The organism is Methylomagnum ishizawai, assembly GCF_019670005.1.
GTDB lineage: Bacteria > Pseudomonadota > Gammaproteobacteria > Methylococcales > Methylococcaceae > Methylomagnum > Methylomagnum ishizawai.
This window is the reverse complement of the sequence record NZ_AP019783.1, coordinates 3,194,029-4,116,774: the sequence shown is the minus strand read 5'-3', so window position 1 is coordinate 4,116,774 and position 922,746 is coordinate 3,194,029. Positions and strand designations below refer to the sequence as shown.

At 63.4% G+C, this 922,746-nt stretch carries 777 protein-coding genes, 6 tRNA genes, 9 pseudogenes and 1 riboswitch (2 of these 793 cut by a window edge); of the genes and pseudogenes, 440 read left to right on the top strand and 352 right to left on the bottom strand.

Annotated features, from left to right (window positions below; translation table 11 throughout):
* The 10 genes from rpoB to phoU all read left to right on the top strand — a co-directional run.
* Positions 1–2,528 carry the 3' portion of a DNA-directed RNA polymerase subunit beta gene (gene rpoB, locus K5658_RS18515; RefSeq protein ID WP_221064563.1) on the top strand. Its footprint begins 1,549 nt before the window's first position, so only the last 2,528 of its 4,077 coding nucleotides appear in the window; its start codon lies beyond the left edge, outside the window; its stop codon occupies positions 2,526–2,528.
* 58 nt (positions 2,529–2,586) lie between these two features.
* Positions 2,587–6,801, top strand: a complete 4,215-nt coding sequence (gene rpoC / locus K5658_RS18510) for a DNA-directed RNA polymerase subunit beta' (RefSeq protein ID WP_343223272.1) — start codon at positions 2,587–2,589, stop codon at positions 6,799–6,801.
* Positions 6,802–7,024: 223 nt separating this feature from the next.
* Positions 7,025–7,642, top strand: coding sequence for a c-type cytochrome (locus K5658_RS18505; RefSeq protein ID WP_221064562.1), 618 nt, complete (start codon positions 7,025–7,027; stop codon positions 7,640–7,642).
* A gap of 190 nt (positions 7,643–7,832) precedes the next feature.
* Positions 7,833–8,402: an ATP-dependent zinc protease family protein gene (locus tag K5658_RS18500; protein WP_246628493.1), complete on the top strand. Its 570-nt coding sequence runs from the start codon at positions 7,833–7,835 to the stop codon at positions 8,400–8,402.
* Positions 8,403–8,431: 29 nt separating this feature from the next.
* A complete protein-coding gene (locus K5658_RS18495; RefSeq protein WP_221064560.1) occupies positions 8,432–9,976 on the top strand; it encodes an inactive transglutaminase family protein in 1,545 nt (514 codons plus the stop codon).
* Between the two features lie 3 nt (positions 9,977–9,979).
* Positions 9,980–10,936: an alpha-L-glutamate ligase-like protein gene (locus K5658_RS18490; protein ID WP_246628492.1), complete on the top strand. Its 957-nt coding sequence runs from the start codon at positions 9,980–9,982 to the stop codon at positions 10,934–10,936.
* Positions 10,937–11,162: 226 nt separating this feature from the next.
* Positions 11,163–12,542, top strand: coding sequence for a phosphate ABC transporter permease subunit PstC (gene pstC / locus K5658_RS18485; RefSeq protein ID WP_221064559.1), 1,380 nt, complete (start codon positions 11,163–11,165; stop codon positions 12,540–12,542).
* Positions 12,535–13,836 carry a phosphate ABC transporter permease PstA gene (gene pstA / locus K5658_RS18480; RefSeq protein ID WP_221064558.1) on the top strand — a complete coding sequence of 434 codons (1,302 nt, stop codon included), beginning with the start codon at positions 12,535–12,537 and terminating at the stop codon, positions 13,834–13,836. Before pstC ends, pstA begins: the two co-directional genes overlap by 8 nt.
* Positions 13,837–13,945: 109 nt before the next feature.
* Positions 13,946–14,782, top strand: a complete 837-nt coding sequence (gene pstB, locus K5658_RS18475; RefSeq protein ID WP_246628491.1) for a phosphate ABC transporter ATP-binding protein PstB — start codon at positions 13,946–13,948, stop codon at positions 14,780–14,782.
* A gap of 10 nt (positions 14,783–14,792) precedes the next feature.
* Positions 14,793–15,521 (top strand): phosphate signaling complex protein PhoU, encoded by a 729-nt coding sequence (phoU, locus tag K5658_RS18470; protein WP_221064556.1) that lies wholly within the window; start codon positions 14,793–14,795, stop codon positions 15,519–15,521.
* Between the two features lie 11 nt (positions 15,522–15,532).
* On the opposite strand, the gene K5658_RS18465 is transcribed toward phoU, so the two are convergent.
* Complete coding sequence (locus tag K5658_RS18465) at positions 15,533–17,911, bottom strand: penicillin acylase family protein (protein WP_221064555.1); 2,379 nt, start codon at positions 17,909–17,911, stop codon at positions 15,533–15,535.
* Positions 17,912–18,005: 94 nt separating this feature from the next.
* On the opposite strand from K5658_RS18465, the gene rph reads away from it, so the two are divergent.
* On the top strand, positions 18,006–18,734 hold the full coding sequence (rph, locus tag K5658_RS18460) for a ribonuclease PH (RefSeq protein ID WP_221064554.1): 729 nt from the start codon (positions 18,006–18,008) through the stop codon (positions 18,732–18,734).
* Positions 18,735–18,767: 33 nt separating this feature from the next.
* Here the strand turns inward: rph and K5658_RS18455 are convergent, their stop codons facing one another.
* Positions 18,768–19,346 (bottom strand): beta-class carbonic anhydrase, encoded by a 579-nt coding sequence (locus tag K5658_RS18455; RefSeq protein WP_221064553.1) that lies wholly within the window; start codon positions 19,344–19,346, stop codon positions 18,768–18,770.
* Between the two features lie 108 nt (positions 19,347–19,454).
* Between K5658_RS18455 and rdgB the strand changes: the two genes are divergently transcribed.
* Positions 19,455–20,078: an RdgB/HAM1 family non-canonical purine NTP pyrophosphatase gene (gene rdgB, locus K5658_RS18450; RefSeq protein ID WP_221064552.1), complete on the top strand. Its 624-nt coding sequence runs from the start codon at positions 19,455–19,457 to the stop codon at positions 20,076–20,078.
* 45 nt (positions 20,079–20,123) lie between these two features.
* Here rdgB and mltB read toward each other — a convergent pair whose 3' ends face one another.
* The 4 genes from mltB to K5658_RS18430 form a co-directional block, all read right to left on the bottom strand.
* The gene (mltB, locus tag K5658_RS18445) at positions 20,124–21,263 is read right to left on the bottom strand and encodes a lytic murein transglycosylase B (protein ID WP_221064551.1); all 1,140 of its coding nucleotides are present in this window, start codon (positions 21,261–21,263) and stop codon (positions 20,124–20,126) included.
* Between the two features lie 223 nt (positions 21,264–21,486).
* Complete coding sequence (locus K5658_RS18440) at positions 21,487–21,777, bottom strand: RNA-binding regulator (RefSeq protein ID WP_217807267.1); 291 nt, start codon at positions 21,775–21,777, stop codon at positions 21,487–21,489.
* A gap of 234 nt (positions 21,778–22,011) precedes the next feature.
* Positions 22,012–22,905 carry a carbohydrate kinase family protein gene (locus tag K5658_RS18435; RefSeq protein ID WP_221064550.1) on the bottom strand — a complete coding sequence of 298 codons (894 nt, stop codon included), beginning with the start codon at positions 22,903–22,905 and terminating at the stop codon, positions 22,012–22,014.
* 29 nt (positions 22,906–22,934) lie between these two features.
* Positions 22,935–23,789 carry an outer membrane protein assembly factor BamD gene (locus tag K5658_RS18430; RefSeq protein WP_221064549.1) on the bottom strand — a complete coding sequence of 285 codons (855 nt, stop codon included), beginning with the start codon at positions 23,787–23,789 and terminating at the stop codon, positions 22,935–22,937.
* 57 nt (positions 23,790–23,846) lie between these two features.
* On the opposite strand from K5658_RS18430, the gene rluD reads away from it, so the two are divergent.
* The 4 genes from rluD to K5658_RS18410 are packed head-to-tail and all read left to right on the top strand — an operon-like array spanning position 23,847 to position 26,803.
* Entirely contained in the window at positions 23,847–24,791 is a 945-nt protein-coding gene (rluD, locus tag K5658_RS18425) for a 23S rRNA pseudouridine(1911/1915/1917) synthase RluD (RefSeq protein WP_221064548.1), read from the top strand.
* Positions 24,791–25,516 (top strand): peptidoglycan editing factor PgeF, encoded by a 726-nt coding sequence (gene pgeF / locus K5658_RS18420; RefSeq protein ID WP_221064547.1) that lies wholly within the window; start codon positions 24,791–24,793, stop codon positions 25,514–25,516. The genes rluD and pgeF overlap by 1 nt, the downstream gene beginning before the upstream one ends.
* Before the next feature lie 6 nt (positions 25,517–25,522).
* Positions 25,523–26,353 carry a ZIP family metal transporter gene (locus K5658_RS18415; RefSeq protein WP_221064546.1) on the top strand — a complete coding sequence of 277 codons (831 nt, stop codon included), beginning with the start codon at positions 25,523–25,525 and terminating at the stop codon, positions 26,351–26,353.
* Between the two features lie 27 nt (positions 26,354–26,380).
* The gene (locus K5658_RS18410) at positions 26,381–26,803 is read left to right on the top strand and encodes a BLUF domain-containing protein (RefSeq protein ID WP_221064545.1); all 423 of its coding nucleotides are present in this window, start codon (positions 26,381–26,383) and stop codon (positions 26,801–26,803) included.
* A gap of 310 nt (positions 26,804–27,113) precedes the next feature.
* Here K5658_RS18410 and K5658_RS18405 read toward each other — a convergent pair whose 3' ends face one another.
* The gene (locus K5658_RS18405; RefSeq protein WP_221064544.1) at positions 27,114–28,295 is read right to left on the bottom strand and encodes a WD40 repeat domain-containing protein; all 1,182 of its coding nucleotides are present in this window, start codon (positions 28,293–28,295) and stop codon (positions 27,114–27,116) included.
* Between the two features lie 563 nt (positions 28,296–28,858).
* Here K5658_RS18405 and K5658_RS18400 point away from each other — a divergent pair.
* The 11 genes and pseudogenes from K5658_RS18400 to K5658_RS18350 all read left to right on the top strand — a co-directional run bounded on the left by K5658_RS18400 (position 28,859) and on the right by K5658_RS18350 (position 39,640).
* Complete coding sequence (locus K5658_RS18400) at positions 28,859–29,224, top strand: response regulator (RefSeq protein WP_221067027.1); 366 nt, start codon at positions 28,859–28,861, stop codon at positions 29,222–29,224.
* Between the two features lie 32 nt (positions 29,225–29,256).
* Entirely contained in the window at positions 29,257–31,257 is a 2,001-nt protein-coding gene (locus K5658_RS18395; RefSeq protein ID WP_221064543.1) for a chemotaxis protein CheA, read from the top strand.
* A 3-nt stretch (positions 31,258–31,260) separates the two neighbouring features.
* The gene (locus K5658_RS18390; RefSeq protein WP_221064542.1) at positions 31,261–31,791 is read left to right on the top strand and encodes a chemotaxis protein CheW; all 531 of its coding nucleotides are present in this window, start codon (positions 31,261–31,263) and stop codon (positions 31,789–31,791) included.
* A 21-nt stretch (positions 31,792–31,812) separates the two neighbouring features.
* Positions 31,813–34,527 (top strand): methyl-accepting chemotaxis protein, encoded by a 2,715-nt coding sequence (locus K5658_RS18385; protein WP_221064541.1) that lies wholly within the window; start codon positions 31,813–31,815, stop codon positions 34,525–34,527.
* A gap of 1 nt (position 34,528) precedes the next feature.
* A complete protein-coding gene (locus K5658_RS18380) occupies positions 34,529–35,032 on the top strand; it encodes a chemotaxis protein CheW (RefSeq protein ID WP_221064540.1) in 504 nt (167 codons plus the stop codon).
* A gap of 32 nt (positions 35,033–35,064) precedes the next feature.
* Positions 35,065–35,361 (top strand): STAS domain-containing protein, encoded by a 297-nt coding sequence (locus K5658_RS18375; protein ID WP_221064539.1) that lies wholly within the window; start codon positions 35,065–35,067, stop codon positions 35,359–35,361.
* Between the two features lie 14 nt (positions 35,362–35,375).
* Complete coding sequence (locus K5658_RS18370) at positions 35,376–36,242, top strand: CheR family methyltransferase (RefSeq protein WP_221064538.1); 867 nt, start codon at positions 35,376–35,378, stop codon at positions 36,240–36,242.
* On the top strand, positions 36,239–36,877 hold the full coding sequence (gene cheD / locus K5658_RS18365) for a chemoreceptor glutamine deamidase CheD (RefSeq protein ID WP_221064537.1): 639 nt from the start codon (positions 36,239–36,241) through the stop codon (positions 36,875–36,877). The genes K5658_RS18370 and cheD overlap by 4 nt, the downstream gene beginning before the upstream one ends.
* Positions 36,878–36,885: 8 nt before the next feature.
* Entirely contained in the window at positions 36,886–37,926 is a 1,041-nt protein-coding gene (locus K5658_RS18360; RefSeq protein WP_221064536.1) for a protein-glutamate methylesterase/protein-glutamine glutaminase, read from the top strand.
* Between the two features lie 584 nt (positions 37,927–38,510).
* Positions 38,511–38,786: pseudogene (locus K5658_RS24215) on the top strand (methyl-accepting chemotaxis protein); the annotation flags it as partial.
* Between the two features lie 551 nt (positions 38,787–39,337).
* Complete coding sequence (locus tag K5658_RS18350; protein ID WP_221064534.1) at positions 39,338–39,640, top strand: STAS domain-containing protein; 303 nt, start codon at positions 39,338–39,340, stop codon at positions 39,638–39,640.
* Here the strand turns inward: K5658_RS18350 and K5658_RS18345 are convergent.
* Entirely contained in the window at positions 39,627–40,433 is an 807-nt protein-coding gene (locus tag K5658_RS18345; RefSeq protein ID WP_221064533.1) for an inositol monophosphatase family protein, read from the bottom strand. The genes K5658_RS18350 and K5658_RS18345 overlap by 14 nt on opposite strands.
* Positions 40,434–40,813: 380 nt before the next feature.
* On the opposite strand from K5658_RS18345, the gene K5658_RS18340 reads away from it, so the two are divergent.
* Complete coding sequence (locus tag K5658_RS18340; protein ID WP_221064532.1) at positions 40,814–41,002, top strand: hypothetical protein; 189 nt, start codon at positions 40,814–40,816, stop codon at positions 41,000–41,002.
* Between the two features lie 171 nt (positions 41,003–41,173).
* On the opposite strand, the gene K5658_RS18335 is transcribed toward K5658_RS18340, so the two are convergent.
* A complete protein-coding gene (locus K5658_RS18335; RefSeq protein ID WP_221064531.1) occupies positions 41,174–41,350 on the bottom strand; it encodes a hypothetical protein in 177 nt (58 codons plus the stop codon).
* A gap of 185 nt (positions 41,351–41,535) precedes the next feature.
* Positions 41,536–43,056, bottom strand: a complete 1,521-nt coding sequence (locus tag K5658_RS18330) for a serine/threonine protein kinase (protein WP_221064530.1) — start codon at positions 43,054–43,056, stop codon at positions 41,536–41,538.
* Positions 43,057–43,327: 271 nt separating this feature from the next.
* On the opposite strand from K5658_RS18330, the gene rpe reads away from it, so the two are divergent.
* The 9 genes from rpe (at position 43,328) to trpC (ending at position 50,620) form a co-directional block, all read left to right on the top strand.
* Positions 43,328–44,020, top strand: a complete 693-nt coding sequence (gene rpe / locus K5658_RS18325; RefSeq protein WP_221067026.1) for a ribulose-phosphate 3-epimerase — start codon at positions 43,328–43,330, stop codon at positions 44,018–44,020.
* Entirely contained in the window at positions 44,020–44,697 is a 678-nt protein-coding gene (locus K5658_RS18320; RefSeq protein ID WP_221064529.1) for a phosphoglycolate phosphatase, read from the top strand. Before rpe ends, K5658_RS18320 begins: the two co-directional genes overlap by 1 nt.
* Positions 44,698–44,861: 164 nt before the next feature.
* Positions 44,862–46,346, top strand: coding sequence for an anthranilate synthase component I (gene trpE, locus K5658_RS18315; RefSeq protein WP_221064528.1), 1,485 nt, complete (start codon positions 44,862–44,864; stop codon positions 46,344–46,346).
* Complete coding sequence (locus tag K5658_RS18310; protein WP_221064527.1) at positions 46,343–46,924, top strand: anthranilate synthase component II; 582 nt, start codon at positions 46,343–46,345, stop codon at positions 46,922–46,924. Before trpE ends, K5658_RS18310 begins: the two co-directional genes overlap by 4 nt.
* An 88-nt stretch (positions 46,925–47,012) precedes the next feature.
* Positions 47,013–47,804 carry a TIGR04255 family protein gene (locus K5658_RS18305; protein ID WP_221064526.1) on the top strand — a complete coding sequence of 264 codons (792 nt, stop codon included), beginning with the start codon at positions 47,013–47,015 and terminating at the stop codon, positions 47,802–47,804.
* Positions 47,801–48,313, top strand: coding sequence for a hypothetical protein (locus K5658_RS18300; RefSeq protein WP_221064525.1), 513 nt, complete (start codon positions 47,801–47,803; stop codon positions 48,311–48,313). Before K5658_RS18305 ends, K5658_RS18300 begins: the two co-directional genes overlap by 4 nt.
* Positions 48,291–48,737 carry a hypothetical protein gene (locus K5658_RS18295; RefSeq protein ID WP_221064524.1) on the top strand — a complete coding sequence of 149 codons (447 nt, stop codon included), beginning with the start codon at positions 48,291–48,293 and terminating at the stop codon, positions 48,735–48,737. The genes K5658_RS18300 and K5658_RS18295 overlap by 23 nt, the downstream gene beginning before the upstream one ends.
* Before the next feature lie 60 nt (positions 48,738–48,797).
* On the top strand, positions 48,798–49,823 hold the full coding sequence (gene trpD / locus K5658_RS18290) for an anthranilate phosphoribosyltransferase (protein ID WP_221064523.1): 1,026 nt from the start codon (positions 48,798–48,800) through the stop codon (positions 49,821–49,823).
* Complete coding sequence (gene trpC, locus K5658_RS18285; RefSeq protein ID WP_221064522.1) at positions 49,820–50,620, top strand: indole-3-glycerol phosphate synthase TrpC; 801 nt, start codon at positions 49,820–49,822, stop codon at positions 50,618–50,620. The genes trpD and trpC overlap by 4 nt, the downstream gene beginning before the upstream one ends.
* A gap of 255 nt (positions 50,621–50,875) precedes the next feature.
* Here the strand turns inward: trpC and tsaC are convergent, their stop codons facing one another.
* The 5 genes from tsaC to K5658_RS18260 all read right to left on the bottom strand — a co-directional run bounded on the left by tsaC (position 50,876) and on the right by K5658_RS18260 (position 56,613).
* The gene (gene tsaC, locus K5658_RS18280; RefSeq protein ID WP_221064521.1) at positions 50,876–51,430 is read right to left on the bottom strand and encodes an L-threonylcarbamoyladenylate synthase type 1 TsaC; all 555 of its coding nucleotides are present in this window, start codon (positions 51,428–51,430) and stop codon (positions 50,876–50,878) included.
* Between the two features lie 15 nt (positions 51,431–51,445).
* Complete coding sequence (gene topA / locus K5658_RS18275; RefSeq protein ID WP_221064520.1) at positions 51,446–53,752, bottom strand: type I DNA topoisomerase; 2,307 nt, start codon at positions 53,750–53,752, stop codon at positions 51,446–51,448.
* Positions 53,753–53,861: 109 nt separating this feature from the next.
* Entirely contained in the window at positions 53,862–54,329 is a 468-nt protein-coding gene (locus tag K5658_RS18270) for a Smg family protein (protein WP_085216169.1), read from the bottom strand.
* A gap of 41 nt (positions 54,330–54,370) precedes the next feature.
* The gene (gene dprA, locus K5658_RS18265) at positions 54,371–55,474 is read right to left on the bottom strand and encodes a DNA-processing protein DprA (protein WP_221064519.1); all 1,104 of its coding nucleotides are present in this window, start codon (positions 55,472–55,474) and stop codon (positions 54,371–54,373) included.
* Between the two features lie 2 nt (positions 55,475–55,476).
* On the bottom strand, positions 55,477–56,613 hold the full coding sequence (locus tag K5658_RS18260) for a LysM peptidoglycan-binding domain-containing protein (RefSeq protein WP_221064518.1): 1,137 nt from the start codon (positions 56,611–56,613) through the stop codon (positions 55,477–55,479).
* Positions 56,614–56,730: 117 nt separating this feature from the next.
* On the opposite strand from K5658_RS18260, the gene def reads away from it, so the two are divergent.
* From def to K5658_RS18225, 7 genes are all read left to right on the top strand, one after another.
* Positions 56,731–57,273: a peptide deformylase gene (def, locus tag K5658_RS18255; RefSeq protein ID WP_221064517.1), complete on the top strand. Its 543-nt coding sequence runs from the start codon at positions 56,731–56,733 to the stop codon at positions 57,271–57,273.
* Between the two features lie 4 nt (positions 57,274–57,277).
* Positions 57,278–58,210 carry a methionyl-tRNA formyltransferase gene (gene fmt / locus K5658_RS18250; RefSeq protein ID WP_221064516.1) on the top strand — a complete coding sequence of 311 codons (933 nt, stop codon included), beginning with the start codon at positions 57,278–57,280 and terminating at the stop codon, positions 58,208–58,210.
* On the top strand, positions 58,207–59,493 hold the full coding sequence (gene rsmB / locus K5658_RS18245) for a 16S rRNA (cytosine(967)-C(5))-methyltransferase RsmB (RefSeq protein WP_221064515.1): 1,287 nt from the start codon (positions 58,207–58,209) through the stop codon (positions 59,491–59,493). Before fmt ends, rsmB begins: the two co-directional genes overlap by 4 nt.
* Positions 59,490–60,050 carry a DUF4390 domain-containing protein gene (locus K5658_RS18240; protein WP_221064514.1) on the top strand — a complete coding sequence of 187 codons (561 nt, stop codon included), beginning with the start codon at positions 59,490–59,492 and terminating at the stop codon, positions 60,048–60,050. The genes rsmB and K5658_RS18240 overlap by 4 nt, the downstream gene beginning before the upstream one ends.
* Entirely contained in the window at positions 60,032–62,218 is a 2,187-nt protein-coding gene (locus K5658_RS18235) for a sensor histidine kinase (protein ID WP_221064513.1), read from the top strand. Before K5658_RS18240 ends, K5658_RS18235 begins: the two co-directional genes overlap by 19 nt.
* A gap of 6 nt (positions 62,219–62,224) precedes the next feature.
* The gene (locus K5658_RS18230; RefSeq protein ID WP_221064512.1) at positions 62,225–63,592 is read left to right on the top strand and encodes a sigma-54-dependent transcriptional regulator; all 1,368 of its coding nucleotides are present in this window, start codon (positions 62,225–62,227) and stop codon (positions 63,590–63,592) included.
* Between the two features lie 120 nt (positions 63,593–63,712).
* Positions 63,713–64,354: a hypothetical protein gene (locus K5658_RS18225; protein WP_221064511.1), complete on the top strand. Its 642-nt coding sequence runs from the start codon at positions 63,713–63,715 to the stop codon at positions 64,352–64,354.
* Positions 64,355–64,430: 76 nt separating this feature from the next.
* On the opposite strand, the gene K5658_RS18220 is transcribed toward K5658_RS18225, so the two are convergent.
* The 3 genes from K5658_RS18220 to K5658_RS18210 are packed head-to-tail and all read right to left on the bottom strand — an operon-like array spanning position 64,431 to position 67,119.
* A complete protein-coding gene (locus tag K5658_RS18220; RefSeq protein WP_221064510.1) occupies positions 64,431–65,009 on the bottom strand; it encodes a YiiX/YebB-like N1pC/P60 family cysteine hydrolase in 579 nt (192 codons plus the stop codon).
* A 60-nt stretch (positions 65,010–65,069) separates the two neighbouring features.
* Positions 65,070–66,362: an AmpG family muropeptide MFS transporter gene (locus tag K5658_RS18215; RefSeq protein ID WP_221064509.1), complete on the bottom strand. Its 1,293-nt coding sequence runs from the start codon at positions 66,360–66,362 to the stop codon at positions 65,070–65,072.
* The gene (locus K5658_RS18210) at positions 66,340–67,119 is read right to left on the bottom strand and encodes an exodeoxyribonuclease III (RefSeq protein ID WP_221064508.1); all 780 of its coding nucleotides are present in this window, start codon (positions 67,117–67,119) and stop codon (positions 66,340–66,342) included. Before K5658_RS18210 ends, K5658_RS18215 begins: the two co-directional genes overlap by 23 nt.
* A gap of 152 nt (positions 67,120–67,271) precedes the next feature.
* On the opposite strand from K5658_RS18210, the gene rpmE reads away from it, so the two are divergent.
* On the top strand, positions 67,272–67,475 hold the full coding sequence (gene rpmE, locus K5658_RS18205) for a 50S ribosomal protein L31 (protein ID WP_085211266.1): 204 nt from the start codon (positions 67,272–67,274) through the stop codon (positions 67,473–67,475).
* A gap of 72 nt (positions 67,476–67,547) precedes the next feature.
* On the opposite strand, the gene K5658_RS18200 is transcribed toward rpmE, so the two are convergent.
* Together K5658_RS18200 and K5658_RS18195 are read right to left on the bottom strand one after the other, a co-directional pair.
* Entirely contained in the window at positions 67,548–68,156 is a 609-nt protein-coding gene (locus K5658_RS18200) for a hypothetical protein (protein WP_221064507.1), read from the bottom strand.
* A 7-nt stretch (positions 68,157–68,163) separates the two neighbouring features.
* On the bottom strand, positions 68,164–70,554 hold the full coding sequence (locus K5658_RS18195; protein WP_246628490.1) for a penicillin-binding protein 1A: 2,391 nt from the start codon (positions 70,552–70,554) through the stop codon (positions 68,164–68,166).
* Positions 70,555–70,786: 232 nt separating this feature from the next.
* Between K5658_RS18195 and K5658_RS18190 the strand changes: the two genes are divergently transcribed.
* The 10 genes from K5658_RS18190 (at position 70,787) to K5658_RS18145 (ending at position 81,120) form a co-directional block, all read left to right on the top strand.
* Positions 70,787–71,848: a pilus assembly protein PilM gene (locus K5658_RS18190; RefSeq protein WP_221064506.1), complete on the top strand. Its 1,062-nt coding sequence runs from the start codon at positions 70,787–70,789 to the stop codon at positions 71,846–71,848.
* Positions 71,848–72,465: a PilN domain-containing protein gene (locus K5658_RS18185; protein WP_221064505.1), complete on the top strand. Its 618-nt coding sequence runs from the start codon at positions 71,848–71,850 to the stop codon at positions 72,463–72,465. Before K5658_RS18190 ends, K5658_RS18185 begins: the two co-directional genes overlap by 1 nt.
* Positions 72,462–73,139 (top strand): type IV pilus inner membrane component PilO, encoded by a 678-nt coding sequence (locus K5658_RS18180; protein WP_221064504.1) that lies wholly within the window; start codon positions 72,462–72,464, stop codon positions 73,137–73,139. Before K5658_RS18185 ends, K5658_RS18180 begins: the two co-directional genes overlap by 4 nt.
* Positions 73,140–73,248: 109 nt before the next feature.
* Positions 73,249–73,719, top strand: coding sequence for a pilus assembly protein PilP (locus K5658_RS18175; RefSeq protein WP_246628489.1), 471 nt, complete (start codon positions 73,249–73,251; stop codon positions 73,717–73,719).
* Positions 73,716–75,965: a type IV pilus secretin PilQ gene (locus K5658_RS18170; RefSeq protein ID WP_246628488.1), complete on the top strand. Its 2,250-nt coding sequence runs from the start codon at positions 73,716–73,718 to the stop codon at positions 75,963–75,965. Before K5658_RS18175 ends, K5658_RS18170 begins: the two co-directional genes overlap by 4 nt.
* A 120-nt stretch (positions 75,966–76,085) precedes the next feature.
* Positions 76,086–76,625, top strand: coding sequence for a shikimate kinase AroK (gene aroK / locus K5658_RS18165; protein ID WP_221064502.1), 540 nt, complete (start codon positions 76,086–76,088; stop codon positions 76,623–76,625).
* On the top strand, positions 76,622–77,704 hold the full coding sequence (aroB, locus tag K5658_RS18160; RefSeq protein ID WP_221064501.1) for a 3-dehydroquinate synthase: 1,083 nt from the start codon (positions 76,622–76,624) through the stop codon (positions 77,702–77,704). The genes aroK and aroB overlap by 4 nt, the downstream gene beginning before the upstream one ends.
* The gene (locus K5658_RS18155) at positions 77,691–79,259 is read left to right on the top strand and encodes an ATP-binding protein (protein WP_221064500.1); all 1,569 of its coding nucleotides are present in this window, start codon (positions 77,691–77,693) and stop codon (positions 79,257–79,259) included. The genes aroB and K5658_RS18155 overlap by 14 nt, the downstream gene beginning before the upstream one ends.
* Positions 79,260–79,328: 69 nt before the next feature.
* Positions 79,329–80,393 (top strand): uroporphyrinogen decarboxylase, encoded by a 1,065-nt coding sequence (hemE, locus tag K5658_RS18150; RefSeq protein ID WP_221064499.1) that lies wholly within the window; start codon positions 79,329–79,331, stop codon positions 80,391–80,393.
* Positions 80,394–80,484: 91 nt separating this feature from the next.
* Positions 80,485–81,120, top strand: a complete 636-nt coding sequence (locus tag K5658_RS18145) for a hypothetical protein (protein ID WP_221064498.1) — start codon at positions 80,485–80,487, stop codon at positions 81,118–81,120.
* Positions 81,121–81,168: 48 nt separating this feature from the next.
* Here K5658_RS18145 and K5658_RS18140 read toward each other — a convergent pair whose 3' ends face one another.
* On the bottom strand, positions 81,169–82,716 hold the full coding sequence (locus tag K5658_RS18140) for an amino acid permease (protein WP_221064497.1): 1,548 nt from the start codon (positions 82,714–82,716) through the stop codon (positions 81,169–81,171).
* 71 nt (positions 82,717–82,787) lie between these two features.
* Positions 82,788–83,822 carry a dihydroorotase gene (pyrC, locus tag K5658_RS18135; protein WP_221064496.1) on the bottom strand — a complete coding sequence of 345 codons (1,035 nt, stop codon included), beginning with the start codon at positions 83,820–83,822 and terminating at the stop codon, positions 82,788–82,790.
* Between the two features lie 181 nt (positions 83,823–84,003).
* Between pyrC and K5658_RS18130 the strand changes: the two genes are divergently transcribed.
* The 4 genes from K5658_RS18130 to K5658_RS18115 all read left to right on the top strand — a co-directional run bounded on the left by K5658_RS18130 (position 84,004) and on the right by K5658_RS18115 (position 90,517).
* Complete coding sequence (locus K5658_RS18130; protein ID WP_221064495.1) at positions 84,004–85,869, top strand: RNA-binding domain-containing protein; 1,866 nt, start codon at positions 84,004–84,006, stop codon at positions 85,867–85,869.
* A 250-nt stretch (positions 85,870–86,119) separates the two neighbouring features.
* Positions 86,120–88,354 carry a DNA topoisomerase IV subunit A gene (gene parC, locus K5658_RS18125; RefSeq protein ID WP_221064494.1) on the top strand — a complete coding sequence of 745 codons (2,235 nt, stop codon included), beginning with the start codon at positions 86,120–86,122 and terminating at the stop codon, positions 88,352–88,354.
* A 42-nt stretch (positions 88,355–88,396) separates the two neighbouring features.
* Positions 88,397–89,005: a class I SAM-dependent methyltransferase gene (locus tag K5658_RS18120; protein ID WP_221064493.1), complete on the top strand. Its 609-nt coding sequence runs from the start codon at positions 88,397–88,399 to the stop codon at positions 89,003–89,005.
* 135 nt (positions 89,006–89,140) lie between these two features.
* On the top strand, positions 89,141–90,517 hold the full coding sequence (locus K5658_RS18115) for a DUF2252 domain-containing protein (protein ID WP_221064492.1): 1,377 nt from the start codon (positions 89,141–89,143) through the stop codon (positions 90,515–90,517).
* Between the two features lie 7 nt (positions 90,518–90,524).
* Here the strand turns inward: K5658_RS18115 and K5658_RS18110 are convergent, their stop codons facing one another.
* On the bottom strand, positions 90,525–91,739 hold the full coding sequence (locus tag K5658_RS18110) for a molybdopterin-binding protein (protein ID WP_221064491.1): 1,215 nt from the start codon (positions 91,737–91,739) through the stop codon (positions 90,525–90,527).
* Between the two features lie 328 nt (positions 91,740–92,067).
* Here K5658_RS18110 and K5658_RS18105 point away from each other — a divergent pair, with 328 nt between their 5' ends.
* The 7 genes from K5658_RS18105 to K5658_RS18075 all read left to right on the top strand — a co-directional run bounded on the left by K5658_RS18105 (position 92,068) and on the right by K5658_RS18075 (position 101,123).
* On the top strand, positions 92,068–92,772 hold the full coding sequence (locus tag K5658_RS18105) for an MBL fold metallo-hydrolase (protein WP_221064490.1): 705 nt from the start codon (positions 92,068–92,070) through the stop codon (positions 92,770–92,772).
* A gap of 40 nt (positions 92,773–92,812) precedes the next feature.
* The gene (locus K5658_RS18100; protein ID WP_221064489.1) at positions 92,813–93,715 is read left to right on the top strand and encodes a sulfite exporter TauE/SafE family protein; all 903 of its coding nucleotides are present in this window, start codon (positions 92,813–92,815) and stop codon (positions 93,713–93,715) included.
* A 71-nt stretch (positions 93,716–93,786) separates the two neighbouring features.
* On the top strand, positions 93,787–94,290 hold the full coding sequence (locus tag K5658_RS18095) for a hypothetical protein (RefSeq protein WP_221064488.1): 504 nt from the start codon (positions 93,787–93,789) through the stop codon (positions 94,288–94,290).
* A gap of 298 nt (positions 94,291–94,588) precedes the next feature.
* Positions 94,589–98,428: a PAS domain-containing hybrid sensor histidine kinase/response regulator gene (locus K5658_RS18090; RefSeq protein ID WP_221064487.1), complete on the top strand. Its 3,840-nt coding sequence runs from the start codon at positions 94,589–94,591 to the stop codon at positions 98,426–98,428.
* A gap of 175 nt (positions 98,429–98,603) precedes the next feature.
* Positions 98,604–99,635, top strand: coding sequence for an HD-GYP domain-containing protein (locus tag K5658_RS18085; RefSeq protein WP_221064486.1), 1,032 nt, complete (start codon positions 98,604–98,606; stop codon positions 99,633–99,635).
* A 121-nt stretch (positions 99,636–99,756) separates the two neighbouring features.
* A complete protein-coding gene (locus K5658_RS18080) occupies positions 99,757–100,647 on the top strand; it encodes a response regulator (protein WP_221064485.1) in 891 nt (296 codons plus the stop codon).
* 26 nt (positions 100,648–100,673) lie between these two features.
* Entirely contained in the window at positions 100,674–101,123 is a 450-nt protein-coding gene (locus K5658_RS18075; RefSeq protein WP_221064484.1) for a GNAT family N-acetyltransferase, read from the top strand.
* 75 nt (positions 101,124–101,198) lie between these two features.
* Here the strand turns inward: K5658_RS18075 and K5658_RS18070 are convergent, their stop codons facing one another.
* The 3 genes from K5658_RS18070 to K5658_RS18060 all read right to left on the bottom strand — a co-directional run bounded on the left by K5658_RS18070 (position 101,199) and on the right by K5658_RS18060 (position 105,225).
* A complete protein-coding gene (locus tag K5658_RS18070; protein WP_221064483.1) occupies positions 101,199–101,966 on the bottom strand; it encodes a hypothetical protein in 768 nt (255 codons plus the stop codon).
* A gap of 322 nt (positions 101,967–102,288) precedes the next feature.
* Positions 102,289–104,367, bottom strand: coding sequence for a hypothetical protein (locus tag K5658_RS18065; protein WP_221064482.1), 2,079 nt, complete (start codon positions 104,365–104,367; stop codon positions 102,289–102,291).
* A 423-nt stretch (positions 104,368–104,790) separates the two neighbouring features.
* Positions 104,791–105,225: a hypothetical protein gene (locus K5658_RS18060; RefSeq protein ID WP_221064481.1), complete on the bottom strand. Its 435-nt coding sequence runs from the start codon at positions 105,223–105,225 to the stop codon at positions 104,791–104,793.
* Between the two features lie 580 nt (positions 105,226–105,805).
* On the opposite strand from K5658_RS18060, the gene K5658_RS18055 reads away from it, so the two are divergent.
* From K5658_RS18055 to K5658_RS18015, 10 genes and pseudogenes are all read left to right on the top strand, one after another.
* The gene (locus tag K5658_RS18055; protein ID WP_221064480.1) at positions 105,806–106,345 is read left to right on the top strand and encodes a hypothetical protein; all 540 of its coding nucleotides are present in this window, start codon (positions 105,806–105,808) and stop codon (positions 106,343–106,345) included.
* Between the two features lie 130 nt (positions 106,346–106,475).
* Positions 106,476–107,858 (top strand): tRNA (N6-isopentenyl adenosine(37)-C2)-methylthiotransferase MiaB, encoded by a 1,383-nt coding sequence (gene miaB / locus K5658_RS18050; protein ID WP_221064479.1) that lies wholly within the window; start codon positions 106,476–106,478, stop codon positions 107,856–107,858.
* A pseudogene (locus K5658_RS23685) lies at positions 107,851–108,534 on the top strand (PhoH family protein); the annotation flags it as partial. The gene miaB and the pseudogene K5658_RS23685, both read left to right, overlap by 8 nt.
* 1,080 nt (positions 108,535–109,614) lie before the next feature.
* Positions 109,615–109,914: pseudogene (locus K5658_RS23675) on the top strand (PhoH family protein); the annotation flags it as partial.
* The gene (gene ybeY / locus K5658_RS18040) at positions 109,911–110,381 is read left to right on the top strand and encodes an rRNA maturation RNase YbeY (protein ID WP_221064477.1); all 471 of its coding nucleotides are present in this window, start codon (positions 109,911–109,913) and stop codon (positions 110,379–110,381) included. The pseudogene K5658_RS23675 and the gene ybeY, both read left to right, overlap by 4 nt.
* Entirely contained in the window at positions 110,378–111,244 is an 867-nt protein-coding gene (locus K5658_RS18035; RefSeq protein WP_221064476.1) for a CorC family transporter, read from the top strand. Before ybeY ends, K5658_RS18035 begins: the two co-directional genes overlap by 4 nt.
* Before the next feature lie 14 nt (positions 111,245–111,258).
* Positions 111,259–112,749: an apolipoprotein N-acyltransferase gene (gene lnt, locus K5658_RS18030; RefSeq protein WP_221064475.1), complete on the top strand. Its 1,491-nt coding sequence runs from the start codon at positions 111,259–111,261 to the stop codon at positions 112,747–112,749.
* 169 nt (positions 112,750–112,918) lie between these two features.
* On the top strand, positions 112,919–115,243 hold the full coding sequence (locus tag K5658_RS18025) for a glycosyltransferase family 2 protein (RefSeq protein WP_221064474.1): 2,325 nt from the start codon (positions 112,919–112,921) through the stop codon (positions 115,241–115,243).
* 27 nt (positions 115,244–115,270) lie between these two features.
* Positions 115,271–115,891 carry a sulfotransferase family 2 domain-containing protein gene (locus tag K5658_RS18020; RefSeq protein ID WP_221064473.1) on the top strand — a complete coding sequence of 207 codons (621 nt, stop codon included), beginning with the start codon at positions 115,271–115,273 and terminating at the stop codon, positions 115,889–115,891.
* A gap of 232 nt (positions 115,892–116,123) precedes the next feature.
* Positions 116,124–116,879: a capsular polysaccharide synthesis protein gene (locus K5658_RS18015; RefSeq protein ID WP_221064472.1), complete on the top strand. Its 756-nt coding sequence runs from the start codon at positions 116,124–116,126 to the stop codon at positions 116,877–116,879.
* Positions 116,880–116,881: 2 nt separating this feature from the next.
* Here K5658_RS18015 and K5658_RS18010 read toward each other — a convergent pair whose 3' ends face one another.
* The 3 genes from K5658_RS18010 to rapA all read right to left on the bottom strand — a co-directional run bounded on the left by K5658_RS18010 (position 116,882) and on the right by rapA (position 122,272).
* Positions 116,882–118,495: a hypothetical protein gene (locus tag K5658_RS18010; RefSeq protein WP_221064471.1), complete on the bottom strand. Its 1,614-nt coding sequence runs from the start codon at positions 118,493–118,495 to the stop codon at positions 116,882–116,884.
* Between the two features lie 209 nt (positions 118,496–118,704).
* Positions 118,705–119,322: a sulfotransferase family 2 domain-containing protein gene (locus K5658_RS18005; RefSeq protein WP_221064470.1), complete on the bottom strand. Its 618-nt coding sequence runs from the start codon at positions 119,320–119,322 to the stop codon at positions 118,705–118,707.
* A gap of 118 nt (positions 119,323–119,440) precedes the next feature.
* The gene (rapA, locus tag K5658_RS18000) at positions 119,441–122,272 is read right to left on the bottom strand and encodes an RNA polymerase-associated protein RapA (protein ID WP_221064469.1); all 2,832 of its coding nucleotides are present in this window, start codon (positions 122,270–122,272) and stop codon (positions 119,441–119,443) included.
* Between the two features lie 583 nt (positions 122,273–122,855).
* Between rapA and K5658_RS17995 the strand changes: the two genes are divergently transcribed.
* The 3 genes from K5658_RS17995 to K5658_RS17985 all read left to right on the top strand — a co-directional run bounded on the left by K5658_RS17995 (position 122,856) and on the right by K5658_RS17985 (position 125,176).
* A complete protein-coding gene (locus K5658_RS17995) occupies positions 122,856–124,142 on the top strand; it encodes a hypothetical protein (protein ID WP_221064468.1) in 1,287 nt (428 codons plus the stop codon).
* A gap of 63 nt (positions 124,143–124,205) precedes the next feature.
* On the top strand, positions 124,206–124,610 hold the full coding sequence (locus tag K5658_RS17990) for a hypothetical protein (RefSeq protein ID WP_221064467.1): 405 nt from the start codon (positions 124,206–124,208) through the stop codon (positions 124,608–124,610).
* 14 nt (positions 124,611–124,624) lie between these two features.
* Positions 124,625–125,176, top strand: a complete 552-nt coding sequence (locus K5658_RS17985; RefSeq protein ID WP_221064466.1) for a GNAT family N-acetyltransferase — start codon at positions 124,625–124,627, stop codon at positions 125,174–125,176.
* 7 nt (positions 125,177–125,183) lie between these two features.
* Here the strand turns inward: K5658_RS17985 and K5658_RS17980 are convergent, their stop codons facing one another.
* On the bottom strand, positions 125,184–126,656 hold the full coding sequence (locus tag K5658_RS17980) for a sigma-54-dependent transcriptional regulator (protein WP_221064465.1): 1,473 nt from the start codon (positions 126,654–126,656) through the stop codon (positions 125,184–125,186).
* Between the two features lie 174 nt (positions 126,657–126,830).
* Between K5658_RS17980 and K5658_RS17975 the strand changes: the two genes are divergently transcribed.
* Together K5658_RS17975 and K5658_RS17970 are read left to right on the top strand one after the other, a co-directional pair.
* The gene (locus K5658_RS17975) at positions 126,831–127,496 is read left to right on the top strand and encodes a PspA/IM30 family protein (RefSeq protein ID WP_221064464.1); all 666 of its coding nucleotides are present in this window, start codon (positions 126,831–126,833) and stop codon (positions 127,494–127,496) included.
* A gap of 6 nt (positions 127,497–127,502) precedes the next feature.
* Complete coding sequence (locus tag K5658_RS17970) at positions 127,503–128,753, top strand: hypothetical protein (protein WP_221064463.1); 1,251 nt, start codon at positions 127,503–127,505, stop codon at positions 128,751–128,753.
* Between the two features lie 82 nt (positions 128,754–128,835).
* Here the strand turns inward: K5658_RS17970 and K5658_RS17965 are convergent, their stop codons facing one another.
* A complete protein-coding gene (locus tag K5658_RS17965; protein WP_221064462.1) occupies positions 128,836–129,639 on the bottom strand; it encodes a hypothetical protein in 804 nt (267 codons plus the stop codon).
* Positions 129,640–129,771: 132 nt separating this feature from the next.
* Positions 129,772–131,409, bottom strand: coding sequence for a cytochrome P450 (locus K5658_RS17960; RefSeq protein ID WP_221064461.1), 1,638 nt, complete (start codon positions 131,407–131,409; stop codon positions 129,772–129,774).
* A 128-nt stretch (positions 131,410–131,537) separates the two neighbouring features.
* Between K5658_RS17960 and K5658_RS17955 the strand changes: the two genes are divergently transcribed.
* Both K5658_RS17955 and K5658_RS17950 read left to right on the top strand, forming a co-directional pair.
* Positions 131,538–132,140 carry a nuclear transport factor 2-like protein gene (locus K5658_RS17955; RefSeq protein ID WP_221064460.1) on the top strand — a complete coding sequence of 201 codons (603 nt, stop codon included), beginning with the start codon at positions 131,538–131,540 and terminating at the stop codon, positions 132,138–132,140.
* A 16-nt stretch (positions 132,141–132,156) separates the two neighbouring features.
* Positions 132,157–132,795, top strand: coding sequence for a histidine phosphatase family protein (locus tag K5658_RS17950; RefSeq protein WP_221064459.1), 639 nt, complete (start codon positions 132,157–132,159; stop codon positions 132,793–132,795).
* Positions 132,796–132,801: 6 nt separating this feature from the next.
* Here the strand turns inward: K5658_RS17950 and K5658_RS17945 are convergent, their stop codons facing one another.
* The 4 genes from K5658_RS17945 to K5658_RS17930 all read right to left on the bottom strand — a co-directional run bounded on the left by K5658_RS17945 (position 132,802) and on the right by K5658_RS17930 (position 136,423).
* Positions 132,802–133,815, bottom strand: coding sequence for a sensor domain-containing diguanylate cyclase (locus K5658_RS17945; protein ID WP_221064458.1), 1,014 nt, complete (start codon positions 133,813–133,815; stop codon positions 132,802–132,804).
* Between the two features lie 44 nt (positions 133,816–133,859).
* Positions 133,860–135,281 carry a PhoH family protein gene (locus K5658_RS17940; RefSeq protein ID WP_221064457.1) on the bottom strand — a complete coding sequence of 474 codons (1,422 nt, stop codon included), beginning with the start codon at positions 135,279–135,281 and terminating at the stop codon, positions 133,860–133,862.
* A gap of 115 nt (positions 135,282–135,396) precedes the next feature.
* Complete coding sequence (locus K5658_RS17935; RefSeq protein ID WP_221064456.1) at positions 135,397–135,861, bottom strand: peroxiredoxin; 465 nt, start codon at positions 135,859–135,861, stop codon at positions 135,397–135,399.
* Positions 135,862–135,874: 13 nt separating this feature from the next.
* Entirely contained in the window at positions 135,875–136,423 is a 549-nt protein-coding gene (locus K5658_RS17930) for a glycine cleavage system transcriptional repressor (protein WP_246628487.1), read from the bottom strand.
* Positions 136,424–136,608: 185 nt separating this feature from the next.
* Between K5658_RS17930 and dapA the strand changes: the two genes are divergently transcribed.
* The 6 genes from dapA to K5658_RS17900 all read left to right on the top strand — a co-directional run bounded on the left by dapA (position 136,609) and on the right by K5658_RS17900 (position 147,156).
* On the top strand, positions 136,609–137,484 hold the full coding sequence (gene dapA, locus K5658_RS17925; RefSeq protein WP_221067022.1) for a 4-hydroxy-tetrahydrodipicolinate synthase: 876 nt from the start codon (positions 136,609–136,611) through the stop codon (positions 137,482–137,484).
* Between the two features lie 8 nt (positions 137,485–137,492).
* Positions 137,493–138,227 (top strand): NlpB/DapX family lipoprotein, encoded by a 735-nt coding sequence (gene bamC, locus K5658_RS17920; protein ID WP_221064455.1) that lies wholly within the window; start codon positions 137,493–137,495, stop codon positions 138,225–138,227.
* Between the two features lie 189 nt (positions 138,228–138,416).
* Entirely contained in the window at positions 138,417–142,295 is a 3,879-nt protein-coding gene (purL, locus tag K5658_RS17915) for a phosphoribosylformylglycinamidine synthase (RefSeq protein ID WP_221064454.1), read from the top strand.
* A 255-nt stretch (positions 142,296–142,550) separates the two neighbouring features.
* On the top strand, positions 142,551–144,977 hold the full coding sequence (locus tag K5658_RS17910; RefSeq protein ID WP_221064453.1) for an EAL domain-containing response regulator: 2,427 nt from the start codon (positions 142,551–142,553) through the stop codon (positions 144,975–144,977).
* Positions 144,978–145,239: 262 nt separating this feature from the next.
* Complete coding sequence (locus tag K5658_RS17905; protein ID WP_425515880.1) at positions 145,240–145,674, top strand: Hsp20/alpha crystallin family protein; 435 nt, start codon at positions 145,240–145,242, stop codon at positions 145,672–145,674.
* A 138-nt stretch (positions 145,675–145,812) separates the two neighbouring features.
* The gene (locus K5658_RS17900) at positions 145,813–147,156 is read left to right on the top strand and encodes a peptidylprolyl isomerase (RefSeq protein ID WP_221064452.1); all 1,344 of its coding nucleotides are present in this window, start codon (positions 145,813–145,815) and stop codon (positions 147,154–147,156) included.
* On the opposite strand, the gene K5658_RS17895 is transcribed toward K5658_RS17900, so the two are convergent.
* Both K5658_RS17895 and K5658_RS17890 read right to left on the bottom strand, forming a co-directional pair.
* A complete protein-coding gene (locus tag K5658_RS17895; RefSeq protein ID WP_221064451.1) occupies positions 147,153–148,511 on the bottom strand; it encodes a GH1 family beta-glucosidase in 1,359 nt (452 codons plus the stop codon). The two genes, K5658_RS17900 and K5658_RS17895, sit on opposite strands and share 4 nt — an antisense overlap.
* A 175-nt stretch (positions 148,512–148,686) precedes the next feature.
* The gene (locus tag K5658_RS17890) at positions 148,687–148,956 is read right to left on the bottom strand and encodes a hypothetical protein (protein WP_221064450.1); all 270 of its coding nucleotides are present in this window, start codon (positions 148,954–148,956) and stop codon (positions 148,687–148,689) included.
* Between the two features lie 246 nt (positions 148,957–149,202).
* On the opposite strand from K5658_RS17890, the gene K5658_RS17885 reads away from it, so the two are divergent.
* Positions 149,203–150,003 carry a DJ-1/PfpI family protein gene (locus K5658_RS17885; RefSeq protein WP_221064449.1) on the top strand — a complete coding sequence of 267 codons (801 nt, stop codon included), beginning with the start codon at positions 149,203–149,205 and terminating at the stop codon, positions 150,001–150,003.
* Positions 150,004–150,039: 36 nt separating this feature from the next.
* Here K5658_RS17885 and K5658_RS17880 read toward each other — a convergent pair whose 3' ends face one another.
* The gene (locus K5658_RS17880) at positions 150,040–151,839 is read right to left on the bottom strand and encodes an ABC transporter ATP-binding protein (protein WP_221064448.1); all 1,800 of its coding nucleotides are present in this window, start codon (positions 151,837–151,839) and stop codon (positions 150,040–150,042) included.
* Positions 151,840–152,140: 301 nt separating this feature from the next.
* Here K5658_RS17880 and K5658_RS17875 point away from each other — a divergent pair, with 301 nt between their 5' ends.
* Positions 152,141–153,265, top strand: a complete 1,125-nt coding sequence (locus tag K5658_RS17875) for a DM9 repeat-containing protein (protein ID WP_221064447.1) — start codon at positions 152,141–152,143, stop codon at positions 153,263–153,265.
* 62 nt (positions 153,266–153,327) lie between these two features.
* Here K5658_RS17875 and K5658_RS17870 read toward each other — a convergent pair whose 3' ends face one another.
* On the bottom strand, positions 153,328–153,897 hold the full coding sequence (locus K5658_RS17870; RefSeq protein WP_221064446.1) for a glutathione peroxidase: 570 nt from the start codon (positions 153,895–153,897) through the stop codon (positions 153,328–153,330).
* 185 nt (positions 153,898–154,082) lie between these two features.
* On the opposite strand from K5658_RS17870, the gene K5658_RS17865 reads away from it, so the two are divergent.
* A complete protein-coding gene (locus K5658_RS17865; RefSeq protein ID WP_221064445.1) occupies positions 154,083–156,320 on the top strand; it encodes a heavy metal translocating P-type ATPase in 2,238 nt (745 codons plus the stop codon).
* An 85-nt stretch (positions 156,321–156,405) separates the two neighbouring features.
* Here K5658_RS17865 and K5658_RS17860 read toward each other — a convergent pair whose 3' ends face one another.
* Both K5658_RS17860 and K5658_RS17855 read right to left on the bottom strand, forming a co-directional pair.
* A complete protein-coding gene (locus tag K5658_RS17860) occupies positions 156,406–157,236 on the bottom strand; it encodes a CheR family methyltransferase (protein WP_221064444.1) in 831 nt (276 codons plus the stop codon).
* A gap of 15 nt (positions 157,237–157,251) precedes the next feature.
* Positions 157,252–160,494: a methyl-accepting chemotaxis protein gene (locus K5658_RS17855; protein WP_221064443.1), complete on the bottom strand. Its 3,243-nt coding sequence runs from the start codon at positions 160,492–160,494 to the stop codon at positions 157,252–157,254.
* A 779-nt stretch (positions 160,495–161,273) separates the two neighbouring features.
* On the opposite strand from K5658_RS17855, the gene K5658_RS17850 reads away from it, so the two are divergent.
* Positions 161,274–163,004 (top strand): CAP domain-containing protein, encoded by a 1,731-nt coding sequence (locus K5658_RS17850; protein WP_221064442.1) that lies wholly within the window; start codon positions 161,274–161,276, stop codon positions 163,002–163,004.
* Between the two features lie 225 nt (positions 163,005–163,229).
* The gene (locus K5658_RS17845; RefSeq protein WP_221064441.1) at positions 163,230–163,598 is read left to right on the top strand and encodes a Rieske (2Fe-2S) protein; all 369 of its coding nucleotides are present in this window, start codon (positions 163,230–163,232) and stop codon (positions 163,596–163,598) included.
* Between the two features lie 101 nt (positions 163,599–163,699).
* On the opposite strand, the gene K5658_RS17840 is transcribed toward K5658_RS17845, so the two are convergent.
* Genes K5658_RS17840 through K5658_RS17810 form a run of 7 tightly spaced genes read right to left on the bottom strand, consistent with a single transcriptional unit; the run spans position 163,700 to position 170,592 of the window.
* On the bottom strand, positions 163,700–165,511 hold the full coding sequence (locus K5658_RS17840; protein WP_221064440.1) for a vWA domain-containing protein: 1,812 nt from the start codon (positions 165,509–165,511) through the stop codon (positions 163,700–163,702).
* Complete coding sequence (locus K5658_RS17835; protein WP_221064439.1) at positions 165,508–166,578, bottom strand: AAA family ATPase; 1,071 nt, start codon at positions 166,576–166,578, stop codon at positions 165,508–165,510. Before K5658_RS17835 ends, K5658_RS17840 begins: the two co-directional genes overlap by 4 nt.
* 7 nt (positions 166,579–166,585) lie before the next feature.
* Positions 166,586–166,837 carry a YfhL family 4Fe-4S dicluster ferredoxin gene (locus K5658_RS17830; RefSeq protein WP_221064438.1) on the bottom strand — a complete coding sequence of 84 codons (252 nt, stop codon included), beginning with the start codon at positions 166,835–166,837 and terminating at the stop codon, positions 166,586–166,588.
* Between the two features lie 3 nt (positions 166,838–166,840).
* Positions 166,841–167,335, bottom strand: a complete 495-nt coding sequence (coaD, locus tag K5658_RS17825) for a pantetheine-phosphate adenylyltransferase (protein WP_221064437.1) — start codon at positions 167,333–167,335, stop codon at positions 166,841–166,843.
* Complete coding sequence (gene rsmD / locus K5658_RS17820; RefSeq protein WP_221064436.1) at positions 167,332–167,895, bottom strand: 16S rRNA (guanine(966)-N(2))-methyltransferase RsmD; 564 nt, start codon at positions 167,893–167,895, stop codon at positions 167,332–167,334. Before rsmD ends, coaD begins: the two co-directional genes overlap by 4 nt.
* Positions 167,892–169,205, bottom strand: a complete 1,314-nt coding sequence (locus K5658_RS17815) for a M16 family metallopeptidase (protein ID WP_221064435.1) — start codon at positions 169,203–169,205, stop codon at positions 167,892–167,894. The genes rsmD and K5658_RS17815 overlap by 4 nt, the downstream gene beginning before the upstream one ends.
* Entirely contained in the window at positions 169,195–170,592 is a 1,398-nt protein-coding gene (locus tag K5658_RS17810; RefSeq protein WP_221064434.1) for a M16 family metallopeptidase, read from the bottom strand. Before K5658_RS17810 ends, K5658_RS17815 begins: the two co-directional genes overlap by 11 nt.
* A 110-nt stretch (positions 170,593–170,702) precedes the next feature.
* Here K5658_RS17810 and cyoE point away from each other — a divergent pair, with 110 nt between their 5' ends.
* The 5 genes from cyoE to K5658_RS17785 all read left to right on the top strand — a co-directional run bounded on the left by cyoE (position 170,703) and on the right by K5658_RS17785 (position 173,645).
* Entirely contained in the window at positions 170,703–171,608 is a 906-nt protein-coding gene (gene cyoE, locus K5658_RS17805) for a heme o synthase (RefSeq protein WP_221064433.1), read from the top strand.
* Between the two features lie 63 nt (positions 171,609–171,671).
* Complete coding sequence (locus K5658_RS17800) at positions 171,672–172,346, top strand: uracil-DNA glycosylase family protein (protein WP_221064432.1); 675 nt, start codon at positions 171,672–171,674, stop codon at positions 172,344–172,346.
* Positions 172,347–172,406: 60 nt separating this feature from the next.
* A complete protein-coding gene (locus K5658_RS17795; RefSeq protein WP_221064431.1) occupies positions 172,407–172,667 on the top strand; it encodes a hypothetical protein in 261 nt (86 codons plus the stop codon).
* A gap of 56 nt (positions 172,668–172,723) precedes the next feature.
* On the top strand, positions 172,724–173,137 hold the full coding sequence (locus tag K5658_RS17790) for a hypothetical protein (RefSeq protein WP_221064430.1): 414 nt from the start codon (positions 172,724–172,726) through the stop codon (positions 173,135–173,137).
* A 100-nt stretch (positions 173,138–173,237) separates the two neighbouring features.
* A complete protein-coding gene (locus tag K5658_RS17785; protein WP_221064429.1) occupies positions 173,238–173,645 on the top strand; it encodes a hypothetical protein in 408 nt (135 codons plus the stop codon).
* Positions 173,646–173,665: 20 nt separating this feature from the next.
* On the opposite strand, the gene K5658_RS17780 is transcribed toward K5658_RS17785, so the two are convergent.
* Positions 173,666–175,666 (bottom strand): peptidase U32 family protein, encoded by a 2,001-nt coding sequence (locus K5658_RS17780; protein WP_221064428.1) that lies wholly within the window; start codon positions 175,664–175,666, stop codon positions 173,666–173,668.
* A 127-nt stretch (positions 175,667–175,793) separates the two neighbouring features.
* Complete coding sequence (locus K5658_RS17775) at positions 175,794–178,628, bottom strand: adenosylcobalamin-dependent ribonucleoside-diphosphate reductase (RefSeq protein WP_221064427.1); 2,835 nt, start codon at positions 178,626–178,628, stop codon at positions 175,794–175,796.
* A 264-nt stretch (positions 178,629–178,892) separates the two neighbouring features.
* Here K5658_RS17775 and K5658_RS17770 point away from each other — a divergent pair, with 264 nt between their 5' ends.
* Both K5658_RS17770 and pta read left to right on the top strand, forming a co-directional pair.
* Positions 178,893–180,044, top strand: a complete 1,152-nt coding sequence (locus tag K5658_RS17770; protein WP_221064426.1) for an acetate/propionate family kinase — start codon at positions 178,893–178,895, stop codon at positions 180,042–180,044.
* Between the two features lie 89 nt (positions 180,045–180,133).
* Positions 180,134–182,236 (top strand): phosphate acetyltransferase, encoded by a 2,103-nt coding sequence (pta, locus tag K5658_RS17765; protein ID WP_221064425.1) that lies wholly within the window; start codon positions 180,134–180,136, stop codon positions 182,234–182,236.
* 39 nt (positions 182,237–182,275) lie between these two features.
* On the opposite strand, the gene K5658_RS17760 is transcribed toward pta, so the two are convergent.
* Positions 182,276–182,878, bottom strand: a complete 603-nt coding sequence (locus tag K5658_RS17760; RefSeq protein WP_221064424.1) for a hypothetical protein — start codon at positions 182,876–182,878, stop codon at positions 182,276–182,278.
* Positions 182,879–182,935: 57 nt separating this feature from the next.
* Positions 182,936–186,106, bottom strand: a complete 3,171-nt coding sequence (locus K5658_RS17755; RefSeq protein ID WP_221064423.1) for a VanZ family protein — start codon at positions 186,104–186,106, stop codon at positions 182,936–182,938.
* A 508-nt stretch (positions 186,107–186,614) separates the two neighbouring features.
* Here K5658_RS17755 and K5658_RS17750 point away from each other — a divergent pair.
* Positions 186,615–187,148: a helix-turn-helix domain-containing protein gene (locus K5658_RS17750; protein WP_221064422.1), complete on the top strand. Its 534-nt coding sequence runs from the start codon at positions 186,615–186,617 to the stop codon at positions 187,146–187,148.
* A gap of 56 nt (positions 187,149–187,204) precedes the next feature.
* Here K5658_RS17750 and K5658_RS17745 read toward each other — a convergent pair whose 3' ends face one another.
* A complete protein-coding gene (locus K5658_RS17745) occupies positions 187,205–189,268 on the bottom strand; it encodes a putative bifunctional diguanylate cyclase/phosphodiesterase (protein ID WP_221064421.1) in 2,064 nt (687 codons plus the stop codon).
* 569 nt (positions 189,269–189,837) lie between these two features.
* Between K5658_RS17745 and glnK the strand changes: the two genes are divergently transcribed.
* The 3 genes from glnK (at position 189,838) to K5658_RS17730 (ending at position 192,281) form a co-directional block, all read left to right on the top strand.
* Positions 189,838–190,176 (top strand): P-II family nitrogen regulator, encoded by a 339-nt coding sequence (gene glnK / locus K5658_RS17740; RefSeq protein WP_221064420.1) that lies wholly within the window; start codon positions 189,838–189,840, stop codon positions 190,174–190,176.
* Positions 190,177–190,264: 88 nt separating this feature from the next.
* A complete protein-coding gene (locus K5658_RS17735) occupies positions 190,265–191,614 on the top strand; it encodes an ammonium transporter (protein WP_246628486.1) in 1,350 nt (449 codons plus the stop codon).
* A 178-nt stretch (positions 191,615–191,792) separates the two neighbouring features.
* Complete coding sequence (locus K5658_RS17730; RefSeq protein WP_221064418.1) at positions 191,793–192,281, top strand: hypothetical protein; 489 nt, start codon at positions 191,793–191,795, stop codon at positions 192,279–192,281.
* Positions 192,282–192,414: 133 nt separating this feature from the next.
* Here K5658_RS17730 and K5658_RS17725 read toward each other — a convergent pair whose 3' ends face one another.
* Positions 192,415–192,558, bottom strand: a complete 144-nt coding sequence (locus tag K5658_RS17725; RefSeq protein WP_221064417.1) for a hypothetical protein — start codon at positions 192,556–192,558, stop codon at positions 192,415–192,417.
* Positions 192,559–193,340: 782 nt separating this feature from the next.
* Here K5658_RS17725 and K5658_RS17720 point away from each other — a divergent pair.
* The 4 genes from K5658_RS17720 to K5658_RS17705 all read left to right on the top strand — a co-directional run bounded on the left by K5658_RS17720 (position 193,341) and on the right by K5658_RS17705 (position 199,477).
* Complete coding sequence (locus tag K5658_RS17720) at positions 193,341–193,784, top strand: hypothetical protein (RefSeq protein ID WP_221064416.1); 444 nt, start codon at positions 193,341–193,343, stop codon at positions 193,782–193,784.
* 418 nt (positions 193,785–194,202) lie between these two features.
* The gene (locus K5658_RS17715) at positions 194,203–194,646 is read left to right on the top strand and encodes a hypothetical protein (protein WP_221064415.1); all 444 of its coding nucleotides are present in this window, start codon (positions 194,203–194,205) and stop codon (positions 194,644–194,646) included.
* 30 nt (positions 194,647–194,676) lie between these two features.
* Positions 194,677–198,615 (top strand): calcium-binding protein, encoded by a 3,939-nt coding sequence (locus K5658_RS17710; protein WP_221064414.1) that lies wholly within the window; start codon positions 194,677–194,679, stop codon positions 198,613–198,615.
* Between the two features lie 49 nt (positions 198,616–198,664).
* Positions 198,665–199,477 (top strand): DVUA0089 family protein, encoded by an 813-nt coding sequence (locus tag K5658_RS17705; protein WP_221064413.1) that lies wholly within the window; start codon positions 198,665–198,667, stop codon positions 199,475–199,477.
* Here the strand turns inward: K5658_RS17705 and K5658_RS17700 are convergent.
* The 3 genes from K5658_RS17700 to glgB (K5658_RS17690) are packed head-to-tail and all read right to left on the bottom strand — an operon-like array spanning position 199,408 to position 203,956.
* A complete protein-coding gene (locus tag K5658_RS17700; RefSeq protein ID WP_221064412.1) occupies positions 199,408–200,214 on the bottom strand; it encodes a secretin N-terminal domain-containing protein in 807 nt (268 codons plus the stop codon). The genes K5658_RS17705 and K5658_RS17700 overlap by 70 nt on opposite strands.
* 5 nt (positions 200,215–200,219) lie before the next feature.
* Positions 200,220–201,692, bottom strand: coding sequence for a glycogen synthase GlgA (gene glgA / locus K5658_RS17695; protein ID WP_221064411.1), 1,473 nt, complete (start codon positions 201,690–201,692; stop codon positions 200,220–200,222).
* Positions 201,689–203,956, bottom strand: coding sequence for a 1,4-alpha-glucan branching protein GlgB (gene glgB, locus K5658_RS17690; RefSeq protein WP_221064410.1), 2,268 nt, complete (start codon positions 203,954–203,956; stop codon positions 201,689–201,691). Before glgB (K5658_RS17690) ends, glgA begins: the two co-directional genes overlap by 4 nt.
* Positions 203,957–204,075: 119 nt before the next feature.
* On the opposite strand from glgB (K5658_RS17690), the gene glgC reads away from it, so the two are divergent.
* Positions 204,076–205,347 (top strand): glucose-1-phosphate adenylyltransferase, encoded by a 1,272-nt coding sequence (gene glgC, locus K5658_RS17685; protein ID WP_221064409.1) that lies wholly within the window; start codon positions 204,076–204,078, stop codon positions 205,345–205,347.
* Between the two features lie 328 nt (positions 205,348–205,675).
* Positions 205,676–207,184, top strand: a complete 1,509-nt coding sequence (gene malQ, locus K5658_RS17680) for a 4-alpha-glucanotransferase (protein WP_246628485.1) — start codon at positions 205,676–205,678, stop codon at positions 207,182–207,184.
* A 441-nt stretch (positions 207,185–207,625) separates the two neighbouring features.
* Here the strand turns inward: malQ and K5658_RS17675 are convergent, their stop codons facing one another.
* Positions 207,626–208,111 (bottom strand): low molecular weight protein-tyrosine-phosphatase, encoded by a 486-nt coding sequence (locus K5658_RS17675; protein ID WP_221064408.1) that lies wholly within the window; start codon positions 208,109–208,111, stop codon positions 207,626–207,628.
* A 182-nt stretch (positions 208,112–208,293) separates the two neighbouring features.
* Between K5658_RS17675 and ppk2 the strand changes: the two genes are divergently transcribed.
* Positions 208,294–209,280, top strand: a complete 987-nt coding sequence (gene ppk2, locus K5658_RS17670; RefSeq protein ID WP_221064407.1) for a polyphosphate kinase 2 — start codon at positions 208,294–208,296, stop codon at positions 209,278–209,280.
* Positions 209,281–209,443: 163 nt separating this feature from the next.
* Here the strand turns inward: ppk2 and K5658_RS17665 are convergent, their stop codons facing one another.
* Positions 209,444–209,911, bottom strand: a complete 468-nt coding sequence (locus tag K5658_RS17665; RefSeq protein ID WP_221064406.1) for a hypothetical protein — start codon at positions 209,909–209,911, stop codon at positions 209,444–209,446.
* A gap of 140 nt (positions 209,912–210,051) precedes the next feature.
* Positions 210,052–210,264: a hypothetical protein gene (locus K5658_RS17660; RefSeq protein WP_221064405.1), complete on the bottom strand. Its 213-nt coding sequence runs from the start codon at positions 210,262–210,264 to the stop codon at positions 210,052–210,054.
* A 403-nt stretch (positions 210,265–210,667) separates the two neighbouring features.
* On the opposite strand from K5658_RS17660, the gene kdpF reads away from it, so the two are divergent.
* The 5 genes from kdpF to K5658_RS17635 all read left to right on the top strand — a co-directional run bounded on the left by kdpF (position 210,668) and on the right by K5658_RS17635 (position 215,880).
* Positions 210,668–210,757 carry a K(+)-transporting ATPase subunit F gene (gene kdpF, locus K5658_RS17655; protein ID WP_221064404.1) on the top strand — a complete coding sequence of 30 codons (90 nt, stop codon included), beginning with the start codon at positions 210,668–210,670 and terminating at the stop codon, positions 210,755–210,757.
* Complete coding sequence (kdpA, locus tag K5658_RS17650) at positions 210,757–212,541, top strand: potassium-transporting ATPase subunit KdpA (protein WP_221064403.1); 1,785 nt, start codon at positions 210,757–210,759, stop codon at positions 212,539–212,541. Before kdpF ends, kdpA begins: the two co-directional genes overlap by 1 nt.
* A 17-nt stretch (positions 212,542–212,558) precedes the next feature.
* Positions 212,559–214,736 (top strand): potassium-transporting ATPase subunit KdpB, encoded by a 2,178-nt coding sequence (kdpB, locus tag K5658_RS17645; RefSeq protein ID WP_425515878.1) that lies wholly within the window; start codon positions 212,559–212,561, stop codon positions 214,734–214,736.
* Between the two features lie 25 nt (positions 214,737–214,761).
* The gene (gene kdpC / locus K5658_RS17640) at positions 214,762–215,340 is read left to right on the top strand and encodes a potassium-transporting ATPase subunit KdpC (protein WP_221064402.1); all 579 of its coding nucleotides are present in this window, start codon (positions 214,762–214,764) and stop codon (positions 215,338–215,340) included.
* A gap of 111 nt (positions 215,341–215,451) precedes the next feature.
* Positions 215,452–215,880: a hypothetical protein gene (locus K5658_RS17635; protein ID WP_221064401.1), complete on the top strand. Its 429-nt coding sequence runs from the start codon at positions 215,452–215,454 to the stop codon at positions 215,878–215,880.
* Positions 215,881–215,928: 48 nt separating this feature from the next.
* Here K5658_RS17635 and K5658_RS17630 read toward each other — a convergent pair whose 3' ends face one another.
* The 6 genes from K5658_RS17630 to K5658_RS17605 all read right to left on the bottom strand — a co-directional run bounded on the left by K5658_RS17630 (position 215,929) and on the right by K5658_RS17605 (position 221,981).
* Positions 215,929–216,357, bottom strand: a complete 429-nt coding sequence (locus K5658_RS17630; RefSeq protein ID WP_221064400.1) for a TOBE domain-containing protein — start codon at positions 216,355–216,357, stop codon at positions 215,929–215,931.
* Between the two features lie 66 nt (positions 216,358–216,423).
* Positions 216,424–217,554, bottom strand: a complete 1,131-nt coding sequence (gene modC, locus K5658_RS17625; protein WP_221064399.1) for a molybdenum ABC transporter ATP-binding protein — start codon at positions 217,552–217,554, stop codon at positions 216,424–216,426.
* 7 nt (positions 217,555–217,561) lie between these two features.
* Positions 217,562–218,257, bottom strand: a complete 696-nt coding sequence (gene modB / locus K5658_RS17620) for a molybdate ABC transporter permease subunit (protein WP_221064398.1) — start codon at positions 218,255–218,257, stop codon at positions 217,562–217,564.
* 10 nt (positions 218,258–218,267) lie between these two features.
* Entirely contained in the window at positions 218,268–219,032 is a 765-nt protein-coding gene (gene modA / locus K5658_RS17615) for a molybdate ABC transporter substrate-binding protein (protein WP_221064397.1), read from the bottom strand.
* Between the two features lie 126 nt (positions 219,033–219,158).
* Positions 219,159–221,021: a hypothetical protein gene (locus K5658_RS17610; RefSeq protein WP_221064396.1), complete on the bottom strand. Its 1,863-nt coding sequence runs from the start codon at positions 221,019–221,021 to the stop codon at positions 219,159–219,161.
* A gap of 243 nt (positions 221,022–221,264) precedes the next feature.
* Positions 221,265–221,981 carry a DUF642 domain-containing protein gene (locus K5658_RS17605; RefSeq protein ID WP_221067018.1) on the bottom strand — a complete coding sequence of 239 codons (717 nt, stop codon included), beginning with the start codon at positions 221,979–221,981 and terminating at the stop codon, positions 221,265–221,267.
* A 359-nt stretch (positions 221,982–222,340) separates the two neighbouring features.
* Between K5658_RS17605 and K5658_RS17600 the strand changes: the two genes are divergently transcribed.
* From K5658_RS17600 to hypF, 3 genes are all read left to right on the top strand, one after another.
* The gene (locus tag K5658_RS17600) at positions 222,341–226,657 is read left to right on the top strand and encodes an EAL domain-containing protein (protein ID WP_221064395.1); all 4,317 of its coding nucleotides are present in this window, start codon (positions 222,341–222,343) and stop codon (positions 226,655–226,657) included.
* Positions 226,658–227,083: 426 nt separating this feature from the next.
* Positions 227,084–228,568, top strand: a complete 1,485-nt coding sequence (nhaD, locus tag K5658_RS17595) for a sodium:proton antiporter NhaD (RefSeq protein WP_221064394.1) — start codon at positions 227,084–227,086, stop codon at positions 228,566–228,568.
* A gap of 60 nt (positions 228,569–228,628) precedes the next feature.
* Entirely contained in the window at positions 228,629–230,908 is a 2,280-nt protein-coding gene (gene hypF / locus K5658_RS17590; protein ID WP_246628484.1) for a carbamoyltransferase HypF, read from the top strand.
* A 16-nt stretch (positions 230,909–230,924) separates the two neighbouring features.
* Here the strand turns inward: hypF and K5658_RS17585 are convergent, their stop codons facing one another.
* A complete protein-coding gene (locus K5658_RS17585; RefSeq protein WP_221064392.1) occupies positions 230,925–232,112 on the bottom strand; it encodes an iron-containing alcohol dehydrogenase in 1,188 nt (395 codons plus the stop codon).
* A gap of 4 nt (positions 232,113–232,116) precedes the next feature.
* Positions 232,117–232,413, bottom strand: a complete 297-nt coding sequence (locus tag K5658_RS17580; protein ID WP_221064391.1) for an antibiotic biosynthesis monooxygenase — start codon at positions 232,411–232,413, stop codon at positions 232,117–232,119.
* Between the two features lie 176 nt (positions 232,414–232,589).
* On the opposite strand from K5658_RS17580, the gene pyk reads away from it, so the two are divergent.
* Both pyk and K5658_RS17570 read left to right on the top strand, forming a co-directional pair.
* Positions 232,590–234,011: a pyruvate kinase gene (gene pyk, locus K5658_RS17575; protein ID WP_221064390.1), complete on the top strand. Its 1,422-nt coding sequence runs from the start codon at positions 232,590–232,592 to the stop codon at positions 234,009–234,011.
* A gap of 405 nt (positions 234,012–234,416) precedes the next feature.
* The gene (locus K5658_RS17570) at positions 234,417–235,664 is read left to right on the top strand and encodes a cyclic di-GMP phosphodiesterase (protein WP_221064389.1); all 1,248 of its coding nucleotides are present in this window, start codon (positions 234,417–234,419) and stop codon (positions 235,662–235,664) included.
* Positions 235,665–235,701: 37 nt separating this feature from the next.
* On the opposite strand, the gene K5658_RS17565 is transcribed toward K5658_RS17570, so the two are convergent.
* The 3 genes from K5658_RS17565 to K5658_RS17555 all read right to left on the bottom strand — a co-directional run bounded on the left by K5658_RS17565 (position 235,702) and on the right by K5658_RS17555 (position 238,526).
* Positions 235,702–236,382, bottom strand: coding sequence for a response regulator (locus tag K5658_RS17565; protein WP_221064388.1), 681 nt, complete (start codon positions 236,380–236,382; stop codon positions 235,702–235,704).
* A gap of 15 nt (positions 236,383–236,397) precedes the next feature.
* Positions 236,398–237,870, bottom strand: a complete 1,473-nt coding sequence (locus K5658_RS17560; RefSeq protein ID WP_221064387.1) for an ATP-binding protein — start codon at positions 237,868–237,870, stop codon at positions 236,398–236,400.
* A 95-nt stretch (positions 237,871–237,965) separates the two neighbouring features.
* The gene (locus tag K5658_RS17555) at positions 237,966–238,526 is read right to left on the bottom strand and encodes an EF-hand domain-containing protein (protein ID WP_221064386.1); all 561 of its coding nucleotides are present in this window, start codon (positions 238,524–238,526) and stop codon (positions 237,966–237,968) included.
* A 422-nt stretch (positions 238,527–238,948) separates the two neighbouring features.
* Here K5658_RS17555 and K5658_RS17550 point away from each other — a divergent pair, with 422 nt between their 5' ends.
* The 5 genes from K5658_RS17550 (at position 238,949) to K5658_RS17530 (ending at position 244,242) form a co-directional block, all read left to right on the top strand.
* Positions 238,949–239,761, top strand: coding sequence for a HEAT repeat domain-containing protein (locus K5658_RS17550; protein WP_221064385.1), 813 nt, complete (start codon positions 238,949–238,951; stop codon positions 239,759–239,761).
* Between the two features lie 59 nt (positions 239,762–239,820).
* The gene (locus K5658_RS17545; RefSeq protein ID WP_221064384.1) at positions 239,821–240,291 is read left to right on the top strand and encodes a hypothetical protein; all 471 of its coding nucleotides are present in this window, start codon (positions 239,821–239,823) and stop codon (positions 240,289–240,291) included.
* Positions 240,292–240,338: 47 nt separating this feature from the next.
* The gene (locus K5658_RS17540; RefSeq protein ID WP_221064383.1) at positions 240,339–240,566 is read left to right on the top strand and encodes a DUF4266 domain-containing protein; all 228 of its coding nucleotides are present in this window, start codon (positions 240,339–240,341) and stop codon (positions 240,564–240,566) included.
* Positions 240,553–243,240 carry a DUF3570 domain-containing protein gene (locus K5658_RS17535; protein WP_246628483.1) on the top strand — a complete coding sequence of 896 codons (2,688 nt, stop codon included), beginning with the start codon at positions 240,553–240,555 and terminating at the stop codon, positions 243,238–243,240. The genes K5658_RS17540 and K5658_RS17535 overlap by 14 nt, the downstream gene beginning before the upstream one ends.
* 129 nt (positions 243,241–243,369) lie before the next feature.
* Entirely contained in the window at positions 243,370–244,242 is an 873-nt protein-coding gene (locus tag K5658_RS17530; protein ID WP_221067016.1) for an FAD:protein FMN transferase, read from the top strand.
* 37 nt (positions 244,243–244,279) lie between these two features.
* On the opposite strand, the gene K5658_RS17525 is transcribed toward K5658_RS17530, so the two are convergent.
* On the bottom strand, positions 244,280–245,080 hold the full coding sequence (locus tag K5658_RS17525; RefSeq protein WP_221064382.1) for a hypothetical protein: 801 nt from the start codon (positions 245,078–245,080) through the stop codon (positions 244,280–244,282).
* 459 nt (positions 245,081–245,539) lie between these two features.
* Here K5658_RS17525 and K5658_RS17520 point away from each other — a divergent pair, with 459 nt between their 5' ends.
* Both K5658_RS17520 and K5658_RS17515 read left to right on the top strand, forming a co-directional pair.
* Positions 245,540–247,207: an alpha-amylase family glycosyl hydrolase gene (locus tag K5658_RS17520; RefSeq protein WP_221064381.1), complete on the top strand. Its 1,668-nt coding sequence runs from the start codon at positions 245,540–245,542 to the stop codon at positions 247,205–247,207.
* On the top strand, positions 247,204–249,606 hold the full coding sequence (locus tag K5658_RS17515) for a beta-galactosidase (RefSeq protein WP_221064380.1): 2,403 nt from the start codon (positions 247,204–247,206) through the stop codon (positions 249,604–249,606). Before K5658_RS17520 ends, K5658_RS17515 begins: the two co-directional genes overlap by 4 nt.
* A 19-nt stretch (positions 249,607–249,625) precedes the next feature.
* Here the strand turns inward: K5658_RS17515 and K5658_RS17510 are convergent, their stop codons facing one another.
* A complete protein-coding gene (locus K5658_RS17510; RefSeq protein WP_221064379.1) occupies positions 249,626–251,218 on the bottom strand; it encodes an OpgD/OpgG family glucan biosynthesis protein in 1,593 nt (530 codons plus the stop codon).
* Between the two features lie 227 nt (positions 251,219–251,445).
* Between K5658_RS17510 and K5658_RS17505 the strand changes: the two genes are divergently transcribed.
* Entirely contained in the window at positions 251,446–251,730 is a 285-nt protein-coding gene (locus K5658_RS17505) for a hypothetical protein (protein WP_221064378.1), read from the top strand.
* 60 nt (positions 251,731–251,790) lie between these two features.
* Here the strand turns inward: K5658_RS17505 and K5658_RS17500 are convergent, their stop codons facing one another.
* The 11 genes from K5658_RS17500 to cydP form a co-directional block, all read right to left on the bottom strand.
* On the bottom strand, positions 251,791–255,021 hold the full coding sequence (locus K5658_RS17500) for an efflux RND transporter permease subunit (RefSeq protein WP_221064377.1): 3,231 nt from the start codon (positions 255,019–255,021) through the stop codon (positions 251,791–251,793).
* Positions 255,018–256,103 (bottom strand): efflux RND transporter periplasmic adaptor subunit, encoded by a 1,086-nt coding sequence (locus tag K5658_RS17495; protein ID WP_221064376.1) that lies wholly within the window; start codon positions 256,101–256,103, stop codon positions 255,018–255,020. The genes K5658_RS17500 and K5658_RS17495 overlap by 4 nt, the downstream gene beginning before the upstream one ends.
* A complete protein-coding gene (locus tag K5658_RS17490; RefSeq protein ID WP_221064375.1) occupies positions 256,100–256,615 on the bottom strand; it encodes a phosphate-starvation-inducible protein PsiE in 516 nt (171 codons plus the stop codon). The genes K5658_RS17495 and K5658_RS17490 overlap by 4 nt, the downstream gene beginning before the upstream one ends.
* A gap of 153 nt (positions 256,616–256,768) precedes the next feature.
* Entirely contained in the window at positions 256,769–257,143 is a 375-nt protein-coding gene (locus K5658_RS17485) for a roadblock/LC7 domain-containing protein (protein WP_221064374.1), read from the bottom strand.
* Positions 257,144–257,208: 65 nt separating this feature from the next.
* Positions 257,209–257,544 (bottom strand): CZB domain-containing protein, encoded by a 336-nt coding sequence (locus K5658_RS17480; protein ID WP_221064373.1) that lies wholly within the window; start codon positions 257,542–257,544, stop codon positions 257,209–257,211.
* 129 nt (positions 257,545–257,673) lie between these two features.
* Positions 257,674–259,062, bottom strand: a complete 1,389-nt coding sequence (locus K5658_RS17475) for a TolC family protein (RefSeq protein ID WP_246628481.1) — start codon at positions 259,060–259,062, stop codon at positions 257,674–257,676.
* A gap of 21 nt (positions 259,063–259,083) precedes the next feature.
* On the bottom strand, positions 259,084–260,361 hold the full coding sequence (locus K5658_RS17470) for an NAD(P)/FAD-dependent oxidoreductase (RefSeq protein WP_221064372.1): 1,278 nt from the start codon (positions 260,359–260,361) through the stop codon (positions 259,084–259,086).
* A gap of 177 nt (positions 260,362–260,538) precedes the next feature.
* A complete protein-coding gene (gene cydX / locus K5658_RS17465; RefSeq protein WP_085215526.1) occupies positions 260,539–260,682 on the bottom strand; it encodes a cytochrome bd-I oxidase subunit CydX in 144 nt (47 codons plus the stop codon).
* A 12-nt stretch (positions 260,683–260,694) separates the two neighbouring features.
* Complete coding sequence (cydB, locus tag K5658_RS17460; RefSeq protein ID WP_221064371.1) at positions 260,695–261,831, bottom strand: cytochrome d ubiquinol oxidase subunit II; 1,137 nt, start codon at positions 261,829–261,831, stop codon at positions 260,695–260,697.
* Positions 261,832–261,841: 10 nt separating this feature from the next.
* Complete coding sequence (locus K5658_RS17455; protein ID WP_343223269.1) at positions 261,842–263,425, bottom strand: cytochrome ubiquinol oxidase subunit I; 1,584 nt, start codon at positions 263,423–263,425, stop codon at positions 261,842–261,844.
* Positions 263,412–263,618, bottom strand: a complete 207-nt coding sequence (gene cydP, locus K5658_RS17450) for a cytochrome oxidase putative small subunit CydP (protein ID WP_221064370.1) — start codon at positions 263,616–263,618, stop codon at positions 263,412–263,414. Before cydP ends, K5658_RS17455 begins: the two co-directional genes overlap by 14 nt.
* 593 nt (positions 263,619–264,211) lie before the next feature.
* Between cydP and K5658_RS17445 the strand changes: the two genes are divergently transcribed.
* The 7 genes from K5658_RS17445 to K5658_RS17415 all read left to right on the top strand — a co-directional run bounded on the left by K5658_RS17445 (position 264,212) and on the right by K5658_RS17415 (position 271,117).
* A complete protein-coding gene (locus tag K5658_RS17445) occupies positions 264,212–264,625 on the top strand; it encodes a tail fiber domain-containing protein (protein ID WP_221064369.1) in 414 nt (137 codons plus the stop codon).
* A 178-nt stretch (positions 264,626–264,803) separates the two neighbouring features.
* The gene (locus K5658_RS17440; protein WP_221064368.1) at positions 264,804–265,442 is read left to right on the top strand and encodes a hypothetical protein; all 639 of its coding nucleotides are present in this window, start codon (positions 264,804–264,806) and stop codon (positions 265,440–265,442) included.
* A 6-nt stretch (positions 265,443–265,448) separates the two neighbouring features.
* Positions 265,449–267,644 carry a PqqD family peptide modification chaperone gene (locus tag K5658_RS17435; protein WP_221064367.1) on the top strand — a complete coding sequence of 732 codons (2,196 nt, stop codon included), beginning with the start codon at positions 265,449–265,451 and terminating at the stop codon, positions 267,642–267,644.
* A complete protein-coding gene (locus tag K5658_RS17430; RefSeq protein ID WP_221064366.1) occupies positions 267,641–268,822 on the top strand; it encodes a nucleotidyltransferase domain-containing protein in 1,182 nt (393 codons plus the stop codon). Before K5658_RS17435 ends, K5658_RS17430 begins: the two co-directional genes overlap by 4 nt.
* Positions 268,823–268,890: 68 nt before the next feature.
* A complete protein-coding gene (locus K5658_RS17425; protein WP_221064365.1) occupies positions 268,891–269,619 on the top strand; it encodes a DUF6946 family protein in 729 nt (242 codons plus the stop codon).
* A 212-nt stretch (positions 269,620–269,831) separates the two neighbouring features.
* Positions 269,832–270,557 carry an oxygen-binding di-iron domain-containing protein gene (locus K5658_RS17420; protein ID WP_221064363.1) on the top strand — a complete coding sequence of 242 codons (726 nt, stop codon included), beginning with the start codon at positions 269,832–269,834 and terminating at the stop codon, positions 270,555–270,557.
* A 170-nt stretch (positions 270,558–270,727) separates the two neighbouring features.
* Positions 270,728–271,117, top strand: a complete 390-nt coding sequence (locus K5658_RS17415) for a cupin domain-containing protein (protein ID WP_221064362.1) — start codon at positions 270,728–270,730, stop codon at positions 271,115–271,117.
* 46 nt (positions 271,118–271,163) lie between these two features.
* Here K5658_RS17415 and K5658_RS17410 read toward each other — a convergent pair whose 3' ends face one another.
* From K5658_RS17410 to tviB, 11 genes are all read right to left on the bottom strand, one after another.
* The gene (locus K5658_RS17410; RefSeq protein ID WP_221064360.1) at positions 271,164–273,248 is read right to left on the bottom strand and encodes a glycoside hydrolase family 5 protein; all 2,085 of its coding nucleotides are present in this window, start codon (positions 273,246–273,248) and stop codon (positions 271,164–271,166) included.
* Between the two features lie 193 nt (positions 273,249–273,441).
* Positions 273,442–273,876, bottom strand: coding sequence for a thioredoxin TrxC (trxC, locus tag K5658_RS17405; RefSeq protein WP_221064359.1), 435 nt, complete (start codon positions 273,874–273,876; stop codon positions 273,442–273,444).
* Positions 273,877–273,886: 10 nt separating this feature from the next.
* The gene (locus K5658_RS17400) at positions 273,887–274,195 is read right to left on the bottom strand and encodes a chaperone modulator CbpM (RefSeq protein ID WP_221064356.1); all 309 of its coding nucleotides are present in this window, start codon (positions 274,193–274,195) and stop codon (positions 273,887–273,889) included.
* Positions 274,188–275,147 (bottom strand): DnaJ C-terminal domain-containing protein, encoded by a 960-nt coding sequence (locus K5658_RS17395; RefSeq protein ID WP_221064355.1) that lies wholly within the window; start codon positions 275,145–275,147, stop codon positions 274,188–274,190. The genes K5658_RS17400 and K5658_RS17395 overlap by 8 nt, the downstream gene beginning before the upstream one ends.
* Positions 275,148–275,320: 173 nt before the next feature.
* The gene (locus tag K5658_RS17390) at positions 275,321–276,463 is read right to left on the bottom strand and encodes a cytochrome-c peroxidase (protein ID WP_221064353.1); all 1,143 of its coding nucleotides are present in this window, start codon (positions 276,461–276,463) and stop codon (positions 275,321–275,323) included.
* A 149-nt stretch (positions 276,464–276,612) separates the two neighbouring features.
* Positions 276,613–277,614, bottom strand: coding sequence for a UDP-glucose 4-epimerase GalE (galE, locus tag K5658_RS17385; RefSeq protein WP_221064352.1), 1,002 nt, complete (start codon positions 277,612–277,614; stop codon positions 276,613–276,615).
* 47 nt (positions 277,615–277,661) lie between these two features.
* Positions 277,662–278,906: a molybdopterin molybdotransferase MoeA gene (gene moeA / locus K5658_RS17380; RefSeq protein ID WP_221064351.1), complete on the bottom strand. Its 1,245-nt coding sequence runs from the start codon at positions 278,904–278,906 to the stop codon at positions 277,662–277,664.
* The gene (mobB, locus tag K5658_RS17375) at positions 278,887–279,432 is read right to left on the bottom strand and encodes a molybdopterin-guanine dinucleotide biosynthesis protein B (protein WP_221064349.1); all 546 of its coding nucleotides are present in this window, start codon (positions 279,430–279,432) and stop codon (positions 278,887–278,889) included. The genes moeA and mobB overlap by 20 nt, the downstream gene beginning before the upstream one ends.
* Complete coding sequence (locus K5658_RS17370) at positions 279,425–279,715, bottom strand: hypothetical protein (protein ID WP_221064348.1); 291 nt, start codon at positions 279,713–279,715, stop codon at positions 279,425–279,427. Before K5658_RS17370 ends, mobB begins: the two co-directional genes overlap by 8 nt.
* 24 nt (positions 279,716–279,739) lie before the next feature.
* Positions 279,740–280,750, bottom strand: coding sequence for an NAD-dependent epimerase (locus tag K5658_RS17365; protein ID WP_221064347.1), 1,011 nt, complete (start codon positions 280,748–280,750; stop codon positions 279,740–279,742).
* A 16-nt stretch (positions 280,751–280,766) separates the two neighbouring features.
* The gene (gene tviB, locus K5658_RS17360; protein ID WP_221064345.1) at positions 280,767–282,047 is read right to left on the bottom strand and encodes a Vi polysaccharide biosynthesis UDP-N-acetylglucosamine C-6 dehydrogenase TviB; all 1,281 of its coding nucleotides are present in this window, start codon (positions 282,045–282,047) and stop codon (positions 280,767–280,769) included.
* Between the two features lie 405 nt (positions 282,048–282,452).
* Here tviB and K5658_RS17355 point away from each other — a divergent pair, with 405 nt between their 5' ends.
* From K5658_RS17355 to ilvD, 6 genes are all read left to right on the top strand, one after another.
* Positions 282,453–283,847, top strand: a complete 1,395-nt coding sequence (locus tag K5658_RS17355) for a TIGR03013 family XrtA/PEP-CTERM system glycosyltransferase (RefSeq protein ID WP_221064344.1) — start codon at positions 282,453–282,455, stop codon at positions 283,845–283,847.
* A 15-nt stretch (positions 283,848–283,862) separates the two neighbouring features.
* Complete coding sequence (gene prsK, locus K5658_RS17350) at positions 283,863–285,962, top strand: XrtA/PEP-CTERM system histidine kinase PrsK (protein WP_221064343.1); 2,100 nt, start codon at positions 283,863–283,865, stop codon at positions 285,960–285,962.
* A complete protein-coding gene (gene prsR / locus K5658_RS17345) occupies positions 285,959–287,311 on the top strand; it encodes a PEP-CTERM-box response regulator transcription factor (protein ID WP_221064342.1) in 1,353 nt (450 codons plus the stop codon). Before prsK ends, prsR begins: the two co-directional genes overlap by 4 nt.
* A 13-nt stretch (positions 287,312–287,324) precedes the next feature.
* Complete coding sequence (gene prsT, locus K5658_RS17340) at positions 287,325–290,084, top strand: XrtA/PEP-CTERM system TPR-repeat protein PrsT (RefSeq protein WP_221064341.1); 2,760 nt, start codon at positions 287,325–287,327, stop codon at positions 290,082–290,084.
* Positions 290,085–290,212: 128 nt separating this feature from the next.
* On the top strand, positions 290,213–290,896 hold the full coding sequence (locus K5658_RS17335; protein ID WP_221064339.1) for a TIGR04211 family SH3 domain-containing protein: 684 nt from the start codon (positions 290,213–290,215) through the stop codon (positions 290,894–290,896).
* Positions 290,897–290,940: 44 nt separating this feature from the next.
* The gene (ilvD, locus tag K5658_RS17330; protein ID WP_221064338.1) at positions 290,941–292,644 is read left to right on the top strand and encodes a dihydroxy-acid dehydratase; all 1,704 of its coding nucleotides are present in this window, start codon (positions 290,941–290,943) and stop codon (positions 292,642–292,644) included.
* Positions 292,645–292,786: 142 nt separating this feature from the next.
* Here ilvD and K5658_RS17325 read toward each other — a convergent pair whose 3' ends face one another.
* From K5658_RS17325 to K5658_RS17300, 6 genes are all read right to left on the bottom strand, one after another.
* Positions 292,787–293,350 carry a protein-tyrosine phosphatase family protein gene (locus K5658_RS17325; protein ID WP_221064337.1) on the bottom strand — a complete coding sequence of 188 codons (564 nt, stop codon included), beginning with the start codon at positions 293,348–293,350 and terminating at the stop codon, positions 292,787–292,789.
* A complete protein-coding gene (locus tag K5658_RS17320) occupies positions 293,347–294,312 on the bottom strand; it encodes a diacylglycerol/lipid kinase family protein (RefSeq protein WP_221064336.1) in 966 nt (321 codons plus the stop codon). Before K5658_RS17320 ends, K5658_RS17325 begins: the two co-directional genes overlap by 4 nt.
* Before the next feature lie 191 nt (positions 294,313–294,503).
* Complete coding sequence (locus K5658_RS17315) at positions 294,504–296,789, bottom strand: TonB-dependent receptor (protein ID WP_221064335.1); 2,286 nt, start codon at positions 296,787–296,789, stop codon at positions 294,504–294,506.
* A gap of 229 nt (positions 296,790–297,018) precedes the next feature.
* On the bottom strand, positions 297,019–298,077 hold the full coding sequence (locus tag K5658_RS17310; RefSeq protein WP_221064334.1) for a pentapeptide repeat-containing protein: 1,059 nt from the start codon (positions 298,075–298,077) through the stop codon (positions 297,019–297,021).
* 110 nt (positions 298,078–298,187) lie between these two features.
* Positions 298,188–299,036: a hypothetical protein gene (locus K5658_RS17305; RefSeq protein WP_221064333.1), complete on the bottom strand. Its 849-nt coding sequence runs from the start codon at positions 299,034–299,036 to the stop codon at positions 298,188–298,190.
* A gap of 73 nt (positions 299,037–299,109) precedes the next feature.
* Positions 299,110–300,039 carry a pentapeptide repeat-containing protein gene (locus K5658_RS17300; protein ID WP_221064332.1) on the bottom strand — a complete coding sequence of 310 codons (930 nt, stop codon included), beginning with the start codon at positions 300,037–300,039 and terminating at the stop codon, positions 299,110–299,112.
* 792 nt (positions 300,040–300,831) lie between these two features.
* Between K5658_RS17300 and K5658_RS17295 the strand changes: the two genes are divergently transcribed.
* A complete protein-coding gene (locus tag K5658_RS17295) occupies positions 300,832–303,864 on the top strand; it encodes a TonB-dependent receptor (protein WP_246628480.1) in 3,033 nt (1,010 codons plus the stop codon).
* A gap of 165 nt (positions 303,865–304,029) precedes the next feature.
* Entirely contained in the window at positions 304,030–305,508 is a 1,479-nt protein-coding gene (locus K5658_RS17290) for a calcium-binding protein (RefSeq protein ID WP_221064331.1), read from the top strand.
* A 66-nt stretch (positions 305,509–305,574) separates the two neighbouring features.
* Here the strand turns inward: K5658_RS17290 and K5658_RS17285 are convergent, their stop codons facing one another.
* The 14 genes from K5658_RS17285 to K5658_RS17220 all read right to left on the bottom strand — a co-directional run bounded on the left by K5658_RS17285 (position 305,575) and on the right by K5658_RS17220 (position 316,547).
* A complete protein-coding gene (locus tag K5658_RS17285) occupies positions 305,575–306,438 on the bottom strand; it encodes a hypothetical protein (protein ID WP_221064330.1) in 864 nt (287 codons plus the stop codon).
* Positions 306,439–306,516: 78 nt separating this feature from the next.
* Complete coding sequence (gene pqqA, locus K5658_RS17280; RefSeq protein ID WP_221067012.1) at positions 306,517–306,591, bottom strand: pyrroloquinoline quinone precursor peptide PqqA; 75 nt, start codon at positions 306,589–306,591, stop codon at positions 306,517–306,519.
* 154 nt (positions 306,592–306,745) lie between these two features.
* Positions 306,746–307,279 carry an SRPBCC family protein gene (locus K5658_RS17275; RefSeq protein WP_221064329.1) on the bottom strand — a complete coding sequence of 178 codons (534 nt, stop codon included), beginning with the start codon at positions 307,277–307,279 and terminating at the stop codon, positions 306,746–306,748.
* A gap of 5 nt (positions 307,280–307,284) precedes the next feature.
* Positions 307,285–308,328: a vWA domain-containing protein gene (locus K5658_RS17270; RefSeq protein WP_221064328.1), complete on the bottom strand. Its 1,044-nt coding sequence runs from the start codon at positions 308,326–308,328 to the stop codon at positions 307,285–307,287.
* Entirely contained in the window at positions 308,328–308,891 is a 564-nt protein-coding gene (locus tag K5658_RS17265) for an MxaK protein (RefSeq protein ID WP_221064327.1), read from the bottom strand. The genes K5658_RS17270 and K5658_RS17265 overlap by 1 nt, the downstream gene beginning before the upstream one ends.
* On the bottom strand, positions 308,876–309,865 hold the full coding sequence (locus tag K5658_RS17260) for a vWA domain-containing protein (protein ID WP_221064326.1): 990 nt from the start codon (positions 309,863–309,865) through the stop codon (positions 308,876–308,878). Before K5658_RS17260 ends, K5658_RS17265 begins: the two co-directional genes overlap by 16 nt.
* Positions 309,862–310,773: a nonribosomal peptide synthetase MxaA gene (locus K5658_RS17255; RefSeq protein WP_221064325.1), complete on the bottom strand. Its 912-nt coding sequence runs from the start codon at positions 310,771–310,773 to the stop codon at positions 309,862–309,864. The genes K5658_RS17260 and K5658_RS17255 overlap by 4 nt, the downstream gene beginning before the upstream one ends.
* The gene (locus K5658_RS17250) at positions 310,770–311,615 is read right to left on the bottom strand and encodes a DUF58 domain-containing protein (RefSeq protein ID WP_221064324.1); all 846 of its coding nucleotides are present in this window, start codon (positions 311,613–311,615) and stop codon (positions 310,770–310,772) included. The genes K5658_RS17255 and K5658_RS17250 overlap by 4 nt, the downstream gene beginning before the upstream one ends.
* On the bottom strand, positions 311,612–312,634 hold the full coding sequence (locus tag K5658_RS17245) for an AAA family ATPase (RefSeq protein ID WP_221064323.1): 1,023 nt from the start codon (positions 312,632–312,634) through the stop codon (positions 311,612–311,614). The genes K5658_RS17250 and K5658_RS17245 overlap by 4 nt, the downstream gene beginning before the upstream one ends.
* Positions 312,635–312,665: 31 nt before the next feature.
* Entirely contained in the window at positions 312,666–312,857 is a 192-nt protein-coding gene (locus K5658_RS17240) for a hypothetical protein (RefSeq protein WP_221064322.1), read from the bottom strand.
* 67 nt (positions 312,858–312,924) lie between these two features.
* On the bottom strand, positions 312,925–313,203 hold the full coding sequence (locus tag K5658_RS17235) for a methanol dehydrogenase [cytochrome c] subunit (protein ID WP_425515872.1): 279 nt from the start codon (positions 313,201–313,203) through the stop codon (positions 312,925–312,927).
* 34 nt (positions 313,204–313,237) lie between these two features.
* Complete coding sequence (moxG, locus tag K5658_RS17230; protein ID WP_221064321.1) at positions 313,238–313,711, bottom strand: cytochrome c(L), periplasmic; 474 nt, start codon at positions 313,709–313,711, stop codon at positions 313,238–313,240.
* Positions 313,712–313,787: 76 nt separating this feature from the next.
* Positions 313,788–314,645 (bottom strand): methanol oxidation system protein MoxJ, encoded by an 858-nt coding sequence (moxJ, locus tag K5658_RS17225; protein WP_221064320.1) that lies wholly within the window; start codon positions 314,643–314,645, stop codon positions 313,788–313,790.
* Positions 314,646–314,738: 93 nt separating this feature from the next.
* Positions 314,739–316,547 carry a methanol/ethanol family PQQ-dependent dehydrogenase gene (locus tag K5658_RS17220; RefSeq protein ID WP_221064319.1) on the bottom strand — a complete coding sequence of 603 codons (1,809 nt, stop codon included), beginning with the start codon at positions 316,545–316,547 and terminating at the stop codon, positions 314,739–314,741.
* A gap of 323 nt (positions 316,548–316,870) precedes the next feature.
* Between K5658_RS17220 and K5658_RS17215 the strand changes: the two genes are divergently transcribed.
* The 3 genes from K5658_RS17215 (at position 316,871) to K5658_RS17205 (ending at position 319,524) form a co-directional block, all read left to right on the top strand.
* On the top strand, positions 316,871–318,214 hold the full coding sequence (locus K5658_RS17215) for a sensor histidine kinase (protein WP_246628479.1): 1,344 nt from the start codon (positions 316,871–316,873) through the stop codon (positions 318,212–318,214).
* On the top strand, positions 318,211–318,858 hold the full coding sequence (locus K5658_RS17210) for a response regulator (RefSeq protein ID WP_085215486.1): 648 nt from the start codon (positions 318,211–318,213) through the stop codon (positions 318,856–318,858). The genes K5658_RS17215 and K5658_RS17210 overlap by 4 nt, the downstream gene beginning before the upstream one ends.
* 141 nt (positions 318,859–318,999) lie before the next feature.
* Positions 319,000–319,524 (top strand): PepSY domain-containing protein, encoded by a 525-nt coding sequence (locus K5658_RS17205; RefSeq protein WP_221064318.1) that lies wholly within the window; start codon positions 319,000–319,002, stop codon positions 319,522–319,524.
* A 120-nt stretch (positions 319,525–319,644) separates the two neighbouring features.
* On the opposite strand, the gene K5658_RS17200 is transcribed toward K5658_RS17205, so the two are convergent.
* The 3 genes from K5658_RS17200 to K5658_RS17190 all read right to left on the bottom strand — a co-directional run bounded on the left by K5658_RS17200 (position 319,645) and on the right by K5658_RS17190 (position 321,652).
* The gene (locus tag K5658_RS17200; protein WP_221064317.1) at positions 319,645–320,517 is read right to left on the bottom strand and encodes a carbon-nitrogen hydrolase family protein; all 873 of its coding nucleotides are present in this window, start codon (positions 320,515–320,517) and stop codon (positions 319,645–319,647) included.
* On the bottom strand, positions 320,517–321,128 hold the full coding sequence (locus K5658_RS17195) for a GNAT family N-acetyltransferase (RefSeq protein ID WP_221064316.1): 612 nt from the start codon (positions 321,126–321,128) through the stop codon (positions 320,517–320,519). The genes K5658_RS17200 and K5658_RS17195 overlap by 1 nt, the downstream gene beginning before the upstream one ends.
* A gap of 116 nt (positions 321,129–321,244) precedes the next feature.
* Complete coding sequence (locus K5658_RS17190) at positions 321,245–321,652, bottom strand: ketosteroid isomerase-related protein (RefSeq protein WP_221064315.1); 408 nt, start codon at positions 321,650–321,652, stop codon at positions 321,245–321,247.
* Between the two features lie 514 nt (positions 321,653–322,166).
* Between K5658_RS17190 and K5658_RS17185 the strand changes: the two genes are divergently transcribed.
* On the top strand, positions 322,167–323,723 hold the full coding sequence (locus tag K5658_RS17185) for a galactose oxidase early set domain-containing protein (protein WP_221064314.1): 1,557 nt from the start codon (positions 322,167–322,169) through the stop codon (positions 323,721–323,723).
* A 21-nt stretch (positions 323,724–323,744) separates the two neighbouring features.
* Here K5658_RS17185 and xseA read toward each other — a convergent pair whose 3' ends face one another.
* From xseA to K5658_RS17165, 4 genes are all read right to left on the bottom strand, one after another.
* Positions 323,745–325,106, bottom strand: a complete 1,362-nt coding sequence (gene xseA / locus K5658_RS17180; protein WP_221064313.1) for an exodeoxyribonuclease VII large subunit — start codon at positions 325,104–325,106, stop codon at positions 323,745–323,747.
* Positions 325,107–325,109: 3 nt separating this feature from the next.
* A complete protein-coding gene (locus K5658_RS17175; protein ID WP_221064312.1) occupies positions 325,110–325,532 on the bottom strand; it encodes an RNA-binding S4 domain-containing protein in 423 nt (140 codons plus the stop codon).
* Positions 325,533–325,535: 3 nt separating this feature from the next.
* Positions 325,536–325,907: a rhodanese-like domain-containing protein gene (locus tag K5658_RS17170; RefSeq protein ID WP_221064311.1), complete on the bottom strand. Its 372-nt coding sequence runs from the start codon at positions 325,905–325,907 to the stop codon at positions 325,536–325,538.
* Between the two features lie 168 nt (positions 325,908–326,075).
* Positions 326,076–328,094, bottom strand: coding sequence for a serpin family protein (locus K5658_RS17165; RefSeq protein ID WP_221064310.1), 2,019 nt, complete (start codon positions 328,092–328,094; stop codon positions 326,076–326,078).
* A gap of 460 nt (positions 328,095–328,554) precedes the next feature.
* Between K5658_RS17165 and rimP the strand changes: the two genes are divergently transcribed.
* From rimP to tadA, 14 genes and pseudogenes are all read left to right on the top strand, one after another.
* Entirely contained in the window at positions 328,555–329,001 is a 447-nt protein-coding gene (rimP, locus tag K5658_RS17160) for a ribosome maturation factor RimP (RefSeq protein ID WP_221064309.1), read from the top strand.
* Positions 329,002–329,024: 23 nt separating this feature from the next.
* Positions 329,025–330,515 (top strand): transcription termination factor NusA, encoded by a 1,491-nt coding sequence (nusA, locus tag K5658_RS17155; protein ID WP_221064308.1) that lies wholly within the window; start codon positions 329,025–329,027, stop codon positions 330,513–330,515.
* Between the two features lie 25 nt (positions 330,516–330,540).
* Positions 330,541–331,245: pseudogene (locus K5658_RS24210) on the top strand (translation initiation factor IF-2 associated domain-containing protein); the annotation flags it as partial.
* Positions 331,246–331,536: 291 nt separating this feature from the next.
* Positions 331,537–333,408: pseudogene (infB, locus tag K5658_RS17150) on the top strand (translation initiation factor IF-2); the annotation flags it as partial.
* A gap of 6 nt (positions 333,409–333,414) precedes the next feature.
* Complete coding sequence (rbfA, locus tag K5658_RS17145) at positions 333,415–333,804, top strand: 30S ribosome-binding factor RbfA (protein ID WP_221064306.1); 390 nt, start codon at positions 333,415–333,417, stop codon at positions 333,802–333,804.
* Positions 333,801–334,736 carry a tRNA pseudouridine(55) synthase TruB gene (gene truB / locus K5658_RS17140; RefSeq protein ID WP_221064305.1) on the top strand — a complete coding sequence of 312 codons (936 nt, stop codon included), beginning with the start codon at positions 333,801–333,803 and terminating at the stop codon, positions 334,734–334,736. Before rbfA ends, truB begins: the two co-directional genes overlap by 4 nt.
* Before the next feature lie 135 nt (positions 334,737–334,871).
* The gene (rpsO, locus tag K5658_RS17135) at positions 334,872–335,141 is read left to right on the top strand and encodes a 30S ribosomal protein S15 (protein ID WP_221064304.1); all 270 of its coding nucleotides are present in this window, start codon (positions 334,872–334,874) and stop codon (positions 335,139–335,141) included.
* A 25-nt stretch (positions 335,142–335,166) separates the two neighbouring features.
* Positions 335,167–337,245: a polyribonucleotide nucleotidyltransferase gene (pnp, locus tag K5658_RS17130; RefSeq protein WP_221064303.1), complete on the top strand. Its 2,079-nt coding sequence runs from the start codon at positions 335,167–335,169 to the stop codon at positions 337,243–337,245.
* A gap of 273 nt (positions 337,246–337,518) precedes the next feature.
* Complete coding sequence (locus K5658_RS17125) at positions 337,519–338,478, top strand: hypothetical protein (protein ID WP_221064302.1); 960 nt, start codon at positions 337,519–337,521, stop codon at positions 338,476–338,478.
* Positions 338,479–338,616: 138 nt separating this feature from the next.
* Complete coding sequence (locus K5658_RS17120) at positions 338,617–339,207, top strand: DUF3011 domain-containing protein (protein WP_221064301.1); 591 nt, start codon at positions 338,617–338,619, stop codon at positions 339,205–339,207.
* 115 nt (positions 339,208–339,322) lie between these two features.
* On the top strand, positions 339,323–340,786 hold the full coding sequence (gene guaB / locus K5658_RS17115; protein WP_221064300.1) for an IMP dehydrogenase: 1,464 nt from the start codon (positions 339,323–339,325) through the stop codon (positions 340,784–340,786).
* Between the two features lie 29 nt (positions 340,787–340,815).
* Positions 340,816–341,289: a Uma2 family endonuclease gene (locus tag K5658_RS17110; RefSeq protein WP_221064299.1), complete on the top strand. Its 474-nt coding sequence runs from the start codon at positions 340,816–340,818 to the stop codon at positions 341,287–341,289.
* 262 nt (positions 341,290–341,551) lie between these two features.
* The gene (gene guaA, locus K5658_RS17105) at positions 341,552–343,126 is read left to right on the top strand and encodes a glutamine-hydrolyzing GMP synthase (RefSeq protein WP_221064298.1); all 1,575 of its coding nucleotides are present in this window, start codon (positions 341,552–341,554) and stop codon (positions 343,124–343,126) included.
* Complete coding sequence (gene tadA, locus K5658_RS17100) at positions 343,126–343,608, top strand: tRNA adenosine(34) deaminase TadA (protein ID WP_221064297.1); 483 nt, start codon at positions 343,126–343,128, stop codon at positions 343,606–343,608. Before guaA ends, tadA begins: the two co-directional genes overlap by 1 nt.
* A 2-nt stretch (positions 343,609–343,610) precedes the next feature.
* Here tadA and K5658_RS17095 read toward each other — a convergent pair whose 3' ends face one another.
* Positions 343,611–344,492: a transglycosylase SLT domain-containing protein gene (locus K5658_RS17095; RefSeq protein WP_221064296.1), complete on the bottom strand. Its 882-nt coding sequence runs from the start codon at positions 344,490–344,492 to the stop codon at positions 343,611–343,613.
* A gap of 56 nt (positions 344,493–344,548) precedes the next feature.
* Here K5658_RS17095 and K5658_RS17090 point away from each other — a divergent pair.
* A tRNA-Ser gene (locus K5658_RS17090) sits at positions 344,549–344,641 on the top strand.
* 295 nt (positions 344,642–344,936) lie between these two features.
* On the opposite strand, the gene K5658_RS17085 is transcribed toward K5658_RS17090, so the two are convergent.
* Both K5658_RS17085 and K5658_RS17080 read right to left on the bottom strand, forming a co-directional pair.
* Positions 344,937–345,092, bottom strand: coding sequence for a hypothetical protein (locus tag K5658_RS17085; RefSeq protein ID WP_221064295.1), 156 nt, complete (start codon positions 345,090–345,092; stop codon positions 344,937–344,939).
* A gap of 219 nt (positions 345,093–345,311) precedes the next feature.
* A complete protein-coding gene (locus tag K5658_RS17080; protein WP_221064294.1) occupies positions 345,312–345,845 on the bottom strand; it encodes a J domain-containing protein in 534 nt (177 codons plus the stop codon).
* Between the two features lie 635 nt (positions 345,846–346,480).
* On the opposite strand from K5658_RS17080, the gene K5658_RS17075 reads away from it, so the two are divergent.
* Positions 346,481–347,404: a DMT family transporter gene (locus K5658_RS17075; RefSeq protein ID WP_221064293.1), complete on the top strand. Its 924-nt coding sequence runs from the start codon at positions 346,481–346,483 to the stop codon at positions 347,402–347,404.
* 121 nt (positions 347,405–347,525) lie between these two features.
* Positions 347,526–348,674: a D-alanine--D-alanine ligase family protein gene (locus K5658_RS17070; RefSeq protein WP_221064292.1), complete on the top strand. Its 1,149-nt coding sequence runs from the start codon at positions 347,526–347,528 to the stop codon at positions 348,672–348,674.
* Between the two features lie 195 nt (positions 348,675–348,869).
* On the opposite strand, the gene K5658_RS17065 is transcribed toward K5658_RS17070, so the two are convergent.
* The 4 genes from K5658_RS17065 to K5658_RS17050 all read right to left on the bottom strand — a co-directional run bounded on the left by K5658_RS17065 (position 348,870) and on the right by K5658_RS17050 (position 351,590).
* Complete coding sequence (locus tag K5658_RS17065; RefSeq protein ID WP_221064291.1) at positions 348,870–349,391, bottom strand: heavy-metal-associated domain-containing protein; 522 nt, start codon at positions 349,389–349,391, stop codon at positions 348,870–348,872.
* A 184-nt stretch (positions 349,392–349,575) separates the two neighbouring features.
* Positions 349,576–349,887: a hypothetical protein gene (locus K5658_RS17060; protein WP_221064290.1), complete on the bottom strand. Its 312-nt coding sequence runs from the start codon at positions 349,885–349,887 to the stop codon at positions 349,576–349,578.
* 37 nt (positions 349,888–349,924) lie between these two features.
* The gene (locus K5658_RS17055; RefSeq protein WP_221064289.1) at positions 349,925–350,395 is read right to left on the bottom strand and encodes a ferritin family protein; all 471 of its coding nucleotides are present in this window, start codon (positions 350,393–350,395) and stop codon (positions 349,925–349,927) included.
* Positions 350,396–350,474: 79 nt separating this feature from the next.
* Positions 350,475–351,590, bottom strand: a complete 1,116-nt coding sequence (locus K5658_RS17050) for a multicopper oxidase domain-containing protein (RefSeq protein WP_221064288.1) — start codon at positions 351,588–351,590, stop codon at positions 350,475–350,477.
* Between the two features lie 268 nt (positions 351,591–351,858).
* On the opposite strand from K5658_RS17050, the gene K5658_RS17045 reads away from it, so the two are divergent.
* Genes K5658_RS17045 through K5658_RS17035 form a run of 3 tightly spaced genes read left to right on the top strand, consistent with a single transcriptional unit; the run spans position 351,859 to position 357,755 of the window.
* The gene (locus tag K5658_RS17045; RefSeq protein WP_221064287.1) at positions 351,859–353,433 is read left to right on the top strand and encodes an efflux transporter outer membrane subunit; all 1,575 of its coding nucleotides are present in this window, start codon (positions 351,859–351,861) and stop codon (positions 353,431–353,433) included.
* Positions 353,434–353,445: 12 nt separating this feature from the next.
* The gene (locus tag K5658_RS17040) at positions 353,446–354,624 is read left to right on the top strand and encodes an efflux RND transporter periplasmic adaptor subunit (RefSeq protein WP_221064286.1); all 1,179 of its coding nucleotides are present in this window, start codon (positions 353,446–353,448) and stop codon (positions 354,622–354,624) included.
* On the top strand, positions 354,621–357,755 hold the full coding sequence (locus tag K5658_RS17035) for an efflux RND transporter permease subunit (protein WP_221064285.1): 3,135 nt from the start codon (positions 354,621–354,623) through the stop codon (positions 357,753–357,755). Before K5658_RS17040 ends, K5658_RS17035 begins: the two co-directional genes overlap by 4 nt.
* Positions 357,756–357,862: 107 nt before the next feature.
* Here K5658_RS17035 and K5658_RS17030 read toward each other — a convergent pair whose 3' ends face one another.
* Complete coding sequence (locus K5658_RS17030) at positions 357,863–360,820, bottom strand: transketolase (RefSeq protein ID WP_221064284.1); 2,958 nt, start codon at positions 360,818–360,820, stop codon at positions 357,863–357,865.
* A gap of 366 nt (positions 360,821–361,186) precedes the next feature.
* On the opposite strand from K5658_RS17030, the gene cysD reads away from it, so the two are divergent.
* Both cysD and cysN read left to right on the top strand, forming a co-directional pair.
* Complete coding sequence (gene cysD, locus K5658_RS17025; RefSeq protein ID WP_221064283.1) at positions 361,187–362,095, top strand: sulfate adenylyltransferase subunit CysD; 909 nt, start codon at positions 361,187–361,189, stop codon at positions 362,093–362,095.
* Positions 362,095–363,735 (top strand): sulfate adenylyltransferase subunit CysN, encoded by a 1,641-nt coding sequence (gene cysN / locus K5658_RS17020; protein ID WP_221064282.1) that lies wholly within the window; start codon positions 362,095–362,097, stop codon positions 363,733–363,735. Before cysD ends, cysN begins: the two co-directional genes overlap by 1 nt.
* A gap of 93 nt (positions 363,736–363,828) precedes the next feature.
* Here the strand turns inward: cysN and K5658_RS17015 are convergent, their stop codons facing one another.
* Both K5658_RS17015 and K5658_RS17010 read right to left on the bottom strand, forming a co-directional pair.
* Positions 363,829–364,671, bottom strand: coding sequence for a hypothetical protein (locus K5658_RS17015; RefSeq protein WP_221064281.1), 843 nt, complete (start codon positions 364,669–364,671; stop codon positions 363,829–363,831).
* A 176-nt stretch (positions 364,672–364,847) separates the two neighbouring features.
* On the bottom strand, positions 364,848–367,169 hold the full coding sequence (locus tag K5658_RS17010; protein WP_221064280.1) for a DNA internalization-related competence protein ComEC/Rec2: 2,322 nt from the start codon (positions 367,167–367,169) through the stop codon (positions 364,848–364,850).
* A gap of 65 nt (positions 367,170–367,234) precedes the next feature.
* Here K5658_RS17010 and K5658_RS17005 point away from each other — a divergent pair, with 65 nt between their 5' ends.
* The 4 genes from K5658_RS17005 (at position 367,235) to rho (ending at position 371,289) form a co-directional block, all read left to right on the top strand.
* On the top strand, positions 367,235–367,843 hold the full coding sequence (locus K5658_RS17005; protein ID WP_221064279.1) for a DUF2062 domain-containing protein: 609 nt from the start codon (positions 367,235–367,237) through the stop codon (positions 367,841–367,843).
* Positions 367,844–368,142: 299 nt separating this feature from the next.
* A complete protein-coding gene (locus tag K5658_RS17000) occupies positions 368,143–369,354 on the top strand; it encodes an HD-GYP domain-containing protein (protein ID WP_221064278.1) in 1,212 nt (403 codons plus the stop codon).
* Positions 369,355–369,510: 156 nt separating this feature from the next.
* Positions 369,511–369,837 (top strand): thioredoxin TrxA, encoded by a 327-nt coding sequence (gene trxA / locus K5658_RS16995; protein ID WP_221064277.1) that lies wholly within the window; start codon positions 369,511–369,513, stop codon positions 369,835–369,837.
* A gap of 195 nt (positions 369,838–370,032) precedes the next feature.
* Complete coding sequence (rho, locus tag K5658_RS16990) at positions 370,033–371,289, top strand: transcription termination factor Rho (RefSeq protein ID WP_085215446.1); 1,257 nt, start codon at positions 370,033–370,035, stop codon at positions 371,287–371,289.
* Positions 371,290–371,509: 220 nt separating this feature from the next.
* Here rho and K5658_RS16985 read toward each other — a convergent pair whose 3' ends face one another.
* Positions 371,510–374,074, bottom strand: coding sequence for a type I restriction endonuclease subunit R (locus K5658_RS16985; RefSeq protein WP_221064276.1), 2,565 nt, complete (start codon positions 374,072–374,074; stop codon positions 371,510–371,512).
* A gap of 336 nt (positions 374,075–374,410) precedes the next feature.
* On the opposite strand from K5658_RS16985, the gene K5658_RS16980 reads away from it, so the two are divergent.
* A complete protein-coding gene (locus tag K5658_RS16980; RefSeq protein ID WP_221064275.1) occupies positions 374,411–374,917 on the top strand; it encodes a helix-turn-helix domain-containing protein in 507 nt (168 codons plus the stop codon).
* Positions 374,914–375,354, top strand: coding sequence for a transposase family protein (locus tag K5658_RS16975; protein WP_221064274.1), 441 nt, complete (start codon positions 374,914–374,916; stop codon positions 375,352–375,354). Before K5658_RS16980 ends, K5658_RS16975 begins: the two co-directional genes overlap by 4 nt.
* Here the strand turns inward: K5658_RS16975 and K5658_RS23670 are convergent.
* On the bottom strand, positions 375,341–375,754 hold the full coding sequence (locus K5658_RS23670) for a restriction endonuclease subunit S domain-containing protein (protein WP_246628477.1): 414 nt from the start codon (positions 375,752–375,754) through the stop codon (positions 375,341–375,343). The two genes, K5658_RS16975 and K5658_RS23670, sit on opposite strands and share 14 nt — an antisense overlap.
* A gap of 22 nt (positions 375,755–375,776) precedes the next feature.
* Here K5658_RS23670 and K5658_RS23665 point away from each other — a divergent pair, with 22 nt between their 5' ends.
* From K5658_RS23665 to K5658_RS16930, 9 genes are all read left to right on the top strand, one after another.
* Positions 375,777–376,148: a recombinase family protein gene (locus K5658_RS23665; RefSeq protein ID WP_246628476.1), complete on the top strand. Its 372-nt coding sequence runs from the start codon at positions 375,777–375,779 to the stop codon at positions 376,146–376,148.
* Positions 376,149–376,344: 196 nt separating this feature from the next.
* Entirely contained in the window at positions 376,345–377,916 is a 1,572-nt protein-coding gene (locus tag K5658_RS16965; RefSeq protein ID WP_221064273.1) for a type I restriction-modification system subunit M, read from the top strand.
* Positions 377,906–378,736 carry a restriction endonuclease subunit S gene (locus K5658_RS16960; RefSeq protein WP_221064272.1) on the top strand — a complete coding sequence of 277 codons (831 nt, stop codon included), beginning with the start codon at positions 377,906–377,908 and terminating at the stop codon, positions 378,734–378,736. Before K5658_RS16965 ends, K5658_RS16960 begins: the two co-directional genes overlap by 11 nt.
* Positions 378,737–378,860: 124 nt before the next feature.
* The gene (locus tag K5658_RS16955; RefSeq protein WP_221064271.1) at positions 378,861–379,349 is read left to right on the top strand and encodes a restriction endonuclease subunit S; all 489 of its coding nucleotides are present in this window, start codon (positions 378,861–378,863) and stop codon (positions 379,347–379,349) included.
* 21 nt (positions 379,350–379,370) lie between these two features.
* Positions 379,371–379,604, top strand: coding sequence for a DUF2281 domain-containing protein (locus tag K5658_RS16950; protein ID WP_221064270.1), 234 nt, complete (start codon positions 379,371–379,373; stop codon positions 379,602–379,604).
* The gene (locus K5658_RS16945; protein WP_221064269.1) at positions 379,591–380,016 is read left to right on the top strand and encodes a type II toxin-antitoxin system VapC family toxin; all 426 of its coding nucleotides are present in this window, start codon (positions 379,591–379,593) and stop codon (positions 380,014–380,016) included. Before K5658_RS16950 ends, K5658_RS16945 begins: the two co-directional genes overlap by 14 nt.
* 16 nt (positions 380,017–380,032) lie before the next feature.
* Positions 380,033–380,221 carry a hypothetical protein gene (locus K5658_RS16940; protein ID WP_221064268.1) on the top strand — a complete coding sequence of 63 codons (189 nt, stop codon included), beginning with the start codon at positions 380,033–380,035 and terminating at the stop codon, positions 380,219–380,221.
* A gap of 50 nt (positions 380,222–380,271) precedes the next feature.
* Complete coding sequence (locus tag K5658_RS16935; RefSeq protein WP_221064267.1) at positions 380,272–381,426, top strand: hypothetical protein; 1,155 nt, start codon at positions 380,272–380,274, stop codon at positions 381,424–381,426.
* A gap of 227 nt (positions 381,427–381,653) precedes the next feature.
* Positions 381,654–384,740: a type I restriction endonuclease subunit R gene (locus K5658_RS16930; RefSeq protein WP_221064266.1), complete on the top strand. Its 3,087-nt coding sequence runs from the start codon at positions 381,654–381,656 to the stop codon at positions 384,738–384,740.
* A gap of 77 nt (positions 384,741–384,817) precedes the next feature.
* On the opposite strand, the gene K5658_RS16925 is transcribed toward K5658_RS16930, so the two are convergent.
* Together K5658_RS16925 and K5658_RS16920 are read right to left on the bottom strand one after the other, a co-directional pair.
* Positions 384,818–384,894, bottom strand: a tRNA-Pro gene (locus K5658_RS16925).
* A 60-nt stretch (positions 384,895–384,954) separates the two neighbouring features.
* Positions 384,955–385,920: a cation diffusion facilitator family transporter gene (locus K5658_RS16920; RefSeq protein WP_221064265.1), complete on the bottom strand. Its 966-nt coding sequence runs from the start codon at positions 385,918–385,920 to the stop codon at positions 384,955–384,957.
* A gap of 202 nt (positions 385,921–386,122) precedes the next feature.
* On the opposite strand from K5658_RS16920, the gene K5658_RS16915 reads away from it, so the two are divergent.
* Positions 386,123–386,944: a hypothetical protein gene (locus K5658_RS16915; RefSeq protein WP_221064264.1), complete on the top strand. Its 822-nt coding sequence runs from the start codon at positions 386,123–386,125 to the stop codon at positions 386,942–386,944.
* Positions 386,945–387,025: 81 nt separating this feature from the next.
* Here K5658_RS16915 and K5658_RS16910 read toward each other — a convergent pair whose 3' ends face one another.
* Together K5658_RS16910 and K5658_RS16905 are read right to left on the bottom strand one after the other, a co-directional pair.
* Positions 387,026–387,583 (bottom strand): hypothetical protein, encoded by a 558-nt coding sequence (locus K5658_RS16910; RefSeq protein ID WP_246628475.1) that lies wholly within the window; start codon positions 387,581–387,583, stop codon positions 387,026–387,028.
* Positions 387,583–388,122 (bottom strand): FMN-binding protein, encoded by a 540-nt coding sequence (locus K5658_RS16905; protein WP_221064263.1) that lies wholly within the window; start codon positions 388,120–388,122, stop codon positions 387,583–387,585. The genes K5658_RS16910 and K5658_RS16905 overlap by 1 nt, the downstream gene beginning before the upstream one ends.
* Before the next feature lie 349 nt (positions 388,123–388,471).
* Between K5658_RS16905 and K5658_RS16900 the strand changes: the two genes are divergently transcribed.
* Positions 388,472–388,750, top strand: a complete 279-nt coding sequence (locus tag K5658_RS16900; protein ID WP_221064262.1) for a hypothetical protein — start codon at positions 388,472–388,474, stop codon at positions 388,748–388,750.
* 38 nt (positions 388,751–388,788) lie between these two features.
* Here the strand turns inward: K5658_RS16900 and K5658_RS16895 are convergent, their stop codons facing one another.
* The 6 genes from K5658_RS16895 to K5658_RS16870 form a co-directional block, all read right to left on the bottom strand.
* Positions 388,789–390,552 carry an ABC transporter ATP-binding protein/permease gene (locus K5658_RS16895; RefSeq protein WP_221064261.1) on the bottom strand — a complete coding sequence of 588 codons (1,764 nt, stop codon included), beginning with the start codon at positions 390,550–390,552 and terminating at the stop codon, positions 388,789–388,791.
* Between the two features lie 41 nt (positions 390,553–390,593).
* Positions 390,594–392,219 carry an AAA family ATPase gene (locus K5658_RS16890; protein WP_221064260.1) on the bottom strand — a complete coding sequence of 542 codons (1,626 nt, stop codon included), beginning with the start codon at positions 392,217–392,219 and terminating at the stop codon, positions 390,594–390,596.
* Positions 392,220–392,569: 350 nt separating this feature from the next.
* Positions 392,570–393,463 (bottom strand): 1-phosphofructokinase family hexose kinase, encoded by an 894-nt coding sequence (locus K5658_RS16885; protein WP_221064259.1) that lies wholly within the window; start codon positions 393,461–393,463, stop codon positions 392,570–392,572.
* A 167-nt stretch (positions 393,464–393,630) separates the two neighbouring features.
* A complete protein-coding gene (gene nifA / locus K5658_RS16880) occupies positions 393,631–395,181 on the bottom strand; it encodes a nif-specific transcriptional activator NifA (RefSeq protein WP_085215403.1) in 1,551 nt (516 codons plus the stop codon).
* Positions 395,182–395,191: 10 nt separating this feature from the next.
* A complete protein-coding gene (gene nifL / locus K5658_RS16875; protein WP_221064258.1) occupies positions 395,192–396,796 on the bottom strand; it encodes a nitrogen fixation negative regulator NifL in 1,605 nt (534 codons plus the stop codon).
* Positions 396,797–397,102: 306 nt separating this feature from the next.
* Positions 397,103–399,076, bottom strand: a complete 1,974-nt coding sequence (locus K5658_RS16870) for a DUF3604 domain-containing protein (protein ID WP_221064257.1) — start codon at positions 399,074–399,076, stop codon at positions 397,103–397,105.
* 406 nt (positions 399,077–399,482) lie between these two features.
* On the opposite strand from K5658_RS16870, the gene K5658_RS16865 reads away from it, so the two are divergent.
* A complete protein-coding gene (locus K5658_RS16865) occupies positions 399,483–400,349 on the top strand; it encodes a diguanylate cyclase (RefSeq protein ID WP_221064256.1) in 867 nt (288 codons plus the stop codon).
* Between the two features lie 2 nt (positions 400,350–400,351).
* Here K5658_RS16865 and K5658_RS16860 read toward each other — a convergent pair whose 3' ends face one another.
* Entirely contained in the window at positions 400,352–402,301 is a 1,950-nt protein-coding gene (locus K5658_RS16860; RefSeq protein WP_221064255.1) for a C13 family peptidase, read from the bottom strand.
* 136 nt (positions 402,302–402,437) lie between these two features.
* Here K5658_RS16860 and K5658_RS16855 point away from each other — a divergent pair, with 136 nt between their 5' ends.
* Positions 402,438–402,746: a hypothetical protein gene (locus tag K5658_RS16855; protein ID WP_221064254.1), complete on the top strand. Its 309-nt coding sequence runs from the start codon at positions 402,438–402,440 to the stop codon at positions 402,744–402,746.
* A 28-nt stretch (positions 402,747–402,774) separates the two neighbouring features.
* Here K5658_RS16855 and K5658_RS16850 read toward each other — a convergent pair whose 3' ends face one another.
* From K5658_RS16850 to K5658_RS16825, 6 genes are all read right to left on the bottom strand, one after another.
* Positions 402,775–405,135, bottom strand: a complete 2,361-nt coding sequence (locus K5658_RS16850; protein ID WP_221064253.1) for a hybrid sensor histidine kinase/response regulator — start codon at positions 405,133–405,135, stop codon at positions 402,775–402,777.
* Positions 405,136–405,247: 112 nt separating this feature from the next.
* Positions 405,248–405,688, bottom strand: a complete 441-nt coding sequence (locus tag K5658_RS16845) for a hypothetical protein (protein ID WP_221064252.1) — start codon at positions 405,686–405,688, stop codon at positions 405,248–405,250.
* 24 nt (positions 405,689–405,712) lie between these two features.
* Positions 405,713–406,033: a hypothetical protein gene (locus tag K5658_RS16840; protein ID WP_221064251.1), complete on the bottom strand. Its 321-nt coding sequence runs from the start codon at positions 406,031–406,033 to the stop codon at positions 405,713–405,715.
* Positions 406,034–406,167: 134 nt separating this feature from the next.
* Entirely contained in the window at positions 406,168–406,641 is a 474-nt protein-coding gene (locus K5658_RS16835; RefSeq protein WP_221064250.1) for a nuclear transport factor 2 family protein, read from the bottom strand.
* Positions 406,642–406,686: 45 nt separating this feature from the next.
* Positions 406,687–407,499 carry a PP2C family protein-serine/threonine phosphatase gene (locus K5658_RS16830; protein WP_221064249.1) on the bottom strand — a complete coding sequence of 271 codons (813 nt, stop codon included), beginning with the start codon at positions 407,497–407,499 and terminating at the stop codon, positions 406,687–406,689.
* A 174-nt stretch (positions 407,500–407,673) separates the two neighbouring features.
* Complete coding sequence (locus K5658_RS16825) at positions 407,674–408,561, bottom strand: type VI secretion system-associated FHA domain protein (RefSeq protein WP_221064248.1); 888 nt, start codon at positions 408,559–408,561, stop codon at positions 407,674–407,676.
* 99 nt (positions 408,562–408,660) lie between these two features.
* Between K5658_RS16825 and K5658_RS16820 the strand changes: the two genes are divergently transcribed.
* Together K5658_RS16820 and K5658_RS16815 are read left to right on the top strand one after the other, a co-directional pair.
* Positions 408,661–409,524, top strand: a complete 864-nt coding sequence (locus tag K5658_RS16820) for an alpha/beta fold hydrolase (RefSeq protein WP_221064247.1) — start codon at positions 408,661–408,663, stop codon at positions 409,522–409,524.
* Positions 409,525–409,559: 35 nt separating this feature from the next.
* Complete coding sequence (locus tag K5658_RS16815) at positions 409,560–412,139, top strand: caspase family protein (RefSeq protein WP_221064246.1); 2,580 nt, start codon at positions 409,560–409,562, stop codon at positions 412,137–412,139.
* Between the two features lie 87 nt (positions 412,140–412,226).
* Here the strand turns inward: K5658_RS16815 and K5658_RS16810 are convergent, their stop codons facing one another.
* Complete coding sequence (locus K5658_RS16810) at positions 412,227–412,469, bottom strand: hypothetical protein (protein WP_221064245.1); 243 nt, start codon at positions 412,467–412,469, stop codon at positions 412,227–412,229.
* Between the two features lie 750 nt (positions 412,470–413,219).
* Between K5658_RS16810 and K5658_RS16805 the strand changes: the two genes are divergently transcribed.
* The gene (locus tag K5658_RS16805) at positions 413,220–416,690 is read left to right on the top strand and encodes a PPi-type phosphoenolpyruvate carboxykinase family protein (protein WP_221064244.1); all 3,471 of its coding nucleotides are present in this window, start codon (positions 413,220–413,222) and stop codon (positions 416,688–416,690) included.
* A gap of 252 nt (positions 416,691–416,942) precedes the next feature.
* Positions 416,943–417,611: a hypothetical protein gene (locus K5658_RS16800; protein WP_221064243.1), complete on the top strand. Its 669-nt coding sequence runs from the start codon at positions 416,943–416,945 to the stop codon at positions 417,609–417,611.
* Between the two features lie 58 nt (positions 417,612–417,669).
* Here K5658_RS16800 and K5658_RS16795 read toward each other — a convergent pair whose 3' ends face one another.
* Positions 417,670–418,764 carry a YkgJ family cysteine cluster protein gene (locus tag K5658_RS16795; RefSeq protein WP_221064242.1) on the bottom strand — a complete coding sequence of 365 codons (1,095 nt, stop codon included), beginning with the start codon at positions 418,762–418,764 and terminating at the stop codon, positions 417,670–417,672.
* A 191-nt stretch (positions 418,765–418,955) separates the two neighbouring features.
* Here K5658_RS16795 and asnB point away from each other — a divergent pair, with 191 nt between their 5' ends.
* From asnB to K5658_RS16775, 4 genes are all read left to right on the top strand, one after another.
* Positions 418,956–420,773 carry an asparagine synthase (glutamine-hydrolyzing) gene (gene asnB, locus K5658_RS16790; RefSeq protein ID WP_221064241.1) on the top strand — a complete coding sequence of 606 codons (1,818 nt, stop codon included), beginning with the start codon at positions 418,956–418,958 and terminating at the stop codon, positions 420,771–420,773.
* A gap of 19 nt (positions 420,774–420,792) precedes the next feature.
* Entirely contained in the window at positions 420,793–421,917 is a 1,125-nt protein-coding gene (locus tag K5658_RS16785; protein WP_221064240.1) for a glycosyltransferase, read from the top strand.
* A 28-nt stretch (positions 421,918–421,945) separates the two neighbouring features.
* Positions 421,946–422,830: a CPBP family intramembrane glutamic endopeptidase gene (locus tag K5658_RS16780; protein WP_221064239.1), complete on the top strand. Its 885-nt coding sequence runs from the start codon at positions 421,946–421,948 to the stop codon at positions 422,828–422,830.
* A 615-nt stretch (positions 422,831–423,445) separates the two neighbouring features.
* Complete coding sequence (locus tag K5658_RS16775; RefSeq protein WP_085215384.1) at positions 423,446–423,766, top strand: H-NS histone family protein; 321 nt, start codon at positions 423,446–423,448, stop codon at positions 423,764–423,766.
* A 403-nt stretch (positions 423,767–424,169) separates the two neighbouring features.
* Here the strand turns inward: K5658_RS16775 and K5658_RS16770 are convergent, their stop codons facing one another.
* Positions 424,170–424,712, bottom strand: a complete 543-nt coding sequence (locus tag K5658_RS16770; RefSeq protein ID WP_221064238.1) for a beclin/Apg6 coiled-coil domain-containing protein — start codon at positions 424,710–424,712, stop codon at positions 424,170–424,172.
* Positions 424,713–424,923: 211 nt separating this feature from the next.
* Between K5658_RS16770 and K5658_RS16765 the strand changes: the two genes are divergently transcribed.
* From K5658_RS16765 to K5658_RS16755, 3 genes are all read left to right on the top strand, one after another.
* Complete coding sequence (locus tag K5658_RS16765) at positions 424,924–425,664, top strand: hypothetical protein (RefSeq protein ID WP_221064237.1); 741 nt, start codon at positions 424,924–424,926, stop codon at positions 425,662–425,664.
* A 77-nt stretch (positions 425,665–425,741) separates the two neighbouring features.
* Complete coding sequence (locus K5658_RS16760; protein ID WP_221064236.1) at positions 425,742–427,508, top strand: patatin-like phospholipase family protein; 1,767 nt, start codon at positions 425,742–425,744, stop codon at positions 427,506–427,508.
* A gap of 78 nt (positions 427,509–427,586) precedes the next feature.
* Positions 427,587–428,075 (top strand): hypothetical protein, encoded by a 489-nt coding sequence (locus K5658_RS16755; protein ID WP_221064235.1) that lies wholly within the window; start codon positions 427,587–427,589, stop codon positions 428,073–428,075.
* Positions 428,076–428,131: 56 nt separating this feature from the next.
* Here the strand turns inward: K5658_RS16755 and K5658_RS16750 are convergent, their stop codons facing one another.
* Positions 428,132–428,509 carry a YajD family HNH nuclease gene (locus tag K5658_RS16750; RefSeq protein ID WP_221064234.1) on the bottom strand — a complete coding sequence of 126 codons (378 nt, stop codon included), beginning with the start codon at positions 428,507–428,509 and terminating at the stop codon, positions 428,132–428,134.
* A gap of 191 nt (positions 428,510–428,700) precedes the next feature.
* On the opposite strand from K5658_RS16750, the gene K5658_RS16745 reads away from it, so the two are divergent.
* From K5658_RS16745 to K5658_RS16720, 6 genes are all read left to right on the top strand, one after another.
* Complete coding sequence (locus tag K5658_RS16745; protein ID WP_246628474.1) at positions 428,701–429,441, top strand: TerC family protein; 741 nt, start codon at positions 428,701–428,703, stop codon at positions 429,439–429,441.
* Positions 429,442–429,453: 12 nt separating this feature from the next.
* Entirely contained in the window at positions 429,454–429,879 is a 426-nt protein-coding gene (locus K5658_RS16740) for a universal stress protein (protein WP_221064233.1), read from the top strand.
* Between the two features lie 51 nt (positions 429,880–429,930).
* On the top strand, positions 429,931–431,184 hold the full coding sequence (locus K5658_RS16735; RefSeq protein ID WP_246628473.1) for a cysteine desulfurase-like protein: 1,254 nt from the start codon (positions 429,931–429,933) through the stop codon (positions 431,182–431,184).
* 141 nt (positions 431,185–431,325) lie between these two features.
* Positions 431,326–433,527, top strand: coding sequence for a methyl-accepting chemotaxis protein (locus K5658_RS16730; RefSeq protein ID WP_221064231.1), 2,202 nt, complete (start codon positions 431,326–431,328; stop codon positions 433,525–433,527).
* Between the two features lie 176 nt (positions 433,528–433,703).
* Positions 433,704–435,263, top strand: a complete 1,560-nt coding sequence (locus K5658_RS16725) for a cation:proton antiporter domain-containing protein (RefSeq protein ID WP_221064230.1) — start codon at positions 433,704–433,706, stop codon at positions 435,261–435,263.
* Positions 435,264–435,303: 40 nt separating this feature from the next.
* On the top strand, positions 435,304–435,603 hold the full coding sequence (locus K5658_RS16720) for a DUF2288 family protein (RefSeq protein WP_221064229.1): 300 nt from the start codon (positions 435,304–435,306) through the stop codon (positions 435,601–435,603).
* 263 nt (positions 435,604–435,866) lie between these two features.
* Here the strand turns inward: K5658_RS16720 and K5658_RS16715 are convergent, their stop codons facing one another.
* The 6 genes from K5658_RS16715 to K5658_RS16690 all read right to left on the bottom strand — a co-directional run bounded on the left by K5658_RS16715 (position 435,867) and on the right by K5658_RS16690 (position 441,709).
* On the bottom strand, positions 435,867–436,598 hold the full coding sequence (locus K5658_RS16715; protein ID WP_221064228.1) for a type I-E CRISPR-associated protein Cas6/Cse3/CasE: 732 nt from the start codon (positions 436,596–436,598) through the stop codon (positions 435,867–435,869).
* Positions 436,595–437,323: a type I-E CRISPR-associated protein Cas5/CasD gene (gene cas5e / locus K5658_RS16710; protein ID WP_221064227.1), complete on the bottom strand. Its 729-nt coding sequence runs from the start codon at positions 437,321–437,323 to the stop codon at positions 436,595–436,597. Before cas5e ends, K5658_RS16715 begins: the two co-directional genes overlap by 4 nt.
* A gap of 3 nt (positions 437,324–437,326) precedes the next feature.
* Entirely contained in the window at positions 437,327–438,475 is a 1,149-nt protein-coding gene (gene cas7e, locus K5658_RS16705; protein ID WP_221064226.1) for a type I-E CRISPR-associated protein Cas7/Cse4/CasC, read from the bottom strand.
* A 5-nt stretch (positions 438,476–438,480) separates the two neighbouring features.
* Positions 438,481–438,993 carry a type I-E CRISPR-associated protein Cse2/CasB gene (casB, locus tag K5658_RS16700; protein WP_221064225.1) on the bottom strand — a complete coding sequence of 171 codons (513 nt, stop codon included), beginning with the start codon at positions 438,991–438,993 and terminating at the stop codon, positions 438,481–438,483.
* Positions 438,917–440,536: a type I-E CRISPR-associated protein Cse1/CasA gene (gene casA, locus K5658_RS16695; protein ID WP_221064224.1), complete on the bottom strand. Its 1,620-nt coding sequence runs from the start codon at positions 440,534–440,536 to the stop codon at positions 438,917–438,919. The genes casB and casA overlap by 77 nt, the downstream gene beginning before the upstream one ends.
* Positions 440,537–441,325: 789 nt before the next feature.
* Complete coding sequence (locus tag K5658_RS16690; protein ID WP_221064223.1) at positions 441,326–441,709, bottom strand: DUF423 domain-containing protein; 384 nt, start codon at positions 441,707–441,709, stop codon at positions 441,326–441,328.
* 112 nt (positions 441,710–441,821) lie between these two features.
* On the opposite strand from K5658_RS16690, the gene K5658_RS16685 reads away from it, so the two are divergent.
* Positions 441,822–443,555, top strand: coding sequence for an ATP-binding SpoIIE family protein phosphatase (locus K5658_RS16685; protein WP_221064222.1), 1,734 nt, complete (start codon positions 441,822–441,824; stop codon positions 443,553–443,555).
* Here the strand turns inward: K5658_RS16685 and K5658_RS24005 are convergent.
* The 5 genes from K5658_RS24005 to K5658_RS16660 all read right to left on the bottom strand — a co-directional run bounded on the left by K5658_RS24005 (position 443,543) and on the right by K5658_RS16660 (position 447,121).
* A complete protein-coding gene (locus tag K5658_RS24005; protein ID WP_221064221.1) occupies positions 443,543–444,238 on the bottom strand; it encodes a class I SAM-dependent methyltransferase in 696 nt (231 codons plus the stop codon). The two genes, K5658_RS16685 and K5658_RS24005, sit on opposite strands and share 13 nt — an antisense overlap.
* A gap of 5 nt (positions 444,239–444,243) precedes the next feature.
* Positions 444,244–444,708: a DUF1249 domain-containing protein gene (locus K5658_RS16675; RefSeq protein ID WP_221064220.1), complete on the bottom strand. Its 465-nt coding sequence runs from the start codon at positions 444,706–444,708 to the stop codon at positions 444,244–444,246.
* Positions 444,708–445,112, bottom strand: coding sequence for a 6-pyruvoyl trahydropterin synthase family protein (locus tag K5658_RS16670; RefSeq protein WP_221064219.1), 405 nt, complete (start codon positions 445,110–445,112; stop codon positions 444,708–444,710). The genes K5658_RS16675 and K5658_RS16670 overlap by 1 nt, the downstream gene beginning before the upstream one ends.
* A 90-nt stretch (positions 445,113–445,202) precedes the next feature.
* Positions 445,203–445,508 (bottom strand): PilZ domain-containing protein, encoded by a 306-nt coding sequence (locus tag K5658_RS16665; protein WP_221064218.1) that lies wholly within the window; start codon positions 445,506–445,508, stop codon positions 445,203–445,205.
* 80 nt (positions 445,509–445,588) lie between these two features.
* Complete coding sequence (locus K5658_RS16660; RefSeq protein ID WP_221064217.1) at positions 445,589–447,121, bottom strand: FAD-binding oxidoreductase; 1,533 nt, start codon at positions 447,119–447,121, stop codon at positions 445,589–445,591.
* Positions 447,122–447,346: 225 nt separating this feature from the next.
* On the opposite strand from K5658_RS16660, the gene K5658_RS16655 reads away from it, so the two are divergent.
* Together K5658_RS16655 and K5658_RS16650 are read left to right on the top strand one after the other, a co-directional pair.
* A complete protein-coding gene (locus K5658_RS16655) occupies positions 447,347–448,363 on the top strand; it encodes a tryptophan--tRNA ligase (RefSeq protein WP_221064216.1) in 1,017 nt (338 codons plus the stop codon).
* A gap of 56 nt (positions 448,364–448,419) precedes the next feature.
* Positions 448,420–449,436: an NAD(P)/FAD-dependent oxidoreductase gene (locus tag K5658_RS16650; protein WP_221064215.1), complete on the top strand. Its 1,017-nt coding sequence runs from the start codon at positions 448,420–448,422 to the stop codon at positions 449,434–449,436.
* A 51-nt stretch (positions 449,437–449,487) separates the two neighbouring features.
* Here K5658_RS16650 and K5658_RS16645 read toward each other — a convergent pair whose 3' ends face one another.
* The 4 genes from K5658_RS16645 to motA form a co-directional block, all read right to left on the bottom strand.
* Entirely contained in the window at positions 449,488–449,910 is a 423-nt protein-coding gene (locus K5658_RS16645) for a hypothetical protein (RefSeq protein ID WP_221064214.1), read from the bottom strand.
* A gap of 217 nt (positions 449,911–450,127) precedes the next feature.
* Complete coding sequence (locus K5658_RS16640; protein ID WP_221064213.1) at positions 450,128–450,877, bottom strand: class I SAM-dependent methyltransferase; 750 nt, start codon at positions 450,875–450,877, stop codon at positions 450,128–450,130.
* A 5-nt stretch (positions 450,878–450,882) separates the two neighbouring features.
* Positions 450,883–452,004: a flagellar motor protein MotB gene (gene motB, locus K5658_RS16635; RefSeq protein ID WP_221064212.1), complete on the bottom strand. Its 1,122-nt coding sequence runs from the start codon at positions 452,002–452,004 to the stop codon at positions 450,883–450,885.
* Positions 452,005–452,028: 24 nt separating this feature from the next.
* Entirely contained in the window at positions 452,029–452,883 is an 855-nt protein-coding gene (gene motA / locus K5658_RS16630) for a flagellar motor stator protein MotA (protein ID WP_085215360.1), read from the bottom strand.
* 331 nt (positions 452,884–453,214) lie between these two features.
* Between motA and htpG the strand changes: the two genes are divergently transcribed.
* Together htpG and K5658_RS16620 are read left to right on the top strand one after the other, a co-directional pair.
* On the top strand, positions 453,215–455,119 hold the full coding sequence (htpG, locus tag K5658_RS16625; protein WP_221064211.1) for a molecular chaperone HtpG: 1,905 nt from the start codon (positions 453,215–453,217) through the stop codon (positions 455,117–455,119).
* Between the two features lie 265 nt (positions 455,120–455,384).
* Positions 455,385–455,597, top strand: a complete 213-nt coding sequence (locus K5658_RS16620; protein ID WP_221064210.1) for a hypothetical protein — start codon at positions 455,385–455,387, stop codon at positions 455,595–455,597.
* 77 nt (positions 455,598–455,674) lie between these two features.
* Here the strand turns inward: K5658_RS16620 and K5658_RS16615 are convergent, their stop codons facing one another.
* The 6 genes from K5658_RS16615 to K5658_RS16590 all read right to left on the bottom strand — a co-directional run bounded on the left by K5658_RS16615 (position 455,675) and on the right by K5658_RS16590 (position 465,540).
* Positions 455,675–457,066, bottom strand: a complete 1,392-nt coding sequence (locus K5658_RS16615; protein ID WP_281425901.1) for an FAD-dependent oxidoreductase — start codon at positions 457,064–457,066, stop codon at positions 455,675–455,677.
* Positions 457,067–457,222: 156 nt separating this feature from the next.
* Complete coding sequence (locus K5658_RS16610; RefSeq protein WP_246628472.1) at positions 457,223–459,244, bottom strand: 2,3-oxidosqualene cyclase; 2,022 nt, start codon at positions 459,242–459,244, stop codon at positions 457,223–457,225.
* A 249-nt stretch (positions 459,245–459,493) separates the two neighbouring features.
* Complete coding sequence (locus K5658_RS16605) at positions 459,494–460,678, bottom strand: transaldolase (RefSeq protein ID WP_221064209.1); 1,185 nt, start codon at positions 460,676–460,678, stop codon at positions 459,494–459,496.
* A 27-nt stretch (positions 460,679–460,705) separates the two neighbouring features.
* A complete protein-coding gene (locus K5658_RS16600) occupies positions 460,706–460,987 on the bottom strand; it encodes a hypothetical protein (protein WP_221064208.1) in 282 nt (93 codons plus the stop codon).
* Positions 460,988–461,230: 243 nt separating this feature from the next.
* On the bottom strand, positions 461,231–463,243 hold the full coding sequence (locus tag K5658_RS16595; RefSeq protein WP_221064207.1) for a calcium-binding protein: 2,013 nt from the start codon (positions 463,241–463,243) through the stop codon (positions 461,231–461,233).
* Between the two features lie 230 nt (positions 463,244–463,473).
* A complete protein-coding gene (locus K5658_RS16590) occupies positions 463,474–465,540 on the bottom strand; it encodes a HAMP domain-containing methyl-accepting chemotaxis protein (protein WP_221064206.1) in 2,067 nt (688 codons plus the stop codon).
* A 482-nt stretch (positions 465,541–466,022) separates the two neighbouring features.
* Between K5658_RS16590 and K5658_RS16585 the strand changes: the two genes are divergently transcribed.
* Entirely contained in the window at positions 466,023–466,811 is a 789-nt protein-coding gene (locus K5658_RS16585; protein WP_221064205.1) for a metallophosphoesterase family protein, read from the top strand.
* Here the strand turns inward: K5658_RS16585 and K5658_RS16580 are convergent.
* The 3 genes from K5658_RS16580 to glnL are packed head-to-tail and all read right to left on the bottom strand — an operon-like array spanning position 466,799 to position 469,839.
* A complete protein-coding gene (locus K5658_RS16580) occupies positions 466,799–467,365 on the bottom strand; it encodes a cyclic nucleotide-binding domain-containing protein (RefSeq protein WP_221064204.1) in 567 nt (188 codons plus the stop codon). The genes K5658_RS16585 and K5658_RS16580 overlap by 13 nt on opposite strands.
* Positions 467,358–468,773 carry a nitrogen regulation protein NR(I) gene (gene ntrC / locus K5658_RS16575; RefSeq protein WP_221064203.1) on the bottom strand — a complete coding sequence of 472 codons (1,416 nt, stop codon included), beginning with the start codon at positions 468,771–468,773 and terminating at the stop codon, positions 467,358–467,360. Before ntrC ends, K5658_RS16580 begins: the two co-directional genes overlap by 8 nt.
* Positions 468,766–469,839 (bottom strand): nitrogen regulation protein NR(II), encoded by a 1,074-nt coding sequence (glnL, locus tag K5658_RS16570; protein WP_085215350.1) that lies wholly within the window; start codon positions 469,837–469,839, stop codon positions 468,766–468,768. Before glnL ends, ntrC begins: the two co-directional genes overlap by 8 nt.
* 313 nt (positions 469,840–470,152) lie before the next feature.
* On the opposite strand from glnL, the gene K5658_RS16565 reads away from it, so the two are divergent.
* From K5658_RS16565 to K5658_RS16555, 3 genes are all read left to right on the top strand, one after another.
* Complete coding sequence (locus K5658_RS16565) at positions 470,153–470,644, top strand: glutathione peroxidase (protein ID WP_221064202.1); 492 nt, start codon at positions 470,153–470,155, stop codon at positions 470,642–470,644.
* 124 nt (positions 470,645–470,768) lie between these two features.
* Entirely contained in the window at positions 470,769–471,422 is a 654-nt protein-coding gene (locus tag K5658_RS16560) for a glutathione S-transferase family protein (RefSeq protein WP_221064201.1), read from the top strand.
* Between the two features lie 69 nt (positions 471,423–471,491).
* A complete protein-coding gene (locus tag K5658_RS16555) occupies positions 471,492–473,078 on the top strand; it encodes an OpgD/OpgG family glucan biosynthesis protein (protein WP_221064200.1) in 1,587 nt (528 codons plus the stop codon).
* 88 nt (positions 473,079–473,166) lie between these two features.
* Here K5658_RS16555 and K5658_RS16550 read toward each other — a convergent pair whose 3' ends face one another.
* A complete protein-coding gene (locus K5658_RS16550; RefSeq protein WP_221064199.1) occupies positions 473,167–473,664 on the bottom strand; it encodes a hypothetical protein in 498 nt (165 codons plus the stop codon).
* A 168-nt stretch (positions 473,665–473,832) separates the two neighbouring features.
* Positions 473,833–475,074: a PP2C family protein-serine/threonine phosphatase gene (locus K5658_RS16545; RefSeq protein WP_221064198.1), complete on the bottom strand. Its 1,242-nt coding sequence runs from the start codon at positions 475,072–475,074 to the stop codon at positions 473,833–473,835.
* A gap of 329 nt (positions 475,075–475,403) precedes the next feature.
* On the opposite strand from K5658_RS16545, the gene glgB (K5658_RS16540) reads away from it, so the two are divergent.
* The 7 genes from glgB (K5658_RS16540) (at position 475,404) to K5658_RS16510 (ending at position 485,216) form a co-directional block, all read left to right on the top strand.
* Complete coding sequence (gene glgB, locus K5658_RS16540; protein ID WP_221064197.1) at positions 475,404–477,659, top strand: 1,4-alpha-glucan branching protein GlgB; 2,256 nt, start codon at positions 475,404–475,406, stop codon at positions 477,657–477,659.
* Positions 477,660–477,818: 159 nt separating this feature from the next.
* On the top strand, positions 477,819–479,936 hold the full coding sequence (locus tag K5658_RS16535) for a glycogen synthase (protein ID WP_221064196.1): 2,118 nt from the start codon (positions 477,819–477,821) through the stop codon (positions 479,934–479,936).
* A gap of 98 nt (positions 479,937–480,034) precedes the next feature.
* Complete coding sequence (locus tag K5658_RS16530; RefSeq protein ID WP_221064195.1) at positions 480,035–482,176, top strand: alpha-amylase family glycosyl hydrolase; 2,142 nt, start codon at positions 480,035–480,037, stop codon at positions 482,174–482,176.
* A gap of 280 nt (positions 482,177–482,456) precedes the next feature.
* Positions 482,457–483,101 carry a response regulator gene (locus K5658_RS16525; RefSeq protein ID WP_221064194.1) on the top strand — a complete coding sequence of 215 codons (645 nt, stop codon included), beginning with the start codon at positions 482,457–482,459 and terminating at the stop codon, positions 483,099–483,101.
* 197 nt (positions 483,102–483,298) lie between these two features.
* A complete protein-coding gene (locus K5658_RS16520) occupies positions 483,299–483,937 on the top strand; it encodes a response regulator transcription factor (protein ID WP_221064193.1) in 639 nt (212 codons plus the stop codon).
* Positions 483,937–484,341, top strand: a complete 405-nt coding sequence (locus tag K5658_RS16515; protein ID WP_221064192.1) for a hypothetical protein — start codon at positions 483,937–483,939, stop codon at positions 484,339–484,341. Before K5658_RS16520 ends, K5658_RS16515 begins: the two co-directional genes overlap by 1 nt.
* A 113-nt stretch (positions 484,342–484,454) precedes the next feature.
* A complete protein-coding gene (locus K5658_RS16510) occupies positions 484,455–485,216 on the top strand; it encodes a class I SAM-dependent methyltransferase (protein ID WP_221064191.1) in 762 nt (253 codons plus the stop codon).
* A gap of 13 nt (positions 485,217–485,229) precedes the next feature.
* Here K5658_RS16510 and K5658_RS16505 read toward each other — a convergent pair whose 3' ends face one another.
* The gene (locus K5658_RS16505; protein ID WP_221064190.1) at positions 485,230–486,333 is read right to left on the bottom strand and encodes a DMT family transporter; all 1,104 of its coding nucleotides are present in this window, start codon (positions 486,331–486,333) and stop codon (positions 485,230–485,232) included.
* A gap of 96 nt (positions 486,334–486,429) precedes the next feature.
* On the opposite strand from K5658_RS16505, the gene K5658_RS16500 reads away from it, so the two are divergent.
* Positions 486,430–488,355 (top strand): sigma 54-interacting transcriptional regulator, encoded by a 1,926-nt coding sequence (locus K5658_RS16500; protein WP_221064189.1) that lies wholly within the window; start codon positions 486,430–486,432, stop codon positions 488,353–488,355.
* Positions 488,356–488,424: 69 nt separating this feature from the next.
* Here K5658_RS16500 and K5658_RS16495 read toward each other — a convergent pair whose 3' ends face one another.
* On the bottom strand, positions 488,425–489,687 hold the full coding sequence (locus K5658_RS16495) for an MFS transporter (RefSeq protein WP_221064188.1): 1,263 nt from the start codon (positions 489,685–489,687) through the stop codon (positions 488,425–488,427).
* 239 nt (positions 489,688–489,926) lie between these two features.
* Here K5658_RS16495 and K5658_RS16490 point away from each other — a divergent pair, with 239 nt between their 5' ends.
* From K5658_RS16490 to K5658_RS16475, 4 genes are all read left to right on the top strand, one after another.
* Complete coding sequence (locus K5658_RS16490; RefSeq protein ID WP_221064187.1) at positions 489,927–490,316, top strand: putative quinol monooxygenase; 390 nt, start codon at positions 489,927–489,929, stop codon at positions 490,314–490,316.
* Positions 490,317–490,326: 10 nt separating this feature from the next.
* Positions 490,327–491,340, top strand: a complete 1,014-nt coding sequence (locus K5658_RS16485) for a SphA family protein (protein ID WP_221064186.1) — start codon at positions 490,327–490,329, stop codon at positions 491,338–491,340.
* Between the two features lie 22 nt (positions 491,341–491,362).
* On the top strand, positions 491,363–493,783 hold the full coding sequence (locus tag K5658_RS16480) for an arylsulfatase (protein WP_246628471.1): 2,421 nt from the start codon (positions 491,363–491,365) through the stop codon (positions 493,781–493,783).
* A 121-nt stretch (positions 493,784–493,904) separates the two neighbouring features.
* Positions 493,905–494,684: a hypothetical protein gene (locus K5658_RS16475; RefSeq protein ID WP_221064184.1), complete on the top strand. Its 780-nt coding sequence runs from the start codon at positions 493,905–493,907 to the stop codon at positions 494,682–494,684.
* Between the two features lie 57 nt (positions 494,685–494,741).
* Here K5658_RS16475 and K5658_RS16470 read toward each other — a convergent pair whose 3' ends face one another.
* The 6 genes from K5658_RS16470 to K5658_RS16445 form a co-directional block, all read right to left on the bottom strand.
* Positions 494,742–495,191: an SRPBCC family protein gene (locus K5658_RS16470; protein ID WP_221064183.1), complete on the bottom strand. Its 450-nt coding sequence runs from the start codon at positions 495,189–495,191 to the stop codon at positions 494,742–494,744.
* Positions 495,192–495,480: 289 nt separating this feature from the next.
* The gene (locus K5658_RS16465) at positions 495,481–496,077 is read right to left on the bottom strand and encodes a YceI family protein (protein ID WP_221064182.1); all 597 of its coding nucleotides are present in this window, start codon (positions 496,075–496,077) and stop codon (positions 495,481–495,483) included.
* A 102-nt stretch (positions 496,078–496,179) separates the two neighbouring features.
* Complete coding sequence (locus tag K5658_RS16460; RefSeq protein WP_221064181.1) at positions 496,180–497,655, bottom strand: efflux transporter outer membrane subunit; 1,476 nt, start codon at positions 497,653–497,655, stop codon at positions 496,180–496,182.
* On the bottom strand, positions 497,652–500,750 hold the full coding sequence (locus tag K5658_RS16455; RefSeq protein ID WP_221064180.1) for a multidrug efflux RND transporter permease subunit: 3,099 nt from the start codon (positions 500,748–500,750) through the stop codon (positions 497,652–497,654). The genes K5658_RS16460 and K5658_RS16455 overlap by 4 nt, the downstream gene beginning before the upstream one ends.
* Positions 500,747–503,878, bottom strand: a complete 3,132-nt coding sequence (locus K5658_RS16450; protein ID WP_221064179.1) for an MdtB/MuxB family multidrug efflux RND transporter permease subunit — start codon at positions 503,876–503,878, stop codon at positions 500,747–500,749. The genes K5658_RS16455 and K5658_RS16450 overlap by 4 nt, the downstream gene beginning before the upstream one ends.
* Positions 503,875–505,107 (bottom strand): MdtA/MuxA family multidrug efflux RND transporter periplasmic adaptor subunit, encoded by a 1,233-nt coding sequence (locus K5658_RS16445; protein WP_221064178.1) that lies wholly within the window; start codon positions 505,105–505,107, stop codon positions 503,875–503,877. The genes K5658_RS16450 and K5658_RS16445 overlap by 4 nt, the downstream gene beginning before the upstream one ends.
* 408 nt (positions 505,108–505,515) lie before the next feature.
* Here K5658_RS16445 and pgaB point away from each other — a divergent pair, with 408 nt between their 5' ends.
* From pgaB to pgaD, 3 genes are read left to right on the top strand one after another with little or no spacing between them, the layout of a single operon-like run.
* Complete coding sequence (gene pgaB, locus K5658_RS16440) at positions 505,516–507,453, top strand: poly-beta-1,6-N-acetyl-D-glucosamine N-deacetylase PgaB (protein ID WP_246628470.1); 1,938 nt, start codon at positions 505,516–505,518, stop codon at positions 507,451–507,453.
* A 14-nt stretch (positions 507,454–507,467) separates the two neighbouring features.
* Positions 507,468–508,880: a poly-beta-1,6-N-acetyl-D-glucosamine synthase gene (gene pgaC, locus K5658_RS16435; protein ID WP_246628469.1), complete on the top strand. Its 1,413-nt coding sequence runs from the start codon at positions 507,468–507,470 to the stop codon at positions 508,878–508,880.
* Entirely contained in the window at positions 508,870–509,310 is a 441-nt protein-coding gene (gene pgaD, locus K5658_RS16430) for a poly-beta-1,6-N-acetyl-D-glucosamine biosynthesis protein PgaD (protein ID WP_221064177.1), read from the top strand. Before pgaC ends, pgaD begins: the two co-directional genes overlap by 11 nt.
* A gap of 573 nt (positions 509,311–509,883) precedes the next feature.
* On the opposite strand, the gene K5658_RS16425 is transcribed toward pgaD, so the two are convergent.
* Genes K5658_RS16425 through K5658_RS16415 form a run of 3 tightly spaced genes read right to left on the bottom strand, consistent with a single transcriptional unit; the run spans position 509,884 to position 512,490 of the window.
* Positions 509,884–510,690 (bottom strand): ATP-binding cassette domain-containing protein, encoded by an 807-nt coding sequence (locus K5658_RS16425; RefSeq protein WP_221064176.1) that lies wholly within the window; start codon positions 510,688–510,690, stop codon positions 509,884–509,886.
* Between the two features lie 8 nt (positions 510,691–510,698).
* On the bottom strand, positions 510,699–511,475 hold the full coding sequence (ssuC, locus tag K5658_RS16420; protein WP_221064175.1) for an aliphatic sulfonate ABC transporter permease SsuC: 777 nt from the start codon (positions 511,473–511,475) through the stop codon (positions 510,699–510,701).
* A gap of 16 nt (positions 511,476–511,491) precedes the next feature.
* Positions 511,492–512,490: a sulfonate ABC transporter substrate-binding protein gene (locus K5658_RS16415; RefSeq protein ID WP_221064174.1), complete on the bottom strand. Its 999-nt coding sequence runs from the start codon at positions 512,488–512,490 to the stop codon at positions 511,492–511,494.
* A 539-nt stretch (positions 512,491–513,029) separates the two neighbouring features.
* Here K5658_RS16415 and K5658_RS23655 point away from each other — a divergent pair.
* From K5658_RS23655 to K5658_RS16400, 3 genes are all read left to right on the top strand, one after another.
* Positions 513,030–513,482: an RNA polymerase sigma factor gene (locus tag K5658_RS23655; RefSeq protein ID WP_246628468.1), complete on the top strand. Its 453-nt coding sequence runs from the start codon at positions 513,030–513,032 to the stop codon at positions 513,480–513,482.
* The gene (locus K5658_RS16405; protein ID WP_221064173.1) at positions 513,479–514,126 is read left to right on the top strand and encodes an anti-sigma factor family protein; all 648 of its coding nucleotides are present in this window, start codon (positions 513,479–513,481) and stop codon (positions 514,124–514,126) included. Before K5658_RS23655 ends, K5658_RS16405 begins: the two co-directional genes overlap by 4 nt.
* Positions 514,127–514,236: 110 nt before the next feature.
* Positions 514,237–515,388 (top strand): S8 family peptidase, encoded by a 1,152-nt coding sequence (locus K5658_RS16400; protein ID WP_221064172.1) that lies wholly within the window; start codon positions 514,237–514,239, stop codon positions 515,386–515,388.
* Between the two features lie 104 nt (positions 515,389–515,492).
* Here K5658_RS16400 and K5658_RS16395 read toward each other — a convergent pair whose 3' ends face one another.
* Positions 515,493–516,599, bottom strand: a complete 1,107-nt coding sequence (locus tag K5658_RS16395; RefSeq protein ID WP_246628467.1) for a TIGR03118 family protein — start codon at positions 516,597–516,599, stop codon at positions 515,493–515,495.
* Between the two features lie 370 nt (positions 516,600–516,969).
* On the opposite strand from K5658_RS16395, the gene K5658_RS16390 reads away from it, so the two are divergent.
* Positions 516,970–517,632 carry a class I SAM-dependent methyltransferase gene (locus K5658_RS16390; protein ID WP_221064170.1) on the top strand — a complete coding sequence of 221 codons (663 nt, stop codon included), beginning with the start codon at positions 516,970–516,972 and terminating at the stop codon, positions 517,630–517,632.
* Between the two features lie 65 nt (positions 517,633–517,697).
* On the opposite strand, the gene K5658_RS24000 is transcribed toward K5658_RS16390, so the two are convergent.
* Positions 517,698–519,968: a tetratricopeptide repeat protein gene (locus tag K5658_RS24000; RefSeq protein ID WP_221064169.1), complete on the bottom strand. Its 2,271-nt coding sequence runs from the start codon at positions 519,966–519,968 to the stop codon at positions 517,698–517,700.
* 343 nt (positions 519,969–520,311) lie between these two features.
* Between K5658_RS24000 and K5658_RS16380 the strand changes: the two genes are divergently transcribed.
* From K5658_RS16380 to K5658_RS16370, 3 genes are read left to right on the top strand one after another with little or no spacing between them, the layout of a single operon-like run.
* Positions 520,312–520,983, top strand: coding sequence for a PspA/IM30 family protein (locus tag K5658_RS16380; RefSeq protein ID WP_221064168.1), 672 nt, complete (start codon positions 520,312–520,314; stop codon positions 520,981–520,983).
* 2 nt (positions 520,984–520,985) lie between these two features.
* Complete coding sequence (locus K5658_RS16375; protein ID WP_221064167.1) at positions 520,986–521,621, top strand: YqiJ family protein; 636 nt, start codon at positions 520,986–520,988, stop codon at positions 521,619–521,621.
* A 53-nt stretch (positions 521,622–521,674) separates the two neighbouring features.
* Positions 521,675–523,402, top strand: a complete 1,728-nt coding sequence (locus tag K5658_RS16370; RefSeq protein WP_221064166.1) for a flotillin family protein — start codon at positions 521,675–521,677, stop codon at positions 523,400–523,402.
* 48 nt (positions 523,403–523,450) lie between these two features.
* Here the strand turns inward: K5658_RS16370 and K5658_RS16365 are convergent, their stop codons facing one another.
* The 10 genes from K5658_RS16365 to K5658_RS16320 form a co-directional block, all read right to left on the bottom strand.
* Positions 523,451–524,221 (bottom strand): OmpA family protein, encoded by a 771-nt coding sequence (locus tag K5658_RS16365; RefSeq protein WP_221064165.1) that lies wholly within the window; start codon positions 524,219–524,221, stop codon positions 523,451–523,453.
* A gap of 9 nt (positions 524,222–524,230) precedes the next feature.
* Entirely contained in the window at positions 524,231–525,775 is a 1,545-nt protein-coding gene (locus K5658_RS16360) for a hypothetical protein (protein WP_221064164.1), read from the bottom strand.
* Positions 525,772–526,857, bottom strand: a complete 1,086-nt coding sequence (locus K5658_RS16355; RefSeq protein WP_221064163.1) for a protein kinase domain-containing protein — start codon at positions 526,855–526,857, stop codon at positions 525,772–525,774. Before K5658_RS16355 ends, K5658_RS16360 begins: the two co-directional genes overlap by 4 nt.
* Positions 526,848–527,711, bottom strand: coding sequence for a PP2C family serine/threonine-protein phosphatase (locus K5658_RS16350; RefSeq protein ID WP_221064162.1), 864 nt, complete (start codon positions 527,709–527,711; stop codon positions 526,848–526,850). Before K5658_RS16350 ends, K5658_RS16355 begins: the two co-directional genes overlap by 10 nt.
* A 9-nt stretch (positions 527,712–527,720) precedes the next feature.
* Positions 527,721–528,401, bottom strand: a complete 681-nt coding sequence (locus tag K5658_RS16345) for a vWA domain-containing protein (protein ID WP_221064161.1) — start codon at positions 528,399–528,401, stop codon at positions 527,721–527,723.
* A gap of 212 nt (positions 528,402–528,613) precedes the next feature.
* Positions 528,614–528,704: transfer RNA gene (locus K5658_RS16340), tRNA-Ser, on the bottom strand.
* 93 nt (positions 528,705–528,797) lie between these two features.
* On the bottom strand, positions 528,798–529,022 hold the full coding sequence (locus K5658_RS16335; RefSeq protein WP_221064160.1) for a hypothetical protein: 225 nt from the start codon (positions 529,020–529,022) through the stop codon (positions 528,798–528,800).
* A 124-nt stretch (positions 529,023–529,146) separates the two neighbouring features.
* Positions 529,147–531,519, bottom strand: a complete 2,373-nt coding sequence (gene ppsA / locus K5658_RS16330) for a phosphoenolpyruvate synthase (protein WP_221064159.1) — start codon at positions 531,517–531,519, stop codon at positions 529,147–529,149.
* 162 nt (positions 531,520–531,681) lie between these two features.
* Positions 531,682–532,446, bottom strand: coding sequence for an ABC transporter permease (locus tag K5658_RS16325; protein WP_221064158.1), 765 nt, complete (start codon positions 532,444–532,446; stop codon positions 531,682–531,684).
* Between the two features lie 6 nt (positions 532,447–532,452).
* Positions 532,453–533,382: an ABC transporter ATP-binding protein gene (locus K5658_RS16320; protein WP_221064157.1), complete on the bottom strand. Its 930-nt coding sequence runs from the start codon at positions 533,380–533,382 to the stop codon at positions 532,453–532,455.
* A gap of 257 nt (positions 533,383–533,639) precedes the next feature.
* Between K5658_RS16320 and K5658_RS16315 the strand changes: the two genes are divergently transcribed.
* On the top strand, positions 533,640–535,145 hold the full coding sequence (locus K5658_RS16315; protein ID WP_246628466.1) for a Ppx/GppA phosphatase family protein: 1,506 nt from the start codon (positions 533,640–533,642) through the stop codon (positions 535,143–535,145).
* Between the two features lie 14 nt (positions 535,146–535,159).
* On the opposite strand, the gene K5658_RS16310 is transcribed toward K5658_RS16315, so the two are convergent.
* Complete coding sequence (locus K5658_RS16310) at positions 535,160–536,806, bottom strand: HAMP domain-containing methyl-accepting chemotaxis protein (RefSeq protein WP_246628465.1); 1,647 nt, start codon at positions 536,804–536,806, stop codon at positions 535,160–535,162.
* 207 nt (positions 536,807–537,013) lie between these two features.
* Here K5658_RS16310 and K5658_RS16305 point away from each other — a divergent pair, with 207 nt between their 5' ends.
* On the top strand, positions 537,014–537,778 hold the full coding sequence (locus K5658_RS16305) for an ABC transporter ATP-binding protein (RefSeq protein ID WP_221064156.1): 765 nt from the start codon (positions 537,014–537,016) through the stop codon (positions 537,776–537,778).
* Positions 537,775–538,755: an MlaD family protein gene (locus tag K5658_RS16300; RefSeq protein WP_221064155.1), complete on the top strand. Its 981-nt coding sequence runs from the start codon at positions 537,775–537,777 to the stop codon at positions 538,753–538,755. Before K5658_RS16305 ends, K5658_RS16300 begins: the two co-directional genes overlap by 4 nt.
* A gap of 49 nt (positions 538,756–538,804) precedes the next feature.
* Here K5658_RS16300 and K5658_RS16295 read toward each other — a convergent pair whose 3' ends face one another.
* The 7 genes from K5658_RS16295 to K5658_RS16265 form a co-directional block, all read right to left on the bottom strand.
* A complete protein-coding gene (locus K5658_RS16295; RefSeq protein WP_246628464.1) occupies positions 538,805–540,619 on the bottom strand; it encodes a c-type cytochrome in 1,815 nt (604 codons plus the stop codon).
* 435 nt (positions 540,620–541,054) lie between these two features.
* Entirely contained in the window at positions 541,055–541,906 is an 852-nt protein-coding gene (gene sseA, locus K5658_RS16290) for a 3-mercaptopyruvate sulfurtransferase (RefSeq protein ID WP_221064154.1), read from the bottom strand.
* Between the two features lie 48 nt (positions 541,907–541,954).
* Positions 541,955–543,082 (bottom strand): succinyl-diaminopimelate desuccinylase, encoded by a 1,128-nt coding sequence (gene dapE / locus K5658_RS16285; RefSeq protein ID WP_221064153.1) that lies wholly within the window; start codon positions 543,080–543,082, stop codon positions 541,955–541,957.
* Positions 543,079–543,420, bottom strand: a complete 342-nt coding sequence (locus tag K5658_RS16280) for an ArsC family reductase (protein ID WP_221064152.1) — start codon at positions 543,418–543,420, stop codon at positions 543,079–543,081. The genes dapE and K5658_RS16280 overlap by 4 nt, the downstream gene beginning before the upstream one ends.
* A 7-nt stretch (positions 543,421–543,427) precedes the next feature.
* On the bottom strand, positions 543,428–543,985 hold the full coding sequence (locus K5658_RS16275; RefSeq protein WP_221064151.1) for a DUF2726 domain-containing protein: 558 nt from the start codon (positions 543,983–543,985) through the stop codon (positions 543,428–543,430).
* 88 nt (positions 543,986–544,073) lie between these two features.
* Positions 544,074–545,195, bottom strand: coding sequence for a PilT/PilU family type 4a pilus ATPase (locus K5658_RS16270; protein WP_221067000.1), 1,122 nt, complete (start codon positions 545,193–545,195; stop codon positions 544,074–544,076).
* 27 nt (positions 545,196–545,222) lie between these two features.
* A complete protein-coding gene (locus K5658_RS16265; protein WP_221064150.1) occupies positions 545,223–546,257 on the bottom strand; it encodes a type IV pilus twitching motility protein PilT in 1,035 nt (344 codons plus the stop codon).
* Between the two features lie 91 nt (positions 546,258–546,348).
* Here K5658_RS16265 and K5658_RS16260 point away from each other — a divergent pair, with 91 nt between their 5' ends.
* The 5 genes from K5658_RS16260 (at position 546,349) to K5658_RS16240 (ending at position 550,871) form a co-directional block, all read left to right on the top strand.
* Positions 546,349–547,038 carry a YggS family pyridoxal phosphate-dependent enzyme gene (locus K5658_RS16260; protein ID WP_221064149.1) on the top strand — a complete coding sequence of 230 codons (690 nt, stop codon included), beginning with the start codon at positions 546,349–546,351 and terminating at the stop codon, positions 547,036–547,038.
* A 63-nt stretch (positions 547,039–547,101) separates the two neighbouring features.
* Positions 547,102–547,926 (top strand): pyrroline-5-carboxylate reductase, encoded by an 825-nt coding sequence (gene proC / locus K5658_RS16255; RefSeq protein ID WP_221064148.1) that lies wholly within the window; start codon positions 547,102–547,104, stop codon positions 547,924–547,926.
* Between the two features lie 3 nt (positions 547,927–547,929).
* On the top strand, positions 547,930–548,505 hold the full coding sequence (locus K5658_RS16250; protein WP_221064147.1) for a YggT family protein: 576 nt from the start codon (positions 547,930–547,932) through the stop codon (positions 548,503–548,505).
* Position 548,506: 1 nt separating this feature from the next.
* On the top strand, positions 548,507–548,806 hold the full coding sequence (locus K5658_RS16245) for a DUF167 family protein (RefSeq protein ID WP_221064146.1): 300 nt from the start codon (positions 548,507–548,509) through the stop codon (positions 548,804–548,806).
* Between the two features lie 79 nt (positions 548,807–548,885).
* Positions 548,886–550,871, top strand: coding sequence for a dynamin family protein (locus tag K5658_RS16240; protein ID WP_221064145.1), 1,986 nt, complete (start codon positions 548,886–548,888; stop codon positions 550,869–550,871).
* 11 nt (positions 550,872–550,882) lie between these two features.
* Here K5658_RS16240 and trmB read toward each other — a convergent pair whose 3' ends face one another.
* Positions 550,883–551,599 (bottom strand): tRNA (guanosine(46)-N7)-methyltransferase TrmB, encoded by a 717-nt coding sequence (gene trmB / locus K5658_RS16235; protein ID WP_221064144.1) that lies wholly within the window; start codon positions 551,597–551,599, stop codon positions 550,883–550,885.
* A 594-nt stretch (positions 551,600–552,193) separates the two neighbouring features.
* On the opposite strand from trmB, the gene K5658_RS16230 reads away from it, so the two are divergent.
* From K5658_RS16230 to K5658_RS16205, 6 genes are all read left to right on the top strand, one after another.
* Positions 552,194–553,687 (top strand): hypothetical protein, encoded by a 1,494-nt coding sequence (locus K5658_RS16230; RefSeq protein ID WP_221064143.1) that lies wholly within the window; start codon positions 552,194–552,196, stop codon positions 553,685–553,687.
* Between the two features lie 242 nt (positions 553,688–553,929).
* Entirely contained in the window at positions 553,930–554,406 is a 477-nt protein-coding gene (locus K5658_RS16225; RefSeq protein WP_221064142.1) for a formate dehydrogenase subunit gamma, read from the top strand.
* Entirely contained in the window at positions 554,403–555,956 is a 1,554-nt protein-coding gene (locus K5658_RS16220; protein WP_221064141.1) for a formate dehydrogenase beta subunit, read from the top strand. The genes K5658_RS16225 and K5658_RS16220 overlap by 4 nt, the downstream gene beginning before the upstream one ends.
* Positions 555,957–556,096: 140 nt before the next feature.
* On the top strand, positions 556,097–558,943 hold the full coding sequence (gene fdhF, locus K5658_RS16215; protein ID WP_221064140.1) for a formate dehydrogenase subunit alpha: 2,847 nt from the start codon (positions 556,097–556,099) through the stop codon (positions 558,941–558,943).
* Positions 558,944–558,953: 10 nt separating this feature from the next.
* Positions 558,954–559,787, top strand: coding sequence for a formate dehydrogenase accessory sulfurtransferase FdhD (gene fdhD / locus K5658_RS16210; RefSeq protein WP_221064139.1), 834 nt, complete (start codon positions 558,954–558,956; stop codon positions 559,785–559,787).
* 3 nt (positions 559,788–559,790) lie between these two features.
* The gene (locus K5658_RS16205; protein WP_221064138.1) at positions 559,791–560,009 is read left to right on the top strand and encodes a formate dehydrogenase subunit delta; all 219 of its coding nucleotides are present in this window, start codon (positions 559,791–559,793) and stop codon (positions 560,007–560,009) included.
* Positions 560,010–560,129: 120 nt separating this feature from the next.
* Here the strand turns inward: K5658_RS16205 and K5658_RS16200 are convergent, their stop codons facing one another.
* Positions 560,130–560,384: a hypothetical protein gene (locus K5658_RS16200; protein WP_221064137.1), complete on the bottom strand. Its 255-nt coding sequence runs from the start codon at positions 560,382–560,384 to the stop codon at positions 560,130–560,132.
* Between the two features lie 558 nt (positions 560,385–560,942).
* Positions 560,943–561,031, bottom strand: a riboswitch (cyclic di-GMP riboswitch).
* Positions 561,032–561,447: 416 nt separating this feature from the next.
* Between K5658_RS16200 and K5658_RS16195 the strand changes: the two genes are divergently transcribed.
* From K5658_RS16195 to K5658_RS16185, 3 genes are all read left to right on the top strand, one after another.
* Positions 561,448–562,266 carry a PEP-CTERM sorting domain-containing protein gene (locus K5658_RS16195; protein WP_221064136.1) on the top strand — a complete coding sequence of 273 codons (819 nt, stop codon included), beginning with the start codon at positions 561,448–561,450 and terminating at the stop codon, positions 562,264–562,266.
* A gap of 278 nt (positions 562,267–562,544) precedes the next feature.
* Positions 562,545–565,355, top strand: a complete 2,811-nt coding sequence (locus K5658_RS16190) for an alkaline phosphatase family protein (RefSeq protein WP_221064135.1) — start codon at positions 562,545–562,547, stop codon at positions 565,353–565,355.
* Positions 565,356–565,431: 76 nt separating this feature from the next.
* Complete coding sequence (locus K5658_RS16185) at positions 565,432–566,133, top strand: FHA domain-containing protein (RefSeq protein WP_221064134.1); 702 nt, start codon at positions 565,432–565,434, stop codon at positions 566,131–566,133.
* Between the two features lie 10 nt (positions 566,134–566,143).
* Here the strand turns inward: K5658_RS16185 and ggt are convergent, their stop codons facing one another.
* Positions 566,144–567,862 carry a gamma-glutamyltransferase gene (ggt, locus tag K5658_RS16180; RefSeq protein WP_221064133.1) on the bottom strand — a complete coding sequence of 573 codons (1,719 nt, stop codon included), beginning with the start codon at positions 567,860–567,862 and terminating at the stop codon, positions 566,144–566,146.
* Positions 567,863–568,062: 200 nt separating this feature from the next.
* On the opposite strand from ggt, the gene K5658_RS16175 reads away from it, so the two are divergent.
* From K5658_RS16175 to K5658_RS16160, 4 genes are all read left to right on the top strand, one after another.
* A complete protein-coding gene (locus K5658_RS16175; RefSeq protein WP_221064132.1) occupies positions 568,063–569,658 on the top strand; it encodes a sulfotransferase in 1,596 nt (531 codons plus the stop codon).
* 82 nt (positions 569,659–569,740) lie between these two features.
* Positions 569,741–572,782, top strand: coding sequence for a glycosyltransferase (locus K5658_RS16170; protein WP_221064131.1), 3,042 nt, complete (start codon positions 569,741–569,743; stop codon positions 572,780–572,782).
* A complete protein-coding gene (locus K5658_RS16165; protein WP_221064130.1) occupies positions 572,775–573,188 on the top strand; it encodes a hypothetical protein in 414 nt (137 codons plus the stop codon). The genes K5658_RS16170 and K5658_RS16165 overlap by 8 nt, the downstream gene beginning before the upstream one ends.
* A 94-nt stretch (positions 573,189–573,282) precedes the next feature.
* On the top strand, positions 573,283–575,397 hold the full coding sequence (locus K5658_RS16160; protein ID WP_221064129.1) for a Stf0 family sulfotransferase: 2,115 nt from the start codon (positions 573,283–573,285) through the stop codon (positions 575,395–575,397).
* An 8-nt stretch (positions 575,398–575,405) separates the two neighbouring features.
* Here the strand turns inward: K5658_RS16160 and K5658_RS16155 are convergent, their stop codons facing one another.
* The 6 genes from K5658_RS16155 to hrcA form a co-directional block, all read right to left on the bottom strand.
* A complete protein-coding gene (locus K5658_RS16155) occupies positions 575,406–576,614 on the bottom strand; it encodes a glycosyltransferase (protein ID WP_221064128.1) in 1,209 nt (402 codons plus the stop codon).
* 68 nt (positions 576,615–576,682) lie between these two features.
* On the bottom strand, positions 576,683–577,492 hold the full coding sequence (gene dapB / locus K5658_RS16150; RefSeq protein ID WP_221064127.1) for a 4-hydroxy-tetrahydrodipicolinate reductase: 810 nt from the start codon (positions 577,490–577,492) through the stop codon (positions 576,683–576,685).
* A 65-nt stretch (positions 577,493–577,557) separates the two neighbouring features.
* The gene (dnaJ, locus tag K5658_RS16145; protein WP_221064126.1) at positions 577,558–578,700 is read right to left on the bottom strand and encodes a molecular chaperone DnaJ; all 1,143 of its coding nucleotides are present in this window, start codon (positions 578,698–578,700) and stop codon (positions 577,558–577,560) included.
* A 126-nt stretch (positions 578,701–578,826) separates the two neighbouring features.
* Positions 578,827–580,770, bottom strand: a complete 1,944-nt coding sequence (gene dnaK / locus K5658_RS16140) for a molecular chaperone DnaK (protein WP_221064125.1) — start codon at positions 580,768–580,770, stop codon at positions 578,827–578,829.
* Positions 580,771–580,848: 78 nt separating this feature from the next.
* Entirely contained in the window at positions 580,849–581,454 is a 606-nt protein-coding gene (gene grpE / locus K5658_RS16135) for a nucleotide exchange factor GrpE (RefSeq protein ID WP_221064124.1), read from the bottom strand.
* An 88-nt stretch (positions 581,455–581,542) separates the two neighbouring features.
* Positions 581,543–582,604 carry a heat-inducible transcriptional repressor HrcA gene (gene hrcA, locus K5658_RS16130; protein ID WP_221064123.1) on the bottom strand — a complete coding sequence of 354 codons (1,062 nt, stop codon included), beginning with the start codon at positions 582,602–582,604 and terminating at the stop codon, positions 581,543–581,545.
* A gap of 202 nt (positions 582,605–582,806) precedes the next feature.
* Here hrcA and K5658_RS16125 point away from each other — a divergent pair, with 202 nt between their 5' ends.
* From K5658_RS16125 to K5658_RS16075, 11 genes are all read left to right on the top strand, one after another.
* A complete protein-coding gene (locus K5658_RS16125; RefSeq protein ID WP_221064122.1) occupies positions 582,807–583,688 on the top strand; it encodes an NAD(+) kinase in 882 nt (293 codons plus the stop codon).
* A 2-nt stretch (positions 583,689–583,690) separates the two neighbouring features.
* On the top strand, positions 583,691–585,376 hold the full coding sequence (gene recN, locus K5658_RS16120) for a DNA repair protein RecN (protein WP_221064121.1): 1,686 nt from the start codon (positions 583,691–583,693) through the stop codon (positions 585,374–585,376).
* A gap of 414 nt (positions 585,377–585,790) precedes the next feature.
* Positions 585,791–587,701, top strand: coding sequence for an ATP-dependent zinc metalloprotease FtsH (ftsH, locus tag K5658_RS16115; protein WP_221066999.1), 1,911 nt, complete (start codon positions 585,791–585,793; stop codon positions 587,699–587,701).
* A gap of 123 nt (positions 587,702–587,824) precedes the next feature.
* The gene (gene glmM / locus K5658_RS16110; RefSeq protein ID WP_221064120.1) at positions 587,825–589,168 is read left to right on the top strand and encodes a phosphoglucosamine mutase; all 1,344 of its coding nucleotides are present in this window, start codon (positions 587,825–587,827) and stop codon (positions 589,166–589,168) included.
* A gap of 42 nt (positions 589,169–589,210) precedes the next feature.
* Complete coding sequence (gloA, locus tag K5658_RS16105) at positions 589,211–589,600, top strand: lactoylglutathione lyase (RefSeq protein WP_246628463.1); 390 nt, start codon at positions 589,211–589,213, stop codon at positions 589,598–589,600.
* 148 nt (positions 589,601–589,748) lie between these two features.
* Positions 589,749–589,994, top strand: coding sequence for an RNA chaperone Hfq (gene hfq, locus K5658_RS16100; RefSeq protein WP_085215124.1), 246 nt, complete (start codon positions 589,749–589,751; stop codon positions 589,992–589,994).
* 63 nt (positions 589,995–590,057) lie between these two features.
* On the top strand, positions 590,058–591,350 hold the full coding sequence (hflX, locus tag K5658_RS16095) for a ribosome rescue GTPase HflX (protein ID WP_221064119.1): 1,293 nt from the start codon (positions 590,058–590,060) through the stop codon (positions 591,348–591,350).
* 125 nt (positions 591,351–591,475) lie between these two features.
* Positions 591,476–592,672 carry an FtsH protease activity modulator HflK gene (hflK, locus tag K5658_RS16090; protein ID WP_221064118.1) on the top strand — a complete coding sequence of 399 codons (1,197 nt, stop codon included), beginning with the start codon at positions 591,476–591,478 and terminating at the stop codon, positions 592,670–592,672.
* 2 nt (positions 592,673–592,674) lie between these two features.
* Positions 592,675–593,535 carry a protease modulator HflC gene (hflC, locus tag K5658_RS16085; protein WP_221064117.1) on the top strand — a complete coding sequence of 287 codons (861 nt, stop codon included), beginning with the start codon at positions 592,675–592,677 and terminating at the stop codon, positions 593,533–593,535.
* Positions 593,536–593,539: 4 nt separating this feature from the next.
* Positions 593,540–594,736: an ATP phosphoribosyltransferase regulatory subunit gene (locus K5658_RS16080; RefSeq protein WP_221064116.1), complete on the top strand. Its 1,197-nt coding sequence runs from the start codon at positions 593,540–593,542 to the stop codon at positions 594,734–594,736.
* Between the two features lie 38 nt (positions 594,737–594,774).
* Positions 594,775–596,067: an adenylosuccinate synthase gene (locus tag K5658_RS16075; RefSeq protein ID WP_221064115.1), complete on the top strand. Its 1,293-nt coding sequence runs from the start codon at positions 594,775–594,777 to the stop codon at positions 596,065–596,067.
* 97 nt (positions 596,068–596,164) lie between these two features.
* Here the strand turns inward: K5658_RS16075 and K5658_RS16070 are convergent.
* Positions 596,165–596,249 (bottom strand) — tRNA-Leu (locus K5658_RS16070).
* A 198-nt stretch (positions 596,250–596,447) separates the two neighbouring features.
* Here K5658_RS16070 and rnr point away from each other — a divergent pair.
* Positions 596,448–598,670, top strand: a complete 2,223-nt coding sequence (rnr, locus tag K5658_RS16065) for a ribonuclease R (protein WP_221064114.1) — start codon at positions 596,448–596,450, stop codon at positions 598,668–598,670.
* A complete protein-coding gene (gene rlmB / locus K5658_RS16060; protein WP_221064113.1) occupies positions 598,667–599,422 on the top strand; it encodes a 23S rRNA (guanosine(2251)-2'-O)-methyltransferase RlmB in 756 nt (251 codons plus the stop codon). Before rnr ends, rlmB begins: the two co-directional genes overlap by 4 nt.
* Here the strand turns inward: rlmB and K5658_RS16055 are convergent.
* Positions 599,419–599,637 carry a hypothetical protein gene (locus K5658_RS16055; RefSeq protein ID WP_221064112.1) on the bottom strand — a complete coding sequence of 73 codons (219 nt, stop codon included), beginning with the start codon at positions 599,635–599,637 and terminating at the stop codon, positions 599,419–599,421. The genes rlmB and K5658_RS16055 overlap by 4 nt on opposite strands.
* A gap of 252 nt (positions 599,638–599,889) precedes the next feature.
* On the opposite strand from K5658_RS16055, the gene mtnA reads away from it, so the two are divergent.
* From mtnA to tyrS, 7 genes are all read left to right on the top strand, one after another.
* Entirely contained in the window at positions 599,890–600,978 is a 1,089-nt protein-coding gene (mtnA, locus tag K5658_RS16050; RefSeq protein WP_221064111.1) for an S-methyl-5-thioribose-1-phosphate isomerase, read from the top strand.
* Positions 600,975–601,661, top strand: a complete 687-nt coding sequence (crcB, locus tag K5658_RS16045; protein WP_221064110.1) for a fluoride efflux transporter CrcB — start codon at positions 600,975–600,977, stop codon at positions 601,659–601,661. The genes mtnA and crcB overlap by 4 nt, the downstream gene beginning before the upstream one ends.
* Complete coding sequence (locus K5658_RS16040; protein WP_221064109.1) at positions 601,658–601,972, top strand: DUF190 domain-containing protein; 315 nt, start codon at positions 601,658–601,660, stop codon at positions 601,970–601,972. Before crcB ends, K5658_RS16040 begins: the two co-directional genes overlap by 4 nt.
* A 109-nt stretch (positions 601,973–602,081) precedes the next feature.
* Complete coding sequence (gene serS, locus K5658_RS16035) at positions 602,082–603,356, top strand: serine--tRNA ligase (protein ID WP_221064108.1); 1,275 nt, start codon at positions 602,082–602,084, stop codon at positions 603,354–603,356.
* A 263-nt stretch (positions 603,357–603,619) separates the two neighbouring features.
* Positions 603,620–604,033 carry a septal ring lytic transglycosylase RlpA family protein gene (locus K5658_RS16030; protein WP_221064107.1) on the top strand — a complete coding sequence of 138 codons (414 nt, stop codon included), beginning with the start codon at positions 603,620–603,622 and terminating at the stop codon, positions 604,031–604,033.
* 182 nt (positions 604,034–604,215) lie between these two features.
* Entirely contained in the window at positions 604,216–604,551 is a 336-nt protein-coding gene (gene erpA, locus K5658_RS16025) for an iron-sulfur cluster insertion protein ErpA (protein ID WP_221064106.1), read from the top strand.
* Positions 604,552–604,708: 157 nt separating this feature from the next.
* Positions 604,709–605,905: a tyrosine--tRNA ligase gene (tyrS, locus tag K5658_RS16020; protein ID WP_221064105.1), complete on the top strand. Its 1,197-nt coding sequence runs from the start codon at positions 604,709–604,711 to the stop codon at positions 605,903–605,905.
* Positions 605,906–605,977: 72 nt separating this feature from the next.
* Here the strand turns inward: tyrS and K5658_RS16015 are convergent, their stop codons facing one another.
* On the bottom strand, positions 605,978–606,388 hold the full coding sequence (locus tag K5658_RS16015; protein ID WP_221064104.1) for a type II toxin-antitoxin system VapC family toxin: 411 nt from the start codon (positions 606,386–606,388) through the stop codon (positions 605,978–605,980).
* Entirely contained in the window at positions 606,385–606,630 is a 246-nt protein-coding gene (locus K5658_RS16010) for an AbrB/MazE/SpoVT family DNA-binding domain-containing protein (RefSeq protein ID WP_221064103.1), read from the bottom strand. Before K5658_RS16010 ends, K5658_RS16015 begins: the two co-directional genes overlap by 4 nt.
* 184 nt (positions 606,631–606,814) lie before the next feature.
* Here K5658_RS16010 and K5658_RS16005 point away from each other — a divergent pair, with 184 nt between their 5' ends.
* From K5658_RS16005 to K5658_RS15930, 16 genes are all read left to right on the top strand, one after another.
* A complete protein-coding gene (locus tag K5658_RS16005) occupies positions 606,815–607,078 on the top strand; it encodes a hypothetical protein (RefSeq protein WP_221064102.1) in 264 nt (87 codons plus the stop codon).
* The gene (locus tag K5658_RS16000) at positions 607,060–607,497 is read left to right on the top strand and encodes a type II toxin-antitoxin system VapC family toxin (RefSeq protein ID WP_343223263.1); all 438 of its coding nucleotides are present in this window, start codon (positions 607,060–607,062) and stop codon (positions 607,495–607,497) included. Before K5658_RS16005 ends, K5658_RS16000 begins: the two co-directional genes overlap by 19 nt.
* A 113-nt stretch (positions 607,498–607,610) precedes the next feature.
* Positions 607,611–607,844, top strand: a complete 234-nt coding sequence (locus K5658_RS15995) for a hypothetical protein (protein WP_221064100.1) — start codon at positions 607,611–607,613, stop codon at positions 607,842–607,844.
* The gene (locus K5658_RS15990) at positions 607,844–608,191 is read left to right on the top strand and encodes a type II toxin-antitoxin system PemK/MazF family toxin (RefSeq protein ID WP_221064099.1); all 348 of its coding nucleotides are present in this window, start codon (positions 607,844–607,846) and stop codon (positions 608,189–608,191) included. The genes K5658_RS15995 and K5658_RS15990 overlap by 1 nt, the downstream gene beginning before the upstream one ends.
* 133 nt (positions 608,192–608,324) lie before the next feature.
* The gene (locus tag K5658_RS15985; protein ID WP_221064098.1) at positions 608,325–609,077 is read left to right on the top strand and encodes a hypothetical protein; all 753 of its coding nucleotides are present in this window, start codon (positions 608,325–608,327) and stop codon (positions 609,075–609,077) included.
* 47 nt (positions 609,078–609,124) lie between these two features.
* Positions 609,125–613,051, top strand: coding sequence for an ATP-dependent RNA helicase HrpA (gene hrpA, locus K5658_RS15980; protein WP_221064097.1), 3,927 nt, complete (start codon positions 609,125–609,127; stop codon positions 613,049–613,051).
* Positions 613,052–613,073: 22 nt separating this feature from the next.
* Positions 613,074–614,012, top strand: a complete 939-nt coding sequence (locus K5658_RS15975) for a DUF4238 domain-containing protein (protein ID WP_221064096.1) — start codon at positions 613,074–613,076, stop codon at positions 614,010–614,012.
* A 220-nt stretch (positions 614,013–614,232) separates the two neighbouring features.
* Positions 614,233–614,469: a hypothetical protein gene (locus K5658_RS15970; protein ID WP_221064095.1), complete on the top strand. Its 237-nt coding sequence runs from the start codon at positions 614,233–614,235 to the stop codon at positions 614,467–614,469.
* A 3-nt stretch (positions 614,470–614,472) separates the two neighbouring features.
* Positions 614,473–614,850: a type II toxin-antitoxin system VapC family toxin gene (locus K5658_RS15965; RefSeq protein ID WP_221064094.1), complete on the top strand. Its 378-nt coding sequence runs from the start codon at positions 614,473–614,475 to the stop codon at positions 614,848–614,850.
* Positions 614,851–615,060: 210 nt separating this feature from the next.
* Positions 615,061–615,546, top strand: a complete 486-nt coding sequence (locus tag K5658_RS15960; protein WP_221064093.1) for a type II toxin-antitoxin system VapC family toxin — start codon at positions 615,061–615,063, stop codon at positions 615,544–615,546.
* 305 nt (positions 615,547–615,851) lie between these two features.
* Positions 615,852–616,106 (top strand): UPF0175 family protein, encoded by a 255-nt coding sequence (locus K5658_RS15955; RefSeq protein WP_221064092.1) that lies wholly within the window; start codon positions 615,852–615,854, stop codon positions 616,104–616,106.
* Positions 616,103–616,576 (top strand): PIN domain-containing protein, encoded by a 474-nt coding sequence (locus tag K5658_RS15950; RefSeq protein ID WP_221064091.1) that lies wholly within the window; start codon positions 616,103–616,105, stop codon positions 616,574–616,576. The genes K5658_RS15955 and K5658_RS15950 overlap by 4 nt, the downstream gene beginning before the upstream one ends.
* Before the next feature lie 233 nt (positions 616,577–616,809).
* Complete coding sequence (locus K5658_RS15945; protein WP_221063818.1) at positions 616,810–618,006, top strand: transposase; 1,197 nt, start codon at positions 616,810–616,812, stop codon at positions 618,004–618,006.
* A 315-nt stretch (positions 618,007–618,321) separates the two neighbouring features.
* Positions 618,322–618,597, top strand: a complete 276-nt coding sequence (locus tag K5658_RS15940) for a hypothetical protein (protein WP_221064090.1) — start codon at positions 618,322–618,324, stop codon at positions 618,595–618,597.
* Positions 618,598–618,600: 3 nt separating this feature from the next.
* Positions 618,601–619,233: a DUF4263 domain-containing protein gene (locus K5658_RS15935; protein ID WP_221064089.1), complete on the top strand. Its 633-nt coding sequence runs from the start codon at positions 618,601–618,603 to the stop codon at positions 619,231–619,233.
* Positions 619,230–620,189, top strand: a complete 960-nt coding sequence (locus K5658_RS15930; protein ID WP_221064088.1) for a PQQ-dependent catabolism-associated beta-propeller protein — start codon at positions 619,230–619,232, stop codon at positions 620,187–620,189. Before K5658_RS15935 ends, K5658_RS15930 begins: the two co-directional genes overlap by 4 nt.
* Before the next feature lie 5 nt (positions 620,190–620,194).
* Here the strand turns inward: K5658_RS15930 and nadB are convergent, their stop codons facing one another.
* Positions 620,195–621,790 carry an L-aspartate oxidase gene (nadB, locus tag K5658_RS15925; protein ID WP_221064087.1) on the bottom strand — a complete coding sequence of 532 codons (1,596 nt, stop codon included), beginning with the start codon at positions 621,788–621,790 and terminating at the stop codon, positions 620,195–620,197.
* Between the two features lie 418 nt (positions 621,791–622,208).
* Here nadB and rpoE point away from each other — a divergent pair, with 418 nt between their 5' ends.
* The 19 genes from rpoE (at position 622,209) to K5658_RS15830 (ending at position 641,254) form a co-directional block, all read left to right on the top strand.
* Complete coding sequence (gene rpoE / locus K5658_RS15920) at positions 622,209–622,781, top strand: RNA polymerase sigma factor RpoE (protein WP_085215070.1); 573 nt, start codon at positions 622,209–622,211, stop codon at positions 622,779–622,781.
* Between the two features lie 10 nt (positions 622,782–622,791).
* Positions 622,792–623,328: a sigma-E factor negative regulatory protein gene (locus K5658_RS15915; protein ID WP_221064086.1), complete on the top strand. Its 537-nt coding sequence runs from the start codon at positions 622,792–622,794 to the stop codon at positions 623,326–623,328.
* Positions 623,329–623,346: 18 nt separating this feature from the next.
* Positions 623,347–624,354, top strand: a complete 1,008-nt coding sequence (locus K5658_RS15910) for a MucB/RseB C-terminal domain-containing protein (RefSeq protein ID WP_221064085.1) — start codon at positions 623,347–623,349, stop codon at positions 624,352–624,354.
* The gene (locus K5658_RS15905; protein WP_221064084.1) at positions 624,351–624,794 is read left to right on the top strand and encodes a SoxR reducing system RseC family protein; all 444 of its coding nucleotides are present in this window, start codon (positions 624,351–624,353) and stop codon (positions 624,792–624,794) included. Before K5658_RS15910 ends, K5658_RS15905 begins: the two co-directional genes overlap by 4 nt.
* A gap of 64 nt (positions 624,795–624,858) precedes the next feature.
* Positions 624,859–626,283 carry a DegQ family serine endoprotease gene (locus tag K5658_RS15900; RefSeq protein WP_221064083.1) on the top strand — a complete coding sequence of 475 codons (1,425 nt, stop codon included), beginning with the start codon at positions 624,859–624,861 and terminating at the stop codon, positions 626,281–626,283.
* Between the two features lie 4 nt (positions 626,284–626,287).
* Entirely contained in the window at positions 626,288–628,093 is a 1,806-nt protein-coding gene (gene lepA / locus K5658_RS15895; RefSeq protein WP_221064082.1) for a translation elongation factor 4, read from the top strand.
* A gap of 11 nt (positions 628,094–628,104) precedes the next feature.
* Positions 628,105–628,878 (top strand): signal peptidase I, encoded by a 774-nt coding sequence (lepB, locus tag K5658_RS15890; RefSeq protein ID WP_221064081.1) that lies wholly within the window; start codon positions 628,105–628,107, stop codon positions 628,876–628,878.
* A gap of 63 nt (positions 628,879–628,941) precedes the next feature.
* Positions 628,942–629,319 carry a DUF4845 domain-containing protein gene (locus K5658_RS15885; protein WP_221064080.1) on the top strand — a complete coding sequence of 126 codons (378 nt, stop codon included), beginning with the start codon at positions 628,942–628,944 and terminating at the stop codon, positions 629,317–629,319.
* Positions 629,316–630,008 (top strand): ribonuclease III, encoded by a 693-nt coding sequence (gene rnc / locus K5658_RS15880; protein ID WP_221064079.1) that lies wholly within the window; start codon positions 629,316–629,318, stop codon positions 630,006–630,008. The genes K5658_RS15885 and rnc overlap by 4 nt, the downstream gene beginning before the upstream one ends.
* Complete coding sequence (gene era / locus K5658_RS15875) at positions 630,005–630,886, top strand: GTPase Era (protein WP_221064078.1); 882 nt, start codon at positions 630,005–630,007, stop codon at positions 630,884–630,886. Before rnc ends, era begins: the two co-directional genes overlap by 4 nt.
* Positions 630,876–631,598 carry a DNA repair protein RecO gene (recO, locus tag K5658_RS15870; protein ID WP_221064077.1) on the top strand — a complete coding sequence of 241 codons (723 nt, stop codon included), beginning with the start codon at positions 630,876–630,878 and terminating at the stop codon, positions 631,596–631,598. The genes era and recO overlap by 11 nt, the downstream gene beginning before the upstream one ends.
* Complete coding sequence (gene pdxJ / locus K5658_RS15865) at positions 631,595–632,347, top strand: pyridoxine 5'-phosphate synthase (RefSeq protein WP_221064076.1); 753 nt, start codon at positions 631,595–631,597, stop codon at positions 632,345–632,347. Before recO ends, pdxJ begins: the two co-directional genes overlap by 4 nt.
* A 132-nt stretch (positions 632,348–632,479) precedes the next feature.
* On the top strand, positions 632,480–633,139 hold the full coding sequence (locus K5658_RS15860; RefSeq protein WP_221064075.1) for a hypothetical protein: 660 nt from the start codon (positions 632,480–632,482) through the stop codon (positions 633,137–633,139).
* Between the two features lie 84 nt (positions 633,140–633,223).
* Positions 633,224–634,231, top strand: coding sequence for a tRNA dihydrouridine(20/20a) synthase DusA (dusA, locus tag K5658_RS15855; RefSeq protein ID WP_221064074.1), 1,008 nt, complete (start codon positions 633,224–633,226; stop codon positions 634,229–634,231).
* A gap of 268 nt (positions 634,232–634,499) precedes the next feature.
* On the top strand, positions 634,500–635,351 hold the full coding sequence (locus K5658_RS15850; RefSeq protein WP_221064073.1) for a response regulator: 852 nt from the start codon (positions 634,500–634,502) through the stop codon (positions 635,349–635,351).
* A 24-nt stretch (positions 635,352–635,375) separates the two neighbouring features.
* The gene (locus K5658_RS15845; protein ID WP_221064072.1) at positions 635,376–635,747 is read left to right on the top strand and encodes a response regulator; all 372 of its coding nucleotides are present in this window, start codon (positions 635,376–635,378) and stop codon (positions 635,745–635,747) included.
* Positions 635,744–636,256 (top strand): chemotaxis protein CheW, encoded by a 513-nt coding sequence (locus K5658_RS15840; RefSeq protein WP_221064071.1) that lies wholly within the window; start codon positions 635,744–635,746, stop codon positions 636,254–636,256. Before K5658_RS15845 ends, K5658_RS15840 begins: the two co-directional genes overlap by 4 nt.
* Positions 636,257–636,297: 41 nt before the next feature.
* On the top strand, positions 636,298–638,370 hold the full coding sequence (locus K5658_RS15835) for a methyl-accepting chemotaxis protein (RefSeq protein WP_221064070.1): 2,073 nt from the start codon (positions 636,298–636,300) through the stop codon (positions 638,368–638,370).
* A gap of 10 nt (positions 638,371–638,380) precedes the next feature.
* Complete coding sequence (locus K5658_RS15830; RefSeq protein ID WP_221064069.1) at positions 638,381–641,254, top strand: hybrid sensor histidine kinase/response regulator; 2,874 nt, start codon at positions 638,381–638,383, stop codon at positions 641,252–641,254.
* A gap of 118 nt (positions 641,255–641,372) precedes the next feature.
* On the opposite strand, the gene K5658_RS15825 is transcribed toward K5658_RS15830, so the two are convergent.
* The 10 genes from K5658_RS15825 to K5658_RS15780 all read right to left on the bottom strand — a co-directional run bounded on the left by K5658_RS15825 (position 641,373) and on the right by K5658_RS15780 (position 649,929).
* The gene (locus tag K5658_RS15825; protein WP_221064068.1) at positions 641,373–642,602 is read right to left on the bottom strand and encodes an ABC transporter substrate-binding protein; all 1,230 of its coding nucleotides are present in this window, start codon (positions 642,600–642,602) and stop codon (positions 641,373–641,375) included.
* Positions 642,603–642,635: 33 nt separating this feature from the next.
* A complete protein-coding gene (rapZ, locus tag K5658_RS15820) occupies positions 642,636–643,493 on the bottom strand; it encodes an RNase adapter RapZ (protein WP_221064067.1) in 858 nt (285 codons plus the stop codon).
* Positions 643,494–643,564: 71 nt separating this feature from the next.
* On the bottom strand, positions 643,565–643,852 hold the full coding sequence (hpf, locus tag K5658_RS15815) for a ribosome hibernation-promoting factor, HPF/YfiA family (RefSeq protein WP_221064066.1): 288 nt from the start codon (positions 643,850–643,852) through the stop codon (positions 643,565–643,567).
* 100 nt (positions 643,853–643,952) lie between these two features.
* The gene (locus K5658_RS15810) at positions 643,953–645,425 is read right to left on the bottom strand and encodes an RNA polymerase factor sigma-54 (protein ID WP_221064065.1); all 1,473 of its coding nucleotides are present in this window, start codon (positions 645,423–645,425) and stop codon (positions 643,953–643,955) included.
* Between the two features lie 102 nt (positions 645,426–645,527).
* The gene (gene lptB / locus K5658_RS15805; protein ID WP_221064064.1) at positions 645,528–646,253 is read right to left on the bottom strand and encodes an LPS export ABC transporter ATP-binding protein; all 726 of its coding nucleotides are present in this window, start codon (positions 646,251–646,253) and stop codon (positions 645,528–645,530) included.
* On the bottom strand, positions 646,250–646,873 hold the full coding sequence (gene lptA, locus K5658_RS15800) for a lipopolysaccharide transport periplasmic protein LptA (protein ID WP_246628462.1): 624 nt from the start codon (positions 646,871–646,873) through the stop codon (positions 646,250–646,252). Before lptA ends, lptB begins: the two co-directional genes overlap by 4 nt.
* 4 nt (positions 646,874–646,877) lie before the next feature.
* Complete coding sequence (gene lptC, locus K5658_RS15795) at positions 646,878–647,501, bottom strand: LPS export ABC transporter periplasmic protein LptC (RefSeq protein WP_221064063.1); 624 nt, start codon at positions 647,499–647,501, stop codon at positions 646,878–646,880.
* 4 nt (positions 647,502–647,505) lie between these two features.
* On the bottom strand, positions 647,506–648,042 hold the full coding sequence (locus tag K5658_RS15790) for a KdsC family phosphatase (RefSeq protein ID WP_221064062.1): 537 nt from the start codon (positions 648,040–648,042) through the stop codon (positions 647,506–647,508).
* Positions 648,042–649,052: a KpsF/GutQ family sugar-phosphate isomerase gene (locus K5658_RS15785; protein WP_281425899.1), complete on the bottom strand. Its 1,011-nt coding sequence runs from the start codon at positions 649,050–649,052 to the stop codon at positions 648,042–648,044. The genes K5658_RS15790 and K5658_RS15785 overlap by 1 nt, the downstream gene beginning before the upstream one ends.
* Positions 649,053–649,260: 208 nt before the next feature.
* On the bottom strand, positions 649,261–649,929 hold the full coding sequence (locus K5658_RS15780) for a hypothetical protein (RefSeq protein ID WP_221064061.1): 669 nt from the start codon (positions 649,927–649,929) through the stop codon (positions 649,261–649,263).
* 287 nt (positions 649,930–650,216) lie between these two features.
* Between K5658_RS15780 and ppk1 the strand changes: the two genes are divergently transcribed.
* The 6 genes from ppk1 to mrcB all read left to right on the top strand — a co-directional run bounded on the left by ppk1 (position 650,217) and on the right by mrcB (position 660,722).
* Entirely contained in the window at positions 650,217–652,535 is a 2,319-nt protein-coding gene (gene ppk1 / locus K5658_RS15775; protein ID WP_221064060.1) for a polyphosphate kinase 1, read from the top strand.
* Between the two features lie 253 nt (positions 652,536–652,788).
* Positions 652,789–654,354 carry a citramalate synthase gene (gene cimA, locus K5658_RS15770; protein WP_221064059.1) on the top strand — a complete coding sequence of 522 codons (1,566 nt, stop codon included), beginning with the start codon at positions 652,789–652,791 and terminating at the stop codon, positions 654,352–654,354.
* A 12-nt stretch (positions 654,355–654,366) separates the two neighbouring features.
* Positions 654,367–656,544, top strand: a complete 2,178-nt coding sequence (locus K5658_RS15765; RefSeq protein WP_221064058.1) for a DUF11 domain-containing protein — start codon at positions 654,367–654,369, stop codon at positions 656,542–656,544.
* A gap of 160 nt (positions 656,545–656,704) precedes the next feature.
* Positions 656,705–657,247: a GTP cyclohydrolase I FolE gene (folE, locus tag K5658_RS15760; protein WP_425515952.1), complete on the top strand. Its 543-nt coding sequence runs from the start codon at positions 656,705–656,707 to the stop codon at positions 657,245–657,247.
* A 16-nt stretch (positions 657,248–657,263) separates the two neighbouring features.
* Positions 657,264–658,262 carry a ferrochelatase gene (hemH, locus tag K5658_RS15755; protein ID WP_221064056.1) on the top strand — a complete coding sequence of 333 codons (999 nt, stop codon included), beginning with the start codon at positions 657,264–657,266 and terminating at the stop codon, positions 658,260–658,262.
* Between the two features lie 162 nt (positions 658,263–658,424).
* A complete protein-coding gene (gene mrcB, locus K5658_RS15750) occupies positions 658,425–660,722 on the top strand; it encodes a penicillin-binding protein 1B (RefSeq protein WP_246628461.1) in 2,298 nt (765 codons plus the stop codon).
* Between the two features lie 18 nt (positions 660,723–660,740).
* Here mrcB and K5658_RS23995 read toward each other — a convergent pair whose 3' ends face one another.
* The 9 genes from K5658_RS23995 to K5658_RS15705 form a co-directional block, all read right to left on the bottom strand.
* Positions 660,741–663,512, bottom strand: a complete 2,772-nt coding sequence (locus K5658_RS23995; RefSeq protein ID WP_221064055.1) for a motility hub landmark protein FimV — start codon at positions 663,510–663,512, stop codon at positions 660,741–660,743.
* Positions 663,513–663,590: 78 nt separating this feature from the next.
* Positions 663,591–664,613 carry an aspartate-semialdehyde dehydrogenase gene (locus K5658_RS15740; RefSeq protein WP_221064054.1) on the bottom strand — a complete coding sequence of 341 codons (1,023 nt, stop codon included), beginning with the start codon at positions 664,611–664,613 and terminating at the stop codon, positions 663,591–663,593.
* Between the two features lie 21 nt (positions 664,614–664,634).
* The gene (gene leuB / locus K5658_RS15735) at positions 664,635–665,720 is read right to left on the bottom strand and encodes a 3-isopropylmalate dehydrogenase (RefSeq protein WP_221064053.1); all 1,086 of its coding nucleotides are present in this window, start codon (positions 665,718–665,720) and stop codon (positions 664,635–664,637) included.
* A gap of 98 nt (positions 665,721–665,818) precedes the next feature.
* Positions 665,819–666,460, bottom strand: a complete 642-nt coding sequence (gene leuD / locus K5658_RS15730; protein WP_221064052.1) for a 3-isopropylmalate dehydratase small subunit — start codon at positions 666,458–666,460, stop codon at positions 665,819–665,821.
* 18 nt (positions 666,461–666,478) lie between these two features.
* Positions 666,479–667,897: a 3-isopropylmalate dehydratase large subunit gene (gene leuC, locus K5658_RS15725; RefSeq protein ID WP_221064051.1), complete on the bottom strand. Its 1,419-nt coding sequence runs from the start codon at positions 667,895–667,897 to the stop codon at positions 666,479–666,481.
* A gap of 113 nt (positions 667,898–668,010) precedes the next feature.
* Positions 668,011–668,655, bottom strand: coding sequence for an adenylate kinase (gene adk / locus K5658_RS15720; protein WP_221064050.1), 645 nt, complete (start codon positions 668,653–668,655; stop codon positions 668,011–668,013).
* A gap of 58 nt (positions 668,656–668,713) precedes the next feature.
* Positions 668,714–670,405, bottom strand: coding sequence for a sensor domain-containing diguanylate cyclase (locus K5658_RS15715; RefSeq protein WP_221064049.1), 1,692 nt, complete (start codon positions 670,403–670,405; stop codon positions 668,714–668,716).
* Positions 670,405–670,815, bottom strand: coding sequence for a hypothetical protein (locus K5658_RS15710; RefSeq protein WP_221064048.1), 411 nt, complete (start codon positions 670,813–670,815; stop codon positions 670,405–670,407). The genes K5658_RS15715 and K5658_RS15710 overlap by 1 nt, the downstream gene beginning before the upstream one ends.
* Positions 670,816–670,817: 2 nt before the next feature.
* Positions 670,818–672,062 carry a porin gene (locus K5658_RS15705; RefSeq protein WP_221064047.1) on the bottom strand — a complete coding sequence of 415 codons (1,245 nt, stop codon included), beginning with the start codon at positions 672,060–672,062 and terminating at the stop codon, positions 670,818–670,820.
* A gap of 158 nt (positions 672,063–672,220) precedes the next feature.
* Here K5658_RS15705 and K5658_RS15700 point away from each other — a divergent pair, with 158 nt between their 5' ends.
* The 8 genes from K5658_RS15700 (at position 672,221) to ubiB (ending at position 678,749) form a co-directional block, all read left to right on the top strand.
* Positions 672,221–672,592 carry a YidH family protein gene (locus K5658_RS15700; protein WP_221064046.1) on the top strand — a complete coding sequence of 124 codons (372 nt, stop codon included), beginning with the start codon at positions 672,221–672,223 and terminating at the stop codon, positions 672,590–672,592.
* Positions 672,593–672,775: 183 nt separating this feature from the next.
* Positions 672,776–673,333, top strand: coding sequence for an ATP-dependent protease subunit HslV (gene hslV, locus K5658_RS15695; RefSeq protein ID WP_221064045.1), 558 nt, complete (start codon positions 672,776–672,778; stop codon positions 673,331–673,333).
* A 2-nt stretch (positions 673,334–673,335) separates the two neighbouring features.
* Positions 673,336–674,661 (top strand): ATP-dependent protease ATPase subunit HslU, encoded by a 1,326-nt coding sequence (gene hslU, locus K5658_RS15690; RefSeq protein ID WP_221064044.1) that lies wholly within the window; start codon positions 673,336–673,338, stop codon positions 674,659–674,661.
* A gap of 57 nt (positions 674,662–674,718) precedes the next feature.
* Positions 674,719–675,084, top strand: coding sequence for a gamma-butyrobetaine hydroxylase family protein (locus K5658_RS15685; protein ID WP_221064043.1), 366 nt, complete (start codon positions 674,719–674,721; stop codon positions 675,082–675,084).
* Positions 675,085–675,107: 23 nt separating this feature from the next.
* Positions 675,108–675,659 carry a hypothetical protein gene (locus K5658_RS15680; RefSeq protein WP_221064042.1) on the top strand — a complete coding sequence of 184 codons (552 nt, stop codon included), beginning with the start codon at positions 675,108–675,110 and terminating at the stop codon, positions 675,657–675,659.
* 65 nt (positions 675,660–675,724) lie between these two features.
* Complete coding sequence (ubiE, locus tag K5658_RS15675; RefSeq protein WP_221064041.1) at positions 675,725–676,471, top strand: bifunctional demethylmenaquinone methyltransferase/2-methoxy-6-polyprenyl-1,4-benzoquinol methylase UbiE; 747 nt, start codon at positions 675,725–675,727, stop codon at positions 676,469–676,471.
* A gap of 3 nt (positions 676,472–676,474) precedes the next feature.
* On the top strand, positions 676,475–677,125 hold the full coding sequence (locus K5658_RS15670; RefSeq protein WP_221064040.1) for a ubiquinone biosynthesis accessory factor UbiJ: 651 nt from the start codon (positions 676,475–676,477) through the stop codon (positions 677,123–677,125).
* Positions 677,126–677,132: 7 nt separating this feature from the next.
* Positions 677,133–678,749, top strand: coding sequence for a ubiquinone biosynthesis regulatory protein kinase UbiB (gene ubiB / locus K5658_RS15665; RefSeq protein WP_221064039.1), 1,617 nt, complete (start codon positions 677,133–677,135; stop codon positions 678,747–678,749).
* A 30-nt stretch (positions 678,750–678,779) separates the two neighbouring features.
* Here ubiB and atpD read toward each other — a convergent pair whose 3' ends face one another.
* The 7 genes from atpD to K5658_RS15630 all read right to left on the bottom strand — a co-directional run bounded on the left by atpD (position 678,780) and on the right by K5658_RS15630 (position 686,592).
* Positions 678,780–680,153 carry a F0F1 ATP synthase subunit beta gene (gene atpD / locus K5658_RS15660; RefSeq protein WP_221064038.1) on the bottom strand — a complete coding sequence of 458 codons (1,374 nt, stop codon included), beginning with the start codon at positions 680,151–680,153 and terminating at the stop codon, positions 678,780–678,782.
* A gap of 227 nt (positions 680,154–680,380) precedes the next feature.
* On the bottom strand, positions 680,381–681,349 hold the full coding sequence (locus K5658_RS15655; protein WP_221064037.1) for a sulfotransferase family protein: 969 nt from the start codon (positions 681,347–681,349) through the stop codon (positions 680,381–680,383).
* Positions 681,343–681,561: a Nif11-like leader peptide family natural product precursor gene (locus K5658_RS15650; protein ID WP_221064036.1), complete on the bottom strand. Its 219-nt coding sequence runs from the start codon at positions 681,559–681,561 to the stop codon at positions 681,343–681,345. The genes K5658_RS15655 and K5658_RS15650 overlap by 7 nt, the downstream gene beginning before the upstream one ends.
* An 89-nt stretch (positions 681,562–681,650) precedes the next feature.
* Entirely contained in the window at positions 681,651–682,247 is a 597-nt protein-coding gene (locus tag K5658_RS15645; RefSeq protein ID WP_221064035.1) for a phage tail protein, read from the bottom strand.
* 98 nt (positions 682,248–682,345) lie between these two features.
* On the bottom strand, positions 682,346–684,403 hold the full coding sequence (locus K5658_RS15640) for a beta strand repeat-containing protein (protein ID WP_221064034.1): 2,058 nt from the start codon (positions 684,401–684,403) through the stop codon (positions 682,346–682,348).
* A gap of 55 nt (positions 684,404–684,458) precedes the next feature.
* Entirely contained in the window at positions 684,459–685,064 is a 606-nt protein-coding gene (locus tag K5658_RS15635) for a DVUA0089 family protein (RefSeq protein ID WP_221064033.1), read from the bottom strand.
* Positions 685,065–685,377: 313 nt separating this feature from the next.
* Positions 685,378–686,592: a ribonucleotide-diphosphate reductase subunit beta gene (locus K5658_RS15630; protein ID WP_221064032.1), complete on the bottom strand. Its 1,215-nt coding sequence runs from the start codon at positions 686,590–686,592 to the stop codon at positions 685,378–685,380.
* Between the two features lie 225 nt (positions 686,593–686,817).
* On the opposite strand from K5658_RS15630, the gene K5658_RS15625 reads away from it, so the two are divergent.
* Positions 686,818–686,892 (top strand) — tRNA-Val (locus tag K5658_RS15625).
* Positions 686,893–686,920: 28 nt separating this feature from the next.
* On the opposite strand, the gene K5658_RS15620 is transcribed toward K5658_RS15625, so the two are convergent.
* The 8 genes from K5658_RS15620 to K5658_RS15590 form a co-directional block, all read right to left on the bottom strand.
* Positions 686,921–687,805, bottom strand: coding sequence for a tyrosine-type recombinase/integrase (locus K5658_RS15620; protein ID WP_246628460.1), 885 nt, complete (start codon positions 687,803–687,805; stop codon positions 686,921–686,923).
* A 68-nt stretch (positions 687,806–687,873) separates the two neighbouring features.
* Positions 687,874–688,305: a hypothetical protein gene (locus tag K5658_RS23630; protein ID WP_246628459.1), complete on the bottom strand. Its 432-nt coding sequence runs from the start codon at positions 688,303–688,305 to the stop codon at positions 687,874–687,876.
* Positions 688,302–688,754: a zinc-finger-containing protein gene (locus K5658_RS15615; protein ID WP_221064030.1), complete on the bottom strand. Its 453-nt coding sequence runs from the start codon at positions 688,752–688,754 to the stop codon at positions 688,302–688,304. Before K5658_RS15615 ends, K5658_RS23630 begins: the two co-directional genes overlap by 4 nt.
* Positions 688,751–689,041 carry a hypothetical protein gene (locus K5658_RS15610; protein WP_221064029.1) on the bottom strand — a complete coding sequence of 97 codons (291 nt, stop codon included), beginning with the start codon at positions 689,039–689,041 and terminating at the stop codon, positions 688,751–688,753. The genes K5658_RS15615 and K5658_RS15610 overlap by 4 nt, the downstream gene beginning before the upstream one ends.
* Positions 689,038–689,979 carry an ATP-binding protein gene (locus tag K5658_RS15605; protein WP_221064028.1) on the bottom strand — a complete coding sequence of 314 codons (942 nt, stop codon included), beginning with the start codon at positions 689,977–689,979 and terminating at the stop codon, positions 689,038–689,040. Before K5658_RS15605 ends, K5658_RS15610 begins: the two co-directional genes overlap by 4 nt.
* 217 nt (positions 689,980–690,196) lie before the next feature.
* Positions 690,197–690,397: a hypothetical protein gene (locus K5658_RS15600; RefSeq protein ID WP_221064027.1), complete on the bottom strand. Its 201-nt coding sequence runs from the start codon at positions 690,395–690,397 to the stop codon at positions 690,197–690,199.
* A complete protein-coding gene (locus K5658_RS15595; protein ID WP_221064026.1) occupies positions 690,394–690,810 on the bottom strand; it encodes a hypothetical protein in 417 nt (138 codons plus the stop codon). Before K5658_RS15595 ends, K5658_RS15600 begins: the two co-directional genes overlap by 4 nt.
* An 86-nt stretch (positions 690,811–690,896) precedes the next feature.
* Positions 690,897–692,903, bottom strand: a complete 2,007-nt coding sequence (locus tag K5658_RS15590; protein WP_221067068.1) for a hypothetical protein — start codon at positions 692,901–692,903, stop codon at positions 690,897–690,899.
* Between the two features lie 150 nt (positions 692,904–693,053).
* On the opposite strand from K5658_RS15590, the gene K5658_RS15585 reads away from it, so the two are divergent.
* The 6 genes from K5658_RS15585 (at position 693,054) to K5658_RS15560 (ending at position 698,837) form a co-directional block, all read left to right on the top strand.
* The gene (locus tag K5658_RS15585) at positions 693,054–693,299 is read left to right on the top strand and encodes a thermonuclease family protein (protein WP_221064025.1); all 246 of its coding nucleotides are present in this window, start codon (positions 693,054–693,056) and stop codon (positions 693,297–693,299) included.
* Positions 693,214–693,507 (top strand): DUF3761 domain-containing protein, encoded by a 294-nt coding sequence (locus K5658_RS24080; RefSeq protein ID WP_221064024.1) that lies wholly within the window; start codon positions 693,214–693,216, stop codon positions 693,505–693,507. Before K5658_RS15585 ends, K5658_RS24080 begins: the two co-directional genes overlap by 86 nt.
* A 176-nt stretch (positions 693,508–693,683) precedes the next feature.
* A complete protein-coding gene (gene kaiC, locus K5658_RS15575; RefSeq protein WP_221064023.1) occupies positions 693,684–695,399 on the top strand; it encodes a circadian clock protein KaiC in 1,716 nt (571 codons plus the stop codon).
* A gap of 19 nt (positions 695,400–695,418) precedes the next feature.
* Positions 695,419–695,742, top strand: coding sequence for a circadian clock KaiB family protein (locus K5658_RS15570; protein WP_221064022.1), 324 nt, complete (start codon positions 695,419–695,421; stop codon positions 695,740–695,742).
* Between the two features lie 14 nt (positions 695,743–695,756).
* Positions 695,757–696,101, top strand: coding sequence for a circadian clock KaiB family protein (locus tag K5658_RS15565; RefSeq protein WP_246628458.1), 345 nt, complete (start codon positions 695,757–695,759; stop codon positions 696,099–696,101).
* Positions 696,102–696,107: 6 nt separating this feature from the next.
* Positions 696,108–698,837, top strand: coding sequence for a sensor domain-containing protein (locus K5658_RS15560; RefSeq protein WP_221064020.1), 2,730 nt, complete (start codon positions 696,108–696,110; stop codon positions 698,835–698,837).
* A gap of 498 nt (positions 698,838–699,335) precedes the next feature.
* Here the strand turns inward: K5658_RS15560 and K5658_RS15555 are convergent, their stop codons facing one another.
* A complete protein-coding gene (locus K5658_RS15555; RefSeq protein WP_221064019.1) occupies positions 699,336–699,758 on the bottom strand; it encodes a helix-turn-helix transcriptional regulator in 423 nt (140 codons plus the stop codon).
* A 6-nt stretch (positions 699,759–699,764) separates the two neighbouring features.
* Between K5658_RS15555 and K5658_RS24205 the strand changes: the two genes are divergently transcribed.
* From K5658_RS24205 to K5658_RS15535, 4 genes are all read left to right on the top strand, one after another.
* Positions 699,765–700,130, top strand: coding sequence for a transcriptional regulator (locus tag K5658_RS24205; RefSeq protein WP_425515864.1), 366 nt, complete (start codon positions 699,765–699,767; stop codon positions 700,128–700,130).
* A 54-nt stretch (positions 700,131–700,184) separates the two neighbouring features.
* Positions 700,185–700,382, top strand: coding sequence for a hypothetical protein (locus K5658_RS15545; protein WP_221064017.1), 198 nt, complete (start codon positions 700,185–700,187; stop codon positions 700,380–700,382).
* Between the two features lie 227 nt (positions 700,383–700,609).
* On the top strand, positions 700,610–701,806 hold the full coding sequence (locus K5658_RS15540) for a transposase (RefSeq protein ID WP_221064016.1): 1,197 nt from the start codon (positions 700,610–700,612) through the stop codon (positions 701,804–701,806).
* A gap of 66 nt (positions 701,807–701,872) precedes the next feature.
* A complete protein-coding gene (locus K5658_RS15535) occupies positions 701,873–702,079 on the top strand; it encodes a hypothetical protein (RefSeq protein WP_221064015.1) in 207 nt (68 codons plus the stop codon).
* A 99-nt stretch (positions 702,080–702,178) separates the two neighbouring features.
* On the opposite strand, the gene K5658_RS15530 is transcribed toward K5658_RS15535, so the two are convergent.
* The 3 genes and pseudogenes from K5658_RS15530 to K5658_RS15520 form a co-directional block, all read right to left on the bottom strand.
* Positions 702,179–702,724: a transposase gene (locus K5658_RS15530; RefSeq protein WP_246628659.1), complete on the bottom strand. Its 546-nt coding sequence runs from the start codon at positions 702,722–702,724 to the stop codon at positions 702,179–702,181.
* Positions 702,725–702,744: 20 nt separating this feature from the next.
* Positions 702,745–703,293 carry a helix-turn-helix domain-containing protein gene (locus K5658_RS15525; RefSeq protein WP_221064014.1) on the bottom strand — a complete coding sequence of 183 codons (549 nt, stop codon included), beginning with the start codon at positions 703,291–703,293 and terminating at the stop codon, positions 702,745–702,747.
* 204 nt (positions 703,294–703,497) lie between these two features.
* A pseudogene (locus K5658_RS15520) lies at positions 703,498–705,074 on the bottom strand (IS3 family transposase).
* 235 nt (positions 705,075–705,309) lie between these two features.
* On the opposite strand from K5658_RS15520, the gene K5658_RS15515 reads away from it, so the two are divergent.
* A complete protein-coding gene (locus K5658_RS15515; RefSeq protein ID WP_221064013.1) occupies positions 705,310–705,858 on the top strand; it encodes a helix-turn-helix domain-containing protein in 549 nt (182 codons plus the stop codon).
* A gap of 17 nt (positions 705,859–705,875) precedes the next feature.
* Positions 705,876–706,424 carry a transposase gene (locus K5658_RS15510; RefSeq protein ID WP_246628658.1) on the top strand — a complete coding sequence of 183 codons (549 nt, stop codon included), beginning with the start codon at positions 705,876–705,878 and terminating at the stop codon, positions 706,422–706,424.
* Between the two features lie 203 nt (positions 706,425–706,627).
* On the opposite strand, the gene K5658_RS15505 is transcribed toward K5658_RS15510, so the two are convergent.
* Positions 706,628–707,956 carry a transposase gene (locus K5658_RS15505; RefSeq protein ID WP_221063785.1) on the bottom strand — a complete coding sequence of 443 codons (1,329 nt, stop codon included), beginning with the start codon at positions 707,954–707,956 and terminating at the stop codon, positions 706,628–706,630.
* A 49-nt stretch (positions 707,957–708,005) separates the two neighbouring features.
* Entirely contained in the window at positions 708,006–708,428 is a 423-nt protein-coding gene (locus tag K5658_RS15500) for an RHS repeat-associated core domain-containing protein (RefSeq protein ID WP_246628657.1), read from the bottom strand.
* A gap of 260 nt (positions 708,429–708,688) precedes the next feature.
* On the opposite strand from K5658_RS15500, the gene K5658_RS15495 reads away from it, so the two are divergent.
* The gene (locus tag K5658_RS15495; RefSeq protein ID WP_221064011.1) at positions 708,689–712,192 is read left to right on the top strand and encodes a bifunctional diguanylate cyclase/phosphodiesterase; all 3,504 of its coding nucleotides are present in this window, start codon (positions 708,689–708,691) and stop codon (positions 712,190–712,192) included.
* 7 nt (positions 712,193–712,199) lie between these two features.
* Here K5658_RS15495 and K5658_RS15490 read toward each other — a convergent pair whose 3' ends face one another.
* Positions 712,200–712,358, bottom strand: a complete 159-nt coding sequence (locus K5658_RS15490) for a hypothetical protein (protein WP_221064010.1) — start codon at positions 712,356–712,358, stop codon at positions 712,200–712,202.
* A 505-nt stretch (positions 712,359–712,863) separates the two neighbouring features.
* Between K5658_RS15490 and K5658_RS15485 the strand changes: the two genes are divergently transcribed.
* Positions 712,864–715,218, top strand: coding sequence for a PAS domain-containing hybrid sensor histidine kinase/response regulator (locus tag K5658_RS15485; protein ID WP_221064009.1), 2,355 nt, complete (start codon positions 712,864–712,866; stop codon positions 715,216–715,218).
* 433 nt (positions 715,219–715,651) lie between these two features.
* Here the strand turns inward: K5658_RS15485 and K5658_RS15480 are convergent, their stop codons facing one another.
* Together K5658_RS15480 and K5658_RS15475 are read right to left on the bottom strand one after the other, a co-directional pair.
* On the bottom strand, positions 715,652–715,846 hold the full coding sequence (locus tag K5658_RS15480; protein WP_221064008.1) for a hypothetical protein: 195 nt from the start codon (positions 715,844–715,846) through the stop codon (positions 715,652–715,654).
* A complete protein-coding gene (locus K5658_RS15475) occupies positions 715,833–716,300 on the bottom strand; it encodes a PepSY domain-containing protein (RefSeq protein WP_221064007.1) in 468 nt (155 codons plus the stop codon). The genes K5658_RS15480 and K5658_RS15475 overlap by 14 nt, the downstream gene beginning before the upstream one ends.
* Positions 716,301–716,511: 211 nt before the next feature.
* Between K5658_RS15475 and egtB the strand changes: the two genes are divergently transcribed.
* Entirely contained in the window at positions 716,512–717,804 is a 1,293-nt protein-coding gene (gene egtB / locus K5658_RS15470; RefSeq protein WP_221064006.1) for an ergothioneine biosynthesis protein EgtB, read from the top strand.
* A complete protein-coding gene (gene egtD / locus K5658_RS15465; RefSeq protein ID WP_221064005.1) occupies positions 717,801–718,781 on the top strand; it encodes an L-histidine N(alpha)-methyltransferase in 981 nt (326 codons plus the stop codon). Before egtB ends, egtD begins: the two co-directional genes overlap by 4 nt.
* 57 nt (positions 718,782–718,838) lie before the next feature.
* On the opposite strand, the gene recC is transcribed toward egtD, so the two are convergent.
* Genes recC through K5658_RS15440 form a run of 5 tightly spaced genes read right to left on the bottom strand, consistent with a single transcriptional unit; the run spans position 718,839 to position 724,703 of the window.
* Positions 718,839–722,132 (bottom strand): exodeoxyribonuclease V subunit gamma, encoded by a 3,294-nt coding sequence (gene recC, locus K5658_RS15460; protein ID WP_221064004.1) that lies wholly within the window; start codon positions 722,130–722,132, stop codon positions 718,839–718,841.
* 43 nt (positions 722,133–722,175) lie between these two features.
* Complete coding sequence (locus K5658_RS15455; RefSeq protein ID WP_221064003.1) at positions 722,176–722,457, bottom strand: hypothetical protein; 282 nt, start codon at positions 722,455–722,457, stop codon at positions 722,176–722,178.
* Complete coding sequence (locus K5658_RS15450; protein WP_221064002.1) at positions 722,439–722,894, bottom strand: putative toxin-antitoxin system toxin component, PIN family; 456 nt, start codon at positions 722,892–722,894, stop codon at positions 722,439–722,441. Before K5658_RS15450 ends, K5658_RS15455 begins: the two co-directional genes overlap by 19 nt.
* 8 nt (positions 722,895–722,902) lie before the next feature.
* Entirely contained in the window at positions 722,903–724,429 is a 1,527-nt protein-coding gene (locus tag K5658_RS15445; protein WP_221064001.1) for a YifB family Mg chelatase-like AAA ATPase, read from the bottom strand.
* 16 nt (positions 724,430–724,445) lie between these two features.
* On the bottom strand, positions 724,446–724,703 hold the full coding sequence (locus K5658_RS15440) for an accessory factor UbiK family protein (protein WP_221064000.1): 258 nt from the start codon (positions 724,701–724,703) through the stop codon (positions 724,446–724,448).
* Positions 724,704–724,957: 254 nt separating this feature from the next.
* Here K5658_RS15440 and K5658_RS15435 point away from each other — a divergent pair, with 254 nt between their 5' ends.
* The gene (locus K5658_RS15435) at positions 724,958–725,881 is read left to right on the top strand and encodes an adenylate/guanylate cyclase domain-containing protein (RefSeq protein ID WP_221063999.1); all 924 of its coding nucleotides are present in this window, start codon (positions 724,958–724,960) and stop codon (positions 725,879–725,881) included.
* 39 nt (positions 725,882–725,920) lie between these two features.
* Positions 725,921–726,862 carry an adenylate/guanylate cyclase domain-containing protein gene (locus tag K5658_RS15430; RefSeq protein ID WP_221063998.1) on the top strand — a complete coding sequence of 314 codons (942 nt, stop codon included), beginning with the start codon at positions 725,921–725,923 and terminating at the stop codon, positions 726,860–726,862.
* Here the strand turns inward: K5658_RS15430 and K5658_RS15425 are convergent.
* The 3 genes from K5658_RS15425 to nagZ are packed head-to-tail and all read right to left on the bottom strand — an operon-like array spanning position 726,849 to position 729,178.
* The gene (locus K5658_RS15425) at positions 726,849–727,586 is read right to left on the bottom strand and encodes an S-methyl-5'-thioinosine phosphorylase (RefSeq protein WP_221063997.1); all 738 of its coding nucleotides are present in this window, start codon (positions 727,584–727,586) and stop codon (positions 726,849–726,851) included. The genes K5658_RS15430 and K5658_RS15425 overlap by 14 nt on opposite strands.
* Before the next feature lie 12 nt (positions 727,587–727,598).
* Entirely contained in the window at positions 727,599–728,153 is a 555-nt protein-coding gene (locus K5658_RS15420; protein WP_221063996.1) for a hypoxanthine-guanine phosphoribosyltransferase, read from the bottom strand.
* Between the two features lie 8 nt (positions 728,154–728,161).
* Positions 728,162–729,178: a beta-N-acetylhexosaminidase gene (nagZ, locus tag K5658_RS15415; protein ID WP_246628457.1), complete on the bottom strand. Its 1,017-nt coding sequence runs from the start codon at positions 729,176–729,178 to the stop codon at positions 728,162–728,164.
* 88 nt (positions 729,179–729,266) lie between these two features.
* Between nagZ and K5658_RS15410 the strand changes: the two genes are divergently transcribed.
* Entirely contained in the window at positions 729,267–729,671 is a 405-nt protein-coding gene (locus K5658_RS15410) for a flagellar basal body-associated FliL family protein (protein WP_221063995.1), read from the top strand.
* 6 nt (positions 729,672–729,677) lie between these two features.
* Here the strand turns inward: K5658_RS15410 and K5658_RS15405 are convergent, their stop codons facing one another.
* Positions 729,678–729,989 carry a DUF1244 domain-containing protein gene (locus K5658_RS15405; RefSeq protein ID WP_221063994.1) on the bottom strand — a complete coding sequence of 104 codons (312 nt, stop codon included), beginning with the start codon at positions 729,987–729,989 and terminating at the stop codon, positions 729,678–729,680.
* 156 nt (positions 729,990–730,145) lie between these two features.
* Here K5658_RS15405 and K5658_RS15400 point away from each other — a divergent pair, with 156 nt between their 5' ends.
* From K5658_RS15400 to K5658_RS15290, 23 genes are all read left to right on the top strand, one after another.
* Entirely contained in the window at positions 730,146–730,493 is a 348-nt protein-coding gene (locus K5658_RS15400) for a hypothetical protein (RefSeq protein ID WP_221063993.1), read from the top strand.
* Positions 730,494–730,518: 25 nt separating this feature from the next.
* The gene (locus tag K5658_RS15395) at positions 730,519–731,103 is read left to right on the top strand and encodes a septation protein A (RefSeq protein ID WP_221063992.1); all 585 of its coding nucleotides are present in this window, start codon (positions 730,519–730,521) and stop codon (positions 731,101–731,103) included.
* Between the two features lie 3 nt (positions 731,104–731,106).
* On the top strand, positions 731,107–731,406 hold the full coding sequence (locus K5658_RS15390; RefSeq protein WP_221063991.1) for a YciI family protein: 300 nt from the start codon (positions 731,107–731,109) through the stop codon (positions 731,404–731,406).
* Between the two features lie 44 nt (positions 731,407–731,450).
* Complete coding sequence (locus tag K5658_RS15385) at positions 731,451–731,729, top strand: BolA family protein (RefSeq protein ID WP_221063990.1); 279 nt, start codon at positions 731,451–731,453, stop codon at positions 731,727–731,729.
* Between the two features lie 12 nt (positions 731,730–731,741).
* Entirely contained in the window at positions 731,742–732,695 is a 954-nt protein-coding gene (locus K5658_RS15380) for a peptidylprolyl isomerase (protein WP_221063989.1), read from the top strand.
* A 287-nt stretch (positions 732,696–732,982) separates the two neighbouring features.
* A complete protein-coding gene (locus K5658_RS15375; RefSeq protein WP_221063988.1) occupies positions 732,983–734,425 on the top strand; it encodes a TolC family outer membrane protein in 1,443 nt (480 codons plus the stop codon).
* Between the two features lie 133 nt (positions 734,426–734,558).
* On the top strand, positions 734,559–735,815 hold the full coding sequence (locus K5658_RS15370) for a glycosyltransferase family 4 protein (protein ID WP_221063987.1): 1,257 nt from the start codon (positions 734,559–734,561) through the stop codon (positions 735,813–735,815).
* Positions 735,812–737,527: a type I secretion system permease/ATPase gene (locus K5658_RS15365; protein ID WP_221063986.1), complete on the top strand. Its 1,716-nt coding sequence runs from the start codon at positions 735,812–735,814 to the stop codon at positions 737,525–737,527. The genes K5658_RS15370 and K5658_RS15365 overlap by 4 nt, the downstream gene beginning before the upstream one ends.
* A 196-nt stretch (positions 737,528–737,723) precedes the next feature.
* Positions 737,724–739,037 (top strand): HlyD family type I secretion periplasmic adaptor subunit, encoded by a 1,314-nt coding sequence (locus tag K5658_RS15360; protein WP_221063985.1) that lies wholly within the window; start codon positions 737,724–737,726, stop codon positions 739,035–739,037.
* Between the two features lie 112 nt (positions 739,038–739,149).
* Positions 739,150–739,977, top strand: a complete 828-nt coding sequence (locus tag K5658_RS15355; protein ID WP_221063984.1) for a calcium-binding protein — start codon at positions 739,150–739,152, stop codon at positions 739,975–739,977.
* 241 nt (positions 739,978–740,218) lie between these two features.
* Entirely contained in the window at positions 740,219–744,079 is a 3,861-nt protein-coding gene (locus K5658_RS15350) for a glycosyltransferase (protein ID WP_221063983.1), read from the top strand.
* Positions 744,080–744,158: 79 nt separating this feature from the next.
* Positions 744,159–745,121, top strand: a complete 963-nt coding sequence (locus tag K5658_RS15345; RefSeq protein WP_221063982.1) for a hypothetical protein — start codon at positions 744,159–744,161, stop codon at positions 745,119–745,121.
* 62 nt (positions 745,122–745,183) lie between these two features.
* The gene (locus tag K5658_RS15340; RefSeq protein ID WP_221063981.1) at positions 745,184–746,302 is read left to right on the top strand and encodes a glycosyltransferase family 2 protein; all 1,119 of its coding nucleotides are present in this window, start codon (positions 745,184–745,186) and stop codon (positions 746,300–746,302) included.
* Between the two features lie 242 nt (positions 746,303–746,544).
* The gene (locus tag K5658_RS15335) at positions 746,545–749,088 is read left to right on the top strand and encodes a glycoside hydrolase family 99-like domain-containing protein (RefSeq protein ID WP_221063980.1); all 2,544 of its coding nucleotides are present in this window, start codon (positions 746,545–746,547) and stop codon (positions 749,086–749,088) included.
* Positions 749,081–750,013: a glycosyltransferase family 2 protein gene (locus tag K5658_RS15330; RefSeq protein WP_221063979.1), complete on the top strand. Its 933-nt coding sequence runs from the start codon at positions 749,081–749,083 to the stop codon at positions 750,011–750,013. The genes K5658_RS15335 and K5658_RS15330 overlap by 8 nt, the downstream gene beginning before the upstream one ends.
* Positions 750,014–750,223: 210 nt before the next feature.
* Positions 750,224–753,751: a glycosyltransferase gene (locus K5658_RS15325; RefSeq protein WP_221063978.1), complete on the top strand. Its 3,528-nt coding sequence runs from the start codon at positions 750,224–750,226 to the stop codon at positions 753,749–753,751.
* A 210-nt stretch (positions 753,752–753,961) separates the two neighbouring features.
* Positions 753,962–754,750, top strand: a complete 789-nt coding sequence (locus K5658_RS15320; protein ID WP_221063977.1) for a sulfotransferase family 2 domain-containing protein — start codon at positions 753,962–753,964, stop codon at positions 754,748–754,750.
* Positions 754,751–756,349 carry a sulfotransferase family protein gene (locus K5658_RS15315; protein WP_221063976.1) on the top strand — a complete coding sequence of 533 codons (1,599 nt, stop codon included), beginning with the start codon at positions 754,751–754,753 and terminating at the stop codon, positions 756,347–756,349.
* Between the two features lie 49 nt (positions 756,350–756,398).
* Positions 756,399–757,373 (top strand): hypothetical protein, encoded by a 975-nt coding sequence (locus K5658_RS15310; protein ID WP_221063975.1) that lies wholly within the window; start codon positions 756,399–756,401, stop codon positions 757,371–757,373.
* A 179-nt stretch (positions 757,374–757,552) separates the two neighbouring features.
* Complete coding sequence (locus tag K5658_RS15305; RefSeq protein ID WP_221063974.1) at positions 757,553–758,425, top strand: hypothetical protein; 873 nt, start codon at positions 757,553–757,555, stop codon at positions 758,423–758,425.
* Positions 758,426–758,552: 127 nt separating this feature from the next.
* The gene (locus K5658_RS15300; RefSeq protein WP_221063973.1) at positions 758,553–758,843 is read left to right on the top strand and encodes a hypothetical protein; all 291 of its coding nucleotides are present in this window, start codon (positions 758,553–758,555) and stop codon (positions 758,841–758,843) included.
* Positions 758,844–759,147: 304 nt separating this feature from the next.
* Complete coding sequence (locus K5658_RS15295; RefSeq protein ID WP_221063972.1) at positions 759,148–760,533, top strand: DUF1800 domain-containing protein; 1,386 nt, start codon at positions 759,148–759,150, stop codon at positions 760,531–760,533.
* A 9-nt stretch (positions 760,534–760,542) separates the two neighbouring features.
* Positions 760,543–761,769 (top strand): DUF1501 domain-containing protein, encoded by a 1,227-nt coding sequence (locus tag K5658_RS15290; RefSeq protein ID WP_221063971.1) that lies wholly within the window; start codon positions 760,543–760,545, stop codon positions 761,767–761,769.
* 36 nt (positions 761,770–761,805) lie between these two features.
* Here K5658_RS15290 and K5658_RS15285 read toward each other — a convergent pair whose 3' ends face one another.
* The 7 genes from K5658_RS15285 to rluC form a co-directional block, all read right to left on the bottom strand.
* A complete protein-coding gene (locus K5658_RS15285; RefSeq protein WP_246628456.1) occupies positions 761,806–763,023 on the bottom strand; it encodes a DUF3570 domain-containing protein in 1,218 nt (405 codons plus the stop codon).
* Positions 763,010–763,231, bottom strand: coding sequence for a DUF4266 domain-containing protein (locus K5658_RS15280; protein ID WP_221063970.1), 222 nt, complete (start codon positions 763,229–763,231; stop codon positions 763,010–763,012). Before K5658_RS15280 ends, K5658_RS15285 begins: the two co-directional genes overlap by 14 nt.
* 11 nt (positions 763,232–763,242) lie before the next feature.
* Positions 763,243–763,740: a TlpA disulfide reductase family protein gene (locus K5658_RS15275; protein WP_221063969.1), complete on the bottom strand. Its 498-nt coding sequence runs from the start codon at positions 763,738–763,740 to the stop codon at positions 763,243–763,245.
* Positions 763,741–763,914: 174 nt separating this feature from the next.
* A complete protein-coding gene (locus tag K5658_RS15270; protein WP_221063968.1) occupies positions 763,915–764,517 on the bottom strand; it encodes an NUDIX domain-containing protein in 603 nt (200 codons plus the stop codon).
* Positions 764,518–764,528: 11 nt separating this feature from the next.
* Entirely contained in the window at positions 764,529–765,512 is a 984-nt protein-coding gene (locus K5658_RS15265; RefSeq protein WP_221063967.1) for a S49 family peptidase, read from the bottom strand.
* 40 nt (positions 765,513–765,552) lie between these two features.
* On the bottom strand, positions 765,553–766,203 hold the full coding sequence (locus K5658_RS15260; protein WP_221063966.1) for an HAD-IIIA family hydrolase: 651 nt from the start codon (positions 766,201–766,203) through the stop codon (positions 765,553–765,555).
* Positions 766,200–767,150: a 23S rRNA pseudouridine(955/2504/2580) synthase RluC gene (gene rluC, locus K5658_RS15255; RefSeq protein WP_221063965.1), complete on the bottom strand. Its 951-nt coding sequence runs from the start codon at positions 767,148–767,150 to the stop codon at positions 766,200–766,202. Before rluC ends, K5658_RS15260 begins: the two co-directional genes overlap by 4 nt.
* A 662-nt stretch (positions 767,151–767,812) precedes the next feature.
* Here rluC and K5658_RS23625 point away from each other — a divergent pair.
* Both K5658_RS23625 and K5658_RS23620 read left to right on the top strand, forming a co-directional pair.
* Positions 767,813–769,567, top strand: a pseudogene (locus tag K5658_RS23625) (Rne/Rng family ribonuclease); the annotation flags it as partial.
* A 1,637-nt stretch (positions 769,568–771,204) separates the two neighbouring features.
* Positions 771,205–772,566 (top strand): annotated as a pseudogene (locus K5658_RS23620) (DUF1800 family protein).
* Between the two features lie 62 nt (positions 772,567–772,628).
* Here the strand turns inward: K5658_RS23620 and K5658_RS15235 are convergent.
* The 3 genes from K5658_RS15235 to K5658_RS15225 are packed head-to-tail and all read right to left on the bottom strand — an operon-like array spanning position 772,629 to position 775,001.
* Positions 772,629–773,117 carry a WbuC family cupin fold metalloprotein gene (locus tag K5658_RS15235; RefSeq protein ID WP_221063961.1) on the bottom strand — a complete coding sequence of 163 codons (489 nt, stop codon included), beginning with the start codon at positions 773,115–773,117 and terminating at the stop codon, positions 772,629–772,631.
* Between the two features lie 10 nt (positions 773,118–773,127).
* On the bottom strand, positions 773,128–774,150 hold the full coding sequence (locus K5658_RS15230) for a DUF3298 and DUF4163 domain-containing protein (protein WP_221063960.1): 1,023 nt from the start codon (positions 774,148–774,150) through the stop codon (positions 773,128–773,130).
* Positions 774,151–774,194: 44 nt separating this feature from the next.
* Complete coding sequence (locus K5658_RS15225; protein WP_221063959.1) at positions 774,195–775,001, bottom strand: M90 family metallopeptidase; 807 nt, start codon at positions 774,999–775,001, stop codon at positions 774,195–774,197.
* Between the two features lie 100 nt (positions 775,002–775,101).
* Here K5658_RS15225 and K5658_RS15220 point away from each other — a divergent pair, with 100 nt between their 5' ends.
* Positions 775,102–775,269, top strand: a complete 168-nt coding sequence (locus K5658_RS15220) for a hypothetical protein (RefSeq protein WP_176225205.1) — start codon at positions 775,102–775,104, stop codon at positions 775,267–775,269.
* Between the two features lie 100 nt (positions 775,270–775,369).
* Positions 775,370–775,924, top strand: a complete 555-nt coding sequence (locus tag K5658_RS15215) for a hypothetical protein (RefSeq protein WP_221063958.1) — start codon at positions 775,370–775,372, stop codon at positions 775,922–775,924.
* Here the strand turns inward: K5658_RS15215 and K5658_RS15210 are convergent.
* Positions 775,908–776,045, bottom strand: a complete 138-nt coding sequence (locus K5658_RS15210; protein ID WP_221063957.1) for a hypothetical protein — start codon at positions 776,043–776,045, stop codon at positions 775,908–775,910. The genes K5658_RS15215 and K5658_RS15210 overlap by 17 nt on opposite strands.
* A 348-nt stretch (positions 776,046–776,393) precedes the next feature.
* Between K5658_RS15210 and K5658_RS15205 the strand changes: the two genes are divergently transcribed.
* The 3 genes from K5658_RS15205 (at position 776,394) to ppdK (ending at position 780,381) form a co-directional block, all read left to right on the top strand.
* On the top strand, positions 776,394–777,113 hold the full coding sequence (locus K5658_RS15205) for a cytidylate kinase-like family protein (protein WP_221063956.1): 720 nt from the start codon (positions 776,394–776,396) through the stop codon (positions 777,111–777,113).
* Between the two features lie 4 nt (positions 777,114–777,117).
* Complete coding sequence (gene atpC / locus K5658_RS15200; protein ID WP_221063955.1) at positions 777,118–777,570, top strand: ATP synthase F1 subunit epsilon; 453 nt, start codon at positions 777,118–777,120, stop codon at positions 777,568–777,570.
* A 75-nt stretch (positions 777,571–777,645) separates the two neighbouring features.
* The gene (gene ppdK / locus K5658_RS15195; RefSeq protein ID WP_221063954.1) at positions 777,646–780,381 is read left to right on the top strand and encodes a pyruvate, phosphate dikinase; all 2,736 of its coding nucleotides are present in this window, start codon (positions 777,646–777,648) and stop codon (positions 780,379–780,381) included.
* Positions 780,382–780,505: 124 nt separating this feature from the next.
* On the opposite strand, the gene K5658_RS15190 is transcribed toward ppdK, so the two are convergent.
* The 5 genes from K5658_RS15190 to K5658_RS15170 all read right to left on the bottom strand — a co-directional run bounded on the left by K5658_RS15190 (position 780,506) and on the right by K5658_RS15170 (position 783,952).
* Positions 780,506–780,579 (bottom strand) — tRNA-Gly (locus K5658_RS15190).
* Between the two features lie 69 nt (positions 780,580–780,648).
* Positions 780,649–781,101, bottom strand: a complete 453-nt coding sequence (locus tag K5658_RS15185) for an META domain-containing protein (protein WP_221063953.1) — start codon at positions 781,099–781,101, stop codon at positions 780,649–780,651.
* Positions 781,102–781,127: 26 nt separating this feature from the next.
* Positions 781,128–781,310, bottom strand: a complete 183-nt coding sequence (locus K5658_RS15180; protein WP_221063952.1) for a hypothetical protein — start codon at positions 781,308–781,310, stop codon at positions 781,128–781,130.
* Between the two features lie 422 nt (positions 781,311–781,732).
* A complete protein-coding gene (locus K5658_RS15175; protein WP_221063951.1) occupies positions 781,733–782,458 on the bottom strand; it encodes a helix-turn-helix domain-containing protein in 726 nt (241 codons plus the stop codon).
* A 171-nt stretch (positions 782,459–782,629) separates the two neighbouring features.
* Positions 782,630–783,952 carry a POT family MFS transporter gene (locus tag K5658_RS15170; protein ID WP_221063950.1) on the bottom strand — a complete coding sequence of 441 codons (1,323 nt, stop codon included), beginning with the start codon at positions 783,950–783,952 and terminating at the stop codon, positions 782,630–782,632.
* Positions 783,953–784,143: 191 nt separating this feature from the next.
* On the opposite strand from K5658_RS15170, the gene K5658_RS15165 reads away from it, so the two are divergent.
* Positions 784,144–784,332: a hypothetical protein gene (locus K5658_RS15165; RefSeq protein ID WP_221063949.1), complete on the top strand. Its 189-nt coding sequence runs from the start codon at positions 784,144–784,146 to the stop codon at positions 784,330–784,332.
* 190 nt (positions 784,333–784,522) lie between these two features.
* Here K5658_RS15165 and K5658_RS15160 read toward each other — a convergent pair whose 3' ends face one another.
* Positions 784,523–785,764, bottom strand: coding sequence for a BaiN/RdsA family NAD(P)/FAD-dependent oxidoreductase (locus K5658_RS15160; RefSeq protein WP_246628455.1), 1,242 nt, complete (start codon positions 785,762–785,764; stop codon positions 784,523–784,525).
* A 140-nt stretch (positions 785,765–785,904) separates the two neighbouring features.
* On the opposite strand from K5658_RS15160, the gene K5658_RS15155 reads away from it, so the two are divergent.
* The 3 genes from K5658_RS15155 to icd all read left to right on the top strand — a co-directional run bounded on the left by K5658_RS15155 (position 785,905) and on the right by icd (position 789,209).
* Complete coding sequence (locus K5658_RS15155) at positions 785,905–786,243, top strand: DUF2782 domain-containing protein (RefSeq protein WP_221063948.1); 339 nt, start codon at positions 785,905–785,907, stop codon at positions 786,241–786,243.
* 49 nt (positions 786,244–786,292) lie between these two features.
* Positions 786,293–787,876, top strand: a complete 1,584-nt coding sequence (gshA, locus tag K5658_RS15150; RefSeq protein WP_246628454.1) for a glutamate--cysteine ligase — start codon at positions 786,293–786,295, stop codon at positions 787,874–787,876.
* Positions 787,877–787,973: 97 nt separating this feature from the next.
* The gene (icd, locus tag K5658_RS15145) at positions 787,974–789,209 is read left to right on the top strand and encodes an isocitrate dehydrogenase (NADP(+)) (protein ID WP_221063946.1); all 1,236 of its coding nucleotides are present in this window, start codon (positions 787,974–787,976) and stop codon (positions 789,207–789,209) included.
* 70 nt (positions 789,210–789,279) lie between these two features.
* On the opposite strand, the gene K5658_RS15140 is transcribed toward icd, so the two are convergent.
* From K5658_RS15140 to K5658_RS15100, 9 genes are all read right to left on the bottom strand, one after another.
* Positions 789,280–789,648, bottom strand: a complete 369-nt coding sequence (locus K5658_RS15140; protein ID WP_221063945.1) for a hypothetical protein — start codon at positions 789,646–789,648, stop codon at positions 789,280–789,282.
* Positions 789,649–790,126: 478 nt separating this feature from the next.
* Entirely contained in the window at positions 790,127–790,561 is a 435-nt protein-coding gene (locus tag K5658_RS15135; RefSeq protein WP_221063944.1) for a type II toxin-antitoxin system VapC family toxin, read from the bottom strand.
* Positions 790,558–790,845 (bottom strand): type II toxin-antitoxin system Phd/YefM family antitoxin, encoded by a 288-nt coding sequence (locus tag K5658_RS15130; protein WP_221063943.1) that lies wholly within the window; start codon positions 790,843–790,845, stop codon positions 790,558–790,560. The genes K5658_RS15135 and K5658_RS15130 overlap by 4 nt, the downstream gene beginning before the upstream one ends.
* Positions 790,846–790,972: 127 nt before the next feature.
* Positions 790,973–794,656, bottom strand: coding sequence for a pyridine nucleotide-disulfide oxidoreductase (locus K5658_RS15125; protein ID WP_221063942.1), 3,684 nt, complete (start codon positions 794,654–794,656; stop codon positions 790,973–790,975).
* 177 nt (positions 794,657–794,833) lie between these two features.
* Entirely contained in the window at positions 794,834–796,711 is a 1,878-nt protein-coding gene (locus tag K5658_RS15120) for a patatin-like phospholipase domain-containing protein (RefSeq protein ID WP_221063941.1), read from the bottom strand.
* A gap of 195 nt (positions 796,712–796,906) precedes the next feature.
* Positions 796,907–797,425, bottom strand: coding sequence for a sterol desaturase family protein (locus K5658_RS15115; RefSeq protein ID WP_246628453.1), 519 nt, complete (start codon positions 797,423–797,425; stop codon positions 796,907–796,909).
* Positions 797,426–797,731: 306 nt separating this feature from the next.
* Positions 797,732–798,118 carry a type II toxin-antitoxin system VapC family toxin gene (locus tag K5658_RS15110; RefSeq protein WP_221063940.1) on the bottom strand — a complete coding sequence of 129 codons (387 nt, stop codon included), beginning with the start codon at positions 798,116–798,118 and terminating at the stop codon, positions 797,732–797,734.
* Positions 798,115–798,381 (bottom strand): hypothetical protein, encoded by a 267-nt coding sequence (locus tag K5658_RS15105; RefSeq protein WP_221063939.1) that lies wholly within the window; start codon positions 798,379–798,381, stop codon positions 798,115–798,117. Before K5658_RS15105 ends, K5658_RS15110 begins: the two co-directional genes overlap by 4 nt.
* 139 nt (positions 798,382–798,520) lie before the next feature.
* Positions 798,521–799,072 carry a pyridoxamine 5'-phosphate oxidase family protein gene (locus K5658_RS15100; RefSeq protein WP_221063938.1) on the bottom strand — a complete coding sequence of 184 codons (552 nt, stop codon included), beginning with the start codon at positions 799,070–799,072 and terminating at the stop codon, positions 798,521–798,523.
* Positions 799,073–799,291: 219 nt separating this feature from the next.
* On the opposite strand from K5658_RS15100, the gene K5658_RS15095 reads away from it, so the two are divergent.
* The gene (locus K5658_RS15095) at positions 799,292–800,899 is read left to right on the top strand and encodes a MutS-related protein (protein WP_221063937.1); all 1,608 of its coding nucleotides are present in this window, start codon (positions 799,292–799,294) and stop codon (positions 800,897–800,899) included.
* 3 nt (positions 800,900–800,902) lie between these two features.
* Positions 800,903–801,670: a hydroxyacylglutathione hydrolase gene (gene gloB, locus K5658_RS15090; protein ID WP_221063936.1), complete on the top strand. Its 768-nt coding sequence runs from the start codon at positions 800,903–800,905 to the stop codon at positions 801,668–801,670.
* 84 nt (positions 801,671–801,754) lie between these two features.
* Here gloB and xrtE read toward each other — a convergent pair whose 3' ends face one another.
* Together xrtE and K5658_RS15080 are read right to left on the bottom strand one after the other, a co-directional pair.
* Complete coding sequence (xrtE, locus tag K5658_RS15085) at positions 801,755–803,338, bottom strand: exosortase E/protease, VPEID-CTERM system (RefSeq protein WP_221063935.1); 1,584 nt, start codon at positions 803,336–803,338, stop codon at positions 801,755–801,757.
* A gap of 231 nt (positions 803,339–803,569) precedes the next feature.
* On the bottom strand, positions 803,570–803,797 hold the full coding sequence (locus K5658_RS15080; protein ID WP_221063934.1) for a hypothetical protein: 228 nt from the start codon (positions 803,795–803,797) through the stop codon (positions 803,570–803,572).
* Positions 803,798–804,148: 351 nt separating this feature from the next.
* On the opposite strand from K5658_RS15080, the gene K5658_RS15075 reads away from it, so the two are divergent.
* From K5658_RS15075 to K5658_RS15055, 5 genes are all read left to right on the top strand, one after another.
* The gene (locus K5658_RS15075; RefSeq protein WP_221063933.1) at positions 804,149–804,634 is read left to right on the top strand and encodes a hypothetical protein; all 486 of its coding nucleotides are present in this window, start codon (positions 804,149–804,151) and stop codon (positions 804,632–804,634) included.
* Positions 804,635–804,689: 55 nt separating this feature from the next.
* Complete coding sequence (locus K5658_RS15070) at positions 804,690–805,544, top strand: bestrophin family protein (RefSeq protein ID WP_221063932.1); 855 nt, start codon at positions 804,690–804,692, stop codon at positions 805,542–805,544.
* 141 nt (positions 805,545–805,685) lie between these two features.
* Positions 805,686–806,006 carry a DUF3301 domain-containing protein gene (locus tag K5658_RS15065; protein ID WP_221063931.1) on the top strand — a complete coding sequence of 107 codons (321 nt, stop codon included), beginning with the start codon at positions 805,686–805,688 and terminating at the stop codon, positions 806,004–806,006.
* A 271-nt stretch (positions 806,007–806,277) separates the two neighbouring features.
* Positions 806,278–806,544: an RNA recognition motif domain-containing protein gene (locus tag K5658_RS15060; protein WP_085214390.1), complete on the top strand. Its 267-nt coding sequence runs from the start codon at positions 806,278–806,280 to the stop codon at positions 806,542–806,544.
* 61 nt (positions 806,545–806,605) lie between these two features.
* Positions 806,606–806,920: an RNA recognition motif domain-containing protein gene (locus K5658_RS15055; protein ID WP_085214388.1), complete on the top strand. Its 315-nt coding sequence runs from the start codon at positions 806,606–806,608 to the stop codon at positions 806,918–806,920.
* Between the two features lie 166 nt (positions 806,921–807,086).
* On the opposite strand, the gene K5658_RS15050 is transcribed toward K5658_RS15055, so the two are convergent.
* Positions 807,087–807,599: a DciA family protein gene (locus K5658_RS15050; protein ID WP_221063930.1), complete on the bottom strand. Its 513-nt coding sequence runs from the start codon at positions 807,597–807,599 to the stop codon at positions 807,087–807,089.
* 141 nt (positions 807,600–807,740) lie between these two features.
* Here K5658_RS15050 and secA point away from each other — a divergent pair, with 141 nt between their 5' ends.
* Positions 807,741–810,473 (top strand): preprotein translocase subunit SecA, encoded by a 2,733-nt coding sequence (secA, locus tag K5658_RS15045; RefSeq protein WP_221063929.1) that lies wholly within the window; start codon positions 807,741–807,743, stop codon positions 810,471–810,473.
* Between the two features lie 37 nt (positions 810,474–810,510).
* Positions 810,511–811,701: a bifunctional glutamate N-acetyltransferase/amino-acid acetyltransferase ArgJ gene (argJ, locus tag K5658_RS15040; RefSeq protein WP_221066990.1), complete on the top strand. Its 1,191-nt coding sequence runs from the start codon at positions 810,511–810,513 to the stop codon at positions 811,699–811,701.
* 74 nt (positions 811,702–811,775) lie between these two features.
* Here the strand turns inward: argJ and K5658_RS15035 are convergent, their stop codons facing one another.
* The 3 genes from K5658_RS15035 to K5658_RS15025 all read right to left on the bottom strand — a co-directional run bounded on the left by K5658_RS15035 (position 811,776) and on the right by K5658_RS15025 (position 816,226).
* Entirely contained in the window at positions 811,776–814,766 is a 2,991-nt protein-coding gene (locus tag K5658_RS15035; protein WP_221063928.1) for a UvrD-helicase domain-containing protein, read from the bottom strand.
* Between the two features lie 50 nt (positions 814,767–814,816).
* A complete protein-coding gene (locus tag K5658_RS15030; RefSeq protein ID WP_221063927.1) occupies positions 814,817–815,386 on the bottom strand; it encodes a Uma2 family endonuclease in 570 nt (189 codons plus the stop codon).
* Between the two features lie 120 nt (positions 815,387–815,506).
* Positions 815,507–816,226, bottom strand: a complete 720-nt coding sequence (locus K5658_RS15025) for a Cys-Gln thioester bond-forming surface protein (protein WP_221063926.1) — start codon at positions 816,224–816,226, stop codon at positions 815,507–815,509.
* A 259-nt stretch (positions 816,227–816,485) separates the two neighbouring features.
* Between K5658_RS15025 and murJ the strand changes: the two genes are divergently transcribed.
* Genes murJ through lspA form a run of 4 tightly spaced genes read left to right on the top strand, consistent with a single transcriptional unit; the run spans position 816,486 to position 822,344 of the window.
* Complete coding sequence (gene murJ, locus K5658_RS15020; protein WP_221066989.1) at positions 816,486–818,042, top strand: murein biosynthesis integral membrane protein MurJ; 1,557 nt, start codon at positions 816,486–816,488, stop codon at positions 818,040–818,042.
* Positions 818,043–818,062: 20 nt separating this feature from the next.
* Positions 818,063–818,995: a bifunctional riboflavin kinase/FAD synthetase gene (gene ribF / locus K5658_RS15015; RefSeq protein WP_221063925.1), complete on the top strand. Its 933-nt coding sequence runs from the start codon at positions 818,063–818,065 to the stop codon at positions 818,993–818,995.
* Between the two features lie 56 nt (positions 818,996–819,051).
* Positions 819,052–821,874 (top strand): isoleucine--tRNA ligase, encoded by a 2,823-nt coding sequence (gene ileS / locus K5658_RS15010; RefSeq protein WP_221066988.1) that lies wholly within the window; start codon positions 819,052–819,054, stop codon positions 821,872–821,874.
* Between the two features lie 5 nt (positions 821,875–821,879).
* Entirely contained in the window at positions 821,880–822,344 is a 465-nt protein-coding gene (lspA, locus tag K5658_RS15005) for a signal peptidase II (RefSeq protein WP_221063924.1), read from the top strand.
* 102 nt (positions 822,345–822,446) lie between these two features.
* Here the strand turns inward: lspA and K5658_RS15000 are convergent, their stop codons facing one another.
* Positions 822,447–824,801, bottom strand: a complete 2,355-nt coding sequence (locus K5658_RS15000) for a DUF1631 domain-containing protein (RefSeq protein ID WP_221063923.1) — start codon at positions 824,799–824,801, stop codon at positions 822,447–822,449.
* A 203-nt stretch (positions 824,802–825,004) separates the two neighbouring features.
* Between K5658_RS15000 and K5658_RS14995 the strand changes: the two genes are divergently transcribed.
* From K5658_RS14995 to K5658_RS14965, 7 genes are all read left to right on the top strand, one after another.
* Entirely contained in the window at positions 825,005–826,210 is a 1,206-nt protein-coding gene (locus tag K5658_RS14995) for a type III PLP-dependent enzyme domain-containing protein (RefSeq protein WP_221063922.1), read from the top strand.
* A 44-nt stretch (positions 826,211–826,254) separates the two neighbouring features.
* Positions 826,255–826,809 carry a C40 family peptidase gene (locus tag K5658_RS14990; RefSeq protein WP_221063921.1) on the top strand — a complete coding sequence of 185 codons (555 nt, stop codon included), beginning with the start codon at positions 826,255–826,257 and terminating at the stop codon, positions 826,807–826,809.
* A gap of 4 nt (positions 826,810–826,813) precedes the next feature.
* The gene (locus K5658_RS14985) at positions 826,814–827,809 is read left to right on the top strand and encodes a zinc-dependent alcohol dehydrogenase family protein (RefSeq protein WP_221063920.1); all 996 of its coding nucleotides are present in this window, start codon (positions 826,814–826,816) and stop codon (positions 827,807–827,809) included.
* 15 nt (positions 827,810–827,824) lie between these two features.
* A complete protein-coding gene (locus K5658_RS14980) occupies positions 827,825–828,406 on the top strand; it encodes a Uma2 family endonuclease (protein WP_221063919.1) in 582 nt (193 codons plus the stop codon).
* A 30-nt stretch (positions 828,407–828,436) separates the two neighbouring features.
* Positions 828,437–829,051 (top strand): TetR/AcrR family transcriptional regulator, encoded by a 615-nt coding sequence (locus K5658_RS14975; protein WP_221063918.1) that lies wholly within the window; start codon positions 828,437–828,439, stop codon positions 829,049–829,051.
* 102 nt (positions 829,052–829,153) lie between these two features.
* Entirely contained in the window at positions 829,154–829,777 is a 624-nt protein-coding gene (locus K5658_RS14970) for a glutathione S-transferase family protein (RefSeq protein WP_221063917.1), read from the top strand.
* 62 nt (positions 829,778–829,839) lie between these two features.
* The gene (locus K5658_RS14965) at positions 829,840–830,025 is read left to right on the top strand and encodes a hypothetical protein (RefSeq protein WP_221063916.1); all 186 of its coding nucleotides are present in this window, start codon (positions 829,840–829,842) and stop codon (positions 830,023–830,025) included.
* 6 nt (positions 830,026–830,031) lie between these two features.
* On the opposite strand, the gene K5658_RS14960 is transcribed toward K5658_RS14965, so the two are convergent.
* A complete protein-coding gene (locus K5658_RS14960; protein ID WP_221063915.1) occupies positions 830,032–830,559 on the bottom strand; it encodes a DUF4184 family protein in 528 nt (175 codons plus the stop codon).
* Between the two features lie 334 nt (positions 830,560–830,893).
* Between K5658_RS14960 and K5658_RS14955 the strand changes: the two genes are divergently transcribed.
* Positions 830,894–831,757, top strand: coding sequence for a bifunctional transcriptional activator/DNA repair enzyme AdaA (locus tag K5658_RS14955; protein WP_221063914.1), 864 nt, complete (start codon positions 830,894–830,896; stop codon positions 831,755–831,757).
* A gap of 50 nt (positions 831,758–831,807) precedes the next feature.
* Here K5658_RS14955 and rpiA read toward each other — a convergent pair whose 3' ends face one another.
* Complete coding sequence (gene rpiA / locus K5658_RS14950) at positions 831,808–832,464, bottom strand: ribose-5-phosphate isomerase RpiA (RefSeq protein ID WP_221063913.1); 657 nt, start codon at positions 832,462–832,464, stop codon at positions 831,808–831,810.
* 83 nt (positions 832,465–832,547) lie between these two features.
* Here rpiA and ilvA point away from each other — a divergent pair, with 83 nt between their 5' ends.
* A complete protein-coding gene (gene ilvA, locus K5658_RS14945) occupies positions 832,548–834,071 on the top strand; it encodes a threonine ammonia-lyase, biosynthetic (RefSeq protein WP_221063912.1) in 1,524 nt (507 codons plus the stop codon).
* Between the two features lie 19 nt (positions 834,072–834,090).
* On the opposite strand, the gene K5658_RS14940 is transcribed toward ilvA, so the two are convergent.
* From K5658_RS14940 to K5658_RS14920, 5 genes are all read right to left on the bottom strand, one after another.
* On the bottom strand, positions 834,091–834,465 hold the full coding sequence (locus K5658_RS14940) for a CCDC90 family protein (RefSeq protein ID WP_221063911.1): 375 nt from the start codon (positions 834,463–834,465) through the stop codon (positions 834,091–834,093).
* 240 nt (positions 834,466–834,705) lie between these two features.
* The gene (locus K5658_RS14935; RefSeq protein ID WP_221063910.1) at positions 834,706–835,515 is read right to left on the bottom strand and encodes an HTH domain-containing protein; all 810 of its coding nucleotides are present in this window, start codon (positions 835,513–835,515) and stop codon (positions 834,706–834,708) included.
* Positions 835,516–835,530: 15 nt separating this feature from the next.
* On the bottom strand, positions 835,531–836,016 hold the full coding sequence (locus K5658_RS14930) for a Uma2 family endonuclease (protein ID WP_221063909.1): 486 nt from the start codon (positions 836,014–836,016) through the stop codon (positions 835,531–835,533).
* Between the two features lie 69 nt (positions 836,017–836,085).
* Positions 836,086–837,879 (bottom strand): aspartate--tRNA ligase, encoded by a 1,794-nt coding sequence (gene aspS, locus K5658_RS14925; RefSeq protein WP_221063908.1) that lies wholly within the window; start codon positions 837,877–837,879, stop codon positions 836,086–836,088.
* A gap of 63 nt (positions 837,880–837,942) precedes the next feature.
* Positions 837,943–838,203 carry an FmdB family zinc ribbon protein gene (locus K5658_RS14920; protein ID WP_221063907.1) on the bottom strand — a complete coding sequence of 87 codons (261 nt, stop codon included), beginning with the start codon at positions 838,201–838,203 and terminating at the stop codon, positions 837,943–837,945.
* Positions 838,204–838,316: 113 nt separating this feature from the next.
* Between K5658_RS14920 and K5658_RS14915 the strand changes: the two genes are divergently transcribed.
* Positions 838,317–838,808 (top strand): NUDIX hydrolase, encoded by a 492-nt coding sequence (locus tag K5658_RS14915; RefSeq protein ID WP_221063906.1) that lies wholly within the window; start codon positions 838,317–838,319, stop codon positions 838,806–838,808.
* Between the two features lie 35 nt (positions 838,809–838,843).
* Here K5658_RS14915 and lptG read toward each other — a convergent pair whose 3' ends face one another.
* Together lptG and lptF are read right to left on the bottom strand one after the other, a co-directional pair.
* Positions 838,844–839,917 carry an LPS export ABC transporter permease LptG gene (gene lptG, locus K5658_RS14910; RefSeq protein WP_221063905.1) on the bottom strand — a complete coding sequence of 358 codons (1,074 nt, stop codon included), beginning with the start codon at positions 839,915–839,917 and terminating at the stop codon, positions 838,844–838,846.
* Complete coding sequence (gene lptF / locus K5658_RS14905; protein WP_221063904.1) at positions 839,918–841,057, bottom strand: LPS export ABC transporter permease LptF; 1,140 nt, start codon at positions 841,055–841,057, stop codon at positions 839,918–839,920. It abuts the gene before it with no gap.
* Between the two features lie 87 nt (positions 841,058–841,144).
* Between lptF and K5658_RS14900 the strand changes: the two genes are divergently transcribed.
* Genes K5658_RS14900 through K5658_RS14890 form a run of 3 tightly spaced genes read left to right on the top strand, consistent with a single transcriptional unit; the run spans position 841,145 to position 842,257 of the window.
* A complete protein-coding gene (locus tag K5658_RS14900) occupies positions 841,145–841,297 on the top strand; it encodes a hypothetical protein (protein WP_221063903.1) in 153 nt (50 codons plus the stop codon).
* Positions 841,297–841,401, top strand: a complete 105-nt coding sequence (locus tag K5658_RS14895; protein ID WP_221063902.1) for a Uma2 family endonuclease — start codon at positions 841,297–841,299, stop codon at positions 841,399–841,401. Before K5658_RS14900 ends, K5658_RS14895 begins: the two co-directional genes overlap by 1 nt.
* 19 nt (positions 841,402–841,420) lie before the next feature.
* Entirely contained in the window at positions 841,421–842,257 is an 837-nt protein-coding gene (locus K5658_RS14890) for a c-type cytochrome (protein ID WP_221063901.1), read from the top strand.
* Positions 842,258–842,355: 98 nt separating this feature from the next.
* On the opposite strand, the gene K5658_RS14885 is transcribed toward K5658_RS14890, so the two are convergent.
* Positions 842,356–844,473 (bottom strand): phosphocholine-specific phospholipase C, encoded by a 2,118-nt coding sequence (locus K5658_RS14885; RefSeq protein WP_221063900.1) that lies wholly within the window; start codon positions 844,471–844,473, stop codon positions 842,356–842,358.
* Positions 844,474–844,651: 178 nt separating this feature from the next.
* Here K5658_RS14885 and polA point away from each other — a divergent pair, with 178 nt between their 5' ends.
* Entirely contained in the window at positions 844,652–847,375 is a 2,724-nt protein-coding gene (gene polA, locus K5658_RS14880; RefSeq protein WP_221063899.1) for a DNA polymerase I, read from the top strand.
* 79 nt (positions 847,376–847,454) lie between these two features.
* On the opposite strand, the gene K5658_RS14875 is transcribed toward polA, so the two are convergent.
* The gene (locus tag K5658_RS14875; protein ID WP_221063898.1) at positions 847,455–849,395 is read right to left on the bottom strand and encodes a proton-conducting transporter transmembrane domain-containing protein; all 1,941 of its coding nucleotides are present in this window, start codon (positions 849,393–849,395) and stop codon (positions 847,455–847,457) included.
* Positions 849,392–851,992 (bottom strand): YbcC family protein, encoded by a 2,601-nt coding sequence (locus tag K5658_RS14870; RefSeq protein WP_221063897.1) that lies wholly within the window; start codon positions 851,990–851,992, stop codon positions 849,392–849,394. The genes K5658_RS14875 and K5658_RS14870 overlap by 4 nt, the downstream gene beginning before the upstream one ends.
* Before the next feature lie 321 nt (positions 851,993–852,313).
* On the opposite strand from K5658_RS14870, the gene K5658_RS14865 reads away from it, so the two are divergent.
* The 4 genes from K5658_RS14865 to K5658_RS14850 all read left to right on the top strand — a co-directional run bounded on the left by K5658_RS14865 (position 852,314) and on the right by K5658_RS14850 (position 855,053).
* Complete coding sequence (locus K5658_RS14865; protein ID WP_221063896.1) at positions 852,314–852,844, top strand: GbsR/MarR family transcriptional regulator; 531 nt, start codon at positions 852,314–852,316, stop codon at positions 852,842–852,844.
* Positions 852,845–852,934: 90 nt separating this feature from the next.
* A complete protein-coding gene (locus K5658_RS14860; protein WP_221063895.1) occupies positions 852,935–853,300 on the top strand; it encodes a hypothetical protein in 366 nt (121 codons plus the stop codon).
* 2 nt (positions 853,301–853,302) lie between these two features.
* Complete coding sequence (locus K5658_RS14855) at positions 853,303–854,583, top strand: SDR family oxidoreductase (protein WP_221063894.1); 1,281 nt, start codon at positions 853,303–853,305, stop codon at positions 854,581–854,583.
* A complete protein-coding gene (locus K5658_RS14850) occupies positions 854,583–855,053 on the top strand; it encodes a DUF2269 family protein (protein ID WP_221063893.1) in 471 nt (156 codons plus the stop codon). The genes K5658_RS14855 and K5658_RS14850 overlap by 1 nt, the downstream gene beginning before the upstream one ends.
* Before the next feature lie 239 nt (positions 855,054–855,292).
* Here K5658_RS14850 and K5658_RS14845 read toward each other — a convergent pair whose 3' ends face one another.
* Both K5658_RS14845 and purE read right to left on the bottom strand, forming a co-directional pair.
* Positions 855,293–856,426, bottom strand: coding sequence for a 5-(carboxyamino)imidazole ribonucleotide synthase (locus K5658_RS14845; protein ID WP_221063892.1), 1,134 nt, complete (start codon positions 856,424–856,426; stop codon positions 855,293–855,295).
* 38 nt (positions 856,427–856,464) lie between these two features.
* A complete protein-coding gene (purE, locus tag K5658_RS14840) occupies positions 856,465–856,953 on the bottom strand; it encodes a 5-(carboxyamino)imidazole ribonucleotide mutase (protein WP_221063891.1) in 489 nt (162 codons plus the stop codon).
* Positions 856,954–857,087: 134 nt separating this feature from the next.
* Here purE and ubiG point away from each other — a divergent pair, with 134 nt between their 5' ends.
* The gene (gene ubiG, locus K5658_RS14835; RefSeq protein WP_221063890.1) at positions 857,088–857,828 is read left to right on the top strand and encodes a bifunctional 2-polyprenyl-6-hydroxyphenol methylase/3-demethylubiquinol 3-O-methyltransferase UbiG; all 741 of its coding nucleotides are present in this window, start codon (positions 857,088–857,090) and stop codon (positions 857,826–857,828) included.
* Here the strand turns inward: ubiG and K5658_RS14830 are convergent.
* A complete protein-coding gene (locus K5658_RS14830) occupies positions 857,797–858,294 on the bottom strand; it encodes an SRPBCC family protein (protein WP_221063889.1) in 498 nt (165 codons plus the stop codon). The genes ubiG and K5658_RS14830 overlap by 32 nt on opposite strands.
* A 105-nt stretch (positions 858,295–858,399) precedes the next feature.
* On the opposite strand from K5658_RS14830, the gene K5658_RS14825 reads away from it, so the two are divergent.
* Together K5658_RS14825 and K5658_RS14820 are read left to right on the top strand one after the other, a co-directional pair.
* Complete coding sequence (locus tag K5658_RS14825; RefSeq protein WP_221063888.1) at positions 858,400–858,786, top strand: thiol-disulfide oxidoreductase DCC family protein; 387 nt, start codon at positions 858,400–858,402, stop codon at positions 858,784–858,786.
* Positions 858,783–860,222 carry a cryptochrome/photolyase family protein gene (locus K5658_RS14820; RefSeq protein ID WP_221063887.1) on the top strand — a complete coding sequence of 480 codons (1,440 nt, stop codon included), beginning with the start codon at positions 858,783–858,785 and terminating at the stop codon, positions 860,220–860,222. The genes K5658_RS14825 and K5658_RS14820 overlap by 4 nt, the downstream gene beginning before the upstream one ends.
* On the opposite strand, the gene murI is transcribed toward K5658_RS14820, so the two are convergent.
* The 4 genes from murI to K5658_RS14800 form a co-directional block, all read right to left on the bottom strand.
* Positions 860,206–861,024: a glutamate racemase gene (murI, locus tag K5658_RS14815; RefSeq protein WP_221063886.1), complete on the bottom strand. Its 819-nt coding sequence runs from the start codon at positions 861,022–861,024 to the stop codon at positions 860,206–860,208. The two genes, K5658_RS14820 and murI, sit on opposite strands and share 17 nt — an antisense overlap.
* A gap of 266 nt (positions 861,025–861,290) precedes the next feature.
* The gene (locus K5658_RS14810) at positions 861,291–862,421 is read right to left on the bottom strand and encodes a sodium ion-translocating decarboxylase subunit beta (protein ID WP_221063885.1); all 1,131 of its coding nucleotides are present in this window, start codon (positions 862,419–862,421) and stop codon (positions 861,291–861,293) included.
* 8 nt (positions 862,422–862,429) lie between these two features.
* Entirely contained in the window at positions 862,430–864,202 is a 1,773-nt protein-coding gene (oadA, locus tag K5658_RS14805) for a sodium-extruding oxaloacetate decarboxylase subunit alpha (protein ID WP_221063884.1), read from the bottom strand.
* 28 nt (positions 864,203–864,230) lie between these two features.
* Entirely contained in the window at positions 864,231–864,470 is a 240-nt protein-coding gene (locus tag K5658_RS14800; RefSeq protein ID WP_221063883.1) for an OadG family protein, read from the bottom strand.
* A gap of 1,005 nt (positions 864,471–865,475) precedes the next feature.
* Between K5658_RS14800 and K5658_RS14795 the strand changes: the two genes are divergently transcribed.
* The 4 genes from K5658_RS14795 to K5658_RS14780 all read left to right on the top strand — a co-directional run bounded on the left by K5658_RS14795 (position 865,476) and on the right by K5658_RS14780 (position 868,497).
* Complete coding sequence (locus K5658_RS14795; RefSeq protein ID WP_221063882.1) at positions 865,476–865,859, top strand: hypothetical protein; 384 nt, start codon at positions 865,476–865,478, stop codon at positions 865,857–865,859.
* 263 nt (positions 865,860–866,122) lie between these two features.
* On the top strand, positions 866,123–867,499 hold the full coding sequence (trkA, locus tag K5658_RS14790; RefSeq protein ID WP_221063881.1) for a Trk system potassium transporter TrkA: 1,377 nt from the start codon (positions 866,123–866,125) through the stop codon (positions 867,497–867,499).
* Complete coding sequence (locus K5658_RS14785) at positions 867,496–868,050, top strand: class I SAM-dependent methyltransferase (protein ID WP_221063880.1); 555 nt, start codon at positions 867,496–867,498, stop codon at positions 868,048–868,050. The genes trkA and K5658_RS14785 overlap by 4 nt, the downstream gene beginning before the upstream one ends.
* 48 nt (positions 868,051–868,098) lie before the next feature.
* The gene (locus tag K5658_RS14780) at positions 868,099–868,497 is read left to right on the top strand and encodes a rhodanese-like domain-containing protein (protein ID WP_221063879.1); all 399 of its coding nucleotides are present in this window, start codon (positions 868,099–868,101) and stop codon (positions 868,495–868,497) included.
* Between the two features lie 66 nt (positions 868,498–868,563).
* Here K5658_RS14780 and K5658_RS14775 read toward each other — a convergent pair whose 3' ends face one another.
* The 4 genes from K5658_RS14775 to K5658_RS14760 form a co-directional block, all read right to left on the bottom strand.
* Entirely contained in the window at positions 868,564–868,980 is a 417-nt protein-coding gene (locus K5658_RS14775) for an ExbD/TolR family protein (RefSeq protein WP_221063878.1), read from the bottom strand.
* Between the two features lies 1 nt (position 868,981).
* Positions 868,982–869,647, bottom strand: coding sequence for a MotA/TolQ/ExbB proton channel family protein (locus tag K5658_RS14770; RefSeq protein WP_221063877.1), 666 nt, complete (start codon positions 869,645–869,647; stop codon positions 868,982–868,984).
* Between the two features lie 7 nt (positions 869,648–869,654).
* A complete protein-coding gene (locus K5658_RS23990; RefSeq protein ID WP_221063876.1) occupies positions 869,655–870,473 on the bottom strand; it encodes an energy transducer TonB in 819 nt (272 codons plus the stop codon).
* Positions 870,474–870,813: 340 nt separating this feature from the next.
* Positions 870,814–873,231, bottom strand: coding sequence for a fatty acid cis/trans isomerase (locus tag K5658_RS14760; protein WP_221063875.1), 2,418 nt, complete (start codon positions 873,229–873,231; stop codon positions 870,814–870,816).
* A gap of 180 nt (positions 873,232–873,411) precedes the next feature.
* Here K5658_RS14760 and K5658_RS14755 point away from each other — a divergent pair, with 180 nt between their 5' ends.
* Entirely contained in the window at positions 873,412–875,298 is a 1,887-nt protein-coding gene (locus K5658_RS14755) for a potassium transporter Kup (protein ID WP_221063874.1), read from the top strand.
* Positions 875,299–875,463: 165 nt separating this feature from the next.
* Complete coding sequence (gene typA / locus K5658_RS14750; protein WP_221063873.1) at positions 875,464–877,287, top strand: translational GTPase TypA; 1,824 nt, start codon at positions 875,464–875,466, stop codon at positions 877,285–877,287.
* 65 nt (positions 877,288–877,352) lie between these two features.
* Here typA and pssA read toward each other — a convergent pair whose 3' ends face one another.
* From pssA to K5658_RS14725, 5 genes are all read right to left on the bottom strand, one after another.
* Complete coding sequence (gene pssA / locus K5658_RS14745; RefSeq protein WP_221063872.1) at positions 877,353–878,099, bottom strand: CDP-diacylglycerol--serine O-phosphatidyltransferase; 747 nt, start codon at positions 878,097–878,099, stop codon at positions 877,353–877,355.
* Between the two features lie 85 nt (positions 878,100–878,184).
* Complete coding sequence (gene ilvC, locus K5658_RS14740) at positions 878,185–879,201, bottom strand: ketol-acid reductoisomerase (protein WP_221063871.1); 1,017 nt, start codon at positions 879,199–879,201, stop codon at positions 878,185–878,187.
* 70 nt (positions 879,202–879,271) lie between these two features.
* Positions 879,272–879,754 carry a Uma2 family endonuclease gene (locus tag K5658_RS14735; RefSeq protein WP_221063870.1) on the bottom strand — a complete coding sequence of 161 codons (483 nt, stop codon included), beginning with the start codon at positions 879,752–879,754 and terminating at the stop codon, positions 879,272–879,274.
* 4 nt (positions 879,755–879,758) lie between these two features.
* The gene (ilvN, locus tag K5658_RS14730; RefSeq protein WP_221063869.1) at positions 879,759–880,250 is read right to left on the bottom strand and encodes an acetolactate synthase small subunit; all 492 of its coding nucleotides are present in this window, start codon (positions 880,248–880,250) and stop codon (positions 879,759–879,761) included.
* Positions 880,250–881,971, bottom strand: a complete 1,722-nt coding sequence (locus K5658_RS14725; RefSeq protein WP_221063868.1) for an acetolactate synthase 3 large subunit — start codon at positions 881,969–881,971, stop codon at positions 880,250–880,252. Before K5658_RS14725 ends, ilvN begins: the two co-directional genes overlap by 1 nt.
* 375 nt (positions 881,972–882,346) lie before the next feature.
* Here K5658_RS14725 and K5658_RS14720 point away from each other — a divergent pair, with 375 nt between their 5' ends.
* The 4 genes from K5658_RS14720 to K5658_RS14705 all read left to right on the top strand — a co-directional run bounded on the left by K5658_RS14720 (position 882,347) and on the right by K5658_RS14705 (position 886,564).
* Positions 882,347–883,135 carry a glycoside hydrolase family 19 protein gene (locus tag K5658_RS14720; RefSeq protein ID WP_221063867.1) on the top strand — a complete coding sequence of 263 codons (789 nt, stop codon included), beginning with the start codon at positions 882,347–882,349 and terminating at the stop codon, positions 883,133–883,135.
* A 333-nt stretch (positions 883,136–883,468) separates the two neighbouring features.
* Positions 883,469–883,711, top strand: a complete 243-nt coding sequence (locus K5658_RS14715) for a hypothetical protein (protein WP_221063866.1) — start codon at positions 883,469–883,471, stop codon at positions 883,709–883,711.
* 500 nt (positions 883,712–884,211) lie between these two features.
* Positions 884,212–885,819, top strand: coding sequence for a SulP family inorganic anion transporter (locus K5658_RS14710; protein ID WP_221063865.1), 1,608 nt, complete (start codon positions 884,212–884,214; stop codon positions 885,817–885,819).
* 106 nt (positions 885,820–885,925) lie between these two features.
* Entirely contained in the window at positions 885,926–886,564 is a 639-nt protein-coding gene (locus K5658_RS14705; protein WP_221063864.1) for a carbonic anhydrase, read from the top strand.
* A 229-nt stretch (positions 886,565–886,793) separates the two neighbouring features.
* On the opposite strand, the gene K5658_RS14700 is transcribed toward K5658_RS14705, so the two are convergent.
* The 3 genes from K5658_RS14700 to K5658_RS14690 all read right to left on the bottom strand — a co-directional run bounded on the left by K5658_RS14700 (position 886,794) and on the right by K5658_RS14690 (position 892,723).
* On the bottom strand, positions 886,794–887,420 hold the full coding sequence (locus tag K5658_RS14700; protein WP_221063863.1) for a hypothetical protein: 627 nt from the start codon (positions 887,418–887,420) through the stop codon (positions 886,794–886,796).
* A gap of 124 nt (positions 887,421–887,544) precedes the next feature.
* Positions 887,545–890,652, bottom strand: coding sequence for a hybrid sensor histidine kinase/response regulator (locus K5658_RS14695; protein ID WP_221063862.1), 3,108 nt, complete (start codon positions 890,650–890,652; stop codon positions 887,545–887,547).
* Positions 890,653–890,917: 265 nt separating this feature from the next.
* Complete coding sequence (locus K5658_RS14690) at positions 890,918–892,723, bottom strand: response regulator (RefSeq protein WP_221063861.1); 1,806 nt, start codon at positions 892,721–892,723, stop codon at positions 890,918–890,920.
* Between the two features lie 843 nt (positions 892,724–893,566).
* Between K5658_RS14690 and K5658_RS14685 the strand changes: the two genes are divergently transcribed.
* The 11 genes from K5658_RS14685 to K5658_RS14635 all read left to right on the top strand — a co-directional run bounded on the left by K5658_RS14685 (position 893,567) and on the right by K5658_RS14635 (position 905,797).
* Positions 893,567–894,793: an HDOD domain-containing protein gene (locus tag K5658_RS14685; protein ID WP_221063860.1), complete on the top strand. Its 1,227-nt coding sequence runs from the start codon at positions 893,567–893,569 to the stop codon at positions 894,791–894,793.
* 271 nt (positions 894,794–895,064) lie between these two features.
* Entirely contained in the window at positions 895,065–895,721 is a 657-nt protein-coding gene (locus K5658_RS14680) for a cytochrome c3 family protein (protein ID WP_221063859.1), read from the top strand.
* Complete coding sequence (locus K5658_RS14675; protein ID WP_221063858.1) at positions 895,718–898,669, top strand: 4Fe-4S dicluster domain-containing protein; 2,952 nt, start codon at positions 895,718–895,720, stop codon at positions 898,667–898,669. The genes K5658_RS14680 and K5658_RS14675 overlap by 4 nt, the downstream gene beginning before the upstream one ends.
* Complete coding sequence (nrfD, locus tag K5658_RS14670; RefSeq protein ID WP_221063857.1) at positions 898,656–900,011, top strand: NrfD/PsrC family molybdoenzyme membrane anchor subunit; 1,356 nt, start codon at positions 898,656–898,658, stop codon at positions 900,009–900,011. Before K5658_RS14675 ends, nrfD begins: the two co-directional genes overlap by 14 nt.
* Positions 900,008–900,532: a DUF3341 domain-containing protein gene (locus K5658_RS14665; protein WP_221063856.1), complete on the top strand. Its 525-nt coding sequence runs from the start codon at positions 900,008–900,010 to the stop codon at positions 900,530–900,532. The genes nrfD and K5658_RS14665 overlap by 4 nt, the downstream gene beginning before the upstream one ends.
* The gene (locus K5658_RS14660; protein ID WP_221063855.1) at positions 900,519–901,055 is read left to right on the top strand and encodes a c-type cytochrome; all 537 of its coding nucleotides are present in this window, start codon (positions 900,519–900,521) and stop codon (positions 901,053–901,055) included. The genes K5658_RS14665 and K5658_RS14660 overlap by 14 nt, the downstream gene beginning before the upstream one ends.
* Entirely contained in the window at positions 901,052–902,185 is a 1,134-nt protein-coding gene (locus K5658_RS14655) for a hypothetical protein (RefSeq protein WP_221063854.1), read from the top strand. Before K5658_RS14660 ends, K5658_RS14655 begins: the two co-directional genes overlap by 4 nt.
* Positions 902,178–902,555 carry a hypothetical protein gene (locus K5658_RS14650; RefSeq protein ID WP_221063853.1) on the top strand — a complete coding sequence of 126 codons (378 nt, stop codon included), beginning with the start codon at positions 902,178–902,180 and terminating at the stop codon, positions 902,553–902,555. The genes K5658_RS14655 and K5658_RS14650 overlap by 8 nt, the downstream gene beginning before the upstream one ends.
* Positions 902,552–903,232, top strand: a complete 681-nt coding sequence (locus K5658_RS14645; RefSeq protein WP_221063852.1) for a cytochrome c oxidase subunit II — start codon at positions 902,552–902,554, stop codon at positions 903,230–903,232. The genes K5658_RS14650 and K5658_RS14645 overlap by 4 nt, the downstream gene beginning before the upstream one ends.
* Positions 903,229–904,860 carry a cytochrome c oxidase subunit I gene (ctaD, locus tag K5658_RS14640; RefSeq protein ID WP_221063851.1) on the top strand — a complete coding sequence of 544 codons (1,632 nt, stop codon included), beginning with the start codon at positions 903,229–903,231 and terminating at the stop codon, positions 904,858–904,860. The genes K5658_RS14645 and ctaD overlap by 4 nt, the downstream gene beginning before the upstream one ends.
* Positions 904,826–905,797, top strand: coding sequence for a cytochrome c oxidase subunit 3 (locus K5658_RS14635; protein WP_221063850.1), 972 nt, complete (start codon positions 904,826–904,828; stop codon positions 905,795–905,797). The genes ctaD and K5658_RS14635 overlap by 35 nt, the downstream gene beginning before the upstream one ends.
* 228 nt (positions 905,798–906,025) lie before the next feature.
* Here the strand turns inward: K5658_RS14635 and K5658_RS24200 are convergent, their stop codons facing one another.
* Together K5658_RS24200 and K5658_RS24195 are read right to left on the bottom strand one after the other, a co-directional pair.
* Positions 906,026–906,448 (bottom strand): hypothetical protein, encoded by a 423-nt coding sequence (locus K5658_RS24200; RefSeq protein ID WP_425515951.1) that lies wholly within the window; start codon positions 906,446–906,448, stop codon positions 906,026–906,028.
* Positions 906,449–906,524: 76 nt separating this feature from the next.
* Positions 906,525–907,016 (bottom strand): annotated as a pseudogene (locus K5658_RS24195) (helix-turn-helix domain-containing protein); the annotation flags it as partial.
* Between the two features lie 406 nt (positions 907,017–907,422).
* On the opposite strand from K5658_RS24195, the gene K5658_RS14625 reads away from it, so the two are divergent.
* The gene (locus K5658_RS14625; protein ID WP_221063848.1) at positions 907,423–908,748 is read left to right on the top strand and encodes a transposase; all 1,326 of its coding nucleotides are present in this window, start codon (positions 907,423–907,425) and stop codon (positions 908,746–908,748) included.
* 83 nt (positions 908,749–908,831) lie between these two features.
* On the opposite strand, the gene K5658_RS14620 is transcribed toward K5658_RS14625, so the two are convergent.
* From K5658_RS14620 to K5658_RS14605, 4 genes are read right to left on the bottom strand one after another with little or no spacing between them, the layout of a single operon-like run.
* Positions 908,832–910,268 (bottom strand): efflux transporter outer membrane subunit, encoded by a 1,437-nt coding sequence (locus K5658_RS14620; RefSeq protein ID WP_221063847.1) that lies wholly within the window; start codon positions 910,266–910,268, stop codon positions 908,832–908,834.
* Entirely contained in the window at positions 910,265–911,242 is a 978-nt protein-coding gene (locus K5658_RS14615; RefSeq protein ID WP_221063846.1) for an efflux RND transporter periplasmic adaptor subunit, read from the bottom strand. The genes K5658_RS14620 and K5658_RS14615 overlap by 4 nt, the downstream gene beginning before the upstream one ends.
* A gap of 9 nt (positions 911,243–911,251) precedes the next feature.
* Positions 911,252–911,962, bottom strand: a complete 711-nt coding sequence (locus tag K5658_RS14610) for an ABC transporter ATP-binding protein (protein ID WP_221063845.1) — start codon at positions 911,960–911,962, stop codon at positions 911,252–911,254.
* Positions 911,963–911,965: 3 nt separating this feature from the next.
* Entirely contained in the window at positions 911,966–913,120 is a 1,155-nt protein-coding gene (locus K5658_RS14605; protein WP_221063844.1) for an ABC transporter permease, read from the bottom strand.
* A gap of 633 nt (positions 913,121–913,753) precedes the next feature.
* Here K5658_RS14605 and K5658_RS14600 point away from each other — a divergent pair.
* Positions 913,754–914,665: a hypothetical protein gene (locus tag K5658_RS14600; protein ID WP_221063843.1), complete on the top strand. Its 912-nt coding sequence runs from the start codon at positions 913,754–913,756 to the stop codon at positions 914,663–914,665.
* A 293-nt stretch (positions 914,666–914,958) separates the two neighbouring features.
* On the opposite strand, the gene K5658_RS14595 is transcribed toward K5658_RS14600, so the two are convergent.
* The 3 genes from K5658_RS14595 to K5658_RS14585 all read right to left on the bottom strand — a co-directional run bounded on the left by K5658_RS14595 (position 914,959) and on the right by K5658_RS14585 (position 918,565).
* A complete protein-coding gene (locus K5658_RS14595; protein ID WP_221063842.1) occupies positions 914,959–916,374 on the bottom strand; it encodes a DUF1254 domain-containing protein in 1,416 nt (471 codons plus the stop codon).
* 297 nt (positions 916,375–916,671) lie between these two features.
* Positions 916,672–917,142: a MarR family winged helix-turn-helix transcriptional regulator gene (locus tag K5658_RS14590; protein WP_221063841.1), complete on the bottom strand. Its 471-nt coding sequence runs from the start codon at positions 917,140–917,142 to the stop codon at positions 916,672–916,674.
* A 367-nt stretch (positions 917,143–917,509) separates the two neighbouring features.
* A complete protein-coding gene (locus K5658_RS14585) occupies positions 917,510–918,565 on the bottom strand; it encodes a transposase (protein ID WP_221063840.1) in 1,056 nt (351 codons plus the stop codon).
* A 631-nt stretch (positions 918,566–919,196) separates the two neighbouring features.
* Between K5658_RS14585 and K5658_RS14580 the strand changes: the two genes are divergently transcribed.
* Positions 919,197–922,746, top strand: partial view of a PAS domain S-box protein gene (locus K5658_RS14580; RefSeq protein WP_221063839.1) — the 5' portion only. It continues 1,112 nt past the right edge of the window; only the first 3,550 of its 4,662 coding nucleotides appear in the window; its start codon is at positions 919,197–919,199; the stop codon falls past the right edge of the window.

Here is a 922,746-nt window from a genome sequence, read left to right as displayed (position 1 = left end):
TGTCGCAGTTCATGGACCAGAACAACCCGCTGTCGGAAGTGACCCACAAGCGCCGGGTTTCGGCGCTGGGTCCGGGCGGTCTGGCCCGCGAGCGTGCCGGCTTCGAGGTACGCGACGTACACACCACCCACTATGGCCGCGTCTGCCCCATCGAAACGCCTGAAGGTCCGAACATCGGCCTCATCAACTCGCTGGCCGTGTATGCGCGGACCAACGAGTATGGCTTCCTGGAAACGCCTTACCGCAAGGTGGTCGATGGCGTCGTGACCAACGAGATCGAATACCTGTCGGCCATCGAGGAAGGCAAGTACTGGATCGCCCAAGCCAGCGCCAGGATGGGCGAGGATGGCCGCTTGGTGGATGACTTGGTGTCCTGCCGCCATCAGGACGAATTCACCTTGTCCACCGCCGACAAAATCAACTACATGGACGTGTCATCCAAGCAGATCGTGTCGGTGGCGGCGTCCTTGATTCCGTTCTTGGAACACGACGATGCCAACCGCGCCTTGATGGGTTCCAACATGCAGCGCCAAGCGGTACCGACCCTGCGTACCGAAAAGCCCTTGGTCGGGACCGGCATGGAACGCATCGTGGCCCGCGATTCCGGCGTAACCGTGGTCGCCAAGCGCGGCGGTGTGATCGAATTCCTGGATGCCAGCCGCATCGTGGTCCGCGTCAACGACGACGAGACCGAAGCGGGCGTGCCGGGCGTCGATATCTACAACCTGACCAAGTACACCCGTTCCAACCAGAACACCTGCATCAACCAGCGTCCGCTGGTAAAACCGGGCGACAAGGTGGCGCGGGGCGACATCCTGGCCGACGGTCCTTCGACCGACATGGGCGAATTGGCGCTGGGCCAGAACCTCCTGGTCGCGTTCATGCCCTGGAACGGCTACAACTTCGAGGACTCGATCTTGATTTCGGAGCGCGTGGTGCAGGATGACCGCTTCACCACCATCCACATCGAGGAAAAGTCCTGCGTGGCCCGCGACACCAAGCTGGGACCGGAAGAAATCACGGCGGATATCCCCAATGTCGGCGAGGCCGCGCTGGCCAAGCTGGATGAATCCGGCATCGTCTACATCGGTGCCGAGGTGAAGGCGGGCGATATCCTGGTCGGCAAGGTCACGCCCAAGGGCGAAACCCAGTTGACCCCGGAAGAAAAACTGCTCCGCGCCATCTTCGGCGAGAAAGCTTCTGACGTGAAGGATACGTCCCTGCGCGTGCCTTCCGGCATGGATGGCACCGTGATCGACGTCCAGGTCTTTACCCGCGACGGCGTCAAGAAGGACGAACGCGCCAAGCAGATCGAGCAGGCCGAGATCGAGAAGGTCAAGAAAGACCTGAACGACCAGCTGCGCATCATCGAGAAGGACTTCTACCAGCGCGTCGAGCAGATGCTGCTGGGCAAGATCGCCGAGAAAGGCCCGAACCGCCTGCGCTCCGGCGAAACCATCAGCGCCGAATATCTCGAAGGCATGAAACCGGCGCAATGGCTGGAAATCCGCGTCAAGGAAGAGGAGATCAACGTCCAACTCGAAACCATCGCCGAGCAGATCGCCCAGCAGCGCGAGGAGATGAACAAGCGCCTGGAAGAAAAGAAGCGCAAGATCGCCATGGGCGACGACTTGCCGCCCGGCGTGTTGAAGATGGTGAAGGTCTATCTGGCGGTCAAGCGGCGCATCCAGCCGGGCGACAAGATGGCCGGACGCCACGGCAACAAGGGTGTGATTTCGCAGATCGTGCCGGTCGAGGATATGCCGTATTCCGCCGATGGCACCCCGGTCGATATCGTGCTGAACCCGCTGGGCGTGCCTTCGCGTATGAACGTGGGGCAGGTGCTGGAAACCCATTTGGGTTGGGCGGCGCGTGGCTTGGGGCTCAAGATCGGCAGGATGCTGGACGCCAAGCGCCATGTCGATGAAATCCGCAAGTTCCTGCACGATGTCTACAACAGCAGCGGCAACACCGAGGACTTGGATTCCCTGACCGACGCCGAAATCGTGGAACTTTCCAACAACCTGCGGCGCGGCGTGCCGATGGCGACCCCGGTTTTCGACGGTGCGACCGAGGAAAACATCAAAAGCATGTTGGCCCTGGCGGACCTTCCGGAAAGCGGCCAGACCAAGCTGTTCGATGGCCGTACCGGCGAGCAATTCGAGCGCGATGTCACCGTGGGCTGTATGTACATGCTCAAGCTGAACCATCTGGTCGACGACAAGATGCACGCCCGCTCCACCGGCCCCTACAGCCTCGTGACCCAGCAACCTTTGGGCGGCAAGGCGCAGTTCGGTGGCCAGCGCTTCGGCGAGATGGAAGTCTGGGCTTTGGAAGCCTATGGTGCCGCCTATACCTTGCAGGAAATGTTGACCGTGAAATCGGACGATACTTCCGGGCGTACCAAAATCTACAAGAACATCGTGGATGGCGACCATAAGATGGAAGCGGCCATGCCCGAGTCCTTCAACGTGCTGATCAAGGAAATCCGGTCGTTGGGCATCAACATTGAATTGGAACAGGAATGAATCGTAAGCCGCGTCCCGCCTTCCTGGGCGGGACGCGATCCAGATTGGGAGAGTGTCCGTGAAAGATCTTATTAATTTCCTGAAGCGCCAGAACCAGACGGAAGAATTCGACAGCATCCGTATCAGCCTGGCCTCGCCCGATATGATCCGTTCCTGGTCCTTTGGCGAAGTCAAGAAGCCGGAAACGATCAACTACCGCACCTTCAAGCCGGAGCGTGACGGCTTGTTCTGCGCCAAGATTTTCGGGCCGGTCAGCGACTACGAATGCCTGTGCGGCAAGTACAAGCGCTTGAAGCACCGCGGTGTCATCTGCGAAAAATGCGGCGTTGAAGTCACCTTGCAAAAGGTCCGCCGCGAGCGCATGGGCCATATCGAATTGGCCAGCCCGGTCGCGCATATCTGGTTCCTGAAGTCGCTGCCCTCGCGCATCGCCTTGTTGCTCGACATGACCTTGCGCGAAATCGAGCGCGTGCTGTATTTCGAGTCCTATGTGGTGATCGACCCCGGCATGACCCCGCTGATCCGGGCGCAATTGCTGACCGAGGAGGAATTCCAGCAGGCCAGCCAGCAGCATGGCGAGGAATTCGTCGCCAAGATGGGCGCGGAAGCCATCCATGAAATGCTCAAGACCATGGATTTGCAGGCCGAGGTTTCCCGTCTGCGCGAGGAAATCGACGCGACCAATTCCGAAACCAAGATCAAGAAGCACACCAAGCGCCTCAAGGCCATCGAGTCCTTGATCTGGTCCGAGAACCGCCCCGAGTGGATGATCCTGACCGTGTTGCCGGTGTTGCCGCCGGAACTGCGTCCCTTGGTGCCGCTGGACGGTGGCCGCTTCGCGACTTCCGACCTCAACGATCTTTACCGCCGCGTCATCAACCGCAACAACCGTTTGAAGCGGCTGCTGGACCTGAACGCGCCGGACATCATCGTCCGCAACGAAAAGCGCATGTTGCAGGAAGCGGTGGACGCGCTGTTGGATAACGGTCGCCGTGGCCGCGCCATCACCGGCTCCAACAAGCGCCCGCTTAAGTCGCTGGCCGATATGATCAAGGGCAAACAGGGCCGTTTCCGCCAGAACCTCTTGGGCAAGCGCGTGGACTACTCCGGTCGTTCGGTGATCGTGGTGGGGCCGACCTTGAAGCTGCACCAGTGCGGCCTGCCCAAGAAGATGGCGCTGGAATTGTTCAAGCCGTTCATCTTCAGCAAGCTGCAATTCCGCGGCCTCGCGACGACCATCAAGGCCGCCAAGAAGATGGTGGAGAAGGAAAGCGCGGAAGTTTGGGACATCTTGGACGAGGTGATCCGCGAACATCCGGTGATGCTGAACCGCGCTCCGACCCTGCACCGTCTGGGTATCCAGGCGTTCGAGCCGACCCTGGTCGAAGGCAAGGCCATCCAGTTGCATCCCTTGGTCTGTACCGCTTTCAACGCCGACTTCGACGGCGACCAGATGGCGGTACACGTCCCCTTGTCGCTGGAAGCGCAGTTGGAAGCCCGCACCTTGATGATGGCGACCAACAACATCCTGTCCCCGGCCAACGGCGAACCCATCATCAACCCGACCCAGGACGTGGTGCTGGGTTTGTACTTCATGAGCCGCGAGCGGTTGGATGCCAGGGGCACCGGCATGATCTTCTCCGACGTGGCCGAAGCCCAACGCGCCATGCAGAACAAGGTGGTCGATATCCAGGCCAAGGTGCAGGTGCGCCTCAAGATGAGCTGGCTCGACGAGAACGGCGAAAAGGTCCGGGGCTTGAAGCGGGTCGAAACCACGGTGGGCCGCGCCATCATCTGGACCATCGTCCCGGACGGGATTCCGTTCGAGATGATCAACACCGACATGACCAAGAAGAACATCTCCAGGCTCATCAATTACTGCTACCGCACCCTGGGCATCAAGGCCACGGTGGTGTTCGCGGACCAATTGATGTACCTGGGATTCTCCAATGCGACCCGCGCCGGGGTGTCTTTCGGCATCAACGACATGGCGATTCCCAAGGCCAAGGAAGACATCATCTACCTTGCCGAGCAGGAGGTGAAGGAAATCCAGAACCAGTACGCTTCCGGCCTTGTGACCGATGGCGAGCGCTATAACAAGGTCGTGGATATCTGGTCGCACGCCAACGATCAGGTGGCGAAGGCGATGATGGAAGGTTTGGGTACCGAGCCGGTAACTTTGCTCGATGGCACCGAAACCCACCAGAAATCGTTCAACTCCATCTTCATGATGGCCGACTCCGGGGCGCGTGGTTCCGCCGCCCAGATCCGCCAGCTGGCCGGGATGCGCGGCCTGATGGCCAAGCCGGACGGCTCCATCATCGAAACCCCGATCACCGCGAATTTCCGCGAAGGTCTGGACGTGTTGCAGTACTTCATTTCCACCCACGGCGCCCGGAAGGGCTTGGCCGACACGGCGTTGAAGACCGCCAACTCGGGATATCTGACCCGCCGCCTGGTGGACGTGGCCCAGGACTTGGTCATCACCGAGGACGATTGCGGCACCGTCGATGGCTTGTTGATGTCGCCCTTGATCGAAGGCGGCGACGTGGTCGAGCCTTTGGCCGAGCGCGTACTGGGCCGGGTGCTGGCCGAGGACATCTATAGTCCGGCCCGCCCCGATGAAATGATTTTGCCCGCGGGTTCCATGCTGGACGAAAACGCCGTGGCCCTGTTGGAAACCCACAGCGTGGACAATGTCCGGGTGCGTTCGGTGATTACCTGCCGGACCCGCTACGGCGTGTGCGCCTCCTGCTACGGGCGCGACCTGGGCCGGGGCCACAAGGTCAATAGCGGCGAGGCCATCGGCGTCATCGCGGCCCAGTCCATCGGCGAGCCGGGCACCCAGCTCACCATGCGCACCTTCCACATCGGCGGCGCGGCCTCGCGTTCCGCCGCCATCAGCAATGTGGAAGTGAAATCGGCGGGCACCATCAAGCTGACCAACCTCAAGACCGTGGAGAACAAGGATGGCAACCTGGTCGCCGTCTCCCGTTCCGGCGAGGTCAGCGTGATCGACGAACATGGCCGCGAGCGCGAGCGCTACAAGATTCCCTACGGCGCTGTGTCGACCGTGCGTAACGATGACCGGGTCCGGGCCGGCCAAATCGTGGTCAACTGGGACCCGCATACCCATCCGGTGGTCACCGAGGTGAAGGGCGTCGCCAAATTGGTGGATTTCATCGAGGGCGTGACCGTGCGCGAGCAATCGGACGAGGTGACCGGCCTGAGTTCGATGGTGATCATCGACCCGAAACAGCGCGGCGGCATGGGTAAGGATTTACGCCCCATGGTCAAGCTGGTGGACGAACACGGCAACGATATCCGCATCCCGTCCACCGAAATCGCCGCCCAATATTTCCTCCCGGCCGGCGCGATCATCGGTATCACCGACGGCGGCCCGGTGGAGGTCGGCGACGTGTTGGCGAGGATTCCGCAAGAATCCAGCAAGACCCGCGACATCACCGGCGGTCTGCCCCGGGTGGCCGATTTGTTCGAGGCCCGCAAGACCAAGGACCCGGCGATCCTGGCGGAAGCTTCCGGCACCATCAGCTTCGGCAAGGAAACCAAGGGCAAGCGCCGCGTGGTCGTCACCGACAGCCACGGCGAGCAGCACGAGGTGTTGATCCCGAAATGGCGGCACATCACCGTGTTCGAGGGCGAGCATGTCGAGCAGGGCGAAACCATCGCCGAGGGCGATCTGACCCCGCACGATATCCTGCGCCTTAGGGGCGTCGCGGAGCTTTCGTCCTATCTGGTCAAGGAAATCCAGGACGTTTACCGGCTGCAAGGCGTGAAGATCAACGATAAGCATATCGAGGTCATCATCCGCCAGATGCTGCGCAAGGTGGAAATCACCGACGCGGGCGACACCGGCTTCCTCAAGGGCGAGCAGGTGGACCGCTCCCGTATGCTGGAGGAGAACGACCGGGTCGAGGCCGAGGGCAAGATTCCGGCCTGCTACGAGCCGGTGCTGCTGGGTATCACCAAGGCGTCGTTGTCCACCGAATCCTTCATCTCGGCGGCTTCGTTCCAGGAAACCACCCGCGTCCTCACCGAGGCGGCGATCCGCGGCCTCAGCGACAAGCTGTTGGGGCTCAAGGAAAACGTCATCGTGGGTCGCTTGATCCCGGCGGGCACCGGCCTCGCCTACCACCTGGACCGCAAGCGCCGGGCCAAGCTGGGCGAGGGCGAAGCCGAGGCCGCGCCGACCCTCGACGCCGGCGATGTCGAGGAGCAGTTGAAGCAAGCCTTCAGCACCAGCATGGAATGACGGGGTGCCAGGGCCGGGAGACACACTATTTTCCCGGCCTTGGGTAAGGGAATTTTGGATTGTCAAATCCGGTCCAGCCGTTAATATATGCGCTTCCCTGATTCCCCGCGCATCCCGCACCAGACACCCGGTTCCCGCCGGGTTTTTGCTGTGTCCGGGTTGGACACCAGCCTGCGCGGATGTCGCCAGATTCAAAGCTTACTAGCTTCTTGGAGCACGCAGAATGAAGAAAAAAGTCTTATGGAGCCTGCTGGTCGCGGGCTTGTTTGGATCCTCGATCCTGTCCGTGTCCCAGGCGGCGGGCGATCCCGAAGCGGGGAAGAAGAAATACTATACCTGCGAGGGTTGCCATGGCGTGGAAAGCTCCACCAATGCCTATCCGACCTACCATGTGCCGCGGTTGGGCGGGCAGCACGCCGATTATGTGGTCGCCGCGCTGGAGGCCTACCAGAAGGGCGAGCGCAAGCATTCCAGCATGTTGGGTAACGCGGCCAGCATGAGCGAGCAGGATATGCAGGACATCGCGGCCTTCGTCTCCAAGTTCAAGGGGCTGAACGTGACCCTGCCGGTCACCGGCAACGCGGCGGCGGGCAAGGAAAAGGCGGCGGCTTGCGGCGGCTGCCATGGCGAGGATGGCAACAACGACAATCCGATGTTCCCGCGCCTGGCCGGCCAATACGAAAGCTATATCGTCAAGGCCTTGCAGGATTACAAATCGGGCAAGCGCAGCAATCCCATGATGGCCGGTTTCGCCGCCATGTTGTCCGACGAGGATATGAAGGAAGTCGCCGCCTATTACGCCAGCCAGAAGAAAGGTCTCATCATTCCCCGCGACAACTGACCGGCCCCGGCCTGATAAGCCCATGCCCATCCGGGCACCTGTCGGGATAGCCCCAGGTGCCCGCTGCCATCCCAATCATACAACCCGCCCGATATTCCGCGCTGTGCGGGGGCCGCGCCCCAGGCACCGCCCGTACCCAGGACGGGCACCCCATCCACCTCACCATCCCGGCACGCCCATGGAGGCTCCCGTGCATCGTCTGGTCCTATCCCTACAGGCCGGCCTCGTCGCCGCGCTGTGCGCGATCCCCGTGTCCGCCCTGGCCGGTCCGCCGGTGCGTGAGAAGCTGGTCATGGGCTGGCTGGAATCGGTGTTCCTGAGGCCATGGAACCTCCGGGTCACGGCCAAGCTGGACACCGGGGCCAAGACTTCCTCGCTCCATGCCGACGCCATCGAGCATTTCAACAAGGACGGCGGGCAGGAATGGGTCAGGTTCACCCTGGAGGGCGTGGACGATAGCAAGCCCCTGGTGGTCGAGCGGCCCCTGGTGCGGATGGCCTATGTCAAGACCCACGGCGGGCATTCCGACAAGCGCGAGGTCATCAAGCTCGCGCTGTGCAAGAACGGCAGGGAATACGAGACCGAATTCACCCTGGACGACCGTAGCAATTTCAACTATCCGCTGTTGTTGGGCCGGAGTTTCCTGCAAGATGTGGCCTGGGTCGATGCCTCCGCGACCTTCCTCTACAAGGCCGACACCGATCCTTGCCGGGGGGCGGCGCCCGTGCCGATGTCCCCCGAGCGCAAGAAGGAAGAATAGCCATCCTCCAACCCTAGGGCGGAACCAGCTTGCGGAACCTGCACGTCAAAATCCTCGCCTTGGTCTTGGTGGGCATCGGGCTTTGCCTGTGTTGGTACAAAGTGACCCGGTTGGGCCTGCCCTTGCTGCCCACCGAAAAGGCCGAGGTATGGACCGTGGAGGCCCGCATCGAATTCAAGGCCCGCCACGATACCCCGATCAAGGTCCAGTTCTCCATCCCGCGCCAGCCCCAGGGCTATACGGTGGTGGACGAGAATTTCGTGTCCAGCAATTACGGACTCGGCACCGGGGACGACGGCCAGAACCGGCAGGCGCAATGGGCGGTACGCAAGAGCAAGGGCTATCAGGTGCTGTATTACCGCATCCACCTGGCCCGCGATCCCACCGCCCCGCCCATGGTGGACGCGGCGGCCACGCTGCCGGTCGCCACCGCCGGTGCCCGCGATCCGCAATTCCCGGAATTGATCCGCTCGGCGGCGCTGGGCTTGATGGAGGAGGTGCGCAGCAAATCGGCGGATTCGGCCTCGTTCGCGGGCGAGTTGCTGTCGCGGCTCAACACGCCGGGCACCGATCCCAATGTCGCCTTGCTCCGGCAGGATATCCAATCGCCGGAGGATTGGGCGCGGCGCTTGGCGAACCTCCTGGCCTTGGCCAACATCCCGGCGCGGACGGTCCATCTCCTGCTGCTGCGCGATGGCATCAGCCACGGTGCGCTGACGCCCTGGCTGGAGGTCTACGATGGCAGCCAATGGCGGTCCTTCAATCCGCAGACGGCGGAAAGCGGTTTCCCCAAGGACGCCTTGATCTGGCATATCGGCGCGGGGCCGGTGCTGGATATCGTCGGCGGCAAATACGGCAAGGTCGAATTCTCCGTCACCGAGCGCACCCAGGACCGCACCCTGGTCGCCGAGCAACGCGCCCGGCAAATGGGGTCGCGCCTGATGGAATATTCGATGTTCAGCCTGCCGGTGGGGACGCAGAACGTCTATCGCGTGCTGCTGATGGTGCCGGTGGGGGCGTTCCTGATCGTGTTCCTGCGCAATGTGATCGGCCTCAAGACCTTCGGCACCTTCATGCCCATCCTGATCGCCCTGGCGTTCCGCGAGACCGAATTGCTTTGGGGCTTGATCCTGTTCTGCGTGCTGGTGGGGCTGGGGTTGGTGATCCGCTTCTATCTGGAATACCTCAAGCTCTTGCTGGTACCGCGGCTGGCCTCGGTGCTGATCATCGTCATCCTGTTGATGATGGCGGTGAGCTTGGTCAGCCATAAGCTCGGCTTCGACAAGGGCTTGTCGGTGGCCTTGTTCCCCATGGTGATCCTGGCGATGACCATCGAGCGCATGTCCTTGGTCTGGGAGGAACTGGGACCGGCGGAGGCGCTCAAGCAAGGCTTCGGCAGCCTGTTCGTGGCCTCGCTGGGTTATCTCAGCATGAGCAGCCGGTTCCTGGGCCATCTGGTGTTCGTGTTCCCCGAGTTGCTGCTGGTGGTGCTGGCCCTGACCTTGCTGCTGGGGCGCTATACCGGCTACCGCCTGACCGAGTTGTGGCGGTTCCGGGCCGCGCTGCGGGGCTAGGCCGTGGCGCGGCGATTCCAATGGCCTTGGCAGCGACTGCGGGCCTTGGGCATCATGGGCTTGAACGAGCGCAACGCCGATTTCATCCTGCCCTATAACCCGCGCCGCAATTATCCCCTGGTCGACGACAAGCGCCGCACCAAAACCCTGGCGATGGCGGCGGGGATTCCGGTGCCGGAACTCTATGCCGCCATCGAGATCGTGCATGAGATCGAGCGCCTGGGCGAGTTGTTGGGGCCCTACGAGGATTTCGTGGTCAAGCCCGCCCATGGCAGCGGCGGCGAGGGCATCATGATCGTGGCCGGACGCCATGGCGGGCGCTATCGCAAGGCCGACGGCTCCCTGGCCGGCGACGAGGAACTGGGCCACCACATCGCCAATATCCTCAGCGGCATGTACAGCCTGGGCGGCTTGCCGGATTCGGCCCTGATCGAATACCGGGTGAAATTCGACCCCATCTTCGAACATGTGAGTTTCCAGGGCGTGCCGGATATCCGTACCCTGGTGTTCCGGGGCGTGCCGGTGCTGGCGATGATCCGCCTGCCGACCCGGTTGTCGGACGGCAAGGCCAATCTGCACCAGGGGGCCATCGGGGTGGGGATCGACCTCGCCACGGGCTGCACCTTCTCCGGCGTTTGGCACGAAAGCCCGGTGGAGCATCATCCCGATACCGGCGGTTGCCTGGCCGGCCTCCAGATTCCCTATTGGGACGATATTCTGTCCTTGACGGCGCGTTGCCATGATTTGGCCGGGCTGGGTTTCATCGGGGTCGATATCGTCCTGGACGAAAGCCTCGGCCCGATGATGCTGGAAATCAACGCCCGTCCCGGTTTGAGCATACAACTGGCCAACAAACTGGGCCTGTTGCCGCGCCTGCGCAAACTCGAAGCCCTGCCGCGCATCCCCGAATCCATTCCCGAGCGGGTAAAATTGGCGAAATCCCTGGCTTTGTGGTTGTAGTGGCCTTGTCATCAAGCTTTGGTAAAAAGGCCGGGGGTGGGGAGGTGTACCACCGGACGGGGTGGCCCTTGTCATATCGATGTAATAATCGCCTGCTATCAAGCAACATTTTGCGCTCGCAAGAACCACAGCGTTCCCGCCCGCCAGTTTTGGCGGAGCATATCGACCCGCAAGCTTAACGAAGCGCGGCCCCTGGGCCGCACGATCCAAGAGGAATCCGAACCGGATGGAGAAATCGACCTTTCTTGTGCTGTTGCTGCTGTTGAGCGCGGTGGCTTTCCACCTCGGGCGCAAGCGTTCCTTGGCGGTGGCCGGCGGCAGCGTGCGGAACCTGCACTCGCTGCCCAGCTATTACGGCTATTACACGGCCTTGTGGTGCGGCATCCCGACCTTGCTGCTGTTGTTCTTCTGGCTGTGCTTCGAGGGCAAATTGGTCACCGATCTCGTGGTGGCCGGCCTGCCCGAATCCATGCGCTCGGCGGACCCCGACCGGCTCGGCCTCTTGGTCAACGATATCCGCAACGTGGCGGGCCATGCGGCGGCGGCGGGCACCGATCCGGCCATCCGCACGGCGGCGGAGCGTTACCTGCGTTATTACGCCTTCAGCAACGTCCTCCTGAGCGCGCTCGGGATATGCATGGCCCTGGCCGGGGCGGCTTTCGCCCACCAACGCATCGCCTGCGGGTATCGCGCCCGCAACCAGGTCGAACGGGTTTTGCGGGTGTTCTTGATCGGTTGCTCCGTGCTGGCGATCTTCACCACCATCGGCATCGTGTTGTCGGTGTTGTTCGAGTCGATCCGCTTCTTCCAGAAAGTCCCGATCACCGAATTCCTGTTCGGGCTCAAATGGAGTCCGCAGATGGCGATCCGGGCCGATCAAGTGGGTTCTTCCGGGGCGTTCGGCGCGGTGCCCTTGATTACCGGCACCTTGCTGATTTCCTTCATCGCCATGGTGGTGGCCGTGCCCATCGGCTTGTTGTCCGCCATTTACCTTTCCGAATACGCCAGTTCCCAATTCCGCGCCATCGCCAAGCCCTTGCTGGAAATCCTGGCCGGCATCCCCACCGTGGTCTATGGCTTCTTCGCGGCCTTGGTGGTGGCCCCGTTCGTGCGCGACCTCGGCACCCATCTGGGATTGGTGGTTTCTTCCGAAAGCGCCCTGGCGGCGGGTTTCGTCATGGGCATCATGATCATCCCCTTCGTATCCTCGCTGTCGGACGATTTCATCAACGCCGTGCCTCAGTCGCTGAGGGACGGTGCCTACGCCCTGGGGGCGACCCAGGCCGAAACCATCCGCCAGGTGGTCATGCCGGCTGCCTTGCCCGGCATCGTCGGCGGGGTGTTGCTGGCGGTGTCCCGCGCCATCGGCGAAACCATGATCGTGGTGATGGCGGCCGGTTTGACCGCCAACCTCACCGCCAATCCCCTCGAAGCGGTGACCACCGTCACCACCCAAATCGTGACCCTGTTGGTGGGCGACCAGGAATTCGACAGCCCCAAGACCCTCGCGGCCTTCGCCCTGGGGTTGGTGTTGTTCCTGCTGACCCTGGTGCTTAATATCGTCGCCTTGCATGTGGTCAGGAAATATCGTGAGCAATATGAATAACCCCGTACCTTCGCAGCCGCGCAACCGCACCGTCGATATGGTCATGGCCAGCATGGCCCGGCGGCGGCGGGCGGAGCAGCGTTTCCGGGCCTATGGGCTGGTTTCCATCGTCATCGGGCTGTGCTTTTTGTTCGTGCTGTTCGGCAGCATCATCGGCAATGGCTATACCGCGTTCCGGCAAACCTTCATCGCGCTGGACGTGGCTTTCGATCCGGCCACCCTGGACCCCGACAACACCCACGACCGCGCCACCCTGGAAACCGCCGATTACGACGCCTTGCTCAAGTCCAGCCTGAGCGCCTTGTTCCCGGAGGTTAGCGACCGGAAGCAAAAGCGGAGTTTGTATGGCATGGTGAGTTCTTCCGCTTCGACGGCGGTGCGCCAGCGCCTGCTGGACAATCCCGGCCTCCTGGGCAAGACCGAGCGCATCTTGGTGCCCGCCGACGACAGCATCGACATGCTGGTGAAAGGCCAATTCGATGCCAGTGCTACCGAAGCCGACGAGAAGCTGAAAAGCCAAAAGGCTTGGGTGGATAAGCTGCAAGCCGACCACCGTATCGAAACCCGCTTCAACACCACCTTCTTCACCAAGGGCGATTCCCGCGAGCCGGAAGCGGCGGGGATTTGGGGCGCGGTGATGGGATCGGCCTTCACCTTGCTGGTGACTTTGGCGCTGTCCCTGCCCATCGGTATGGCGGCGGCGATCTATCTGGAGGAATTCGCCCCACAGAACCAGTGGACCGATTTGATCGAGGTCAATATCAACAATCTGGCGGCGGTGCCCTCGATTGTGTTCGGCTTGCTCGGCCTCGCGGTGTTCATCAATTTCTTCGGCCTGCCGCGCTCTTCGCCCTTGGTCGGCGGTTTGGTGCTGGCCTTGATGACCTTGCCGGTCATCATCATCGCCGGGCGCTCGGCCTTGAAGTCGGTGCCGCCCTCGGTGCGGGAAGCCGCCCTGGGCGTGGGCGCCTCAGCCATGCAGACGGTGTTCCACCATGTGCTGCCCTTGGCGATGCCGGGGATGCTGACCGGGGCCATCATCGGCATGGCCCGCGCCCTGGGCGAAAGCGCACCGCTATTGATGATCGGCATGGTGGCTTTTATCGTCGATATTCCCAAGGGCATCAACGAACCTTCGACGGTGCTGCCGGTGCAAATCTACCTGTGGGCGGACAGCCCGGAACGCGCCTTCGTCGAACGGACCTCGGGGGCCATCCTGGTGCTGTTGCTGTTCCTGATCCTGATGAACGGAGCCGCGGTCTATCTGCGTCGGCGCTATGAGCGGCGTTGGTGATCCCGGTGTCTGGACCCCTCAACGAACGGAAGTCGGTACGGCTATGAACGCTTTGTTCGATCTCAAAACCTCGGTATCACAATCGGTATCTCCAACAGAGCCGCCAGGAATGAAAAACAGAGAAAAAACTCCCTCCGAAGTCGCTTTCAACCGTGAACATACGGAAACCGTGGGCGAAATCACCTCGCCCAATCCGCGCATCGAATGCCGGGGCGTCCAGGTCCACTACGGCGAGAAGCTGGCGATTTCGGGCGTCAGCCTGGACATCGGCCGCAACGAGGTCATCGCCTTGATCGGCCCTTCGGGCTGCGGCAAATCCACCTTCCTGCGCTGCTTGAACCGGATGAACGACACCATCCCGGCCTGCCGCGTCTCCGGCGAAATCACCCTCGATGGCCGCAATATCTACGATCCTTCGGTCGATGTCGTGCCTTTGCGGGCGCAAGTCGGCATGGTGTTCCAAAAGCCCAATCCCTTCCCCAAGAGCATCTTCGAGAACGTGGCCTATGGGCCGCGCATCCATGGTTTGGTGGCGTCCAAGGTGGAGCTTGAAGAAGTCGTGGAGTCTTCCCTGCGCCGCGCCGGCTTGTGGGACGAGGTCAAGGATTATCTGCACCAGCCCGGCACCAGCCTCTCCGGTGGCCAGCAGCAAAGGCTGTGCATCGCCCGCACCATCGCCGTGAACCCGGAAGTCATCCTGATGGACGAACCTTGTTCGGCGCTCGATCCCATCGCTACCGCCAAGATCGAGCAATTGATCGACGAACTCCGGTCGCAGTTCACCATCGCCATCGTGACCCATTCCATGCAGCAGGCGGCGCGGGTGTCCCAGCGCACGGCCTATTTCCATATGGGGCGGTTGATCGAGGTCGGCGAGACGGCGCGCATCTTCACCAATCCCCATCATCAATTGACGGAAGATTACATCACCGGGCGTTTCGGTTGAGGAGGCGCGGATGAGCGGACAGGAACAAGCCTCGGCGGTGCCCAAGGTGGAGGGGCATACGGTGCGCCGCTTCGACGGCGAAATGAACCAAATCCACCTCAAGGTGCTGGAGATGGGCGGTTTGGCCCTGGCCCAGCTCAAGGACGCCCTGCGCGCCCTCAAGAATAAGGATGCGGCCTTGGCCCAGGCCATCGCGCCCAGGGAAGACCGGATCGACCATCTGGAGGTCGAAGCCGACGCCGAGGTGCTGGGCTTGATCGCCCGGCGCTGTCCGATGGGCGGGGATTTGCGCATGGTGATGGCGGTGTCGAAAAGCGTCACCGACCTCGAACGCATCGGCGACGAAGCCATGCGTATCGCCAGCATCGCCCAGCAAATCTATGGCAAGGACGGTTCCGAACCGGGCGGGCCGTTGCTCCGGGATGTGCATCTCATGGGCGATTTCGTGGTGGAGGTGGTGGAGGATGCGCTGAGGGCGTTCGATCTGTTGGACGAGGATTTGGCGACCGAGGTCATCGCCCAGCAGGACAGGCTCGAGGACGAATTCGAGGCCGGGTTGCGCCGTTTGATGACCTATGTCATGGAGGATGCCCGCAATATTGGTTTCGCCATCAGCGTCATCCTCATCATCAAAGCCTTGGAGCGCATCGGCGCCCATGCCGCGAACCTTGCGGAATACGTGATTTTCCAGGTCCGGGGCATGGATGTCCGCCATCAGGGCGCTCCCGCCGCGCCATAGCCCGCGCCGGATCAGCCCGCCCGGTCCGGCACCAGGGTCAGCCGGTGTTCGGTTTTCCCCGGCAGGAAGGGCAGGGGGCGTCCTTCCGCCCAGGCCCGCTCCTGGTCGCGGTAATAGGGCGACAAGGGGTGTCCCGATTGCCCGCCCGGAATGTGCAGGATGCCATCCCCAGGATGGTTGGGCGATACCGCCATGCGCTCGCTGGCCCCGTGGCCGTTGTTCAGCGCCTTGATGCAGAAGCTATTGCACGCCCCGGCGGTTTCCGGCATGTCCAGCAGGAAGCCCGCTGCCGGGAAGCTCCGGCTGAACGGATGCCGGATCGCCACCCGGTTGATTTCCCCCCAAGGCAAGGCCGCGAGTTCGGCCCCCGGATGTTCGGCCAAGAGGCTAGCCGCGCTCCGCTTCAGGTTGTCCAAGAGGAAGCCGTGCCAATCCGTCCGGCGCTCCGGCAGGGTGTCCGGCACGCGTCCGGCGAGCCAGGCCCGCAGCGGGGTTTCCTGCTCGCGCCAGCGGTAGGCGAAGCCGGGCTCGGCGGCGGCGCACCGCGCCACCAGCGGCGCGAACAAAGCCTGCGCCAAATCCAAGCGCCAGCGCACCAATAAACCAATCCCGAGGCTCTCGGGGGCCAGCCGCCCATCCCAGGCCTGGATCGCCGCCTTGGCCTCGGCCAGGACCGGATCGGATTTCAATGCCGCTTCGTCCAGGGTTTCCAGCGCCAGTTCGCGGTAGAACTCGTAGAAACCGCTGGTGGTGTCCAATTGCAGGCCGAGCAAATCGGCTTCCGACCACAGCGGCTTGGCGCGGAGCTGTTCCGCGATGCGGTAGGCGCGGTAGCCATTGGCGAACCCATGGCCGATGATGTAGGGATAGTCCTTGCCCAGGGTGCGGCTGTTGGCGGTGGCGATGAAGCCCTCCGGCGGATCGATCAGCCGCGGCAATTGCTCCGGCGGGATATAGCCGTCCCAGCCGACGCCGGGCTTGGCCCAGGATTCGGCCACGCTGCCATCCAGTCCGACCCGCTTCGGGTAATAGCCCATATAGGTCCAGGCGATATGGCCGTCCGCGTCGGCCAGCACCACGTTTTGCGGAGGCGAGCCGGCCCGGTTCATCAGGGCTATGGCGTGTTCCAGGGTCGTGGCCCGGTCCATGTCGATCAGCCCCAGGTTCACGGCTTCCGGGTCGAGCGCGTTCCAATGGATGGCGACCGGGTCGCCCAGGAGGGGAACCGGGGACACCGGACCCCACAGCGTGCTTTTCAGCGTCACCGGGACGGGCGGGCCGTCCTTGACCTGGAGGGTTTCCTGGCGGGTCTCGAAGCGCCGCCAGCCTTCCGGGGTCCGGTATTCATCCGGATTGGCCGGGTTGATTTCCAGCCGCACCAGGTCGAGGAAATCGCCCTCGATATTGGTGAAACCCCAGGCGATATGGCCGTTGCCGCCCACGACGATGGGCGGGGCGCCGGGCAGGGTGACGCCCGCGATATCCACCCCGCCATAGCGCAGCCGGGCGCGGTACCAGACATTCGGCACACCCAGCGGCAGATGCATATCGTTGGCGACCAGGGCGCGGCCATCGGCGGTTTTCCGGCCTCCGACCGCCCAGTTGTTGGAGCCGATATCGGGGGGCTCCGGTCCCACGGCGGCGAGCGGGGCTGGGCGTCCCGCGCTGGCTTCGAGCAAGCGGGAGATGGCGGCGGCCGGCACCGGCTGGGCGGGCCGGTGCGAGCCCGCGCCGCCCAGCAGGGGCCGGGTGTATTCGTCGGTGTCGGGGGTGAGGAAGGCCACCACCTCGGGCGGCAACAGCCGCGCCATCGTGGTCAACATGCGTTCCTCGGTTTCCTGGTCGCTGAGGGTCTGGAACATCCCCAACGCCACCAACAGGCTATCCGCCGCCTGCCAGGGTTCGGGCCGGTAGCGCAGCACCCGGAATTCGGGCGGGAATTCCGGGGCGTTGGCGATATAGGCGTTGACGCCCTGGGCATAGGCCGCGAGCGCCGCTTGTTGGTCCGGTGGCAAATGGGCGGCGATGGCCAGTGCGGCGCGTTGGAACTCGTAGACCCGCTGGGCCAGGTCCACCGGCAGCGCCTTTTCCCCGAAGATTTCCGCCAGCCGTCCCGTCGCTTTGCGCCGCGTCAAATCCATCTGGAACAGCCGGTCGCGGGCGTGGAGATAGCCCAAGGCCCGCTGGGCGTCCTCGCGGGTGGATGCGGCCACGGTGGGGATGGCCTTGGCGTCGGCTTCCACCGTCACCGGGCCGGAGAGGCCGGGAATGCGGATTTCGCCGTCCAGTTTGGGCAGGGACATCGCCATGCGGTCGATCTGGTAGGCCACCGGGGCGGTGAGGCCCAACAGCGCGAAGGACAGCACATAAAACTTGTGTTTGAGGAGCATAAAACGGGTTCCTGGGTGCCGACGACACCCGCCAAAGGCAGGGCGGGGATATTCCGGGTATACTGCCCCGCTTTCCGTTAAGCGAGCAACCACCATGAGACCGAGCGGCCGCCAACCCGACGAACTGAGGAAAATCGCCCTGACCTGCCATTACACCAAGCACGCCGAAGGCTCGGTCCTGGTCGAGTTCGGCGATACCCGCGTCATTTGCACCGCCAGCATCGAGGACCGGGTGCCGCCCTTCCTCAAGGGCAAGGGCGGTGGTTGGATCACCGCCGAATATGGCATGTTGCCCCGCGCCACCCACGAACGCACCGGGCGCGAAGCCGCCAAGGGCAAGCAAGCCGGGCGCACCATGGAAATCCAGCGCCTGATTGGCCGTTCGCTGCGGGCCGCTTTGGATTTGGAAGCCCTGGGCGAGCGCACCGTCACCATCGATTGCGACGTGATCCAGGCCGACGGCGGCACCCGCACCGCGTCCATCACCGGTGGCTTCGTGGCTTTGAGCCTGGCCGTTCGGCATTTGCTCAAGCAGCGGCGGCTCAAGGTCAATCCCATCCATGGGCAGATCGCCTCGGTGTCGGTGGGCATCTACAAGGGCGCGCCGGTGCTGGACCTCGATTATAAGGAGGATTGCGAGGCCGAGACCGATATGAACGTGGTGATGAACGAGGCCGGGGCGTATGTGGAGGTGCAGGGCACCGCCGAGGGCCATGCCTTCCGCCGCGAGGAACTCGACGCCATGTTGGATTTGGCCGGCAAGGGCATCGGGGAGTTATTGGCGCACCAGCGCGAGGCTTTGGAGCAGAGCAAGCTGGGCTGAGGGGGGCGGGCCTTGGCCCGCCCGGCGTCCGCCTTACAGCGGGCTGCCCGCCTTCATGGCGTCCGGTACTTCGACCAGCTTGCCGGTCTTCACATCGTAGATGAAGCCATAGATCGGGATGTACTTGGGCACCAGGCTATGGTTGCGGATGCGCAGCACGTCCTCCACCACGCTCTGCTCGTTGTTCTTGATGGTCAGCCAATTGATGTATTTGCCATCGGCGGAACCCGGACCCTGGCCCACATCATGCCAGCCGTTTTCGTCGATGGTGGCGGTATCGAGGCTCTGGCCCAGCAAATCGCCCATGATGTCGTTGGTGAACAACTCCATGCCGCAATCGGTGTGGTGGATGACGAACCATTCCTGGGTGCCCAGGAGCTTATGGGAAATCACCAGGGAGCGGATGGCGTCGTCGCTGGCCCGGCCCCCGGCGTTGCGGGTGACATGGGCGTCGCCCTCGGACAGCCCGGCGTACTTGGCGGGATCGAGCCGCGCGTCCATGCAGGTCAGGATGGCGAAGCCACGGGCCGGCGGCAGCGGCAGGTGGCCTTTGTCGAAGGTGGAGGCATAGCCTTGGTTGGCGCTCAGGACCTCGGTCAATATCTTGCTCATGCTCAACTCCTCTTGTCGTAGTGTTTTAGTTTCCGGGCCGGTGTCCGCGAGGGGCGCATACCGGCTTTGGGGGACGCTGTTTTCCAGCCATTTTGTGACTTGCCGACGATGAAAAAAATCCTGCTCGCCAGCAACAATCCCGGGAAGGTCCGCGAGATCGCGGCCATATTAGCAGATCATAATGGGGGCGGAGCCATCGGGAATCTCGAAATCCTGCCGCAATCGGCCTTCGATATTCCCGAGGCCGAGGAAACCGGCCTGAGCTTCGTCGAGAACGCCATCCTCAAGGCCCGCAACGCCGCCAAATATTCGGGACTACCCGCCATCGCCGACGATTCCGGGTTGGAGGTCGATGCCCTGGACGGCGCGCCCGGCGTGTATTCGGCCCGCTATGCCGGGGTCGCCGCCAGCGATGCCGAGAACAACGCCAAGCTGTTGGAAGCCTTGCGCGAGGTGCCGGACGGTCTGCGGACCGCCCGGTTCCGCTGCGTGATGGTGTTCCTGCGCCATGCCGCCGACCCGAGTCCCTTGATCGCGCAAGGGATTTGGGAAGGGCGCATCCTGCATGGGCCGCGTGGGGAAGGGGGATTCGGTTACGATCCTTTGTTCTTCGTGCCGGAATGCGGTTGCGCCTCGGCGGAACTGGCGGCGGAGGAAAAGAACCGGCTGAGCCACCGGGGCAAGGCGGTGCGGGAATTGGCGCGGCAGATGTTCGCGCCCGGCGGGGTTTGAGGTTCGCCCGTTCCCAGGCTCCGCTTGGGAACGGGCGGGCCGGGGTCAGCGCGAGGCCAGCTTGGAATAACGCTGCTTCACCGCCTGCGCCAACTGATGCACGGCCATCGCGTAGTTGGTGCTGTGGTTGTAGCGGGTGATGACATAGAAATTGTCGTAGCCCAGCCAGTATTCATCGCCGTCCACCGCCTTGAGCCGCAACAGCCGGGCCTTTTCCACCGGGTAATCCAAGCTTGGACGGATGCCGTAGCTTTCCAGGGTCGAGAGCGGATAGACCTTGTCGAAGCCGCATTCGAGCCCTTCCGCGCCCGGTCCCGCCACCGAGGCGGGGGCCGTGACCGGCTCCCCGGCCTTCCAGCCATGCCCCGCGAAATAGTTGGCGATGCTGCCGATGGCGTCCTCCGGGTCCCACAGGTCGCGCCGCCCATCGCCATCGAAATCCACCGCGTAGCGCAGGAAACTGCTGGGCATGAACTGCCCCAAGCCCATCGCCCCGGCATAGGAACCCACGGGCCGCGAGGGGTCCATGCCTTCCTGCCGCGTCATCAGCAGGAAGTTTTCCAGTTCCTCCGCGAAATAATCGCCGCGCCGGGGATAATCGAAAGCCAGCGTGGTCAGGGCGTCGATGATCCGGTGGTTGCCGATGTTGCCGCCGTAGATGGTCTCCACGCCCATGATGCCCATGATGTGTTCCGGGCTGACCCCGTATTGGGCGCTGGCCCTCCGTAACGCCCCCGCGTATTTGGCCCAGAACGCCGCCCCGGTGGAAATATGTTTTTCGTCGAGGAATTGGCCGCGGTAGCGGGTCCAGCTGCCGGGCTTGGGTTTGGCGCCGGGTTTGGATTCGTGGCTCAGATAATCCAGGGTCCATTGCTTGCGCCGGGCTTGGGAAAACAGGCCGTATAGATATTCCCGGCCATATCCGTGACGCGCCGCCATGCGTTCGATGAAGTTTTCGAGGGCGGGATACCCGGCGTAATCCCCGGTGAGATAACGGGCGTGATAAGCCCCCACCGGCGTGGGATATTCGCTTTCGGTTTGCGGTTCCGCGGGGGCCGGGTCCGGGGCGTGGGAGTATGGCTCCGGGGTTCGGTGGACCGGGGCGGGCGGGTTGCTGGCGCAGCCGCCGAGGCAGAGCAAGCCCGAAACCAGGGTGAGGGCGTGGACGAAGGATGGGGCGTTCATGGGAGGCTCGCGGTCGGGTGGCGGGAATGCGGACCGCCTTGGGGCGGCCCGGCCGGCTAGGGCCGGCGCGCCGTCGCGGCGGAGGTCGGCAAGCATAGTGCCGGGGTGGCGAACGCACAAGGCACCGATGGGGCCGGGCCGGCAGTAGCATGGGGACGGGAGGCGGGAAAAACCGCTGTCCCCCCCGCGCTTGGCCACGGGCGAGACAGCGGTCTGGGCGGCATCAGGCCCGCCGGGGAGCGCGGCGCGGAGGAAAGCCGCCCTGGTTTTCACGCGGACGGGCTTCGTTGACGCGCACGTTGCGGCCCTTGAGCGGGGCGCCGTCGAGTTGCTTGATGGCTTCCTCGCCGCTGGCGCGGTCGGGCATCTCCACGAAGCCGAAGCCCTTGGAGCGTCCGGTGAGCTTGTCCATCACCACGTTGGCGGAACTGACCTCGCCGAATTGCTCGAAAGCCTCGCGCAATTCTTCGCTGCTGAGTTGGTATGACAAATTGCCGACATAGATATTCATCATCTGAAAAACACCGTGCAGAACGCTGTGCCATCCTCATTAAATCCATCAGCTGCTCAACGAATGGCACGGAGATCAAGAACTGATGATCGGTCCCCCGCCTGGGGACCAGATTGTCGGCCTCATACCCTTGGGAACACGAGGCGATGAAATCCCCTTACGGGGGTTCCTAAACCACTTAGCTTTCAAGGTTAAAACGGCGATGTCAACACTTTTGTGACGGCGGCGGCGCGGGCTTCAAACTTGGGTTTCCAATAGTCCACGCAACCGGGCCAAGTCTGGCAGGCCGGGCCTCGCGCCCAGGCGTTCGCAGCACAACGCTCCCGCCGCGCTGGCGTAGCGCAGCAGGCCCGGCCAATCCAAGCCCGCCGCCAATCCCGCCGCGAAGCCGCCATGGAAAGCGTCGCCCGCGCCGGTGGTGTCCACGGCTTCGACCCGGAACGCGGGCAGCGCGCCCGATTCGCCATCCTTGCGCCAGATCAGGCCGCGTTCGCCCAGGGTGATGACCACGGCGGGCGAGCGTTCGGCCAGCGCGGCCAAGGCGCGTTGCGGATCGTCCTCCCCCAGCCATTGCCGGGCGAATTTCTCGGAGCAGGCGAGGTAATCGACCGCGAACATCAATGCCTCGGTCCCCCGGTGCAGCGAACCCGCGTCCAGCACGCTGGGAATGCCGTGGGCGAGGAGCGGGGCGGATAGCTCGGGTTCGTGGCCGTCGAACAACACGACCTTGGGCAGGAGGGTGGAAAAATCGATGGCGTCGACGGGCAACGGGCGGGTATCGCCCTTGTAGTTGACCAGGGCGCGGCGGCCATCCGGCTTCACCAAGACGGTCGAGAGCGGCGTCGGCGAAGCGCCCCGTGCGATCAGGCCGGTTGCGACGCCCTCGCGCAGCAATTCGGCGTGATGCAGTTCGCCATGGGCGTCCAGGCCCAGATAGCCCGCGAAAGCCGCCCGGTACCCGAGCCGCGCCACGGTGACGGCGGCATTGGCGGCGGGACCGCCACCGCAGGCGATCAAGCCGTCGGCGAAGATTTTTTCATCGGCTTCCGGATGGCGTGGCACCGCGAACACTAGATCGTAGGAGGCATGGCCCACGCAAAGCACATCGATAGGGGAGGCGGGGGTGGTCATGGGGGGGGCGGGAAGGCGGCGGTGGGGGCTTATTCCTCTAAGCCCACGAATTGCCAGAGGCGCTCGACCGCGGAGGGTTCGGCCAAATCCTTGGCCTGGCCGGGGACCCCCTGGGCATAGTTGAGGCTGTAGACCCTGGCGGCATCGTCGGCCAGATCGTTCTGGCCCAGTTTGCGGTAGGCTTCCTCCAGGGTGCGCAGGGCCAGGGGCACGGCCTGGGTGCGCTGGTATTTGCGGATGACTTCGGCACAGCGCCGCGCGGCGGCGAGATAGGCTTCCCGGCGCATGTAGAAATCGGCCACATGGATTTCGTACATCGCGAGGTTGTTGCGTAGGGAAATGACACGCTGTCCGGCGTCCTCGGCATAGCGGCTGTTCGGGAAGCGCCGCAGCAATTCCTCGAATTCCTTATAGGCGTCGAGGGCCGAGCCGGGATCGCGCTGGGAGGAGTCGGTGGGGAGAAAACGGTCGATAAAGCCGATGCCTCGGTTATAATTCACCAATCCCTTGAGGTAATAGGCGTAATCGACGTTGGGATGGGTCGGGTTCAGCTTGATGAAACGGTCCGTCGCGGCGATGGCGGAATCCGGCTCGTCGTTCTTGTAGTAGGCATAGGCCACGTCGAGCTGGGCTTGGGTCGCGTACTTCCCGAAGGGGTAGCGGGCCTCCAGCTTCTCGTAGAGCTTCACCGCTTTGTCGTAGCGCTTCTCGAGCAGGTTCTGCTTGGCTTCGGTATAGAACTTTTCGGCGGTCCAATCGGCGTATTCGTCGGGTTCCTCCTTATTATTCTTACCGAACCAAGAACAGCCACCCAATAGCAGGGATAGGGCCAAAACCCAGCCGACCCAGCGTTTTCCGCGCGAAATATCCGAATAATTCAACATGGCCGCAACGATAGACGTAACGGTCGCAGTATACTCCGAATCCCCGAGTCCATAAAAGTGAACCCTCTCCAAGTCCTCACCGCCGAAATTCCCGTGGCTTTGGCCGGATTGCGGCTCGATCAAGCCCTGAGCGAAGTATTCCCCGGTTTTTCCAGGGGCCGTTTGCAAACCTGGATCAAAAGCGGCGCGGCCAAGGTGGATGGCGCGGTGTTGCCGCCCAAGCACCGCATCCTGGGCGGCGAACACGTGGTCCTCCAGGCCGAGGTGGAACCGGCCACCGCCGTGGTGGGCCAGGATATCCCGCTGGAGATTGTCCACGAGGACGATGACATCTTGATTATCGACAAGCCCGCCGGCCTGGTGGTGCATCCGGCGGCGGGCCATAGCGACGGCACTTTGCAGAACGCCCTGCTGCACCACGCCCCGGAACTGGCCGGGATTCCCCGCTGCGGCATCGTCCACCGCATCGACAAGGACACCAGCGGCCTGCTGATGGTGGCGAAGACCCTGACCGCCCATAACGCCCTGGTCGAACAATTGCAGGAACACAGCGTCCAGCGCGAATATCTGGCCCTGGCGCAAGGCGCGATGACGGCGGGCGGCACCGTGGACGCGCCGATAGGCCGCCATCCCCGCGACCGCAAGCGCTACGCCGTCCGCAACGACGGCAAGCCCGCCGTGACCCATTACCGGGTGGCCGAGCGCTTCCCCCGCCATACCTTGCTGCGGGTGCGGTTGGAAACGGGCCGCACCCATCAAATCCGCGTCCATATGAGCCACATCGATTACCCCCTGGTCGGCGATCCGGTCTATGGGGGGCGTCCCCGGTTGCCGCCGGGGGCGGGTCCGCATTTGGTCGCCTGCCTGCGAGAATTCAGGCGCCAAGCCTTGCACGCCGAGACCTTGGGTATCGTCCATCCCGCGACCGGGGACTATTGCGAATGGCAGTCGCCGCTGCCCGATGATTTCGCCGGGCTGCTCGATGCCTTGAGGGCGGGCTGATGGCGGTGCGCTGGATCACGCCCGATTGGCCCGCGCCGCCCGGTGTCCGCGCCGCCAGTAGCTTACGGGCCGGCGGCGTGAGCTTGGCGGCTTATGCCAGCCTCAACCTCGGGGCGCATGTGGGCGACGAACCCGCGCATGTCGCCGAGAACCGCCGCCGCTTGGCCGCCGCCTTGGCGTTGCCCGCCGAGCCGGTCTGGCTCAGCCAGGTCCACGGCATCCGCGTGGTGCGGGCCGATGCCCCCGATAGCCTCACCGCCGATGCCGCCTACACCCAGGCGGCGGGCGTGGTTTGCGCGGTGATGACCGCCGATTGCCTGCCGGTGCTGCTGTGTTCCCGCGATGGCGGTACCGTCGCCGCCGCCCATGCCGGTTGGAAAGGCTTGCTGGGCGGGGTGGTCGAGGCCACGGTCGCGGCCGTCGGCAGCCGCGACCTCATGGCGTGGCTCGGTCCCGCCATCGGTCCCCAAGCCTTCGAGGTCGGCGACGAGGTCCGCGCCGCCTTCCTGGCCCAGGACGCCGGTTTCGCCACCGGGTTCCGTCCGCTGGGCGCGGGCCGATGGTTGGCCGATCTTTACCAACTCGCCCGCGTGGTCCTCGACCGGCTCGATATCACCGACATCCACGGCGGCGGCTGGTGTACCCACGGCCATCCCGGCGATTTTTTCTCCTACCGGCGCGACCGCGAGACGGGCCGCATGGCCACCTTGATCTGGCGTGAATAATCCCCCATGACCTTGTTTCTCTGGATCGTCCTTTTCACCTTGGTCGGCGGTGTGCTGAGCGTCGCCGCCGCCGCCTTGTTCCTGTTGATTCCCGAACACCACCACCCGCGCATCCTGCCCCATGGCGTGAGTTTCGCGCTGGGGGCCTTGTTGAGCGTGGCCTTCCTCGACCTGTTGCCCGACGCCTTGCGCGAAGTGGGCGAGGGCGGTGGCGACGCCGTGATGGCGACCGTGCTGGCCGGTATCCTGGGTTTTTTCCTGCTGGAAAAGCTGCTGCTGTGGCGGCATTGCCATTCCGATCATTGCGAAACCCACGCCGAGGAACATTTCCACCAGCCGGCCGGCACCTTGATCGTGGTGGGCGACGGCATCCATAACTTCGTGGACGGGGTGTTGATCGCGGCGGCGTTCCTCACCGATATCCAGTTGGGGGTGGTGACCAGCCTGGCGGTGGCGGCGCACGAGATTCCCCAGGAGCTCGGCGATTTCGCCATCCTGCTGCAAAGCGGCTATGGCCGCGCCAAGGCTTTGCTCTATAACCTGCTGTCCAGCCTCGCGACCTTGGTGGGCGGGGTGCTGGCCTATTTCGGGCTGGAGCATTTGCACGGGGCCTTGCCCTATATCCTGGCCCTGGCGGCTTCGAGTTTCGTCTATATCGCCGTGGCGGATTTGATTCCCAGCCTGCACCAGCGCACCACGGCGCGGGAGGCGTTCCAGCAGGTCGGTTTGATCGCCCTGGGGATCGTCGTGATCCATTGGACCCACGCCCGGACCGGCGTGGACCCTGGACCGCCGGTGGCGGCGGGGAGCGGTGCGTATTCGGGCGCGGTGCCCTGATTTTGCCGGGGAGGCGGGGAGATGCTGGTGCAGGTGATTTACGCGAGCCGGGCCACAAGGCCGTTCTCGGACCGGGATTTGGTGCTGCTGTTGCAGAAATCCCGCGACCGCAACCGGCGGCATGGCATCACCGGGATGCTGGTCTACAAGGAACCCACCTTCCTCCAGGTGTTGGAAGGCGAGGCCGGGGAACTGGAGCCGGTCTGGCGCGATATAGCCGCCGACCCCCGCCATGGGCAGATCGTCGAACTGCGTTCCGGGCCGGTGGAATCCAGGGGCTACGGGGAATGGTCGATGGGTTTTTTCAATGCTTCCTGGAACGGTTGCGCGGCCCTGGACGGTTATACCCGGTTCCTGGACCTCGATTTCTCGCCGGAAGGCTTCGCCATGGCCCCCGAGCGGGCGATAGCGTTCATGCGCTGGATCAGGGATGCCGATATGGGGTTATGACCCGGCCCCGGCCATCGTTTCGATGCCATGGGTCGTTGGCGGGAATCTGGTTGGGAGGGAAAAAAGAAGGTAGGGGCATAGATTGGGGGGGAAGCCCCTACCTTCTGGGGAACCTGCGGGCGGAGCCTGAACTCCGGGCGCTAGCGCCGATAGGTGGGTTAAGCCATTGATCGCGACATCCGGTCGACCCGGTGCGACAATCATCAATTCGGATCACAGTCAAGTTTGCGCGGGGGGAATTAAACCATTTCGTCCAATTCCCGGAAAATACGTAAAACTACGATGCGCCAAGCGTCCACGATGCCCCGGTTTATTCCTCAAGTTTGGGTTTTTCGACCGGGATTTTGCTCAGCTTGTCCAAATCCCAAATCTTGGCGCTGTCCCAACTGATCGAAACCGCCCGTCCCTTGCCCGAGCAGGCCAGTTGCTCGACCGGGCCTTCGTGGGCCGCGATCCGTCCCAGGGACGCGGGGAGCTTGGTATCCCACAGGTATAGGCTGCCCGTGCGGGTGCCGACCAGGACCCAGCCCTTCTTGGTGTCCCGGCAGAACGCCAGCGCGTCGCCGTCGTGGTCTTGCAGGGTGGCGACCAACGCCCCGGTCCGCACGTCCCACAGTTCCAGGACCGGCCCCTCGGCATAGCCGATCACCCGGCCATCCTGGCTCAGGCCCAGCAGGGTCCGGTCGCTCTTCATCACGGTTTGGCGGACCAACTCCAGGGTGGCGGGTTCCCAGAACCAGACTTCCCGGCCCGCCGCCGTCACCATCAGGGTGTGGGTCTTGTCCATGCGGGTGAAGGCCAGGGCGCTGGCCCCCTCGTGGGTGGCGCGGAGGAACTTGCCGGTGAGGGGTTCCCAGATGCCGAGCGGGCCATGGGCCAACCAGCCCAGGGTTTGGGCGCGGGGTTCGAAGGCCAGGGTTTGGGCGTCGAAGCCGTCGATCAGATGTTCCCCCACCAAGCCGCCGCTCTGGCGGTCCCAGACCAGCATATTGCCGTTCTCGGCACCGGACAGCCCCGCCGCGACCCAGCTTCCATCGGGCGCGTAGGCCAGGGCCGTGATGGCGTCCCCGCCCTTGACCGCGAAGCTTCCTTCTTCCAGGGGCAGGCGCGTCCCGGTATTGGCATCCCACAGGTGCGGTTCCTTGCCGCCCAGGGCCAGCAGGGTCTTGCCGTCGGAGGAGAACACCGGCAGGGCGACGCTGGCCCGTTCCTCCAAATGACCTTGCGCCAACCGCGCCACCAATCCCAGGCCGCGCTGCAATTCGTCCAGCGCGGCGATGGCGTCGGTTTCGTGGGCGCAGGATTGGCAATCGCGCAGGAATTCGAGGTAGCCCTCGATGGTGTTGTGCTTCTTGGCCTGGTGCCAAGTGGCGCCGCCTTCCCCGGATTCGCCCTCGCGGTAGCGCAACACCCCGATGGCGATCAAAGCCACGAAGCCCAGGACGAAGATTCCGACCAGCAGCTTTTCGATGTAGGACAGCAGCGCGTTCATTGGATGGAATTATGTTTGTTGTATGCGGTGGCGGCGGCCCGCCCCGTGGGGCTGGGGCGGCGGGCGGCGCGGGCGGGGACGACCGCCCCGGCCTGCCGGGGACCGCGCCGATGAGGATTGTTATAGATTGTTCCCGGATTCCCCCAAGCGGGCCGGATGCGACCCCGTCCGGTTCGGTTCCCAAGGCCGCGATCCTGTGCTTGGACCTGGGAACCAGCCCGCCATAGTCCTAGATGCTAGCGAAACGCCCGATTGGCTGGCAAGCCGTTTTCCCCGGTCCCGGTGTCATTCCTGGGCTTGGCGTGGCCGGGGCCGCGCTTCTTCAAAAAGGATCGGCATCGACTACACTCTAACCCGTGACCTTCCATAACGTAGCAGTTGCGATACGGCTTGGGCTTCGGGCCGACAGTCCACCGTGGGCGCGGGGCTGCGGGTATCCGGTTGCCGGAGGCCGGATAGGGGAGGTCGCGCGGGTCTGCGATCCCGCGCTTGTCCTATGAATTCCCGGCGCGGTGCCGGGCCCGTCCTATGCCGCGCCACAGACCCCAATCAAGAGTGTAAAGATTATGCGGAGCATACTGACTGTGGATGATTCGGCCTCGATGCGGCAGATGGTGGTTTTCACGCTCAAGGGCGCGGGCTACGAGGTGGTCGAGGCCAGCGACGGCGTCGAGGCGCTGGGCAAGGCCAAGTCCCGCAAGGTGGATTTGGTGATCACCGACCTCAACATGCCCAACAAGGACGGCATCGCGCTGATCCGGGAATTGCGGGCGATGCCGGATTATAAGTTCACCCCGATCCTGATGCTGACCACCGAATCCGGCGACGCCAAGAAACAGGCGGGCAAGGCGGCCGGGGCGACCGGCTGGATCGTCAAGCCCTTCAATCCCGACCAGCTCCTCAAAACCGTCGGCAAGGTGTTGGGCTAGGCCCACGCCGACGCCCTTCCGGAGTATCCCCCATGGCCATCGACTTGGCTCAGTTTCATCAGGTCTTTTTCGAGGAAAGCCTCGAAGGACTGGCGATCATGGAGAGTGGCCTGCTGGGCCTCGGAACCGGCGGCGCCGATCCCGAGGCGATCAACGCCATCTTCCGGGCGGCCCATTCCATGAAGGGCGGCAGCGCCACTTTTGGCTTCACCGCAGTGGCGGATTTCGCCCATCACTTGGAAACCTTGCTGGACGAGATGCGCGAAGGGCGGCGGCCCGTGACCGCCCAGGCGGTCGAGGCGCTCTTGGGGGCGGTGGACTGCCTGCGCGATATGCTGGGGGCCAGCCAGTCCGGCCGGCCCGTGGACCGGGCGGCGGTGGCGATCCACCAAGCGGCCTTGGAGCGGTTGCTGGCGGACGGTGCGGTGGGCGCGACGGCCCCGGCCATCGACCGGGACGAGGGTTGGCAGATCGTTTTCAGCCCGCACCGCGACCTGTTCCGCAGCGGCAACGATCCGGTCCGGATTTTCCGCGAACTGGCCGGGTTGGGGCGTCTGGAAGTCGACGCCGAACTGGGGTTCCTGCCCAGCGCCGACGAACTGGATATCGAGGACTGCTATCTCGCCTGGGAACTCAAGCTATATGGCAAGGTGGCCCGCGCCGATATCGACGAAGCCTTCGCCTGGGTCGAGGACCACTGCGATTTGGCGGTGCGGCCCTTGGCGGAATTGGCGGCGCTGGCGGCGGTGCCGGTGCCGCCGGAAGCCGCGCCGGCCGCGGCGGTCCAACCCGCATCGGTCCCGCCGCCCGCGACCGCCGAGACCGGCACCAAAAACGTCGGCGGCGGTTCGATCCGGGTGGATACCGCCAAGATCGACCAATTGATCAACCTCTGCGGCGAATTGGTCATCACCCAATCCATGCTGGGCCTCCTGGGCGAAACCTTCACCATGGACCGGCTGGAGCAGTTGCAAAGCGGCCTGGCCCAACTCGAACGCCATACCCGCGCCCTGCAAGAGAGCGTGATGAATATCCGCATGTTGCCGATCAGCTTCGTGTTCAGCCGGATGCCGCGGCTGGTCCACGATATCAGCGGCAAGCTCGGGAAGCGCGTCGAACTCCGGCTGATGGGCGAACAGACCGAACTGGACAAGACCGTGATCGAGCAGATCGCCGACCCGCTCATGCACCTGGTGCGCAACTGCCTGGACCACGGCATCGAATCCCCCCACGAGCGCGTGGTGGCGGGCAAATCCGATACCGGCCTGATCCTGCTCAACGCCTACCACCGCGGCGGCAATATCGTCATCGAAGTGTCCGACGACGGGCGCGGCCTGGACGCGCCCCGGATTTTCGCCAAGGCGGTGGAGCGCGGCCTGTTGGAACCCCACGCCCATCCGCCGCCCGCCCAGCTCTACGATTTGATCTTCCATCCGGGCTTTTCCACGGCGGAGCAAGTGACCGAGGTGTCCGGGCGCGGGGTGGGCATGGACGTGGTGCGGCGCAATATCGAAGCCCTGGGCGGGCGCATCGAACTCAAGACCCAGCCTGGCCGGGGGTCCACCTTCTCCATCCACCTGCCCTTGACCCTGGCCATCCTGGACGGGCAGACCGTGGCCGTGGGCAAGGAAATCTATATCGCGCCCCTGGTGTCCATCATCGAATCGATCAGCCTCACCGAGGACAAGCTCAACACCTTCACCGGCAAGGGCGAGACCTTCCGCCTGCGCGGCGAATACCTGCCCATCATCCGCCTGCACGAAGTGTTCGGGGTCGAGGGCGGCCACGCCGTCAAGCTGACCGACGGGCTGTTGATGGTGGTGGAGGGTCAGGGCTTGAAATGCGGCCTGTTCGTGGACAACGTGCTGAGCCAGCAACAGGTCGTCATCAAATCGCTGGAGGAGAACTACCGGCGGGTCGAGGGTATTTCCGGCGCGACCATCCTGGGCGATGGTTCGGTGGCTTTGATCCTGGACATTCCGGGGCTGGTGCGGCTGGCCCGGCAGGAGCGTCCCGTGCAAACGAGGCATTGAACGATGGACGAACAGGCACACGCACAGGCGCAGGGCCGGCCGGTCGGCGGCCCGCAACATCTCACCTTCGTGCTGGGCGCGGAGGAATACGCGGTGGATATCCTGAGGGTCCGGGAAATCCGGGGCTGGGAGCCGGTCTCGCGGATTCCCAACGCGCCGGGCTATGAAAAAGGCGTCATCAACCTGCGGGGGGCCATCGTGCCGATCCTGGACCTCAGGCAACGCTTCGAGGTCGGGCAGCCGGTCTACACGCCCACCACGGTGGTGGTGATCCTGCAAACCCAGCAGGAGCGGGGCGACAAGATCATGGGCGTGGTGGTGGACGCCGTGGCCGATGTGGTCGATCTGCCGCGGGACGCGGTACAGCCCGCGCCGGATTTCGGCGGTGGCGTCGGGGCCGAATTCGTCAAGGGCATCGCTTCCCTCGATGGCCGCATGGTGGCCTTGCTCGATGTGGACAAGCTGTTGCGCCTGGAAGAGCGGCCCGTCCTGACCCAGGCCCAGGCCCAGGCCGAACTCTCGGCCCATCACTAGCCTCCGAGGAGGGGTAAACCCATGAAAACCAACCTGCCGGTCACCGATGTCGAGCGCCCCCTGGTCGAGGGCACCCTCATCGTCAGCAAAACCGATCCCAAGGGCGTCATCACCTACGCCAACGCCGAATTCATTGAAATCAGCGGCTTCACCGAACAGGAACTCCTGGGCCAGAGCCACAACATCGTGCGCCACCCTGACATGCCATCGGCGGTATTCCGGGAATTGTGGGACGCGCTTAAAGCGGGCAAGGCCTGGGTCGGCCTCCTCAAGAACCGCTGCAAGAACGGCGATTTCTACTGGGTGCGGGCCAATATCACGCCGTTGTGGGAAAGGAGCGAACTGGTCGGCTACCTGTCGGTGCGGACCCGGCCGGAACGCGCCGAGGTCGAGGTGGCCACCGAGCGCTACCGGCGTATGAACGCGGGCGAGACCCTCGAACCCCCTTTGATCCAGCGCTTGAACCCATTGCCCCGGCTGTCGATGCGCGCGCTCGGGTGGATGGCCGGGTTGCTGCTGTTGGCGGGGGCGTTCATACCGGCGGGGCTGTTGTGGGCGGGCGATGCCGCCGGTCCCGGCCTGCGCGGCCTGGGCGTGGGGGCGGCGTTGGCGTTGGCGCTTCCGGGCGGGGCTTTGCTGGCTTATATCCTTAAGCGGATCACGGTGTCCGTGGGGCATGTGGCCGAAAATCTCATGGAAATCGCCCAGGGCAATTTCACCAGCAAGCTGGAAGCCGAGGGCAACGATGAATGCGCCATGGCCATCAATGCCCTGCGCTGCACCCAGACCCGGCTCGGCTTCGATGTGGCCGAACTCCGGCGGGTGGCGGACGAAGCCTCGCGCATCAAGACCGCGCTCGACCATGCCAGCGCCGGCGTGATGGTGGCCGACGAGGAGTTCCGCATCATCTATATGAACCGGGCGGTGCAAGCCATGTTCAAACGGGCCGAACCCGATTTGCGCAAGGTGCTTCCCAGCTTCGACGCGGACCAAATCCTGGGCGCGAACATCGACGCCTTCCATCCGCATCCCGAACACCAGCGGCGGTTGCTGGCCGGGCTGAGGGATATCCACCGCAGCGAGATCGGCGTCGCCGGGCGGAGCTTCTCCTTCATCGCCAATCCGGTGATCGATGGGCGCGGCAAGCGCATCGGCACCGTGATGGAGTGGGACGACCGCACCGACCAGGTGGCCGTGGAGGAGCAGGTCAGCACGCTGCTGACCGCGTTCCGGGTCGGCGATTTACATCACCGCATCGATGTCGAGGGCCGGACCGGCTTCACCCGGCGCATGGGCGAGGGGCTGAACCTGGTGGCCGAGGACGTGGAACTGTCCCTCAAGGATTTTGGCCGGGTGATCCGCGGCATGGCCGAGGGCGACCTGACCCGGCGCACCAGCTACGACGCCTACGAGGGCGTCTATGCCGAATTCCGCGCGAACCTGATGCAGTCCCAGGCCAAGCTGAGCGAAGTGTTCGGCCAGATCCGCCAAGCCGCCGATTTCATCTACAACTCCTCGCAGGAAATCGCCGCCGGCAACAACAACCTCTCGCAACGTGCCGAGGAACAAGCCGCCAGCTTGGAACAGACCGCCTCCAGCATGGAGCAGTTGACCAGCACCGTGAACCAGAACGCCGAGAACGCCATCGCCGCCAACCAGGTTTCGAACGTCGCCCGAGACTTGGCGCAAAAGGGCGGGGACGTGGTGGAACGGGCCGTGGCCGCGATGCGCGACATCAACGGCAGCAGCGCCAAGATCGCCAATATCATCGGCACCATCGACGAAATCGCCTTCCAGACCAACCTCCTGGCCTTGAACGCCTCGGTGGAGGCGGCGCGGGCGGGCGAGCAGGGCCGTGGCTTCGCGGTGGTGGCGACCGAGGTGCGCAATCTCGCCCAGCGCAGCGCCAAGGCCGCCAAGGAAAGCCGCGAGCTGATCCAGAACAGCTTGGACAAGGTCGGCACCGGCTCCGCCTTGGTGACCCAATCCGGCGGGATGCTCAACGACATCGTGGACAGCGTGAAGAAGACCGGCGACCTGGTGTCCGAGATCGCCGCCGCCAGCCGCGAACAGGCCCAGGGCATCCAGCAGATCAACGGGGCCGTGGCGCAGATGGATGAAATCACCCAGCAGAACGCCTCCCTGGCCGAACAGGCGTCGGCGGCCAGCGTGTCCATGTGCGAGCAGGCCAAGAACATGGTGCAGTTGGTGGGCTTCTTCAAGACCGAGGAAGCGGCCCAGGCCAAGCGCCCGGCCAAGGTCGCCGCCGCGACCTTGGATTTCTCGATGGCCCGCAGCAAGCATCTGGCCTGGAAGGTCCGTATCCGCGACTTCCTCGCCGGCCGGGAGTCCTTGACGATGGCCCAGGCGGTTTCGCACCGGGATTGCGACCTGGGGAAATGGCTGTATTCGACCGGGTTGAAGCAATACGGCCATCTGCGCGAGATGCGCGAGTTGGAGGTCGAGCATGAAAAGATGCATGGCTTGGTGCGCACCATCATCGACAAGCAACAGCGTGGCGACCATCTGGCCGCCGAGGCCGATTTCCGCGAACTCCAAGGCTTGTCGGACGAGATCGTGGCCTTGCTGACCGTGGTCGAAAAGCGCGGCAGCCTGAGCCGGTCGCCGGAATCCCCCGATGCCAAGCCGCGGGTCCATAGCCCGCCGCCCGCGCCCGCCGCGGTCCCGAAAACGGTGGCGGCGGGCGGCACGGGCGATGAATGGGAGGAGTTTTGACATGAATACCCTCGTGGCCAGCGCCGGGGCCGAAACCGGCGCGTTCAACCAATGCCTGACTTTCGAGCTGGCGGGCGAACCCTATGCGGTCGATATCCTCAAGGTCCGCGAGATCAAGGGCTGGGAGCCGGCCCGGCAATTGCCGGAAGCGCCCCCGTATATCAAGGGTGTCATCAACCTCAGGGGCACCATCCTGCCGATCATGGACCTGCGCGAGCGCTTCGGCATGGCGCGGGGCGAATATACCGCCACCACGGTGATCGTGATCTTGGGCTTGGAATCCCCGGCGGGCGAGGAGCAGGCGCTGGGCATCGTGGTGGACGCGGTGTCCGATGTGCTGGATGTGCGGCCCGACGCGGTGCGTCCGCCACCGGCCTTGGGGGCGGCGGTCCAGATGCGCTATCTCAAGGGCATCCTACCCGGCGAGCGCATGACCATGCTGTTGAACGCCGATGCCTTGCTGTCCGAGCGCGACTGGGACGGGATCGAGGCGCAGCTGGCCTAGCGCCACTTGCAACAACGACGACAGAATTTGTTATGAACAAGATCGTATTGGCCGAGCTACAAACCATAGAGAATGCAGGGACACTCAAGCAAGAGGTCTTGGCCGCCCTGGACCACCCCGAACCTGTGTCGGTGGATGCTTCCCAAGTCGGGCGGATCGATACCGCCACCCTGCAATTGCTGGCCGTGCTATGGCAGAGCGCCCGCCAGGCCGGGAAGCCGCCCCGCCTGGACCGGCCTTCGCCCGAGTTCCAAAGGGTCGCGGGTTGCTTGGGTTTGGCCGGCGTGTTCGGTCTCGCCGGGACGGCCGGCGATCCTCCGTCCCGTTGAACGGAGCGCCCACCATGTCCGCCCCGGCCAACAAGCCCGGCTATTTCCGGGAATTCGAGTACGGCCTTGAGGATTTCGAGCGGCTGCGGAGTTTGTCCTTCGCCTACTCGGGGATCAGGGTGCCGGACGACAAGTTCGATATGTTCTATTCCCGGCTGGCGAAGCGGCTTCGGACCTTGGGCCTGACCCGGTTCCGCGATTATTGCGCGGTGGTGGAGGACCGCGCCGGCCCGGAATTCACCGAATTCATCAACGCCATCACCACCAATCTGACCTCGTTCTTCCGCGAGAACCATCATTTCGACTATCTCCAGACCCAAGTGGTGCCGCAATGGCTGCGCCGCAACGCCGCTTCCCGCCGCGTGCGGGTCTGGTCGGCGGGCTGTTCCACCGGCGAGGAGCCTTATTCCATCGCCATGACCTTGTTGGAGGCCGACGCCCGCCTCGGCGGCTGGGATCTGAAAATCCTCGCCACCGACTTGGATACGCGGGTGTTGGCGACGGCGGCGGCCGGGGTCTACGACGCCGACAGCGTGGGCCGTTTGAGCCAGGAGCGGCTGCGGCGTTGGTTCCTCAAGGGCGGGGGTCAGCACGCGGGCCGGGTGAAGGTGAAGGACGCGGTGCGCGACCTGGTGCATTTCCAGCAATTGAACCTGATCGGCCCTTGGGATTTGCAAGGGCCGTTCGACCTTATTTTTTGCCGCAACGTGCTGATTTATTTCGACCAACCGACCAAGGCCCGTTTGATCGGGCGTTATTTCGACCTGTTGGCGCCGGGCGGGTATTTGTTCATCGGCCATTCCGAATCGCTGCACACCTTTGCGCACCGCTTCGAGAACCTGGGCCAGACCATGTATCGCAAGCCAGAGGCCGCGCCATGAAACACGGCGACCCCAGGCTCGCCGCCTGCCTGCCCGGTTTCGAGGAGGTGAGGCGCTATTGGGACGAGGGCGAGGGCATGGCCATCGCCAAAATCCTGCCCGGCGAATATTACGTCACCGCCCAGGACGAACAGATCGTGACGGTCCTGGGCTCCTGCGTGGCGGCTTGTATCCGCGACCGGGTTCTGGGGATCGGCGGCATGAACCATTTCATGCTGCCCTCGATCACCGGCGAGCGGCTGCGGGACGAGCGCTCCGAGATCATCGGTTCCGCCACCCGCTATGGCAATTACGCCATGGAGCATCTCATCAACACCATCCTGGGGCGCGGCGGCCAGCGCAAGAATCTGGAGGTGAAGGTGTTCGGCGGCGGCAAGCTCATGCCGGCCCTGAGCGATGTGGGCGAGCGCAATATCCGCTTCGTCACCGATTATCTCGCCATCGAGCGGATGCCCGTGCTGGCGAGCGACCTGGGCGATATCTATCCGCGCAAGGTGGTGTTCTATCCCGCCTCGGGCCGGGTGCGGGTCAAGAAACTCAAGGACGTTCCGGCCACGACGGTACTGGGCCGCGAGTTGCGGTACCGCGACGCCATCAAGGATGTCGAGGTGCGGGGCGAGGTGGACCTGTTTTGAGCAAGGCCATGACTAGAATTAGGTTGTTGATCGTGGACGATTCGGCCCTGATGCGGGCGGTGTTGGGCGGGGTGTTCGACTCGGCCCCGGATATCGAGGTGGTGGGCACGGCCCAGGACCCCTACGACGCCCGCGACAAGATCAAGGCGTTGAATCCGGACGTGTTGACCCTGGACGTGGAAATGCCGCGCATGGATGGCTTGACCTTCCTGCGCAACCTGATGCGCCTTAGGCCCATGCCGGTGGTGATGCTGTCCACCCTGACCGCGGAGGGCGCGGAAACCACCTTACAGGCCCTGGCCTATGGCGCGGTGGACTTCATGCAGAAGCCGGTCGCGGCCCAGGGCGGGGATATTTCCGACTACGCGGCGGAAATCATCGGCAAGGTCCGCGCCGCCGCCCGTTGCCCGGTGCGGGCCTTGGAAGCGGGGGCCGGGCCGTCCGTCCCGCCGGTTTTGGTTGCGGCCCCGCCGCGGCGGGGCTTGATCGCGGTGGGCGCTTCGACCGGCGGCACCGAGGCCATCAAGGCGGTGGTGCGGGGCTTGCCCGCGCGGACGCCGCCCGTGGTGGTCAGCCAGCACCTGCCCTTCGCCTTCAGCGCCTCGTTCGCCAAGCATGTGGACCAGGCCGGGGCGCTGAGGGCCAAGCTGGCCGAGGACGGCGAGCCACTCGCCGCCGGGACCGTCTATATCGCGCCCGGCAACCGCCACCTCCGGGTGTTGCGGCGCGGCGATGGCTATAGCGCCCGGCTCGACGACGGCGGGCCGGTCAACCGCCACAAGCCCTCGGTGGATGTGATGTTCCACTCGGTGGCGGAAGCGGCGGGGGCGGAGGCGGTCGGCGTGTTGCTGACCGGCATGGGCGCGGATGGGGCGCAAGGACTCAAGGCCATGCGCGACGCGGGGGCGGGGACGCTCGCCCAGGACGAGGCCACCTCGGTGGTGTGGGGAATGCCGGGGGAAGCTTGCAGGATCGGCGCGGCCGGGCGCACGCTGCCCCTCGACAGGATTCCCGCCACCCTTCTCGAAATGCTTAACCGACGGCGGTGAGTATGCAGCAGTTTTTCCGTATCTATCGACTCGCGCTCGGTGCCAGCCTGACCTTGCCCGGCGTGGCCTATGCCGCCCATTCCCCGGTACTGGCGTTGCTGGCTTCCGCCGTGGTGGCGCTGGCCTGGGCCTCGACCGCTTGGCGGGCGGGGATCGACCCGGAGACTGCCGCCACTCCCGAGGGGAGCTTGCGGGGCGATATCCAGAAGGCCGAGGCGCAATATTTGCGCGAAATGCGCGACTGTGCCCAACAGGAAATGCACAACGTGCAGATCGAACTGGGCCAGATCAAGACCGTGGTGGCCGACGCCGTCGCCACGCTCAGCCAGAGCTTCAACGGCATCCACGAAATCGCCGACCGCCAGACCCGTATGGTCGGGGAGTTGCTGGGCGATCTGGCCGCCCCGCTCAACCCGGACGCCGCCGAAAACGAACGCATCACCTTTACCCAGTTGGCGAACCAGACCGAGCGGGTGCTGAACAGCTTCATCGAATACGTGGTGTTGATCAGCAAGCACAGCATCCAGATGGTGGGCATGGTGGACGAGATCGCGGCCCATATGGACCGGATCGAGAAACTCCTGGGCGATGTCAAGAAGATCGCCGACCAGACCAACCTCCTGGCCTTGAACGCCGCCATCGAGGCCGCCCGCGCCGGCGAGGCGGGCCGGGGTTTCGCCGTGGTGGCCGACGAGGTCAGGAACCTCTCGCATTATTCGACCCGGTTCAGCGACGAGATCAGGGGCGTGGTCAACGATTCGAGGATCAAGATCGCCGCGGCCAAGGAGATGATCGAGGTGATGGCGTCCCAGGACATGAACACCGCCATCGAATCCAAGGCCGGGGTCGATACCATGATGGAGAACATCAAGGTGTTGAACCAGGATTTGGAACGGGGGCTGGACTCCATTTCCGGCTTGACCCAGGATATCGGCGAGCGGGTCGGGACGGCGGTGCGGGCCTTGCAGTTCGAGGATATCGCCCGGCAATTGGTCGAGTACGTCCAGGGCAACCTCAGCCACCTGCGCGAATTGATCAACGAGCATGAGCGCCAGATCCTGTCCTTGCATGGTTCGGAAGAGGAGACCATCGCCGCCCTGCGCAAGGGCCGCCGGGAGATCGAGGAACTCAAGCTGTCCTGGGCCAGCCGGACCGGCAAGCCGATCCGCCAGCAGGATTTGGCGGCGGGGGAGATCGAGTTGTTCTAGGCCTGTCCAGTATGGATGCGGGTGCCCATTTCCAAGTGTTGCCGGGGAGTGCCAATATAGGCGCTCCGCCGCAGGCCGGCCCTGCGCCGAGCGGGGTTTGGGAACCGGCGGATCGAGAGGCCCCGGTGCCCCGAACCGTGTTGCCGTTCCCGCCGCCACCAACCGGACGCATTCATTCATAACCACAATCAGCGAGGACCCCTATGGCGATCAGCAGCCAATTGAGCGGCGACGGTGCCGAAATGATCCTGAGGATCGACGGACGCTTCGATTTCAGCCAGCACCAGGCCTTCCGCACCGCCTTGGAGGCGGCGGGCGGCGCCCGCAGTTTCGTGGTGGACCTTGGCCATTCCGAATACATGGACAGCGCCGCCCTGGGGATGCTGCTGCTGCTGTTGGAGAAGGCCGGTGGCAGCCGGGAACGGGTGAGGATCGTCAATCCCAATCCCAATGTCAGGAAAATCCTGGAGATCGCCAATTTCGACAAGCTGTTTACGCTGGCCTAGCCGTCCGCGGGGCCAGGAAGGCCCGCCATTCCCCGAACAGGCCGGGATTGGCGGCGGCGACGACCGAGGTCGGTTTCAAGGCCGTGGCGAGGATGGGCTTGCCGTCCAGGGAGGCGGCGCAACCGCCGGCTTCCGCCAAGATCAGGCTGCCCGCCGCGTAATCCCATAGCTTCTGCCCGCCGTGCAAATAGGCATGGAAGCGGCCCGCCGCCAGCCAGCACCATTCCAACGCGCCCGAACCCAGGTAGCGGTGCGAACTATAGGGCGGATGCAGGGCGAGTTCGGCGGCGAGGGCCGGGTCCAAGCGCTTGAAATCCACCATCGCCAAGCCATGCCGCAAGGGCAGGCCGCCGCCGTGTCCACCGAGCGGCTGGCCGTTCAGCCACGCGCCCCGGCCTTTCTCGGCGGCGAAGCACTCGTCCCGCACCGGATCGTAGATCAGCCCCAGCACCGGCTCCCCGCCCCGCAGCAAGGCCAGGGAGATGCAGAAGAACGGCAGCCCCGCCGCGAAGTTGCTGGTGCCATCGAGGGGATCGAGGCACCATAGCCCCGGCCCGGCCCGGTCCAGCAAGGCCCGTTGCCGGGCTTCGTCCATCTCCTCGCCCAGCAGTTCGAATTGGGGATGACGTTGTTTGAGGGCCAGGGCCAGGCGGTTTTGCACCGCGAAATCCACTTCGGTGACGATGCTGCCGTCGGGTTTGAAGCTGCGTTCGGCGCGGGCGAAGCGGGGGAGGATTTCTTCCTGGGCGGTGGTTTTGAGGAGCGGGGCGAGGGCGTCGATATCGGGATGCATGGCGTGCGGCCTGTGCTGGGCGGTGGTGGTGGGGGTTATGGCGGATACCGGGCCGCATTTCAAGTTGGCGCGGAACCTTGGCTGTCTTTGTGGCGGTCCGGTGGCCTGGCGGGCCTCCGGGATATTCCGCACCATGCCTGTGCATGGAGTCCTATGGTGGGGCGGTCTCTGGCGTATTCCGGGGAGGCCGCGTCCTGCTATATTGTCTTGAAATTTTCATAAGCCTGCTCTGAGATTAAAGGTATAAAATCTGCAATACTAAGCAGCCTATTTTGAAACAAGGCCCAGCGCTGGTTTACGGGCATTGTTGTTCAATTAACGTTCGACCCCCATCATTAAGGCCCGAAGCGGCTGCATAATATTTCGAGGTGCACAAGACCATGTCTTCCGAAACCAATCCTTCTTTCCTGGTCGATGGCATCAAAACCATCGCCATACACAACGACGTAGCGCGAATCCAGTTCATGCAGCTCGGCAACGATGGCAAGCCCGAAGACGCCATGGTCTTGCTCGTGCCCCTCAAGCAAGTGGGCCAGATCAGCGAGGCGTTGAGGAACATCCGCAAGTAAACCCGCCGCCCCGTCGGCGATAGCCCGAATCCGGGCGACGGATGGGAGAACAGGAAGGAAGACGCCGACCCGCTTCGCAAGGGACCGGACCCCGGGAACCCCAAGGTTCCCGGGGTTTTTTATGCCCCGGCGCCCCCGGACCGGGGGCGGGGGCGGGGTGGGGCGGGCCGGTTATTGTTGTTGCGGGGCTTCGGGTTGGGCGGGCGCGGGCTGGGTGTTTTCCTTCTTCTTCATCCATTCCGGCCTGCCTTGGGGCGGGGTATTGCCCAGGGGACCCTCGCCGCCGCAGCCGACCAGCGCCAACGCGAGACCCGACAATACCCATCCGACCCAATATTTCTTGGACATGGAAACCTCCTCGTAGTGAATAGGGAACCGGCGCGGGCCGATTCCGCGCCGGGGTGGGTGGCCCCGCCGCTTGTTGTGCCGATTCGGTCATCGACCACGGCGCGGGCGGGGCAACGCCCTTGGATGTTACCCGCTCCACGGCGATCTTGCCCGATTTCTTGCCGTATCCGCCTATTCCTCAGGGTTCACGGCGGTATCGGCCCGCCGGCCCCGCCCAGAAAACTGTCGGGCACGCAGGCGAAATAGGCGTGGACCTGCCGGCAGCGTCCCGGCTCCGCCTCCCGGTCCGGCGGCTGTATCCAGCAAACCGCGTCCAGTGCCTTGCCCTGGCAGATGTCGATGGCGTTTTGTGGGGGCGGGTAGAGGGGATTGCTCCCGGATTGCAAACCCTGGGGAGGGCCGGGGGTGGCGGAGGGTTGCCGCGCCGCTTCCGCCATGCCGCCGCTACCCTCCATCCCGGCCGGCTCGAACCACGCCAGTCCGGCCACGGCCACCAGCGCGCCCACGCCTGACGCCGCGCCCAACGCCGGCCAGACCCAGGCAGGAAGCCGTTTCCTGGTCGATGGCGGCGCGAGGCTCGCGCCGCAACCCGCGCAGCCGAGCAGGCTCAGGCTGATATCGGTCGGCACCGTGTTGCGCTCCCCGCATTCGCGGCAGATGAGGCGCAAACGCCCTGGCGTGGACCGTTCCGGCGGGGGCGGCGGTGTCGGCCGGGGGGCCGGTGCCGCCGCTCCCCCGGCCAGGAGCAGGGCCTTGAATTCCTGGATCGTTTGCGGACGCTGTTCCGGCTCGATGGCCAAGGCCCGCATGATGGCCTGGCCCACCGCGGGCGTGATCGAGGGTTCCAATTGTTCCGGCGGCAGCACCTCGTCCCGGCGGCAGCGGTGGGTGGCCTCCTGGGGTCTTTCCCCGGTCAGGAGGTAGTACAGCGTGGCTCCGACGGCATAGATGTCGGTGGAGGGGCCGAATTCCGCCCGTTCCAGGTATTGCTCGAACGGGGCGAATCCTGGGGTCAGGATCACCGATAGGGTTTGGGCGCCGTGCCCGCCCAGGGCTTGGCGGGCGGCTCCGAAATCCAGCAGGATCGGGGAGCCGCCCTGGGTCAGATAGATATTGGCGGGTTTGATATCGCGGTGCAGAAAACCCTTGGCGTGGATTTCCGCCAAACCATCGAGGATCGGCAGGATAAAGGCCAGGGCCGTGGCCTCGGGGAGTTTGCCGCCGTTGCGTCCCAGGTATTCCGTCAGGGATATCCCTTCGTAATAATCCATGGCGAGATAGGCGGTATTATTCTGTTGGAAAAACTCCCGGACCCGGACCACGTTGGGGTGGCTGAACTTGCACAGGGTGCGGGCCTCTTGCAGGAATTGCCCCATCCCGTAGCTGAACCGCTCGCTGTCCTCGCCGCCATGGGGGACGACCTTGAGGTTCAGGGTGTCGCGGACCGCCAGGCCGCGGGGCAGGTATTCCTTGATCGCCAAGGGGGTGTGCAGCACCAAATCCAAGGCCAGATAGGTGATGCCGAAGCCGCCGGGATGGCCCAGGATGCGCCCGACCAGGAATTTGTTGTTGAGGATGGTTTGGTAGGGCAGGGCGAATACATTCCGTTGCGGGTCCGGTCGATAACCGCATTGGGGGCAGCAGGCCGAGTTGCCCTTGTCCTTCATGCAGCCCATGCATAAATCACCGAAATCATCGACATCCATAGGGGGTCCGGCTCTGTTGGGGTGGGTCGAGGGGGGTTGAAATCAGCGTTCGCGCTGTCCAGATCGAGGGATGGTATTACAGCCGGGCGGGTCCCGCATCCGCCTTCGACAGCCGCGCCCCCGGCCCGGTCCGGCCACCGTCCTCAACTTGCCCCCCCGGAAGCCAAATGTGAAAATACCCGGCCATCCGGGCGGGCCGCGAACCGCGGATTCCAAGGCCCGGCGGGCCATCGCCGCCCTGTTCTCCAATTCCAACCACGAGCCATCAGCCATGAACGATTTCTGGATCGCGCCTTCCATCCTCTCCGCCGACTTCGCCCGCTTGGGCGAGGAAGTGGCGAACGTTCTCGAATCCGGCGCGGATGTGGTCCATTTCGATGTGATGGACAACCATTACGTGCCCAACTTGACCATCGGCCCCCTGGTCTGCGAAGCCCTCCGCAAATACGGCGTCACCGCCCCCATCGACGTGCATCTGATGGTGAAGCCGGTGGACCGCATCATTCCCGATTTCCTCAAGGCCGGGGCCAGCTATATCACCTTCCACCCGGAAGCCTCCGAGCATATCGACCGCAGCCTGCAACTCATCAAGGACGGCGGGGCCAAGTGCGGCTTGGTGTTCAACCCGGCCACCCCGCTCGATGTGCTGGAATATACCTTGGCGAAGGTGGACATGATCCTGTTGATGTCGGTCAACCCCGGTTTCGGTGGCCAGAAATTCATCCCCTACGTGCTGGACAAGGCCCGCAAGGTGCGCGAGATGATCGACAACTCGGGCCGCGATATCCGCCTGGAAATCGATGGCGGCGTCGGCCCGGCCAATATCGCCGAAGTGGCGCGGGCGGGCGTGGATACCTTCGTGGCCGGTTCCGCCGTGTTCGGCGCGGGCCAGGCGGGCGACCCGAACCGTTATAACAGCATCATCAAGGCCATGCGCGACGAACTGGCCAAGGTCCGCGGCTGATGCTGCCTTCCCGGCCCGGCCTGATCGTCTTCGACCTCGACGGCACCTTGGTGGACAGCGCCCCCGATATCGCCCAGGCGGTGGATATCATGCTGGGCCGCCTGGGCCTGCCGCGGGCGGGCGAGGTCCGGGTGCGGGGCTGGATCGGCAATGGCGTCGAGATGCTGGTCAAACGCGCCCTGACCGGCGTGGCGCGGCCCGAGGGCGAGCCGCCCCGGTTCCGGGAGGCGTTGGATCTGTTCATGGATGCCTACGCCGGGCATATGTGCGACCGGAGCCGCGTTTATCCGGGCGTGATGGACGGCTTGGCGGCGATCAAGGCCGGGGGTTTCCCGACCGCCTGCGTCACCAACAAGCATTCGCGCTTCACCCAAACCCTGTTGGAACAGCTCGGCCTCGCGCCCTATCTCGATTTCGTCGGCAGTGGCGACCAATTCGGCCAGCATAAACCCCACCCGGAGCCTTTGCTCAAGACCGCCGCCCATTTCGGTGTCGCGCCTGCCCAAAGCCTGATGGTGGGCGATTCGGCCAACGACGCCGAGGCCGCGCACCGGGCCGGGTTCATGCTGGCGCTGGTGCCTTATGGGTATCATGGCGCGGTCGATCTCGCGGCTTTGGAGCCGGATGTGGTGGTGGAATCCATCGCGGACTTGCCGGGTTTGTTCGAGGTCCCCTGATTTTACTTTTGTCCACATGACTTGCATGATCCCCATGCCCCCACTCCTAGAACGATGGCGTCTCCAGCCCGCAACCCCTGAATAACCGGGCGGCGTTCCAGCGCTTGGCCCGGACCACGGCTTATCGCCGGATTCTCCCGGCCAAACCCACGATTGGAAACACCATGACGCCCGAACAGTTCCAGCACTACGCCGAGCAAGGCTATAACCGCATCCCCCTCGCCCGCGAAGTCCTCGCCGATCTCGATACCCCTTTAAGCGCCTATCTCAAGCTGGCCGACGCGCCGTACTCCTACTTGTTCGAGTCGGTCCACGGCGGCGAGCAATGGGGGCGATATTCCATCATCGGCCTGCCTTGCCGTACCGTAATCAGCGTGCGCGGGCCGGAAATCACGGTGGTCCGCGACGGCCAGCGCATCGAGACCGCCACCCCGGCCAATCCCTTGGACTGGGTCCGCGATTACGCCGCCCGCTTCCGCGTGCCCCCGATTTCGGGTTTGCCGCGTTTCAGCGGCGGCCTGGTCGGCTATTTCGGCTACGAAACCATCCACTACATCGAACCGCGCCTCGCCACCGCCAAGCCCGACCCCATCGGTGCCCCCGATATCCTCTTGATGGTGTCGGAAGACGTGCTGGTGTTCGACAACCTCAAGGGGCGGCTCCTGGTCATCACCCATGCCGATCCCGCCGAACCCAACGCCTACCCCGCCGCCCAGGACCGGCTCGATACCCTGATCCGTGGCCTGCGCCAGAACCGCCTACCCGCCCGGGAGTTCAAAGTGCCCAAGCAGGTGGAGGAAAGCGAATTCGTTTCCGGTTTCACCCAGGAGGGCTATGAGAACGGCGTCCGCCGTATCAAGGACTACATCGTCGAGGGCGATGTGATGCAGGTGGTGTTGTCGCAACGCATGTCGATTCCGTACTCGGCCCCGCCCTTGGATTTATACCGCGCCCTGCGTTGCCTCAATCCCTCGCCCTATATGTTCCATATGAACCTGGGCGCGTTCCACATCGTGGGTTCCTCGCCGGAAATCCTGGTGCGCTTGGAGGAGGGCACCGTCACCGTGCGGCCCATCGCGGGCACCCGCCGCCGTGGCCGGACCCCGGAGGAAGACACGGCCTTGGAAAAGGATTTGCTGGCCGATCCCAAGGAAATCGCCGAACACCTGATGCTCATCGACCTCGGGCGCAACGACGCGGGCCGCGTGGCCCAGACCGGCACGGTCAAGGTCACGGATAAGATGATTATCGAACGCTATTCGCACGTCATGCACATCGTGTCCAACGTGGTCGGCCAGTTGGCGGAAGGCAGCGACGCTTTCGAGGTGCTGAAAGCCACCTTCCCGGCCGGCACGGTCAGCGGTGCCCCGAAAATCCGCGCCATGGAAATCATCGCCGAATTGGAACCCGTGAAACGCGGGGTTTATTCGGGCGCGGTGGGTTATGTGGGTTGGTCCGGTAATCTCGACACCGCCATCGCCATCCGCACCGCCGTCATCAAGGACGGTACCCTGCATATCCAGGCCGGGGCGGGCGTGGTGCATGATTCCGTGCCGCTCAACGAATGGGAAGAAACCTTGAACAAGGGCCGCGCCGTATTCCGGGCGGTCGCGATGGCGGAAGCCGGGCTCGAAGGAGGACAGCCATGAAAGTCTTGATGATCGATAACTACGATTCGTTCACTTATAACCTGGTGCAATACCTGGCCGAACTCGGCGCGGAAGTCCGGGTGGTGCGCAACGACCAGATTGCGGTGGAGGAAATCGAAACCATCGACCCCGACAAGATCGTGATTTCCCCCGGCCCCTGCACGCCGAAGGAGGCGGGGATTTCGGTGGAGACCATCCGCCGTTATGCCGGGCGCTATCCGATCCTGGGCGTGTGTTTGGGGCACCAGAGTATCGGCCACGCCTTCGGTGGGAATATCATCCACGCCAAAAGTATCATGCACGGCAAAACCTCGATGGTTTATCACCATAATATCGGGGTATTCCATGGGCTGAATAATCCATTCCAGGCCACCCGTTACCATTCCCTGGTGATCGAGCAATCGACCCTGCCCGAGTGCCTGGAAATCACCGCCTGGACCGAGGATAAGGCTGGGAATATCGGGGAAATCATGGGCGTCCGCCATCGGGAGTTGGATATCGAGGGGGTGCAGTTCCATCCCGAATCGATCCTGACCGAGCAGGGGCATGAGCTGTTGGGGAATTTTTTGCGGCGGTAGACGCGACGACTGATTGTTAAAATTATGAAACCCCTAAGGGGAGAAGTTAAGAACTTAGGGGTTTTAAAATTAGAGAGGATTTAAAAAGATGGGCCAACCTATCAATGATAAACACGCGATTGAAGTGGCGGCATTTATAGTTGCATTTGAACGTCCTTTTTCGGAAAGGTCTATTGAAGCTCTTTTGGGGCTTCAAGAATTGCTAAAAGCAGATTATCCGGCATTCAATAAAATTGGGGTTTTTAAGATCAGCTTTGGTGATAAAACTGCTCCTTCACAACCTAGCAACAAGATATCTGGGGTTTTATTGCAAAAGTTTCGTACCGATGGTCGGCCTGCTTGGGCATTGCGCGTAGAGAATAATAATATAATTGTATCTTGCTTTGATTATGAGCGCTGGGAACCTTCATCATCAAAGGCTATCGAGCATTTGAAAAAAGTAATTAATATTATATATGTATATGATGAGCAAAATCCTCTTGGTATTGTTGCGTTGCAAGTAATTGACCGGTTTGTTTCCCATGATGATGGCTATGATATTGGTCATGTCTTCAATAGGAAAACGCGATATTTAACTAAACAAGCTATAGAAGCCGGTTCTCTATGGCATGTGCATCAAGGATGGTTTAGAGAGGAAAAAACTGTGGATGTTAAATATTCATGCCTTAATACGCTTAATGTGAGTGCTAGCTCTGGCCCGGTAGGGTTAATTAGCACAATTGACCATACTCTTGAATGTCGTTTTAAACAAGGGCTTTCTGTATGTGAGGCTTTAGATGAAGATTTTTTGAGGGATATTTTTGGTCTTTTGCATGGTTATAATAAGGATGTGGTTGGGGATTTGCTTAATAGCCGCCAAAAAAAGAGGATAGGACTATGAGTTCAACATTAAATCCTATGGTTTCTCCTTACGGAGTTTGCAATCTTGTAACGGCATCGAGCTTTGCCATGTCTGTTGCCGCCTTAAACATGTTGCCGACAACAACTTTACCTTACGTTTCTGAATTTGAATTTGAGATTGAAGTGATGACTTCAACTCTTAGTAGTCAGGTCAAAAGCTATGCTGAGCTTGGCTTAATTCTATCTGAATATAAAATTTCCAATGGCGATTGGGATTTAGCTAAAGACTTGTTGAAAAAAAATCCTGACTTAAAGATATTTATAAATAAACTTCCATCCATTTTAAATTTGGTATATGGTGAGGAAATCGAAAAAAGGCTGAATGTATTGACTGATCCTGATACAGCAGAATTATTGATTGAAATTTCATTATATACGGGACTGCCTCTAGATCAAGATTTTGATGAGAAAGAAGGGCGTTTATTCGATTTAATTGAAGAAGCGGGATTATCAGCGGGTTTGCGGCATGTCATCATCTCGCAGCGTTAATACCGGCTCACCAGTTTTTGATTTCGCCGAGTTTTACGTTCTGGCAAGCTGGCTTTATAACACCCAGACCGAACCCCATCGGGAAACCATAAAACGGACCATCATCGGACGTGCTTATTATGCCGCGTTGATTTGTGCGCGTGATTTTACCGGGGCCGCTACAACTGGGTCGCAAGGGCATAAAGCGGTGGTCGATGCATTGAAGCGGAGAAATTCACTGGCGGGGAATAACCTGGATGCGCTCCGCCAATTACGCCACAAAGCCGATTATGAAGCCGCCGCCATCATCGCGGATAGGGATGTGGGAATTGCTTTGCGGAATTCCTTGATAGTACTGAACGAGGTGGGTAAAACCTTCGCTGGCGGGAAACCCTATACCGCAGATTTTCTGGACCCGTCGAAGTTTATGGCGCGTAGCCAATAACCCCGGAATTTTTGTCCACCCTGCTGAACCATCACTGTTCGATCATCCCAAGGAACCCCCATGGACATCCCCGCCCTCCTCCAAACCCTCCTCGATAAACAAGACCTCGACCCCTCCCAGATGCGCGGGGCCATGCGCACCATCATGAGCGGCGGCGCGACCCCCGCCCAGATCGGCGCGTTCCTGGTGGCGCTTAGGGCCAAAGGCGAGAGCGTCGGCGAAGTGGTCGCCGCCGCCAAGGTCTTGCGGGAAATGTCCACCAAGGTGCCGGTCAAGGATGCCCACCTGATCGACACCTGCGGCACCGGCGGCGACGGTGCCCGCACCTTCAATATCAGCACCGCCAGCGCCTTCGTGGTCGCCGCCGCCGGGGCCAAGGTCGCCAAGCACGGCAGCCGTTCCGTCTCCAGCAAATCCGGCAGCGCCGACGTGCTGGAAGCGGCGGGCGTCAACCTGGACCTGACCCCGGACCAAGTGCGGGCCTGCATCGAGGAAGTCGGCCTCGGTTTCCTGTTCGCCCAGCGCCACCATGGCGCGATGAAATACGCCATCGGGCCGCGCCGCGAACTCGGCATCCGCACCATCTTCAACCTGTTGGGACCGCTCACCAACCCGGCGGGCGCGAGCCATCAACTGGTCGGCGTGTATTCCGAAGCCTGGATCGAACCCCTCGCCAACGCCCTGCGCGAACTCGGCAGCAGCCACGTCCTGGTGGTCCACGCCGACGATGGGCTGGACGAGATCAGCATCGGCGCTCCCACCCAGGTCGCCGAGCTGCGGAACGGCCAGATCGAAACCTACACCCTGGCCCCGGAACGCTTCGGCCTGGAACGCGCCCCGCTGGCGGTCCTCGCCGTCGATACGGCGTTGGAAAGCCTGCGCATGGTGCGCGGCGTCCTGGGCGGCGCGCCCGGCCCGGCCCGCGATATCGTGCTGCTGAACGCCGGGGCCGCGATCTACGCCGCCGATTTGACCGACAGCCTGGAAGCGGGCGTCGAACGCGCCAAATCCGCCATCGACAGCGGCGCGGCCCGTGCCAAGCTCGACCAACTCATCCATTTCACCCAAGCCTTCGCCAAGCCATGAGCCAGACCCCCGATATCCTCCAGAAAATCCTCCGCCGCAAAGCCGAGGAAATCGCCCAACGCCTCGCCCTGGTGACCTTGCAGGAGATGCTGCGACGCGCCGCCGCCGCCGATGCCCCGCGTGGGTTCGTGGATGCGCTGCGGGCCAAGGTCGCGGCGGGCCTCCCCGCCGTGATCGCCGAGATCAAGAAAGCCTCGCCCAGCAAGGGCGTGATGCGGCCCGAGTTCTATCCCGCGGCAATCGCCCGGAGCTATGCGGACCATGGCGCGGCCTGCCTCTCGGTGCTGACCGACCGGGATTTCTTCCAGGGTTCGGAGGATTATTTACAGGAAGCCCGCGCCGCCTGCGCCCTGCCGGTGTTGCGCAAGGATTTCACGGTCGATCCCTATCAGGTGGTCGAGGCCCGCGCCATCGGGGCCGATTGCATCCTGTTGATCGCCGCCGCGCTGGACGATGCCCGCATGAAGGAACTGGCCGACCTCGCCAGCGAGTTGGGGATGGATGTGCTGGTCGAGGTCCATGACGCCGCCGAACTGGAACGCGCCCTGAAGCTGGACCTGCCCATGATCGGCATCAACAACCGCAACCTCCGCAGCTTCGAGGTCCGTCTGGAAACCACGCTGGAACTCCTGGCGATGATCCCGGACGGGCGCTTGGTCGTGACCGAAAGCGGCATCCTGGCCCCGGAGGATGTGGCTGCGATGCGGGACCGGGGGGTGCATACCTTCCTGGTGGGCGAGGCGTTCATGCGGGCGGCGGAGCCGGGGGAAAAGCTGGCGGGGTTGTTCGGGTTTTAGGCGCGGGCCGGAGTTCCGGCGGGCAAAAAAAAGCGTCCGCCGGACCATCGCGAGGAGAGGGCGATGGGAGGCTGGACGCTGTCGCAAGGAACTTCCGCGCCGCCATTAGCGCTTGAAGGGGGTGCGTTTATACAAGCGGATTCCGTGCCAAACAGGCAAAGGACGGCGGGGCCGGAAATCCTGGGGAATCCATGGGAGGGCGGCGGCGTTTTTGCACCATCATCGGGCAAGAATGCCCGGAAGTTTGCCCAAGGCTCAACGTAGCCGTCTGCCGCTCACCGCTTCGTAGATCGGCGTGGGACCGCTGGCCCCGCCCAAGCGGCCCGGCACCAGCAGCGCGTCGGTGGCGGGGAAATGCTTGCGGAGGGCGAGCGGGCCGCGGGCCGGGGGTTGCCCGCTCTTGTTGGCGCTGGTCGAGACCAAGGGACCGCCGAAGGCCCGGCACAAGGCCGCCGCTCCCGGATGCGCCGTGACCCGCACCGCCAGGTTGCTGGATGCGCCCCGCAGCCAATCCGGCACCCAGGCCGCCGCCGGGACCACGAAGGTCACGGGGCCGGGCCAGGCGGCGAGCAGGCGGTCGCGGACCTCGGGTCCGGGGAGGTGGAGGAAAGGTTCGACCTGGGCGAAAGCGGCGGCGATCAGGATGAAGCCCTTGGCGGCGGAGCGGCCCTTGAGGTCCAACAGGCGCTGGACCGCGTCCGGGTTCAGGGGATCGCAGCCCAGGCCGTACACGCCCTCGGTCGGGTAGGCGATGAGGCCGCCCCGGCGCAGATGCCGGGCGGCGAATCGGGCTTGGAACGGGGCGATCAAGGCGGCTCCGGCGGGTTAGGCCTCGGAGGTTTCTTCCAGCGGCTCGCCTTCGTAGGGTACGGCGTAGTCGCAGTCCTTTTGCGGGCAGACCTTCTCGGTGCCGCGGCGCTTGGTGGTCTTCAGGGTGAGGATGGGCCAGCCGCATTTGGGGCAGGGTTCTTTGAGCGGCGGATTCCAGGCCGCGTACTTGCACTTGGGATAGGTCGGGCAGGAATAGAACAGCTTGCCGAACCGCGATTTGCGCTTGATGAGGTTGCCCTTGTGGCATTCCGGGCAGGGCACGCCGGTGTCCTCGGGTTTCTCCAAGGGTTCGATGTGCTTGCAGGTGGGGTAGGCGCTGCACCCGATGAATTTGCCATAGCGGCCCGTTTTGATCGCCAGCGGTGAATCGCACAGCGGGCAGGTTTTGCCTTCGACGATCTCGGGGGGTGGTGGCTCGGCATCCTCTTTGAGGTTGCGGGTGTATTTGCAGGTCGGGTAGTTGGTGCAGCCCACGAAGCGGCCATTGCGTCCCAGCCGGATCGACAATTGGCTACCGCACTCGGGGCATTGTTCGTCCAATTGCTCGTGGGTCACGTCGGCCCGCTTGAGGCTTTCGTCCTTGGTTTCGATCAAGGACTTGAACGGACCCCAGAATTCCCGCATCAACGGCACCCATTGCTTCTCGCCACGGGAGACGGCGTCGAGGTCGTCTTCCAGCAGGGCGGTGAAGTTGTAGTCCACGTATTGGGTGAAATGCTCGGTCAGGAACTTGTTGACCACGCTGCCCACGTCGGTCGGTCGGAAGCGCTTGTTTTCCAGCTCGACATAATGGCGCTGCTGCAAGGTGGAAATGATGGCGGCATAGGTGGAGGGACGACCGATGCCGTATTCCTCCAGGGTTTTGACCAGGCTGGCCTCGGTGTAGCGCGGGGGTGGCTCGGTGAAATGCTGGCCCGCGATCACCTCCAGGAGGTCGAGGGTTTGGCCTTCCTTCAGCGTGGGCAGGAAGCCTTCCTCGTCCTCGCTGGCCGCGCCATCGTCCCTGCCTTCGAGATAGACGCTCATGAAGCCCGGATTGACCACGGTGGAGCCGGTGGCGCGGAACACGCCTTTAGCGCCGCAGGCCAGGTCGGCGGACACGGTCTTGATGGTGGCGTGGATCATCTGGCAGGCCACGGTGCGCTGCCAAATCAGGTTGTAGAGCTTGTATTGCTCGAGGCTCAGGAACGGCTTGACCTTGTCCGGCAGGCGCAGGGCGGAAGTCGGGCGGATGGCCTCGTGGGCTTCCTGGGCGTTCTTGCTCTTGGTCTTGTACTGCGGCGGGGTCTTGGGCAGTTTGTCTTCGCCGAAGCGGGAAGCGATGAGGTCGCGCAGTTCCTGCACCGCCTCGTTGGCGAGGTTGACCGAATCGGTACGCATATAGCTGATGAGCCCCACGCTTTCGCCGCCGAGGTCGATGCCCTCGTAGAGCTGCTGGGCGATGGTCATGGTGCGCTTGGTGGTGAAACCGAGCTTGCGGGCGGCTTCCTGCTGCATGGTGGAAGTGGTGAAGGGCGCGGCGGGATTGCGCTTGCGTTCCTTCTCCTCCACCTTGGCGACCAGGAGCTTGCCCTGGGCGGCGGCGATCAAGGCGTCGCGGGCGGCATAGGCCTCCGCTTCCTGGGTGAGGCTGAATTGCTCCTGCTTCTCCCCGTCCAGATGGGTGAGGCGGGCCTTGAGGTTTTGCCCCTCGACCGCGGCGGTGGCTTCGATGGTCCAGTATTCGCGGGTGGTGAAGCGTTCGATCTCTTGTTCGCGCTCGACGATCATGCGCAGGGCGGGACTTTGCACCCGGCCCGCCGAGAGGCCGCGGCGGATTTTCTTCCACAGCAAGGGCGACAGCTTGAAGCCGACCAGATAATCCAGGGCGCGGCGGGCCTGCTGGGCATTGATGAGGTCGGTCGAGAGCGGCTTGGGATGGGCGATGGCTTCGGTTACCGCCCGCTTGGTGATTTCATGGAACACCACCCGGTGGACGGGTTTGTCGTCCAGGAGCTCGCGTTCCTTGAGCAGTTCGTAGATATGCCAGGAAATGGCCTCGCCTTCGCGGTCGGGGTCGGTGGCGAGGAACAGCACGTCGGCCTTGCGGATGGCCTTGGCGATGGCCTGGACGTGCTTTTCGTTCTTCTCGATGACTTCGTATTTCATCGCGAAACCGTTGTCGGGATCGACCGCGCCCTCCTTGGGCACCAGGTCGCGCACATGGCCGTAGGAAGCCTGCACCTGGAAGTCCTTGCCCAGGTACTTCTCTATGGTTTTGGCTTTGGCCGGCGATTCGACTATGACCAGATTCTGACTCATCGAACTCTAGCTTGGGACTCGGCGGGAACGGACGGGCGTTCCCGGCGTTGAATAGGGCCATCCCCACGGGATGGAAGATGCCGCCGGACGGCGGGGATTCGTTAGGGGATCAATGCAGATAGGTGGGCAGGGTTTCGTAGACCAGCGTTTCCATGCGGGCGAAGGCGATTTCCTCGTCCGGCTGGCTGAACAACACCATCAGCACCACCCACTTGAGGTTTTCCAGCGAGATGGATTCCTCGTTGAAGGCCATGACGCGGTCGATCACCAATTCGCGGCTTTCGGGGGTGAGGATGCCGCTTTGCTCTAGGAACAGGAGGAGGCCACGGCATTCGGCGTCGAGCTTGGCCATTTCCTGTTCGCAGAACACCCGGAACGCGGGGGAGGACACCGATTTGATGGCGTGGCGCTCGGTGAGCGATTCCAGCCAGTCGAACGCCTTGTTGATTTCCGGTTGCGGAAAGCCGGCTTCGAGCAATTCGGTGCGGATCACGTCGGGATCGGGCGCCGGATCGATTTCCCCGTCCATATAGTTCTCGAACAGGTAAATCAACACATCGAATACGTTTTCTTTCATCATCTAGTGATCTCACGCTGGGTGGATAACGGGCTGGGGCTTTATTTGATCCGGACGTAGCATCCTCCGGGCGCGGATTCCACGTAGCCTTGCAGTTCGAGCATCAGCAACGTGGCGGCGATGGACTCAGGACTCTCCCCAGTGACCGCCACTAGAGTATCCACGGAGGTTGGGTCGTACGCAATAAATTTCAAGAGCGCCCAATGGGGTTCGTCGCCGGAGGGCGCGGGCAACGGCGGGGGTTCCGGGCGTCCGGGCAGGGTTGTCGGGCCGAATTCCTCGACGATATCCCGTACCGATTGCACCAGTTTGGCACCCTCTTGGATGAGGTCGTTGCAGCCCTTGGAAACCGGGCTATAGATCGAACCCGGCACGGCGAACACTTCGCGGCCCTGTTCCAGGGCCAGCCGCGCCGTGATGAGCGAGCCGGATTGCTCGGCGGCCTCGACCACCAAGGTGCCGAGGGCCAGGCCGCTGATGATGCGGTTGCGGCGCGGGAAATTGCCGGCCTTGGGTTCGGTGCCGGGCGGGAATTCGGAAAGGATGGCACCGCCCCGTTCGACGATTTCCTGGGCCAGGGCGCGATGCTGGCGCGGGTAGATTTGATCGGGACCGGTACCGGCGACGGCGAGGGTGATGCCGTTGCCGTCCAGGGCGCCGCGATGGGCGGCGGCATCGATGCCCAGGGCCAAGCCGCTGACCACCCCGTAGCCCGCCGCCGCCAACTCCCGCGCCAGATGGTGCGCCGCTTTGCGCCCCGAGGCCGAGGGATTGCGGCTGCCGACCATGGCGACCTGGCGCGAGGCCAGCGCCGCCGGTTCGCCCACGACGAACAACAGCGGCGGCGGGTCGGCGATTTCGCGGAGCAGGGCGGGATAGCGGGGATCGTGCAGGGTCAGGCAGTGGCGTTGGGAGCCGTTCAGCCAATCGAGGTCGTGGGCGACGGTGCCCCAGTCCGGGTTCTGGAAATAAGCGATGGTTTTCTCGGGGATTTTCAGCGCGGTCCAGGCGGCGGTACCGGCCTCGAACACCGCTTTGGGCGTGCCGAAATGGGAAAGGAGCGAAGCGAAACGGCGGCTACCGATCAGCGGTGCCCGGTGCAGGGCCAGCCAATAGCGTAGATCGGAGCCGCTGTGCCCAGCCAAGGTCAGGGCGTTTGCACGGCGTCGAGGACGTGCAGGGCACGGGAGGCGTGCATGACCAGGGCATAGCTGACCCGCTCATAAGGCCGGAACACCATCAGCAACCCGGCTTTTTGCTCCGGCGTATTGACGGTTTCGCCGCTGTAAGGGCCGATGAGGTCGCGGACCATCGTCCCGCGTTGCAGGATTTGCAGGACGTGCCCGACTTCGATGCCGTCGGCGGTACCCCGGTCCAAGGCGACGATGGAATATTGGCCGATTTGATCGACGCCGTTGACGACGCCGACGATATGGCCCCGGACCTTGGACTTCGGTGCGTGGGGTTGGAAGGACAGGCGCAATGGTTCCGAACGCAGGGGCAGCAGGCGGTCGCCGATCCGGGCTTCCTGCTCGGTGCGCTCGATGAACAAGGTCGCCGGGTCGCCGACCTGCTCCACATGGGCGTCGCCGATATAAACAGCCTCGTAGCCCAGGATTTCGCCGGTGTCGGGGTCCTTGTAGGGATTGCCGCTGCGCAGCACGGTGTAGGCCGTGGGCGCGCCTTCGCCGATGGAACGCACAAACATGCGGTTGCCATAGCCACCGACGATATGCTCGTCGGCGAAGGCCACCACATAGGGGGCTTGCTTCAGTTCATCCGGTCCCACCACCTGCGGCCGCGACAGGAATGGATGCACGATGTTCATGGGGATGGTGGGGATCGCCTGGGAGATGGGCTTGGAGCGGATGCGCGGGCTCAGCTTTTGTTCGTCGGGGGCGCTGTCTTCGTAAGCGGGAGCGTTGTCGTAACCGGCGTTTTCCAGGCCGATCTGGGGGACGCCGTTGACGTAGCTCAAGACCAGCGTATCGCCTGGGTAGATCAGGTCGGGATTGCGGATCTCGGGATTGATATGCCAGATTTCCGGCCATTGCCAAGGCCGGTTGAGGAAGCGCCCGGCGATATCCCACAGGGTGTCGCCTCGGACCACGGTGTAGCGGTCGGGATGGTTGGGGTTCAGTTCGAGGGTGTCGGCGGAGGCGAAGCCGCCGGACAAGCAGAGCGCCAAGGCGAGGCGGGATAACACCGACCAAACGCGCCGCGTCGAATACGAACGCCATGGCCGGGTGAATCGGGGGGAATTCAAGCGGAAGGGGATAGCCATGGGGTTCGCGCAACTTTCATGGAGTGGTGGGGGTCTGTCGTGGAACGGCATTCAAAGTCTAGTGTGATTTCGCTAGAATTCCATCCAATTCTATACAGTGCTTTCCGGTTAAGAAACATGGCTACTTTAACCATCCTCGAATTCCCCGACGAACGGCTCCGCAAAAAAGCCGTTCCCGTGGAGGTGGTGGACGATTCCATCCGGCGTTTGATCGACGACATGCTCGAAACCATGTACGCCGCGCCGGGCGTGGGTTTGGCCGCGAATCAGGTGAACGTGCAAAAGCGCGTGATCGTGATCGATACCTCCGAGGACAAAAGCTCGCCGCTCTGCCTCGTCAACCCGGAATTGCTCGAAAAGAGCGGCATCGGCGAAATGGACGAAGGCTGCCTCTCGGTCCCCGGCATCTTCGAGAAGACCAGCCGCGCCGAAAAGGTCAAGGTGCGGGCCTTGGGCCGCGACGGCCATTCCTTCGAGCTGGAGGCCGAAGGATTGCTGTCCGTGTGCATACAGCACGAGATGGACCATCTGGAAGGCAAGCTGTTCGTCGATTACCTCTCGCCCCTCAAGCGTCAACTGGTCCGCAAGAAGCTCAAGAAGGAACAACGCCAACGCGCCGGCCAAAGCCCTAAAGCGGGCGGCAAAGCGGCGGCGATCTGAGCCCATGAGGATCGTCTTCGCCGGAACCCCGGAATTCGCGGTGCCGCCCTTGCAAATGCTGCTCGGCACCGACCACGACATCATCGCGGTCTACACCCAACCCGACCGCCCCGCCGGACGGGGCCGCAAGCTCACGCCCAGCCCCGTCAAACAAGTCGCCACCGCCCACCACATCCCGGTATTCCAGCCCGCGACCCTCAAGGACGGGGAAGACCAAGCCCAACTCCGCGCCCTGGAACCCGATGTGCTGGTGGTGGTGGCCTATGGCTTGATCCTGCCCAAGGCGGTGCTGGAGATTCCCAAGCTCGGCTGCGTCAACATCCATGCCTCGCTGTTGCCGCGCTGGCGCGGGGCCGCGCCCATCCAGCGCTCGGTGCTGGCGGGCGATGCGGAAACCGGCATCACCATCATGTATATCGAGCCGCGCCTGGACGCGGGGCCGATGCTGCATAAAAAAACCTGCCGCATCGGTCGGCTGGAAACGGCGGGCGAGTTGCACGACCGCTTGGCCCGGTTGGGTGCGGAAGCCCTGGCCGAAACCCTGCCCGATCTCGAAACCGGCGCCGTCCGCCCGGAAATCCAGGACGAAGCCCAGGTGACCTACGCCGCCAAGCTGGAAAAGGCCGAGGCCGCGCTGGATTGGACCCTATCCGCCCCGGAACTGGAACGCCGCGTCCGCGCCTTCAACCCCTGGCCGGTGGCGGAAACCCAATGGCGCGACACCACCCTCCGCGTGTGGCTGGCCGAGGCCCTGGACGAAACCACCGCCGCCGCCCCCGGCACCGTGCTGGACCGCGAACGCACCCTCGATGTCGCCACCGGCCAGGGCGTGCTGCGGCTGCTCGAAGTCCAGTTGCCCGGAGCCAAGCGGGTGGCGGCGCGGGATTTCCTCAACGCCTACACCCTCAAGGCCGAGCGCCTCGGTCGGCCCGCTTGAATACCCGCGCCATCGCGGCCAGCGTCCTGGTCCAGGTCGCGGCCGGGGGTGAGTTCCTCACTTCCGCCCTCAACGCGGCCCTGCCCCAAATCCCCAAGGACAACGACCGTGCCTTCGTGCAGGCGCTGTGCTATGGCGTGGCGCGTTGGTATTGGCGTTTGGACCGCATCCTGGCGATCCTGACCCATAAGCCCATCAAGGACGCCGAAATCCGCATGTTGGCCTTGCTCGGGCTTTACCAACTCAAGTACACGCGGGTCAAACCCCATGCGGCGGTGGCGGAAACGGTCGCCGCCGTCGGTCCCAAGGTCTGGGCCAAGCCTTTGTTGAATGGCGTGCTGCGCAGCTACCAACGCGAGCAGGACCGCCTCGAAGCCGAGGCCGACACCGACGAAAGCGCGGCCCTGGCCCATCCCGGCTGGTTGATCCGCCAACTCCGCAAGGATTGGCCCGCCCACTACGCCGATACCCTCCACCATAACAACGCCGCCCCGCCCTTGGCCTTGCGGGTGAATCTGGCACGGGATTCCCGCGAAGCTTATCTACAGCGCTTGGCCGAAGCGGGCATCGCGGCGGCGGCATCGGCGATATGCGCCAGCGCGGTCATCGTCGAAACGCCGGTACCGGTCGAAAACCTGCCCGGTTTCGCCGAGGGCGCGGTTTCGGTGCAGGACGTGGCGGCGCAACTGGCCGCGCCTTTGCTGGATTTGGCGGCGGGGCAGCGGGTGTTGGATGTCTGCGCCGCGCCCGGCGGCAAGACCGCCCACCTCCTCGAAGCCTGTCACGGTCTGGCCGAGGTCGTCGCGGTCGATATTTCTTCCGAGCGCCTCGCCAGGGTCCACGGCAACCTGCAACGCCTGGGACTCGCGGCCACGGTCCTGGTGGGCGATGCCACCCGGCCCGAATCCTGGTGGGATGGCCGTCCCTTCGACCGCATCCTGGTCGACGCGCCTTGTTCGGCCACCGGCGTGATCCGCCGCCACCCGGACATCAAACTGCTGCGGCGGGCGGACGATATTGCCGATTTGGCGGCGGCCCAGGCCCGCATCCTCGAAGCCATGTGGCCGCTATTGGCCCCCGGCGGTCGGCTGTTATACGCCACTTGCTCGGTCCTCAAGCGCGAAAACGAACAGCGCGTCGCCGCCTTCCTCGACGCCCACCCGGAAGCCCGCGAGCGTCCGGTGGCGGCGGATTGGGGCGTCCCGGCCCGCCATGGCCGTCAAATCTTGGCCGGTCAGAACGGCATGGACGGTTTCTACTACGCGCTGTTGGAGAAGGCGTGATTCCGCGCTGGACGCGCTGGTTATTGCCGCTGGCGCTATGCCACGGCCTGGAGGGCCGGGCCGCCGAATACGGCTTCCGCATCCTCGACGCCCAGTTGGTGCCCATCGCCGACCAATATGCCTTGAACGCCGATATCGACTACCGCTTCAGCGCCCCCGCCATCGACGCCCTGGAACACGGCGTGCCCTTGACCGTGGTCATCCAGTTCAAAATCCAGCGCCACCGCGATTATTGGCTGGATGAAACCCTGCTCAGCGAATCCCGCCGTTTCTTCATCCACTATCACCCGCTGGCGAAAACCTACCAGATCGCCAACGAAAGCAGCGGCGCGACCCGCGATTTCGCCAGCCTCCGCGCCTCGCTCGACGCCCTGGGCGAAATCCGCGGCTGGCGCGCCCTACCCAAGGCGGCGTTCGCGCCGGGCCGGGAATATTGGGTCGGCCTCGCCGCCAAGCTTGATATCGAAGCCCTGCCGCTGCCGCTGCGGCCCCTGGCCTATGTGTCGCCTGGCTGGTATCTCGGGAGCCCCTGGTTCCGATGGCGCGTTTCAGGCTGAAGCCGCCCTTGGGGCTGTCCATCCTCGCCCTGTTCCTGGGCGTCTTGGTCTCGCTGCACTTGATGAGTTCGGCGACCCAGGACGCTTCGCAGTTGGGCGCGATGTATTCCTGGCTGGTGGTGGTGAACCTGCTGGGTTCGGTATTGCTGCTGGGCTTGGTGATCGCCAACGCCTATTCGCTGTTCCGGCAATGGAAGCGCAAGGCGGCGGGCTCGAACCTCACCACCCGCATGGTGTTCCTGTTCAGCCTGTTGTCGCTGGCCCCGGCCGCCATCGTGTTCTATTACTCCATGCAGTTCCTCGAACAAAGCATCGATAGCTGGTTCGATGTGCGCATCGACCACGCCATGGAGGACGCCCTGCAACTGGGCCAGACCGCCCTCGACGAACGGATGCGGGCCATGCTCAAGCAGACCGAGCAGGCCGCCGAGCAACTGGCCGATTCCCCGCCTTCGCTGCTCGCCATCCGCCTGGGCGAATTGCGCGATTCCCTGGAGGAGGGCGATTTCACGGTGTTTTCCCGGCAGGGCCGCATCCTGGCCTTCAGCGGCTTCCAGTCCGAGCAGATCATCCCGGACCTGCCGGAAATCGGCATCCTGTTGCAGGTGAAGCAGGGCAAGGCCTATGTGGGCCTGGAAGCCCAGCCCGGCGGGGAAGGCTCGCAAATCCGGGCGGTGGTGGGCATGGCGGGCGAGGATACGCTGTTCCTGCAAGCGGTCTATCCGGTGCCGTCGAAGCTGGCGCGGCTGACCGGGACCGTGGAATCGGCCTATCTGCATTACAAGGAACTGACCTTCCTGCGCGGTTCCTTGAAGCTGACCTTCGGGCTGACCTTGTCGCTGGTGCTGCTGTTGAGCCTCCTGGCCGCGCTGTGGGCGGCGTTCCAGAGCATCCGCCGCATCGTCGCCCCGGTGCGTTATCTGGCGCATGGCACCCGCGCCGTGGCCGAGGGCAATTACGAAAAACGCCTGCCGGTGCGGCGGCGCGACGAACTCGGTTTCCTGGTCGAATCCTTCAACGCCATGACCGAGAAGATCGGCCAAGCCCGCGACGAGGCCCAGCGCTCGCGCCAGGAGGTCGAACGGCAGCGCGCCTATTTGGAAACCTTGCTATGCAGCCTTTCTTCCGGCGTGTTGAGCTTCGATGCCTCCTTGCGCCTCCTGACCGCCAACGGGGCGGCGGATGCCATCCTGCATGCCGAATTGGGCCGCTATATCGGCGAACCCACCGCCGCGCTCACCGCCACGCACCCGCATTTGGCCGATCTCCTGGACGGCATCGCCGGACGCCTGCGGACCGCGCCCGGCGCTTGGCAGGAAGAAATCCCCTTCGCCGGTTTGGAGGGTCGCCAGGAATTGTTCTGCCGGGGCACGCCCTTGTTCGGGGCCGGGGGCGAGCGCCTGGGTTCGGTGCTGGTCATCGACGATGTGACCGCCTTGATCCAGGCCCAACGCGCCGCCGCCTGGAGCGAAGTGGCCCGCCGCCTGGCCCATGAGATCAAGAATCCCCTGACCCCGATCCAGCTTTCGGCGGAGCGCCTCCGCCACAAGCTCGCCAAGAACCTCGCCGAGGCCGACGCCGAGGTGCTGGACCGTTCCACCCGCACCATCGTCCAACAGGTCGAGGCCATGAAAACCATGGTCAACGCCTTCGCCGAATACGCCAAGCCCTCCATCATCCAATTGCAATGGGTGGACCTCGACGCCTTGATCGAAGCGGTGGTGGCCTTGTATCCGCCCCAGAGCGGCCTGGAATTCGAACTGGCCCTGGCCCACGACCTGCCCGAGGTCCATGTCGATCCGGTCAAGCTCCGGCAGGTGTTGCACAACCTCATTAAAAATTCGCAGGAAGCCGTGCCGGGCGGCGGCTCGGGTAGAATGCGTATCCAGACCCAGGTTGTGGCGGAAGGCCATCACCCGATCGTGGAATTGCGGCTGTACGATGCCGGTCCCGGCATCCCCGCCGACCAGGCCGACCGCATCTTCGAGCCTTATGTCACGACCAAGGCCAAGGGCACGGGATTGGGGCTGGCCATCGTCAGGAAGATCATCGAAGAGCATGGCGGCAGCATAAAATTGGATACCGGTTACCGGGACGGCGCGGGTTTCGTGATCCGCCTGCCGGTGGTGGCCCGAACGGCGGCGTCGGCGACGCTCGCGGAGGCGTGAGGCAGGATGAACAAAACAAGTATCTTGGTGGTGGACGACGAACCCGATATCCGCCGCCTGTTGCAGGAAATCTTGGAGGACGAGGGCTACGCGGTCCATGTCGCCGAAAACGGGGCCGTGGCGCGGCAACTCCGGTCGGCGCACAAGCCCGATTTGATCCTCCTCGACATTTGGATGCCCGACGAGGACGGGATCAGCCTGCTCAAGGACTGGCTGCGCGACGACACCCTGGGTCCGGTCATCATGATGTCGGGCCATGCCACGGTGGAAACCGCCGTCGAGGCCACCCGGCTCGGTGCCTACGATTTCCTGGAAAAACCCCTGTCCATGGCCAAGCTCCTGGTCACGGTGGAACGGGCCTTGGAGAACGCCAAGCTCAAGCGCGAGAACGTGGGGCTGAGGCGGCGGGTGGAAGCCCCGGTCGAACCCGTGGGCCGCGGTGCCGCCATGGAGCGCCTGCGCGACCAGGTGCGGCGCTTGGCCCAGCACGACGCCCGCGTGCTGTTCGTGGGCGAACCCGGTTGCGGCAAGGAAACCCTGGCCCGCTACCTCCACGCCAACAGCGTGCGGCGCGATGGCCCGTTCATCGATGTCGGCGTCGGCACCATCGCCCCGGAATATTCGGCGGTGGAATTCTTCGGGCGGGCCGATGGCGCCGGCAATGTGCAGCGCGGCCTGTTGGAGCAAGCCCACGGCGGCACCTTGTTCCTGGACGAAGTCGCCGATATGGAGGAGGAAACCCAGGTCCGGCTGATGAGCGCCCTGGAATCCAACAGCTTCTCCCGCGTGGGCGGCAGCGAATTGGTGCATGTCGATGTCAGGATCGTCGCCTCCACCCGCAAATCCCTGGAAGAGGAAGTCCGGACCGGGCGGTTCCGCCGCGAGCTGTATTATCTCTTGAATGTGGTGACGCTGCGGGTGCCGCCGCTGGCCGAGCATCACGAGGACGTGCCGGAGTTGCTGGGTTTCTACGTGGATTATTTCGTGAGCCGGGAAAAACTACCGTTCCGCCGGTTCGGCGTGGCGGTGCAGAATTTCCTGCGCCATTATCCCTGGCATGGCAATGTCCGCGAATTGAAGAATCTGGTGCAACGGCTCTTGATCCTCGGCAGCGGCGAGGAAGTGGAATTGGACGAGGTCAAGATGGCCTTGGGCGAATCCATCGCGGTGCCCGGCGTCGCGCTGAACCAGCCGGATTTCTATGATTTGCCGCTCAAGGACGCCCGCGAACATTTCGAGAAGGCCTATCTCGAATACCACCTGGAGAAATACGCGGGCAGCGTGGCCCGGTTGTCCCAGGCGATAGGTTTGGAGCGGACCCATCTTTACCGCAAGTTGAATTCCTTGGGAATCAAGTTCAAGGATAAGCGGTAGGCGGCGTCGGGAAATAGCCCAGGAGAGTATAAGGATGCGTTAGATCAATCCAAAGCCAGCAATTACGCGGATAACCGCGCTCATCCACCCACAATAAAACCTATAGTTATCGATACCGCTATGGCTACTACTCAAGATGTCAATCGTCAAAAACGCCTCGCCAAGAAGAAGATCAAGCGCGAGGAAAAAAACCAAAGGGTGATTTATCTGGACAAGGCCCAGTCCGAGAAACTCATCAAGGAAAGCTTGGAAGCCGTCGGGAAATTCCCCATCCACCAATGCCTGATTCCCCAAGGCTTGTTCGCCAATGGCTTCGGCACCGCGATTATCGCCCGCCAGATCAACGACGAGGAAGTCATCGCCGCCGGGTTCATGCTGGATGTCTATTGCATGGGGGTGAGGAACGCTTTCCTCCGGGCTTTGGAAGTGTCCGAATATACCCGGACGATTGGCCGGATGCACGAGCATGAAAACTTCGGCTTGGCCGAGCCCGCCCTGATCCGGGCCTTGGTCGAGCAGTGCGCGGAATATGCCGACCAACTGGGTTTCAAGCCCCACGACGAATACGAGGAAGCCCGCCATATCTTCGGCGCTATCGATCCCAAGGAATGCACCGAAACCTTCAACTTCGGCAAGGATGGCAAACCCCATTTCGTGGCCGGTCCCAACGATGCGCCCAAGCGCTGCCAGCGGATTATCGAGCGGTTGACGGAGAAATGCGGGGCGGATGGGTTTACCTATAAGCTGCGGAAGGATGCTTGAAAGCGGTAGGGCGGGTTAGGCGGTACTCCGCCGTAACCCGCTGGTCCCGTCGATTTGGCAGGATGCTTGGGCTGGTTTACGCGGCGGTTGGAGATTCGATAATCGTATTCAAAACCGGGGATTCCATTTGGCTGGCCGGGGTGATGGTCAATCTGGACCAGGGGATCATTCCGAAAAACCATAGCTGCCAAAATATCAGCGAAGTATCGGGCTGGTTATGGAGGAGTTCGGAGAAGGATTCCAGGGTTCCCACTTCGATACCCGTCGCTTCCCGATAAGCATCGTAGACGAATTTGGAACAGAACTGCCGGGAGGATTCGTATTTGAATCCCAGGTGGTAGAGCTTCCCCAACCTCGCATCGCAGGCTTGCCGTAGCGCGTCCACTTGGGCGGGCGTCAGGCCGGATTTCAAACGGCGGACGCAAAACCAGCCATTTTCCGAACGCGCCAAAAACCGATCCAGCTTCGAGTATTGGACGACGGGGACGGCGCTTTCGGCGACCCTCCAGCCGCCCTCCGCATCGGGAAAGGCGATCCCGACATGGGAGGCTTTCGATCCGGTGGCGGCGGCCACTTTGCGATAAAGATAATAGGGGATCGAGGTGAATATCAGGTCGCCGGGTTCGAGCGGGATTTCGCTGGCGGTTATGGGCATTGAATAGGCTCCTTTAGTCCATGGGGGTTGGTCTGGCTGATAACGGAAGGGCAGGGCGCGTCACTTCCCCGAATCCCGGTTTTCCCCACGCCAAGGCGCGACCTTGAATAGCAACAACATCCCCGGCAGCGCCGCCGCGAAACACAGCCAGAAGAACCGTTCCCAGCCCAGCGCGTCCACATGGAACAGGCGCGTCCCCCCCAGCTTGATATCGCCGCCCTCGACCAAAAACCCGGTGAAGGCGTTCGCCAAGGTGCGCGGCGTGGCGGCGAGGCTGGTGAACAGCGCGAACTGGGTCGCGGTATAGGCCGGATGGGTGGCGGCGGCGATATAGGCCACGAACGCCGCCGTGCCCAGCCCCACGCCGAACGCCTCCGCGCCGATCACCGCCGCCAGCCCCACCGGATCGTGGCCGGCGGTCGCGAGCCAGGCGAAGCCCAGGATGACCACGGCCTGCAACGCCCCGAACACCCACAGGGCGCGGTGCGTGCCCAGCGACACCATCCACACCCCCCCCAGCAAGCCGCCCGCCACATTCGGCCATAGCCCGGCGTGCTTGGCGATCATGCCGATTTCGGTCTTGCTGAAGCCGAGGTCGAGGTAGAACGGCGTCGCCAGCGCCGTCGCCATGCTGTCGCCCAGTTTGTAGAAGAAGATGAAGGCCAGCAGGGTCAGCGCCCCGGCCCAGCCCTTGCGCCCGATGAATTCGTGGAACGGTTCCACCAGCGCCGCCCGCAGCGTGGCCGGGGCGCGGCGGGAGCTTTCCGGTTCGCGCACCATCAGCGACAGGAAGATGCCCGGCAACATGAACAGCGCGGTGATCGAATACACCCATTCCCAGGACACATGGTCGGCCAGGATCAGCGACAGGGAACCCGGCACCAAGCCGGCCACCTTGTAGGCATTGACATGGACCACGTTGCCCAGGCCCTGCTCCTCGTCCCTGAGGATTTCGCGGCGGAAGGCGTCGATGGCGATATCCTGGGTGGCCGAGAACAAGGCCACGACCACCGCCAGCCCGGTGATGGCGATCATGTCCTGCCGCGGCGAAAGCCAGCCGAACATCGGCACGGCGGCCAGCAAGGCCAGTTGCGTTGCCAGCATCCAGGTCCGCCGCCGCCCCAGGCCCAACCCGTAGCGGTCGCACAGGGGGGCCCACAGGAATTTCCAGATATAGGGGAATTGCACCAGGGCCAGGAGGCCAATCGCCTTGAGATCGACCCCGCCTTCCCGTAGCCAGGCCGATAGCAGGCTGATGAGGATGAACAAGGGCAGCCCGGAGGAAAACCCGGTCAGGACGCAGATCAAAATCCGCCGGTTGAACAACGCCTCAGGCCGGGAAGGAGTGGTCATAATCGATGGTCAGGGGGGCATGGTCGGAAAAGCGCTGGTCCTTGTAGATGTCCACGGCGCGGATCGCGGCGCGGAGGCCGGGACTGACCACTTGGTAATCGATGCGCCAGCCCACGTTCTTGGCCCAGGCCTGGCCGCGGTTGGACCACCAGGTGTATTGGTCCGGCGCGGGATTGGCATGGCGGAAGGCGTCCACCCAGCCGTCCCGCTCGAACACCGTGTCCAGCCAGGCCCTTTCCTCGGGCAGGAAGCCGGAGTTCTTCTGGTTCGAGCGCCAGTTCTTGAGGTCGATGGGTTTGTGGGCGATGTTCCAATCGCCGCAGAGGATGTAATGATGGCCCTTGGCGGCGCATTCCCGCAGATGCGGCAGGAAGCGGTCGAGGAAGGCGAATTTCACCGCCTGCCGTTCCACGCTGGACGAACCGGACGGCAAATAGACCGACACTACGCTGAGGTCGCCGAAGCGGGCTTCCAGATAGCGGCCTTCGGCGTCCATGTCGCGCCAGCCCAAGCCCCGGACCAACATGTCCGGCGGGTGGCGGGCGTAGAGGGCGACGCCGCTGTAGCCTTTCTTGTCGGCGTCCAGGTAATAGCAATGGAAATCCTCGGGCCAGTACAGGGGGTCGTCGAGTTGATGGACATGGGCCTTGGTTTCCTGGAGGCAGACCACATCGGCGTTTTGATGGGGCAGCCAGTCGAAAAAGCCTTTGCGCGCCGCCGAGCGGATGCCGTTGGCGTTGAGGGTGACGATACGCATGGGTTCGGGGGTTGGGGTCGGGAGGAATCGGGGGTTGGCGGCGCGGTGTGTCGGGAACGCGGGCCAGGGACTTGCGCCTTGCGGGGAAACGTCGTTTTGGGTAGGATGGCTGGCTTTTTCGCCCCCCCGGTATTGTTTTCCTGGAGAATCTTATGAAGTCGGATATCCATCCCAACTATAAGGCCATCACGGTCCATTGCAGTTGCGGCAACACCTTCGAGACCAAATCGACCCTGTGCAAGGACCTACATGTGGAAGTCTGCGCGGCTTGCCACCCATTCTATACGGGCAAGCAAAGGGTCGTCGATACCGCCGGCCGGGTCGATAAGTTCCGCCGCAAATACGCCCGCGGCTGATCCCCGCCCGCCGCGTCCCTCGAATCGTCCCGCCGCCCAGCCCGGCGGCAAGGATTCGAGGGTGGGCCGGGTTCACCCGGTGTCTTCCCGCTCCTCCGTGGCGTCCGCCCGCACCAGCGCTTCCACCGCCGCCAGATCGCCCTTGGGCGTGTTCTTCTCCCGAATCCTGGCCTTGAGTTCGGGCGGCAGCAGGGCCAATTCCACCTCGACCCCGTCCACCCGGAACCGCAAGGCCGGGTAATCCGCCATGCGTTTGCCGCCGCCGGGCAGGGAGGCAGTCTTTTCCTCGAACGGTATCCCCTGGTCCATCAGCTTGCGCAGCACATCCTCCGGCGCGTCGGGGAACAGGTGCAGCGTCACCGGGCTGAATTCGCCCGCCGTGCCTTCCAAGACGCCGCCGACCAGGCGCGGCGCGAAATCCCGGAGGAAGCGCATGGCTTCCAGCGCCAGCCGCCGCAAGCGGGCGATATGGGGTTTTTGCACATCGGCGCGGTAGAGCCGGTGGTATTCCTCCAGGGCCAGATCGATTTCCTCGTTGCGGGGCAGTTGGCGGGCGTCGGCGATGCCGAGCCGCGCGGCGGCTTTCTGCTTGGCGGGCAGGCGGTCGTGGATGCCTTCCTCGGCCATGATGCGGGCGGCTTCCTGGGCGATGCGGAGCCGCAGCCGGTCTTTGGGGCGCATGGCGGGCTTAGAACAAGGATTCCAGGGATTTGGCCCCGCCGCCGCCCCCACCGCCGTCGTCCTGGGCGGAGGAGCCGCCCGGATTGGCCGGGCGGGGCCGTTTGGGGACGATGTTGCGTGGTTGCCGTCCCGCCGGGTAGACCTCGAAATTGGAGCCGTTCTTGCCGCCGCCATCGACGCGGACGGTGGTCAGGCCGCTGGGCACGGGGAAGCCGTTGTCGGGCACGTCCTTGAGCGCCTCCTTCATAAAGCGCATCCACATCGGCAGGGCGGCCTCGCCGCCGGTTTCGCCATGGCCCAGGGATTTGGACGAATCGAAGCCGATCCAGGCCACGGTCACCAGGCCTGGCACATAGCCGTTGAACCAGGCGTCGCGGTATTCGTTGGTGGTGCCGGTCTTGCCCGCGATATCGGAGCGGCCCAGTTCCAGCGCCTGGGTGGCGGTGCCCATCCGCACCACGTCCAGCAGCATCGAGTTCATCATGTAATGCACTTGCGGGCTGATGACCCTGGGCGCGAGGTTGCCCTTGGGGTCGCCGGAGTTTACGCAGTCGGGGCAGGCCAGCCCCGGCGTGGCTTGGTAGATCAAGCGGCCCTCGTCGGTCTCGATGCGCTCGATGAAATACGGCTCGACCCGGAAGCCGCCATTGGCGAATACCGAATACACCTGGGCCATACGCAAGGGCGTAGCCGATCCCGCGCCCAGGGCCAGCGGCATGGATTTCGGGAGTTCCTGCGGTTCGAAGCCGAAGTCCTCGGCCATGGCGATGGCCTTCTTGAGTCCGATGCTTTTCAGCAGCCGGACCGAGACCAGGTTGCGCGATTTGGCCAGGGCCACCCGCAGCCGGGTGGGGCCGTAATAGCGCCCGCTGTAGTTCTTGGGCCGCCACACGCCGCCGGCCTGGGACGGGTCGGCGTAGACGATGGGGGCGTCGTTGACCACGCTGGATGGGGTATAGCCCTCGGTGAGCGCGGCGGCGTAGAGGACGGGCTTGAAGCCGGAACCCGGCTGGCGCTGGGCCTGGGTGGCGCGGTTGAAGGTGCTGAGGGCGAAATCGTAACCGCCGGCCAGGGCCACCACCGCGCCGCTCTTGGCGTCCACCGACACCAGCGCCCCCTCGGCCTCGGGAATCTGGCTCAAGCGCCATTCGTTGTCATTGTCCTTGCGCAGGCGGATCAAATCGCCGGGCTTGAACAGTTCCTTCGGGCCGCGGTGGGTCCAGCGGGTGCCGTTCAGGCCGAGGTTGGTGTGTTGTCCCGCCCCCAGGTAGACATCGGCCCCGCCGTCCTTGAAACCCAACACCAGGCCGGGCACGGTTTCGCCGATTTTCTGCATTTCGGCGAGGCGGGCGTCCCAATCCGCCGGGGTCTTGAGCTTTTTCAGGTCGATGCGCTGGGTTTTCTTGCTGCGGTAGCCATGGCGCTCGTCGTAGTCGTGCAGGCCCAGACGCAGCGATTTTTCCACCAGGGCGTGCATCTTGGAGTCGATGGTGGTATAGACCTTGTACCCATGGGTATAGGCGTCCTCGCCATATTGCCGGTACATCTCGTTGCGGACCATCTCGGCGATATAGGGCGCGTCCAATTCCACCGGGCGGATATGCAGCTTGGCGGTTTCCGGGGCGTTGAACGCCTTGTGGAATTGGGCCTCGGTGATGAAGCCGAGCTTGCGCATCCGGTTCAACACATAGTTGCGGCGGCTCAAGGCCCGCTCCGGGTTGACGATGGGATTGAAGCTGGACGGGGCTTTGGGCAGGCCGGCGATCATCGCTATTTCCGGCAATTCCAAGTCTTGGACCGCCTTGCCGTAGTACACTTGCGCCGCCGCCCCGACGCCGTAGGCATGGTGGCCGAAGTAAATCTTGTTCAGGTACAGTTCGAGGATGCTTTCCTTGGGCAGTTTGGACTCGATCTTGACCGCCAGCATGATTTCCTTCACCTTGCGGGTGAGGGTTTTTTCGCTGCTCAGGAAAAAATTGCGGGCCACCTGCATGGTGATGGTGCTGCCGCCCTGGCGCTTTTCGCCGGTGCGCAGATAAGTGACCGCCGCCCGCGCGATGCCCTGGTAATCGACGCCGGGGTGGTCGAAGAAACGGTTGTCCTCGGCGGCCAGGAAGGCTTGGACCATTTGCTTGGGCGTGTCGGGGACGCCGACCGGGATGCGTTTCATCTCCCCGTACTCGGCCATCAGCAGGTTGTCCTTGCTGTAGACGCTCATGGGGATTTGATAGCGGATATCGCTGAGGACCTCGACATCCGGCAACTGCGGCTCCAGATGGCGGTACAGGGCGTAGCCGCCGGCCGCCAAGGCGGCGAGGCCGCCGAAGAGCGTGAACAAGAGCCAGCGGAACAGGGTCGCGGCGGTCGAGCGGGACTGGCGTGCGGTTTTCCGGGTCACTATCGAACTGTTGGCTGCGGGCGCGGTTGGAGCGCGGATCGGCCACGATTTGAAGCGGATCGGGCGTGGCGGGGACCGTTTTGGAACGCCGTGGGCGGCGGGAGGGCCGCGGGGCGGAAGCGAAGGAACACCATTTAGCTACTATACTACATGTGCGCCGAGATGCGCCCGTAAAGCCGAGTAAAACCCTAACCTATTGCAGCGCAGACCCAGGCCAGGCAGGAACCTCCCGATGTTTTTTCTGAACCGCAAGAAGCCGGAGTTATTGGGCATAGACATCAGTACAGCCGCCATCAAACTGTTGGAACTCAGCCGCTCCGGCCCGCGCTTCCGGGTCGAAAGCTACGCGGTGGCTCCCTTGCCCCCCGACGCGGTGGTCGATAAAAACATCGCCAAGGTCGAAGCCATCGGCAACGTCATCAAGGCGGTGTTGAAACAATCCGGTACCCGCCTGAAGCACGCGGCGGTGGCGGTACCGGGCTCCGCCGTGATCGCCAAGGTCATTTCCATGCCCGCCTCCCTGAGCGAGGACGAACTGGAAGCCCAGCTCGAATTGGAAGCCGACCAATACATCCCATACTCCCTGGATGAGGTTAGCTTGGATTTCGTGGTCCAGGGCGTCACCGAGAAAAATCCCGAGATGGTCGATGTCTTGCTGGTCGCCTCGCGGAAGGAAAATGTCGGCGACCGGGTGGCGGCCTTGGAACTGGCCGGGCTCAAGGCCGAGATCGTCGATGTCGAATCCTACGCCCTGGAACACTCCTGTTCCCTGATCCTGGACCAACTCTTCGAGCGCGGCACCGACCAGGCCATCGCCATCGCCGATGTCGGCGCCACCATGACCACGCTCAACGTCATCCACAACCGCCGCATCATCTACACCCGCGAACAAGGCTTCGGCGGCAAGCAACTCACCGAGGAAATCCAGCGCCGCTACGGCCTGTCCTACGAGGAAGCGGGCCTCGCCAAGAAACACGGCGGCCTCCCCGACAACTACGGGCCCGAAGTCCTCGAACCCTTCAAGAACGCCCTGGCCCAGCAGATCGGGCGCTCCCTGCAATTCTTCCTCTCCTCCAGCGCCCATCGCAGCGTCGAGCATATCCTCCTGGCCGGCGGTTGCGCCTCGATACCGGGTATCGACCGCTATGTCGAGGAAAACCAAGGCATCCCCACCAGCGTCGCCAATCCCTTCGTCAATATGACGCTGTCGCCGCGGGTGAAACCGCAGAATTTGAGCAACGACGCGCCCGCGCTGATGACGGCGTGCGGCTTGGCGCTGAGGAGTTTCGACTGATGGCCGGTATCAACCTCCTTCCCTGGCGCGCTGAGCGGCGCAAACAAAAACAACAGGAATTCTTCACGATCACCGCCTTGGCGATGGGGCTGAGCGCCACGATACTGCTGTCGGTGCATTTGCAGATTCAATCGATGACCGATTATCAGGAACAGCGCAATAAGTTCCTGGAAAGCGAGGTCGCGGTATTCGATAAGAAAATCAAGGAAATCGAGGAACTCGAAACCAAGAAGAAGCGTTTCATCGCGAAAATGGAAGTCATCCAGCAATTGCAAACCAGCCGCCCGGAAATCGTCCACCTGTTCGATGAGTTGGCGCGTACCATTCCCGAAGGGGTTTTCCTCTCCGACCTCACCCAATCGGATAAGAGCCTGACCATGAATGGCGTCGCCCAATCCAACTCCAGGGTTTCGGCTTATATGCGCAATCTGGAATCTTCGCCTTGGTTGCAAGACCCGGTGTTGAATATCATCGAAAACAAGCTGGATGGCAAGGATAAACCCGCCAAGGACCAGAAAGACCTGCGTGGCAGCAAATTCACCCTGCAAGTCAAGCAGGCCGGTGAGAAGACCGCCGAGCCTAGCCCCAAAGATAGCCAGCGGAAAAAGCCCTCATGAATCTCTCGAACATCAATTGGGATATCGAACATGCCGGTTCCTGGCCGACGCCGATCAAGGTGGCGATCATCGGTTTTTTATGCTTGGTGCTGGGCGGGCTTTGGTACTATTTCGATACCCAGGATCAACTGCTCAACCTGAGCCAACAGGAAGCCAAGGAGCAGCAATTGAAAACCGCGTTCGAGCAGAAACAGCAAAAAGCCGCCAACCTCGAGGAATATAAAGTGCAATTGGCCGAGATCGAAAAGACCTTCGGCGATTTGCTGCGGCAACTGCCCGATAAGACCCAGGTTCCCGAATTATTGGTAGATGTGTCACAGACTGGTTTGGCCAGTGGGTTAGAATTCGAACTGTTCAAACCGGGGGGCGAAATCGCCAAGGATTTCTATGCCGAATTGCCGATAGAAATCCGGGTGGTCGGCAATTATATGGAGTTCGGCACGTTCGTCAGCGGCTTGGCTTCCTTGCCCAGGATCGTGACCGTACACAATATCAAGATCGCGCCCAATAATGCACAAAAAAAAGGCGGCGGCAAAGACCCTTTGATCATGAGTGCATTGGTCAAAACCTACCGATATATGGAAGAAGGGGCCGGTCCCACCGGGCCGGGCGCGAAAAAGCCGGGGGCACCGGGAGCGAAACCCGCCACCCCCGCCGCCAATAAGCCGAAATAATCGGGATACTATGATCCATTCTTATCGATATTTATATGGGCGGACCCGGCCCGGTCGTCTGTTGCCTTGGGTATTGGCATTGGGGCTGGTGGGTTGCGGGGGGGGCGATATGGCGGATTTGAAAAGCTATGTCGCCGGGGTGAAGGGCCGCCATAAGGGCATGGTCGATCCCTTGCCGGAGGTGAAGACGGTCGAGCCTTTCGTATTCAAGTCCGAGGATTTGCGCGATCCCTTTATTCCCGACGAAAAGAGCCAGGAACCCGAGGAGGAAAAGGTCGAAAGCGGTATCCGTCCCGATACCAGCCGCCCCAGGGAGGAACTCGAATCCTATGAGCTCGATAGCCTCAGGATGGTGGGCACGGTGATCCAGCAGGGGGGGTTGTGGGGCTTGGTGCGCGCCAACGACGGCACCATACACCGCGTGCGCGTCGGTAATTATATGGGCAAGAATTATGGGAAAATCATCAATATCAAAGAGAATATGATCGAATTGGTCGAAATATTCTCGGATAGTCCCGGGGCTTGGCACGAACGTAAAGCCAGTCTCGACCTGGCGGAAGCGAGCGGGGGAAACAAATGACGATGAGAGCGAATGGTTCGGGGGCTTGGGGATTGTCGGGACGGATAGTCGTCTGGGTGGTCGTGGCGCTGGGCTTGTTATGGCGTATCCCGGTATGCGGGGCGGGCGGTTTGGTGCTGACTTCCGTCGAGTTTTCCTCCTTGCCCGGAGATAATCTCCAATTGGTATTGAACCTGAACGGACCGGCGGTGCAGCCCAGGGTATTCAATACCGAAAATCCCGCCCGTATCGCCCTGGATTTGCCGGGGGTCAGCAATGGTCTCGATAAGAAATCGATCCCCATCAACACCGCCGGGGCGCAGAGCCTACAGGCGGTGGAATCCGCCGGGCGTACCCGTGTCGTGTTGAACCTGACCAACCTGGTGCCCTATACCGCCAAGGCCGAAGGCGACCGCATCCTGATCACCCTGCAAAACGCCCCGCCGCAGTCCACCGCGCCGGTGGTCAGGGCCCCATCTTCCAGTTCCGCGCCGACGCCTGGTGTCCAGCCTGCCTATTATGGTTATGGCGCGGGACGGCGCATCGAGAATGTCGATTTCCGCCGCGGCGAAAAGGGCGAAGGCCGCTTGTTGATTACCCTGAGCGACCCTAATTCCGTTGTCGATATCAAGCAGCAAGGCCGCAAAGTGGTGATCCGGCTCGATGAGACCGAACTACCCCAGAAATTGGCCCGTAGGCTCGATGTCATCGATTTCGCGACCCCGGTGCAGTTGATCGAATCGGCCATGGATGGCAGCGATACCCGGTTGAGCGTGACCCCGGTGTCCGAGGAATACGATTATTCCTCCTACCAGACCGGCAAGTTATTGACCGTGGAATTCCGGCCCCTGACCAAGTTGGAAAAGGAAGAAATCAAGAAGAAGGATTTCCGTTATGGCGGCGAAAAGCTGACCCTGAATTTCCAGGATATTCCGGTGCGTTCGGTGTTGCAGATCCTGGCGGATTTCACCAACCTCAATATCGTGGCCAGCGATACCGTGCAGGGCAATGTGACGCTGCGTTTGGAAGATGTGCCTTGGGACCAGGCCTTGGATTTGGTGTTGAAATCCAAAAGCCTGGGGAAGCGCCAGGAAGGCAATATCATCCGGGTCGCGCCCTTGGACGAATTGAACAAGCAGGAAAGGGACGAATTGGAAGCCCAAAAGGTGGTGGAGGAATTGGAGCCCCTCCGTACCGAAATGATCCAGTTGAACTACACCAAGGCCGAGGAAATCAAGGAAATCCTGGTGGGCACCACCAAGAAAACCGTGGAGGACACGGCCAGCCAGTCCAATATCACCGGCGCGAAAGCCCTGACCAGCACCGCCACCCTGGATGTCAGCCAGTCGATCCTGTCCAGCCGTGGCAATGTCACGGTCGATCCCAGGACCAACCAATTGATCGTGAAGGATACCTCGCGCAACATCGAGCGGGTGCGGGAACTGGTGCGCCAATTGGATAAGCAGGTCCGCCAGGTCTTGATCGAATCCCGCATCGTAATCGCCGAGAACAATTTTACCCGCGAACTGGGATCGCGCCTCTCGTTGAACCGGTCCACCTTCGTCAAGGACGAGCGCGGCAAGGAGTTCTTCCAGACCGCCCCCGATGGCACCACCGAAGAATGGCAACAGCGCTGGAGCGGCAATACCGGCGTTTCGGGCGATGCCTTGGTGAACCTGGCCTCGACCGCCGCCGCCGCCAGTGGTGGCTATTTCGGCGTGACCTTCCTCAAGGTCGGCGATTATCTGCTGGACCTCGAACTTTCGGCGGCCCAGATCGATGGCCGCAGCGAGACCGTGGCGACCCCGAAGCTCATCACCTCCGACCAGACCAAGGCCACCATCCTCCAGGGCCAGGAAATCCCCTATACCGTGACCAGCGCGGCGGGCGGTGCCGCCATCGCCACCGTGCAATTCAAGCTGGCCGTGCTGAAATTGGAAGTCACCCCGCATATCACGCCCGACGACAATATCCTGATGGACCTGTTCGTCCAGAAGGACGAGCCTTCGTCGGTCTTGTTCAATGGCGTTCCGGCCATCCTGAAGCGCCAGATCATCACCCGCGCCCAAGTGGGCAACGGTGATACCGTGGTCCTTGGCGGCGTGTACGAAGGGCAACAGAAAAACCAGACCGACAAGGTGCCCTTCCTGGGCGATCTGCCGGGCGTGGGGTTCATGTTCCGCAAGGACCGGGTGGAAGATAATAAAAAGGAACTGCTGATCTTCATCACCCCTAAAATCCTCGATCAAACCTTGAGTACCCGCTGACGCGGAAAGCCGCCGCCAGGGGCGTGAAAAGGCACCCGGCGGGTGCCTTTTTTCTTCCGGGGTCGCGCCTTGGGCCATGGTATGATGCGGCTTTTGTCGGCCCGACCGGCCCTGCCGGGTATGAAACAGTCCAAGAATATCTATTTGATCGGCCCGATGGGGGCGGGGAAGACCACCATAGGACGCTTGCTCTCGAAAAGCCTGGGCGTGGGTTTCGTCGATAGCGACAAGCAGATCGAGCAGCGCACCGGCGTCACCATCCCCATGATCTTCGAATACGAGGGCGAGGCCGGCTTCCGCAGGCGCGAGGCCGAGGTGCTGGCCGAACTGACCCAAATGGACGGGATCGTCATGGCGACCGGGGGCGGTTCCATCCTGTTGCCGGAGAACCAGGAGCGGATCCGCCGCCATGGTTTCGTGGTCTACCTGCATTGCCCGGTGGAGAAGCAACTGGAGCGCACCCACAAGGACGCCAACCGTCCCTTGCTCAACACCGAAAACCCGCGCCAAAAACTATTGGACCTCTTCCAAATCCGCGAACCGATCTACCGTTCCCTGGCCGATTTCGTCGTCGATACGGGGCAAAGCTCCAGCCGTAGCGCCGTCCGGCAAATCCTCAGGGTCTACCACCGAACCCATTCCAGGCCAAGCAAACCATGAGGACCCTCACCGTCTCGCTGGGAGAGCGCAGCTACCCCATCCATATCGGCCCCGATTTGCTGAACCGGGGCGGACTCCTGCCGTCCTATCTCGATTCCAAGCAAATCCTGGTCGTGACCAACACCACCGTCGCGCCCTTGTACCTGGAGCGGGTGCTGGACCAGCTCGAAGGCAAGCAGGTCGCCACCGTGACCCTACCCGATGGCGAGTCTTACAAAACCATGGAATCGGCCCTGGCGGTGTTCGACGCCCTGCTCGAACACAAATTCAACCGCAACGCCCATCTCATCGCCCTGGGCGGCGGCGTGGTCGGCGACCTGACCGGTTTCGCGGCGGCGTGCTACCAGCGCGGCGTGCCCTTCGTGCAGATTCCCACCACCTTGCTGGCCCAGGTGGATTCCTCGGTGGGCGGCAAGACCGCCGTCAACCATCCCCGTGGCAAGAACATGATCGGGGCGTTCCACCAGCCCAAATGCGTGATCGCCGACCTCTCGACCCTCGATACCCTGGCCGACCGCGAATTGAGCGCCGGGCTGGCCGAGGTCGTGAAATATGGCTTGATCCGCGACGAGCCGTTTTTCCGGTGGCTTGAGGAGCACATGGAAGCCCTGCTACGGCGCGATCCGGAAGCCCTGGGCTACGCTATCGAGCGCTCCTGCCACAACAAGGCGGAGGTGGTGGCGGCGGACGAGCGCGAAACCGGCGAGCGGGCCACCTTGAACCTGGGCCATACCTTCGGCCACGCCATCGAAACCGGCCTGGGCTACGGCGGCATCCTGCACGGCGAGGCGGTGGCGATAGGCATGTGCCAGGCGGCGGATTTGTCACGGCGCTTGGGCTGGCTCGCGGAACGGGACGTGGAACGCATCGTGGCCCTGCTGGCGCGGGCGCGGCTGCCGGTGCGCCCGCCCGCCGGACTCGGGGCCGACGCCTTCCTCGAACACATGGCGGTGGACAAGAAGAACCTCGAAGGCCGCTTGCGTTTGATCCTGCTCGAATGTATCGGCAAGGCGCATTTGCCGATGCCGGTCGATCTGGCCCCGTTGCGGTCCACTTTGGACGAGTATGGCCGCGCTTGAGGAGGCCCAGGCCGACGGTCCGCTGGACGGCTCCCTGCTTTCCGAGGCGCGGGAGCGCAAGTTCGACCTGCTGCTGCATCTGGCGGTCAACCTTTCCCAGCCCATCGTCTTGTCCGGCCCCGAGGGCATGGGCAAGACGGTGTTCCTGCGGCGTTTGGAGTCCAGCGCCCGCGCCTATGCCAGCGTGTGCTATCTGGCCGCCACGGCGGGCACCACCTATGAATCCATCATCGAGGAATTGCGGCGGGTGGCGTTGCGGGATTTGAACCTCGCCAGCGCCGGGGAATGGACCTGCGCGGAGGTGCTGGCGCGTTATGGCAAGGAGCGGCGCTTGCTGGTGTTGTTGCTCGATAACGCTCACCGCCTGCTGCCGGGCTTGCTGAGCGGTCTTTGGGAATTCGCCCGCGAGCATCATAGCCTGCATATCGTGCTGGCCTTGCCCAGCCACGGTTTGCGGCGCAAAGCCACCACCGACGCCCTGGCCCTGCGCGATGCCCAGCCGCTGGAAATCCCCTCGCTGAGTCCCGCCGAATTTTCCGCCTACCTGCGCCGGTTGATCGCCGCCAAGCCAGGACTGCCGCCACAACAAACCACCGCCGAAGCCCAGGCCGGCGCTTGGCACGCCCGCGCCCAGGGCGCGCCCGGCGCGGCCCTGCGCCTGCTGGAACAGCCGGTGGAAGCCGCGCCATCCCGGCCTTGGGGCCGGCCTATGCGTTGGCTGGTACCGGGATTGGCCGCTACGCTGCTGGCGGGCGTGATCCTATGGTTGTGGAAACCGAGGCCCCAGCTTCCCGAGCCGTCGGCCTTCCCTTCGCCCAAGGCCGACGCCGATTCGGTGGTGCCGGGCACGGTGTTGCACGAACCGTCCGCGCCCGTGGCGGTCGAGGGTGGCGATCCCGCGCATCCGGGCGAATCCCCGGCCCAGGCCGCCGCTCCCGAAATTCCGCCGCAGCAACAAGCCGGGACGGGTACGCCGCCCGCGGAACCCCAAGGCCCGCCGTCCAGGCCGGAACCGGCCCAAGCCCCGGCACCCGAATCCCAGGTCCAGCCGGAGCCGGCCGCCTCCCAGGCCCCTCCCGTCGCCGCCCCGTCCGAGCCGACGGGCAAGCCCCCGGAGTCCCCAGGCGCGGCCCAGCCGCCGGAACCCCTGTCGCCCGAACAGCAAGCGCGGCTCCAAGCCGCCACCGTCGGCCTGGAAGGAGCGCATGGCGTGGATTGGATCATGGCGCAGAACCCGGACGCCTATACCTTGCAAATCCTCGCCATGTCCCAGGCCAACGCCCTGGCCGGGACCGTGGGCCGGTTCCCGCCGGACAGCGGCTTATCCGTGCTGCGCTCGCGCAAGGGCCGGGGCGATTTGTACCTGCTGTTCCATGGCGTTTATCCGAACCTGGCCGCCGCCAGGGAAGGGGCTGCGGGCCTGCCGCCGCCCTTGACCCAGGCCATTCCCCGGCAATTCAAATCGATCCAGGCCGATCTGCTGCGCCCGCCGGGCTCCGGCACCAACGCCCCGGCCCAGCGCTGGCGGGTTCCCCACAAGGCCCAGCAGCCGTAATATCCGCCTTGTCATTTTCGGCGGCGGCCCCGAGGCTTCCCGCCGCCCTATCATAGGAAAGACCGCCCCATGAGCCGCTTGCACAACGATTGCTTCATCCGCGCCTTGCTCCGCCAGCCCGTCGAACGCACCCCCGTGTGGATGATGCGCCAGGCCGGGCGCTATCTTCCCGAATACCGCCGGGTCCGCGAACAGGCGGGCAGTTTCATGAACCTTTGCACCCAGCCGGAACTGGCCTGCGAAGTGACCTTGCAGCCCTTGGCGCGTTTCCGCCTGGACGCCGCGATCTTGTTCTCGGACATCCTCACCATCCCCGACGCGATGGGCCTCGGGTTGAGCTTCGCGGAAGGCGAGGGGCCGCGCTTCGCCCGGCCCGTGCGCTCGGCGGCGGAGGTGCGGGCCTTGCCGGTGCCCGATCCGGAAGACCGCTTGCGCTATGTGACCGACGCCGTGCGCCTGATCCGGCGCGAATTGGATGGGCGGGTGCCCTTGATCGGTTTTTCCGGCAGTCCCTGGACCTTGGCGACGTATATGGTCGAAGGCGGCGGCAGCCGCGAGTTCCGCAAGGTCAAAGGCTTGATGTATCAGGAACCCCAGGTCGTGCACGAACTCCTGGGCAAGCTTGCCGAGGCCGTGGGCCTGTATCTGGCCGCGCAGATCGCCGCCGGGGTCGATGCCATCATGGTGTTCGATACCTGGGGCGGGGTGTTGTCGGCGGCGCAGTACCGGGAGTTCTCGTTGGCCTATGCCCAACAGGCGCTGGAACGGATCGGCCTGGATCGGCTGGAACGGAAGGTTCCGGCCATCTTGTTCACCAAGGGTGGCGGGCAGTGGTTGGAGGCGATGGCTGGCGCGGGCTACGACGCGCTGGGGATCGATTGGACCACCGATATCGGCGAGGCCCGCCGCCGGGTGGGCGACCGGGTGGCGTTGCAGGGCAATCTCGACCCGCAAGCCTTGTATGCACCGAAACAGTCCATCCGCGCCGAGGTGAAACGCATCCTCGAAGGCTACGGTCCCGGCAGCGGCCACGTCTTCAACCTGGGGCATGGGGTGTGGCCGGATGTCGATCCCGAGCAGGTGGGCGCGATGGTCGAGGCGGTACACGAGTTCAGCCCGGCTGTGCATCGCTAGCGCGGACGGGCATGGCCGATAATTTGCTTGGAAAGATCGCGGGGCGCGGCGTCAGGCCGCGCCGTCGAGTCTTGATTTGCGGAGGTAGGCTATGCACGCGGAAGGCGTATTCGATGAACCCCTGATCACCGGCATGAACCTGACGGAGTATTTCAAGGATTCCATCCACGCGGCCCTGGCGAACCAGCGGGTCCGGGCCGGGGAGGATACCGTTTACTACGTGGTGAACCTGTTGGCGTATTTCACCCGCGCCGAGAAGCTGTTCCAGCGCACCGGGGACGGCGTGGTGTTGCAGCCCCTGGCCCAGCTCTACGCCGAGGCGGCCGAAACCCCGAACCCCGAGGAACGCCGCCACAAGCTGCGCCGCCTGGGTGATGTCGCGCTGCTGATTTCCGGTTTGTTTGCGGCCAGCCTCAACCGCAAGGTGGTGGATGTCGATTACTACATCGCCATGGGCGGCGCGGCCTACGGGGTGTTGTGCGGACTGGACCGGGGCACGGCGCGGGGGCGGGCGTTTGGTGCCGTGTTCGACGAATTGTCGCGGCGGTTCCAGGTGTTCGTGGATGTGCTGGCCGAGGTCGGCGAGCGCAGCCACCTCAAGCCCGGTAGCGATACCCTGCGCCTGTACGAACTGTGGTTGAAGACCGGCAGCCCCCGCATGGCGGCGAAGCTGCGGAACCTGGGGATAGAACCGGTCCAGTCCCTGGCCGGTGCCCGCTTCAATTAGAGCGATCATTTGGCCGGCTCCCCGTGGGAACCGGCCAGCCACGACCGCTCAATCCTCCTTGCAGCATTCCGCCAAGGGCCGGATTTCCTGGATGATATCCTCGCCGCCGGTGGGATCGACGACCCCCCGCGCCACATGGCTTTTGCGGTAGCCATACAGGAAATAGAACACCAGCCCAATCGTCCCCCAGATCGGGAACACCAGCTTGGCCTCCAGCGGCAGGAACAGGAACAACACCAAGCAGCCCAGCACCGCCAACGGCCCCACCAGCCACACCCCCGGCGTCTTGAAGGGCCGGAACCGCCCGGCGTCCTTCACCCTGAGGATCATCACCGCGATGGCCACCACCATGAAGGCGAACAAAGTGCCGGAATTCGACACATCCGCCAGCTTGCCCACCGGGAAGAACGCCGCCGCCAGGGTGACGGCCGCCCCCGTGACCATCGTCACGATATGCGGGGTCTTGAGACGCGGGTGGACCCGGCTCAGGGCTTCCGGCAACAGCCCGTCCCGCGCCATCACGAAGAAGATGCGGGTCTGGCCGAACAGCATCATCAACACCACCGAGGGCAGGGCCAGGAAGGCGGCGAGCCCTATCAGGTTGCCGACGCCGCCCCAGCCGATCTGGCGCAACACCTGGGCCAGCGCCTCGCGCGAGCAAACCAGGGGTTGGGTTCCGGCACCGGCCAGGGTTTGGCAACGCGCCGCCAGTTCCGTCGAACCCGGCGCCAGCCCCGCGCCGGTCGCGGGATCGACCACCGGCTGGGCGCCGATGGCCCCGATGGCCCCCGCCGACACCAGGAGATAGAACACCGTGCAAATCCCCAGGGAGCCGATCAGCCCGATGGGCACGTTGCGCTGGGGGTTCCGGGTTTCCTCGGCGGCGGTCGAGACCGCGTCGAAGCCGACATAGGCGAAGAAGATCGACGCCGCCGCCGCCACCACGCCCGACCCGCCCAAAGGCGCGAACGGCTGGAAATGGGCGCTGTTCAACACCGGCAGGGCCAGGGCGATGAAAACGGCGAGCGCGGCGATTTTCACCGCCACCAGGACGCCGGTGAAGGTGGCGCTTTCCTTGGTGCCGATGACCAATAGCCCCGTCACGAACAGGCTGACCACCATCGCGGGCAGGTTGACGATACCGCCGGCATAGGGACCGTTGGCCAGGGCCATCGGGAGGTCGATCCCCAGCGAGTTGTGCAGCAACCCCACGAAATAGCCCGACCAACCCACCGCCACCGCGCTGGCCGCCACGGCGTATTCCAGGATCAAGGCCCAGCCCACCACCCAGGCCACCAATTCCCCCAGCACCGCGTAGGAATAGGTATAGGCCGAGCCCGAGACCGGCACCATGGACGATAGCTCGGCATAGCACAGCGCCGCCACCGCGCAGACGAAGCCGGCGATGACGAAGGACAGCATCATGCCGGGGCCGGCTTTCTGCGCGGCCTCGGCGGTCAGGACGAAAATGCCGGTGCCGATGATCGCGCCGACGCCCAGCAAGGTCAGTTGCCAAGCGCCCAGGGATCGGTGCAGGCCCTTTTTCTCGGCGGTGGCGAGGATGGCGTCCAGGGGCTTTACGCGCCAGAAGATCATGGGGGTTCCTCCTAGGTCGTGTGGGGGTTTGGAGACAGGGGCGTGGGGCTAGTGTACAGGAAACCCGCCGCTCATCCGGCCCGCCGCCAGGCCAGCGGCTCGCCCGCCCGCAGTGGAACCAGGGTTTCCGCGCCGAAGGGGAAGCTTTCCGGTGCCCGCCATGCCCGGCGTTCCAGCGTGACCGTCCCCTGGTTGCGCGGCAGCCGGTAGAAGTCCGGCCCGTGGAAGCTGGCGAAGGCTTCCAGCTTGTCCAAGGCGCCCGCCGCCTCGAAGGCTTCGGCGTAGAGTTCCAAGGCGGCATGGGCGGTGTAGCAACCGGCGCAACCACAGGCCGATTCCTTGCCCCCGCGTGGATGCGGGGCGCTGTCGGTGCCCAGGAAGAATTTGGGATTGCCGGAAGTCGCCGCCGCCAACAGGGCCAGCCGGTGGCTTTCCCGCTTGAGGACCGGCAGGCAATAGAAATGCGGGCGCACGCCGCCCACCAACAGCGCGTTGCGGTTGTAGAGCAGATGATGGGCGGTCAGGGTCGCGGCGATGCGCGGCCCCGCGTCGCGCACGAACTCCACGCCCTCGCGGGTGGTGGCGTGTTCCAGCACGATGCGCAGGCCGGGGAACCGCGCCGCCAGCGGTATGAGGTGCCGCTCGATGAACACGGCCTCGCGGTCGAAGAGGTCGATGTCTGGATCGGTCGTTTCGCCATGCACAAGCAAGGGCAGGTCGTGCCGTTCCATGGCTTCCAGCACCGGATAGAGCGCTTCCAGGCGGTTCACCCCGGCGTCGGAGTTGGTGGTCGCGCCCGCCGGATAGAGCTTGAGCGCCACCACGGCGGGTTCTTCGGCGGCGCGGCGGATTTCGTCCGGGGTGGTGGCGTCGGTCAGGTACAAGGCCATCAGGGGTTGGAACCCGCTGCCCGCGGGCAGGGCGGCCAGGATGCGCCTGCGGTAGGCCAGGGCGTCGGCGACGGTGGCGACCGGCGGTTTCAGGTTGGGCATGACGATGGCGCGGGCGAATTGCGCCGCCGTGTGGGCCACGACGCTTGCGAGCGCCGCGCCGTCGCGCAGGTGGAGATGCCAATCGTCGGGGTGGGTGAGGGTGAGGGTTTGCATGGTAATGTCGGCGCTTTTTGAAGAGGGCTTATCTTACAGGAACGGATAGAATGCCAAGTTTGGAGCCGTGTTCAGCGGTGCCGCGTAGATCGAAAAACCACCGGAGCCGTATGGGCGCGGCGGGCCGACCGTGGCTTTCCAAGTCCATGATATGGATTGGACGTGAGATAGAGGGCGAAAGATGAGTGATGTTATCGATAGGATTTTGGCGAGGCTGGCGGGCTTGATCCGCGCAGGGAGGTTTGAAGAACAGGAAACCGATACGGTTGAAATCAAACCCATGCCTGCGGAAGGCGGGCAGTGGAAGGAATTCCATAGGTCGGTGAACGCCTTCCTCAATACCCGTGGCGGAATAATCATAATGGGTATCAAGGAACAGGGGCAAGGTCAAGAGCGGCGCTATGTATTTAGTGGTTATCGGGATGAGGCGGAAGCTAAGCTCACGCAAGAGCTATCCGGTTTGTTTACCGACCGGAACGGGGTGAAGTTGGATTTGCGGGAGGCTTTTCCGCCGATGCAAATCCGGGAGTTCTTGGAGGGTAGGGTGGCGTTGGTCTTTGTCGATGAGTTAACGGCAGATCGAAAATATGTGTTTTATCAAAACCATGCCTATCAGCGGCTTTTGACCGGGGACCGTAGGATTACCGAAACGGAGATTGATAAGCAAGAAGAGTATCGGGAAGAGGTTATATATGCCCGCGAGCTACAGCCGTGGCCGGATACGGCTGTTGATGATCTGGATTTGGATGCGCTGAATGATTATATCCAGCATTTGAATCGGCCCATCAAAGTGGAAACCATGAAGGCCGACATGGAAACCGCCCGGCCCTTTCTGGAGCGCAAGAAGTTTATCAAGGACGGGCAGGCCACGCTCTTGGGTATGTTGGTGTGCGGAAAATATCCGGCCGACCATTTGGGCTTTCGCTGTCATGTGCATGGCTATGTGGATGTACCGGAAAAAATCGCTCAAGACAAACAGGATTTAATAGGGAATATATTGCCATTGATGGAATCTAGCCTGTCTTATGTTTTGCGGAACATACAGGTTGGAATTTCCGCCGAACGAGGGGGTACGAGTACGCCGCAATATCCAGAGGAGATTTTGCGGGAAACCGTGAATAACGCGCTGGCCCATCGAGATTATTCTTTGGATAAGCAAGCGATCATTTCAATCAAGCCGGGTCGGCATATCGCCATTAAAAATCCTGGAAAATTCCGTCCCCATCTTCTTATCGAGCAGGCGGATCACGAAACCCCTCTGCGCCGCATTATCCCGGAGGCAAAAGCGCGGAATCCGAAGCTCGCGGATGTGTTGCGCATATACCGCAAGTGGGAGGGTAAGGGGATTGGGATGGCGACGTTGGTTAACCTGTGCCTGGAGAATCGCATCGATCTCCCGGTCTACCGCCTATATTCCGAGGAGGTTTGCCTTTTTTTGCGTGCGGGCCAACTCCTTGATGAGCGCATGGAGTCCCATTTTAAAGCGTTCGATGCTTACATCGAGCGCAGAACCAATGGCCGACAGCTTACTGAAGAGCAAAAACGGGTGCTGGCCTATCTTATCAAGTCCGAATGGGAAAATGAGCGTCTCCATTATACGGTTTTGTTGACACCGGGCAATAATCATTTCGAGGCTCTGATCGACTTGGAGTCAAATGGTTTGATTAGCAAGCATCCATTGAGTACGGCCATTTATCCAATTTATATGGCGGATAGAGTGTTGGTAAGACTTGATTATTGGGATGATCTGACGAAAGTGTTTGGCGATGCGGTGATGGGCTTGGATAAGGTGCCAAGGGATATATTGAATATCATTTATCGGCATATTTTCTTTTCGAAAGCGAAGGCGGTAAATGCCAAGATGGTTGCTACCGCTTTATGGCGCGAGCAGAATCCAGGCGTCCAGGATATTCGTGGATTTGATACTTTTTATAGAAGGGTTAGGTATTTTTTCAATAAGCTGGAAAAATTTGGTTTTATTGTTAAGGTTGGCCAGAAAGGGGGGTATGTTTTGAATGAAAGCTATCGGGACGGAAGCTTGTTTTAATGCCTTATCCATTTTGAATCGACAGCCTCTACCATGTGGGCTGGACGAATATTCGCCGAATCCAGGCGTCTAGTTGCCTGGATTCCCAGATTCCACCCAGGCCCTATGTGCCGCCGCTAGCGACCGATGAGGGGCGGATCCTGCGGGTCCGGTCGATGCGATACCACAAGCTTCACCCGAACCCGCTAAAATCCCCCCGCTTCCAGGTGCCGCTTTGGTGCCCGCCTTGCCATCAGCCGATTCCAAACCCGTGAACGCGATTACCCACGAACAGATTCCCCTCAAGGATTTCACCGAGAAGGCGTACCTCGATTATTCCATGTACGTCATCCTCGACCGCGCCCTCCCCAACATCGCCGACGGGCTCAAGCCGGTGCAGCGGCGCATCGTCTACGCCATGTCGGAACTGGGACTCTCGGCCCAGGCCAAGTACAAGAAATCGGCCCGCACCGTGGGCGACGTCTTGGGCAAATATCATCCGCACGGCGATTCCGCCTGCTACGAAGCCATGGTGTTGATGGCCCAGCCGTTTTCCTACCGCTATCCCTTGGTGGACGGGCAGGGCAACTGGGGTTCGCCCGACGACCCCAAGTCCTTCGCCGCCATGCGCTACACCGAGGCCAAATTGACGCCCTATGCCCAGACCCTGCTGGCCGAATTGGAGCAGGGCACGGTGGAGTGGGTGCCCAATTTCGATGGCACCCTGGACGAACCGGCCCTGTTGCCCGCCCGGCTGCCCAATGTGTTGTTGAACGGCACCACCGGCATCGCCGTCGGCATGGCGACCGATATTCCGCCGCACAACCTCCGCGAAGTGGTCGAGGGCTGCGTGCTGCTGCTCGACCAGCCCGAGACCACGCTGGAAGAACTGTGCGAAGTCATCCGCGGCCCCGATTTCACCACCGAGGCCGAACTGGTCACGCCCCGCGACGACCTCCTGCGCCTGTACCGGACCGGCAATGGCTCGGTGCGCCTGCGGGCGCGTTGGGAAGTGGAGGAGGGCAATATCGTCGTCACCGCCCTGCCGCACCAAGTGTCCGGCAACGACATCATGGCCCAGATCGCCGCCCAGATGCAGGCCAAGAAGCTCCCCATGGTCGAAGACCTGCGCGACGAATCCGACCACGAAAACCCTACCCGCATCGTCGTCATGCCCAAGGGCCGCAAGGTCGAGGCCGAGTCCTTGATGTCGCATTTGTTCGCGACCACCGACCTGGAGCGCAGCTACCGGGTCAACCTCAACATGATCGGCCTGAATGGCAAACCCCAGGTCAAGAACCTCCGCGCCATCCTGGCGGAATGGCTGGACTACCGCACCGCCACCGTCCGTAAGCGCCTGGAATTCCGGCTGGACAAGGTCGAGGCCCGTTTGCATATCCTCGCGGGCTTGCTGACCGCCTTCCTCAATATCGACGAGGTGATCGCCATCATCCGCCGCGAGGACGAACCCAAGCCGGTGTTGATGGCGCGGTTCGGCCTGAGCGAAATCCAGGCCGAGGCCATCCTCGATATCAAGCTGCGCCATCTCGCCAAGCTGGAGGAAATGAAGATTCGCGGCGAACAGGCCGATTTGGAACGGGAGCGGGCCATGCTGCAAGCGACCTTGGATTCACCCGACAAGCTCAAAGCGCTCATCAAGCAGGAATTGCGGCAGGACGCCGAACGCTACGGCGATGCCCGCCGTTCGCCCATCGTGGCCCGGCAGGCGGCCCAGGCCTTGGACGCCACCCAGGTCATCGCCAGCGAGCCGGTCACGGTGATCCTGTCGGAAAAAGGCTGGGTCCGCGCCGCCAAGGGCCACGATATCGACGCCGGTACCCTGGCCTATCGTTCCGGCGACGCCTTCCTGATGGCCGCGCCGGGACGCAGCAATCAACCGGCCTATTTCTTGGATTCGACCGGGCGCAGCTACGCCGTGCCCGCCCACGAACTGCCATCGGCCCGCACCCAGGGCGAACCCTTGACCGGCCGGCTCAACCCGCCGCCGGGCGCGGTGTTCAAAACCGTGCTGACCGGCGGCGACGAGGATTGGTATTTGTTGGCGACCGACAGCGGCTATGGCTTCCTGACCCAGCTCAAGGAGCTATACACCAAGAACCGCACCGGCAAGCTGGTCTTGACCCTCCCCGAGCATTCGGAAGCCTTGCCGCCGCTGCGGGTGCTGGCACCGGACACCGAAACCGTCGCCGTGGTGACGGCGCAGGGACGCTTGTTGGTGTTCCCGATGACCGAGATTCCGGTATTGGCCAAGGGCAAGGGCAATAAGCTGATCCAGGTGGATGGCGGGGATTTGGCGGCGCGGCAGGATTATGTGCTGCATCTGGTGGCGGTGCCGCCGGGCGCGGGGCTGAAGCTCTATTGCGGCAAGCGCCATATCGGCCTGTCGGCCAACGATCTCGCCCACTATCAGGGGACACGGGGCCGCAAGGGGAATCATCTGCCGCGTGGATTCCAGCGGGTGGATCGGGTCGAGGTGCAGGTCTGAGCCAGCGGATCGGGATCGAATTCAAGCCACAGGGAGGGTCATATGCCACTTTTCTACTCGAACAGCCGGTTTTATCACGCGCTGATGGCGCTCACCTACCGGCGTCACCGCGACGAGCGGTTCCGGGCGGTGGCGCGATGGGTGCCGGAAGGGGCCGGGGTGTTGGATGTATGCTGCGGCGACGGGGCGTTGAGCCGGTATTTGCCGGAAGGAACCCGCTATCTTGGCCTGGACCGCAGCCGGGCTTTCCTGCGTAGCGCCCGGCGGCGCGGCAGGCCGGTGGAATATTTCGATGTGGGCAAGGGGCCTTTGCCCAAATCCCAGGTCGTGGTGTGCCAGGTCAGCCTGTACCAGTTCCACCCGCGGGTGGAGGAGATGCTGGCCCGGCTGTACGCGGCGGCGGAACAACGCTTGATCATTTCGGAATCGGTGTGGAGCCTGACCCGCTCCAAACTGCCGGGGGTCGCGCCGGTCATCGCCTGGGCCATGCGGACCGAGGGCATGGCGGACGGGTATTTCCGCTTCACGCCGGAAGCGCTGGATGAGTTGTTCGCGGCTTACCGGCCCGCGCTGCGCCATAGCGGAGCGATTTGCGGCGGGATGGATCGGTTGTTTGTGTTGGATAAGGTGGGTGTGCGGAACTCGGGGTGAGCATCGTCCTGGGATAGCGCGGTGCTGGCAGGCCAAGCGTCCCCGGCCTGTTCACACAACCGTCACCGTCCAAAGGTGACGGCCCCGCCCCGGAAGAGGTTACAGTCCGCGCTTTTTTGCAAGGGGAACCCCATCATGTCCATCCGCACCACCCTCACCGCCGGGCTGCTCGCCCTGCTTGCGCTCGCCACCGGTGCCGAAGCCGCCACCAGCCGCCAATCCTGGTTGGTGCAGAAAATCTACGCCTACAACCATCCCTTCGCCGCCAACCTGCCAGGGGAGTTGGCGATCAAGATGGACAAGATGGCTCAGGGTGCCTTCTATTTTTACCGGGGCACGGCCCATCTGTTCTACGCCGATATGGCGAACACAGCGGTTTGGCCGACCTCGTATTTCAGTAATTACCTAACCGACGGGGCGTGGCTGGAAGGCGATATGCATATGCAGAACCTGGGCGGTTTCCGCGACGCCAACGGCAACGCGGTGTTCGACACCAACGATTTCGACGAGGCTTATTGGGGGCCCTATGTCTGGGATATCCGCCGCATGGCGGTCGCCATCGTCCTCGCCGCCAAGGAAAACGGCATTGCCAGCAGTGACCGCCAATCCCTGGTCAAGAATTTCGTCGATGCCTACCTCACCCAGATCGCCGCCTTCAAGGGCAACGACAACGAGAAGACCTGGCGCCTGACCACGGCCAACACCAACGGCGTGGTCAAGGACGCCATCCAGGCGGCGGATGCCAAGACCCGTTCCAACCTCCTGGCGAAATACACCGCCGTGACTTCCGGGGTGCGTCAGTTCGTGGCGTCCAGCACCTTGCAACTGGTCAATAGCGCGACTTTGTCCGCCCTCAATGCGGCCATGCCCGGCTATATCGGCTCCATCGCTTCCTCCAAGCGCTATGCCAATAGCTTCTACACCCTCAAGGGTGCGGCCCTGCGCCTGGGCGCGGGCACCGGCAGCCTGGGGCGCTATCGTTACTATCTGTTGATCGAGGGACCGTCCACCGCGACCAGCGACGACGTGATCTTGGAAATGAAACAGGAATCCGACAGCGCGGCCGCCCTTGCCGCACCGGGCGCGATGCCGGCCTCGGCCTATGGCTACCACAACGGCGTCCGCGTCGCGATGAGCCATAAGGCCTTGCTGAACAACGCCGATGTGTTAGTGGGCTCGACCAGTATGAACGGCATGGCGTTCTACCTGCACGAGCGTTCGCCGTACCAGGAGGATTTCGATTACACCTTGCTGACCACCTACACCAAGTTCAACGACGCGGTGAAATACATGGGGCAGGCGGTGGCGAAGAACCACGCCCTTGCGGACAAGGATTACGATTCCACCCTGATCGCTTCCAGCATGGATAAGGAAATCACCGATGTGATCGGCGCGAACGGTTCGGCCTTCAAGACCGAAATCCTCAACTTCGCCCTGGGCTATACCGCCCAGGTCGAGCAGGATTACGCCGATTTCGTCGCCGCCAAGAACGGCGGGGCCACCTTGTACTGAGGCGGGTTCACCCGCCGGGCAAGCGCCTGCGCAAGAAATCCAAAGCCAACGCGGCGGCACCCAGCCGCTTGCGTTGCGGATTGCCCGAAACCGTCCGGCTTTCCTGCCACAGCCGGTTCGATCCGGCCAGTGCGAAATGCACCGCAGCGGGGCCGGAATCTTCCTTGAGCGCGTCCGGCTCGGCGAATTGCGCCAGCGCGAAATCCGCCCCGCTCCGCGCCAGGGCCATCACGGCCAGGGTGGCGGCGACACGCGGGCCGTCGCCTTCCGGTTTCCCGCCCAGCCAGCGGTGCAGGGTTTCCGGTTGGGACGCGGCCAGCGTACCCAGCAGCCACTCCCGCCCCGCGCAGCGGCTCGCCAACAGCCCGCCGCTCGCCGCCTCGACGATGAACAGCTTGGCGCGGCGGGCGTCGAGATTCTTTCCGGCCACGGCTTCGAGGCCGCTGTCGGGTTCTTCGTCGCCGCCGATGGCGTAAACGGCTTCCCCAATCGCCGCCATGGCCCGCCGCACCGTGGCTTCCCGTTGCTCCTCCGGGCAATCCGCCGGGAACAGCAGCTTCACTTGGTTCTCCGGCCCACCGGCCCTAAAACCCAGCCGCACGCCGGGTGGCAGTTCCACCGGCTCCAATAATTCCTGCAAGGCCGATTCGCCCACGCCGACGGTGCGGAGGATCACCAGCTTTTCGGGGTTCAGGGCGTAGCGCCGCGCCAAATCCGGTTTCACCCACTGGCCGAATAGGGCTTTCATTTCGCCCGGCACGCCCGGCATGAACACGAAGCGGCAGCGCCCGGCTTGCACCGCGAAGCCGGGAGCCGTGCCCCAGCGGTTGTCCAGCCGTTCCGCACCTTGGGGCAGCCAAGCCTGCTTGCGGTTGACGGCGGGCATGGGCCGGCCCGAGCGGGCGAAGAAGGCTTCGATCTGATGCAAAGCTTCCGGGTCTTCCCGCAAGGGCAGGTCGAAGGCGCGGGCGACCGCCTCGGCGGTGAGGTCGTCGCAGGTCGGCCCCAGGCCGCCGCTGCACAGGCAGAGGTCGGCGCGGGCCGAGATTTCGCGCAGGAGGTTGACGAGGGCGTCGAGCCGGTCGCCCACGGCGCTGTGGCGGGCGACTTGGAAGCCCATCGGCACCAGTTCGCGCGAGAGCCAGGCGGCGTTGGTGTCGGCGATTTCGCCGGTGACGACTTCGTCGCCTTGGGAGAAGATTTCGGCTTGGGGTGGGGTCATGGCGTGCTATGGGGATGGGCTATGGAGAGCTGGATTATCCTGTATGCGCTGCATGTGGGCCAGCATGGAGGGCGGGGTACCGCTCCAGGCCCAAGCGGGATGATAGTGAAAGGCCCGGCCCGTCGCATGAAACGCGGATGGCGTTGCGCAGCGTTGCGTAGGAAACATATTGAAACGAGTCATGCCCCTTTTCTCCCGCCATCCCATCCCATCGATCATTGGCCGGATTCCCGGTTCCACGCCGCGCCGGGCTTTGGCACGGAGCTTGTCTCTTTCTCCACCATCAGCGCCGCCTGTCGCCACAGGCCCACCCCATCGGAGCAGCACCATGATCTTCCGCCAGCTATTCGAAGCCGATACCTGCACCTACACCTACCTTTTGGGCTGCGAACGCACCCGCCGCGCGGTCTTGATCGATCCCGTCGCCAGCGAGTTGGAAACCTACGCCCGCTTGCTGGCCGAACTCGGCCTGACCCTGGTCTATACCCTGGAAACCCACGTCCACGCCGACCACATCACCGCGTCCGGCCTGTTGCGCGAGCGCTTCGGCAGCAAGAGCGTGGTCCACCGCGACGCCGGGGCGATGTGCGCCGACCTCCTGGTCACCGATGGCGTGCCCTTGCAGGTGGGCGACCTGGAATTCCGGGTGCTGCACACGCCCGGCCATACCGGCGGCTGCGTCAGCTACGCCATGGCCGACCGGGTGTTCACCGGCGACGCCTTGTTCATCGGCGGTTGCGGACGCACCGATTTCCAGCAGGGCGACGCCGGGCGTTTGTACGACAGCATCCAGCGCCAGCTCTTTACCTTGCCGCCCGATACCCTGGTCTATCCCGGCCATGATTACGCGGGCAATACCGTCTCCACCATCGGCCAGGAACAGGCCAAGAATCCCCGGCTCGGCGGCGGCAAGACCCGCGAGGCATTCATCGCCCTGATGCGGGCTTTGGATTTGCCCTATCCCAAGTACATCGACCAAGCCCTGCCCGCCAACCAGGCCTGTGGCCGGGCACCCGTGCCGCGCCAGGGGTGATGGCTTGCCTTGATGGCCGACCGGGGAGCCGGAGGTGGATATGGGCTTGATGCTGGGTTTGGCGGGGGTGATCGGCTTGTTGCTGGGGCTGCTCGGCGGCGGCGGGTCGATCCTGACGGTGCCGGTGCTGGTCTACGTGGCGGGGCTCGATTCCAAGACCGCCATCGCGACCTCGCTGGTGGTGGTGGGGACGACCAGCCTGGTCGCGGTGGTGGGCCACGCGCGGGGCGGGCGGGTCTGTTGGAAGAACGGCTATGGCTTCGGGCTGGCCGGGATGGCGGGGGCGTATGGCGGCGGGCGGCTGGCGGCCTATGTGCCGGGGCATATTTTATTGCTGCTGTTCGCCCTGGTCATGCTGGCGACGGCGGCGGCGATGCTCAAGGGCCGGGGGCGCGAAACCCAGCCCCATACCGGCGGGCCGATCTGCCCCAGGCGGCTGAACGTGCCCGCCGTGCTGTTCGATGGCTTCCTGGTCGGCGCTTTGAACGGGCTGGTCGGGGTGGGCGGCGGTTTCGTGATCGTGCCGGCCTTGAACCTGCTGGGCGGCTTGCCCATGCACGCGGCGGTGGGGACTTCGCTCCTGGTCATCGCCATGAATTCGGCGGCGGCGCTGGCGGGCTACGCCAGCCATGTCAGCTTCGATCCGCATTTGGTGATGCTGTTCACCGGGGCGGCGGTGGTGGGGAGCGTGGTCGGCGGCTGGCTTTCCAAGCGGATCAGCGGCAATGCGCTCAGGCGCGGCTTCGGGGTGTTCGTCATCGCCATCGCCGCCTATCTGCTCCACCGCGAATTGAGTTGGGCGGTGGTGGACGAGGTCCGGCGGGTGGTGCTGGAGCATCGGGATTTCTTCTGGGGCTTGATGACCGCCCTCGCCATCTTGGCGTTATATTGGCTGCGGGGCTTGATCCATCAGCACCGCCCCCTGGGCGGGCAGGCGCGTTGACGCCCCGAGGCGCGGGGCGTTTCCCGCTCCGCTTCCATAAGCATAACGATCTTTCGCATAGCACCAGACCCATGAATACCAGACTCTTTTCCTGCATCGCCCTGGCTTTGTCCCTGGCCGCCTGCGGTCCCGCCTCCACGCCCGGAGCCTCGGGCGGCGGCGAGGCCAGGATCGCGGGGCTGGTCCTCACCGACGATGGACCGGCCAACCAGGGCCATATCGAAGCCAAGGACCGCGACGGCACCGTGGTGGCCCAGGCCGACATCGGCGGCGACGCCCATTACAGCCTGAAAATCCCGGCGGGCACGGCCTATCCCGTGGTGTTGAGCGCCACGGCGGCGGGGGCCGCGGCTCCGTTGAAAGCCGCCGTCACCAGCGATCTGGCCGCCGACCAGGATATCAGCCCCGTCACCACCCTGGTGGTCGATACCGCCCTGGGCCTGGGCGGGCTGACCGAGGCCAACCTCGCCAAGGCCGCCGGGGCCGCCATCGCCCAGCGCAAAAGTTCGGGCGGTTCCGGCGGCTCGGCGGGTTTCAAGGGCGATCCCACCAAGCAATACGGCGGCTGGCATTAGGCCCGGCCCGGTCGGCGGAGCGGAAGCCGGGCTTCCCAACCCCCGCGCCCAAGCCAGGCTTGGGCGCGGACGGGGCCGTCGGCGGCGGTCCCGTCCGTCGCCGCGCCACACCTTTCCCGCCGGGATTGGCTATGCTTCCAGGGGTTCCGAACCCCTTATCCCCCTCCCTATGAACAGCGGCCCCGGTTCGCCTCCCCCCGCGCCACAACCTCCTTCCCCAGGGCTGCCGAGCACCCCGCCGGAGCATCCCGGTCCGTTCGGGCGGGAACTGGGGCTTTGCCGCGCCATCGTGGATTCCATGCCGGCCCATATCGCCGTGCTGGACCGCGATGGCATCATCGTCGCGGTCAACGAGCCTTGGGTGCGCTTCGGCCAGGACAATGGCCGCGATTCCCGCCCGGACGCGGCGGCTTGGGTCGGGACCGATTATCTGGCGGCTTGCGCCGCCTGCTCGGGGGGCGATGGCTTCGGCGATGCCCAGGAGGCCGAAGCGGCCCGCGCCGGTATCCTGGCCGTGCTGCGCGGGGAAAGCCCCGGCTTTTCGATGGAATATCCCTGCCATTCGCCCGTCCAGCGCCGCTGGTTCCTGATGAACGTCTCGCCCCTGTGTTCGGAGCGGGGCGGGGCGCTGGTATCGCACACCGAGATCACGGGGCGGGTGCTGGCCGAGTTGGCCCTGGTGGAGGAGGCGGAGAGTAAGCGCATCCTGTTCGAACAATCGCAGGACGGTATCGCGGTCCTCGATACCGACTGCCGGGTGATCGAGGCCAATGCCCGCTTCACCGCCATGCTGGGGTATACGCAGGAGGAATTGGTCGGGATGCCGGTTTGGTCCTGGGACGACCGGTGGCGGACGCGGGAAGCTTTGTTCGCCCATTTCGCCAACTCCTTCGATCAGCAACAATTGTTCGAGACCCGCCACCGGCGCAAGGATGGCAAGGTCTACGATGTGGAAATCCTGGGCATCCCCTCGGCCTGGCGCGGCCAGCCGGCGATATTCACCATCTGTCGCGACATCAGCGGGCGCAAGCTCGCCGAGCGGGCCTTGCGCGAAAGCGAGGAGCGGTTCCGGCAGCTCGCCGAGCGGGTGCCGGATATTTTCTGGATCACCGAATGGCCGGAGCGGCGGGTGGCCTATGTCAGCCCGGCGTTCGAGGCCATCAGCGGCCTGTCCAGGGAAACCCTGTACCAAGATTCCGAAGCTTGGTTCCAAGCGGTCCATCCCGAGGACCAGCCCAGGGTCCGGCGCGAGTTCGTGGCGGGGTTGAAGGCCGGGCGCTTCGATATCGAATACCGCATCGTCCGCCCCGACGGCGATATCCGCTGGGTCAAGGATATGGGTTCCCCGGTGCGGGACGCGGCGGGCCGGGTCTACCGGGTGGTCGGCATCGTGCGCGATGTCACCCAGCGCCACCGCATGATCGAGGAACTGGACCGCCACCACCACCACCTGGAGCATTTGGTGGCCGAGCGCACCGAGCAGTTGCGCGAGGCCAACCGCGCCCTCCTGGTCCACGCCGAGGAAATCGCCGACCTCTACAACAACGCCCCCTGCGGCTACCACTCGCTGGGACCGGACGGCACCTTCATGGCGGTCAACGATACCGAGCTGGCCTGGTTGGGCTATGGGCGCGAAGAGGTGTTGGGCAGGAATTTCGCCGAATTCCTGGTTCCCGCCAGCGTCGAATTGTTCCGCGCCACCTTTCCTGGCTTCAAGCGCACCGGGCGGGTCAAGGACCTGGAATACGACCTGGTGTGCAAGGATGGCGGCGTTTTGCCCGTGCTGTTGAGCGCCACGGCGGTGCGCGACGCCACGGGGGCTTATCTGATGAGCCGCTCGATCCTGTTCGACAACCGCGAGCGCAAGGCCCGCGACCAGGAGATCGCCCAGCTCAACGCCGAACTGACGCGCCGCGCCGCCGAGGCCGAGGAGGCCAGCCGCGCCAAAAGCGTGTTCCTCGCCAATATGAGCCACGAAATCCGCACGCCCATGAGCGCCATCCTGGGGCTGGCCGATCTATGCCTCGCGACCGGGTCGGGCGAGCGCCAGCACGGTTACCTGGAGAAAATCAGGCGGGCGGCGGATTCTCTGCTCAGGATCATCAACGACATCCTGGATTTCTCCAAGATCGAGGCCGGCAAGCTGACCCTGGAGACCATGGAATTCAGCCTGGAGCCGGTGCTGGACAACCTCGCCACCCTGTTGGCCGGCCAGGCCATGGAGCGGGGTTTGGAACTGATCTTCGACACCGACGACAACCTGCCCCAGGTCTTGGTGGGCGATCCCTTGCGGCTGGGGCAAATCCTGGTGAACCTGGTCGGCAACGCCATCAAGTTTTCCGAACGCGGCGAAGTGGTGGTGGCCCTGGACTTGGAAGCCCACCACGGGCGGGAAGTGGAGTTGCGGGTGGCGGTGAGCGACCAGGGTATCGGCCTGACCCCGGAGCATCGGGCCGTGTTGTTCTCGGCCTTTTCCCAGGCCGATTCCTCGACCACCCGGCGTTTCGGCGGCACCGGGCTGGGGCTGGCCATCAGCAAGCGCCTGGTGGAAAGCATGGGCGGACGGATCGGGGTGGACAGCGTGTTCGGCCGGGGCAGCACTTTTTATTTCACCGTGCGCCTGGGGTTGCCGGGGCGGGAGGCCGCGCCCCGGCCCGAGGCGTGGCGGGCGCAGTGCCGGGGGCGGCGGGCCTTGCTCATCGACGGTAGCGCCACCGTCCGCCGGGTGCTGGCGAAGCGACTGGCCGCGCTGGGCATGGCGGTCGATGCCCATGCCTCCACCGCCGCCGCCTTGGCGGCGGTGGCCGGCGGCGGAACGCCGGGGTACCTGTTCGCCTTGGTGGCTCTGGACCCGCCCGGCCTGGACGGGGTGGAAAGCCTCCGCCGGTTTTGCCGCCGGCTCGGGTCGGGCGCGATCACGCACCTCGTCCCCATGGCCGCACCTGCGGCGGTCCCGCCGACCTGGGAAGGGGGCGGGGCCGCGCTCGCCAAGCCGGTCATGTCCGGCCATTTGCGCGAAACCCTGCGCGGCCGCCTGGGCCTGGCGCGGGAGCCCGTCCGCGAGGCGCCCGGCGGCGGCGACACCCTCGTCGAGCTGGCCGCGCCCCTGGCCGGGGCCGATATCCTCCTGGTCGAGGATACCGAGATCAACCGCGAAATGATGGCGGATATCCTGCAAAACCTGGGGATGCGGCCCCGCGTGGCCGGGAATGGCCGCGAGGCGCTGCGGGCGGTGGCGCGGGCCGTGCCCGAGGCCGTGCTGATGGATTGCCAGATGCCGATCATGGACGGCTACGAGGCCACCCGCGAACTGCGCAAGCAGGCCCATCTGCGGGAACTGCCGATCATCGCGCTCACCGCCCACGCCATGGCCAATGACCGCGAGCGCTGCCTGGAGGCCGGGATGAACGCCTATCTGTCGAAGCCGGTGGATATTCCCCAGCTGATCCGGGCGCTGGCGCAATGGGTGAAGCCCAGGGCGCGGGGCGGCGTGCCGGCGGACGCACCGCCCTCCGCCGCCGGTTCCGTCCAACCGCCGGCCCTGCCCGCGGTTTTGCCCGGCATCGACCTCCAGGCCGGCTTGGGGCGCACCGGCGGCAACCCGCCGCTTTACCTGCGCCTGTTGCGTAAATTCCGCGATAGCCATGGCCGCGATTTCGAGCGCGATTGCCGGGCCGCGCTGGACGCCGGGGAATTCGGCACCGCCCGGCGCCTGGCGCATTCCCTCAAGGGCGTGGCCAAGTCGTTGGGGGCCGAGCCCCTGGGCGAATTGGCGGCGCGCTTGGAGACCGCCCTGGCCGGTGATGGGCCCACCGCCGCCGTGGCGGAAGACCTGCGGGCGCTCTGCGAAGAACTGGGCGGCGTGACACGGGGCTTGGCGGTTTTGGAGGAAGACGGGCGGGATTCCGCCGGGACTGGACCGCCCGACCGGACGCGCCTGCGGGCCGAATCCGGGCGTTTGGCGGCGCTGTTGCTGGCCCACGATGTTGCGGCCATCGCCTGTTTCAAGGAGTTGTCGCCGCTGTTGTCCAGCCAACTGGATGGCGGCGCGGTCGCCGAGATCCAACACTGCCTGGACCGCTACGACTTCGAGGGGGCCCTGACGCTCCTGCGAAAAGTTACTATGCTTGAAATTTGAAAATGTCGGGGTTTTTGCCGGTATTGGCTTTCCGGTTCCGTTGGATTCACCTGGGGGTAAGCCGAGGCCCGCGTCCGGGAAAAGGTATTTCTGACCCCTCCCCAACAGCGGTTCTTGGCGGAATTCCCGGTATTCCTGCGGCGCTCGGGGTGTTCTGGGGCGGGAGTATGAATCCATGGGGCCGGTCTTCGCTGAAACCATTTTGGTGGTCGACGATATCCCAGGCAATATCGATATTCTGGCGGGGATACTCAGCCCGCATTACCGGGTCGTCTTCGCCACCGACGGGACCGGAGCCCTGCGCCTGGCGCGCGGCGACCCCGCCCCCGGCCTGATCCTGTTGGACGTGGTGATGCCGGGGATGGGCGGCCACGAGGTCTGCCGCCGCCTGAAGGCCGACCCGCTCACCCGGGGCATTCCGGTGATCTTCATCACCGCCAAGGCCGGCGAGAGCGACGAGGAACAAGGCTTGGCCCTGGGGGCGGTGGACTATCTCCGCAAATCCAGCCATCCCGCCATCGTCCGGCAAAGGGTGCGCATCCATCTCGACCTGCGCAGCCAGAACCTCGCCCTGGAAGCCCGCGTCCAGGAACGCACCCGGCAGTTGCGGGAGACCCGGCTGGAGATCGTGCGCCGCCTGGGGCGGGCCAGCGAATACCGCGACAATGAAACCGGGATGCATGTCATCCGCATGAGCCACGCGGCCCATCGCCTGGCCCTGGCGGCGGGTTTCCCCGAGGCCGAGGCGGAACTGCTGATGCAGGCCGCGCCCATGCACGATGTCGGCAAGATCGGCATCCCCGACCGCATCCTGCTCAAGCCGGGCAAGCTGGACCCCGACGAATGGACGGTGATGCAGACCCATACCTTGATCGGCGCGGAGATCATCGGCCACCATGATTCCGACCTGTTGCGCATGGCCCACGCCGTGGCCCTGACCCATCACGAGCGTTGGGACGGGACGGGGTATCCGCGGCGGTTGGCGGGCGGGGCGATCCCCATCGAGGGCCGGATTTGCGCCATCGCCGATGTCTACGATGCCTTGAGCAGCGTCCGCCCCTATAAACGGGCCTGGAGTCCCGAGGACGCCATGGCCTATATTCGAGCCCAGGCGGGGCAGGCTTTCGACCCCTCCCTGGTGCCGCTCTTCGCCGAATTGATGCCGGAATTGCTCAGGATCTGGACGTGGTATCCAGATAGCCGCTAGGGTGTTTTGCGTCGGGGTATTTTGTCGGTATATGGAATGGATATAGTCCTCCCTGCACATTCTTTGACGATCCCTTGGCCCTGCCTTCCGCGAACCCCGGACCCAATCACAGGAACATGCCATGACAGCCGCACACGTACTCTTGGTCGAGGATGAGGAAATCATCGCCACCATCATCACCGAATTCCTTGGTTCAAGGGGTATCCAGGTGAGCGCCGTGGCGGATGGGGAACAGGCCTGGGCCTTGTTGCGGGGGGGCGATCCGCCTTATGAAACCATCCTGCTGGACCGGGAATTGCCGGGGATCAGCGGCATGGAATTATTGCAGCGGATCAAAACCACGGCCCAGCTCAGCCAGATTCCGGTGGTGATGGAAACCTCCAGCAACGATGCCAAGAGTATCCAGGAGGGGTTGGACCGGGGGGCTTATTATTATCTGACCAAGCCGTTCCAACCCGATGTCCTGCTCGCCATCGTCAACGCCGCCGTCGGTCAATACCGGGATTACCGGCGGATGCGGGAAACCCTGGAAAAGGCCGAACGGACCTTGCTGTTCATGGAGTCGGGGCGGTTCCGCTTCCATAGCCTGGCGCAGGCGCAGGCGTTGGCCGGGGGGCTGGCCCAGGCCTGCCCCGAGCCCTTGCGGGCGGCGGCGGGCTTGCAGGAGTTGCTGATCAACGCGGTGGAGCATGGTAATCTCGGTATTTCCTACCAGGAGAAATCCGAGTTGATCCTGGCCGGGCGGTTGCAGGCGGAATGCGAGCGGCGGTTGGGCCTGCCGGAACACCTGGACAAGACGGTCGAGGTCGTGGTGGAACGCGAGGCCGACCGGCTGTGCTTCACCATCAGCGACCAGGGCGCGGGCTTCGATTGGCACAAATACCTGGATTTCGATCCGGGGCGCATTTTCGACCCCAATGGCCGGGGCATCGCCCTGGCCCGCAAGATCAGCTTCGACCAACTGGACTACCTCGGCGATGGCAGCAGCGTGCAGGCCGTGGTCAAGCTCTAACCCTTCCCACCCAACCCAGGATTCCCATGAACCTATCGATCCGCCGCGCCGAGCCACGCGATGTGGACGGACTCGTCCGCCTGCTCGCGACCCTGTTCGCCATCGAGGCCGATTTCGCCTGCGACGCCGATAAACAGCGGCGCGGCCTGGAACTCTTGATCGCCAGCGCCAAGGATTGCGTGCTGGTGGCGGAGTCCGGGGGCGGGGTGGTGGGCATGTGTTCGGTGCAGGGGGTGATGTCCACCGCCGAGGGTGGGCCGGTGGGCTGGGTGGAGGATGTGGTGGTGGCCCCGGATCACGCGGGGCGGGGGATAGGCCGCCGGTTGTTGGCGGCGGCGGAGGCCTGGGCGGTGGAGCAGGGCTGGACCCGGTTGCAATTGCTGGCCGACCGCAATAACGCGGCGGCTTTGGGGTTCTATGGGCATTTGGGGTGGGGACGTACTGAACTGGTGGCGCTCAGGAAATATCCCGCTTGAAGGGAGCCTGCGGGGTCCGGTCGGCGCGGCGGCCGGACCCCGGGCTGTTAGGTGCCGGGCGGTGCCTGGGCGCGATTACTTGGCGGTCACATCCACCTGGACCTGGAAGTTCGCGCTGTGCTTGGCGGTCGAGTAGTCGTTGCCGCCGATGACGAAGGTCAGCGCGTTCATGGCGTTGTCCTTCTTATCCAACTTGAAAGGCTGGAGAACGATGACTTTCTTGAGGGGGGAGATGGGTGTGGCGCTGACGGCTTCCAAGCCATAGCCATCCAGGGTCGACCACCAGTTGCGGTAGTTGCCGCTGCCGACCGGGTCTTCGTAGCTCTCGTTGGGCTGGAAGGCGTTGGGATACCAGTGGCTCTGGGCGCTGGTCTGGTCGACGCCGCGCCATACGGTGGTGGCGGGCACCAAGTCGTCGTCGGCGTCGGCCACGTCGTGGTTGCCGTCGTCCAGGCGGCTCACGGTGATCCTCACGGTGGCGCGGTTGTAGCCCGCCGCGCGCAGGGCGGTCAGGTCCACCAAGCCCCATTTGCTGTTATGGGTCCAGCCCAGCAGGGTCTTCTCGCCGTCGCCGTTGGCGTCGTAGTTGAGGTCGCCGAACCAGGACTTGGAGGCGGTCTTGCCCACGGTGGAGGTGATCGTATCGCCGAGGACGGGCAGCACGTCGTCGCTCTTGGCCGAGGCCGAGCCGCTGCCATCGAAGTAGAAGCCCAGGTGGTAGGGGATGCCCACGCCGCCGGAACTCGGCAGCAGGTAGACCGTGGGATTCCCGGCCTGGGCGGACATGGAAAACGCGGAGGCGGCGGCCAGAACGGAAGCGCAAAGGAAGGTATGTTTGCTCATGGGTTTCTCGAGGCAAAAATTGTTATGTGGAGGCCAGGAGCGGGGCCATTCGGCCCGCGGGCCTGGTCCCCATTAAGATGACAAGAAACGTACCATTAGTAATGGCTGATAAAACAAGGGCTTGATCCGGGCAGGATGGCCTATATCCATATAAATCACATGTTTTATTGTGTCTTATAACCCATAGCCCGGCCTGGCCGGAGCGATGGCACGCCGTATCCAACCCGCCGTGCATCGTGTGGGCGGACCCCGCCGAAGGGCGGGGCCGCTGGGGGCTTGGCCCAAAGGGGAAACGACACGGATGTCCCGCCACGGGCGACCTTTATTCCACCATGTCGGCCCGCGCCGCCGTCCGCAGGGCCAGGGCTTGGTTCAGGAGGTCGTTGCGGGGGGCGTCGGAGGCTTCCCGGCGGGCCTGTTTTTGCAACTGGTAGGCTTGTTCCAGCTTGGCGAGCGCGTCCGGGAACGGGATGAACATCCCGCCGCGCAGCACCTCGATGGCGTCCTGGGTTTCCGCCATCGCCAGATGGACCATCTGCCCGGCCTGGGGTTGCGGCAGGGCCAGGGCCTTGGTGTCGAGGGCGTTGGCGCTGCGGATGTTCTCCAGCGCGTTGATGGACCTCAGGAACAAGGCCACGGCCTGGACCTGCGAGGAATCGATATGGGTCTGGCGGTTGGCCCCTTTGGAAGTGAACGCGCCGGGCGAATTGTTGAAGCTGTCGGTGTTGTAATAGGCCACCGCCTCTTCCAGGGTGGCGACGCTGTTGTTGTGGAAGAACGGGGCGGTGTCGGCGGCTTCGATCAGGGAGGGCGTGTTGAAGCGGTTCAGGCGCGGGTGGGCGGCGGGCCGGACGCCGCGTGGATCGAGGCTGCCGTCGCTGTAGCAGGCCCGGTCGAAATCCGGGCCGCAATCGGTCTGCAATTGCTGGCCGAAGCCGCCGTCGTAGGCCACGGTGGGGTCGGCCAGATGATGGAGTTGATCGCGCATCCGCTCGACCCCGGTGTCGCGGGTCGGGTTGGCGAGGGTGGTCGAACTCATCGCCCCGGCGTTCATATGGCAGCCATTGCAATTGGCGCTCTGGCCGAACACCGGCTGTTGGCCGGCGTCCACCGGGTTTTGCTTCTGGTCGAACAGCGCCTTGCCGCGTTCCACCACCGGCGATTTGAATTTCAGCGCGGCCAGGATCACCTCGGTATCGCGGCCCAGGGACAGCATGTAGGCTTCCAGGGCGTCGAGTTCGGCCTCGGTGGGCAGGCGGAAATCCACGCCCTCGATCCGCGCCAGCGTGCGCGGCAGATGCTGGCGCACCGCGCCCTTGGCGAAATCGCGCAACGAACCTCCATCCGGGGCGCCGTCCTGCGACCAACCGACGGCCTGGGCCGTTCGCCCGCTCTGCTCGAAATAATCCGAATCCTCCTGGAATTCCCCGCCCATGGCCTTGGTCTCGAACCCGAGCGAGGTGGACAGGGCCAGCAAATGCGGGGCGCCGCGCATCACGCCGGGTTTGTCGAAGCCGTCCACGTTGGCGAGGAACAGGCCGAATTGCCGCAGCAAGGCCGGTTTCTCCAGGTCCTTGAGGGCGGGGTTGGTTTCCGCCACGAACAGCGGATCGGTGGGCGGCAGTTTGGCGATGTATTGGGGGTCGATGGTGTGGTTGTGGTCGGGACGGTGGCAGGTGGCGCAGGTCCGCCCATTGCCGCCGAAGGTTTCCTTGGTGAACAGCCTGTGGCCTTGGGCGATCAACTGTTCCAGGCTGGGTTTGTTGCCGCCGGCCGCCATCGCCACTTTGGGCAGCAGGAAATCGAAGGCCGGGGGGGCCGGGGGTTGGTCCGCGCCGGGCGGGCCGATCCGCGCCGCCGCCCAGTCCCGGCCGGTGTAGCGGAGCCGTTGGAACAGGCTGGGCGAACCCGACAACAAGCCCGCGGCCGCGGGGTCGTCCCCGGCCCGGACCACGGCGACGGCGTCCAGGGTGAAACCGGCCTGGCGGTCGCGGTCCAGGCGGGTGGAGAGCGCGTATCCCGCGCCGTCCGGGGCCAGGGTGCCGAGTTTGAAGGCGGCGGGCCGCGCCGGGGCGTGGCGGTCGAGCAGCCAAGCCTCGTAGGCCGTGCCCGCCGGAAGCCCGGTGGCCTCGACCCGCATCCAGCCATCGGCCAAGTCCAGCGTGGCCCGTCCGCCCGCGGCGGCGGTGGCTTTCGACAAGGCCCAGGTGGGCGCTAGCCCCACGACCATCCGCCGGTTGCCGTCTTCCCGCTGGCCCGCTGCCCAGCGGTCGAACAAGCGGCCCAGCGCGGCGGGGTCGCCGTGGCCGGTGAACAAGGGTTCCGGGCTGCGCGGGCCGAACAGGGCGAAACCCCAAAGGCCGGCCAGGGCGGCGGTGACGAGTAGTTTGTGGTGCTTCATGGGCGTATCAGTGTTTCGGGGGGCTTGGGACGAGGTGCGGACCTGGGTTCGCCCTGCCGGGGGCGGGGTTGGCGGGAGGAGGCCATCCCATACATCCAGTGTGGGCAATCCGACAGCAATAAACGCACCAAGGTGGAGGCGCGGGGCGGAGCGGTTCGGCGGCGGCAGGGGCCGGTTGTTTTGGTGGGCGACCCGTATCTATGGGATTTGGCGCGATATGGGACTGATGTGTGGCTTAAGACACAGCCCTATGGGTGGAAAGACCGTTGCGAGGGGGGCCAGGACTGGAAGAAGTCCGGCCAAGGGCCTGATTACGCCGTACTGGTCGCACCGGCACGGGCTGAAGCCCTTGGCCGGTAACGGTGGGGCGTACGCGCGATAGCGCCGCCCCACGCGGGCGATGCGTCAGCGGTGGTTATGGATTCAAGCGTTCCAGGTCGAAGCGTCTTTGACCTGGACGTCGTCCCTGCCGGTGATCACGGCTTTGCATACCCCGGTGCTGGCTCCCTGGACCGTGCCGCTTATATTGCCGACCTGCCCGCCATCAATCTGCAAAGTGGCGCTGGCCTCAACCAAAATCGTGGCCGTCTTCACGTTAAGCGCCTTGATATGCATCGTGGCCGAGCTCTGAACCGTGAATTCCACCGTTTCCGCGGTCAGTTGGTCAATCACTACCGTGGCGGAACCTGCCGAGACCACTTTCGCGCTCGTGTCGCAATTAAATCCCTCCGCCGTGAAGGTGGGCGCGGGTATGAAACTGCCTCTGGCGCTGATATCGGCATCGTAACAATTAATCAAGCTCCCTTCGTGGTAGGTCGTCGCTCCCGAAATATGTTTCGAGTAATGGTAGTCGCTCATTATTCTTGCTCCATAGGTTGAAATACGGTTTATGAAAGTACGGTATCCATTGATCAAATCCGATAGGATGTCCTCCCAGGTTAATATTGAATCCGGTGGTTGATGTTTGAAAAATCCCGGCGAAAAACAATATGAAAGCCATGTGATCGCATTGTGCTAACCATGCCCGCGGCCCCGCCATCATTTGGAAACTTCAAGCCCGCTGGAACTGTCAACCATGGTTCGCCGAACACCATAGCGCTCGCGCGCCAGGGCTCTGGAGGCGATACACGGTTTATCGACCGCGAAAGACGGCAGGGCATACGCGGATCCTCGATAAGTGGGCAAGATGGAAACACGGTGTTGGTTGGCGTGGGCAGTGGTTATCGTCCATGCAATTTGTGACATACCTCGTTGTCACTCCGCAAGGTGGATAATCGCCTTGAAACTTGACGGATTTTTGATACTCGGAATCGAGGCCATGCTTGCGTCCGCCACCCAAGAAAGCCTTGACGCCAGCCGATCCAGGTGTTAATAAAAGGTTTTGGCGGGAAACGGATTGTTTCCCTTTCAATGGCGAAAGCGCAGCGCGGAGGTGGTTATGAAACGTTTGTACTATCTCACCGACAACCTGGACAGCACCGAGGCGATCTCCAACGATATCCATCAAGCGGGAATCACCGATTGGAATTTCCATGTCATCAGCAAGGATGAGGCGGGGCTTTATCGCCGCCACATCCACGGGGCCAACCTGTTCCATAAACAGGATGTGGTGTGTCACGCCGAATTCGGTGCCCTTATAGGCGTGGTCCTGGCGTTCTTCGCCACCCTCTACGCCAGGGAAATGGAAGTGTTCGGGCCGGAAACCAGCGGTTTCATGTACTTGGTGATCTTCGGCTTCATCGCGATGTTCGGCACCTGGATCGGCGGTTTGGCCGGGCTGGCGCGGGAAAATCAAGCCATCGCCAAGTTCCACGACGCCATCGATGCCGGCCAAAACCTGATCCTGGTCGATGTGCGCCGCCAGCGGGAGCAGGACATCAAAACGCTGATGGCCGCGCGGCATCCGGAAGCCCGCTTGGTGCAGGAAGGCTCCAACCTCGTCAATCCCTTAAGAATCCTGTGGGACTCGGCGGCGTGATGGAATGCGGGAGCGGATCGCCCTGGATGGGGTGTCCGTTTCCCGGAATTCGCCGGGGTTTGACGGGGGGCGGGGGAAGGCGGCGAAATTTGGTAGAATCGCGTTATCGCCTACCCCCGCTCGCACCTTGATGACACAGAAACTGTATATCGAAACCCTGGGCTGCCAAATGAACGAGTACGATTCCGCCAAGATGCGCGACGTACTCCACGCGTCCCACGGGTTCGAACTCACCACCGATCCCGAACAAGCCGACGTGCTCCTGCTCAATACCTGCTCGGTGCGCGAAAAAGCGCAGGAAAAGGTATTTTCCGAATTGGGCCGCTGGCGTCCCCTGAAGAACAAGCGCCCCGGCGTCGTCATCGGCGTCGGCGGCTGTGTGGCCAGCCAGGAAGGCGAGGCCCTGCAAAAACGCGCGCCCTTCGTCGATCTGGTGTTCGGCCCGCAAACGCTGCACCGCCTGCCGCAATTGCTGGAACAGGTCCGTACCCAGCATAAGCCCGCCATCGATATCTCCTTCCCGGAAATCGAAAAATTCGACGCTCTCCCCGAACCCCGCGCCGAAGGCCCGAAAGCCTTCGTGTCGATCATGGAAGGATGCAGCAAATACTGCACATTCTGCGTGGTGCCCTATACCCGCGGCGAGGAAATCAGCCGCCCGCTCGACGATGTCATCGCCGAGATCGCGATCCTGGCCGAACAGGGCGTGCGCGAGGTGGTGCTGTTGGGCCAGAACGTCAATGCCTACCGGGGCGCGACCGACGAGGGCGATATCGCCGATTTCGGCCTGTTGCTGAACTACGTCGCCGCCATCGAAGGGATAGGCCGCATCCGTTTCACCACGTCCCACCCCAACGAAGTCGGCGACAGCCTGATCGACGCCTACGCGGAGCTCCCGCTGCTGGCGGGCCATCTACACTTGCCGGTGCAAAGCGGCAGCAACCGCATCCTGGGCCTGATGAAACGCGGCCATACCCGCGAGGACTATATCGCCAAGATCGAGCGCCTCCGCGCCGCCCGTCCGGGCTTGAGCCTGTCTTCGGATTTCATCGTGGGCTTCCCCGGCGAAACCGACCAGGACTTCGAGGACACGATGGATTTGATCGAACGCCTGGGCTTCGACCAGTCCTATAGTTTCCTCTACAGCCCGAGGCCGGGTACGCCCGCCGCCGCCATGGAGGACACGGTGCCGGTGGCGGTGAAGCGCGAACGCCTCGCCCGCCTGCAAGCCCGCATCGCCGCCCAGGCCGCCGATATTTCGCGCGGGATGCTGCACACGGTGCAGCGGGTCTTGGTGGAGGGCGTGTCGCGCAAGGACTACGAGCAGCTTTCCGGGCGCACCGAAAACAACCGCGTGGTGAATTTCTCGGGGAACGCCAAGCTCATCGGCCAGTTCGTCGATGTGCTGATTACCGAAGCCCTACCGAATTCGCTGCGGGGCCGCTGGGTCGATACCCACGATCCCGATTTTTCCATTCCTGCAACCCGCCATCCGACTACAACACTTGCATAACCAACTCTCCACCTTGCACCTCACCTTGGAGCCCGCCGACAACGACCGGCTGGCGAGTCTCTGCGGCCAATTCGACGAACACCTGCGCCAGATCGAGCGGCGTCTCGGGGTCGAAATCTCCAACCGCGGCAACCATTTCGAGATCATCGGGGCCAACCAACCCGCCCAGGCGGCGGGCAAGTTGATCCAAAGCCTGTTCGACGCCGCCCGCCACGAACTCATCACGCCCGAGCGGGTGCATCTCTCGCTCCAGGACGCCAACCTCGCGGCCATGCTCAAGCAGGATGGGGAACCCGCCGGGACCGTCACCATCCAGACCAAGCGCGGCACCATCAAGCCCAAGGGCGCGAACCAGCAGCGCTACCTCAAGAGCATCCAGGAACACGATATCAATTTCGGGGTCGGCCCGGCCGGTACCGGCAAGACCTATCTGGCCGTCGCCGCCGCCGTCGAGGCGCTGGAAACCGAGCAGGTCCGGCGCTTGATCCTGGCCCGGCCCGCCGTGGAGGCGGGCGAGAAGCTCGGCTTCCTGCCGGGCGACATGGCGCAGAAGGTCGATCCCTATCTGCGTCCGCTCTACGATGCCTTGTACGAGATGCTGGGCTTCGAGCGGGTCGCCAAGCTGATCGAGCGCAATGTGATCGAGGTCGCGCCGCTGGCGTTCATGCGCGGGCGGGCGCAGCCGCTCACCAGCCAAGTCCTGACCCCGCAAGGCTGGCGGGCCATGGGCGATCTGGAACCCGGCGACGAGGTGATCGGTTCGGACGGCAGGCCCACCCAGGTGTTGGGCGTCTATCCCCAGGGCGAGAAGGAAGTGTTCCGGGTGACGATGACCGATGGCGCGTCCACTTTGGCCTGTGGCGAACATCTGTGGTCGGTGCTGACCGCCTCGGACAAACGCCGCAACAAGGGCCACCGGGTCATGCGGACCGCCGAGCTACGCGGCAACCTCAAGTGTTTCCATCAATACCGCTATGAATTGCCTTTGCTCTCGGCCCCGGCGGCCTTCCCGGTCCAGGCCGTACCGCTCGATCCCTATGCCTTGGGCTTGTTGCTGGGCGATGGCTGCATCACCGGCAAAACCACGCCCGCTTTCGCCACCGCCGATCCCGAATTGGCGGTCGCGCTCGATGCCGCTTTGGAGCCTTGGGGCGTGCGCTTGGCCTATAAAGCCGGGACCGATTATGTGCTGAGGTATGGCGATGGCGGGCGTTGTGGCGCGGTTCCCAATCCGGCCACGCTGGCTTTGCGGGCACTGGGCTTGGAAGGCACCCGCTCCAATACCAAATTCATTCCCAAAGCCTATCTCCGCAATAGCGCGGAAGTCCGGTTGGCGGTGTTGCAGGGCTTGCTCGATACCGATGGCACGGCTTGCATCCAGGAAGGCCGGACTTGCCGGGCGCAGTATTCGACCGCTTCTCCGCGCCTCCGCGACGATGTGATCGATTTGGTACGGTCCTTGGGCGGGGTGGTTTATTGGCATGTGCGCCTCGCCGAAGGCCGCAAGCCCGGTTTGGCACGGGGCAGGGCGGTCCATCACCGTGCCGATGCCTATATCCTCGAAATCCGCTTGCCGGAAGGCATGCCGCCGTTCCGCTTGCAGCGCAAGGCGGCGCGTTATGCCGAACACGGCGGCGGGCGTCCGGTACGGTTTATCCGCGCTATCGAACCGGCGGGGACGGTGCCGACCCAATGTATCCGGGTCGCCGCCCCTGATAGCCTGTATGTCACCGACGATTTCATCCTCACCCACAACACCTTGAACGGCTCCTTCATCATCCTCGACGAGGCCCAGAACACCACCACCGAGCAGATCAAGATGTTCCTGACCCGCGTCGGCTTCGGTTCCAAGGCCGTCATCACCGGCGATATCACCCAGATCGACCTGCCGCGCAGCAAGGAATCGGGCCTCCGCCATGTGTTGGAAGTCCTCAAGGAGGTGGATGGCATCAGCTTCACCTTCTTCACCTCGCAGGACGTGGTGCGCCATCCCCTGGTGCAGCGCATCGTCGCCGCCTACGAAGCCTACGAACGGGCGCATCCGAAAGAGCTATGATCCAGATCGATATCGAGAACGCCAGCACGGCGGACTCCCTCCCGGACGCGGCGCAATTCCAACGCTGGGCCGAGGCCGCCGCCCCGGACGGGGACGCCGAGGTCTATCTCCGCGTGGTGGACGAGGCCGAGAGCGCCGAGTTGAACCAGACCTACCGCCACAAATCCGGCCCGACCAATGTGCTGAGTTTCCCGTTCGAGCCGCCGGAAGGCTTGCCCGAGGCGGAATACGGCGCCTTCCTGGGCGATCTGGTCGTCTGCGCCGCCGTGGTCGAACGCGAGGCGGCCGAGCAAGGCAAGGCCCCGGAGGCCCATTGGGCGCATATGGTGGTGCATGGGATGCTGCACCTCCAAGGCTACGACCATATCGAGGACGGCGAGGCCGAGGCCATGGAGGCCGAGGAAATCGCCATCCTCGACCGATTAGGCTTTCCCAATCCCTACGACGCTGAGGCGACGCAATCATGAGCGATGAGCAATCGGGCGAACACCGAAGTTGGCTCGAACGGCTAAGTCATTTCCTGTCGGGCCAGCCCGAGGACCGGGAGGATTTGTTGGAATTGCTGAGGGCGGCGCAGAAGCGCAACCTCCTGGACCCGGAAGCCCTGGGCATGATCGAAGGCGTCATGCAGGTGTCCGAGCAAAGGGTCCGCGATATCATGATCCCCCGCTCGCAAATGATCGTCGTCTCCCAAGACGCCCCCCTCGAAGATATCTTCCCCCTGGTCGCCGAATCCGCCCATTCCCGCTATCCCGTCATCGGCGAGGACCGCACCGAGGTCGTCGGCGTCCTCCTGGTCAAGGACCTCCTGATCCACAGCCTCAAGGACCGCTCGCGCAAGGTTGTGGAAATCATGCGCCAAGCCCTGTTCGTGCCGGAAAGCAAGCGGCTCAACGTGCTGTTGCGGGAATTCCGTTCCAGCCGTAGCCATATGGCCATCGTGGTGGACGAATACGGGGCGGCGGCGGGGCTGGTCACCATCGAGGATGTGCTGGAGCAGATCGTCGGCGAGATCGAGGACGAACACGATTTCGGCGAGGAGGAATATATCTTCCGCAAGAACGACCGCGAATTCACCCTCAAGGCCCTGGCCCCCATCGACGAATTCAACCGGTACTTCGGGGCCGACCTCAACGACGACCAGTTCGACACCGTGGGCGGTTTGATCGTCCACCATATCGGCCATGTGCCCAAGCGCGGCGAAAAGGTGGAGATCGGGCCTTTCCGCTTCATCGTGCTGCGCTCGGACAACCGCCGCGTCCATCTGTTGAAGCTGGTGCTGCTGCCGTCGCCGGACAACCGGCCCGAACCTTCCCAGTCCCACCACTGAGAGCGACCCCGCCCGTGCTGTTCGACCTCCTGGCCCTCGCGGGCGGCTTGCTGCTGCCCTTCGCCTTCGCGCCCTACGACCAGCCCGCGCTGGCGGTGGTGGCGCTGATGCTGTTGTTCGCCGCGTGGGGGCGGGCCGGGCCGGGGCGGGCGTTCTGGCGGGGTTTCCTGTTCGGGCTGGGGCAGTTCGGGGTGGGGGCGTCCTGGGTCTATATCAGCATGCATCGGTTCGGTGGAGCCAGCGTGCCCGAGGCGGTCGGCTTGACCGCGTTGTTCGTGTTGTTCTGGTCGCCCTATCCGGGCTTCGCGGGTGGGCTGGCCGCCTGGTTGGGGCGGGGCTACGGTCCGGTGTTCAAGCTGCTGGTCCTGTTGCCGGCGGCGTATACCCTGGCCGATTGGCTCAGGAGCTGGCTGCCGACCGGGTTCCCCTGGCTGCAAATCGGCTATAGCCAGATCGATACGCCCTTGGGAGCCTTGGCCCCGCTGTTCGGGAGCTATGGCGTGGGTTGGGCGCTGGCGCTGGTGGCGGGCGGGGCGCTGGCGTTGTTCCGGTTGTCCGGGAGCCCGCGGCGGTTGGCGAGTATCGGCTTGGTCTTGTTCCTGGGGCTGTGCGCGGCCTTGGAGCGGGTGCATTGGACCGAAGCCGCCGGGCCACCGATCCGGGCCGCCCTGCTCCAGGGCAATATTCCGCAGAACAGGAAATGGGAGCCGCAATTCCAGCGCGAAACCCTGGCGCTCTATACCGGCCTGACCCGCCGGCATTGGGACGCCCAACTGGTCGTCTGGCCGGAAACGGCGGTCCCGGCGTTCTACCAGCAAATCAAGGACAGCTTCCTCGCCGACCTGGAAACGGAGGCGCGGCAACACGGCACCGACCTTTTGCTCGGCATCCCCTATTACGATCCGGCCCAGGACCGTTATTTCAATTCCATCGTCGCGCTGGGCGGTACATCCGGCTTCTATTTCAAGCGGCATCTGGTGCCCTTGGGCGAATATGTGCCCTGGCGTCCGCTGCTGGGCTGGGTGTTGGATATCCTCCAAATCCCCTTGTCCGATTTCGGCGCGGGCGGGGACGACCAAATCCCGCTCAAGGCGGCGGGCTATCCGCTGGCGGCTTCGATTTGCTACGAGGATGTGTTCGGCCAGGAATCCTTGCTGGGTTTGCCGGCAGCGGCCTATCTGGTCAATGTCACCAACGACGCTTGGTTCGGCGATTCCGCCGCCCCGCACCAGCACGCGCAAATGGCGCGGATGCGCGCCCTGGAAACGGGCCGCTGGATGCTCCGCGCCACCAACAGCGGCGTGACCGCGCTCATCACCGACCGGGGACGCATCGCCGCCACGGCCCCCTTATTCCAGGAGGCCGAGGTCACCGGCAGCTTCGTGCCGATGCGGGGGCGGACGCCCTATGTGCTGTGGGGGGATGGGCCGGTGGTGGTGGGCGTGGGGCTGGTATTGGGGATAACGGCATTGCGTAGGCGGCGGGCGGCCCCGAAACACCCCTAATGGCGGAGTAGAATCCGGGGGGTGGGGTTTAATCCCAGTCGCCGTCCCCAGGGTTCGGGTCGATCCAGGCCAAGATTATTATACTAGGTGGGTAACCGGGCATTCCCGGCTGCCGTCCGGGGTTCCTCAATAATGGTAATCCAATCAAATCAAATCGAGCGAAGATGACATGCCAGTAGAAGAGTATGGGACGGCCTTCGCCGGAGAGTATGGCGGCGTTAGGGACGGGTATCTGACCGGGTGGGTCTGGAACGCGGCGCGGCCTTCCGAATTCGTGGGATTGCGCTTGCTGATCGATGGCGAGGTGGCCGCGGAAGGTCTGGCCAATATCCGGCGGCGGCGGCTCGCCGAGATGAAGATCGGCGACGGCAGGCATGGGTACTCGCTGGGCATTCCCAAGCGCTTCGTCGATGCGGAGTCCCACCGGGTCGAACTGGTCACGCTGGACGGCACGCGGATCGCGCAAGAGACCTTGGTCATCGACGTCGGCGAGGATTATGTCGCGCCGGTGCGGATCGTCGAGCGCCCCAAGCGGTATTATCTGGCCCTGCTGGCCATCGCCAAGAACGAGGCGCCCTATCTCCACGAATGGGTGGCCTACCACCGGGCGGCCGGGGTCGAGCATTTCCTGATCTTCGACAACGACAGCGACGACGGCACCACCGAGATGCTGGGACGCCTGGCCGACCTGGGCCTGGTCGAACACGTCCCCTGGCCCACGTCGGCCCATCCGGCAAACCCGCAGAAAGAAGCCTATGCCGAGGGCGTCGCGCGATTGAGGGAACAGGCCGAATGGATTGCGGTCGTCGACCTGGATGAGTTCATCGTGCCGCTCCACCACCCGGATATCCCCGCCATGCTCCGGGAATATCCCGATGTCACCGCCCTGGGGCTGTGCTGGCGCTTGTTCGGATCGTCGGGCCTGAAGCAATGGACGCCGGGCTTGGTCATGGAGCGCTTCCGCAAATGCCGCGCCGTCGGGGCGAAGCTGGTGAAAAGCATCGCCCGGGCCGATTATATCGGGGAGGTTCGCATTTATGCCCACGCCATGCGGGAAAGGCCGGCCGTGGATGAATTGCGCCGGCCCCTGTCCGGACCCTACGCCCAGACCGGAACCCTCGCCGTGGCGCAGGTCAATCACTACTTCACGAAGTCCAGGGGGGAGTGGGATCTGAAAAGGCTCAAGGGAAAAGCGGACCATCCCATGGACAGCACGGGCTTTATCCGGCGCGATGAGGAGTTTGCCCGTCATGACTTCAACGAAGTCGAGGACGACGCGATTCTCAGGTTCCACGAAAAGACCCGGGCGGGGTTGGCGTGGCTGAGGACCAATATTGCCAGCGGACGAGGCGCTTCCGATGCGGGATTCCGATTGGAACCCTGGGGCGGGCAAGGACTGCGGGCCTGCCCCGTCCATCCCGGACCCGGTGCCGTTCTTGGCGCGGGGCGGCTGATGGCGTTTTCCAGGGACTACCCCGCGCAGGTCATGGAAGCGGCGAAGCATCTCGCCAAGCTGGCCATCCCGCCGGTCCGGCTGGTGGAGGTCCAGGATGCCTGCTTGGCCGGGATGATGGTGGTCGCCCAGGGCGGGACGTTGTTTTTCGATCCCGCCGTCTATCCGGGCTATCTCAAGAAAATCTACGAGGATGGTATTTGGCTCAAGAAGGATATCGAGGCGGTGTTGCACGGTATCCATGAAATCACGCTATCCGAACCCTGCTTCGTCTTCTACCACGGCAACTGCAACAACTTCGGCCATTTCCTCACCGAAGCCGTGCCCAAGCTCTTCACCATCAAGGAATTATACGCCCAGGGTTGGCGGGCACCGCTCCTGCTCGAGCGCAACCGGGCCGGGTTCTTCATGGGCTATGTCAAAGCCATCCTGCCGGAGGCCGAAATCGTGTTCATCGAACCCGGCATCCGCTACCGGGGGGATTTCCTGTTGCCGAGCATAGACCCAGGCTACAAATACCATCCAGAGCGGGTGCGGCAGATGCAAAGCTACGCGGAAGCGCAGGCCGGGCGGGTGGATAAGCGGTTCCCCAGGGAAATCTTCGTTTCCAGGGGCGCGTTCTCCAAGTCCTACCGGCGGATGGCGAACGGCCCGGAAATCGAGGAAATCGCCCGTGGGCACGGCTTGGCCATCGTCAGGCCGGAGGCATTGCCCATCCCCGAGCAAGCGGCCCTGTACCGGAACGCCGAAATCATCGTCGGGGAATACGGCTCGGGCCTGCACAACGCGATCTACAGCAGGCCGGGTACGGCGGTGCTGGCCCTGAACTGGATCAACGGCGTGCAACAGGCTATCGCGGACTCGTTCGGGCACGCGGTGGGGTTCGTCTTGCCGGAGGATGGCGGACCCGTGCTGAACCATGGCGAGGGCGTCCAAAAGGCTTTCAACATCGCGCCGGGGGAGTTCTCGGCGGCGCTGGCGGAAATGTTCAGGATGCGCGATTTCGTGGCCGGGGCCAGGCGGGCCGCGGCGGACTGCTAAAACGACCCGATCAAGGTGACATAGGCCATGCCCTTATATTTGCTAGAGAACAAACTGGTTTTGTTCATCCATGTGCCCAAGGCGGGAGGCACTTCGGTGGAGGAATACCTTTCCAAACATTACCTGGGTTTGCTGGACCGGGGATTCCGGGGCCATTTGCCCTGTTCTCCCCAGCATTTCCACGCGGCCATGCTGGCCACCGCCTTGAAAGACGCGCCCTTGGATTATGTCTTCATGGTGGTGAGGAATCCCTGGGACCGGTTGAGGAGCGAATACAAGTTCAGGAAAAGGCATTTCAAGGATGCCAAGGATGTGGATTTCGATGAATGGGTCGAGCGGGCGGTCGCGGCCTACCGCAAGAACCGTTTCCACCTGGACAACCACTTGCGGCCGATGAGCGAATTCCTGTTGCCGGGCACGGAAGTCTTCAAACTGGAGGAGGGGCTAGCGGCCTTGCGCGATACCTTGGTGCAAAGGTATCCCGCCGCCATCGACGCGGCCTGGCGATTTCCAGCGGTCAATGTGATCGATAAGGATGGCGAGCCGGGCGAAGCGCCTTCCAAAAAGGTCTGCGACCTGGTGCATGGGCTGTACCGGGAGGATTTCGAGCGCTGGTATCCGCTGGCAAACGTGGAAGGCGGCGACTGATGGTGCGGACCGGCCGGGGCGGGTAAGAACGCCACTTTAAGGGGGTTGTTATATTTGCACTGGTTGGCTTGGGTTCCTTTGTCCGTGCGTTGAATCCGCTCGATAAGGATTGTCCGCTCGGAGAGCCTGGGTCTTCAGTAGAAAATATTATCTACCTATCTGGGTTGGGTGTTTCCACCATGTATAAATATACGTAGATACCACTTATCAAACCCTGTATGCAGGTGAAAAAATGAATGAAAGCGTGAGCCAGGGTCGTTTATCACGGATCATATGGTTGCTTTGGTTACAGGGATGGGACCAAGCCCCGGAAGTTGCTTGGGCTGGGCGTGCGAGTTGGGAAAAGCGTAATCCAGGTTGGCAAGTCCACGCGCTGGACCAAGCTAATGTGGTGGATTTCCTGTCCCCCGAAGGCTCCAAGCGTGTCTTTTCTACGCCGAAACAGCCGGAGGCTATGAGCGACCAAATCCGCTTGGAACTTTTACACCAGCACGGCGGGGTCTGGGCCGACGCGACCACCCTCTGCGCCCGGCCCCTCGACGAGTGGCTCCCGCAAGCCATGCCCAACGGTTTTTTTGCTTTCGCCCTGCCCGGTCACGACCGCAGCCATGGCCGTATGATAGCGACGTGGTTCCTGGGGGCCGAGAAAGGAGGGTATATCATCGAACAGTGGAGGAATGCCGCTCGACGCTACTGGAACGGCCGCGCCCGCCGCGATAACTACTTCTGGGTCCATTTGCTCTTCACCAAACTCCATGCTGCCGACCCCCGTTTCCAGGAGCTATGGGATGGCACGCCCCAGATCGCATCCAATTACCTTTTTACTCATGGCCCCCGTAGCGCTCGGTTATTGCAGGAACCACCGCCAGAAATAGAGCGGCTCCTGGCCTCCCCTCCCTCTCCGGTTTTCAAGCTGACCCACAAGTTCGATACGCCACCAGGGCCGGGTTCGCTCATGGAGCGCTTGTGCGCCTTCGCCAGGGAATAGCTTCACCGGGCGGCCGGACCGCCCCGCTCCTGGAAGAAGGCGTTTATGCGGTCGATGGCTTCGTTGGCCCGTTTGTACGGGCAGGGATATATCTGTCCTGCGCCATCCCTGCGGTGGTTATGGCGGATCAAAAGCGGTTTGCAGGCATTGGGGGCGAAGCTGTTGTGGATCACCCCATTGGTGGGGAAATTCAATTCGGTGGGCAATGCCCGGTAGCTGAGCCCGGCCATGGACAAGGCGATGGGCAGGGCGAATTGGTGCACCAGGAAGGGGTATTGCTCGATGTCGGGAACCTGTGCGCGACAGCCGGGCAGGTTGAGGATCGCGCTGTGCCACGCTTCGACCAGGGATTGCGCCAAGCCGCTGGGGACGGCCAGGACGGCGGTATTGAAATAGGGCAGGGTCTCGGCGGCGCCGAAGGAGGTCAGGAAGCGGGCCGGCGGGAAGGGTGCCCCGAACGTCTTGAACAATCGCTTCCATACGCCGAGGGGCAAAGGGTTTTGGTCGGCTATTTTCGCGAGGACCGAATTGCCACGGATGCTTTTTGAAAAATCCCCGGCGACGACCACGTCCGTGTCCAAGGCTAGCGTGTAATCCACCCCCGGATGCGGTCCGATGGCCAGCAGCTTATTCGCCTGTGGGCATCCTATATCGAGCGGTTCGACGATTTCGACCCTCACATCCAGGCTTGAAAGGACCGCGGCGTTTTTTTCCGGGATCGGCCCCAGGAAATAGGCGATGGCCGGACTGTTCGCCATCGTCCCGCCGAAATGCCGCAAGGTCGTGAATAGATCGAAGATTTCCGACAGATAAGGCTCGGATGGGGGGGCTATGGTCGTGACGGCGACCTTGGGTTGTTTGGGCGGAACCTGGCCTCCCGGACTTGTAGAACCCTGGGTACCGGCCTCCGCTGTTCGGGGAGGGCGGTGATGTGCCGTTGTTTGCCCAACATGGCCCAGCCGTTTCCGCAAAGCGGGCACGAATTTCTGGATATCCAGGTTCTCGTTGCGGTTCGCCCAGTTCCGCCTGCTATCCAAATCCTGGTCGCTATACCCTATGGCTTTATATCTGGGACGCTTCATTTCGTCGAAAGCCTTCCCGTCGAAATTCAAATAATGGTTGATGCGCAGCTTCTTGCATTTTGGGGGATCGACGAACGCCCCGTGGAAATCGGCCTTGGTTTCATCCACATAGCGGAAACCGGGCTTGAGCTTGACATAATGCTGGGTGAGCGCGCTGGCGACCGCCGACACCTTGACCAGGCTTTTAATGTGTTTATCGGGTCCGGCGCATTTGATCAAGGTTTCCAACATGCATTGGTTGGCCGGAATCTCATAGATATCCGAGGTGCCGAAGCCGAACCAGTTAACCCCGATAGCCCCTATATCTGGGTCGTTGTAGGATTTTAGCGTCTCCTTGATATCCATCGATTCCAGGGTTAATAGGTACTCGTCGCTATCCAAGAGCGCCAGCCAGTCATATCCTTGGGCCTTGGCATAATCGATGGCCTGTTGCTGCTGGTTGATCTGATAGGCCGCCCAGGCGGGGATATCGCTGCCCGAAAAAGGCGAGCCATCCAGCACATCGACAAAGCCCGACCCGATCCATGGAGTCAACGGTTCGAGATGCCGCCGGTCCTCGCCGGAAAATGAAAGTATAACCTTGTCCCAACCCGTCACTTCATAGAATGCAATCCATTCTGGAAGGAACTTATAATCCTGATTGAATATGCAGTGACTCACTAATCTCATAATATCCCCGATGACCCTGGTCGTGCCTATGGTGTAGGCGGTCCGATAGCGTGTTAAGCCCGGCCTAAGAATCCCTAAAGGGCTGGAAGTTTGTGATCGTCTGGATACCAGCGCTCGAAATCCTCCTTGTAGAAGCCATAAACAAGGTCGGCGACTTCCTTGCTCGCGATGCCACACCGCTCTTCGGTTCCGGTTTCATGGGCGTGCGGGATCGCTTTTTCCTTGGCGATGGCGGTGGGGTATCTCGAATGGAGGTCGTCGCGTAGCCGTTCCAAACCATCCTCAAGTTTGTAGACTTGGGTATTTGGCAGGATGAACTCGGTCATTGGCCGTAGATGGTTGTCGAGGTGGTAGGGGTTTTTTAGGTAGGTTTCCAGAGCGTGGGCGACCCATGCCTCGAAATCCATATTCTTGACATCGCCGAAGTGTTTTTTCCTGAACTTGTATTCACTTTCCAGCCTCCGCAGAGGATGCCTGACAACCATGAATTTATAATCGATGGGGGAGTTTTTCAGGACGATGGAAAGCAGCGCGGCATGGAAATGTTGTGGGGAGCAAGGCAATCCTCCCGGATAAGAGGTATCCATCAACCCAACATAATGCGGTGCCAGGAAATGCTCTATCGACGACCCCCCGGCTTTGGGCACATGGATAAATAAGACCAACTTTTTCTCCAGCATGAACAAAGGCATAGGTTCACCATTCTCCAAAGCAAACTAGGGTATCCGATTGATTTTGTCGCCTTCCGGCGGAACCGGCATTCCAGGGATAATCCCGGCAACGGGGGGGTATAGCCATGGCGGGCGATGGCTAGGCCGTTATAATCACCCGCACCGCGTCCAAGCGCAAATTCGCCGCCTGGATGCAGGCGTTCATTTCCAAAGCTTCTTCCTTGATCCGCTCCAGTTCTTCCTTGCGGACGTTCGGGTTCACCCGCTTCAGGGCCACCATGCGCTTGAGTTCGCGGGTTTCCGCATCGACCATGCGCTTGGCGCTCTCGGCGACGAGGTGGGGGAGCTTGGCCTTGGCCTCGCGCTCGGCCAGGGCCAGGAGTTGGGTGATGAGCTTGCGCTGGCCCCGGATCAGTTCCACCGCCTGCTCGCGGTCGAATTGGCGCGGCTGGTCGATCAGGCTGTCGAAGGGCAGGACGCCGAGATTGTCGCCGGTCTGGTCGTAGAGGAAGCGCAGCAAGGTGGGCGGGAAATAGCGCCCGATCCTGAGGCGCTTGGGCGCGGTGCAATCGACCAGGTAGAAGGCTTCGACCAAGAGCTGCCCTGGGTCGAGGTCGGGATGGCGCACCACGCTGAGGGCGGCGTTGCCCTGGCCGCCGTTGACGATCAAGTCCATCGCCCCGCGCACCATCGGGTGTTCCCAGGTCAGGAACAGCATGTCCTCGCGGGCCAGGCCGATGCTCCGGTTCAAGGTGACGGTGGCCCCGTCCTCGGTCAATTCCGGGAACTGGGTGCGGAGATGCTCGCCTTGTTGGAGGATGTGGCAATCCTCCGAGTGTTCCTCGACATTCACCCCGTAGACATCGAACACCTGTTCCAGATAGGGCCAGAGCTTGTCGTCGGCATCCTCGGCCTGGACCAGGGCCACCAGCCGTCCGGCTTCCTCGTTGCGGCAGGAGTTGAGTTCCAGCAAACGGTCGCGGCCTTGGTGCAGGGCTTGTTGGATCGCGGCGGACAGGTGGGCGGCATCGGCGATGAGCGCGTTTTCACGCGCCGGGTCGGGGCGCAGCAGCAGGTCGGTCAATTCCCCGCGCAACCGGGCGAACACGGCGGGCGCGGCCGGATTGGGCTGGGCGAAGGCGTTCAAGCCCTCGTGATACCAGCGGAACAGCAGGTTTTGGGCACCGCCCTCGAAATAGGCGGCATGGATGCGGATGGTGTCCGCTTGGCCGATGCGGTCCAGGCGGCCGATACGCTGTTCCAACAAATCCGGGTTCAAGGGCAGGTCGAACAGGGCCAGATGGTGGGCGAACTGGAAATTGCGGCCCTCGCTGCCGATTTCCGAACATACCAACACCTGCGCCCCATCCTCCGAATCGGCGAACCACGCCGCCGCCCGGTCGCGGGCGACGATGCTCAAGCCTTCGTGGAACGCCGCCGCCTTGATCCCGGCCACGCGCAGGGCTTCCTCCAGGTCGATGGCGGTCTGGGCCTTCGCGCAGATCACCAGCACCTTGGCCGGGCGCAGCTGTTTCAAGGTCCGGGTCAACCAGGACACCCTGGGGTCTTGTTTCCACCAATCGCCCGCGTCTTGCGGAAACAGGGTTTCCGGGTGCAGGAACGCGGCGGGGTCGGTGCCGGGCAGGCCGCGGTAGGCCGCGGGCAGGGGCAGGGCGTGGCCCAGGAGTTCGCGGGCCGGGAAGCCCTGCACCGTGGCGCGGGTGTTGCGGAACAGGATGCGGCCCGTGCCGTGGCGGTCGAGCAGCAATTGGATCAAATCCTGGCGGGCTTGTGCCGCCGTTTCCGGCTGGCCGAGCCGGGCGAAGGTTTCCTCGGCCAAATCCTGGGTGATGAGGGCTTGGAGCCGGGCCAGGGTGCTGAGGTCGAGCTCCGGGTCGTCCAGCAGGTGGTTGATGACATCGGCCAGCGCCTCGTATTCGCGCTCTTCTTCCAGGAAGCGCTCGTAGCTATAGAAACGGTCGGGGTCCAGCAGCCTGAGCCGGGCGAAATGGCTTTGCTTGCCGAGTTGTTCCGGGGTGGCGGTCAGCAGCAACAGGCCGGGCGAGACCTGGCCCAGCGCCTCGACGAAGGTGTATTCGGGGCTGGCTGTTTCCTCCGACCATTCGAGATGATGGGCCTCGTCCACCACGCACAAATCCCAGCCCGCCGCCAGGGCGTGCGCCCGGTGGCGCGGATCGTTGGCCAGGAAATCCAGGCTGCACAGTACCAACTGCTCGGTTTGGAACGGATTGTCCTCGCCGGTTTCGTCGTAGCGCTCCTCGTCGAACAGGCTGAAGCGCAGGTTGAAGCGCCGCCGCATTTCCACCAGCCATTGATGCAGCAAGGGTTCCGGCACCAGGATCAGCACCCGCTCGGCCCGGCCCACCAGCAATTGATGGTGCATGATGAGGCCGGCTTCGATGGTCTTGCCCAAGCCCACCTCGTCGGCCAGCAGGACGCGGGGGGCGGCGCGGCGGGCGACTTCGTGGGCGATATAGAGCTGGTGGGGGATGGCGCTGGTGCGTCCGCCGCACAGGCCCCGCACTTCCGATTGTTCCAGGCGGCCCAGCAGGTTCAGGGTTGCGTGGCGCAGGCGGAAAGTGGCGGAACTGTCCAACTGGCCGGTGAACAGGCGGTCCTGCGGCTTGTTGAATTGCAGGAAATGGTTGAGTTCCATTTCTTCGAGGCGGGCCGGCGCGCCGTCCTCGTCGGTGCCCTCGTAGGTGAGGATGCCCTGTCGTTCCCGCACCGCCTCCACCTTCATTTTCCAGCCATCGACGCTTTCCACGGTTTCGCCGGGGTTGAAGCGGACGCGGGTGAGCGGGGCGTTGTTGGCGGCGTAGGTGCGCCGTTCGCTGCTGGCGATGAAGAGCATCGTGACGCGGCTGTGTTCGACGGCAAGCACGATGCCGAGTCCCAATTCGGGTTCGGTTTCGCTGATCCAGCGTTGTCCGGGGACGAAGTCGGGCAAGGTCTGATCCTCCAAGGGCTTAGGGGTGGCGAAGGGGGGAATTGTAGCAGAGGGGGAGGGGAGGGCTTGGGTTCATCGTGGGAGTGGGACCGGGCCGGGTGGGTATCCATGTCCACCATCTACGAGAAACAGCCCGGCGCGGATGCGCCGTATGTTTCCAAACGATGCGGGATAAAGCCAAAATAGACAGGAATTATCATTTTTTCTTTCGTTGTCATGGATCGGTGCGCTATGATCCGACAATAACGGAGACAGAAATTACCTACATGTCACTGAAAACACCATATGGTCCCTATCTTGGGGAAAGCGCCATGCGGACCATTCCAGCGGGGCTGATTTCGCCAGCGGCGGCGATGCCCTGTGTGTGTCTCTGTTCAAGGTTTAGAGCCATGGAGGGCGTTATGCGGCGTATGTCGATTGGGTTTGGCAGAATTATTTGCGGAATTAGGCGGTGTATTATTCGGAAGAGGGAAATTGGGGTGAGACTTTAGTTTTATACGGCTCGTTCTTTGTAGGATAGGGCTGAAGTTAATTTCCGGTGTTCGCCGGGAGGCGCATCTTCGTGTTAATTATGGAGGTTGTTATGAATGCTCTTTTGAAGCTGATTAAATCGGTGGTCGAATATCTCTCGAAATTACATCGTGCGCAGTCATCGGAGGATGGAGTTGGCGGGTTAAGTATAGGGCCGAAAAACAGCAAAATGATTATGGCTTTGATCTTGACATTGATGGTTGCCTTGATTTTTGTGTTTATTGCTCAGTTTGTCGTTGGCTCTAAAAATAGTACTGAGTGGCAATTAGAGTTATCCGCTTTGAGGCAGAATTTAGATAAAACGCTAGGCGAACTAAATTCATTTGAAATGCATATTAAGCAATCCAAAAACCAAATTGTAGATACTAGTCGTGATGGCGGTGCTGGTGATAGAAATGGTGATGCAGGCGATGAAAAAATTACCGAAGCTAGGCTGGATGAGTTGGATAAGGCTATGCAATCGATTAATGTCCATCTTTCGGAAATTGATAAGGATTTAAGCAATCTCAAGGTAAAAATAGGTAGTTCTGATAGGGATGGTTTTAAAGTGCTCATCAAAGAAATCGAAGCGTTAAAAATAGATATTGAAGGGATAAAAATGCGGTTTGAGTCTTTGGCGGCTCAAGGTGAAAGTATAATAGCACCCCATGGCTCTGAAATCCTAGCGCAAAAAATATTGGCTCAAAGCATTAGGCAACCGTCTTGCCAAGCTGGAGGCGAAACGGTAAGTGCCAGTTTGGTCGATGTAAGAGATGGCCGAAATCAATTTTCTATAGCGTTTGATACCAAGATAAAAATAGATGCGCAAGTAAACTTCGAAAGAAGTGAATACAAGGCTGATAAAATAATACAGAGGGCTTGTTTGGATAAGATACTTGATGAATTTGTTAGTAAGGCAAAATGTATTTATGGAAGACTTATGTATACTAATATAAGTATTATTAGATCAACTTTTGAAGGTGCGGCTGACAATTACAGAAAAAATCCGGTTACGAGATATAGATACGAATACGGAGTTGTCTCTATTTCGGGTGATGATGTTGATATAAATGGACAGCCCACAAGGATTCACATGGAAAATAATCATGGTGTTATGAATCATGAATTAGCTCTTTTGCGCGCTCTTTCGATATATCATGAACTCAGAGCGAAATCAAGCCAGTTTCCTATGCTTTACGATGTTCTAAATGTATCTAATATAAAGTATTCTGCGAGAACTTATCCAGATAGCAACGAAGCACTACGCTACGGTGGAGTTAAATTCACGTTGAGCATGATGTCTGATAAGCAAATAGCTAATAGATCTGATATCGGGGGCTTGAAAGAGTGCTATCCATAAATTATGTTCCTCTCCAATTCATTCAGATTTAATCTATATACTCAACCCAGAATCGGTATAACTATGAGCGTCGCCTACTACCTATCGACGGAAACAAAAATCGACGGCCTGGATATCGATGATTTCGGCGGCAAATGCCTTGCCAAAGCCGACGATCATTTCGAGAAAAACGTCTATGGCCGCTTGGGTATCCAACCGCTGTTGGAATTCATGGGCGACGATCCCCGCGATTTGTGGGATGGGGACGCTTTCGACGACATGGAGATAGACCCGGCCATGTTGGCGGAACGCTGGTTCGCCCCCGAGGCGGGATTGCAAACCATAACCGCGCTGATGGCCTATTTGCAGGCTAACCCAGGGATTGTGGCCGGACAGGCGGATGTTTTGGAGGAATTACAGCAAATCGAGCGTATGCTATTGGCTTGCCAAGCGCACGGAATCCGCTGGCATTTGTCGATGGATATATAGTCCATGTGCCAACCATGACCCATCCCATCCACCTCGAAACCCCACGCCTCCACCTCCGCCCCTGGCTTCCCGCCGACCGCGTTCCCTTCGCCGCCTTGAACGCCGATCCCAAGGTCATGGAATACTTCCCCGCCCCGCTGTCCCGCGCCGAAAGCGACGCCCTGGCCGATCGCTGCCAAGCCTTGATCGAAGCGCGGGGCTGGGGTTTCTGGGCCGTCGAGCGCCAGGACGGCGGCGGATTCATCGGCATGGTCGGCCTGCACACGCCGGATGGGCTGCCGTTCCCGCCCTGCGTGGAGGTCGGTTGGCGGTTGGCGTTCCGGCATTGGGGCCGGGGTTACGCCACCGAAGCGGCGCGGGCGGCGGTGGCTTTCGGGTTCGGGACGCTGGATTTGCCGGACATCGTGGCTTTCACCGCCGAAACGAACCTCCGTTCCCGGCGGGTCATGCGGCGGCTGGGGATGGCGGAAGCCGGTGGTTTCGACCATCCCAAGGTGGCGGAAGGCTCGCCCCTCCGGCGGCATCGTCTTTATCGGTTGTCCCGCGCGGACTGGGAAACCGCTTGAAACCGCCTTACGCCTCCGGTTCCCCCATCCCGATATAGCGCTTCACCGTCCGCCGGTCCAGCCCCGAGCGCCGCGCCACTTCCTCATAGGTCCGGCACCGCCCGTACAAGCGCGCCAGATACCCCGCCAGCAACTCGTCGGCGGTCAGCCCGCCTTCCGCCACCCGCCGCAGGAAACCATCCGGCGCGGCCCGCCCATCGGCCTCGTAGCGCCCGGTCAGGCAGATACGCCGCACGCATTGCTCCAGTTCCCGCACATTGCCCGGCCAGGGATAGTCGGCGGGCACCGAGGCGCGGGTGCGTTCCTCCACCCCGTCCACCAAGGCCAGTCCGTCGGGACCGAAGGTCCGCACCAGGATCGCCGCCACCATCAGCCGCAATTCCGCCGGGTTTTCGGCGATGCGCTGGCGCAGCGGCGGCAGCGCGATCACATCGGAACACAGCCGGTAGAAGAAATCGTCGCGGAACCGCCCCTCCGCCCGCAATCGGCCCAGGTCGCGGTGGGTGGCGGCGATGACCCGGCCATTGAATTGCTGTGGCTCGCGTCCACCCACCGGGGTGAACCGGCGTTCTTGCAGCACCGTCAGCAGTTTCAATTGGATCAGCGGTTCCACATCGCCGATCTCGTCCATCAAGACCGCGCCGTGGGCGCTGCACCGGGCCAGCACGCCCTGGTGGTGGTCGATGGCCCCGCTGAACGCGCCCTTGCGATGGCCGAACAACTCCGATTCGATGACGCCGGGCGGGAATTGCGCCAGGTTGATGCCGACGAAGGCGCGGGTATAGCTCTCCTTGAAACGCCGGGTCTTGGGATCGTAGGGGATGAAGCCGGAATAGCCGATGGCGCGGGCGGCGGCGGTCTTGCCGGTGCCGGTCTCGCCCAGCAGCAGGGTGGAAAAATCCTCCATCCGCCCCACCAGGCAGCGCAGATACCAATCCGGGCGGAAGGTGAAGATGGCGTTCCACAGCCGCATCCTGAGTTCCACCACGGCGGGGCACAGGCCGACGATTTCGCGCTCGATGCAATGGAAGCCGCGCCGTACTTGGTAGAACACGCCCAGGTAGCGGGCGCGGGCTTCGGCGTCCAGGCCCAGGCCGGCCAGTTCCGCCCACAGCGCGTCGGCGAAGGGCGGGGCCAGGGGTTCCGCGCTCTGGGCTTGGCGTTCGATGAACTGGCCGAACTCGTCGCGGAAGGCGTGGTAGATGCGGAACAAACCCACCCATTGCAGGAGGCGGGCGTCTTCCGCCGGGTAGCGGTCCGGGCGCAAGCGGCCATCGGGGTCGAGTTCGCGCACCCGGCGCTCCACTTGCTCGATGGCGAGTTCCAAGGTCCGGGCCGGGTCCGCCGGGGCGCGGGGGTCGATCCCGGCGATGCGGCGGTCCAGCGCGGCCCGCTCCGGCCCGAAGGGATTGGCGAACACCGCCTCCGCCACCCAACCGAAAAATCCGCGCTGCGCTTCGCTCAAACGTAATCCGGCCATGAAAACCCCCGTGCTTTTTATGCTAGGGGCATTGTGCGGAAAATGTCGGTCCAGGCCAAGCCGACGAGCCTATGGGTTCATCAAGCTCTTGATTGGTAAGGGTCAATCGCCGCGCATCGGGCTGGCACGCCGACTGCCTTAATAGGCTTGTCACAATCACCCGAGGCATCCCCCATGAACCCCTTCAGACGCATCTTCGTCAGTGTCAAGGCGCAACTCAACGAAGTGGCCGGCGATTTCGAGAACCACGAAGCCGTGGCCGACGCCGCCATCCAGGAATTGGAAAAGCTGGCCGCCACCACCCGCGTGCGGCTGGGCCGCCTCGACCGCGAACTGAAAACCCTGGACGAACGCCACGCCGCCCTGCGCAAGGACGCCGCGCTTTGGGCCGAACGGGCGGTGCGGGTCGCCGCCGAGGAAACGCGGGCGCTGGAATGCGTGCGGCGGCTGGAAGCCGTGGAGCGCGAGGCCGGACAACTGGCCGTCTCCCTGCGCGAAACCCAGGCGCTGCGCCAGAAAATCCGCGCCGAACTGGACCGCCAGACCACCAAGCTGGAAGAAGCCAAGCGGCGGCGGACCTTGCTGAGTTCGCGCCAGTTCCACCTGGAATATGCCCAGTTGTCCGACCCGCTGGGCGGCACGGAGGCGGTCGATGCCGTGTTCGACCGCTGGGAAATACGGCTGGGCGCGGTGGAGCCGGACCTGGCCGCGGGCACCGGCTACGACGATCTCGCCGCCGAATTCGAGCGCACCGAACAGGCCGAGAGTTTGCGCCGCCGTTTGGCCGGCCTGGTCGCCGCCTCCAATCCCTCCCAATCCAACACCGAAACCGGGGAGTAATCCGCCATGAAATCTTACGACATCGAATCCCAGGACCGCCGGGAATCCCCAAACTACCGGCCCGGCTTTTACCTGCGCCTGCTGGGCACCACCATCCTGCTATTGGCGATGGCCGATTTCCTGGTGCAGGGCTTGAACGGCCTCACGCCCAATTACCGCTACTGGATCATGCCCGGTTTCTCGATGTTGCTGACCTTGTGCGGGCTGGTCTGCGGCTATCTCTGGCGCGACCACAAGGGGGCGCGGCTGTTCTTCGCCCTGGCCGCGGCCTTGGTGCCGGTGCAGTTCACCCAACTGGGCGCCTTGTTCTATGCGCCGCCCGCAGAACTGGCCGGGTCGGCGCTGCTGTTGGGCGATTTGGCCCTGAGCCTCGGGGTCGCCCTGCCCGTGGCCTATCTGGCGTTTTCCATCCTGGCCAAGCCGCGCCGGGCCAGCTTGTTGACGGAATTGTTCCTGGGCTGCGCTTTGTTCTTGATCCCGAGCCGCGAGCCGGAGGTCGTGGCGGCGCTGTGCCTGGGGCTGTTCGGCTTGCTGCGGCTGGGTTGGTCGCGGCAGCGGCAGGACGCCTTGATGCAGGCGGGCGAGGGCGTGGCCGCGCTGGCCTTGGCGCATTTGCCGCTGGTCATCCTGGTGGGGCGTAGCGCTTTCCTGCCCTGGTCCTGGATCACCACGGCGGCGCTGTTGACGATCCTGGCGGTGCTGTTGTTCGTGGATGCCGCCAGGGCCGGTTTGCTGGGTGGCTGGGCGGAACCCATGGGCGCTTTGGCCGCTTTCCTGGCCTTGAATGGCCTGCTGTTGGCGCTGCCGGTCGGGGTGGGCGGGTTCGGCGGCTGGACCGCCCATGCCTTGGGTGGCGCGGCGCTGTTGTTCGCGCTGGGGCAGAAATCCCTGCGCCAAGGTCCGGCCTTGCGCGGTCTCGGCACTTTGCTCGCGTTGCTCGGTTGCTTCCTGTGCTTGGCGGTCCGCCGCGACCATGCCGCCGCCATGTTGTTCCTGGCCGTGGGCACGGCCCTGGTCTATGCCGGGATCGCTTATCGGCAGCGTTGGGTGTTGTTCGCGGGGATCGTGGGGTATCTGGCGGGGGCGATTTTCTACGCCCGGTTCACGGTGCAGCTTTATGAAGCCAGTCCTTGGCTGACCATGACCGGCCTGGGTATCGGCATCCTGTTGTTCGCCTCCTTCCTGGAGAAGCAACGCAAGCCGCTGATGGAATTGGGGCAGCGCTGGTGGCGGACGGTGAATGCTTGGGGGCGGTGAGTTTGGGGTTGCGCCAGAGGGGTTTGCGGGATGTGGCGTATTGTGAAGATGGCTGTTTTCAGGCCCGACGCATCCTGCAGCCTTATGGTTTTTTCGTGCGGTTACAACTTTTTACGAAAACATGGTTTAACTCGTTTGGGGCAAGCGAAATTTTCCAGTTCTGAGCATCCACATGATATTCAAGTATGTCAATATCTACGGGCGGAGCGACGATTTTTGAATCGCTGGTTCCTGGACAGCGGTGGACATGTTGCCTTACTTTAAAAATATAGAACAATTCTCCATTCTCGATCCAAAAGCGTTCTTTAAAAACCGCGATTTCATTAAAAGTACACTCTTGGTTTGATGCCTTGGCTACTATATCACAGACTCTGGCTTTGGCTTCTTCCGGTTTTAATATTCCAGGACTAAACCCGGTTTGGCCTTGATACTCTTTGTCGCCCTCGCATATACGAAGTTCCCCGATTAATGGATATTTCATTTCTGCTATTTTGCAAAGGCGTATCCCATTATTCTCAAGTACAAGGTCGTAAAGGAGATCAGGGCCATCTCCTATTTTTAGTTGTTCGTTTAGCAAATTACTCAATCCTGACGAGGGCCGCTCAAGGATGATATCTGAGTTGAACTTTAAAATATTGCCCTTGGTGTCTACGATGAATATATGGTATAGCCATTTATTTCCTTTTTTGGTTATTATTTGGGCGGCATCAACTGTTTCATCAATTCCTTTGGCTCGATATATTAACTTCAGAGGAATGCAGTTTCTATAGGGGCTGTGCCATTGAAGTGCGACTATTGATGGTTCTTTGCATATTTTATCGTCAGGTATTGCGTGGCAGTAGCTTACGCTAAAGAAGAATAGTATAAATATGAGAAAGCATGGCATAGAGTTTTCCTCATAATGTATGGTGATGCATCGGCGGCGATGCGTGATTATATATTGAAATGGTGCGGGCGCTTCATGCGGCGGAATAGCATGCCCGCGTACTCCGCCGAATGTGGAATTTCGGCCATGCGCTCAGTGGAACGGACAAAGCCCACCCTCGGCTTCCCCGCCCTCGATCTTGATCGCCCGCGTCGGGCAATACCGCTCCGCCGCCCTGAGCTTCTCCAACAACTCCGCCGACGGGTGTTCGTCCAGCACGGTCAGCTTGCCTTTATCATCGACCTGGAATACTTCCGGCGCTTCCGTCATGCAGTTCGCATGGCCCTTGCACAAATCCCAATCGACCACGACCTTGAGCCGGTGCCGATTTGCTTGGGCCGCATCCGTGGCCGTTGCGGTCGCCGCCGTCCGCTCGGCCTGGGTCTTGCGCCTGCGGTAGCGCACCAAACACGGGGAATTCGGCTCCACCACCATCTTGGTGTAATCGTCGCGGTAGCTCTCGGGCGGGTTGACCAGCTCGAACTCATAGCGCCGCAGCAATAGGCTGAAAATCGCCTTCAACTGGAACAGCGCGAAGGCGTTGCCCGAACATTTATGCCGCCCGCCGCCGAACGCCTGCCAGCCGTAGAGGTTGCGGTCCTCGCCGCGTTCCGGGGTGTAGCGATCGGGGTCGAAGCGTTCCGGGTCGGGGAACAACTCGGGAATCCGGTGGGTCACGGCGGGCGCGGCGCAGACGAATTTCCCGGCCGGGATCAGATAATCCCCGACCTGGAAATCCTTCATCACCTTGCGGATCAACAGGATCAAGGGCGGATGCAGGCGCAGCACTTCCTTGATGACATTTTCCAACCGGGGAATCTGCCGCAAGGACTCGAACGTCACCGGCCCGTCCTCGCCGAACAAGGCGTCGAGTTCCGCCACCACCCGGCGCAACTCCTCGGGGTGGCGCAGCAGTTCGATCAACACCCAGGCGGCGGTGCCGGAACTGGTGTGGTGGCCCGCGAACACGGCGGCGGTCAGCATCCCGGTGATCTCGTGGGAACTGAGCTTGCTGCCGTCCTCGTAATGGGCGTCGATCAGCATTTGGAACACGTTGGTGCTTTTTTCGCTGCTTTGGGCGCGTTTTTCCATGATCTGCGCGACCAAGCCATGTAGCCGCACCCGCGCCTTGTCGCGGCGGCGGAAGATCGGCAAGGGCAGGTTGGGGAACACATAGGCGATGGGCTGGATGCTGTGTTCCAGGTCGCGGTAGATTTCGGCGAATTCGGCGCTGAGTTCGTAGCGGAATTCCGGGCCGAGTAAACAATGGCTGGCGGTGTAGATGGTCAGTTCCTTGGTGAATTCCAACAGGTTCAAGTCGCCGGAGCCGCCCCAGTCGCGGGTCATTTGTTCGACCTCGCCGACGATGACCTCGGAATAGGTCCGCATCGGCTTATCGCGCAGGGCCGGCATGAGCATTTGCAATTGCTCGTTCTTGCGCGGGATGGGCGCGTCGAACACCACGCCCTGGCCGAAGATCGGCGTCATCAGCTTATAGGCCGGGCCTTGGTCCAGCACCTCGTCCGGGGCGCGGTAGAACGCCTCGCTGGCCTCGGCCCCGGTCATCAGCACCATGTCCTGGTGGAACATCTGGAATTCGGCGATATCGCCCAGCTTGGCCCTGAGCCGCATCATGAAATCGTGGGGATTCTTGCCGAAATCGGGGATATGTCCGAGCAAGGGCAGGGCACCCGGCAGTCTGGGCGGGGCTTTCGGGGGGCGTTGGCTCATGGGGGGCTCCGGTTGTTTTGAGGCCAGGAAAAGGGCGCGGCATCTTAGCATCGATGCTCGATCCCGCCGCAATCGTCGGCGAAATCCGGTATCTTCCCGTTCCTTATCCATCCACCGCAGGAAACCCTATGCCCGCCTATCCCCGCGCAGAACTAGAAGCCATGGTCGAACGCTGGCTGGCCGCCAACCAGCGATCCGAAACCGAGGGCGATTGGATCAAACACCTGGGCGCGATGTACGCCGAGGACGCCGAATACCGCTGGAACATGGGACCGAACCGCGAATTCATCGCCCGTGGCCGCAAGGAAATCGAGGAATGGGCCTTGGGGGCGCATATGGAAGGCTTCGAGAAATGGCGCTATCCCTACGACAAGATCATCATCGACGAGCAACAGGGCGAGGTGATCGGGATTTGGCGGCAGGTCGCGCCGGTCCGGCGGGCCGATGGCGGCGAATACGAAGTCGCCGGGGTCGGCGGCTCCTGGTTCCGCTACGGCGGCAACGGCCTATGGGCTTGGCAGCAGGATTTCTTCGATCTCGGCAACGTCAAGGCCATGTTCATGGAACTGGCGGCGGATGGACAATTGGAGCCTTCGGTCAAACAGCGCTTGAAAAAACTGGCTTGGGGGCAGAAATTGCCGGGCGTCTATCCGCTGCACGCCGATCCCGGCCTGGGGCAGAAGCTCAAGGCCGTGGGCGCGATGCTCAGGATCGTATTGCTCGGCAAGTAATCCACGGAGAAACACCATGGCTCTCAACCTTTATCTACTCAGGCACGGCGAAACCGAATCCAGCCGCACCGGCGGCTTTTGCGGACGCTTGGATATCGAGCTTAGCCCCATCGGCCAGCAGATGGCGGAAGATTTCGCCCACGGCTACCGCGACCATGTGTGGGCCGGCATCTATGCCAGCCCCATGCGCCGGACCCGCGCCACCGTGGAACCCTTGTGCCACCTGACCGGCGCGGTCGCGGAACTGCGCGATGGCCTGCGGGAAATCGACTATGGGGCCTGGGAAGGCAAGACGGCGGAAGAGGTGCGGCGCGAATACCCGGAGGATTATCTGCGCTGGTTGGGCGATGCGGGCTGGAACGGCCCGACCGGCGGCGAGCGCGGGATCGACGTGGGCCAGCGGGCGCTTTCGGTGGTGGACGATATTAGGGCGCGGCATGCTTCGGGCGATGTGCTGGTGGTGTCGCACAAGGCCACGATCCGGGTGTTGCTCTGCCAGATGTTGGGCATCGACGTGGGCCATTACCGCGACCGCATCGATACCCCGGTGGCTTCCCTCAGCGTGGTGGAATTGCGCGACCACGGGCCGTTGTTGCGGCGCTTGGGCGACCGCGCCCACTTGCGGCCCGAACTGCGCGATTTGCCGGGGACTTGAGGCCGCTCAGGCCGGGAGGCCGGCCTTTTTCTCGCGCTTGGAACGGTACATCGATTGATCGGCCCGGTCGATCAACTCGTCCGGTTGGTCGCCATCGTCCGGGCAGATCGATACGCCGACGCTCGCGCCGAACCGGATGGACTGGTTTTCGAAGTTGAAGGGCTGGCCGCAGCGCTCCGTGAGCCGGCACACCGCTTTCAAGGCGCAGTCGCGGGTTTCGACCGGTGCCAGGATCAGAGCGAATTCGTCGCCGCCGAGTCGGGCGGCGGTGTCGGAATGGCGGGCCTCGGCGGCGATGCGCTTGGCCATCTCCTTGAGGGCGGCGTCGCCGACGCGGTGGCCGTGGTGGTCGTTGATGGGCTTGAGCCCGTCCATGTCCAGCATCAGGATGCCCAGGCGGCGGCCTTCCCGTTTGGCCTGGGCGATGCTGTGGCGCAGGCGGTCGTAGAACAGCGCCCGGTTGGCCAGTCCGGTGAGGGCGTCGGTGGTGGCCCGGCGGAACAATTCCTCGGTGCCGTATCTGGCGGCGTGGAACATCGCGGCGGACAGCGATTCGCAAACCAGGGAGAGCAAACGGAGTTGGCGTTCCCCGAAGGCCCCAGGTTGCGCCGCCAATACTTTCAGCGCCCCCACGGGTTGCCCCAGATGGATCAACGGGGCCGCGACCATGGAACGGATGCCGATCCTCAGGCAGGCGTCCCGGTCCACCCTGGGATCGGTGTCGCTATCGTCGCAGCGCAAGGCGGTGGCCGAGGCCACGCACAGGCCCGACAGGCTGGCGTTCCGCGCCAACCGCAAGCCCAGGGAGTTGGAAGCCCGCCCGGATACGGCCCGATACACCATCTCATGGCCTTCCGCGATCTCGATGACCGCGCCATCGGCCTGGGTCATGGCCTGGGCGCGTTCGGTGGCGAGGGCCATGATGGCCGGTAGGTCGAGGCCCAGTTTGATGAGTTCGGTTTGGGTGTGGATCAGGGCGAGCAACTGGTCGCGGGTGGGTTCGCTGGTGTTGGCGGTCATGTTTCGTGTTTCCGGTGGCATATCGGCACGCTGGCCGTGCCGGGCTACAAGGTGTCCGCCGCGAAATCCGCCAGCCTGGACCGCTCGCCGCGCTTCAGGGTGATATGCGCCGCGTGCGGCCAGGACTTGAAGCGGTCCACGGCGTAGGTCAGGCCGGAGGTGGTGCCGGTGAGGTAGGGCGTGTCGATCTGGGCGATATTGCCCAGGCACACGACCTTGGTGCCCGGCCCGGCGCGGGTGACCAGGGTTTTCATCTGTTTCGAGGTCAGGTTCTGGGCCTCGTCCAGGATGATATAGCGGTTGAGGAAGGTGCGGCCCCGCATGAAATTCAAGGAGCGCATCTTCACCCGGCTGGCGAGCAGGCTGCCGGTGGCGGCGCGTTCCCAGCTCGAACCGCCTTCGTTGTAGCCGCTCAGGAGTTCCAGGTTGTCCAGTAGCGCCCCCATCCACGGGGCCATTTTTTCTTCCTCGGTGCCCGGCAGGAAGCCGATGTCCTCGCCCAGCGGGATGGTTTCGCGGGTCATGATGATCTCGCGGTAGAGCTTGGCTTCCATCGACAGCGCCAAACCCGCCGCCAGGGCCAGCAAGGTCTTGCCGGTGCCCGCCGTGCCCAGGAGGCTGACGAAATCGATCTCCGGGTCCAGCAGCACGTTGAGGGCGAAATTCTGCTCGCGGTTGCGGGCGGTGATGCCCCACACGGCGTGCTGCGGCGACCTGAAATCGCGGGCCAGTTCGATCACCGCGCCGCCGGGTTCCAACCCGCGCACGATGGCCTCGAAACCGGAGTCGTCCGGCATATAGAGGAATTGGTTGACGAACCAGTCCCGCGCCAATGGGCCTTGCACCCGGTAGAAAGTCCGCCCGCGTTGATCCTGCCAGGATTCCAGCTTGCCACCGTGGGTTTCCCAGAAATCCGCCGGCAATGCCTGCGCCCCGCTGTAGAGCAGGTTGATATCGTCCAGCACCTGGTCGCTGTGGAAGTCCTCGGCCCGTATCCCCAGCAGCGAGGCCTTGATCCGCATATTGATGTCCTTGGACACCAGCACCACCTGGGTTTCCGGGTTTTCCTTGGCCAGGGCCAGGGTGGTGGCGAGGATGGAATTATCGGGCAGGTCGCCGGGCAGGCTTTCCGGCAGGGCCGAATCCATGCGCCGTACCTGGAAGAACAAGCGGCCCACGCAGCGCTCGTCGATGCGCCCGGCGTAATCCAGCCGGTTCAAGGCGATGCCGTTGCTGATGGCCTGGAAATCGGCCTGGTGGATGAGTTCGTCGAGGAAGCGGCTGGCCTGGCGGGCGTTGCGGGCGACTTCCGACAGCCCTTTCTTGGAGTGGTCGAGTTCTTCCAGCACGATCATGGGCAGGTAAAGATCGTGTTCCTGGAAGCGGAACAGCGAGGCCGGATCGTGCATCAGGACGTTGGTATCGAGGACGAAGAGCTTGCGGTGGGGGAGGGTATCGGCGGTCATCGTGGGGGAGGTTGCGTGGAAGGGGGTAGGATACGCGGTGCGTATTGCCAGGGGGGCGGATTCAGCCGCCCAGGGCCGGTGAAAAAGGCGGATGAACCCGCCCCCGCGGCGCTTATTAGGTGGAGAGTTCGCGCAGTTTGGCGAGTACGGCGGCGGCGTGGCCTTTGACGCTGACCTTGCGCCACTCGAAGGCGATGCGGCCTTCGGGGTCGATGAGGAAGGTGCTGCGTTCGATGCCCCGGACTTGCTTGCCGTACATGTTTTTCATGCGGATCACGTCGAAGGCTTGGCACAGGGCTTCGTCCGTGTCCGAGAGCAGCTCGAACGGGAATGCCTGCTTGCACTTGAAGTTCGCGTGGGACTTCAGGCCATCCCTGGACACGCCCAGGATATCGGCGTTCTCGCCCTGGAATTCCGGGTAGAGTTCGCTGAAATCCTGGCCTTCCTGGGTGCAGCCGGGGGTGCTGTCCTTGGGATAGAAATACAACACCAGGAACCGGCCCCGGAAATCCCGGAGGCCGAGGGTTTGATCGGAGGTGGCGGGGGCGGAGAAGTCCGGGGCGGGTTGGGCTGCGCTCATGGGGATTCGGGTTTCAACGTTTGACGGGTTCGAGGATGGCGTCGAGGTTCATCTGGTCGCAGAAATCGAGGAACTCGTCGCGCAGCGACACGATGCGCGTCCCGGCGGGAATCTTGACGATGATATGGGCCAGGAACAAGGGCGAGCCGGTGAAGGGCGCGGGATAGCGGCTGCTGGAAAGGTCGAGGATATCGATGCCGCGCTCGGTGAAGAAGTTGCCGAGGTCGTGGATATTGTTGATCTGGTCGGTGGCGTAGATATCCACGGCATAGGGCAGGGAGGTGTCTTCCTGGGGTTCTTCGCGCTCCTGGGCGCGGAGGGTGGCGATCTTGAGGCTGTAGCGGGTGGCGAGGCTTTCCAGGGAGTTTTCCAGCCGGACGATGTGGTTCCAATTGCCTTCCGCCAGCAGATGGGCGGCGAACTCGTTGCCCAATTCGGTCATCCGGCTTTCCAGGATCATGCATTTGCAATCCTTGAAGGCGCGGGTCAGTTCCACGACGAGGTCGGGGCGGTTCACGCCCAGCACGGTAACGACGAGCTGCATGGTGGTGGGGGTTCTCACGGGAGGGACTTCTTGGAAAAGGAAAAAAGTTTATCACCTTCATATCGCGAATGCCCCTGCCCATGGCCGTGGCGGGCGGGCCTTGGGGTGGCGGGTTTATGCCGCCCGGACGGGCGGTCGCGCGGTTGTCAGAGCCGGCCAGCGCACGGTAACATGCGGTTTTTGCCCGAACCCCAAAAGGCATGATGATTCAAGCTAGTATCGTAGCGTTGGTGACGCCCATGGAAGCGGACGGCACCGTCGATTTTGACAGTTTGGACCGCTTGGTCGAGTTCCATATCGAGCAAGGCACCGACGGCATCGTCGCCGTCGGCACCACGGGCGAGTCCGCCACCCTCGACCCCGAGGAGCATTGCGCCACCATCCGCCGCGTGGTGGAGCGGGTGGCGGGCCGGGTGCCGGTCATCGCCGGGACCGGGGCCAATTCCACCCGCGAGGCCATCGACCTCACCCGGAGCGCCAAGGCCATCGGCGCGGACGCCTGCCTCCTGGTCACGCCCTACTACAACAAGCCGACCCAGGAAGGCTTGTACCTCCACTACCGCGCCATCGCCGAGGCGGTGGACATCCCGCAAATCCTCTACAACGTCCCAGGGCGCACCGCCTGCGATTTGCTGCCCTCGACCGTGGCCCGCTTGGCCCCGATCCCCAACATCATCGGCATCAAGGAAGCCACCGGCAAGCTGGAGCGGGTGAAGGAAATCATCGAATCGTGCGGGCCGGATTTCCTCCTCTATTCCGGCGACGACGCCACCGCCCGCGAGTTCTGCCTGCTGGGCGGCCATGGGGTGATTTCGGTCACGGCCAATGTCGCGCCCAAGCTGATGCATGAAATGTGCGTCGCCGCGATGGCGGGCGCCGCCGAGACCGCCGCCGCCCTCGATGCCCAACTGGCCGGGTTGCACCGCGATTTGTTCATCGAATCCAATCCCATCCCGGTCAAATGGGCGGTCCATGAAATGGGCTGGATCAAGACCGGCATCCGCTTGCCCTTGACCTGGCTATCCGAAGGCTGCCGCGACACGGTGCGGGCCGCCATGCGCCAGGCCGGCGTGGTGTGAAAAAACCTATGAAGCCTATCCATCTCGGCAGGGTGCTGGCCCTCGCGGGCCTATGCGCGGGGCTGTCCGCTTGTGAAACCATCAGCGGTTGGTTTCCCGACAAGCAAAAGCAATACAAATACAGCACCGAAATCCCGCCGCTGGAAATCCCGCCCGACCTGACTTCCTCCACCATCGAGGACGCCGCCACCCGGAAGCTGTCCGAGCCGACGCAGGAAGAAACGGTGCGGACCCGTCCTGGCGAGGAGCCCGCGCCCGAGGCCGAACGTCCCGAGGAAGCCGAGCCGCCGCGTCCCGCCGCCAAACGCACCCAGTCGCCGGAGGTCGATTCGACCCTGGCCCAGAGTTCCGACAATGTGCCTTTGATCGAGATCGAAGCCCCGTTCGACCGCGCCTGGAGCGATGTCGCCAAGGCGCTGGGCCGCTTGGAGCTGGAAGTCACCGACCAGAACCGTTCCGAAGGCATGTACTTCGTCTATTATGGCGGCGATCAAAAACCTTACGAGGACCGCGGCTTCTTCGGCGACGTGGCGGCGCTGTTCGGCGGAGGCCAGGAAAAATCCAGGGAATACCGGGTCAAGTTGGAAGACAAGGGCCAGACCCAGACCACCCTGGTCTATGTGCTGGATTCCGATGGCAAACCCCAGGACAGCGGGCCGGGCTTCGAACTTTTGAAACGCCTACACGAAACCTTGAAAACCCTCGCCGAGTCGCCCAAGACGGGCGAAAAACCCGCCGAATAGCGGGCGGTGCCGGTTCCCCTGCCGTAGGAGCGGCCTCCGGGTCCGCGATGGCGCACCGCCATCGCGCCCGGAGGCCGCTCCTACAAGCGTTAAGGGGCTATGTTTTTGCACTGGGCAGGCCCACCTTGCCCTGTTCCACCCGCGCCCCGCGGGTTCTCCTCAGACTCAATCCTACTGGCAGGTCTAAGTATGATCCTCAGATTTCCCGGTCCCGCCGCGCTGTCGGAGTTTCGGCGCGTCAAATTGCTCGCGGATATGCAGGCCGTGGTGCCGAATGTGTCCGATTTCACCGCAGCCTATGTCCATTTCGCCGAGGTTGCCCACGCCCTGGACGAGGCCGAGCGCAAGGGCTTGGAAAGCGTCCTGCACTATGGGCCGGAAGTCAGGCCGGGCGATTTCGCCGATGCCTATTTCCTGGTGGTGCCGCGCCTGGGCACGGTGTCGCCCTGGTCCAGCAAGGCCACCGATATCGCCCGGCGCTGCGGCCTCGATGCCGTGCTGCGGTTGGAACGCGCCATCGAATACCGCATCCAGGCCAGCGGCGGCATCCCCATCAAGAAGCTGGACCTCCTGAAAGCCCTGTTGCACGACCGCATGACCGAGAGCGTGCTGGGCCATGGCCAGGAACCCTCGATCTTCCGCCACCGCAGTCCCGCCCCGGTCGAATTCATCCCGTTGTTGGAGCAGGGGCGGTGGGCCTTGATGACCGCCAACGGCAAGCTCGGCCTGGCCTTGTCGGAAGACGAACTGGACTATCTGGAACAGAGTTTCACCGCCCTGGGCCGCAATCCCAGCGATGTGGAATTGATGATGTTCGCCCAGGCCAATTCCGAGCATTGCCGCCACAAGATTTTCAATGCGTCCTGGATCGTCGACGACGACCTGCAAGATCGCTCCCTGTTCGGCATGATCCGCAACACCAGCCAGAAATCGCCCACGGGGATTCTCTCCGCCTACAAGGACAACGCGGCGGTGGTGGAAGGCTCGATGGCGCGGGTGCTGCTGCGCGACCCGGACAGCCTGGAATACGTCTACCGGGAAGAGCCGGCCCATTTGTTGATGAAGGTGGAGACCCACAACCATCCGACCGCCATCTCCCCGTTCCCTGGCGCCGCGACCGGCTCGGGCGGCGAAATCCGCGACGAGGCCGCGACCGGGCGCGGTTCCCACACCAAGGCCGGTTTGACCGGGTTCTCGGTGTCGAACCTCAGGATTCCCGGCTTCGTCCAGCCTTGGGAACAGGACCACGGCAAGCCGGGCCGCATCGCCTCGGCCCTGGACATCATGATCGACGGTCCCCTGGGCGGCGCGGCCTTCAACAACGAATTCGGCCGGCCCAACCTGTGCGGCTATTTCCGCACCTTCGAGCAGCCTGCGGCGGACGGGGCGGGGCTGCGGGGCTATCACAAGCCCATCATGATCGCCGGGGGCATGGGCAATATCCGGCCAGGCCATCTCGCCAAGGAAGCCTTGCCGCCGGGCGCGCCCATCGTGGTGCTGGGCGGCCCCGCCATGCTGATCGGCCTGGGCGGCGGCGCGGCCTCCTCGGTGGCGGCGGGCGAAAGCGCCGAAGACCTGGATTTCGCCTCGGTGCAGCGCGGCAATCCCGAGATGCAGCGCCGCTGCCAGGAAGTCATCAACCGCTGCGTGGCCCTGGGCGGCGACAATCCCATCCTGTCGATCCACGACGTGGGCGCGGGCGGGCTGTCCAACGCCGTCCCGGAAATCATCCACGACGCCGGACGCGGGGGCCGCTTCGAATTGCGCGAGGTGCCCAACGACGAGCCGGGCATGACCCCGATGCAAATCTGGTGCAACGAATCGCAGGAGCGCTATGTGCTGGCCCTGAAGCCGGAGGCGGTGGAGCGGTTCCGGGCCTTCTGCGAGCGCGAGCGCTGCCCCTATGCCGTGATCGGCCAGGCCACCGAAGAAGAACACTTGGTGCTGACCGACCGCTTGTTCGGCAACGAGCCGGTGAACATCCCCATGTCCCTGCTGTTCGGCAAACCGCCCAAGCTGCGGCGGGAAGCCAAGCACGGCGGCACCGCCCTGCCCGCGTTGAATTTCGAGGGCATCGGCTTCCCCGAGGCCGCCCGCCGGGTGTTGAGCCATCCGAGCGTGGCGGACAAGAGCTTCCTCATCCATATCGGCGACCGCTCGGTCGGCGGCTTGGTGGCCCGCGACCAGATGGTCGGCCCGTGGCAGGTGCCGGTCGCCGACGTGGCCGTGACCGCGACCGGCTTCCACGCCTATACCGGCGAGGCCATGGCCATGGGCGAGCGCGCGCCCCTGGCCTTGATCGACGCCCCGGCCTCCGGGCGGATGGCGGTGGGCGAGGCGCTGACCAATCTCGCCGCCGCCCGCATCGTGTCCTTGAAGAAGGTCAAGCTCTCCGCCAACTGGATGGCGGCGGCGGGCCACGGCCACGAAGATGCCGCCCTGTACGACACCGTGAAAACGATTGGCATGGAGCTATGCCCGGCCTTGGGCATCGCCATCCCGGTGGGCAAGGATTCCTTGTCGATGAAGACCGTGTGGAAGCAGGATGGCCGGGAAACCGTCATGTCCGCGCCCTTGTCGCTGATTATTTCCGCCTTCGCCCCGGTGGCCGATATCCGCGCCACGCTGACCCCGCAATTGCGCCTGGACGAAGGCCCGACCGTCCTGGTCCTTGTCGATCTGGGCCGGGGCCGCCACCGGCTGGGCGGTTCGGTGCTGGCCCAGGTCTACGGGCAATTGGGCAATGCCGCCCCGGATTTGGACGATACCGAGCTATTCAAGGCGTTTTTCGGCGCGATCCAGGGCTTGAACGCCGATGGGCTGGTATCGGCCTATCACGACCGTTCCGATGGCGGCTTGTTCGCCACCCTGTGCGAGATGGCGTTCGCGGCGCGTTGCGGCCTCGATATCGACCTGGCCGGTTTGGGCGGCGACACCCTGGCGGCGCTGTTCTGCGAGGAACTCGGGGCCGTGCTGCAAGTGCGCGAAGATCAACTCGATACCGTGATGGAACGCTTGGGCCGGGCCGGGCTGGGCGCTTGCGCCCATGCATTGGGCGCTCCCAGGACCGATGGGCGGATCGTCTTCCGCCGTGGCGACGCGATCTTGATCGAGGGCACCCGTGCCGGTTTCCAAGCGGTCTGGTCCGAGACCAGCTACCGGATGCAGGCGTTGCGCGACAACCCCGAATGCGCCCGGCAGGAGTTCGAGACCGTGCGCGACGAGGGCGATCCGGGGCTGTCGGCCAAGTTGGGTTTCGATATCCAACACGATATCGCCGCGCCCTTCTTCGCCCAGGGCCGGCCCAAGGTCGCGATCCTCCGGGAGCAGGGCGTCAACGGCCATGTGGAAATGGCGGCGGCGTTCGACCGGGCCGGGTTCACGGCGGTCGATGTGCATATGAGCGATATCCTCGCGGGCCGGGTCGGACTGGAGGGTTTCGTGGGACTGGCGGCTTGTGGCGGCTTTTCCTATGGCGACGTGCTGGGCGCGGGCGGGGGCTGGGCCAAGTCCATCCTGCTCAATCCCGAGGCCCGCGAGCTATTCCACGCCTTTTTCCATCGACCCGATACCTTTGGCCTGGGCGTGTGCAATGGCTGCCAGATGATGTCCCACCTCGCCGAACTGATTCCGGGGGCGGCGCATTGGCCGCGTTTCGTGCGCAACGAGTCGGAGCAATTCGAGGCGCGGGTGTCCCTGGTCGAGGTGCGCGAATCGCCCTCGATCCTGTTCGCCGGGATGGCGGGTTCCAGGATGCCGGTGGTGGTGGCCCATGGCGAAGGGCGGGCGGAGTTCTTCAAAAGCCCGATCAAGGCGATGAGCCAGAGCTTGGTGTCCTTGTGCTATGTCGATCACCGCGGCCAGCCGACCGAGGCCTTCCCGTACAACCCCAATGGCTCGCCGTTCGGCATCACCGGGCTGACCAATGCCGACGGTCGGTTCACCATCATGATGCCGCATCCCGAGCGCTGCTTCCGCACGGTGCAGAATTCCTGGCATCCCGGCGATTGGGGCGAATACGGGCCTTGGATGCGGATGTTCCGCAATGCCAGGGCCTGGGTGGGCTGATCCCCGCCCGCCTGGGTCCCCAAGTTCCGCTTGGGGACCCAGGCAGCGGGATGTTTGGAGTCCAAAGCTGGCTTTGGATGCCAGCGCCTGGGCTGTAATCCGGTCGGCTAGGTAATTTTGCAGTCTCGCACGGCGCGGATCCTCCGTGCTAAAAAAGCTTTACAAGCATAATCCACCGAACCAGCGTCCAGGTTCCCCCGGCCGGATAAACCGGCTTCCCACCCAATGCCAGCCACATTCGACAAGGATAGTCCGATGGCGATTTTCCCGAGCCGCGCCGTGCTGATGGCGGATGGCAACATACGGCGGCGTCATCTCCGCCGCAAAATCCTGAGCGAACTGGGCTGCCCGGTCATCGAGGCCGGCACTTGCCGCGAGGCCGTGCAGGCGGTGCGCGAGCGCCGCCCGTTCCTGCTGGTGCTGGGCGGGCGTTTCGGCGATGGCAGGCCCGAGGATATCTGCCGCCAGATCAGGACCGATGCCGCCGCCGCCCCCTGGATACTTTATCTCTCCGAACGCAACGACGGGGCCGCTGTCTCCGCCGCCGATGGCTATCTGGTCGAGCCGGTCAAGCAGGCCGAACTCATCAGCTACGCCAAGCTGATCCATCGCCTGGGGGAGGGCCTCGCCGTCGGCCATCCGCTGGGTTCCGAGGGCCGCTGTCTGCGGGAATGGGTCGAGGCCCTGCCGGTGGCGGCCTATGCCACCGATGCCGAAGGCCGCTTGGCCTTGTACAACGAGGCCGCCGCCGCGCTCTGGGGCCGCCGTCCCCGCGCCGGGACCGACCAGTGGTGCGGTTCCCAAGCCATGTACCTACCCAATGGCACGCCCTTGCCACACGAGCTTTGCCCCATGGCCGTGGCGCTGCGGGAACAGCGCCCGGTGCGCGGCCAGCGCATCGTGATCGAGCGGCCCGATGGCGGACGGGTGGCGGTGTTGCCCTATCCCACGCCGCTGCGCGATGGTTCGGGGGCGTTGATCGGTGCCTTGAACATCCTGCTGGAAGCCGACCCGGACCGCGTCGCGCCCAGCGCCCGGTTCTGGGCCACCGTGGCCGAGCATACCGCCGACGGTATCGTGGTGACCGACGCCGAAGGCACCATCGTCGCCGCCAATCCCGCTTTCCTGCGCATCACCGACCACGCCGAGCCGGAGGTGCTGGGCCAGAACCTGTTGCGGCCCCAGACCGGGCTGGGCGATTTGGCGTTTTTCAAGGAGGCCTGGGACGGGCTGGACGGCGGCGGCACTTGGCTGGGCGAAGTGTGGACCCGCACCGGCACGGGGCTGTTGTCACCGCGTTGGTTGGTCATCAACGCCGTGAAGGACGAGGGTGGCCAGGTGTTGAATTACATCGGCACGCTGACCGATATGGCCCCGGTCAAGCAATCCCTGGAGCGGCTGGAATATCTGGCCCACCACGATCCCCTGACCGGCCTCCCCAACCGGCTGTTGTTCCGGGCGCGGCTGGCCCATGCCTTGATCCAGGCCAAGCGCCTGCGCCAGCAGGTCGCCGTCATGTTCGTGGACCTGGATCATTTCAAGCAGATCAACGACGGCCTGGGCCATGCGGTGGGCGATGGCCTGTTGCAGGCGGTGGCGGTGCGGCTTACCGAACAGATGCGCGAGCAGGACACCGTGGCACGCTACGGCGGCGACGAATTCGTGGTGTTGCTGGAGGAACTCGCCAAGGAGGCGGGCATCGCCAACGTGGCCGAGAAGATATCCAAGGCCATGGCCCAGCCGTTCCAGGTGGAAGGCCATAGCCTGAACGCGACCGCCAGCATCGGCATCGGCCTCTATCCCCGCGATGGCTGGACCGTCGATGCCTTGCTCAAGAGCGCCGACAGCGCCATGTACCGGGCCAAGGCCGAGGGACGCAATACCTTCCGCTACCACAGCGGCGAGGTCTCGGCGCGGGTGTTCGAGCGCAAGATGGTCGAAGGCCAGTTGCGCCGGGCCATCGAGCGCGACGAACTGGTGTTGCATTACCAGCCGCAGGTGGAGTTGGCGGGCGGGCGGGTGGCGGGCCTCGAAGTCCTGGTGCGTTGGCAGCATCCCGAGCAAGGTTTGATCCTGCCGGAGCGCTTCCTGCCGCTCGCCACCGAGGCGGGCCTGCTGGAAGCCCTGAGCGATTGGGTGTTGCGGCGGGCCTGTGTCCAGGCCAGGGCTTGGCTGGACCAAGGGCTGGATTTCGGCAGGATCGCGGTGAACGTGAGCGGTGTCCAACTCCAGCGCGGCACCCTGGCGCGGGCGGTGCGCTCCGCCCTGGGCCATTCCGGCCTGTCGCCCAAGCGCCTGGCCCTGGAAATCCCCGAGTCCCAGATCATGGCCCAGGGCGAGCCGTGGCTGGCCCAACTTGCCGTCCTGGCCGATCTGGGGGTGGAACTCGCCATCGACCAATTCGGGATGCGCCATGCCGCGCTGCCCCATTTGATGCGCCTGCCGGTGTCCACGCTCAAGCTCGACCCCATGGGCGATCCCCAGGCCGATCCGCAGGATGCCGCCCAGGTCCGCGCCCTGATCGCCCTGGCCCATAGCCTCCGGCTCAAGGTCGCCGCCGCCGGCGTGGAGCGGGAAGGACAACGCCATTTCCTGGCCGAACAGCGCTGTGATTCGGCGCAGGGTTTCCTATTCGCCCGGCCTTTGCCCGCCCAGGCCGTCGCCGGTTTCCTGGCCGGATAAATCGGCGGCTTTCCCCCCTTGAAAAAATAACGGCCACCTCCATATCGGCGATACGAACGAAAGTGTATCCGCCGGTATTTCCGGTACCCTGGTCTAGCAATTGGAAAAGGATACGCTTTCGGGTATACCTGCACCGTTTTCCGCGTGGGCTTCCGCAGTATTGCCGAAGTATATACGCGGGCCGCTATTCCCCGATGGCTGGGTATTTTCCGGCGCTGGGGAAAGCGGAATCTACCCAACCTGAATCCTATGGAGCATCGCCATGACCCGTTATGAACCCTGGAGCCTGTTGAACCAACTGCAACGCGAACTCGAACGCAGCTTCGAGGGCAGCCGGGCCGGCACCGATACCGCCGCCACCGCCGAATGGACCCCGGCGGTCGATATCAAGGAGGAAGTGAACCGCTATGTGCTGTGGGCCGACCTGCCCGGCGTCAGTCCCGAGCATATCGATATCACCATGGAGAATGGCATCCTCACCCTCAAGGGCGAGCGTTCCACCGAGGCCAAGGTCCAGCGCGAGGGCATCAAGCGGGTGGAGCGGGTGTTCGGCACCTTCTACCGGCGTTTCTCGCTGCCCGACACGGCGGATTCCGACGGCATTTCCGCCCGTTGTAGCAATGGCGTCCTGGAGATTTCCATCCCCAAGAAAGCCGCCGTGCAACCCAAGAAGATCAACGTGGCCGGCGAGGGCTGATTCCACCGCTCGTCCGCTGGATAGGCACCATGGGCACCCGCGGGTGCCCATTTTTTATGGGGTGTATACAATAAGCGCGATATCGCATCACCCGCGCCCGCTGGGCCGGAACCATTACCCCCAAATACCATATTCCCTATGAACAAAGTATTCTCCTGGACGCTGGCGTCTTTGCTATTGCCCGCAGCCACGGTGGAGGCCACCCCCGCTTTCGTGGAATTGCACACCAACTATGGCGCGATTGAATTGCAACTCGATCCCGACAAAGCCCCGGTCACGGTCGCGAACTTCCTCGCCTATATCAAGGAAGGGTTTTATCAGGACACGATATTTCATCGTGTTCCCTTGGATTTCGTGGCGCAGGGGGGTGGGGTGATCCAGGATCGCACCGGATCGACCTTGACATACAAATACAAGTCCGGCTTGCACGCTTCCATCGTCAACGAGGCTAGCAATGGGTTGAAGAACATCCGGGGTTCGATTGCCATGGCCAGGGGCAGTGCTGCCAATTCGGCTACCTCCCAGTTCTTTATTAATACCGTGGACAATGCCTTCTTGGATTACGGCTCGGCCCAAAGCCCAGATGGCTACGCGGTGTTCGGCGAGGTCATCGGAGGCATGGCGGAAACCGTCGATGCGATGAACCACCAGTTGCGCCGGGCCTACGAGGTCTACGCCACGACCACCACCGATCCCAACTATTCGCTCTATGCCGTCTCCCGCAATAGTTCCCTGCTCTACGATATGCCCGTGTTCGACGAGGCGGCGCAACTGCCCGTCTACATCGAATCCGCCGAGGTGTTGCCGGAGGCTCTACCCTTCGCCAGCGCCGGGCCGGACCAAAAGGTCGCCGAAAATGCCGCTGTGATCCTGAACGGCTCGGCCAGCGATCCCGGCGGGATGGCCATCGCCAGCTATCAATGGGTCCAAACGGCGGGGCCGGCCGTCGAATTGACAGGGGCCGATAGCGCCCAGCCGCAATTCACCGCGCCCGCCGTCACCGAGGATACCGTCCTCGGCTTCCAAGTGGTGGTGACCAATGCCCAGGGCAAGACCAGCGCCGCCGACGCGGTCGCGGTGACGGTGGTCCAGTCGGGCGGCGGTGGTTCCAACCCGCTCGATTGCGGCACGGCCTACGCCGCGCCGAGCCAACTATGGCCGCCCAATAAGCTGTTCAAACCCGTCAGCGTCCAGAACGTGACCGGGGCGGGTTCCGTCAGCATCACCATTACCGGCATCACCTCCGACGAGCCGGTGAAGAACAAAAAGGGCAAGGACACGACCAAGCCCGATTTCAAGATCAAGCGCGACCATAAGACGGCTTTGCTGCGGGCCGAGCGGCAGTATGGCAAGGCCGGGAATGGGCGGGTGTATACGGTGGGCTTCCAGGCCAGCGACGGCACCCAGACCTGCACCGGCGCGGTCAAGGTGGGCGTGCCGCCGACCCGGAACGCCACGGCGGTGGACGACGCCGCTTCCTAATCCTCCTCCGCTTCCCATAAGACAGCGCCCCGGCTCTCGATCACCCGGCGGTAGAAGCGGGCGCTGTCCTTGGGAGTGCGGGTGCCGGTCGGGTAATCGACCCGCACCAGCCCGAAGCGCTTGCCATAGCCATGCGCCCACTCGAAATTGTCCAGCAGCGACCAGGCGAAATAGCCCTTCAAATCCACCCCTTCCGCCAGCGCCGCGTGGGCGGCGCGGAGATGGTCGCGTAGATACGCCACCCGGCGCGGATCGGCCACCCGTCCCGCCACGGCGGGCGGGTCGGCGAAGGCCGCGCCGTTTTCGGTGACATACAGCGGCAGCGTGGTATAGCGCTTTTTCACCCAACCCAAACAGGTCTTCAAACCTTCCGGGAACACCTCCCAATCCATCGCCGTATGCTCGGCCCGTTGCCGTACCCGCGCATCGCGCACCGGCAAATTCATGGGATCGTCGCGGACCACCGTGCGGCTGTAATAGTTGATCCCCAGGAAATCGAACGGCTCCCGGATCAGCTTGAAATCTTCCTCCGGGAAACGCGGCCAATCCGCGCCGAAGATATCGGCCATTTCTTCCGGGTAACTGCCCAGGAACACCGGGTCCAGGAACCAGCGGTTCATATAGGCGTGGCTGCGGGCCAGGGCGGCTTGGTCTTCCGGCTTGGCGCTGGCGGCGTACTTGGGTTCCAGGTTGACCACCAGGCCGATTTGCCCGTCCCCGTCGGCGCGGAACGCCTGTACCGCCAGGGCATGGCCGCGCAACAGGTTATGGGCGGCATGCGGGGCCTTGGCGAAAGCGGGCACGCCTGGCGGATGCGCCCCTTCGATATAACCGGCGTGGACGATCACCCAGGGTTCGTTCAGCGTGGCCCAGTGCTTTACCCGTCCGTCCATGGCACGGAACAGGGTGTGGGCGTAATCGGCGAACCATTGCGCGGAGTCGCGGTGGGCCCAACCGCCCTGGTCGTCCAGCGCGGCGGGCCAATCCCAATGGTGCAGGGTGGCGCAGGGCACGATGCCGGCGGCGTTGAGGGCGTCGGCCAGCCGGAGATAGAAATCCAAGCCTTTTGGGTTCAAGCGGCCCCGGCCTTCCGGGAAGATGCGGTGCCAGGCGATGCTGAAGCGGTAGGCTTGCAAGCCCAGTTCGCGCATGAGTTGGATGTCTTCCGCCCAGCGCCGGTAATGGTCGCAGGCGGTATCGCCATGGTCGCCGTTGGCGATGGTGCCGGGCCGGTGGGCGAAGCGATGCCAATTGCTGACCCCCGCGCCGTCGGCCAGGGGCGAGCCTTCGATCTGGTAGGCGGAGGTGGCGGCACCCCAGAGGAAATCGGCGGGAAAGCTGGGTTTCGTGGTCATGGGCGGGTCGGGGTCTAATGAGAAGGGCGGATATTATGCGGTTTCCCGGGCCGTACATCTTGACCCGGTTGCAACGGTATTTCGCGGACCTTCCGGCACGGCTGGAGGCTACGGGTGCCGCTGTTGCTGCGCTGGCTCAGGGAGCGCGGTTGATTCCCCCGCGCCGCCCGGCCCGCTAATCCCCCCCATCCCCCGGCATCATCCCCAACGCCATCTCCATGAAATCCTCCCGGTCCCGCAAATCGCCATAGCGCTCCAAAATCGCCAGCGCCCCCGCCACATACTCGCCCGGCACCGCCGCCCCGTCGAAAAACGCCCCCTGCCAGCGGAACAGCTTCCACAGCACATACAAGGGATTCCTGTCGTCGTGTAAACGGTATAGCTCGTCGCGCAGGATGCGCTCGCGGGTCCAGACCGATTTGGGAAATTCCACCACCTTGCCCATCGTTGTCCTCCAAATTTGATAAAACCCGATCCCGGTTTCCGGTCGCGCCAGTATCCGTGGAATAGGGTGGGTTTATGCGCCATATACCGGAACAAACCGCGCCATTGGATCGCGGCGCACCGGGAAGCGCCGCCGCTTTGCCGGTCCTGGGCGGTTTTGGCCCGTGCCTTGCACCCGTGGGCGGGCCGGAATGGTTCCGGCGCACCGATCCACCCTGAACAACCGCACCAGCCTAGGAGATAACGGATGTTATCGATAAGAATATGCCTCTTGGCCTGTTTGACGCTCTTGTCGGGCTTGGCCCAGGCCAAATACGACCCCGAGCAATACCTATATACCCTGATGGGTTCCACCCCCAATCCCAATGTCAATCAAAACGGTATCGGGATTTATATCTACGACGGGGTGAACAGCATGGACGCCCTGGGTCCATACCGGGTTTTCAAAACCGCCGGGCTCAAAACCTTTTTGATCGCCCAACAGGCGGGCACGATCACCACCAACGATGGCTTGAAAATCCAGGTGGATAAGGCCATCGATAATGTCGCCGCGCTGGATATCCTGCTGATTCCGGGCGGGGCGCTGGAAACCGCCGCCCAAACCCAGAACCAGCCGGTCCTGGATTGGATCAAGCGCATCGACCAAACCACGGTCTATACCACCAGCGTCTGCACCGGGTCTTGGGTGCTGGGGGCGGCGGGCTTGCTGCAAGGCAAGCAGGCCACCTCCAATTGGTACCGCGCCCAGGAAGTCCTCGCCAAATACGGGGCCAGTTTCCAACAGGAACGCTGGGTCCGGGACGGCAAATATTGGACTTCGGCGGGCGTCAGCGCCGGCATCGATATGGCCTTGGCCATCGTGGTCGATCTGTTCGGTGGCACCGCCTTGAACAACGCCTACGCCCAGGCCATCATGCTCGACCTGGAATACGATCCCAAGCCGCCGATCCGGGGCGGTTCGGTCCGCAAGACCAATCCCAAGGTCTTCGGTGCCATGCAGTATATGTACGACTACTATCTGCTGCCCTTCGTGCAAGGCACGCCCTGAACCACCGCACGGGGCGGCACGGACGCCGCCCCACCTTCATCCCCCGTCTTCCGGCAGGAAGCCCCCCGCCTGCATGGTCCACATCCGGTAATAGAACCCGCGCCGCGCCAATAACTCCTCGTGCCTGCCATCCTCGACGATGCGGCCCTTGTCGAACACCAGGATGCGGTCGAGATGGGCGATGGTCGAGAGCCGATGGGCGATGGCGATCACCGTCTTCTTGCCCATGGCCCGGTCCAGGTTGTCCTGGATGGCTTGTTCCGTGACCGAATCCAGGCTGGACGTGGCTTCGTCCAGGATCAGGATCGGCGCATCCTTCAGCATCACCCGGGCGATGGCGATGCGCTGGCGCTGCCCGCCCGAAAGCTTCACCCCGCGTTCGCCCACCTCCGAGGCATAGCCCTCCGGGATGGCTTCGATGAAGCCCTCGGCATGGGCCATGCGGGCGGCTTCGCGGATATCCCTATCGTCCGCGTCCGGGCGGCCATAGCCGATGTTGTCGCGGAGGCTGCGGTGGAACAAGGTCGGGTCTTGCGGGATCAGGCCGATTTGGCGGTGGAGCGAATCCTGGGTGGCGCGGGCGATGTCCTGGCCGTCGATCAGGATTTGCCCCGACTGCGGCTCGTAGTTGCGCAAAATCAGGCTGACGAAGGTCGATTTGCCCGAACCCGAAAACCCCACCAAGCCCACCCGCTGCCCCGGTTCCAGCACCACATCCAGGCCGTCGAACACCGGGCGCTCGGGTTGGTAGCCGAAGCGCACGGCGCGGAACTCGATCCGGCCTTGGCTGGCGTGGAGTGGCTGGGCGTCGGGCGCGTCCACGATCCCGTGCGGCTGGACCAGGGCGTCCACCCCATTGGCGACATTGCCGAGGTACTCGAAGAATTCCAGGAAGCGCCGGCTCAGGTTGCGGGCGTCGCCGATGATCAGCAGGGCCAGGCTGGCGCTCATGGCGAAATCGCCCGCGCCGATGTTGCCGGTTTCCCACAGGGTCAGGGCGTAATACACCGTGCCCAGTTTGAGGATGGCGGCGGCGATGAACTGGAACCAGCGCACTTTTTCCATGTACCAGAAGGTCCGGCGTCCGGCGCGGACCTCGGCTTCGAGCTGGGTTTCCAGTTGTTCGCGCTCGTGGCGCAGGCGGGCGAACTGCTTGGTGTTGAGGATATTGGTGACGGCGTCCACGATCTTGCCGTTGACCCGGCTGCGCACGGCGGCGAACTCCTGGGCGTAGGGCTGGCAGCGGGTGGCGAGCCAATACGAAATCAGCACATAGACCGCCATCCAACCGGCCACGAACAGCCCCAGTTGTTCATGGACACGGAACAGCAGGCCGCAGGTGAAGCCGAAGGTGATGACGATGGGCCAGAAATCGAACAGGATGGCCCAGAGCGTATGGTTGACGCTGACGGCGGTTTCGCTGATGCGGTGGGCCAGGGCTCCGGCGAAGTGGTTGCTGAAGTAATGCGCCGAATGGTGTTGCAGATAGGCGTAGAGGTCGCGGGCGGTCCTTTGGCGGAGGCGCGGCCCGACCGTGACCAACACCGCGCCGCTGGCCCGGCTGAACAGGATTTCCGCCACGTTCAGCGCCGCGAACAGCAGCAAGGGTTCCTTCAGGGTTTCCACCAGCGCCCCGCCCGCCGCCACGCCGTCCATCAGGCGCTTGATGGCGTAGGGGACCAGGATGCTGCCCGCCGCCTGCCCGGCTTCGAGCAACAGCATCAGGACCAGCCATTTACGGAAGCCCCGCAGGCAATACAGGATGAAGCGGCCCGTGCCGGCGGGCAGGGCGGGGGCGTCGGCGGCGCGGCGGAACGGGGCGGATCGTCGGCTCATGGGGGGTTGGATTCCGGGGGGTGGGGGAAGCCTATGATAGTGGCGCGGTGGCTGTGGATTCCGTGCGGTGCCGGGCTTGGCGCGGGAAATCCAGCATTTCCTGGGGATAGGGTGTGCCCGTCCGCGCGCGCGGGCAGGGTCGGTGGGAAGGTGTATGGATGGGATGGGGTGCTTGCTATGTAATGGGATTTTGACCCTGTTCACAAAAATGGTCATAATCGGGCTTCCGGCTGTTGCCAAGCCGGGAATATGAGCATCCAGTGCAGCATCCACGCTCCCATCCCCGCGAGGAATCCTCCCGATGAATCCCAAAACCATAACCCGCCTGTTCGCTGTGTCCTTGGCCTTGGCAACTCAGTGCGCCAGTGCCGACCAGCGTCCCATCCTCTATAGCAGCCCCGGCGCTTCGCCCGCCGTCTTGCAGGCGGCGCAAAAAATCAGCGACACCGCCACGCCCAAGGTCGATTACGCCGCGCTGACCCGCCAGGGCGATGTGTTCGTCCGCATCGCGCCGCGCGGCAGAACGCTGACCAACACCAATGCGTTGTCCGCGGGCGCCTTCCTCAGCGGCAAACCCTATGCCTTCGTCACCACGCCGGAAAGCGTGTACGGCAAGTCGCTGTTGGATATCTATCTGGATATCGGCTATGAAGCCGAGGACGTGATCCACTGGCAGCGCGACCAGGACATGGTGGCTATCGTGTTCCGCTTCCCGGACGTGGTGCGGATGTCGGACGTGGGCAACGGTGCCTTGCCCGCCGATTGGAATGCCCAGGTCTACGCGCCGACCTGGGACAATATGTTCGCGTTGTTCGATAGGCTCGCGGGCCAAGCCACCATCGACGTGGCCAAGGCATCCAGTTCCTTCGCGCCCTCGGGGCTGGTGTTCGCCTCCACGGCGGAGCGCGATTTCGTCACCGGCTTCCCCGCCGCCGCCCGCGCCGGTGTCAAGGCCGCTTCCTACGACAAACTCAGTGTGGACGGCGGCGACCCCTGGCGCTATCGCCAACTCATGGAACAGAAGCTTTCGGTGTTCGAGCATTTCTGCGGCGACGGCCATACCCGCAACGAACTGGTGGACCGCGATTGCACCACCCGCAACAGCGGCATCCTGGAATTCGTCGGTCCCAACCAGAAGTTACCGGAACTCAAGGACGTGGCGGTGGTGCGCCTGGGGATGTTGGGCATCGGCGATAGCTATGCCCCGGCCTCGCGTTGGGTGGCGGCCAGCGGTGGCACGGTGCCCGAGGGCGCGGTGAAGGCCGGGGCCGAGGCGGCACCGGGTCGGCAGCCCTTGTACGTATGCCGGGCCAGTTATCAGGGCGGGCTGCATCCTGGCAAGCTGCGTTCCGACTTCAAGGGCTGCAATCTCGGCTGGGGTGGCAAGGAGGTGGTGGTGCCGGATTACGAGGTGTTGACCGAGTAGCCTGGGCACGGCTTGGCATCCGGGGAGGTGCCGTGCGGCCCGCTCCCCGGACCGGACCCGCCTTATTTCCCCGCCTCCCCCAGCAAAGCCTCGATCTTCCCCACCAAAGCCTTGTCGTCCGGCGTGGTGGTCGAAGCGTAGGCTTCCACCACCTTGCCGTTCCTATCGATCAGGTATTTGAAGAAATTCCACTTCGGGCTGGTGCCGGACTGTCCGGCCAGTTGCTTGAAGAAGGGATTGGCGTCCGCGCCCTTCACCGGGCTTTTGGCGAACATGGGGAAGGTCACGCCATAGTTGAGATAGCAGACCTCGGCGGTCTTGTCGGCCTCGGAGAATTCCTGCCAGAAGTCGTTGGACGGGAAGCCCAGCACCACCAGGCCCTTATCCTTGTATTTCTGGTACAAGGCTTCCAGCCCCTTGAATTGCGGGGTGAAACCGCATTGGCTGGCGGTGTTGACCGCCAGGACGACCTTGCCCCGGTAGGCTTCGCAGAACTGGACGGGTTCGCCGCCGCGCAGGGGCTTGGCGGTGTAGTCCAGCAGGGGCGGGCAGTTTTCGGCGGCGCGGGCGTGGGTCGGCAGCGCCAAGGCGCAGGCCAACAACCAGGGAAGCAGCGGGAAATGGATACGCATGGAATACCTCGGTTGAAAAACGCTGGGGATGGAGCCATAACCGGTCTTCTATCCGGTCCCGGTGGATTCGCCGGTTCCGAGTACGGGTTTGTTATAGTAAGCCGTTTCGGGACCGGACGATCCGCCCTCCTTAGTCGCCGGAATCCGGCCCGGATTCCCCCATCCCATCCATCGGAGCCTATGCTATGTCCGCTTTGGCCGAATCCGAACAGAAATCCATCCGCCTTTCCATCGCCGGGATGCGCTGCGCCGGTTGCGTGCAGGCCGTCGAAACCGCCCTGCGCGATATCCCCGGCGTCGCCGCCGCCGATGTCAATTTCGCCGACCATTCCGCCCTGGTGCGCGGCCCGGTCGAACCCGATCTCCTGCGGAAAGCCATCCAGGACGCCGGTTTCGACGCGGCGGTCATGGAGGGTTTGGAAGACACCAGCGAGCAGGAATCGCTGGAACAGGAGCGTTACCGCTCGCTCATCAACAAGGCCGCGGTGGCGGGTCTCCTGGGCGCGATGCTGATGGGCGGGGCGCATTTCGGTGGCTTGCCGACCTTCGGCGCGCCCGGCACTGGCGGCATCTGGTTCCTGATTTCGCTGCTGACGCTGGGGACCATGTGGTACTCGGGCAGCCATTTCTATAAGGGGGCGCTGAAAAGCTGGGAGCATCGCCAAGCCAATATGGATACCTTGATCGCCCTGGGCACCGGCGCGGCTTGGTTCTATTCCACGGTGGCCATCGTGGCGGGCGATTGGCTGCCGATCCTGACCCGCGATGCCTATTTCGAGGCGGCGGCGGTCATCCTGGCCTTCATCAACCTGGGTGGCGCCCTGGAAATGCGGGCGCGGGGCCGGACCTCCTCCGCCATCCGCGCCCTGATCGGCCTGCAACCGCGCACGGCGCGGGTGCTGCGCGAAGGCCAGGAATTCGATATTCCCATCGTCGATGTCGGCCTGACCGATGTGCTGCGGGTACGTCCCGGCGAAAAAATCCCGGTCGATGGCGTCCTGGTCGAGGGCCATTCCAGCGTGGACGAATCCATGCTGACCGGCGAACCCATGCCGGTCGAAAAGACCGTGGGCGACGAAGTGGTCTGCGGCACGCTCAACCAATCCGGCACCTTCCTATTCCAAGCCACCCGCATTGGCCGCGACACCGTGCTGGCCCAGATCATCGCCAGCGTACGCCGCGCCCAGGCCAGCAAACCGGCCATCGCCCGCCTGGTGGATAAGGTCGCGGCGGTGTTCGTGCCGGTGGTGGTGGCCATCGCCCTCGTGACTTTCCTGGTGTGGTGGATCATGGGGCCGTCGCCCGCCTTCGGCTATGCCTTCGTCACCGCCATGACCGTGCTGGTCATCGCCTGCCCCTGCGCCTTGGGGCTGGCGACGCCGATTTCGGTCATGGTGGCGGTGGGCCGCGCCGCCCAGTCCGGCATCCTCATCCGTAATGGCGATGCCCTGCAAGGCGCGGGCAAGCTGAGTTGCGTGGTGCTGGACAAGACCGGCACCGTGACCGAGGGCCGGCCCAAGCTCGCCAGCGTCGCCGCCGCCGAAGGCTGGACCGAGGATACGGTGCTGCGATGGGCGGCCAGCCTGGAGGCCGGCTCCGAGCATCCCTTGGCGGCGGCGGTCCTGGCCGGGGCGCAGGACCGCGGGATCGAACCCTTGCCGGTGAACGGCTTCGCGGCGGTGATCGGGCATGGGGTGTCGGGCATGATCGAGGGCAGCGCGGCCCTGTTGGGCAACGCGGCCTTGATGAAGCAGCATCAGGTCGAGACCGGACCCTTCGCCGAACCACTCCAAGCGCTGGCGGGGCAGGGCCAGACCCCGGTATTGCTGGCGGTGAACCGGGTGGCGGTGGGGTTGATTTCGGTGGCCGATCCGATCAAGGCCGATTCCAAGGACGCAGTGGCGCGGCTCCGCGCCGCCGGTATCCGGGTCTTGATGGTGACGGGCGACAACGAGATCACCGCCAAGGCCATCGCCGCCCAGGCCGGGATTTCGGAAGTGCGGGCCCAGGTCTTGCCGCAGGACAAGGCCAAGGTGGTCAAGACCTTGCAGGACCAGGGCGAGGCCGTGGGCATGGTGGGCGATGGCATCAACGACGCGCCCGCCTTGGCCCAGTCCAATGTCGGTTTCGCCATCGGCACCGGCACCGATATCGCCATCGAGAGCGCCGACGTGGTCATCATGGGCGGTTCCCTGGTCAAGGTGGCGGAGGCGATGGAACTGTCCCAGGCCACGGTGCGCAATATCAAGCAGAACCTGCTGGGCGCCTTCATCTACAACAGCTTGGCGATCCCGGTGGCGGCGGGGGTGCTGTATCCGGTGTTCGGCATCCTGCTGAACCCGATGATCGCGGGCGCGGCCATGGCGATGTCCTCGGTGACGGTGGTGACCAACGCCAACCGGCTGCGCTTGGTGGGGAAGTAGGATCGCGCTGGTTCCCCAACCCGGTTGGGGAACACCAGCCCTGAAGTCCCGCTCCCGGCCTTTGGGTTCAGCCGAGCCGTGTTGTTTAGGGTTTCCGATAAATCGCGGGCCGCACCGGCCTCACCGCGTCGGTCAAACCGTGCAACACTTCCGAATGGCCCACGAACAGATAACCGCCGGGCCGCAAGCGCTCGATCACCCGTTGCAAGACCCGCCGCTTGGTGGGCGCGTCGAAATAAATCATCACATTGCGCAGGAAGATCAGGTCGAAGCTGCCCAGTTCCGGCAAAGGCTCGTTCAGGTTGATTTGCAGGAAACGGACCCGCTCGCGCAACTGGGGCGTCAGAGAGAGCGTGCCTTGGCAGGAGCCGATGCCCTTGCGGCAATGTTCCAGCAGCAAGGGGAAGGGGATGTTTTCGCCACGGCTCAAGGGATAAACCCCGCGTTTGGCGATGTTCAGCACCTTGGTGCTGATATCCGAGGCCAGCACTTCCCAAGAGGTGTCGGGATAGCGCCCGGCCAGGGTCATGGCGATGCTGTAGGGCTCCTCGCCCGAGGAGCAGGCGGCGCTCCAGATGCGCGGCGGGGTCGCGCGGTTATGCCCGGCCAGGAGGTGGTCGCGCAGGAAGGCGAAATGCTCGGGTTCGCGGAAGAACCAGGTTTCGTTGGTGCAGAGCAGGTCGATGGCCGCCTGCATTTCATCGCAGCCGTTTTCCAAGAGATCGAGATAATCCCCGTACCCGCGCAGGTTCAAGGCCCGTAAACGGCCGCCCAGCCGTCCCGTGACCAGATATTTCCGGGCCGGGGACAAATCGAGTCCGACCCGGTGGCGGATCAGGCGGCCCAGGTTGGCGAATTCCTGGTCGCCGATCTCGTCGTGGGCGGGATTGGATAATGCGGCATTGGCTAGGTTCATGGTGCGATCCTCCCATCAAAACCGGACATATTCGCGTTCGTTGACCGGGGTTTCCGCCGCCTGCCCGCGGGGCTTGGTTTTTGGGCGCGGCCCGGCGCGGGGTGCCAAGCGGTCCATGGCCATTCCGGCATCGTTCCCGACCCGGAAGAAATTCATGAGCCGGCCCAGTTGCTCGGCTTGGTTGCTCATGTCCTCGGCGGTGGCGGCCAATTCCTCGCCGGAAGAGGCGTTTTGCTGGGTCACTTTGCGTAGCTGGTTCATCGCCAGATTGATTTGCTCCACCCCGCTGGATTGTTCGCGGGAAGCCGCCGCGATTTCCTGCACCAGCTCGGAGGTCTTGCCGATGGCGGGCACCATCCGTGTCAGCAGGCGTCCGGCCAGTTCGGCCCGCTCCACGCTGTCGGCGGCGAGCTGGCTGATTTCCAGGGCGGCGACTTGGCTGCGCTCGGCCAGCTTCCTGACTTCCGCCGCCACCACCGCGAAGCCCTTGCCGTGTTCCCCGGCGCGGGCGGCTTCGATGGCGGCGTTCAGGGCCAGCAGGTTGGTTTGGTAGGCGATGTCGTCGACGATGCCGATCTTGGAGGCGATCAGCTTCATGGCCTGCACGGTCAGCAGCACCGCGTCGCCGCCTTCGCCGGCTTCCTTGGCCGATTCGTTGGCGATGTTCTCGGTGGCATGGGCGTTGTCGGCGTTCTGGCGGATCGACACCGCCATCTGCTCGACCGAAGCGCCGGTTTCCTCGACGCTGGCGGATTGCTCGGTGGTGGCTTGGCTGAAGGCCTGGGCGGTGGCGTTGACTTGTTCGGTGGCGCTGGCCAGCGCGTCGGAGGCTTGGCGCACTTCGGCGATGACCCCCGACAGCTTGTCCACGGTGTTGTTGACCGAGTCCCGCAGTTGGCGCAGCTTGCCTTGGTAGGTCGCGTCGATCTTTTCGGTCAGGTCGCCGCGCTCGATCAAGGTCAACAACCGCATGACCTCGTTCACCGGCCCGATGACCGAATCCAGGGTTTGGTTCACGCCCTCGACGATGCGGCGGTAGCCGCCCTGGTGTTTGGCGGCGTCGGCGCGGGTTTCCAAGCGGCCTTCCAGCGCCGCTTGGGACAGCATGTCGGCGTCGGCGATCAAGGCGTTGACGTTGTCGATGGCGAGGTTGAGGTTGTGCTTGAGGACGTTGAAATCGCCCTGGTAGTTGTCGGCGATCTTAGGCGGGATATCGCCCTGGGCGATGCGGTCCACATAATTTGCTGCAACGTTCAGGGGACCGATGACGGCGTCGAGGGTCTGGTTGATGCCTTCCACCATGTCCTTGAAGCTGTGCTTGAACTTGGCGGCGTCGGCGCGGGCGGCGAGTTTGCCCTGCAAGGCCGCTTCCACCAGCCGCATGATCTCGGCCTGCATGGCTTGCAGGTTGGCCTTCACCCCGTCGATGGCGGCGGTGATCTGGCCCTTCTTGCCGGGCAGGCGGTCCATGTCCTGGGAGAAGTCGCCCTCGGCGTATTGCTTGACGACCTCCACCACCCGCATCTTCACCGCGATGTGCGAGGCCACCAGTTGGTTGATGCTTCCGGCGATGCGGGCGTACACGCCGTTGAACCGCTCGGTGGGGATGGCGTAGTCGATGGCCCCGGCGGCGTGTTCGTCCCAGATTTTCCGCTGCGCCGCCTCGAAATCGTTGAGCGTGCCGATCAGGGTGTTGAGGTTGTTCTTGAGGACGTTGAAATCGCCCTGGTAGTTGTCGGCGATCTTGGGCGGGATATCGCCCTGGGCGATGCGGTCCACATAATTTGCTGCAACGTTCAGGGGACCGATGACGGCGTCCAGGGTCTGGTTGATGCCTTCCACCATGTCCTTGAAGCTGTGCTTGAACTTGGCGGCGTCGGCGCGGGCGGCGAGCTTGCCCTGCAAGGCCGCTTCCACCAGCCGCATGATCTCGGCCTGCATGGCTTGCAGGTTGGCCTTCACCCCGTCGATGGCGGCGGTGATCTGGCCCTTCTTGCCGGGCAGGCGGTCCATGTCCTGGGAGAAATCGCCCTCGGCGTATTGCTTGACGACCTCCACCACCCGCATCTTCACCGCGATGTGCGAGGCCACCAGTTGGTTGATGCTTCCGGCGATGCGGGCGTACACGCCGTTGAACCGCTCGGCGGGGATGATGTAGTCGATGGCTCCCGCCTGGTGTTCGTCCCAAATCTTACGCTGCGCCGCCTCGAAATCGTTGAGCGTGCCGATCAAGGTATTGAGGTTGTGCTTGATGGTGTCGAAATCGCCCTGGTAGGGGTCGGCGATGGCGGGCGGGATATCGCCCAGGGCGATGCGTTGGATATAGTGGGCGGCCACATGCAGCGGCCCGACCACGGCGTCCAGCACCCGGTTGATGCTCTCGCCGAATTGTTTGAAGCCGCCGCCGACCCGCTCGATATCCACCCTTTGGGCCAGGTTCCCGGCCACGGCTTGTTCCACCAGGCGTTCGATTTCGGCCTGGCCCCGGACCTGGTCGGTGATGTTGTCCCATTGCACCGCGAATCCGTTGGGACGGCCATCCTTGCGGACCAAGGGAAAGGTGGTCAACCGGAAGGTATGGTCGGCCAGCTTCATGGTGGTCGAGAGCGAGCGGTTGCGCGGATCGGACAGCAATTGGCGCTGATGCCGCGGGTGTTGGTGGAAGGTGTCGATGGAGAGTCCGACCAAGCGGCGCGGATCGACGCCGGGGAACAGCTTCTCGAAGGCTTCGAGGTTGTCCTCGAAAATCCGCAGCACCGCCGGGTTGGCGTAGGTGATGTTGAAGTTCTCGTCGCAGGTCATGATGGCGTATTCGGTGCCGGCCAGGATTTGCCGCATGATTTCGCCGATGCGCTCGGTTTCGAGATGGTCGGTCGCGTACCAGAATTCGATGGCGTAGCCCGTGATCTTGCCGGGGCGGGTGGCGAGCGGGATGGCGGCGATGTGGAAGCGGTGTTGGCCTACGCCGACGAAGCCGCTGAGACCGGATTCGCTCTCCCGCAGGCGCTTGGGCAGGGCGGGGTCGATGCCGGGCCAACGGTCGATCCGGCTGCCCGGCAGGGCGTCGGGGCGGAAGTCCGGGTTCAGTGCGCGGATATCCTCGGCGTAGCGCCCGAGCAGCGCCTTGGCGGCGGCATTGACGCCGACCACGGCGAATTCCGCGTCCAGAACCACCATCGCGGTGTGGGTGTGGTGCATGGCGAGTCGGAGGCGCTCGCCTTCGCCGTTCCAGAGACCGTTCAACAACCAAAAAGTCATAACAACCTCCTGTGGATAAAATGCCGCCCCGGCGGCTATGGATCGGTGGATGAAGCCTTGTTCCTAAAGTGGGTGGTCGGATCGGCCCTGCCCGCCGGACAGGCTTGCCGCCATGGGTTTCGGGCATAAAGGCCGGGTGTGGTGGTCGGCGATGGCGCGGCGGACCCAGGGTCTGGCGTGATCCGCTCGCCGCGAATCCGGTATCGGAACCCATCGTCGGCCTCGCCGCCGAACGGTTGGCGGAGTGGGTCGGTGCCAGGGCCATGGCGGGCGGGCCGGCCCGGTGTGAAAGAGAACCTCAAGAAATAAGTGTGAGACGGTAAATCCTTTACTGTGACGCTTGCGATACGCAAACCGTAGCGCCTCCTAAAGCTAGATTAGTTTGACATAAATTCCATGGTGAATATTACCCATTTTAGGGGCAGATTTAGGCGCGAAGCTTGCTCGGGGTGCTGGTTTTTAGGGATATGGGAGTGCGGAAAAAGCTTGGGGCGGGTTTCGCGCCTAGGTGACGCGATAGGTTCGGTTCATATCACCCATAATGGGTTTTGTGGCGCGGTGGCCTGGGGATTTCTTTAGGGGAAATCCTTAGTTTCATCCTTAACCTGGGGGCCGACGGCCACGGGCCGGGGCGCGGCGGGTGTCCGGCGGTTGGCGCGGGCTGTGGATTCCGCCGGGGAACCCGCGGAAATCGGCGATGGGTCACTGATTGGCATGGCGGGGGGTTGCTACCCTTTACATCTGGTTTCGCCATAACGTCCAATTCCAGGAACATCCCCATGCCGATCTTCTATCCCTCCCATCGCCTGCGGTCCTTGTCCATCGCCCTGATCCTCGCCGTCCAGGCCGGGGGGGCCGAGGCGGGCCGGACCGGCGGTTTCGCCGTCAACATCCCCAAAAACCGCGAGGACGCCCGCAATTTCTACAACGCCGTGTACGCCGCCTCCGAAGGCGTCGCCATGGGCTGGACCGGCCAGCTGGCGGGCTGCAAGCCGGGCAGGGTGTCCACCGACTACCTCAAAGCCGGACTGACCCGCGTCAATTATTTCCGGGCCATGGCCGGGGTGCCCGCCACCGTCACCTTCCTGGCCGATTACAACGCCAAGGCCCAGCAGGCGGCCCTGATGATGCTGGCGAACCAGTCGCTCAGCCATTCCCCGCCCCCGGGGTGGACCTGCTACACGGCGGACGGCGCCACGGCGGCGGGGAGTTCCAATCTGGCGGCGGGCAATGCCGGGGCCGCGTCGATAGACATGTACATGAACGACGCCGGCACGGTCTCGCTCGGCCACCGGCGCTGGGTGTTCTATCCGCAGACCAAGAACATGGGCCAGGGCAGCGTGGCCGATGCGTCCAAACCCACCTATAAACAAGCCTCGGCGCTCTGGGTGTTCGACGGCCACGGCGGCGACGCCCGGCCCGCCACCCGCGATGGTTTCGTGGCCTGGCCGCCCAAGGGCTATGTGCCCTACGGCTTGATCTACCCCGATTGGTCGATTTCCTATCCCAAGGCCGATTTCAGCCAGGCCGGGGTGGTGGTGAGCCGGGGCGGGACCGCCATTCCCGTCACGGTCTCCCATCCCGGCAATGGCTATGGCGAAAATACCCTGTCCTTCCGGCTCGGCACCGCCATCGTCCCGACCGCCGCCGACCAGGTGTTCCATGTGGCGGTGACGAATGTGTTGATCGGGGGCGTGGCGCAGAGCTTCGTCTACGATGTCAAGGCGTTCGATCCCCAGGTCAAGACCGCCGCCAGCGTGACGCCGGTCCTCAGCGGCAACGCCCAGCCCGCGTTCAACCAGGCGGAAACCTATGGCTTCACCCCGGTGTCCAGGGCCGATGGCTACCGGCTGCGGGTCGGCGTCCTCCAGGATTTCACCACGGTGGCGGGCGCGGAATCCAACAGCGCCGCCGGTTTCGTGGTCGATGCCGACACCGCCGCCTATCCGGTGGTGGTCGCCGCGCCCGCCACCGGCCAATACGCCTTCCATCTGGCCCATCCCACCCCGCCTCGCACCCAGAGCCTGACCTGGGACCATGATTTCTATGTCAAGGACGCCCAGGCGGTCCTGCGCTTCGATAGCCGCCTGGGCTGGGCGACCGGCGCGCAGGCGGCGCAGGTGCAGGTATCGCCGGACGGGGGTAAAAGCTGGCAGACCGAGTACGAGCAAGCCGGCACCGGCGGCGCGGGCGAATCCGGCTATGTGGCCCGCCAAGTGTCCTTGCAAGCCTATGCCGGGCGGACGGTGCGGCTACGGTTCGCCTATGCCTTCAAGGGCGGTTCCTATTACCCACAGACCGGCGTGGGCATCGGCTGGCAGTTGGACAATATCCGCCTGGGTAACACCGCCGAACTCACCGGGCAGACCACGACCGACCTGGGGAAGATTTCCAGCCTGGTCTATACCCCGACGGCCAGCGGCCAATACCTATTGCAGCTCCAGGCGACCGCTTTCGGTGCCTATCCCTTGGAATGGGGACCGGGCTTCTTGATCCAGGTCGCGCCCTGACCCGGTTGTGGGGTGGATGGCCCCGGCGCGATCCACCCCGGCCCGCCGCGCCCGGTTCCACCCGACACACGGAGAATTCACGACATCGCCTGTCGGCTTGCCGACAAGCCTGCCACGCCCGCCGCTGCGGCCAAGTCCCCGATTCGACGGCCTGCGCCGCGCCGGGGTCCACGGCACCGAACTTGCTCGACAGCCAGTCCACCATCCCATCATCGAGGACACCCCATGAACGAGCTATTCGCGATCTGCCGCACCATAGAAATCGAGGAGGAACAAGGCCACGGCTACTGGCTGTCGCGCCGCTACGAAAACGGCGAGGTGAAACCCTGGCCGATCTTGATCACCCGCAAGGGCAACAACTTTTTCGGCTTCGAGAACGCCTGCCCGCATACCGGCCAGCGCTTGGATACCACGCCGGGGCAATTCATGGACGAGGAGGGGAATTTCCTGAATTGCGGCAGGCATCACGCCCAGTTCGATCTGGATACCGGCAAATGCTTCATCGGTCCCTGCCAGGGGAAATACCTGACCCCGGTCCAGTTGGTGATCGACGATGGCGATGTCTGCGTGACCGGGGTGGAGTTGGAGGATTAGCGATTAATAAAGGCGATTTCCGAAGGGGTGCGCGCCGCGCCGGGCTTTTTTCTGGAAATCGCCCAAAACCCCGCCCGGTGCTTTGGCTGGCTCCAAGCCTTTCATTCCACCCCGAACACCTCGCCCCGCGCCGGAAACGGCAAGCGCCCGCCCTCCGGCAATAGGAAAGCATGTTCGAACGGGATCTCCAGGCTGTCCTCGCAATAACCATCGGTAATCACCAACACCGGGCCGCGCCGGGGGAAATCCCCGCGCCGGGCCAAACCGCGCAGGCAATCCACGCCCGGTTGCAGGACCGTACCACCCCGTCCTTGCACCGTATAGCGGTCCAGCAGCCGCTCGGGTTCCACCCAGCCGCCGTCGTAAGCCACTGCGTCGCAACACACCAGCCGCACGGCATAGACCTCGCGGGCGATGGCGTAGCTGGCGATGGCTCCCAATGCCTTGCCCAATAATTGCGGTTGCATGGAACCGGAGGTGTCCAGTACCACGCCGAATACCCGGCTTTTGCGCTGCTCTTCCGGGGGCTGGCAGGTGGAAGGCCGTGGGATATCCGGCGTGGAGTTCTGGCGGCGCGAGGGGCGGGCATAGCTGCGGCGGTATTCGGGCGGCGGGAATTGGCGGTCGAACCATTCGGCCAGCTTCACATCCCAAGGGATCGGCGGTTGCGACAGGGCGCGGATGGCCTCGGCCAGACCGGCGGGTATCAAGCCCCGCCCGCTGGCTTGGCAGCGCTCCCAGCCTTGCGCCAAGGCCCGGCGGCAATAGCTTTCGGCGTCGGTGAAACCGGGGCCGCGTTCCTCGCCGAAGAAATCGCATTGCCCAAGGCCGCGCAGGGTGGCGAGCTTGCGGGCGCGGCGGATATCCCGCGCCAGCCGGTCGTAGACTTCCTCCGCCGAGGACTCGGCGAACTCCGGGTCGAACAGCATCCCGATGCTGGGTGGTGTGCCCACCCCCATGGCTTTGAGCCAGCCGTTGATGACGAAATCGCAGGCGGCGTTCCACAGGAAGGGATCGCGGCCCCGGCGGCGGGAGGCGTGGTTCAGCCCGGCGTGTAGGAGTTCGTGGGCGAACACGAACAAGGTTTCCTCCGGTCCCAAACCCGCCGCCGGATTGATCCAGATGCGGCGGGCACCGACATCGATGGCCGCCACCTGGATATCGTAGCGGCGGCAGGATTCCAGGCTTTCTTCGAGGTCGAAGCCCGCCGCCAACGCGCCCAGCAAGGGATGATGGTCGATCAAGCGGCGCTTGGCCCGCTGCGCCGGGCTGTTGGCGCGTGGGCGTTCCGGGGCGTTGCCGCCAGGGTCGGCGGCGATTTCCAGGGCGCGGCCCACGCCTTGGGCGATGCCTTCGGCCAGCAAATCCTTCCACTTCGGGAGCGTGACCCAAGACGGGATTTTTTCATCCAGGGCGCAGAACACTTGCCGACCCCCGCCGCAGCAAGCTTCGCGGAATGCCGTCAAGCGGGGATCGACCTTTTCCACGCACAAAGCCCGGAACAAGACCTCCTCACCCCCCGCCGGGATGTGCGGCGGCGGATAGGCCAGCGCTTCCGGCAAGTGGCCGATCTTCAAATCGCCGCAAAAGCGGTCCGCCACCAGCAAGGCCGCCAATTCCCAAGCCGCTTGCGGCGGGCGGCCCCGCACCCAGCCGAAGCCCAGGCAGGCCAGCATCAAGGCGACGAGCCGCGCCCATTCCTCCGGCGTGGCGCGGCGCTTGGGATGCAGGAACAGATATCCCCTGGGCGTCACCGCCACCCAGCCAGATTCCGCCACATAAGCTTGCTCGATATCGGCCCGGATCGTGGCCCGCTCGGCCAAGGGGGCCAGCACCGGGTTGGCCCGGACCAGGGCGATGCCCGCTTCGCGGGCCTCCCGCGCCGGGTCGGATTTGGATTTCTGGCGGCTCATGGCTGGCCTTTGTCGCGGGCGGCGAGGCGCGGCAGGTCACGCGCCACTTCCACCAGGAACCAAGCCGGCAGGCGCTGGCCCTCGTCGTCCTCGGCCAGCACCGACTGGGCGATCTCCACGCTGATGCGGGCCAGTTCGCGCAAACGGTCCTTGGCCTTTACCGCCAATTGCTTATGCTCGCCGCGCACCGAGGCTTCGTCTTCCGGCAGTTCCTTACGCAATAAGCCCCGGAACGATTGCGCCAGGAAATACAGCACATCGCGGTCGCAGGGCGCGGCGGGCCATTGCGCCTCGCCTTTGAGGATGGCGTGCAAAGTGTGCTTTTGGCGGGTTTGCTTGACGAAGCCTTTGAACTGCCCGGCATGAGCCGGGCTGAGCAGGCCGAAAGCCAGGGCTTCCAGCAAGGTATCGGCGATCCCATCGCCGAAGGAATGCAGGGCGTCGGACAACATATGCCAGCTGCGCGGGGTCGAGAACGGTTCCTCATGCTTGGGCGGTTCGCTCCACAGGTGGTCAGGCCGCAAGCGGAGATAATCCAACACCCAGGCGTGGATGCCGCCTTCGGCCATGGCCCAATCCAGCCATTGCCGATGGTCGGCGCGGAGATGGATATGCGCCAGCCGGTTGATGAGCGCCGAGGGCATGGGCTTGACGATGGCGGCATCCTTGGCCCGGTTGCCCGCGCCGATAACGATGGTGCCGGCCGGCAAATGGTATTCGCCGACCCGCCGGTCCAGGATCAGCGAGTAGAAGGCTTTTTGGATTTCGTGGCTGGAGGCGTTGAGTTCGTCGAGGAACAGCACGAAGGCTTGGGCGCGGACGATATTGGCGGGCGGGAAGAAGCGCGAGCATTCGCCGTCGATCTTGGGGACGCCGAGCAAGTCTTCCGGGGCCAACTGGCTGCCGAGCAAGGACACGCATTCGAGTCCCACGGTATCCGCGAAGCGCTGGACCAGGGCGCTTTTGCCGATGCCGGGCGCGCCCCACATGAACACGGGCCGGACCACGGCGACATGGAGCAGGAAATCGAAGGCTTCGCTGGGGCTGAGTTGGATGGCCGGATTCATACGGCGGTTAGCCTTCTCCCGACAGCAACAAGAACTTCCGATACAGCGTATCCCGGTCCTCGGCATGATGGGGATGCGGGATGATGCATTCCACCGGGCAAACCTTGATGCACTGGGGTTTGTCATGGTGGCCGACGCATTCGGTGCAAAGCCCCGGCTCGATCTCGTAGATGCTCTCGCCCTGGGCTATCGCCCCATTCGGGCAGGCGGGTTCGCACACATCGCAATTGATGCATTCGTCGGTAATCAGCAAGGCCATCGTTCATTTCTCCTGGAAGGCGGCGAATTTGCCGGCCAGCGCCGCCAATACCGGGGGCGGTACGAAGCCCGACACATCGCCGCCGAGTTTGGCGATTTCGCGGATGAGGGAAGACGAGATATAGGCGTAATTTTCGCCGGGGGTGAGGAACATGGTTTCGAGTTCCGGCCCGAGTTGGCGGTTCATCCCGGCCAGTTGGAATTCGAACTCGAAATCCGACACCGCCCGGAGCCCCCGGAGGATCACGCCCGCGCCGTACCTGCGGGCACATTCGACCAGGAGCGTATCGAAACCCACGATCTCGATATTGCCCAAACCCGCGAGCGCCCCGCGCACCAAGGCCACCCGTTCGTCCAGCGTGAACAGCGGCTGCTTGTTCTTGTTCTCGGCCACGGCCACGACCACCCGGTCGAAGATGCGCGAGGCCCGCGTCACCAAATCCACATGGCCGTTGGTGATGGGATCGAAAGTCCCCGGATAGATCGCGGAAATCTTCATGCTTCGCTCCGGTGTCTTTCGTAGAGGAAATAATTGACCTCGCCCGCCGTGCCATTACGCAGCAAGCGCCATGCCGGAGGCAGGCCGTCCAGGTTCACCCCATGTTCGATCTCGAAATAGACTTTGGCCTGGGGCTTGAGCCAGCCGCGTTGTTCCAGCAGGACGCAGGAGGGCACCAAAAGGTTATGGCGGAATGGCGGATCGACGAAAGCGAGGTCGTAAGGTTCGGCGGAACCTTCGAGATAGCGGATCACGTCGGCGCGGACGATCTGGACTTGATCGGCCTTGAGCAGGGCGCGGTTCTGCTCCAGGGCGGCGCAGACGGCGGGGTTCATTTCGACCTGGACCACCTGGGCCGCGCCGCGGGAAGCGGCCTCGAACCCCAAGGCACCGCTGCCCGCGTACAGGTTCAGCACGCGGGCATCCTCGATATCCAGGCGCAGCCAGTTGAACAGGGTTTCCCGCACCCGGTCGGGCGTGGGCCGCAAGCCCTGGGCGTCGGGAAACTTGAGTTTGCGGCTGCGCCAGGTTCCGCCGATGATGCGGAGTTCGTTCCTCACTTCACCGCGCCCCCGACCAGCACGGTTTGCAGATGATCGGGATCGATCCGCGCCTTGAAGGCCCGCTTGATATCGTCCTTGGTCACGGCCTGCACCTTCTGGGTGAAGGTGTCGAGATAGTCCAGCGGACGGTTGTAGAAGGCGATGGAAGCCACTTCGCCGGTGAGCTTCTGGTTGCTGTCGAGGCGCAGCACGAAGCCGCCGACGATGTTTTGTTTGGAAGCTTCCAATTCCTTGTCGGTCGGGCCTTGCTCGACGAAGTCCTTGACGGTTTTGATCGCCACCTGCACCGCTTCCTCGGCCTTGTCGTTGCGGGTTTGGAGGCCGATCTCGAACGGTCCCGCCACCCGCTGCGGATAGAAATAGCTGTAGGCGCTATAGGCGAAACCGCGTTTTTCCCGCACTTCCATGCTGACCCGCGACACCAAGCCGCTACCGCCCAGGATGTGGTTGCCCACGTAGAGCGCGAAATAATCGGGATCGTTGACCTTCATCCCCAGTTGACCGGCCAGGACGTGGGTTTGCTCCGATGGGAAGGCGGTTTTGACCGGTTCCGGTGTTTTGTTCGGCACGGGATCGGGCAAGGGCGGTTGGGCTTCGCCGTCCGGGAGGCCGGACAGCAGGGTGTCGGCCATGGTTTCGGCCTCGGCCCGCTTCACATCGCCGACGATGACCACGATGGCGTTTTTCACCACATACAGGCGCTTGTGGAAATCGACCAAATCCTCGCGGGTCAGGGGTTGCACGGTTTCGGTGAAACCTTCCGCCGGGTGGGCGTAGGGATGGTCGCCGTACAGGGCTTTCATGAAGGCGATATCGACCAGTTCGTCGGGTTCCTCGCCGCGCTGTTTGATCGCCAGCAGGGTGCGGCTTTTTTCGCGGTCCAGGTCTTTGGGATCGAAACGGGGATGGGCCAGGACTTCCTTGGCGGTTTCCAGGGCCACGCCAAGTTTCTCGGGATGGGTCAGGCTGCGGAGGGACACGAAGGCGGAATCGCGGGCGGCTCCGGTGGCTAGGTTCGCGCCGACGTTTTCCAGGCGCTGGGCGATGGCGTCGGCGTCCCAGTCGCCCGCGCCGGTATCGAGCAGGCCGGAAGTCAGGGCGGCGAGGCCGAACTTGGCCCCGTCGCGGGCGCTACCGGCATCGAATACCAAGCGCACATCGACCAGCGGCAAGCCTTGGGTCGGCACGAAATAGACCCGGCCACCGCGGGCCGTGGTCCAATGCTCGATCTTGGGCACGGCGAAGCTTTGCGCCGAAACCACCAGCAGGATCAGGAAAAAGCAACGGGATAGGCGCTTAGCGAACATGGCCACCTCCCATCGCCGGGGATTCCTCGGGGGCCGGCATGCCTTCGGGCAAGGGCTGCGGGTCGAGATGGGCGACGCTCAGCCGGTTTTCGATCAGGTATTTCTGGGCCACTTTCTGTACTTGCTCCGCTGTCACCGCGTTCACCTTATCGACGTATTCCTGCACCTTTTTCCAGCCCAGGCCCACGGTTTCCGCCATGCCGAGTTGCATGGCCTGATAGAACATGGAATCGAGCTGATAAACATGGCCCGCCAACACCTGGGCCTTGACCCGCTGCAATTCGTCGGCGGACACCGGCTCCTCGCGCAGGCGGCGGACTTCCTCGCTGAGCGCCTTTTCCAACTCGGCGACGGTCTTGCCTTGGGCGGGCGTGCCTTCCAGGGTGAATAGCTTGTTCATGCGGGCGTAGAGATCGTAACCGGCCCCGGCGGAGGCGGCGATTTGCTGGCCGCGCACCAAGCGGCTGGAGAGGCGCGAGCTATTGCCGCCATCGAGGATGCCTGCCGCGACTTCGAGGGCGTAGGCTTCCCAATCCTCGGTCACGGTGTTCAACACCGGCACCTTATAGGCCATCGCCAGATAGGGCAGTTTGGCGGGCAGCTTGACCGTCATCCGGCGTTCCCCGAGTTGTTCGACCTCGCGTTGCGGTTTGAGCGGGGCCAATTTGCTGGGCTTGAGCGGGGCGAAATATTTCTTGGCCTGCTTGTAGACCTCGTCCGAATCGACATCGCCCACCACCACCACGGTGGCGTTATTGGGCGCGTACCACTGGCCGTACCACGCCTTGAGATCGTCCACCTTCAGCCCGGCCACATCGTCCGGCCAGCCGATCACGGGATTCTTATAAGGGCTGTTGGTGAAGGCCAGCGCGTCGAAATGCTCCTGCATCTTGGCGCGGGGCTGGTCGTCGGTGCGCAGGCGGCGTTCTTCCAACACTACCTGCTGTTCCTTGGCGAATTCCGGCTCCAACAGCTTGAGGTTGCGCATCCGGTCGGCCTCCAATTCGAAGCTCACCGGTAAACGGCTCTTTTCCAAAGTCTGGAAATAAGCGGTGTAATCCTCGCCGGTGAAAGCGTTTTCGCGCCCCCCGTTTGCTGCGATAATGCGGGAAAACTCCCCCGGCGGATGCTTCGCGGTGCCCTTGAACATCATGTGTTCGAGCATATGCGATATTCCGGTGATGCCGCCGTATTCGTAGCTGGCCCCGACCTTATACCAGACCTGCGAAACCACGGCGGGGGCGCGATGGTCCTCCTGCACCAAGAGTTTCAAACCATTATCCAGCAGGAATTCGCGCACCTGCGGCTCGGAGGCCGCCAGCGCGGACGGCGAGGCCCATGGGATCAAGGACAGCAGAACCCAGGCAGGTCCATGCGGAAACTTCATTACGTTCTCCTTGGGAAATTGTTCTTAAAACGCGGCCCGGAGCCGCCCGTTGAATCGCGGCGGGCGCGTGTTCGTGCCGCCGCTATTGTAATCGAATACCGAAACCCACCATGACTACCCCCACTCTTCCCGCTTCCGCAGCTTCCGTTTCCGTCACCTGGCGTGCCTATCTGGGGCTGTGCAAGCTCCGGGTGGTCGGGGCCATCGTGTTCACGGCGGTGATCGGCATGTTCCTGGCCGTGCCGGAACCGCCGCCCTTGATGCTGTCGTTCTGGGCCGCGCTCGGGATCGGCCTCGCCGCCGCGTCCGCCGCCGCGCTGAACCATGTCTACGACCGCGAGGCCGACAGCAAGATGGGCCGCACCGAGTACCGCCCGCTGCCCCAGCACCAGTTGGAGCCCCGGCAGGCCAATTTCTTCGCCGGAATCCTGTGCCTGCTGTCGATGGCGATCTTGGGATTCTTGGTGAATCCCTTGACCGCCGTGCTGACTTTCCTGTCCTTGATCGGCTATGCCGTGATTTATACCCGCTATCTCAAGCGGGTCACGACCCAGAACATCGTCATCGGCGGCGCGGCGGGCGCGGCTCCGCCGGTATTGGGTTGGTGCGCGATCACGGGGAGCTTGGACCCGCATTCGCTATTGCTGTTCCTGTTGATCTTCGTGTGGACGCCGCCGCATTTCTGGCCCTTGGCGCTGGCGAAGAAGGATGAATATAAGCTGGCCGATATGCCGATGTTGCCGGTGATCTATGGCGACGCCATCACCAAGCTGCATATCCTGCTGTATACCATCCTGCTGTTCATTTCCAGCCTGTTGCCTTATCTGACCCATATGAGTGGCTTGATTTATCTGGGCTCGGCGGTATTGTTGGGGCTGGGGTTTTTGTATTTCGCCGTGCGGCTGTGGAAGGCCCAGGATAATAAGTTGGCGATGAGGACTTTCGGGTATTCGTTGTTTTATTTGATGGGGTTGTTTTCGGCTTTGTTGGTGGATCATTATGTGCGGATTGGTTAACAGAGGTTTTTTATTAACTTTTATCCTCAATCACAGAGCATAAGTATCCTCAAGGATTAGATCATGGAAAACTCGAAGCAAAAACAGTACGTAGAACTCGTTCAACTAAGGAAGAAATGCCATATATGCGAAGGCTTAACCAACCCCTCATGTTATGCGGAAGGAGGATACGATTCATGTGAAATAGGTCCATGGACCCAATGGCAAGGAAATTTGGATGCACAATTGATGGTAATAGGCCAAGACTGGGGGACACCGAACGATTTAGGAACAGACGACTCCAAGAATCCTACGAACGTAAACCTTGCAAGGCTATTGAATTCGATTGGCATAAATATTCAACCCACATCCGCCAAGAATCAACCCCATATCCTTTTTTTCACAAACACGATCCTATGCCTTAAGGAAGGAGGACTGCAAGCACCAGTCAAAACTCAATGGATCAAGAACTGTGGAAAAAACTTCCTTAAACAAAACATCGAAATAGTAAAGCCAAAAATTGTAGTCGCATTAGGAAGGAAAACATTTGAAGCGATCCTCGATACTTACAAAATGCCATACGGTCGTGGCGAAAGTTATGCGCAAATAGTAGAGCGGGGAGAAATAATAATTTCAGAAAAAACGCGCTTATTCCCCGTATTTCACTGCGGAAGAAGGGGGATGACGAATAGAAATATGCAATTGCAACTAAATGATTGGCAAGAAATAGGCCGAACTTTAGTCCGACAAGATGGGTAGAGGCGATAAACGAAACCTATCGAAACCCTATCCGATCCTATCAACCATCGGAAACCCGCCATGACCACTTCGATTGACCTACCCGATTCCATAGGAACAAGGCTATCGGCCTATTGCCAAGCCGAAGGAATCTCCGAAAGCGAAGCTGTCAAACGGGCCTTGGATATGCTGTTCGGAACGCCGCCGCAATCGACGGCTTACGAACTCGGCCAGCAAGGATTCGGCTCGGACCAAACCCATGCTGGGGATATCGCCCGCAACAGTAAGCGGCTGCTGCGCGAAAAATTCCGCCACATGGCAAGATGGCTAGAGGCACGATAGCCAAAATTCATCGAAACCCACCCGCCCCATCCTTTCATAAAGAGGAACACCCCAAAATGTCGCAAAGCCTATCCCTGATAGAATACCCTGCCGACGAACATGGTAATCTTTATGAAGACCATTCCCGCATCATCGAGTCGGCGTTTATTACCCCCGAAGTCATCAACACCATCGAAGCACAACGATTGCTCGAAGACAAAACCCTGCTTGAGGAACCAGGAGCAAGCGCATCCTCCGTGATGAAATGCCTTGAGGATTCCTCAATCGACAAGGTTTTATCCCTTCTAGAGATCGAATTCGTAAAGTCCATCACTTCGGAAGCCGCCAGCAATGCGAAAGACATACTTATCAGCGGAGAAATCTCCTCTTTGATCAATGATTTCCGCACCATCGCCAACCTGCACCATGTTATAAAGCTCAAGAAAGAAAAATTCGAGCATCGCCCCAATGTGGTTTTGAAACTGGGATAAAGGCGGTGAGTTCCAACAAAGGCAAAGATGGGGAAATGCGGGTTGTCAAAATCGTCGCCGATATCGTCATCCAGAAGGTTTCGATTTCACCCGCCCCACCGTGACCAACGAAAGCGATATGGGAGCGGATTTAATGCTTAAATCTTCGCCGCAATCGTTGCGCCGCTTGCTTCAAATCGCCGCTGGAAATCCACGACCCACCGATGAACCCGACCCGGAACGCTCGAAGAAAACCATAGAATCCAGGGTCGACGTGAAAACGACACAGAATAAGCTACAAACCGATACCATCGAAAAATTCGCTGCGGACGTGCTTAAACATCCCAAATGTACCGGCCATATCCTGATGGGTGGAAGCAATTTAACCGGCCCCGCGCAACGGAAATTCGATCAATACAAAACGGTCTTTGAGCAAAAAGGCAAGGTATTGGGTTATATCTCCAATGAGGGGGTCGGTAGATTGGAAGCAGCGTATGCGAAACCCATCGCACCGTTTTTAGAAAAATAGCGATTGGCCCATCGCAAACCCTACTGCGCCTTCCCATCCACGCCACCCGCCACCGTCCCAGGCCGGGTCCGGTAAAACCGCAAAGGTTGCGCTTCCACCTCGTTCAGCACGGCGCGTTTGATCTTCCCCACCACATGCATCTCGCAGGCTTTGCAGTCGAACTGCAAAGTCAGCTTCTCCTTGCCATTCACCAATTGCAGCGGCTCGGCCTTCACCGTGCCCTGGACGCCGGTCACGCCCTTGGTTTGCTTGGGGCAGAGCGACAGCGAATAACGCACGCAGTGCTTGGTGATCATCAGGCTGACCTCGCCCAGCGCTTCGTGGCTTTCGTAGGCGGCTTCGACCACCCGCACGCCATGCTTGAGATAGAAGCGCTGGGCCGCATGGTTGTAGACATTGGCGAGATAGCTGAGGCTGTCGCCGGGATAGCGGGCGGGCGGTTCCAGCGGCAGGGCGCGGGGCAGGCGGGTCCAGGCCTCGGCGCGGGCTCGTTCCAATGCGGCGATGCCGTCGCGGCGCAGCGCGTTCAACAGCGAGGCGGGCCAGAAGCCGGGCCGGTCGCGTTCCAGCGCTTGGATGGAAATTCCACGCGCCTCGAATAAACTGTTGCCCAGTTTGCCCAGGGCTTCCCGCATCGCGGTTTCGGCGCGGGCCGGGTCGCGGGCGGTTTGGTGGCCGTGGGCCAGTTCGACATAGGCGGCGTGGCCGTCCTCGTCGCCGAGTTGCAGGGCCAAACCATCGGGCGTTTCGATTAGGGTCAAATCCACGGCGATGCGGCGTTCCGCCGTGCGGTCGCTGTCCATCAAGCGCTCCCAGGCCATGTCGCGGCTGCGGGAAAGCGCCACGCCCTTCCGTAAATCCTTGAGTTCGGCCATCGCTTCGTTGGGGAAAGCCCGCCACCGCGGCCCGCCCAAGGCTTCGGCGATATTGACCCGGAAGCCCCGCAATTCCTTCTGCAAATCGAAATAGGTGAGGGTGTCGCCGTTGTTGAGATTCGCGACGCCTTCGTCCAATTCCAGCTCGAAATGATCGGCGGCGGTCTTGACCACCCAGCCCAGCGGCAACCCGGCGGGTTTGGGCGTGTCGAACGCGCCGATATCGTCCTGGCGGCCATTCACGAAATAATCGGTGCCGCCCCGGTTGAAGCTGCGTTCCGGCTCCGGGGTGAACAACAGCCGGGTCGTGCCGCTGGACGCCCGGCCCAGGCCGGTCCGCTCCGCCAGCAAATCATCCAGCAGGCGGCGGTAATGGCCGGTGATGTTCTTCACATAGGCCATGTCCTTGTAGCGGCCTTCGATCTTGAAGCTCCGCACCCCGGCTTCGACCAGTGCCCGTAGGTTGGCGCTCTGGTCGTTGTCCTTGACCGATAGCACATGCTTCTGGTGCGCCACGATGCGGCCCTGGCCGTCCAGCACTTCGTAGGGCAGGCGGCAGGCTTGCGAGCAATCGCCGCGGTTGGCGCTGCGCCCGGTGTGGGCGTGGCTGATATAGCACTGGCCGCTATAGGCCACGCACAGTGCCCCGTGGACGAAGAATTCCAACACCGCCCGGTCCAGGCCAGCGGCCACGGCGCGGATTTGGTCCAGGGTCAGTTCGCGGGCCACCACGATCTGGGAAAAACCGACGTCTTGCAGGAAGCGGGCTTTTTCCGGGCTGCGGATATCGCACTGGGTGCTGGCGTGGAGTTGGATCGGGGGCAGGTCCAGCATCGTGAGGCCCATGTCCTGCACGATCAACGCATCGGCCCCGGCCTCGTAGACCTGCCAAGCGAGGTCGCGGGCGGTGTCCAGTTCGTCGTCGCGCAGGATGGTGTTGAGCGTGACGAAGATGCGGGCGTTGTAGCGGTGGGCGTGGCGGGTCAACCGCTCGATATCGGCGATGTCGTTGCCGGCGTTGTGGCGGGCACCGAAATCGGGACCGCCGATGTACACGGCATCCGCGCCGTGGTTGATGGCGGCGATGCCGATGTCGGCGGTCTTGGCGGGGGCGAGTAGTTCAAGATGTCGGGGGGAGGCGCTCATGGGGGAACTCTGGATGGGTGGTGGCCGGAAGAAAAGTAGGGTGGGCATGTGCTCATGCCCACCTTTCAATGAATGTCGCGGTGGGCCGGGAATATCGGTCCACCCTACAATCGATGATGAAACCGCGCTAGCCGCAACTCCCCACTGCCCCGCACGCCGTGCAGAACTCGCAGCCATCCTTGAGGATCACCGCGTAATTGCCGCATTCGTTGCAGCGCTTCCCAGGCTTCACCTCCATGGCCCCGACCGAACGCGCCCGCAGCGGAATCACGTTCTCGGCGTCATAGGCCACGATGCCCATGTCCTCCATCGGGAAACCTTCCTCGTCCAGAATCCCCAGCATGGCGTAGCGGTGCAACATCAGCCGCGCCAAATAGGCCACGGTCGAGGGGAAATTCGACTTGCGTTGCCCGCCCGGCACCCAGGCCAGGAAATCGCCGCGGGGTTCCGGGAAATCCTGCAACTGCCGCAGCTTGGCCCCGATCCAGGCCGGGTCGATCACGCGCATATCGTAGGACAGCGATTTGCACAGCCCGTCCAGCACCTTGGGATATTCGCCCGACAGCCACACCGAATAGGGGCGGCGCTGGCCGTTGGGCAGCACCAGTTCCTTCAGGCCCATGACGAAATCGTCGCCGGTAGCCGGGTTGAGAATATCCACGGTCCAGGACAGCGTGCCATCCGGGCCGGTCTTGGGTTCCTTGGGCGACATCAGGGCGTGGAGGACCGGGGTTTCGGTGATGTGTTCGAACGCGCCCAGTTCCGCGCAACGGTAATGCACCAGCCGGGCGAACCCGGAGACCAAACTCGGCACCCGCGTCGGCGTGCCTTCGGGCGGCATCGGCAGGTCGAAACCATCGTCGCCGGAGGCTTTCATCAGGCTTTCCAGTTTGGCCCTGAGCCAGCCGCGGTCGTTGGAGCGGAGGTCCATCGACAGCGATTTCGCCAAAGCGCCCAGGCCACGCGGCTGCTCCGCGCCATTGATCCACACCTCGAACGGGGCGCGGTGCCCATTCTCCAGATGCCCCACGAACACCGCGAACGAACCACGCGGATGATCGACCATATAGCACCAGGACGGATTGCCATTGCCGGGCCGGGGACGGCGTTTCCAGCGCAGCGAGGCCAGGGCCGGTTCCGGCACCCGTTCCAGGCGTAGGCGGCGGTTGGGATCGGATTCGTCGAAATCGGGTTCGGCGGTGGCGGTCTGCGCGGCCTGGGCCTCGGTGGCTTCCAGCACCGAGCCGGTGATGAGGTTGGGGCGGAAGGTCGCCAAACCCTTGAGGCCGTTGCGCCAGGCTTCGAGGTAGAGGTCTTTGAAGGACTCGAAGGGGTAGTCGGTGGGGACGTTCACCGTCTTCGATATCGACGTGTCGATATAGGGCTGCACCGCCGCCAGCATCCGCATATGGTCGAGGGCGGCGATATCCAAAGCCGTGACCCAATGCGCCGGGAGCTTGTCCACATCGCCGCCCGCCGCCCGGTACAGCCGGTAGGCGTGGTCCTCCACCGCGTAATCCAGGCTGCCGCCGTCGGGCATGCGCTTGCGGCGGGTGTAGGTCCAGGAGAACGGCGGTTCGATGCCGTTGGAAGCGTTGTCGGCGAAGGCGAGGCTGATGGTGCCGGTGGGCGCGATGGACAGCAGGTGGCTGTTGCGGAGGCCATGCTGACGGATCGCGCTTTGCAAATCTTCCGGCAGGCGGCCGGCGAAACCGGCGGCGAGGTATTTTCCGGCGTCGAACAAGGGGAAAGCGCCCTTTTCTTGGGCGATGGCCACCGAACCCCGGTAGGCGTGGTCGCGCAGGGCCGCGGCGATTTTACCCGCCATGGCGCGGGCGGCGTCGGTGTCGTAGCGCAGTCCCAGCATGACCAGGGTATCGCCCAGGCCGGTGAAACCCAGCCCGATCCGGCGTTTGGCCATGGCTTCGGCGTGCTGGGCCGCCAGCGGCCAGAAGGTGATGTCCAGCACGTTGTCGAGCATCCTGACCGCCAGGGCGACCACCTCCTCGAATTTGGAGAAATCGAACCGGGCTTGTGCCGTGAACGGGGCTTCGATGAAATGTGTCAAATTTATAGAGCCAAGACAGCAGCATCCGTAATCTGGAAGAGGTTGTTCCGCGCAAGGGTTGGTCGCTTCGATACGTTCCGCATAATAAAGATTATTGTCGGTGTTCATCCTGTCCATGAATAAAACGCCCGGCTCGGCGTGGTCGTAGGTCGAGGCCATGATCTGGTCCCACAAATCCCGCGCCCTAAGGCTCCGGTAGACCCAGCGCCCATCTTCGCGCCGCTTCGCGCCGATCTCGGGATTGGGTTCGGCCTGGTGGACCAATTCCCACGCGGCGTCGGCCTCGACCGCCCGCATGAAATCGTCCGTCACCGCCACCGAGATATTGAAATTGGTCAGTTCCCCGGCCCGGTCCTTGGCGTGGATGAATTCCTCGATATCGGGATGGTCGCAGCGCAGCACGCCCATCTGCGCCCCGCGGCGGCTGCCCGCCGATTCCACCGTCTCGCAGGAGCGGTCGAACACCCGCATGTAGGAAACCGGCCCCGAGGCGTTCGAGGCCGTGCCCTTGACCCTGGCCCCCTTGGGCCGGATGCGCGAGAAGTCGTAGCCCACGCCGCCGCCCCGGCGCATGGTTTCGGCGGCTTCCCGCAGCGCGACATAGATGCCGGGCTTGCCGTCGCCGTCGGGTTCCGAGATGGAATCGCCCACCGGCTGCACGAAGCAATTGATGAGGGTGGCATGGATATCGGTGCCCGCCGCCGACATCACCCGGCCCGCCGGGATGAAGCCCTGGCGCAGGGTTTCGAGGAAGCGCGGCTCCCAGGTGTCGGGTTTGGCTTCGACCGCGGCCAGGGCGCGGGCCACGCGCTGGAAAATCTGTTCGGCGCCGGTTTCGTCGCCCTTGGCGTATTTTTCGCGGAGGACGTCGCCGGAAATGGGTTGTGCTTGCATGGTGTGGCTCCTGGGGGATATCCGGTTATTGTAGTGGCCCGCCGCCCTGGGCGGGGCGGTGGCGGGGCGCGGATAGTACCGGATTCGCGCCGACGAGGGGATGCGTGAAGCGCTGCGTTTCCCGGCAATCACTCCGGCCTGGAGTCGGGATTCGCGTCCGCCGCCTATAATCCGACTTGAACGCCGGTATCTTGCGCGTGGCCTGGGGCCACGGCGGGCGGTGTGTTGATGGAATCCGCATTTTCCACCTTGCCGATAGCCGCCATGCCGAGAAAAATCCTGGTCCTCAATTCGGGCAGTTCTTCCCTCAAATACCGCTTGATCGACCTCGACGGCGAGGCGGTCCTGGCTTCGGGGCTGGTCGAGCGCATCGGCGAGGACGGTGCGCCCGCCGCCGATCACCGGCAGGCCATCGCCGAACTGGTGCGGCGCTTGGAAGCTTCCGGCCATTGGCGCGGCGCGGGCGATTTGTACGGCATCGGCCACCGGGTGGTGCATGGGGGCGAGAGCTTCGCCGCCGCCGCGCGGGTGGACGATGCGGTGGTCGCGGCCATCCGCGCCGCCATCGCCTTGGCCCCTTTGCACAATCCGCCCAATCTCCTGGGGATCGAAGTCTGCCGCGAGCTATGGCCGGGCGTGCCCCAGGTCGCGGTGTTCGACACCGCCTTCCACCAAACCATGCCGCCCCAGGCCTACCGCTACGCCTTGCCGGAAAGCTGCTATGGCGGGATGCCCATCCGCCGTTATGGTTTCCATGGCACTTCGTTCGCCTATGTCACGCGCCGGGTGGCGGAGTATCTGGGCCGCCCCCAGGCCGCGCTGAACCTGATCGCCCTGCATCTCGGCAATGGCGCGAGCGCCTGCGCCATCGGCGGCGGGCGCAGCCTGGATACCTCCATGGGCCTGACCCCGCTGGCCGGTTTGATGATGGGCACCCGCTGCGGCGACCTCGATCCGGGCGTGGTGCTGCACCTGCTGGGCCAGGGCCGGACCCTGGCCGAAGTGGCCGGGCTTTTGAACCGGGACAGCGGTTTGAAAGGCGTCGCGGGCGGCAACGACATGCGCGACGTGCTGGTCCGCGCCGACGCGGGCGATGCCGAGGCCGGTTTGGCGGTGGCGATGTATTGCCATCGGATCAAGCACTATGTCGGGGCCTATAGCGCGGTGCTGGGCCGGGTCGATGCCCTGGTGTTCACCGGCGGCATCGGCGAACACGCCGCGCCCATCCGCCAGGGTGTTTGCGCCGGGCTGGCGAACCTCGGCATCGTGTTGGACGAGGCCGCCAATGCCGCCGCCGGGCCGGGCATCGCCGAACTCCAGGGGGGCGGCGGGGTGAAAATCCTGGTGGTGCCCACCGACGAGGAATTGGAAATCGCCCGGCAGGCGGGCGGGGTCATCGCCCAGGCCGCCGTATGAGCGGTTCCATCGGCCCCCAGGCTCCGCCCGGAAACCGGCGCGGACCCGTGCGTTCCCGCGCCACCCACCCTTGATCGCCAAGCAAAGCCATGTGTATATCGCTTTATATCAGTACCATCGAGGCCGGGAGCGGCAAATCCGCCGTCGCCCTGGGGCTTATCGAATACGCCCTCCGCAAGACCACGCGGGTGGGGTTTTTCCGGCCCGTGATCCACGAACCTCCGCCCGGCAGGCAGGACGAGGATATCGATTTGATCCTGCGCCATTTCTGGCTGCCCCAGCCCTACGACGCCTCCTATGCCTGGACCGACCGCGAGGTCGATCATCTCCTGGGCCAGGACCGCCAGGACGAGGTGCTGGACCGCATCATCCGCTGCTATAAGTTCCTGGAGCAGCATTGCGATTTCATCCTGTGCGAGGGCACCGATTTCCTGGGCGATACCAACGTCCTGGAATTCGATTTCAATTGCGTGATCGCCAAGAACCTGGGCTGCCCGGTGCTGATGGTGGGCAATGCCCATGGCCGGGCGGTGGGCGATACCTTGCACGCCGCCCGCATCGCGGTCGATGCCTACGCGGAACGCGGTTGCCGGGTGGCGGGGATACTGCTCAACAAGGCCGAACCCGAGGCGATCCCGACCCTGACCGCCGCCTTGCAGGCCGATTTCGGCGCGGGCCTGGACCTCCTGGCCGTGCTGCCCTTCGACCAGAAGCTCAAGAGCCCGCGGGTGCGCGAGGTCGCCGAACAATTGGGCGCGGAGGTGTTGTTCGGCCATAGCCGCCTCGACACCTTGATTTCCGGCTATCTGATCGCGGCCATGCAGGTGCAGAATGCCATCACGTGGCTACAACCGGACCAATTGGTCATCACGGCGGGCGACCGCGCCGATATCGTCATCGGCATGATGCAGGCCGACAAATCGGCCAATTATCCCCGGCTGGCGGGCATCGTGCTGTCGGGCGGGGTGCGGCCCGATCCGGCCCTGGTCCGGCTGATCGAGGGTTCGCGCGATCCCTTGCCGGTCCTCCTGGTGAAGTCCGACACCTTCACCACGGCCTCCCGCGCCGCCGAGGTGCATACCGCCATGGTGGCGGGCGACGCCGAGAAGAGCCAACGCGCCATCGGCAACTTCGACGCCCATGTGGACCTCGCCAAGCTCGAACATCTGTTGAGTAACATCCGGGGCGTGGGGATGACGCCCAAGATGTTCACCTACAACCTGGTGGTGCAGGCCAAGGCCGACCGCCGCCATATCGTCCTGCCGGAAGGCACCGATACCCGCATCCTCCGCGCCGCCGCCGATTTGTCGGCCCGCGGCATCGTCGAGATCACCCTGCTGGGCATCGCCAAGAACATCGAGCAGATGGTCCGCGCCCAGAGCATCCCCTTGGACCTGTCCTTGGTGCGCGTGGTCAATCCCGCCGACAGCCCCCAGCTCGAACGCTACGCCGAAGCCTTCCACCGGCTCCGCAAGCACAAGGGCGCGACCCTGGAAACCGCCCGCGAATATATGCTCGATGTGTCCTATTACGGCACGATGATGGTGTACCTGGGCGATGCCGACGGCATGGTCTCGGGCGCGGCCCATACCACCCAGCACACCATCCGTCCGGCCTTGCAGATCATCAAGACCCAGCCGGAGGTGTCCATCGTGTCCTCGGTGTTCTTCATGTGCCTGGACGATGGCGTGGTGGTGTACGGCGATTGCGCGGTGAACCCCGCGCCCGATCCCGAGCAACTGGCGGAGATCGCCATCAGCTCGGCGGAGACGGCCCGCACCTTCGGCATCGAGCCGCGGATCGCGCTCCTCTCCTATTCCTCGGGCGAATCGGGCCAGGGCGAGGATGTGGAGAAGGTGCGCAAAGCCACCCGCATCGCCCGCGAGCGGCGGCCCGATTTGAAGCTGGAGGGTCCGATCCAATACGACGCGGCGGTGGACCCTGGGGTGGCGGCGCAGAAAATGCCGGGTTCGGAGGTGGCGGGCCGGGCCACGGTGTTCGTGTTCCCCGACCTCAACACCGGCAACAACACCTACAAGGCGGTGCAGCGGGAGACCGGGGCCATCGCCATCGGCCCGATCCTGCAAGGCTTGAACAAGCCGGTGAACGACCTGAGCCGGGGCTGCACGGTGGAGGATATCTTCAACACGGTGGTGATCACCGCGATCCAGGCGCAGAAGGGCAAGGGCTGAGGGCGGGGCGGCCCACCCGGAAGGGTGGGCATGGGCTGCCTATGGGGAGCAGTTGGAAATATTGCCCGTGGGCTTGCCGGTGGAGACATTGGCCGCGACCAGTTCGGTGCCATTGGCGGCCGTGCAGAACGAGAGTTTGGTGCTCGAACTGGATGTGCCTTGACTGGGGGTATTGCCATAGACGATATAGGTCATCTGGAGCGTGCCATAGGTGTATTTTACGGTCGCACCCAGGTTGCCGGGCCCGGGGATGTTGACAAACGCCCAGCTACCCACCGGGGAATTGTCGGGGTCCGCCGGATCGGCGCTCGTGTTGCTGTGCTGCTCTATGATGCTGCCGCCGCTAGCGCCGGCGGTGTGGAACTCATGCCAGGTGCCGGTGATCGCACCGGGCGTTCCGTTGGTGTTCGAACCGGTGCTGCTCGCGCCCGTGCCGGTGCCGCAGACAAGGCGACCGCTCAGCGCGTTGACCAGGCTGCTTCCGGTGGAGGTATAGCGGGTCCAGCAATTGCCTTCGCCTAAGGTGCATACTCCGCTGCCCGGTGAAGTTTCACCGCCCGCGCTGGAGCATTGCGCCCCGGCTTCCCGCCCCAAGCCGACACACAGGATTAACCCCGCCATCATGATCGTGTTCAGTTTCATAAGCCTGATTCCTCGTTTTCGAAAGCAAGTATTTCGGGGTTGGGAGAATGGACGGCGCTACGGGCCGCGTTGGCCGGAACCCCACAATCCGGCACCGAAACAGCAGAGGTAGAATAACATCGACAATCGTGGGGCATCCATCGTGCTCCCCAATAATCCCACCGCCAGGAAACCCACGATCCCCCCGGCCAATCCCGCCGCCGGGAGCCGTCCCGCCCAAAGGCCCGGCCCGAGCGCCCGGCCCGTCCCCGCCAGCAGCGCCACCAGCGCGGCCAGCCCCAATCCGCCCTGGGCCACATAGAGTTCCACCGCCATCTGGTGGATATGCCAGGCCAAATCCTGGTCCGCCGCGAACAGCCAGCCCGCCGCGCCGCGCCCGAAGCCGCCGTTCTCCAATAATTCCCGCCCGTCCGGCCCCTTGAGGCTGATATCGTCCAGGTCCAAGGGCTCGCCGCCGCCGGGATTGTGCAGGGAGAGCTTCACCGTCCGCCAGCCCCGGCCCAGGTCGCCGGAATCCCACTCGACATCGACCCCGCGCCAGCCCGGTCCCGCCGCGGCCATGGGCGGGACGCCGTCCGCGCACGCGAAGGAATAGAGCAGCGCCTTGGCGCATAGGGTCGCTTCCAGCGTGGCCCCGCCCCGTTCCCGCCGCAGCCGGGCCGAGAGCGTGTAGGGGGTATTGGGCCGGAGCGCGACGACTTGTTCCAGGAAGGTCGATTCGCCCGCGCCCAGGCGCAGGTAGGTGTTGCCGTCCTCGCGCAGGAGGCTATAGGTGCCCGGCGGATGCGGGCCGTCCCCGCGCAGGAGGTAGAGCAGGGGATATTGGCCGAAGCCCATGCCAGCCAGGGCGGCGGTCGGCCCCCCGTCCATCAGGTCCAGGGCGTTGCGCCAATGGGCGAGGCGGATGGCGAAGTCCTGGGAAGACCGCGCCAACCGCTGCTGGGCGAAGCCGCCGGACAGCACCGGCACGGCGGCGGTGGCGACCAGCACCAGCCCGGCCAGCGCCCAACGCCGATGGGGCGCAGCCCCCGCGCCGGGCCGCAGCATTCCCAACGCCACCGGCACCAACCCCAAGACCAGCCCGGCGTAGCCGCCCCTGGAAAAAGTCACCAACATGGCATAGACCGCCCCCAGCGCCAGGACGCCGCCGCCCAGCTTCCAACCCCGGTGCCGGGCGGCGAGCGTCCGCGCCGCCAATACCGGGAAGCAGAGGGCCAGGAAGGCTTCGATATAGGCGCCGCCGGTACGCATATCGGCGAAGGTGCCGGTGACGCGGAACACATTGTCGAAATCGCCCAGTCCCACGAAAACCTGGCGCTCCCACAGCACGGCCAGGACTTCCACCGCGAGTCCCGCGACCAGCCCGGCCAGCAGCCGGTCGCGCATGGTTTCCGCGTAGGCCGGGGGGATGCGCCGCATCAAGGGTACCAGCAGCAAGGCCCACAATAACCCCTTGCCCACCTGCCAGGCTTCGAGCGGCGAATGCGAACTGGGCGGCAATCCGGCCAGCGGCGCGGCGGGCGGCCACAGTCCGCGCAGGCTGGACAGCGTCCAACTGGTCCATAACAGGGCGATGGCCCACCCCAGCCAGCGGTTGGGCCAGGGCGTGGGCCGGTTGGCCGCGGCCCGCCAATAGCCTATCGCCAGGGCGACCAGCACCGCGAGGTCGAATTCGTTCAGCAGCAGGTCGCCCGTATAGGGCCGCAGGTCCAGGACCGGCAGCAGGGCGGGCAATAGCAGGAACAACAGCGAAGGCCGCCGCCACAGCAATATCCCATAGGCCGACAAGGCCAGCGCCAGCCAAGGCGTTCCGGTGGGATACCAGGCCAACCCGGTGGCGATGGCCGCGCCCGCCGCCAGGGCCACGGCCAATCCCAAGGGATGGGGTTGGGGCCAAGGGGCCGGGGCGGGTGCCGCCGTGTCCGGGGCAGGGTCGCGGTCCGGCTTTCCGGCGAGGTTGTTCGCGGTCCAATCCAGCAGGACGTAGGCCAGGGCTGCGCCGACGGCGGCGATCAAGAGGTTGGTCGGGTCCGGGTGGCGCGGCGGCACCCAGAGCTTGCCCGCTTCCATCGGCAAATCCAACGCCAGGGCGGCCAACCCGGCCAGCCCAGGACCGGCCCCGCCGCGCCAGCCCCGCCACGCCCAGACCGCCACGCCGACCGGGGCGTACATCCCCGCCACCGACAATAGGCTGCTCATGGCCACCATCTCGGTGGAGTAGTAGTGGTAATAGAAGGGCAGGAACCGCACCTGGCCAAGCCGGTCCAGGGCTGCGGCGGCGGGCAGCCAGGGCGGCGACAGCCAGCCGCTGATCTTCGCCAATAACAATAGGTAGGGCAGGGCGGCGAAGGGGATGATCCGGCGCAGCGTCCGGGCCATCCATTCCGGCCCCAGGGCGCGGAGGCTCCGGTCCAGCGCCGCGCCCGCCACCAGCCCCAAGCCCCGTTCCGGGACCGAAAGCCCCTGCGAATAGCCCGAGGCCAGCAGCAATTGGGTCAGTTCCAGTCCCAACCCCAGCCCGCAGCCGAGCAGGAACAGGCGGCGGTAGCCGATATCCGGCAAGGCCCGGGCGATGAGCAGCCCCAAGGGCAGGATGGCGAGGATTTCGCCCGCCTGCCGCGCCAGACAGATCAACCCCCCGCATCCGTCCACCAGCAGCCAGCCTTGTTGGCCCGCCGCCAGTTTCCAGGCCAGTTCCTCGCGCGACAGCACGAAGTCGTAGGGGAACAAGGCCAGGGCGATATAGGCCAGCGCGTAGGCCGTGCCCAGCGCCAGCGCGGATTTCTTCCCGCCCTGCGCGAATTGGTCCAGCAGGTGGGCGACGCGCCGCCGCCCCGCGGCGAACAGGCCGACCCCGGCCAGGCTGCCCAGGATTTCGGCCAGGAGATCGTTGAGCGAGACCGTGCGCGGGGCGAAGAAAATCTGGATGAATTCCACCGCCACCGCCACCCCGGCGCAGAAGGCCAGCACCAACGGCAGGGCCAGAGGGCGCGATTGCGCCAGCGGACGCAGGCCCACCGCCCAATGGCAGCCCAGGAAGGCCAGGGGAAGGTATAACACGAGGTTGGCGATCCAGTCGGCCCGCGACACGATGCCCAGGTCCAGCCAGGGGATGGCGGCGAATTGCTGGAAGGCTTGTTGCAGCGTGACGCCGCGGTACTCGAAGGGTACCAGGCTGCCGTAGACGACGAAGACGAGGTAGGCGGAAAAGGCGTGGCCGGGGCGCATCGGGGAATATCCTGGGCGAAGGGGACGCGGCGCGGTCGCGCCGCCGGGGCAGGATAACCAGCCTGGGGTCGCCGGATCAACCGGAGCGGGATGCGGGCTTGGGAAGGTTAGTTTGCGCGTTCAACTGGGAGGATGGAACGGCTCCCGATCTTATGCCGGGCATCCACCCCCGGCGGGGGCGCGATGGGGGCGGTCATGCCTGGGCGGCTTGTTTAACCGAAGTGATCCGGTCACTCGAAATAGCCATCCCGCAGGGGCGAGTCCGTGATAGCCTTACGGTTTCCTGCGTTCGGATCGCCGGCTTTCCCTATGGGTCGATAGGGGGACGCGCCTGGCGCGGGGGAATTGGATACCGGAGTAATCGCTTTTGATTTACAGCTGTCGCTGGCCGATTCGTTGCGCGTGTTGATGTGTACACCCCGTAAATATATCGCTTTAGCGTGGCCATGGCAACTCTATATCGAATCAAATGCCCCGGATTTTCTTGCAAACAACGTTATTAAGTCATATGGCTGAACTCGAATCCCAACAAAATAGCATCAGGGAAGCGCCTAAACACTATGGCGCGGAACAGGAGCCCACCGACGCCCCAGGGCCGGAACTGGCGGTGGATGCCGAATTCATCGAGCGGATGAGGGCTTGCGCCGACTTGGTGGGTAGTGTCAATGCGCTGGCCCGCAAGTCCGGGCTGTCGCAATCCGGGATACGCCGCTACTTTACCGGCGGCGACCCGACCCGGCGGGTGTTGATCGCCATCGCCGAGGCGGCCGGGGTCAATGTGTTGTGGTTGGTCAGTGGCGAGGGGACGATGCTGAGGGAGTCCCCGGCGGGGGCGGCCGCCCTGGGCGAGGCCTTGGCCCTGGCGCCCGAGATATTGCAGCTCAGCCTCGAGACCATCGAGGAAGCCCTGCTGAAATCGGGCCGCAAGATGTCCCCGGCCAAGAAGGCGGAGTTGGCGATGGCGGTTTACGAACTCTACCGCCGCGGCGATGGCCGGATCGACAAGTCGGCGGTGCTGCGTTTGGTGAAGTTGGCGACCTGAACCCTTGGGCCGCTTGCCCCGGCGGTTCGGGGCGGGCCGGGAACCGCCCACGCCCGCTAGGGGCGGTCGCGCTGGGCGAGCAGGCTGGGCCGTCCCGGCCGCGCCCGTTCCATGAGTTCGTCGGCGGGCATCGGCGGGCCGAAAAAATAGCCCTGGATCAGGTCGCACTGGTGGTGCTTGAGGAATTCGAACTGGCCGGTGGTTTCCACGCCCTCGGCCACCACCCGGATATCCAGGCTGTGGGCCAGGGCGATGATGGCCCGCACGATGCGGGGATCGGCCTGCTGGGCGTCGATATCCTGCACGAAGGAGCGGTCGATCTTGAGATAGTCCACCGGGAACAATTTCAGGTAGCTGAGCGAGGAATAGCCGGTGCCGAAATCGTCGATGGACAGCGCCAAGCCCCGGCTTTTCAGGCGGCGCACGGTGTCCACTGCTTGTTGCGGGTCGTGCATCATGGTCGATTCGGTGATCTCGAATTCCAGCCGGGAACGGTCGGTCCCGGTTTCTTCCAAAATGGCGTCGATGCGTTCCAGGAGGTTCTTCTGGCGGAATTGATGGGGCGAGAGGTTTACCGCCACCGCCATGTCCAGCCCGGCGTCGCGCCATTGCGCGATCTGTAGGCATACCGCCCGCAGCAGCCATTCGCCCATTTCCACGATCAGCCCGGATTCCTCCGCCAGGGGGATGAACTGTCCCGGCGAGACCAGGCCGTGGCCGGGCCTGCGCCAGCGCAGCAGGGCTTCCGCCGCGTAGCAACGGCCACTGTCCACTTCCACCTTGGGTTGGTAATAGACCTCCAGTTCGCCGCGTTCCAGGGCGTAGCGCAGGCCCGTCTCCAGCGCCAGGTTCTTTTCCCCATCCTTGCGGCGCGGCAGTTCCTTGTAGAACTGGTATTGGTTGCGCCCGAGCTCCTTGGCCCGGTACAGGGCGGCGTCGGCCATCTTCAGCAATTGCTCGGGGTCGGCGTGGTCGGCGGGATAGAGGCTGATGCCGATGCTGGCGGTCACGAACAAGGCGTGGCCGTCGACCACCAGGGCTTCCTTCATGACCGCGCCGATGGCGGTGGCGGCGGCCCCGGCCAGGGCCGGATGGGACAGCTCCGGCAGGATGAGGGCGAATTCGTCGTCGCCCAGCCGGGCCAGGATATCCTGTTCCCGCAGCGATTGGCGCAGGCGTCCGGCCACGGCGGCCAACACCCGGTCGCCGAAGGCGTGGCCCTGGTCGTCGTTGATGTTCTTGAAGCGGTCCAGGTCCAGGTGGAACACCGCGAAGCCCCGGCTTTCCCCCAGCATTTCCCGCAGCCGCTCCATGAACAGGGCGCGGTTCGGCAATTCGGTCACGGGGTCGAAATAGGCGAGGCGGCGGATGGTTTCCTCGGATTGCTTCAGCTCGCTGATATCGTGGGACATCACGACATAGTGGATGAGCCTGCCCTGCTCGTCCCGGATCGGGGCCACGTATTCCAGGCACCAATAGGGAACGCCGTTTTTGTTTTGCTCGCGGACCTCGCCCTCCCAGGTCTCGCCGCGCTTGAGTTTGTCCCACAAGGCCCGCCGCGCCGCCGGATCGACCCGGTCGGGGTACCAGATCGAAGCCCGGCGCCCCATCATTTCCTGGCGGCCGAAGCCCGAGAGCTTGCTGAAGGCCGGGTTGCAGTATTCGATCAGGCCGTCCCGGTCGGTGATCAGCACCATGCTCGGGCTATGCTCGACCGCCAGGGACAGCTTGCGCATCTCGCCGGCGGTTTCCTGGTGCGCTTGCAAGGCGGTTTCCAGGGCTTGGTTGGCGGCCAGCAGTTGCTTGGAATCGGGCAGGTCCATGAGTCCGGCCAGGACGGGCCGGAGCCGGAGGGCGGCGGCCAGGGCGGCCAGGGCGGCCGCCACCTTCACGGCCAGGGCCGGTATGCCATCGACCAGGCTGGGGGTCCATAGGTGCAGCAGGTGGTAGCTGCCGCAGAGCAGGGCGAAACCGCCGAGCAGGAGCGGCGGTCCGCGGCGGGGGAGGTCGTTGCGATGGCGGAGGAAGGCCCAGAGCGCGAAGGGGATGGCATAGAACGCCAGCGCCAGCAGGCCGTCCGCGACCAGGTTCGGCCAAAACAGTTGGGGCAGAATGGGCATATCCAACCGCGCGGGAAAGGGTGGGCTCGCAAACAACGATAACAGCGATTCAATCATATCGGGCGGTTTGGAAAATAAGGCTGGATAACGCCCCGACCAAAGTCGGCCTTCGGGGTGGGCGAAGGGACCGTATGGGGGAACGGCGACAGGCTACGCCGTGGATGTTATTGGTTGCGATATTCGCCGCCGGATTTACGAAATGGTTTGCGTGGAAACATAAGGGTGTTGGGGTGATGTCGGGTTTCGTGTATTAACCATCGCCGCTTCGCCGGTGCTTGCTGTCCCGGACGGACGTGGGCTAGGCGGGGATGGGGGCCATGTCCTGCCCGCACGGCGCGGCGTCATGGGCCGGGGCCGCGCACCAGAGTTGTGCGGGGAATCCCGTGCGCCTTAGCGTGGTGCGTTTTCCCCTGGCGCGGAATCGGCCGGAATATTCCCTTACCGCTCCCATGGGCGCTAGCCACAGCTTGGCATGGCTGATGCTTATTCGGTGTCCGGGCGTCTTCACCGAACCGGCGCATGATCGCAACCCGGCCCAGAGTATTACTAGCATCAGGAGAGTTTTTTCCATGAAATTCGTGACCGCGATATTGAAACCATTCAAGCTGGACGATGTCCGCGAAGCCTTGTCCGAAGTGGGGATTTCGGGCATCACCGTGACCGAGGTGAAGGGCTTCGGCCGCCAGAAGGGCCACACCGAACTTTACCGGGGCGCTGAATATGTCGTCGATTTCCTGCCCAAGGTCAAGCTGGAAGTGGCCGTGACCGACGAACAACTCGAGGTTGTGCTGGAAGCCATCTCCAGGACCGCCAACACCGGCAAGATCGGCGATGGCAAGATTTTCGTGTTCGATCTGGAGCAGGTGGTCCGTATCCGCACCGGCGAGACCGGTGCCGACGCGCTCTGACAACGCACGCGGAAATTCAAACAAGGGGATTCCAATGATAAAAATATTCAGTCGCTTGGCCTTGCTCGCGCTCCTAGGTTATGTGGGCATGGTTTCCGCGGAGGAAGTCGCCGCCGTCGCCGCGCCCCCGGCCCCGAACAAGGGCGATACCGCGTGGATGATCGTCGCCACCGTCCTGGTCATCCTGATGATCGTGCCGGGGCTGGCCTTGTTCTACGGCGGCATGGTGCGGGCCAAGAACATGCTATCGGTCCTGATGCAGGTGTTCGTGATTTTCTCCCTGATCGGTGTGTTGTGGGCCATCTACGGCTATAGCGTCGCCTTCACCGAGGGCAATGCCTTCTTCGGCGGCTTCGGCAAGCTGTTCCTGAAGGGCGTGACGCCCGAGTCCGCCGCGGCGACCTTCAGCAAGGGCGTGTACGTCCCCGAATTGATCTATGTCGCCTTCCAATTGACCTTCGCCGCCATCACCCCGGCCCTCATCGTCGGTGCCTTCGCCGAGCGGGTCAAATTCTCCGCCGTCTTGATGTTCATGGTGCTGTGGTTCACCTTCTCCTACCTGCCCATCGCCCACATGGTGTGGTACTGGGCCGGCCCGGACGCCTACACCGACAAGGCGGCGGGCGACGCGGCGGCGGCGACGGCGGGCTTCCTGTTCCAGAAGGGCGCTTTGGACTTCGCGGGCGGCACCGTGGTGCACATCAACGCCGGTATCGCCGGCCTGGTCGGCTGTTTGATGATCGGCAAGCGCATCGGCTATGGCAAGGAATTCATCGCCCCGCATAGCGTGACCATGACCATGATCGGCGCTTCGCTGCTGTGGGTGGGCTGGTTCGGCTTCAACGTCGGCTCCAACCTGGAGGCCAACGGCGTCGCCGCCTTGGTGTTCGTCAACACCTTGCTCGCCACCGCCGCCGCCACCCTGGCTTGGACCTTCGCCGAATGGGGCGTGCGCGGCCAGCCCAGCATGCTGGGCGGCGCTTCCGGCGCGGTCGCGGGGCTGGTGGCGATCACCCCGGCCTGCGGTTTCGTGGGTCCGATGGGGGCCATCGTGCTGGGCCTTCTGGCGGGCGCGGTGTGCTTCTGGTCGGTGACCAAGATGAAGCACATGCTGGGCTACGACGATTCGCTGGACGTATTCGGCGTCCATGGCGTGGGCGGCATCCTGGGTGCCCTGGGCACCGGCGTGTTCGCCTCGCCCGACCTGGGCGGCACCGGCGTCTACGATTATGTCGCCAACGCCGTCGGCCAGTTCGACATGGTGGCCCAGGTGACCAGCCAGGCCTGGGGCGTCGGCACCGCCATCGTGTGGTCGGGCATCGTGTCCTTCGTGTCCTACAAGATCGTGGACCTGACCATCGGCCTGCGTGTCACCGAGGAAGTGGAGCGCCAGGGCCTCGATATTGTCGAGCATGGCGAAACAGCCTATCACTTGTGATCCGGGCCGTTCCAACCCTTCCTGGAAAAAGGCACCCTCGGGTGCCTTTTTCATGGGCGCGGAAAGTTTTCCGGTCCGCGCCGCCGCTGGGGCGGGCTGCTTACAATTTTCCCGGTGGATGCGACAATACCCGTCGATAGATGTGGGCATCCGCGCCCCTTAGCCACGGGAGACACCGATGAAAATAGCACCGATACTCGCATTGGCCTTGTTCGCCTCGACCGCCAGGGCCGGGGATTTGCCCGACCTTAATATCACCCCCGGTTCCACCGACCCGGAGGTCACCGAGGCCAACCTCAAGGAATCGATCTGCAAGGTGACCCATTTCACCTGGACCGAGGGCCATATGCCGCCGGCCTCGTTCCTCGACAGCATCGCCAGGGAGGAGATCAAGCAATATGGCTACACCGACGAGAACGCCAAGCACTACCAGATGGACCACCTGATCCCCCTGTCCCTGGGCGGCAATCCCACCGACCCCAAGAACATCTGGCCTCAGGTCCTGGTGACCAAATGGTCGGCCCGGCGCAAGGATTTCCTCGAGCAAACCCTGCACGACAAGGTTTGCAAGGGCGAGGTGGGGCTGAAGGCCGCGCAGGAGGAGATCAGGACTAATTGGATCGAGGCGTATAAGAAGTACATCGGCGACCCGGACAAGCATTCCTGAGGGCTCCGGCGGCGGGGGCCGGTTCAGGATGCCGGTTTTTCCGCCGCCACCCGCGCCGTTTTGCTGGCGCGGGGTTCGTTGTCCCGCGGCGTCTGCTGCCTCGCGGATTCCATCGTCAGCCGCCCGCGTTCGATCACCATGTCGAATACCGAAACGTGAATTCCACGCCATAACCCGCCAGGAAAGCCCAGAGCATCGGCGAAAACCGTAGTTCGTCGATCCGGTCCAGGTCCGGGGTCAGCACCGCCCCGGCGATGAGGCCCAGCAATTCCCCCAACTACCCGTGTTTCCCAACGCCCCCGCGAACCCAGCGTGATGCTGAACTTGAGGCTTTCGTCCCATAAAGCCCGTTCGTCGTCGTCGCTGAGGTCCGTCGCGTCCTTGGTCAGGCCGCCCGCCCAGCGCGGCCCGGCCCTGGATAGTGGCGCCCGCGTTCAGCGTGTCCTTTGACAGGGCCATAGGCGCGATCAGCGCAGCGTAATCGCACGGATTTCATGCTTCCCATACAGGTGCCCGCCTCGCCGCTCCCATCAAGCCCATGCGATTTCACCGCGTGACGCATATGCGTTTCATTGGGCGCATATCGGTCTTTGTAAGGAAAATCCTACAAAAAAATCAGAAAATCCCTACACGTTTTTATGAAAACAGATGGTTTAAAAGTAAACAAGATGTGGTTTAATTCAGCTATATTGGGCTATGTGTAGCTAATTTGACCAAAGTAAGGGTCGAATCGATCAAAATTAGAGATATTTCAATTAAATGTGACATGCATGTGGCCGCGCCGGGACGCTTGGGGATGGAGGCGTTTAAGAGATATAGGCGCGATTAGCGGCAGCGTAATCGCACGGATTTCGTGCCCCCGATTCTGCTGCGTTAATCGAGGTTACGCAGGCTGCGGTCATAATGCTTTTACTCCCTTCAAAGCGAAAGAACATCCAATCTATTTTTTATCAAGACATTGAATTTAATGGTAATTTTTGATCTTGAGGCTAGGAGTTCTTTGGTCGGCAAGAGAGTAGTCGTGCAAGTACAACTTAAACTCATTAGGAGGACAAAACCATGGCTTTTGTTAACGAATACATTCCAAAAGAAGATTTGGAAAAATATAACTTTGCCGAGCTCAATAAACGCCCAATGAAAGGCGGGGGAACAAGGAGAGATTGGACGATAGATCGGAAAGCTAATATTTGGCTGCGAAAATTTTATACAGAATCCGAACACACGAAGCCAGGTTTGGGCTTAACTGGAGTATCTGCTTGGGATTTTTATTGGAAAGGTCACCTGATGATGGCCGAGGTTAAAGATTTAGGCATAGAAGGGGAGCGCGGTCAACCCTGCTGGCAACGTAAGAAACTTCTGAGTATTAATATTCCACCTGAGCTAGAAGTGCAGCGTCCTCAAATCATTAAGGATTTGGAGGCGGCATTTACAGAACACCGTGGTGCTGGAGTGTTTTCATCTCAAGATTACTACTCCAGATATACCTTTACACTCAAATTATAAAGAGAAAATACTAGGACTTACGCACATGGTTTAAGCTAGCTCTAAAACCTCGTGGCTTCTGGTCCTATTTCAACACCTCGCTATGATGATAGACGGGTTTTTCAATTCTCCCTTCATATACTCGGAAAGCAAGTTATTTTTCAAGGCATAGATATTGGTTTTCATCTTCCGGGCGAAGGCGGTAAGATGATTCCAAGTCAGGTAGGGTGGGCATGTATTCCATGCCCACCCTACCCGGCTGGTTCAGTCCGCGTAGGGCGGAATAGCCAGTACCCCAGTGTATTTCGCCGCATGGATGGAACCCCCGCATCCGGCGCAATAGCGTACCCGCGCATTCCGCCAAATGTGGAATCCCAGCCATGTGGCGGAATACAAGGGCTAAATTTTGAGTAAGCATTAATTTTTTGGAGAAAAAGTCATGGCATTTTTAAATGAATATGTCTCAAAAGAAGATATTAAAAAATATGCATTAGATAGAAAGTGGCTTGATCGTCATCCAGAATACAAGTCGCTTCCTTCAGAGTTTAATGCCATGTGGACTATAGATCGAGAGCGTGACATTTATTTTCAAAGAACTGGTGGAGCAAATCAAGCTTATGTTAACGAATCTTGGATAGAGTTCCACTTAAATTGGGATGGCAAACTCTTTATTTGTCGTTTAGAGCATGGAGAAGGCGGGTCAAAAAAATATAACGAATCGCCTTATATTATAGTATGGAGATTAATTAGTATTGATCCTTCTGATTTGCACGGCAAATTATATGAAGACGTGATACTGGTTCTAAAAGAAGCGTTAAATGTTTTTGGTGATAATGGCGTTAATTCATTTGTTAAAAATGCTATTGTCAGGTTTAGCTTTTAAATAAAAATAGGTTAAAATATGGCTTATAGCATGACGCAAGCCAACGTACTGTTGGATAGCATAAATACCGAGGCTGAACTAAAAGCCTTGGTTTCTCAGCTAGATGTTTCAGCTACAGGTAAAGTTACTGTACTTTACAGTGGCAATATTAATGGCACTTATTCTGGCACCATTATTAAAAGCATGCTTAGTAGTGGCGAAGACATTCGCGTGCTTGATAATACCCAAGCATCTAAATTTTTGGATATTTATGATCCAGCAAACCAAAATCTAAAATTGGTTGATACGTTGAAAAGGATTTTTGGAGACGATCCTTATGCGGTCGGAAGTAGCGCCAACCAATTTCTGTTCGGCATTTCGGATGCGAGCGGGACTCGAATTACTACAGGTGCATGGGATACCATTTCCGCCAATTTTGTTTCAGAAACGGTAGGTGAAGTAAAGACATTGGTAGCAGATGCAAGATCAGATCGTGTCTTTGCCCAAACTGAAATCCCCGCCCTGTTAGCCAACGAAAACGTCACTTCCATCGAAGGCATTCCCAAAAGCGAATTCGTAGGCAAAAGTGTTGACGAGATATTTGCTCGCGTAAAGACAGCTTCGCTTATGGATATAGCCTACAGCGGACTAAAATTCGACGGCGTTTCGCTCAGCGGATCAGATGACTTCCTATATAAGATTACTGACCTACAGAAATATCTGATTGAAAATCCGGGCGCGCATAATTTATTCGACGCCTACCTCAAGGATTTGGACCCGGCGCGGCAAGCCGAATTGAGCGGTATGGCCAAAACCATGTTCGCCGATGCTTCTGTCGATATCAGCACGGGCAGCAAGGTACTGAACAAACTAGGACTCCTCGGCGGGTTACTGGGCTTTTCCCTGGCCGCCAGCGAAGCCGCGTCCGCTGCGGAGAGCGGCGATACCGAGCAGGCCAAGGAAATCATGGCCCAATGGGCGGTCGATGAAACGGGTTCCGCCGTGGGCGAAGCTTTGGGAACTGCGGTGGGCGGTATCGCGGTGGCAGCGCTGGCGGCTCTTGGCGTGACGCTTTCGGCACCGATTGCCGCTGTCATTGTCGTGGGTGGCTCCTTTGTGGGCGGATTCTTCGGCGGCGACGGTGCCACCGGCTTGTATGAACTGCTCAAGGATAAGGATGACAACGACCGAGCGGATATTATCGACAAGCTCAAAGATTTGCTGTTCGGCAAAGACGGCTCGACCGACCTGCCGCCTGACATCGACGGCAACACGCTAACCTTCATCCCCGCCTTCAGCCACACCGAAATCGTCGAACACGCCAAGAACGACATTGCTTGGCGCTATGCCTTGCAGCAATTGAACCCATTCATAGTCCCGGATATTGACTACGACCAACACAATACCGACGGCTCCTTGGACCTGTACGATCCGGCGACGGGCCAAGGCACACTCACCGAGCAATGGATAGACGACCGCGCCCGTTTCGTGGTGCTGGTGGCCGAGGCCTCCCAAACCTTCATCCCCAATATTTTCTTGAGCTGGAGCTATTACGAAGACATCGCCAGCAACAAGAAAATCGGGGTTCCCATCGGCACCGACAAATACATCTTCGGCGATGACAAAGCCAATGCGGTCGAAGGCGGCTTGGGCAAGGATCACCTCTACGGCGGCAAGGGCGACGACACGCTGACCGGCTATGGCGACAACGATTATTTGCAAGGGGACCGTGGCAACGACACTTACCTCCTGCAATCGACTGGCGGCATCGATACCCTCCTTGATCATAGCGGCACCAACCGAATCCAAATCGACGGCGCGTCGATTTCCGGTACGTTCAACCCGGCCATCGACGGCGGGAAAATCTACTACAGCGCCGACAAGACTTACGAACTACGTCCCTTGCTGGATGGCGACTGGCGCTTGTCGGAGCGCGACCCCAACACCGGTGAATACAAAGCCGTGGCCAATATCGACAACTGGAAAGATGGCGAATTCGGCCTGAGCTTGGGAGCGGCGGATCCCGTAGACCGCGTGACCAAGAACTTCCCCAACAGCGTGGCTTACCTGAGCATGGACGGCTCCCTCGCGACCCAGGGTTTGGAACTCGGCGGGGGTACCAAAAGTGACTCTTTCTACGGCAGCAGTTACGACGACATCATCAACACCGGCGGCGGCACAAGCAATTTCGTCATCAGCGCCTACGGTGGCAACGACAAAGTCCAGGGCGGTGACAGCAAAGATTTCATACGCACTGGGGCCAACGGTTTCAGTACCACGACTTCCGACAACGATTTGGCCTACGGGGGTGCCCAATCCGACGTGCTGCTGGGCGGCTACGGCAGCGATCAACTGTGGGGCGACGCCGACGACGGTGCTTGGGAAGTTGCCGGGGCCGACAGTGGCGAGCGCGGCGACTGGCTCGGCGGGGAGAACGGCGACGACTCGCTCTACGGCAGCCGCAGCAGCGATGTCGAATTCGGTGGGGCCGGGGAAGACTTGGTCCGGGGTGGGGCTGGCGACGATCTGCTGTTGGGGGACGCTCAATACTCGCCTGCTTCGAGAGCGATAGCCCTGTCCTATGCGGGGGCGACCACTCAAGCCTTCCGTTGGAATACGGCTACGTCCAGCATGGTGAGTGTGCCTGCCGGCAGCTATGCCCTCTATCCCATCATGGTGGCTTCCGGCAATGCCTTCAAATGGACATGGAGCGTTGTTGGAGACGATTTCACTCTGACGACACCCGCCGGGTTTATCTCCGAAACCCGGCTGGCCCCGAACGGCGGTAGCGACGTGTTGGACGGCGGCCTTGGCAACGACTGGATGGCCGGACAGACCGGCGACGACTATTTGAATGGCGGCGACGGCGACGACATCCTTTATGGCGACGATGTGGACGGTCAGATATCCACGTCCGACCAGGGCGACGACACCCTGCTGGGCGGGGCGGGCAACGACCGCCTGTTCGGCGGCGGCGGGGACGACAGCCTGACCGGCGGGCCGGGCGACGACACGGTCTACGGCGGCAGCGGCAAGGACACCGTCTACTTCAACCGGGGCGACGGCCACGATACCGTGATCGATCCCGACAAGGATACCCAATTGATGTTCGGTCCAGGGATCGGCCCGAAAGATATCATTTTGAAACTGGGTTCGCTGGCGCTCTATCTTGGCAATGGCGACGAGGTCCATTTCGAGGACTTCGACCCTAACGACGTTTTCGGCAGCGCCGATCTTGGCCTGATCGGTTTCGCCGACGGCACCCAACTCACCTTGAACGAACTCCTGGCCCAAGGCTTCGACCTTACGGGTACGGCTAGCGACGACCGGCTAACAGGAACCAATACAGTCGATCACATCAAGGGGCTGGCCGGCAACGATACACTGCTGGGTAACGACGGCGACGATATCCTAGAGGGTGGCGCGGGTAACGATACCTTATCGGGCGGTTCGGGTATCGATACGGCGGACTACGGTACGGCGAAATCCGCAGTGAAGATTTTGCTGGGTCTGGCCGGTCCGCAGAAAACCTATGGCTCGGGCTATGACAAACTGGCCTCCATCGAAAACATCGGCGGCGGCGATTTCAACGACTATCTGGCTGGCAACAAGACCACCAATGTGTTGACGGGTGGTTTAGGCGGGGATTATTTGTTGGGAAAAGCGGGCGCGGATCGTTTTGTTTATACCAGAATCGAAGATAGCGGAATTACCCAATCGACCCGCGACACCATTGCCGATTTTAGAGTAGGACAAGGCGACAAAATCGACTTATCGCAGATCGATGCCAATGGTATCGCGGTGGGTCGGAAAACCTTCGATGGTACTATTTTGAAAGCGTTCGACGCCATCGACGCCACGGGCCAATTGGTCTTCAACGCGGCCAGCCATACCTTATACGGCAGCACCGACCCGGACGATGTGCCCGAATTTTCCATTCTCCTGACCGGGGTCCATAACTTCAGCGCGGCCAGCCTGATCTTGGCCTGATCGCTGCGGCATCCGTCCCGCCCATCCCATTTATTCCAGGGTATTTCCAATGAAAACCTCCCTACGTAATCTCCTGGCCAGTCTTGCCGTGTCGGCCATGATGGCTTTACCCACTGCCGGCCAAGCGCTTATCCTCAACAGCAGTATTTTAGAGAATCAGGACGCCGATGGCGCTTTTGTATCCAGATCGGTGGATTTTTTAAAATTCAATACCCATGGGGGTACTTTAACTTTCGATGTGCTGGCTTCCGATTTGCCCGATGGGCTTGATGATTCAATGGTCTGGGTTTTCAAAGATGATGGCCATCTTGATTTGGGCGATTGGGTAGCTGAAAACGATGATACTGATTTCACCATCGATGGGAATAACGATGGTTCGTTAAGCGAATTGGATTCATTCCTATCTGTTTTTTTAGCGGCGGGCAATTACTGGTTAGCTGTGGGCACCGGCGGTGATGATGGCGGGTTTGATATGATCGATGGGTTGCAATTGGAATCCTCCGTTTTCAGTTCGGGACAGCCCGTGGCTTCATCCTTGGCGCTCAATTATCAGTTGACCATCAATGGTGATTTTAATACCGGCATCGAATCCGTCCCGGAACCCGCTCCCATTTGCCTATTGGCATCGGGTTTGGTCTGGATAGGCTTGCGAGCAAGCCGGAAGGCCCGGCAAGGCGGAAGCATAGTTTGTGCCTACCGGCGATGCGAGGAGGGTGGCAATCGATGCTCCGTCCACAGCGGTGGAGTGTTTCGTTGGCCCGTCCGCCCAGTCCGTTTGGGACGAATCGCGGATCAAGGGGAGGGTGCGTCCAAATCCTCGACCTTGAGGAAGGTGCGGTTGTCCTGGCTGCGGGTGGAATAGGTGTGGCCGGTGTAGCCGTGGCTTTCGCGGGTGGTGGTTTCGGTCTGGCCGCCCAGTTCGATCCACTCGCCCAGCGCGGCCTTGACCTGGGTATGCAAGCCCTGGGTGGCGATGACGCCGCCCTGATCGCGGCTGGGCCGGTCGGACCAGGGGGAGATGTCGATCAAGACCTGCCCGCCCATGAGCTTGGGGGTGACGGAAAAGCCGGTGGTGACCGGGCGGTAGTCGATGCCGCCATAGCCATACATCGACTGGGTCGGCACCGGTATTTGCGAGCCGGCCTGGATGCTGGCGGCGGCGCCGTCCAGGGTTTGGACCTGCTGGGTGGCTCCCGCCGCGTCGCGGTTTTCGAGCCGGTAGCTGTGGCCGCCGAGGCCGATGCCCGCTCCGCCCGGCCCGGCCCGGCCTTGGAGTCCCAGGCCGGTATCGAGCGCGTCCTTCGATAGGTTGCTGCCCTGGATCACGGTGATCAGGAGGCGGTGGGGGCTGCGGTCGATCTGGTCGAGCAGGGAGCGGATTTCCCCGACCCGCTCCGGGCTGGCCTTGAGGATGAGTTGGTTGCGGGCCGGGACCACGGTCTCGAACGGGCCGAGCAAGGGCCGGATCAGTTCGGCCAATTCCTCGGCGGGGCGGTGGTAGACCTCGATGGTGGTGACGACCTCGTCGCCATAGCCCCAGGCGGCGGGCTGGCCCGCCAGGCAGAGCAGCAAACAAACGAGGGGTTCCGGGCGGCGCATGGGGTTCAGGCGGTTCCGAGCAGGCTGCCGGCCTGGGTGCGGTCTTGCAACGCCAATTCGTAAAGCTCCAGATAGCGCTGGGCGCTGGCTTCCCAGGAAAATTCCTTGTTCATCCCGGCCGCTTGCACCCGCCGCCAAGCGGCCTTGTCCTGGAACAGGGCCAAGCCGCGCTGGATGGCGAGCAGCAGCGCCGCCGGGGTCGGCTCGTCGAACACGATGCCGGTGGCCGTGCCCGCCGCGAGGTGGGCGGGATCGGCGTCCACCACGGTATCGGCCAGCCCGCCAACCCGGCGCACCACCGGCACCGCGCCATAGCGCTGGCTGTACATCTGGTTCAACCCGCAAGGTTCGAACCGCGAGGGCATCAGGAACAGGTCGGTGCCCGCTTCCAGCAGGTGGGCGCTGGATTCGTCGTAGCCCAGCTTGACCGAAATCTTGTCCGGGTAGAGCTTGGCCCAGCGCTGCAGCAGGCGTTGGTAGCGGTCTTCGCCGCTGCCGACCACCACCAGCTGCAAGGGCAGGCCGGCCAGCTTGGGCAAGAGGTCGATGACGAGGTCGATGCCCTTTTGCTGCACCAGGCGCCCGACCCAGGCCAGCACGGCGATATCGGGGTCGGGCGGCAGGCCGAAGCTTTGTTGCAGGGCGGCTTTGTTTTCGGCCCGCTTGGACAGGCCCGCCACATCGAAATGGGTCGGCAGGAAGGGATCGGTGGCCGGGTTCCAGGCTTCGGCGTCGATGCCGTTGATGATGCCGCTGAGGCGTTCGCGGCGGTGGCTCAGCAGGCCTTCCAGGCCGCAGCCGAATTCGCCGCCCTGGATTTCCTGGGCATAGGTGGGGCTGACGGTGCTGATGCGGTCGGCGAAGGCGAGACCCCCCTTGATGAACGACATCTGGCCGTAGAATTCCAGGGCGTGGGCCGACCAGAAGCGTTGCGGCAGGCGCAGCTTCTGGAAGGTCGCGTAGGGGAACACGCCTTGGTAGGCCAGGTTGTGGATGGTGAACACGGTCGCGGGCCGGCCCGGTTCGTCGCCCAGCAGGACCGGCACCAGGCCGCTTTGCCAATCGTTGCCGTGGGCGACCTGGGGCCGCCAGCCGAGGCCCAGCCGGTCCATGGCGATTTCCGCCGCCACATGGCAGAGCAGGGCGAAGCGCTCGGGGTTGTCTTCCCAGGGCTGGCCGTCGGTGGCCAGATAGGGGTTGCCGGGCCGGGCGAAATAATCGTCATGGGTCAGCAGCCATACCGGCACCTCGGAGCCGGGTAGCAGCCCTTCCAGGATGGCGATGCCTTTGTCTTTGTGCAGCACCTTGACCGTTTGGAATTCGCCGGCCGCGATGGCCGGTTCGTAGCCCGGCATCAGGATGCGGACATCGTGGCCCAAGGCCCGTAGCGCGATGGGCAGGCTGCCGGAGACATCGGCCAAGCCGCCGGTTTTGATGAGGGGATAGGCTTCGCTGGTGACGAACAGGATTTTTTTCATGGAGCGACTTCTGGCGCGTCCTTGGCACCGGGTGTTTCGGGTAGCGCCGCCTCGGGCTGCTCGCGGATCAGGACGATCCCGGCCAGGGGCGGCAGGGTGATGTTGAGGGCATAGGGACGGCCCATCCAGGCCTGGGGTTCGGCTTCCAGCGGCGGGTTGCCCATATTGCTGCCGCCGTAGTAGATCGAGTCGGAATTGAAGATTTCGCGGTAGGTGCCGGCCGCCGGGACGCCGATGCGGTAGTTATGGCGGGGGATGGGCGTGAAGTTGAAGGCCACCGCCACGAACTCGTCCTTGGCCCGGCGGATGTAGCTCAGCACCGATTGCGGGGCGTCGTGGCAATCGATCCATTCGAAGCCCTGGCCGTCGCCATCGTAGCGGTATAGGGCGGGGTAGCGGGTATAGATGCGGTTGAGGTCGCCGACCAGGGTGGCGATGCCGCGGTGGTTGGCGCGGTCGTAGAGATACCAGTCCAGGGTTTTGGCGGCGTTCCATTCCTCGGCCTGGGCGAATTCGCAGCCCATGAACAGCAGCTTCTTGCCGGGATAGGTGAACATGAAGGTGTAGAGCAGCCGGAGGTTGGCGAAGCGCCGCCATTCGTCGCCCGGCATCTTGCCCAGCAGGGATTTTTTGCCATGCACCACTTCGTCATGCGAGAACGGTAGGATGAAGTTCTCGGTGAAGGCGTACAGTAGGCCGAAGGTCAGTTGGTCGTGGTGGTATTGGCGATGCACTGGGTCTTTGCCCATGTAGACCAGGGTGTCGTGCATCCAGCCCATGTTCCATTTCAGGGAGAAGCCCAGGCCGCCGGTCCAGGTCGGACGGGTGACTTGCGGCCAGGCGGTGGATTCCTCGGCGACGACCAGGGTGCCGGGGAATTGCTGGTGGGCGACGGTGTTGAGTTCCCGCAGGAAGGCGATGGCTTCCAGGTTTTCGTTGCCGCCGTATTTGTTGGGAATCCAGTCGCCCGGCTCGCGGGAATAATCCAGGTACAGCATCGAGGCCACGGCGTCGACCCTGAGCCCGTCGAGATGGAATTCCTCCAGCCAGAACAAGGCGCTGCCGATCAGGAAGTTGCGGACTTCGTTGCGCCCGAAGTTGTAGATCAAGGTGCCCCAGTCGCGGTGTTCGCCCAATCTGGGGTCTTCGTGCTCATAGAGCGGCGTGCCGTCGAACCAGGCCAGCCCGTGGGCGTCCTTGGGGAAATGGGCCGGCACCCAGTCGAGCAACACGCCGATGCCATGGGTATGGCAATGATCGACGAAGGCGCGGAAATCGTCCGGCGTGCCGAAGCGGCTGGTCGGGGCGAAATAACCGGTGGTTTGATAGCCCCAGGAGCCATCGTAGGGATGCTCGGTGATGGGCAGGAGTTCGATATGGGTGAAGCCATGGGCCTTCGCATGGGCCACGAGGCGCTCGGCCAGGACGCGGTAGTTGAGGAAGCCGCCGTCGTGGTCCCGCTGCCAGGAGCCGAGATGGACTTCGTACACCGACAGGGGTTCGTGCAGCCAGTCGCGGCTTTTGCGGTCCTCGATCCAGGCCGCGTCGGCCCAAGCGTATTCCGGGGCGGCGGCGACGATGGCGGCGTTGTCGGGGCGGACCTCGAATTGACGCCCGTAGGGATCGGTCTTGAGCAGGACCGTGCCGTGCTGGCGGTTGCGGATTTCGAATTTATAGACCGTGCCCGGCGCGATTTCCGGGACGAACAACTCCCAGACCCCGCCGCCGCCCCGCATCCGCAGCGGATGGCAGCGTCCATCCCAGGCGTTGAAGTCGCCGACCACGCTGACCCGCTCGGCATTGGGTGCCCAGGTCGCGAAGCGGACGCCTGGAATGCCATCGACCGTCTGCGGGTGGGTGCCGAGGATGCGGTGGATATGCCAATGCTTGCCCTCGCCGAACAGGTAGAGGTCGAAGTCGGATATCTGCGGCGGGAAAGTGTAGGGATCGCAATATTCGTGGGTTTGCCCGGTCCCGTCGGTCCAGGACAGCCGGTAATGGCGGGGGAGCTTGGCGGCGCGGTCCAGCCGGCATTCGAACAGGGGCGTGCCGGGAACGCGCTGGAATGGGGGGCCGTCGGTGCCGAGGCGCACGGCTTCCGCCCGTGGCAGCAAGGCCCGCAGCACCTCGCCCCCCGGAGCCGGGTGCCGGCCCAATACCGCGAAGGGATCGGGATGGCGGGCGGTGATGATGCGCTGGAGTTCGGATATCGGATCCGCTTCGTCTGCGTGTCCGGCGGCGCGGCCCGCTTCGGTCGAGTTCACTTTATTTGGCCTCTGAGAGTAGAATGTCGCGGTCTTATGGATACCCGAACACCGGTCCTAATGTTAACAAATTTGGGCTTTCGGTGTGCGTCACCTTTCTCTTAGAGGAGCTTTAGCCCATGCCAGAATCGATGCATTCCTCCCGCTTCGTTAGCCGCCTCACCCGGCACACTTTGGCGCTGATTCTGGCCGGGGGACGCGGTAGCCGCCTCTACAAACTCACCGAATGGCGGGCCAAACCCGCCGTCCCCTTCGGGGGGAAGTTCCGTATCATCGATTTTCCGCTGTCCAACTGCCTCAATTCGGGGATACGCCAAATCGGGGTATTGACCCAGTATAAGGCCGACTCCCTGATCCGCCATATCCAGCAAGGTTGGGGTTTCCTCCGCGCCGAACTGGGCGAGTTCGTGGATATCCTCCCGGCCCAGCAGCGTTTACAAGAATCCTGGTATGCCGGTACCGCCGACGCCGTTTACCAGAACCTCGATATCCTGCGCCAGCAAAACTCCGAGTACATCCTGATCCTGGCCGGCGACCACGTCTACAAGATGGACTACGGCTTGATGATGGCCTACCACGCCGAAATGGAAGCCGACCTCACCATCGGCTGCATGGAGGTGCCCATCGCCGAAGCCAGGGAGTTCGGCGTCATGCACGTCGACGACAACAAGCGCATCATCGATTTCGTCGAGAAGCCGCAGAATCCCCCGCCCATGCCCAACCGCCCGGATACCGCCCTGGCTTCGATGGGCATCTACGTCTTCAACACCAGCTTCCTATTCGAGCAACTCATCAAGGACGCCGACACCCCCGGTTCCAGCCACGATTTCGGCAAGGACATCATTCCCTCGATCATCAAGAAATACCGGGTGTTCGCCTATCCCTTCCGCGACGCGCAAAGCGGCGTGCAAGCCTATTGGCGCGACGTGGGCACGGTGGATTCCTATTGGGCGGCCAATATGGAATTGATCGGCGTGGACCCCGAACTCAACCTCTACGACCACGATTGGCCGATCTGGACCTACCAGGCCCAGACCCCGCCGGCCAAGTTCGTGTTCGACGACGACGACCGCCGCGGCATGGCGGTGGATTCGATGGTCTCGGGCGGCTGCATCATCTCGGGTTCGGAGGTCCGGCACTCGCTGCTGTTCAGCAATGTGCGGGTGAACTCCTACGCGGTGGTGAAGGATTCGGTGATCCTGCCCGAGGTGAACATCGGCCGCCATTGCCGCATCACCAAGGCCATCATCGACCGCGGCTGCCATATCCCGCCCAATACCGTCATCGGCGAGAATCCGGAGGAAGACCGCAAGCGTTTCCATGTCAGCCCCGGCGGCGTGGTGCTGGTCACCCCGGACGCCCTGGGGCAGCGGCTGCATTTCGCCCGCTAACGGAGGGTGCGCTTTTATTTCGTCCCACGGTCTTTATTTCCCCCTCGGGCATAAAATAATATTTGTGCCTGGAACCGCGGAGCCCGGCCCCACCGGGTTCCGCCTTTTTCGGTCCGCCATCCCTGAGCGATCCACGCGACACGCCAATCCTCCCAGTCCATGGCTGCCGCCCCTAACCGATGCCATCCCCCCGGTCCCGTCCCGGCTTCCGTTCAACCCCATCGGGCTTCACCGCCCCAGGCCATCGGCCTAACCGGCCCATTCCCTCAAGCAGCGACATGCAATCGAACCAATATCCCCCCAATCCCCCATCGACGGTAGGTGTGAAGTGACGCAAGCCCATAGTATCCTCGACCGGCGCCGCGCCGGCGTCCTGTTGCACATCACTTCCCTGCCCGGCCTCCCCGATAATGGCGACCTCGGCGCTCACGCCTACCGCTTCGTGGATTTCCTCGCCGACCATGGCGTCACGGTCTGGCAGACCCTGCCCATCGGCCCCACCCATCCCGACGGCTCGCCCTACCAATGCCTGTCGGCCCACGCCGGCAACCCCTGGATGATCGACCTGGAGTGGCTGCTCCGGCGGGGCTGGCTGGACGAGGCCGATATCGCCGCCGCCTGGACCGCCCCCGATCCCACCGGACACCGCGGGCAATGCCTGGCCAAGGCTTACGGGCGTTTCGCCCAATTGCCGGCAGACAACGAACACCGCCAAGCCTACCGGCGGTTCTACGCGGCGCAGGCGGGTTGGCTGGCCGATTATGCGCTGTTCATCGCCCTGCGCCAGGAACTCAAACACCGGCCTTGGCAGGACTGGCCCATCGCCTTGCGCGACCGCGAACCCGCCGCGCTGGACGAGGCCCGGCGGCGCTTGGCGGAGGGCGTGGGGCGGGTTGGGTTCGAGCAATTCGTCTTTTTCCAGCAATGGGGGGAATTGCGGGACTACGCCAAGCGGCGCGGGGTGCTGTTGTTCGGCGATATGCCCATCTTCATCGCCAGCGACAGCGCCGATGTCTGGGCGCAGCGGGAATATTTCGACCTCAGGGAGGATGGGCAGGCGCGGGTCGTGGCCGGGGTGCCGCCGGATTATTTCTCCGCCACCGGGCAGCGTTGGGGCAATCCCCATTACCTTTGGGCGCGGATGGCGGAGGATGGCTTCCGCTGGTGGCTGGACCGCATCCGCAGCCAGTTGGCGCTGTACGACTGGGTCAGGATCGACCATTTCCGGGGATTCGAGGCCTATTGGGAAATTCCCGCCGAATCGGAAACCGCCATGCATGGCCGCTGGGTGGAGGCCCCCGGCGCGGCGTTGCTCGACACCGTGTTCGCCACCCTCGATGGCGCGGGCCTACCCCTCGTGGCCGAGAATCTCGGCATTATCACGCCGGAAGTGGAGGCGCTGCGCAACCGCTTCGATATTCCCGGTATGCTGATCCTGCAATTCGCCTTCGACGGTGGGCCGGATAATCCTTATCTCCCGCATAATCATACCCCGAACAACGTTGTTTATACCGGCACCCACGATAACGATACCACCTTGTCTTGGTTCGAGGGTTTGTCGGAGGCGCAGCGGGCCCATGTCTACGAGTATCTGGGCCAGTCCAACCTGAAAATGCCCTGGGCTTTGGCGCAATCCGCACTGGCCTCGGTGGCGAAGTTGGCGATACTGCCGATGCAGGATATCTTGGAGCAGGGCAAGGGTTATCGGATGAATACCCCAGGCACCATGGACGATACCAATTGGCGCTGGCGGTTCCGCTGGGATCAATTGCAAGAGGAGCAGGGGGCCGAGTTGGCGCGTTTGATCCACCTGTACGGCAGGCATCCCGAAGCTTGAGTTTCCGGGATGGGCGGGGCGGCCCTGATAATACAAAAAGCTTTGCCGCATAAACGATGGCGCGGACTCGCCGGCTTCGCGTTACGCAACAAAGCTTGATTTTGCGGGGCTTTCTCCGGGCCTTTGTTATTTCGCTCCTTGGATCGACCGGCAAAACGTCGTGCCCGGTGGGCGCGGCGTTCCGGGTGGGTTTCCCGCCTTGGATGGGAAGCGCGTTTTTACCTCAACAGACCTTTATATTCGCCAACGGACGTCCCCGCCGCTTATCCGGGCGTCCGCCGGGGCCGTAACCTGGGTTACGCCCGTGGGTGGCTTTTCCGAATGCTCCGTACCCAAGGCGCGGCTATTCTATGAACCTTAATAATCTTGTTCAAGCGCCCGCGCCCGACTTTTTTGGGGCCGGGGCTGGGATGGCGGCGCGGTCCCCCTGTTTTCAAGCCCTTAGCCCGCGGTCAAGTTCGGCCTGAGCGCTTCCAGCAATCCCGCCGCCGCGGCTTCCAACATCTCCCGGACCTCGATGAAAGCCTCGTCGTCGGCATGGAAGGGGTCGGGCAGGCTCCGGGTCCCGAGCCGGGGGGCGTAATCCAGCATCCGCACGATCTTGTGGACATGCTGCTTGGGGCAGATATAGCGCAGCGTGTCGAAGTTGTGGCCGTCCATGGCCAGGACCAGGTCGAAGCGCTCGAAATCCGCCCGCCGCACCGCCCGCGCCCGCTGCCCGCTGATATCGATGCCCAGTTCCGCCATGGCTTTTTGGGCGCGCGGGTCGGGCGGCGCGTCCGGGAAGTTGGCATGGGTACCCGCCGAATCGACGAAGACCGCGTCCCCGAACCCGGCGTCCTCCGCCAGGCGCCTGAATAAACCCTCCGCCATCGGGGAACGGCAGATATTCCCCATGCAACAAAACAACAGCTTCACGTCGTCCATCCTCCTCGGAATCTAGGGCGCGGCCCAGGTCGCGTTCCCGTCCGCGCCGCCCAAAACCACGAAGATACAACAGCGCCCCCTCCGCCGCGAGTCCTGTCGCGCCGGCGCCGCTTGGGACCGGGGTTTTGCCGCTACACTTCGGGGGTGGATAACACGACCCCGACCTCCCAGGAGCCTATGCCATGAGTCGATCCAAACCCAAAACCCCCGGCGCATCCGCCACCGATCCCGCCGCCGCCGCCCCGGCGCAAACCCCGGAACCGCCCAACCCGGAAGCCGCGCTGGAAATCGAGTCCATCAGCCACGGACCCACCGCGCTCCTGGTCGCCAACGCCCCCGCGGGCACCGGGGAGGACAGCGACGAAGCCCGGCTGCCCCAGGACTATCCCTATCCGGGCCGGATGCGCAGGCGCGAATACGAGCGGCTCAAGCAGGAATTGCAGATCGAACTGCTCAAGGTGCAGAGCTGGGTGAAACAATCCGGCCAGCGCGTGGTCGTGCTGTTCGAGGGGCGGGACGCGGCGGGCAAGGGCGGCACCATCAAGCGCTTCACGGAGCATCTCAATCCGCGCGGGGCCAGGGTCGTGGCCTTGGAAAAACCCACCGAGGTGGAACGCGGCCAATGGTATTTCCAGCGTTATATCGGGCACTTCCCGACCGCCGGGGAGATGGTGTTCTTCGACCGCTCCTGGTACAACCGGGCCGGGGTCGAGCGGGTCATGGGCTTTTGCAAGCCCTTGGAATACCTGGAATTCCTGCGCCAAGCCCCGCTGTTGGAGCGGATGTGGGTGAACAGCGGCATCCACCTGTTCAAGTACTGGTTCTCGGTCAGCCGCGAGGAGCAATTGCGGCGCTTCGTTTCCCGCCGCGACGATCCGCTCAAGCATTGGAAGCTCAGCCCCATCGACATCAAATCCCTGGACCGCTGGGACGAATATACCGAGGCCAAAAAGGCCATGTTCTTCCATACCGATACCGCCGACGCGCCCTGGACGGTGATCAAGTCCGACGATAAGAAACGCGCCCGGATCAATTGCATGCGCCATTTTCTCTACGCCCTGCCTTATCCCGACAAGAATCCCAAGGTCGCCTGCGAGCCGGACCCGCTCCTGGTCGGACCCGCCGCGCGGGTATTGGAAGCGGGCGAAGATAGTCCGGGATTATCCTAAGGGGGACCGTGCCGGAAACCCGCGGAAACGCTGGCCGGATGGGAATGAAGCCGGGAATGGGGACGGGCGGGATGGGGGGTATATCGGGCTTGGCGACGCGGCGGACTGGGCCGGTATGCGTGATTTCACGCGGATTTGTGCGGGTTTTCACATGGGCGGGGTTTCATTCGCCGCCCGCCGCCGCGGGTAGGATGTCGTGGTCGACCTGGCCGCTGCCTTCGTCGATCATCGTCCGCAACATCATGCCATGGCGTTCCCCGAGGACGCGCTCCAAGTGCCGTTCGATGGCGTCGGACATATTGAGCCCCTCCAGTTCGGACAGGGTTTTGACCAGCAGGTGGGCGCGGGGCGAGAGCATCACGGTGCGCTTGTACACGCGCTGATGCTGGGCGGCCATGCGCAGCGCCCGCCGCAAGACCTGTATTTGCTCATCGGATAGCCATTCCCCGCACCACGCCCCCAGGCGTTCGGGGTCGCGTTCGGCCAGGGCCAGGGCCCCCAGGGCCGCGACCGGGTCTTCGGTTTCCCAGGAGGGGGCCGAGCGGAGTTTCCGTTCCAGGAAATCATGGGCGATTCTGGCTTCGGCGGAGGATTTGAAAAGCTGGGATAAGCGTTCTGATATTTTGACCATGCGGCTCGGTGAATAGTGTTATTGGCGGCGATTCCCGCCGACAGCAATAATCGAGCCATTGGATGCCAGATGCGGCGGATCGATCCACCCTGGCGACCGGGCCGGAAGCGGGGCGGCTCGGTCCGGTCGAGCCGCCCGCCCTAATACGCTTCCATATCGGTGCCGAGCCACCGTTCTTCCCGGCCCCAGATATAGGTATGGCCGGAACCATGTACGGTATACACCGTGAACAGGTTTTCCGCCCTGGCCCGGCGTTCGATGGCGGCCAGGTCCGCGGCGGTGGTGGCTATCGCCAGGAGTTGATAACCCAGGTGCGAAAGGTCCACGGATTCGTTGGCTGGGTGGATGTCCATAACGATCTCCCTGCGAGGACGTCCCTACGATGGTTGAGTCTTGAGTCTCGTATAGTTTCCATCGTCGAAGTGCGAAAAAAGTCACGGAATCCACGGCGGTTTGCGATTAATCCCCTGGTGTTCGGGGCGGATCGGGGGCGACGACAACGCGTCGGCGATTTTTACGCCCTGTTTATACCGTCCCCGCGAAACCTTACGCACTTTTTACCCGCCTTTTCCTAAGATCATGCCATGCCGATGGTCCGGTGCCCATCGGCCTGGGTAGGCCCGGAACGGGCCGGTTCGCAACGCCAACCTTTCCCGAGGTGGTCCCTATGGACATCCTGTATCTCCTTCTCATCCTGGTTTTCTTCGGATCCAGCCTCGCCCTCGTCTACGGCTGCGACCGGCTGCGGAGGTCGCCATGAGCGGCCTCTATCTCCTGAGCGGCCTGCTGGCCCTGGGCATCTTCTTCTATCTGGTGTTCGCCTTGCTCTACCCGGAGAAATTCTGATGAGCCTGGATAGCCTGCTGCAAATCGCCTTTTACCTGTTCGCGCTGCTGGCCTTGGCCCGGCCCTTGGGCGGCTATATGGCGCGGGTCTACCAAGGCCGGCCGACTTGGTTCGATCCCAGTTTGGCCCCGCTCGAGCGCTTGATCTACCGCCTGTCCGGGGTCGATCCCAAGCGCGAAATGCGCTGGACCGACTATGCCATCGCCCTGTTGCTGTTCAACCTCTTGGGCACCTTGGCGCTGTTCGCCCTGCAACGGCTGCAAGCCTATCTGCCGCTGAACCCCCAAGGGCTTCCCGCCATCGGCCCGGATTCGGCCTTCAACACCGCCGTCAGCTTCGCCACCAATACCAACTGGCAGGGCTATTCGGGCGAAACCACGATGAGCTACCTCACCCAGATGCTCGGCCTCACGGTGCAGAACTTCGTGTCCGCCGCCACCGGCATGGCGACCTTGGTCGCGCTGGTCCGCGGCTTCGCCCGCAAGAACGCCGGGACCCTCGGCAATTTCTGGGTGGACCTGACCCGGAGCATCCTTTATATCTTGCTGCCGCTGTCCCTGGTGCTGGCCTTGGCCTTGGTGGGGCAGGGCGTGGTGCAGACTTTTGGTTCTTATCGGACCGTGGCTTTGCAGCAGCCGGTCGGCTATCCGCAAGCCGGGACCGACGCCCAGGGCCGGCCGGCCACGGCCACGGTGGAGCTTAAGGAACAAACCCTGGCGCTCGGCCCGGCGGCGTCCCAAATCGCCATCAAGCAACTCGGCACCAACGGCGGTGGTTTCTTCAATGCCAATTCGGCCCATCCCTTCGAGAATCCCACCCCGCTGTCGAATTTCCTGGAACTGCTCGCCATCCTGCTGATTCCCGCCGCGCTCTGCCATACCTTCGGCGCGATGGTGGGCGACGCCCGCCAGGGTTGGGCCATCCTCGCCGCCATGACGCTGATTTTCGTGGCCCTGGTGTTGGTCGCCGTGCCCTTGGAACAGGCGGGCAATCCGGGCCTCGCGGCCTTGGGCGTGGACCAAGCCGCCTCGGACACGCAGCCCGGCGGCAATATGGAAGGCAAGGAGGCCCGCTTCGGCATCGCGGATTCCGTGCTGTGGGCGGTGGCGACCACCGCCGCCTCGAACGGTTCGGTCAACGCCATGCACGATTCCTTCACGCCTTTGGGCGGCATGATCCCGCTGTGGCTGATGCAATTGGGCGAGGTGGTTTTCGGCGGGGTGGGTTCGGGGCTGTACGGGATGATCGTGTTCGCCCTGGTCGCGGTGTTCGTGGCCGGCTTGATGATCGGCCGCACCCCGGAATACCTGGGCAAGAAGATCGAAGCCTACGAAGTCAAGATGGCCACCCTGGTGATCCTGATTCCGCCCCTGGTGGTTTTGGTCGGGACCGCGGTGGCGGTGATGGCCGGCGCGGGCAAGGCGGGGGTCGCCAATCCCGGTGCCCATGGCTTCACCGAAATCCTCTACGCCTTCTCCTCGGCGGGCAATAACAATGGCAGCGCCTTCGCGGGCTTGTCGGCCAATACCCCGTTCTATAACACCGCGCTGGGCATCGCCATGCTGTTTGCCCGGTTCTGGCTGGCGGTGCCGACCCTGGCCATCGCCGGTTCCCTCGCCGCCAAGAAGATCGTTCCCGCCGGCGTTGGCACCTTGCCGACCCATACCCCCTTGTTCGTGGCCTTGTTGATCGGCACGGTGGCCGTGGTCGGGGCCTTGGCGTTCTTGCCGGTGCTGGCCTTGGGTCCGGTGGCGGAGCATCTGCAAATGATCGGCGTCCATTGAACAGCGAGGCATCCACGATGAGCAAAAAAACCAGTAATTTCCTGGCCCCGCCGCACGGCGAGGGTCAAGCGATCCAATCCATGCCGGGGATCGCCGCGGAGGCGGCCCTCGCGCCCGAACCCGGACACCGTTCCCAAACCCAATCCCTCGCCGATCCCGCCTTGTTGAAGGCGGCCTGGGTCGAGTCCTTCCGCAAGCTGACCCCGGCGGTGCAGGCCAAGAATCCGGTGATGTTCGTGGTCTATCTCGGGAGCCTGTTGACCACGTTGCTCTGGTTCCAAGCCCTGCTGGGCCGGGGCGAAGCGCCCGCCGGGTTCATTTTCTCCATCGCGCTGTGGCTGTGGTTCACGGTGTTGTTCGCCAATTTCGCCGAGGCGGTGGCGGAAGGCCGCAGTAAGGCGCAGGCGGCCTTCCTCCGCAGCGCCAAGCGCGATATTGTCGCCAAAAAGTTGGACGAACCCCGCCGCGGCGGGAAATTCCAGACCGTGCCCGGTGCCGGCCTCCGTTTGGGCGATGTGGTTTTGGTCGAGGCCGGGGATTTCGTGCCCGGCGACGGCGAGGTGATCGAGGGGGTGGCCTCGGTGGACGAGAGCGCCATCACTGGTGAATCGGCCCCGGTGATCCGCGAATCCGGCGGCGATTTCAGTTCGGTGACGGGCGGTACCCGCGTGCTGTCGGATTGGCTGGTGGTGCGGATCACCGCCAATCCGGGCGAAGCCTTCCTCGACCGCATGATCGGCATGGTCGAGAACGCCAAGCGCCAGAAAACCCCCAACGAAATCGCCCTCACCATCCTGCTGGTGGCCTTCACGCTCATCTTCCTGAAAACCACCGCCACCCTGCTGCCGTTTTCCTTGTACAGCGTGGAGGTGGCCGGGACCGGGACGCCCATCGCCATCACGGTGCTGGTGGCGCTCTTGGTGTGCTTGATCCCGACCACCATCGGCGGCTTGCTGTCGGCCATCGGCGTGGCGGGCATAGGCCGGATGATGCAGAAGAACGTGATCGCCACCTCGGGCCGGGCGGTGGAGGCGGCGGGCGATGTGGACGTGCTGCTGTTGGACAAGACCGGCACCATCACCCTCGGCAACCGCCAAGCCGCCAGGTTCATCGCCGTCGCGGGCGTGCGGGAACAGGATTTGGCCAACGCCGCGCAACTGGCTTCCCTGGCCGACGAAACCCCCGAAGGCCGCAGCATCGTGGTCCTCGCCAAACAGAAATACGGGCTGCGCGAACGCGATGTGCAGGGGCTGGGCGCGGCCTTCGTGCATTTCAGCGCCCAGTCGCGCATGAGCGGGGTGAATCTCAAGGACGGGCGGCAGGTCCGCAAGGGCGCGGCGGACGCCATCCGCCATTTCGTCGAGGAGCAGGACGGTGAGTTGCCCAAGCAAATCCAAACCCTGGTGGACGAGGTGGCCCGGCACGGTAGCACGCCCTTGGTGGTGGCCGACGGTGCCAAGGCCCTGGGCGTGATCGAACTCAAGGATATCGTGAAGGGCGGCATCAAGGAGCGGTTCGCCGAACTCCGGCAAATGGGCATCAGGACCATCATGATCACCGGCGACAACCGCCTGACCGCCGCCGCCATCGCCGCCGAGGCCGGGGTGGATGATTTCCTGGCCGAGGCCACGCCGGAAATGAAGCTCAAGCTGATCCGCGAGCATCAGGCCGAAGGCCGCCTGGTCGCCATGACCGGCGACGGCACCAACGACGCCCCGGCCCTGGCCCAGGCCGATGTGGCGGTGGCGATGAATTCCGGCACCCAGGCGGCCAAGGAGGCGGGCAATATGGTGGACCTGGATTCCAACCCCACCAAGCTGATCGAGATCGTCGAGACTGGCAAGCAGATGTTGATGACGCGGGGGGCCTTGACCACGTTCAGCCTCGCCAATGATATCTCCAAGTATTTCGCCATCATCCCGGCGGCGTTCGCCAGCACCTATCCGGCCTTGGGCGCCCTCAACATCATGCACCTCGCGACCCCGGCCAGCGCCATCCTGTCCGCCGTGATCTTCAACGCGCTGATTATCGTCGCCTTGATTCCGCTGGCGTTGAAGGGCATCCGCTACCGTCCGGTGGGGGCGGCGGTGTTGCTGCGGGATAACCTGTTGATCTATGGGCTGGGCGGGCTGGTCGTGCCTTTTATCGGCATCAAGGCGATAGATATGGTCTTGGCCGCGCTGGGCTGGGCTTGATTGATCCATCGAAGGAGGCGAAACCATGATTTCCCATCTCAAACCGGCCTGCGTGATGCTGGCCATCTTCACCGTGCTGACCGGGATGGTTTATCCCGCCGCCGTCACCGGCCTCGCCCAGGCCCTGTTCCCTGGGCAGGCCAACGGCAGCTTGATCCGGGACCGGGATGGCCGGCTCCAAGGCTCGCGCCTGATCGGCCAGCCCTATAGCGATCCGGGCCTGTTCTGGGGACGGCCCTCGGCCACCGCGGCCTATCCCTACAATGCCGGGGCTTCCGGCGGCTCCAACCAGGGGCCGCTGAATCCCGCCCTCAAGGACGCCGTGCAGGCCCGTATCCAGGCTTTGCGCGAGGCCGACCCCGGCAATACCGCGCCGGTCCCGGTCGATCTGGTCACGGCCTCGGCCAGCGGGCTCGATCCCCAGATCAGCCCGGCGGCGGCGGAATACCAGGTCGGGCGCGTCGCCAGGGCGCGGCACCTCGCCCCGCAAACCGTGCGCGACCTCGTCGCCCGCCACACCGAAGACCGGCAATGGGGCGTCCTGGGCGAACCCAGGGTCAATGTGCTGGAATTGAATTTGGAATTGGCCGCGTTGCCGCGTTGAGCCGGGCGGGTGGATGCCGGGCCTTCGGTGGCCACCGGCCCGCGCCGCCGGACAAGCCCAGGCCGATGCCGTAAACTCTCCGGCCTTGCGTCCATCCAGAGAGAACCATCCATGAGGAAGATTTTTACGCTCGCCTTGTTGTCCTGCGCTGGGTCCGCCCTGGCCGACGAAGCGCCGGTGCTGGTCGATGTGCCCGCCCTGGTCCATGCTTCCCAGGCCCAGGTCGAGCAGAAACTCGGGGCGGCCGAGTTCTGCCGGAAATCCAGGCGCGGGCTGGCGTGCCGCTATGCCGCCCACGGTGTGGAAGTGGTCTTCGCCAAGGACAAGGCGGAGCAAATCACCGTCAACGATCCGGGCGATGCGCCCTACGATAAGAACGCCCTCGCCCGTCTGGGATTCAAGGGCCAGGAACCCGAGGTCGCCACCGACGAAGTCATGACCTGGCAATCCATCCCCGGCATCGCCGAGTTGTCCCTGTTCCCCGACCACGACAAGATCGATTACGTCCTGGTCGTGGCGACCCCGCCGGAGTCCAAATAGCCCGTGGGGCTGCCGGAGCGGCTTCCGGGCCGCTCCGGCGCGGGGGTTTCAGGCCGTCACGCCCAGGATCACCGCCCCCGCCTTGAACACCGCCGTGGCGGTTTCGCCGACCTTGAGCCCCAGGGCGTCCACGCTGTCGTTGGTGATGGTGGCCGCGATGGTGTCGCCGCCCGCCAATTCCACCAGCACTTCCGCGTTCACCGCGCCTTTCTGCACCCGCGCCACGGTGCCGGCCAGTTGGTTGCGGGCCGACAGCCTGTAGCCGCCGAATTCCTTCACGATCATGACCTGCGGTGCCTTGATGAGGGCGAGGACGTCGCCGCCCACGGCCAGCCCCAGTTTGTCCACCGATTCGTTGGTGACCGAGGCGCAAAGGGTGGTGCCGCCCTTGAGGCTGATATCGACCTCGGCATAGGTGGCCCCGGTGCGGACGCCGGTGATTTTGCCGCTCAGTTGGTTGCGCGCGCTGGCTTTCATGTTGGGTCTCCTGTGATAAGGCGGTTGGGGGGAGGGACGGGTCCCTGGTTCAAATCATGGGTGTTTTCAGGGCGGAGGCTGGGCGGGCCGCATCGGCGAGGCCGGTTGGGAGCCGTTCCCGGCGCGGTCCAGCAGATAGGAGAACGACCGGGTCTTGATGAGGCAGTACACGGTGTCGCCGACCGCCAAGGCCAGGTCGCGGACGGAGCGCGGGGTGATCTCGGCCACCAGCGGGGCGCCCGCGTCGATCCAAACCTGGACGCCGCTGCCTTTGGGTTCGATCCGTATGATACGTCCGGCGAATTGGTTCTGGATGGAAATTTCCGCGATTGCCCGCCGCGACAGGGCGATTTCGCCCCGGTGCAGGGAAACATAGGCGGTGTCGCCGGGAGCCAGTTCGGCGCGTAGGGGCAGGGCCAACCGCGTTTGTCCGCAGCGGGCCAGGGTGCAGCCATGGTCGGGGTCGTGGCCCTCGACCATGGCCGCGAGCAGGTTGTCGGGGCCGAGCGGACGGGGTCCGTCGTGCCCTTGGCCCATGAGGATAGCGCCCAGGTCGCCGAACGCCAGGATGCGCCCGCCGCCGACCAGGGCCATGCGGTCGGTCAGGTGCAGGATTTCCGGCAGGGCGTGCGAGACGAAGATCATCGGCAGCTTGAGCTCGTCGCGGATTCTTTGCAGGAAGGGCAGGATTTGCGCCTTGAGGTTCGTGTCCAGCGCCGCCAGGGGCTCGTCCAGCAGCAACAGCCGCGGCGCGGCCAGCAGCGAGCGGCCCAGGGCCACCCGCTGTTTTTCCCCGCCGGAGATGCGGCGCGGATGGGCGTCGAGCAAGGGGCGCAAGGCCAGGAGATCGACGATATCGTCGAACTGGAAACGGCGCTCCGGTGCCGGCGTGCGTTTGAAACCGTACAGCAGGTTGCCTTTCACCGAGTAGTGCGGAAACAACTGGCTGTCCTGGAACACCAGCCCGACGCGGCGGCGGTGCGGCGGCAGGCACAGGCCGCTAGCGCTGTCGTAGATGGGTTCGCCATGGAGCGTGATGCGGCCCCGGTCGGGCCGCACCAAACCGGCCAGGATGCCGAGGAGCGTGCTTTTGCCGGAACCCGAGGGGCCGAACAGGCCGGTCACGCCGCCGTCCAGGTCGAGCCGGGCTTCGAGGTCGAAACGGCCCCGGTTCAGGGCCACGTCCAGATGCAACATGGTTGGCCTATTCCCCGCTCAAGCGGCGCTCGGCCCGGCGGGTGAGGATTTCGCTGCCGATCAGGGCGGCGAAGGCGGTGGCGACGGAGATCAGCACCAAGCGCAAGGCGGGGCCGTCGCCGTCCGGCGTCTGGGTGTAGGTGTAGAGCGCCAGCGGCAGGGTGCGGGTCTCGCCTTCGATATTGCCGACGAAGGTGATGGTCGCGCCGAATTCGCCGAGGCTGCGGGCGAAGCTGAGGATGGCCCCGGTCAGGATGCCCGGCAGGGCCAGGGGCAGGGTGACGGTGAGGAACACGCCGACCGGCCCGGAGCCCAGGGTGCTGGCGGCTTGTTCCAGCCGGGCCTCGATCAGGCTCATGGACAGCCGCACCGAGCGCACCATCAGGGGAAAGCTCATCACCGCCGCCGCGATGGCCGCGCCCTTCCAACTGAAGGCCACGCTGAGGCCGAAAGTGTCCTTCAGCCACGGTCCCAGCCAGCCGCGCCGTCCGAATAACAGCAGCAACACATAGCCCGTGACCACCGGCGGCAATACCATCGGCAATTGCAGCGCCGCTTCGATCACGGCCTTGCCGGGGAATCGCCGCCGCGCCAGCAGCCAACCCAGCCCGATGCCGGGCGGCAGGATCGCCAATACCGCGCACAGGCTGACTTTGAGCGAGAGCCACAGCGCGGAGAGTTCCTCGGGGGTCAGGGCGGACATGATGGCGGGCTTATTTCCCCAGCCATTTGAAGCCGTATCGCACGAACACGCCTTGGGCCTCCGGGCCTTGCAGGTATTTCAAGAAATCCTGGGCTTCGCCGGCCTGGGTGACCAGCACCGCCGGATAGACGATGGGCGCGTGGGTGTCGTCCGGGAAGCGGGCGACCACGTCCACCTTCGCGCTTTGCTTGGCGTCGGTCTCGTAGACGATCCCGGCCTCGCATTCGCCGCGTTCGATCAGGTTGAGCGCCGCTTTCACGTCGTCGGCCCCGACCACCCGGTATTGCAGGGACTTCCACCAATCGAGGTGGGTGAGGGCTTCCTTGGCGTAGATGCCGACCGGCACCGATTCCACCGTGCCGGTGCAAAGATTGCCCGCGAAGGCATGGGCGAAATCGAAGCCCTTCTTCATTTCCACCTTGAAGCCCTGGCCCTTGGGGGCGATCAGCACCAGGGTGTTGCCCAGTAGTTTCTGTAGCGAGTTGTGGTCGATCTTGCCCTTGTTGTCGAGGTAGTCCACCCATTTGGTGTCCGCCGAGATGAACACATCGGCGGGCGCGCCTTGTTCGATCTGCTTGGCGAGGGCCGAGGACGCGGCGAAAGATAGCTTCACCGGGGTCTTGTGGGCTTGCTCGAAGCTTTTGGCGATATCGGTCAGGGCGGCGGTCAGGCTGGCGGCGGCGTAGACGGTGATATCGGCCAGGGCGGGCGTCGCGCCCAGGCCGTAGAGCGCGGCGGCGAGCAGGCCGGTTTTCAAGATTGGACGGGGATTCATGGAAGGCGGTCTCCTAAGCGATGGATGGGGCCGGGCCGGGGCCGGGCGATTCAACAAAGGGCGGGTCGGCACAGGCCGGGCCCGCCCCGGGATATGGAGCGGCGGCAGGTCGCGGCCCGCCCCCGCTCAATAGGCCAACTGGAACCGGGTGAAGAACACCTTTTCCATGGGCCGGTCCACCACCTGCTTGGCGCTGTTGACCGCGCCGCCCTGGAAATAGGTCTGCTCGTAATCGGCCATGATCTTGGTGTTCTGGTTCAGCCACCAGCTGGTGCTGATGCCCCAGGTCGTGGCGTGTTGCACCGAGGCGCGGGGGTCCGCGAACAGGTACACGGGCTTGCTGCCGGTGCCGAAGTTCTTGAAGGTGTCCTTGTCGATGTCCAACTCGGTCCAGCGGGTGCCGACCTGGAACGCGCCCCATTGTCCCTCGAAGGGGTTGAAGTTGTGGCTGGGTTTCACGCCCATGAAGGTGTTGTCCTCGCCGGTCAGCACATAGGACATGGAGACATGCCAGGCTTGGTTGTTCTGCCGGGTCTGGTTCACCGTCACGGGCTGGCCCGCCGCCACCGTGGTCGTGGTCTTGCTGGTGGTGCGGGTGGTGTTGGGGGCCACGGTGCTTCTCACGTCGGTCTTGACGGCGGTGGTGGTGGAGTCGGTCTGCTGCACCGCCAAGTCCTGCGAGGACAGCGCGTATTCGGCCATCAGCCCGAACGGCCCCCAGTACCAATAGCCTTGCGGGGCGAGATGGTATTGCTCGCCGTTCGACATCGCGGCGGAGAAGGCGGTGCTGGAGGTCGTGGTGGTGGTGGTGATCGTGGTCTGGCCGGTGGCGGGCGTGTTGGACTGGGTCGCCGCCGTGGCGACGCTGCTGCCGGTGAGGGTGGTGCCGGTGGCATAGCTCAGGATGGTGTTCTGGCCCACCGACAGCAGGCTGGGCATATTGTTCTGCCGGGTCGGCGTGGCGTAGGTGCCCGCGAAACCGAGCCCCAGGCCGTCCAGGGCGGCGATGCCGGAATGCTGGAACGGATGCGCGAACAGGCGTCCCTCGAAGGCCTTGTTATCGAAGTTGGCCGTGTCGGAGTTCTGCGTCGCCTGGTTGTCCAGCGTGCCGTTGTAGACGCCGACTTGGTAGGTGAAGAAGTTCGCGAGGTTGTTGGGGCCGCGGTATTGCGGCTTGTAGCCGGGATAGCCGAATTCGCCGTGCAGCATCGCGCCGATTTCGCGGTTGGGCACGATCTCGCTGACATAGGCGCGCTCGGCGAACACCAGGTTGGTGGCGGCCAGGGCGCGTTCCAGGCCCACCGGCCCGCGCTGCTTGCCCACCGACAGGCTGGCGAACGGGAAGTAATGCATGTCCATGTAGGCGTCGAACAGCCGCGCCTGGCCCTGGCCGAAATCGACCCCGATCAGGAAATCGTTGTATTTGAACAAGGTGCCGCCGGTTTGCAGGCGGGCGCGGCGCACCCAGAATTTATCCGTGCCCAGCCCGGTGCCTTCCTGGATCGGATTGGGCTTGCCGCTGGCGTTGAGCCCGACGCCGACATCGTTGGAGTGTTTGTCGTCCATGAAGAAATCGCCATCCGTCTGCACATAGCCGCGCAGGAACAATTGATGGTCGCCGTTCGCCGATTTGATGCGGAACCCGGTCGAGGGGTCGGCCTCGACGGTGGCGGTGGTTTTCTTGGCGGCTTCCACGGTTTCCTTGTCCACTTCCAGTTTGCGTTCCACCAGCCTGATTTTCTGGTCCAGGGCTTTGAGGTCCGGGGTATTCGTCCCCGGTTGGGCGGCGCTGGCCGCCGCCGGTTGCGCCGCCAATTGTTTGCGTAGGCGGGCGTTCTCGCTTTCGGATTTTTCCAGCCGTTGTTCCATTTCCATCACCCGCTTTTCCATGGCTTCCATGCGTTCCTCGAAGCTCGTGGCCGAACTGGCCGAGGGGATGGCGAGCCAGAGTCCGGTTCCGGCCAGGGCCAGGGTTATATTTTTATTCATCGCGACCTCAGTAGTGGTAGTCGGTTCGCGTGCCACATTGGGGCAGCGCCAAGGCGGGCGTGGGAATGCGCCCCATTATGATGCGGGAATCCGGCCCGCTATTTATTTAAGGTGTTAACGATGCAGATAGCAAGCCAAAGGCGGGAACCGGGAGGGAGAAAGGCGGGGAAGGAGACGGAGGGATTCGGTGGAATCCGGGGCCGCTGGAGAACGGAGCCCGGATTCCCGGCGGTCCAGCCTGGATTAGGCGGCCAACTCAAGCAGTTTGCCGCGGCGGCTCCGGGTCAGAACGGACACCGCGCCAATCGCCAATAGCGCAAGCGAGCCCGGTTCGGGCGTGGCGGAGGGCGGTGGCGGGGTTATATCGGTCAGGCTGATGCCGTCGATCAAGGTGAGTGGGCTTAAGCCGGGGGAACCCATCGCGATAAAGGACAGGGTTTGGGACGTTGATGCGGCGGTAAAGGTGGCGTTGACGGACAGCCAACCGCTGAAGCCTTGGCTTGCATTAAATGTGGACACGTTCGTGGAGTCGCTGCCAAAGTCCACGCTGATACTTTGCGTGGTTGCGCCCGAGGCGGCGCTCAGTTGGGCAGCCGCCCATTCAAACGCCAAGGCGTATTGATTGCCTACCGTCAATCCGTTGATCGTTTGCGATATCCCCGCGGTGCCGACATCACTCTGCAAGCCCAGGAAGAAGCCGCCGTTCGTGCTGCCGGTGAAACCATTGTTCATGCCATTGTCGGGACCCCAAATATTGTATGGGTTGCTGGTCGAATCGTCGGCAGTGGTATCGAGGATGTAGGCGGTTGCCGAGCCGTCTAGGGTCCAGCCCGTGGCCGAACTACTGCCGAAGCCACCGTTCGATTCGAAATCGCCGTTGACCAGGCCCGCCTGGGCACCGGAGGCGGTGGCCATGGCGAGGAGCAGCCCCGCCAGGTGGAAGAGAGATGGATTTTTCATAGAGAGAATCTCTGGATTGAAATTATAAAAATGCCGTTGATGCCGGAATCCGGCAGGTCGCGTTGGGACCGGAACGGGTGGATGCGCTTTTTCCTATGGTTGTCCATTCCGATGCGTTATCGGGTCTACATCGGCACTGGCGGTGGTAGCTTAACAGAGCTAGTAGTTGGCAAGAATCCAGCCGCACCATTTGCCAAGTTCCCCCGCCATTCCGTCTTGTCCAGGCCCGGGATGCCGCCGTGCTGACCCGACAATAAACCGCTATTACCGCTATGGAAAGACGGGGTCGGATGAATTTATCCCATCGGGCGCAATCGAAGGAAAAATAATCCACTTCCGCCCCAGAACACCATGCCACCATGAAGGATGTCCGGGCTTGCCTAAGGAAGAACAGCCAGACGCTGTGGCTGGCTGTCTTGTTGGTGTTCGTCCCGGTCCTGCTCGGTGGCGTCGCCTATTATTTCCTCCGCGCATCGGCCCGCGCCGAGACCCAGGACCAGCTCCGCACCGTGGCCCGGCTCAAGGCCGAGCGCATCGGGGCCTGGCTTGGCGAAAGCCGCACCCAGGTCGAAATCCTGGCCCATGGCGCCCAGTTCCTGGAGCGCCTGCGCCGGTATTTCCGCAACGGCGAGACCGATACCGGGGATTTGCTGGAGCGCAACGAGTACATGCGGGGAATGTTCGGGTTCAAGTCGGTCTTGCTGCTGGACGGGCGGGGCCGGGTGTTCCTGGCGAGCGGCGACCCCGACCCGCCCGCCGCCGTGGACCGCGTCCTGGCCGAAGCGCGGACGCCCGGCGTCCACTGGTACGACCTCGCCTTGGAACACGACGCCCGCGGCGCGGCGCGGGTCGAGTTCGGCCTGTTCAGCCGCGTCGCCCTGGACCCCGCCCTGCCGCCCCTGGTCTTGTACGCCCGGATCGACGCCCGTCAATTCCTCTATCCCCTGGTCCGCTATTGGCCCACCGACAGCCCCAGCGCCGAAACCCTGCTGGTGCGCCGCGAGGGCGGGGCGGTGGTCTTCCTCAACGAACTGCGCCACCGCCCGGATATGGCGCTGACGTTCCGCCTGCCCTGGGCGGAGGCCGTCGGGGAGCGGGTCGTCGCCGGGCTCGCGCTGGATGGGCGGCGGGGCATCCTGGAAGGGGTGGATTACCGCCGGGTTCCTGTCCTGGCCTACGCCCAGCCCATCGCCGGCACGCCCTGGATCATGGTGTCGAAGATGGACCGCGACGAGGCCTACGCCATGGTCAACCGTTTGTCGCTGATGACGGCGGGGTTGGGTTTGGTGTTCATCTCCGGGGTGTTCCAAGCTTTCCTGTTGTTCCGGCGCTCGGAATCGCGCCGGCGCGACCTGGAACGCCAGATCATGGCGAACCATTTCGACTACCTGAGCAAGTATGCCAACGACGCCATCCTCCTGGCCGATGCCGACCGCCGTATCATCGAGGTCAACGACCGGGCCATGCAGTTCTACGGCTATGCCCGGCAAGAATTGCTGGGGATGCGGATCGACGATCTCCGGGCCGAGGGGGAACGCCCGCTGGTCGAGCCGCAATGGCGGAAATTGCACGAAGCGGGGGCGTCGGTGTTCGAGACCGTCCACCGGCGCAAGGATGGCAGCGCCTTCCCGGTGGAAAGCAGCCTGCGGGTGATCGAACGGCCAGGGCTGCGGTTCTACCAGGATATCGTGCGCGACATCACCGAGCGCCGCTTGGCCCAACAGAACATCGAGCGGCTCAACCAACTCTACCTGCTGCTATACCGGGCCAACGACGCCATCGTCCGGGCCCGGCGTTCCGGCGATATGTTGGCCGAGGTGTGCCGGGTGATCGTCGAGACCGGCGGTTTCCTATGGGTCTGGGTCGGTTTGAAGGAACCCGGCTCGCGCAAGCTCCGCTCCGCCGCCCAGGCCGGAGCGCCCGGTTTTCCCGGCGAAACCGCCGCGCTCGCCCAGGCCCGGTGCTGGGAAGGGCAGGGACCGCCCAGATTGGCTTTGCGCCTGGGGCGGCCCTATGTCTGCAACGATGTGGCGGCCGATCCCAGCGTCTACGCTTGGCGCGACCAAGCCGGGCTGGCCCGTATCCTGGCTTGCGCCGCCTTTCCCATCGCCGGGCCGGAAGGCCATTGCGGCGTGCTGTGCGTGGGCAGCGACCGGGCCAACGCCTTCGACCACGAAACCGTGAACCTCCTGACCGAACTGGCCGCCAGCGTGTCCCAGGCCCTGGGCCGGTTCCGGATCGAGCAGCAAAACGAAGCGTCCGTGGCCTTGCTGCGCGACCGCGAGGAGCGGCTGAGCTTGGCGATGCAGGCCGGCAATACCGCGCTGTTCGATTTCGACATCGCGGCCGGCGAAAGCCGGGTGTCGCCGGAATATCCGAGGATGTTGGGCTACGATCCGGCCAGTTACCAGGAAAGCTATGCCGGATGGGTCGAGCGCCTGCACCCCGACGATTTGGGGGTGGTCGAAATCTTGCACCAATACTTGGCGGGCGGGGCGGCCGGCTACCACGTCGAATACCGCCAGCGCACCGCCGGTGGGGATTGGCATTGGATCCTGGCCGTGGGCAAGGTCACGGAATATTCCCCCGCGGGTAAACCCCTGCGCCTGATGGGCACCTTGACCGATATCCATTCCCTTAAAACCACCGAGCAAGCCCTGCGCGACAGCACCGAGCGCTACGGCCAGTTGTTCCGGCTGATCCCGGAACCCTTGTGGGTCTATGACTGCGGGAGCCTCGCCATCCTGGAGGCCAACGAGGCGGCGGCGCGGCGCTATGGCTACGCCCCGGAGGAATTCGCCCGGCTGGGCCTGGCCGACCTGTGGCCTGGGGCCGGTTGCGACAACCATCGGGCGGCGCGGGCGCGGCACTGCCGCAAGGACGGCACGGCGGTCGAGGTCGAGGTGTATTCGCTGCGGATGCGCTATGGCGACCGCGACGCCGGCTTGGTGCTGGCCATCGATATCGGCGAGCGTTTGCGCTACGAGGCCAGGTTGCGGCTGGCGGCCCAGGTTATCGAGAGTAGCAACGAGGGCATCATGATCGCCGACCGCGACAACCGCATCGTCTCGGTCAATCCGGCCTTCGCCGAGGCCACCGGCTACAGCGCCGCCGAGGTCGTCGGCCAGAATCCCAAGCTGCTCAAATCGGGCCGCCACGACCACGAGTTCTACGCCCGGTTGTGGCAAACCCTCGACAGCGCCGGCGCTTGGCGCGGCGAAATCTGGAACCGCCACAAGGACGGCCATTTCTTCCCGGAGTGGCTGTCGATCAGCACCATCCGCGACGAACAGGGCGAGGTCCAGAACTACATCGGCATCTTCACCGATATCAGCGAACACAAGCGCAACGAAGAGCGCATCCGCCACCTGGCCTATTACGACGCCCTCACCAACCTGCCGAACCGGGCCTTTTTCCGCGAGCGCCTCGCCGCCGCCCTGGCCCACGCCGAACGGGAAGGCGAACCCATGGCGGTGTTCGTGCTGGACCTCGACCATTTCAAGCACATCAACGATTCCCTGGGCCATTTGATCGGCGACGCCTTGTTGCAGGAGGCCGCCCGGCGGATGCGGGCGGCGGTCAGGGAACAGGACACCGTGGCCCGGCCCGGCGGCGACGAATTCATGTTGATCCTGCCCGGCACCGATGCCGACGGGGCCGCGCATACGGCGCAGAAGATCGTCAAGGCGCTCAGCCGGCCAATGCGGATCGAGGGCCACGAATTGCACATCAGTGGCAGCCTCGGGATCAGCCTCTACCCGGACAACGGGCAGGCGGGCAGCGATTTGATCGGCAACGCCGACGTGGCGATGTACCGGGCCAAGCAGCGGGGCCGCAATGCCTACCAGTTCTTCACCGAGGAAATGCAGCGCGAGGCGGTCGACGCGCTGACCCTGGAACAGCATCTGCGCCAAGCCCTGGGCGGCGACGAATTGCGCCTGCATTACCAACCCCAGATCGATATCCGCGATGGGCGGGTGGTGGGCTGCGAGGCTTTGCTGCGCTGGGCGCACCCGGAATGGGGCGAGGTCGCGCCGTGCCGCTTCATCCGCGTGGCCGAGGAGAGCGGCTTGATCCGGGATTTGGGGCTGTGGGTCTTGCGCCGCGCCGCCCGCCAGTTGAAGGACTGGGCCGACGCCGGCCATACGCCCTTGCCGACCTCGGTGAATGTCTCGGCCTTGCAGTTCCACCACGATGGCCACCGCAGCGCCATCGGCGAGCAAGTGGCGCGGGTGTTGGCCGAAACCGGCATCGCCCCGGAATGGCTGGAACTGGAAATCACCGAAACCGGGCTGATGGAGGACCACGAACAAACCACCCGCAGCCTCAACCAACTCCGGGACATGGGGGTCCGGGTCGCCATCGACGATTTCGGCATCGGCTATTCCAGCCTCAACTACCTCAAGCGCTTCCCGGTCAGCCGTTTGAAGATCGACCAGTCCTTCGTGCGCGATATCGCCGTGGACCCAGGGGACGAGGCCATCATCGACACCATCATCCAACTGGGGCGGAATTTCGGCCTCAAGGTGATCGCCGAGGGCGTGGAGACCGGCCAGCAATTGGAGAAGCTCCGCGCCAAGGGTTGCGACCAGGCCCAGGGGTTTTATTTCAGCCGGCCCTTGCCCGCCGACCAACTCGGCGCTTGGCTGCGCGGGGACCGGGCCGGGTCGGCTTGAGGCCCGTCCCGTCCGGTTCCCATGCCCCTATCTTCCGGCGCGGTCTCGCCTGCCCGTCCTGCCGTCCCGGCGGGAGGACGATATTTTTCCCGGCTAGGCATGGCTAGCCGGGGCCGTGTTCTTTCATAATGGCCGGATAACGCGCCGCCCCGCCATTTTTCTCCACAGGCATGAAACTTTTCCGATAAAAACGCTTCCTTGGGAGGAGCGGGCGGGCTGGGCCATGACGTGCGGATGGTCGCCGTGACGGTGGAGGTTCCTCCGCCAGGGTGGGACCGTTCCCCCGGCGGGAAGCCGCCAACCCGCCGGACCGCCGACTTCCAGGCCCATCACAATAACCATCCGCGCATCCGCCATCCCGGATTTTCGACGAATAAGGAGAACCCTATGCCTCCAGCGCCTTCCCCAGCCGTGGGAGCCACATCCATGCACGTCCATTCCCGCCGACCCGCCCCGGAGTTGGGAGCGGCCTGGGCCGGTGCCGCGCTTTTGGCCGGTGTGTTCCTGCCCTGGCCGGTCTGGCCGGCGGAAGCGGCGACCCCGGTCCCGCTCGATCTGACCCGGCATTGGGTGGGTTATGCCTCGGTGGCGATTTTCTTCCTGGCCTATGCGCTGGCGATGCTGGAAGAATCCACCATGCTGCGCAAATCCAAGCCCATGCTGTTCGCCGCCAGTTTGATCTGGGGTTTGATCGCCAGCACCTATGTGTCCCAAGGTATGGGCGATGAATCGGGGCGGGTGTTCCGCTCTTCCTTGGAAGGCTATGCCGAGTTGTTCCTGTTCATCCTGGTGTCGATGACCTATCTGAACGCGATGGAGCAGCGCGGGGTATTCGACAACCTCAGGATTTGGCTGTTGAGCAAGGGCTTCGGCTATCGCAAGCTGTTCTGGATCACCGGCATCCAATCCTTCCTGCTGTCCTCGGTGTGCAACAACCTCACTACCGCCTTGCTGATGGGGGCCGTGGTCATGGCGATGGCAAAGAAGAATCCCCGCTTCGTCTCGGTCGCCTGCGTCAATATCGTGGTTGCCACCAATGCCGGCGGCTCCTTCAGCCCGTTCGGCGATATCACGACTTTGTTGGTGTGGCAGAAGGGCATGGTGCCGTTCACCCATTTCTTCGATCTGTTCATTCCTTCCGTCGTCAATTTCCTGGTGCCCGCCACCATCATGCATTTCTGGGTGCCCAAGCAATATCCGGCCTCGGCCGGCCGGCCCCGGCCTTTGCAACATGGGGCCATGGGCATCATCGTCTTGTTCATCCTGACGATCATCACGGCGGTGGGTTTCGAGAATTTCCTGAAACTGCCGCCCGCCGCCGGGATGTTGGCAGGGCTCACCTATCTGAGTTTTTATTTTTATTACCTGTTCAAAATGCGGGCGGGGTATAAAACCGAGCATCCGGGGGAAAGCGCGGTCCTCGCCGAGGAAAGGCTGGAGATTCCCTATGATATCGAAGAAAACAAACAGCGCTTCGATGTCTTCCATAATGTGGCCCGGCTGGAATGGGATACCTTGCTGTATTTCTATGGGGTGATGGTCAGCGTGGGCGGTTTGAGTTTCATCGGCTATTTGGCCTTGGCCTCGGATTTCCTGTATACCGACCTCGATCCGATCTATGCCAATATCCTGGTCGGCATCGTATCCGCCTTCATCGATAACGGCACCATCATGTATGCCGTGCTGACCATGAATCCGCCGATTTCCGAGGGCCAATGGCTCTTGGTGACGCTGACCGCCGGGGTCGGCGGGAGTTTGTTGGCGATTGGGTCGGCGGCGGGCGTGGGTTTGATGGGGCAGACCAAGGGGGCTTATTCCTTCATGACGCATTTGAAATGGACGCCGGTGATCGCCTTGGGTTATGCCGCCAGTATCGGCGTGCATTTGTTACTCAACCAGGACTTGTTTTGAGCCGGGGCGGGCTGGGGGCGGATGGCTCCATCCGGTTGGCGATGCGATGAGGAATCGGCCTTGACCGGAATCCTGGCCCAGCGCATCTTGGTCACGGGCCGCGTGCAAGGTGTCGGCTTCCGGCCTTTCGTCAGCCGCATCGCCCAGGAATACGGGCTGGCCGGTTGGGTGTTGAACCGGGGCGGGCGGGTGGATATCCGGGTCGAGGGGTCCGCCCCTGCCTTGGAAGCCTTCGGGCGGGCCTTGATCGAACGCGCCCCGCCCCTGGCCCGGCCCGATCCGCCCCGCGTGACCGTGGTGGAACCCCAAGGTCTACAGGGTTTCGCCATCCAACACAGCGCGACCGATCCCCGCGCCGATGTCCATCTCCCGCCCGATTATTTCGTCTGCGACGATTGCCTGGCCGAAATGCGCGACCCGGCCCAGCGCCGCTACCGCTATCCCTTCATCAACTGCACCCAGTGCGGTCCCCGCTACACCCTCATCGAACGCTTGCCCTACGACCGGCCCCATACCGCCCTGGCCGGTTTCCCGCTGTGCCCGGATTGCCTGGCCGAATACAGCGACCCCGCCGACCGCCGCTACCATGCCCAGCCCTTGGCCTGCGCCCGCTGCGGCCCCGGCTTGGTTTTCCGCCAACCCGGCCAGGGCGATAGCGTGGGCGACGAAGCGGCGCTCGCGGCCTGCCTCGGCGCGTTGCGGGCCGGATTGATCGTGGCGGTGAAGGGGGTGGGCGGTTATCACTTGCTGTGCGACGCATTGGACCCCGGCCCGGTCCTGCGGCTGCGGGAGCGCAAGCACCGGCCCCATAAGCCCTTGGCGGTGCTATTGCCCTGGCAGGGCGGGGATGGCCTGGATTGGGCGCGGCGGGTGGCCGAGCCGACCGCCGAAGAACGGGAGGCGCTGCGCTCGCCCCTGCGCCCCATCGTGCTGGTGCGGAAGCGCATGGATTCGCCCCTGGCCGGAGCCGTGGCTCCCGGACTCGACGAAGTCGGCCTGATGCTGCCCTACAGTCCGTTGCATCATCTGCTGGCGGAAGGCTACGGCGCTCCCTTGGTGGCGACTTCGGCCAATTTGAGCGGCGAGCCGGTCCTGACCGAGGCCGCAGAAGTGGAAGCCCGCCTGGGCCGGGTGGCCGATGCCTTCCTGCACCACAACCGGCCCATCCTGCGCCCGGCGGACGATTCGGTGTTCCGCCGCGTCGCGGGCCGGGTCCGCCCGATCCGCTGCGGGCGCGGACTGGCCCCGCAGGAAATAGCGTTGCCCTTCCGCTTGGAACGGCCCCTGCTGGCGGTGGGCGCGGACCTCAAGAATACCGTGGCGCTGGCGTTCGATGACCGGGTGGTGGTGTCGCCGCATATTGGCGACCTGGGCACGGTGCGGAGCGCGGAGGTGTTCGGGCGGGTGGTGGCCGATCTGTCCGCGCTCTATGGCGTCGAACCGGCCTTGATCGTCCACGACGCCCATCCGGGTTATCGCTCGGCGCGTTGGGCGCAGGCCAGGAACCTGCCGTGCTGGCCGGTGTTCCATCATCACGCCCATGCCTCCGCCCTGGCCGGGGAATGCGGCTGGCTGGACGGGCCATCCTTGGTGTTCGCCTGGGACGGCACCGGCTACGGCGAGGACGGCACGGTCTGGGGCGGCGAGGCTTTGCTGGGCGCGCCCGGCGCGTGGCGGCGGGTGGGTTCGTTGCGCCGGTTCCGGCTGCCCGGCGGCGACAAAGCCAGCCGCGAAGCCTGGCGCTGCGCCCTGGCCCTGTGCTGGGAAACGGGCCGGGACTGGCCGGAGCGCCCCAAGGATTCCGGCCTATTGCGCCAAGCCTGGGAACGTGGCTTGAACTGCCCGTCGGCGAGTTCGGCGGGCCGTTTGTTCGATGCCGCCGCCGCCTTGATCGGCGTGGCGCTGGAATCCAGCTACGAAGGCCACGCGGCCATGCGCTTGGAAACCCTGGCCCGCCCCGGTGCCGAACCCATGCCCTTGGCTTTGGCGCGGAACGCCGGGGGCGTGTGGATCTCCGATTGGGCGGGTTGGCTACCGATGTTGATGGATACAGGCTTGGCTCCGGCGGAACGGGCTTCGATCTTCCATGCCAGCCTGGCCCGGTTGATCGCCGGGCAGGCGGAAGCCCTCCGGGCCGAGCATGGCGTGGACCGGGTGGGGCTCTCGGGCGGCGTGTTCCAGAACCGGCTGCTGACCGAACTGGCGGTGGCGGAATTGACCGGGCGGGGTTTCGTGGTGGGGCTGCACCGCGACATCCCGGCGGGGGATGGCGGCATCAGTTATGGGCAGGTGATCGAAGTGGGGCGGCGGGCCTCAAGCCCCCGTAGCCCGGATAGTTGAATCCGGGCTACCCGGTTCAGGCCAACCGCGCTTGCACGATGCCCGCGATCTCGTCGTCGGTCAGCACGATGGGATTGGTCTTCATGCTGGAACCCCGGCTATGGGCGACGATGCGCGGCACATCGGATTCGGCCACGCCCAGCGCCGACAACCCCGGCAGCCGCATGGCGCGGGTCCAGTCCTCCAGGGTTGCCACCAACAGGGCCAAGGCGTCCGCTTCGTCCAAGCCCGCGTTCTTGGCGAACAAGCGGCCTACCTCGGCATATTTCGCCAGGGCGGGATTTTGGGGATCGCGGGCCTGCATCGTCCCGATATTGCAGCGGGTCGCCGCCGCCACCAGGGTGCCGCATACGACTCCGTGCGGGATCGGGAACAAGGAGCCCAAGGGCTGGGCCAAGCCATGCACCGAACCCAGCCCGGCCTGGGCCAGGCAAATGCCGGACAGCAGCGAGGCCAGCGCCATCTTTTCCCGCCCCGGCGCGGCGGATTCCCCGCCCGCATACCAAGCCAGCAAGCCTTCCCGCGCCGCCCGCAAACCCCGCAAGGCCAGGGCGTCGGTGATGGGATTGGCGCGGATCGAGACATAGGCTTCCAACAACTGGGTGAGGGCGTCCATGCCGTTGGCGGCGATCAGCTCCGGCGGGCAGCCCGCCAGCAGGTCGGGATCGACGAAGGCGTATTCGGCCATCAGCCGGTCGTCGCGGAAGGATTTCTTGAAACCGTCCGGCCCATGGCGCGATAGCACGGCGTTCTTGGTGGCCTCGGAGCCGGTGCCCGCCGTGGTGGGCACGGCCAGGAACGGGGTGGCGGGTCCGGCGTAGGGCAGTTCCGGGCCCACGCCTTCCAGGTGGTCCATGACCGAATTGCCGGGACGCAGCAAACCGGCGATGGCCTTGGCCGCGTCCAGCACGCTGCCGCCACCGATGCCGATCACGCCCTCGATCCCGGCATCGCGCCACGCCCGTACCGCCCCGTCCACCAATTCCGGCGAGGGTTCGCCCGCCACCATCACGCCTTCCCAGGCGCAGCCTTGCGCCTTGAGCGCCGCGAACAAGGGTCCGGCCTGGGGCGATTCCCGGAACGAGCGGTTCCCGGTCACGATCAACCAGCGCCGTCCGTAACGGGCCGCGATGGCCGGGAGCCGGGCGAGGCTGCCCGCGCCGAATTCGATGCGGGGCAAGCGGCCTAGGCTGAAGGGCGTCATGGCTTCAGTCCTCCGGGTACAGGCCGAGCATGGGCACGCCCCGGCGCGGTTCGGCCATCATCTCGGCGACGCTGTCGCGCCAGGTGGCGTAATGCGGCGTTTGCTTGTGGGCGGCGGCGTCTTCGGCGGACGCATAGGCTTCGTAGAGGATGAAATGGCCGGGCCGCTCCGGGTCGCGCAGCACGTCGAAACGGCGGTTGCCGGGTTCCAGCACCGAGGCGGCGTGGTTGGCGTGGGTGGCTGCGATGAAGGCGTCCACGCATTCGGGCTTGACATGGACATGGACCAGGGTGACGTGCATGGTGGGGTTTCCTCGCGGGATGGATGGAACCGGCATTCTAGGCGCTCGGGCGCGGGCCGTGAATCCGCCGCCGCGTGGGCGGTGCGAGGAAAGAGCGGATTCACCCGCTATACACTATGGGTGTCACGTAACGCTGGATAGAATCCTTTCCTTGCTTCCTATCGAGCGCCCACCGCATGAATCCCAAACTCACCAAAATCCTCGCGACCCTGTCGCACCATCATTGCCAACCCGGATTCCTGGCCGCGTTGCACGCGGCGGGCATGGACGCCGTCAGGCTCAACACCGCCCATATCGCGCCCGACGACGCCCTGGGCGTGGTCCGCAATATCCGCGCCGTGTCCGACCGTATCGCCATCCTGATCGACACCAAGGGGCCGGAAGTCCGCACCCGCGACATCGCCGCGCCGATCCCGGTCGAGGCGGGCGAAACCGTCCGCATCGTCCGCGCCGCTCCGGTGGGCAAGGCGTTCTGCGTGTCCTATCCCGGCTTCATCGACGAGGTGCCGGTCGGCGCGGCGATCCTGATCGAGGACGGCACGCTGGAACTGGCCGTGGTCGCCAAGGAAGCCGACGCCCTGGTCTGCCAAGCGGTGAATCCGGGCCGGATCGCCGCCCGCAAGAATGTCAATGTGCCCTCGGTGCGGCTGGACCTGCCCGCGCTCTCGGGCCGCGACGCCGAATTCATCCATTTCGCGGCGGAGAACGGGGTGGACTATATCGCCCATTCCTTCGTGCGCGGGGCCGCCGATATCAAAGCGGTGCAGGATATCCTCGACACCCACCACAGCCCGGTCCAAATCGTCGCCAAGATCGAGAACAAGGAGGGTATCGACCATCTCGACGAGATTTTGGAAGCCTGTGCCGGGGTGATGATCGCCAGGGGCGACCTGGGCGTGGAAGTGCCGTTCGAGCAATTGCCGACCTTGCAGAAGCGCATCATCCAGGCCGCCGCCCGCAAGGCCAAGCTGGTCATCACCGCGACCCAGATGCTGCATTCGATGATCGAGAACCCGCGCCCGACCCGCGCCGAAGTGTCCGATGTCGCCAACGCGGTGTTCGACGGCACCGACGCGGTGATGCTCTCGGGCGAGACAGCCAATGGCAAATATCCGCTGGAGGCGGTCGCGACCATGGCCCGCATCGCCCGCGAGGCCGAGAAGCAGCGCCCCAGGGGCTGGGATATCGAGGCCGACGCCACCTCCAGCCCGGTGCGGGCCTATTTCGCCCACGCGGCGGCCCATGCCTGCCGCGAAGTCCCGGCCCGCGCCATCATCGCCGACTCGGAAACGGGCCGCATCGCCCGGCTGGTGTCGGCCTACCGGCCCGGCATCCCCATCTATGTGAAAAGCCCGAGGCTGCGCACGGTGCGGGAACTGGCCCTGCGTTACGGCGTCTACGCCCAACTCCAAGCGCCCCAGGCCAATACCGACCAACTCGTCTATAGTTCTGTCAGTTCGCTGCTGGCCGATGGCTCCATCGGCCCGGAGGATGTGGTGGTCGTGGTCGGCGGCACGCCGGGGTTGAGCGGTTCGACCAATTTCCTCGCGGTCAACGTGGCCGGGCATTGTGTCGAGGGCGGTCCGCCCCCGGTCTGAGGACGGTGTTGACAAAACCCATCGCGCGGATGGGACAGGGTGGCGGCCTGGGGCTGTATTCCCAGTCTGTACGGGCATGCCCCAGCCTGGACTGGGGGACATCGGTGTCCCGGTTCCAAGCGGCTAGGGGGCGGTGTTGCGGGAGGGTGTGGCCGTTGGGGCCGGAGGCCTGGCTCCGGGGTGGGCAACCCATTCGGCAGTAGGTGATTTTTTGCGCGATGGACGTTAGTCTTTAGACCTTGCGCCAAGGAAAGGCACCCCTCCACAAAAATAAACAACGGGGAAGACAGTAGCGGTTCCGGTCGGTCCTGGCCGGGAAATGCCTTGGTTCCGGTGCGGCCGCGACAGGTGGCTTGTGCCGCCGTCGTTTTCCACTCTTATGGCCTTGGCTGCGGGTACCGGCCTATGAATACACTGCAACAACATAAAATCGACGAACGCGAGACCGTCAAAATTCCCGTCGGCGAGTTGCGCGTTGGCATGTTCGTTTCCGAATTGGACCGGCCCTGGTTGGAAACGCCTTTCCTCCTGCAAGGCTTCGAGTTGAAGACCGAGCAGGATGTCCTGGCGGTCCAGGGGGTTTGCGAGTATGTCTATATCGATACCGTGCGTTCCCGCGCCGTGAGCTACGGTCCGCCGGGGACCAAGGCCGGCCAGTCCGCTCCCGGCCACCGCGCCAAGCCGGAGGGGGGCTTCGAGCGCGAACTCGGGAAGGCCAGCGCCGCCCGGCGGGAGACCAGCGGCCTCATCAAGCGCTTCATCGACGATATCCGGTTCGGCCGCAGCCTGGACATCCAGGTCGCCAGGGCGGCGGTCTCGGAATGCGTGTCCAGCATCCTCAGGAACCCCGAGGCGATGATGTTCCTGACCCAGATCAAGACCAGGGACGAGTACACCAGCCAGCATTCCTTCAACGTCTGCGTCTATGCCGTCGCCCTGGGGCGGCAGGCTGGTTTGCAGCCCCGCGAGTTGGAGGACATCGGGCTGTGCGGCCTGTTGCACGACATGGGCAAGGTGCGTATCCCCTTGGAGGTTCTCAACAAGGAGGGGAAGCTCACCCCCGACGAATTCGCCGTCATGAAGACGCATACCCGCCATGGCCGGGATATCCTGATGTCGGGGCGCAATATCTATAGCGGCACCGTGGATGTCGCCTTCGGCCACCACGAGAACCTCGACGGCACCGGCTATCCCCGCAGCCTCGAAGGCTCCCAGCTCAACCTCTACACCAAGATCGTCTCCATCGTCGATAAATACGACGCCATCACCAGCAACCGCAGCTATCAACGGGGCCGCAGCCACATCGAGGCCATCAAGATATTGAACGACCTCGCCAAGGACAAGATCGACCCGCAGTTGGCGATGGGCTTCATCTGCTGCCTGGGGGTGTATCCGGCGGGCAGCGTGGTGGAACTCACCACCGGCGAGGTGGGCGTGGTGATCGAGCAGAATCCGCGGTCGCGCCTGCGGCCCCGCATCGTGATCTGCCGGGACGCCGACAAGAACCGGGTGCCGATCCGCTTCGTCGATCTGAGCGAACGGGAACACGACAACCAGGGCCGGCTGTTCGCGATCCGTACCCTGCATCCACCGGACGCCTTCGGCATCGACCTCAGGCAATTCCAGAACCTGATGGAAAAGCGGGTTTGGTAGCGCCCCGGCGGGCCCGCCATCCGGCGTGGCCAACGCGCTAGGACCCCTCGAATTTGTAGCCGGCCCCGTACACCGACACCAGCGCTTCCCGCTCCCCCCCGATGGCCTGCGCCAGTTTGCGGCGGATGTTCTTGATATGGGTGTCGATGGTGCGGTCGGTGACGACCCGGCGGTCTTCGTATAGCCGGTTCAGCAGTTGTTCGCGGGAGTAGATGCGCCCCGGCGTTTCCATCAGGATGGCGAGCAGGCGGAATTCCACCGTGGTCAGGTCCAGGGCCGCGCCGTGGAAGGCGATCAGCATTTTCTCCCGGTCCACCCGGTAGGCCGGGGGCGGGGTTGCCGCGAAGGTCTCCAGCCGCCGGAACAAGGCCCGCACCCGCGCCACCACCTCGCGCGGGCTGTAGGGCTTGCAGATGTAATCGTCGGCCCCGAGTTCCAGCCCCAGCAAGCGGTCGATCTCCTCGATCCGCGCCGTCACCATGAAGATCGGCACGTTGGAGGCTTTGCGGATATCCCGGCACACATCCATGCCGTCCCGCCCCGGCAGCATCAGGTCCAGCAGGACCAGGTCGGGCGGGGCGGCGGCGACCTGGGCCGCGACCCCGAGGCCATCGGCCAGCCAATCGGTGGCGTAGCCCGCCCGCGCCAGATAGTCCATCAAGACCCCGGCCAGTTTCGGTTCGTCCTCGACGATCAGGATGCGTTTGGTCGCGTTCATGGCGGTCCCGGCGGTTCACGGAGGAGCCAAGGGTAGGTCCAAGCGCAGCCTGAGTCCACCCAGGGGCGAGGCGGCGGCGCTCAATCCGCCGCCATGGGCCTTGGCGATGCCCCGGCAGATCGCAAGCCCCAGCCCGGTGCCGCCCAGGGCGCGGCTGCGCGAGGGGTCCAGCCGGAAAAAGCGCTCGAACAAGCGCGGCAAGGCCGCCTCCGGCACGCCCGGCGCGGAGTCCTCGAGGGCTATCCAGGCCGTGTTCCCCTCCCGTCCCAGCGCGATCCGGCACACGCCCCCGGCGTCGGTGTAGCGCAGGCTGTTTTCCAGGAGGTTCAGGAACAATTGCCGCAGGCGCCCGGCGTCGCCCAGGATGGGCAACGGGATGGGTTCCGGCAATTCCAGGGCGATGCCCTTGGATTCGAAACGGGGCCGGAAGCCCCCGGCGCAGTCCAGCGCCAGCCCGGCCAGGTCGAGCCCGGCCATGCGGTAATCCAGGCTGCCCAGGTCGTGGCCCGACAATTCGCGCAGATCGTCCACCAGCTTGCCCAGGGCCAGGATTTCGCAATGCAGCGAGCGCAGCCGGTCCGGGCTGGGCTCGCGCACCCCGTCGAGCAGGGCTTCCACCTCCGAGCGCAGCACCGCCAAGGGCGTCCGCAACTCGTGGGAGGTGTCGGCCACCCATTGGCGGCGGGCTTGCTCGTTGCGTTCCAGGGTTTGGGCCAGCCGGTTGAAATCCCCGGCCAAACGGCCCAGTTCGTCGCGGCTCCCGACCGGGATGCGGGTGGCGTAATCGCCCGCGACCAGGGCGTTGGCCCCGGCGGCGATGCGGCGGATCGGGGCGAGGAATTGCCGCGCCAGCACCAGGGACAGCAGGAACGACACCTCCAGGGCCACGACGGCGATCAGGGTGTTGGCGCGGGCGTATTGCTCGACGAAGGCGGCTTGCAACCGGTCGGTCGCATGGCGGTCGGGCAGGAAAGCCAGCCAACCCACCGTCCGCCCGGCGTGGAGCAGCGGGCGCAGCGTTTCCATGGTGCCGGGCTCCCGGTCTTCGGGAGGGCCGACGACCTGGACCTTATCGAGGTCGACGACCCTGAGATGGCCGTGTTTGAACAGCGGGGGGTACGGCGGGCCGGGGTGGCCGAAATGATGGGGATGTCCGGGCGGGGGACCGGGGAATTCCCCGGCATCCTCGAACGGCGGGGCGGGCGGGGGTTCGGGTCCGTCCCGGGCCTTGTCCGCGGCGGCGACCTGTCCGAGCAGTTCGAACCAGGCGTATTGGTTGTTCCTCAGGAAATCCCAGGTGCCATGCCGGGCGTACCCCGCTTCCAGGAGTCCTGCCAGCGCGTCCATGCGCCGTGCCTCGACCTTGCGTAGATAATCGTCGAAGCCCCGCTGGAAGCTCCATTGCACCGAACCCAGCATCGCGCCCAGGATGACCAGCATCCCCAGGAAGATGGCGAGCAGCAGCTTGGTGAAAATCGTGAGTCTCATGGCGTGGCCCAGGATGTGGCGCGGGAACGCCATTATCGCGGGCCGCGTCCGGCATGGCGACGGGCCGGGTTCCGGTCGCGGAAAGGGCCGCTTTATTAGAAGCCGGGACCGCCGGGACCGCCGGGGCCGCCCGCGCCGCCGGGACCGCCTTTGCCGCCTTTGCCCGGCTTGGGCGGGGTCAGATATTCATCCTCGGAGATTTTGGTGTCGCGGTCGGTATCCAGCATGACGAAGGTCTGTATGGACTGGGGGAAGACCGGGCGCAGGGCTTTGAATTCGTCCGCGGACAGGCCGCTATCGCCGTCGGTGTCGGCCAGGGCGAAGGTCTCGGTGGCGGCGGACAGGGCTTGCCCGGTGAGGTCGCCGACGAATTCGGCCTGGCTCAGGGTGCCGCCGTCGGTGTTCAGCGTGTCGTACTTGCTGGTCTGTTGCGCCGCCATCCAGGTTTGCAATTCGGCCAGGGTGGCGTAGCCGCCGCCGTCGGTGTCGATGGCGGCGAACTCGGCGGTGCGGGCGGCTTGGATTTCCGCCTTGCTGATTTTGCCGTTGCTATCGGTGTCGTAGCTGGCCGGCCATTGGTTGTTGGATTTGGCGAGGGCGGGGCCACCGGACGCGGCGAGCAAGAGGGCGATGGCGAAAGGTTGGCGTAGGGGCATGGCGTTTACTCCGTAGGGGTTGGGCTTCAGGCTGGAATGGAATCGGCTTCGAGGCGGAGGCCCGCCGCGGTGGCGGCCGGCCTCCTGGACACGGGATTAAGCTTCGCCCCGGAGTGTGAGGCAAATATGGAGGAAAAATGAATTCCGCCGCGAACCCCGGCGGGCGATGGAGTCCAAGCGGGCAGCCCGTGGCATATGGCGCATTAGCCTGTGTTATATAGCGCATTATATTGTGTGATATGACGCAGGCTCGGGCTGGAAGGGACCGCCCGGCCCTTGGGGTCGTGGCCGCTGGGGCCAAGGGCGGGCCGGGTCCGGGAAGGCGGGTGGCAAGGCACGATAACTGCTACGGCTTTACGTTCCGGTTTGGCCCCTGCATGTGTTGAACGACGACGATGATCCCCGCCCCGCAAGACTCTTCCGTGCCATTCCCCGCTTGGGCCTTGCGCTGGCTGCTTGGGTTCTGGCTTGTGGGCGCATTGCCCGCCGTCGCGGACCCGGCGTCCGTTGTCGGCGTGGCCGAATCCCGTACCACCATCGCGGTGGACGCGGCCCAGGGAATCCGTGTGCAAGCGCGGCAAGCCCCCATGGGCCGGATGCTCGCCGCCCTCGCCGCCGAGACCCACATCCCCATCCACATCCCTGCCGGACTCGACATCGGACTCACCGCCACCTGCGCCGCCGCCGCCATCAAGCCGTTGCTGGCGTGCCTGCTGGGGCCGGATGCCAATCTCATGTTCCGCTACGAACAAGGACGGCCCGCGGAAATCTGGGTGCTGGCGGCGGGCACGCGCCCCGTGGCAACGGTCGCCCCGCCGCTCCCGAAGTCCGGGCTTGCCGCCGAATCCCCCTCCGTCGAGCAACTGCTGGCCCAGGCCACGGGCGGCGACGCCGAACAACGGGCCACGGCCCTGGGGCGCTTGATCGTCGATGGCCGGGTGGATGCGGCGGAATTGCGCGGGGCGTTGGAAACCGCGCTGGGCGATTCCGACCCCGAAGTCCGGGCGCAGGCGGTCTTCGGCTTGACCCGGCAGGGCGGCGACACCACGTCGGAGGTGCTGTGGCGGGCGTTTGAAGACCCCGACGAGTCGGTGCGGATGACCGCGCTGGACGGGGCGGGGGAAGATGCCCAAGGTCTCGCCTTGCTCCGGCAGGCGCTGGCCGACCGCGCCGCCGATGTCCGGGAATTCGCCGCGCTCAAGCTGGATTCGCTGTCCGGGGCCGCGGGGCGATAGCGGGCCACCCGGATTATAAAGGACACTTGAAATTCACCCGATCAGAGAAAACCCAGGTTATGAAAGCCAAATTCCCAAGACAGACGATAGGCGCGATGGCGGCCCTGCTCATTTTGGCGGGACTGCCGCAGCTGGTGTCGGCGCATGATCAGGTCGGCTTCCTCCGCAAGAAGGCCACGGCCACCGATATCTACCGGGTGGGCTGCCCGGTCGATCCGGCGGCGGGCACGCCCGACCGCTTGGATATCGCCATCAGGACCGCCAAGGCGGTGCCGTTCCTGCTCACCGCCCAAGTCCAGCGGGACGCCCAAAGCACCTCCACCACCGACCCCAAAAGCGGGGATAAGCGCTTCAGCTCCACGGTCAGCCTCTATGCCGGGTCGGGCGACTACACGGTCACGGTCGCCAAGACCCCCAAGTCCGGCAAAAAGTCCAAGAAATTGAACGCTTTGGTGTCATATACGCTGCAATTCCATTGCTACGGTACCCAGCACACCGACACCCATATCGAGACCCTCCAGGACCAATGATCCCAACGCCCCGCCGGGCACCGTGGGCCACGACCTCCCGAATCCCTATGAAGCAATCGCGAACAATCCTCCGCCGGGCGGCGGCGCTGGCCTTGGCGCTCTGGCTCTCGGGCTGCGTCCAGGTCGCGCCCTGGGAGCGCGGCCATCTCGCCAAGCCCCAAATGGCCTTGGAACCCCACCCCGAACAAAACGGCTTCCTCGAACATATCCATGGCGGACGGGAAGCGGCCTCGGGCGGCACCTCGGCCAGCGGGGGCGGTTGTGGCTGCTATTGATGGGGAGGGCGGGGCGCTGACGCGGATCGTCCGCTGGGCGCGGGGCTGCGGGGTGTTGTGCCGGGCCTTTTGCCGGGGGCGGGATTACCGTCTGCGGCGGCTGTTGGCGGACGGTCCGGGCGCTCCCGGACCCATGGCCGCGCCGGAAAGCCCGGCCTTGCGGGCGCTGACGGCGGCGGCCCTGGCCCTGCCGGGTTTGGCCCAGCCGCTGCACGCGGCGGAGGGCGACGAGGCGACTTTCCAATACGGGCATTACAAGGAAACCGCCCGCGAGCTTTATCTGGGCGAGCGCAGCGCCTACAACCCGATCCAGGTCGACAACCTCTCGGGCGGGGGCAAGTTCACCCTGATGGACCGCTGGAAGCTGGCCTTCCACTACGCCCAGGACACCTGGTCCGGGGCCACGCCCATCACCTCCGCGCCCCTGGCCTTGGGCGGCAACAATTATCCCAGCAACAACGCGGCCATCTCCGGCGCGACGCCCTTGATCCTGGGCAACAACACCTTGATGTACGACCGCCAGCTCAACCCGTACCGGCTGGATTTGGATTCCGGCAACTATGTCAAGGATACCCGGCTGGTGCAGACCATCGCCGCCGCTTCCCCGGAAACCCGGCAGCAGGGCGATTTCCGGCTGGCCTACCAATGGGACGAGGCCGAGGCCAGCGTCAACGGCGGCGTGTCCGAGGAGCCGGATTACCATTCGGCCTTCGCCGGGCTGGGGGGGCGCTTGGACCTCAACCAGAAACTCACCACCTTGAACCTGGGGCTGGATTACACCAACAGCGATATCTCGGCCCACCTCGACCCCAACGCCAGCCCTTATTACGACTATGACTATTACGCCAACCAGGTCCAGGTGCAGCCGGGGCCGTTCGGCACCGAGATCAAGACCCTCCGGGCCGTGCGCCAGGATTGGAACACCCATTTCAGCGTCACCCAGGTCTTGACCAAGGATGCCCTGATCGAGAGCGGCGTCGGCTATACCCGCAGCACCGGCTATCTGGCCAATCCCTACAAGGTGGTCGATTTCGTGTTCGTGGACCCCAACCAAACCCCGGTCGATACCGGCATCCCAGGCTTGCCGGCCTTGTTGACCCCCGAGGTGCAGGCGGTGTTGGAACGGCGTCCCGACGCCCGCGACCAAGTGACCTGGGACGCCCGCTATGTGCAATATATCGAACCCTTGGACGCGGCTTTGCATTTCGATTACCGCTTCTACCACGACGATTGGGGCATCGACGCCCATACCTTCCACCTGGATTGGGCGCAGCCCTTGGGCTGGGGCTGGACCCTCACCCCGAGGTTCCGCTATTACTCGCAGAGCGCCGCCGATTTCTACCAGCCCTATTTCCTGTTCCAGCGGGCCGAGCCCAAAGCGGGCGGCCAACTCGATCTCGCCCAGGTGCCGCTCAAGGCGTATTCCAGCGATTACCGGCTGTCGGGCTTCGGGGCGCTGAGCGGCGGGGTGACGGTCGAGAAACGGGTGGGCAAGGCGCTGACCCTGGAAGGCGGCTTCGAGTATTACACCCACGCGGGCGACCTCAAACTGGGCGGTGGCGGGGAAGCTTCCTACGCCAATTTCGATTATTACCAGTTCAACGCCGGCCTGCGGCTGGACCTTTCCGCGCCCTTGTCCCTGGATATCGGCGATGGCGACGAACACGCCCATCACCATCATAAGGGGCACGCGATGGCCCACGCCCCGGCGGGGGTGATGTTCGGCCATATGCTGGAACGGGCGGGCGAGACGATGGTCGGTTACCGCTATATGTACAGCCTACAGAGCGGCGGCAGCGGCGCCATGTTGAACGGCACGGCCTCGGTGGGCGACGCGGTGGTGGTGGCCCAGGGCTGCGGCGGCAAGAACCGCTGTTCCTACGCGCCCAGCCGCATGGCCATGAACATGCACATGCTCGACCTCATGTACGCGCCCACGGATTGGCTGAACCTGATGCTGATGCCGCAGTTCATGGATATGGACATGGATTTCCGCCAACTCGACGGCGCTCCGCCGCCGTCCGGCGAGAGTCATAACCACGGCGGCGCGCCGCGCCACGCCACCGGCGGTGTCGGCGATATCGGCATGTACGCCTTGTTCAAGCTGTTCGAGATGCCGGGGCACCATGTGCATACCGCCCTGGGCCTCACCGCGCCCAGCGGGAATGCCGGGCTGAAGATGCCCAGCAGCCAGACCTTCTACGACTATGGGATGCAACTCGGCAGCGGCACCTGGGATTTCCGGCCCAGCCTGACCTATACCGGCCAGGACGGGGCGTGGTCCTGGGGCGGGCAGTTGAACGCCATCGCCCGGCTGGAATCGCGCAACGAATTCGGCTACGCGCTGGGGGATATGTTCCAATCCAGCCTATGGGGCGGCTATAACCTCCTGGATTGGCTGTCGGCCTCGTTGCGCGGGGTCTACACCGCGCAAGGGGCCATCCAGGGCCAATACAACGGGCCGCATAGCGAAACCGCGACCTTCGATATCCCGGCCAATTACGGCGGGCATTATTGGGATTTGGGGTTCGGCCTCGCGGCGATGGTGCCGGAGGGGACGTTCCAGGGCAACCAGTTCGCCGTGGAATGGCTGCAACCCTTGGAGGACGACGCACACGGCTACCAGTTGCAGCGCACCGGTTCCTTGTCGGCGACTTGGCACCTGATGTTCTAGCGCATTTTCGGTTTGCGGGCCATCCCGGCGGGCCTGGAATAGGTGCCCGCCAATGCCCAGGTCCCAAACCCCGGTTTTCCACCCGCGGAGGCGGCTGTGCGGCGATTGTTCCGCCATTCCTTCAAGGCCATGGGTTCGCCCTGCGAGGTCCAGTGCTACGCCACGGACGCCGCCGAGGCCCGCCGCGCCATCGACCTCGCCAGCGCCGAGGCGCAGCGCCTCGAAGCCCGCTATTCCCGCTACCGCCCCGATAGCCTCCTGTCCCGGATCAACCGCGCCGCCGCCGGGGGCGGGCGCATCGCCGTGGACGCGGAAACCGCCGGGCTCCTGGATTACGCCGAAGCCTGCTACCGCCAGAGCGACGGGCTGTTCGATATCACCTCCGGCCTGTTGCGGCAAGCCTGGCGCTTCGGGCCGGGCGGCCTGCCCGATCCCGCCCTCATCGAATCCTTGCTCGGACGCATCGGCTGGCACCGGCTGCGCTGGGCCGCGCCCTGGCTGGAATTCCCCGAGGCCGGGCTGGAGCTGGATTTCGGCGGCGTGGTCAAGGAATACGCGGCCGACCGGGTGGCGGCCTTGTTGGCGGCGGCGGGCTTCCGCCAGGGCTTGGTGAACCTGGGCGGCGATATCCGGGTGGTCGGTCCGCATCCCGATGGGGCGCCCTGGCTGATCGGCATCCGCCATCCCCGCGTGCCCGGCGCCTTGCTCGGCAGTTTGCCGTTATACCAGGGGGGCTTGGCGAGCAGCGGCGATTACGAGCGCTGTCTGATGGTGGACGGCGTCCGCTACGGCCATGTGCTGAATCCCAGGACCGGCTGGCCGGTGCGGCATCTGGCGGCGGTGAGCGTGGTCGGCGATTTGTGCGTGGTGGCGGGCAGCGCCTCGACCATCGCCATGCTCAAGGAGGAAGACGGCCCCGCGTGGCTGGATGGCCTGGGCTTGCCGCATTTTTGGATGGATGCGCGGGGGGGGGCCGGCGGCAGCCTGCGTTTCCCCCCGTGAGGGCGGAGGCCGGGACGCGGTGCGCCCCGGCCCTGGATCAACGCCAGCCCTTGAACGGCAGGTGGTCGTCCACGTCCTGGGCGCTGGGCGTGACCACGACATCGTAGCCGGGGGTGGTGGTGCCGTCGGCGTTGGCGTTCACCGGGCAGCCCTCGGGCAGGGGGTTCTTGGTCAAATCCCGGTTGATGGTCAGGGTGGCCGGGGAGCCGATGCCATCGATGTTGGCGTCCGTGAATTTGGCGGTGGTGGCGGGAATCCACAGGTTGGCCGTGCCGGCCTTGGGCGGGAAGGTCTTCTTGCAGATATCGGCCACCGCGACCTTGACCAGCATCCGCTTGGCGCAGGAAGTGGATTTGAAGCTGATGGGGGTGAAGCGGAACGGCACCAGGCCGCGCAGATCGGTTTGCAGGTTGCCGTTGGTGGCGTAGAAGCCGATCACATTGCCGTTACCGTCGAGGGTCAGGTTCTGCTTCTTGAAGATGTTCCTATCCTGGACCAGGCTGGCCTTGGCGGCCAATCCCAAGGAGTCGGTGATTTCGGCGTCCAGCGTGGTCGCGGTGGATTGGGTCGTGACCGGGGTGGTGGTGGCGTCGGTCACCAGCACCTGGGTCACGGTGGGGCTGGCGGTGGGGAACACCACGCTCTGGGCGATGACCGGGATTTTTTTGCCGCTCTCGAGTTCGCAGGTATGCCCGATTTGCAGGGCGTTGTACGCCGTGACGCCTTCGGTGGCGGCGTCGCGGATCGTGGTGTGGGCGGCGGCGGGGTGCGCCGCGAGGCCCAGCACGGTGGTCAGCGAGCCGATGGCCAGGGTCTTGAGCGATTTCGGATTCATCATGTAGCCTCTCTTGAGGGTCTTGCGCCTAGACACCGCCGGAATCCCCAAAATCCATGGGGTTCGGGCGATGGGTTTGTTTTTATAGGGTTTTTCCGGGTCGATGCCCGCCGGGACGGGCGATCCAATCCACTGCTAAGCATGATCGGTGCCAATTTCTATGGACACGGCGCTTGTTGGCTTTTCCAATGTGGGGATGGCACCGATATTTCTAGATTGTGTGAAATAACGCAATGTTATGCGTTATATGGCCTTATTGTTCGGGAAAGCACGCGGTGTCAGCGCCGGGGTTGAAATGTATCCTTTTGTTTTCAAAAGGATAATCAAAATACGGGATTGGGTGACGCTGTAACGCCGGATCGTGCGCATAACAGGGTGGCTGGATCGCCGGGCCTCCCGTAATCCTCCGCGCCGGGGCGGGCCGCCCCGGCGGGGTTTCGTCCATTTTGCCGGAGCATCCCCATGGCGGTTTCCCCGCAACCTTTCCAGGCCAGGCCCGCGCCGCCGCCCTGGTGGCAGACCAGCATCCTCTACCATATCTACCCCCGCTCGTTCCGCGACGGCGATGGCGACGGGGTGGGCGATTTGCGCGGCATCTTGCAAGGTTTGGATTATCTCGAAAGCCTCAAGGTCGGCTGCCTGTGGCTGTCGCCGATCTTCCCCTCGCCGATGCGCGATTTCGGCTACGACGTGGCCGATTACACCGGCGTCGATCCCTTGTTCGGCACCCTGGCCGATTTCGACGCGCTGCTGGCCGGGGTCCACGCCCGCGGCCTGAGATTGATCCTGGACCTGGTGCCCAACCACACCTCGGACCGGCATCCCTGGTTTTTGGAAAGCCGGGCCGGCCGCGGCAATCCCAAGCGCGATTGGTATCTCTGGCGCGACCCGGCCCCGGATGGCGGCCCGCCCAATAATTGGATCAGCTTCTTCGGCGGCCCGGCCTGGACCTTCGATCCCGCCACCGGCCAGTACTACCTGCACCAGTTCGATCAAAGCCAGCCCGAACTGAATTACCGCAACCCCCAGGTGTTGCGGGCCATGCTCGATTGCGCGGCGTTCTGGCTGGAACGCGGCGTCGATGGCTTCCGGGTCGATGTGATCTGGCTGCTGATCAAGGATGCGCTGCTGCGCGACGAACCCGTTAATCCCGATTGGGACGGCGTCAATCCCCATGGCCGCTTGCGCCATATCCACACCGCCGACCAGCCCGAGGTCCACGCCATCATCCGCGAATTCCGGGCCTTGTTCGACCGCTACGGCGAACGGGTGATGGTGGGCGAAATCAGCCTCGCCCCGCCCGAACTCATGCCCTATTACGGCCAGAACCTGGACGAATGCCATTTGCCGGTGAATTTCGGCCTGATCTATCTGCCGTGGCGGGCCGACGTGCTGCGGCGGGCCATCGCCGAGTACGAGGCTTCGCTGCCGCCCGGCGCGTGGCCGAACTGGGTCTTGGGCAACCACGACCAGCCCCGCTTGGTGAACCGGGTGGGCCGGGCGCAGGCGCGGGTGGCGCAGATGCTGTTGCTGACCCTGCGCGGCACGCCGACCTGTTATTACGGCGACGAGATCGGCATGGAGAATGGCCGCATCCCGCCGGAAAAAATCCGCGACCCCCAGGCCGTCAACCAGCCCGAGGTCGCCGCGCTCATGGGCCGCGACCCGCAGCGCACGCCGCTACCCTGGGACGATGGCCCGAACGCCGGTTTCGCGCCCGCCGCCGCAGAGCCTTGGCTGCCGCTGGGCGATGATTGCGCCGTCCGCAATGTGCGGACCCAGGACGGCGACCCCGCTTCCGACCTCAATTTCTTCCGGGCCTTGACCGCGCTGCGCCAGGCCACCCCGGCCTTGCTGCTGGGCGATTACCGCGAAGTGCCGGCCGGGGTGGCGGAGGTCTTGGCCTATACCCGCGCGCTGGCCGACGACCGGCTGTTGATCGCGCTCAACCTGGGGAGCGAAAGCCGCCGCCTCGATCTCGGTTTCCTGGCCGGGGAGGGGTGTATATTGCTCGCCACTGGCCTGGACCTCCAGGGCGCGGCGTTGTTGACGCCGCTGGTGCTGGCCCCGAACCAAGGTCTGGTGTTGCGTATCCCGCCCCATCCCTCCTCCCCCAGAGGTGTTCCATGATCGACCTCCGCCATCGCCGCATCTTCATCGCCGGCCGTCCGCGCCTGCTCCTGTGCGGGGAAATCCATTACTTCCGCCTGCCGCGCACGGCGTGGCAGGACCGGCTCGACCAGCTCAAGCGGGCCGGATGCGATACCGTGGCGTCCTATATCCCCTGGCTGTGCCACGAACCGACCGAGGGCCGGATCGATCTTTCGGGCTGGACCCGGCCCGAACTCGACCTTGCCGCCTATATCGACCTGTGCCGCGACAACGGCTTGAACTTCATCGCCCGGCCCGGCCCCTTCGTCATGGCCGAGATGAAGAACGAGGGGCTGCCCTATTGGCTCTATGACAAGCATCCCGAAATCGTCCCCGTGGGCTGGGACGGCCAGCCCGCCACCACCCGCACGGTCGATGTGCTGGCCCCCCATTTCCTGGCCGCGGTGCGGGATTGGTACGCGGCGGTGTTGGTGGTGCTGGTGCCGCGGCTGGGCTCCAGGGGCGGCAATGTCATCGCCCTGCAATTGGATAACGAAGTCGGGATGTTGTCCTGGTGCAGCAACGTCCCCGAGTTGACCGAGCATACCCTGGCCGATTTCGCCGCCTGGCTGGCCCGGTGCTACGAGCCGGATGCCTTGCGCGGGCGCTATCCCTTCGACCTGGGCGATCCCGCCACCCGCGCCGCCGCCCTCCGTTCCCCCGGCGAAGCCTACGCCGCCCAGTTCATGCGCGACCTGGGTCATTACCAGCGCGGGCGCTATGCCCGTTATCTCGCCACCCTGCGCGGTTATGCCGAGGCCGAGGGCGTCAAGGGGATTCCGTTCCTGGTCAATGTCCACGGCACCGGCGGCGGGCGCGGTTTCACCTATCCCATCGGCATCAGCCAGTTGTACGAAGCCTATACCCAGGCATCGGGCTATCTGCCCGGCACCGATCTTTATCTCGGCAACCTCACGCCGGACAACTTCCAGGATTTGTACCTGTGCAATGCCCTGCAGGAAGCCACCCAGACCCGCGACCAGCCCTTGTGTTCGCTGGAATTCGAGTGCGGCGACGGCGATTACGGCCAGATGCAGGGCAACCGCTACGATCCTTCCGCCGTGGATTTGAAAACCCGGATGTGCATCGCCCAGGGCAACCGGCTGCTGAACTATTACCTGTTCGCGGGCGGCACCAATTACCGGCTGGACCCGCCGCCCGGCGACGGCGACGACCGCATCGCTATCACCGGCGAACTGCATGGCGTGGCCGCGCCGGTCAAGGCCGACGGCAGCCTCAGCTACACCTATCCGCGCATGGCCCGCGTCATCCAGACGGTGGCGACCCTGGCCGACAAGCTGGCCGACATGGACGAGGAGCGCGACGGCCTGGCCTATGGCTTCATCCCGGACTACTTCATGACCGAGGCCCAATATCCCAAGAGCGCCATCATGCGCGACATCGCCACCAACTTGCAGGCCAACCGCGCCTATGGCGCTTGGGAAAGCCTGGCGCGGGCGATGCTGCTGGCGGGCTATCGGTTCGGGGCGGTCGATGTGCAGAACCGGCCCCTCGACCCCGTGACCGTGCCGGTGTTGGCCCTGCCTTCCGCCCGCTATATGGACGGGGCCGTGCAGGGCAAGCTGGTGGATTGGCTGGAGGCGGGCGGCGGCTTGCTGCTGTATGGCGAGGTGCCGCTATACGACATGGAGGGCCGGCCCTGCGCGGTCCTGGCCGGGGCGCTGGGCGTGGAACCCTTGGGTACCCGGCAGTCCGGCGAGCGCCATTATCTCTCGCTCTGCGCCGAGGGCTGGGCCGCGCCGCGCCCCGAGGTCCGCACCCATTTCGCCCAGGTGTTCGCGCCGGGGGCGGCGGAACCCTTGTTGCGCCTGCATGGCGGCGGCGAGGTGGCGGCGTTCGAGGCCCAGGTCGGGCTGGGCCGGGCGGTGGTGATCGCGACGGCCTATCCTTGCGATGTCGGGCTGTTCCAAACGGCCTTGGAACGGCTGGGCGCGACCGCCGGCTTGCGCCACGACGGCCCGCCCGGCGGCGTGTTCATGACCTCGATGGCGAACGCGGCGGGCGAAGCCTTCGTCCACGTCCTCAACCTCGATGGCCACGAAAAGGGGTTCCGCCTGTTCCGCGATGGCCGCCGCTTGCTCGGGGGCCGCGAATTGCGCCTGCCGGGCCGGGAAGGACTGATGCTGCCGGTGAACCTGGACCTGGGCGAAGTCCGCATCCGCTACGCCACCGCCGAAGTGGTGGGTTGGGAGGACAAGGCCATCGAATTCCGTTGCCTCCAGCCCGACGCGGTGATCCTGCTGGAAACCACGCGGGAATGTCCGCTGGGCGAAGGCTACACGCTGCACCGCCGGGGGCGGTCCGTGCGCGTGCAGGTCTGGGCCGGGGTGGAGCGGGTGCGGGTGGAATGGCTATGAAGGCATGGCGGGGGCGGGCTCAGCCTCCGGCGGGAGGCCGGAACTGGTACAGCCAAGTCTCGGTCAGGGCGTCGCCATTGCCCCGGATATACAGCCTGAGTTCCACGGGTTCGCTGCCCTGCGGGGTCAGGTCGAAGATGGCCCGCCAGCGCTTGGTGCCGGGAATCGGTTCCATGAAGGCACCGCCGACGGTGCCGCTGGACGTGGAGATGATGGGTTCGGCCTTCACCGTATCGCCCCACAGGGGATCGAGCGCCGCGCCCGCGAATTCCACGCTGAATTTGTACACGCCCTTGGGCCGGGGTTTGCCGGGTTGTCCGCCGCGGCCGATCCGGGTCGCCACGCACCGCGCCACCGCCGCCGGATAGGGTTCGTCGGCCAACCAGTGCAGCCGGTAGCGCAGCCGGTAGGTGTTGCCCGCCTTGGCCGGTTCGGCGGGGCGCCAATAGGCCACGATGTTGTCGTGGATTTCGTCGTCGGTGGGCAGTTCCACCAATTGCACCGCGCCCGCGCCCCAATCCTCCAACGGCTCCACCCACAGGCTGGGCCGCCGCTCGTAGTTCACCCCATCCAGATAATTCTCGAACACCCGGTCGCGCTGTAACAGGCCGAAACCCTTGGGGCTCTTGTCCACGAAGCTGGAAGTGACCGGATAGGGCTGGTTGACCAGGGGCCGCCACAGCCGTTCGCCGCCGCCGGTCCAGATGGCGAGGCCGTCGGAATCGTGGACCTCGGGCCGCCAGTCTTCCAGGCGGCGCTTCTCGGTCTCGCTGAACCAATACATCGAGGTCAAGGGGGCGAAGCCGAGCCGCCCGATGTCCTTGCGTAGGAACAACTGGGCCTCGATATCCTGTACCACGCCCTCGGTGCGCTTGATCGCGAAATGATAGGCCCCGGTCAGGCTGGGACCGTCGAGCAGGGCGTAGACATGGACCGGATCGCCTTCGTTGTCGGTTTCCTCGATGAAGAATTCGGTGAAATCGGGGAATTCCTCCGGCTTGGGTTCGGCGGCGTCGACGATGATGCCGCGGGCCGAGAGCCCGTATTGGTTCAAAGCGCCTATCGCCCGGAAATAGGACGCGCCCAGGAAGGCGATCCAATCCTGGGTGCGCCAGTCCTCGCGGTTGCGGGATTCCTGCAGACGGAAACCGGCGAAGCCGGTCTTGTCGGACAGCTTGTGGGCGATGCTGTCCTTGGGCATGGAGAAATAATCGTTGTTGTAGAGGATTTCCCGCGCCTGGCCGTTTTCCAGGACGTGGATTTTCACCGACTTCTGGAAGAACTGGCCGACATGGAAGAAGGTGGCGGGATACAAGCCCGGCCCCTCGGCGAACAGGGCGGATTCGGTGCGGTAGCGGATTTGGCCCCAGGCTTCGTAGTCGATGTGCTGGACCACCTGGGGCAGGGGCCGGGGCGGCGGGGTGTAGGGTTTTTTCGCCAGCGCCTTGGCGCGTTCGGTCAGGGTTTCATAGGAGAAAACCAAGGCCAGGCCCAGGCGCAGGGCGGCGCTCGGGGCCGCGAGGGCGGTACGGACCGGGCCGGGCACGAGTCCGGCCAGGGCCAGGAGGGTGGTGTCGCGGAGGAAGTCACGGCGGCTGATGGGGGCTTTCATGGATGTTTCGGAGCGTCATCAGTGGGGCAGGGAGGCGGTATGGTACATGGAAAAATGGCGGGGGTTCCATGCGGAGTCCGGTTTCCCGCGCCCTGGTCGGTCTCGGGATCCGTGGCGGGCGGTTCCGATATGGCTTACGATGGCGGGCCATCCCGGGGGCGTTGTCCGCCCTGTGGCGATGTGGATCGTTGCGTCCATCACTTGCGAATCATCAAGGGAGTTTTGCCATGAAAGCCCTATTCATCCTCGCCCTGGCCCTGATCGCCTCGAACGTCCACGCCGGTTGCGCCCGCACCGCGACGGGCAAGGTCGTGTGCGGCAACGGCGACGAGTCCGCCAGCTACAACCCCAACACCGGCGTCGCCCGCAAATCGGAGGTGAATGCCAACGGCGTGCGGACCTACGAGAGCAGCACCGGGGCCGAGGCCAAGACCAAGAACGGCATGGGCGTCTACCGTGCGCCCAGCGGGAAGACTTGCGTGAAGGGGCGGTATAACCAGGGGTGTAATTGAGGGTGTGGAATCCGGGGCGACCGTGTCGGTGGGCCCGGATTCCGGTTCGCTGTTCCGGCCTTAAGCCTTCCGGTTAATCAGGAAATACACCACCGGCACCACGTACAGCGAAAACGCCGTGGACGCGAAGATGCCGAAGATGAAGCTCCAGGCCAGCCCGGAGAAGATGGGGTCCAGGGTGATGACGAAGGAGCCGAACATCGCCGCCCCGGCGGTCAGGAAGATGGGCCGCATCCTCGTCGCTCCGGCTTCGATCAAGGCTTCGTTCAAAGTCGCGCCCGCCTCCCGGAGCTTGCCGATGAAGTCGATCAGGATGATCGAATTGCGCACCACGATCCCGGCCAGGGCGATCATGCCGATCATGGCGGTGGCGGTGAACAGGATCGGATTCCCGAAACCGGCCACGGGTTCGGCGAACAGCATATTCAAGAGGGTGAAGCCCGGCATGATGCCGATGACGGTCAAGGGAATCGCCACCATAATGATGAGTGGCAGCCCCAGGGAACCCGTCTGCGCCACCAGCAACACGTAGATCATCAGCAAGGCTCCGCCAAAGGCCAGCCCCAAATCGCGGAACACATCGACCGTGATCTTCCATTCGCCTTCGCCCGCCAAGTCCACCGTATAGCCTTCCGGCAGCGGTTTTTTCTCCAGCACCTTGCCCCAGTCCAGCACCGCTTCCACCGGCTCGTTCCCGGCCAATTCGGCGGTGACGTAGTTCAGGCGCTTGAGGTTCTTGTGGTAGATCGTGAGATCGGCGGGTTCCTCGACCGCCGCGCCGATTTCGCCCAGCGGAATCAGCGAACCATCCAGCCCCTTGACCCGCAGCGTGCCCAGGTCGGCGATGCGCGAGCGTTCGGCGCGGGGCATCCGCAGGGTGATTTCCAAGGGCTGGCGTTCGCTCGGCGCATGCACGGTGCCGATGGCGACGCCTTCCAGCGCGGCGCGGAGCGTCTCCGCCACCTCGGCCACGGTGACGCCGTGCAGCGCGGCTTGTTCGCGGTCCAGCCGGTAATGCACCACCGTTTGCGGCTCGTCCACGTAGTCATCGACATCGACGATCCCCGACAGCCCCGCCACGTCTTCCCGCACCCGTTCGGTGACGTGGGCCAGTTCGGCGTAGTCGCGGTCCAAGGGGCCGTAGACCTCGGCCACGAAGGTCGAAAGCACTGGCGGGCCGGGCGGGGTTTCGACGATTTTCAGGCGTGCGCCGTGGGCTTGGGCGATGCGTTCGATATCTGGGCGGATGCGCAGGGCGATCTCGTGCGATTGCTGCTCGCGGCTGTGCTGGGGCAGGAGGTTGATGCGGATTTCGCCCTGGTGCGGTTCCTTGCGCAGGTAGTAATGCCGCACCATGCCGTTGAAATCCATGGGCGAGGCTTCGCCGACATAGGTCTCGAAATCGGTGACTTCGTTGACGCGGGCGAGATAAGCCCCGAGGTCGCGGGCGGTGGCGTCGGTATCTTCCAAGGTCGAACCCCGCGGCAGGTCGATGACGATTTGCAGTTCGTTCTTGTTGTCGAAGGGCAGCAGTTTCAAGGGCACGATCCGCACCACCGCCAGCATGGCCGAGGCCACGAAGGCGATGAATACCACCCACAGGAACAGCTTGGCTTTGCCGGGCGCGTTCAGCATCGCGCCCAGGGTGCGGTCGTAGAAGCGGTAAAGCCCGGTGCTTTTGAGATCGAAAGCGTGTTCCCCGGTGCCGTATTCGCTCTTGAGCAGGTAATAGCTGGCCCAGGGCGTCACCGTGAACGCCACCAGCAACGACACCAACATCGCCACCGGCACGTTGAACGCCATCGGTCCCATGTACGGTCCCATCATGCCGGTGATGAAGAACATCGGCAGGAACGACACGATCACGGTGAAGGTGGCGAAGATGGTCGGGGGCCGCACTTCGTCCACGGCCATGAGGGTGGCTTCGAGGGCGTCGGGACCGCTCTTGAGCTTGAAATGGCGGAAGATGTTTTCCACGTCCACGATGGGGTCGTCGACCAACAGCCCCAGCGACAGGATCAAGGCGAACAAGGTCACGCGGTTGATGGTGTAGCCGAAGACCAAATCGCACAGCAAGGTCAGGCCCAAGGTCATCGGCACGGCCAGGGCGACGATGAACGCCTCTTTCGGCCCCAGCGCGAAGGCCAGCAGCACGATGATGGTGACGATGGCGATGAACAGATGCTTCACCAGCTCGTTGACCTTGTGGTTGGAGGTTTCGCCTTGGTTGCGGGTGAGGGTGACGGTCACGTCCTCGGGGATCAGGGTGCCGTAGAGGCTCCGCGCGGTTTCGACCGTCTGTTCGGCCACGGCGACGGCGTTCGCGCCCTTGCGCTTGGCGATGGCGAGGGTGACGGCTGGGCGTTCCTCGCCGGGTTTGGCGGTGGCTTCCGGGACGATGGCGCGGCTTTCCGCCGCCGCCGGGCCGAAACCGATGCGGGTGTAATTCTCGGCCTCGCCGGGGCCGTCCTCGATCCGGGCCACGTCGCGCAGATAGACCAACTTGCCCTCCTGCCCGGCGATGGGGGTCGCGGCCACTTCCTCGGCGCTCACGAACAAGGGACCGGCTTCCAGTCGCACCGAGCGGTTGCCCTGCTCGAAGCGGCCCGCCGCGATGTTCACATTGGCGGCTTTCAAGGCCCGCAGCAGGTCGAGCAGGGCGACGTCGTGCGCGGCCAGCTTGGCGGCGTCGGGATAGACCAGGACTTGGCGCGGTTCGCCGCCGACCACGGTGATCTTCCCGGTGTCGTCCACCCGCGCCAGCTTGTCCTTCATCTCGTCGGCCAAGCGCCTGAGGGCCGCGCCGTCATAGGCCGCTTCCGGCGAGGACAGCGTCAGCGTGACGATGGGCACATCGTCGATTTCCACCGGCTTCACGGTCCAGTTCGCGACCACGGGCGGGATGCGGTCCTGGTTGGACATCAGCTTGTTCCAAACCTTGACCAGGCTGTCCTCGCGGTCCTCGCCCACGTAGAAGCGCACCGTGACCAAGGCTTCGTTCTCGCGCGAGGCGGAATAGACGTATTCCACGCCATCGACTTCCCGCAACATCGATTCCAGCGGGGTCGAAACCAGCTTTTCCACCTCCTCGGCGGAAGCGCCCGGCACCGAAATCATCACATCGGCCACCGGCACCACGATTTGCGGCTCCTCCTCGCGCGGCGTCAGCATCAGGGCGGCGGCCCCGGCGATGAACGAAGCCAACAGCAGCAGCAAGGACAGCTTGGAGGTGACGAAGACTTCGACGATGCGGGTGGTCAGGCTGCGTTCGGCGTGATGTGCCCGGCTCATGGCTGTCCTCCGGTGAGTTGCACGGTGTCGCCTTCCTTGAGTCCCGAGAGGATTTCCACCTGGCCGTCGTAATGCTTGCCGGTGCGGACATGGCGCAACCGGGCTTGGCCGTCCACCACCAGGCGCACGCTCTCCAACTGGCCGATGCGGCTCACGGCGGTATCCGGTACCAGCAGCACCTCGTTCTGGCCGCAGGTTTGGTAAAGCCAACCGAACGCGCCCGGTTGCACGCCGGAATCTTCCGGCAACCGCGCTTTCACCAGCACGGTGCGGGTCTTGGGATCGGCGGAGGGTTGGATTTCATCGACCACCGCCCGGAATTCGCCCTCTGGATTGGCGATCTTGGCCTTGAGTTCCGCGCCGGGTTTCACCAACCCGGCGCAGTTGGCCGGGATGGCGCTCTCGATGCGGAGTTGCCGCGATTGCTGCAAGGTCAGCACCGAACCGCCGGGCAGGGCCATGTCGCCCGGTTCCTGGTCGCGTTTGACCACCGCGCCATCGAACGGCGCTTTCAACACGGTTTCCCCGAGGCGCGATTCGGTCTCGCGGATGGCGTCGCGGGCCGCGACCACGCGGGCTTCGCCGGCCTTGGCCGCCGCCTGGGCCGCGTCCAAATCCTGCCGGGTCGCGGCTTCCTTGGCGTATAGGCTTTGCAGGCGCTGGGCATCGGTGCGGGCGCGTCCGGCTTCGGCCTCGGCGGCGGTCAGGGCGGCGCGGGCCTGTCCCAGCCGGGCTTGGATTTCGCTATCGTCGAGCCGGGCCAGCACTTGGCCGCGCTTCACCTTGTCGCCGGTCCTGACCGTGATTTCCAGGATGCGGCCCGGCAGCTTGGGCGCGACCTGGGCCACGGTCTTGGCGCTGACCGTGCCGGGCCAGGCGAACACCTCGTCCTCGACCCGGCGCGTGACCTGGGCGGTGGGACCGATGGCGGCGCTGGTGTCGGCATGGGCGGCGCTTAGGCCGGGCGGCACCTTGTCCTCGAACCCGCCCTGCATCCACATGAGCAGGAAGATCAAACCGGCCACGGATAGCCCGGCGTACAAGGGTTTCAATCCAGAAGATTCGGAAGTGGCGTGGGTCATGGCGGTGCCTTGTGAATAGTGTCCTGTGGATAAGCATCGCGGCAGTCCGGGATTCCGTGCGGACTTTCCAGGGGGCCGGGCGCTCGGCGCGGGGCCGGTTCGTCTTCCGGGCAGCCATATCGCTTGCCGGTATACGAAAGTATGAACACGGCGGCGCTCAGCATCGCGATAGCCCCGGTGATGCTCAACAGCAGGTAGATATGGAAATTATCGGAAACCTTTTGCACATCGATCACCAAATGCCGGGATAAGGCGGTGATGGCGATATAAATCAGGAATTGCACCGGCAGGCGGCGGGTTTTGAAATAAATCCCGACCATCGCGCCCAATTCCAGATAGATGAACAGCAGGAGGATATCTTCCAAAGTGGCGTGCCCGGCGGCCATCATCTTGAGATAATCATGCACGCCGGACCAAACGATGGTCGCGCCGATGCCGAATAGCGCCGTGTAATGGAAGATATCGACCAGGATATCCCCGGTGCGCTCGATGAGTTGGAATTTGCCTTTCATCCAGCCATGCTCGGTTTTTGCGGTTTCCCATGTCGTGCCAGGGCGTGTTCACATTGCCGTAGGGTGGGCGCGTATTGCGTGCCCACCGGGATGGCCCGGAAGCGGTGGGCATGGGGAGATGCCCACCCGCCGGACTTGGGGCGCGATCCGGGTTCAGGCGGTGCCGGCCGCGTGTATCCGGTGGACCGCCCGGCCCATCTCGGCGAACACCGGCTCTAGCGCGGCCCCAGGCTTGGCCAGCGCGGTGAGTATCAAATCCTGGGAAGCGGGGACGGCCAGCAAATAACCCGACCGGCTTTTCACCATGATCCGCTCGAAATCCCCCCCGACGAAGCGCTCCATCGCCCGGTGCCCCAGGTGGAACAAAGCTGCGCTGAAGGCGCTGATTTCATCATGGTCGAAATCCAGGGGCGGGGTGCCGGCCAGGGTGATCGCCGAGCCATCCTCCGAGACTATCGCCGAGGCGGCGATATCGGAGGCGGCGGTATTGAGCTGGGACAGGATGTCCGAAAGCGGCTGGGTATGCATGGGGTTGCTCCTCGGTGGTATGAAAAGGCGCGTATTGACTTTGCGCGGTCCTGTGGCTTGGGGCTTCAGTCCTTCATTTTTTCCAGTTTGTCGAGCATATTGATGAGCCGGGACGAGTAATACCAAGCATCCTGTTTGGATTGTTCCATGTTGGGGTCTTCGGGATGGATATGCTGGGCGGAATCGTGGAATTTGATATGGATTTGCTCCATGGCTTCGATCAAATCGCGCTTGGCTTCAGAATATCCATCGATATTGGGTTTTATATCTTGGTAAAACATTTTTCCGAAGGCGCACTCGGTGGGTTTTTTGTGGGCGAAGACCGTGTTGTGCTTGATGCTTTTCTCCACGCCCTTGATATAAAGGATGTGCTGGATCATGTAGTCGGAAAAATTAGCCATGGTTGTTTTCCCGTAGGTTTTTCTGGGTTGTTGTTATAGGTTTTTGTCGTCGCCTCCCCAGAGCCGCCGGTGTTGGCGACCGGGGGGATCGGGGAAGCCGGGGCCATTTCCCCACACGCCGCGCGGCGGTTAGCGCCAGTGTCCCAGCGCCCGCCGCAGTTGCGCTTCCGCCACCCTGGTTTCATAGCGGGCGAGGATGGCCCGCAAGGCCGCGTTGGCGTGGTCGGTTTCGGCTTCCAGATAACGGGTCACGGTGGCGGTGCCGCCTTGGTATTGCTCATGCACCAGACGCAGGGCTTCTTCGGCGGAATCGGCCCCGGCTTCGGCCACTTTCAGGCGTTGCAGGGTTTCGTTCAGGGTGAGGTGGGCTTGGCGCAGTTCGTCTTCGATTTCCAGGCGGGTGCGTTCCTGTATCGCCTGGGCTTCCACGATCCGCCGTTCCGCCGCCTGTATCCGTGCCGCGACCGCCCCGCCCGAGAACACGTCCACCTCGGCGCTCAGGCCGATGCTGCCGTTGTCGTTGTTGAAGGTGAAATCGCCGGGGGAACGGCTGTTTTGGCCATAGGAAGCGTAGGCATCGACGCGGGGCCGGTGGGCACCCTGGGCGGCTTCCAATTCCTGCTCGCGGATTTGCACTTGCCGCGCCGCCGCTTGCATTTCGGGGCGTTGGTTCAAGGCTTCGTCCAGCAGTTTCCCGAAGTTGGGTTCGGGGTGGGGAAGCCCTGGGTCGATTTCGCGGAATTCCGGCATCTCGCCCGAACCCAACAGGGTTTTCAGGGCCGAACGCGAGAGTTCCATGGCGTTCTTGGCCTTGAGTTCGGATTCGTAGGCTTCGGTGGCCCGGACTTCCAGCGACAGCACATCGGCCTTGAGCGCCATGCCCTCGGCCACGCGGGCGCGGGTGTGTTCGAGCGCCTTGGCGACGGTCTCGACCGAACGATGCGCCACTTCCGCTTGTTTGGGCGCGGATAGTACGGCGTAATAGGCCGCCGTCACCGCCGCCGCCAAGCGGTTCCTGAGGGCCGAGCGTTCCAGTTCGGCGGCTTCGACGCCCAGTTCGGCGGCTTTCTTGAGCGCGGCGTCCTGGCCGCCCCGGTACAGGTTCATGGCACCCACCACTTCGGGCCGGAAGTTCGAGACCCAGCCCGGTTGGTTGATGTTCATGCCGAAATTGAAGCGGCGCTGGGCCACGATGCTGGAAAAGGCCAGGGCCGGATTGTTGGAGTACGCGTAGTCCATCCGCGCCGTGACCTTGGGGTAGAAGGCGGCTTCGGCTTCCACCACCCGCGCCTCGGCCTCGCCGATCCTGGCGGCGGCGGCGGCGAGGTCGGGGTTTTGCGCGAAGGCGAGGTCGATGGCTTCGTCCACGTCCAGGGGCCGGGCGCGGTTTTTTTCCAAAGGCCGCGCCGAAGGTAGGGCGGGCGTCCCGGCCCAGGCCGGAAACGCGACCGCCAGCCATGGAATGAGCAGGCATATCCGCCAGTGCATCGCGATACCCCCGTGTTTATGGTTCGCCATACGGTCCCGCCCTTGCCCGGCTCAGTGCGGCGATTTCAGGCGCATGATGCCGATGAACTTGAGCATCATCCGTTCGTAGAACGGTTCGCTCACGCCCTTCTTGATCTTGCGCATGAAATAGAACTCGAAGGCGATCTTCATCCAGTGGACCCACTTGCCTTTGCCGGCCCAGGTCACGTTGCGCGGCGGAATCTGTGGCTTGGCCAGGAAGGCCACGCCGCTATCGCCGAGGTCGGCGAGGCAGAGCGCGTTCCAGGTGCCCTTGTGGCTGGGGGCCTTGCCTTGCAGTTCGTCGTGGATGTTATGCGCGGTCGCCGTCACCATGGATTCGATCATATAGCCGGTCTTGGGCGCGCCGGTCGGGACCGGGGTGGCTTCCACCGGCGGAATCGCGACGCACACGCCCACCGAATAGATGTTTTTGAAGTTGGGGTTGCGCTGGTATTCGTCGATCAGCACGAAGCCGCGCGGATTCACCAAACCCTCGACCCCGAACACCGCGTCGATGCCCTTGAACGCCGGGATCATCATGGTGTGCTTGAACGGCAGTTCGTGTTTCTTTTTCTCCTGGCCGTTGTCATCGACTTCGGTGACGAACATCTTGCCTTGTTCGATCTTGTCCACCTTGGCGTTGGTGATCCATTTGATGTGGTGCTGGCGCAGCTCGCTTTCCAACATGCCCTTGGTGTCGCCCACGCCGCCTAGCCCTAAATGGCCGATATACGGCTCGGAGGTCACGAAGGTGATTTGCACCTTGTCGCGGATTTGGCGCTTCCTGAGGTCGGAATTGGCGATGAACAGGTATTCATAGGCCGGGCCGAAGCAGGACGCGCCCTGCATGGAGCCGACGATGATGGGGCCGGGGTCCTTGACGAAGCCGTCCCAGAAATGGCCGGCTTCCGCCGCGTGGTCCACATGGCAGACCGATTGGGTGAAACCTTCCGGGCCGAAGCCGGGCACCGCCTCGAAATCCAGTTTGGGGCCGGTGGCGATGACGAGATAGTCGTAATTGACGGAAGCGCCGTCGGCCAGTTCCACCCGGTTTTCGCTGGGATGGACGCGGGTGGCTTTCTGCTGGATGAATTCGATATCCCGCTTCTTGAACACCGGGGCCAGCGGAATCTTGATCTGGTCCGGGGTGCGCCACTTCACCGCCACCCAGGGGTTGGAAGGCACGAAATGGAAGGTGGGGCTGTCGGAAATCACCGTGACCTGGTGGTTCTTGCCCACCAGTTCCTTCATTTCCAAAGCCATGGGGACGCCGCCGATGCCGGCGCCTAAGACTACGATGCGAGCCATAATCTACCTCTGTCGTGGTTGTCGGTAAGGAAAGGTGTCGCCGATTCGTCCCTGGGCCGACGCGCCGCGCCGCAACCGCCGTGGGTCGCACGGTAGGCTGGGGCGCTTCATCCTGGTTGTTCGGAAAATCCCTGAAAACCCTGGGGGTTATCGTTCAGGATAGTCGTTGTCGGTGCGTCATGTCCGGCGGCGCGGCACGCATTCCGGTTCGCCCTCGCCGCCGCAATGGTCCATATCGCATTCCGCTTCCAGCCACATGGCGTTGATGATGCCGAAGGCGCAGGCCAGTCCGACGCCCAGGATCCAAGTGAAGTACCACATGTTCGCGTCCTCTCAATAAAGCGTGTGCTGGTCTTTCAGCACGGTTTCCGGGGTCACGCTGCCCCACAGCACCTTGTAGACCCAGCGGGTGTAGGCCAGCACGATGGGCAGGAACACCACCGTGATCCAGAACGCCAGGGCCAGGGTGAACTGGCTGGAACTCGCGTCCCAGATCGAAAGGCTATGGCTGGGGTTGGTGGTCGAGATCAGCAGGAACGGGAACAGCCCGAAGCCCAGCGACAGCAAAATCCCGGCGATGCCCAGCCCGCTGAACACGAAGGCGGCAGAGGAGGTATGTTCCAGCGCCAAGCGCCACGCCGCGAACAGGGCACCGAACCCCAGCATCGGGGCCAGCAACATCCAGGGATGGGTGAAGAACTGGCCCATCCAGCCCGCGTTCATGACCACGGTTTTATTCAGCGGATTGGACGGCCCGGCGGTCCCGGCGGACTGGGTGATTTCCGGCAGGCTCATCCCCAGCGCGGTCCACACGGCGATCAAACCGACCACGCCCAGGACCACCGGACCCAACACCTTCACCACCGCCAAGGCGCGGAGATAAAGCACGCCCTCGGTGCGCCACTTGAGATAGATCGCGCCATGGAACAGGCAGATCAGCAAGGAAGCCACGCCGCACAGCAAGGCGAACGGGTTCAACAAGGCGAAGAAGCTGCCGTCGTAGTAGGGCCGCAAATCCGGGTCGAAATGGAAGGGCAAGCCCTGCACCAGATTCCCGACCAGCACGCCCAGGAGGATGGGCGGCACCGCCCCGCCGATGAACAACCCCCAATCCCAGGCATTGCGCCAAATGGGGTTTTCCAGCTTGCTGCGGTAGTCGAAACCGGCGGGCCGGAAGAACAGGGCGAACAACACCAGCAGCATCGCCACATACAGCCCCGAGAACAGGGTGGCGTAGACCGTGGGCCACACCGCGAACAAGGCGCCGCCCAACAAAATCAGCCAGACCTGGTTGCCTTCCCAGGTGCCGCCCACGGTGTTGATGATGGCGCGGCGTTCCGGGTCGGTCTTGCCCAGGAAGGGCAGCAGGGCGCAGATGCCGAAATCGAAGCCCGAAGTCAGCACGAAGGCGATGATGACGACGCCGGTGAACAGCCACCAGATGAAGCGCAAGGTTTCATAGTCGAACATGGCGGAATCCTCAGTGGGCCAGGGGCGCGGCGCTGGCCGGTGCCTGCGCCTCGAAATGATATTTCCCGGTATGCAGGCTGCTCGGTCCCAGCCGGGCGTACTTGAACATCAGGTACAACTCGATCACCAGCAGGGTGGTATAGAAGAACAGGAAGCCCGCGATGCCGAACCAGAGTTGATCCGTACCGATATTCGAGGCCGAGAGATGGGTCGGCAGCACGCCGGAGATGGTCCAGGGCTGGCGGCCATATTCCGCCACGAACCAGCCGGTTTCGGCGGCGATCCAGGGCAGGGGGATGCCCCACAGCGCCATCTTCAACAACCAGCGTTTCTGGTCCGCCACGCGGGTCGCGCAGTAGTAGAAGGCCGCGCCGAAGATGAACAACAGGGTGAAGCCTGCTGCCACCATGATGCGGAAGGTCCAGAACAAGGGCGCCACCCTGGGAATGGTGTCGTTGGCGGCTTTTTGGATCATGTCCTCGGTGGCTTGGGCCGGGTCGGCGGTATAGCGCTTGAGCAACAGGCCATAGCCCAGGTCCGCCTTGTGCTGGTCGAAGCTGGCTTTCACGGCTTCGCTCTGATCGCCGCCGCGCAGCTTCTGCAATTCGCCGTAGGCGACCCTGCCGCTACGGATGCGCTTGGCGCTGTCGGCCCGCAAATCCTTCAAGCCTTTCACCTCCTCGTCGATGGAGCGGGTGGCGATCAAGCCCAGCACATAGGGAATCTTGAGGGCGAAATGGGTTTGTTCCTGTTCCTGGTCCGGGAAGCCGATCACGGTGAAACTGGCGGGTGGCTGATGGGTGTCCCACTCGGCCTCGATGGCGGCCAGTTTGATCTTCTGGGTTTCGCCTTCGGTATAGCCGCTCTCGTCGCCCAGCACGATCACCGATAATACCGACGCCAGCCCGAACCCCGCCGCGATGGAAAAAGAACGGCGGGCGAAACCCAAATCCCGCCGTTGCAGCAGGTACCAGGAACTGATCCCCAGCACGAACATGGAGCCGGTCACATAGCCCGCCGCCACGGTGTGGACGAATTTCACCTGGGCCACCGGGTTGAAGAACACCTCGGCGAACGAGGCCATTTCCATCCGCAGGGTTTCGTAGTTGAACTCGGAACCCACCGGATATTGCATCCAACCATTGGCGATCAGAATCCACAGCGCCGAGAAGCTGGTGCCGAACGCCACCAGCCAGGTCACGGCCAGATGCTGCACCTGGGTGAGCCGGTCCCAGCCGAAGAAGAACAGGCCGACCAGGGTCGATTCCAGGAAGAAGGCCATCCAGCCTTCCGAAGCCAGGATCGGCCCGAAAATATCGCCGACATAATGCGAGTAATAGGCCCAATTGGTGCCGAACTGGAATTCCAGGGTGATGCCGGTGGTGACGCCCATCGCGAAATTGATGGCGAACAGCTTGCCCCAGAACTTGGTCATGTCCTTGTAGACCGGCTTGCCGGTCATGACGTAGACCGATTCCATGATGGCGAGGATGAAGCTCAGCCCCAGGGTCAGGGGCACGAACAGGAAGTGATACATGGCGGTGAGGCCGAATTGCAGCCTCGACAGGTTGACGATTTCTTCACCGGAAATCATGGGGTTTCTCCTGGTGTGGGGAAGAAGGGGGACCGGGCTGGAATAGGTCCGCCACATCGGGCTTGGCCGCTCCCGGTTGCGGCCTGAACACCGCCCACCACAGGGCCATGAGCAGCAAGACCTTGACGCCTAGAGCGTAGGCGATTTCCCGTCCCAGGCGGGGGCGCGTCGTTTTTCTGTGTGGATTCGGCATGGCGCTACCTCTTGGGGATGACGGATCGCGGGTCTTGTGGCTGCCGTGGTCCCCTGAAAAGGCCATCCCTGGCTGAGGGGGGAATCATCACGACTCCGTGTCGCGACGCGGTGCGCCGAGAAGTTTAGCTATCAGCACTTTCTAATATTACCAAGCACTGTGCCAAACCGCTAAAACCCTTATGGGGCTTGGGGATGGGGATGGAACGCCGGAGCGGGAGGCGGGACGGGCGGTGTTTCAGGGCGTTTCTGGTGAAATGCTGTGAAACGGCTGGATGTTTCGTGAAACTGGGATGGACGGTGGGCCGAATCGGGTCGGCCCTTTCTTAAAGTATCGGCGTTGCCCACGCCATCGGGGCGCGCGATGTCTCCTATTTCACCGATTGTTCGGCTTGCCGAAGCCGGCGCTCTACAAAAAATCGCAAGACCCTGGGCCGGAACTTGACACGCTACCGAGGCCATGTCTAATTTTTACAAGAGGACGTTGAATTTAATCGATTTAATAGGCACACTTTCCGGGAGTCCGGAGAAGCGATTAAATCGGCGCTTCCTTAACGTTTTTTCCCAGTAACCGCAACATAAGGTTTGAGAACCATGAACCAGAGCGCATCAGATACTCATCGGAACGAATCGGCTTTCGCTGACAATCCGGCCCCCCTCAGTGCTGAGGATCGGCGTGACTTCCTCAAGCGTGCCGGCCGCTACGCGGTGGGCGCACCGGCGGCCGTACTGCTCCTCCAAGCCGCGAGCATCCCTGCCAGGGCGAGTTCCTACGGCCCGCCCGTGACGACGACCCTCAACATACCGAGCGACCGCCGCCTGAAGACCGACATCGTGCGCGAAGGCACATTGCCGAACGGCGTAGCGCTCTATTCGTTCCGCTATACCTGGAGCCAACAGCGCTTCGTCGGTGTGATGGCGGACGAAATCGAGGCCGTCAAGCCCGAGGCCGTGTCGATCCATCGCACCGGCTACAAGATGGTCGACTATTCGACCGCGCTCAACTGAACAACCAACCCAAGCTCCCGTCCCCGCTCGAAACCGACCGCCCGCGGCCCGACAGCCACGGCCGGTCGGTCGTCTTCCGAAGGCACCTTATAATCGCATCCGCTTGTTGGTAAGGTTACGCGCTGGTCGCGTCCTTCGCCTCCAGCAGCCGGTATCACCATTGAATCGCTTATTTTTCATGAACCAGCCAGACCGGGTCCAGATGGACGGCTTTGGATTCTTCGATGTCGTCTATTATGTCCACCCCAACGCGCAAGCACAGAGAGCGGCCAAGGTGTGGGCGCGATTGGAGCGCTTGGGTATCGCCGGGCGGGTGGAGCCAATACCGGCCCTATCGACGCCGGGCGATCCCCGCATCGGCGTCTTGCTATCGCATCGCCAAGCGGTACAGGCGGCCCACGACCGCGGGGCGCGTTGCGTGTTGGTGCTGAGCGGCGACGTGCATTTCCTCGACCGCGCGAACGACATCCTGGCCCAGGCAACCGCCGAGTTGGGACAACGCCCCTGGAACCTGTGCTATCTCGGCGGATGGTGGCCCATCGTGCCGCCGCCGGAGCCGGGCTGCCGCCACCTGGACCGGGCCAGGGACATCACCAACCCGCACGCCCTGGCCTACAACCGCGACGTATATTCCAGCATCCTCGGCGATTGGCCCGCCGATGTGGGCGATGCCGAGGAGTGGCTGGCCCGCAATGGCGATATCGACCGTTACTTGGCCCGGATCGAACAGTCGTTTGTCGTGAGGCCGGTGGTCACGACGGTGCCGGCGCTGCTGCCCTTCGAGGACGCTTCGGTCCAGACCCACTTCGAGCCCTGACCTGCGATGCCGCATCCACACATCTTCGTTAATATCACCAGCTACCGCGACCGCGAATGCCAATGGACCGTGCGCGACCTATTCCTCAAGGCCAAGCACCCGGAACGGATATTCGTCGGTATCTGCTGGCAAACAATTCCCGAACTCGACGCCGACTGCTTCAGCGTGGAGAGCAATCCGTCGCAAGTGCGCGCGGTGCATTTCCATGTCGACGAGGCCGAGGGACTGGGGTGGGCCCGCCAGCAAGCACAGAGCCTGTGGCAGGGCGAGCCGTATTGCCTGCAAATCGATAGCCATATGCGCTTCGTCCAGGATTGGGATCAAGCGATGTTGGCTATGCTCGCGGCCTGTGACTCGGATGACCCGGTATTGACCGGCTACCCGCCGGGCTACATTCCGCCGGACCGGCTGATCGAGCGCGAGCGGGCCATGGTCCAATACATCAAGTGCTTTCTGCCCAACGGCCTGCTCGAACTGTCCTGCGCCGAGCCGCCGCCCGACGTGGTGGTCGAACGGCCCATGCCGACGGCGGCCTGCGCCGGAGGTTTCATTTTCGGACCTTCGCGCATCTTGCGGGACGTGCCGGCCGACCCGGAAATCTATTTCAATGGCGAGGAGCAGAACCTGGCCGTCCGGCTTTGGACTGCGGGCTTCGACCTGTTTTCGCCTTCGCGCACGCTCATCTACCACTACTACGGACGCAAAGAGAGCGCGCGCCATTGGAACGACGCGGCCGCGTGGAGCGAGCGCCATCGGCACACGCTGCGGCGTATGCGGGCCTTGTGCAATCCCGCGGCGAGCACGCCGGGGGAAGTGGCGGCGCTCGGACGATACGGTCTCGGTTCGCGCCGCAGTTTGGCCGATTATCAAGCCTTCAGCGGTGTTGATTTCGCCGGGCGCACCATCGCCGATTATGCGCGGGTGTTTCCCTTCGTCCGCCGGACGGCGGGCAGCCCGTCGGCCACCTTGCCCACCGAAGACCTGGTGCCGATAGCACGCACCCATTTCTTCGTGCTTGGCGACGATGGCCTGCTGTTCCATGAGCGGGCTGGCGAGTTCTACCAGCTCAACGACTCCGCCGCATTCGTCTGGTGCGCCCGGCAGGAAGGGTATTCCTGGTCGCGCATCGCCGACGAGCAAGCCGCCGCGCGCCAGGCGCCGCCGGAAACCACGGTCCGGGAGATCGCGGACCTGGCCGCGCACTGGCTGGGCCAGGGCTTGCTCCGCCGGGCCGGTGAAAACCCGGCACCCGTGCCGGGGTCGCGCCGCCGCGGACCCTGCTTCGATGGCGATCATTTCGATTTCGTCCCGCATACCTACGAACTGCTCGGATCGCGGATGCTGGTCCGCTACGGCGACCGCGAACTCGAACAACGCATCCACCCGGTGCTGGCGCATCTGCGGGTGGCGGCCGGCGGATCGGCCATGGAGACCTACACCGTGGCCCGCATCCTCGATTATGTGTATCTTTTCCATGGCGAGAAAATGCTACATTGCGGCGAGAACCCCGCCGCGCTCGCGCCCCCGCTGAAATTCCAGTTGTTCGACCGCGCCATCGGACGGCAGGATTTCAGGGTGCAGATCCACGCGGGCGCGGTCGAGTGCCATGCTTGCCTGGTGCTGTTGCCGGGCCAGGCGGGCAATGGCAAGACGATGTTGACCGCGCGCCTGGTGGCGGCCGGCGGCACCTATTTCTCCGACGAAGTCGTCCTGCTCGAACGTGGCCACCGCGCAATCAGGCCGCTGCCGACCAGTTTGTGTGTCAAGTCCAAGGGGCTCGCCCTGCTCGAACCGTATTTCCCTGGTTTGGCCGGCTTGCCCACGCATATCCGCGAAGACGGCCTCGAAGTGCGTTATCTGCCACCGCCGCCCGCGAGCCTGCCGCCGCCGGGCCATAGCGCGGAGGCCAGATTGCTGGTGTTCCGGCGCTATGTGGCCGGCGCTCCGCAATCGCTGCGCAAGCTGTCGCCCGCCGAGGCGTTCGGCTTGCTCATGCAGAACTGCGTCGCGATCCCGCGGCCGCTCGAACTAGTGGATGCGATGGCCCTGGTGGGTTTCATCGGGCGCCTCGATTGTTATGAGCTGACCGGCAGCGATCTCGACCAGGATGCCGGAGCCGTGCTGGACCTGTGCCGCCGCATCGGCGGCGGTGCGGCCAACGACGAAAGCCCCGGCCCCATGGCCCCGGCCCCGTGCCTTTGAATAGCCAGCCCGACTTTTCGCTCCTGCTCGAAACCGCCCGCCCGCGGCTGTCCGGCCATGGGGAACGCTTGTTGTCCGGGGCTGGTTCGGGCCATTCGGAATGGCTGATACGCCAAGCCCTCGATCACGGCACCGCCGGTTTCTTATGCCACCATATGTCGGCACTCGGGGCGGCCTCCGGGGACATGGCCGTGGCCTGCCAAGCCTATCTCGAAGCCTGCGCGGCCTCGTTCGCCTCCGGCTTGGGGGAGTTGCGCGAATTGCTCGACAAGCTCGAAGCGGCCGGTGTCGATGTGATGCCGATCAAGGGGCCGGGTTTTGCCTGCCGGGTCTATGCGCATCCTGGGTTACGCCGTTTCCGCGATCTAGACCTGTTAATCCGCCCCGCGCACCGGGACGCCGCGTTGGCCGTGCTGGCGGCGCTCGGGTATCGCGGCGATCTGGAGGACCTGCCGCCCAGCCGCCTGCGCGATTACCACGATTACAACGGCCAGGATATTTTGTTCGCCCCTGGCCGCATCCCGATCGAACCACACTGGGCCTTGGTGCCCCGGACCTTTTGCGCCGGGATCGATGTGGATGCGTTGTTCGCCCGGGCGGTCGAATTCGAAGCGCCGGGCTTGGGCCGGGTACGGGGGCTGTCGCCCGAGGACACGCTGCTCGTGGCCGCGGTGCATGGCTCGAAGGAGGAATGGTCGCGGCTGGTGTGGCTGAGCGACATCGCGGCCATTTTCGCCGCTTGGCCGACGCTCGATGCGCGGTTGGCGTTGGAACGCGCCACCGCCTGCGGTTGCCGACGCATGTTGCTGCTGGCGGTGCTGCTGGCCCAGAGGCTGGTCGGTGCCGACGTGCCTATCCACCTCGTCGATCAAGCGCTGGCCGACCCGGCGATCCCCGGCCTGGTGGCGCACATCGAGCGCGGCCTGCCGTTTTCCCAAGGCGAAACCCGCGACGTGTTCCGGCTGACCCGTTTCCGCTGGTGCGTGCGCGAGCGCGTCGCCGACCGCATACGCTACGGCCTACGCACGCTATTGACCCCGCGTGTGCCGCATTTCCGCATACTGCCCCTGCCCGATCGGCTGGCCTTCCTCTATCCCGTCGCCCGCATCGTTATAGATGCCGTCATCCTTCCCGCGTGGCGTATTTGGAAGCGGATAAAGCGGGTGGATTATCCATAGTCGCTTGTCGCGCCAAGTAATCGAGGGGAGTTCGGCCCGCTCCCGCCACCGGACTTTAGGAATCAACCATGGACATCGTCGATAACCAAGGCAAACGGATCGATTCATTGGCCGCCTGGGCTAGGCTCTACCAATCCCCGCGGTCGGCGCAGCAATGGAAAGAACACCGCAGCGCCTACTCGATGGCGGAGTTCATACTGCATCGGGATGGGGCCGGTGCCCTGCGGGCCAGGATTGCCGATGCGCTGGGGGAAGCGGTGGAATTCGAAAAGGCCATCCCCGAACGTGAAATCCGCTTCGACCTATTCGGGCGGGGCCGGATGCACGACCTGGGGATTTATGGGCGGACGGGATCGGGGAAATCCCTGTTCGTGGGGGTGGAGGCCAAGGTCGATGAACCCTTCGGTGCGCTGGTCAGGGAAGCCTATCTTGCCGCCAAGGCCCGGCAAATCGCCGGCGAATCGACCCACGCCCCCGCCAGGATGGAACAGCTGCTCAAACTCCATTTCGCAAGCCCGGACCCATCGGTATTCGAGGTCCGTTATCAACTCCTCTATGCCACCGCCGGAACCCTGGCCGCGGGCGCGGATATCTCCGTGCTATACATCGTCGTGTTCAAAACCCCGTTGTACAACGAAATCGTCAGCGCCGAGAATTATCGGGATTATGTCGATTTCATGGCCAAGGCCGGTGCCAGCCCGCTCAAGCTATCCAGCAAGGAAGCGCAGGGCCATAAGCTCGTCTTGGGTGGCAAGGAATTGGTGTGCCTGCACGAGTATTTCGAGCTGCGCGGCTAGCCAGGACCGCGGGGTGGGGGCGGGCCGGGATTCTTGATCGAAGCCATTCCCCGGTGTCCCCGCCCCGGCCAAACCTTCCCGATGGGTTTCGGTTATCGCCCATTTACCCTATGGGCACCGCACCGGATTCCAGCTCGTTCCGTCCATCAGCTAATATTCGGCGGCACGCGCTTGATTGCCACGAACGCTCAATCTATGGAAAGGAGGGTCTGATGACTATCACCAACAGCCAATCCGGGACGAATGTGCATGAGGTCGCTGACGGCATCTACCGGATCAATACGCCGGTCCGGGGCGAAGGGGGCGGGTTCTCGTTCAACCAATACCTGATCGAGGATGACGAAGCGCTGCTTTTCCACACCGGGCCGCGCAAGATGTTTCCGTGGGTGTATGAAGCGGTCGCGGCCGTGCTTCCGGTCGCGCGGCTTCGCTACATCGCCTTGTCCCATGTGGAAGCCGACGAATGCGGCTCGCTCAACCAGTGGCTTGTCGCCGCTCCGCGGTCCGTACCGCTCTGCGGTTCCGTGGCCGCCCTGGTCTCTATCGCCGACCTCGCCGACCGGGCGCCCCGCGCGCTGGCCGATGGGGAATTGCTGCCTTTGGGCAAGCACGCCGTGCGTTGGTTCGACACGCCACATTTGCCCCATGCGTGGGAGTGCGGCTTCCTGACAGAAGAGCGGACCGCCACCCTGCTATGTGGCGACCTATTCACGCAGGGGGGCACCGATCTTCCCGCCATCACGGAATCGGACATCCTTGGACCGAGCGAGGCTTTCCGCCATCAAATGGATTACTTTTCCCACTCGAAGAATGCGCGTGCGCTGCTTGAAAAACTGGCCTCGGCAAAGCCCACAACACTCGCGTGCATGCACGGGAGCGCTTGGCGGGGCGATGGGGCGCAACTCCTCCGCGCGCTCGCCGATGCGCTGTCTGCGTGATGCAAATTTTTTGCTGAAGGTATCCGCCCGGTTTTCCCGCCACCACCCCAGCCTTCCGCCATATTCCCGCCCACCCCGCATTGCGCTACCCTGCCTCCGGGCCGCGAGGCCATGCCGCGTTGTCGGCGATTTCTTCAACAAGAAGCTATGCGAGGTGAACCAAGATGAAGATGAACAAGCTTGCTGTGGGATTATCCACCCTGGCCGGGGTGGCGGTGTGGTTGTCGGGTCCGGCGCTCGCGGACGGGGCGGAAGGCGGGGCGTCCAAGCCTTCGCGCCAAGCCCTGTTCAACAAGGATGTCGATCTGCCCTCGGCCCGGATCCAAACCCATGTGGTCCGGGTGACGTTTCCCGCCGGGGCCAAATCGCCCACCCATACCCATCCGGGACCGGGGCCGCGCTATGTCATCAAGGGCAAGCTCAAGGTGGTGGATGGCGGCGAGACCAAGATTTACTCGGCGGGCGATGTGTTCTGGGAAAGCGGCCACGAGATGACCGTCGAGAACGTCGCGGGCGATGAATCGCAGATGATTTTCTTCGAGATGGCCCCCCGCGATTGAGGGGAAGGGGCGGGCCGCGCCACCGGATGGCGCGGCCCCGGCCCGTTCAGCGGTTGGCGCAGAACCCGAATTGCACCGTCCCGCCGCCCGGCACCAGCCGGTTCCAAGCGACGCCCTGGGCTTGCAAGGTGCCGCCGGTCTGGGTGTGGACCGCGTTCCACAGGGTGTAGACCCGGCCTTCGATATTCAGGCCCACCTGCCAGGCCACCGCCAGCGGGCCGCTATTTTTCACATCCACATTGGCGCAATAACCGGCTCCCCAGTCGGTGGTAAGGTTGAGGCTGGCCATCACCGCGCCCGGTGCCGGGTTGGTTTCGTCGTTGTCCGTCGCCGAGCCGCAACCCGGATCGCCGGGATAATCGGTCAGGCCGTCGCCATCGTTGTCGAGGCCATCTTCGCAGGCGTTTTTCGGCGCGGGCCGGTCGGCGCAGAACCCGAAACTGGCGGCAGCGCCGGGATTCAAGACCTTGTTCCACTCCAGGCCGGAAGCGTCCACGTTGCCGCCGGTCTGGCTGTAATTGGCGTTCCACAGGTTGCGGATGATTCCCTGGACCTGGAAGTGGGTGGTCCATTCCACCGGGTGGTCGGTGCCGTTGGTGACGGTGGCGTTGGCGCAATAACCCGCGCCCCAATCCGAGGCGATGCTGAGGCTCACCGGCAATTCGAGCCGGGTCGGCGGGAGCGGCGCATTGTACTCGTCGCCATCGGTGGACGAGGCGCAGCCGGGGTCGGCGGGATAATCCACCCGCCCGTCGCCGTCGTTGTCGAGGCCATCGGCGCAAGCGGCGGGCGGGGGCGGCGGCGGGTCGGTTTCGTCGCTGTCGGTGGCGGAGGCGCAGCCGGGGTCGGCGGGATAATCCACCCGGCCATCGCCGTCGTTGTCGAGGCCATCGGCGCAGGCGGTGGGCGGCGGCGGATCGGTTTCGTCGCTGTCGGTGGACGAAGAACAGCCGGGGTCGGCGGGATAATCCACCCAGCCGTCGCCGTCGTTGTCGAGGCCATCGGCGCAAGCCGCCGGGCCACCGCCATTCCATAGCCGGTGCAAAAGATCGAGCTTGTCCTGCCAGACGTTGCGCCAGTCGTCCTGGAGGATGCCGCCGGTATCGCCGCTGTTGGGATTCCAGGACCAATAGAACAGATGCTGTATATCCTTGGCGATCAGATAATCGACCAGGGCGTCCTGGAACGGCTTGTCCTTGGCATCCCCGCCGTGGCCGTAGCGCCCGCCGGTTTCGCCGATGGCGAGGGTATAGCCATCGGCCCGGAACTGGCCGAAATGGGCGTCCCAGATGGCGGGCAGGTTGGCCGGGAAGTTGGAGGCCGAGAAATAGGGCTGGGCGTAGACATCCGGCCCGTAGACATGGGGCGACAGCACCAAGCGGTCCGCCGGGATCGCCAGCGGATGGCAGGCCAAGGGTTCCAGGTTGCCGCCCCACCAATGGTTGATCGGACCGCTGCATCCGGGGTTTTCCTGGATGCCCTCGACGAAGATCAACAGTTCCGGGGCCACGGCCTGGAGGGCGGCGGCGGCGGTTTCGGCGGCGGTGTTCCAGTCGGTGGCGGGATTGCCCACACCCCAGGTGGCGGCACCATGCGGCTCGTTCTTGATATCGATGCCGATCAAATGCGGCAGCATTTGGTAGCGCTGGGCCATGAACCTCAGATCGTCCAGCCAGGACTGCTGGCTATAGGCGTTGGTGTACCACAGTTCGCTGATATCGCCGTAGCAATCGGGCCGGTGGTGGTCGAGCAGGATATAGAAGCCCTGGCGGTCGAATTCGGCCAGGACCAAATCGAGGGCTTGCAGCGAGTTCTTCCCGGCCAGGTCCGGGTTCAGGTTGAAATCGACGCTGGTGATCCCGGACCCGTGCAAGGTGCCGGGACAGACCGGAATCCGCACCGCGTTGAAACCCACGGTCTTCATCTGCGCGACCATGTCCTTCCAATTGCGGGTCCATAGGCCATGGGCCACATGGTCCTGGCCCTCGAAACCGAACCAGTTGACCCCGCGCAGTTGTACCGGCTGCTGGGCCGGGTCGTAGATCGCGCCGTCGTGGGTCGAATAAGCCCGCGCCGCGCCACCGGCCAGCGCCAGCCCGGCCAGCGCCAAGCTCCGTATTGTTCTGTCCATCCCGGAATGCCTCTTGTGATGTTGGGATAATTGTCACGGTCGGTCGCGACAAGATGCGCCGACCGCCCGTCGAACAAGGGCCAGCCCTCGTTGGTCGGACAAGCATAGTCGGGCTTATCCCTCCGAAATGAGACACTTCGCGCAGTTTGGTAGGGATTCGGACAGTCCGCCGGGACTGCGGCGTCCGTGTATGTCAGAGCCGCGAGCGCGTCCAGGCCACGATATCGCGGGTGCCCATCGCCCCCGCCTGCCGCGCGACTTCGCGCCCGCCCTGGAACAAGGCCAGGGTGGGGATGCTGAGGATGCCATGCTCGGACCCCAAACCCGGTTCCGCCTGGGTGTCGAGCTTGGCGAGCCGGACCTGGGGTTCCAACAGCCCCGCCGCCTGGACGAAATAAGGGGCCATCATCTTGCAGGGTCCGCACCAGGGCGCCCAGAAATCCACCAGCACCGGAATATCGTTGCGCCCGATGTGCTGGGCGAAGGTGGCGGCGTTCAGTTCCACCGGATGGCCGGTGAACAAGGGCCGGTGGCAGTGCCCGCAGTTGGGGCCGTGCCCGAGCTTGGCGGCGGGAACCCGGTTCACCGCGTGGCAGTGCGGGCAGACCAAATGCAGTGGGTCGTTCATCTTCCTTCCCTCAGCGTGGGCGGGCACGGTCCAGCCGCGCCCGGAGTTCGTCCAATTCTTCCAGCATATCGGCGACCAGGGCCGCCAATTCCGGCACGGCGTCGAAATCGCGCTCCACCTGCCGCATCCGCCGCGCCCGGAGCAATTGGGCGCTGGAAAACCGCCAAATCCCCGCCGTGCCCCGGCTGCCGGGGAATAGACCTTCCTCGATATGGCGCACCAGCCAGTCCGGTTCGACCCGGCAGGCCGCCGCCACTTGTTCCAGGGTCAGCCAGGTTTCCTCCATCAGGCTGCCGATCAGGATGTCGTTCTCACGCATGGTCGTGGCTCCCGTGCTGGCGTGGATCGAAGGCGAGTTCGCGGGCCATCCGCTCGTAGAGTTCCCGCGCCTTGGGGCTGTCGGCGGGTGGCAGCACCACCCGGACGGCGATCAGCAAATCGCCTGGCGGCTGGCTGGGAATGCCCTTGCCGCGCACGCGCAGGACTTGGCCGCTCTGCGCCCCCGCCGGGATGCGGACTTTCAAGGGACCGTCCGGCATCTCCACCGCGATCACCGCGCCCAGCGCCGCTTCCCAGGGCGCGACCGGCAAATCGAGGTGCAAATCCCCACCCGCCACCCGGAACCGGGGATGGGGCTGGAAATGCACTTCCAGCAGCAAATCCCCCGCCGCCGCGCCGCCGCTGCCGGGCGCGCCCTGGCCCGCCAGGCGGATGGTTTGTCCGGCGCGGATGCCCTTGGGAATCTTCACGGTCAGGTCGCGGGTGTCCATGACCAGATGGCCCTGGCCATCCAAGCGCGGTGCCCGTAGCGACACCCGCCGGGTCGCGCCGTGGAAGGCATCCTCCAGGTCCAGCATCACCTTGGAATGATGGTCCGCGCCCGCCGTTCGGAAGCCGTCGCCGCGCCTGCCGAAACCGCCGCCCCGGCCCTTGCGCCCGAATAGTTCCGCGAAGAAGTCGCTGAAATCCGCCGCCTCGCCCGGCCCGGAGCCCTGGCCCGCGAACTCGAAACCCGCGTCCCAGTCCGGCGGCGGACGGAAATCCTGTCCCGGTTGGTAGCCGCGCCCGACTTGATCGTAGGCGGCGCGTTTCTCGGGATCGGATAGCACCGCATAGGCTTCGTTCACTTCCTGCATGCGCTGCTCGGCGTCCTTTTCCTTGGAAACGTCCGGGTGGTATTTGCGGGCCAGCTTGCGGAAGGCTTTTTTGATGTCGGCTTCCGTGGCCGTCCGCGCCACCCCGAGGGTCTGGTAATAATCCTTGAACTGCATGGCTGCCTGCCGTTGGGAGGTTGGAATGGATAGCCCTGAAAATGGTGGTGGTTTGCGGGAATATCAAGCCGAACCCGGTCGGGGAGGCGATCCTGGGTTGTGCGGGGCTGTGGCCGGGGTCCAAAGCTGGCTTTGGATTCCTGGAGCCTTCCATACAGCCAAACCGGAACGGGTCAGGGCTGGTAGCCGTCGGTCAGGGTCAGCAGGAAGGCGAGGATGGCGTCGATTTCGGTGTCGCGCAACCCCAGGTTGCCGACTTGGGCGGTGTTCAGGTTGGCGCTGGTTTCCGGGACCGGCCAGCAGCCCCGGCGCAGGGCGGCGCTTTCCCCGAGCATGGGCTTGGGGCAGGCGGGCTTGCGGTCCCGGCTGTTGTAGAAATCCACCACGCCGCGCAAAGTCCTGAAATAGCCGTTGTGCATATAGGGCCCGGTCAGGCGGAGATTGCGCAGGGTGGGCACCTTGAATTTACCGTACTCCGTCGGCTGGCCCAGCACCCCGCCCAGCCCCAGGTCCACGAACGCCGTACCCTCTGGATTGAATTCCGGGGGCAGGGCGTAGAACGGGTTGCTGGGGTTCTTGGGCACGCCGATGTTCTGGTAGCTGAAATCGGTGAACAAGGGCGGCGCACCGTCGGGACCGGACCGGCTCAGATGACAGGAAGCGCAGCCGCCTTTTTCCGGGGCCTCGAACAAGGCCAAGCCTTTGGCTTCCTGCCGGGTCAGTTTGATCCGACCGGCCAGATAGGCGTCGTATTTCGAGGAAAAGCGGTTGAGCTTGGGGCCGCGCTCGAATTCGGCGATGGCCGCCGCCAGATGGTCGTAGGCCGTGGCCGGGTCGTCCAGGGCGTCGGGGCCGAACACACGGGCGAACAAGGGGGCGTAGGTGGCCGTGCGGACCTTGCCGATCAGCGTGGCGATGTCGGGATTGGCCATTTCCAGGGGGTTCAGGAAGGGGCCCTTGGCTTGCTCCGCCAAACTGTCCGACCGGCCATCCCAGAACAGCCCGCCATAATACAGGCCCGCCCTGGCGTCGAAATGGAACGCCGGGCTGTAATCGGCGTACATCGCGGTCAAAGCGTTGCGCGGCCCGGCCCGGCCCGGTACGGCCCCGGCGGAAGTGGGCGAACCGCGGTCCTTGTCGCTGAAGCCACGCAACGGGTCGTGACAATCGGCGCAGGCCTGCCCGGCGGGTTCCGAGAGGTTCGTGTCGAAGAAGAGTTGCCTGCCGAGTTCGGCCTTGGGCGGCAGGGAATGGGCGGCGGGGGACAGGGCCGCGCCGAGCGCTAGGCAAAGGATGGGTACGGAGGGGGGGGTCATGGCGCTTCCTTGCGTGAGGGTTGTAATCGGGTCCGATTATGGAAAACCCTCAGGGCAAGCTCAAGCATGGCGGCAGCGGCGGGGCGCGGCGTCCGGGAAGCGTTCCACCCCCCGGGGCTTCCCGGACGCCGCCGGTTACGGGCCGGGCATTATTCCCCCCAGGGCCGCGCCAGCAGTTGCTTCTCCCAATCCAGCGAGGTCTTGACGATGAAATCCAGGTCGTCGTAGCGCGGACGCCAAGCGAAGGTGGCGTGGATTTTATCCACCGCCGCCACCAATTGCGGCGGATCGCCCGCCCGCCGCGGTTGTTCTTCCACCGCGATGGGGCTGCCGTGGACCCGGTTCACGGCGTCGATCACTTCCCGCACGCTGTAGCCGTGGCCGTAGCCGCAGTTCAGCGTGGCCGAAGCCCCGCCGCCCCTCAGATGGTCCAGGGCGCAGATATGGGCGTCGGCCAGGTCGCTGACATGGATGTAGTCGCGCACGCCGGTCCCGTCCGGGGTCGGATAATCGGTGCCGAACACCCGGAGTTTCTCGCGCTTGCCCACCGCCACTTCCGCCGCGACCTTGATGAGCAGGGTGGCGTCGCGGGTGGATTGGCCGATGCGGCCCTCGGGGTCGGAACCCGCCACGTTGAAATAGCGCAGGATCACATGCTTGAGCGGGGTGGCGGCGGACAGGTCGCGCAGCATCGTCTCGCTCATCAGCTTGGAGCCGCCATAGGGGTTGATGGGCGCGGTGGGCGCGGTTTCGGCGCAAACCGCGGTGTCGGGAATGCCGTAGGTGGCGGCGGTCGAGGAAAAGATGAAATGCGCGACCCCGGCCTCGGCGGCGCATTGCAGCAGGTTGCGGGTCTTGCAGGTGTTGTTGCCGTAATATTTCAAGGGATCGGCGACCGATTCCGGCACGATGGTGTGGGCGGCGAAATGCAGGATCGCCCCGATTTGGTAGTCCTTGAGGATGCGGCGGACCAGTTCCGTGTCGCCGGTGTCGCCCTCGATCAATTCGCCGTACAGCACGGCTTCGCGGAAGCCGGTCGAAAGATTGTCGAGGACGACGATGCGCTCGCCCCTTTCCCCCAGTTGCTTGACGACATGGCTGCCGATATAGCCGGCCCCGCCGGTCACTAATACGCCTGGATTTTGCTGCATGGATGGCTCCTTGGTGTCGAGGTTCTCTGGTTTCGGCTTCCGTGGACTTAGAGGAAGGCGTCGAAGGGTTCGATTTCGACGCCGCCGCCGGGTTCGACCCCGGCGTTGTCGGCGGGCAGGACGATATAGCAATTGGCCCGGCTCAGGGAAGACAGCCGGTCGCTGCCCTGGCCCGCGTCCGCCGTCACGATGAATGCCCCGTCCGGCCCGCGCCGGTAGAGGCCGCGCTGGAACTCCATGCGGCCCGGCTTTTTGCGCAAGCGGGTTTCGCAGCGGGCGGGGAGGCGCAGGGGCGGGCGGGGCCGCTCGCCCATCAGCCGCGCCAGCGCCGGCCGCACCAATTGCCGGAACGTCACCGCCACCGCCACCGGATTGCCGGGCAGGCCGAAGCAATGCGCCGCGCCGATGCGGCCATAGGCGAAGGGTTTGCCGGGCTTGATGGCGACTTTCCAGAATTCGAACTGGCCGATGTCGCGCAAGACCTCGACCACGAAATCGGCCTCGCCCACCGATGCCCCGCCGGTGCTGACGATGGCGTCGGCCTGGACGGAGGCCGCCAGCAAAACCCGCCGCAGCGCTTCCGGGTCGTCCGCGACGGTGCCGAAATCCAGGATTTCCGCGCCGAGTTCGGCCAGCAGGGCGTCGAGCAGGTAGCGGTTGCTGTCGTGGATTTGGCCGGGAGCCAGGGTTTCCCCGACCGGGCGCAGTTCGTCGCCGGTCGAGAGGATGGCGACCTTGATCCGCCGTAGCACCGGGACTTCGGCCAATCCGGCGGCGGCCAGCAAGCCCAGGTCGGCGGCTTCCAGGCGTTTGCCCTGGGGCAGCAAGGCTTGTCCGGCTTGGAGTTCGCCGCCCTGGGGGCGGATGTTCGCGCCCGCTTGCACGGTGGCGGCGAGTTGGATCGCATCGTCCGTGCGCCCGACTTGCTCCTGCATGACCACGGCGTCGGCCCCTTCCGGCAGGACCGCGCCGGTGAAGATGCGGACGCATTGGCCCCGCCCGACCGCGCCCGTGAACGGCTGGCCCGCCCAGGCGGTGCCGATGACGGCGAGCGTGGCCTGGGGGCCGCTATCTTCCGCCCGCAGGGCGTAGCCGTCCATGGCCGAATTGGCGAAGGGCGGCAGGTCCAGCGGCGAGGCCGGGGCCAGGGCGAGGATGCGGCCCCTGGCGGGTTTCAGCGCGACCGTTTCGGATTCCGCGATGGGTTCGATGCGGGCGACAAGGCGCTCCAGGGCGGATTCCAGGGTCAGCGTCCTGGGTTCGGCGCAAAAATCAGGGGTGTCGGTGGCCAAGGAAGTCTTCCAGGATGAAGCGGAGTATCTGTCCGGGATCGTTGATATCCAAGCAGGGGACCGTGGGCTTGGGGTGGGGTTCGGCGTCGGTCGCCACGGCGATGATGTGGCTGTCGTGCGGGAACAGCGGCGGCTGGCCTAGGGCGGGCCGGTGCAATTCGATCTTGGGGAAGGCTTCCCATTTGAAGCCTTCCACCAGGATCAGGTCCAGTCCGGTCTGGTCGAAATAGGCCAATTCGCCGTCCAGGTGGGGCTCCTGGGGTTCCGGGTGTTCGGTGATGATGGCCCGGCGGTGCGAGGCGCTGAGCATGACCGGACTGGCCCCGGCCATCCGCAGGGTGTGGCTGTCCTTGCCGGGATGGTCGATCTCGAAAGCGTGGTGGCTATGCTTGATGAGGCCGACCCGCAGCCCCTGGGCCTTGAACAGTGGGATCAGTTGTTTCAGGAGGGTGGTTTTGCCGGTGCCGCTGGGGGCGGCGAAGCCGAGCAGGGGCACCTGGGCGTTGGCTAGGGGCGTGTCAGACAAGGCGGAGTCCCTTGCACGGCCTACCGGAATCGGGACAGGTTAAATGATGTTCGACCACGAACAGGCCGGTGGCGACCAAGGCATCCATCACGCTGTTTTCGGCCTGTTTAATATCGGGGTTCCGGGCGAATTGACGTAGCCAGTAGTCGAGGGAATGGGGTTTCGGGTGTTCGGCCAAAGCCCCTTTTTGTTGGCCTTGGATGATGTAGTCGCGGCCCGATGCGCGGATATGGGCGACAAGCCCATGCTCGTCGAATCGGCCTCCGTAGGGCAAGTCGATCATGTCTCCTCCTGATACCCGACGGGTTCAACCGTGCCCGTAATAATCCTTGTACCAAGCCACGAAGCGGGCGATGCCGGTTTCGATGGGCGTGGCGGGCGCGTAGCCCACATCCCGCGCCAGATCGGCCACATCGGCATAGGTGGCCGGCACGTCGCCGTCCTGCATGGGCAGGAAGTTCTTCTCGGCCTTGATGCCTAGGCAATCTTCCAACACCTCGATGAAGCGCATCAGTTCCACCGGCTGGTTGTTGCCGATGTTGTAGAGCCGATAGGGGGCGCGGCTGGTGCCGGGGTCGGGCTGGTCGCTGTTCCAGTCCGGGTTGGGGGTGGCGATGCGGTCCAGGGTCCGCACCACGCCTTCGACGATATCGTCGATATAGGTGAAGTCGCGGCTATGCTTGCCGTGGTTGAACACATCGATGGGTTTGCCCGCCAGGAGGTTGCGGGTGAACAGGAACAAGGCCATGTCCGGGCGTCCCCAGGGCCCGTAGACCGTGAAGAACCGCAGCCCCGTGGTGGGCAGGCCGAACAGATGGCTGTAGGTGTGGGCCATCAGTTCGTTGGCCTTCTTGCTGGCGGCGTACAGGCTGACGGGGTGGTCCACGTTGTGGTGGATCGAGAACGGCATGACGGTATTGGCCCCGTAGACCGAACTGGACGAGGCATAGACCAGATGCTCCACGCCCTGGTGGCGGCAGGCTTCCAGGATATTGCAGAAGCCCACCAGGTTGGCGTCGATATAGGCGTGGGGGTGGGTCAGCGAATAGCGCACCCCGGCTTGGGCGGCGAGGTTGACCACCCGCTCGGGCCGGTGTTCGGCGAACACCCGGAACAGGTTGTCGCGGTCTTCCAGGGCGATCCGGGCCTCGGTGAAGCCGGGCTGGACCTTGAGCCGGGCCAAGCGGGCTTCCTTGAGGTTCACGTCGTAATAGTCGTTGACGTTATCGACGCCGATGACTTCGTCGCCGCGGGCCAAAAGGACGTGGGACAGGGCCGAGCCGATGAAGCCCGCCGTGCCGGTAACCAATACTTTCATGGGGTGTTTCCGGGGTTCAGAGGTATTCGTCCACGGCTTCCGGCGGGAGCGCGTATTTGACATCGAACAGGATGCCGCCCGGCTTGGCCAGGGCGCGGATGCCCTCGGCCCCGAGCGCGGTGAATTCGCGGTGGGCCACGGCGATGATGACCGCGTCGTAATGGCCGGACTTGGGTTCCGGCAGCAGTTCCAGGCCGTATTCATGGCGGACTTCGGCGGGGTCGGCCCAGGGGTCGTAGAGATCGACCTGGGCTTCGTAGCCCCGGAGTTCCTTGACGATATCGGTGACACGGGTATTGCGGATATCGGGGCAGTTTTCCTTGAAGGTCAGCCCCAGGATCAGGATATTGGCTTGGGAGACCGGGATGCGCCTGCGGGTCATCAGCTTGACCACCCGGTTGGAGACATATTCGCCCATGCCGTCGTTGATGCGGCGTCCGGCCAGGATGATTTCGGGGTGGTGGCCGATTTCCTGGGCCTTGTGGGTCAGGTAATAGGGATCGACGCCGATGCAATGCCCGCCGACCAGGCCGGGCCGGAAGGGCAGGAAGTTCCATTTGCTGCCGGCGGCTTCCAGCACTTCCAGGGTGTTGAGCCCGAGTTTGTGGAACAGGATCGCCAGTTCGTTGATGAGGGCGATATTGACATCGCGCTGTGTGTTCTCGATGACCTTGGCGGCCTCGGCCACCTTGATGCTGCTAGCCTTATGGGTGCCGGCCCGGATGACGGTGCCGTAGAGGGCGTCCACGTAGTCGGCGACTTCCGGGGTGGAACCCGAGGTGACTTTCTTGATGGTGGTGACCCGGTGTTCCTTGTCGCCGGGGTTGATCCGCTCCGGGCTGTAGCCGCAGAAGAAGTCGCGGTTGAATTTCAACCCCGAGCCGGCTTCCAGGATGGGGACGCAGACTTCCTCGGTGGCACCGGGGTAAACCGTCGATTCGTAGACCACGATATCGCCTTCGCGCAACACCGAACCCACGGTTGCGCTGGCTTTCACCAGCGGGGTGAGGTCGGGGCGTTTGTGGTCGTCGATGGGGGTGGGTACGGTAACGATGTAGAGGTTACAGTCGGCCAGGTCTTGGGGCTGGGTGGTGTAGCTCAACCGGGTGGCCGTGGCCAGTTCGCCGGTCTCCACTTCCAGGGAACGGTCGATGCCCTCTCTGAGTTCGGCGATCCTTTGTTGGTGGATATCGAAGCCCACGGTGGGGAACTGTTTGCCGAATTCCACGGCGAGCGGCAACCCCACATAGCCGAGTCCGATAACTCCGATTTTTGCCTCTGCGAGCGAACGGTTCATAGTCAAATCCCTTGGGTTTTCAAGTTCAACGAAGGCTGGATTTAGGTATCGATGTATCGCGGATTCTGCTTTAAATTAAGCGGATTTGCGGGGATGTCCCAAGCCCCCGCGGCGTGGATGCGCCCAATAGTGTAGAGGCAGGGAGGATTGGTGCCAACAGGCGCTGCCCTGCGGGGCGGGAACGGAAGCCGCCCGCGTAGCGCCGGATTGACCATGGGCGGGGCGGGCTTCCCGCCTTTGGATGGGCGGCCCGCCGCCGTATCCTTATCCGGGTTTCCCGGAAACCGCGCCGGGGGGCGCGGCACCCGCCGGAGCGCGGAACCCCGGCCTTCCCGCCTCCGGGGGCATGCCCAAGAGGGAGCCGGTCGAATTTGACCATCACGAAGACCCATATCACACAATCCCATGATTCGCATATTCAGGCATTATGTCTCCAGCGTCTATTTGCTCGTGTTTTTGCTGGATTCCGGTACTTTTTTTTCCGCGTTCTATTGGGGGGGCATCCTCCGCTATTTCCCGCAAGGCACGGAGCTGGCGCTGTTCGGGGAACGGGCCGTGGCTTCCACCATCTTCACCGTCATCATGCTGGTCAGCACCACCGGCATGGGACTGTACGAGCGGGTGCAAAGCGGGGGTGACGCCGGGCTGTTGCTGCGCATCCTGGGGGCTTTCATGGCCGGTACCATCGCCATGGGCTTGGTGTTCTACGGCTTCCCGGAAGTGTTCGTGGGGCGCGGGGTGTTCGGCTATGCCTTGCTGGCCGCGCTCACCTTGATGCTGATATCGCGCTTCGTGTTCTTGAAGTTCGTGGACCGGCGGGCCTTGCGGCGGCGGGTGTTGGTGCTGGGGGCGGGCTACAACGCCAATATGATCCACGACTTCGAGCAACGCGCCGCCAACCTCAACTTCTGGGTGGTCGGCTTCGTGCAGATGGGCAACGAGCCGTGCCGGGTCAATCCCTTGAAGCTGTGCGAACTCAAGACCCCCTTGCACGAATTCGCCCTCAAGGAGGAGATCGACGAGATCGTGGTGGCCCCGGACGACCGCCGCGGCGGCTTGGTGGTGGATGAAATCCTCGACTGCAAGATGAGCGGGATGCAGGTGGTGGACCTCTTGAGCTTCTTCGAGCGCGAGGCCAGTTTGATCCGGGTGGATTGCCTGCATCCGAGTTGGCTGGTGTTTTCCGATGGGTTCCAGTACAGCGGGGTGCAGGAACTCGGCAAGCGGGCTTTCGATATCCTGGCCAGTCTCGGCTTGCTGTTGGTGGCCTGGCCGATCATGCTGCTGGCCACCCTCGCCATCTTGTTGGAGAGCGGCTACAAAGCCCCGGTGTTCTACCGCCAGACCCGCGTCGGCAAGCAGTCGCAGCCGTTCCAGGTCGTCAAGTTCCGCAGTATGCGCACCGACGCCGAGCAGGACGGCAAGGCGCGTTGGGCTACGAAGAACGACGACCGCGTGACCCGCGTGGGCCGGTTCATGCGCAAGACCCGCATCGACGAATTGCCGCAGTTGTTCAATGTGCTGAGGGGGGAGATGAGCTTCGTGGGGCCGCGGCCCGAGCGCCCCGAATTCGTGGAGAAATTCGCCGAGACCATCCCCTATTACGCCGAGCGCCACCGGATCAAGCCGGGCATCACCGGCTGGGCGCAATTGTGCTATCCCTATGGTTCCGGCTACCAGGACGCCATCGAAAAATTGCAGTACGACCTCTACTACGTCAAGAACTACAGCCTGTTCCTCGATTTCCTCATCATGTTGCAAACCATCGAAGTGGTGGTCTGGGGCAAGGGTGCCCGCTAGGCCCGGAGTCTTGGCGTGAGCATCGGCGCCCTCAGCTATCTGTCCGGCTTGATCGCCTATGTGGTGCTCGATGTGTTGCTGTTCGCCAGTTGGCGCGGCAATGCGCGGGGGCGCTGGCTGATCCTGGCCTCCAGCGCCACGGCGGTATGGTGCTTGGCGCTGGGGCTGCAAGAGGGCTACCACTTGTCGCCCGCCCGTTTGATCTGGATCGTGGAATTGGTCCGCACCTATGTCTGGCTGGAATTCCTGGGCAAACTGCTGAGTCCCCGCTGCGACGAGGGCGGTGCCGAGGCGGGCGATGGTGCCGCGATCCGGCGCGGCCTCCGTATCGCCGTGGCTTGCCAGCTCGGTTATCTGTGGATCGCGCCCTGGTTGGAAACCCGCTACCCGGATGTTTTCCGCCCCGCCTACCAATTGCTGGGCCAGATCGGCCTGGCCTTGATCGGCTTGGTGCTGGTCGAGCAATATTTCCGCAATACCCGCACCGACCTGAGATGGCGCATCAAATTCGTCTGTTTCGGCCTGGGCGGGATGTTCGCCTACGATTTCTATCTTTATTCCGACGCGCTGCTGTTCCACCGCATCAGCCCGGATTTATGGGCGGCGCGGGGCGCGGTGTCGGCCTTGTTGACGCCGCTGTTGGCGGTGTCGGCGGCGCGCAACCCGGAATGGACGGTCGATATCTTCGTATCGCGGCAGGTGGTATTCCATTCCGCCGCCTTGCTGGGGGCGGGGGTTTATCTGCTGCTGATGGCGACCGTCGGCTACTACATCAGGACCTATGGCGGGGAATGGGGCGCGGTGGCGCAGATCGTGTTCCTGGTGGGCGCGTTCCTGCTGCTGGCCTTGCTGTTGTTCTCGGGGCAGATGCGGGCGCGGGTGCGGGTGTTCCTGGTCAAGAATTTTTTCAATTCGGCCTATGATTACCGGCGCGAATGGCTGCGCATCATCAACACCTTGTCGGATACCCGCTCCAGCCTGTCCTTGGAGCAGCGCATCATCATCGCCCTGGGCGAGGCGGTGGAAAGCCCGAGCGGCGTCCTCTGGACCCACGAACCGCAGGGTTGGTTGGCGCAGCGGGCCAGCTTCGGCGAACCGGGGATCGACATTCCCCGCATCGAGGCCGACGACCCCACCCTCCTCTATATGCAAAGGATGGAATGGATCCTCAACCTCGACGAGATGCTGGTCTTTCCCGAACTCTACGAAGGGCTGAACCGGCCCGCCTGGCTGGAAGCCTATGGCAACGCCTGGTTGCTGGTGCCCTTGTTCCACAAGGACGGGCCGGTCTACGGGCTGTTGTTGCTGACCACGCCCCGGACCGCCATCCGCTGGGACTGGGAAACCCTGGATTTCCTCAAGACCGGCAGCCGTCTCGCCGCCAGCTACCTGGCCCTGGAGGACGCCGGGCGGGCCTTGACCGAGGCCCGCCAGTTCGAGGGTTTCAACCGGCTGTCGGCCTTCGTGATCCACGATCTCAAGAACGTGATCGCCCAGCTCAGCCTCGTGGTCCGCAACGCCGAGCGCCACAGCCACAACCCCGAGTTCATGGCCGATGCCATCCGCACCGTGGACCACGCCGTCGGCAAGATGAGCCGGTTGATGTCGCAGTTGAAGAATTTCGGCTCGGGGCAGGCGGCGAGCGCCATCGAGATGGGGGCTTTGCTGCGCGAGGTGGTCGCGGCCCGCGGCGTGCAACTGCCCAAGCCGGACTACCAGGGGGTCGCCGCGCCGCTCTGGGTGCGGGCCAACCGCGACCGGCTGGCCTCCGCCCTCGAACATCTCATCCACAACGCCCAGGACGCCGCCGGCAAGCATGGCCGGGTGGAGGTGCGGCTCGGAAGTACGGGGCGGGGCGATGTCCGGGTCGATATCGAGGATAATGGGCACGGGATGGACGAGGAATTCATCCGGGTCCGTTTGTTCAAACCGTTCGATACCACCAAGGGGTTGACCGGCATGGGCATCGGTGCCTACGAGAGCCGCGAATATATCCGCTCCCTGGGGGGCGAATTGACCGTCCGCAGCCAACCCGGCCAGGGTGCCCGGTTCAGTTGCAGCCTCCCCGCCGCCGATCTGGCCGAACCATCCGCCACAGAGGTTAAATCCGCTTGACCGACCAAACCCTGCTCATCGTCGAGGACGATCCCGGCCTGCAAAGCCAGTTGCGCTGGAGTTTCGATCAATACAAGGTCTGGACGGCCGACGACCGGGAATCCGCCCTGGCCGCGGTCAAACGCCACCAGCCCGAGGTGGTGACCCTGGACCTGGGGTTGCCGCCCGACCCCGGCGGGGTCAGCGAGGGTTTCGCCACCCTCAACGACATCCTGTCGATGGCTCCGCAGACCAAGGTCATCGTCATCACCGGCAACGACGACCAGTTCAACCCGGTCAAGTGCATCGGGTTCGGGGCCTACGATTTCTTCCAGAAGCCCATCGATCCCACCTTGCTGGCGTTCGTGGTGAACCGGGCGTTCCGGCTCCACGCCCTGGAGGAGGAGAACCGCCGCTTGCAGCGGATGCATATCACCAACCCGCTGGAAGGCATCGTCGCCGCCAGCCCGGAAATGCACGAGGTCTGCCGCACGGTCGAGCGCTTGGCCCCCACCGATATCACCGTGCTGCTGCTGGGCGAGAGCGGCACCGGCAAGGAAGTCCTGGCCCGCGCCCTGCACGCCCTCGGTCCCCGCGCCAAGAAGCCCTTCATCGCCGTCAACGCCGCCGCCATCCCGGAGAACCTGTTGGAAAGCGAGTTGTTCGGCTTCGAGCGCGGCGCCTACACCGGGGCCACCCAGCAAACCAAGGGCAAGTTCGAACTGGCCGATGGTGGTACCTTCTTCCTGGACGAGATCGGCGATATCCCCTTGTCCTTGCAACCCAAGCTGCTCAGGGTGTTGCAGGAACGGGTGGTGGAGCGGGTGGGCGGACGCCAGCCGTTCAAGGTCGATGTGAGGGTGGTCTGCGCCACCCACCAGAATCTGGCCAAGCTGATCGAGACCGGGCGGTTCCGGGAAGACCTGTACTTCCGCATCAACGAAATGATCATTAATATTCCGCCGGTCCGCGAGCGCACCGGGGATGTCGCGGTGTTGGCGCGGGCCTTCCTGGAAAAATTCGCCAAGCAGATGCGCCGCGCCCAGCTCCTCGGGTTCACCGACGAAGGCTTGGCCGCCCTGGAAGCCTATCATTGGCCCGGCAATGTCCGGGAACTGGAACACAAGATCAAACGCGCCGTGGTGATGGCGCAGGGCCCCTTGATCGACGCCAAGGATTTGGAACTCTTGCCGACCAGCGCCAAGCGGCGGCTGTTGACCCTGCGCGAGGCGCGGGAAATGGCCGAGCGCCAAGCCATCGGCATGGCGCTCAGCGAGGCCGGCGAGAACGTCACCAAGGCCGCCGAACTGCTCGAAGTGGCCCGCCCCACGCTGTACGCGCTCTTAACCAAATTCAACCTCAAGGTTTAGGGGGAAACCACCTATGAAGCACAGCCTACGCCTCTTGGCCCTGGTCGCCGTCCTCGGCGGCCCAGGCCCGGCTTTTGCCGCCAGCGGCCCTTTGATCGACGCCGCCCGCAGCTACATCCAGAAGCATGAATACAAAGCCGCCGTCATCGAGCTGAAGAACTACCTCCAGGAGAACCCGAACGACGCCGAGGCCCGGATGATGGTGGGCGAGGTCTACATGAAGCTGGGCGATGGTTCCGCCGCCGCCCAGTCCTTCGAGAAGGCCCGCGAATTGAAGGTGCCCAAGGAACGTTGGATCGTGCTGCTGGGCCGGTCCTATCTGATGAACAACGACCTCAAGATGCTGATGGAGCGGGTCAAGCCCGACGAGGATTTGCCCAATGGCGTCCGCGCCCAGGTCTACGGCCTGCACGGCGTGGCCTATCTCTCCCAGGGCAATATCGACAAGGCCCAGGCCAGTTTCGACGCCGCCCTCAAGCTCGAACCCAGCTCCAGCGAGGCCCTGCTCGGCCTCGCCCTGCTGGTCGCCCAGCACGGGGATTACAAGAAGACCATCGAGTATGCCGAGCGGGTCTTGGTCGGCGATCCCAAGAACGGCAACGCCCATATCATCATCGGCGAGGCCAAGCGCTTGCAGGGCGATAACCAGGGGGCGGTCGATGCCTTCGGCCAGGGCTTGGACAGCCTGCCCAACGATCTCCGCGCCCGGCTCGGGCGGGCCACGGCCTATCTGAGCCTCAACAAGATCGCCGAGGCCAACAAGGATATCGCCGAGGTCCGCAAGCTCGCGCCCAAGCATCCCATGGGGCTGTATCTGGCGGCGGTGGTCGATTTCCAGAACGGCAAGCTGCAAGAGGCCAACGAGTTGCTGGGCAAGGCCGCCAACCTCATGCCGGAGCACCTGCCCACCAAGCTCCTGCTCGGCACCATCGCCTTCCAGCAGGGCAATTACGAAATGGCGGAGAGCCAACTCGGGCAATTCGTCGCCAAGCTGCCCGACAACCTGCCCGCCGTCAAGCTCCTGGCCGCCACCCGCATGAAGCGCGGCCGGCCGCAGGAGGCCATCCAGGTGCTCAAGCCGGTCGAGGACAAAGCCAAGGACGATGCCCAGTTCCTCTCGCTGCTGGGCAGCGCCTACCTCCAGGCCAAGGATTACGAGCAAAGCAACGAATACCTGGGCCGCGCCGCCGCGCTGGACCCCAAGGCGGGCGCGATCAAGGCCCAGATCGCCCTGGGCCAGTTGGCGGCCGGCAAGCTCGACGAGGCCGTCACCGACCTGAAGGCCGCGGTGAACCTGGACCAGAACCTGTTGCAGGCCGATGTGATGCTGGTGCTGGCCTTGATCCAGCAGAAGAAATACGACGAGGCCGTCGCTTCCGCCAACCAGCTGCACGACAAGATGAAGGACGATCCCCTGCCGTTCAACCTGGTCGGCGCGGCGTATTATTCCAAGGGAGACGAGGCCAAGGCGGTCGAGGCCTGGCGCGCCGCGCTCAAGCTCAAGCCCGACTACGCCCCGGCGGCGCTCAACCTGGCCAAGGTGGAACTCAGCCATAACAATGTCGAGGGCGCGGTCAAGGTCTACCAAACCCTGCTGGAACACGACCCCAAGAGCGTTTCGGTCCTGATCGGGCTGGCCCAGATCGAGGAGAACCGCAAGAACTACGACAAGATGGAAAAATACCTGAACGACGCCAAGGAGAAGAATCCCAAGTCGCCCCAGGTCGCGGTGCTGCTCTCGCGCTTGTATTTGCAGCAGGGTAAGCCCTTGCGGGCGCTGGATACCGCCCGCGACGCCGCTTCCAACACCCCCGACGATGTCGAGGTCATCCACAATCTCGGCATGGTCCAATTGGCCAACGACCAAGCCGCCACCGCAGTGGGCAGCTTCAGGAAGCTGGTGGCCAGGGCGCCCGATAGGCCGCAATTCCGCCACGAACTCGCCCAAGCCCTCTACCGGGCCGGCGACAAGTCTTCCGCGATCCAGGAATGGCGCGGCATGACCACCGACACTCCCGATTTCATCCCGGCCTATATCTCCCTGGCCGATTACTATATCCAGGAAGGCAAATTCGACGACGCCCTGAAACTCGCCGCCGAACTCAAGGCCAAGCAGCCCAAGGCCACGACCGGCGTGCAATTGGAGGCCGATATCGAATTCGCCCGCAAGCAATACCGCAAGGCGCTGGAAGGTTACGGGGCGGCCTATAAGACCGCGCCCAGCGCCATCGTGGTCCGGCGCATGTACCAGGCCCATACCCTGCTGGGCGAACAGCCCGCCGGATTCGAGGTGTTGAACCAGTGGTTGAAGGCCAATCCCAAGGACGTGGAAACCTGGATGCTGCTGGGGATGGGCTATCAGGAGGCGGGCAAGGTCAAAGAGGCCGTCGCCGCCTATGAAAAATCCTACGAGTTGCGTTCCGACAACCCGGTCATCCTCAACAACCTGATCTGGCTGTACCAGGAAGTGGGCGACGCCAGGGCGTTGCCGCTGTCGGAAAAGCTCCTGGCCGCGACCGAGAACAATCCCGAGATCATGGACACGGTGGGCTGGGTCTATATGCAGAACGGCAAGCTCGACAAGGCCATCGCCTTGTTGCAGGATGCCGCCGTCCACGCCCCGCAGCACCCCTTGATCCGTATCCACCTGGCCGAGGCCATGGTCAAGCAGGGCCGCAAGGAGGAGGCCCGCCAGCAGTTGCAACGCCTCTTGACCGAGAACAAGGACTTCCCCGAGCGGGCCCAGGCCCAGGCTTTGCTCCAATCCCTCTGAGCCGCCGCCCGCCCGTGCGGCCGCGAGGCCATCCCGGGCGGATTCCCCGCCCGTGCCGTTCCCGCCCGCCCATGAAGCACGGGAGGCTTTGTTGCTAAAATGGATTTCCCGGCAGCCGTCCCAATTCCATGAACAAAATAATCCCGCTCGCGCTGGCGCTGGGGTTCGCCCTGGCCGCGCAGGCCGCGCCCGCCCCCGCTCCCAAGAAAGGGTACATCACCGACAAGCTGGAAGTGCAGATGCGCGCCGGGCAGACCCTACAGCACAAGGTGCTGAAGATGATCCCTTCCGGCACGCCGGTGACCATCATGGGCGACAACTACGACACCGGCTATTCCCTGGTGAAGTTGGAGAACGGCGAGGATGGCTGGGTGCTGACCCGCTATCTCACCACCGAACCCCTGATCCGCTCCCAGTTGGACGAGGCCCGCCGCAAGCTGATGGCGGTGCAGGACGACAACCGCCGCCTCAAGGAGGAACTGGTCGCCGTCCAATCCGGCAAGGAAGGCTTGGACCATGTCGGCCGCCAGCACCGGGCCGAGATCGAGCGCCTCAACACCGAGTTGATCGCCATCCGCCAAGCCTCCGCCAACGCCGTCCAAATCCAGGACGAGCGCGACCGCCTCCAGCAATACGTGATCGAGCTGGAACGCGACGTGGAAACCCTGCGCCGCGAGAAAACCGCCTTGGAAAGCGACTACCGCCAGGGCTGGTTCATGATCGGGGCGGGCGTTTTGTTCGCCGGGATGCTGCTGGGCGTGGTCCTGCCCAAGCTCAGTTGGCGCAAGAAAGCCAGTTGGGATTCCTTTTGATATCCGGGCTTCCGCCCGGTGGTCCTTACCTTCGGAGATGAGAGATGAGTAGCACCGACAACGATCCCCGCGCCTTTTCCGCCCAGGTGGTGGATGGCATGGAACGCGCCCCCAGCCGCGCCATGCTGCACGCGGTGGGTTTCACCGACGCCGACTTCAAGAAGCCCCAGATCGGCATCGCCTCGACCTGGAGCATGGTGACGCCGTGCAATATGCACATCAACAAGCTGGCGGACGATGCCGCCCAGGGCGTGGACGGCAACGGCGGCAAGGCGGTGGTTTTCAACACCATCACCATTTCCGACGGCATTTCCATGGGCACCGAGGGCATGAAATATTCCCTGGTGTCGCGGGAGGTGATCGCCGATTCCATCGAGACCGTGGTGGGTTGCCAGGGCTTCGACGGCTTGGTCGCCATCGGCGGCTGCGACAAGAACATGCCCGGCTGCCTGATCGGCATCGCGCGGCTGAACCGCCCGGCGGTGTTCGTCTACGGCGGCACCATCCTCACCGGCTGCCATGGCGATAAGAAGCTGGATATCGTCTCGGTGTTCGAGGCGGTCGGCGCCCGCGCCAACGACCGCATCGACGACGCCGAACTCAAGGCCATCGAAGCCAAGGCCATTCCCGGTCCCGGTTCCTGCGGCGGCATGTACACCGCCAACACCATGGCCTCGGCCATCGAGGCTTTGGGGATGAGCCTCCCTGGCAGTTCGGCCCAGGCCGCCATTTCCGCCGACAAGCAGCGCGATTGCGAGCGGGCCGGGGCGCAGGTGTTGAAATTGTTGGAGGCGGGTATCCGTCCGCTGGATATCATGACCAAACCGGCGTTCGAGAACGCCATCACCGTGGTCATCGCGCTGGGCGGCTCCACCAACGCCGTGCTGCACCTCTTGGCGATGGCCGATGCCTGCGGTGTGGATTTGAGCCTGGACGATTTCACCCGCATCGGCAAGCACGTCCCGATGCTGGCCGACCTCAAGCCCAGTGGCCGCTACGCCATGGCCGAACTGGTCGAAATCGGCGGCATCCAGCCCTTGATGAAGGTGTTGCTGGCGCAGGGGCTGCTGCATGGCGATTGCCTGACCGTGACCGGCAAGACCCTGGCCGAGAACCTGGCCGAAGCCCCGGATTACCCGGCGGGCCAGGACATGATCCGCCCCTTGTCCAACCCGATCAAAAAGGACAGCCACCTCGTCATCCTGCGGGGCAACCTGGCGGCGGAAGGCGCGGTGGCGAAGATCACCGGCAAGGAAGGCTTGAGCTTCACCGGCAAGGCGCGGGTGTTCGAGTGCGAGGAACTGGCGTTGAAAGCCATCCTCGACGGCACCGTGCAAAAGGGCGATGTGATCGTGATCCGCTACGAAGGGCCGAAGGGCGGTCCCGGAATGCGCGAGATGCTGTCGCCGACTTCCGCCGTGATGGGCAAGGGCTTGGCCAAGGAGGTGGCGCTCATCACCGACGGGCGCTTTTCCGGCGGCACCCATGGCTTCGTGGTCGGGCATATCACCCCGGAAGCCTATGTCGGCGGTCCCTTGGCGATTGTTCGGGATGGCGATGGCATCACCATCGACGCCGAGCAGGCCGAGTTGACCCTGCACCTGTCCGATGCCGAAATCGCCGAGCGCTTGAGCCGCTGGCAACGGCCCGCGCCGCGCTATACCAAGGGCGTGCTGGCGAAATACGCCAAGCTGGTGTCCTCGGCCTCGGAAGGGGCGGTGACGGATAAGGACTTGGGCGACTTATAGGCGCTATATCCCCGCAAGTCCGGGGTGGCTTGGATCGAGCCGCCCCGGACCCTGGGCGCTTTCGGTTTGGGTGCGCTCAGCCCACGCTTCCGCGCTATCCCGGTGGGCATGGAGTACGTATCCACCCAAATAACGTAATGCCCTAGCGCCGCAGCCCGGCCGCGAATTCCTCGATCCTCCGCACCTGTCCCGCCGTGGGCCGGATGAAGGGCCGGACTTTCCGCACCCGCTCCCAGGCCACCGTCGGCGCATCCCCCGCGCTGACCAGCCAGGCCGCCGCCAAGGTGGGGCCGCGGCCCAATCCCTCCCAACAGTGGATATAAACCTTTCCCCCCTGCGCGACCGCCCGGCGGATGAAGGCCACGCCTTGCCGCAATTGGTCGAGGCTGGGCGCATGGTTGTCCGCCACCGGCAAGAACAGATAATCCAGCCCGGTGCCACCCACTTCCTGGACGGAGTCGTACTCGGCGCGGAGGTTCACCACGCCAGTCACGCCGCGCCGGTACATCTGGCTGACGATACGGCGGGCGGGCTGTCCGCCCAACAGGATGCCCGGAGCGACCCCGCTGAAACACCAGATCGGCGCTCCCGTCAGCCAGCGCCAGGCTTTGTCGAGTCCGGCCAGGAGCGTCAGATAAGGCCCATGGCTGTGGAGCATGGTGCCGAGCCGCCTCAACTCGGTCTGGATCGAGCCTTCGCGCCTCATGGGACCGGTTCCACCGCCGCCGCCGGCACCCGCACCCGCACGGCCTGGGGCACGGCGCTGGCCGTGAACTGCTTGGACTGCTTGAACGGCTCGCCGTCGAGGGTCATCCATTGGCGGCGGCTGCATTCCACGGTGATGGTTTGGGCTTGCCAATAGTCTTCCAGCGGTGGCGGATTGTCGCGCAGGAAGGGCAGCAGGCTATGGACCAAGCTGGCGAGGAAGCGTGCGATCTGGGCCAGTCCGAAGCCGCGCAGCACGATCACGTCCAGCAGGCCGTCGCCGACGCTGGCGCAACCGGCCATCCGCAGCGAAGCGATGCCCACCCCGGCGGAATTGCAGATCATGCAGGTGATGCCGCGGGTGGTATGGGTTTCCCCGTCGATGGTGATGGCGTAGCGGACTTCGCGCAACCGGGCCAGGGCGCGCCGCGCCGCCAGCAGATAGGCCCAGCGCCCCAAACGCGCCTTCTCCTCGCGGGAGGTTTCGAGGTTGTACAGGGCTTCGTAGCCGATACCCGCCCGCAGCAAGAACAAGCGGCCATCGACGCAACCCATATCGACCGCCCGGATCGCCGCCGCCGGGTCCAGGGCCAGGGCCAGCGCCGCTTCCACGCTATCGGGAAGGTCCAGTTCCTTGGCCAGGACGTTGGCCGTCCCGCAGGGAATGATCGCCAGGGCCACCGGGCTGTCTTTCAGGCCCGCGGCGACTTCCATCACGGTGCCGTCGCCGCCGCAGGCGATGACCAGGTCGTGGCCCAGCGCCACCGCTTCCGCCGCGAACCGGCGGGCGTCGTCCCCGGCCTGGGTTTCCAGGATTTCCCAATGGAGGTCGGGCCGCGCCGCGAACGCTTGTTCCAGGGCGTCCCGCACATCCTGGCGGGAGCCGGCGGCCGGGTTGAGGATCGCACGGACGCGGGTCGGTGCGGGATTGGATCGGCTGGATTCGGGAGCGGGTATCGGCATGGGTCCATTCCTCGCCGTGGATTTGTGTGGGGTCATCCCGTCCGTGGGATGTGGCGCCGGGCGGTCCCGAACCGACCCCGGCCCGTTGAGGGGGCCGGGGCCGGGATTGGATTCGGGGTCCGGTGCTGGCTTAGACGGTTTTTTCGATCCGCCATTCTCGGTGCGGCGGAAACTTCGCGGGCGGGGCGGGGCTAATCGAAATGCACCCGCACCCCCGCCCAAGCGCCGATGGGCGCGCCCGGTCCGAGGAAGCGTTCCGGCGTGCCGCCATCCGGTGCCCCGGTGAAGAAATTGCGGTTCACCACGCCGAAATTGGAGTAGTCGGTGTTGAACACGTTGTTGGCCATGGCGAATAGCTCCACATGCTCCTCGACCTTGTAGCGGGTATGCAGGTTGACCACCGTGTATTCGGGCACCTGTGGCAGCACGTTTTGGTCGTCGCCGCGCAGGTATTGGCTGGAGGCGTATTGCAGGTCGCCGCCGAAGAACCAGCCGTCCAGGATTTCATACTCCGCGCCCAGCTTGACCAATTGCTGCGGGATGCCGGGAATCCGGTCGCCGGGGCTGACGGTCTCCGGTCCCAAGGCGTTTTGCAAGGTGGCGTGGGTCTGGTAGGTGGCGTCGATGAAGCTGTAATTGATGTACCAGTTGAAGCCGCCATGGCCGCCCTGCAAGCCCACTTCCGCGCCCTGCCGCAGGGTGTTGCCGACGTTCTGGAAATAGCCCCGCGTCAAGCCGCTGCCGCCGACATTGATGAACATGATGTCGTTGCTCAATTCGGTGCGGTACAGCGCCGTGGTCCAGCGGATGTCCTCGCCCAGCTTGCCCCGCAAACCCACCTCGAAGGTGTTCGATACCACCGGCTTCAAGGGCGGGTCGGCGATGAAGCTGTTGGGCAGCGAACAAGGCGCTTCGGGGTCGGCGCAGGTCAGTTCCACCGGGGTCGGGACGCGGAAACCCTCGTTGTAATTGCCATAGAAGGTCATCTCCTTGACCGGCCCGCCATCGGCGGCGAAGGCGTCCAAGGGTTGCAGGGTGAAACCCGCCGAGGGGTTCAGGCGGTTGAAGGTGTGGTGGCCGGCCAGCGAGGTGCGTCCGCCTTCCTCGTCGGTGCCATAGCCCGATAGCTCGATCTCGGCTTGGTTCCAGCGTCCGGCGGCGTTGAAGTGCAGCCAGGGCGTGGGCGATAGGGTATCGGTGGCGAACACGCCGACATATTGGTTGGTGGCCTTGGCGTGGGTGGTTTGCTCCGCGGCTCCCAGGCCCACCGTGCCCCGGCTCGAAGTGAAGGCCGCCGCCTGCTCGGACTGGGTGAAATCGGTGTGGCCGTAGTCGTAGCTGGTGCCGAAGGTGAAGTTGTTCTTGAGCGCGAATAGGTCGCCCAGATAGCTCAATTGCACCTGCGCCCCGGTGCCGTCCTCGTTGCTGCGCGAGCGGCGGTTGACGGCGGAGGGCGATAGTTCGCCGTCCTCGTTCAAACACTCGGCATAGGTCGCGAACTGCTCGCAATCCTCGGCCACGTCGCCGTTGAAGGTATCGATGACATTGCTGCGGTAATAGGCGTTGCCCGCCAGCAGCCAATCCTTGGAGAACTCGTGGCTGGCCTTGAGGTTCAAGAAGCTGAGGTCGGGCTTGGTGGTGTCGGGGTAGGTGTAGACCGAGTTGCGGTTGGCCTGCAACAGGCTGTAGGGCAGGGGACCGTTGCCGGTCAGGCTGTTGTTGGCGAAGGTGTAGCTGAGGTCCACGTCGGTGGTTTCGTTCTCCCAGCCCAGCTTCACGAACAACTGGTGCACATTGCTGTGGGAATGGTCGCGCCAGCCGTCGTTCTCGGCGACATTGCCGGTGACGAACCAATCGAATTCGTCCTTGGAGCCGCCATGCTCGAACTCGAAGGTCTTCCGTCCGAACGAGCCGCCGTTGAATTCGGCCTGGGTGCCGGCATGGGTGCGGCCACTCTTGGTGCGGATCGACAGCGAGCCGCCCAGGGCGTTCAGCCCGAACAAGGGGTTGGAGCCAGGAATCAGGTCGAGGTTGGCGATGGCCGATTGCGGGATCAAGTCCCAGTTCACCGTGTCGCCGAAGGGTTCGTTGATGCGGACGCCGTCCTGGTAGACCGCGAGGCCGATGGGCGTGCCGATCAGGGGCGAGGCGCTGAAGCCGCGGTAGGTGACGTCCGGCTGCCAGGGATTGCTCTGCACGTCGTTGATGTTGACGCTGTTGAGGTTGCGGTTCATGAACCGGGGCAGGTTCAAGGATTCCTGCCGGTCCATCTGCTCGTCCTCCACCGACTGCACATTGCCGGGCACCTCGCTGGCCGGCAATCCCAGGGTCGGCAAGGGGGTGATGCCCACCACTTCGACATCGGGGAGTTCCAGGGCTTTGGCCGGGTCTTCCGCGCCCGGTTCCGGTTCCCCGGCCAGGGCGGTGGACGCCATGAGGAGGCCCAAGGCCCAGGCCGGGAACCGGACCGCCGGCATCCCCGCCGTTTCCGCATAAGGGCTTGTTTTGAAAGTGTTTTGGATCATGGGCTGTGTGGGCGCTGATATTTCTGACGCGGGAGGCGGGGCGCGGCCCGAACCGCGCCCCGCGCCCAAGGGTAAGAGATAAGCGCCCTACGCCATATAGGAGAAATTCCTTTTTATGGCCGGGAATTTTTCCCGATGGTGGGCCGCTCTCGATCCATGGTCCTAGGTCCGGCACAGCCGCTCAGGGCGTGCCGATGCCATGGCCCAGGCAGGTGGTGGCGGCGAGGCCATCGACCTTGACCCCATCCGGGCAGATGGCGCCTTCGAACTCGGTGGTTTGGCCCGTGACCGGGTCGGTGCCGAGGAGGGCGGTTTCGCCGTTGACCGCCCCGGCCAGGTTGGCATTGCCGAGATAAGCCCCGGTCAGATCGGCGGAACCCAGGTTGGCCCCGCGCAGGTTGGCCCCGGTCAGGGTCGCGGACACCAGTTTGGCCGTGTCGAAATTGGCCCGCTCCAGGTTGGCCCCCTCGAAATTGGCCCCGGACAGATCGCAGGCGAACAAAACGCCGTTGCCGATCCGGGCACCGATGACGATGGCGCCGGACAGGTCCGCGCCGCTCAGGTCGATATTGTCCATCGCGGTCAGGCTCAGGTCGGCCCCTTTGAGTTGGGCGCTGGGGAAACTGCCCGCGGCCAGGGTGGCCCCTTTGAACGACACCCCCGGCGCGATCAAGGGCGTGTTGCCGGAGCCCGAGGTCGCGCCGGTCAGGTCGGCGAAATTCAAGACCGCGCCCGTGCCCAGGGTGAGGGATAACAGCTTGCCGTCGGCATAGGACGTGCCCAGCACGGCACCGCGCAAGAGGGCGCCGGTCAGATCGACGCCGCCGATATCGCCATCCAGGAAGGCCCCGGTCAGGTTGATGCCGCCGAGTTTCTGGTCCTTGAGCTTGGCCGCCGCCCCCCGCAGGTCGCAACCGGCCAGATTGCCGCCGACGCTGGGTTTCGTGCAGTCCTGCCCGGCCGGGGTGGGCGTGGTGCCGCCGCTGGATTGGGCCAGCACCAGCTGCCATTTGCCGCCATTGGTGCCCGGTTCGACGCCAAGGTTCTTGCCGGCCAGGCTTTGGTAGATCGCGTTGTTGTGGATCACGACATCGCCCTTGCGGTATTTGATGCCCGCGTCCCAGGTGCCGTTGAACGCCATGGGCACGCGGGCGGCCTCGGCCACGGGATGGAAAGCCAGGGCGGACAGGGCCAAGGCGGAAAGCAGCGGGAAGGAAGCGGGGATTTTGCGGAGATTCATCGATGTGTCCTGGATTGATGGAAGGCCGGACATTTGGAGATACGGATCGAATCTGTAGGGGCGGATGGACGGGTGGATAAACCCGCCCCTACGGCCTATGGCCCAAAACCCTAGGGATTGGTATTGGCGTTGGCCGGGGCGAAGCCGGGGATGCTGACCTCGATCAAGGGTTGGTCTTCCTGGCCCATCTGGCGGAAGCGCAACGCGCCGGCCAGTTCGGCCGGTGCCGCCGAGGTGCAGGCGCTACGCACGAAGAACCAGGACGAATCGCGCACCGAGGAGCCATCGGGGTCCAGGAAATTCACATCCGAGGTGAAATCCACCCAGTTGGGGCTGATGGGGGCGAACTTGGTCAAGGGCTGGGCGGGGTCGCCCGGTTCGTGGACGACCGAGGTGTAGGTCAAGCCGGCCCGGTATAGCACGTCGTCGGCGGCGGGTTGGGACTTGCTGAAGTGGTAGGCGGCGGCGACCGGGCCGCGGTTCTTGAAACCGGCCCGCAGGAAGTCGTTGATCTCGAAATATTGCTTGCCGGGGCTGGCGCTGCGGCGGTCGTAATCGACGTTGTCCAGCCTGATTTTGGCGGCATAGATGCAACTGGTGCCGCTGCGCCACACCTCGTCGATCACCGTGCCGACGGTGACGCTGGTGTTATTGGTATAGCCGTTCTTCATCACGATATTGCGCGTGACCGACGCCTTGCGGACATAGCCGGCCAGGGGCGGCGTGTTGTCGTCGGCGCGGAAAATGGCGCAGGTGTTGTTGGCCTTGGTCGTGGGCGGGGTCGAGCCGTTGGGGTTGGAGCCGAAATCGCCGGTGGTATTGCAACTGGCATAGGCGGAGGTGCCGCCCGGCACGGCCAAGCCGGTGGCGGGCAGGGTCACGAAGCCGGTGGCCAGGGCGTTCGCCGCCGCGCCGAGACCGACGGCGGCGACGGCCATTCTGATGAGCATATCGTTCATTGTGGTTATTCCCTATCGGGTTGAAGAAACTCCCCAAGGCGGGCCGGGCTGCCGGGCAAGCGGGGATGTGGACTCAGAAGCCATGTCCCACGCAGGTGGTGGCCTGGACGCCGTCCACCCTCGCGCTATCGGGACAGACCGCCCCGGTGAAGTCGGTTCGAGCGTCCACCTGGGCGGTATCGGCCCCTTGCGCGTCCGCGAAGTTGGCCCCGCGCAAATCGGCCCCCGAAAAATCCGCCCCGGCGATCTGGGCACCGGCCAGGTTGGCGGCACCCAAACCGGCCCCGGAGAAATCGGCCCCGCTCAAATCGGCCTGGGTCAGATCAGCCTGGGCGAGGCTGGCCCCTGGGAGTCGGGCCGTCGCCAATTGGGCGAAACTCAGGTCGCTGCCGCGTAAATCGGCCTTGTCCAGGCGGGTTCCGGTGAGGTCCGCGCCGGTCAGCGTGGCCCCGGACAGGTTGGCGTTGTCCAGGGTGGCGGCGCGCAGGTGGGCGCCGTACAGCGTGGCCTTGGAAAAATCGGTGCCGGTGAGGTCGGCGCGTTCGGCGACCAGGGGGTTGTTGCCGCCGGATTGCAGTCCCGAGAGATTGGCATGGTCCAGCCGGGTCTCCGGGCCGATGGTCAACGTGCCCAGCACCGCCGCCCCGCTCAGATTGGCCCCGCTCAGGTTGGCCGCGCCCAAATCCCCGCTCAACCGGGCCTTGGACAGGTCCGCCCCGCTCAGGTCCAGGCCGTTCAGGCTGACCGCTTCCGTGAAATCGCATTCCCCCAATTGCGCCCCCGGTCCTGGATGTTGGCAGGCCGCCTCAGGGCTGGCCGGGGCTGGCCTGACCCGCTTCCAGAAATCCGGGGCCATATCCGGCGGCTGGTTGTGGTTGTCGTCCTGGAGGCTGAGGTAGCCGGCCCGTTGGTAATTCACCCGGTCGTTCTTTTGATAGGTCGGGGTCTCGCCCCAATCGCCCCGGAAGGTTCCCGGTTCCCGCTTCGCCGGCTTGGGTGGCACGGGCGCGGGTTCGGACCCGGCTTGTAGCCCGGATATCGCCGGTTCGGCGTTCCGGCCCGTTTTGGCGGATGGGCGTGGTGTTGCCGCTCGGGAGTGGACCGGCCCGGCGCTGGCGGGCGATGTGTCGCCTAGGGATGAATCCACGTGGCTTTCCATCGTCACCGCCAACACCGCACCCAGCAAAAATACTCCAAAGATAAGAGGTATCCATCCCGGTCCGCCAACAGGGTTTGCCCCGGTATGGCGCGGGTTGGCGGGGGCTTTATTGGCGGGCTTCGGCGGGTTCATCGGGCATTTGGAACAGGATTGGGTTTGATGGCGAAATCAGGCTGGGCCGGGTTGTTATAAGACGATGTTGGGTGCCGCGAGATAGGGTTTCCTGGTGGGCGGGCTTTGGCCTGCCCAATGGATGGCCCCGCGCAAACTAAAGTCCGCGCTCCAGGCTTCCGTCGTCGCTCCCAGGGTTGCCTAGGGAGTTCATCATATGATGCCCCTGTGGCACCGTGCCCCAACGTGTCCACGGACATCGATCCGGCGATATTTTTGCTTGGCCGCATAGGGTAATGAATCATGTCGGCAAGGCAATAGGATGGCATCCCTAATATGATTGGGATTTTTTCCTCGAATCAACCGGGAAATCTTCCTGTTGCCAATAATCGATAAAAATGCAACCCTATAATAAAAAGCAACTTGGGAGTTTAAAAATACCATCACATAATATAGGTGATGGTATTTATGGCTTTCTGGGGATTCTTATCGATAAGGTCGGCAATCGGGATAATGGGGAGAATATTGTCAGCGTGTTCGGGGGGGGGCCGGACGGTGGCCGTGGCGATGCTGTCCGGGGCGATCCAATGGCCGGGGACGGTGCTGGCCGAGCCGGTGGAAGCGGGCGAACCCGCGCCGTTGGAGGCGGGCGGGGCCGTCCAATTGGAGGAAGTCGAGGTCTCCGCGCACAAGCCCACCACCCAAGTCGGACCCCTCGGCGGGCTGGAATTGGAAAAGGAACAAATCCCCGGCAACGTGCAAACCCTCACCAGCGAGGACATCAAGCAATCCCGCGCCAACAGCCTGGGCGAACTGATGAACAGCAAGCTGCAATCGGTGAACGTCAACGATTACCAGGGCAATCCGTTCCAGATGGATATCAGCTACCGCGGCTTTTCGGCCTCGCCGCAGATCGGCACGCCGCAGGGCTTGTCGGTGTTCCTCGACGGCGTGCGCGTCAACGAACCCTTCGGCGATGTGGTGAATTGGGATTTGATCCCGCTGAACGCCTTGTCGAGCGTGGAGGTGTTTCCGGGTTCCAATCCCTTGTTCGGCTTGAACACCCTGGGTGGTGCCCTGGTGCTGCGCACCAAGAACGGTTTCGACGATCCCGGCGTCGATGTCAGCTTCCAGGGCGGGTCGTGGGGACGGAAGCAGGGGCAATTGGCGGCGGGGGCCAACAACGGCGTGTTGGGCGGCTTCCTGTCGTTCAATGGCTTCTCGGAGGACGGCTGGCGCGACAATTCGCCCACCCAGGTTTTGCAAGGCTTCGCGCGGGTGGACTGGCGCGGCGAGCAGTTCAACCTCAGGGCGGCGGCGCTCCTGATCGGCAACGACCTGCTGGGCAACGGGCTGGTACCCACGGAACTCTACGAGGAACGCCCCCAGGCCGTGTTCAGTTCGCCGGACCAGACCCATAACAATCTGCAACAGTACACCCTGGGTGGGGAATACCGCTTCACCGGGCAGTTCAATCTGACCGGGCAGATCTACCGCCGCGATAGCAGCCGGAACACCGTGGCGGGCGATGTCTACGAAGATTTCCGCGAGATGGAGAACGGCTGGTCAAACCCCCTGGTCGCCGACGGTACCACCAACGGCCAGCCGGTCTGCCAGTACCAGGATATCAACCACGACGGCGTGCCCGATTACGCTTTCGACCGCGACCAGGACGGCGTGATCGACGCGGGCAGCGTCAACGCGCTGGTCAACGCCAAGAACCGCGACTCCGTGACCTTGGTGCCGCCCTTGAATGGCGACAGCTGTGGCCGGGCCAATTACCAGCCGGTGTCCGCCGCTTCCGGCCCGCGCAACGGCGCGGCCGGCGACCGGCGCAACCAGGCGGCGGGCCTGTCGTCGCGGGGTTGGGTGGACGGCACGCCCATCGGTGTGTTGAACAAGACCGATATCGGCCAGATCACCGACGGCGCGGCCCTGCAATTGAATTGGAACCTGCCGCGGCACAAGTTCATGGTCGGCGGCTCGGTGGATTCCACCGCTTCCGATTTCGAGAGCAGCCAGCGCCTGGGCTTGATGGACGCCGCCCACCGCGTCTATGCCGATCCCGCCCGGATCGACCCGGTGTTCACGGCGTCCCAGGAGGATATCCGCAACAACGTGTTCTCCGGGCAGTCGATCATCTATGGCGGTTATTTCAGCGAAACCTTCTCGCCCTGGGAGAATGTGCATCTGAGCCTGGCCGGGCGCTTCAACCATACCCGCGTCAAGAACCGGCTCAAGGCGCGGAGCCGGGCCGGCTACGACAATCTGGCCGATATCCTCGACCTCGACACCTACCGGCCCACCGTGGTGGTCTGTCCCAGCGCCGACCCGGCCTCCTGCCCGGCCCAGCCCAACTACAACCTCAAGGCCAATTGGGACCGCGATGTCTGGCTGTCGCAAGACCCCTATTACGGCCTGGGCCAATACAGCGAGCGGCCCACCTCGGAAGAATTCGCCTATAACGCCTTCAACCCCTCTGTGGGCATCAGCGTCCTGCCGGTCGAGGATTTGAACCTGTATTTCAATTGGAGCCAGGGCACCCGCACCCCGTCCAGCGTCGAACTGGGGTGCGCCTACGATTCGACCCTGGTGGCCCAGGACCCCAGCGACCCCAAGTCGCCGCAAGTCCCGCGCAGCCTCGCCTCGATAGGCGGTGCCTGCACCCTGCCCACCACGTTGTCGGGCGATCCGTTCCTGCCGCAGATTTTCGCCCGCACCTACGAATTCGGGCTGCGCGGCAAGCTGTTCCGCGATTGGGAATGGAACGCCGGGGTCTACCGCACCGACCTGAGCAACGATATCTATCTGGTCGGCGTCACCGCCACCCGCAGTTTCTTCGACACCATCGGCGACACCCGGCGGCAGGGGATCGAATTGGGCTTGTCGGGCAAGCTGGGCATCGCCGACCTCCGTTTCGGCTATGGCTACACCGACGCGAGTTTCCAATCGACGCTGTTCATGCTGAGCCCCTATAACAGCAGCGCCCAGGTCGCGACGCCCTCGCAAGTGGCCTACGACGCCCAGGGCCGTCCCACGGCGGCGCTCCAGGACATGATCCGGGTCGATCCGGGGGACCGGATTCCGGGCGTGCCCCTGCACAACGTGAACCTGTCGCTGAACCTGCACCTGACCCCGGAATGGGATTTCGGCCTGACCATGATCGCCCATTCGTCCTCCTTCGTCCGGGGCAACGAGAACAACGACCATCGGGCCGGCGAATACGAATATGTGCGGCGCTCCACCGGCACCGGCTACGCCTATGTCCCGAACCGGCCTTTCACCAATGTCGGCAGCGTGGCGGGCTATGTCGTGTTCAACCTCAAGACCAGCTATGAAATCGTGCCGGGCCTGTCGGTTTTCGCCCTGGTCAACAACCTGTTCGACAAGGGTTATTTCACGGCGGGCCGTTTGGGGATCAATCCCTTTTCGCCCCGCGACCAGGGCACGACCGGCCCGAGCGGGTGGAACTACAACTCCAATGATTGGCTGAATACGACCATGGTGGCGCCGGGAGCGCCCAGGGGGTTCTGGGCCGGGATCGAGTATCGGTATTGAGTCCGCCCCGCACCCGTTATGCCCGGTTTTGGAGGTTTTCCCGAGATATTCGGGAAAACCTCCCATTGTTTCGGGATATAAAATCAATAAAAATCCAGCGCCCTGGTCAGGGCTGGGTTTTCCCAATATTCCCAGGCACTTCTAACGCATTTGGAAAAGGTTCTTATGACAACAAAATCCCAGGCTTCGAGCAAAGCGGCGATAGACCTCTCCCAGGATAATATATTCTTGAATATCAAGGGACCGGGCCATCTGGATGGCCGCGAGGGCAGCGACAGCTTTTATTTCAAACAGGCACCGGTGGCGGGCCGGATTATCGATGGCGGCACGGACGATCAGATTTCCGATGCCCAGGTGGTTTATTCGGGCAGTACCCTGACCGCCCAGATCGGCTATGCCAGCCAGGATACCCTCTATATCCAAAAGTCCATGGATATCTCCGAGCTGCAATTCACCCATATCGAGAAAATCCAATTGGGCAAGGGCGTCAACCTCACGATGTCCTCGGAACAGTTCGAGACCGCCCTGGATTCCCTGGAATACACCGTGGGCGGCCAAACCCTGAATCCTGGCCTGCTGGTGGAAGGGGTCGCCGGGGGCAGGGTGGAAACCTTGACCATCGAAGTGGCGGATGGCGCGGATTTCCAATTGGACGACGCCAGCACCGGCTATCTGTTCAAGAATGTGGAGGTCGCCATCCACTTCAATGGCGGCGATGTGCGCTATGACGGCACCGCCGCCAGCGAGGACATCCTGGGCGGCGACGGCACCGAATACATCACGCCGCGCCTGGGCAACGACACCGTCCATGCCGGGGACGGCAACGACCTATTGGTCGGCAACGAAGGGGCCGACCAGCTTTATGGGGAGGAGGGCGGCGATATTTTCCTGGTGACCCGCTTGGCGACCACGGCCAATGGCGGAACCTTTACCGTGGGCAAGGCCAGCGACGGCTCGGCGGAACTCGTGGCCGGGGATGTGATGGACGGCGGCAACGGCCTCGACGAACTCAGGATCACCGCCACGGGCGGCGCGGTGACGCCCATCGAAAGCACCGTGACCCTGACCCCGGACAATTTCATCGCCATCGAGAAGGTCACTATCGGGACCAACGCGCCGCGTGATTCCGCCCTGTATCCCAGCACCCAGGACCAAATGGCGGCGGGCGCGTTGACCGCCGTCACCACCGGCACCGACGCCATCAACGTCAACGGCGCGGCGTTGAAGGTCGGCGTGGAATATACCGGCAACAACGGCAACAACATGCTGGTGGGGGGCGCGGCCACCGATGCGTTCCACGGCAATGGCGGCAACGATATCCTGGTGGGCGGGGCGGGGGCCGATAAGTTCTATTTTGAAACCCCGCTCGATGCTGCGGCCAATCTCGACACCCTCGGCGATTTCAAATCCGGTATCGATCAGTTGGTGCTGGACCACGCCGTGTTCCAATCCCTGGCGGTGGGCGCGTTGAATCCCGGCTCCCTGGTCGCGGGGACGACGGCCCTGGACGGCGATGATTACCTGTTGTTCGGCGCCGGCAAGCTTTATTACGACGCGGATGCTTCGGGTCCGGGGGCCGCCGTGCAATTCGTGCAATTGACCGGCGTGGCCGCCCTCGCGGCCGGCGACTTCCTGGTGGTCTGATCCCTGCCGCTGGGTCGTGGCGCGTTCCTGGGGTCACGACCCGCTATTCCGCCTGGAATGCCCGGTTCAGGAATCCGCCGGTTTCGTCCCCGCCGCCAAGCGGCTCAGATAGCGGGCCACCCCGGTGCCTTGCTCCGCCTTCGCCGTGGCTTCCAATCGACTCAGATAACGCGCCACCCCGGTCGGGCCGGATGGGTTCGCCGGTACCGCCGGGTGGTCCTTGGGACCGGCCTCGGAGTCGCGGGCCGCGCTACGGATATTCCAGGCGACCCAGCCCGCCAGGGCGAGGGCGATCAAGCCGAAGGGGTAGTATTCCACCAGCGGATTCGCCGACGGGGCGGGAACTGCGGGGGCCGGTTCCAGCGCCGGCGCGGGCGGTTCATCCGGCTGGACGGGAGCCACCGGGCGGCGCTTGGGCGGTTCGTCCGGCCTGGCGGAAGCCACCGCGTAGCGCTTGGGCGCTTGATCCGGCTTGGCGGAAGCCTGCGGGGCCGTGGTCGTGGGCGCTTTCGGCTGGGATAGGGCCGGTGCCGGTGCCGCTGCCGCCGGGACCGGCTGGGGCGGATAGGGTTTGCGGGCCGGTATTTCGTCTTCGACGAGCGGCGTGGGCCGGGCATGGGACGGGTCGTGATGGCCCTGGCCCGGTTCGCGTAGGGTTTCGGTCGGGGGCGGCGTGGGGTGTCCGGCCAGGGCGGCGGGCTGGCGGGGATTCTCGGCGGCCTTGGCCACCGGCGGCGGGCTGGCCGGGGTCGGCGGCGCGGCGGCGGGTGTCGGCGGCTGGGCTGGGTAAGGCTTGCGGGCCGGGGCTTCGTCCTCGAACACCGGCTTGGGCTCGAAGCCCGAGGGATGGCGGTATTCCTGGGCCTGGGCCAGGGGGACGGCCAGCAGCAGTCCGGCGAGCAAGCTGGGAAGGGGTCGGTTCGGTGTCACGGCGTGGCTCCGCGGGGTGGGTGAATGGGAAGGACGCCGGAACCCGGCGTCCCTTGCCTGTTTGCGGCGGGCTTTGGATCAGCGGTTGTAGATGTACATCGTGACCTCGAAACCGAAACGCAGATCGGTGTAGGCCGGTGTTTCCCAGATCATGGGGTACCTCGTCGAAGTGGATTCACAATGCGGCCTGTGGACGGTCCCTGCCCACGGGCCGCGCCATTGCCCGCCCTGGGGCGGCGCGTCTTCCCGGTTTCCAGCGGGAAATCCTGGTCCCGTGCGGGCGCGGGCGCGGCTCCGCACGCGGCGTTCAATTCGCCTTTTCCAACCGGGCCTTGAGCTGCTTGAGGCCGGTTTGGAAGAAATTCCGCATCGCCTCGACCGCCGCCTCGTCGGTCAAATTCGGTGGCGGTTCGTTGCCGGTATCGCCCCGGTACAAGCGGCTTTTCCATTCGACCTGGGTGCCTTGGCCGGTCGGCGTGAGCCGGAACACCACCGAATAGGAACTGGCCGGCAGCGCGGCGGTGTTGGCGTGGCTCATGCGGTAGTCGTATTCGTGGGCGGCGGGGTCGTAGGTGTCCAAGTCCTCCTCCAGCTTCTCGCCATTGGCGAAGGTCAGGATGCGCTTGGCACCGGGCTGGTTGCCGTTGCCTTCGCTGGCCTTGAGCGCGGGATTCCAGACCGCGATGCCGCCGAAGTCCTCGACCGCCTGCCACACCTTGTCGATGGGCGCGGCGATCTCGACCGTTTCGACCACCTTTTGCGGGGTCGGGCCATGGGCGGCGGCGCTGAACGCGGCCAGATAGGCGGCACCGGCCAGGACCGGGCGTACAAGTTTCAACATGGGGGTTATCGCTCCTCTTCGTGAAAAACAGCCCTGCGCGGGCGGAAGGGCCGGGCCTTCCAACCGTCGATGGCCGCCTTGACGCGGCCTGTCCAATCGCCGATGGTCGTCCTGCCGCGGCCCACCCCATACGCCGCCACCAAGGCGGCCAGGGCCAAGCCCGCGGGCCAATGGGAAAGCCCGGTCCGGACCCGTGCCGTTCGGGCCAACTCCGGGCGCAACAAGGCGTGGCCCAAACCTTCCCCGCCCAGGAGGCGGCGATATTCCAGCCCGCCTTCGGCGGCGAGTTGGCGCAGGTAATCCTCGCGCAGGGCCGAAAGATGCTCGGTTTCCGCGACCGTGGCGTTGCCGAAGGGCGCGTTGCGGGCGTGGTAGCCCTCGATCTGTTCCGGGGCCATTTCCGACAGGCCGAAGGTGGAACGGTGCGGCACCTCGTCCGGGGATACGAACCCGGTTTGGCGGCCCGCCTCGTCGAATTTGGGGATGGGCATGGGCACCAAGCCCCCCGCCCCCAGCACCAGCCCGCGCATCTTCCCGCGCACCGCGTCGAGGCGGGGCCGGTAGCGCGGATTGAGCGGCGGGGCTTCCTGGCCGTCGGTGACGAACACCAGGTCGGCGTCGTAGCGGGCCAGGCTTTCCAGGGTATTCAGCAGCCCGGCGGCGATACGGCTATCGGCGGCCCAGGCCATGCGCCAATCCAGCCGGTCCAGGGCGGCGGCGATGGCCGGGAAGCCCGCGCAAGTTTCGATGGGCTCGAACAGCAGGGCGGCGCTGCGCTCGGTGAAGACGCCGAGGCCGAAGTGCGAACCGCAGGGCAGTCCGGCCACCGCCCCGCGCAAGGCCCGCTTCACGAAGTCCAAACGGCTGACCGGCGCGCCATCGATCCGGTAATCCTCGACATTCATGCTGCGGGTGATGTCCACCACGGCGATGTAATTGAACACCGGCTGTTCCCGCTCGGTGCCCCAGGGCAGGCAGGCCAGCCCGGCCAGCAACAGCGCCGCCGTCAAACGCCGTCCCGCCGCATCGCGCCACAGCCGTGCCGCCATCAGGGCAACCCACGCGGGAAGCCCGGTACCCGCGTCCAGAGCTTGCGGGCCGCTTCCTCGTCCGGGGCTTCGCTGCCGTTGTCCACCGGGTCGAAATCCGGCAATAGGCGCGAGGCGGTTTCCAGGTTGTACTTGGCGTCGCGGAAGCCGGGATCGATCCGCAAGGCGCGGCGGTAGGCATCCTTCGCCAATTCCGCCAGGGGCGCGGCGCGTCCCGGCTCGCCGCGCTCGACCGTCGCCAAGGCTTGCCGCAGATAGACATTGCCCAGGTCGTACAAGACGCCGACGTGGAAGGCCGGATCGCCTTCGCCCGCCAATTCGGCCAATTCGGCCTGGGCGTCGGCGTGGCGCTCCTGCCGCCCCAGGTACAGCGCATAGGCCAGGCGCACCGGCAAAGCCGCGTCGAAGCGCCGTTCCGGGCCGATATCGCGTCCGGCGGCGAATTCGGCCAGGGCGGCGGCGATGTCCCGCGCCGCCCGCCATCGCCCGAGTTCCCAGGCCGCGCCGGACAGGGCCAGCAGCGCCAACCCCAGCAGCAAGCGCTGTCTCAACGCGCCGGACATGGCTCGACCTCGCTGTATTTGGCGACCGCCAACCCGGCCAGGGCCACCAGGGCCAAGACATAGCCATATAGGCCCAGGGGCTGGCGTGGCCGGGTCTCGGTATAGCGCAGGGGCAGGTTTTCCAGCCGGTCGATATCGGCCATGGCCCGGCCCAGGGTTTCCGGGTTTTCCGCCTCGTAGGCGCGGTAGGGGATATTCAAGCTCTCGAAGAACAAATGCAGATGGCGTTCCGGGCGGGCTTCCGGGGTGTCGTCCACGGGGTCCGGCAACTCGAACAAGCCGGGATTGCCCGCCGTGCGCAGGAAAATCCAGTACAGCCGGACGCCGCTCTCGACGAAGGCGCGGCGCAGCAGGGCTTCGCTCTGGCGGTCGATCACCGCCGCGCCGTCGGAGACCAGCAGCACCGCCCGCGAGCCGGGGGAACCGCCGCCCTCGAAATAGGACAGGGCCAGGGCCAAGCCCTTGGCGACATGGGTCTGGGCCAGGCCGGGCAATCCCGCCGCCCGCACGGCGGCGGCCACCGCCTCGCGGTTGTCGGTCAGCGGCAGCACGAACAAGGGGCCGGTGCTGAAGGCCGCGACCCCGATGCGGTCGTGCGGGCGGCTGTCGATGAACCGCCCCAGGAAGCGCACCGCCGCCGCCGATTTGGCTTCCTCGCCGCCGCCCGGCGCACGCCCGGCGAAGCTGTCGTCCATGCTGCGGCTGCGGTCCAGCAGCAGGACGAGGTTGGCCCCCTTGCCGACCCGTTCGACGCTGGATTCCCGCAGGTACGGGTCGGCCAGGCCCAGGATCAAGCCGAGGAAGGCCAGCACGCCCAATAGGCGCAAGGCGTAGTCCAGCGCCCGCGAGCCGGTATCGTCCGGCAGCATCCGGTTCCAGGGATAGCCGACCGGCGCGAACAGCGAGCGCCATAATGGCAGCGCGGCCAGGGGAGCCAGCCATAGCCAGAGGGGTTGGGCGAAACCGAGGTTCATGCGGGGCGGTTCCGTTCGATGCGGAGGCAGGCGCGGCATAGGTTTTCCAGCCGGTCCCAACCGTAGTTGCCGACGCCGCCCTCGCCGAAGAACAAGGCGTAGGAGGCTTGGAAAAAAGCCTCGATCTCGCCGCGCATCCCGGCATAGGCCGCGTGGTCGGCGAAGAATTGCGGCAGCCGCTCGGCGAACAAGGGTTCTTCCAAGGTGCGGTCGAAGGCGCGATGCACCACGGCGAAACCCGCCCGCAACACCGCCGCCTCGCCGCCGCCCCCGGTCGCCAAACGGCGCAAGGCACGCCGCGCTTCGCGGAAATGCCGTCCGCGCCGACCCCAGCCCCAGAATCCGCGCAGATGGCCGAGATAGGCCAGGGCCAGCAATCCGGCCAGCGCCAAGCCGCCGGAGCGGATCAGCGGTGTGGCGGTGTCGGGCGCTGCCGGGGACGCGTCGGCTTGCACGGCGTCCAGGCCATCCCCGGACAAGACCGCGAGGCCATGGACCGGCGATACGCTGAACGGCCAAGCGGGGATGGCGGCGGTGGTGGTCCCGGTGGTTCCGGTGAAGCGCAGGCTGAAACCGGGGATCGCCAACGTCTTGACCGTGAGCGGGACGTAGAAGGTTTGGTATTCCAGCGCGATGTTCAGTTGGGTGCCCGGTCCCGGTTCGACCGCGACCCGCCGCAGTTCCAGCCAACGGTTCACCGGGCCGGGCTGGGGCAGGGAAGCCATGTCCAGCCGGTCGCCGGGTTCCGGGTCCACGGTCAGGACGTGGCGGACCGTATCGCCGACGGTGTAGCCGTAGGCGTGGGGTGCCGCGAGGCGGACCGTGGGGGCGGCGTCGGCCCAGCCCGTCGCCACCGCCAGGGCGCAGGCCGCGGCCAGCTTGCGGGAGGGCCGGGGCGGGAGCCTCATGCCGCCTCCAGGAAATAGCGGCTGATCCGGTCGGCATCGAAACCGCCGGTCAGGAACAAGGGTTCGCGCCCGGCTTGGTGGAACAGCGTGCCCAGCCGGGCGCGGCGCTGGCGGAACTGGTCTTCCAGGCGCGACCTCAGCGCGGGGCGCAGGGCCAGGAGCTGGTCGCCGCCGCCTTCGAGGTCGGCCAACCGGATCAAGCCCCGGCCTTGCGGCAGGGTTTCGGCTTCATCCCAGATCACCACCGGCACCAGGTCGTGCTGGGCCAACCCGGCCAGGATTTCCCGCAGCGCGGCCAGGGGCGCATGGAAATCCGACACCAGGAACACCAAGCTGCGGCGGCGCGGCAGCCTCCGCCCGGCCAATCCCAAGCCCCGGCAATGGCTGCCATGCGGCGCGTAGCGGCGCAAGCGCCCGGCCAGGCGGAAGGCCGGACCGGGTTGGCGGGTTGGCGGCAGGCAGAATTCGGGGTGGATTTTTTCCGCCGCGCCCCAAAGGCCCAAGGTATCGCCCTGGCGGTAGACCGATGCCGCCAAACCTTCGACGAAATCGGCCAGCACCGCCATTTTCGGATGCGCGCCCCGGTGGCCCATGGAACCGGACAGGTCGAGGAGGGCGAACACCTGGACGGCGGAGCGTTGTTCGTACAGCCGCACCCGGAACTGGCCGAAGGGGTCGGTGAGGCTGGCCCTGAGGTCGAGGCGGCGCGGATCGGGATGGCTCAACAAGGGCGCGAGGTGGCGGAACGCCTGGCCTTCGCCGTCCCGTCGGCTGCGATGGGCACCGGGGCGGGGATGCGTGGCCCGGCCCGGAACGCGGTAGGTGAATTCGGCGGGTTTCACGGCGCGGCCACCGAGCGCAGGATGCGGCCCACCAATTCGGGCACCAGTTCGGCGCGGCGGTATTCGTACACCGGCTTGAGGAAGATGCGGTGCCCCATCGCGGCGGGAAACACCGCCTGCACATCCTCGGGCAGCACATGGCTGCGCTGGGCCAGCCAAGCCCGCACCCGCGCCGCCCGGATCAGATGGCTCATGCCGCGCGGGCTGGGTCCGGCCTCGATCAAATCGCCGCTATCGGCATCCGGCAAGCGGATGCCCAGGGCTTCCGGCTCCGAGGCCGCCCGCCACAGCTCCCGCACATAGGTCTTGAGCGCGGGCGTGGCGGTGATGCCGGCCTGGATGGCGGCGGCCAGTTCGTTCAATGTCTCGAAGGCCAGGACGCCCGGTGCCACCGCGGCCAGCAGGGCGTCGGGGTCGTGGAAGCGTGGCTCGAAGGCGAGGAGGTCCAGGATATCCGGCTGGGTCGGCGTCGGCACGGCGATTTCCAGCATGAAGCGGTCGCGGGCGGCGGCGGGCAACTCGAAGGTTTCTTCCTTCTCGACCCGGTTGCGGTCGGCGAACACTTGCAGATGGGGGAAGCTGTATTCGCGGTTGAAGGCGGTCACGGCGCGTTCGGCCATCACCCTGAGCAGCAGGGAATGCACCTGGGGCCGGGCGCGGTTGATCTCGTTGAAGAAGAAGGTCGAAAGCCCCCCGCCACGGCGCAGCAAGGGACCGGGCGCGACGCCGGGTTTCCCCTGGTCGTCGAGGTAGGTGTAATAGATCAGGTCGGAGGGCATCAGGTCGATGGTGCCCTCGATGCGTTCGCATTCGCCGCCGATGGCCCGCGCCACCGCCCGCAGCAAGGTGGTCTTGCCGACCCCGACCCCGCCCTCCAATAGGACGTGGCCGCGGGCGAACACCGCGATGGCGACCAGGCGCACGGCCTGGTCCTGGCCGACGATGGCGTTCTTGATTTGTTCCTCGAAAGCCAAAGCCTGGGGCCAGCTATCGGCGAGGCGCTTGTCGTTCTGGTTCATGGGTTCCGGCAGGGTGTGGGACGCGGGCGCTTCAGCCGCGTTGGAACGCGCCTTTGAGGCTCCGGTAGTGTCCGGGCAGGACGCCGGTGGCGGCCAGCGCGGCGCACAGGAACAACAACAACCCGTAGAGTCCCAGGCGGGTGGTCAACGACACCACGGCGAGGATGGCGAAAACGAGTCCTAACATCGCCGATACGATTTCGGCTTCACGGTCTTGGCGCATGAGTCACGGATGGGCAGGTGTGGCGTTCTGGCGGTCCCGCCGGGGGGGCGGGACGCACGCGACGGGGTTACTTGATATCTTCCACCTTGTAGACGAACTTGCCGGTCTTGGCGTAGTTCTCCACGCGCTTGCGGTTGCGTTCCTCCATGGCCTTGATCGATTCCGCCTGCTTGTTCAGCTCGTTGGGGTCGTGCTTGGGGTCGTATTTGCTGCCGGCCACCTTGTCGGGATAGCCGGGCTTGGGTTCCCAGCAGTTGCCGGGGGCCTTGCAATGGGTGCCGTCGTAGGCCTGGGTGCTGGACGCGGCCACCAGCAGGACGGCGGGGAACAGGTGCTTGAACATCATGGGTCTTCTCTCCTGTCGGTCGGGGTGGGGGGAATCATTTCAGCCATTCGGCCTTGGCCGGATCGCCCTTGTACAGGCTGCGGAGCCAAGCCATGACCTTGAGCATCTCGTCGGCGTTCATGTTGGTGCTTTGCGGCCCCATCATGCCCTGGGCGCCGCCCCAAAGGATCTCGAACAAGCCCACGTCGGTCAGGCCCCGCGGATAGGTCCAGTAATCGTCGGCGAGACCCGGCCCGAGCTTGCCCTCGGCTTCGTGGCCGTGGCAGCCGGAACAGCCGGTGAGGTAGAGGCTATGGCCCTTCTCGACGGCGTCGGCGTTGCCGTTGTAGGGGTTCTTGCCGGTCTCCTTGAATTTTTTGAACGCCTCGGTGTCGCCGCCCGGCTTGCCGTACTCGAAGCTCAGGGTTTCGCCGGTGACGGCGTGGCGGAAGGTGATCTCGGCCTGGGCCGAAAGCGAGGCCAGCGCCAGCCCGAAGGCGAACGCGGCTTGATGGGTCTTGGGTTTCATCGGGGGATTATTCCTCTTCGTAATAGGGTGGGCGCGTTATCCGCGCCCATCCGGTGGGCATGGACTCATGCCCACCCTACTTTTTGCGTTTATGGGGCGCGTGGCTTCCGCTTCCGGTTTCGTCCAATGGCAGCAGCGGAATCCCTTCCGCCTTCAACAGGGCTTGGACGTCCTTGGCCTTTTCCCTAAGCACCCGGTTGATTCCGTCCATCAGGGCGGTGTTGTCCTTCTTGACGCCGACCGCGGTGGAATAGTGGAACGGCACCTTCTCGCCATCGGCCCGGGTTTGGTGGTCGGGGATCACCCGCATCTCCAGCTTGCCTTCCGCCGCCTTCACATAGCGGGCCGCTTGCGGACCCCACAGGATGGCGAGGTCGGCGTTGCCGGATTCGACTTCCTTCACCAGCTTTTCCGGGTCGTAGCGCACGTATTGGTTGCGCCGGGCCTTGAAGCCCACCAGCGATTGCAGGTAGTTGAACTGGTCGTAATAGCGGTTGATCTTCTTCAGCAGCAACTCCGCCGGGGTATCGGGCATGAAGGCGATCTGCTTGGCCTTCGCCAGGTAGGGGCTGTCGAAGTCCTCGACCTTCAGGCCCTTTTCCTTGCGGTAGACGAACACATAGCCGGAACGGTAATACGGCGTCGAGGTCAGCAGCCTGGGGTCTTCGGCGTCCACGCCGATCACCACCTCGCACAGACCTTGCTCCAACTGGTCGCGGATGAAATAGCGCGGGTCTTGCCACCAGACGTTCTCCACCGTCCGGCCCAGACCGTCGGCGATGAGTTCGGCCAGCTTGTTCTCGAAGCCCTTGCCTTCCTGGTTGGAATAGGGCAGCTCGTTTTCCGCCGCGCAGACCTTGAGCGGCTCGGCGGCGTTGGCGGTCCCGTGCAGCGGGAACAGCAGGGCCAGCAGCGCTAGGCGCTTGAAACGCATAGATCGAAATTCCTATGTAGGGTGGGCATGTGTCCATGCCCACCGTGCGCCGGAGAAATGGTGGGCATGGCTCCATGCCCACCCTACGTTGGCTTAGTTGAGCGCGAACACGAACACCGAACCGCCCATCTGGGTGTAATGGGCCAGTTCCTTGAACGCGCCCACCGCGCCGAGGCCGGCGGTCGGGTCTTTTAGGTCGAACACCAAGCCGACGCCCGGCCAGCCGCCCACGCCGGAATAGATGGCGACGTACTGCTTGCCGTTGTGCATGTAGGTGATCGGATGGCCGATGACGCCGGAGGGCAGCTTGAACTTCCACAACAGGTCGCCGGTGCGGGAGTCGCGGGCCTTGATGTAGCCATCCAGGGTGCCGTAGAACACCAGGTTGCCGGCGGTGGCGAGCGTGCCGCCCCAGACCGAGAACTTCTCCGGCACTTCCCATTCCATCTTGCCGGTGACGGAGTTCATGGCCTTGACCTGGCCCAGGGTGCCTTTCGGGCCGGGGTACATATTGAGGGTCGCGCCCACGAAGAACTGGCCGGCGCGGTAGGGCAGCATGAACGGTTCCCAGTCCATGCAGATATGGTTCACGCCCATGAAGAACAGCTTCTTGTCCGGGTCGTAGGACTCTAGCCCCTGGTTGTGGTAGCCCATGGCGGAAGGACAGATGCCCTTGCCTTCGTGGTCCATGTAGGTGGCGTATTCCGGGTCGCGGATGGGGAGGCCGGTTTTCAGATCGACCTTCTTCACCCAGTTGACGGTGTCGTCGATCTTGAAGGCGTTGACCAGGGTGCCGGTTTCGCGGTTGAGGGTGTAGACCAGGCCGTTGCGGTCGGGGTGGGTCAGCAAGGGCTGGATTTTGCCATCCACTTCCTGCTCGGACAGGCCCATGTAGTTGATACCGGCGTAATCCCATTCGTCGTGCGGCGTCTTCTGGTAGCCGAACTTGGCCTTGCCGGTTTCCAGGTCGCGGCCCCAGATGGTCATGGTCCATTTGTTGTCGCCGGGACGCATGGTTTCGTTCCACGGCGCCGGGTTGCCGGAACCGTAATAAACCATGTCCAGCTTGGGATCGTAGGCATACCAACCCCAGTTGGTGCCGCCGCCGATCTTCCAGGCGTCGCCTTCCCAGGTCTGGAGCCCTAGGCCGAACTGGCCGTAGTGCGGGTTGTGTTCGTTGAATTTGTCGTCGAGCAGCAAGTCGGAGTCCGGCCCGGTGGCGTAGGCCCGCCACTCCTGCTTGCCGTCCTTGATGTTGTAGGCGGTGACATAGCCCCGGACGCCCAACTCGGCCCCGGCGGAACCGATCAACACCTTGTCCTTGGCGACGAAGGGCGCGCCGGTCAGGGTCGAACCCATGGTGATATCGGAGTTTTCCACCTTCCAGATTTCTTCGCCGGTCTTGGCGTTCAGCGCGACGACATTGCCGTCCAACTGGGCCAGGAAAATCTTGGCCGGGCCATGGTCGCCCGCCGGGACGTAGGCCACGCCGCGGTTCACCACGTCGCAGCAGGCCACGGCGCGGGCGGCGGGGTTCTGCTTGGGCTTGTACTGCCAGAGGATCTTGCCGGGATCGTTGAGATCGATGGCGTAGACATTGTTCGGGAACGGGGTGTGGACGTACATGATGCCGTCCACCACCAGCGGCGCGCCTTCGTGGCCGTGCAGGGTGCCGGTGGAAAAGGTCCAGGCCGGTTTCAGATATTTGACGTTGTCCGCGTTGATCTGCGTCATTTTCGAGAAATGGGTCGCGGAATAGTCCTTGGTCTGCATGGCCCAGTTGCGGTCGTCGTGGGACAGCCGGTCGAGGTCGGCGTTGGCCGAGGCCACGCCGGATACGGCGGCGAGGCCGGTCGTGAACAGCACGGCTCCGACGGCCGCCGCCAGCTTACGCATTTGCATGGGATTCCTCCTAAGGTCCGGTCGTTCTTGTAGGGGCTACCCGGAAGCAGGACAGCCCAGGGTTTGCCGGAGCGCATTGTGCCCGCCGGGACCGGGGGGGAAATACGGAATCCAGACTCAATACAGGCGGGAAAAAATCATCAAAACGACGAAAAATCTTCCCGGTGGGCGTTGCCGCCGGGGTGGGGCGGTGCGTGGGGGTGGGTGTGGCGTTCGGATTTTTTCCCGGATGTATTCGGGAATATCTCCCGATGGTTTGGCCTCCGCGATGGGTTAGGCTAGAGCGTCCCGGCACCACCTAGCCTTTGAACGACCCCCACGCCATGATCGGATTCAGTTTGCGCTTCCGTTTGAATGTGATGATCGCGACCGCGATGCTGCTGATCATCGGGCTGGGTTTCGTGTTCGCCATCCACAGCGCCAGCCGTTCGGTCGAGGAGGAAACCCGTTCCACGGTGAACCTGGCCCTGCAATTGATCGAGGCGGGCCAAGCCGCCGTGGGCAAGGAAGCCAGCCCTAGCGGTACCCCGTATTCGGTCTGGCTGTCCCAATTGGGGCGCTTGGAGCGCACCCGCCACCTGCGCATCCATTTCGCCGGCCAAGCCGCCACGGTCCTCAACCTGCCGCCCGCCGCGCCCGAGGCGGACGCGCCGGGCTGGTTCCGTTGGGCGGTCATGCCGGAACCCGTGGTGGAGGAAAGGCTGCTGTCCGATGGCGCGGGCGGGCGGGCGGCCCTCCGCATCGAGGCCGAAAGCGGCGACGAAATCGCCGAGGCTTGGCGCGAAACCGAAGGTTTCCTTTATCTATTGCTGGCCCTGGCCCTGGCGGTGTATGGCTTGGTGCATATCACCGTGGGCCGCGCCTTCCGCGCCGTGGGGCAGATCATGGACGGCCTGGAAGGCATCGAGAAAGGTGAATACGGCAAGCGCCTGCCCGGTTTCTCCCTGCCGGAATTCCAGCGCATCTCGGGCGCGTTCAACCACATGGCCGCCGCCCTGGAGAAATCCCGCGACGAGAACCGCGCCTTGATCCGCCAATCCATGTCGATCCAGGAGGAGGAGCGCCGCCACCTGGCCCGCGAACTCCACGACGAATTCGGCCAGTCCGTGACCGCGATCAAGGCCATGGCCGCCGCCCTCCGCCACCACGCCGCCGCCAACCGCGAAGCCGCCGACCATATCATGGCGACCTGCGACCGCTTGTTCGGCGTGGTCCGCGCCATGATGCGCCGCCTCAGGCCCAGCATCCTCGACGAACTGGGCTTGACCGCCTCGCTGGAGGATTTGGTGGGGAACTGGCGGGTCGCCCAGCCCGGCCTCGCCATCGACTGCGCGTGCGAGGACGGACTGGACGAATACGCCGGGGAAGCCAGCATCCACCTATACCGCATCGTCCAGGAATGCCTGACCAATGTGGCCCGCCATGCCGAGGCCCGGCAGGTGTCCATCCGCCTGGGGTTGGCCGAGGCCGGGGCGGGGGGCTGGATCGAACTGGCGTTCCGCGACGATGGCCGCGGCTTCGACCCTGGGCAACCCCGCCGCGGCTTCGGGCTGGCCGGTATGAAGGAACGGGTGGCGGGCCTGGGCGGACATTTCCAATTGGACACCGGCCCAGGGCGCGGGGCCGCCATCGCTATTCGCATTCCCTACGGAGAAACCAACCGATGAATCCCAAAATCACCGTCATGCTGGTGGACGACCATGCCGTGGTGCGGGCGGGCTATCGCCTGCTGCTGTCCCAAAGCGGGAGCATGGAAGTCGTGTGCGAGGCCGGGCGTAGCGAGGAAGCCTGCCAGTATTACCAGGACTACCGGCCCATGGTCACGGTCATGGATTTGAACCTGCCCGGCATCGGCGGCTTGGCGGCCTTGCGCCGCATCATCGCCCGCGATCCCGCCGCCCGCATCCTGATGTTCAGCATCCACGACGAACACGCCTATGTGACCCGCGCCCTCGAAGCCGGGGCCAGGGGCTATATCACCAAGAGCTGCGCCCCCGAGACCCTGGTCGAGGCGGTGATGAAGGTGGCCCAGGGCGAATGCTATGTGGAGCCGGAACTGGCGCAGAAATTGGCGGTGCAGACCTTCATCAAGAACACCGGGCCGACGGCGCTCAACGAGTTGTCGCCGCGCGAGTTCGATATTTTCTGCCTGCTGGCGAAGGGGCTGACCACCCGCGAGGTGGCGGACGAGTTGCAACTGGGCTACAAGACCGTGGCGAACTACACCACCCTGGTCAAAAGCAAGTTGAACGCCCGCACCACGGCGGAAATGGCGCATATCGCCTATGAATATGGCTTGTTCAGGAATTAGGCCGCGGTTTGGAACCGGGTACGACACCGGGGTTGTTCAAAGCGGGCGCGGCCATTTATCCGGCGCGGCCTATAATCGGTTATCCCTGCCAACCCGATCCGGGTGGGGGGATCCAACTGTTTATGTTAAAGGAGAACAACCATGAGCAATCCGCAACGCATCCTGTGGGCTTTCCTGGCGCTCGCCGCTTCCGCCCCGGCCACGGCGGCCCTCGACCTACCCAAGACCCAGGCCGGCATGGAAGCCTGCCTGAAAGCGGTCCTCGCCCAGCGCGAAGGCGAGGTGGTCAAGCTGGAATTCAAGGACGAGCGCGGCGTTCCCACCTATGAATTCGAGATTCTCGGCAAGGATGGCAAGAGCTGGGAACTCGAATGCGATGCCAACCAAGGCAAGATCACCGAGGAGGAACAGGAGGTCGATAACGCCGAGGCCGCCCTGTTCAAGGCGAAGGCCAAAATCACCTTGGAACAAGCCAAGGCAATCGCCTTGAAAGCCCATCCGGGCGAAGTGGTCGAGGTCGAATACGAGATCGAGGCCGATGGCAGCGCCTCCTACGAGCTCGATATCCAAACCGACAAGGGCGAGATCAAGCTGGAAGTGGACGCCGCCACCGGCAAGATCGTCGAGGACAACGAGAGAGAGCTTTATCAGATCGGCAAGGAATAGCGGCGAACCGGCCCGCTCCTGGCCGGTCCGGGGGCGGGTTATTGCCCAAGCCTATCTTTATTCCCAGGCGTTCCGGTGTGGCGGTTTCATGCTTTCAGCCGACAGTGGCGGATAGCGGAATCAAACGCACCGGAACTGCCCGTCCCAATCCCGATAATTGAACACCTGCCCGGTCTGCCGAATCTTGGCGATGGCAGCCAAATCGATCTCGGCATAAACCCACTGGGCTTGGTTGATCTCGCCGATAGCCAGCACGCCGTTATCGGGGAAACCATAATCCACCGGCGTATACACCGCCGCCGCCCCGATATTCACATCCACCGCTTCCGACCAGGGCGCAAGGCCCACGGTCGGCGACTGCACCACATAGCACTGGTTCTCCAAGGCCCGCGCCTGGCAGCCGATCCGCACCCGCCAATAACCGGCGGTGGTATCGGTGCAACTCGGCACCAGGATCAAATCGGCCCCGGCTTCCACCTGCTTGCGGGCGATCATCGGGAATTCCGAGTCGTAGCAGATGTTGATGCCGATCCGCCCGAACTCGGTCTCGAAGGTCTTGATGCCTTCCCCGGCGTTGATCAGCCATTGCTCGTTCTCGAAGCGGGTCATTTGCAGCTTGTCCTGGAAATCCGCGCCGCCGTCCGGACGGAACAGGAAGGCGCGGTTGCGGTAGCCGCCATCCGCCTGTAGCACCGGGAACGAGCCCGCCACGATATACACCCCATGCTGCTCGGCCAGGTCGGTGAACAGCATCATGAAATCCGGCAACACCGATTGCATTTCGCCGAGTTGCTTCGATAGCGACTTGTAAACCTCCTCCGGGAACAGCGAGGCCAGTTCCATGCTGAAGTATTCCGGGAACACCAGCAGCTTCGCGCCGTTCGCGGCGGCGTCCCCGACCCAACGGGCGATCTTGGCCGCATAGGCGTCCCAATTCTTCAAGAAGCCGATGTCGTATTGCGCGGTGGCGAGGCGGAACGCTTGGGCGGCCATCAGCGTGCCTCCCGCAAGGATTTGAGCCAGAACACCATGGGCTTGGCGGTTTCCTCCGCTTGGTCCACGTCTTTCCAGGTGTAGGTGGTGTGGAGTTCGGGATGTTTGACATAGCCGAACTGGGTCCAGATGCGGTCCAGCGGCGCGTAGTCGGCGGGCCGGAGCGGATGGTCCTCGGGCCGCTGCACGCAGCAGAAGGTCACGAGGTCGAACCGGCCCAGGGTGCGGGCATGGCCCTCCCGCTCGGCGAAGAACTTGGGATAGATGCCCCGGCCCCGGTAATCGGAAAGCAGCACCGATTCGGCGCAGTAGAAAATCTTGGCGGGGTCGTAGCCCTGGGCGACGAAGGGCTGTTGGAATTCCGGGGTTTCGGCGTCCATGGGGAGGCCGGTGGTCGCGCCGACCACTTGCTCGCCATCCAGCACCAGCACGATCACGCTTTCGGCGCAGTCGGTGTAGGTCTTGAGGTATTTCTCCTCGTATTCGACCGTGCCGTCGTAGAGGTAGGGGAAATCCCGGAACACCTGGATGCGGAGCCGGGCGAGGTCGGGCAGATAGGCGGGCAGGTCCGGGTCGTGGCCGGTGAAACGCTTGATGGTGATTTCGCTCATGGGCGGGGTCCGGTGGGTCCCTTCTCCCTCGGGGAGAGGGGAGCATGAAGGAATCGGATCAGGCCACGCCTGATTCCGCCGCGGGCGGGACGCGCCGGGGCGCGTCCCGTGTGGGATTAGCCGCCGACCTGGGCGATCCAATCGTTGAGGTTGTAATAGTTGGTGATGCGGGCCACCTTGCCGTCGCGGATGTCGAAGAAGGCACCGGCGGGCAGGCGGTATTTCTGGCCGTTGGCTTCCGGCAAGCCTTCGTCGGTGACGAGGTATTCGCCCAGCACCACGAACTCGGCGGCGGCGCGGCTGCCGTCCTCGCTGGACATGATGACCATATCGACCAGTTGTTCCTTGTAATTGCGGTTCATCCGGTTCATGAACTCGCGGAACGCCTCGCGGCCCACTTGGCGCTCGCCCTGGTTGATGTCGTGGACCACGTCGTCGGTCAGGAGTCCCAGGAAGGTATCCATATCGCCCGCGTTGAAGGCGGCGTAGTAGTTCTCGATGAGGGCTTGGCTGGCTGGATTCATGGCGGTTCCCCTTGTAGGTGTGGCGTGGACGCACGGGGCCGGTCGGGCGGCCCGGCGGAAAACAGCCGCGCAGTGTAATGGGCCGGGGCGGGAATGTCGATTGGTTTCGTCCGTGGGGCGGGCCGGCGGCGTTTGGACGCGGTTTCCGGGCGGGGCCGGTGGTTGTGGGCGGTATCCCGGCTAACTGGCGAAAACGCTGTAGGTGTTTTTACGGGCTAGGTATTTTCCACTATGCGGAAGCGCTTAGCGGAATAGCCGGGCCTTATATAATGCCGTCCATGCCCGGTAGCCGGGGCATTCGGGAACGCGGCCGGCCTCGGAAACCCGCTGTCTCCGCCAGTTTCCTGGACGCCCAGTCCGCCGGGCCGGAAGGGGTGGGGGACTGCCTTGATAACCCTGTGTTTTATGGGTGATTAGGGTGCGTGGGGCAGGGGATTCCGGGCCAAGGATCGGCTTTGGATAGCCGGGTGCTTCGCGGAGGCGTGGGTTTTTCGATGAATGGAGTCAATGAACGATGCAGATCAAAAAACAAAGCCGTACCGTGCTGGCCGCCGCCTTGGCGGCGGTGGGCGTCCTGGGCGGTGGCGCGGAGGTCCGCGCCGCGACGGTGGCACCGCCTTTCAACGGGGGGCCGGACGCCTATCGCAAGGGCGCTTTCGGGCCGCTGATGGATTGGCCGCTCATCCCCATCCATGTGGTGTTGCAGCCGGATGGGCGGGTGCTGAGTTTCGGCACCGATCTCAACGGCACGCATCAGCCCGAATTGGCCTACGATGTCTGGGAACCCGCCTTGGGCACGGGATCGGCGGCCCATCTCACCTTGGATTCCAAGACCCCGGCGGCGACCAATATCTTCTGTGCGGCGCAGGCGCTCGTCCCCGCCACCGGCCAGACCATGGTCGCGGCGGGGACGGTGAGGATGGTCGCCGCCACCCAGGGGATGCCTTCCGCCGATACCAATCTGTTCGATTACCGCAGCAACCAGATGGTCAAGGAGCCGCCGATGGTCTTGAAGCGCTGGTATCCCAGCCTGGCGACCCTGGCCGGCGGCGGACTGGTCGTGATGGGGGGGAAGATGGACACGGCGGATACGACCATTTATGGCGAGATTCCCGAAGTGTACGAAGTCGGCAAGGGCTGGCGCTCGTTGTCCACCGCCGCCAGCGCGGAAGCCTACGGGGCGCGGAATTGGTACTATCCCAGGGCTTGGCAGGCCCCCAACGGCAAGGTGTTCATCCAAACCAACTTCGGCGCGGCGTATTACCTGGACCCCACGGGCACGGGGACTTTGACCAAGGCTCCCAAATCCGGCTTGGTGGATTTGGCATCCACCCTGCCCAACGCCATGTTCGCGCCGGGCAAGATTTTGTTCTTGCAGGAGAAGCAAGCCTCGGCCGTGCTCGATATCAACGGCCCGGCACCGGTGGTCGCCCCGAGCGGCAAGCTCAGCCAAATGCGCTACCACGGCAACGCCACCCTGCTGGCCGATGGCCAGGTGGTGGTCACGGGCGGTTCGTCGGTGCCGAACTCCCTCGGCGGGGCCGCCTACGCCGTGGAGACCTGGAACCCGGCCACGGGCCGATGGACCTTGGGCGCGGCCGCGGCCAAGGCCCGCCTCTATCATTCCACGGCCTTGCTGTTGCCGGACGCGACCGTCTTGGTGGGCGGGGGTGGCGCGCCCGGCCCCCTGCGCAACATGGATGCGGAGATTTACTACCCGCCCTATCTGTTCGCGGCCGATGGGTCGGGGCAGCTGGCCCGTCGGCCCTTGGTCCTCGGCGGCCCGTCCACCATGGCCTGGAACCGTGGCTATCCGCTGAGGATGGAAAGTTTCAAGGCCGCCAGGGGGGTGAAACGGGTCACTTTGGTGCGGGCCGGGGCCGACACCCATAATTGGAACAACGAGCAGCGCTTCTTCGATCTGGAGTTCCGCTGGAGCGGGACCGATGAAAAGCTACGGGTGTTCACGCCGGCCCATGCCAATATCGCCCCGCCGGGCTATTACCTGCTGTTCGTTTTCAACCAGCTCGGTGTGCCCTCGGTCGGCCGGGTGGTGAAGATCGCGCCGTGAAACCCGGGCGGGGCGGGTGTTTCAAGCCTCGCGGAGGGCTTCGACCCGGACCGCCAGCACGCCTTGCCCTAGGCGCAGTTCCAGCGTGTCGCCGGGCCGGGCTTCCGCCGCCGAGCGCAGGATATGCCCGGTCGCGGGCCGGTAGGCGATGGCATAGCCCCGCGCCAGGGTGGCGAGCGGGTTGAGCGCTTCGAGCCGCAGGGTGGCGGCGGCGCATTGCCGCCGCCGGCTTTCCAGGAGGCGGCCCAGGGCGGCGGCGAGGCGGGCTTCCAGTCCTGGGTATCCACGGGCGAAGCGCTCCAAGCGGGGCGTGGGGTCGTGCCGGAGCAACCGGGCGGTTTGGTGGTCCAGGCGGTGCCGGGCCTGTGCCAAGCGTTGGGAGAGGGCGCGTTGCAACCGGGCCGCGAGTGCGTCCAGCCGCTGGCTTTGGGTGCGTAGGCGCTGTTCGGGATGGACCCGCGCCAGCCGTGCGGCCAAGAAAGCCCGCGTCCGTTCCCGCCGTTCCAGAACGATCCCGTAGCCCCGCCGCAACCGCGCTTCCAGGCGCTGGAACCGCTCCAGCCAATCGGCGCGGTCGGGGCTGGCCGCCGCCGCCGCCGCCGAGGGGGTCGGCGCCCTGTGGTCGGCCACGAAATCGGCGATGGTGAAATCGGTCTCGTGGCCGATGCCGGCGATGACGGGGGTCGCGCAGGCGTGGATGGCCCGCGCCACGGTTTCTTCGTTGAAGGCCCACAAATCCTCCAGGGCACCGCCGCCCCGCGCCAGGATCAGCACATCGCACAGTTTGAGGCGGTCGGCCCGCGCCAGGGCGGCGGCGATGGCGTGCTGGGCCTCGGCACCTTGGACCTGGGCGGGGAACACGATCACGGGAATGGCGGGGAAGCGGCGTTTCAGCACCGTCAGCACATCGCGCAGCGCCGCGCCGGTCGGGGAAGTCACCACGCCGATGCAGCGGGGCAAGGCGGGGATCGGTTTTTTATGCACGGCGTCGAACAAGCCTTCCGCCGCCAGCTGGTGCTTGAGCGCCTCGAACGCCCGCAGCAAAGCGCCATCGCCCGCCGCCTCGATAGTCTCGACCACCAGTTGGAAATCCCCGCGCGGTTCGTACAATCCCACCTGCGCCTTGACCAGGACTTGCGCCCCGTTCCGGGGTTTGTAACGCAGCGAACGGGCCTGCGGGCGGAATAGGGCGCAGCGCACCTGGGCTTCGGCGTCCTTGAGGGTGAAATAAAGATGGCCGGACGCTGGGGCGGAAAGATTGGAGATTTCGCCCTCGATCCACAGGCTGCCGAAGCATTCTTGCAGCAGGAAGCGGGTTTCCCGGTTGAGGCGGGACACGGTGTAGACGGCGCGGGCGTCGCCGCCGGGCGCGGATAGGTCCACGGCCTATTCGTCGCCGCGCTTGAAGCGGTGGATCAAACGGCGATCCTTCTTGTCGGGCTTGTGCGCGGGTTGCCAGTCCGGCCCTTTTTCATCGCGCTGGCGTTGGATTTCGGCTTGGCGCTTGGCGAGGCTTTCCGGGGTTTCGCGGTAGAGCAGGGCGGCTTCGGGGGCGGGGCGGCGCTGGGAACCCAGCCCTTCGACGGTGATGTCCCAGACATAGCGGTCCTTGCTGATTTCCAACCGGGCACCGACGCCGATGTCCTTGCCGGGTTTGACCCGCTGGCCGTTGAGGTGGACCTTGCCGCCGTTGATGGCGTCGATGGCGAGTTGCCGGGTCTTGAAGAACCGCGCCGCCCATAGCCATTTGTCCAGCCGCATCTGGGCGGCGGGAGCCTTGTCTTCCGGGGCGTCGGAACGGCGCGGCATGGCTCAGCCGCCCGCTGGCGCCACGGGCTGGCCGGCTTCCTGCCAAGCCTTGTAGCCGCCCGCGAGGCTCACGGCCTTGTCATAACCCAGCTTGTGCAGGGCTTCGACCGCCAGGGCCGAGCGCCCGCCCGAGAGGCAATAGACCAGGATTTCCGCGCCCTGGCCGCCCTGGAATTTGGGATGGTTGCCGATCTGGAATTCGAGTACGCCACGCGGGATGTTCACCGCGCCCGGCAGGCAACCTTGGGCGTATTCGCCGGGTTCGCGCACGTCCAGCACCGGGACTTGGCCGAGCAGGGCCCGGGCTTCGGTTGGGTTGACTTCCTTGATGTGTTGTTTGGCCTGGGCCACCAGGTCCATCGCGGTCAGGGGCATGGGGGTTCTCCTCGGGTAAGGTCGAAGGGGGCGCATAGGGTAGCGGGAGGCGCGGGATACGGGAATAGCGGAATGGGGTTCCGCGGGAGGTCGGGGGAGGCGGGCGGGCTGGGTTCCACCGGTCCGGCGGGAAGGCCGGACCGGTGGTTTTGGGTTTCAGGCCCGGCCTTATCCGCCGCTAATGGGCGCTCCGCAAGGGTAGGTGGTCGAATCGGGCGCGGCGGGGGTGCCGCCCGGATTGCTCACTTGCCCCATGGACAGGATCGAGCCGGTGATCCGGTCGCGGATCGCGAACAGGAAGGGTCGGGCCAGGGCCAGGCTGGGGTCGTACTGCGGCACCGGGGCGCAGAAGTCCACCCGTGTCGTTATGACGCCGGAAGAGCCGGAGCCGCTCCATACGCTGTCGGGTTCGTCCAGGGCGGCCAGATGGGTGGTGATCGTGGCGCCATCGGCCTGCGCGGCGCTTTCCGACAGGCTCACGACGCTCCGGTGCAAGAGGGCGCCCAGGAACAGATAACCCTCGCCGTTGACCCGCGAGAAATCCGCCTGCCCCTCGGTGAGCAGGCCGCTCAAAGCCAGGGACGCGAGGGTTCCGCTGGGCAGGTCGCTGGTGATCGCGATCTTGGGGAGGTACAAGGTTTTCTGCGTGGGTGTCATGGCCGCGAGGAGGTTGTGCAACCGATCGGGGCCGAACGCCGACTGGAATTCGGCGAAGCGGCCATGATCCGGCATCAGCACCCACAGCGCCAAGTCGCTGTCGGCCAGCGGCAGTTCGAAGGCGCGATAGCCGTCTCCCTCGGCATAGGCGAAGGAGCCGGTGAAACTCAACATCGGCACCAGCACCTGATCGTTGCTGGACAACTCGAAGCGTCCTTCGGCCGCCGGATTGGCGTCGGGGGGCGTTTGCCACGCGCCGTCCAGGGAAAGGCTGCTGCCCGTCACGAGGCGGGTCCGTGGCGTCAGGTCGGCGACGAGGCCGGTGAGGGTGTTTTGGCTATGCGCGGCGAGCCAGGGGTCGATGGCGTTGGCGATGATCGGGGCCTTGGGGTCGGCGGTGAAGTCCACCGCGCCCAATTCGGGGCCGTAGTTTTTTTCCAGCGTGCCCAGGAACCCGGACTCGAAAAGATAATAGGCTTGGCCTTGGCCTTGGCTTTGGCCCTGTCCCCACAGCGCGGCGTTCAGTTCCAAGTGGGCGGCTGGGTTGCGGTTCGATAAATCCAAGGCGCTGCCGTTGAACGCCGGATGCAGGCGGGGTTCTTGGAGATCGACGCGCAGGGCACCGAGCAGGGCGGACAGGGTGTCGCCGTCGGCACCGGCCGCCAGCATCGCCAGCGTTTGCGCCATATCGGGGACCGAGTAGGCAAAATTCCCGCTGTTGCCTTGTTGATAGGCCGCATACAGGTCGAAGGCCAGGGCGATGTTGGCGGTGGCGATGGCGTGTATTTCGTCCGCCTGGGCATCGGGATGGTATTCCCGTGCGCTATTGGCCCGCATATCGGGCATGGCGATTTTATCGGCAGCGGGTTCCTGTTCGTGGTCATCCTGATTTTTTGAGCTGGTATCGGTCGAGGAAGTGGACGAAGAATCGTCCTTCGCGGTGCCGCTGCCGGAGCCTTGCGCGGTGGTGTCGGTCGAGGAAGCGGACGCAGAATCGTCCTTCGCGGTACCGTTGCCGGAGCCTTGCGCGGTGGTGTCGGTCGTGGAGGCGGACGCAGAATCGTCCTTCGTGGCGTGGCTGTCGGAACCGCGATCCTCCCTGGAAAGCTCCGCCCTGTTATCGGTGGGGTTGGCGTCGCGCTTGTTGGATTTCACCGTGGCCGTGGTCGGTTGGGTGCCCGATGCGCCGATTTGCGCCACGAAGGTCCAGGAGAGGCTTTGTCCCGGAGCCAAGCGTTTGGCCTTGCAGATCAAGCGATAGTCGGTTTGGACGGCGCGGCAATTGGACGGGACGGAGGCCAATTCGGTATCCGCGGGCAAAGGCGTGGCCGCGATGACTTTCTTGGCCGGTTTCGAGCCGTTGTTGGTGACGGTCAGGGTATAGGTGACGGTTTCGCCTGCCGCCGCCGTGGCGGGCGACGCGGCCAGGGTCAAGGAGAGGTCGCGGTTGGAAGCTGGCGTGGCCGGACTGGCTGCCAGGAGGGATAGGCACAGGGGGATGAAGAAAGACTTGTTAGGTAAAGGCGGCATTTGGTGCGCTCCTAATGGAATTTTTATATTACCCGCAGTTTATGTGGTTCAAAGTGGTCTGGCAATGTTTTGCCAACGGTTTGAATTCGAAAGTTAATAGTCTCTATTATGAGACTTTGTTACAAAAAAGGGAGGCGCGGGCCTGGCCGAATACCTGGGGTTCGTTGCGAAATGCCGTCAGTGGGCCGAATTTGGCCTGGGCCTTCGGACCTTGCTTATTCCAGTCCATCCTGCAGGCAGGTCGCATCCCATCGATCCAGCGGTTCCCATCGTCCCCCGACCCTGCTATCATTCGTGGCTAATTGGCGGGGTCGGCGCTGATCCTGGATGGCCGCAACGCAATCCCGCTTCCTGAAGTTGGCCCCTTGGGGCTTTTTTAGTTTTTAACGGAATTAAAACAACAATGGGCCATTCGAGCCCATTTTTTGTTTCACGCGGATTCTAGCCAACGAGGTAATCCATGAGGGCGCAGGAGCGCTTGGTGAATTTGATCGATCCGGTCGTCGCGGGACTGGGTTACGAACTGGTCGGGGTCGAATTCGACGCCCGCCAGCGGATATTGCGCGTGTTCATCGACCACGAGGCCGGCATCACCCTGGACGATTGTTCCAAGGTCAGCTACCAGCTCAGCGGCACCCTGGATGTGGAAGACCCCATCCCTGGGCGCTACCAACTGGAAATCTCTTCCCCCGGCATGGACCGGCCTTTGTTCACCCTGGCCCATTTCGCGAGGTTCCAAGGCGAAATGGTCCGGCTGCAACTGGCGCGGGCCATCGAAGGCCGCCGCCGGTTCAAGGCCCGGATCGCCGGGGTGGAAGGGGACACCGTCCTGTTGCAGGACGGCGACCTGACGCTGCGGATACCCTTCGAGGCCATCGACAAGGCGCGTTTGGCGCCCGAATTTTGAATAAAACACGTATGGAAGGTGCCATGGCGAACAAAGAAATCTTGCTGGTGGTGGATGTCGTTTCCAACGAGAAGGACATCGAAAAAGAAGTCATCTTCGCGGCTATCGAGGATGCGCTGCGCACGGCCACTATCAAGCGCCACGACAATCGGTTCGATGTGCGGGTCGCCATCGACCGCAGGACCGGGGGCTACGAGACCTTCCGGCGTTGGCAGGTGGTCGAACCCGATGCGCTGGAAAACCCCGAACTGGAAACAACCCTGGAACAAGCCCGCGAACTCGACCCCCAGGCCCAAATCGGCGACACGGTCGAAAAACCCATCGAATCCATCGAGTTCGGCCGCATCGCCGCCCAGACCGCCAAGCAGGTCATCGTGCAGAAGGTGCGCGAGGCCGAACGCCGCAAGATCGTCGACGCCTATAAAGGCAAGGTCGGCGAACTGATCACCGGCGTGGTCAAGCGCATCGAGCGCGGCAATGTCTATCTCGACCTCGGCGGCAATATCGAAGCCTTCATCCCCCGCGACGAAATGATCCCCCGCGAGGCCGTGCGTTCCGGCGACCGTTTGCGCGGCTATCTGAAGGCGGTCCGGCCCGAGGCCCGCGGCCCGCAATTATTCGTCAGCCGCACCGCCCCCGAACTCCTGATCGCCCTGTTCCGCCTGGAAGTGCCGGAAGTCAGCGAGGGCGTGATCGAGATCAAGGGCGCGGCCCGCGATCCGGGCGTCCGCGCCAAGGTCGCGGTGAAGAGCAACGATCCCCGGCTCGACCCGGTCGGCGCCTGCGTCGGGATGCGCGGTTCCAGGGTGCAGGCGGTGTCGAACGAGCTGGCGGGCGAGCGGGTCGATATCATCCTCTGGAACGAGAACGAAGCCCAATACGTGGTCAATTGCATGTCCCCCGCCGAGATCGTCTCCATCGTGGTGGACGAGGACAAGCATTCCATGGACATCGCCGTCGCCGACGAGAACCTGTCCCAGGCCATAGGCCGGGGCGGCCAGAACGTCCGGCTGGCCTCCGACCTCAGCGGCTGGACCCTCAACGTCATGAGCGCCAGCCAGGCCGAGGCCAAGAACGAACTGGAAAACGAACGGCTGGTCCGCTCGTTCATGGAACAGTTGGACGTGGAGAACGACGTGGCCGCCATCCTGGTGCGCGAAGGCTTCTCCACGGTCGAGGAACTGGCCTATGTGCCGGCCAAGGAACTGCTGGAAGTCGAGGAGTTCGACGAGGAAATCGTCGAGGAACTGCGCAACCGGGCCCGCGATTCCTTGCTGATCAAAGCCATCGCCAGCGAAGAGAAGCTCGAATCGGCGGAACCCGCCCCAGACCTTCTGGACATGGAAGGCATGGACCGGGATTTGGCCTACCGGTTGGCGGGCAACGGCGTCCGCACGGTCGAGGATTTGGCGGAACAATCGGTCGATGAACTGATGGACAGCGTGGGGCTGAGCCAGGAGCGGGCGGCCCAACTCATCATGACGGCGCGTCTGCCGTGGTTCGCGGAAAGTTAAGGGGAAATTAGCAGGGGCTTACAGAATGAGCGATATGACGGTACGGCAACTCGCCGAAATGGTCAAAACACCGCTGGAGCGGCTGCTCACGCAGCTTGGCGACGCGGGCATAAAAAAGAGCGGCGCGGACGATGTGCTGAGCGATGCCGAGAAGCGCAGCTTCCTGGGATTCCTCCGCCAGAGCCACGGCAAGGACCAGGCCGACCTGGGCGAGCCCAAGCGGTTGACCCTGCAACGCCGGGTCCAGAGCGAACTCAAGCAGGGCAAGATTCCCGGCAAGGGCACCAAGACCATCAGCGTGGAGGTCCGCAAGAAGACCACCTACGTGAAGCGTAGCGAGTTGCCCGAAACCGGCGACCGCCGCCCCGAGGCCGAGAAGGCCCGGCTGGCCCAGGAAGAGCAGCGGCGCGAACTCGAAGCCCAGGAGGCTTTGCGCCTGCAACAGGAAGAAGCCCGCCGCCTGGCCGAGGAAGAGGAACGCCGCGGCCGCGAAGAGGCCGAGCGCGCCGCCGAGGAACAGCGCCGCCTTGAGGAGGCCCAGCGTCTCGAAGTGGCCCAGCGCCAGGAAGAGGAACAGCGCAAGCAACGCGAACAAGGCGATGTCCAGCGCCGCACGGAAGATCAGCGCAGGCCGCCGCAACCGCCGCCCCGCGAAGCCCGTCCCGCCCCGCCATCCCGCCCGCAGGAAACCCGCTCATCGCAGCCCGCCTCCCGTCCGCAGGAAGCCCGTGCCCCGCAGCCCGCTTCCCGTCCGCCCCACGCCCCGCGCCCCGGCCAGGAGCCGCGCCGCCCAGACTCCCGTCCCGGCCAGGAACCGCGGGCCACCCAGCCACCCCGCTCCGGTGCCGGTCGGCCCGCCCCGGCGGCGGCGACTCCCGATGCCGCGCGCCGGGCCAAGCCCGCCACGCCGCCGCCGCCCGCCGCGGTGCGTTCCAACGCGCCCGCCGACCGTGGCGGTAACAACAAAAAGAAAGGCGGCAGCGACCGCGGTGGCCGTGGTCAAGACGACGATGTGCGGGATTTGGATGATATCCGCGGCAGCAAGCAGCCCAGGAAGAAAAAACTGAAACTGGGCAAGGCGGCTCCCCCCACCCCCGAAGTCAAACACGGCTTCGAAAAACCCACCGGACCCATCGTGCGCGAAGTCGCCATCCCCCAAAACATCAGCGTGTCCGACCTCGCCCAGCGCATGTCGGTGAAGGCCACCGAAGTCATCAAGACCTTGATGGGCATGGGCACCATGGCCACCATCAACCAGATGCTGGACCAGGACACCGCGACCCTGGTGGTCGAGGAAATGGGCCATACCGCCATCCCGCAGGTCGAGAACGTGCTGGAGGCCGAAATCCAGGCCACCATGAGCCTCGCCGCCGACGCCGAGCAATCGCACCGCGCCCCGGTCGTCACCATCATGGGCCATGTCGACCACGGCAAGACCTCGCTGCTCGACTACATCCGTAAGAGCCGGGTGGCGGCGGGTGAGGCCGGCGGCATCACCCAGCACATCGGTGCCTATCAGGTGAAGACCAACCAGGGCGGGGCCGTGACCTTCCTCGATACCCCCGGCCACGCCGCGTTCACCGCGATGCGCGCCCGCGGTGCCAAAGTCACCGACATCGTGGTCTTGGTGGTCGCCGCCGACGACGGCGTGATGCCGCAGACCCGCGAGGCGGTCGATCATTCCCGCGCCGCCGGCGTGCCCTTGGTGGTGGCGGTCAACAAGATCGACAAGCCGCAGGCCGATCCCGAGCGCGTCAAGCAGGAATTGGTGGCGCTGAGCGTGGTGCCGGAAGAGTGGGGCGGCGATACCCAGTTCGTGCCGGTGTCCGCCAAGACCGGCGAAGGCATCGACGCCCTGCTCGACGCCATCCTGGTCCAGGCCGAAGTCTTGGAACTCCGCGCCCCCTACGACATCCCCGCCACCGGCGTGGTGATCGAATCCAAGCTGGAAAAGGGCCGGGGTCCGGTGGCCGATATCCTGGTCCAGGCCGGGCGCTTGAAGAAGGGCGATTTCATCCTGTGCGGCATGGAATTTGGCCGCGTCCGCGCCATGTTCAACGAGAACGGCAAGCCGGTGAAGGAAGCCGGGCCGTCCTGCCCGGTGGAAGTGCTGGGCCTGTCGGCGGTGCCCAACGCGGGCGACGAATTCATTGTGGTGTCCGACGAGCGCAAGGCCCGCGAAATCGCCCTGAACCGCGAGGAGCGCCTGCGCTCCACCAAGCTGGCGGCGCAACAAGCCACCAAGCTGGAAGATGTGTTCTCGCGCATGGAATCCGGCGAGGAAAGCGTCGATCTCAACGTGGTCATCAAGGCCGACGTGCAGGGCAGTTTGGAAGCCTTGCGCGGCTCCCTGACCCAGTTGTCCACCGACAAGGTCAAGGTCAAGGTCATCGGCGGTGGCGTCGGCGGCATCAGCGAAACCGACGCCAACCTGGCTTTGGCGTCCAACGCCATCATCATCGGCTTCAACGTCCGCGCCGATGCCGGTGCCCGCAAGCTGATCGAGGAGCGCGGAATCGACCTGCACTACTACAGCATCATTTACGAAGCCATCGACGAGATCAAAAAATCCATCAATGGGATGCTGGAGCCGGAGTACAAGGAACAAATCGTCGGCAATGCCCAGGTGCGCGATGTGTTCCGCCACCCCAAGTTCGGGGCCATCGCCGGTTGTATGGTCACGGATGGCTATGTGAAGCGCAATCTGCCGATCCGCGTGCTGCGCGAAAACGTGGTCATCTTCGAGGGCCAGTTGGATTCTTTGCGCCGTTTCAAGGACGACGTGTCCGAGGTCAAGGCCGGGATGGAATGCGGCATGGGCATCAAGAACTACAACGAGGTCAAGGTCGGCGACCAGATCGAAGTGTTCGAAAAGGTGTTGGTGCAACGGTAAACGCGGATGCCCAGGGAATTCACCCGTAGCGACCGGGTCGCGTCGCAAATCCAAAGGGAAATGGCCGAGTTGATCCGAACCCAGGTCAATGAACCGGGGCTGGGGATGGTGACGATCAGCGAGGTCGAATTGAGCCGCGATCTGGCGGTGGCGAAGATTTTCGTGACCTTCCTCGGTAACCAGAAGCCGCCCAAGGACTGCGTGAAGGCTTTGGCGGATTATGTGCCGACCCTGCGCCGGGAATTGGGCAAGCGGCTACGGGTGCGGGTGTTGCCGGAAATCCGCTTCGCCTTCGACGATTCCATCGAACGCGGCTTGCGGATGGACGCCTTGCTACACCGCATCTCTCAGGAAACGCCGGAGCGCGATGGCAACGACGGACAGGAGGATGCATGAGCCGCAAGGCCAACGCCCTCGATCTGAACGGTATCTTTCTGCTGGATAAATCCCCAGGGATCACCTCCAACGGTGCCTTGCAAAGGGCCAAATGGCTATTCCGGGCCAAGAAGGCCGGCCATACCGGCAGCCTCGACCCCATCGCCAGCGGTTTGTTGCCGCTGTGCTTGGGCGAGGGCACCAAGCTGTCCGGTTTCCTGCTCAACACCGACAAGCGCTACCAAGTGCGGGTGCGCTTAGGCGTCGCGACCGAAACCGGCGACACCGAGGGCGCGGTGATCGAAACCAAGCCCGTGCCGCCCTTGAGCGCCGAATTCATCGAGGGCTATCTGGCTCCGTTCCGGGGCGATATCCTCCAGGTGCCGCCGATGTATTCCGCCCTCAAGCACCAAGGCCAGCGCTTGTACGATCTGGCCCGCAAGGGCATCGAGGTCGAGCGCGAGGCCCGTGCCGTCACCATCTACGAACTCCGCCTCGAAGACTTCGACGCGACCAGCGTGGATTTGGACGTGCATTGCTCCAAGGGCACCTATATCCGCACCCTGGCCGAGGATTTGGGCCGGGCCATGGGTTGTGGTGGGCATGTCGAAATCCTGCGCCGTACCGCCGTCGGCGATCTTAAAGTGGCCGATGCCCACACCCTGGATCGGTTGGAAGCCCTGGCCGAAGCCGAGCGCCCGGGCTTGCTCTTGCCCTTGGATACCATCGTGTCCGATTTGCCCGCTGTGCAGCTCAACGATCAGCTGAGCTTCTATCTCCGCAAGGGCGAAGCGGTGCTGGTGCCGAAAGCGCCCACCGAAGGCTGGGTCCGGCTCTATGGCCGCCATTCCCTGTTCATGGGCGTGGGCGAGGTGCTGGACGATGGCCGGATCGCGCCCCGGCGCTTGGTCAAACTCAAGCGCGAGCAACCGGACGGGGCCGCGGTTCCCTGAAGGATCGTATTGGAAGTGCCGGTTCTCGTGGTCCCGTGCGGGAACCGGCCCAAAGCCTTTCGCGTTGAACGCATAGGCGCATAACGCTAAAATTACGGGTTTATTTAAGCCGAGTTTTCCCCTAGGAGTAGATTCATGCCTTTCACCGCAGTCGAAAAAAGCGCCGTCGTGCAGGAATACCAGCGCGGCACCAACGATACCGGTTCCCCGGAAGTCCAGGTCGCCCTGCTCACCGCCCGGATCAACCACCTGACCCCCCACTTCGTCCAACACAAGAAAGACCACCACAGCCGTCGTGGCCTGCTGCGCCTGGTCAACCAACGCCGCAAGCTGCTGGACTACCTCAAGAGCAAAGATTCCGAACGTTACAAGACTTTGATCGAAAAGCTCGGCCTGCGTAAATAGTATTCGACACTTAGTAGGTATCGATGTGAATCCGATTCGGAAACAGTTCAAGTACGGCGAACATTTGGTGACCTTCGAGACCGGCGAAATCGCGCGTCAAGCCGACGCCGCGGTCATGGTCGATATGGAGGGAACGGTGGTCCTCGTGACCGTGGTGGGCAAGAAGGAAGCTTCTCCCGAAACCGATTTTTTCCCCCTGACGGTGAATTATCAGGAGAAGGCTTATGCCGCGGGGCGGATTCCCGGCGGATTTTTCAAGCGCGAAGGACGCCCCACCGAGAAGGAAACCCTCACCGCCCGGTTGATCGACCGTCCGATACGCCCGCTTTTCCCGGACGGATTCACCCACGAAGTGCAGGTGGTCGCCACCGTCCTCTCCCTCAATCCCGAGATCGATCCCGATGTGCCCTCCATGCTGGGCGCGTCGGCGGCGCTGACCCTGTCCGGGATGCCGTTCCAAGGTCCGATAGCCGCGGCCCGGGTCGCCTATATCGACGATCAATACGTGCTGAATCCCCTGGCCTCCGACCTGGACGATTCCATGTTGGATTTGGTGGTGGCCGGTACGTCCAAGGCCGTGCTGATGGTGGAGTCCGAAGCCGCCATGCTGCCCGAGGATGTGATGCTGGGCGCGGTCATGTTCGGCCATGAGCAAATGCAGGTCGCCATCGACGCGATCCTGGATTTGGCCGAAATGGTCGGCGTGAAATCCTGGAATTGGACCCCGCCGACCCCGGATACCGCCTTGGAGGATGCCGTCAAGGCCCAGGCCGGTGCCGCTGTCGATGCCGCCTACCGCATCGCCGACAAGCAGCTGCGCGGCCAGACCGTGAAGGAAGCCCGCAAGGCCGTGATCGAGGCGCTGACCGCCGAAGGCCAATATTCCGCCACCGCCGTGCGCGGCGTGTTCGAGAAGCTGGAATACGACACCGTGCGCGCCCGCATCCTCGACGAGGCCCAGCGCATCGATGGCCGCGACCTCGTCACCGTCCGTCCCATCACCATCCGTACCGGCGTGTTGCCGCGTACCCATGGTTCCGCCCTGTTCACCCGTGGCGAAACCCAGGCCCTGGTGGTCGCCACCTTGGGCACGGGCCGCGATGCCCAGGTGATCGACGCCATCGAGGGCGAATACAAAGACCCCTTCATGTTGCACTACAACTTCCCGCCCTATTGCGTGGGCGAGACCGGCAACATCGGCTCCCCCAAGCGCCGTGAAATCGGCCATGGCCGTCTGGCCAAGCGCGGCGTGCAGGCGGTGATGCCGGACCCGGATGAATTCCCCTACGTCATCCGCGTGGTGTCGGAAATCACCGAGTCCAACGGTTCCAGTTCCATGGCCTCGGTCTGCGGCACCAGCTTGGCGCTGATGGACGCGGGCGTGCCCATCGAAGCCCCGGTGGCGGGTATCGCCATGGGCTTGATCAAGGAGGGCGACCGCTTCGCGGTGCTGTCCGACATCATGGGCGACGAGGACCATCTGGGCGATATGGATTTCAAGGTCGCGGGCACCCGCGACGGCGTGACCGCCTTGCAGATGGATATCAAGATCGATGGCATCACCGCCGAGATCATGAGCAAGGCGCTGGACCAGGCCAAGGCCGGGCGCCTCCATATCCTGGGCAAGATGAACCAAGTCCTGTCCACGCCGCGCAAGGAGATGTCCGATTACGCGCCGCGTATCATGAGCTTCACCATCGACCCCAGCAAGATCCGCGATGTTATCGGCAAGGGTGGGGCCACCATCCGCGCCATCACCGAGGAGACCGGGGCCAGCATCGATATCACCGATGACGGTGTGGTGAAGATCGCCTCCGTGGACCGCGAGGCCGGCGACGAGGCCCGCCGCCGGATCGAGGCCATCACCGCCGAGGTCGAGGTCGGCAAGATCTACGAAGGCAAGGTGGTCCGTTTGATGGACTTCGGCGCGTTCGTGACCATCCTGCCCGGCAAGGACGGGCTGGTCCACATCTCGCAAATCTCCGACGAGCATGTCGAGAAGGTCAGCGACAAACTGGCCGAGGGCGATGTGGTCCGGGTCAAGGTGCTGGAAATCGACCGCCAGGGCCGGGTGCGTTTGAGCATGAAGGCCGTCGAGAAATAAGCCCGCTGCGGATCGGGCGGAGCGGAGCCTGCGGGTTCCGTCGCGCTATCCCCTTTTAAAAGCCCCGCCCTGGCGGGGCTTTTTATTGGCCGACGGCATGGGATGTGAACAAACATAACCGCGAAACCTATCATTGCGGGGGGTTGGCATCCATCGTGACGGGTTTTGCCGCGCCCCCCAAGCCGCGGGCTGGCCCACAGTCGCGGCCTTGCCGCCCGGCGGTTTTAAAATAACGCTTCCGACAACCTTCACACCCAACCAGAGGAATCCCCAATGTCCCATTTCAGCCTCCTGGCCGGCACGCGCAACATCGAGAAATCGATGCCCTTCGCGCTGTACCGGTTCTCGATTTGCCTGGGCACCGGCCTGGGCTATCTGTTCGCCACGCTGTCCGGTGCCGGCGTCGCCATCGCCGCCGATTCCTGGGGCAAGAATCCCAATTCCATGGCCCCCTTCGGCGCGGTGCTGGGTTTCGCCGCTTTCGCTTTCCTGATGTACAAGCTGCGCCCCCATTGGTTGCGCCACATCAAGGTGCCGCAGTTGCTCTTGCTGGCCGAGCAGGCCCTGGGCAAGCCCATCCCCGGCGGCAAGGCCCAGCTCGATTATGCCAAGCGGCAGGTCCAGCGCAGCTTCCCCAGCACCGCCGGCCTGTTCGATCTCGACCGCCATATCCGCTGCGCCCTGGCCGATTTGCCGGCCCCGCCCGCTTGGCTCGCGCCATTGCTGGACCATCCCCGGATCGGCCAATATGTCCGTACCGCCTTGGGCCGCTACGCCGGGCTGGACCATCAAACCCTCCTGGCCGGGCATTTCCATTCCGGCCACGACAATCCCTGGCGCACCGCCGCCACCGCCCTGGCCGTCCACGACCGCCATTTCGGCACCCTGCTGAAGTACCGGACCTATGCCACCCTGTTCGAGTGGCTGGGTTTCGCCGCCGCCTTCCCGTTGCTGGCGGTGGGTTTCCAGATGCTGACCGAGGGCTTCCCGGTGCCGCTCGGGATTTGGCTCTATGTGTTCGCCGGGGTATTCGCCTGGGCCTTGAAGGCGGCGTTCTTCGAACCCATCGCCGAGGCGGCCATGCTGGGCGTGTTCTTCCCGCTGGCGGAACAGGGCGTCACCCCCGAGCAGGAAACGGCCCTGGCCCGGCGCTCGGCGGTGTTCCGGGAAATCCTGGACCGCGCCGGGCAGGGCCGTTTGATCGAGGCCCAGGCCGCCGCCGGAACCCCTTGAGCGGGCTTTTTGCGCCGGGGCGCGGGCGGGTTCCCGCCGCCCGGCGTATCGCCCACCGGGGTGGCGGAATCTGGGTTTTCCTGGGCGTGCTATCCTGGCTGGATACCCGATCCGTCCAGTCCAGCCGAGGTAAATCCCATGATCTTCAAAGCCCGGGCCTTCTGCGCCGCGCTCGTCACCACCACGCTCGCCTTCTCCATCGCCGGTTGCGGCGGCAACCGTGGCTATTGGCCGAACCAGGGGGGATGGCCCAACAACGGCGGGTCCAACAATGTTTCGCAAACGCTCACCTGCGAAAGCAACGATGGCGGCAACCGTGCCTGCCGGGCGGGTTTCCCGATAGCCCAGGTCAAGATCGAGCAGCGCCTGTCCAAATCGCCCTGCGATTTCGGGCGGACCTGGGGCTATAACAACGACCGGGTTTGGGTCGACCAGGGGTGCCGGGCGCGGTTCCGGGTCTATGCCCAGGGCGGCGGCAATGGGAACGGAGGCGGCAACTGGCCGTGGAATGGCGGTGGCAATAACAATAAAAATGTCGTAACCATCCGCTGCGAGAGCGTCAACGGCGGTTGGAAGCGCTGCAACAGCCCGTTCAAGATCGGCCGGGTCGAGGTCGCCCAGCGCCTTTCCGGCAAGCCCTGCAAATACAAGGACAACTGGGGCAACGATAACTGGGGTATTTGGGTGGAGCGCGGTTGCCAGGCCGATTTCCGGGTTTATCGGAATTGAACCGGGCGGGGAAGGGCGCAATCTCGCATTCCACCATTGACAAGCCCCCCAAACCTTGCCTATACCCGCGCTTTCACCTATATTTGTCCGATTTTTTAGCTGGCGGGAGCAAACCATGCGTGTCGTTCAAGAAGCCCTCACTTTCGACGATGTCCTCCTCATTCCTGCCCATTCCACCCTGCTGCCGCGCGAAGCCGACCTGGGAACCCAGCTCACGCGCAACATCCGGCTGAACATACCGCTGTTGTCCGCCGCCATGGATACGGTCACCGAATCGCGCCTCGCCATCACCATGGCCCAGGAAGGCGGCATCGGCATTGTCCACAAGAACATGACCGCCGAGCGCCAGGCCTACGAAGTGGATTGCGTCAAGAAATACGAGAGCGGCGTCATCAAGGAACCCATCACCGTTTCCCCCCATATCACCATCCGCGAGGTGATGGAACTGACCCGCGCCAAGCGCATTTCCGGCGTGCCGGTGGTGGACCGGGGCGAATTGGTCGGCATCGTCACCAGCCGCGACCTCCGGTTCGAGACCCGCTACGACGAGCCGGTCAGCAAGGTCATGACCCCCAAGGACAAGCTGGTCACGGTGTTGGAAGGCGCGGGCAAGGACGAGATCGTCAGCCTCCTGCACAAGCACCGCATCGAGAAAATCCTGGTGGTCAACCACCACTTCCAATTGCGCGGCCTCATCACGGTCAAGGACATCCAGAAATCCAAGGACTACCCGCAAGCCTGCAAGGACGAGCAGGAACGGCTGCGGGTCGGCGCGGCGGTCGGCACCGGCGCGGGCACCGAGGAGCGGGTCGCGGCCCTGGTGGCGGCGGGCGTGGATGTGATCGTGGTGGATACCGCCCACGGCCATTCCCAGGGCGTGCTGGACCGGGTGCATTGGGTCAAGCGCAACTTCCCCGAGGTCCAGGTGATCGGCGGCAACATCGCCACCGGCGAAGCGGCCCGCGCCTTGGTCGAGGCCGGGGCCGACGCGGTGAAGGTGGGCATCGGTCCCGGTTCGATCTGCACCACCCGCATCGTGGCCGGCGTCGGCATCCCCCAGGTCACGGCGGTCGCCAATGTGGCCGATGCCTTGAAAGGCACCGATATCCCCTTGATCGCCGATGGCGGCATCCGCTATTCCGGCGATGTGGCCAAAGCCCTGGCGGCGGGGGCGCACGCGGTCATGCTGGGGGGCTTGTTCGCCGGCACCGAGGAAGCGCCGGGCGAGGTCGAGCTTTACCAGGGCCGTTCCTATAAGAGCTACCGTGGCATGGGTTCCCTGGGCGCGATGGCCCAGCAGCAAGGTTCCAGCGACCGCTATTTCCAGGACAGCAGCGAGGCCGAGAAGCTGGTCCCGGAAGGCATCGAAGGCCGCGTGCCCTACAAGGGCAGCTTGGTGTCCATCGTCCATCAATTGGTGGGCGGGGTGCGCTCGGCCATGGGCTACACCGGCTGCGGCACCATCGAGCAACTCCGTACCCAGGCCCGCTTCGTGCGCGTCACCTCGGCGGGGATGCGCGAAAGCCATGTCCACGATGTCACCATCACCAAGGAAGCGCCGAATTATTCCTTGGATTGAATCCATCCCCTTCGCGGAGGTTCGCCGTTATGGATGCCGACCTGCTCAAGGCTATCGAAAAGCTGGATTTGCCGTTTCCCTGGGAAACCAACGCGAGGGGACAGATCATCATGACGCCGGTGAATTATGGACATAGCAACCATGTGGCCCGGCTCATCCGGGCCTTGGCGAGGATCGCGCCCGAGTGGGAAAGTGGGACCGAACTCGGTATCCACACCGCCGACGGCGTGAAAGCGCCGGATATGGTGCTCGCCAGCCCGGACTATCATCACCGCCATTGCGGACTACCCGGCTATGTCACCGAAGCCCCCGAAATTTGCGTCGAAGTGATGTCGCCCTCGAATAGCTGGCAGGAAATGCTGGACAAGATGCCATTGTATTTCGGGGTCGGGGCGCTGGAGGTTTGGGTGGTCGATACCGATGGGCATATCGCCTTTTTCGGGCCGGGGAATGAAAGGCTATCCGGGAGCCGGTTGATTCCGGCGGCACCGCGAAGCATTTGAGCCAATCTGGATTCTATTCCTTTATCTTGCCTGTTCCCGTATCAAGTCCTATTCAGCATCGGCGTGGCCTATAAGCTTGATTTGATGTCGTGCCCAATTGGGTATTCTCCGTACCCACCCCAGCATTTGTATGCTTCGCTATTTTGTCGAGGCATCGGCATGGCTCCTCAGGCTAATAATCAGTAACGGCTACAGACATTCCCCGTGCCGGGCGCTGGGTGCGCCGAGTATGATCCACCGCTAAATTCTGGCTTATTTCTCCATGCAAAACATCCATTCCCACAAAATCCTCATCCTCGATTTCGGTTCCCAATACACCCAGTTGATCGCCCGCCGCGTGCGCGAAATCGGCGTCTATTGCGAAATCCATCCCTACGATTGCGACGAGCAATATATCCAGGACTACGCGCCCAAGGGCGTGATCCTCTCGGGCGGCCCCGAGACCGTCACCGCGACCGATACCCCACGGGCACCGGGCGTGGTGTTCGGGCTCGGCGTGCCGGTGCTGGGCATTTGCTATGGAATGCAGACGATGGCCGCGCAATTGGGCGGCAAGGTCGAGGCTTGCACCCATAGCGAGTTCGGCTATGCCCAGGTGCGGGCGCGGGGCCATTCCCGCTTGCTGCGCGGGATCGAGGACCACGCCAGCCCGGAAGGTTTCGGCCTCTTGGATGTCTGGATGAGCCATGGCGACCAAGTGACCGGACTGCCGCCCGGTTTCAAGCTGATCGCCTCCACCGACAGCGCCCCCATCGCCGGCATGGCCGACGAAGATAGGCGCTTCTACGCCCTGCAATTCCATCCCGAAGTCACCCACACCCGCCAGGGCGGGCGCATCCTGGAACGCTTCCTCAAGGAGATTTGCGGCTGCGACGCCCTGTGGACCGCCCGCAACATCATCGAGGACAGCATCGCCGGCCTCCGCGCCAAGCTGGGCGACGAGCAGGTGGTTTTGGGCTTGTCGGGCGGGGTGGATTCCAGCGTGGTCGCGGCCTTGTTGCACCAGGCCATCGGCGAACGGCTGACCTGCGTGTTCGTGGATACCGGGCTGCTGCGGCTGGGCGAGGGCGATCAGGTGATGGCGACTTTCGCCAAGCACATGGGCGTCCAGGTGATCCGGGTCGATGCGGAACAGCGGTTCCTGGCGGAACTGGCGGGCGTCGCCGATCCCGAACAAAAGCGCAAGATCATCGGGCGGGTGTTCGTGGAGATTTTCGACGAGGAAGCGGCCAAGCTCACCGACGCCCGTTGGCTGGCCCAGGGCACCATCTACCCGGACGTGATCGAATCGGCGGGTTCCAAGACCGGCAAGGCCCATGTCATCAAATCCCACCACAACGTCGGTGGCCTGCCCGCACACATGAAGCTCAAGCTGGTGGAACCGCTGCGCGAGCTGTTCAAGGACGAGGTGCGGCAGATCGGCCTGGAACTGGGGCTGCCCTCCGAGATGATCCACCGCCATCCCTTCCCCGGTCCCGGCCTCGGGGTCCGCATTTTGGGCGAGGTGAAGAAGGAATACGCCGATTTGCTGCGCCGGGCCGATGCCATCTTCATCGAGGAACTGTACCGGCATGGGCTGTATGAAAAAACCAGCCAGGCGTTCGCGGTGTTCCTGCCGGTGAAATCGGTGGGGGTGATGGGCGATGGCCGCCGCTACGACTATGTGGTGGCGCTCAGGGCGGTCGAGACCATCGATTTCATGACGGCGCATTGGGCGCACCTGCCCTATGAATTCCTCGATTTGGTATCGCGCCGGATCATCAACGAAGTGCCGGGGATTTCCCGCGTCACCTACGATATTTCCGGCAAGCCGCCCGCGACCATCGAATGGGAGTGATGCCGCTCCCGCCCGCCACGGACGGCGCGGCCTCTTCCGACGACGAAGGCTGGATGCGCCATGCCCTCGCCCTGGCCGAACAAGCGCGGGCGCTGGGCGAAGTGCCGGTGGGCGCGGTGCTGGTGAAGGATGGGGCCATCCTCGCCGAAGGCTGGAACCGCCCCATCTCCACCCACGATCCCACCGCCCACGCCGAAATCGTCGCCCTGCGCGAAGCTGGCGCCAGGGTCGGCAATTACCGGCTGGTCGATACCACCCTCTATGTCACCCTGGAGCCCTGCGTCATGTGTATGGGGGCTATATCCCAGGCGCGGGTGAAGCGGCTGGTCTACGCCGCCACCGACCCCAAGCGCGGCGCGGTGGAAAGCGCCCTGCGCCTGGCCGAGGCCGAATTCCTCAACCACCGCATCGAAACCACCGGCGGCGTGCTGGGCGACGAATGCGGGGCCATGCTCCGGGAATTCTTCCGCGCCAAGCGTTGAGCCTACGTCCCGTCCGCCCGCGCCAGCGTGGTTTCGCGGTTCTCCTCCGCGCCCGTCAGCCAGACCAACAGCTCGTAATAGCGGCGCACGCTGTTCACATAGCGCACCGCCACGCCGCCCCGCGCCCGGCCATGGTGGGTGTGCCGGTGCCAAGCGGGATGGGCCAGCAAGGGCAAAACCCGCTTGAGTTCGGCCCAGCGGTCCGGGTCGCCGCCCTTGGCCCGCACCAGGGCGCGGGCGTCCTCGACATGGCCCGGTCCCAGGTTATAGGCCGCCAGCGCGTACCAGACGCGGTCGGGGTCGGGGATTTGGGCGGGGAGGGCGGTCAGGGTCCGGCTGAGATAGGCGGCTCCGCCCGCGATGCTCTGGCCGGGGTCGAAGCGGTCGCGGACCTTGAGTTCCCGCGCCGTGGTGCCGGTCAGCATCATCAGGCCGCGCACGCCTTCCGCCGAAACCGCCCGGTGGTTCCATTTGGACTCCTGGTAGCCGACCGCCGCCAGCAGCCGCCAATCGAGGCCATGCCGCCGCCCCGCCTCCGCGAACAAGGGCCGGAGCCGGGGCAGGCGTTTCTGGTAATCGCGGCGCAGGGCGTCTTCGAGGGCCGGGTCCAGGCCGGGGGCGGACTCGCCCGGTGCTGGGACTTCCGGCCCGTTCCCAGGGCCGCCGCCGGTGGTCCGCGGCTTGGGAATGGACGGGGCGGGTTCGGGCGAAGCGACGGGCTCGCGGGGCTTGGGATCGCCCCCCGGAAAAGGGATCAACAAAAGGAGAAGCGCAAGATTGCGGAGCGATTCGAGTTGCGCCGGTCCTACGCTTTTCGTTTCGTTGGTCACAGGCCCGGTGGTGCCGGGTTCCGGGGCGCGGTCCATGAGTCTTGTCGAATTCATGGCACGCATCACACTTTTTATGGGAAAGTCGTTTATAATAGCAGCCCTTTCGCAAAGGAGAGGTACCGAAGCGGTCATAACGGCGCCGACTCGAAATCGGATGGGGGACTAACCTCCCCACAAGGGTTCGAATCCCTTCCTCTCCGCCAAATCAATGCCCTAGCGGCCCGCTCTTGCGCGGGCCGCTCGCTTTGTGGGACGCACCGTATGCATCGCGTTCAATGCACTATGAACTCGGGAGGGCTGTATAGGACATCAAGTTCCACTTCTTCCCCCCGCTTCTCCAAGTCCAAATTCGCTCCGCCCACTCCCCCCCCTCGCAGCGCTCGCACCGATCTTTGAACAGCAATTCTCATTTTGGCTGAATCACCCGGTTTCCGGGGCTGGCGGGAGGCGTTCGAAGCTTTGCAGCATGAAGCCCATCAGCGTTTCCCAGGACTGGAATCATAGATAGCAGGTCAAGGCGCGGATATCGTTGAATAACCGCTTGCGCGGTAGCTTCTGGTGGAGCCGGCGGTATTGGGTGTCCATCCATTCCAGTACGGCATGGGTCAGGAAGGCCAGGATGATCAGGCTGGCGATGGCTCTGGCCATGGCCATGGTTGTGCTCGAAGCGGTAGCCGCCGGTTTTGAGGGTGTTGTTGTTCTCGATGCTGGGCTGGGCCGGAAGCATGACCTGGAAAGGTACCCAGCCCGTGGTGGAACTCAGCCGCAAGGTCTACGAGAAAGGGGCTGCCCTGTCCAAGGAGGCCATGCGGGCGGTCGAAGCCCGGCTGATCCGAAACCCGCCCTACTGGCAGCGTCTTTTTCGTAAATGGCCTAAATACGGTCGAGCAGCGCGTTACGCGCTTCCGTGATGCGGAGGAATTGCTCGTGGCTGCCACCGACATCGGGATGCGCTTTCTGGGCGAGCCGTCGATAAGCCGTTTTGATCTGCGAGGGCGTCAGCTTCCCATCGACCGGCAGGTTCAATGTCTCCCGGTATTGCCTATCGTCGTGTGGCGGGCGGTGGGTCCGGTGCCGCCTCCGGCCTTCGTTGAACCGCCCATGTTCTCCGTATAGCCGTTCCTGCGCCGCCCGGCGTCTTTCGCGGGATTCCCGGCGCAGTTCCACTTGGTCGTCCTGCCATCGCTGGCGCGACATGACGATGCAAGCGGCGAAGGCGATCCGGCCACGCGTCTCGAGTTCGTCGAGGCTGAACGGACCCACCATGTCGAAGGGCGGGTCCAACCAGGCGTTTCTGCCGTCCGCACCGGCCTCGACCCGGCCAATCGTGGCCATGGCGGGGATACCGAAAAAGCCGTTCCAGACGACCCATTGCTCTTTATCTGCGGGCCGCGGGCTATCCTGCATGGGCGGTCTCTGGGCGTTGCGCGGCCCTGGAGCCGCAAATCGACGCCGGGGCTGCTTCGGTCGATGCCGACCTGGAAGCCGCGGCGCTCATGGGAAGGATCGAAACGAACCGCACTGGAATGGTCCCTCTGGAAAGATTCCAATCGGTAAGCAAATCTCGCACCAGCATTGTGGGCATTCCGATATGCGGTCCCCTCCGCCGCCCAATCCAGCGCTGGACCGGGCACGGCGCGGCAAACCGGTGGGTTCGGTTGGATGTCCGCCCCGCCCCTGCCGAACGACCCAAACCCCCAGTCCGCACACAAGCGGTACTTCGCGCTTTCATTTGGTGCGGTTGGGATGTCTGTCATCGGCGGACCTTTCAACAAAGGTCTTCTCCCTGGGGTCGATGGCGGCTTTACCGGAAAAACCCTGTATTTCCCGCTCCGCAGGTTCGTTGCCGCCCGACGGAAACCCAATCCCCTATCCGGGTTCCCCGGATAATTGTCCGGCCCGATTCCGTCCCGGTACCGGGACTCGCTATAACATTGCCGACGGTGCCTCCCGCAGCGTATCATCGATCCCACAGAGCCGGGGACCATGTTTCCCCGCCACCGTCGAACCCAAGGCCTCCGCCCATCTCCCCGGCCCCCACCATGCAGGCAATCCCCCGCCCCGGCCCCAACACGATCAATTTGCTGTGCCTCTCCGCCGCTATCGTCGCGGTTTCGTTCGCGGCGATCTTCATCCGCTGGAGCGAACAGGAGATCGACGGCTATGCCACCACCTTCAACCGCCTCTGGATCGCCACCCTGGTCCTGGGGTTGTGGCAGGCCCTGCCGTCGCGGGCCAAGCGGCCACCCGTCCCGGCCGGGGATGCCGCCGGTAAGTCCGGGCGGTATATCCTACTGGTCTTGGGTGGGGTGTTCTCGGCCGCGTCGGTGGCGTGCTGGGCCTGGTCCTTGAGCCAAACCCACGTGGCCAACGCCACGGTCCTCCGCAGCCTCACGCCCATCTTCACCAGCCTGGGGGGATGGTTGCTGTTGGGGCGGTGTTTCGACCGCCGCTTCCTGCTGGGCATGGCCATCGCGATAGGCGGCGCCATCCTCATCGGCTGGGATGACTGGGAGGTCTCGGCCACCCATTTGTCGGGCGATGGGGTGGCCTTGCTGTCCGCCGCGTTCTACGCGGGCAACCTGCTCATCGTCGAATACCTGCGCAATGGGCTGGGCGCTTCCACCATCCTGTTGTGGCGCTGTGGCGTGGGTTCGGTGGCGTTGTGCCCGGTGGTCGTTTATGCGGGCAACCCGGTCTTCCCCTCGACCGGGCAGGGTTGGCTGGCGGTGATCGCCCTCGGGACGATCTGCCAAATCCTGGGGCAGGGTTTGATGGCGCATACCCTGAAAAAACTCTCGTCCGGTTTCGTCAGCGTATTCTTATTGTTGGAGCCCGTCCTGGCCGCCCTCCTGGCCTGGGTTTTTTTCGGGGAAACCCTCGACCTGTTGAATTTCCTGGCGTTTTTTTTGATTCTGCTCGGCATCAACCTAGCCCTGCGCAGCCAGTCCGCCACCAAGGCCTAGCCCTGCCAGCCCCGCAATGGACGATGGCCGCCCGGCGCGGCCCTATCCACCCATGAATCGCCGCCATGGAAACGGTCCCGCGCATGGGTATCCACAACCCCAAACCACGGTACCGAAACCCATGGCTTTCACCTACCATTTCCACTCCCTGGACCAATATATCGACCAACTGCGTCCCCGGTTGCGTATCGCCGTCGTACACGGCGGGGACAAGGACCGGGACGGCGCGGTCATCTACAAAACCCATAATCCCCGCTCCACCAAAACCTACGAACCCGTCGCCCACGATATCGCCGCGGCGCTGCGGGGTTTGGGTTTCCAACAGGTGTGGGTCATGCCGGACGATATGGGCCTGGCGGAGAATCTAAGGAAGGAAAATATCCATCTGGTTTGGTTGAACACGGGCGGGGTGCAGGGTTACAACCCGGTTTGCCATACCGCCGCGCTGTTGGAAATGCTGGGGATGCCCTATATCGGCCACAATCCCCTGAATGGTTCGATCCTGGATAATAAGCACGCTTTCAAGCGCGAGCTACAAGGGCTGGGAATCCCCACCGCCCCGTTCATGATTTGCCATCCCTCGCAGGGCCGGTTCAAACCCCATAACAATCCGATATTCGACCAAACCTTCCCCGATTATGACGGGCCGTTCCTGGTGAAGCCGGTTTCGGGCCGGGCTTCCTTGAACATCCTGTTCGCCGATACCCTGGACCAACTCCCCGACGCGGTGGCCGAAATCCAGAAAATCACCCGCAATACGGTCTTTATCGAAAAGTATCTGCCCGGCCGGGAGTTTTGCGTGTCGGTGTGTGGCTATGTCACCCATGCGCATGGCGCGTTCACCAAGAACCACCATCCGTTCACTTTTTCCGCGCTGGAGCGGGTGCTGGAATCCGACGAGCGTATCTTCACCTCGATGGACCACAAGGCCATCACCCACGACCGCCTGCGCCTGCTCGGACCCGAGGACGCCAAGCTCAAGCAGGAATTGACCGAACTGGGGCGGAAAATCTACCGTAATTTCAACCTGAACTCCCTGGTCAGGATCGACCTGCGCTGCGATAGGCAGGGCCGACTGAAAATATTGGAGGCCAACCCCAAGCCGGATTTGAAGCGCCCGGCGGGCAATACCACCAGCATCGCCACCCAGGGCTTGTCGGAATACGGCATGACCTACGAGGATTTGATCTTCACCTTGTTCGCGGACCGGCTGGATTATTTGTTAAGCCACCATCACCGCAATATCCAGCATATCGTCGATTTGCTATGAACCTGGGCGGGGCGGGTTCATACCATACCCGTCCCCCTTTCCCCCGTCCGTATCTTCCCCCCGCGATACCTCCAACACATACACCTTGCCATCGGCCCGCGTCGGGCCTGGAGCCGGGGAAGTCCGCCCCGCGCCGCGCCGGGTTTAAACGGCCCTCCGGTGTGGTGGATTCGAACCGTGCGACACCGGATGGCGTCAGGTTTCGCCGCTCCCGGACCGGTCGGGCGGATGGGTTTTCACGAACAAATCGAAGCCCAGCCATAGCAGCATCCAGCCCGGCACCTTGTTCAACATGAGGCCATGGCGCAGGATCGACCAGGTTCCCGCCCCCACGAACAATAGCGGCAACACCACCCGGAGATCGATGGGACATCCCAGCCGCCGCGACAGCCGGGCGTTCAGATCGTCGATGGCCACGCCGACGCTGGGGGTGTGGGTGGCGAGGCCGGGAATATCGGTCAGGCTATCGATCAGCACATCGACATCCTCCAACAGGCCCAGAATCCCGGCGGTGGAATGGCGTTTGGGGTCGTAGCGGACGGTGAGGCTGCCGCTGGCCGGATTGACACCCACCCCGGCCACGCCCGGCTGGGCTTCGAGGTCGGTTTTGATCCGGTCCCAGGTGGCGCTATCGGGGCGGTTGCGGGCGAGTTTCACCCGCAGGCGTCCGGGCGTGTGGCTGGCGATGCGGGCGCGGTGGGGGGCTTTGGCGGGCATGGGATTTACTCCGGGCGGGTCCATCGACGGTGGGGGCAAGGCTAGCCTGGATGCAGGCATCATGCGGACGGACCCGAACCCGGCCCGGTCGCGAACGGCGATTTTGGCGGGAAAGGGGCCGTCGTTTCGGCAGGGATGCCGAAACCCAGCGTCCAAGGATGGCAAGCTTCCAGGCCGCCGGGGTTTATTTCCGCAGTGCGTCGTAGCCCTGTTCGCTTTCCTGGATGATTTTCCGGCCCGCGTCGATCAGGCGCTGGCCTTCCGCTTCCTGGACCTGGGCGTCGCGCACCATCTGCTGGCCTTGCCGCACCATTTCCTCGCCTTCCTTGTGGCGCTGGCCGAGTTGGGCCATGCCTTGGCTTTCGCGGAAGATTTGTTCGGCGGACAGCGGCTTGGGCGGGGCGCTGGGGGTGGGCGGGGGCGGCGTGGCGCAGGCGGCCAGGAGGGCGGCGCCCAGCAGGACGGATGGCGTTCCGGGCAAACGCGGTTGGGGCATCGTTGCAATTCTCCTCTCGGGTGGGTGGGGGCGTCGCTCAAATATCCTGGACCCATTCGGCATCGCGGACCAAGCGTCGCCGCTCCTGGGTTTCCATGTCCACCAGATGGTCGAACAGGGCCTTGGCCGGGGTGTCCTCCGCTTGCCGGGACGCTTCCTGGTAAATCTCGATCAAGGCCGCGTCGAAGCGCATGGCGATGTCCACGATATCGTCCACCGACGCATCGGGCCGGACCGCGCAATCCGCCAATAGGCGCTCGATGTCCGGACTGGGCGCGAATTGTAGCCAAACGTCCAGGCCGTTGGCATCGGGAATCTGCTCGAAACGCCGCAGCGCCTGGCCGCGTTCGCGTTCGTGGTGGCCGAGATAGTCCAGCACCAGCCTGGCCCGGTCCTGGCCGCTGCGCCGGCCCAGCGCATGGTACAAAGCGCCCAACTGGCCGTGCAGGTCGATCCCGTAATCCAACACATCCTTGGCTTGCTCGAAATTGCGTAGGTGCTTTTTCATGGTGCTACTCCTGGGGTTGGGACGCGGTGGCCCGCCCACCGCGTGGTGTGCCGCGGTTGGATGCCGTTTGCCTTGGCGCTCATTTGCGCCGGGGTTTCACCTCGTAGTTCGCCATCATCCCGGCGTCGATGTGGTCGTTCACATGGCAGTGGTACATCCAAATTCCCGGATTATCGGGCCGCATGTCCACAGTGATGTGGGTGCCGGGCAAAAGGTTCAAAACATCCACCCGCCTCCCGGTTTCCATCAGGGTGTTGCCATGCCAATGGGGGGTGTGGAGATCGACCTCGGTGCCGAGGGCGAGTTGATACCAGCGGACGTTTTCGCCCACGGTCATGCTGACGCCGGGCAGGTTGGTGTAGACATAGCCGTTCATGCTGTGCATCAGGTTGCTCTCGGCGAATGCCTCGTCCTCCTGCTTGTCGGCGGCGGCGGGGGCGAAGCTTTGGATGTTCTTGTCCAGCAGCAGGCTTTTGTTCTCGTCGAACACGGTGAACAGCACCACGAACTCGCGGTCGATGCCCTTCAAGCGCCCATTGGGCTGCAATTCGCCGCGCCGGGAAATGATGATGGGTCCGACCAGCCCCGTGTTGGTGTCGGCCACCTCGTTGACATGGGAATGGTAGAGCCAAACGATGGAGCTGGGATCGTGCGGGCCGGGACCGGAGCGTTCCGGGACTTCCCAGGTGTAGGTGTGGCTGGCGCCGGGTTTGATTTCGTCGTCCAGCTTGTCCTTGCCGGAAGTGCCGTCCTCGTAATGGGTGCCCTCGCTGTCCTTGAGGTAGAACACGCCATGGGGATGCAGGGAGATGGGCAGGTTGGCGGTGTGGTTCTTCAGCGTGACCTTGAGGGTGTCGCCGACATTGGCGCGGATCACGGGGCCGAGTATCCCCAGGTGTTGCCATTCCGGCGGGCGCGGCTTGACCTGGGTGAAACTGGCGTCGGTGTATTCCACGTAATGGGCTTTGTAGTATTGCCTACCGATGCGGTCGGCCTTGTTGCCTTCGACGAAGGTTTTCTCGGCGTCGGTGAAGGGGCCGTTGTGCATGGGGTTGACCGGGTAGGACGGGGCGTAGTCCCAGAGGATTTCCTCGGCGGCGAGGTAGTAGTGGCGGGTGGCGGCTGTGGCGGTGGCGGTGGCGGTGGCGAGGCTCAACAGCAGGAGGACGAGGCGGGCCGGAAGGTTTGATCTCATAAGGATGAATCGGATTGGGGAGAAAGGCTTAGCACGGATGTGGAATTGGTTTCAAATGATATTGGCTTTCATTTAGGCGGACAACACGGATCGGGCCGGGCCGGTATGGCGGGTGGTGGCGGGGAAAGCCTGGGTTCGGGCCGGTGGGGCGGCGGCTTTCGTCGTGGGGATCGGGGTTTATGCGGTTTCCGCCTGTGCCCGCCATGGGTGTAGACTCGGGACGGGCGGTTCCAAGTGTGAATGGAGCATTGCGCTATCGGAGGTGGGAATGGAAAGCCACGGCGGGCGGCGCGTATGCCGATGGATGCTGGCGGTCATGCTGGCGCTGGGCGGTTGCGCCAAACTCGGTCCCGATTACCAGCGTCCGGCGGTGGCGGTCGAGCCCGCTTGGTCCCTGGCCGCCGACCCGCGCCTCGCAGCCCAGGCCGACCCTCCCAAGTGGTGGTGGCGGGTGTTCAAAGACCCGGCGCTGGATCGGTTGGTCGCCGCCGCCTACCGGCAAAACCTGCCGCTCCAGGTGGCCGGGGTGCGGGTCTTGGAAGCGCGGGCGCAGCTCGGCGTCGCCATCGGCGGTTTCTATCCCCAAAGCCAGCAGGCGCTCGGCTCGCTGCAATACAACCAGCTCAGCCAGCGGGCGGTGCAAAGCGCCTTCTCCCATATCTTCAATTACACCCAGGCCCAGCTCGGCCTCGGAGCCAGTTGGGAACTGGATTTCTGGGGCCGGTTCCGCCGCGCCATCGAAGCGGCGGATAACGACCTGCTCGCCAACCTCGCCACCTATGACAACGCCCTGGTCAGCCTGACCGCCGATGTGGCCAATGACTATGTCTTGCTCCGCACGGCGCAAAGCCGTTTGGACATCGCCCGCCGCAACGTGGACACCCAGCGCGAAAGCCTGCGTATCGCCGAAATCCGGTTCGAGGGCGGCACCACCTCCCAGCGCGATGTGGAGCAGGCCCGCACCGTGCTGGCCAGCACCGAAGCCCTGATCCCGGCCCTGGAAATTATCGAGCGCCAAGCCGCCAACGCCTTGGGCGTGCTATTGGGGATGCCGCCCGGCGATATGTCGCGCTGGCTGGCGGGGTCTTCCGGGATTCCGGTGGCTCCGCCGGTGGTCGCGGTGGGCATTCCCAACGATTTGCTCAGGCGCAGGCCCGATGTGCGCCTGGCCGAATTCCAGGCCGCGTCCGCTTCCGCCCAGATCGGCGTCGCCAAGGCCGATCTTTATCCCGCGTTTTCCCTGACCGGCCAGTTCGGGGTGCTGGCCGCCGATGTGGGCAAGGTCTCGCTGTCGGATATGTTCGATTGGCGGGCCCGCTTCGGTTCGGTGGGGCCGACCTTGCGCTGGAATATCTTCAACTACGGCCAGATCACCAACCGGGTGCGGGCACAGGACGCCCGTTTCCAAGCGGCCTTGCTCCAGTATCAAAACACCGTGCTGACGGCCCAGCGCGAGGTCGAGGATCAACTCATCGCCTTCCTGAAATCCGCCGACCGCGCCCGGCTGTTGGCGGAAAGCACCGAGGCGGCGGGGCGCTCGCTGGATTTGGCGGTGCTGCAATACCGGCAGGGCATCACCGATTTCACCACCGTGCTGACGGCCCAGCAAGCCGTGCTGAGCGCCCAGGACACGCTCGCCAATACCTTGGGCGATATCGCGCGGGCCTTGGTCGGCGTCTACCGGGCCTTGGGCGGCGGCTGGCAAATCCGTGAATACAACGACCTCGTGCCGCCGACGGTCAGGCAGGCCATGGCGGAGCGCACCGATTGGGGCCGGTTGTTGGCCCCGGCGAATGTGTTGCCGGACGCCGCGCCGGGTTCGGCCAGGCTGCCGGATTGGTAAGGAAACACCTCGATGAACAGATTTGCCCTCATCTTTGCCGCCATCGCCGGGCTGGGCATTGTCCTCGCCGGTTGCGGGGAGCGTAACCAATACGTCCCGCCGCCACCGCCCGAGGTCACGGTCAGCCAAGCCCTGAGCCAGCCCGTCACCGGCTACTTGGAATTCACCGGCAACACCCAGGCCGTCAAGACCGTGCAACTCACCGCCCGCGTCCAGGGCTATCTGGAGAAGGTGCTGTTCCACGATGGCGACCGGGTCAAGCAAGGCCAACTCTTGTTCCTGATCGAGCCTGGGCAATACCAAGCCCGTGTGCGCCAAGCCGAAGCCCAGGTGGTGCAGGCCCAAGCCCAACTCGACCATGCCGAGACCGAATTCGCCCGCTTCAGCGGCTTGGTGCGGCAGAACGCGGCGGCGCAGACCGATATGGATAACTGGCGGTTCCAGCGCGACAGCGCCCAGGCCATGCGGCTGTCGGCGGAGGCCAACCGCGATCTGGCCAAGCTGGATTTGAGCTATACCCAGGTCGCCGCGCCCTTCGATGGCCGTATCGACCGGCGTTTGGTCGATCCCGGCAATCTGGTCGGCGTGGGCGGGAATACCGTGCTGGCGGCGATCAACCAGATCGATCCGATCTATGTGTACTTCACCATCGACGAGATGGAATTGTTGCGCCGGATACGGACCACGGGCGTATCGCCGGGCGAGGCCGAGCGGCTGAATATCCCGGTGTTCCTGGGGCTGGCCAACGAGGACGGCTATCCACACCGGGGCAGGCTGGATTTCACCGGCATCACGATCACGCCGACCACGGGCACCTTGCTGCTGCGCGGCATCTTCGACAACCACGACGGGACCATCCTCCCAGGCTTGTATGGCCGGGTGCGGGTCAGGAAGCTCGATTCCGAGCGGACCGCCTTGCTGCTGCCGCAAACGGCCCTGGGCTACGACCAGTTGGGGACTTATGTGCTGGTGGTGGATGGGCAGAACAAGGTGGAGCGGCGCGGCGTCAAGACCGGCGAGCCAATCGGCGGGCGCATCGTGATCGAGGAAGGTGTGGGTCCGCAGGATTGGGTGGTGGTGACGGGCTTGTTGCGGGCCATGCCCGGAGCCGAGGTCCGGCCCAAACGGATCGCCGCCGCCGCCCCGCCGCCATCCTCCACCGGGACCCTGCCAGGGAAGGGCGCACCATGATTTCCGAGTATTTCATCGACCGGCCCATCTTCGCCAATGTCATCGCGATGGTGACGATCATCATCGGCTTGGTGTGCTTTTTCAACCTGCCGGTGGCGCAATATCCACCCATCGTGCCGCCGACCATCCAGGTGGCGGCCCGCTATCCCGGTGCCAGCGCCGAGGTGGTGGCGGCGACCATCGGCATGCCCATCGAGCAGGCGGTGAACGGGGTCGAGGATGCGCTGTACCTGCAATCGACCAGCACCAGCGATGGTTCCTATGCGCTGACCATCACCTTCGAGGTGGGTACCGACCTCAATAAGTCGGTCTCGCTGGTGCAGAATTTGGTGAACAGCGCCCAGGCCCAGCTACCCGCCTCGGTGCAGGCGCAAGGCATCGTGGTGCGCAAGGTCTCGACCGATATCCTCTTGGTGATCGGGGTCTACGCCGAGGACGACCGCTACGACGACACCTATCTTTCCAATTACGCCGTCATCAACCTGCAAAACCCCTTGGCCCGTATTCCGGGCGTGGGGCAGGTATCGGTGCGCGGGGCGGGGCCGTATAGCATGCGGGTATGGCTGAACCCCGACCGGCTCTACCACTACGGGCTGACCCCCCTGGACGTGGTCGCCGCCATCCAAAGCCAGAATGTGCAGGTGGTGGCGGGGCAATTGGGGGCGCCGCCGGTGCCACCGGACCAGGCTTTCCAGTTCACCGTGAACGCCCTGGGACGGCTGGCCGATGCCGGGCAGTTCGCGGATATCATCATCAAGAGCCAGTCGGCGGAAGCCCCGCAAATCGTCCGGGTGCGCGATGTGGCGCGGGTGGAATTGAGCCGCCAGACCTACGCTAATTTTTCCCTCACCCGCGGTCATCGCGCGGCCAATATCCCGATTTTTTCCCTGCCTGGTGCCAATGCCTTGGAGGTCGCCGACCGGGTGAAGGCGTCCATCGCCGATATGGCCCAACAATTCCCGCCGGGACTCCGCTATGAAATCCGCTACGACACCACCCTTTTCGTGCGGGAGGCCATCCACGATGTCTACCTGACCCTGCTCGAGGCCGGGGCGCTGGTGCTGGTGGTGATCCTGCTGTTCTTGCAGGATTGGCGGGCGACCTTGGTGCCCGCGACCACGGTGCCGGTGACGATTATCGGCGCGTTCGCCGCCATGGCCTTGCTGGGCTTCGGCATCAACCTGATGACCTTGTTCGCCTTGATCCTCGCCATCGGCATCGTGGTGGACGACGCCATCATCATCGTGGAGAACTCGTCGTATTACATCGAACAGGGCTTGCCGCCCAGGGAAGCCACCCTCAAGGCCATGGGCGAGATGTTGGGTCCGGTGGCGGGGATCACCGCGGTATTGACCGCCGTGTTCCTGCCCGCCGCCTTCCTGCCGGGGATCACCGGGCAATTGTTCCGCCAGTTCGCCCTGGTCATCGCGGCCACGGCCATCATCAGCGCCATCAACGCCTTGACCTTGAAACCCACCCAATGCGCGCTCTGGCTACGACCCAAGGAGGCACGGCGCGAACCCAACGCCTTTTTCCGGGCTTTCAACCGGGGTTATGGCTGGGTGGAGGGGCTCTATGTGCGGCTGATTGGCTGGATGGTGGCGCGGCCCATCGCCATGGCTTTCTTGTTCTTGCTGGTGGTGGGGGGGGCCGGACTGGGCTATGCCGTCCATCCCAAGGGCTTCCTGCCCACCGAGGACCAGGGCTATGCCATCCTCATGGCCCGTTTGCCGGAGGGCGCGGCCCAACCACGGGTGATCGCGGTTGCCCGCAAGGTCGACGACATTATCCGCCAGACACCGGGCATCCAGGCTTGGGTGACCATCGGCGGGTTTTCCATCATCGACAACGCCAACCTGCCCAATACCTTCACCACCTTCCTGGTCTACCAGGATTGGAGCGAGCGGGGGGCCGGGTTGGATCAGGAGAAGATTCTGGGCGATTTGCGCGGCAAGCTGGCCGGAGGCATCGAGGAGGCGCAAACCTTCGTGGTGGTGCCGCCGCCGATCCGGGGCTTGGGCCAGTCGGGTGGGTTCCAGATGATGGTCGAGGATCGCCAAAGCCTGGGGTTGGAGGAGTTGCAAAAAGCCGCCCAGGAAGTCGCCCGCGCCGCCGCCGGCCAATCGGGGTTGCGCAACGTGGTCAGTACCTTCAGTGCCCGCAGTCCCCAGCTTTATCTGGATATCGACCGCACCAAGGCCGAGTCTTTGAATATCCCGCTCACCCATGTGTTCCAGACCCTGCAAACCTATCTGGGTTCGACCTTCGTCAACCTGTTCAACAAGTTCAACCAAGTGTTCCAGGTCTATGTGCAGGCCGACGCGCCGTATCGGTCCAGCCCGGAGGATATCCAGCGCTTGTATGTGCGGAACGAACGGGGCGAGATGGTGCCCTTGGGCACCTTGCTACAAGCGCGGCGGATTTTGGGGGCGGAACTGATTACCCGCTACAACCTCTATCCCGCCGCCCAGATCATCGGGGCTTCCGCGCCCGGTTTCAGTTCGGGCCAAGCCTTGGAATTGATGGAGGCCGCCGCCCGGAGCGCCCTGCCGCATGGCATGGATTTCGACTGGACCGCCTCGTCCTATCAGGAAAAGCAGGTGGGCAACCAAGCCTATTTCATCTATGCGCTGTCCATCACCCTGGTATTCCTGGTGCTGGCGGCGCTGTACGAAAGCTGGATGACCCCGCTGGCGGTGATTTTGGTGGTACCCATGGCCTTGGCCGGGGTGTTGGCGGCGCTATGGGTCCGGGGGTTGGATGCCAATCTGTATACCCAGGTCGGACTGGTGTTGATGATCGCCCTCGCCAGCAAGAACGCCATCCTGGTGGTGGAATTCGCCCGGCAATTGCGGGAAGAGGGCAAATCCAGCGCCGAAGCCGCCGTCGAGGCCACCCGCCGCCGGTTCCGCCCGATCCTCATGACTTCGTTCGCCTTCATCCTGGGCGTGGTGCCCTTGGTGTTCGCCACCGGGGCGGGGGCCGCCAGCCGCCAATCCATCGGCACGGTGGTGTTCGGCGGAATGCTGGCCTCGACCTTGTTGGCGATCCCGTTCGTGCCGGTGTTTTTCGTGCTGACCCAGCGCGGGATGGATTGGCTCAAGTCCCGTTCCCGTGGCCGGGTGGGTTAGCCGGTACTCCGGCGTAACCCACCGATTTCCCAAACCCTGTGCGAAGCGTAAACCATAGGATGTGCGAACGGCGGGGAGGCGCATCGTTCTCCGTGCCTCAGCCCATCCTACATGCCGACCCACTCCAACACCTTCCGCTCGATGGCCCGCGCCGAGATGCCCTCGAATTCCAGCAATTCCTGGGGCTTCCCGGAATGCGGCTCCTGGCCGACCGCGAGGCTATGCACCTGGGCCGCGCCCGCCAGCACCGCCGCCACCGCCTCGCCCAGGCCGCCTTCCGGCCAATGATCCTCCACCGTCACGATGAACCCGGTTTCCCGCGCCGCCTGCTTGAGGACGGCGCTGTCCAGCGGCTTGATCGAATAGGCGTCGATCACCCGGATATTGACGCCCTGTGGCAGCAGCGCGGCCTGGGCCTTCAACGCTTCGTGGACCGTGATACCGGCGGCGACCACGGTGCAACGGTCTTGGTCGGATTGGCGTAGCGTCTTGCTGCCGCCCACCGGGAAGGTTTCGTCGGCGGGGTAGATGACCGGCGTCGCGCCCCGCGTGGTGCGGAGATAGACCAGGCCCGGCGTGGTCACCGCCTGTTCGGTGAGGCGGGCGGCGCTGACCGCATCGCAAGGGTAAAGCACCGTGCTATCGGGCAGGGCGCGGAACAGCGCCAAGTCTTCCAAGCCCATCTGCGAAGCCCCATCCTCGCCCACCGATACGCCCGCGTGGCTGCCGCAGAACACCAGGTGCGGCGGTTGGCTGTGCGCCGCCATGCGGATGAAATCGTAAGCCCGGCTGAGGAAGGCCGCGAAGGTGGCGAACACCGGGATTTTGCCGCGGGCGGCCAGGCCCAACGCCGTGCCCGCGAGATTCTGTTCGGCGATATAGCCCTGGAAGAAGCGCTTGGGGAAGTTCTGGGCGAAGCCTTCGGTGTGGGTGGAGTTCTTCACATCGCCGTCCAGCACCACCAAGTCCGGCATGAGTCCCCCCAGGTGTTTGAGCGCGTCGCCGAACGCCTGCCGGGTGGCGATTTTCTCGCCCAGCCGATAATCCACGGCGAGGCGGGATAGGGCGGAAGCGGTGGGATGCGGCGGTTCGTGTCCGCCGACTTGTTTGGGGTCGACGCGCAACCTCATGTCGGCCTGGCCCAATTCGTCGAAGGCCCGCGCCATTTCCTTCGGGCTAAGCGCCTTGCCATGCCAGCCCTGTTCGCCTTCCAGGAAGGACACGCCCTTGCCCTTGACGGTACGGGCCAGGATCGCCGTGGGACCGCCCTTGCCGGCGGCGTACAAGGCGTCGAGGACGGCTTCCAGGTTGTGGCCGTCGATTTCCAGGGTCTTCCAGCCGAAAGCCCGGAACCGCCCGGCCAGGACGCTGGTATCGCGGCCATAGGGCGCGGCCTCGCTCTGGCCCAGGCCGTTGATATCGACGATGGCGACCAGGTCCGATAGCTGGTGCAGCGCCGCGAACTGGGCCGCTTCCCACACCGAACCCTCCGAGCATTCGCCATCGCCCAACAGGCAATAGACCTTGGCCGGGATGCCATCCAAGCGGTTGGCGAGCGCCATGCCATTGGCGGCGGGCAAGCCCTGGCCCAGCGAGCCGGTCGCCACCTGGACCCAAGGGTTGCGCGGGGTGGGGTGGCCCTCGAAACTGCTGTCCAGGGTACGGAGCGACAGCAAGTCTTCGTCGGTGGCCCCGGCTTCCCGCAACGCCGCCCACAGGATCGGCGCGGCGTGGCCCTTGGACAGGATGAAGCGGTCCACGGCGGGGGCTTGGGGGTTTTGGGGATTCCAGCGCATTTCCCGGAAGAACAGGGCGGTCACGATCTCGGCGCAGGACAGGCAGGAAGTCGGGTGCCCGGAACCCGCCGCCGTGGTCATGGCGATGACTTCGCGGCGGAGTTTGCGGGCCATCGTCCGCAGGTCTTCGAGTCCGCTGCGGTTGAGGTATTGGCGGCAACGGTCGGCCAGGGTGTCGAGCAGGGCGTCGTGGGGCTTGATGAATTTTTGCACGCCTTCGTTTTCGAGCTGGGCCGTGAGTTGGGCGAAATCGATGCCCAGCGCGGCCAAATCGTCCAGGGTCCGGCGGGCTTCGTCCAAGCCTTGTTCGAGGGTATCGCCCACCTGGCCGTGGTCGGCGAAGGCCTTGATGGTTTCCTCGGGTAAGGTGCTGACCGTGTGCGGGCCGATCAAGGGTTCGACATACATCACATCGTCGTAGCCGGGGGTTTTGGTGCTGGTGCTGGCCCAGAGCAGGCGTTGCGGCTGGGCCCCCCGGTCCGCCAGGGCTTTCCAGCGGGCGCTGGCCGTGATCCGCTTGAAATGCTGATAGGCCAGCTTGGCGTTGGCGATGGCGGTTTTGCCCAATAGCTTGGCGGGATCGGGGTGTGGATGGCTGCCGGGCAGGAGGCGCTGGTGCAGGAGTTCATCCGCCAGCACATCGATCCGGCTGAGGAAAAAGCTGGCGACCGAGGCCACCGTGCCCAGGGGCAAGCCCTCGTCCCGGCGTTGTTCCAGGGCGCGTAGATGGCTTTCCGCCACGGCGGCGTAGCGCTCGAAGGAAAACAACAGGGTGATGTTGACATTGATGCCCTCGAACAAGAGTTGCTCGATGGCGGGCAGCCCCGCCGGCGTGCCCGGTATCTTGATGAACAGATTGGGCCGGTCCACCACTTGCCAGAGATGGCGGCCCATGCGGATCGAGGCTTCGGTGTGGTGGGCGAGGTGGGGCGAGACTTCCAGGCTGACATAGCCATCGAGTCCCGCGCTACGCTCATGGACCGGGCGCAGGATATCGCAGGCCTTGCGGATATCCTCGACCATCAGGGCTTCGGCGATTTCGTCGATCCGGGCGCAGGAGCGGCGGTCCTGGATGAGGTGTTCGATCTGGGCGTCGTAGTCGGCGCTGTCGGCGATGGCTTTCTGGAAGGTGCTGGGATTGGAAGTGATGCCCCGGAGCCCATCGCGCTGGACCCGGCCCTGGAGTTCGCCGCTTTGGATCATGCGGCGGGTGAGGTTGTCCATCCAGTAGCTTTGTCCATGCTCGATCAATTTCAGCAGGGGATTCATAGCGGTGGCCTCCTGGCGCGGGGGGCGGGCGTATCGCCCGGAATGTCCTGGTGGCGGCCCGTGCTGGCAGGGCCGCGGGTGCCTTGAGTGTTGGGACTTCCGGGGCGGCGCGGAAGTTTCGTGGACCGGGGGGAAGTGGGCATAAGCCTGCCGGGCGGGGCCGGCGTTGTCCGCGATAACGGAAGGGTGGGTGCCTATAGCCATCGGCTGCGCCAGGCCGGGCCTGGATTGGGCCGGTCCAAGCCGTATTGGAATCCGGCCCGGCGGGGGCGGGCCTCAAACTGCAAGGCACGCGCTTTGTGTTACCATTGGACCCCGTTCCCGCCTCCAATATAGTCACCGCATCCGCATACCTCCCAATTCTCGATGAACGAATACACCCTCACCCATCTGAAGCAGTTGGAAGCCGAGAGCATCCACATCATCCGCGAAGTCGCGGCCGAATTCGACCGACCCGTCATGCTGTATTCCATCGGCAAGGATTCGGCGGTCATGCTGCATTTGGCCATGAAGGCTTTCTATCCAGGCAAGCCGCCGTTCCCCTTGCTGCACGTCGATACCACCTGGAAATTCAAGGACATGATCACCTTCCGCGACCGCATGGCGCATGATCTGGGCTTGGATTTGATCGTGCATATCAACCCGGATGGCATCGCCCAGGGCATCAGCCCCTTCGTGCATGGCAGCGAGAAGCACACCGATATCATGAAGACCGAAGGCTTGAAACAAGCCTTGAACCAGTACCAGTTCGACGCGGCCTTCGGCGGTGCCCGCCGCGACGAGGAAAAGTCCCGCGCCAAGGAGCGGGTTTATTCGTTCCGCGACCAGAACCACCGCTGGGACCCCAAGAACCAGCGCCCGGAGTTGTGGAATATCTATAACGGCAAGGTCAATAAGGGCGAAAGCATCCGGGTATTCCCGCTCTCCAACTGGACCGAGTTGGATATCTGGCAATACATCTATCTTGAAAATATCCCCATCGTACCCTTGTACTACGCGGCGGAACGCCCGGTGGTCGAGCGGGGCGGCGTCCTCATCATGGTGGACGACGACCGCATGCCCTTGGAGCCCGGCGAAACGCCGGAAATGAAGATGGTCCGCTTCCGCACCCTGGGCTGCTATCCCCTGACCGGCGCGGTGGAATCCACGGCGGCGACCCTCCCAGACATCATCCAGGAAATGCTGCTCACCACCACGTCCGAACGCCAGGGCCGGGTCATCGACCACGACCAGGCCGCCTCCATGGAGAAGAAGAAGAAAGAGGGCTATTTCTGATGTCGCACCAATCCGATTTGATCGCCACCGATATTTTCGAGTACCTGGCCCAGCACGAACGCAAGGAACTGTTGCGCTTCCTGACCTGCGGCAATGTGGACGACGGCAAAAGCACCCTGATCGGGCGGCTGTTGTACGATTCCAAGATGATCTACGTGGATCAGGTCGCGGCCCTCAGAAGGGACAGCGCCAAGTACGGCACCACCGGCGACGATTTCGACCCGGCCCTCCTGATGGACGGGCTCCAGGCCGAGCGCGAGCAGGGCATCACCATCGACGTGGCCTACCGCTATTTCTCCACCGCCAAGCGCAAGTTCATCATCGCCGACACCCCCGGCCACGAGCAGTACACCCGCAACATGGCGACCGGGGCTTCGACCTGCGACCTCGCCATCATCCTGGTGGACGCCCGCAACGGCGTCCAGACCCAGACCAAGCGCCATAGCTTCATCGTGTCCTTGCTGGGCATCAAGCATGTGGTGGTCGCCATCAACAAGATGGACTTGGTGGATTATTCCGAGGCGGTGTTCGAGCAAATCCGGGCCGATTATCTGGCCTTCGTCGAGAGCTTGAATATCCACGATGTGCGCTGCATCCCGCTCTCCGCGCTCAAGGGCGACAACGTGGTGCATCGCAGCGAGAAGATGCCGTGGTACCAGGGCGAGGGCTTGATGGACCTGTTGGATTCCATCGAGATCGCCAAGGACCAGAACTACCAGAACCCCCGGTTCCCGGTGCAATACGTCAACCGTCCCCATCTGGATTTCCGTGGCTATAGCGGCACGGTGGCGGCGGGCGTGTTCAAGAAGGGCGACGAGGTCATGGCCCTGCCTTCGCGCAAGACCAGCCATATCACGTCCATTGTCACCTACGACGGCGAACTGGAACAGGCGTTCCCGCCCCAGGCCGTGACGATCACCCTGGCCGACGAGATCGACGTGAGCCGGGGCGATATGCTGGTGCGGCCCGACGACCTGCCGATCCTCGACACCCGCTTCAAGGCCCATATCGTGTGGATGACCGAAACGCCGATGGTGCCGGGCAAGCAATACACCCTCAAGCAGACCACCCGCACGGTGACGGGTTCGATCCCGCAAATCCTGCACCGGATCGACGTGAACACGCTGGAACAGCACCCGGCGGACCAACTCAACCTGAATGAAATCGCCCTGTGCGAAGTGGCCCTGAACGCCCCCATCGCCTTCGACCCGTATGCGTTGACGAAGGGCACCGGCGCCTTCATCGTCATCGACCGGCTGAGCAATGTCACCATCGGCGCGGGGATGATCGTGGGCCGGGCCGACGAGGCCGATGTGGCCCGCCGGGTCACGGTGGAGGAGCGCGCCGCCCGTTTCGGCCAGAAGGCCGCGACCTTGTGGCTGACCGGCCCCCGGCGGGTCGAAACCGCCTACGCTATCGAGCGCAAGCTGTTCGATACCGGCCATGCGGCGGTGGTGTTGGACGACGAGGGCTTGGCCGGGCAGGCGGCGTTCATCGCCGGGCAGGTCAACCGGGCCGGTGTGATTTGCATCTGCGCGGTGGAGGCCGCGCCCGCCACGCCGGAACGGCTCGTGGCCGCGACCGACGATGTCGAGGCCGTGCTGGCCCTGCTCAAGGAGGACGGGGTGTTGTTGGATTAGCGCCACCGGCTGTTCCCGCCACCAAAAACGCCGGTTCGACCGGCGTTTTTTTATGGGCGGTGGGCGGGATATGTCTTTCCGGATTCCTCCGGGCTACGAGGCCTGCAGGTCGGGCCGCTTGGCGAAGATGAGTTCCAGCATCTGCTGCACCGCCCGCGCATGGCCCGAACCTTCCTTTTCCAGCTTCCGCGCCGTCCCCAGGACCACCCCGGCCAGGTCGGGCCGTTTGTCCAGGATCGTCGCCAGGGTCTGCAAGGCGGCTTTGCGGATGTACCACTCGTTCTCCTGCCCGGCGGCCTGGGCCGCGACCAGGGCGAGGCTGTCGTCGGCCAGTTCCGGGCGTTTCTTGACGATCAATTCCAAGGTCTGCTGCGCCGCCTCGCGGATTTCGTCCTGGCCTTCCTGGGCGGCGGTCTTGGTGACGGCCAATACGGTTTCGGCCAGTTCGGGATTCTTGTCGAGGATCAGCCCCAGGGTTTGCTGGGCGGCTTTGCGGGTATCCCATTGTCCGTGGGTGGCGGCGACCCTGGCGACGGCCTTGGCCATGCCGCTATCGGCCAGGTCGGGGCGCTGCTTGATGATGGTTTCCAGCGCGATCCGCGCCGCTTCGCGCACTTCCCCGTGCTTGTCCATGACGGCGGCTTTCGCCGTGTCCAGCACGCCGTCGGCCAGGGCGGGACGCTTTTGCACCACGATTTGGATGGCGCGTTGCGCGGCCTTGCGGACTTCCCAATCGTCGACCGCGGCCGCGGCCTTGGCGACCGCGAGGGTCAGGGCGGCGTCGGCGCTGTGGGGCGGGTTGGGGAGGCAATCGGCCAGGGTATCGACGAACTCGGCGGGCTTCACCCAAAGCACCTGTACGATCTTGGCGGCGAACGTCACGGAAATCAGGGAAAGCTGCATTCCGCCTTGCAGCAATAACGACAATGAGTTCATGGCTGCCTATCGAGAGAAGTTGCTGTTGCGTGGTGGTGTTGGATCGGAATCCCGGCGGGGTTTTCCATGCGGTTCCAGGCCGGGGTGCCGCGCCCGGCCATCGTTGCCGCTGGTCCCGCGTTATTCGCGTATCGGTGTAGGCGGTCAGCGTACCTTAACAGCCCGGTACATTCTAGCTAGGGTTCGTTCCAATAATGCCGGTGCGCCCGACGCTGGTTTGCGAGCCGGGGTTCGCCGCCCGTCCAGAACAGGATGGCCCCGGTTGCGGCGGTGTTCGATATTTCCGCCCCGAGCCCTGAGTAGCGGGCCAGCACCGTGGGATGGGGATGGCCGAAAGGGTTGAGATAGCCCGCCGGGATCAGCACCCGCCGGGGCCGCACCGCCGCCAGGAAACCGGGGCTGGACGAGGTTTTGCTGCCATGGTGCGGGGCGACCAGGATGTCGCTGCCGAGCGCCGCGCCGTGGCGTTCGACCAGGAGGGTTTCGGCGGCGCGTTCGATATCCCCGGTCAAAAGGACGCTGCCGTGGGCGCCGCCGACCCGCAGCACGCAGGAATTGTCGTTGTCCTTGGGGCTGGGGGCCACGGGGCCGAGCATCGCGAATTCCACGCCATCCCAGGACCAGGACTGGCCCGCCCGGCACGGGATCGCCGGGAATTCCGGCAGGCGTTCCGGCACGCTGCTATAGGCGGCGCGGACCCGGAGCAAGGCCAGCACGGAATGCGCCCCGCCGATATGGTCGTTGTCGCCGTGGCTCACGACCAGGGCGTCCACGGTATCGATGCCGCGCCAGCGCAGATAGGGTTCGACCACCGCCGCGCCCATATCGAATTCCGGGCCGAGGCGGGGTCCGGTATCGAAGACCAGGGTTTTATGGCGGGTTTCCACCACCGCCGCCAAGCCCTGGCCCACGTCCAGCAGGGTCAGCAGGAATTCCCCCGGCGCGGGGCGTTCGATGCGGGCGGTCAGGGCGGGCAGCCATAGCACGAGGCCCAGCCAGCGGGCCGGGAGGCCACGCGGCACCAGCAGCCAGACCGCGCCCAGCAGGGCCGGGAGCAAGGTCCAGGGCGGCGGTTCGGCCCGGCTCCATTGCGCCCACGGGATTCCAGACAGCCAATCCAACACCGGCCAGAACAGGGCCAGCACCGTCGCGGCCAGCTTGAGCACAGCCGTTCCCGCCAGGGGAAACACCAGCGACAGCCCCGCGCCCAGGAGGCAGAGCGGCACCAGCACCGTTCCCAGGACCGGCACCGCCAGCAGGTTGGCGAGCGGCGACACCAGCGAGATTTGCCCGAAGCACAGCAACAACAGCGGCGCCAGCCCCAGCGCGGTATAGAGGTTGATTGTGAGCATCGTCGCCCAAAGCCGGCGCGGCGCCGCGATCCGCCCGGAAACCCCATAGGCGATCAGCGCCACCGCCCCGAAGGACAACCAGAATCCCGCCGCCAACACCGCCATGGGGTCGTAGAGCAGCACCGCCAGCAAGGCCAGGGCCAGGATATGGACCGGGTTCGGGTGGCGGCGGGCCAACACCGCGCCCATGGCGATGGCGACCATGATCAAGGCGCGCTGGGTGGGGATGGGGAAACCGGCCAGGGCGGAATAGAGCAGGGCGCTCGCCATGCCGGCCACGGCGGCGACGCTAGGCGGCGGCCAGCGGACGAGGCCGGACCGGGCGCACAGCCTTTGCGTGACGAGGAAGACCAGGCCCGCGATCCCGCCGATATGGGAACCGGACACGGCGATGAGGTGCAAGGTGCCGGTGCGGCGCAGTACCCGCCATTGCGGCTGGGTGATGGCGTCGTCCACGCCCAGGGCCAGGGCTTCCACCAGACCCAGCACCGGACTCCCGGCGAGGCTGGCCGCGATCCGCTCGTGGATCGCCCCGCGCCAGGCCCGTGGCGACAGCCAGCGTCCGCCGCCATCGTCCAACCGCCGGTTGTCGGCGGATTTGCGGACATAGCCGACGGCGCGGATGCCTTGTTCGAATAGCCAGCGCTCGTAATCGAAACCGCCGGGATTGGCGAGGCCACGCGGCGGGCGCAGCTTGACCCGGAAGCGCCAGCGTTCCCCGGCCTGGGGCGCGGTGGCGGGGGCGTCGTACCAACTCAGCCGCAGGCGGCGGGGCCAGCCGTCGGGGGTGCCGGGGTCGAGGCGGCGTTCCACGGCGAAATCGAAGCGCACACCGCGTTCCTGCGGGCTGGGGATATCCAGGATCACGCCTTCGATGATGGCGGCCTGGCGTGCCGTGGCCGGAGGGAGGTGTTCCGCGAGGCGGGCCGCGCCATAGCCATAGGCCCAGATCAGGCCCAGGGCCAGCGCTCCCTTTAAAGGCCAACCCCGCCATAGGCTCGCCGCCAACAGCGCGGCGGGAGCCGCCAGCGCCCAGGCGGCGGGTAGTTCCGGTAGGCATTGCACCACCGCCACGCCCAGCGCGAACCCCGTGGCGAGCCGGACCGTGGTGGGCGCGGGCAAGGTAAAAGATCGTTCAACTTTCAATTTCTAATCCGTAAAATGGCCCACCCTTAGGACTTTTCACACAACCTACACACAGGCGGCCCCCGATGCCCAAGAAGCTTTTGAAACGCTATTTGCCGGACCCTAAAAAAATAAAAGAAATCAAGGCCTTGGAATTCCTGGGGGATAAGCTGCATTCGCCCAACCTCTGGCATTTGAACCGCCATTCCGTGGCCCGCGCCTTCGCCATCGGTTTTTGGGCGATGTATACCCCGCCCTTGCCCTGGCAGCAGGTCATCGCCGCCGTGCTGGCCATCTATTTCAATGCCAACCTGCCCATCGCCGTGGCCCTGGTCTGGATCACCAATCCCCTGACTTGGTTGCCCATGTATTATTTGGCCTATAAGGTGGGGACGCTGGCCATGGGGATGGATTCCTTCGGCTTCGATCAATTCTCCGAGTTGTTCAGCATCGAGAAGGTCTTGGAATTGGGGGCCCCGTTCTTGCTGGGTTGCTTCATCCTGATGAACCTCGGCGGGGTGCTGGGTTATTTCGGTGTCCAATGTCTATGGCGGCGCTCGGTGCGGCATCAGTTGGAACTGCGGAAATTCCGCGACGCCGAATTGAACACCCGCATCATGGTGAGCGAATCCTACGCCACCTATCTGAAGTTCTTGGAGCATCGCTATAACAGCCGTAGAAAGGGTGGGGAGTAGGATGCCACCGTGGAGGATCGGGATCGGACCGGAATCCTGGAATAAAAAAGTATCAAGTGTATTCTTTTGAGGCATTGACATCCACGTTCCTGCCGGAGCCAGGGTAGGTTACTATACGGCGAGAGGCTATCCTGCCTTGGCATTGAAAATGCCGGGCGGTGGAATTCCGGGGTATGTATATTAAATGATGCATTTCCGGGTCCCGCCCCAGGATGGCCCACCCAATCTGCAGGATTGCGAATCCTGCCAAAGCCAAACAAGTCCAGGCCCGGATACCGTCCGGCCCTTCGGATGGAACGATGAGCAATACCGAAAGAGTCAAAATCCGTGCCAAGGACTTGCGTCTCGGCATGTATGTTTGCGAACTGGACCGGCCCTGGAGCGAAACCCCGTTCTTGTTCGAGGGTTTCGAACTGGCCAGTCCCGCCGATATCCAGGTGGTCATGCAGTATTGCGAGTATGTCTATATCGACATGCACCGCACCCATGTGGTCCATATGGTGCTGGACGAAATCCGGGAGCCGTTTTCCAAGACCGGCAAATCGGCCAGCTTCGACCAGGAAATCCAGGCCGCCGAATCCACCCGCCAACAGACCTCCAGCCTGCTGAAGTCCTTCATCGACGATATCCGCTTTGGCCAGAGCGTGGATGTGCAACTGGGGCAATCGGCGGTGTCGGAATGCGTCGCCAGCATCCTCCGCAACCCCGACGCCATGCTCTATATGGCCCAGATCCGCAACAAGGGCGAGCAATCCAGCCAGCACGCCTTCAATGTCTGCGTGTTCTCCATCCTGCTGGGCCGCCATCTCGGTTTGTCGCCGAAAGCGCTGGAAGGACTCGGCACCTGCGGACTCCTGCACGATGTCGGCAAGATTTCCATCGCCGACGCTCTCCTGAACAAGCCCGACCGGCTCAACGCCGAGGAGCAGGCGATCCTGCGCCAACACCCCAAGCTGGGCCGGGATATCCTGATGTCGGCCCGCAATGTCTATGCCGGCGCGGTCGATGTGGCCTATTGCCATCACGAGCATGTCGATGGCTCCGGCTATCCCCGCGGCCTGCACGATGTGCAATTGAACCTCCATACCAAGATCGTCAGCATCGTCGAGACCTACGACGATGTCACCAGCGAGCGCCCCTACCGCCCGGCCCGCACCCACCTCGACGCCATCATGCTGCTGAACAAGAAGGCGAAGTCGAACAAGTTCGACGCCAAGCTGGTCGAGCGCTTCCTGGCTTGCCTCGGCACCTATCCGCCCGGCAGCATCGTCGAGCTGAGCAATGGGGAGGTGGCGCTGGTGCTGGAAACCAATCCGGGTCAACGCCTGCGGCCCCGCATCCTGGTGGTGCGCGACCCCGACCACAACCCGGTCGAAAGGCTGGTGGACATGGCGGAGCAACAGGTGGACGGGCGCGGCCAACCCTACAAGGTGAAGCTGGTGCGTCCGCCGGGGTATCTGGATATCGATCCGCGCCAGTACCGCGCTACCATTACCAAGGTCTTCAATTGAAAACCCCCTGGAAACACGGGGCTTGCATTTGGGGCGGGTTTAGGCTGAAATGGCCCCACTCGCAAGGAAATGCCAGCCCGTCCAGCGCCGCCCCCTGCGGCCGCCCCCGATAGCACCCCAATCCATCCCCTTCCATCCGACAATGTGGAGACCATTGTGAGCGATAACATCCTTTATGTGAGCGATGCCGAGTTCGAGGACAAGGTATTGAAGTCCGAAACCCCCGTCCTGGTCGATTTCTGGGCGGAATGGTGCGGTCCCTGCAAGATGATCGCGCCGATCCTGGAGGAGATCGCCGAGGATTTCGCCGAACGCTTGATCGTCGCCAAGCTCAATGTCGACGAGAACAACCTCGTCCCGCAGCGCTACAACGTGCGCGGCATCCCGACCCTGATCCTGTTCAAGAACGGCGAAGTGGAAGCCACCAAGGTCGGCGCCCTGGCCAAATCCCAGCTGGCCAAGTTCATCCACGACAACCTCTGAGGATTCCCATCCACCCGCGCCGGCCCCGCCGGGCGGGTTTTTCCATAACCATGCTAACCTGAACCGCATCCTCTCGCCGCCCCCAGCCCGCGCCGCCCCCCGGCACGCTTCCTCCGGCTCGACACCCCGGTCGAGAACACTCCCGCAGACGATTGGTTTGCCCTTGTTCCACACCCTTGACCCCCAACTCAATTTATGAACCTGACCGACCTCAAACGTAAGCCTGTTTCCGAGCTGATCGAAATCGCCGAGACCCTCGATATCGAAGGCGTGGCCCGGACCCGCAAACAGGATTTGATCTTCTCCATCCTGAAGAAACAGGCCAAGAGCGGAGAGGACATTTACGGCGACGGCGTACTGGAAATCCTCACCGATGGTTTCGGTTTCCTGAGGTCGGCGGACAGCTCGTTCCTGGCGGGGCCGGACGATATCTATGTCTCCCCCAGCCAGATCCGCAGGTTCAGCCTCCGCACCGGCGACACCATTTCCGGCAAGATCCGCCCGCCCAAGGACAACGAGCGCTATTTCGCCATGCTCAAGGTGGAGCAGATCAACTACGAGCCGCCGGAGAACGCCAAGCACAAAATCCTCTTCACCAACCTGACCCCGCTGTTCCCCAAGGAGCGCCTGGAACTCGAACTCGGCAACGGCACCACCGAAGACCTCACCGCCCGCGTGATCGACCTGGTGGCCCCCATCGGCAAGGGCCAGCGCGGCTTGATCGTGTCGCCGCCCAAGGCCGGCAAGACCATGATCTTGCAGAATATCGCCCATTCCGTCGCCGAGAAGAACCCCGAGTGCTATCTGATCGTGTTGCTGATCGACGAGCGCCCGGAAGAAGTGACCGAGATGCAGCGCAGCGTGAAGGGCGAGGTGGTGTCCAGCACTTTCGACGAGCCGCCGGCGCGGCATGTGCAGGTGGCGGAAATGGTGCTGGAAAAGGCCAAGCGGCTGGTCGAGCATAAGCGCGACGTGGTGATCCTGCTGGATTCCATCACCCGTCTGGCCCGCGCCTACAACACCGTGATCCCGTCCTCGGGCAAGGTGCTGACCGGCGGCGTGGACGCCAACGCGCTGGAACGGCCCAAGCGCTTTTTCGGCGCGGCCCGCAATATCGAGGAGGGCGGCAGCCTCACCATCATCGCCACGGCCCTGGTCGATACCGGCTCGCGCATGGACGAGGTGATCTACGAGGAATTCAAGGGCACCGGCAACAACGAATTGCACCTGGAACGGAAGATCGCCGAGAAGCGCGTGTATCCCGCCATCAATATCAACCGTTCCGGCACCCGCCGCGAGGAATATCTGGTGCCGCCGGACGAACTGCAAAAATGCTGGATCCTCCGCAAGATTCTCCAGCCTATGGACGAGATGGCGGCCAGTGAGTTCCTGCTGGGCAAGCTGAAGGACACCAAGACCAACCAGGAATTCTTCGACATGATGAAGAGATAATTTTAAGTTATTGAAATTTATTGGCTTTATCGGGTTGCTCGATTATATGTAAGCGCAGTGTAAGCAATCCGAACTCAACTCTTGAGTGCTGATGATTCTGGATTCGCGCTAATTTTGATCGCCCGCAGCAGCCCGCCCCGACCGATAAATCCAAGGACTTAAAAAGCAAAAGCCGGTTCATACTGGCTTTTTGCATTTTTGCCCCCCCTTAATTGAAAAGCTAGCCCACCCACGCAGCCGATAGCGTTTCTGCCTGCCTCAGCACCGTCTCCGTCGCGGCCTCCTGCTTATCGGGCGGGTATTTGTACTTCTTCAAGATGGTCTTCACCATGATTCGGAGCCGCGCCCGCACGGCGTCCCGCACCGACCAATCCACGCTCAGGTTCTTGCGGAGCTTGTCGGTCAATTCCCTGGCAATGGTCCGCAGGATGTCGTCCCCGAGTTCCCGCACCGAGGACTCGTTGGTTTCCAGGGCATCGTAGAAGGCCAGTTCGTCGGCGTTCAGCCCCAGCTTCTCCCCCCGGCTGGCGGCGGCGTTGAACTCCTTCGCCATCTGGATCAGTTCCTCGATGACCTGGGCGGTCTCGATGGCCCGGTTCCGGTATCGGGTCAGGGAGTTTTTCAGCAGTTCCGAGAACTTCTTGTTCTGCACCACGTTGGTGGCGAAGCGGCTTTTGATTTCATCCTTCAACAGCCGTTCCAGCAGTTCGACGGCTAGGTTCCTTTCCTTCATCCGCCGCACGTCCTCCAGGAAGGTTTCCGAGAGTATCCCCACGTCGGGCTTATTCAGGCCAGCGGCGGCGAAGATGTCTATCACCTCGTCAGACACCACGGCCTTGGAGATGATTTGCCGCAGGGCGTGTTCCTTGGCGTCGTCGTCCAGCTTCTTGGAAGGGTCGCCCTTGGCCAGCGCCGCCCGGATGGCCTGGAAGAAGGCGATTTCCTCCCGGTATTCGGCGGCTTCGTCCAGCGAGGCGCAGAGGGCAAAGGCTTTGCTGAGGGCCAGCACGCAGTCGGAGAAGCGCTTCTTGCCATCCTCCAGGCCCAGCACATGGTTGGCGGCGATGGGCAACAGCTTCAGCGCTTCGGTGAGGAAGGCGCTGTAGTCGATGCCGTGCAGCATTCCCCGCGCCACGTCGATTTTCTCGATGACCAGGGACAAGGCTTCCGCCACGTCCACCATGGGACGGCCCCGGCCCTGGCTGGTGGTGTAGGTCTTGAGCGCCCGCTTCAATTCCTGGGCGATGCCGATGTAGTCCACCACCAAGCCGCCGGGCTTGTCCTTGAACACCCGGTTGACCCTGGCGATGGCCTGCATGAGGTTGTGTTCCCGAATCGGCTTGTCCACGTACATCGTGTGTAGGCAGGGCGCGTCGAAGCCGGTCAGCCACATATCGCGCACGATGACGATTTTCAGCGGGTCGTTCGGGTCCTTGAAGCGCTTTTCCAGCCGCTTCTTGACCTGGGGCTTGTAGACATGGGGCTTGAGCAGCGCCTTGTCCGCCGCCGAGCCGGTCATCACGATCTTGATGGCCCCCTTCTCGGGGTCTTCGTCGTGCCATTCGGGGCGCAGGGCGACCAGGGCGTCGTACAGGTGGACGCAGATTTCCCGGCTCATGCCCACGACCATGGCCTTGCCATCCATCACCGTCAGGCGTTGCTCGAAATGGGCCACGAGGTCGGCGGCGATACGCTTGATGCGGGGTTCGGCCCCGGCCAGCTTTTCCAGCGCGGCCCAGCGGCTTTTCAGGCGGGCTTGGTCGGAGGCTTCCTCGTCCTCGGTCAGTTCCTCGACCTCCTCGTCGATGTTCGGGGTTTCCTCGGGTTTGAGTTCCAACTTGGCGAGGCGGGATTCGTAGTAGATGGGCACCGTGGCCCCGTCCTTGACCGCCTGCTCGATGTCGTAGACGTGGACGTAATCGCCGAACACGGCGCGGGTGTCCTTGTCCTCGGTCGAGATGGGCGTGCCGGTGAAGGCGACGAAGGTGGCGTTGGGCAGGGCGTCCCGCAGGTATTTGGCGAAGCCGTACTGGACCGCGCCGGTTTCCTTGTTGAAGCGGGCCTTGAGGCCGTATTGGCTGCGGTGGGCCTCGTCGCAGATGACCACCACGTTCCCGCGTTCGGTCAGGACCGGGAAGCTGTCCTCGTCCTCGCCGGGCACGAACTTCTGGATGGTGGTGAAGACGATGCCGCCGGAGGGCCGGTTGTTGAGCTTGGCGCGGAGGTCCGGGCGGGAGGTGGCCTGGACCGGCGTCTCGCCCAACAATTCCGGCGCATTGGCGAACACGCCGAACAACTGGCCGTCCAAGTCGTTGCGGTCGGTGATGACCACCAGGGTGGGATTTTTCATGGCCGGGTCCACCATGATTTTCCCGGCGAGGCAGCCCATTTCGATGCTCTTGCCCGCGCCCTGGGTGTGCCAGACCACGCCGCCCTTGCGGTTGCCGCCGGGTTGGCTGGCCTCCAACACCTGCCGCACCACGGCCCGCACGGCGTGGAACTGGTGGTAGGCGGCGATTTTCTTGGCGACCTGCCCGTCGTCCTCGAACAGGATGAAGTGGCGCAGGTATTCCAGCAGCAAGGCTTTGTCGAACACGCCCCGGACCAGGGTTTCCAGTTCGCGCATCGGGCCGAGCGGGTCGGTCGTCTTGCCGTCGATGGTGCGCCACGCGGAGAAGCGCTCGGCGTCGGCGGTGAGCGATCCCATGCGGGCGTTGATGAGGTCGGAGGCCTCAATATGCCCCTTGGTGACTGCTTCTCTAGAAGCCCCGGCATTTAACCCCATCAGATAATTTTTCGTTCTTTGTTGCAACAGGTATAAATGAATAAACCTTGCCGGAATTTCAGGCTTTGCTCTTATTATAACCACATGCTGATTAACTCGGGCTGGCAATACCTCAGGGTCAACAACGCACGTTCTCAAGATTGATGCCCCAGTAATATTAAGTAAAACGTCGTTAACCTTAACCTCTACTCCGCTCAATTGGTCTGCGGCCTGATCTGAAATACGGGCCAAGCCATCCCATATAAATTCGGAGTCATAAGATTTGTACCCGATGCAATATAATGGTATTTTTAATCGGTGGTAATTTCCTCTTCACTTCAGAATAGAAACCCAAAAGTGATTTACGAAAAATTCGCCGAAATAACCGATGATCGAATCGTTGCCGCGCTCATTGGAATGCCCAAAGCCAAATTCACGGCCTTGACCAAACGCTTCGAGTCGGCCAGCTTGGAAATCGACCGTGAGCGGGTTCTCAATGGCGAAATCAAACAGGTCAAGCAGGGCGGTCCAAAGGGATACCTCGATTCTCCCGAAAAAAAGCTATTCTTCATCCTTTTCTACCTGAAAACCTATCCTACCTTCGATGTCCTGGGGTTCCATTTCGGCCTCAGTGGCGGGCACGCCCACGCCCATGTCGATAAGTTATTGCCGGTCCTAGGCCGCGTCCTGAGCAATTTGAACCTCATGCCTTTGCGCCAGCCGACGGATTCCCCAGAATTCAGGCAAGCGCTTGAAAAATATAAGCATATCGCGATAGACGGCGTGGAGTGCCCCTGCGTCAGACCACAGGACGATAGCGCCCAGAAAGAACATTACAGCGGTAAAAAAAAAGACATACGGTGAAAGCCATCGTCATTTCCGACCTCAACCGGATGGTCTTGTTTCTATCCTGCATTTTCGCGGGCCGCACCCATGACTATGCGATTATGAAAACGGTTTTCAAGCCCGGTTCACCCTGGTTTAAGAAACTCAACGTCTGGCTCGACTTGGGATTCCTGGGTGCCGACTCTGATTATCCCGATGCCAAAATACATCTGCCGCACAAAAAGCCGAGAAAATCCAAGAAAAACCCCGATCCGCAATTGACGCCTAAACAGAAAGAAGAAAACCGGAAGCAAGCTTCCACCCGCGTGGTGGTCGAGCACGCTATCGGTGGAATGAAGCGCTTTCACTGCTTGACGCACCGGATCAGAAACCATCGAAGCGATTTCCTGGATTACTTTTTCGCGCTTTCGGCGGGTCTCTGGAACCACAAAATATCTTCTATTACAGAGATTTAGCATCAGGAACAACTCTATAGACATTTTGACTCCTAATCAGAGCCACTCCATCGTCTAAGTAAACTTCCTTCCCGCCACGCGGAGTAGCGCCGCTACCTATCTTTACTGTAAGGCTTTTCAGCGGATTTATTCCCCATCCTTTCGGAATCGGCCCCAACTCCGAATCCCCAAACTCGCTCGGAAATAGTGCCGCCGTGTCCGCGTCCATGCCTTCGGGTTCCCGGCCTTCGGCCTTGGCTTTCACCGGTTCGAAGTCGATGAACCAGGATTTGAACAGGGCTTGGGCGATAGCTTCTAGGGTGGCGTTGGTTTCGCGCAGTAGGATTATTCTGTCATCAAGCGCCCCAATAATCGAAATTATTCGAGTTTGAGCTTCTAAAGGAGGAAGAGGTAGTGGCAAAGAACGCAACGCCGCTTGGAGCGTGGACCGCCTGGGGCGGAGCCTGCAACACCTGGTCGGCTTCCTCGAAGAAATCCACCACCTAGGCGTGGACCTGTACCTGCACCAGCAAGGCATCGACACCACCACGCCAGCGGGCCGGGCCATGTTCCAAATGTTGGGGGTGTTCTCGGAATTCGAGCGGGCGATGATCCGGGACCGGGTGAACGCGGGATTGGCCCGAGCCAAGGCGACCGGGAAGGCGCTGGGGAGGCCGAAGACGGGGGAAGAGACGGAAGCGGCCATCCAGCAATCCCTGGCCGAGGGGATGGGCATCCTCAAAGCCGCGAAGAAGCACGGGGTGGGGACTTCGGTGGTACAGAGAATCAAAGCCGGTTTGCCCCTTGCGGAATAACCCGGCATCGCCAATTATTCGGCGCGGAGAAGCCAACGGCCAATGTTTGGGAAGAACTGCAATTTTCCGATGGTTATCCGTAGAATTCACGTGACGCAAACCGGGCCACCGCATAGATGAAAAAGTCCCGTTTGCGGACAAGTCCAGGCCGGTAGCCGCCCGAACTCCAATCCCATCGTTTTGAATAACACTGAGAATGACCGATCCGAACCTCCACAAAACCCTCTGGGAAACCGCCGACAAGCTGCGCTCCAACATGGACGCCGCCGAGTACAAGCACCTCGTCCTCGGCCTGATTTTCATCAAGTACGTGTCGGACGCCTTCGAGGCGCGGCGGGTGGAGTTGGCCCGGCAGTTCGCCGATGTCGAGTCGGACCTGTTTTTCAGCGACGACCCGGAGGACCAGGAAACCGCCTTGGAGGACCGGGACTACTACACCTCGGAGAACGTGTTCTGGGTGCCGCCGGAATCGCGCTGGGAAACCCTCCGCGACCAAGCCAAGCAGGCGAACATAGGCCGCATCGTGGACGACGCCCTGGTCGCCATCGAGGAGGAGAACCCGAGCCTCAAGAACATCTTGGACAAGCGCTTCGCCCGTGCCCAGTTGGAACCTTCCCGCCTGGGAGAACTCATCGACCTGATTTCCAAAATCGGCTTCGGGGCCAAGGACAAGGCCAAGGATGTGCTGGGCGAGGTCTACGAATACTTCCTGGGCCAGTTCGCCAGCGCCGAGGGCAAGAAGGGCGGGCAGTTCTACACGCCCGCGTCGGTGGTGAAGGCGCTGGTGGAGGTGCTGTCGCCGCACCGGGGCAAGGTTTACGACCCGTGCTGTGGGTCGGGCGGGATGTTCGTGCAGTCCGAGAAGTTCGTGGAGAGTCACGGCGGGCGGTTCGGCGATATTTCCATCTACGGGCAGGAATCGAACCCGACCACTTGGCGGCTGGTCGCGATGAACCTCGCCATCCGGGGCATGGATTTCAACCTGGGCAAGGAGCCGAAGGACACCTTCGCCAATGACCAGCACCCGGACCTGAAAGCCGATTTCATCCTGGCGAATCCGCCGTTCAACGTGTCGGATTGGGACGGCGCGAAGTACATCGAAGACAAGCGCTGGGTCTACGGCACGCCGCCCGCCGGGAACGCCAACTTCGCGTGGTTGCAGCACATCCTGTGGCATTTGAAGCCGGACGGTCAGGCCGGGGTGGTGCTGGCGAACGGCTCGATGTCGTCCAACCAGAACAGCGAGGGCACCATCCGCCAAGCGATGGTTGAGGGCGACGTGGTGGAGTGCATGGTGGCCCTGCCGCCCCAGTTGTTCTTCAACACCCAGATTCCCGCCTGCCTGTGGTTCCTGACCCAGGACAAGAGCGTCCATGGCCGGGACCGGCGCGGCGAGGTGTTGTTCATCGACGCCCGCAAGCTGGGGCGGATGGCGAACCGGACGCTGCGGGTGTTCGACGATGCGGACATTGCCCGGATTGTCGGGGCGGTGCATGGCTGGCGGCGGGATGGCGAGGTCGCGGGCGAGGGCGACTATCAGGACGTGCCGGGTTTCTGCCGGGCGGTGAAGCTGGACGAAATCCGCGAGCATGGTTTCGTGTTGACGCCGGGGCGGTATGTGGGCGCGGAGGAGGCCGAGGACGACGACGAAGCTTTCGCCGAGAAGATGGAGCGATTGACCGCTAAGCTGGCCGAGCAGATGGCGAAGGGGGCGGAATTGGATGGGGTGATTCGGGAGAAGTTGGGAGTATTAGGATATGCGGTCTGAATGGGTAAAAGTTAGGCTTGAAGACGTTACTTCAATTCTTGGTGATGGCCTTCATGGAACTCCTGAATACGATGACAATGGAGATTATTTTTTTGTCAATGGAAATAATTTGAGAGACGGTAAGATTGTAGTTGACGAAAAAACGAGAAGAACGTCGCTTGCTGAATTCAATAAATACAAAAAGAACTTAAACGAAAGAACAATACTTGTTTCTATAAACGGAACTATTGGAAATATTGCTTTGTATAATGGCGAGAAAGTTGTTTTAGGTAAAAGCGCCTGCTACTTCAATGTGTTGGAAAGCATTGATAAGGGCTTTATAAAATATGTTGTATCTGGAAGACCATTTCAAGATTACATACACACGCTAGCGACCGGAACGACGATAAAAAACGTCTCCCTTAAATTGATGCGTGATTTTGAATGTTATCTGCCATCCATCGGTACTCAAAAGAAAATATCAGATACCCTCGGCTGCCTTGATAACCGTATAACCCTTCTCCGCGAAACTAACTCCACCCTAGAAGCCATTGCCCAAGCCCTGTTCAAATCCTGGTTCATCGACTTCGACCCGGTGAAAGCCAAAGCCGAAGGGCGGGAACCCGAAGGTATGGACGCGGACACGGCGGCGCTGTTTCCGAGCGAATTTGAAGATTCGGAGTTGGGGCCGATCCCGAAGGGGTGGAAGATAAAGCGCCTTGCCGAAACTTTTGATTTGAACCCGACCTATAAGTTAAGCAAAGGCACGGCTGCCCCATACCTGGATATGGCAAATGTGCCCCTGTCCGGTTCCCGCGTGGATAATGTTAGACATTATTAAAAACCTTTTCCGGTACTGGTAGCCCGGCATGGTCTGGCACCATTTTCAACCGGTTGATTTTTAATGGATTTCTTGCTGGGCGCTAGGCTATCGTAGTATGCGGGTTACAAACCAGTTTTTAATAATGTCTGTTGTATATCGGGAATTTGGTTCCGGCACAAAATTTATGAACGGCGATAGTTTGCTGGCGAGAATTACGCCATGCTTGGAAAATGGAAAAACCGCTTTTGTCGATTTTCTTGAAGATACCCAAATAGGCTGGGGTTCAACGGAATTTATAGTCATGCGATCCAAAGCGCCGGTGCCGCCTCAGTTTGGGTATTTACTCGCTAGACATGAACCCTTCCGAGCCTACGCTATTCAGCATATGACCGGTACTTCAGGCCGCCAACGAGTCGCCGCCGATGCTATCGCCGGATATGCTTTGGTGATTCCAGACAAGCCCATAATGAGCAAGTTTGGCAGTCTGTGTGATGCCGTATTTGCTCAAATCAAAGCGAAGGATGAGCAAGCGAAAAGCTTGGCCGAACTCCGCGACACCCTCCTGCCCAAACTCATGTCCGGCCAACTCCGCCTGCCGGAAGCCGAAGCCCTGGTGGAACAAGCCGCCTAAACCCCGCGAGAGACCCTGACCATGACGCTTCAAGAAAACATCAACCACCATCTCGCCAACCTTCCAGAATACCTCCACGCCGAAATACTAGATTTCGTATTATTCCTAGAATACAAACACACGGCGCAACCCAAAGATATAGCGCGGGATAACGCCTCCTTGGCCCAGTTGTTGATGGATATACCCGAAGTGGGCCGGGATGAAGATTTCGAGCGCATCGACGAAACGGGAAGCCCGGCCAATGTATTTGATTGATACCAACGTCATCAGCGAGTTAAGGAAAAAACAACGCGCCCATCCTGGGGTGCGCCGTTTTTTCGAGGAAGCCATGCTTGGGGAAATTCCGCTGTATTTATCCGCTGTGACGCTCGGCGAATTGCGGCGCGGGGTGGAAGCCATCCGGCATCGTGGAGATTCCACCCAAGCCGACCTGTTGGAACGTTGGCTGCAAAAGGTCCACCAGCGATTCCAAGGCCGTATCCTCGTATTTGATGAAGCGGCGGCGGAAACTTGGGGGCGGCTTCGTGTCCCTCATCCAGAAAATCCCCTCGATAAACAAATCGCGGCGACGGCTTTAATTCATAACCTAACCGTAGTTACGCGCAACGATAAGGATTTTCTGGGAACTGGCGTTAAGGTACGCAACCCGTTTCTAGAAATCGAATAAAGCAGGAGAAACCGACATGTGGAATGACCCCATCGTCGAAGAACTACACCGGGTCCGCGAAGACCACGCCGCCCGCTTCAATGGCGACTTGCGGGGGGCGATTGCCGAGGACTTGCGCCGCGTGGAGGAAACATGGCCCGCCCCCGTCATCGACCCACCCCCAAAGCCACCGATACCGCACCGCCGGTTGCCTACCGCAGCCTAGCGATAGCAGGCCCGCTTGATGGCCGCTATCGACTCAACGGGAACGCTGCCATGAACGTGCGGATTAGGGACAAGGCGCTTTTCCAACAGCTTTCGCACTTGGATGTCCGCGCCTACCTCGCCAGCCAGCGCTGGCGGGAAGAAGGACGCCTAGGCGACAAGGCCAGCATCCACGCCAAGGAGGACGCCGCCGGGCGTACCTGGGAAATCCTGCTGCCCAGCCGCGAAAACCTGGGCGATTACCCCGAGCGCATGGCCGAAGCCTTGAAGACCCTGGCCGAAGTCGAACACCGCTCCGAACTCGCCGTTTACCGCGACTTGCAGACCTCCGGCTTCGACGCCATCCGCGCCCGCGCTCCCAGCGGCGATGCGGGGGGCACGATTTCCCTGGCCGATGGCGTCACCCTGCACGCGGAAGCGCAAAACATGCTGATGGCGGCGGCTTGTTCGGTGCGCCGCCCTCAACCCGCCTACCACGTCGGCAAAAGCCTGGAGACCGTGGACTACATCCAAACGGTGCGCCTGGGCCAGACCGAACCGGGAAGCTACATCATCACCCTGCTGTCCCCGGTGACGCCCACCCTCAAGCGCAACGGCCAGCAATCCCTGTTCGACGACGAGCCGTTCTCCCGGCAAGTGGCCCTCCGCTTGGCCCAAGCCTGGGAAGCCTTGGCCGACGCCGCCAGCGATGCCGCCGCTTCGGATGACTTCGCCGCCTTCCAGCAGCGGGTGGACCAAGGCGTCAACGCCAACCTCTGCGAATCCATCGCCAAGCTCACCCAAACCTGTGGCGGGATCGAACTCGGCCTAAGCTGGGCGCGGGTCAGGCTTTCGCCCAAGCCCAATGTCCGCCGCCAGTTCTCCAAGGAAACCGGACGCCTCATCGAAGAAGCCGCCCGCGAATTCCGCCGCAACGAACCCCAGTTGGATTGCACCCTCATTGGCTGGGTGTTCGGCCTGGATAGGAGGCCGGATGAATTCGACGGCAAGGCGACCCTGCAAGTGCTGGTCGATAACAAGCCGCGCCGCGTTCGGGCCACCTTCGATCCCTCTGTATACGGCATCGTAATCCAGGCTTTCCAGGAACAGGCCGCGCTGGTTCTCGATGGCGACCTGTACCCGGTGGGGCAGCGCTATGAATTGAGGAATCCCAGGAACTTGGCGCTCTTGGTCGATACCGACGACCCGGACAACCTGCGGCGTTGAACCAGCTTCCAGCGGATTTCATTTAGGCGCGAACCGCGAAAGCTGGGCTTTCCGGCCCCGACCTCAAGAAAAACAGCGCCCCGCCATTTAGGCGCAAACATACACGTCAACAACCCAGCCATTTGGAACGATGCACAGGCATCGGCACAGGGAGTCATGTGCCGATTTCGCGGTGCTTTTCGGGCTTGTCAGGGCGATAGGCCGAAGGCGCAATCACAACAAATCCCATGAGCATCCTGGAAAACGACGTGGAACAAGCCCTGCTGGACTGGTTCGAGGAACTGGGCTATCAAGCCGTGTTCGGCCCCGACATCGCCCACGATGGCAAGCAGCCGGAGCGGGCCTCCTACAAACAGGTCATCCTGGCGGAACGGCTGCGGGCCGCGCTGCGGCGGCTCAACCCCAAGCTGCCCGCCGCCGCCCTAGACGACGCCTTGTCGCAGGTGCTTTCCCCGAACGTGCCGGGCTTGGTGTCCACCAACCGCCAATGCCACCGCTGGCTGGTGGGTGGGGTTCCGGTGCAATACCAACAGGATGGCGAAACCTGCGGCGACCGGGTGTGCCTGATCGATTACGCCAACCCCGCCGCCAACGACTGGTGGGCGGTCAACCAGTTCACCGTGGAAGGACCGAGGCATACTCGCCGCCCGGACGTGGTGGTGTTCGTCAACGGCATCCCCATCGCCGTCATCGAATTGAAGAACCCCGCCGACGAGAACGCCGATGTGTGGGCCGCGTTCCGCCAGTTGCAGACCTACAAGGACGACATCCCCGACCTGTTCCGCGCCAACGAAATCCTGATCGCCTCCGACCTCATCAACGCCCGCATGGGATCGCTCACCGCCGACGCCGAGCGCTTCTCCGCGTGGCGCACCATCGACGGCAAGACGACCGACCCGCTCGGCCCGATGCGCGAACTGGAAACCCTGGTCCGGGGCGTGTTCGACAAAGCCTTGCTGCTGGAATACCTGCGCCACTTCATCCTGTTCGAGGACGACGGGCAGGTCGCCAAGAAAATCGCCGCCTACCACCAGTTCCACGCCGTGCGGGCCGTGGTGCGGCAGGTGTTGGAGGCCAGCCAACCCGGCGGCAACCGCAAGGGCGGCGTGGTCTGGCACACCCAGGGCGCGGGCAAGAGCATCGAAATGGGCTGCCTCGCCGGGAAAATCATGGTGGACCCGGCCATGAAAAATCCCACCCTGGTGGTCATCACCGACCGCAACGACTTGGACGGCCAGTTGTTCGGCGTGTTCGCCAATGCGCCGGAATTGTTGGGCGAGACGCCGGTCCAGGCCACCTCCCGCCCGGACCTCCGCGCCAAGCTCAACAACCGGCCCTCCGGCGGCATCGTCTTCACCACCATCCAGAAGTTCGTGCCCGGCGAGGACGAGGACAGCTTCCCGGTCCTGACCGAACGCGGGAACGTGGTGGTCATCTGCGACGAGGCCCACCGCAGCCAATACGGCCTCAAGGCCCGCTTCAACAAGGAAACCGGCGCGGTCCAGTACGGCTTCGCCAAATACCTGCGGGACGCCCTGCCCAACGCCACCTTCGTCGCCTTCACCGGCACGCCCATCTCGACCGAGGACAAGGACACCCGCGCCGTGTTCGGCGATTACGTCCACGTCTACGACATCGAGCAGGCGGTCAAGGACGGGGCCACGGTGCCCATCTACTACGAATCCCGCCTCGCCAAGTTGGAACTCAAACCCGAGGAAACCCCGAACATCGACGAGGAGGTCGAGGAACTGACCGAGGACGAGGAAGCCTCCGACCAAGCCCGCCTGAAAAGCCGCTGGGCCGCGCTGGAAAAGCTGGCCGGGGCCGAACCCCGCATCAAGCGTATCGCCGCCGACCTCGTGGCCCATTTCGAGCAACGCCTGACGGTGATGGATGGCAAGGCCATGGTCGTGGGCATGAGCCGGGAAATCTGCGTCCACCTGTACGACGCCCTGGTCGCCCTGCGCCCCGAATGGCACGACGAAGACCCCGAGAAGGGGGCCATCAAGATCGTGATGACCGGCTCGGCGGCGGACAAGGCGCTGCTCAAGCCCCATGTCTACAAGCCCCAGGTCAAGAAGCGGCTGGAAAAGCGCTTCAAGGACCCGAACGACCCGCTGAAAATCGTCATCGTGCGCGATATGTGGCTGACCGGCTTCGACGCGCCCTGCCTACACACGATGTACGTGGACAAGCCGATTCGGGAACACAACCTCATGCAGGCCATCGCCAGGGTCAACCGGGTGTTCAAGGACAAGCCCGGCGGCTTGGTGGTGGACTACATCGGCATCGCCCAGGAATTGAAGCGGGCGCTCAAGACCTACACCACCAGCCAGGGCCGGGGCCGTCCCATGGTGGACGTGGCGGAAGCCTTGTCCCTGGTCATCGAGAAAATCGACGTGGCGCGGGGAATGCTGCACGGCATCGACTACAGCGCCTTCCTCACCGAAGCGCTGAAGCTGTTGCCCATCGCCGCCAACCATGTGCTGGGCCTGGAGGATGGCAAGAAGCGCTTCTCCGACTGCGTGCTGGCCCTCAGCAAAGCCTTTGCCCTCTGCGCCTCGCTGGACGAAGCCGCCGAATACCGGGAGGAAATCGCCTTCTTCCAGGCCATCCGGGCGGCGCTGGCCAAGGGCGACCCTTCCAAGAAGCTGGACGACGACGCCAAGGAACACGCCCTGCGGCAAATCATCTCCAAGGCCGTGGTGTCTGACGAGGTGATAGACATCTTCGCCGCCGCTGGCCTGAATAAGCCCGACGTGGGGATACTCTCGGAAACCTTCCTGGAGGACGTGCGGCGGATGAAGGAAAGGAACCTAGCCGTCGAACTGCTGGAACGGCTGTTGAAGGATGAAATCAAAAGCCGCTTCGCCACCAACGTGGTGCAGAACAAGAAGTTCTCGGAACTGCTGAAAAACTCCCTGACCCGATACCGGAACCGGGCCATCGAGACCGCCCAGGTCATCGAGGAACTGATCCAGATGGCGAAGGAGTTCAACGCCGCCGCCAGCCGGGGGGAGAAGCTGGGGCTGAACGCCGACGAACTGGCCTTCTACGATGCCCTGGAAACCAACGAGTCCTCGGTGCGGGAACTCGGGGACGACATCCTGCGGACCATTGCCAGGGAATTGACCGACAAGCTCCGCAAGAACCTGAGCGTGGATTGGTCGGTGCGGGACGCCGTGCGGGCGCGGCTCCGAATCATGGTGAAGACCATCTTGAAGAAGTACAAATACCCGCCCGATAAGCAGGAGGCCGCGACGGAGACGGTGCTGAGGCAGGCAGAAACGCTATCGGCTGCGTGGGTGGGCTAGCTTTTCAATTAAGGGGGGCAAAAATGCAAAAAGCCAGTATGAACCGGCTTTTGCTTTTTGTAGGGTCTTGATTTGTTTGGTCGGGGTGAGAGGATTTGAACCTCCGACCACCTGCACCCCATACAGGTGCGCTACCAGGCTGCGCTACACCCCGAAGGCCCGCCATAATACACGATTTGCGCCCGAAGGCAAAGCCAAAAGTGCGCCAAGCCCGTTAATGATGGTGCTGGCAAGCGGTGGCGAGGCCGTGCCCCGCCCGGCGATGGTTGCCAAGGCGGATATCACAATAAAGCGCGTCCGGGTCGCAGCCCTCGCATTCCATCTGCAAGGTGCAATGGCCGATGCCATAGCCCTCGTGGAGGGCGTCGCCGATCTGGCGCTGGATCAAGGCCGCTTGGCTGACCGTCATATCGTCCACCACGATATGGGCCGACAACACCTTGAGGCTTTGCGACAGGCTCCACACATGCAGGTCGTGGACGCCGCGCACCCCCTCGATCTGCATCAGGTCGCGCACCATGGTGCTCATCTCGACATCGGCGGGCGTGCTTTCCAAGAGGATCGCCACGGTCTCGCGCAGGATCAGCCAAGCGTTCCACAGGATCAACCCGCCGATCAACACGCTGGCCAGGGGATCGAGCCAATCCAGCCCGGTCAGCCAGATGCCCACCCCGGCCAAAATCGCCCCCAAGGTCGAAAACACATCGCCCAGCAAATGCAGGAAGGCGCTGCGCAGGTTCAAATCATGTTCGGCCCCATGGCTGACCAGCCAAGCCGTGACCAGATTCACCACGAAGGCCGCGGTCCCGACCGCCATCAGCACATCGGACGCCACCGGGGCCGGATTCAAGAAGCGTTGGTAAGCCTCGAAAAAGATGAAGGCTGCGATCAACACCAGGGTGCTGGAATTGACCAGGGCGGCGAGGATGCCGACGCGGTGGTAGCCGAAGGTCTTGCCGGCATGGGCCGGTTGCTCGGCCAGCCGGTGCGCGTACCAAGCCAGGGCCAGCGCGGCCACGTCGGTGATATTGTGGGCGGCGTCGGTAAGCAAGGCCAGGCTATGGGCATACCAGCCTGCCAGCGCCTCGAACACCACGAAGCCAAGGGTGAGCAACAGCGAAACCACCAGCCTGAACCGGGTTTGCCCGCCATGCGCGTGAACGTGAGTATGCCCTGCCACGAGTCGAACCTATAATGAGTGGAACCAATCCGTCCGGAGGAACCGGACCAGGCTTGCGCATGGTCCGGATCGACGGTGCCGAGTGTAGAACAGCTTACTCCCGCCGCCCGCCCGCCGACTATGCCCCGCCGCCAAAACGCCGCGTCCCTGTCCGCCGCGCCGGAGCGCCAACCCGCGCCCATCCCTATTAATGGAGTCCGCCATGTCATCCCGTTATTTCACCACCGCGTTCTTCGCCGCTATCCTGCCGCTCTGGACCGCCCCGGCGGAGGCCGACACCGTCATCGAATACCGGGTGGAACAAGGTAAGCATAGCGTCCTACAGCCGGTCATCATCAAGGGCGGCACCGTGTTGGTGAAAGGGGCGGGCGGCGATGGCAACCTGGACGTGTTGTACGAGCGCGAGTCCGAGCGCCTGGTCCTGATCGACCACAAGAAACAGCGCTACACCCCCATCACCGACGAGCGGGTCGGGCGCATCGCCCAGCAGGCCGAGGACTTGCAGCCGGTGTTGCGCGGCATCGGCGAGCAACTGCGGAAGCTGTCCCCCAAGCAGCGCGAGAAATGGGAAAAGATGCTGGGCGGGGTATCTCTGGACCAGTTCGACGCCACCCGCAAGGCCGCCGCCTCGACCCGTTTGCTGAAGACCGGGGTGGGCAAGCAATTCGCGGGCGTGAACTGCCAGGAAATGGATGTGGTCAAGGGCGGTGCCAAGGCTTTGGAATTCTGCCTCGCCGACCCGGCCGCGTTGAAGCTGGGGCGGGAGGACGCGGAGACCTTGCGGGCCTTGATCGGCTTCACCCAGAAGCTGGCCGAGAAGGCGCAGGGCTTGACCAGCCAGTTGGGGATGGAATTGCCGATGGGGGGCTTGGCGGGTTTGGCGGGGGTGCCCATCGAACTGCGCGACCTGGACGGCAAGCATCCGCTGGCGATGCGTTTGAACCGGGTCGATGGCGAGACCGTCGCCGCCGCGCCCAAGGTGCCGGAGGGCTATCGGGAAAAGTCGCTGGAACTTTGGCGCTGAGCCGGGGAGGGGTTTCCGGTGCGCGGATGATGCTTGGAGTCCAAAGCCGGCTTTGGACTCCGCGCTCCGGCCGGAAACGCCTTAACCGCGCATCATCCGCTCGCCCGCGGGCACGCCCACCGGCGCTTGCGCCTGCGCTTCCTCGGCTTTCTGCTTGAACTGCCCGCGCTGCGCCAGCAAGGACGCCCCCACGCAGACCAAAATGGCCCCGAGGCTGGTTTCCAGCGTCAGGAACGCCCCGATCTTGAAATAGGCGAAGGCCGGATGGGCGAAGCGCACCAGCCAACCGGCCAGTTCGTCGGCCAGGGCGGACACGAAGGTCAGCCCGCTCAGCCAGATTTTCAGCCCCATCGACAGGTTGGCGAACAACAGCAGATGGGTCAGCGTCACCGCCAGCATCCCCATCGCGAACAAATGGAAATGGGTCACTTCCAGCAAGCTTTGGTAGCTCTTGGGCTGGGTGAACTTCTCCTCCGAGCCCAGGTAGTACTCGACCACCGAATCGTAGCCCAGGCCCATCTTATGGAAATACATCATGCCGTTGCTGATCCACAGCAGGGCGATATAGCCCAGGAACATCAGCACGATGGTGTTGAGCAGGGTTTGGCGGCGCTGTTCGCCGGTGACGAAAAAACGCATTATCGAACCTCTTCGCGCAAGGCGATTTTGTGGATGGCCATGACTTTGCGGAGGCTGTCGAGGGCGGCGCGGGAACTCAGGGTCGCGCCGCTGATGCCATCGACGCCTTGATTCAGCTTCAATTCTTGCAAGGGGCGTTTATAGAGCCGCTCGAACCACCGTGCCGGCGGCTGGTATTCGGGCGGTTCGTGGAAGGCCAGGATTTCGGCGCGGACCAATTCGCCCGCCGGGGATAGCACCACCAGCAGCATTTCCGGCTGGGTACGCACGGTGTGCGATTCCAGCGCGGCATAGCCCAGGATTTGCCCGCCTTTCTTGCCCACGTAGAAGGTGAATAAATGGCCTTCCAGCTTGGCCTGGGCGGTCTTCTCGACCTCCGCCGCTTGTTCGTCGCTCAGGAACACCGGCTGCGTTTCGATTTCGGCCTCCTTGCCGAAGGCCAGTTCGAAGGCTTCCTCCTTGCTGTAATACACCATGCCCAGGGCGGTCGGGGCCGCGATGGCCAGGAAGAGGAAAACTGCCGTCAAATAATTGCGCATGTCCGCTGGTTCCCGTGCCCGGTGCCGTGGTCCGGGCGATGATGATGGTGAGGCCGAGGGTTCTGGTTGGAGGGGGTCGCCGGGCGATCCACTGTCAGCCGTCCGCGCTGTCATGGCGCGGACATCTTGCCCAGCACTGTAGTTGACAATGAATCTCGTTTCAAGCGGCGCGGGCGGCGATGGACGCGCTGCCGGAATAAAGCCTGCTTCCCGATCCGAAACAACGTGGAGGGGCGGTCCCCGATCCGGCTGGACCCGCCCCAAATTCCGCGTTGCCCGCCGATAGTCCTGGTGTAAGCTTTTGCCGGATTTGGACCCGGTTCCCACTATTCAGGAGGAGAAATCATCGATGCGGAAGATTTTAGGAACGCTCGCCCTCGCGGCCTGGCTGGCCGCTTGCCAAACGGCCCCGGACAAGGCCGCCGCCCATGGCCATGGGACGGCCAATGTCGATCCCGACCTCGACGAGGCGAGCAACGATTTGGAGGAATCGAAAAGCGATTACGAAGCCTGCTTGCGCGAGCAGGAGGACGATGCCGAACTGGATTGCGAAGCCTCGAAAGAAATGTACGAGGAAGACCAGGCGGCCTACGACGCCCTCCTGAAGAAGAAAAAAGCCCAGCACTGAAACCGGCGCGGGCCGGTGTCCCGGCCCGCCCAAGCCTTTCACGGCGGTGGCGCTTGGGGCGTCAACGGCCTGTCCCCCGGGCCCAGCCATCGGCGGCCGTTGTCCTTCCAGGACCAGCGGCCCTGGGCCTTCAATTCCAGCACGGCGTCGTAGCGCTCGATAGGCTCGTCGCCGTCGCGCTGCCCGTGGCGGCCGAAGGTGAGATAGGTGATATCGCGCCCGGTCAGCATCCTCAGCAATTCCCCGGCTTTTGCGGGATCGAGGTCGCCGCTGGGATTCTCGATCAGCACGAAGCGCGGCTGGGCCAGCAGCACGCGGGCGAAGGACATGAGTTGTTGTTCATCGACCGAGAGCGCGGCGTCCCAATCCTGCTCGGCCTCCAGGCCGCCGACGCGGGCCAGCACCGGCTCCAGTCCCAGGGTGTGCAGGGTTTCCAGCAAGGCCGTATCGGTGACGGCGATTCCCGGCGCGTCCGGGTTCAAGGCTTCGCGCAGGCTGCCGGGCGGCAGGTAGGGCCGTTCCGGCAAGAACTGGATGCGCCCGGCGCGGGGCCGGATCAAGCGCCCGGTGCCGGTGTCGAGGATGCCCGCCGTGGCCTTGAACAGCGCGTCCTTGGCCGTGGCGTCGAGGCCCGCTACCAGCACCCGCGTCCCGTGTGGGATCGATAGGGTCAGGTCGTCCACCAGGACGGTGTGGTCGATGGGCGAGCGCAGGGTCAGGTGTTCGTAGCCGATGCGGTCGTCGTCCTCGCCGAAATCCATGCCACACACGGTTTCGGTCTGGGTCAATTCGATGGCGTACCATAGATTGATGAGCCGCTCGATCACGGCGGCGAACGAGGACAGCGATTGGAACTGGGTGATGATGAGCGAGAACGCCCCGATCAACATCACGAAGGCCGCCGCCGATTGGGTGATGACGCCGAACTCGGCTTCCCCGTCGATGAACAAGGGCGCGACCAGCAGGATCGGGATCACCTGCACCAGATAGTTGTAGCCGGTGGTGAAGAAACCCAGGCGGCGGTTCACCAGGATGATCTGGTGGAAATTCTCCACCACCGCGTCGAATTGCCGGTATAGCCGCCGCGACATGCGCTCCTCCCGGTTCAAGAGGGCGATGGATTCGGCGCGTTCCCCCACATGCAACAGGCCGGAGCGGAAACTGGCCTCCTTGTCCAGCTGGGTGTAGTTCAGGTCGATCAGGCGATGGCCCAGGCGGAAGGTGATATAGGAGCCGAACGCCGCGTAGACCACCGCGACCAGGAACAAACGCGGGCTGATCGACCACAGCACCCCCGAGAACGCCAGCGCGGTGAACGTCCCGTTCAGCAGCATCAGCGCGAAGGACAGCGTGGTGGTGGTGAAGACCCGGACATCCTCGGCGATGCGCTGGTCGGCGTGTTCCATGCCGGTGCTTTTGATGAGGCTGTCGTTCATCCGGTAATAGCTGGGATAGCGCAGATACAAATCCAGGAATTGCCGGGTCATCCATTCCCGCCACAGGAGTCCCAGCCGTTCCTCGGCATAGCGCAGGAACACCGCCACCACGGTCAGGCAGGCGAACACGGCGGTGTAGATCGAAGCCTGCCGCAGATAGGCCGGTACGTTGCGGTCGGCGAGGGCGGACATGAAATCGCGCCCGACATAGCTGTTGAGGATGTTGAGTCCGTTCAGCCCGAACAACAGGGCGATGAGCAGGCCGAACAGGGCGATGGCCTGGGTGCCGGACGGCGAGCGGACGAAGTTGCGGATGAGTTGGAAGAACAAGCCCGAGCCTTGCTCGTTGATGGGGATGCGGAGCATGGTGGTTTTCTCCTGTGGGGACCGGCGTGGTGGTCGCGCCGTTATTCTTGTTTTTGACCGATGGCCCCGCCGTTTTCCGTCTCCGCTTTGCCGGGGTCGTCCCCATAGGCCAAGGCCATCCGCTCGCCCATGCGTTTGCGTAGCTTGGCCCGCCGCGAAGGCGTGACCCGTTCATGCAGCGCCCGGTGGTGGAGCGCGTGGACGAAGCCATACTGCGCGGCTACGGTGCCGTCCGGCCATTCGTCCACGCCTTGGCGCTCGATGAACTGCCTGCGCTTGGCCAGCGCTTGGCAGCGGGCCTCGATGGATTCGATATCCTGGTCCAGGGCCGCCGCCAGGCTCGCCGCCGAGAAGCTCCGGCCCGCGACGCTGGCGGTTTCGAGCAAGCCCTGGTCCGCTGCGTCCAGCCGTTCCAATTGCTGCTCGACCCATTCCAGCAAGCTGTCGGGCACCGCGGGTTCCATCCCATCCAGATCGACCGCCAGCCGCCAGTCCCCGTCTTCCCGCACCAGCCAATTCCGCGCCAGCGCGTGTTCCACCAGGCGGACCATGAGCAGGGGATGGCCCCCGGCGTGGCGCTGGACGAACGCCCCGAACCCGGCGGGCAGGCCGGGGCAGCGGGTTTCCAGGTAGTCCGCCACCGCCACCGGTTCCAAGGGCGGTAGCGCCAGTTCGGTGTAATGGCCGCGCTTGCGTAGTTCGTCGCGCAACCGCCGGAGGGGATGGCCGTCGCCCTGTGTTTCCACCGGCTGCTGGGTGCCCAGCACCAACAGCCGCGCCGCCTGCCGCCGCAGCGCCAGATAGGCCAGCAGGTTGAGGGTGGAAGCGTCGGCCCAGTGTAAATCCTCGAACCATAGCACCAAGGTCCGGTCGCCGCTGGCGCTTTCCAAGAATTGGGCCAGTTCCCGCACCAGTCTTTCGCGGGTGGGGCGGGCCGTGCCGTCGCCGCCGAGTTGGCAGGTGGCGGCGCAGGGCAGCAGCGAACACCAGCCCGGCGCGTAGCTGCGCAGCCGTTCCGCCCAGGGCCCGCTTTCCTGCCCGCCGCAAAGTTCCTCGATGGCTTCCTGGATCGGCATGAAGGGTTCCAGGGTGCCGAGCAATTCCGAACATTGCCCCCGCGCCACGCGGATATCGGGACGCCCGTCCAGGCTTTCCAGGAAGGCCGAGACCAGGGCGGTCTTCCCCAGGCCCGGCCCGCCGGAGACGAAGCCGAATTTGCGCTCGCCGCCCATGGCCTGGGCCAGCCAGGCGCGGAGTTCCCCGAGTTCCCGTTCCCGTCCGGTCAAGGGGCCGGAGGCCGGGGTTTTGAACGGGGTCGGGGCCGGGATGGCGGCGGGTTCGGCCAGCATCGGCGGCAAGGGCGGCGGCACGGCCAGCGCCACCTCGCCGATGAAGCGGTAGCCCAGGCCATGCACGGTCTCGATGAAACGGGGCGTTTTGGGCGGGTCGTCGAAGGCTTTGCGCAATTCGAGGATGTAATGGCGGATGCCGTCCTCGGTGATCAGCACATTGGGCCAGACCGCCTCGAACAGCGCTTCCTTGGTGACCAAGCGGCGGCGGTGTTCGATGAGATAGCGCAGCACGGCGAAGGCTTTGAGGCTCAGGGGGATATCCTGGCCGTCCCGCGACAGCTTTTGATTGACCGGATCGAGTCGGTAATCGGGCATTTCTTATTCTTCCTCTGGTTTGAGGGGGCGGGTGTGTGAATTCGCGCACATCATAACGCCCAGGCCGGGCGGCGAAGTAGGGCGGGCACGGCCTGATGGTCTTTGCCCATCCTGCAGCCTGCCGGGCCTTGGCCTCCCATGATCCCGCCCAAGCCCGGCGGATACGCCCATGGCGGCGCGATCTGGCCTGCGGAGGCCGATGTGGTGGGTTTATTCCGGCCCGAGGATTTGGCCGGGGCGGCGGCGCGATGGAGGAGGGGGCGGGGCGGGTGGCTTTGGTCCCGTGGCCCGGATTCCGGACGATGCGGGAAGGTCGGTTTAAACCATGGGAAGGAGGTCGGGAGACCGGCTCAAAGCCGTTTCAAGCACACCCCGTCCAACAACGGCTGGATTTCCTCCGGCGCGATCATCGCCACGTCCGGGCGCAGGGCGTTGGCCGCGCCCGCCGCCACGGCGTAGCGCAAGCGTGCCTCCCAGGACCATCCCGCCAGCCAGCCATGGGCCAAACCAGCCAGATAGCAATCCCCGGACCCAACCGGATTGACCTGCCGCAGGGCGGGAGGCCACACCCGCCATAGTTCCCGCCCGGATTCGACGATTTCGATGGCGGCGGCGCCATCGGTGATATGCAGTTCTTCGACGCGCTCCCAGCCGGGGCTTTGCGCCCATTCCTGCCGGTTGGGCTTGGACAGGCCGGGAGCCACGGGACCGGCCAGCGCCCGGCCCATCGCGGGACCGTAGGCATCCAGCCAACAACGCACCCCCCGCCGCCCGCATAGCGCCAGCAAATCGGCGTACAAGCCATCCGCCACCGGATCGGGCACCGAACCGCTGGCGATCACCAAGCGTACCGAGTCCAGCAGGCTTTCCACCCGTCCCAACAAAGCTTGGCACTCGGCCTCGGTCACCTGGAAGCCGCCCGGAAACACCGTGGTCGGATGTTCGTCCTGGGGGTCGGAGGCCATGAAGCCCACCCGGAGCGGGGCCAGGGTTTCGACAAAGGCGTCGTGTACGCCCTCGGCCCGGACCAGTTCGCGCAGCCAAGCCCCGCTATGGCCGCCCGCGAAGCCGGTCAAGGCCACCCGGTGTCCATGCCGGGCCAGGACGCGGGCCACGTTCACGCCCTTGCCCTCGGCGACCATGGCCAGCGCGGCCACGCGGTTGACCGCCCCCGGCGTGTATGGCCCCGGATGGACCAGGTTGAGGAGCGGATTGGCGTTGATGACCAGGGCGTCGAACAGCATGGGGCGCGGACTCGGCAGGTGGGGGGCGGGCGATTATCGCACCGTGGCGGGCGGGATTTCTTGATTCATGTCGCGCCGCGGTGGTTATCACCCAAGGCGGCGGGGCCGGGTGGACACGAAAAAGCCCCGCTGATCGGGGCTTTCGGTGGGGATGGGATGCGGCTGGTTTAAATCCGCTTCATCTTGATATTCAAAGTCTGCACCCGGTAAGCGATCTGCCGCGGTGTCATGTTGAGCAAACGCGCCGCCTTGGCCTGCACCCAGCCCGATTGCTCCAGGGCCGCGATGACCCGCTCGCGCTCGTCCAAGCTCTCGTCGGTGAAATCGATGGTGGCTTCCTTGCTGCTGGCGGAGGAAGGCTTGGGCGCGGGCGTGTTCAAATCGTCCTCGAAGCCGCTCAGGGCCAGCACATCGCGGTCGATCACCCCATCGGGGCTCATGATGGCGGCGCGTTCGATGCGGTTCTCCAGTTCGCGCACATTGCCCGGCCAGCTATAGCGCATCAACAGGCGGATGGCGCTTTCCTTGAGTTCCAAGGGTCGCCCGCCTTGTTGCTTGGAAATCCGCCCCAGCAGGAAGCGGGCGAGTTCCGGGATATCCTCCAAGCGCTCGCGCAAGGGCGGCAGGTGGATGGGCATGACGTTGAGGCGGTAATACAAATCCTCGCGGAACCGGCCTTCGTCCACCTCGTATTCCAGGTCGCGGTTGGTGGCGGCGATGATGCGGACGTTGACCTTGAGGGTCTGGCTGCCGCCGACCCGCTCGAATTCGCCCTCCTGGATCACCCGCAACAGTTTGGCTTGGAACGCCGGGGAAATCTCGCCGATTTCGTCCAGGAACAAGGTGCCGTTGTGGGCCAGCTCGAAACGGCCCTTGCGCAAAGTCACCGCGCCGCTGAACGCGCCCTTCTCGTGGCCGAACAATTCCGATTCCAACAGGTTGTCGGGCAGGGCCGCGCAATTCAACCTGAGGAACGGCCCGTTGGCGCAGGCCGAGTTGTAATGGATGGCGTTGGCGATGACCTCTTTACCCGTGCCGGATTCGCCCCGGATCAGCACCGTGGTGTTCCATTTCGACACCTGCCGCACCAGTTCCAATACCCGCATCATGGGCTGGGCGTGGCCGATGATGTTCTCGAAGCGGTAGTTCTTGCGCAGGGTCTGTTTGAGCTGGTCGCGCTCCATCGCCAAATCGCGCTGCTTCTGCTCCATGCTGCGCAACAGCCCCGCGCTCTGGGCGATGAGGTTGGCGACCATCTCCATGAAGCGGGCGCGATCCCTGAGCCAATCGTTGGCCACCGGCTGGGCGGCCAGGACGCCGACCATCTCGTTGTCGCCGACATGGATGGGCGAGCCGATGAAGGGCAGTTCCGGGTCGTAGAGCTTGAGCTTCCCCAGGAAGCGGGGTTCCTCGGCGAGGCGCTCGACGATGAGGGTGTCGCCCTTGTCCAGGATGGCCCCCACCAAGCCTTCGCCCGGTTGGTAGCTCACCTTGTCGTCCAGGGGTTCCCCGCCTTCGCGGTGTACCGCGCACACCGACAGCGCGTCGCTGTCCAGTTCCCGGAGGGTGATGAGCCCGGCCCTCATGCCGGCCCTCTGGTGCAACACTTCCAAGACCTGCCGGAGTTTGTCCTGCAAGCTCAAGGTGCCGTTCAAAACCCGGCTGACTTGATATAACGCGTCCAACTCATGCTCGACGAGTTCAGTGCGTTCAACCATGGAAATCCCCTTAATTCGCGGCGGAATGGTGTATGTCGAATTGCAGGCGGATACGGCAGCCATCGTGGTACTCCGGGTCGATCATGATCATTCCAGCGTGGCTGTTCACCACGTCCTGCACCATGGCGAGGCCCATGCCCGCTTGCCGGCCGGCCCCGCCCTTGGTGGAGAAGAATGGCTCGAACACCTTGGTCCTGAGTTCCACCGGGATGCCGGGACCGGAATCCTCGATCACGATGTGGATCAGGTCGGCTTCGGGCCGGGTGGCGATCCTGAGTTCGCGTGGCTTCGCACCATTTTGGCGCATGGCGTCGATGGCGTTCTCCAAGAGTTGCTTGAACATGGCGCGGAGGCGGTTTTCCAGCGCCATGATGGTGGGGAGGACCGGCGTCGGTTGCCATTCGATGATGATGCCGTCGGCCAGGAGCCGCGGCGTCAGCAGGATCAGCACCTCGTGCAGTAATTGGTTGATGTTGACCGGGGCGACCTTGGCCGGGTCGGCGTCGGGCATGCAGCCTTGCAGGGTGGCGACGGTGTCCTGGCCGGAATCCAGAGCTTGTTTTAATAGCCCCGCTAGGGCGGCGTTGTCGTCGCCGTTGCGGCGGCGGCGTTCCAGCATGTTCAGGGCGGCGGAGAGCATATTGACCGGGGCTTGGACCTGGTGGATCACCCCGGACAGGGTTTCCCTGAGGCTTTGGATGCGTTCCTCGTCGGCCATGATGGCTTTGAGCGCGTTGATGCGGATTTCCTCCTGCTGGCGCTTTTGCTGGGTGATATCGGTCAGGGTCAGCAGCAGGTAGGTTTGCTGGCGCTGCTGGAAATAGGCCTCGACGCCGATGTCGTTCTCCGAGAACCAGGTGCCGGCGCAGGAAAACCAGCGCGGTGGCCGGTAGCCGCCCAGGTCGACCCGGACTTCGTGGTTGCGGAAGCTTTTGCTGCGGCGTTCGAGGTCGTGCCAGCGCTCGCCCATCTCCTCACGCAGCATCCTCAAGAATAGCTGGATCGGCTCGGCCACGCCCAGTTCGCTGGTCAAGCCCTTATAGACCAGGTTGTCGAACACCACCCGGTCCTCCGCGTCGAGCAGGACGGTGGCGACCGGGATGGAATCGACCACGGTCTCGATCAGCTTCTTCTGGTTCTTGACCTTTTGCTCCAGGCCGTAGAACTCGGTCACGTCGCGGTGGATGCCGATGTAATGGGTGAGTTCGCCGCGCTCGTCCAGCATGGGGGCGATGGTGAGGTCGGCCAGGTATTTGCCCTGGGTCTTGTGGCGGTTGACCAGGACGCCCTGCCAGACCTTCTTCTGGCCCAGCGTGGCCCATAGGTCTTGGTAGACCCGTTTCGGCGTGATCTTGTCGGAGAGCATGGATTCGTTGCGGCCGATGGCTTCCTCGGGGCTGTAGCCGGTGATGCGGGTGAAGGCTTGGTTGACGTAGATGATGTTGGCGCGTTGGTCGGTGATGGAGATCGCGACGGGCGATTGGTCCATGGTTTCCATGAAGAGTCGCAGGGGGGTCATCTGGGGATTCTCGGTGGAGGGTTCGGGCAAGCCGGTCTGTGCTTCGCCGGTGTCGGGGATGGGGGTCAGCGTGCGTAACGCTTGCTCATATCGCATCGGCGTGGAGTCTCCTTGGGCATGGGTTTTTAGGCTGGCATAAAGCAAAAAACCCGCCAATGTCGGGATTGCTACCGTCACGCGGCCTAGGGACTTGATTTTGTTGGGTTCGCGACAAGGCCCGGATGGCGCTGTGGATTATGTGGGCTTTATGACAGCGGGATGAGGGCGATTTGGGGCGGGGCTGGGCCGGCTTGGTGCGGGGTCCGGCGGACCGGGTTCCCAGGCCGCCGCTCGACCGGGGGCCTGGGTGGCGTGCTTGCTTGCCGGGGAGCGGGATCGCGCCGCGCCCCGGCGGGGATACGATCAGTCCATGTCGTCGTCGGAGGCGCTGGCCGGTGCGCGGCGTGCGGGGGCCGCCGGGAGGCTGGCCGCTGCGGGCCGCGCCGACGCCTTGCCGGCCGCGTCGGGTTTGTCGACCCAGATCGGCGTGGACCAGGCGCGTTCCGAATTGCTCTGGGTGACCCTGAGGTAGTAGAAGTTTTTAGGGGCGGTGGGGGTGTCGGTGAAATCGATATTGATATGCCCCACCTTCGACGAGTCGCTCCGGATCACCGTGTTGTTGCGGATCAGTTCGGCCTTGACCTGTTGGGTCTGGGCTATCACTTCGTAATGCACCTGCACGGGATCGCCGGTGGTGAGCTGCGCCCCCATCCACGAGTCGTTGATGGTGAAGTCCAGGTAAATCCGGTCCGCGCTGGTGGCGTAGACCTGGAAGTTCTGCCAGGCGTCGAAGATGGCTTCCCGGGTCAATTCCTTGGCGCGGAAGGCCACCAAGCCACCGGGATAGGCCCCGCCGAAGGCCCGGCCCGGGTGGGAATCGTGCCCGTCCCCGGAGCCGATGACCCCGAAACGCCGCCCGGCGGCCAGCCCGCCCTGTAGGTAGTGGGACATATCCTTGCTGGCGTTGGGCAGCGGGGTGGGGTTGCCGGGATATTCGCTGGCCCCGTGCTTGGAATAGACTTCGACGAAGCGCTCCACGGTGTCGTTCCAGGCACCGAAGGCGTAGGGTTCGTTCGAGTCGTGGCCGAAGGCGTGCGGACCCGTGATGAGGTCGGTCCCGAACTGCTGGGCCAGGCTGTTCGTCAAGCCCTGGTAGGTCTGTTTGGCCCAGCCGTCCACGACCGGGGCGGTATCGCCACGGAAATACAGGTTGATATGGCCGCCCGGCAGGCTGGCCTCGAAGCCGAGGAGGGTCACGAATTCCCCCGGCTTATAGAAGGATTTGACCGCGGCTATGGTTTCCGGCCAGCGCTTCTGGGCGTGGTCGCTGAGCGCGCACACATCCAGGTGTTGCCCCGTCTGGGCGTACCAGAAATATTCTTCCGCGTTTTCCCCCAGGCCGTCGGAGAATTTGGTGTGGCCGTGGATATCGCCCCAATAAATCTTGTAGTTGGGTTCCTGGTTGAAGGCCTTGAAGGGGTTGCTGCCGCCCGTCAGCGTGCCGTCGCTGGCGGTGAGCCAATGGGGACCGGGGGTCGAGACCCGCACCTGGGTCAGCGCCCATCCATCGTCGAGCTTGAGATCTTTTGCCAGGACGTTGCCTTTTTCGTCGGTGATGGTGACCTTGCCGTTATAGGCGGGCACGGGGGTGGTGAAATAACTATTGTTGACGAAGTTGTTGAAGGCGTCCTCGGCATGTATCTGGAGGTCGAATGGTTGGTTCGCGACCACCTTCGAGGGCGCGACCAGCAGGAAATGGTGGGCGGGGGCCGGGATCACGTCGAATTGGGGCGAGGCGCTCCAATCGAACTTGCCGTCGGCGTTGAGGTCAGCCATGACCCTGAGTTCATGGTGGTCGTCCGATAGCTTTTGTTGGATCCCGCCATATTGGACGCTGCCGATGGTGATGGTGACGACTTCGCCGGGTTGTAGGGGTTGTTGGGCGACTTCCGCCACGATGCCGCGGTTGTACAGTGTGTCCCCTTTCGTGGTGAAGGCGCTGGCGGGGAGTTTCTTGAACTTGACCTTGAAGTTATTGGGGACCTTGCCCACGACCGATACGTAGCCCGGCGCTTGGGGTTGCGAAACCTGCGTCCCTTTCCATTGCGAGGAATGGTGGAAACCCAGCATGAGGCTGCCCTTCACGGGAAGGCCGTCCTTCCCGATGGTGATTTTGTATTCGAACGGGGTCGGTTGGCCCGCCACCACGAAGCCGGGGCTGACAAGTTGTACGGTGGGTGGGGTGGCGGAGCGGGCCAGGGGGGAAGTTAAGCCCAGGACGGTGCCCATGGCTAATAGAAGGGTGTTTTTGGTATGGGACGTTATTATTTTGGGCATGGCCGCCTCGATGAAGCAAATAAAAAAGCATTCTCCTGTGAATAAATGCAATTGTAGGGTTTATATGGGACGCGATCAAATGGTTTGAGACTGTCCGTATATGGATTGGTATGGTTTATGGTCTGTCCGGTTGGCTTGGCCTATCCCGCAGCTTGGATAGGCGGCTGATTCCAGGGTTATAGGGCAATCGTGAATGGACGGTTATGCCCATGGAATCGGTTGTATTCGGAGCGTGATTCCCCCTGTCCCGGAATCGCGGAAAAGGGTTCCGGGTTTATTGGATGGCGTGGGAACGGCGGGATTGGTGAGGGGCTGCGGATTTCCCGATTTCCGCCGATACTTATTGCCATGAAACGGACGGTCCCATCTCGGTGTCCGGTCCGGCCTTGCCCAGGAACAGCCCGCCATGCCCGCCACGGACCTGCTCGAAGCCTTGTTGCGTTCCCCGCTGATCCATTGGATTTTGGGGCTGTCCCTGCTCGCCCAACTCGCCGCGGCCGCCATGGCCTTCCGGCTGACCCGCATTTCCGGCTGGTATGTGCCCGCGTTGCTGATGACCTTGGGGCTGCTGGCGATGGCCCTGCGCCGCGCCTTGGGCTGGTACAGGCTGGTGGTGGCCGGGCCTTGGCCCATCGATCTGCTGCTGGAGGTATTGGGCTTGTTCGTGTCGGTCACCATGTGGGTGGGCCTGTGGTGGTTCTATCCGCTGCTCAAGAGCGACCGCCACCACCTCAAGATGCTGATGGCCCTGGCCAGCGTCGATGCCCTGACCCAATTGCCCAACCGCCGCGCCCTCGACATTTTGTTGGAGCATGAGTGGCGGCGCGGTGCCCGCGACCTGCATCCCTTGTCGATCATCATGGTCGATGTGGACCACTTCAAGGCCTACAACGACGCCTATGGGCATACCCAGGGCGATAACGTGCTGCGGCAGGTGGGGCGGGTGATCCGTAGGCTGGCCCGCCGCGCCGGGGATATTCCCACCCGCTACGGCGGCGAGGAATTCCTTATCATCCACGCCCACACCCCGCCGGAATTGGCGGCCCGGTTGGCGGAGCGCATCCGCGAGGGTGTGGAACGCTTGAACATTCCCCATGCCTCCGGCGCAAGCGGGGTGGTGACGGTCAGCCTGGGCGTCGCCACGGCCTTGCCCGTGGCGGAGGGGAATCCCAAAGCCCTGGTCGATGCCGCCGACACCGCGCTCTACCGGGCCAAGGACGGCGGACGGAACCGGGTGGTGGTGGCCGGGGGAGGCTTGGGACTCGAGGCTTGAGGTTACGGCTTCAGGGGCCGGTTTCCCGGCCTGGGCTTGGCCGCGGGGGCCGCCAGCCGCTGTTCCAGCGCCCGCAGCTTGGGCGCGATGTTCTTCCCGACATGGATTTGCGGCAGGGAAGGCTCGTTGCCTTCGGCCTGTTCGCGCCGTTCTATCGTCTGCCGCGCCATGTCGAAGGCCGCGACGAAGGAGCGGGTTTGCGCCAACGCCTCCACGAAATAAGCCTGCCCGAAATAGGTGAACTCGGAATCCACCCCGCAGCCGAACGAGGCCCGGTCGCGGCGGGCGGCGGTGAGGATCAGGGAATCGTCGTCCTTGAGCGCGTCCAGGAACCCCCCGGAATAACAGGCCGACACCACCACGATCCGCTGGCGGATACCGGCGCGGTCCAGCGCGGCCTTGAGCGTGGCGGCGGGCAGGTCGTCCAGGGGCAGGGGCTCGAAGCGCACCGAGAGCTTGTGGTCCTTCGAGCCATGCGAGGTCAGGAACAGGAACAGCACGTCCTCCTTGGGGTCCATGCGGCGGGCCACGGCTTGCAGGGCGGCGTCGAGGGCGTGGCGGTTGGCGATGGGCCAGCGGACCAGGGTGTCGGGGCTGTTGACCAGGGCGATGGAGCGGCCTTGGGTGTCGAAGCGCCGGTCGAACAAGTCCAGCGCGTACCCGACTTCATGGGCGAAGACCTGTTCGTCGGATTCTCCCGCGAAGCCCACGAAATACAGGTCGGCGACGCCGGGGCGTTGTGGGGCGAGGGCGTCGGTGGCTTCGCGCAGGAGCCGGTGCTGGCGGTAGAGGACTTCCTCGGCGTCGATCCGGGGAGCCGGGGCGGCGGTGGCTTCGTCCTCCGCCGGATAGAAAATCTCCTGGACCGGCAGTTGGAAGCCCACGCCCCAATCCAGCAGGGCGAAGGCGCTGGCGAGGAATAGCGCCACCGGGGCCGGTTGCCGGTAAACCCCGCCCACGGCGCGGAACACGATGGCGAAGTTCCACAGGAACCACGCCAGGAACAAGGCCCAGCCGATCCAGGGCGCGGCGGTTTCCCCGCCGCCCGGCAGCGCGGCATAGGCCAGCCGGTACAGGGCCGAGGTCAGCCATTCCGCCGCCGCGATCAAACCCAGCAAGCCCAGCAGGGGTTTGGTATCGCGGGCCAGGCCGCCCAGCGCCAGCCCGCTCAGCAGGAACAGCAGCATCCCGGCCCCGTGGTCGATCAAGCCGTAGGCGTCGAAGCGCGGCCGCGGCAGCGCGGCGGCGTAATCCCCCAACGCCGACACCCCCAGCCGCAAGGCCAGCAGCCCGGCCAGCACGCCGCCGCCCAGGGTGCGGACCGCGCCGCCCTCCAGCGGCCTGAACAGCGCGAGCCGGAAGCCGCCGCGCAGCGCTTCCGCGAATCCCGCCAGCACGCGCCGGCCCGGGCGTTCCGGCCGGTCCGGCAAGCGCCGGCGCCGGTGGCCGGGCTGGGCTTGCCAATAGCGGCGGACGAGATCGGCGAAAGCTCGAGGACCGTCCGGTTCGGGCAGGGCGCGTTTGGGCAGGGTCCAGAGGGGGCCGGAAACCGCGTGTAGGTGGAAATGCTCCGGTCCTTCCACCAGGGCCGCGAGGTCGGGCCAAGCCAGGAATCCGGCCTCCGGCCCCGCGGCCCGCACCAGCCCGGCGGGCGTGACCACGAGCCGGCACACGCCCGTGGGCGGCGCGGTGTCGGCGGTATCGGGATAGCAGCGCCGCCACAGGGCCAGCGCCAGGCCGGACAGCCCGAACAAGGCGGCGGTGCCGAACAGCAACACATCGCGCCAATCGGGGGCGTCGGTCCGGGCCGCGACGGCGAGGCCCAGCCCTAGCCCCAGGAGGACGATCCATAACGGCGGGTCCGGGGGCCGGCCTTGGTCGCGTAGGTGACGGAGATGGGCCGCGGTGTCGGCGGGGGTGGGTTCGTAGCGGATTTCCATGCGCGGTTTCATTGCGGTGGGCGACTCCGGGCCGGGAGGCGTGGGAACGGCTTGGCTTTCTTGCGGGTGGGCTATCGGTTAATCTGCACCCGACCGGCCGGCACAGGTCGGCGCACAATCCGATAATTCTTGCAGAGGAGGCCATGTCATGGTGTTGATTTCAATGTTGCTGACCGCGGGGATCGCGTTCTGGTTCTATCGCACGGCGGAGCGGCTGGGCTCGAAAGCCATGCATTGGGGCGTGGCCGGGGCCATCGCCTACCAAGTGCCCGCCTGGGCCTGGATGATGCTGGTATCGAGACCGTATATGGCGGGCATCCGGGGCGTGGCCGCCAAGACCACGCTGTCCGCCAGCCTGATGAGCCACTCCTGGGTGGTGGTGGGAATCCTTTGCGCCTGGGTGGTCTATAGGTTCTTCCTGCTGAAAACCACCGTGAAGGACGGGGCGGCGGAATAGGCCGTCCCGTCCCCGCTCCGGGCCGTCCCTAGGCGGGGCGGTCCGAACATTCCGCCAACACCGCTTGCAAGGCGTCGAAATCCACCGGCTTGACCAGATGCCGGTCGAATCCGGCCAGTTGCGATTTCTCGCGGTCTTCCGTCTGTCCATAGCCGGTCAGGGCGACCAACTGGGTCGCCGGCACCGCGCCGCGCCGCCGCAGTTCCCGCGCCACGCTGTAGCCATCCATCCCCGGCAGGCCGATATCCAGCAACACCACGGCGGGTTGGTGGTTCAGGGCGAGGTCGAGGGCGGTTTCGCCGTCGTAGGCGGTCAGCACCTCGTGGCCTTCGCCCAGCAGCAACAGCGCCATGCTGTCCGCCGCGTCGAAATTATCGTCCACGACCAGGATGCGCAGCCGCTCGCCGGTTTTGCGGACCGGGTCGGGCCGGGCGACCGCGCCCACGTCCAGCAGATCGCGCAGGCAGGGCAGGCGGACGACGAACTCGCTGCCCCGGCCCCGGCCCGCGCTATGGGCCTCGACCTGTCCGCCATGCATCCCCACCAGTTTTTCCACCAAGGACAGGCCGATGCCCAGCCCGCCCTCGGAACGGTCCAGGGTGCGGTCCACTTGGTAGAACAGGTCGAACAAGTGCGGCAGGACGGCGGGGTCGATGCCGCGGCCATTGTCCTCCACCCGGATCAGGGCGTGGCCGTCGGCGCATTCGACCCCGAGCCGGATGCTCCCGCCGATATCGGTGTATTTGGCAGCGTTGTTGAGCAGGTTCGAGACCACTTGCGCCAGCCGTACCAGATCGCCCTCGACCCACAACGGTTCCTCGGGCAGGTGCAGGCTGAGTTCGTGGCGGCGGGATTCGATCAGGGGCAGGCTGGTTTCCAAGGCCCGTTGCAGGATATCGGTGAGCGTGAACGTGCCTTTGCGCAGCTCGATCTGGCCGCGGGAAATCCGCGACACGTCCAATAGGTCGTCCACCAGCCGCGCCAGATGCTCGGTTTGGCGCTGGATGATCGAATGGCAACCGCCGATTTGGACCTCGGACAGTTCGCCGCGCCGCTTGAGGATTTCCACGGCGTTGCGGATCGGGGCCAGGGGATTGCGGAGTTCGTGGGCCAGCATGGCGAGGAATTCGTCCTTGCGGCGGTCGGCTTCGCGCAGGGCTTGTTCGGAGCGCTTGCGCTCGGTGATGTCCTGCGACAAGCCGAGCAACCGGACCGGGCGGCCCGCGGCGTCGCGTTCCACCCGGCCCCGTTCGTAGACCCAGGCGCTGCCGCCGTCGGGATAGAGGATGCGGAATTCGTTTTCGTAGCGGCCGTCCGCGCTGGTCAGCGCGGCGTGGATTTGGGCGATGAAGCGCAGGCGGTCTTCGGGATGCACGGCCTGGCAGACCGCGCCGAAAGGGTTGGGGGCGTCTTCCGGGCTGGCGGACGGGGCATCGGGGGCGATGAAGCGGCGGACCTGGTCGCGTTGGATATCCCATTCGAAGGAGGTCAGCCGGGCCGCGTCCAGGGCCAGCCGCAGCCGCAGTTCGTTGTTGCGGGCGCGTTCCTCGGCGTTCTTGCGGTCGGTGATGTTGACCGCCGCGCAGACCAGGCCGGCGACCGCGCCCGCCGCGTATTGGGGGCGCACCGCCAGATCGTACCAGTGCGGCCCGCCCTGGCCGAGGATCGGCACCTCTTCGCGGGCGGGCCGCCCGGTGTCCAGCACCCGGCGCTTGAGCGCGGTCAGGCGGGCGGCGTCGGCGGGTTGCTCGAACAACTCGGCATCGGTCGCGCCCAGCACTTGCTCGTCGCGGAAGCCGAGGGTGCAATTGTGGACCCAGGTATAGCGGAGGTCGCGGTCCTGCGCGAACACCACCACCGGGGAGTTTTCCAGGGCGGCGGCGAAGCGCCCGTGGGCCAGGCGCAGCCGTTCCTCGCTGGCGCGCAGCGCGGCCTCGGTGTGTTTCTGCGCGGTGATTTCCAGGGCCACGATGCCGATTCCGGTGCCGGCGGCGGACCCGTCGGGCCGCACCGGGTAGACGTGGGCCAGCCAATGGCGGAGCATGCCGGGTTGCGCGGGGGTTCGCCCGGCGATTTCGAGGCTCGCGGGGGGATGCCCCCCGGCGAGGACGGCGTGGCAGATCGGTTCGAGCCGCGGCCAGAGGGTCGGCACCACCTCGGCCACCCGGCGGCCCAGCATGTGCTCCACCGCCAGGCCGACGAATCCGGCCAGGGCCGGGTTGACGCGGACCAGGCGGAAATCGGTGTCGATATAGGCGAACCCCGCCGGAGACGCCGCCAACAGGCCGTCCAGCAAAGCCCGCTCGCAGAAGGCGGCGGGTTCGGATGGGCGCTCGGCGGAATCCGCCGGGAGCGCGGGGCCGGGCGGGTCGGGGTGGTCGGATGTCATGGGCGGGGAGCGCGGGTGGCGTCGGGCGGGGGGAAAACCCGTACTGTACTCCCGAATCCAGACTTGTTTAATACAGGGGAAGGACGCCCGGACCCGCGCCGGCTGTCCGCGCTCAGCCCGCCAGCAGATATTCGTAGGCCCAGCGCAACATGGCCATTTCCACCGGATGGCCGCCGCGCAGTTCGGTGATGGGGTGGAACGCCGCCCCCTTGAGCCGGGCCGCCTCGTGCGGCGGGTCGTGGCTGGTGAAGCGGGCCAGGTGCAGATCGACCACCGCCCTCGGGATTTCGGCCCGGCGCAGGAAGTCCGGCTCCACCACCAGCATCCCCGGCTCGAAGCCCAGGCTGGCGTTGAGCCGCATGCCCAGGGTCACTTGCTGGATGAGGTCGAGCTTGGGCCGGGGCGGGTCGTCCTCGATGGGGCTGGTCAGGAACGGCAGTGGGCGCGGGGCCAGCACGCTGCCCGAGGCGTGGCGCATGAACAGCAGCCGGGCGCTGATGGGCTGCAAATGGTAGAGCAGGAAGCGGGGTTCGGCATGGGGCGGGAGGCTCATGGCGCGGTTCCGGGGCTGGGGCGCTCAGCCCGGCTGGCGGGCGCGGAGCGTGGTCCAGCCCCTCGGGACCGGATTGCGGAGCGGGAAGGCCGGGTCGATGGGATGGGCCTGCCGGGGCCGTTCGCTGAACACCCCGCAGATATCGCAGAGCGGGATGACCCGGTCTTCCGGCGCGCCATCGTCGGGACAGACCGTCCCGCGCACCACGACCACCCCGGTTTGCGGGCTGCCGCGGGCGATGAGGTCGTGCGGGCGGAAGCGCGGGAGCATACTGCCGTCGTTCAACATGACCTGGGTCGAGAGGCCCTGGTCGATCAGGCGGATCAAGGAATTGACGTGGTTCATCGGGATGGGTGCCGGGGCTATGGGATGGGACCGATAGCCCCATTATGCCCCGCGTGCCGGGCCGATGGGGGCGCATTCCGGGAGTGGATTGTTTACCGGATGATAACGGGCGGGGTTCCGTCGTCGAGCGCGGCTCAGAGTCCGAGTTCGCCCAGGCCGGGATGGCCGTCTGGGCGGCGGCCTTGGGGCCAATGGAATTTGCGCTCGGATTCCGGGATGGGCAGGTCGTTGATGCTGGCATAGCGCCGGGCCATGAGGCCGTGTTCGTCGAATTCCCAGTTCTCGTTGCCGTAGGAGCGGTACCAATTCCCGGCGTCGTCGTGCCATTCGTAGGCGAAGCGCACCGCGATACGGTGGCCCTCGAAGGCCCACAATTCCTTGATGAGCCGGTAGTCCAGTTCGCGCGCCCATTTGCGGGCCAGGAACCGGGCGATTTGCTCGCGCCCTTGCGGGAATTCGGCGCGGTTGCGCCATTGGCTATCGGCCGTGTAGGCCAGGACCACCCGCGCCGGGTCGCGGCTGTTCCAGGCGTCCTCGGCCATGCGGACCTTTTGGACGGCGGTTTCACGGGTGAAGGGCGGCAAAGGGGGACGGGCTTCTGGATGCATCGGATGGCCTCGGGGCAAGGGCGGCGCCAGGGCCGCGGGGTGGAATCAAGCGGGGATGGGCTCGGGGCGGATCAGCACCACCGTGACATTGTCGCGCCCGCCATGGGCGAGGGTGGCGTCGATCAGGGCTTTGGTGGCGGCGGCGAGGTCGGCGGCGGCGAGGTGGCGGGCGATCTCGCCGTCGTCGAGTTCCTTCGCCAGGCCGTCGCTGCATAGGAGATAGAGATCGCCCGGCGCGGCCTCGAAACGGAGGCTGTCCAGCTCCAGCCGGGATTCCGCGCCGACGGCGCGGGTGATGATATTGGTCCCGCCTTCGGCGGAGGCTTCCTCGGGGGTCATGAGCCCGGCCCGCACCAATTCGTCCGTCAGCGAATGGTCGGTGCTGAGTTGTTCGAGCCGCTCGTCGCGGTAGCGGTAGAGGCGGCTGTCGCCGGCCCAGAAAGCCTCGCAGCGCAGTCCCTTGGCCACCAGGGCCACCACCGTGCTGCCGATGATCTGCCCGGAACTGGATTCGGCCGCCAGCCGGTGCAGATGGCGGTTGACCTCTTCGATGCCTTGTTTGACCCGCGCGGCTTGGGTGTCGAGTTCGGCGGCGGCTTCGAGGGTGGCCAAGGCTTGGACCAGGGCGTTGCTGGCGACATCCCCGGCCTGGTGCCCGCCCATGCCGTCCGCCACCATCCACAGGCCGATATCCGGGCGGGCCAGGAAGGCGTCTTCGTTGATCTTGCGGCGATGTCCCACATCGGTGAGTCCGTGGGAATGCCAGCGCACCGGCTGGGGCGGGATGGCCGCGTCCGCCGCCGGGGGCTTGCCCGCCTTGGCTTGATTGGTGAAACCGAACAGGTGTTTGATTTTCATAGGCTATCCTCTTTGCTCGGTTCCCGGCCCTGGCTGGCGGCAACCCGGCCATCCTCCTTCAAGCCGCCGTCCAGCGGACGGCGGTATCTCCTAAGGCCGCGTCCGCCACCTGTGCTAACTATAGCGGACATTGCGCCGCGCCAGTAAGCGGGCCGGGCCGCCGCCGCGCGGGGGTTAGCGTCCTTTGACCGTGCGTAGCAGGCGTAATTGCCGCTGGTAGGTCTTGACGAATTCCGCGCCCAGGAAATTTTGCGCGATGTCCTTGGCCAAGCCCGGATAGGCTGTGCGGAAGGTTTCCCAGCACCGCGCCGGGTCCGGGTCGCCGCCGATCCGGGCGAGTCCGTCGGGGTCGAAGCGCCGGAGGGCCACGGCCAGTTCCGCCTGTAGGGCCGCGTGCAGGGCCAGCTTTTGGTGGGCGGCGTCCTCGAGGCGGTCGAGCAGGGCGTCGAGCGGGTCGGTGGCCGCGCCGGGACCGGGCAGCAGCAGGTGTTCGAGCGCGGCGTCCAGGCAGGCGGATTGGGCGGCGGGATCGGTGGCGTCCGCCGCCGGGCCGGGATGGAGGGGGGAGGGGGCCAGGGCGGCTTCGGCCAGGGGACGGAACAGGGCGCCCAAGGCACGCATGAGTCCGGGCAGGTCTTCCGGCTTGAAGCGGTGGCGGAGGTCCAGCCCCGCGCCTTCCAGGAACTCCTGGAACAAGTCCGGGTTGGGCCGGTCGGGTTTGGAGCCGGTTTCCGCATCGGGCAGCAATGCAACGGCGATTTCATAATCGCCGATGCGGAGGATATCGCCTGGGCGCAGGGCCAGGGTATCTTGTTCCAACAGGAGGTTGCGGGTCGCGAAATAGGTGCCGCCGCTGCTGGTGTCGGTATAACGGTAGTCGCCGTCCTGGTAGGCGATGCTGCCGTGCTTGCGGGAGATGAAGCCCTCGGGGTCCGGGAGCCGCAGTTGGTTGCTGGACGAGCGCCCGATGGAACCGCCCGCCGTGTCGAATAAATGGGAAAGGGCGCTCTGGGGTGGCCCGCCCCGCCAGGTGAGGACGTTCAGGAGCAGCAGCATCGGCATTGTTGTTCTGATTGAATGACTGCTTGTGGTGGGGGAGGCGGGTCTACATCGCCGTCGCCTGGATAGACTACAAGTTTAAACCGAATCCACAAACCCGCTATGACACAGGTCCGCCCCGTTTGGGTTGCGCGGAAATTGCGCTGGAGATGGGTCCGAGCCTGGACGCTGTCGGCGCTGTGCGCCGTGCTGGCGGGTTGCGCCTCCCCGGCCGGGCGGGTTTACGCCATGGCGGCGGCGGCGGGTTTCCAGGCCTTGTCCCTGGAGGGCGGGGGTTTCCGGCTGGCGGCGTTCTACAAGCCCGCCGCCGTCCCGAATCCGGTCCTGCATGTCTATTTGGAAGGCGATGGCACGCCTTGGGAATCGCGCTGGCGCATCGCCCAAGACCCCACGCCGCGCCATCCTTTGATGTTGCGATTGATGGCCTTGGACCCGGCCCCGGCCCTGTATCTGGGACGGCCTTGCTATCACGGCCATGCCCAGGACGCGGGCTGTTCCCCGGCGCTGTGGACCGACCGCCGTTATGGGCCGGAGGTGGTGGAGGCGCTCGCGGCGGGTTTGCGCGGCTTCGTCCGGGCGCGGGGTTTCCGGCGGCTCCGCTTGTTCGGCCACAGCGGCGGCGGGGCCTTGGCGGTCCTCCTGGCCCCGCGCCTGCCCGGCACCCTGGCCCTGGTCACTGTGGCCGGCAACCTGGATAGCGCCGCCTGGACCGCCTATCACGGCTATAGCCCCTTGGCCGGTTCCCTCAATCCCGCCGACCTGGCCCCCGTGGTGGCGGAATACCATTATCTCGGCGCGGACGATCCGGTTATCCCGCCCCAGGTATTCGCGCCCATCGCCCGCAACCGTTCACCGGGAAACTGGGTAATATTGCCGAAAATGGGCCACGGCTGTTGTTGGGAGGCGGAATGGGGGCTTATCCTAAAGCGGCTGGAACCCGGCCCGGCCCTCCCCCACCATGAATAAGCGCGTTTGCAGATCCCCAGCGGAGAATTCGCCACATGAATAAAACCACCCTGGCTTTCGCCGTCGCCACGGCCTTGCTGGTCGGCTGCGCCACCCAGCCCCCCGCCCCGGAGGCGTCCGCCGCCAGGGCCGTGGAAGGCTATATCGAGGATGTGGACAAGCTCAACGTGGTCGATTGCCTCCTGCCCGGCCAGTTGCGCAAGCTGGGCTCGCAAATGACCTATCTCAGCGGCCGCCGCCCGATCCGCACCACCGAGGCCGATTGCGAGGTCCGGGGCGGCGAATACGTGGCCTACGACCGCGCCGATTACGCCAGCGCCCTCAAGGTCTGGCGGTCCAAGGCCGAGGAAGGCGACGCCACGGCCCAGCTCTACGTGGGCCAGATTTACGAGAAGGGCCTGGGCCAGGCCCCCGATTACCGGGCCGCCGCCGATTGGTACCGCAAAGCCGCCGCCCAGGGCAACGCCCAGGCCCAGGTCAACCTGGGCGCGATGTACGAAAAGGGCTTGGGCGTGCCCAAGGACGCCGCCGCCGCCGCCCAATGGTATGGCAAGGCGTCGGGGCTGGACGGGGCCGGACTCCAGTTCGCCGCAGCGCCCACCGCGCCCGCGACCTTGCAGCAGCAAAGCCAGTCCCAGGAGGCCGGGGGTTCCCGCGAGGAACTCGACCAACTCCGCCTGGACGCCGAGCGCAGCCAACGCGAAGCCCAGGAACTCCGGGCCAGGCTCGCCGCGGTCGAGCAGCAAAAGGGCGCGGGCGCGGCCCAGAAACAGCGGGAAATCGAAGCCCTGCGCCAATCCGCCGAGCGCAGCCAGCAGGAAGCCGAGCAATTGCGGGCGCAACTCGACGCCGCCAAGCGCCAAAGCGCCGATCAAGCCGGGCAACTCGGGGCCGAGCAACGGCGCGAACTGGAAACCTATAAGCTCGCCGCCGACCAAAGCCGCCGCGAGGCCGAGCGGCTCCGCGCCCAACTCGACGCCACCCGCCAGGATTTGCTGGACCAGCAGGAGCAACTGCGCAAATCCCAGGATGAACTGGAACAACTCCGCGAGCGTCTGGCCCAGCAAAAAGTCTCCGCGCCCGCCGGGGACGATGCCAAGGTCCGCGAACTCGAAGCCGAGTTGAAGCGCAAGGAAACCCAGCTCAAGGCCCAACAGGCCAGCGTCAACAAGATGGCGGCGTCCTTCGACAAGGAGCGCGGCAAGATGCGCAAGGAATTGGCGGCGGCGCAGGCGACCGCCAAGGCCGCGACCACCGCCCAAGCCGCCGCCCCGGCCAATCCGGCCCGCGAGCAACTGGCCTCCACCGAGAACGCCCTCAACGCCAAGCTGGAGCAATACCGCAAAAGCTCCGCCGAACTGACCACGCTCCTGACCCGCCCCGGCCAGGGCGGCGCGGACCGGACCGAGATCGACCGCCGCAAGGCCGAACTCCAGGCCCAGGCCAAGGAAATCACCGGCTTGAAGGACGAGGCGCAACGGCTGGCGCTACAGGCCAAGGAACCGCCCATACAGCTGGCCGAGGCCGGCCCCGGCATCGAGATCATCGAGCCGCCCGCGACCCTGACCCGCGGCATGAAGGTGGTCCAGGTCGGGCTCGGTGCCAAGGATATCGTCGGCAAGGTGCAAGCCCCGGATCAACTCAAATCCCTGCGGGTCAACGACCAGCCGGTCACGCCCGACGCCGCCGGCCTGTTCCGCTTCCCCGCCACGCTGAACGGGGCCGAGACCACGGTCAAGATCACCGCCACCGACCAGCGGAACCAGACTTCCCACCTCGACCTGAGCCTGGTCGCCGCCGGGGCGCCCGCCGCCACCCCGGCACCGGCCACGGCCAATCCGGGCGGCATCGACCAACCGGGCGATGTGAAATTCGGCAAGTTCTACGCCCTCATCATCGGCAACCAGACCTACACCGCCTATCCGGCCCTGCAAACCCCGGCCAACGACGCCAAGAGCCTGGACGTGGTGCTGAGGGAGCGCTATGGCTTCGACACCAAGCTGCTGTTGAACGCCAACCGCCACCAGATCATGACCGCGCTCAACGAGATCCATAAAAGGCTGACCCCCGACGACAACCTGCTGATCTATTACGCCGGCCACGGCGAGATCGACAAGGCCACCCAGCAAGCCTATTGGCTGCCCACCGATGCGGAGGTGGGCAATCCCGCCAACTGGATTTCCAGCCAGAGCATCACCGATTTCATCGGCATCCTGCCGGCCCGCCATGTGATGGTGGTGGCGGATTCCTGTTATTCCGGGGCGATGACCGGCTCGGCGGTGGCCAAGCTCCCGGACGGCATGGACCCCGACAAGCGGGCCAAATGGCTGAAGGTGATGGCGGGCCGCAAGGCGCGTACCGTGCTGACCTCGGGCGGGGTGCAGCCGGTGCTGGACCAGGGCGGCGGCGGGCATTCGGTGTTCGCCAACGCCTTCCTGGGTGTGCTGCGTAGCAACCAGCGGGTGCTGGAGGATTACGATGTGTTCCGCTCGGTGGCGGGGCAGGTCCAGGGCGCGGCGTCCAAGGCCGGGTTCCGGCAATCGCCGCAATACGCCCCGCTCCAGCACGCCGGGCACGAAGGCAGCCCGTTCTTCTTCGTGCCCGGAAACGCCTGATCCACCCGCCCGGAAAAAGCCGAAGGCCCGGCCCGTCTTCCCGTACACAGCGGGGGGACGGGCCGGGCCTTGTCGCGTCCGGCGTGCCTAGCGGTCCCAGGTTGCCACCGGGTGCCGGTTGATGGCCCGGCATTCGGCGAGTTCCTCGTCCGCTTCCGCGAAGGAGCGGAACGGGCCGAAAACCTGGGAGCCCGCCGTGAAGAACCAATCCTTGCGGCCGGTCTTGTCGTCGAGCCGGAAATAGAGCTGGAATGGGTTGGGGGCGAGACGATCCGGGGCCATGGTCGATGGCCGCCCTTCGCGGGCGGTGGGCAGATGATTTCCTGACACTTCTCTCTCTCCTTCTGCTGCGGGTGGTTCCGGTTGGGATTGAACCGGGTATTGCTGTGACATCACAACGGGGAAACAGTTTCTTGCGCTTGCTATGAATCGGGTGACAAGTTCATGCGGGTGGGTGGGGGGCCATGGTGGGATTCGCCGGGGGTCCGCTATTTCCGTCCTAAACCGATGCCGGGGAAAATCAAATAATAGCCCATCATCGGGGGTTGGGGATATGTCAAAATGTCGCGGCGATATAGCGCGATGTTTTTGCTTTATATCACGCATATCCACCGTCAATGCGGGGCGCTTTGGCTTATAACAAGATTGCCTAGGCTTAGAGCCGGTGATGGCGGCAGCGCGGACCCTGGGAAAATCTCCGAGGAGATGAAATCGAGCAGTTATGGGTATATGTGCTTTTTAAAATGCCAAATTTATTGATTATTTATCCTGGGTATTTTTGTGTATTGGTGTTGGGTTATTGATTGTATTATATCGACCCAATATGACAATGATCCTAAAGCGGTCGCGAGGGCCGGGAGGCGGATGGGCGGGGCCGACGGAGCCAAGCACCAAGATCGTGCCATTCCGCTACGGCCCGCCCGGAAGCGGATCTTCCCGGCGGGCTTGGCCCGCCGGAACCGCCCGGATGGCGCGGCGTTCCGCCTGGCGGCTGGCTTCTTGCATAAGGGCGGTGTGCGGCTCGCGGCAGGAGCCTGTAAACTGCGCGCCCCGGTCCATCCTAAACCAAGGTTTAAATCCATGAATATCGAACAATCACTAGGTCTGGGTACCCAATCCCACGACCCCGAAGCCGAACGTCGGCGTTTGCAGCTTTATATCAACCTCAAGCTTTCCTCCACCGGGCAGCCCGTCGCCAGCCAGGCCGGCGACGACGAATTCATGTCCATCGCCCACGATTTGCTGAAGAGCTACCGGGAAAAGAACCGCCTCCTGACCCACCACCTCTGCCCGGTGGACCGGCGCGTCCAGGATTTCCTGGCGGCCTACCTGGAAGACCTGGGCGAGGAGGGCCAGGCCCATTTGCCCACCAGCACCTTGGTCCTGGACCGCTACGGCGTGGCGCGGGAATTGTCCTTGCCTTCGGATGGCGCTAGCTTCAAGTCCGATATCGTGTCCAGCTACCGGGTGCGGCAGGGCATCTTGCACAATCCGGCCAACGACCGCCGTACCACGCAAGGTTCGTTCCATATCGCCGAGGGCGGCCTGCCGATCCCCGGCGACAAGAAGGCCGTGCCCAAGCTGGCTTTCGCCCGCCTGCTGCGCAGCGCCCTGAATCCACCCGACGAACTCCTGGAATTGCCCTTCACCGCCAACCAACCGGAAAAGGCCAAGCTGTTCCTGTCCTTGCTGCTGCGTCCGGTGGTGTGCCCGGAGATTCCCGGCGTGCAACCCGAGAAGACCATGGAAATCCGCTGCTTCGCGCCCGGCAACCTGGTCAGCAACCTGGATTTCCTGGAAAGCATTTTCGGCAACGCCGGCAACCCGAACCTGCCCGAAAACGACGCCGCCCTCGATGTCGAGCATTGGACCGGCCACACCGGCTGCATCCTCCTCGCCCCGCACCTGACCCGGCTCACCAAAAAAGAACTCGGCCTTCCGCATTACGACGACGCCACCCCGCGCCAACGCGCCGACGGCATGTGCTGGCAGGATGAAGCCGAGCGCTACAACGACGGCAACGCCTTCAAGATCACCGCCCGCGACCTGCGCGGCGTCATGGTCACGATCCTGGCCGACAACTATTACGGGTACGGCAAGAAGGAGGTGAAAACCCAGATCAGCTACGCCGCCAACCTGTTCGGCCTCGCCGAGGAGGAACACGCCGGCGGCGCCTTGGCCTTCCAATGCCGCAACCATGGCGAAGAGTACGGAACCGACAGCCGTACCCGCGAGCAACCGGACCTCTATTCCTTCGAGAAGATGGTGGAACGCTACGGCGATATCATGGAGGTGCAAGCGGAGGGTTACGCCATCGACCGCGCCCACCCGGATTTGGTTTACGTGCCTTTGGATTTGCGGATGGATTTGCGTTCGCAGACCATCCGTTGGAAGAACGCCCAGGGCGAACAGGCTATCAAACTGCGCCCCGGCAAGATTTATATGCAGCCGCACGGCTACCGGGTCGAGATGCGCAAGCACCCCTCGGCCCCGTCCTGGCGCTTGATCGGCACCGACGCCGAAGGCGTGTTCTGCCACAAGCCCTGCACCGTGTCGGGCGGCGGCAAGTCGGAAATCTCCAAATCCATCGATGACGCGGTGATCTACGGCCCGGTGTTCGTGCAGGATTTCGAGGAGGATATGGCCCTGGTCGCGTCCATCTTCGAGCGCGATTACAGCAACCGGCTCAAGCCCGAATTCGCCCACGAGGACCGCGATCCCGGCCGCAAGGTGCTGAGTCCCGAGCGCAGCCTGGGCTCGGTCATCAAACTGCTGACCCCGACCGCCAGCAATACCGACGACTACGCCGCCTGGTTGGCCGCGATCCCCTCCCGCATCCTGTCCCAGGTGTTCATCATCAAGCGCTTCTATAAACCGGAATGGGGCGAGGATTGGCGCTCGCATTTCTCGGTCGATGTCATCAACGGGATGCCGGGCCACGCCTTGAAGTTGGACGGGCGCGAACTGGAGGCTTCTTACTTGCGCATCGGCCTGGGCAAAACCGGCAACTGGCGCACCTATAAAGTGCGGCAGGATTTCATCGCCGCCGAAAAAGTGCAGATGGAGGACGATATCAGCGCCTCCGTGGTGGTCAGCCGCGCCGTGTTGCCGAATTGCTCGCCCAAATCCTCGAATTCCAGCGTCAAGCTGGTGAAGAACTGCGAATACCGCTTGTTCCAGCGCCCGGACGAGGCCATCCATCGCGGTTTCGACAAGCAGACCGAGTTCGACATGGCCCAGCCCGGCAATTTCATCGCCAACTTCGAGCCTTTGATCGGCGAGCAGTTGGAGGGGATCGTCGAGGACGTGGTGGAGTTCCAGAAATACACCGACCCCATGCGCAACCTGCTGCAGGCGGCCTATACCGAAGGCGGGCAGTACGTGGTGTCCTCGGCCAATCCCCGGCTCATCGGCGGCAAACCCAGCAAGAACCCGCGTTATCTGCAAGTGCGTCCGGATATCCAAAAGCCCTTGCGCACCTACACCGCCGAGATCGGCACCCGTTTGCGCCGCCAGGTGCCCCTGGGCCAGCCCTTGGTGAACCCGGTCAACGCGGTCCTGACCGGCCGCCGCAACAACCCGCCGGAAAAGGGCATCCGGCCCCTGGCGGTGTTCAACCCGATCCATTACCAGGAACTGCCGGAACTGTTCATGGATTTCATCTGTAGCGTGACCGGCAAATCGCCCTCGACCACCGGGGCGGGCAGCGAGGGCGCCTTGACCAAGGGGCCGTTCAACGCGCTGCGGGCCACCGCCGACCTCAACAACGCCCTGGTCTCCTTCATCGTGACCGGCTATGCCGGGTTTTCCAGCGCGGCGGGCTATATCGGGCCGAACCTCCGGGTCGATCACGATATCAGCCTGCTCATCCCGGAAATCTGGGCGCGGTTGGAAGAACACGAGCGCGATCCCGAATTCCTCATCCGCAAAGGCTACCTGGAACCGCTGAAGGATTTCGAATACCAGGGCCGTTGGGTGCAGGCCAGCCGCCTGGGCTACCGCATCACCGACCGCTTCGTGTCGCGCTTCATGGGCAAGATTTTCGACAATCCCACCGTGGCGATGGACGAGTCCATCCTGAAGCCCGAGACCCAGGACATGGCGGTGTTCGTCGATGGCGTGAACAACATCGTCGAGGCCCAGCAGCAAGCCGCCCAGCATTATCTGGACGACGGCAGCATCGAGGACGCCTGCCCGCCGCTGAAAGCCCTGCTCCACATCATGGCGACCGGCAAATACCAGGGCAAGGACGCCCACGACCCGGAAATCCGCGCCCTGTTCACCCGCGAGTCCCTGCTGGATTCGGATTGGTACCGGCGGCGGCTGGTGGTCAAGCAGCAGCGCGATATCGCCCGCTGGGAGCGCCATTGCCAGGATTTGCGGGCCTTCCTCGCCCTGGAAAGCCACCGCGACGTGGCCCAGGAATTGGATATCCCGGGCCGTCTGGGCAAGGCCGAGTCCATGCTGGAACAGGCCCGTGCCCCCGCCTATCTCGATAGCCTCAAGGGCACCATCGGGGCGGATTTGCTGGCGGCCTATCCCACGGCTTGAGGCGGTTTCCCGGTTTGGAGGAGGCGGGTTCCGCCTCCTCCCCGCGAGCGGCGGTGGCGTCATGCCCCCGCCGCTTTTTCATGGGCCGCGGGAATCGATGCCCCGGCGGTGCCGACGCCGGGTCGGGGTATATACTTTTCCGCTTGGGATCGATGGCTATGGAAGGCGTATAGGCCCGTGGGGGGCGGCCGCCGCTTGTCGGGTGGGAAGGGTTTTTGTTTGTCTTATATCCGCGTCGCGCGAGTGTTTTTTATGCTGTATTCGAGAGAGCTATGTCTATTGAGCATCGGGACTTCATGCCAGGCGGAATGGCAAGCCCATAAGAATATCGAGCTGATTGCCGGGATAACCGGGATAGAACACCTGACCAAACGGGGCACCTATTTGGATTACATCATCACCCAGCCTGGGTGCGTGATCGAATGGTTGAGGGAGGGGGGGCCGGCCATCCCGCCGCTCGAAGAGTTATATATCCATGGCGGCCGCCCGAGGTGGAACCGGTATGGATTCCATTTTTGGCATGATTTCCCCAGGCAGGAAGGCAGCCTGGAGATGATCCGCGAGAACTACGACAACTTCGCCAGCAAGCGCGCCCATGTCCGCAAAAACCTCGAACTAGCCGGGCGGGCCAAAAGGCTGATCGTCCTATGGTCCAATCTCCAGAACAATATCCATAACGGCCATATACCCGAGGTTTGCCTCGATCCGGTCGATTATGGCGTCTTGGTGGCGCTGAAACAGGAGGTCGCGGGCTTCTTCGGTCGGGATATAGAGTTCGTCGTGACGACGCGCCCGGACAGGATCGTCAATCCTCCCGCTGAGGACGACGGTTTTGTTATATTCGAGCCGGATACCAGTAGTTGGGAGGGGAGCGATCCCCAATGGACCGCGCTGTTCAAGCGGCTGTTGGGGGAGGGCTGAGTCCATCGCGGGGGTCGGTCCCGCCGCCCAGCCGGTTCCCGCGGGCACCCGCACCGCCTCACAGCGACAAACCCACCCGCCGCCGCGCATCCAGGCAATGCCCGCCGCCCAGGGTGAATTCGCGGCAGGTCTTGGGCCGGTCCGCGTAGATGGCGCAGGCGTAGGGTTCGCAAGCGGTTTTGCCGCCTTGGAGCGCCGCGCAACGTTCGCCTTCCCGCCGCAGCTTGAGATGGGTGCCGCCGTCCACCACCAAATCCGGATGCCGCTTGATCAAGGGTTCGCGCCTTGCAATCTCCACCGAATGGTAAGCCTCGCGGCAACACGCCCCGCAGGTCTGGCAATCCAGTTCCGTGGCGGGTTCGTAACGGGCGCAGGCGGGCGCGTCCGGGGCGAGGCGGATGCTCGGGGCGTGGCGGCAGTGCCGGTGTCCACGCGAGATATAGCCCCAGGCGCAATCGGCGCAGCCCGCATCCGCATGATAAGCCGCCACGGGCGCATGCCCGGCGGGATGCGGGGCGGGCGGCGGGTCCGCCGTGGTCCATAGCGAGGGTATGGTTTCGGCGCGGAGGCTCCGGGGCACCAGCGCGGCCAGATCGGCGCTGGCCTTGAGCGCCTCGCGCAAGGGTGCCCAGCGCAGGCCCGAGGCCCGCCACGCCGCGATCCGCGCCGCCACGCAGGAGCGCTCGCGGCGTCCGCCCGCTTCCGCCGGGGCCGTGAAGGGATCGGCGGGCAGGCCATCCCAGAACGTCACCCGGTAATCGGTGGTCGGCGCGAAAAACCGCCTGAGTCCCACGCTCCCGGCCAGATAGGCTTGCAGCCGCAAACAAGCGTGTTCCCGCCACGGGTTGCCCTGCCGGGTGTTGTCCAGTCCCCAATCCTCCCGCTTTTCCCCGGTCTCGCCTTCGACCAGGGCGTGGCAGAGTTCGTGGAAAATCATTTGGGCCAGCGAGTCGTCGGGATCGAACAAGTCGTCGGTGCCGATGAGGAGGGTGCCGCGGCCGTCGGTCGAGGCGTAGGCGGCGGGCGAGCGCTCGATGCGGAAGCCGATGGCCTCGGCGCAGGCGACCCAGAGGCGGGCGAGCGGGTCGTCGTAACGGTGGGCGGGGCGGCGGATGAAGCCGCCGGTCGGAGCGGGGGGCGCGTGGGTGGTCATGGGTGGAGGAGCGGATACGGTGGCCAGGGGCGGGATTTTAGGCGGGCGGCGGCGGCGAAACCAGCCGCCGCGATCAATCTCCGTTGCGGTGCCGTCGCCCGGCGGGTAGTTTATGCGGTTTTCCGTGGCCGGTGGGCGGGACTCCGTCCCTGCCGCGCCGGTTGCGTCCATCGGATTCACCAAGGAACATCATGTGCGGTATCGCGGGCATCGTTAGCCGGACGGGGCGGGTCGAACCCCAGGTATTGGAACGGGCGGCGCAACGCCTGGGCCACCGGGGACCGGACGGCCATGGCATTTTCACCGAAGAGGGCGTGGGTCTGGCGCATACCCGGCTGTCGATCATCGACCTGGGCGGCGGTCGCCAGCCCCTCCTGGAGGGCGGGGGCCGGCTCGCCCTGGTCGCCAACGGCGAAATCTACAACTTCGTGGAACTGCGCCAGGCGATGGAAGCCGAGGGCCGGGCGTTCGCCACCCATTCCGACTGCGAAACCATTCTCCACGGCTATGCCCTGGACCCGGTGGATTTCGTCGAATCCCTGCACGGCATGTTCGCCTTCGCCCTGTACGACCGGGAGCGGGGGCGGGTGGTCATCGCCCGCGACCGGTTGGGCATCAAACCGCTGTATTACGCCGAACTGCCCGACCGGGTGGTGTTCGCCTCCGAAATCAAAGCGCTGCTGCCCTTGCTGGGCCGGACCCCGGCCATCGATCCTACGGCCTTCGCCCAATTCCTGCAAAACCAATTCAGCACCGGCGTGGAGACGATCCTCCAAGGCGTGAAGCGGGTCTTGCCTGGCGAAATCATCCAGATCGACACCGGCAGCCTGCGCCTGGCCCGCCGCCGCTATTGGACCCCGTTGCGGGTCCAGACCCGGAATATCGGCTACGCGGAAGCCGCCGAGGAATTCGACGCGCTGTTCCACCAAGTCATGCGCGAACATATCCGCTCGGACGTGCCCTATGGCCTGTTCCTGTCGGGCGGGCTGGATTCGGCCATCCTGTTGGGGATGCTGGACCGGCTGTGCGACGGGCCGATCCGCAGCTATTCGGTGGGCTACCGCGACGTGGAGATGCGCGACGAACTCTCCGACGCCGAGTGGATCGCCGGGCGCTTCCGCACCGAACACACGGCTTTGCGGCTGGACCGGGACGAAGTGTTCGGCCAGTTGGTGCGCTCGGTCTGGGCCACCGACGATCTGATGCGCGATTACGCCTGCCTGCCCACCGCCGTCCTGGCCCAGCGGGCGGGGGCGGGACTCAAGGTGGTGTTCAGCGGCGAGGGCGGCGACGAGGTGTTCGCGGGTTATGGGCGCTACCGTCCCAACCCTGGGCGTTTCTGGAAAAACCTGTGGTCGCCGGGTTCGGAGGGCTTCAAAACCCGCCCGCAATTGCAGCCCCGTTGGACCCGGAAACTGTTCGGTCCCGCGCTGGCCGAGGCCAACCGCCAGTTCCGCGCCCCCGTCATCGCCGCCTGGCGGGAGACGCCCCGGTCCTGGAGCTATCTCCAGCGCGCCCAATACACCGATATGGTCACGGCCCTGCCGGATAACCTCCTGGTCAAGGCCGACCGCATGTTGATGGGCTTCGGGGTCGAGGGCCGGGTGCCGTTCCTGGACCACCGGGTGGTGGAGTTCGGCCTTGCCCTGCCCGACCGGCTCAAGGTCGATGGACGCACCGGCAAGCATTTCCTCCGGCGCTGGGCCGGGCGCTGGTTGCCGCCCGAGCATATCCACCGCAAGAAGCGCGGTTTCCATGTGCCGGTGGGCGAATGGCTACGGGGGGAGTTCCTCGACGGGTTGGAACGGAGGCTGGTCGCCAATCCGGCGGTGGGGGCGTGGTTCGATGTGCGGGCTTTGCCGGCGATGTTCGCGGCGCAGCGCGAGACGGGCGGGGCGGCGCGGGAAATCTACAGCCTGCTGCAATTCGCGCTTTGGCACCGGCTGTTGCTCGAACAGCCCGATGTCCAACCTTCCGCCGCCGAGAATCCTTTAGAATGGATCGGATAATCCCAACCCGGCCCCGACCATGACCCCGAAAATCGCCATCTTCGTCGCCACTTCCGGCCATAGCGGCGTGGACCGCGCCATGAAGCACCTCATACCCGCCCTGGCCCGGCGCGGCTACCGGGTGGACCTGTTGAAGGTCCAAGGCCACGGCCCCGAACTCGGCCCGGTGCCCGAGGGCGTCCGCGTGGTCGATCTCGGTAGCCGCCATACCTATGGCAGCCTGGGCGCGGTGGTACGCTATCTCCGCGCCGAGCGGCCCGCCGCCTTGCTGTCCGACAAGGACCGGGTCAACCGCACGGCGCTGCTGGCCCGCTGGCTGGCCGGGGTCGAGACCCGGCTGGTGCTGAGTTCCGGCACCACGATCTCGGTCGATCTGGCCCACCGCGGCGCGTTCGAGCGTTGGTTGCAGCGCAATTCCATGGGCAAGCTCTACCGTTTCGCCGACCAGGTCATCGTCACCTGCGAGGACGTGGCCGACGATATGAGCGCCTATACCGGCTTGCCGCGCCCTTCGATCCGGGCCGTGCCCAGCCCGGTGGTCCCGGAGCGCCTGTTCACCGAGCCCCAGCCCCGGCCCGACCATCCCTGGTTCGCGCCCGGCGAGCCGCCGGTGATCCTCGGGATGGGGGAACTCGGCGCGCGCAAGGATTTCCCGACCTTGCTGCGGGCCTTCGCCCGGCTGCGGCGGGAGTTGCCGTGCCGGCTCATCATCCTGGGGCGCGGCAAGCAGCAACGGGCCTTGGAAGCCCTGGCCCGCGAACTGGGCGTGGCCGGGGAGGTGAACCTGCCGGGGTTCCAGCCCAATCCCTATGGCTTCCTGGCCCATGCCGCCTTGTTCGCCTTCACCTCGCGCTGGGAGGGCTTGGGCTTCGCCTTGATCGAAGCCCTGGCCCTGGGCACGCCCGCGGTATCGACCCAATGTCCCAGCGGTCCCAGGGAAATCCTGGGCGATGGCCGCTACGGGCGCTTGGTCCCGGTCGGCGACGACGCGGCCCTGGCCCAGGCCATGCTGGATACCCTGCGCGATCCCTTGCCCCCCGAACGGCTGCGCGAGGCGGCCCGCCCCTACGGCATCGAGCATAGCGCCACGGTTTATCTGGAGGTTTTGGGCTTGCCGCCCCATTGCCCCGGATCGCCGGATTAATTCTCTTCCCATCCAAGCCATTTTCCCTATGTTCCGCCCCATCCTGCTGGCGGCGCTCGCGCCCGCCGCTTATTTATTGCTCTGCGCTTGCGTCGGGGCCTTGGCCGCCTATCCCTTGGCGTTGGCCCTGCACGGGGCCATGCCCTTGCATGTGGTGATCGGGCGCTTATCCCAGGGTTTGTTGTTCGTCGGTATTCCACCCGTGATGCGGGGTTTGGGCTTGCGCTGGACGGACTTCGGATTCCCGGCCCGTATCGGGCCATTCCTGAAACAGGTCGCCGTGGGTTTCGGGTTGGGACTCGCCATGCTGGGCCTGCACGCCGTGGCGCTGGTGCTGTTGGATATCCGTGTCCCCAATCCCGCCAAGATCGCCACGGCGGCGCAAATCCAACAGGCCGCCCTCAACGCCCTCTTGACCGGCTGCGCCGTGGCCCTGGCCGAGGAGCCGCTGTTCCGGGGCTTTTTCCTGGGCGCTTTGGATAAGGCCGTGCCCCGGCTGGCCGCCATCGCGATCTGTGCCTTTTACTTCGCCTTGCTGCATTTCCTCAAGACCGGCATCAGGCCGGAATTCGCCGATATCCATTGGTATACCGGACTGCCCGTGGCGTTCGACGCCTTCGCCCAATTGCCGGGGCGCATCCAGCCCGATTCGTTCCTGGCCTTGTTCATCGCCGGGGTGTTGCTGGCCCTGCTGCGCTTATCGGGGCGGGGCCGGTTGGGCTATTGCATCGGGCTGCACGCCGGTTGGGTCTTCGTCATCAAATTCGCCCGCGCCCTCACCAAGGGCAATCCCAATGCCGAACTCGGCTTCCTGGTCGGCGGTTATGATGGCGTGATCGGTTATCTGGCCGCTGCTTGGATGACGGCGTTGATCCTGGGGTTAGGGTGGTGGAACCGCCGCGCCGCGTCTTGATCCGGGGCCGGGTTATATCCGGCTATCGAGCGGTTTAAGCGTTTTTTCATCCCTTTGGGGTATCCCGGAGCCGTCCGCTGGAAACCGATAACGCGGCGACTGGTTTATTTAAGCCGGTCCTGGGCTGGAAAGGCTATGATGTGGTGCTTTTGACCCTTTTTGCGCCATCTTTCCTCAAGCCGTTGGCGCTTGATAATTATCGTTCGGGGCTGGCGCTGTTGTTCCTGTCGGATTCCCCGGTTTATCCACCATCCCCCGGTTCCGCCTCGGAATAATGTATCGGAGCGCGGCGGAGTATCTCGGTGTGGGTCGCCGATTAGACATTGCGCCCGGTGGATGGGAAGGCCGGCCGGGATTTGGGCTGGGCTAATCGAATAGCCTTCCCCCATTTCCGCGCCGGAGGATTCCCGTTCGCCCTGCGGTTAAAGTGGATTTCCCCGGCCAGCCGCCCCGAATCAAGGAAAATCATCCGCTTACTTTGCCAGGAGCGGCGCGGCGTGGTGGAGTTCTGGGTGTTTTCCCAAAACCGGGGATCGGGCGGAGAATAGTGCCGGACTATTGCTTATAAAAGCGGGCGCTGGCTATAATAAGGTTTTCATGTAAAGGTAAACCCCTATGTCTGACAATATAGCCACCCTGTCCGAAGTCGAATTGGCGGAACTCATCGCGAACGCTTCCAAGGAGCTGGAAGCCAAAAGGCATGGTAAGAAGCGGGAAACTATCCTTAAAATCAAGGAGTTGGCCTCCTCCATCGGTATGCACGTGGAGATTAGCGAAGGCGATAAGAAACCCACCACCCGTAAGGGAACCTCGGTTCCGGTCAAATATCGCGACCCCAATAATGCCAAGAACGCCTGGACCGGCCGCGGTATGAAACCCCGTTGGTTAACCGCCTACCTCGAACAAGGCCGTTCCCAGGAGGAATTCCGGGTATAGCATCCCGCCGCTTTTCCCCTCCACCCTGGATATTGCCCGGAATTGACGCCGCTCCGCGGTTCCGGGCGAGTCCACCACGGTTTCCGTGATTCCTCCCCTCTTTTTCTCCCCGGATATCGCCGATATCCGCTTCCCAGGCCCGGTTAAGAACCTAGGCGGTTCCCGCGGTCGGGAAGCCTTTGGGATTCCCAGGTATTTTTCATCCAGCCCCAAGGCCGGTAAACCCCCGGCGGCGTTGCCCACGGATTTCCGCGGCGCCCGCCAGTAATCCAGCACGTGGCCGGCCGGGCAAACGCTTGGCTTTCAATAATGCGGTGGTGTTTTCCCCAAAGGGGCCGCCTTCCGGGATATAAGGCGGGGTGGCGCGTGGGCCGGGAACCGCGCCCACGCGGCGGCGGGCGGGTTATTTCATATCGGCGGGATTGGCGCCCTTGGGGAACAACGGCGCTTCGCTGCTGACCTTGAGGTCCGACAGCAGGGTGATTTCGTTCTCGACTTGCAGGAACCGCGCGGCGGTGGTGGCGGAAGTGGCCGCTTTGATGCGGCGGTAGTATTTCGCGGCCAATTCATTGCGGCGCTGCTTCATTTTCAACATGCGTTCCGCCAGGTTGTCGGCGATGGCGTTGGTCATGTTGTCGTAGTAGGTCGCGAAGTCGTGGATGATCTGGTAGCGCTCGTCCTGGATTTTGCGGAGTTCGGCCTCGTATTGGTGGTATTCGTTCCAAAAGGCGTCGTGTTCGGCGGCGTCGAGGTCCATCGCCTCGTCGATCAGGGCTTCCTTTTTGGCGCGGAATTGCGCCCGGTCGGCTTCCAGCGCTTTCGCTTCGGGATCGTTGGGCGACAGGGGGGCCAGCGGTTTGGGTTCGCTGGCGCAGCCCGCGAGCAGGAGGGCCGCGCAGAGGACGCTCCAGCCGGTCCGGGCGTGTGGGACGGGGTGGGGATTCATGGTGGTTCGGATTCCATAGGTGGGTCGGGCTGGGGATTTTACCCCATCCCGCCAACGGGGGATCGCCGGTGTCGGCGGGGAAGGTTGGCATCGGTGGCCGGGGCCCTGGTGGGACGGGTTGGAAAGCGGCATGTGAAGTACTTATGATACGTGCTTGCCGCGTTCGCCTGTTTTAAGCTTTCGCCAATTCCCTATAGTAAGGAGTCCAGCCATGGTACTTGTGCCCAATTTTGTGGATGATCCCCGCCAAGCCCGCCACGCGGCGATGGCCCGATTGCCGACCGAGAGCGGCAACGACTTCATGGCGGCGCTGCGGACGCCGTCGGAGCGTTCCCCGCTCACCGGCCTCAAAGGCCTGTTCCTGCGCTTCAACCAAATCCGGGTCATGGATAACCATAACGCCATCCTCGGGGTGGACACGCCCGCCGATGTCTATCCCATCATCCTGGTGACCAGCGACGCCGCCGACCTGCCCTATCAATTCCAAACCAGCCGGGTATTCAACGATATCAAGGATATGGATACCCTGCCCATCAACGATCCCAACGACGGCGACAGCGGGTTGGATGTCGCCAGGATCGTCACCGCCGGGGATAAAACCCCCCGCTTCCTGGATATCCATGTGGTGCTGATGAAAAGCAACGAGAAAAGCCGGGATATCAACAAGGCCATCCACGACGCCCTCGAATCCGACACCGGCAAAAGCTTGGCGAATACCCTCGGTACCGCCGCCACGGCGGCCAATCCGGTGGCGGGCGTGATCGTGAATGCCGGGACCGCCTTGCTGTCCTTGGTGACCGGTATCCTGGCCGGGCAAAAGGACGAGCAGATCTTCTACGGCGTGGCCTCCTACGAGGCCGATCCCGACCATTTGGGGATCGGCGGGCGCAAGTTCATGACCGACCGCAAGAACGCCACGGTGATCTACGAGGTCGTCGGGCAATACCGCTGACCGTCGCCGGTCCCGGCCTCGGGGCGGCGCGGCCCGCCGCCCCGCCCCAATAACCATAAATCCTGTAGGAGGCTGCCATGTCCGATCCCATACCAGAATCCCAAGCCCCCGCCGCCGCGGGCCGGTTGGGGCTCGCCTTTTCCGGCGGCGGTTTGAGGGCGTCGTTCTTCCATATCGGCGTGTTGGCGCAGATGGCCCAGCGCGGCCTGTTGCGCCGGGTCGAGGTGATTTCCACGGTATCCGGCGGCTCCATCCTGGGGGCGCTGTATTATCTCCACGTCAAGAAACTGCTGGAGCGCGAGCCCGACGCCGAAATCACCGACCGGGACTATGTGGAGATCGTGGCGGCGCTGGCGGGCGATTTCCTGGCGGCCACCCAGCGCAATATCCGGATGCTGGCCTTCGCCGATTTCGCGGCCAACTGGAAGCGGCACCGCGGCGATTATTCCACCAGCGACCGCCTCGCCGAACTCTATGACCAATTGCTGTATCAATCGGTGCTGGACAAGGCCCAGGTCGGCGACCCGGTCGAAATGCGGAAGCTCAAGATATTCCCGCCCGGCCAGCCCGATTTCCATCCCAACCGCCACAACGGCGACCGCAAGGCCAAGGTGCCCATCCTGGTCGTCAACGCCACCACCTTGAACAGCGGCAACAATTGGCGCTTCACCGCCCAGGACATGGGCGAACCACCTTCCAATAACAACGATATCGACAAGAAGCCGATCCGGCTCAAGCGCCCCAGGTCCTATGACGATATCGTGGTCCACCAACAGGATTTCCCGCTCGGCCACGCGGTGGCGGCTTCGGCCTGCGTGCCGGGGTTGTTCCCGCCCCTGTCCATCACCGGGCTGTACCAGGATGGCGAGGAGGCGATCCAGGTCCAGTTGGTCGATGGCGGCGTGCATGACAACCAGGGCGTCACCGGCTTGATCGACAACGGTTGCGTCGAGTTCGTGGTCAGCGACGCCTGCGGGCAGATGGGCGAGCAACCCCGGCCCGGCACCGATCTGGTGGCGGTATTGTCGCGGGTCAGTTCGATCCTACAGGACCGGGTGCGGACGGCGGTGCTGGAAAACCTGTTCACCTTGACGCGGAACGGGCCGGGTTCGGTGGCGTTCATGAGCCTGCGCCAGGGCTTGGGCTACCGCGAACTGTATTGGAACGGCCCCGATGGCCAACCGTACAAACAACCGGAAGTGCAACTCCCCACCACGGAGCGGTTCGGCGTCGATCCTGCGGTGCAGGAATTGCTGTCCGCGGTGCGCACCGACCTCGATGCCTTCAGCGAGGTGGAGGCTTATTCGCTGATGCTGGACGGCTATTTGATCGGGGAACAGGGCTTGGGGAACGTGCCCTTGCTGGCGGCGGGAGAGGAAGCCTGGGAGTTCCTCGAAATCAAGCCTTGGCTACGGCTGCCGACTCCCGATTATCTCAAGCAACTGCGGGTGGCCGGACAAACCTTCGGCAAGGCTTTGTACCTGATTCCCTGGCTGTCGGTCCTGGCCTTGGCCGTGGTCGTGGCCCTGCTGGTGGTGTTGGCCCCGCAAATCCAGGCGTTCTTGCAAAGCTGTATCCCGGTGCTGTTGATCGCGGCCCTGCTGCTGGGCTGGCTGGTCGATCAACTGCTGCCGAAGTTGGCGAAGCTGTTCCGGGTTTTCCAATACTTGATCGCGCCCTGGGCCGCGCTCAAGCGCTGGGTGTTGAATGCCGGACTGGCCTTGGTCGGCACTTTGTTCATCAAGCTCTACCTCGCCTTCATCAATCCCCTGTTCCTCAAACGCGGCAGCTTCGAGGCGCTGAAGCGCCGGGGCGTGCCCGGTGCCCCGACCCCTCCGGCTTGATAGCGATCCCTGGCCCGGATGCGGCATGGCCGAATCCGGGCCAGGGGGAATGATCCTCAAAAATAGGAGCAAAGCATCATGGTCACACCTTGCCAGTTAATCCATGCCAGCCGGTTGGCCTACGCCATTGCTTTCGCCCTGGCTTACGATGGCGCGATGAAGGCGCTGACGCGGCGCTATGAATACCTGGACGATATCGTGCCGCATTTGCCGCCCCATACCGGGTCGTGGTTCCAGATGTTCCAGGGCGGGCAGGCCGTCGGCGCGAAAATCGCGGTGGCCGCCAGTCCGGCGGCCTTGGCGCAAAAACCGGGATTCGACGCCTTGCTGAAGCGGGTCGGGCAGGTGTTGCAGAAGATCGAAAACCATACCCTAGCGCTGGATAATTATGTGTCGGTGGGCACGTTGGAATTCATCGATTGGGCGGACAAAATCCAGGGGGATTCCTGGTCGCTCAGCGTCCACCGCGAAGTGCGCCTGGCCGAATTATTATTGACCTTGCAATTCCTGCGGATCGCCGGGGACCATTCCAGCGATGGCGGGTATTTGAAAGTGCCTTGCCGCTGAAGCGATGGCTTCCGGTCCGATAGGCGCGGCCTTGGGTGGCCGCGCCGCTTCCCGCCTCATTCTTTTTTCAGCAAATCCCCCAACCCCGCGAACGCCTTGAAGCTTCCGGTTTCCTTGGGTTTTTCCGCCGCGCCCTTGCCGTAGAGGGCGGCGTTCATATGGCGCTGATGCTCGTCGTCGTGGCAGTACAAGCACAGTAGCTCCCAATTGCTGCCGTCCGCCGGATTGTCGTCGTGGTTGTGGTTGCGGTGGTGTACCGTGAGTTCGTGCAGGTTCTTCAGGTCGAACTCGCGGGCGCAGCGGCCACAGACCCAGGGATAGAGCTTCAGGGCTTGTTCGCGGTAGCCTTTTTCCCGGTCTTCCTTGTCGCGGCGGGCGTCGGCGACGACCTTGTCGAGCTTGGCACGGTTGGGCTGGGGACGTTTGATGGGCATGGTGTCGTTCCTTTATCGTCGGGATGGGGTTGTGGAACCGGAGTGTAAGTCCGGTGCCGCTCGCCTACAATGCCGCCATGGCCGGGCGATATTCGCCGCCGCCTGCTACAATCGCGGCCCTTTGCGCGGTCCCGCCGCGTCCGCCGCCCATCCCCCAACCCGGAACCCAACGCAGTCCTGGAGACAATCGGATGCCCGACCTACTGATGGACCCCCAATTCTGGATCGGCCTGGGCCAGATCATCCTCGTCAATATCATCCTGTCCGGCGACAACGCGGTGGTGATCGCCCTCGCGGCCCGCTCGCTGCCGGAGGCGCAACGCCGCAAGGCCATCCTCTGGGGTTCGTTCGCCGCCATCTTCATGCGGGTGGTGCTGACCCTGGTGGCGGTGCAGATGCTGAAACTCCCCTATCTCAAGCTGATCGGCAGCGGCTTGTTGTTCTGGATCGCGGTGCAACTGCTGCTGCCCGAGCAGGAAGGCGGCCACGGCGGCGACAAGCCCCAGGGCTTGATCGGCACCATCCGCACCATCTTGCTGGCCGATCTGGTGATGAGCCTCGACAATGTGATCGCGGTGGCGGCGGCGGCCAAGGGCAGCCTGCCCTTGCTGGTCATCGGCCTCGGCGTGAGCATCCCGCTGGTGGTGTTCGGCAGCACCCTGATCCTCAAGCTGATGGACCGCTTCCCGGTCATCATCACCGTGGGCGCGGCCTTGCTGGGCTATGTATCGGGCGAGATGCTGGTCACCGATCCGGTGTTGTTGGCTTGGTTCGAGACCCACGAAGCCCTGCATATCCTGATCCCGCTCGCCACCGCCGCCACCGTGGTCGGGGTGGGTAAAACCCTGGCCCGCCGCGCCGCCGCCGCCAAGCCGCCGGCCTTGGTGGACCTCCTGGCCGAAGACCCCGACCCTACCGCCAAGCCCGATTGATGGAGAATCCCTATGCTTAAATTGCTGATCCCCGTGGACGATTCCCCGAGTTCCCTACGTCTGGCCGAGCATTTGTACGCCCGGCTGGCTTGGTACAAACCGCCGGTCGAGGTGCATCTGCTCACCGTGCGCCCGGCTTTGCACGGCGATGTGGGGATGTTCATCGATGGCGAGCAAATCCGCCAATTCCACCAGGAGGAGGGCTTGAAGGTGCTGGCCCCGATCCGCGAGCGCCTGGACGCCGATGGCATCCCCTATCAAATCCATATCGGCGTGGGCGACCCCGCCGAGGTGATCGTCCAATACGCCAGGGAAAAGGACTGCGACGAGATCGTGATGGGGGCCAGTGGCCGCAGCCCGTTCGCTGCTTTCTTCACGGGTTCGGTGCCGGCCAAGGTCTTGCACATCGCCGACCTGCCGGTCTCCCTCATCAAATAGGCCGGGGCGGTCGCCATGGACAAACCGGTGGCAGGACAGGGGCCGCGGCCTTTGGACCCCGCTTGGGTCCGCGCTTGGTTCCCGGCCCTGGCCGAGGAGATCGAGGGCCGGGTGCCGGTGTTCTTCGATGGTCCGGGCGGGGCGCAGGTGCCGGGCACGGTGGTGGAGGCCATGGCCCGCTATCTGGTCACGTCCAACGCCAACACCCACGGCGCCTTCGTCACCAGCCGCGAGACCGACGCCTTGATCGGCGCGGCCCGCGCCGCGCTGGCCGATTTCCTGGGCTGCGCCGCCGACGAGGTCGTGCTGGGGGCCAATATGACCACGCTGGCCTTCCATCTGGCCCGCGCCCTGGGCCGCGAACTGGTGGCGGGGGACGAGGTCGTCGTCACCCGGCTCGATCATCACGCCAATGTCTGCCCGTGGCGGACCCTGGAGGAGCGGGGCGTCGTGGTGCGCGTGGTCGATATCCATCCCGAGGATTGCCGCCTGGACCTGGACGATCTCGCCCGCCAGCTCAATCCCCGCACCCGGCTGGTGGCGGTGGGCTATGCCTCCAACGCGGTCGGCACGGTCAATCCGGTGGCGGAGGTGGTGCGGCTGGCCCATGCGGCGGGGGCGTGGGCGTTCGTGGACGCGGTGCATTACGCCCCGCACGGTCCCATCGATGTCGGGGCGCTGGATTGCGATTTCCTGGCCTGTTCCGCCTATAAATTCTACGGGCCGCATCTCGGGGTGTTGTACGGCAAGCGCGCGCATCTGGCCCGGCTCCGCCCCGACAAGCTGGCCCCGGCCCCGGACAGCGTGCCGGGGCGCTGGGAAACCGGCACCCAGAACCATGAAGCCCTGGCCGGGGTGCTGGCGACCCTGCAATATCTGGAGGCGCTGGGCCGCGAGGTCGCCCCTGGGGCCGGGGACCGCCGTGCGGCCCTGGTCGCCGCCATGACCGCCAGCCGCGACTACGAGCGCGGCCTGTCCCGCCATTTGCTGGCGGGGTTGGCCGGGATTCCGGGGCTGCGGGTCTATGGCGAGGCCGATCCCGCCCGGACCGCGAACCGCACGCCCACCGTGGCGCTCCGCTTGGCCGGTTGGACGCCCGCCCAGTTGGCGCGGGTCTTGGGCGAACAAGGCATTTTCACCTGGCATGGCAATTTCTACGCCCTGGGCCTGTGCCAGCGGCTGGGGGTGGAAGCGGACGGCGGTTGGCTGCGGATCGGACTCCTGGCCTACAACACGGCCCAGGAAATCGACCGCCTGCTGGACGCCCTGCGCCGGTGCGCCGCCACCCCGCCGCCCGCGGCTTGATTCCCGCCCGCCGCTCCGAAGCTCCGGTCCCGATTCCCCCCGCCCGCCGTTCCCGGAACCCCGTGCCATACTTGCCGGGGAACACGGCACCGCCCACCCTCTGGCGGACCGCCGGTGTTCCAAAGCAAGGGGGATTCCATAATGAAAATCAGAATGACCGTCGCCAGGAAAATCCTGCTGCTCGTCGGCCTGGGACTGTTCGGCTTGGCGGGCGTCGCGGTCTTGGCGAATTATCAGATCAAACAGGTGTTCGCCGCCGCCAATTTCGCCAATGCCAGCAGCGTGCCCTCCCTGGTCGGGGTGAACGAGGCGGTGAAGTATTTCGGGCAGGTCCGGGTGCGGGTGTTGCGCTATGTGTTGAACGAGGACCCGGCCAAGGCCGCCAAGCTGGAGCAGGAATTGCAGGAGTCCCGTGGTGGCCTGTCCGGGGCGCTCCGGGCCTACGAGACGCTGGTTTCGGACGAGAAGGACCGGCATTTCCTGGACACCGAGCGACAGCATTGGACCCAATACCAGGCCGGGATCGCCGAGGTGCTGGCCCTGGGCGGCAAAACGGACAAGAGGCCGGTCCGCGACGCCGTCGACCGCCTCACCCCGATAGGCCGGACCCTGCAAACCCTGCTCGAGGAACACGCCAAATACAACGCCGGTTTGGCCAAGCAAGCCGCCGCCCGGGCCGTGGAGTTCCAGACCGAGGCCGTGTGGCAAACCTGGATCGGCGTGCTGTTGGTCTCGGGCCTGGTGGGGAGCCTGGGTTTCGCCATCACCCGCGCGGTCATGCGCCAATTGGGCGGGGAACCGGACACCGCCGCCACCATCGCCCACCGTATCGCCGACGGCGATCTATCCGCCCAAATCGCCTTGCGTAGCGGCGACCGCGACAGCCTGATGGCCGCCATCGAACGGATGCGGGGGCAATTGCTGGACCGCCTCGATGGCGAACACCGCGCCGCCGAGGCCATGGCCCGGATCAAGATCGCCCTGGACAACGTCAGCACCGGCGTCATGATCGCCGATCCCGGACAGGCCATCATCTACGCCAACCCGGCGGCGCGGCGCATCTTCCAGGAGGCCGAGGCCGCCATCCGCCGCGATTGGCCGGAATTCGACGCCGGGAATATGGTCGGCGGCAGGATCGACCGCCTGCATCCCGAGGCCCGGCGCTGGGCCGGTCTGGACGGCGTCGGACTGGCGGAGTTGGAATTCGGCGGGCGGCGCTTGGCGGCGGCGTTCAACCCGGTGCTGGGTGGACAGGGCGAACGCTTGGGCATGGTGGCGGAGTTCCGCGACCGCACCGCCGAGGTGGCGGTCGAGCGCGAAATCGGGGAGATCGTCGCCGCCGCCGCCCAGGGCGATTTCGGTCGCCGCTTGGCGCTGGGGGACAAGCAGGGCTTTTTCGCCGATTTGGCGCGGGGCATCAATCGTTTCCTGGAGACCAGCGCCGAGGGCGTGGCCGAGGTGACGCGGGTGTTGCACGCCGTTTCCACCGGCGACCTGACCCGCCAGGTCGAGGCCGCCTACGAAGGCACCCTGGGCCGCTTGAAGGACGACACCAATGCCACCGTGGCCCGGTTGCGGTCGGTGGTCGGCGGGATCAAACAATCCAGCGAGGCCATACACACGGCGGCCAGCGAGATCGCGGCCGGCAATATGGATTTGTCGCGGCGCACCGAGGAGGAAGCCGCCAGCCTGGACCAGGCGGCCTCGTCCATGGGCCAGCTCAGCGCCACCGTGCAGCAGAACGCCGAGAACGCCACGCAGGCCAACGCCCTGGCGGAAGCGGCCAACGCCACCGCCACCCGCGGCGGCGAACTGATGCGGCGGGTGGTCGCGACCATGGAGGATATCCAGCAGGGTTCCAAGCGCATCGCCGATATTATCGGGGTGATCGACGGCATCGCTTTCCAAACCAACATCCTGGCGCTGAACGCGGCGGTCGAGGCGGCGCGGGCGGGCGAGCAGGGCCGGGGTTTCGCGGTGGTGGCGACCGAGGTCCGGGCGCTGGCCCAGCGCAGCGCCCAGGCCGCCCATGAAATCAAGGCCTTGATCGCCGCGACCACGGCCCAGGTCGAGGCCGGGGGGCAGTTGGTGCACCAGGCCGGGGCCACGGTGGGCGAGGTGGTGGAATCGTTCCACCGGGTGGCGGGTTTGGTCACCCATATCAGCGGGGCCAGCCGCGAGCAATCCAAGGGCATCGAGCAAATGGCCCTGGCGGTGGCCAACATGGACGAGGCGACCCAGCGCAACGCCGCCCTGGTCGAGCAAGCCGCCGCCGCCGCCGCCAGCCTGGAGGACCAGTCGCGGGAATTGATCGTGATGGTGGGGGGGTTCAAGCTGGCCTGACCGTGGCCCGGACGCTGGGTGGCGTTTGGGCCTGGTTTGCGGGGTTCCGGGCCGGGCTGTCCGCCTTCCGGCCCTCCGTTCGACGGAACGCGGCTTTTCCCGGCGGCGGCAATCGGCGAAGATAGCTCCGAAATGGGGCAGAATCCCGCCCTCCCTTCCGCCGGAACCCACCCACCATGGAATTGCTCTGGATCAGCGCCGCCTATATCGCGGGCCTCTTGGCCTGCCGATTGTTCTTGCCACCCTTGGTCGGTTATCTCGCCGCCGGTTATGGGCTCTATCTGCTCGGCATACGCTCCGAGGCGGTGCTGTCCCATCTGGCCGAGAACGGCATCCTGCTGTTGTTGTTCACGGTCGGGCTGAAGCTCAATTTTTCGACCTTGGTCAAGCGCGAGGTGCTGGGGGTCGGGGGCTTGCATTTGCTCATCGTGGCCGGGGTGTCGGGGCTGGCCTTCCTGATGCAGGACCAGCGCTTGACCGGGGGCCTGGTGCTGGGCGCGAGCCTGGGGTTTTCCAGCACGGTCCTGGCGGTGAAGGTCTTGGAGGACAACCGCGAGCTCGGCACCTTCCATGGCCGGACGGTGCTGGGCATCCTCATCTTGCAGGATATCGTCGCCGTGGCCTTGTTGGCGGTGGCGGGCGGGCAGCGGCCTTCGACCTGGGCGCTGGGCCTGTTGGCCTTGCCCTTGTTGCGGCCTTTGGTCGCGCGCCTGTTCGAGGCGGGGCGGGGCGACGAATTGCAATTGCTGCTGGGGATACTGCTGGCCTTCGCCGGCGGCAAATTGGCGGAGACCGTGGGCGTGGCGGGCGATTTGGGGGCTTTGCTGATGGGGATGCTGTTGGCGGGCCACCGCGACGCGGGCGAACTCGCCAAGAAGCTCTGGAGCTTGAAGGAGGTGTTCCTGGTCGCGTTCTTCCTGCAAATCGGCTTGGCGGGCCTCCCCACCCAGGCGGATGCGCTGCGGGCCTTGCAACTCCTGGCCTTGCTGCCCTTGCAGGGGGTGTTGTTCTTCGCCTTGCTGCTGGTGGTGGGGCTGCGCGCCCGCACGGCCTTCGTGTCTTCGTTGGCCTTGACGACCTACAGCGAATTCACCTTGATCGTGTCCGCCGTGGTGATCGAGGGCGGCTTGCTGGCGGCGGAATGGGGACCGGTGCTGGCCTGCGCGGTGGCGGGATCGCTGGCCTTGGCGGCACCCTTGAACCGGGTGTCGCACCGCTTGTTCTCCTGGCTGGAACCCTGGCTGGTGCGCTACGAGCGCAAGGGCAGGCATCCCGACCGCCTGCCGGTCAGCACCGGCGCGGCGGAATGGCTGGTGATCGGCATGGGCCGCACCGGCACCGCCGCCTATCTGGCCCTGGACGGCCACCGGGCGCGGGTGATGGGCCTGGACGCCGACCCGACACGGGTGGGCAAATACCGCGACCAGGGCTTGCGCGTGCATTACGGCGATGCCGAGGACCCCGAGTTGTGGGAGGCGTTCTCCTGGGGCCGGATCAAGGGCGTGATCCTGACCTTGCCGGAGTTCGAGGCCCGGCGGACCACGGTGGAGCGCCTGCGGGCCTTGGGGTTCCAGGGCTCCATCGGCACCACGGCCTTCCATTCCCACGAAGACCCGGAATTGTACCGGGTGGGCGCGGACGTGGTGTTCCATCCGTTGACCGAGGCGGGCGAGCGCTTGGCGGAGCGGGTGTTGGCGGTCGAACCCGAGGCGCGGGGCGGGAGCGGTCCGGCTTGAGCCGGCTTGCCCTATACTGGCGGCTTTTGGGGTGGAAGCGATGGAAACGACCGAGTTGCATAGGAAGTTGGCCGCCGAGACCGGCCTGATTTCCTGGGGTGATTTGCAGCGGCATTTCGCCAGGGGCGTCGTGGTCGCGGTGTCCCCCGGCCTGGACCTGGTCGAGGTGGCGGCGCGGGTCGCGGCGGACGACGCCGGGGCCTTGCGGGGCTGGCTGGACGCGGGCCGGGTGGTCCGCGCCACCGACGAACATGCCCAGCGCTGGGAAGCCACGGGGCAGACGCTGAGGGCGGTGGTGGTCGCGCCCTGGGTCTTGGCGCAGGAGGCGGGCGGGCACTGAGCCGGATGCCTTGGCCCGCCCCCCGTGGAAGGCGGGTTCCTGGGGGCGGGAGGCGGTTCCCCGCGTGGGCGGGGAAGGGTTTACCGTGGCGTTTGCAATAAGCCCTAGTAAGGTCTATCCCCGCCGGCGCGGGGGAAGCGGTCTTGCAGCTTCGTCGTCCACAGCAATATCGGTCGATCCCCGCGTGGGCGGGGAAGTGGGTCGTGTTAGCGTCCGTTTTGGCCGCTACCGGTCGATCCCCGCGGTGGCGGGGGAGGGAAAGGTCAACTTATACCCGCGCCGGGCCGCAAGAGCAACATGCCATAGCCGAAGGCCCGGTGCCGCCCGATGCCGCGTTTCAGCAGGCTTTGGAAAAGTTCGGGGTCGGCGATGCGCAGCCCGCCCCGGCACAGCGCCCTGGGCCGGGTGATGGCCGGGGCCGTGCGGGTTTTCGCCGTCGCCGTGGCCTGGGTCCGCCGGAGGATGCGGACCAGATGGAAGCCTTCCAGCCGGAAGCTTTCCAAATCCGCCGCCCCGGCCAGTTGCGCGGCCAGCCAGTCGCGGTAGACCGCGCCGCGTTCCGGCGGGGGCTGGCCCTGTGGCGGGTTTTCCAAGCGCCGGAGATACACGTCCTTTTCGCTCTGGTCCCGGCGGGTGACGGGACAGGCCAGCAATTCGAAGTCCAGCCGGTCGCCGACCCGCCAATTCCCGGCCAGGGCGGCGTGGACGGGACCGGTGGGATGCAGCGCCTTCCGGGCTTCCGGCGCGGCGGCGGCGCGGTCCAGCAGGGTTTGGCTGTCGTGTTCGCTGTAGGCCAGGAGCCGTAGATGCGGCCCGTGATGGTTGAGCAGGCGGAAGGGCTTGGGCGCGAGTTCGCCGAAGCAGGCCGCGAGCCAGGCATGGGCCGCGTAGCCCAGGTCTTCGTCGTGGCCGTGGTTGAGTCCTTGATCCTGCGCGAACCGGATCAAGGCCTCGGTATCGAGGTCCAGGTTCAGCATGTAGAGGCGCGGGTTCATGGGGTGCCGACCTCCAGCCAGCCTTCGTAGCGTTGCCGCCGCCCGGCGTGGACCTGGTTGCGCCAATCGCGCCGGTCGTAGACCGGGACGCGGCGGCCCGGCCCGATTTCGCCGAAGCCCAGCGGCCAGCAGGCCGCCATCCGGGTGGCGGGAACATGGCCCGGTCGCCGCGCCACCGGGGCCGTCCGGAGCGCCGCGACCACGTCGGGGGCGTCGGCCCGCCCCAGTAGCAAAGGGGCGCTGGGCAGGCAGGTCTTGCGCCCCAGGAACAAGGGACGCGCCGGCTGGCGCAGCCGTTCCGCCAGGGTCGTCGCCGAGGGTTCGGCCCCTTCCCCCCGCAGGCCCACCGCCAGGGTCATCACCCCGTTGGCCCAATAATGCCGGTAGCGCTGGTGGATGCCCTGCGCCGCCGCCGCGCCGCCGGTGCGGTGTTCGGGTTCGCCGCGGGTGGTCCAACCGGGTTCGGACATCTTGGCCTGGCCCAGGTCCACCGTGTGGTAGTCCAGCAATTCCTTGGGCTCGATATCCCAGCGGGCGGCGTATTCGATGCGGTTTTGCAGGGCTTCCAGGGCGTGGGCGTCGCCATGGCGCAGCCCCAGCGCGTTGCCGAACAAGCCCGCCAGCATCGACAGCCCCGGAAAGCGGTCGGTGGGACCATGCTGGTCCACCATGACCGCGCCGAAGCTCATCAAGGGCGCGTCGAACCGCAGCAGCAGGATATCCATGGGCTAGGCTCCGAGGGCGGCGTCCAGGATGTGCGCGATGGCGGCGTCCAAAGGCTGCCGGGCCGGGCCGGTTCCGGGCCAGTCGCGGTTGGTGCTGAGGGCGCGGGCTTCGCTGGTGGGGCCGTACATCGCCTCCAGGCTGTCGAGGTGGCCGTCGAGGCGGTCGATGGCGTTCTGCATCAGGTCGCCCCGGTGGTCGAGGGCTTGCAGATAGGCGTTGGCGAGGCTGCGGGGTTGCTGATGCCCGGCTTCCAGCAGCACGAATTCGCTGTAGGCATAGGGCGCGGTGGCCCCGAGCTTGGCCCCCGGCGACACCGTGGCGATGGCCCGGATCAAGTGCCGCAGCACGGCGCGGGGTGTGGCCGCGTCCTGGTTGCGCCAATCGCGGATATCGCAGCCGCAGAAATTGGAAACCAGCAGCGGGATATCCACCGCGACATAGCCGTAGAACAGGCCGCTGCCGAGCTCCATATCCCCGGCGTGGGCCGCGCCCGGCTCGTTGATGCGGTTGAGTTCGTCCACGGCGGTGAAATAATCCACTTCGGTATCCAGGGGATGGACGGTGAAGGCGTGGGCCACATGCACCGGGGCGTCGGAACGGGCCAGCACATCGGAAGTCACGAAACGGCCGAACAGGGCCCCCTCGATCCCCGCGAACAGATTGCCGTAACCGGCCTGGCGCAGCATGGCCTTGAGGTTCTTTTTCTCGGCCTTGAAATGGGCGTCCAAAGCGCCGATGGCCGCGTCCCCGTCCCCCGCCGCCGCGCATTTCTCCAGCAGCGCCACCAGATAATCCGCCTCCGGCTTGCCGAACAGCACCGCTTGTTTCAGCGCCAGGGATTCGCCGTCCTCGGTGCCGCCGTCGATCAGCTTCTCCATCAGCCGCCGGGTCAAGCGCCGGGCCAAATCCTCGGGCAGGTCGGCGGCGACCAGCCGGGGCAGGATTTCGCGGGCGAAGAACTGCCGCGAGCGGATCGCGCCGGGCAGCCCGGTGTCCTGGGCCAGCGCGGCCCGCCAATGGCGCTTGAGGCATTGGGAGGAAACCCGGAGCCTCGGCGCGTCCCCGAACGGAATCCGCTTGGCGAGGCCGACATCGTCGCGGTTCAACAGGGCCGCGTGATAGGAGGTCAGGGTATGGATCTGTACGAACATGCGTGTCAATTCCTTCTGGGCCGGGCTTCCGGCGGGCGGTAGAAATCCCGGGCGATGGCGAGGCGGACCGTTTCCCGCTCGTCCCGGTCGGTGACGAATAGCAGGCGGGCGAATTCGGTCCAGTCGAGCGGCAGTTGTTTGGCACCCAGGAAATAGGCGGTGCGGAGCAGGGTGGTGCCGAGGAATTCGCCCTCGGCGACCAGGAGGCGTTCCAGCCGCGATTCGGACAGCCCGGCCTCGGCCAGCGCCACGCCCACGGCGCGGCCCGGACGGTGGGGGTCCGGGCACATCAGGGCCATACCCGCCACCACGGTGGTCCATTCGCGGTGGTGGGTTTCCCAGTCGGGGGGCAGGGCGCGGCAGGCCAGCCGGAAGAAGGCCAGGGGCGGGCGCTGGGCCGGGATCATGCGCCGGAGCGCGGCCCGGTCGCCCGGCGGCAGTTCATGGGAGGCTAAGATTCGGCCCAGCGCATCCACCGTGGTGGCGGGTGGAAACGGCTGCGGCGGGGTCGGGGTCATGCGGAAGCTCCTTCAATTCGGGGAATAGTTTGAGCAGGTTGCGCTGGAAGATGTTTTCCGAGCGGATCCGCGCCCGGTAGCGGCGGCCTTCGCGACCGGGATAGCTGGTGATGCCTTCGAGCAGCGCGTTCCAAGCGCAGTCCTTGAGCCTGAGATGCCAGTTGCGCAGGGCCTCGGCGTCGGAGTCCGATTCGCCCGCTTCCCATAGCCAGACAAAGAACACCGCGCCCCAGGCGTTGGCGTAGCGGCGGGCGCTTTGCTGCCACCAGGCGGTGATTTCGCGCTTCTCGAAATCGATGCGGTCCGAACCCGCCTGCAAGAGGGACAACACCGCCGGTTTCAGGGCGCGGTTCTGGAGTTCGGCGGCGTCGGTCAGGGCGGTCTTGCTGAGGCGGGCCAGCCGCTCGCGCTCCGGGCCTTGCTGGAACACCCGCCGGGCGGCGGGGGCGGGGATGGGGATTTGGGCGGTGCGGAAGCCATCGGTGGTACCCTGGCCCCGGACCAGGACCGAGGCGGTGAATTGCACCGGCTGGTGGTCGCGGCCCTGGTCGGGGCGCTGCATGGGGGCGAGTTCGAAGCCGTCCTCGAACAAGAGGTTGCGCAGCAGTTCCGGCGTGAAACCGGACGCGCCCACGGTCAGGGCCGATTCGCCCTTCTTGGGGTCGTTGCGGTTGATGGGAATCCAGGGGTCGCCCAGCACGCCGTTATGGGCCTTGGCGTTGATGCGCGGGGCTTGCTCGGTGGCGGTGCGGGCGACGATGCGGCCTTCCTGCCACACCAGCCGCACCCCGCGCGAGACTTCGATGAAGAAGGGGTCGAGCTGGTCGAGGTCGAGGCTGGTCTTGCGGTTCCAGGCGTGCAGCCAGGTCAGCACCAGGCCGTCGGCGCGGTAGGGCCAGGGGGCGCGGAGCAAATCGGGGCGCAGGGCCAATAGCTTGCGGGTATCGCGTTCCCAGCGGTGGCCCAGGGTTTCGCCGTAGACCACCGAGACGCAGGCCCGGCTGCCGAGGCCGCTGTTCATGCGGGCGATGCCTTGGTGCTTGAGGATGTAGCCGGACATGGTTTGCAGGCTGACCAAGGCGTAGGCCCATTCGTCCGGGCTGGGCGAGAGCGATTTGGTGGCTTTGATATCGTGGTTCTTGGCGGTGAGCAGCACGTCGATGGCGTCCGGGGTCTGGCGCTCGGTCTTGAATTCGCGCTCGAACTCCTCCGGGGAAGCCAGCGGGGGCTGCATGAAACCCGGCTGGGTGGGGTCGGCCACCAGCAGCGACCAGGCGCTATCGTTGCCGCGCCCGGCCATGGTCCTGAGCGCTGCCCGCCAGAAATCCGCCGTTTGCCGTGGGTCGTCCGCCCCGGCACCCACCAGCGCCGCCCCGGCCAGATAGCACAGGAACATGTGGAAAGCGTCTTCCTGATGCCGCTGTAGGCCGGGCAGGGATTCCACCCGGTCCTGCCCGAGCAGCGCCAGCAGGCCGGGCAGGGTCGTGGCGTCGTTGCCACCCGCGGCCTGGACCCTGAATACGGGGTCGGTTAGAAGGTTCATGCTGGGTTCTCTCCAAAATTCGGACGGGCATGGGCGGATCGGTGTCCCGCCACCGTATGGGGACGGGTACGGTATGGGGCCGTGCGGGGGAGGAACGGGCCGCCGCGCAATCCGCATCGGTTTTCGGCACGACCAGTCCACTTCCCGGTATGGCAAGGTGTCTTCCATGGCGGGGAAGGCGGGACGTTGTGGCCGGACGGATGTCGGCGACGGGCGGGTTTCCCCAGGCTCGCTTTACGCCGGGTTTTTCCTGGCAAAGACTGCCGCTGGGGGAGGCTGCTTTTCTTGTTTTTTTTCGTGTGCATTCCCAGCGGCTATGCCGCCCTGTAAAGCCAATAATAACTTTTTTTATAAGCTACTCAAAGGCTTATAACGATTTGAGCGGTTTTGCCGGGCTATTTTAAGCAGGTTCCGTGCCGTATGGAACCAAGGGTGTGCGCCTCCGTACCATGGAATGGTGCCGGGGCGGGCATGATAGCCGGGCATTCCAGCAAGTGGCTGAAAACCAAGCTATTGTTTTTGGCAGCGCGGGTGTTCGCCGATGGGCCGCCGGATGGGGACGCCGCCGTCGGCATTGGCCGATGGGCTGGGTTTGTAAGATTTATCGACGCTTTGGGCGTCCGCGCCCGTAAGCGTGGTTCATCTTGGAGCGCTTTTCCGGCTTGAGACATGGTCCTGAGGGCTATTGCATTGATTTCCGGCCCGAATTTCCGGGATGGCGGGCTATGGGCGTAAAAATCGCCAGACATCGACAGCCATGGGTTCCGGGAAACGGGCCGGGCCTGCGTTTCAAGTGTCACCGGACCGGCGCAGGGCGGCGATAGCCAGCGCCAGCCAGGCCGCGAGGAAGGCCGTGCCGCCGAAGGGCGTGATCAGGCCCAGCCAGCGCCCTCCGCCCAGGCTGAGCAGGTATAGGCTGCCCGAGAACAACAGTATCCCGGCCAGCATCAGGCCGCCGGCCCAGCGCAATAATTTGAGTCCGGGGTGGCGCTCCGCCCATAGGCCGACGAGGCCCAACCCCAGGGCGTGCCACATTTGGTAATCCACGGCGGTGCGGTAGGTGGCCATCTGGGCCTCGGTCAGCGTGGATTTGAGTCCGTGCGCCCCGAACGCGCCCAGGGCCACGCCCAGCCCGGCCGCCGCCGCCGCGTAGAATAGGAAGGATCGATGCATGATGTGGGAATCCGGAAGCGAAGTCCTGGGGATTGTAACCGTTGACGGCGGGGCTGGGTTGGGTCGGTCCCGGGGGCCGGGCCGGGATGAACAAGAAAATGCGAGGCGATCCATGACACGATCCGTTCCGATGCGCCCCCGGATGGAAGACGGTGGCAAGGCGCTGGTGTTGCATGACGACCCGTCCGGTGTCCGTCCGCTGGTGGCCGGCTTGGAGGCGCGGGGTTTCGTGGTGGTCGAGGCGCGTTCCGGCGAAGCCGCCCTCGAAGGGTTGCGGCGGTTTGCCCCCGGTATCGTCTTCATGGACGCCGCCGCTATCGGCCAGGGGTGCCATGCGGTGGCCCGGCGCATCAAGGCGGCGGCGGGCGGGTGCTTCGTGCCGGTGATCGTCCTCGCCACCCCGGCCGAGGCGCACGAACTGGTTGGGCGGATGGAGGCGGACCGGGACGAAGACGCGGACGTGGACGATTTCCTCGCCAAGCCGGTCGATCCGGTGCAACTCCGGGCCAAGCTCGCCGTATTCGGGCGGGTGGCGCAACTGTGCCGCACCGCCCGCGCCCAGCAGGAAGAGTTGGTCTTCGAGCAGGAACTGGCCCGGCAGGTCTATGCCAAGACCGCCATGGCCGATCCCGCCCAACTCGCCGCGATCCATGGCCTACAGCGCCCGGCCTCGGTTTTCAGCGGCGACATCCTCTTGGTCGAGCGCAGCCCTTCCGGCGCCTTGCATGTGTTGGTGGGGGATTTCACCGGGCATGGGCTGGCGGCCGCCATCGGGGCGTTGCCGGCGGCGGATGTGTTCCGCGGCATGACCGCCAAGGGCTTCGCGCCCGCCGAAATCCTGGTCGAGATCAACCGCAAGCTGAGGCGTACCCTGCCCACCGGCATGTTCCTGGCGGCGGCGCTGGTGTGCCTGGACGGGGAGGGGTGCTGGGCCGGCATCCGCAACAGCGGTCTGCCCGATGTGCTGGTGCTGGGCGGGGCGGCGGGGAGCCTCAAGGAGCGCGTGCCTTCGTCCTCGATCCCCCTGGGGATATTGGACGAAATCGGGCCGTGCGAATTGCGCTGGATCGCGGTCGATGCGGACGACCAGATCGTGGTCATGACCGATGGTATCGTCGAGGCCCGCGATGCCCAGGGGGAATGCTTCGGCGAACAGCGGGTCTGGTCCTGCTTGGCGGGGGGCGCGGGCGCGTTCGGGCGTTTGGTGGACGGGCTGGACCGTTTCACCGCCGCCGCGCCCCAGGAGGACGACCTCACCTTGGCGGTGATTCCTTGCGGCGGGTCCGCGCTCGACCCGCCCGTCGCCGGGACGGCCTGTGGGGAAGCCCTCCCGCCCGCGCCCGGCCCGGTGGCGGTCCCGGTGGTCGATTGGCATTGGGAGTTGGAACTGGGCGCCGCCGCCCTCAAGCGCCTGGACGTGGTGCCCTTGCTGGTGGATACCCTGGTCGACCTGCAAGGCTTGAGGGGGTGCCGCCAGCCCTTGTTCACCATCCTGTCGGAGTTGTTCAACAACGCCCTGGACCACGGGGTGCTGCGGCTGGAATCGCGCGTCAAGGCGGACCCGGAAGGCTTCGCCCGCTATTTCCGCGAGCGGCGCGAGCGCCTGGCCGGATTGGAACGGGGCCGCATCCATATCAGCCTCGCGGCCTGGCCGGACGGCGATGGCGGGCGGCTCGAAATCGGGATCGAGGACGACGGGCCGGGCTTCGATTACGAGCGCTGGCGGCGCGGTTTCCGCCAATCCCCGCGCCACGGCGGGCGGGGTATCGGCTTGGTCGAGGATTTGTGCGAGTCGGTGGAGTTCCTGGGGGCGGGGAACCGGGTGCGGGCGGTCTACCGCTGGTGAATTCGGGGCGCGATCCGCAACATGCGGTTGCCGCCACGCTGGAACTCGTAATCCACCCGGATTTCCTCCGCCGCGAAACCGGCCCCGGCCAGCCGTTCCAGCACGCCATCCAGATGGCGGGACCGCGCCGAACCCAGTTCGAGCAGCGGGAAGATGCGTACTTCCGCCGCGACCCGGCACAATTCCCGCACCGAGGCCCAGTGGAATTCCGCCGGGAAATGGGCGCTATAGAGGAATAGGAAATGGGAACAGAGCGCCAAATCGAAGCTGCCGTCCGCATAGGGCAACTGGGGCAGGCCACCCTCGACATAGCGGCCTTCGGCCCGTCCCCGTGGATAGTCGGCCAGGAATTCCCGCATCGCCGCCATGCGGACCCGGCCCAGCGCTTCCACCGAGGCGATGTGGTCCCACACGAATTCATGGGCGTTGGCGCGGGTTTGGGCCATGACTTCGGGATAGGTGGCGGCGATGCGGTCCGCGATGGCCCCGGCGGAGCAAGCGTATAGCGGATCGATCGACAGCACCGCGCCGCCGCGCCGGGTCCATTCGCGGTTGAAGCCGGCCGGGCCGTCGCCGCAGCCGAGTATCCGGCGCTGCAAATCTGCCTCCGATAACGCGAACATCGCCCGGTATTCCTCGAACGACCGGCCCCAGGGCACCGCTTGATCCAAGCTGAACGCCATTGCGTCTAGGATACCGCCAAGCAAGTTTCCTGCCCGGCCCGCGTTTCGCCGAAGCGGTAATCGCTGGACAGGCAATGGTCCAGCCAGCGGGCCAGGAAATAATTCAGCCCCCATTTGTAATCCAGCACCCGGCGCGGGCTGGGCGCGGCCTCCAGCGCCTCCCAGACCGATGGGTGGTGGGTGTCGCACAGCGCCTCGGCGGTCTTGGCGTCCAGGCAGACCCTGATCCTGACCTTGGGTTCCAGCGCCATGCCCTGGCCGGGGGCGAAGGCGTGGGTCAGTTCCAGCAGCAGGGTATAGCGGGAGCGTTCCAGCACATGCAGGTGCAGGGCGGGCTTGCCGCCGGCCAGGGCGGTGGCGGACGCCTCGATCCCGGCGAGGCCGGGGATGAGGTCGGAGAGCTTTTGGTAATTGGACTCGCACACCCGGTGCAGCCAGAAAGCCTTGTCCAGGGGGTGGAAGGCGCTCATCAGGGTTCGGAGTAGGTGGCGCAGGCGCTGGCGGTTTCCCACAGGGTCACGCTGGCGACCGCGAGTCCCTGGCTTTGGGCGTGGCGGTAGATGAGTTGGGCGAGGTATTCCGCCGTGGGATGCTCGTCCAGCAGCGAGTAGCGCTCGCCGGCCGCGGTCAGTAGCGGGACCAGCGGGTCGTCGCGGTGCAAGAGGAGGTTGTGGTCGAGTTCGCGGTCGATATAGTCGGAGGCGATGCGGGCGATATCGGCGAAATCGCAGACCATGCCCTGTTCGTTCAATCCGGCGGCTTGGACCGTGATGGCGGCCTTGACGCTATGGCCGTGCAAATGGCGGCATTTGCCCGGATGCCGCATCAGGCGGTGGCCGTAGCAGAAATAGACTTCTTTGGTGATCGTGAACATCTTCGTCTGGAACCGCCCGGACGGGGCCGGGCGGGTGGGTTCGGGCCGGTGATGGCGGTATCCTGCCGGGTTGGGCGGACAGGGGATGCTTTATTCGTCCTTGATGCCCTTGATCGCCCCGGCGATGCGGTAGGGCCCATCGGCGTCCCCGACCGCTTCGCAACGCACCACTTCGAGATAGGCGGTCAGGGGCGGGGTGATCTTGTGGTCGGGGACGAGGTGGACCTCGGCGGCCTTGCCCGGTTCCAACGGCCGCGGGCCTTGGAACAGGATGCCGGAGCCGCTGAGGTTAAGGCATTGGCCGTCGGTATAAGTTTCCTCCCCGGCCAGCCGGTACCGCATTTTGCATTCGGCCTGCATCCGGATGAAATCGCGCTTTTCTTCGTAGTCCAACATGGGGGCTCCTCGGGTTCGGTGGGACATTGTAAACGAAAGCGTGTAGCGGATGCCTACGACCGGCGGGCCGACCGGGGCCGTCAGGCTCGGGCGGGCGGGATGGATTGGGGGAAACGGAACAGGTTGGCGGGATCGAAACGGGCCTTGATTTTCCGCAACCGGGGTAGGTTGGTCCCGTAATAGGCGGTTTCCCAATTTTCCAACGACGGATCGACGAAGTTCTGGAAGGCGCCGCCACCCGCCAGGGGCGTGATTTCCCGGTAGAAGCCATCCTGCCAGCGGTGCATCCATTGCTGTTCCGCGGCGGATTGATCGCCCTGCCATTGGATGCCGATGGATGCCAGCCATTGGCTGGAGCGATGCACGAAAGCGCTGGCGTCCGCCGAGGGGTCGTTGACCGCGCCGCCGGTCTGGAAAAACTTGATGAGCCCGCTGCCCTCCGCGAGGTTCCAGCGCCTCAGCCAAGCGCGGATGACGGGGATGGCGGCTTCCGGCAAGCCGCCGTTGACGAAGCGCGAGCGTTCCTGGTAGTGGCTGGCCCCTTCGGGATCGACGATATAGCTCTGCCCCGTCCAGTAGTGCATGCGGTCGATGATTTGATCGGTGGGCGTCGCCATCAGGAAAACGGGCTGGAGGATATCCCGCAACTCGTCCACGGAGCCGTTGAACTGTCCTAATAGATTGACATTGATGCCGCGTGCCCCGCTGGCCGCATCCAGGCCCGGCGCGAGGCCGACCCGCGACCCCAGGCCGCGCGGGGCCGCTTCCAAGGTTTGGAACAGCGTGGCGATGAAGTCGTCGGGCACCATGCTCCATTGGATCGAGAACACCACGATCCGGTCGATGGCGAAGGTGTCCAGGGTGAACGCGGTGTTGATGCCGAAATTGCCGCCGGCCCCGCCGCGGCAGGCCCAGAACAGGTCCGGGTTCTGGGTGGCGCTGGCCGTCACCAGGGAGCCGTCGGCCAGGACGACTTCGGTGGAGACCAGCTTGTCGCTGCCGACGCCGTTGGCCCGCATATCGAAGCCGATGCCGCCGCCGAGCAGGAAGCCCCCGGCCCCGACCGTGGGGCAGCGGCCATGGGTGACGGAGCGTCCCATCGCTTGCAACGCCGAATAGAGCGCCCCGTTGCGGGCTCCCCCGCCCACCGTGACCCTGCCACTCGCCTTGTCGTAGCCGACTTGGTTGATCGCCGACAGGTTGATCATCAAGCCGGAGGTACAGGAATAGCCCGCGTAGGAATGTCCACCGCCGCGGGCGGCCAGCGGCATCCCGTGGTCGGCGCACCAGCGCAGGCATTGGGCGATGTCCCCGGCGTTGGCGCAGATGGCGATGGCTTCCGGCAGGATCGAGGCATAGCGGAGGTTGTTCGGCAAGGCCAGGCTGGCGAAGCCCGCTTGGCCGGGCCGGAGCAAGCGGCCTTGCAGGCGGAGTTCCAAGTCCCGCCAAGCCTTGGGCGGGAGGGTGGCTTGATCTGCTGTTTCGGGGAATACCCGTTCGGCCCAGAGTCCACCGAGCAGGGTGGCCCCCACGCCCAGAAAATTGCGGCGGTTCATCGCCATGGGGGGAAGGGTCGGCCCGATCAGGGCATCTTCGTTGGGATGATGATCCATGTCACGCGCTCTCGTGGTGTTGTTCTGATTGAGCATATGGCTTACCCCGGATTGGGAGTGCGGCCTACTGTGAATGCCGGGTTATAGTCTAGCGAAATTGCGTGGCGGCGCATCATGCCGGAGTCAAGTCCAAAGGGGTGGGCGGATACGCTGGAACGAGGTTTGGCAAGGCGGGGGCTTTGTGTCATATTGCGCCCCCTCGTCCATCCCAACCCCTTGAATCCCATGAGCAGCCAATCCATCGTCCTGACCGGCATCACCACCACCGGCACGCCCCACCTCGGCAATTATGTCGGCGCGATCCGTCCGGCCATCGAGGCCAGCCATCGCCACGATGTGCTGCCGTTCTATTTCCTGGCCGATTACCACGCCCTCATCAAATGCCAAGACCCGGAGCGGGTGAACCGCTCCACCCTGGAAATCGCCGCCACCTGGCTGGCGCTGGGGTTGGATACCGCCAACGCGGTGTTCTACCGCCAATCGGATGTGCCGGAAATCGCCGAGCTGGCCTGGATGCTGAATTGCGTCACCGCCAAGGGCTTGATGAACCGCGCCCATGCGTATAAAGCGGCGGTGCAGGCCAACGAGGATTCCGGCGAGGGCGACCCGGACAAGGGCGTGACCATGGGCCTCTTTAATTATCCGGTGCTGATGGCGGCGGATATCCTGATGTTCAACGCCCATAAGGTGCCGGTGGGCCGGGACCAGGTGCAGCATATCGAGATGGCGCGGGATATCGCGGGCCGCTTCAACCATATCTATGGCGAGCATTTCGTGTTGCCGGAAGCGGTCATCAGCGAGGATACCGCCACCTTGTCGGGGCTGGATGGCCGCAAGATGAGCAAGAGCTACGACAACGTCATCCCGATCTTCCTGGCGGAAAAGCCGTTCCGTAAGCTCATCAACAAGATCAAGACCAATTCGCTGGAGCCCGGCGTCCCGAAAGACCCGGATACCTGCACGCTCTATAGCATCTACAAAGCCTTCGCCACCCCGGAGGAAACCACCGCCATCCGCCGCCGTTACCAGGAAGGCATCGGCTGGGGCGAGATGAAGGGCGTGTTGTTCGAGTATCTGAACGAGCATTTGAAAGCGGCGCGGGAGCGCTACGACGCCCTGATGGAAGCGCCGGAGAAGATCGAGGAGGCTTTGCGGGAAGGGGCGGCCAAGGCGCGGGAATATAGCGCGCCCTTGATGAAGAAGGTGCGGGCGAGTGTGGGGATCAGGCCGTTGTCGCGCTGAACCCGCCGGAAAATCCCGCGTTTCCCCGTTTCCAGGCTTTCCATAGAGGACTCCCCATGCACACCCTCATCATCGGCTCCGGCATGGCCGGCATCACCTTCGCCGAGGAACTCAAGAAACATAGCCCCGACAGCGCCATCACCGTGCTGACCCAGGAAACCCACGGCTACTACTCCCGCCCCATGCTGTCCCATGGCTTCTCGCGGGACGATGTGGAAACCAAGATCATCCTAAAATCCTTCGGCGATTTGGGCAAAGCCGGTATCGAGATATTGGCCCCGGTCGAGGCGCTGGCCGTGGACCGTGCCGCCAAGACCGTGCGATGCCGCCGCGCTGGCGAGGAATTCAGCCTGGGCTACGACAAGCTGGTGCTGGCACCCGGCTCGGACGCCCTGGTTCCGCCGCCGTTCCGGGCTTTCGGGGATTTCCGGGTGGTCAACAGCCTGGACGATTTGATCGGGCTGCGCCGCGAGCGGGCCGCTATCCTGGCGCGGGGCGAAATCCCGCGTTGGGCGGTGGTGGGCGGCGGCTTGATCGGCTGCGAGGCGGGTTCCGACCTCGCCAAGGCGGGCGATGCGGTGACGCTGTTCCATGCCCTCCCGAGGCTGATGGAGCGGCAACTGGTCGAGGCGGATTCGGCCACTTTGCTCCAGGTGTTGACCGGAATGGGGATCGAGGTGCGGCTGGATGCCGCCGTGCAGGGTTTCGAGCGCGAGGGCGAACTTTACGCGGTGAAACTGGCGGATGGGTCGGCAGGCGGTTTCCACGGCATCGTGGTCGCCTGTGGCTTCAAGCCGCGCACCGCCCTGGCGCAGGCGGCGGGTCTTCCGGTGAACCGGGGTATCTTGGTCGATGCGTTCCTCCGCACCCTAGACCCGGATATCCACGCCCTGGGCGATGCCGTCGAATGCGCCGACGGGCGGATTTACGCCTATGTCATGCCGATCCGCCAGCAGGCGTTGTGGCTGGCGCAATACCTCGCGGGCAAGACGGCGGAGCCTTGGCTGCCGCCCACGTTCAAGCCCCGCGCCAAGGTGCATGGGTTCACGGCGGCGCATCCGTATTTGTTTTGAGCGCCTGGGCTATCCGCGTCCGGCAAGGGGCGCGGATGGCCTGGCCGTGGTTCAAGGCGCGGGGTTCGGCGGGCACGTCCGGCTCATGAAAACGGCTGTGAAATTACCCTTTTCCGTGGTGTCTGGATGTTGGGTGGCCGGGTTGTTCAAAAAGCCGATATATTCCCCAGTGAATAGGGTATTGCTCGCGAACTGGCCGAATAGGGTGTGGTTCCAGCCATTTTGGGGCGAGAAGGCCGTCGAGCGGATGCGGTCGCCTTTTTGGAACCATTCGCCATTGGCACCGGGGAAGGTCAGGGAATACCAAGAGCCGTTGGTCAGATAGCACACTTGGTTCACCGTTCCGAAGGTGAGGCCGGGTTCCCGGTAGGAGCGGATTTCCCATAGCCCGACTGGCGTCGCGGCGAAAGTGGCCGAAGCGCTCAATAAGAGTCCAAAACCCAGCAGTGGGCGGAATAGGGTGGATTTATTCATGGTACTGTCCTCGCGCAAAATGATCGGGCGGAAATAGGGGGTATTCCCGTCGCTGGCCCGATGGCGGCGGCGTTGATAATCACTATATCCATCGCCCTGGATTATCCTAGGCGAATAATGCGCGGGAATGCTGTGAAAAGGTGTGTGCGGTTGGAGTTGCGGCGCAAGGGGGGCTGTGGTATTGGGTGGGGGCAAGTCGGGAGGGCGTTGCTTGCGGTTACATCCGCCAGATCAACAACCGCGTCCGCCGCGCATCGTCCAGCGTGAGGACGTGGTCCGGCACCCAGCCCGGCACCTCGAAGCTATTGCTGACCAAGAGCGAACCCGTCCGCATTTCGCGCCGGGCCTTGAGCCAGAGTTCCGGCATGGGCTCGGGCGACAGGAAGGCGTAGACCACGTCGTACCGGCCCAAATCCTCGCTCCACAAATCGCCCCAGCGGATACGGAGATTGGCCCGGCCCCGCGCCCGTAGCCAAGCCCACAGGCAAGGCAGCGGGGCCGATTCCACGCCTTGGAACGCGCCATTCGGGAATTTCCGGGCCAGTCCCGCCAAGCCGCCGCCCAGGCCGCAGCCCAGATCGATCAAGGCGAAAGCCCGCTTTTTCGGCAACAGCCCGGCCAGCGCGTCCCAGGTATCGGAATTGCTGAGATAGAGCGGCACCCGTTCGCGGGGAGCGCCCCGGAACACCAGCCACAACAGCGCGAAGCCCGCCAGCCACACCCACGGCGGCGCATGCAGCCAAGCCGCCGCCGCCAAGGCGGGCACGAACCCCCCCTGTATCCACCGCCACCACACCGGCAAGCGCCAGGCCCAGCTCAGGCCCAGGGCCAGGAGGCCGACCAACCCGGCCAGCGCGGGCGTCGCGGTCCCCATTCCGGTCAGCAGCCCGGCTTTGAGCCCCAGCGCGACCAAGCCCGCCGCGACCAGTTGCGCCAGGACGATCCTGATCCAGAGCGATGCGCCCATGCCGTTCAATGGTCTGGTGGATGGGCCGGGGCGGCGGGCGCGGGCGGCGGTGCGCCGCTTTGCCGCCCGGTCAGCGTGCCCGGAATGATGCCCGGCTTCGCCAGGCTGGACTTGCCGCCGCCGGTCAAGGTGCCGGGCACGCCCTTGGGTGCGGGCGGCGGCGGAGGGGGATGGGCGGCGGCTTTGGCGGCCTCCTTGGCGGCTTCGAGCGCCTGCATGTTCAGGGGCTTTTGGGCCGAGACATTCATGCTGCCATCGCCCTCGGTGATTTCGTCGGCGGTGTGCTTGTTCATCACCGTGATCGAGATGCGGCGGTTGGTGGCGTGCAAGGGATCGTCCTTCACCAGGGGCACGCTGGACGACAAGCCCACCACCCGCATCATCTTGTCTTCCTTGAGCCCGCCGCGGATCAATTCCTTGCGGGCGGAATTGGCCCTATCGGCGGACAGTTCCCAGTTGCTATAGCCCTGGCCGCCGCCGGGGAAGGGCTTGGCGTCGGTGTGGCCGGCGATGCTGATCTTGTTGGGCAGTTCGTTGATGACCGGGGCGATCTCGTGGAGGATTTGCGCGGCGTAGCCCGCCATCCGGGCGCTGGCCGATTCGAACATCGGCCGGCCTTCCTCGTCGATGATCTGGATGCGCAGGCCATCCTCGGTGATGTCGATCTGCAATTGGTTTTCATAGGGCAGCAGCAGGGGGTCGGTTTCGATCATGTTTTCGATCTTCTGCTCCATGGCTTCGAGCTGGGCTTGGTCCTTGCGTTCCAAGTCCTTGTCGTTCTGCTCCTCCTCCGATTCCCCGGCCTCGGCGGTGATGTCCTGCTTGCCCTTGTTGGTCAGCTTCACCTGGCCTTCGGATTGGGTGAGGTCTTCGCCGCCGCCCTTGATGATGCTGGTGGCGTCGCCGGTGTTGGCCCCGCCCGCGACCGAGGGTTTCCAGGGGTCTTTGAAATATTCGGCGATGCCCTGCCGGTAGGAGGGATCGGTGGTGCCGAGCAGCCACATGAGCAGGAAGAACGCCATCATCGCGGTGACGAAATCGGCGTAGGCCAACTTCCAAGCGCCGCCGTGGTGGCCGTGCCCGCCCTTCTTGACCTTCTTGACGATGATGGGTTGGTTCTCGGCCATGGCGGCGGCTCCGGCGGGGCGCGGTTATTTGCTGCTCTTGAGGTGGGATTCCAACTCGCTGAATTCCGGCCTTTCGGTGGAGTACATCACTTTGCGGGCGAACTCCACCGCCGTGGGCGGGGCGTAGCCGCTCATGGAGGCGATCAAGCCGGCCTTGATGCTGATGTAATACTTGGTGGATTCGCCCAATTGCTGTTCCATCAGGTTGGCCAGGGGACCGATGAAGCCGTAGGAGATCAGGATGCCGAGGAAGGTGCCGACCAGGGCCGCCGCGATCAATTTGCCGAGTTCGGCGGGCGGGATGCCCACCGATTCCATGGTATGCACCACGCCCATCACCGCCGCCACGATGCCGAAGGCGGGCATGCCGTCGGCCAGCTTTTGCAGGGCCGAGATGGGGACGTGGCCTTCCTCGTGGTGGGTTTCGATGTCGAGGTCCATCAGGTTCTCGATTTGGTGGACATCCAGGCTGCCGCTGGACATCAGCCTAAGGTAGTCGGTGATGAACTCGACCGCGTGGTGGTCGGCCAGCACCAGGGGCGCGGATTTGAACACCTCGCTCTGGCCGGGGTTCTCCACGTCGCCCTCGATGGACAGGAGGCCGTTCTGGCGGATTTTGAGGAAGACCTTGTAGAGCAGGGTCAGGGTTTCCAGGTAGAAGGCTTGGTTGTACTTGGAACCTTTGAGGCTGCCGATCACCGCGCCCACCGTGGCCTTCAGCACCTTGGGGCTGTTGGAGACCACGAACGCGCCGCCCGCCGCGCCGAAGATGATGATGACCTCGTTGATCTGCATCAGCACCCCGAGGTGTCCCCCGGCCATGATGAACCCGCCCAGGACGGCGCCGATGACGATGACATAACCGATGATGACGAACATGATGGGTACTCTTGTGGGGATTCTGGTACTTGGTTTCGCTGGGTGGGGCCGTGGATGCCGGCCAGGGGCGGCGCGGCGGAATCCGCCGACTGTGCTTGGTTGGGTCGCGCGGGGGCCGGTGGCTATGCTTCTAAAGGTAGCATCAGGCTGGTTTTGCGAAGTCCCGTGGCGGATCTGCCGCCGCCGTGGAACACTTGAAAAGCGGGGCGTCCGGCCCAATATGGGAAACGCGGAATTTCCATGAAGGCGGCGCTCGCGTCCCGAATGCCCCGACGGCGGGGAGCGCCGCCTTGCCTTCTCCCATCCACTTCCCGTGAGGACTATCGAGACTATGACAGCAGTCGCCGACACCAAGGTTACTTTGGGCTTCGAGGCCGAAGTCAAGCAAATCCTGCATTTGATGATCCATTCCTTGTACAGCAACAAGGAAATCTTCCTGCGCGAACTGATTTCCAACGGCTCGGACGCGGCGGACAAGCTGCGCTTCACCGCGCTGGGCGACGACGCCCTGTACGAGGGCGATGCCGAGCTGAAAATCCGGGTCGAGTTCGACAAGGGTGCCCGGACCCTCACCATTACCGATAACGGCATCGGCATGAGCCGCGACGAGGTGCGCGAGAATATCGGCACCATCGCCCGTTCCGGCACCCGCCGTTTCTTCGAGGCGCTGACCGGCGACCAGGCCAAGGATAGCCAGCTCATCGGCCAGTTCGGCGTGGGCTTCTATTCCTCCTTCATCGTCGCCGACAAGGTCACGCTGGAAACCCGCAAGGCCGGCGAACCCGCCGCCCACGGCGTGCGCTGGGAATCGGCGGGCGAGGGCGATTTCACCTTGGAAACCATCGACAAGCCCGAGCGCGGCACCCAGATCACCTTGCACCTCCGCGAGGGCGAGGACGATTTCCTGGATGGCTGGAAGCTGCGTTCGATCATCCGCAAATTCTCCGACCATATTTCCCTGCCCATCGTGATGCTCAAGGAGAGCTATGGCGGGGAAGAAGGCGAAGCGGAAAAGACCATCGAATGGGAAACCGTCAACAGCGCCTCGGCCCTGTGGGCGAAGAACAAGGACGAAATCAGCGAAGAGCAGTACACCGAGTTCTACAAGCACGTTTCCCACGATTTCCAGGAGCCGCTGGCGCGTTTGCACAGCCGGGTCGAGGGCAACAACGAATACACCTTGCTGCTCTACCTCCCGGCCCGCGCCCCGTTCGACCTGTGGGACCGCGACAACAAGCACGGCGTGAAGCTGTACGTGCGCAAGGTGTTCATCATGGAGGGCTCGGAGAAGCTGATGCCGCGCTATCTGCGCTTCGTGCGCGGCGTGATCGATTCCGATTCCCTGCCGCTGAACGTCTCCCGCGAAATCCTGCAAGAAGACAAGCTCCTGGAAAAAATCCGCTCCGGCGCGGTGAAGAAGGTGCTGGGCCTGTTGGAAGACCTCGCCAAGAACGAACCCGAGAAATACGCCACCTTCTGGAAGGAATTCGGGCAGGCGTTCAAGGAAGGCCCGATCGAGGATTTCAAGAACCGCGAGCGCATCGCCAAGCTGATGCGGTTCGCCTCCACCCACACCGACAGCCCCGAGCAGACGGTGTCGCTGGACGACTATATCTCGCGGATGAAGGAAGGCCAGGACAAGATTTATTTCATCACCGCCGAGAGCCACACCGCCGCCAAGAACAGCCCGCACCTTGAACTCCTGCGCAAGAAGGGGCTGGAAGTCCTGCTATTGAGCGACCGGGTGGACGATTGGCTGGTCGGCTATCTCACCGAGTACGAAGGCAAGCCACTGCAATCGGTGGCGAAGGGCGATCTGGACCTGGGTACCCTGGCCGACGAGTCCGACAAGCAGCATGTCGAGGAAGCCAGCAAGGAGCTGGAGCCCTTGATCGAGCGCATCAAGCAGGTGCTGGGCGACAAGGTGGCCGAGGTGAAGGTGTCGGCGCGCCTGACCGATTCCCCGGCCTGCTTGGTCAGCGAAACCTACGGCATGAGCCGGACCATGGAGCGCATCATGAAATCGGTGGGGCAGGGCGTGCCTGCCGCTAAGCCGATTTTCGAGATCAACCCCGACCACCCGCTGGTGGTGCGGCTGAAGTTCGAGCCGGACGATCTTAAGTTCGGGGATTTGGCCCACGTCCTGTACGACCAGGCCGTGTTGAGCGAAGGGGCGCAGTTGGACGATCCGGCGGCGTTCGTGAAGCGGCTGAATTCGCTGTTGCAGGGGAAGTAAGCGGCGGGTTTTAAGGGATTAAGCCGTTTTGGGAAGGGCGGGCCTGGGGAACCGGGGCCGCCCTTTTGTTTTGGGGGCCGTCCGCGGAAAACCAAGCATTCAACTCAGGAACCCGCCCGCCCATCCGCCGGTCTCATCGGGCGGGGCGATGGGCGGATTTCCCACCCGCCCGCATACCCAGCGCCGCCCTGGCCGGTTCCGGTGCCATCAACCACCCATCCCAAGCCGGCCCGCATAACCACAACCAGCCACCCGAGGAGGATTTATGAAGACCAGCCATCTCATGTTCGCCGGTGTCGCTTTCGCCGTCGTGGCCGAAGCCCTGTTGTTGATGGGCAATAAGAACGGGGAGGAGGAGTGGGCCAGCTTCCGCGACGCCCATCATTGCATCCCCGTGGCCGCGACCGACGGCAGCAACCGGGCCGGCTACCAGTGCGACGACGGGCAGGTGCATTACCGTTGGCGGCAAATGCGTTGAGACGACCCGGTTCCCCACCTTCCCCCACAAAAAAAGGCCGCTCACGCGGCCTTTTCCATGCCATCGGGCTCGCCCGGTCATTCGGCGTAAGCGCCCAATTCCCGCCACCTCTGCCGCAGCGCCGCCTCCTGGAACTTGAAGCTCTTGTACAGGAACAGCAACACGCCCCGGTGCCAAGCGCCGAGGGTTTGGTTCCGCACCCATTCCGGCAACAGGCGGAAGGCTTGCAGCGCGACCAGGCCATATTGGTAAGCCAGCGAGAAGATACTGCTGTCCAGCGAGGACAGGAGCGCCATCGAACGCACCCGGCCCTTGGGGCTGGACCGCCAGTAGGAAAAGATGCACTGGCTTAACAACAAGGCTTCCGGCGTTTCGGCCAGGAAGGCCTCGCGCAGTTCCTCCGCCAGGGTGCGGCGGGTGAGTTGCAGCCTCGCGCAGACGCGGGAGTATTGGCGCAGGGCGGCGGGCACATCCAGCTTGGCCGCGCGCAGGGCGTCGCGCAGCACCAGGGCGTCCTTGACGGCGGCAGTGATGCCGGAGGCGGTCAGGGGATGGCAGCAACCGCGGGCGTCGCCGACCAGGGCGATGTTGTGCTTCACGCTCTGGGCCGGGATGATGCAGTAATTGGCGGCGGCCAGGGGTTTGCCCTCGGCCAGTTCCGCCTCCACGTCGCGCCGGAAACTGGGCGGGAAGGCGTTCAGGTGGGTCTGGATCGAGTCCTTGGCGTCGGCCCCCTTGAGGATTTCGAACATCACCCTGGCCCGGCCCCCGCCGATGCCATAGGCGTAGGACACGCCCGCCGGATTCAAGAAGATATTGCCGAAGCCCTTGTGCGGCAGATGGATATCATCGACCTCGACCCCCATCATGCCGGAATAGCGCTGGGTGACATGGGTGATGCCGATCATCTTGCGGACCTGGGACATCGGGCCGTCGGCCCCGATCATCAGCTTGGCATCGACCCGGACCTCGCCCTCTTCGGTGCGGACCAGGGCGGTATAGCGGCCCGGAGCGGCTTCTTCCATCTCCGTGACCCGCGCCCCGGACCAGACCGTGACGCCGGGGAAGCCCTGCACCGTGTCCAATAGGTGGTCCTTGAGCAGGCGGTGTTCGATGGCTTGGCCGTGGGTACCGCCGACGCCGTGGGATTCGTCGTAGGGCAGCAGCACGGTGGATTCGCAGGCGTCGGTGACGGGCTCTTCGCCCGCGAACGGGAACACCGCGAAACCCCGCACCGGCGCTCCCAAATCCAGTTCCCCATCGAGGAGGCCCAATTCGCGCAGGCCGTTGATGCCCGGCGGATGGATCAACTCCCCGGCCAGCCGCCGGCCATGGGCGGAACCCGGCTCGACGATCAAGACCTTCAGCCCCAAGGGCGCGAGCGCCGCCGCCGCCGCCGAACCGGCGATGCCTCCGCCCGCGATCAGAACATCCACGTCCTGCCGCGCTACCATTTCTTTTTCTTGCATATTCGATCCCGATATTCAATGAAACAATGAGGTCGAAGGCCGCCCAGCCGGCGGCCCGTGAAAAGCGTTGCCCGAGGCCAGCCCGGTGGCGTCCGGGGCGGATATTTTCTTAGCGACGCACCGTGTCCGCCTTGACCACGAACAAAGTCCGGTGAGTTAGCGCGTCCCGTGGAGCCGGGCATGGCGGGCCAGGGCCCAGGCCGGGAAGTACGTGTGGTAAAGCCGGTAATCGAGCATGGCCGCGCCGAAGAACACCCCGTTCACGCCTTGGCGCGGCCAATCGCCGTCGGCTTGTTGCTGGCCGACGAGCCAGGCGACGCCCTGGGCAATCGCGGGATGGTCCGGTGGCAGGATATCCAGCAAGGCCAGCAGCGCCCAACTGGTCATCACCACCTGGCTATGGGAATGCTCGATATAGCGGCCTTCGAGGCAACTGGAATAATGCTCGCCCCAACCGCCGTCGGCGCGTTGCTTGCCGACCAGCCAAAGGGCGGCGGCTTGCAGGGCGGGGTCGCCGGCCGGGATGTCCGCTGCCCGCAAGCCCTTGGCGACATGGAAAATCGCGTAGGTGTAATTGATGCCCCAGAACCCGGCATAGGCGCCGTCGGGCAATTGGGCGGACCGGAGCAGGGCGACCGCGCGGGCGATGGCCCGGTCGATGGTTCCGGTCGGGTCGGGGTGGTGCTTGCGGTAATCGGCCAAAGCCGCCAGCGACGAGGCGGTGCATTCGATATAGGACAACTCGGTCATGCACTGGCCGAACATCTCGGAGGGATTGATCGCTTCCAGCAATTTCCCGGCGCGGCGGCGTTCATAGGTGCCGAAACCGCCGTCGGCGTTCTGGCGCGACAGGATGAAGGCCACGGCCTGCCCCAGCCGTTCCGGCGCGAAGGGCTGGACGTCCCGATATTCGGGGCGTTCGCGCAAGGCCAACAGGGCGCTCACGGCCTCGGCGGTGCAATCGCTGACCGGCCAGCGGTGCTGGCCATCGGAGAAGCACCAGCCCCCCACCGCCGTATCCCGCCAATAGTTCCGGTCATCGGGCAATTCCTCGGTCATCTGGGCCTGCTTGAAGAAGCCGACCGCCCGGTCCATGGCGTCCACCGATCCGGGCACCGTGCCGGGCGCTTCCATGAACGCCTGCACCACGAAGGCGGTATCCCAGGTGTTGGAACGCGCCCCGACATAGCGGATGCCTTCCACCTCGTCTTCCCAACGCCAAGCTTCGGCCCCGGCTAGGCTGGCTTGCAATTCGTGATGTTGCGGATCATGGGCGAAAATGGCGAGGCAATTCAACAGGCCGTTGACTGGGGAGATGCCTTGGTAGCGGGTGGTGCGCTGCTCGTACAGGATGCGCTCGAAGCAGGCCGCCAGCGCCTTGCGCCGTAAGGCTTTGAGATGCCAGCGCTCGTAGAGGGCCAGCCCGTCGTAGATCGTCCGCAGCAAGGGGCTGATGGGCACATGGACATCGCCCGGCGCGAGGCTATGGCGCAACTGGGCGAAATCGATGCTGGCGTAGGGTTCCGTATAGAGTTCGGCCCGGAGTTGCTCCCGCAGCCCATCCGGCAAGGGCGCGACGAAGCGCACCCCGAACAGATAGGCGATCCCCAGGTAGATCAAACGGGTATGGCAATAGAAGCGGCGGGGATGGAACGGCAGCCATTGCGGCAGGATGAACAACTCCGGCGGGACCGAGTTGAGCCCCGCGTAGTCGTAGAGGCCGAGCAGCGCCAGCCAGAATTTCCCCCAGGTCGGAATCCCCTTCACCCCGCCGGGCTGGGCGTGCAGCCAAGTCCGGGCGCGGACCAGCATGGGATCGTCGGCGGAGAGCCCCAGGATACGCAGCGCCACATAGGCCAGGGCGGTGAAGAAGACATACCCCGGCGATTCGGGATGCATCCCCCAAGCGCCCTCGGCGTCCTGGTAATGGGCGAAATGGCGGACGATGCGGGCGCGTTCGTCCTCGGAATAGGGACGGCCCGCCACGGCGCGGACGATGACGGTCTGGGCCAGGATCATGGTGCACCAGACCATTTCGCCTTCCCAATCGCCGTTGCCGCCCTGTAGTTCCAGGAGGCGCGACAAGGCGCGCCGTCCGGCCTCCCGCTCCGGGCCATGGGCCGGAGCCGCCATGGGCGCACGCGGGAGGTCGTTGAACTCGGTGGTTTGGTTGTTCAAGGTCTGTTTTGGGTGGAGGATGGGACGGGGAGGCTGGGTCGCCGGGCCGGGAAGCCGGTTGCCGCGTTTGGGATGGACCTTATCGGGCCGGGATAAGGTGAATTGATGATACCGGTATGCCTTAAAACCGAAGTTATTGTGCGGGAAAGCCGCGCATCCGTCCAGTTCCCTCTTGGTGGACGCTGGGATTCCCGCCCGTATCCGCTGGAGTGGAAGCCCGGCCCCCCAGGCTTCCGTTGCCGCCGGGATTCAAGCGGCCCGCGCCGCCGCCCAATGCACGATGGCTCCCAGGGCCACGCCCATTTCCGCCAGGCTGATCCTGCCGTCGTGGTCGGCGTCCATGGCGTCGAACACGGCATCGGTGCCCAGCCATTCCTCGCGGGTCACATAGCCGTCGCCGTCGTGGTCGTAGAGTCCGAACATCCCTTCCGACACCACCTTGCCCAGGGCCGCGCCGTCCTCGATCTGGGCCAGCCGCGCCGATAACAAGGCCTCGGTGCTTTCCAGCGCCTTGGTGAAGCCCCGGATGCCCTCGCTGAGCTTGTCGCTGGCCATGCGGTCGGCGGCGTGCATCCGCTCGAACGTGGCCAGGTCCATGGGGATGGGGGCGATATCCAGGTCGGCGGCGGCGCTGGGGTCGAGCTTGCGCGGCAAGGGTCCGTCGCCGGTTTCCAGTTGCTTGAGCAGGGCCGGGGAAATGGTCAGGAGATCGCAGCCGGCCAGTTCGACGATTTCGCCCAGGTTGCGGAAGCTCGCGCCCATGACTTCGGTCTTGTAGCCGAATTTTTTGTAATAGTTGTAGATGCGCGTCACCGACACCACGCCGGGGTCGTCGGCGGGGGCGTAGTCCTGGCCGGTTTCCTTCCTATACCAATCGAGGATGCGGCCCACGAAGGGCGAGATCAAGGTGACGCCCGCCTCGGCGCAGGCGATGGCCTGGTGCAGGCCGAACATCAGGGTGAGGTTGCAATGGATGCCTTCGCGCTCCAATTGCTCGGCGGCGCGGATGCCTTCCCAGGTCGCGGCGATCTTGATGAGCACCCGCGAGCGGTCGATGCCCGCCGCCGCGTACTGGGCCATCAGGTCGCGGGCTTTCGCCACCGTGGCGGCGGTGTCGTAGGACAAGCGGGCGTCCACCTCGGTCGAAACCCGGCCCGGCACGATGTCCAGGATACGCAGGCCGAAGGCGATGGCCAGCCGGTCGAAGGCCAGGGCCACGACCTGGGCGCGTTCGGCGTCCGGTCCCAGGGCCTCCCTGGCCTTCAGCAAGGTGTCGTCCACCACCGCGCGGTATTCCGGCATCTGCGCGGCGGCGGCGATCAGGGAAGGGTTGGTGGTGGCGTCGCGGGGGGTGAAGTTGCGGATGGCTTCCAGGTCGCCGGTATCGGCGACCACGACGGTCATGCCGCGCAATTGTTCCAAGAGATTGCCCATAGCCTGAATCCTCGTGAGTGGGGTGGTTTAGCCCGGTGTTTGTTCGTTCGCCAAGGCCCGCTCGGTGATGGTGTGGTAGAGCGAGACCGCCTGGGCGCAGAGCGCTTGGTATTCGGGATGCCGGTCCACCATGGGCATGATCTGCTCGGCGTCGGCGAACACCTCGCGCAGGAAGGCGATATCCCATTCGTCGAGTTTGCCGCCTTGATCGACCTTGTCCTTGAGCGCCAGGGCTTTGGGCAGGCGCTGGGTGGTGAAGCGGGTCAGCAGGGCGGTGGCGATCCCTAGGTCTTTGCTGGATTCGGTCATGGTAGCCTCGCGATATGAAATAAAGCCTCATGGCAAGGCTTATTAGAACACCGGGACTATTTCGATTGGGGGGATGCTGCTGTCCGGTTTGGCGCTGATTGTTTCGGCCCGCTCCCCGAGGCCGCGCCAAGGGGCGGCCCTTTCATGGGGCAAGCGGTTGTTTTCTGTGGGGAATGGTTCGGGAAGGGTGGGAGGCGAAGCGCGGCGGGGGGGCCGACCGCGCTTTGCGTTGCCAAACGTGGTTCAGGCGAAGAACAGATCGACCCCCACCACGCCGACGGGCGGCAAATCCCCGAAAGTCGCCATCTTGAACACCAGGTCGGTATCGGCTTGGAAACCGGGGGTATTGTCGTTGACGACCACATAGGCGTTGTAATACCCGCCGATGTCGACGACGGCGGCGCTATTGAGGCCCAGGGGTTGGTTGCCCGCCAGCTTGCCATTGGCATCCGCGAAGACTTGGTTGATGGACGCCAGCGACGGGCTGAAATCTTGATCCGCCGCACGGGTGAAGGCGACCGGCTTGGCCAAAGCGCCCCCGCTTACGGAAAGCAGGTCGATTTTATCCTCGCCCACCGAAAACCCATCGATAATATCGGGCGCGCTGAGCAAGGATTCCTTGAACTGGAAGATATAGGTATTGGCCCCGGACCAATCGCTATAGGAATCCTGGCCCGGTCCGCCATTCAGCTTATCGTTGCCGCCTTGCCCGTCCAGATAATCCTTGGCGGTCTCCCCCATCAGTATGTCATTGTCTCCGCCGCCGTATAGGAAATCGTCGCTGATACCGCCCTTCAGCGTATCGTCGCCGTAGGAGCCATATAAGATATCTTCGCCACGGCCACCATATAATTTATTGCCCAGGCCATTGCCGGATAGGGTGTTTTTCAGCGAGTTCCCGGTACCGTCCAAACCATTGCCGATAATGGCCAATTGTTCTATGTTATCGCCCAAGGTGTAGGTTTTGGCGGAGGAATTGACCACATCGAGACCGGCGGAAGCCTCCTCCACCACGATATCGCCGGGAGTGTCCACGTAATAGGTATCGTCGCCGTTCCCGCCGACCAAGGTGTCTATACCCTGGCCCCCGTCCAGAACATCGTCCCCATCCAGGCCGGAGAGGCTATTGGCGGCGCTATTGCCCGTGAGATAGTTATCCTGGCTGTTGCCGGCGCCATTGATGGCGGCACTACCCGTGAGTTTCAACGCCTCCAGGGTTTTCCCCAAGGTATAGGAAACCGAAGATTCGACTTGGTCATAGCCGAAGGTGCTGGTTTCGACCACGATATCCCCGGTATTGTCGACGATATAAAGATCGCCTCCGGTCCCGCCCACCAGCTTGTCCGCGCCCGCGCCGCCGTTGAGGATATCGAAACCATCGTCGCCTTGCAGGCTATCCGCGCCCGCCCCGCCCAGCAAGGTATCGTCGCTGCCGCCGCCGACCAGGGTGACGGAGCCCAGGGTGAAGGCCGAGGCATCCAGCAGGTTCCAGGTATCGCCGCCGGTCAATACCGCCTGTTCGATATTCAGCAGGACATCGACGCCGTTCCCCACCAGGCTGTTATTGCCGAGTATGAATTTCGCCAGATTGCCGGATTCGATCACCTTGTCGAGTCCGCTGCCACCGTCGAGGACGTCGCTGTTCAAGCCGCCGGTGAGGTTATCGTTGCCGTTCCCGCCATAGATCGTATCGTCGCCGGCACCGCCATTGATGGTGTCGTTGCCGCCTTTGGCGTTGATGGTATTTTCATCGTTGGTGCCGAGCAGCGAATTGGCCGAGTCGTTGCCGTTGATGACGGTGCCGGGTTGGGTGGGCGAGGGCACCGAAACCCTGAGTTCGTAGAGTCCCGTGGCCGAGCTGGCGAACGACCATTTGGCCCCGGTGACGCCGACCACATATTTACCCGCCGCCAGGCCGGCCAGGTCGATGCGATAGGTATAGGGGGAGTTCGGGAGCTGGTAATTGTCGGCCACTTCCACATACTTATCGCTTTGCGCGTCGTAGCGGTATAGGGTCATGGCGTAATGGGCCTTGATATTCACCACATCGGGCGAATTCAACTCGATATAGCTATTGATGGGGGCGGTGCCGTTGAATTGGAAGCTGTAATAATCGATCACGTCGCTGGACGCGCTGTTGGGGATGCTTTCCAGTATCCCGGTACCGATATAGGTTCCGGCTAATATGCCAAGGCCGCTGGCGAGGCCCGGCAGGTCGTTGTTGGCGGTATCGATCAAACCTAGATTTTTAGCCATGTTATCGCACCCTGAGGGTTGTTTATTTTTGAGGATCCTTGCGGGGGGTGGTGTTGGGCCGCCCGGCGGTCCGGCCCGCGCTGCGGCGGGGTGGACGGGGCGAAGGGGGCGATTTTACCGCGGAGGGAGGATTTCGATAGGTTTGGGCGACAGCGCTTGCAGGGGACATGGAACGGGACTGGAGGCCGTGGGCGTCAAGCCTCAAGCCTCAAGCCTCCCATGCCGCCCCCCTAGGCCAGCTTGAAGGCGCTCATCGCCTCGACCAGTCCCTGGGCCTGCTCTCCCAGGGATTCCGCGGCGGCGGCGGCTTCTTCCACCAGGGCGGCGTTGTGTTGGGTCATTTTATCCATCTGGTCTATGGCCTGGGCGATCTGCCCGATGCCGTGGGCTTGGTCCTGGCTGGCGGTGGAGATTTCCTCCATCAACGCCGTCACCCGGCCAAAACCGCCCACCACTTCTTCCATGGCCCCGCCGGCCTGGGTGGCCTGCGCCACGCCGGTTTCCACCTTTTCCGCCGAGGAGGCGATCAAGCCCTTGATTTCCTTGGCGGCGGTGGCGCTGCGCTGGGCCAGGCTCCGCACTTCGTTGGCGACCACGGCGAAGCCGCGGCCTTGTTCGCCCGCCCGCGCCGCTTCGACCGTGGCGTTCAGGGCCAGGATATTGGTCTGGAAAGCGATGCCGTCGATGACCCCGGTAATCTCCGCGATCTTGCGCGAGCGTTCCTGGATTTCGCCCATGGCCGCGACCAGGCGTCCCACCGCGTCGCCGCCTTGTTCGACCGCCCCGTTGGCGTGCTGGACCAGGACGTTGGCCTGGCCGGCGCCGCTGGCGTTGGCGGTCACGGTGGCGTTGAGCCGCTCCATCGCGCTGGAGATTTCGTCCAGGCTGCTGGCTTGTTCCTCGGTGCGGCGCGATAGGTCGGCGTTCCCGGCGGCGATTTCCTGGGCGGCGTTGTTGACGGACTGGCTGGCTTCCTGGATGCGCTCCACCATTTCCCTGAGCCGCGCCACCGTGGCGTTGGAAGCGTCCCGCAATTGGCCGAAAGTGCCCCGGTAATCGCCGTCGATGCGCTGGGTCAGGTCGCCTTCCGCCAAGGCGCCCAGAACCCGCGAAACCTCGGCCAGGCCCCGGTCGCTGACCTCCATCAGCGCGTTCAGCCCTTCCACCATCTCGCGGAATTCGTGGCGGTATTGGTCGGCCCGCCCCCGCACCGTGAAATCGCCGTTCACCGCCGAGCGCGCCAGGGTTTTTATTTCGCGGTTGATCGCTTGCAGGCTGGCTTTCACACCGTCGATGGCGTCGGTGATTTCGCGTTTTTGGCCGGGCAGGCGGTCCATGTCCACGCTCAGGTCGCCTTGGGCATAGCACTTCACCACCTCGACCACCCGCTTTTTCACCGCGATATGCGATTGCACCAGGTCGTTGATCGAACGGGCCATTTGCCCATAGAGGCCCGGAAACCGCCCGGCGTCGATCTGGTCGTCCAACTCCCCGGCGGCGTGCTTCTTGACGTTGTCGAACTGGGCGGCGGCAAAGCTTTTGAGGGTATCGGCCATGCTCGTCATGGCCGCGAGCAGTTCGGCGGTTTCGTCCCGGCCGGGGGAATGGGACGGGGCTTGCCCGATCTTCCCGGCGGCCATGCCTTGGGCAAGCTCGACCGCCCGCGCCAAGGGCCGGGTGATATTGGCGATGATGGTTTTCGCCATGAATAAGCCCAGCGCGATCATCAGCGCCATGATGCCCAGCAAGAGTTCGATGCCGGTGCCGAGTTGTTGGTTGAATTGCCGTTGGCTGTGGGTGCCGCGCTCGATATTGATGGCCACGAGTTTTTCCAGCGCCGCCGCCAGGGGTTTGTCGGCGCCCGCGACGCTGTTGTCGATTTGGGCCGGGGCCGCGTTCTTGGCGAGCATTTCCACCACGGTGGCCATGGCGTTCCGGTATTGCTTGAGGCCTTGGCCGACGGCTTCGAGCAAGGCGAGTTCTTCCGGGCCGGGTTCGGTGCCCAGCCGGTAATCGTGGGCCGCTTGCTCGATGCCGGCCATCGCCGCCTCGAATCTCGCCGGATAGTCCTTGCCCCGCAGGATGGCGTTTTTGAAGTAATGCACCCCGTTGCCCAGTTGGCCCAAGCCTTGGTGGGCCAGCCGTTCGCGGGCCAGGATCGGCCCGGACAAGGCTTGGAAATCGGCTTGCAGTTCCAGCAAGCGCCATATCCCCGCCGTGGCGATCAAGGCTCCGAAGAGCAGGAGCGCGCCGAAACCCATCGCCAGTTTCGAGCGGATTTTCATGTTGTCGAGCATCGGGGGACTCCTGGTTGAAGGTTGGCCCAGATTCCGGGGTGAACCAGGGCGGGCGGGCACGGGAGAGGGAGGCCCGCCGCCTGTGGTTCAAGGGGTTATATCGAAACTCATGGGAAGCTTAGGACATGTTCGGGGAAGTGGTGGGGGAGCGCAGCCCTGGGCGGTGGCCGTGGCGAGCGCCGGGACGGTGGAAACACCCGGCGGTCCGCGTCTAAACCTTAATATTTCAAGTGGTTCGCGGCGGAAGGAGGTGGACGTGGGTTGTTCGAGGATGCCGCTCCATCGCTCGCGGTCCCGCAATGGCCGCGCGGAAAGCTTGGAGTCGATAGCATTTGTCTATATGCTTTCCCGCCCCGGCACGGCACCGTCCCATCCCATGGATGAATGGACGCAACCGCTTTCCAGCCCGAACCGTAGCGGTCCGCCAAAACAATACCCGCCCGGCCGGCCCGAAAAATAACGCCCCGCTATGGAATAAGCGTATGAAATGCCTGCTGGTTTCCGACTTGCATTACACCTTGAAGCAATTCGATTGGGTATTGCAGCAAGCCTCCGCCTACGATGTGGTCGTCATCGCGGGCGATCATTTGGACATCGCCTCGGCGGTGGACCTACAGGTCCAGATCACCGTCATCCTGTCCTACCTCAAGCGGATGTGCGCCAAGACCCGTGTCGTGGTTTGCTCGGGCAACCACGACCTGGATGCCCGCGATTTCCACGACGAGAAATATGCCCGCTGGATACTGATGACCCGGCAATTCGGCATCCCCACCGACGAGGACAGCCTGGAACTCGAGGATATCCTGTTCACCATCTGCCCGTGGTGGGACGGGCCGAAGCGTTGCGCCAGGGTGGGGGAACAGATCGAGCGGGATAGCCGGAAAACCAAGGCGCAATGGATTTGGATCTACCACGCGCCGCCGGACGCTTCGCCCACCAGTTGGAGCGGGCGGCGCTATGGCGGGGACGCGCAGTTGGTGGAATGGATCGCCCGGTTCGCGCCCAGCATGGTGCTGGTCGGCCATGTCCACCAATCGCCGTTCCAGCAAGGCGGCTCCTGGGTGGACCGGATCGGTGGAACCTGGGTGTTCAATCCGGGGCGGCAGCTCGGGCCGGTGCCGGCCCATATCATCCTCGACACCCAGGCGCGGCGGGCCTTGTGGGCCTCGTGCGAGGTGGTGGAGGAAATCGCGCTGGATGCCATGGCCCCGCTCCGGCCCAGGCCGGTGCGGGAAGCGCCGGCTTGGCTGGACAAGCGCTATTGCGGATAGCGTTCGGGGTCGGGGGGGACGGGCCAAGGTTGTTGGTAGAGGAGGTTGTCCAGCACCTCGTCCACCAGGCCGAAATGGTCCGCGTGGTCGGCGAACTGCCGTTTCAGGTCCACCAGATAGCCGGTGATGCTGTGGAGCCGCCGGGCCAGCAGGGTCGAGAGGTGGAAGGCGAAATCGGGATGGTCGCGCAGGAAGGCCGTGCCGTCGTCGATCCGGTAGGCGCGGCAGGGCCGGGTGGCGGTCACGGTCGCGGTGTGCGGCAGGTGCAACAGGACCGACACTTCCCCGAAGATCGCGCCGGGATCGTCCTGGGTGTGGAGGGGGGTGTCTTCCTTGGAAATCTCCACCTCGCCTTCGATCAGGACATATAGCTTCCCATCCGTCCCGCCTTCCGCCAGCAAGACCTCGGCGGGCGCGAACCGCTGTTCCGGCAATCCTTGGCAAAGCTTCAGCACGCTGTTCATCGGCGTATCCTCGCAAAGGCGCATGGGTTTGAATGGGTGCGGACCCGGCGCGGCGTCGTTCCGCACCGGGCTGGAGACGGTTTCAAACATCCAGGTTCAACTCGGTGATCTTGCGGGTCAGGGTGTTGCGGCCATAGCCCAGGAGCTTGGCGGCTTCCTGGCGGCGGCCGCGGGTCACTTGCAGCGCCGTGGTGATGAGGATGCCTTCCGCCGATTCGATGGCGTCCTTGGCGACATTGCGCTCGCCGCGCTTCAAGCGCTGGTCCACCCATTGCCGGAACGAATCCTCCCAGCCATCCGCCATCGGGGCCGCGGCGTCCGCCGTTTTCACTTGCAGCAACTCGGGCGGCAAATCGTCCAGATGCGCCTCCTTGCCCGCCGCCATCACCGTGATCCAGCGGCAGGTGTTTTCCAATTGGCGGACATTGCCCGGCCAATCCAAGCGGCACAGATAGGCTTCCACCTCGGGCAACAGGCTCTTGGTTTCCACCTTGAGTTCCTGGCTGGCCTCCTGCAAGAAATGCTTGAGCAACAGCGGAATATCCTGGCGGCGCTCGCGCAGGGGCGGCAGATGCACGCGGATGACATTGAGGCGGTGGAACAGGTCTTCGCGGAAGCGGCCTTCCGCCACCAGGTTGTCGAGATGCTGATGGGTGGCGGCGATGATGCGGACATCGACCTTGACCGGGGTATGGGCACCCACCGGGAAGAATTCGCCATCGGCCAGCACCCGCAGCAAGCGGGTTTGCAAATCGGCGGGCATGTCGCCGATTTCGTCCAGGAACAGCGTGCCGCCGTCGGCCTGCTCGAAACGCCCGGCGCGGCGGGCCTGCGCCCCGGTGAAGGCGCCGCGCTCGTGGCCGAACAATTCCGACTCCAGCAGGTCGCGGGGGATCGCCGCCATGTTGAGTGCGATGAAGGGCTTGTCGGCGCGGGGGCTGTGGCGGTGCAGGGCGCGGGCCACCAATTCCTTGCCGGTGCCGGATTCGCCGTTGATCAGCACCGTGATATGCGAGCGGGCCAGGCGGGCGATGGCGCGGAACACCTCCTGCATGGCCGGGGCTTCGCCGATGATCTCGGGGGTTTTCTCCGGGGCGGGGGCGGGGCTGGGTTCGGGTTTCTGGCGCTGGCTCTGGGCGCAGGCGCGGCGTACCAAGTCCACCGCGTCGTCCACGTCGAACGGCTTGGGCAAATACTCGAACGCCCCGCCGTGGAAGGCCGACACCGCGCTTTCCAGGTCGGAGTGCGCGGTCATGATGATGACCGGGAGGTCGGGGTATTTGCCCTGCAATTGCTTCAAGAGTTCCAGGCCGTCGATGCCGGGCATCCGGATATCGGTGAGGATGGCGTCCGGCTTGCCCTGGGCCAGGGCGTCGAGCAAACCGCCCGCGTGCGCGAAGCAGCGGGTTTGGATCGAGGCTTTTTGCAGGGCTTTCTCCAACACCCAGCGGATCGAACGGTCGTCATCGACCACCCAGACTTGGGCCGCGCTATTCATGTTCTTTCTCCAGCGGCAAAAAAATGGAAAACACCGTGTGCCCCGGCGCGCTCGAACATTCCACCAAGCCGCCATGCTGGTTGATGAGCGATTGGGCGATGGACAGCCCGAGTCCGGTGCCATCGGCCCGGCCCGTGACCATGGGGTAGAAAATCTGGCCCAGCAGTTCCGGCTTGATGCCGGGGCCGTCGTCGATGACTTCGACCTTGAGCGCGTGGCGGCTTTTGCGGTGGCCGATGGTCACTTGGCGGTGGATGCGGGTGCGGATCAGGATGCGGCCTTGCTGGCCCACGGCCTGGGCGGCGTTGCGGACCACGTTGAGGATGGCCTGGATCAGTTGGTCGCTGTCGCCGTTGACCGTGGGCAGGCTGGGGTCGTAATCGCGTTCGATCACCACGCCGGGCGGGGCTTCGACCTGCACCAATTGCCGGACCCGTTCCAGCACGCGGTGGATGTTGAGCGGGGCTTTGTGGGGCGGTTTGTTGGGGGCCAGCATCCGGTCCACCAGCGATTGCAGGCGGTCGGATTCCTCCATGATGATCTTGGTGTATTCGCGCAGTTCCGCGTCGGGCAGTTCCCGGTCCAGCAGTTGGGCCGCGCCGCGGAGTCCCCCCAGCGGGTTCTTGATCTCGTGGGCCAAGCCCCTGAGCAGCATCCGGGCGGCGTTTTGCTGGGCCAGCAATTGCTCTTCCATCGAGATGCGGAGGTGCCTATCCACCTGCTCGATCTGCACCAGGGCGGCCACCCGCCGGTCCTGTTCCATCATCGGGGTGAGGGTCAGGTTCACCGTGATGGGTTGGCTGGGCAGTTCCAGCGCGAGGTTGCGCTTGGTCAGGGTCTCGGCGTGTTCCAAGGTGCGCTGCAAGTCTTTTTCGATGTCCTTGTCGTACAGGAAAAAGATTTCCTCGGCCCGGACGCCCAACACTTGGCGGGCGCTCACGGCGAACAGCATCTCGCCCGCCATGTTGATGTAGACCAGCCGGTATTCCGGGTCGAACAGCAAGACGGCGTCGGTGAGATGGTCGAGGATGCGATGGTGCAGGTTGGGGGTGTCTTCGTGGTTCATTGCGGCTTGCGAAGCAATATGGGGGCCATGTCCACCGGCTGCCCTTAGGTCGCGGGGATGCGCCGATGGCGGGCCGGACGCCGGGGTCGGGTTGGGGTTCCGTGCGGGTTTCCGGCGGGAAACCGGAACCACACAATGGGAATTATGGCCTATTTTGGTGCGATTCATTTGCGCCGATGGAGGTATGCCCCAGAGTGGTGCGTTTGGTCGCCGCGTTCTAGCGCCGGGACCCATGGGCGCGGGATCGGCCCGAATCGGCGTAAACTGCGGCGCTTAGGAACAACCCCGTTCCTCCATCCCATAGGAGCCGACCATGAGCGCTGAAATCTATCACTTCCAAACCCGGACCCTGAGCGGCGAACCCCTGGATTTCGCCCAATTCCGGGGCAAGGCCATCCTCGTCGTCAACACCGCCAGCCGCTGCGGTTTCACCCCGCAATACGCCGGGCTGGAAACGCTGTACCGGGACTACAAAGACCGGGGCTTGGTGGTGGTCGGTTTCCCCTGCAATCAATTCGGGGCGCAGGAACCGGGCGACGCCATGGAGATCGGCGCGTTCTGCGAGAAGAACTACGGCGTGAGTTTCCCTTTGTCGGAGAAGGTCGAGGTGAACGGGGAGGGTGCCCATCCGGTGTTCGCCTATCTCAAGCACGCCTTGCCCGGCACCTTGGGCAGCGAGGGCATCAAGTGGAATTTCACCAAGTTCCTGATCGACCGCGAGGGCAAGCCGGTCAAGCGCTACGGCTCGATGACCAAGCCGGAGGAACTGGTGGAGGATATCGAGGCGGCGTTGGGAACGGCCTGAGCTTCCGAACCGGCGATCCGCCCCATTGCCCCGGACGGCGATATTTGTCATAACAGCGCCCGCCGGGCCGGTCCCGCCGGCGCGGGACCGGCGGCGGCACCCTTCACTTCAGGAAATCGACGCCATGAATCCGACCTTGGTTATCGGCAACAAAAACTATTCTTCCTGGTCCCTGCGCCCCTGGCTGTTCCTCAAGCACCACGGCATCCCGTTCGAGGAAATCCGCATCCCGCTATACCGGGAGGATTCCCAGGCCCGCATCGCGGCCCACAGCCCGGCGGGCAAGGTGCCGGTGCTGGTGGACGGCGGCATCACGGTGTGGGATTCGCTCGCCATCCTGGAATATCTGGCCGAGCGCTACCCGGCAACCCAGGGCTGGCCTGAAGCGCCCGCCGCCCGCGCCCTGGCCCGCGCCCTCTCGGCGGAAATGCATTCCGGCTTCCAGGCGCTGCGGACCCATTGCGGGATGAATTGCCGCCGTCCACCGGCCCCGCCCCGCAAGGAGCCACCGGAAGCGGTGCATCGGGACGTGGCCCGGATCGGGCGGATCTGGCGGGACTGCCGGGAACGGGCCGAGGGCGGTCCCTGGCTGTTCGGGCGCTTCACCATCGCCGACGCCATGTACGCGCCGGTCGCCCTGCGCTTTTGGACCTACCAACTCGAAGCCGACGCGGTGGCCCGCGCCTATCGCGACACGGTGCTGGGCCATCCGGCGATGCTGGAATGGATCGGGGCGGGCCAGGCCGAAACCGAGATCATCCCGGCTTTTGAAGATTGATGCGCACGCTGTGAAAATAACAGGCCGGGCCTAGTGTCCCGGCCACTACTCCCTGTCCATGGAATTCCTATGAGCTTAACGCGCCGACACTTTTTGCAACTCTCCCTCGCCGTCAACGCCCTCTACGCCCTCAGGATACCGGCCGCCCAGGCCAATCCCGCCAAACTGCAATTCGGCCCGGCCACGCCGTTCGGCTTCGACGCGCTCAAGGCGATGGCCCGCGAAGCCGCCGCCCGCGAATACGCCCCGCCGCCGCGTCCCGATCCCGCCATCGTCCAGCAGATCGACTACGACGCCCACGGCAAGCTGCAATACCGCAAGGACGCCGCGCTCTGGGCCGAGGGCGGCAGCGCCTATCCCATCAGCTTCCAGCATGTGGGGATGTTCTTCCCCAAGACCGTGAAAATGAACGTGGTCGAGCATGGGCAAGCCCGCCAAATCGCCTACGACCCGGATTTGTTCGCCGCCGGTCCCGACCATGTGGCCCGTCAGCTCGCGCCGGAGCCTTCGGCCTTCGCCGGGTTCTGGGTGCATGAGAAGCGCGGCGGGCCGGATTGGAAGAAACTGGAACCCTGGGCCACCTTCCTGGGCGCGTCCTATTTCCGGGCGGTGGGCGCGAATGGCGACCAGGGCCAGATCGGCCTGTCCGCCCGTGGCATCGCCATCGCGCCGGGCACTTCCAACCCGGAGGAATTCCCCGATTTCGTGGCGTTCTGGTTCGAGCCCGCGCCCAAGCCCACCGATCCCGTCGTCATCTATGCCTTGCTCGACGGTCCCAGCCTCAGCGGTGCCTATCGCTTCGCCCTGAGCCGCGGCAAGGGCGTGGCGATGCTGATCGAATCGGCCTTGTTCCTGCGCAAGGATATCGAGCGCCTGGGCATCGCGCCCTTGACCTCGATGTATTGGTTCTCGGAAACCGCCAAGGCCGCGGGCAGCGATTGGCGGCCCGAAGTCCACGACTCCGACGGGCTGGCGATGCTGAACGGCAATGGCGAACACCTGTGGCGGCCCTTGAACAATCCGCCCCAGGTTTCGGTGTCGAGCTTCATGGATAAAGCGCCCAAGGGCTATGGCCTGTTCCAGCGCGACCGGCTGTTCGACCATTACCAGGACGGGGTGCGCTACCACCTGCGGCCCTGCGCCTGGGTGGAACCGCTGGGCGATTGGGGCGAGGGCGCGGTGCAGTTGACCGAAATCCCCACCGACGACGAAATCCACGACAACATCGTGGCGATGTGGGTGCCCAAGGAACCGGCCACGGCGGGCAAGAGCTACGAATTCAAATACCGGCTGTCGTGGCTGAACGAAGACCCGAACAACTTCCCGCTGGCCCGCTGCGTCGCGACCCGCCTGGGCAATGGCGGCCAACCCGGCAAGCCCCGGCCCAAGGGCGTGCGTAAATTCATGGTGGAATTCCTGGGGAAACCGTTGGATTCGCTGGCCTGGGGCGAGAAGCCGGAGCCGGTGATCGTGGCGTCGCGGGGCGAGATTTCGCGGGTGGAAATCGAGCCGGTGCCGGACGATGTGGCGGGGCATTGGCGCACCCACTTCGACCTCAAGGTCGAGGGGCCGGACCCGGTGGAATTGCGTTGCTTCCTACGTCTCAAGGATAAGGCGGTGTCGGAGACTTGGTTGTTCCAGTATCACCCGTTTTAGGGGGCGTTTCCGTTCATCCGCCCGTATCGTGTTAGGGATGTGGCCGGTATTACTCCCTTCAAGTGGCTTTCCGGCCATGCGGGGGGATTTACATCCGCAGCCAGCGAATCATATGGGGATAGGGCGGGGCCGTGGCGGTGGAGCCGAAGCCGGGCGCGGTTGCCATGCCCGCCTCGCAAAGCCCCTTCAGACCTGGGCACACGCCGAAGGTGTAGGACAAGATCAGCCCTTCGGACTGTCCCTTGTAGCCTCCGGGATGGAACAGGACGGACGGGGGCAGTCCCAACCGATGCGCCGCCGCGAACGACCAGGCCAGGGCTTCCAGTTCTCCTCCGCCGGGCATGCTGGTGTCCGATAGGTCGTCCGAGGCCCCGGCCCTGCGCTCCGGCGGCAAGACGGCCAGGTGCCCCGCTTCGTGCAGGATGTCGCCGGGCCACTGTAGCGCGTCGGGGTCCACAACCAGCGCCCCGGACCGGATCGCGATCCCCGGCAAGAAGCTTGGACCGGGGATCGCTTGCAATTCGACAGCGATGCCGATTTCGTGGACGAAAGCCAGGATACTTTCGAAGTATTCGGGGTGGTGCATGGATATTTTCGCCGCTGGTATGATGGATGGGGGCAATCCCCGCGCTCCGCTGATACGGGGTGTCGGAATAATATACTGCTTTCTTGCCAACCCGGCGTGACGGTCGCTATCGAAACAGAGTAGGGCGGGCCCGGCAAGGACAACGCGGGTTCATGCGCCGAAATCCACTCAATCGGCGGCCAGCATGATGGCGAGGAGGGAGGTATCGTCCGGCGGGGCCTGTCCCGATAAATGCGCCTCGACCAAATCGATCGCATGGTCGATCCGGGCACCCGGTGCGGCAGCCAGCAACGCCCCGAGCAAACGTTCTTCGCCCAGCATGGGACCGTCCCCGGCCCGGGCTTCGATCACACCGTCCGAATACAGCAAGCATTGCCCCTGGAAATCGACCCCTATGGCTTGGCAGGTGGGATCGAACGCGCCACCGCCCAGGATGCCCAGGGCGACGTGGGGGGAAGCCAATGCCTGTAGGGTATTGGACTGGTCGTCGATCAAGAGGGCCGGAGGCATGCCCCCGCTCCAAATCCACAGCTTCCCCGAGCCGCTGTCCAGCGCGACGATATGCGCCGCCACGAAATAGCCGGTCGGCAGCGTTTCTTTCAGCCGGCGGTTGATTTCGGCGGCGATATCCGCGACCGGCATACCCTTGCGGGCCATGCCTTCGAATACCCAGAGCGCGGGCAGGACGCTGATGGCGGCGGTGAGGCCATGCCCGGTGGCGTCCGCCAGCATGGCGTAGAGGGTGCCGTTCGGTGCGCGGGAGATGGCGACCACGTCGCCGCTGAAGCGGTCGGAAGGCAGCAGGAAATGGCGTACCTGGGGATCGATGAGCCGCTCGCAGGAGACCAGCCGGTTCATGATCCGGTTCGCCATGTCCAATTCGGTTTGGGTATGGGCGTTCAGTTCGGCCAGCCGTTTCACCATGTCGCGGGCTTCCGCCTCCTGGGCGCGGATCTGCCGGATGGCCTGGATGGACTGGGCGAAGCCATCGATCTTGGCGTCGAGGATTTCGATCAGCCAGGGTTTGGGGATGAAATCGTCGGCCCCGGTCGAGAGCCCCTTGACGATGGCCCCGTGTTGCTCCACGGCGCTGATCAACAGCACCGGCACCCATTCGTCCCGTTCGGCGGCGATCCGCTTGATGGCGCGGGTGGCCTCGAAGCCGTCCATGCCCGGCATGAGGATGTCCAGCAGGACCAGGTCGAAGGATTGGTTCTGGAATTCGCGCACCGCGGCGATGCCATCGCCGACCCCGACCGCCGTATGGCCCGAGGCCGACAGGATCGTCGTGATGACCCGCAAGGCCGAGACCGAATCCTCGGCGACCAGGATCCTGAGCCGCAGGGGGGGTGGGGGCGCGTTCGCCGGGACGGGCGGGCTGTCGGGGGGCGGGGTGTTTTTTGCTGCCATGCCGGGATTTGTGCTGGGGTGGGGGGCGATGCCCGGAATTGCTATGGATAGATGTAGGCGAAGGCGGGCTTTTCTTCAAGCACGGTTGTTTGGTCCGGTAAGAACGGGGGTTCATGCCGGCGGGATCGGGAGGCCATCCCCGCTGCCACCCAGGCCATGCGCCAGGACCGTCCCCGCGCCACTTCCTCCCGCCCCGTCAAAAAATCCCAACATTCCCGCCAAGCGTTCCCCGCCGCTTGCGCCTAAAATAGCGCCGTGGCGGTCCGCCCGCCCCGTTCCGCACCGAGTCAGCGGCCCGCCCCAACAACCACAATAAAGAGGTATCCAGGATGAACCAGCCAAAACTCTCGCCCGAGTTGCAAAAGATCGTCAATGCCCGCCACAACGACCCCTTCGCGGTGCTGGGCCGACATCCCGAGCGCGGTGGCGTGTGGGTGCGGGCCATGCTGCCCCACGCGGAGGAGGTGTCCATCGCCGAGGGTGGCCACCGCCTGCACCGGATCGAAGGCACCGATTTGTTCGAGTGGCACGGTAAGGCCGAGCAGGTACCCGAGCGCTACCGCCTCATCTGGCGCGACGACCAGGGTCGCGACCATATCGCCCACGATCCCTATTGCTATCCGCCGCAGCTCCCCGATTTCGACCTGCATTTGTTCGGCGAGGGCAAGCACTGGCACGCCCACCGCCTGTTGGGGGCGCGGGTCCACCAGGCCGACGGCGCGACCGGCGTGTTGTTCTCGGTCTGGGCGCCCAGCGCCGAACGGGTCAGCGTGGTGGGCGACTTCAACCGCTGGGATGGCCGCGCCCATCCGCTGCGGGTGCATGGCAACGGCGTCTGGGAATTGTTCATCCCGGACCTGCCGCACGGGGTCATCTACAAATACGAAATCCGCGCCAAGAATGGCGATATCTTCCTGAAATCCGACCCCTATGGCCGCCAGTTCCAACTACGGCCCGACAATGCCTCCATCGTCGAAGCGCCCAGCGCCTTCCGCTGGACCGACCAAGCCTGGCTCGACACCCGCGCCCGCTTCGATTGGCAGCACCGGCCCATGTCGATCTACGAGGTGCATCTGAGTTCCTGGCAGCGCGGCCCCGAAGGCGAGATGCTCAACTACCGCGAACTCGCCACCCTCTTGGTCGGGCATGTCCAGCGCCTCGGCTTCACCCATATCGAACTGATGCCGATCACCGAACACCCCTACGATAAATCCTGGGGCTATCAAACCACCGGCTATTATGCCCCGACCAGCCGGTTCGGCACGCCGGACGATTTCCGCGCCTTCGTCGATTATTGCCACCAACACGGCATCGGCGTGATCCTGGATTGGGTGCCGGCCCATTTCCCCAAGGACGCCCATGGCCTGGCCTATTTCGACGGCACGGCCTTGTATGAACACGCCGACCCGCGCTTGGGCGAGCATAAGGATTGGTCCACCTTGATCTTCAACTTCGGGCGCTACGAGGTGAAGAACTTCCTGATTTCCAGCGCCCTGTTCTGGTTGGAGGAATACCATGTCGATGGCCTCCGGGTGGACGCGGTGGCCTCGATGCTGTACCTGGATTATTCCCGCAAGGAAGGCGAGTGGATTCCCAACAAATACGGCGGGCGCGAGAACCTGGAAGCCATCGATTTCATGCGTGAATTGAACGAAGTCACCCATAGCCAGGTGCCGGGCACGCTCATCATGGCGGAGGAATCCACCTCCTGGCCGCAAGTGACCAAGCCCACCTATGTCGGCGGCCTCGGTTTCGACCTGAAATGGAACATGGGCTGGATGAACGATACCCTGCGCTATATGGCGAAAGACCCCATCCATCGCCAATACCATCACGGCGAACTGACCTTCAGCCTGCTCTACGCCTTCACCGAGAACTTCCTGCTGCCGTTCTCCCACGACGAAGTGGCCCACGGCAAGCAATCCCTGCTCTACAAGATGCCCGGCGACGAATGGCAGCGTTTCGCCAACCTCAGGATGCTGTACATCTACATGTGGACCCATCCCGGCAAAAAGCTGTTGTTCATGGGCGGCGAATTCGGCCAGGGCCGGGAATGGGACAGCACGGCGGTGCTGGATTGGTATGTGCGGGAATATCCCTACCATCAGGGCGTCGAGCGGCTGATCCAAGACCTGAACCGGCTCTACCGCGCCGAGCGGGCCTTGTACGAACTGGATTTCGATTGGCAGGGGTTCGAGTGGATCGATTGCCACGACGGACAGAATTCGACCTTGGTCTACCAGCGCCGGGCGGGTGGCGAGGCCGTGGTGGTCGCGGTCAACTTCACCCCGGTGCCGCGCGAGGATTACCGGATCGGCGTGCCCGCGCCTGGCACCTATCGCGAACTGGTCAATTCCGACGCCCTCGATTACGCCGGGAGCGGCCTGGGCAACGGGGCGCGGTCCTTGGACGCGGAGGAACGGGCCTGGATGAACCAGCCCTATTCGGTCGTCATCACCCTACCACCGCTGGCCGGTATCGTCTTGAAACTCAAGCCCGAACCCGTGTCCGAACCCGATCCGGCGGACGAACCCGCCAGCGCCGTTCCCGCAGCGCAAACCACCCCGGCGGAACCCGCCGCTTGATCCATAACCGCCCCGAGCCCATCAGGCCCTGTGGCCCGGATGCGGCGCGGCGGAACCCTGGGGCCGCCCTCCCCGGATTCCGCTATCGCTCCTCCGGGTTACGTAGCAGCGGTCGGGGCGTTAGCCGCGAAGAATCCCATCATCTTAGGAAGCATCTCCATGGCCAAGAAACCCTCCAGTCCCGATAAATCCAAAGCCGCGCCCGCATCCAAAGCATCCAAACCGGCCAAGAAACCCGCCGCCGCCGCGCCGTCCGCGGCCCCGGCGATTCCCGCGGCGCCCACCCAGGAGGCTTTGCCCTTGGAACCGGCCCCGGTCGATGCCGTGGCGGTATCGGCGGAAATCCCGGTCGAGGCTGTCGTTCCCGCCGCGCTGGAAGTTGTGGCAGCCGTAGCGGAACCCGTTCCCGCCGAACCGGAAGCCGCCGCAGTCGTGGCGGAACCCGTTCCCGCCGAACCGGAAGTTGCCGAAGCCGTGGTGGAAACCACTCCCGCCGAACCGGAAGTTGCCGAAGCCGTGGTGGAAACCACTCCCGCCGAACCGGAGGTTGCCGAAGCCGTGGCGGAACCCGTCCCCGCCGAACCGGAGGTTGCCGCAGCCGTGGCGGAACCTGTCCCCGCCGAACCGGAAACTGTTGCAACCGTGGCGGAAGCCATCCCCGCCGAGCCGCCCGCCATCGACCCGGAACCCGAAGGCGAACCCGCCGAACCCCAATCCACCCACGTCGAAGAGCCGTTGCCCGACCAGGAACCCGTCGAAATCCACCCCGAAGAGCCGGAAGTGCATCACCATCACCGCCCCAGCCTGTTCATCGTGCAGATCGCCCCGGAAATGGCCCCGGTGGCCAAGGTCGGCGGTCTCGCCGATGTGGTGTTCGGCCTGACCCGCGAACTGGCGATCCGCGGCAACCATGTCGAAATCATCCTCCCCAAATACAGCGGTATGCGCTACGACCATATCTACGATTTGAAGGAGGTTTACAAAGACCTGTGGGTGCCGTGGTATGACGGCGCGATCCATTGCACGGTCTACTTCGGCTTCGTCTACGACCGCAAATGCTTCTTCATCGAGCCGCATTCCAACGACAATTTCTTCAACCGTGGCAGCATCTACGGCTTCAAGGACGATGTGCTGCGCTATGCGTTCTTCTCCCGCGCCGCCATCGAATTCCTGTGGAAGTCCGGCAAGCATCCCGACATCATCCATTGCCATGATTGGCAGACCGCCCTGGTGCCGGTGTTCCTGTACGAGTTCTACCAGCGTTTGGGGATGAGCCATCCCAGGGTGTGCCTCACCATCCACAACTTCCAGCACCAGGGCGTGACCGGGGCGGAATTGCTACGGGCCACGGGACTTCACGATCCGGCCCGCTTCTTCGATTACAACCGGCTGCGCGACAACCAGTATCCCAACGCCTTGAACCTGCTCAAGGGCGGGATCGTCTATTCCAACTTCGTCACCACGGTGTCGCCGCGCTATGCCTACGAGACCAAGGACCAGGGCCAGGGCTTCGGGCTGGAGCCGACCCTGCACACCCACCACCTCAAATACGGCGGCGTGGTCAACGGCATCGATTACGATGTCTGGAATCCCGAGGTGGACCGGCATATCCCCGCGCAATACGGCGTGGACACGATCGAGCGCAAGTACGATAACAAGCGGGCCTTGCGCCACCGCCTGATGTTGGCCGATAACGCCAAGCCCATCGTGGCCTTCATTGGCCGCCTCGACCCGCAGAAGGGCTTGGAACTGGTGCGCCATGCCATCTTCTACAGCTTGCAGCGCGACGCCCAGTTCGTGCTGTTGGGTTCCAGCCCGTACCAGGGCATCAACGAGGATTTCTGGGGACTCAAGCGGATGCTGAACGAAAGCCCGGATTGCCATCTGGAGATCGGCTTCGACGAGGAACTGTCCCACCTCATCTACGCCGGGGCCGATATGATCCTGGTGCCCAGCCGGTTCGAGCCTTGCGGCCTGACCCAGTTGATCGCGCTGCGCTATGGCACGGTGCCGGTGGTGCGCTCGGTGGGCGGCTTGGCCGATACGGTGTTCGACAAGGATTATTCGCACCGCGCCTTGCACGAGCGCAACGGCTATGTGTTCGAGAACTACGACGGCATCGGGCTGGAATCGGCCTTGGGCCGGGCGATTTCCTGCTATTACGAATATCCCGATCATTTCCGCGAACTGATGAAGAACGGGATGCGCTCGGATTATTCCTGGAACCATCCGGGGCGGGATTATTTGAACATCTACGACTATATCCGCGAAAAATAGGCGGTGTGGCGCGGGGCCGGTGCGCGCACCGGCCCCGCTGGCCGTTCCGGTCCCGCGCCCGTTCCTCCATCCTTCCCGCTTTGCCAGAACGATCTCCTATGCCCGGCTTCACCCTGCACTTCAAAAAACCCGCCGATTGGGCGGAACCCGTCCTGATCCATTATTGGCATCCCGTCAAATCCCAACCGCATACCCCCTGGCCCGGCGTCCCGATGCGGGCGGAGGGCGGGGGCTGGTTTTGCTTCCCGTTGGAAGAGGCCGGCCTCCAGTTCCTATTCAACGACGGGCGCGGGCGGCAGACCAGCGATCTGGCCTGGGAACGGGAGGGGTGGTTCGCCGATGGGCGCTGGTTCGACCATCCGCCGACCCAGGAAGAAATCCACCCGCCGGTGCGTTCGGCCCCCTTGCCGGCCTTGGCCCCCTGCCATGCCCGGACCGATTTCCGCGAGGAAACCATCTATTTCCTCATCACCACCCGCTTCTATGACGGCGATCCCGGCAACAATTTCTTCTGCCGCGACCGCATCAAGTTCAATCCCGCGACCGGCGCGGCGGAAGACCCGCATTGGCGCGGCGATTTCAAGGGGCTGATCCAGCGCCTCGATTACATCAAGGATTTGGGTTTCACCGCGATCTGGATCACGCCGCCGGTCGAGAACCGCTCGGGCCTGGATTATCACGGCTACCACGCCTACGATTGGACCCGCATCGATCCGCGTTTGGAATCGCCCGGCGCCACCTATCAGGACTTGATCGACGCGGCCCACGCCAAGGGCATCAAGATCATCCAGGACGTGGTGGTGAACCATTCCTGCCAGTACGGCATCCGCGGCCAGGTCCATATCGACCATTTGCCGATCAAGTATTATGTGCCGCAGGGTTCGGCGCCGGGCCGGGTCGATCATGGGCCGTACCAGGGCAGCCTCGGCAATTACGCTTGGCCGAACCGCGACGATATCGATAATCCGGTCGCGCCCGAGTGGTACCGGGAGCGCCATGCCTCCGACCCGGATGGCGTCGAGCCCTTGATCGACCCCAAGACCGGCGAGACCCTCCCCAAGCCCGGCTACAACCCAGGCCGTTTCTTCGGCGTCGACGCCAATCAACTCGATCCCGACTGGTATCACCAGGAGGGCTTCATCTGCGGCGGGGATTGGGAAAGCGCCCATCCCTTGCAACACAAGCATCTGGCCGGGGACTGCATCGACCTCGCCACCGGGCGCCAGAACGTCAAGGACTATTTGATCGGGGCCATCAACCGCTATTTGGACATGGGCGTGGACGCGCTCCGCATCGATACCGTGAAACACATCGAGCGCGACAACCTGTTGGAATACGTCAATGCCTGGAAGGCCCACAAACCGGGGCTGTTCGTGTTCGGCGAGAACTTGGTGAAGGGCTATGGTTGGGGCGACCTGGGCGGCGGCGACAACGGTCCCTCCCAAATCCGGCCCTGGTGGTATACCCGGCTGGGCCACGATCCCAGGAATCCCAACGCGGGCGGCGATTCGGGGTTCCCGCAATTGGATTTCGGTCTGTTCTCGACCTTCCGCGACACCGTCAGCAAGGGCACTTACGGTGGCACCGGCCAGGTGTTCGGTATGGATTGGATCTATGGCGACGCCACCCAATTGGTGACCTTCCTGCAAAACCACGATGTCGGCCCGGACAACGATTTCAAATACCGTTTCAAGGGCGAAGCCTGGATGGCGGCGGCGGCCTATAACCTGATCTGGACCGCCCGCGGCATCCCTTGCCTCTACTATGGCGAGGAGGTCGAATTCATGAAGGGCGCGCCGCAGGATGTGGCGGGGGAAAAGGACACCCTGGACCAGACGGGCCGGGCCTATTTCGGCGATTATCTGGCCGGGGATCGCATCGCCCACACCCAGGCCCATCCCTTGTACCAGCATATCCGGCGCTTGAACCTGATCCGCCGCGCCATCCCGGCCCTGCAAAAGGCGCGGATGGAGCGGGTGGCGGAATGGGGCGGCGGCATGAGCTTCGTGCGGGATTATTCCGTCGGTGGCAGCTATGCCGTGGTGGGGCTGGCCATCGGCGGCGGGCAGGATGTGAGGGTCGAGGGCGTCCGGCCCGGTCTGTACCGCGATGCCGTCACCGGCCAGGAAATCCACGCCGCCCATGGCGTACTGGGTTTCCATGTCAAGGGCAATTCGGCGGGCGTCTATGTGCTGGACGGGCCGGGCAAGATCGGCGAAGACGGTGTATACCTACGTTGAGGGGAGGGGATGGAGCGGGGATGCGTCCCCGCCGGGCGGGGGGCGGTACGAGGTTGAAAACCCCCAGGTTGCCCAAACTTTTGATAAAATCTGATTTTTAGTGTAGAAAATGATCCAGTCTTACGCTCCTGCGAAGAGGTCGGCCATCCCAGGAACCGCGTTTATTAAGACATCCCCGCTTTGGGACGCCATCGGCAAGCGCTCGGTAAATTCAAGCCGTAAAGCTTGGGATCGCGGATAGCCATCGGCCCGCCGTATTCAATCGAAGAAGTATCCCATCGTGAGAACGCCCAGCCCCAAACCCCCCCGTGCCAAGGTCGCCAAGACCTTCTGCACCACCACCGAGGCCGCCGACCGGCTCGGGGTGTCCGTGCGCACCGCGCAGCTCTGGGCGGAGAACGGCCTGCTCCGCGCCTGGAAGACCGAAGGCGGGCACCGCCGCATCACCCTGGAATCCCTGGAGCGCCTGTTGGCCTCGGAGGAGTTCCGCAGCCTCGACCGGGGCGAGCCGCCCCAGAAGCCGGAGCGCAAGCCCCGCTTGCGCGTCCTGGTGGTCGAGGACGAGCCCAACCTGCTGATGCTCTACCAAATGCGGCTCAGGAAATGGCGGATGGCCCCGGATACCGTGTTCGCCAAGAACGGCTTCGAGGCCTTGGTCCGTATCGGGCTGGAACAACCCCACCTGCTCATCACCGATTTGCTGATGCCGTCCATGGATGGCTTCGAGATGTTGCGCAAGCTCCGTGCCCTGCCCGAATTGGCCGACATGGAAGTGGTGGTGGTGACCGGGCTGTCCGTCGGCGAGGTCGAGGAGCGGGGCGGTTTGCCCGACGATATCCTGGTGCTGGGGAAGCCGATCCCCTTCGACCAGATCGAAAACATCGCCACCAACTTGGCGATACGCCGCGATTTGCAGGTCGATTAGGGCGTGGCCCGAGTCGATGATGGCTATGTAATAAGGGCGTGACTTTCCGCCCAGGTTTGGAATAAGAGTCGATCCGTGCCTACGACCGATGTGAAAACGCCCTGGTTTGGACCGGGAACACACAGCGCGAAAATCTCGCGGAGCCTGCCCGGACCCACGTACACTATGTCCCTTCACTTGGCCGAGCCAATTCCGCCATGACCAATCCAACCAGCATTTTCGTCATCGACGACGATCCCGTAATCCATGAGCAATTGTCCATCGTGCTGGGTGCCGTCGGACTCGCCGCCGAGAGTTTCGCCAGCGCCGAGGCCTTCCTGTCCGTGTGCGAAAAGAAGCACCATGGCTGCATCCTGCTGGATGTGGCGATGCCCGGCATGAGCGGGCCGGAACTCCAGGCCGAATTGGCCCAGCGCGGCGTCCGCCTGCCCATCGTCTATCTTTCGGCCTGCGAGCAGGTCGCCATCGCCACCCAGGCCATCCGGGGCGGGGCGGTGGATTTCCTGACCAAGCCGGTCGATCCGGGGCTCTTGATCGAGCGGGTCCGCACCGCCCTGGCCCAGGAGGAGGAACGGCGCGAGCGGGAACGGGCCAACGCCATCCTGTTCAAGCGCCTCGCGGTGCTGACCGAGCGCGAGCGCGAGGTGCTGACCCAGTTGATGCGCGGCCATTCCAACAAGGAGATCGCCCGCATCCTCGGCATCAGCCACCGCACCGTGGAGATGCACCGCTCCAACATCCTGGCCAAGACCGATACCGCCAACCTGCTAGAACTCGCCCGCCTGGCCGAGGCTTGCGAGTTCTTCGGCCCCCACCACGGAGCCCCCGTCGCCTGATGAAGAAGCGCGCGCGGATATGGGCGGTGGTCGCTTGGCTGGGCCTTGGCCCGGCGCTCCCGGCCTGCACCCACGATTACCAGTTGATGAGGATGGACGAGCAATTGAACGGCTATGCCGGGGCGATCCGCTGGAGCCTGTTCAAGAAGTCGCTGGACTACTATGCCCGGCCCCCTTCGCCCCTGCCGGATTGGCAGGCGCTCAAGGATATCAAAGTCACCTACTACCAGCCGTTGTTCCGGGATGTGCTGGACGAGGGCAAGGTGGTGTTGCAGACGGTGGAAATCCGCTACGTCCGGGGCAACCAGATGGTCGAGCGCAGCCTGACCCAGGACCAACGCTGGCGCTACGACGAGGACAAGAACCGCTGGCTGCTGGAAACCGGCTTCCCGGTGTTCAAATAAACCAGGCCGGCGCGGCTTGGCGGCCCGTTCCCATGGCGTCCCGTCCGCGCCGGACCCGCCGATCCGTTCCACCGGGGCGGTTCCGCCCCCACCACATACAGCAGGCCACGACGATGGAATCCGGTTCGATAGCAGCCTTGCACCGTGGCAAGACCGGCAAGGTCAGCGATAAATGGTCCTCCTATCTCGCCTATTACGACCGGCTGTTCCTGCCCTGGCGCGACAATCCGGTGCGCCTGCTGGAAATCGGCGTGCAGAACGGCGGCTCCCTGGAAACCTGGGCGCGGTATTTCCACGCGGCGGAAATCCTGGTCGGGTGCGATATAGATCCCCGTTGCGCCGTCCTGCGCTACGACGATCCCCGGATCAAGGTCGTGGTCGGCGACGCCAACGGCGAGGACGCCCGCCAGCGCATCGCCGCCCTCGCGCCCCAATTCGATATCGTGATCGACGACGGCTCCCACCGCTCCGCCGATATCATCCAGGCCTTCGTCGGCTATTTCCCCCGGCTGGCACCGGGCGGCGTCTATGTGGTCGAGGACACCCATTGCCTGTACATGGACGATTTCGGCGGGGGTTTGTTGAACGAAGCCGCCGCCCACGCCTTCTTCAAGCGCCTGACCGATGTGGTGAACTTCCAGTTCTGGAGCGGGCAGGCGACCCTCAACACCCATCTCCACACCTTCTTCGGCCTCAAGGAAACCCCGGCCTTCATCCTCGATGGCTGGATCGACGCCATCGAATTCAGGAATTCGCTGATCGTCGTCCACAAGGCCGGGACGCCGGGGCACGACAAACTGGGCGACCGGGTCATGGTGGGCAGCGTGGCCCAGGTCCAGACCTGGGGCGGCTTGTTCGGGGATGGCTCGGCCTGACGTCCGGGGCCCGTCAATGGCGGTGCCGATGATGGGCGTCGGGGAAATGGGGATGGGCGTGGACCTGGGGTGCGTGGCGGTGGGGATGGCTGTGGACCGTGCCGGGGGCCACCGGCCCGTCGTGCCCGTGGTCGTGGTGGCCGTCGTCGTGGCGGTGGGCGTGGACGTGTTCTAGGGCTTCGTGGCGGTGGGCGTGGCTATGGCGCTCGGTCAGGTGTAGCCAGACCCCCAAGGCCATCAGCGCCCCGGCCAGCAGCAAGCGCGTCCCGATCGGCTCGCCCAATAGCGGCAACGCCAACGCCGCCCCGAAGAACGGGGCCACCGAGAAATAAGCCCCGGCGCGGGCCGTGCCCAGATGGCGCAAAGCCACCACGAACAGGCTCAAACTGGCCCCATAGGCCACGCCGCCCAACACCAGCGCCCCCGCCACTTCCCACGCCGAGGGCCACGCCGCCCCCAGCATCCAGGCCAGGACCAGGTTCGTCATCCCCGCCGTCCAGCCCTTGACCGCCGCGATCCAACCCGCGTCGGCCAGGGATACCTTGCGGGTCAGGTTGTTATCCAAACCCCAGGCGCAACACGCCCCCAACACCGCCAGCGCGGGCCAGGACGCCGACACCCCGGCCCGTTCCGGCCAACCCAGCACCAGGGCCCCGGCCACGATCGAGGCCATCCCCAAGGCGATGCGGCGGTCGAAATTCTCCCGGAAGGCGAACCAGGCCAGCAGCGCCGTGAACACGCCCTCCGCGTTGAGCAACAAGGCGGCTTCCGAGGCGGGCATTCCCCGCAGCCCGGACATCAGCAATACCGGCCCCACCACGCCGCCCACCAACACCGCCCCGGCCAGCCAGGGCCATTCGCCCGGAGCCAGCCCGGCGCGGGGTGCCCGGCGCAACACCCGGTAGATTCCCAGGCCCAGGCCGGACCCCAGGTAGAGCAGGCCCGCCATCAGCCAGGGATCGACCCCGGCCAGCAGCAGCTTGGCGCAGGGCGTCCCGGCCCCGAATAACAAGGCCGCCGCCAGCGCGGCCCATATGCCGGATTGGGCCGGATGTCCGTGGTGGTGGAGCGTGGCCCGCCGGGGCCGGGATCGATGTTTACGGGGGTGCTTGTTCATGCCGCCTATGTTACGCGGCGACCGTGGGGATTGCCGCTCCGAAATGGCGTGGGGTTAAACTACCGACCCCCCACGACCCGGCCCGGACCCATGGACATGCCCCGTTTCGAGATGCTGCTGGCGGAACTCTCCGCCCAATTCGTCAACCTGCCCGCGGACCAGGTGGACGGGGCCATCAACGCCAGCTTGCAGCGCATCGCCGAAACCTTGGACATCGACCGCGCCACCCTGGGCGAAGTCACCGCCGACGGCCAGGATGGCTTCGTCACCCATTGCTATGCCAAAGCCTGCATCCCGCCCAACAAGGTGCAATCGGTCATGACCGCCGTGCCCCTGGTCATGAAAACCCTGTTCGCGGGCGAAACCTTGATTGTCCGCGATGTGGCCGAACTGGAGGAGGAAACCGACCGCGAGAATTTCCTGCGCTATGGCACCCGCGCCGACCTGGTTTTCCCGCTGATCGTCGGTGGGGAGTTGCGCGGCGGTTTGGCTTTTTCCTCGGCCACGCCCCGCGATTGGCCGGAACGGGTGGTGCGGGGCTTGCGCCTGATCGCCGATGTGTTCGCCAACGCCCTGGCGCGGCGGCGGGCCGACCAGGCGCTCCGGGAAAGCGAGGCCCAGATGCGCCTCGCCGCCGAGGCCGCCCAGGTCGGGCTGTGGGTTTGGGAGATTCCAGGGGACACCATTTGGGGCACCGACCGGGCGCGGACCCTCTACGGCATGGCGGCGGACGCGCCGGTCACCATCGGCTTGTTCCTGGACCGGCTGGTGCCGGAAGACCGGCCCAGGGTGGAGCGGGCGATCCAACGGGCGCTCGCGGGGGGCGGCAGCTACCGCGAGGAATACCGCATCCGCCATCCCGACGGCCAGACCCGCTGGATTTGCGCCACCGGCCAATGCCAACTGGGCGGCGATGGCCGTCCGGGGCGGATGATGGGCGCGGGACTCGACATCACCGAGCGCAAACAGGCCGAAACCGCTTTGCGGCGGGCCCTGGCCGAAATCCAAACCCTCAAGGACCAGTTGCAGCAGGAAAACGTCTACCTGCGCCGCGAAATCGAGGAACACCAGGGCGCGACCCGCATCGCCAGCCGCAGCCCCGCGATGCGCCACGTCCTGGCCCAGGCCGGGCAAGTGGCCCCGACCCCGGCCTCGGTGCTGATCACCGGCGAAACCGGCACCGGCAAGGAAGTGCTGGCGACCGCCCTGCACGAGGCCAGCCCCCGCCGGGGCCGGGCCATGATCCGGGTCAATTGCGCCGCCATCCCGGCGGCCTTGATCGAAAGCGAATTGTTCGGGCGGGAAAAGGGCGCGTACACCGGGGCGCTGGCCCGGCAGATCGGCCGCTTCGAGTTGGCGGACGGCTCGACCCTGTTCCTGGACGAGATCGGCGAATTGCCCTTGGAAGCCCAGGCCAAGCTGTTGCGGGTACTGCAAGAGAAGGAGATCGAACGCCTGGGCAATCCCAGGCCGATCAAGGTGGATGTGCGCCTGATCGCCGCCACCCACCGCGATTTGGCCCAGGAGGTCGCCGCAGGCCGGTTCCGAGAGGATTTGTATTACCGGCTCAACGTGTTCCCGCTGCGCCTGCCGCCGCTGCGGGAACGGCGCGACGACCTGCCGCCCCTGGTGGAATCCTTCGTCGAGGAATTCGCCAAGTCCATGGGCAAACCCATCGAGGCCGTCGCCAAATCCAGTTTGAAGGCGCTGCTGAACTACCCCTGGCCGGGCAATATCCGCGAATTGCGCAATGTCATCGAGCGGGCGGTGATCCTCAACACCGGGCCGCTGCTCAGGATCGAACCGCCCACGGTGGCGGGGAACCCCGCCGCCGGGTCGGCGTCCGCCGCCCAGGCCGGTCCCGCGACCCTGGCCGAGGTGGAGCGGGGCCATATCCTCCGCGTGTTGGAAGCCACCGGCTGGCGGGTGCGCGGCGCGGCGGGCGCGGCGGAAATCCTGGGGCTCAAGCCCAGCACCCTGGAAAGCCGGATGCTCAAGCTCGGCATCCGCCGCCCGGTTTGACGCGCATAGGCGGGTTCCCGCGCCGGGCTTGGGAGCCCGCCAACCCAGGCCGGCCCGTAGCCGCCGACTTCAAGTGTGCAAGGGCTGGAACCGGGTCTCGTGGATCATGAAGATCAAGGTGAGCAAGGACACCGAGGCCGTCGCCGCCACCCAATAGGCCGGGGCGATGGGATTGTTGGTGTAATCGATCAGCCAAGCCGCCATCATCGGCGTGCTGCCGCCGAAAATCCCGATGGAGGCGTTATAGGCGAAGGCCAGGCCGGTGCAGCGGACCGGGGCCGGCATCAGTTCGACATTGGTCGCCGCGATGCCGCCGGAGAACAGTCCCACGATCAGGGTGAAGCTCAATTCGCCCAGGAAGATCACCGCCGCGTCTTCCGAATGGATCATCTGGAACAAGGGCACCGCCCCCGCCGCCAGCAACGCCGTGGCCACGCCCAGCACCCGTTTCCGCCCGAACCGGTCGGACAGCCAGGCCGCCAGCGGCAACACCAACAGCAGGAACAACATGGCCCAGGTATTCAGCCGGAGGGCGATGCCTTCGGACAGGTGGTCGATGTTCTTGATATAGCTGACGGCGTAGATGAACACGGTATAGAAGGCCACCCCGAGGCCGATGTTCAGCAAGGCGACCCGCAAGACCGGCCGGCGGTATTGGGTGAAGATATCCCGCACCGGGTTGGCGCTTTGGCCCACCGGGATATCCACATGCAGGCTATTGCGTATCCAATAGCCGGTCAGGGCGATCAAGCCGCCGAGGAGGAACGGTACCCGCCAACCCCAGGCGACGATCTCGGCGTCGTCCAGCAGCCAGTTCATCGACCAACCCACCCCGGACCCCATCAACACCCCCGCCGAAGCGCCCCAGGCGCCCCAGACGGCGCTGAAGGCCCGCCGGTTCTCCGGTGCGTGTTCGACCAGGAAGATCAGGGAACTGGTGTATTCCCCGCCGACCGACAAACCCTGGACGATACGCAGGCCGATGATCAGGAGGGGCGCGGCGATGCCCACCGCCGCGTAGGTCGGCAGGAAGCCCATCAACATCGTGGGCACCGCCATGGCGATCACCGAGAGGATCATGGCCCGCCGCCGCCCGACTTTGTCGCCGATCCGGCCGAACACCAGCCCGCCCAAGGGCCGGACCAGGAAGCCCGCCGCGAACGCCCCGAACGAGGCGATCAAGGACACCACCGGGTCGCTGGCGGGAAAGAACAGCTTGCCGATGACCGTGGCGAAATAGCCGTAGACGGCGAAGTCGTACCACTCCATCACATTGCCGATGAGTCCGACCAGGATGATTTTGGCCAGGGGGGTAGGGGTTGTCGTGTTCATGGGGCGCGACCTTGGGGCAAAAGCGTAACGATAGCAGGAAACCGGACATGGCTGTCCGCTGCGGGCCGGGCGCGAGGGCGTGGCGGCTGGGCCGGCGTCCAAGGCGGGGCCGGGGCACGCCATCCCGTGGAATCCCCGATATTTCGGGGCATCGAACGCGCCGCCGTGTCGTGACAGGGCCACATTCCGCCGCTAAACTCCCGCGCCGCAAGCCGTTTCCACGCCGCCGCCGAACTGGCATGATCTTAGCGATAGCGGTGGACATGATCGAACTGCGCCTTCTCATCCACACCTCCCGGCAGCACACCCGTCCGGTCATCGCCGCCTTCCGCGCCCTGGCCCGTTGGGCGCGGGCCGAACCCGGCTGCTTGTCGGCCCGGCTGTTCCTGGCGGATGGCGACCCGCGCTGTGTCTGCTATGTGGAAACCTGGGAGTCGGAGGAGGCGGTGCGGAAGATGATCCGCTCGCCGCATTTCAGTCGATTGGCCGCGCTGATGGAACTCGGGACCGAAGCGCCCGAGTGCCAATTCCGGTTGATCGCCGAAACCCGCGGCCTGGAATTCCCGGCCAGTGTGCGCTCGGGCCTGAACGAGCCGCGGGACCCCCCTCCGAAAACCACGACCCCATGAGCGATAACCCATGTTCCAAACCCTGTCTTCCCGCCCGCGCCCGGCGCTCGCCGCCTTGGCCCTGGCCTTGGTCCCGGCTTGCGCCCCCGCCACCGAGGGCGGCACCAGCCATTATTTCCCCGGCGCCTACAACGATTTCTTCATGAACAAGCAAATGGACCCCGGCGTGTATTTCCGCGACGATTTGGTCTATTACGGCGGGCGCTTGCCGGACGTGACCCTGGGCCGCAATACCGCGGTCAATGCCGACCTCGACATGTGGCTCACCATCGCCAAGGTGGGCTGGGTCAGCGATTTCGAAATCCTGGGCGCGCGCTACGGGGCCAGCCTCTTTATGCCCATCGTGTTCGACGCCCATCTGCGGGGCACGGTGGAAACCGGGCCACGCCAAGGCTCCGGGAGCGGCAACGAAGGCGGCATGGGCGATATGGGCGTCTCGCCCTTGTCCCTGGTGTGGAAGTGGGAAGATTTCAACGTGAAGCTGGACGAATTCATCATCATGCCCACCGGCTTCTACAACCCGGACCAGATCGTCAACCTGGGCAAGAATTACTGGTCCTTCGACAGCGTGCTGGGCCTGACCTGGGTCCATCCGACGCGGGGCCACGAGATATCGTTCAATGTCGGCTTCCTCAGCAACACCAAGAACGACGCCACCCAATACCAGAGCGGCGACGAATTCCACCTCGATTACACCGTGGCCCAGCATTTCTCCGAGGAATTCGGCATCGGCGTGACCGGCTTCTATTTCAGCCAGTTGAGCAACGACAAAAGCCCGATGTTGAACCAGCTCAGCCAGGTGGTGAATTCGCTCAACCAGGTGCGCGACGCCACCGGCCAGCCCTTGCTGCCGCAGATCGGCGGCTTCCAGGGCGAGGCGTCCGGGATCGGTCCCATCGTGCGCTACAGCCCCAAGTTCGGCGATAAGCAAGTGCATTTCATCGGCAAATGGATCCACGAATACGATGTGCAGCACCGTTTCGAGGGCAATCTCGGCATGGTCTCCGTGGCCCTCAATTTCTAACCCCGTCCCGAGCGTATCACCCATGACGAAACCGCTGTTTTCCCCTTGCGCCTGGGTCTTCCTGGGCCTCGTCTCCGCCGTTCCCGCCGTCGCCAAGGACGCCAAGCCCGCGCCCGGCCCGGCCCCGCTGGACCGCTCGGTCCTGCCCATCGCCCCGCCCAAATATCCCCCGATCAAGGAACTCGACGCCCGCAAGGCCAAAGCCCCGCCCCGGTTCGAGGTGAAGGCACCGCCGGGCGCGCCCAACGTGGTCATCGTGTTGCTGGACGATTTCGGCTTCGGCCAGTCCAGCGCCTTCGGCGGGGCGATCAACATGCCGACCCTGGACCGGCTGGCCCAACAAGGCTTGAAGTACAACCAGTTCCACGTCACCGCCTTGTGTTCGCCGACGCGGGCGGCGCTGCTGACCGGGCGCAACCATCATTCGGTCAACGCCGGCGCGGTGATGGATATCGCCACCGGCTTTCCCGGCTATAACGGCGTCCGGCCCAACGCCATCGCGCCCCTGGCCGAAATCCTGCGCCTGAACGGCTATAGCACCGCCGCTTTCGGCAAATACCACGAAACCCCGCCGTGGGAAATCAGTCCTTCCGGTCCCACCGACCGTTGGCCGACCCACTCGGGTTTCGACAAGTTCTACGGGTTCATCGGCGGCGAGACCAATATGTGGGCACCGACGATCTACGACGGCGTGGCCCGCGTCGAGCCGCCGCACGACCCGAATTACCACTTCACCACCGATATGACCAACCAGGCCATCGCCTGGGTGCGCCAACAACAAAGCCTGACGCCGGATCGGCCCTTCTTCGTCTATTACGCGCCGGGCGCCACCCATGCTCCGCACCATGTGCCCAAAGCGTGGGCCGACAAATACAAGGGCCGTTTCGACACGGGCTGGGACCGCTACCGTGAGGAAACCCTGGCCCGGCAAAAACAACTGGGCGTCGTCCCGCCCAATACCCAACTCGCGCCCACGCCCGAGGCCATCCCGGCCTGGAATACCCTGGGCGAACAGGAACGCCAGGTCTACGCCCGGCAAATGGAGGTCTACGCCGGTTTTGGCGAACACACCGACCACGAGATCGGTCGCTTGGTGCAGACCTTGGAAGACATGGGCGAGATGGACAACACCTTGTTCGTCTACATCGTCGGCGACAACGGGGCCAGCCCGGAAGGCAGCCTGGCCGGGGCCGCCAACGAAATGAACTCGCTGTTCAACGGTATCCCCGAACCCCTGGAGCAAAAAACCAAGCTGCTGGCGGACTGGGGCGGGCCAGAAACCTTCCCGCATTACGCCGTGGGCTGGGCCAACGCCGGCAACGCGCCGTTCAATTATGGGAAGCAGGTGGCCTCCCGTTTCGGCGGCAACCAGAATCCGCTGGTCATCCATTGGCCCCAGGGCATCAAGGCCCAGGGCGAGGTCCGCAGCCAGTTCCACCATGTGATCGATATCGCCCCGACCGTGCTGGAAGCCGCCCACATCCCGCAGCCCAAGGCCGTCAACGGCACCGCGCAAAAACCCATGGAAGGCGTCAGCCTCGCCTACACCTTCAACGATCCCAAGGCCGGGTCGCGCCATCACACCCAGTATTTCGAGATCGCCGGCAACCGGGGGATTTACCACGATGGTTGGTTCGCCGGGACCGTCCACAAGGCACCGTGGGAACCCAAACCCCGCGCCGCGCTGGACCAGGATCAATGGGAACTCTACCGGGTGGTGGACGATTTCAGCCAGGCCGAGGATTTGGCCGCGAAGAACCCGGCCAAGCTGAAGGAGCTACAAGCCCTGTTCCTCAAGGAAGCCGGGAAATACCAAGTGCTGCCGCTGGACGACCGCACCATCGAGCGCCTGGACCCCGCCATCGCTGGACGCCCCGACCTGATGGGCGGACGCACCACGCTGACCGTGTATCCGGGCGGCGTGGGCATGGCGGAAAACGCCTTCATCAACGTCAAGAACCGCTCCCACAGCATCACCGCCGAACTGGAGATTCCCCAGGGCGGGGCCGAGGGCGTGGTCGTGGCCCAGGGCGGGCGCTTCGCCGGCTGGAGCCTGTATTTCACGGACGGCAAGCCGGTCTATCTCTACAACTGGGTGGGGATGGAACAATATAAGATCGCCGCGCCCGAAGCCCTGCCCGCGGGCAAGGCCACCCTGCGCTATGAATTCGCCTACGACGGCGGCGGCCGCGGCAAGGGCGGCATCGGCAGCCTGTATGTGAACGGCAAGAAGGTCGCCGAGGGCCGGATCGACAAGACCGTGCCCAACCTGTTCTCGGCGGACGAAACCGCCAATGTCGGGGTGGACGGGGAAACCCCGGTGACGCAGGATTATCGGCAGGGCGAGAACCACTTCACCGGCCAGATCGCCAAGGTGACTATCGACGCCCCGGTGCCCACGCCGGGCGTTGCCGCTACGGCCCCTCCGCCAGCCACGCACTGAGAAGCCATCACGCGCGTTCCCAAGCCCCGCTTGGGGACGCCGCCAGGATCGTCAGCCGGGGTCGATGCGAAACGACCGTGGCACCGCGTTTTCATCCAGTCTTAAAAAGAAGGATAAGCCTATGAAAACAAACACTTGGCCCCCCATATCCCTCGTCCCGGCCTTGGCTTTGGCGGGATCGCCGGTCCAGGCGGCGGCCGGACCGGCGATCCCGCTCCCCGCCGAGGACAGGGCGGCGATTGAACAGTATCTCGGCAAGGGCGTGGTCGGCGAACCCGTGCCCGCCCCGGCGGTGGTCGATACCGTCGATTATCTGGCGGCGCGGCCCGGCAGCCGCGGGTTCCGCATGGTGGCGGGACCGGGCCAGGGCAAGACCGAGTTGCACAAGCTGACCCAGCTCAAACAGCAGGGCGGCGACACCACCTGGGAATACGATGTCGGCGGCAGAATGATCGGGTTCGTCACCGGCAAGGCCAATGGCGATTTCGTGGTGAACGGCGTGACCGATATCGAAGCCGCCGCCATCACCCGTTATTCGCCGCCCGAGCCGTTCATGTTGCAGGGCCTGGCCCCCGGCGATGTGCGCCGCGAACGGCTCAGCCTCAAGGTGTTCGATCTCGGCAATCCCCAGGAGCAAACCCACGAGGGCTATATGGACGTGGATTACCGCTATGTCGGTGCCTACAAGGTCAAGGTGCCGGCGGGAAGCTTCGAGGCGGTGCTGGTGAAATGGACCTTCAAGGGCAAGGTCGGCCCGGCTTCCATCGACGACACCCAATACCGCTTCTTCGCCCCGCGGGTGGGCATGGTGGCGGCGGTCGAACAATTGGATGTCTCGGCCATGCTGGTCTACAACCGGCATAAAAAAACCGCCAAGGTGTTGGCGGTCAAGCCCAAATAGCCCTGGGCTCCGGGGCGCGGGTTCCCAGGCCGGGCCTCGGAACCCGCAAGTCCGGACTCAGTGGATTTCGCTGCGCCAAGCGCCGGTTTCGCCGCCTTGGCTTTCGATGAACTCCTTGAAGTTCTCCAAATCCTCCTCGATGTTGGAGGACACCATGCCCAGCATATCGCCGATCTTTTCGGTCAAGGTGCCGGGCTGGTATTCCACATCGACCGTGAGCAAGGTGCGGTCGGTCCCCAGGGACTCGAATCGCACCACGCCCCGGTTCTCCGCTCCCGAGACGGTGCGCCAGGCGATGCGCTGGTCGGGAATCTGCTCGGTGATTTCGGTCTCCCATTCCCGTTCGGTCCCGCCGATGGACGCCCGCCAATGCAGGTGCTGGTCGTCGAGTTGCTGGACCTCCTCGATGTTCTCCATGAAGCTGGGGAAATCCTCGAACTGGGTCCATTGGTTGTAGGCGGTCTGGACCGGAACGTCGATCTCGATGGATTGGTGCAGGTTGGCCATAAAGTTTCCTCTGTGGGCTATTCCGGCCCGTCCTGGGCCGGGGGTGTCGCTGTCGGCATCCCACGGCGGGATGCGCCTATCCGCCGGGCGGACAGGCGGTTGGACCCTGGAGGCGCGGGGGAGTGGGTAGGGGGTTTTACGGGGGCGGGAATGTTGCGGATGGGGGCGGCGGAATCCGGGCGGCTTGGATTCCGCCGCCGGGCTATCGTGCTCGGGCGGCGCTATCGGTGTGCCAGGCCGCCCGGTTCTCCTACGATAAAAACCGGCCAGCCCGTCACGGCGGAAACCGTCAATCCTTATATGCCTCCACCGGCACCAACACCTTCACCTCGTCGCCGACGCCGGGAATCAGGTCTTTGGCCAGGCCGGCGACGCCGGGCAGGTATTGGGTCATGCCGAATTCCGAGCGCTTGAGGCTGGCTTCGATATCGGCGGCGCACAGTTCCTTCTGGTTCATCGGGTTCCTGCCGCAGGTGAAGTGGTGGATGGCCAGCTTCACCGGCTTCGTGACCCCCAACAGGGTCAGCGTGCCCTCGGCGGCCACCGGCACCCCGCCTTTGAAAGCCAGCTTGTCGGCGTGGTAGGTGATGGTCGGGAATTGGGCGACATTGAAGAAATCCGCCGACTTCAGATGCTCGTTCCATTTGTCCTCGCCCATGTCGAGGGAGGTGGCGTCGATGGTCCAATCGACCTTGCCGGTTTGCTTGGTCCGGTCCAACTCGATCTTGCCGGAGGTTTTATCGAAGCGGCCCCGCTGGGTCGAAAAACCCAGGTGGTTGACCTCGAACACCGGCAAGGTGTGCCTGGGGTCGATGGTGTAGGTCTCGGCCTGGGCGCTGCCGATGGACAAGAGGGTGGTGAAACCCAGGGTGATCGCGTGACGCATGGAAGCCTCCTAAGGGCTGGGGGATGAAAAGACCGGCCTGGACCGGCGGGGTGGGCGGGATTGTACGGCCCGCCCTGGACTTGAAGCGGGTGCCGGGCCCGCCTAGCGCACCGGCACCGGGAAATATTCATACCATTCGACTTCGCCGCCCGCCTGTTCCGGGGTGGGCAGGGCCGATGCCCGCCAGCCGCCGCCCAGCGCCTTGACCAGCAGCACCGCCGCCACCATGCGGTCGCCCAACACCTGCACCGCCGTCCGCTCGTTGTCGAGGGCCGCGGCTTGGACGATCATCACGTCCAGATAGCTGGTGATGCCCGCTTGATATTGGTTGTGGGCCAGCGCGACCGACTCGCGGGCGGCCCGCACCGCCTTGGCCTGCACCGCGTATTCCTGTTCCAGGATACGCAGGGCGGCCAGTTGGTCCTCCACTTCCTGGAAGCCGGTCAACACCGTTTGGCGATAGGCGGCGGCGCTGGCGTCGAAGGCGTCGATGGCCTGTTTCATCTGGGCGCTGCGGGCGCCGCCGTCGAACATCAGCAGGGACAGCGAGGCCGGACCCAAGGCCCAGTAGCGCCGGGCCGCGTTGAAGAGGTTGGAGAGGCTGTAGCTCTGGAAGCCCGTGGACGCGGACAGGGTCAGGGTCGGGAAATAAGCCGCCTTGGCCACGCCGATCTTGGCATTGGCGGCGGCGACCTGGCGCTCGGCGGCGGCGATATCGGGCCGTCGTTCCAGCAATTCCGACGGGACGCCCGCCGGGATCGGCGGCGGCTTGGCGGTGAGCGGCGCGGCGGCGAGGTCCAGCGCCGACGGCGGTTTCCCGGCCAGTACCGCCACGGCGTGTTCCAATTGCGCCCGTTGCACGCCCAGGTCGATGGCCTGCGCCCGCGCCGATTCCAGTTGCATCTCGGCCTGGACCACGTCGGATTTGGCCGCGACCCCCACGCCATAGCGGTTGCGGGTCAATTCCAAGGTCTTGGCATAGGCGGCCACGGTATCGTCCAGCACCTTTTTCTGGGCATCCAAAGCCCGTAGCTGGAAATAATCCTGGGCCAGGGTGGCCTGGACCGAAAGCCGCACGCCTTGCAGGGTGGCGGCGCTGGCCTGGGCGCTGGCCTCGCTGGATTCCACTTGCCGCCGCACCGCCCCCCACAAATCCGGTTCCCAACTGGCGTTGAGCGCCAGGTTGAACAGGTTGCGGACCCCCGACACCGCCACGCTTTGTCCGCTGGCTGCCCGCGAGCGGTTGGTCGAAGCGGTGGCCGAGCCGGTCGGGGCGAAGGACGACCAGGCCGATTGCACCAAAGCCTGGGCTTGGCGGTACTGGGCCTCGGCCTGGGCGATGGAAAAGTTGTCGCGGGTGGCGGCTTGTTCCAGCGCGTTCAATTGCGGGTCGCCGAAGATTTCCCACCATGCGCCGGGCAGGGCGTGGTCGCGGGGCTCCGCCGGTTTCCAGCCCTGGGCTTCCTTGAACGCGGCGGGGGCCGGGGTTTCCGGTTTGATGTAATCCGGCCCGACGGCGCAACTCGCGAGCAAGGCCAGCGCGAGGGCGGTCCCCGTGGGTTTCGCTGCTGGGATCATGGCGCGGCCTTTCCTGCGCGGGGGCCGATCCAACGTTGGAACCGGTCCAGATAGAGATAAACCACCGGTGTGGTGTAGAGCGTGAGCAACTGGCTGGCGATCAAGCCGCCGAAAATGGCGATCCCCAGGGGACGGCGCAACTCCGAACCATAGCCGGTGCCGAGGGCCAAGGGCAAGGCCCCGAACAAGGCCGCGCAGGTGGTCATCAGGATGGGCCGGAACCTCAAGGCGCAGGCGGCGGAAATGGCTTCGCGGGTGCCCATGCCCAGCACCCGCTCCGCGTGCAGGGCGAAGTCGATCATCATGATGGCGTTCTTCTTGACGATGCCGATGAGGAGGATGACGCCGACCAGGGCGATCAAGCTGAATTCGGTCCCGGAAGCCAGGAGGGCGAGCAAAGCCCCGACCCCGGCGGACGGCAGGGTGGACAGGATGGTCAAGGGATGCACATAGCTCTCGTAGAGGATGCCCAGGACGATATAGATGGTCGCCAGGGCGGCGAGGATCAGCCAGGGCTGGTTGGCCAGGGATTCCTGGAACACCTTGGCCGTGCCCTGGAAGCTGCCGTGGATCGATTCCGGCACGCCCAGTTCGTCCAGGGTTTCGCGGATGGCGCGGGTGGCGTCCGACAGCGAAGCGCCGGGCTTGAGGTTGAAGGACACCGTCGCCGCCGCGAATTGGCCCTGGTGGTTGACCGAGAGCGGCGCGTTGGTCGGCCCGAAACGGGCGATGGCGGTCAAGGGCACGTTCGCGCCCTCCGGCTGCGCGGCGCTGGGCGGAACCCGTAGGTACAGGGCGTTCAGGCTTTCCGGTCGTTGCCAATATTCGGGGGCCAGTTCCATCACCACATGGTATTGGTTCAAGGGGTTGTAGATCACCGAAACCTGGCGCTGGCCGAAGGCGTCGTTCAAGGTGGCGTCGATCTGGGCCAGGGTCAGGCCCAGCCGCGCCGCCGCGGCGCGGTCGATGGTCAAGCCGATTTGCTGGCCCTTGTCCTGCTGGTCGGTGTTGACATCGGCGAGTTCGGGCCGGCCGGCCAAGCCCTTGACGATCCGGGGCGTCCAGGCGCGGAGGTCTTCCAGGCTTTCCGCCTGTAGCGAATATTGGAACAGCGCCCCCGCCATCCTGCCGCCGACCCGGAGGTCCTGGGCCGGTTGCAGGAATAGGTTGGCCCCCGGTTCCCGGCCCAGGTGTTGGCGCAGGCGGCCCATGATCTGGTCCAGGGACGCGCCCCGTTCCGCCGGCGGTTTCAGTTCCGCGAACATCAGGCCGCTGTTGCCGCCCTGCTGCCCACCGATGAAGCCCACCACGCTCGAAATGGCCGGGTCTTGGCGGACGATATCCACGAAATCGGCCAATTTCTGCCGCATGGCCTGGGAAGAAATGCCCTGGTCGGCCTGGATCATCCCCATCAATCTCCCGCTATCCTGCGTCGGGAAAAAGCCCTTGGGGATGATGGCGTACAAATGGAAGTTCAGGGCCACCGTCGCCAGCAGGAGCAAGACCATCAGCGGCCCATGGTCCAAGGCCCAGCGGAGGCTGCGTTCGTAACCCCGTTGCAAACCCAGGAACGCGGCCCCGGCCCAGGCCTGGACGCGGCCCTGCCGCCGGGGTTCGGATTTTTTGAGCCAGCGGGCGCACAGCATGGGCGTGGTGGTCAGCGACACCAGCAGCGACACCAGCACCGCGCTGGACAAAGTGACCGCGAATTCGCGGAACAAGCGCCCCACGATCCCGCCCATCAGCAACAGCGGGATGAACACCGCGATCAAAGATAGGCTCATCGACAGCACCGTGAAACCCACTTCCCCCGCCCCGCGCATCGCGGCCCGGAACGGCGGTTCGCCTTGCTCGATATGGCGGGCGGTGTTTTCCAAGACCACGATGGCGTCGTCCACCACGAAGCCGGTGGCGATGGTCAGGGCCATCAGCGAGAGATTGTCGAGGCTATAGCCGCACAGATACATCACGCCGAAGGTGCCGACCAGGGACACCGGCACGGCGACGCTGGGAATCAAGGTCGAGCGCGGGTCGCGCAGGAACGCGAACACGACCAGGATCACCAAGACCACGGCGATATAAAGGCTGCGCTCCACCTCGTCCACCGATTCCCGGATGGTGGCGGAACGGTCCATGGCCAGGGAGAGGTCGATGGCCGCTGGAATCGAGGCCCGCAATTGCGGCAACAGGGTTTTGATCCGCTCCACGGTCGCGATGATATTGGCACCGGGTTGTTTGCTCAGGATCAAGAGCACCGAGGGCTTGCCGTCCTTGAGGCCGGCGTTGCGCATATCCTCCACCGAATCCACCGCCCCGCCCAGGTCGGCGATGCGTACCGCCGCGCCATTGCGGTAGGCCACGATCAAGGGCAGATATTCGGCGGCGGTCTTGGCCTGGTCGTTGGCCTGGATTTGCCAGACCCGGTCCCCGGCTTCGACCACGCCCTTGGGCCGGTTGGCATTGCTGGCGGCGAGGGCGGCGCGGACCTCCTCCAGGCCGATGCCGTATTGGCCCAGGGCCGCCGGATTCAATTCCACCCGCACGGCGGGTAATGAACTGCCGCCGACGGTCACTTGGCCGATGCCTTGGATTTGGGCGATTTTCTGGGCCAGGATGGTCGAGGCCGCGTCGTACATCTGGCCGCGGGTCATCGTGTCCGAGGTCAAGGCCAGGATCATGATCGGCGAATCCGCCGGGTTGATCTTGCGGTAGTTGGGGCGGCTCGGCAGGTTGGTGGGCAGGAGTCCCGCCGCCGCGTTGATGGCCGCTTGCACATCGCGGGCGGCCCCGTCGATATCCCGGTTCAAATCGAATTGCAGGGTGATGCGGGTCGAGCCCTGGGAACTGGACGAAGTCATCTCGGTGACGCCGGCGATCCGGCCCAAGGATCGCTCCAAGGGCGTCGCCACCGTCGCCGCCATGGTCTCCGGGCTGGCACCGGGCAGGTTCGCCATCACCGCGATGGTCGGGAAATCCACCTGGGGCAGGGGAGCCACCGGCAGCCGGAAGAAGGCGACCATCCCGGCCAAGGCCACGCCCAAGGTCAACAAGGTGGTGGCGACCGGGCGGCGGATGCACACGGCGGAGAGATTCACGGCGGCACCCCGTCGGCATCCTCCGCCGGCCCGGTTTCCAGGCGGCGGGCGAGGCGGTCGAAGGTCAGATAAATCACCGGCGTGGTGAACAAGGTCAACATCTGGCTGAGCAGCAAGCCGCCCACCAGGGCGAGGCCCAACGGTTGGCGCAGCTCCGAACCCATGCCGCTCCCCAGCATCAAGGGCAGGGCGCCGAGCAGCGCCGCCAAGGTCGTCATCAGGATCGGGCGGAAGCGTAGCAAACACGCCTGGAAAATGGCCTCGTGCGGCGGCTTGCCCTCCTTGCGCTCAGCTTCCAGGGCGAAGTCGATCATCATGATGGCGTTCTTCTTGACGATGCCGATCAACAGGACCAGGCCGATGACGGCGATGATCCCGAGTTCGGTGTCCGCCAGCAGCAAGGCCAACAGGGCACCGACCCCGGCGGACGGCAAGGTCGAAAGGATGGTGATGGGATGGATATAGCTCTCGTAGAGGACGCCCAACACGATGTACACCGTGACCAGGGCGGCGAGGATCAGCCACAGCGTATTGGACAGCGACGCGCCGAAAGCCAGGGTCGCGCCCTGATAGGCGGTATGCACGCTGGCGGGCAGGCCGATATCGGCCTTGGCGCGTTCGATGGCGTCCACCGCCTGGCCCAGCGCCGCGCCGGGGGCCAGGTTGAAAGAAAGGGTGGAGGCCGGGAATTGGCCCAGATGGTTCACCGCCAGCGGGGCCGGGCGTTCCGAGACCGTGGCGATGGCCGACAGCGGGACTTGGGTGCCATTGCTGGATGGGATGCGCAACTGGTCCAAAGCTGCCGGGCCGACGCGGAATTCCGGCTTTACTTCCAACACCACCCGGTATTGGTTGGATTGGGTGAAGAGGGTCGAGACCAAGCGTTGCCCGAAGGCGTCGTACAGGGCGTTGTCGATGGCCGCCGCCGTGATGCCCAGCCGCCCGGCGGTGGCACGGTCGATGGCGAGGTACACCTGCAAGCCCCGGTCTTGCAGGTCGCTGGCGACATCGGCCAGTTCCTTCGCGCCGGCCAGCCGCTCCACCAAGCGCCGGGTCCAGAGGGCCAATGCCTCGGGATCGGCGCTTTCCAGGGTGAACTGGTATTGGGTGCGGCTGATGCGGGATTCGATGGTCAAATCTTGCACCGGCTGTAGATAGAGCTGGATGCCTTCGACCTGGGCGAGGCGCGGTTGCAGCCGCCGGATGACCGCCGAGGCATGGATGCGGCGGACTTCCAAGGGTTTCAGGTTGATGAGGAAGCGGCCCGCGTTAAGCGTGGGATTGGTACCATCGACACCGACGAAAGAAGACAGGCTTTCCACCGCCGGGTCTTCCAATACCACGCGGGCCAGGGCTTGCTGGCGCTCGGCCATGGCGGCGAAAGAGATGCTTTGCGGCGCTTCGGAAACGCCCTGGATGATGCCGGTGTCCTGTACCGGGAAGAAGCCCTTGGGCACCAGCACATACAGCGCCACCGTCAGCGCCAGGGTCGATAGCGCCGCGAGCAGGGCCGCGCCCTGGTGCCGCAACACCCATTCCAGCATCCGGCCATAGCCCGCGATCATGCGGTCGAAGAACCGGCCCGTGGCGCGGTGGAAGCGGCCTTCCGTTGCCTCTTCGGTCCGGCGCAGCAGTTTGGCGCACATCATCGGCGTCAAGGTCAGCGATACCACGGCGGAAATCAAAATCGCCACGGCCAGGGTCACGGCGAATTCCCGGAACAAGCGCCCCACCACATCGCCCATGAACAGCAGCGGGATCAAGGCCGCCACCAGCGACACCGTCAGCGAAATGATGGTGAAGCCGATTTGCTCCGATCCCTTGAGCGCGGCCCGCAACGGCGATTCGCCTTGCTCGACGTAGCGCGAAATGTTCTCGATCACCACGATGGCGTCGTCCACCACGAAGCCGGTGGCGATGGTCAAGGCCATCAGGGTCAGGTTGTTGATGCTGAACCCGGCGAAATACATCGCCCCGAACGTCCCGACCAAGGACAGCGGCACGGCGACGGCGGGGATGGCGGTGGCGGCGGCGCTACGCAGGAACACGAAGATCACCGCCACCACCAGGACCACGGCCAGCACCAACTCGGCCAGCACATCCCGCACCGATGCGCGGATGCTGGCGGTGCGGTCGGTCAGTGGCACCACTTCCACATCGGGGGGCAGGGCCGCCCGCAACTCCGGCAGCAAGCGCTGGATGCGGTCCACCACTTCGATGACGTTCGCTCCCGGCTGGCGCTGGATATTGACGATGACCGCCGCGTCGTCGTTGGCCCAGGCCGCGAGCCGGATATTCTCGGCGGCGTCCACGGCGTCGGCGACATCGGCCAGCCGCACCGGACGGCCATTGCGGTAGGCGATCACCAATTCCCGGTATTCCGCCGCCGAATGCAGCTGATCGTTGGCGGCGATGGTGGCGGCGCGGGCCGGGCCGTCGAACATGCCCTTGGGTTGGTTCACATTGGCGGCGGCGAGGGCGGCGCGGAGGTCTTCCAGCCCTAGGTTATAGCTGGCGAGCGCCGCCGGATTGGCCTGGATACGCACCGCCGGGCGCTGCCCCCCGGCGATGGACACCAGCCCCACGCCGGGCAATTGGGCGATCTTCTGCGCCAACCGGGTATCGACCAAATCCTCCACCTTGGGCAGGGGCAGGTTTTGCGAGCGCACGGCCAGGGTCAGGATCGGCGCGTCGGCGGGATTGACCTTGCTGTAGACCGGCGGCATGGGCAGGTCGGTGGGCAGGAAGCTGACGGCGGCGTTGATCGCGGCTTGGACTTCCTGTTCGGCGATATCCAGGCTCAGGTCGAGGGTGAATTGCAGGGTGATGACCGAAGCGCCGCCGGAACTGGTGGAGGACATTTGGTTCAGGCCCGGCATCTGGCCGAACTGGCGTTCCAAGGGCGCGGTGATGGCCGAGGCCGCGACTTCGGGGCTGGCACCGGGGTAGAGCGCCACCACCTGGATGGTCGGATAATCCACCTGGGGCAGGGCCGACACCGGCAGGGTCCGGTAGGCCAGGAAGCCCGCCAATAGCAGGGCCAGCATCAGCAAGGAAGTGGCGACCGGCCTCAGGATGAACAGGCGCGAGGGATTGAAGGACGCGGATGGCGCGTCTACAACGCTCATCGGCGCTGGCCCCGCTGGGCCGGGTCCGGCTTGGGTTCCGTCGGCTCCGTTTGGCGTTGGCCGTCGCGCTGGACCAGTGCGACCTGGGTGCCTTCGCGGAGCTTGTCGGTGCCGTCCACCACCACCAGTTCGCCCGGCGCGAGGCCTTGTAGCACCGCCGTCTTGTCTCCTTCCGTCGGTCCGGTCGCCACGGGACGTACCGTCGCCGTCCGGTCGTCCCGCACCACATAGACGAAGCTGCCGTTGACGCCATGCTGGATCGCGGCGGCGGGCACCACCGTGGCCGCCGCCAGGGTATCCAGGTTCATGCGGATATTCACGAACTGGTTGGAAAACAGCGCTTGGTCCGCGTTCGGGAAGCGGGCCTTGAGCTTGAAGGTGCCGGTGGTGGGATCGACTTGGTTGTCCACCGCGTAGACCACGCCCTCGGCCAGCCGGTTTTTGCCTTGGCGGTCGTAGGCGGCGACGGGGATTTCCTGGCCCGGATGCCAGCGCCGCATCACGGGCCGCAGTTCGTCCTCGGGCAGGGTGAAGACCACGGCGATGGGTTCGATCTGGGTGATGACCACCAGCCCGCCGCTATCGCTGGCGTGGACGATATTGCCCGGATCGACCAAGCGCAGCCCGACCCGCCCGGTGATCGGGGCGGTCACGCGGGCATAGGTGAGTTGCAGCCTGGCGTTCGCCACCTGCGCCCGGTCGGTTTCGACCGTACCCCGGTATTGCTTGACCAGGGATTCCTGGGTGACGACCTGCTGGGACGCGATGGAATCCTGATTCAACAGGGTCCGGTAGCGCTGCAGGTCCAGTTCGGCGTTCTGCAACAGGGCTTCGTCCCGCGCCAGTTGGCCCTCGGCCTGTTGCAACTGCACATTGAAAGGCCGGGGGTCGATCTCGGCCAGGAGTTCGCCCTGCCGGACCGTTTGGCCTTCCTGATAGGCCACCCGGACCAATTCGCCATCGACGCGGGGCCGCACCGTCACGGTATGCAGCGCGGTCACGGTCCCGAGTCCGGTCAGGTAGATCGGGAAATCCTCGCGGCTGGCGGTGGTGGCGGCGACCGGTATCGCCGGGGCCATCCTGGCCGGGGGAGGCGCTGGGGGCGGGGTGGCGGCGAAGTGTTGGTAGGTCCAGGCCGCCAGCGCGGTCAGCGGCAACAAAGCCAGCCAGCGCAGCTTGGAAAATCCCGGCGGGGTCGCCGCCGCGGGGGGGGTCTCTGTGGCTTTCATCGGGATGGCGGGAAAAGGCGGCTTGGAGGGCATCGATCTATTGGGGGCGGTCCGGCTAGGGGCGGGGGTTACCGGGGGCCGGTGTCGGGGTGGCGCACGGTGTCTTGGGTCTATGCTAATTCATGGGGTTGATGAAATGCGTTCCTAAAGCGTTGCTTTTACATTTTTTTACATGGCTTCGCCGCAAGGGCATGGACAGCCCCAGCCCCGCGATCCAGCGGACACCCGCCGCGACTCGGGGCGGTGTCGGCGTAACCCGCCGGATTGGGGGAACGGCTTGCGGTTTTCATGGGATGGCAGGCTTCCGGGACCGCTGTAACCTTGTGCGTGTCGAAATCCCGCCTAGGATTAAAGCCGCCCCTCCCGGCCTGGTTCGTCCGCGACCGGCCTCCGTCCATCCATGGGTCTATGTTCAAGAAATATTCGCTGTTCATGCTGTTCTGCTTATGCCTGGGTTTCGGTGCCCAGGGCCGGACCGCCGATGCTTTCATCGCGCTGTCCTACCACGAAGTCGAAGACGAGGTGCCGCCTTCGGAAGCGCTGGGCCGCACCGTGGTCAGCCTCGCCAATCTCAAGGCCCAGTTCGCCTGGCTCAAACAAAACGGCTACCGCGCCATCCGCGTCCAGGACTTGGTCGATGCCCAGGCGGGCCGCAAGCACCTACCGGACAAGGCGGTCTTGCTGACTTTCGACGATGGCTATGCCGATTTTTATCGCAAGGTCTTCCCCTTGCTCAAGCAGTACCACTATCCGGCCTTGATCGCCCTGGTGGATTCCTGGTTGGATGTGCCGCCCGGCGGCAAGGTGCCCTACGGCGAGGAAGAACCCTGGGCCCGCAGCGATTTCCTGGGGTGGGACCAGGTGCGGGAAGTGGTCCGCTCCGGGTTGGTGGAAGTGGCCTCGCACAGCCACGACGGCCATCACGGCCTGATCGGCAATCCCCAGGGCAATACCCAACCGGCCCTGACCACCCGCCGCTACGATGCCGCATCCGGGCGCTACGAAAGCGATGCCGAATACCGCGAGCGTATCCAGGGCGACCTGCGGCGCAGCGCCGACATCCTGCGCCAGCGTACCGGACAGCGGCCCAGGGTGGTGGCCTGGCCCTATGGCGAATACAACCAAGCCCTGCTCGACGCGGCGCGGGACGCCGGGATGCCCATCACCCTGGGATTGGCCGATGGCCGCAATACCCTGGCCGACCTGCCCGCCGTGAAGCGGCTATTGGTGGCCGAGAACCCGGATATCGACGGCTTCGCCCAGATGATGACCCGCCTCCGGGCCGACCGTCCGTTGCGGGTGGCGCATGTCGATATCGACTATCTCTACGATCCCGACCCGGCCCAGACCGAGCATAACCTGGGTTTGTTGCTGGACCGGCTGCGGACGATGCACGCCAATACCGTATTCCTGCAAGCCTATGCCGATCCCGACGGCGACGGCAATGCCGAAGCCCTGTATTTCCCGAACCGCCACCTGCCGGTGCGGGCCGATTTGTTCAACCGGGTGGCGTGGCAGATCAAAACCAGGGTCCGGGCCAAGGTCTATGCCTGGATGCCGGTGTTGGCGTTCCGGGTCGCGCGCCCGGACGATTGGTTCGTCCACGAGTGGAAGGACGGCCAGCCGCGCTTGTCCAGCCATGTCTATAAGCGCCTGTCGCCCTTCAAGCCGGAGGCCCGCCAGCTGATCGGCGAGATTTACGAAGACCTCGCCAAGCACGCCAACTTCGCCGGGCTGCTGTTCCACGACGACGCTTTGCTCTCCGATTACGAGGATGTGGGTCCGGCGGGGCTGGCCGACCTGCGCCAAGTCCGCGACCTGCCGCAGGATTTCGCCGGGCTGCACGCCAGCCCCGACAACCGGATGCGCTGGGCCCGGCACAAGACCGCCGCCCTCGATGCTTTCACCCAGGAACTCGCGGAACGGGCGCGGCGCTACCGGCCTACGCTCAAGACCGCCCGCAACCTCTACGCCTTACCCTTGCTCAAGCCTTATTCGGAGGAATGGTTCGCCCAATCCTACGCCGCCGCCCTGGCCGATTACGACTATGTGGCGGTCGAGGCCATGCCGTTCATGGAAGAAGCGGACAATCCCGACGCCTGGCTGACCGAGCTGGTGCTGAAAGCCGCCTTATATCCCGATGGCCTCCGCAAAACCGTGTTCGAGCTGCAAAGCGTGGACTGGCGCAACCATAGCGACATTCCCATGGACGTGTTCCTCAAGCAAATGCGGCGGGTGCAGGAACTCGGGGCCGTGCATCTCGGCTATTACCCGGACAACCCGTTCCGCGACCAGCCCCGCGCCCAGGACTTGGAACCCGTTTTTGCCTTGCCGCCCGCGCCCTGACCCCGGACCTCGATATGAAACCTTGCCCCGCCGTCCTGGACGGCTTCATTCACTGCCTGGATGGGCTAACCGCGCCGCTGGCCGCGGCCGGGCCGGATTTCTTGATGTTCGAAGCGGCTTTGGAGCGCCAAGCCGCTTCCGCCCTGGATTGGCTGGCCGGCTTGCCGTGGCCCTGGCTGGACCAGGGGATTTCGGCCTTCGTGTTCTACTATCCCTTGTTCATGGCCTATGCCTGGATGATCGGGGCCGGGATTTTCTACCTGCGCTGGGAGCGGCCCCAACACCGGGCCGGGCGGCGCGTGCCCGACCTGCCGCAACAGCCGCCGGTCTCCATCCTGATCCCCTGCTACAACGAGGGGGCGACCCTGCGCGAAACCCTCGGCTATCTGCGGCGGCTGGACTATCCCCAGTACGAGATCATCGCCATCAACGACGGCAGCCGCGACAACACCTTGGATATCCTGGAGGAATTGGCGCTCGATTTCCCGGCGCTGCGGGTGCTGAATCTGGCCTCGAACCAGGGCAAGGCGGTGGCGCTCCGAACCGCCGCCCTGCTCGCCAATAGCGAATACCTCATCTGCATCGACGGCGACGCCCTGTTGGACCCGGATGCCATTCCCTGGCTGCTGCGCCATTTCCTGGACGATCCCCGCGTCGGGGCCGTGACCGGCAATCCGCGCATCCGCACCCGCTCCACCTTGCTGGGCAAGCTCCAGGTCGGCGAGTTCTCCGCCATCATCGGCCTCATCAAACGCGCCCAGCGGGTCTATGGGCGGATTTTCACCGTGTCGGGGGTGATCGCGGCCTTCCGTCGCAGCGCCTTGCACCGGGTCGGCTATTGGAGCCCGGACATGGTCACGGAAGACATCGATATCAGTTGGAAGCTGCAACTGGACGGTTGGCAATTGCGCTACGAACCCCGCGCCCTGTGCTGGGTGCTGATGCCGGAAACCCTGGCTGGGCTGTGGCGGCAGCGGGTGCGCTGGGCGCAGGGCGGGGCGGAAGTGTTGCTGCGCTATGGCCGGTCGGTCTGGCGCTGGTCGGCCCGGCGGCTGTGGCCGATCTATCTCGAATGCCTGGCGGGCTATGTCTGGGCGCACCTGATGGTGTTGGCGCTGTTGGGCTGGGCGCTGCATCCGTCCCGCGACTTCTGGGATGCCCTGGTGCCCGACTGGACCGGGATGCTGCTCAGCGTGACCTGCTTGGCGCAGTTCGCGGTCAGCATGGCCATCGACGCCCGCTACGAAGCCCACGGCAACGGCCAGCCGGGCCGCTACTATTATTGGATGATCTGGTACCCCCTGGCCTACTGGCTCATCAATGTCGGCACCACCGTGGCCGGGATGGCGCGGGCCTTGCGCAAGCGCCGGGGCCAACGGGCGGTGTGGGTTACTTTGGATAGAGGAGTTTTCAAACGTGACGATTGAACTCGTCATCGACCAACCCGCTTGGCAGAATCCGCGCCAACGGCTGGCTTCCTGGGCGCTGCTGCTGTGCGGCTGGGCCTTGTGGCTCTATTTCGCCTTTCCTTTCGTCGAATTGTGCGGCTGGTGGCTGGACGTGCGGGTTTGCTCCTGGTGGGTGAACCTGTCGGGCGGCTCTTTGAGCCTGCGCATCCTGTTGTTCCTGTACGGCAAGACCCTGGCCGGCCTCCTGGGCGGCTGGTGCGCCTGGACGGTCTATAACGACCACCGGGAGCGGCGGCGGCCCGCCCCCTGTCCGCTGCCCGTGCCGCAGGAAGACCTGCGGCGCGAATTCGGCGTGGGCGGACGGCAACTCGCCCTGGCCCGGAACAGCCGCCATACCACGGTCCATTTCGATGCCGCCGGGCGGATCCTCAAATTGGAGGTGCGCTAGCCCGGACCCGTGCTTGCCCTGGACGGCACCCGTTGAAGACGGGCGTCCGCACGCACAAGCGCCCCCATTGAAGCGGGGGGCAGGAATCCAGGCCAACGGTGCCGGTTTGGGGAACGGCCCTGGACCCGATCCCCTTGCACGAGGAGGTCGGTTCTTTGGGCCGGGTCAGCCATCGGGTCGCGTCCACCCTGGTCCTGCGTGCCGTTTCCGATACCGCCGCGGCGGATCAGGGCAGGTTGGAACCCGGCACACTGGGGATCAAGCGGAAGCTGGGCGGGGGGAGCTATACCGCCGCCGCCCAGGGTCCGCGACGATTGGCTCGATATCGAACACGATTCCCAACGCGGTTTCGTCGCCGCCGCTTTCGTCGAACTGCTCGATCCGGCCTCGGCCCATCCGAGCGATATCCTTTTCACCTACGAACCCGGCGGGCGTTGGACAAGACCGCGCGGCAGGACGGTTTGCCGCAACGGGGAATACAGGGAGTCCGGGCGTCCGAGACCATGGCGGAAACCGACCGCGCCCGGATCGATGCTTGGGAACCGGCGTCCCTGCATTCAGGTTGGAAATGCCCTAATCGGCGATCAAATGGATATCGGGCTTGCTGCCGGGTTGGCCTAGCACCTGTTCCAAGACCCGGCCTTCGAGGGTGGCGTAGCGGATATCGCCGCGCTGGCGGGGCCGGGGCAGGGCGATGGGCAGGTCCAGGCCGATCCGGCCCTGTTCCAGCATCACCACCCGGTCGGCGAGGGCCACGGCCTCGGCCACGTCGTGGGTGACCAGCAAGGCCGTGAAGCCCCGCGCCAGCCATAGCCGTTCGATCAACCGCTGCATCTCGATCCGGGTCAGGGCGTCCAACGCGCCCAAGGGTTCGTCCAGCAACAACAACCGGGGTTGGCTGACCAGGGCGCGGGCCAGGGCCACCCGTTGCCGCTGGCCGCCGGACAGCACCGTCGGCCAATCCCCGGCCCGCTCCGCCAAACCGACTTGGCGCAGGGCGTCGAGCGCCGCCGCCCGCCAATCCCCGGCCAAGCCCAACCCCACATTGTCCAACACGGTTTTCCAGGGCAGCAGGCGGGCTTCCTGGAACATCACCCGCACCGCGGCCGTGGGGAGTTCCGGTGCGCGGCCCGCGATGGCGAGGGTCCCGGCGTCCGGGCTTTCCAACCCGGCGGCGAGGCGGAGCAGGGTGCTTTTGCCGCAGCCGCTACGCCCGACCAGGGCGACGAATTGGCCGGCCTGGATATCGAGGTCCAGATCGGCCAAAACCCGGTGAGGGCCGTAGGCCTTGACCACGCCCGCGAGTTTCAGGGCCGCGCCGGTGGCGGACGGGGCGGCGGGGCCGGGCGGGGCGGTTAGGTTCAAGGAGGCGAGTCCCATGCTGTCGGTCACTCCGCTTGGTAGGACGGGTGCCAGCGCAACCAGCGCCGTTCCAGGCCACGAGCCAGGGCGTCGGCGGCCTTGCCCAGCAGGGCGTAGAGCAGGATCGCCAGCACCACCACATCGGTTTGCATGAATTCGCGGGCGCTCATGGCGAGATAGCCGATGCCGGAGGTGGTGGCAATGGTTTCCGCCACGATCAGGGTCAGCCACATGAAGCCCAGGGCATAGCGCACCCCGACCAGGATCGAGGGCAGCGCCGCCGGGAACACCACCGCGCGGAACAGGCCGAAGCCGCCCAGGCCGTAGACCCGGCCCATCTCCAGCAACTGCCGGTCCACGGTGCGCACGCCGTGGAAAGTATTGGCATAGATCGGGAAGAACACCCCCAGCGTGACCAGGAACACCTTGGCCGTCTCGTCGATGCCGAACCAGAGGATGACCAGGGGGATCAAGGCCAGGTGCGGGATATTGCGGATCATCTGCACCGAAGTGTCCAGCAGGCGCTCGGCCAGCGGGAACAGCCCGTTGGCGAGTCCCAAGGCGAAGCCCAAGCCGCCGCCGATGGCGAAGCCCACGGCGGCGCGGGCGGCGCTGATGCCGAGATGCTCGGCCAGCGCCCCCGATGCCGCCAGCTTGAAGGCCGCGTCCCACACTTCCCAAGGCGCGGGAAACACCCGCGCGGAAATCCATCCCAGCTTCGCCGCCCAGAACCACGCGGCCAGCGTGGCGGCGGGCAAGAGCCAGGGCGAGAGGCGGCGGACCCAAGCGGAAATTCCATTCATGCGGTGGCCCCCGCCTTCAAGGTTGATGGGAAAGCAGGCGGTCCCGGAAGACGGGGACCGCGTCGCGAACCTGGATGGCCTTGGGAATCAACCCGATGGAAAACAGGGTGTCGGCGATGCGCTGTTGGTTGTCCAGGAGTTCCGGGGTCACGGGGGTCGCGCCGTAATGGCGGCGCTGGATGGCCGGCACCAGGATATCGGTTTCCAGGCCGGTGTGCTGGGACAGGACTTGCGCCGCTTCCTCGGGATGGGCGGCGGCCCAGGCGTCGGCGTGGGCGATTTCCTCCAGCACGATGCGGATCAATTCCGGGTGGCGCTCGGCGAATTCGCGGCGCGAGGTGTAATTCTCGAAATTGTTGACCAAGCCCCGGCCATCGGCCAGTACCCGCGCCTTGAGCCGGATTTCGGCGGAACCACGGTAGAAATCCCAGATCGCCCAGGCATCCAGCGCCCCCCGCTCGAAAGCGGCGCGGGCGTCGGCGGGGGCCAGATAAATCAATTGGATATCCTTGGGTTCCAGGCCCGCTTGGCGCAGGGCGCGGATCAAGAGGTAATGGGCGTTGGAACCCTTGGCGACCGCCACCCGCTGGCCTTTCAGCCCGGCGAGGTCGTGGATCGGGGAATGCTCCGGCACGACGATGGCTTCGCTTTCCGGCGAGGCGGGTTCCTGGCCGACATAGACCAAGCGCGAACCCTGCGCCGCCTGGGCGAATACCGGCGGGGTTTCCCCGGTGGTGGCGAAATCCAGGCTATCGGCGTTCAAGGCTTCCAGCATGGGCGGCCCGAACGGGAACTCGGCCCAACGCACCGCGACCCCCAAGGGCTGCAAACGCCGCTCCAGATCGCCCTTGGATTCGAGCAGGATCAAGGTGCCGGCCTTTTGATAGCCGATGCGGATTTGCTTGGGCAGGCCATGAGGCTCCTCCACCGCCGGGACCGGCTCCATGAAACACGACAGCAACAGGCCGAGCAGCAGATAGGCCAAAGCTTCCCGCCAAGGCATGGGGATATTCATGGGACCGTGACTCCGGGGGTTCGGGGGTGGGCCGGGATGGCCACCGAGGCCGAGAACCGGCGGTAGCGCAAAGGCCATGCCAGCCGTAGAGCCGGGTCGGACTGGCGGTTTCCGGGCCGGAGGTGTTGCTCAAGCAGCAGGGTTTGCTCATGTCGTGTTGGCTGGAAGACAGCGCGGCGGCATGGATGCGGGATCGGTCCCGGCCCAGGGCTGGCGACGGGGCGCTCGCTATCCCTTTTCCGGGGAGGGCTTGGGCGGACGGTCCTGGTACGGCTCATCCATATTTGCAATGCGGGCGTCGCTGGCTTGTTGCATCGCCGACACCTCCACTGAGCGGGATGGTGGCTGGAAATGCCCGGATATCGATGGAAACAGGAAAGTCCCGGGTTATGATGCAGGATGCGCCCATGGCTTTCCGCCATCGGCTTCGACCGTGTTTCCACGCCAGTCCGGGGCCGCGGGTGAAAAACTATCTTCGGAAAACCTACGCCGAATATGGGCGCGACCCATGCGCGGCACCGCCAAGAAATAAATAGAGGATGACCGGCCCTAATCGGAACGGCGTGGCGGGAAGCCGCCCTTGCGGTCGCCTGGCCGCGCTGGCGGCGGCGTTGGCGGACCCGGTCGTCGCCCACGCGGAATGGCGCGTCGCCGCCGGTTTCGCCACCTGTACCGTGGGTATTCAAAAAGCCAGGGCGCTGCCGTTTTCCAGGGAAGCGCCTTGTTCCAGCATGATTCCGGCGCGTCTGCGGGGCTGGCCGTTTCCCAGGTCGGATTCGGCGACAAGGGATACTTGGATGGCCGCCGCCCTCGGGAGCCTGCCGCCCGATCAGCGGGCTGTGATCGAGTTGACGTTTTATGAGGGGCTGCATTACAAAGATATCGCGGTCATTCTGGGGTGCCCGGAAAATACCGTGAAAACCCGCATGTTCCATGCCCGCAAGAAGCTGCAAAGCTTCGCCGGGGCGCTTTCCGGGGGATTCCAGCCATGAACGAATTCAATCCGCATCGACCCGGCGAACATGAGGAAATCGCCTTGCTGCTGCCTTGGTATGTCAATCAGACCCTGGAGGATGGCGAACTGGCGCGGGTGCGGGCCCATTTGCGGCATTGCCTGGTTTGCCGCCGCGAGGTCCAGTCCTTGCGGGCGCTGTCCACCATCCTGGCCGAAGCGCCTTTGCCGGAGCCGGTCCCGAAAGCGGCCTTTGCCCGGTTGCAGCGGCGGCTGCCGCCCCGTCCCGCTCCGGTCCATGGCCGACCCCCGTGGCGTGGCTCCCGGTTCCCGCTGCCGCGTGCCGCTTTGGCCGCCGCCGCCTCGCTGCTCTTGGTGGCCGCGCTGGCTGGGGTGGGGTTCCAGGTTTCGCAACCGACGGCCTTCTACACCCTGGCGAGTCCGCCACCGACAACCCCGGCGGGCGGCGAAATCCGGCTGGTATTCGCCCAGCAATTGCCGCAAGAACAGATCGACGCCTTGCTGCGCCATATCGGCGGACGCATCGTGGCGGGACCGAACGCCATGGGGGCCGTCGCCATCCGCTTGGACGAGGGCGGCAAGCCGGTCCAGGCCGCTGCCTTGGCGTTCCTCCGCCAGCAGAAGGGGGTCGTCCTGGCGGAGCCTATTATTCCGCAGGAGTGATGTCGAATGTCGGGCTGGGCTTGGGTGGCTGGGCTGGTCCTGGGTTTGGCGGGTTGCGCCAACCGGCCCGAATTTCCCATCCTGGCGGTATCGAGGAGCGCCGGATCCTGGTGACTTTCACCGACCGCGGCATCGGACGCGCCGTCGCCGCGAATCCGCAGGATACCTATCGGCCCCATGGCGGATACGGCAATTCCGGCTGGAGCCTGCGCCGCGCCGAGGATTTGGCGGAGCGTTACCGGCTCAGGCTGGTCGCGCAATGGCCGGTCACCGCCCTGGGGGTATCCTGCGTGGTTTACGAGATTCCGGGCGGACCCACCGTGGTGCCCCAGGTGTTGGAAGCCCTGAAGCGGGACGGGGAGGTCGAATCCGCCCAGCCGATGCAGACTTTCCGGGCGATGGGCCAGCCGGATGTCGGCGGCGACTCCCAGGCCGATCCCTATCGCCCCCTGCAAAGCGGCTACCAGGGCATGAGGATCGGCGGTGCCCACCGTTTCGCCACCGGCAAGGGCGTGCGGGTCGCCGTGATCGATACCGGCGTGGACTCGCGCCATCCCGATCTGTCCGGCCAGATCGCCGTCGCGGAAAACCTCGCGCCCGAGCCGCCCGACCGGGACACCGCCGACATCCACGGTACGGCGGTGGCGGGCGTGCTGGCTGCCGAGGCCGATAACGGCATCGGCATCGCCGGGGTCGCGCCGGGGGCGGAAGTCTACGCCCTCCGGGCGTGCTGGCCGGAGCGGCCCGGCGTGTCGGCGGCGCTATGCAACAGTTTCACCCTGGCGCTAGCCTTGAACGAGGCGATCCGGCTCGAAGCCCAGGTGGTCAACATGAGCCTGACCGGCCCCGAGGACCCCTTGGTCCGCAAGCTGGTGGAAAAGGCGTTGGAAAAAGGTCTGATCGTGGTGGCGGCGGTGCCCGCCGCTGGCAAGCCCGGCGGCTTCCCGGCCAATATGGACGGCGTGATCGCGGTGCGGAACGCGGCTGCCGCGCCGGTTCCCGGCACGCTCGCGATTCCGGGCACCGACATCCTCACCACGGTGCCGCACGGGGCTTACGATTTCATGTCCGGTAGTTCCTTCGCGGCGCCCCAGGTGACCGGGTTGGTCGCCCTGCTGTTGGAAATCCGCCCCGGTCTCGACGGCGGCACGGCCCGGTACCTGCTCGTCCAAAACCCCCCTCCCTCCCAATCCCGCTGGATCGATGCCTGCGCCGTGCTGGCCAAGCTGAAAGGCGTCGATCCGGCGGCGGGCTGTATTTGACCCCGGATTCCCGGCCCTTCGGCAAGTTTTCGCCCGCCCGCCCGCGCCGCGCGGACCAACCACCGGAACCGGGCGCTGGCGGCGGGCCGCCAGCGCCACGACGATCAAGGCGCGGCGGAGATGCGGCCATAAAGCCCATGCGCTTCGTCGCCGGGTCCGGCGGTGAAGAACAAGGCGTCGGCGGATTGGCCTTTCAACCCGTTGCCGAAGCTTAAACCCCACAGTCCCTCGATGCCCAGCGCCTTGCCGTCGGCTGTGCGCAAGGTGCCTTTGAAGTCGCCATTGGCGGCGTCGAAGGCGTTGATGCGGCCATCGCCGAAATTTCCGATCAATAGCCGGCCTGCGAACCTGCCGAAGCCTTGCGGGGCCATCGCCATGCCCCAGGGCGCGTTGAGTTGCTGGCCGGAAACCAGGTGCCGGATCAGCTTGCCGCCGGCATCGAACACGCTCACATAGCCGAGATGCTTGCCCGGCACGTCGTCTTCTTTGTTGGCGTCTTGCTTGGCGTAGGTCACGTAGATATCGCCGTTGATCGCCTGGATGCCAAAGGGCGCGAAGCCCGTGGGAACCTTGCGATCGATGAAAGCCCCCGCGGGCAGGCTGACCGGGTTGAAGGCGGCGTCGAACACGTCGATCTTACCGTTGTGGAAGTCGGTCGCGTACAGCAAGCGCCGGTTGCCGTCCGCCGCCGAGGCGAGGCCTTTGTAGATGGCCCCGGCCGCCGAATTGTCGACCGCCACGGTCGCGTTCGTGGGGGCCACCGCGGGGGCCCAGCCCGCTATGAGCCCCTCCTCGGTCGCGAACAAGAAAGCCGCCGCCGCCTGGGAACCGCCCTCGCCGACCTTGAAGGCCGAGGCGTCGCCGTTGAATACGATGCCGGTAGGGCTGCCCAGGCCCGCCCCTCCGGGGGCGGGGATGGAGACAACCAAGGGAACGATGGCCCCGTTGCCGTCGTACAGCGTCGAAGTGCCGGTGTCGGCGTTCGCGACCCAAACATATCCGTTGGGGTTGAACGCGATGCCCCAGGCGTTGACGAGGTGGGGATCGACGGTGCCGTGCCCGGCCTGGTCGCCCACGAGTTCGGTGACGGTGTACCTGCCGCCGCCGCCAATACTGTCGTCGGCGATGGAAGGCATGGCGAAAGCGAGCGCGGCGGCGCTCAGCGCGCGCTTCCAGGTCTTGGGGGCCGTGCGGATGGAAATAGCGGTCATGAGTGGAATCTCCATGGGTTGGGTAAGCGGAACATCCGCCCCTCGGGCTGTGGGGTGGGGCCAAGCTTGTTCAAACTGGCAACCCGTGAATCTCGGCCAGGCACGGGAAGGTTCATCGCGGGAAAGATTTTTCTTTGCCGGACGGAGCCTTCGCGGGTTCCGCGGCGATTCCCGCCGGGGCAGGAGCACGTCCGGCGATCCACTGCGCGGTGAAGGGGGGTGGAGCGCTCCTGCGCTTGATTCCCGGCAAAACAGGCGTATGGACGGGCGGGGTAGGAACGGGCAGGATGGCAGGGCCGTAGCGGGTGCGCCATGTATATTGCCCAACCCCTCCCGGACCCATCCCCCCACTTTTTTTCGGAACCCAGCCATGTCCAATAAAACCGTCCCGGTCACCGACGCCCTTTACACCTACCTCCTGGCCAACTCGCTGCGGGAGCCGGAGGTTTTACGGGAACTGCGCGAGGAAACCGCCCGGCATCCGCGGGGCGGTATGCAGATCGCCCCCGAACAAGGCCAGTTCATGGCGCTGTTGGTGGCCTTGACCGATGCCAAGAACCTTTTGGAAATCGGCGTGTTCACCGGCTATAGCTCGATCCGGTTGGCCCTGGCCCTGCCGCCGGGGGGGCGGATCACCGCCTGCGATATCAGTGAGGAATATACCCAGGTGGCGCGGCGCTATTGGGAACGGGCCGGGGTCGCGGACAAGATCGACCTCCGGCTGGGACCGGCGCTGGAGACCCTGGACGGCTTGATCGCCGCGGGCCATTCGGGGCGGTACGACCTCGCCTTCATCGATGCCGACAAGACCGGCTACGACGCCTATTACGAGCGGGCCTTGGATCTGCTGCGGCCCGGCGGTTTGCTGCTGTTGGATAATGTGCTGTGGGGCGGCAAGGTGGCCGATCCCGCCGTCAGCGACCCGGACACCCTGGCCCTGCGCGCCCTGAACGCCAAGATACACGCCGATTCCAGGGTCGCGCCCAGCCTGTTGCCGCTGGCCGATGGCCTGACTTTGGCGCTGAAGCTTTGACCGGCGAACCGGGGCGCGGTGGAGTCCGGGACGTCGCCCGCCACTGTCGCCAGCGGGGTCGGGCCTCAGGGCCTTGTCTGGGAGGACGGCCCCGCCGCCTTCCAAAGCGACCGTAGTTGGCCCAGCGCGCGGTCGCCGGGCGCTTGTTTCAAGCCCGCTTCGACCACCTTTTCCGCCGCGCGGTGCTGGCCCGCGCTGTCCAGCGCCATGGCATAGACATAGCTCACCGCCGTGTCGCCGGGGGCCAGTTCCACCGCCCGCTTGAGCGAGACCAGCGCCGCCGCCAAGTCGTGGCGGCGGATTTCCAGCAAGCCCAGGCTGTGATGCAGGGCGGCCGCCCGTGGCTGCTGGAGAAGCCCTTCCCGCAACAACGCCGCGCCTTCGGCATCCCGCTCCGTCTGCCGGTACAGGTCGGCCAGATTGACATAGGCGGGCACCCAACCCGGATCGAGCCTCAGCGCCTCGCGGTAGGCGCGTTCGGCTGCCGCCATCTCGCCCTTCGCGGCGTGCCAATTCCCCAGGTTCACCTGTGCCCCCGGCTCGTCGGCATTGAGCCGCAACGAGGCGAGATATTCCGCGCCCGCTGCGTGCAGGGCCGCTTGGTCTTCCGGCGGCACCTGATCGGTCGGGATACCGGCCAGCGTTTCCGCCGCCAGCGCCCGGACTCCCCGGACCGGATCGCGCAGCAAGCGGTGGGCGGCCTGCCAGCGCTGTTCCGGCGGCAAGGGTTCCAAGGCTTGCAGCGCTCCCGCCCGCACCAGCGGATCGGCATGGTCCAGGGCGTCCAGCAAGGACGGCAAGGAATCGGGGCTTAACCAGCGGCCCAATTCCGCCGCCGCCGTGGCCTTCGCGATGGCGGGTTGGTCCGGGTGCGCAAGCAGGGCGGCCAGTCCGGCTTCGGCCTCCACCCCGCCCCGGCGGGCGGCGGAAAAGGCTTCGGCATAGGCTTGATAGCCCTGGGGATCGTGCCCGTACCAGCGGCGCAACTGGTCCGCCGCCCAGCGGGCGGGCCGCTTTTCATGGCAATTCGCGCAGGCGTTGGGCGTGCCCAGCTTGGCCGAGAGGGCGGGCCGGGGAATCCTGAAACCGTGGTCGCGGCGGGGATCGACCCCCATGTAGGTCTTGGCGGGCATATGGCACTCGACGCAGCGGGCGCCGGGCGAATCTTCGCGGTGATGGTGGTGGCCGGTGCTGGCGTATTTCCCGGCGGCGTGGCATTGCAGGCAAACCCCGTCGCCTTCGGCCCGGAGCTTGAGGCTGTGGGGTTCGTGGCAATCGCCGCACGTCACCCCGGCCCGGTACATCCGGCTTTGCAGGAAGGAGCCGTATTCGTAGACCTCGCCGTCGATCTGGCCGTCGGGATGGTAAAGCCCGGCTTGCAACAAGACGGGCAGATGGGTGTCGAGCAAGGGCTGGCCGTGTCGATAATCGGCGAACCACTGGCCGCGCCGGGCATGGCAGCGGGCGCAGGTTTCGATTTCCTGGGCCGTGGCGCGGGGCTGGCTGCGGGTGGCCTGGCCGGTGGCGGGATCGATCGTCCAGTGGACGCCCCGGCGTTCGTCCAAATGGAAGACCAAGCCCAGGGTGCCATCGTCCGGCGGATTGTTCCCGTCCTTGCTCCCGGCCCAGGCCACATGCCGCGAGCCGGGACCGTGGCAGGCTTCGCAGGACACGTCGATTTCCGACCAGGTGCTTTGATAGCCATGGCTGGCCGGGTCGTAGTTCTTCTGGAAGTGGGTCGAATGGCACTCGGCGCACATGTAGTTCCAGTTCTGGGAAAACCGGGTCCAGTGCAAGGGATCGTTGTGGTCGATTTTCTCGCCGGGGTAGAGGTGGAACCAGCGTTGGCCGCCTTGGGCCTGGGGGCGGGAATCCCAGGCGATGGACAGGGCTTGCAGCCGTCCGCCGGGCAGTGCCACCAGATATTGCTGGAGGGGGGTGAAGCCGAAGGTGTATTGGATCTCGAAATCGGCCAGCTTTCCGTCCGGCCCGTCGGTGTTGACCCAGAAACGCCCGTCGCGGCGGAAGAAGCGGGAGGTGACGCCATCCTTGGTGAATCCGGCCCCGTCGAAATCCCCCAGCACGGTTTGCTCGTCCGCCACCTGCATGGCGAGGTCGTGGTGCGAGCCTCGCCAGAGCCGGTCCTGTTCGGCGTGGCAAGCGGCGCAGGCGGCGCGGCCCACGAACCCCGGCGGGGCGGGGGAGGCACTGGGGCTTGGGGGCGGATTCGGGGCCGGGCCGCGCTGGCCTGGAACCGCCCAGTAAAGCGCCAAGATCACGGCCAGGGCGAGCGCCCCGACCGGCAGCCAGAAGAAACGGGTGTATTTCGTGGGCATCCCGTCTCCATGGTCGGGAAGGTTCGGGCCTGTAGGAGGGGCCGGTCGGTTCATCTTACCGGCTGGGTGTGGACGCCCGCCATCGGCATCGCCGAATAGCGCCGGGATCCAGGCCAGGGAGGATCGCCCGTGATGCCGCGGGTTGGATGTTTCCACGTCCCCGTGCTGGATTTCGGCATACTTGCCGGAATGGCCAACGCTTGGAAAGCGATTCATCGCCCTATCCCAAAGGGCCGGAATGGGCGGCAAGTCCAGGGGTTCCGGCCGGAACGGCGCTATGCTTAACCGGGTTTGGCGCGAGCCGTCGCCGACCCGGTGTTTTCCCACGACAGGAGGACCGACCATGAAAGAATCGATTTCGACCCGCGTCACCCGCATCGTCGGCGGTGGCCTGCACGCGCTCTTGGACGCCATGGAGCAGGCCGCGCCGGAAGCGGCCATGGCCCAGGCCATCCGCGAGGTGGACCTGGCCATGGACGAAGTCCGCGCCGAACTGGGCAAGGCGCTGGCCCACCGCCATCTGGCGGAATCCCATCTGGCCCGGCTGGAAACCCGGCACGGCGAACTCGCGGCGCAAATCGCGGTGGCGGTGGAGCGGGGCGAGGACGGCTTATCGCGGGCCGGCATCGCCAAGCAGCTCGATATCGAGGCCCAGAAGCCGGTGCTGGACCAGGCCATCGCCGATGCCGTCCGCGATGGCCAGGAATTGGAAAGCTATCTGCTGGCCCTGCAAGCCAAGAAGCGCGATATGGAAGACGCCCTGCGCGACTTCATCGCCGCCCGCGCCGCCCAGCAACGCGGACCGGTCGGCGGCGGCGCGGACACCAGCGCGGGCCGGGTGGAACAGGCCGAAGCCGTGTTCGGGCGGGTCTTGGCGCGGGAAACCGGCGTGGTCCCGGCGGCGGCGCGGGCCGACGCGGCGGAAGCGGCCAAGCTCAAGGAACTCGCCGAACTGGCCCGCGACCACGCCATCGAAGCCCGCCTCGCCCAACTCAAGGCCCGGCGGGAAGGCTAGGCATGGACTTGTTCTTCGATCCGGCCACTTGGCTGTTCACCGCCGCCATCGGCTTGGTCCTGGGACTGGCCGTGGTCGAGAGCCTCGGCTTGTTGCTGGGCCAGGGCGGGCTGTCCGGTTGGGCCGAGCATTGGCTGCCCGACCTCCACGGACCCGACGCCGACGGCTGGTTGGGTTGGCTGCATCTCGGCAAAGTGCCCTTGACCATCCTCTTGATCGTGTTCCTCACCGCGTTCGGCGTGGTCGGCTTCGCCGCCCAGATGATGGCGCGGCGCTGGTTCGGCGGGTTCCTGCCCTTGCCGCTGGTGGCGGCGGGGGCGGTGGTCCTGGCCGTGCCCGCCGTGCGGACCCTGGGCGGAGCCTTGGGCCGGATCCTGCCCAAGGACGAGACCTTCGCGGTGTCGCTGGACGAATTGGCGGGGCGCATCGCCATCGTCGTTACCGGCACCGCCCGCTTGGGTCGGCCCGCCCAGGCGCGGGTGCGGGACGCCCTGGGCCGTACCCATTACGTCATGGTGGAACCGGACGACGGCGACACCGAATTCGCGGCGGGCAGCGAAGTTTTGCTGGTGCGGCGGGCCGGGGGTAGCCGGTTCCGCGCCATCGCCAATCCCCGGCCCGGCTTGCTCGGGTCCTAACCCGGTTCCGCCGCCGCTTCCCCCTCCCTCAACGATATCCCCGGAGACCCCCTATGCTGGTCGAAATCTCCATCCTCATCGCCGCCTGCCTCGTCGGATTGCTCGCCATCGGGCTGGTGCTATCGCGCCTATACCAACGGGCTTCCAAGGAGGTCGCCTTCGTCCGCACCGGGCTGGGCGGACAGAAGGTCGTCATGGACGGCGGCGCCTTGGTGCTGCCGATCTTCCACGGCACCATCCCGGTCAACATGAACACCCTCAAGCTGGAAGTCCACCGGGGCGGCAACGCCAGCCTCATCACCCAGGACCGGCTACGGGTGGATATCGTCGCCGCGTTCTTCGTCCGGGTCATGCCCAATGCCGAGGCCATCGCCAACGCCGCCCAGACCCTGGGCCAGCGCACCCTGGACCCCATGGCCCTCAAGGAATTGGTGGAGGACAAGTTCGTCGATTCGCTGCGCGCCACCGCCGCCACCATGACCATGCAGCAATTGCAGGACGCCCGCCAGGATTTCGTGCAGGGCGTGCAGAACGCCGTCAGCGAGGATTTGCTCAAGAACGGCCTGGAACTGGAAAGCGTGTCGCTCACCAGCCTGGACCAGACCGGCAAGGAATTCTTCAACCCCAACAACGCCTTTGACGCCGAGGGCTTGACCCGCCTGACCCAGGAGACCGAGCGCCGCCGCAAGGAGCGCAACGAGATCGAGCAGGACACCCAGATGGCGGTGCGCCAGAAGAACCTCGCCGCCGAACAGCAGAAACTGGAGATCGACCGCCAGCAGGAATTCCTGCGCCTGGAACAACAACAAGCCATCGCCCGCCAACAAGCGGAGCAGGCGGCCAATGTCGCCAAGACCCGCGCCGAACAAGCCGCCCTGATCGCCGCCACCGAAGCCGAGAAGAACCGCGAGGCGCAACAGGCCAAGATCACTTCCCAACAGCAGATCGACCAATCCCGCATCGCCGCCGAGCGCCAGGTCAAGGAAGCCGAGGTGGAGCGCGACCGGCTCATCAAGCAGAAGGAAATCGACGCCCAACAACAGGTCGAAGTGGCCCGCATCAACCAGCAGAAGGTGATGCAGATCGCCGAGCAGGACAAGGCGGTGTCCATCGCCCGGAAATCCGAGGAGCAATCCCAGGCCGAGGCCCAGGCCAACAAGGCGCGGGCCGAGGCGGTCACCGCCGAGGAAGCGGTGAAGACCGCCCGCGAGACCGCCGTGGCCGAGCGCGACAAGGCCATCGCCCTGGTCGAGGCCAGCCGCGAGGCTGAGCAACAGGCCATCGGCGTGAAGATCGCCGCCTCGGCGCAGAAGCAAGCCGCCGAGGACCAGGCCGAAGCGGTGAAGACCAAGGCGGAAGCCGACCGGGTGGCCTACGAGGTGGAGGCCATGGGCAAGCGCCAGATCAACGAGGCCATCAACACCTTATCGGCGGAGCAGATCGCCATGCAGGTCAGGCTGGCCTTGATCCAAGCCCTGCCGGGCATCATCGCCAAGAGCGTCGAGCCTATGCAGCGGATCGACGGCATCAAGATCATCCAGGTCGATGGGTTGGGCCGGGTGGCCGGGGGCGGCGAGGGCGGCAATCCCGGCGGGGGCGGCAATCTGGCCGAGCAGGCGGTAAGCGCGGCCTTGAGCTACCGGGCGCAGCAGCCCTTGGTGGATGCCTTGCTGAATGATTTGGGGATGAAGGGGGGGAGTCTTGCGGGCTTGGCGCAGGGGGTGGTCGATGCGGACGCCGCGGGGAAGGATGGGAAAACCTTGCATCCCCGAGGGCCATAGCGGTGGGCGTGGCGCAATTATAAGGATTTTGGCCGGTTATGCCATCGCTCAGTTTTTTGTGTTTTGTATATTCTTGATCTTGCTTTCCACATCCGTCCTGATGCTGAATTCAACCCTTCTGGACGCTTCCCTGTTTTCTTGCTCCCACGGTTGGTTGGCGCAGGGCGTTTTCTTCTCGCCGCATAGCAAATGGCTGGAAGATAGTCCGATGGCGGTTATTTTCGAGCGCACCCAACCAGCCTCTTGTATGGTATCCATTAGGAGGATATGGTTTAAAACCGACATGGCGCGGTCTTGAGAGAGGGCCATGTTTTTAAGGTAGGTTGTTTTTTTGCACAATTCGCTGTCGGCCTCTATTTGGCATTCCGATAGTTTGTTACTCCATTCGCTGGAGGTATGGCCCTCGATGCGGATTTCATAGACGTTGTCCTTGAAGTTGCGGATGACATTTAAATAGCGGGGTACAAACTGATTCAGCATATTTTGAAACTCCAATGGAATATCGGATTTTCCCGGATCAAAGCCATTCTTGGAGTTCTCCAAAATAAATGCCAACGTGCCTTTGTCAATCCGCGCATTCCATTCTTTCAAGTCACCGGAAAATTCGGAAATCAACGCGTCGTATATTTTATCCTTCATGCTGAAGTAGTTGCCGACCTCTTTGAATTGGTCGCGCAGCCTGGCGATTTCAGCATCCTTCTCTTTCATATTTCCCCGGTGCAGCATTAATGCCAACAGTACCAATGTGAAAATTAGCATCATGGCCGCCATCGCGTCCGCGATGGATAATGAATATACATTATGATCGTCGGTGCTCATGGTGGCGCATCATGGTTTTGTGGGGCTGGTATAAACACGCATGATGCTGGTTGCGATTTTATCAATCTCCTTAAAATATGCCTCCAAAAGCTTGTTGGTGCGCCGCAAACGTTCCTCTATGGAATCGTCAAAGTCGTTGATTAGGCTATCTATAACCGGTTTCAAATCATTGATGGACGCCCGCAGTTCCGTATTTTCACGGACTATGGTTTGTTCCAATGCATCTACAACTTGACGAAGGTTTTGGGTATTTCCGTTAAGTTGCTGCAAAGTTGCGGGTGCCCATTGGTTAATGGTGTTCACGGAGGTGGACAAGTTATGGGCACCCTGGGTTAAGGCGGCTTCGGCTCGGCTGAGTGGATGGACCATGTTATTCAAGGCATCTAGAATGCCATCAAACTGGGAAAACATGGCGGGGATACCGGCTAGGCTATCCCGGATATTGTCGGCGGATTGCGCTTGTTGTTGTAGCGCATTGGCTTGGGCTTTAAAAGCGTCCGTCCATTTTTGGGAGTGCGCCTGCGCTTCGATATCGATGGATTGGATATGGTCGTTAATAAGCACAATCCGATGATCTATCTGGTCCAGAATCGATTTTATGTTGTTGGTGGCGGTTTGGAGGGTTTGTATTTGCCTATAAAGCGAGGTCTCCCAGTTTTTCAATTGACTTTTCAAACTATCGGATTGATCGGCTAGCGCTTCGGTTGGCGCTTTCAGCAAGTCCGTCAGGTTGGTCGCGATAGTCCTGAAACTAGCGTCTATGCCGGATTTCATTCTATCCTCCACGCCGTCTAGTAGGGTTTTGACTTGCCTTGTCGATTCATGCATGGATTTCTCCCAGGCAGACAACTGCTCCTTGAGGCTTTGGGCTTGGTTTCTTAATGCGTCGGTTGGTGCTTTCAATAGGATTTCGATATTGCCCGCGATAGCCTTGAATCCGCTTTCAATGCTATCTTTCAATCTAGTCTCAAGATTGGTGCTGAGCGAGAACATAATATCCCTGATGTATTCATCGTGGGATTTATAATACTGTGTATCCCAGCGGACGCATAGGCTTTGGATTTTTTGCTCAAGATTATTGAAAACAATTTTTTCATATTTTGAAAACATCAGGGACCAGAACATTCCGGCCACGGAGGTCAGGAACGCGGCTTTCACCGAGGTGAATAATTGTTTCATGCCCGCGGTGGGGTCGGCATTGCTCAAAATATTATCAATCGACCATAGGGTCATAGAGAAGCCAATGAATGTTCCCAATACCCCCAAGCCGACAAGAAAACTCGGCATTGCCAAATAGAACCGTAGGTTAAGGTCGGCGTCCTCGGATATGCTTTGTAGATTGACGAAGTCCGCTGTTCGGACGAAACTAGTGTTTCGAGTCAGGCCGTGATGCCTGCCTATGGTTTTGCGGTGCCTATCCAAAGCGGGGATTTTATGGGTATTTAAATCCAGGCAGATTTTTTGCCAATGCTGATGTAGCGTGATGAGATAAAATGAGGCATATAAGGATATTGCCGAAACCCAAGCAATAATAAAAGCGGTTTCGATGCTCATCGGGTGGTTGCCAAATACTGGATAAACAACTGTATGGAATGAATCCCTTTTTTTAATAGCTGTTCGAGTTGTGGCGTAAAATAGGTTTGATCCACCGTGGGCGGGGCCGTAGCCATGAGTAAACCGTAAATAGTCTCTCCCCAATCCTTGGCGGAGGGGCGCAATCTCAGACGGCGGAACCCCTTATCGAACGCCCGCATGAATAAATCTTTAAGCGCTGGGTCGAGATGGTCGAAATCCAGGTGGGGGGAAGGGAGCGCATGCAGGTCATGCCGTTTCCTACCATGTACGAACAACCCTTGCTGGATCGCTTGGGTAGGGGTGGTGACATCCATGTAATCCCCCTTGAAACTGGCGGAGTAAGGGTGCAATCCCAGTAGCAACTGATAGAATATAACGGCCATCGAAAACCTATCCCAGGATTCCGGGATGCGGTCCCTGTCTGGTTTGAGGGTGGTGGCTTCCGGTGGGGTATATTCGGGCGTTGCCACTTGCGCCCGGAATAAAATATTTTGGTTGTCCATGATTTGTATCGAATCCAAATCGACAATGGCTATCTTGGCGTCATGGGTGAATAAGATGTTTTGTGGCTTCATATCCACCAGCACGTAATTACCCGTCGCATGGATGCTGTGCAAGGCACCGGCGATATTGACGATAAGCTTCAAACGGGCCGTGCGCCCCGCCGGGGTGACCCGGTCAAATTTGGCGGCGAGCCATGGCGGGGATTTGGGACCCGGTTTGGCTAGGCAGGCTCCGTAAAGCGAGGCGCTATCCGGCCACGCCAGCGGCATCAAGAAGCCGAGAAACCGGCCGCGGCGGGGGCCATCAAATAATATATCGACCGGCCAACATACCATGAGCCGCTCGCGGCGCAGATCGGAGGGTGGATTCCGTACCATAAATTCGAGTTTTTTGCGGCGCTCCTTGGTCCGGTATTTGTCGAAATAGAGTTTCGCGCAGTGGTCGCGTAATTCCAGGGGCGGTCGGGTCAATCGATGCGCCGCGCCTTCGCCGCCTTTGGCGAAGGGCTGGTCGTCCACCTCTAGCTTGCCGAAGCGCGGGGAATAAACTATCGGCATGGCTTGAGAATGCCAAGGATCATGGTTTTGTCGTCCGGTTCCAATCGCAAGCCCCGCGTGCCGGATTCGATGAATTCCCGCCATTCCTCATCCAGCTTGGCTTGGGGATGACCCTGTTGGTGCAATTCGAGCAACTGTGTCCGCAGCGGTTCGAAAAACGGCGGGTAAGGATCGTTCAACTGAATATAAATCCCGTTTTCCTCGTCGTATCGGTTGATTTGGAAGGCATGGGTTTCGCAACCGTCGGACATCAGCGCAAAGCCGGTAATGGGTTCCTCGAACAGGTGGCACCCCAGGAAAGCCGGGTTTTCCCGCCACAGGTCCGAAGTGATGAAAATCGTTTGGTTGGCCTCTTCGCCTTTGAAGGGCGTCATCGCCGCCCGCCAAATCCCTAGGCCATCGCGCAGGGCGGCGCGACCGTCGCCAATATGGCAAACCAGCGCGCCGCATGGGCTATAAACCACCACGATCACGGTGCAGGCCAAGGCCTTGAACTCGCGGTGGGCCGCCGCGGCAACCCGGTGCAAGAACCCGGCTGTTTGCAGCATCAAGCCGTGGCTGGCCGCCCGCCATTCATCGAGGTCGGCGGGGAACCGCCAGCCTGTCGCGAGCATGTGGTCTTTGAACAGGTGCGCGGCCCGGTTGGCGGCCAACCACGCGCCTAGTTGGGATTCCTTGGCGCTTCCCGCGCCGTCGCATACCACCGCGACCCCGCGCCCGGCCTCCACGGGGATGAGCCGGTGGGCGTCTTGGCAAGGCGCGCCGTTTTTGACGTGCTGCCGACCGATGGCCGAATGGGCCAATAGCAACCATGCCGCTTGGGCGGTTCCGCTGGCCGGGGAGGGGGCGTCCATGGCGCCGCACTACACCTGGAAGCCGTCTATCCAGCTATCCACCTTGGGCAAAGCCACCCGGTCGCCTTCAACCGAACCGGAAACCACCGACATGCTGGCGCTCATCCATTCGAAGAACTCGTGGAATTTAAGCCCCTGCAGCGGGAAGGGGCCGACCGGTTGTCCTTCCAGCGAGGCGGATATGCCGCGCAGCATGTCCATATCCGCCCCTTTGACGCCCACCGCCAAGAACATGAATTTTTTACCGCCCATCCCTTCCCGTATCTCGCGGGCCAAGCCTTGCACGTCTTGGCCCTGGTCCGGGGCGCCATCGGTGATGAGCACAATCCAGGGGCGCAGGTATTGCTGGCCGGTTTGCCGGTACCATTGCTTGCGGTTTTCCACTAGGCGCAGGGCTTCCCGCACGCCATCGACCAACTTGGTGGTGCCGCCAACGACCAGTTCGGTGGGACTGAAGTTATCGACCAGTTCGGGCGGTTGAACGACCTTCACTTGGTCGTCGAAGGCGACAATGGCGATCTCCAGGCGCTGCGCGGTGGTTTCGTTGTTTTGTATTTCCTCGTGGAAGCTTTTGAGGCCGCGATTCAATTCTTTGATGGGATCCCCTCCCATGGAAGCGGACACGTCCAGGACAAAACAACAGATCGTCTTGGTTTCGAAATTGCGGGGGGATTCGGCGGTTAGGGCCATGAGCCTGTCTCCTGATCGATGGTTGAGAAGCGTCGGGAAGGGGGGCCAGTCGTCGGTACGGAAAGAAAGAGGGGCGGGTGCCGTCAAAAGTACCGCCAAGGATGGCGGTCTGTGGTGAAACGGCATGGAACCGGATGATACAACAAAAAACCCGCAAAGCCTTACGCTGTGCGGGTTTCCGGTACGCCAAGGGATGGCGTGAAATCAAGATGTGGCGGAGAGAGAGGGATTCGAACCCTCGATACGCTATTAACGTATACACACTTTCCAGGCGTGCTCCTTAAACCACTCGGACATCTCTCCAAGAGCCGCGCATTATAGGGGAAGTCGGCGTGGCTGTCAGCCCTTTAAGCTTGGGGACGGTGAATTTTTTCGCCCGTCCCCGGCGCGGGGTGTTTAGGTGCTTTCGTCCAACAGGTTCCATTCCATCTGTTCGAGCAATCGGTCCTTCTCGTCCTGGCATTCCGCCGCGCCCTTGCCCGCTTTCTTCAAGCAGGCTTGATAGGCTTTGCGCAAGGCGTCCTCCTTGGCATCGTAATCATTCTTATTGGCGTTCTTCGTGGGGACCGCGCAGCCCGATATCAGAATCAGCGCGATGACTAAGCCAACGGTTCTTTGCATATTTATTCTCCTGATCGATCCTGGCCCCTCGGGCCGGGCTTGGTTTCCCGAAAAACTTCTACCTCTTTCGACATCCAGCCATGGGCTGGTCGGCAAAATGACCCACCATTATCGGGTTCTAATGTTAAAACGTAGTGATGGTCCCGGCATCGCCAGCCAGGAACAGCCAATTTTCCACCACCGTATCGGGGTTCAGGGACAGGCTGCCGATGCCTTCCCGCAAGAGCCACAGCGCCAAATCGGGATGGTCCGACGGGCCTTGCCCGCAGATGCCAATGTACTTGCCGCGCCTGCGGCAGGTTTGGATGGCCATCCGCAGCAGGGCTTTCACCGCCGGGTTGCGCTCGTCGAAGCCGCCCGCCACCAGCCCGGAATCGCGGTCGATGCCCAGGGTCAACTGGGTCAGGTCGTTGGAGCCGATGGAAAAGCCGTCGAAGATATCCAGGAACTCATCGGCCAGCAGCGGGTTGGAGGGAATCTCGCACATCATGATCCATTCGAGGCCATCCACCCCGCGCGGCAGGCCGAAGCGCTCCAACAATTCCGCCACGCCCCGCGCCTCGTCCAGGGTCCGCACGAAGGGAATCATCACCTGTACGTTGGTTAGGCCCATGGCCTCGCGGACCTTTTTCAAGGCCCGGCATTCCAGTTCGAAGCAATCCCGGAAGGCGTCGGCCACATAGCGCGAAGCGCCGCGGAAGCCGATCATCGGGTTTTCTTCCTTGGGTTCGTAGCGCCCGCCGCCCAGCAGGTTGGCGTATTCGTTGGTCTTGAAGTCGGAGGTGCGGACGATCACCGGCTTGGGCGCGAAGGCGGCGGCGAGGGTGGCGATGCCTTCGGCCAGTTTGTCCACGTAGAAGCCCACGGGGTCGGCGTAGCCCGCGATGCGCTCCTGGATGGCGGCTTGCAGTTCCGGGGTTTGTTGGTCGAATTCGAGCAGGGCTTTGGGGTGGATGCCGATGGTGCGGGCGATGACGAACTCGATCCGCGCCAGCCCCACGCCGTCGTTGGGGAGGGCGGCGAAGGCGAAAGCGCGTTCGGGGCTGCCCACGTTCATCATCAGCTTGAGCGGCAGGTCGGGCATCCGGTCCAGGTCGATGCGGTCCACCGCGTAGGGCAGTTTCCCGGCGTAGACATAGCCGGTGTCGCCTTCGGCACAGGAGACCGTGACCTCAGTGTCCGCCGGGATGGCGCGGGTGGCGTCGCCGCAGCCGACCACCGCCGGGATGCCGAGTTCGCGGGCGATGATCGCGGCGTGACACGTCCTACCCCCCCGATTGGTCACGATGGCGCTGGCCTTCTTCATGATCGGTTCCCAGTCGGGGTCGGTCATGTCCGTCACCAGCACATCGCCGGGCCGGACCTCGTCCATCTGCGCCACGCTGTGGATCACCCTGGCCGCGCCCGCGCCGATCTTGTGGCCGACGCTGCGGCCCTGGGCCAATACCTCGCCCTGGCCTTGCAGCCGGTAGCGCTCGATCTCGTGGCGGACGCGGCTTTGCACGGTTTCGGGCCGGGCCTGGACGATGTACAAACCGCCGTCCAGCCCATCCTTGGCCCATTCGATATCCATGGGGCGGCCATAATGCCGTTCGATGACGACCGCCAGCCGGGCTAGTTGCTCGGCCTCGGCGTCGGTGAGGGAGAAGCGCCGCCTTTCTTCCATGGCCGTGTCGAGGGTGGCGACGGCCCGTTCCGGGTCGTACACCATCTTCACGCCCTTCTTGCCCAGGGATTTGCGGATCACCGCCGTCTTGCCCGCCGCCAGCGCGGGTTTGTAGACATAGAATTCGTCGGGATCGACCGCGCCCTGCACCACCAATTCCCCGAGGCCATAGGCCGAGGTGATGAACACCGCGTCGCGGAAGCCGGATTCGGTGTCGAGGGTGAACATCACCCCGCTGGCCGCGAGGTCGCTGCGCACCATGCGCTGCACCCCGGCGGACAACAGCACTTTGCGATGCTCGAAGCCCTGGTGTTCGCGGTAGGCGATGGCCCGATCGTTGAACAGCGAGGCGAACACCCGCTTGACCGCCCGCAACACGGCGTCGAGTCCCTCGACGTTGAGATAGGTTTCTTGTTGGCCGGCGAAGGAGGCGTCGGGCAGGTCTTCCGCCGTGGCGGAGGAGCGCACCGCCACCGAGAACCCTGGGCCGGAACGGGCGGCGAGTTCGGCGTAGGCGGCGGCGATGGCCTGTTCCAGGCCGGGCGGGAAGGGCGCGGCTTCGATCCATTGCCGGATCGCGGCCCCGGTGCGGGCGAGGGCGGCGACATCGGCGATATCGAGGCGGGCCAATTCGGCCCAGATGCGTTCGTCCAGGCCGTCCTGGGCCAGGAAATCGCGGTAGGCCGCCGCCGTGGTGGCGAAACCGCCGGGCACCGCGACCCCGGCGGCGGCGAGATGGCCGATCATTTCGCCCAGGGAGGCATTCTTGCCGCCGACCAGGGGCACGTCGTGGATGCCGAGTTCTTGGAACCCGCGGAGATAGGTGTTCATGGCTGGGCACTCCTGTGATGATGGGGAGCGGGGACGGCGCGGACCCCGGCTTCCCAACCGCCCCGCGATTCGTGCGCCGTGGCTGGATGGGCCGAACACCCCAAGTTTATACGGGAAAGGAGGAGTGTGAGACCTGAGACCTGAGGCGTGGGCCCCGGAACCTCAAGCCTTCAACCCCGTCCCGCGCCGCAACAGCACCAAGGCCCACAGCAACAGCGCCAATATGGCCGCGGTCACGATCAGGAATCCCGTCTCGATATCCACGTCGCTCACCCCCAGGAAGCCGTAGCGGAACACGCTGACCATGTACAGGATGGGATTCCCCAGCGAAACCGTCCGCCAAATCCCCGGCAGCAGGTCCACCGAATAGAACACCCCGCCCAGGTAGACCAAGGGTGTCAGCACGAAATTGGGCACGATGGAAATATCGTCGAAGCTGTTGGCATAGACGGCGTTGACGAAACCGGCCAGCGAGAACAAGGCCGCGGTCAGCAGGAACATCCCCGCCACGATCTCGGGATGCAGCATCGGCACCGGGCTGAAAAACATCCCGATACCGCCCACCACGCTCCCCACCGCGACGCCCCGCGCCACCCCGCCACCCACATAGCCGGCCAGGATCACCCAACTCGACACGGGTGAAACCAAGAGTTCCTCGATATTGCGCTGGAATTTGGTGGAATAGAACGAAGCCACCACATTGCCATAGGCGTTGGTGACCACCGACATCAGGACCACGCCGGGCATGATGTAGTCCATATAGGAAATCCCCTGCATCGGCCCGACCCGCGAGCCGATCAAGGTGCCGAAGATCAGGAAATACAGCGAGGTGGTGATGGCGGCCGGGAGGATGGTTTGCGGCCAGATGCGCACGAAGCGGTAAATCTCCCGGAACAGGATGGTTTGCAGGGCGATGAGTTGCAGCATGGTGGATCAGCGGGCGGGGGGATTGCGTTGGGTTTCGACCAGGTCGATGAATAGCTGCTCTAGCCGGTTGGCGGCGTTGCGCAGGGCGACGACTTCGATGCCCAGGGCCGAGAGGTTGCGGAACAGGCCATGGATGCCGAGTTCGGTGGGGACGGCGGCGTTCAGGGTGCGCTCGTCGCTGAGTTCCAGCCGGTAGCCGTCGATCTCGGGCACGACTTCCAGGGGTTGGGCCAGTTCCAGGATGTAATGGTTGATGTGGAGCCGGGCCAGGAGGTCGTCCATCCGGCTGTGTTCGACGATGCGTCCATGGTTGATGATGGCGATGTGGCGGCAGAGGTTTTCCGCCTCTTCCAGATAATGCGTGGTCAGGATGATGGTGGTGCCTTCCTTGTTGATCTTGCGCAGGAATTCCCACATCGAGCGGCGGATTTCGAGGTCCACCCCGGCGGTGGGTTCGTCCAGGATCAGGAGTTTGGGGGTATGCACCAGGGCGCGGGCGATCATCAGGCGCCGTTTCATGCCGCCCGAGAGGTTGCGCGACACGGTGTCGCGCTTGTCCCACAGCGACAACTGGCGCAGGCATTCCTCGGCCCGGCGCAGGGCCTCCGGGCGGCGGATGCCGTAATAGCCGGCCTGGTTGACCACGATGCTCATGACCTTCTCGAACTGGTTGAAGTTGACCTCCTGCGGCACCAGCCCGATGCAGCGCTTGGCGGCTTCCTTGTCGCGGTCGAGGTCGTGGCCGAAGATCGAGACCTGGCCCGAGGTTTTGTTCACCAGGGAGCTGAGGATGCCGATGGTGGTGGATTTGCCCGCGCCGTTGGGTCCGAGCAGGGCGAAGAAATCGCCCGCCTCGACCTCCAGGTCGATGCCCTTCAAGGCTTCGAGTCCGTTCTGGTAGGTCTTGCGCAGGGCGTGGATGGAGATGGCGGTCATCGCGGTTGTTGTTGTCCTGTTTTTTTAGGGAAAATGGCGGAACCCCCGCGCCCGGAACCTGGGTTCCCATGGCCGCAACCCTGGCGTTGCCGCCATCGGGACCGACCCTCTAGAGTCCAGGGCTTGCTTTGGACGCCTGCTTTGGATTCCAGCCGGGCCGCCGCGGCGGCCTTGGATCGAGGCGGCGCGTCCCTGCGGGCGAGCGATTTTAGCAAATCCCGCTTTCCGTTCGGCCCTTTCCACCCCCGGTGCCTGCCATGAACTTTGCCCCCGAGAACCTTCCCTCCCAAGTCGCCGCCGTGGACCTGGGTTCCAATAGTTTCCATATGATCGTCGCCGAGGTCCGCGCCAACGAATTGGTGATGGTGGACCGCCTGCGGGAAATGGTGCGTTTAGGCGCGGGACTCACGCCGCAGCGCAGCCTGACCCCCGAGGTCCAGCAACGGGCCTTGGCCTGTGTCGAGCGTTTCGGCCAGCGCCTGCGGGCGATGCCCCCCGGCTGTGTGCGGGCCGTGGGTACCAACACCTTGCGCGAGGCCCGCAACGCCGGGGCGTTCCTGGTCGCGGCGGAGCGGGCCTTGGGCCATCCCATCGAAATCATTTCCGGCATCGAGGAGGCGCGTTTGATCTACCAGGGCGTGGCGCAAAGCCTCGCGCCCGATGGCAAGCGCCGCTTGGTGATGGATATCGGTGGCGGCAGCACCGAATACATCATCGGCATCGACAAGACCCCGCTGCAGAAGGAAAGCCTCAGGATGGGCTGCGTTTCCATGAGCCTGGAGCATTTTCCCGATGGCAAGGTCACGGCCAAGCGTTTCAAGAAGGCGGTGATCGCGGCCCAGCGCGAATTGGAGCCGTTCGAGCATCTGTTCCGCAAAGGCGCCTGGGACGAGGCGGTGGGGGCTTCGGGCACGCTGCGGGCGGTGCATAAGCTCCTGGTCGGGCGGGCTTGGAGCAAGGGCGGGATCGGGACGGGCGAACTCCACACCTTGGTGGACGCCATGCTCGCCGCCGGCAAGGTGGACAAGGCGCAATTCGCCGATGTGGACCCCGACCGCTATCTGAGCCTGCCGGGCGGCTTGGCGATCCTGTACGCGACCTTCAAGAGCCTGGACATCGCCCATATGCGGGTGTCGGACGGGGCTTTGCGCGAGGGTTTGCTGTACGACCTGCTGGGCCGCATCCACCACGACGATATCCGGGGCCGCACGGTCATGGCCCTGGCCAAGCGCTACCACATCGACCTGGACCACGCGGGCCGGGTCCAGAAAACCTTGGGCCGGTTCCTGGAGCAACTGCCATTCGCGGGGCCCATCGACCGCGAGACCGCCGCGCAATGGCTGGATTGGGCCGCGACCCTGTACGAAATCGGCTTGGACATCGCCCATAGCGGTTATCACAAGCACGGTGCCTATGTCCTGGAAAACGCCGATTTGCCGGGTTTTTCGCGGCAGGACCAATTGTTGCTGGCGACCTTGGTGCGGCTGCACCGGCGCAAATTCCAGCCCAAGCTCATCAAAGACTTGAACCCGCCCTGGAACGAGGCGGCGCAACCCCTGGCCTTGTTGCTGCGGCTCGCCATCGTCCTCCACCGCAGCCGCCACGCCGCCGAATTGCCGGATATCCGCATCGCCCTGGGCGGTGCCCGGATCGATCTCAGATTCCCGCCGGGCTGGCTGGACGAGCATCCCCTGACCGTGGCCGACCTGGAACAGGAGGCGGCGTATCTGGGGGCGGCGGAGATCGAGTTGACGTTTTTGTGAAGGCGGTTCCGGCGTTAGAACTTCACGAAGTTGGAACCGGCGGCATGGGCCGCTTGCCTTGCGGGTGGCTGGGTTGTGGGGCGGGTACGGCCCGATTCGCCGCCAACGGCGGTGGCCGACGGAGTCCTGTGGCTGTGCTGGAATTCGCCGATTTTGAAGGCGCTCATCAGCCGCTGTAATTGCTCGGCCTGTTGGTTCATTTCCTCGGAGGTCGCGGCCAGTTCCTCGGAGGCGGCGGCGTTCTGCTGGGTGACTTGGTTGAGTTGTATCATGGCGTTGTTGATCTGGTTCGCGCCCACCGATTGCTCCGTCGAGGAGGCGCTGATTTCCTGGACCAGTTCGGAAGTCTTGGCGATATTGGGCACGATTTCCTCCAAGAGCTTGCCCGCCTGCTCCGCCAGGGCCACGCTGCTGCCGGCCAGTTCGCTGATTTCCCCCGCCGCCACCTGGCTGCGCTCGGCGAGCTTCCTGACTTCCGCCGCCACCACCGCGAAGCCCTTGCCGTGGTCCCCGGCGCGGGCCGCCTCGATGGCGGCATTGAGGGCGAGCAGGTTGGTCTGGTAGGCGATGTCGTCGATGATGCCGATCTTGCCGGCGATCTTTTTCATCGCCGCCACCGTCGCGGTCACGGCCTGTCCGCCTTCCACGGCTTGTTGGGCGACCTTGGTGGCCATGTTGTCGGTCACCTTGGCGTTGTCGGTGTTCTGCTCGATGGTGGCGCTCATCTCCTCCACCGAGGAGGTGGTTTCCTCGACGCTGGCCGCTTGCTCGGTGGACGCCTGGGATAGGTTTTGCGCGGTGCTGTTGACCTGGGTGGCGGCCTCGCCCAGGATTTGGGTGGCGGTATGCACATCGCCGATGGTCTGGACCAACATGCCGGACATGCGCTTCATCGCCGCGATCACGCTATCGTTATCCCCCGCCCGGAGTTTGATATCCATGGACAAGTCGCCGGTCGCGATCTTGTTGGCGATCTCGACCGCCAGGGCGGGTTCGCCGCCCAGTTGCCCGAGCAGTTGCCGGCTGATGAGCCAGCTTGTTCCGCCGATGATGGCGATGAGCGCCAAGGCGATGGCGATGGATAGATAGGTCGCGCTGCGTTGAATGTCGATGGCAGTGTTTGTGGCGTTCTGGGCCAGTTCGGCGTTGTAATCGAATTCGGTCTGCACCGCCACCAGGAGCTTTTGCACCGAGGGCATCAATTGCTCGCGCACCGCCGTTTCGGCCTCCTTGGTGCGGTTTTGCTTGGAAAGTTCGAAAACCTTCAGGCGCTGGACGTCGTATTCCGCCAGCAAAGCCTTGAATTTGTCGAACATCCGCTGTTCTTTTTCATCCGACATGCAGGTGGAGCCATCGCAGGCGTCGGTGACATAGTGCCGCATGGCCTCCTCCAATTGGGTCCGCGATTCCTCGATGATCGGTTCGATGGCCCGCATCCCCGCCTCGTCGGTCACGATGACATGGAATAGGGAGCGTTCGCGCAGGTCGGCTAGGTGCTTTCCCATCTCGAAGAAGCTCCGGTAGGTGGGGACGGTATTGACGGCGGCGTAGCTGGCCGCTGTGAAAACCCGTCCGATTTGGATATAGCCAACACCGGCCAGGGTGGCCAGGCCCACGATGGCCGCCAGGGACAGCAGCATTAATCGTTGTGAAACCGTCATAAGGGGATACCTCTTGATCGATGGCTCCGAGTGGGAAAGCCGTTTTTCGCGTGTATTAAAGCGCGGGATAAGGGGTTGGCCTGGGGGCGGCGGACCGTGCCGGACGCGGCCTGTCCGTGAAATATAGTGCCTTTTCGGCGAAGGGGGGCCGGGCGGGCATTCCCGCCCCGCGTTAGAATATCCGCCGTTCCACCACCCGCCCCGCCCATGCAGCAAGACCACCTCCGTGTCACCGACCTCACCATGGCCTATGGCGATTTCGTGGTGATGCGCGGCATCGATTTCACGGTGCGGCGCGGCGAAATCTTCATCGTCATGGGCGGCAGCGGCTGCGGTAAAAGCACCTTGCTGCGCCATCTCATCGGCCTGCAACCCCCGACCGAAGGCAGCGTCGAGTTCGACGGCCACGACCTGTGGCGGGCCGGTCCCGCCCAGCGCGATCGCTTGCTGCGGCGCATGGGCATCCTCTACCAGAGCGGGGCGCTGTGGAGTTCCATGACCCTGGCCGAGAACGTCGCCCTGCCCCTGGCCGGGCATACCGATTTGTCGCCCCAGGATATCGCCGAGTTGGTGTCCTTGAAGCTGGCCCTGGTGGGGTTGGCCGGATTCGAGGACTTCTATCCCGCCGAACTCAGCGGCGGCATGAAGAAACGCGCCGCCCTGGCCCGCGCCATGGCCCTGGACCCGGAAATCCTGTTCTTCGACGAGCCTTCCGCCGGGCTGGACCCTTTGAGCGCGAAGCGGCTGGACGACTTGATCCTCCACCTCCGCGATAGCCTGGGCAGCACCGTGGTCATCGTCACCCACGAGCTCGCCAGCATCCTGGGCGTGGGCACCGATTCCATCTTCCTCGACGCCGACACCAAGACCATCCTGGCCCAGGGCCATCCCCGCGACCTCCTGGCCCATTGCCCGCATCCCGCCGTGCGGGATTTCCTGACCCGCGGCGAATCGCTATCCTGCCCGGCATGAATAAAACTCAATTGATCGGCTTGTTCGTGCTGGGGGCCGCGATCCTGGCCATCGCCCTGGTGCTGATCTTCGGGCGCGGCAGTTTCTTTTCCCACAGCCAGAAATACGTGGCCTATTTCCAAGGCTCGGTGAATGGGCTCAATGTCGGGGCTTGGGTGAAGCTCAAGGGCGTGCCCATAGGCCGGGTCACCGATATCCGGGTGCAATACGACACCCAGAACCACCGGGTGTTGACCCCGGTGGTCGCCGAGATCGATCTGGGCAAGGTCTCGGATGTCCGCGGCAACCATTGGCCCGGCCACGCGCCCGGCCTGGCCGAGTTGGTCGACCGGGGCTTGCGGGCGCGGTTGTCCATGCAAAGCCTGGTGACGGCGCAACTGTATGTGGATGTGGATTTCTACCCGGACCGGCCCGCCCGTTTGCTCGGGGCCGACGACCAGGGCCTCCCCGAGATTCCGACCATCGCGTCCGACAAGGATGAAATCGAGGACACGGTGCGGGGCACCCTGGCCCAGGTGAAGGAACTGCCCTTGAAGGAAACCTTCGCCGCCACCTTGGCGGCGGTGCGGCGTATCGAGCATTTGCTGTCCTTGCCGGAAACCCAGGCCGGCATCGCCAACCTCAACCGGACCCTGGTGGAACTCCAGCGGACCATCGGCCATTTGGATGGCAAGATCGATGGCGTCGCCGCCAACCTCAACGGTACGCTCAAGGACGGCCAAGCCCTGGCCCGCAACCTCAACCAACGGGTGGTGCCCTTGTCCGCCGCCACCGAGCGGACGCTGGAGGCTTTGACCCAAACCCTGGTGCGGGCGCAGGGGACGCTGGCGACGGTGGAGGATTTGACGGGCCGGGATTCGGCGGCGGAGAACGCCCTGCGCGAAGTGGCGGCGGCGGCGCGGTCGCTCCGGGTGTTGGCCGATAGCCTGGAGCGCAACCCGGAACTGTTGCTCTACGGCAGGAAGGCCGGGAAATAGGCGGGGCGCGGGCTGCGCCGGGAGCTTGCGCCCCCGGCATGGGTGGGAATCAGAGCGTCTTCAGGTATTCGATCAAGGCCATGGCCCCGGCCTTGTCCTGCGACCAATCCAGCCGGTAGGTCTTGTTGCCGTCCACGATATCCTTGTCGTGGCCTTGGTTGGACAGCGCCGGGAACGCCCCGGTATCGAAGCGATAGCCTTCGCCGGGTTTTTCGGCATCCCACGCGAAGCCGCCGAGTTTCTGGTCGTAATCGAGGCGGCTTTTCACGAACGCCTTGGGCCGTTCCGACGGCACCAGCAGATGGTAGAGCGTCGGCACCGAGCCATTGTGCAGATAGGGCGCTTGCGCCCAGACCCCGCCCAAGGGCAGGGCGTTGTAGCCATCCTGGGTCTTGGGGTCGAGCATCGCCAGATATTGCTTATCCTCCAACGACACGCCGTCGAACTTGGCGCAGGGTTTGACCTGGGTGCCCTCCGGCGGCAGCACCACCTCCTTGCCGGTCGGGCACAGGGTGGTGAAGCTGGTGCGGGCGCTGGCGGCGATGGCTTCGCTCACCACCCTGGCCCGGCCCAGGTCGGTGCCCAGGGCGTAGACCTTGCCGTTATGCGGCTTGTGGCACTCGGCGCAGTTGTCTTGGAACAGCGCCTTGCCCTTTTGCGCCAGCGCCAAATCCACCGCGAACGGATACACCGGGGCCGGCAAGCCCGCCAGCAAATCCTCGGCGAAGGCTCCCACCCGGACATCGGTATCGGCCCCGAGCCCGATGGTGAGTTCGGCGGCCAGGTTGCGGTAGATGGGAATGGGGATGTTGCCGTTCCATTGCCCGCCGCCGTCCACCAATTGGCTATGGTCGGCGTTCCAATGCGCCCGGCGCTTGCCCTGTTCCCACACCACCATGAAATCGGTCAGGCCGGGGCTGGGCGGCAATTCCAGGTCGGGGTTCACCGGCTGGCCCTGGGCCTTGCGGGCGGCGTAGGCGAAGGAGGTGCTGATGCCGGTGGCGTCGGCCATGCCGCCGAAGCCCTGCACCATCGGTCCCTCGAAACCCCGGTAGTTCTTCGCCAACAGGTCTTGGTAGGCGGCCAGTTCCAGGCCGGCGATGGTCATGAACTTGCCGACGATGGCCGGGGCGTCGCGCTTGAACAGCTCGATTTGTTTTTGCTCATAGGCCGCGTCGAAGCGGCGGCCCGCGAAGCTGTAGTTTTTATAGAAATAATGGGGATCGGCGGCGTGGACCCGGTCCAGGGCGGCGAGGAAGGCGGCGGTGGCGCGGCGGACCTTGTCCTCCGGGCCGCTGGCGCCCGCCGTCGCCTTGTCCAGGGTCTTGACGACCCGCACCCGGTATTGCGCCAGATTGAACTGGGTGTTCACGCCGCCGTCGAGGTAGCGGTAGCCGCCATCTTCCAGGCGTACCCGGCCAATATGGCAGCCGCCGCAGGTGAACGAGGCATAATCCACCGCGCCCTGGGCGTCGTCGCGGGCCAGGCCGGTCCAGCCGATGCCCAGCGCAATGGGATAGCCCGGATTGCGCCCGTCGCGGAACAGGCCCATCGCTTCCAGGAAGTTGTCCTTGCCGCCCCATTGCTCGGGCGCGAGTTCCGGGAGCAGTTTGAGGACGAGGAAGGGCACGCCGCTGTTCAGCCCGAAGGGGAAATCGGCGAACCAGCGATAGGCGACTTGTTGGCTGGCGAGGTAGGCGTCCGCCGCCTTCAGGCGGGCGTCTTGTTGTTGCCGCCACTCGTCGTGGCAGGCGGGCGGGGCGGTGGGGTCGGGCATGGGGGATACGGGATAACCGGCCTGGGCGGTCGTAGCCACCCAAAAGGCCAGGGCGGCGGCGAGGGTGGCGGGTTTGTTCTTATGCATGGGGTTTCCTCCTCCGGGAGTGCGGGGTTGGGAATGGCGCTGCGATTCCACCGGATGTTTCTGTCCGCCGCGTCGCTGTCGATTGGACGGGGCGCGGCGGGTGGTCGGGTGTTGGGGAAGGGTGGGCGTGGCGGCTTTTGGGAGGGGATGCCACGCTTTCTGGCCATTCGGTGTCGGCGTCCGAGTGACGCGGGTCTTAGGCTAGCGCCATTTTCCGGTCATGGCTATAGCGAACCGATACTATTTGGCTTTTAAATTGACAGGCGCGGCGGAGGCGGACAGGGCGATAACGGAGCAAGCGTATCGTGGACGGCAAGGTCCGCCCCGGAATGATGCGCTTGTGGGGGTGGGGTCCGGTCATGGCGGAATGGCCGGGATATGGTGGGAAGGTCCGGGGCGCTGTCCGGCGGCGCGCCCCGGCTTGGGCGGGCCGCTTCAGTCCGTGTCGACCGGCGTATCGTCCCGTCCGCCCCATTCGGTCCAGGAACCGTCGTACACCGCCGCGTCATCGTTCCCCAGGCAATAAAGCCCCAAGGCCAACACCGAGGCCGTGACGCCCGTGCCGCAGGTCGCGACCACCGGCTTGTACGGGTCCACGCCCGCATCCCGGAATTCCCGTTCCAGCGCGTCGGCGGGTTTGAGGCGGTGCGTGGCCGCGTCGATCAGGTGCTTGAAGAACAGGTTGCGGCTGCCGGGGATATGGCCGGAGCGCAAGCCCGCCCTGGGTTCCGGCTCGGTGCCCGCGTAGCGTCCGGGCGAGCGGGCGTCGAGGATTTGCGCGGTGGGGTCGCCGAGCAAGCCGCGCATTTCCTCCAGGCCGCGCACCCAACCGGGATGGAAACTCGCGGCGAACTCCCGCGGCGGGGCCGCCACCGGGCCGGCGGCCAGGGGCAAACCCAATGCCCGCCAGCGGGCCAAGCCGCCATCCAGCACCCGGACCCGCTCATGCCCGAACACCCGGAAAGTCCACCACACCCGCGCCGAGGCCATGAAGCTGTTGTGGTCGTAGGCCACGACCAGGGTTTCCGGGCCGATGCCCAGCGCCCCGGCCGCCTGGGCGAAGAAGTCCGGCGCGGGCAGCATATGGGGTAGGGGGGAGGCGTGGTCGGCGATGGCGTCGATATCGAAGAAACCCGCGCCGGGCAGGTGGGCGGCGAGGTATTCCTGGTGGGCGTCGCGGCCTTGGTTGGGCAGGAAGAAGCTGGCGTCCAGCACCACGAGGCCGGGGTCGTCGAGGTGGGCGGCGAGCCATTCGGCGTCGATCAAGGGGGTTGCCGTCGTGTGCATTTTGAATCCTCCGGGGTTGGGGTGGAACCGGGTCGGTTGCTAACCGCCCTACGTCAGCAACTCCACCATGATCCGCTCATAGATCGCCGATAAGGTTTCGATATCGGCCACCGGCACATGTTCGTTGATCTTGTGGATGCTACCGTTCAGCGGGCCGAGTTCCACCACCTGCGCCCCGGTCGGGGCCACGAAGCGGCCATCCGAAGTGCCGCCGCCGGTATCGGGCCGCGCCCGGTATCCCACCACGCTTTCCAGCGCCGTCTGCACGGCTTCGACCAACTCGGTGCGGGTGGTCAGGAACGGCACCCCGGATAGCCGCCACGCCAGTTGGTAGCGGAGGCCGTGGCGGTCCAGGATGGCCTCGGTCCTCGCTTTAAGCTCGGCTTCGGTCGAGGCGGTCGAAAAGCGGAAGTTGAACAGGAGTTCCAGCCGTCCGGGGATGACGTTATCGGCCCCGGTGCCGGAATGGAGGTTGGAAATCTGGAAGCTGGTGGGCGGGAAGAATTCGTTGCCCTGGTCCCAGACCTCGGCGCAGAGTTCGGCCAGGGCGGGCGCGGCGCGGTGGATGGGATTGTCGGCCTTCTCGGGATAGGCCACATGGCCCTGGGTGCCTAGCACGGTCAGGTTGCCGCACAGGGAGCCGCGCCGTCCGACCCGGATGACATCGCCCAGCCGGTCGAAGCTGGACGGTTCGCCGATGACACACCAATCGATCTGCTCGCCCCGCGCCGCGAAAGTCTCCATCACCTTGACCACGCCATCGGTGGCCGCGCCTTCCTCGTCGCTGGTCATCAGGAGGGCCACCGAACCTTGGTGTTGCGGGTGGTTTTCGGCGAAGCGGGCCAGGGCGGTGGTCATCGCCGCCACGCCGCTTTTCATGTCGGCGGCGCCGCGCCCGTACAGCATCCCGTCGCGGAACGCCGGCTCGAACGGCGGCGATTGCCAATCGCTTAGAGGGCCGGGCGGCACCACATCGGTATGGCCCAGGAATACCAGCAAGGGTCGGGCCGTGCCCCGGCGTAGCCAGAGGTTGCGGGTCTGGCCGGCATCGAGTTGCTCGCGGACGAAGCCGTGGGGTTCCAGGTGGGCGGCGAGGAGGTCCATGCAGCCGGCATCCTCGGGTGTGACCGAGGGCAGGCGGATCAAGGCGGCGGTGAGGGCTACGGTGTCGGTCATAGGTTTTCGAGGTAGTGGGCGGGAGAGAAGCCGATCAACAGGGTTTCGCCACGGCTGAGGACCGGGCGTTTGATGAGGGCGGGATGGTCCAGCATCAGGCGCAGGGCTTTATCGGCGTCGAGGTCGGCGCGGTCGGCTTCGGTCAGGCCGCGCCAGGTGGTGCCGCGCCGGTTGAGCAGGGCTTCCCAGCCCAGGGCGTCGGCCCAGCGTTGGAGCAGCGCCGGGTCCAGGCCATCGGCGCGGAAATCGTGGAAACGGTGGGTCAGTCCTTGGCCGTCCAGCCAGGCGCGGGCCTTGCGGCAGGTGTCGCAATGGCGGAGTCCGTACAGGGTCATCATGTGGGCTTCAGAGTTCGAGGTTGTCGAGGCGGGAAATGCGCGGTTCCTTGCGGCCCGTGGATTCGGTCACGTAAAGGGGTTCCTTGCGCACGGCCTGGGCGATGGTCTCGCGGATGTCGTGTTCGTCGTAGAGCGGCCCGGCCTCGAACCCGACCAGGGGCAGTCCCGCCGCGTGGCAGATCGATTTCAACGGATCGGGACCGGTCGCGGCGGGATTGCGTTCCCGCAGTTGCACCGCGCAGACCACGGCGAGGTCGGCCGGGTCGCACAGCACGAAGGCGAAGCGTCCGTCCCGGATATCCTCGAATTCCCGCGGCGCGTCCTGGCGCGATGGCGTGCCGCGCGGCGATACCACATCGCCCACCCGGATGGGTCCGAATACCGCGTAATCCCCGCCCACCGCCTGTTTCAGGCTGGCGTGGAATAGCCGTTCCTCGGGGGAAAACAGGAAATCGCGCCTTTGGTAGCCGGTCCGTTGGGGTTTGCCGCCGCCGGACAGGAGGGCGCGGACGGCGAAAAATACGGAAACGGCCAGGACGATCCCGCCAATAATCAACCAATTCATGGAAATACGCTGGGGGTGGGGAAGGGGGGATTATACCCAAAGGGGCGGGTTCCTTTGGGTATGGAACCCCGTCCCCGGTGGGAGCGGGTCAATCGTCGTCCACGATGAAAATCTTGTCGCTGCGCGGGGCGTATTTGTCCACGCTGCCTTCCTCGCCCAGTTTGATCATCAGGCGCACCTCGTTCTTGGAGTCCGCCGAATTCAGTGCGTCCTCGTAGGTGATCTTGCCGCTCTTATAGAGATCGTACAGGCATTGGTCGAAGGTCTGCATCCCGTGCTGGCGGGATTGTTTCATCAGCTCCTTGAGCTTGTGGATTTCGCCCTTGCGGATGTGGTCGGCGGCCAGGGGCGTGTTGATGAGGATTTCGATGGCGGGATAACGGCCCTTGCCATCGGCGCGGCGGATGAGCTGCTGGGCGATGACGGCCTTGAGGTTCATCGACAAGTCCATATACAGCTGCGAATACATGTCTTCCGGGAAGAAATGCAGAATTCGGTCGAGGGCTTGGTTGGCGTTGTTGGCGTGCAGGGTGGAGAGGCAGAGATGGCCGGTCTCGGCGAAGGCGATGGCGTGCTGCATGGTCTCGCGGGTGCGGATTTCGCCGATCAGGATCACGTCGGGGGCTTGGCGGAGGGTGTTCTTGAGCGCGACTTCGTAGGATTCGGTGTCGAGGCCGACCTCGCGCTGGGTCACGATGCAACCGGCATGGGGATGGACGAATTCCAAGGGGTCTTCGATGGTGATGATATGGCCGGTGGAATTCTCGTTGCGGTATTTGATGAGGGCGGCGAGCGAGGTGGATTTGCCGGTGCCGGTCGCGCCCACGAACAGGATCAGGCCGCGCTTGGTCATCGCCAGTTCGTTGAGGACCGGCGGCAGGTGCAAATCCTCCACCGTGGGGATATGGGTTTCGATCCGGCGCAGCACCATCCCGGCGGCGTCGCGCTGCATGAAGGCGCTGACCCGGAACCGGCCCAGCCCTTCCGCCGAGATCGCGAAGTTGCATTCCTTGGTGTTCTCGAACTCGTCGCGCTGGCGTTGGTTCATCACGCTCAGCACCAGTTGGTAGGCCTGGTCCTTGGATAGTTTGGCGTTGGAGATCGGTTGTAGCTGGCCGTCGATCTTGAGGCAGGGTTCCTTGTTGGTGGTGATGAAGAGGTCCGACGCTTTCTTGTGCGTCATCAGCATCAGCAGGGTATCGAAATCCATGGCCATGGCGGAACCTCCGGGCGGGGATTAGAAATTGGCTTTGTTGACGGCTTTGGTGCGGGCGATCTGGCGCGAGATGAGGCCTTTTTCCACCAGTTCCAGCAGGTGTTGATCCAGGGTTTGCATCCCGTCCTTGCGGCTGGTTTGGATGGTGGAATACATCTGGGCCACTTTGTCCTCGCGGATCAGGTTGCGGATGGCGGGGGTGCCGACCATGATTTCCCAGGCCGCCGTGCGGCCACCGCCGTTCTTTTTGAGGAGCGCCTGGGTGATGACGGCTTGCAGCGATTCCGACAGCATGGAACGGACGATGCCTTTCTCGGCGGCGGGGAACACGTCGATGATACGGTCGATGGTCTTGGCGGCGGAACTGGTGTGCAGGGTGCCGAACACCAAATGCCCGGTTTCGGCGGCGGTCAGGGCCAGACGGATGGTTTCGAGGTCGCGCATTTCGCCGACCAGGATCACGTCGGGGTCTTCGCGCAGGGCCGAGCGCAAGGCTTCGTTGAAGCCCAGGGTATCGCGGTGGACCTCGCGTTGGTTGATAAGGCATTTCTTGCTGGGATGCACGAATTCGATGGGGTCTTCGACGGTCAGGATGTGGGAATAGTCGTTGGAATTGATGTAGTCGATCATGGCGGCCAGGGTGGTGGATTTGCCCGAGCCGGTGGGGCCGGTCACGACGATCAGGCCGCGCGGATGGCGGGTCACGTCCTGGAAGAATTTGGGGCAGCTCAGTTCTTCCAGGGTCAGGATTTTCGAGGGGATGGTACGGAACACGGCGGCGGCACCGCGCTCCTGGTTGAAGGCGTTGACACGGAAACGGGCCACGCCGGGTAGCTCGAAGGAAAAGTCGGTTTCCAGGAATTCTTCATAATCGCGGCGCTGTTTGTCGTTCATGATGTCGTAGACCAGCGCGTGGACTTCCTTGTGGTCCAGGGCCGGGACGTTGATGCGGCGGATATCGCCGTCCACGCGGATCATGGGGGGGAGTCCCGCCGACAAGTGGAGGTCGGAGGCGTTGTTCTTGACGGAAAAGGCAAGGAGTTCGGCGATATCCATGGGGAGTCCGGGGGCGGGTTATGGTTGTGAAACAGCGGGTTAGCGGATAACCTTGGGCATCGTTCCATTATAGACAAAGCCGCGCTTGGACATGACGGGTTCGCTAGCACAGAGATTGGAAGCCTTGAGGGCACGGATACACAGGGCCGAACGTACCGCCGGACGGGAGGCGGGGTCGGTGCGCTTGATCGCGGTGGGCAAAACCCAGCCGCCGGAAGCCTTGATCGCCGCCTATGGCTTGGGCCTGCGCGAATTCGGCGAGAATTATCTGCAAGAGGCCGGGGCCAAGCAGGACCGGCTGGCGCATTTCGATATTGGCTGGCATTTCATCGGTCCCCTGCAATCCAACAAAACCCGGCCCATCGCCGCCCGCTTCGCCTGGGTGCATGGCGTGGACCGGCTCAAGATCGCCCAGCGCCTCAGCGAGCAGCGCCCCGCGGGAATGCCGCCCTTGAACATCTGCCTCCAGGTCAACGTCAGCGGCGAGGCCAGTAAATCCGGTGTTTCCCCCGAAGAACTACCCGAATTGGCGGCGGCGGTCGCGGCCTTGCCCCGCTTGCGGCTGCGCGGCTTGATGGCGATTCCGGCCCCGACCGACGCCGTGGAAGCCCAGCGGGCGGCGTTCCGGGCGGTGCGGCGGGCGTTCGAGGGCTTGTCCCGGTATGGCCTGGATACCTTGTCGATGGGCATGTCGGAGGACTTGGAAGCCGCCGTGTTGGAAGGGGCCACCTTGGTCCGTATCGGCACGGCTTTGTTCGGTGCGCGTCCTCCCAAGGCTTAGGTTTCACCGGGACGTACCCGCCTGCGCTAGAATAGCGGGCGATCAGTACCAGAGAAGAACGCAATGAAGCAACAAATCTTAGGCTTTATCGGTGCCGGGAACATGGCGGGCAGCCTGATCGGCGGCTTGGTTTCGGATGGCTTCGCGCCCGGCAATATCTGGGTTTCGGATGTGGACGCGGCGAAGCTCAAGGATTTGGAAAGCCGTTTCGGCGTGCATACCAGCCAGGATAACCAAGTGGTGGCCGGACAGGCCCAGGTCGTCGTGCTGGCGGTGAAGCCGCAAACCCTGCAAACGGTCGCCACCGGATTGGCCGCGACGGTGCAGCAGCGGCAGCCCTTGGTGGTGAGCATCGCGGCGGGCGTCAGCGAAGCCGCGCTCGAACGCTGGCTGGGCGGCGAGGTGGCGCTGGTGCGCTGTATGCCCAATACCCCGGCCCTGGTCAAAACCGGGGCCACCGCCCTGCACGGCAACGCCCGCATCACCGAAGCGCAAAAGAGCCAGGCCGAGGCCATCATGCGCTCGGTGGGCTTGGCGGTATGGGTGGAGCGGGAAGACCTGCTGGATGCCGTCACCGCCTTGTCGGGCAGCGGCCCGGCTTATTTCTTCCTGATGATGGAAGCCATGGAAGCCGCCGCCATCGCGCTGGGGCTGGACCAAGCCACCGCCCGCTTGCTGACCCAGCAGACCGGGCTTGGAGCCGCACGCATCGCCATCGAATCGGAGGAACCGCCCGCCGAACTCCGCCAGCGGGTGACTTCCCCCGGCGGGACCACGGAACGGGCCATCCAGGTGTTCGAGGCCGGTGGTTTGCACGGACTGGTCGAGCAAGCCATGCGGGCGGCCAGCGAACGGGCCGCCGAGCTATCGCGGCAATTGGGGGGTTAGGCCATGTCCTCGCAGTATTGGGTCGCGCCCGCTGTTTTCCTGATCGACACCCTGTTCGGCCTGTATATCTTCGCGGTCATGCTGCGGTTCCTGTTCCAGTGGGTCGATGCGGATTTCTATAACCCGATCTCGCAATTCCTCATCAAGATCACCCATCCGCCTTTGCGGCTGCTCAGGCGTTTCATCCCCTCGCTGGGGCGGGTCGATACCGCTTCGCTGGTGCTGATGCTGGGTTTGCAGATGCTGGCCGGGTATTTGACCTTCCTGTTGCAAGGGGTGGGAACGACGGTGCCGGCCTTGCTGGTGTGGTCCAGCGCGCAACTATTGGATCAACTCTTCAACCTGTATTTTTTCGCCATCATCATCAGGTCGGTTTTGAGTTGGATGGGGACTCGGACTTACAATGCCGCTACCACCTTGTTATACAGCCTGACCGAGCCGACCTTGCGGGCGGCGCGGCGTTTGCTGCCGCCGATGGGGGGGGTCGACCTTTCCCCGCTGATTCCCCTGATTGGGATACAGTTGGCGAAAATGCTCATCCTGCCGCCACTCCATCATGCGATGATGGCGTTAAGCTGAGATGGGCTGCGGGTTGACTTGGCAGGGCGGCGATTTGATCCTGGACATCCACGTCCAGCCCCGCGCCGCGAAGAACGAGATCGCCGGTTTCTTCGGCGAGCGTTTGAAAATCCGCATCGCGGCACCCCCGGTGGATGGCAAGGCCAATCAGCGGGTCATCGACTTCCTCGCCGAGACCTTCGCGGTTCCCAAACGCGATGTGGTGTTGCTGGCGGGAGAAAGCAGCCGGGATAAGCGCGTCAGGATCACATCGCCCAAGCGCCTGCCCGGATTAATCCCCAAACCGGATCAAATGGACTGAGCTTGGTTTTGGTCTACAATTTTTGGGACTTACCCTGGGTTGCAACTGTTCGCTGGGTGATAGGATCGAGAGCCGGATGATGAGTACCACCATTCATTTTAAAGATAAGCTGCGAGGGTACGGCCAATGGCGCGAGCAACTGGGCCGCGCGATTGAGCAATATCGAACCTGGCTGGACCGCTATCAGCTTAATAGCGATGGTGTCAACGAGGCCATTTCGAGCATGTTGGAGGGGTTGCGTAGCGACCGTATCGTGCTGGCGTTCGCGGCGGAGTTTTCGCGCGGCAAGACGGAACTCATCAATGCCTTGTTTTTTTCCGATACCGGGGTGCGCCTGTTGCCGTCCTCCCCAGGGCGCACCACCATGTGCCCAACCGAGATTTTCTACGACACCCAGGCCGGTAGCTATATCCGCCTGCTGGCGATCGAGAGCCGCCTGAGCGATATTCCCCTCAGCGAATACAAGCAGCATCCCCGCAGCTGGATGCAGATCGACCTCGATTGCGATTCGCCGGTGCAGATGCAGGAAGCCTTCCAGGAACTGGCCGCGACCAAACATGTCAGCGTCGCCGAGGCCAAGCGCCTGGGGCTGTATTCCGAGGATGTGCACATCCCCCATGGCGACGAACCGGACACCGTGGAAGTGCCGTGCTGGCGCCACGCCCTCATCAGCTTTCCCCATCATCTGCTCAAGGAAGGCTTGACCATCCTCGATACCCCCGGCCTCAACGCCTTGGGGGCCGAGCCCGAACTGACCCTGCAAATGCTGCCCAAGGCCCAGGCCGTCATCTTCGTGTTGGCGGCGGATACCGGCGTCACCAAGAGCGACCTCGACATGTGGCGCAACCATGTGCGTGGTTCCCGGCAGGGCAATAAGCGCGGCGGTCTGGCGGTGGTGCTGAACAAGATCGATTCCATGTGGGGCGACTTGCAGGGCGAGGAAACCATCGAGAAATCGATCCGTTCGCAAACCGAGTCGGTCTCCAAAATCTTGGATGTGGAGAGCCGGGCGATCTTTCCGATGTCGGCCAAGCAGGCGTTGTTGGCCAAGGTCAAAGGCGACCAGAATCTCCTGGAGAAAAGCCGCCTGAAGAGTTTCGAGGACTATCTGGCCGACAGCGTGGTCAAGGAGCGCCAAAGCCTGTTGTTGGCTTCGGTCGCGCAAGGTGTGGGGCATCTGGTCGAAGAATCCACAGGAGCCCTCGATGCCCAAATCCTCGACGCCGAGCGCCAGATCAACGACCTCCGCCAAATCGATGTGAACAACAAGACCAAGATGACCCAGTTGATGGCGGAAACCCGCGATCAGCAAAGCGGCTATCTGGTCGGCGTGGATCAATTCCAGGCCAGCCGCCGGGTGTTCGCGGTGCAGGCCAAACTCCTGGTCGATTCCCTGGCCCCCGAGAAGGTCGAGGAAATCATCAAGCGCACCCGCAAGCAAATGGCCGGGAGCCTGACCACGGTCGGCATGAAAACGGCCATGAAGTTGGTCCTGGACGAACTGCGGGTGGTGCTGCTGAACGCGGTGGCGGTGTGCGAGGAAACCCGCAAACTAGTGAAAGGCATCTACGCCAAGTTCCAGGAGGAACATGGGGTGGCGGAACTCAAGCCCCCCTTGCTGTCGCTCAAGCAATACCAGGCCGAGTTGGAGCAGGTGTTCGACGAGGGCGAAGCCTTCCGTGGCAGCGCCTCCTCGACCCTGATGGAACAAAGCACGGTGGTGGTGAAACTCTACACCACCACCATCGCCAGGGCGCGGGAATTATTCGAGCAGGCCCACAAGGACGCCATCGGTTGGACCACCATGGCCTTGGTACCTTTGGTGCACCAGATCAAGGACCACAAGCGCCTGATCGAAAGCCGCCTGGAAGTCCTGCGCAAGGTCAACGAAACCGGGGCGTCCTTGGATGGCGAAATCGCCTCCCTGGCGAAAGCGCTGGCGCAACTACGCCAGCAACACGCCGAATTGGCGGCGATCCGCCGCGTCCTCCAGTCGGAGCCCCCGGCGGCGGAGAATTCCGCCAACGCGGAGGACTACCGGCCGCCCAAGGCCGCAGCGAAGTGAGGTCCGCTGCTTCAACGCCGGACGAAAACCAAATCCCATACCCCATGTCCCAAACGTTCCCCCCGCGCCTCGAATTTGGTCGGGGGCCGGTGGGCCGGGCGCGGCGCGAAACCGCCGTCGGCCTGGGTATTCTCCAATCCGGAGCAGTCCCTTAATACCTCCAACATCTGCCGGGCATAATCTTCCCAGTCCGTCGCGGCATGGAATATCCCGCCACTTTTCAACTTGCCGGCCACCAACCGGGCGAAATCCGGGTTGAGGATGCGGCGCTTGTGGTGGCGGGCCTTGGGCCAGGGGTCGGGGAAGAACAGGTTGATCCCGCTCAAACCGCCATCGGGGACGCGGTTCGCCAGGAATTCGACGGCATCCCCGCGATAGACGCGGACATTGGATAGGCCCGCCTCCCTCAGCCGCAATAATAAATGGCCGATACCGGGCCGATGCACCTCGATACCCAGAAAATCGGTGTCCGGCGCGTCGGTCGCCATCCGCGCCAAGCTTTCCCCGTTGCCAAAACCGATTTCGACGATGGTCGGCGCTTCCCGGCCGAAAACGGCACGGGCGTCGAAGGCTTGATCGGTTTCCAGCCCGAATGTGGGCCATAGGTCTTCCAAGGCTTTGCGCTGGGATTCGGTGATCCTGCCTTGCCGCAGGGTATAGCTGCGTATCCGGCGCCGATCGGTGGGCTGACGGTTGTCGTTGGAAGGGGTGGGGGTATCTTTAGGCATGTTTATAAGTGGGTATATTGGGCGGATTTTTATAATTTACAATAGCGTCGTGCGAGAGGCCGGTCCGGGGTTTTTGGCTGCAACGATAGCAGGATGATAGGGTTTCGCTGTTTTCAATTGTGGTGAATATCATCGATAGCCTGCTTATGCGCTGGGTGGGCTACCGAGGGGCATGGGCGGAAGGCGCCCGTTGGATTCAATTATAACAGCGAAACCCAAGCCATCGTCTTGCCGCGCAACCGGGTCGAGAGGTATCGCCCAAGGGCGAATGGGGTCGGTAACGATGGGATGGATGGTTTCAAGGTATGCGATTCAGTCGTAAAAGGTTGGGCTTGGTCTCGTTGCGGAACGGTCCTGGAGCGTGGGCTCCTGGCTGATAGGCTTTGGGGGCAATATTGCCGCTATAGGGGCCATGCGCTAGCCTATGGGCCGACGGCGAATCCAGTGGCGCTTTGGTTTGGTTTTCCTAACGGCGGGTTGTACCAAAGCAAGCTGTGGATTCCAAACCAAGGTGTGCAGGATTATAAGGCATAGGCTCGTGTCCCCTAAAAGATTCCGGGACAAGTCCTGGCGGGGTTCGGGCTATAAGGTTTTATGGGTGACAAAGCTGTGGTATCGACGGTATTTACAGGGTCGGCGGTATCGACCAATCCGGCCTTGGCAGGGGAATTGATCGAGATTTATAGGGCGAGCTATGTCAAAAGACTGCGTGCCCGTTTCCAAGAGATGTTGAGCGAAGCTTACGCTATTTATGTCACCGCTTTGGATGAAGGGTTCGAGCCTCCGTTGAAGGCCCACCTCGCCGATGTGCTGCAAGATATGATTGTGCGGGCACCCACGCTTGCTGAGGCTTTCGAGGGCGAGTTGATGAAGCCTTTCCAAGCCTTTTTGGGTGGGCTTGAGAGTGGGGAGGCCGATCCGGGGGGCGAGGGTTATGGTCCGGGAGAGGATGCCCAGGTCGGCGAATTTGTGTCGAGAACCGTGCGGACGCTCGATACCCAGCATGGCAGCGTTATCCTGGCGATCACCAGGATTTATATGAAACGAATGGGTGGGGGTATCGAGGGTTCCCGGCCTCCTTGGGGGCCGACTTATTTGTTTGCCGCCTTCGCCGAGGTGCTCAGGCTTATAGAAATACCTATCCATGGACAGGTAAAGCTCGCGCTATATAAAGCGTTTGCCCAGGAAGTCTTACGGCATGTGGGCAATATTTATCTGACTTTCCGCGACGCTTTGCCTGCCGAGATTCCATCGCCTAGCCGGGGCATGGCCCAGGCGACTTTTTCCGGGGCAACGGTCGGGGATTCCTGTCCGGTAAACAAATCCCTGGAGGTTGTCGGACTCTCCGCCACCCCGGTTTCTCCGATGAAACGGAGGCTGATTTTTCCAGGGGTGATCTTGGTGGGGCTTATCGTGGCGGTCGGGGGAATCTGGTGGTCCGCCACCGATATTGCCGTGCCGGGACGCCCATCCGGGGCGGCGCGACGGGACGAAAAGCCATCGCCGAATGTCGGAACGGATTCTCCCGCGCCGACCCATCCGTCCGAGCGTGGTTCTGCCGAGGCCGGGCCTATCCAACCTGGGATGCAAGAACAGAAACAGTCTGTTTCGCCGACCCCGGTGGTATCGGAGGCGCCGATGGCATCCCCGCCTTCCGATCCGCCCATCGCGGAGACAGCGCCGGCGTCCACACCACCTCTCCCTGTCGTGGCACAGCCCATGTCCCAGGCGGTTGAGCCCGAGGCATCGCCGGAGCCGCCGCCACTGGACGAGCGCGGTAAACGCGAAGTGTTGCGCGGGATCAAGCTCAAGAGCTTCAAATGGAAGGTCGATCCCAGGGAAAGCGGAATCCTGTCCGACTTACGGATCGAGAACACCGGGCAATCCAGGGTGGGCGGCATCGAAGTGGTGTGCGCGCAATATTCCCGGCGCAACGCCTTCCTCGAAGCCGCCAAGAAAATCTTGGCCGACCCCATCGAAGCGGGGCAGGGCCGCGATTATCCCGCCACCTTGATCGGCTATGCCAGCCAGAACACCTATCGGATATCTTGTGTGATCGCGGATGCGATGGTCCTGCCAAACCCATGACCATGCCTTGAAATGGCGTGTTCGATACCAACGAAACGCCCGATAAAAACGGTCTTGCGGCATCCCGGCGGGCACCTTAAAAACATACTAAAATGCTCGGGAAAGAATTGCAAAAAGCGACCGCGGGATTTAAAGTTCTCGTATTCACAGGGGCGCTAGCCAGTTTCTCAAAGCCGACCGCGTTGCAATGTCGCCTGACGTCGCGCCTATCGGCACTTTAAGTTTGATCGAGCGAGGAGAGAATGACTGAACAACAATGGGACCGCGAGAGCGTGCGGGCCATCATCGCGGGTTTGCAGGACAAGCCGGGAGCTTTGTTGCCGATCCTGCATGGTATCCAGGATGCCTTGGGTTACGTCCCGCCGGATAGCGTCCCGTTGATCGCGGAGGGTTTGAACCTCTCCCGCGCCGAGGTCCACGGCGTCATCAGTTTCTATCATTATTTCCGGCAAACCCCGCCGGGAAGGCATACCATTCACTTGTGCCGCGCCGAATCCTGCAAATCCATGGGGGCCGACGCCCTGGAAACCCATGTGAAAACCCGCCTCGGCATCGATTACCACGAAACCACGCCCGATCAGGCTTTCAGCCTGGAGCCGGTTTATTGCCTGGGGAATTGCGCCTGCTCGCCATCGATCATGGTCGATCATGACGTGCATGGCCGTATCACCCCCGAGCGCTTCGACGAAATCATCGCCAATCCGGGGGTGGGCGCATGACCGCGACTGTTTATATTCCGCGCGATTCCAGCGCCCTGTCCCTGGGGGCCGAACGGGTGGCGAACGCCCTCCAGGCCGAGGCCGCCCGGCGCAATATCGCTATCGATGTGGTCCGCAATGGCTCGCGGGGCATGTATTGGCTGGAACCCTTGGTCGAGGTGGCAACGCCTAATGGCAGGGTGGCCTATGGGCCGGTCAACGTGGGCGATGTCGCCGCCTTGTTCGATGCCGGGTTCCTGCAAGGTCATCCGCATCCCTTGTGCCAAGGACCGACCGACGAAATCCCCTATCTCAAGCAACAAGAGCGGCTGACCTTCGCCCGCGTCGGTATCACCGATCCGGTCAGCCTCGACGATTATCTGGCCCATGAGGGCTATCGCGGCCTGCGGCGGGCCTTGGATATGGCACCCGCCGCCATCGTCGACGAAGTCGCCCAATCGGGCCTCCGGGGCCGGGGCGGCGCGGCCTTCCCGACCGGCATCAAATGGCGCACCGTGCTGAATACGCCCGCCGGGCAGAAATACATCGTCTGCAATGCCGACGAAGGCGATTCCGGCACCTTCTCCGACCGCATGATCATGGAAGGCGACCCCTTCGTCTTGATCGAGGGCATGACCATCGCCGGGCTGGCGGTGGGCGCGACCCAAGGCTATATCTATCTGCGCGTCGAATATCCCCATGCCCACCGCGCCTTGAACGAGGCCATCCAAGCGGCTTACCAAGCAGGCTATCTGGGGCGGGATATTTTGGGCAGCGGCAAGGACTTCGATCTCGAAGTGCGCTTGGGGGCCGGTGCCTATGTCTGTGGCGAGGAAACCTCCCTGCTGGAAAGCCTGGAAGGCAAGCGCGGACTGGTGCGTTTCAAGCCGCCGTTGCCGGCCATCAAGGGCTTGTTCGGCCAGCCCACCATCATCAATAACGTGATTTCCCTGGCCTCGGTGCCCATCATCCTGGACAAGGGCGGCGATTATTACCGCGATTTCGGCATGGGCCGTTCGCGGGGCACCTTGCCGATCCAACTGGCCGGTAATCTCAAACATCCGGGGTTGGTGGAAAAAGCCTTCGGCGTCACTTTGCGCGAAATCCTCTATGACTACGGCGGGGGTTCCGCCACGGGCCGTCCGATCCGTGCCGTGCAGGTCGGCGGGCCCTTGGGGGCTTATCTGCCGGAATCGCAATTCGATACCCCGCTGGATTACGAAGCCTTCGCCGCGCTTTGGGCCGTGCTGGGCCATGGCGGCGTGGTCGCTTTCGACGACAGTGTCGATATGTCGAAGATGGCACGGTATGGCATGGAATTCTGCGCCGTCGAATCCTGTGGCAAATGCACGCCTTGCCGTATTGGTTCCACCCGCGGTGTCGAAGTCATCGATAAAGTGACCCACGGCGTTGAACGGGATAAAAACCTGAAGCTCCTGCGCGACCTCTGCGATACCATGCTGAATGGTTCCTTGTGCGCTTTGGGTGGCATGACGCCTTATCCGGTGTTGAGCGCGTTGAACCATTTCCCGGAAGATTTCGGGGCATCGGCGACGGAGAAAGCGGCCTAGCCCGACGATCCCGGTCCCCGGCGGGACCGACCGCTTTCCCACGCGGCTCGTGGGAAGAGTCAATCAGCAAGTAGGTTGGATGCGCCCGCGCCCCGGAGCCGCGGGTCCATCCCATCCCAGGATTTCGAGGAGTCAATCCCATGGCAATGCGCGATTACGATTACGGCACACCGGCCAGCGGTTCCGCCAAGCAGGTCACGTTGGAAATCGACGGCTTCACCGCCACCGTGCCCGAAGGCACTTCGGTCATGCGGGCCGCGGCCAGCATCGGCATCCAAATCCCCAAACTCTGCGCCACCGACAGCCTGGAGCCGTTCGGTTCCTGCCGCCTGTGCCTGGTGCAGATCGAAGGCGGACGCGGCCTGCCCGCGTCCTGCACCACGCCGGTGGCCGAGGGCATGAAGGTCTCTACCCAGAACGACCGGCTCGCCAATGTGCGGCGCGGGGTGATGGAGCTTTATATTTCCGATCATCCGCTGGACTGCCTGACCTGTGCCGCCAACGGCAATTGCGAATTGCAAGATATGGCCGGGGCCGTGGGCCTGCGCGAAGTGCGCTATGGCTACGAGGGCGAGAACCATCTCAAATCCGAGAAGGACGCCAGCAATCCCTATTTCAGCTTCGATCCTTCCAAGTGCATCGTCTGCTCGCGCTGCGTCAGGGCTTGCGAAGAAGTGCAAGGCACTTTCGCCCTGACCCTGGATGGCCGCGGCTTCGATTCCAAGGTGTCGCCGAGCCAGAACCAAGCCTTCATGCAGTCGGAATGCGTCTCCTGCGGTGCTTGCGTCCAAGCCTGCCCGACCGCCACCTTGATGGAAAAATCGGTCATCGACCGGGGCCAACCCGAGCATAGCGTCGTGACCACCTGCGCCTATTGCGGCGTGGGCTGTTCATTCAAGGCCGAGATGAAGGGCAGCGAAGTGGTGCGCATGGTGCCGAACAAGGACGGCCATGCCAACCACGGCCATTCCTGCGTCAAGGGCCGGTTCGCCTTCGGCTACGCGACCCACAAGGACCGCATCAAATCACCGATGATCCGTAAGAGCATCAACGATCCTTGGCAAGAGGTTTCCTGGGAAGAAGCCATCAATTATGCGGCTTCCGAATTCAAGCGCATCCAAGGGCAATATGGTCGCCAGTCGGTCGGTGGCCTCACTTCCAGCCGTTGCACCAACGAGGAAGCCTATCTGGTCCAGAAGCTGATCCGTGCCGCTTTCGGCAATAACAATGTCGATACCTGTGCCCGTGTCTGCCATTCGCCGACCGGCTATGGCCTCAAGCAAACCTTGGGCGAGTCGGCGGGTACCCAGACCTTCGATTCGGTGATGCAATCCGATGTGATCCTGGTGATCGGGGCCAATCCGACTGACGGCCATCCGGTGTTCGGCTCGATGATGAAGCGGCGCATCCGCCAGGGGGCCAAGCTGATCGTGGCCGACCCGCGCGACATCGATCTGGTGAAATCCGCCCATGTCAAGGCCGATTATCATCTGAAGCTCCGGCCCGGCACCAATGTGGCCCTGGTGAATGCCTTGGCCCATGTGATCGTGACCGAAGGCTTGGCCAACGACGAATTCGCCTTGGCGCGTTGTGAAGTGGCTTCCTATGAGAAATGGAAGGCTTTCGTCGGCGAGGAGCGCAATTCCCCGGAAGCCAGCGAATCCGTCACCGGCGTTCCGGCGGACTTGGTTCGGCAGGCGGCGCGCCTCTACGCCACCGGCGGCAATGCGGCCATTTACTACGGCCTGGGCGTGACCGAACACAGCCAGGGTTCGACCACCGTGATCGGCATCGCCAATCTGGCGATGGCGACCGGCAATATCGGTCGCGAAGGCGTGGGTGTGAATCCCCTGCGCGGCCAGAACAATGTGCAGGGCTCTTGCGATATGGGCTCCTTCCCGCACGAATTCCCCGGCTATCGCCATGTGTCCGACGACGAGACCCGTGCCGTGTTGGAACAAGCCTGGGGCGTGAGCCTGGAATCCGAACCGGGGCTGAGGATTCCCAATATGTTCGGCGCGGCCTTGGATGGCAGCTTCAAGGGCTTGTATTGCGAAGGCGAGGACATCGCCCAGTCCGATCCCGACACCCAGCATGTCCATGCGGCTTTGCGGGCGATGGAATGCGTGGTGGTGCAGGATTTGTTCCTGAACGAAACCGCCAAGTTCGCCCATGTGTTCCTGCCGGGCGCTTCCTTCCTGGAAAAGAGCGGCACCTTCACCAATGCCGAACGGCGGATTTCCCCGGTGCGCCGGGTGATGCCGCCCTTGGCGGGCTATGAGGATTGGGAAGTGACCCAGTTGCTGGCGAACGCCCTGGGCTATCCCATGAACTACAAGCACGCCTCCGAGATCATGGACGAGATCGCCCGCTTGGTGCCGACCTTCACCGGGGTCAGCTTCGCCAAGCTGGACGAACTCGGCAGTGTCCAATGGCCTTGCAACGAAAAGGCGCCGAACGGCACGCCGACCATGCACATCGACGAGTTCGTGCGCGGCAAGGGCCGGTTCCTGCTGACCGAATACGTGCCGACCCAGGAGCGCACCAGCAGCCGCTATCCCTTGATCCTGACCACGGGCCGCATCCTGTCGCAGTACAACGTCGGTGCCCAGACCCGCCGCACCATGAATTCGATGTGGCATTCGGAAGACCGCTTGGAAATCCACGCCCACGATGCCGAGCAGCGCGGCGTGAAGGATGGCGATTGGGTCGGTATCAAGAGCCGTGCGGGCGAAACCGTGCTGCGGGCCTTGATTACCGATAGGGTACAACCGGGTGTGGTCTATACCACGTTCCATTTCCCCGAATCCGGGGCCAACGTCATCACTACCGACAATTCCGATTGGGCCACCAATTGCCCCGAATACAAAGTGACCGCGGTGCAGGTGACCAAGGTGGCCGGGCCTTCCGAGTGGCAGCGCCAGTACCAGGAGTTCACCGAGGAGCAGTTGTCGCTGTTGGATCAGCGCGTGGCCGCTTCCGCCTGAGGTATTCGCCGTGGACCCCGCCGCCGACTTGGGTTGGCCCAGTTATAGGCTGAGTCCGGTCGAGCGGTGGCGCGGTGGCGATCATGCCAGCCTGGAAGACTGCATCGCCGAGGAAGCCCCCATCGCCCTGATGTACAACGGCCAGCCGCATGTGGTGATGCTGGCGACGCCGTTGGACCTGGAGGATTTCGCGCTGGGCTTCAGCCTCACGGAAGGCATCCTCGCCTCGCCTGGGGAAATGCACGCCGTCCGCGTCTACCAGCGTGCGGAGGGCATTGAGGTGCGGATGCGTATCGAACCCTCCCGCTGCGATACCCTGCCCGATAAGGGCCGCAATATGACGGGTCGCACCGGCTGCGGGCTCTGCGGTGCCCAAACCCTCCAGCAAGCCATGCGTAGGCCCGCCCCGGTCGGTCCGGGCGTCTTGGTCGACGCGGCGGAACTGGCCCGCTGCCTGGCCGAGTTGCGCGGACACCAGCGGCTCAACCGCATCACCGGGGCGGTCCATGCGGCGGCCTTCGCGGTGCCGGGGAAAGGCGTCGTCCTGGTGCGGGAGGACATTGGCCGCCATAACGCCCTCGACAAGCTCATCGGTGCCTTGGCACGGAAAGGCACCGATTTCAACACGGGCTTCGCGCTGGTGACCAGCCGGGCCAGCTACGAGATGGTCCAGAAATGCGCCTCGGTCGGCATCGCCTGCATGGCCGCGATTTCGGCCCCCACCGGCTTGGCCGTGCGCTTGGCGCTGGACACCGGCTTCACGCTGATTGGCTTCGCCCGCGACGACGACCATGTGGTTTATGCCAATCCGCATCGATTGATCCACAACTCCCATGATTCTTGAGCGATGGAAATAGAAAACCTGGTCAAAATGGCCAACGATATCGGCAATTTCTTCAATTCCGAACCCGACCACGAAGCGGCGGTCGCGGGCGTTTACGAGCATCTCCGCAAATTCTGGGATCCCCGTATGCGTAGGGCGGTGGTCCAGCACCTGGGGCGGGGCGGCGAAGGTCTGGACCAACTGGCCCGCGAGGCCATCGCCAAGCTGTCCGCCGAAGCCTGATTTCCGGTCCGCCAGGGCGGAAGGATCGCGCCTTCCTACTCCATGTCCCATGAAGAAGCCGCCGACCGGGTTCCCGTTCGGCGGCTTCGCCGCGTCTTGGGGATGGGGCCGCGCTGCCGTTCACAATCCTGCCCATGCCGGTGTCGTTCCCGAGGATATGGGGAGAATTGCGGGAGGTATCCACGAACCGGTCGTGGGTGGTCCCGGACCATGGCCGAAGGAGTAATAACCCTTGGCGCGATCCCGGCCCGCCAGGGTGTAGGCGTATTCGCCGAAACCGGGGTAAACCGTGGACATTGGCCAGTTCATTCCGCAATAAATGGTATTGGCGACCAGCGCCATGGTCCCGTCGGCATTATAGGTATCGCGCAACAAGAGGATATTGCCTAATATTGGTTTGATTTTTTAGCGAGGCGGTATAGGGTATTGCCCGGTTGAAATTTATTTTTTCGTGGGCGACTTCAACGGCGTGGTTTGGGTTTTTCGGTAGGTTGATATCGTGGTTGACATAACCGGTATGGGTTTGGCTGGTGGCTAGGTCGATCCAGGCCGTGCCGCCGCCCGCCGCGCCGGGGGCAGGCTCCGTGGATACAGTGGAGGCCGTTGCCGCTCCCCCTGGGTGGACGCTTTTCGCCACCATCGGGTCGCTTTCGACTGCCGGGCGGGTCCCGCTCGAACGTTGTCCGGCCCGGTCGGGTCAGCGGCTTGATCGTGGTTTTTGAAGGCGGTGTCTTTGGACAACTTCAAGGCCAAACCGTCGCCCTTGTTGGGCATCGCCGAAGAGTTCCGGGGCGGCGTTGTCTTTGGCGACGGGTCGAGCAGGGTGCCGGGATTCCAGGCCATGGCCCGCCATCGTGGGGGCGTCCGTGCCGGTTTGCTGGAGTGGGTTTCGCCTCTGGGCCGCTGGGGCGTTTTTCATTGGCCGGGTTTTTATCAGGCGGTCCCGCTGCCATAGAAGCCTTGGCTTCCATGGGCCGATGATTATGCGTCACCGCTTTTTGACGGTTTTGCCTTGGCGGAATGGAACTGTCGGCGTTAAGAATGGTTAATGGCGTGTGGAAAACGTGAACTACTCCACAGGAACGGTACCCTGTTTCTTTGGGGACTGTTTCGACGTGCCGGGGTGGGTCCGGTGGGTGCCACCTTGGAGTGTCGTTTTATTTCCATCGGGGAGGTATGGATTTCGGTCTTTATCTTAAGCGCCGCGATTATTGTTTTTTTTACAAAAACCTATGAATCGATGGACATTAGGCCAGCGTAGCGCTGGATAGCTGGTCGAAATTGGGCGGGTTTGTCGGTTTTAATTGCCGAGCTTCTTGCTTTTAGTGTATATATTGCACCGTGAATAAATTCGAGATCGCGTTTGTGGCTGCGCTCCCAAACGCATCGCAATTAGTTAAGCCACGATTAATCGCTACCCATATAGGGGATACACCCGATGTCTAACAAAAACGGCAATCAAGAAGAGCGGCAATCTTCTTACGGCACCAAGCTGGCTTTGACGGCCGGCTCCTTATCATCCTTGTACTTGCTCCCCATGGCGGTTGCACAGGCCGGGATGGTCACCTGTACCGGTACTGCTACTACGGGATGCGGTAGCTCTGCGGGACTGACCCTGAGCCTGGCCGACATCGGCGGTTCGGCCAAAGGCTGGGATGTGGACGGGGATAGCGTTCTTGATTTCAACTTGTTCCCAGGGGATGCCGGTAAAATTTTCCTGAAAAGTGCGACCAACGGTCGTGGCATCGCCGTAAAAACGGCCACGGGGCACTCGACCGCAAAGCCTCTCGGTACCGGCAAATGGAGATCCCTTGCCCGGATGGTCAACGTGGGTTCGGCCAACAAAAGCGCCAATCTTTTAGGGACGAGGGCCGGTTATGCTTTTAAAGGGGACGGCGATTTGAAGAGCGGTGCCCAGGCCTACCGCACAATGTGGTGGAAGCGGCCTGCGGGCAAAGGTGGTGGGACAGTTCCGGGGCAATATCTGCAACAGTTCGTTGATAATGGCGACAACTACATCAATTTCGCTTTCTCGCATAACGGTAGCGACACGTATGGGTGGGCCCAGATCAACATGAATTCGACCAACCATTCCTTCACAATCGTACAGTGGGCATATAACGTGCCAGCCCCCGACGTTAGGGTTCCCGAGCCTTCCACCGCCGCCTTGGCTTTGATCGGCATGGGCGCGGGAGGTATCCGGGCTTGGCGGGCGCGTAAGAAGTCCACCATGGACAACAAGGCGCTTGCGACCTGATTCGTTCAAGCTTCCGTGAAAAGGGACGGCCCTTACCCGTCGTCCCTCTACGTCCAGCGCTATACTAAGCGCTACGCGCCCGCCCTGAAACGCCTTGGTCCAAGGCCGATCCATCCCATGCCACTTCCCCTTCCGTTGCGGCTTCCCCATGCGGAGGCCGCGACGGAACGCGGCGGGGAGGGCCAAATCCCGCGCAATTGATGCATTGCCCATCGGCCCATGGTCCAGCGGCACCCGCCCCGGCCATCCCACTGAAACGACCACACGAAGGATTTCCCATGGCACCTAAAGTACTGTTGATCGGCTGGGACGCGGCGGATTGGAAGGTGATTTCCCCGCTCATGGACGCGGGCAAGATGCCCAACCTGGAAAAATTCGTGTCCCAGGGGGTCATGGGCAATCTTTCGACCCTGTATCCGGTGCTGTCCCCGATGTTGTGGACCTCCATCGCGACCGGCAAGCGCGCCTATAAGCATGGCATCCATGGCTTCGCCGAGCCCGATCCCAAATCGGGTTCGGTCCGCCCGGTCACCAATTTGGGCCGCAAGTGCAAGGCGCTGTGGAATATCCTGCATCAGCAGGGTTTGAAGTCCAATGTGGTCGGGTGGTGGCCGTCCCATCCCGCCGAACCCATCGATGGCGTGATGGTTTCCAACCATTATCAACAGGTCGTGGGCGGCTTGGACCAACCTTGGCCGATGCGGCCCGGCACCGTGCATCCTCCCCATTTGGCCGATCCCTTGGCGGAATTCCGGGTCCATACGGGTGAGCTAGACCCCGAAGTCTTGCTGTCCTTCGTGCCGAGGGCCGCCGAGATAAATCAAGAAAAGGACCGGCGGCTGTCGATCCTCGCCACCATCATCGCCGAGAACGCCAGCATCCACGCCGCGGCCACCGCCCTGATGCAGCTCGAACCCTGGGATTTCATGGGGGTGTACTACGACGGCATCGACCATTTCTGCCACGGCTTCATGAAATACCACCCGCCGCGGCTGGACTGGGTGTCCGAGGAGGATTTCGAGTTCTACCACGAGGTGGTCAACGCGGGGTACCAATTCCACGATTTGATGCTGGGCACCTTGCTGCATCTGGCGGGCGAGGATACCACCGTCATCATCGTGTCCGACCATGGGTTCCATCCCGACCACCTCCGGCCCAAGGAACTCCCCAACGAACCCGCCGGTCCCGCCGAGGAACACCGCGACTTCGGCATCATCGCCATGAAAGGGCCGGGCCTGAAGCGGGACCAATTGATCTACGGGGCCAGCCTGCTGGACGTGACCCCCACCATCCTCAGCCTCTATGGCCTGCCCCTGGGCCGGGACATGGACGGCAAGCCCTTGTTGAGCGCCTTCGCGGCGGTGCCCGAGGTGGAATATATCGAGAGCTGGGACAGCCTGCCGGGCGATGCCGGGAGGCATCCGCCCGGCATGCAAACCGACCCGGTGGACGAGACCGAAGCCTTGAAACAATTGGTGAAGCTCGGCTATATCGAAAAGCTCGACGAGGACCGCGAGACCGCGCTGGCCAATACCATCAAGGAACTGCGCTATAACCTGGCGCGGGATTTGTTCGATGCCAAGCAACTGGTGGAAGCGGCCCGGTCCTTCGAGGAACTGTGGAACGAATTTCCCGACGAGAGCCGTTTCGGGGTCAAGTTGCTGGAATGCCACCTGGGTTTGAGCCGGCCCAAGGAAGCCAGGATCGCCTACGAGCGTTTGTTCCGGGAAAAACAGCGCTATGCCACCGCGGCCCTGGAGGAATTGCAAAAGCTGTCCCAGGAATGGAAGGACAAGAATTTCGCCGATCTGACCGAGGACCAGCAAACCCGGGTCGGCGACCTGCGCCGCAAGGCGGGGTTCAACAACGCGGTCTTTCCTTTCCTGCTGGCCCTGGTCTATATGGCCGAACAGGAATACGACCTGGCCCTGGCGGAGTTCGCCAAGGCCGAACACGTCCAATTGCACAACCGGCCCAGCCTTTATCTGGGCCGGGCCAAGGCCTATATGGCGCTGGGACGTTGGCGCGAAGCCGAGGCCTGCCTGCAGGAAGTGCTGGCCATCGATCCGGTCAATCCCGTGCCCCGGCTGGGTTTGGCGCGTTGCCACCTGCATAGCCGCCGGCCCCGCAAGGCCTTGGAGGAAGCCCTGGCCTCCATCGGCATGGTGTTCCACAATCCGCTGGCCCATTATGTGTGCGGCCGCGCCCTGGTCTGGCTCGGGCGCAAGGACGAGGCCATCACCGCCCTGCAAACCGCCCTGGCCCAGAATCCGGTCTATCCCGCCGCGCACGGCTTACTGGCCGATATCTACCGCGGCCGCGAACAATTCGACAAGGCCGCCGAACACCGGGCGCTGGCCAAGGCCGCCGAGGCGCGGATCGCCGCCTATCTGGCCGGTGAGCCGCTGCCCGATGACGTGGATTTGAAACTGGACCTCGATATGCACCGGGCCGCCTCGGTGGCGGATTTGTCGGTTCTGGAAGCCCTGCCCCCGTTGGGCCGGGATATCGTGGTGGTCTCCGGTTTGCCGCGTTCGGGCACGTCGATGGCGATGCAGATGCTGGCGGCGGGCGGCGTGTCCATCCTTACCGATGGCGAGCGGGTCGCCGACGAGAGCAATCCGCGGGGTTATTACGAATTGGAGCGGGTCAAGCAACTCGTCCAGAACCCGGATAACGCCTGGTTGGACGACGCCCAGGGCAAGGCGGTCAAGATCATCGCCCCGCTCCTCGACCAACTGCCGATGGGCCATGTTTACCGCATCGTGTTCATGGAACGCCCGCTCAAGGAAATCGTCGCCTCCCAGGCCGCGATGCTGAAAAGCCTGGGCCAGGACGGCGCGCGCCTTTCGGAGCGGCAATTGGCGGCGGCCTATCTCAAGCAGGTGGATAATGTGCGTGCCGTGCTGGCCGCCCATCCCGACCGGGTCAGCGTGCTGTCGATAGGTTATCACGAGGCTTTGCACGATCCGCTGGCCGTGGCCGCCCAGATCAACCGCTTCCTGGGCGGTGGCCTGGACGAAGCCGCCATGGGGGCGGCGGTCGATGCCAGCCTCTACCGGCAACGGACCGATAGCGCCGCCGCCTGAACCCACCCTGGCCGGGGTTTGGGATGCCGGCCGGGATTTCCATCCATTGTGCGAACCGTCCGGCGAGGAATCGATCATGGCCAAGATCCAGGTGTTTTTCGGTGGCAGCCTCCAATCGGAATTCCCCTTGGAGTCGCGGGAGGAATATGCCGTGGGCCGCGCCCCCGATTGCGATATCGTGATCGACAATCTGGCGGTGTCGCGGCGGCATTGCTTGTTCAAGAGCCTCCATGGGCAATGGATGATCGAGGACAACCAATCGGCCAACGGCACCTTCCTGAATGGCCAGCGGACCTACACCCAGGCGCTCAAACACCAGGACCGCATCGTCATCGGCAAGCATACCCTGCTGTTCGACGACTACGGCAGCGGCCACACCCATCAGGGCATCGCCACCAACGTCGACAAGCCCGCCGAGCCCCAGGACGAGGGCGACGCCACCTGCTTCGTGCGGCGCGACGTGGTGGCCCAGTATGTGCAGCGCAGCGAAAAGGGCAATATGGTTTTGGTGCTGGAGGGCGTGCGCCGCAAGGTGGTGCCCCTGGATAAGGAATTGACCGTGGTGGGCCGGGGCAACCGTTGCGATTTGCGTATCGATGGCTGGTTCGTCAAGGGCGAACAGCTTTCCATCGTCAAACAGCAATATGGCTTCAGGGTGGTCCACGAGGGCGGTTGGCGGTCCCTGCGCGTCAACGGCAACAAGGTCCGCGAAGCCATCCTGCAAGCCGGGGATGTGCTGACCATCGCCGGCCACAGGATTTCTTTCGGCAGCCTGTGAGCGCCGGGGTTCAGCGCAGCCGGGCCGCGCCTTCGCCACGCGGATCGCTGGCGGCTTCCACCCGGTCCGTCCGCCGGTCCCACAACACCGCCTGCATATCGCCATAACGGCGGTCCACGGCCTTCAACACATGGCCGAGCCGTTCCAGTCCGTCCCGTTCCGCCCCGGTCAAGCCCCCGCTTTCGTATTCGATCACATCCGGCAGGTATTGATGATGGAACCTCGGCACCGCGATCCAGGACGCGGGTCCGTGGCCCTGGGCGAAATCCAGCGCCGCCAGCAGCACCATCGACACGATGCGGCTGCCGCCCGGAGTGCCGACCACGCCCAGGCGGCCGCCGTCGTCGAGGAAGGTCGGGGTCATGCTGGACAACATGCGCTTGCCGGGGGCTATCGCGTTGGCCTCGCCGCCCACCAGCCCGTAGACATTGGGCGAACCCGGCTTGGTCGAGAAATCGTCCATCTCGTCGTTCAGCAACACCCCCGTGCCCGGTGCCACGAAGCCGGAGCCGAAGCCGTAATTGATGCTCAGGGTCGCGGCCACGGCGTTGCCTTCCCGGTCCAGGATCGAATAATGGGTGGTGTTGTCGCCGACCGGCCGGGGCCGGGCGGTGTCGCTCAGCGCCGCGCTGGGCAAGGTCCGGTCGGGGCGGATGGTCGAGCGCAGGCCAGCCGCATAGTTGGGGCTCAACAGGCGCAGGATCGGCATGGCGACGGCATCGGGGTCGCCCAGGTAGGTTTCCCGGTCGTGGTAGGCCCGGCGCATCGCTTCCACGATCAGGTGTTTGCGGGTGGTCGCGGGCGCATGGTCCAGATCGTAGGCCGACAGCATATTCAGCATTTCCACCAAGCCGACGCCGCCCGCCGAGGGCGGTGCCGCCGTGGTGATGCGGATGCCCTGGTAATCGCCATGGATGGGGGTCCGTTCCACCGCCCGGTAGCCGGCCAGGTCGTCCAGGGTCCAGATGCCGCCCGCCGCCCGCACGCCTTCGACCAAGGCCGCGGCGGTCGTCCCGCCATAGAAACCCGCTTTGCCCTGCCGGGCCAGCTTCCGCAAGCTATCGGCCAAATCCCGCTGGACCAAAATGTCCCCGGAGCGCGGGACCGCGCCGCCGGGCAGGAAGATCGCCGCCGCCGCCGGATGGCGGCGCAGGACTTCGGCGCGGGGTCCGAGCAGGCGGAGATGCCGCTCCCCCAGCGCGAAACCCGCCTCGGCATGGCGGATGGCCGGCGCCAGCGAAGTGGCGAGCGGCAGGCGCCCATAATGCTCGGCCAGATGGACCAAGGCGGCGGGCATACCGGGAATCGCCGCCGCCAAGGCCCCGTCGATGGACAAGCCGGGGATGGATTGGCCCGCCTTGTCCAGGTACATATCCCGCGCCGCCGCCAAGGGGGCGCGTTCCCGCCCGTCGAGCAGGATTTCCTTGCCATCCTCCCCCCGGCGCAACAACCAAAGTCCCCCGCCACCCAGCCCGGAACCCGCCGGTTCCACCACCGCCAGGGTCGCGCCGACCGCGACGGCGGCATCGAAGGCGTTGCCGCCCTGGCCAAGTATGTCCAAGCCCGCCTGGGTGGCGAGTGGATGGGCGCTGGCGATGGCCGCCTGGGGTGGCCGCGCCGCGGCGTGGACTTGAGGGAAATAAACCAATAGGCACAGGATCAAGCCGATGGGACGGCACCCCCGGCGGAGGGGGCGCGGGTTGGGGACGGGATGGATTCGGATGTTCATAGGGTGGAAGCTTTGCCAAGGGTTGGATTCCGGCCAACGATAGCACGCTTGCGGGGTGGACCCGCCATGGCGCGGGGCGTTGGCGCTCGTGTATGATGGGGTGGTTATCCCCTTATCGTGGAAAACGATGCGTCGGCTTGGATTATGGTATGTCGCCGCCGCCTAAAACCGGAACCCATCGAGATTACCAGTTTCAAACCATGCGGGATTTCCCCATCATCGCGCCGCCCCTGAAACCGCCCACGCGCCCGATCAGTTTCGTCGTCGTCAAGTTTTCGGACGAATTCGAGCATAATTTCGCCCTTTCGCCCTGCGCTGTGGACCCGCTCAATCAGACCGTGGTCATCGATAATACGGCCAACCTGTTTTATGCCAATCTTTCCGCGGCGATCAACGCGGGTATCGCTGCCGCCGAGCATGAATTAATCGCCATCGTCCACGAGGATGTATACTTGCAGCCGGGTTGGCAGGCGCGGTTCGAACAATCCCTGGAGTCCTTGGAAGCCGCCGATCCAAACTGGGGGATTGTCGGCGTCGTGGGGAATCTGGCATCGGGCCGGTTCGTGGGGCATTGGAGCGACCCCAAAACCTACCGCAATACCTTCGCCGAAGGCCGGTTGTTCGCCCAAGCGGAATTCATCGACGAACATTTCATGCTAGTCCGCAAATCCCAAGGATCGAGGGCGGACGATTCGTTGCCAGGGATACATGGGGTCTGTGTGGGCTTGGTATTTTCGGCCAGGGAGCGGGGCCATGCCTGTTATGTGATCGACGCCCCTACCATACACAAATACCGGGACGATCAAGGTAACCCCATCCAAACTATCCATGATTCCACCAAGGTGCGGGACCGCGCCAGTTTCGCCTACAAAGCCGATAAGAACTGCTGCGACGAATATATCAATTATCGTTGGCGGCAATATACGCCATTCCGCACGATCAATACCGTCTACACGGGGTGGCGGCAGCCTGGGGAGTCGCTCGGCCAATACCCGGAGTCGTTGCTCGCGGATATTGAAGCCCCGATTATCCTGCTCGCCAAAGGCGGTGGGGGTTCCCGCCTATTATCGATTCTGGCGGAAGACCATGATATCTATATGGGCAAACAGGTCAATTCCTCCGGCGATTGCCTGGACATGGTCATGGCGGTATACGAAACCTTGATGGGCAAATATCGATGCCCATCGGCTTGGCAGCAAGCCTTGGCCGTGCCTAAACTGCGCTTGGCCGCCGCTAGGATGCTGGAGCAAGCCGGTAGCGGGCGGAGGCGCTTATGGGGTTTCAAACTGCCTGAAAACCTGCTTATCCTGCCCGAGTTGCGGGCCGCTTTTCCCAAGGCCCGCTATGTCCAATTATTGCGGGAGCCTATGGATACCTGCCTCCGGCGTACCCATATGACGGCGCGTTTGGATAACCAGATTGGGAGGATCACCCTGCCGTTGGCCTATCGGGCGGCCAATCGATCAACGTTCCTGATCCAATTCGATCATCCCGCGATCCATATGGCTTATACTACCTTGCATCAATTAAGCTTGGGTATGGAGTTTGTGCGGGAGTTGGGATATCAGGGCCGGGATAAATATTTCAGTCTTAGGTTCGAGGACGTGCTAAGCCAGCCCGCCAAGGTTATCCCTGATTTTGAGGCGTGGTTACGAGCACCCCAGAAGTCGAGGAAAACTTTGGAGGCTATAGACCAAAATCGTGCCCTTAGTGCGAAAGACAAATTCCCACAAGATATTGTGGTTAGGGTAGGGCGGATATTGCAATCCATCCGGGTGGATTTGGGCTACGGGTAAAAATGCTTCCCTGGATTTATTGGGATGTGCAGGAACCAGGTAATTAATCGGCGGCTAAAGCATTTAGAAACGGTGTTGTGATATGGCTAATGGCAAAGATTCGTCCGGCGGCGCAAAAAAAGAACTCTACATGATGCGCGAATTCAGGCTGGATGTGGCTTGGTACAAAGAAAGAAACCCCGAAGCCGTCCTTGCGATCCAAAGTGGACGGTTCCAAACCTATCAGGAGCACTTCGATGAGATGGCCCAGGATAGGCTTTGCAGCCCATCGCCATATTTTTGTGCCCGTTATTATGCCCAGCAATCAAAGTATTTGCAGCGCCAACCCGCCTGGGGAATTATTGAGGATTATTTTCGATATGGTGCGGCCAAGGGGCTTTCTCCCCACTGGTTGTTCGATGAAAAGTATTTCCTTGATAGGGTCCCGGAAGTGCGCCAAGTCGTTGATGCCGGTAACTTGGTTTCCGGCTATCAATACTATATCCGAAAGGTGGGGAACGATGCTTTTTTACATAGCCCATCCCCGTTTTTCAATAAAAACTTTTATCTTCAGCAATTGGGGCGCAAGCCAGTACGCGATTTATTTTTTGATTTTATAACCTATGGCAATGCTGTGGGTGTGGCTTGTACGCCTTTGTTCGACCTGGAATGGTATGCTTCGCGTTATGCCGATATAAAAGAAGCGATTGGTCCGTCGTCTGAGTTTGAATCATATTTTCAACACTATATGGAGCGTGGGATGCGGGATGGAAGAATTCCGTTCCCCGATTTCGATATTGATTATTATGTGAGGAATAATAAGGATGTCAAGGATATCAGTGACACTGGAAAGCAAGGGGCTGCTAATGCGCTAGTCCATTTCATCTACCACGGGATCGGTGAAGGCCGGAATCCCAATCGATTTTTCGACACCAAATATTATTTAGAACATAATCCCCAGGTTGTGGATGAAATTAAAAGGTTTGCCTATCTTGGCGCATTCGAACATTTTTTGGCGATAGGCATCAAGAGGAATTTGAAAGCTTGTGCCCCCTTAATAAGCATGTCGATATCGGAAGATGCTGCAAAATCTCTTTATGAGAAACGGTGCCAAATCCAAACCGCTGCGGTCAAAGCAGGATATCATATTGTTATTCCAGAGTTCCAAGAGCCTAGGCTTTCTATAATCATACCTGTCATAGATCATTTTGATTTTACGGTTGGCTTGTTAAAGCAATTGGAACTTTTTATAAAGTCTAGTCAGGAAGCATTGGCTGAAGTAATTATTGTTGATAATGGTTCCTCTGATCTTACTGTTGAAATTGAAAAGTACGTCTCGGGTGTAAAACTAATCAGGTTCGATCAACCGTTGGGCTATCCTGCGGCCTGCAACGCCGGTGTTCATGCCGCTAAAGGCAAAATCCTTGTATTTTTGAATAACGATATTGAAATCCTTCCAGGATCGTTTGAAAGAGTTTTGGAGGTTTTCGACACGGCACAAGGTGTTGGCGCGGTTGGAGGCAAAATTATCAAATTGAACTGTGAGGTTCAGGAAGCCGGAGGCATTGTTTGGAGCGATGGGTCGGCATGGGGTTATGGGCGTGGAGATAATCCTCTATCTCTCCGCTTTCAATTCCAGCGGGATGTGGATTATTGCTCTGGTTGTTTTTTGGCTGTGGAAAGCGCTTTATTCAGGAGTTTGGAGGGATTTGATGAACAATTCACACCTGGATATTATGAGGAAACAGATTTGTGTGCCAGGATATGGGAGGCAGGGAGGCGGGTGGTATACGACCCAGGAATCGGTGTTTTTCATTACGAATATGCTAGCTATAGTAAGGGGCGTCCAAGTACCATATCCACAGCATTGATGGCAAGAAATAGGGTTAAGTTTGTCAAGAAAAATCATAGATTCTTGTCAAAACAACATAGACCTTCCGCGACCAATGCGGAGATTGCTTCGGACCGCTCGAAGAGTAAGATGCCCAAGGTCTTGTTGATCGAAGATTTTATGCCGCGTAAAGAGCTTGGTTCTGGCTTGTGCCGAAGCGAAGATATTGTACGGGAATTCGTCGAGCATGGGTGGTGGGTCAAAATCTGGGTTTATAAAAAACTACCAGAAATCGAGCCCATCGATTTACCGTTTTGCGAGATTATTTATTCGGAAGATGATGCTTTAAAAGGTTTTGCGCCTTTTCTTTTAAAGTCGCCTAAAAATATTGATTTGATATGGCTATGCCGTACCCATAATTTACCTGGGTATGCCGATGCGATTTCTAAATGGCGCATAGAAAACCCAAATGGCAAGGTAATTCTGGATACAGAAGCACTGGCTTCTGTAAGGCGATGGTTGACAAATGAATTAGCCAACGGGGGGAGCCCCGATCTATCTTGTCTTGAAGAATCCATTCCTGTTTCCCAACTGGAAAAGGAGTTGAAAGGGCATGCAGCCATTATAGATAACTTTGTAGCTGTCAATCGGCTTGACCAAAGGTTAATTAATCGGATAGCGTGCGCGCCAATTCATTTGTTGGGACATAAAATCGCTATCAGACCCATGGCGGCAAAGTTCGAGCAGCGTGATGGCTTGTTGTTTTGCGGTGCCGTGCATAGCGAAGAATCGCCCAACTATGATTCGTTGGTTTGGTTCGCCAATAAAGTGTTCCCATTTATAAGAAAGCGGCTTCCTGATATAAAAGTAAAAATAATCGGCTATTGGAATCCAAAGATCAAAGTTCCTGCTTTGTTGAGGAGTGAAGGTTTTGATTTTATTGGACCCGTCAAAGATTTGTCCCTATATTTTGAACAGGCAAGGCTGTTTATCGCACCGACCCGTGTGGCTGCGGGTATACCCCATAAAGTGCATGAGGCGATGGGCTTGGGGTTGCCTGCGGTAGTGACGCCCATATTGGCGACTCAGCTTGCCGAATTCGATTCCGAAGGGGATACGACTTGTTTTGTGGCTAGGGATTTTTCTCCGGGTTCATTCGCGGATGCGGTGGTTTCTGCTTACACGAATCCAGAACTTTGGGAAAAGATAAGGGCGACGGCATTACAGAGTTTGTCTATCCATAGTTCGCCTGGTAGGTTTAGAGCGGATTTTGAAGGCATATTAAAAACTATAATGGGGGGCGTCTATGAGTAAAGAATCAGAGTCCATTATTGACATTCCAAACTTGGCGGTGACAACGGTTGAAGGTATTTTGTGGGTGGATGGCTGGATGACCCGTGAATTACGGGTTATATGCAAAGCTGTTCATCATGTGAGCGGCTTGGAGTTCGCTTTATGGAATCCAGATTCATCGGTTAAATATGCTGGAAATAATATTACACTTATATGTAATAAAAAGAAATGGGTTGCTGGAAGCTTGGCGATGGGGGAGCGGGTTGATTTGTATGCGAAAATAGATCTCTCTGAGGGAGATATAGTTGATATATCTATAGTCAGCGATAATTTTATGGACTCAGATGCCATGGACTCTCGTAAACGAGGCATTGTTATTGTTTCGATGCTAGCCCATCTTGCTTCTTCCAATGAGAGACAAGAATAGTTCCAGCACTTGAACTGCGAAGGCAGACGCGAATTTTTGGGTATGTTGAAATCGATTATTATAGGGGGGTTGGTGAAACGGATGGGGAGGAAATGTGAATGCTAAATTGATTATGGACCATCTGGGTGAAAACGGATTTTATAAAAAAATAGCCGAACTCAAGAATGTATTAATCATCGCTGACACCCAAATAGTAGGTTATTTGGGGGAGAAGTTAGGGGTGCAACCAGATATATTGCTGTGTAATTTGGATGTTGTCAGTGGCGAGTTCGGTGCTTTGGAACCCGCTAACCCAGACTTTCATGTTTCGGCTGTGATAGTGGCATCTATATATGATGAGAATTATTTCTTTAATTTGACCGCTAATGGCTTGAAAGAAATCCACCCGTCGGTACCGATTCTTAAGTTTTTTTCGGATGTTTTTATAAACTTTTTGACTGGCAGGGACTTATTAGATGTAAGTCCAATTGTGCTAAAAAAGCCCGTATTATCTTATGCCATAATCACAGCCCCGCGTGCAGGATCAACGTATTTTTGTAATCTTTTGCAATCGACTGGAATCTTAGGTTATCCCGCAGAGCATATCCGTCAGGCTTCGGCGACATTGGCGTTGAAATGCAAGTTTAATTATATGGAAGCCCTGCGTAAGGTCATGGGGGCTAGGATGACCGAGAATGGGGTTTTTGGGACAAAGTTTATCGCCCATTTCTTATATGATTTTCAAAAAGCTGGATTTGGTTTTCAGAGTATATTTGGTGAGATTTTTCAAAAATTTATATATTTAAACCGGGATGACAGGGTTGCCCAGGCTGTTTCGGCATGTATCGCTCAAAAAACAAGTGTTTGGCATATTTATAGCGAAACGAAGAAAAATGAATACTCAAAAAAATTGCAAGAAATTGCTTTTTGTAATGATTTTTTGGAAGATATATATAGGCTATATATTGATATTAATAATCAATATGAGTATTTGGACAATCTTGTGAATGCTCATGGTATAACGCCTTTGGTTGTTGATTATGAATGTGTGGCGAAAAACCCAAAAAAGGCTTTAAAGGAAGTCCTACATTTTTTGGATGTCGAGGATAAATCCAATGCCTTGGATAGATTGAAAACCAACACAAAGGTTTTGCGGTCCGAGTTGTCAGAACAAATCTGTGAAAAATTCAGGAAGAGATATATAGCGAAGCCGCGGCGCTTTTTTGCTTGCCAAGGAGAGACTGCTGCTGTCTCGGTCTCGGTCGGCAATTCTATCCAAAAAGGATCGCGTTATACGAGCAAGGTTGATACTGCGGCCAAGGTTATGTATTCCGGGCAGGCTTATGAGTTTGATTGCTCGGTAAAGTCCTCTTGGCAGGAAAAAGATATAGAAATTGTTGATTATGGTTTTTTTGAGGTTTTGGATGAGTTGTCTGATAAAAAATTATGGGTGAGAGGTGACGGGGGCGCTTTGATAAAAAACAGGTACTTTTCATGTATTGGTCAGGAATATGCCTGTGGCAGGTTTGTTGATAAACCATACCCATCGTTGTTGGGGAAATATCTGGATATTGACGGATTGAATTTGGGGGTTTGTGGTGCCGGTGTGGAATTCTTTGCTGACCCCGGCAATCGATGGGTGCTGGATATTTGTAATAAAGGAAGGTTTGCTATTGTTTTGGTGATGTCCGGACTTTCTGCTGGGGTAAGCCGATTGGGGAATGGCTGTGGGGTTTCTATTCATGAGCCGTATGGGCTCTATGTCGAACTGTATCGTAAAAATAAAGCGGCATTTTATGATTTCTATGTCGATATGGTTGAAAAGTATATTAACGGATATTTGAATATATCAAAGTATTTAAAGGTTCCAAAAATACTGCTATGGTTTTCCGGAAAACCTTGCCGGAGCATGTCGGGATCGATACTTGAGGAGGCGGGAGGATTTCCAGAATTGATTCATCGGGATATCGTGGAGCGAATAAAACCTTTTTATGATTACTATGTGGAATACGGCACCAAACCTGGATTGCCACAACGTTTGATGGACAAGGCAACTGGATTGCCCTGTGCTAATCAAGATGGATTGAAATACAATACTAAGTATCCGTCGCCGGAAATGCACCAAGCGGTTTCCGAATTGTTATTGCCATATTGCGAGCGGATATTATCTGCCGAAAATTGCGGTGGGGGGGTTGAAAGAGATTTTTCCGTATATCGTGGATTTGACTAGATACCTGTTCAGCCGATCATCTGCTTGATTAAGCCTAGTATTTTACCCATTGTCTTTTGTACATCGTAGCGGCCAATGGCGGTCGCCCTGGCTTGTTCCCGAATCGCTGGGAAATGATTGGGATGGTCGAGGCACTCATCCACTTTGTCTGCGATGGCTTCCGGCGAGAAAAAATCCACCAGCCAACCATTTTTCCCATTTTCCACAACCTCGCGCACCGGCGCGGTATCGGACGCGATCACAAGGCAGCCAGATGCCAGCGCTTCGATCAGGGACCACGACAGGATATAAGGGTAGGTCAGATAGATATGTACTTTCGAGGCTTGCAGTAGCTTCGCATAGGCGGCGAGTTCGAGGAAGCCTATGAAATGGATGCGCTCGAGGTCCAGGTTCAAGGTTTCCAAAAAGTATTCCTTATAGGTTTTGCCATCGGGTCGCTTTTGGCTGTAGAAAGTGCCGTCATGTCCGCCCACGACGATGTGGCAGCGGGGACGGCGGCGTTGGATGAGGGCGGCCGCCTGCATGAATTGTGGAAACCCCCGGTAGGGTTCCATGCCCGAAGTCGCATAGGTCACGATCTCCTGTGCGTCCGACAAATCCAGGCCCAGGCGCGGAATAATCAGTTTGGCCTCGGGGTCGGGATGGTAGAAGTTGGTGCATACCCCGTCGTGGATGACGGAAAACTTGGGGTGGAATAGCCGGGGGAATTGTTCGAGTTGCCATTGGGTGGGGGTGAGCGCATGGTCGCAACCCGCGAGGCTCACCAGTTTCGGCGAGTTCTTGATCCTGATTTCATGGAGGTTATCCAGCGACAGGCGGGTGGCGGGGTCGAAATCCAAATCGCTGCCATGGGCATTGGTATACCACTCGAAATAACCCAACAGGGGGACGTTCGGATAAATATCTTTGATGAATAATTCCCCACCCCAGACGTGGGCGTAGATGATATCCGGCGTGAACCCTTCTTGTTTTAATTGCTGAGCCGCCCTCGCCGCGCCTTGTCCATGGGCGATCCAATCATGGTATTCGCGCAGATAATGGTGGCTGCGGTGGTTCGGGTCGGCGACCGGCTGGTATAGCAGCTTGCGCACATTGGGGATATGGTTGTCCTGGCGCTGGGTGATGAAAACCACCTCGACCTGGGGCTGGCGGGATAGGTAGGTGGCGAGATAGAGGAATTGTCCGGGGAAATTACGGTGGATGAACAGGATACGCATGGCGGATTATTCCTGCGGTGCCGGGGCTGGCGATAACCCCATCGTTGGGGTTATCCCCGGAAAATGGCTCAATAATTCTTGAGGCCCAGGACATCCTGCATGTCGTAGAGCCCGGCCGGGGTTTCCGCCAGCCAGAGCGCGGCGCGCATCGCCCCTTTGGCGAAAGTCGCGCGGCTGGAGGCGTTGTGGGTGATTTCCACGCGCTCGCCTTCGTCGGCGAACATGACCGTATGTTCGCCGACGATATCGCCGGCCCGGATCACCGAGAAGCCGATGCTTTTTGGATCGCGCGCGCCGGTGTGGCCTTCGCGGCCATGGACGGCGCATTGCTTGAGGTCGCGGCCCAGGGCGGCGGCGACCACTTCGCCCATACGGAGCGCGGTGCCGGAGGGCGCATCGACCTTGTGGCGGTGGTGGGCCTCGATGATTTCGATGTCGGTGTGGTCGCCGATGATCTTGGCGGCGATTTCCAGCAGTTTGAGGCAGAGGTTCACGCCGACGCTCATATTGGGGGCCAGCATGATCGGGATGGTTTGCGCGGCTTGTTCGATCGTGGTTTTTTGTTCGGGGCCGAAGCCGGTGGTGCCGATGACCAGGCGCTTGCCGTGGGCTTGGCAAAGGGCGAGGGCGGCGAGGCTGGATTCGGGCCGGGTGAAGTCGATCAGGACATCGATACCGTCGATGGCCGCGGCCAGGTCGTCGGTTACGGGGACGCCGAGCTTGGCTTGTCCAGCCAATTCGCCCGCGTCGGCGCCGAGGGCCGGGCTGCCGGGTCTTTCGATGGCGGCGGCCAGGGTCAGGCCGGGGGTGGTGGCGCAGGCGCGGATCAAGGCGTGTCCCATGCGGCCGGCCGCGCCGATGATGCCAACTCGGATCATTGTGGTGTCTCTCGAACGGAAGTAATGGGGAGGGGCGCGGAACCGCGCCCGCCGGGAACCGGGCGTTATAGCCCGAGTTTATCGAAGAATTGCTTGACCCCATCCAGCCAGCCATGGGCTTGGGGACTGTGGTGGCTACCGCCGCCGCTGAGGGATTCGTCCAGCTTCTTGATGAGTTCCAACTGGTCTTTGTTCAAATGGACCGGGGTTTCGACCCGGACCCGGCACATCAGATCGCCGGGGGGACCGCCGCGCACTGGCTTGACGCCCTTGGCGCGGAGCCGGAACAAGCGCCCGGTCTGGGTTTCCGGCGGAATCTTGAGGACGACCTTGCCGTCCAGGGTGGGTACTTCCAGTTCGCCACCCAGGCAAGCGGTGGGGAAGCTGATGGGGACTTCGCAATAAAGATTGGCCCCGTCGCGGGTGAAGATGGGATGTTCCTTGACGGCGATCTGCACGTACAGATCGCCCGGCGGTCCCCCGGCTTCGCCGGCCTCGCCTTCGCCCCCTAGGCGGATGCGGTCGCCGGTATCGACGCCCGCCGGGATTTTGACCGACAGGGTCTTGGTTTCCTGGACCTTGCCTTGGCCGTTGCAGGAACGGCAGGGGTCTTTGATGATCTGGCCGGTGCCGCGGCAGGTGGGGCAGGTTTGCTGCACCGCGAAGAAGCCTTGCTGCATCCGTACCACGCCGTGGCCTTGGCAGGTGGAGCAGGTGGTGGGCGAGGTGCCTTTCTTGGCTCCGGTGCCGCCGCAGGCTTCGCAGTTGACGAAGGTGGGGACGCGGATTTTGACCTCGGTGCCCGAGACGGCTTCCTCCAGGCTGATTTCCAGGTTGTAGCGCAGGTCGGAGCCGCGTTGCGCCCGGCTACCGCCGCGCCGCCGCCCGGTGCCTCCGCCGAAAATATCCCCGAACACATCGCCGAAAATATCGCTGAAGCTTTCCCCGGCGAAGCCATGCCCGCCCGCCGCGCCCATCGAGGGATCGACCCCGGCATGACCGAATTGGTCGTAGGCGGAGCGCTTCTTGGGGTCGGACAGGATGTCGTAGGCTTCCTTGATCTTCTTGAATTGCTCTTCCGCTTGCGGATTGTTCTGGTTGCGATCCGGGTGGAACTTCATCGCCAAGCGGCGAAAGCTTTGCTTGATATCGGCGTCGCTGGCGTTGCGCGGCACGCCCAGCAGTTCGTAGTAATCTTCTTTCGCCATGGTTGTTCGTTTCGATCCCCATCCGGCCCCATCCGCCGGGTGGTTGGGCCACCGATGGAATGGGGACGGTGGCAATTAGGAAAGCCCGCGGGGCGGCCAGGGCCACGCGGGCGGTGGAGGAGCGGCTTACTTCCGGTCTTCCTTGACTTCCTCGAACTCGGCGTCCACCACATCCTCGTGGTCGCCCTTGCCGCCGCCCGTGGCTTCGGATTGGGTGCCGCCCGCCGCCGAGGCCGTGCCCGCGGCTTCGCCTTGCTGGGCGTATAAACGTTCGGCGAGTTTACCGGAAACCTCGGTCAGATGTTCGGTTTTCCGCTCGATGGCTTCCTTGTCGTCGCCCTTCATGGCTTCCTTGAGTTCCGTGATGGCGGCTTCGATCTTGCTTTTTTCGTCCGCCTGGACCTTGTCGCCGAGTTCGTGCAGGGTCTTGTTGGCGGCGTGGATCATGGCGTCGGCGTGGTTGCGCGCCGTCACCAGTTCATGCAGCTTCTTGTCTTCCTCGGCGTGCATTTCGGCGTCCTGCACCATCCGCTTGATTTCCTCCTCGCTGAGGCCGGACGAAGCGGTGATGCGGATCGATTGCTGCTTGCCGGTGGCCTTGTCCTTGGCCGACACATGCAGGATGCCGTTGGCGTCGATGTCGAAAGTCACCTCGATCTGCGGGATGCCACGGGAAGCGGGCGGGATATCGCTCAGGTCGAAGCGGCCCAGCGATTTGTTGTCCCGCGCCATTTCGCGCTCGCCTTGCAGGACGTGGATGGTCACGGCGGTCTGTCCGTCCTCGGCGGTCGAGAACACTTGGTTCTGCTTGGTCGGGATGGTGGTGTTCTTCTCGATCAGCTTGGTCATCACGCCGCCCAGGGTTTCTATCCCTAACGACAGCGGGGTCACGTCCAGCAACAGCACGTCCTTGACTTGGCCGCCCAACACGCCGCCTTGGATCGCCGCGCCCAGGGCCACGGCTTCGTCCGGGTTCACGTCCTTGCGCGGTTCCTTGCCGAAGATTTCGCGCACGAAATCCATGACCTTGGGCATACGGGTCTGGCCACCGACCAGGATTACCTCGTTGATTTCGCTGGGCTTGAGACCGGCATCCTTCAGCGCGGTTTCGCACGGACCCTTGGTGCGGAGGATCAGGTCTTCCACCAAGGCTTCCAGCTTGGCGCGGGTCAGCTTCAGGTTGAGATGCTTGGGACCGGACGCATCGGCGGTGACATAGGGCAGGTTGATTTCGGTCTGCTGGCTGGAGGACAGTTCGATCTTGGCCTTTTCCGCCGATTCCTTCAGGCGTTGCAGCGCCAGCGGATCGTGGTGTAGGTCGATGCCGTTCTCTTTTTTGAACTCGTCGCAGATGTAGTCGATGATGCGGAGGTCGAAGTCTTCGCCGCCCAAATGGGTGTCGCCATTGGTGGACAGCACTTCGAACTGGTGTTCGCCATCGACCTCGGCGATTTCGATGATGGAAATATCGAAGGTGCCGCCGCCCAGGTCGTACACGGCTACTTTAATATCGCCGTGCTTGCGGTCGAGGCCGAAGGCCATCGCGGCGGCGGTGGGTTCGTTGATGATGCGCTTGACTTCCAAGCCGGCGATGCGGCCCGCGTCCTTGGTGGCTTGGCGCTGGGAATCGTTGAAATAGGCCGGCACGGTGATGACGGCTTCCTTGACTTCCTCGCCCAGGAAGGCTTCCGCGTCCTTTTTCATCTTCATCAAGACGCGGGCGGAGATTTCCGGCGGGGCCATCTTGCGGCCATTGACCTCGATCCAGGCATCGCCGTTGTCGGCCTCGGCGATTTTGTAGGGCACCAGATGGATGTCCTTCTGCACCACGCCGTCCTTGAAGCGGCGGCCGATCAGGCGCTTGACCGCGTACAGGGTGTTCTTGGGGTTGGTGATGGCTTGGCGCTTGGCGGATTGGCCCACCAGCACCTCGTTGTCGGGGGTGAAGGCCACGATGGACGGGGTGGTGCGCGCGCCCTCGGCGTTCTCGATCACCCGCGGCTTGCCCCCTTCCAGCACGGCCACGCAGGAATTGGTGGTGCCCAGGTCGATACCGATGATTTTTGCCATTTTAATAATTCTCCAAACTTGTCTATATCAGGGTTGAATGCCGGCTTGTGGACCGATATGGGGGTGGGGCCAAGGATTTCAAGCTTGTTCGTCGATGCGCGGGGCGGCTTGGGGCTGGGCTTGGGCGATCACCACCATGGCCGGGCGCAGCAGGCGTTCATTGAGCAGATAGCCTTTCTGGAAGACCTTGATGACGGTGTTGGGCGCGGCGGTGGCGGAGGGTTGCATCGCCATGGCCTGGTGCAGTTCCGGGTTGAATTTCTCGCCTTCGGGGTCGATGGGGCGGACATTGGCCTTTTCCAGCGCCGCCAGCAATTGCTTCAAGGTGAGTTCCATGCCTTCCCGCAATTTGCCGACCTCGGGGGCGTCGCCGGTGGCGGCTTGCAGGCCGAGTTCCAGGCTATCGACCACGGTCAGGAGTTCGCGGGCGAATTTCTCGATGGCGAATTTGCGGGCGTCCTGCACATCCTTTTCGGCGCGGCGGCGGAGGTTGTCCATTTCCGCCTGGGCGCGGACGAATTTCTCCCAGTTTTCCTCTGCTTTGCGGGTGGCCTCGGCCAAGGGCCCGGTCGGCGTGGCGGCGGGCTGTTCGGTTTCCGGGGTCGGCTCAAGGGTCTCGGCGGCTTCTGCGGCGGGGTCTTCGGTGATCTGCGCGGATTCCGGCAAAACGTCGTCTTGGCTCATTGTCGCTCCTGTGTTCGGCAAAGATGGGTCGTCCGCGCCGGGTGGGGTCCGGGTGCGGTTTTTGAAGATTCGGGAAAAAATCCTCACGCTAAGATGGGGACAGGGATTTGTGATTCAAGGCGGCACCCACCAATTTCGCCGTCAAATCGACCAGGGGGATGACCCGTTCGTATCCCATGCGGGTGGGACCGATGACGCCGAGGACGCCGACGGCGTGGTCGTTGATGGAATAGGAGGCGGTGACGAGGCTGCATTGGTCGAGCGCCCGGTGGCCCGATTCCTCGCCGATGAAGATTTTGACGCCGGGGCTTTCGATGCAGCGGTCGAGGAGCCCCACCATGTCTTCCTTCTGGTGGAAGGTCTCGAACAAGCCGCGCAGGCGCTCGGTGCTGGCGAGTTCGGAGAAATCCATCAGGTTGATCTCGCCGGTCAGCACGAAGGGCTTGCGGCGGTGGTCGTTGGGTTGCAGGGCCAGCCCGGCGATTTCGGCGGCGGCGCGGATTTCCTGGCCGAGTTGATGGCGGGTTTCCATCATGTCCTGGAACAGGGTTTCGCGGATCAAGGCCAAATCCTTGCCCGCGTACAGGCTGTTCAGGTAATTGGCGGCGGTTTGCAGGTCGGCGGGGGAGAACTGCCGGGGCGCGTGGATGATTTGGTTGTGGACTTCCTGTTCGTTGGTGACCAGGATCACCAAAATCCGCTGCTCGGACAGCGGCAGGAATTCGATATGGCGGAAAGTCACCGATTCGCGCCGCGGCAGGGTCACGACCCCGGCCATATGGGAAACCTCGGACAATAGGCGCGAGGCGGTTTCCAATAGGTCGTCCGGGGTGTCCTGGTGGTTGTCCAGGTTGTGGGTGATTTGGCGCACGAGGTCTTGTTGCAGCGGCTTCACCGTCAGCAGGGTGTCGATGAAGAAGCGGTAGCCGGTCACGGTGGGCATCCGGCCCGCCGAAGTGTGCGGGGCGGTGATGAGGCCGAGTTCCTCCAAATCCGCCATCACATTGCGGATCGTCGCCGGGCTGAGGTTCAGGCCCGCCTCGCGGGCCAGGGCGCGGGAGCCGACCGGCTCGCCGTCGTTGATATAGCGTTCCACCAGCACCTTGAGCAGGTGTTGGGCGCGCTCGCTCAGCTGGGGGGGATTCGACACGGGCGTCCTCGGTGGGGGAGGGTTTAGCACTCTAAGCTATCGAGTGCCAGAAATTAGCAACCCCCAGATAATGTGTCAAGAAGCCCATACTATCACTAGCCGCCGCCCGGCGGAGGGTTCGTCCGGCTAGCGCTTTTCATCGGAACCCACTACTATCGGCCTGGGCGAACCCCACCCGCCATCCCCGAGCCACCCACCTTCCATGTCAGCACATTTCCCAACCGTAGCCTTGATCGGCAAGCCCGATGCCGAACGTATCGCCGAAACCTTGTCGGAGCTTTACCGGTATTTGGTCCAGCGCGGCCTCAGAACCTTGGTGGAAAAAGACTGCGCGGAGTTCGTGACGGGGCTGGTGGCCGAGACCGGCAGTTTCGCCGAGATCGGCGAGCAATGCGACCTCGCCATCGTGATCGGCGGCGACGGCACTTTGCTGACGGCGGCTCGATATTTGGCCCAGTTCGATATTCCCTTGATCGGGGTGAACCTGGGGCGGCTGGGCTTCCTGGTCGATATTTCCCCGTCCGAGGTGGTGGCGCGGCTGGGCGAAATCCTGGATGGCCGCTATAGCGCCGAGGAGCGTTTCATCCTCAGGGCCAAGGTCTACCGGCACGGCCAGGTGGCTTATCAACAAACCGCCATCAACGAGGTGGTGGTGCATAGCTGGAACCGGGCCAGCATGATCGAGATCGAGACCTACATCGACGGCGTGTTCCTGAATTCCCAGCGTTCCGACGGCATGATCGTCTCGACCCCCACCGGCTCCACCGCCTACGCGCTATCGGCGGGCGGGCCGATCCTCTCGCCCACCCTGAAAGCCATCGTCCTGGCCCCGATCAACCCCCACGCCCTCAGCAACCGCCCCATCGTGGTGGCCGACGATAGCATCATCGAAATCGCCTTCCGTCCCAGCAAGCAGTTCAAGGCCCAGGTCGTGTGCGACAACGTGTCGATCCCGAACATCGAGATCAGCGACCGCATCGAAATCAGGAAGGAAGCCAAGCCGTTCAGGATATTGCACCCCCTGAACTACGATTTCTTCGGGATTCTCCGGGCCAAGCTGAACTGGAGTTCGGGTTACCGCTAGCCATGCTGGTCCATCTCGGTATCCGCGACCTGGCCGTGGTCGAAACCCTGGAGTTGGAGTTCGACGCCGGCCTCACCGTGCTGACCGGGGAAACCGGGGCCGGCAAATCGATCCTGCTGACCGCGCTGGGTTTGGCGCTGGGCGACCGGGCCGATTCCGGCTTCATCCGTCCGGGCGCGAACCGGGCCGAAATCAATCTCGGTTTCGATGTGGCCGACAGCCCGGCGGCGCGGCAATGGCTGGAAGACCACGACCTCGGCCACAACGGCGATTGCCTGGTGCGCCGCCTCGTCAATGCGGACGGGCGCTCCAAGGCTTATATCAACAACCGGCCCGTGACTTTGCAGGCTTTGCAAGAATTGGGGGCCGGGCTGGTTGAAATCCACGGCCAGCATGCCCATGTCCAATTGCTTAAGTCCCAGGAACAGCGCCGTTTGCTGGACGCGGCCGCGGGCAACGGCGAATTGTTGGCCAAGATCGAAGGACTTTATCGGCGCTGGCGGGTTTTGCGCGATGAACTGGCGCAAAGCGAAAACGCGGCCAGGGATCGGGTGGCCCGCGAAGAATTGCTGCGCTATCAAATCGACGAATTGGAACAGCACGATATCGCCGATTTGGACTATAAAGCTTTGATCGAGGAACACACGTTACAGGCCAATATGGGCAAAATCCTGTCCACGGGGCAGGCCCAGCTCGAAGCCTTGTACGAAGATGAAACCCGTTCGGTGAATTCGCAATTGGCCCAGGCGGTCCATGCGCTGGCCGATCTTGGACAACTGGCCCCGGAATTGCTGGAGCCTCTCGCCATGCTCAAGGAAGCGCAAGTCCAGGTGAAGGAAGCTGCGCTGCAATTGCGCCGTCAGCTCGACCGTTTGGAAGCCGATCCGGCCCGCTTCGATTGGTTGGAAAGCCGGCTGGGCGATTTGCACCGTCTGGCCCGCAAGCACCGGGTGCGGCCCGAGGAATTGCCCACCCATCTCGACGCGCTGGCGGAGGAATTGGCCCAGATCGCCCAGGGTTCCGAAGCGGCGGAGGCCGCCCAACTGGAATTCGAGCAAATCGCCACCGAATATGCCGGTTTGGCCGCGATCCTGTCGGAGCGCCGCCGCCTGGCCGCGCTGGAATTGCAGGACAAGATTTCGGCGGCGATCCGCGAACTGGGAATGCCGCAGGGCTGCTTGCTGATGGAGGTGCGGCCCGTGGATGGCAAGGAACCGGCCCCGTACGGCGGGGATCAAGTCGAATTCCTGGTCAGCGCCAATCCGGGACTGCCGCCGCGGCCCTTGGCGCGGGTGGCTTCCGGCGGCGAATTGTCGCGGATCAGTTTGGCGATCCAGGTCGCCGCGACCGATTCCAAGACCGTGCCCAGCTTGATTTTCGACGAGGTGGACACCGGCATCGGCGGTGGTATCGCCGAGATCGTCGGGCAGAAATTGCGGATGCTGGGCCAGCAGGGGCGGCAGGTGTTTTGCGTGACCCACCTACCGCAGGTCGCGGCCCAGGGCCATCATCATTTGCTGGTGGAAAAATCCAGCGGTGGCGGTGTGACCCAATCCACCGTGCGTAAGCTCGATGGCCAAGAGCGGACCCGCGAAATCGCCCGGATGCTGGGCGGCGTCCGTCTGACCCGGCAAACCCTGGCCCATGCCGAGGAAATGTTGGGTTTCCAGGGTTCCGGCGGGGAGTAAACCTGCGTTTTGTCGGTCGGAAAACGCCTATCGTCCGGTTTGCCTTGGCAAGAAAACCGGGTTTTTCCTCTGGCGGGGCCGGGAATTTCCTATATTCTTTTGGATATTGGCCAGGCCAACTCGTTATGCGGGCTTTGTCGGGCGGGACTGGAATTTGTGGCGTCCGGGTTCCGTGCCTAAGGAATTCAAGCGCTTGTCAGGATATTGGCACAGAATCCGCCGCCGGTTCCGCGCCGCTGAACCAATGTTTGAAAACGCGGTCGAATTCGAACTTGATTACCTGGTCGCTGGCCGATCCGACCCGTTCACGAACCTTATCGGCAGGTGTGTGTTGAACGATATCCTGATAGCATTACTAAACTATTTCAACGAAAGTCGGACCCGTTCCGACGAGGAAGTAAGATCGTGAACGACATGTTGAAAAACATCATTTTGTGGATCGTCATCGCCGTGGTGCTGATGTCGGTGTTCAACAACTTCGGCTCCCGCAAATCGGTGGATTCCTCCATGTCCTACTCGCAGTTCATCTCGGCTGTGAAGGAAGGCCAGGTCAAGCAAGTCAACATCGAAGGGTCGTTCATCAGGGGCGCTTTGGCGACGGGCGAGAAATTCTCCACCTACAGTCCGCCCGAAGACCCCCACCTCGTCGACGATCTCCTGGAAAACCATGTGGAGATCAAGGCCCAACCGCCCGAATCCCAGTCCTTGCTGATGCAGATTTTCATCTCTTGGTTCCCGATGTTGCTATTGATCGGCGTATGGATTTTCTTCATGCGGCAGATGCAGGGCGGCGCGGGGGGGCGGGGCGCGATGTCCTTCGGCAAGAGCCGCGCCCGCTTGATCGAAGAGGACCAGGTCAAGGTGACTTTCGCCGATGTCGCGGGCGTCGAGGAAGCCAAGGAAGACGTGCAGGAAATGGTGGATTTCCTCAAAGATCCCAGCAAGTTCCAGAAGCTCGGTGGCAAAATCCCCCGAGGCGCTTTGATGGTGGGGCCGCCGGGTACCGGTAAAACCTTGCTTGCCCGTGCCATTGCCGGCGAGGCCAAGGTGCCGTTCTTTTCGATCTCGGGTTCCGATTTCGTGGAAATGTTCGTGGGCGTCGGCGCTTCCAGGGTCCGCGACATGTTCGAGCAAGCCAAGAAGAACGCGCCTTGCATTATCTTCATCGATGAAATCGACGCGGTGGGTCGCCATCGTGGCGCGGGTCTTGGCGGTGGCCATGACGAGCGCGAGCAAACCCTCAACCAATTGCTGGTCGAGATGGACGGTTTCGAGGGCAGCGAAGGTATTATTGTGATCGCCGCGACCAACCGCCCGGATGTGTTGGACCCGGCCTTGTTGCGGCCGGGCCGTTTCGATAGGCAGGTGGTGGTGGGTCTGCCCGATGTGCGTGGCCGCGAACATATCCTCAAAGTCCATATGAAACGGGTGCCGATGGCGGGCAATGTCGAGGTCGAATATCTCGCCCGCGGCACTCCTGGTTTTTCCGGGGCCGATTTGGCGAGTTTGGTGAACGAAGCGGCTTTGTTCGCCGCCCGTAAGAATAAGCGCCATGTCGATATGGAAGATTTCGAGAAGGCCAAGGATAAAATCCTCATGGGCGTGGAGCGGAAATCCATGGTCATGACCGACGAGGAAAAGCGGTTGACGGCTTATCACGAGGCTGGACATGCGATTGTCGGGCGTTTGGTGCCGGAACATGATCCGGTTTATAAAGTGAGTATCATGCCCAGGGGCCGGGCGCTCGGCATCACTATGTTCTTGCCGGAACGCGACCAATACAGCGCCAGCAAGCAGAAACTCGAAAGCCAAATTTCCAGCCTGTTTGGTGGCCGTATCGCCGAGGAAATCGTTTTTGGCAAAGAGAAAGTCACTACCGGGGCGCAAAACGATATCGAGCGGGCGACCAATATTTCCCGCAATATGGTGACCCGCTGGGGCTTGTCGGAACGCTTGGGTCCGTTGGCTTATAGTGAAGAGGAAGGCGAGGTATTCCTGGGGCGTTCCGTCACCAAGCACAAAATGGTGTCGGAGGAAACCGCGCATCTCATCGACGAAGAAATCCGCTCGGTGATCGACCGCAATTACGAACGTTCCGAGCGCATCCTGCGGGAAAACCTCGAAAAACTGCATGTCATGGCCGATGCCTTGATTAAATATGAAACCATAGATCGGTTTCAGATCGACGATATCATGGAAGGCAAGCTACCCCGTCCACCACAAAGCTGGGAAGAATCGCCGCCCAGCGATGGTAGCGCCTTGGGTTCCAAAGACGCTAAAACCCAAGGGCCGGGTGGAATTGGCAAGGCTGCCGAACAGCACTGACCGATATTCCTCAGGCTATTTCGAGCCCCCGCGTCTTCAAGGGCGGGGGTTTGATTCGTGTGGGGTTTGCCAAGGAAAGCAAAGGGGAATGGATTTCTTGTATAGTCTGGTGAGAGGACGCTAATGAAAAAAACCTATTTTGGCACGGACGGGATTAGGGGTAAGGTAGGCGAATACCCCATCACGCCGGATTTCGTGCTTAAGCTGGGATGGGCCGCTGGGCGGGTGTTCGCTCGGGAAGGCCAACATCAGACCGTATTGATCGGGAAGGATACCCGGATATCGGGCTATATGTTCGAGTCGGCCCTGGAGGCGGGTTTGTCGGCAGCGGGTGTGAATACCCAATTATTGGGGCCGATGCCTACTCCGGCGGTCGCCTATCTGACCCGGACTTTCCGGGCGCAGGCAGGTATCGTCATCAGCGCCTCCCATAATCCTTATTACGATAATGGGATCAAATTTTTCGGTCCCGACGGCATGAAACTTCCCGACGAGATCGAATTGCAGATCGAGACGGAAATCGCCCAGCCCATGACGACCGTGGATTCCGGTCGTATCGGCAAGGCGTCGCGGATGACCGACGCCGCCGGTCGTTATATAGAATTCTGTAAAAGCACTATTCCCGCCCGGTTGGATTTCACCGGCACCAAGATCGTGGTCGATTGTGCCCATGGCTCGACCTACCATATCGCGCCCCATGTTTTCACAGAAATCGGCGCGAGCGTCGTTGCTATTGGCGCCCAGCCTAATGGTTTGAATATCAACGACCGTATCGGTGCCACCCAACCTGCCCGGTTGAGCCAAGCCGTGGTGGAGGAAGGGGCGGATTTCGGCATCGCACTCGATGGCGATGGCGACCGATTGATTATGGTCGACCATACCGGGGAAGTGTTGGACGGCGATGAAATCCTGTACATTATCGCCATGGCGCGGTTGGGACAGGGATTATTGCATGGCCCGGTGGTGGGCACCCAAATGAGTAATTTGGGACTTGAACAAGCCCTGGAAAAAATGGGCGTCGATTTCAAACGGGCGGCGGTGGGTGACCGTTATGTAATGGAAATGATGCTCCGCCATGAAAGTAATTTGGGTGGGGAAAGTTCGGGCCATATCATCTGCCGGGATCGGATTACCACCGGCGATGGTATTATTTCCGCCCTGCAAGTCATGGAAGCCATACATAGTACCAAGCAAACTTTGCATGACCTCAAGCACGGCATGACGAAATATCCCCAATGCTTGGTCAATGTGAGGATCAGCCAAAAGGTCGATCTCGATACCATCGAGCCGGTGCAGCGGGTCAAGGCGGAGATTGAGCAGGCCATGCGGGGCTGTGGACGGGTGCTTTTGCGTCCCTCGGGCACGGAACCTTTGGTCCGTATCATGGTCGAGGGCGAGGATTTTGAAAAAGTCCGGGGCTTTGCGGATTATTTGGCCAATACGCTATCGGAAATCTTGGGCGCTTGACTTCTAACGGGATAAAGCTGATTGAGGTCGTAACGGAGAGGAATGATGAGAATTCTCCACACCATGCTCAGGGTCGGGGATTTGGACAGATCGATCCGCTTCTATACCGAAGTGTTGGGGATGCGTTTGCTGCGTCGGCATGAATATCCCGATGGCAGGTTCACCTTGGCCTTTGTGGGTTATGGCGAGGAATCCACGCAAACCGTGATAGAGTTAACCTATAACTGGGATACCGAAAGTTACGATTTGGGCGGCGGATTCGGCCATATTGCCATCGAGGTCGGGGATGTATACTCGGCCGTGGAGCAAATCAGATCCAGCGGGGGCAAGGTGGTGCGCGAGGCGGGCCCGATGAAACACGGCTCGACTGTGATCGCTTTTGTGGAGGATCCCGATGGCTACAAGATCGAGTTGCTCAATCAGAAGGGGTGATAATCGCCACTGTGGGTGGCCTCGTTGTTTGGGAATGGAAGTTTGATTCCAATATAAACCTGTGCAATGCTGAACAGGGTGTTCCTGCTTTATCTAGCTTCGCACCGATACCATAGGTTGTTAACCTATAACAATAAGGAGAAATAGGATGTCAAAAGGGCAAAATCTGCAAGATCCGTTTTTGAATGCTTTGAGAAAAGAACACGTCCCAGTGTCGATCTACTTGGTGAACGGCATCAAATTGCAAGGCAAGGTGGATTCGTTCGACCAATATGTCATCATCTTGAAAAATACCGTAAGCCAAATGGTTTACAAACACGCGATTTCAACCATCGTTCCGGCCCGCCAAATCCGCTTGCCCCATGGACAGGAAGGCTTCGAGGAGGAAGCCTGACCTTTGCCCATCACCTCACAGGCTAGCCATCGCTTATGATTCAGATCGTGGAGAAACGGGTTTTTGTTCGAGCGTCCTAAGCTAGGTGAACGTGCGGTGCTGGTCCATGCCGTCGGCGGCGAGGATACGGAATCGTTGGCCGAATTGCGCGAACTGGCCATCTCCGCCGGTGCCGAACCGGTCGCCGTGGTTACCGGCAACCGCCGTATACCCGATCCCCGCAGTTATATCGGCAAAGGCAAACTGGAGGAATTGTCCCAAGTCGTCAAAGCCCACCAAGCGGAATTGGTCCTGTTCAACCACCCGTTGACACCCAGCCAGGAACGCAACTTGGAGAAGGAACTCTCCGTCCGCGTCGTGGACCGCACCGGCTTGATCCTGGATATATTCGCCCAGCGGGCCCAATCCTTCGAAGGTAAATTGCAGGTCGAACTTGCCCAACTCCGGCATATTTCCACCCGCTTGGTGCGTGGGTGGACGCATTTGGAGCGCCAAAAAGGCGGCATCGGCCTGCGCGGTCCCGGCGAAACCCAGTTGGAGACCGACAAGCGTTTGATCGGTAAGCGGATCGGCCAAATCCAAAAGCGCTTGGATAAGGTTGAGAAGCAGCGCGGCCAAGGCCGGTTGGCGCGGAAGCGGGCGGAAATACCGACCATAGGCTTGGTGGGCTATACCAACGCCGGCAAGTCCACCCTCTTCAACGCCCTGACCGGGGCCGCCGTGTTCGCTGCGGATCAATTGTTCGCCACGCTCGATCCGACCTTCCGGCGGCTTTCCCTGACGCCAGCATTGACGGTGGTCCTCGCCGATACGGTGGGGTTCATACGCCATTTGCCCCACGAATTGGTCGCGGCTTTCAAGTCCACGCTCAAGGAGACCATCGAGGCCGATTTGCTGCTGCATGTGATCGACGCCAGCGACGAAAACCTCGAAGCCACCATGGCCGAGGTGGACTCCGTCCTGGGCGAGATCGGGGCCGACGAGGTTTGCCAAATCCGGGTGTTCAACAAGATCGACTGCTTGGATGGGGCGATCCCCCGCCTGGAACGGAACGGGCAGGGCCTTCCCACGGGGGTTTGGATTTCCGCCCAGACCGGCGCGGGATTGCCTTTGCTGATCGAGGCCATGGGCGAATATTTCAGCGAATCGATGGTGCGCCGGAATATCCATATCGCTCCTGGCGAGGCCGCGTTGCGGGCGCGTTTGTACGATATGGCGCGGGTGCTGAGCGAACGCTTCGACGACGAGGGCGGATGTACGCTGGAGGTCGAACTTTCCAAGATGGATTTGGGCCGCTTGCGCTTGCCGTCCGGGTTGGGGGCGCTGGCCGGACCTGGAGATTCATCCGGGGTTTGAAACTCGGTTATTTATCGAATAGCCAGCGGCATGGATTCATCCAGGGATTCCATGCCCATGGCGGCGGCGAAACGGCTATCCCGGTGGTTTAATCATGGTAGTTTTTCTGGTACGGGAGTTGTGCGATGTCCTGGAATGAACCGGGCGGTAATAAAAAAGATCCTTGGAGCGGGCGCGACCAACAAGAAACGCCGCCGGATTTGGACGAGGTCATGCGGGGTTTGCAGGACAAGATCGGCAAGATTTTTGGCGGCGGGACTCCGGGGGGCGGTGGGGATAGCGCCCCCTTGAGGACGGTGGGGATGATCGCCGCCATCGGTTTGGGGGCATGGACCCTGTTCGGCGGCATTTATTCGGTGGATGAAGGCAGCCGCGCCGTGGTGACCCGTTTTGGCCGCTATGTGGATACCACTTTGCCGGGTTTGCATTGGCATATCCCGGCCCCCATCGAAAAGGTCGATGTGGTGAATATGGAGCAGCAGCGCTTCCTGGAAATCGGCTATCGCTCCGGTGGGCGTCAGCAAAGCCTGGCCTCGGTGCCCAAGGAAGCCTTGATGCTGACCGAGGACGAAAACATCATCGATATCCGGCTGGCCGTGCAATACCAGATCAAAGACGCCCAAGCCTATCTATTCAATGTCTCCGACCCCGATGCCACCCTCAAACAGGTGATCGAGAGCGCCCAACGCGCCGTGATCGGCAAGAACACCATGGATTTCGTCCTGACCGAAGGCCGGGGCCGGGTCGCCGACGATATCAAGACCGAAATCCAACAGACCTTGGATCAATATCAAACCGGCATCCGCGTTACCAATGTCAGCCTGGTCGATGCCCAACCGCCGGAGGAAGTCCAAAGCGCCTTCGAGGACGCCATCAAGGCCCGCGAGGACGAGCAACGCTTGAAGAACGAGGCCGAAGCCTACGCCAACGAAGTGGTGCCCAAGGCCCGCGGCGCGGCGGCGCGGTTGCTGGAAGAGTCCGAAGCCTATAAACAGCGGGCGATTGCCAGGGCGGAAGGCGAATCGGCCCGTTTCAGGCAACTCTTGGCCGAATACGAGAAAGCGCCCGAAGTGACCCGCGAGCGTATGTACCTGGATGCGATGCAGGAAATTTTCGAGCAGACCGGGACGGTGCTGGTGGACATGAAGGGTTCCAACAATATTATGTACCTGCCGCTGGATAAGTTGCAGCGGCCACCCGCTTCCACCGCCGTCGCCAGGGAAGCCGAAAGCCAACCGGCCACGGTCCAAACTGCCCCGGATAGCGGATTCAGGGGCTTACGTGCAACGACTTCGCGGGGCCGCGAAGGCAGGGGGCAATAATCATGGCCAATAAGAACGTCCTGTTATTGGGAACCGGGGCATTCGCGCTGCTGGTCCTGTCCATGTCGGCCTTCACGGTGTCCGAGACCGAAAAAGCCATCCTGCTCGAATTCAAGAAGATCGTCCGCACCGATTTCGAGCCGGGGTTCCAGGTGAAACTGCCCTGGCAGCAGGTCAAGAAATTCGACGATAGGATTCTCACCTTGGAATCCAAGCCCGAGCGCTTCCTGACCTCGGAAAAGAAGAATGTGATCGTGGATTGGTTCGTCAAATGGCGGATCAACGACGTGGCGAAATTCTATACCTCGGTGGCCGGCGACAAGGCCCAGGCCAATATCCGACTCGACCAGATCACCAAGGACGCCTTGCGCAGCGAGTTCAGCAAAAGGACCATCCGTGAATTGGTATCCTCCGAGCGCGATCAATTGCGCGATGTGCTGACCAAGCTGGTGAATCCGGCGGTGGAAGGGCTGGGGATCGAGGTGGTGGATATCCGGGTGATGGGCGTGGATTTGCCGGAAGAGGTGAGTTCTTCGGTGTACCGCCGCATGGTGGCCGAGCGCGACCGGGTGGCGCGGGAATTCCGTTCCAGGGGGGCCGAGGCCGCCGAGCGCATCCGTGCCGAGGCCGATAGGGAGCGCGAGGTCTTGCTGGCCAGCGCCTACAAGGACGCCGAAACCCGCCGCGGCGAGGGCGATGCCAAGGCTTCCGAAATCTATGCCGAGGCCTATGGCAAAAACCGGGAATTCTTCCAGTTCAACCGCAGTTTGATGGCTTATCGGCAGGCGTTCAAGAACGATAACGATATGATCGTGTTGGAGCCGGATTCCGAGTTCTTCCAGTACTTCAAAAAGCTCAAATAAATCGATGTTGAAGCAAGATCGCTGGTTATTGCCGGAAGGTATCGAAGAGGTTTTCCCCGAAGAATCGGCGCATATCGAATATCTCAGGCGCAAGGTGTTGGACCTATTCGCCACCTGGGGTTATCGGCTGGTGATCCCGCCGTTTATCGAATTCCTGGATTCGTTGTTGGTCGGGACGGGGTATGACCTCGACCTCGAGACCTTCAAGTTGATCGACCAGATCAGCGGCCGGATGATGGGTATCCGCGCCGATATGACCCCGCAGGTGGCCCGTATCGATGCCCGCACCGCGAGCGGCGACCGGCCGGCGCGGCTGTGTTATCTCGGTACGGTATTGCATACCCAATCCGACCATTTGGAAAAAACCCGCGCCCCCATGCAGGTGGGTGCGGAGTTGTACGGCCATGCCGGCAAGGCCAGCGATATCGAGATCATCCGTCTGATGCTGGAAATGCTGGCGGTGATGGGTATCGCCGAGGTGCATCTGGACCTCGGGCATGTCGGCATTTATCGCGGTCTGGCCCAACAGGCCGGGCTGGATGCCGGGCAGGAGGCCGAATTGTTCGCCATCTTGCAGCGCAAGGACCGTACCGAATTGCTTGAATTCCTGGAGGCCGCACGGGTGGCGGCGGTGGCGGCGGAGCGTTTGCTGGCGCTGTTGGACCTGAACGGTCCCCATGCCGTCCTTGCCGATGCGAGGCGGTGTTTGGGCGAAGCCGGCGAGTTCGTGGCTTCCGCCCTGGCCGATCTCGACGCGGTTGCCGCTTGTTTGAACCGGCTGTTCCCGGCGCTGCCGGTCAATTTCGACTTGGCGGAACTGCGCGGTTATCACTATCAAACCGGGGTGGTGTTCGCGGCTTTCGTGCCGGGCTATGGCCGGGAAATCGCCCGCGGCGGGCGTTACAACGAAATCGGCAAGGTATTTGGCCGCGCCCGTCCGGCCACCGGGTTCAGCGCCGATTTGCGGGTGTTGGCCCGCTTGGCCGGGACGGACGGGGATGTCGCGGAGGTGCCCGCCATTTTCGCGCCCGCCGTTGACGATCCCGATCTGCACGAGACCATCCGCAACCTGCGGGCGGCGGGCAGGACCGTCGTGCAGGAGTTGCCGGGACAAACCGAAAACGCCCAGGAAATGGGTTGCCAATCCGAACTCCGCAAGCTGGGTTTGGAATGGAAAGTAGTGGGAGTGGACCCCCGATAACGCGCAGCCGCGCCTTTGAGAATCATTGGACCAAAAGAATGGGAAAAAACGTCGTAGTCATCGGAACCCAGTGGGGCGATGAGGGCAAGGGGAAACTGGTCGATTTGCTGACCGAACAGGCCGATGGGGTCGTGCGCTTCCAGGGGGGGCACAATGCCGGCCACACCCTGGTCATCGATGGCAAGAAGACCGTGTTGCACCTGATCCCCTCGGGCATCCTCCGGGGCCATGTCAAATGCTTCATCGGCAATGGCGTGGTCTTGTCGCCGCAGGCACTGATGGAGGAAATCCGCTTCCTGGAAGGGGCGGGCGTGCCGGTGCGGGAGCGCCTGAGCATCAGCGAGGCTTGCGCCCTGATCCTGCCGATCCACGCCGCGCTGGACCTGGCCCGCGAAAAGGCCCGTGGCGCGAAGGCCATCGGCACCACCGGGCGCGGTATCGGTCCCGCCTACGAGGACAAGGCGGCGCGGCGGGGGTTGCGGGCCGGGGATTTCTTCTCGCCCGGAAGCTTCGCCGAACGGCTCAGGGAGTTGCTGGACCTCCACAACTTCGTGCTGGCCCAGTATTACGGCCAGGAGAAACTGGACTACCAGCAAATGCTGGATGGATTGCTGGCCCTGGGCGAGGAGATCAAGCCCATGCTGGGCGATGTGGCGGGCACCTTGCACCGCTACGGGGACGAGGACCGCAACGTCTTGTTCGAGGGGGCGCAAGGGGCGATGCTGGATATCGACCATGGCACCTACCCTTATGTGACTTCCTCCAGCACGACCGCGGGCGGTGCCGCCGCCGGTAGCGGGGTGGGCCTGTTGGAGTTCGATTATGTGCTGGGCATCACCAAGGCCTATTCCACCCGCGTGGGCAACGGCCCGTTCCCGACCGAACTGTTCGACGAACGCGGCAAGCACCTTTCGTCCAAGGGCGCGGAATTCGGGGCCACCACGGGGCGGGCGCGGCGCTGCGGCTGGTTCGACGCCGTGCTGATGAACCGCTCGGCCAAGTTGAACAGTTTGACCGGCCTGTGCCTGACCAAACTGGACGTGCTGGATGGTTTGGAGAAGATCGGGATTTGCACCGCGTACCGCTACAAGGGCGCGGAGATCAAGACCGTGCCCATCGGGGCCGAGAACTACGCCGAGTGCGAGCCGGTGATCGAGGAAATGCCGGGTTGGGCGGAGTCCACCGCCGGTATCACCGATTATGAAGCCTTGCCCGCCAATGCCAGGGCTTATATCGAGCGTATCCAGGAATTGGTGGGCGTGCCGGTGGATATTCTTTCCACGGGGCCGGATAGGAACGAAACCATTATCCTGAGGAATCCGTTCGCCTGAGGAAACCTCATACGACCGTCCCCGCAAGGGGGCGGTTGATCCGTTTGGGAGCGGGAATAAAAAACTAAATCTTGGGGGGATTCAATAAGGGGGGAGGTGGTGCCGAGGAGAGGACTTGAACCTCCACGAGTCGCCTCACATGAACCTGAATCATGCGTGTCTACCAATTTCACCACCTCGGCACGAGTGGGCTGTGTTTTGAAGTATCAGCCCGTGTGGAGCCAGTATTATGCAATCATGGCGGATGCGTGTCAACACTTCGCTTTTAAAAAGCGTGCCCGCCGCCGACAATCCTTTTCCGAACCACGATGCGCTAAGGTAGGCGGGGAATTTCTGCCACAATCAGCAAAAATAATCATCAAGGAACACCGACTCCGAAAATGGCAAAACACAGCAACCTGAAGGATCCATTCGCCGAGCGCGAGGCCGGAAAATACGCGCGTCCCATCCCCAGCCGGGAACTCATCCTGGAAATCATGCGGGAGCGCGGGGTACCGCAGAAACTGGAGGAAATCGCCACCCAGCTGGAGCTGACCGAGGCCGAGGACATCGAATCCCTGCGGCGGCGTTTGAACGCCATGGAGCGCGACGGCCAGCTCCTCAAGAACCGCCGCGACCGCTATTGCGTGGTGGACCACACCGATTTGATCGCGGGCCGGGTGATCGGCCATGCCGAGGGTTTCGGCTTCCTGCGTCCCGACGAGGGCGGCGAAGACCTTTATCTCTCTTCCAAGGAAATGCGCGCCCTGATGCACGACGACCGGGCCTTGGTCAGCGTGCGCGGGGTGGACCGGCGCGGGCGCCGGGAAGGCGGCTTGATCCAGGTCTTGGAGCGCAACACCCAAAGATTGGTCGGGCGCTTGTTCCAGGAGCGCGGTATCTCCTACGTGGTGCCGGATAACAAGCATATCGCCCACGATATCCTGATTCCCGAAGAGCATTTGTGCGCCGCCCAGCCGGGGCAGTTCGTCCTGGTCGAGATCATCGAGCAACCTACCCGCCAGCGCGATCCCATCGGCAAGATCACCCAGGTGATCGGCGACCACATGGCCCCCGGCATGGAAATCGAGGTGGCGATCCGCAGCTTCGACCTGCCCGCCGAATGGCCGGACGCGGTCCTCGACCAAATCGCCGGGATGGACGAGAACGTGCCCGAAGCGGCCAAGGCGGGCCGCGAGGATTTGCGCCATCTGCCGCTCGTTACCATCGATGGCGAGGACGCCCGCGACTTCGACGACGCCGTGTATTGCGAGCGCACGGCCAAGGGCTGGAAGCTCTATGTCGCCATCGCCGATGTGTCCGCCTACGTGCTGCCGGGCACGGCCTTGGACGAGGAAGCCCAGAAGCGCGGTACTTCGGTCTATTTCCCGGACCGGGTGATTCCGATGCTGCCGGAAATCCTGTCCAACGGCCTTTGCTCGCTCAAGCCCGAGGTCGAGCGCTTGTGCATGGTGTGCGAGATGTACATCACCGCCGAGGGCGGCATTTTGCGCGCGCGCTTCTTCTCCGGCCTGATGCGCTCCAAGGCGCGGCTGACCTATACCGAGGTCGCCAAGCTGCTGGTCGAGGGCGACAAGGGCTTGCGCCGCCAGTACCGCGACCTGCTGCCGCATCTGGAAGAACTCCATGCCTTGTACCGGGTGTTGCGCCGCGCCCGCGAGGAACGGGGGGCGATGGATTTCGACACCCAGGAATCGCGCATCGTGTTCGGCGAAGGCAAGAAGATCGAGAAGATCGTGCCGGTGGTCCGCAACGACGCCCACCGCTTGATCGAGGAGTGCATGTTGGCCGCCAACACCGCCACCGCCCGCTATCTCGCCCGCCAGAAAATCCCCCATGTGGTGCGTGTCCACGAAGGCCCGAATGCCGAGAAGCTGACCGATCTGCGGGCGTTCCTGGGCCGCTTGGGCCTGAATCTGGGCGGCGGCGATACGCCCGAGCCCAAGGATTATTTCGTGCTGTCGGATCAAATCGCGGGCCGCCCGGACGAGCATTTGATCCAGACCATCCTGCTGCGCTCCATGTCCCAGGCCGTCTATGGCCCCGAGAAGAAAGGCCATTTTGGCTTGGCGCTGGATGCCTACACCCATTTCACCTCGCCGATCCGGCGCTACCCGGACCTCCTGGTCCACCGCGCCATCCGCCATAGCCTGGAAGGCAAGCAGAAGGGCGAATTCCCCTACACCGCCAGCGATATGGTGGTGCTGGGCGAACATTGCTCCTTCACCGAACGCCGCGCCGACGACGCCACCCGCGATGTGGTGGCTTGGCTCAAATGCGAATACATGCAGGACAAACTGGGCGAGCAGTTCGAGGGCGTGATTTCGACGGTGACGGGCTTCGGTTTCTTCGTGGAATTGAAGGATGTCTTCATCGAGGGCTTGGTGCATATCTCCACCCTCGACAAGGATTATTTCCATTACGATCCCGTGGGCTACCGCTTGCAGGGCGAGCGCACCGGCAAAGTTTACCGGCTCGGCGATAGCGTCGAAGTGGTGGTGGCGCGGGTGGACCTGGACGAGCGCAAGATCGACCTCGAACTGGTCAAGGCCGAAGCTAAACCGGCCCCGGCGGGCCGCCCCCGCAAGCGGAGGCGCAAATGAAGGCGCGGCGTAAGCTGGCGGGGCTGCATGCGGCGGAAGCGGCCCTCGAACACAGCCCCGACAAGATCGTCAATGTCTGGTTGGACGAGCGCCGGGGCGACGCCCGCATCGCCGCCCTGGTGCGTCAACTCGACGCCCTGGGCATCGTGGCCCAGACCGCCGGTAAAAGCCGCCTCGACGCCTTGGCCGAAGGCAAGCATCACCAAGGCGTGGTGATGGAATTGCTGATGCCGGAAGAGTTGGGCGAACACGAGTTGCGCGGGGCTTTGGAGAACCCGGAACCCTTGCCTTTGTTCTTGGTGTTGGACCAGGTTCAAGACCCCCACAACCTGGGCGCTTGCCTGCGTACCGCCGACGCGGCGGGCGTGCGCGGCGTGGTGCTGACCAAGGATCAGGCGGTGGGTATCACGCCGACAGTGGCGAAGGTGGCTTCCGGCGCGGCGGAAACCGTGCCGATCTACCGGGTGACCAATCTGGCGCGGGCCTTGGGCTGGATGAAGGACAGCGGAATCTGGGTGGCGGGCGCGGCCGGCGAGGCGGAGCGCTCGGTCTACCAAACCGATTTGAACCTGCCGCTGGCCTTGGTGGTGGGCGCGGAAGGCAAGGGCCTCAGGCGGCTGACCCGCGAGCGCTGCGATTTCCTGGTCAAAATCCCCATGGCCGGGCAGGTGGAAAGCCTCAACCTCTCGGTCGCCACCGGCATCCTGTTGTTCGAGGCGGTGCGGCAGCGTTTGGGGTCGGTCCCGGCCTAATGCGGTATTTCGTCGGGGCTGGCTTCGATATGGAAGCTGGGCGCGGTGGGTTTGAAGCCCTGCTTGACCAGATAGACATTGCTGAGGAACAGCGGCACCAGGATCAAGGCGGCCAATCCCAGGAATTTGGCCGTTTGCCTGAGCAGATAGCCGGGATGCAGGTGGACCCAGCTCCAGATGAAGGCTTCCAAATACATACGCCCTCCCACGGTCATCTCGATAAATCCAGGTTGGAAGATGGGACGGCGGTCCGCCAGCCGGGATACCGCCGTCGCTGGGAATAGAGGGCGCGGCGGGGGGAAAGTTCAAGCCGCAAGATTCCCGGAAATACCGCGTATCCGCAAGCCATCCTCCGGCGGATGCCGCAGGCCAGGCAGGGTGGACCGCCCAAGTATCCCGGCCCCGGATTTGTTGCCCCGCGCCCCCTGTCATAAAATGCCCGACTTTTCCAGCCCGATCCCACAGTCATGACCGCGATCCCGACCCCGCATCCCACCGAAGGCAAGGACAGCGTCCGCGCCCTGTACTGGCAAGATGGCCTGTTGCGCATACTCGACCAGCGCCAACTCCCCGGCACACTCCATTATGACGACTGCGCCACGGTCGGCGCGGTGGCCGAGGCCATCGCCACCATGCGCGTGCGCGGCGCTCCCGCCATCGGCATCGCGGCGGCCTACGGGGTGGTGTTGGCGGCGGCGGCGCGTTATGCCGCCGACCCCGCCGTTTGGAAAACCGCCATCGGGGCCGACCTCGACACCCTGGCCCGGTCCCGGCCCACGGCGGTGAATTTGTTCTGGGCCTTGGAGCGGATGCGCGGTTTGATCCAGGCGGTGGCGGGCGACCCCGTCCCGGCCTTGCTGGAAGCCGCCCTCGCCATCCACGCGGACGATGTGGCCGCGAACCGGCGCATGGGCGAACTCGGGGCCGATCTGCTGGCGGGCGCGACCGGCGTCTTGACCCATTGCAATACCGGCTCGCTCGCCACCGGCGGCTATGGCACCGCCCTGGGCGTGATCCGCAGCGCCCACCGCCGTGGCTTGGGCAAGGTTTTCGCCAGTGAAACCCGGCCCTGGCTGCAAGGCTCCCGGCTCACGGTATGGGAATTGGAACAGGACGGCATCCCGGCCCAACTCATCGCCGATTCGGCGGCGGCTTATCTGATGAAATCCGGCCAAGTGCAATGGGTGATCGTCGGGGCCGACCGCATCGCCGCCAATGGCGACACCGCCAACAAGATCGGCACCTATGCCCTGGCGGTCGCCGCCCGCCATCATGGTGTCAAATTCATGGTGGCGGCCCCGGTCTCGACCATCGATTGGCGCACCGAAGCCGGGGCGGGCATCGAAATCGAGGAGCGCGACCCGCGCGAACTCTTGAATCCCTATTTCCTGCGGGAGGACAGCCTGATTTCGGCCTGGAACCCGGTGTTCGATGTGACCCCGGCCCATCTCATCGATGCCATCGTCACCGAGCATGGCGTGGTGCGGAACCCCGGACCCGACGCCATGCGGACTTTGCGCCTGGCCATCGACGGCGGCGCGGCCCGGGCGCTATGAATACCCTGGTCGCCATCGCCCTGGGCGGATCGGTCGGTGCCTTGGTGCGGTTCTGGACCGCCAACGCCATCTATGATTGGCTGGGCCGGGATTTTCCGGTGGGCACCTTGTTCGTCAATGTGTCCGGCTCCTTCCTGATGGGCTTCCTCACCGAACTGATGCTGCAACGCTTCCCCGCCGTGGTGGAATACCGGGCGGCGGTGTTGATCGGTTTCCTCGGGGCTTACACCACGTTTTCCACCTTCGCCATCGAGTCCTTTTATCTCATCGAGCAAGGCGGTTATTGGAAAGCCGCCGCCAATATGCTCCTCAGCGTGGTGCTGTGCGTGACGGCGGTGTGGGTGGGTTTGATCGTGGGGCGTAGGTTGTTCGCGGGCGAGGTCTATTTCGGATTGGGCCAGGATGGGGCCTATGGGCGCTGGTTGTTGGTATTGGCCTTGGGCGGGCTGGCCGGGCTGTGCGCCGAAGGCGTGTTCCGCCATGGGGGCTGGGCGGTTCCGGTCCAGGCCGTCGCCGTGGTCGGCATCCTGGGCTTGACCGCCATGGGTTCGGCCTTGGCCGTGCTGCCGGGGCTGGCGTCCGCCGGGGCGGGTTGGGGTGGGCTGGTGGGTGGGTTCGCCGCCAGCGCCCTGGGCAGCGCGGTGGCGGTGGGATTGGGGCTTTATCTCGGGAGGCAGCTATGAATAGCCATCAAATGACCTGGGTGCGGGTTTATATCCGCGAGGGCGAGCATGTGCTGGACAAGCTGGTGAAATTCCTGCGCGAGGAACAAGGCGTGGCCGGCTTGACCGTATCGCGCGGTGTGATCGGCGTCGGCGGCGATGGCCGGTTGCACGCCTCGTCCTTGCTCGATTTGTCGCTGGATTTGCCCTTGGTGGTCGAATTCTACGATGAGCCGGAGCGGGCCGAACGCGCCATCGAATCCCTGCTCAAGCGCTTCGATCTGGCCCATGTCATCAGCTTGCCGGCGCTGGCCCACGCCAAGGACGGATGAATCCCGCCGCCTCCCGTAAAATCCCGCTTTTTCCCGGCCGTCGATCCGGCCCCACGCGGCCGGAGCCAGGGATTCCTCCTTCAAACCACTCCAACCTACAGGACGAACGATGTTAGACCCACGCCTTTTCCGCACCCAATTGGAAGAAGTCGAAGCCCAGTTGGCCCGGCGTTCCTTCAAGCTGGACACCGCCGCCTTCCGCGAGTTGGAAACCCGCCGCAAGGATATTCAAAGCGCGACCCAAGCCTTGCAGAACGAGCGCAACACCCGTTCCAAACTGGTCGGCCAGGCCAAGGCCCGCGGCGAGGATATCCAGCCCATCCTGGCCGAGATGCAGCATCTCGGCGACGACCTCAAGCGCATGGAGGGCGAGTTGGACCAAATCCAGGCCCGCCTGGAAGAACTGGTGCTGGGCGTGCCCAATATCGTCGATGCCGATGTGCCGGACGGCGGCGGCGAGGCCGACAACGTGGAAATCCACCGCTGGGGCCAGCCGCCGGAATTCTCTTTCCCGGTCAAGGACCATATCGACCTGGGCACCAGCCTGGCCGGGATGGATTTCGAGGCGGCGGTGAAGCTCACCGGCTCGCGCTTCGTCACCTTGCAAGGCCCCTTGGCCCGGCTGCAACGCGCCCTGACCCAGTTCATGCTCGACATCCACACCGCCGAGCATGGCTATACCGAAACCTACGTGCCGTTCATGGTCAACGCCGACAGCCTGCGCGGCACCGGCCAGTTGCCCAAGTTCGAGGCCGATTTGTTCAAGGTGGTCCACGACCCCGATTTCTACCTGATCCCGACGGCGGAAGTGCCGGTGACGAATCTGGTGCGCGACGTGATCGTCGAGGCCGACCGGATGCCGCTCAAGTTCGTCTGCCACACGCCGTGCTTCCGCAGCGAGGCCGGTTCCTACGGCAAGGACGTGCGCGGCATGATCCGCCAGCACCAGTTCGAGAAAGTGGAATTGGTGCAGATCGTCCGCCCCGAGGATTCGGCCCAAGCCCACGAGGCGCTGACCTCGCACGCCGAAGCCATCCTGAAACGCCTGCAACTGCCGTTCCGCCGGGTGGTGCTGTGCGCGGGCGATACCGGCTTTTCCTCGGCCAAGACCTACGACCTGGAAGTCTGGCTGCCGGGGCAGGACGCCTACCGGGAAATTTCCTCGTGCAGTAATTTCCGCGATTTCCAGGCCCGGCGGCTGCGGGCGCGGTGGCGCAATCCCGACACCGGCAAGCCGGAACTGCTCCACACCCTCAATGGTTCCGGCCTCGCGGTCGGGCGCACCTTGATCGCGGTCATGGAGAACTACCAGGACGGACAAGGCCGCATCCGGGTGCCGGACGCCTTGTTGCCCTATATGGGCGGGACCGAAATCATCGGTTGATCCGGGGGGAAGGGCGGTTCGCGGGGGCGTCCACCCGTTTTCCGCCCGCCGTGGATGGGGGTTTGAGCGCGCAACGCCCATCTTGCGCGGATCGGATGGGCGGTTGATTTTAAATGGGTTTTTGGAATCGCTGCGCCAAGATAAAACAGGGACTGTTTTATACCTGTTATAACGATCCGCTACTAAGGGTTGGCTGGCTTAGAATTATCGGCTACCATCCCTCTCGCGACGTTCACTAGCAGCAACCAAAACGGAGGTGACGGATGCAAAAGCAGCGACTGATTGCTAACTCCATTCTGTCGGTTTACTTGGCATCTTTCTGTACGTTTGGCCATGCCAAAACGGCAAGTCCAAAGGCCGAAGCGGAGTCCCATCATACGGGCATCGCTTCTTATTACAGCAATCGGTTCCATGGACGGAGGACCGCCAGCGGCGAACGGTTCAGCCAGAACGAGTTCACCGCCATGCACCGATCATTGCCATTCGGTACCCGTTTGCGGGTCACCAACCTCGCCAACAACCGCAGCGTCGAGGTGAGGGTCAACGACCGGGGCCATCCGCCGCGGGGGCGCACGCTGGACCTGTCCCGGCGGGCGGCCCACGAACTGGGCTTTTTGAGGTCCGGTTTGGCCCATGTCAAATACGAGGTCATCGGCTACGACGACGAGGATGGCTGAGGCCGAGGGTAGATAGTGGTTTCGGCTGCATCGTAAGGAGTCGCATACGGCGCAGCCGAAGCTATTTAATCCCGGTTCCCCGCGCCCCCACGATGGGGATTTTTTATGGCCCTATTGTTGACTGAAATACTAGGTTAATCGCATAATCGCGCTCCTCCCAACCCCAACCCTGGAAGTGCGCCATGAGCGAAGCAGCGATCAAATTCACCGACAGCGCGGCCGTGAAAGTCAGCGAACTCATCGCCGAGGAAGGCAACGACGCCCTGAAGCTCAGGGTCTATGTCACCGGCGGCGGTTGTTCCGGTTTCCAATATGGCTTCACCTTCGACGAGAGCGTGGCGGAGGACGACACCCTGGTTGAAAGGAACGGCGTCACCGTGCTGGTCGATGCCATGAGCATCCAATACCTGAGCGGTGCCGAGATCGACTACACCGAAGGGCTGTCGGGTTCCCAGTTCGTCATCCGCAATCCCAACGCCAGTACCACTTGCGGCTGCGGTTCGTCCTTCTCCGTCTGATTCCGCGCGATCTGGAGTCCAAAGCTGGCTTTGGACATCCCCGCCACCCAGCCAAAGCAAGCTTTGGATTCCAAGGCTTGCCGATCCCCCGCCGATTTAGCGGCGGTTCGGCCCCGCCTGTTATAAAATCCCCGCCTTTTCCCACCAAGGTATTGATATGTCTGTCGATGAAGCATTGGCGGTGATCCGCCGGGGTGCCGTGGATGTCATCCGCGAGGAGGATTTGGCGAAGCGCTTGGGCGAAGGGCGGCCCTTGCGGGTCAAGGCCGGTTTCGATCCCACCGCGCCGGATTTGCACCTGGGCCATACGGTCCTCCTCAACAAGCTGCGGCAGTTCCAGGAACTCGGCCACGAGGCCATGTTCCTGATCGGCGACTTCACCGGCATGATCGGCGATCCCACCGGCAAGAGCGCCACCCGCAAGCCCCTGACCCGCGACCAGGTCATCGACAACGCCAAGAGCTACGAGGAGCAGATTTTCAAAATCCTGCACCCGGAAAAGACCTTGGTGATGTTCAACAGCTCTTGGATGAACGCCATGAGCCCCGCCGATTTGATCCAACTCGCGGCCAAGCACACCGTGGCCCGGATGCTGGAACGCGACGATTTCAACAACCGCTACAAGAGCGGCCAGCCCATCGCCATCCATGAATTCCTCTATCCCTTGATCCAGGGCTACGACTCGGTGGCGATGAAGGCCGACGTGGAACTGGGCGGGACCGACCAGAAGTTCAACCTGTTGGTGGGGCGGCAACTGCAGGAGGTCTACGGCCAGCCGCCACAGATCGTCATCACCATGCCGATCCTGGAAGGTTTGGACGGCGTGCAGAAGATGTCGAAGTCGCTGGGCAACTATGTCGGCGTCAACGAGCCGCCCGCCGAGATGTTCGGCAAGCTGATGTCGGTGTCCGACGATTTGATGTGGCGCTACATGGAGCTTTTGAGCTTCAAGCCCATGGCCGAAATCGAAGGCTGGAAGCGGGCCTGCGCGGAAGGCGCGAATCCCCGCGATTTCAAGGTGCGGTTCGGCCAGGAGATCGTCGAGCGCTTCCATGGACCCGCCGCCGCCGTGGCCGCGCTGGAAGCTTTCGAGGCCCGGTTCAAGCAGGGCTTGCTGCCGGAGGATTTGGAGGAGCGCGAACTTCCGGCGGGGGAGGGCGGTTATCCCTTGGCGAGCTTGCTCAAGGATTTGGGGCTGACGGCCAGCACTTCGGAATCGAACCGCATGATCCAGCAGGGCGGCGTCAAGATCGACGGCGAAAAGGTGGCCGAGCAGAAATTGGCGCTCAAGGGTGGCAATACCCATATCTTGCAGGTCGGTAAGCGCAAGTTCGCCAAGGTGCGTTTGACCTGATTCTCTTATTTTCCTGCCTTTATCGGATTGGGCGGTTTGGCCCAATCCGCTGCTCTTGAGCATCGCGTGCCCTTAACGGTTCTCCACCCGGCACGGCGGACGCAATCCCAGGCGGTTAGCCCTCCGCGCAAAGCGCCGATCATCGAAGGTCAGCATTTCCGAACAATGCCCGGACGAAGCCAGGTGCAGCGCATCCTGGAATTCCAGGCCCGCCCGGCACCAATCCAGAGCCTTGACCACGGCGGACTCGTCCTCGACCTCAACGTTCGGCAGCCCCAGCAGATGCTCGAAAACCGCCATGACCTTGTCCGGTGGGAAACGGAATTGCTCAACCTGGGTAAGCACCCACCAAACCTCGATCAGCACTGTTTTCGGCACGAACAATGCCGGTTCCTCGGCGATGATCCGCGTCGCCACCGGCGATTGCGCCGGATCGTCCTGGGTGTAGTACCGCACCAGAATGTTGGTATCCAGCGCTTTCATCGCGACCCCGAAGCGCCCCGGCGTATCGCGTCTTCCATCTCGTCCAAACTCACGGTCGGGCCGTTGTAGTCCAAAATCCCCGGCCCATCCTCCGGGCGGGAAGGCTTGCGCGGTTTGGCGATCCGCAACAGCAGGACTTCGCCCTGTTGCTCGAAATCCACTTCGGTGCCGGGAACGATGCCCATGGCCTGGATGAAGCGCTCGGGAATGCGTACTTCGCCTTGAGGGGTGATTTTCGGCATTGGAATCTCCGGTTAGCGTCAGGGGAGCCAGGATACTCCGGCAAGATGATGGCGTACATGATGCTCTTCCTGTGGGTTGGCTTGCGTTTGGGGGTAGGCTAGCATGGGCCGAAAGTAGCCGAGGCCCGTCCCGGCGGTCTTCATGGCCCTATAATCAGCCCGCCATCCATCCAGGAAACATCCCATGCACATCGAAGCCGAATTGGACGATATCCATGCCGAGCGCTTGCGGCTTTTGCAGGAGCGTCTGCAAAAGCCTTTGGCCTTGGTTTTAGCCGACGCGATTGACGCCGCTTTGGCCCTGCCTCCCGAGAACGATGAGCCATCGCCGCTTTACCGCGCTTTGGATGCCATCGGGTTTATCGGCTGCATCGAGACCGACGAACAGCTATCCACCACCTATAAACAAAAACTGGATTTTTCCCATAAGTGCGGCGGTTCCCAGTGATTATCGCGGATACCGGGCTTTGGGTCGGCTTGGCGGATCGGCATGACCACTGCCATGAAATCTGTCGGCGGTTCGTGCGGAACAACCGGGAGCCTTTGATTACCAGCGTTCCGGTATTGACGGAAGCCGTCCATCTTCTATTTGGCCGGGTTGGGGTTGCCATGACGTTGGCTTGGTTGGAAACCTTGGAAACCTCGGGCGTCCGGGTATTCCAGCCCGATTTTGTACATTTGAAGCGCATGATCGAATTGATGCGCCGATATGCGGACTTGCCCATGGATTTTGCCGATGCGTCGCTGGTGGTGTTGGCCGAACATCTCGGGCATGGCCGCATCGTTTCCACCGACCGCCGCGACTTCCACGCCTATCGTTGGAAGAATCACCATCCGTTTATCAATCTACTGGAGCCCTTGCCTTGACTTTCGGGGGCTCCATCGATAAATGGCGCATGAGGCGGCGGCGGTGGCGGGAATCCGAGGCTGGTTGATACCGTCACCGGGTTTTTTCTAGGGCAATTGAACTGGTGGTTTATATGAATATGGTCAGGTTGGTGGAAATCGAAAACCGTATCCGGCAATTCCCTATCGCCGAGCAATTATGGTTGGTTGAGCGGGTTGCCCAGCATATCCGGGAACAGCTTGCGGCTGAATCCTCGCTTGAGGCTCAATTGGCGGCGATGGCGGCTGATCCGAATATTCAAAGGGAGTTGCGGGAGATTGAGAAGGAATTTGATGTGGCTATGTCGGATGGTTTGGAGCTTCAATAATGGCGATACAGCGCGGGGATATTTATTTTGTCGATTTAAACCCGACGCAAGGGCGAGAGCAAGCGGGAAAACGGCCCGTACTCGTTCTATCTATCGATGCCATTAATCGTCTTCCCCTGGTTGTCACCGTTATTGTTGGAACCAAGGGGGAAAATATGCCCATCGACCATCCAACTAATGTGCGGGTTTCGTCTGCGGAAAGTGGTTTGCCGATGGAAACCGTGTTCTTGGGCTTCCAGATTCGATCTTTAGATTCGGCGCGGTTTATCAAGCCCTTGGCTGGCCGATTGACTGGGGATGCGATGGCAAGGGTTGAACAAGCTGTGAGGTATTGTTTGGGACTATAAAGCATCCAGCGTGTTCTGGGGACACAAATTTTATGCTTCCGATTGCGCTGAGCTAATCGGAGCTACACGAACTAGAGCTTCGGAAAAAGAAAATGTTTATTTACAAGTGTGAATATGGAAGTGGGTGATAGCAATGAATATAGTCAAAATTGTCCTTCCTTTTTTTATGTCTCTATTATTCGCTCTGCCTTGCTCTTCAAACGCAGATTGCGAGCTTACCATCGATAAATTTCCAAAGATTGAAGGGATTGCTCTTGGAATTACTAAAAAAGATTTTGAATCAAAGATAGCATCAGCAGCCAAAAAATTTTCAGAAACGACAAGGCTTGATGATTATGAGTATTACACTTCTACTTTTATGAAAGGCAAGCTTATAAGCTTCAAGTTGCAATACAATGATAAACATTTTTTAAAAAACGCGGAAGAAGCCGTTGAGAAACTTGTCAACAATTATGGATTTCCGCGTGAGGGATGGAAGCCTAAGTATGCACAAGGAGAAGACTTGGAATTGAAATGTAAGGATTTTTCTGCTTGGGTTTCGGTAAGCCACGACGGGCGCAGTGGTGAGTTGTTGCCGCCGATCTTTATATTTGAAGATAGTAAGTTATATCCAATTTGGTCTAAGCAGGATTTGGAAAGGCAGATGGCGGAAATACGAAAAAAATATAAGCCGGATTTTAGGGTGACAAGATTTTACGAGATTGCAGATGGGTTTTATAGGATTGTTGTTTCCACAGGTAAGGCACAAAATGTAAAATGTGTTATTTATGATAATATTGGCGAGCCAGCAGCGGTGCAAACCTATGTAGTTACACCACCGGCTGACGAGGTTCAAATTTATGCTGGAAGGGCATCTATAAAAAATGTTAGCTGCTCTCCTCAGTAATAAATGAGTTACTTAACTTTTGAAAGCTTGCAAATCAGTATTTTCTAATGCCCCCCGACTTCAAACCCCAAGAAAAGCTCATCCCGCTAGCCCTCCGCAAAGACCAACACCGCCTCCGCCGCACCCTGGACCGCCTTCGGGCCGACGCCAAATCCGGCAAGGACATCGCCGCACCGTTGGAGGAACTCCAAACCCGCCTCGCCGAATCGGTCGCGGCGCGGGAAGCGCGGGCCAACAGCGTCCCCAAGCTCGAATACCCGGAAGACCTGCCGGTTTCGGAGAAGCGTCAGGACATCCTCGAAGCCATCCTCAACCATCAGGTGGTCATCGTCTGCGGCGAAACCGGCTCCGGGAAAACCACCCAGCTCCCCAAGATTTGCCTGGAAGCGGGCCGGGGCGTGAGCGGCTTCATCGGCCACACCCAGCCGCGCCGCATCGCCGCCCGCAGCGTCGCCAACCGCATCGCCGAGGAATTGGGCCAGCCTTTGGGCCAAGCCGTGGGTTTCAAAGTACGTTTCCAGGACCACACCAAACCCGAAAGCCTGGTCAAGCTGATGACCGACGGCATCCTGTTGGCCGAAACCCAGCACGACCGCTTCCTCGACCAATACGACACCCTCATCGTGGACGAGGCCCACGAACGTAGCCTCAACATCGATTTCCTATTGGGGTATCTGCGCTGGCTGTTGCCCAAGCGCCCGGATTTCAAGCTCATCATCACTTCGGCCACCATCGATCCGGAACGCTTCGCCCGCCATTTCGGCCACAACGGCAAGGACGCGCCCATCATCAATGTGTCCGGCCGCACCTATCCGGTGGAACTCCGCTACCGCCCGGTCGAGGACGTGGAGGAAGGCGAGGACGAAACCGACAAGGCCGAGCAACAAGCCATCCTCAACGCCGTGGACGAGCTATGGCGCGACCAATCGGCGGGCGACATCCTGATTTTCCTGTCGGGCGAGCGCGAAATCCGCGAAACCACCGAATCCCTGCGCAAGCATCATCCGCAACACTGCGAAATCTTGCCGCTGTATTCGCGCCTGTCCCAGGCCGAACAGGAACGGGTGTTCAAACCCACCGGCACGCGCCGCATCGTGCTGTCCACCAACGTGGCGGAAACCTCGCTCACCGTGCCGGGTATCCGCTCGGTGATCGACACGGGCTATGCCCGCATCAGCCGCTATAGCCACCGCAGCAAGCTGCAACGCCTGCCCATCGAGAAGGTGTCCCGCGCCTCGGCCAACCAGCGTTCCGGGCGTTGCGGGCGCGTCGGTCCCGGCATCGCGATCCGGCTGTATTCGGAGCAGGATTATCTCAACCGGCCCGAGTTCACCGACCCGGAAATCCTACGCACCAATCTGGCGGCGGTCATCCTGCAAATGCACGCGCTGAAACTCGGCGAAATCTCGGCCTTCCCGTTCGTGGAACCGCCAGATGAACGCTTGATCCGCGACGGCCTCAAGACCTTGCAGGAAATCAACGCCTTGGACGAAAAGAAGGGATTAACCGACATAGGCCGCAAACTCGCCAAGCTGCCGGTGGACCCGCGTTTGGGCCGGATGCTGCTGGCCGGGGCGGAAAGCCGCTGCTTGACCGAGGTTGCCATCATTGTCGCCGCGCTCAGCATCCCCGATCCCCGCGAGCGCCCCGCCGACCAAGCCCTGTACGCCGACCAGAAGCATTGGCGCTTCCGCCACGAGCATTCGGATTTCCTGTCGTTCCTGAACCTGTGGAAGGCGTTCGAGGAGCAGAAGAAGCATCTCAGCAAGGCCAAGCAGCGGGCGTGGTGCAAGGATGGCTTCCTGTCCTATATCCGCATGGTCGAATGGCACGACATCCACAGCCAGATCATGGACGTGGTGAAGGGCGAACTGGATTTGAAGCTGAATCTGGCACCGGGCGAATACGGCGAGGTCCACCGGGCCTTGCTGTCGGGGCTGTTGTCGAACGTCGGTTTGAAGCAGGAGCAGAACGAATACGTCGGGGCGCGGGGCTTGAAGCATTTCATCCATCCCGGTTCGTTCCAATTCAAGGCCAAGCCGAAATGGATCGTCTGCGCCGAACAGGTCGAAACCACCAAGGTCTACGCCCGCACCGTCGCCAAAATCGAGCCGGACTGGATCGAGCAGGTCGGGGCGCATCTGGTCAACCAACAGCACTACGACCCGCATTGGGAGCGCAAAGCCGCCCGCGTGGCCGTGCATGAGCGGACCAGCCTGTTCGGCCTGGTGATCCAGGCCGGGCGCAAGATTCCCTTCGAGCGGGTGAACCCCAAGGAGGCGCGGGAAATGTTCATCCGCGCCGCCCTGGTGCAAATGGATTACGACAGCAAGGCACCGTTCTACCTCAACAACCTCAAGCTTCTGGAAGAAGCCGAATATCTCCAGCAAAAGGGGCGGCGGGTCGATTTGTTGGTGGACGAGGCTTGGCTGTACCGCTTCTTCGACGAGCGCATCCCGCCGGAAGTCGTGAACGGCGTCACCTTCGAGCGTTGGCGCAAAACCGCCGAGCGCACCCAACCTAAGCTACTGTTCCTGAGCCGCGAGGAAATCACCCGCAAGGAAGACGCTTCGCTCGACGCCGTGAATTTCCCGGACACGCTGCAAGTCGGGCCGCTCAAGCTGGCTTTGCAATACCGCTTCGAGCCGGGCCACGTGGAGGACGGCGTCACGGCCATCGTGCCGCTGCACCTCTTGAACCGGCTCGACCCCGAGCCGTTCCGCTGGCTAGTCCCAGGGCTGTTGCGGGAAAAGGTGGTCGCGCTCATCAAGGCTTTGCCCAAGACTTGGCGCATCCATTTCGTGCCGGTGCCGGACCATGCCGAGCGGGTGTTGCCGATGCTGGATTTCGGGCGGGGCCGCTTGTTCGAGCAACTCAGTTCGGCGCTCAAGAAAACCGGCGGGACCAGCGTGCCGACCACCGCCTTCACCGAGGCGGGTTTGCCCGCCCATTTGCGCATGACCATTGCCGTGGTGGACGAATACAACGCCGTGGTGGACCGCTCCCGCGACCTGGACGAACTCAAGCGCCGCCATTCGGTCGATGCGGGCCAGACTTTCCAGGCGCTGGCCCGGCAGGCTTATCTCCACACCAAGCTCAAGGAATGGAGCTTCGGCGATTTGCCGCGGGAGTTCGAGGGCCAGCACGACGGGCAGATGATCCACGGTTTCGCGGCGGTGGTGGACGAGGGCGAAACCATCGGCGTGCGGGTGTTCGATACCCCCGAGGAAGCCGAACGCCAGCACGGTTTGGGCTTGGCCCGGCTGTTCCGCCTGACCCTGGCGAAGGAGCTGAAATACCTCAAGAAAAACCTGTTGGTGAATGCCCAGGCCGAGCTTTTATATAAGCAACTGCCCGTCCATCCGTTCCTGCATCCCGAACTGAAGCCGGGGCGGGAATTGCGGGAGGATTTGCTGGACCGGATCATGGGGGCGCTGTTCCTGGAGGATCAGCCGGATATCCGTAGCGCCCCGCAATTCGCGGCGCGGCTGCAAGCGCACCGGACCGAGTTGGTGCTGAAGGCTGAGGAGATGGCGAAAACCGCCCAAACCCTGCTGCAACTCTACGGCGAGGCCCAATCCAAGCTGAAGGCGATGCGTCCCGCGCCCGCCAAGGCCGATATGCAGGAGCAACTGGCCCTGATGGTCCACGCCGGGTTCTGGGTGACGACGCCGTACACGCGCATCCGGGAAATGCCGCGCTATCTCAAGGCGCTGTTGTTCCGGGTGGAGAAATGCGTGCAAGACCCGTTGCGCGACCTCAAGCAGTTCAAGGAGTTGGAGCCGTTCCAGAAGCGGTATTGGGCGGCGGTGAAGGCGCCCGCGAGCAAGCTGGACCCTGGGCGGGATGCGTTCCGCTGGCATTTGGAGGAGTTCCGGGTGTCCTTGTTCGCGCAGACCTTGAAGACGGCTTATCCGGTTTCGGGGAAGCGGTTGGAGGAGGCTTGGAAGGGGGTGGGGACTGTGGGTAAATAGGTAAAGTTTTTGAGGGGCCAGAGTGAAAGAAAAACCTATCGCTAGACGGCATCATTATTTGCCACAGGGTTATTTAGCTGCTTTCACATCCTCAGGACTTAAAGAGGATAAGTTCTTTGTGCTCGATGTTAACTCGGGTCAAGCATTTCAAACTTCTCCGCTTAACGTTGCTTCGCGAAGGGACTTTAACCGGGTTGAAATCGATGGACATCCCCCAGATGTGCTTGAAAATGCGCTAGCGCCGTTCGAGGGAGAGGCGGTAGATGCGATACGGGGAGTTATAGAAAACCAAAGGTTTCCGAACGATGTCGATTGGAACCTTATATTAAATCTCTTGGGTTTAATCGCGGTAAGAAATCCAAAGTTTCGTGGTTCCTTTAATCGCTCGCGTGAACAAATGCTCCGCAGGATGGCCGAAATCCTTGTATCTGATAAAAAAATCTGGGACCGCCATCTTGAGAAAGCTCGGGATGCAGGAGAAAACATGCCCGATGGCGTCTCATTTGAAGATGCTAGGCAATTTGTCGAGGAAGGAAAATACGATTTTGAGTTCCTTCCAGAGGGAAATTTGCGCGTGGAATTTAAAACGTTTGATCAATTGCTGCCGCTTTTAGGTCAGAGAACTTGGTCGATATTGGTGGCACCGCCTGAAGGGCCAGAGTTTATCTGCTCAGATCACCCAGTTTCCCTTGCTTGGAAAGGAAATAGATCGGGACCAATAGGATTTGGCCTAAGAGAAACCGAAGTATTTTTTCCTCTTGGTCGTCATGTTGGTTTTTACGGGGTTTTTGAAAACCCACTAAAACCCACCGTAATTTGTAAACCTGGAAATATTGCGACAATGAATCGTCGTATTGCTTGGAATGCGGAGCGCCACGTTTATTCGGCTCAAGAGTATTTCTGCGTGTGGCATGAAGGGAGAATCCGAGAGGTGCAGTGTGTGGTACCTGAAACGCGGTAGATGGATTGAACCGACAGCCGAAACCCATCGCCGTGGGGGAATCACCGCCCGCCGGGTTCCGCTCCGCCCCATCCCTCCGGCGCAACCCGAGACGCCAGGGGCCGACCTTCCGGCCCGCCGCAGCGGCCAGCGGGTCGGCATTTTGTCTTTGTCATCAACCGGGGCGGCGATTTTTAATCCGCGCCGCTATACGTGTAAAAACCAACCTACAGGAAAAGCCATGGCGATTACCAAGGAAACCCTCAAATCCGCGATAGACGAACTCGAAGAGCAAGATTTGCCCGTGGTTTATCAACTCATCCATGCCATCAAACTACATCCCGGCAACCCGGCAGGCCAGCGCATGGCCTCCGCGCTGCAACGCATGGCGGATCGGAATGCTTTGGCGGATATCACCGATCCCATCGCTTGGCAGCGGGAAACCCGCGAAGACCGTCCCCTTCCGGGCAGGGAATAAGTCATGCTGCTGGATAGCAACCTCATCATTTATTCCATCAAGCCGGAATATATCGATTTGCGGAAATGGATCGCCGAAAACACGCCCTCGGTTTCCGCCATCAGTTATTTGGAAGTAATGGGATACCATCGACTGACTGCGGAAGACAAACAAGATTTCTCCGAGTTTTTCAGCGCCGCGCCCATAATCCCAGTGACCCAACCGATTCTCGAACAGGCGGTCAAATTGCGCCAACAACGGAAAATGTCGTTGGGTGATGCGATTGTGGCGGGCACGGCGATGGTTCTGGGAAGTACCTTGGCAACGGCCAATACCAAAGATTTCGAGTGGATCGCTGGATTAACCGTGTTGGACCCGGTGAAAAATATCTCAGCACGGTAGGACGGGCAGAAGCGACAGCCAAAACCCATCGCCGTGGGGGAATCACCGCCCGCCGGGTTCCGCGCAGCCCCACCCCTCCGGCGCAATCCGGGACGCCAGGGGCTGACCTTCCGGCCCGCCGCAGAGGCCAAGGGAAAAGGGCGGGGCGGTTGCGTTGGCCGTGGACGGCGCAGGAATATGGAGCATTAACACCCTTCCAAGGTTCAACCTATGACCGCATCGGTTTATATCGAATCCTCCATTATCAGCTACCTCACCTCGCGGCCAAGCCGGGACGTTATCAAAGCCGGACGCCAAGCCATCACCTACGATTGGTGGCTGCAATCCAAAGGCCGATATGAGGTTTATATCTCCGTCTTGGTCGAAGAGGAAATTTCGGGCGGCGACCCAGCCGCCGCCGCCAAACGCCTCGAAGCCGTCGCAGATATTCCGAATATCGCCATTACTGCCGAAGCCGAATGGCTCGCCGATGCGCTGGTATTGTCGAAAGCCGTCCCGGACAACAGCGTCCGCGATGCGCTGCATATCGCCATCGCCGCCACGCAAGGGATTGATTACCTGCTCACTTGGAACTTCAAACACATCAACAATGCCGAAACGAAGGCGCTCATTGCCCGTGTTATCGAAAATCAGGGATGGTTATGCCCGATTCTCTGCTCACCCGAAGAATTAGGAGCCAACGACGATGAAGAATGACGAGATTGTCGATGAAGTCAGAAACCAGGGTTTGGCCTTAGCCGCACGCTATGGCAATAACCTTGAAGCGATCTGCAAAGCGCTTAAAGAAAAGGAAGGTATATCAGGTCGGAAGATTATCGACCGCATACCCCGGAAGTTACCTCCAATAGCTCGGTTAGTGGAAACCCGGCACGATGGGCAAAAGCGATAGCCGAAACCCATCGCCGTGGGGGAATCACCGCCCGCCGGGTTCCGCGGAGCCCCATCCCTCCGGCGCAACCCGAGACGCTGCGGGCAGGAATCCACACAATCCAAAGATAACCATGAAACACACCATCCAAATCGATTGCCCCACGGAATTGCTGTTAGGGCTGCACCTAAACGCCGAAGGTTTCGCCGAATATATCAAGCACCAAACCGCCATCGGCTTGTTCAAAGAAGGAAAATTATCGTCGGGCACGGCGGCAACTTGGCTGAATATCGGGCGCGTTGAATTCCTGCGCCTAGCCTTCGACGCCGGGGCGGTTTTTCTGGAGGATTCGGAAGACGATCTGGCGAGGGAAACCGCGCTGCTATGATCGTTTTTTCCAATACCACGCCTTTGATCGCGCTCAGCGGTATCGGGCAACTCGATCTATTGCCGTGCTTATTCACCGAGATTCATTTGGTAGGCGAAGTCATAGAGGAATGCGCAATGGGTGGAATCATAAGGGTTCCCGATCTTCGCGCCTTGCCATGGGTGAAAGTAGTCGAATCCACGCCCGTCCAATATCCCACGATTTTGCTCGAACTGGATAAGGATGAAAAACACACGCTCGACATGGCCCGCAAGTTGAACGCCGATTGGGTCATCATCGACGAGAAAATCGGGCGCAATATGGCCGAATACCTCGGCTTGAAAGTGACTGGCACCTTGGGCGTTTTGCTCAAGGCCAAGCAGCAAAATTGGATTCCCTCTTTCCGGGAGGCCGCCGAAGCCATGATGCGGCAAGGGATTCGGTATAACCACGGCTTGGTGGACAAATTAGCACGTCAGGTTGGGGAATAAGCCAGCGCGATGTTAGAACCGATAGCCGAAACCCATCGCCGCAGGGGAATCCTTGCCCCGCAGCGACCGCGCCAACATAAGCGCCCGGCGGTCTGGGCGGTGGGCGGGGAGGGCGGATTGCGCCGGAGAGGTAGGGTGCTTACAGGGGTAGGTTTCAGGAAAACCGGAGGCGAGACAAAGGGTTAAGGTACATTGGTGAGTAACGACAAACACCCTGTACCGGAGGAACCGCCATGCCTCGCCCTCCAGAACTGTACCAATGGAACCGGGAGATCGCCATCCACTTTCCCGGCCTTTCGAAGCCGATGGTGATGGGCTTGGCCCTGTGGAGCCTGGGCATGGTCGTGGTCGGCGCTTGCAGCCTTTCGGCGCTGACCGACTGGTGGTCGTGTCGGCTGGGGCAGAAGGGCGACGCGGTGCGGGAGCGCCTGCGCTACGTCTACCGTGGGAAGGAGGCCAAGGCCGGGAAGGAGCGCCGCGAACTCGACGTGGAGGCGTGCCGGGCCCCCTGGCTGGGCTGGGTTTTGGAGGGCTGGGATGGAAACCAGTTGGCGGTCGCCTTGGACGCGACGAGCCTGGGGCAGCGGTTCGTGGTCCTGGCGGTCAGCGTACTTTACCGGGGCTGCGCGGTGCCGGTGGCCTGGAAGGTGCTGAGGGCGGAACGGAAGCATCCGTGGAAGCCCGAATGGCTGGCCTTGCTGAGGCATTTTAAGGACGTCGCGCCCGCGTCGTGGACCGTCCTGGTGCTGGCGGACCGGGGGCTGTACGCCAAGTGGCTGTTCGAGGGGATCCAAGCGCTGGGCTGGCACCCGATGCTGCGGGTGAACTCGGGCGGCACCTTCCGCCCCCGGGGATGGCGGCACTGGCGGCCGTTCACCCGCCTGGTGCCGAAGGTGGGCGACCGCTGGCAAGGCCGGGGGACGGCGTTCGGCGGCAAGCGGACCCGCCTGGACTGCACCCTGTTGGCCTATTGGGGGGAAGGCCACAAGGACCCCTGGCTCGTCCTGACGGACCTGCCGCCGGAAGCCGCCAACGCCTGCTGGTACGGATTGCGCGGTTGGATCGAGCAAAGCTTCAAGAAAATCAAGGGCGGCGGCTGGCAATGGCAGAACACCCGCATGGACGATCCCGAGCGGGCGGAGCGCCTCTGGTTGGCGATCGCCATCGCCACCTGGTGGCTGCTCTCGGTGGGCGGGGAGGCCGAGGCCGGAATGGCCGCCGCCACCTTCCCGGCCATTCCGGGCTCTCCCCGCCAACAGGCCCACCGCTGGCGGCTGGTGGGGATTTTCCGCCATGGCCGTTCCCTGATCCTGGCCGCCCTCTTCGAGCGCCGCGCCTTGCCGGTGGGGAAGGCCCGCCCAGAACCCTGGCCATCGGTGCCAATCCCAACCCCAGGGGCAACCGTGGCGATCCTCACGGGGGCGGTATGAATAAACCTACACCTGTAAGGGGGTAGGGTGGCCATGGCTGTCCTCCATCGAAGGTTCCCATGATGATGGAACCTCCAAAATCAGCTGTTTATGCAACAACGCCGTCAAAATTGGGAAAATATTAAGGCCCGGATTCGGGCACAATAGGACCGCTGAATCACCATCCACCCACCGGAGTCCCGCCATGACCGATAATGTCGAAAACCTGGTTCTCGAACACCTACGCCGCTTGCGTAACGGAATCCAAGGAGCGCGGACGGAAATGCAGTCCGAATTCCGGGAACCCAAGCGGGGGTGGAAATCCTAGCGCCGCCCATGGTCACCATAAGCCCCCAAGCCGCCATCGCCATCCGCTCCCTGTTGCCGCAAGACCGCAACCGGATCGAACACCAAACCCATTTGCTCGCCCGTTTCCCGGACGACGAATATATCCTACGCCATGTGCAGCGCCTGACCGGGGAAAAATCCACCTACCTGCTCCGGGCCACCCCGGAACTCAGGATACTATTCAGGCACGAACAAGGAGAAATCCAGGTGTTGGACGTGGTCGCCCATCGGCGTTTGGAAAAGATGTTCTACTCGGTGCATTAGCCCATGCAAAGCTTCGAGGAATTCGCCTTCGATCCCTGGCAATGCCGCAAGGAACTGGCCGGTTTGGCGGCCAAGCTCAACGCGCCGGAAACCTTCGCCCATGGCCCGGACATACTCGACTGGTTCCGGCGGCATAAACACCTCTCGGCCTTCATCGGAGCCTATTTCCCCTATCTGGCCCAGGCCGACCGTTTGGCGTTCGACTACGATTTGCTCGGGGTTTCCCTCTGCGATATCGCCATCGGCGATTCCGTGGCCGGCGAATTCTGCTTCGTGGCCTTGGGCACCGGCGGCGGGGAGGATTGGGCGGAACAATTCGACCGGGGTTGTGGCCGGATGATCGATTGGTTTTGGCGGCTGGCCGAAACCCGCGGCAGCAACCAATCCCTGCGGCGGTTCGGCCCGCACTATTCGGGTTTCCAAGGACTCTTCATCGCCGGGCTGGAAACCCGGCTCGATCCCGACCAAATCAAGCGTTTGCACTGGCGGCGCGAACATCTCCTGGCCGACGACAAACCCCTGCATTGCGTCACCTACGACGAGCTATACCAGCACCTCGCCGCCAAATTGCGGCTGTACGAAGCGGCCTATCACGCCGATCAAAAACATCTTTCCACCCGAGCCTCTCTGCTATGAACAAATCCGCGCGTTTCCTGCTCGGCCTGTGGCTGGCCTCCGCCCCGCTGCACGCCGAAACCCTCTATGTCACCCTGGAAAAAGACAACGCCCTGGCTGTGGTCGCGCCGGAAGGCAAACTGCTGAAGACGGTGAAGATCGGCAAGCGCCCCCGCGGCATCGCCCTATCCCCGGATGGCAAGCAGCTTTATGTCGCGGTCAGCGACGAGGACGCCATCAAGGTGGTCGATACCGCGACGCTCAAGGTGATCGGCAAACTGCCCTCGGGCGAAGACCCGGAAACCTTCGCCCTCGACCCGGACGGCAAGGCGCTCTATGTCTCCAACGAGGACGACAACCAAGTCACGGTAGTCGATATCGCCAGCAAGAAGGTGGTGAAAACCATCCCGGTCGGGGTGGAACCGGAAGGCGTTTGCGCCAGCCCGGCCGGTACCTGGGTGGCCGCGACCAGCGAGACCACCAATATGGCGCATTGGATCGACCGCAAGACCCTGGAGGTCGCCGACAACACCCTGGTCGATCCGCGCCCCCGCGCCTGCGCCTTCACAGACGATGGCCGGCAGCTTTGGGTGAGTTCGGAAATCGCGGGCACGGTGTCGGTGATCGATGTGGCGACCCGCCAACCGGTGGGCAAGATCGGCTTCAAAATCCCCGGCGTGACCCAGGAGAAAATCCAGCCGGTGGGCATCAAGATCGACCCCGAGCGGCGCTATGCCTATGTGGCCCTGGGGCCGTCCAACCGGGTGGCGGTGATCGACGCCCAGAAACTCGAAGTCGTCGACCATTTCCTGGTCGGTCAGCGGGTGTGGAATTTGGCGTTCTCGCCCGACCATAAGCGGCTCTACACCACCAACGGGGCCAGCAACGATGTCTCCATCATCGACCTCGTGCAGCGCAAGGTGCTGAAATCGGTGGCGGTGGGGCAATATCCTTGGGGGGTGGCGGTCAAGCCCTGAGGCTTTCAGGGCACCAGGATGGTATTGGCCGGCGGCTTCCGGGTTTCCAGGCCGGGATAATCCAAGGTGAAATGCAAGCCCCGGCTTTCCTTCCGCAACAAGGCCGAGCGGATAATCAGCTCGGCCACGATCACCAGGTTGCGCAATTCCAACAAATCGCTGGTTACCCGGAAATTACCGTAATACTCGGCGATTTCCTGCTTCAATAACTCGACCCGGCGCAAAGCCCGTTGCAGGCGCTTATCGGTGCGGACGATGCCGACATAGTCCCACATGAACCGGCGGATTTCGTCCCAGTTATGGGAAACCACCACCTCCTCGTCGGAGTCGGTCACTTGCGATTCATCCCATTCCGGCAATTCCGGCGGGTTGGGCTGGTCCTTTAAACCCCGCAGGATATCCTCCGCCGCCTGCTTGGCGAACACCAAGCATTCCAGCAGGGAATTGCTCGCCATCCGGTTCGCGCCATGGAGTCCTGTGCAAGCCACCTCGCCCACCGCGTACAGCCCCGGAATATCGGTGCGGGCCTCATGGTCGGCGAGGACGCCGCCGCAGGTATAGTGCGCCGCCGGCACCACCGGGATCGGTTGGCGGGTGATATCGATGCCGAGTTCCAGGCAGCGGGCATAAATGGTGGGGAAATGGCTTTTGATGAATTCGGCGGGCTGGTGGGAAACATCCAAGAATACGCAATCGACCCCCAAGCGCTTCATCTCGTGGTCGATGGCGCGGGCCACCACATCGCGCGGGGCCAACTCGCCGCGGGGATCGAAGCGCGGCATGAAGGGCGAACCGTCGGCCAATAGCAAGCGTCCGCCCTCGCCGCGCACCGCCTCCGAAATCAGGAAGGAGCGGGCATGGGGATGGAACAAGCAGGTCGGATGGAATTGGATGAATTCCATATTGGCGACCCGCGCCCCGGCCCGCCAGGCGATGGCGATGCCATCGCCGGTCGCGATATCGGGATTGCTGGTGTAGAGGTAGACCTTGCTGGCCCCGCCCGAAGCCAGCACCACATAACGGGCGCGGAAGGTCTTGACCTTTTGCTCCTGGCTATCCAACACATAGGCCCCCAGCACCCGCTGTTCGCGTCCGCCCAACTTCTTGGCGGTGATGAGGTCGATCACATTGTGATACTCGAACACCTCGATCCCGGGATGGGCGCGGGTATGTTGTTCGAGCGAGGTTTCCACCGCGAGGCCGGTGGCGTCGGCGGCATGGACCACCCGGCGGTGGGTGTGCCCCCCTTCGCGGGTGAGATGGAGATGGTGCCCGCCGTTTTCCGATACGACCTCGGTGAAGGGCACGCCGCGGTCCAATAGCCAATCGATGCATTCCTTGCCGTGCGAAACCACCAAACGCACGGTGTCAGGATCGCACAGCCCGGCCCCGGCCACCAGGGTATCCTGGATATGAGATTCGATGGAGTCGCCCTCGTCCAGCACCGCCGAGATGCCGCCCTGGGCGTAGAGGGTGTTGGATTCGGTCAGGGCGGTCTTGGACAGCACGGCGACCCGCGCATGGTCGGCCAGCCGCAAAGCCAAGCTGAGGCCGGCGGCACCGCTGCCTATGACCAGAACGTCGTATGCGAGTGATGACATCGTTGAAACCGGGTTTAAGGAATCCCGTCATCCTACTGTAAAACTCCGCGCCCTTAAACAGCGGTCCAAGCGCCTGCCGGAAATGCCATGGGCCGGGTGCGCTCTGTTTCAACAAGCCCCGTGCCGGATTCGGGCGGTGGGTGGTTACAATGTGGGCGCTCCGGTCCCAGGGGAAACGGCGGGGTGGGCGGAACGTCCACCGCCATGGGCGGGAACACCGATTGAACGGTGCCGGGTAAACGACGATAATGCTTTTTGGCAACACTGGGCCGGATTCGGAAGGTTTTATCGCTTTCCCAGGAATCACAGCATCCACGCCCAGACGATAATCCCCGACCATCCGTTCACGGTCGCCCGCGCTCGAACCACGGCGACCCGCCGTCGAGGGCGGACACCCCCTTACTAAGGATTCCCCGGAATGGGAGAACAACTCGACGAGGAATTGGTCCGGCAGGTACAGCAGGGCAACAAAAAAGCGTTCGATATCCTCGTCCGCAAGTATCAATACAAGATCGCCCAGTTGATCAACCGGTACATCAAGGACCCTCACGAAGCCTTGGACGTTGCCCAAGAATCCTTTATCAAAGCCTATCGGGCCTTGCCGGGTTTCCGCGGCGAGAGCGCGTTTTATACCTGGCTTTACCGGATCGCGATCAATACCGCCAAAAACCATTTGGCGATGCGGGCGCGGCGCCCGTCCGACGACGAGATCGATATTGATGAGGCGGAACAATTCGAATCCGCGGTTCGTCTAAAAGACAACGAGACCCCCGAGGGTCTCGTGCTGAGCGAAGAACTGGCAGAAGTAATCCAATTGGCTTTAGACGAACTTCCAGAAGAATTACGCACGGCGATCAGTTTGCGCGAGTTCGACGGCTTGAGCTATGACGAAATCGCGCAAGTCATGAATTGTCCGGTAGGCACCGTGCGGTCCAGGATTTTCCGGGCCCGCGAGGCCATCGACAAGAAACTTGAACATTTACTTGGTTAGGGGCACGTCCATGATCGAAGACAGCCTAAAGCAGAAGCTGAGCCTCATGCTCGACGACGAGTTGGGGCGCGATGAATCCTTGAAACTACTGGCCGGGATCGAATCCGATCCCGCCTTGCGGGCGCAATGGCGCCGCTACAACTTGGTCGGTATGGCGCTGCGCTCCCAATCCAGCCTGGTGCCCGATAGCGGCTTCGTGGACCGCATCAGCGCCGCGCTGGCCGACGAACCCACCATCCTGGCCCCGCAAGCCGCCAAATCCGCCACCCGGCGCGATATGGGCTATCGGGACAAGGTCGTCACCCTGGCCTTGGCGGCCTCCCTGGCCGCCGTGGCGGTGATGGTGGGCAAATCCCTGCATGATTATTCCCCGATGAACGGCCCGAACGTCATCGCGCAATCCGGCATCGACGGCGACAACGCCCAGGCCTCGGTCGATCCGGAGTTCCGCGACTATCTGGTCGCCCATTATGAAACCGCCTATCTGTCCGGTGCCCAGGGCATGTTGCCCTCGGTGCGGCTGGTCAGTTCCGGTTCCCCGCGCTAACCGCTGGTGGCCGCGTTCATGTCGATCCCGCTGTCCCGGCTGCGCAAGGGCTTGGTCCCAGGGCTGGGCGCTTTGTGTCTGCTGGCGGCGCTGGGCCTCGTCGCCGCGCCGGTGGCCCCGCCACAGGCTCCGGCCTTGGGCTGGCTCACCGATATGCGCCATGCCGTGGGCCAGCGCAACTACAAGGGCACCGTCGCCTACCTCAAGGATAAGCAGGTCGAGAGCTTCCAATTGTTCCACGCCGTCAATGGCGGCAAGGAACAGGAACGCTTGGTCTCGATGAACAGCCCCTTGCGGGAAGTGGTGCGCGATGCCCAGAAAGTGGCCTGCTACTATCCCGAAACCAAAACGGTCTTCGTCGAGAACAAACCTTCCACCCGCTCGGTGTTGCTGGACATCCCGGACGACCTAACCCAGCTTTCCCGCGATTACCGGGTCGAGTTGAAAGGGCAGGAATACGTGGCCCGCCGCCTATCGCAGGTGGTCGATATCACGCCGCTCGACGCTTACCGCTATGCCCGGCGCATCTGGATCGACACCGATTCCAAACTACCGCTCAAGTTCGAGATTTTGGGGGAAGACGGGCAGGCGGTCGAACAAATGGTGTTCACCTCGTTGGACCTCGATCCCAGCTTCGCCGGCGGCGACCTCAGCCCTTCTATGCCCATCGACCAATTCACCCGACAAACCAGCCAGCGCGAAACCCTGCCGCTGGATTCCTTGCATTGGGAATTGCACGATGTGCCGGATGGCTTCCAAATCGTGTCGTACAGCCATTTGCAGCGCCCGCCGAACGACCGCAAGGTCGAGCATATCCTCCTGAGCGACGGTTTTTCCTCGGTCTCGATCTATATCGAGGACCAAAAAAGCGGCCCGCCCAAGGAGCATCCCAAGAAAATCGGCACCATCAATGCCGAGTCCGTCAAGATCGGCGATTACCTCGCGACCGTGATGGGCGAGGTGCCCGCCAAAACCGTGGAAGCCATCGCCCACGGCCTGCGCCACCGCGATACGGAACAGCCATGATCGAAGAAGAGGCCCTGGTCACCCACGTCGAAGCCGATCAAGTCTGGGTGGAAAAACCCCGGCAATCGGCCTGCGCGGCTTGCAAAACCCCCTGCGCCACCGCCGGTGTCGCCGATTACCTGGAACAGGGCAAGCCCGATCTGGCCCGCCTCGTGGTGTCTTCCCCCATCGAGGTGCGGGCGGGCGACCGCGTGGTCCTGGGGATCGAAGAAGGGGCCATCGTCAAAGGCTCGTTCGCGATTTACCTGTTGCCACTGCTGGGGCTCCTGGCCGGTGCCATCCTGGGCCAAACCCTGGGCGGCGCTTTCGCCACCCCCGCCGATCTGGCGGCCGCCTCGGGTGGCCTGGCCGGTTTGGCCGCGACCCTCGCCTTCCTGAAATTTTCACGGCTGTCCTCGCGCAATACACCGCGCCCCGTGGTATTGCGGAAACTCGGCTGATCGCGCTGTCCCCATCCCATCCCATTCCTTACCCTATGGTTCCCTGACAACTTGGGAGTTAGTCATGCTTAAATCCAAGTGGGCCGCGGCGCTCCTATGCTTTTCCCTGCTGGCGACCGTGCCGCCGTCCGCCACCGCCCAATTACCCGATTTCACCGTGCTGGTCGAAAAGAACAGCTCGGCGGTGGTCAACATCAGCACCACCCAGAAAATGGCCGCGGTCGAACACCCCGAACTGCCCGAAGGCATGGAGCCGCCGCCCGAAGGCACGCCCTTCGACGATTTCCTGCGCCGCTATTTCGGCGAGGGCGGCCCCGAAGGCGGCGAACCCAGCGAATCCAAATCCCTGGGTTCCGGCTTCGTGATTTCGCCGGACGGCTACATCATCACCAACCACCATGTGGTGAAGGACGCCGACGAGATCGTGGTGCGCCTGCAAGACCGCCGCGAATTGGTCGCCAAGTTGGTCGGCTCCGACAAGCGCAGCGATATTGCCCTGCTCAAGGTCGATGCCCAGGATTTGCCGACGGTGAAGATGGGTTCCGCCGACAAACTCAAGGTCGGCGAATGGGTGTTGGCCATCGGCTCGCCGTTCGGCTTCGACCATTCCGTGACCGCCGGCATCGTCAGCGCCAAGGGCCGCAGCCTGCCCAGCGACAATTACGTGCCCTTCATCCAGACCGACGTGGCGATCAATCCCGGCAACTCCGGCGGTCCCTTGTTCAACCTGGACGGCGAAGTGATCGGGGTCAACTCGCAGATTTACAGCCGCACCGGCGGTTTCATGGGACTGTCGTTCGCCATCCCCACCGAAGTCGCCATGCGGGTGGTCGAGCAATTGAAATCCCAAGGCCATGTCTCGCGCGGCTGGCTGGGCGTGCAAATCCAGGACGTGACCCGCGAACTGGCCGAATCCTTCGGCATGAAGAAGCCGGAAGGCGCCCTGGTTTCCAAAATCCTGCCCAAGAGTCCGGCGGAACAGGCCGGCCTCCAGGTCGGCGATATCATCACCGCCTTCAACGGCCAGGAAATCAACGCCTCCGCCGAACTGCCGCCCCTGGTCGGCATGACCAAGATCGGCGACACCGCCACGGTCAAGGTGCTGCGCCAGGGTTCGCCCAAGGATGTCCAGCTCAAGATCGGCTCCTTGCCGGAAGAAGAACCGGCGGTCGCCAGCGGCAAGGAAGAACCGGCGGGCGGTGAAACCCTCAAACGCCTGGGACTCAACGCCATCAACCTCACCCCGGAAATGCGCGAGCAACTGGAAGTCCCGAAGAACGGCGTGCTGGTGCAGGGCGTCACGCCCGGCCCGGCCTACGACGCGGGACTCCGGCGCGGCGACGTGATCCTCCGGGTCCAAGATCAAACCGTGAAAGACTTGAACCATTTCAAAGACTTGGTGAAAAACCTGCCCAAGGGCAAATCCGTGGCGATGCTGGTGCAAAGGCGCGGCAGTTCGTTGTTCCTGGCCCTGAAACTCAAGGACTGAGCCCGTGGCCGATCAACAACATATCCGTAACTTCTCCATCATCGCCCATATCGACCATGGCAAATCGACCCTGGCGGATCGTTTCATCCAGATTTGCGGGGGCTTGAGCGAGCGCGAAATGTCCGCCCAAGTCCTCGATTCGATGGATATCGAGCGCGAGCGCGGCATCACCATCAAGGCCCAGAGCGTCACCCTCAACTACCAAGCGAGGGATGGCGAAACCTATCAACTCAACCTGATCGATACGCCCGGCCACGTCGATTTTTCCTACGAGGTGTCGCGCTCGCTGGCGGCCTGCGAGGGGGCTTTGTTGGTGGTCGATGCCGCCCAGGGCGTCGAGGCGCAGAGCGTCGCCAACTGCTATACCGCCATCGAGCAGGGATTGGAAGTCCTGCCGGTGCTGAACAAGATCGACCTGCCCTCGGCGGACCCCGACAAGGTCTGCACCGAGATCGAGGAAATCATCGGCGTCCCCGCCGACGAGGCGTTGAGGATCAGCGCCAAGACCGGACTCGGCATCGACGATCTGCTCGAGCAATTGGTCGCCAAAATCCCGCCCCCGGCCGGCGACCCGGACGCGCCGGTGCAAGCCCTCATCATCGATTCCTGGTTCGACAACTACCTGGGTGTGGTGTCCTTGGTGCGGGTGGTGAACGGCTCCATCAAGCGGAAACAAAAGATCACGATCCTATCCACCGGCAGGAGCCACCAGGTAGACAAACTGGGTGTGTTCACCCCCAAGCCCCTGGACATGGAACAACTGGATTGCGGGCAGGTGGGCTATATCATCGCCGGGATCAAGGACATCTTCGGGGCGCCGGTCGGCGATACCATCACCGTCAGCGATAATCCTTGCGAAGCGGCTTTGCCGGGTTTCCAGAAGGTCCAGCCCAGGGTGTTCGCCGGGCTGTATCCGGTCGAATCCGACGATTACGAGGATTTGCGCGAGGCGCTGAACAAGCTGAACCTCAACGACGCCGCCCTGCAATACGAACCCGAGACCTCGCAGGCGCTGGGTTTCGGCTTCCGTTGCGGCTTCCTCGGCATGTTGCACATGGAGATCATCCAGGAGCGGCTGGAACGCGAATACGACCTCGATCTCATCACCACGGCCCCCACCGTGGTCTACGAAGTCCTGAAATCCGACGGCTCCACGATCCAGATCGACAACCCGTCGAAGCTGCCCTCGCCCAACGAAGTCGAGGAAGTGCGCGAGCCGATCATCGAGGCCCATATCCTGGTGCCGCAGGATTATCTCGGCAACGTCATCACCCTGTGTATCGAGAAGCGCGGCGTGCAAAAGAATATGCAGTACATGGGCGGACAGGTGGCGATCAATTTCGAACTGCCCCTGAGCGAAGTGGTGCTGGACTTCTTCGACCGGCTCAAATCGGTCAGCCGCGGTTTCGCCTCGTTCGACTACGAATTCAAGCGTTTCCAGGCCGCGCCCCTGGTCAAGCTGGACATCCTCATCAACGAAGAACGGGTCGATGCCCTATCCTTGATTGTCCACCGCGATATCAGCCAGAGCCGGGGCCGCGATCTGGTGGACCGCATGAAGGACTTGATCCCGCGCCAGATGTTCGAGGTCGCGATCCAGGCCGCCATCGGCTCCAAGATCATCGCCCGTTCCACGGTCAAGGCCATGCGCAAGAACGTGCTGGCGAAATGCTACGGCGGCGATATCAGCCGTAAACGCAAACTCCTGGAAAAACAAAAAGCGGGCAAGAAACGCATGAAACAAGTGGGCAAGATCGATATCCCGCAGGAAGCCTTCCTCGCGGTCCTGCGCGTCAACAAAGATTCCTGATGGGCGGCGGCATGGACTTCGATTTTTCGTTTTTCCTGGTGCTGGCGACCTTGGTGACCGGCGTGGTGTGGGGCGGCTATCTGCTGATGTTGCGGGCGCAAGGGGTGGAACCCCCGCCGCCGGAACAGCAACCCTGGCCGGTGGAATACGCCCGTTCGTTCTTCCCCATCGTCCTCATCGTCTTGTTGCTGCGCTCGTTCCTGGTGGAACCGTTCCGCATCCCTTCGGGTTCGATGATGCCGACCCTCCTGGTCGGGGATTTCATCCTGGTGAATAAATTCACCTATGGCATCCGCCTGCCGGTCATCAACACCAAGATCGTGGCGATGGGCCAACCGGCGCGGGGCGATATCGTGGTGTTCCGCTATCCCAAAGACCCGACCATGGATTACATCAAGCGCATCGTCGGCCTGCCCGGCGACCGCATCGGCTATGTCCACAAACAGGTGTATGTGAACGGCGAGCCGGTCAAGCAGACCGCGCTGGGCGTCTACGAAGGCAGCCAGGCGGGTAGCCAATGGGGCGGCGAAACCCTGCTCAGCGAGGATTTGGGCAGCGTCACCCACGATATCCTGGCGCGGGTCGGCGAACCCGCCGCGAAGGAAGGCGAATGGACCGTGCCGGAAGGCCAATACTTCGTCATGGGCGACAACCGCGACAATAGCAACGACAGCCGGTTTTGGGGCACGGTGCCGGAAGCCAACCTGGTCGGCAAAGCCTTCTTCATCTGGATGAGCTGGGACGGCGGCATCGCCTTCAACCGGATCGGCACCTCGCTAAAATAATCCAGGGACTTCCCAGACCGGGGGAGCGCCCTCGTAATCACCATAAATCCAGGGGCATAGGCCATGAATCAAACTCCCGTCCGCCAAGGTGGTATGACCTTCCTCGGCTTCGTGCTGCTGATGTGCTTGGTCGGTTTTTTCGCGATGCTGATTATCAAGATCGGCCCGATTTACCTGGACCATTACAAAGTGGTCGCTTCCCTGCAATCCTTGAAAAGCGATCCCGACTTGGCGACGCGGTCCAAGCAGGAAGTCCTCGCCAGCTTGGCAAAACACTGGGATATCGACATGATCAACAGCGTCACCAAGGATAATGTTTATATCACCAAGGACAGTTCCGGTATGACGATACAAATCGCCTATGATGTCACCCAGCCCATCATGGGCAATATCGATATCGTCGCCCATTTCGACGATTCCATCGAGGTAGCCGCACGTTGATCCAAGAGCCGGAAAAACTCGCCAGGAAACTGGGCCTGCATTTCAGGAACCCGCTGCTGGTGAAACGCGCCCTCACCCACCGCAGCGCCGAATCGGACAACAACGAACGGCTGGAATTCCTCGGGGATTCGGTGCTGGGCTTCGTGATCGCCGAACGCCTGTACGGCAAGTTCCGCGACGCCGACGAGGGCGTCCTCAGCCGGTTGCGGGCCATGCTGGTCAACCAGACCTCGCTCGCCAACCTCGCCCGCAAGTTGAACCTGGGCGACTACCTGATCCTGGGTTCGGGGGAGCTCAAGAGCGGCGGCTACCGGCGCGATTCCATCCTGTCCGACGCCCTGGAAGCCTTGATCGGCGCATTGCTGGTGGACCAGGGCATGGACGCCTGCCGCCATTGGATCCTCAACCAATTCGCCGAGCAGATCGACGCCTTGTCGGTGCAGGATTGGAAGAAAGACCCCAAGACCCGGCTCCAGGAGGCCATGCAGGCCCGCGGCCTGGAATTGCCGGTCTATATCCTCAAATCGGTGGTCGGCCAACCGCACGACCAAACCTTCGTGGTGGAATGCCGCATCGCGCTGACCGCCGAGACCTGCGAGGGTACCGGCTCCTCGCGTAAGAAAGCCGAGCAGCAAGCCGCCGAGAAAATGCTGGCCAAATTGGTCCAGGACTTCGGATTCAAATCATGAAAGCAGGTTATGTCGCCCTGGTGGGCCGCCCCAACGTGGGCAAATCGACCCTACTCAACCACCTGATCGGCCAGAAGATCAGCATCACCTCGCGCCGCCCGCAAACCACCCGCCACCGCATCCACGGTATCAAGACCACGGAGGCGGGACAGGCGGTGTTCGTCGATACCCCCGGCATCCACGCCAGCCAGAAGCGGGCCATGAACCGCTACCTCAACCGCACGGCGGGCACGGCCTTGTTGGATGTGGACGTGATCGTGTGGATCGTGGACCGGCCCGTGTGGCTGCCCGAGGACGATTTGGTGCTGGAACGCATCAAAACCTCCGCCGCCCCGGTGATCCTGGTCATCAACAAGGTGGACCGGCTGGAGGACAAGGCCGCCCTGCTGCCCTTCCTGGAGAGCGCCCAGCAACGCCATCCCTTCGCCGCCCTGATCCCGGCCTCGGCCCTGCGCGGCCACAACCTGGACGCGCTGGAACACAAGATCATGGAACTCCTGCCCGAGGGCGAACCGATCTTCGACCAGGACCAACTCACCGACCGCAGCCTCCGGTTCCTGGCGGCGGAAATCATCCGCGAGAAACTGATCAGGTCGCTGGGCCAGGAAGTGCCCCACGCCCTCAGCGTGGAGATCGAGCAATACCAGACCGAGGGCAAGCTGACCCGCATCGCCGCCCTGATCTGGGTGGAGCGGGAAGGCCAGAAAGCCATCGTCATCGGCCAGCAGGGCGAAGTGCTGAAAAAGGTCGGCGAACGCGCCCGCCAGGATTTGGAGCGCCTGACCGAGGGCAAGGTGTTCCTGCAACTCTGGGTCAAGGTCAAGGAGAACTGGTCGGACGACGAACGCGCCCTACGCAGCCTGGGCTATGCCGAATGAACCCGGCCAGGACGCGGTCATCCTCCGCCGCCGCGACTACTGCGAAACCAGCCTGTTGCTGGATATCTTCTCGGAGCCGCAAGGCCGCTTGAACCTGCTCGCCAAGGGCGCGAAACGCGGTCGCACCCCAGGCGCGGCCTTCCTGCAATGCTTCGCCCCCTTGCGGTTATCGTGGACGGGCCGGGGCGAACTCCCGGTGCTGACGGCGGCGGAACCCTGCGGCGAGGCCTTCGCCCTGCGCGGCACCGCGCTGTACTGCGGCTTCTACCTGAACGAACTGCTCTCGTACCTGCTCCCGCCCCTCGACCCCTACCCGGAAGTGTTCCGGCTGTACCTGGACACGCTGGGGCGGCTCGCCCAGGCCGACGATTCCGCCGAACCCGCCCTGCGCGGCTTCGAGGTCGGCTTGCTGGAACACCTGGGCTATGGGCTGTGCCTGGACCGGGAAGCCGGTTCCGGCCGGCCCGTGGATCCGGCCCGGACCTACGCCTACCACATCGAATCCGGCCCGGTGGCCTGTCCGCCCGACCATCCTGCGGCCATCCACGGTTCGACCCTGCTGGACCTGGGCCGCGACCGCCTGGAAAGCCCGGTGGCGCTCAAGGAAGCCAAACACCTGATGCGGCGGGTCGTCCAATACTATCTCGATGGCCGCGGCCTCAAAAGCCGCGACCTGTTCCAACCATCCACAGGGAAAGCACCGCACGCATGAACGCCATAGCCCCCATCCTCCTGGGCGTGAACATCGACCATATCGCCACGCTGCGCCAGGCCCGCCACACCCGCTACCCGGAAGTCGTCCAAGCCGCCCTAATCGCCGAACAGGCCGGGGCCGACGGCATCACCGCCCATCTGCGCGAAGACCGCCGCCACATCCAGGACCGCGATATCGAACTCCTGGCGGCGATGCTGCACAGCCGCCTGAACCTGGAAATGGCCGTGACCGACGGGATGATCGCCATCGCCCGGAAGGTCCGGCCCGCCGCCTGCTGCCTGGTGCCCGAGAAACGCGCCGAATTGACCACCGAAGGCGGCCTGGATGTCGCCGCCGACACCGCCCGCATGAAGGACGCCTGCGCCGCCCTGGCCGCGGCGGAGATCGAAGTCTCCCTGTTCATCGACGCCGACCCGCGCCAGATCGAAGCGGCGGCGCGGGCGGGCGCTCCCGTGATCGAACTCCATACCGGCCATTATGCCGACGCCGCCAGCCCCGGCGCGAGGCGGCGCGAACTCGAACGCCTGCAAGCGGCGGCCCGGTTGGGCGGGGAACTCGGCTTGATCGTGAATGCCGGCCATGGCCTGCATTACCACAATGTCGCCGATATCTGCCGCATCCCCAATATCCACGAACTGAACATCGGCCATGCCATCGTGGCGCGGGCGGTCATGACCGGACTGGACACCGCCGTGCGCGACATGAAGCGGACCCTGGAAGCGGCCCGGGCCTTAATTGACCGATGAAGGCTATTCTGCGATATTTGCCGGTCGAAATTGGCGGCGGCCCCATGGAACCACCCTGGGCGCGGCACGCGGCCATCCGCGACGGCTCACGGGGAAGTCCGAATGTACGAACAATATCGAGGCAAGCGAGTGGTGGCTGACAGGTCCGGCCAGCGCGGCCTGGTCCGGCAAGCCCTGCCGGTGCCACAAAGACGCGCCGGCGGGATTTTCGCGGCTCTGGCGGCGGGCATCCTGCTGGCCGCGGTGCTGGTGCTGTTCCTCCAGGTCCAGGGCTTCGTCAACCATCTCGAAGCCCAATGGGCGGCGGACACCGGCGGCGACACCCGGCTCCGCGCCCTCAACCAGCACATGGAAGCCCTGCAAACCAAGTTCAACGCCCTCCTGGCCGACTCGGTCGAAGTCCGGCTCAAGGCGCTGGAAAAAAGCGTCGAATCCGGCAAGGTGGCGCTGGAAGACCTCCGCGCCTTCGAATCGCTCAAGAGCGACCTGCAAACCCTCGAAGCCTACACCGAACGGGCCGGCACCACGCTGGGGCTGGACTCCGCCCGCCAAGAGCATGGGCGCTACCAACCCATGGCGGCGGGCCAAGCCACCGCCCTCCACAAAACCGACCTCAAGGGCGAACTGGCCGAACTCAAGACCCTGTTCTACGGCTGCCTCGCGGCGCTGGCCGTGGCCTTGCTGGCGCTGGCCCGCTATTGGGCCAACCAGCGCCGGGCCATCCGGCAATTGGAACTCCTGGCGGCCCTGCCGATGCTGGCCGGCCCGCCGCCGTCCGACCGTTCCCGCTGACCCGACCACAACCCCGGTGGCCCGCGTCGACGCGGGCTGCTTGTTTCGGCCCGCTTCCGGCGCGGCATTCCGACCCGACCCACCATGACCAGCCTTCCGCCCCCGCTCCGGCGTCCCTTGTCCATCGCCCCGATGTTGGACTGGACCGACCGCCATTGCCGCTATTTCCTGCGGCTGATTTCCCGCCACGCCCTCTTGTACACCGAAATGGTCACCACCGGCGCGATCCTGCATGGCGACCCGGACCGGCTATTGGGTTTCGACCCGCGGGAAAAACCGCTGGCCGTGCAATTCGGCGGCTGCGACCCGGACGAACTCGCCGCCTGCGCCCGCATCGCCGCGGCGCGGGGCTACGATGAGATCAACCTGAATGTGGGCTGCCCCAGCGACCGGGTGCAGCGGGGCCGGTTCGGGGCTTGCCTGATGGCCGAGCCGGAATTGGTGGCGGATTGCGTCGCCGCCATGCGGGCGGCGGTCGCGATCCCGGTCACGGTCAAGACCCGCATCGGCATCGACGAGCGCGATTCCTATGGGGAACTGGCCCATTTCGTCGCCACGGTCGCCGCCGCCGGTTGCCAAACCTTCGTCATCCACGCCCGCAAAGCCTGGCTGAAGGGCTTGTCGCCCAAGGAAAACCGCGAAATCCCGCCCTTGCGCTACGACGTGGCGGAACGGGTCAAGGCCGATTTCCCGGACCTCGCGGTCATCCTGAATGGCGGCATCCTCGATCTCGACCAGGCCGAACCGCGCCTCGCCCGCTTCGATGGCGTGATGATCGGCCGGGCGGCCTACCACAACCCGTATATGCTGGCCGGGGCCGACGCCCGGTTCTACGGCGATGACCACCCCATCCCGTCCCGCCACGCGATCCTGGAGGCCTTCCTGCCCTATGTCGGCGCGGAGCTGGCCCGTGGCACCCGCTTGCACAGCATCGCCCGCCATATCCTGGGGTTGTTCCATGGCATGCCGGGCGGGCGGATTTGGCGGCGCCAATTGGGCGAGCGCGGCAATCAACCCGGTGCGGGAATCGAGGTGCTGCTGGACGCGGCCCGGCATTGCTTACCCCGTGGTGAATCCCGGACAGCGGACTAACACCTCGTCCAAGCCCACTGCTTTCCAGCCAACAGCCATCCAACAGCGCCTGTTGCTCCGCCAACAATTCCGCTCCTCCACCCCACCGGAAACCTGGCATTCCCGGCGGGGGTGTGCTTGTTATCTGAAACATTTTACGCATAAGGCGATACATACCCGGTCCGGTCGCCAAGATGCCTCATTGGCATGGATCCTGTAATACCTATCGCGAGATCAACAAGGGTATGGCTGCGCTATGAACAGGATTCCGTCACTTGAAGTTGCGATTGTGGGATTTTCGACCTTGGAAACCCTCAAGCTCGAAAAAATCCTGGGTCAGTCCCAAACCCGGGACCGGCGCTATAGCGTGCTGGATTCGGCGGATGCGGCGCGGGCCGATATTCTCCTGGTCAACTCCGACGACAGCGCAGCGTTACGGCACGGCAAGCTATTGGCGGAACATCCGCCCCAATCCCGGCTGGTGCTCATCGGGGCGCATCCGCAACAGGCCCAGGGCCGGCCTTTCATCGCCAAACCGATCCTCAGTGCGCGCTTCGTCGAATTGTTGGATCAAATCGCCTATCCCCCCGCACCGGCCTCCACGCCCGCGTTCCAAGCGCCGCCCCACCCCAAACGGGAGCCGCCCCCCCCACGGGTGGAACCCGCCGCGTCCCGGCCCGCCCAGGCCTATCGCGTCCTGGTCGTGGACGATAGCGAGCTGGTACACAAAGCCCTGGCCATCGAGTTAAGGCAGGCGCTGCCCCATAGTGTTTTGGATTGCGCGGGCAGCGGCGAGGAAGCCCTGGACAAAATCCAACGGGAAACCCTTTACGATTTGATTTTCCTGGACATTATGATGCCGGGGATCGATGGCTATGATACCTGCAAGGCCATCCGCAAAGATACCCGCTATAAAAGCAAAATCCCGATCATCATGCTCTCGGCGAAATCCTCGCCGATGGACGAGGTGAAAGGGGTTATTGCGGGCTGTACCACCTATCTGGTCAAGCCCATCGTCCACGAATCTTTCCAAACCCTGCTGCGGCGGGTGGGCGCATGGCTGGACCACCGTGGCGGTGCCGCCCAAGAATCCGTTCCGCCGCCGCCGAAACCCTTGGCGGTGTCCGGTATATCCCCCTGAAATCCACGGCACAAAGGTTCCCGCATGATCCGCACGGTATTGGTGGTCGACGATTCCCCGGTGGACCGGAAATATCTCGGCCAAATCCTGGGTGATATCGGCTTGAAGGTACTCACGGCGAATTCGGGCCGGGAAGGCGTCGAACTGGCGCATAAAGCCCGGCCCGACCTGATTTTCATGGATATCGTCATGCCGGAAATGGATGGTTATCAGGCTTGCCGCGATCTGCACGGCGACCCGGCCACCCGGCATATCCCGGTGATTTTCGTCAGCAGCAAAAACCAGGAGGCCGACCGTATCTGGGCCGAAATGCAAGGCGGAGGGGATTATGTCTGCAAACCCTATACGGCGGATACCATTGTCGGTGCCATCCAGAAGTTCGGCAAGGACACATGATCCACCCACCCTTGATTCCCCTATGGCCGGGCCACGCCCCGTCCGGCGCGGCTGGTCCCGCCATCGATTCCAGTCTTCCGATTCCGCGCTATGGCGTCGTCATCGGCCCTATCGGACTCTTGGTTCCCCAGGGCATCGCCACCGAAGCCATGCCGGTCCCGGAACCCTACGTCCTGCCCCATTCCCCGGCTTGGTTCCGGGGCATCGTCCATCGGCGCGGGGACGTGGTGCCGGTATTCGATTTACGGCGGCGGTGGTTTCCCGGACTGGCGACACCGGGGCGGCGCACGCTGTGGGTCTTGGATAAGGGCGAAACGGCGGTCGGTTTATTGATCGACGGTTTGCCCCAGGCTTTGCGCGGAGCCGTGGAACCCGAAGATTCCCCCGCGACACCCCAGCCCCTCGCGGGTTTCGCGGGACCGGCGCTGCGCCAAGACGATACTCTTTATTGGGAGTTCCGCCATACCGAATTTTTCCACTCGCTGAGAACCGCCCTCGCGGCGGGATAAACCTCCATCCCCAGCCGCGCTCCGCCCGGAATCCCACGCCCATGAATATTTCGCACCGCCTCCAAAACCTCAAGCTCAATCAACGCTTCGCCCTGATCCTCGGCACCGTCGCCGTGGGATTCTTGATCCTGGCCCTGACCTATGGCTATGTGATCTGGGTCGGCCTCGAAGCCGAACACCGCGCCGCCCGGATCGAAACCTTCGGCAACCACGTCGTCGAATTCAGCAAGGCCACGGAATACGCCCGGCGGCAAACCCGCGATTTCCAAACCCTGTACAAATTGGAATACCTGGAAAAATACGACGCCTATCTGAAGTCGGCCCGCGATTACCTGGAGAAACTCCGGGTGGAAATCCAGGATTCCGACCGCGATATCCTCAAGCAAATCGCGGTTGTCCTGGGGGAATACCAAGCCACTTTCCACCGCAATGCCGATGCCATCGTCGCCTATGGCATGACTTCGGGTTCGGGGCTGCGCGGCGAATTGCACAAAGCCACCCAAACCCTGGAAAACCAACTCCTCCGCGATAAAAACCCGGCCCTGCTGAAATTCCTCGAAGTCCGCCGCTACGAAGCCGATTATCTGCAAAACGTGAACGAGGCCGATTGGAAAGCTTACGAGCAAGCCGCCAAAAGCCTGCGTCCGGCCTTGGAAGCCGCCGATCCGGCCACGCGGACGGCCTTCAACCGCTACGACGAGGTGTTCCGCCAAGCCGCCACCACCGTCAAACGCCGGGTCGAGGAGCAACTCGCCACCCGCGCCACCGTGGACCGCATGGTGCCGATGATCGAGCGTTTGATCGCCCTCAAGGACCGATACCGCGAGGACAGCGCCCAGCGGGTGAAGGCGGATAGCCGGTTCGCCACTTGGGTGTTCGTCGTCGCCATGGCCTTGACCGCCCTGGCCGCCACCGGCTTGTTGCTGCTGGTGTCGCTGAGCATCGCGCGGCCGGTGCGGCGTTTGGCGGATACCGTGGCCCGGCTCGACGCGGGCGATTACAGCGCCCGCGCCGGACTCGCCAGCGCCGACGAACTGGGCGAATTCGCCCGCGCCCTGGATAAGCTCTTGGACGAGCGGGTCGCCAGCCTGGCCCAGACCGAAGCCGACAACAAGCGGCTCAACCGCTCGGTGGTGCAATTGTTGAAGGCGGTGTCGGAACTCAGCCGCCACGATCTTTCGGTGCGGGTGCCGGTAACGGAGGATATCGCCGGGCCGGTGGCGGACGCGCTTAACCTGTTGAGCCAGGAGATGGTGAAGGTGCTGCGCTCGGTGACCGACACCTCGGCGGAGGTGGACCGGACTTCCGGCGTGGTGAAGGACCACGCCCACCGGGTGATGGAGGAGGCCGCCCTGGAACGCCGCGAAATCGAGCGCACGGTGACGGAACTCGCCGAGGCGGTGGCCACCATGCACCACATCGCCCAACTGGCCCAGGCCGCCGACGCCTCGACCGGCAACGCCAGCGCCAAGACCGATTCCGCCCTCGCCAGCGTGGGCCAGACCGTGACCGGCATCGGCCATATCCGCGAGGCCATCCACGAGGCGGAAAAGCGCATCAAGCGGCTGGGCGAACGCACCCAGGAAATCGGCGGCGCGGTCAACCTGGTGGGCGGCATCGCCGAGCGCACCCATTTCCTGGCCCTCAACGCCAGTATGCACGCGGCGGCGGCGGGCGAGGCCGGGCGCGGCTTCATGGTCGTGGCCGACGAGGTGCAGCGGCTGGCCGAGAATTCGCGCGAGGCCACCACCCAGATCGACGCCCTGATCCGCAACGTGCAAACCGAAATGGCCGACGTGGTGGCGACCATCAACACCTTGATCGGCCAGGTGGTGGAAGGCTCGCGCCGGGCGGAGGCGGCGGGCGAACACATGCGCGACACCCAGGAAGCCACCGCCGAACTCATCGCCTCCATCCGCCAGATCGCCGCCGACACCCAAAGGCAGATCGAAACCATGCTCAGGCTCCAGGACCAAGCCCGCCAAGTGCATGGCCGTACCCAGGCCACCACCCGCCAGTTGGAAGAACAAACCCGCGCCACCGACCGCATGACCGAACGCGCCCGGCAATTGCTCGACACGGTACGGGTTTTCAAGCTGCCCGAAGCCGCCTAGGAGGTCCGCCATGCTCACCGCGCTGCTCGCGGACCCCGACGGCCTGGACGGATATCCAGGATCCAGCCCGCCCGCGCCGCCTTTGGCGGTGCCCGCCGCGGCCTTGGATCTGCTGGCGCGGGAATGGCGGGAACTGGCTCCGGCCTTCGCCGCCGAAGCCGCCAAATTCGCCGCGCCCGGCTCCAGTCCCGAAGCCCTGGAAACCGGCGCGGCCACCTTGGCGGCGTGGCTGGAACCCTTGGCGCGGGCCTTGGCGGTGCTGGGAATGGAAGCGGGCGGCCAGATCGTCGAAGCGGTACTCGCCAACCTGGACGCCGACCCCGCCCTGGCCGGGCCGCTGACCGATTGGGCCGGGCATTTCGGCACCTGGCTGGACCACCCCGACCACCCGGACACGGCGGCGGCACTGGTCGCGGCGCTGCAAGACCAGCGCTGGCCCTATCCCCTGCCGGCAGCGGAAGCCGCTCCACTCCAAGCGGGATTAGAGCGGATACGGATCGCCGCGGTTTCCCCGGTGGAACCGCCCGCCGCCGCCTTCACCCCGGCGGACCTGTCGCTGGCGATTCCCGAAGCGGTCAACCGGGATTTGCTGGACACCCTGCTGGATGTCCTGCCCCGGCAAAGCGCCGAATTCTCCGCCGCCCTCCGCCGTATCGCCGAACTGGGGCGTTTGGACGATATCCGCACCGCCCAGCGCATCGCCCACACCCTCAAGGGCTCGGGCCATCTGGTCGGCATCCGCGGCATCGCCACCCTGACCCACGCCCTGGAAGATATCCTCGAAGCCCTGTACCAGCGCAAAGCCACGCCCGGTGCCGAATTGGCCGCGCTGTTGCAGGAAGCGGGCGATTGCCTGGAAGCCATGGGCGACGCGCTGACCGGCTCCGCGCCCGTGCCCGCCGAGGGCTGGACCCTGCTGCAAGCGGTGGCCGCCTGGTCGCGCCGCATCGCGGAGCAGGGCTTGCCGCCCGATGCCGTTCCCGCCCTGGACACCACCGCTCCCACGGTGGACATCCCGGCCGAACCCGACGCGGACGCATCGGAAGCCAGCCTCCGGGTACCGGCGGAACGGATACGGGAATTGTTCCGGCAGACCGGGGAAACCCTCATCCTGGGCGGGCAACTGCGGGAACAACTGGCGCAAGCCAGCGCCCTGTCCAGGGCCCAGGAACAACTCCAGCGGCAAATCGAGCAATTGCTGGTCGAGCAGGAAACTTTGGTGGATATCCGGGGCGCGGGCCTCCCGGCGCGGGAGCGCGGCGGCGGGGCGGACGGCTTCGATCCCTTGGAATTGGAGGCATACCACGAATTGCACAGCCTGACCCACCGGCTGTTGGAAGCCGCCGCCGACGCCCGCGACCTGGGGCGTGCGCTCAAATCCCGGCTGGCCGAACTGGAAACCATCCTGGCCCGGCAGGATCGCCAACACCGGGAAACCCGGGCGGACCTGCTGCGTACCCGCTGGGTTCCGGCGCGGGGCATCTTCGCCCGTTGCCAGCGCTGCGTGCGCCAGACCGGGCGGCTGACCGGCAAGCCGGTGGATTTGGCCATCACGGGCGGCGACACCCTCGTCGACAGTGAAATCCTCGACCGGCTGGCCGATCCCTTGATGCATGTGCTACGCAACGCCGTGGACCATGGCATCGAACCCGCCGCCACCCGGACCGCCGCGGGCAAACCGGCCACCGGCCAAATCCGCCTGGAGTTCGCCCGGCAAGGCCACTTGATCGTGGTGCGGGTCGAGGACGATGGCGCGGGCCTGGACCTCGCCCGCATCCGCCGCACCGCCGAGGCCAAAGGGTTGATCCCGCCCGGCCAGGACCTGCCGGACCGGGATTTGCCCGCCCTGACCCTGTTGCCGGGTTTTTCGACCCGCGACACGGCTTCCCAGGTCTCGGGCCGGGGCGTGGGGCTGGACGCCGTGCAGGGCGCGGTCCAAGCGCTCAATGGCCAGGTGGAACTCGATTCCCGGCCCGGCCAGGGCTGCGCGGTGGCGATCAAGCTCCCCATGGCTTGGCTCTCCACCCACGTCCTGCTGGTGCGGGGACGCCAGCGCTACGCCCTCGCGCCGACCGGCATCGACCGCATCCTGCCGCCGGGGGCCGGAATCCTCGACCCCGACGGCGACGGGCTGGTTTATACGCTGGAAGGCGAACGCCACCCCGCCGTGTTCCTGGAATCCTTGCTGGGCTGGCCGGTCCCGACGCCCGCCCCCGGACCCGGCACCCCGCCTGTTGTTCTGGTCGCGGAGCGTTCCGGGCCGGCGCGGGCCGTGCTGTTGCCGCCGGAAGTGCTGGGCTGGCGCGAGGTCGTGGTGAAAAGCCTGGGACCGTATGTGCCCGGCCTGCCCGGCGTGGTGGGCGCGGCCATCCTGGGCGATGGCGGACTCGCGGCGGTGTTGGACCTGCCGGAATTAGCGCGGGCGGGGGAACGGCGGCGGTTGCCGCGGTGGTTGATGGACGCGGCGGGGGCCTTGCCCCAGGACGGGGCGGCGCGCCTGCCCCGCGCCTTGGTGGTGGACGATTCGCTGTCGGCGCGGCGGGCCTTGGCGCAAACGCTGGGCGACGCGGGCTACGAGGTCCGCACCGCCATCGATGGGCGCGAAGCCTTGGATATCCTGCCCGGCTTCCGCCCGGATATCCTCCTGACCGACTTGGAAATGCCCCGCCTCAACGGCATCGAACTCGCCGCCCATGTACGGATGCGGGCGGAATACCGCGAACTGCCGGTGGTGATGATGACCTCCCGCGCCACCGATAAGCACCGCCGCGAGGCCGGAAGGGCCGGGGTCGATCTCTATCTCACCAAGCCTTATGTCGAGGAGGAATTGCTGCGGGCGCTGCGGGGCTTGTTGGGCGATCAAGCGTATGGAAGGGTACGGTAGCGCTTCACAACGGTGTTTTCGCCGCCTTCGATGGGAGTTCAACCATTCTTGATGTCGCTTTCCCAATCGAAGCGGATGGTGATGGTTTCGGCCCCGTCCGCTTTTGGGGTGGGGCCTATTAAAACTTACATTTCGATTCCGCCTCGTCCGTCCCCAACGTATCCAACTCGTTCCTGGGATGCAAATAGCCTTCGATAGGGGCCACCGCCACCAGCGAACGCTCCGCCGCCAATAACACCGGCTGGCGCAATTGCCGATCCCAGCGCCGGAACGACAAGGGCACGCCCTTGAACCCGGCCAGCGCCAATTGATCGCCCAGCATGAACGCCTTCACCGGCTCGAATTCCACCGACTTGGCGCGGGTCGCGGCCTCGCCGATGGCGCGGACCGCCAGCCAAGCCCCGTAGTCGGCTTCCGCCATCCAGCGCCCGGCCTGCGCCCGGAAGCGGTTTTGCAATTGCAACGCGCCCCAGGCTTCGTGGGTGTGGTGCCAAGCGGTCGGCACCAAGCCTTGGGTGCCCGCCACGGGCCGGGGCTGCCAGGTGCGGTAGGCCAAGGAATCGCCGAACAACCCGGATTCGTCCGCCACGATCAAGACCTCGTAATCCACGCCCTGGCTGAACACCGGCACTTCCGATTCCGGGCTACGGCGCTCGTCGAAGCTGTGTTCCCAGGGTTTTTCCGCCACGATCTTGGCCCCGAATTTCTTGGCCGAACGCCGGACCGCCTCGGCGTAGAGCTTATCGCCCTCGCTCGGGCCTATCGCCAAAAACCACTTCTGCCAGCGCTTCTTGGAGAGGTATTGCGCTAGGGCGTCGGCCCGCATGGCCCGGCTGGGCAGAAGATGCAGCAGGTTGGCCCGGCAGGATTCGGCCCGCAGGGCGTCGTCGCGGCTGGCGGTGTCGTAGAGCAGGGCATTCTGGGCCTCGGGCAGGGCCGCGAGTTCCAGCAGCAGCGGGGCGGGCAGGTCGAGCAGGAAATGGCGGTGGCCCTCGGCGGCCAGGGCTTTGAAGGCCGCGACCACATCGCCATCGGGCGGCAGGATCGTTTCCTTCAGCACGAAGTTCTGCCGGGTGAAGCGTCCGGTGGTGTTGTTGTCCTGGATGCCGAGCCGCGCCCCTTGCAGACCGCCGTCGGCGACGACGGGGTCGAAGAACGGCGCGGTCGGCGGATTGGCCTCCTGCCGGGTGAGATAGGCCAGGGCGAGGGTATCGGCCTTGGGGACCGGGGCCGTCGCCGCCGGTTTGGCTTCGGGGCGCGGGGCCGGTTTGGCGGGTTTGTTAGCGGCCAGGGCCGGGAGCGCCGCGGCCAACAACAGGGAAAGCAGGATCGACGATTTCGGGGTCATGGGGATGCGCCTAGCGGTTCGGGACGGGTCCGGCTAGCGCAAATCGCGGTGCCGTACCAATAGGTGATGGTCGGAGGAGGCGAACCGCGCCGCCAGGGCTTCCACCAGATAGACCGAGCGGTGTTGTCCGCCGGTGCAGCCGATGGCGACCGTTAGGTAGCTGCGGTTTTCCGCCTTGAAGCGCGGAATCCAGCGCTCCAGGAAATGCGCCACATCTTCCAGGTATTGCCGCACATCGTCGATGCGTTCCAGGAATTCCACCACTTCGGCGTCCTTGCCGGTCTTGGCCCGGAGCGCCGGTTCCCAGTGCGGATTGGGCAGGCAGCGCAGGTCGAACACGAAATCGGCGTCCAGCGGCATCCCGTTCTTGTAGCCGAACGACAGGAAATACAGCGACATCAGGTTTTCCCGCTTCGCCGCCACCCGTTGCCGGACCAATTCGCGCAGTTGATGGACATTGGTGTAGGTGGTGTCGATCAACAAATGGGCGCGGCTGGCGACCGGCTCCAGGAGTTGGCGTTCCAACTCGATGGCCTCGCTCAGGGGATGGTTGGCGCTGGTGAGCGGATGCTTGCGGCGGGTTTCGCTGAAGCGCTTGAGCAGGGTGTGGGATTCGGCTTGCAGGAACAGGATGCGGCATTCGATGCCGAATTGGTCGGCCAATTCCAGGGTGGAGGGGAATTGGGCCAGGCTGGCGGTTTGGTTGCGGGCGTCGATGCCGATGGCGGCTTGGTGCAGGGGCGGATGGCTGCCGATCAAGGCCCGCCGCACGAAGGACTCGAACAGCACCACCGGCAGGTTGTCGATGCAGTAATAGCCGCAATCTTCCAGGGTTTCCAGGGCGATGCTCTTGCCCGAGCCGGACAGTCCGCTGACGATGACCAGGTTCATGGCGGGGGTCGCTAGGTTGGGGGAGGTGCCCGCCCCGGCGGGGGCCGGGGCGGCGGTCGCGGGCTAGCTTATCAATGATTCTGGGTTTTGTCCTTGTGCTTGAGGACTTGGCGGTCGAGCTTGTCGATCAGGTTGTCGATGGCGGCGTAGAGGTTTTCCTGGGTGTCCTCGGCGAACAGCTTGTTGCCGTTGACCTGCACCGTGGCCTCGGCCTTCTGGGCCAGCTTTTCCACTTCCAGGATGACATGGATGTCGATGACTTGGTCGAAATGGCGCTCCAGTTTGGCGAACTTCTCGTTCACGTAGTTCTTGATGGAGTCGGTGACTTCGATGTGGTGGCCGGTGATTTGGATTTGCATAGTGGGTCTCGGTTGATGGAATCGGCCTCCCGCAGGTTCGGCGCGGGAGGGTGGGTGGCGCGTGCGTCCGCGCCGGGTTGATCGGGGTTCCTTGTGTGACTTAGAACACCCGTTTGCGTTCGTTGGAGGGCGGGATCGCCATGGCTTCCCGGTATTTGGCGATGGTGCGGCGGGCGACGTTGATGCCGCGCTCCTTCAGCTTCTTGGAAATCACATCGTCGCTCAGGGGTTTGGCCGGGTCTTCCTGGTCGACGATCTCGCGCAGGAACGCCTTGATCGCCGTGGCCGAGCATTCGCCGCCGGCGTTGGTCGAGACGTGGCTGGAGAAGAAATATTTGAACTCGAACACCCCGTTGGGTGTGTGGATGTATTTCTGGGTGGTGACCCTGGAAATGGTCGATTCGTGCATCCCGACTTCCTCGGCGATGTCGCGCAGGACCAGGGGTTTCATGGCGGTTTCGCCGTAGTCGAGGAATTCCTTCTGGCGCTCGACGATGGAGCGGGCCACTTTCAGCAGGGTTTCGTTGCGGCTTTGCAGGCTCTTGATGAACCAGCGGGCTTCCTGCAGATGGTTCTTCATGGTCACGTTGTCCGAGCTGGAATCGGCCCGTTTGATCATGTTGGAGTAGAAGGGATTGATCCTGAGCTTGGGCGCTATATCCGGGTTGAGGGTCACGATCCATTGTTCGCCCTGCCGGAACACGAACACATCGGGGATGATGTACTGCGATTCCCCGGTGTTGATGAGGCGGCCGGGCTTGGGTTCCAAGCTGCGGATCAAGGCCACGATGTGGTTCAAATCCTCGTCGTCGATGTCCAGGTTGCGCTTGAGCCGGTTCAGGTCTTTCTTCGCCAGGATATCGAGGTGGTGGGTGACGAGGCTGAGGGCTTGCTTGCGCCAGGGGGTGTCCTCGGGCAATTGCAGGAGTTGGATGCGGAGGCAATCGGCCAGGTCGGTGGCGGCGACGCCGGGAGGATCGAAGCTCTGTATCCGGTGCAGGACCGCCTTCACTTCGTCGAGTTCCAGGCCGGGCATCTGGCTGGCCAAGCCTTGGTGGATATCGGCGATGGGGGCGGTCAGATAGCCGTCGGTGTCGATGCTGTCGATGATGGCGGTGGCGATGGCGTAATCGGTTTCGCTGAAATTGGTCAGCTCCATCTGCCAGACCAAGAGGTCTTGCAGGGTCTGGGCCGGTGCCCGCTGCAACAGGAAGTCGTCGTTGTCGGAATCGCCGGAAGAGGCGGGCGTGAAGCTTTGCAGGTTGTCGTAGACCTCGTCCCAGGAGGAATCGACCGCCAGTTCCTGCGGGATGTCCGCCGGGGCGTCCATATTGCCGAGTTCGCGGTATTCGGGTTCGGGCTCGGAGGATTTGGGCTCGCTGAGGTCGTGGACGACTTCCGGGGGGGAGAAGCCCTCGTCCTCGGCCATTTCCAGCATCATGTTGGAATCCAGGGCTTGCTGGATTTCTTGTTGTAGGTCCAGGCTCGACAGTTGCAGCAGCTTGATGGCTTGCTGCAATTGCGGGGTCATGGTGAGTTGTTGGCCGAGGCGGAGTTGGAGGGTCTGCTTCATCTCGCTGAAAATCCGTGCCGTTATGATATGGCTAGCAATGGACGTACCATTTCTCTGTTGGCCCCATTCTAACTTTAGTATAGCCGCCGCGAAAGCCGCGTTTCACAGCGAGAAGTTTTCGCCGAGGTAATGCTGCCGCACTTCCGGGTGGGCGACGATGGCCTCGGCGGTGCCCTCGGCGATCACCTTGCCGCCGGCCAGGACATAGGCCCGGTTGCAAATGCCCAGGGTTTCGCGGACGTTATGCTCGGTGATGAGGATGCCGATGCCGCGCAGCCTGAGGTGGTCGATGATCTTTTGGATGTCGATGATCGAAATGGGATCGACCCCGGCGAAGGGTTCGTCCAGCAGCATGAACTGCGGTTCGCAGGCCAGGGCGCGGGCGATTTCGACCCGCCGCCGTTCGCCGCCCGACAGCCCCATGGCGGGCTGTTCGCGCAAATGGCCGATGTTGAATTCGTCCAATAGCTCCTCGATGATCTGTTCGCGCTGCTTGCGCCCGACGCCTTGGCGCAGTTCCAGCACCGACCGGAGGTTGTCGGCCACGCTGAGCTTGCGGAAGATCGAAGGCTCCTGCGGCAGGTAGCCGATGCCGAGCTTGGCCCGCGAGTGCATGGGCAAATGGGTGATGTCGCGCCCGTCCATCTGGATATTGCCGCTGTCCGGGCTGATGAGGCCGACGATCATGTAGAAGCTGGTGGTCTTGCCCGCGCCGTTGGGGCCTAGGAGGCCGACGATTTCCCCGGTCTGCATGTTCAGGGAAACGCCATCGACGACGTTGCGGCGGTTGTAGCGCTTGGCGAGCTGGGTGGCGGTGAGGGTGGTCATGGGGCGGGGCTGGCGCTGTCTTCTTCTTTCTTGGGCAGGATGGTGACATGCACGCGCTTGCTGCCGGTGCTGGCGTTGCCGGCCTTGTAGAGCGAATTACGGGTGTCGTATTCGATACGGTCGCTGCGGACCACATGCTCGCTGATGTTGATATCCTCGCCTTCCCAGGTCACGGCCTTGTCGTAGAGGATGAGGATGCCGGTTTCGGGGAAATAATCGGCCCGCTGGCCGGTGCCGTGCATGTCCTGGTCGCCGCCTTCCGGCCTTTGCTTGAGCCGGGCCGGCCTTCCGAGGATGATGATCTTGTCGGTCTTGTTGTCCTTCTGGTAGACGGTCATCTTGTCGCCATAGACCTCCAGGCTGCCTTGGGTGGCTTTGACATTGCCGACGTAGACGGTTTCGCCCTTCTTCTCGTCGTAGGTGGCGGTGTCGGATTCGATATACATGGGTTGTTTGGAGTCGCTGTCCAGGGCCGGGGTGGGCTGGGCGGCGGCCATGAGGCCCAAGAGCGCCAACCCGGACAGCTTGGGATTACCGCCTTGTTTGATCTTGTTCATCGTCTTACCTTGCTGCTTGGGATTGCCGTCCGCTGTGGAGGGGGGATTGGGGTCTCTGGGCATGGCTTTATCCGCCGGACCTGCCGCGTTTGGCCTTGGCGTCCGCATCCGGCGTTTCCTTGGGGATCGATACCCGCCGGACTTGGGACAGGATATTGAACCGGAGATCGTCCCCGAACCACACCTTGCCCCCGACCCCGGTCAGGGTATCGCCCTCGCTCAAGACCCGGACGAAAGTGTCGGTTTCCGCGTAATTATTGTCCGGTTGGACCCTGGCGTCGGTGGTTTCGATGCGGATGGGCCGGTTGCCTTTGTCGTCGCCGCCTTCCCGTTCCACCAGCACCTCGCCTTGCAGGTAGATGGTTTCGCCCTCGCTGGGCAGGAGCGCCGCGTCGGCGTGGATCACCCAGGGCTGGCCCTTGCTGGAATACAGCGTCATGACGGGGTGGGTGAGTTCGGTGTGGTTGTCGTTCTCGTAATGGGTCAGGGATTCGGCCAGCAGGAGTTCCTTGGGATGTCCGGTCGTGTCCATCACGGTGCGGCGGATGTGCTTGGAATAGTAATCGATCTTCCCCACCGGGGGCTTGGATGGATTGAATTCCTTGGGAGCCAGGTATTCCGCGCCCCACCAGGTGAGCAGGGCCAATGATCCGAGCAGGAGATAGCTCGCGAGGGTTTTGAAGCTGGGCATCGGTTCAGGAATAGCGGTCCAATATGCCCCGCAGCGTGCCTTGGGCCTCCATGATGAGATCGCAGACTTCGCGGGCCGCGCCCAGCCCGCCGGGGTTTTGGGTGGTCCAATGGACATGCTCCCGGAGGCCGGGATGGGCGTCGGCCACCGCCACCGCCAAGCCCACCCGCCGCAGCAAGGGCAGGTCGATCCAATCGTCGCCGACATGGGCCACTTGTTCGGGTTCCAGCTTGAGTTCCGCCAGCAGTTGCCCGAACACCGCCAGCTTGTCCTCGCAGCCCTGGTGGACATGGGCGATATCGAGGCTGGCCATGCGCCGGGCCACGATGGGGGATGAGCGCCCGGAAATCACGGCGGTCTCGACCCCGCTCCGGCGCAGGAGCTTGAGCCCCAGGCCGTCGCGGGCGTGGAAGGTCTTGTATTCCCGCCCTTCGCTGTCGAAGAACAAGCGGCCATCGGTCAACACCCCATCCACATCGAAAATCGCCAAGCGGATGTTCGCGGCCCGCCGCAAGGCGGCCTGTCTCGCTGTTTCCGGCATCAAAGCACCCCGGCCCTGAGTAAATCGTGCATATTGAGGGCGCCGATCAAGCGTCCCGCCTCGTCCACCACCAGCAAGGCGTTGATGCGCTTGCCTTCCATGATCCTGACCGTCTCCGCCGCCAAGCGGTCCGCCGTCACGCGGGTGCAGGTCCGCGTCATCGCCGCCGCCACCGGGACGGCATGGATATCGCCCGCCTTTTCCAGCAGCCGCCGCAGATCGCCATCGGTGAAGATGCCCAGCACCCGTTGTCCGGCATCGACGATGGCGGTCATCCCGAGGTTCTTGGCGGTCATTTCCAGCACCGCGTCCAGCACCAGGGCGTGTTCCGGTACCCAGGGGATTTCCGCGCCCGTGTGCATGATGTCGCGCACCCGCACCAACAAGCGCCGCCCCAGGCTCCCGCCCGGATGGGAGAAGGCGAAATCCTCCTCGGTGAAGCCGCGGGCTTCGAGCAGGGCCACCGCCAGGGCGTCGCCCATGGCGAGGGCGGCGGTGGTGCTGGAGGTCGGGGCCAGGCCCAAGGGGCAGGCTTCCTCGGCCACGCCGGTATGGAGATGGGCGTCGGCCTGCCGGGCCAGGGTGGAGGCGGGCTGGCCGGTCATGGCGATCAAGGGCACGCCCAGGCGCTTGAGCAAGGGCAGGATGGTGAGGATTTCCAAGGATTCGCCGGAATGCGACAGGGCCAGCACCACATCCTCGCGGGTGATCATGCCCAGGTCGCCATGGCTGGCCTCGCCCGGATGCACGAAGAACGCCGGGGTGCCGGTGCTGGCCAGGGTGGCGGCGATCTTGCCCGCGATATGCCCGGATTTGCCCATGCCGGTGACGACCACCCGGCCCCGGCAGGCCAGCATGGTTTGGCAGGCGGCGACAAAGCCCGCGTCGATGCGTCCGGCCAGGGCCGCGACCGCCTCGGCCTCGGTGGCGATGACCTTGCGGGCCATGCGGCACAGGGTCTCGGCATCGGCGGGGGGCGGGGCGCGGCGGTGTTCCGGGGGCGGGCTCATCGGGAGGGGCGGACGATCAAAAGCGCGGATTATGCCATGAACGGGCGGGTGGGGGCTTGGGCCTTGTCACCTATTCACCTATCGATTCGGCGGGCTGGACAGGAAACACGGGACGGAGCCGCGTCAACCCGCTGGTTCGGCGTATAAATCCTGTCGATCCTGCCGGTGGGTCGAGGCCGGGATCGCATGGATGGAAGGGGATTTGGCATTACGGGCTGTACCAGCGGTAGTCGCAGGCGCGGCAGTGGTATTTGTAGATGACCCGGAAGGACGAGGGTTCTTCCTCGTACTCGACGGAGGACTCGTTGCCGCAACGCGGACATTCCAGCGAGCCGGGGTCGCCGCCGAGATAGCGGGATTTGAGGAAATAAAGTCCCCCGACCATGGCCCCGGCGACACCGACCAGGATCAATATCCATTTGGTGCTGACCTTGAAACCAGTGACCTTGCTCTTGAAAGCCTCCATCCGCTCCTGGGATTCCAGGCTGCGCAGCGCCTCGGCGGCTTGCTCGGCGGTGGTACGCAGGTTGGCGCCGGGAACATCGCGGATATCGCCGGGCGTCACCACGAACATGATGTCCTCGTGGATGGTGACCGAGGGGCCTTGCGGGGTGGAGCCGACACCGATCTCGTCGTAGCCGTATGTTTGCAGGAACTCCTGGAGGCGTTTTTTCGCGCCCTCGGCCCGCTCGGCGGGGGACAGTCCCATGAACGGGCTGCGGAACACCATGATGGTGGTGCCGTTCAGCATCAGGGGGATGGGCGGGTTGTCGGGGGCCACGGTGGGCGCGGGGGAGGTTTCGGCGGCGGCGGGGAAGGGCGGCAGCGCACAGACCAGGGTCAGCGCCAGTAAGCCTTGCCATGCCCATTTGTTCATCGATATTTCCTCGGGGTCGTGTGAGCTTGCCCCCGGTTTGGGGCGCGGGATGGATGGAGGGCGTTATTCTCGGGAGGGGGCTGGTTCCTGTCAAAGGGGGCCGGGCCGGTATTCCGGACGCGCGGTAGGGCCGTGGTCCGGCTGGAACGCGGCGGCATCCGGGAGGCCGGGGGCATGGGTTGATAAACCCGTATTCCGCCGCGCCGCGTGTGGGCGACACAAGCCCTCACCGGCCCGGCGCTGGGTTATGATGCTGCCCGAATCCACCCCTAGAGCGGAGCCGCAGCTTGATTATCAACAACGTCAAAGGCATCAGTAAGTCCACCCGCGCCAGCCTCGCGGAGCATGGCATCTTCTCGGTCGAGGAACTCGCCACCGCCCATGTCGAGCAATTGCTCAAAATCCCCGGACTCAGCAAAACCAAGGCCACACGTATGATCCGCGCCGCCAAGTACATGATCGGCGATATGGAAGACCATCCCGAATCCCCCGACCTCCGCTCCGAGCGCAAAACCCTGGGCGAGGAGGGCGGCATGGTGGACCTGACCGATGGCCGCTGGTACATCAACCAGGAATTGAGCCTTCTGGAATTCAACCGCCGCGTGCTGGAGCAAGCCAAGGACGACCGCGTGCCCCTGTTGGAGCGGCTCAATTTCCTGTGCATCTCCTGCTCCAACCTGGACGAATTCTTCGAGGTCCGCGCGGCGGGCCTGATCCAACGGGCCGAACTCGGCGCGGTCCGCACCGGACCCGACCACCTCACGCCACAGGAAGCCCTCGCCGCCATCAGCGCCGGCGCCCACGAACTGGTGGCCGAGCAATACCGGGTGTTGAACCAGGTCATCCTGCCCTTGCTGGCCGAGCAAAACATCCGCTTCATCCGCCGTGGCGGCTGGAACGAGTCGCAACAGGCCTGGCTCAAGCAATATTTCGAGGAGGAATTGCTGCCGATCCTCAGCCCCATCGGCCTGGACCCGGCCCATCCCTTCCCGCGCATCCTCAACAAGAGCCTGAATTTCATCATCCCGCTGTCGGGCAAGGATGCCTTCGGGCGCGATATCGAACTGGCCATCCTGCAAGCGCCGCGCTCCCTGCCGCGCATCATCCAACTGCCGCCGGGCGAAACCGATAGCGGTCCCCACGATTTCGTGTTCCTGTCCTCCATCATCCACAATTTCGTGGACGAACTCCTCAACGGGATGAAGGTGCGCGGCTGCTACCAGTTCCGCGTCACCCGCAACAGCGAGATGTACCTGGACGAGGAGGAAATCGACGATTTGCTGCGGGCCTTGGAAGGCGAATTGAGCAGCCGCAACTACGGCGACGAGGTGCGTATCGAGGTGGCCGACAACTGCCCGGACAGCCTGATCGATTACCTCCTGAGCCGGTTCGGCCTGAGCGTCGACCGGCTGTACAAGGTCGATGGGCTGGTCAACCTCAGCCGGGTGCGCGAGGTCTACGACCTGATCGACCGGCCCGACCTCAAATATCCGGCCTTCACCGCCGGGATTCCGACCTCGGTGACGGGCGGGCGCGATTTGTTCGAGGCGATCCGCAAGCAGGATATCCTGATGCAGCACCCCTATGAATCCTTCGCGCCCATTATCGAATTGCTGCGGCAGGCCGCCGACGATCCGCAGGTGGTCGCCATCCGCCAGACCCTCTACCGCACCGGACCCAATTCGCCCTTCGTGGAAGCCTTGATGAAGGCGGCGCGGGCGGGCAAGGAAGTCACCGTGGTGGTGGAACTCAGGGCGCGGTTCGACGAGAAGGCCAATATCTCGCTCGCCACCCGCTTGCAGGAGGCCGGGGCGCAGGTGGTGTACGGCATCGTCGGCTACAAGACCCATGGCAAGCTGATTTCCATCCTGCGCCGCGAGGGCAAGCGACTGCGCTATTACACCCATCTGTCCACCGGCAACTACCATCCCCGGACGGCGCGGACCTATACCGACTACGGCCTGCTGACGGCGGACCAGGAATTGGGCGAGGACGTGCGCAAGGTGTTCGTGCAACTCACCAGCCTCGGCAAGATGGGCAAGCTCAACAAGCTATTGCAATCGCCGTTCAGCCTGCATCAATCCTTGTTGAAGAAAATACAGCGCGAGGCCGAACACGCCCAGGCCGGGCGTCCGGCCCGGATCGTGGCCAAGGTCAACGCCGTGGCCGAGCCGCAATTGATCCAGGCGCTCTACCGGGCCTCCATGGCCGGGGTGGAGATCAAGCTGATCGTGCGTGGGATTTGTTGTTTGCGGCCTGGGGTCGCGGGCGTGTCGGACAAGATCGAGGTGCGTTCCCTGATCGGGCGCTTCCTGGAACACAGCCGCATCTATAGCTTCGAGAACGGCGGTGCCCCCGAGCTGTACGCCGCCAGCGCCGATTTCCTGCCGCGCAATATGTTCCGCCGGGTGGAGGCGTGCTTCCCCATCGAGAACAAGAAGCTGGCCGACCGCATCCGCGACGATTTGGAGCTTTATCTCAGGGACGACTCCCAGGCGTGGCGCTTGGGGCCGGATGGGACTTACCAGCGGGTGGAGCCGGTCGAGGATTCGCCGGGGGTGGAGGCGCAGACGGTGTTGTTGGAGCGGTTCAAGAAGGTGCTGTAGGGCGGTGGCCGGCACTTCGCGGCGAACGGGATCGGGCCCTTATGGCCCGGTCGCGCTTCCGGTCCGGCGCAACGGGTCAAAGCGCGCGGGTGGGGCGCAAACTTTGGGGCGCGCGGGGCGCGCCAAAGCCGAAGTTATTCACGGCCCAATCCTTACCATCCGATAGCCTATCGGTTACGCTTTGCGCCCCAGAGAACAAGCCCCGGCCCCGGCGGGCCGACCCATCCCCAGCACGATTATTACCGGAACTGCCATGACCCCCGATGTTTTCATCTACGACACCACCCTCCGCGATGGCTCCCAGCGCGAGGGCATCTCCTACTCGGTCGAGGACAAGCTGAAACTGGCCCAGCAACTCGACGCTTTCGGCGTGCATTACATCGAAGGCGGCTGGCCGGGTTCCAATCCCAAGGACGCGGCCTTTTTCGAGCGGGTCAAGTCGCTGGGGCTCAAGCACGCCAAGATCGCCGCCTTCGGTTCCACCCTCCGCAAGAACACCGAGCCGGAGGACGACAGCAACCTGCAAACCTTGCTCGCCGCCGAAACCCCGGTCATTACCTTGTTCGGCAAAAGCTGGGATTTGCAGGTGACGGACGTTTTGGTCACCACGCTGGAAGAAAACCTCGCCATGATCCAGAAGAGCGTGGCCTTCATGAAGGCCCATGGCCGCGAGGTGGTCTACGATGCCGAGCATTTCTTCGATGGCTACCGCGCCAATCCCGGCTATGCGCTGGCCACCTTGCGGGCGGCGGCGGAGGCGGGGGCCGATGTGCTGGTGCTGTGCGACACCAATGGCGGCACCCTGCCCTGGGAGATCGAAGACGCCATCCGCGCCGTGCGGGCCGAATTGTCCACGCCCATCGGCATCCACACCCACGAGGACAGCGGTTGCGCGGTCGCCAACGCCCTGGCGGCGGTGCGGGCGGGGGCGGTGCATGTCCAAGGCACCATCAACGGCTATGGCGAGCGGGTCGGCAACGCCAACCTGTGTTCCATCATCCCCGATCTGCAATTGCGCATGGGCAAAGCGGTCCTGCCGCGCGAAAATCTGGCCCGTTTGACCGAGTTGTCGCGCTACGTGGCCGAGGTCGCCAACCTGCCGCCGGAAAAGCATCTGCCCTATGTGGGCAGCAGCGCCTTCGCCCATAAGGGCGGGGTCCACGCCGCCGCCATGCTGCGCAATCCCGCCTCGTATCAAATCATCGATCCTGCCCTGGTCGGCAATCAGCGCCGCACGGTGATTTCGGAATTGTCCGGGCGCGGCAATCTGTTGGAGCGCTCGCAAAAGCTCGGCCTCGATTGCAGCGGCGAGCAGGCCGGCGAGATGCTGAACCAGATCAAGGAATTGGAGGCGCAGGGCTTTTCGTTCGAGAGCGCGGAAGGTTCGGTCGATGTGATGATGCACCGCTTGCAGCCGGCCTATGAGCCGCCGTTCGAGTTGATCGATTTCGTGGTGATGGTCGAGCATCGCCAGGGCCGGGGGATTCTGACCGACGCCATGGTCAAGGTGCGGGTGGGCGAACAGGTCATCCATACCGCCGCCGAGGGCATGGGTCCGGTCAGCGCCCTCGATACCGCGCTGCGGAAAGCCCTGCGCGAGGTCTACCCGGATTTGGACGAGGTGCGGTTGGACGACTACAAGGTCCGCATCCTCGACAGCGAGACCGGCACCGACGCCGTGGTGCGGGTTTTGATCGACACCAAGGACGGGGCGCGGCGCTGGAGTACGGTGGGGGCCAGCCCCAATATCATCGAAGCCAGTTGGCGGGCCATGTCCGACAGCCTGGAATATGCCTTGCTCAATCTGAACAAGAACTAGCGGGAGGTCGCTATGAACCGGCGCGGGATGCGGGCTTGGCCCGGCGTTTGGGTGTGGTGTTTATGGCTGCTGTGGTGCCTGTGGCATCCTGCCGGGGCGGTGACGACCCTGGCCGTCGGTCCCGGCGTCGAATCCTTGCCGGTGGTGGCGGTCAATACCGGCAACGGGGAATTGCTGGCGGTTTGGTACGATACCACCCAGAGCAGCGCCATCGAGAGCGGGGCGTATGACCAGGTGGTGGGCCGCCGCATCGATGCCAGCGGCCAGCCGGTGGGCGCGGTGTTCCTGATTTCCGACCGGGTGTTGAGCGCCCCGACCTTGGGTGGCAGCCGTCCCGCCGTGGCCTATAACAGCAAGCGCGGCGAATTCCTGGTGGTGTACGACCGGGCCTACGATGGCAGCACCGAACCCGGTCTCTACGCCCAGCGCGTCAGCGCCGAGGGCTTGCTATTGGGCGATGAAATCACCCTTTCGTCCGGTAGCGGACAGGGCAGTGCCCGTGTCGCCTACGACCCGGTGGCGGATCGGTATTTGTTGGTTTGGATGAGCGACCAGGGGATCACCGGGCAATTCTTCGACGGCGCGGGCGCGGCGCTGGGACAATCGGCGGTGTTCGCCCCGTCCGGGGCCAAGAATCCGGCCTTGGCCTTCAGCCCCAATTCGCGGCGCTTCTTGCTGGCCTACGAAGCCGCCAGCGGCAGCGTGTCGGATATTCTCGGCTTCATGATCGCCGCCGATGGCAGTTCCGGCACCCAAATCGCCCTCGCCACCGCCGCCGGGGCGCAGACCACGCCGGGCGTGGCTTTCAATAGCCGCACCAACCAATTCCTGGTGACCTGGACCGATGCCCGCGACAGTACGCTGCCCGCCGCCGCCTACGGTCAGTTGCTCGGCGATAACGGCGGTTTGAAGGGCGGCAATGTCAAGCTCGCCCCCGCCGCCCTGGCGCCGCGCCCGGTGTATTCCCCCGTGACCGGCAACTACCTTGTGGCCTGGGGCGTCGATGATTCCGCCTCCGCCAAAGTCGGTTTCATCCGGGGGCGTTTGTTCAAGGCGGGTTTGGCCTCCGTGGGCGCGGGCTTTTTCATCTCCGCCGACACCACCACCAGCCGGCCCGCGCTGATCGTCCGGCCCGCCGCGGGCGATGCCTACGCGGTCTGGGCCGGGACCAGCTCCGGCAAATCCGCCATCTTCGGGACGCTGGTGCCGCTGGCCCCGGCCAGCGCCAAGCTCAGCTTGGCCATGACGGCCCAACCCGTCCGCGCCGAGGTCGGCGAGACCGTGACCTATGCCCTGCGCGTCGCCAACAAAGGCAGCGCCAGCGCCAAGACCGCCACCTTGAAAGACAAGCTGCCCGCCAGCCTGACCTTGGTGTCCGCCACCAGCGACGCCGGCTCCTGCGCGGTCGAATCCAACACCGCTCAATGCGAACTGGGCGAAATCAAGGCCGGGGCCGTGGTCAATGTCACGGTGACGGCGACGGCGGCCGGATTGGGCAAGCCCGTCAACACCGCCACCCTGAGCTGGGACAACGGCGGCTCGACCCTGGCCAAGGTGTCGGCCCAAACCGAGGTCAAGATCGGCTATCCCGGCAAGCTGGTCCTGTTGTCCCCCAATGGCGGGGAAACCCTGGCGGCGGGTTCGGCATACACCCTCCAATGGCAGGTCCAGGGGGCGCGGAACGGGGATACGCTCAAGTTTTCCCTGTTCTATTCGCAGGACGGGGCCATCACCTGGACCCGGATCGCCAAGGATGTGGAAGGCGATTCCTATCCCTGGACGGTCCCGGCCACCATCGGCAACAAACACGTCCGGCTGAGGGTGGTCGGCTATTTCAATGGCAAGCCTTTGGGCCAAGACCTGTCCGATGGCCGTCCCTTGATCGAGGTGTTGAAGCTGACCAGCCCCAATGGTGGCGAGCAATGGAGCGCGGGCCAAGTCCAAACCATCGCCTGGACCACCCAGGCCACCCGCAGGCCGGTGGCCAAGGTCTCGCTGTTCTATTCCCGCAACGGCCAGGATAACTGGAAGAAGATCGCCGATGTCTACGATAACACCGGCAGTTTCGGTTGGACCGTGCCCACCTTGCCCAAACCCACCGACCGGGCCAAGGTCCGGGTGGTCCTCAAGGATGCCCAGGGCGTCGAACTGGGCGCGGATAGGAGCGATGGAGCGTTCGGCCTGGATTGAGGCCGGGGGGGGTTTCCCTGGTGCGCGGACGGCCCCAGAACCATGGCGGGCGTTGCCGTCATGGTTCTGGGGCCGTTCCGGTTTTCCGGTCCGCCTATCCGCCAAGCACGCTATACTGACCCGCCCCTTAACAAGGTGATAAAAAATGCATAATGCCGTCATGGAAAACCTGTTTTCCCAGATCATCCAGGAACTGGGCGAGGACGTGACCCGCGAGGGTCTGGTCGATACGCCCAAACGCGCCGCCGCCGCGTTCCGCTACCTCAACAGCGGCTATCACATGGACCTCGACAAGGTGCTGAACAACGCGATCTTCGAGGCCGACACCGAGGACATGGTGATCGTCAAGGACATCGAGCTTTATTCCCTGTGCGAACACCATCTCCTGCCCTTCATCGGCAAATGCCACGTCGCCTACCTGCCCAAGGGCAAGGTGGTGGGGTTGTCCAAGGTCGCCCGCATCGTCGAAATGTACGCCCGCCGCCTGCAAATCCAGGAGCGCCTCACCAAGCAGATCGCCACCGCCCTGCAAACCGCCGTCGATCCCAAGGGCGTGGCGGTGGTGATCGAGGCCAAGCATCTGTGCATGATGATGCGCGGCGTCGAGAAGCAGAATTCGGTGATGACCACGTCCTCCATGCTGGGGCTGTTCCGCAAGGAAATCAGCACCCGTTCCGAATTCCTCAACCTCATCAACCGCTGACACCGGGGCCACGCCGATGACGGCTAGCGACAACAACATCCAGGGCCGCCGGTGCGCCGTGCTGCTCGTCAACCTGGGGACGCCGGCAGCGCCGACCCCCGCCGCCGTGCGGCAATATCTGGGCGAGTTCCTGATGGACCCCCGCGTGGTGGAAATCCCCAGGCCGGTTTGGTGGCTGATCCTGCACGGGATCATCTTGCGGGTCAGGCCGCGCAAATCGGCCCATGCCTATGCGTCGATCTGGACCCCGGAAGGTTCGCCGCTGCTGGTGTATAGCCGCAGGCTGACGGACGCGGTGCGGCGGGAATTGAGCGGGCGTCTGGGCCGGGAGGTGGTGGTCGAACTCGCCATGCGCTACGGCCAGCCCTCCATCGCCGGGCAATTGGAAGCGCTCCGCGCACAGGGCTTCGAGCGCTTCCTGGTCCTGCCCTTGTATCCGCAATGCGCCGCCTCCACCACGGCCACCGCCTTCGACGCCGTGGCCGACACCTTCAAGCGCTGGCGGGCGGTGCCGGAACTGCGCTTCGTGCGCGATTACCACGACCATCCGGGCTATATCGCGGCGGTGGCGGACAGCATCGAACGCCATTGGCGGGAGCAGGGGCGCAGCGGTTTCCTGCTGTTTTCCTTCCATGGCTTGCCGGAGCGCAGCCGCGAACTGGGCGATCCTTATTACCAGCACTGCCAGACCACCACGCGTTTGATCGTGGAGCGCTTGGGCTTGCAGGAGGGCGCTTGGCAGTTGGTGTTCCAATCGCGCTTCGGGCCCGCGCAATGGTTGCAGCCCTATTGCGTCGAGGTGCTGAAGGAATTGCCGTCGCGGGGCGTCAAGGCGGTGGATGTGGTCTGTCCCGGCTTCGCGGTCGATTGCCTCGAAACCCTGGAGGAAATCGCCATCGCCAACAAAGAGGTGTTCATGGCGGCGGGCGGGGAAAGTTATCGGATGATCCCGGCGCTGAACGACGGGCCGGAACATGCCAAGTTGCTGGCCGATATCGTGGTGGATGCGCTGTAGCCCGTGTAGGGCGGGTGGGTTGCGATCCGTCCCGCCATCCCCAAGCCCACCGCTCGCGCCATGTAGAATATCCGTCATCTCCCCCAGCCCGCCCCGGACGGATTCCCCACCGCGATGCCCACCCCCTCACGCCCTCCAGGCCGGGGTCGTCCCAGACGCCCCGTGCGACCCGCCCGCCGCCGCCCGTCGGGCGGTTTCCGCCGCCTCCTCGTCCTGGCCGCGCCCTTCCTCATCGCCGGTTTCATGGCCTATATCGCCTATCTCGACTACACGGTGCGCGAGCAATTCGAGGGCAAGCGCTGGGCCTTGCCCGCGCGGGTCTACGCCGACCCCGCCGAGTTGTACGCGGGGGCGCATTGGGACGCGGCCCAATTGCTCTGGCTGCTGGATGAACTGAAATACCGCGAAGATGCCGGACTGTCCTCGCAAGGCGCGTATTACCGCACCCGCGACGGCATCGTCCTCAAGACCCGTGAATTCAAGTTCTGGGACAAGGCCGAGCCTTCGCGGGAGGTCCGGGTACGCTTCGCCGGGGGAGGAGTGGCGGAATTGGTGGAAACGGGCCGCGGCCAGTCCCTGCCCTTGCTGCGGATGGAGCCGATCCAGATCGGCAGCTTCTATCCGGCCCTCAAGGAAGACCGGGTGCTCATCAAGCTCAGGCAAGCCCCCGATTTGTTGCTGAAAGCCCTGTTCTCAACCGAGGACCGCGAGTTCTACCAGCATCATGGCGTGTCGGCGCGGGGCATTCTCAGGGCCATCGTCGCCGATATCCGGGCGGGCGCGCTCGTCCAGGGCGGCAGTACCCTGACCCAGCAGTTGGTGAAGAATTTCTTCCTCACCTCCGAACGCACCTGGTGGCGCAAGCTCAACGAAATCTTCATGGCCTTGATCCTGGAGGCGCGTTATTCCAAGGAGGAAATCCTCGAAGCCTATCTCAACGAAATCTACCTGGGCCAGGACGGGGCCCGCGCCATCCATGGCTTCGGGCTGGCCAGCCGCTATTACTTCAGCCGCTCGCTGGACGAATTGGAGTTGCACCATGTGGCTTTGCTGGTGGCGCTGGTGCGCGGCCCTTCGGTCTACGATCCTTTCAAATCCCCCGACAAGGCCCACAAGCGCCGCGATCTGGTGTTGGACGAGATGGTGGAGCAGGGCTATATCAACGCCAAGCAGGCCGTGACCGCCCAGGCCCGGCCCTTGGACGTGATCCAGAATCCGCACCAGGCCATCAGCCGCTATCCGGCCTTCCTGGACTTGGTGCGCCGCCAATTGCAGCGGGAATACCGGCCCGAAGACCTCACTTCGGAAGGCTTGCGCATCTTCACCACCCTGGATGTGAACGTGCAGCGCCATCTGGAGCAAGCCGCCACCACCATCCTCAAGCAACTGGACGCCCGGACCCGTTCCACCCAATTGGAAACCGCCGCCATCGTCACCCGCCGCGCCAATGGCGAGATCGTGGCCCTGATGGGGGACCGCGATCCGGGCGCGGCGGGTTTCAACCGGGCCTTGGACGCCGAGCGGCAGATCGGTTCCTTGTACAAGCCGGTGGTGTATCTGACCGCCCTGGCCAGTCCCCGCAAATACACCCTGGCCACGCCCTTGCAGGACAGCGCCGTCCGGGTCAAAAGCCCCGGCAGTCCGGTCTGGCTGCCCAAGAACTACGATAACCGCGAGCATGGCGCGGTGCCCTTGTACCGGGCTTTGGCGCATTCCTATAACCTCGCCACCATCCGCCTGGGGATGAGCCTCGGGGTCGGTAACACGGTGAAGACCCTGCGTAAATTGGGGGTGGACAAGCCGGTCGACCAGGTGCCGGCCTTGTTGCTGGGCACCTTGGCGCTGACGCCGTTCGAGGTGGCGGGGATGTACCAGACCTTGGCGAGCGAAGGGTTCATCACCCCGCTGCGGGCCATCCAGGCGGTGGTGGCCCAGGACGGCAAGACCCTGCGCCGCTACGGCCTGAGCGTGAAGCAATCGCTGGATGCCACCTCGGTCTATCTGGTCGATACCGCTTTGCGGTCGGTGTTGCGCGAGGGCACGGGGCGGCCGGCCTATGCCTATCTGCCGTCCACGCTGGAGGCGGCGGGCAAGACCGGCACCACCAACGAATTGCGCGATAGCTGGTTCGCCGGGTTCACCGGGGATTATCTGGGCGTGGTCTGGGTGGGGCGGGACGACAACCAACCGGCGCAGCTGACCGGGGCGCAGGGGGCTTTGAAGGTGTGGGCCGCGACCCTCGGGGCCGTCAGCCACGAACCCCTGGCCTTGGACCCGCCGGACAATCTGGAATGGGCCTGGATCGACCGGGAGACCGGGGGCCGTACCGACGAGGGCTGTCCGGGGGCTTCGCGCTTTCCCTTCGTGGCCGGCTCGGTGCCGGCGCGGTGGTCGGCCTGCGGCGGCGGCGGGATGCCGGAGGCGGCGGGCGGGGAAGCCGGGATCAAGGATTTGTTTTAGGGCGTTCGCGGGGGCGGGTTATCCGCGCCTGCCGCGCTGTCCCGCGAGGGAAAGGTCGGTGTTGTTGCCGTCCAGTTTATCCAACAAGGCGGTGGCTTCGGCTTTTTGGCGGTCGTTGCCGTGGGTGGCGACTTCCATGAGGATTTCCCTGGCCGAATCCTCGTCCTCCATATCGGCGTAGGCTTTCGCCAAATCCAGTTTGGTCTCGAATTGATCCATGTCGGTCAATCCGGCGAACAAATCTTCTTCCTGTTCCTGGACTTCGGGTTCGAGGTCGGTCGGGGCGGGGGCTTGGAATTCTTCGATCTCGTCGATGGTGGGCGCGGGTTCCAACAGGTCCAGGTCGAAATCGAAGCGGCCCAGCGGGGCGCGCTCCGCCGCCGGACCGGCCTCGGAGGTTGTTTCCGCCGGTTCCTGGCCGATCTGGCCGGTGAGTTCGCGCAGGATGTCGTCGATGGTTTTGTCGGCGGACCCGTGATCCGCCAGCAGGGATTCTTCCGGTTCGGGGGCGGGTTCCAGATCGAGGCTGAAGGGGATCAGGTTCTCCAGTTCCCCCACCGGCCCGGTGTCCCGGTGCGGGGTGGCCTGGGGTTCGGTGTCCGCCGCCTTCAGGAAATCGAGGTCGAATTCCAGGGCGTCGAACAGGGCTTGTTCCGGCTCCTTGGCGGCGGGCGCGGGGGTTTTCGCTTCGGCGGCGCGGGCGGGGGCGGGCGTCGCCGCGGTGTCGTCGGCGTCCAGCCCGTCCAGGGAGAGGAAGCCAAGTTCGGCGTCGTCCCCGGCCTCCGACCCGCCTTCCATGAATTCGATTTCGAAGCGCCGCAAATCGTCGATCAATTCGTCGGACAGGTCGAGGGAACCGAGCGGGCTGGATTTGGGAACCGAGGATTTGGCGGGCTCGGCCCCTCCTGTGCGGGGGGCCGCCGGGGCGGTGGCGTGGAACAGGTCGCTGTCGGCCAGTAGTTCGCGGCCCATTTCCTCGACCTTGTCCCAGAAATCTTCTTGCTGGTGCTTGCGCTGGCCCTTGAGTTCGCGGGCATAGCTCTCGAAGGCCGCGCGGTTTTCGGTGGCGTAGTAGATTTCCAGCAGTTTGAGTTTGCACTCGTCGCGGTCGGGATGCTGCTGTATGGCATGGCGGATGAGTTCCTCGGCCTGCTTGTAGCGGCCATAGGCGAGGTAGACATCGGCTTCCGACACCGGATCGACCTCGTCGGTCTCGCTGCCCAGCGCGTCGAAGTCGCTGGGGGTGAATTCGCTGAGGAACGAACTCTTGGTGGTGATGATCGGTTCCGGGGTTTCTTCCAGCGCCTTGGGGGTGGGGAGCGGGATGTGCTGTGGGCTGCCTTCGCGTTCGGCGGCGAGCAGGATGCTCTCGGTGGCCGCGATCTTGGCGTTGCGCCAGCGGATGAGCAGCATGACACCGAAGCCAACCAGGCCCAGGGCGGCACCCCCGTAAAGGTAGGGGCTGAAGTCGAACGGGGTTTCCGCCACGGGGACCGGGGCCGGGGGCGTGACCGGTTTGGCGGGCGCGGTGGGCTTGGCGACCGGGGGTACGTTGGGCTTGGATGGAGGCTGTACCGCTGCCGGGGGCGGCGTGGGCGCGGCGGGTTCGGGTTTGGAGACCGGCGCTGGCTGGACCGGGGTTTCCGCGACGGCGGCTTTGGGCGGCGGCGGTGTGGCCGGTGCGCCGCGCTGGGCCTGTAGGCCGGCGATTTGCTCGTCCTTGAGGGTGAGCAGGCGTTGGATATCGCCGAGTTGCTGCCGGAGCTGGGCCAGTTGCGATCTCAGGTCTTCGGTTTCCTGCTTGGCGGATTCCGCGACTTCCAGCGCTTGTTCGCTCTTGGCCCGGCTGGCGGGGGTGTCGCCGCCGGGGAGCCCGCCTTGGTTCCTGGGCCGGGCCTCGGGCGGCGGGGTGAGTTTGAGTTGCGGACCGCCGGTGTCGTAGGCCGCGGTTCCGGTACCTTGGGCTTGCTGGCGGGTGAATTCGGAGCGGGCCTGGCCGGGCGCGAGCCGGGCGATGAAGTCGCGGCTGGGCAGGCGCAGCACCGCCCCGGCCTTGAGCCCGTTCATGCGGTAGCCGGAGAAGGCTTGCGGATTGGCCCGGTACAGGGCCAGCATCATTTGTTCCTGGGAGACGCCGGGGTCTTGGTTCAGGGCGCGGGCGATGCTCCATAGGGTTTCGTCGCGGCGCACCGGGCCATAGGCTTGGTCGGTGAGTTGGTCCGCGCTGGGCGGGGGCGGCGGGGCGGCGGCGGGGCGGGGCGCGGGTAGGGCGGCGGGACGGGGTGGGCGGGGCGCGGGTTCGCCGCCGCGGCGGATTTCGGCGACCCGTTCGTAGGTGCGGGGGCCGGGGCGTTGCATGGCCGGGGAATCGATCTCGGCCGCGACCCGTTCTTGCAGGCTGGAAGGCGGGTCCAACAGCACGGTGAACTCGCGCAGCAAGCGCCCTTGCGGCCAGTTGACCTCGACCAGGAAATCCATGAAGGGTTCGGTGATGGCCTCGCGGGAACTGACCTGGATGACGTAATTGCCGTTGGCGGTTTGGGTGGGCGTGAAGCGCAGCTTGGTGAGGAAATATTGGCGGTCCAGCCCCGCCTTGGCGAAAGCTTCGGGCGAGGCGAGGCTGACCTTGACATCGGCCAGCGTATCATTACCGGACAGTACCAACGGGATTTCTGCGACCAGGGCTTGGTCCAGGGCGGAGTGCAAATGGATATCGCCAATACCTAGCGCGTTGACCCCCATCGGACTTAGCAGACCTATCAACGCCACGGTTCTCGAGATTTTATGCACTGTTTGGCTCCTTATTTCCAATCGCTGGCAGCGCCCGCCCCAGGCCCGATTCGGGCCCACAGCCCTGAAAAGATTAGACTAGATGTAGGTTTTTGCCAAAATTTCGGCAATTTGGACGCTATTGAGCGCGGCCCCTTTGCGGACATTATCGGCCACCACCCAGAGGTTCAAACCCCTGGGATGGGAGATATCCTCGCGCACCCGGCCCACATAAACAGGGTCTTGTCCGGCGGCTTCTGTAACCGCCGTCGGGTATCCTCCCGGTTTGCGTTCGTCCAAAACTGTGACGCCTTCCGCACTTCGCAAAAGTTCCAGCGCCCGCTCGGCGCTGATTTTTTCGCGGGTCTCGATGTGTACCGCCTCCGAGTGGCCGTAGAACACCGGTACCCGCACCGTGGTGGGATTCACCTGGATGCGGTCGTCGCCCATGATCTTGCGGGTTTCCCACACCATCTTCATTTCTTCCTTGGTGTAGCCGTTGTCGAGGAACACGTCGATCTGCGGCAGCACGTTGAAGGCGATCTGCTTGGGATAGACCTCGGGGCTGATCGGCTTGCCGTTGAGCAGGGCCGCCGTCTGCGACGCCAGTTCCTCGATGGCTTCCTTGCCGGTGCCCGACACCGCCTGGTAGGTGCAGACGTTGATGCGCTCGATGCCCACCGCGTCGTGGATGGGTTTCAAGGCCACCAGCATCTGGATGGTCGAGCAATTGGGGTTGGCGATGATGCCGCGGGTTTTGTACTGGGCGATGGCTTCCGGGTTGACTTCCGGCACCACGAGGGGGATGTCGTCGTCGTAGCGGAATTGCGAGGTGTTGTCGATGACCACGCAACCCGCCGCCGCCGCCTTGGGCGCGTAGATTTCCGAGACCGACGCGCCCGCCGAGAACAGCCCGATATCGGCCAGCGAGAAATCAAAACCGGCCACGTCCTGCACGGTCAGGGTTTGGCCTTTGAATTCCACCTGCTTGCCCGCCGAGCGTTCGCTGGCGAGGGCGTAGACGTTGTTCACCGGGAAATCGCGTTCCTCCAGGATGGAGAACAGGGCTTCGCCGACCGCGCCGGTCGCGCCCAGGACGGCGACATTGTAGGTTTTGCTCATGGGAGCCTCCTTAAGGATCGATCAGCGGGATGCCCGCAGGGCCGCGACGATGGCGTCGCCCATTTCGGCGGTGCCGACCTTGCGGGTGCCTTCCGAGTGGATGTCGGCGGTGCGGTAGCCCGCGTCCAGGGCGGCGGTGACGGCCTGTTCGATGCGGTCGGCGGAAGCGGCGTCGTCGAAGCTATAACGCAGCATCATCGCCAGGGACAGCACGGTGGCGATGGGGTTGGCGACACCCTTGCCGGAAATATCCGGCGCGGAACCGTGGATCGGCTCGTACATGCCCTTGCCGTTCTTGTCCAGCGAGGCCGAGGGCAGCATGCCGATGGAACCGGTCAGCATCGCGGCGCAATCGGACAGGATGTCGCCGAACATGTTGTCGGTCACCATCACGTCGAATTGCTTGGGGGCGCGGACCAACTGCATGGCGGCGTTATCCACATACATATGGGACAAGGCCACATCGGGATATTCCTTCCCGACCTCGATCATGACTTCGCGCCACAGCTCGGTGCATTCCAGCACATTGGCCTTGTCCACCGAACACAGGCGCTTATCGCGCTTCTGGGCGGTTTGGAAACCGATGTGGGCGATGCGGCGGATTTCCGATTCGCTGTAGATCAGGGTGTTGAAACCTTCGCGTTCGCCGTTGTCATTGACGCGGCGGCCGCGCGGCTTGCCGAAATAAATACCACCGGTCAGTTCGCGGATGATGACGATGTCGAGGCCCGACACCACTTCCGGGCGCAGGGTGGACGCCGCTTCCAATTGCGGATAGAGGAGGGCCGGGCGCAGGTTGGCGAACAGTTCCAGTTCGGCGCGGAGACCCAACAGGCCGCGTTCCGGGCGCAGCGAATAATCCAGGGGTTCCCATTTCGGACCGCCGACCGCGCCCAGCAACACCGAATCGGCGGCGCGGGCCAGGGCCAGGGTGGCCTCAGGGAAGGGCGTGCCGTGGGCATCGTAGGCCGCGCCGCCGATCAAGGCTTCCTCGGTTTCGAGGGCGAGGCCGAAGTCCTGGTTCAGGCAGTCGAGGACTTTGAGGGCTTCGGCGACGATTTCGGGTCCAATGCCGTCGCCCGGCAATACTGCGATTTTCTGGGTCATGGGTGCTGTGGGTAATGGTGATTTTCTTCGGGTGGGCGCTGCCACCTAGGGGGGCGGCGGTGGCGGACCGGGGGGGAACCCCGTCCGCCGCTTGGGCTTCAGGCCGCGTCCGGGAACAGCCAGGGCGCTTCGGCCCGGCGCTGGGTTTCATAGGCCCGGATCAGGTCGGCGCGTTGCAGGGTCAGGCCGATATCGTCCAAGCCTTTCAGCAAACGGTGTTTGCGGGAAGGGTCGATCTCGAAATGGAATTTTTCGCCGTACTTATCGGTAATAGTCTGGCTCTCCAAATCGACCGTGAGGTTATCGCCGGGTGTCAGTTCCGCGAACAAGCGGTCCACCGCCGCCGTGCCCAGCACGATGGGCAGCAGGCCGTTCTTGAAGCAGTTGTTATAGAAGATATCGGCGAAGCTGGGCGCGATGATGACCCGGAAACCGTAGTTTTCCAAAGCCCAGGGCGCGTGTTCGCGGGAGGAACCGCAGCCGAAGTTCTCGCGGGTCAGGAGGATTTGCGCCCCGTAATAGCAGGGCTGGTTCAGCACGAAATCCGGGTTCAGGGGCCGGTGGGTGCAATCCATATCGGGTTCGCCCCGGTCCAGATAGCGCCATTCGTCGAACAGGAACGGGCCGAAGCCGGTACGGCGGATCGATTTCAGGAATTGCTTGGGGATGATCGCGTCGGTGTCGATATTGGCGCGGTCCAGGGGTACGACCCTGGAACTGATGCGGTGGAAGGCTTTCATCGGTTTCCTCTTATGGGCTTACAGGGCGTCCGCCGGGAGCGTGCGGACATCCACGAAATGGCCGAACACCGCGGCGGCGGCGGCCATGGCCGGGCTGACCAGATGGGTGCGGCCCCCGTAGCCTTGACGGCCCTCGAAATTGCGGTTGGAGGTGGACGCGCAGCGTTCGCCCGGCTCCAGGCGGTCGGCGTTCATGGCGAGGCACATGGAGCAACCGGGGTCGCGCCATTCGAAACCGGCCTCGATGAAGATTTGGTCCAAACCTTCCTCCTCGGCTTGCCGTTTGACCGGACCCGAACCCGGCACCGCCAGCGCCAGTTTCACGTTTTCGGCCCGCTTGCGGCCTTTGACCACGGCGGCGGCGGCGCGGAAGTCCTCGATGCGGCCATTGGTGCAGGAGCCGATGAAGACCTTGTCCACCGGGATTTGGGTCAGGGGCGTACCGGGCTGCAAATCCATATAGGCCAGGGCGCGTTTGATGCTCTCGCGCTTGACCGGATCGGCTTCGGCTTCCGGGTTGGGCACGCAGGCATCGACCGGCAGCACCATTTCCGGAGAGGTGCCCCAGGTCACTTGCGGCTGGATGGCGGCGGCGTCGATTTCGATCACGGCGTCGAACACCGCGTCGGCATCGCTGTGCAATTCGCCCCAGGCGGCCACGGCCCGATCCCATAACTCGCCGCTCGGGGCGTAGGGACGGCCTTGGAGATAGGCGAAGGTGGTTTCGTCCGCCGCCACCAGCCCGGCGCGGGCACCGGCTTCGATGGCCATATTGCACACGGTCATGCGGCCTTCCATCGACAGCGCCCGGATCGCCGAGCCGGCGAATTCGATGCTGTAGCCGGTGCCGCCCGCCGTGCCGATCCGGCCGATGATGGCGAGGACGATATCCTTGGCGGTGACGCCGGGGCCGACTTCGCCCTCGACCTTGACCTGCATGTTCTTGGCCTTGGACTGCACCAGGCACTGGGTCGCCAGCACATGCTCGACCTCGGAGGTGCCGATGCCGAAGGCCAGCGCCCCGAACGCGCCATGGGTCGCGGTGTGGGAATCGCCGCAGACGATGGTCATGCCGGGCAGGGTCGCGCCCTGTTCCGGTCCCATCACATGCACCACGCCCTGGCGCGGGTCGGCCATGTCGAACTCGGTGATGCCGAACTCGGCGCAATTGTTGTCCAGGGTTTCCACTTGCAGGCGGGAGACCGGATCGGCGATGCCCTGGTCGCGGCCCGCCGTGGGCACGTTGTGGTCGGCGGTCGCGAGGTTGGCCGCCGCCCGCCAGGGCTTGCGTCCCGCGAGGCGCATGCCCTCGAAGGCCTGGGCCGAGGTGACTTCGTGGATCAATTGGCGGTCGATGTAGATCAGGGCGGAACCGTCCGCTTCGGAACAGACCAAGTGGCTGTCCCATAACTTGTCGAAAAGGGTTTTGCCGGCCATAGGCGCTGGATGCTCGAGGTTAGGGGTTGGGAAGGATGCGCGGCGGGATTTCTTGGCGAATCTTGGCCGTGCGCTGGCAGGCCGGGGAGCGGTCCCGGCCTGGGGAACGGTCCTTATTCCAGGGCGAGGAACAGCCGTGCGGTGATGGTGTCCACGCTGCCGACGCCGTCCATGCTGGCGAATTTCAGCCCGCCCGCCGTGGCCTGGGCGCGGTAGTAATCGACCAGGGGCTGGGTTTGGGTATGGTAGATGTCCAGGCGCTTGCGGACGGTTTCTTCTTTGTCGTCGTCGCGCTGGATCAAGGGTTCGCCGGTGACATCGTCGAGCCCCTCGGTCTGGGGGGGATGGAATGTCACATGGTAGATACGGCCCGAACCGGGGTGGACCCGACGGCCGGTGATGCGCCCGACGATTTCCTCGTCGTCCACCACGATTTCCACCACGCGGTCGATGCCGACGCCCAGGGCCGCGAGACCCTCGGCCTGGGCGATGGTACGGGGAAAACCGTCCAGCAGGAAGCCGTTGGCGCAGTCGGGCTGGACGATGCGTTCTTTGATGATTCCCAGGATGATGTCGTCGGATACCAATTGCCCGGCGTCCATGACCTGCTTGGCGGCCAGGCCCAGGGGCGTTCCTTCCCGTACCGCGGCGCGTAGCATATCGCCGGTGGAGATTTGGGGGATGTGGTATTTCTCGGTGATGGCCTTGGCCTGTGTGCCTTTTCCTGAACCGGGGCTGCCCAGAAGGATCACGCGCATTTCATGGTCTCCGCTGTGGATTTAAATACCCAATTCTTTCATAAAACGACCAAGCCTGTCACACGGAGATGGATTCCTGGGATACGTCCGGGGATTTCGGCGCGGGGAGGGTGTCGGCCTGGGTCCATGCGCCCGCCGTGTCGCGCCGCTCCACCCGGATCGCGCCTTCGGGCAGCGGGCTGGCGTAGCCGTTGCGGCCCCAGCGTTTGACCTCGTACATGGCGAGATCCGCCGCCCTCAGCAAATCCTCCAGCGCCTGGCCGGGCCGGTGGGAGAGGGCGATGCCGATGCTGATGCCCACGGTGACCCCGATGCCCTGGTCCAGGGCGATGGGTTGCACCACCCGGTCCACGATCTCGTGGGCGACGCGGCGGGCTTGGTCCAGCGAGGCGCAATCCAGCAGCGCGATCAGGAATTCGTCGCCGCCCAGCCGCCCCACGATATCGCCCGAGCGCACACAGGACCTAAAGCGTTGGGCGGTTTCCAGCAACACGCGGTCGCCGGCGGCGTGGCCGTGGGTGTCGTTGACCGCCTTGAAGTGATCCAGGTCCAGCAGCAGCACGGCCTGGGGTTGGCGGGAGGGGGCGTCCAGCCGCCGCCGCAGTTCGCGCTCGGCGGCGTGGCGGCGCAGCAGGCCGGTGAGGAGGTCGTGGTCGGCTTCGTGCTGGGTACGGAGTTCCAGGGCGCGGCGCTCGGTGATGTCGTACACCACGCCTTCGTAACGGGTTTCGCCCTGGCCGTCGGTCTGGCGCGACAGCAGGCAATGCACCCAGGCCGGTCCCGCGCCGCGGTGCCTGAGCTTGAGGTCCATGGCGGCGGAATGGCTCCCGGCCTGATGGAAAAGGTGATGGAATTGCTCCGGCTCGGCGAAGGCCAGGGCCGGGAAATCCCGCCCGATCAGAGATTCCGGCGACAGCCCCGGCAGGCCCAGCACCCGCCCGAGGGTGGGATTGGCCATGCACAGGTGGCCTTGCCCGTCCAGCAGGAAGATACCGGCGCTGGTGTTCTCGAACACCTCGCGCAGCCGCCGCTCCACCGCCTGGACTTCTTCCCGCAGCAAGCGCTCGGCGGCGAATTTCTCCTCAAGGGTCGCCAACAGGCCATTGATATCGTTCACCAGTTGGCCGAGTTCGTCGTCGCGGTGGCGGGGCAGGGGTTTCAGGCGTTCCTGTTCCCCGGCCCGGATGGCGTGCAAGGCGCCGGACACCCCCGATAACGGCAAGGACAGCGAAGACCGCACCAAGCCCAGCACCAGCAAGGCGGTCAGCCCGATCAGCACGGAGGAGCTCAGCGCCCCGACCAGGGCGGCATGGCGGGCTTCCCGCAGGTTGACGCGGGCTTCCGGGAACACCAGCAGCCGCCCCACCACTTCGCGCTCGCCGAAGGGCGAATGCAGGTCGCGCACCAAGGCGGGACCGGGGGGAACCCTGGCGTTGCCGGCCTCGCGCAGCCGGTGGAGGTCGAGGCCGCGGTCGTTGAGCAAGCGGGCCTCGTGGACGATATCGTTGCGGAGCAAGCCGTCCAGCACATCCGCGCCGATGGCGGGGTTGCCGGAATAGGCGGCGACGGCGGCGGTGGTTTCCACCGTGTCCAGCAATTGGTTGAGCCGGGTTTCGGTCTTTTCGCTGGACCATTGGAATTCGGCCACGAACAGCGCCACCGAGGTCAGGAGGGCCAGCAGCAAGGCGGTCCAAAAGACAGAACGCGCCAATTCGTGGTGTAAATGTTTTTGGGGGAGGGGGGTTTTCATCAAGGCAGTATCAACAGCACCCTAATCGTGTTGTCCACGTTGATTTTATCAATGTATCCGATGGCGTCCTCGTTTTCCCGCACCATTTGCAACACCGCCGCGTCGTCCGGCAGCTTGGGCGGGGGCGAACCCTGCCCGGAGAACACGATCCTGGCCCAATAGGCGTCGATCTGGGGGAGGAGGCGTCCGGTGAGCTTCTGATAGAACTCGCCCCGGAGCGGGGAGGACTGGTCGAACGGCAGGGCGAACCTATGGTTGGGGAAGGTGTGGGTCCGGCCCAGGAAGACATCCTGGACCTCCTCGGTGGCCAGGGGGGCGAGTTCGTTCTTGCGGTTGGCGATGACCGCCAGATCGGCGGAAGCCGTCGGCGCCAGGGCCAGGGCGAGCAGGGCGGCGAGCGGGGCCTTCATGGCTAGAACACGAAATCCACGCCCAGCGACCAGACATCGACCTGTCCGGGCGTGGGGGCGGATAGCGCGGGTTCCACCCAGAGCTGGGCACCGTTCCGTCCCAGCCAGTAATGACTCCATTGCGCCTTCAGGTCGATGTTTTCGTAGACATCCCAGCGCAGCCCCAGGGACACCGATTTTTCGTCCACGCCATTGGCGTTGATGAGGCTGTCCACCGTGCGCCAGAGCAGATCGACCTCGGGCGTCGCCAGCCAGGGCCGGGGAAGGGCCGTCGCGGAGTGGAGGGTCTCGGAAATGCCCAGCAGGGTGTAGACCGTGACGGGACCGGCCCGCCGCCCCAGGCTCAGGTAGCCACTGGCCACCGAAGGGAAACTGACCACTTGGGAGTCGGTGTAGGACGCCTCCAGTTGCGCCAGCCACCCGCCGTCGTCGTAGGCGAGGCCGGCCGAAAAATAATGCAAATCCTTGTTCATGGGCGCGATCTTGCCGGGATAGGTGTTGGCCCCCGGCCAGACCACGTTCACCCAGGGATTGTCCAGCGCGGCGTAGAGCGGTTGGATCGGCAGGTCGGTCTTGGTCTTGGCGTAGTTGTAGCCGAGCCGCGCCCGCCAGTTGCCGCGCTCGTAGCCGAGGCTGCCGCCCACGATGACCGCGCCCAGGTCCAGGTCGAACAAAAAGCTGGGCACGGTATAGGACGCATAGCCCACGAAGCTCTTCGCGGTCAGGTGGCCGCCGCCGAGCGGGATTTTGCGGGACAGGTCCATGCCGTCGAAATGGTAGGTCGGGAGGCTGGCGTAGAACTCGTGCGGCGGGCGCATCCAGGGATAGGCGTAGCCGACGTTGCGATAGTCGGACAACATGAACACATCGAAGCCCAGCCGTCCGAACCGGAGGTCGAGGTTTTCCTCCGGGCTCCAACGCAGGAAGGCCCAGTCCAGGTTCTGCTCGATGAACTGTCCGGCATGGTTGCGGGCCACCCATTGCACCCCGGCCCGCCAGGAGGGGCCGAAATCCACGTCGAGTTGTAGGCCGAGCCGGGAATCCGGGTCCACGCCCCAGGTGCGGGTGACGCCGTTGCCCTGGGTGGTGTCGCGGCGGAACTGGATGAGGTCGGTGTCGGTGCCGCTGACGCCGAGCGTGCCGAAACCTTTGAAGCTCCAGGTCGGCGTATCGGCGGAGGTGGCGGCGGGCAAGGCCAGCAACGCGGCGGCGAGCCCGGGTTTCCAGGTGGCGCGGAGCGGGGGCATAGGGGTATTCCGTGGAGCCGGGGCGGCACCTGATTGGTTTATTCTGTGCACGGTAGGGAGGGGTGCCGCTGGCAACAAGCATAGTTGGTTTAACAAATGACAGCCGGGGTCGCTGCCGTCCACGCCACCCCGGCCCATCCGCGTGACTGGAGAACCCCATGTCCGACCTGAACGATCCCCGCGTCTTCTTCGCCGCCGAGCGGACCCTCCTGGCTTGGAACCGCACCAGCCTGGCCTGGATGGCGTTCGGCTTCGTCATCGAGCGTTTCGGTTTGTTCATGCGGCTGGTGGCGGGCGACCACGCCGGGCCTTGGCCGCGGGGGATTTCATTCTGGGTGGGGATCGCTTTCATCCTGGCCGGGGCTATGATCGGCCTGGGGTCCACCCTGCAATACCGCAAGGTCTTGAACAGCCTGAAGCCGGTGGAAATTCCCAAAGGCTACCGGGTCGGCCTCGGGATAGCTTCCAACCTGCTGGTGGCCGTGCTGGGGCTGGTTTTGCTGGGATATTTGTTCGTCGGCGGGAGTTAGGGACCCAGCGGCGGAGGAAAAGGCCGCCCGGCAGGCCGGGTGGTAAGGGTTACGGGCCGAAAATCCAACCGCCTCGACGCCGCCAAAACCGGCCTCGCCCCGAGGACATCGCCCGGCCCCGGCCAGGCTGAACCCCGGCCAATCATGTACAATCGCCGCTTTGGCTCCCCAATGGAAAACAGCGTGGAAACATTTCACGGAACAACCATCGTCTCGGTCCGCCGCGGCGATAAGGTGGTGATCGGCGGCGACGGACAAGTCACCCTGGGCAACACGGTTATGAAGGGCAACGCCCGCAAGGTGCGCCGCCTCTACCACGGCAAGGTGCTGGCGGGCTTCGCCGGGGCCACCGCCGACGCCTTCACCCTGTTCGAGCGTTTCGAGGGGCAGTTGGAAAAACAGCGCGGCAACCTCACCAAGGCCGCCGTGGAATTGGTCAAGGATTGGCGCACCGACCGTATGTTGCGCCGCCTGGAAGCCCTGCTCGCCATCGCCGACAGCAAGGCTTCGCTCATTATCTCCGGCAACGGCGACGTGATCGAACCCGAGAACGGCCTGATCGCCATCGGTTCCGGCGGTCCCTTCGCCCAGGCCGCCGCCCGCGCCCTGTACGAAAACACCGAACTCGACGCCCGCGACATCGTCGAGCGCTCGTTGAACATCGCCGCCGATATCTGCATCTACACCAACCGCAACCTCACCATCGAAGAACTCGACCTGCAATCGGACTTGCAAGAATAACCATGACCCCCATGACCCCGCGAGAAATCGTCCACGAACTGGACAAGCACATCGTCGGCCAAGCCGCCGCCAAACGCGCCGTCGCCATCGCCCTGCGCAACCGCTGGCGGCGCACCCAGGTGGACGATGGCCTCCGCGAAGAAATCACGCCGAAGAACATCCTGATGATCGGCCCCACCGGCGTCGGCAAGACCGAAATCGCCCGCCGCCTCGCCAAGCTCGCCAACGCGCCCTTCATCAAGGTCGAGGCCACCAAGTTCACCGAGGTGGGCTATGTGGGCCGCGATGTCGAATCCATCATCCGCGACCTGATCGACGCGGCGGTCAAGCTGACCCGCCAGACCGAGATGAACAAGGTGCAATCGCGGGCCGAGCAAGCCGCCGAGGAGCGCATCCTCAACGTGCTGCTGCCCGGCGCGACCGGCTGGAACGGCGACGAGGCCAGCGCCGAATCCCCCACCCGGCAGAAGCTGCGCCAGAAACTCCGCAACGGCGAACTGGACGACAAGGAAATCGACATTGAGATCAATTCCTCCATCGGCGTGGAAATCATGGCCCCGCCCGGCATGGAGGAAATGAGCAGCCAACTGCAAAGCCTGTTCCAAAGCATGAACACGGGCCGCACCCGTACCCGCAAGCTGCGGGTCAAGGACGCCTTCAAGGTGTTGCAGGAGGAGGAATCGGCCAAGATGATCAACGAGGAAGACATCAAGCTGCGGGCGGTGGAATCGGTCGAGCAGAACGGCATCGTGTTCCTCGACGAGATCGACAAGATTTGCAAGCGCGGCGAATACGGCGGCGGTCCCGATGTGTCGCGGGAAGGCGTGCAGCGCGATTTGCTGCCCCTGGTCGAGGGTTGCACCGTCAGCACCAAGTACGGGATGGTCAAGACCGACCATATCCTGTTCATCGCTTCGGGCGCGTTCCATCTATCGAAGCCGTCCGACCTGATCCCGGAAATGCAGGGCCGTTTCCCGATCCGGGTGGAATTGAGCGCGCTGGAGGTCGGCGACTTCGTGCGCATCCTGACCGAACCCAACGCCTCGCTGACCGAGCAATATTCGGCCCTGCTCCAAACCGAAGGCGTCGGGCTGGAATTCACCGCCGAAGGTATCGAGCGCTTGGCCCAGATTAGCTGGGAAGTCAACGAGCGCACCGAGAACATCGGTGCCCGCAGGCTGCACACCGTGCTGGAACGGCTGTTGGAAACCGTTTCCTACGACGCGCCCGACCATTCCGGCCAAATCGTGAAGATCGACGCCAAGTATGTGGAAGAGCATTTGGGCGAACTCGCCAAGGATGAAGACCTGAGCCGCTATATCCTGTAACCGCTGGGCGCGGGAAACGGTTTTTCCGCGCTCCGCCCGCCGCACCGGAAACCCCTTATGAACGCTCCCATTCCCACCGATATCAAGCTGCACCAGAAATCCCGCTTCCTTGAAATTAGCTTCGAGGATGGTGCCCGTTTCGAGCTGCCTTGCGAATTCCTGCGGGTGTATTCGCCGTCCGCCGAGGTGCAGGGCCATGGGCCGGGCCAGGAGATATTGCAGGTCGGTAAGCAGGATGTGGGGATTACCGAAATCCGCCCGGTGGGGAATTATGCCGTATGCCCGACCTTCAGCGACGGCCATAATAGCGGGATTTATACCTGGGATTACCTCTATCACCTGGGGACGAACAGGGCGCAGTTGTGGGACGAGTATTTGGCGAAGCTGGCGGCGGTGGAAAATGTCTCGAAAGGTGGTTTTTAGTTAATAAAGTGGTGATGAACCACATGTGCAAACTGTCATTCCAGCTTGGGGGGGAATGGGTGGACCATTCGTTTGCGCCAATATTTACCGAGCAAACTGTGGGTGCCGACAAGAAACGGCTTGTTGCTGGCGTTCCGGGCGGAGACCCGATAGTTTTTGCCAGCCTTGTTGATAGGCTTGAACCGCCCTATTTCCTTCTCTATATCCTCCATACACCTCGCGGCGAAGGAAAGGCGGGGCGCTATCAAAGTCCCGAGCTTAACGCCAAGAAGTTGCATGCTTTCCTGGAAAAATTCGCCCCTTTTTTGTCCGCAGATTCCCGGTATGATCTATGGGCGTATTCCCCAAGCGATAAAGCGACTGTGGTGTGGGAGCGCCACAATCTTATCTATGCTTATGATCTGCTCCAACCATTCCTTACCACCTTGCTTGGACTAGGTTTCACTGAAGGAGTACCTAGTATTCCATCTCCGCATATTCACCATTACCGCGAGGAATTCGATAAGTATGCGGCTGAATTGCTTTCAGCCTTTGCTTGGCAATGCACACCACTGGAAATGGAAGATGAACAATAACTGTGGATGTCACTGATAAATGACTTCCGGGAAAATCAAACAATCGCTGTAATACCGAGAACGCCATGACCGACCCAACCACCCATTTTGGCTTCCGCGAAGTCCCCACCGGCGAAAAAGCCAAGCTCGTCCGCTCCGTGTTCGATTCGGTCGCGGGCAAATACGACCTGATGAACGACCTGATGTCGATGGGCATCCACCGCATCTGGAAGCGCATCGCCCTCCAGCTCAGCCATGTGCGCTACGGCGAAAAAGTGCTGGACCTCGCGGGCGGCACCGGCGATATGACCGCCCTGTTCCGCGAACGGGTCGGCGACAAGGGCCGGGTGGTCCTGTCCGACATCAACGCCGAGATGCTCAAGCGGGGCCGCGACCGCCTCATCGACGACGGCGTGGCCGAGGGCGTCGATTACGCCCAGATCGACGCCGAGAAACTGCCGTTCCCCGATAACTCCTTCGACTGCGTCTGCATCGCCTTCGGCCTCCGCAACGTCACCCACAAGGACGAAGCCCTGAAATCCATGCACCGCGTGCTGAAGCCGGGGGGCCGGGTGATCGTGCTGGAATTTTCCGAGGCGCAAGGGGCGCTGTTCAAAAAGACCTACGACCTTTATTCCTTCAAACTGCTGCCCCTGATCGGCAAACTGGTGGCCGGGGATGAAGAAAGCTACCGCTATCTGGCCGAATCGATCCGCATGCACCCCAACCAGGAAACCCTGAAAAACATGATGGCCGAGGCCGGTTTCGAGCGCTGTGAATATTTCAACCTGACCCAGGGCGTGGTGGCGATCCACCGGGGTTATAAGGTCTGAGCCATGGCCCCGCATCCTGTGTTGGCCTCCGCCCTGGCCGGAACCCTGGAAACCGCCATCGCCCGCTATCTGGCGCTGGACCCCGACAGCCACCGGCTACTGGCCCCCATCAAGGGCAAGCTGGTGGCCTTGCGGATACTGCCGTTCGGCGCGACCTTGTATTTCTGCCCCACCGGGAGCGGCGTGCAAATCCTGACCGAAACCAGCGCCGTGCCGGATGTCATCCTGTCCGGCACGCCGCTCGCGTTCGCCAAGCTGGGGCTGGGCGGTTCGGCGGAACAAAGCCTGTTCGCCCATGAAATCGAGATGCAGGGCAGCACCGACACCGCCCACCGCTTCCAAGCCCTGTTCCGCAAGCTGGATATCGATTGGCAAGGACTCCTGGCCCGCCAGACCGGCGCGGCCACCGCCGCCACCTTGTTCGACCTGTTCCGCTCGGGCCGGGATTGGACCCGCGACACCGCCGCCAGTTTCGAGGCCAATCTCGCCGAGTTCTGGCAGGAAGAATCCCGCGAACTCCCGGCCCGGCCGGAAGCCGACGCCTTCTTCAAGGCCGTGGATCGGCTGCGGGCCGACCGCGACCGGCTCGAAGCCCGGATCAAGCGCCTGGAGTCGCAAACCGTGGTTCCCGAAACCTTCCCCACGCCAGACTAAAACCCCCGTGATCCATCCCAAACTCATCCGCCGCCTGCTGCATATCCAACGGGTGCTGGTCCGCCACGGACTGGACGAAGTCCTCGAAGCCACCCATTTGCTCGGCCCCCTGCGCCATCTCGGCAAGCTCTCACCGGAGGCTTGGCGCGAATCCAGGGATTTGCCGCGGGCGGTACGCATCCGCCGCACCTTGGAAGACCTGGGTCCGATCTTCGTCAAATTCGGCCAGACCCTCTCCACCCGCCGCGACCTCCTGCCCGACGACGTGGCCGAGGAATTGGTGAAGTTGCAAGACCGGGTGCCGCCGTTCCCAGGGGAAGCCGCCCAGCGCATCGTCGAGAAGGCGCTGGGCCGGCCGGTGTCCGAGTTGTTCGCGGAATTCGACCCGGAGCCGCTGGCCTCGGCCTCGGTGGCCCAAGTCCACGCCGCCCGCTTGCATGAGGGTTCCCAAGTCATCGTCAAGGTGCTGCGCCCGGACATCGAGCAGCAAATCCACGCCGATATCGCCCTGCTGCGGGAAGTGGCGCATCTGGCCCGCAGGTTCTGGCCCGAAGCCCGCCGCTTGCGCCCGGTGGAGGTGGTGGCGGAATTCGAGAAGACCATCCTCGACGAACTGGACCTGGTGCGGGAGGCCGCCAACGCCGCCGAGATGCGCCGCCATTTCGAGGATTCGGAGATGCTCTACATCCCCAAAATCCACTGGCCCTATACCCGCCGCGAAGTGCTGGTGATGGAGCGGATTTCCGGGATTCCGGTCGGCGACGTGGCCCGGCTCAAGGCCGAAGGCGTGGACCTCAAATTGCTGGCCGAGCGCGGGGTGGAGATTTTCTTCACCCAGGTATTGCGCGATAGCTTTTTCCACGCCGATATGCACCCCGGCAACATCTTCGTGACGCCGGAAGCCAAATACATCGCGGTCGATTTCGGTATCGTCGGCAGTATCTCCCACCAGGATAAACATTATGTGGCCGAGAATTTCCGCGCCTTCTTCAACCGGGATTACCGGCGGGTGGCGGAAATGCATATCGAATCGGGCTGGATTCCCAAGGACAGCCGGGTCGAGGAATTCGAGTCGGCCATCCGCGCCGTGTGCGAGCCGATCTTCGAGAAGCCGTTGAAAGAGATTTCCTACGGGCATCTGCTATTGCGGCTGTTCCAGGTGGCGCGGCGCTTCGATATGGAAATCCAGCCGCAACTGGTGCTATTGCAAAAAACCCTGCTGAATATCGAGGGGCTCGGACGCGACCTCTATCCCGATCTGGACCTGTGGCAGACCGCCAAGCCGTTCCTGGAACGTTGGTTCAAGGAGGAGATGGGACCGAAAGCCGCCCTGCGCAAGGTGCAGACCGAAGCGCCGCAATGGGCCGAGCATTGGTCGGAAATGCCGATGCTGGTGCATCGGGCGCTGGCCGACGTGGTGGGCGGCAAACTGGCGGTGGAATTCCGCTCGCGGGAGCTGGCGGGGCTGCGGGAGGAATTGCGCCGCAACCAGCGCCGGACCCTGGCCGGGATCGCCGGCGGGTCGCTGCTCATCAGCGGGAGTTTGTTGTTGGGCGCGATGCCGATGGCGGCGGGTTTGTGCGGGGCGCTGGGTTTGGGCTTGTTGATCGGGGCTTGGCTTTGACCCATCGTTAGGCGTGGACCCCAACCCGGTTCAAGCCGCTCCCATCGCGCCCCGCATATAACAGCCTTCCTCCGGCGTATCGTCATAGACGCCGCGCAGGAATCCCTCGCAATCGGCCAAGGTCCGTTCCAAGGGCACCGACACCCCGGCGATCCCGGTATGCCCGGCCACGCCATGGAACGGTTGGCTGAGATAGCGCTGTAGCCGCCGCGCCCGCCGCACGGTCAGCCGGTCCTGTTCGGACAATTCCTCGATCCCCAGCATCGTGATGACATCCTCCAACTCCTGGTAGCGGGCCAGGTGTTCCCGCACGCCCTCGGCCACGGCGTAATGGCGGTCGCCCAGGGTTTGCCGGTCCATCAGCGTGCTGGCCGAGGCCAGCGGATCGACCGCCGGGTAGATGCCCTTGGCCGCCTGCGCCCGCGACAGGATCACGCGGGTGTCGAGATGGCCCAGGATGGCCCCGACGGCGGGGTCGGTCATATCGTCGGCGGGCACGTAGATGGCCTGCACCGAGGTGATATCGCCGCGCCGGGTGGAGACGATGCGGTCCTCCAATTCGGCGACCTCGCCCAGGAGGGTGGGTTGATAGCCCACCGTGGCCGGCATCCGGCCCAGCAATCCCGACACCTCGCTGCCCGCCTGCACGAAGCGGAAGGCGTTGTCGAGCAGGAACAACACTTCCTTGCCCAGGGCGTCGCGCAGGTATTCGGCGTAGGCCAGGGCCGACAGCGCCACCCGGAAGCGCACCCCCGGCGCTTGGTCCATCTGCCCGAACACCAGCACGGCGTGGTCCAGCACCCCGGCATCGCGCATCCCGTGCCAAAGTTCATGGCCCTCGCGGATGCGCTCGCCCACGCCCGCGAACACCGACACCCCTTGGTGCAGGGCCACGATGGCGTGCATGAACTCCATGATCAGCACGGTCTTCCCCACGCCCGCCCCGCCGAACAAGCCGGTTTTGCCGCCCCGCGCGAACGGGCATAAAAGGTCGATCACCTTGATGCCGGTGGGCAGGAGGCCACGGGCCGGGGTGGCTTCGTGCAGGGCGGGCGGCGGGGCGACCAGCGGGCGGAATTCGCGGCGGGGTAGGGGAGGACCGCCGTCCAAGGGTGCGCCGAACACGTCGAGCAAGCGTCCCAGGACTTCCGGCGCGACCGGGACGCCGAGCGGACCGCCGCTGTCGTGGACCGCCATGCCGCGCCGGAGTCCCGCGGTGCGGCCCAGGGCGATGGCCCGGACCAGGGTCCGGGCGAGGTGTTGGTGGACCTCGAACACAGGGCGCTCGGGACCGATGGTGGCGTATAGGGCGCGGTGGATGGGCGGCGGCGGGTCGCATTCGATATCGACCACCGGGCCGTGGATTTGGACGATGTGGCCGATGGGCCGGGCGGAGACTTCCATGAGTCCTCTGGAGGTGGGTGGCGGGCGAGCGCATTGTCGCCAGGGTCCGCCCCATAGGCCAGCCCCGCAGCGCGAAAATATCGTGGGGTGTGGCCGGGGGGGCAGGTCCGCACGGGCTTTGGCCGCCCGGAAAGGCGGAATTTCCCGTGGTCGCGCCAACGCCGGCGGCGTCGGAATGCAGCGAGAACGGATGGCCATCGGCCCGGCGGCGGAGCGTCGAGGGACGGCTAGCGGATGGGTCCGCGCAGCCCCAGCAATTCCGCGTAGGGCGCGTCCAGCCAGCGGGCCGCCGCGGCGCGGATGGCCGGGGTGGCGCTGGCTTGTTTGCCGGCGGAATCGGGCCGGAAGCTTTGCCCCGGTAGTTTGGCGTCGCGGGCGCGGACGGCCCGCCAGGCGGCGAGCGCCGCCCCGTCCAGCTCCAGGCCGAAATGTTCCGCCAAGCGGGTGTCCAGCCCGTCGGGTAGTTCGTCGTAGCCCAGCAGCAAGCCGCCCGGATATCGGCGCAGGGTGGCGATGGCGGCGTGTAGGATTTGGCCCAGCACCCAGGCGCTATGCTCCAGCGGGTGGGCCAGCAGTTCCGGTGGCGGGTGCAGGCCGTGGTTGACCAAGCCGCCCGGCACGGCGAAGGCGCTCAGCATCCGGGATTGCGAGACCAGCACTTCCACCGGGTCGCGGTGGAGGAAGACCCAGGGTGTCGTGGGGAAGGCCGTGAGTAGCCGCTCGCCATGGCATATGTGCCAGCCGTCGGTTTTCACGAACAACCGGCGGTCTTCCGTCCGCCTGGGTTGGCCGAGGGCGGACAATAGCCCCCGTAACAAGGCCGGGCCGTGGGCGGCGTCCAATTCGGGCGAGGCGGCCAACCATTGCAGCAAGGTGTCGAGGACCGGGGGCTCCGACAGCACGACCGCGTCGTCCAGGGCCGCCAGGGATTGGGCGGCGAGGGTGGAACCACAACGGCTCATATGGAAAACCAAGCCGCGCACCGGCAAACCGGGATGGCTTGCCGCCCGCTCCAGCAAAGCCTCCAGCCCGGTGCGCTGGCGCAGCAGCCGGTTGAAAGGCCGCCCGGCCAGTTTGTGCAAGGTGTCCAGGCAGAAGGGTTCGACGAAGCGTTCCCGCCCCATATAGCCCCAATGCACTTGGTTGTGCTTGAGATAGAACGGAATCCAGCCGCGCAGCGGGTCTTGGTTCACCATGGCATATCCCTTTCGATCCATTCGCGCCGCCCTTGCCGCATGGCTTCCAGCAGCGTGTCCGCGGCGATGGGCTGGCCGGTTTCCCCGCCCAGCCGCGCCAGCGCCGCCGCGAATGCGTCGGGGTCTTCGAGGGCGAACAGCCGGTCTTGCAAGGCGGGGTCTTGTTGGAGGGCGTGGCGCAAGGCGTCGAGGATGGCTGCGGTGTCGGGCATGGGTTTCCAGCGATGGCTATGGGAGAAGCCGCGGATGGGCGGGCGGAAACCACCCGCCCATCGCTATTTTGGGATGGACCGCGGAAGGCTTACGACCGGGCCGGGTACAGGCCGGTGAGGCAGATGATGTAGTTCACGGCCAAGTAGGGCTGCATATTGTCATGGGCCGTACCACCGCCGACGGCGGTGGTGGGCGCGTTGCTGAAACTGGCGGTGGCGGTGGCGGAATCGCCCATCGTGGTGTTGGCGTTGGCGGCCTCGGTATAGGGTTGGACGCCGAGGCCGCCACCGTCCGTGGGGACGGACAGGACGTTGCCGGCCGGGGACGGTTGGGTGCCGGTGTTGGTGGAAGCTTTGGTGCCGGGGATGGAGACGTTGGCCTGGGCGGTCAGGGCATGGGCGTGGGCCGGGATTTGGGCGGTGGACAGCGTGACGGTTTCCGCGCCGCTTTTGGCTCCTGCGACGCGGGGGGACAGCCCCGGACCGGAGCCGGCACCGACTATCGTCCGGCCCCTCAGGTCGGGCAGGGCGAAGTTGCTCCTGCCATCGCCACCGTAGGTGGTGCCTATTATGGAGAACAGCGCGGAGTATTGTTGTATAGGTAGCACTGATCCATCACAAAAATGCCAATTGCGTGGCGCGAAAGTGCCCGCGAAAGGGGTGATTTGTCCGATATAACCATCCATAAATGTCTCCGAAGTTGAGGTTTGCCGCCGGTTGAAGGGAGAGGCACCCACCAGGGCGGCGGCTGGCGGGCGGATTTCAAAGTGCGTGCGGGGAAGGATTAGAACTCGACTTTCCTGATGGTGTAGCTGCTCACCGTCACGCTGGAGGCAGTGGCCGCGAAGCCCCTGAGCTTGTAGGTCGTGGTGCCGGACGAGGGCAGCACTGCGGTGAGTGCAACGTTGCCGTCAATCGTGGTCGGCGTGCCCACTATCCAGAGCGATGTGATGACGTTGTTGGCGTTGTCGGTGATGGCGATCTCCCTGCCGACGTTGCTGACGGTGGTCGCCACGGTGACTGTCACGATGGCGTTGGAGGCCACCGTGAAGCTCGCGATATCGGCCATGCCGGTGCCCAGGGCGACGCTGACCGGGACGGCACCGGCGTTGCTGAAGGTGGCTGACGAACCGCCGCTGGGCGGTGTCGCCCAAGAACCGTCGCCGCGCAGGAACTGGGAGGTCGAGCTATTGGTATTCAGGGTCGCCACGTTGCCCAGGCCGAGGTTGCTCCTGGCGCCGGCCGCCGTGGTGGCTCCGGTGCCGCCGTTGGCGATGGCGACGGTGCCGGTGACGTTGGCGGCGTTGCCGGAGATGTTGCCGCTGACATCGGAACCGGGCACCGAGGCGGAAGCGGTCATGGCCCCGCCACCGTTGCCCTTGACATAGCCGGTGAGGCTGGTCGCGCCGGTGCCGCCATTGGCGACGGCGACGGTGCCGCTAATATCGGAGCCGGGCACCGAGGCGGAAGCGGTCATGGCCCCGCCGCCGTTGCCCTTGACATAGCCGGTGAGGCTGGTCGCGCCGGTGCCGCCGTTGGCGACCCCCACGGTGCCGAGGCCGAGGGTCGGGGCGGTGCTGCTGCCGGTTTTGGTGAGGGGGGAACTGACGTCGATGCTGGTCACGGTGCCGGTGGTGGAGCCTTGCACGCCCGCCGGGCTGAGCGAGGCACCGGAGGCGATGTTGGCGCCCGCGCCGGCGTTGCCGGTGTAGCCGAGGTTGGTGAGGTCCACGCTGGTGGCGGTCTTCGCGGCGACCGTGTAATAGCCGCCGCCCGCCAGATAGACCACCTGCCCCACCGATACCCAACTGCCGTTGTCGACGTTCACGGTCTGGGTGGCGTTGACCGCCGGCTGGGTGAATGCCGCGTTGGTGGTGGTGTAGGCGTTCACGCCGTTGGTGCCATTGGTTCCGTTCGTGCCGTTGGCACCATTGGTCCCCGCCGGGCCGATCAGCGAGGTGCCGATGCCCCAGTCGCCGTTCTTGGGTCCGTAGATGCTGTAGAGCGTGGTGTCGATGTAGAAATCGCCATCGACGCCCAGGCCGGTCCCTGGGATGCCGGCACCGCTCAGCACGGTTTTCCCATCCACCCCGTTGGTCCCATTCGTGCCATTGGTCCCGTTCGTGCCATTAGTCCCGTTCGTTCCGGCGACGCCTTGCGGGATGGTCAGGTTCAGGGTTTGGTTGGGGGAGGTCCCGGTGATGGAGGCGGACGCCGGGCCGCCCGCCGCGCCGGTCGTGACCGTGCCGATGCTGAGGCTGTTGGCCGGGCCGTTGAGGGCGATTTCGAGGTAGGCGGGATGGCTGGTGGTGATCGCTTCCTTGCTGTCGAAGGTCAGGGTCGTCCCGGGCGTGGACGAGGTATCTAACTGTACCCCCAAGGCAATGGAGGTGGCGCCCATCGTATATTTTTCGAGGAGCAGATTGGTCACGTCCACCGAGTAGTAGGTGGCGTTGTTGCTGGAGTCGAGCGTGCCGCTCAAGATCGGCGTGCCGCCATAGGTGACGCTGGTGCCGATGATGGCGGTGCTTTCGGACCAGGCGCTATCGACCGATTGGATTTTCAGGACCACATTGGACGGCGAGGCCGGGGCGGATTTCACGAAAAAGACCAGCCTGGCTTTGGCGATGTCGGTGGCGATGGTGTTGGTGGGCAGGGATGACAGGTCGAAGCGCAGCAGCCCCGGCGAGGTCGAGCCGATGGTGACGAGTGGCAACGCGCCGGCGCTGGTTGCGGCCAGGTTGGTATCGGCGGTGGTCGGGGCGGTGACGGCCTGGACGGTGAGAGGGGTCAGGACAGCGGCGGCGAGGGCCGCGCCCCTGAGGGGGAGGCGTGCGTTCATCGAATTATTATCCTTGGCGTTCGTTAGGGAGGGAATGACGGTCGGCCGGGAGGGATCAGGCCGAGGGGACCGCCCGGCGCCGTGCGAACGGCCAGAGCGCGGCCAGGCCGATCAGGCCCAGGCCCAACGGGGCCGGTTCCGGGATGATGGCCGCGCCATCGACCGTGTTGATATCCAAGGCCCAGTGGCCGTCGTTGCCATTGCAAAGGGTATCGCTGTAAACGCAAAAATTGGTCAGGCCCAGGTCGAAGGCGAAGCCGTCGCTGAGGGTGGGGCCGAGGGCGATATTGTCGTATTCGGTCAGGGCCACGGTGTAGTCGCCGGCGGCCAGGGTACCGACGATGCTGATCATGGCGTCGATTCCCAGGTCGACGCTTTTGCTGGCGGTGTCGGTGAGTAGGGCGCCCGTGCTGTTGTCGAACAGTGCCAGATAGGTTTCGAAACCGCCGGGGGCGATGGTGGTGCCTTGGCTGTTGACGCCGCCGGCCTGGGAGAGCGTCTCGATGACGACGGAGGACGAAGGGTTGTTGATGTGGAAGGTGAAGAGTTGCAACTGCTCGTCGACGGCGAACGTACCGGTATAGCTGAAACTGGCGGCGTGGGCGGTGTGCATCCCCAAGGCTAGGGCCGTCGCCGTGATTAGGGATCGAAGCTTTTTCATGGGCTGCTCCATGGGAGGGATTGCCAAAGGATGTTTGTGTATAACTGTGACTTGAGAGCCATGAATGCTACCAAACCCCGGTCAAAGTTTCACTGGATGCCACCGTTTTTTACTGGGAGTTGCTAATAATTTTTTAATAGCTGTCGAACTGGTTTGAATTATTGTTTGCAATGTGGGAATGGGTGCCGCGTAGAGTTGCCGGGGGCGAGGCCGGCACGCTGGGCCTGGACCTATGGGTGGGGTGTCTCGCGCCGTGGCGCATAAAAAAGCCCACGGACCGGAGGGGCCGTGGGCTTGATGTCACACCGAAAAATCAATCCCAGTTCAGCGCGCCACCGGTCTGGTATTCGGTCACCCGCGTCTCGAAGAAGTTCTTTTCCTTCTTGAGGTCGAGGATTTCGCTCATCCAGGGGAAGGGGTTGCCGGCTCCCGGATATTGCTCGGGCAGGCCGATCTGGGCGCAGCGGCGGTTGGCGATGAACTTCAGGTAGTCCTCGAACATCGGCGCGTTCAGGCCGAGGACGCCGCGCGGCATCGTGTCGTAGGCGTATTGGATTTCGATCTCGACCGCCTCGCGGATGGTCTGCAACATCTCCTGCTGGAAGGGCTGGCTCCACAGGTGGGGGTTTTCGAGCTTGATCTGGTTGATGACATCGATGCCGAAATTCATGTGCATGGATTCGTCGCGCAGGATGTATTGGAACTGCTCGGCGGTTCCGGTCATCTTGTTGCGGCGGCCCATCGACAATATCTGGGTGAAGCCGACATAGAAGAAGATGCCCTCGAAGATCACATAGAAGGCGATGAGGTCGCGCAGCAGGCGTTGGTCGGCCGCGGGCGTGCCGGTGTGGAACTGGGGGTCGCCCAGCGATTGGGTGAAGGGCAGAGCCCATTCGGCCTTGCGGGCCACGGCGGGCAGTTCCCGGTACATGTTGAAGACCTCGCCTTCGTCCATCGCCAGGGATTCCACCACGTATTGATAGGCGTGGGTGTGCAGGGCTTCCTCGAAGGCTTGGCGCAACAGGTATTGGCGGCATTCGGGGTTGGTGATGTGACGGTAGACCGCCAGCACCAGATTGTTCGCCACCAGGGAATCGGCGGTGGAGAAGAAGCCCAGGTTGCGCTTGACGATCATGCGCTCGTCCGGGGTCAGCCCGTCCTGGCTTTTCCAGAGGGCGATGTCGGCGTTCATGTTGATTTCCTGCGGCATCCAGTGGTTGGCGCAGGCGTCCAGGTATTTCTGCCAAGCCCATTTGTACTTGAAGGGCACGAGCTGGTTGAGGTCGGCGCGGCAGTTGATGATGCGCTTGTCGTCCACCTGGATGCGTTTGGCTCCCAGTTCGATGCTTTCGAGGCCGGTCGCGCCGCCGGGGCCGACTGCGGCTCGGATGGCTGGGCTGGGGATGGATTGGGCTGGTTGGCCGTGGACCGACGACGGGGCCGGGACGGGTTCGGCGGCGGGGACCGGGAAAGGCGGCGGTGGCGTGCGGGCGGTGAAGGCGGCCAAGGGGTCTTCCCAGTTCAGCATAGGTGGTTTCCTCGTAGGTGGGGGAATGGCAATAACCTATATATTGTGCCTCAAATCGGGTCTAGCCCAAAATATTGAAAATTTTGTGGGATAGGGCGGGGCGGGCTCGATCCGCCATCCGGCTTGTGTTCGGGCAATGCGGGGCGGCGGACGGAAATTTGCCGGGCCGAGGCTTGACAAGATGGGGATACGCTGGCATTCTACATAGCTCAAGTCGACGGCTTCGGGCGGTTAGCTCAGCGGTAGAGCACTGCTTTCACACGGCAGGGGTCATAGGTTCAAATCCTATACCGCCCACCAATTAAAACAAAGGCTTAGCGGGAAACCGCTAGGCTTTTTTGTTGTGCGTGAAACCCGAGCGTGAAACCGCGCCCACTTCCAGCACGGTCGCCACTTCCCGCAGGGAATCCTGGGAAAGGTGCGCGTACACCCGATCCGTCACCCGGATATCCGAATGCCGCAGGAAGGCGCTGATCCGTTGGATCGGTACGCCTTTTTGGGCCAGCCAACTCCCGCAGGTCCGCCGCAAGGTATGCGGCGTCACGTCCTTGCCCAACCCGGCCTCATCCCTGGCCGCGTGGAACGATTTCTTCACGCAGGCGATCCGGTCTCCATGGCGATCCGCGAAGACCCACGGCGAATCCGGGCACCACGACGCCCGGAAACTGGCCCGTGCTAGAATCGCCTCGCGGGCCTGGGCATTGATCGGCACGCTGCCCGCCTTCCCATTTTTCTGGTCCTCGGGGCCGAAGTAGATCAGACCGCGAATCAGGTCTACCCGGCTCCACTCCAAGCCGAGGATTTCCCCCGGCCTCAATCCCGCGTAAAGCCCCAGCTTGATGAAGTCCGCCAGGTGCTTGGCCCTGGGCAGGTTCCGGGCGGCTTTGAGCAAGGCGTCGGCTTCCTCCGGTTTCAGCCACCGGTCTTTGGTCTTCGCGGGCTGTAGCTTGCAAGACCGGAACGGGTTCGGCACGTCCCATTCCAATTCGGTTCGTGCCCAGTTCAGCGCGGCGCTGAACATCCCGATTTCCTTCCTGATGGTCGCATCCTGCATCTTGTCGTCCCGGCGCTTGGCGATGTAGTTCCTCGCGTCCGCCCTGGTGAGGGTGGCGAGTTCCCGCCCCCCGAACACCGGGGCCAGTTGTTTCAGGCTGTAGTGGTCGCGCACCGGGTCTTTCTTGTCGAGGCTCGGGCCTTCCATGTATTCGGCCATCAGTTCATCGAAGGTCGGGCCTGTGGCCGGTGCTGGCCGTGGCCCGTGCTTCCGTTCCTCGGCGGCTTCTACGATCCATTGCGCCCGGACCGCCTTTGCTCTTTCCTTGCGCGGATCGTCTTCTCGTCGAACGCCAGTACTTCGGCGAGCCGTTTTGCCGCTGGCGTCGGTGTAGGTACACCACCAGAACGGCGAGTCGTCCCTTTCGTAGATGCCGTCCTGGTCCCGTTTCTTGGATTTGCTTCTTGTTGTGCGCTTTGTTGGCATGATTCAGTCTCCTGGGTCGATGCCTGCCCCGCGCCGCCAGGATTATGCGTGTGGGTGGTGTTCTGCTCAATGTACTTGTGGAGGTCGATGCCCTTCTGGATGCGCACGTTCTCCGACGCCTCCCGGAAGGGCGTGGTCAGCCGTGCCACCAGTGCCTCCTGGGAGAGCAATTCATTCTGGAACCGGCGGAAGGCTTCCAGGGCGGAAACGCTGGTCTTGGCGGTGGGGTTCATGGCCGGTACTCCCTCAGGATGGATTCAGCCGCTTGCTTCGCCCTGGCGCACAGGGCCGCGTCGAACCATCCGAAATGGCACTCGGCCTGTGGGATGCCCAGCCGCTCGGCCAGTAGCCGGTAGGCGGCGTCGCGGTCCATCAGGCGGCTCCGGTGCAGGGCTTCGAAGGGCGCTTTCGCCGATTTCCGCGCCTCGCGGGTCTCCCGGTCCGCCAGGGTGCCCAGCGGGATGTGGGTGAACGGGTGCATCCCGACGTGGGCGTCGCACGGGCGGCAGAGGTAGGCCCATGGCCAGTCGCCGTACTCGCGCCCGTAGATTTCCCGGTGGTTCACGATCCCGACCGGCCCGCCGCAATAGGGGCACCGTTCCGGGACCGGCAGGGGGTTGGACACCCGCGCCGTGGCCGTCCGGCTCGGATTCCAGGGGGTTTTCTTCGCCGGGGCGTTCATGGGGTTTCCTCCCTCCTGGCTTGGGCGAGGGCGGCGCGGGCCATATTTGCGGCGAGGCAGAGCGGGTGATTGGGCCGGACCGCGACCATGCCGTTTTCGCCTTTAGGCATTGCCCAATCGCCTATTTCGAGGATCACTTTTTCCAAGGCTTCCAGCAGCGCGTCGCGGTCGGCCCTGAGCTTGGCGATGGCCCGTAGGATGGCCTCGTTATCCGGCTCGCAGCCAAGCTCGGCGGCGGTGTCCGCGATGGCTTGGTTGAGGGTTTCGATGACGGCCTGGACGTTCATGCCGCCTCCCGCTGCTCGGCCTTGGCCTGGAACGCCTTGGCGTCCTTGTCGTAAGCCAGCCCTTGTTCCTCGGCGGCTTTCTTGAGCGCGGTCCAGGCTTGCAGGGACAGCGGCTTGCCCAGGGACGCGGCCTCCTCGATCAGGGCGTTCCAAACGTCCAGTTCCCCGGCGTTCTTGGCGAACTCGATCTGGCCTCGGAACCCGGCCAGCTTGTCCACCGCCTCCTTCTGGCGCTGGGCGATGCCGCCCAGCGCGGCCTTCATCCGGGCCATGATCCCGGCGAACCACTCGGGGTCGGCGGCGAAGTCGGGCACGGCCAGCGGCGGGAAACCGGCGCTGTTCTTGCCGATCCATTGGGCGGTGGGGTTGAAGTCGAGGACGGTGTTGCGCCCGTCCAGCTTGGCGACGTAGCCCACGAAGTCGGCCGCCTTGACGATCTCGTGGTAGGAGCCGCCGGTGATGTCGGGGCGGATGATGCGCTGGTCGCCGTCCTTCTCCTCCTTGTCGTGGCAGATGAGGATGACGTCCAGGCCGAAGGTGTTGACCTTGCGCAGCCAGGACACGAAGTCGTCCTTGAGCCGCCCGAAGCCTTGCAGGGTCAGCCCGCCGCTGGGGCGCTTGAGTTGTATCTTGCCCTCGGTGGACGGCATCGCCGCCGCCAGGAAGTCGAGGGCGCGGCCGGCGGTGTCCACCACCAGGGTGGAATAGCCGGCGAGGTCGTCGCGGGTCATGTGGGCCACATCGGCCCAGGATTCGACCTGGACGGTGTCGGGGCGGAAGGCGGAACGGTGGGAGCCGCGGTCGAAGTCGAGCAGCAGGGGGCGGGCGGCGGTGCCGCCGATGCTGGTCTTGCCCGCGCCGGGCTGGCCGTACAGGCAGACGATGGCGGTAAGGACGGCCAGCGGCTCGGCGGCTTTGGTGATTCTCTTCAAGGCCATGGGAATGCGCTCCTGAATGATGGGAAATGGGGGGTGGATAGCGGCGTCCCTGCCGGTTCGTCCTGGGTTTCGTGTTGTTGGGCTTGCCCCGTCCGGGGCCGGTATCGGGGGATACCCGCGCCGCCCGCTCCGATGGAACGGGCGACCGGCTATCTCCAAAAGGTCTTGCGGAGCCGCGCCCGCTCGGGGCGGGTGATCCGCCTGCGGTAGGTCCGGGTCATCGCGCCGCCCTCGCCTTCGCCATGATTTCGGTTTCCACCCCGGCCACGATCCGTCTGGCGTTCCAGAGGGCGGTTTCCAGTTCGTGGGCCTTGAGTTCCCAGTGCAGGGCTTGGCGGCGGGCGCCCTCGTATTCCGCCTCGGCGGTTTTGAGGCGTTGCCGGCACAGCCACAGCTTGAATCGTCCGGCGATGCTCATGCCGCCTTCCTCCCGTGTCCTGCCGCCGCTTCCGCCAGCATCCGGTCGAACGCCATTTCCTCCCGCACCTTCTCCATGGCGGCGTCGATGTCGGCCTGGGCCTGAATGCCTGCGGCCCGCGCCTTGAGGTTGTCGAGGGTGGCCTTGAGGCTTCCCAGCACGAACGGCCAATCGGCGTCCGCTTCGTCGGTGTCGGCCACCGCATCGACGGCCTTGTCCAGGCGGGCCTTGAACTCGTCGGCTTCGTCCTGGGGCAGCAGGGCCAGGGCCGCGGCTATGGTCATGCCCACCCTGTAGTGGGCTTGGGCTTCCTCGAATCGCGCTTGCCGGGAGCGCGGCAAGCCATCCGGCCCGCGCATCATGTACTCGGTCATCAGGGCCAATTCGGCCCGGTGTGTGAATGGGGTTGCCATGGTTGTGCCTCCTGGGGAAAAAAGGGCGGGGGGTCGCCCCGCCCGAGGGAGCGCACTTCGGGCGGTCGCCGCCCGGAGCGTTCGGATCAACCCCGGAGGCCGGCCTTGTACCCGGCCACCCAGCGGGCGTTGGTGGTTTCGTTGGCCCCGGTGAACCCGGCCACGTAGCCGGAACGGAGGGAGCGGCCCGCCATTTGGGCCTCGCGGGAGGCGCGGCCTTCGGCCTTGTCGGCGGTGCCCATCTCGTAGCCCTGGAACCAGTCGGCGTCGGCCTTGCCGCCATTGCGGGCGGCGGCGAGGCCGCGCTTGTAGGGGGCGGAGTCCGCCACGTCCACGGCGGCGCGGGGGGTGGCGGGCTTGGGGGCGGGTGGTTCGGCGGGCCGGGCGGGGGCTGGGCCGCGCAACGCCTCGATGATGGCTTCGGCGGCGGCGAGCCGGTCGGAAAGCTGGGCGACCGCGTGGGCCAGCAAGTGGTATTCGGCCAGCAACGCGCCGTAGCTTGGAAGGACCGGGGCGGTGCCCGGATCGCTTGCGGAAGCGCTGGAAGCCGCGCCGCCGCTGGATTCCTGGGCGGTGCCCGGCGCGTCCTTTTCCCCGTCGGCGGGCGCTTCCGGTTCGCCTTCGGCAGCCAGGCCGCGCAAGGACCGGGCGGCGTCGATCACGTCGCCCACCGTGGCGGATTCCGGCATCCGGTCGGCCAGGGCGGAAAACTCGCCTTCGGTCATGTCGGAACCGCCGTAGACCGCCACCAGGGCCGGGGCCACCCCTTCCACCCCTGGGGCCTCGGCGGCTTCGCGCTGCGCCCGGCACACCGCGCCGTGGTTCCAGCCGGAACGGTAGTCGGCCACGTCATGGGTGGGTTCGCGGTCCGCGTCGCCATCGGCGAAGCCCTCATGCCAGCGGGCCTTGCTGTGGACCGGGGCCGGGTCGGCCTTCACTTCCCCGGCCATGATGGCCAGGGTTTCTTCACGCTCCTGAGCCTCGATGTTTTCCTCGATTTCCTCGTCAGTGGGGTCGCCGCCCAGCGCTTCGTCCAGCATGACCGCGGAAGCGCCCGCCCCAACCGTTTCCTCCTGCGCGGCGGGTTCCAGCATCGGGTCGCCGCGCTTGATGATGTTCAGCGCCCGGCGGATACCGGCCATATCGTCATTGGCCCCGTGGGCGGCTTGGGCCGGGGCTTGCGGGGCCGGTTCCGGGCGCTGGGGGTGCCGCGCGTCCCAAATGGCCCGCAGGGTGTTGGTGTAGTAGAGCTTGTTGTACATGCCCTGGCTGAAATAGCCGCGGGCGAACGACTTGAATTCCTCAAAGCTCTCGATCTCGTCGATATGCGCGGCCAGCCGGTTGGCGATCAACTGCTCGGCCTGGGCAAAGGCCGCTTCCGGCGCGGTTTCCTGTTCCTGGGCCAGGGCTTGGGTCTGTTCGGCCTTGACGCGCTCCATGAGCGTGGCATGGGCCGCGATGGTGGAAGCCATGGACGGGTGGGGGGTGGCGGTGTTGGGGGTCATGGGCTGCGCTCCTGTGTCGTGGTCGGGTTCGGTGGGGATGGCGGCGGGGCCGGGGGCCGGGGCCGCGGCCTGTATTTCCAATTGCCGGGCGCGGGCTTCCAAGGCCGCCGCCGCGTCCAGGTCGGCGAGGTAGGCGCGGTAATCGTCGGCATAGCCCGCGCCGCACCGCAGTTCCGCTCCGGGTCCGTCCTGGAGGGGGGCGGCCTGGGCCTGTCCGGCGCGGGCGTGGGCGCGGGCTTCGGCCCTGGCCGCATAGGCCGCTTCCACCTGTTCGGGCGTCAGCGGCGCGGGGCCGGGCTTGAGGCCGATGCGGCGCACGTCGGTGTGGGTCAGTTTGTCGGCGGGGTCGATGCAGCCGTAGGGGCGGGTGGACGCCGGGGCTTGGGCCGGGGCCGCTTCCTGGGGGGTGGGCCGCTCGGCTACCGGGACGGCGGGCTTGATCTTGATAGCCGCGTTCCATGCCCTGACATAGTTGCCGAACCGGCGGGGGTGGTTTTGGCGGTCCAGCCAGGGCTGGCCGTCGATGAGGACCACGTAGGGCTTCGCGCCGTCGCCGGCTTCGCGGCGGGAAACGGTGATGTTGCTCATGGTGCGCTCCTGGGGGTGTTTGTTCTTGGGGGGCTTGGTGGGTAAGATACAAAACGTATCAAATCAAGTCAATACATTTTGTATCTAATTGAGCTGGAATTCCCCACGCCCACAAAAAAGCCCGGACGGGCCGGGCTGGTGGATGATGGAATGGCTGTTACCCTCCACCTCGCGGGGCTGTGCAAGGACAATTACGGGCGCACGTTGGGCCGGGTGTCGTGCGACGGGATGGATGCCAACCTGGAGCAGGTCAAGCGCGGCTTGGCTTGGTTCTATGTCCAGGGTACGGCCAAGATGAAGCGCGGTATGGGTGGCGGAAGGCGAAGCGACGACCGCAGGCCTGGGGCTGTGGTCGAGGAAGGATGCCATTCCGCCCTGGGAATACCGGCACGGTAGCGGGAAGAAAGGCGGGGCCGGCGGTGCCACCGGCTCTACGGCCCAACCCGACGAAGCCCCGCCCGGCGCGTCCGCGAAGTGTGGCAATGGAAGCTACTCGTTCAGCCAGCACCGCCGGGGCATATGCTCGCATCATGGCGGCGTGGGCGTGGAGCAGGGCTTTAACGATTTGTCGAACCCATCTGAGCGGCGCAGCACCAAGCCATAGATTAAGAAGCCCGCCGGAATCCGGGCCAAGGCGTTGTTTCGGGCGATCCCATAGGGTTGAAGCGCGAACGATATTCGGACAGCCAAGGATGCGGGCGTTCATTGAATCTATCCGCCCTGGAAAAGTCCTATCTATCCAAGAAGCAAGGAATTGCCCAAACCCCGCAGGGTGAACGCATGGACACGGAAACGCCTGATTCATCCCCCGCCCCCACCCATCCTACCGGCCTGGCCAAATGTCCCACTGGCATCCAAGGTCTCGACGATATCACCCAAGGCGGTTTGCCGCGCGGGCGGCCTACCCTGGTCTGCGGCTCCGCTGGTTCCGGCAAGACGCTGCTGGCGATGGAATTCATCGTGCGCGGCATCCGCGAATTCGGCGAGCCGGGCGTGTTCATGGCCTTCGAGGAAACCGCCGAGGAACTGGCCGCGAACGTCGCCTCGCTCGGCTTCGATGTCGCCGCTTTGACCGGGCAGAAACGGATGGCCATCGATTATGTCCATGTCGAGCGCAGCGAAATCGAGGAAACCGGCGACTACAACCTCGACGGCCTGTTCGTCCGGCTGGGCCTGATGATCGCCGAGACCTCCGCCCGCCGGGTCGCCATCGATTCGCTGGAAACCCTGTTCTCGGCGCTGTCCAACGAGGCCATCCTGAGGGCCGAACTGCGGCGCTTGTTCCGTTGGCTGAAGGACCAAGGCGTCACCGCCGTCATCACCGCCGAGCAGGGCCAGAACACCCTGACCCGCCATGGCCTGGAGGAATACATCAGCGATTGCGTGATCTTCCTCGACCACCGGGTCGCCAACCAGGTGGCCACTCGCCGCCTCCGCGTCGTGAAGTACCGGGGTTCGGCCCACGGCACCAACGAATACCCGACCATGATCGACGAGAACGGCCTGTCGGTGCTGCCGATCAGTTCGTTGAAGCTGGACTATCCGGTGCGGAGCGACCGCGTCTCCACCGGCATCGACCGCTTGGACGCCATGCTGGGCGGCGGGGGCTACTACCGGGGCAGCAGCGTCCTGGTCAGCGGCACCTCGGGCAGCGGCAAAAGCAGCCTCGCCACCGCCTTCGCCGACGGGGTATGCCGCGCGGGCGAGCGCTGCCTTTACCTGTCCTTCGAGGAATCGCCCGCCCAGATCAAGCGCAACATGGCGTCCATCGGCTTCGACCTGGGCCGCTGGGAACAGGCCGGCTCGCTGCGGTTCAATTCGGCCCGGTCCACGCTCTACGGCCTGGAACAGCACCTGGTGACCCTGCACAAGCTGGTGAGCGGGTTCCAGCCCGCCGCCGTGGTGGTCGATCCCATCACCAACCTCACGGCCCTGGGCAATACCGACGACATCAAGTCGGTGCTGACCCGGATGATCGATTTCCTGAAGGGGCGGCAGATCACCGCCGTGTTCACCAGCCTGACCGGCGGCGGCGAACCCGTGGAGCGCACCGAGGTCGGCATTTCCTCGTTGATGGACACCTGGCTGTTGCTGGAAATGGTCCAGTCCGCGAGCGAACGCAACCGGGTCCTCTACGTGTTGAAAAGCCGGGGCATGGCCCATTCCAACCAGATGCGCGAATTCCTGCTCGGCGGGCGCGGCATCGAACTGGTGGATGTCTATACCGGCCCCGGCACGGTCCACACCGGGACGGCCCGGCTGGCGCAGGAAGCCGCCGACCGCGCCGAGGCCCTGGCCCGGCGGCAGGCGGCGCTCAGGCGCGGGCGCGGGCTGGATTCGGAACGCGCGGCCTTGGAGGCACAGATCACAGCCCTGCGGACGCGGATGGAAGCGATTGCCACAGAGACCGCAGCGGCCAAGGCGGAAGAAGACACCCACCTGGAAACTTTGGACAGCGACCGGCACGCATTGGCCCATCAACGCAAGGCTGATTGAAAGTGTGGAGGCTCCCGCGATGACCCAGATATCCGCTTCGGAATCGGTCCAGCCCGCCCCAACATCCGGGGAATTCTGGAAACTCCGGTTGTACGTGGTGGGCCGGACACCCCGCGCGGTCGAGGCGTTCGCGAACCTCAAGCGCATCTGCGAAACCCACATACCCGATTGCTACGACATCGAGGTCGTGGACCTCCTGGAAAACCCGCGCTTGGCCGCCGAGGACCAAATCCTCGCCGTGCCCACCCTGGTGCGCAAGCTGCCGGAGCCGTTGAAGAAGATCATCGGCGACTTGTCCAACGAGGAACGGGTCCTGGTCGGCCTGGACCTGTTGCCGCATTGATGCAGGAGCCCCCCATGCCCGATGCCGATCCCCCACCCATCCAGCAGGACTTGGAAACCGCCTTCGAGAACCTGGACGCCCAGCATTATGTGCTGCGACTCTATGTCGCCGGGTTGACGCCGCGCTCCCAGGCGGCCATCAAAAACCTCGCCGCCATCTGCGAGCAGCATCTGGCCGGCCGCTACGACTTGGAGGTAATCGACATCTACCAAAACCCCGGCTTGGCCCGGAATGACCAGATCGTCGTCGCCCCGACCCTGGTCAAGCAACTGCCGGACCCCTTGCGCACCCTCGTCGGCAGCCTGGCCGACCAGGAACGGGTGCTGGTCGGCTTGGATATTCAGCCTAAGCGGGGGTGACGGGCCATGGGCCGTGGCACACGGGACACCCCAGGCCGGGCGCAACTGCTGGCCGACCTCGAACGGTTGCAGACCGAAAACCAGCGCTTGAAAGCCCGCCTCGACGAGGACGAGCAAACCCTGGCCGCCATCCGCACCGGGGATGTGGACGCCATCGTGGTCACCGGTCCCGAAGGCGAGCGGGTATTCACCCTGAGCGGCGCGGAAACGGTCTACCGGCTGGTGTTCGAGACCATGGCCGAGGCCGCCCTGAGCGTCGGTGCCGATGGCCGCATCCTGTTCTGCAATCCGCGTTTCGCTGAACTGGTCGGAGAGCCGATGGAGCGCCTGCTGGGCCGCAGGCTCACCGACTGGGTTTCGCCCGGCGAACGGGAGGACTTCGAGGCCCTGTTGCGGCGCTGCGAATGGCAGCCGGTCCGGCAGCGCGTGGTATTCCGCACGGCGGACGACACCCTCAAAGCGGCGCATCTGACCGGCCACGCGCTGGAACAGCCCGGCGGCTCCAGCCTCTGCCTGGTCGCCACCGACCTGACCGAGTTGGAAAGCTCGGCCCGCCACATCCAGCTCTTGCGGGAACATCAGCGCGTCCTGGAAGCCCGGCAAGCGGAATTGCGCACCGCCCGCCGCGAAGCCGAACGGGCCGCCGCCGCGCTGGCCGAGAGCGAGGAGCGTTTGAGGTTCGCCCTGGAAAGCACCCGGATCGGTGCCTGGGAACTCGACCTGGCGGACCTCAGCGTCCAACGCTCCCCCCAACATGACCGCATCTTCGGCTATGACGAACCCTTGCCACGCTGGACCTACGTGATATTCCTGGAACACGTCCTCCCGGAAGACCGGGCCTCGATGGAGGCGAATCTCCGCGAAGCCCATGCCGCACTGGGCGAATGGAATGTCGAGTTCCGCATCCGGCGCGCCGACGGCGAGGTCCGCTGGCTCTGGGCGTCCGGGCGGTGCCGCCTGGATGCCGACGGGCATCCCCGAAGGATCACGGGGCTCACGCAGGATATCACCGAGCGCAAGCGGGACGAGGCATGGCTGCGTCTGACCGCCCAGGTGTTCTCCACCACCCTGGAAGGCATCCTGGTTACCGACAGGGACCGCAACATCATCGAGGTCAACGCGGCCTTCACCCGGATCACCGGCTACGCCCGCGAGGAGGTGCTGGGCCGGAACCCGAGGTTCATGCAATCCGGGCGGCACGACCGCGACTTCTACGCCGCGATGTGGCGCGCGATCCGCGAGTCCGGCCACTGGACTGGCGAAATCTGGAACCGCCGCAAGGATGGCGGCATCTACCCGGAGTTGATCACCATTTCGGCCATCGCCGACGAGCGGGGCGAAGTCACCCACTACGTCAGCATTTCCTCCGATATCACCTTGCTCAAGGAACACGAGAAGCGGCTGGAACAGATCGCGCACTACGACGCCCTGACCGGCATCCCCAACCGGATGCTGCTGTACGACCGGATCAAGCAGGCGCTGGGGCGGACCCGGCGGGAACACAAGCTGTTGGCGGTGTGCTATCTCGACCTGGACGGCTTCAAACCCATCAACGACACCCTGGGCCATGAGGCGGGCGACGGGGTACTGATCGAGGTGGCGCGGCGGATCGGGCAGGTCCTCAGGGGCGGCGACACGGTCGCCCGGTTGGGCGGGGACGAATTCGTGGTGCTGATGCTGGGGATAGAAAGCCCCGTCGAGTGCCGCATGGGGCTGGACCGGCTGCTGCAAGCCATCGCGCAGCCGATCTTCATCCAGGGCCAGCAATGCGGGGTCACGGCCAGCATCGGCGCGACCCTATATCCCTCGGACAATGGGGACGCGGATACCCTACTGCGCCATGCCGACCAAGCCATGTACCTCGCCAAGCAGTCCGGGAAGAACCGCTACCATGTTTTCGATCCCCACCAAGACGAGCGGATCAGGAGCCATCAGGAACGGAAGGCGCGGGTCGAGCAGGGGTTGCTGGACCGGGAGTTCGAGCTGTTCTACCAGCCCAAGGTCGAAATGCGGAGCCACCGCATCGCCGGGGTCGAGGCCTTGATCCGCTGGCGCCATCCCGAGCGGGGCGTGCTGACCCCTGGCGAGTTCCTGCCCGCCATCCAGAATTCCGACTTGGAGATACAGATCGGGGAATGGGTGATCGATACCGCCCTGGCGCAATTGGCGCAATGGCGCGGGGAGGGGCTGGACCTCGACCTCAGCGTTAATATCGCCGCCGCCCATCTGCAATCGGAAGGCTTCGCCGATACGCTGCGCCAACGCTTGGCCCTGCATCCGGCCTTAAGGCCGGGCCAACTGCAAATCGAAATCCTGGAAACCGCCGCCTTGGAAGACCTGCCCGCCGCGCAGAGCGTCATCAAGGACTGTGTGGCCTTGGGGGTGGGGTTGGCCCTGGACGACTTCGGCACGGGCTATTCGTCGTTGTCGTACCTCAGGATGATTCCCGCCGACACGCTGAAGATCGACCAGAGCTTCGTGCGGGACATGCTGGTGGACAAGGGGGATTACAGCATCGTCCAAGGCGTCATCGCCATGGCCCATGCCTTCGGGCGGGCGACCGTGGCCGAGGGCGTGGAAACCCAGGGGCATTTCCTGGCGCTGGAGGAGATGGGCTGCAACGTCGGCCAAGGCTATGGCATCGCCGGCCCCATGCCTCCGGGAGAGTTGGCGCAATGGTGCCGCGGATTCGCGCCCGGCCTTTCGATCCCGCCCCAAACGGGTGGAATGCATTGATGGCATGGACTCCGGGGGGGCCGGAGAACCCGGCTGGGAACGGATGGTTCGGTTTGGAGCCGCACAGGAAAATCCAAGGAAGCAGTGGGCCTCCTCCAAACCTTCGAGCTTATTGAAGTCCGCATGACCGGAATCTTCTTGGGCCGCCCAATGTCTGCTTTCGGCGGATATCGCTGATTGCAAGCCCATCCAGAAAGCGGCTATCCAAGAAAGGTTAGGGGGCAAGCGCCGGTGACGGCTATGGCCGAACACCAGTCAGCAGAATCCTTGAGCAACTTTAGCGACTAACTTTCCTGCCCAACACCCTCCTTCAGGCCAAACGAGGGTAAGCCAGAGGGTAAAACCCCCGCAAATGAAAAAGGCCCGCCCTTGTGAAAGGGAGAAGCCTTTGGAGAACAGGGTGTCACGGATTACGCTGACAATAGCGCTTTTATCGGTTTGTCAATGTAAATAGTTCACAGAAAAAAGCGTGATGGGGTTGGCAGAATGTAGTTTGGGCTACCCTGCTTTCCGGTTGATGCCATCTTGTTGGCCGCTTAACCGTCCGCTTTGTTTTGCAACTTCATAAACATTCTGAACAGCGTCCCTCGTCTTTCGGTCGGCACGCCTATATAGGGTGATGTGTTTTTTTTCTTCCCTGGTGAGTGGAACTAGCTCCCTGTCTTCATCGGCAGCGGGGGGGGGCGCTAGTTCATCGGCGGGAACGGTATAAACAGATTCATCCCCAAACATGAGGATATCAAGGGACATTTTGAGTGTTTTGGAGAGAGCCTTAAGTTGCGCCACGGAAGGATCGCGCCGGCCTGTCAAGTAATGTCCCACCGCCCCCCGCGTTTTCACGCCCAACAGCGGCACTAAGTCTTCTTGGGTAATCCCCAATTCTTCCATTCTGGCTTTCGCTCGTTCGTACCATTCGCTCATGGGCAAATGATACGCGCAGTATCTTGTCGGGCAACGACACATTTTGTCATCCCTCTTGACTTGCAAAGATACATTTTGTATCTTCAGCCCATGAACACGCTCAACGCATACATAAAAAGCCTACCTAGAAGGCAACGCGGAAGTTTCCGAAGAAACTTGGCGGAAGCCATTGGACTGTCGGAGCCAATGGTTCGGCATTTGGCGAATGGCACAAGGGCAATTTCAGCCGAGCGTGCCGTCCAGATTGAGGAAGCCACCAAAGGCGTTGTCACCCGTTATGAGCTACGCCCCGATCTTTGGCCCCCGCCACCCGGCTTCCAGCCAAAACCCCCGACCGCAGGAAGCGGTGAAGTAATCGAGCGGGCCGCATGAACACCGCCCGCCCGGACGGTATTCCGGGCATCCACCACAACCCAGGAGCAATCCATGACGACCACCGTAAGCATCGAAGCCCATCACCCGCCCGACAAGGAGGTTTCCGTGTCGATCACCGAAAACGGCCAGACCGTCGAGGCGTTCGCGCTCCGGGACGGGGAAAGCGCCCAACGCCACGTCTATGACGGGCGCGAAATCAGCGTGAAGGAAGTCGCGAAGCCGGTTGGGCAAATCCACGACCCGGCCTAGTTCCCCGACGCCGCGCCGGGCGGTCGATCCCGGCACCACAAGGAAGCGCCCATCGGCCCACGGTTTTTGCCGTCGTGGGCAAGCGGGCCGGAGGACGTTTCCTTGTGGCCGGGGAGCGGTGCCGTAGCCGCCTTACAAGTGTAGGTTTTTGAAAAAACCGGAGGCGAGACAAAGGGTTAAGGTACATTGGTGAGTAACGACAAACACCCTGTACCGGAGGAACCGCCATGCCTCGCCCTCCAGAACTGTACCAATGGAACCGGGAGATCGCCATCCACTTTCCCGGCCTTTCGAAGCCGATGGTGATGGGCTTGGCCCTGTGGAGCCTGGGCATGGTCGTGGTCGGCGCTTGCAGCCTTTCGGCGCTGACCGACTGGTGGTCGTGTCGGCTGGGGCAGAAGGGCGACGCGGTGCGGGAGCGCCTGCGCTACGTCTACCGTGGGAAGGAGGCCAAGGCCGGGAAGGAGCGCCGCGAACTCGACGTGGAGGCGTGCCGGGCCCCCTGGCTGGGCTGGGTTTTGGAGGGCTGGGATGGAAACCAGTTGGCGGTCGCCTTGGACGCGACGAGCCTGGGGCAGCGGTTCGTGGTCCTGGCGGTCAGCGTACTTTACCGGGGCTGCGCGGTGCCGGTGGCCTGGAAGGTGCTGAGGGCGGAACGGAAGCATCCGTGGAAGCCCGAATGGCTGGCCTTGCTGAGGCATTTTAAGGACGTCGCGCCCGCGTCGTGGACCGTCCTGGTGCTGGCGGACCGGGGGCTGTACGCCAAGTGGCTGTTCGAGGGGATCCAAGCGCTGGGCTGGCACCCGATGCTGCGGGTGAACTCGGGCGGCACCTTCCGCCCCCGGGGATGGCGGCACTGGCGGCCGTTCACCCGCCTGGTGCCGAAGGTGGGCGACCGCTGGCAAGGCCGGGGGACGGCGTTCGGCGGCAAGCGGACCCGCCTGGACTGCACCCTGTTGGCCTATTGGGGGGAAGGCCACAAGGACCCCTGGCTCGTCCTGACGGACCTGCCGCCGGAAGCCGCCAACGCCTGCTGGTACGGATTGCGCGGTTGGATCGAGCAAAGCTTCAAGAAAATCAAGGGCGGCGGCTGGCAATGGCAGAACACCCGCATGGACGATCCCGAGCGGGCGGAGCGCCTCTGGTTGGCGATCGCCATCGCCACCTGGTGGCTGCTCTCGGTGGGCGGGGAGGCCGAGGCCGGAATGGCCGCCGCCACCTTCCCGGCCATTCCGGGCTCTCCCCGCCAACAGGCCCACCGCTGGCGGCTGGTGGGGATTTTCCGCCATGGCCGTTCCCTGATCCTGGCCGCCCTCTTCGAGCGCCGCGCCTTGCCGGTGGGGAAGGCCCACCCAGAACCCTGGCCATCGGTGCCAATCCCAACCCCAGGGGCAACCGTGGCGATCCTCACGGGGGCGGTATGAATAAACCTACACCTGTAAGGCCGTAGCCGCCCCCCAATCCTTTTCTCATCCATGTAAGGATCGGTTATGTCCAGACCCCCCATACCAGACCCGGAAAAGCACCAATACGAACTGTTCGTGAAAGTCCAGGAAGCGGATTGGCTGATTATCAACGGCATCGCCAAAAAGAAGGGGATACCCCGGAACGTGGTCGCCAGGGCGCTGATAAGGAAGGCGCTCACCGGCACCATGTCCACTGTGGACAAAATCCTAGACGACGCGCTGTCGGCATAAAAACATGGCCTCCGGAATCGACGAAAGCCGCGAGAGGGCGATGGGTATCACCCTCGATGCTGTCGATATGGAGTTGTTAACAGCTACTCCCTTCCCGCCCTAAGACCCCCCACTTTTTGGCAGGCGGTAGATATGGCTGAGAATGTTCTTGACCTGCTGGGGTGTTTGGGGAGGGGCCTGGGCCAAGTGCCGATGGACGCGCTCGGCCCGCTGCTGGACCGTCATGGCATGGGGCAGGTGGTAGAGGGAGTTCTTCCTGACGAGGCGGATGAGGTATTCGGCCGGGTTGAACTTGGGGGAGTGGGCCGGGGTGTGGAGGAAGTCCACGGCGATGCCCTGGGCCAGGGGGATTTCCGCCAGCAACTCGGCCAGAGCGGCCTTCATGGAGTCGTTGTGGATGGAGCAGTTGTCGAGGATGAACAGAATCCTTTGGTAGCCCAGGCTGGCGTAGCGCAGGACGATCAGGGCGATGACGTAAACGGCGTTCGGGGTTTTGGCCTGGGGTTGGAAGTCCACGGTGGTCTGGCCGCTGTTCAGGTCCAGGGCCAGGAAGCCGTTCAGTTTCTCCCGCCGCTTCTCGTTGCTCGGCGGCGCCGGGGCGGTGTTCTTCTCCGCCCAGGCGTAGTGGGTGCAGGTCGTGGACAGCAGCGCGAACTCGTCGAGGGCTACGAGGGCGGTGCCGGGGTCGGCCTCGGCGGTTTTTTTTCGAGCGCCTCCACGAAGCCGGCCCGCTCGGCGGGCTGGGCGGGGCCGTAGTCGCGGTGGGCGCGCTGGTGGGAGAGGCCCAGTTCGTCGAAGATTTCGTAAAGCCGGTTGGCGCTCAGCGGCAGGCCCCACTTCTTAACGAGCAAACCCTGGACGTGGGCCGCCGTCCATTGGTAACTGTCGATGCCATAGTCCGCCGGCGTCTTGTGGAGCAGGATGTAGCGCAGGACCTTGCGCCGCTGCGGGTTCAGGGCTTGCGGGCGGGGCCGCCTTTGCGGGGCCAGCAGGGCGTCGAAGCCACCATGCAGGTAGCTGTCCAGCCACTTCTCCAGCGTCTTGCGCTGGACTCCCTGGCTGCGGCAGACCCCGGCCATGCTCTCGCCGTCCCACAGGGCCTTCAAGGCCAGCAGCCTACGCCGTCGGCTTTGCTGCTGGTGGCGGTAGAACAGCGCCTGCCACCGTTCACGGTCCTGCGGGGCCAGCCGTTGGATGCGGATACAGCGGTTCATCGTGCCTTTCCCAGTCCAGTTCGATTGCCTATAAGCTTAGTCGTTCTTTAGACGGGAAGGGAGTAAGTTAGTGGTTTTTAATAATGTCTAATAGTCATATCGACCTTTAGTCCGGTCATTATTCGACCATAGATAACCAGAATCTATGGGTTCACATCCTGATTCGGAAGATTTCAATGTAGTTGTCGCCTCGCCGTTGTGGGTTCAGGCCGCTTTTGGAGGCGTGGCGTGAACCTCGGATTGGGTCTTGGCTGGCGCGGCTGATCGTTCCGGGTTCAGGTGTACGGCCGGGATCGGCCGCCAATTGCGGAGGCCACCGGTCCATCGTTGCGGATGCCGTGCGCGGGCGGCCTCATAGACGGCTCGGCGCCGCTTCAGGAGGTCGGCGTCCTGGCCGGCATGCCGCTCGGCGGGGGTGACGAAGCGGATCGCGCCGTGGCGGTGCTCGTGGTTGTACCACCGGACCAGGCCTTCGGCCCAACGGCGCGCCGCCGCCAGGTCGTCGAACGGCCGGACCGGATGGTCGGGCCGGTATTTCAGGGTCTTGAACACCGCCTCGGCATAGGGGTTGTCGTTGCTGACGGCGGGCCGGCTGAAGGACGCCGCGACGCCGAGGGATTGCAAGGTCGCGAGCATGGTCGAGCCTTTCATGGGCCCGCCGTTGTCCGAATGTAGGACGACCTGGCCCGGGGCCACGCCCTCGCGCCGACATACGTCGCGCAGGAGTTCGCCGGCCAGGGCGCTGCTTTCCTCGCCGTAGACCTGCCAGCCCACGACCTTGCGGCTGAACAGGTCGAGGAACAGATAGAGGTAGAAGAACTGGCCCCGGATCGCGGCGGGCAAATAGGTGATGTCCCAGCAGTAGACTTGATTGGGAGCCGTGGCGCACAGGGCCCTGGGCTTGCCGCGCGGCTGTCCCGGCCGTTCGGCCCGGCGGTGCGCCAACTGGTTTTCGGCCTTGAGGATGCGGTGGAAGGTCGATTCCGAGGCCAGGTATTCCCCCCGGTCCGCCAGCCGGGGCACGATCTGGCACGGCGGCAAATGGCCGAACTCGGGGGAGTTGGCCACCGCCAGCACCTTGGCCCGCTCGGCCTCGCTCAGCTTGTGGGGTGGAACGTACACCCGCGCGGGCCGCCGGTCGGCCTGGACGCCGTCCCCGGATCGCCAGCGCTGGACGGTGCGGGCGGACAACCCCAGCACCCCGCAGGCCCGCTCCAGGCGCGCGCCGGCGGCGGTGGCCTCGTCGATCAGGGCGGTCACGGTTTCGCGCTCTTGCGGCGGGGTCATTCTTCCCCTCCCCCCAAGAGCGCCCGGTACTTTTTTTGAAGGACCAGCAACGCCGCCGCCTCCGCCAGCGCCTTGTCCTTACGCGCCAATTCCCGTTCGAGGCTCTGGTTGCGCTCCTTGAGGACCCGCAGTTCCCGGGCGTTCGTCGATGCCTCTCCCGTGCCCCCTGGATCCCGGCAAAAGTCCCGCTTCCAACCGTCCAGCTGGTGGGCGAACAGGCCGCGCTCCCGGCACCAGGCGTTCAGGGCTTCCCCTTCCAAGCCATGGCTCTCCTGCAACGCCGCCAACCGTTCCTCCGGGCGCCAGTCCCCGGGACGCCTCTCCCGCTTCACCGCGCCGCGTACCGCCTCGGGTAATTTCTTTTTCATCCAGCCCTTCAAGGTCAAGTGGTTCATGTTCAGTTCCTCGGCCACCTCTTTTATCGACCGGCGGCCACGCGCAAACACCTTCCGAAGCGCTTGCTCTTTGAACTCTGCGGAATACGTCGTAATCATGGGCAATTGTCCTCTTCTTTCCTCTTTCATTCGGAAAATTAGAGGCGACAACTATTCTGACGCCGGGGGGATTCACAGATAGGCCATCTGATGATGGTTGAGACGTTTGCCATGCCGGATTTCAGCATGAGTTTGTGAATCTACGTAACAATTGGGTTTTTAATAATGTCTACTCCCTTCCCGTCTAAAGAACGACTAAGCTTATAGGCAATCGAACTGGACTGGGAAAGGCACGATGAACCGCTGTATCCGCATCCAACGGCTGGCCCCGCAGGACCGTGAACGGTGGCAGGCGCTGTTCTACCGCCACCAGCAGCAAAGCCGACGGCGTAGGCTGCTGGCCTTGAAGGCCCTGTGGGACGGCGAGAGCATGGCCGGGGTCTGCCGCAGCCAGGGAGTCCAGCGCAAGACGCTGGAGAAGTGGCTGGACAGCTACCTGGATGGTGGCTTCGACGCCCTGCTGGCCCCGCAAAGGCGGCCCCGCCCGCAAGCCCTGAACCCGCAGCGGCGCAAGGTCCTGCGCTACATCCTGCTCCACAAGACGCCGGCGGACTATGGCATCGACAGTTACCAATGGACGGCGGCCCACGTCCAGGGTTTGCTCGTTAAGAAGTGGGGCCTGCCGCTGAGCGCCAACCGGCTTTACGAAATCTTCGACGAACTGGGCCTCTCCCACCAGCGCGCCCACCGCGACTACGGCCCCGCCCAGCCCGCCGAGCGGGCCGGCTTCGTGGAGGCGCTCGAAAAAAAACCGCCGAGGCCGACCCCGGCACCGCCCTCGTAGCCCTCGACGAGTTCGCGCTGCTGTCCACGACCTGCACCCACTACGCCTGGGCGGAGAAGAACACCGCCCCGGCGCCGCCGAGCAACGAGAAGCGGCGGGAGAAGCTGAACGGCTTCCTGGCCCTGGACCTGGGCAGCGGCCAGACCACCGTGGACTTCCAACCCCAGGCCAAAACCCCGAACGCCGTTTACGTCATCGCCCTGATCGTCCTGCGCTACGCCAGCCTGGGCTTCCGCCAGATCCTGTGCATCCTCGACAACTGCTCCATCCACAACGACTCCATGAAGGCCGCTCTGGCCGAGTTGCTGGCGGAAATCCCCCTGGCCCAGGGCATCGCCGTGCACTTCCTCCACACCCCGGCCCACTCCCCCAAGTTCAACCCGGCCGAATACCTCATCCGCCTCGTCAGGAAGAACTCCCTCTACCACCTGCCCCATGCCATGACGGTCCAGCAGCGGGCCGAGCGCGTCCATCGGCACTTGGCCCAGGCCCCTCCCCAAACACCCCAGCAGGTCAAGAACATTCTCAGCCATATCTACCGCCTGCCAAAAAGTGGGTGGTCTTAGGGCGGGAAGGGAGTAGCTGTTCTCGAAGACCTTTGCATGGGTCTTGATTTCCTGGTCTTGGTGGACAACTACGCCCGCTTCTATCGCTTCGATCAGGTCTTTCGCTACGGCCCCTGCCATCTGGTATATAACGGTTACTCTGATAGTTATTGCCTATGTCTACAAGGGTATTTTGGGATGGCAAACCAGCCCTTTCAAAGTGACTACTTCTTCTTCCTAAGTAATTGATATGTCGAGACATGTGGCTGTTTCGGGTCGTAGGGCGGTTTGTCGATGGGCTTTTTCGGGCCGCGCGGATGCTTTTTGAGGGTACGCAACGGGATGTTCCGGGCGGTTTCGCGCAGCCACGCGGCGAATTCCGCCGGGGTTTGTTCGGAGACGAACAGCCAGTCGCCGACCCCGCTGAGTTGGATGAGCGCGAGGAAAGTGGCGGCGATCTCGTGGGAGAGATAATACCCGGAGATATCCTTGGACACGGGTTTTCCATGGGCGCAGTCCAGCGCCGAGATCATGACCGAGAAGAGGTTATAGGCGACCAGGGCCAGGGCGAATCCGAACAGGGCGGCCTTGGGATAGGCCAGGGTTTCGATCTCGGACTTGAAATGTTTTTCGACGTGTTGGAACGCGGTTTCCAGGGTCCAGCGCCTGCGGTAGAGGTCGGCGACGGTGGCGGCGGGTATGTCCGCCGGGAGGTCGGTCAGGATATCGACGAAGGCATCGCCGTCGCGGGTGGGTTGTTCGAGTTCGACGCGGACGAGGCGATAGGGCCGCCCGGCCACGCCGACCCGCTTTTCCAAAAGCCGCCCGCCGCCCTGTTCCCCGGCCTGGGAAAACAGGGTTTCCTCGGTCAGCGGCAGGTTCAGGTGCAAGCGCATCAAGGCGTGGGCGTTCCGGCCCTGGAGCCGGTCGAGGAATCCCACGGTGCAGAAGTTGCGGTCGGCGATCCACAGTTCGCCGGCCTTGGGGATACCGGCCACGGCGTCGAGCAGGCGGCGCTCCTGGGCATGTCCGTCCTCGCAAGGGAACACGTCCCGCATCAGGCGGCGCTCCGGGTCGAACACCACCAGCGACTTGCCCGGCAACGCGGCACCGCCGACCTCGCGGTGGACGGCGAGGCGTTTCTCGCTCGCCGCCAGACAGTTGCCGTCGAGGAGGCGGACCGGATAACCCGGCAACCAGGGTTCGGGGGTGAAACCCAGGGCATCGAGAATATCCGACAGGTCTTCCGAGGTATCGCGCAGCAGGGCTTGGGACACGGATAATTCAACGCCCTTGAGTTTCTCGTAGAGCGCGGATACCGTTACCCCCAGGGGTTCCGGGTGTTTCTGGTAGGCCGCGTTGATCGAGGGATGGACCTTGAGGACCACGCTCAGCATGAGGTCGCACACCGTCGAAAATAGGATTTCCCGCGTGTATTGCTCCTTCGCGTTCTCCAGGAAAATCCTGTCCAGCCTCTCCGCCGCAAAGCAGCGTTCCAGTAGGCCGTGCAGCAGGCAGGACAGGGGCATTTTCTGGCGGAATAGCTCTAGCATTGATCTCGACTATTGGTGTTGGTATGTTGAGCGCCGATAATACTATCGGTTATTTCAGTTTGAAAGGGCTGGATGGCAAACCAATTGGCAGTGGTATTCCAAGTGGGCCAGGAATCACAGCAGCAAGCCCTTCTGGATCAATAGAGTTGACTGGGGAATTACCGACATAGGCGTATGTATTAACCCCACCACGCAACCCAACCGGATCGCTCTCCACATACCTTCCCACCCCCGCATCGTAATCCCGGAAGTGGTTGTAGTACAGCCCCGTCTCCGCGTCGTAGTACTGGCCGGGGAAGCGCGGGTTGTACTCGATGCTGGAACCGATGACGGCCTGGCCGAACGGCTCGTACCGCGCCGACCACACGACCTGCTGGCCCGCGTCGGTGATGCGCTGGACCGTGCCGAGCCGGTCGGGGTACGGGTAGCACACGGTGCCGTTGTTCACCAGTGCCAGCGGTGTGCCGTCCACCGCCAAGTGGATGCGGTCGCCGTCCGGGCCGCGTCCTACGTGGGCTGGATTCGGTGGTAGTTTTTGAGTGCGCTATCACGGACTATAGGCCCCGTGTGGTTCTCATGCGTCCAATTGCACCGCGCTAAATCGCATTTACAACTACAACTTTAGTGGAATTACGGGAACCGTAGGCCTGGAACGGAGACCAAAGATAGGTGTTGCCTCTTAACCGGGATTTCGGCACCCATCCAGGGTTTTAGGTCCATCCCATGGAAAGAATGGAACTGAGAAAGCGGGCAGAGGATGCGCTCTTGGCGGGGATTCATGGACTGGCGGCGGAATCATTCCGTCCCGAAACCACCGAGGAAACCCGGCAGTACCTGGAACGCTTGCTCCAAGAGTTACAAGTCTACGATGCCGAACTAGAAATACAAAACCACGAGTTGCGGATCGCCCAAACGGAATTGGAAAATTCCCGCAACCGCTATGTCGATCTTTTCGACTTCTCCCCCTTGGGCTATCTCACCCTGGATAAGGATGGCGTCATCCGGGAAATCAACCTGACCGCAGCGATCCTGTTCCAACGGGAGCGGCAATCCATCTTGAACCATCCGTTGGTCCATTTCGTAGTGCCCGAGGACCGGCAGTCCTTGATCGGGCATCTGAGGCGCTGTCAGCGACGGGAGGAGTCTTCGGTCACCACCGAACTCCGGATCGTAGGGAAAAGCGGGGCATCCCTGCCCGTCGAGCTATACAGCGTGGCGGAACCGGCGGTTTCCGATAGCGGTCTGTTCCGTACCGCCATGACTGACATCGCCCGGCGCAAGGCCATCGAGGAGGAACTTCTGCGCGCCCGCGATGAGCAGGAGCGGCGGCTGGTCGAACTGGACGCCGCCAACGCCACGCTCGCGGCCATCCTCGCGAATATGCCGGTGGGGTTATCGATCACTGATGCGAAGGGCAACTTGGTCACCCATAACAAGACCGGCCTGACGTTGCATGGCCTATCCGACGACCGCGCCATGGACCTCGGCATCGGCGAGTACAGCCAAGCGTTCGAACTCCGTACCCTCGATGGGGCCATCCTACCTTTGGAGCAATGGCCCGTGTCCAAGGCGTTGCGTGGGGAATTCGTGCGGGATTTCGATCTATGCCTGAGGAACCGTCTCACCGGTAAGGAACACTTTGTTTCATATACGGTGGCACCCGTGGAAAGCCGGGGGAATGGCCTGATCCTATACGTCGTCCAAGACCTGGCCGAACGCAGACGGGCCGAGGAGGCCCTGCGCCGGAGCGAGGAACTGAACCGCCGGACCCTACAGGCCCTTCCGGCGCATATTGCCGTCATCGATTCCGCCGGGGCCATCATCGCGGTTAACGCGGCTTGGACCCGCTTCGCGCGGGACAACGCGGCCTCCGGCCTGTCCGCCGTGACCATAGGTGCCAACTACCTGGAGGTCTGCGCCCGAGCCTCCGCTTCGGCCCCGGACACGGCGGAAGCCCTGGCCGGCATCCAGGCGGTGTTGGACGGTAGGCTGGACCAGTTTGAAATGGAATATCGCTGCCCTGGCCCATCGGAGGAACGCTGGTTCCACATGAATGTCGTCCCGTACCGCATCGACGGGGTTGGTGGCGCGGTCATCAGCCATTTGAACATCACCGGGCGCAAGCAAGCCGAGGAGCGGCTCCGCCAAAGCGAGGAACGGCTCAAGGAGCGGGAGCGGATGCTCTCGGAATCCCAGGCCTTGGCGCACATCGGCAGCTGGGCCTACGATCCGGTCCGGGACCGGGTGGTCTGGACCGATGAAACCTACCGCCTGTTTGGCGTCTCGCCCGGTGACTTCGCGCACACCCTGGAAGCCTTCCTCGGCCTGATCCATCCCGACGACTGGGCACCGATACGGCAGTGGATGGAGACCGCCTCGGCGGGCCAATCCCCCGGAGCCCTGCGGCTCCGTGTGGCCGGTCCAGGGGGACGGAACCGCCTGCTCGAAGGACGGGGCCAACTGGTGCCCGACGGGCGGGGCGGGCCTTCCCGGATGATCGGCACGGTCCAGGACATCACCGAGCGGGAGGCCGCCGAGCGCGCCCTGCGCGAGAGCGAGGCCCGCTTCCGCGCCATGGCCGACAATATCGCCCAGCTCGCCTGGATGGCCGACCCGGACGGCTCCATCTTCTGGTACAACCGGCGCTGGTACGAGTACACCGGCGGCACGCCCCAAACCATGATGGGGGAGGATTGGCGCTCGGCGCACCATCCCGACCATGTCGAGCGCGTCACCGCCCATTACCGGGCTTCCATCGCCTTGGGCGAGCCATGGGAGGATATTTTTCCACTGCTTGGCGTGGACGGGAGATACCGCTGGTTCCTGTCCCGCGCCCTGCCGATCCGCGACGGGGAGGGCCGCACCACCCTGTGGTTCGGCACCAGCACCGACATCACCGAACAAAAGGAACAGCAGGAAAGGATCGAACATCTGGCCTTCCATGACGTGCTGACCCAATTGCCCAACCGGGCGTTCTTCCGGGAGCGGTTGGCCGCCGATCTCGCGCAGGCGGAGCGCCGGGGCGGCCCCATGGCGGTGTTCGTGCTCGACCTCGACCACTTCAAACAGATCAACGATTCCCTTGGCCACCTGGTCGGGGATGCTTTGTTGAGGGAGGCGGCCAGGCGTATGCGTGCCTGCGTCCGCGAACAGGACTGCGTGGCCCGGCAAGGCGGGGACGAATTCATGCTCGTCCTGCCCGACACCGACGCCGATGGTGCCGCCCACGCGGCCGAGAAGATCGTTGAGGCCCTCTCCACCTCCTTCGACATCTGTGGTAACGAACTCCATATCAGTTGTAGCCTGGGCATCAGCCTCTATCCCGACAACGGCCGGGACGCCAACGGCTTGATCAGGAACGCCGACGTGGCGATGTACCGCGCCAAGCAGAATGGGCGCAATGGCTACCAATTCTTCACCGAGGAGATGCAGCGGGAGGCGATACGGACCCTGGGCCTGGAACACCAGCTGAGGCTGGCGTTGCGGCGGGGTGAACTGCTCTTGCATTACCAACCCCAGGTGGATATTCATAACGGCGGGGTGGTGGGTTGCGAGGCTCTGCTGCGCTGGCGGCATTCAGACGGGAGCCTGACCGGACCGGAAAGCTTCATACCCCTGGCGGAGGAAAACGGGCTGATTGCCGATATCGGGCTCTGGGTTTTGCACGAGGCCGCCATGCAGGCGGAAGCCTGGGAACGGTCCGGTAAGATCCCATACCCGGTGCCAGTCTCGGTCAACCTGTCCGCCCAGCAATTCCGCTACGACCGCCAACGTAGCGCCATCAGCGAGCAGGTGGCCAGGGTACTCCGGGACACGGGCGTCACACCGGGCCTGCTGGAATTGGAGATTACCGAAACGGGACTGATGGAGGACAGCGCCTGGACAGCCATGACCCTGAACACCCTGCGCGAAATGGGCGTGCGTGTGGCCATCGACGACTTCGGTGTCGGCTATTCCAGTTTGAGCTACCTGAAGACCTTCCCGGTCAGCCGGTTGAAAATCGATCAATCCTTCATCCGCAACATCGCCTGGGACTCCCAAGACGAGGCCATCGTCGACACCATCATCAACCTGGGGCGGAATTTCGGACTCAGAGTGATCGCCGAGGGCGTGGAGACACGGGAGCAATTCAATAAACTCCGGGAGAAGGGTTGCGACGAGGCCCAAGGCTTTTATTTCAGCGAACCCCTGCCTGCCGAAGAACTGCGAGCCTGGTTGTTGAGAGAGCGCCCATAATTCCCCGTTACCGCCCATCCGGGGCAGCATCCAACAGGAACACGCCGGGCTTGCCATGACCTTGGTGTAGGCCAAGTTTGCGCAGGGCCCTTGTCGGTTTCAGCGCGTTGTCCGGCGTCCAGGCCGGGGAGGCCAGGGGCATCGCCGAGGCGTTCAGGGATGCCACAGGGGATTCCGAGATCGCCATGATTGGCAGGACATCCGCGAGCTTGAATCGCGCATGGACGCCAAGATCAACGACATCAAATTCGACATGGTGAAATGGATGCCGGGATGTTGCTGGCGCAAGCCGGGCTGGTCGCGGCCCTGGTCAAGCTGCTCTAAACCCCCCGCCGTAAGGACGCGGCCCAAGCCAAATGCCCAGAGGCCCGCCCCGAGCGGGCTTTTTCGCGCCTTGTCGCCTGTCCTGGGGGTCCGGTGCGAAGCCCCGGCGTCGGATTCGGTGACGGTGGTGGTGTTTTGAGTGTGCTATCGCGCGCCGCCGCCGAAGTGTTCGTGGTGGCCCAAATTCGGTACCCGCCATGAGCCGCATGCCCTGGCCACCATCAATCCAGCCGTCCTCTTGTAAGCGATTGGTTCGATGTCGATCCCGCATTTTATCCACAATGGTTAATTGGTTCATATGGTCCAGTCTGCCTGGATAGTCCCATTGAGAAAGCGCAAGGTTCCCCATGGACGAAGTTTTTCGGTTATTAACCCCCGCCGGTTTCATGCCCCACGGCTATTGCCTCAGCTGGTCGCCTTGGCTGCTGTGGGCCTTCGTGGTCAGCGACGGCCTGATTTTCGCATCGTATTTGTCCCTGCCGGTCGCCCTCGGCTATTTCGCGCGGCATCGCCGGGACTTCCCCTACGTCCGTGTCCTCTGGCTGTTCGCCATTTTCATCCTCGCTTGTGGTATGACGCACCTCATGGGCGTGGTCGTGCTTTGGAAGCCCCTCTATTGGCTGGATGTCTTGTTCAAGGCATTCACGGCCCTGGTTTCCCTGCTCACCGCCGTGGTCCTATGGCCCTTGATGCCACGGATCCTGAGCTTGCCCAATCCCGCCGAACTGCGCGAGGCGAACGAGCGGCTGCACCGGGAAATCGCCGAGCGGGAACGCGCCGAGGTGGCTTTGAAAGCGGCTAACGAGATGCTGGAATGGGGTTTGGTGGCCGAGCGTACGCGGGTGGCGGCCATCGTCGAGTCCTCCGGGGACGCCATCATCGGGGAATCCTTGGAAGGGTTCATCACCAGTTGGAATCCCGCCGCCGAGAGGATATTCGGCTACCCCGCCGGGGAGGCGGTGGGCCGCCCGGCGCTGATGCTCCGTCCCCCGGAGTTCGCCGCGATGGAGACGGAAATCGCCGGGCGGATCGCGGGCGGTGAGCGCATCGACAATTTCGAGGCCACGCTCATGCGCAAGGACGGTGGGCGGATCGATATTTCGGAGACCCTCTCGCCCATCAAGGACCGCCAGGGCCAGGTGGTGGGCATGTCGAGGATCGCCCGCGACATCACCGAACACAAACGGGACGGGGAGGCGCTGCGCGAAAGTGAAGAGCGGTTCCGCCTCCTGGTGGAGGCGATGGCGATAATCGTGTGGGAGACCGATCCGGCGGGCGAACTGATGGGCGACGTTTCGGGTTGGCGGTCCTTCAGCGGCCAGACACCGGAGGAATGGTCGCACGAAGGGTGGGCCAATGCCATCCACCCCGAGGACCGCGAGCGGGCCTTGTCGGGTTGGCAGACGGCGGTACGGCTCGGGGCTGTTTACAACGCCGAGTATCGCCTCCGGCGGGTTGACGGGGTGTGGCGGTGGGCGAGCGTGACGGGCACACCGGTCCGCAGCGAGGATGGCCGCATCCTCAAGTGGGTCGGTATGATCAGCGACATCACCGAGCGCAAGCAGGCCGAAGCGGCCCTCCTCAAGGCCGACAGCCAGAAGAACGTATTCCTCGCCATGCTGGCCCACGAACTCCGCAATCCCCTGGCGCCGATCACCCACGCCGTCCAAATCCTCCGGCGACCCGGCTTGAAGGATGCCCAGCTTGCTTGGTGCCGCGATGTCATCGATCGCCAAGCCGGGCAAATGACCCGGCTGGTGGACGACCTCCTGGACATCTCCCGCATCACACGGGGCAAGATCGAACTCCGTAAGGAGCCGCTTGCCGTGGCGGACCTCATGCTGCGGGCCGTCGAGACCAGCCGACCGCTGATCAACGATCGGCGGCATGAACTGACCGTCCATTTGCCGCCGGAACCCATCCTCATCGAGGGCGATAGGGTCCGGCTGATCCAGGTGGTGTCGAACCTGCTCAACAACGCCGCCAAATACACCGATACGGGGGGGCGGATTGGGCTAAGCGTCGAGTGCGACGGCGCGGAGGTGGGCATCCGGGTCCGCGATACCGGGCAGGGCCTCGATCCCAGGGCCTTGCCCCATGTGTTCGATCTGTTCTACCAAACGGACCGGACCCTCGACCGCCCCGAGGGCGGCTTGGGGATTGGCCTGTCCCTGGTCAAGCGGCTGGTGGACCTGCACGGTGGCACCGTGCAAGCGTTCAGCGCCGGACGGGGCCGGGGCAGCGAATTCGTCGTCCGCCTGCCGCGCCTGCCGGATCCGCCCACCGTCGAATCCGTCGAATCCGTCGCGGTCGCCATGGCGCCGTCGAGCGGACTCCATATCTTGGTGGTGGATGACAACCGCGACGCCGCCGATAGCCTCGCGCTGCTGCTGGAAAGCGATGGGCACCGAGTGCGGGCGGCCTACGACGGCGAGGAGGGGCTGAAGATGGCGCTGGCCGAACCGCCGCAGGTGGTCCTGCTCGACATCGGGCTGCCGGGCATGGATGGCTACGCGGTGGCGCGGACTTTGCGGCAGTCCGCCGAATTGAAGGGGAGTTGGCTGATCGCCCTGACGGGCTATGGGCAAGCCGAGGACCGGGAAAAATCGCGGGCCGCCGGGTTCGACCGGCACTTGGTCAAACCGGTCGATTTCGAAGCGCTGCAAGGCGCGTTGGCGGAGTACCGGGTTCGCGGCAGTTAAGCGCAGCGGATCATGGCGGCGCGACGGGCAGGGAGGCGGAGAGGACGAGTGCCAGGACGGCCCCAGTGGCGTGGATTGCAGAATGCGCGGACATGGAACCTCGAAGTGGGAAGACGATGCTTGGTCCGCTAAAAGCTACCACAACACCGCGCACGGCGGTTCATGGTGTGGCGGGCTGAGGCGGCAGGGCAGGGGAGGGCAGCGTGAAAGAACGTGAAAGCAGGCGGGCAGAGGGTGGCAACCACTGGCACAGTCTGGCAAGGCTTCACGCGGGGCAGGCGTGGAATTGCCTTTGAAATCAGTATATTGCGTTTGGAGTGGTGGATTCACACGGCAGGGGTCATAGGTTCAAATCCTATACCGCCCACCAATCCACTTTCCGAATCAAAGACTTAAAAGCCGGGCCTAAAACCCGGCTTTTATTTTGCCGGATTCACTTCCGGCGGCGGACCAGGGCCATTTCTGGCTTCCTCTCGCCCTCCGTGGCGCACAACCTTTCCACGCACTCGATGAGCCGGGCGAAGGTGTGCCGCAGGTCGTGGACGCATACACTGGGCAATTCAGCGGCCTCCCTGGCCTTGACCACGCCTTGTTGGTCAACCTTCTCGGTCCGTTCAGTCCTTTTCATCCTCGACATCGACGATGCCGGCGTCTTCGGAGATGAACACCTCTATGCGCCGACCCTGGCCGTAGGCACCCTCGAATTCATAACCCTTGGGTCCGCCGACGCGGGTCACGGCCTTGGTTTCCTCGGGGTCGAAACCGGGCCAGCCCAGCTTGAGCTTGTCGCGCACCGCCTGCGGGGTTTGCTTGAACGGCAGTTCTATCTCGGTTTGGATCAACTTGCCGTCCGGGGCGATTTCCACCTCGACCCGGTGGTCCTGGGCCTGGCCTTTCAGTTCGTAGCGGATGCCGCCGTGTTCGGTTTCCTGCTCGGCGCGTAGCCAGCGCGCGCCGGGCACGGCTTGGTCGGCGGTGGCTGTGATTTCCGGGGGAAGTTGGGCCAGGGTAATATCCCGTTCCCGTTCGGCGGCCAAGACGGCGAAGGCCAGGGCGGTGGAGAGGGCGATCAATCTACGCATGGCTAATCCTCCATGATGTGTGGATCGGGCCGGTCCTGGCCCGGGGGATGGGTTTCCCTGGCTTAGACGCGGAGCCGGGCAGCGTTATCCATCCCCGCTGGAATCCGTCCGTGGCGGGCCGTCCACCCATGGGCCTGTAGGTAATCGTCCAAACTTACGCGCCCCGCCCCCGTCTTTAGAATCGGGCGGGTATTCACAACGAGGATTGCTTATGTCCCTGGCCGAACAGCGCCTCCCGCAACGCACGGAAGCCCTCACCGCGCTCGCCGGACACTATCGGGCCGTGCGCCTGGACACCGAAACCCTGTGCCGGCCATTGGCCTTGGAGGATTACGGGGTCCAGGGCATGGCCGATGTCAGTCCGCCGAAATGGCATCTGGCCCATACCGCTTGGTTTTTCGAGCGCTTCGTGCTGCGGCCCTATGCCCATGCTTACCGGGTTTTCCATGCCCGCTACGACGAGCTTTTCAACTCCTATTACCAAACCGTGGGCGCTTGCTGGCCACGGGAACGGCGTGGGCTGCTATCCCGGCCCACGGTGGGGGAGGTTGTGGATTACCGCGCCCAGGTCGATGCCGCCATGGTGGCGCTGCTCGGCGCGGTGCCGGTGCCGGTGCGGGAGGAGGTCGCCGCCCGCACCGTGCTGGGCCTCCATCACGAGCAACAGCACCAGGAATTATTGCTCGCCGATATCCAATACAACTTCGCGCTCAATCCCCTACGGCCCGCATACCGGGAAACATCGGCCCGGTCTGGGGACAAGGCACCGCCTTGGCGCTGGCTGGACTACGCGGGCGGACTCTGCGACATCGGCCATGCGGGCGCGGGCTTCGCCTACGACAACGAGACGCCGCGCCATGCGGTTTATCTGCGCGGCTACCGTTTGGCCTCGCGTTTGGCCACTTGCGGGGAGTACCTGGAATTCATGCGCGACGATGGCTACCGCCGTCCCGGACTCTGGCTGGCGGATGGCTGGGCCAAGGTCCGGCGCGAAGGTTGGACGGCCCCGCTGTATTGGGAATGGCGCGAGGGCGCGTGGTGGCGGATGGGCCTGGGTGGGTTGGAGCCTTTGGATTTGGAGGAACCGGTCTGCCATGTCAGTTTCTACGAGGCCGAGGCCTATGCCCGCTGGCGGGGCTGCCGTCTACCCACCGAGGCGGAGTGGGAAGCCGCCGCCGCCGGGATGGAAATCACCGGCCAGTTCCGCGAGGCGGGCCGTTACCGCCCGGCGGTGGCCGGGGCGGTTCCCGCGGATGGACCGGCGCAAATGTTCGGCGCTGCCTGGGAATGGACCCAAAGCGTCTACGCGCCTTATCCGGGCTTCCGGCCCTTGGCGGGTGCCTTGGGCGAATACAACGGCAAGTTCATGTGCAATCAAATGGTGCTGCGCGGCGGCTCCTGCGCCACGCCCCGCGATCATATCCGGGCCAGCTACCGCAATTTCTTCTATCCGTGGGACCGCTGGCCATTCGCCGGCATCCGCCTGGCCGGAGATGTGCCATGACCCAGTGGTTGCGCTTCACCCAAAAGGCTGCGGGGACCGCGGATTTCCGGGCCGAGGTTTTGACGGGGCTGGGACAGGCGCATAAGTGCCTGCCGCCCAAATTCTTCTACGACCGGGAGGGCAGCGCCCTGTTCGAGGCCCTCTGCGCGACGCCGGAGTATTATCCGGCCCGCGCCGAGACCGCTATCCTGCGCGACCATGCCGGGGCCATCGCCGAGGCCGTGGGCCGGGATTGCGTGCTGATCGAACCGGGCAGCGGGGCCAGCCGCAAGGTGCGGCTCCTGCTGGATGGGTTGCGGCCCAGCCTCTACCTGCCGCTGGATATTTGCGGGGAATACCTGCTGGGCGCGGCCCGCGCCCTCGCCACCGAGCGGCCAGGATTGCGGGTACATGCCGTCTGCATGGACTATGGCCGGGGCTTGGACCTTTTGGAATCCTGCCTGCCGCCCGGCGACCACAAGCGGGTGGTGTTTTTTCCGGGTTCGACCATCGGCAATTTCGAGCCCGGCGAAGCCTTGGCCTTCCTGGTGCAGGTGGCCCGGTTGGTGGCCCCGGATGGCGGGTTGTTGATCGGGGTCGATGTGCGCAAGGAGCCGGAACGTTTGCACCGCGCCTATAACGACGCCCAAGGGCTGACCCGCCAGTTCAACCTGAACCTGCTGCGCCGCATCAACCACGCTTTGCAGGCCGATTTCGATCCGGACCGGTTCTGCCATTACGCCTTCTACCATACCCGCAAGTGCCGGGTCGAAATGCACTTGGTCAGCCGGGGTGCCCAGCGGGTCGGGGTGGCGGGTGAATCGCTGGGCTTCGCCGATGGGGAATCCATCCACACCGAGAATTGCTACAAGTACACGGTGGAGGAATTCCGGGCCTTGGCGGGCATGGCCGGATTCCGGACGGTGGAGTGCTGGCGGGACGAAGAGGGTTTGTTCAGCGTGCAGTATTTCGAGCTGGGGGGGCAGGGCGCGGATTAGCGGGCCGGACGCGGATTCCCAAGCGGAGCTTGGGAACCCGCGCAAACTTGGGATGGCCTACCCGGCTTGCTCCATCGCCACCACCAGCGGTCCCAATACCGCCAAAGCCAAGCGCTCGAACTCATCGTCCAAAGGATCGGTATCGCGGTAGACCGCTTGGTAATAGGCATTGCCGCCTTCCCCGCCCACAAAATCCGAGCCCGCCCAAACCCCCCGGGCCTGTTCCAAGGCCTGTTGCCGCAGGGCTTCCGGGTCGAGGGCGGCCAGTTTCTTGGACGGGGCCAGCCGCAGTTTGGCGTAGGTATAGGAGGCCTTCGGGAACAGCGGCAGCGGGCGGCGCAGTCCCGCCGCATAGGTCCGTAGCAGCTTTGCCAGTTCGGTCGCCGCGTCGTCCACTTCGCCCAGCTCGATGGTTGTTTGCGGCGTGCGCAGCAACGAGCGTTTTGCCACCCCCTCCGGCGCGGCGAGGCAGAGCAGCAAATGCCGCAGCCATAGCCTTACCAACTGATGCGGCTTGGGGCTATCGAAGCCATATTCCAGTATCCCCGGCGCCGACACCCCGGCCAGGAACCCGCTCAGCACCAACCCTTCCGCCGCGAATTCCACCGGCAAGGGGGCCAAGCGCGGCGCGTCCAGATCGTCCAGCAACTCCGGCGCGAAGGTCTCGACCAAGCTGCGCTCCCGCCCATGCAGCACCAAACCGACCGGCCCATGCGGCAACAAACCCTGGGCTTCCGCCACCGCCAGGGCGCTGGTCCCGGCCCGGCCTTGGCGGAGGGCGTGCAGCACGTCGCGGCGGATGGTGTCGCGGGCGTCGTAGCCCAGGGCGAACGGTTCGCGGATATCGAAACCGCCGTCGGCTGCCTCCAAAATCAAATTCAGCCGCCGCCGCAACAGATAGCGGGCCGGGTTGCTGTAGAAATAGACGAAGCTGTCGGGGTCGAGCGTCCGCCATTCTTCTTCCGGTTCGGGCAGTTCGGCCTCGAACAGCGGCACCGGGTTTTTCTCGCCCCGGCCAATCTTGCGGGCGGCGTCCAGCCAAGTCGTGGAAAACCCCGGTAGCCGCCCATTCCCCTTGAAATAGGCCGGATCGAACGGCTGCAAGGGATGCACGGTCACGAGGTGCTTGGCCAAATCGGCGGTTGTCCCGTCCGCCAGGATCAGCACCGCGCTTTGCTTGGCCACGTCGATCAATTCCGACACCAGGGGCGAGGGCGGTAATTCGCCGTTGTCGCGGATGCCGCGCCCCACATAGCTGAGATACAGCCGCTCGCGGGCCGAGAGCAGGGTTTCCAGGAACAGATAACGGTCGTCCAAGCGCCGCGAACGGTCGCCCCGGCGCGGATGGCGCGAAGTCAGGTCGAAGCCGGGCGGATGGAAATTGCGCGGGAAGGTGTCGTAATTCAGCCCCAACAGCGCGATGACCCGGAATGGCAGGCTGCGCATCGGCACCATGGCGCAGAACGTCACCGCGCCGGTGAGGAAACCCAGCGTCCCCGCCGATTTGCCGAGCCGCCCCGCCAACCAGCTTTTCACCGTGCGGGCCGCGAGCGGGTCGCGGAAGCGGGCTTGTTCCGCCGTGTCGCGCAGGGTGTCGATATGCTTGCGCAACTGGGCCAGGACGGCCTCGTCGTCGCCGCGCGGGTCGAACATCCGGTCGATGAACAGGGTCAGCGTCTCGGCCCATTCCGCCGGGGAGCGCTCGCCCGTGAGCCGTCCGGCCCAGTCGAACAGGGTTTCCAGGAATTCCGCCAAACCGCCCAGGATCAAGGCCCGCCCGCCCTCGATATCGTCGAAGGGCATCGCGCCCTCGAACAAGGGCGGGGCCGCGCCCGCCACCTCGCGGGGCAGGGCATAGCCCAACATCAGGCGTTGCACCGCGTCGCGCCAAGTGTGGCGCGGCGTTTCCGGCAATTCATAGGCGGCTTTATGGGCGGCGTCGCGGCCCCAGCGGGCGCCCACCGCCCGCGCCCAAGCGTGGATTTGCGGCAGATCGTCGGCGGAGAGGCCGAAGCGGCGCAGGATGGCGGGTTGTTCCAGGTAGGCCAGGGTGGCGTCGGCGCTGAACCGGCTCTCGGGCAGGTCCAAAAGGCTCAGGAAGTTTTCCAGCAGGGGATGGCGGTGGGCCAAACCGCGGTCGGCGATGCTGAACGGGATGCGGGTGGCGGTGCGGCCCTCGGCGAACACGGCTTCGATATAGGGCGTGTATTTCTCGATATCCGGGGTCAAGACCGCCACATCGCCGGGTTGGAGGCTGGGGTCGGCGTCGAACCACGATAGGAGATGGTCGCGCAGGACTTCCACTTCGCGCATGGCCGAGTGGCAGGCGTGGATTTGTACGGAGCGGTCGGCGGCGGCGATTTCGACTTTTTCGGTGTTCTTGCGGTCGATCAATTCCAGGATATCGGCTTGCAGCAGATGGAGCAGGGTATCCCGCTCGGGGTTTTCGTCGAAATGGTCGTCGGGCTGGGCGGTGTCGGCCAGGGCGTCGAAAAATTCCCGGCCTTGCTTGCCCAAGGAGGCCAGCAGGGGATGTCCCACTTCTAGGTATAAATCCTCGGGTCGGCGCTCCCCGGCCAGCTTGCCGATTTCGCGTGGATCCCGGATTTCGCCCCAGTATTCGCGGCAAGGATTGAGGGTATAGAGCGCCACATCGCAATAGTTCCCCAGCGCCTTCAACAACTCGGTGAACATCGGCGGCAAGGCCGATACCCCGAACACGCTGAGCCGCTCCGGCAGGGCGTACCTCGACCCGCCGGGAAGTTTTTCCCCCGTCCCCACCGCCTGGATCCGCTCCAACAACTGCCGCATCCACCGCGCCCGGTGCGCCGCCGTTTCCCCGGCCACCAGATCGCGCCATAGCAGCGCCTGCCAAGCCTCGTCGCCGTCCAGGCCCAGCAGTTGGTGGTTTTCCCAGGCGCTGATCCAGTCTTCCCGGTACATCAGATATTGGTCGAACACGTCGGCGATCCGCGCCGCCAGATGGAAACGGCGCAACTCGCCCCCGCCCTGGAGATACCCGGCGAGACGCGGGGCGCGGTCCAGGTTTGCGGGCTGGTCCAGCCAGGCCATGATGCGGAAGGTCAACACCTCGGTGGCGAAGGGCGAGCGGCGCGGCAGTTCGCCGAACAAGCGGCGGCGCAGTTCCCAGACGAAGGCGGCGGGCAGGATGAAATCGACATTGGCGCAGATGCCCAGTTGGTCGGCCAACCGGAGCGATATCCAGCGGCCCATCCCCAGGCTTTGCACGACCATGACGTCGGGCTGGAACGGGGAGGACGGCGGGCGGTGTTGTTGGGCCAGGAGTCGGGCGAGGATTTCGAGTTTGTCGGCTTGGTAGAGGCGGAGCATGGCGGGGATTTTAAGAGGGGGATTTGCAGGGATTCACGGCGACCTAAACGGTCGTCGTGGGTCCAGGGCACCTTTCGGTGACGGCGTGTTCCAATTCGTCGCCCTCCATCGGGGGCGCATCCGGGGAGGCCGACAGCCAAGCATCGAAGGCGGCCAAGTCGCCGCGTGCTTGCCGGTCGTGGAAATAAGCTTCGGTTTGGAGCGCCGAGATTTTCTCGGCGATAGCGGAAATCAAAAGTTGATTGACGGAAATCCGTGTTTGTTCCGCGATTCTGGAAGCTTGGTTAAGCAAGGATTCGGGAATTTCTAGCGTGTAATCGGCCATGGGTTTCTTTCCTCCCGGAGTTGCCGTAGGAATACGTCGGGTTTCAGTACAGGCAATTGGAAATGTCCGGCGGCAGTGAAGTCGGTAATATTCAAGGTGATGAGCGCTTCCGCCCGTCCGTTGAGCGCGGTTTCCAATACCATTTCATCCGTTGCGTCTTGTAGCTGGGGCCGCCATAAATAGTGCGAATACACCGGCTCGATCAGCAAGCAAAGGGCGTCGAGGAAAGCGTCGATCATTTTTGCATCCCGGTTGCCGATGGCTAATTGTTCCGGTCGTTTCAGCACGGATTCATATTCCAGCATCAAGGGTATGGAGACGAGCGCGGTGAACCGCTCATTGCGTAGTTGCTCGAGCAAAGCGAACGATGCTCCGTTCCGGCTGCGGGAAGCGGCGACTAGGATATTCGTATCCAGGACGACGCGGGGTTTTTTCATATCGCCAGTCAAGCTTTCCCACCCTTGGCGGCCCCCCGATCCAACTTCCGATACCCAATCGCCTCGCTCAAATGCGCCACCGAAATCTGTTCCGTTCCCGCCAGATCGGCGATGGTCCGCGCCAATTTCAAAATACGGTGATAGGCCCGGTGCGACAGCCCCAGTTTCTCGATGGCGTGTTCCAACAGCCGGTGGCCCTCGTCGCTGATCGCGCACACCCGCTTGACCTGCTGCGGCGTCATCCAGGCATTGGGCCGTCCGGTGCGTTCCAGCGCCAGGGCGCGGGCCTTCGTCACCCTGGCGCGGAGGGTGGCGCTGGTTTCCTCGCCGCCGGGCGTGCCGTGGCGCAGCATTTCATGGGAGACGCGGGGCACTTCCAGATGCATATCGACCCGGTCCAGCAAGGGGCCGGAAATCCGCCCCCGGTAGCGCAGGATTTGCTCCGGCGAACAGCGGCAACGCCCCGAAGCATCGCCCAGGTAGCCGCAAGGGCAGGGATTCATGGCCGCGACCAATTGGAACTTGGCCGGGAAATCCACCTGCCGCGCCGCCCGTGAAATGGTGATGGCCCCGGTTTCCAAGGGTTCGCGCAGGACTTCCAGCACCTTGCGGTCGAATTCCGGCAATTCGTCGAGGAACAACACGCCATTGTGCGCCAGCGAGATTTCCCCCGGCTTGGGATTGCCGCCGCCGCCGACCAGGGCCGGAGCCGAGGCCGTGTGGTGCGGCGAGCGGAACGGCGGCCTGCGCCAAGCGCGCGGATCGAACGGCTGCTCGCTCACCGAGGCGATGGCGGCGCTTTCCAAGGCTTCCTCGTCCGACAGCGGCGGCATGATGCCCGGCAACCGGGAAGCCAGCATCGATTTGCCGGTGCCGGGCGGGCCGAGCATCAGGAGGTTATGGCGGCCGGCGGCGGCGACCTCCAAGGCCCGCTTGGCGTGGTAATGGCCGTGGACATCGGCGAAATCCGGGGTGTCTTCGCCCTCGGCGGCCACCGGGGCGGGCGGCTCGAACTCGATCCGGGTTTGCCCGTTGAGGTGGGCGCAGACTTCCAATAAATGCCCGGCGGGCAGGATTTGGGCCTTGTCCAGCAAGGCGGCTTCGGCGGCGTTTTCGCGGGGCACGATCAAGGCCCGGCCCGCCGCCCGCGCCCGCATCGCCACCGGCAAGGCACCCTTGATCGGGCGCAATTCCCCGCCCAGGGACAATTCCCCGACGCATTCCACACCTTCCAGCGCCTGCGCCCGCAACTGCCCGGACGCCGCCAGGATGCCCAGGGCGATGGCGAGGTCGAAGCGTCCGCCCTCTTTCGGAATATCCGCCGGGGCCATGTTGACCGTGATGCGTTGCAAGGGGAATTCGTAACGGCAGTTGAGCAAGGCACCGCGTACCCGGTCCTTGCTTTCTTTCACCGCCGTCTCGGGCAGGCCGACGATGGACAGGCTGGGCAGGCCGTTGGAAATATGCACTTCCACGGTCACCAAGGGGGCTTCGATGCCTTGCCGGCCCCGGGTGTAGACGACGGCCAGGGACATGCGCGCCTCCGTTGGGCTAGGGTTGAGGGGCGGTGGCTTTCTGTTCCAAGGCGGCGACGCGGCTTTCCAAGGCGGCGAGCTGCTCGCGGGTGCGGGCGAGGACGGCGCGTTGCACCTCGAATTCCTCGCGGCTGACCAGGTTCATCTTGGCGAAATGGGCTTGCAGCAGGGCTTGGAAATTTTTTTCCAATTCGCCGCGCAGGAGGTGGAAATCGGCGGGGACGGATTCGGCCAGTCGCCTAGCGAGGTCGGTGAGGGGGTGGGTGTCGAACATGGCGGTTTACGGTGTCGAAAATGGTGGGAAGAAGGCCCCGCCCGGCGGACGGGATCGCGGCGGGATAGGCGGCAAGGATAGCAATAGCCGGGCCTTGACGTCCAAGCGGGGCGGGGCCGGGGTCTGCCGTGGAGTCGCGCTCTCCTGTATCATGACCGCTACCCGTGCGGAACACCGCTCCGGTCCGGCCGCCTGGGTTATCCAATCCAAACATCAAGATCGACGATGGCCCACGCTAGACGAGGAGCGCTGCCATGACTTTCCTCCGGCCCGATGCGAAACAAGCGTCCACCCTGTGCGTGCTGTCCGCCGAGGTGGCGGATACCACCCTTATTTTCCAATCCCTGGGCGAGAGCGAAGGCGCGGGCCTGGTCTTCGATTGCCTGGGATTGATGAACGCGGTCATCCAATGCTTCGGGGGCCGCGCCCTGCATCCGCTCGGCGACGGGCTCCTGGCCGCCTTCCCCAGCGCCGACAACGCCGCCGCCGCCGCCGAGGACATGATGCGCCGCATCCACCGCGAACCCGGCCAGGGCGTGGGGCAGGCGGCTTTGAAGATCGGGCTGCACCAAGGGCCGGTCCTGGTCCGGGAGAGCGATATCTTCGCCGGGCAATACCACGCCTTCGGCGAAACGGTGCGTATCGCCATGCGTATGGCCGGGCTGGCCAAGTCCGGGCAGATCATGGCGACCCAGGCCACCTTGCAAGCCTTGCCGGCCCGCTGGCGGCAGGCGGCGCGGCTGTTGGAGGCGTTCACCGCCTCGGGCAACCGCGCCTGCGAACTGGCTTGGCGCCACCCCGACGGCAACACCCTGCTGACCCGGTTGCCGACCGCCCTCCCCAAGGGGGCCTTCAACCAGGCGACTTTGCGTTATCATCAACTCCGCTTCGTGCTGGACGACAGCCATAGCAGCCTCAGCCTGGGGCGCGAGTACATCAACGATATCGTGTTCGACGACCGGCGGGTTTCCCGCCAACACGCCAGGGTCGAGCGGCGGCGCGACAAGGTCGTCCTGATCGACAACAGCACCAACGGCACCTACGTCAGCTTCGAGGGGGCGCACGAGATTCCCCTGAAGATGGAGGAGATCGTGCTGTCGGGGCGGGGCACGATCAGCCTGGGTTGCGCCCATCGCGGCGGCGACGGGCCGGGCGTGCTGGAGTTCGAGGTGCTGTGAGCGCCGCCCGATCCATAGACCACCAAGGACCAAAAGACCATGACTATCGACGGGACCCGGACGAGTTCTTCGTTGACCCCCCTGTGCGTGCTGTTCGCCGACGTGTCCGGCAGTACCCACCTCTATGAATCGCTGGGCGACAAGCAGGCCATGCGGATCATCGGCGAGTGCATCAAGCGGATGGATTCGGCCACCAAGCTCCACGGCGGGACGACGGTGCAGATCGTCGGCGACGAGATCATGGCGACCTTCCCCAACCCGGAATTGGGCATGGAGGCCGCCGCCGACATGATGCGGCGCATCGTCGAGCAGCGCGAGGCGGTGGGCCTCCGGCTGGCCTTGCGGATCGGCCTGCACCATGGGCCGGTGCTGTTGCAGAACAATTATGTGTTCATCGACCAGCCCGATATTTTCGGCGACACGGTCAACACCGCCGCCCGCATCACGGCCCTGGCCAAATCCAACCAAATCCTCGCCAGCGCCGAGACCGTCGAATTGATGCCGCCGCGCTGGCGGCAGGCTTCGCGCAGCCTCGACGCCTTCAACCTCAAGGGCAAGAGCGAGGAGATGCGGATTTGCGAATTGCTGTGGGAGGACAAGGAGGACGCCACCATCATCCGGATGCCGATGGCGACCTCGCAGGCGCGTTTGGTGCTGAGCTATCTGGACCGGCGCTTGGTCCTGGACGAGACCCAGCGCGGCGTGAGCCTGGGCCGCGAGGCCGACAACGATTTCGCCATCGACGACCGGAGGATTTCGCGCCAGCACGCCACCATCGAGCGGCGGCAGAGCAAGTTCGTGCTGATCGACAAAAGCACCAACGGCAGCTTCGTCACCATCGAGGGCTATGGCGAAATCCCGGTGCGGCGGGAGGAATTCATCCTGCATGGCCGCGGCCATATCAGCCTGGGCCATGCCTACGACAACGCCGACCTGGCGGGGACGCTGGCGTTCGAGGTGGCTGGGTTCAGCCCGACATGAAATGCGTGAGGACCACCGCCAAATCGGCCATGCCGCGCTGTAGGTTGGCCTCGATGTCCGCCAGGGTGATTTCCCCTTCCACCTTGCCCGCCGCCCAATTGGCGACCACGGCGCAGCAGGCGTAATCCAGCCCGGCTTCCCGCGCCAGCGCCGCCTCCGGCATCCCGGTCATACCCACCAAGGCGCAGCCGTCGCGTTCCATGCGGGCGATTTCCGCCGCCGTTTCCAGCCGCGGGCCTTGGGTGCAACCATAGGCACCGCCATCGACCATGGGGATACCGGCGGCCTTTGCCGCACCGAGCAGGCGTTGCCGCAGGGTTTCGCTATAGGGCCGGGTGAAATCGATATGGGTGACGTGTTCGAGTCCGTCCTCGAAGAAGGTATGGGCGCGGCCATAGCTGTAGTCGATGATCTGATCGGGCGCGGCCAGCACGCCCGGTCCCATGTCGGCGCGGATGCCGCCCACCGCCGCCACCCCCACCACGCTTTCGATCCCCGCTTGCTTGAGCGCCGAGAGGTTGGCCCGGTAGTTGACCTTATGCGGCGGTATGGTGTGCGGATCGCCATGGCGGGCCAGGAACACCACGTCCTGGCCATGGAAACGCCCGTACACCAGATCGGCGGACGGCGCGCCATAGGGCGTGCCGACCCCGGCGCGGCGGACGATGTTGAAATCCGGCAGCCGGGTCAAGCCGGTGCCGCCGATGATGGCGATGCGTGTCATCCTGGGTTCCCCTCAATAGACGGTGGTGCAGGCGTAAATCCCCGGCCAGTTGCGGAGATAGCCCTTGTAATCCATGCCGTAGCCGAACAAATAGCGGTTCTCCGCCACCAAGCCGGTGAAATCGGCCCGGCAGGGTTTGTCCCGGCCCAAATCCTTGTCCACCAGCACGGCGATATGGACGGCGGCGGCGCCTTGTTCCAGGCACCAGCGGCGCAGTTCGGCCAGGGTGATGCCCTCGTCCAACACATCGTCCACCAATAGGACCACGCGGCCTTGGAGCGGGGTGTCGGGCTGGTGCTGCCAGCGCAGGACGGCCCCGCCGCGGGTCGCGCCTTGGTAGCGGCCCGCTTTGATGGAATCGATTTCCAGCGGGAACCGGAGCCGCAGCAACAGCCGGGCGGTAGGCAGGATGCCGCCGTTCAGCACGGACAGCACCAAGGGATTTTGGTCCTGGAGGCGGGTGGCGATGTCCGCCGCCATCCGGTCGATGGCGGCGTCGATCTGGGCTTCGGTGTAAAGGCAGTCGGCCTCGGCGGCGACCCGTGCGATTTCTTCTGATGTGGTCATGGTTGGGTTCAAGCAAGGGGGGAGATCAAGTCCACGGCGGCGCGCCAGTCGGCGCTGGCGAGCAAATCGGCGCGGGCGATGGGGAAACCGCCGCGCATCCGTTCCAAACGGGCCGACCGCGCCGGATCGGCGGGCAGGCTGGACAGGGTTTCCAACACCTGTTCGGCGGCTTCGGGCGCGTTGCAGGCCAGCACCATATCGCAACCGGCTTCCAGCGCCAGGCGGGCGCGGTCGGTGTGGTGGCCGGCGTAGGCCGCGCCCGCCATCGAGAGATCGTCGCTGAACACCGCGCCCGCGAAACCCAGGCGGCGGCGCAGCACCTCGCGTATCCAGAACGGGGAGAAGCCGGCCGGTTGGGCGTCGATCTGCTCATAGACCACATGGGCCGGCATGATGCCTTGGAGCCCCGCTTGGATCAGGGCGCGGAAGGGCGCGAGGTCGCGGCGCTCCAGTTCGGCGAAATCGCGGCGGTCGATGGGCAGGGCCAGATGCGAATCCTCGACCACGCCGCCGTGCCCTGGGAAGTGCTTGCCCACCGCCGCCATCCCGGCCCGGCGCATGCCCCGCATGAAAGCCAGGGCCAGCGCCGTGGCGGTGTCGGGGTCGTGGGCGAAGGCGCGGTCGCCGATGACCTGGCTGAGGCCGCATTCCACGTCCAGCACCGGGGCGAAACTGAAGTCCACATCGAAGGCCCGCAATTCGGCCGCCATCAGCCAGCCCGCCGCTTCGGCCAAGCGGGCCGGGTCGGCGCCGGTTTGGTAGCGGGCGGCGGGCGGCAGGCGGGTGAAGCCCTCGCGGAAGCGCTGCACCCGCCCGCCCTCGTGGTCCACGGCGATGAGCAGGTCCGGGCGGGTGTGGCGGATGGAAGCGACCAGGGCCGCGAGTTGTTCCGGGCTTTGATAATTGCGGGTGAACAGGATGATGCCGCCCGCCGCCGGGCTCATCAGTTTGTCCTTGTCTTCCGGGGCCAGGGCGGTGCCCTGGAGGTCGAACATGACGGGACCCGGTGGGTATTTCGCTTGCATGGGGGTGGTTCCGGGGCAGGGCAGGGGGCTGTGGATTTTAAACTATAATCGGGCCGAGGCGGCGTGGTGCCGCATAGGGAGGTCCGGTATGGGAAAAGTCAGAATCGTGTTGGTGGCCTTGTGCTTATGGGCCGGGAGTCCCGCCGGGCTCGCCAACGAAGGCGGGGGCGGCGGGGAGGATGGCGGCGCGGAATACCTGCCCTTGGAGGCGGTCTTGGTCAATCTGGCGGGCAAGCGCCATTATCTCCGGGCCGATATCCAACTGCTGGTGGAGAGCAAGGAAGATGCCGACAAGATCAAGGTCCATATGCCCTTGATCCGCCATACCCTGATCATGTTGTTCTCCAACCGCGACCCGGCGGAAATCGCCGCCGTCGCCGAGCGCGAGAAACTGCGCCAGTCCGCCCTCGAACAAATCACCGCCAGCCTCGAACAGGTCGGGGCCGACCACGGCCTCGAAGACCTGTTCTTCACCGACTTCATGGTGCAATAGGCATTTTCAATGCCCGGCGGCCGCTTTTTGCCGCTGGCGTTCCGCGTAGGCCGCCGCTTGTTCCGGGGTGGCCTCCTTCTGGTGTTGGGCCTTCCATTCGGAATAAGGCATCCCATAGACGAGGGCCTGCGCCGCCGGGTAGTCGAGGTCGAGGCCGCGCTCCTGGGCGGCGGCGGCGTACCATTTGGCGAGGCAGTTGCGGCAGAAATCGGCCAGGATCATCAGGTCGATGTTCTGGACTTCGGGGTGGGCTTGCAGATGCTGCACGAGGCGGCGGAAAGCGGCGGCTTCGAGTTCGGTGCGGGTCGGTTGGTCCATAGCGGGTTTTCCAAGCCAATTGATAGGGCAGGGGGTTCCGGCGCGAGCCCGCTTCCGGCGGTGGCCTTGCGGGGAGCCCCGTCTCTTATGTCATCGAGTTCTAGGAATTATTGTGTATTATATCCATTGAATCGGTAAAGCTGCGGCTAGCCCCGTATGGACATTCGCAAGACCGCTTTCTATCCTGTCGCCGTCCCGCCCGCGCCGATGCGGACGCGGTCCGAAGCGGTGGGAGCGCTGGATCCCCAGGCGGCCCGGAATTCCGAAAATCCCGCCCCAAGCACCAGCCAGGAACGGTTCCGCCCCGTCGATCCCGCGTCCCGGCCCGCCGAAGGGCGTACACGATACCGCACCGAGGACGCTACGGACCGGGTCGAGCGCCAAGCCGCCTTGAACGCCAAGGCCCAACAAGCGCTACGAGCCTACCTAAGCCACGAACAATTCGCCCAGCAGGAATCCCGCACCGCCCTCAACCAAACCCTAGGCGTCGATTACTACGCCTGAGTTCACCCCAGTCGCGTTCAACCCTATGAAGCTATTGCTCGATTTTTTCCCCATCCTGCTGTTTTTCATCGCCTATAAGCTTGGCGCGGGCTGGGTGCCGGACGATTATCCCCTGTTCAAGGAAAATCCCATCTATCTCGCCACCCTGGTCGCCATCGTCGCCTCGGTCCTGCAAGTCTCCTACCTGTGGCTCAGGCACCGCAAGGTCGAGAACATGCACCTGGTTTCGCTGGTGCTGATCGTGGTGTTCGGCGGCGCGACCTTGTTCCTGCGCGATCCACAGTTCATCAAGTGGAAGCCCACCGTGCTGAATTGGCTGTTCGGCACCGTGTTCCTGGGCAGCCAGGTGATCGGCCGGAAAACCATGATCGAGCGGATGCTCGGCGGCCAGTTGGAATTGCCATCCATGGTTTGGGGACGTTTGAATCTGGCCTGGGCCGCGTTCTTCATCGTCATCGGCGGGGTCAACCTGTATGTGGCCTACCAGTTCGAGGAACAGGTCTGGGTCAATTTCAAGCTGTTCGGGATGCTGGGCCTGACCTTCCTGTTCGTGATCCTGCAATCGTTCTATCTCTCCCGTTACCTGCCCGAAACCAAGCCGGAGGAATAAGCCTTGCTCTACGCCATCTATTGCGCAGACCACGCGGGGAGCCTGCCGCTCCGCCAGCAAACCCGTCCGGCCCATCTCGAACGCCTGCGCGCCTTGCAGGCCGAGGGCCGCTTGCTGTTGGCCGGACCCTTGCCCGCGGTCGATAGCGACGACCCCGGCGAGGCCGGCTTCACCGGCAGCCTCATCGTCGCCGAATTCGCCAGCCTCGAAGCCGCCCGGACCTGGGCCGAGGCCGATCCCTACCGCCACGCGGGCGTTTATGCCCAGGTGACGGTGACGCCCTTCAAGAAGGTTTTCCCCTAGCCCCCCGCCCGGCGGGTCGGGCACCATCCCTAGCGAGGTTCCATATGACCGACCGTGTTGAAAAAATCAGGAACACCCTGGAAGCCGGGCTGGCCCCGGTGCATCTCGAAATCGTGGACGACAGCCATGCCCATGCCGGGCACGCGGGGGCCGCGAGCGGGGGCGGGCATTTTTCCGCCCTTATCGTGTCCACCGCGTTCGAAGGCAAAAACCCGGTGCAGCGCCATCAATTGGTGTACCGGACCTTGGGCGAATTGCTGCGTGCCGATATACACGCCTTCAGCATGAAGGCGCTGACGCCCGCCGAGTTTCAATCACCATAAGGAAAACATCGCATGAAGAAATATCCGCTTATCGCCATCGCGGTCGCGAGCGCCTTGCTGGCCGCGGGGTCCGCCCAGGCCGCCGACGCCGCTAAGCCGGCCGGGGACCCTATCGCCATCGTCAATGGCAAGCCGATCAGCAAAGCGGCGTTCGAGTCGGTGCAGGCCGAACTGGCCCGGCGTCCGGGAGGCGGCTCCGCGCCGGACGACAAGATCGTCGAGGAATTGATCAAGCGCGAAGTCCTGGCCCAGGAAGCCGAGTCCCAAGGTCTCGACAAGGACCCCAAGTTCGCCGCCCGCATCGAGAACGCCCGCCGCTTGGCGATGGCGCAGAACGCCGTCGAACATTACATGGCCACCCTCCAGGTCGGCGACGACGAGCTGAAGAAGGAATACGACCAGCGCATCGGCGCCAACAAGGCCACCGAATTCAAGGCCCGCCACATCCTGGTGGACTCCGAGAAGACCGCCAAGGAAGTCCTCGCCAAGCTGGACAAGGGTGGCAAGTTCGCCGACCTCGCCAAGAAATATTCCAAAGACCCCGGCTCCAAGGACAAAGGCGGCGACCTCGGTTGGTTCAACCCGCAGCAGATGGTGCCGCAGTTCTCCGAGGCCGTGACGGCGCTTAAGAACGGCGAAACCACCAAGGCCCCGGTGCAGAGCCAGTTCGGCTGGCACATCATCCAGCGCGAGGAATCCCGCGAACAGGCACCGCCGCCCTTCGACGCGGTCAAGGACCAATTGCGCAATATGTTGCAGTCGCAGAAACTGCAACAGCATATGGCCGAACTGGAGAGCAAGGCCAAGATCGAAAACCGCCTGCCGCCCAAACCCGCCGAACCCCCGGCTCCCCCGGCCGGTGCCGCCGCGCCCGGCCTCGAAGCGGGCAAGCCCCAGCCGCCCGCCGAAAAACCGGCGCAACCCGCCCCCGCGGCCCCTGCCCCGGCACCCAAGCCCGCCCATTAAACCTCGCGGCGGGTCCGGCATCGGTCCGGTCCCGCCCGCCCTTGTTTTTCCGCCCGCGCCCATTGGGGTTTCGCCAAGGAAAGCGGTGCCGACCAATGCTTCCGGCAGGGCGGCGGGGGAGGGTCGCGGACCGCCGCCGCTATCCCGCGTCCCGCCCGGTTCCGGGATCGGCGTCACGGTGGTCCCACGCTCCACCTCGTCTGGTTGGGCTGGATTGGCGCAGGTTTCGTGTATGCTTGATGGATATAAGCGTTTTGCCGTATGGGCGGGCGGCTCGTAGAAAGGTTATGAACAAAACGATTCCCGCGCTGGTCCTTTGCGGGCTGGCAAGCCTGCCGTCCTATGGCATGGATTTATTGGAAGCCTACGAACTGGGGCTCAAGGGCGATCCCCTGGTCTTGCAGGCGGAGGCGAAGCGCAACGCCATCCAGAAGAACCGGCCGATCAGCCTCGCCAAACTGTTGCCGAACGTGAGCTTCAACGGCGATTACACGCAGAACCACACTTCGACCCAGAATTCCTATATCACCACCCAGCAATTCACGGACGTGACCTACCAAGTCGGCGAATTCACCTTGCGCTTGTCGCAGCCGGTGTTCCATTACGATTATTGGGTGCAGCTCTGGCAGGCGGACAACCAGATCGCCCAGGCCCAGGCCCAGCTGGAGGCCGCCTACCAGGACTTGGCGGTGCGGGTGGCGACCAATTATTTCAATGTGCTGTATGGCGAGGAAAACCTGGAGGTGACCGCCATGCAGTTGCATAGCCTGGATGTGCAGATCGAGCAGGTGAAGGAGCGCTTGGCGGTGGGTTTCAGTTCGTTGGTGGATCTGAACGCGATCCAGGCCAAGCGCGACCAGGTGGCGGCCGATTTGATCGTGGCCGACCAGAAGCTGAACGACGCCAAGGAAAGCCTGCGGGAAATCCTCGGCAACATCGATATAGATCTCGCCAAGGTGCCCGAGCAGGTAGCGCTGAACAAGCCCCAGCCCGAGGATATCGAGGCTTGGCGCGATATGGCGATGAAGAACAACATGGATATCATCGCCGCCATGAGCGGGGCCGAGGTCGCCAAGCAGGCCATAGACGTGAATTTCGCCGGTCATCTGCCGACCGTGGATATCCAGGGCACCAAGGGCCTTTATCACAGCAATCGTCCGCCCTATGGGTTGGACAACGACAGCGAGACCATCGGCCTGTACGTCAACGTCCCGGTGTTTTCGGGGGGTGGGGTGAATGCCAAGGTGGAGCAGGCCAGGGATTATTACGCGCAGGCGATGGCGCAGGTGGATCAGCAGCGCCGCGCCACCCAGCGCCAGGTCAAGGATGCCTACCGCGGCGTGTTCGCGGCCATAGGCGAGGTGGGCGCTCTGGCCACGGCGGTCAAATCGGCGGAAGTGGCCCTGGAGGCCAGCCAACTCGGGTTCCAGGTCGGCACGCAATCGGCGGTCGATCTATTGGTCCAGCAGAACACCTATTTCCAGTCCCGGCGCGATTACGCACGGGCGCGGTATGACTATCTACGCAATGGATTATTGCTCAAGCAGGCCGCCGGCACTTTGGCGCGGGACGATATCGACGCGGTGAACGCCTTGATCCACCGGCCCCATGCGCCCGGCCTGCTGTCGAAGCAGCCTCCGCTGCCCGGCCAGCCGCCCGCCGACGAGCCTCCCAAAGCCACGGCGCGGTCGCCCGCCGGGCGCAAGCTGGAGCCTTGGCGGGTTCCCTAGGGAGCCTGGCCTGGGCTTTTTCCACCGGCACCGGATGGCGGGGTGCCGGGCCTTCCCCGGCGGGTATTCCCCGCGGCGGGCAATCGATCCTCTTCCCCCAAGGGGGGATTTCCGAGCGGTTTAAGGTGTGACGATGAAGCTACTCTTCATCCATAAGAATCTTCCCGGACAATTCGAACATTTCATCCACGCCTTGGCGCAAGAGCCCGGCAATGAATTGGTCTGCATCTGCCAGGAATTCAAACCCCAGCAATACCGGTTCAAGGGGCTGAGGGTCGAGACCTACCAGGGCGGAGCCCATCTGGGCGGGGTGTCCAGCGAGTACCTATACAGTAGCGAGCAGGCCATCGCCAACGGCTTGGCGGTGGCGGCCAAATTGACCGACCTCAAGCGCGAGGGCTTCGTGCCGGATATCGCCCTCGCCCATCTCGGCTGGGGCGAGTCCTTGTATTTCAAGGACATTTATCCACATGCCCCGCTGGTGGGGTATTGCGAATTTTACTATCATGCCAGGGGTGTCGATGCCGATTTCGATCCCGATTTCCCGTTGGGGCTGAGCGATGCCTTCCGCATCCGCACCGCCAACGCGACCAAGCTGCTGGGGTTGGTGGGCATCGACCTCGGCGTGAGTCCGACCGAATGGCAGCGGAGCCTGTTCCCCCCCGAGTTCCAGCGCAAGATCACGGTCATCCACGACGGGGTGGACACGGTCCGGATCAAGCCCAACCCGAACGCGGCGTTCCGTCTGCCCAACGGCCAGCTCTTGACCCGCCAGCAGCCGGTCGTCACCTACGCCACCCGCAACCTGGAACCCTACCGGGGTTTCCCCGTGTTCATGCGGGCCGTGGCCGAGATCGGGCGGCGGCGGCCGGATTGCCAGTTCGTCATCGCCGGTGGCGACGAGGTCAGCTACAGCGCCCGTCCGCCCGCGGCGGGAACCTACCGCGAGCAGATGCTGCGCGAACTGGGTTCCACCATCGACCCCAAGCGCGTCCATTTTGTCGGGCGCCTGCCTTTCGAGGAATATCTGAAGTTGCTGCAAATCTCTTCCGTACACGTCTATCTTACCGTGCCCTTCGTGCTGTCCTGGTCGTTGCTGGAGGCGATGGCGGCGGGTTGCGTCGTCATCGGCTCCAATACCGCGCCGGTGCGGGAGTTCCTGAGGCATGGGGTCAACGGCCTGTTGGTCGATTTCTTCTCCCCCGGCGAGATCGCCGACATGGTCGACCGGGTGCTGGAAAACCCCCGCCGCGACCGCGAACTGGGACTCAAGGCCCGCGCCGATATGAGGCGGCGCTACGATGTGGCGGAGTCCATCCGCCGCTACCGCGAGTTGGTCGATGGGGTGTTGTCCAATCATTTGTTGTTCGTGGGGGATGCTGTGCTATGACGCCGCGCGAGGTCGTATCGAATTGCCGGGGCTTCTTTTTCTACCTGGCCATTTTCAGTTTCGTGGTCAACCTGTTCGCACTGGCGACCCCGCTCTACATGATGACGGTGTTCGACCGGGTCCTGACCAGTAGGAGCAACTCGACCCTGATGGTCATCACCTTGATCTTCATGTTCGCGCTGGCGATCCAGGCGGTGCTGGAATCCTTGCGTTCGCGCTTGTTCAAGCAACTGGGGGATACCATCCACTCCAAGCTGCGGCAGCCGGTGTTCGATACCATCCTGCGGTTCAAGCGGCAGGGCGAGGGAGATAAACACGCGATGGAGGATTTGGATATCATCAAAAGCTTCATGTCCGGTGTTGGGCTTAAAGCCGCTTTCGAAGTCCCTTGGATACCGGTGTTCCTGCTGGTGCTGTGGGCCTTCCATCCGGCCTTGTGCATGATCGCCGTGGGAACTTCCGTTGTGTTGTTCGCCTTGACTTGGCTGGAGGACGTGATCACCTCCAAGAACCAGAAGGAAGCCAACCTCAAGCAACGGGAATCCAACGACCTTATGGGGCATATCCTCAAGAACGCCGAGGTGGTGGGCGCCCTGGCGATGCAGGAGAACGTGCAGTCCCGTTGGAGCAAGGTCAATGATCAATACCTCGAACAAGCGCGTATCACCTTGCAACGGGTGGGCACCATCATCAGTGTGTCTTTCTTCGTCAAGCATGTGCTGCATATCTTGGCGATGGGCACCGCCGCCTATTTGGTGATCAATGTCCAAGGCGTCACCAGCGGCGTCATGATCGCTTCGACCATGCTGATGGGCCGGGCCATTTCACCCATCCTGAACGTACTGGGGGCGTGGCGTTCCTTTTTGAACTTCCGCCTCTCCTATGCTCGGCTCGAAGAATTGCTGAAGGATCGCTTGTGGATGAACGAGGGTCTGCGCCACGCACCGCCCGAAGGCCACCTGTCTGTGGAAAGTCTGCTATTTTTCCTGGACCGGGATCGCACGATCCTGAACGGGGTGAATTTCAAACTGGAAGCGGGCGAAGTCCTGGGCGTGATCGGCTCCAGCGGCTCGGGGAAATCGTCCCTGGCGCGTTTGATGGTGGGCATCTACCAGCCCAGCGACGGCTCGGTGCGTTTGGATGGCGCGGATATCTTTCATTGGGCGCAGCATGGCTTGGGCGAACACATCGGCTATCTGCCCCAGGAGCAGCAATTGTTTCCGGGCAGCGTGGCCGAGAATATCGCGCGCATGGGCGACGCTTATAGCAAGGTGGCGGAGGTCGTGCAGGCGGCCAAGCGGGCCGGGGCGCACGACATGATCCTGCGCCTGCCTAAGGGCTACGATACCGAGATCGGGGTGGCCGGGAACAAGCTGTCGGGTGGGCAAAGGCAATTGATCGCTTTCGCGCGGGCCTTGTTCGGGCGGCCCCGCTTCATCGTGCTGGACGAACCCAATACCTTCCTGGATGGCCAATCCGAATTGGTTCTCCTGGCCACGGTCCGCGATTTGAAGGCGGAAGGGGCGACGGTGGTGATCGTCAGCCACAAACCCAGCTTGTTGCAGGATGCCGATAAAATCCTGGTGTTGGGCCAGGGCAAGCAACTGATGTTCGGGCCTCGGGAAGAGATCATGCGCCGGTTGGGGCATGTGAGCGGCGTGGTCGCTCCGGCTTCGGAACCCCCGGCCCTGGGAAGCGGCATCGCCGCCTAAGTGGGCGGCACGTCTTGGATATGGCGGCGGCTCCCCGTACAATCGGATACAAACCGATCCGGCCCGGGCTACCGCTTTTGGATAAACTGTGATGAATCGGAAGTTGGCAGGGGTCGGTGTTGATTTTTATTGAACAATGCGTTCCCTGCGGTTTGGGAACGGCTTTCATCGAGTTCGAGCTATTTCCTAAGCTTTTATGTTGACTGTTACCTTTGACGAGACCGGGGAAGCCAGCCGCATCGTGCGGGCCGGGATGTTTATCATCGTTTTCTTCGTCGGTGGATTCGCCGCATGGGCCTTCATGGCACCGATCCAGGGAGCCGTGGTTGCCGAGGGCATCATCAAGATCGAAACCAAGCGCAAAACCATCCAACATCTGGAAGGCGGGGTGATCCGGGAAATCCTGGTCCACGAAGGCCAATATGTGAACCAAGGCGATCCCCTGGTGGTATTGGAGGATGCGGAGGTCAAAGCCAATCTGACTATCCTGAAGGATCAGCTCAACGCGCTCCTAGCCAAGGAGGCCCGGCTCCAGGCCGAGCAGAGGTTCGCGGACAAGGTAGAGTTTCCCAGCGGGCTCTTGGCTAGCCAAGACCCCAAGGTCCGGGAAATGTTGATCAATGAAAAAACTTTATTTCTTTCTAAGAAAAAGAGCGTTGACGAGCAAATCGCGATAACCCGCCAGGAGATGGTTGAAGTTTCCCGCGAGGCCGAAGGCTATCAATTAGAAATCAAGGAAACCGAGCGCAGTATCCGCTTGAAAGAAGAGCGGGTAGCCATGGGGGAAGCGCTAAGCTCCAAGCAATTCGTCGATAGAAGCACCTATATGGGTTGGCAGGAGGCGTTGGCGGATATGCGCGCCAATCTGGGCCAGACTATAGGCAAGCTGGGGACTTCCCTGCAAGCGCATAAGGAATTGGAGTTGAGGATCATCAACCTGCGCAATGAATATATCAAATTGGCAGATGATGAATTGAAAGAAACCAAGGGTAATATTTTTGAATTACAGCAGAAAATCCAACCGGCCGAGTTGGCGGTCCAGCGCTTCCGTGTGATCGCTCCTAGCGATGGGCAGGTGATAGACCTGAAAGTCTCGACTATCGGTGGGGTGATCAGGCCTGGCGATGCCTTGATGGACTTGGTTCCTAAGCAACAGGAGTTGCTGATGGAGGTTAAGGTCATGACCAAGGATATTGAATTGGTTCATGTGAACCAACATGCAGATATACAATTATTAGCCTATAATAGCCGCACGGTTCCCCATATCGCCGGTACGGTTATCTATGTGTCGGGCGATGCCCTTGAGGATAAATCCAATCCTAGCGCGCCCTATTACTTCCTGGCTCATATTAGGGCCGACGCGGACATGCTTAAGGATCTACCCGAAGTTTCCCTGGCACCGGGAATGCCCCTTAACGCATTCATCCAAACAAAGTCAAAGACTTTTTTCGATATCATCTTTAAGACCTTCGAGGAATCTGTCTCTAGGGGCTTGCGCCAAGAGGCTTAACTACTACATTATATAAACTGGGTAAACAGTCCTTGATGGAGTGTTTGTGACCTCGGCTTTTATTCAACAACATTTGGAACGGCTTCAACGACACACTTAAGAGGAACTCATCATGGCATCAGAAATCGGCGGCGCACAGCTGAACCTTCATATCGGTAGTTCGGGGAGTACCCCTAACAACGACACCCAGTTCAACCAAATCAGCACGTTCTTCCACGGGTTCTACGACAACAGCGTCTTCAACACCACCACCGATCAAGGTGGCTTCCAGCAGAACGTCGTCACCGACCTTGGTAGGACGTTTATCGTGTTCGGTGACCAGGGCACAGGAACTGCCAACTTCGCCGGCAGCGGTGACGGTGCGGTCGGTACTGGTCAGGATACCGCTATCACAGCTGGTAAAGGCGATAACGACATCATCATCACCGACAACAGTAACCATGCCGCTAACCTCGGCAAGGGCAACGACTTCATCCAAAACACGGGCACCGGTGCTGTCACCGTGAACGCTGGAGCAGGTAATGATGCCGTGGTCGGTGGGGCTGGCAATGACACCATCAATGGCAACAAAGGAAACGACTTCCTACAGGGTGGGGCTGGCAACGACACCGTCAATGGTGGCAACGGTGCCGATACCCTCGTTGGCAATGCCGGCAACGATGTGTTGACTGGCGGGAAAGGGAACGATGTATTCCTTTTCAGCAACGAGCCCACTGGCAACGATACGATCAACGATTTCAAGAAGGGCGATATCTTGCAAATCGCTGACCGTAACAATGATGGCAGCATTAATATCTCGGGTGCTAATGCCGACGTTACCATCACGCAAGATGGTAAGGATACTGTCCTGACCTTCACCAATGGTGACAAGATCACCTTGAAGAACGTCGATTCCAACGATCTGAGCCAGGATAACCTTAACGGGCAATTCCACCTCTAATCCGTTGTTATTTCAACGGTGAAACCCCTTAAGTAGCTTCCTATTCCTAAGGAAGCTACTCTTCGCCAAGCAAACGGTTGGGGAGGCCACCGCGCCCCCCACCATTGCGCAAGCCTCCTAATCAGCGATGACCTCGATACAGACTTTACAGATTCATGCTTACGACGACTTATTGATTCTGTATTGGCGGCGCGAGGCTAAGATTTCAGGTCAGATCAATGTGTTCTTGGACGATGTTCCCATGGGCAAGCCCATCTTGGGGATGGAGTTCGTAGAACGTCCCGATTATCTCTTGGTCGCCTATCAACCAGGCTTGGCGCAACGCGGGAGCTTCCGTGTCCGGATCGCCGATGCCGAAGCCCGGGTTTTGGCGGAAGTCGAATGCGAGAAAGCCCCGCCACTTCCGAAAAAGTGGTTGGCGACCTTGTCCCCGGAAAGCCGCCTGCGTTTGGAAAACATCCTGATGCTGCGGGTCGCCAAGTCCTTCCCCACCCTGGGGATGGTGACCAGACGCAAAATAGCGCTCGCTTTGGCAGCTATTCCCCCCACTTATCTATCCGGCCCGGATGGGTTGTTTTATGCCAGGCTGCCTTGGTCCGCCGCGACAGGCATGGGGCTGATGGATGTTTCCTTGCAGATGTTGCCGACAGTGAGGTCCGGCAATTTTCCCGAGACCATGAAGGCTTTGCTGGAAGGCGGATTCCTGCATTTCTTCTCCCGGTCGCTGGCCCCCCATTGGCGCCGGGATCGGGTATGGATACTGGAGGTGGGTGAAACCCGCCATGCACCGTTCCAACTCCCTGAACTGCCCTTGGCAGAACACCACACCTTGGGCGATTGGCTGGGCGCTATTTTCGCGGGCTACGAGGGTGAAAAAACCATCCTCAAAGGTTATGCGGTCGCGCTCTTCGGTCCGCAGTTAGGCGATGCCCCGGCCCTTCAACGGGAGACCGCCCGGTTGCTGGGTAAAGTCGAGGGTATCCGGGCGGGCCGGGTTTTCGGGTGGGCCTTCCATCCCGACCGGCCACACCATCCCGTCAAATTGGCCGTGACGGTGGACGGCGACAAGGTCGGCGAAACCCAGGCCCACCTGCCGCGGGTCGATAGCGAGTTGCGGGCCTATGGCAATTGCGGTTTCGTTTGGCAACCGGACGAGGATTTGTTGAACGGAGCCACCCGCCAATACCGATTCCACTGCTTGGAGACCGGCAATGAATTGCCAGGTAGCCCGATCCAACTGGGCGGCGGGGAGTACGATGGCGATTTCCGCTTGGAAGAGGATGGCTATTTGGTGGGCTGGGTGCGCGAAAGATGCGCTTCCACCAAGAACCAGCGCCCGTATTTGCGCCTCCTGATCGACGGGGAACGGGAGGGCGAGATTCCCGACGGCCAGATCGGCTTGGCACAGGCCGATGGCCGTTATGATTTCCGGGGAACCCTGCCGGATAAGGTGTTCGATACCCAGCCCCATTCGATCCAAATCGAGGTGGTGGGCAAGGCGGGGCAGCCCAAACGCCTAGGCCAGACGCTTAAAATCCAGGCCGGCTATCGCGGTTATGTCGATACCACGGGCGTCGAGCGGGTCAGTGGTTGGGTGGTCAATACCAGCGCCCCCAACCGGCCGGTAGCCCTGGATTTGTTCGTGAACGGCCTCCATACCGCCGTCATCAAAGCCGACCAGGTCCGCCCCGATATCGCGGAACAGCCCGGCAGCCGTAGCGGTTTCGAATTCAGGATACGCCCGCAGAGTTGGGAATGCGCCAGCCTCACCTTGGACCTGCGCCTGGCCGGCACCGAACTCCGGGTACTCGGTCCGAGCATTGTCTATACCCCTTACGACATCGCCCTGCGTTCCCTGACCACCCTCGCCGAGATTTTGAACGACCGTTCGCGTTGGCAAAGCTTGGCGGGCGGGCTGGCCTTCGACGAGGATGTCACCACTTGGCTGCGTACCCAAATCATCGCCAAGGCGACGAACGAACTGCGCCGGGCCAAGCGTATCCCTGGCCGGATCGATCTACAACTGGCTTCCCTGGTCAAGTTGCCCGGCCACCACGACCGCCAGCCCATCGTGGATGTGATCGTGCCGGTTTATCTGGGGCGGGAAGACGCGCTGCGCTGTATTGCCGGCGTACTGGCCGCCGCCCACTGCCAAACGCCGATGGAATTGGTGGTCATCAACGATGCCAGCCCCGATGCCGATTTGAGCGCCGAACTGAGGAACCTCGCCCAGGCGCGGCGGTTCACCTATCTGGAAAACAAGGACAATCTGGGGTTCGTCGGAACCGTGAACCGCGGGATGCGCTTGCATCCGGGCCGCGACGTGGTTTTGCTCAACTCGGATACGGCGGTGGCGGGCGCTTGGCTGGATCGCTTGCGGGGGGCCGCTTACCATGCGGAAAACATCGGTACCGCCACGCCTTTGTCCAATAACGCCACGATTTGCAGTTTCCCCGGATTTTGCCGGGAAAACCCGATCCCGCCCGGTCTTTCGGTCGAGCGTTTGGACGCCTTGTTCGCGGAATCCAACCCTGGGCTGGTGGTGGATATCCCCACGGCGGTGGGGTTTTGTATGTACATCAAGCGCGATACCTTGGACGAGATCGGTTATTTCGACGAGGCCCAATGGGGCAAGGGGTATGGCGAGGAAAACGATTTCTGCCTACGCGCCGCCACCTTGGGATGGCGGCATGTGGCGGCCTGTGATGTGTTTGTCGAGCATGAGGGCGGGGTTTCCTTCGCCGAGAACAAGAAGGACCAGATTCAGCGCAACCTGGCCAAGTTGAACGGGCTTTATCCCGATTATGCCGCGACCATCCAGCGCTTCATCGTCCAAGACCCGATGGCCCAGGCGCGTAACCCGGTTTCCAAAGCCTTGCTGCGGGAACACGCCCCGCGCTATATGCTGTTCGTGATCCATAGCCTGGGCGGCGGCACCCAAAGCGCGGCGGATTACTTGGCGGCGGGTTTGGCGCGGGAAGGTGTGCCGGTACTGGAACTGATGTCGGTAACCGCCGAGCGCTGGCAATTGGTCTGCCATGGCCTGCCTTATACGATTCATTATCGGTATCCAGAGGATTGGGAGCGGCTGACCCAGGACCTGCGCGATCTCCGCGTTTGGCATATCCATTACCATCAAACCATGCATTATCCCAAGCGCATTTGGGAATTGCCCCGGCTGTTGGGGACGGCCTACGATTTCACCGCGCACGATTACCTGCCGATTTGTCCGCGTATCAATATGATCGACGAAACCGGCTATTACTGTGGCGCGTCGCAATTCACCCCGGAAGCCTGTACCCGCTGTGTGAAGCTCAATGGCTTGGAACACGACCTCGACGACAAATACGCGGAGTTCGGCAGCGATGTGGGCGCGTGGCGGGCCGTTTATGGCGAAGTCCTGGGCCAGGCCCGCCGGATCTTCGCGCCCAGCGAGGATGTGGCGCAACGTTTCCGCGAGCATTTCCCGCTGTCGAATCTCCGGGTCTTGCCGCATCTGGAACCGCGCTGCGAAATCCCGGCGGTGCGCAAGGGCGAACCCTATACCGTGGCGGTCATCGGCGCGATAGGCGTGCATAAGGGCAGCGATATCCTGTTGCGCTGCGTCCGCAACGCCGAAAAGGAAGGCCTGCCCTTGAGGTTCGTGATTATCGGCTATACCGGAGATGACCAGGCGTTCAGCCGGTTCGGTAACGTGTCGATCTATGGCGCTTATCAACGCGAAGACCTGCCGCGCCTGATCGAGGCCAGCCAAGCCAGGATCGCCTTGTTCCTGAGTCCTTGGCCCGAAACCTATTGTTTCGCCTTGTCCGAGGCTTGGCAGAACGGACTCTATCCCCTGGCCCTGGATATTGGCGCGGTCGGCGAGCGGATACGGCGTACCAAGGCCGGTCGGCTCCTGCCGTTGACCGCCAGCCCCCGGCGTATCAACCGGACACTGATGAAGCTGTTCGAGGCCGAACCCGCGTTTCCCGCGGCGGCGGTGATTGGTTGGGAGCCTCCCGAGATACTGAAAGATTATTATGATTTGAGCGCCGACGTCGCCGTGGAAACCGCCGAAACCACCCTGGGGGTGGCGAAGCGGGCTGTCGGCGGTGGCTGAGCGCGACGGGGACGGGACCGCCTATGCTCCCGAACCCACCCAGCGCCGTGCCGCGTAGCCCAACCAATCCGGAAGCCCGATGAGTCTCAAGGATATTTTTAAGGCTTTTCCGTTTTCCAAAGGGAAAACCAAGGACAAGACCGTCCTTCCCGAACCACCCCCGCCGGAAATCCCCCAGCCCTCGCCCTATGCCGAATTGCTGGAAGCGGAAATGGCGGCGTCCATCTCGGCCGCACCCCAGGCTCCCTTGCGGATCCGCGATGTATTCCTGCTGGATAACCTGACGGCCAAGCCGAAAAGCACGGTGGGTTTGCTGTTCCAGAATCCCGGCGTGGCGGTCATCAGGGACCCCTACCGGGGCAGTGTGGGGCGCTTGCTGCCTTGGCGGCTCGACGGCGTATCCTTCGCTTTGTACGGGGATTGGTTGGGGACCGGGATCGAATCCATCGGCTTTTTCCACCGCCCCAGCCGGTACTTCTTCCTATGGCGCAGCGATTCCATCGGCGAACCCGAGATACAATTTCCCTTCGGTCCCCATGATTCCAATTGGATACCCCTGGTCGGCGATTGGAACGGCGATGGCCTCGATGGCGTGGGCTTTTACGATCCCGACCGCAGTGTATTCATGTTGCGGAACCAACTTACCGCGCCCGCCTTGCCCGAACTCGAATTCGCGTTCGGCAGCCAGGGCAAGGGGTGGTTGCCGGTCGCCGGGGATTGGAATGGCGACGGCGTCGACGGCATCGGCTTGTTCGACCCCGCCACCGCTACCTTCTATTTGCGCGACAATTTGTCGGAGGGGCCGTTCCAGCATAAATTGCGGTTGGACCGGGTCGGCCCTGGCTGTCTGCCCATCGCCGGGGATTGGAACGGGGATGGCGTCGATGGTGTCGGATGCTATGACGGTTCCAATGGCAGTTTCCATCTCAGGAATGCCTTGAGCAACGGCGGACCGGAAGAGTCCTTCAAATTCGGTCCCCATGAAATCCCCGGAACGCCTTTTAGTGGCCGATGGATGTTGCCGGAAGGATCGCATAAATAGATGCTGGAAATTTGGTTGACGATGGCAATCCGGGCCGGGCGGGGCCGCGCGGGGTGGTGGCGATGAGCGGGTTACAGGAATATCTGGGCTTGGCCCGGTCCGCCCTGCAAGCCGGTCGTTGGGAAGAGGTGCCCCGGCTTTATGGCGAGGCCACCGAGGCCATCCGGCAGGACGCGCAGATGAAGGAAATGTTGGCCTACGCGCTGTTCGTGATGGGCCGGTATGCCGAATTACTCAACATCGAGGGTATCGACCGCGATAGCCGGATGTGGGTGCTCTCCCAGGACTTGGCGGGGAGCGACCTCGCCGGACAGCACCGCTTGGTATGGTACGGCCCGCCCCTGCCGCAAGTCGCCTATGTGTCGATGGTCAAGGACGAAGAAGATATAATTTTCATCAACTTGCTATGGCATTATAGTTTGGGGTTCCGCAGGTTCGTGTTGATCGATAATCTATCGACCGACAACACCCGGGGGGAAATCGGGTTTTTCGCCGCGACCTTCAAGGATGCCGTGGTCATCGTCATGGAGGATCCCATCGTCGGGCATTTGCAGTCCGAGTTCACCACGGCGGGATTCCGGGTCGCTTGCAGCCTGTGGCCCGAGGTGGCCTGGGTATTTCCCATCGACGCCGACGAATTCCTCTGTGCCGAAAAACCTTTGGCCGGAATACTGGCGGCCGTGCCGGAAACCGTGAATGCGCTATTATTGCCCAAGGCGCAGTACGCGCCCACCCGCGAGTTTTATGCACTGGAAAAACAGCAACCCATGTTCCGGCGGTTCCGTTACCGGGAGCGTCTTTCCCACAATTCCTCCAAGATTGTGGTTAGGAGCCATCCGTTTTTGGAAATAGGCCAGGGCAACCATGTGGCGACTTTTCGCGGCCAGGATATAAAATCCTATGCGGGGGGTTTACGGCTGGGCTTGCATTACCGCGAATATTTCCTACGCTCTCAGGAACATGCGAGGAAAAAGGTGATCAATGGCGGACGGGCCATCGAGGCCGCCGAGGCCATGGGCAAGAAGGACATAGGTGGGGATCACTGGAAGATATGGTATCGGATTTACCAGGAAGGGGGGGAATCGGCGATCACCTCGATATTCGAATCCCACCACCGTCACGCCAAGGATTTGATCGACGATCCCTTGCCCATGGGTCCGGTGATTAGTCGATGGTTATAATTCAACAAGGCATCTGAGGTCGGCAAGGTTTATCTATTAGCCTTGCCCATACCATCCCGCATGGATCGCCCTCGTTTTGATTCCCGCTTCGGTGCCTGGAAGGGCAGGGTGGGATGGCTTCCCCCGGAAAATTTTGATCAGGACTATACGGCTAGGATCGGCGCTGGCGAATGGGATATTCGCGCGTGTTCTTCCGGTTCGTCCTTGGGTTTTGAATATAGAGCGCACATTCGGGTAATGACATGACTGAGCAAGAAAAGGGATTGCGAGCTGAAATCCAATTGGCTTTGTTGGTGAAAGGAATACTGGTGATCGCGGGCACGATTGGCGATGCCGATGCGCCTGTGAAATCGATAAAGGTCACAGGGGTCCGCAAGAACCTCATCAAGAATATCTACCGCTTCAACCGCGATAGCTCGGGCTTCTATCCACAAACCGAGGCGGCCAGGGGAACCGACTTCCTGTTGCTGATGAAGGCGAAAAACCTCGACCAAGAGGGCATGATCGAATTCGAGTCGGATGCCGGGTCCGTGGCGTTGGCATATCGCCTCGAGGACCAGGCGAAAATATCCCGCAGTTTGGTCGATCACCTGCGCCATGCCGCCGATTACCTGGATATTGAAGAATTGCGGGAAAGCCTGGGGGTGGCGGTTCAATATATTTCATTTGATGGCATCCAGGGCGCTAAACAAGGGTATTTCGGTTGCCTCGATATCATCGATGGAAACGGTATCCAAGGCTGGGCTGTCAACCTTGCCAAACCATCCGACCCCCTGAAAATCAGGGTTTTGCTACGGAGCCGGATCATTGGTACGGCTTATACGGTATTCAGCCGTAACGATGTTTCGGCCAGCGCGGGCGTTCCCTTGCCCGCTTGCGGATTCCACCTCAAATGGAACCGTGTTAGCCTCCCTCCCGAACTGAAACAATTGGACCGCGATATCCCCTGCGAATTATTAGTGCAGATCGAGGGAACCAATCTCGTATTGGTCAATTTGAAGGGGAAATGGCCCAGCGTGGGAGATTTATTGGGGTGGTGCAATCCCCAACCGGTACCTATGTCGGGATCGGCCAAGAAAATAGCGGTGGAAACCTTTTTGGACAAGGACCCGGTCGAGAACGAGGTCGCGGCTAATGTGAAGGCAATCGCGTTCTTTTTGCCTCAATTCCATCCTATCCCTGAAAACGACGCTTGGTGGGGGCCTGGGTTTACCGAATGGACCAATGTTACCCAGGCCAAACCTTCTTTTCCGGGCCATGAACAACCCCATATACCGGGCGAATTGGGTTTTTATGATCTTCGCCTGCCGGAATTGCGTGAAGCCCAAGCCAAGCTCGCCAGGGAATACGGAATTTATGGTTTTTGCTACTATTATTATTGGTTCGCGGGACGCCGCATCCTGGAGCGTCCCCTGGATGATATGCTTAAATCCGGTAGCCCCGATTTTCCATTTTGTATCTGCTGGGCGAATGAAAGTTGGTCCAAACGGTGGGATGGTTCGGAAGACGAGGTCTTGTTGAAACAAGAACATACCCCGGAAACGGATGTTGCGTTCATCCGGGATGTTATTCCGATACTCAAAGACCCCCGCTATATTCAAATTAATGGTGCGCCACTGTTGGTTGTATATCGGGTAAATCTTTTTCCCGATCCAAAGCGCACGGCTGCGGTATGGCGCAAAATCTGTGCGGACGAGGGATTGCCTAATATCCATCTGGCGGCTGTCGAATTTACCGGGTTTAACGATCCCTATGGAAGTGGTTTCGATTCTTCGATTGAATTTCCGCCTTTGAATATCTCCCCGGCAGAGACTGTAACCAATGAAATAGAGGATTTGGATAAGGACTTCAGTGGTGGGATTTATGATTATCGCCAGTACGCTATCCAAGTGATGCTGAGGGAACCAGCCCCTTATAGACGCTATCGTGGAATTATTCCTGGTTGGGATAATACCCCGCGGCGTGGTAAACGGGCCAGCCTGTTTGTGGACTCGGAGCCGCAAACCTATGAGATGTGGTTGCGTGCGATAGTGGAGGAAACCCGTAACGCATTGCCTGCCGGCGAAAGGTTTATATTCATTAATGCTTGGAATGAATGGGCCGAAGGTGCCCACCTGGAGCCGGATATACGCCATGGACGAGCCTATCTTGAATCCACCCGACGTGGATTAACCGGACGTAGTGATTGGCGGATATTGGCCGATTATGCCCGTGCGAAGGGTTCATTGAGCGGTTCGGAGTTGGAAGACTGGATATCGGATATTGAATCGCAATTGCTGGCGCGCGACCGCTCGTTGCAATATTTAAGGCGGTTACATTCGATGAAAACCCCTTTGGAATTTAATCGGGTGATCTTTAGCCCAATTCCTTCTTCGATACTGGAATATAACCATAATGTCAAAGGAGGAGGCCATGGGGTATTGGATACAGTAAATAACCAAGCGCTGCATGAACATATCACGCTCGACCATCGACGCTGTGCTTTGTTCGCGGGTTGGTGCATTGCTCCCGAAGCCCATGTGGGTGCCCAAAGCGCCACGCTATTTTTCCTTGAGCATGTAAATAATCGGAAACGCTATTTCGCTTCGGTCATAGGAAGGGCAAAACGCGAAGATGTAGCGAATACATTTCCGGAAATGGGAGAATCCGTTACGCTCTATGCAGGCTACCATTTTTATGGGGAGTTATCCCAGCTGGATGCGGGGGAATACCGCATGGGAGTGTTTCAACGTGCTGAGCAAAAAAATATAGAAACCTTATTCGATGGAGTTTTGAGAGTTGTCTAACCCAACAGACCATGAATTAGTCAGTGTTGTTATTCCGGCCTATAAACATGCTAGCTATATCGTGGCGGCTTTGTCGTCGGTTGCGGAGCAGACCTACCCGAATTTGGAACTTGTGATTGTGGATGATTGTTCGCCCGATGCTACTCTGGAGGTGGCTGCGGAGTGGCTGTCATCTCCCGAAGTGGATTCCCGATTTGCGTCGGTACTCCTCTTGAAGAATGAAACGAATTCGGGAGCGCATGCTAGTATTAACCGTGGTATCCGGGAATCCAAAGGTACGGTTATCAGTTTAATGAACTCGGATGATTTATATCATCCAGAGCGAATTTCTAAACTGGTTGAGGCTATGGAACTTAATAGTACGGAGTTCGCCTTTTCCAAGGTCAGGGCCATTGATGATAATAATATGGCCATTCCTCCTTGGAGACTGCCCGACTCCCTGAGGAATGTGTTTGATTTCGCAGATCAGGTTTCTGCTAACTTTCCGGCTTTAAGTTTTGGATTTTTGGCCCAGAATATGGCGGTTTCAACTGGAAACTTTGTGTTTAAGCGAGAATTATACGAACGGATTGGTCAATTCAAGCCATTGCTCTATGTGCATGATTGGGAGTTCGTGTTGAGGGCGATATTCGAATGTGAGCCAGTTTATGTGGATGAGGATTTATATCTTTATCGCATACACAACACAAATTCGTTTAGCCAACTGAGTCATGTGGGGGAAATTGAAGGATTGATCGTGGCTGAGGTATTTTATCAGTTGTCCCGCAATAAAGTTGTCAGGAATATTTTGGCGCCTGTGCCAGATAATTGGCCGATAGTATGGGATATATACAAGGAGCGTCTTTTGATGTTGAATGTGGGGTCGATGGCAATAAAGCAAAAAACACAGCAAAATAAAAAATCCAAGCTCACATATAAGCGCTAAAATAGCAAAACAAAAGGATTATAAACCAAAAGTAGAAATGGCGATGTATGCCTAAAATCGAAATAAAGCATGATATTATATCATGTGATTTCGCAAGCCGTGCTATGGGAGCGGTTAACCTGAAATAGGCATGGGTGTGTTGTTTTTAAGCGTGGTTTTTTATAGATCGCTATCTTGGCTTTTTAATTATTTAGTTTGTAGGAGGACTGCTTGAGCGAGTTAAAGTTTGCTGCGAACAACCCCAAAAGCCGAAATAAAAAATATTCCGGAAATATTGACAAGATCAATGAAGAATATTTATCGGGTTGGGTTGTCAATAATAAATCTCCCGATGAGCAACTTCGATTGGAGTTGTTGATTAATGGACAAGTTATTGTGGGTTTCGATGTTGACCAGTTGCGCCCTGATATTGTGCAGCAAACTGGGGTGGACCAACCATATGGGTTTTCCTTGAATATTGCCGAAAGCCTGGATGCACACCTTGCTGAGTATCCGGAGCTTGTTCAAATTATTTCATCCGAAAAGGTTGAGGTGGCCGTACGTATCGCGGATACCGATACTTTTGTCGGCCCATCTACTTATAAGCTGGATTTTCGTAACATGGCCCAACGTGAAATATCTACGACATCCAAGCAAGATGCGCTTGAAAAAAACATGCCCAATATAATTAAATCAACTGATGATTTAGGCACCAACTTATCTGTTTCCACTGGAGTTGGCACAGATGCCACCGAATTGCCGAGTGCCACTAATTTGGAAAAGGCTGGCACTGACACCGATGAGTTATCTGGTATTGTTGATGCGGCTGGAGGTATTGAGGTGGCTGCCGCGTCGGATTTGACGATTCTGCTAGAATCGGAGTCCGCTGGATTCCAAGGTGTTTTGCCTGGTACCGAAACTATCGATCCGTCTATCCAGGCGCAAACTGCCATGCCACATGGCGGATTATCAAGTCCTCTTGCTAAGGAGGATTCGGTTCCTACCCCAGAGCCTCCATTGATTGAGGGGAATGTGGATATGGTCCGAGGTGGTATGGCATATGGATGGGTGTGGAATAAGAATGGGCCTGACCAGCACGTTCCAGTTGAACTATGGGTCGATGGGACTTTAATGGGGCTTGGGTCTGCTAATCAGGAAAGGCCGGATTTAGTCGAAGTTCAGGTCGGAAAAGGTGACCATGGATTTTCTTTCGAATTGCCACCGGAATGTAGGGATGGCAAGATTCATACTATTGTGATCAAGGAATCCCTTACAGGATCAGAGCTTAGCCCCGGCGCATTGGAATATGAATTGGATATGACGCTGCGTTCATGGATAGATGGTGTCCATGGAGCATCGCTCACGGGATGGCTTGCTAGGGAGTATCCATCGGTTTTTGGAGCAGATATTAGTGTTTGGGAGGGCAGGGATATAGTCGCTCAAGGCCGCGCTGACCAACCCATGGAGGATCCGGATGCGGCACGTTTCAATATTCCACTGCCTTCACGTCTTTTTGATAGTAGGGTCCATCATTTCATCGTTAAGGATGAAAACGATGACATTCTGGGCGAATGTGTCCAAGCATTACCTTATATATTAACCCCGGAGGACGCTTTACTTAAATACGGCGGTGGCCATTTGCGGGGACAGCTTATTGCTACGAACGCGGCAAAACGTTATGAATCTTTGCGCTATCAATTTTCCTTGCTTGGTCAGGATGAGTCCATTGAGCCGGCCCTGAGGAGACGTTTGGGCCAGATTTATGACGCCCATGAACATGTTTTGCATGCGGTTATGCAAACTCCTAAGGGAGCAAGATATCTTCCTTCCTTGGCATTCCCTAAGATAGATAACCCTGATGTATCCATTGTTATACCGGTTCATAATAAGTTTGAGGTAACTTATAACTGCCTTGCTTCGCTGATTCTTTCTCCTAATAAAGTCAGCTTTGAAGTGATTGTTGTCGATGACGGTTCTCAAGATGAGACTCTAACTATCAATAATTTGGTCTCTGGAATAACTTTATTACGTAATGAGTCGGCACAGGGGTTTGTTCGGAGTTCCAATCGCGGCGGATCGGTTGCGCGTGGGCATTATATTGTAATGTTGAATAATGATACCGAGGTAGGTGCCCGTTGGCTGGATGAGATGTTATCGATATTCCATGATCAGCAGCGGGTTGGTATGGTTGGCGCTAAGCTGGTATACCCGAATGGCACCTTGCAAGAGGCAGGTGGGATTGTTTGGAATACTGGCGATCCATGGAATTACGGAAGGGGGGCTAACCCATATGATCCCCGTTATAACTATGTACGCGATGTAGATTACCTCTCGGGTGCTTGTATTATGTTACCGAAGCCGTTATGGGATGAGTTAGGCGGCTTTGATATAATGTTTGCACCAGCTTACTTCGAGGACACGGACTTAGCATTCCGCGTGCGAGCCAAGGGATTGCGTACCGTTTATACGCCGTTTTGTGAAATCATTCACTATGAAGGGGTGAGTAGCGGGACCAGCACTAGTTCGGGAATGAAGCGATACCAAGAAATTAACCGCCCAAAGTTTAAGAAGCGTCATGTACCCGCTTGTTATTACAATGGTGTGGTGGGAGTTGATGTCGAACTGAACAAGGATAGGAATGTTCGGTATCGGGTTTTAGTGATTGATGCTACTACGCCGACCCCGGATAAAGATGCGGGTAGCTACGCAGCGATTCAGGAAATGCGTCTGCTGCAATCCTTTGGCTGCAAGCTCACGTTTATTCCTGAAAATATGGCTTATTTAGGGAGATATACCGAAGAGTTGCAACGGATGGGGGTAGAGTGTGTCTATGCGCCGTTTGCAACCTCGCCGCTAGAGCTTTTGAAGGCTAGGGGACGGGAGTTTGATTTGGTATATATTACGCGCTATACGGTTGCTGAAAAATATATTGAATCAATCAGGGAGTATGCCCCTGCGGCACGGATAGCATTTAATAACGCGGATTTGCACTTCTTACGTGAACTGCGCCTTGCTATCGCGAACCATGATCAGAATATCATGTCGCAGGCGCTCAGAACCCGGGATGCCGAGTTGGCCGTTATGAGGCAAGTGGACTTGACCCTCTCTTATAATGAAGTCGAACATGCAGTCATACTTTCACATAACTTGGATTCTTCTCAAGTCGCGAAATGCCCATGGGTAGTTGATGTGCCAGAGAATATCCCTGAGTTCGGTCATCGCAGCGATATTGCTTTCTTAGGCGGTTATGGTCACCCACCGAATGTAGAGGCGGTGGAGACTTTCGTGCATGAGGTTATGCCTTTGCTTCGTAAGCGCTTACCGGGCGTATGTTTTCGGATTTATGGAAGCAATCCCCCTAAAAGTTTTGACGTTTTGAAGGCGGATGATGTTATAGTCGAGGGGTGGGTAGAGGATGTTGCGGAGGTATATAATACTTGCCGTGTTTTTGTCGCCCCGCTCAAAACTGGAGCTGGATTAAAAGGTAAGGTAGTTGGAGCCTTGGCTTATGGAGTACCTAGCGTAATTTCCCCAGTCGCTGCCGAGGGGATTGGTTTGCGGGACGGTTTGGAAGCACGCATAGTGGCTAAATCCGAAGCGTGGGTAGATGCTATCGCTGAGTTGTACGAAGACGAAGCGAAATGGCATGCGTGCTCTGAAGCAGCTCGTAAGTTTGCTTCTTTTGAGTATAGTTTCGAACAGGCTAGGGTATTAATGGGGGAAGCTTTGGCGCAAGTAGGCATTTTTGCCGAGCAGTAATTGACTTGATGCTAGGGAATTTTAGCCATGGATGGCTTAAACTCATGTGAGTTTAAATCTTTGGTATCGCAAGTGATAATCTATTTTTGATCCTAGAAGGCTCCATGATAGATGGTTTTTGAGTTGATCGGGAATTGTTGAATAGGTTTTGTGGGTATGCTGATGCAGCCCTTGGTTTAGAGTTTTGGTTATGGACAGGTACGGATTGTCGTGGCTAAACGTAAAGTTATTCTTCATTATCATATTTTCAAAAATGCTGGTACTTCTGTAGACCGCATGTTAGAGCAGTCATATGGTAACTGTTGGCTGAACTACGACAAGTCTGAAAGTGGAGAAAAGATATCGGCTTTTGAGATGGAGGCGTTTATATTGGATCACCCTGATGTAGTTGCCTTCTCTTCTCATCAAGTGGTTCCTCCGCTGCCATCATCGAAATTTTTAAAAGTTTTTCCAATAATAGTTTTACGTCATCCTATTGATCGGGCTTATTCGGCTTATTTGTTTGAGTGGCAAAAGCAACAAGGAAATGGCATCCCAATTGGGAAGTTTTCTGATTATGTTGCGGAGAAGTTTCAGTTTTTTAGAAAAAATGCAATCGAAGATTTCCAAACTTTTCATCTTGCTAATCAAGATTATTGCAACACATCGGCCTTCCTATCTGAAGGACTGAGAAAAGATGAAGAAGCTTTAAAAAGTGCCCGCCAGTTTATTGCTCAAGTTGGGTATTTTGGTATTGTTGATTGTTATGCTGAATCTTTAAAGTTATTTAAAAAAGTGCTTTTTGCGGATTTTCCTGATCTTATTTTTAATGAATATCATGAAAACATGTTGCAAGATAAAGAGCTGACTATTTGTGATAAAGTCTCATATATTAGAGGGCTTTTGGATGAGACAAGTTACACATCTTTGGTAATGCGTAATCAGTTGGACTTGCGTTTATACGAATATTCTCTTGGGCTATTCTCTAAAATTTATTCTGCAAAGATTAAAGGAAAATAAATGAGTATTTTTATTCTGGGCATGCATCGTTCAGGAACGTCCATGGTGGCGCGTATATTGAGTGCACTAGGCTATTATTTAGGGGAAGCAAAGGATATGCTACCTCCAAAGCCTTCAAATCCAGAAGGTTTCTGTGAGCGTCTTGATGTGGTAGGTATTAACAACCAATTACTTAGCTTGGCACATGCAAGTTGGGATTGGCCCAGGCCGCTTAACGAGAAGTTTTGGAATAGGATTGATACCATTCCTTCATATCAAAAGCTAGTCGGCTCAACTCGTGAGTTACTAGATATGCTAGATAGCCATGCGCCTTGGGCTATTAAAGACCCTAGGTTATGTTTAACTTTACCGTTTTGGTGTGAGTTGGTTCCGTCGGGGAAGTATTTGGTATGTGTTAGAAACCCGTTTGAAGTTGCCCAATCTCTTAGCCATCGACATCAGCTCACGGAAAATTTTGGCATACAGCTTTGGCAGGTATACTATGAGAACTTGCTTAAGACGCTCGGTGATAATAATAAAAAATTCTATATTATAAATTATAAAGAAGTGCTAGATGATAAAGAGGGTCAACTTCGTAAGTTAGCATCATGGCTTGAAATATTTCCCAGTGAAGAAGAAATATCCAGAGCCGTCGATGTGGTTAATTTTGGGCTTTATAATAAGAAAGTAAATGACTATAAAAAAAGATTGGAACAGCCAAGGTATTCTAAAATAAAGGGTATTTATGAGTTTTTTTTGGAGGGTAGGATTGAAAAAGTTGATGACAATAAGAGTGCTGATGAGTTGAAAAAACAAAAAAATGAAAAAAGTTCTAATGATGCTCAAAGTAAAATTCAACCAGATTTAAGAGGTAATCGGAAAGTTATTGTGCATTATCATATATATAAAAATGCAGGGTCATCTGTTGATAGGATACTAGATAAAAATTTTGGACGGACAGCTTGGATTAAATGGGAGGGAAATGGTAGCAATGCCTCTCCTGAGGCGCTTTCTGCATTAATTAAATCTCGAACGGAAGTTATAGCGATATCTTCTCATGTGGCTGATATTAGCTCTCCGGAAATTGATGGTACAAATATATATCCGGTTTTATTTTTAAGACATCCTTTAGATCGTATTTCTTCGGTATATAATTTTGAACGGCGACAAGAAAAAGATGGTCCTGGACCTAACCAAGCTAAACAGCTTGGCTTGCGGGCCTATGTAGAATGGCGTTTAGATCATGATCGTTTATTTAAGAATTATCAAACAATGCGTTTAGCGGCATGGTTTAACAGTCCTGAAAAGCGGCTATTGCCTGAGTTGACTAGAGCGCTTAAAGCGCTTGCGGAACTTCCTTTCTTCGGGTTGGTAGAGCAATTTGATGAGTCTATATTGCGATTGGAATCTTGGCTTAAAACTGACTTCCCTGGCTTTAAATGCGAATCAGTGCGCGATAATGCTACAAGCAGCTCAGATGTTACTCTGGAACAGAAATTAATTATATTGCGTGAACAGTTAGGAGATGAGCTTTATTCACGAATAGAGCAGGAAAATGGTAACGATTTGATTTTATATGATGCTGCAACAGCAATTTGGAATGACCGTAAGTTAAATTGATTGATTTATCTTGATATGGTTTGTTCTGAATACTAATGGGGAAATAAAAATGCGGGAAATTATAATGCACATTGGTCGCCATAAAAGTGGCACTTCGTCATTGCAGCATTTTCTTGTGAGAAATGAAAATATTTTGGCTAATTTAGGGTATTTGTATCCTAAATCCATGCGAACACCGAAGGTTGCGCATCATTCGCTCGCAGAGTATTTTAAGAATAGTTATCAGCGGAAGTGTTCTGATGAAGAGTGGATGGTCTTAGATAAGGAATATAAGTTGCTATTGAAAGAAATTGATGGGGCATCAAAGATTTTATTGAGCAGTGAGGCTTTTCAGGGGATAAAGCCAAATATAGTTGAAAGTCTGTTTGGGCCTGCTGTGACTATTGTAGTATATATTCGTGAGCAATTCGAATATCTTATATCATCATATGCACAAGCCGTACAGAATCAAAAAATTACTTTAACTATTGATGAATATGAGAAACGTTTTTTTTATGATTATTTTAGTTTTTTAAAGTCATGGAAAAGCGCTTTTCCTAAAAGTCATATACTAGTTCGGATATATGATCGAAAAGAGCTTGTTGATGCTGATGTGAGGGCGGATTTTATCTCAGTACTAGGATTGGAAAAAAGCAGATTTGCTTTTGATGTTGAGGAGCGAAATCCTAGTATTGGTGGTATCTTATTGGAGTTTAAGCGACGACTTAATATGGTGGGCTTTGAGTCTATAATTAGTGGTCGAAAGCTTTATGAGGTGTTGGGTAAAGCTGCTGCAGTTAATCCCTCTCTGGTTTGCGGGATCTATTGGGATTTGGAGTTGATTGAAGCGGTTGATAAAAAATGCATGGAATCTAATAAGTTGGTTTGTGAAAGCTATTTTCCTGAGAGAACTTCTCTTTTTAAGCGGAAACAAGAGTTTTATGAGAAAAAAGCTATTATCGCTACATTTAATGATGTTGCATATACTATTGATGGAATAATACCAGGTATTGGGACAAGGCTCTTAAATCTGATTTCGGATTAGTCTGATTGCAATACTTTTTATGGGCATAAATAGCTTGGAAAAAACTGGGGGGGTTTAATAATGATTGCGCTTCCTTTGGTGAGTGGTGGGTCCAAAAATGGATTATTTTGTCTTTATATGGTAGTTTTTTGAACGCTACCTTGCTAGAAAATATTTATTTTTAAAATAGATGTATAGATATGCGTAAAATTAAGTTTTTAAAAATTTATGGAGAAAGAAATACTGGCACCAACTTGATTTCTGAAATTTTTAAGAATCAAGGTGTGATACAAGAATTACCATCTTCTTTTATAATGAGAGGATTTAAAAATGATAGCGAACCTTATCTTAAGCGTTTTGCTGATTTGAAATCTAAATATTTACCTAAAGCTGGGGCTGTTGATGAAAATATTAAAAAATTAATTCGGGAAAGGATTTATGATGATGCGGTTCATTATGATAGATATGAGTGCTTGGGTTGGAAGCATTGCAGGCCAAATAAAAGTATTCTCCTTCATGATAAGAATAGATTTAAAAAAACATTATTTATTGTAATTACTAAACACCCATATTTTTGGGTTAAATCATTTTATAAAAATTGTTATCATAATCTTACTGGTGTGAAAATAAAAAAAATAGGATTTGAGGATTTTTTGGAAATGCCTTGGGTCTCGTGTGCTAGGGATTGGGTTGATAAAACTATTTTTGATAGCGTATTGGAATTATATAGAGATAAAATTAATGGTTACGTTGAGTTGTCCGACTATGCGGAGCATTTTATTCATATCCAGTACGAGTCGCTTATTAATTCGCCTGATAAATATTTAGATAGAGTAAGGAGTATTATATCGGAAGATTTTCCACTTCTTCAGATGATAAATGAATCTGCTAAAAAGGATGGGAATACAATGAATGATTATCGAAAAAAGTATGATATAAAAAAAGTAGTATGCGAAGATTTTTTTATTGATGCTATCGAAAAATATTTCACTCAAGAAAGTATTTCTATGTTTGGTTATGATATTGACCCTCGTCTGACAAAACTTAGCGAGTCTCCTCATTTCTTTAAATAGTCGATAGGGTTTTGGGTGGATAAATTTTTTTATAATTCGAGGGGTGCTTTTAGGGTGTAATAAAGAATAAAATAAATGGTTTTATTTGGGTTGTATTTCCTATTCTAGTATAACTATGGTGAATTGTATGAAAATTGACGAATTGGTTGAAGCAATTAAAGTGGCGAACCCAGGGGCTGTTTCAGGTATTACGGATAAAAAGCTCGTGAAAGTTGTGCGGGAAGCGCTTTTTGAAATCGCCAAAAAAATAGATGATGCTGAAGAAGGGGTTGTTACAATAGGTGGTTTCGGTCGATTCCACATTAAGCAATTTCAGCGCGAGGTCGATGGTCAAACTACGGTTGGAAAAAGGGTTTCATTTAAGCCTCGCAAACTGGGTGCACCCGGCGAAGCCGATGCCATTCAAACAGAGTCCTAATCAGCGGCGGAATGGTTGGTTTTGACAGGGCTGGCGGGTTGAAAATATTTGTCGTGTTCCGTCCATATGCATGGTCAATATGACCGGAAATCCTGGCTCTTGGGGCCGGATTAAAGGGTGAGGCGCACCTGATCTAGAGGCTAAAGCCCATTTCATCTTTTGAAGTGGGCTTTCGTATTTTGTTAATCCCTTGTGTTTTCTGAACATGAAAGCCCGCATCAATTTTATGATGCCTGGATTTTCTCAAGCCTCTATAACGCTGCTCTTTTGAAGTGTTACTTAAAAATATCGATTGCCATCAACCATGGATAAGCCTTTACACTCGCTCCGCCGGTTGGGCCTCGGTTTTTCCCTGGCCGAGATGGATTCCGTGCGCCGTCAGGGTTTCGAAGCGTTCATCCATAACCAGTTGAATCCGGAAACCCTGCCCGAGCCACCTTCGCTCCAGGCCGGCTTATCTTCTTTGGGGACTTTGCGCCTGCAAACCACGGAGCTGTTCCGTGAATACGGTCCACCGATCAAACGTAAAGCCACGCTATTCCAGGGCGAGGAACAGCGCCGCCTACGCAGGCTCACCCGTCTACCCACGGTCGAAGCGGCTTCCGCGCGATTGCTCCGGGCGGTGCAGAGTCCCCGCCAGCTACAGGAAATCCTGGTGGATTTCTGGTTCAACCATTTCAATGTTTTCCTCGAGAAAGGGCCGGTCCGTGTTTGGGTGGGCGCCTATGAACGGGATGCCATCCGGCCTTTCGTGTTCGGGAAATTCCGCGACATGCTCTCCGCTACGGCGCGGCATCCCGCTATGTTGTTCTACCTGGATAATTGGCGGAATGTGGCTCCCAGGAACCCCACCGCGGCCGGCAAATCCAGGGGAATCAATGAAAACTATGCCCGCGAGCTTTTGGAATTGCACACCTTGGGCGTGGACGGCGGGTATGGGCAACAGGATGTGCGCGAATTGGCCCGGATTTTAACGGGTTGGGGGCTGAAGAATCTGGGCAGGGAGGATGGGCCGTCGGTGTTTTTCTTCGATCCGGAAAGGCATGATACCGGTGGGAAAGTATTGCTCGGTCGGCCCGTGGCCGGGAAGGACCGGCAGGAAATCGAGGAAACCCTGGCTTTCCTGGCCGGGCATCCATCCACCGCTCGGCATATTTCCTATAAACTCGCCCAGTTGTTCGTGGCGGATAATCCGCCCGCCGCCTTGGTGGAGAAATTGGCCCGGCGTTTCCAAGAAACCGATGGCGATATCCGGGCTATTTTGACGACCTTGTTCGCCAGCGAGGAATTCTGGGATGGGCGTTATTATGGCGTCAAATTCAAAACCCCGTTCCGATATTTGGTGTCTTGCCTGAGGCTGCTGGATATTACCGTGAGCGATCCCGAGACGCTGGCGGGCCTGTTGCAGCAATGGGGGATGCCTTTGTATGGCTGTCCGACGCCGGATGGTTATCATCTGACCCAAGAGGCTTGGCTGAATCCCGACGCCCTGATGCGTAGGATCGATTTTGCCGTCAACCTGACCCGCAGCATGAGTCCTAGGGAAATGAAGGCGGCACCGGACGTGGATAGGCTGCGGTCGGCCCTGGGCGGCTTTTTCGGGCCGCCAACCTTGGCGGCGCTCGATGCCGCGCCTCCTGCGGACCGCCTCGCCTTGGTGTTGGCGAGTCCCGAGTTCCTGAGATATTGAGGGTTGGCGATGCGACGGCGCGAATTCCTGGCGGGTTTGGTGGGTGGCGCGGCCGCGTTGGCCTTGCCGGTGGCTTGGGTCCGGGCCGCGGTGCCTCCCGGCACGGAACCCCGGCGGCTGGTGGTGATTTTCCTGCGCGGTGCCATCGATGGCTTGAACGTGGTTGTGCCCTACCGCGACCCGGCCTATTACCGGGGGCGGCCCACGCTTGCGATCCCGGCCCCTGGACGCGAGGGCGGGGCGTTCGATCTGGATGGGCGCTTCGGTTTGCATCCGGCGCTGGAGGCCGTGTTGCCGTTTTGGAAGGACAAGACCCTGGCTTTCGTCCACGCCTCGGGTTCGCCCGATCCGACCCGTTCCCATTTCGATGCCCAGGATTACATGGAGGGCGGCGAGCCCGGCAATAAAAAGACCCAGGATGGCTGGATGAACCGGCTCATCGGTGCCTTGCCGGACCGGATTTCCCCGGTCAAGGCGGTGAACGCGGATATCGCCCTGCCCAGGATACTGCGGGGAGGCCGGCCGGTGGCGACGGTGGCGCTGGGGTCGGCGACCCCCAAGGCGGCGGGCGGGGATTCCGGCCAGGATGTGTTCGAGCGATTGTACGCGGGCGATGTGGCCTTGGCCCAGGCCTATCGCGAGGGCGCGGCGGCGCGGCGGCGGATCCAGGAGGATTTCGCCAAGGAGATGGCCGCCGCCGATGGCGGGGCGGTACCGGCCCGGAATTTCGCGGGCAGCGCCCTGGAATTGGGGCGCTTGATCCACGCCGATCCCGAAATCCGCTTGGCCTTCCTGTCGGTGGGCGGCTGGGATACCCATGTCAACCAGGGCGGGGTCGCCGGGCCGATGGCGAAGAAGCTGGGTGCCTTGGGCGAGGGCCTGGCCCGCTTGGTCGAGGGCCTGGGGAATAGCTATCCGCAGACCGTGGTGGCGCTGATGTCCGAGTTCGGGCGCACGGTGCGCGAGAACGGCAGCCAGGGCACGGACCACGGCCACGGCAACGTGATGTGGTTGCTGGGCGGGCGGGTCGATGGCGGGAAGGTGTGGGGGCGCTGGCCGGGCCTGGACGACGAGGACCTGTACGAGGCGCGGGACCTGGCCGTGACCACCGATTTCCGCGCCGTGCTGGACGCGGTGCTGCGCCAACACCTCGGGCTGGCCCCGGCCCAGCTGGCCACGGTGTTTCCCGGCTTCGCGCCGCCCGCCGACGCCGGTTTGACCCTGTTGCGGACTTGATCGGCGCGGCCCCAACGGGCCTGGGCCGCGCTTCCCTCAGAACTTCAGGTTCAGGCTGACCGTGAACACCGAATAGGTGAAATTGTCCAGCGCCGTGCCCGGACCTTGCTGCATCCCCATCCCCTGTTCCCGCTTGTAGAAATCCACCGCCGCCGCCACCCGCAGCCGGTCGAGGAATTCCTTGTGCAATTGCGCCCCGCCGCCCACCGCGCCGAAATCGGCCATGCGGTAGTCGGTGGAGTAGTGCCCGTCGCTGCGCGCCGTCTGGAAATAGGGTTGGTAGAACTCCGCCGCCGATTGCGAGTAATAGCGCACATGCGGCACCAGGACCCAGCCCGCGTAGACCGGTTGGTGCCAGGCCGCCTCGAAGGTGTGGGCGGAAATATCCCAGGTGTCGGCGTAGAAGCGGTAATCGAAGTGCAGGGCGGCGGCGTTGAGTTCCGGGAAGTCGCGGACATAGCGCAGCAGCAGGTTGAATTGGTCGCGGTTCGAAGGGCGCGAATCCAGGGTATAGCAACTCAGGGTGTAGGCGTATTCCGGGTCGCAGACGACGGCGGGGCTGGGATCGACCACCAGGGCGTATTTGTAGGGGTCGGCCAGATAGCCCTCGCCGTGGGTATAGGTCAGGTTGGCCTGGAGCAGCGAATTCTTGTCGAGGACTTGGGTGATGCCCAGCAGGCTTTGGAAGGTGGATTTGTCGCCGCCCGAGCCCGGTATCCGTTGGTGCTGGCCCTTGCCGGCGTTGGTGACGGCCCAGACCTGGTCCGAGGCGAAACCGAAGCCCGCCGCCAGGGTGGTGAGTTTGTCGTTGATGTCCCAGCGGCCATCGAGGTTGAAGAAGTCGGAGGTGTAGTCGTTCTCGCTGGAACGGCCCACGTCCACGGACAGCGTGCCTTGGTCGAAGGCGTAGCTGGCCCCGAGGTCGACCTCGTCGCGCACGTCGCGGATCGAGGCGCGGGAGCGGATTTGCACCGGCTGGCCGCGGCTGAGCCCATAGGCGACCGGCGACGCCCCCGAAACCACATCCTTGACGCCGTTGGCCTTGATGTTCCAGCGGTCGCCCACCGGCGAGGCCGCCACCGCCTGGTAGACATCCACCCGCATCCGGCCATCGCTTTCCTCGTAGCGGGAAAAAGCCGTGTCGATCTCCGGGTCCAAGCCTTCGGCCTGGACCCTGGGCACCATCCCCGGCAGGGCCAGGGCGGCGGCGGTGAAGGCGGCGAGCCGCGCCGGGCCGGTTTTAGTTGCAGCCACAGCCACCCCCTCCGACGCCGTAGCCGCCCGAGGCGGCTTCCTTGGAGGCGGCGGTATGCCGTTTCAGGGCCGCGTCCAGGCCGTCCGGGTCCAGGGCCATTTGCGGTTTGGCGAGGGTGCCGCGCTCCCAGGGCGCGACCTTGGGCAGGGCGCAGCCCGAGCAGAGCAGGGCGGGGAGCAGGGCGAGGGCCGGTAGTGTGGAGTTCATCGGGATTCCGCCTAGCGCTCGTTCAAGAGCGCTTGCACTTGCTGTTTGATCGCGGCCTTGTCGCCGTCGCGGAAGCCCATATGCACATGGCGGATCTTGCCCTGCCTATCCACCAGGAAACTGGTGGGCATGGCCTTCACGTCGAATTTCTGCGGGCATTTGCCCTGGGGGTCGGAGGCGATGGGGAAGCTGGCCGGATACTTCTTAAGGAAGTCCTGGGCGTCCTGGGCCTCCTCGTCCAGGTTCAGGGCGATGATTTCCAAGCCCTGGGCCTGGAATTCCCGGTGCAGTTCGTTCATGAACGGGAAGGACTGGGCGCAGGGTCCGCACCACGAGGCCCAGAAATCGATATAGCCGACCTTGCCCTTGAGTTGGGCCGGGTCCAGGGTGTGGGATTGGCCCAGGGCCGTGGCCGGGCAACTCGGCACCGGGCCTTCGGTGGCGGCCTGGGCGGTCGCGCCGAGGGCGGCGGCGAAAATCGATGCAATCAAACGGCGTGTAGTTATCATGGCTGGCTCGGAAGGGTGGGAGATCGGCATGGAAAAGGGCGACAGCACATTCCGAGCCATCCGGGCGGGACGTTTGCGAATCAAATGGGTAGGGCGGGGGCGGCGTTCCGGGTGGGTTATATCGCGCAATATATGTTTGAAATGACGCAAATATGGGGTGCCAAGACTGGCGGATCAGGAGGCGGCCCGCAGCCGCTCCCGGTTCAAGGCCAGCCATTGCAGGCCGATGATGGGCACCGCCGAGTCGATGCGGCCTTGTTCGACCCAGGCCAGGGCTTCCGCGAAATCCACCACGCTGGCCAGGATGTCCTCGTGTTCCTCCGCCAGCCCGTGCAGTCCGCCCAAACCCGCGCTGTCGACGAGGCCGCAGAACAGGGTGATGCGCTCGGAACAGCCGCCCGGCGTCGGGAAGAATTCGCCGATACGGATCAATTCGCGCACGGCGCAGCCCGCTTCCTCGGCGCATTCGCGGTGGGCGACTTGCTCCGGGCTTTCGCCCGCCTCGATGGCCCCGGCCACGATTTCCAACAGCCAGGGGTTTTCCTTGACGCCCAGGGCGCCGACCCGGAATTGCTCGACCAGGACCACCCGGTCGGCCACCGGATCGTAGGGGATCACCGCCACGGCGCGGCCCCGGTGGAACAATTCCCGCTCCAAAACCCCGGTCCAGCCGCCCTGGTAGAGGGTGTGGCGGAGCTTGAGCCGGGTCAGCTGGAAGAAGCCCCGGTAGACCGGGGTTTCCTCGACGATCTCGAACGCCGGTTCGGTCTGGGCCATGGCGCGGACTCCTATTGCAAACGGGCTTGTGGGGCGGCGCTGTCGAGGGCGTTCCACAGGAACGAGCCCACGGCGGTGCCGAAACGGTGGCCGATGCGGTCCAGGAAGTTCTGGTCGGGGGTGAAATTGACGGTCTTCTTCGCGCCGATGACATCCTCGGCCACATGGCGGAGGTCGCCGACCTCGTCCGCCAAGCCGAGCTTGATGCCGTCCGCCCCGGTCCAGACCAGTCCCGAGAACATGTCCGGGGTTTCCTTGAGCCGGTCGCCCCGGCCTTGCTTCACGGCGTCGATGAATTGGCGGTGGACGGTGTCCAGCACCGATTGCATATGGGTCTTGGCGATTTCATCGACCGGCGAGAACGGATCGAGGATGGCCTTGTGCGCCCCGGCGGTCATCACCCGGCGCTCCACGCCCAGCCTGCCCATGGCGTCGACGAAGCCGAAACCGCCCATGATGACACCGATGGAACCCACCACGCTGGCGTTGTTGACGAAAATCTTGTCGGCGGCGGAGGCGATGTAATAGCCGCCCGAGGCGCACATATCGGCCACCACGGCGTAGATCGGGATACCGGGTTTCAGGCGTTTCAGGCGGCGGATTTCGTCGTAGACATAGGCCGATTGCACGGGGCTGCCGCCCGGCGTGTTCATGCGCAGCACGATGCCTTGGGTGTTGGCGTCCTCGGCGGCGGCCCGGAGGCCCTGGATGATGGTGTCGGCGCTGGCGGGTTGGCCCGGCGCGATGGTGCCGACCACGTCGACCACCGCCGTATGGCCCTTGCCGTCGCCACCGCCGCGCAGGTCCATCAGGGGTTGGGCGCCCAGCCACAGGATCACGGCCAGATAGACCATCAGCAGCGATTTGAAGAAGATGCCCCACAGCCGCGCCCGGCGTTGCTCGGCGATGGAGGCCATCAGGACTTTTTCCAGGGTTTCCCGCTCCCAGGGCGTCGGGGTGGCGGGCGGGGGGGTGGGTTCGTGGGTTTCGCTCATGGGGAGACCTCGCCGGAAGCATCCGGGGTTGGGGGTGGACTCAGGTCAAAAGGGGCAGGAGTTCGCGTGTGGTTTCGAGGCAGAGCAGCGGCTTGAGTTCCGCCAGTTCGTCCAGGGTGTTGGCCCCGCAGCCCACGGCGATGGCGGCGATGCCGGCGTTGTCCGCCATGCGCAGGTCGTGCAGGGAATCGCCGATCATCAGGGTGCGTCCGGGCGGGATGGCGAGTTCGTCCATCAGCTGGAACAGCATCTTGGGATGGGGTTTGGAAGCGGTTTCGTCGGCGCAGCGGGTGGCGTGGAACAAGCCGCCCATGCCGGTCGCGGCCAGGGCGTGGTTCAGCCCATTGCGGTTCTTGCCGGTGGCGACGGCCAACCGATAGCCCCGCGCCCGCAGCGCGTCCAGCAGCTCGGGCACGCCCTGGAACAGCCCGTCCACCGTGGTCGGGCGGGTGTGGTAATACTCGCGGTAATGCCGGACCAGGGCGTCGACCTGGGCCTGGGTGGAACCCGGACAGAGGGCGTCCATGGCCGCCTGGATGCTGAGTCCGATCACCGATTTGGCCAAGGGCTCGGAAGGGACCGGCAGGTCCGCGGCCTTGGTCGCGTACTGTAGGCATTCGACGATCCAGCCTATGGAATCGAACAGGGTGCCATCCCAATCGAAAACCAGCAAATCGAAACGTTGTTTCATCGGGCTAGGGTGTTGAGGAAGTCGGCGAGTTCCGGGGGCAGGGGGGCTTCGAACTGCAAGACCGCGCCGGTGCGGGGATGGCGCAGGGTGGTCGCGGCGGAGTGCAGGAACAACCGCTTGAGGCCCAGTTGCTTGAGTTCGCGGTTGGCGTTCCCGTCGCCGTAGCGCTCGTCGCCCGCCACCGGATGGCCCATCGATTGGGCATGGACGCGGATTTGGTGGGTGCGTCCGGTGATGGGCCGGGCTTCGACCAAGGTGGCTTGGGCGTAGCGCTCCTTGCGGCGGAATTCGGTCACGGAGGGCTTGCCGTCGCGGGCGACCTTCACCAGCCGCTCGCCGCTTTGCAGCACGTTCTTCTGCAAGGGCGCATCGACGATCCAGCGCGTCCGTGCCCAGGCACCGGCCAATAGCGCCAGATAGACTTTTTTCACCGTGTCGTCGCGGAATTGCTCGTGCAGTATGCGCAGGGCGCTGCGTTTCTTGGCGATCAGGAGGCAGCCGGAAGTCTCGCGGTCCAGGCGGTGGACCAGCTCCAGGAACCGCGCCTCGGGCCGGATTTCCCTAAGGCCCTCGATCACGCCGAAGCTCAGCCCGCTACCGCCATGCACCGCCAGCCCGGAAGGCTTGTTGATGACCAGCAGGTCCTCGTCTTCGTGGAGGATATTGCCTTCGATGCGGTTGCGGAGGGCGCGGCCCGGGATTTCCGGGGTTTCGCGTTCGGCCAGCCGGATCGGCGGCACGCGGATTTTGTCGCCGGCCTCCAAGCGGTCCTTGGGCTGGACCCGCCCGCCGTTGCGGCGCACTTCGCCGCTGCGGAGGATGCGGTAGACGTGGCTTTTGGGGACGCCCTTGAGGCGGGTGAACAGGAAGTTGTCGATACGTTGGCCCGCGGTTTCCGCGTCCACGTCGAGCCATAGCACGGCGCTGCCGGTGGGTGGTGCGTTCATGGCCGGCATAATAGCAGTTTCGCCGCTTAAATTGATGCTTTCGCCGGGGATTGCTATAGTTGCCAATGGTTGTTATTCGATCCCGGCCCAGTCCGCCCGATACCCAAAGTGGGGGACGGGGATCGGCCAGGGAATAACCATCATCGCGGAACGGCGCTATCCCCGCCGCCCTACAGCCCGATCCATCCCAGTCCATGCGGATCCGCCCGCGGTTATGGGAGGCAGACATCCCATTCACGCCACGGCACGCATCCAACGCCGTTTCCATACCCGCCCCCTTCGGTGGCCGACCGGACACCACACGGCCCGGTGCCGCGTGCGGGCGCTTACGAATTCCCGCGTGAACGGTTTTCCTGGGCTGGTTTCCCCCGGCGCGCAGGTGCCGGCCGGGGCGGGTGGGGTGTTCCGCCGCCGCGGTGTTTGCCCATGGACCTGGCCAGGTACGACGTAAAGGGTTTTTTCGCTCGACCCACGATGAGCGAACATCACGCGGCCCGGAAGGCCGGCAAGTGACGCCCCCCGCATCCAGCGGGATGCGGCCCCGCCCGGCGGGGGTGAGACTCCCCCCAGGGCGCATCGAAGGTCAAGCCTTGACCCAAAATAACAATGGCTGCGAGACCACTTGCCCGGCTTTCACGGGAAGACGCCAAAGGAACAGCCGAATGAGAAGAATGCTAATCAATGCCACGCAGCCCGAGGAACTCCGGGTCGCGTTGGTGGATGGACAGAAACTCTACGATTTCGATATCGAAGTCCCTTCCAAGGAGCAGAAAAAAGCCAATATCTACAAGGGCATCATCACCCGCGTGGAACCCAGCCTGGAGGCCGCTTTCGTCAACTTCGGGTCGGAGCGCCACGGTTTCCTGCCCTTCAAGGAAATCACCCCCAATTATCTCGGGGGCTCCCTGGACGAGGACTATACCCGCCGCGAAATCAAGAACCTGCTCCGCGAAGGCCAGGAGGTCATCGTCCAGGTCGAGAAGGAAGAACGCGGGACCAAGGGCGCGGCCCTCACCGCCTATATCAGCCTCGCGGGCAGCTATCTGGTGCTGATGCCCAACAACCCCAGGGCGGGCGGCATTTCCCGCCGCATCGAGGGCGATATCCGCTCCGATATGCGCGAGGTGATGAGCCAGCTCGAAATCCCCGAGGGCATGGGCCTGATCGTGCGCACGGCGGGCGGCGGCAAATCCGCCGAGGAATTGCAGTGGGATTTGAACTACCTGCTGCAACTGTGGGAGGCCATCGAGCGCTCGTCCAAGGAGAAGACCGCGCCCTTCCTGGTGTTCCAGGAAAGCAATGTCATCATCCGCGCCCTCCGGGACCATCTGCGCGGCGATATCGATGAAATCCTCATCGACAGCGAACCCACCTTCAAGCTGGTCAAGAGCTTCTTGCAGCAGGTGATGCCGCAGTTCATCCAGAAGGCCCGGCTCTACCGCGACAATGTGCCGCTGTTCAGCCGCTACCAGATCGAAAGCCAGATCGAACTGGCCTACGCCCGCGAAGTGCCCTTGCCGTCCGGCGGTGCCATCGTGATCGACCACGCCGAAGCCCTGACCGCCATCGATATCAACTCGGCCCGCGCCACCAAGGGCGGCGATATCGAGGAAACCGCGCTCAACACCAATCTCGAAGCCGCCGACGAGATCGCCCGCCAATTGCGCCTCCGCGACCTGGGCGGGCTGTTCGTGATCGACTTCATCGACATGATGGCGTCGCGCAACCAGCGGGCGGTCGAGAACCGCCTGCGCGACGCCATCAAGGCCGACCGCGCCCGCATCCAACTGGGGCGGATTTCCCGCTTCGGCCTGTTGGAGATGTCGCGCCAGCGCCTGCGGCCTTCCTTGGGCGAATCCAGCCTCTTGACCTGCCCGCGCTGCCATGGCCAGGGTTCGGTGCGCAGCGTGGAATCCTTGGCGCTCGCCGTGCTGCGCCTGATCGAAGAAGAGGCGATGAAGAAGAACACCGCCAAGGTGATCGCCTATCTGCCGGTGGATTCCGCCACCTACCTGCTCAACGAGAAGCGGCCCAGCGTGCAGGATGTGGAGAAGCGCCATAGCGTCTCCATCATCATCGTGCCCAGCAAGCAGCTGGAAACCCCGGCCTACGAGGTTCAGCGCGTCCGCACCTCCGGCCCGGAAGAGGAGGTCGAGAAGCGGCCCAGCTACCAAATCGCCAAGCCCGCCGAACCCGAAACCGCCAAGTATGGCCGGGAACCCCAGGGCGGCAATGGTGGCACCGAACCCGCCGTCAAGGAATTCATGCCGACCCAGCCCGCGCCCACCGTCGACACGGTGGCGCGCGCCAGCGGCGGTGGCTTGATCAAGCGCTTCTGGACCATCCTCACCGGCAACAAGCCCGAGGAGGAACCGGAAGTCCGCGCCGCCGCCGAACCCAGTCCCGCGCCCGCGCCACAAATTCCACCCACGGTCCAACCCCCCGCGCCGATGCCGCCGCAACCCCGTGGACCCAGGCCGCCACGGGGCGAATACCGGCAGCAGCGCTACCCGGAACCCAAGCCGCCGCGTCCGGCCCCGCCCGCGCCCGCCTTTGCCGAGCCGCCCGAGCCCGAGGAAGAAATCCGGGAAGGCGTGCCTCCGTTCGACGAGGCCCAGAACGGCGAGCGCAAATCCCGCGAAGGCGGTCGCCGCGGCAATTCGCGCCGCCGCCGCCAGCGCCGGGATGGCTATGCGCCGCGCGGTCCCGAGCCGTTCCAGGACGCCGCCGGGGAAGGCGTCGAGGAGTCCGTCGCGCCCCTCGCCGAAACCGCGGCGGAGGTGCCGGACTTCGAGCCAGCTCCCGCCGCCGGACCGGACGAGGCTCCCGAGGCCGCGCCCCGCGAGCGCGGTTCCCGTCCCCAACGGACGCCCAGGGTGACGTTCACCTTCGCCCCGGCACCGGGTTCGGAAGACGATCCCGAATGGGCGATCCCGCCCCAGGCGGAAGGCGAAGCGCCGGTCGCCGAGGAGGTGGAACCGGAGTCCGCCGACAGCGGGGAGGGCGAGGCCGAGTCGCGGCCGGTGCGCCGCAATCCTTTGCGCCGGGCATCCAGCCGCCGTCGTGGGCGGGGAGGGCGGCGCGACAAGCCCGCGGCTGACGGAACCGGCGAGCCGGGTTTCGCCGACACCGAGGGTGAAGGCGAAGATTTGGCGGAGGATGTGGAAGAAGCCCTGGCCGATGTCGGCGCGGAGACGGTCGTGGCGGAGCCAACCCCGGAGGCACCGGAAGCCGCGGCTTCCCTGTTCCAAGGCGCGGAAGCGGTCGTTCCCGAGCCGGTCGCGGTGCCCGAAGCGCCGGAAGCCGGAACGCCGGTGGTCGAGGGCGTTGTCGAGGCGGAAGTGCCGACGATGTTGGAAGCCGCTTCCAAGGTGGAGGAGGCCGCGGTTCCCGATGAGGCCGAGCCCGCCGGGCCTGGGGCTGTCGATGCGCCCGCGGTCGCTATGGTCGCCGAAGTGGCGGATGAGCCCGGACCCGCGCCGGCCGAAGCCGTCGAGGCGTCCGAGGTGGCCGGGCTTGAAACGCCCACGGTGGCCGAAGATTCCAATGAATCCACCGCGTCCGGGATGGTCGAAAGCGAAACCACCGTGCCCGAAGTGCCCGAGGTTCCCGCAGCCACGGAATCCGCCGTTTCCGAAGCCGCCGTTCCCGTGCCTGTGACGCCCGAGTCCGCCGAGGTCGCCGAACCGCCCGCCCCCGAACCCGAGGTGGTCGCCGCGGTCGCAGCGCCCGAACCCGCGCCGGTCGCGGAAACCACCGACCCCGGCGTTGAGGAGGCCAAGCCCGCGCCGGTCGCGGCAGCCGCCACCCCCGGCGTGGAGGAGGCCGAACCCGCTCCGGCCCCGGCCACCGCCGACCCCGGCGCTGAGGAGGCCAAGCCCGCTCCCGCCGCGGAATAAGCCTGGAAATCCCGGACGGGGATGGTGTCGCCCGCTGCGATGCCATCCCCGTTTGCGTTGGCGCGGGTCTGGGGGATGGGCAAGCGTTCGGGCCGCGTCCATAATCATGCCCGGTTCCGGGCCGGATCGGTCCTAGATTCGAGGCCGGTGACAGGATGGCAAGGGAGTCCCACGGTATGGCGGAGCAAGGCGGGGGCGGCGGATTCGCCCGTTTGGTGTTGGGCCGGTTCGGCTATGGTCCCGGTCCCGCCGATCTGGAGGCGTTCGCGGCGCGGGGTTTCGGGCCTTGGCTGGAAACGCAATTGGCCCCGCCGCCGGGCGACGATCCCGAAGTCCTCAAGCGCCTCGCCCAGGTCCGGCTCAATATCAAATATCCCGCCGACGCGCATTGGCCCGCCGTCAATGAACAGCGGCCCCTCGCCAGCCTGGACCGGCCCATCGGGGCGCTCTGGCCCTTGCTGGACGCCCAGCCCCTCCATCCCGCCGAACGGGCCTGGCCCCGCAACGAGGTGGTCGCCGCCACCTTGATCCGTGCCATCTATAGCCGCTATCCCCTGCGCGAGGTGCTGGTCCAGTTCTGGCACGACCATTTCAATGTCAACGCCTACGGTCCCCTATAAATCGCGGTGGCTTTGCCGGTCTATGACCGCGAAGTGATTCGCAAGCACGCCCTGGGCAATTTCCGCGTCTCGCTGGAGGCCGTGGCCGGTGCCACGGCGATGCTGTATTACCTGTCGAACCGTTCTTCCCGCGCCGGGGCCGCCAACGAGAATTACGCCCGCGAGCTGTTCGAGCTGCATACCCTGGGCCGCGACGCCTATCTGAACGACAAGTACAACCGTTGGCGCGATGTGCCGGGTGCCGTGGAAGGCCGGCCCGAGGGCTATATCGACCAGGATGTCTACGAAGCGGCCCGCGCCTTCACCGGCTGGGCGGTCGAGGATGGCACGGCCTTGGACGGCCAGCGCAAACTGCCCGCCACCGGGCGTTTCGCCTATGTCGAGACCTGGCACGATGGCTATCAAAAGCGGGTGCTGGGCCAGGAATTCACCCCCTTCGCCGCCGCCCTGGACGGTGGCCGCAAGGTGTTGGACTTGGTCGCCCACCATCCCGCCACCGCCCGCCATCTGGCCGGGAAGCTGTGCCGCCGCTTCGTCGGGCCGAACGCGCCGCCGGAACTGGCCGGGCGGATCGCGAAGGTCTGGACCCGCACCGCCAAGGCCCCCGACCAAATCGCCCAGGTGGTCGCCAACAACAAGAGCCAGGGCACCGACCATGGCCGGGGGGGCTTGATGGCGGTGTTGGGCGGCAAGGTGGCGGGCGGGCGGTGTTATGGACCCTGGCCGGGTTTGCGGACCGGGCAATTGGAAGAGGGCGTCGATCTCGCCGTCATCACCGATTACCGGCGGGTGCTGGCCGAGGTCTTGGGCTGGCAGACCGGCGCGAAGGGCAATCCCTGGTTTCCAGGCTACGACTATCCGGGCGGCTTGGGTTTGTTCGCGGGAGGGCGGGGGTAATCCTCCGGGACGGGTGGTTCGCGGCGGAGGCTTGCCGGGACCCGGATATGTTGCAAACCCCTTCACCAGGCGGGTGCTTGTTCCCCCGCCCGCGCCGTCCGGTACCACCGTTCCAGCAAGTCCGCCGCCGCCGCGCCCTCGGCGGGTGCCCAGGCCGCGCAATCCTGTTCCGCGACGGCGCGATAAGGGCCGGGTTTCACCTCGAACATCACCGTATCCGGGACCATGACCACGGCGGCGTGCCAAGTCTGGGCCGGGATTTCCAGGGCGAGCGCGCCTTGCGTCGCGGAAAGCTCGATGCGTTCCCCCACCCGTCCCGCATCGTCGAAAATCAAGATCGAAAACGCCCCGCGCACCGCCAGCATTAGTTCCCACGCGGCGTGGCGGTGGGGCCGGACATAGGTACCGGGGGCCAGGGCGTTGAAGAGGCGCTGCACCGGGTCTTCCAAGGTCGGATGCAGGTTGAGGTTCTTGCGCAGCCGGGGCAGGGCGGCGGCGGTGGCGCTGAGTGCGCGGAGGTCGGCGGCGGCGATGGTTTTGGGTTCGGACATGGGCGGGCCTTCAGGGTTTGGCGTTGCGCGAAGCCAGCGGTCCATCCTGGCGATAAAGCCCCGCCAGCGCCCGGTGGGGGATCACCGCCCGGAAATGGCCCTCGGCATAGCTCGCCACCGCATACGGCGAAAAATGGAAGGCCAACCCGGCCGGCAGGATACTGAAGCTCAGCTCATCCTTGTCGAGTTCCTTGGTGAAATCCTTGATGCCGCCGTCCACCACCGAGGAGGCTTTCTGGCGCTTGAGTTCGGCGACGATGAGGCTGGAGAGCTTGTTGATATGGGCCGGGGATTTTTGCAGCACATCCCACAGCTTGAGCGGGCGGACCGCGCCGTCGGCACCGATGGCGTAGTCGCGGGCGTCCAGCCCGGTATTGCCGTGCGCCCCGCCCGAATATTCATAGGCGGTACACAACAGGCTGACCGTGTTCGGCAGCACGCTTTCGACATCGCAGGAGGTGGTGGCGGACAGCCGGTCCTCGGCGGCGGATCCGCCCGGAGCGCCTTGGAGTTCGGTCCGCACGTCCTGTACCGATTTGAGGTTCTGGGCCAGGTTCTGTTTGGCCTCGCCCGCCAGGAGTCCGTTGAGCTTGGCGTAGCGCGGATCGTCGAATTTGGGGAAATCGACCCAGACATTGCTATCCGGGCTGGGCAGGGTTTCGATGTGGGCCAGGCGGGTCAGGGCCAGGGTCAGGGATTTTTTGCCGTCGGCGCTGTTCCAGGTGCCGGTGCCGGTCTTGCCATCGGCGGACAGTTTGCCGGAGAGGGTGCCGGTGGGTTTGCTGTCGTTGTCGGCGCGGGTCCACAGGCTTTCTTTCCACTCGAAGCCGTCCTTGCCCGCCGTCCCGGCCAGTTCCAGGCCGTCCGCGCCGCTGGCGTCGTAATAAATCCGGCCATGGTACCGGCCTTCGTTCAGGCGCAGGCTGGCGATGGCCTGGATGTGGCCGTCGATCACCACGCGGTAAACCTCGCCCCCGGCCTGGGCCAGGGCGGGGAGGCAGAGCGCGGATAGGAGCGCTAGGGATTTTCTCATGGCGGCGTCCGGTGTTTTGGGGGGCGTGCGAAGATAACGCCGCCTCAGGGGGCTGGCAATACGGGTTCCGCGCCGGGGCGGGGATAGGGCGGTAGCCGCGCCGCCGGGTCTTGCCGGTAGAAACGGGCGAGTTGCTGGTAGACCTCCGGGTATTCCAGCATGACCAGTTCCGGCCACTCGAAGAAATATTCGCTGAGGACGGCGAAGAACTCGCCCGGTTCCTGCGCCGCGTAGGGATCGAGGGCGGTGTCCTCGCCCGCGTCCAGCCGGGCGTTGAAATCCTGGTAGGCTTGGGAAAATACCGCCGACCATTCCCGCCGTTTCATATCGCGGTGCAGGGGCGGGAAGCCATCGGGTGGGCCGTTGAGCAGGTCCAGCTTGTGGGCCATTTCGTGGATCGCCACGTTGTAGCCCTCGCACAGCCCGGAGGCTTCGACATCGGCCCAGGACAGCACCAAGGGGCCCTGTTCCCAGGCTTCGCCGCCGAGGATATCCTCCCATTCATGCATCACGCCGATAGCGTCGAACTGCGAGCGGGGCCGCACGAACGCGCCGGGATAGACGATCACGGTGCGCCAGCCCGCATACCAACCATGATCCAGCCCCAGGAGCGGCAGGCAGCAGAGTACCGCGATGCGGGCGCGGATGCCGTCGTCCAGCGCCATGCCGCCGGCGGGTTCGATGATTTTGTCGGCGAGGAAGCGGGCGGCGAGTTGGCGGAGCTTCGAGGTTTCGGCGGCGTCCAGGCCAACGAGGATCGGCAGTTCGGCCAAAGGCGCCCAGAGCGGGTCGGCCAGCGGTGGCGGTCCGGCGGCGGGGCGGGCGAACAGGCGGCGGAAGAACGGGAGCATGGGCGGGTCCGGGGCATCGGCGGGGGCATGGAATTTAGCCGATGGCTTCCGGGTCTACAACGCCCGTGATCGAGATCAATCTGCATGGGGAGTTCGAGGCATGGTGAATTATTTGCTGATGATCGTGGCGTCGGTGGCGGGGATCGTGGTCCTGGACGAAGACCCGAGCAGCGTGTCGCCCCAGGAATGGATTTTGTTCGCGGTGATGGCGTATTCCACGGTGGGACTCCTGCGTAAATTGCAGGAATTCATCCGGGACAACACCTGAGGACCGGGCCGGGGATTTTGGCCTACACTCAGGGGCATCGCGGCGGGGGGCGGCTTTCCCGCCGGATCGTTCCAACACTAACAATCACGAGGAGTCCGCCATGTCCAAGCGCTTCATCCCGGTATTCATGGCCTTGGCGCTGGCCTTGCTGCCGCCGGTCCAGGCCGGTGCGGCGGGTGCCAAGAACGATGTGGCGGGCACATGGGGCTTGGTGTATACGCCCAGGCCCAAGCCGAAGGTCTCCGCGTTCGGCCAGCCGGTGCAGGGCCGGTTCCAACTGCCGCAGTTGCCGAAGACCGATACCCTGAACTTCACCCCGGACCCGGCCTTCCCCGGCACCGGCCAGTTCGCCACGCAACTGTTCTCCGGGGTGTGGAAGCAGAGCGGGGCCAAGATCAAGGGCACGCCCACCCAGACCGTGATCGAATCGATGCTCGCCGGATATCTGCAACAAGGGAGCTTGTATGGGGTGAGTTTCTCGGGGGGCACGCTCGTCAGCGCCAAGAACCAGATGACCGCCGTGGTACAGAAGAACGGCAGGCTCACGGGCACCTTCCTGCATGTCAGTACCTGGACCATCGCCGTCACCCAGCCCCAGGCGATGACGGTGCCGTTACGGATCAAGCTCTTGGCCCATTTCAAGGGGAAGCGTTGAACCTGGGCGGGTGGCGGTTCGCTGTGGCGTCCCGGAGTTTCCGCACCGCCCGATGGACCAGAAAGATCAGCGCCGCCGGGAGTATGATGGAAGCCGCCAGGAAGCCGTATTCGTCGAACATGTTCCACCTCCGCCAGAATCAGGGATTGATGATGACGGTACCTACCCTAACACCCCGATGTGGACAAGGGCATGACACCGGAGATGGAATGCTCCGGGCGGGGGACGCGGATTCCGGGAGGAAGCGGGGCGGCGGGTGGGCCGGATGTAAAGGCTGGAAACTTGATGCGGGCCGGACAGCCCAGCCCCCATGACTTTTCGTGATTAGCTGCCATAATTCAAGCGTCGGCCCCGGAAGCCAAGGCCCGGCGGGACTGGCGCATTCCAGGGCGGCGCGGACCTGGGCGCATCGACAACCGTCCGGGCCAGGAACTCCGGGAACCACCGTTCCCGCCATCAAGGAAGCCCCATGTCCACCCCAGACCCCCACACCTTCCTCAAGGCCATCCTCGCCAAGGATTTCGGGACCCAGGACGCCCGCCATGTCAACGGCCAGCCGCACGATCCCTTGCTCATCACCGTGTCGCGGGACTACGGGGCGCGGGGCGAGGCCATCGCCGAGCAACTGGCCTCCTGCCTCGCGATCCCGCTCTACGACCAGGAAATCCTGGAGCGGGTGGCGAAGCAGGCCAAGATCGACGCCTTCAAGTTCAAGCCCCAGGACGAAACCGTGTCCGCCGGGGTTTCGACCTTCCTCTACAGCCTCCTGACCGGTACGGCGGGCGAGATGCGGACCTACCGCCGCCAGCTCTACGCCACCGTGTTGGAACTCGCCAAGCAGGATTGCCTCCTGGTCGGGCGCGGCGCCCACCTGATCCTGTCCGGGCGCAAGGTGTTCCGGGTGCGGATCGTCGGTTCCAAGCTGGTCTGCGCCAAGCGCGTGGCCGAGGAGCAGGGCATTCCGCAGTTGGAAGCCGAGCGCAAGGTCTACGAGGTCAACACCAAGCGCCATAAATCGATCCTGAGCCTCTACGGCGACAGTTTCGAACATTGCTCGCTGGAACACGCCCAGAACTTCGACCTGGTCATCAACACCGACCATATTTCCGCCGGGGGGGCCGTGTCCTTGGTGTTGCTCGCCCTGCGGCAAGCGGGTTTCGACCTGCGCCAGCGCGTCCTTCCGGCCTGAAACCATGCCAGCCCCCCACACCCACCTGCAAGTCGAAATCGCCGACGTGGCCCGCTTGATCTACTCCGGTCCTTGCGACCGGCTGGTGGCCCCCGCCGCCCTCGGCGAAGTCTGCATCCTGCCGCGCCACGCGCCATTCCTGGCCCAGCTCCGGCCCGGCGTGGTCCAAATCCAAACCCCGGACGGGGCGCGGCAAAGCTTCTTCCTTTCCGGCGGCTTCATGGAGGTGAAGGACAGCACCGTGCATGTGCTGGCCGACCACCTGTTGCGCTCGGAGGAAATCGACCGCGACGCCGCCCTCGCCGCCCGGCGCGAGGCGGAACGCATCCTCAAGCACAGCCACCTCTTCAGCGAACGCGACCGGGCCAAGCTGGAACTGACCAAGGCCCTGGCGCAACTCCGGGTGCTCGAACATGCCGAGGTCCACAGGCTGAAACAACAACGCGGCAACCTATAGGCGCGATCCCAGGAATTCCGCGCCGGACCGCCGTGTCCGGCCCGATTCCCCTACAAACCACAAGGAGACAAGCCCATGAGCAAAAAATACGTCTATGCCTTCGCGGAAGGCGACGGTCACAACAAACCATTGTTGGGCGGCAAGGGTGCCAATCTATGCGAGATGACCCAGATCGGCTTGAATGTGCCGCCGGGATTCGTCATCACCACCGAAGCCTGCCTCGAATACCTGGACCAAAAAGCCCTGCCGATGGGGCTGTTGGAAGAGGTCGGCGAACATATCCGCAATCTGGAACAACAGACCGGCAAAAGCTTCGGCGGGGCGGACAACCCGTTGCTGGTGTCGGTGCGCTCCGGTTCCGCCATGTCCATGCCCGGCATGATGGACACCATTTTGAACCTGGGGCTGAACCAGGAAACCCTGCGCGGCCTGATCCAACAGACCGGCAACCAGCGTTTTGGCTATGATGCCTACCGCCGCTTCATCCAGTTGTTCGGCAAGATCGCGCTGGGCGTGGACGACCATCTGTTCGACCACGAATTCGACGAGGTGAAACGCGCCGCCGGGGTCAAGGCCGATATCGGCCTCAGCGCCGAACATTTGCAGGACATCAGCGAACGCTTCCTGCGGGTGGTCCACGACGCCACCGGCAAGCCCTTCCCCGAGAACGTGTTCGAGCAGTTGGAAATCGCGGTCAAGGCCGTGTTCAATTCCTGGATGGGCAAACGCGCCATCGACTACCGCCGCGAATTCCACATCACCCCGGCCATGGCCAACGGCACGGCGGTCAACGTCGTCACCATGGTGTTCGGCAACATGGGCAACGACAGCGCCACCGGCGTGGGCTTCACCCGCAACCCCGGCACCGGCGAGAACGAGATGTATGGCGAATATCTGGTCAACGCCCAGGGCGAGGACGTGGTGGCCGGCATCCGCACGCCCAAGCCCGTGGCCGAGATGGCCAAGGAAATGCCCGAGTTGTACCGGCAACTGGTGGAACTCCGCAACAAGCTGGAGGCCCATTACAAAGAAGTCCAGGACTACGAATACACCATCGAAAAGGGCGTCCTCTATTGCCTGCAAACCCGCAACGGCAAGATGAACGCCACCGGCATGGTGCGGAGTTCGGTGGAGATGTTCGGGGAGGGCTTGATCACCAAGGAACAAGCCCTGCTGCGGGTCAATCCCAGCCACCTCGAACAATTGCTGCATCCGCGCCTCAATCCCAGCCACAAGGAAAAGCCCTTGGCGACCGGCCTGCCCGCCTCGCCCGGCGCGGCCAGCGGCAAATGCGTGTTCGACGCCGACCAGGCCGAACTCCTGGGCCGGGGTGGTGAAAAGGTCATCCTGGTGCGCGAGGAAACCAAGCCGGAGGACATCCATGGCTTCTTCGCCTCGCAAGGCATCCTGACCAGCCGTGGCGGCAAGACTTCGCACGCGGCGGTGGTGGCCCGCGGCATGGGCAAAGCCTGCGTGGCCGGGGCCGAGGGCATCCAGGTCGATAGCCGTTCCCGCCTGGCCCGCGTCGGCGACCTCACTTTGCGGGAAGGCGATATCATCACCATCGACGGCAGCAACGGCAATGTCTACCTGGGCGAAATCCCCACCATCCCGCCCAAGTTCTCCGAGGAACTGAAAACCCTGTTGGGCTGGGCCGACGAAGAAGCCAAGCTCAAGGTGTTCGCCAATGGCGATACCCCGGACATGGCCGCCGTGGCGATGGAGTACGGCGCGATGGGCATCGGCCTGTGCCGTACCGAGCGCATGTTCAATGCCAGCGAGCGCCTGCCGGTCGTGGTCGAGATGATTATGGCCCGCAACACCGAGGAGCGGCAGGCGTCGCTGGACAAACTCCTGCCCATGCAGCGCCAGGACTTCATCGACATGTTCAAGATTTGCGCCCCGCGTCCGGTGACGGTGCGCCTCTTGGACCCGCCCATGCATGAGTTCTTGCCCAGCGAACAGCAATTGCTGGACGAGATCGAGGGGCTGAAGGAATACCGCCTCGCGGTGAAAGGCCGCGCCGCCGCCCTGGCCGCGCTCAACGCCTTGCAGCACACCCATACCGTGAACACCGACCTGAGCGAGGATTTGGTGAACAGCGTCATCTCCAAGAAGGAACAGATGCTGCGCAAGGTGCGGGAACTGCACGAAGTCAACCCGATGCTGGGCCATCGCGGCGTGCGCCTGGGGATCACCTATCCCGAAATCTACGAGATGCAGATCCGCGGCATTTTGGAAGCCGCCGCCGAATGCGTGAAGGATGGCGTGGACGTGAGCCCCGAAATCATGGTGCCCCAGGTCATCACCGCCCAGGAACTCAAGTGGGTGAAAGTCGGCGTGGACAAAATCCGCGCCGAGATCGAGCAGCGCTACGGCCTGACCCTGAAGTTTAAGTTCGGCAGCATGGTGGAGACCGTCCGTGCCTGCTGCCGGGCCGGGGATTTGGCGGGTATCGCCGAGTTCTTCTCCTTCGGCACCAACGACCTGACCCAGGCGGCGTTCTCGTTCTCGCGCGAGGATGCCGAGAACAAGTTCCTGCCGCTCTACACCGATAGCGGCATCTTGCAGGACAACCCGTTCGAGGTGCTGGACGTGAAGGGCGTGGGCGTCCTGATGCAAATGACGGTGGAACTCGGGCGTAGGACCAATCCCGACCTCAAGGTCGGCATCTGTGGCGAACAGGGCGGGCATCCGACCTCGATCCGCTATTGCCATGAGTTCGGGCTGAATTATGTGTCCTGCTCGCCGCACCGGGTGCCGATTGCCCGGCTGGCGGCGGCCCATGCCAAGTTGTTGGCGGAGCGATAATAGCGTTCGGCTGGATTGTTGGAGCGGAATGGGGCGGCGTTGGCCGCCCCATTTTTGCCCGTGGCGCGGCGGATCGGAACGAAAAAGGGCTGGCGTATGAGGCCAGCCCTTTTTGCTTCATTATTGGAGCGGGTGATGGGAATCGAACCCACGCTATCGGCTTGGGAAGCCGAAGTTCTACCATTGAACTACACCCGCAGGGTGTCGAGGGCGGTGATTGTATGCTTTGGACGGCGCGGGAATCAAGCATTCCCGCGCCGCCATCTTTCAGCGCGGGGACGGCGGCTCGAAGCGCGCCAAGGGTTTGCCCAGTTTGTCGAATAATTCCAGGCTGCCGCCCCGGATTTCCCAACGGGCGGTCTCGTCCAGTGCCTTGAGGAAACCCATCTCCCGGCGCGATACCTCGGGATCGGCGCAGGCCATGCGGGTGGCGGCGACCTGGCCGAAACCGAGCCGGTCGCCGCGCAGGGTATAGCCGCCCATCATGCGGTTGCAGCCGGTGTCGCCCTGGACGCGGCTATCCGCGGCGAGCAGGGTGAAGCCGATGGGCCGGGCATCGGGCATGGGCCGGAGGGTTTCGCCGCCGAGTTGGACCAAGGTCCATGGCGTGCCGACGGGGGTGGCCTGGGCCGTGGCGGGTTTGCCGCCGCCGCTTTGGCAAGCCGCGCAGGCCGATAGGAGGATCGCGGCCAAGGAAGTGGATTTGATGGGAAGGCGCATGGGTTCTCCCGCTGTGTGGAATCGGATCATAGCCGGGGCAGGACGTAGCGCCCCGCCCAGCCGCCCAGCACCAGGACCACCCCGGCCACGAGCATCACGAAAGGATGGTGGACGAACGCCGCCCCCGCCCTGAGGCCGATCACGAAATAAGCGGCCAGCATCGCCAGCCCCAGACCTAACAAACCGTTCGCCGCGTGTTTCATCGTCATGGTGGACCTACCCGGTGGTGTGGAGGAAACAGTCGTTGAGACCTTGGTCGGGCGGTAGGGTTCGCTGGCGCGGCGCTGGTTTCCACGGGGACCACCCATTCCTGGCGGTCGCGATACACCGGCGGGTGGAAGGAAGGTATTGTCCCGGCCCTGGCCGGTGGTAGCTAAAAAAAACCGCCCCGGATGGAATGGCCGGGACGGCTCGAAATCAGCAACTACGAAAGTCCGCTGAGGTAAAAAACAGTGAGGCACGTCGTCTGCGGAGGGGGCCGATTGCGTCCGCCGCTGCCAGCGGTGGGCGCGGACCCATCGAAATCCTGGGAAATAGCATAAGCCTTCCGCCGAAGGCCGGACCTGAGCCGGGTCATGGGAAAACCGCCCCGAATCTGACCCCGGTCAATTCTGGCCGGATTCCCTGCCGCTCATTGGCCGCAGAAGGATAGCAAGCCCGGCATGTCCAGGATGCGGATCAGTTTGCTCTGCACCTCGACCAGGCCCGCCGCCTCGAATTGACCCAGCAAACGGCTGATGGTTTCCGGGGCCAGTCCCAGATAATTGCCGATTTCCTGCCGGGTCATGCTGAACCTGAATTCCAGGGGCGAGAATCCGCGCTGCCGGTAGCGTTCGGAGAGGTGGGCCAGGAAGCTCGCCAGCCGTTCCTCGGCGGAGCGGCGGCTCAAAATCAGGCGCTGCACCCCGAGTTCGAACTGGTTGCCCGAGTGTTGCAGCAACACTTGCAGCAAACCGGGTATTTCGCGGGTGAGGATATCGATTTGATGGGCGGGTATTTCGCAATAACTCACGGTTTCCAGGGCGATGGCGGAACAGGTATGGCGCTGGGTCGAGAAACCATCGAAGCCGAGTATATCGCCGGGCAGTAGGAAATCCACCACATACTCGTTGCCCTGGCGGTCCAGGCTGACCAGTTTCACGGTCCCGGTTTTGAGGGCCAGGATGCCGTGGTGCCATTCGCCATGTTGATAAAGCACCGTGCCCTTGCCCAGGGTGCGGTTGCGCCGGACGATCCGGCTCAGGGAATTGACCTCCTCCTGGGTCAGCCCCTTGGGGATGCAGAGTTTGCTGAGGCGGCATTCGTCGCAGGTGATTTTGGGCGTGGTGCCGGGGCGGAAGGGCGGCTTGGCGGACATCAGGTCAACGGGGTGGAAAAGGACAGGGAAAGTATCCCCTGGGCTGCGCCGAGTCAAGCCCGCCAGGCCGGGGAGGGGGTTTCATGAGGGGGGTGGAAAAGGTATTGGGTCGATCATGGCCGGGCCGGGGAGATAACCGTATTATTATCGCCCGGCGGCGGTTCCGGCCTTCTACGCCGCCTGTTCCCGGTAGTGGCGGCCCGCCAGCGCGAACAAACACGCCGTCCCCAGCATCAGCCCGGCGAAGAACCAGAAATAGGCCGCCCCGGCCAGTTTCGAGCTGCCATCCGGGTTCTGGATGAAGAAATTCACCGCCCCGGTGAACAGATTGCCCAGCGCCACCGACATCATGAAGAAGGCCATGACCAGGGATTTCATCGCCTTGGGCGCTTGGGTGTAGGAAAACTCCAGGCAGGTGATGGAGACCATCACTTCCGCCGAGGTGAGGATCAGATAATCCAGCAATTGCCAGGCGATGGAAGGCTTGCCGCCCGCGTCGATCCCTTGTTGCAGCCACGCCGCCAGCACGAAGGCCAGACCGGCCAGGAACATCCCCGCCCCGATCTTGCGCAGCGGCGTCACCCGGACGCGGGTTTCCAGCCAGGGGTAAAGCCCGTAATAGAAGCTGGGCGTCAGCACCATGATGAGCAAGGGATTGGCCGCTTGTATCTGCGAGGGCAGCACTTCGATCCCCCAGATCTCCCGCTCCATGTTCCGCGCCTGCAAAACCCAGGACGACCCCGTCTGGTCGAACAGCGCCCAAAACACCGCCACGAAGGCATAGACGATGCTCAAACGGCCCAGGGCGCGGAGTCCGGCTCTGTCCAAACTGGCTTTGAGGCGCCGCGCCCCGCCCGCCGGGATGTGGGCGAAGCGATGGCGTCCGGCCCAGAAGATCAGCGTCGCCGCCAGCATCAACAGGCCCGGCACCGCGAAGGCCACCTGGGGACCGTGGTGTTGCAACAGCCAGGGCGTCGCCAGCATGGAGGCGAACGCGCCCAGGTTGATGGCGAAATAGAACCAGCTATAGATGCGGCTCATCCGGTGGCGGTTGGTGTCGGCGAACTGGTCGCCGAGATGGGCCGAGACGCAGGGCTTGATACCGCCCGCCCCCAGCGCGATCAGGCTTTGCCCGAGCAGCAGCCCCGAGCGGGTGTCGTCCAGCGCCAAGGCCAGATGGCCCAGGCAGTACACCAGGGACAGGGCGATGATGGTGCGGTATTTGCCGAGCCAGCCATCCGCCAGCAAGGCCCCCAACAAGGGCGTGAAATAGGCCGCCGACACGAACAAGTGGAACCAGCCTTTGGCCTCGTCCTCGCCCATGGGGGCGGGCTGGCCGTCCGTGCCCATCAGGTATTGGGTCATGAACACCACCAGCACCGCCCTCATGCCGTAATAGCTGAAGCGCTCCGCCGCCTCGTTGCCGACGATGTAGGGGATGCCGGGTGGCGGGCCGGGGATGGGCAGGGGTTCGGTGCGGTAGGGTCGGGACATGGGGCGGGTTATCCAAATAGGGGTTGGAAGGGGCGGGAAATCGGCCCGGATACGGCGGACCGCCGGGTCCGCCGCTGGATTATGCCGAAAAACTGACCGGGATCAAGAAACGCCTTTTCCGAGTTCTGTAATGTTTGCACGCGGTCGATGGGACCGTCGGTTAATAACTATTCAAGATCGAGGTAGAGACAATGGAACAGAACCAAGAGAAAGATAATTTCTGGTTATACATTGGCGGCGTGATTATCGCTGTGATGACCGTTTTGATGATGGTCAAAGGTAGCGAGCATGATAAGTATGTCACCGCGCAAAAAGCTATCGCCGAAGATTCCGCCAATTCCGCCTACCGCGCCGTTAACGTGCCTTCCGGGCGCGAATAATCCCAAGGCTTAATGCCTTGGCGACCCTGCCAATACTTGGCCTGGGCTTGGCTGCATAAGCCAAATCTAGCACCCGGAGCCAACCGGATATTCCAGCCCGCCGGGGTTCGACCTGGGGCGGTGGATACTCCGAACGGGGCGGGGGAGGGGCCGGATTCCGGCCACCCCCGCCATTCGTGTTTTTCCAGATTCATTTCCCCGCCAGCCAAGCGGCGGCCCCCGCGCCTGCGGCCTTGCCGGTCGCGAAGCTGGCCGTCAGTAGATAGCCCCCGGTGGGCGCTTCCCAATCCAGCATTTCCCCCGCGCAGAAAAGACCGGGGCTGGCCTTGAGCATCAGCCGGTGGTCGAGTTCGCCGAAATCCACGCCGCCCGCGCTGCTGATGGCTTCGTCCAAAGGCCGTGGGGCCGTGGGCCGCAGCGGCAGCGCCTTGATGGCGGCGGCGAGCCGGTCGGGGTCGGCGAAGGTTTCCGGCGGCAGGATTTCCCGCAGCAGCCCGGCTTTGACGCCGCCCAGCCCGGTCCGCTGTTTCAGCCAGTTCGCCGTGCTGAGCGAACCGCGTGGGCGGGAGAGTTCCGCCGCCAGCCGTTCCAGGCTCCGGCCCGGCGCGAGGTCCAGCCACAAGGTCGCCGGGAATCCCGCCGCGAGCGTGTCCCGGATCGCCGCCGACAGGGCATAGATCAAGCCACCTTCGATGCCGGTGGCGGTGACGATGAATTCGCCCTGGCGGCGCTGTTCCACGCCGTCCGGTCCGGTGTGGGCGACGACCACCGGCTTGACCGCCGCGCCCTGGTGGCGTCCGCTGAAATATCCGCTCCAAGCCACATCGAAACCGCAATTGGCCGGGCGCAAGGGCGCGACCCGGAAACCGCGTTGCGCCAACAGCGGCACCCAAGCCCCATCCGAACCCAGCCGCGCCCAACTGCCGCCGCCCAAGGCCAAGATCGTGGCTTCGGCCCGCACGGTGCGCGGCCCTTCCGGTGTCGCGAACCGCAAGCCGCCATCCGGCTCGAAACCTTGCCAGCGGTGGCGCATGTGGAACGCCACGCCGCCCTCGCGCAAGCGGTGCAGCCAAGCCCGCAGCAGCGGCGCGGCCTTCATCCCGACCGGGAACACCCGCCCGGAACTGCCGACGAAGGTTGCGACGCCCAAACCCAGCGCCCAGCGCCGTAAATCCTCCGGGCCGAAGGCGGCGAGCAGGGGTTCGAGCTCGGCCCGGCGCGCGCCGTAGCGGCCTAGGAAGGCGTCCCAGGGTTCGGCGTGGGTGAGGTTCAGGCCGCCTTTGCCGGCCAATAGGAATTTGCGGCCCACCGAGGGCATGGCGTCGTAGAGTTCGGCGGACACCCCGAGGCCCGCGGCGGTTTCCGCCGCCATGAGCCCGGCGGGACCGCCGCCGACGATGGCGAGACGGGTTTCTGGGAGGAATTTCATCATGTACCGGATGGGTGGGGGCGGCGGCTCGCCGGCCATGGGCGGGGTGCTTGGGACCGGAGGGGCTTGGACGCGGGCGGGTTTAACGCCCCGATCTGTAATATCATGGGCGTAGATTCAGCCCCGGATGCCAAGGAATTACCATGTTGCGGATTATCGCCCTATTGTTGTTGTGGATCGCGCTGCCCGTCCATGCCGACGACGCGCCGGAACTCCTGCCCGATCCCCCCGACCTCCCGCCCCCGGTCCAGAGCGGCCAGCCGATGGAGCCGGATGTCACCGTCATCAGGAAGGAAGGCGGCGAGGTGGTCGAGGAACACCGGATCAACAACCGGCTGTATATGATCAAGGTCAAGCCAATCATCGGGCCGGCCTATTATCTGCTGGACAAGGACGGCGACGGCAATATGGATGTGCGGCGCAATTTCGAATCCGGCGAGCAGAACCCCAACGTCAACCAATGGGTGTTGTTCAGCTGGTGAAGATTCCGCCCGCCGCGCCAACCCCCTCCAACCCAAGGATCAACGCCCCGTGAATTCAGGCCACGAAACCCGGCTGGACCGACTCGGCCAGGCCGGACAACATCATCTATTGCGTAGCGGCCTCAAGGGGCTGGAGAAGGAAAGCCTCCGCATGTCCCCCGACGGCACCCTGGCCCAGACCCCGCACCCCCGGGCGCTCGGCTCGGCCCTGACCCATCCCTCGATCACCACCGATTATTCCGAAGCCCTGATCGAGTTGATCACCCCGCCCAGCCCCGACGCCGCCACGGCCCTCGGCCAGTTGGAAGACCTCCATACCTTCGTCTACCGCCATCTGGGCGACGAGTTCCTGCTGGCGAATTCCATGCCCTGTGGCATCGCGGGCGACGACAGCATCCCCATCGCCCGCTATGGCACCTCCAACATCGGCCAAATGAAGCATGTCTACCGGCGCGGGCTGGCCTATCGCTATGGGCGGGCCATGCAGGTCATCGCCGGGCTGCATTTCAATTATTCGGTGGACGAGGATTTGTGGCCCGCGCTGCAAAAGCTGGAAGGGAATACCGATCCTTTAGCCAAGTTCATCGCCGATGGTTATTTCGGCGCGGTGCGCAATGTCCACCGCACCGTGTGGCTGCCGATCTATCTGTTCGGCAGCTCGCCCGCCGTGTCCAAGTCGTTCTTCATCGGGCGGGAACAGATCGCCGCCGCCTTCCCCGAATTCGATTCGGGGACGCTGTTCCGGCCCTATGCGACCTCGCTCAGGATGAGCGATATCGGCTACCGCAACGACAGCCAGGCCAGCCTGGATATCTCTTTCGACAAGCTCGACGATTATGTCGCCAGCCTCACCGCCGCCATCGGCCAGCCCTATCCCGAGTATGAGCGCATCGGCGTCAAGGTCGATGGCGAATACCGCCAGCTCAACGCCAATATCCTGCAAATCGAGAACGAATATTACAGTTCGGTCCGGCCCAAGCAGGTGGCGCGTTCGGGCGAAAAACCCACCCTGGCCTTGAAGCGGCGCGGGGTGCGCTATCTGGAACTCCGCTGCATGGACCTGGGTTGGCGTAGCCCGGTCGGTGTCGGCCTGGATGAACTGCGCTTCCTGGAAATCTTCATGCTCTACTGCGTGCTGGCCGACAGCCCGTTCCTGAGCGCGGCGGAAAAGGCCGAGGCGTCCCGCAACAGCCTCGCCGTCGCCTGCTGCGGGCGCACCCCAGGCTTCCGGTTGTTCCGGGCCGGGAGCGAGGTGCCGCTGAAGGATTGGGCCTACGAAATTCTCGGCGGGATGCGGGCGGTGGCGAAGGCGCTGGACGGCCACGATCCCGAGCGGCCCTATGCCCGCTGCCTGGACGCCAAGGAAGCCCTCATCGCCGATCCCGACAAAACCCCGTCGGCCCTGTTGCTGGAGGAAATGAGCGGCAACCGCGAGTCCTACGAGGAATACACGCTTAGGTTATCGCGCCGCCACGCCGCCACTCTGCGCGACCGGCCTTTGAGCGCCGAAACCCTCCGGCGCTTCGCCCGCCAAGCGGAGGAATCCTGGGAAGAGCAGCGCCGGGTCGAAGCCGCCGACCGGGTGTCGTTCGACGAGTACATCCAAGCTTATTTCGCCCAAGCGGGCGGCTGAGGAGGATAATACCCGCCGAGGCCAGCGCCTTCTGGCGGGACGGAATCGCCCTGGGGCGGTGGCCGCGTTTCCCGGCTATCTTCCAGGAGGTTTCCCCATGGCTTACCAGCATATCCGCCTGCCCGAGTCCGGCGAGAAGATCGGCGTCCACGCGGGCCGGCTGCACGTCCCCGACCGTCCCATCGTCGGCTATGTCGAGGGCGACGGCATCGGTCCCGACATCACCCGCGCCTCCCTCGAAATTTGGAACGCCGCCGTCGCCAAAGCCTACGGCGGCCGACGCGCCATCCAATGGTGCGAGGTGTTCCTGGGCGACAAGGCCGCCGCGCTCTACGGCGAGCCTTTCCCCGACGAGGCCATCCAGGCTTTCTCCGACCTCACCGTCTCCATCAAGGGGCCGCTGACCACGCCCGTGGGCGGCGGGATGCGCTCCATCAACGTCGCCCTGCGCCAAACCCTGGACCTCTACGCCTGCGTCAGGCCGGTGCGGCATTTCCCCGGCGTGCCTTCGCCCTTGCGGCATCCCGAGCAGGTGGACGTGGTGATCTTCCGCGAGAACACCGAGGACGTTTACGCCGGGATCGAATATCCGGCGGGTTCGCCCCAGGCGCTCAAGCTGGAAAACTTCCTCCGGCAGGAACTCGGGGCCAATATTCGGGAAGGCAGCGCCCTCGGGGTCAAGCCCATGAGCGAATTCGGCTGCAAGCGCCTGATCCGCAAGGCCATCCGCCACGCCATCGAACGGGGCCGCAACAGCGTGACCCTGGTCCACAAGGGCAACATCATGAAATACACCGAGGGCGCGTTCCGCAAGTGGGGCTACGAACTGGCCCGCGAAGAATTCGGGGAATTCACGGTGACGGAGGAAGAGGTTGGCAACGGCGCGTCGGCGGAGGGCAGGATCGTCATCAAGGACCGCATCGCCGACATCATGTTCCAGCAAATGCTGCTCCGGCCCGCCGAGTTCGACGTGATCGCCACGCCCAACCTCAACGGCGATTACCTCTCCGACGCGGTGGCGGCGGAAGTGGGCGGGGTGGGCATCGCGCCCGGCGGCAATATCGGCGATTTCGTCGCGGTGTTCGAGGCGACCCATGGCTCGGCCCCCAAATACGCGGGCAAGGATGTCGCCAATCCCGGATCGCTCCTGTTCAGCGGGGTGATGTTGTTGGACTACCTGGGTTGGGACGAGGCGGCGCGGTTGGTGGAAACGGCCTATGCCCGGACCGTGGCCGACAAGATCGTGACCTACGATTTCGCCCGCCAGATGCAGGGGGCCGACGAGGTGAAGACCAGCGCATTCGCCGCCGCGGTGGTGGCGCGGATGGACTGAGGCGCGAAGAAAAAAGGCCGCGCCCACCGGGGTGGGCGCGGCCTTGGCGCGGTTGGGCCGCTGGTGCCGCTTACTTCAGTTCGGAACGCAGCTTGGCCAGGGTCGCGGCGACTTCGGCCAGGATGGGGGCGGCCTCGGCGACCTTGCCTTCGCTGCACAGGTCCTTGCCTTGGCTCAGCTTGGTGATGGTGTCCTGCATCGCCTTGCCGGTGGCGGCGCCGGTCAGCTGCTTGTAGTCCTGCTTGGCGGCCTTGGCGCCGTTCAGGCAGCCGTCCTTGTCACCAGCCTTGGCGCTGTCGGCGGCGGCGGTGGCGTTCTTGACCAGGTCGTCGAAAGCCGCGGCTACGCCGCCGGCGCTTTCGGCGGCGAAGACGCTGCCCGACATGATGCCCGTCAACACGAAAGCGCCCAGTACCTTGGTGAGGTTCTTAATTTTCATCTTCTCGATTCTCCTCTGGTTATCGCCTTGGATAACCAAGTCGTTGTTTGTTGGTGGCGAAGTTGATGCGCGGAGGGCCGTTGTGGTGGTTGCGTGGGAAATCCCGCGGTACCGCTGTGTGGCTTGGCGTCAACCCACGCCAATATAAAAGACTTCCCGGCGCTTGTCATGCGTTTATAAGTGGAATTTGCGGGATTTAGCGTGTATCGGCGTGGGATTTGGCGCGAGCAGGGCGGCGGGGCAGGGTTTCGGCGGGCGCGGGCGGTTTCCCGCCTGGATCGGCCAGACGGGTACGCCAATCAAATATTGGCGGCGGCGGAGCGCGGGGGTTCCTGGCGATGCATCGGCCAGGCTCCATGGGGGATGGACTCTACGCCCGGCGCAGGGGGATCGGGGACGTGGCACGGATGGGCGGTCCTGCCCCGCCGCCGGGTACGGATTCACGGACGGCGCTTGGGGAATCCGCGAAACGCCGGGGTCAGCGGATGTTCAATACGGTCATGCCCAAACCGCGGGCTGCGTCGGCCAGCTTGCCATCGAGCAGGGCGAGCCGGTAATCCATCTCCGGCAAGGCCCGGCCCACCGCCTCGGCGGCGGCGAGGTGGATGCTGTCGTGGCCGCGCAGGCCGAAGCCCTGGGCCAGATCGCCCGCCCGGCGGATCAGGGCTTCGGAAGCCTGCACGATCCGCATCCGCGCCCAGTCCTCCTCGAAGGTGGAGACCAGGCCGGGCAGCGCGGTGGCGGTGATGTATTTTTCGCGTACCGCCTTGGCGAGGCCCGCCCGTATTTCGGCGTAGGCCAGCGAATGGGTGTACATGGCCTGGGCCGAGGCGCTCGCCACATGCATGGCCGGGCTTTCCTGCGCGGCGATATAGAGCTTGAGGAAGGCCGTGGTATCCAGATAGAGGATCATGGCCGGTCCTCGAGCACGAGGTCGGACAGGGTTTTTTCACCCGGATTCCAGGGGATGGGTGGCTCGCCCCCGTTGACCTTGCCGTCTTTGACCGGGGGCCTGATCCAGGACTGGGCGTCCAGGCGGGCGATGGCTTCCCGTTCGAGTTGCTCCAGGGTTTTGGGCAAGGGCATCAACCGCGCCACCGGCAGGCCGTTGTCGGTGATGGTCAGTTCCTCGCCGGCCTTGGCGCGGGCGACATATTCGGCCAGGTGGGCTTGGACTTCGCGGAGGGGGGCTTCCATGGGCTTGGGCCTTGTATGGTGGAGTACGTTGGATTGTAGGCGGTGAAGCGGTGCCCAGGAAAGGGGCAAAGAAAAGCCCGCGCAGGCTATCCACCCCGCGGGCTATGATTCCGGTTGGAACCCAGGTTTACTGCTTCTTCAACAAATACTCCAACCACAACCCCGACAACTTCTCCTGCACGGAGTTTTGCCGCAAACGGGCGTTCAGGTTCGGGAAATCCACCCGGTCGAGTTCCTGGTCCTGGTTGTAGCAGGAATACACGAAGTATTCCTTGCCGGACTCGGGATCGACATGCTTGCACAGGCATTGGGCGCAGACGCCTTTCATCATGCACTGCATGGGCGAGTTGATGGAGCCGATGGCGCTGTGGTGCGGTTTCAGATAGGGCTTGAGGACGCCGAAGCGGGCCGCTTTCACCGCCGCCATCATCCGGTCTGAGCCGATGACGATGAGATGGTCCACATCGTCCAGATGCACCGGGGTCGGGCCGAGCTGGCCTTCGGCGTAGGCCACCATGGCCTCGACGATATTGCCGACGAAGGTTTTATCCTGCGGGCGCAAGGGCTGGATCGGCTCGGCACCGGGGAGCTTGTCCACCGACCACACCACCACGTCCGAAGCCGCCTCGATCTCCTGGATTTTGAACACGTCCTCGCGCTTGCGGTAGCCCGCGAAATACACCACCTGGCTGCCCGCCGCCCGTAGCGCCTTGCCGATGGAGAACAACACCGCGTTGCCCAAGCCACCGCCCAGCAGGGCGACGGTTTGCCCGGCGTGGATTTCGGTCGGAGCGCCGGTCACGCCCATGACGATGACGGGGTCGCCCGGTTTCCACTGCGCCAGCAGGCGCGAGGACGAACCCATTTCCAGGGCGATCAGCGAGACCAGGCCTTGTTCCTTGTCCACCCAAGCCCCGGTCAGGGCCAGACCTTCGGCCAGGAGCGTGGTGCCTTCGACCACCGGAGCGTAAGCCTCGAAGTTCTGCACCCGGTAGAACTGGCCGGGGCAGAAATGCTTGGCGGCCAAGGGCGCCCGCACGATGACTTCGATAATGGTTGGCGTGATCCGGTTGATTTCGACGATGTGGGCCAGGAGCTTGTCGTCCAGGGTGTGCTGGAAGGCTTTGAGCTCCTGGTCGCGGTCGGCTTGGCGGGCCGGGTCCAGCGCCGCCAATTCCTTGTCATACAGCTTGGCGATATAGGGATAGCCGTCCTTGGCGCTGGCCATCGCCTTCACCACGTTGCCGGCGTAGACCGGATGGTTGTCGCCGTAGAAGGTGATGAAGCGGCCTTGGCGGCGATAGGAGGTGAACGGCGCGGGCTTGCCCAGCTTGGGCATCGTCTGGTCGTGCATCGGTTCCCACTCGAAATCACCGTCCTTCGCGCCCAGGGATTCCCAATTCGGCTCGTAGCGCTGATAGAACTTCTTATCCATCTCGAAGCTGTCCGGGTGTTCGGATTCGTAGATGGTGTTGGGCGAGGTCCCGGCGGCGACGAACAGGCTCCTGAGCGGCACTTCCAATTCCTGGGCCTTGCGCCACTTGCCGTCTTGCAATTCCAGCCGCTCGAACTTCACGGCGCGGAGGTGGCCGTATGGGTCTTCGAGGGCTTCCAGCGGGTTCATGCCGGGGGCGAGGCGGATGCCTTCGTCCAAGGCTTCCTTGATTTCCTCGGCGTTCTGGCGGTAGGCCGGGGCATCCTCGATGCCCTTGCGGTAGAACATCGTCACCCCGCCCCAAGCCTCCAGGAACGGCAGGAAGTGGGGTTTTTCCCCGGCGGCCTCGGCGCGTTGGCGCTCGGCCTGGATGATGCGGCCATGGCTCAGGAACTCGTCGAGGATGGCGGTTTCCTCGGCGTCGTAGCGGGCGCGGACGGCGGCTTCGCCGTGGATGGCGCACAGCTTTTCATAGCGGTGCAGCACCTTTTCCACCTGCACCGGGTAATAGGCCAGGGCTTCGGTGCAGGTGTCGATGGCGGTCAGGCCGCCGCCGATAACCCCGGCGGGCAGGCGCACCTGCATATTGGCGAGCGAGGATTCCTTGGCCGCGCCGGTCAATTGCAGGCCCATCAGGAAATCCGACGCCTTGCGGATGCCGCGGATCAGGTTGTTCTTGAGGTCGATGACGGTGGGCTTGCCCGCGCCGGAGGCGATGGCGATGTGGTCGAAGCCCAAATCCCAGGCTTCGTTGATGGTCAGCGTGCCGCCGAAGCGCACGCCGCCATAGATGCGGAAATTGTGGCGGCGTAGCAGGTTGAGATAGATCACCTTGAGGAAATTCTTGTCCCAGCGCACGGTGATGCCATATTCGGCCACGCCGCCGAAGCCCAGCATGATGCGCTGGTCCAGGGCTTCGTAGAGGTCGCGGAAATCGCGGATCGGCTGCGGCGGGGTGCTGGCGTCGCCGGTCAGTGCTTTCGGCAGCGGTTCGATCTTGAGGCCATCGATGCCGACCACGCCGAAACCTTCGTTCAGGAGGTAATGCGACAGGGTATAGCCCGCCGGACCCATGCCCGCGACCAGGACGTTCTTACTGTTGTAGCCCAAAGCGTGCGGACGCTTGAGGTTCAAAGGATTCCAGCGCGTCAGCAGGGAATAAATCTCGAAACCCCAAGGCATGAACAACACGTCGGTCAGCACGTTGGTTTCGATCTGCGGGATGTTGACCGGCTCGGTCTTCTGGTAGATGCAGCCCTTCATGCAGTCGTTGCAAATCCGGTGGCCGGTGCCGGGGCAGAGCGGATTGTCGATGGTGATGAGGGCCAGGGAGCCGATGTTGTCGCCCCCGCGCTTGACCGTGTGCATCTCGGAGATTTTTTCTTCCAAGGGACAGCCGGTGATGGTGACGCCCAGGGGATTGGTCTTGTAGCTGCCGTCCTTCTTGTTGCGCATGCCCTTGGCGCAGGAATCGGTGTCGCGGTCGTGGCAGTAGATGCAATGGTCCACCTCGTACAATACCCGGCGCTGGCCGAAGCGCGGATCGGTCAGGCCGAAGCCGTCGCGGCGGCGGTGGTGTTCCTCGGGGCCGGACCAGAGGGCATAGCCGTCGATCTCGCGGGTGGCGTGGTGGACCAAGTGGGCGAAATCGGTCTTGGCCGGAACTTTGAAGCTGACCCAGCCGGAAACCTCGGCCTGGAATTCGGGGAGCTTGGTGGCGGCGAAGGTCCAGCGGCACACGAGGTCGTAAAGGCCCGCCGCGAGTCCGGCGTCGTCCTGGCTTAACAGGCTCTCGAACAGGGCCGGGGCGCTGTCGTGGGCCAGCAAGCGCCCGCGCAGGGTGGCGGCGAGTCCGGTGTCCGCGCCTTCGCTGGCGGCTTGTTTCAGGGCCACGGCCAGGCCGGAGACGGCGGCTTCGCGGTCGGCCTTGAGCTGGCTGTCCTCGACCGCGACGGCCAGCAGGGTGGCGAACCGCTGGCGCAGTTCCGCCGCGTCCCAGGTCGCGGGGTCCACGCCTTTGTAGCGGCTGCCGACCTTGCCGACGATGTCGTTCTTATAGGCGAACACGCCGTCGAAATCGGCGCGGATGGCGGCGATCTGCGCGGCCCGCTCGGCCTCGACGCCGAACAGGCGGGCCACGAAGCCGCCGACTTCCGGGGCCATGCGGACCAACAAATCGGAGATTTGCTCCGGCTTCATGCCTGCGCCGTGGGTGGCGCGGTATTGCTCGAATTCGGCGAACAGTTCCGGTTTATCGGCTTGGACTTGGGCATCGAAGTCCGCCGCCAGGGCCGCCAAACGGGCGGGATCGTACAAATCGGCGTAGGTGTAGCCGGGCAGGCCCAGGGTCAGGTGTGTGCTAGGGGAATCGGTCATGGCTTATTCGGATGATGGTGGGAATGGGTTTACCCGTGCGGGCGGCAGGACCGTCCGCGACGCCGCGTCTTGGTCGCGTGGGCGTGGGGGGAAGGGCGGGAATTCTAAGGCAAACGGCGGGATGAAGTCGATTTCACGGACGTGGCGGGGGGGGCCGGGGCACCCACCCGCCGGGGCTTACTGGGCGTTCTTGCTCAACAGGTTGTTCTTCTGCAAGTCCTCTTTGATGGCGGTGATGATGCCATCCGCGATGATGTTGTCCTTGCCGGACAGTTGGCGGCGCAGGTTGATGATCCCGAGGCCCAGTTTCATGAGGCCGCGGTCCAGGCAGCTATCGACGTTGGTTTCGATCAAGCGCCCGGTCAGGGCTTGGGCTCGGGCCTTGACCAGCTTATGCAGTTCGGTGAAATCGGTCAGGGCGTCCTTGGGCCAGGCGGGTTCCGGCACGGGCTGGGCGCATTCGCCGTAGAGCGGGATGATGGGCAGGAAGGTGGCGGTGCCGCCCTCGAATTCCCGCTCCGTGCCGAACTGGGCGATGGCCGCGCCCGGCCACTGGCCCGCGAACACCGGGTTGTCGCGGTGCAGCAGGAAGGTGGTCTGGAGGAAGCGTTGGCAGTTGCGGCGGCCCAGTTGGTAGTCGTGGTCGCGGAACCGCCAGTGCAGGAAACCGCCGAACGCCCCCAGGGTGGCCGAGGCGATGGCGGGATTCCCAGGGCCCATCCCCGAGCGCTTGGGCGAGATGATCCAGCGGCTATGCACATCGCCGCGCTTGGCCAGTTCCAAATCCTCGGTCTTGAAGCGCAGTTGGGAGAGCATGGCCCCGACCAGGCTTTTGAGGACCGGAATCAGGCCGGTGTCGGGGGCGTAGCCGCAATCGTAGGTCAGGTCGTTGGGGAAGGGATCGACCATCAGCACGCTGGCGCTGGCCTCGATGGCGCTGCGCGGCAGGTGCTTGTCGGTGGCGGTGCCGCCGGGGGCGCAGGCCAGGGCGTCCATGTCGTTGGCGAGGAAGCGCCGCGCCAGTTCGAACGGCTCGTTGTTGGCGACCCCGCCGTCCACGTTGACGAACTCGTAGACATAGGATTCCCTCGGCCCGACGCACTGGGGCCAGGATGGCTCGATGGATTCCAGGGTCTTGCAGACACAGGGTTCGCCGGGCCGGGGCGAGTTCGGGATGGCCCAGCAGCGTTCGTCGTAGGCGGCGGTGCCGGTGCGTTCCAACACCCGCGCCGCGAGGCCGACCGGGAACGCGCCGCTGGCGAGGGCCGAGCGCTTGAGCATGTCCCAATTGCCGCCGAGGCCGTCGTGTTCGCCGATGCGGCCCAGGGGCAGGTAGGTTCTGGGGTGTCCCTGTCCGTCGCTATTGGCGAGGAAGCTCATGTAATCGGCGTGCTGGGACATGCCGAACACGCTGCCCTCCTCCCCGGTGAAGTTGATGGAATAGGGCACGCCGCGCAGGTTGGTGACGGTGAAGTACAGGGCCAGGGGGGCGCGTAGATAGCCCGGCCAGTCGGCGCGGGTCCAGGCCACGTTGATGACCTGGTTGGCGATGGCGTCGAGGGCGTCGGAATTCAGGATCGAGGCCACCGCGCCGGGCCGGGGCGGCGGGGTGTCGCCGCACCGGCCGAACAGGCAGCAAGCCGTGCGCCGGAACCAATTGCGGGGGTCTTGGACGGCGGTCTTCTCCAGGTCGTCCAGGCCGAGCATGGGGCGGATATCGACTTTTTGCACCCAGGCTTGGTAGAGCCGGGTCGGTTGGCGCTGGCCTTCCGGGCGGAGGTCGGGATAGTTCTGGTCGCGGATGGCGGAGGCGAACACGGCCCCGGCGATGGAACCCGCGGAAGCGCCGGTCACGACATCGATGCGGGCGGTGTGGTTGGGAACTTCGAACTCGTCCGGGTTTGCGGGGTTATTCGGATTTTTGCGCTTCTCGCGTTCCCAGGTTTCCAGGGCTTCCATGAGGAAATCCACGACGCCGGCGGTGTAGGCCCCGGCGGAGACCGCCCCGGCCATGACCAGCCCGATTCTGAAAGTGGATGGGGATTCTTTTGCCATTGATCCATACCTCGTCGATGATTTGAGTAGGGTGAAAGGCGACTGTGATGTACCGCGCTGGATGGCGCATCCGTTCCGTGGCGAGTGGGATGATTCCGTCGCGGGCGATTGTCCCTTGCCTGAGCGATTTGGGCAACCAATACGGGGCGGGTGTCTCTGGAAAAAAGCCGGAGGAGGGCGGCGCGATAACCCGGTTCATGGATATCGATGATCTGTCGGCGGCGGCGAAGGACTGATCCCGGTCCGCTTCCAGGTGCCCATGAGCCAGTCGCACCCCGGCCAGGTGGTACAGAAATTGGCCTCGGGATTGGTGCCCAGGTGGTGTTCCCAGTGCCAGGGCAGATACCGCCTGGCCCATTCGGGATCGCGATGCGCCCGCCGGTGCCGGAGGTAATAGGCGACCAGCGCGCAATACACCCCCGCGACATAGCCGGGAGCGACCGCCAGCAGGGGCAGGTGCGGCAGGGCTATCGCGAGTAGCAGCAAAACTTCCTTGCCGTGGGTGTTCCAGTGCAGCGGCGATGTTTGGTAGCCGGGGTCCAGCATGGCATGGCGGCGCGAGAGGCGGTGATGGTCGCACCAGTGATAATGCCAAATGCTATCCGGTGCCCGGCCCAATCCGTGCAGGATGAATTTATGCAGCGCCCATTCCCCGGCGTTTTCCGCCAGTAGGCCGGCCACGAAGCCAATCATATCCAGGGATAGGTCTTCCATGATTTTTTCCGCTGGGTTCAGAAGTCAATGAGGCGGGAACGAGGCCGATTTTAGTTAGACCTTGTTGTCCGGGGTTTTCTATACGTGGGGGGCCGCATCTGGCGGAATACGCGGCGCTATTCCGTTCCGCGAGTTTCTTGATCGCACTCTACGGGCTATTTGTGCTTTGGGTCTGGCGGTGGAATCGGTGCCGGATTGTTTTCTTGCCGGCGGGCCAAGCGGGTAGTTGCCGCACGATATGAAAATAGGAGTGGACGGAGGCGCATCGGGGCGCGATGGATGCACTATTCCGTCCTATGAGAGCAGTTATGCAAGCAGTAAATATGGCATTCGATATCGTGCGATTTTCTCGTCCACCGTTACCAAGTGGATGCCATTATTATGGGCTTGGGCGATCAGTAAGCGGTCAAAAGGATCGCGGTGGATCGAGGGTAATTGGCTGGCAAGCATGGTATCTGCCGAGCGGATCGGTAATTCTTGCAGGTTCGACCGCAAAGCGCCTTGGTGAACCGCTTCGATCCGTTGAATTCCATATTCGGGCCAGATCGATGATTTAATGCCGATTTCCCAGAGGTTGGCCGGGCTGAAAAACACCTGACCCGCTTGTTCAATGGCTGCTTTGGCAGCCGTCGGTAAAAGTTTGGGTTTCGCCAACAGCCACAGCAGGATATGCGTATCTAACAGCAGGTTCATAGCTTGTCCGCATAGAATTCATTGGTGATCTCATCGGGTAAATCGTCGTCGAAGTTATCCGGCACGTCGAGCGCGCCTTCCATGATGCCGAAAATAACGCGGTTACGCTTTTCAGGTTGTGGCGGACTCGCAGCGGTCAATGCCTTGATTTCGGCGTTTCTTTTTTGAATCAATTCCTCAAGGAAATATTTTTGAACTTCTTCGGGCAGGCTTTCGTAAAGCCTATATAGGCTGTGCGCAGTGTGGGTTTGTTGGGGGTTCATGGGGTTTGTGTCCTCGCTGGTGTGGGGCGGAATAGTTTATAGGATATGCCGAACGGAGGGGGCGCATCGGGTCGCGATTGGTGCGCTATTTGATGTAAGGCGGAATAGCCGGTACTCCGGCGTATTCCACCGCACGGGCTTAACCGCCTTTAGAGACAATATACGAAGGAATCCCGTCAATACTCGTTTGGTTTTTTTCTTCCCAGTACCGCTTCAAACCTGCTTCATCTTTCTTTGTGGCCCAGTCGGAAAGCAATTCTCGATCATCCATATATGAAAAATAGGGAACAGCCATCCCGCAAGAGGTTTGCACGAGATCAATTGCGATGTCGAAAATCTGCCGAGCGCCGGGCAAGGGTTTGAATAAAGGAAAAAGATCGTTCCATTCGTGATCGCCCTTGTGGACGACCTTTGCCGAACCATAAAGCCGAAGAATTAAAGGTTCACCCTCGAAGGCACAGAACATGATAGTCATTCGTGGGTCTTGCTGTACATGGGCGGATGTTTCATTGCCGCTGCCGGTAACATTTAGCCAAGCAACACGGGAGTTGCTAATCACCCTGAATGAATCCATACCCTTTGGAGAAATATTCACACGGCTATTTGCGGTAGCTGTTCCGACAAAAAATATTTTCTGTTCATTGATGAACTGGATATGTTTTTCGAATAGTTCGTTAAATCTCTGACCCATGGTGATCTCGATGTTATTAACGGATAGCCAGGAATCATGCGCCCCCGCATAATCCTCCAAGCCAGCATGTTATGCCAACCACCCACCCCAAACAATCCCACCCACGGAACCATTCCCCCCAATCCCCACCCCAACCCAAGTCCCGGCCCAACCCGGTTGAAGCCATGGACAACGAAGTGCTAGGTTAGCTGCCACTAATAAAACGAGGTTCCCGCCCCCATGAAAGAAATCGTGAACGCCCTGTATCCCACCCTGCTGCAATCCGACGCCGTCGAACCCCCACCGATCCGCCGCCCGCCACCGGCCAAGGCCAACCAAAATGTCATCGACCCCGCCAGCTTCCAATCCATGGAGGTCGATAAGCTGTTCGACAGCGTCAACCACGCCAGCACCGTCGCGGGCCAAGCCACCCTCTACCGCTCGCTCACCCGCCCGCTGGCCGACGCCAACCTGATCCGCGCCAAGCAAGACGCCGTGCGCGAGATCGAAACCAACGGCGAAATCCGCCAACGCCTGGAAAACCTCATCAAGCAAGCCAGGGACACCGAAAAAGACTTCTACGACCTCCTGTTCGGCACCTTCGTCGGGATGCTGTCCTCGCCCGCCCATAAGCTGGAAATCGAAGGCTACGGCTACGCCAGTTATATCCGGGGCACCCGCTTCATGCTGAACCTGGTGGACGCCGCCCACCGCCTGCCCACCCCGCAAAGCGAATACCTCGCCACCCTGGTCGACGACCTCAAGGGATTTTCCAAATCCCGCGCCTACGCCCTCGCTTATGGCCCGGCCTACCGCACCGAAAAAGGTATGGTGACGAAGGCCGAAAAAGGCTGGTTCGTGCCGGGGATAAAATTCAAGCCCAGCCTGTTCAAGCCCGCTTTGCTCGGCCTCATCGCCGTGATGTTCCTGGTGTTGATGGAACTCATCCCCATCGTGTTCGAGATGTTCGATTCCATCGGCCCCACCATTTGGCTGTTCATCGCCCCGCTGTCCCTGTTGTATATCCCCGTGGTCGGTGGCTTCGACCGCGACGGCTGCATCTATCCCTTGCGCCTGATTTTCAAGAAATCCGTCGATGTCCAGAACCTCCTGGATTCCCTGGGCAAGCTCGACGAACTCCTGAGTTTCGTCCGCCTCAAGGAAAGCTTTCCGCATCCCATGACCCTGCCCACCATCCTCGACACCGACCGCCACACCCTGGTGGTGAAGAATGTGCGGAATCCCATCCTCGGCAAGGACAACCGCGATTATGTGGGCAACGACCTCACCCTGCGCGAAGAACGCCTGACCCTCGTCACCGGACCCAATAGCGGCGGCAAGACCGCGTTCTGCAAAACCCTGACCCAAACCCAATTGCTGGCCCAGATCGGGAGCTACGTCCCCGCCGAACAGGCCGAACTCTCGCCCGCCGACCGCATTTATTACCAGATGCCGGAAATCAGCCACCTCGCCGACGGCGAAGGCCGCTTCGGCACCGAATTGCGCCGCACCAAGGACATCTTCCTCAGCAGCAGTCCGCAAAGCCTGATCGTGATGGACGAGCTCTCGGAGGGCACCACCCACGAGGAAAAGATCGAAATCTCCATGAACATCCTCGACGGCTTCCGCCAGAAGGGCAACAGCACCCTCCTTATCACCCACAACCACGAACTGGTGGACCGCTTCCAGGAGAAGAAGGTCGGGCTGGCCCGGCAGGTGGAATTCAAGAACGAGCAGCCGACCTATCGCTTGATCGAGGGCATTTCCAGGGTCAGCCACGCCGACCGGGTGGCGAAGAAGATCGGTTTTTCCAAGGAAGATATCGCGCGTTATTTGACCGGGAGGTAAACCATGCTCGACATCCATCAAGTCCTGGTGATGCAGGACAACTATGTCTACCTGCTGCGCGATCCGGCCACCGGGGCCACGGCGGTGGTCGATCCGGCGGAAGCGGAGCCGGTGCTGGCGGCTTTGGCACGAACCGGCTGGAAGCTCAGCCACATCCTCAATACCCACCACCATTGGGACCATGTGGATGGCAACCTGGCGTTGAAACAAGCGACCGGTTGCCAGGTCTATGGCGCGGCCCGCGACCGGGGCGATATTCCCGGCCTGGACGTGGCGCTAGGGGAGGGCGATACGGTGGAACTGGGCGCGATCACCGCCCAGGTGATGGCGGTGCCGGGCCACACGCAGGGCCATCTGGCCTATTGGTTCGAGGCCGACCGGGCCTTGTTCTGCGGGGATACCCTGTTCGCGATGGGCTGCGGGCGCTTGCTGGGCGGCACGGCGGAACAGATGTGGAACTCTTTGAGCCGCATCCGCGACTTGCCGGACGAGACCCGCGTCTATTGCGCCCACGAATATACCGAGGCCAATGGCCGTTTCGCCCTGACGCTGGAGCCGGATAATCCAGCCCTGGTCGAGCGCATGGCCCGCGTGCGGGAACTTAGGCGCGACGGCAGGCCGACCGTGCCTTCGTTGTTGCGGGAGGAGCGGGCGACCAATCCCTTCCTCCGCCCGGAAAGCCCGGAAATCCAGGCCACGCTGGGCGTGCGCGGCGCGGAGCCGGTGCGGGTGTTCGCCGAAACGCGGCGGCGCAAGGACGCTTTCCGCTGAGGTGGCCCGGATGCGGCGCGGCGGAATCCGGGCTTCCGGTCGAAGGGCCGCCCCCGGATTCCGCTATCGCTCCGGGCCACCGGCTCAGGTCCACAAACCCCAGCGTCCTTGCGCCAACACCGCCAGGGCGATCAAGCCGTTGGTGGTCATATGCGCCACCACGGCATCCCCGATCTGCCCGCGCCGGTACAACGCCAGCGCGTACCCCATCCCGGCCAAGCTCCCGGCCAGCCAGCGTTCGTGCAGCAGCCCGAACAGCACCGAACTCGCCAGGAACGACACCCAGGCGAACCGCCCCGGCGGGACGGTTTCGATATCGCGGGCGATCAACTTGCGGATCAAATAGCCGCGGAAGGCCAATTCCTCCGCCAAGGGCACGGCGACCACCGAACCCAACACCCGGAATAGCAACCACAAAGCCGCCGCCCCATCCGATAACCCGGCCAAACCCTGGGCCAGCCCTGCCCCGTCCGCGCCGGTGGCGGGTTCCAAGGCCATCCAGACCGCGAATACCGCGCCACCGATCAGCGCAGCCCGCCAATCCCAATGCCAGCCGAGCCGGGTGTAGGCACTCCGGCAATGCCACAGAACCGCCAGCGTGACCAGCACTTTCAGCGGGTATAGGCTATCGAAGCCGCCGCTGGAAAAGGCCGAAGTTATCATCGTGGCCGCCAGCAAAGCCAGCAAGGGCAGTAATAATCCGGTTTCCAACCGCACCGCCGCGCCCTCCGTCCGGGTATATTCCACGGCGGATAAATAGCGATGTGAAATCCACAAGATACCCAGGATGATAAGGATCAATACGATCCAGCCGGCTTGGGCATGGAAACCCTCGCTGGCCAGTTCCGGCGAAATCTCGCTGCCCAGGATAATCAGGGCGGCGATACGCAGGGCGTTCCCCAGCCAGATCGCGCCGATACCCAAGGGGAATAGCCAGAGCGATTGCGGAAACCTCAATTCCTTGCGGAATAAGCCGAGATACAGCGCGACGAATACGACGATCAGGCTGATGCCTTCGATCCCCGAACAGGCATAGGTGATTTCCACCGCGAAATAAGGCGTGCCGACCACGGCGGATTCCGGCATATAGATCCTATCCGGGTACATCCAACCCAATAGGGTATGGACCAGCGTCAGGGTATAACCGGATAGGGCAGCCCATAATTCCTTTTGGGCCAGCGGGGCTTCTTGCCATACCAGTTGCTCTAGGACGCGGGAAGCGCAATAACCCAAAACCATGCCCGCCAGCAAAGCCGGGGTTTCATGGCGCACCAGCCAAACCCAGAACCGGCCCGGTGCCAACGCGAGCAGCCAGAGCCACAGGGTCGCGCCCAGCAGCGCGGTCCACGCCACGGCCCCGGCCAGGCCCAGGCGCTCGGTTTGGGTGGGCTCGGCGAATAAATAGGCGGTGGTCGCCGCCAAGGCCGCGAAAGCTAGGCACTGGCCGCATAGCCAGCCTTGCCAACGATGGCACCGGGATTGCCGCCGGAATTCCCCGAGCAGGCGGGCGTGGCGCGGGACCAGGAGCAACAGGCCGCCGCCGCCCAGCCATAGCCCGAGTTTCCAAATTTCCCTGGTATGGTGGAATAGCGCCACCGAGCCATAGGTATCTTCCGCGAACCGCGGCATCGGGGAAAACAGGCTGGGTACCGTGTAATTCGATTTCATGCCGATAAATTCGGCGATGAGGAGGACGGATAAAAATAGCCAGTGGATACCCCTATCCCATGGCCAGGGTGGACGGATAATTGCTGACATGGTGCGCGGGAGATATTGGCGGGTGCGATACCCTGGCTTAGGGCCGTTCACACGGGGTCGTGGCGGGTGGGTGGGTGCTTGGAGGCGTCCGGGGAACGGGATGGCGGCCATGGTTCCGGGCCGCTATCCCAGGGTCCGGGATCAATGGGGATCGGAGGAGCGCCGGGTTTTCGAGCGCTCGCTCCTGAGCAGAAGTATCCCGGTGATCAGCGCCACCGCGCCGGGTCCCGAGGCGGCGCTGATTTCCGGTGCCCTGGGCCAGGGTTTGCCCCCGCCTATCGGCGTCGGGCCGAAGGGCTTGGCCGTGGCCGTACCCATGGACAAAGCCAGGACGGCCAGTCCCACCGCCAAGCGATGTTGGATTTTCATAGGCGTATCTCCTTGTTATCTGCGATGTTTATGGCATGTCGAATGGCATGGTTGGTTTGGGTTCGGAAAATATACGACCAAACCTAACCATGCGGAGAATTTATACTAAAACGCCAACCCCGCCGCCATAGTGGCGATTACGTATGGAGGAAGGGGATAAGATGGGGCGGTCCTGGGTATTGGGGGCCAAATCCATATCCGGGGGCGGTTGGCGCGGCATGGTGCCGGTTCATCGGGGCGGCCCGGCGCTGCGCCGGGCCGGGTTTTGTAGTCCGCTCCCTTGCCCCGCTTATACTCATAAAACCCAGGCCCGCCCTGGGATAAAAAAACCACAACAAGAGGCTTCAAGCTATGCATCAGATCACACCGGCCCGACTCCGACCCTTCGCCCTCCTGGCCCTGGCCTTCGCCACCGCTGGCCGGGCCGGGGAAAACCATGTCTACGAATACCAAGGCCAGCGCTATCCCTATACGGTCGAGCAGACCGGCGAGAACCATACCTTCGAGTTCGAGCGGAACCCCGGTCCCGAGAGTGGCCGCCGCCGGGCGGCGATGCATGTGTTCCAAGCGGTCTATGGCGATTATTCGATCAAGCCCGGCTATGTCGATGCCTTCATGAAGGAGGGCGCGATGTGCTTCGTGTTCGACGGCGACCTTTACAGCTACCGGGCCTGTTTCCTGCCCAACGATTTTTCCGCGGCCCGCCACCAATTCTGGGGTTTCGTGTCGCGGGTGCCGAATGTGAAATGGTTCCTGACCCGGCAGATCGGGCCGGGGCTGTTGGGCCTCGGTTTGTTGTTCTGGGGGGTGGGGCGGTTGGGGCGGCGGACGGGGTGAAACCGGGCCGGGCCGTTTATAATCCGGCCCTGGTCGAATTGACGGGGAGCCCGGCGTGATTACCTACGATCCCAAATCCTGGTGGGGACTGATTTTCAAATTCCACAAGAGCGACACCTTCAGGCGCTTGCTGCCGGCCATGGCGACGGTCGGGGTGTTCTCGGGGGGGATCGCCTTCGTGGACCGGGAACTCTGGCCGGAACATCTGAGTTCCACCACGGCGGTGCATTCGCTGCTGGGTTTCGTGATTTCGCTGCTCCTGGTGTTCCGCACCAACACCGCCTACGAGCGCTGGTGGGAAGGGCGCAAGCTCTGGGGTTCCCTGGTCAATACCTCGCGCAATCTGGCCTTGAAGCTCAACGCCTATCTGCGCAAGGGCCATCCCGTCCGCCCCGCGCTCGCCACCCAACTGGGCGCCTACGCCGCGACCCTGAAGGACCATTTGCGCGACGCCAACCCACCCCACAAAGGCCCGATCCGCCATGCCCCCAACGCCGTCGCCGCCTATTTGTTCGCGGAGATCGACGGCCTTTACCGGCGCGGCGACCTGACCGCCGAACACGTCCTGATGTTGAACCCCGACCTGAGCCAGCTCACCGAGATTTGCGGGGCCTGCGAGCGGATCAAGAAAACCCCGATCCCTTATTCGTATAGCCTCTTCATCAAGAAGTTCGTGTTCGCCTACATCGTGTCCATGCCCTTCGTGTTCGTGGATTCCTTCGGCTATTGGACGGCGCTGTTCACCACCTTTATCTTCTACGTCCTGGGCAGTTTGGAAATCATCGCCGAGGAGGTGGAAAATCCCTTCGGCACCGACGCCAACGATTTGCCCACCGACGACCTCGCCCAGACCATCGCCGCCAATGTCCGGGATATCCTGGTCGGCAACGGTGCCGCGCCCAGGGCGTGACCCCGCCCGCGCCGCCATCCCGCCCAGGACCCGGTTCCCGGCCCAGGCCGAGGGCAGCTTGGACGACGCTCCTGGATCCCACCCCGGACGCGACCGCCGGCACGCTGGGCACCCACCAATGAACCTGTGCGCGAACCCGATATGAACACCGTGGAAATACTGATCTTCCTGGCCGTGGCCGGATGCGGCTGGCTGTGGTACGAAAACACCCAGGCGCGGGAAACCGCCCTCGCCGCCGTGCGTGAGGCCTGCCGGGCCGAGGGCTTGCAATTCCTGGACGAGACCGTGGTCCTGGCCCGCTTGCGGCCCACCCGCACCGCCGAGGGCTGGATCGCTTGGTGGCGCGTCTACGAATTCGAGTACAGCGATACCGGCGACAACCGCCGCCGGGGTGGCGTGCATCTCTTGGGGGGGCGGGTGACTTTGTTGAATGTGGGACCCAGGCTGGTCGCGTCGCGCTGAACGCTGGAAATCCCGATTAGGATTAGGCGTTTTCCCAGAAACAGCGTATGCTGTCCTTAGTTTGTCGGCGACGCGGGTATGGCCTGCGTCCCGAGGATTCGGAACTTCCCGTCAGTCACTGCCTCCCGGCACCTCTCTGCTAGCCCCGCCTCCTCCCGCAAACCGCACGCGATGCCTCCCCCGGAAGCGATCCTGTGGTCACCTTTATCGCCCGCCCGCGCCAGGATTGGCGTCGTGCCGCCAGGCACCGGGCCACAACCCGAGGAATCTTATGCTGAGAATATACGCGGGCAATCTGCCGCCCGACCTCACCGAGCAGGAATTCACCGCGCTGTTCGCCGAACACGGACGGGTCCGGTCGATGAACCTGGCGCGCGACATATTCACAGGCCGTTGCCGCGGCTTCGGCTTTATCGAAATGGAGGGCCACGAGGCCCGGGCCGCGATCAGCGCCCTGAACGGATTCAACCTACGCGGCAACAGTCTGCGTGTTAACGAAGAACGCCCCGGTGGGCGCGGCGGCAGGAAGCGCCGCTGACACCCGCCGGATCCCACCCCAACCCTTTACGTTATTCGTCTTTTTGTCCCTTGGAGTTTTTATGAGCAAGAAACTGTATGTCGGCAACCTGAGCTACCGGATCGGCAACAGCGATCTCGAAGCGATGTTCGCCCCGCATGGCGTGGTGCAATCCGCCAACGTCATCATGGACCGCGAAACGGGCCGTTCCAAAGGCTTCGGCTTTGTCGAGATGGGCAGCGACCAGGAGGCCCAGGCCGCCATCGCCGCGTTGCACGGCAAGGATGTCGAAGGCCGCAACCTGACCGTCAACGAAGCCCGTCCGCGCGAGGATCGTCCCGCCGGCGGCGGCTTCGGCGGTGGCCGGGGTGGCTTTGGTGCCGGACGCCGTTTCTAAGCGCGGATAGCGCCGGGACGGGATCGGCGATTCCCGTCCCCGGCGGGCGAGGCTGGAACAGGAAAAAGCCGCCATGCCTGGGCATGGCGGCTTTTTTGCGGGCCGGGGATGGCGGGCCTTGCGCTTGGAATCCGCCGGACCGGGTGGCGGAGGGGCTATCGAGGGGCTATCGCCCCGGCCCGGTGTCGGGCGTGCCGTCCGGCTCTTCCAAAGGGCCGCGCCGGTTGAATTCGTCCACGGTCCGGCTCAGGCGCAACAGGGCTTCCCGCAGGTCTTCGTGCGGGGTGGCGGCGGCGTTTTCCCGCAACAGTTCGGCGACGCTCGCGGGCGGGGGCTGGAACACCCGTGGCTTGGCATAGGGGGCTTGTTCCGCGCCGCTGGGGGTCAGGTTGCGGACCCGCACCTCGGGCGGTGTTTCGAGGCCGGCGGCTTCGGCGACCTGGGCGGCGACGGCGGGACCGTAGAACCTGAGCTGGTAGGCGAAGGCGGCGGATTCGGTGTAGAGCAGGAGCTTGCCGCCGGCTTCCAGCAGGCAATGGCGGCAATGTTCGCGCAGGGGGGCCGGCAGGGATTGGCGCACGATCTGGAGCAGGCGGGCTTGCTTGTCCAATTCGGTGCGGAGCGCCGCGAGACCCTCGCTACGCAGGTGTTGACGGACGGGTTCGGGGTGGTCGGCCATGGTGGGAACCGGGGGGAAGAGGGGATATCGGCGCGGGGCGGGCTCTCCGTGAGAGCTCCGCGGAAACTCGAATCATTATAAACGCCACGCTTTTACGGTATCATCCCCGGATTCTGTAGTTCGGATTGGGAACCACCCGCAATGCTAGGCAAGCTGGTCAAAAGTATCGTTGGTAGCCGCAACGATCGCATCGTCAGGAAAAAAACCAAAATAGTCAAACGGATCAACGCCCTGGAGCCGGAGTTCCAGCAGCTGTCCGATGCCGCCCTCAGCGCCAAGACCCAGGAATTCCGCGAACGGCTGGCGCGGGGCGAAACCCTCGATTCCCTGTTGCCCGAAGCCTTCGCCACCGTCAGGGAAGCCTCCTGGCGCGTCCTCGATATGCGTCATTTCGATGTGCAGTTGATCGGCGGCATGGTGTTGAACGACGGCAAGATCGCCGAGATGAAGACCGGCGAAGGCAAGACCCTGGTCGCGACCTTGGCCGCCTATCTCAACGCCCTTCCTGGCAAAGGCGTGCATGTGGTGACGGTGAACGACTACCTCGCCCGCCGCGACTCGGATTGGATGGGCCGCATCTATCGGTTCCTGGGGCTCACGGTCGGCACCATCGTCACCAACCTGTCCAACGAGGAACGCCGCGAAGCCTACGCCGCCGATATCACCTACGGCACCAACAACGAATTCGGCTTCGACTACCTGCGCGACAACATGGCCTTCAGCCAGGAACAGCGGGTGCAGCGCGACAAATTCTTCGCCATCGTGGACGAGGTGGACTCCATCCTCATCGACGAGGCGCGGACGCCCCTGATCATCTCCGGCACTTCCGAGGACCGCAGCGACCTTTACCAAAAGGTCAATGTCCTCATGCCGCACCTGACCAAGCAGGAAAAGGAACACGGTCCCGGCGACTACTCGGTGGACGAGAAATCGCGCCAAGTCTACCTGACCGAGGCCGGCCACGAACACATCGAGAAGCTCCTGGTCCAGCATGGCTTGATCCAGCCCAACGAGAGCCTGTACGACGCCGTCAACATCCGCTTGATGCACTACATCAACGCCTCGCTCAAGGCCCACGCCATTTTCCAGCGCGACGTGGACTACATCGTGCGCGAGGGCCAGGTCATCATCGTCGATGAATTCACGGGCCGCGCCATGCCGGGCCGCCGCTGGTCCGAAGGTCTGCACCAAGCCGTCGAGGCCAAGGAAAACGTCCAGGTCCAGAACGAAAGCCAAACCTTGGCCTCGATCACCTTCCAGAACTATTTCCGCCTATATGGCAAGCTGTCCGGCATGACCGGCACCGCCGACACCGAAGCCACCGAATTCCATCAAATCTACGGCCTGGAAGTGGTGTGCATCCCGGCCAACCGGCCGGTATCGCGCAAGGATTTGGGCGATTTGGTCTATCTCACGGTGGAGGAAAAACACAACGCCATCGTCGAGGATATCCGCGATTGCGTGCAGCGCCGCCAGCCGGTCCTGGTCGGCACCACCTCCATCGAGAATTCCGAGGTCATTTCCCAGTTGCTGCGCCGCGAGGGCATTGCCCATCAGGTCTTGAACGCCAAGCACCACGAGCAGGAAGCCCATATCGTGGCCCAGGCCGGCAAGCCCGGCACCATCACCATCGCCACCAATATGGCCGGGCGCGGTACCGACATCGTGCTGGGCGGTAGCGTGGAGGAGGACATGCGCGGGATCGATCCCGCCGACGAGGTCGCCGTCGCCCGCATCAAGGCCGAATGGAAACAGCGCCACGAAGACGTGGTGGCTTCCGGCGGCTTGCATGTCATCGGTTCCGAACGTCACGAATCGCGCCGCATCGACAACCAGTTGCGTGGACGTTCGGGCCGTCAGGGCGACCCCGGTTCCTCGCGCTTCTATCTGTCGCTGCAAGACCCCTTGATGCGGATTTTCGCCTCCGAACGGGTGGCGGCCTTGATGCAGAAGCTCGGGATGCAACAGGGCGAGGCCATCGAACACCCCTGGGTCACCCGCGCCATCGAGAACGCCCAGCGCAAGGTCGAGGCCCGCAACTTCGATATCCGCAAGCAATTGCTGGAATACGACAACGTCGCCAACGACCAGCGCAAAGTGATCTACCACATGCGCGACGAACTGATGCAGGTCGAGGATATTTCCGCCGCCATCACCGAAGCCCGCGAAGCCGTGGGCGCGCAGTTGTTCGAGCAATTCATCCCGCCCCACACCTTGGAAGAGCAATGGGATGTCAAGGGCTTGGAGGAAGCCCTGGAGCGCGACCTGGGTTCCAAGGTGCCGGTCCAGGCTTGGTTGGACGCGGATACCCATTTGTACGAAGACCGCCTCAAGCAAAAGCTCATCGAGGAATTGCACGCGCTCTACGAGGCCAAGGTCGAGTCCGTCGGCGTGCAGATCATGCGGCATTTCGAGAAGACCGTGATGTTGCAGGTCTTGGATAGCGCCTGGAAGGACCATCTCGCCGCCATGGACCATCTGCGCCAGGGCATCCACCTGCGCGGCTACGCCCAGAAAGACCCCAAGCAGGAATACAAGCGCGAAGCCTTCGAGATGTTCACCTCCATGCTGGACGGCATCAAGCACGAGGTGATCGGCATCGTCTCCAAGGTGCATGTGCGCAGCGAGGAGGAGGTCAAGGTCATGGAGGAGCAACAGCGCAGCGCCCCCGTGGAGATGCAGTTCCAGCACGCCGAGGCGGGCAGCGCCCTGGAAATTGGTGCCGAGGCCGAGCCTGGAATGGCTCCTCCCGCCGAGCCACGGCAGCGTCCGGCGGTGCCTTCGACCAGTCCGTTCGCCAAGGTGGGCCGCAACGATCCTTGTCCTTGCGGCTCGGGCATGAAATTCAAGCAATGCCACGGCAAGCTGGCCTGAAGCGGAGGGTAGGGAGTTGAGCCGAATCGTCAAATCCATGGAAGCCCTGCCGGTTCCCGGTATCCGCCTGGGCGCGGCGGGGGCCGCCATCAAGCGGGCGGGCCGGGACGATGTGCTGGTGATCGAAGCGGCGGAGGGTTCGAGCGCCGCCGCCGTGTTCACCCGCAACGCCTTTTGCGCCGCGCCGGTCATCGTGGCCCGCGAGCATCTGGCCCGGCAGCCGCGCTGGTTGCTCATCAATTCCGGCAATGCCAACGCCGGCACCGGCCTGCGGGGCCTGGAGGATGCCCGCGCCACGTGCGGCTTGTTGGCCGATCTGGCCGGTGGTGCCGCCGAGCGGGTGATGCCGTTCTCGACCGGCGTCATCGGCGAATACCTGCCGGTGGACAAGATCGGAGCGGCCCTGCCCGAAGCCCTGGCCGCGCTGACCGAAAACGGCTGGGAACGCGCCGCCCGCGCCATCATGACCACCGACACCCGGCCCAAGCTGGCCAGCCGGACCTTGGAACTCGACGGCCATACGGTGACGATCACCGGCATCTCCAAGGGCGCGGGGATGATCCAGCCCAATATGGCGACCATGCTGGCCTTCGTCGCCACCGATGCCAAGGTCGAAGCGGCCAGCCTGCAAGCGGCCTTGGGCAAGGCGGTCGATGTCACTTTCAACTGCATCACCGTGGACGGCGACACTTCCACCAACGATGCCTGCGTGCTGCTGGCTTCGGGCGCGGCGGGCAACCCGGAATTGCGCCTCGACAGCGCCGGGTTCCCCCTGTTCGCCGAGGCGGTGCGGGAAGTCTGCGCCGATTTGGCCGAGGCCATCGTCCGCGATGGGGAAGGAGCCACCAAGTTCATCCGCGTCCAGGTTGACGCGGCCCAGGACGAGGCCGAGGCCCACGCCGTCGCCAAGACCATCGCCCATTCGCCCTTGGTCAAGACCGCCTTCTTCGCCAGCGATCCCAATTGGGGCCGCATCCTCGCCGCCGTGGGGCGGGCCGGTTGCGTGGGGCTGGACATCGACGGCGTGTCGATCTGGCTGGGCGATGTCTTGATCGTCGAACACGGTGGCCGCGCCCCCGGCTACACCGAGGAAGCCGGTGCCGCCGTCATGGCCCGGCCCGATATCCTGGTCCGCGTGGCCCTGGGCCGGGGCGAAGCCAGCCAGACCGTTTTGACCTGCGATTTTTCCTACGATTACGTCAGGATCAACGCCGAATATCGGACTTGATCCAAGATGTCCCCCGTTCCCAAGCGCCGGTCTTGCCACAGCAAGCCGGGCTTGGGAATCCGGCGGAACCCGCCCTATTTCTTCTTCCCCTTTCCAGGCTTCCGCTGTTTATAAGCCTCCAGCATCCGTTGGATTTCCTCCTCCCGCTCGCGCCGCTGCCGTTCCGTGTCGGCCTGCATCCGCGCCCGCGCCGCCGCTTCCGCCTCGCGGTCGTGCTGCAAACGCCGCTCCCGCCGCTCGCAGGCCACCGGCACGCCCTCCGGCGGCTCGATCCCACCGCTCTTCAGCAGGTTGTCGATATAGGTCCACAGCGGCGGCTGGGCGAATTCCTTCACCAGCTTGAGGTTCAGCGCCTCGTACACCGGAACCCAGGTTTCGCCCTCGGGGGTCTTGCGCCGCACCGATAGCTCGGGGTTGAACAGATACCAGCCCTGGCGCATCCGCTTGAACAAGCGCCGGTTATAGGCGTAATCCCGGTCCATCTCGTTGCGCGACAGCACATTGGAAAGATGCTGGCGCTTGTTGCGTTCGGGTTTCAGCACGTTCTTGGGCAGGTGTTGCCAAGCCTCCAGAATCGTGCCGGTATCGAACGAGGGGAAATCGCCCCATTCGTGCTTCAGGAACCGGCTCCTGAATTGCGCCCACAGGGTTTGGAACAGGAAATACTCGGTCAGATGGCGGTCGATGCGCACCAGCCGCCCGCCGACCCGCAGGTCGATGCTGGCCGGGGCGATGCGTTCGTAGATGGCCGCGAACGGTCCCTGGGCGAACTTGGGTTCGCGGAATGCTTCGACCATGGCCCAATGCAGGGCGTTGCGGCCCAGGTGGTCGGTGAGTTCCGGGTTGGCACCGCGTTCCAGTAGGGCTTCGACCAGGGCCACGTTGCCCGCCACCGCCGCCGCCATCAGGGGCGTCAGGTTCATCGCCGTGCGGTGGTCGACGCCGTGGCGCTCGCATTGCTGCAAGACCTCCTTGGACACCTTGCCGTAATACGGCATCAGGTATTTGTAACCCAGGGTGGCGCGTTGCTTGTGGAAATTGCGGGCGGCTTCGTACCCGGCTTCCTGGCCGAGCAAAACGGCCAGGACCATCTCGTCGTAGCAGGTGGCGTATTCGTAGAGTTGCTGCTTGAGTTTGGAGCCGGGCACTTGCTCGCGGAACACCTTGACCAGGGTATCGCGCAGCCGGGCTTCGTCGAACACCGGCCAGGGCACCGGCGTTTGCTTGAGGATATTGGCGCGGATGGCGTCGGCCTGTTCCTGCTTGCCCTGCAATTCCAGCTTGCGGGCTTCGCGCTGCCAATCGTCCAGGGTGGAGTTCTTGGCCGCGACGTCCACCTTGTCGCTGCCGGCGCGGGTGTCGAGCAGGCCCAGCAAGGGATGGCGGCTGTCGGATTCGATCAGGTAGACGTTCTGGATGGCGCGGGTCAGGGCCACGTACAGGGCGTTGACATAGAACTTGTAGACTTCCAGCGATTTGTCGGCCTTGTCCTTGGCGCGGCGGTATTCGAGGTCGTCGCTTTTTAAATCCTCCGGGGTCACACCCTCGGCGATATCGGCGAATTCGGCCCGATGGTCGGAGACGAAGCGGTAGAGGATGATGTTGGCGTATTCCAGCCCCTTGGCCTCGTGGATGGAGAAGATCAGGGGCGTTTGGAAGAACCGGCGGGCCTCGGCCTTGTCCTCGTCGCGCATGACCAGCACGGCGAACTGGGTCGAGGCTTTGGTCTTCTGGTTGAGTTCCTTCTTCACCGCGTCCTTGTCGTTGAGGACGGTCACGGCCCCGGTTTCGCCCGCCACCGCGTCCACCAGGAAATTGCTCTCGCGGTCGATGGAGCCGAAGCGGCGGTGCTTGATCTTGAGCAGGGTGTTGGCGACGCGGGTGGCCTCGTGGCTGTTGCGGAAATTGGCCCGTAGCACCCGGAGTTCCTGCCGCGCCGCCAACTCGGGATCGCGCCAGAACAGGCTTTTCACCTTGCTCCAGGAGAAGAAATTGGGATGGACGATCTGGTTGGAATCGCCGCACAAGAGGAAATGGCCCGGCTTCTTGAGGGTTTTGAGGACCAGGGCCAACTGGGCGTTGGTGAGGTCCTGCACCTCGTCCACCACCACGAAATCGTAGCGGGGCGCGGCGGCTGGGGTCCATTCGTGGGCCACGAGGTTGAGGTCGTAGAGCTTGGCCTCGGCCAGCCAAGCCCGGTATTTCTCGAACAAATCGTACAGCGGGTCGCGCTGTTCCCGAGGGAAGATCGATTGCCGCACGCCCAAGTCCCGGTAGGCTTCCCGCGCCAAGACCCCGCCCGCGTCGGCGGCGATCACGCCCCGGATTTCCTCGAACGCCTGGTGGGCTTCGATGCCCTTGAACTGCTGGCGCATCCGTCCGAACCATGCCGAGAAATCGCGCCAACCGGCTTCCCGGCCTTCCGGGACGCGCAGGCTTTCCAGGAATTCGCGATAGGAGAAGAAGGTGGTGTCCTGGCCTTCCTTGTCGAAGCCATGGCCGTAGTAGAGGTCGCGGGCGCTCTGGGCCAGATAGGCGGAATGGGTGACGTATAGCACCTCGCCCTCGGTGTGCTTGAGCTTTTCCAGGGTCAGGGCGGTTTTGCCGCTGCCCGCCGAACCCACCACGATCAAGGGCGGCGGCAGGCGGTAGACGGCTTCCTGGGCGTCGTCGAAGGAGATGACCTTGTCCAGCAAGTGGATTTCGCGCCGTTCGGGGTGGATGTAGCGCACCGGGTCGGCGTCCTGGGCGGCGGTGTGGGAATCGACGGCGGGCAGTTTGTCCTCGTCCACCTCGGCCCCGCGCAGGAAGCGGGATTTGTCGTAGGCGTGGTTCTCGATCACTTCCAACATCAGGGCGTAGACCGTGTCGCCATGCCGCACCAGCGAGAACAGCAGGCGGGTGGCGGCGTCCAGCTTGGCCCGGTAGAACTTGCCGTGGGCGATATTGGCGAGCTTCTTGATATCGGCTTGGCGGAAATCGTCGCGGGCGATGGCGTCCAGGACTTTCTGGTATTGGGCCTTGTGCTTGCCGATATCGAGCCCGGTGTATTCGAGGATTTTCATGGGTCGGGTGGAAAAGGTGTTATGCCATTCGTGAAAGCGCAGCCGTGGACTCAGGCCCACAATTCGGCCAGGGCGAAGCTTATCGCGTCGAAGGGGGGCAGGGACACGGGGTCGTCGTCCTTGAGGGTCGCCAGCAGGGTCCAGAAGCCTTGCCGCAGTTCGTAGGCTTCGAGGGTCCGTTCCACGGGATCGACCAGCCAGCAATGCGGGATGCCGTGGCGGGCGTACAGGGGGAGCTTGATGCCGCGGTCCTTCTTGGCGGTGCCGGGGGAGAGGATTTCGCAGACCCAATCGGGCACCACCTCGAAGCGGTGGCCGTCGGGGATGTCCGGCATCCGTTCGCGCCGCCAGCCCGCGAGGTCGGGCACGGCGATTTCGATATCGCGGACGAAGTGGACCTCGGGTTCGGCGATGATCCACCAGCCGCCGGGACCACCCCGGCCCAGGTCGTAGGGACCGGCCAGGTTGACGCTCAGGCCGCGCCCGGCCAGGCCATGGCGTCCGGTCGGGCGCGGCTGGGTGTGGAGCGTGTGGCCGAGGATTTCGCCGACGAGGTTGTCCGGCAGGGCGCAAAGCTGCTCGTAGAGGCTGGGTGCGGGGAGTTGCTGGGCGAGATTCATGGGTGAGGACTCCGGGGGCGTGGCGGTCGATTTTATCGCCCCTCGTCCATCGTTCCCATGGTTGATGCGGGAATACCGTCCGCCGCGGAAGTTTCCGCTCCCGCGGGCCGTCGACCCAGCCTACGCCGACAGCGGACGGCGGACCGGCTTGCGCTGGCCGAAGGTCCAGCCCACCAGCCCCGCGCCCAGGAGGTAAACGGTAGCCGGCACCGGAACATTGAACAAAGCCGCGACCGTGGTGCCGGATGGCACGGCGGCGAAGCCTTGATAGGCATAATGGCCACCGCTGGCGTTGAGGGGATTGATCCAGATCACCGAATTCACCGGAGCGGTGTTGTTGCCCAGGGCGCTGACATATTGGTTGTAATAGCCCACCGCCGCCGCGCTATTACTGATCTGGTCGAAGATGGCGTTGTTGCCGTTTTCGAGGTGCCATATCAAGCCTTGCAGGGCTTGGTATTGGGGTTGGGTGGTCGCGGTCGGCGCGATATTGAGCAACAGCCAAGCCACTTGCCCGGCATTGGGGACCGCGTTCCCGTTGATCAGGCCGTCGGTGTTGAAGCTGGCGTTGTAGGTGGCGTTCAAGGACGCGCCGGTGAACATGTCCACGCAATAAAACTGCGACAGCCCGACGTTATAGCTGCCGATCACGGCGGAGGAGCCGCCGATATTGCCGCCGCCTTCCCCTTGCGAAGTGGTATTGCCGTTCACGCGCATCTGGATGGTCCCGGAGTAGGTGCCTCCCAGAGTGACCGTGCCCGCCAGCGAGCTGGCGGAAGCTTGCGGTTGGGCCAGGGCTAGGGCCAGGCCCAGCAGGGTCATCGATGAATACGGTTTCATAATTGCCTCTAGTTTGCGATGCATTGGTTTGCAAAATCCCATAGGCAAATTTTAATCTATTTCTCAAAATGAGAACTGGTTCAAAGACATGAAATCGAAAAAAAGTGAACGCTCCTCGCCGGGCTGTTAGGGGTGTCATTTTTTATGACGACGCACGATACACAGACCACCCGTGTTTCGCCTATGTGGCCGGGGCGGCGCTCCGCCCCGGCCTGCTTTATAATCCGCCGCTTTCTTTGAAGCACGCGGGTTCTCGGTCCTGAGCAAGCATCTCCTCAAATCCACCGCCGTGGTCGGCGGCATGACCCTAGGTTCCCGCATCCTGGGCTTCGTCCGCGATGTGGTCATCGCCCGCTACTTCGGCGCGGACGCCGGGACCGACGCCTTCTTCGTGGCGTTCAAGGTGCCCAACCTGTTCCGGCGCTTGTTCGCCGAGGGGGCGTTCGCGCAAGCCTTCGTGCCGGTGCTGGCCGATTACCGCGAAAACCAGGGACTCGATGCCACCCGCGCCTTCCTCGACCGCACCGCCGGAACCCTGGCCCTGGTCCTGGCCCTGGCGGTCGGGGTCGGCACCCTGGCCGCGCCGGTGGTGATCCTCCTGTTCGCGCCCGGTTTCTATCAAAACCCCGAGCAATACGGGCTAAGCGTGGAGATGCTACGGATCGTCTTCCCCTATCTGTTTTTCATCTGCCTCGCCGCGTTCTCGGGCGGCATCCTCAATACCTATGGGCACTTCGCGGTGCCGGCCTTCACCCCGGTGCTGTTGAACCTGTCGATGATCTCGGCGGTGCTTTGGTGGTCGCCGCGGTTGCCGCAGCCCATCGTGGCCCTGGCGTTCGGCGTATTGTTGGCGGGCGTGTTGCAACTGGGGTTCCAGTTGCCCGCCTTGTGGCGCTTGGGTTTGTTGCCGCGTCCACGCCTGGGGTTGGACGATGCGGGCGTGCGCCGCATCGCCCGGCTGATGGCCCCCGCCGTGTTCGGGACTTCGGTGGGGCAGCTCAACCTGCTGCTGAATACCTTGATCGCCTCGTTCCTGGTGTCGGGCAGCGTGTCCTGGCTTTATTATTCCGACCGGCTGGTGGAATTCCCCTTGGGGATTTTCGGGGTCGCCATCGGTACGGTGATCCTGCCGCATTTGTCGAAACGGCACGCCAACCTCGACCCCGAAGCCTTTTCCCGCGCCCTGGATTGGGCCTTGCGCTGGATGGTCTTGATCGGCCTGCCCGCGACCTTGGGGCTGGCGCTGCTGGCCAAGCCCTTGGTCTATACCTTGTTCCAATACGAGCGCTTTTCCGCCCACGACGCCGAGATGGCGGCCTTGAGCCTGATGGGCTATGCGGTGGGCTTGTTGGGCTTCATCGGGGTCAAGGTGCTGGTGCCGGGGTTCAGCGCCCGCCAGGACTTGGCGACCCCGGCCCGTTTCGGGGTCTATACCGTCGGCGTCAATCTCGCGGCGGGCTTGCTGTTGGTGTGGCTGGCCGCGCCTTGGGGGCTGGGACATGCCGGGCTGGCCTTGGCCACGGCGCTGGCGGCTTGGTGCAATGCCGGGCTGTTGCTGGCGCGGCTGGCGCGGGAGCGGGTCTACCGGCCCGAGCCGGGTTGGCCCGCGTTCCTGCTCCGGGTGGGTTGGGCCTCCGCGCTCATGGCCGGGCTGTTGATCCACGCCGCCGGAGCTTATGCTTGGCCGGATTGGACCTTGAAGGCGCGGGCACTGCACCTGGGGCTGTGGATCGGGCTGGGATTCGCCGCCTATCTGGTTTGCCTCGCCGTTCTGGGGCTGCGGCCCCGCCATGTCCTCCTGGCCGAAACCGCCTGAATACCACGGGTTTTCCATCTATGCATTTGATCCTGGGTTCCGCTTCCGCGCCGCTGTCCGAACGGGGCTGCGTCGCCACCATCGGCAATTTCGACGGCGTCCATGTCGGCCACCGCGCCGTGGTCGAGGGTTTGGCGGCGGCGGGAAGACGTTTGGGCTTGCCGACCTGCGTGGTGTTGTTCGAGCCGCAGCCGCGGGAATATTTCAGCCCGGACGACGCGCCGCCGCGCTTGATGCGCCTCCGCGAGAAACTGGACCGGCTGGCCGAGTTGCCGGTCGATTGCGTCCTGCTGTTGCGTTTCAACCGCGCCCTGGCCGATCTGCCGCCCGAAGCCTTCATCGAGGATATCCTCATCGGCAAGCTGGGCGTGAAATATCTGGTGGTGGGCGACGATTTCCGTTTCGGCCAGCGCCGCCGGGGCGATTTCGCCATGCTGCGGGAGTTCGGCCTGCGCCGGGGGTTCGAGGTGGTGGACACGGCCTCGGTCTTGGTCGAGGGCGAACGGGTGAGCAGCACCTTGATCCGCGAGGCTTTGGCCGCGGGCGATTTGGAGCGGGCGGCGCGGCTGTTGGGGCGGCCTTATCTGGTCTGTGGGCGGGTGGTGCATGGGGCCAAGCTGGGCCGCACCCTGGGTTTTCCCACCGCCAACCTATTGATGCGGCGGAAAAATACTCCTGTGCAGGGGGTGTTTGCCGTTACAATGGCCGGTCTTGGCGCGGCACCCCGGCCCGGTATCGCCAACGTCGGGCTCCGGCCCACGGTGGGCGGTGGGCAGCGGGTGCTGCTGGAAACCTTTTTGTTCGATTTTTCCGAGGATATCTACGGGCGTTTGGTGGAGGTGATCTTCCACCGCAAAATCCGGGACGAGCGCAGGTTCGCCGGGATCGAGGAACTCCGCGTCCAGATCGGGAAAGATGTTACGGCGGCCAGGGAATATTTCCAGGGCCGATGAGTTTGGCCCGCTTCCGGGCGGAGCGGGCGTTCAGTATCCATTCCCTGTTTCGAGCCATGACCACCGACTACAAAGCCACCCTCAACCTCCCCGCCACCGATTTCCCCATGAAGGCCAATCTGCCGCAGCGCGAGCCGGAGCAGCTCGAACGCTGGCGGAGCCTGGGGTTGTACGAGCGCATCCGCGAGACCTTCCAAGGCCGCCCCAAGTTCGTGCTGCACGATGGCCCGCCCTATGCCAATGGCGAAATCCACATCGGCCACGCCGTCAACAAGGTGTTGAAGGACATCATCGTCAAGAGCAAGGGTTTCGCCGGGTTCGACGCGCCCTATGTGCCGGGCTGGGATTGCCATGGCCTGCCCATCGAATTGATGGTGGAGAAGAAGATCGGCAAGGCCGGGGTCAAGGTCGAGGCCGCCGAGTTCCGCAAGGCGTGCCGGGCCTATGCCGCCGAGCAGGTGGATATCCAGCGCGAGGCGTTCATCCGGCTGGGGGTGTTCGGCGATTGGTTCAGGCCCTATCTGACCATGGATTTCCGGTTCGAGGCGGATATCGTACGGGCTCTGGGCCGCATCTGCGCCAACGGCCATTTGGCCAAGGGCGCGAAGCCGGTGCATTGGTGTACCGATTGCGGCTCGGCCCTGGCCGAGGCCGAGGTCGAATACGAGAACAAACATTCCCCGGCCATCGATGTGAAGTTCCGGGTGCTGGACGAGATGGATTTGATCCGGCGCTGCCATAGTGTGCCGGGGGCCACGGGGTCGGGGCCGTTGTCGGTGGTGATCTGGACCACCACGCCCTGGACCCTGCCCGCCAACCAAGGCGTGGCCTTGGGGCCGGAGGTGGAATACGTGGTGGTCGATTGTCGCGACCGCGACGAGCGGTTCCTGGTCGCCGATGCCCTGATGAAGGATGTGATGCTCCGCGCGGGAATCGAGAACTACCGGGTCGTGGCCTATTGCAAAGGCTCGGTGCTGGAAGGCTTGAAGCTCAAACATCCGTTCTACGACCGGCTGGTGCCGATCATCCTGGGCGACCATGTCACCTTGGACGCCGGTACGGGTGCCGTCCACACCGCGCCGGGACATGGCCAGGAAGACTACGTGGTGGGCCAAGCCTATGGCCTGCCGGTCGATAATCCCGTGGGCGACGATGGTAAATTCCTGCCCAATACGCCCTTGTTCGCGGGCCAGCATGTGATGAGCGCCAATCCGCGGGTGATCGAGGTGTTGAAGGAACACGGCACCCTGCTGCACGAGGCCCGCATCGAACACAGCTATCCCCACTGCTGGCGGCATAAAACCCCGGTGATTTTCCGCGCCACCCCGCAATGGTTCATCGCCATGGAGAAGAACCATCTGCGCCGGGCGGCCTTGGAGGCAATCCAGAAGGTGCGGTGGATTCCCGGTTGGGGCCAGGCCCGGATCGAGGCCATGGTCGGCAACCGCCCGGATTGGTGCGTGTCCCGCCAGCGCAATTGGGGTGTGCCCATCGCCTTGTTCATCCACAAGGAAACCGGCGAACTCCATCCCGAGACCCTGGCCTTGAACGAGCAAGTCGCCCAGCGCATCGAACAGCGCGGCATCGAGGCGTGGTTCGATCTCGATCCGGCGGAACTCTTGGGCGCGGAAGCGGCGCACTACCGCAAGACCACCGACACCCTGGACGTGTGGTTCGATTCCGGCGTCACCCATTACTGCGTGTTGAACCGCGACGACACGCTCGGCTATCCCGCCGATTTGTACCTGGAAGGCTCCGATCAGCACCGCGGTTGGTTCCAGTCCTCGCTGTTGGCGGCGGTGGCGGTCAATGGCGACGCGCCCTACCGGCAGGTCTTGACCCATGGTTTCACGGTGGACGCGCAGGGCAAGAAGATGTCCAAGTCCAAGGGCAACGTGGTCGCGCCCCAGCAGGTGATGAAGAACCTGGGCGCGGATGTGCTGCGGCTGTGGGTGTCGTCCACCGACTACGAAGCGGAGATGAGCGTTTCCGACGAAATCTTGAAACGCACCGCCGATGTCTACCGCCGCCTCCGCAATACCGCCCGCTATCTCCTCGCGAACCTGAATGGCTTCGATCCCGCCAAGCACGTGGTCGCGCCCGAGAACCTGCTGGCCCTGGACCGCTGGGCCGTGGACCGCGCCTACCAGTTGCAGCGGGAAGTCGCCGAGGCTTACGAAAGCTACCAATTCCACAAGGTCTATCAGCGGGTGCATCACTTCTGCTCGGTGGACCTCGGGAGCTTCTATCTCGACGTGCTGAAGGACCGCCAGTACACCTGCGCCGAGGACGGCCTGCCGCGCCGCTCGGGGCAAACCGCAATGTACCACATCGCCGAGGCGCTGGTGCGCTGGCTGGCCCCGATCCTCAGCTACACCGCCGATGAAATCTGGCGCTACCTGCCAGGGGAGCGCGGCGAATCGGTGTTCCTGGAAACCTGGTATACCGGCTTGTTCCCGCTGGACGAAGGCGCGGCCCTGGATCGTGGATTCTGGGATTTCGCGCTGAAGGTGCGGGAAGCCGTGGGCAAGGAATTGGAGGTCCTGCGGGTCCGCAACGAGATCGGCTCCTCGCTGGGCGCGGAGGTCGAGCTTTACGCCAGCGAAGCCGTGATGGAAAAGCTGGCCCCGGTCGCCGATGAGCTGCGTTTCGTGTTCATCACTTCTGAGGTGCGGCTGTTGCCCCTGGCCGGTGCCCAGAACACCCTGCCCACCGAAATCGAAGGGCTGGAACTGCGGGCCGTGGCGTCCCCGCACGCCAAATGCGTGCGCTGCTGGCACCACCGCGCCGATATCGGTGGCCATCCCGACCACCCGGAACTCTGCGGGCGCTGCGTCGAGAACGTGGTTGGCGGCGGCGAAACCCGCCGCTTCGCGTGAGCGCCATGCTGCGTTGGCTGTGGCTGTCCGCCGGGGTGATCGCGCTCGACCAGGCCACCAAGCTGATGGTCGATGCCTCGATGCGGCTGTATCAATCCATCGAACTGGTGCCGTTCTTCCAACTGACCTATCTCCGCAACCAGGGCGCGGCGTTCAGCTTCCTGGCGCAGGCGGGGGGCTGGCAGCGCTGGTTCTTCATCGTCCTCGCCGTCGCCGCCAGCGGTTTAATTTGCCGCTGGCTGGCGCGGCTGGATCGATCGAAGGTTTGGGAGGCCGCCGCCTGGGCCTTGGTGTTGGGAGGGGCCTTGGGCAACCTGATCGACCGCGTCCTCTATGGCTATGTGATCGATTTCCTGGACGCCTATTACGGGGAATGGCATTTCCCGGCCTTCAACGTGGCCGATTCGGCCATCACCGTGGGCGTCGCCCTGCTGTTGCTCGATTCGTTCAGGCCGCGCCCGGCGGCTTGACGCGGCGGGCGATGAAAAGCCGCCCCCGCCCATGCCGGGCGGGGGCGGCTTTGTCGTTTCCGGGCAGGCCCGCCGCCGGGAGGGGCGGCGGGCCGGTCCCGCTCAGGCGCTCTTGGGGGCGGGGGAAGTGCGTAGCTTGCTCATCAGGGCGCCGAAGGCGCGGTCCATCAGCGGCGCGGCGGCGTCCTCGATCACCCTGGCCTGGTGGGCGCCCATCCGCCGCGCCAGTTCGCCCAGGGGGATTTCCAGCACCTTCGTGCCCTTGCGGTTGACGAAGACATAGGTGGACGTGACCTGGCTCTTCCAGGAGAGCTTGCCGCGCAGCTTCTTGTGCCCGCCCTCCTCGTCGAATTCCACCCATTCGCCCACCTGGAGTTCGCGGGCCTTGAACAGGTATTCGTCCTCGATCACGAAGTCGGACAGGACGTATTCCTCCACGCCGATATCGTCCGTCGGGCGGCTCAGGTCCTGGAGGGTGAGGTTTTCGATATCCGGCAGGTTGGAGCGGATCTGGATGATGGCCTCGGCCAGTTCGGGGTCGCGGATTTCCACCTGGGGTTCTTCCGGGGGCGCGGCCTCGGCCTTGGCGGCTTCGCCCTCGGCGGCGGCTGCGCCCGCCGGGCTGGACAGGCAGGTGACGTGGCTGGCTTCGAGTTCCTTGATCGCGTTCGCCACCGACTGCGGGTCGAGGGAGATCGATTCCAGCCCGGCCCGGATCGCCTTGATGAGTTTGGGGATGGTCTGGATGATGGCTTTGCGGGCCTGGGCGTCCTGGGGCGGGATCACGCTCCAGATCAGCTTGTCCATGACCTCCAGCGCGACTTCCCAATCCCCCGGCTGCTTGTCGCGGCGCAGGTAGGACAGCACCATCACGTCCTTCCAGGTGTTGTAGAGGAAGGAGCGCACCGCCGCCGGGGTGGATTTGCCTTCGAGGCGGGAGGCGATTTCGTAGGCGATCTTGCGCTTGGCGAGCTGGACCTGTTCCTTGCTCTGGGTGACCTGGCGGGTGCGTTCCTCGGCGATGCGGCTGCGCTGGCCGTCCTTTTCCAGGAAGGCCATGAATTCGTCGAGGAGGTCGGAGAACAGTCCGACGTTCTGGTCGAATTCGTCGAGGATGCGGTTCACCACCGATTCGATCTTCTTGTAGACCGGGGTGTCGATCACGCTCTCGCTGGAATCCAGGCCGATGCCGCCCTGGGCCAGGGCGTTCAGCAGCAGCCGCACCGGATGGTTCTTGCGCCCGAAGAAGGATTTTTCCAGCATCGCGACCTTGACCACCGGGATTTGCAGGCGGGCGATCAAGCCCTTGACCGGGTCGGGCAGGTTGCGGTCCTCCAGGATGAAATCGAAGATCAGGGCCACCATGTCGATGATGTCCTCGTCCGAGCGGGCCAGGGGCCGGGCCTCGCCGGCCTGGGCTTGGCGCTGGAGCAGGAAGGACTTCAGGTCCTCGGCGCTGGCCCCGCCGGTTTGGCCTTCGGCCAGGGCCGGGGCTTGCATCATGCTGAGGACGCTGACCACCTCGCCGGTGTCCAGCGCCGGTCCCTGCGGATAGCCCTCGCCGAAATCGCCGCCGGGCATCCCCATTTGGCCGCGCCAGCCGTTGAGCAGGGCTTGCATGCTCTGGAATACTTCCAGGTAGGCCTGGGGATTGTCGCTCACGCCCTCGTCGGCGAGGCCGCGGGCCGGGCCGCCGCCGGGCGCGGACCGGCCCGCGTAGGGCGAGCCGGGCATCATGGGGCGTTTGATATTGCGGGTCAGGTTGGGCAGCACGCCCTCGTTGACCAGGTGGTTGTTCAATTCCAGGTAGAGCTTGCCCAGCCCGCCGATCACGGCTTGGTCGAACAGCTTGTAGATCAGGAGCTTGACCACGACGTCCAGGGTCAGCGGCTTCAGCGCCTCGGCGAAGGTATGGCAGAGGGCGCGGGGGGCGAGGGGGTTGTCCTGGTTGTCGAGCTCCTCGCGTTCGATCAGGGCGGCGAAGCGTTTGTTGAGGCTGAACAAATGGGTTTGGAACAGGTTGTTGCCCTTTTCGGTCATGGCGGTGAGGGCGATTTCCTCTTCCAGCACCTCGTTTTCCACCAGCGAGAAGCCGAGATCGCCGAGGGCGGGCGCGGCGCTGCCGGCGTCGCTGGCGGGCGCGGGTTTTTTCCTGAAGAATTCGTCGATCTGGCGGGCCACCCGCTCGTGGAAGTTGGCCTGGAGGGTGGCGGATTCCACCCGGACCCGGCGCATGGTTTCGAAGTAGAGGGTTTGCTGGTGGACCGATTCCGAACCCGAGCGTTTGAACAGCTCGTCGTCGATGACGGTGAAGAAATATTGGAGCAGTTCGGTCAGGACTTTGGCTTGTAGGTTACGGATTTCCGCCGCGATGCGCTGGGTGGGGAATTTGGGCGCTTCTTTTTGTTTGGCTTGTACGGTTTCGAAGCTGATGATCTTGGGGTCTTGTGTCAACATTGATACACCTCGACGCTGCGATCCGACGCGCTGTGGACGTGGGTGGCTGCGTTTACTCTAATATTGTTATGCCTTTATCATCCGGTGACAGGTGTCACGGAACTATAGACCAAGCACGGGGGCTTGTCAGTAGCTTTTCAATCCGCGGGCCGGAAACGCCGGAGCGCTCGCGTTTCATCCACGCCCACCGCATTATTCCCGATATGCAAGATCAAATCCCGCACTTTATCCCCGAATATACCCCGGCCTTCGTCTACGACGAGTCCCGCATCGCCCGCCAACTCGCCCTGCTGGCCGAGGTCCGGCGGCGCTCGGGGGCGCGGCTGTTGTATTCGGTCAAGGCCCTGCCCTGGGAGGCTATCCTGGATGCCGTGCTGCCGGGGGTGGATGGATTCTCGGCGAGTTCGCTGTTCGAGGCCCGCTGGGCCGCCGAGTTCGCGCATTCCGCACCGCGAAGGGTCGGATTGCACATCACCACGCCCGGTTTCCGCGCCGGGGACATCGACGGCATCGCGGCGGTTTGCGATTATCTCAGCTTCAATTCCCTGGAGCAGTGCCGGCGTTTCCTGCCGGGCCTGCCGGCGCGGGTGTCGCCGGGAATCCGTGTCAATCCGGGGCTTTCCTTCCTGGACGATCCGCGTTACGACCCTTGCCGCCCGTATTCCAAGCTGGGCGTGCCGCTGGCGGAACTCGCCGCCGCGCTGGCCGGGGAGCCTGGAATCGCCACCCGGATCGAAGGGTTACATTTCCATACCTTATTTGAGTCAGCAAGCTTCGCGCCATTGCGGGAAACCCTGGCCCGCTTGGAACAAGGCCTGGGTCCGCGCCTGGATGGGCTGCGTTGGATCAACCTGGGCGGCGGCTATCTGCTCGAAACCGGGCAGGACGTGCGGGATTTGGCCGGGGTGGTCCTCGACTTCAAGCGCCGCCACGATCTCGACGTGTTCTTCGAGCCGGGCAAGGCCGTCGTCGGGCGGGCCGGGAGCCTGGCCACCCGCGTGATCGACCGCTTCGAGCGCGGGGGCAAGGCGGTGGCGGTGCTGGATACCGGCGTCCACCACCTGCCCGAGGTGTTCGAGTACCAGAAGGCGCCCGCCCTGCGGGAACACCGCCCGGACGGCGGACACGCCTGCCTGTTGGTGGGCTGTACCTGCCTGGCGGGGGATGTGTTCGGGGAATACCGCTTCGACCGGCCTTTGCAAGTGGGCGACGCCTTGCTGTTCGAGAACGTCGGGGCTTACGCCCTGGTCAAGGCCAGCCGCTTCAATGGCTACGATCTGCCCGCGCTCTATCTGCGCGGAGCGGACGGCAGCCCGCGGCTGGCGAAGCGCTATGGTTACGAAGACTACCGGCGGTTGTGGGCCGCCGCCGAGGCCGCGCCGCTGGACGGGAGCGGGCCGGACATTTAACTTTAAGCCGCCGTGTCGCTTTTCCTGATTGCGCCCAAACTACCATGCCTGCCATACCCTATCGTTTGCTTTTCCCGCTGTTGTTGCCCGCGCTCCTGGCCGGTTGCGCCAGCACGCCCAAGCCACCACCGCCGCCACCGTCCGCCGCCAGCCGTTCCCATATGGGTCCGGTGGTCGATTACGCCCTGAGCCTGCGGGGCACGCCCTATGTCTGGGGCGGGGAATCGATGGCGGAGGGCGGCTTCGATTGCAGCGGCTTCGTGCAGCATGTCTACCGCCGCCATGGCATCCGCCTGCCCCGCACCGCGCGCGACATGGCCGAGGCGCTGCCGCCCTTGGACCAGCGCGACAAGCGGCCCGGCGATTTGTTGTTCTTCAACACCACCGGCGAACCCTATTCCCATGTCGGCATCTATATCGGCCATAACGCCTTCGTGCATTCCAGCAGCGCCAAGGGCGGGGTGATCGTTTCCAGCCTGGACAAGCCCTACTGGTGGGAACACCTGCTGGGCATCCGGCGGCCCGGCCTGTTGGAGCGCTGGTTGGGTTCCGCCGCGCCGTTGGGCCGGGATCGCCGCTCGAACAACCCAAGGAGATAACACCATGAAAGCCATCGTCATGACCGCCGTCGGCGGACCCGAGGTACTGGTCCCCCGTGACATTCCCGAACCCGCCATCGCCACGCCCACCCAGATCAAGGTCAGGCTCCACGCCGCCGGGGTCAATCCGGTCGATACCAAATTGCGCCGGGGCGGGCTGTTCTATCCCGATGCCTTGCCCGCCGTGCTGGGCTGCGATGGCGCGGGCGTAGTGGTCGAGACCGGGGCCGGAGCCACCCGCTTCAAGGTCGGCGACCGGGTGTGGTTCTGTCACGGTGGCCTGGGCGGCGAACCGGGCAACTATGCCGAATACACCGTATTGGAGGAGCGCTGGGCGGCGGCGATGCCGCCGGCCTTGGATTTCGTGCAGGCGGCGGCGGGGCCGCTGGTGCTGATCACGGCCTGGGGCATGTTGTACGACCGGGGCCGCTTGCAGGCGGGACAGACGGTGCTGATCCACGCGGGCGCGGGCGGAGTGGGGCATGTGGCCCTGCAATTGGCCAAGCTCCAGGGGGCGCGGGCGCTGACCACGGTGGGTTCGGCGGAAAGCGCCGCCTTCGCCAAGAAATACGGCGCGGACGAGGTCATCGACTACCGCGAACAGGATTTCGTGGCCGAAACCAACCGGCTGACCGGCGGGGCCGGGGCCGATCTGGTGGTCGATACGGTGGGGCCGGAGGTGTTCCGGCGCAGCGTCGACTGCACCGCCCATTTCGGCGATCTCGTGACCCTGCTCGATCCGGGCGGGTTTTCTTTCAAGGAGGCCCGGCTGCGCAACCTCCGCATCGGTTTCGAGTTGATGCTGACCCCGATGCTGCGCGATTTGCCCGCGGCCCGCGCCCACCAGGTCGAAATCCTGGAGCGCTGCGCCAATTTGATCGACCAGGGCCGTTTATGGCCGCATGTCGGCCAGACCCTGCCCTTGGAACAAGCCGCCGCCGCCCATGCCCAGCTCGAAACCGGGCATACCGCGGGCAAGGTGGTGTTGCAAATCATCTGAATGGAGGAAGGGCCGATGGCCGCCGTCATGCACAATCCGCCGGTTGCGGCACCGCATTACAAACTCACGGTCGATGATTATTACCGCATGGGCGAGGCGGGGATTTTCGGCCCCGAAGACCGGGTGGAGTTGATCGAGGGGGAGGTGATCGAGATGTCGCCGATAGGTAGTTTCCATGCAGGCTTGGGTACGCGCTTGTCCGAATGGCTAATGCCGACCTTGATGGGCCGTGCGACCGCTTGGGTGCAATATCCAATCCGGCTGTCGCGCCATTCCGCGCCGCAGCCGGATTTCGCCTTGCTCCGCTATCGTTCTGACCATTACATGAAAGCCCTGCCCGCCGCCGCCGATGTGCTGCTGGTGGTCGAGGTCGCCGATACCAGCGTCCGCACCGACCGCGAGATCAAGGCCCCGCTCTACGCCAAGCACGCCATCCCGGAATATTGGCTGGTCGATATCCCTTCCCGCTGTGTCGAGGTTTATGCCCAGCCTGGGGACGGGGTTTACCGCCAAGTCCAGAAGTTGGCGGCGGGCCGCTTGGCTCCCATCGCCTTTCCCGAGGCCGCGCTGGACGTGGCGGAGTTGTTCCAAGCATGAAGCCGGATATGGGACGGCGGGGGAGGGGGGATGGCGCGTAGCCGGGAATTCAGCCCCGACGCGGCCCTGGACAAGGCCATGCGGGTGTTTTGGGAAAAGGGCTATGGCGGCACCTCCATCGAGGACCTGGTGAGCGCCACCGGGGTCAGCCGCTATGGCCTCTATGGCGAATTCGGCGGCAAGAGCGGCCTGTTCCTCGCCGCCCTGGAACATTACCGCGCCACCATCATCCGGCCCCTGCTGGACATCATCGAACCGCCCGACGCCGGGCTCGACGCGGTCAAAACCCTGTTCGACACTTTGCGCTGTTTCATGAGCCAACCGGGCAACCAACTGGGCTGCTTGATCTTCAATTCCATGCATGAACTCGGGCAATGCGACGAAGCGGTGGCGGCGACCGTCATCGCCGCCCGCGAACGCCTGCGCGCCGGATTGCGGCGGATGCTGGACAACGCCGTGCGCCGCGGCGAATTGCCGCCTGGCTACGATGTGGACCGCGAGGCCGATTTCCTGTTCGGCGTCATGCACGCCCTGCCGATGATGGCCCGTGCCGGGGTCGAACCCACGGCCATCGGTAATATGGTGGGCGTAGCCTTGTCCACCCTGGACTCTCCGGCGGGCCGGGAATCAGAACGGACGTTCTGATTTTGCTTTACGGATTCCAGAATATGTGTTCTGATATGCCCCGTCCCGTTGGGACGCGCGCGCTCGCATTCAACCATCGCTGAATCCACCGAGGGAATCCGTATGAAACTGTACTTCCACCCCGCTTCGCCCTTCGCCCGCAAACCCAGGATCGTCGCGCACTTGCTGGGCCTGGAGCTGGAAACCGAGTTCGTCGATCTGTTCGCCGGCAAGGGGCAGGCGCCCGCCTTCCTCAAGCTCAACCCGCACGGCAAGGTGCCGACCCTGGTGGATGGCGATTTCACGCTGTGGGAATCCAACGCCATCCTCCAATACCTGGCCGCGAAACAGGGCGATACCCCGTTGTACCCGGACGATGTGCGGGTCCGGGCCGATATCGCCCGCTGGCTGTTCTGGGAGTCGTCCAGTTGGTCGCAGGTCTGTATGGTCTATGTGAATGAGAACATCCTGAAGCCGATGCTGGGCCGGGGCGAGCCGGATCCGGCGGAACTCGCCAAGGTCGAGGAGAAATTCCACCGTTTCGCCAAGGTGCTGGATGGCCATCTGGCCGGGCGCGACTGGTTGGTGGGCGACGGCCTCACCCTGGCGGACGTGGCGGTGGCGGCCGCGCTGATGTACGCCGTGCCGGGGAAATATCCGCTGGAAGGCTATGCCCAGATCGCCCGCTGGTCCGCCCAGGTCCAGGCCCTGCCGGCCTGGGCCGCGACCGAACCGCCTGCCGCTTGAAACCGGACCGCGCCGCCGGGGACGGCGGCGCGGCTTTCCCCAATCCTGGCGGGGGGTGGGCCATGACCGATTTGAGCCAAGTGCGGGATGCCGATTTGGTGCGGGAAATCTATCGCCCGATCTCCGCGTTCTTCGATAAGCAGAACGTGGACGCGGTTTATATCAGGATGGGGAAATTGCCGGACTGGGAGGCGCTGGAAGCCGGGCGGGACGAGGCGTTGGCGCATTTCCCCGAACGGGTCGATTGACCCGGCTCAGGTTTCGATGGCGATTTTGTTCCAGACAAACACCGCTACCAGAACCATCGCGCCCATCACGCCCAAGCCCAAGCAAAGCAGATGCAGCCAGCCCACCGGAATGGCGTCGAGCAGGCCGTTCCCGGCGGCGAACGGCCACCAGGGCCGCATATCGGCGTGCATCAGGCTGTCGAGGAACACATGGGAATACGCGCCGAGGAAAGCGCCCGTGAGCGCCGGAATCCAGCCTATCCGGGTGGAAACCCGCAGCCCGTTCAGCCAGCGCAACGAGGCGATCCGGTTCCAATAGGCCAGGGCCATCCAACAGAAGGGCCGTCCCAGCGATAGGGCGGCGAGGGCGATGACGGTCGCGCCCGCGTAGCTGTGGGTGATCCCGTGCAGGATGGAGTCGCCGCGCAGCATGTGGACCAGGGGTTCCACGTCCATGGCGACCTGGGTGACGCCGAACATCGTCAGGCTGAAATGGCGTCCGCCCACGGCCTTGAGGGCGAGGCCGGGACCCAGGTGGAAGGGGGTGAAAGGCATGGGTTTTTATGTCCGGTTGAAATGGGGATATGCGACGGTTCCCGATCATAAAGCCGCCACGCCGCCGAATCAAAATCCCGCCATACCATACAATCCCCGCCGGGCTTCGCCAGCGTGTGGTGAGCTTTCAGTAGCGCAAGAACCGGGTCGGCATGGCCGATACCGATACCTATAATCCGCCCAACTACTGGCATATCCCTTGGGAGCGGATCATGCACCAGACCATCGGATTTTCGATCCTATATTCCGGCGCGCCGTATGATCGGGGTGGATTCCTTGGAAATAGGGGTTGCCCGTTCCTTGCGCCGCTGATATTCCGTTATCGGAGGCCATGATGTCCGATTACGAACGTATCGCCAAAGCCATCGATTACATCGTCCAACGGGCGGATGAGCAGCCCGCCCTGGACGAGATAGCGGCGCATGTCCATTTGAGTCCCTTCCATTTCCAGCGCCTGTTCAGCCGTTGGGCGGGCGTCACACCCAAACGGTTCTTGCAGGTGTTGACGGTGGAGCGAGCCAAGCGATTATTGCGCGAATCGCGGACCTTGCTGGAGGTTTCCTATGCCGTCGGGTTGAGTAGCGGTTCCCGCCTATACGACCATTTTGTCCAACTGGAAGCGGTGACGCCTGGGGAATTCAAAACCGGCGGGCGGGGTATCGAGATTGGCTATGCCCTAGGGGAAACCCCGTTTGGCAGGGCTTTTATCGCCACCACTGCCCGTGGGGTTTGCAGCCTGGAATTCCTCGATGGCTCCGACCCTGTGACACCGCTGGAAAACCTGCGTAGGAAATGGCCGGGCGCGGTCTTGAAGGAAAACCAATATCGGCCGGGTTCCATTCTCGAAAGGCTATTCGGCGGCAAACCCATCGGGGCGGGGCCGCTGTCCTTGCATGTCGGCGGCACGAATTTCCAAACCATGGTGTGGAAGGCGTTGTTACGGATTCCACCGGGCAAGGTGGTCAGTTATGCCCAGGTCGCGGATGCCGTGGGACGCCCCGGCGCGGCGCGGGCGGTGGGTCAAGCGGTAGGCGGAAATCCGGTCGCCTTCCTGATTCCCTGCCACCGCGTCATCCAGCAAAGCGGCAGGTTGGGCGGCTATCATTGGGGCGAAACGCGGAAACATGCGATCCATGCCTGGGAGACAGCGACATATGGGGAATGCTCGCCGTGGAGTCCGCATGGGGTGGAATCTTAGTAGGTTCTGCTATTGGCGGCGCGGGCGCGATAGCCGCGCCGCCCGCACGTTTAATCGATCTTCCTCACCCCATCCGCCGTGGCCAACAACACCATATCGGCAGGCCGCATCGCGAAAATCCCGCAAGTAATCACGCCCACGATGTTGTTGATTGCCTTCTCCAAGGCGATAGGATCGACGATGGACAGGTTATGCACGTCGAGGATATGGCCGCCGTTGTCGGTGACGCAATGCTCGCGGTAGACCGGCTGGCCGCCGAGCTTCACCAATTCGCGGGCCACATAGCTCCGCGCCATCGGGATGACCTCGACCGGCAGCGGGAACTTGCCCAAGACATCCACGCACTTGCTGTCGTCGGCGATGCAGATGAACTTGCGGCTGGCGGCGGCGATGATCTTCTCGCGGGTCAGGGCCGCGCCGCCGCCCTTGATGAGCTGCTTATGGGGGTTGATCTCGTCCGCGCCGTCCAGGTAGATGTCGAGGGTGCCGACCTCGTTCAGGTCCAGCACCGGGATGCCCAGTTTCTTCAGGCGTTCCGTGCTGTTGACCGAACTGGAGACCGTGGCTTCGATGTCGTTCTTGATGTCGGCGAGGCAATCGATCAAGTGGTTCACGGTCGAGCCGGTGCCGATCCCCAGCACGGAATAGCCCTTGATATATTCCAAGGAAGCTTCCGCCACTTTTCTCTTCAACTGGTCTTGGGTCATTTTGCTCTCCAACATGGGGTTAACGGGTCGATTCGGGGATAATACCGGCTTGTTTCCGGTTTTCTTGGGATTTTAAGATTTTGATGCTGCACAAATATATCGAGCGCATCCTGCGCGCACGGGTCTACGACGTGGCCGTCGAAACCCCCCTGGATGCCGCGCCAGGACTCAGCCGCCGTTTCGGCAACCGCATCCTCATCAAGCGGGAAGACCTGCAACCGGTATTTTCCTTCAAGCTGCGCGGTGCCTACAACAAGATCGCCGGGCTGTCCGCCGCCGCCCGCGCGGCCGGGGTGATCGCCGCATCCGCCGGCAACCATGCCCAGGGCGTGGCGCTATCGGCCCAAAAACTCGGCATCCGCGCCCTGATCGTGATGCCCTGCACCACGCCCGCCATCAAGGTGGACGCGGTGCGGAACCTCGGCGGCGAAACCGTGCTGCACGGCGACGCCTACGACGAAGCCTACGAACACGCCCTGCGCCTCGCCGACGAGCAAAACCTGACCTTCGTCCACCCCTACGACGACCCGGAGGTCATCGCTGGGCAGGCCACCGTCGGTATGGAAATCCTCCGCCAGCACCAGGGCGATATCCACGCCATTTTCGTCCCCGTGGGCGGTGGTGGCTTGATCGCCGGGATCGCGGCCTATGTCAAATTCGTGCGGCCCGAAGTCAAGATCATCGGCGTGGAACCGGACGATGCCGATGGTCTGCGCCGCGCCCTGAAAGCCGAACGGCGGGTGGTGCTGAAACAGGTGGGCTTGTTCGCCGACGGCGTGGCGGTGAAGCAGGTGGGACGCGAGCCGTTCCATATCGCCCATCAATATGTGGATGAAGTGGTCACGGTGAATACCGACGAGATTTGCGCGGCGATCAAGGATATTTTCGACGACACCCGCTCGGTGGCCGAACCCGCCGGGGCCTTGGGCGTGGCCGGGGCCAAGAAATACGCCGAAACCACCGGCATCCAAGGCCAAACCCTGATCGCCATCGAAAGCGGCGCGAATGTCAATTTCGACCGCCTGCGCCATGTCGCCGAGCGGGCCGAGGTGGGCGAACAGCGCGAATTGCTGATGGCCGTGACCACGCCGGAACGGCCCGGCAGTTTCCTGGAATTCTGCCGGGTGCTGGGGCGGCGCGGCGTCACCGAGTTCAATTACCGCTATTCCGACGACAGCGCCGCGCATTTGTTCGTAGGTATAAGGACCGGCGGCGAGGATGGGCGGGAGTTGTTGGCCCGGTTGCGGGAGCGTGGCTATCAAGTGTTGGATTTGGCGGGCAACGCGGTGGCGGTCGAGCATATCCGCTACATGGTCGGCGGACACGCGCCCAAGCTATTGCACGAGGTCGTCTACAGCTTCGAGTTTCCCGAGCGGCCCGGTGCTTTGCTGAATTTCCTGGAGGCGATGAGCGGGCGCTGGAATATCAGCCTGTTCCATTACCGCAACCATGGCGCGGCGTTCGGGCGGGTATTGATGGGAATCCAGGTGCCCAAGCCCGAGCGGAAAATCTTCCGGCAATTCCTCGATACCGTGGGTTTCGCCTATCGGGAGGAGACACAGAATCCGGCGTACAAGTTGTTCGCGGGGGCGAGCGAGCGGGGATAAGGTTAATTTTAGGTGCGGGCTACGGCTTATCCGCCAGCTTCAACATCAACGCCGTAATGAAGCCGATTTGCACCACGCCCGCCCCGATGATGACGCCGACCAGCCATTTCGCCAAGTCCTTGCTACTTTGGTCGATCAAGCGGCGATTTTCCAGAATATCCCTTTTCAGTTCGGCACGGATTAACTCTATGTCGTGGGATAGCTTGACTTCGAGTTCTTTCAAATCCCGCTTGGTGCCGAGATTATCCAGTTTATAGTCGTGGCGTGCCTGTTCCAAGGTCGCGGTGACGGTCGCCTTTTGCAAGTCCGTGATGGTTTCCGCCTGTTCCTCGCTGAAACCGGCTCCACGGAGCTTTTTGATGAATTCATGGGTATCGAAAGCTAGCGCGGACATAAGGATGAAAATCCTCTGTTGAAATCTGACAAGTCTAAATGATGTGCTTCGCGGTAGTCAGACGGTAGGTGCGATTAGCGTAGCGTAATCGCACGGATTTCATGCCTCCGATTACGCTGCGCTAATTGGGGCTACGCTGGTTGATGGATAGTTCCATGGGGTTATCTCCGGCGTGGGATGTGGTATATGGCGCTAGTCTGTGGGGCAGGTTTTTCACGGGATGGCGGGTTGCTACCCGTTTTATGGACCTTCACGGAGTTTCTGCTCAATGGCCCGGAGGGTTGCCTGAATTTGTCTTTCTCTCAATTCGGGATCGACCTCTTGGACATATTCGATAGCCGAAAAATCATCACCCCGCTTGCGGTTTTGCGGGGGTTCAAGGGCTTCGATCAGCAATGCCTCTAAAGTGGCAACCATGGAAGCCAAAGTGGCGCTAAATGAAAGTTCGCGAAGATTGCCCTCTTGGGTAACATCCAGCAATCCAAACCAGGAAAAACGATTCCACCGCCCAGATAGCCTGTCGAGGGTGTGTTCGTAGAGCCGCTTCCCCAAAGGCCGGTCGATAGCCCTTCCAACATAAACCACCGTGTGATGGTCGTAAAGGATGTAAATTCCTTTCTGCTTGCCAAAATCCACCGCTTTGGCTAGTAACTGCTGTTTTCCGAATAACTTTGAGTCGCTACGCCAAACCACTAAATCCTGTTGCCAGTACATACCAAAACAACGAATAATGGAATCGCCGGAATCTTCCGAGAAGGTTTGAAGTTGGCTTGTTGTGGATTTGGTAGTGGTTTCTCCAAGCATATTGTTAGGGGTCGATTGTTGGCGTAAGCCAAAAGTCCCTTTGCCAACACGAACAAAGGGTGAGCTATCTCCTTCATCCTTAATCGACCAATTAATGCAGCCGCGCACAGACGCCTCAGGAGTCGCACCGTCGGTTTGATAATAGCCGCGAGATAGGATTTGTTCGGTAATGTCGGTATAGCGCAATGCGCTATCCGACTCTTTGAGAACCCTTATTATTGCTTCGCGCCATGATTTTTCTGGCATATATTTCAAAAATAGTTAAAACCAATATAACTCAATCCGCCTAGGAAACCCCGGCACCACCCCACTAGATTCCACCCGCCCATCACCCCGGAAAAATATCATTCCCCCATCCGCCCCACATAACCAAACCTCCTCCGCCCCCGCCGCGAAATACAACACCTTCTTCTCGTCCATTTCCTGCGCGGTATTCGAGGGCGACAGGATTTCGACGCAAACCTCAGGCGCTTCCCGATAAGGATTCGCCCCCCGGTTGCGCCGCATGAATTCCGCCGAAGCGCAGGCCACATCCGCGACCTTCACCCCTTCGGGCGTCTGTATCGAGCATTCGGTGATAATCATGGCATCGGCCTTGAGTCGGGCGATCAGGCGCACGATATTGGCCTGATAAATCCCATGTTCATTGGTGGCGGGACTCATCAGGATATTGCCCCATTTGTCGCTTTGGATCTTGAACGGCAGGTTCTTGAGATAAGGGTTTTGGCAAATGTCCGCCCATTCCATAAAATCCTCCCGGTATAAACAATTCGGGCGGGATAAGCATCGCCCATCCCGCCCGTGTGCCTGCGCGGCTTAGTTGGCTTCCACCGCCTTGGCCTCCGGCGGCTTCCTCAGCTTAATCCCCAACTCCCGCAACTGCATATCCGTCACCGGCGCGGGCGCGTCGATCATCGGACACCAGGCCGATTGGGTCTTGGGGAAGGCCATCACTTCGCGGATCGAGTTGGCCCCGCTCATCAGCATCACTAGGCGGTCCAGGCCGAAGGCGATGCCACCATGCGGCGGCGCGCCGTATTTCAGCGCGGTCAGTAGGAAGCCGAATTTTTGCTGCGCTTCCTCGTCCTCGATGCCGAGCAGCTTGAACACCACGTCCTGCATGTCCTGGCGATGGATACGCACCGAACCGCCGCCGATCTCGGTGCCGTTCAACACCATGTCGTAGCCCTTCGACAGCGCCTTGCCCGGATCGGCTTTGAGTTCCTCCACGCCGCACTTGGGCGCGGTGAAGGGATGGTGCATGGCGAACCAGCGCCCGTCCTTGTCGTCCCACTCGAACATGGGGAAATCCACCACCCACAAGGGTTTCCAGTCGCCTTCCGCGAAGCCGCGCTCATGGCCTAGCTTGAGCCGCAACGCGCCCATGGCCTCGCTTACGACCTTGGCCTTGTCGGCCCCGAAAAACACCACGTCGCCGGTTTCCGCGCCGACCCGGTCCAGGATCGCCAGCACGGCCTCCGGCGGCAGGAATTTCACGATGGGCGATTGCAAACCCTCGATCCCGGCGGCGCGGTCGGTGACTTTGATATAGGCCAAACCTTTCGCGCCGTAGATGGCGACGAAAGCCGCCAGATCATCCAGTTCCTTGCGGGACAGTTCCGCGCCCTTGGGCAGGCGCAGGGCCGCGACCCGGCCTTCCGGGTCTTTGGCCGCGCCCGCGAATACCTTGAATTCGCAGGTGGTCAGCAAATCGGCCACGTCCACCAGTTTGAAGGGCACGCGCAAATCCGGCTTGTCCGAACCGTAGTCGCGCATGGCTTCTGCATAGGTCATGCGCGGGAACGGGTTGGGCAGTTCCACGTCCAGCACCTCTTTGAACAGGGCGCGGATCATCTCCTCCATCAGGTCGGTGATGGCGTCCTGGTCCATGAACGAGGTTTCGATATCGAGCTGGGTGAATTCCGGCTGGCGGTCGGCGCGGAGGTCTTCGTCGCGGAAGCAGCGCACCACTTGGTAATAGCGGTCCAGGCCGGACACCATCAGCAATTGCTTGTAGAGCTGGGGCGATTGCGGCAGGGCGAAGAAATGGTTCTGGTGGGTGCGGCTCGGGACCAGATAGTCGCGGGCGCCTTCCGGGGTGGCCTTGGTCAAGAACGGCGTCTCGATTTCCCAAAAGCCGTTGGCGTCCATGAAGCCGCGCAGGGAGCGGGTGATGTCCCGCCGCATCCTGAGCTTTTGCTGCATGGCGGGGCGGCGCAGGTCGATGTAGCGGTAGCGCAGCCGGGTTTCCTCGCTGACCTCGACCTCGCTTTCCAGCGGGAAGGGCGGGGTTTCGGCCTTGTTGAGGATTTCCAGTTCCGTCGCCAGCACTTCGACCTTGCCGGTGCCCAGGTTGGGGTTTTCGGTGCCTTGCGGGCGGCGGCGCACCTTGCCATGGACCTTCAGCACGTACTCGCTGCGGACGCTTTCCGCCAGCTTGAAGGCGTCGGCGTAATCGGGATCGAACACGACCTGGACCAAGCCTTCCCGGTCGCGGAGGTCGATGAAAATGACGCCGCCGTGGTCGCGGCGGCGGTGGGTCCAGCCACAGAGATCAACTTCTTGATCCAGGTGGCTTTCGGTCAGTTCTCCACATCGGTGGCTACGCATGGCCTGGGTCTCCCGTGAGTAAAAAGGCGGGAATCTTACGGGGCGGTCGCCCGTGGCACAAGCTCATGAGGCATCGGCGGCGGCGGGCTTGGATTCCGGCTTGCTGGTGCCTTCCCCGGCCAGGTTTTTTTTCTTGTCCTTGCCGCCCTTGAAGTCGGTCTCGTACCAGCCACCGCCCTTGAGCCGGAAACCCGCCGCCGAAATCAGCTTGGTCAATTCCAGATCGCCGCAGGCCGGGCATTCCTTGAGGGGATCGTCGGAGACTTTCTGGATGGCTTCCAACTCGTGGCCGCAGGATTTGCATTGGTATTCGTAGATGGGCATGGGGATAACCTCTTAAAGTGGAAGGGGAAAACAAGTTTCCACTATAGGGCTGTCCACCGCGTTTTCAATAGCCGGGCGCTACAATGGGTTTTTCACCGCGAGCGACACCCGCCATGGCGACGACCCAAAACCTTCCCCCAAAACCCGCCCTCGGCGTCGGTGCCGTGGTGTTCGACCGGCGGGGCCGGGTCTTGCTGGTGCGGCGGGGCGGGCCGCCCGCGCAGGGTTGGTGGTCCCTGCCCGGCGGCAAGCAGGAAGCCGGCGAAACCCTGCGCGAATGCTGCCGCCGCGAAATCCTGGAGGAAACCGGCCTCGCGGTCGAACCCGGCCCCATCGTGGCCCTGGCCGAGCGGCGGTTGGAAGGCTTCCATTATGTGATCGTGGATTTCCTGGCGGAACTGGCCGCCGCCGATCCCGTGCCCGAGCCGGTCCCGGCCAGCGATGTGGCCGAGGCGCGGTGGGTGGCTTTGGCGGAGCTGGACGCCTATGCCTTGGTGGAAGGCGTGGGCGCGGTGATCCGGGCGGCGGAGGGGAGGGCGGGGCTGGTGGATGATGGTGGGGCGGGTTGGTTGTTTTTGCCGGGCGGCTTGTGGGCTGCCCGGTAGCCCGGATTCCACGCCATCCTATTGGATTGCGAACCTCAGCCCGCCCGCATCCGCATCAAGCCGATCATCGCCCCCAAAAACGCCAAGGCGGTCGGGAACGAGGCCGCGAAGATCGGGTTCATTTCGTAGATCAGGCCGAAATGGCTGAACATGCGGTCGAACAGATAGAAGCCCAGCCCGATCACCACGCCCACCACGATGCGCTGGCCCATCCCGACCTCGCGCTTGATGGTCAGGACGAAGGGCACCGCCACCAGCAGCATCACCAAGGTCACCGCCGGTTGCACGATCCGGCCCCAGAACGCCTGTTCCACCGGCAGCGGGTTCTGGCCGTTCTCCCGGAGGTAGTCGATATAGCGGTCCAATTCCCAGGCGGAGAGGTTCTCGGGCCGGATCACGAAGGCGTTCAGAAGGTCGGGGGCCAGCACCGAGGACCAATCCATGGTCGGTTTCAAGTCGGCGGTGACTTCCCCCGGCTGGAAATAACTGGCCCGTATCTTGACCAAGCCCCATTGGCTGCCGTCGTAGATGGCTTTGTTGGCGTGGCTCGCCAGCAACAGCCGCTTGTCCGGCGAGACTTCGTAGATATTGATATCGCCGAGGTTTTCCGGTTGATCGACCCGGCGGATATTGATGAAGATGTTCCCGTCGCGCACCCAGAACCCGTACTTGGTGCGCGAGGCGACCTGTTTTTTGAGCGCCGTGGATTTCAGCGCGTTGGCCTCGCGCTCGGCACCCGGCGCGACCAGTTCGCCCACGGCCACCGAAAGCGCCAGCAATACCAAGCCGCCCATCAACACCGCCCGGATGATCCGCGCCCGCGAGGCGCCCGCCGCCTGCATCGCCATCAATTCGCGGTTGTTGGCGAGTCCTCCCAGCGTCACCAAGCCCCCGACCAGGGCGGCGGAGGGCATGAGTTCGTAGAACGCCCTGGGCGAAGTCAGGGCCAGGTAGCCGAAAATCTGCCTCATCCCATAATCGCCTTCGCCCAGATCGCCCAGTTCGTCGGCGAAGGTGAAGAAGTTCAACAGCGCCAACAGCACGGTGACGGCGATCAAGGCACCCTTGATAACTTCCTTGGCGACATAGCGGTCCAGTGTCCTCAACATTCAGGCGCTCCTCTTGAATAAATGCGCGATCCAGCGGAATCCCAGGTTCTTCAGGAACAAGCCCAGGGTGATCGCCGTCAGCAAGGCATAGATGCCGGAATAGCTCAACCACAGCGGAATCTTCCCGGTCATCAACATGCCTTGGGAAATCTTCTGGAGGTTCTCGTACACCACATAGATCAGGAAGGCGGTGAACACATTGCCATAAGGCCCGCGGCGGGGCGCGACCCGCGCCAGCGGCACCGCCAGCAAGGTCAGGAACACCACGCCCAAGGGCACGGCCAGCCGTTTCTGGAGTTCCGCCAATTCCTTGGGGGTCCATTCGCGGATCAGTTCCAGGGTGCTTTTGGCCTCGCGCTTGAGTTCCGCCGCTTCCTCCTCCGGTCCCGGAATCCTGACGGCGTATTCCCCGAACTCGCTGACGATGTAATCGACCTGGCCGGGTCGGCCTTGGTAGCGCCGTCCGTCGTTCAGCACCACGAAATATTCGTCCAGTTCGGTGTGCTGCAAATGGCCGTGGTCGGCGATGGTGACTTCGGTGCCATTGTCCAGGCGGCGCTGGACGAACATATTGGTCATGAGGTTGTTCTCGTCCATGTCCTCGGCGTATAGCACCGTGTCGCCGGAACTGAATTCGTTGAAGCGCCCCGGCTTGATGCCGCGGATATCGGCGCTTTCCTCGTCCTTCTTCATCAGGGCCTGGGCTTTTTGCTCGCTCCAGGGCATCACGTCCAGCGCCAAATAGCCCGACAGCAGGAACACCGGCACCGCCATCCAGGCCAAGGCCCGGTACAAGCGCCAAGCCCCGACGCCGGCCGAGGCCAGGATCGCCATTTCGTGGTCGCGGTACATGCGGCCGATCACGGTCAGGATCGCCATGAAGGTGGCGGGCGGCAGCAGCACGGCGGTGGCGCTGAGGGTCTTGAGTCCCAGCAGTTGGAACAAGGTGTCGCCCGAGACCTCGCCCTCGATGGCCTTGGCGAGGATATTGAGGAATTTGCGGCTGACGATGATGACCACCAGCACCAGCAGGATGGCGCCCAGGGTCTTGGCGAGTTCGGAGGCGACCATGCGGTCGATCACCGCGAACAGGGGGCGGCGGCCTTGGGGGGCGGGCGCGGTGGAGGCTTGTGGATTCATGCGGTTGGGAATGCGGCGGCGGGATGGGGATGGAAGCGTGATTTTACTGGTGTAGACTCTGCCCCATCCACCCATAAGGAGGCCGACATGGGTTGCGCCGCCCTCAAGACCCTGCCGGACAGCCCCGAACCCGCCTGGGACGTGGCCCGCTTGTTCCCGCCCCAAGGGGGTTGGAGCGAGGAGGAATACCTGGATTTGCCCGGCGGCAGGCCACCTACTGGCGCGGGGCCGATCTGGTGATGGAGGTCGTGAGTCCCGACGATCCCAAGCGCGACCGCGACACCAAGCGCCGTGAATACGCCCAGACCGGCATCCCGGAATATTGGCTGCCGGTCTCCCCTTAATCCCATGCCGGAGGTCGCCATGTCCGCCATCAAACTGGGTTCGATCCTGCTCCTCGCCTGCCTTGCCGTCCAGTCCAGCCATGCCGCCGATCTCTCGTTCCTGGTCGAGGGCAAGGAGGTCAAGCGCATCGCCCAGGACGAACTGCTCAAAGCCCTGCCCGCCAAAGCCCTCGCCACCCAGAACATCGCCAACGGCCAGCCCGCGACCTACCAAGGGGCCGACCTCGTGGAGCTATTGAACCTGGGTTTCGGCCCGGACTGGCGGCGCTACGATCTGGTGAAGTTCGGCACCGAAGACGGCTATGCCCCGTTGATTCCGCGCGAGACCATCCTGGCCCATCACGGCTTGGTGGCCTATGGCGAGGCGGGCAAGCCGGGGTTCGCGCCGATCCAGCCCACGCCCGGCGCGAGCGTCCAACCCGGCCCGTACTGGCTGGTCTGGGATGTCCAGGCCGACCCCGCCGCCAAGACCGACGCCTGGCTGAGCTGGCCCTGGCAACTGGCCCGCATCGAACTCACCCGGCTGGAGCGCGAATTCCCCCGCGCCGCGCCGCCCGCCGATGCTTCCGAGCAGGCCAACCGGGGCTTCACCGCCTTCCTGCAACACTGCGGCAAGTGCCATAGCGTGAACGGCGAAGGTGGACAGATCGGCCCGGAACTCAATTATCCGGTCAGCGCCACCGAATACTGGCAGCCGGATTGGCTGGCCCGCTTCATCGCCGACCCGCAATCGGTCAGGTATAACAGCAAGATGGTGGGTTTCTATCCCGGCATCCAGAACCGCGGGGCGATCATCCAGGAGGTTTTGGCCTATCTCAAGGCGATGGCGGGGCACAAGATCGAGCCCAAGCGTTAGGCCGTGACGGGGAGAAGAAAACAAAGCCGCCCATGGTCCAGCCGTGGGCGGCTTTTTCATGCCGGAGGCGCGGGGAGCCGCGCCTCCGCGCCGGGGGGTTAGATCAGCCCGCCCATGGCCGGATCGGAGATGCTGTCCTTGCCGTTTTCGACATGGCCGGCCAGGTGGTACTCGAAACCGGCGTCCTCGGCCACCGTGACCACCAAGTCATACCAGCCATATTGGCCGCGCAGCGACCAGGAGCGCGATACCGCTTCCAGGGCCGGAATCGCCTTTTGGAAGACCTTGCCGGTGTATTGGTCCAGGACCGATACCCGCAGCTTGCGCCCGGTCAGGTTGACGATGGTCAGCGCGATATTGGCCTTCTGTTCGTCGTAGCTCGCTTGCACGTCCAGGTTGGCCCGGCCATGGCCCTCGACCCCGCCCTTGAAGCCCCGGTAGAAGCCATTGGGACCGTAGACCGACAGGTCGTATTCGGTGGTGCCGCCCGCGGCGATGTTCCAGACGCCTTCGAGCTGCTTGCCCGGTTCCACTGTGTAGCAACGGGGTGCGTCCAGTTCATGGCCCGAGCGGACCTGGAACACGGCGGTGGCCTGGCCGATGTTGTCGAAGTCGATGGCGAAGGATTTCTTCGCGGTCTGCACGCTGCCGTGGGCGTGCAGGGCGTAGGGCAGGGCGCGGGCCGGACGCACGCCGGTTTCCTGGTGCGGCATCAGTGGCAGGGTGGGCGGCACCAACGGATCGTTGGGATGGGGGACCAAGTCGGTGGGCAGATAGGACGCCGCCTTGGGTAGTTTGACCTTGCGGGCGTTGGCCTTGGAGAAATCGAAGGCGCTGGTGAGGTCGCCCACCACCGCCCGCCGCCACGGGGTGATATTGGTTTCGGCCAAGCCGGGATGCTCGTCGCCGAAACGCGCCTCGATGAAGTGGATCACCGAGGTGTGGTCGAACACCTGCGAATTCACCCAGCCGCCCTTGCTCCAGGGCGACACCACCAGCATCGGCACGCGGATGCCGAGTCCATAGGGGGCGGGCACCGGCTGGCGGGGGTCTTGCGGATTGCCCGGATAGATTTCATTGAGGGTATCGACCGTCGAACCGCCTTGGGTGACGTCCATCGGCGGGGTGGGCGGGACCATATGGTCGAAGAAGCCGCCTTCCTCGTCGAAATTGATGAACAGGACGGTTTTGCTCCACACCTCGGGGTTGGCGACCAAGGCGTCCATGACTTGGGATACATACCAAGCGCCCCAGTTGGCCGGCCAGTTCGGATGTTCGGTATAGGCTTCGGGCGCGGCGATATAGGAAATTTGCGGCAGGGTGCCGTTCAGCACGTCGGCGCGGAAATCTTCCAGCAGCTTGTGCGGGTCGCGGCCCTGGGCTTTGATCTCGGTGCCGGTGCGGGCGTTGTCGTAGAGCGGGTCGCCGGGTTGGGCGTTCTGGTACTGGTGGAAGTACAACAGGGAATTATCGCCGTAGTTGCCGATGAAGGCGTCGCCGGTCCAGCCCCACCAGTTGCCATTGTCGGCGTTGAGTCCGTCGCCGATGTCCTGGTAGACCTTCCAGGTGATGCCCGCGCTTTGCAGGCGTTCCGGGAAGGTGTGCCAGGCGTAGCCCGCCTCGTCGTTGAAGATCACCGGGCCGCCGCCTTGGCCGTCGTTGCCGCACCAGCCGGTCCACAGGTGGTAGCGGTTGGTGTCGGTGCCGCCCATCACCGAGCAGTAATAGGCGTCGCACACGGTGAAGGCGTCGGCCAGGGCGTAGTGGTAGGGGATATCCTTGCGGGTGTGGTAGGTCATGGCGACCTGGCCCTTGTTGGCGATCCAGTCGTTGTACTTGCCCCAGTTCCACGCGCCATGGGTGTTGTTCCAGCTATGCGGCGGGTCGCTCAGGAACATCTGGCCCACGCTCTCCACATCGGGCCGGAACGGCAGCAGTTCGCCCGCGCCATTGGGTTGGACCCAGACCGGCTTGCCATTGGGCAGCTTCGCGGCGCGGGGGTCGTTGAAGCCGCGCACGCCGCGCAGCACGCCGAAATAATGGTCGAAGGAGCGGTTTTCCTGGGTCAGGATGACGATGTGCTGGACATCCTTGATGGTGCCGGTGGGGCTGGAGGCCGGGATTTCCAGGGCGCGGGCGATATTATCCGGGAGCATCGAGCTTGTGGCACCCAAGCCCATGATTTTCAAGAAGTCGCGACGGTCGAATTGTGACATGGCGGTATTGGCCTCGTTAAGGGATTGGCGGATAAAAACGCCGCGCAAGCTAACAAGGCGGTATGTCAGGTCGATGTAGGAACGGTTATGCGATGATGGCAGGGCGATCCGCGCCGCCCAGGACCCGGCGGACTGCTAAAATCCCGCCTTTCCATCCATCCTTCCCCGAACACCCTCCATGTCCGCAACCACCCCCAAAACCCTGGTCCTGGTCGATGGCTCCTCCTTCCTGTACCGCGCCTTCCACGCCCTGCCGCCCCTGACCAATTCCAAGGGCCAGCCCACCGGCGCGGTGCTGGGCGTCGCCAATATGCTCAGGAAACTGGTCGCCACCCACGCCACCCGCCATATCGGCGTGGTGTTCGACGCGCCGGGGAAGACCTTCCGCGACGAGTTGTTCGAGCATTACAAGGCCCACCGCCCGCCGATGCCGGACGAACTCCGCGCCCAGGTCGAACCCTTGCGGGCCATCATCCGGGCCATGGGATTGCCGCTGTTGGTGGAAACCGGGGTGGAGGCCGACGATGTGATCGGCACGCTGGCGACCCAGGCCGCCGCGCTGGGTTATCGGGTGGTGATTTCGACCGGCGACAAGGACATGGCGCAATTGGTCTGCGACCGGGTGACACTGGAAAACACCATGTTCGACAAGGCCCTGGACCGCGCGGGTGTGATCGAGAAGTTCGGGGTGCCGCCGGAATGCATCGTCGATTATCTGGCCCTGGTCGGCGACAGCGCGGACAACATCCCCGGCGTGGACAAGGTTGGGCCGAAAACCGCCGCCAAGTGGTTGCGGCAATATGGCTCGCTCGATGCCCTGATCGAGAACGCCACAGCCATTTCCGGCAAGGTCGGCGAGAACCTCCGGGCCGCGCTGGATAAGATTCCGCTCTCGCGCCAACTCGCCACCCTCCGCTGCGATGTGCCGCTGGACCTGGGGCCGGATGATTTGGTCTGCGCCGAACCCGACCGCGCCGTCCTGCGCGGATTGCTGGTGCAATTGGAATTCAATGCCTGGCTCAAGCAACTGGACGCGGGCGGCGACGCCCCGCCGCCGCAAGCCAAGCCACAAGCCGCCCGGAGCGAAGCCCGCTATGAAACGGTACTGACCGAGGCCGACCTGGAGACGTGGCTGGACCGTTTGCAGCAAGCCGAACTGTTCGCCTTCGACACCGAAACCACCAGCCTCGATTACATGCGGGCCGAGATCGTCGGGCTATCGTTCGCGGTGGAACCGGGCCACGCGGCCTATGTGCCCCTGGCCCACAACTATCCCGGCGCTCCCGACCAACTCGACCGCGCCGCCGTGCTGGCACGGTTCAAGCCCCTGCTGGAAGACCCCGGTCGCGCCAAGCTGGGCCAGAACCTCAAATACGACGCCAATGTGCTGGTCAACCATGGCATCGCCCTCAAAGGCATCCGCCACGACACCATGTTGCAATCCTATGTGCTGGACAGCACCGCCAGCCGCCACGATATGGATTCCCTGGCCTTGCATTATCTCCAGTACCACACCATCGGCTACGAGGACGTGGCCGGCAAAGGAGCCAAGCAAATCCCGTTCGAGCAGGTCGGCATCGAGGAAGCCGCGCGCTACGCCGCCGAGGACGCCGATATCACCTTGCGCCTGCATCGACATTTGTGGCCCCTGGTCCAAGCCAAGGACCGCCTGCGCGGCCTGTATGAAAGCGTGGAAATCCCGCTGGTGCCGGTGTTGTCGCGGATCGAGCGGACCGGGGTCTTGGTGGATGTGTTCAAGCTGGGCGAACAAAGCCGCGAGTTGGAACGGCGCATGGCCGAGATCGAACGGGAAGCCCATGCCGCCGCCGGCCAGCCGTTCAACCTGGGTTCGCCCAAGCAAATCCAGGCCATCCTCTACGATAAGCAGAATCTGCCGGTCCTCAAGAAAACCCCCAAAGGCCAGCCCTCGACCGATGAATCGGTGCTGGCCGAACTGGCCGACGACGGTTATGAACTGCCACGCTTGATCCTCGACCACCGCTCGGTCGCCAAGCTGAAATCCACCTACACCGACAAGCTGCCGCAGATGATCGACCCTGGCACGGGCCGGGTGCATACCTCGTATCACCAAGCCGTGGCGGCGACCGGGCGGTTGTCGTCGTCCGACCCCAATTTGCAGAACATCCCGGTCCGCACCGAGGAAGGCCGCCGTATCCGCCAGGCTTTCGTGGCCCCGGACGGTTACCGCATCGTGGCGGCGGATTATTCCCAGATCGAGCTACGGATCATGGCCCATTTTTCGGGCGACCCGAACCTCTGCGCCGCCTTCGCCGACAACGCCGATGTCCACCGCCACACCGCCGCCGAGGTGTTCGGCGTGGCCCCCGACCAAGTGACCCAGGACCAGCGCCGTTCGGCCAAGGCCATCAATTTCGGCTTGATCTATGGCATGTCGGCTTTCGGCCTCGCCCAGCAATTGGGCATCGAGCGGGGTTTGGCCCAGGCCTATATCGACGCCTATTTCCGGCGCTATCCCGGCGTCAAAGCCTTCATGGACCAGACCCGCGAATCCGCCAAGGCCAACGGCTACGTGGAAACCCTGTTCGGGCGCAGGCTCTATATCCCGGAGATCGATTCCCGCAACGCCCAGCGCCGCCAATATGCCGAGCGCACCGCCATCAACGCGCCCATGCAGGGTACGGCGGCGGACATCATCAAGCGGGCGATGATCGCGGTGGATGGCTGGATCCAAGGCCAGTCCGAACCCGGCGCGGTCAAGATGATCATGCAGGTCCACGACGAACTGGTGTTCGAGGCGCGGGAAGACGGGGTGGCGCGGGCTTCCGCCGAAATCCGGGCCTTGATGTGCGCGGCGGCGGAGTTGGCGGTGCCGTTATTGGTGGAGGTGGGCGTGGGCGGGAATTGGGACGAGGCGCATTGAGCGCATGCCACTCCGGGCCATGAAAAAGCCAAAGCCGGGTGGCCGGCTTTGGCTTTGGATGGAGGGCGGGCGGGGACGCTTATTTTTCCGGGAGGAAACCGGTTCCGGCCAAGCCCGGTCGCCAAACCGCCACCGGTTCGCTGCCCGCCGCCGGGTCGCGTACCTCGACCGGCCTGCCCAGGCACAGCCGCTGGAACACGCCCGCCGCCGCGATGCCGTTCAGCACGAACGAGAACGCGATCAAGGCCACCAGCCAGGGGAAATGCTCGGTGACATGGTAGAGCAGCAAATCCTCGCCGATGAAGGCGGGCGTGACCGGGAAGCTGACCAGTCCCAGGAAGCACAGGAACAACAGGCTCGACAGCGCGGGCTTGCGCTCGGCCATGGCCCGGTAGGCATAGGGCGCGGCGGCGAAGTCGTCGCCCTTGAGCAGCAGGGCCATGAGCCCCAATCCCAGGAACCAGGCCGGTAGGATACCGCTCAGGAATAGCTCGACATGGCCGGTGGCGTTGTCGCCCGCCAGCCAGGCCACGCCGCCGCTCAACAGCCCGCTGAAACCCACCCGGTTCCACACCCGGAACACATCGCGCTTTTCCGCGAACGCGCCCAGTGAAGCGATCAGCATCGCCAGCGCCGCCGGGATCGCCAGATAGGACCGGGGCAGGATGCCGCCCTCGAAACCCAGCCAACCCACGCCGACGACCGCCAAGGCCATGCCCAGCTTATGCCAGGGATCGATGGCGTTGACCGCCGCGCCCGCCCGTTTCAAAGGTTCCCACAGCACGGCCCTCACCCCGGTTTCCAGGTTGAACTCCTGTAGGGCCAGGACTTGCAGGGTGGTTTCCAGCGCCGCGGGCAGGCTGTGGCGCAGGGCACGCGGCAGATGCCGGGCGAAGGCGCTGTGTTTGATATCGAAGCCGGTGTCGGCGGCCCCTTCGACCCTGAGCAAATGGGCGACGATGGAGGGCGAGACCAGCAGTTGATAGCAGCGCAGGAAGGTATTGCCCATGAAGTGCAGCAAGACCAGGGATTCCAGCCCCAGCGCCAGTTCCATGAACATGAACCCCACCTGGGCGATGGAGGCGTAGGCGATCTGGCCCTTGATATTGGACTGGGCCTTTTCCGCCACGCTGGCGACGATCACGGTCAGGAGGCCGATGCCCAGCACCAGCGCCCGCGACAGGAACTCGAAGCCCCAGATCGGCAAGGTCCGCAGCAGCAGGAACACGCCCAGATGCACCGACAAGGCTCCGTAGAAAATCGCGCTCGACGGCGTCGGCCCTTCCATGGCGCGGGGCAGCCAGAAGCAGAACGGGAACTGGGCCGATTTCCCCGAGGCCGCGACCACCAGGCACAGCGACAGCGCGAACAAGCCCAAAGCCCCGCCCGGCGGCACCGCGCCCTGGCCGAAGACCCCGCCCAGTTGGCTGAAATGGTTGCTGCCGTGCAGGAACAAATCCATCAGCAGGGCACCCAGCAACAGCCCCAGGTCGCAGAAACGGTAGACGGTATAGGCCCGCAAGGCATTGCGGATCGGCTGCGCCCGGTGCCGGTAGAACGCGATCAAGAGGAACGAGGCGATGCCGACGATTTCCCAGCCCGCGAACAACATATCCAGCGAACCCGACAAAATCACCATGTTCAGCCCGAACACGAAGCCGAAGATGGTCAGGAAGAAGCGCTTGTATCCCAACTCGCGGTGCAGGTAATACCGGCAATAACGCACGATGACCGAGAAAATCACCCAGGTGCAGAACAAATAGGCCGCGCCCACCTTGTCCAGGTAGAACAGGATATGGAAATGGTATTCGGCCTGTTCGTACAGCGTGACCCACAGGTATTCGTAGGCCGGGAAGCCCTCGAAGGCCCAGGTCGCCAACAGCCCCAGGATCGCCGCGCCCATGGCGTGGGTGGCCCAGAAACTGATATTGGCGACCCGCCGTTCGCTGCCGCCCAGGATGAAAATCAGCAGCCAACCCAGCAAGGGCAGGAATTGGCAAGCCACCAGCAAGCTATTCATACGGACTCCTTGACGAGGCGGTGGACGGGGATGGTGCGGGTGTGGCCGGGGAAGATATCGAGCGAGCAAGCGGCTTGGGGAACCGGGATGTCGGTGGGCAGGTCCAGCGGCTCCCAGCCATGCGGGGTGTACAGCAGGGTTTCCCGTGTATCGGGATGGCAGGACACCAGCCGCACCCATTCGTTATCCAGCCATTCCTGGAGCGCCCCCAGCCGCTGGTAGGCGGCATGGATCACCTTGGGGCTTTGCTCGATGACGATGAGCAGCCGGGCCGGTTCGTGGACCTCGATCATCTGCGAGGGCAGGCCGGTCCTGAGATCGCCGTCCACGCCATTGGCGACCCCCAGCAGCCCGATGACGTTGTGCGGCAACTTGGTGCCCGCGCCGTAGACCGAGTTATCCACCCGCGAGAACAGGTATTCCAGGTTGATGCCGCCGCAGACCGGGATGATGGCGTTGAGGATACGCAGGAGGATATCGCCCTCCGGGTCGGAATCCGGGTCGTAGGAATGCAGGAAGGCCCGGCGGTCCAGGAACAGGTCGGCGGTCAGGCGGCGGCGTCCGACCACGCAATACAGGTTGTTGGAATGGTTCAACTCGGGCCGCGGCTCGAAGATCGAGGTCGCCCGCGATTGCACATGCTGGTGCGATAGTTCCGGGTCCGCGCCTTGCGGTCCCAATTCGAACCAGCGGCAACGCTCGTGGGCATTGCGGCGCAGCGCCTCGGCCATGGTGGCCCGGAACGCGGCCCAGCCTTGGGGTTCCCGTTCCCAGGTGTGCTGGTCGAAATATTGGATTTCGTCGCGGCTGGTGTTGTGCAAGGCCGCCACGAACCGGGTGGCGTCCGGGATGTCGATGCCGCGCTCGCGCAGGAGGCCGCGCACGATGCCATCGTTCGCCATCTGGGCGAAGGCGCGGGCATTGGGTGCGCCCGGCTTGCCGGAGCAGGCGCCGCAATCGTAGGCGGCGAAATGCGGGTTGTTCACGCTGCTGGACCCGTGCGCCACCACCACCACCAGCGGCGCGAAACCATGGGTCAGGCCGATGGTGCGGAGGATGCCTTCCAGTTTGTCGGCCATCTCGCCGTAGGAAAAGCCCAGGAAGCGGCCTTGCTCGTCCGGCTCGTCGCTTTCGCGTAAAAGGTGCAATTCGGTATGGGCATCGATTTCGCCGAGGTGCTTGATCTTGGGCAGTTTGGAGCCGGGCCGGAACACCTCGAACGCCAAGCGGGCGGCATAGCCCAAGCCCAAGGCCTGGGTGAAAATCCAGCCCCGCAACGCCGAATTGGACTTGAGGTGCAGTTTCGAGAAGTCGGTCTGGATCGGCTTTTTCTTGGCCTCGGCGGGGTTGACCGCCGATTCCACCACCAGATGGCGCGGCGTCACCACCACCGGGCATTGCGCCACCGGATAGGCGTCGTCGATGCCCTTGTACAGGAAATCGATGCCGAAGAAACCCGCCGCGCCATAGGTGGCGATGCGCGGATCGAGTTCTTCCAAATGGCGGCGCAAGGAGCATTCGCGGTCGTCGAGGCAGAACAGCGCCTGGGCCGTGGGCGCGGTGGCGGTCGGCGTTTTGGCCGTGCCGCCCTTTGCGGGCAGCGCCCGCAGCAATTCCGCGTACAGGGAGAACTCCATAGCCTCGTGCCAGACCTTGAGCCGCAGCGGCACCACGGGCCGGGCCAGGGCGTCGGCCAGCCGGTCCACTTGGTCGAGGCCCGGCGTCGCGGCGACCGGGATGCAATCCGCGCCGCGCTTGCCGCGCAGGAAGGCCAGTTCCAGCGCCAGTTCCAGGGCGATGAATTCCTTCAGCGTGATGCGGCGGCGGGCCAGGAGGGCGTCCGGGGCGGTCTCGATCACCCGCACCATCCCGGCCCAACCCGGATGGGCCAGCAGCATTTCCAACAGATATTGCTCGTACAGGCTTTCATCGCCCACGATGCGGGCGAGGCAGGCGCGGATGGCCGCGTCCGGGGTTTGGTTGATGGCGGCGCGGGCCTCGGGTTCCTGGAACGGGTACAGCGGGATGAAGCCGCCTTCCACCAGCCGCCACACGCAATCCCAGAAGCTTTCCCCGGCCTGGGCGACGGTCCAGCGGCTGATGCCCTGGTCCAGGAAATTCGCGGTCAGGCGGAACAATATGGGTTGGACCAGGGCGTTCAGGTTCAGGCCGATATGGGTGAGCCAGCGTTCCCGGATGCCGTGGTTGGCGAGCGAAACCGGCGGGTAATGCACGGTCTGGTCCGGCTCGAACAGCGAACGGCGCAGGGCGTCGCGCTTGACGGGATCGGATTCGGCGCGGGCGACGGCCCAGTCGATGGCGAACGCCCCGATCCGGCCCGAGCGGTGGCGGGCTTGGTAATCGGCCAGGGGCAGGTAGCTGTGGGCCCCGAAGATTTTCGCCGCCAGCGCCACGCCTTCGTGGAAGGGACGGTCCTGCACCGCGTGCAAGGTGTTGTGGTGGACGAAATCCTTGATGGGCCGTTGGGCGGGTAGCCAATGGGCGATATGGTCTAGCGCGGGGTCCAAGCTGAACCGGTGTGCCGGGGTACCGCCCGCGATGGCCGCCGATTCCGCGTCGTAGCTTGCTCTGTACATGGGCTTTGAACCAAGATGGGGGAAAGGGACGCCTCCGGGGTGGGGGAAGGGGGAGGCTCCTGATGCCAGGCGGGGGATGGAAACCCATGGGCCTGGGTCTTGGCGACCGCTTAGCAGGATTCGCGCCATTGCATGGAGTATGGTAAATCAAAGGCTTGGCGCGGATGGACCGGGGGTATCGGCGGGGGCGTGGTCAAAATGAACCGGTGGGGATGGGGCTTGAACCAGTGTGGAGGTAAGGCCGGGGCGTAAACGGTTGAGGGATTGACAGCCCCATTTGGTTCGGTTATTTCTTTAGCAACAGAAATTTCTGAAATTACTATGAAGCTAACCCCCGTGATCGAAAAATACGTCCTCCATTGGGGCGAGATGGGTACCCGCTGGGGAGTCAACCGTTCGGTGGCGCAAATCCACAGCCTGTTGTATTTGGCGGCCCGGCCCATGCCCGCCGACGAAATCGCCGAGACCCTGGGTATCGCCCGCTCCAACGTCAGCACCAGCTTGCGCGAACTACAAAGCTGGGGCTTGGTGCGGCTCCTGCACATCAAGGGCGACCGCCGCGACCATTTCGAGGCGCTGGGCGACCCATGGGAAACCTGCTTCGCCATCGCCGAAAACCGCAAGCGCCGCGAATTGGACCCCACTTTGACGGTGCTGCGCGAATGCGTGCTGGAATGCGCCGACGACCGGGAAACCCCGGCGGAGACCATCCAGCGCATCCAGGCCACGACCGTGTTCCTGGAAAAACTGATGGCTTGGTATGAACAAGTCAGCCGCCTGCCCCGGCCCGTGCTGGTGGCGCTGGTCGAACTCGGGGCCAAGGTCGAGCAATTGCTCAAATTGGTCCGTTAACGGGGAGGTGCCACTATGACGCGATGACCCAAAAAATTTTCCCGGCGTGTTTCTCTCTATTCAGAAATATCCGATAAATGAGAAAATACCATGAGCGCTTTGACTTTGCTTTGCCTCGAGATTGCCACTGCGGTGGGGATCGCCCTCGCGACTTCGTTCTATCTCCGACCCGCACTGGCCGAGAGCTTGCGGTTGATCTGCGGCTCGCCGGAGAGCCAGCGGTTTTGGTTGGGTTTCACCCATTTGATGTTGTTGTTCGCGCCGCTCTTGTGCGTGATGCTGTTCCAAATGCCACAGGAAATCCGTTATGAGCAGCTGGCCAACGCCCTGCGCGTGGGTTTGTTGCAGATTTTGCTGGGGATTTTCGTCGCTCTGTTGGCGGTGGGCTGGAATATCTGGCATTTCGCCCATCGCGCCGCGCCGGGACCGGCTGCGGTCCCCATCACGGAGGAATAGCCATGCGTATCCTGGTCGCGGGGGCCTCCGGGTTTATCGGGGGGCATGTGGTGCGGGCATTGCTGGCGGCGGGGCATGAAGTCGTGGCGGGGGTGCGCCGTCCCCAAGATTTTCCCCGGCGCGACCGCTGTTCGGCGCTGGCCTTGGATTTTTCGCGGCCCTCCGAACCCGGTCATGGGTTGCCGCATCTCGAAAACATCGACGCCGTCATCAATAGCGTTGGCATCCTCGCCGAGGACCGGCACAACCGTTTCGAGGCCGTGCATGAACACGGACCCATCGCCTTGTTCGAGGCTTGCCGCCATGCCGGGATCAAAAGGGTCGTCCAGATTTCCGCCCTGGGCGCGGATGAAACCGCCTTCAGCCGTTACCACCTCAGTAAGCAGGCGGCGGACGATTTCCTGGCCGGTACGGAGTTGGACTGGGTCATCCTGCAACCCTCCTGGGCCTATGGTCCCGGCGGCAAAAGTCTGGGCCTGTTGGCCGCGCTGGCGGCTCTGCCGGTGATGCCTGTGTTGGGCGATGGCTGCCAGCGCTTGCAACCCGTGGCGGTGGAAGACGTGGTGGCGGTCGTGTTGCGCCTACTGGAGCCCGGCGCACCCAGCCGGGTCAAGCTCGCCGTGGTCGGACCCAGGCCGATGGCCTTGGCCGAAATCCTGGCGGTGCTGCGCCATTGGCAGGGCAGGGCATCGGCTTGCAGCTTATCGATTCCGTTCCCCCTGGCGCTGTGGTTGGCCGAAAATTTCGGGCGGTGGGTCGCGACGCCATTCAATGGCGACACCTTGCGTATGTTGGAGCGCGGCAATACCGGCGACCCCGCCGCCCTGGCCGAATGCTTGGGCCGTCCACCCCAGGATTTGTCAGCGGTCTTGGCGGCGGGCGCGGCCACGCCCGCCGAGCGCCGATATGCCGCGTTGCGGTTCCTGCTGCCTGTGCTGCGCTGGGCTTTGGGCTTGCTGTGGTTGGGGTCCGGCTTGGTGTCGGCGCTACTGTTCCCGCAGGAGGAAAGCTATGCCTTGCTGGCGGGCGTGGGCATCACCGGCGGCTTGGCCCCTTTGGCGCTGTACGGGGCTGCGGCCCTGGATATTGCGCTGGGAATCGCGCTGCTGTGGCGCTGGCGGGTGCCCTGGGTGGGCGCGGCCCAACTCGGGTTGATGGCGCTGTATTCGGTGGTCATCGGAATCTATCTGCCGGAATTCCTCTGGCATCCGTTCGCGCCCTTGCTCAAGAACCTGCCTTTGATGGTCGCCACCTTGATTGTGATCGCTGCGGAGGACGTTTGATGGACATCCACTTCCTGAAATGGGTGCATATCTGTAGCTCTATGCTGTTGTTTGGCACCGGCCTGGGAACCGCGTTTTTCAAATTCACCGCCGACCTGGGCCGCGACCTCAAGGTCATGGGTGATACCAACCGCCGGGTGGTGCTGGCCGATTGGCTATTCACCACGCCGACGGTGGTGGTCCAGCCGCTATCGGGTTATGCCTTGGCCCAGGCCTATGGTTATCCCTGGACCGCGCCCTGGTTGCTGATGTCGCTGGGGCTTTATCTGGTGGCGGGCTTGTGCTGGCTGCCGGTGGTGTACCTGCAAATCCGTATGCGCGACGATTGCGCCGCCGCGCTGGCGGCGGGGCGCGAACTCGATCCCCGCTATTGGCGCGATGCCCGGCTGTGGTTTTGGCTGGGCGTCCCGGCCTTCCTGGCCATGGTCGGGGTGATTGGCTTGATGGTGGCCAAACCCGCTTTATGGTGAATCCGATGGTGTCCGAATCTTTGTTCGAGCGGGTGTTTGCTGGGGGATGCGGTCATTGTGGAAAGCGGTGCTTCCGGGCGGGCGGTGCGCCTGGAGTTCGCTATTCGCCATCCCTGGTTCGGGCGGACTTGCGGACTTTCGGCTATCGTGGAAGCTTCGGGCTGGCGGGGGATTGAGCCGGGGTGGAACTGGAACCCAGGGCGGCGGGATGCCCTGGATTCCGTTACGCCCCGTCCGGGCTACGGATTCTGCAACATCCGCTTCAATTCCAAAGCCTGCGCCAAGGCGCTGTCCACCGCGTCGCCCAGCACGTTGAAATGCCCCATCTTGCGGCCGATGCGGGCGGTTTTCTTGCCGTAGAGGTGGAGCTTGGCGTTGGGCAGGCTGAGGAGTTTGTCCCAGGCCGGTTCGTCGTCGCGCCAGATATCGCCCAACAGGTTGACCATCACCACCGGGCTGAGCAACCGGGTGGAACCGGGCGGCAGGCCGCACAGGGTCCGCACCTGCTGCTCGAATTGGTCGTTGAGGCAGGCGTCGAGGGTGTAATGGCCGCTGTTGTGCGGGCGCGGGGCGATTTCGTTGATGACCAGTTCGTCGCCATCCAGCACGAAGAATTCCACCGCCAGCACGCCCCGGTAATCCATGGCTTCGGCCAGTTGCAAAGCCATGTCCCGCGCCCGTTGCGCCACATCGGGGGAAATCCTGGCCGGGACGATGCTGATATCGAGGATGCCGGCTTCGTGTTGGTTCTCGGCCACCGGGAAGGTGGTGGTTTCGCCGGGGCCGGTGCGGGCCACGATCACCGAGACTTCGGTCTGGAGGTTCAAGCGCCGTTCCAGTACACAGGGCTTTTGGCCCAGCTGTGCGAAGGCGGCTTGGGCTTCCGCGACGGTCGCGACCCGGATTTGCCCCTTGCCGTCGTAGCCCAGGCGGGCCAGTTTGAGGATGCCGGGCAGATGGCCGCTCAAGTCCTGTTCCAAGTCCTGGGCGGTTTCGATGGCGAGGAACGGGGCCACCGCGAGACCGGCCCCGGCGATATAGCGCTTTTCGGCGATGCGGTCCTGGGCGATGGAGACGCTGTCCGCCGAAGGACTGACGCGGGTGCGCTCGGCCAGGCGGCGGAGGCTCTCGGCTGGCACGTTCTCGAATTCGGTGGTGACGGCGGCGCAGGTCGCGGCCAGTTCATCCAGGGCCGCCGGGTCGTCGTAGGCGGCGCGGAGGTGGACATCGGCCAGACCGCCCGCCGGGCTTTCCGGGTCCGGGTCGAGGACGGTGACGCGGTAGCCCATGGCCCGCGCCGCGATAGTGAACATGCGGCCCAGTTGGCCGCCGCCCAACATGCCCAGCATGGCATTCGGCAGGATGTGTTTCATAACGGGGTCTCTTGCTCGGAAAGGGAGGGGATGCGCATTCAGTCCAACTCTGGCAACGCGGCGGCGAGGACGCTTTCAGTTTGTTTCCGGCGGAATTCGGCCAGCCGGGCCTGGAGCGCGGGATCGTGGTTGGCGAGCAGGGCGGCGGCGAACAGCCCGGCGTTGACCGCGCCCGCTTCGCCGATGGCGAAGGTGGCAACCGGGATGCCCTTGGGCATTTGCACGATGGAATACAGCGAATCCAAGCCTTTGAGATATTTGCTGGGCACCGGCACGCCCAGGATCGGCAGCGTTGTCTTGGCCGCCAACATCCCCGGCAGATGGGCCGCGCCCCCGGCCCCGGCGATGATGGCCTTGAGTCCCCGCGCTTGGGCCGTTTCCGCGTATTGGAACAGCAAGTCCGGCGTCCTGTGGGCGGAAACCACCTGGGTTTCGTAGCCGACGCCCAAGTCCTTCAATTGCCGGGCCGCGTGCTGCATGATTTCCCAGTCGCTGGTGCTGCCCATGACGATGCCGATTTCTACCATTGCTCCGCGCTCTCGCAAGAAAAAACGGCGATTTTACCCGATTCGTGTTGGCGGCAAACAATAAGGATTGGTTTCGGTGGCGGCGGGCCTGGGTTATAAAACCCGCCTACCGAGATTCCCCAGGAGAGACTCCCATGAACCCGTCCGCCCCGACCCTCGATCCCGCCGAAGCCGCCCGTTTCGAGAAACTGGCCCAACTCTGGTGGCAGGCGGACGGGCCGTTCTGGCCTTTGCACCGGCTGAACGGGTTGCGGGTGGGTTATATCCGCGACCGGTTGGCGGGGTATTTCAACCGCGCCGCCACCGCCGGGGCACCGCTGGCGGGACTCAGGCTGCTGGATATCGGCTGCGGCGGTGGTTTGCTGAGCGAGGCCATGGCGCGGCTGGGGGCCGAGGTGCATGGGGTGGACGTGGTGGAGAAGAACATCCGCATCGCCGAACGTCATGCCCAAGCCTCCGGGCTCGCCATCCGCTACGAATGGACCGGGGCGGAGGACTTGCTGGCGCGGGGCGAAAGCTACGACGCGGTCCTGAATATGGAAGTGGTGGAGCATGTGGCCGATTTGCCCTTGTTCATGCGGACTTGCGCCGGGTTGGTGAGGCCGGGCGGGATGATGGTGGTCGCCACGATCAACCGGACTTGGGCTTCGTTCCTGGGGGCGATCCTCGGGGCGGAATATGTGTTGCGCTGGTTGCCCAAGGGCACCCACCAGTGGCGGAAATTCCCTAGCCCTGAGGAACTCCGGGCTTTGCTGGAACGGGACGGGATGCGTCTGGTGGGGCGGACCGGGGTCGGCATGAATCCTTGGCACCGGACTTTCCGGCTGATCCGGTACGAGGGCATCAATTACATGTTGGTGGCGGTGAAGGATTGAGGGCTTCGGCGCTTTGCCAGAGCCCCGCCAGATACTCCCGCCGGAAGTCGAAAATCGCCCTGAGCCGCGCCCCGATGAACACGGCATGGACCAGCCTACCGAGCCAGCCCCAAGGCATGACGTAATGCACTCTATCCTCCATTTCGATGCCGTCCTCGACCGCCCGGAAGCTGTGTTCGTGATACCAGAACCGGAACGGCCCGATCCGCTGCTCGTCCACGAAACGGCGTAGCGGCTCCACATGCTTGATTTCCGTCGCCCAGGTCATCGGCACCCCGGCCACGGCGGCGATCCGGTAGGTGATAATGAGTCCCGCATAAATATCCTCCGGCGGGTCGGAGGTGATCACGAAGTTGAGGAAGCCCGGTGTGATGCGTTCCAGGTTGCGCGGGGTGGAGAAGAACGGCCAGGCTTGTTCCAGGGTGATGGGCAGGCGTTGGACGCGGTGCAAACGATAGACTTTCATGGCGGCGGCGGAAGTTGGGGGAGGGCGCTTATCCTAACCCGGCGGGCGATGTGGCCGAGCCGTCCCCCTCCAAAATCCCGAACCCTAACCCATCAGGAGCCTCCCATGTCCGAACCGAACCACACCGTTCTATACGATGGCGGCTGCCCGCTGTGCAGCCGGGAAATCGCCCATTACCGCCGCGTCGCGGGCGCGGCGGCCCCCATCGATTGGGTGGATATAGCGCCCCTCGACGCCAACCCCGCCGCCTATGGCGTGTCGCGCCTGGAAGCGCTACAGGTGTTCCATGTCATCGACCCCGCCGGGCAGCCGCATAAGGGGGCGCGGGGTTTCCTGGCGTTGTGGGCGATCCTGCCGCGTTACCGTTGGCTGGCCCGCGTATGCCGGGCCTTGCGCTTGGAGCCCGTGCTGGATTGGGCCTACCGCCATTTCGCGGGCTGGCATTTCGCCAAGCGTTGCCGCGATGGCGTGTGCGGGACGGGCGGCGCATGAAGACCGCGATGGTTTGGTTCCGCCAAGACCTGCGCCTCGCCGACAACCCCGCGCTGCGGGCCGCGCTCGCCGCCGCCGAGCGGGTGGTGCCGGTCTATATCCACGCCCCGGTCAGCGGCGGGACTTGGCCCATGGGGTCGGCGTCCCGTTGGTGGCTGCATCATAGCCTCATGGCGCTCGATGCCGATTTGCGCCGCCTGGGCTCGCGGTTGGTGCTGCGGCGCGGGGCGAGTTTCCAGGTGCTGGCCGGGCTGTTGGCCGAGACCGGCGCGACCGCCGTTTATTGGAACCGCTGCTACGAACCTTCCGCCATCGCCCGCGACGCCGAAATCAAGCGGGTGTTGCGCAACGAGGGCTATTTCACGGTCGAGAGCCATAACAGCGGCCTGTTGTACGAGCCTTGGGAACTGCTGCGCGAGGGCGGCCAGCCCTACCGGGTGTTCACGCCGTTCTGGAAGGCGATGCAGAAACGCGGGCTGGATTTTCCGCCCGAACCCGCGCCGGCAGACTTGCCACCGGTGGCCGATGAACTGTGGAGCTTGGCCGTCGGGGATTTGGGTTTGTTGCCCCGGATTCCGTGGGATGCCGGTTTCCGCGAAGGCTGGCAGCCGGGGGAAGACGGCGCGGCGCGGCGCTTGGCCGGATTCATCGATTCCGCCCTGGCGGGCTATCACGAACGGCGCGACCGGCCCGATTTGCCCGATACCTCGCGTTTGTCGCCCTATCTCCATTTCGGCGAGGTCGGCCCGCGCCAGATCGTCCACGCCGTGCGGCGGGCGCTGCCGCCCGAGGCCGAGGCTGGGGCCGAAGCCTATGTCCGCGAACTGGCGTGGCGGGAGTTCGCCCATCATCTGCTCTACCACTTCCCCGATACCACCGATGCGCCCTTGGACGCCAAGTTCGAGGCGTTCCCCTGGGCCACCGATGACCAGGAGGCGCTCACGGCTTGGCAGCGCGGCCAGACCGGCTATCCCCTGGTCGATGCCGGGATGCGCGAGTTGTGGCGCACCGGCTGGATGCACAACCGGGTGCGGATGGTGGTGGCGTCGCTGTTGACCAAGAACCTGCTGATTCCCTGGCGGAAGGGTGCGCGTTGGTTCTGGGATACTTTGGTGGATGCCGATTTGGCCAACAATACCCTGGGCTGGCAATGGACCGCCGGTTGCGGGGCCGACGCCGCGCCGTATTTCCGGGTGTTCAATCCGGTGTTGCAAGGGCAGCGCTTCGACCCCGACGGGGCTTATGTGCGGCGCTGGGTGCCGGAACTGGCGGGCTTGCCGGACGCGGCGATCCACCGGCCTTGGGAGGCCGCGCCCGCCGTGTTGCGGGAAGCGGGCGTGCGGCTCGGGGAAACCTATCCCCTGCCCATCGTGGATTTGAAGTCCAGCCGGGAGCGGGCCTTGGCGGCGTTTGCGCGGCTCAAGGCGGCGGGATAGCGGGCATGGCGAGGCCGAGCCCATGGGCCGCCAGCGCCTCGACGCGGCGGCCCAGCAGTTTGGACATGACCGCGCCGATGGCGGGCGGCGTGGCGGCGGTGGTGTAGAAGGTTTCGCTGGCGGGGCCGTCGTGGGCCGGGCCGGTGGGGAGCCGCCGCGCCAATTGCCGGGCCACGGCTGCCGAGGGTTCGATGAGGACGACATCGGGACCGACCAGGCCGCGTATCCGGTCGGCCAGGAAAGTGAAATGGGTACAGCCCAGCACGATGACATCGCCCGCCCGCGCGGCCACGGGGGCGAGATAGCGCTTGAGCAGGCCGGTGACCGCTTCGCCGTCGATGTGGCCGGCCTCGACCAAATCGGCGAGTCCGGGACAGGCTTGCAGCACGATTTGGGCACCGGCCCCGTGGCGGGCGCAGAGCCGGGCCACGGCTTCGCTTTCGGTGGTCCTTTGGGTCGCCAGGACGATGACCCGCCCGCCCCGGCTCAAGGCGGCGGCGGGTTTGATGGCGGGTTCGATGCCGACGATGGGGATGGGGTGCTTGGCCCGGAGCGCGGCCACGGCGGTCACGGTGGCGGTGTTGCAGGCGATGACCAGGGCTTGCGCGCCGCGCTCGACCAGGGCGTCGGCGATGGCCGCGACCCGGTGGGCGATGTAGGCGGGTTCGCGGTCGCCATAGGGCGCGAAGCCGGAGTCGGCGACGTAGACGAAGGATTGCTGCGGGAGTAGTTCGCGGGCGGCGCGGTGGACGGCCAAGCCGCCGACGCCCGAGTCGAAGATGCCGATGAAGCTCGATTGCATAGGGAGTTGGGGGGGAACTGGTTGGGGACCGTGGGCGCGGCGGAACCCGTGGACGGGTCGCCGTCGCCCTGGGTTTATCCTACCGCGCCCAGGAGGGACGCCCAAGCGCCGTGGGCTTGGATGCGCCCGATCCTTGGCGGTGGTCACGGCATTGCGCCGCTTCCTCACCCGAAGGCGCAAAGCGCGCCAAGGCGAAAGTACATGGAAACCTCCGCGCCTGGGTGTGAGGTTCCGTCCATCATCGATCAATCCGCTGGCGGTGCCCCTCAGCGCACCAAGGCCAGCAACACCCCCGCCGCCACCGCCGACCCGATCACCCCGGCCACGTTCGGCCCCATGGCGTGCATCAACAGGAAGTTATGCGGGTTGCTCTCCTGACCGACCTTGTTGGCGACGCGGGCCGACATCGGCACGGCGGACACCCCGGCGGCCCCGATCAAGGGATTGACTTTGTTGTTCGGCGTGATGAGGTTCATGGCTTTCGCCATCAGGACGCCCGAAGCCGTGCCGAAGCTGAACGCCAAGGCTCCCAGTACCAGAATCCCCAAGGTCTCGGCCCGGAGGAACTGCCCGGCGCTGAGCTTGGAACCCACCGACAATCCCAGGAAGATGGTCACGATGTTGATGAGTTCGTTCTGCGAGGTCTTGCTGAGGCGGTCCACCACGCCGGATTCGCGCAGCAGATTCCCCAGGCAGAACATGCCGATCAAGGGGGCCGCCGAGGGCAGCAGCATGGCGCTCAGGATCAACAGCACCATGGGGAACACCACCTTCTCGACCCTGGACACGCGGCGGAGCTGGGCCATTTCGATCAGGCGCTCTTCCGGCGTGGTGAGGGCGCGCATGATGGGCGGCTGGATCAAGGGCACCAGGGCCATGTAGGAATAGGCCGCCACGGCGATGGCCCCGAGCAGGTCGGGAGCCAGTTTCGAGGCGACATAGATCGAGGTCGGGCCATCCGCGCCGCCGATGATGGCGATGGCGGCGGCGTCCTTGAAGCTGAAATGGAGTCCCGGCACCAGGTTCAAGGCCAAGGCCCCGAGCAGGGTGCCGAAGATGCCGAACTGCGCCGCCGCGCCCAACAGCAGGGTTTTGGGGTTGGCCAGCATCGGGCCGAAATCGGTCATCGCCCCCACGCCCATGAAGATCAACAAGGGGAAGATGCCCGACTTGATGCCCAGATAGAGATAGGACAGGATGCCGCCTTCCTCGGCGATCCCGGCGACCGGGATATTGCTCAACACCGCGCCGAAGCCGATGGGCAACAGCAGCAGCGGCTCGAATTCCTTTTTGATGGCGAGGTACAGCAGCAGGAAACCCACCGCCATCATCATCGCCTGTCCGGGCTGGAAATTGGACAGCCCGGTGCTTTCCCAGAGTTGGATGAAACCTTCCATTGTCCACCTCACTCCAGGGTCATCAGAACGTCCTGGGCCGCGACGGTATCGCCGACCTTGACGGCGATGTTCGCGACCAGGCCGCCGTTGCGGGTGCGGATTTCGGTTTCCATCTTCATGGCTTCCATCACGATCACCACCTTGTTGGGTTCGGCGTGCTGGCCCTCCTTGACCTGGATGCGCAGGATATGGCCGGCCATCGGGGCTTTGACGGTTTCGCCGCCGCCGCCGCTTACGGGCCGCGCCACCGGAACCGCGCCCGCCGCCGGGGCCACGGCCACTTTGTAATCCCGGCCATTGACCGATAGCACCTCGCCGCTGCCGGCATCGACCCGGTAGACCCGGCCATTCACGGTCACGTCGAATGCGGTGGCTTGCGGTGCCGCCTTCTCGGCGCTGGGCGGCGGCTCGAAGGCTTCGGGCTTGCCGCGGTTTTGCAGGAATTTGAGGCCGATCTGCGGGAACAGGGCATAGGTCAGCACGTCGTCGATGGCGTCCCCGGCCAGTTTGAAGCTTTGTTCACCAGCGAGTTTGTGGAGCTCCGCCGTGAGCTTGTCCATTTCGGGTTCCAGTAGGTCGGCGGGACGGCAGGTGATGGGCTCGGCCCCCTGTAATACCCGTTCCCGCAATTCGGCGTTGACCGGGGCGGGCGTGGACCCGTATTCGCCTTTTAAAATGCCTTGGGTTTCCTTGGCGATGGATTTGTAGCGCTCGCCCATCAAGACGTTCATCACCGCCTGGGTGCCGACGATTTGGGAGGTGGGCGTCACCAGCGGAATGAACCCCAGGTCTTCGCGCACGCGGGGGATTTCTTCCAACACGGCGTCGAATTGGTCCAAAGCGCCTTGTTCCTTCAACTGGCTTTCCATATTGGTTAACATGCCGCCCGGTACCTGGGCCACCAGGATGCGGCTATCGACGCCCCTAAGGCTCCCCTCGAACTTGGCGTACTTCTTCCGCACTTCGCGGAAATAGGCGGCGATTTCTTCCAGTAGTTTGAGGTTCAGGCCGGTGTCGCGGTCCTGGCCTTCGAACGCGGCGACCACGGCCTCGGTGGCGCTGTGGCCGTAGGTCATGCTCATCGAGGAAATGGCGGTATCCACGTTGTCGATGCCGGCTTCCGCGCACTTGAGGATGGTGGCGGTGCTGAGTCCCGTGGTGGCGTGGGATTGCATGTGGATGGGCACGCTCACCGCCTGTTTCAGGCGGCTGACCAACTCGTAGGCCACATAGGGTTTCAATAATCCAGCCATGTCCTTGATGGCGATGGAATGCGAGCCCATGTCCTCCAGGCGCTTGGCGAGGTCCACCCACATCTCGATGGTGTGGACCGGGCTGACGGTATAGGAAATCGTGCCTTGGGCGTGCTTGCCCACGGCCAGGGTGGCTTGGATGGCCCGCTCGAAATTGCGGGGGTCGTTCATGGCGTCGAAGATGCGGAACACATCCACCCCGTTGACGGCGCAGCGTTCCACGAATTGATCGACCACATCGTCGGCGTAATGCCGGTAGCCCAGCAGGTTCTGGGCGCGTAGCAGCATTTGCAGCGGCGTCTTCGGCAGCGCTTGCTTGAGTGTGCGGAGGCGTTCCCAGGGGTCTTCGCCGAGATAGCGGATACAGGCGTCGAAGGTCGCCCCGCCCCAGCTTTCCAGCGACCAAAAACCGACTTGGTCCAGTTTTCCGCAGATCGGCAGCATGTCCTCGATGCGTAGGCGGGTCGCCAGCAGGGACTGGTGCGCGTCGCGCAGCACGACATCGGTGATGCCTAAGGGAGTAGCCATTGAACAAGCTCCTTATTGTTGTGGGGTTTCACGGGTGCCGGTAACGGTGGAGCGCCGCGCCGATGACGGCGGCGATTTCCGCCTCTTGGGTCTCGTCCAGCCCCAGGCTGGAACGGGCCGGACCGGGTTCCGGGGTATAGCGGTTGAGCAGCTTGTGCGTCATGCCGATGATCCAGACCAGCAAAGCCAGGAAGAGATACACGATGCCCATGCCGATCAGCATGAGCTTGGCGCCTGAGAGCAATAGTTCGGGCAGCGAGGGTTCCATAACTGGTCAAACCTCCGGGAGTATGTCTGGAACGATGGGGGAAATTTTTAGGAAGCAGCGCTCGGGACGGGGGGAGTCGCCCGAATAATAATGCCCCACCTGGGGAAAGTCGAACCCGGCTTGCCCGGCGCGACACGGCCTCCCGGCACGGGGGGCCACTGGAAAAAGCCCGTCCATCCGCGTCGGCTACCCGGTTTCCAGGGGGAAGCGCTGGGCGGGCCGGACGGAATAGCCTGTTTCCCGGACACCGGGGCTGTGGGGCAAAAGCCGGAGCCGGTGTGTCAATCCGCATATCCTCTATCCGCCGTTATCCATGGCATAAGAACCTCTGATAGGGGAGCGGGCAAATAGCCTGTAGAATTTATGCCTACCTCAACAGGACTTTCGCGGCGGGCCACTTTCGTTCCCTCGGGTGCGCCGGGCCAAAAGTTCTCCTCCTCTTGGCGACCCTCGGCGGTCGCTTTTTTTTGCCCAAAAAAAAGCCCGCGACTCTGGCGGGCTGATTTTTTTATTGTTTTTTTACTGTGTGGACGCCCCTGGGGGCGGTCCGTTCGTAGTGCTTTTTTGTTGTTGTATACAGCCCAACCGGGCTTCCTCCTCTTTGACGACTCTCAAAGTTGGCTTCGTCCTTGAAGCTGGGCGACAGTCTAAAGAAAAAAAATTCAGTGTCCACACTTTTTTGTTGGGTTGGCTGGACGTACTGGATTGTCCTTTTAAATCAAGCGTATGGCGCGGCGGGTTTGGGCCTGGGCCGGGCCGGATTCAGCTTGGGTTCAGGATCGCCCGTTCCAGCCGCCTGGGCGGGGCGGGTTTTCGCCGCCGCGCCGATCCATCGGTGGCCGCGTCCGGCTGCTGTGAAACGCCAATCGATTGGCCGGGCGGCGGGCTTATAATGGCGGACGGCGGCGGATCGCGCCGGGATGATTCCGGTATTGGATACCCCGGCCCGACATCGTCCGCCATTCCTAGAAACAAGGACGGGTATAATACCCAGAGGAGGAGACTATGAGAATAATAATATTATTGGTCGCGGCCTTGGCCTTGGTTTCCTGTGGTAGGAAAATACCACCGGAACTCCAGGAAGCGCTGCAAAAGCAGTTTACCGGAGAGGCCATGGAAACCGGCTGGCAATTCGTCAAAGTCACCCATGGTTTCGGCGGCCAGGAATTGGTCGCGGATATCTTGGTGCAGCAGCCCATCCCCGGCCCGCCGGAGGCGCAACAGGCGCGGCTCAAGAGCGAAATATGCCCGCCCCCGGCCGGCAACGATACGTTTTGGCAGAAATTGCAGGGGTATAAGTTATCCGTGGCCGCCTATACCAAAGATAGGAAATTCACCGTCCTGGTGGATTGCGATAATCCTTTCGCGGTGGCGGAGGCGGGGAAATAAGCGCATTGTCCCCGCCCTTAGGCCAAGGGTGGGGATCACAGCGCTGGAGAATCCCCATAAGCGGTCCGGCCATTCCATGGCATCATGCGTTCCGGTATTTTCCAACCTATGGGTCCGCATAGTATCGTAAAAAGGCTGTGCCCGGATTCGGAGGGCTTTCCGCCGCCCTATGCCCGCCCCGGAACCCTGCTAAAATGCCCGCCCGGCGTGGGCCACCCCTGGGACGGCCCACCGGCAATCCCTCCCATCAAGCCAAACCCAACATGAAAATCATCATCCTAGGCGCGGGCCAGGTCGGCAGCAGCGTCCTCGGCAGCCTCGCCAGCGAGGCCAACGATATCGTCATGGTCGATAGCCAGCCCGGCCTCTTGAAGGATTTGCAGGACCGCTTCGATATCGGCACGGTCCAGGGCAACGCCGCCCATCCCACCGTGCTGCAACGGGCCGGGGCCGCCGAGGCCGATATGCTCATCGCCGTCACCAGCGACGACGAGACCAATATGCTGGCCTGTTCCATCGCCGATGTGCTGTTCAAGGTGCCGCGCAAGATCGCCCGCGTCCGCGCCCTGGAATATTTCACCTATCCCGGCATGTTCTCGCCGGAAGCCATCCCCATCGATGTGGTCATCAGCCCGGAACGCATCATCACCCAGTTCATCGAGCGCCTGCTGGAATATCCCGGCGCGTCCCAGGTGCTGGATTTCGCCGAGGGGCGGGTGCGGCTGGTTTCGGTCAGCGCCCGCGAGGGCGGTCCCCTGGTCGGCCACGAAATCCGCGAATTGCATCAGCACATGCCCAACGTCCATGCCCGCATCACCGCGATCTTCCGCAAGGGCAAGGCCATCGTGCCCAATGGCCGCACCATCATCGAGGACGGCGACGAGGTGTTCTTCCTGGCGTCCGCCGAGGAGATCAAGGACGTGATGGGCGAATTGCGCAAGACCGAAAAGCCATATAAGCGCCTGATCTTCGCGGGCGGTGGCCATATCGGCAAGCGGGTGGCCTTGGCGCTGGAATCGCGCTATCAGGTCAAGGTGATCGAGAAGGACCGGAAAAGGGCCAAGAAGATCGCCAGCGAACTGGCCAATACCGTGGTGCTGGCGGGCGATGCCTCCGACAAGGAATTGCTGCTGAACGAGAACATCGAGAACACCGATGTGTTCTGCGCCATCACCAACGACGACGAGGCCAATATCCTTTCGGCCATGCTGGCCAAGCGGCTGGGGGCGCGGCGGGTCATCAGCCTCATCAACAAGAGCGCCTACGCCGATATTGTCGACAACGCCCAGGTGGATTTGGTGATTTCGCCGCACCAGGCCACCATCGGCGCCTTGCTGCGCTATGTGCGGCGCGGCGATATCGTGCAGGTGTATTCGCTGCGGCATGGGGCGTCCGAGGCCATCGAGGCCGTGGCCCATGGCCGTCCCGGTTTTTCCAAGGTGGTGGGACTCCCGCTCGGCAAGATCAAGATTCCCCCCGGCGTGGTGATGGGGGCGCTGGTGCGCGGCGAGGAGGTGATCCAGGTCCACCACGACACCGTGATCGAGGAGGGCGACCACGTCATCATGTTCCTGATCGACAAGAAGCTGATTCCCGCCGTGGAGCAGATTTTCCAGGGCGAGGGCGAGGACCGGCCATGACGCGGGACGGGCGGGCGGCGCGGGAGAAATGGGACCGGATTTACCGGGTCCGGGTGGCGGGCGAAACGCCGGGTCCGGCGCGGGTATTGGCGGAACACGCCGATTGCCTGCCCCGGAGCGGGACGGCGCTGGATTTGGCCTGCGGCCTGGGCGGCAACGCGCTGTTCCTGGCCCGCCGTGGCTTGGAAACCATGGCCTACGATATTTCCCCGGTCGCCCTGGAGCGTTTGGCGGAATCCGCCAGGGCGGAAGGCTTGGCGGTCGCGGTCGAGGCCAGGGATGTGGTGGCGCGTCCCCCGGCGGCGGACGGTTTCGATGTGGTCGTGGTCAGCCGGTTCCTGGACCGGGATTTGGTCCCGGCCTTGATGGCGGCGCTGCGGCCCGGCGGCGTGTTGTTCTACCAGACCTACACCGTCGGGAGCCCGACGGGGCCGTCCAATCCGGCCTATTTGCTGCGGCCCGGCGAACTGCGCCTGCTGTTTGGGGAACTGGAACCGCTGGCCTATCGCGAAGAAGGGGACCAGGCCAGGCTGGTCGCCCGAAGACGCTGATTTTTCATCGCGGCCTTGGGGCCGCGCCTACTTCTATGGAGCAATCCCATGACTGCGATTAAACGCTTGACCCCACCCGAAGCCTACGCCGCGCTGCAAGCCGGGGCTGCCGCCCTGTTGCTGGATGTGCGCGATCCTTTGGAATATTCGTTCATCGGGCACCCGGTGGGCGCGGTCAACCTGCCCTGGAAATTCGCGCCGGATTGGCGGCCCAACCCCGAATTCCTGGAACGCGCCCGGCAATTGATCCCGGACCCGGAAACCCCGGTGTTCCTGCTGTGCCGCAGCGGACAGCGTTCCTGGGACGCCGCCAACGCGCTGGCGGCGGCGGGCTACCGCGATCTGGCGAATATCGAGGAGGGATTCGAGGGGCCGCTGGACGGGCAGAAGCACCGCGGCACGGTGGGCGGCTGGCGTTGCCATGGCCTGCCTTGGGAGCAAAGCTGAGATTGCTAGGAATACGAATCCCCGTATCGCCCAACAACGCGCGGCGGTACGGGGATTTTTTATGGCCTATTGCTGACCTTCGGTGCTGACGAAGGCCATCTTGCCGATCCCGGCGCGTTGCACGGCGGCCATGACCTTGGCGACCTGGGCGTAGTTCACGGCCTGGTCGGCGTAGAGATGCACGGCCAGTTCGGGATTGCTTTGGGCCTCGGTCTTCAGCGTGGTTTCCAGCGCGGCGAGGTCGGCGACCGGCTGCGTGTTCAGGGTGACGCCGCCCTGGGCGTCGATGCCCAGCTTCATGGGCTGGTCCTTGTCGCTTTGGTCGGTGCTGGCGGTCTTGGGCAGGCTGACCTTGACCGATTGGGTCAGCAGCGGGGCCGTGACCAGGAACACCACCATCAGCACCAACATCACGTCCACCAAGGGCGTGACGTTGATCTCGCTCATCGCTTCCTGTTCTTCGGATTGGGCTTGGAACGCCATGTCAGCGGCCTCCGTTGGCGGTGTCGGGGTTGAGGACCAGATGTAGGAAATCGCGTCCGAAGCTCTCCAATCCCAGTCGCTGCAACTTGGCCCGGCGCAGGAAGAAGTTGTAGGCCAATACGGCGGGCACGGCCACGGCGATGCCGATGGCGGTGGCGATCAGGGCTTCGCCGATGGGGCCGGCCACCACGTCCAGGGTCGCGGTGCCGGCTTTGCTGACTTCGTGCAGGGCGTGCATGATGCCGACCACGGTGCCGAACAGTCCGACGAAGGGCGCGGTGCTGCCCATGCTGGCGAGCGGGGTGAGTCCGCGTTCCATGGCGTGCTGTTCTTTCCGCAGTTGGCGTTGCAGGGCGCGTTCCAGCAGTTCCTCCGGGGTGCCGCGGTATTTCAGGCGTCCCGTGGTGTCGCTCCTGAGTTCCTTGAGCCAGAGGAAACCGGCGCGGGCGATGCGGGCCTTGGGTCCGGCTTCCGGGTCGGCGGACAGGCGTTCCGCCGTTTCCAGGTCGGGCGTATCCCAGAACGATATATGGAAGTTCCGGTTCTGCCGTCCGCTGCGCCAGATCTGGACGCTTTTGAACAGGATGATGGTCCAAGTCGCCACGGAAAACGCGGTCAGGGTGTAGAGCGTGCCATCGACGATGGCGGTGGCCGGGATTTGGGACATGGTTCTCCTAGTCTGCTTGCTTGAGGGTGAACTTGATGACGACTTCGTAGGTGTCGGAAACGGGGGTATCGCCTTTCATCGAAGCGGAGAACCGCCAGCGGTCCCGCACGGTTTCCACCGCCGCCTCGTCGAGGATTTCATGGCCGGAACTTTGGACGACCGCCACTTTTTCCACCTCGGCGCTGGCCGATACCCAAATCTTCACTTTCACATGGCCGGTCAAGCCCCGCGATTTGGCCGACGCCGGGTAGTGCGGTTCGGGTCGGCTCAACAGCCTGCCGTGGGCGACCGAGACCGGGGTCGGCGCTTTGACCGCGGGCGCGGCCCTCGGTGGGACCGGGGCTTCCACGGCGTGTGCGGACTCGCGGGGCGGTTCCGGCGGGGCGCTGTCGCGTTCGGGCGTGGGTTCGGGGCGCGGTGGGGCGTCGGGGCTTTTCTGCACCGGTTTGGGTTCCGGTTTGACCACTTTCTTCACCACCGGCTTGGGCGGCGGCGGTTTGACCACGGGCTTGGGTTTGGGGGGCGGTGGCTCGACTTTCTTCGGGGGGGGCGGCGGCGCGGGCGGTTGCGGCGCGGGCTCGGGGGCGGCTTGGGGTTGTGGGAGTTCGGCGGCGACCAGGGCCACATCCATGGGCGGCGGTACCAGGGGTTTTTCCTGGATGGGCGCATGGGCTTGTTGCAGCCAAACCAGCGCCAGCAAGTGCAGGGAAACCACCAGGACGGCCAGCAAGGCCCAGAGCCGGGTGGGATGTTCTTCCCCGTCCAGGAGCCATGCGATGAAAGGGGGCGGGGAAACTGGGTGTCGGGGGTGGTCGTCCGGCTCCATCGCTGTCCGGTTCGCGGCGCTGCCGGGGCTTCCGTTGGGATCGCTTAAAAACACGGCGTCTAGTCGAGGTTAAAAGCCCGATTCTATTCGAGATTCGTGCCAAATGAAATTCATTTTCAAGAACCGGGGGGGTGGCCGATTCCCAATTCCAAAGTGCGGATGATATGTGGGATATGGATGATTTGTTGTGTGATATGACACGCTATTCATGTGGCGATGGGCGAAGGCGCGCAGCTTGCGAACCAAGCATGCGTAGCTTTTATGGGGCGTAGCGGGCTCCAGAGCTTTCTTCGGGGAGGCATTCCGGTACCGCTACGTCCCATCGGGGCCGCGCTTGGCTTTATAAGTTATCGTAACGGTTCAGGTCGAACCAACCCGCCGTGACCGGATGGCGGTTGCGGTGGCGCTGGTTGAAGAAGTCCGAGAACTCCCAGAACCTGGGGTTGTTGCGCCGCACGCCGAAGCGTTCCACCAAGGCCGCGACATCGTCCGCGTTCTTGATCGCGGCCACCCGGCCCACGAATTCCGGCAGGTCGCGGCGGTCGAGGTCGAAGAAGAAATTGGGATAGCTCCCGACCAACTCCGGCACCACGGTCAGGGTGTCCTCGCCCGGCAGCCGCCGGAGGTTTTCCATGAACAGCAACGACACGTTCGAGAGCGCCTCGTTCTTGACCAGGCTGAACACCGGGCTGGCCTCGGCCTTGGCCGGGCCGTCGTGGACGCGGAGGTAGGCGAGTTCCGGGAGGTATTGGATGCCGCCGCCCCGCAGTTCCTCCAGGGGCCCGAGCGCCGCCGCCACGCTTTGTTCCAAGGCCGTGGCCGGGCGCGGGGCGCATTCCCGGCCCGGACAGCCATCGAACCCGGCGGGCGCGGGTTGGGCCTCCGCCACCTTGGCCCGGATCAGCTCGAACAACTCGCGCTTAGGGTCGGCGGTTCGGAACGCCACCGTCGAATCCGGCCCGTAGCCGTAATAGGGGTTGTAGATCGCCGCGTGCAACTGGCCCAGGGCGCCCCGGTTCCATTGGTCGTGTATGGCTTTGCGTTCCCGCGCCGGCAACAGGCTCAGGAAATTGTTCTCGCCCTCCAACCGCATCATGTCCATGAAGGTCCGGGTCGCGAGCTGGTGTTTGACGTTGCCGAACACATTGAAGCCCGCCACCAACAGGTAATGGATGCGTTCCAATAGTGGATAGTCCAACAGCCAGCCGGTCAGGGGCGCATCGCCGACGAAGCCCCGCGTGAGCGAGGCGCTGTCGAAATGGCGGAAGGCGGTCAGCAGCGCTTCGTGGTTGCGTCCGCCGCCGTCCCAGATCGCCGCCAGCGAGTTGCGCGGCTGGCCCTCCAAGCGGTTCAGGTATTCGTGCTTGGCCTTGAGGTAGGATTTTTGGATATCGGCGTAGCCCGACCAGGCGTCGCTCAGCTCGATATCGTTGTTCTTCTCGCTGGGGATGCGCAGCCGTTCGCCTTGCTCGGCCAGGAAGGCCGCGTCGTTGCTGATGGCGTCCTGTTCCGGGTCGAAGAACGCCACCCAGAAGCGGTCGCGGATCACGTTCAGCGCCACCTGTCCCCGGCAGACCGGCCCTTTCATGTAGCCCGCCACGAAGAAATAGGCATCGTCCAGCATGAACTGGTAGCGCGAGCGCGGCGGGATGGCGGCGAAGGCCTTGAAGGGATTGGCGGCGATCTCGGGCGCGTAGCCGGGGAGTTCGCCCACCGCGTAGCCGGGTTCGAGGAACAACTGCTGGAGGCGCCGCAGCCGCGCCGCGCCCAGTTCGTAGACCAGATGGCTTTTGTCCACCACGGTTTCCCGCAATGGCAACAGGCGGTAATAGACCCTGGGGGTGCCGGGATCGTCGTAGGGCTTGGGCGTGGCGATTTCCCGGACCTCCGCGCCGGGCGGGGTGGTGGAGCGCACCAGCCGGAAGAATTCGCGCTCCGTATGGCCTTTGAAGTGCAGGTGTCCCGCGAACAAATGCTCGTAGAGATAGCGCGAGACCAGTTGTTGCTTGGGCGTGTCGCCGTTGAGGAAGGCTTCCCATTGTTTCACCTCGGCCTGGGCGCGGGCGGATACCGGGGCGGGCGGCGGCATCATCGCGCCTTGTTTGAGCCAGAGGGTGAGGGTGTCGAATTCCCGCGGGCGCAGGCCGGGGAAGCCATAGGGCATCCCCCAGTCCGGGTGTTCGCGGGCGAAGCCTTGGAATTCCTCGCGGGCCGGGCAATGCAGTTCGCGCTCCAGGCCGAACTCGAACTGGTCCGGCAAGCGTCCGCCGGTCGGCAGGGGGTGTTCCTGCTTGAGTAGCAGCATTTGGTAGAGCAGGGCGTTGTCGGTGTTGGCCTGCTCGGAGTCCATGCGCTCGTTCAGCACCGGGAAGAAGCCCTTGTCCCGCCAGCCCCCGGTATCCTGGGCGTCGATGAACAGCCGGGTGGGCGGGGCCGCCTTCATGCGGCCGCCGTCGTAGACCAGGGTCTTGGACGCGCCCCGGTCCAAACCTTCGGGCGACTCCAGCTTCAATTGGCAAGGGGCGTCGTAGCAGCCATGGCAGACCACGCAGCGGGAATCGAGGATGGGCTTCACATCGCGCCCGAACGAAACCTTGCCCTCGGCAAGGCGACGTGTATATTGTTCGCCGCTTAGCCAGCGCGGCTTGGGGTGGGCGGGTCCGTACAGGACCGAAAAATCTTGTTTCGCCACGAAAGCCGCGCACCCGGCCAACGAGGCCAGCGCCAAGCATAGGAAAAGCCATTTCGGTGGGTTCATGGATCGAGCCGTTTCTTATGGGTCCGAGGGAGCGGATACCGGGCCGCCATGGCCGGGTCCGGGGCTATTTAAAGATAATGATAAATTTCCGATGCGTATCCCTGGCCGATCCTTCCCGGTGTCCCGCCCGCCTGATCCCCTGGACGGGGCGCTTTCCATCCACCTTCCGCACGGTCCACGATGCCCTCCACCCTCTACGCTTCCATTCAACCCAAAGATCAGAAAAACCTGGTGATCGCCGCCCTGGGCGTGGTGTTCGGGGACATCGGTACCAGCCCACTTTACACGATGCGCGAATGTTTCGGAGGTGCCCACGCGGTGGAACCGACCCCGGACAATATCCTGGGGGTGCTGTCCCTGATCTTCTGGGCCATCCTGATCGTGATCTCGCTCAAGTACGTGGTCTTCATCATGCGGGCCGACAACAAGGGCGAGGGCGGCATCATGGCCTTGATGTCCCTCATCACCCAGAAGGCACGCATCTCCCCATCCTGGCGCGCCGCGCTGATGATGCTGGGGTTGGCGGGGGCTTCGCTGTTCTATGGCGACGGCATCATCACCCCGGCGATCTCGGTGTTGAGCGCGGTCGAGGGCCTGGGGGTCTTGAGGCCGGAACTACACACCTATGTCATCCCCATCGCGCTGACGGTGTTGATCGCCCTGTTCGGTGTGCAGCGCAGCGGGACGGCGGTGGTGGGGGCGCTGTTCGGGCCGATCATGGTGCTATGGTTCCTGGCCCTGGCCGGGTTCGGCATCCATAGCCTGGCCGGCGCGCCCGGGGTGTTGGCGGCGCTCAATCCTTGGCACGCCGCGCATTTCTTCGCCGCGCATGGTTGGCATGGGATTTTGGTGCTGGGTTCGGTGGTGTTGGCGGTGACGGGGGGCGAGGCGCTCTATGCCGACATGGGCCATTTCGGGGCCGCGCCGATCCGCAAGGCTTGGTTCTACATGGTGTTGCCGGCCTTGCTGCTGAATTATTTCGGCCAGGGCGCCCTGCTCATCCAGGACGCCACGGCGGTGCAGAATCCCTTCTACCTGCTGGTGCCCAACGAATGGCTGGCCCTGATGATCGGCCTCGCGACCCTCGCCACCATCATCGCCTCGCAGGCGGTGATTTCCGGGGCGTTCTCGCTGACCTCGCAGGCCATGCACCTGAGCTTCCTGCCCCGCTTGAGCGTCCAATACACCTCCGAGGAGGAAATGGGGCAAATCTATATCCCTTGGATCAACTGGGCGCTGATGATCGGCATCGTCGCCCTGGTGCTGGGTTTCCGCTCGTCCTCGAACCTGGCCGCCGCCTATGGCATCGCCGTGACCGGCACCATGGCGATAGACACCCTGCTGGCCTTCGTGGTGGTCTACAACCTATGGAAATGGAATCCCTATCTCAGCGGCGTGGCGGCGTTGCTGTTCCTGATGGTCGATCTGGCCTTCTTCGGGGCCAATTCGCTGAAGATACCGGAGGGCGGCTGGTTCCCGCTCGCCATCGGCCTGACCGTGTTCACGGTGCTGACGACCTGGAAGCGGGGCCGCGACTTGCTGATGGAGCGGCTGAAGGAGGAGGCGATGCCGATCAATGTCTTCCTGGCCCGCATCGCCGAGCAGCCGCCGGTCAGGGTGCCGGGGACCGCCGTGTTCATGACCGGGAGCCAGTTCGGCGTGCCCTTCGCCCTGTTGAACAACCTGAAGCATAACAAAGTCTTGCACCAGACCGTGGTCGTCATGACCGTGCTGACCGAGCCCTTGCCCTGGGTGGCGGCGGAGCGGCGGCGGGAAGTGACCAAGCTGGCCGATGGCATGTTCAGGATCGTGTTGCGCTATGGCTTCATGGAAACCCCGAACATCCCCCGCGTGCTGAAATCGAGCAGCCGCGAATTCGATATCGATCCCGCCGACACCACCTTCTTCCTCAGCCGCGAAACCCTCCTGCCTTCGCCCAGCCCCCAGATGGCGCTGTGGCGCATGAAGCTGTTCATCGGGCTGGCCCGCAACACCAGCAGCGCCGCCAGCTATTTCAGGATTCCCACCGACCGGGTGATCGAACTCGGCACCCAAGTGGTGTTGTGAATCCCGCTCCGCGGGGCGCATAGGCCATCGGGTGGACGCTGTGTTTCGCCCTGGGCCGGGCTTGGCATGGAATGCGCTAAGCCGCGCCTGACGGATCGCAGCCCGACTCTGTTAGAATCCCTGGCTTTTCCCATCCCCGCCCGAATCCGGGTCATTTTTCCCATCATGATCGAAAAATTACGCAACATCGCCATCATCGCCCATGTCGACCATGGCAAGACCACCCTGGTGGACAAGCTCCTACAGCAATCCGGCACCTTCGCCGCCCACGAGAAGGTGGAGGAGCGGGTCATGGACTCCAACGCCCTGGAGAAGGAGCGCGGCATCACCATCCTGGCGAAGAACACCGCCATCGATTGGAACGGCTACCACATCAACATCGTGGATACCCCCGGCCACGCCGATTTCGGTGGCGAGGTGGAGCGGGTGCTGTCGATGGTGGATTCGGTGTTGCTGCTGGTGGACGCGGTGGACGGCCCGATGCCGCAGACCCGCTTCGTGACCCAGAAGGCCTTCGCCCTGGGGCTGCACCCCATCGTGGTCATCAACAAGATCGACCGTCCCGGCGCCCGCGCCCATTGGGTGCTGGACCAGACCTTCGACCTGTTCGACAAGCTCGGCGCGACCGAGGCGCAACTGGATTTCCCGGTGGTCTACGCCTCCGCCCTCAACGGCTATGCCGGGGACAATCCCGACATCCGCGAGGGCAGCATGGACCCCTTGTTCCAGACCATCGTCGACAAGGTGCATCCGCCCCTGGTCAAGGAGGAGGGCGGCTTCCAGATGCAGATCAGCCAGTTGGACTACAACTCCTATGTCGGCGTGATCGGCATCGGGCGCATCCAGCGCGGCGCGGTCAAAACCAATACCCCGGTGGTGGTGGTGAGCCGCGACGGCAAGCAGCGCAACGCCCGCGTGTTGCAGGTGTTCGGCTTCAAAGGCTTGGAACGGGTCGAGGTGCCGGAGGCCAGCGCGGGCGATATTATCGCCTTCACCGGCATCGACGCCCTGGAAATCTCCGACACCATCTGCGCCCCCGACGCGGTGGAGATGCTGCCGCCCTTGACCGTGGACGAGCCCACCGTGACCATGACCTTCCAGGTCAACAATTCGCCGTTCGCGGGCAAGGAGGGCAAGTTCGTGACTTCCCGCCAGATCCGCGAGCGTTTGCAGCGCGAATTGCTGCACAACGTGGCGCTGCGGGTGGAAGATACCGCCGACCCCGACAAGTTCAAGGTCTCGGGCCGCGGCGAATTGCACCTCTCCATCCTGATCGAGAACATGCGCCGCGAGGGCTATGAACTGGGCGTGTCGCGCCCCGAGGTCATCGTCCGCGAGATCGATGGCGAGGCTTGCGAGCCCTACGAATCCGTCACCATCGAGGTGGAGGAGGCCAACCAGGGCGCGGTGATGGAGAAGCTGGGCGAGCGCAAGGGCGATTTGCTCAACATGGTGCCGGACGGCCAGGGCCGGGTGCGCCTCGAATACATGATGCCCTCGCGTGGCCTGATCGGCTTCCAGACCGAGTTCATGACCGCGACCTCCGGCACGGGGCTGCTCTACCACGTCTTCGACCACTACGGCCCGATGAAGAAGGGCGATATCGGCCAGCGCATCAATGGCGTGCTGGTGTCGATGGTGGCGGGCAAGGCGCTGGGCTACGCGCTGTTCAACCTACAGGAGCGCGGACGCTTGTTCATCGAACATGGCACCGAGGTCTATGAAGGCATGATCCTCGGCATCCATTCCCGCTCCAACGACCTGGTGGTCAACCCGACCAAGGCCAAGCAATTGACCAATATCCGCGCCGCCGGCAGCGATGAAAACATCCTGCTGACCCCGCCGATCAAGTTCAGCCTGGAGCAGGCGCTGGAATTCATCGACGACGACGAACTGGTCGAGGTGACGCCGAAGTCCATCCGCATCCGCAAGAAGCTGTTGTCCGAGAACGACCGCAAACGGGCGGGCCGCGCCGCCGCCGCCGAATAGGCCGGACAATAAAAAGCCCCGCCGGTCCGGCGGGGCTTTTTTATGCCCGGTGGTTGGGAAAAGCCCTAGACCTTGCGCTCGCTCCGCATCTTGCGCAACCGGACCAGGGTCAGGGCCGGGCCCGACACCGCGTAGCCGCCGAAGATCACGAACAGCATCAAGGGCGGGTTGGTGAACACCAGAGCGAACACCAGCATGATGAGGATGGCCCACAGGAAGGGCACCCGGCCCCGCAGGTCGAAATCCTTGAAGCTGTAATAGCGGAAATTGCTGACCATCAGGAGCCCCGTGGCCAGGGCCAGCCCGGCGGCGATATAGCTCACCGATTCGGCCTGGACCCCATGGCTCTCGCTGAACCATAGGAAGCCCGCCAGGATGGCGGCGGCGGAGGGGCTGGGCAGCCCCTGGAAATAGCGCTTGTCGGCGGTGGCGACCTGGGTGTTGAAGCGGGCCAGGCGCAGGGCCGCGCCCGCCGCGTGGACGAAGGCCGCGACCCAGCCGAATTTGCCGAGGCCCGCCAGCGACCAGACGTACATCGCCAGGGCCGGAGCCGCGCCGAACGAGACCATGTCGGCCATGCTGTCGTATTCGGCCCCGAAGGCGCTCTGGGTGTTGGTCAGGCGGGCGACGCGGCCATCCAACCCGTCCAGCACCATGGCGATGAAGATCGCGATGGCGGCGGTCTCGAAGCGGTGGTTGAAGGCGGCGGTGATGGCGTAGAAACCGGCGAACAGGGCCGCCGTGGTGAACAAATTGGGCAGCAGGTAGACGCCGCGCCGGGGTTTGCTGGGAGGGGTGTGGTTGCGTTCCATCGTCGGCTCGTGCAAGGGCGGCATAGAACGGGCGGAACCCCGCCCGCACGGAAGGGCGGACGCCAGGGTCCGCCCGGCGGGTCGATCAGTTCTTGCTCTTATCGACGATCTTGTTGGCCTTGATCCAGGGCATCATGTCGCGCAGCTTCGCGCCGACCTGCTCGATCTGGTGTTCGCGGCCCAGGCGGCGCTTGGCCTTGAGGGTGGCGGCGCCGGCTTGGTTCTCCAGGATGAATTCGCGGGCGAATTCGCCGGTCTGGATTTCCTTCAGGATTTTCTTCATCTCCAGCTTGGTGGCCTCGGTGACGACGCGGGGGCCGCGGGTCAGGTCGCCGTATTCCGCCGTGTTGGAGATGGAGTAGCGCATATTGGCGATGCCGCCCTCGTACATCAGGTCCACGATCAGCTTGAGTTCGTGCAGGCACTCGAAGTAGGCCATTTCCGGGGCGTAGCCGGCTTCGACCAGGGTCTCGAAGCCCGCCTGCACCAGGGCGGTCGCGCCGCCGCACAAGACGGCCTGTTCGCCGAACAAATCGGTTTCGGTTTCTTCGCGGAAGCTGGTCTCGATGATGCCGGCCCGGCCGCCGCCGTTGGCGGAGGCGTAGGACAGGGCGATTTCCTTGGCCATGCCGGAAGCGTCCTGGAACACCGCGATCAAGGAGGGCACGCCGCCGCCCTGGGTGTAGGTGGAGCGCACCAGATGGCCCGGACCCTTGGGGGCGACCATGATCACGTCGAGGTCGGCGCGGGGCTGGATTTGCTCGAAGTGGATGTTGAAGCCGTGGGCGAAGGCCAGGGCCGCGCCCTGCTTGATGTTCGGCTCGATCTGGTGGCTATAGAGCTTGGCTTGATGCTCGTCCGGGGCCAGGATCATGACGACGTCGGCGGCCTTGACCGCGTCGGCGATGTCCATGACTTCCAGCCCGGCGTTCTGGGCTTTGATGGCGGAGGCGGAACCCGGACGCAGCGCGACGATCACGGAGACGCCGGACTCCTTGAGATTGTTGGCATGGGCGTGGCCCTGGGAGCCGTAGCCGACGATGGCGACCTTCTTGCCCTGGATGATGGAAAGGTCGGCGTCTTTATCGTAATAGACCTGCATTTAGGTTCCTCTATAGTGCTTGGCGCAATATCAATTCAAAAGCGGGAGGGGCTGGCCGTCCCGTACGTACTCAATCCGGCTCGACCCGGTGCGGAAACGCCGGGATCAAGCGCGAATATTCCAAAACATCGAGATCGTCGTAGAAGCTCAGTTGGCCCGCGTCGTCGCACAGCCAGAATTCGACCGCGCCGCCGGCGAGATATAAATCCTTCTTGTGGAGCAGGCGTTCGACGCTTTCGCCCGGTGCCAGCACTTCCACGCAGATTTCCGGCATGATGGGGCTGACTTCGCTGTTCCTCATTTCTTCGTAGCGCTCGGGGGAGAACCAGACCACATCGGGCATCTTGATGTTCTCCGGGGTCATGACCGGCAGGCATTGGAAGGTTTTGCCATAGCCCGCGATGACTTGCTTGAGCTGGTCGGAGATGGCGTTGCGCATCAACACATGGCGCACTTTGATCGGGTTCATGACGATCTGCCCCCATGGGTCCAGTTCGACTTTGAAGGGCAGGTCGGAGAGCAGGGCGTCGGTCCAAACATGGTCCCAATCCATCGTGTTAAACCGCCAAACCCCGTTCGCCGCGCAGGATGCCGGTGGTGCCGGAGCGGACCACCTCGATGATGTGTTCCGCGCCCACCGTTTGCAGGAAGGCGTCCAGCTTGGACTTTTCCCCGGTGATTTCGATGACGTAGGTGGTGGCGGTCACGTCGAGGATGTTGCCGCGGAAGATATCGGTCAGGCGTTTGATTTCGTCGCGCATCCCGTCCACGGCGCGGGTTTTGACCATCATCAGCTCGCGCTCGATGTGGGTGGAGCCGGAGATATCGATCAGCTTCACCACATCGATCAGCTTGTTGAGCTGCTTGGTGATCTGCTCGATGATCTCGTCGCTGCCCGAAGTGACCAGGGTCATGCGCGACAGCGAGGCGTCCTCGGTCGGGGCGACGGTGAGGGATTCGATGTTGTAGCCACGGGCGGAAAACAGCCCGGCCACGCGGGACAAAGCGCCCGATTCGTTCTCGATCAGGATGGAGATGATGTGACGCATCAGGCCAACTCCCGCTCGGTGGCCATGCCGGGGGCGAGGCGCATGTCGTGGTGGGCCTTGCCGGCCTCGATCATGGGGTAAACGTTCTCGGTGGGGTCGGTCAGGAAATCCATGAACACGGTACGATCTTTGAGTTTCAGGGCTTCTTCCAAGGCCGGGCGCACATCGGCGGGCTTGTCGATCCTCATGCCGACATGGCCGTAGGCTTCGGCCAGTTTGACGAAATCCGGGATGGTTTCCAGATAGGAATGGGAATAGCGGCTTTCGTAGGTGAATTCCTGCCACTGCCGGACCATGCCCATATAGCCGTTGTTGAGGTTCACGATCTTGATGGGGGTGCGGTATTGCAGGGCGGTGGCCAATTCCTGGATGCACATCTGGATGCTGGCTTCGCCGGTGATGCAGGCGACATCGGCCTCGGGGTGGGCCAGTTTCACGCCGATGGCGGCGGGCATCCCGAAACCCATGGTGCCGAGGCCCCCCGAATTGATCCAGCGGCGGGGCTTGTCGAATTTATAGAATTGCGCCGCCCACATCTGGTGCTGGCCCACGTCGGAAGTCACGAAGGCCTCGCCGTGGGTGGCTTCCCAAAGCTGCTCGATCACGTATTGCGGCTTGATGACCTGGGCGGTGCGGTCGTAACGCATGGAATCCAGCGAGCGCCAGCTGGAAATCCGTTCCCACCACGTCGCGATATCCGGGCGCTTGTCGCTCGCGGCCAGGATTTCGATCATGTCGGTCAAAACGCCCGCGACTTCGCCGACGATGGGGATATCGACGCGCACGGTCTTGGAAATCGAGGCCGGGTCGATATCGATGTGGACGATCTTGGCGTGCGGGCAGAACTCGGCCAACTTGCCGGTGACGCGGTCGTCGAAGCGGGCACCCACGGCCAGCAAGACATCGCACTCGTGCATCGCCATATTGGCTTCGTAAGTGCCGTGCATCCCCAACATGCCGACGAATTGGGGGTCGGTGGCGGGATAAGCCCCCAGGCCCATCAAGGTGTTGGTGATGGGGAAGCCGAGCTTCCGGGTCAGTTCGGTGAGTTGCTGGGAAGCTTCGCCCAGGACGACGCCGCCGCCGGAATAGATCATGGGGCGTTGGGCGGAGAGCAACAGGTCGACCGCTTTCTTGATCTGCCAGCGGTGGCCTTTGATATGCGGATTGTAGGAGCGGATCGACACCGAATCCGGGTATTCGTAGGGCACTTTGACCCTGGGGTCGGTGACATCCTTGGGGATATCGACGACCACCGGGCCGGGCCTGCCGGTGGTGGCGATGTAGAAGGCTTTCTTGAGGGTTTCCGCCAGCTTGCGTGGGTCTTTGACCAGGAAATTGTGCTTGACGCAGGGGCGGGTGATGCCGATGGTGTCGCATTCCTGGAAAGCGTCGCTGCCGATCACGGGCAGGGGCACCTGGCCGGTGATGACCACCAGCGGGATGGAATCCATATAGGCGGTGGCGATGCCGGTGACGGCATTGGTGGCGCCGGGGCCGGAAGTCACCAGGACCACGCCGGGCTTGCCGGTGGCGCGGGCGTAGCCGTCGGCGGCGTGGGTCGCCCCTTGCTCGTGACGTACCAGGATGTGCTTGACGGCGTCCTGCTTGAACAGGGCGTCGTAGATGTGCAGGACCGACCCGCCGGGATAGCCGAAAATGTACTCGACCCCTTCGTCCTTCAGGCATCGGACGATGATTTCAGCGCCGCTAAGCTCCACGGTTTACCCACCTCAGAAAAAGAATCAGGGCGTTGAACGCCCCGCGGAAAAAACGAGATAAATGGTTGATAAATTTACTGGGAATCCCAGGATGAGTCAAGCCTGTACCGCGGCTCGCCGGGATGGGACGGCGGGTATCTATCCGCCCGGTCCGGGGCGGAGGGCGAACGGGCGGGCCGGGTCGGTGGCGATTGGGCGGGAGGTTGCCTAATATCGGCATCGCCCCGCCCGGATAGTGCATAAGGCTTGATCGCTTTGTCTGGCAATGGTTTGACGCAGTGCTTTTTGGAAAAGACAATGGGCTTGGCATTAGGACGATGCGGATACGCCTCAAGGAGGGCTTGATCCATTTTTCTTGTCCCAGGAGTTCCCGTCATGTGTATTAAAAAATCCGTCGGCAACGGCGGCGTCAACCAATCCAGCGATGTCAAAACCATCCAGCTTTTGCTCAATATCAATATCGCCCAGCTCGCGCCCATGGCGCGGCTGGTGGTGGACGGGGGGATCGGTCAGAAGACCATCGCGGCCATCGAGGCGTTCCAAAGCCAGGTCATGGGCATCGCCAAGCCGGATGGCCGCGTCGATCCCAACGGCGGCACCCTCGCCAAATTGCGGGAAGGCTTGCCCGGCGGGCTGTCGCCGGATGCGCTGCAAGGCATCATGATCCACGCGGCGGCGGCGTATATCGATAAATACGCCCGGCCCCTGGCCGATGAAATGGCCCGGAACCGGATCGACAGCCCCTTGCGCCAAGCCCATTTCCTGGCCCAGGTCGGCCATGAGAGCGGGGAATTGCGCTACTCGGAGGAGATCGCCAGCGGCGAAGCCTACGAGGGCCGCAAAGACCTGGGCAACACCCAGCCCGGCGACGGCAAGCGCTTCAAGGGCCGCGGCCTTATCCAATTGACCGGGCGGACCAACTACACCAACTATGGCAAGGCGCGGGGCAAGGATTACACCACCGACGCCACCGCCAAGCTGCTGGCCACCGACCCCGTCGTGGCCGTGGATGTGTCCTGTTGGTTCTGGACCACCCATGGCCTGAACGAACTCGCCGACCAGGACGACGTCCTCACCATCACCAGGCGGATCAATGGCGGTACCAACGGACTCGACGACCGCAAGGAGAAACTGGTCCGGGCCAAGTTTTTCCTGAAGGTTTGAGGCGCGTTTCCAGCGGGCCGGGCGCGGCCTCCCGCTCCGCCCCGGTGCGCCTTCCCCGGAAGCCGGCCCGTTTTGGGGGCGGCGATGTCGGTTTTCCGACCCGGCGGGGCCGGATTGGCCGGAGGGTGACAAGGGCGGCGGGCTGGAGAAACCAGGGGCGGAGGCCGGAGCGGCTAATGCCGCCGCGGGTTTCCGTGGCGCGATGGGGCGCGGGGGGCGGCTGGCATGGTTCGCGCTTGGTGATGGAGGTTATCCCACCGGAGACATCCTTATACCTATGCCCACGGCCCACGGGGCCGCTTCGCTACCATCACAGCCCGCGAGGTTATTGCCATGCTCACACCATCGATAGACACCTGGATCAGGCGCAGCCTGAGAGCCCTCACTCTTTGGGGATATGGTTGGAAGCGCAGGAAGCAGCGCGATAGCGTTTCCTACCGTATCGAATGGCAAGACCCCTGCACCGGCCAATGGCATGGCGAGAAGAACGCGGTGCGGCTGCTGAAATCCCACGTTCTGGCCGATTACAACCAAGCGGCCCGCCGCCGTTCCCGCGATTACCACACTTATTTCTAGGCTTTATTGATCCAGGCCCGGTTCCGCTTGAGGCGAGGTTCGCCATTTTTTCAAATGGCGAACCGGCTGGCCCCGGTTGTTTGAACCGGGCTTAAGCCGGGATCGATGGATGCCCTCCCGTATTTCCCGCCCGCCGGAGGTGGCTTCAAAACAGCCGCGTTTGGCGGGTTTTCCCAACGGCTTCGACGCTTGTCGCAGACGGCGGTTCGACCCCGCCATAACAGGCCGATCCCCAGTCCGGCCTTGATCGTCCCGCCTCCTTCCATGGACGCCGTCCATCCCTCCTATCGTTCCACATCCACCACCCAGTGGAACCCCATCCCCCGTTACGGTTCAAATAACCCGTTGCGGTTTAAAAAAGCCAATGGTACGGTTTATTTAAACCTAAGCTGTTGCGCCGCCCTCTACAGTCTGGTTTAATAGTTTCGTATCGAAACTATTGGGCGACCCGTAACGCCCGAACCCATCCCCGGCATCGTGCCATCCAGGAGGACAACCCCATGATCCGTAGGCAGATTTCTTATTATTGGCGACATCTTGGCCGGGATATTCCGGCCGGGATCGTGGTGTTCCTGGTCGCGCTGCCCCTGTGCTTGGGGATCGCGCTGGCCTCGGGTGCGCCCTTGTTATCGGGCGTCGTGGCCGGCGTGGTCGGGGGCTTGATCGTGACCTGGGCCAGCGGTTCGCAGCTGAGCGTGTCGGGACCGGCGGCGGGGCTGACGGTGATCGTGGCCCAAGGCATCGACCACCTGGGCGGTTTTCCCGCCTTCCTGGTGGCGGTGGCGCTGGCGGGGCTGCTGCAATTGGCGCTGGGCTTCCTGCGGGCCGGGATGATCGGGGCTTATTTCCCGTCCTCGGTCATCAAGGGGATGCTGTCCGCCATCGGCTTGATCCTCATCATGAAGCAATTGCCCCATGCCGTGGGTTATGGCGCGGACCTCTCGGGCGAGGAGACCTATATCCCCCAGACGCCCGGCGGCACCCTTGACGAAATCTTCCTCGCCTTCGACGCCATTTCCCCCGGCGCGGCCTTGGTCAGCCTGGGGGCGCTCGCCATCATGGTGTTGTGGGAAACCCGCTGGTTCAAGCCGCTGGCCTGGATACCCGGCCCGCTGGTCGCGGTGGCCTTCGGCGTGGCGTTCAACCTGCTGAGCCAGGACACGGCTTTCGCCATCGCCGAGGTCCACCGGGTGGCCTTGCCGGATTTGCAGGGCTTGGGCGATTTCGCCGGGCATTTGGTGTTCCCGGATTTCGCCCAGCTCGCCAACCCGGCGGTGTACACCATGGCGGCCACCATCGCCGTCATCGCCAGCCTGGAAACCCTGTTGAGCCTGGAAGCCGTGGACAAGCTCGATCCCTTGCGCCGGATCGCCCCCACCGACCGCGAATTGAAGGCGCAGGGCTTGGGCAACCTCGTCAGCGGCCTGTTGGGCGGTTTGCCGATGACCGCCGTGATCGTGCGGAGCTCGGCCAATGTCAACGCGGGCGGCCGGACCAAGCTGTCCTGCTTCGTCCATGGCCTGTTGCTGCTGTTCAGCGTGGGATTCCTGTCGCGCTACCTGAATTACGTGCCCTTGGCGGCCCTGGCGGCGATCCTGTTGCTGACCGGCTATAAGCTGGCCAAACCCGGCTTGGTGGTGGAGATGTACCGCAAGGGCACCGATCAATTCGTGCCCTACGCCGTCACCGTGGCGGCGATCCTGACCACCGATCTGCTCAAGGGCATCATGGTCGGCATCGCCTGTGGGTTGTTCTATGTGATCCGGGCCAATTTCCAGGCGGCGCTGAGCCTGACCCGCAACGGCGATCATTACCTGCTGCGCCTGCGCAAGGACGTGTCCTTCCTCAACAAGGCGCTGCTGCGGGAAGCCCTGGGCCGGGTCGAGGCCGGGGGCGATGTGCTGATCGATGGCACCCACGCCGATTTCATCGACCACGACGTGCTGGAAACCCTGCGCGATTTCCTCAAGGCCGCGCCGGACGATGGCATCACGGTGGAATTGCGGAATGTCCGGGGCTTGCGGGCCGGGGACGCGCCGGAGTCCAAGCCGGTCCCGCTCCGGCGGCGCGCCGGGCACGCCGCCGCCGTCCTTCCGCTGCCGCATTGACGGTTCCGGGACCGGCGCGGGGGTGTGTCCTGGCCGTTTACCCCCTCGCGGCGGGATGTGGGTTCCCGCGCCGGTTCCGCCTTTTACAGCCATCCGGGGAGATACCATGCAACCCTTCGAAAGACTCCTGTTGGAAAACCGCGCCTGGGCCGGGGAAAAAAGCGCCAAGGAGCCGGGTTATTTCGAGCATCTGGCGGGCGGGCAGCGGCCCGAGTTCCTGTGGATCGGCTGCGCCGACAGCCGGGTGCCCGCCGAGATCATCGTCAACGCCCAGCCGGGCGAGATGTTCGTCCACCGCAATATCGCCAACCAGGTCATCACCACCGATTTCAGCAGCCTGGGCGTGTTGCAATACGCCGTGGATGTGCTGGAGGTCGGGCATATCATCGTCTGCGGCCACTACAACTGCGGCGGCATCCGGGCGGCTTTGAAGCGGCAGAACCCGGCCCTGCCCATCCTCAACAAATGGCTGAAGCACATCAAGGATGTCTACCGCCTGCACCAGGCCGAACTCGAAGCCCTGCCCGGCGAGGAGGAACGCGCCCACCGGCTGGTGGAATTGAACGTCGTCGAGCAGGTGTACAACCTCGCCCATACCTCGCTGGTGCAGCAGGCCTGGAAGCGCAAGCGCCGTCCCACCCTGCATGGTTGGGTCTACGGTTTGGGCGACGGGATCATTTCGCCGCTCATCAGCCTGCCGCCGGGCAGCCTGGTGAATCCGATCTACGAATACGCCGAGGCCTAGGCGGGAGGTGGGCGATGGGAATAACGACGATATTGGCCGCGGGGGGGCTGGTGGTGGTGTTCATCGTCCTGGTGTTGATCCATTCCGCAGAGGTGGATCGCCGCGGGCCAAGGCGATGATCCCCGGACGGCGGGCTGGGAAACCCACCCCGCCGTCCGGGCCGGGTCCGTGGCTTGGATCGCCAAAAGGCGGATAACCCCGTTCCTACGGCCTACAACCCACGGACGGCCTAGCCGGCCAAGGCGGGCATGGCTTCCTGCGCCGCCGCCTGGGCGTCGCGGCGGGACTTGTAGAAGGCGATGGCCGCTTCCCCGACCAGCTTGGACACGGCGCTGGCGCTCAGCCCGGACGCCGGGATCGCCGCCACCGGCACCCAATCCAGCGCGTTGACCAGCAAGGGCATCGCGGCGGACGCGCCCGAGGCCGCCACCACCGCCATCATTTCCCCGACCCGTGCCTGGTCGTCGATGTCCTGGCCGTAGAGCAGGGCGATTTCCAGGATCAGATACAGGTTCATGCGGGCCATCATCGACGCCCCGCCCACGAAGCCGGCCAGTTTCAGGATGTTCCCCGCGCCGGGGAACAACTGCGGCAGGTGCAGGAGGGCGCCGCCCACCAGGGACAGCGAGCATTGGGCCAGGATCAGGCGGCGGGCCAGTTGTTCGGTGCTTTCGTCCGGGTAAAGGGATTGCACGCGCTGTACCACGCGGCGGATCTCGCCCTTTCTGAGCCGCAGGAAGAAGTAGAAGAACTGGTCGGTCGCCACGCCCTGCGGCTTTTTTTTGAGGGCGACGGCGCGGCGGCGCGTGGGTTGTTCGGTCGCGGGCGGGTCTTGCTTGAGGGAGGTGCGCGGCATGGTGGAGGGTCTCCTAGTCTCGGGTCATGGATGGCGAATGTTAGCACCAAGCCCAGGCCGTGAGTCACCGCCGCTTTCCCGCGTCCTGGCGTAGCACGGTCTCGTTTGCGATCCGGGGCGGCGGTCAGCGTGCCAGCAAGGCGCGCAGGGCTTCCAGGGCGGGTTGATAGTCGTAGTTGCCGACCAGCCGTTCGATTTCCTCGATGCCGGGACCGTAGGCCGCGCGCAATACCGGGCCGGCCTCCCGCAGCGCCGTCCCGGCCTGGATATCGTCGTCGGCGAGCAGGGCTTCCAGGCGTTGGGCGGCGGCCAGGGCTTGGGTGGGATCGATGGGGTGGGCCGCTTCGGCCAGGCTGGGCAAGGCGCGGACCTGGGCCGCGAGTTGGGCCAGTTCCCGCTCGCACTCGGCGATGCGCTCCCCGGCTTGGCCGGGGTCCGAGGGTTCGAGGAGGTCGCGGTTGATCTCGCTGGCGAGGCGGTGCAGCCGGGTCGCGCCCAGCGTGCCCGCCGCGCCCTTGAGGCTATGGGCCAGCCGCTCCGCCCCGGCCCGGTCGCCCGCGCCCAACCGCTCGCGCAGGAGCGCCATGTCCTCGGCGTGGTGCTCCAGGAACATCCGCAAGAGCCGCAGGTAGCGTTCCGGCTTGCCGCCGCTCCTCCGGCACCCGGTCTCGATATCGAGACCGGCGATCTGGACCGGGAACGGCAGGCTGCGCAGCGCCAGCGGTCCGGGGATGGTGGGCGGGGCGGGCCGCCTCAGCCATTTTTCCAGGGTGGCGAACAAGAGTTCCGGGTCCACCGGCTTGGCGACATAATCGTTCATCCCGGCTTCCAGGCAGCGCTGGCGGTCCTCGCTGAAGGCGTTGGCGGTCATGGCGAGGATGGGCACTTGCTGGCGGTCCGGCAGGGCGCGGATGGCGCGGGTGGCCTCCAGTCCGTCCATCACCGGCATCTGCACGTCCATGAAGATCAGGGCGTAGTCCTGGCGTCCCGCCTTGTCCAGCGCCTCGGCCCCGTTTTCCGCCACATCGACCACCAGTCCGGCTTCCCGCAGCAGTTCCAGGGCCACATCGCGGTTGATGGGGTTGTCCTCGCAGAGCAGCACCCGCGCCCCCTTGGGCAGCAGGCTGGGGGCGGGGGCGTGGGGCGGGGCGGGGGCGTGGGGTTCGCCGCCCAGGATGCGCATCAGGCTGTTATGCAGGGCCGAGGGCGTGACCGGCTTGTCCAGTACCGCGTCGAATCCGGCCCCGCCCGCCAGTTCCTTGAGCCCCGGTTCGTCGTAGGCGGTGACTAGCAGCCGGACGGGCGGGTGCGACAAGGCCAGGCCGCGCAGGCAGCGGGCGGTTTCGATCCCGTCCAGCCCCGGCATCCGCCAATCCAGGACCACCAGGTCGAAGGGTGCCCCGGCCTGGTCGGCCCGTTGCAATAGGTCCAGCGCCAGCGCGCCGTTGCCGGTGGTTTCGGCGCGGAAGCCCAACGTCGCCAGCAATTCGGCCAGCACCAGCCGGGCTTCCGGCAGGTCGTCGGCCACCAGCACGCTCAGCCCCGTGGCATAGGGCCGGGGCACGGCGGCGGCCGGGAGGTCGGATTTTTCCAGCCGCGCGGTGAGCCAGAAGGTGCTGCCCAGGCCGGGTTCGCTGGCGACGCCGACGCTCCCGCCCATCATTTCCGCCAGCCGCCGGGTGATGGCGAGTCCCAGCCCGGTGCCGCCGTGGCGGCGGGTGGTGCCGGCGTCGGCCTGCTCGAAGGCCTGGAACAGGCGTCCGGCGATCTCCGGGGCGATGCCGATGCCGGTGTCGCGCACCTCGCAGTGGATCAGGGCGTCCTGGACGGTTTCCTCCAGCAGGTGGGCGTGCAGGACGATGGTGCCCTGGTCGGTGAATTTCACCGCGTTGCCGGCGTAGTTGAGCAGGGCCTGGGTCAGCCGGGTGGGGTCGCCCCGGAAACCCCGGCACAGCCTGGGGTCGATATCGACCACCAGGTTCAGCCCCTTGGCGCGGGCGTTCTCCAGGACCAGGGCGGCGACCCGGCCCAGGATCGGCTCGAACTCGAAATCGGTGGCGTCCAGGTTGAACTTCCCGGCCTCGATCTTGGAGAAATCCAGGATGGCGTTGATGACCGCGAGCAGGTGGCGGGCCGATTCGGAAATCTTGCGTAGCTTGTCGCGCTGGTCCGGGCCCTGGGCGCCGTTCTGGAGCAGGTGGGTGAGCCCGACGATGGCGTTCATCGGGGTGCGTAGCTCGTGGCTCATATTGGCGAGGAAGGCGCTCTTGGACTGGCTGGCCTGTTCGGCGGCCTGTTTGGCGCGCAGGAGGGCTTCCTCGGCGGCGTGGCGTTCGCTGATGTCGGTCACGAAGGCGATGAAGCCGCCCAGCCCTGGGGCGGTTTCCCGGTAGTACAGCTTGACCTCGACCGGGATCGGATGGCCGTCCTTGTGGAGGTTGACCGACTCGAAATGGCCGTAGCCGCGTTCCTGGATGGGCCGGACCCGTTCCGGGAAGCCTTCCCCGGCGAGGTTGGGATCGATATCCGGCATCCTCATCCCCAGCAGTTCCCCGCGGCTATAGCCCAGCATGGCGCAGGCCGCGTCGTTGACGTAGAGGAGGCGGCCCTCGGCGTCGGCCCAGCGGATGGCGATGCCGATCCGGTCCATGGCGAACTGGGTTTCGCTCAGGCGTTGGTTGCTGGCTTCGAGGGCCGCCGTGCGCTCGCGCACCTGGGCTTCGAGGCCCAGCTTGAGCGCGTGCAGTTCGCGGAGGGTGTGGTGGGTGCGGAGGGCGGCGTGGACCGCGAGGAACACCCGGTCGGTGGCCAGCTCCGGCTTGAGTTGGTAGCCATGGATGCCGTGGTCGCGCACGGTCTGGCGTCCGGGGACGTAGTCGGCTTGGCCGGTGAGCAGTACGACCTGTAGGGTGTGGTTGCCGAGGCCTTGGCGGATGTGGCGCAGGAGGTCCAGTCCGGCCGGTTCGGTGTCTTGCGCGATGTCGAGCAGGAGCAGGGCGGTGTCGGGATGTTGGGCGAGGAGGGTGGGCGCCGCCGCCGGGGAGTCGGCGTCCAGCAGTTCGAGCCGCCGTTCCTCGACCCGCTCCCCGCCGAGCGTCCGGCGCAGCGCGGCGTGGATGTCCGGGTCGGCGTCCACCAAGAGGATTTTCCACGTCGGTTCCGGCGACTCCAAGGCGGGGCGCGGGGTCGGCCCGGGCACGAACCATGGGGCGAAGTCGTCCGGTTCCGTCATAGGGAATCTCCTTTGGCAAACACTGGTTCAGGCCGGGTCCGCCGGTGCGGACTGCACCGCCGGGGAGGCACTGGGCCTGTGCGGGCCGGACCCATGCCCTGGTTTGGGCCTGTGGCGAGGAATGGACGAAAGCTGGCGGAGGGAGTTTCGTGTGCCATTGTGCCCGCGTCTTATCATGGTAATCGATAATCGGCCGGTCGTGTCGGTATGAGCGTTTTTAGCGGTATTTTGGACAGATTTGCCGGGGATGGGGTCCGGGCCGCGCTCAGGGGGCGGGCGGGGGGCTTTTGTGGCCGCGTTCCAGCCATTTGAGCAGGGTGGCGAACAACATGCCGGGGTCCACCGGCTTGGCGATGAAGTCGTCCATGCCGGCCGCGAAGCAGGCGCTACGGTCTTCCTGGAAGGCGTTGGCGGTCAGGGCCACGATGGGGACGTCCTGGAAACCGGGCTGCCGGCGGATATGGCGGGTGGTTTCCAGGCCGTCCATTTCCGGCATCTGCATGTCCATCAGGATCAGGGCGTAGCCGCCTTGCGCCAGCAGCCGCAACGCTTCCCTGCCGTTCGCGGCCAGGTCGGCGGAGAGGCCGGTTTCCTCCAGCAGCATCAGGGCCACTTCCTGGCTGATGATATCGTCCTCGACCAGCAGGATGCGGGTGCCCCGGTGGTCGCGCCGGAGCCGGGCTTCCGGGGGGACGGCCGCCTGGGGCGGGGCGGGGTGGCCCTTGCGTAGCCGCGCCGTGAACCAGAACAGGTTGCCGCCGTCCGGGGCGCTCCCGGACCCGGCCCCGCCGCCCATCCGCTCCGCCAGCCGCCGGGCGATGGCGAGCCGCCGTTCATGGGGGGTGGCGGGGCCGCTGTCGGCGACCTCGAAGCGGATCAGGCAATCCCCGGCGGTTTCCCCCGCCATCCGGGCCGAAAGCGTGACATGGCCGCGTTCGGTGGACTCGATGGCGTTGTCCAGGTAGTGCGTTAACGCTTGGCCGAGCCGGGGGGCGTCGCCTTCGAGTTGGCGCGGCACCTGGGCCAGGTTGACCCGCAGCGAAAGTCCCTTGGCCTGGGCGCGGGTGCCGAGCCCGTCCAGGGTGGCGCGGATCAGTTCGCTGAGGTTGAACGGGGCCGCCACCGGTGCCGTTCCCTCCGCTTCGATGGCGGCGAGGCCGAGCCAATCCCCGGCCAGGCGCAACGCATGCCGGGCCAGGGCTTCGATCCGGTCGAGCGGCTCGGCCTGGCGTTCGGCCACGCCTTCCCGCCGCAGCCGTTCGACCCAGCCCAGCAGGCTGTTCAGCGGGGCCTGGATTTCCTGGCCGGCCTGGGCGAGGAGGGCGCTCTTGGCCTGGCTGTCGGCTTCCGCCGCCGCCCGCGCCCGTGCCAGCCGGTCCAGGGCTTGGCGGCGGCGCAGGATGGCCTGGAGTTCGTCCCCGAGCCGGCGTAGGCGGGTTTGGTCGGCTTCGTCGTAATCGTCCGGCTTGTGGCCCACACGCAGCAGCAGGCGGGTTTGGCCGTCCTCGATGACCGGCGCTTCCAGTTGATGCGGGGGTGTGGTGGGGTTCCAGGCCGGGTCGGTGCCGGAATCCTGGGGATATAGCGCGATGGTTTCGTGGTCGCCCCCGCCCAGGCGGGCATAGCCGACCGCGCTGCCGGTGGCGCGGGCCGCGATGGCGAGGCCCAGTTCCAGGATGTCCCGCTCCGGCAAATCCTCGGCCCGGCGGTCCAGGTCGCGCAGGTCTTGGAGCCAGGGTTCGTCCGCCGGTGCCGGGCCGGCCAGGGCATGGCGCTCGATGGCGCGCTCGATGGCGGCGCTCAGCCAGGCGGGGTCCTGCGCGTCCCCGCGAGCTTCGACGGCGACCCTGACCAGCGGGTAGGGGGACGTTTCCGTGCCGTCCGCCGCCGTGGTGGGCCCGAGCAATACGCAATCGGGCGGGGTGCCGCGGCTGAGGGCCAGTCCCCCGCTCCAGGTTTCGGCTTCGGCGATCTGGTAGGGGTGTGGGCCTTGGCGCAGGCGGCGGCCCAGTTCGGCGCGGCGGTCCGGGTCGGCGTCGATGATCAGGATCGACCGGGGAGCGATGCTCATGGTCGGGTCTCGTGTCGGCGGTGTGGCATGGTTATTCATCCAGGAGCGCGGTTTTGCGCGGTATAGGGCTTGGAAGATACCAGATGGCCCCAGCGTAAAAAATAGCAGGGTCAGCGGTCTTCCGAGGGCGGGCCTGTGGTTTACCGGGCGGCCCGGTTTGTCGTTATCCGGTATGGGGTGTCCGGGCAGTGGGCGGATGCGGGGTGATACCTGTCTCTTTGTGGAGGTCGATGCCCGCTCGGCGGCATTATTTCCGCTAAAACCGATCCGCCGGGATGTTCCATGGGTGTGCCGGTTTATCGGGGCCGGGCGGGAGGTATCGCTTGGGTTCCGCTATCCATGCAACGGGCGGGTCTGGTGGAGCCGCGCCGATGGCTTGCCATTGGGATGGGGGGTGGGTTTGGAAGCCCCGGCTGGGCGTTGCCTTGTTCTGGGTCGATAGCTCGATGGCGTCCCGCGCTCTAAAGCGTTGGGCCGCCCGGACGCGGGCGGGTGTCGACCGATGCCGCGAGGCTTGGCCGCTTCCAGGCCCGGCTTGGGCTGCGGGGTCGAGGGCTGGACTATGCTTGCGGAGCGGGGTTCCCCGGTGGGGGAGACCGGCGGAAGTGGGCCGGCCCGTCCATGCCGGGGGCGGTGGCCTGGATGGATCGGATTATAAATTTTGCCAAATTGGTCTAATATTATTTAAAAAAACACAAAACTTTAATGCACCATCGAGGAAATACAATGCGGTTGATCTCACGCATAAAAAGCCGGTGGTCGGAATCCCTACTGAGTTGGTCGGAAAGCGTCGGATTGGGAGCGGAGGAATCGGCCAGGATGGGAAAGCCGGGATCCGAGTCCATGCCCATCACCCTGCCCATGCTCAGGCGGTTGTTCCCGATCCGCCATCTCGCCGAGGATGAGCTGGCCGCCTTCCAGGCCGGGCGCGAGGCCGAATTTTACGAGGCCGGCCGGGTCTTGTGCCGGATCGGTGATCCCAACCGGGCGTTGTGGTACCTGCTGGAGGGCCGGGTGCGCGTCACCCCCAAGACCGGGCCGGCCTACGAACTGGGGACGGACGATGTGAAGGCCAATTTCCCGCTGTGCGCCAACCGCGAGGAAGGCGTCACGGCGACCGCCCTGACGCCGGTGTGGATGCTGCGGGTTTCCCCGTCCCTCATGGCCCATAGCGCCCTGCGCAAGCCCAGGGAATGGGGGGTCGATCCCAAGCTGCCCGTCGGGCTGCGCGGCAATCCGTTGCTCCGGGCGCTGCGCGATGTCTATCCGCGCCGACATTTGAGCCTCCCGGTCCAGCCCCAGGTTCTGGCCTGCCTGCAAGCCGCCGTGGGTCGCCAGGCCGAGGCCCCGGAAATCGCCGCCATCGCCCTGACCGATCCCGCCATCGCCGCCAAGCTGGTCGCCGTCGCCAACAGTCCTTTGTTCTTCGCCGCCGATGGCGCTTTCTTGAATGGGCGGGAAGCGGTCGAACGCCTAGGGCCGAAGGCCATCCGCGTGCTATTGGCCGCCTTGTACCGCCCGGAGCCGGAGAGCGGGGCCGATCCGTTGCTGGTCCGCCTGCGCCAGCGCTGGTGGCGCGATAGCCTCCACCGCTCGGCCCTGTGCTGGGAGTTGGCGGCCCAATGTCCCGGCATCGACCGGGAACGGGCGGCTTTGGCGGGTTTGCTCTCCACTGTCGGCGGCGGTGTCTGCCTGGACCTGGTGGCCCAGGTTTCCCGCGAGTTGTGGCAGGAAGACGATATCGCCCTGGTTTCGCGCTGGGTTGGCGGGACGCTCGGGGCGTTCCTGCTGGAACGCTGGAACCTCCCCAAGGAATGGACCGTCCTGCCGCTGCGGGCCAGCGAATGGACCCGGCCCCAAAGGGACGGGGCCCTGGCCCTGGCCGATCTGGTGGCGCTGGCCCATTGGCTGGCCGCCACCGAATCCGGCGAGGACTGGGAGTTGCCCAGCCTCGATGCCTTGCCGGCCTATGCCAAGTTCAGGGTGGCGGCGTCCGGGAAAAGCCTGTCCGCCGTGCAGGACCAAGCCCGGCAGCGGGCAGAGGCCGCGCTCGGGATGCTGGGGGCGTAGGCATTTTTGCGTATGGTCCGTGCCCGCCGATGATGGGAGCATATCGCCGCAAGGGCAAGGAAGCGCAAAGGATGCGTCGAAGGGCACGGGGATAGCCAATGGAAGCCGAGGCCGACCTGGGAAACCGGGTCGGCCTTTTTGCTGGCACGCGGACCGGCCCGGTCCGCGGCGGAATGCGCCCGTCCATCCATCGGCCAGGAGTTCCGGGAGGTTTGGGCGGTCCTAGCCTAGCCAAGGAATCGGCACCCCCCACAGTCAAGGAAGACTTAGCGTGGCTCAGATTTTCCATCCTAGGGCGGATGCCTACGCCCGGATCATCCTCGGCACCGTGTTGGCGTTGGTGCTGTTGGGGGCGTCCGTGGGGCTGGCCTGGGTCCGTTCCCCCTATGCGACCGGCGTCGGGGCCATCCCCAGGCAGCCGGTGCCATTCAGCCATAAGCACCATGTCGGCGGTCTGGGGCTGGATTGCCGCTATTGCCACGCCTCGGTCGAGCGGGCCGCGTCCGCCGGGATGCCCGCCACCGAAACCTGTATGACCTGCCATTCCCAGGTGTGGACCCAGGCCGCGATGTTGGCCCCGGTCCGCGATAGTTGGCGCACCGGCCAGCCCTTGCGCTGGACCAGGGTCTACGACCTGCCCGATTTCGTCTATTTCAACCACAGCGCCCATATCGTCCACGGCGTGGGCTGCACCACCTGCCACGGGCCGGTGGGCGAAATGCCCTTGCTGCGCCAGGAACATAGCCTGCTCATGTCCTGGTGCCTGGATTGCCACCGGGAACCTTCACGCCAACTCCGTCCCCGCGCCGCCGTATTCGATCCCGCTTGGCGTCCGGTGGGCGATCCGGCCAGCGCCGGTCCGGCCCTGGCCCGTGATTATCGGGTGCGCGGGGTGGGCCTGACCGATTGCTATACCTGCCACCGATGAAGACCACGGCGCCCTATCAACCCCTTCCGGCCGGGCCGGACTTGTGGCGCGGCCTGGAAGGGCAGGGCGCGGCGTTTTTGGACTTCGCCGAACGTGGTTTTCCCGATGCGGCGGCGTTGTGGGACCAGCCGGTGCGGCGTCGCCGGATGCTGGAACTGATGGGCGCTTCGTTGTTGCTGGGCGGCCTCGCGGGCTGTGGCCGACCGCCCCGCGAGGAAATCGTGCCCTATGTCCGCGAACCCGAGCGCGAGGTGCCGGGCCGGCCCCGCTATTACGCCACCGCCCTGAGCCATGCGGGCTATGCCCAGGGCGTGCTGGTGGAAAGCCACGCGGGCCGTCCGACCAAGGTGGAAGGCAATCCGGCCCATCCGGCCAGCCTGGGCGCGACCGATATCTTCGCCCAGGCGGCGGTGTGGGGGCTGTACGATCCCGACCGCTCGGCCTCGGTCCTGCGGCGCGGCCGGCCCGCGTCGTTCCAGGATTTCGCGGCGGACTGGGCGGCGCGTTCGGTCCGGCGCGGTGCCGGGCTGTATCTGCTCACCGAAACCGTGACCTCGCCGACCTTGGCCGGACAGATCGACGCTTGGTTGAGCGCCTACCCGGAAGCCCGCTGGGTCCAATACGAAACCGTGGGCCGCGATAATCCGGCGGCGGGGACGCGGCTGGCGTTCGGGCGCGAGGCCGACACGCTCTACCGTTTCGAGCGGGCCAAGGTGGTGGTGTCGCTGGACGGCGATTTCCTGACCGGAACGCCCGCCCGTACCCGTTATGGGCATGATTTCATCGCGGCACGCCGGGCCGGGATCGGGACCGGCCAGCGGCCCCGGCTCTATGCGCTGGAATCCTGTCCCAACCTGGTCGGCGCGATGGCGGACCGGCGCTGGCCGTTGCGGGTGGGACAGATGGAAGCGGTGGCCCGCGATCTGGCGTGGCGTCTGGGGCTGGCCGGAATCGCGGGCGCTGGCGGCGCTCCGCTGCCCGCCGCCGCGTTGGACACCCTGGTGCGCGAACTGCAAGCCCATCCCGGAGCCGGGATCGTCGTCGCGGGCGACCATCTGCCGCCCACGGTCCATGCCTTGGCCGAGGCCATCAATGCGCGGCTGGGCAATATCGGCGGCACCGTGTCGCATATCGAGCCGGTGGCGGCGCGTGCTGGCGGGGTCGGTTTGGCCCAGCTGGTGGACGAGATGCGCGGCGGGCGGGTGCAAGCCTTGTTCATCCTGGGCGCGAATCCGGTGTATAGCGCCCCGGTCGATCTGGAATTCGCGGCGGCCTTGGCGCAAGTGCCGTTCCGGGTCCACCACGGACTTTACCGCGACGAAACCGCCGCCCTGTGCGATTGGCACCTCCCGGCCACCCACGAACTGGAAAGCTGGACCGATACCCGCGCCTACGATGGCACGGTGTCGCTGGTGCAGCCCTTGATCGCGCCTTTGTACGGCGGGCATTCGGCCCATGAATTGATGGGCCTGTTGTCGGGACGGCCCGGCCTTGCCGATTACGAGGCGGTGCGCGGCCATTGGCGCGACCGCCAGGCCGGTCCGGATTTCGAGGATTTTTGGCGCGGCGCGTTGCGGGCGGGCGTGGTGCCCGCTACCGCGTCGGCGGTGTTGGATTTGGCGTTGCGCCCCGATTTCACGGACGACTTGGCACCGCCCAGCATCCCACCCGCCGGGCTGGAAATCCGCTTCCGGCCCGATCCCCATCTTTACGACGGGCGCTACGCCAACAACGGCTGGCTCCAGGAATTGCCGCGCCCGCTGACCAAGCTGGTCTGGGAAAACGCCGCCCTGCTCGGTCCCGGCACGGCGGAGCGCTTGCGCTTGGTGAGCGGCGACCGGGTGGAGTTGGTTTATCAAGGCCGCCGGGTGGCAATCCCGGTCTGGGTGGTGCCCGGCCACGCCGAGGATGGGGTCACGCTGGAACTGGGCTATGGCCGGGAGCGGGCCGGGGCGCTGGGCGATGGGACCGGGGTTTCGGCCTATCGGTTGCGGACCCGCGCTTCCCCCGCTTTCGATGCGGGCTTGGAACTGCGTCCGGCGGCACGCGCTGGCGGGTGGGAGGGCTTGGGCTTGGGGCAGGATGGGAAACCCGCCACCACCCAGCATCATGGCGATCTGGAAGGCCGCGATTTGGTGTGGGTGGTCCGGGCGGATGCCGGGTCCGCCATGCCGTCCCGGCCCGCCGCGGCCTCCGCTTCGCTGTTTCCCCCTTACCGCTACGACGGCCATGCCTGGGCCATGGTGATCGACCTCGACGCCTGCATCGGCTGCAACGCCTGCGCGATGGCCTGCCAAGCCGAGAACAACGTTCCCATCGTCGGCAAGGACGAAGTCCGGCGCGGGCGGGAAATGCATTGGCTCAGGATCGACCGCTATTATGCCGGCCCGCCCGCCCATCCCAAGACCTATTTCCAACCCGTGCCCTGTATGCACTGCGAGCAAGCGCCTTGCGAGCCGGTGTGCCCGGTGCAGGCGTCGATCCATGATTCCGAAGGGCTGAACAACCAAGTGTATAACCGCTGCGTGGGGACGCGGTTCTGCCAATCGAACTGCCCGTACAAGGTGCGGCGCTTCAATTTTTTTGGCTATGCGGCCCGCGAGGCAACCCACGAGGGCGCACCGATCACCGCCGCTTTGCGCAATCCCGATGTGACCGTCAGGAGCCGGGGCGTGATGGAGAAATGCACCTACTGCGTGCAGCGGATCAACCAAGCCCGTATCCAGGCCGGCTTGGAAGACCGCGACATCCGCGAGGGCGAGATCGTGACCGCCTGCCAGCAAGCCTGTCCGACCCAGGCCATCGTGTTCGGCGATTTGAACCGGCCCGATAGCGCGGTGAACGCCTGGAAACGCGATCCCCGCCATTATGTCCTACTGGAGGAATTGGGAACGCGGCCCCGCACGACCTATCTGGCGCGGGTGGAGGTGGACGATGCCGTCCCTTGATCGGGGTGAACCCTGGCTGGCCCCGGACCAAACCGACACCCGCCTCAGCCAGGAACTCGGCGATCTCGCGACCCGGCCCACGCCGCGCGGCTGGTGGTGGGGTTTCGGTGGGTCGTCCTTGGGGGCTTTACTGCTGTTCGGGACGGCCTTGGCCTTGTTCGTGGCCGGGGTGGGCTTGTGGGGCATCAATACCTCGGTGGTCTGGGGGTTCGATATCACCAACTATGTCTGGTGGATCGGCATCGGCAACGCGGGCACCTTGATTTCGGCCATGCTCTATCTCGCCCGCCAGCCTTGGCGGGCTTCGATCAACCGTTTCGCCGAGGCCATGACCCTGTTCGCGGCGCTGATCGCCGGGTTGTTTCCCATCATGCACATGGGACGGCCTTATCTGTTCTACTGGCTGGCCCCGTATCCCAGTGTCATGGGCGTCTGGCCGCAATTCCGCAGTCCCTTGGTCTGGGACATGTTCGCCATCCTGATTTATATCCTGGTGTCCAGCCTGTTCTGGTACACCGGCCTGATTCCCGATTTCGCCACCCTGCGCGACCGCGCCCAGGGCCGTTGGCAAGCCTGGGTCTATGGTGTGCTGGCCTTGGGTTGGCGCGGGTCGGCCCGGCATTGGCAGCGCTACGAGCAGGCTTATACGGTCATGGCGGCGCTGGCCGTGCCTTTGGTGGTGTCGGTGCATAGCGTGGTCGGCTACGACTTCTCGACCTCGGTCATGCCGGGTTGGCGCTCGACCTTGTTCGCGCCGTTCTTCGTGGTGGGGGCGATGTTTTCGGGTTTCGCCATGGTGATCCTGATTACCTTGATCCTGCGGGCGGCGTTCGGGCTGTACGCCTTCATCACCGCCCGCCATTTGGAGGCGATGGCCAAGATCGTCCTGGCCGCGTCCCTGCTGATGGGCTACGCCTACGCCATGGAGGTTTTCATCCCTTGGTACACCGGCAACCCGGACGATGGGCGGGCGGTCGCGCATAACGCCACCGGACCCTACGCCCCGGCGTATTGGGGGATGTGGCTGTGCAATGTGGGGGTGCCGCAGGTGCTTTGGTGGCGGGAGGCGCGGCGCAATATCGCGGTGCTGGCCTGGGTCGCGGTGTTGGTCTGTGTCGGCATGTGGTTGGAGCGCTATGTCATCGTGGTGAGTGGCTTGAGCCAGGGCTTCCTGCCCAGCCAGTTCCGGCTGTACTTCCCGACCTTCTGGGATTGGAGCGCTTGGCTGGGGAGCCTCGGTTTCTTCCTGTGGCTGTTCTTCCTGTTCGCCCGCTTCGTGCCCATGGTGCCGATCCACGAACTGCGGCGGCTGGCCCACGAGCAAAAATCGGAGGCTTCGTGAGGGTCGCCTTGATGGCCGAATTCGCCGATGCCGGGCAACTGCTGGACGCGGCCTATGCCGCCCGCGCCGCTGGTTATCGGCGCTTGGAGGCTTATGCGCCGTTCGCCGTCCCAGGGCTGGACGAGGCTTTGCGCCTGCCCGCCACCCTGGTTCCGGCGTTCATGCTGGTGTTCGGCATCTTGGGCGCGATCTTGGGATTTGCGCTGCAAGTGTATTTGGCTGCGGTGGATTACCCGCTCAACGCCGGGGGACGGCCTGATCTGAGTTGGCCGCCGTTCGGCTTGCTGGCCTTCGAGTTCGCGGTATTGGGCGCGGCGCTGGCGGGGTTCGTGGGGATGCTGGCTTTGAATGGCTTGCCGCGCTTGCACCATCCGGTGTTCGGGGTGGCGGATTTCGGGCGGGCCAGCCAGGATCGGTTTTTCCTGGCGCTGGAACCAGGGGACGATACGGAAGCGGCGCGGCGGTTCCTGCTGGGCCTGGAACCCTTGGCGGTGTCGGAGGTGGCGGATGGCCTGGATTAGCCGCATTGGGTGGGCGATGGCCTGCGTCCTGCCGCTGGCCGCGTGCGAGCGCGATATGGAAGACCAAGCCAAATTCGAGCCTTACGAAGCCGCGCCCCTCTTTCCCAACGGGCAAGCGGCCCGGATGCCGGTCGAGGGCACGGTGCCGCACGACGATCCACCGGCGGAACCCGTCCAACCCCAGGTCACGCTGGCTGTGCTGGAGCGGGGCCGGGAGCGTTTCGATATCTATTGCGCGCCCTGTCATGGCCGGGTCGGCGATGGCGCGGGGATGATCGTGCAGCGCGGTTTTCCCCAGCCGCCTTCCTATCACGACCAGAGCTTGCGACAGGCACCCGACCGTTTTTACTTCGATGTGATCGGACAGGGTTTCGGGCGCATGTTTTCCTACGCCAACCGGGTCGCGCCGGAGGACCGTTGGGCCATCGTCGCCTATATCCGCGCCCTGCAACTGAGCCAGCACGCCACCTTGCGGGAGGTGCGGGAGGCCGGTTTGGAAAGCCGGTTGGGGGCGGCGCGATGAGTCCGGGTCGAAGCTTGGTCCTGGCCCGTCCGGTGCGCTGGCTACTGGCGGTGGGTGGTGTCGCCTTGCTGCTGTCGGGGTGGGTGCAATGGCCGGGGGCGTCCGGGGCGATGTTGCGGGCCTATCTGCCGGGGTGGCTGTTCTGGACCGGGATTCCCTTGGGTTCCTTGGCTTGGCTGATGATCCACGGGTTGACCGGCGGGGCGTGGGGCGGATTCTTGCGGCCGGCCTTGGCGGCGGCGGCGGAAGTCTTGCCGCTCAATGCGCTGCTCGGCCTGCCTTTGGTGTTCGGGTTGCCGGAGTTGTTTGCCTGGGCCGTGCCCGGTGGGTTGCCAGAGGGCATGGATGGTGGGCGGGCGGTATATCTGCGGCCTGGGATATTCCTGGCGCGGGAGGCGGTGTTATTTGGGCTTTGGCTGGGCTTGGTGGTTTGGCTGGGGCTGTGGCGGCGCGGACTGCCGATGGCGCTGCCGCCGGGGCGCTGCGCGGCCGGTTTGGTCCTCTATGGCTTGGGTATCACCGTCTACGCCATCGATTGGACGATGTCCTTGGAACCGGGCTGGGCTTCCGAGAACGTGGGTTTCCTGGCGGGGGCCGAGGCTTTGCTGGCGGGGCTGGCGTTCGGCACGCTGGCGATGTGTGGCGTCTCGATGCTGGGGCGCTGGCCGAGGCGGGCCATCGCGCCGCGCTTCCACGATCTCGGCGGTTTGCTGCTGGCCGTGCTGTTGGTGTGGAGCTATCTGGCTTTCGAGCAATACCTGACGCTGTGGTCGGAAAACCTGCCGGATAAGAACCTTTGGTATCTGCGGCGCGATGCCGGGGTTTGGCGGGCTTGGTCCTGGTCGATGGCGGGCGTCTATGCCGCCGTGCCGTTCTTCCTGTTGTTGTCCCGGCGTCTGAAGCGCGATCCGGGGCACTTGGCCTGGGCGGCGGGCTTGATCTTAGCGGGGAATCTCATGGACCAGTATTGGCTGGTGCTGCCGACCTTCTACACCGGACCGGAAGCCTTGGGCTGGGCGGGTTTATTGCCCTGGGCCGGTATCGGCGGGCTGTGGTTGGCGGCGTTCCTGTGGCGCTTGCCGTTCTATCTGTCCGACGCGGCGCGGGTGGAGGGGGGCATCGATGGCTGAAACCCAGACCCAAGCCCCGCGCCCGGAACCGGGCGAAGCCGATATCAACCCCAAGGCCGTGCTGGGCGTGTTCTTGGCGGTCTTGGTCATGCTCGCGGTGGTGGCTTGGGTGGCTTGGTGGTTGGTGGAATCGGTGGCGCGGGAGATGCCCGCCACGGGCGCGGTACCCCCGGTTCCGGTTCCAACCGCGCCGCCGCTGCAAATCGATCCCGCCGCCGACCTCGCCGTTTTACGGGCGCGGGAAGACCGGCTATTGCACAGCACCGAATGGATCGACCGGGAAGCGGGTATCGCCCGGATTCCCATCGAAACCGCTATGGCCTTGCTGGCGCGGCGCGCGGCGGAAACCACGGGCGGAGGTAGGCCATGAATGGAATGTGGATGCCGGGTTTGGGGGGCTTGCCCGAGGCCACGGCGCAGGCGGGCCGGGTCGATGCGTTGGCGTTCGGGCTGTTCTGGCTGAACGCTTTGATGGTGGTGACGCTGTTCGGCTTGGTCGTCGGTTTCGCCATTTATTATCGGCGCGGTGCCCAGGTGGACCGGACCGGGAAGGTGGCCGAGCGGAAGGTCGAAATCGCCTGGACCTTGGCGCTGTTGGGCGTGTTCCTCGGGATTTTCTTCTGGGCGGCGCGGCTGTATATCGAGGAGGAAGCCAGCCCGGCCTTGCCCGGTCTTTTGGAAATCCGGGGCGTCGGCAAGCAATGGATGTGGAAATTCCAGCATCCCGGCGGTCAGCGCGAAATCAACGAATTGCACCTCCCGCTGGGCCGGCCGGTCAAGCTGGTGTTGGCGACCCAGGATGTCATCCATAGCTTCTATGTGCCCGCGTTCAGGATCAAGCAGGACGTGGTGCCGGGGCGCTGGCTGGCCTTGTCGTTCACGCCGGGCCGGGTGGGGCGCTACCGCTTGTTCTGCGCCGAGTATTGCGGGCTGGACCATGCCCGGATGACGGGCGAGGTGGTGGTGTTGGAACCGGCGGATTACCGGGCCTGGCTGGAGGCGTCCGGGGATACCGGAGCCATGGTGGAGCGGGAGGTCCGGCCATGAGCGCGTTGGATACGGCTGCGCCCGCCGCCGAAGCGAATTACCTGAACCGCGATTACCGCCTGTGGTCTTGGCTCACCACTATCGATCATAAGCGCATCGCCTGGCTGTATCTGGTGTCCATCACCGGGTTCTTCTTCGCGGGCGGGGCGGCGGCGACCTTGATGCGCTTGGAATTGGCGACCGCGCCGGGCGATTGGGTCGAGGCCGAGACCTATAACCGGCTATTCAGCCTGCACGGCATCGCCATGGTGTGGTTCTTCCTGATCCCGTCGATTCCGGCCACCTTGGGCAATTTCCTGATCCCCTTGATGATCGGGGCGCGGGATTTGGCGTTTCCCCGGTTGAACCTCCTGAGTTGGTATCTGTATGTCATCGGCGGCGTGTCCACGCTCGCCATGGTGATCGCGGGCGGGGTGGATACCGGCTGGACCTTCTATGTGCCCTATAGCACCTTGTTTTCCGATACCCCTGTGGTGCTGGCGGTGGTCGGGGTGATCGTGGCGGGGTTTTCGTCGATCCTGACCGGGCTGAACTTCATCGTCACCATCCACAAAATGCGAGCACCGGGATTGACCTGGTTCCGCCTGCCCCTGTTCGTGTGGGCGCATTACGCCACCTCGATCATCATGGTGTTGGCGACGCCGATCCTCGCGGCCACCTTGCTTTTGATCGTGCTGGAGCGGGTGTTCGGACTGGGGATTTTCGATCCCCAAGCGGGGGGCGATCCGGTGCTGTTCCAGCATTTGTTCTGGTTCTATTCGCACCCGGCGGTGTACATCATGATCCTGCCGGGGATGGGCGTGGTCAGCGAGATCGTGGCTTGTTTCGCCAAGAAACCCATCTTCGGCTACCGGGGCATGGCCTTGGCCTTGCTCGCCATCGCCTTGGTGGGGTTTTTGGTGTGGGGGCATCATTTGTTCGTGGCGGGGCAATCGATCTACGCCAGCGTGGTGTTTTCGCTGCTGAGCTTCATCGTCGCCGTGCCTTCCGGCGTCAAGGTGTTCAACTGGACCGCGACCCTGCACCGGGGTACGGTGTCCTTCGATACGCCGATGCTGTACGCGCTGGGTTTCATCGGCCTGTTCACCATCGGCGGCTTGACCGGCGTGACTTTGGCGGCGCTGGCGGTGGACGCCCATGTCCACGATACCTATTTCGTGGTCGCCCATTTCCACTACATCATGGTGGGCGGCATGGTGTCGGCCTATTTCGGCGGGCTGCATTTCTGGTGGCCCAAGATGACCGGGCGCATGTATCCCGATCTCTGGGGCCGGGTCGCCGCCGTGATGTTGTTCCTGGGCTTCAACCTGACCTTCTTTCCGCAATTCATCCTGGGCTTCCAGGGGATGCCGCGGCGTTATCACAGCTATCCGCCGGAATTCGAGGCGCTGAACCAGCTGTCCACGGCGGGGGCGGCGGTGTTGGCTCTGGGGTATTTGCTGCCGCTGTTCTACCTGTCGTTTTCGCTGGTGTACGGACCCAAGGCCGGGGCCAATCCCTGGGGGGCCAAGGGTTTGGAATGGACCACGCCTTCGCCGCCCGGCGAATTCAATTTCGACCGGGTGCCGGTCGTGACCGAGGAGCCTTACGCCTATGCCACACCCGAGCGCAAGATCGAGCGCGGCTGAAACCCTGGAACCGCCGCTGCCGCAGTTCGATTCCCTGATCCAGCAGCGCCAGTCGGCGATCTTGGGCATGTGGGTGTTCCTGGCTTCGGAAATCCTGTTCTTCGGTGGCTTGTTCATGGCTTACGCGATGTACCGCGCCAGTTATCCCGAAGCCTTCGCCGCCGCGAGCGCCCGGCTGGACCTGGTGTGGGGCGGGATCAATACCGCGATCTTGCTGACCAGCAGCCTGACCATGACCTTGGCCGACGATGCGGTGTTGGCGGGTAAGCGGCGGGCGTTGCGGATTTGGTTGGCGGTCACGGCGGCGTTGGGCGCGGTGTTCTTGTGCATCAAGGCGGGCGAATGGCGCGGCGAATTCGCGGCGGGACTCGCGCCTTTGTTCGGGTGGGCGTTCGTGTTTCCAGGGGCGGACGCTGAACATGCGCGGCTGTTCTTCGCTTTTTATTTCGGGTTGACCGGGCTGCACGCGCTGCATTTGTTCATCGGCGTGGTGCTGGTGCTGGTGATGCTGGGGTTCGCCTACCGGAACGCGCCGCGCCTCGAATCCAAGATCGTGGTGGCGGGGCTGTATTGGCATCTGGTCGATGTGATTTGGGTGTTCGTGTTTCCCTTGCTGTATTTGGCGGGGGGCGGGCATGAGTGGGCGGATCGGGGTTTGGTTGGGGTTGCTGGCGTTGCTGGGGTGAATTGGGCCGGGGCGTTCCTGGGTTTGGGCGGGATGCGCCCGGTGTGGACGCTGCTGGTCGCCGTCATCCAGGCGGGCTTGATCGCGGTGTTCTACATGGCGATGCGCGAGGCCGGGCTGTTGCTGCGGATGGTGGCGGGGGCGGGATTGGTGTGGTTGGCGGTGATGCTGGGTTTGGTGGCGGGGATTATGGGACGCGGGGGAGGATGGGGTTTTGGGGCGGGAGGGGTGGTGCGGGATTGGAGGCGGTGAGGAAGTGTTCGCAGATTACCAGAAGGTTTGTAGTCCCGTAGAACGATACTCATCGATTGCTATTGGTAAGTTTGGCGCGGACGGGCAGAGTTACTCCCTTCCCGCCCTAAGACCACCCACTTTTTGGCAGGCGGTAGATATGGCTGAGAATGTTCTTGACCTGCTGGGGTGTTTGGGGAGTGGCCTGGGCCAAGTGCCGATGGACGCGCTCGGCCCGCTGCTGGACCGTCATGGCATGGGGCAGGTGGTAGAGGGAGTTCTTCCTGACGAGGCGGATGAGGTATTCGGCCGGGTTGAACTTGGGGAGTAGGCCGGGGTGTGGAGGAAGTCCACGGCGATGCCCTGGGCCAGGGGGATTTCCGCCAGCAACTCGGCCAGAGCGGCCTTCATGGAGTCGTTGTGGATGGAGCAGTTGTCGAGGATGCACAGGATCTGGCGGAAGCCCAGGCTGGCGTAGCGCAGGACGATCAGGGCGATGACGTGGACGGCGTTCCGGGTTTTGGCCTGGGGCTGGAAGTCCACGGTGGTCTTGCCGCTGTTCAGGTCCAGGGCCAGGAAGCCGTTCAGCTTCTCCCGCCGCTTCTCGTTGCTCGGCGGCCCCGGGGCGGTGTTCTTCTCCGCCCAGGCGTAGTGGGTGCAGGTCGTGGACAGCAGCGCGAACTCGTCGAGGGCTACGAGGGCGGTGCCGGGGTCGGCCTCGGCGGTTTTTTTCGAGCGCCTCCACGAAGCCGGCCCGCTCGGCGGGCTGGGCGGGGCCGTAGTCGCGGTGGGCGCGCTGGTGGGAGAGGCCCAGTTCGTCGAAGATTTCGTAAAGCCGGTTGGCGCTCAGCGGCAGGCCCCACTTCTTAACGAGCAAACCCTGGACGTGGGCCGCCGTCCATTGGTAACTGTCGATGCCATAGTCCGCCGGCGTCTTGTGGAGCAGGATGTAGCGCAGGACCTTGCGCCGCTGCGGGTTCAGGGCTTGCGGGCGGGGCCGCCTTTGCGGGGCCAGCAGGGCGTCGAAGCCACCATGCAGGTAGCTGTCCAGCCACTTCTCCAGCGTCTTGCGCTGGACTCCCTGGCTGCGGCAGACCCCGGCCATGCTCTCGCCGTCCCACAGGGCCTTCAAGGCCAGCAGCCTACGCCGTCGGCTTTGCTGCTGGTGGCGGTAGAACAGCGCCTGCCACCGTTCGCGGTCCTGCGGGGCCAGCCGTTGGATGCGGATACAGCGGTTCATCGTGCCTTTCCCAGTCCAGTTCGATTGCCTATAAGCTTAGTCGTTCTTTAGACGGGAAGGGAGTAGGCGGCGCGGATGCCGCGTAACAAAACCCGATTATGCGTCACATCCGCCGCCCAAGCAAAAACGATACGCCGCCTAATTCTGCCCGTCAACAAAAAACACAGTTAAATCAAGGTATCCCACTTTCTTATGCGGCACGGCCACGGTTGATACCAACCCAATTACTCCGCCACGAAATGCGGTACCGAAGCCAGTGAACTGCCATCGCCTATCGACAACAAATGAACCCCTCGACTTTGGCCATTTTCACTTCCGCTGAAAGCGGGGGCTGCCGCCGTAGACAATAGCCGTCCGAACGATGGCTTGGAAATGCTAGGCGATGTTGATTTTTCCCGATGAGGCGATGAAGGTTCTGGTCCTGTTCGCGCCGATGTTCACGCAGCCGGTATGGGGCCATGTCCAGGAATTGGTGGCGGGGGCGGTCCTGTGCCGTGGCCCGCGCACGGTGGCGGCGGCGTTGCGGACCCTGGGCTTGGCGGACGAGAAGGGATTCTGCAAGTACCACCGGGTGCTGAGCCGGGCGCGGTGGTCGGGCTTGCTGGGGGCGCAAATCCTGTTGGGGCTGCTGGTGGCGTTGGCGGCGCATCTGGGCTACCCGGTGATCATCGTGGTGGACGAGACCGTGGAGCGGCGGAAAGGCAAACAGATCAAGGCCAAGGGCCGCTACCGGGATGCGGTGCGCTCGACGCGGGGCAAGGTGGTCAAGGGCCTGGGGTTGAAATGGATCTGCCTGATGGTCCTGGTGCCGCTGCCGTGGAATCCGCGCCCGTGGGCGCTGCCGTTCCTGACGGTGCTGGCCCCTCGGAGCGGGCCGACGAGGCGGCCAATCGCCGCCACAAGACCACGGTGGATTGGACGGCCCAGGCCGTCAAGCAGGTTTCGCGGTGGCTGGAGGCCACGGCGTTCACGGTGGTGGGCGACGGGGCCTATGCCTGCGTGGCCCTGGCCCATGCCTGCTCGGCGAACCGCGCCACCCTGGTGTCCCGCCTGCGGCTGGACGCGCGCCTGTTCGGCTTCCGGAAACCCCGCCGCCCGGCAAGCGGGGGCGCAAACCCAAGAAAGGCATCCGCCTGCCCAGCCTGAAAACCCTGCTGGACCGGCCGGACGAGCCCTGGCGGGAAACCGGGCTGGCTTGGTACGGGGGCGAGCGCAAGGCGGTCCGGCTGCTCAGCGGGTGGCCCTCTGGCACACGCCCGGCGAAGAGCCGGTCCGCCTGCGCTGGGTCCTGGTCGCGGACCCCACCGGCGAAACCCGGCCCCAGGCCTTCTTCGCCACCGACGCCGAATTGACGCCCGAGCGGATCGTGGAGGTGTTCGTTTTGCGCTGGAGCGTGGAGGTCACCTTCGAAGAGAGCCGCCGCCACCTCGGCGTGGAAACCCAGCGGCAGTGGTCCGACCTCGCCATCGCAAGGACCACGCCCGCCTTGATGGGGCTGTTTCCCCCGGTCTGCCTGATGGCTTCGCGCCTGGTGGAAAACGGAACCCTACCGGTGCGGCAGGCCGCCTGGTATCCAAAGACCGACGCGACGTTTTCCGACGTGCTGGCCTTCGTCCGCCGCTCCATTTGGGCCGAAAAGTATTTCGTCAACTCCGCATCCAGCGGCGAGCGGTTGGAATTATCGCCCCGCGATTGCGAGGCCCTGCTGAATCAACTCGCCGCTACGGCGTGAAAGGCCAAAGTCGAGGCCTAGTTGACCGGCCCCATGGATGGGGCCATGTTTTGAACCCGGCCACGCACTCACGCCGAACAAGCTTATTGCGTCTCCGCCTGCTCCCAGCCGCCCCCCAACGCCTTGTACAAGGCCACCAGATCGGTCGAGACCTGGGCCTCGCTTTCCACCAGGCTGTTCTGGTCCTGGTAAAGGGTCTGCTGGGTTTGCAGCACATCTAGGAAAGTGGTCAGCCCGCGCCGGTAGCGGTCGGAGGCCAGTTCCAGAGCGCTGCGGCTGGCGGCCACGGCCCGGAGCAGGCTGCCGCGCCGCTTTTGCTCGCCCGCGTAGGACACCAAGGCGTCCTCGACCTCCTTGAAGGCGTTCAGAACCGTGGATTGATAATCCAGCACCGATTGGTCCCGTTGCGCCTCCTTGCCCTCCACGCTGGCGGCGAGTTTCCCCCAGTTGAACAGCGGCAGGCTGACGGAGGAGGCCAGGGACCAGGATTTCCCTACCGGGGTGAAGTCGGTCATTTTGAGGTTCTGCAAGCCCAGGAAGGCGGTCAGGCTGACCTTGGGATACATGTCCGCGACCGCCACCCCGACCTTGGCGTTGGCCTCCGCCACCTGCCGCTCGGCGCGGCGGATGTCGGGACGGCGGCGCAGCAGTTCCGAGGGCAGGTCCGCCCAGGGTTCGGCGTCGGCCACCGGCACCTGGCCTTCCCGTTGCAAGCGCCCGAACAGCGCGGCGGGCTCCCGGCCCAACAGCACCGCCAGGGCGTGCAGGGCTTGCTTGGCCGCCGCCTCGTACCCTGGGAGCTTGGCTTCGGTGTTGGCGAGTTGCGATTCCTGCTGGGCCACGTCCAGTTCGCTGACCAGGCCCATGCGCAGGCGCTCGCGGGTCAAGGCCAGGGTTTCCGTCTGCGCCTCCAGGTTGGCGCGGGTCACGGCGGCCCGTTGCTGGTTGGCCCGCAGGTCGATGTAATCCCGCGCCACCTCGCCCACCAGGCTCACCCGCGCATCGCGCAGGTTTTCCCGTTCCGCTTCGGTCGCCGCCTCCGCCGCCTCGACCGAACGGCGGATGCCCCCGAAGATATCCAGTTCCCAACTGGCGTCGAAGCCCGCCTGGAGGATGTTGCTGATCTGGCTGTCGTTGCCGAAGAAACCGCCCGCCGGATTGGCGCTGCCGGTTCCCCCCAAGGAGAAGCTGTTCAGGCGGCGGTTGACGCTGTTGCTGGCCTTCAACTGGGGCAATCCCGCCGCCGCGTTGTAGGTGACCTGGCTGCGGGCCTCCACGATCCGCGCCGCCGCCTTCTTCAGGTCCAGGTTGGCGGCGAGGGCCTCCGTGACCAGCCGGTCCAGTTCCGGGTCGTGGAACGCCTTCCACCAGTGCGCCAAGTCCTGGCCGGTTTTGCCCGTTTCCGTCGTGCCATGCCAATGGCCGGGGATCGGCGTGGCGGGCCGGACGTAATCCGGTCCCACCGCCGCGCATCCCGTCAGGACCAGCCCCGCCATCAGCGCCGCGATCCGCATGCTCATGAGTGCGGCCTCCCGGACTGCTCCACCTTGGTCGCGGCCTTGGCTTCGGGAATCTCGATGAACACGTCCACCTGCTGGCCCACATAGGCCGGCAAGCTGTCGCGTTCGAAGCGGTAGATCACTTGCAGGACCCGCGTATCCACCCGTTCGTCGCTGGCCCCGGTCAGGGAGGTCTTGGGCGTGACATAGGGTTCCACCCTGACGAAGCCGAGTTCGGTCTTGAGGTCGCGGTTGCCGCGCAGGAAGGCGGTGGCCCTGGCCCCGTTGCGGAAACGCCAGGCGTCGTTCTCGTCGATGTCCGCCCGGATATGGGGACTGTCGAGGTTGCCCAGGCGCAGCAGCGGCGTGGAAAGCGCCCCGGTGGCGGCGTACTCGCCCGCCCGCACGTTCACTTGCAGGATTTCGGCGTCGATGGGTGCCCGCACCACCAAGCGGTCCAGGTCGGTCTGGGTGTTGCGCAGTTCTGCGGCGGCGACCGCCTCGGCAGCCTTGGCGCTGTCCAGCTTGGCGCTAGCCAAGAGTTCGGCGTGGCGGCGCTTCTGGACCTCGTCCACGCTGACGGCGCGGGGGTTGCCGTCCTTCACCAGGGCGTACTGGGTCCGGTAGTCCTCCAGCGCGATCCGGGCTTGTTGCACGGCGGCCTTGGCTTCCAGGAGTTTGGCGCTCCGCAGTTCCAGGACGGCGCGGTACTCGCGGTCGTCGATCTCGAACAGCGGCTGTCCCTTCTTGACCCTGTCGCCCACCTTGACCTCCACGGTCTTGACGATGCCGGGGAGCGAGGTGCCGAGGCTGATGTTGTCGGTGCTGGCCTCGACGATGCCGGACGCGCCGATGTATCTGGCGTAAGGGGCCTGGGCTGGTAGCGCCAAGGGCTGGGCGGGCACCGGCGGCGCATGGGAGCGCACCGCCACCACGGAGGCGAACAGCAGGCCGCACGCGGCCAATAGCGGGAGGATTTTGTTTTTGAGTGTCATGGTTCAAGCTCAACCGTTGCGTTGCTCGACCCGCTCGATGCAGCCATCGTCCATGTGGGCGATGCGGTCGGCGAATTCGAAGATGCGGGCGTCGTGGGTCACGATCACCAGCGCCCGGTCCTGGCCCACCGCCAAGTCCTTGAGCATCGCCATGACCTTGTGGCCGGTGCGGTGGTCGAGGGCGCTGGTCGGTTCGTCGCAAACCACCAGGCGGGGGCCGTGGACCAGGGCACGGGCGATGGCGACCCGCTGCTGCTGGCCCCCGGAAAGCTGGCTCGGCAAGGCTTGCTCACGCCCTTCCAGCCCCACGTCGCGGAGGCTCAGGGCGGCGCGGCGCAGGGCTTCGCTTTCGCGGACGCCATTGATGAGCAGGGGCACCGAGACGTTTTCGGCGGCGGTCAGGGTCGGGATCAGGTTGAAGGATTGGAAGACGAAGCCCACCTCCCGGCCCCGGAACTCGACCCGCCGGGTGCCCCGCAAGTCGGCGAGGCTGCGCCCGAACAGCGCGCATTCGCCCGCGTCGGGGTCGAGGATGCCGGCGATGATCGAGATCAAGGTGGTCTTGCCGCAGCCGGAGGGGCCGACCAGCATCAGCAACTCTCCCGCATGGATGTCGAGGTCGATGCCGCGCAGGGCCGGGACCGCCGTGTCCCCCCGCCCGTAGGTCTTGGCGACGGCACGGCAACGCACGGCGATGGAGTCTAAGGATTCGAGTGCCATGGCCTACCCCTTGAACACCGTCGCCGGTTCCAGCCGGAACACCTTGCGCAGGCTGAAGAAGGCCGCCATGAGGCAGATCAACAGCACCGCCGAACCGCTGCCCAGCAGGAGTTGCCAGGACAGTTGCAGGCCGGGGCCGCCCCCGCCCGAGGATGCGACGGCGAACAACGCCGACAGGCCCGCGCCCAGGCCGAACCCGACGAAGCCCACCAGCAGCGCCTGCAACAGGATCATCCGTAGCAGCACCCGGTCGGTCGCCCCCATGGCCTTGAACACGCCAAAGTGGCGCAGGTTGTCCAGGGTGAAGTTGTAGAAGATCTGGCCGGTGACGGCGGTCCCGACCACGAAGCCGACGATCACCATGAAGCCGAAGTTCATCAGGATGCCGGTGTTTTTGAGGAAGTAGTCCAGGGATTTGCGCTTGAAGTCGTCCGCCGTATAGGCCGCCAAGCCCGTGTCCTCGGTGATGCGCCGCGCGACCGCCTGGGGGTCTTCGCCCGGCTTGGCTTTCGCCAGCACGAAGGACAGCAATTTGCGCTCGTTCAACGAATACGCCTTGGCCCGGCTGTAAGTGGTGTAGAGGATCGGCATGGACTGGAAGGTCGGCGCGGCGCGGGCGATGCCCACCACCTCGGCCCGGTGCTCGTTGATCTCGATGACCGTGCCGACCGTCAACGGCAGGGATGCCCCGCCGCCCGGTCCCGCCAGCCGTCCTTTGGCTCCGGCCTCGTCCACAATCACGGCGTCGGGCCGGGTGAGGTCGGCGAGGCTCCCGGCCAGGAGTTCCCCCGGCGCGCCGATCAGGGTGGCGTCGTCGAAGCCGATCAGGTTGGAATTGACGGTTTCGCCATTGGCGAGCCTGACCCGCTGGCTACCCTTGTACAGGGGGACGGCCCATTCCACGCCGGGCACGCCGCGCACCCGGTAAAGCTCGGTGTCGAGCATCGGCTTCATGTCGTCGATGAACTGCACCTTGGGGTCCATGACCCAGAGGTCCGGCAGCGGGATGTCGGTGATGAAGCTGTAGGTGCGGGACAGGATGGACAGCATGATGCCCGGCTGCTGGATCATGATCAGCGAGGCCAGGGCGATGCCGGACACGATGCCGAGGTACTTGCCCCGGTCGCCCAGCAGCATTTTCAGCGCGAGTTTGTTCATCTCGGTGCCTGCGGGAACGCGCCCTGGAATCGGCCCAATTCGCCAAGTCCAGTCGAAAAAGGCGCGCGCTCGCCCACGGGCGGGGGCGGAACCTCGAAAACGCTAGCCGAACCTCCGGGAGGTTCCGCCGCTATCGCCGCCAAAGGCAGGATCAGCAATGGCGAGGCAGCGGGAATAGGGTGGGGGGTATTACGATGCTTCATGGCGGATTTCCGGCAAGTCGGGTTTGAACGGGGAATGGCGGAATGCTTTCCTCCCTGTGGCCGGATTATTGCCGTAGCGTCCGCAAAGATGGGTTAAGCCGGGTGTAAAGATAAGTAAAAGTCGCCATGCCCCGCCGCTGGCCGGGCTGGCTTTGGTTATGATCGGAAGCAATCGCCAGCGGGAATCCGATCCATGAGTGTCTCATTGGCCGCCGACGATGAGGTGCTCGCCGCTTTGCGCGGCGGGGGAAGGCTTCGGGGTGATGGCGGTCCACGACGGGCGGGCGGGCGTGGTCGGAAGGCGGCTTCCGGGTCGGGATGAGCTTGTGTAAAGAAGTGTAAAGTTATGTAAACCAACGGCTTTTCTGTTTCCAACGGCGTAAATCCGGTCGAAACTATGGACGAGATTCCACCGCGATGGAGATGAGCCATGACCACCATCAACACCAGCAGTTTGAATATCCAATCGATCCTCAAAAGCTACGGATCGACCTCCGTCCAAGGGGTTTCCACCGGCAACGCCGAACAGCCATCCGGCGGACGGGTGGGCGGCACGGAAATGGGAAGACCGGGGGGTGGCTTCGCCGCCGATGTGTTGAACACCCTCAGCCAGATGGGCATCGGCCAGTCCACGGCTTCGTCGGATTCGGATTCCGCCTCGGGCAATTCCGCCGATTCCACCCAAGCCTTGAGCGCCTTCATGCACGATCTTTTCCAGGCGCTGCATTCCAGCAACAACGTGGCTTCCACGGGCGGCTCCGACAGCGGGTCCGGTTCATCCGATCCTTTCGCGGACCTCGCCCAGGCCCTGGAATCCGGCGACCTGAGCGCCGCCCAATCGGCCTACGCCACCCTGCAACAAAACGCGCCGTCCAATTCGGGCGACGGCTCCGATCCCATCGCGTCGGCGATGGATGCCATCGGCTCGGCGCTGGATTCGGGCGACGTCCAAACCGCCAAGGACACTTTCGCGGCGCTGGCGCAAGACATGCAATCGCGCGGACCGCAAGGGCCTCAAGGCGGCCCGCCGCCCGGCCCGCCACCGGGCGGCGGAATGCGCCAAGGCGGATACCAGGACTTGTCCAGCAACCTGGAAAGCTTGATCCAAAGCCTGTCTTCCGATTCAAGCTCCAGTTCCAGCACAAGCACAAGCGGCGATAGCGATTCCTCGGATACCCTCGCCACATTGAAGAAGGATTACCAGAACCTGGTGCAATCCCTGGGGGGAGCCTCCGATTCGGGAAATGGGAGCGATCTCGCCGGTTTCCTGCAAAACCTTTCCAAGAACGTCCAAGGCTCGTTCGGGACGAGCCAGCACGGCATACTCAGCGCGGTCGCATGATGGCATTGTCGGCTTTATCAAAGCCCATGCGCTGCCCGGAATTACCATCCATGCGGAGCGGGGATGGCGGTGGATTTGACATGACAGGCAGCTATTGGGGTGTGGATTTGGTGACCGCCGCATGAAACCGGTCATTCCCAAGTTTGGAATTTCAGGATCGAACCGCATCGCCATGCAGCGGACTACCCTTGTCAAATGCGTCTGAGCTTTTACCAGACAGCTTCTGAATCCCGGCGCGGGCGGTCGCCGCGCCCGGAAGTTCCGGGCGCGGCTGGGTGGAAAGCGGCGGGAAGCTACTTCAGTTGCTTGATGGCGGGCGGCACCCAGCGGCCATCGAGCGCGGCGGCCTTCGGCGCGTACAGGCGCATGGTGACGCCCAGCCTGCCTTTCGCCGGCGACGGCAACCAATTGGCCTCCTTGTCCTTGCCGGGCGAAGCGCTCTGGATGTAGAGGTCCAGCGAACCGTCGGCATTGTATTTCAGGGCGTCCCGGTCGCCGATGGCGAACCGGTTGAGGGGATTGGCGACCTGGAACCCTTCCGCGTCGTACATGGTCACGGACCAGAAGGCATCGACCGGCGGCAGTTCCTGCTTCTTGAAGTGCAGGACATAGCGGTTCGCCCCGTCCATGGGTTTGCCGTTGGCATCGGCGATATTCATGGGATAAATCGCGTCTTCGGGTTGGTTCGCGCCGAGTCCGATCATGGCCACGATGGCGCGTTTGAGGTAGTAGTTGCCGTAGACGCCCATGGTATCGGTGTTCATCTGCCAGCCATTCACCGTCCGCGCCAGGGTCGGCACCTTCTCTTTCATCTGCTGGAGTCCATCCACCACCGCGCGCTTGAGGCCGGATTGCACGGCGGCGGGCGCGGATTCGAACGTGAAAGGCTGGCCGGGCTCGATGCCGATCCGTTTCAACCGGGCCAATTCCGACCAGTCGGTGGCGTGCGGCGGATGGAGCTTCAGCAGTTCCGCGCCGTAGCTGAAATATTTCGCCGCCGGCATCGTGTTGACCTGGGTCAGTGGATCGGTCTTCATGTCCACCGTCGGATCGACCGCGGCCTGGACGGGCTGCGCGGGTTGGCCCCAGCGGGATAGCGGGGTGACCCGGTAGCCGGCCTGGACCCGGTGCACGGCGTCGTAGTCCGCCGGGCCGTTGGTCTGGGTGCGGCCAATGATCCAGACGTAGGGCGTGGGCGCGGCGATGCGCTCCACCCCGGTCGGCAGGGTGCCGTTCCAACCGGGCGGCACCAGGGCGAAATCATGGGCCGCCGTGCCACTGGTGCGCTTGCCCGGCACCGCGAACACATCGCTCCACATGTCGAGCATGGGCAGCAGGTAGTAGCGCCCACCGGTATCCGGGACCGACACGATCATGGGTTCATGGGTCAGGTCCAGCCAGGCGGGGGAATAGAGCGTGTCGAAATTGGGGCGGACCACGTCCCGGAACTCGGCGGCGGGGAAGGCCGGGATGTGATGGAATTCGTTCATGGGGCCCGCGCCGGGCTTGGCGCCCGTCGGTATATTGGTCATAACCCGGCGGGTGATATCCATGGTGATCAGCGGATAGAAGTAGTGATAGGCCTCGACGCCGATCTCGTAGGCCTCCTGTTCCGTGCCCGTTCCGCCGCCCTCGGCCTGGACCGCCGCGATCCCGCCGAGGGAAAACAGGACGCCGGTCCAAGCGAGCTTTTTCAAAATGACTTTCATGTTGATGATTCCATTAAAAGGGGTAAGTCGGGTGCCACCGACACAACCCGTGCCGTTGCGGGCGGATCGGGGCGAATGGAAGGATTCGCGGGTTCACGCCGCTATTCCGGCGACGCCTTGGATTTCCGTCCCGGAAGCCGCCCCTGGGTACGCGTTTCGCGCGGCCCCGTGCGGGTCCGTTCCCGGAGTCTCCCGCTCGAACTCGGCGAACGTCCCCGGCATCTGCCCGGTTAATCGGGGAAGCGCTCGACATGGGTCTCGCCCTTGCGGTCATAGGAGGTTTGGGTATTGAGCGCTTCAACCAAGGGGTGGGTCCTGGAGGTGGTGATGCTCAACGAGAGCTTGAAAAGCCTCCAACAATGCCTTTTGCTCACGCCCATCAAGGTGGCCGAAAAAGTGGGCGTCGTTTTCATCGGCCAGGGTGGCCAAGCGCGGCACCAGGTCCGCACCTTTCTTCGTGAGCGACAGCGCTTGCTCGCGGTTGCTTCCTTCCGCCGACCGCCGCTTGGCCAGTCCTTTTTCCTCCAAGCGGCTGACGATCTTGGATGCGGCGCCCTTGGTCATTCCCAACGCCCGGATGAGTTCGGCATGGGTCGTTTCGGGCCGGTCGAACAAAGTGCGGAGGGCGACCCACTCCGTGACCGAGCACCCCTGCGCCTCCATGAGCATTCGGAAGCGCGAAGACACATGGTTGGACACGAGCCGGAGCCAGAAGCCCAAATGCGCTTCCAGCGGGCTAGGTGTGGCGGTGGGTGGCGTCTCCTTCATATTGTTTCCATTGAAACAAAGCACAGGGTAGTTTCCATGGAAACCCGTGTCAAGGGGAATTCTTGAGGACAACGGCATCGTCTTCGACGCTCGTGCCTTGCCAGGTTCGGGCAGGGGATGGGGTCGGATCGATGTGAGGAAACCGGAGGACTTATCGAAGATTTGAGTAGGGTTTTCAGGGGTCGCAGGGGTGGGCCTTCCAGCCTCCGTCAAGCCCGATGAGGGCAAGTCAGAGAGTGGGAGCCGCCGCAAACTAAAAAAGATATTCGGGGTCGTGTTCGTTTTCTACCATAGGGCCTCATCACCTATCAATTTCGCATGGCCGCGCAAAAGGCGGGCAAAGGCATGTCGTTTTGTAGGCGTCGCTTTAGGTAGCGCAAGCCCCGGGTGAACCAGGAAACCAAGCTGCGGCGGAGCTTCCTGAAGCTCCAGTGTCCGGCATCGGTTTGCGACCAGGCTTTTTTTCGAGCGGCGTTGGACGGTCCGAGGCGTCGTCCCGCCCGACCTGGACGCACCACCACATGGCCAGCGACATGACGAGGATCAGGCGTTCCAAACGGTCGGCGTGTTCCAGTTGCGAATCCTCCAACCCGAAGCCCCGGCCCTTGAAATCCGAGAACATGGGCTCGATGGACCAGCGCGCCGCGTAGTCCAACACCGCCGCCCGCGTGGGGGCGCAGTCCATCGCGATGATCCAGGGCTCGGGATGGCCGGGTTCGTGGAGGATGCCCACGTGGGTCATCACCCCGTGCGCGAACAGCCGCACTCCCGGCAGATAGCGTTCCTCCGCGCCCCGCGCCAGTCCGCCCGTGGTGGTTTCCTCCCCTTCGCCGGTGTCCGCCAGCACATTGCCTTTCAACCGCAGCCGATAGCCCCAGCCCCGCGCGCCCAGCCAATCGAACAAGGCCACCGAGGGGTAGAACCGGTCCGCCGAGAGCAATACGTCCGCCCCCGGCGGCAGCCAGGCCAGGACCCGCTCCAACACCCGCTCCTGGCCCTCGAAACCGATATTGGCCGGCCCCTCTTCCGCCACCCAGGCCAAGGGCAGCGCCCGGTCGCCGACCCGCACGCCCACCATCAGCACCGCCATCCGGTCCCCGAGGTCGGTCTGGTCCAGGCTCAACTGCACGGTCTGGCCGTTCCGCGCGGCCCGGGCGAGTTCGGCCCGCGCGAACGGCTCCATCACCACCGCCGACCCCAGCAGCGGATTCTTCAACAAGCGCCTCAGCCATTGCTCGCGCATGTCCTGCCTCTCCGTCGGCAAGGGCAGCAGGTTCGCCAACTCCACCGTGTTCGGCGTCCGCCCCTCGATCATCGCCCCCACCGCCAGCGCCAGCTTCCCGACCACCGTCTTGCGCAGTCCAGGAAGGGCCTGTTCCAGCCCACGCCCTACTTCCTCGGCCAGTTTCTTTACAGTTCCCATCGCTTCGTCAGTCGAAATTCGTTCCGGCCTTCAAGCCTACCCGAAAATTGATAGGTGATGAGACCATAGGGCTTTTTCGCGCCTCGTCCGCCAAGTACCGGCGATATCGCCTATTCTGGAGGTCGGGGGAGAAGCCCCGGCGCTGGGTGTGGTGACGGTGGTGGTGTTTTGGGTACGCCATCACGGGCTACAAGCCCAGATCGGTGTAATAGGGCATGATCCGATTGATCCGCCTTGCCCGGTCGAGGCCGGTAGACGTGCTTATACGGAAGTAATTTCCCCTATTTTCCTGCTTGGGCCTGCCGAACCATGGTTTTCCCCATGGGCCTAATCCCCTATTTCCTAGGGAGGGCCAAGCCATGATCCGCTTTGTTTTCGAGGAGACCGGCCCGATGCGCAGGGAAGAAATCCCCCAGGTCCCATATTTCCGCTTCAACCACGGAATCATCCGTCGGGAGACCGCAAAAATATAGTGTGGCGCTAATGTTGCAGCTCGTATGCATTTATAATGCGAACGGCACATATGCGATAACACGAATCCGGGCCGCGCTTAAATTGAATCGTAGGCGTTCATCAAAGAGGGAAAACGATGAGGCCAATATCGGGTACGCGGTCGGCTGTGGCTGGCCCTATGGAACCCTGGATCGTCAAGGGTCTGCTGCCGGGATTTATCATTCTCGCCGCGGTCGCGGTCCTATCGCTATGGTCGGTTGCCCGCCTGCAACAGGCCAAGGATTGGGTCGCCCACACCTTGGAGGTGACCGACGGCTTGCGCGATCTCCAATCCCTGATCGCCGACGTGGAAACCGGCAGCCTTGGCGGGGAAGGCTATCTGGAACCCGACCGCGCGGCCCGCCAGCGCATCGACCCACTGCTGGGCCGCCTGTCGCGGTTGATCGAAGACAATCCCGATCAAACCAAGCAGTTGGAACTCTTACGGCCCCTGCTGGCACGGCAGTTGGAGATCGCCTCGGAATCCGAATACGCGCGGCGGAAGGGCGGGCCCCGCGCGGCCTTCGCCACCGGCGAGGAGAAGCGTGTCCACGACCAGATTCGGCAACAGGTCGCCCGGATGCTGGACATCGAAAATCGGTTGTTGGTGGATCGCCAACAACGCTCCGACCGGGAGATGTGGCTGACCTGGTGGTTCCTGGTTCCCACCGGGGTATTGTCGCTAACCCTCGGCTTGGCGGCGATGGCGGCCCTGCACAGGATGCGGCAACGGCTGTTGGCCCTGAATACGTCACTCGATTGGCAGGTGATGGAGCGCACCGCCGACCTCGCCGCCTCGGAAACCAAGTTCCGTACCATGTTCGAGCATTCCCCGGTGGCCTACCAGTCGCTGGATATCCAAGGGCGGTTCTTGGATGTGAACCCCAGGCTATGCGAACTCTTGGGCTATAGCCGAGAGGAACTCCTGGGCAAGGCGTTCGACGAGCTATGGCACGAAGATATCCGCGACCTTTTCCCCAAGGCGTTCGGCAATTTCGTTCGTGAATCGAGGGTCTCCAACGAATTGCGCCTGACCCGCAAGGACGGGCGAACCCTCTCGGTGATCCTGGAGGGGCATATCCAACGCGATACCGAAGGCCGTTTCGTCAGGACCCACTGCGTGCTGACCGATATCAGCGAACGCAAGCAGGTCGAGGAAACGCTACGCAGGAGCAACGAGCAACTGCAAAAGGTGTTGGAGGTCGAGACCGTCGGCGTGTTGTTCTGGGATTTGAACACGGGCTGCCTGACGAACGCCAATGACGCGTTCCTTGACCTCATGGGCTACAGCCGCCAGGAAATCGAAGCGCGCGAACTGACCTGGCAGAAGCTCACACCGCCGGAATACATGGACGTGAGCCGCGCCGAGGTGGAGAAGTTCCGCACGACCGGGCGCGTCGGCCCTTACGAAAAGGAATACTTCCACAAAAACGGCACGCGGCAGTGGTTTGTGTTCGCGGGCAGTTCGCTCGGCGGCAACGCCTGCGTGGAATTCTGCGTGGATATTTCCGAGCGCAAGCATGCCGAACAACGCTACCGGGCGCTGGTCGAGGCCGGCGCGCAGATCGACTGGATCGCGGACGCCGACGGCTTGGTGCGAGAGGACATGCCCCGCTGGCGCGCCTACACCGGCCAGAGCTTCGAGGAAATCTCCGGGGACAATTGGCTCAACTCCTTGCATCCCGGCGACCGTGGGCGTGCCGCCGAAGTTTGGCGGCGGGCCGTGGCCCAACGGGGCTTCTACGAGATCGAATATCGTATCCGGCGCGCCGACGGCGTGTACCGGGACTTCTGGGTGCGGAGCGTGCCGATCATGACGGGCGAAGGCAACATCCACCAGTGGGTGGGCGCCTGCACCGATATCACCGAACGTAAACGCATGGAGGACGCGCTGAAGGCCAGCGAGCAGGAGTTCCACTTGCTGGCCGAGGCCATGCCCCAGATCGTCTGGGCGACCGACAACAACGGTTCGAACAGCTACTTCAACCAGCAATGGGTCAAGTACACCGGGCTCTCCCTAGAGGAGAGCCACGGCCACGGGTGGAACGCACCGTTCCATCCCGACGACCGGAAACGCGCCTGGGACGCCTGGAGGAACGCGGTCGAGCGCAACGACACCTATTCGCTCGAATGCCGCTTGCGCCGCGCCGATGGTGTCTATCGCTGGTGGCTGGTCCGGGGCGTGCCGGTGGCCGATGGCGACGGCCACATCCTCAAGTGGTTCGGCACCTGCACCGACATCCACGAAATGAAGTTGCGCGAGGACACCATCAGGGCGTCGGAAGAACGCCGTAGCTTCGCGCTGGAAACCATACAGGCCGGGGAATGGGAGCTTGACCTGACCACGGGGACGACGGTCAGGTCGTTACTGAACGACCGGATTTTCGGCTACGAGCGCCTGCTGCCGGAATGGACCTACGGGACGTTCCTGGAGCATATCCTGCCCAGGGACCGCGAGCGGGTGGACGGCCTGTTCCGTCAAGCCGTGGCGGACCACGCCATCTGGGACTTCGAGTGCCGCATCCGGCGGGCGGACGGCGAAATCCGATGGATTCATGTCAGAGGGCAGCAGCGAACCTGCGATTCCGGCGAGCCGTTGATGACCGGCATCGTCATGGACGTGACCCATAGGAAGCTGGCCGAGCAATCCATCTGGGAGGCCAAGGAACGCTTGGAGGTCGCCGCTTCCGCTGGCATCGTCGGCATCTGGGATTGGCATGTCCCGGAGGACCGGTTGACCTGGGACCCGGTGATGTACACGCTGTATGGCCTCCATGGGGAGGAGTTCGGCGAAGACTACGCAGCCTGGTCCAAAACCATCCATCCCGAGGACCGGCCTGACGTCGAGGCGGCAATCCAGGCGGCATTGCGTGGCGAGCGGGAATATGCGCACGAGTTCCGGGTGGTCTGGTCGGATGGCTCGATCCACCACATCAAGGCCATGTCGCGCACCACCCATGACGGCCAGGGCAAACCGCTACGGATGATCGGGATCAACTACGACCAGACCGAGCAGAAAAACATCGAGAAGACACTGGCGCGGATGGTTGCGGAGCGGACATCCGAACTGGAAAAGGTCAACAAGCACCTGGCCTGTACCCAATTCGCGATGGACCGGGTCGGCATCGGCGTGTTGTGGGTGGACCCGCCCACCGGGAAATTGCTCCAGGCCAACCAGTGTTCCGCCGAAATGCTCGGCTACACCCCGGAGGAACTCGCTGGCATGAGCGTGACGGACATCGACCCCGGTTACGACATCGGACAGTTCGGGCAGGAAGCGGAAGACTGTCGGCGGAGGGACCATATTCAGCTTGAAACGACCCACATGGCCAAGGATGGCCGTTCCATCCCCGTAGAGACCATCCTCTTCTATTTCAACGACCCAGGGGAAGCCTCGCGCCTAATCGTGTTTATGACCGATATCACGCAACGGAAGCAGCAGGAGGAAGCATTGATCCAAGCCAAGGAGGCCGCCGAAGTAGCGACCCGTTCCAAGAGCGTCTTTCTGGCCAACATGAGCCATGAGATCAGGACGCCGATGAACGCCATCGTCGGCCTGACCCACCTGCTCAAGAACAACCAGCCCACCCCCAAACAAACCGAACGGCTGGAAAAGATCGAGGGAGCCGCGCGGCACCTGCTGTCGATCATCAACGATATCCTCGACATTTCCAAGATCGAGGCCGGGC

Excerpts from the sequence above, each read along its gene's own strand:
- K5658_RS17425 (WP_221064365.1), top strand. The coding sequence starts at position 268,891 with ATGGACATCGTCGATAACCAAGGCAAACGGATCGATTCATTGGCCGCC.
- K5658_RS17675 (WP_221064408.1), bottom strand. The coding sequence starts at position 208,111 with ATGGACGACGTGAAGCTGTTGTTTTGTTGCATGGGGAATATCTGCCGT.
- K5658_RS17560 (WP_221064387.1), bottom strand. The coding sequence starts at position 237,870 with ATGAGACTCACGATTTTCACCAAGCTGCTGCTCGCCATCTTCCTGGGG.
- K5658_RS15050 (WP_221063930.1), bottom strand. The coding sequence starts at position 807,599 with ATGGCCGACCACCCCGAACCCGTCCGTCAACACCTGCGTAGCGAGGGT.
- K5658_RS16365 (WP_221064165.1), bottom strand. The coding sequence starts at position 524,221 with ATGAGCACCGACGATCATAATGTATATTCATTATCCATCGCGGACGCG.
- K5658_RS15640 (WP_221064034.1), bottom strand. The coding sequence starts at position 684,403 with ATGAACGCACGCCTCCCCCTCAGGGGCGCGGCCCTCGCCGCCGCTGTC.
- motB (WP_221064212.1), bottom strand. The coding sequence starts at position 452,004 with ATGGCCGAGAACCAACCCATCATCGTCAAGAAGGTCAAGAAGGGCGGG.
- K5658_RS15035 (WP_221063928.1), bottom strand. The coding sequence starts at position 814,766 with ATGAAAATCCTCGAATACACCGGGCTCGATATCGGCAAGCACAAGGCC.
- K5658_RS16640 (WP_221064213.1), bottom strand. The coding sequence starts at position 450,877 with ATGGGCGCATCGCTCTGGATCAGGATCGTCCTGGCGCAACTGGTCGCG.
- recC (WP_221064004.1), bottom strand. The coding sequence starts at position 722,132 with ATGCTCCGCCTCTACCAAGCCGACAAACTCGAAATCCTCGCCCGACTC.
- K5658_RS17070 (WP_221064292.1), top strand. The coding sequence starts at position 347,526 with ATGGCTTTCACCTACCATTTCCACTCCCTGGACCAATATATCGACCAA.
- K5658_RS15345 (WP_221063982.1), top strand. The coding sequence starts at position 744,159 with ATGAGTCTCAAGGATATTTTTAAGGCTTTTCCGTTTTCCAAAGGGAAA.
- K5658_RS14785 (WP_221063880.1), top strand. The coding sequence starts at position 867,496 with ATGACGCGGGACGGGCGGGCGGCGCGGGAGAAATGGGACCGGATTTAC.
- ileS (WP_221066988.1), top strand. The coding sequence starts at position 819,052 with ATGACCACCGACTACAAAGCCACCCTCAACCTCCCCGCCACCGATTTC.
- kdpB (WP_425515878.1), top strand. The coding sequence starts at position 212,559 with ATGAGCAAAAAAACCAGTAATTTCCTGGCCCCGCCGCACGGCGAGGGT.
- K5658_RS16865 (WP_221064256.1), top strand. The coding sequence starts at position 399,483 with ATGCCCGCCACGGACCTGCTCGAAGCCTTGTTGCGTTCCCCGCTGATC.
- K5658_RS17075 (WP_221064293.1), top strand. The coding sequence starts at position 346,481 with ATGCAGGCAATCCCCCGCCCCGGCCCCAACACGATCAATTTGCTGTGC.
- purL (WP_221064454.1), top strand. The coding sequence starts at position 138,417 with ATGATCCTCAGATTTCCCGGTCCCGCCGCGCTGTCGGAGTTTCGGCGC.
- proC (WP_221064148.1), top strand. The coding sequence starts at position 547,102 with ATGAAGCAACAAATCTTAGGCTTTATCGGTGCCGGGAACATGGCGGGC.
- pgaC (WP_246628469.1), top strand. The coding sequence starts at position 507,468 with ATGAAACCTTGCCCCGCCGTCCTGGACGGCTTCATTCACTGCCTGGAT.
- leuC (WP_221064051.1), bottom strand. The coding sequence starts at position 667,897 with ATGGCCGGCAAAACCCTTTTCGACAAGTTATGGGACAGCCACTTGGTC.
- K5658_RS18430 (WP_221064549.1), bottom strand. The coding sequence starts at position 23,789 with ATGTTGAATTATTCGGATATTTCGCGCGGAAAACGCTGGGTCGGCTGG.
- hrpA (WP_221064097.1), top strand. The coding sequence starts at position 609,125 with ATGCCCCCCGACTTCAAACCCCAAGAAAAGCTCATCCCGCTAGCCCTC.
- K5658_RS15475 (WP_221064007.1), bottom strand. The coding sequence starts at position 716,300 with ATGCGTAGATTGATCGCCCTCTCCACCGCCCTGGCCTTCGCCGTCTTG.
- K5658_RS18055 (WP_221064480.1), top strand. The coding sequence starts at position 105,806 with ATGAAACGTTTGTACTATCTCACCGACAACCTGGACAGCACCGAGGCG.
- K5658_RS17050 (WP_221064288.1), bottom strand. The coding sequence starts at position 351,590 with ATGAGATCAAACCTTCCGGCCCGCCTCGTCCTCCTGCTGTTGAGCCTC.
- K5658_RS16480 (WP_246628471.1), top strand. The coding sequence starts at position 491,363 with ATGACGAAACCGCTGTTTTCCCCTTGCGCCTGGGTCTTCCTGGGCCTC.
- K5658_RS17555 (WP_221064386.1), bottom strand. The coding sequence starts at position 238,526 with ATGCCCCTACGCCAACCTTTCGCCATCGCCCTCTTGCTCGCCGCGTCC.
- K5658_RS17125 (WP_221064302.1), top strand. The coding sequence starts at position 337,519 with ATGTCCCATTTCAGCCTCCTGGCCGGCACGCGCAACATCGAGAAATCG.
- K5658_RS18095 (WP_221064488.1), top strand. The coding sequence starts at position 93,787 with ATGAATACCAGACTCTTTTCCTGCATCGCCCTGGCTTTGTCCCTGGCC.
- K5658_RS15025 (WP_221063926.1), bottom strand. The coding sequence starts at position 816,226 with ATGAAACCGTATTCATCGATGACCCTGCTGGGCCTGGCCCTAGCCCTG.
- K5658_RS15140 (WP_221063945.1), bottom strand. The coding sequence starts at position 789,648 with ATGAAAATTAAGAACCTCACCAAGGTACTGGGCGCTTTCGTGTTGACG.
- K5658_RS17975 (WP_221064464.1), top strand. The coding sequence starts at position 126,831 with ATGAACCCCTTCAGACGCATCTTCGTCAGTGTCAAGGCGCAACTCAAC.
- K5658_RS14585 (WP_221063840.1), bottom strand. The coding sequence starts at position 918,565 with ATGGGAACTGTAAAGAAACTGGCCGAGGAAGTAGGGCGTGGGCTGGAA.
- K5658_RS15535 (WP_221064015.1), top strand. The coding sequence starts at position 701,873 with ATGTCCAGACCCCCCATACCAGACCCGGAAAAGCACCAATACGAACTG.
- K5658_RS16905 (WP_221064263.1), bottom strand. The coding sequence starts at position 388,122 with ATGCGCAATTATTTGACGGCAGTTTTCCTCTTCCTGGCCATCGCGGCC.
- leuB (WP_221064053.1), bottom strand. The coding sequence starts at position 665,720 with ATGACCCAGAAAATCGCAGTATTGCCGGGCGACGGCATTGGACCCGAA.
- hslU (WP_221064044.1), top strand. The coding sequence starts at position 673,336 with ATGACCCCCATGACCCCGCGAGAAATCGTCCACGAACTGGACAAGCAC.
- K5658_RS15230 (WP_221063960.1), bottom strand. The coding sequence starts at position 774,150 with ATGAGAAAATCCCTAGCGCTCCTATCCGCGCTCTGCCTCCCCGCCCTG.
- K5658_RS15335 (WP_221063980.1), top strand. The coding sequence starts at position 746,545 with ATGACTGAGCAAGAAAAGGGATTGCGAGCTGAAATCCAATTGGCTTTG.
- K5658_RS14995 (WP_221063922.1), top strand. The coding sequence starts at position 825,005 with ATGCAAGATCAAATCCCGCACTTTATCCCCGAATATACCCCGGCCTTC.
- K5658_RS15740 (WP_221064054.1), bottom strand. The coding sequence starts at position 664,613 with ATGAGCAAAACCTACAATGTCGCCGTCCTGGGCGCGACCGGCGCGGTC.
- K5658_RS14710 (WP_221063865.1), top strand. The coding sequence starts at position 884,212 with ATGATCCGTAGGCAGATTTCTTATTATTGGCGACATCTTGGCCGGGAT.
- ilvC (WP_221063871.1), bottom strand. The coding sequence starts at position 879,201 with ATGCAGGTCTATTACGATAAAGACGCCGACCTTTCCATCATCCAGGGC.
- hfq (WP_085215124.1), top strand. The coding sequence starts at position 589,749 with ATGTCAAAAGGGCAAAATCTGCAAGATCCGTTTTTGAATGCTTTGAGA.
- K5658_RS15300 (WP_221063973.1), top strand. The coding sequence starts at position 758,553 with ATGAAAATTGACGAATTGGTTGAAGCAATTAAAGTGGCGAACCCAGGG.
- K5658_RS16490 (WP_221064187.1), top strand. The coding sequence starts at position 489,927 with ATGATCTTAGCGATAGCGGTGGACATGATCGAACTGCGCCTTCTCATC.
- K5658_RS17580 (WP_221064391.1), bottom strand. The coding sequence starts at position 232,413 with ATGCACGTCACCCTGGTCCATGTCCATGTCAAGCCCGAATGCGTGGAC.
- pdxJ (WP_221064076.1), top strand. The coding sequence starts at position 631,595 with ATGAACGCCATAGCCCCCATCCTCCTGGGCGTGAACATCGACCATATC.
- ubiG (WP_221063890.1), top strand. The coding sequence starts at position 857,088 with ATGAACCCGTCCGCCCCGACCCTCGATCCCGCCGAAGCCGCCCGTTTC.
- K5658_RS16225 (WP_221064142.1), top strand. The coding sequence starts at position 553,930 with ATGACTGAACAACAATGGGACCGCGAGAGCGTGCGGGCCATCATCGCG.
- K5658_RS15360 (WP_221063985.1), top strand. The coding sequence starts at position 737,724 with ATGTTGACTGTTACCTTTGACGAGACCGGGGAAGCCAGCCGCATCGTG.
- K5658_RS14705 (WP_221063864.1), top strand. The coding sequence starts at position 885,926 with ATGCAACCCTTCGAAAGACTCCTGTTGGAAAACCGCGCCTGGGCCGGG.
- K5658_RS15400 (WP_221063993.1), top strand. The coding sequence starts at position 730,146 with ATGGACATTCGCAAGACCGCTTTCTATCCTGTCGCCGTCCCGCCCGCG.
- K5658_RS18230 (WP_221064512.1), top strand. The coding sequence starts at position 62,225 with ATGAACAAAACAAGTATCTTGGTGGTGGACGACGAACCCGATATCCGC.
- K5658_RS15130 (WP_221063943.1), bottom strand. The coding sequence starts at position 790,845 with ATGGAAGCCCCCCTCCGCGAAGTCCAAGCCCACCTGGCCGAATATGTC.
- recO (WP_221064077.1), top strand. The coding sequence starts at position 630,876 with ATGCCGAATGAACCCGGCCAGGACGCGGTCATCCTCCGCCGCCGCGAC.
- K5658_RS17390 (WP_221064353.1), bottom strand. The coding sequence starts at position 276,463 with ATGACCCCCCCCTCCGTACCCATCCTTTGCCTAGCGCTCGGCGCGGCC.
- K5658_RS15715 (WP_221064049.1), bottom strand. The coding sequence starts at position 670,405 with ATGAAAACCCCCCTCCCCCAAAAACATTTACACCACGAATTGGCGCGT.
- K5658_RS14755 (WP_221063874.1), top strand. The coding sequence starts at position 873,412 with ATGCCCTCCACCCTCTACGCTTCCATTCAACCCAAAGATCAGAAAAAC.
- rpiA (WP_221063913.1), bottom strand. The coding sequence starts at position 832,464 with ATGACCCAAGACCAGTTGAAGAGAAAAGTGGCGGAAGCTTCCTTGGAA.
- K5658_RS15350 (WP_221063983.1), top strand. The coding sequence starts at position 740,219 with ATGGGCAAGCCCATCTTGGGGATGGAGTTCGTAGAACGTCCCGATTAT.
- K5658_RS14870 (WP_221063897.1), bottom strand. The coding sequence starts at position 851,992 with ATGTACAGAGCAAGCTACGACGCGGAATCGGCGGCCATCGCGGGCGGT.
- K5658_RS14830 (WP_221063889.1), bottom strand. The coding sequence starts at position 858,294 with ATGAAAGTCTATCGTTTGCACCGCGTCCAACGCCTGCCCATCACCCTG.
- K5658_RS17515 (WP_221064380.1), top strand. The coding sequence starts at position 247,204 with ATGATCGACCTCCGCCATCGCCGCATCTTCATCGCCGGCCGTCCGCGC.
- K5658_RS14930 (WP_221063909.1), bottom strand. The coding sequence starts at position 836,016 with ATGGAATGGGCGGACATTTGCCAAAACCCTTATCTCAAGAACCTGCCG.
- K5658_RS14655 (WP_221063854.1), top strand. The coding sequence starts at position 901,052 with ATGAGTCCGGGTCGAAGCTTGGTCCTGGCCCGTCCGGTGCGCTGGCTA.
- rpoE (WP_085215070.1), top strand. The coding sequence starts at position 622,209 with ATGGGAGAACAACTCGACGAGGAATTGGTCCGGCAGGTACAGCAGGGC.
- K5658_RS14590 (WP_221063841.1), bottom strand. The coding sequence starts at position 917,142 with ATGAAGGAGACGCCACCCACCGCCACACCTAGCCCGCTGGAAGCGCAT.
- K5658_RS14865 (WP_221063896.1), top strand. The coding sequence starts at position 852,314 with ATGAAGCTAACCCCCGTGATCGAAAAATACGTCCTCCATTGGGGCGAG.
- K5658_RS17635 (WP_221064401.1), top strand. The coding sequence starts at position 215,452 with ATGAGGAAGATTTTTACGCTCGCCTTGTTGTCCTGCGCTGGGTCCGCC.
- K5658_RS18270 (WP_085216169.1), bottom strand. The coding sequence starts at position 54,329 with ATGAAAGAAAACGTATTCGATGTGTTGATTTACCTGTTCGAGAACTAT.
- K5658_RS14985 (WP_221063920.1), top strand. The coding sequence starts at position 826,814 with ATGAAAGCCATCGTCATGACCGCCGTCGGCGGACCCGAGGTACTGGTC.
- K5658_RS17955 (WP_221064460.1), top strand. The coding sequence starts at position 131,538 with ATGCCCGCCTATCCCCGCGCAGAACTAGAAGCCATGGTCGAACGCTGG.
- K5658_RS14915 (WP_221063906.1), top strand. The coding sequence starts at position 838,317 with ATGGCGACGACCCAAAACCTTCCCCCAAAACCCGCCCTCGGCGTCGGT.
- K5658_RS15985 (WP_221064098.1), top strand. The coding sequence starts at position 608,325 with ATGAATATAGTCAAAATTGTCCTTCCTTTTTTTATGTCTCTATTATTC.
- K5658_RS14775 (WP_221063878.1), bottom strand. The coding sequence starts at position 868,980 with ATGGCGTTCCAAGCCCAATCCGAAGAACAGGAAGCGATGAGCGAGATC.
- K5658_RS24000 (WP_221064169.1), bottom strand. The coding sequence starts at position 519,968 with ATGCCCACGAAATACACCCGTTTCTTCTGGCTGCCGGTCGGGGCGCTC.
- K5658_RS17585 (WP_221064392.1), bottom strand. The coding sequence starts at position 232,112 with ATGACGCCCTTCAGCCTAGGCCGCTTGCCCCGCATCGAATTCGGCGCG.
- K5658_RS15405 (WP_221063994.1), bottom strand. The coding sequence starts at position 729,989 with ATGGACCAACCGACCCGCACCGAACTCGAAGCCGCCGCTTTCCGCCGC.
- K5658_RS14615 (WP_221063846.1), bottom strand. The coding sequence starts at position 911,242 with ATGACACTCAAAAACAAAATCCTCCCGCTATTGGCCGCGTGCGGCCTG.
- K5658_RS18385 (WP_221064541.1), top strand. The coding sequence starts at position 31,813 with ATGAAAACCAACCTGCCGGTCACCGATGTCGAGCGCCCCCTGGTCGAG.
- K5658_RS15485 (WP_221064009.1), top strand. The coding sequence starts at position 712,864 with ATGGACGAAGTTTTTCGGTTATTAACCCCCGCCGGTTTCATGCCCCAC.
- K5658_RS16850 (WP_221064253.1), bottom strand. The coding sequence starts at position 405,135 with ATGACATCCGACCACCCCGACCCGCCCGGCCCCGCGCTCCCGGCGGAT.
- K5658_RS16080 (WP_221064116.1), top strand. The coding sequence starts at position 593,540 with ATGTTGAAGCAAGATCGCTGGTTATTGCCGGAAGGTATCGAAGAGGTT.
- K5658_RS24005 (WP_221064221.1), bottom strand. The coding sequence starts at position 444,238 with ATGGCGTTCAGCTTGGATCAAGCGGTGCCCTGGGGCCGGTCGTTCGAG.
- miaB (WP_221064479.1), top strand. The coding sequence starts at position 106,476 with ATGACACAGAAACTGTATATCGAAACCCTGGGCTGCCAAATGAACGAG.
- K5658_RS14845 (WP_221063892.1), bottom strand. The coding sequence starts at position 856,426 with ATGAAACACATCCTGCCGAATGCCATGCTGGGCATGTTGGGCGGCGGC.
- K5658_RS15955 (WP_221064092.1), top strand. The coding sequence starts at position 615,852 with ATGAAACACACCATCCAAATCGATTGCCCCACGGAATTGCTGTTAGGG.
- K5658_RS16185 (WP_221064134.1), top strand. The coding sequence starts at position 565,432 with ATGGCCAAGATCCAGGTGTTTTTCGGTGGCAGCCTCCAATCGGAATTC.
- K5658_RS18390 (WP_221064542.1), top strand. The coding sequence starts at position 31,261 with ATGGACGAACAGGCACACGCACAGGCGCAGGGCCGGCCGGTCGGCGGC.
- pssA (WP_221063872.1), bottom strand. The coding sequence starts at position 878,099 with ATGGAACGCAACCACACCCCTCCCAGCAAACCCCGGCGCGGCGTCTAC.
- K5658_RS17415 (WP_221064362.1), top strand. The coding sequence starts at position 270,728 with ATGAACAAGCTTGCTGTGGGATTATCCACCCTGGCCGGGGTGGCGGTG.
- K5658_RS16765 (WP_221064237.1), top strand. The coding sequence starts at position 424,924 with ATGGTACTTGTGCCCAATTTTGTGGATGATCCCCGCCAAGCCCGCCAC.
- K5658_RS14990 (WP_221063921.1), top strand. The coding sequence starts at position 826,255 with ATGCCTGCCATACCCTATCGTTTGCTTTTCCCGCTGTTGTTGCCCGCG.
- K5658_RS14690 (WP_221063861.1), bottom strand. The coding sequence starts at position 892,723 with ATGAGCATCGCTCCCCGGTCGATCCTGATCATCGACGCCGACCCGGAC.
- K5658_RS16805 (WP_221064244.1), top strand. The coding sequence starts at position 413,220 with ATGAATATCGAACAATCACTAGGTCTGGGTACCCAATCCCACGACCCC.
- K5658_RS17205 (WP_221064318.1), top strand. The coding sequence starts at position 319,000 with ATGAGCAATCCGCAACGCATCCTGTGGGCTTTCCTGGCGCTCGCCGCT.
- K5658_RS16345 (WP_221064161.1), bottom strand. The coding sequence starts at position 528,401 with ATGGCCCTAACCGCCGAATCCCCCCGCAATTTCGAAACCAAGACGATC.
- K5658_RS18465 (WP_221064555.1), bottom strand. The coding sequence starts at position 17,911 with ATGCTCCTCAAACACAAGTTTTATGTGCTGTCCTTCGCGCTGTTGGGC.
- K5658_RS15900 (WP_221064083.1), top strand. The coding sequence starts at position 624,859 with ATGCTTAAATCCAAGTGGGCCGCGGCGCTCCTATGCTTTTCCCTGCTG.
- K5658_RS16650 (WP_221064215.1), top strand. The coding sequence starts at position 448,420 with ATGCACACCCTCATCATCGGCTCCGGCATGGCCGGCATCACCTTCGCC.
- K5658_RS17270 (WP_221064328.1), bottom strand. The coding sequence starts at position 308,328 with ATGGCGGCACGGCTGTGGCGCGATGCGGCGGGACGGCGTTTGACGGCG.
- lptC (WP_221064063.1), bottom strand. The coding sequence starts at position 647,501 with ATGCCCAGCTTCAAAACCCTCGCGAGCTATCTCCTGCTCGGATCATTG.
- serS (WP_221064108.1), top strand. The coding sequence starts at position 602,082 with ATGTTAGACCCACGCCTTTTCCGCACCCAATTGGAAGAAGTCGAAGCC.
- K5658_RS18145 (WP_221064498.1), top strand. The coding sequence starts at position 80,485 with ATGCACGCGGAAGGCGTATTCGATGAACCCCTGATCACCGGCATGAAC.
- K5658_RS16335 (WP_221064160.1), bottom strand. The coding sequence starts at position 529,022 with ATGCAAAGAACCGTTGGCTTAGTCATCGCGCTGATTCTGATATCGGGC.
- rpmE (WP_085211266.1), top strand. The coding sequence starts at position 67,272 with ATGAAGTCGGATATCCATCCCAACTATAAGGCCATCACGGTCCATTGC.
- adk (WP_221064050.1), bottom strand. The coding sequence starts at position 668,655 with ATGCGCGTGATCCTTCTGGGCAGCCCCGGTTCAGGAAAAGGCACACAG.
- egtD (WP_221064005.1), top strand. The coding sequence starts at position 717,801 with ATGACCCAGTGGTTGCGCTTCACCCAAAAGGCTGCGGGGACCGCGGAT.
- K5658_RS15275 (WP_221063969.1), bottom strand. The coding sequence starts at position 763,740 with ATGATAACTACACGCCGTTTGATTGCATCGATTTTCGCCGCCGCCCTC.
- K5658_RS17210 (WP_085215486.1), top strand. The coding sequence starts at position 318,211 with ATGAATCCCAAAATCACCGTCATGCTGGTGGACGACCATGCCGTGGTG.
- K5658_RS14715 (WP_221063866.1), top strand. The coding sequence starts at position 883,469 with ATGCTCACACCATCGATAGACACCTGGATCAGGCGCAGCCTGAGAGCC.
- K5658_RS15410 (WP_221063995.1), top strand. The coding sequence starts at position 729,267 with ATGGGAAAAGTCAGAATCGTGTTGGTGGCCTTGTGCTTATGGGCCGGG.
- K5658_RS17995 (WP_221064468.1), top strand. The coding sequence starts at position 122,856 with ATGAATGCTCTTTTGAAGCTGATTAAATCGGTGGTCGAATATCTCTCG.
- polA (WP_221063899.1), top strand. The coding sequence starts at position 844,652 with ATGTCCGCAACCACCCCCAAAACCCTGGTCCTGGTCGATGGCTCCTCC.
- K5658_RS16775 (WP_085215384.1), top strand. The coding sequence starts at position 423,446 with ATGTCTGACAATATAGCCACCCTGTCCGAAGTCGAATTGGCGGAACTC.
- K5658_RS15395 (WP_221063992.1), top strand. The coding sequence starts at position 730,519 with ATGAAGCTATTGCTCGATTTTTTCCCCATCCTGCTGTTTTTCATCGCC.
- K5658_RS16535 (WP_221064196.1), top strand. The coding sequence starts at position 477,819 with ATGGCCAAGAAACCCTCCAGTCCCGATAAATCCAAAGCCGCGCCCGCA.
- K5658_RS16360 (WP_221064164.1), bottom strand. The coding sequence starts at position 525,775 with ATGAGCATCGAAACCGCTTTTATTATTGCTTGGGTTTCGGCAATATCC.
- K5658_RS14675 (WP_221063858.1), top strand. The coding sequence starts at position 895,718 with ATGAAGACCACGGCGCCCTATCAACCCCTTCCGGCCGGGCCGGACTTG.
- glnK (WP_221064420.1), top strand. The coding sequence starts at position 189,838 with ATGAAATTCGTGACCGCGATATTGAAACCATTCAAGCTGGACGATGTC.
- K5658_RS17835 (WP_221064439.1), bottom strand. The coding sequence starts at position 166,578 with ATGAATCCGGCCATCCAACTCAGCCCCAGCGAAGCCTTCGATTTCCTG.
- K5658_RS18350 (WP_221064534.1), top strand. The coding sequence starts at position 39,338 with ATGGCGATCAGCAGCCAATTGAGCGGCGACGGTGCCGAAATGATCCTG.
- K5658_RS15170 (WP_221063950.1), bottom strand. The coding sequence starts at position 783,952 with ATGTCCCGACCCTACCGCACCGAACCCCTGCCCATCCCCGGCCCGCCA.
- cydP (WP_221064370.1), bottom strand. The coding sequence starts at position 263,618 with ATGCCGAATCCACACAGAAAAACGACGCGCCCCCGCCTGGGACGGGAA.
- K5658_RS16445 (WP_221064178.1), bottom strand. The coding sequence starts at position 505,107 with ATGAAAGCCACAGAGACCCCCCCCGCGGCGGCGACCCCGCCGGGATTT.
- K5658_RS17540 (WP_221064383.1), top strand. The coding sequence starts at position 240,339 with ATGAAGCAATCGCGAACAATCCTCCGCCGGGCGGCGGCGCTGGCCTTG.
- phoU (WP_221064556.1), top strand. The coding sequence starts at position 14,793 with ATGAGCGGACAGGAACAAGCCTCGGCGGTGCCCAAGGTGGAGGGGCAT.
- K5658_RS17445 (WP_221064369.1), top strand. The coding sequence starts at position 264,212 with ATGAACCAGAGCGCATCAGATACTCATCGGAACGAATCGGCTTTCGCT.
- K5658_RS16515 (WP_221064192.1), top strand. The coding sequence starts at position 483,937 with ATGAAGAAGCGCGCGCGGATATGGGCGGTGGTCGCTTGGCTGGGCCTT.
- K5658_RS16595 (WP_221064207.1), bottom strand. The coding sequence starts at position 463,243 with ATGGCTAAAAATCTAGGTTTGATCGATACCGCCAACAACGACCTGCCG.
- K5658_RS15600 (WP_221064027.1), bottom strand. The coding sequence starts at position 690,397 with ATGAGCATCGCCGGACGATTCAAGCTGTGGCTGTGCCGGCAACGCCTC.
- ubiE (WP_221064041.1), top strand. The coding sequence starts at position 675,725 with ATGACCGACCCAACCACCCATTTTGGCTTCCGCGAAGTCCCCACCGGC.
- K5658_RS14625 (WP_221063848.1), top strand. The coding sequence starts at position 907,423 with ATGAAGGTTCTGGTCCTGTTCGCGCCGATGTTCACGCAGCCGGTATGG.
- K5658_RS24205 (WP_425515864.1), top strand. The coding sequence starts at position 699,765 with ATGATACGCGCAGTATCTTGTCGGGCAACGACACATTTTGTCATCCCT.
- K5658_RS15655 (WP_221064037.1), bottom strand. The coding sequence starts at position 681,349 with ATGGTGAACCAAGACCCGCTGCGCGGCTGGATTCCGTTCTATCTCAAG.
- K5658_RS16230 (WP_221064143.1), top strand. The coding sequence starts at position 552,194 with ATGGGTGACAAAGCTGTGGTATCGACGGTATTTACAGGGTCGGCGGTA.
- K5658_RS15110 (WP_221063940.1), bottom strand. The coding sequence starts at position 798,118 with ATGAACCTGCTGTTAGATACGCATATCCTGCTGTGGCTGTTGGCGAAA.
- fmt (WP_221064516.1), top strand. The coding sequence starts at position 57,278 with ATGAGGATCGTCTTCGCCGGAACCCCGGAATTCGCGGTGCCGCCCTTG.
- K5658_RS17750 (WP_221064422.1), top strand. The coding sequence starts at position 186,615 with ATGGCTGAACTCGAATCCCAACAAAATAGCATCAGGGAAGCGCCTAAA.
- K5658_RS17275 (WP_221064329.1), bottom strand. The coding sequence starts at position 307,279 with ATGTTGAAACTTGTACGCCCGGTCCTGGCCGGTGCCGCCTATCTGGCC.
- K5658_RS17305 (WP_221064333.1), bottom strand. The coding sequence starts at position 299,036 with ATGAACGATATGCTCATCAGAATGGCCGTCGCCGCCGTCGGTCTCGGC.
- xrtE (WP_221063935.1), bottom strand. The coding sequence starts at position 803,338 with ATGAAATCGAATTACACGGTACCCAGCCTGTTTTCCCCGATGCCGCGG.
- K5658_RS18440 (WP_217807267.1), bottom strand. The coding sequence starts at position 21,777 with ATGATGAATATCTATGTCGGCAATTTGTCATACCAACTCAGCAGCGAA.
- K5658_RS15105 (WP_221063939.1), bottom strand. The coding sequence starts at position 798,381 with ATGAACCCCCAACAAACCCACACTGCGCACAGCCTATATAGGCTTTAC.
- K5658_RS16265 (WP_221064150.1), bottom strand. The coding sequence starts at position 546,257 with ATGGATATCGCCGAACTCCTTGCCTTTTCCGTCAAGAACAACGCCTCC.
- guaA (WP_221064298.1), top strand. The coding sequence starts at position 341,552 with ATGCAAAACATCCATTCCCACAAAATCCTCATCCTCGATTTCGGTTCC.
- K5658_RS17660 (WP_221064405.1), bottom strand. The coding sequence starts at position 210,264 with ATGGACATCCACCCAGCCAACGAATCCGTGGACCTTTCGCACCTGGGT.
- casB (WP_221064225.1), bottom strand. The coding sequence starts at position 438,993 with ATGACCCCGACCCCGCCGCAGCCGTTTCCACCCGCCACCACGGTGGAT.
- K5658_RS15540 (WP_221064016.1), top strand. The coding sequence starts at position 700,610 with ATGCCTCGCCCTCCAGAACTGTACCAATGGAACCGGGAGATCGCCATC.
- K5658_RS16560 (WP_221064201.1), top strand. The coding sequence starts at position 470,769 with ATGAATCCGACCTTGGTTATCGGCAACAAAAACTATTCTTCCTGGTCC.
- K5658_RS14860 (WP_221063895.1), top strand. The coding sequence starts at position 852,935 with ATGAGCGCTTTGACTTTGCTTTGCCTCGAGATTGCCACTGCGGTGGGG.
- K5658_RS14895 (WP_221063902.1), top strand. The coding sequence starts at position 841,297 with ATGGAGGTCGTGAGTCCCGACGATCCCAAGCGCGACCGCGACACCAAG.
- K5658_RS17870 (WP_221064446.1), bottom strand. The coding sequence starts at position 153,897 with ATGCGTATCCATTTCCCGCTGCTTCCCTGGTTGTTGGCCTGCGCCTTG.
- K5658_RS14885 (WP_221063900.1), bottom strand. The coding sequence starts at position 844,473 with ATGTCACAATTCGACCGTCGCGACTTCTTGAAAATCATGGGCTTGGGT.
- folE (WP_425515952.1), top strand. The coding sequence starts at position 656,705 with ATGGAAAACCTGTTTTCCCAGATCATCCAGGAACTGGGCGAGGACGTG.
- lspA (WP_221063924.1), top strand. The coding sequence starts at position 821,880 with ATGCTGCGTTGGCTGTGGCTGTCCGCCGGGGTGATCGCGCTCGACCAG.
- K5658_RS17875 (WP_221064447.1), top strand. The coding sequence starts at position 152,141 with ATGAATCCCAAAACCATAACCCGCCTGTTCGCTGTGTCCTTGGCCTTG.
- gloA (WP_246628463.1), top strand. The coding sequence starts at position 589,211 with ATGATGAGAATTCTCCACACCATGCTCAGGGTCGGGGATTTGGACAGA.
- K5658_RS23655 (WP_246628468.1), top strand. The coding sequence starts at position 513,030 with ATGACCGGCCCTAATCGGAACGGCGTGGCGGGAAGCCGCCCTTGCGGT.
- K5658_RS15290 (WP_221063971.1), top strand. The coding sequence starts at position 760,543 with ATGCGACGGCGCGAATTCCTGGCGGGTTTGGTGGGTGGCGCGGCCGCG.
- K5658_RS16910 (WP_246628475.1), bottom strand. The coding sequence starts at position 387,583 with ATGCGTTTTTTCGTCACCGGCGAACAGCGCCGCCAAACCCTGCTCAAC.
- K5658_RS15970 (WP_221064095.1), top strand. The coding sequence starts at position 614,233 with ATGGCGATTACCAAGGAAACCCTCAAATCCGCGATAGACGAACTCGAA.
- K5658_RS16780 (WP_221064239.1), top strand. The coding sequence starts at position 421,946 with ATGTTCCGCCCCATCCTGCTGGCGGCGCTCGCGCCCGCCGCTTATTTA.
- K5658_RS16855 (WP_221064254.1), top strand. The coding sequence starts at position 402,438 with ATGGTGTTGATTTCAATGTTGCTGACCGCGGGGATCGCGTTCTGGTTC.
- K5658_RS15790 (WP_221064062.1), bottom strand. The coding sequence starts at position 648,042 with ATGCCGGAAACAGCGAGACAGGCCGCCTTGCGGCGGGCCGCGAACATC.
- K5658_RS15060 (WP_085214390.1), top strand. The coding sequence starts at position 806,278 with ATGCTGAGAATATACGCGGGCAATCTGCCGCCCGACCTCACCGAGCAG.
- K5658_RS16585 (WP_221064205.1), top strand. The coding sequence starts at position 466,023 with ATGAAATGCCTGCTGGTTTCCGACTTGCATTACACCTTGAAGCAATTC.
- cydX (WP_085215526.1), bottom strand. The coding sequence starts at position 260,682 with ATGTGGTACTTCACTTGGATCCTGGGCGTCGGACTGGCCTGCGCCTTC.
- K5658_RS15065 (WP_221063931.1), top strand. The coding sequence starts at position 805,686 with ATGAACACCGTGGAAATACTGATCTTCCTGGCCGTGGCCGGATGCGGC.
- K5658_RS15260 (WP_221063966.1), bottom strand. The coding sequence starts at position 766,203 with ATGAAACAACGTTTCGATTTGCTGGTTTTCGATTGGGATGGCACCCTG.
- K5658_RS15160 (WP_246628455.1), bottom strand. The coding sequence starts at position 785,764 with ATGATGAAATTCCTCCCAGAAACCCGTCTCGCCATCGTCGGCGGCGGT.
- K5658_RS15165 (WP_221063949.1), top strand. The coding sequence starts at position 784,144 with ATGGAACAGAACCAAGAGAAAGATAATTTCTGGTTATACATTGGCGGC.
- K5658_RS17085 (WP_221064295.1), bottom strand. The coding sequence starts at position 345,092 with ATGGCCATGGCCAGAGCCATCGCCAGCCTGATCATCCTGGCCTTCCTG.
- K5658_RS15095 (WP_221063937.1), top strand. The coding sequence starts at position 799,292 with ATGAAAGAAATCGTGAACGCCCTGTATCCCACCCTGCTGCAATCCGAC.
- K5658_RS17845 (WP_221064441.1), top strand. The coding sequence starts at position 163,230 with ATGAACGAGCTATTCGCGATCTGCCGCACCATAGAAATCGAGGAGGAA.
- K5658_RS15960 (WP_221064093.1), top strand. The coding sequence starts at position 615,061 with ATGACCGCATCGGTTTATATCGAATCCTCCATTATCAGCTACCTCACC.
- K5658_RS17395 (WP_221064355.1), bottom strand. The coding sequence starts at position 275,147 with ATGCAGTTCAAGGATTATTACCAGACCCTCGGGGTGGCGCGGACGGCC.
- K5658_RS14695 (WP_221063862.1), bottom strand. The coding sequence starts at position 890,652 with ATGACGGAACCGGACGACTTCGCCCCATGGTTCGTGCCCGGGCCGACC.
- K5658_RS16935 (WP_221064267.1), top strand. The coding sequence starts at position 380,272 with ATGAACGTGCGGATTAGGGACAAGGCGCTTTTCCAACAGCTTTCGCAC.
- K5658_RS14965 (WP_221063916.1), top strand. The coding sequence starts at position 829,840 with ATGACCGATTTGAGCCAAGTGCGGGATGCCGATTTGGTGCGGGAAATC.
- K5658_RS16325 (WP_221064158.1), bottom strand. The coding sequence starts at position 532,446 with ATGCTGCAACTCATCGCCCTGCAAACCATCCTGTTCCGGGAGATTTAC.
- K5658_RS16405 (WP_221064173.1), top strand. The coding sequence starts at position 513,479 with ATGAACGAATTCAATCCGCATCGACCCGGCGAACATGAGGAAATCGCC.
- K5658_RS15225 (WP_221063959.1), bottom strand. The coding sequence starts at position 775,001 with ATGCTCCCGTTCTTCCGCCGCCTGTTCGCCCGCCCCGCCGCCGGACCG.
- erpA (WP_221064106.1), top strand. The coding sequence starts at position 604,216 with ATGAGCGAAGCAGCGATCAAATTCACCGACAGCGCGGCCGTGAAAGTC.
- ribF (WP_221063925.1), top strand. The coding sequence starts at position 818,063 with ATGCATTTGATCCTGGGTTCCGCTTCCGCGCCGCTGTCCGAACGGGGC.
- K5658_RS18405 (WP_221064544.1), bottom strand. The coding sequence starts at position 28,295 with ATGAACGCGCTGCTGTCCTACATCGAAAAGCTGCTGGTCGGAATCTTC.
- pgeF (WP_221064547.1), top strand. The coding sequence starts at position 24,791 with ATGGCGGTGCGCTGGATCACGCCCGATTGGCCCGCGCCGCCCGGTGTC.
- K5658_RS14635 (WP_221063850.1), top strand. The coding sequence starts at position 904,826 with ATGCCACACCCGAGCGCAAGATCGAGCGCGGCTGAAACCCTGGAACCG.
- K5658_RS17710 (WP_221064414.1), top strand. The coding sequence starts at position 194,677 with ATGACGCAAGCCAACGTACTGTTGGATAGCATAAATACCGAGGCTGAA.
- K5658_RS17885 (WP_221064449.1), top strand. The coding sequence starts at position 149,203 with ATGTTATCGATAAGAATATGCCTCTTGGCCTGTTTGACGCTCTTGTCG.
- K5658_RS17565 (WP_221064388.1), bottom strand. The coding sequence starts at position 236,382 with ATGAACGCGACCAAACGCATCCTGATCGTCGAGGACGAACCGAAACTG.
- K5658_RS16250 (WP_221064147.1), top strand. The coding sequence starts at position 547,930 with ATGTCCTCGCAGTATTGGGTCGCGCCCGCTGTTTTCCTGATCGACACC.
- K5658_RS16985 (WP_221064276.1), bottom strand. The coding sequence starts at position 374,074 with ATGGGGTTAAATGCCGGGGCTTCTAGAGAAGCAGTCACCAAGGGGCAT.
- K5658_RS16075 (WP_221064115.1), top strand. The coding sequence starts at position 594,775 with ATGGGAAAAAACGTCGTAGTCATCGGAACCCAGTGGGGCGATGAGGGC.
- glmM (WP_221064120.1), top strand. The coding sequence starts at position 587,825 with ATGAAAAAAACCTATTTTGGCACGGACGGGATTAGGGGTAAGGTAGGC.
- K5658_RS16565 (WP_221064202.1), top strand. The coding sequence starts at position 470,153 with ATGAGCGCTGAAATCTATCACTTCCAAACCCGGACCCTGAGCGGCGAA.
- K5658_RS15630 (WP_221064032.1), bottom strand. The coding sequence starts at position 686,592 with ATGCTGAACTGGGAAGACCCCTTGGCCGCCTTCACCGCCCGCACGCCA.
- K5658_RS15545 (WP_221064017.1), top strand. The coding sequence starts at position 700,185 with ATGACGACCACCGTAAGCATCGAAGCCCATCACCCGCCCGACAAGGAG.
- K5658_RS17035 (WP_221064285.1), top strand. The coding sequence starts at position 354,621 with ATGATTTCCGAGTATTTCATCGACCGGCCCATCTTCGCCAATGTCATC.
- K5658_RS15380 (WP_221063989.1), top strand. The coding sequence starts at position 731,742 with ATGAAGAAATATCCGCTTATCGCCATCGCGGTCGCGAGCGCCTTGCTG.
- K5658_RS17455 (WP_343223269.1), bottom strand. The coding sequence starts at position 263,425 with ATGATTTCCGGTGAAGAAATCGTCAACCTGTCGAGGCTGCAATTCGGC.
- K5658_RS16930 (WP_221064266.1), top strand. The coding sequence starts at position 381,654 with ATGAGCATCCTGGAAAACGACGTGGAACAAGCCCTGCTGGACTGGTTC.
- kaiC (WP_221064023.1), top strand. The coding sequence starts at position 693,684 with ATGGACACGGAAACGCCTGATTCATCCCCCGCCCCCACCCATCCTACC.
- K5658_RS15595 (WP_221064026.1), bottom strand. The coding sequence starts at position 690,810 with ATGGCAACCCCATTCACACACCGGGCCGAATTGGCCCTGATGACCGAG.
- K5658_RS17015 (WP_221064281.1), bottom strand. The coding sequence starts at position 364,671 with ATGAACTCATTGTCGTTATTGCTGCAAGGCGGAATGCAGCTTTCCCTG.
- ilvA (WP_221063912.1), top strand. The coding sequence starts at position 832,548 with ATGCTGCACAAATATATCGAGCGCATCCTGCGCGCACGGGTCTACGAC.
- K5658_RS16485 (WP_221064186.1), top strand. The coding sequence starts at position 490,327 with ATGTTCCAAACCCTGTCTTCCCGCCCGCGCCCGGCGCTCGCCGCCTTG.
- K5658_RS14850 (WP_221063893.1), top strand. The coding sequence starts at position 854,583 with ATGGACATCCACTTCCTGAAATGGGTGCATATCTGTAGCTCTATGCTG.
- K5658_RS15605 (WP_221064028.1), bottom strand. The coding sequence starts at position 689,979 with ATGGCCTTGAAGAGAATCACCAAAGCCGCCGAGCCGCTGGCCGTCCTT.
- K5658_RS16815 (WP_221064246.1), top strand. The coding sequence starts at position 409,560 with ATGAATAAAACCACCCTGGCTTTCGCCGTCGCCACGGCCTTGCTGGTC.
- K5658_RS17290 (WP_221064331.1), top strand. The coding sequence starts at position 304,030 with ATGACAACAAAATCCCAGGCTTCGAGCAAAGCGGCGATAGACCTCTCC.
- sseA (WP_221064154.1), bottom strand. The coding sequence starts at position 541,906 with ATGCACACGACGGCAACCCCCTTGATCGACGCCGAATGGCTCGCCGCC.
- oadA (WP_221063884.1), bottom strand. The coding sequence starts at position 864,202 with ATGGCTACTCCCTTAGGCATCACCGATGTCGTGCTGCGCGACGCGCAC.
- K5658_RS16375 (WP_221064167.1), top strand. The coding sequence starts at position 520,986 with ATGGACTTGTTCTTCGATCCGGCCACTTGGCTGTTCACCGCCGCCATC.
- K5658_RS15780 (WP_221064061.1), bottom strand. The coding sequence starts at position 649,929 with ATGAACAAATGGGCATGGCAAGGCTTACTGGCGCTGACCCTGGTCTGT.
- pta (WP_221064425.1), top strand. The coding sequence starts at position 180,134 with ATGTGTATATCGCTTTATATCAGTACCATCGAGGCCGGGAGCGGCAAA.
- K5658_RS16245 (WP_221064146.1), top strand. The coding sequence starts at position 548,507 with ATGGGCTGCGGGTTGACTTGGCAGGGCGGCGATTTGATCCTGGACATC.
- K5658_RS16940 (WP_221064268.1), top strand. The coding sequence starts at position 380,033 with ATGTGGAATGACCCCATCGTCGAAGAACTACACCGGGTCCGCGAAGAC.
- atpD (WP_221064038.1), bottom strand. The coding sequence starts at position 680,153 with ATGGAAGTCTCCGCCCGGCCCATCGGCCACATCGTCCAAATCCACGGC.
- modC (WP_221064399.1), bottom strand. The coding sequence starts at position 217,554 with ATGTTGCATCTGGACGTGGCCCTGAACCGGGGCCGTTTCGACCTCGAA.
- K5658_RS15685 (WP_221064043.1), top strand. The coding sequence starts at position 674,719 with ATGAACGCTCCCATTCCCACCGATATCAAGCTGCACCAGAAATCCCGC.
- K5658_RS17980 (WP_221064465.1), bottom strand. The coding sequence starts at position 126,656 with ATGGCCGGATTACGTTTGAGCGAAGCGCAGCGCGGATTTTTCGGTTGG.
- glgB (WP_221064197.1), top strand. The coding sequence starts at position 475,404 with ATGAACCAGCCAAAACTCTCGCCCGAGTTGCAAAAGATCGTCAATGCC.
- K5658_RS16505 (WP_221064190.1), bottom strand. The coding sequence starts at position 486,333 with ATGAACAAGCACCCCCGTAAACATCGATCCCGGCCCCGGCGGGCCACG.
- truB (WP_221064305.1), top strand. The coding sequence starts at position 333,801 with ATGAGCCGCAAGGCCAACGCCCTCGATCTGAACGGTATCTTTCTGCTG.
- K5658_RS15315 (WP_221063976.1), top strand. The coding sequence starts at position 754,751 with ATGAGTATTTTTATTCTGGGCATGCATCGTTCAGGAACGTCCATGGTG.
- K5658_RS15295 (WP_221063972.1), top strand. The coding sequence starts at position 759,148 with ATGGATAAGCCTTTACACTCGCTCCGCCGGTTGGGCCTCGGTTTTTCC.
- nifL (WP_221064258.1), bottom strand. The coding sequence starts at position 396,796 with ATGCGATATGAGCAAGCGTTACGCACGCTGACCCCCATCCCCGACACC.
- K5658_RS16240 (WP_221064145.1), top strand. The coding sequence starts at position 548,886 with ATGAGTACCACCATTCATTTTAAAGATAAGCTGCGAGGGTACGGCCAA.
- K5658_RS17500 (WP_221064377.1), bottom strand. The coding sequence starts at position 255,021 with ATGAGCCGGGCACATCACGCCGAACGCAGCCTGACCACCCGCATCGTC.
- K5658_RS16205 (WP_221064138.1), top strand. The coding sequence starts at position 559,791 with ATGGAAATAGAAAACCTGGTCAAAATGGCCAACGATATCGGCAATTTC.
- K5658_RS17400 (WP_221064356.1), bottom strand. The coding sequence starts at position 274,195 with ATGCGTGAGAACGACATCCTGATCGGCAGCCTGATGGAGGAAACCTGG.
- K5658_RS18260 (WP_221064518.1), bottom strand. The coding sequence starts at position 56,613 with ATGGCTATCCCCTTCCGCTTGAATTCCCCCCGATTCACCCGGCCATGG.
- K5658_RS17905 (WP_425515880.1), top strand. The coding sequence starts at position 145,240 with ATGACCCGTTATGAACCCTGGAGCCTGTTGAACCAACTGCAACGCGAA.
- K5658_RS16840 (WP_221064251.1), bottom strand. The coding sequence starts at position 406,033 with ATGAACCACGTCAATTCCTTGATCCGCCTGATCGACCAGGGCCTCTCG.
- dapB (WP_221064127.1), bottom strand. The coding sequence starts at position 577,492 with ATGATCCGAGTTGGCATCATCGGCGCGGCCGGCCGCATGGGACACGCC.
- K5658_RS17245 (WP_221064323.1), bottom strand. The coding sequence starts at position 312,634 with ATGAACCAGAACGACAAGCGCCTCGCCGATAGCTGGCCCCAGGCTTTG.
- K5658_RS23630 (WP_246628459.1), bottom strand. The coding sequence starts at position 688,305 with ATGAACCCCACCGCCAAGACCAGCGTTTCCGCCCTGGAAGCCTTCCGC.
- K5658_RS18110 (WP_221064491.1), bottom strand. The coding sequence starts at position 91,739 with ATGACCCCACCCCAAGCCGAAATCTTCTCCCAAGGCGACGAAGTCGTC.
- cheD (WP_221064537.1), top strand. The coding sequence starts at position 36,239 with ATGAAACACGGCGACCCCAGGCTCGCCGCCTGCCTGCCCGGTTTCGAG.
- K5658_RS17520 (WP_221064381.1), top strand. The coding sequence starts at position 245,540 with ATGGCGGTTTCCCCGCAACCTTTCCAGGCCAGGCCCGCGCCGCCGCCC.
- K5658_RS15305 (WP_221063974.1), top strand. The coding sequence starts at position 757,553 with ATGCGTAAAATTAAGTTTTTAAAAATTTATGGAGAAAGAAATACTGGC.
- K5658_RS15570 (WP_221064022.1), top strand. The coding sequence starts at position 695,419 with ATGACCCAGATATCCGCTTCGGAATCGGTCCAGCCCGCCCCAACATCC.
- typA (WP_221063873.1), top strand. The coding sequence starts at position 875,464 with ATGATCGAAAAATTACGCAACATCGCCATCATCGCCCATGTCGACCAT.
- K5658_RS17165 (WP_221064310.1), bottom strand. The coding sequence starts at position 328,094 with ATGCCGCCTTTACCTAACAAGTCTTTCTTCATCCCCCTGTGCCTATCC.
- K5658_RS17745 (WP_221064421.1), bottom strand. The coding sequence starts at position 189,268 with ATGCCCATTCTGCCCCAACTGTTTTGGCCGAACCTGGTCGCGGACGGC.
- K5658_RS16785 (WP_221064240.1), top strand. The coding sequence starts at position 420,793 with ATGACCCCGAAAATCGCCATCTTCGTCGCCACTTCCGGCCATAGCGGC.
- K5658_RS18180 (WP_221064504.1), top strand. The coding sequence starts at position 72,462 with ATGAATCTCTCGAACATCAATTGGGATATCGAACATGCCGGTTCCTGG.
- icd (WP_221063946.1), top strand. The coding sequence starts at position 787,974 with ATGGCTTACCAGCATATCCGCCTGCCCGAGTCCGGCGAGAAGATCGGC.
- K5658_RS16500 (WP_221064189.1), top strand. The coding sequence starts at position 486,430 with ATGCCCCGTTTCGAGATGCTGCTGGCGGAACTCTCCGCCCAATTCGTC.
- K5658_RS15495 (WP_221064011.1), top strand. The coding sequence starts at position 708,689 with ATGGAACTGAGAAAGCGGGCAGAGGATGCGCTCTTGGCGGGGATTCAT.
- K5658_RS16300 (WP_221064155.1), top strand. The coding sequence starts at position 537,775 with ATGAATAAAACTCAATTGATCGGCTTGTTCGTGCTGGGGGCCGCGATC.
- K5658_RS17760 (WP_221064424.1), bottom strand. The coding sequence starts at position 182,878 with ATGAAACTGAACACGATCATGATGGCGGGGTTAATCCTGTGTGTCGGC.
- K5658_RS18090 (WP_221064487.1), top strand. The coding sequence starts at position 94,589 with ATGCCGGCCCATATCGCCGTGCTGGACCGCGATGGCATCATCGTCGCG.
- K5658_RS15840 (WP_221064071.1), top strand. The coding sequence starts at position 635,744 with ATGATCCACCCACCCTTGATTCCCCTATGGCCGGGCCACGCCCCGTCC.
- K5658_RS15710 (WP_221064048.1), bottom strand. The coding sequence starts at position 670,815 with ATGAAGGCCCCGCTCGCCGCCCTGCTCGCCCTGGCCCTGGCGCCGACG.
- K5658_RS17095 (WP_221064296.1), bottom strand. The coding sequence starts at position 344,492 with ATGAATTCGACAAGACTCATGGACCGCGCCCCGGAACCCGGCACCACC.
- K5658_RS17260 (WP_221064326.1), bottom strand. The coding sequence starts at position 309,865 with ATGAACCTCGGTTTCGCCCAACCCCTCTGGCTATGGCTGGCTCCCCTG.
- aroK (WP_221064502.1), top strand. The coding sequence starts at position 76,086 with ATGAAACAGTCCAAGAATATCTATTTGATCGGCCCGATGGGGGCGGGG.
- K5658_RS18220 (WP_221064510.1), bottom strand. The coding sequence starts at position 65,009 with ATGCCCATAACCGCCAGCGAAATCCCGCTCGAACCCGGCGACCTGATA.
- K5658_RS14820 (WP_221063887.1), top strand. The coding sequence starts at position 858,783 with ATGAAGACCGCGATGGTTTGGTTCCGCCAAGACCTGCGCCTCGCCGAC.
- K5658_RS15175 (WP_221063951.1), bottom strand. The coding sequence starts at position 782,458 with ATGTCCGCCAAGCCGCCCTTCCGCCCCGGCACCACGCCCAAAATCACC.
- asnB (WP_221064241.1), top strand. The coding sequence starts at position 418,956 with ATGTGCGGTATCGCGGGCATCGTTAGCCGGACGGGGCGGGTCGAACCC.
- K5658_RS14810 (WP_221063885.1), bottom strand. The coding sequence starts at position 862,421 with ATGGAAGGTTTCATCCAACTCTGGGAAAGCACCGGGCTGTCCAATTTC.
- tviB (WP_221064345.1), bottom strand. The coding sequence starts at position 282,047 with ATGAACCGTTCGCTCGCAGAGGCAAAAATCGGAGTTATCGGACTCGGC.
- rpsO (WP_221064304.1), top strand. The coding sequence starts at position 334,872 with ATGCCTTTCACCGCAGTCGAAAAAAGCGCCGTCGTGCAGGAATACCAG.
- K5658_RS17480 (WP_221064373.1), bottom strand. The coding sequence starts at position 257,544 with ATGGCTAATTTTTCCGACTACATGATCCAGCACATCCTTTATATCAAG.
- K5658_RS16465 (WP_221064182.1), bottom strand. The coding sequence starts at position 496,077 with ATGCGTCACGCGATCACCCTGGGTTTCACCACCCTCTTGTCCATCGGC.
- K5658_RS16670 (WP_221064219.1), bottom strand. The coding sequence starts at position 445,112 with ATGTTCACGATCACCAAAGAAGTCTATTTCTGCTACGGCCACCGCCTG.
- K5658_RS14935 (WP_221063910.1), bottom strand. The coding sequence starts at position 835,515 with ATGCCAGAAAAATCATGGCGCGAAGCAATAATAAGGGTTCTCAAAGAG.
- K5658_RS16390 (WP_221064170.1), top strand. The coding sequence starts at position 516,970 with ATGTCCAATAAAACCGTCCCGGTCACCGACGCCCTTTACACCTACCTC.
- K5658_RS17950 (WP_221064459.1), top strand. The coding sequence starts at position 132,157 with ATGGCTCTCAACCTTTATCTACTCAGGCACGGCGAAACCGAATCCAGC.
- ppsA (WP_221064159.1), bottom strand. The coding sequence starts at position 531,519 with ATGAACACCTATCTCCGCGGGTTCCAAGAACTCGGCATCCACGACGTG.
- tadA (WP_221064297.1), top strand. The coding sequence starts at position 343,126 with ATGCCGCTCCCGCCCGCCACGGACGGCGCGGCCTCTTCCGACGACGAA.
- K5658_RS17000 (WP_221064278.1), top strand. The coding sequence starts at position 368,143 with ATGAGCAATACCGAAAGAGTCAAAATCCGTGCCAAGGACTTGCGTCTC.
- K5658_RS17780 (WP_221064428.1), bottom strand. The coding sequence starts at position 175,666 with ATGAGCGCCTCCCCCCGACATCTTGAACTACTCGCCCCCGCCAAGACC.
- K5658_RS17030 (WP_221064284.1), bottom strand. The coding sequence starts at position 360,820 with ATGAATCCCCTGCTGAAATTGATCGAGCATGGACAAAGCTACTGGATG.
- hemE (WP_221064499.1), top strand. The coding sequence starts at position 79,329 with ATGAGCCGCTTGCACAACGATTGCTTCATCCGCGCCTTGCTCCGCCAG.
- K5658_RS15505 (WP_221063785.1), bottom strand. The coding sequence starts at position 707,956 with ATGCTAGAGCTATTCCGCCAGAAAATGCCCCTGTCCTGCCTGCTGCAC.
- K5658_RS16530 (WP_221064195.1), top strand. The coding sequence starts at position 480,035 with ATGCCCGGCTTCACCCTGCACTTCAAAAAACCCGCCGATTGGGCGGAA.
- K5658_RS15310 (WP_221063975.1), top strand. The coding sequence starts at position 756,399 with ATGCGGGAAATTATAATGCACATTGGTCGCCATAAAAGTGGCACTTCG.
- K5658_RS18170 (WP_246628488.1), top strand. The coding sequence starts at position 73,716 with ATGACGATGAGAGCGAATGGTTCGGGGGCTTGGGGATTGTCGGGACGG.
- K5658_RS15440 (WP_221064000.1), bottom strand. The coding sequence starts at position 724,703 with ATGTTCGACACCCACCCCCTCACCGACCTCGCTAGGCGACTGGCCGAA.
- K5658_RS16315 (WP_246628466.1), top strand. The coding sequence starts at position 533,640 with ATGAACTTTGCCCCCGAGAACCTTCCCTCCCAAGTCGCCGCCGTGGAC.
- K5658_RS18395 (WP_221064543.1), top strand. The coding sequence starts at position 29,257 with ATGGCCATCGACTTGGCTCAGTTTCATCAGGTCTTTTTCGAGGAAAGC.
- ppk2 (WP_221064407.1), top strand. The coding sequence starts at position 208,294 with ATGAGTCGATCCAAACCCAAAACCCCCGGCGCATCCGCCACCGATCCC.
- K5658_RS18505 (WP_221064562.1), top strand. The coding sequence starts at position 7,025 with ATGAAGAAAAAAGTCTTATGGAGCCTGCTGGTCGCGGGCTTGTTTGGA.
- K5658_RS15555 (WP_221064019.1), bottom strand. The coding sequence starts at position 699,758 with ATGAGCGAATGGTACGAACGAGCGAAAGCCAGAATGGAAGAATTGGGG.
- K5658_RS15180 (WP_221063952.1), bottom strand. The coding sequence starts at position 781,310 with ATGACGATGAAACACGCGGCGAACGGTTTGTTAGGTCTGGGGCTGGCG.
- murI (WP_221063886.1), bottom strand. The coding sequence starts at position 861,024 with ATGCAATCGAGCTTCATCGGCATCTTCGACTCGGGCGTCGGCGGCTTG.
- K5658_RS15645 (WP_221064035.1), bottom strand. The coding sequence starts at position 682,247 with ATGGATGGTTATATCGGACAAATCACCCCTTTCGCGGGCACTTTCGCG.
- K5658_RS17435 (WP_221064367.1), top strand. The coding sequence starts at position 265,449 with ATGCCGCATCCACACATCTTCGTTAATATCACCAGCTACCGCGACCGC.
- coaD (WP_221064437.1), bottom strand. The coding sequence starts at position 167,335 with ATGAAGATTTCCGCGATCTATCCGGGGACTTTCGATCCCATCACCAAC.
- purE (WP_221063891.1), bottom strand. The coding sequence starts at position 856,953 with ATGGTAGAAATCGGCATCGTCATGGGCAGCACCAGCGACTGGGAAATC.
- K5658_RS16740 (WP_221064233.1), top strand. The coding sequence starts at position 429,454 with ATGCTTAAATTGCTGATCCCCGTGGACGATTCCCCGAGTTCCCTACGT.
- K5658_RS17755 (WP_221064423.1), bottom strand. The coding sequence starts at position 186,106 with ATGCGCCCCGGCCACGCCTTTTCCGCCTACCTCGTCTTCGTCGTCTAC.
- guaB (WP_221064300.1), top strand. The coding sequence starts at position 339,323 with ATGCGTGTCGTTCAAGAAGCCCTCACTTTCGACGATGTCCTCCTCATT.
- K5658_RS16890 (WP_221064260.1), bottom strand. The coding sequence starts at position 392,219 with ATGCCCGATTACCGACTCGATCCGGTCAATCAAAAGCTGTCGCGGGAC.
- crcB (WP_221064110.1), top strand. The coding sequence starts at position 600,975 with ATGAATACCCTGGTCGCCATCGCCCTGGGCGGATCGGTCGGTGCCTTG.
- K5658_RS18140 (WP_221064497.1), bottom strand. The coding sequence starts at position 82,716 with ATGATCTTCTGGCGCGTAAAGCCCCTGGACGCCATCCTCGCCACCGCC.
- K5658_RS16170 (WP_221064131.1), top strand. The coding sequence starts at position 569,741 with ATGGCTAATGGCAAAGATTCGTCCGGCGGCGCAAAAAAAGAACTCTAC.
- K5658_RS15585 (WP_221064025.1), top strand. The coding sequence starts at position 693,054 with ATGGCTGTTACCCTCCACCTCGCGGGGCTGTGCAAGGACAATTACGGG.
- K5658_RS14940 (WP_221063911.1), bottom strand. The coding sequence starts at position 834,465 with ATGTCCGCGCTAGCTTTCGATACCCATGAATTCATCAAAAAGCTCCGT.
- K5658_RS15515 (WP_221064013.1), top strand. The coding sequence starts at position 705,310 with ATGAACCGCTGTATCCGCATCCAACGGCTGGCCCCGCAGGACCGTGAA.
- K5658_RS17990 (WP_221064467.1), top strand. The coding sequence starts at position 124,206 with ATGAGCGTCGCCTACTACCTATCGACGGAAACAAAAATCGACGGCCTG.
- ggt (WP_221064133.1), bottom strand. The coding sequence starts at position 567,862 with ATGAACATCCGAATCCATCCCGTCCCCAACCCGCGCCCCCTCCGCCGG.
- K5658_RS18130 (WP_221064495.1), top strand. The coding sequence starts at position 84,004 with ATGAGTGATGTTATCGATAGGATTTTGGCGAGGCTGGCGGGCTTGATC.
- K5658_RS16305 (WP_221064156.1), top strand. The coding sequence starts at position 537,014 with ATGCAGCAAGACCACCTCCGTGTCACCGACCTCACCATGGCCTATGGC.
- K5658_RS16800 (WP_221064243.1), top strand. The coding sequence starts at position 416,943 with ATGCTGTATTCGAGAGAGCTATGTCTATTGAGCATCGGGACTTCATGC.
- rdgB (WP_221064552.1), top strand. The coding sequence starts at position 19,455 with ATGAAAAAAATCCTGCTCGCCAGCAACAATCCCGGGAAGGTCCGCGAG.
- K5658_RS15370 (WP_221063987.1), top strand. The coding sequence starts at position 734,559 with ATGAAGCTACTCTTCATCCATAAGAATCTTCCCGGACAATTCGAACAT.
- K5658_RS17770 (WP_221064426.1), top strand. The coding sequence starts at position 178,893 with ATGCCGAGAAAAATCCTGGTCCTCAATTCGGGCAGTTCTTCCCTCAAA.
- K5658_RS16460 (WP_221064181.1), bottom strand. The coding sequence starts at position 497,655 with ATGATCCCAGCAGCGAAACCCACGGGGACCGCCCTCGCGCTGGCCTTG.
- lepB (WP_221064081.1), top strand. The coding sequence starts at position 628,105 with ATGGACTTCGATTTTTCGTTTTTCCTGGTGCTGGCGACCTTGGTGACC.
- K5658_RS17790 (WP_221064430.1), top strand. The coding sequence starts at position 172,724 with ATGTCGCAAAGCCTATCCCTGATAGAATACCCTGCCGACGAACATGGT.
- K5658_RS17475 (WP_246628481.1), bottom strand. The coding sequence starts at position 259,062 with ATGGCGAACCATAAACACGGGGGTATCGCGATGCACTGGCGGATATGC.
- K5658_RS17530 (WP_221067016.1), top strand. The coding sequence starts at position 243,370 with ATGGGTTCGCCCTGCGAGGTCCAGTGCTACGCCACGGACGCCGCCGAG.
- modA (WP_221064397.1), bottom strand. The coding sequence starts at position 219,032 with ATGAATCCCCGTCCAATCTTGAAAACCGGCCTGCTCGCCGCCGCGCTC.
- ftsH (WP_221066999.1), top strand. The coding sequence starts at position 585,791 with ATGTTGAAAAACATCATTTTGTGGATCGTCATCGCCGTGGTGCTGATG.
- rluC (WP_221063965.1), bottom strand. The coding sequence starts at position 767,150 with ATGAACGCACCACCCACCGGCAGCGCCGTGCTATGGCTCGACGTGGAC.
- K5658_RS16955 (WP_221064271.1), top strand. The coding sequence starts at position 378,861 with ATGTCTGTTGTATATCGGGAATTTGGTTCCGGCACAAAATTTATGAAC.
- K5658_RS16015 (WP_221064104.1), bottom strand. The coding sequence starts at position 606,388 with ATGAAAGCGCTGGATACCAACATTCTGGTGCGGTACTACACCCAGGAC.
- K5658_RS14780 (WP_221063879.1), top strand. The coding sequence starts at position 868,099 with ATGACTGCGATTAAACGCTTGACCCCACCCGAAGCCTACGCCGCGCTG.
- K5658_RS17525 (WP_221064382.1), bottom strand. The coding sequence starts at position 245,080 with ATGATGAATCCGAAATCGCTCAAGACCCTGGCCATCGGCTCGCTGACC.
- K5658_RS16155 (WP_221064128.1), bottom strand. The coding sequence starts at position 576,614 with ATGCGTATCCTGTTCATCCACCGTAATTTCCCCGGACAATTCCTCTAT.
- K5658_RS18100 (WP_221064489.1), top strand. The coding sequence starts at position 92,813 with ATGGGCTTGATGCTGGGTTTGGCGGGGGTGATCGGCTTGTTGCTGGGG.
- K5658_RS17060 (WP_221064290.1), bottom strand. The coding sequence starts at position 349,887 with ATGCCCCAACCGCGTTTGCCCGGAACGCCATCCGTCCTGCTGGGCGCC.
- nadB (WP_221064087.1), bottom strand. The coding sequence starts at position 621,790 with ATGTCATCACTCGCATACGACGTTCTGGTCATAGGCAGCGGTGCCGCC.
- trkA (WP_221063881.1), top strand. The coding sequence starts at position 866,123 with ATGAAAATCATCATCCTAGGCGCGGGCCAGGTCGGCAGCAGCGTCCTC.
- K5658_RS16470 (WP_221064183.1), bottom strand. The coding sequence starts at position 495,191 with ATGGCCAACCTGCACCAATCCATCGAGATCGACGTTCCGGTCCAGACC.
- glgA (WP_221064411.1), bottom strand. The coding sequence starts at position 201,692 with ATGAAAAAAATCCTGTTCGTCACCAGCGAAGCCTATCCCCTCATCAAA.
- K5658_RS16820 (WP_221064247.1), top strand. The coding sequence starts at position 408,661 with ATGACACAGGTCCGCCCCGTTTGGGTTGCGCGGAAATTGCGCTGGAGA.
- glnL (WP_085215350.1), bottom strand. The coding sequence starts at position 469,839 with ATGAACCACGAAGACACCCCCAACCTGCACCATCGCATCCTCGACCAT.
- K5658_RS16380 (WP_221064168.1), top strand. The coding sequence starts at position 520,312 with ATGAAAGAATCGATTTCGACCCGCGTCACCCGCATCGTCGGCGGTGGC.
- def (WP_221064517.1), top strand. The coding sequence starts at position 56,731 with ATGGCTACTTTAACCATCCTCGAATTCCCCGACGAACGGCTCCGCAAA.
- K5658_RS15590 (WP_221067068.1), bottom strand. The coding sequence starts at position 692,903 with ATGAGCAACATCACCGTTTCCCGCCGCGAAGCCGGCGACGGCGCGAAG.
- K5658_RS17195 (WP_221064316.1), bottom strand. The coding sequence starts at position 321,128 with ATGAGCGAAATCACCATCAAGCGTTTCACCGGCCACGACCCGGACCTG.
- dnaK (WP_221064125.1), bottom strand. The coding sequence starts at position 580,770 with ATGGCAAAAATCATCGGTATCGACCTGGGCACCACCAATTCCTGCGTG.
- K5658_RS17940 (WP_221064457.1), bottom strand. The coding sequence starts at position 135,281 with ATGACCGCCGATACCCTCCCCCACCGCAAGCTCTTCGTCCTCGATACC.
- K5658_RS15265 (WP_221063967.1), bottom strand. The coding sequence starts at position 765,512 with ATGAGCGAAACCCACGAACCCACCCCCCCGCCCGCCACCCCGACGCCC.
- K5658_RS17895 (WP_221064451.1), bottom strand. The coding sequence starts at position 148,511 with ATGACCACGAAACCCAGCTTTCCCGCCGATTTCCTCTGGGGTGCCGCC.
- K5658_RS17510 (WP_221064379.1), bottom strand. The coding sequence starts at position 251,218 with ATGAAAGCCCCCATCAGCCGCCGTGACTTCCTCCGCGACACCACCCTC.
- K5658_RS14975 (WP_221063918.1), top strand. The coding sequence starts at position 828,437 with ATGGCGCGTAGCCGGGAATTCAGCCCCGACGCGGCCCTGGACAAGGCC.
- K5658_RS17485 (WP_221064374.1), bottom strand. The coding sequence starts at position 257,143 with ATGCATACCCAGCCGCTTTCGGACATCCTGTCCCAGCTCAATACCGCC.
- K5658_RS14875 (WP_221063898.1), bottom strand. The coding sequence starts at position 849,395 with ATGAATAGCTTGCTGGTGGCTTGCCAATTCCTGCCCTTGCTGGGTTGG.
- K5658_RS14960 (WP_221063915.1), bottom strand. The coding sequence starts at position 830,559 with ATGCCTTTCACCCCCTTCCACCTGGGTCCCGGCCTCGCCCTCAAGGCC.
- K5658_RS18085 (WP_221064486.1), top strand. The coding sequence starts at position 98,604 with ATGGGGCCGGTCTTCGCTGAAACCATTTTGGTGGTCGACGATATCCCA.
- K5658_RS17185 (WP_221064314.1), top strand. The coding sequence starts at position 322,167 with ATGCAGATCAAAAAACAAAGCCGTACCGTGCTGGCCGCCGCCTTGGCG.
- K5658_RS18115 (WP_221064492.1), top strand. The coding sequence starts at position 89,141 with ATGTCCATCCGCACCACCCTCACCGCCGGGCTGCTCGCCCTGCTTGCG.
- moxG (WP_221064321.1), bottom strand. The coding sequence starts at position 313,711 with ATGAAACCCAAGACCCATCAAGCCGCGTTCGCCTTCGGGCTGGCGCTG.
- K5658_RS14855 (WP_221063894.1), top strand. The coding sequence starts at position 853,303 with ATGCGTATCCTGGTCGCGGGGGCCTCCGGGTTTATCGGGGGGCATGTG.
- K5658_RS23990 (WP_221063876.1), bottom strand. The coding sequence starts at position 870,473 with ATGGAGCCGGACGACCACCCCCGACACCCAGTTTCCCCGCCCCCTTTC.
- K5658_RS18185 (WP_221064505.1), top strand. The coding sequence starts at position 71,848 with ATGGCCGGTATCAACCTCCTTCCCTGGCGCGCTGAGCGGCGCAAACAA.
- K5658_RS17720 (WP_221064416.1), top strand. The coding sequence starts at position 193,341 with ATGGCTTTTGTTAACGAATACATTCCAAAAGAAGATTTGGAAAAATAT.
- K5658_RS17605 (WP_221067018.1), bottom strand. The coding sequence starts at position 221,981 with ATGAAAAATCCATCTCTCTTCCACCTGGCGGGGCTGCTCCTCGCCATG.
- K5658_RS17490 (WP_221064375.1), bottom strand. The coding sequence starts at position 256,615 with ATGAAAGGCAAATTCCAACTCATCGAGCGCACCGGGGATATCCTGGTC.
- K5658_RS16605 (WP_221064209.1), bottom strand. The coding sequence starts at position 460,678 with ATGGGCAATCTCTTGGAACAATTGCGCGGCATGACCGTCGTGGTCGCC.
- K5658_RS17110 (WP_221064299.1), top strand. The coding sequence starts at position 340,816 with ATGGATGCCGACCTGCTCAAGGCTATCGAAAAGCTGGATTTGCCGTTT.
- K5658_RS18025 (WP_221064474.1), top strand. The coding sequence starts at position 112,919 with ATGCCAGTAGAAGAGTATGGGACGGCCTTCGCCGGAGAGTATGGCGGC.
- kdpC (WP_221064402.1), top strand. The coding sequence starts at position 214,762 with ATGATTTCCCATCTCAAACCGGCCTGCGTGATGCTGGCCATCTTCACC.
- K5658_RS17570 (WP_221064389.1), top strand. The coding sequence starts at position 234,417 with ATGAATACACTGCAACAACATAAAATCGACGAACGCGAGACCGTCAAA.
- K5658_RS15965 (WP_221064094.1), top strand. The coding sequence starts at position 614,473 with ATGCTGCTGGATAGCAACCTCATCATTTATTCCATCAAGCCGGAATAT.
- K5658_RS15125 (WP_221063942.1), bottom strand. The coding sequence starts at position 794,656 with ATGACCGATTCCCCTAGCACACACCTGACCCTGGGCCTGCCCGGCTAC.
- K5658_RS16125 (WP_221064122.1), top strand. The coding sequence starts at position 582,807 with ATGTCAGCACATTTCCCAACCGTAGCCTTGATCGGCAAGCCCGATGCC.
- htpG (WP_221064211.1), top strand. The coding sequence starts at position 453,215 with ATGACAGCAGTCGCCGACACCAAGGTTACTTTGGGCTTCGAGGCCGAA.
- K5658_RS17715 (WP_221064415.1), top strand. The coding sequence starts at position 194,203 with ATGGCATTTTTAAATGAATATGTCTCAAAAGAAGATATTAAAAAATAT.
- K5658_RS18320 (WP_221064529.1), top strand. The coding sequence starts at position 44,020 with ATGCTGCCTTCCCGGCCCGGCCTGATCGTCTTCGACCTCGACGGCACC.
- K5658_RS17335 (WP_221064339.1), top strand. The coding sequence starts at position 290,213 with ATGAACAAAATAATCCCGCTCGCGCTGGCGCTGGGGTTCGCCCTGGCC.
- moxJ (WP_221064320.1), bottom strand. The coding sequence starts at position 314,645 with ATGCGTTTCAAGCGCCTAGCGCTGCTGGCCCTGCTGTTCCCGCTGCAC.
- lptB (WP_221064064.1), bottom strand. The coding sequence starts at position 646,253 with ATGACCACCCTCACCGCCACCCAGCTCGCCAAGCGCTACAACCGCCGC.
- dapA (WP_221067022.1), top strand. The coding sequence starts at position 136,609 with ATGATTCAAGCTAGTATCGTAGCGTTGGTGACGCCCATGGAAGCGGAC.
- K5658_RS14610 (WP_221063845.1), bottom strand. The coding sequence starts at position 911,962 with ATGGCACTCGAATCCTTAGACTCCATCGCCGTGCGTTGCCGTGCCGTC.
- K5658_RS15765 (WP_221064058.1), top strand. The coding sequence starts at position 654,367 with ATGAACCGGCGCGGGATGCGGGCTTGGCCCGGCGTTTGGGTGTGGTGT.
- K5658_RS16590 (WP_221064206.1), bottom strand. The coding sequence starts at position 465,540 with ATGCTCGACAACATGAAAATCCGCTCGAAACTGGCGATGGGTTTCGGC.
- K5658_RS17970 (WP_221064463.1), top strand. The coding sequence starts at position 127,503 with ATGAAATCTTACGACATCGAATCCCAGGACCGCCGGGAATCCCCAAAC.
- pgaB (WP_246628470.1), top strand. The coding sequence starts at position 505,516 with ATGTTCAAGAAATATTCGCTGTTCATGCTGTTCTGCTTATGCCTGGGT.
- bamC (WP_221064455.1), top strand. The coding sequence starts at position 137,493 with ATGAAGCCTATCCATCTCGGCAGGGTGCTGGCCCTCGCGGGCCTATGC.
- K5658_RS14605 (WP_221063844.1), bottom strand. The coding sequence starts at position 913,120 with ATGAACAAACTCGCGCTGAAAATGCTGCTGGGCGACCGGGGCAAGTAC.
- K5658_RS17310 (WP_221064334.1), bottom strand. The coding sequence starts at position 298,077 with ATGAATCTCCGCAAAATCCCCGCTTCCTTCCCGCTGCTTTCCGCCTTG.
- K5658_RS15205 (WP_221063956.1), top strand. The coding sequence starts at position 776,394 with ATGTCCACCCCAGACCCCCACACCTTCCTCAAGGCCATCCTCGCCAAG.
- K5658_RS17795 (WP_221064431.1), top strand. The coding sequence starts at position 172,407 with ATGACCACTTCGATTGACCTACCCGATTCCATAGGAACAAGGCTATCG.
- rbfA (WP_221064306.1), top strand. The coding sequence starts at position 333,415 with ATGCCCAGGGAATTCACCCGTAGCGACCGGGTCGCGTCGCAAATCCAA.
- rapZ (WP_221064067.1), bottom strand. The coding sequence starts at position 643,493 with ATGAACCTGGTCATCGTCAGCGGACTGTCCGGCTCGGGCAAGAGCATC.
- leuD (WP_221064052.1), bottom strand. The coding sequence starts at position 666,460 with ATGAAAGCCTTCCACCGCATCAGTTCCAGGGTCGTACCCCTGGACCGC.
- K5658_RS16600 (WP_221064208.1), bottom strand. The coding sequence starts at position 460,987 with ATGACCGAATCCAGCAAAGACCTAGGGATCGCCACCGCCCTGCTGACC.
- K5658_RS15480 (WP_221064008.1), bottom strand. The coding sequence starts at position 715,846 with ATGAAAAGGACTGAACGGACCGAGAAGGTTGACCAACAAGGCGTGGTC.
- K5658_RS17800 (WP_221064432.1), top strand. The coding sequence starts at position 171,672 with ATGGAAAACTCGAAGCAAAAACAGTACGTAGAACTCGTTCAACTAAGG.
- K5658_RS15785 (WP_281425899.1), bottom strand. The coding sequence starts at position 649,052 with ATGAGCCCGCCCCCGGAACACCGCCGCGCCCCGCCCCCCGCCGATGCC.
- K5658_RS15565 (WP_246628458.1), top strand. The coding sequence starts at position 695,757 with ATGCCCGATGCCGATCCCCCACCCATCCAGCAGGACTTGGAAACCGCC.
- K5658_RS15525 (WP_221064014.1), bottom strand. The coding sequence starts at position 703,293 with ATGAACCGCTGTATCCGCATCCAACGGCTGGCCCCGCAGGACCGTGAA.
- K5658_RS16825 (WP_221064248.1), bottom strand. The coding sequence starts at position 408,561 with ATGCCGATGCTGCTGCTCCTGAACGTCCTCACCTGGCGGGGCGGGCCA.
- K5658_RS18020 (WP_221064473.1), top strand. The coding sequence starts at position 115,271 with ATGCCCTTATATTTGCTAGAGAACAAACTGGTTTTGTTCATCCATGTG.
- K5658_RS16355 (WP_221064163.1), bottom strand. The coding sequence starts at position 526,857 with ATGCCGATAGTTTATTCCCCGCGCTTCGGCAAGCTAGAGGTGGACGAC.
- K5658_RS16900 (WP_221064262.1), top strand. The coding sequence starts at position 388,472 with ATGCGGAAGATTTTAGGAACGCTCGCCCTCGCGGCCTGGCTGGCCGCT.
- recN (WP_221064121.1), top strand. The coding sequence starts at position 583,691 with ATGCTGGTCCATCTCGGTATCCGCGACCTGGCCGTGGTCGAAACCCTG.
- K5658_RS16370 (WP_221064166.1), top strand. The coding sequence starts at position 521,675 with ATGCTGGTCGAAATCTCCATCCTCATCGCCGCCTGCCTCGTCGGATTG.
- pyk (WP_221064390.1), top strand. The coding sequence starts at position 232,590 with ATGAATCCCAAACTCACCAAAATCCTCGCGACCCTGTCGCACCATCAT.
- grpE (WP_221064124.1), bottom strand. The coding sequence starts at position 581,454 with ATGAGCCAAGACGACGTTTTGCCGGAATCCGCGCAGATCACCGAAGAC.
- K5658_RS15215 (WP_221063958.1), top strand. The coding sequence starts at position 775,370 with ATGTCCAAGCGCTTCATCCCGGTATTCATGGCCTTGGCGCTGGCCTTG.
- K5658_RS14620 (WP_221063847.1), bottom strand. The coding sequence starts at position 910,268 with ATGAGCATGCGGATCGCGGCGCTGATGGCGGGGCTGGTCCTGACGGGA.
- K5658_RS16660 (WP_221064217.1), bottom strand. The coding sequence starts at position 447,121 with ATGGATCATCATCCCAACGAAGATGCCCTGATCGGGCCGACCCTTCCC.
- K5658_RS17255 (WP_221064325.1), bottom strand. The coding sequence starts at position 310,773 with ATGAGGCTCCCGCCCCGGCCCTCCCGCAAGCTGGCCGCGGCCTGCGCC.
- K5658_RS16475 (WP_221064184.1), top strand. The coding sequence starts at position 493,905 with ATGAAAACAAACACTTGGCCCCCCATATCCCTCGTCCCGGCCTTGGCT.
- K5658_RS17810 (WP_221064434.1), bottom strand. The coding sequence starts at position 170,592 with ATGAAGTTTCCGCATGGACCTGCCTGGGTTCTGCTGTCCTTGATCCCA.
- K5658_RS16770 (WP_221064238.1), bottom strand. The coding sequence starts at position 424,712 with ATGAATCCCCACCCCGTCCCACACGCCCGGACCGGCTGGAGCGTCCTC.
- rho (WP_085215446.1), top strand. The coding sequence starts at position 370,033 with ATGAACCTGACCGACCTCAAACGTAAGCCTGTTTCCGAGCTGATCGAA.
- K5658_RS17005 (WP_221064279.1), top strand. The coding sequence starts at position 367,235 with ATGCCCAAGAAGCTTTTGAAACGCTATTTGCCGGACCCTAAAAAAATA.
- K5658_RS14735 (WP_221063870.1), bottom strand. The coding sequence starts at position 879,754 with ATGGATTGGGACCATGTTTGGACCGACGCCCTGCTCTCCGACCTGCCC.
- K5658_RS16665 (WP_221064218.1), bottom strand. The coding sequence starts at position 445,508 with ATGTTGGACTACGAAGAAAAGCGCGATTTCATCCGGATGCAGGCCGAA.
- K5658_RS17120 (WP_221064301.1), top strand. The coding sequence starts at position 338,617 with ATGATCTTCAAAGCCCGGGCCTTCTGCGCCGCGCTCGTCACCACCACG.
- K5658_RS14720 (WP_221063867.1), top strand. The coding sequence starts at position 882,347 with ATGTGTATTAAAAAATCCGTCGGCAACGGCGGCGTCAACCAATCCAGC.
- K5658_RS18330 (WP_221064530.1), bottom strand. The coding sequence starts at position 43,056 with ATGGATGTCGATGATTTCGGTGATTTATGCATGGGCTGCATGAAGGAC.
- K5658_RS18345 (WP_221064533.1), bottom strand. The coding sequence starts at position 40,433 with ATGCATCCCGATATCGACGCCCTCGCCCCGCTCCTCAAAACCACCGCC.
- K5658_RS18370 (WP_221064538.1), top strand. The coding sequence starts at position 35,376 with ATGTCCGCCCCGGCCAACAAGCCCGGCTATTTCCGGGAATTCGAGTAC.
- K5658_RS15700 (WP_221064046.1), top strand. The coding sequence starts at position 672,221 with ATGTCCGACCTGAACGATCCCCGCGTCTTCTTCGCCGCCGAGCGGACC.
- pyrC (WP_221064496.1), bottom strand. The coding sequence starts at position 83,822 with ATGCAAACCCTCACCCTCACCCACCCCGACGATTGGCATCTCCACCTG.
- K5658_RS15120 (WP_221063941.1), bottom strand. The coding sequence starts at position 796,711 with ATGGCAAAAGAATCCCCATCCACTTTCAGAATCGGGCTGGTCATGGCC.
- K5658_RS15425 (WP_221063997.1), bottom strand. The coding sequence starts at position 727,586 with ATGACACGCATCGCCATCATCGGCGGCACCGGCTTGACCCGGCTGCCG.
- K5658_RS16675 (WP_221064220.1), bottom strand. The coding sequence starts at position 444,708 with ATGAGCGCCTTCCACCCCCTGGACAAGGCTTTCTGGCTGCACCGGGTG.
- mltB (WP_221064551.1), bottom strand. The coding sequence starts at position 21,263 with ATGAACGCCCCATCCTTCGTCCACGCCCTCACCCTGGTTTCGGGCTTG.
- K5658_RS16730 (WP_221064231.1), top strand. The coding sequence starts at position 431,326 with ATGAAAATCAGAATGACCGTCGCCAGGAAAATCCTGCTGCTCGTCGGC.
- fdhF (WP_221064140.1), top strand. The coding sequence starts at position 556,097 with ATGGCAATGCGCGATTACGATTACGGCACACCGGCCAGCGGTTCCGCC.
- rnr (WP_221064114.1), top strand. The coding sequence starts at position 596,448 with ATGGCAAAACACAGCAACCTGAAGGATCCATTCGCCGAGCGCGAGGCC.
- K5658_RS18295 (WP_221064524.1), top strand. The coding sequence starts at position 48,291 with ATGTCATCATCTCGCAGCGTTAATACCGGCTCACCAGTTTTTGATTTC.
- K5658_RS18120 (WP_221064493.1), top strand. The coding sequence starts at position 88,397 with ATGCCACTTTTCTACTCGAACAGCCGGTTTTATCACGCGCTGATGGCG.
- pstC (WP_221064559.1), top strand. The coding sequence starts at position 11,163 with ATGGAGAAATCGACCTTTCTTGTGCTGTTGCTGCTGTTGAGCGCGGTG.
- K5658_RS17320 (WP_221064336.1), bottom strand. The coding sequence starts at position 294,312 with ATGCCGATACCCGCTCCCGAATCCAGCCGATCCAATCCCGCACCGACC.
- trpC (WP_221064522.1), top strand. The coding sequence starts at position 49,820 with ATGAGCCAGACCCCCGATATCCTCCAGAAAATCCTCCGCCGCAAAGCC.
- K5658_RS18065 (WP_221064482.1), bottom strand. The coding sequence starts at position 104,367 with ATGAAGCACCACAAACTACTCGTCACCGCCGCCCTGGCCGGCCTTTGG.
- rlmB (WP_221064113.1), top strand. The coding sequence starts at position 598,667 with ATGAAGGCGCGGCGTAAGCTGGCGGGGCTGCATGCGGCGGAAGCGGCC.
- K5658_RS18235 (WP_221064513.1), top strand. The coding sequence starts at position 60,032 with ATGGCGCGTTTCAGGCTGAAGCCGCCCTTGGGGCTGTCCATCCTCGCC.
- dnaJ (WP_221064126.1), bottom strand. The coding sequence starts at position 578,700 with ATGGCGAAAGAAGATTACTACGAACTGCTGGGCGTGCCGCGCAACGCC.
- K5658_RS16715 (WP_221064228.1), bottom strand. The coding sequence starts at position 436,598 with ATGAACCCGCGCCTCTACATGCTGAACCTGGACCTCGATACCGAGGCC.
- K5658_RS18375 (WP_221064539.1), top strand. The coding sequence starts at position 35,065 with ATGAACAAGATCGTATTGGCCGAGCTACAAACCATAGAGAATGCAGGG.
- K5658_RS14980 (WP_221063919.1), top strand. The coding sequence starts at position 827,825 with ATGGCCGCCGTCATGCACAATCCGCCGGTTGCGGCACCGCATTACAAA.
- K5658_RS16415 (WP_221064174.1), bottom strand. The coding sequence starts at position 512,490 with ATGAATATCCCCATGCCTTGGCGGGAAGCTTTGGCCTATCTGCTGCTC.
- K5658_RS18225 (WP_221064511.1), top strand. The coding sequence starts at position 63,713 with ATGGCTACTACTCAAGATGTCAATCGTCAAAAACGCCTCGCCAAGAAG.
- K5658_RS15650 (WP_221064036.1), bottom strand. The coding sequence starts at position 681,561 with ATGCCCGACACCGCAGCCATCCTCGACGCCTTGCGCCACGCCCTCCAA.
- K5658_RS17945 (WP_221064458.1), bottom strand. The coding sequence starts at position 133,815 with ATGACCGCCAACACCAGCGAACCCACCCGCGACCAGTTGCTCGCCCTG.
- K5658_RS18210 (WP_221064508.1), bottom strand. The coding sequence starts at position 67,119 with ATGCGTATCGTCACCCTCAACGCCAACGGCATCCGCTCGGCGGCGCGC.
- K5658_RS15445 (WP_221064001.1), bottom strand. The coding sequence starts at position 724,429 with ATGTCCCTGGCCGTCGTCTACACCCGGGGCCGGCAAGGCATCGAAGCC.
- K5658_RS17960 (WP_221064461.1), bottom strand. The coding sequence starts at position 131,409 with ATGAGCCAACGCCCCCCGAAAGCCCCGCCCAGACTGCCGGGTGCCCTG.
- K5658_RS16950 (WP_221064270.1), top strand. The coding sequence starts at position 379,371 with ATGACGCTTCAAGAAAACATCAACCACCATCTCGCCAACCTTCCAGAA.
- K5658_RS15135 (WP_221063944.1), bottom strand. The coding sequence starts at position 790,561 with ATGATCCTCTATCTGGATACCACGGCCTTCCTCAAGCTCTATATCGCC.
- K5658_RS15845 (WP_221064072.1), top strand. The coding sequence starts at position 635,376 with ATGATCCGCACGGTATTGGTGGTCGACGATTCCCCGGTGGACCGGAAA.
- K5658_RS17370 (WP_221064348.1), bottom strand. The coding sequence starts at position 279,715 with ATGATCGACTTGCCCTACGGAGGCCGATTCGACGAGCATGGGCTTGTC.
- secA (WP_221063929.1), top strand. The coding sequence starts at position 807,741 with ATGCTAGGCAAGCTGGTCAAAAGTATCGTTGGTAGCCGCAACGATCGC.
- K5658_RS18175 (WP_246628489.1), top strand. The coding sequence starts at position 73,249 with ATGGCGGATTTGAAAAGCTATGTCGCCGGGGTGAAGGGCCGCCATAAG.
- K5658_RS18340 (WP_221064532.1), top strand. The coding sequence starts at position 40,814 with ATGTCTTCCGAAACCAATCCTTCTTTCCTGGTCGATGGCATCAAAACC.
- K5658_RS17065 (WP_221064291.1), bottom strand. The coding sequence starts at position 349,391 with ATGCCCGCCAAAGCCCCCCACCGCGCCCGCATCGCCAGCCACACGCCC.
- K5658_RS15115 (WP_246628453.1), bottom strand. The coding sequence starts at position 797,425 with ATGGAAGACCTATCCCTGGATATGATTGGCTTCGTGGCCGGCCTACTG.
- K5658_RS16520 (WP_221064193.1), top strand. The coding sequence starts at position 483,299 with ATGACCAATCCAACCAGCATTTTCGTCATCGACGACGATCCCGTAATC.
- K5658_RS17840 (WP_221064440.1), bottom strand. The coding sequence starts at position 165,511 with ATGAGCCGCCAGAAATCCAAATCCGACCCGGCGCGGGAGGCCCGCGAA.
- K5658_RS17495 (WP_221064376.1), bottom strand. The coding sequence starts at position 256,103 with ATGACCCACGCCACTTCCGAATCTTCTGGATTGAAACCCTTGTACGCC.
- K5658_RS16690 (WP_221064223.1), bottom strand. The coding sequence starts at position 441,709 with ATGCATCGATCCTTCCTATTCTACGCGGCGGCGGCGGCCGGGCTGGGC.
- K5658_RS15680 (WP_221064042.1), top strand. The coding sequence starts at position 675,108 with ATGTGCAAACTGTCATTCCAGCTTGGGGGGGAATGGGTGGACCATTCG.
- K5658_RS15270 (WP_221063968.1), bottom strand. The coding sequence starts at position 764,517 with ATGGCCCAGACCGAACCGGCGTTCGAGATCGTCGAGGAAACCCCGGTC.
- K5658_RS16320 (WP_221064157.1), bottom strand. The coding sequence starts at position 533,382 with ATGACCGCCATCTCCATCCACGCCCTGCGCAAGACCTACCAGAACGGA.
- K5658_RS14970 (WP_221063917.1), top strand. The coding sequence starts at position 829,154 with ATGAAACTGTACTTCCACCCCGCTTCGCCCTTCGCCCGCAAACCCAGG.
- modB (WP_221064398.1), bottom strand. The coding sequence starts at position 218,257 with ATGTCCGCCCTGACCCCCGAGGAACTCTCCGCGCTGTGGCTCTCGCTC.
- K5658_RS16755 (WP_221064235.1), top strand. The coding sequence starts at position 427,587 with ATGGTCACACCTTGCCAGTTAATCCATGCCAGCCGGTTGGCCTACGCC.
- K5658_RS16030 (WP_221064107.1), top strand. The coding sequence starts at position 603,620 with ATGCAAAAGCAGCGACTGATTGCTAACTCCATTCTGTCGGTTTACTTG.
- K5658_RS16860 (WP_221064255.1), bottom strand. The coding sequence starts at position 402,301 with ATGAAACCGCGCATGGAAATCCGCTACGAACCCACCCCCGCCGACACC.
- K5658_RS16960 (WP_221064272.1), top strand. The coding sequence starts at position 377,906 with ATGCGGTCTGAATGGGTAAAAGTTAGGCTTGAAGACGTTACTTCAATT.
- kdpA (WP_221064403.1), top strand. The coding sequence starts at position 210,757 with ATGAGCCTGGATAGCCTGCTGCAAATCGCCTTTTACCTGTTCGCGCTG.
- K5658_RS16220 (WP_221064141.1), top strand. The coding sequence starts at position 554,403 with ATGACCGCGACTGTTTATATTCCGCGCGATTCCAGCGCCCTGTCCCTG.
- K5658_RS14660 (WP_221063855.1), top strand. The coding sequence starts at position 900,519 with ATGGCCTGGATTAGCCGCATTGGGTGGGCGATGGCCTGCGTCCTGCCG.
- K5658_RS16010 (WP_221064103.1), bottom strand. The coding sequence starts at position 606,630 with ATGCCGAAAATCACCCCTCAAGGCGAAGTACGCATTCCCGAGCGCTTC.
- K5658_RS17630 (WP_221064400.1), bottom strand. The coding sequence starts at position 216,357 with ATGAAAGCCAGCGCGCGCAACCAACTGAGCGGCAAAATCACCGGCGTC.
- lptF (WP_221063904.1), bottom strand. The coding sequence starts at position 841,057 with ATGAATCCACAAGCCTCCACCGCGCCCGCCCCCCAAGGCCGCCGCCCC.
- K5658_RS15910 (WP_221064085.1), top strand. The coding sequence starts at position 623,347 with ATGTCGATCCCGCTGTCCCGGCTGCGCAAGGGCTTGGTCCCAGGGCTG.
- atpC (WP_221063955.1), top strand. The coding sequence starts at position 777,118 with ATGCCAGCCCCCCACACCCACCTGCAAGTCGAAATCGCCGACGTGGCC.
- K5658_RS17200 (WP_221064317.1), bottom strand. The coding sequence starts at position 320,517 with ATGGCCGCCCAAGCGTTCCGCCTCGCCACCGCGCAATACGACATCGGC.
- K5658_RS14795 (WP_221063882.1), top strand. The coding sequence starts at position 865,476 with ATGAGAATAATAATATTATTGGTCGCGGCCTTGGCCTTGGTTTCCTGT.
- K5658_RS16580 (WP_221064204.1), bottom strand. The coding sequence starts at position 467,365 with ATGTTTGAAACCGTCTCCAGCCCGGTGCGGAACGACGCCGCGCCGGGT.
- K5658_RS16175 (WP_221064132.1), top strand. The coding sequence starts at position 568,063 with ATGCGGGATTTCCCCATCATCGCGCCGCCCCTGAAACCGCCCACGCGC.
- casA (WP_221064224.1), bottom strand. The coding sequence starts at position 440,536 with ATGAACCTTCTAACCGACCCCGTATTCAGGGTCCAGGCCGCGGGTGGC.
- K5658_RS16495 (WP_221064188.1), bottom strand. The coding sequence starts at position 489,687 with ATGAACACGACAACCCCTACCCCCCTGGCCAAAATCATCCTGGTCGGA.
- nagZ (WP_246628457.1), bottom strand. The coding sequence starts at position 729,178 with ATGCAAGCGAAATACCCACCGGGTCCCGTCATGTTCGACCTCCAGGGC.
- K5658_RS16550 (WP_221064199.1), bottom strand. The coding sequence starts at position 473,664 with ATGCACCACCCCGAATACTTCGAAAGTATCCTGGCTTTCGTCCACGAA.
- ntrC (WP_221064203.1), bottom strand. The coding sequence starts at position 468,773 with ATGAATAGCGCGGCCCAAGTCTGGGTGGTCGATGACGACCGTTCGATC.
- glgC (WP_221064409.1), top strand. The coding sequence starts at position 204,076 with ATGCCAGAATCGATGCATTCCTCCCGCTTCGTTAGCCGCCTCACCCGG.
- K5658_RS15375 (WP_221063988.1), top strand. The coding sequence starts at position 732,983 with ATGAACAAAACGATTCCCGCGCTGGTCCTTTGCGGGCTGGCAAGCCTG.
- K5658_RS16645 (WP_221064214.1), bottom strand. The coding sequence starts at position 449,910 with ATGAATAAATCCACCCTATTCCGCCCACTGCTGGGTTTTGGACTCTTA.
- K5658_RS15430 (WP_221063998.1), top strand. The coding sequence starts at position 725,921 with ATGACTATCGACGGGACCCGGACGAGTTCTTCGTTGACCCCCCTGTGC.
- K5658_RS15810 (WP_221064065.1), bottom strand. The coding sequence starts at position 645,425 with ATGAAGCAGACCCTCCAACTCCGCCTCGGCCAACAACTCACCATGACC.
- K5658_RS14685 (WP_221063860.1), top strand. The coding sequence starts at position 893,567 with ATGCCCATCACCCTGCCCATGCTCAGGCGGTTGTTCCCGATCCGCCAT.
- rpe (WP_221067026.1), top strand. The coding sequence starts at position 43,328 with ATGAACGATTTCTGGATCGCGCCTTCCATCCTCTCCGCCGACTTCGCC.
- K5658_RS18305 (WP_221064526.1), top strand. The coding sequence starts at position 47,013 with ATGGGCCAACCTATCAATGATAAACACGCGATTGAAGTGGCGGCATTT.
- K5658_RS14595 (WP_221063842.1), bottom strand. The coding sequence starts at position 916,374 with ATGAAAGTCATTTTGAAAAAGCTCGCTTGGACCGGCGTCCTGTTTTCC.
- cysN (WP_221064282.1), top strand. The coding sequence starts at position 362,095 with ATGTCGCACCAATCCGATTTGATCGCCACCGATATTTTCGAGTACCTG.
- cysD (WP_221064283.1), top strand. The coding sequence starts at position 361,187 with ATGAACGAATACACCCTCACCCATCTGAAGCAGTTGGAAGCCGAGAGC.
- K5658_RS18105 (WP_221064490.1), top strand. The coding sequence starts at position 92,068 with ATGATCTTCCGCCAGCTATTCGAAGCCGATACCTGCACCTACACCTAC.
- kdpF (WP_221064404.1), top strand. The coding sequence starts at position 210,668 with ATGAGCGGCCTCTATCTCCTGAGCGGCCTGCTGGCCCTGGGCATCTTC.
- K5658_RS14800 (WP_221063883.1), bottom strand. The coding sequence starts at position 864,470 with ATGGAACCCTCGCTGCCCGAACTATTGCTCTCAGGCGCCAAGCTCATG.
- K5658_RS15030 (WP_221063927.1), bottom strand. The coding sequence starts at position 815,386 with ATGAATCTCGCCCAGCAACTCCCCGCACCCAGCCTCTACGAGCAGCTT.
- K5658_RS15930 (WP_221064088.1), top strand. The coding sequence starts at position 619,230 with ATGAACAAATCCGCGCGTTTCCTGCTCGGCCTGTGGCTGGCCTCCGCC.
- K5658_RS16190 (WP_221064135.1), top strand. The coding sequence starts at position 562,545 with ATGGCACCTAAAGTACTGTTGATCGGCTGGGACGCGGCGGATTGGAAG.
- K5658_RS16750 (WP_221064234.1), bottom strand. The coding sequence starts at position 428,509 with ATGCCCATCAAACGTCCCCAGCCCAACCGTGCCAAGCTCGACAAGGTC.
- K5658_RS14955 (WP_221063914.1), top strand. The coding sequence starts at position 830,894 with ATGTCCGATTACGAACGTATCGCCAAAGCCATCGATTACATCGTCCAA.
- mtnA (WP_221064111.1), top strand. The coding sequence starts at position 599,890 with ATGACCGCGATCCCGACCCCGCATCCCACCGAAGGCAAGGACAGCGTC.
- egtB (WP_221064006.1), top strand. The coding sequence starts at position 716,512 with ATGTCCCTGGCCGAACAGCGCCTCCCGCAACGCACGGAAGCCCTCACC.
- K5658_RS15365 (WP_221063986.1), top strand. The coding sequence starts at position 735,812 with ATGACGCCGCGCGAGGTCGTATCGAATTGCCGGGGCTTCTTTTTCTAC.
- K5658_RS16005 (WP_221064102.1), top strand. The coding sequence starts at position 606,815 with ATGCACATCGAAGCCGAATTGGACGATATCCATGCCGAGCGCTTGCGG.
- K5658_RS16425 (WP_221064176.1), bottom strand. The coding sequence starts at position 510,690 with ATGGGACTCGCCTCCTTGAACCTAACCGCCCCGCCCGGCCCCGCCGCC.
- K5658_RS16620 (WP_221064210.1), top strand. The coding sequence starts at position 455,385 with ATGAAGACCAGCCATCTCATGTTCGCCGGTGTCGCTTTCGCCGTCGTG.
- K5658_RS16655 (WP_221064216.1), top strand. The coding sequence starts at position 447,347 with ATGAGCAGCCAATCCATCGTCCTGACCGGCATCACCACCACCGGCACG.
- K5658_RS18075 (WP_221064484.1), top strand. The coding sequence starts at position 100,674 with ATGAACCTATCGATCCGCCGCGCCGAGCCACGCGATGTGGACGGACTC.
- K5658_RS16275 (WP_221064151.1), bottom strand. The coding sequence starts at position 543,985 with ATGAATTGGTTGATTATTGGCGGGATCGTCCTGGCCGTTTCCGTATTT.
- K5658_RS15280 (WP_221063970.1), bottom strand. The coding sequence starts at position 763,231 with ATGAACTCCACACTACCGGCCCTCGCCCTGCTCCCCGCCCTGCTCTGC.
- K5658_RS17440 (WP_221064368.1), top strand. The coding sequence starts at position 264,804 with ATGAACCAGCCAGACCGGGTCCAGATGGACGGCTTTGGATTCTTCGAT.
- pstB (WP_246628491.1), top strand. The coding sequence starts at position 13,946 with ATGAAAAACAGAGAAAAAACTCCCTCCGAAGTCGCTTTCAACCGTGAA.
- K5658_RS18380 (WP_221064540.1), top strand. The coding sequence starts at position 34,529 with ATGAATACCCTCGTGGCCAGCGCCGGGGCCGAAACCGGCGCGTTCAAC.
- cas5e (WP_221064227.1), bottom strand. The coding sequence starts at position 437,323 with ATGGATATCCTGCTGCTGCGGTTCGACGCGCCCTTGATGAGCTTCGGC.
- K5658_RS17700 (WP_221064412.1), bottom strand. The coding sequence starts at position 200,214 with ATGCGCCGCCCGGAACCCCTCGTTTGTTTGCTGCTCTGCCTGGCGGGC.
- hpf (WP_221064066.1), bottom strand. The coding sequence starts at position 643,852 with ATGCAAATCCAAATCACCGGCCACCACATCGAAGTCACCGACTCCATC.
- ctaD (WP_221063851.1), top strand. The coding sequence starts at position 903,229 with ATGAGCGCGTTGGATACGGCTGCGCCCGCCGCCGAAGCGAATTACCTG.
- K5658_RS16870 (WP_221064257.1), bottom strand. The coding sequence starts at position 399,076 with ATGCCCAAAATAATAACGTCCCATACCAAAAACACCCTTCTATTAGCC.
- K5658_RS18035 (WP_221064476.1), top strand. The coding sequence starts at position 110,378 with ATGAGCGATGAGCAATCGGGCGAACACCGAAGTTGGCTCGAACGGCTA.
- K5658_RS15995 (WP_221064100.1), top strand. The coding sequence starts at position 607,611 with ATGAATATGGTCAGGTTGGTGGAAATCGAAAACCGTATCCGGCAATTC.
- K5658_RS15610 (WP_221064029.1), bottom strand. The coding sequence starts at position 689,041 with ATGAACGTCCAGGCCGTCATCGAAACCCTCAACCAAGCCATCGCGGAC.
- K5658_RS17600 (WP_221064395.1), top strand. The coding sequence starts at position 222,341 with ATGAAGGATGTCCGGGCTTGCCTAAGGAAGAACAGCCAGACGCTGTGG.
- K5658_RS16845 (WP_221064252.1), bottom strand. The coding sequence starts at position 405,688 with ATGAGCCTCCCGCCCCATGCCGAACCCCGCTTCCTGCTCTACCATTTG.
- K5658_RS17080 (WP_221064294.1), bottom strand. The coding sequence starts at position 345,845 with ATGCAGGATAGCCCGCGGCCCGCAGATAAAGAGCAATGGGTCGTCTGG.
- K5658_RS15435 (WP_221063999.1), top strand. The coding sequence starts at position 724,958 with ATGACTTTCCTCCGGCCCGATGCGAAACAAGCGTCCACCCTGTGCGTG.
- K5658_RS16310 (WP_246628465.1), bottom strand. The coding sequence starts at position 536,806 with ATGACGGTTTCACAACGATTAATGCTGCTGTCCCTGGCGGCCATCGTG.
- ilvD (WP_221064338.1), top strand. The coding sequence starts at position 290,941 with ATGAGTAGCACCGACAACGATCCCCGCGCCTTTTCCGCCCAGGTGGTG.
- K5658_RS17880 (WP_221064448.1), bottom strand. The coding sequence starts at position 151,839 with ATGAGCCGACGATCCGCCCCGTTCCGCCGCGCCGCCGACGCCCCCGCC.
- K5658_RS16450 (WP_221064179.1), bottom strand. The coding sequence starts at position 503,878 with ATGAGCGTTGTAGACGCGCCATCCGCGTCCTTCAATCCCTCGCGCCTG.
- K5658_RS17355 (WP_221064344.1), top strand. The coding sequence starts at position 282,453 with ATGATTCGCATATTCAGGCATTATGTCTCCAGCGTCTATTTGCTCGTG.
- tyrS (WP_221064105.1), top strand. The coding sequence starts at position 604,709 with ATGTCTGTCGATGAAGCATTGGCGGTGATCCGCCGGGGTGCCGTGGAT.
- K5658_RS18310 (WP_221064527.1), top strand. The coding sequence starts at position 46,343 with ATGAAAGTCTTGATGATCGATAACTACGATTCGTTCACTTATAACCTG.
- K5658_RS15235 (WP_221063961.1), bottom strand. The coding sequence starts at position 773,117 with ATGTCCGAACCCAAAACCATCGCCGCCGCCGACCTCCGCGCACTCAGC.
- K5658_RS16745 (WP_246628474.1), top strand. The coding sequence starts at position 428,701 with ATGCCCGACCTACTGATGGACCCCCAATTCTGGATCGGCCTGGGCCAG.
- ybeY (WP_221064477.1), top strand. The coding sequence starts at position 109,911 with ATGATCCAGATCGATATCGAGAACGCCAGCACGGCGGACTCCCTCCCG.
- K5658_RS14700 (WP_221063863.1), bottom strand. The coding sequence starts at position 887,420 with ATGCCGCGCACCTCCCTCAAGCAAGACCCGCCCGCGACCGAACAACCC.
- prsT (WP_221064341.1), top strand. The coding sequence starts at position 287,325 with ATGAAGCACAGCCTACGCCTCTTGGCCCTGGTCGCCGTCCTCGGCGGC.
- K5658_RS17730 (WP_221064418.1), top strand. The coding sequence starts at position 191,793 with ATGAAAATAGCACCGATACTCGCATTGGCCTTGTTCGCCTCGACCGCC.
- cydB (WP_221064371.1), bottom strand. The coding sequence starts at position 261,831 with ATGTTCGACTATGAAACCTTGCGCTTCATCTGGTGGCTGTTCACCGGC.
- K5658_RS17045 (WP_221064287.1), top strand. The coding sequence starts at position 351,859 with ATGGAAAGCCACGGCGGGCGGCGCGTATGCCGATGGATGCTGGCGGTC.
- K5658_RS16760 (WP_221064236.1), top strand. The coding sequence starts at position 425,742 with ATGTCCGATCCCATACCAGAATCCCAAGCCCCCGCCGCCGCGGGCCGG.
- K5658_RS14770 (WP_221063877.1), bottom strand. The coding sequence starts at position 869,647 with ATGTCCCAAATCCCGGCCACCGCCATCGTCGATGGCACGCTCTACACC.
- K5658_RS16055 (WP_221064112.1), bottom strand. The coding sequence starts at position 599,637 with ATGACCGTGGGAGGGCGTATGTATTTGGAAGCCTTCATCTGGAGCTGG.
- K5658_RS16945 (WP_221064269.1), top strand. The coding sequence starts at position 379,591 with ATGTATTTGATTGATACCAACGTCATCAGCGAGTTAAGGAAAAAACAA.
- K5658_RS17365 (WP_221064347.1), bottom strand. The coding sequence starts at position 280,750 with ATGAAAGTATTGGTTACCGGCACGGCGGGCTTCATCGGCTCGGCCCTG.
- K5658_RS18435 (WP_221064550.1), bottom strand. The coding sequence starts at position 22,905 with ATGACCACCCCCGCCTCCCCTATCGATGTGCTTTGCGTGGGCCATGCC.
- trpD (WP_221064523.1), top strand. The coding sequence starts at position 48,798 with ATGGACATCCCCGCCCTCCTCCAAACCCTCCTCGATAAACAAGACCTC.
- hflC (WP_221064117.1), top strand. The coding sequence starts at position 592,675 with ATGGCCAATAAGAACGTCCTGTTATTGGGAACCGGGGCATTCGCGCTG.
- aspS (WP_221063908.1), bottom strand. The coding sequence starts at position 837,879 with ATGCGTAGCCACCGATGTGGAGAACTGACCGAAAGCCACCTGGATCAA.
- K5658_RS17665 (WP_221064406.1), bottom strand. The coding sequence starts at position 209,911 with ATGGTCAAAATATCAGAACGCTTATCCCAGCTTTTCAAATCCTCCGCC.
- K5658_RS15220 (WP_176225205.1), top strand. The coding sequence starts at position 775,102 with ATGGTGAATTATTTGCTGATGATCGTGGCGTCGGTGGCGGGGATCGTG.
- dusA (WP_221064074.1), top strand. The coding sequence starts at position 633,224 with ATGACCAGCCTTCCGCCCCCGCTCCGGCGTCCCTTGTCCATCGCCCCG.
- K5658_RS15450 (WP_221064002.1), bottom strand. The coding sequence starts at position 722,894 with ATGAAAAAACCCCGCGTCGTCCTGGATACGAATATCCTAGTCGCCGCT.
- K5658_RS17815 (WP_221064435.1), bottom strand. The coding sequence starts at position 169,205 with ATGTTCGCTAAGCGCCTATCCCGTTGCTTTTTCCTGATCCTGCTGGTG.
- K5658_RS17705 (WP_221064413.1), top strand. The coding sequence starts at position 198,665 with ATGAAAACCTCCCTACGTAATCTCCTGGCCAGTCTTGCCGTGTCGGCC.
- trxC (WP_221064359.1), bottom strand. The coding sequence starts at position 273,876 with ATGAACGACCCACTGCATTTGGTCTGCCCGCACTGCCACGCGGTGAAC.
- ilvN (WP_221063869.1), bottom strand. The coding sequence starts at position 880,250 with ATGCGTCACATCATCTCCATCCTGATCGAGAACGAATCGGGCGCTTTG.
- K5658_RS18155 (WP_221064500.1), top strand. The coding sequence starts at position 77,691 with ATGGCCGCGCTTGAGGAGGCCCAGGCCGACGGTCCGCTGGACGGCTCC.
- K5658_RS15935 (WP_221064089.1), top strand. The coding sequence starts at position 618,601 with ATGCAAAGCTTCGAGGAATTCGCCTTCGATCCCTGGCAATGCCGCAAG.
- K5658_RS14600 (WP_221063843.1), top strand. The coding sequence starts at position 913,754 with ATGACCACCATCAACACCAGCAGTTTGAATATCCAATCGATCCTCAAA.
- K5658_RS17910 (WP_221064453.1), top strand. The coding sequence starts at position 142,551 with ATGGCGATTTTCCCGAGCCGCGCCGTGCTGATGGCGGATGGCAACATA.
- K5658_RS15830 (WP_221064069.1), top strand. The coding sequence starts at position 638,381 with ATGCTCACCGCGCTGCTCGCGGACCCCGACGGCCTGGACGGATATCCA.
- K5658_RS16885 (WP_221064259.1), bottom strand. The coding sequence starts at position 393,463 with ATGCTGTTCGACGCCCTGGTCATCAACGCCAATCCGCTCCTCAACCTG.
- hemH (WP_221064056.1), top strand. The coding sequence starts at position 657,264 with ATGACGGCTAGCGACAACAACATCCAGGGCCGCCGGTGCGCCGTGCTG.
- K5658_RS17265 (WP_221064327.1), bottom strand. The coding sequence starts at position 308,891 with ATGTCCGGCGCGTTGAGACAGCGCTTGCTGCTGGGGTTGGCGCTGCTG.
- era (WP_221064078.1), top strand. The coding sequence starts at position 630,005 with ATGAAAGCAGGTTATGTCGCCCTGGTGGGCCGCCCCAACGTGGGCAAA.
- K5658_RS17505 (WP_221064378.1), top strand. The coding sequence starts at position 251,446 with ATGAAAGCCCTATTCATCCTCGCCCTGGCCCTGATCGCCTCGAACGTC.
- K5658_RS14650 (WP_221063853.1), top strand. The coding sequence starts at position 902,178 with ATGGCTGAAACCCAGACCCAAGCCCCGCGCCCGGAACCGGGCGAAGCC.
- K5658_RS15885 (WP_221064080.1), top strand. The coding sequence starts at position 628,942 with ATGAATCAAACTCCCGTCCGCCAAGGTGGTATGACCTTCCTCGGCTTC.
- nhaD (WP_221064394.1), top strand. The coding sequence starts at position 227,084 with ATGCACGTCCATTCCCGCCGACCCGCCCCGGAGTTGGGAGCGGCCTGG.
- K5658_RS18070 (WP_221064483.1), bottom strand. The coding sequence starts at position 101,966 with ATGAGCAAACATACCTTCCTTTGCGCTTCCGTTCTGGCCGCCGCCTCC.
- K5658_RS14825 (WP_221063888.1), top strand. The coding sequence starts at position 858,400 with ATGTCCGAACCGAACCACACCGTTCTATACGATGGCGGCTGCCCGCTG.
- cas7e (WP_221064226.1), bottom strand. The coding sequence starts at position 438,475 with ATGTTCGTACAGATCCATACCCTGACCTCCTATCACGCGGCCCTGTTG.
- K5658_RS16260 (WP_221064149.1), top strand. The coding sequence starts at position 546,349 with ATGACGGGTTCGCTAGCACAGAGATTGGAAGCCTTGAGGGCACGGATA.
- galE (WP_221064352.1), bottom strand. The coding sequence starts at position 277,614 with ATGCAGCAAAATCCAGGCGTATTAGTGACCGGCGGGGCCGGCTATATC.
- K5658_RS18200 (WP_221064507.1), bottom strand. The coding sequence starts at position 68,156 with ATGCGCCCCAAAGACCGGCTGCGGCTCCGCATCGCCCAGGAAGCCGCC.
- K5658_RS16280 (WP_221064152.1), bottom strand. The coding sequence starts at position 543,420 with ATGATGACCCTGTACGGACTCCGCCATTGCGACACCTGCCGCAAGGCC.
- K5658_RS14760 (WP_221063875.1), bottom strand. The coding sequence starts at position 873,231 with ATGAACCCACCGAAATGGCTTTTCCTATGCTTGGCGCTGGCCTCGTTG.
- K5658_RS18215 (WP_221064509.1), bottom strand. The coding sequence starts at position 66,362 with ATGACCACTCCTTCCCGGCCTGAGGCGTTGTTCAACCGGCGGATTTTG.
- K5658_RS15670 (WP_221064040.1), top strand. The coding sequence starts at position 676,475 with ATGGCCCCGCATCCTGTGTTGGCCTCCGCCCTGGCCGGAACCCTGGAA.
- topA (WP_221064520.1), bottom strand. The coding sequence starts at position 53,752 with ATGAGTCAGAATCTGGTCATAGTCGAATCGCCGGCCAAAGCCAAAACC.
- nifA (WP_085215403.1), bottom strand. The coding sequence starts at position 395,181 with ATGGTTGAACGCACTGAACTCGTCGAGCATGAGTTGGACGCGTTATAT.
- K5658_RS18080 (WP_221064485.1), top strand. The coding sequence starts at position 99,757 with ATGACAGCCGCACACGTACTCTTGGTCGAGGATGAGGAAATCATCGCC.
- K5658_RS18360 (WP_221064536.1), top strand. The coding sequence starts at position 36,886 with ATGACTAGAATTAGGTTGTTGATCGTGGACGATTCGGCCCTGATGCGG.
- K5658_RS15825 (WP_221064068.1), bottom strand. The coding sequence starts at position 642,602 with ATGACCCCGAAATCGTCGATCCTGCTTTCCCTGTTGTTGGCCGCGGCG.
- K5658_RS17315 (WP_221064335.1), bottom strand. The coding sequence starts at position 296,789 with ATGCCGGCGGTCCGGTTCCCGGCCTGGGCCTTGGGCCTCCTCATGGCG.
- dapE (WP_221064153.1), bottom strand. The coding sequence starts at position 543,082 with ATGACCGACACCGTAGCCCTCACCGCCGCCTTGATCCGCCTGCCCTCG.
- rimP (WP_221064309.1), top strand. The coding sequence starts at position 328,555 with ATGAGGGCGCAGGAGCGCTTGGTGAATTTGATCGATCCGGTCGTCGCG.
- K5658_RS17865 (WP_221064445.1), top strand. The coding sequence starts at position 154,083 with ATGTCCGCTTTGGCCGAATCCGAACAGAAATCCATCCGCCTTTCCATC.
- argJ (WP_221066990.1), top strand. The coding sequence starts at position 810,511 with ATGGAAGCCCTGCCGGTTCCCGGTATCCGCCTGGGCGCGGCGGGGGCC.
- K5658_RS17855 (WP_221064443.1), bottom strand. The coding sequence starts at position 160,494 with ATGACTTTTTGGTTGTTGAACGGTCTCTGGAACGGCGAAGGCGAGCGC.
- K5658_RS17470 (WP_221064372.1), bottom strand. The coding sequence starts at position 260,361 with ATGGCTCGCATCGTAGTCTTAGGCGCCGGCATCGGCGGCGTCCCCATG.
- K5658_RS15455 (WP_221064003.1), bottom strand. The coding sequence starts at position 722,457 with ATGGCCGATTACACGCTAGAAATTCCCGAATCCTTGCTTAACCAAGCT.
- K5658_RS15560 (WP_221064020.1), top strand. The coding sequence starts at position 696,108 with ATGGGCCGTGGCACACGGGACACCCCAGGCCGGGCGCAACTGCTGGCC.
- K5658_RS17220 (WP_221064319.1), bottom strand. The coding sequence starts at position 316,547 with ATGCAAATGCGTAAGCTGGCGGCGGCCGTCGGAGCCGTGCTGTTCACG.
- K5658_RS16725 (WP_221064230.1), top strand. The coding sequence starts at position 433,704 with ATGGAATTGCTCTGGATCAGCGCCGCCTATATCGCGGGCCTCTTGGCC.
- K5658_RS17610 (WP_221064396.1), bottom strand. The coding sequence starts at position 221,021 with ATGAATAAAAATATAACCCTGGCCCTGGCCGGAACCGGACTCTGGCTC.
- K5658_RS18455 (WP_221064553.1), bottom strand. The coding sequence starts at position 19,346 with ATGAGCAAGATATTGACCGAGGTCCTGAGCGCCAACCAAGGCTATGCC.
- K5658_RS16615 (WP_281425901.1), bottom strand. The coding sequence starts at position 457,066 with ATGCAAGAAAAAGAAATGGTAGCGCGGCAGGACGTGGATGTTCTGATC.
- ssuC (WP_221064175.1), bottom strand. The coding sequence starts at position 511,475 with ATGAATGGAATTTCCGCTTGGGTCCGCCGCCTCTCGCCCTGGCTCTTG.
- K5658_RS15705 (WP_221064047.1), bottom strand. The coding sequence starts at position 672,062 with ATGCCCCCGCTCCGCGCCACCTGGAAACCCGGGCTCGCCGCCGCGTTG.
- K5658_RS17325 (WP_221064337.1), bottom strand. The coding sequence starts at position 293,350 with ATGAGGCGCGAAGGCTCGATCCAGACCGAGTTGAGGCGGCTCGGCACC.
- lptA (WP_246628462.1), bottom strand. The coding sequence starts at position 646,873 with ATGCCCAGAGACCCCAATCCCCCCTCCACAGCGGACGGCAATCCCAAG.
- K5658_RS15080 (WP_221063934.1), bottom strand. The coding sequence starts at position 803,797 with ATGAAAATCCAACATCGCTTGGCGGTGGGACTGGCCGTCCTGGCTTTG.
- trmB (WP_221064144.1), bottom strand. The coding sequence starts at position 551,599 with ATGCCTAAAGATACCCCCACCCCTTCCAACGACAACCGTCAGCCCACC.
- K5658_RS14890 (WP_221063901.1), top strand. The coding sequence starts at position 841,421 with ATGTCCGCCATCAAACTGGGTTCGATCCTGCTCCTCGCCTGCCTTGCC.
- K5658_RS16395 (WP_246628467.1), bottom strand. The coding sequence starts at position 516,599 with ATGACCGCTATTTCCATCCGCACGGCCCCCAAGACCTGGAAGCGCGCG.
- K5658_RS17900 (WP_221064452.1), top strand. The coding sequence starts at position 145,813 with ATGAACAAAGTATTCTCCTGGACGCTGGCGTCTTTGCTATTGCCCGCA.
- K5658_RS17170 (WP_221064311.1), bottom strand. The coding sequence starts at position 325,907 with ATGCCCCTGACCGCGATGGACCTGGTGGCCCAGGCCAAACAACACATC.
- K5658_RS15000 (WP_221063923.1), bottom strand. The coding sequence starts at position 824,801 with ATGTTGACACAAGACCCCAAGATCATCAGCTTCGAAACCGTACAAGCC.
- nrfD (WP_221063857.1), top strand. The coding sequence starts at position 898,656 with ATGCCGTCCCTTGATCGGGGTGAACCCTGGCTGGCCCCGGACCAAACC.
- K5658_RS15185 (WP_221063953.1), bottom strand. The coding sequence starts at position 781,101 with ATGCGCCTTCCCATCAAATCCACTTCCTTGGCCGCGATCCTCCTATCG.
- K5658_RS18415 (WP_221064546.1), top strand. The coding sequence starts at position 25,523 with ATGACCTTGTTTCTCTGGATCGTCCTTTTCACCTTGGTCGGCGGTGTG.
- motA (WP_085215360.1), bottom strand. The coding sequence starts at position 452,883 with ATGTTCGTCATCATCGGTTATGTCATCGTCATCGGCGCCGTCCTGGGC.
- K5658_RS15155 (WP_221063948.1), top strand. The coding sequence starts at position 785,905 with ATGTTGCGGATTATCGCCCTATTGTTGTTGTGGATCGCGCTGCCCGTC.
- K5658_RS15635 (WP_221064033.1), bottom strand. The coding sequence starts at position 685,064 with ATGAAAAAGCTTCGATCCCTAATCACGGCGACGGCCCTAGCCTTGGGG.
- K5658_RS17190 (WP_221064315.1), bottom strand. The coding sequence starts at position 321,652 with ATGAATCCAGCCAGCCAAGCCCTCATCGAGAACTACTACGCCGCCTTC.
- hflK (WP_221064118.1), top strand. The coding sequence starts at position 591,476 with ATGTCCTGGAATGAACCGGGCGGTAATAAAAAAGATCCTTGGAGCGGG.
- K5658_RS15100 (WP_221063938.1), bottom strand. The coding sequence starts at position 799,072 with ATGGGTCAGAGATTTAACGAACTATTCGAAAAACATATCCAGTTCATC.
- K5658_RS18005 (WP_221064470.1), bottom strand. The coding sequence starts at position 119,322 with ATGCCTTTGTTCATGCTGGAGAAAAAGTTGGTCTTATTTATCCATGTG.
- K5658_RS17775 (WP_221064427.1), bottom strand. The coding sequence starts at position 178,628 with ATGCAAGCACAACCCATTTCCGGCGACGTCCTCCGCGAAAAATACGCC.
- ppdK (WP_221063954.1), top strand. The coding sequence starts at position 777,646 with ATGAGCAAAAAATACGTCTATGCCTTCGCGGAAGGCGACGGTCACAAC.
- K5658_RS17985 (WP_221064466.1), top strand. The coding sequence starts at position 124,625 with ATGACCCATCCCATCCACCTCGAAACCCCACGCCTCCACCTCCGCCCC.
- K5658_RS15950 (WP_221064091.1), top strand. The coding sequence starts at position 616,103 with ATGATCGTTTTTTCCAATACCACGCCTTTGATCGCGCTCAGCGGTATC.
- K5658_RS15075 (WP_221063933.1), top strand. The coding sequence starts at position 804,149 with ATGCATCAGATCACACCGGCCCGACTCCGACCCTTCGCCCTCCTGGCC.
- K5658_RS15835 (WP_221064070.1), top strand. The coding sequence starts at position 636,298 with ATGAATATTTCGCACCGCCTCCAAAACCTCAAGCTCAATCAACGCTTC.
- K5658_RS18015 (WP_221064472.1), top strand. The coding sequence starts at position 116,124 with ATGAATGAAAGCGTGAGCCAGGGTCGTTTATCACGGATCATATGGTTG.
- K5658_RS15990 (WP_221064099.1), top strand. The coding sequence starts at position 607,844 with ATGGCGATACAGCGCGGGGATATTTATTTTGTCGATTTAAACCCGACG.
- K5658_RS16510 (WP_221064191.1), top strand. The coding sequence starts at position 484,455 with ATGGAATCCGGTTCGATAGCAGCCTTGCACCGTGGCAAGACCGGCAAG.
- K5658_RS17965 (WP_221064462.1), bottom strand. The coding sequence starts at position 129,639 with ATGCCATGCTTTCTCATATTTATACTATTCTTCTTTAGCGTAAGCTAC.
- K5658_RS16350 (WP_221064162.1), bottom strand. The coding sequence starts at position 527,711 with ATGGACGCCCCCTCCCCGGCCAGCGGAACCGCCCAAGCGGCATGGTTG.
- K5658_RS16165 (WP_221064130.1), top strand. The coding sequence starts at position 572,775 with ATGAGTAAAGAATCAGAGTCCATTATTGACATTCCAAACTTGGCGGTG.
- K5658_RS16295 (WP_246628464.1), bottom strand. The coding sequence starts at position 540,619 with ATGCATAAGAACAAACCCGCCACCCTCGCCGCCGCCCTGGCCTTTTGG.
- K5658_RS15420 (WP_221063996.1), bottom strand. The coding sequence starts at position 728,153 with ATGACCACATCAGAAGAAATCGCACGGGTCGCCGCCGAGGCCGACTGC.
- K5658_RS17040 (WP_221064286.1), top strand. The coding sequence starts at position 353,446 with ATGAACAGATTTGCCCTCATCTTTGCCGCCATCGCCGGGCTGGGCATT.
- K5658_RS17545 (WP_221064384.1), top strand. The coding sequence starts at position 239,821 with ATGAAAGCCAAATTCCCAAGACAGACGATAGGCGCGATGGCGGCCCTG.
- trpE (WP_221064528.1), top strand. The coding sequence starts at position 44,862 with ATGACGCCCGAACAGTTCCAGCACTACGCCGAGCAAGGCTATAACCGC.
- K5658_RS16545 (WP_221064198.1), bottom strand. The coding sequence starts at position 475,074 with ATGGCAGCAAAAAACACCCCGCCCCCCGACAGCCCGCCCGTCCCGGCG.
- K5658_RS16895 (WP_221064261.1), bottom strand. The coding sequence starts at position 390,552 with ATGCTCCGCATCCCCATCAACGAGCAAGGCTCGGGCTTGTTCTTCCAA.
- K5658_RS17175 (WP_221064312.1), bottom strand. The coding sequence starts at position 325,532 with ATGCCGCGCCGTTCCGACGCCCCGGAAGACAAGGCTCCCGCCGCCCAG.
- lptG (WP_221063905.1), bottom strand. The coding sequence starts at position 839,917 with ATGTTGAGGACACTGGACCGCTATGTCGCCAAGGAAGTTATCAAGGGT.
- nusA (WP_221064308.1), top strand. The coding sequence starts at position 329,025 with ATGGCGAACAAAGAAATCTTGCTGGTGGTGGATGTCGTTTCCAACGAG.
- K5658_RS16830 (WP_221064249.1), bottom strand. The coding sequence starts at position 407,499 with ATGAAAATCAAACACCTGTTCGGTTTCACCAATCAAGCCAAGGCGGGC.
- K5658_RS15355 (WP_221063984.1), top strand. The coding sequence starts at position 739,150 with ATGGCATCAGAAATCGGCGGCGCACAGCTGAACCTTCATATCGGTAGT.
- K5658_RS14645 (WP_221063852.1), top strand. The coding sequence starts at position 902,552 with ATGAATGGAATGTGGATGCCGGGTTTGGGGGGCTTGCCCGAGGCCACG.
- K5658_RS18300 (WP_221064525.1), top strand. The coding sequence starts at position 47,801 with ATGAGTTCAACATTAAATCCTATGGTTTCTCCTTACGGAGTTTGCAAT.
- K5658_RS17420 (WP_221064363.1), top strand. The coding sequence starts at position 269,832 with ATGACTATCACCAACAGCCAATCCGGGACGAATGTGCATGAGGTCGCT.
- K5658_RS16195 (WP_221064136.1), top strand. The coding sequence starts at position 561,448 with ATGTCTAACAAAAACGGCAATCAAGAAGAGCGGCAATCTTCTTACGGC.
- K5658_RS16965 (WP_221064273.1), top strand. The coding sequence starts at position 376,345 with ATGACCGATCCGAACCTCCACAAAACCCTCTGGGAAACCGCCGACAAG.
- K5658_RS17215 (WP_246628479.1), top strand. The coding sequence starts at position 316,871 with ATGATCGGATTCAGTTTGCGCTTCCGTTTGAATGTGATGATCGCGACC.
- K5658_RS17890 (WP_221064450.1), bottom strand. The coding sequence starts at position 148,956 with ATGGGCAAGGTGGTGGAATTTCCCAAATCGGTCTGGACCCGCGAGCGC.
- K5658_RS16685 (WP_221064222.1), top strand. The coding sequence starts at position 441,822 with ATGACACGATCCGTTCCGATGCGCCCCCGGATGGAAGACGGTGGCAAG.
- K5658_RS15340 (WP_221063981.1), top strand. The coding sequence starts at position 745,184 with ATGAGCGGGTTACAGGAATATCTGGGCTTGGCCCGGTCCGCCCTGCAA.
- K5658_RS17860 (WP_221064444.1), bottom strand. The coding sequence starts at position 157,236 with ATGAACCTAGCCAATGCCGCATTATCCAATCCCGCCCACGACGAGATC.
- K5658_RS16835 (WP_221064250.1), bottom strand. The coding sequence starts at position 406,641 with ATGCATCCAGAAGCCCGTCCCCCTTTGCCGCCCTTCACCCGTGAAACC.
- K5658_RS17410 (WP_221064360.1), bottom strand. The coding sequence starts at position 273,248 with ATGGACAGAACAATACGGAGCTTGGCGCTGGCCGGGCTGGCGCTGGCC.
- K5658_RS16720 (WP_221064229.1), top strand. The coding sequence starts at position 435,304 with ATGGAAACGACCGAGTTGCATAGGAAGTTGGCCGCCGAGACCGGCCTG.
- K5658_RS17850 (WP_221064442.1), top strand. The coding sequence starts at position 161,274 with ATGCCGATCTTCTATCCCTCCCATCGCCTGCGGTCCTTGTCCATCGCC.
- K5658_RS15905 (WP_221064084.1), top strand. The coding sequence starts at position 624,351 with ATGATCGAAGAAGAGGCCCTGGTCACCCACGTCGAAGCCGATCAAGTC.
- K5658_RS15385 (WP_221063990.1), top strand. The coding sequence starts at position 731,451 with ATGACCGACCGTGTTGAAAAAATCAGGAACACCCTGGAAGCCGGGCTG.
- K5658_RS16555 (WP_221064200.1), top strand. The coding sequence starts at position 471,492 with ATGAGCTTAACGCGCCGACACTTTTTGCAACTCTCCCTCGCCGTCAAC.
- aroB (WP_221064501.1), top strand. The coding sequence starts at position 76,622 with ATGAGGACCCTCACCGTCTCGCTGGGAGAGCGCAGCTACCCCATCCAT.
- K5658_RS15940 (WP_221064090.1), top strand. The coding sequence starts at position 618,322 with ATGGTCACCATAAGCCCCCAAGCCGCCATCGCCATCCGCTCCCTGTTG.
- K5658_RS15620 (WP_246628460.1), bottom strand. The coding sequence starts at position 687,805 with ATGGCCGAATACATGGAAGGCCCGAGCCTCGACAAGAAAGACCCGGTG.
- K5658_RS17830 (WP_221064438.1), bottom strand. The coding sequence starts at position 166,837 with ATGGCCTTGCTGATTACCGACGAATGCATCAATTGCGATGTGTGCGAA.
- K5658_RS16915 (WP_221064264.1), top strand. The coding sequence starts at position 386,123 with ATGTCATCCCGTTATTTCACCACCGCGTTCTTCGCCGCTATCCTGCCG.
- K5658_RS17240 (WP_221064322.1), bottom strand. The coding sequence starts at position 312,857 with ATGCGCCAAGACCGTGAAGCCGAAATCGTATCGGCGATGTTAGGACTC.
- K5658_RS15945 (WP_221063818.1), top strand. The coding sequence starts at position 616,810 with ATGCCTCGCCCTCCAGAACTGTACCAATGGAACCGGGAGATCGCCATC.
- rph (WP_221064554.1), top strand. The coding sequence starts at position 18,006 with ATGAGACCGAGCGGCCGCCAACCCGACGAACTGAGGAAAATCGCCCTG.
- cyoE (WP_221064433.1), top strand. The coding sequence starts at position 170,703 with ATGACTACCCCCACTCTTCCCGCTTCCGCAGCTTCCGTTTCCGTCACC.
- gloB (WP_221063936.1), top strand. The coding sequence starts at position 800,903 with ATGCTCGACATCCATCAAGTCCTGGTGATGCAGGACAACTATGTCTAC.
- K5658_RS15055 (WP_085214388.1), top strand. The coding sequence starts at position 806,606 with ATGAGCAAGAAACTGTATGTCGGCAACCTGAGCTACCGGATCGGCAAC.
- K5658_RS18335 (WP_221064531.1), bottom strand. The coding sequence starts at position 41,350 with ATGTCCAAGAAATATTGGGTCGGATGGGTATTGTCGGGTCTCGCGTTG.
- K5658_RS17935 (WP_221064456.1), bottom strand. The coding sequence starts at position 135,861 with ATGAGCGCAGCCCAACCCGCCCCGGACTTCTCCGCCCCCGCCACCTCC.
- K5658_RS17055 (WP_221064289.1), bottom strand. The coding sequence starts at position 350,395 with ATGAAAAAGCACCTACGCAATTTCGAGCAAGCCAAGGATGTGTTGGAT.
- K5658_RS17235 (WP_425515872.1), bottom strand. The coding sequence starts at position 313,203 with ATGATGTTCAAGCACCTGTTCCCCGCCGTCCTGCTGGTGGCCGCGTCC.
- K5658_RS15915 (WP_221064086.1), top strand. The coding sequence starts at position 622,792 with ATGATCGAAGACAGCCTAAAGCAGAAGCTGAGCCTCATGCTCGACGAC.
- K5658_RS16795 (WP_221064242.1), bottom strand. The coding sequence starts at position 418,764 with ATGACCACCCACGCGCCCCCCGCTCCGACCGGCGGCTTCATCCGCCGC.
- pstA (WP_221064558.1), top strand. The coding sequence starts at position 12,535 with ATGAATAACCCCGTACCTTCGCAGCCGCGCAACCGCACCGTCGATATG.
- K5658_RS15210 (WP_221063957.1), bottom strand. The coding sequence starts at position 776,045 with ATGTTCGACGAATACGGCTTCCTGGCGGCTTCCATCATACTCCCGGCG.
- K5658_RS14900 (WP_221063903.1), top strand. The coding sequence starts at position 841,145 with ATGGGTTGCGCCGCCCTCAAGACCCTGCCGGACAGCCCCGAACCCGCC.
- K5658_RS16270 (WP_221067000.1), bottom strand. The coding sequence starts at position 545,195 with ATGGATTTCGATACCCTGCTGATGCTGATGACGCACAAGAAAGCGTCG.
- K5658_RS14920 (WP_221063907.1), bottom strand. The coding sequence starts at position 838,203 with ATGCCCATCTACGAATACCAATGCAAATCCTGCGGCCACGAGTTGGAA.
- K5658_RS15615 (WP_221064030.1), bottom strand. The coding sequence starts at position 688,754 with ATGAACGCCCCGGCGAAGAAAACCCCCTGGAATCCGAGCCGGACGGCC.
- K5658_RS17735 (WP_246628486.1), top strand. The coding sequence starts at position 190,265 with ATGGTTTCCGCGGAGGAAGTCGCCGCCGTCGCCGCGCCCCCGGCCCCG.
- K5658_RS16040 (WP_221064109.1), top strand. The coding sequence starts at position 601,658 with ATGAATAGCCATCAAATGACCTGGGTGCGGGTTTATATCCGCGAGGGC.
- K5658_RS18190 (WP_221064506.1), top strand. The coding sequence starts at position 70,787 with ATGTTTTTTCTGAACCGCAAGAAGCCGGAGTTATTGGGCATAGACATC.
- cimA (WP_221064059.1), top strand. The coding sequence starts at position 652,789 with ATGACCCCCGATGTTTTCATCTACGACACCACCCTCCGCGATGGCTCC.
- K5658_RS18060 (WP_221064481.1), bottom strand. The coding sequence starts at position 105,225 with ATGAGCGACTACCATTACTCGAAACATATTTCGGGAGCGACGACCTAC.